This is a genomic window from Bradyrhizobium sp. USDA 4474 (assembly GCF_054057515.1).
Map to the genome: position 1 here is coordinate 1,978,437 of NZ_JBSRZJ010000002.1, position 676,564 is coordinate 2,655,000.

Annotated in this window: 617 protein-coding genes, 6 tRNA genes, 24 pseudogenes and 3 riboswitches (2 of these 650 only partly in view); of the genes and pseudogenes, 302 read left to right on the forward strand and 345 right to left on the reverse strand. The window is 63.6% G+C overall.

All coding sequences use genetic code 11. The features are described from left to right. A protein-coding gene (locus ACVW16_RS11145; RefSeq protein ID WP_456738227.1) for a response regulator crosses the window boundary here: on the forward strand, positions 1–206 show its 3' portion. Its footprint begins 157 nt before the window's first position; only the last 206 of its 363 coding nucleotides appear in the window; its start codon lies off the left edge, out of view; it ends in the stop codon at positions 204–206. Between the two features lie 152 nt (positions 207–358). On the opposite strand, the gene treZ is transcribed toward ACVW16_RS11145, so the two are convergent. Next, entirely contained in the window at positions 359–2,134 is a 1,776-nt protein-coding gene (gene treZ, locus ACVW16_RS11150) for a malto-oligosyltrehalose trehalohydrolase (RefSeq protein WP_456738804.1), read from the reverse strand. A 399-nt stretch (positions 2,135–2,533) separates the two neighbouring features. Between treZ and glgA the strand changes: the two genes are divergently transcribed. From glgA to ACVW16_RS11175, 5 genes and pseudogenes are all read left to right on the forward strand, one after another. Further along, positions 2,534–3,943: a glycogen synthase GlgA gene (gene glgA / locus ACVW16_RS11155; protein ID WP_456736149.1), complete on the forward strand. Its 1,410-nt coding sequence runs from the start codon at positions 2,534–2,536 to the stop codon at positions 3,941–3,943. A 20-nt stretch (positions 3,944–3,963) separates the two neighbouring features. Continuing rightward, positions 3,964–5,100 (forward strand): glycosyltransferase family 4 protein, encoded by a 1,137-nt coding sequence (locus ACVW16_RS11160; protein WP_456736150.1) that lies wholly within the window; start codon positions 3,964–3,966, stop codon positions 5,098–5,100. Positions 5,101–5,167: 67 nt separating this feature from the next. Continuing rightward, positions 5,168–5,446: a DUF3606 domain-containing protein gene (locus tag ACVW16_RS11165; protein WP_456699281.1), complete on the forward strand. Its 279-nt coding sequence runs from the start codon at positions 5,168–5,170 to the stop codon at positions 5,444–5,446. A gap of 22 nt (positions 5,447–5,468) precedes the next feature. Beyond that, positions 5,469–7,710 (forward strand): annotated as a pseudogene (gene glgX / locus ACVW16_RS11170) (glycogen debranching protein GlgX). Between the two features lie 309 nt (positions 7,711–8,019). Further along, positions 8,020–8,367 (forward strand): response regulator, encoded by a 348-nt coding sequence (locus ACVW16_RS11175; protein ID WP_456699283.1) that lies wholly within the window; start codon positions 8,020–8,022, stop codon positions 8,365–8,367. 231 nt (positions 8,368–8,598) lie between these two features. Here ACVW16_RS11175 and ACVW16_RS11180 read toward each other — a convergent pair whose 3' ends face one another. Beyond that, complete coding sequence (locus tag ACVW16_RS11180) at positions 8,599–9,663, reverse strand: aldo/keto reductase (protein WP_456699284.1); 1,065 nt, start codon at positions 9,661–9,663, stop codon at positions 8,599–8,601. A 1,037-nt stretch (positions 9,664–10,700) separates the two neighbouring features. Further along, entirely contained in the window at positions 10,701–11,960 is a 1,260-nt protein-coding gene (locus ACVW16_RS11185; RefSeq protein WP_456738806.1) for a DNA topoisomerase IB, read from the reverse strand. Positions 11,961–12,062: 102 nt separating this feature from the next. On the opposite strand from ACVW16_RS11185, the gene ACVW16_RS11190 reads away from it, so the two are divergent. Beyond that, entirely contained in the window at positions 12,063–12,887 is an 825-nt protein-coding gene (locus ACVW16_RS11190) for a ribonuclease HII (protein ID WP_456699286.1), read from the forward strand. Positions 12,888–12,915: 28 nt separating this feature from the next. Here the strand turns inward: ACVW16_RS11190 and ligD are convergent, their stop codons facing one another. Further along, positions 12,916–13,863: a non-homologous end-joining DNA ligase gene (ligD, locus tag ACVW16_RS11195; protein WP_456699287.1), complete on the reverse strand. Its 948-nt coding sequence runs from the start codon at positions 13,861–13,863 to the stop codon at positions 12,916–12,918. Between the two features lie 11 nt (positions 13,864–13,874). After that, positions 13,875–14,228: an MOSC domain-containing protein gene (locus ACVW16_RS11200; protein WP_456699288.1), complete on the reverse strand. Its 354-nt coding sequence runs from the start codon at positions 14,226–14,228 to the stop codon at positions 13,875–13,877. Between the two features lie 3 nt (positions 14,229–14,231). Here ACVW16_RS11200 and ACVW16_RS11205 point away from each other — a divergent pair, with 3 nt between their 5' ends. After that, entirely contained in the window at positions 14,232–14,357 is a 126-nt protein-coding gene (locus ACVW16_RS11205) for a hypothetical protein (protein ID WP_456699289.1), read from the forward strand. An 80-nt stretch (positions 14,358–14,437) separates the two neighbouring features. Here the strand turns inward: ACVW16_RS11205 and ACVW16_RS11210 are convergent, their stop codons facing one another. Further along, complete coding sequence (locus tag ACVW16_RS11210) at positions 14,438–16,117, reverse strand: PHP domain-containing protein (RefSeq protein WP_456736153.1); 1,680 nt, start codon at positions 16,115–16,117, stop codon at positions 14,438–14,440. 1,017 nt (positions 16,118–17,134) lie between these two features. Here ACVW16_RS11210 and ACVW16_RS11215 point away from each other — a divergent pair. From ACVW16_RS11215 to ACVW16_RS11235, 5 genes and pseudogenes are all read left to right on the forward strand, one after another. Next, positions 17,135–17,401 (forward strand): DUF2934 domain-containing protein, encoded by a 267-nt coding sequence (locus tag ACVW16_RS11215; RefSeq protein WP_456699291.1) that lies wholly within the window; start codon positions 17,135–17,137, stop codon positions 17,399–17,401. A 210-nt stretch (positions 17,402–17,611) separates the two neighbouring features. After that, entirely contained in the window at positions 17,612–18,343 is a 732-nt protein-coding gene (locus ACVW16_RS11220) for a DUF3750 domain-containing protein (RefSeq protein ID WP_456699292.1), read from the forward strand. 54 nt (positions 18,344–18,397) lie between these two features. After that, a pseudogene (locus ACVW16_RS11225) lies at positions 18,398–18,676 on the forward strand (hypothetical protein); the annotation flags it as partial. Between the two features lie 2 nt (positions 18,677–18,678). After that, entirely contained in the window at positions 18,679–19,401 is a 723-nt protein-coding gene (locus ACVW16_RS11230) for an SOS response-associated peptidase (protein WP_456736154.1), read from the forward strand. 124 nt (positions 19,402–19,525) lie between these two features. Continuing rightward, the gene (locus ACVW16_RS11235; RefSeq protein ID WP_456736155.1) at positions 19,526–19,795 is read left to right on the forward strand and encodes a hypothetical protein; all 270 of its coding nucleotides are present in this window, start codon (positions 19,526–19,528) and stop codon (positions 19,793–19,795) included. Positions 19,796–19,988: 193 nt separating this feature from the next. On the opposite strand, the gene uca is transcribed toward ACVW16_RS11235, so the two are convergent. The 6 genes from uca to ACVW16_RS11265 are packed head-to-tail and all read right to left on the reverse strand — an operon-like array spanning position 19,989 to position 27,763. Beyond that, positions 19,989–23,531 carry an urea carboxylase gene (gene uca, locus ACVW16_RS11240; RefSeq protein ID WP_456736156.1) on the reverse strand — a complete coding sequence of 1,181 codons (3,543 nt, stop codon included), beginning with the start codon at positions 23,529–23,531 and terminating at the stop codon, positions 19,989–19,991. A 3-nt stretch (positions 23,532–23,534) separates the two neighbouring features. After that, the gene (locus ACVW16_RS11245) at positions 23,535–24,170 is read right to left on the reverse strand and encodes an urea amidolyase associated protein UAAP2 (RefSeq protein WP_456699296.1); all 636 of its coding nucleotides are present in this window, start codon (positions 24,168–24,170) and stop codon (positions 23,535–23,537) included. Further along, positions 24,167–25,012, reverse strand: a complete 846-nt coding sequence (locus ACVW16_RS11250) for an urea amidolyase associated protein UAAP1 (protein WP_456736157.1) — start codon at positions 25,010–25,012, stop codon at positions 24,167–24,169. Before ACVW16_RS11250 ends, ACVW16_RS11245 begins: the two co-directional genes overlap by 4 nt. Then, on the reverse strand, positions 25,009–25,842 hold the full coding sequence (locus ACVW16_RS11255; protein ID WP_456736158.1) for an ABC transporter ATP-binding protein: 834 nt from the start codon (positions 25,840–25,842) through the stop codon (positions 25,009–25,011). Before ACVW16_RS11255 ends, ACVW16_RS11250 begins: the two co-directional genes overlap by 4 nt. Beyond that, complete coding sequence (locus tag ACVW16_RS11260; protein ID WP_456699299.1) at positions 25,839–26,657, reverse strand: ABC transporter permease; 819 nt, start codon at positions 26,655–26,657, stop codon at positions 25,839–25,841. The genes ACVW16_RS11255 and ACVW16_RS11260 overlap by 4 nt, the downstream gene beginning before the upstream one ends. A gap of 32 nt (positions 26,658–26,689) precedes the next feature. Beyond that, the gene (locus ACVW16_RS11265) at positions 26,690–27,763 is read right to left on the reverse strand and encodes a putative urea ABC transporter substrate-binding protein (RefSeq protein ID WP_456699300.1); all 1,074 of its coding nucleotides are present in this window, start codon (positions 27,761–27,763) and stop codon (positions 26,690–26,692) included. A 78-nt stretch (positions 27,764–27,841) separates the two neighbouring features. After that, positions 27,842–27,952: riboswitch (guanidine-I (ykkC/yxkD leader) on the reverse strand. A gap of 949 nt (positions 27,953–28,901) precedes the next feature. Here ACVW16_RS11265 and ACVW16_RS11270 point away from each other — a divergent pair. The 14 genes and pseudogenes from ACVW16_RS11270 to ACVW16_RS11335 all read left to right on the forward strand — a co-directional run bounded on the left by ACVW16_RS11270 (position 28,902) and on the right by ACVW16_RS11335 (position 48,067). Beyond that, complete coding sequence (locus ACVW16_RS11270) at positions 28,902–33,332, forward strand: ATP-binding protein (protein WP_456739079.1); 4,431 nt, start codon at positions 28,902–28,904, stop codon at positions 33,330–33,332. An 87-nt stretch (positions 33,333–33,419) separates the two neighbouring features. After that, on the forward strand, positions 33,420–34,430 hold the full coding sequence (locus ACVW16_RS11275) for a putative zinc-binding metallopeptidase (protein WP_456738807.1): 1,011 nt from the start codon (positions 33,420–33,422) through the stop codon (positions 34,428–34,430). A gap of 182 nt (positions 34,431–34,612) precedes the next feature. Beyond that, complete coding sequence (locus ACVW16_RS11280) at positions 34,613–34,801, forward strand: DUF2735 domain-containing protein (protein ID WP_456736161.1); 189 nt, start codon at positions 34,613–34,615, stop codon at positions 34,799–34,801. 6 nt (positions 34,802–34,807) lie between these two features. Further along, the gene (locus ACVW16_RS11285; protein ID WP_456802350.1) at positions 34,808–35,569 is read left to right on the forward strand and encodes a biliverdin-producing heme oxygenase; all 762 of its coding nucleotides are present in this window, start codon (positions 34,808–34,810) and stop codon (positions 35,567–35,569) included. After that, on the forward strand, positions 35,566–38,097 hold the full coding sequence (locus tag ACVW16_RS11290) for an HWE histidine kinase domain-containing protein (RefSeq protein WP_456736162.1): 2,532 nt from the start codon (positions 35,566–35,568) through the stop codon (positions 38,095–38,097). Before ACVW16_RS11285 ends, ACVW16_RS11290 begins: the two co-directional genes overlap by 4 nt. A 259-nt stretch (positions 38,098–38,356) precedes the next feature. Continuing rightward, complete coding sequence (locus ACVW16_RS11295; protein ID WP_456802351.1) at positions 38,357–40,912, forward strand: PAS domain-containing protein; 2,556 nt, start codon at positions 38,357–38,359, stop codon at positions 40,910–40,912. A 354-nt stretch (positions 40,913–41,266) separates the two neighbouring features. After that, a complete protein-coding gene (locus tag ACVW16_RS11300) occupies positions 41,267–41,605 on the forward strand; it encodes a hypothetical protein (protein WP_456699305.1) in 339 nt (112 codons plus the stop codon). 174 nt (positions 41,606–41,779) lie between these two features. Then, positions 41,780–42,355 carry a Spy/CpxP family protein refolding chaperone gene (locus ACVW16_RS11305; protein WP_456736164.1) on the forward strand — a complete coding sequence of 192 codons (576 nt, stop codon included), beginning with the start codon at positions 41,780–41,782 and terminating at the stop codon, positions 42,353–42,355. Positions 42,356–42,531: 176 nt separating this feature from the next. Continuing rightward, a pseudogene (locus tag ACVW16_RS11310) lies at positions 42,532–44,116 on the forward strand (DUF3300 domain-containing protein). Positions 44,117–44,291: 175 nt separating this feature from the next. Beyond that, positions 44,292–45,929: an MFS transporter gene (locus tag ACVW16_RS11315; RefSeq protein WP_456736165.1), complete on the forward strand. Its 1,638-nt coding sequence runs from the start codon at positions 44,292–44,294 to the stop codon at positions 45,927–45,929. 342 nt (positions 45,930–46,271) lie between these two features. Then, a pseudogene (locus tag ACVW16_RS11320) lies at positions 46,272–46,619 on the forward strand (IS630 transposase-related protein); the annotation flags it as partial. A gap of 216 nt (positions 46,620–46,835) precedes the next feature. Beyond that, positions 46,836–47,198, forward strand: a pseudogene (locus ACVW16_RS11325) (IS110 family transposase); the annotation flags it as partial. A gap of 149 nt (positions 47,199–47,347) precedes the next feature. Beyond that, on the forward strand, positions 47,348–47,557 hold the full coding sequence (locus ACVW16_RS11330; protein ID WP_456699309.1) for a hypothetical protein: 210 nt from the start codon (positions 47,348–47,350) through the stop codon (positions 47,555–47,557). A gap of 285 nt (positions 47,558–47,842) precedes the next feature. Beyond that, entirely contained in the window at positions 47,843–48,067 is a 225-nt protein-coding gene (locus ACVW16_RS11335; RefSeq protein ID WP_456699310.1) for a hypothetical protein, read from the forward strand. Between the two features lie 154 nt (positions 48,068–48,221). On the opposite strand, the gene ACVW16_RS11340 is transcribed toward ACVW16_RS11335, so the two are convergent. Continuing rightward, a complete protein-coding gene (locus ACVW16_RS11340; protein ID WP_456699311.1) occupies positions 48,222–48,674 on the reverse strand; it encodes a hypothetical protein in 453 nt (150 codons plus the stop codon). A 46-nt stretch (positions 48,675–48,720) separates the two neighbouring features. Then, the gene (locus ACVW16_RS11345; protein WP_456699312.1) at positions 48,721–49,152 is read right to left on the reverse strand and encodes a hypothetical protein; all 432 of its coding nucleotides are present in this window, start codon (positions 49,150–49,152) and stop codon (positions 48,721–48,723) included. Between the two features lie 115 nt (positions 49,153–49,267). On the opposite strand from ACVW16_RS11345, the gene ACVW16_RS11350 reads away from it, so the two are divergent. After that, complete coding sequence (locus ACVW16_RS11350; protein WP_456699313.1) at positions 49,268–50,044, forward strand: hypothetical protein; 777 nt, start codon at positions 49,268–49,270, stop codon at positions 50,042–50,044. Beyond that, complete coding sequence (locus ACVW16_RS11355) at positions 50,005–50,736, forward strand: DUF3800 domain-containing protein (protein WP_456699314.1); 732 nt, start codon at positions 50,005–50,007, stop codon at positions 50,734–50,736. The genes ACVW16_RS11350 and ACVW16_RS11355 overlap by 40 nt, the downstream gene beginning before the upstream one ends. Further along, positions 50,692–50,911: riboswitch (cobalamin riboswitch) on the reverse strand. (Overlaps the previous gene by 45 nt.) A gap of 91 nt (positions 50,912–51,002) precedes the next feature. On the opposite strand, the gene ACVW16_RS11360 is transcribed toward ACVW16_RS11355, so the two are convergent. From ACVW16_RS11360 to ACVW16_RS11420, 13 genes and pseudogenes are all read right to left on the reverse strand, one after another. Then, on the reverse strand, positions 51,003–51,758 hold the full coding sequence (locus ACVW16_RS11360; RefSeq protein WP_456699315.1) for a CbtA family protein: 756 nt from the start codon (positions 51,756–51,758) through the stop codon (positions 51,003–51,005). Between the two features lie 10 nt (positions 51,759–51,768). Beyond that, a complete protein-coding gene (locus tag ACVW16_RS11365; RefSeq protein WP_456699316.1) occupies positions 51,769–51,951 on the reverse strand; it encodes a CbtB domain-containing protein in 183 nt (60 codons plus the stop codon). Then, the gene (locus ACVW16_RS11370) at positions 51,948–52,235 is read right to left on the reverse strand and encodes a hypothetical protein (protein WP_456699317.1); all 288 of its coding nucleotides are present in this window, start codon (positions 52,233–52,235) and stop codon (positions 51,948–51,950) included. Before ACVW16_RS11370 ends, ACVW16_RS11365 begins: the two co-directional genes overlap by 4 nt. Continuing rightward, positions 52,232–52,813 (reverse strand): hypothetical protein, encoded by a 582-nt coding sequence (locus ACVW16_RS11375; RefSeq protein WP_456699318.1) that lies wholly within the window; start codon positions 52,811–52,813, stop codon positions 52,232–52,234. The genes ACVW16_RS11370 and ACVW16_RS11375 overlap by 4 nt, the downstream gene beginning before the upstream one ends. Before the next feature lie 503 nt (positions 52,814–53,316). Continuing rightward, on the reverse strand, positions 53,317–54,219 hold the full coding sequence (locus ACVW16_RS11380; RefSeq protein WP_456699319.1) for a terpene synthase family protein: 903 nt from the start codon (positions 54,217–54,219) through the stop codon (positions 53,317–53,319). Further along, positions 54,216–55,766 (reverse strand): hypothetical protein, encoded by a 1,551-nt coding sequence (locus ACVW16_RS11385; protein ID WP_456699320.1) that lies wholly within the window; start codon positions 55,764–55,766, stop codon positions 54,216–54,218. The genes ACVW16_RS11380 and ACVW16_RS11385 overlap by 4 nt, the downstream gene beginning before the upstream one ends. Then, positions 55,763–56,761, reverse strand: coding sequence for a polyprenyl synthetase family protein (locus ACVW16_RS11390; protein ID WP_456699321.1), 999 nt, complete (start codon positions 56,759–56,761; stop codon positions 55,763–55,765). Before ACVW16_RS11390 ends, ACVW16_RS11385 begins: the two co-directional genes overlap by 4 nt. 132 nt (positions 56,762–56,893) lie before the next feature. Then, positions 56,894–58,237, reverse strand: a complete 1,344-nt coding sequence (locus tag ACVW16_RS11395; RefSeq protein WP_456802352.1) for a cytochrome P450 — start codon at positions 58,235–58,237, stop codon at positions 56,894–56,896. Further along, positions 58,237–59,083, reverse strand: a pseudogene (locus ACVW16_RS11400) (SDR family oxidoreductase). The gene ACVW16_RS11395 and the pseudogene ACVW16_RS11400 overlap by 1 nt, the downstream one beginning before the upstream one ends. After that, on the reverse strand, positions 59,070–59,378 hold the full coding sequence (locus ACVW16_RS11405) for a ferredoxin (RefSeq protein ID WP_456705070.1): 309 nt from the start codon (positions 59,376–59,378) through the stop codon (positions 59,070–59,072). The pseudogene ACVW16_RS11400 and the gene ACVW16_RS11405 overlap by 14 nt, the downstream one beginning before the upstream one ends. 9 nt (positions 59,379–59,387) lie before the next feature. Next, positions 59,388–60,669: pseudogene (locus tag ACVW16_RS11410) on the reverse strand (cytochrome P450); the annotation flags it as partial. Positions 60,670–60,674: 5 nt separating this feature from the next. Continuing rightward, positions 60,675–60,958 (reverse strand): annotated as a pseudogene (locus ACVW16_RS11415) (cytochrome P450); the annotation flags it as partial. Positions 60,959–61,247: 289 nt separating this feature from the next. Beyond that, entirely contained in the window at positions 61,248–61,382 is a 135-nt protein-coding gene (locus ACVW16_RS11420) for a hypothetical protein (RefSeq protein WP_456699324.1), read from the reverse strand. A 782-nt stretch (positions 61,383–62,164) separates the two neighbouring features. Between ACVW16_RS11420 and ACVW16_RS11425 the strand changes: the two genes are divergently transcribed. Further along, positions 62,165–63,106: a TauD/TfdA dioxygenase family protein gene (locus ACVW16_RS11425; RefSeq protein ID WP_456699325.1), complete on the forward strand. Its 942-nt coding sequence runs from the start codon at positions 62,165–62,167 to the stop codon at positions 63,104–63,106. A gap of 157 nt (positions 63,107–63,263) precedes the next feature. Here the strand turns inward: ACVW16_RS11425 and ACVW16_RS11430 are convergent, their stop codons facing one another. From ACVW16_RS11430 to ACVW16_RS11540, 23 genes and pseudogenes are all read right to left on the reverse strand, one after another. Beyond that, a complete protein-coding gene (locus ACVW16_RS11430) occupies positions 63,264–63,500 on the reverse strand; it encodes a DUF2274 domain-containing protein (protein ID WP_128921289.1) in 237 nt (78 codons plus the stop codon). A 4-nt stretch (positions 63,501–63,504) separates the two neighbouring features. Beyond that, positions 63,505–64,710, reverse strand: a complete 1,206-nt coding sequence (locus ACVW16_RS11435) for a TrbI/VirB10 family protein (protein ID WP_456699326.1) — start codon at positions 64,708–64,710, stop codon at positions 63,505–63,507. Continuing rightward, a complete protein-coding gene (gene trbG, locus ACVW16_RS11440) occupies positions 64,707–65,735 on the reverse strand; it encodes a P-type conjugative transfer protein TrbG (RefSeq protein ID WP_456699327.1) in 1,029 nt (342 codons plus the stop codon). Before trbG ends, ACVW16_RS11435 begins: the two co-directional genes overlap by 4 nt. After that, complete coding sequence (gene trbF / locus ACVW16_RS11445) at positions 65,732–66,415, reverse strand: conjugal transfer protein TrbF (protein WP_456699328.1); 684 nt, start codon at positions 66,413–66,415, stop codon at positions 65,732–65,734. Before trbF ends, trbG begins: the two co-directional genes overlap by 4 nt. 100 nt (positions 66,416–66,515) lie before the next feature. After that, positions 66,516–67,746 (reverse strand): annotated as a pseudogene (gene trbL / locus ACVW16_RS11450) (P-type conjugative transfer protein TrbL). Beyond that, positions 67,743–68,108 carry a putative entry exclusion protein TrbK-alt gene (trbK-alt, locus tag ACVW16_RS11455; protein WP_456699330.1) on the reverse strand — a complete coding sequence of 122 codons (366 nt, stop codon included), beginning with the start codon at positions 68,106–68,108 and terminating at the stop codon, positions 67,743–67,745. Before trbK-alt ends, trbL begins: the two are co-directional and overlap by 4 nt. Next, entirely contained in the window at positions 68,105–68,836 is a 732-nt protein-coding gene (trbJ, locus tag ACVW16_RS11460; RefSeq protein WP_456699331.1) for a P-type conjugative transfer protein TrbJ, read from the reverse strand. Before trbJ ends, trbK-alt begins: the two co-directional genes overlap by 4 nt. Next, a complete protein-coding gene (gene trbE, locus ACVW16_RS11465) occupies positions 68,833–71,274 on the reverse strand; it encodes a conjugal transfer protein TrbE (protein WP_456699332.1) in 2,442 nt (813 codons plus the stop codon). Before trbE ends, trbJ begins: the two co-directional genes overlap by 4 nt. 10 nt (positions 71,275–71,284) lie before the next feature. Next, positions 71,285–71,548, reverse strand: a complete 264-nt coding sequence (locus tag ACVW16_RS11470) for a VirB3 family type IV secretion system protein (RefSeq protein ID WP_456699333.1) — start codon at positions 71,546–71,548, stop codon at positions 71,285–71,287. Beyond that, a complete protein-coding gene (locus ACVW16_RS11475) occupies positions 71,548–71,871 on the reverse strand; it encodes a TrbC/VirB2 family protein (protein ID WP_456699334.1) in 324 nt (107 codons plus the stop codon). The genes ACVW16_RS11470 and ACVW16_RS11475 overlap by 1 nt, the downstream gene beginning before the upstream one ends. 1 nt (position 71,872) lies before the next feature. Then, positions 71,873–72,787: a P-type conjugative transfer ATPase TrbB gene (gene trbB, locus ACVW16_RS11480; protein WP_456705071.1), complete on the reverse strand. Its 915-nt coding sequence runs from the start codon at positions 72,785–72,787 to the stop codon at positions 71,873–71,875. Positions 72,788–73,016: 229 nt separating this feature from the next. Beyond that, positions 73,017–74,345, reverse strand: coding sequence for an MFS transporter (locus ACVW16_RS11485; RefSeq protein ID WP_456699335.1), 1,329 nt, complete (start codon positions 74,343–74,345; stop codon positions 73,017–73,019). Positions 74,346–74,477: 132 nt separating this feature from the next. After that, the gene (locus ACVW16_RS11490; protein WP_456699336.1) at positions 74,478–74,903 is read right to left on the reverse strand and encodes a CopG family transcriptional regulator; all 426 of its coding nucleotides are present in this window, start codon (positions 74,901–74,903) and stop codon (positions 74,478–74,480) included. Positions 74,904–74,909: 6 nt separating this feature from the next. After that, positions 74,910–76,898 carry a conjugal transfer protein TraG gene (locus ACVW16_RS11495; RefSeq protein ID WP_456699337.1) on the reverse strand — a complete coding sequence of 663 codons (1,989 nt, stop codon included), beginning with the start codon at positions 76,896–76,898 and terminating at the stop codon, positions 74,910–74,912. Between the two features lie 35 nt (positions 76,899–76,933). Beyond that, the gene (locus ACVW16_RS11500; RefSeq protein ID WP_456802353.1) at positions 76,934–78,697 is read right to left on the reverse strand and encodes a relaxase/mobilization nuclease domain-containing protein; all 1,764 of its coding nucleotides are present in this window, start codon (positions 78,695–78,697) and stop codon (positions 76,934–76,936) included. Continuing rightward, positions 78,694–79,695: a lytic transglycosylase domain-containing protein gene (locus ACVW16_RS11505; protein ID WP_456699339.1), complete on the reverse strand. Its 1,002-nt coding sequence runs from the start codon at positions 79,693–79,695 to the stop codon at positions 78,694–78,696. The genes ACVW16_RS11500 and ACVW16_RS11505 overlap by 4 nt, the downstream gene beginning before the upstream one ends. 266 nt (positions 79,696–79,961) lie before the next feature. Next, complete coding sequence (locus ACVW16_RS11510; protein WP_456699340.1) at positions 79,962–80,474, reverse strand: S26 family signal peptidase; 513 nt, start codon at positions 80,472–80,474, stop codon at positions 79,962–79,964. Then, complete coding sequence (locus tag ACVW16_RS11515; protein ID WP_456699341.1) at positions 80,471–80,935, reverse strand: DUF2840 domain-containing protein; 465 nt, start codon at positions 80,933–80,935, stop codon at positions 80,471–80,473. Before ACVW16_RS11515 ends, ACVW16_RS11510 begins: the two co-directional genes overlap by 4 nt. Before the next feature lie 290 nt (positions 80,936–81,225). After that, on the reverse strand, positions 81,226–82,107 hold the full coding sequence (locus tag ACVW16_RS11520) for a replication initiator protein A (RefSeq protein WP_456699342.1): 882 nt from the start codon (positions 82,105–82,107) through the stop codon (positions 81,226–81,228). Between the two features lie 22 nt (positions 82,108–82,129). Further along, positions 82,130–82,411 carry a helix-turn-helix transcriptional regulator gene (locus tag ACVW16_RS11525; RefSeq protein ID WP_008561544.1) on the reverse strand — a complete coding sequence of 94 codons (282 nt, stop codon included), beginning with the start codon at positions 82,409–82,411 and terminating at the stop codon, positions 82,130–82,132. Positions 82,412–82,544: 133 nt separating this feature from the next. Beyond that, positions 82,545–82,985, reverse strand: coding sequence for a DUF2285 domain-containing protein (locus tag ACVW16_RS11530; protein ID WP_456699343.1), 441 nt, complete (start codon positions 82,983–82,985; stop codon positions 82,545–82,547). 136 nt (positions 82,986–83,121) lie between these two features. Beyond that, positions 83,122–83,316, reverse strand: a complete 195-nt coding sequence (locus tag ACVW16_RS11535; protein WP_456699344.1) for a transcriptional regulator domain-containing protein — start codon at positions 83,314–83,316, stop codon at positions 83,122–83,124. Between the two features lie 165 nt (positions 83,317–83,481). After that, positions 83,482–83,755, reverse strand: a pseudogene (locus ACVW16_RS11540) (DUF2285 domain-containing protein). 146 nt (positions 83,756–83,901) lie between these two features. Between ACVW16_RS11540 and ACVW16_RS11545 the strand changes: the two are divergent. Continuing rightward, positions 83,902–84,146 (forward strand): annotated as a pseudogene (locus tag ACVW16_RS11545) (helix-turn-helix domain-containing protein). A gap of 103 nt (positions 84,147–84,249) precedes the next feature. Here ACVW16_RS11545 and ACVW16_RS11550 read toward each other — a convergent pair. The 9 genes and pseudogenes from ACVW16_RS11550 to ACVW16_RS11590 form a co-directional block, all read right to left on the reverse strand. Continuing rightward, positions 84,250–84,571 (reverse strand): annotated as a pseudogene (locus tag ACVW16_RS11550) (DUF736 domain-containing protein). A gap of 188 nt (positions 84,572–84,759) precedes the next feature. Beyond that, positions 84,760–85,059 carry a hypothetical protein gene (locus ACVW16_RS11555; protein ID WP_456699346.1) on the reverse strand — a complete coding sequence of 100 codons (300 nt, stop codon included), beginning with the start codon at positions 85,057–85,059 and terminating at the stop codon, positions 84,760–84,762. A 90-nt stretch (positions 85,060–85,149) separates the two neighbouring features. Continuing rightward, entirely contained in the window at positions 85,150–85,599 is a 450-nt protein-coding gene (locus ACVW16_RS11560) for a hypothetical protein (RefSeq protein ID WP_456699347.1), read from the reverse strand. Positions 85,600–85,739: 140 nt separating this feature from the next. Then, the gene (locus ACVW16_RS11565; protein WP_456699348.1) at positions 85,740–86,663 is read right to left on the reverse strand and encodes a DUF2493 domain-containing protein; all 924 of its coding nucleotides are present in this window, start codon (positions 86,661–86,663) and stop codon (positions 85,740–85,742) included. A gap of 338 nt (positions 86,664–87,001) precedes the next feature. Beyond that, a complete protein-coding gene (locus ACVW16_RS11570) occupies positions 87,002–88,063 on the reverse strand; it encodes a DUF7146 domain-containing protein (protein WP_456699349.1) in 1,062 nt (353 codons plus the stop codon). Next, positions 88,063–92,376: a strawberry notch-like NTP hydrolase domain-containing protein gene (locus ACVW16_RS11575; protein WP_456699350.1), complete on the reverse strand. Its 4,314-nt coding sequence runs from the start codon at positions 92,374–92,376 to the stop codon at positions 88,063–88,065. The genes ACVW16_RS11570 and ACVW16_RS11575 overlap by 1 nt, the downstream gene beginning before the upstream one ends. Before the next feature lie 185 nt (positions 92,377–92,561). Further along, entirely contained in the window at positions 92,562–94,679 is a 2,118-nt protein-coding gene (locus tag ACVW16_RS11580) for a ParB/RepB/Spo0J family partition protein (RefSeq protein WP_456699351.1), read from the reverse strand. Positions 94,680–94,782: 103 nt separating this feature from the next. Beyond that, positions 94,783–95,745: an ArdC family protein gene (locus ACVW16_RS11585; RefSeq protein WP_456699352.1), complete on the reverse strand. Its 963-nt coding sequence runs from the start codon at positions 95,743–95,745 to the stop codon at positions 94,783–94,785. A gap of 646 nt (positions 95,746–96,391) precedes the next feature. After that, a complete protein-coding gene (locus tag ACVW16_RS11590; protein WP_456698882.1) occupies positions 96,392–97,432 on the reverse strand; it encodes an IS110 family RNA-guided transposase in 1,041 nt (346 codons plus the stop codon). A gap of 292 nt (positions 97,433–97,724) precedes the next feature. Here ACVW16_RS11590 and ACVW16_RS11595 point away from each other — a divergent pair, with 292 nt between their 5' ends. Then, entirely contained in the window at positions 97,725–98,003 is a 279-nt protein-coding gene (locus tag ACVW16_RS11595; RefSeq protein WP_456699353.1) for a hypothetical protein, read from the forward strand. Positions 98,004–98,037: 34 nt separating this feature from the next. Here the strand turns inward: ACVW16_RS11595 and ku are convergent, their stop codons facing one another. Continuing rightward, on the reverse strand, positions 98,038–98,970 hold the full coding sequence (gene ku / locus ACVW16_RS11600; protein WP_456699354.1) for a non-homologous end joining protein Ku: 933 nt from the start codon (positions 98,968–98,970) through the stop codon (positions 98,038–98,040). 145 nt (positions 98,971–99,115) lie between these two features. Here ku and ACVW16_RS11605 point away from each other — a divergent pair, with 145 nt between their 5' ends. Genes ACVW16_RS11605 through dinB form a run of 4 tightly spaced genes read left to right on the forward strand, consistent with a single transcriptional unit; the run spans position 99,116 to position 101,836 of the window. Continuing rightward, positions 99,116–99,511 carry a hypothetical protein gene (locus ACVW16_RS11605; protein WP_456699355.1) on the forward strand — a complete coding sequence of 132 codons (396 nt, stop codon included), beginning with the start codon at positions 99,116–99,118 and terminating at the stop codon, positions 99,509–99,511. 46 nt (positions 99,512–99,557) lie between these two features. Further along, on the forward strand, positions 99,558–100,007 hold the full coding sequence (locus ACVW16_RS11610; RefSeq protein ID WP_442546379.1) for a hypothetical protein: 450 nt from the start codon (positions 99,558–99,560) through the stop codon (positions 100,005–100,007). Between the two features lie 3 nt (positions 100,008–100,010). Next, positions 100,011–100,736, forward strand: a complete 726-nt coding sequence (locus tag ACVW16_RS11615; protein WP_456802354.1) for an SOS response-associated peptidase — start codon at positions 100,011–100,013, stop codon at positions 100,734–100,736. Further along, positions 100,733–101,836, forward strand: coding sequence for a DNA polymerase IV (dinB, locus tag ACVW16_RS11620; RefSeq protein ID WP_456699357.1), 1,104 nt, complete (start codon positions 100,733–100,735; stop codon positions 101,834–101,836). Before ACVW16_RS11615 ends, dinB begins: the two co-directional genes overlap by 4 nt. A 46-nt stretch (positions 101,837–101,882) precedes the next feature. On the opposite strand, the gene ACVW16_RS11625 is transcribed toward dinB, so the two are convergent. Beyond that, complete coding sequence (locus tag ACVW16_RS11625; protein WP_456699358.1) at positions 101,883–102,851, reverse strand: DUF2971 domain-containing protein; 969 nt, start codon at positions 102,849–102,851, stop codon at positions 101,883–101,885. Between the two features lie 199 nt (positions 102,852–103,050). Between ACVW16_RS11625 and ACVW16_RS11630 the strand changes: the two genes are divergently transcribed. From ACVW16_RS11630 to ACVW16_RS11650, 5 genes are all read left to right on the forward strand, one after another. Next, positions 103,051–103,791, forward strand: coding sequence for a hypothetical protein (locus ACVW16_RS11630; protein WP_456740928.1), 741 nt, complete (start codon positions 103,051–103,053; stop codon positions 103,789–103,791). A gap of 10 nt (positions 103,792–103,801) precedes the next feature. Further along, positions 103,802–104,914, forward strand: a complete 1,113-nt coding sequence (locus tag ACVW16_RS11635) for an ImmA/IrrE family metallo-endopeptidase (protein ID WP_456699360.1) — start codon at positions 103,802–103,804, stop codon at positions 104,912–104,914. 73 nt (positions 104,915–104,987) lie between these two features. Continuing rightward, positions 104,988–109,835, forward strand: coding sequence for a hypothetical protein (locus ACVW16_RS11640; RefSeq protein ID WP_456802355.1), 4,848 nt, complete (start codon positions 104,988–104,990; stop codon positions 109,833–109,835). Between the two features lie 249 nt (positions 109,836–110,084). After that, complete coding sequence (locus ACVW16_RS11645; RefSeq protein ID WP_456699362.1) at positions 110,085–110,903, forward strand: hypothetical protein; 819 nt, start codon at positions 110,085–110,087, stop codon at positions 110,901–110,903. After that, the gene (locus ACVW16_RS11650) at positions 110,903–111,808 is read left to right on the forward strand and encodes a DUF4238 domain-containing protein (RefSeq protein WP_456699363.1); all 906 of its coding nucleotides are present in this window, start codon (positions 110,903–110,905) and stop codon (positions 111,806–111,808) included. Before ACVW16_RS11645 ends, ACVW16_RS11650 begins: the two co-directional genes overlap by 1 nt. Before the next feature lie 81 nt (positions 111,809–111,889). Here the strand turns inward: ACVW16_RS11650 and ACVW16_RS11655 are convergent, their stop codons facing one another. Further along, positions 111,890–112,216, reverse strand: a complete 327-nt coding sequence (locus tag ACVW16_RS11655; protein ID WP_456699364.1) for a hypothetical protein — start codon at positions 112,214–112,216, stop codon at positions 111,890–111,892. A 187-nt stretch (positions 112,217–112,403) separates the two neighbouring features. Between ACVW16_RS11655 and ACVW16_RS11660 the strand changes: the two genes are divergently transcribed. Beyond that, positions 112,404–113,342 (forward strand): hypothetical protein, encoded by a 939-nt coding sequence (locus tag ACVW16_RS11660; RefSeq protein WP_456699365.1) that lies wholly within the window; start codon positions 112,404–112,406, stop codon positions 113,340–113,342. 61 nt (positions 113,343–113,403) lie between these two features. Here ACVW16_RS11660 and ACVW16_RS11665 read toward each other — a convergent pair whose 3' ends face one another. From ACVW16_RS11665 to ACVW16_RS11690, 6 genes are all read right to left on the reverse strand, one after another. Further along, a complete protein-coding gene (locus ACVW16_RS11665) occupies positions 113,404–113,814 on the reverse strand; it encodes a GNAT family N-acetyltransferase (protein ID WP_456699366.1) in 411 nt (136 codons plus the stop codon). Further along, the gene (locus tag ACVW16_RS11670; protein WP_456699367.1) at positions 113,802–115,376 is read right to left on the reverse strand and encodes an LA2681 family HEPN domain-containing protein; all 1,575 of its coding nucleotides are present in this window, start codon (positions 115,374–115,376) and stop codon (positions 113,802–113,804) included. The genes ACVW16_RS11665 and ACVW16_RS11670 overlap by 13 nt, the downstream gene beginning before the upstream one ends. A 9-nt stretch (positions 115,377–115,385) precedes the next feature. Further along, positions 115,386–118,904 carry a DEAD/DEAH box helicase gene (locus ACVW16_RS11675; RefSeq protein ID WP_456737439.1) on the reverse strand — a complete coding sequence of 1,173 codons (3,519 nt, stop codon included), beginning with the start codon at positions 118,902–118,904 and terminating at the stop codon, positions 115,386–115,388. Beyond that, positions 118,888–119,661: a Hachiman antiphage defense system protein HamA gene (locus ACVW16_RS11680; protein WP_456699370.1), complete on the reverse strand. Its 774-nt coding sequence runs from the start codon at positions 119,659–119,661 to the stop codon at positions 118,888–118,890. Before ACVW16_RS11680 ends, ACVW16_RS11675 begins: the two co-directional genes overlap by 17 nt. Before the next feature lie 297 nt (positions 119,662–119,958). Further along, a complete protein-coding gene (locus ACVW16_RS11685; RefSeq protein ID WP_456699371.1) occupies positions 119,959–120,750 on the reverse strand; it encodes a Shedu immune nuclease family protein in 792 nt (263 codons plus the stop codon). A gap of 17 nt (positions 120,751–120,767) precedes the next feature. Beyond that, positions 120,768–121,958: a hypothetical protein gene (locus tag ACVW16_RS11690; protein ID WP_456699372.1), complete on the reverse strand. Its 1,191-nt coding sequence runs from the start codon at positions 121,956–121,958 to the stop codon at positions 120,768–120,770. 157 nt (positions 121,959–122,115) lie between these two features. Here ACVW16_RS11690 and ACVW16_RS11695 point away from each other — a divergent pair, with 157 nt between their 5' ends. Next, positions 122,116–123,627 (forward strand): ApeA N-terminal domain 1-containing protein, encoded by a 1,512-nt coding sequence (locus ACVW16_RS11695; RefSeq protein WP_456699373.1) that lies wholly within the window; start codon positions 122,116–122,118, stop codon positions 123,625–123,627. Between the two features lie 800 nt (positions 123,628–124,427). Here ACVW16_RS11695 and ACVW16_RS11700 read toward each other — a convergent pair. Beyond that, a tRNA-Glu gene (locus ACVW16_RS11700) sits at positions 124,428–124,502 on the reverse strand. A 606-nt stretch (positions 124,503–125,108) separates the two neighbouring features. Continuing rightward, a complete protein-coding gene (locus tag ACVW16_RS11705) occupies positions 125,109–125,969 on the reverse strand; it encodes a GIY-YIG nuclease family protein (protein WP_456699374.1) in 861 nt (286 codons plus the stop codon). 1,233 nt (positions 125,970–127,202) lie between these two features. Between ACVW16_RS11705 and ACVW16_RS11710 the strand changes: the two genes are divergently transcribed. The 9 genes from ACVW16_RS11710 to ACVW16_RS11750 all read left to right on the forward strand — a co-directional run bounded on the left by ACVW16_RS11710 (position 127,203) and on the right by ACVW16_RS11750 (position 137,237). Then, the gene (locus ACVW16_RS11710; protein WP_456699375.1) at positions 127,203–127,877 is read left to right on the forward strand and encodes a recombinase family protein; all 675 of its coding nucleotides are present in this window, start codon (positions 127,203–127,205) and stop codon (positions 127,875–127,877) included. A 221-nt stretch (positions 127,878–128,098) separates the two neighbouring features. Next, a complete protein-coding gene (locus tag ACVW16_RS11715; protein WP_456699376.1) occupies positions 128,099–130,159 on the forward strand; it encodes an ATP-binding protein in 2,061 nt (686 codons plus the stop codon). Between the two features lie 55 nt (positions 130,160–130,214). Further along, positions 130,215–131,396, forward strand: coding sequence for a DUF6884 domain-containing protein (locus tag ACVW16_RS11720; RefSeq protein ID WP_456699377.1), 1,182 nt, complete (start codon positions 130,215–130,217; stop codon positions 131,394–131,396). A 14-nt stretch (positions 131,397–131,410) separates the two neighbouring features. After that, positions 131,411–133,105, forward strand: coding sequence for an SIR2 family protein (locus tag ACVW16_RS11725; RefSeq protein ID WP_456699378.1), 1,695 nt, complete (start codon positions 131,411–131,413; stop codon positions 133,103–133,105). Beyond that, on the forward strand, positions 133,102–133,551 hold the full coding sequence (locus ACVW16_RS11730) for a nucleoside 2-deoxyribosyltransferase (protein ID WP_456699379.1): 450 nt from the start codon (positions 133,102–133,104) through the stop codon (positions 133,549–133,551). Before ACVW16_RS11725 ends, ACVW16_RS11730 begins: the two co-directional genes overlap by 4 nt. Beyond that, positions 133,548–134,246: a 7-cyano-7-deazaguanine synthase QueC gene (gene queC, locus ACVW16_RS11735; protein WP_456699380.1), complete on the forward strand. Its 699-nt coding sequence runs from the start codon at positions 133,548–133,550 to the stop codon at positions 134,244–134,246. Before ACVW16_RS11730 ends, queC begins: the two co-directional genes overlap by 4 nt. Continuing rightward, positions 134,137–135,132 carry a hypothetical protein gene (locus tag ACVW16_RS11740; RefSeq protein WP_456705357.1) on the forward strand — a complete coding sequence of 332 codons (996 nt, stop codon included), beginning with the start codon at positions 134,137–134,139 and terminating at the stop codon, positions 135,130–135,132. Before queC ends, ACVW16_RS11740 begins: the two co-directional genes overlap by 110 nt. 492 nt (positions 135,133–135,624) lie before the next feature. After that, positions 135,625–135,990, forward strand: coding sequence for a hypothetical protein (locus ACVW16_RS11745; RefSeq protein ID WP_456699381.1), 366 nt, complete (start codon positions 135,625–135,627; stop codon positions 135,988–135,990). A gap of 53 nt (positions 135,991–136,043) precedes the next feature. Continuing rightward, positions 136,044–137,237: a hypothetical protein gene (locus ACVW16_RS11750; RefSeq protein ID WP_456699382.1), complete on the forward strand. Its 1,194-nt coding sequence runs from the start codon at positions 136,044–136,046 to the stop codon at positions 137,235–137,237. A gap of 55 nt (positions 137,238–137,292) precedes the next feature. Here ACVW16_RS11750 and ACVW16_RS11755 read toward each other — a convergent pair whose 3' ends face one another. After that, the gene (locus tag ACVW16_RS11755; protein WP_456699383.1) at positions 137,293–137,526 is read right to left on the reverse strand and encodes a hypothetical protein; all 234 of its coding nucleotides are present in this window, start codon (positions 137,524–137,526) and stop codon (positions 137,293–137,295) included. Next, on the reverse strand, positions 137,523–138,776 hold the full coding sequence (locus ACVW16_RS11760; protein WP_456737436.1) for a hypothetical protein: 1,254 nt from the start codon (positions 138,774–138,776) through the stop codon (positions 137,523–137,525). The genes ACVW16_RS11755 and ACVW16_RS11760 overlap by 4 nt, the downstream gene beginning before the upstream one ends. Positions 138,777–139,306: 530 nt before the next feature. Between ACVW16_RS11760 and ACVW16_RS11765 the strand changes: the two genes are divergently transcribed. Then, positions 139,307–139,525 carry a hypothetical protein gene (locus tag ACVW16_RS11765; protein WP_456737435.1) on the forward strand — a complete coding sequence of 73 codons (219 nt, stop codon included), beginning with the start codon at positions 139,307–139,309 and terminating at the stop codon, positions 139,523–139,525. Between the two features lie 586 nt (positions 139,526–140,111). On the opposite strand, the gene ACVW16_RS11770 is transcribed toward ACVW16_RS11765, so the two are convergent. Then, entirely contained in the window at positions 140,112–140,396 is a 285-nt protein-coding gene (locus ACVW16_RS11770) for a hypothetical protein (RefSeq protein WP_456737434.1), read from the reverse strand. 298 nt (positions 140,397–140,694) lie between these two features. Here ACVW16_RS11770 and ACVW16_RS11775 point away from each other — a divergent pair, with 298 nt between their 5' ends. From ACVW16_RS11775 to ACVW16_RS11785, 3 genes are all read left to right on the forward strand, one after another. Beyond that, positions 140,695–141,438 carry an outer membrane protein gene (locus ACVW16_RS11775; RefSeq protein ID WP_456699387.1) on the forward strand — a complete coding sequence of 248 codons (744 nt, stop codon included), beginning with the start codon at positions 140,695–140,697 and terminating at the stop codon, positions 141,436–141,438. A 200-nt stretch (positions 141,439–141,638) separates the two neighbouring features. Then, complete coding sequence (locus ACVW16_RS11780; RefSeq protein WP_456699388.1) at positions 141,639–141,887, forward strand: hypothetical protein; 249 nt, start codon at positions 141,639–141,641, stop codon at positions 141,885–141,887. A 512-nt stretch (positions 141,888–142,399) separates the two neighbouring features. Further along, positions 142,400–142,630, forward strand: coding sequence for a hypothetical protein (locus ACVW16_RS11785; protein WP_456737433.1), 231 nt, complete (start codon positions 142,400–142,402; stop codon positions 142,628–142,630). A gap of 191 nt (positions 142,631–142,821) precedes the next feature. Here ACVW16_RS11785 and ACVW16_RS11790 read toward each other — a convergent pair whose 3' ends face one another. The 5 genes and pseudogenes from ACVW16_RS11790 to ACVW16_RS11810 form a co-directional block, all read right to left on the reverse strand. Then, entirely contained in the window at positions 142,822–143,535 is a 714-nt protein-coding gene (locus tag ACVW16_RS11790) for a fumarylacetoacetate hydrolase family protein (protein WP_456737432.1), read from the reverse strand. Further along, a complete protein-coding gene (gene gtdA / locus ACVW16_RS11795) occupies positions 143,528–144,604 on the reverse strand; it encodes a gentisate 1,2-dioxygenase (protein ID WP_456737431.1) in 1,077 nt (358 codons plus the stop codon). The genes ACVW16_RS11790 and gtdA overlap by 8 nt, the downstream gene beginning before the upstream one ends. Before the next feature lie 14 nt (positions 144,605–144,618). Continuing rightward, entirely contained in the window at positions 144,619–145,974 is a 1,356-nt protein-coding gene (locus tag ACVW16_RS11800; protein ID WP_456737430.1) for an MFS transporter, read from the reverse strand. Between the two features lie 71 nt (positions 145,975–146,045). Further along, positions 146,046–147,690, reverse strand: a pseudogene (locus tag ACVW16_RS11805) (benzoate-CoA ligase family protein). A gap of 28 nt (positions 147,691–147,718) precedes the next feature. Continuing rightward, positions 147,719–148,870 carry an FAD-dependent monooxygenase gene (locus ACVW16_RS11810; RefSeq protein WP_456737428.1) on the reverse strand — a complete coding sequence of 384 codons (1,152 nt, stop codon included), beginning with the start codon at positions 148,868–148,870 and terminating at the stop codon, positions 147,719–147,721. On the opposite strand from ACVW16_RS11810, the gene ACVW16_RS11815 reads away from it, so the two are divergent. Next, positions 148,869–149,426 carry an acyl-CoA thioesterase gene (locus tag ACVW16_RS11815; RefSeq protein ID WP_456737427.1) on the forward strand — a complete coding sequence of 186 codons (558 nt, stop codon included), beginning with the start codon at positions 148,869–148,871 and terminating at the stop codon, positions 149,424–149,426. The two genes, ACVW16_RS11810 and ACVW16_RS11815, sit on opposite strands and share 2 nt — an antisense overlap. Next, positions 149,423–150,271, forward strand: a complete 849-nt coding sequence (locus ACVW16_RS11820; protein ID WP_456738812.1) for an IclR family transcriptional regulator — start codon at positions 149,423–149,425, stop codon at positions 150,269–150,271. Before ACVW16_RS11815 ends, ACVW16_RS11820 begins: the two co-directional genes overlap by 4 nt. Before the next feature lie 277 nt (positions 150,272–150,548). On the opposite strand, the gene ACVW16_RS11825 is transcribed toward ACVW16_RS11820, so the two are convergent. Next, complete coding sequence (locus tag ACVW16_RS11825; RefSeq protein ID WP_456737425.1) at positions 150,549–151,868, reverse strand: O-antigen ligase family protein; 1,320 nt, start codon at positions 151,866–151,868, stop codon at positions 150,549–150,551. Positions 151,869–152,129: 261 nt separating this feature from the next. Here ACVW16_RS11825 and ACVW16_RS11830 point away from each other — a divergent pair, with 261 nt between their 5' ends. Further along, positions 152,130–153,158: a glycosyltransferase family 2 protein gene (locus ACVW16_RS11830; protein WP_456737424.1), complete on the forward strand. Its 1,029-nt coding sequence runs from the start codon at positions 152,130–152,132 to the stop codon at positions 153,156–153,158. A gap of 30 nt (positions 153,159–153,188) precedes the next feature. On the opposite strand, the gene ACVW16_RS11835 is transcribed toward ACVW16_RS11830, so the two are convergent. Next, positions 153,189–154,136, reverse strand: coding sequence for a LysR family transcriptional regulator (locus ACVW16_RS11835; RefSeq protein WP_456737423.1), 948 nt, complete (start codon positions 154,134–154,136; stop codon positions 153,189–153,191). 250 nt (positions 154,137–154,386) lie between these two features. On the opposite strand from ACVW16_RS11835, the gene ACVW16_RS11840 reads away from it, so the two are divergent. The 3 genes from ACVW16_RS11840 to ACVW16_RS11850 all read left to right on the forward strand — a co-directional run bounded on the left by ACVW16_RS11840 (position 154,387) and on the right by ACVW16_RS11850 (position 156,750). Next, positions 154,387–155,301: an MBL fold metallo-hydrolase gene (locus ACVW16_RS11840; RefSeq protein WP_456737422.1), complete on the forward strand. Its 915-nt coding sequence runs from the start codon at positions 154,387–154,389 to the stop codon at positions 155,299–155,301. Between the two features lie 17 nt (positions 155,302–155,318). Continuing rightward, positions 155,319–156,335, forward strand: coding sequence for an alpha/beta hydrolase (locus ACVW16_RS11845; protein ID WP_456737421.1), 1,017 nt, complete (start codon positions 155,319–155,321; stop codon positions 156,333–156,335). A 94-nt stretch (positions 156,336–156,429) separates the two neighbouring features. Continuing rightward, a complete protein-coding gene (locus ACVW16_RS11850; protein ID WP_456699401.1) occupies positions 156,430–156,750 on the forward strand; it encodes a hypothetical protein in 321 nt (106 codons plus the stop codon). A gap of 100 nt (positions 156,751–156,850) precedes the next feature. Here ACVW16_RS11850 and ACVW16_RS11855 read toward each other — a convergent pair whose 3' ends face one another. The 4 genes from ACVW16_RS11855 to ACVW16_RS11870 all read right to left on the reverse strand — a co-directional run bounded on the left by ACVW16_RS11855 (position 156,851) and on the right by ACVW16_RS11870 (position 160,227). After that, on the reverse strand, positions 156,851–157,648 hold the full coding sequence (locus ACVW16_RS11855; RefSeq protein ID WP_456738293.1) for an adenylate/guanylate cyclase domain-containing protein: 798 nt from the start codon (positions 157,646–157,648) through the stop codon (positions 156,851–156,853). 95 nt (positions 157,649–157,743) lie between these two features. Then, on the reverse strand, positions 157,744–158,949 hold the full coding sequence (locus tag ACVW16_RS11860) for an adenylate/guanylate cyclase domain-containing protein (protein WP_456737420.1): 1,206 nt from the start codon (positions 158,947–158,949) through the stop codon (positions 157,744–157,746). 100 nt (positions 158,950–159,049) lie between these two features. Continuing rightward, a complete protein-coding gene (locus ACVW16_RS11865; protein ID WP_456738292.1) occupies positions 159,050–159,634 on the reverse strand; it encodes a HutD/Ves family protein in 585 nt (194 codons plus the stop codon). 41 nt (positions 159,635–159,675) lie between these two features. Continuing rightward, positions 159,676–160,227 (reverse strand): carboxymuconolactone decarboxylase family protein, encoded by a 552-nt coding sequence (locus tag ACVW16_RS11870; protein WP_456699403.1) that lies wholly within the window; start codon positions 160,225–160,227, stop codon positions 159,676–159,678. A 114-nt stretch (positions 160,228–160,341) separates the two neighbouring features. Here ACVW16_RS11870 and ACVW16_RS11875 point away from each other — a divergent pair, with 114 nt between their 5' ends. Beyond that, the gene (locus ACVW16_RS11875; RefSeq protein ID WP_456737419.1) at positions 160,342–160,881 is read left to right on the forward strand and encodes a VOC family protein; all 540 of its coding nucleotides are present in this window, start codon (positions 160,342–160,344) and stop codon (positions 160,879–160,881) included. A 102-nt stretch (positions 160,882–160,983) separates the two neighbouring features. After that, a complete protein-coding gene (locus ACVW16_RS11880; RefSeq protein ID WP_456737418.1) occupies positions 160,984–161,796 on the forward strand; it encodes a class I SAM-dependent methyltransferase in 813 nt (270 codons plus the stop codon). 27 nt (positions 161,797–161,823) lie between these two features. Here ACVW16_RS11880 and ACVW16_RS11885 read toward each other — a convergent pair whose 3' ends face one another. The 8 genes from ACVW16_RS11885 to ACVW16_RS11920 form a co-directional block, all read right to left on the reverse strand. Then, complete coding sequence (locus ACVW16_RS11885) at positions 161,824–163,383, reverse strand: L,D-transpeptidase family protein (RefSeq protein ID WP_456737417.1); 1,560 nt, start codon at positions 163,381–163,383, stop codon at positions 161,824–161,826. A gap of 292 nt (positions 163,384–163,675) precedes the next feature. After that, positions 163,676–164,371: an ABC transporter ATP-binding protein gene (locus ACVW16_RS11890; protein ID WP_456737416.1), complete on the reverse strand. Its 696-nt coding sequence runs from the start codon at positions 164,369–164,371 to the stop codon at positions 163,676–163,678. After that, the gene (locus ACVW16_RS11895) at positions 164,371–165,120 is read right to left on the reverse strand and encodes an ABC transporter ATP-binding protein (protein ID WP_456738291.1); all 750 of its coding nucleotides are present in this window, start codon (positions 165,118–165,120) and stop codon (positions 164,371–164,373) included. The genes ACVW16_RS11890 and ACVW16_RS11895 overlap by 1 nt, the downstream gene beginning before the upstream one ends. An 8-nt stretch (positions 165,121–165,128) precedes the next feature. After that, the gene (locus ACVW16_RS11900) at positions 165,129–166,418 is read right to left on the reverse strand and encodes a branched-chain amino acid ABC transporter permease (RefSeq protein ID WP_456737415.1); all 1,290 of its coding nucleotides are present in this window, start codon (positions 166,416–166,418) and stop codon (positions 165,129–165,131) included. After that, positions 166,415–167,362, reverse strand: a complete 948-nt coding sequence (locus tag ACVW16_RS11905; RefSeq protein ID WP_456699409.1) for a branched-chain amino acid ABC transporter permease — start codon at positions 167,360–167,362, stop codon at positions 166,415–166,417. Before ACVW16_RS11905 ends, ACVW16_RS11900 begins: the two co-directional genes overlap by 4 nt. Positions 167,363–167,486: 124 nt before the next feature. Then, positions 167,487–168,719, reverse strand: a complete 1,233-nt coding sequence (locus tag ACVW16_RS11910; RefSeq protein ID WP_456737414.1) for a branched-chain amino acid ABC transporter substrate-binding protein — start codon at positions 168,717–168,719, stop codon at positions 167,487–167,489. A gap of 216 nt (positions 168,720–168,935) precedes the next feature. Further along, positions 168,936–170,060, reverse strand: a complete 1,125-nt coding sequence (locus ACVW16_RS11915) for a mandelate racemase/muconate lactonizing enzyme family protein (protein WP_456737413.1) — start codon at positions 170,058–170,060, stop codon at positions 168,936–168,938. A gap of 110 nt (positions 170,061–170,170) precedes the next feature. Then, positions 170,171–171,607, reverse strand: coding sequence for a lipopolysaccharide biosynthesis protein (locus ACVW16_RS11920; protein ID WP_456737412.1), 1,437 nt, complete (start codon positions 171,605–171,607; stop codon positions 170,171–170,173). A gap of 254 nt (positions 171,608–171,861) precedes the next feature. Between ACVW16_RS11920 and ACVW16_RS11925 the strand changes: the two are divergent. Together ACVW16_RS11925 and ACVW16_RS11930 are read left to right on the forward strand one after the other, a co-directional pair. Continuing rightward, positions 171,862–172,951, forward strand: a pseudogene (locus ACVW16_RS11925) (glycosyltransferase). A gap of 103 nt (positions 172,952–173,054) precedes the next feature. After that, positions 173,055–174,119 carry an endo-1,4-beta-xylanase gene (locus ACVW16_RS11930; RefSeq protein ID WP_456737410.1) on the forward strand — a complete coding sequence of 355 codons (1,065 nt, stop codon included), beginning with the start codon at positions 173,055–173,057 and terminating at the stop codon, positions 174,117–174,119. Here the strand turns inward: ACVW16_RS11930 and ACVW16_RS11935 are convergent, their stop codons facing one another. Together ACVW16_RS11935 and ACVW16_RS11940 are read right to left on the reverse strand one after the other, a co-directional pair. Then, entirely contained in the window at positions 174,120–174,914 is a 795-nt protein-coding gene (locus ACVW16_RS11935; RefSeq protein ID WP_456737409.1) for a protein-L-isoaspartate O-methyltransferase family protein, read from the reverse strand. Next, positions 174,911–178,372 (reverse strand): ATP-binding protein, encoded by a 3,462-nt coding sequence (locus tag ACVW16_RS11940; protein ID WP_456737408.1) that lies wholly within the window; start codon positions 178,370–178,372, stop codon positions 174,911–174,913. The genes ACVW16_RS11935 and ACVW16_RS11940 overlap by 4 nt, the downstream gene beginning before the upstream one ends. 136 nt (positions 178,373–178,508) lie before the next feature. Between ACVW16_RS11940 and ACVW16_RS11945 the strand changes: the two genes are divergently transcribed. The 4 genes from ACVW16_RS11945 to ACVW16_RS11960 all read left to right on the forward strand — a co-directional run bounded on the left by ACVW16_RS11945 (position 178,509) and on the right by ACVW16_RS11960 (position 187,177). Further along, positions 178,509–184,943 carry an amino acid adenylation domain-containing protein gene (locus ACVW16_RS11945; protein WP_456737407.1) on the forward strand — a complete coding sequence of 2,145 codons (6,435 nt, stop codon included), beginning with the start codon at positions 178,509–178,511 and terminating at the stop codon, positions 184,941–184,943. 135 nt (positions 184,944–185,078) lie between these two features. Next, positions 185,079–185,246: a hypothetical protein gene (locus ACVW16_RS11950; protein WP_456699418.1), complete on the forward strand. Its 168-nt coding sequence runs from the start codon at positions 185,079–185,081 to the stop codon at positions 185,244–185,246. 225 nt (positions 185,247–185,471) lie between these two features. Beyond that, a complete protein-coding gene (locus ACVW16_RS11955; protein WP_456737406.1) occupies positions 185,472–186,200 on the forward strand; it encodes a 4'-phosphopantetheinyl transferase family protein in 729 nt (242 codons plus the stop codon). Further along, entirely contained in the window at positions 186,197–187,177 is a 981-nt protein-coding gene (locus ACVW16_RS11960) for an LLM class flavin-dependent oxidoreductase (protein ID WP_456738290.1), read from the forward strand. The genes ACVW16_RS11955 and ACVW16_RS11960 overlap by 4 nt, the downstream gene beginning before the upstream one ends. Before the next feature lie 119 nt (positions 187,178–187,296). On the opposite strand, the gene ACVW16_RS11965 is transcribed toward ACVW16_RS11960, so the two are convergent. From ACVW16_RS11965 to ACVW16_RS11975, 3 genes are all read right to left on the reverse strand, one after another. Continuing rightward, entirely contained in the window at positions 187,297–188,322 is a 1,026-nt protein-coding gene (locus ACVW16_RS11965) for a histone deacetylase family protein (protein ID WP_456737405.1), read from the reverse strand. Positions 188,323–188,450: 128 nt separating this feature from the next. Then, positions 188,451–189,392, reverse strand: coding sequence for an SMP-30/gluconolactonase/LRE family protein (locus ACVW16_RS11970; protein WP_456737404.1), 942 nt, complete (start codon positions 189,390–189,392; stop codon positions 188,451–188,453). Then, complete coding sequence (locus ACVW16_RS11975; protein ID WP_456738815.1) at positions 189,349–191,424, reverse strand: PQQ-dependent sugar dehydrogenase; 2,076 nt, start codon at positions 191,422–191,424, stop codon at positions 189,349–189,351. The genes ACVW16_RS11970 and ACVW16_RS11975 overlap by 44 nt, the downstream gene beginning before the upstream one ends. Positions 191,425–191,632: 208 nt before the next feature. Between ACVW16_RS11975 and ACVW16_RS11980 the strand changes: the two genes are divergently transcribed. The 4 genes from ACVW16_RS11980 (at position 191,633) to ACVW16_RS11995 (ending at position 194,180) form a co-directional block, all read left to right on the forward strand. After that, positions 191,633–191,866, forward strand: a complete 234-nt coding sequence (locus ACVW16_RS11980; RefSeq protein ID WP_456699423.1) for a DUF6894 family protein — start codon at positions 191,633–191,635, stop codon at positions 191,864–191,866. 9 nt (positions 191,867–191,875) lie between these two features. Next, the gene (locus ACVW16_RS11985; protein WP_456699424.1) at positions 191,876–192,052 is read left to right on the forward strand and encodes a hypothetical protein; all 177 of its coding nucleotides are present in this window, start codon (positions 191,876–191,878) and stop codon (positions 192,050–192,052) included. A 232-nt stretch (positions 192,053–192,284) separates the two neighbouring features. Beyond that, a complete protein-coding gene (locus tag ACVW16_RS11990; RefSeq protein WP_456737402.1) occupies positions 192,285–193,874 on the forward strand; it encodes a gamma-glutamyltransferase family protein in 1,590 nt (529 codons plus the stop codon). 87 nt (positions 193,875–193,961) lie between these two features. Continuing rightward, positions 193,962–194,180, forward strand: a complete 219-nt coding sequence (locus ACVW16_RS11995; RefSeq protein WP_456699426.1) for a hypothetical protein — start codon at positions 193,962–193,964, stop codon at positions 194,178–194,180. Positions 194,181–194,233: 53 nt separating this feature from the next. Here ACVW16_RS11995 and ACVW16_RS12000 read toward each other — a convergent pair whose 3' ends face one another. The 5 genes from ACVW16_RS12000 to ACVW16_RS12020 are packed head-to-tail and all read right to left on the reverse strand — an operon-like array spanning position 194,234 to position 197,961. Next, entirely contained in the window at positions 194,234–195,517 is a 1,284-nt protein-coding gene (locus ACVW16_RS12000; RefSeq protein ID WP_456737401.1) for an NAD(P)/FAD-dependent oxidoreductase, read from the reverse strand. A 12-nt stretch (positions 195,518–195,529) separates the two neighbouring features. After that, positions 195,530–196,261 carry an amino acid ABC transporter ATP-binding protein gene (locus tag ACVW16_RS12005; RefSeq protein WP_456737400.1) on the reverse strand — a complete coding sequence of 244 codons (732 nt, stop codon included), beginning with the start codon at positions 196,259–196,261 and terminating at the stop codon, positions 195,530–195,532. Continuing rightward, positions 196,258–196,911, reverse strand: a complete 654-nt coding sequence (locus ACVW16_RS12010; protein WP_456699429.1) for an amino acid ABC transporter permease — start codon at positions 196,909–196,911, stop codon at positions 196,258–196,260. The genes ACVW16_RS12005 and ACVW16_RS12010 overlap by 4 nt, the downstream gene beginning before the upstream one ends. Positions 196,912–196,941: 30 nt before the next feature. Further along, positions 196,942–197,700 carry an ABC transporter substrate-binding protein gene (locus tag ACVW16_RS12015; RefSeq protein WP_456699430.1) on the reverse strand — a complete coding sequence of 253 codons (759 nt, stop codon included), beginning with the start codon at positions 197,698–197,700 and terminating at the stop codon, positions 196,942–196,944. A gap of 48 nt (positions 197,701–197,748) precedes the next feature. Next, complete coding sequence (locus ACVW16_RS12020) at positions 197,749–197,961, reverse strand: hypothetical protein (RefSeq protein WP_456738338.1); 213 nt, start codon at positions 197,959–197,961, stop codon at positions 197,749–197,751. On the opposite strand from ACVW16_RS12020, the gene ACVW16_RS12025 reads away from it, so the two are divergent. Then, positions 197,879–198,526 (forward strand): helix-turn-helix domain-containing protein, encoded by a 648-nt coding sequence (locus ACVW16_RS12025; RefSeq protein ID WP_456737399.1) that lies wholly within the window; start codon positions 197,879–197,881, stop codon positions 198,524–198,526. The two genes, ACVW16_RS12020 and ACVW16_RS12025, sit on opposite strands and share 83 nt — an antisense overlap. Before the next feature lie 169 nt (positions 198,527–198,695). Here ACVW16_RS12025 and ACVW16_RS12030 read toward each other — a convergent pair whose 3' ends face one another. Together ACVW16_RS12030 and ACVW16_RS12035 are read right to left on the reverse strand one after the other, a co-directional pair. Next, positions 198,696–199,961, reverse strand: a complete 1,266-nt coding sequence (locus ACVW16_RS12030; RefSeq protein WP_456802356.1) for a D-amino acid dehydrogenase — start codon at positions 199,959–199,961, stop codon at positions 198,696–198,698. A 70-nt stretch (positions 199,962–200,031) separates the two neighbouring features. Continuing rightward, entirely contained in the window at positions 200,032–201,360 is a 1,329-nt protein-coding gene (locus ACVW16_RS12035) for an aminotransferase class III-fold pyridoxal phosphate-dependent enzyme (RefSeq protein WP_456699433.1), read from the reverse strand. 149 nt (positions 201,361–201,509) lie between these two features. On the opposite strand from ACVW16_RS12035, the gene ACVW16_RS12040 reads away from it, so the two are divergent. Beyond that, positions 201,510–202,058: a cupin domain-containing protein gene (locus ACVW16_RS12040; protein WP_092233681.1), complete on the forward strand. Its 549-nt coding sequence runs from the start codon at positions 201,510–201,512 to the stop codon at positions 202,056–202,058. Positions 202,059–202,097: 39 nt separating this feature from the next. Here the strand turns inward: ACVW16_RS12040 and ACVW16_RS12045 are convergent, their stop codons facing one another. The 3 genes and pseudogenes from ACVW16_RS12045 to ACVW16_RS12055 all read right to left on the reverse strand — a co-directional run bounded on the left by ACVW16_RS12045 (position 202,098) and on the right by ACVW16_RS12055 (position 205,902). Continuing rightward, positions 202,098–204,359, reverse strand: a complete 2,262-nt coding sequence (locus tag ACVW16_RS12045; protein ID WP_456802357.1) for a xanthine dehydrogenase family protein molybdopterin-binding subunit — start codon at positions 204,357–204,359, stop codon at positions 202,098–202,100. Further along, positions 204,352–205,408: pseudogene (locus ACVW16_RS12050) on the reverse strand (FAD binding domain-containing protein). The gene ACVW16_RS12045 and the pseudogene ACVW16_RS12050 overlap by 8 nt, the downstream one beginning before the upstream one ends. After that, positions 205,405–205,902, reverse strand: coding sequence for a (2Fe-2S)-binding protein (locus ACVW16_RS12055; protein ID WP_456699436.1), 498 nt, complete (start codon positions 205,900–205,902; stop codon positions 205,405–205,407). Before ACVW16_RS12055 ends, ACVW16_RS12050 begins: the two are co-directional and overlap by 4 nt. A 252-nt stretch (positions 205,903–206,154) precedes the next feature. Between ACVW16_RS12055 and ACVW16_RS12060 the strand changes: the two genes are divergently transcribed. Together ACVW16_RS12060 and ACVW16_RS12065 are read left to right on the forward strand one after the other, a co-directional pair. Then, positions 206,155–206,793 carry a TetR/AcrR family transcriptional regulator gene (locus ACVW16_RS12060; protein WP_456699437.1) on the forward strand — a complete coding sequence of 213 codons (639 nt, stop codon included), beginning with the start codon at positions 206,155–206,157 and terminating at the stop codon, positions 206,791–206,793. 52 nt (positions 206,794–206,845) lie between these two features. Further along, a complete protein-coding gene (locus tag ACVW16_RS12065; protein ID WP_456737395.1) occupies positions 206,846–207,253 on the forward strand; it encodes a DUF4864 domain-containing protein in 408 nt (135 codons plus the stop codon). Here ACVW16_RS12065 and ACVW16_RS12070 read toward each other — a convergent pair. After that, positions 207,250–208,515 carry an MFS transporter gene (locus ACVW16_RS12070; RefSeq protein WP_456738816.1) on the reverse strand — a complete coding sequence of 422 codons (1,266 nt, stop codon included), beginning with the start codon at positions 208,513–208,515 and terminating at the stop codon, positions 207,250–207,252. The genes ACVW16_RS12065 and ACVW16_RS12070 overlap by 4 nt on opposite strands. Positions 208,516–208,690: 175 nt before the next feature. Between ACVW16_RS12070 and ACVW16_RS12075 the strand changes: the two genes are divergently transcribed. From ACVW16_RS12075 to ACVW16_RS12110, 8 genes are all read left to right on the forward strand, one after another. Beyond that, positions 208,691–209,098, forward strand: a complete 408-nt coding sequence (locus tag ACVW16_RS12075; RefSeq protein ID WP_456737393.1) for a hypothetical protein — start codon at positions 208,691–208,693, stop codon at positions 209,096–209,098. Positions 209,099–209,179: 81 nt separating this feature from the next. After that, positions 209,180–209,464: a hypothetical protein gene (locus tag ACVW16_RS12080; protein WP_456737392.1), complete on the forward strand. Its 285-nt coding sequence runs from the start codon at positions 209,180–209,182 to the stop codon at positions 209,462–209,464. 21 nt (positions 209,465–209,485) lie between these two features. Next, complete coding sequence (locus ACVW16_RS12085) at positions 209,486–210,907, forward strand: TolC family protein (RefSeq protein ID WP_456738289.1); 1,422 nt, start codon at positions 209,486–209,488, stop codon at positions 210,905–210,907. 13 nt (positions 210,908–210,920) lie between these two features. Continuing rightward, entirely contained in the window at positions 210,921–212,243 is a 1,323-nt protein-coding gene (locus ACVW16_RS12090) for a copper oxidase (RefSeq protein ID WP_456737391.1), read from the forward strand. Positions 212,244–212,283: 40 nt separating this feature from the next. Next, a complete protein-coding gene (locus ACVW16_RS12095) occupies positions 212,284–212,730 on the forward strand; it encodes a cupredoxin domain-containing protein (protein WP_456737390.1) in 447 nt (148 codons plus the stop codon). Between the two features lie 17 nt (positions 212,731–212,747). Beyond that, positions 212,748–213,047, forward strand: coding sequence for a copper-binding protein (locus ACVW16_RS12100; protein WP_456699444.1), 300 nt, complete (start codon positions 212,748–212,750; stop codon positions 213,045–213,047). Between the two features lie 288 nt (positions 213,048–213,335). Further along, on the forward strand, positions 213,336–215,477 hold the full coding sequence (gene flhA / locus ACVW16_RS12105; protein ID WP_456699445.1) for a flagellar biosynthesis protein FlhA: 2,142 nt from the start codon (positions 213,336–213,338) through the stop codon (positions 215,475–215,477). A gap of 296 nt (positions 215,478–215,773) precedes the next feature. Then, positions 215,774–215,974 (forward strand): hypothetical protein, encoded by a 201-nt coding sequence (locus ACVW16_RS12110; protein ID WP_092233715.1) that lies wholly within the window; start codon positions 215,774–215,776, stop codon positions 215,972–215,974. Between the two features lie 298 nt (positions 215,975–216,272). On the opposite strand, the gene ACVW16_RS12115 is transcribed toward ACVW16_RS12110, so the two are convergent. The 6 genes from ACVW16_RS12115 to fliI all read right to left on the reverse strand — a co-directional run bounded on the left by ACVW16_RS12115 (position 216,273) and on the right by fliI (position 222,782). Continuing rightward, a complete protein-coding gene (locus ACVW16_RS12115) occupies positions 216,273–217,499 on the reverse strand; it encodes an NAD(P)/FAD-dependent oxidoreductase (RefSeq protein ID WP_456737389.1) in 1,227 nt (408 codons plus the stop codon). A gap of 58 nt (positions 217,500–217,557) precedes the next feature. Continuing rightward, entirely contained in the window at positions 217,558–218,574 is a 1,017-nt protein-coding gene (locus ACVW16_RS12120) for an AraC family transcriptional regulator (protein WP_456737388.1), read from the reverse strand. Positions 218,575–218,742: 168 nt separating this feature from the next. Then, a complete protein-coding gene (locus ACVW16_RS12125; protein WP_456737387.1) occupies positions 218,743–219,795 on the reverse strand; it encodes an anti-sigma factor in 1,053 nt (350 codons plus the stop codon). Positions 219,796–220,001: 206 nt separating this feature from the next. After that, entirely contained in the window at positions 220,002–220,547 is a 546-nt protein-coding gene (locus ACVW16_RS12130) for a sigma-70 family RNA polymerase sigma factor (RefSeq protein ID WP_456699449.1), read from the reverse strand. A gap of 356 nt (positions 220,548–220,903) precedes the next feature. Then, positions 220,904–221,323, reverse strand: a complete 420-nt coding sequence (gene fliJ, locus ACVW16_RS12135) for a flagellar export protein FliJ (protein ID WP_092233733.1) — start codon at positions 221,321–221,323, stop codon at positions 220,904–220,906. Between the two features lie 133 nt (positions 221,324–221,456). Then, positions 221,457–222,782 carry a flagellar protein export ATPase FliI gene (gene fliI / locus ACVW16_RS12140; RefSeq protein WP_456699450.1) on the reverse strand — a complete coding sequence of 442 codons (1,326 nt, stop codon included), beginning with the start codon at positions 222,780–222,782 and terminating at the stop codon, positions 221,457–221,459. A 401-nt stretch (positions 222,783–223,183) separates the two neighbouring features. Here fliI and ctrA point away from each other — a divergent pair, with 401 nt between their 5' ends. The 5 genes from ctrA to ACVW16_RS12165 all read left to right on the forward strand — a co-directional run bounded on the left by ctrA (position 223,184) and on the right by ACVW16_RS12165 (position 226,582). Beyond that, on the forward strand, positions 223,184–223,885 hold the full coding sequence (gene ctrA, locus ACVW16_RS12145) for a response regulator transcription factor CtrA (RefSeq protein WP_008138878.1): 702 nt from the start codon (positions 223,184–223,186) through the stop codon (positions 223,883–223,885). A 404-nt stretch (positions 223,886–224,289) separates the two neighbouring features. Continuing rightward, positions 224,290–224,694 carry a DUF350 domain-containing protein gene (locus tag ACVW16_RS12150; protein ID WP_456699451.1) on the forward strand — a complete coding sequence of 135 codons (405 nt, stop codon included), beginning with the start codon at positions 224,290–224,292 and terminating at the stop codon, positions 224,692–224,694. Between the two features lie 2 nt (positions 224,695–224,696). After that, positions 224,697–225,116, forward strand: coding sequence for a hypothetical protein (locus tag ACVW16_RS12155; RefSeq protein WP_456699452.1), 420 nt, complete (start codon positions 224,697–224,699; stop codon positions 225,114–225,116). 62 nt (positions 225,117–225,178) lie between these two features. Then, positions 225,179–225,418 carry a hypothetical protein gene (locus ACVW16_RS12160; protein WP_456699453.1) on the forward strand — a complete coding sequence of 80 codons (240 nt, stop codon included), beginning with the start codon at positions 225,179–225,181 and terminating at the stop codon, positions 225,416–225,418. Between the two features lie 3 nt (positions 225,419–225,421). Beyond that, positions 225,422–226,582 carry a glutathionylspermidine synthase family protein gene (locus ACVW16_RS12165; protein WP_456737386.1) on the forward strand — a complete coding sequence of 387 codons (1,161 nt, stop codon included), beginning with the start codon at positions 225,422–225,424 and terminating at the stop codon, positions 226,580–226,582. A gap of 58 nt (positions 226,583–226,640) precedes the next feature. On the opposite strand, the gene ACVW16_RS12170 is transcribed toward ACVW16_RS12165, so the two are convergent. The 6 genes from ACVW16_RS12170 to chpT form a co-directional block, all read right to left on the reverse strand. Beyond that, complete coding sequence (locus ACVW16_RS12170) at positions 226,641–227,513, reverse strand: CheR family methyltransferase (RefSeq protein WP_456699455.1); 873 nt, start codon at positions 227,511–227,513, stop codon at positions 226,641–226,643. Next, positions 227,510–228,718, reverse strand: a complete 1,209-nt coding sequence (locus ACVW16_RS12175) for a protein-glutamate methylesterase/protein-glutamine glutaminase (RefSeq protein ID WP_456699456.1) — start codon at positions 228,716–228,718, stop codon at positions 227,510–227,512. Before ACVW16_RS12175 ends, ACVW16_RS12170 begins: the two co-directional genes overlap by 4 nt. Before the next feature lie 74 nt (positions 228,719–228,792). Beyond that, positions 228,793–229,158, reverse strand: coding sequence for a response regulator (locus ACVW16_RS12180; RefSeq protein ID WP_007600538.1), 366 nt, complete (start codon positions 229,156–229,158; stop codon positions 228,793–228,795). Between the two features lie 67 nt (positions 229,159–229,225). Beyond that, a complete protein-coding gene (locus ACVW16_RS12185; protein WP_456699457.1) occupies positions 229,226–229,696 on the reverse strand; it encodes a chemotaxis protein CheW in 471 nt (156 codons plus the stop codon). Positions 229,697–229,780: 84 nt separating this feature from the next. Continuing rightward, positions 229,781–232,627 (reverse strand): hybrid sensor histidine kinase/response regulator, encoded by a 2,847-nt coding sequence (locus ACVW16_RS12190; protein ID WP_456737385.1) that lies wholly within the window; start codon positions 232,625–232,627, stop codon positions 229,781–229,783. 195 nt (positions 232,628–232,822) lie between these two features. After that, positions 232,823–233,476, reverse strand: a complete 654-nt coding sequence (gene chpT, locus ACVW16_RS12195; protein WP_456699459.1) for a histidine phosphotransferase ChpT — start codon at positions 233,474–233,476, stop codon at positions 232,823–232,825. A 174-nt stretch (positions 233,477–233,650) separates the two neighbouring features. On the opposite strand from chpT, the gene ACVW16_RS12200 reads away from it, so the two are divergent. Next, positions 233,651–234,478, forward strand: a complete 828-nt coding sequence (locus tag ACVW16_RS12200; protein ID WP_456699460.1) for a 3'(2'),5'-bisphosphate nucleotidase CysQ family protein — start codon at positions 233,651–233,653, stop codon at positions 234,476–234,478. Here ACVW16_RS12200 and ACVW16_RS12205 read toward each other — a convergent pair. Then, positions 234,472–234,957, reverse strand: coding sequence for a YHS domain-containing (seleno)protein (locus ACVW16_RS12205; RefSeq protein ID WP_456699461.1), 486 nt, complete (start codon positions 234,955–234,957; stop codon positions 234,472–234,474). The two genes, ACVW16_RS12200 and ACVW16_RS12205, sit on opposite strands and share 7 nt — an antisense overlap. Before the next feature lie 141 nt (positions 234,958–235,098). On the opposite strand from ACVW16_RS12205, the gene ACVW16_RS12210 reads away from it, so the two are divergent. From ACVW16_RS12210 to ACVW16_RS12230, 5 genes are all read left to right on the forward strand, one after another. Next, positions 235,099–235,707: a DUF1134 domain-containing protein gene (locus ACVW16_RS12210; protein ID WP_092231860.1), complete on the forward strand. Its 609-nt coding sequence runs from the start codon at positions 235,099–235,101 to the stop codon at positions 235,705–235,707. A gap of 119 nt (positions 235,708–235,826) precedes the next feature. Beyond that, on the forward strand, positions 235,827–237,125 hold the full coding sequence (locus ACVW16_RS12215) for a hypothetical protein (RefSeq protein ID WP_456699462.1): 1,299 nt from the start codon (positions 235,827–235,829) through the stop codon (positions 237,123–237,125). Positions 237,126–237,285: 160 nt separating this feature from the next. Then, positions 237,286–237,360: transfer RNA gene (locus ACVW16_RS12220), tRNA-Val, on the forward strand. 58 nt (positions 237,361–237,418) lie between these two features. Further along, positions 237,419–238,159, forward strand: coding sequence for a hypothetical protein (locus ACVW16_RS12225; RefSeq protein WP_456737384.1), 741 nt, complete (start codon positions 237,419–237,421; stop codon positions 238,157–238,159). A 186-nt stretch (positions 238,160–238,345) separates the two neighbouring features. After that, on the forward strand, positions 238,346–239,056 hold the full coding sequence (locus ACVW16_RS12230) for a TetR family transcriptional regulator C-terminal domain-containing protein (protein ID WP_456737383.1): 711 nt from the start codon (positions 238,346–238,348) through the stop codon (positions 239,054–239,056). A gap of 563 nt (positions 239,057–239,619) precedes the next feature. On the opposite strand, the gene greA (ACVW16_RS12235) is transcribed toward ACVW16_RS12230, so the two are convergent. The 5 genes from greA (ACVW16_RS12235) to ACVW16_RS12255 form a co-directional block, all read right to left on the reverse strand. After that, positions 239,620–240,102 (reverse strand): transcription elongation factor GreA, encoded by a 483-nt coding sequence (gene greA / locus ACVW16_RS12235; protein WP_456699465.1) that lies wholly within the window; start codon positions 240,100–240,102, stop codon positions 239,620–239,622. 75 nt (positions 240,103–240,177) lie between these two features. Then, positions 240,178–240,660, reverse strand: a complete 483-nt coding sequence (locus tag ACVW16_RS12240) for a hypothetical protein (protein WP_456699466.1) — start codon at positions 240,658–240,660, stop codon at positions 240,178–240,180. Positions 240,661–240,812: 152 nt separating this feature from the next. After that, complete coding sequence (locus ACVW16_RS12245; RefSeq protein ID WP_456699467.1) at positions 240,813–241,145, reverse strand: hypothetical protein; 333 nt, start codon at positions 241,143–241,145, stop codon at positions 240,813–240,815. 645 nt (positions 241,146–241,790) lie between these two features. Then, positions 241,791–242,309: a hypothetical protein gene (locus ACVW16_RS12250; RefSeq protein ID WP_456699468.1), complete on the reverse strand. Its 519-nt coding sequence runs from the start codon at positions 242,307–242,309 to the stop codon at positions 241,791–241,793. A gap of 39 nt (positions 242,310–242,348) precedes the next feature. Beyond that, the gene (locus ACVW16_RS12255; RefSeq protein WP_456699469.1) at positions 242,349–243,896 is read right to left on the reverse strand and encodes an acetolactate synthase large subunit; all 1,548 of its coding nucleotides are present in this window, start codon (positions 243,894–243,896) and stop codon (positions 242,349–242,351) included. 345 nt (positions 243,897–244,241) lie between these two features. Between ACVW16_RS12255 and ACVW16_RS12260 the strand changes: the two genes are divergently transcribed. Both ACVW16_RS12260 and ACVW16_RS12265 read left to right on the forward strand, forming a co-directional pair. Further along, positions 244,242–244,817, forward strand: a complete 576-nt coding sequence (locus ACVW16_RS12260; RefSeq protein WP_456699470.1) for a L,D-transpeptidase — start codon at positions 244,242–244,244, stop codon at positions 244,815–244,817. Between the two features lie 83 nt (positions 244,818–244,900). Then, on the forward strand, positions 244,901–245,716 hold the full coding sequence (locus tag ACVW16_RS12265) for a DUF2927 domain-containing protein (RefSeq protein ID WP_456705077.1): 816 nt from the start codon (positions 244,901–244,903) through the stop codon (positions 245,714–245,716). Positions 245,717–245,851: 135 nt separating this feature from the next. Here ACVW16_RS12265 and ACVW16_RS12270 read toward each other — a convergent pair whose 3' ends face one another. Next, positions 245,852–246,985 carry a threonine synthase gene (locus ACVW16_RS12270; protein ID WP_456737381.1) on the reverse strand — a complete coding sequence of 378 codons (1,134 nt, stop codon included), beginning with the start codon at positions 246,983–246,985 and terminating at the stop codon, positions 245,852–245,854. A gap of 295 nt (positions 246,986–247,280) precedes the next feature. On the opposite strand from ACVW16_RS12270, the gene ACVW16_RS12275 reads away from it, so the two are divergent. The 3 genes from ACVW16_RS12275 (at position 247,281) to upp (ending at position 250,581) form a co-directional block, all read left to right on the forward strand. After that, positions 247,281–248,537, forward strand: coding sequence for a GTP cyclohydrolase II (locus ACVW16_RS12275; protein WP_456737380.1), 1,257 nt, complete (start codon positions 247,281–247,283; stop codon positions 248,535–248,537). 7 nt (positions 248,538–248,544) lie between these two features. Next, a complete protein-coding gene (locus ACVW16_RS12280) occupies positions 248,545–249,783 on the forward strand; it encodes a URC4/urg3 family protein (RefSeq protein WP_456699473.1) in 1,239 nt (412 codons plus the stop codon). Positions 249,784–249,951: 168 nt separating this feature from the next. Next, a complete protein-coding gene (gene upp, locus ACVW16_RS12285) occupies positions 249,952–250,581 on the forward strand; it encodes a uracil phosphoribosyltransferase (RefSeq protein WP_027533710.1) in 630 nt (209 codons plus the stop codon). A gap of 123 nt (positions 250,582–250,704) precedes the next feature. Here the strand turns inward: upp and ACVW16_RS12290 are convergent, their stop codons facing one another. Together ACVW16_RS12290 and ACVW16_RS12295 are read right to left on the reverse strand one after the other, a co-directional pair. Then, positions 250,705–251,301, reverse strand: a complete 597-nt coding sequence (locus tag ACVW16_RS12290; protein WP_456737379.1) for a M48 family metallopeptidase — start codon at positions 251,299–251,301, stop codon at positions 250,705–250,707. After that, a pseudogene (locus tag ACVW16_RS12295) lies at positions 251,255–252,374 on the reverse strand (DUF898 family protein). Before ACVW16_RS12295 ends, ACVW16_RS12290 begins: the two are co-directional and overlap by 47 nt. A 289-nt stretch (positions 252,375–252,663) precedes the next feature. Here ACVW16_RS12295 and ACVW16_RS12300 point away from each other — a divergent pair. Next, entirely contained in the window at positions 252,664–253,929 is a 1,266-nt protein-coding gene (locus ACVW16_RS12300; protein ID WP_456737378.1) for a cytochrome P450, read from the forward strand. A 94-nt stretch (positions 253,930–254,023) separates the two neighbouring features. Beyond that, a complete protein-coding gene (locus tag ACVW16_RS12305; RefSeq protein ID WP_456699476.1) occupies positions 254,024–255,298 on the forward strand; it encodes a cytochrome P450 in 1,275 nt (424 codons plus the stop codon). A 163-nt stretch (positions 255,299–255,461) separates the two neighbouring features. On the opposite strand, the gene ACVW16_RS12310 is transcribed toward ACVW16_RS12305, so the two are convergent. Further along, positions 255,462–256,382: a LysR substrate-binding domain-containing protein gene (locus ACVW16_RS12310; RefSeq protein WP_456699477.1), complete on the reverse strand. Its 921-nt coding sequence runs from the start codon at positions 256,380–256,382 to the stop codon at positions 255,462–255,464. 125 nt (positions 256,383–256,507) lie between these two features. Between ACVW16_RS12310 and ACVW16_RS12315 the strand changes: the two genes are divergently transcribed. The 4 genes from ACVW16_RS12315 (at position 256,508) to mdlC (ending at position 261,411) form a co-directional block, all read left to right on the forward strand. Next, positions 256,508–257,689: an acyl-CoA dehydrogenase family protein gene (locus ACVW16_RS12315; RefSeq protein WP_456737376.1), complete on the forward strand. Its 1,182-nt coding sequence runs from the start codon at positions 256,508–256,510 to the stop codon at positions 257,687–257,689. Between the two features lie 8 nt (positions 257,690–257,697). Continuing rightward, positions 257,698–258,795, forward strand: a complete 1,098-nt coding sequence (locus ACVW16_RS12320) for a CaiB/BaiF CoA transferase family protein (protein WP_456699479.1) — start codon at positions 257,698–257,700, stop codon at positions 258,793–258,795. A 15-nt stretch (positions 258,796–258,810) separates the two neighbouring features. Then, positions 258,811–259,656: an FAS1-like dehydratase domain-containing protein gene (locus tag ACVW16_RS12325; RefSeq protein WP_456737375.1), complete on the forward strand. Its 846-nt coding sequence runs from the start codon at positions 258,811–258,813 to the stop codon at positions 259,654–259,656. A gap of 132 nt (positions 259,657–259,788) precedes the next feature. Further along, positions 259,789–261,411, forward strand: a complete 1,623-nt coding sequence (gene mdlC, locus ACVW16_RS12330) for a benzoylformate decarboxylase (protein ID WP_456737374.1) — start codon at positions 259,789–259,791, stop codon at positions 261,409–261,411. An 81-nt stretch (positions 261,412–261,492) separates the two neighbouring features. On the opposite strand, the gene ACVW16_RS12335 is transcribed toward mdlC, so the two are convergent. Together ACVW16_RS12335 and trhA are read right to left on the reverse strand one after the other, a co-directional pair. Further along, a complete protein-coding gene (locus ACVW16_RS12335) occupies positions 261,493–262,287 on the reverse strand; it encodes an SDR family oxidoreductase (RefSeq protein WP_456737373.1) in 795 nt (264 codons plus the stop codon). Between the two features lie 51 nt (positions 262,288–262,338). After that, the gene (trhA, locus tag ACVW16_RS12340; protein WP_456737372.1) at positions 262,339–263,034 is read right to left on the reverse strand and encodes a PAQR family membrane homeostasis protein TrhA; all 696 of its coding nucleotides are present in this window, start codon (positions 263,032–263,034) and stop codon (positions 262,339–262,341) included. Positions 263,035–263,215: 181 nt separating this feature from the next. Between trhA and ACVW16_RS12345 the strand changes: the two genes are divergently transcribed. Together ACVW16_RS12345 and ACVW16_RS12350 are read left to right on the forward strand one after the other, a co-directional pair. Beyond that, positions 263,216–264,685, forward strand: coding sequence for a YcjX family protein (locus ACVW16_RS12345; protein WP_456737371.1), 1,470 nt, complete (start codon positions 263,216–263,218; stop codon positions 264,683–264,685). After that, entirely contained in the window at positions 264,682–265,710 is a 1,029-nt protein-coding gene (locus ACVW16_RS12350; protein ID WP_456699484.1) for a YcjF family protein, read from the forward strand. Before ACVW16_RS12345 ends, ACVW16_RS12350 begins: the two co-directional genes overlap by 4 nt. Positions 265,711–265,813: 103 nt before the next feature. Here the strand turns inward: ACVW16_RS12350 and ACVW16_RS12355 are convergent, their stop codons facing one another. Further along, the gene (locus ACVW16_RS12355; RefSeq protein WP_456738288.1) at positions 265,814–267,379 is read right to left on the reverse strand and encodes a glycosyltransferase family 39 protein; all 1,566 of its coding nucleotides are present in this window, start codon (positions 267,377–267,379) and stop codon (positions 265,814–265,816) included. A gap of 226 nt (positions 267,380–267,605) precedes the next feature. Here ACVW16_RS12355 and ACVW16_RS12360 point away from each other — a divergent pair, with 226 nt between their 5' ends. The 4 genes from ACVW16_RS12360 to ACVW16_RS12375 all read left to right on the forward strand — a co-directional run bounded on the left by ACVW16_RS12360 (position 267,606) and on the right by ACVW16_RS12375 (position 271,395). Then, the gene (locus tag ACVW16_RS12360; protein ID WP_456737370.1) at positions 267,606–269,342 is read left to right on the forward strand and encodes an adenylate/guanylate cyclase domain-containing protein; all 1,737 of its coding nucleotides are present in this window, start codon (positions 267,606–267,608) and stop codon (positions 269,340–269,342) included. Between the two features lie 136 nt (positions 269,343–269,478). Further along, positions 269,479–270,678: a SorA family sulfite dehydrogenase catalytic subunit gene (sorA, locus tag ACVW16_RS12365; RefSeq protein ID WP_456737369.1), complete on the forward strand. Its 1,200-nt coding sequence runs from the start codon at positions 269,479–269,481 to the stop codon at positions 270,676–270,678. Between the two features lie 11 nt (positions 270,679–270,689). Beyond that, positions 270,690–270,998, forward strand: coding sequence for a SorB family sulfite dehydrogenase c-type cytochrome subunit (gene sorB, locus ACVW16_RS12370; protein ID WP_456737368.1), 309 nt, complete (start codon positions 270,690–270,692; stop codon positions 270,996–270,998). 196 nt (positions 270,999–271,194) lie between these two features. Continuing rightward, positions 271,195–271,395 (forward strand): cold-shock protein, encoded by a 201-nt coding sequence (locus ACVW16_RS12375; protein ID WP_008134691.1) that lies wholly within the window; start codon positions 271,195–271,197, stop codon positions 271,393–271,395. Between the two features lie 168 nt (positions 271,396–271,563). Here the strand turns inward: ACVW16_RS12375 and ACVW16_RS12380 are convergent, their stop codons facing one another. Further along, positions 271,564–272,025 carry an Lrp/AsnC ligand binding domain-containing protein gene (locus tag ACVW16_RS12380; RefSeq protein ID WP_456737367.1) on the reverse strand — a complete coding sequence of 154 codons (462 nt, stop codon included), beginning with the start codon at positions 272,023–272,025 and terminating at the stop codon, positions 271,564–271,566. A gap of 114 nt (positions 272,026–272,139) precedes the next feature. On the opposite strand from ACVW16_RS12380, the gene putA reads away from it, so the two are divergent. The 3 genes from putA to ACVW16_RS12395 all read left to right on the forward strand — a co-directional run bounded on the left by putA (position 272,140) and on the right by ACVW16_RS12395 (position 277,261). Continuing rightward, positions 272,140–275,139, forward strand: coding sequence for a bifunctional proline dehydrogenase/L-glutamate gamma-semialdehyde dehydrogenase PutA (putA, locus tag ACVW16_RS12385; protein WP_456737366.1), 3,000 nt, complete (start codon positions 272,140–272,142; stop codon positions 275,137–275,139). Between the two features lie 113 nt (positions 275,140–275,252). Further along, on the forward strand, positions 275,253–276,458 hold the full coding sequence (locus tag ACVW16_RS12390; RefSeq protein WP_456737365.1) for a CaiB/BaiF CoA transferase family protein: 1,206 nt from the start codon (positions 275,253–275,255) through the stop codon (positions 276,456–276,458). A gap of 155 nt (positions 276,459–276,613) precedes the next feature. Then, complete coding sequence (locus ACVW16_RS12395; protein ID WP_456737364.1) at positions 276,614–277,261, forward strand: glutathione S-transferase family protein; 648 nt, start codon at positions 276,614–276,616, stop codon at positions 277,259–277,261. A gap of 9 nt (positions 277,262–277,270) precedes the next feature. Here ACVW16_RS12395 and ACVW16_RS12400 read toward each other — a convergent pair whose 3' ends face one another. The 3 genes from ACVW16_RS12400 to ACVW16_RS12410 all read right to left on the reverse strand — a co-directional run bounded on the left by ACVW16_RS12400 (position 277,271) and on the right by ACVW16_RS12410 (position 280,121). Beyond that, positions 277,271–277,435, reverse strand: a complete 165-nt coding sequence (locus ACVW16_RS12400; protein WP_456699491.1) for a hypothetical protein — start codon at positions 277,433–277,435, stop codon at positions 277,271–277,273. A gap of 28 nt (positions 277,436–277,463) precedes the next feature. Then, entirely contained in the window at positions 277,464–279,011 is a 1,548-nt protein-coding gene (locus tag ACVW16_RS12405; protein ID WP_456737363.1) for a hypothetical protein, read from the reverse strand. Positions 279,012–279,104: 93 nt separating this feature from the next. Beyond that, on the reverse strand, positions 279,105–280,121 hold the full coding sequence (locus tag ACVW16_RS12410; protein ID WP_456738287.1) for a hypothetical protein: 1,017 nt from the start codon (positions 280,119–280,121) through the stop codon (positions 279,105–279,107). Positions 280,122–280,401: 280 nt separating this feature from the next. On the opposite strand from ACVW16_RS12410, the gene ACVW16_RS12415 reads away from it, so the two are divergent. Together ACVW16_RS12415 and ACVW16_RS12420 are read left to right on the forward strand one after the other, a co-directional pair. After that, positions 280,402–280,773: a cyclic nucleotide-binding domain-containing protein gene (locus tag ACVW16_RS12415; protein ID WP_456699493.1), complete on the forward strand. Its 372-nt coding sequence runs from the start codon at positions 280,402–280,404 to the stop codon at positions 280,771–280,773. Further along, complete coding sequence (locus ACVW16_RS12420) at positions 280,770–281,582, forward strand: MBL fold metallo-hydrolase (protein WP_456699494.1); 813 nt, start codon at positions 280,770–280,772, stop codon at positions 281,580–281,582. Before ACVW16_RS12415 ends, ACVW16_RS12420 begins: the two co-directional genes overlap by 4 nt. 62 nt (positions 281,583–281,644) lie before the next feature. Here the strand turns inward: ACVW16_RS12420 and ACVW16_RS12425 are convergent, their stop codons facing one another. The 3 genes from ACVW16_RS12425 to ACVW16_RS12435 form a co-directional block, all read right to left on the reverse strand. Next, entirely contained in the window at positions 281,645–282,142 is a 498-nt protein-coding gene (locus ACVW16_RS12425) for a TPM domain-containing protein (protein ID WP_456737362.1), read from the reverse strand. 2 nt (positions 282,143–282,144) lie between these two features. Continuing rightward, positions 282,145–283,032, reverse strand: a complete 888-nt coding sequence (locus ACVW16_RS12430) for a TPM domain-containing protein (protein ID WP_456737361.1) — start codon at positions 283,030–283,032, stop codon at positions 282,145–282,147. A 132-nt stretch (positions 283,033–283,164) separates the two neighbouring features. Continuing rightward, the gene (locus ACVW16_RS12435; protein WP_456699497.1) at positions 283,165–283,773 is read right to left on the reverse strand and encodes a LemA family protein; all 609 of its coding nucleotides are present in this window, start codon (positions 283,771–283,773) and stop codon (positions 283,165–283,167) included. A gap of 169 nt (positions 283,774–283,942) precedes the next feature. On the opposite strand from ACVW16_RS12435, the gene ACVW16_RS12440 reads away from it, so the two are divergent. The 3 genes and pseudogenes from ACVW16_RS12440 to ACVW16_RS12450 all read left to right on the forward strand — a co-directional run bounded on the left by ACVW16_RS12440 (position 283,943) and on the right by ACVW16_RS12450 (position 287,157). Next, a complete protein-coding gene (locus ACVW16_RS12440) occupies positions 283,943–284,794 on the forward strand; it encodes an enoyl-CoA hydratase (RefSeq protein WP_456737360.1) in 852 nt (283 codons plus the stop codon). Between the two features lie 4 nt (positions 284,795–284,798). Continuing rightward, a complete protein-coding gene (locus ACVW16_RS12445; RefSeq protein ID WP_456737359.1) occupies positions 284,799–285,947 on the forward strand; it encodes an acyl-CoA dehydrogenase family protein in 1,149 nt (382 codons plus the stop codon). Positions 285,948–285,961: 14 nt separating this feature from the next. Next, positions 285,962–287,157: pseudogene (locus ACVW16_RS12450) on the forward strand (acyl-CoA dehydrogenase family protein). Positions 287,158–287,181: 24 nt separating this feature from the next. On the opposite strand, the gene ACVW16_RS12455 reads toward ACVW16_RS12450, so the two are convergent. Next, positions 287,182–289,506, reverse strand: a complete 2,325-nt coding sequence (locus ACVW16_RS12455) for a xanthine dehydrogenase family protein molybdopterin-binding subunit (RefSeq protein WP_456737357.1) — start codon at positions 289,504–289,506, stop codon at positions 287,182–287,184. Between the two features lie 115 nt (positions 289,507–289,621). Next, the gene (locus tag ACVW16_RS12460; RefSeq protein ID WP_456737356.1) at positions 289,622–290,497 is read right to left on the reverse strand and encodes a dihydrodipicolinate synthase family protein; all 876 of its coding nucleotides are present in this window, start codon (positions 290,495–290,497) and stop codon (positions 289,622–289,624) included. A 346-nt stretch (positions 290,498–290,843) separates the two neighbouring features. On the opposite strand from ACVW16_RS12460, the gene ACVW16_RS12465 reads away from it, so the two are divergent. Together ACVW16_RS12465 and ACVW16_RS12470 are read left to right on the forward strand one after the other, a co-directional pair. After that, a complete protein-coding gene (locus tag ACVW16_RS12465; protein ID WP_456737355.1) occupies positions 290,844–291,710 on the forward strand; it encodes a S1C family serine protease in 867 nt (288 codons plus the stop codon). Further along, positions 291,707–292,078 carry a response regulator transcription factor gene (locus ACVW16_RS12470; protein ID WP_456699504.1) on the forward strand — a complete coding sequence of 124 codons (372 nt, stop codon included), beginning with the start codon at positions 291,707–291,709 and terminating at the stop codon, positions 292,076–292,078. The genes ACVW16_RS12465 and ACVW16_RS12470 overlap by 4 nt, the downstream gene beginning before the upstream one ends. Here ACVW16_RS12470 and ACVW16_RS12475 read toward each other — a convergent pair. The 3 genes from ACVW16_RS12475 to ACVW16_RS12485 all read right to left on the reverse strand — a co-directional run bounded on the left by ACVW16_RS12475 (position 292,073) and on the right by ACVW16_RS12485 (position 294,450). Then, positions 292,073–293,143 carry a sensor histidine kinase gene (locus ACVW16_RS12475; protein WP_456737354.1) on the reverse strand — a complete coding sequence of 357 codons (1,071 nt, stop codon included), beginning with the start codon at positions 293,141–293,143 and terminating at the stop codon, positions 292,073–292,075. The two genes, ACVW16_RS12470 and ACVW16_RS12475, sit on opposite strands and share 6 nt — an antisense overlap. Next, positions 293,130–293,822 (reverse strand): response regulator transcription factor, encoded by a 693-nt coding sequence (locus ACVW16_RS12480; RefSeq protein ID WP_456699506.1) that lies wholly within the window; start codon positions 293,820–293,822, stop codon positions 293,130–293,132. The genes ACVW16_RS12475 and ACVW16_RS12480 overlap by 14 nt, the downstream gene beginning before the upstream one ends. Before the next feature lie 97 nt (positions 293,823–293,919). Next, complete coding sequence (locus tag ACVW16_RS12485) at positions 293,920–294,450, reverse strand: hypothetical protein (RefSeq protein WP_456737353.1); 531 nt, start codon at positions 294,448–294,450, stop codon at positions 293,920–293,922. On the opposite strand from ACVW16_RS12485, the gene ACVW16_RS12490 reads away from it, so the two are divergent. Then, positions 294,443–294,694 (forward strand): hypothetical protein, encoded by a 252-nt coding sequence (locus ACVW16_RS12490; protein WP_456737352.1) that lies wholly within the window; start codon positions 294,443–294,445, stop codon positions 294,692–294,694. The two genes, ACVW16_RS12485 and ACVW16_RS12490, sit on opposite strands and share 8 nt — an antisense overlap. Before the next feature lie 39 nt (positions 294,695–294,733). Here the strand turns inward: ACVW16_RS12490 and ACVW16_RS12495 are convergent, their stop codons facing one another. Next, positions 294,734–297,073: a Tex family protein gene (locus tag ACVW16_RS12495; RefSeq protein ID WP_456737351.1), complete on the reverse strand. Its 2,340-nt coding sequence runs from the start codon at positions 297,071–297,073 to the stop codon at positions 294,734–294,736. A 1,029-nt stretch (positions 297,074–298,102) separates the two neighbouring features. Between ACVW16_RS12495 and atzD the strand changes: the two genes are divergently transcribed. Both atzD and ACVW16_RS12505 read left to right on the forward strand, forming a co-directional pair. Then, a complete protein-coding gene (atzD, locus tag ACVW16_RS12500) occupies positions 298,103–299,206 on the forward strand; it encodes a cyanuric acid amidohydrolase (protein WP_456737350.1) in 1,104 nt (367 codons plus the stop codon). Between the two features lie 110 nt (positions 299,207–299,316). After that, positions 299,317–300,786: an amidase gene (locus ACVW16_RS12505; RefSeq protein ID WP_456737349.1), complete on the forward strand. Its 1,470-nt coding sequence runs from the start codon at positions 299,317–299,319 to the stop codon at positions 300,784–300,786. 38 nt (positions 300,787–300,824) lie between these two features. Here the strand turns inward: ACVW16_RS12505 and ACVW16_RS12510 are convergent, their stop codons facing one another. Next, a complete protein-coding gene (locus ACVW16_RS12510) occupies positions 300,825–301,139 on the reverse strand; it encodes a hypothetical protein (RefSeq protein ID WP_456699512.1) in 315 nt (104 codons plus the stop codon). 129 nt (positions 301,140–301,268) lie between these two features. Here ACVW16_RS12510 and ACVW16_RS12515 point away from each other — a divergent pair, with 129 nt between their 5' ends. Both ACVW16_RS12515 and ACVW16_RS12520 read left to right on the forward strand, forming a co-directional pair. Next, positions 301,269–302,177, forward strand: a complete 909-nt coding sequence (locus ACVW16_RS12515; protein ID WP_456699513.1) for a PaaI family thioesterase — start codon at positions 301,269–301,271, stop codon at positions 302,175–302,177. Positions 302,178–302,286: 109 nt separating this feature from the next. After that, positions 302,287–302,652, forward strand: a complete 366-nt coding sequence (locus ACVW16_RS12520) for a hypothetical protein (protein WP_456699514.1) — start codon at positions 302,287–302,289, stop codon at positions 302,650–302,652. A gap of 90 nt (positions 302,653–302,742) precedes the next feature. Here ACVW16_RS12520 and ACVW16_RS12525 read toward each other — a convergent pair whose 3' ends face one another. Further along, positions 302,743–303,375 (reverse strand): 2-dehydro-3-deoxy-6-phosphogalactonate aldolase, encoded by a 633-nt coding sequence (locus tag ACVW16_RS12525; RefSeq protein ID WP_456737348.1) that lies wholly within the window; start codon positions 303,373–303,375, stop codon positions 302,743–302,745. Between the two features lie 13 nt (positions 303,376–303,388). Then, positions 303,389–304,304: pseudogene (locus ACVW16_RS12530) on the reverse strand (2-dehydro-3-deoxygalactonokinase). A 216-nt stretch (positions 304,305–304,520) separates the two neighbouring features. Here ACVW16_RS12530 and ACVW16_RS12535 point away from each other — a divergent pair. After that, positions 304,521–305,618 (forward strand): LLM class flavin-dependent oxidoreductase, encoded by a 1,098-nt coding sequence (locus ACVW16_RS12535; protein ID WP_456738286.1) that lies wholly within the window; start codon positions 304,521–304,523, stop codon positions 305,616–305,618. Positions 305,619–305,675: 57 nt separating this feature from the next. Beyond that, positions 305,676–306,230 (forward strand): flavin reductase family protein, encoded by a 555-nt coding sequence (locus tag ACVW16_RS12540; RefSeq protein WP_456737346.1) that lies wholly within the window; start codon positions 305,676–305,678, stop codon positions 306,228–306,230. 7 nt (positions 306,231–306,237) lie between these two features. Here the strand turns inward: ACVW16_RS12540 and ACVW16_RS12545 are convergent, their stop codons facing one another. The 9 genes from ACVW16_RS12545 to ACVW16_RS12585 all read right to left on the reverse strand — a co-directional run bounded on the left by ACVW16_RS12545 (position 306,238) and on the right by ACVW16_RS12585 (position 318,025). Continuing rightward, entirely contained in the window at positions 306,238–308,085 is a 1,848-nt protein-coding gene (locus ACVW16_RS12545) for a sigma-54-dependent Fis family transcriptional regulator (protein WP_456738819.1), read from the reverse strand. Positions 308,086–308,180: 95 nt separating this feature from the next. Beyond that, a complete protein-coding gene (locus tag ACVW16_RS12550; protein ID WP_456737344.1) occupies positions 308,181–311,486 on the reverse strand; it encodes a carboxyl transferase domain-containing protein in 3,306 nt (1,101 codons plus the stop codon). Between the two features lie 11 nt (positions 311,487–311,497). Beyond that, entirely contained in the window at positions 311,498–313,219 is a 1,722-nt protein-coding gene (locus ACVW16_RS12555; protein ID WP_456737343.1) for an AMP-binding protein, read from the reverse strand. A 214-nt stretch (positions 313,220–313,433) separates the two neighbouring features. Further along, entirely contained in the window at positions 313,434–314,327 is an 894-nt protein-coding gene (locus tag ACVW16_RS12560; RefSeq protein WP_456699520.1) for an urea carboxylase-associated family protein, read from the reverse strand. 74 nt (positions 314,328–314,401) lie between these two features. Further along, positions 314,402–315,328 carry a CobW family GTP-binding protein gene (locus tag ACVW16_RS12565; protein ID WP_456737342.1) on the reverse strand — a complete coding sequence of 309 codons (927 nt, stop codon included), beginning with the start codon at positions 315,326–315,328 and terminating at the stop codon, positions 314,402–314,404. A gap of 3 nt (positions 315,329–315,331) precedes the next feature. Continuing rightward, the gene (locus ACVW16_RS12570; RefSeq protein WP_456737341.1) at positions 315,332–316,822 is read right to left on the reverse strand and encodes an amidohydrolase family protein; all 1,491 of its coding nucleotides are present in this window, start codon (positions 316,820–316,822) and stop codon (positions 315,332–315,334) included. 94 nt (positions 316,823–316,916) lie between these two features. Beyond that, positions 316,917–317,369, reverse strand: coding sequence for a hypothetical protein (locus ACVW16_RS12575; protein ID WP_456737340.1), 453 nt, complete (start codon positions 317,367–317,369; stop codon positions 316,917–316,919). A 180-nt stretch (positions 317,370–317,549) separates the two neighbouring features. Then, positions 317,550–317,624, reverse strand: a tRNA-Glu gene (locus ACVW16_RS12580). 56 nt (positions 317,625–317,680) lie between these two features. Then, positions 317,681–318,025: a hypothetical protein gene (locus tag ACVW16_RS12585; protein ID WP_456737339.1), complete on the reverse strand. Its 345-nt coding sequence runs from the start codon at positions 318,023–318,025 to the stop codon at positions 317,681–317,683. On the opposite strand from ACVW16_RS12585, the gene ACVW16_RS12590 reads away from it, so the two are divergent. The 3 genes from ACVW16_RS12590 (at position 318,024) to ACVW16_RS12600 (ending at position 320,672) form a co-directional block, all read left to right on the forward strand. Then, a complete protein-coding gene (locus ACVW16_RS12590; protein WP_456737338.1) occupies positions 318,024–319,031 on the forward strand; it encodes an RluA family pseudouridine synthase in 1,008 nt (335 codons plus the stop codon). The two genes, ACVW16_RS12585 and ACVW16_RS12590, sit on opposite strands and share 2 nt — an antisense overlap. Before the next feature lie 217 nt (positions 319,032–319,248). Next, a complete protein-coding gene (gene rpoH / locus ACVW16_RS12595; RefSeq protein ID WP_456699525.1) occupies positions 319,249–320,148 on the forward strand; it encodes an RNA polymerase sigma factor RpoH in 900 nt (299 codons plus the stop codon). A 182-nt stretch (positions 320,149–320,330) separates the two neighbouring features. Next, positions 320,331–320,672: a hypothetical protein gene (locus tag ACVW16_RS12600; RefSeq protein ID WP_456737337.1), complete on the forward strand. Its 342-nt coding sequence runs from the start codon at positions 320,331–320,333 to the stop codon at positions 320,670–320,672. Between the two features lie 10 nt (positions 320,673–320,682). Here the strand turns inward: ACVW16_RS12600 and ACVW16_RS12605 are convergent, their stop codons facing one another. The 5 genes from ACVW16_RS12605 to ACVW16_RS12625 all read right to left on the reverse strand — a co-directional run bounded on the left by ACVW16_RS12605 (position 320,683) and on the right by ACVW16_RS12625 (position 325,170). Next, on the reverse strand, positions 320,683–321,306 hold the full coding sequence (locus ACVW16_RS12605) for a peptidoglycan recognition protein family protein (RefSeq protein WP_456737336.1): 624 nt from the start codon (positions 321,304–321,306) through the stop codon (positions 320,683–320,685). 37 nt (positions 321,307–321,343) lie between these two features. Then, positions 321,344–322,555 (reverse strand): GGDEF domain-containing protein, encoded by a 1,212-nt coding sequence (locus tag ACVW16_RS12610; protein ID WP_456705081.1) that lies wholly within the window; start codon positions 322,553–322,555, stop codon positions 321,344–321,346. Positions 322,556–323,144: 589 nt separating this feature from the next. Next, the gene (locus ACVW16_RS12615) at positions 323,145–323,756 is read right to left on the reverse strand and encodes a LysE family translocator (protein WP_456699527.1); all 612 of its coding nucleotides are present in this window, start codon (positions 323,754–323,756) and stop codon (positions 323,145–323,147) included. Positions 323,757–323,824: 68 nt separating this feature from the next. Continuing rightward, positions 323,825–324,199 carry a response regulator gene (locus ACVW16_RS12620; RefSeq protein WP_456699528.1) on the reverse strand — a complete coding sequence of 125 codons (375 nt, stop codon included), beginning with the start codon at positions 324,197–324,199 and terminating at the stop codon, positions 323,825–323,827. Between the two features lie 164 nt (positions 324,200–324,363). Beyond that, entirely contained in the window at positions 324,364–325,170 is an 807-nt protein-coding gene (locus tag ACVW16_RS12625; protein ID WP_456737335.1) for a lytic murein transglycosylase, read from the reverse strand. Positions 325,171–325,621: 451 nt separating this feature from the next. Between ACVW16_RS12625 and ACVW16_RS12630 the strand changes: the two genes are divergently transcribed. After that, positions 325,622–325,915, forward strand: a complete 294-nt coding sequence (locus ACVW16_RS12630; RefSeq protein ID WP_456737334.1) for a hypothetical protein — start codon at positions 325,622–325,624, stop codon at positions 325,913–325,915. Between the two features lie 30 nt (positions 325,916–325,945). Further along, positions 325,946–326,182 (forward strand): hypothetical protein, encoded by a 237-nt coding sequence (locus ACVW16_RS12635; RefSeq protein WP_456737333.1) that lies wholly within the window; start codon positions 325,946–325,948, stop codon positions 326,180–326,182. A 192-nt stretch (positions 326,183–326,374) separates the two neighbouring features. Here the strand turns inward: ACVW16_RS12635 and ACVW16_RS12640 are convergent, their stop codons facing one another. Both ACVW16_RS12640 and ACVW16_RS12645 read right to left on the reverse strand, forming a co-directional pair. After that, complete coding sequence (locus tag ACVW16_RS12640) at positions 326,375–328,060, reverse strand: methyl-accepting chemotaxis protein (protein ID WP_456699531.1); 1,686 nt, start codon at positions 328,058–328,060, stop codon at positions 326,375–326,377. Positions 328,061–328,476: 416 nt separating this feature from the next. Then, positions 328,477–328,857 (reverse strand): thiol-disulfide oxidoreductase DCC family protein, encoded by a 381-nt coding sequence (locus ACVW16_RS12645; protein WP_456737332.1) that lies wholly within the window; start codon positions 328,855–328,857, stop codon positions 328,477–328,479. A 103-nt stretch (positions 328,858–328,960) separates the two neighbouring features. On the opposite strand from ACVW16_RS12645, the gene ACVW16_RS12650 reads away from it, so the two are divergent. Beyond that, on the forward strand, positions 328,961–331,081 hold the full coding sequence (locus tag ACVW16_RS12650) for a GNAT family N-acetyltransferase (protein ID WP_456738820.1): 2,121 nt from the start codon (positions 328,961–328,963) through the stop codon (positions 331,079–331,081). A gap of 1 nt (position 331,082) precedes the next feature. Beyond that, positions 331,083–331,541: an ASCH domain-containing protein gene (locus tag ACVW16_RS12655; RefSeq protein ID WP_456737329.1), complete on the forward strand. Its 459-nt coding sequence runs from the start codon at positions 331,083–331,085 to the stop codon at positions 331,539–331,541. A gap of 93 nt (positions 331,542–331,634) precedes the next feature. Here ACVW16_RS12655 and rpoD read toward each other — a convergent pair whose 3' ends face one another. Both rpoD and dnaG read right to left on the reverse strand, forming a co-directional pair. Then, positions 331,635–333,785, reverse strand: coding sequence for an RNA polymerase sigma factor RpoD (gene rpoD, locus ACVW16_RS12660; protein ID WP_456737328.1), 2,151 nt, complete (start codon positions 333,783–333,785; stop codon positions 331,635–331,637). A 373-nt stretch (positions 333,786–334,158) separates the two neighbouring features. Continuing rightward, positions 334,159–336,171, reverse strand: a complete 2,013-nt coding sequence (gene dnaG, locus ACVW16_RS12665; RefSeq protein ID WP_456738285.1) for a DNA primase — start codon at positions 336,169–336,171, stop codon at positions 334,159–334,161. A gap of 162 nt (positions 336,172–336,333) precedes the next feature. Between dnaG and ACVW16_RS12670 the strand changes: the two genes are divergently transcribed. After that, a complete protein-coding gene (locus ACVW16_RS12670) occupies positions 336,334–336,897 on the forward strand; it encodes a chlorite dismutase family protein (RefSeq protein WP_456737327.1) in 564 nt (187 codons plus the stop codon). A gap of 70 nt (positions 336,898–336,967) precedes the next feature. On the opposite strand, the gene ACVW16_RS12675 is transcribed toward ACVW16_RS12670, so the two are convergent. Together ACVW16_RS12675 and ACVW16_RS12680 are read right to left on the reverse strand one after the other, a co-directional pair. Beyond that, positions 336,968–337,366: a gamma-glutamylcyclotransferase family protein gene (locus tag ACVW16_RS12675; protein ID WP_456699535.1), complete on the reverse strand. Its 399-nt coding sequence runs from the start codon at positions 337,364–337,366 to the stop codon at positions 336,968–336,970. 46 nt (positions 337,367–337,412) lie between these two features. Next, entirely contained in the window at positions 337,413–338,321 is a 909-nt protein-coding gene (locus tag ACVW16_RS12680; protein ID WP_456737326.1) for a transglutaminase family protein, read from the reverse strand. A 90-nt stretch (positions 338,322–338,411) separates the two neighbouring features. Between ACVW16_RS12680 and ACVW16_RS12685 the strand changes: the two genes are divergently transcribed. Continuing rightward, positions 338,412–339,218, forward strand: a complete 807-nt coding sequence (locus ACVW16_RS12685) for an N-formylglutamate amidohydrolase (RefSeq protein WP_456737325.1) — start codon at positions 338,412–338,414, stop codon at positions 339,216–339,218. Positions 339,219–339,261: 43 nt separating this feature from the next. Here ACVW16_RS12685 and ACVW16_RS12690 read toward each other — a convergent pair whose 3' ends face one another. From ACVW16_RS12690 to ACVW16_RS12700, 3 genes are read right to left on the reverse strand one after another with little or no spacing between them, the layout of a single operon-like run. After that, positions 339,262–339,879: a LysE family translocator gene (locus tag ACVW16_RS12690; RefSeq protein ID WP_456705083.1), complete on the reverse strand. Its 618-nt coding sequence runs from the start codon at positions 339,877–339,879 to the stop codon at positions 339,262–339,264. A 49-nt stretch (positions 339,880–339,928) separates the two neighbouring features. After that, positions 339,929–340,474 (reverse strand): hypothetical protein, encoded by a 546-nt coding sequence (locus tag ACVW16_RS12695; protein ID WP_456737324.1) that lies wholly within the window; start codon positions 340,472–340,474, stop codon positions 339,929–339,931. Between the two features lie 2 nt (positions 340,475–340,476). Continuing rightward, on the reverse strand, positions 340,477–341,922 hold the full coding sequence (locus ACVW16_RS12700) for an LVIVD repeat-containing protein (protein WP_456737323.1): 1,446 nt from the start codon (positions 341,920–341,922) through the stop codon (positions 340,477–340,479). A gap of 117 nt (positions 341,923–342,039) precedes the next feature. Between ACVW16_RS12700 and ACVW16_RS12705 the strand changes: the two genes are divergently transcribed. Beyond that, the gene (locus tag ACVW16_RS12705) at positions 342,040–342,354 is read left to right on the forward strand and encodes an ArsR/SmtB family transcription factor (RefSeq protein WP_456705084.1); all 315 of its coding nucleotides are present in this window, start codon (positions 342,040–342,042) and stop codon (positions 342,352–342,354) included. Positions 342,355–342,441: 87 nt separating this feature from the next. Continuing rightward, entirely contained in the window at positions 342,442–342,954 is a 513-nt protein-coding gene (locus ACVW16_RS12710) for an SRPBCC family protein (protein WP_456737322.1), read from the forward strand. A gap of 152 nt (positions 342,955–343,106) precedes the next feature. Here ACVW16_RS12710 and ACVW16_RS12715 read toward each other — a convergent pair whose 3' ends face one another. Further along, a complete protein-coding gene (locus ACVW16_RS12715; protein WP_456737321.1) occupies positions 343,107–344,243 on the reverse strand; it encodes an epoxide hydrolase family protein in 1,137 nt (378 codons plus the stop codon). 254 nt (positions 344,244–344,497) lie between these two features. Next, the gene (locus ACVW16_RS12720) at positions 344,498–344,953 is read right to left on the reverse strand and encodes a GatB/YqeY domain-containing protein (protein ID WP_456699542.1); all 456 of its coding nucleotides are present in this window, start codon (positions 344,951–344,953) and stop codon (positions 344,498–344,500) included. Positions 344,954–345,184: 231 nt separating this feature from the next. Between ACVW16_RS12720 and carA the strand changes: the two genes are divergently transcribed. Next, positions 345,185–346,375: a glutamine-hydrolyzing carbamoyl-phosphate synthase small subunit gene (gene carA, locus ACVW16_RS12725; protein WP_456699543.1), complete on the forward strand. Its 1,191-nt coding sequence runs from the start codon at positions 345,185–345,187 to the stop codon at positions 346,373–346,375. Positions 346,376–346,493: 118 nt separating this feature from the next. Next, entirely contained in the window at positions 346,494–347,015 is a 522-nt protein-coding gene (locus tag ACVW16_RS12730) for a cupin domain-containing protein (protein WP_456699544.1), read from the forward strand. 143 nt (positions 347,016–347,158) lie between these two features. Here the strand turns inward: ACVW16_RS12730 and ACVW16_RS12735 are convergent, their stop codons facing one another. Further along, positions 347,159–347,683: a Dps family protein gene (locus tag ACVW16_RS12735; RefSeq protein ID WP_456699545.1), complete on the reverse strand. Its 525-nt coding sequence runs from the start codon at positions 347,681–347,683 to the stop codon at positions 347,159–347,161. A gap of 105 nt (positions 347,684–347,788) precedes the next feature. On the opposite strand from ACVW16_RS12735, the gene ACVW16_RS12740 reads away from it, so the two are divergent. Together ACVW16_RS12740 and ACVW16_RS12745 are read left to right on the forward strand one after the other, a co-directional pair. Continuing rightward, entirely contained in the window at positions 347,789–348,490 is a 702-nt protein-coding gene (locus tag ACVW16_RS12740) for a class I SAM-dependent methyltransferase (protein ID WP_456699546.1), read from the forward strand. Positions 348,491–348,544: 54 nt separating this feature from the next. After that, positions 348,545–348,620: transfer RNA gene (locus ACVW16_RS12745), tRNA-Ala, on the forward strand. Between the two features lie 113 nt (positions 348,621–348,733). Here ACVW16_RS12745 and ACVW16_RS12750 read toward each other — a convergent pair. Then, positions 348,734–349,105: an ArsR/SmtB family transcription factor gene (locus tag ACVW16_RS12750; RefSeq protein ID WP_456737320.1), complete on the reverse strand. Its 372-nt coding sequence runs from the start codon at positions 349,103–349,105 to the stop codon at positions 348,734–348,736. A 113-nt stretch (positions 349,106–349,218) separates the two neighbouring features. On the opposite strand from ACVW16_RS12750, the gene ACVW16_RS12755 reads away from it, so the two are divergent. The 4 genes and pseudogenes from ACVW16_RS12755 to ACVW16_RS12770 all read left to right on the forward strand — a co-directional run bounded on the left by ACVW16_RS12755 (position 349,219) and on the right by ACVW16_RS12770 (position 355,207). Further along, positions 349,219–350,388, forward strand: a complete 1,170-nt coding sequence (locus ACVW16_RS12755) for an MFS transporter (RefSeq protein WP_456737319.1) — start codon at positions 349,219–349,221, stop codon at positions 350,386–350,388. A gap of 142 nt (positions 350,389–350,530) precedes the next feature. Then, positions 350,531–353,996: pseudogene (gene carB / locus ACVW16_RS12760) on the forward strand (carbamoyl-phosphate synthase large subunit). 209 nt (positions 353,997–354,205) lie between these two features. After that, positions 354,206–354,679, forward strand: a complete 474-nt coding sequence (gene greA, locus ACVW16_RS12765) for a transcription elongation factor GreA (RefSeq protein WP_018318257.1) — start codon at positions 354,206–354,208, stop codon at positions 354,677–354,679. 132 nt (positions 354,680–354,811) lie between these two features. Then, a complete protein-coding gene (locus ACVW16_RS12770; protein ID WP_456737318.1) occupies positions 354,812–355,207 on the forward strand; it encodes a DoxX family protein in 396 nt (131 codons plus the stop codon). A 7-nt stretch (positions 355,208–355,214) separates the two neighbouring features. Here the strand turns inward: ACVW16_RS12770 and ACVW16_RS12775 are convergent, their stop codons facing one another. Continuing rightward, positions 355,215–355,694 (reverse strand): Lrp/AsnC family transcriptional regulator, encoded by a 480-nt coding sequence (locus ACVW16_RS12775; RefSeq protein ID WP_027551801.1) that lies wholly within the window; start codon positions 355,692–355,694, stop codon positions 355,215–355,217. A 267-nt stretch (positions 355,695–355,961) separates the two neighbouring features. On the opposite strand from ACVW16_RS12775, the gene trxB reads away from it, so the two are divergent. The 5 genes from trxB (at position 355,962) to ACVW16_RS12800 (ending at position 359,845) form a co-directional block, all read left to right on the forward strand. Next, positions 355,962–356,927 carry a thioredoxin-disulfide reductase gene (gene trxB, locus ACVW16_RS12780; protein WP_456699550.1) on the forward strand — a complete coding sequence of 322 codons (966 nt, stop codon included), beginning with the start codon at positions 355,962–355,964 and terminating at the stop codon, positions 356,925–356,927. A gap of 5 nt (positions 356,928–356,932) precedes the next feature. After that, positions 356,933–357,856 (forward strand): LysR family transcriptional regulator, encoded by a 924-nt coding sequence (locus ACVW16_RS12785; RefSeq protein ID WP_027534296.1) that lies wholly within the window; start codon positions 356,933–356,935, stop codon positions 357,854–357,856. 462 nt (positions 357,857–358,318) lie between these two features. Then, entirely contained in the window at positions 358,319–359,227 is a 909-nt protein-coding gene (locus ACVW16_RS12790; protein WP_456737317.1) for a 4-hydroxy-tetrahydrodipicolinate synthase family protein, read from the forward strand. A gap of 171 nt (positions 359,228–359,398) precedes the next feature. Next, positions 359,399–359,548, forward strand: a complete 150-nt coding sequence (locus ACVW16_RS12795) for a hypothetical protein (protein WP_456699552.1) — start codon at positions 359,399–359,401, stop codon at positions 359,546–359,548. A gap of 96 nt (positions 359,549–359,644) precedes the next feature. After that, a complete protein-coding gene (locus tag ACVW16_RS12800) occupies positions 359,645–359,845 on the forward strand; it encodes a hypothetical protein (protein WP_456699553.1) in 201 nt (66 codons plus the stop codon). Between the two features lie 73 nt (positions 359,846–359,918). On the opposite strand, the gene ACVW16_RS12805 is transcribed toward ACVW16_RS12800, so the two are convergent. Together ACVW16_RS12805 and ACVW16_RS12810 are read right to left on the reverse strand one after the other, a co-directional pair. Continuing rightward, entirely contained in the window at positions 359,919–360,596 is a 678-nt protein-coding gene (locus ACVW16_RS12805) for an AAA family ATPase (RefSeq protein WP_456699554.1), read from the reverse strand. Positions 360,597–360,970: 374 nt separating this feature from the next. Next, positions 360,971–361,321, reverse strand: coding sequence for a hypothetical protein (locus ACVW16_RS12810; RefSeq protein ID WP_456699555.1), 351 nt, complete (start codon positions 361,319–361,321; stop codon positions 360,971–360,973). Positions 361,322–361,632: 311 nt separating this feature from the next. On the opposite strand from ACVW16_RS12810, the gene ACVW16_RS12815 reads away from it, so the two are divergent. From ACVW16_RS12815 to ACVW16_RS12835, 5 genes are all read left to right on the forward strand, one after another. Further along, entirely contained in the window at positions 361,633–362,571 is a 939-nt protein-coding gene (locus ACVW16_RS12815; protein ID WP_456802358.1) for an AEC family transporter, read from the forward strand. A gap of 87 nt (positions 362,572–362,658) precedes the next feature. Further along, on the forward strand, positions 362,659–363,042 hold the full coding sequence (locus ACVW16_RS12820) for a hypothetical protein (protein WP_456737315.1): 384 nt from the start codon (positions 362,659–362,661) through the stop codon (positions 363,040–363,042). A gap of 159 nt (positions 363,043–363,201) precedes the next feature. Beyond that, on the forward strand, positions 363,202–363,417 hold the full coding sequence (locus tag ACVW16_RS12825; protein WP_456737314.1) for a hypothetical protein: 216 nt from the start codon (positions 363,202–363,204) through the stop codon (positions 363,415–363,417). A gap of 314 nt (positions 363,418–363,731) precedes the next feature. Further along, positions 363,732–364,196 (forward strand): hypothetical protein, encoded by a 465-nt coding sequence (locus ACVW16_RS12830; protein ID WP_456737313.1) that lies wholly within the window; start codon positions 363,732–363,734, stop codon positions 364,194–364,196. 314 nt (positions 364,197–364,510) lie between these two features. Continuing rightward, the gene (locus tag ACVW16_RS12835) at positions 364,511–366,622 is read left to right on the forward strand and encodes a methyl-accepting chemotaxis protein (protein WP_456738284.1); all 2,112 of its coding nucleotides are present in this window, start codon (positions 364,511–364,513) and stop codon (positions 366,620–366,622) included. Positions 366,623–366,751: 129 nt separating this feature from the next. Here ACVW16_RS12835 and ACVW16_RS12840 read toward each other — a convergent pair. Further along, positions 366,752–366,828: transfer RNA gene (locus ACVW16_RS12840), tRNA-His, on the reverse strand. 320 nt (positions 366,829–367,148) lie between these two features. Further along, on the reverse strand, positions 367,149–367,583 hold the full coding sequence (locus ACVW16_RS12845) for a phasin (protein ID WP_456699569.1): 435 nt from the start codon (positions 367,581–367,583) through the stop codon (positions 367,149–367,151). Positions 367,584–368,064: 481 nt separating this feature from the next. Between ACVW16_RS12845 and ACVW16_RS12850 the strand changes: the two genes are divergently transcribed. Next, positions 368,065–371,571 carry a PAS domain-containing protein gene (locus ACVW16_RS12850; protein ID WP_456802359.1) on the forward strand — a complete coding sequence of 1,169 codons (3,507 nt, stop codon included), beginning with the start codon at positions 368,065–368,067 and terminating at the stop codon, positions 371,569–371,571. A 115-nt stretch (positions 371,572–371,686) separates the two neighbouring features. On the opposite strand, the gene ACVW16_RS12855 is transcribed toward ACVW16_RS12850, so the two are convergent. The 13 genes from ACVW16_RS12855 to ACVW16_RS12915 all read right to left on the reverse strand — a co-directional run bounded on the left by ACVW16_RS12855 (position 371,687) and on the right by ACVW16_RS12915 (position 385,332). Continuing rightward, entirely contained in the window at positions 371,687–373,660 is a 1,974-nt protein-coding gene (locus ACVW16_RS12855) for a methyl-accepting chemotaxis protein (RefSeq protein WP_456737311.1), read from the reverse strand. Between the two features lie 155 nt (positions 373,661–373,815). Continuing rightward, entirely contained in the window at positions 373,816–374,058 is a 243-nt protein-coding gene (locus ACVW16_RS12860; RefSeq protein WP_456705086.1) for an aromatic-ring hydroxylase C-terminal domain-containing protein, read from the reverse strand. Between the two features lie 70 nt (positions 374,059–374,128). Next, positions 374,129–375,301 carry a thiolase family protein gene (locus ACVW16_RS12865; protein WP_456699572.1) on the reverse strand — a complete coding sequence of 391 codons (1,173 nt, stop codon included), beginning with the start codon at positions 375,299–375,301 and terminating at the stop codon, positions 374,129–374,131. Between the two features lie 254 nt (positions 375,302–375,555). Then, the gene (serA, locus tag ACVW16_RS12870; protein WP_092239881.1) at positions 375,556–377,145 is read right to left on the reverse strand and encodes a phosphoglycerate dehydrogenase; all 1,590 of its coding nucleotides are present in this window, start codon (positions 377,143–377,145) and stop codon (positions 375,556–375,558) included. A 169-nt stretch (positions 377,146–377,314) separates the two neighbouring features. After that, positions 377,315–378,487, reverse strand: a complete 1,173-nt coding sequence (locus ACVW16_RS12875) for a phosphoserine transaminase (RefSeq protein ID WP_456737310.1) — start codon at positions 378,485–378,487, stop codon at positions 377,315–377,317. Positions 378,488–378,566: 79 nt separating this feature from the next. Beyond that, entirely contained in the window at positions 378,567–378,758 is a 192-nt protein-coding gene (locus tag ACVW16_RS12880; protein ID WP_456749039.1) for a hypothetical protein, read from the reverse strand. A gap of 174 nt (positions 378,759–378,932) precedes the next feature. Then, entirely contained in the window at positions 378,933–379,397 is a 465-nt protein-coding gene (locus ACVW16_RS12885; RefSeq protein WP_456699575.1) for an N-acetyltransferase family protein, read from the reverse strand. A gap of 30 nt (positions 379,398–379,427) precedes the next feature. Further along, positions 379,428–380,018, reverse strand: a complete 591-nt coding sequence (locus ACVW16_RS12890; protein ID WP_456737308.1) for a glutathione S-transferase family protein — start codon at positions 380,016–380,018, stop codon at positions 379,428–379,430. A gap of 74 nt (positions 380,019–380,092) precedes the next feature. Next, complete coding sequence (locus tag ACVW16_RS12895; protein ID WP_456737307.1) at positions 380,093–380,914, reverse strand: outer membrane protein; 822 nt, start codon at positions 380,912–380,914, stop codon at positions 380,093–380,095. 167 nt (positions 380,915–381,081) lie between these two features. Further along, complete coding sequence (locus ACVW16_RS12900; RefSeq protein WP_456737306.1) at positions 381,082–381,954, reverse strand: outer membrane protein; 873 nt, start codon at positions 381,952–381,954, stop codon at positions 381,082–381,084. Positions 381,955–382,182: 228 nt separating this feature from the next. Next, the gene (locus ACVW16_RS12905; protein ID WP_456699579.1) at positions 382,183–383,433 is read right to left on the reverse strand and encodes an MFS transporter; all 1,251 of its coding nucleotides are present in this window, start codon (positions 383,431–383,433) and stop codon (positions 382,183–382,185) included. Positions 383,434–383,598: 165 nt separating this feature from the next. Then, a complete protein-coding gene (gene glmM, locus ACVW16_RS12910) occupies positions 383,599–384,942 on the reverse strand; it encodes a phosphoglucosamine mutase (RefSeq protein ID WP_456699580.1) in 1,344 nt (447 codons plus the stop codon). Positions 384,943–385,164: 222 nt separating this feature from the next. Further along, the gene (locus tag ACVW16_RS12915; protein WP_456699581.1) at positions 385,165–385,332 is read right to left on the reverse strand and encodes a hypothetical protein; all 168 of its coding nucleotides are present in this window, start codon (positions 385,330–385,332) and stop codon (positions 385,165–385,167) included. 103 nt (positions 385,333–385,435) lie between these two features. On the opposite strand from ACVW16_RS12915, the gene ACVW16_RS12920 reads away from it, so the two are divergent. Then, positions 385,436–386,578 carry an alpha-hydroxy acid oxidase gene (locus ACVW16_RS12920; RefSeq protein WP_456705087.1) on the forward strand — a complete coding sequence of 381 codons (1,143 nt, stop codon included), beginning with the start codon at positions 385,436–385,438 and terminating at the stop codon, positions 386,576–386,578. A gap of 107 nt (positions 386,579–386,685) precedes the next feature. Here the strand turns inward: ACVW16_RS12920 and ACVW16_RS12925 are convergent, their stop codons facing one another. From ACVW16_RS12925 to ACVW16_RS12955, 7 genes are all read right to left on the reverse strand, one after another. Next, positions 386,686–387,312 (reverse strand): hypothetical protein, encoded by a 627-nt coding sequence (locus tag ACVW16_RS12925; protein WP_456737305.1) that lies wholly within the window; start codon positions 387,310–387,312, stop codon positions 386,686–386,688. A 57-nt stretch (positions 387,313–387,369) separates the two neighbouring features. Then, positions 387,370–388,209 (reverse strand): shikimate dehydrogenase, encoded by an 840-nt coding sequence (locus ACVW16_RS12930; RefSeq protein ID WP_456737304.1) that lies wholly within the window; start codon positions 388,207–388,209, stop codon positions 387,370–387,372. A 68-nt stretch (positions 388,210–388,277) separates the two neighbouring features. Next, complete coding sequence (locus tag ACVW16_RS12935; protein ID WP_456737303.1) at positions 388,278–390,020, reverse strand: SulP family inorganic anion transporter; 1,743 nt, start codon at positions 390,018–390,020, stop codon at positions 388,278–388,280. Between the two features lie 100 nt (positions 390,021–390,120). Further along, positions 390,121–390,393 (reverse strand): helix-turn-helix domain-containing protein, encoded by a 273-nt coding sequence (locus ACVW16_RS12940; RefSeq protein WP_018647504.1) that lies wholly within the window; start codon positions 390,391–390,393, stop codon positions 390,121–390,123. A gap of 253 nt (positions 390,394–390,646) precedes the next feature. Continuing rightward, positions 390,647–392,695 carry an elongation factor G gene (locus ACVW16_RS12945; RefSeq protein WP_456737302.1) on the reverse strand — a complete coding sequence of 683 codons (2,049 nt, stop codon included), beginning with the start codon at positions 392,693–392,695 and terminating at the stop codon, positions 390,647–390,649. Between the two features lie 189 nt (positions 392,696–392,884). Beyond that, complete coding sequence (locus tag ACVW16_RS12950; RefSeq protein ID WP_456699586.1) at positions 392,885–393,364, reverse strand: DUF992 domain-containing protein; 480 nt, start codon at positions 393,362–393,364, stop codon at positions 392,885–392,887. A 162-nt stretch (positions 393,365–393,526) separates the two neighbouring features. After that, positions 393,527–394,729 (reverse strand): pyridoxal phosphate-dependent aminotransferase, encoded by a 1,203-nt coding sequence (locus ACVW16_RS12955; RefSeq protein WP_456699587.1) that lies wholly within the window; start codon positions 394,727–394,729, stop codon positions 393,527–393,529. A gap of 604 nt (positions 394,730–395,333) precedes the next feature. On the opposite strand from ACVW16_RS12955, the gene ACVW16_RS12960 reads away from it, so the two are divergent. The 6 genes from ACVW16_RS12960 to ACVW16_RS12985 all read left to right on the forward strand — a co-directional run bounded on the left by ACVW16_RS12960 (position 395,334) and on the right by ACVW16_RS12985 (position 399,204). Next, a complete protein-coding gene (locus ACVW16_RS12960; protein WP_456699588.1) occupies positions 395,334–395,984 on the forward strand; it encodes a glutathione S-transferase family protein in 651 nt (216 codons plus the stop codon). A 155-nt stretch (positions 395,985–396,139) separates the two neighbouring features. Next, complete coding sequence (locus ACVW16_RS12965; protein ID WP_456699589.1) at positions 396,140–396,316, forward strand: hypothetical protein; 177 nt, start codon at positions 396,140–396,142, stop codon at positions 396,314–396,316. Positions 396,317–396,388: 72 nt separating this feature from the next. Beyond that, on the forward strand, positions 396,389–396,547 hold the full coding sequence (locus tag ACVW16_RS12970) for a hypothetical protein (RefSeq protein WP_456699590.1): 159 nt from the start codon (positions 396,389–396,391) through the stop codon (positions 396,545–396,547). A gap of 126 nt (positions 396,548–396,673) precedes the next feature. Continuing rightward, positions 396,674–397,480, forward strand: coding sequence for a PAS-domain containing protein (locus tag ACVW16_RS12975; RefSeq protein ID WP_456737301.1), 807 nt, complete (start codon positions 396,674–396,676; stop codon positions 397,478–397,480). A 69-nt stretch (positions 397,481–397,549) separates the two neighbouring features. Beyond that, entirely contained in the window at positions 397,550–398,005 is a 456-nt protein-coding gene (locus ACVW16_RS12980; protein ID WP_456737300.1) for an N-acetyltransferase family protein, read from the forward strand. A 257-nt stretch (positions 398,006–398,262) separates the two neighbouring features. Continuing rightward, the gene (locus ACVW16_RS12985; RefSeq protein WP_456737299.1) at positions 398,263–399,204 is read left to right on the forward strand and encodes an aldo/keto reductase; all 942 of its coding nucleotides are present in this window, start codon (positions 398,263–398,265) and stop codon (positions 399,202–399,204) included. A 16-nt stretch (positions 399,205–399,220) separates the two neighbouring features. Here the strand turns inward: ACVW16_RS12985 and ACVW16_RS12990 are convergent, their stop codons facing one another. The 3 genes from ACVW16_RS12990 to ACVW16_RS13000 form a co-directional block, all read right to left on the reverse strand. Then, entirely contained in the window at positions 399,221–399,544 is a 324-nt protein-coding gene (locus ACVW16_RS12990) for an antibiotic biosynthesis monooxygenase family protein (RefSeq protein WP_456699594.1), read from the reverse strand. A 79-nt stretch (positions 399,545–399,623) separates the two neighbouring features. Further along, the gene (locus ACVW16_RS12995) at positions 399,624–400,841 is read right to left on the reverse strand and encodes a DUF1501 domain-containing protein (protein ID WP_456738283.1); all 1,218 of its coding nucleotides are present in this window, start codon (positions 400,839–400,841) and stop codon (positions 399,624–399,626) included. A gap of 2 nt (positions 400,842–400,843) precedes the next feature. After that, complete coding sequence (locus ACVW16_RS13000) at positions 400,844–402,403, reverse strand: DUF1800 domain-containing protein (protein ID WP_456737298.1); 1,560 nt, start codon at positions 402,401–402,403, stop codon at positions 400,844–400,846. Between the two features lie 114 nt (positions 402,404–402,517). Here ACVW16_RS13000 and ACVW16_RS13005 point away from each other — a divergent pair, with 114 nt between their 5' ends. Then, positions 402,518–402,721, forward strand: a complete 204-nt coding sequence (locus ACVW16_RS13005) for a cysteine-rich CWC family protein (RefSeq protein WP_456737297.1) — start codon at positions 402,518–402,520, stop codon at positions 402,719–402,721. Between the two features lie 77 nt (positions 402,722–402,798). On the opposite strand, the gene ACVW16_RS13010 is transcribed toward ACVW16_RS13005, so the two are convergent. The 3 genes from ACVW16_RS13010 to ACVW16_RS13020 form a co-directional block, all read right to left on the reverse strand. Then, positions 402,799–403,497 (reverse strand): glutathione S-transferase family protein, encoded by a 699-nt coding sequence (locus ACVW16_RS13010; protein ID WP_456737296.1) that lies wholly within the window; start codon positions 403,495–403,497, stop codon positions 402,799–402,801. 131 nt (positions 403,498–403,628) lie between these two features. Beyond that, a complete protein-coding gene (locus tag ACVW16_RS13015; RefSeq protein ID WP_456699599.1) occupies positions 403,629–403,859 on the reverse strand; it encodes a hypothetical protein in 231 nt (76 codons plus the stop codon). Continuing rightward, on the reverse strand, positions 403,856–404,635 hold the full coding sequence (locus ACVW16_RS13020; RefSeq protein ID WP_456737295.1) for a TSUP family transporter: 780 nt from the start codon (positions 404,633–404,635) through the stop codon (positions 403,856–403,858). Before ACVW16_RS13020 ends, ACVW16_RS13015 begins: the two co-directional genes overlap by 4 nt. Positions 404,636–404,826: 191 nt before the next feature. Between ACVW16_RS13020 and ACVW16_RS13025 the strand changes: the two genes are divergently transcribed. From ACVW16_RS13025 to uvrB, 4 genes are all read left to right on the forward strand, one after another. After that, the gene (locus ACVW16_RS13025) at positions 404,827–405,744 is read left to right on the forward strand and encodes a LysR substrate-binding domain-containing protein (RefSeq protein WP_456699601.1); all 918 of its coding nucleotides are present in this window, start codon (positions 404,827–404,829) and stop codon (positions 405,742–405,744) included. 99 nt (positions 405,745–405,843) lie between these two features. After that, a complete protein-coding gene (locus tag ACVW16_RS13030; protein WP_092230147.1) occupies positions 405,844–406,071 on the forward strand; it encodes a hypothetical protein in 228 nt (75 codons plus the stop codon). Between the two features lie 42 nt (positions 406,072–406,113). Next, complete coding sequence (locus ACVW16_RS13035; RefSeq protein ID WP_456699603.1) at positions 406,114–406,344, forward strand: hypothetical protein; 231 nt, start codon at positions 406,114–406,116, stop codon at positions 406,342–406,344. A 123-nt stretch (positions 406,345–406,467) separates the two neighbouring features. Continuing rightward, complete coding sequence (gene uvrB / locus ACVW16_RS13040; protein WP_456738823.1) at positions 406,468–409,425, forward strand: excinuclease ABC subunit UvrB; 2,958 nt, start codon at positions 406,468–406,470, stop codon at positions 409,423–409,425. Between the two features lie 145 nt (positions 409,426–409,570). On the opposite strand, the gene ACVW16_RS13045 is transcribed toward uvrB, so the two are convergent. Continuing rightward, positions 409,571–409,807, reverse strand: a complete 237-nt coding sequence (locus tag ACVW16_RS13045; RefSeq protein WP_456699605.1) for a hypothetical protein — start codon at positions 409,805–409,807, stop codon at positions 409,571–409,573. 228 nt (positions 409,808–410,035) lie between these two features. Between ACVW16_RS13045 and ACVW16_RS13050 the strand changes: the two genes are divergently transcribed. The 5 genes from ACVW16_RS13050 to ACVW16_RS13070 all read left to right on the forward strand — a co-directional run bounded on the left by ACVW16_RS13050 (position 410,036) and on the right by ACVW16_RS13070 (position 412,970). Continuing rightward, positions 410,036–410,314 (forward strand): hypothetical protein, encoded by a 279-nt coding sequence (locus ACVW16_RS13050; protein ID WP_456737294.1) that lies wholly within the window; start codon positions 410,036–410,038, stop codon positions 410,312–410,314. 185 nt (positions 410,315–410,499) lie between these two features. Beyond that, the gene (locus ACVW16_RS13055) at positions 410,500–410,940 is read left to right on the forward strand and encodes a nuclear transport factor 2 family protein (RefSeq protein ID WP_456737293.1); all 441 of its coding nucleotides are present in this window, start codon (positions 410,500–410,502) and stop codon (positions 410,938–410,940) included. 212 nt (positions 410,941–411,152) lie between these two features. After that, entirely contained in the window at positions 411,153–412,070 is a 918-nt protein-coding gene (locus tag ACVW16_RS13060; protein ID WP_456737292.1) for a hypothetical protein, read from the forward strand. Between the two features lie 172 nt (positions 412,071–412,242). Next, the gene (locus ACVW16_RS13065; protein ID WP_092230134.1) at positions 412,243–412,671 is read left to right on the forward strand and encodes a hypothetical protein; all 429 of its coding nucleotides are present in this window, start codon (positions 412,243–412,245) and stop codon (positions 412,669–412,671) included. Positions 412,672–412,832: 161 nt separating this feature from the next. Then, complete coding sequence (locus ACVW16_RS13070) at positions 412,833–412,970, forward strand: hypothetical protein (protein ID WP_456699609.1); 138 nt, start codon at positions 412,833–412,835, stop codon at positions 412,968–412,970. Positions 412,971–413,011: 41 nt separating this feature from the next. Here ACVW16_RS13070 and ACVW16_RS13075 read toward each other — a convergent pair whose 3' ends face one another. The 3 genes from ACVW16_RS13075 to ACVW16_RS13085 form a co-directional block, all read right to left on the reverse strand. After that, positions 413,012–413,158 (reverse strand): hypothetical protein, encoded by a 147-nt coding sequence (locus tag ACVW16_RS13075; RefSeq protein WP_456699610.1) that lies wholly within the window; start codon positions 413,156–413,158, stop codon positions 413,012–413,014. A 200-nt stretch (positions 413,159–413,358) separates the two neighbouring features. After that, positions 413,359–413,838: a MaoC family dehydratase gene (locus tag ACVW16_RS13080; protein WP_456699611.1), complete on the reverse strand. Its 480-nt coding sequence runs from the start codon at positions 413,836–413,838 to the stop codon at positions 413,359–413,361. Beyond that, positions 413,838–414,290 carry a MaoC family dehydratase gene (locus ACVW16_RS13085; protein WP_456737291.1) on the reverse strand — a complete coding sequence of 151 codons (453 nt, stop codon included), beginning with the start codon at positions 414,288–414,290 and terminating at the stop codon, positions 413,838–413,840. Before ACVW16_RS13085 ends, ACVW16_RS13080 begins: the two co-directional genes overlap by 1 nt. Positions 414,291–414,450: 160 nt before the next feature. On the opposite strand from ACVW16_RS13085, the gene ACVW16_RS13090 reads away from it, so the two are divergent. Further along, positions 414,451–414,747: a DUF4282 domain-containing protein gene (locus tag ACVW16_RS13090; protein ID WP_456699613.1), complete on the forward strand. Its 297-nt coding sequence runs from the start codon at positions 414,451–414,453 to the stop codon at positions 414,745–414,747. Between the two features lie 18 nt (positions 414,748–414,765). Here ACVW16_RS13090 and ychF read toward each other — a convergent pair whose 3' ends face one another. The 4 genes from ychF to ACVW16_RS13110 form a co-directional block, all read right to left on the reverse strand. Beyond that, positions 414,766–415,863, reverse strand: coding sequence for a redox-regulated ATPase YchF (ychF, locus tag ACVW16_RS13095; protein WP_456699614.1), 1,098 nt, complete (start codon positions 415,861–415,863; stop codon positions 414,766–414,768). Between the two features lie 5 nt (positions 415,864–415,868). Next, on the reverse strand, positions 415,869–416,474 hold the full coding sequence (gene pth, locus ACVW16_RS13100; protein ID WP_456737290.1) for an aminoacyl-tRNA hydrolase: 606 nt from the start codon (positions 416,472–416,474) through the stop codon (positions 415,869–415,871). A gap of 61 nt (positions 416,475–416,535) precedes the next feature. Continuing rightward, entirely contained in the window at positions 416,536–417,261 is a 726-nt protein-coding gene (locus ACVW16_RS13105; protein WP_456699616.1) for a 50S ribosomal protein L25/general stress protein Ctc, read from the reverse strand. 265 nt (positions 417,262–417,526) lie between these two features. Continuing rightward, the gene (locus ACVW16_RS13110) at positions 417,527–417,787 is read right to left on the reverse strand and encodes an accessory factor UbiK family protein (RefSeq protein WP_456699617.1); all 261 of its coding nucleotides are present in this window, start codon (positions 417,785–417,787) and stop codon (positions 417,527–417,529) included. A gap of 195 nt (positions 417,788–417,982) precedes the next feature. Between ACVW16_RS13110 and ACVW16_RS13115 the strand changes: the two genes are divergently transcribed. From ACVW16_RS13115 to ACVW16_RS13150, 8 genes are all read left to right on the forward strand, one after another. Then, on the forward strand, positions 417,983–418,720 hold the full coding sequence (locus ACVW16_RS13115; protein ID WP_456737289.1) for a dienelactone hydrolase family protein: 738 nt from the start codon (positions 417,983–417,985) through the stop codon (positions 418,718–418,720). Positions 418,721–418,728: 8 nt separating this feature from the next. Beyond that, positions 418,729–419,571, forward strand: coding sequence for a prolipoprotein diacylglyceryl transferase (gene lgt / locus ACVW16_RS13120; RefSeq protein ID WP_456699619.1), 843 nt, complete (start codon positions 418,729–418,731; stop codon positions 419,569–419,571). Between the two features lie 18 nt (positions 419,572–419,589). Next, the gene (locus ACVW16_RS13125; protein WP_456738824.1) at positions 419,590–420,708 is read left to right on the forward strand and encodes a class I SAM-dependent methyltransferase; all 1,119 of its coding nucleotides are present in this window, start codon (positions 419,590–419,592) and stop codon (positions 420,706–420,708) included. After that, positions 420,708–421,475 carry a peptidoglycan editing factor PgeF gene (gene pgeF, locus ACVW16_RS13130; RefSeq protein ID WP_456699621.1) on the forward strand — a complete coding sequence of 256 codons (768 nt, stop codon included), beginning with the start codon at positions 420,708–420,710 and terminating at the stop codon, positions 421,473–421,475. The genes ACVW16_RS13125 and pgeF overlap by 1 nt, the downstream gene beginning before the upstream one ends. Positions 421,476–421,658: 183 nt before the next feature. Beyond that, positions 421,659–422,279 (forward strand): hypothetical protein, encoded by a 621-nt coding sequence (locus ACVW16_RS13135; protein WP_456699622.1) that lies wholly within the window; start codon positions 421,659–421,661, stop codon positions 422,277–422,279. Between the two features lie 194 nt (positions 422,280–422,473). Then, on the forward strand, positions 422,474–423,427 hold the full coding sequence (locus ACVW16_RS13140; RefSeq protein WP_456699623.1) for a ribose-phosphate pyrophosphokinase: 954 nt from the start codon (positions 422,474–422,476) through the stop codon (positions 423,425–423,427). 166 nt (positions 423,428–423,593) lie between these two features. Next, complete coding sequence (locus ACVW16_RS13145; RefSeq protein WP_456737287.1) at positions 423,594–424,622, forward strand: putative zinc-binding metallopeptidase; 1,029 nt, start codon at positions 423,594–423,596, stop codon at positions 424,620–424,622. Beyond that, positions 424,619–425,653: a D-alanine--D-alanine ligase family protein gene (locus ACVW16_RS13150; RefSeq protein WP_456737286.1), complete on the forward strand. Its 1,035-nt coding sequence runs from the start codon at positions 424,619–424,621 to the stop codon at positions 425,651–425,653. Before ACVW16_RS13145 ends, ACVW16_RS13150 begins: the two co-directional genes overlap by 4 nt. Before the next feature lie 43 nt (positions 425,654–425,696). Here the strand turns inward: ACVW16_RS13150 and ACVW16_RS13155 are convergent, their stop codons facing one another. Further along, positions 425,697–426,242, reverse strand: a complete 546-nt coding sequence (locus tag ACVW16_RS13155; protein ID WP_456699626.1) for a 6,7-dimethyl-8-ribityllumazine synthase — start codon at positions 426,240–426,242, stop codon at positions 425,697–425,699. A 74-nt stretch (positions 426,243–426,316) separates the two neighbouring features. Beyond that, positions 426,317–426,475: riboswitch (FMN riboswitch) on the reverse strand. A gap of 414 nt (positions 426,476–426,889) precedes the next feature. On the opposite strand from ACVW16_RS13155, the gene ACVW16_RS13160 reads away from it, so the two are divergent. Then, the gene (locus ACVW16_RS13160) at positions 426,890–427,390 is read left to right on the forward strand and encodes a YbjN domain-containing protein (protein WP_456699627.1); all 501 of its coding nucleotides are present in this window, start codon (positions 426,890–426,892) and stop codon (positions 427,388–427,390) included. 186 nt (positions 427,391–427,576) lie between these two features. After that, complete coding sequence (gene proC, locus ACVW16_RS13165) at positions 427,577–428,401, forward strand: pyrroline-5-carboxylate reductase (RefSeq protein WP_456737285.1); 825 nt, start codon at positions 427,577–427,579, stop codon at positions 428,399–428,401. A 3-nt stretch (positions 428,402–428,404) separates the two neighbouring features. Here the strand turns inward: proC and ACVW16_RS13170 are convergent, their stop codons facing one another. The 4 genes from ACVW16_RS13170 to ACVW16_RS13185 all read right to left on the reverse strand — a co-directional run bounded on the left by ACVW16_RS13170 (position 428,405) and on the right by ACVW16_RS13185 (position 432,002). Beyond that, positions 428,405–428,797, reverse strand: a complete 393-nt coding sequence (locus ACVW16_RS13170) for a thioesterase family protein (protein WP_456737284.1) — start codon at positions 428,795–428,797, stop codon at positions 428,405–428,407. A gap of 111 nt (positions 428,798–428,908) precedes the next feature. Continuing rightward, positions 428,909–429,112: a tautomerase family protein gene (locus ACVW16_RS13175; protein ID WP_008144861.1), complete on the reverse strand. Its 204-nt coding sequence runs from the start codon at positions 429,110–429,112 to the stop codon at positions 428,909–428,911. Positions 429,113–429,232: 120 nt separating this feature from the next. After that, a complete protein-coding gene (gene hisS, locus ACVW16_RS13180; protein ID WP_456802360.1) occupies positions 429,233–430,753 on the reverse strand; it encodes a histidine--tRNA ligase in 1,521 nt (506 codons plus the stop codon). A 166-nt stretch (positions 430,754–430,919) separates the two neighbouring features. Beyond that, positions 430,920–432,002, reverse strand: a complete 1,083-nt coding sequence (locus tag ACVW16_RS13185) for a branched-chain amino acid aminotransferase (RefSeq protein WP_456737282.1) — start codon at positions 432,000–432,002, stop codon at positions 430,920–430,922. Positions 432,003–432,341: 339 nt separating this feature from the next. Between ACVW16_RS13185 and ACVW16_RS13190 the strand changes: the two genes are divergently transcribed. The 3 genes from ACVW16_RS13190 to ACVW16_RS13200 are packed head-to-tail and all read left to right on the forward strand — an operon-like array spanning position 432,342 to position 435,019. Further along, a complete protein-coding gene (locus ACVW16_RS13190; RefSeq protein WP_456699632.1) occupies positions 432,342–432,881 on the forward strand; it encodes a MarR family winged helix-turn-helix transcriptional regulator in 540 nt (179 codons plus the stop codon). After that, complete coding sequence (locus ACVW16_RS13195) at positions 432,878–433,609, forward strand: response regulator (RefSeq protein WP_456699633.1); 732 nt, start codon at positions 432,878–432,880, stop codon at positions 433,607–433,609. The genes ACVW16_RS13190 and ACVW16_RS13195 overlap by 4 nt, the downstream gene beginning before the upstream one ends. Positions 433,610–433,630: 21 nt before the next feature. Next, a complete protein-coding gene (locus ACVW16_RS13200) occupies positions 433,631–435,019 on the forward strand; it encodes an ATP-binding protein (protein ID WP_092230097.1) in 1,389 nt (462 codons plus the stop codon). Positions 435,020–435,099: 80 nt separating this feature from the next. On the opposite strand, the gene ACVW16_RS13205 is transcribed toward ACVW16_RS13200, so the two are convergent. From ACVW16_RS13205 to ACVW16_RS13215, 3 genes are read right to left on the reverse strand one after another with little or no spacing between them, the layout of a single operon-like run. Next, positions 435,100–435,633 carry a DUF3617 domain-containing protein gene (locus ACVW16_RS13205; protein ID WP_456699634.1) on the reverse strand — a complete coding sequence of 178 codons (534 nt, stop codon included), beginning with the start codon at positions 435,631–435,633 and terminating at the stop codon, positions 435,100–435,102. Positions 435,634–435,680: 47 nt separating this feature from the next. Next, positions 435,681–435,974 carry a hypothetical protein gene (locus ACVW16_RS13210; protein ID WP_456699635.1) on the reverse strand — a complete coding sequence of 98 codons (294 nt, stop codon included), beginning with the start codon at positions 435,972–435,974 and terminating at the stop codon, positions 435,681–435,683. 29 nt (positions 435,975–436,003) lie between these two features. Next, on the reverse strand, positions 436,004–436,159 hold the full coding sequence (locus ACVW16_RS13215; RefSeq protein ID WP_456802361.1) for a hypothetical protein: 156 nt from the start codon (positions 436,157–436,159) through the stop codon (positions 436,004–436,006). Between ACVW16_RS13215 and ACVW16_RS13220 the strand changes: the two genes are divergently transcribed. The 4 genes from ACVW16_RS13220 (at position 436,158) to ACVW16_RS13235 (ending at position 438,994) form a co-directional block, all read left to right on the forward strand. Then, the gene (locus tag ACVW16_RS13220; protein WP_456699636.1) at positions 436,158–436,622 is read left to right on the forward strand and encodes a hypothetical protein; all 465 of its coding nucleotides are present in this window, start codon (positions 436,158–436,160) and stop codon (positions 436,620–436,622) included. The genes ACVW16_RS13215 and ACVW16_RS13220 overlap by 2 nt on opposite strands. Positions 436,623–436,740: 118 nt before the next feature. Further along, a complete protein-coding gene (locus ACVW16_RS13225) occupies positions 436,741–437,454 on the forward strand; it encodes a ribonuclease T2 family protein (RefSeq protein WP_456737280.1) in 714 nt (237 codons plus the stop codon). Positions 437,455–437,642: 188 nt separating this feature from the next. Then, positions 437,643–438,503 carry a 23S rRNA (adenine(2030)-N(6))-methyltransferase RlmJ gene (locus tag ACVW16_RS13230; protein ID WP_456699638.1) on the forward strand — a complete coding sequence of 287 codons (861 nt, stop codon included), beginning with the start codon at positions 437,643–437,645 and terminating at the stop codon, positions 438,501–438,503. A gap of 275 nt (positions 438,504–438,778) precedes the next feature. Then, positions 438,779–438,994 (forward strand): cold-shock protein, encoded by a 216-nt coding sequence (locus ACVW16_RS13235; RefSeq protein WP_027534220.1) that lies wholly within the window; start codon positions 438,779–438,781, stop codon positions 438,992–438,994. 87 nt (positions 438,995–439,081) lie between these two features. Here ACVW16_RS13235 and ACVW16_RS13240 read toward each other — a convergent pair whose 3' ends face one another. Beyond that, the gene (locus ACVW16_RS13240; RefSeq protein WP_456699639.1) at positions 439,082–439,705 is read right to left on the reverse strand and encodes an outer membrane protein; all 624 of its coding nucleotides are present in this window, start codon (positions 439,703–439,705) and stop codon (positions 439,082–439,084) included. Between the two features lie 252 nt (positions 439,706–439,957). On the opposite strand from ACVW16_RS13240, the gene uvrC reads away from it, so the two are divergent. From uvrC to ACVW16_RS13285, 9 genes are all read left to right on the forward strand, one after another. Further along, positions 439,958–442,024, forward strand: a complete 2,067-nt coding sequence (uvrC, locus tag ACVW16_RS13245; protein WP_456737279.1) for an excinuclease ABC subunit UvrC — start codon at positions 439,958–439,960, stop codon at positions 442,022–442,024. A 94-nt stretch (positions 442,025–442,118) separates the two neighbouring features. Beyond that, a complete protein-coding gene (gene pgsA, locus ACVW16_RS13250) occupies positions 442,119–442,736 on the forward strand; it encodes a CDP-diacylglycerol--glycerol-3-phosphate 3-phosphatidyltransferase (protein WP_456737278.1) in 618 nt (205 codons plus the stop codon). Next, positions 442,733–442,984 carry a molybdopterin converting factor subunit 1 gene (moaD, locus tag ACVW16_RS13255; RefSeq protein WP_456737277.1) on the forward strand — a complete coding sequence of 84 codons (252 nt, stop codon included), beginning with the start codon at positions 442,733–442,735 and terminating at the stop codon, positions 442,982–442,984. Before pgsA ends, moaD begins: the two co-directional genes overlap by 4 nt. 3 nt (positions 442,985–442,987) lie before the next feature. After that, a complete protein-coding gene (locus tag ACVW16_RS13260; RefSeq protein WP_456737276.1) occupies positions 442,988–443,470 on the forward strand; it encodes a molybdenum cofactor biosynthesis protein MoaE in 483 nt (160 codons plus the stop codon). Next, positions 443,470–444,429: a 50S ribosomal protein L3 N(5)-glutamine methyltransferase gene (gene prmB / locus ACVW16_RS13265; protein ID WP_456737275.1), complete on the forward strand. Its 960-nt coding sequence runs from the start codon at positions 443,470–443,472 to the stop codon at positions 444,427–444,429. Before ACVW16_RS13260 ends, prmB begins: the two co-directional genes overlap by 1 nt. A gap of 78 nt (positions 444,430–444,507) precedes the next feature. Next, a complete protein-coding gene (locus ACVW16_RS13270; protein ID WP_456699645.1) occupies positions 444,508–445,095 on the forward strand; it encodes a phage holin family protein in 588 nt (195 codons plus the stop codon). Between the two features lies 1 nt (position 445,096). Next, positions 445,097–446,230: a YihY/virulence factor BrkB family protein gene (locus ACVW16_RS13275; protein WP_456737274.1), complete on the forward strand. Its 1,134-nt coding sequence runs from the start codon at positions 445,097–445,099 to the stop codon at positions 446,228–446,230. 153 nt (positions 446,231–446,383) lie between these two features. Beyond that, the gene (locus ACVW16_RS13280; RefSeq protein ID WP_456737273.1) at positions 446,384–447,874 is read left to right on the forward strand and encodes an EAL domain-containing protein; all 1,491 of its coding nucleotides are present in this window, start codon (positions 446,384–446,386) and stop codon (positions 447,872–447,874) included. A gap of 15 nt (positions 447,875–447,889) precedes the next feature. Then, the gene (locus tag ACVW16_RS13285) at positions 447,890–448,744 is read left to right on the forward strand and encodes a TIGR01459 family HAD-type hydrolase (protein ID WP_456699648.1); all 855 of its coding nucleotides are present in this window, start codon (positions 447,890–447,892) and stop codon (positions 448,742–448,744) included. Between the two features lie 83 nt (positions 448,745–448,827). On the opposite strand, the gene ACVW16_RS13290 is transcribed toward ACVW16_RS13285, so the two are convergent. Beyond that, positions 448,828–449,223: a response regulator gene (locus ACVW16_RS13290; protein ID WP_007596883.1), complete on the reverse strand. Its 396-nt coding sequence runs from the start codon at positions 449,221–449,223 to the stop codon at positions 448,828–448,830. 229 nt (positions 449,224–449,452) lie between these two features. Here ACVW16_RS13290 and ACVW16_RS13295 point away from each other — a divergent pair, with 229 nt between their 5' ends. The 8 genes from ACVW16_RS13295 (at position 449,453) to mutL (ending at position 460,406) form a co-directional block, all read left to right on the forward strand. Then, on the forward strand, positions 449,453–450,424 hold the full coding sequence (locus ACVW16_RS13295; RefSeq protein ID WP_456699649.1) for a bifunctional riboflavin kinase/FAD synthetase: 972 nt from the start codon (positions 449,453–449,455) through the stop codon (positions 450,422–450,424). A gap of 207 nt (positions 450,425–450,631) precedes the next feature. Then, positions 450,632–453,640, forward strand: coding sequence for an isoleucine--tRNA ligase (gene ileS / locus ACVW16_RS13300; RefSeq protein ID WP_456802362.1), 3,009 nt, complete (start codon positions 450,632–450,634; stop codon positions 453,638–453,640). A gap of 10 nt (positions 453,641–453,650) precedes the next feature. Further along, entirely contained in the window at positions 453,651–454,145 is a 495-nt protein-coding gene (lspA, locus tag ACVW16_RS13305) for a signal peptidase II (protein WP_456699651.1), read from the forward strand. Positions 454,146–454,271: 126 nt separating this feature from the next. Beyond that, a complete protein-coding gene (locus tag ACVW16_RS13310; RefSeq protein ID WP_456737271.1) occupies positions 454,272–454,997 on the forward strand; it encodes a hypothetical protein in 726 nt (241 codons plus the stop codon). Positions 454,998–455,188: 191 nt separating this feature from the next. Next, on the forward strand, positions 455,189–456,583 hold the full coding sequence (locus ACVW16_RS13315; protein ID WP_456699653.1) for a M16 family metallopeptidase: 1,395 nt from the start codon (positions 455,189–455,191) through the stop codon (positions 456,581–456,583). Further along, the gene (locus tag ACVW16_RS13320) at positions 456,580–457,953 is read left to right on the forward strand and encodes a M16 family metallopeptidase (RefSeq protein WP_456737270.1); all 1,374 of its coding nucleotides are present in this window, start codon (positions 456,580–456,582) and stop codon (positions 457,951–457,953) included. The genes ACVW16_RS13315 and ACVW16_RS13320 overlap by 4 nt, the downstream gene beginning before the upstream one ends. 115 nt (positions 457,954–458,068) lie before the next feature. After that, positions 458,069–458,485 carry an alternative ribosome rescue aminoacyl-tRNA hydrolase ArfB gene (gene arfB, locus ACVW16_RS13325; protein ID WP_456802363.1) on the forward strand — a complete coding sequence of 139 codons (417 nt, stop codon included), beginning with the start codon at positions 458,069–458,071 and terminating at the stop codon, positions 458,483–458,485. Positions 458,486–458,591: 106 nt separating this feature from the next. Then, positions 458,592–460,406 carry a DNA mismatch repair endonuclease MutL gene (gene mutL / locus ACVW16_RS13330; protein WP_456737269.1) on the forward strand — a complete coding sequence of 605 codons (1,815 nt, stop codon included), beginning with the start codon at positions 458,592–458,594 and terminating at the stop codon, positions 460,404–460,406. 1 nt (position 460,407) lies between these two features. On the opposite strand, the gene rsmD is transcribed toward mutL, so the two are convergent. Together rsmD and ACVW16_RS13340 are read right to left on the reverse strand one after the other, a co-directional pair. Beyond that, on the reverse strand, positions 460,408–460,965 hold the full coding sequence (gene rsmD, locus ACVW16_RS13335) for a 16S rRNA (guanine(966)-N(2))-methyltransferase RsmD (protein WP_456737268.1): 558 nt from the start codon (positions 460,963–460,965) through the stop codon (positions 460,408–460,410). 1 nt (position 460,966) lies between these two features. Beyond that, positions 460,967–462,826: a pseudouridine synthase gene (locus ACVW16_RS13340; RefSeq protein WP_456737267.1), complete on the reverse strand. Its 1,860-nt coding sequence runs from the start codon at positions 462,824–462,826 to the stop codon at positions 460,967–460,969. A 118-nt stretch (positions 462,827–462,944) separates the two neighbouring features. Between ACVW16_RS13340 and ACVW16_RS13345 the strand changes: the two genes are divergently transcribed. Then, positions 462,945–463,403, forward strand: a complete 459-nt coding sequence (locus ACVW16_RS13345; protein WP_092230031.1) for a nucleoside deaminase — start codon at positions 462,945–462,947, stop codon at positions 463,401–463,403. Here ACVW16_RS13345 and ACVW16_RS13350 read toward each other — a convergent pair. Next, positions 463,400–464,305, reverse strand: coding sequence for an alpha/beta fold hydrolase (locus ACVW16_RS13350; RefSeq protein WP_456737266.1), 906 nt, complete (start codon positions 464,303–464,305; stop codon positions 463,400–463,402). The two genes, ACVW16_RS13345 and ACVW16_RS13350, sit on opposite strands and share 4 nt — an antisense overlap. A gap of 164 nt (positions 464,306–464,469) precedes the next feature. After that, positions 464,470–465,753, reverse strand: a complete 1,284-nt coding sequence (purD, locus tag ACVW16_RS13355; RefSeq protein WP_456737265.1) for a phosphoribosylamine--glycine ligase — start codon at positions 465,751–465,753, stop codon at positions 464,470–464,472. A 1,029-nt stretch (positions 465,754–466,782) separates the two neighbouring features. Between purD and ACVW16_RS13360 the strand changes: the two genes are divergently transcribed. After that, positions 466,783–468,279, forward strand: coding sequence for an NCS1 family nucleobase:cation symporter-1 (locus ACVW16_RS13360; protein WP_456737264.1), 1,497 nt, complete (start codon positions 466,783–466,785; stop codon positions 468,277–468,279). Positions 468,280–468,355: 76 nt separating this feature from the next. Here the strand turns inward: ACVW16_RS13360 and ACVW16_RS13365 are convergent, their stop codons facing one another. The 3 genes from ACVW16_RS13365 to ACVW16_RS13375 are packed head-to-tail and all read right to left on the reverse strand — an operon-like array spanning position 468,356 to position 470,213. Then, positions 468,356–468,655 (reverse strand): winged helix-turn-helix domain-containing protein, encoded by a 300-nt coding sequence (locus ACVW16_RS13365; RefSeq protein ID WP_456699662.1) that lies wholly within the window; start codon positions 468,653–468,655, stop codon positions 468,356–468,358. Beyond that, positions 468,655–469,206: a hypothetical protein gene (locus ACVW16_RS13370; protein ID WP_456699663.1), complete on the reverse strand. Its 552-nt coding sequence runs from the start codon at positions 469,204–469,206 to the stop codon at positions 468,655–468,657. The genes ACVW16_RS13365 and ACVW16_RS13370 overlap by 1 nt, the downstream gene beginning before the upstream one ends. Beyond that, on the reverse strand, positions 469,203–470,213 hold the full coding sequence (locus tag ACVW16_RS13375) for an alpha/beta hydrolase (RefSeq protein WP_456737263.1): 1,011 nt from the start codon (positions 470,211–470,213) through the stop codon (positions 469,203–469,205). Before ACVW16_RS13375 ends, ACVW16_RS13370 begins: the two co-directional genes overlap by 4 nt. A 137-nt stretch (positions 470,214–470,350) precedes the next feature. On the opposite strand from ACVW16_RS13375, the gene xseA reads away from it, so the two are divergent. Then, positions 470,351–471,967: an exodeoxyribonuclease VII large subunit gene (gene xseA, locus ACVW16_RS13380; RefSeq protein ID WP_456705088.1), complete on the forward strand. Its 1,617-nt coding sequence runs from the start codon at positions 470,351–470,353 to the stop codon at positions 471,965–471,967. A gap of 154 nt (positions 471,968–472,121) precedes the next feature. Here xseA and ACVW16_RS13385 read toward each other — a convergent pair whose 3' ends face one another. Next, positions 472,122–472,271: a hypothetical protein gene (locus ACVW16_RS13385; RefSeq protein WP_456699665.1), complete on the reverse strand. Its 150-nt coding sequence runs from the start codon at positions 472,269–472,271 to the stop codon at positions 472,122–472,124. 43 nt (positions 472,272–472,314) lie between these two features. Further along, entirely contained in the window at positions 472,315–473,148 is an 834-nt protein-coding gene (locus tag ACVW16_RS13390) for a dienelactone hydrolase family protein (RefSeq protein WP_456699666.1), read from the reverse strand. A 195-nt stretch (positions 473,149–473,343) separates the two neighbouring features. On the opposite strand from ACVW16_RS13390, the gene ACVW16_RS13395 reads away from it, so the two are divergent. Beyond that, a complete protein-coding gene (locus tag ACVW16_RS13395) occupies positions 473,344–473,571 on the forward strand; it encodes a DUF2093 domain-containing protein (protein WP_212327099.1) in 228 nt (75 codons plus the stop codon). Positions 473,572–473,587: 16 nt separating this feature from the next. Here ACVW16_RS13395 and ACVW16_RS13400 read toward each other — a convergent pair whose 3' ends face one another. Continuing rightward, positions 473,588–473,890: a hypothetical protein gene (locus tag ACVW16_RS13400; RefSeq protein WP_456699667.1), complete on the reverse strand. Its 303-nt coding sequence runs from the start codon at positions 473,888–473,890 to the stop codon at positions 473,588–473,590. A 177-nt stretch (positions 473,891–474,067) separates the two neighbouring features. On the opposite strand from ACVW16_RS13400, the gene ACVW16_RS13405 reads away from it, so the two are divergent. Continuing rightward, positions 474,068–474,595, forward strand: coding sequence for a hypothetical protein (locus ACVW16_RS13405; protein WP_456737262.1), 528 nt, complete (start codon positions 474,068–474,070; stop codon positions 474,593–474,595). A 140-nt stretch (positions 474,596–474,735) separates the two neighbouring features. Here ACVW16_RS13405 and ACVW16_RS13410 read toward each other — a convergent pair whose 3' ends face one another. From ACVW16_RS13410 to ACVW16_RS13440, 7 genes are all read right to left on the reverse strand, one after another. Further along, on the reverse strand, positions 474,736–475,071 hold the full coding sequence (locus ACVW16_RS13410) for a GYD domain-containing protein (protein WP_456737261.1): 336 nt from the start codon (positions 475,069–475,071) through the stop codon (positions 474,736–474,738). Between the two features lie 258 nt (positions 475,072–475,329). Then, the gene (gene lpxK / locus ACVW16_RS13415; protein WP_456737260.1) at positions 475,330–476,346 is read right to left on the reverse strand and encodes a tetraacyldisaccharide 4'-kinase; all 1,017 of its coding nucleotides are present in this window, start codon (positions 476,344–476,346) and stop codon (positions 475,330–475,332) included. Continuing rightward, entirely contained in the window at positions 476,339–477,697 is a 1,359-nt protein-coding gene (locus ACVW16_RS13420; RefSeq protein ID WP_456737259.1) for a 3-deoxy-D-manno-octulosonic acid transferase, read from the reverse strand. Before ACVW16_RS13420 ends, lpxK begins: the two co-directional genes overlap by 8 nt. Beyond that, on the reverse strand, positions 477,660–478,373 hold the full coding sequence (locus tag ACVW16_RS13425) for a lysophospholipid acyltransferase family protein (protein WP_456802364.1): 714 nt from the start codon (positions 478,371–478,373) through the stop codon (positions 477,660–477,662). The genes ACVW16_RS13420 and ACVW16_RS13425 overlap by 38 nt, the downstream gene beginning before the upstream one ends. Further along, the gene (locus ACVW16_RS13430) at positions 478,370–478,618 is read right to left on the reverse strand and encodes a DUF4170 domain-containing protein (protein WP_456699673.1); all 249 of its coding nucleotides are present in this window, start codon (positions 478,616–478,618) and stop codon (positions 478,370–478,372) included. Before ACVW16_RS13430 ends, ACVW16_RS13425 begins: the two co-directional genes overlap by 4 nt. Before the next feature lie 59 nt (positions 478,619–478,677). Further along, positions 478,678–479,490, reverse strand: coding sequence for an inositol monophosphatase family protein (locus ACVW16_RS13435; protein WP_456737258.1), 813 nt, complete (start codon positions 479,488–479,490; stop codon positions 478,678–478,680). Beyond that, on the reverse strand, positions 479,477–480,868 hold the full coding sequence (locus ACVW16_RS13440; RefSeq protein WP_456737257.1) for a TldD/PmbA family protein: 1,392 nt from the start codon (positions 480,866–480,868) through the stop codon (positions 479,477–479,479). Before ACVW16_RS13440 ends, ACVW16_RS13435 begins: the two co-directional genes overlap by 14 nt. A gap of 263 nt (positions 480,869–481,131) precedes the next feature. Between ACVW16_RS13440 and ACVW16_RS13445 the strand changes: the two genes are divergently transcribed. Then, positions 481,132–481,650 (forward strand): DUF6101 family protein, encoded by a 519-nt coding sequence (locus tag ACVW16_RS13445; protein WP_456699676.1) that lies wholly within the window; start codon positions 481,132–481,134, stop codon positions 481,648–481,650. Here ACVW16_RS13445 and ubiA read toward each other — a convergent pair. Both ubiA and ACVW16_RS13455 read right to left on the reverse strand, forming a co-directional pair. Beyond that, complete coding sequence (gene ubiA / locus ACVW16_RS13450) at positions 481,647–482,579, reverse strand: 4-hydroxybenzoate octaprenyltransferase (protein WP_456737256.1); 933 nt, start codon at positions 482,577–482,579, stop codon at positions 481,647–481,649. The two genes, ACVW16_RS13445 and ubiA, sit on opposite strands and share 4 nt — an antisense overlap. Beyond that, positions 482,576–483,236: pseudogene (locus ACVW16_RS13455) on the reverse strand (hypothetical protein). The gene ubiA and the pseudogene ACVW16_RS13455 overlap by 4 nt, the downstream one beginning before the upstream one ends. A gap of 208 nt (positions 483,237–483,444) precedes the next feature. On the opposite strand from ACVW16_RS13455, the gene ACVW16_RS13460 reads away from it, so the two are divergent. Further along, a complete protein-coding gene (locus tag ACVW16_RS13460) occupies positions 483,445–484,200 on the forward strand; it encodes a 16S rRNA (uracil(1498)-N(3))-methyltransferase (RefSeq protein ID WP_456738282.1) in 756 nt (251 codons plus the stop codon). A 120-nt stretch (positions 484,201–484,320) separates the two neighbouring features. Here ACVW16_RS13460 and ACVW16_RS13465 read toward each other — a convergent pair whose 3' ends face one another. The 3 genes from ACVW16_RS13465 to ACVW16_RS13475 form a co-directional block, all read right to left on the reverse strand. After that, entirely contained in the window at positions 484,321–484,524 is a 204-nt protein-coding gene (locus tag ACVW16_RS13465; protein ID WP_456802365.1) for a helix-turn-helix domain-containing protein, read from the reverse strand. Further along, positions 484,475–485,140, reverse strand: a complete 666-nt coding sequence (locus ACVW16_RS13470; protein ID WP_456802366.1) for a hypothetical protein — start codon at positions 485,138–485,140, stop codon at positions 484,475–484,477. Before ACVW16_RS13470 ends, ACVW16_RS13465 begins: the two co-directional genes overlap by 50 nt. Positions 485,141–485,343: 203 nt before the next feature. Then, complete coding sequence (locus ACVW16_RS13475) at positions 485,344–485,850, reverse strand: hypothetical protein (protein ID WP_456737255.1); 507 nt, start codon at positions 485,848–485,850, stop codon at positions 485,344–485,346. A 430-nt stretch (positions 485,851–486,280) separates the two neighbouring features. On the opposite strand from ACVW16_RS13475, the gene ACVW16_RS13480 reads away from it, so the two are divergent. The 5 genes from ACVW16_RS13480 to ACVW16_RS13500 all read left to right on the forward strand — a co-directional run bounded on the left by ACVW16_RS13480 (position 486,281) and on the right by ACVW16_RS13500 (position 491,351). Continuing rightward, positions 486,281–487,432: an ATP phosphoribosyltransferase regulatory subunit gene (locus tag ACVW16_RS13480; protein ID WP_456699682.1), complete on the forward strand. Its 1,152-nt coding sequence runs from the start codon at positions 486,281–486,283 to the stop codon at positions 487,430–487,432. 3 nt (positions 487,433–487,435) lie between these two features. Next, entirely contained in the window at positions 487,436–488,413 is a 978-nt protein-coding gene (gene hisG, locus ACVW16_RS13485; protein ID WP_456737254.1) for an ATP phosphoribosyltransferase, read from the forward strand. 100 nt (positions 488,414–488,513) lie between these two features. Next, positions 488,514–489,560, forward strand: a complete 1,047-nt coding sequence (locus ACVW16_RS13490) for a glycosyltransferase family 2 protein (protein WP_456737253.1) — start codon at positions 488,514–488,516, stop codon at positions 489,558–489,560. After that, complete coding sequence (locus ACVW16_RS13495) at positions 489,557–490,405, forward strand: ChbG/HpnK family deacetylase (protein WP_456737252.1); 849 nt, start codon at positions 489,557–489,559, stop codon at positions 490,403–490,405. Before ACVW16_RS13490 ends, ACVW16_RS13495 begins: the two co-directional genes overlap by 4 nt. Positions 490,406–490,529: 124 nt before the next feature. Continuing rightward, positions 490,530–491,351 (forward strand): DUF2076 domain-containing protein, encoded by an 822-nt coding sequence (locus ACVW16_RS13500; protein WP_456699686.1) that lies wholly within the window; start codon positions 490,530–490,532, stop codon positions 491,349–491,351. A gap of 67 nt (positions 491,352–491,418) precedes the next feature. Here ACVW16_RS13500 and ACVW16_RS13505 read toward each other — a convergent pair whose 3' ends face one another. Beyond that, entirely contained in the window at positions 491,419–492,234 is an 816-nt protein-coding gene (locus ACVW16_RS13505; RefSeq protein ID WP_456699687.1) for a L,D-transpeptidase, read from the reverse strand. A gap of 311 nt (positions 492,235–492,545) precedes the next feature. On the opposite strand from ACVW16_RS13505, the gene ACVW16_RS13510 reads away from it, so the two are divergent. Then, entirely contained in the window at positions 492,546–493,310 is a 765-nt protein-coding gene (locus tag ACVW16_RS13510) for a protein phosphatase CheZ (protein ID WP_456699688.1), read from the forward strand. 112 nt (positions 493,311–493,422) lie between these two features. Here ACVW16_RS13510 and ACVW16_RS13515 read toward each other — a convergent pair whose 3' ends face one another. After that, entirely contained in the window at positions 493,423–493,944 is a 522-nt protein-coding gene (locus tag ACVW16_RS13515) for a hypothetical protein (RefSeq protein WP_456699689.1), read from the reverse strand. Positions 493,945–494,261: 317 nt separating this feature from the next. On the opposite strand from ACVW16_RS13515, the gene ACVW16_RS13520 reads away from it, so the two are divergent. The 3 genes from ACVW16_RS13520 to ACVW16_RS13530 all read left to right on the forward strand — a co-directional run bounded on the left by ACVW16_RS13520 (position 494,262) and on the right by ACVW16_RS13530 (position 497,635). Next, positions 494,262–494,558 carry a co-chaperone GroES gene (locus tag ACVW16_RS13520; RefSeq protein ID WP_092229977.1) on the forward strand — a complete coding sequence of 99 codons (297 nt, stop codon included), beginning with the start codon at positions 494,262–494,264 and terminating at the stop codon, positions 494,556–494,558. Positions 494,559–494,675: 117 nt separating this feature from the next. Next, positions 494,676–496,307 (forward strand): chaperonin GroEL, encoded by a 1,632-nt coding sequence (gene groL, locus ACVW16_RS13525; protein ID WP_456699690.1) that lies wholly within the window; start codon positions 494,676–494,678, stop codon positions 496,305–496,307. A 116-nt stretch (positions 496,308–496,423) separates the two neighbouring features. Continuing rightward, positions 496,424–497,635: a hypothetical protein gene (locus tag ACVW16_RS13530; protein ID WP_456699691.1), complete on the forward strand. Its 1,212-nt coding sequence runs from the start codon at positions 496,424–496,426 to the stop codon at positions 497,633–497,635. Positions 497,636–497,706: 71 nt separating this feature from the next. Here ACVW16_RS13530 and ACVW16_RS13535 read toward each other — a convergent pair whose 3' ends face one another. Together ACVW16_RS13535 and ACVW16_RS13540 are read right to left on the reverse strand one after the other, a co-directional pair. Further along, positions 497,707–498,105, reverse strand: coding sequence for an META domain-containing protein (locus ACVW16_RS13535; protein WP_456699692.1), 399 nt, complete (start codon positions 498,103–498,105; stop codon positions 497,707–497,709). A 137-nt stretch (positions 498,106–498,242) separates the two neighbouring features. Continuing rightward, positions 498,243–499,907, reverse strand: coding sequence for an L-lactate permease (locus ACVW16_RS13540; RefSeq protein ID WP_456699693.1), 1,665 nt, complete (start codon positions 499,905–499,907; stop codon positions 498,243–498,245). A gap of 316 nt (positions 499,908–500,223) precedes the next feature. On the opposite strand from ACVW16_RS13540, the gene ACVW16_RS13545 reads away from it, so the two are divergent. Then, positions 500,224–501,987: an ABC transporter ATP-binding protein/permease gene (locus tag ACVW16_RS13545; RefSeq protein ID WP_456737251.1), complete on the forward strand. Its 1,764-nt coding sequence runs from the start codon at positions 500,224–500,226 to the stop codon at positions 501,985–501,987. Between the two features lie 271 nt (positions 501,988–502,258). Here the strand turns inward: ACVW16_RS13545 and ACVW16_RS13550 are convergent, their stop codons facing one another. The 5 genes from ACVW16_RS13550 to ACVW16_RS13570 all read right to left on the reverse strand — a co-directional run bounded on the left by ACVW16_RS13550 (position 502,259) and on the right by ACVW16_RS13570 (position 508,640). After that, a complete protein-coding gene (locus ACVW16_RS13550; RefSeq protein ID WP_456699695.1) occupies positions 502,259–503,266 on the reverse strand; it encodes a TorF family putative porin in 1,008 nt (335 codons plus the stop codon). Positions 503,267–503,723: 457 nt separating this feature from the next. Further along, a complete protein-coding gene (locus ACVW16_RS13555; RefSeq protein ID WP_456699696.1) occupies positions 503,724–504,062 on the reverse strand; it encodes a histone in 339 nt (112 codons plus the stop codon). 68 nt (positions 504,063–504,130) lie between these two features. After that, a complete protein-coding gene (gene glcF / locus ACVW16_RS13560; protein WP_456699697.1) occupies positions 504,131–505,453 on the reverse strand; it encodes a glycolate oxidase subunit GlcF in 1,323 nt (440 codons plus the stop codon). Next, complete coding sequence (locus ACVW16_RS13565) at positions 505,450–506,688, reverse strand: FAD-binding protein (protein WP_456737250.1); 1,239 nt, start codon at positions 506,686–506,688, stop codon at positions 505,450–505,452. The genes glcF and ACVW16_RS13565 overlap by 4 nt, the downstream gene beginning before the upstream one ends. 458 nt (positions 506,689–507,146) lie before the next feature. Continuing rightward, on the reverse strand, positions 507,147–508,640 hold the full coding sequence (locus ACVW16_RS13570) for an FAD-linked oxidase C-terminal domain-containing protein (protein ID WP_456737249.1): 1,494 nt from the start codon (positions 508,638–508,640) through the stop codon (positions 507,147–507,149). 257 nt (positions 508,641–508,897) lie between these two features. Between ACVW16_RS13570 and cycA the strand changes: the two genes are divergently transcribed. Beyond that, complete coding sequence (gene cycA / locus ACVW16_RS13575) at positions 508,898–509,293, forward strand: cytochrome c-550 CycA (RefSeq protein WP_456737248.1); 396 nt, start codon at positions 508,898–508,900, stop codon at positions 509,291–509,293. A 24-nt stretch (positions 509,294–509,317) separates the two neighbouring features. On the opposite strand, the gene ACVW16_RS13580 is transcribed toward cycA, so the two are convergent. Beyond that, positions 509,318–510,274 carry an alpha/beta fold hydrolase gene (locus tag ACVW16_RS13580; protein WP_456737247.1) on the reverse strand — a complete coding sequence of 319 codons (957 nt, stop codon included), beginning with the start codon at positions 510,272–510,274 and terminating at the stop codon, positions 509,318–509,320. A 328-nt stretch (positions 510,275–510,602) separates the two neighbouring features. Between ACVW16_RS13580 and ACVW16_RS13585 the strand changes: the two genes are divergently transcribed. Next, on the forward strand, positions 510,603–510,785 hold the full coding sequence (locus ACVW16_RS13585; protein WP_456699702.1) for a hypothetical protein: 183 nt from the start codon (positions 510,603–510,605) through the stop codon (positions 510,783–510,785). A gap of 12 nt (positions 510,786–510,797) precedes the next feature. Here the strand turns inward: ACVW16_RS13585 and ACVW16_RS13590 are convergent, their stop codons facing one another. From ACVW16_RS13590 to ykgO, 3 genes are all read right to left on the reverse strand, one after another. Continuing rightward, positions 510,798–511,058 (reverse strand): hypothetical protein, encoded by a 261-nt coding sequence (locus ACVW16_RS13590; protein WP_456737246.1) that lies wholly within the window; start codon positions 511,056–511,058, stop codon positions 510,798–510,800. A gap of 125 nt (positions 511,059–511,183) precedes the next feature. Further along, positions 511,184–511,822, reverse strand: coding sequence for a tetratricopeptide repeat protein (locus ACVW16_RS13595; RefSeq protein ID WP_456737245.1), 639 nt, complete (start codon positions 511,820–511,822; stop codon positions 511,184–511,186). Between the two features lie 119 nt (positions 511,823–511,941). Next, on the reverse strand, positions 511,942–512,067 hold the full coding sequence (gene ykgO, locus ACVW16_RS13600; protein ID WP_006611362.1) for a type B 50S ribosomal protein L36: 126 nt from the start codon (positions 512,065–512,067) through the stop codon (positions 511,942–511,944). A gap of 342 nt (positions 512,068–512,409) precedes the next feature. Here ykgO and ACVW16_RS13605 point away from each other — a divergent pair, with 342 nt between their 5' ends. Further along, positions 512,410–513,294 (forward strand): amidohydrolase family protein, encoded by an 885-nt coding sequence (locus ACVW16_RS13605; protein ID WP_456699705.1) that lies wholly within the window; start codon positions 512,410–512,412, stop codon positions 513,292–513,294. 37 nt (positions 513,295–513,331) lie between these two features. Continuing rightward, positions 513,332–514,195: pseudogene (locus ACVW16_RS13610) on the forward strand (zinc-dependent alcohol dehydrogenase family protein); the annotation flags it as partial. A gap of 58 nt (positions 514,196–514,253) precedes the next feature. Here ACVW16_RS13610 and ACVW16_RS13615 read toward each other — a convergent pair. After that, complete coding sequence (locus ACVW16_RS13615) at positions 514,254–514,601, reverse strand: hypothetical protein (protein ID WP_456737244.1); 348 nt, start codon at positions 514,599–514,601, stop codon at positions 514,254–514,256. A gap of 509 nt (positions 514,602–515,110) precedes the next feature. On the opposite strand from ACVW16_RS13615, the gene ACVW16_RS13620 reads away from it, so the two are divergent. Continuing rightward, positions 515,111–516,130 carry a sulfite exporter TauE/SafE family protein gene (locus tag ACVW16_RS13620; protein ID WP_456699708.1) on the forward strand — a complete coding sequence of 340 codons (1,020 nt, stop codon included), beginning with the start codon at positions 515,111–515,113 and terminating at the stop codon, positions 516,128–516,130. A gap of 678 nt (positions 516,131–516,808) precedes the next feature. Here ACVW16_RS13620 and ACVW16_RS13625 read toward each other — a convergent pair. After that, positions 516,809–517,780: an alpha/beta hydrolase gene (locus tag ACVW16_RS13625; protein WP_456802614.1), complete on the reverse strand. Its 972-nt coding sequence runs from the start codon at positions 517,778–517,780 to the stop codon at positions 516,809–516,811. A gap of 211 nt (positions 517,781–517,991) precedes the next feature. On the opposite strand from ACVW16_RS13625, the gene ACVW16_RS13630 reads away from it, so the two are divergent. After that, a complete protein-coding gene (locus ACVW16_RS13630; RefSeq protein ID WP_456737242.1) occupies positions 517,992–518,588 on the forward strand; it encodes a phasin family protein in 597 nt (198 codons plus the stop codon). Between the two features lie 89 nt (positions 518,589–518,677). Here ACVW16_RS13630 and ACVW16_RS13635 read toward each other — a convergent pair whose 3' ends face one another. Next, positions 518,678–519,709 carry a c-type cytochrome gene (locus ACVW16_RS13635; protein WP_456737241.1) on the reverse strand — a complete coding sequence of 344 codons (1,032 nt, stop codon included), beginning with the start codon at positions 519,707–519,709 and terminating at the stop codon, positions 518,678–518,680. Positions 519,710–519,871: 162 nt separating this feature from the next. Here ACVW16_RS13635 and ACVW16_RS13640 point away from each other — a divergent pair, with 162 nt between their 5' ends. The 3 genes from ACVW16_RS13640 to ACVW16_RS13650 are packed head-to-tail and all read left to right on the forward strand — an operon-like array spanning position 519,872 to position 521,993. Next, positions 519,872–520,609 carry a haloacid dehalogenase type II gene (locus tag ACVW16_RS13640; RefSeq protein ID WP_456699712.1) on the forward strand — a complete coding sequence of 246 codons (738 nt, stop codon included), beginning with the start codon at positions 519,872–519,874 and terminating at the stop codon, positions 520,607–520,609. 45 nt (positions 520,610–520,654) lie between these two features. Next, positions 520,655–521,122 (forward strand): YbaK/EbsC family protein, encoded by a 468-nt coding sequence (locus ACVW16_RS13645; RefSeq protein ID WP_456737240.1) that lies wholly within the window; start codon positions 520,655–520,657, stop codon positions 521,120–521,122. 55 nt (positions 521,123–521,177) lie between these two features. Next, positions 521,178–521,993: an adenylate/guanylate cyclase domain-containing protein gene (locus tag ACVW16_RS13650; protein WP_456737239.1), complete on the forward strand. Its 816-nt coding sequence runs from the start codon at positions 521,178–521,180 to the stop codon at positions 521,991–521,993. A gap of 6 nt (positions 521,994–521,999) precedes the next feature. Here ACVW16_RS13650 and ACVW16_RS13655 read toward each other — a convergent pair whose 3' ends face one another. Beyond that, on the reverse strand, positions 522,000–522,353 hold the full coding sequence (locus ACVW16_RS13655; protein WP_456699715.1) for a hypothetical protein: 354 nt from the start codon (positions 522,351–522,353) through the stop codon (positions 522,000–522,002). A 274-nt stretch (positions 522,354–522,627) separates the two neighbouring features. On the opposite strand from ACVW16_RS13655, the gene ACVW16_RS13660 reads away from it, so the two are divergent. After that, positions 522,628–522,885: a hypothetical protein gene (locus ACVW16_RS13660; protein WP_456699716.1), complete on the forward strand. Its 258-nt coding sequence runs from the start codon at positions 522,628–522,630 to the stop codon at positions 522,883–522,885. A gap of 106 nt (positions 522,886–522,991) precedes the next feature. On the opposite strand, the gene ACVW16_RS13665 is transcribed toward ACVW16_RS13660, so the two are convergent. Further along, positions 522,992–523,927, reverse strand: coding sequence for a LysR family transcriptional regulator (locus ACVW16_RS13665; protein ID WP_456699717.1), 936 nt, complete (start codon positions 523,925–523,927; stop codon positions 522,992–522,994). Positions 523,928–524,044: 117 nt separating this feature from the next. Between ACVW16_RS13665 and ACVW16_RS13670 the strand changes: the two genes are divergently transcribed. Genes ACVW16_RS13670 through wrbA form a run of 3 tightly spaced genes read left to right on the forward strand, consistent with a single transcriptional unit; the run spans position 524,045 to position 526,172 of the window. Then, on the forward strand, positions 524,045–524,797 hold the full coding sequence (locus ACVW16_RS13670) for an SDR family NAD(P)-dependent oxidoreductase (protein WP_456699718.1): 753 nt from the start codon (positions 524,045–524,047) through the stop codon (positions 524,795–524,797). Positions 524,798–524,830: 33 nt separating this feature from the next. Further along, on the forward strand, positions 524,831–525,529 hold the full coding sequence (locus ACVW16_RS13675; RefSeq protein WP_456738829.1) for a pirin family protein: 699 nt from the start codon (positions 524,831–524,833) through the stop codon (positions 525,527–525,529). 43 nt (positions 525,530–525,572) lie between these two features. Further along, a complete protein-coding gene (wrbA, locus tag ACVW16_RS13680; RefSeq protein ID WP_456737237.1) occupies positions 525,573–526,172 on the forward strand; it encodes an NAD(P)H:quinone oxidoreductase in 600 nt (199 codons plus the stop codon). A gap of 42 nt (positions 526,173–526,214) precedes the next feature. On the opposite strand, the gene ACVW16_RS13685 is transcribed toward wrbA, so the two are convergent. Then, positions 526,215–527,360 carry a GNAT family N-acetyltransferase gene (locus tag ACVW16_RS13685; protein ID WP_456802367.1) on the reverse strand — a complete coding sequence of 382 codons (1,146 nt, stop codon included), beginning with the start codon at positions 527,358–527,360 and terminating at the stop codon, positions 526,215–526,217. A 102-nt stretch (positions 527,361–527,462) separates the two neighbouring features. Next, positions 527,463–528,539 carry a glycosyltransferase gene (locus tag ACVW16_RS13690; RefSeq protein ID WP_456737235.1) on the reverse strand — a complete coding sequence of 359 codons (1,077 nt, stop codon included), beginning with the start codon at positions 528,537–528,539 and terminating at the stop codon, positions 527,463–527,465. Between the two features lie 281 nt (positions 528,540–528,820). Here ACVW16_RS13690 and ACVW16_RS13695 point away from each other — a divergent pair, with 281 nt between their 5' ends. After that, on the forward strand, positions 528,821–529,741 hold the full coding sequence (locus tag ACVW16_RS13695; RefSeq protein ID WP_456705089.1) for a glycosyltransferase: 921 nt from the start codon (positions 528,821–528,823) through the stop codon (positions 529,739–529,741). A 17-nt stretch (positions 529,742–529,758) separates the two neighbouring features. On the opposite strand, the gene ACVW16_RS13700 is transcribed toward ACVW16_RS13695, so the two are convergent. After that, positions 529,759–530,787: a glycosyltransferase family 2 protein gene (locus ACVW16_RS13700; RefSeq protein ID WP_456699723.1), complete on the reverse strand. Its 1,029-nt coding sequence runs from the start codon at positions 530,785–530,787 to the stop codon at positions 529,759–529,761. A 385-nt stretch (positions 530,788–531,172) separates the two neighbouring features. On the opposite strand from ACVW16_RS13700, the gene ACVW16_RS13705 reads away from it, so the two are divergent. From ACVW16_RS13705 to ACVW16_RS13715, 3 genes are all read left to right on the forward strand, one after another. Further along, positions 531,173–531,955: a class I SAM-dependent methyltransferase gene (locus ACVW16_RS13705; protein WP_456737234.1), complete on the forward strand. Its 783-nt coding sequence runs from the start codon at positions 531,173–531,175 to the stop codon at positions 531,953–531,955. A 296-nt stretch (positions 531,956–532,251) separates the two neighbouring features. Beyond that, the gene (locus ACVW16_RS13710) at positions 532,252–534,543 is read left to right on the forward strand and encodes a GumC family protein (protein WP_456738830.1); all 2,292 of its coding nucleotides are present in this window, start codon (positions 532,252–532,254) and stop codon (positions 534,541–534,543) included. Further along, positions 534,536–535,375 carry a WecB/TagA/CpsF family glycosyltransferase gene (locus ACVW16_RS13715; protein WP_456737232.1) on the forward strand — a complete coding sequence of 280 codons (840 nt, stop codon included), beginning with the start codon at positions 534,536–534,538 and terminating at the stop codon, positions 535,373–535,375. Before ACVW16_RS13710 ends, ACVW16_RS13715 begins: the two co-directional genes overlap by 8 nt. A gap of 65 nt (positions 535,376–535,440) precedes the next feature. On the opposite strand, the gene ACVW16_RS13720 is transcribed toward ACVW16_RS13715, so the two are convergent. Further along, the gene (locus ACVW16_RS13720) at positions 535,441–539,556 is read right to left on the reverse strand and encodes a bifunctional diguanylate cyclase/phosphodiesterase (RefSeq protein WP_456737231.1); all 4,116 of its coding nucleotides are present in this window, start codon (positions 539,554–539,556) and stop codon (positions 535,441–535,443) included. Between the two features lie 297 nt (positions 539,557–539,853). Between ACVW16_RS13720 and ACVW16_RS13725 the strand changes: the two genes are divergently transcribed. The 3 genes from ACVW16_RS13725 to ACVW16_RS13735 are packed head-to-tail and all read left to right on the forward strand — an operon-like array spanning position 539,854 to position 543,134. Next, positions 539,854–540,906, forward strand: a complete 1,053-nt coding sequence (locus tag ACVW16_RS13725; RefSeq protein ID WP_456737230.1) for an Ldh family oxidoreductase — start codon at positions 539,854–539,856, stop codon at positions 540,904–540,906. 18 nt (positions 540,907–540,924) lie between these two features. Then, entirely contained in the window at positions 540,925–542,292 is a 1,368-nt protein-coding gene (locus ACVW16_RS13730; protein ID WP_456737229.1) for an LLM class flavin-dependent oxidoreductase, read from the forward strand. 14 nt (positions 542,293–542,306) lie between these two features. Beyond that, on the forward strand, positions 542,307–543,134 hold the full coding sequence (locus ACVW16_RS13735; RefSeq protein ID WP_456737228.1) for a fumarylacetoacetate hydrolase family protein: 828 nt from the start codon (positions 542,307–542,309) through the stop codon (positions 543,132–543,134). Here ACVW16_RS13735 and ACVW16_RS13740 read toward each other — a convergent pair. Next, complete coding sequence (locus ACVW16_RS13740; RefSeq protein ID WP_456737227.1) at positions 543,094–544,014, reverse strand: LysR substrate-binding domain-containing protein; 921 nt, start codon at positions 544,012–544,014, stop codon at positions 543,094–543,096. The genes ACVW16_RS13735 and ACVW16_RS13740 overlap by 41 nt on opposite strands. Before the next feature lie 148 nt (positions 544,015–544,162). Between ACVW16_RS13740 and ACVW16_RS13745 the strand changes: the two genes are divergently transcribed. Genes ACVW16_RS13745 through ACVW16_RS13755 form a run of 3 tightly spaced genes read left to right on the forward strand, consistent with a single transcriptional unit; the run spans position 544,163 to position 545,925 of the window. Next, positions 544,163–544,504 (forward strand): hypothetical protein, encoded by a 342-nt coding sequence (locus tag ACVW16_RS13745; protein WP_456699732.1) that lies wholly within the window; start codon positions 544,163–544,165, stop codon positions 544,502–544,504. A gap of 55 nt (positions 544,505–544,559) precedes the next feature. Further along, a complete protein-coding gene (locus ACVW16_RS13750; RefSeq protein WP_456699733.1) occupies positions 544,560–545,075 on the forward strand; it encodes a hypothetical protein in 516 nt (171 codons plus the stop codon). A 10-nt stretch (positions 545,076–545,085) separates the two neighbouring features. Beyond that, the gene (locus tag ACVW16_RS13755) at positions 545,086–545,925 is read left to right on the forward strand and encodes an MFS transporter (RefSeq protein WP_456737226.1); all 840 of its coding nucleotides are present in this window, start codon (positions 545,086–545,088) and stop codon (positions 545,923–545,925) included. 28 nt (positions 545,926–545,953) lie between these two features. On the opposite strand, the gene ACVW16_RS13760 is transcribed toward ACVW16_RS13755, so the two are convergent. Beyond that, positions 545,954–546,409, reverse strand: coding sequence for an Lrp/AsnC family transcriptional regulator (locus ACVW16_RS13760; protein ID WP_456699735.1), 456 nt, complete (start codon positions 546,407–546,409; stop codon positions 545,954–545,956). A gap of 154 nt (positions 546,410–546,563) precedes the next feature. Here ACVW16_RS13760 and ACVW16_RS13765 point away from each other — a divergent pair, with 154 nt between their 5' ends. Together ACVW16_RS13765 and iaaH are read left to right on the forward strand one after the other, a co-directional pair. After that, the gene (locus ACVW16_RS13765) at positions 546,564–549,995 is read left to right on the forward strand and encodes an indolepyruvate ferredoxin oxidoreductase family protein (protein ID WP_456737225.1); all 3,432 of its coding nucleotides are present in this window, start codon (positions 546,564–546,566) and stop codon (positions 549,993–549,995) included. 82 nt (positions 549,996–550,077) lie between these two features. Then, positions 550,078–551,598, forward strand: a complete 1,521-nt coding sequence (gene iaaH / locus ACVW16_RS13770; protein WP_456737224.1) for an indoleacetamide hydrolase — start codon at positions 550,078–550,080, stop codon at positions 551,596–551,598. Between the two features lie 117 nt (positions 551,599–551,715). On the opposite strand, the gene ACVW16_RS13775 is transcribed toward iaaH, so the two are convergent. Next, positions 551,716–552,624, reverse strand: a complete 909-nt coding sequence (locus tag ACVW16_RS13775) for a LysR family transcriptional regulator (RefSeq protein WP_092229896.1) — start codon at positions 552,622–552,624, stop codon at positions 551,716–551,718. A 143-nt stretch (positions 552,625–552,767) separates the two neighbouring features. Between ACVW16_RS13775 and ACVW16_RS13780 the strand changes: the two genes are divergently transcribed. The 3 genes from ACVW16_RS13780 (at position 552,768) to ACVW16_RS13790 (ending at position 556,140) form a co-directional block, all read left to right on the forward strand. Then, entirely contained in the window at positions 552,768–553,919 is a 1,152-nt protein-coding gene (locus ACVW16_RS13780; protein ID WP_456737223.1) for an HlyD family secretion protein, read from the forward strand. A gap of 113 nt (positions 553,920–554,032) precedes the next feature. Then, positions 554,033–555,652 (forward strand): MDR family MFS transporter, encoded by a 1,620-nt coding sequence (locus tag ACVW16_RS13785; RefSeq protein ID WP_456737222.1) that lies wholly within the window; start codon positions 554,033–554,035, stop codon positions 555,650–555,652. A 26-nt stretch (positions 555,653–555,678) separates the two neighbouring features. Beyond that, positions 555,679–556,140 carry a carboxymuconolactone decarboxylase family protein gene (locus ACVW16_RS13790; protein WP_456699740.1) on the forward strand — a complete coding sequence of 154 codons (462 nt, stop codon included), beginning with the start codon at positions 555,679–555,681 and terminating at the stop codon, positions 556,138–556,140. Positions 556,141–556,265: 125 nt separating this feature from the next. Here ACVW16_RS13790 and ACVW16_RS13795 read toward each other — a convergent pair whose 3' ends face one another. The 6 genes from ACVW16_RS13795 to ACVW16_RS13820 all read right to left on the reverse strand — a co-directional run bounded on the left by ACVW16_RS13795 (position 556,266) and on the right by ACVW16_RS13820 (position 561,915). Beyond that, complete coding sequence (locus ACVW16_RS13795; protein WP_456737221.1) at positions 556,266–557,126, reverse strand: D-amino-acid transaminase; 861 nt, start codon at positions 557,124–557,126, stop codon at positions 556,266–556,268. Positions 557,127–557,244: 118 nt separating this feature from the next. Beyond that, positions 557,245–557,976, reverse strand: a complete 732-nt coding sequence (locus ACVW16_RS13800; protein WP_456737220.1) for an amino acid ABC transporter ATP-binding protein — start codon at positions 557,974–557,976, stop codon at positions 557,245–557,247. An 8-nt stretch (positions 557,977–557,984) separates the two neighbouring features. Continuing rightward, on the reverse strand, positions 557,985–558,677 hold the full coding sequence (locus tag ACVW16_RS13805; protein ID WP_456737219.1) for an amino acid ABC transporter permease: 693 nt from the start codon (positions 558,675–558,677) through the stop codon (positions 557,985–557,987). A 4-nt stretch (positions 558,678–558,681) separates the two neighbouring features. Next, on the reverse strand, positions 558,682–559,413 hold the full coding sequence (locus ACVW16_RS13810; protein WP_456699744.1) for an amino acid ABC transporter permease: 732 nt from the start codon (positions 559,411–559,413) through the stop codon (positions 558,682–558,684). Between the two features lie 118 nt (positions 559,414–559,531). After that, the gene (locus ACVW16_RS13815) at positions 559,532–560,443 is read right to left on the reverse strand and encodes an amino acid ABC transporter substrate-binding protein (protein ID WP_456699745.1); all 912 of its coding nucleotides are present in this window, start codon (positions 560,441–560,443) and stop codon (positions 559,532–559,534) included. Positions 560,444–560,529: 86 nt separating this feature from the next. Then, complete coding sequence (locus ACVW16_RS13820; protein ID WP_456737218.1) at positions 560,530–561,915, reverse strand: M20 family metallopeptidase; 1,386 nt, start codon at positions 561,913–561,915, stop codon at positions 560,530–560,532. A gap of 229 nt (positions 561,916–562,144) precedes the next feature. On the opposite strand from ACVW16_RS13820, the gene ACVW16_RS13825 reads away from it, so the two are divergent. Beyond that, on the forward strand, positions 562,145–563,524 hold the full coding sequence (locus ACVW16_RS13825; RefSeq protein WP_456737217.1) for an LLM class flavin-dependent oxidoreductase: 1,380 nt from the start codon (positions 562,145–562,147) through the stop codon (positions 563,522–563,524). A 59-nt stretch (positions 563,525–563,583) separates the two neighbouring features. On the opposite strand, the gene ACVW16_RS13830 is transcribed toward ACVW16_RS13825, so the two are convergent. From ACVW16_RS13830 to ACVW16_RS13845, 4 genes are all read right to left on the reverse strand, one after another. Continuing rightward, positions 563,584–565,245, reverse strand: a complete 1,662-nt coding sequence (locus ACVW16_RS13830; protein ID WP_456737216.1) for a thiamine pyrophosphate-binding protein — start codon at positions 565,243–565,245, stop codon at positions 563,584–563,586. A 106-nt stretch (positions 565,246–565,351) separates the two neighbouring features. After that, positions 565,352–565,855, reverse strand: coding sequence for a GFA family protein (locus ACVW16_RS13835; protein WP_456737215.1), 504 nt, complete (start codon positions 565,853–565,855; stop codon positions 565,352–565,354). Between the two features lie 258 nt (positions 565,856–566,113). Next, the gene (locus tag ACVW16_RS13840) at positions 566,114–567,241 is read right to left on the reverse strand and encodes an alkene reductase (protein ID WP_456737202.1); all 1,128 of its coding nucleotides are present in this window, start codon (positions 567,239–567,241) and stop codon (positions 566,114–566,116) included. A 117-nt stretch (positions 567,242–567,358) separates the two neighbouring features. After that, a complete protein-coding gene (locus ACVW16_RS13845) occupies positions 567,359–568,855 on the reverse strand; it encodes an aldehyde dehydrogenase family protein (protein WP_456699751.1) in 1,497 nt (498 codons plus the stop codon). 186 nt (positions 568,856–569,041) lie between these two features. On the opposite strand from ACVW16_RS13845, the gene ACVW16_RS13850 reads away from it, so the two are divergent. After that, complete coding sequence (locus tag ACVW16_RS13850; RefSeq protein WP_456737200.1) at positions 569,042–569,887, forward strand: SDR family NAD(P)-dependent oxidoreductase; 846 nt, start codon at positions 569,042–569,044, stop codon at positions 569,885–569,887. A gap of 10 nt (positions 569,888–569,897) precedes the next feature. Here ACVW16_RS13850 and ACVW16_RS13855 read toward each other — a convergent pair whose 3' ends face one another. The 7 genes from ACVW16_RS13855 to ACVW16_RS13885 form a co-directional block, all read right to left on the reverse strand. Then, a complete protein-coding gene (locus tag ACVW16_RS13855) occupies positions 569,898–570,104 on the reverse strand; it encodes a hypothetical protein (protein ID WP_092239813.1) in 207 nt (68 codons plus the stop codon). A gap of 72 nt (positions 570,105–570,176) precedes the next feature. Then, on the reverse strand, positions 570,177–570,590 hold the full coding sequence (locus tag ACVW16_RS13860; protein WP_456699753.1) for a Rieske (2Fe-2S) protein: 414 nt from the start codon (positions 570,588–570,590) through the stop codon (positions 570,177–570,179). Positions 570,591–570,595: 5 nt separating this feature from the next. Further along, positions 570,596–571,708: an amidohydrolase family protein gene (locus tag ACVW16_RS13865; RefSeq protein WP_456699754.1), complete on the reverse strand. Its 1,113-nt coding sequence runs from the start codon at positions 571,706–571,708 to the stop codon at positions 570,596–570,598. Positions 571,709–571,722: 14 nt separating this feature from the next. Continuing rightward, entirely contained in the window at positions 571,723–572,784 is a 1,062-nt protein-coding gene (locus tag ACVW16_RS13870; RefSeq protein ID WP_456737199.1) for an amidohydrolase family protein, read from the reverse strand. Between the two features lie 140 nt (positions 572,785–572,924). Further along, on the reverse strand, positions 572,925–573,134 hold the full coding sequence (locus ACVW16_RS13875) for a hypothetical protein (RefSeq protein ID WP_456699756.1): 210 nt from the start codon (positions 573,132–573,134) through the stop codon (positions 572,925–572,927). 90 nt (positions 573,135–573,224) lie between these two features. Beyond that, positions 573,225–573,500, reverse strand: coding sequence for a YiaA/YiaB family inner membrane protein (locus ACVW16_RS13880; protein ID WP_456699757.1), 276 nt, complete (start codon positions 573,498–573,500; stop codon positions 573,225–573,227). Positions 573,501–573,540: 40 nt separating this feature from the next. Beyond that, entirely contained in the window at positions 573,541–574,236 is a 696-nt protein-coding gene (locus tag ACVW16_RS13885; protein WP_456737198.1) for a PspA/IM30 family protein, read from the reverse strand. A gap of 99 nt (positions 574,237–574,335) precedes the next feature. Between ACVW16_RS13885 and ACVW16_RS13890 the strand changes: the two genes are divergently transcribed. Together ACVW16_RS13890 and hydA are read left to right on the forward strand one after the other, a co-directional pair. Next, on the forward strand, positions 574,336–574,944 hold the full coding sequence (locus tag ACVW16_RS13890) for a TetR/AcrR family transcriptional regulator (protein WP_456699759.1): 609 nt from the start codon (positions 574,336–574,338) through the stop codon (positions 574,942–574,944). Positions 574,945–575,056: 112 nt separating this feature from the next. Further along, positions 575,057–576,511, forward strand: a complete 1,455-nt coding sequence (hydA, locus tag ACVW16_RS13895; protein WP_456737197.1) for a dihydropyrimidinase — start codon at positions 575,057–575,059, stop codon at positions 576,509–576,511. Between the two features lie 44 nt (positions 576,512–576,555). Here hydA and ACVW16_RS13900 read toward each other — a convergent pair whose 3' ends face one another. Next, entirely contained in the window at positions 576,556–576,843 is a 288-nt protein-coding gene (locus ACVW16_RS13900) for a hypothetical protein (protein WP_456737196.1), read from the reverse strand. 522 nt (positions 576,844–577,365) lie between these two features. Here ACVW16_RS13900 and ACVW16_RS13905 point away from each other — a divergent pair. Continuing rightward, positions 577,366–577,598: pseudogene (locus tag ACVW16_RS13905) on the forward strand (histidine kinase dimerization/phospho-acceptor domain-containing protein); the annotation flags it as partial. Between the two features lie 38 nt (positions 577,599–577,636). On the opposite strand, the gene ACVW16_RS13910 reads toward ACVW16_RS13905, so the two are convergent. Further along, positions 577,637–577,777 carry a hypothetical protein gene (locus tag ACVW16_RS13910; protein WP_456737195.1) on the reverse strand — a complete coding sequence of 47 codons (141 nt, stop codon included), beginning with the start codon at positions 577,775–577,777 and terminating at the stop codon, positions 577,637–577,639. A 458-nt stretch (positions 577,778–578,235) separates the two neighbouring features. Between ACVW16_RS13910 and ACVW16_RS13915 the strand changes: the two genes are divergently transcribed. Together ACVW16_RS13915 and ACVW16_RS13920 are read left to right on the forward strand one after the other, a co-directional pair. Further along, positions 578,236–579,162, forward strand: coding sequence for an alpha/beta hydrolase (locus ACVW16_RS13915; RefSeq protein WP_456738280.1), 927 nt, complete (start codon positions 578,236–578,238; stop codon positions 579,160–579,162). 172 nt (positions 579,163–579,334) lie between these two features. Beyond that, positions 579,335–580,570 carry an ABC transporter substrate-binding protein gene (locus ACVW16_RS13920; RefSeq protein ID WP_456699762.1) on the forward strand — a complete coding sequence of 412 codons (1,236 nt, stop codon included), beginning with the start codon at positions 579,335–579,337 and terminating at the stop codon, positions 580,568–580,570. A 189-nt stretch (positions 580,571–580,759) separates the two neighbouring features. On the opposite strand, the gene ACVW16_RS13925 is transcribed toward ACVW16_RS13920, so the two are convergent. Continuing rightward, positions 580,760–580,897: a hypothetical protein gene (locus ACVW16_RS13925; RefSeq protein WP_456737194.1), complete on the reverse strand. Its 138-nt coding sequence runs from the start codon at positions 580,895–580,897 to the stop codon at positions 580,760–580,762. Between the two features lie 107 nt (positions 580,898–581,004). On the opposite strand from ACVW16_RS13925, the gene ACVW16_RS13930 reads away from it, so the two are divergent. Beyond that, positions 581,005–582,096: an enolase C-terminal domain-like protein gene (locus tag ACVW16_RS13930; protein WP_456699764.1), complete on the forward strand. Its 1,092-nt coding sequence runs from the start codon at positions 581,005–581,007 to the stop codon at positions 582,094–582,096. 10 nt (positions 582,097–582,106) lie between these two features. Here ACVW16_RS13930 and ACVW16_RS13935 read toward each other — a convergent pair whose 3' ends face one another. After that, positions 582,107–583,534 (reverse strand): sulfatase family protein, encoded by a 1,428-nt coding sequence (locus ACVW16_RS13935; RefSeq protein WP_456699765.1) that lies wholly within the window; start codon positions 583,532–583,534, stop codon positions 582,107–582,109. Positions 583,535–583,705: 171 nt separating this feature from the next. On the opposite strand from ACVW16_RS13935, the gene ACVW16_RS13940 reads away from it, so the two are divergent. From ACVW16_RS13940 to ACVW16_RS13955, 4 genes are read left to right on the forward strand one after another with little or no spacing between them, the layout of a single operon-like run. Beyond that, entirely contained in the window at positions 583,706–584,470 is a 765-nt protein-coding gene (locus tag ACVW16_RS13940; RefSeq protein WP_456699766.1) for a FadR/GntR family transcriptional regulator, read from the forward strand. 27 nt (positions 584,471–584,497) lie between these two features. Then, the gene (locus ACVW16_RS13945; protein ID WP_456699767.1) at positions 584,498–585,850 is read left to right on the forward strand and encodes an ABC transporter substrate-binding protein; all 1,353 of its coding nucleotides are present in this window, start codon (positions 584,498–584,500) and stop codon (positions 585,848–585,850) included. Positions 585,851–585,856: 6 nt separating this feature from the next. After that, positions 585,857–586,759: a carbohydrate ABC transporter permease gene (locus tag ACVW16_RS13950; protein ID WP_456737193.1), complete on the forward strand. Its 903-nt coding sequence runs from the start codon at positions 585,857–585,859 to the stop codon at positions 586,757–586,759. Then, positions 586,756–587,583 (forward strand): carbohydrate ABC transporter permease, encoded by an 828-nt coding sequence (locus tag ACVW16_RS13955; RefSeq protein WP_456699769.1) that lies wholly within the window; start codon positions 586,756–586,758, stop codon positions 587,581–587,583. The genes ACVW16_RS13950 and ACVW16_RS13955 overlap by 4 nt, the downstream gene beginning before the upstream one ends. A gap of 179 nt (positions 587,584–587,762) precedes the next feature. On the opposite strand, the gene ACVW16_RS13960 is transcribed toward ACVW16_RS13955, so the two are convergent. The 5 genes from ACVW16_RS13960 to cpdR all read right to left on the reverse strand — a co-directional run bounded on the left by ACVW16_RS13960 (position 587,763) and on the right by cpdR (position 589,602). Next, a complete protein-coding gene (locus ACVW16_RS13960; RefSeq protein WP_456737192.1) occupies positions 587,763–588,008 on the reverse strand; it encodes a hypothetical protein in 246 nt (81 codons plus the stop codon). Between the two features lie 155 nt (positions 588,009–588,163). Next, positions 588,164–588,715 carry a DUF488 domain-containing protein gene (locus ACVW16_RS13965; RefSeq protein WP_456737191.1) on the reverse strand — a complete coding sequence of 184 codons (552 nt, stop codon included), beginning with the start codon at positions 588,713–588,715 and terminating at the stop codon, positions 588,164–588,166. A gap of 16 nt (positions 588,716–588,731) precedes the next feature. Next, positions 588,732–588,947, reverse strand: coding sequence for a DUF2945 domain-containing protein (locus tag ACVW16_RS13970; RefSeq protein WP_456737190.1), 216 nt, complete (start codon positions 588,945–588,947; stop codon positions 588,732–588,734). 144 nt (positions 588,948–589,091) lie between these two features. Next, positions 589,092–589,166, reverse strand: a tRNA-Val gene (locus ACVW16_RS13975). Between the two features lie 76 nt (positions 589,167–589,242). Beyond that, positions 589,243–589,602, reverse strand: a complete 360-nt coding sequence (gene cpdR, locus ACVW16_RS13980; protein WP_007597092.1) for a cell cycle two-component system response regulator CpdR — start codon at positions 589,600–589,602, stop codon at positions 589,243–589,245. A 330-nt stretch (positions 589,603–589,932) separates the two neighbouring features. Between cpdR and ACVW16_RS13985 the strand changes: the two genes are divergently transcribed. The 3 genes from ACVW16_RS13985 to hisN all read left to right on the forward strand — a co-directional run bounded on the left by ACVW16_RS13985 (position 589,933) and on the right by hisN (position 592,141). After that, the gene (locus tag ACVW16_RS13985; protein WP_456699773.1) at positions 589,933–590,823 is read left to right on the forward strand and encodes an N-formylglutamate amidohydrolase; all 891 of its coding nucleotides are present in this window, start codon (positions 589,933–589,935) and stop codon (positions 590,821–590,823) included. A gap of 117 nt (positions 590,824–590,940) precedes the next feature. Continuing rightward, positions 590,941–591,123 (forward strand): hypothetical protein, encoded by a 183-nt coding sequence (locus tag ACVW16_RS13990; RefSeq protein ID WP_456737189.1) that lies wholly within the window; start codon positions 590,941–590,943, stop codon positions 591,121–591,123. 235 nt (positions 591,124–591,358) lie between these two features. Beyond that, positions 591,359–592,141 (forward strand): histidinol-phosphatase, encoded by a 783-nt coding sequence (gene hisN, locus ACVW16_RS13995; protein WP_456699775.1) that lies wholly within the window; start codon positions 591,359–591,361, stop codon positions 592,139–592,141. A gap of 102 nt (positions 592,142–592,243) precedes the next feature. Here the strand turns inward: hisN and ACVW16_RS14000 are convergent, their stop codons facing one another. After that, positions 592,244–593,134, reverse strand: coding sequence for a LysR substrate-binding domain-containing protein (locus ACVW16_RS14000; RefSeq protein WP_456699776.1), 891 nt, complete (start codon positions 593,132–593,134; stop codon positions 592,244–592,246). 89 nt (positions 593,135–593,223) lie between these two features. Between ACVW16_RS14000 and ACVW16_RS14005 the strand changes: the two genes are divergently transcribed. After that, entirely contained in the window at positions 593,224–593,976 is a 753-nt protein-coding gene (locus ACVW16_RS14005; protein ID WP_456737188.1) for a sulfite exporter TauE/SafE family protein, read from the forward strand. 5 nt (positions 593,977–593,981) lie between these two features. Here the strand turns inward: ACVW16_RS14005 and ACVW16_RS14010 are convergent, their stop codons facing one another. Beyond that, the gene (locus ACVW16_RS14010; RefSeq protein WP_456699778.1) at positions 593,982–594,614 is read right to left on the reverse strand and encodes a LysE family translocator; all 633 of its coding nucleotides are present in this window, start codon (positions 594,612–594,614) and stop codon (positions 593,982–593,984) included. A gap of 219 nt (positions 594,615–594,833) precedes the next feature. Between ACVW16_RS14010 and ACVW16_RS14015 the strand changes: the two genes are divergently transcribed. Next, positions 594,834–596,630: an adenylate/guanylate cyclase domain-containing protein gene (locus ACVW16_RS14015; protein WP_456737187.1), complete on the forward strand. Its 1,797-nt coding sequence runs from the start codon at positions 594,834–594,836 to the stop codon at positions 596,628–596,630. A 174-nt stretch (positions 596,631–596,804) separates the two neighbouring features. After that, entirely contained in the window at positions 596,805–599,609 is a 2,805-nt protein-coding gene (locus ACVW16_RS14020) for a di-heme-cytochrome C peroxidase (RefSeq protein ID WP_456737186.1), read from the forward strand. A 78-nt stretch (positions 599,610–599,687) separates the two neighbouring features. Here ACVW16_RS14020 and ACVW16_RS14025 read toward each other — a convergent pair whose 3' ends face one another. Then, a complete protein-coding gene (locus ACVW16_RS14025; RefSeq protein ID WP_456737185.1) occupies positions 599,688–600,635 on the reverse strand; it encodes an alpha/beta fold hydrolase in 948 nt (315 codons plus the stop codon). 232 nt (positions 600,636–600,867) lie between these two features. Here ACVW16_RS14025 and ACVW16_RS14030 point away from each other — a divergent pair, with 232 nt between their 5' ends. After that, a complete protein-coding gene (locus ACVW16_RS14030; RefSeq protein WP_177243510.1) occupies positions 600,868–601,338 on the forward strand; it encodes an Hsp20 family protein in 471 nt (156 codons plus the stop codon). Positions 601,339–601,661: 323 nt separating this feature from the next. Here the strand turns inward: ACVW16_RS14030 and ACVW16_RS14035 are convergent, their stop codons facing one another. Next, entirely contained in the window at positions 601,662–602,381 is a 720-nt protein-coding gene (locus ACVW16_RS14035) for a hypothetical protein (RefSeq protein WP_456737184.1), read from the reverse strand. Between the two features lie 493 nt (positions 602,382–602,874). On the opposite strand from ACVW16_RS14035, the gene gltB reads away from it, so the two are divergent. Beyond that, the gene (gene gltB / locus ACVW16_RS14040) at positions 602,875–607,608 is read left to right on the forward strand and encodes a glutamate synthase large subunit (protein WP_456738832.1); all 4,734 of its coding nucleotides are present in this window, start codon (positions 602,875–602,877) and stop codon (positions 607,606–607,608) included. Between the two features lie 148 nt (positions 607,609–607,756). Continuing rightward, a complete protein-coding gene (locus tag ACVW16_RS14045; protein ID WP_456699784.1) occupies positions 607,757–609,208 on the forward strand; it encodes a glutamate synthase subunit beta in 1,452 nt (483 codons plus the stop codon). Between the two features lie 199 nt (positions 609,209–609,407). Here the strand turns inward: ACVW16_RS14045 and ACVW16_RS14050 are convergent, their stop codons facing one another. Beyond that, positions 609,408–611,150, reverse strand: coding sequence for an outer membrane beta-barrel protein (locus ACVW16_RS14050; RefSeq protein WP_456737183.1), 1,743 nt, complete (start codon positions 611,148–611,150; stop codon positions 609,408–609,410). 193 nt (positions 611,151–611,343) lie between these two features. On the opposite strand from ACVW16_RS14050, the gene ACVW16_RS14055 reads away from it, so the two are divergent. Further along, positions 611,344–612,351: a KpsF/GutQ family sugar-phosphate isomerase gene (locus ACVW16_RS14055; protein WP_456699788.1), complete on the forward strand. Its 1,008-nt coding sequence runs from the start codon at positions 611,344–611,346 to the stop codon at positions 612,349–612,351. Between the two features lie 89 nt (positions 612,352–612,440). On the opposite strand, the gene ACVW16_RS14060 is transcribed toward ACVW16_RS14055, so the two are convergent. Next, entirely contained in the window at positions 612,441–612,992 is a 552-nt protein-coding gene (locus ACVW16_RS14060) for a carboxymuconolactone decarboxylase family protein (RefSeq protein ID WP_456737182.1), read from the reverse strand. A gap of 71 nt (positions 612,993–613,063) precedes the next feature. On the opposite strand from ACVW16_RS14060, the gene ACVW16_RS14065 reads away from it, so the two are divergent. Continuing rightward, positions 613,064–613,384, forward strand: coding sequence for a winged helix-turn-helix transcriptional regulator (locus ACVW16_RS14065; RefSeq protein ID WP_456699790.1), 321 nt, complete (start codon positions 613,064–613,066; stop codon positions 613,382–613,384). 36 nt (positions 613,385–613,420) lie between these two features. Here the strand turns inward: ACVW16_RS14065 and ACVW16_RS14070 are convergent, their stop codons facing one another. From ACVW16_RS14070 to hemH, 4 genes are all read right to left on the reverse strand, one after another. Then, a complete protein-coding gene (locus ACVW16_RS14070) occupies positions 613,421–613,864 on the reverse strand; it encodes an NfeD family protein (protein ID WP_456699791.1) in 444 nt (147 codons plus the stop codon). A gap of 55 nt (positions 613,865–613,919) precedes the next feature. After that, on the reverse strand, positions 613,920–614,924 hold the full coding sequence (locus ACVW16_RS14075) for an SPFH domain-containing protein (RefSeq protein ID WP_456699792.1): 1,005 nt from the start codon (positions 614,922–614,924) through the stop codon (positions 613,920–613,922). 209 nt (positions 614,925–615,133) lie between these two features. Further along, complete coding sequence (locus ACVW16_RS14080; protein WP_456737181.1) at positions 615,134–616,102, reverse strand: ABC transporter substrate-binding protein; 969 nt, start codon at positions 616,100–616,102, stop codon at positions 615,134–615,136. Between the two features lie 22 nt (positions 616,103–616,124). After that, positions 616,125–617,165, reverse strand: coding sequence for a ferrochelatase (gene hemH, locus ACVW16_RS14085; RefSeq protein ID WP_456737180.1), 1,041 nt, complete (start codon positions 617,163–617,165; stop codon positions 616,125–616,127). Between the two features lie 81 nt (positions 617,166–617,246). Between hemH and ACVW16_RS14090 the strand changes: the two genes are divergently transcribed. Beyond that, entirely contained in the window at positions 617,247–617,645 is a 399-nt protein-coding gene (locus ACVW16_RS14090; protein ID WP_456699795.1) for an MAPEG family protein, read from the forward strand. Between the two features lie 38 nt (positions 617,646–617,683). On the opposite strand, the gene ACVW16_RS14095 is transcribed toward ACVW16_RS14090, so the two are convergent. From ACVW16_RS14095 to ACVW16_RS14105, 3 genes are read right to left on the reverse strand one after another with little or no spacing between them, the layout of a single operon-like run. After that, entirely contained in the window at positions 617,684–618,769 is a 1,086-nt protein-coding gene (locus ACVW16_RS14095; protein ID WP_456737179.1) for a nickel/cobalt transporter, read from the reverse strand. Continuing rightward, complete coding sequence (locus ACVW16_RS14100) at positions 618,766–619,404, reverse strand: DUF1007 family protein (protein WP_456705091.1); 639 nt, start codon at positions 619,402–619,404, stop codon at positions 618,766–618,768. Before ACVW16_RS14100 ends, ACVW16_RS14095 begins: the two co-directional genes overlap by 4 nt. Continuing rightward, the gene (locus ACVW16_RS14105) at positions 619,404–621,482 is read right to left on the reverse strand and encodes a M3 family metallopeptidase (RefSeq protein ID WP_456737178.1); all 2,079 of its coding nucleotides are present in this window, start codon (positions 621,480–621,482) and stop codon (positions 619,404–619,406) included. Before ACVW16_RS14105 ends, ACVW16_RS14100 begins: the two co-directional genes overlap by 1 nt. 135 nt (positions 621,483–621,617) lie before the next feature. On the opposite strand from ACVW16_RS14105, the gene ACVW16_RS14110 reads away from it, so the two are divergent. The 6 genes from ACVW16_RS14110 (at position 621,618) to ACVW16_RS14135 (ending at position 628,160) form a co-directional block, all read left to right on the forward strand. Beyond that, on the forward strand, positions 621,618–621,872 hold the full coding sequence (locus ACVW16_RS14110; RefSeq protein WP_092235256.1) for a hypothetical protein: 255 nt from the start codon (positions 621,618–621,620) through the stop codon (positions 621,870–621,872). A 672-nt stretch (positions 621,873–622,544) separates the two neighbouring features. After that, positions 622,545–623,687, forward strand: a complete 1,143-nt coding sequence (locus ACVW16_RS14115) for a type III PLP-dependent enzyme (RefSeq protein ID WP_092235252.1) — start codon at positions 622,545–622,547, stop codon at positions 623,685–623,687. Between the two features lie 123 nt (positions 623,688–623,810). After that, complete coding sequence (locus ACVW16_RS14120; protein WP_456699798.1) at positions 623,811–624,398, forward strand: GNAT family N-acetyltransferase; 588 nt, start codon at positions 623,811–623,813, stop codon at positions 624,396–624,398. Between the two features lie 137 nt (positions 624,399–624,535). Then, positions 624,536–624,925 (forward strand): RidA family protein, encoded by a 390-nt coding sequence (locus tag ACVW16_RS14125; protein ID WP_456699799.1) that lies wholly within the window; start codon positions 624,536–624,538, stop codon positions 624,923–624,925. Positions 624,926–625,008: 83 nt separating this feature from the next. Continuing rightward, a complete protein-coding gene (locus tag ACVW16_RS14130) occupies positions 625,009–626,451 on the forward strand; it encodes a homospermidine synthase (protein WP_456699800.1) in 1,443 nt (480 codons plus the stop codon). A 101-nt stretch (positions 626,452–626,552) separates the two neighbouring features. Beyond that, positions 626,553–628,160 carry an argininosuccinate lyase gene (locus ACVW16_RS14135; RefSeq protein ID WP_456737177.1) on the forward strand — a complete coding sequence of 536 codons (1,608 nt, stop codon included), beginning with the start codon at positions 626,553–626,555 and terminating at the stop codon, positions 628,158–628,160. Positions 628,161–628,187: 27 nt separating this feature from the next. On the opposite strand, the gene ACVW16_RS14140 is transcribed toward ACVW16_RS14135, so the two are convergent. From ACVW16_RS14140 to ACVW16_RS14185, 10 genes are all read right to left on the reverse strand, one after another. Further along, positions 628,188–628,928 carry an acetoacetate decarboxylase gene (locus ACVW16_RS14140; RefSeq protein ID WP_456737176.1) on the reverse strand — a complete coding sequence of 247 codons (741 nt, stop codon included), beginning with the start codon at positions 628,926–628,928 and terminating at the stop codon, positions 628,188–628,190. A gap of 114 nt (positions 628,929–629,042) precedes the next feature. Continuing rightward, on the reverse strand, positions 629,043–629,381 hold the full coding sequence (locus ACVW16_RS14145) for a hypothetical protein (protein ID WP_456802615.1): 339 nt from the start codon (positions 629,379–629,381) through the stop codon (positions 629,043–629,045). Positions 629,382–629,481: 100 nt separating this feature from the next. Beyond that, a complete protein-coding gene (locus tag ACVW16_RS14150) occupies positions 629,482–630,198 on the reverse strand; it encodes an MgtC/SapB family protein (RefSeq protein ID WP_456699803.1) in 717 nt (238 codons plus the stop codon). Between the two features lie 30 nt (positions 630,199–630,228). Next, positions 630,229–631,248, reverse strand: a complete 1,020-nt coding sequence (locus ACVW16_RS14155) for a WD40 repeat domain-containing protein (RefSeq protein WP_456699804.1) — start codon at positions 631,246–631,248, stop codon at positions 630,229–630,231. Next, a complete protein-coding gene (locus ACVW16_RS14160) occupies positions 631,248–632,294 on the reverse strand; it encodes a CobW family GTP-binding protein (protein ID WP_456737175.1) in 1,047 nt (348 codons plus the stop codon). The genes ACVW16_RS14155 and ACVW16_RS14160 overlap by 1 nt, the downstream gene beginning before the upstream one ends. A gap of 56 nt (positions 632,295–632,350) precedes the next feature. Beyond that, positions 632,351–633,214: a metal ABC transporter substrate-binding protein gene (locus ACVW16_RS14165; RefSeq protein WP_456737174.1), complete on the reverse strand. Its 864-nt coding sequence runs from the start codon at positions 633,212–633,214 to the stop codon at positions 632,351–632,353. A gap of 2 nt (positions 633,215–633,216) precedes the next feature. Then, positions 633,217–634,086, reverse strand: coding sequence for a metal ABC transporter permease (locus ACVW16_RS14170; protein WP_456699807.1), 870 nt, complete (start codon positions 634,084–634,086; stop codon positions 633,217–633,219). A gap of 6 nt (positions 634,087–634,092) precedes the next feature. Then, the gene (locus ACVW16_RS14175) at positions 634,093–634,848 is read right to left on the reverse strand and encodes a metal ABC transporter ATP-binding protein (protein ID WP_456737173.1); all 756 of its coding nucleotides are present in this window, start codon (positions 634,846–634,848) and stop codon (positions 634,093–634,095) included. A 2-nt stretch (positions 634,849–634,850) separates the two neighbouring features. Continuing rightward, positions 634,851–635,075, reverse strand: a complete 225-nt coding sequence (locus tag ACVW16_RS14180; protein WP_456737172.1) for a hypothetical protein — start codon at positions 635,073–635,075, stop codon at positions 634,851–634,853. A gap of 140 nt (positions 635,076–635,215) precedes the next feature. Continuing rightward, positions 635,216–635,812: a superoxide dismutase gene (locus tag ACVW16_RS14185; protein WP_456699810.1), complete on the reverse strand. Its 597-nt coding sequence runs from the start codon at positions 635,810–635,812 to the stop codon at positions 635,216–635,218. Positions 635,813–636,046: 234 nt separating this feature from the next. Between ACVW16_RS14185 and ACVW16_RS14190 the strand changes: the two genes are divergently transcribed. Both ACVW16_RS14190 and ACVW16_RS14195 read left to right on the forward strand, forming a co-directional pair. Further along, positions 636,047–636,574: a GNAT family N-acetyltransferase gene (locus ACVW16_RS14190; protein WP_456737171.1), complete on the forward strand. Its 528-nt coding sequence runs from the start codon at positions 636,047–636,049 to the stop codon at positions 636,572–636,574. Positions 636,575–636,707: 133 nt separating this feature from the next. Further along, on the forward strand, positions 636,708–637,148 hold the full coding sequence (locus ACVW16_RS14195; protein ID WP_456737170.1) for a DUF2147 domain-containing protein: 441 nt from the start codon (positions 636,708–636,710) through the stop codon (positions 637,146–637,148). Here the strand turns inward: ACVW16_RS14195 and ACVW16_RS14200 are convergent. The 6 genes from ACVW16_RS14200 to ACVW16_RS14225 all read right to left on the reverse strand — a co-directional run bounded on the left by ACVW16_RS14200 (position 637,145) and on the right by ACVW16_RS14225 (position 643,090). Next, positions 637,145–638,296 (reverse strand): DUF3095 domain-containing protein, encoded by a 1,152-nt coding sequence (locus tag ACVW16_RS14200; RefSeq protein ID WP_456737169.1) that lies wholly within the window; start codon positions 638,294–638,296, stop codon positions 637,145–637,147. The genes ACVW16_RS14195 and ACVW16_RS14200 overlap by 4 nt on opposite strands. Positions 638,297–638,468: 172 nt before the next feature. Continuing rightward, positions 638,469–638,669, reverse strand: a complete 201-nt coding sequence (locus tag ACVW16_RS14205; RefSeq protein ID WP_456699814.1) for a hypothetical protein — start codon at positions 638,667–638,669, stop codon at positions 638,469–638,471. Between the two features lie 126 nt (positions 638,670–638,795). Continuing rightward, on the reverse strand, positions 638,796–639,518 hold the full coding sequence (locus ACVW16_RS14210) for an SDR family NAD(P)-dependent oxidoreductase (RefSeq protein ID WP_092235195.1): 723 nt from the start codon (positions 639,516–639,518) through the stop codon (positions 638,796–638,798). Next, positions 639,511–640,893, reverse strand: a complete 1,383-nt coding sequence (locus tag ACVW16_RS14215) for a class I adenylate-forming enzyme family protein (RefSeq protein ID WP_456737168.1) — start codon at positions 640,891–640,893, stop codon at positions 639,511–639,513. The genes ACVW16_RS14210 and ACVW16_RS14215 overlap by 8 nt, the downstream gene beginning before the upstream one ends. Then, a complete protein-coding gene (locus ACVW16_RS14220) occupies positions 640,880–641,125 on the reverse strand; it encodes an acyl carrier protein (protein ID WP_456737167.1) in 246 nt (81 codons plus the stop codon). The genes ACVW16_RS14215 and ACVW16_RS14220 overlap by 14 nt, the downstream gene beginning before the upstream one ends. Positions 641,126–641,275: 150 nt before the next feature. Continuing rightward, entirely contained in the window at positions 641,276–643,090 is a 1,815-nt protein-coding gene (locus ACVW16_RS14225; protein ID WP_456737166.1) for a long-chain-acyl-CoA synthetase, read from the reverse strand. A gap of 222 nt (positions 643,091–643,312) precedes the next feature. Here ACVW16_RS14225 and ACVW16_RS14230 point away from each other — a divergent pair, with 222 nt between their 5' ends. After that, positions 643,313–644,293 (forward strand): Bug family tripartite tricarboxylate transporter substrate binding protein, encoded by a 981-nt coding sequence (locus tag ACVW16_RS14230; protein WP_456737165.1) that lies wholly within the window; start codon positions 643,313–643,315, stop codon positions 644,291–644,293. A gap of 61 nt (positions 644,294–644,354) precedes the next feature. On the opposite strand, the gene ACVW16_RS14235 is transcribed toward ACVW16_RS14230, so the two are convergent. Beyond that, positions 644,355–644,624 (reverse strand): DUF3551 domain-containing protein, encoded by a 270-nt coding sequence (locus ACVW16_RS14235; protein WP_456699820.1) that lies wholly within the window; start codon positions 644,622–644,624, stop codon positions 644,355–644,357. A 417-nt stretch (positions 644,625–645,041) separates the two neighbouring features. On the opposite strand from ACVW16_RS14235, the pseudogene ACVW16_RS14240 reads away from it, so the two are divergent. Further along, a pseudogene (locus ACVW16_RS14240) lies at positions 645,042–648,177 on the forward strand (efflux RND transporter permease subunit). A gap of 156 nt (positions 648,178–648,333) precedes the next feature. Here ACVW16_RS14240 and htpG read toward each other — a convergent pair. The 3 genes from htpG to ACVW16_RS14255 form a co-directional block, all read right to left on the reverse strand. Beyond that, positions 648,334–650,208 (reverse strand): molecular chaperone HtpG, encoded by a 1,875-nt coding sequence (gene htpG / locus ACVW16_RS14245; RefSeq protein WP_456737163.1) that lies wholly within the window; start codon positions 650,206–650,208, stop codon positions 648,334–648,336. Between the two features lie 113 nt (positions 650,209–650,321). Beyond that, positions 650,322–650,744, reverse strand: a complete 423-nt coding sequence (locus ACVW16_RS14250) for a hypothetical protein (RefSeq protein WP_456737162.1) — start codon at positions 650,742–650,744, stop codon at positions 650,322–650,324. Between the two features lie 270 nt (positions 650,745–651,014). After that, entirely contained in the window at positions 651,015–651,614 is a 600-nt protein-coding gene (locus ACVW16_RS14255; RefSeq protein ID WP_456699824.1) for a nuclear transport factor 2 family protein, read from the reverse strand. Between the two features lie 189 nt (positions 651,615–651,803). Between ACVW16_RS14255 and ACVW16_RS14260 the strand changes: the two genes are divergently transcribed. Continuing rightward, complete coding sequence (locus ACVW16_RS14260) at positions 651,804–652,652, forward strand: TonB family protein (RefSeq protein ID WP_456737161.1); 849 nt, start codon at positions 651,804–651,806, stop codon at positions 652,650–652,652. 101 nt (positions 652,653–652,753) lie between these two features. Here ACVW16_RS14260 and ACVW16_RS14265 read toward each other — a convergent pair whose 3' ends face one another. Further along, a complete protein-coding gene (locus ACVW16_RS14265; protein WP_177243503.1) occupies positions 652,754–653,560 on the reverse strand; it encodes a response regulator in 807 nt (268 codons plus the stop codon). A 208-nt stretch (positions 653,561–653,768) separates the two neighbouring features. Here ACVW16_RS14265 and ACVW16_RS14270 point away from each other — a divergent pair, with 208 nt between their 5' ends. Together ACVW16_RS14270 and ACVW16_RS14275 are read left to right on the forward strand one after the other, a co-directional pair. Beyond that, a complete protein-coding gene (locus ACVW16_RS14270; RefSeq protein ID WP_456699826.1) occupies positions 653,769–654,002 on the forward strand; it encodes a NepR family anti-sigma factor in 234 nt (77 codons plus the stop codon). Continuing rightward, the gene (locus ACVW16_RS14275) at positions 654,002–654,550 is read left to right on the forward strand and encodes a sigma-70 family RNA polymerase sigma factor (protein ID WP_084292346.1); all 549 of its coding nucleotides are present in this window, start codon (positions 654,002–654,004) and stop codon (positions 654,548–654,550) included. Before ACVW16_RS14270 ends, ACVW16_RS14275 begins: the two co-directional genes overlap by 1 nt. An 89-nt stretch (positions 654,551–654,639) precedes the next feature. Here ACVW16_RS14275 and ACVW16_RS14280 read toward each other — a convergent pair whose 3' ends face one another. The 8 genes and pseudogenes from ACVW16_RS14280 to ACVW16_RS14315 all read right to left on the reverse strand — a co-directional run bounded on the left by ACVW16_RS14280 (position 654,640) and on the right by ACVW16_RS14315 (position 663,241). After that, positions 654,640–655,338: a nitroreductase gene (locus tag ACVW16_RS14280; protein WP_456737160.1), complete on the reverse strand. Its 699-nt coding sequence runs from the start codon at positions 655,336–655,338 to the stop codon at positions 654,640–654,642. Between the two features lie 25 nt (positions 655,339–655,363). Beyond that, positions 655,364–656,607: pseudogene (locus ACVW16_RS14285) on the reverse strand (acyl-CoA dehydrogenase). Positions 656,608–656,616: 9 nt separating this feature from the next. Beyond that, positions 656,617–657,861 carry an acyl-CoA dehydrogenase gene (locus ACVW16_RS14290; protein WP_456737159.1) on the reverse strand — a complete coding sequence of 415 codons (1,245 nt, stop codon included), beginning with the start codon at positions 657,859–657,861 and terminating at the stop codon, positions 656,617–656,619. A gap of 15 nt (positions 657,862–657,876) precedes the next feature. Then, positions 657,877–659,004 (reverse strand): acyl-CoA dehydrogenase family protein, encoded by a 1,128-nt coding sequence (locus tag ACVW16_RS14295; protein WP_456737158.1) that lies wholly within the window; start codon positions 659,002–659,004, stop codon positions 657,877–657,879. Positions 659,005–659,026: 22 nt separating this feature from the next. After that, the gene (locus ACVW16_RS14300) at positions 659,027–660,898 is read right to left on the reverse strand and encodes an AMP-binding protein (RefSeq protein ID WP_456737157.1); all 1,872 of its coding nucleotides are present in this window, start codon (positions 660,896–660,898) and stop codon (positions 659,027–659,029) included. Between the two features lie 43 nt (positions 660,899–660,941). Continuing rightward, positions 660,942–661,748, reverse strand: a complete 807-nt coding sequence (locus ACVW16_RS14305) for an enoyl-CoA hydratase/isomerase family protein (protein ID WP_456737156.1) — start codon at positions 661,746–661,748, stop codon at positions 660,942–660,944. A gap of 76 nt (positions 661,749–661,824) precedes the next feature. Next, complete coding sequence (locus ACVW16_RS14310) at positions 661,825–662,583, reverse strand: SDR family NAD(P)-dependent oxidoreductase (protein WP_128954145.1); 759 nt, start codon at positions 662,581–662,583, stop codon at positions 661,825–661,827. Between the two features lie 55 nt (positions 662,584–662,638). Next, positions 662,639–663,241: a TetR family transcriptional regulator gene (locus tag ACVW16_RS14315; protein WP_456705093.1), complete on the reverse strand. Its 603-nt coding sequence runs from the start codon at positions 663,239–663,241 to the stop codon at positions 662,639–662,641. Between the two features lie 214 nt (positions 663,242–663,455). Here ACVW16_RS14315 and ACVW16_RS14320 point away from each other — a divergent pair, with 214 nt between their 5' ends. Together ACVW16_RS14320 and ACVW16_RS14325 are read left to right on the forward strand one after the other, a co-directional pair. Continuing rightward, positions 663,456–664,628, forward strand: a complete 1,173-nt coding sequence (locus ACVW16_RS14320; RefSeq protein ID WP_456737155.1) for an acetyl-CoA C-acetyltransferase — start codon at positions 663,456–663,458, stop codon at positions 664,626–664,628. A 117-nt stretch (positions 664,629–664,745) separates the two neighbouring features. After that, the gene (locus ACVW16_RS14325; protein ID WP_456737154.1) at positions 664,746–666,290 is read left to right on the forward strand and encodes an acyl-CoA synthetase; all 1,545 of its coding nucleotides are present in this window, start codon (positions 664,746–664,748) and stop codon (positions 666,288–666,290) included. A 3-nt stretch (positions 666,291–666,293) separates the two neighbouring features. On the opposite strand, the gene ACVW16_RS14330 is transcribed toward ACVW16_RS14325, so the two are convergent. Further along, on the reverse strand, positions 666,294–666,836 hold the full coding sequence (locus ACVW16_RS14330) for a methylated-DNA--[protein]-cysteine S-methyltransferase (protein ID WP_456737153.1): 543 nt from the start codon (positions 666,834–666,836) through the stop codon (positions 666,294–666,296). Between the two features lie 137 nt (positions 666,837–666,973). On the opposite strand from ACVW16_RS14330, the gene ACVW16_RS14335 reads away from it, so the two are divergent. From ACVW16_RS14335 to ACVW16_RS14355, 5 genes are all read left to right on the forward strand, one after another. Next, entirely contained in the window at positions 666,974–667,792 is an 819-nt protein-coding gene (locus ACVW16_RS14335) for an alpha/beta fold hydrolase (protein WP_456737152.1), read from the forward strand. A 2-nt stretch (positions 667,793–667,794) separates the two neighbouring features. Beyond that, positions 667,795–668,607, forward strand: coding sequence for an alpha/beta fold hydrolase (locus ACVW16_RS14340; RefSeq protein WP_456699837.1), 813 nt, complete (start codon positions 667,795–667,797; stop codon positions 668,605–668,607). 163 nt (positions 668,608–668,770) lie between these two features. Next, positions 668,771–669,448: a GntR family transcriptional regulator gene (locus ACVW16_RS14345; RefSeq protein WP_456699838.1), complete on the forward strand. Its 678-nt coding sequence runs from the start codon at positions 668,771–668,773 to the stop codon at positions 669,446–669,448. Positions 669,449–669,501: 53 nt separating this feature from the next. Then, on the forward strand, positions 669,502–670,302 hold the full coding sequence (locus tag ACVW16_RS14350; protein WP_456699839.1) for a phytanoyl-CoA dioxygenase family protein: 801 nt from the start codon (positions 669,502–669,504) through the stop codon (positions 670,300–670,302). Positions 670,303–670,403: 101 nt separating this feature from the next. Beyond that, positions 670,404–671,711, forward strand: a complete 1,308-nt coding sequence (locus ACVW16_RS14355; protein WP_456737151.1) for an NAD(P)H-dependent oxidoreductase — start codon at positions 670,404–670,406, stop codon at positions 671,709–671,711. 713 nt (positions 671,712–672,424) lie between these two features. Here ACVW16_RS14355 and ACVW16_RS14360 read toward each other — a convergent pair. The 4 genes from ACVW16_RS14360 to ACVW16_RS14375 form a co-directional block, all read right to left on the reverse strand. Continuing rightward, entirely contained in the window at positions 672,425–672,925 is a 501-nt protein-coding gene (locus ACVW16_RS14360) for a DUF1269 domain-containing protein (protein ID WP_456699841.1), read from the reverse strand. 568 nt (positions 672,926–673,493) lie between these two features. Further along, positions 673,494–674,627 (reverse strand): Crp/Fnr family transcriptional regulator, encoded by a 1,134-nt coding sequence (locus ACVW16_RS14365; RefSeq protein ID WP_456737150.1) that lies wholly within the window; start codon positions 674,625–674,627, stop codon positions 673,494–673,496. Between the two features lie 308 nt (positions 674,628–674,935). After that, on the reverse strand, positions 674,936–675,334 hold the full coding sequence (locus tag ACVW16_RS14370) for a hypothetical protein (RefSeq protein ID WP_456699843.1): 399 nt from the start codon (positions 675,332–675,334) through the stop codon (positions 674,936–674,938). A 122-nt stretch (positions 675,335–675,456) separates the two neighbouring features. Next, on the reverse strand, positions 675,457–676,564 hold the 3' portion of the coding sequence (locus tag ACVW16_RS14375) for a sulfatase-like hydrolase/transferase (RefSeq protein ID WP_456802616.1). It continues 155 nt past the right edge of the window; only the last 1,108 of its 1,263 coding nucleotides appear in the window; the start codon falls outside the window, past its right edge; its stop codon occupies positions 675,457–675,459.

The window sequence follows — 676,564 nt, forward strand, 5'->3', positions numbered from 1 at the left end:
TCGTCGGGCCGGTCGATGGGATCACGGCCGCCCTGGAGATCCGATCGCTCTACGGCATCGAGGCGATCTTCGTGACTGCGAACACCGACCAATCGACGCTGGCTCGAGCCGAATCCATAAAGCCCCTTGCGGTTTTGCAAAAGCCGCTGACAAAGGACAGGCTCGCAACACAACTGTCTCGCTTGCTTACAGGAAGCGGCGCCTGATGCCGCACATTCCCTTGCGTTCGGGATGCGAGGGCCTGATGTGGGAACGAGCGCGCGGATCTGCTGGTGACTGACGTCAGACCTCCCGGCGAACTAGCCGGGTTGCAGCCTTTATCGTGATCGGTTTCGCCTCAAAAACCTCGCTTAGGGCATCAGCCTTCGTGGCCGAGCCTCACGACCAGCTCGTTCGGCAGGAGCACTTTTTTGTCAGCAGCGCTCGTACGCCACAAGGTCTCCCCCTGGACCAAGCCCGGCATGTCCAGCTCATGGTCGGCGAAACTGGTGACGATCTGCAATGCTTTGCCAGATCTCGTACGCCACCGGACATCCAGCCCACCAGCGGAACTGTCATTGCCGAGGAGTCTGCTGTCGGCGGAGACAATCCCGCTCCGCAGCAGCGGGACGATCTTTTGGCGACGGATCTGCAGCAACTGCTGTGTCAGTCGCCGGACTTTCAGACTGGTTGGAGAACCGTCGATGTGGGACCAATCCAGCTTCGAGGCGCGAAAAGTTTGCTCGTCACAAGGATCAGGAATTTGAGCACGCAGCTCAGGCGTCGAGAACGCCCTGAAGTGCGCAAATTCCTTGCGACGGCCTTCTCGCGTCAGCTCGGCGGCCTCGCCGGACCAATCTGCGAAGAACAGAAACGGGGTATCGACTGCCGCCTCCTCGCCCATGAACATCATTGGAATGTGGGGGCTCAGCAGAACCAGGGCGAAAGCCTGTGTGAGTTTTTCCGGACTTACCAGTTTCGACAATCGCTCCCCATGAGCACGATTGCCGATCTGATCGTGATTCTGCGCAAAGAAGATGGTCGCTTCAGGCGGAAGATGAGCACTCGGCTCGCCGCGCGGTTCGTTGTGGAGCGGAAATACTTCGCCCTGATATGCAAATCCCTCGCTCAAGGATCGTGCGAGATGCGCCAGCGGCTTGTCGGCAAAGGCACGATAGTAACCTTCATCCTCTCCTGTCAGAAGCACATGCAGCGCGTTGTGAAAGTCGTCACTCCACTGCGCGTCATAGTACCTCGTATGGCCTTGCTGGCGTTCAAGTAGACGGGCCTGGTTCGCTTCGTTCTCCAGCATCAGGTGCACGCGGCGGCCCGGCAATTCGTGACGCACGGTCTCCGCGAGCTCGACGAGAAAGTGCCGATCCGAATCGTCCTTGAGCGCGTGGACGGCATCGAGGCGGAGGCCGTCGAAGCCGTAGTCGCGCAGCCACATCAGTGCGTTCTCAATCAGAAACTCGCGGACGAACGCGCCCTCGCGCCCCTCCAGGTTGACCGCAGGTCCCCACCCGGTCGTATGACGACTCGTGAAAAAACTCTCCGCATAGCTGTGCAGATAATTCAGTTGCGGTCCGAAATGGTTATAAACAACGTCGAGATAGACCATGATGTCGAGCGCGTGAGCGGCCCGCAGAAGGCGCTTGAGATCCTGTGGCCGGCCGTAGCGCGCGTTTGGAGCGTTCAGCAGCACGCCGTCATAGCCCCAATTGTGCCGGCCAGGAACGTCGTTGAGCGGCATTAGCTCGATGGCCGTAATGCCGAGATCGCGCAGATAAGGCAACCTGCTCTCGACGCCGGCATAGGTCCCTTCCTGGCTGAAAGCGCCGACGTGCAGCTCATAGATCACCGTTTCCGCCCAGGACCGCCCTGGATAGAGGATGGCGTCCCGAAGCGTCGCCGTGTCGACGACTTCGCTCGGGGCCCCGACATCGTCCGGCTGAAAGAATGAGGCAGAGTCCGGGACGACCAGGTCTTCATTGATTCTGAACTGATAGCGTGTGCCTGCATGAGCGGTTTGACTCAACACTTGATACCAACCATCTCCGTCGCGTGGCATGCGACACGGCGGTCGATTGGCCTCGAGCAATTCGACCGATTGCGCGGATGGCGCCCAGAGATTGAAGACGACCCCATGTTCCACGATCTGCGGACCGTGGCGCCGGATCCGGCCGGCTGCTCCTTGTCTCTGACCCAAAATGCTTGCCTTTCACGCTGGATGTTCACCACAGCATGCTCTGGCGGGGCCTTGCGGCATCTCAACCGCTGTACAAATGCTTAAGCATGCGAGGCACGAACAAGCTCGCGTCGGTGCGATCGTTCCTCGGCGGCGTTCGCCAGGAAGACTAGTCTTACGTCGTCCGCCTCTCAGCCCTAAGGCTTCTGTACACTTTTGCACCAAGCACAAAAAAACGTACTCCATTGCAGCTTTGTGGAACGATTGCTGCGACGCAGAATTTACAGATGGCGCTTCACTGGGATAGCGCATCTGGAATCCAAAAAGATGGTTGGCTCAGACCACTTCGGCCGGCGGGCGTAGGGGATGCGTATCCTGTTCGCGACCCCCGAAGTATCGGACTTCGTTCAAGTAGGCGGTCTTGCCGCCGTATCGGCGGCTCTCCCACGCGCCCTTCGCAGTTTTGCTGACGTACGCGTCATCATTCCCGGCTATCCCGCGGTTCTACGCGGGCTCAAGGACCTCCAGCCAATCGGCCGATGCCCGCCATTCGCCGCTCTTCCGGCGTTCGAGGTCGGTCTTGGGCATAGCGCGGATGGCTTGAGCTATTATGTCGTTCGTTGCCGGGAGTTGTACGAGCGGGAGGGAACGCCCTATGCCAATGGGTGCGGCGCTGACTGGTCCGACAACAACGTTCGTTTTGCGACCTTCTCTTACGCTGCCGCGCAGCTTGCCAGAGGCCTGGTCGACAAGGATTGGCAGGCCGATCTGGTCCACGCCAACGATTGGCAATGCGCGCTGATCCCCGGCTATCTGGAATGGCATTACGCCCACATTCCGACGGTCTTCACGATTCACAATCTCGCCTATCAAGGTGTCTTTGACCGGAGTTCGCTCGCTCCGCTGGGCATTCCGGAGACCAGCTTCAATATCGATGGCGTGGAATTCTACAACCGCCTGTCTTTCATCAAGGCCGGCCTCGTCTACGCCTCACACCTGACGACCGTGAGCCAGACCTATGCCCGCGAAATCACCACTGCCGAGTTCGGATGCGGGCTCGAAGGACTGTTGCGGCAGCGTGCCGACCGCCATCAGCTGTCCGGAATCCTGAACGGGATCGACGAGAGCTGGGATCCGCGCACGTGCTCGTCGCTGTTTCAACCGTTCGGGGCGGGCGATTGGGCGGAACGCGCGATGAACGCCGACGATGTCCGGGACCAGTTTGGTCTGGCCGTGTCCCGCGGTCCGCTGTTCGCCCTCGTCGCGCGCCTGGTCCATCAGAAGGGCGTCGATCTCGTCATCGAGAGCGCGCAAGCGATCGTCGACGCGGGCGGCCAGATCGTCGTCTCCGGCAAGGGCGAACCCCGCTTCGAGGAAGCCCTGCTGCAGGCGCAGGCGCGAGCCCCGCAATCGATTGCGGTCAAGATTGGCTTCGAGGATGCCGAGGCGCGCAAGATTTTCGCCGGCAGCGATTTCACGCTGATGCCGTCGCGCTTCGAGCCTTGCGGCCTGAGCCAGATGTATGCCCAACGCTTCGGCTCTTTGCCGATCGGCCATCGCACCGGCGGTCTTGCGGAGACGATTGTCGATGGCGAGACGGGCTTTCTGTTCGATCGGGCGTCGGCTCCAGGCTTTCTCGGCAGTCTTTGCCGCGCCTTCTCGACCTTCGGGATGAAGGACAGGCTCGACCAGATGCGCAGAGCTGCGATGGCGCAGGCCTTTAGCTGGAGGCAGTCGGCGAAAACATACGCAGATCTTTACCGATCATCGATCTAGAAAGATATCGAGCACGGACCATGAAAATCGCGCAAATCGCTCCGCTTGCGGAAAGCTGCCCGCCACGGCTCTATGGAGGCACCGAGCGCATTGTCTCGTATTTGACCGAAGAGCTGGTTCGCCAAGGGCATGACGTCACGCTGTTCGCGAGCGGAGACTCTGTCACGTCTGCGGAGCTGGTGCCTTGCTCGAAAATGGCGCTGCGGCTCGATCGCTCGGTGAAGGATATGACGCCGTATCACGTCATGATGCTGGATCAAGTTGCCAGGCGAGCCAACGAATTCGACGTCCTGCACTTCCACATCGATCATCTGCACTATCCTTTGATGCGGCACCATGCGGAACGGATTGTCACGACATTGCATGGACGTCTCGATCTGCCCGATTTGAAGCCGTTCTACTCCGCCTTCCCCGAACCTCCGCTCGTCTCGATTTCGGACGCACAACGCCGCCCGATGCCCCCGGTCAACTGGCTCGGGACCGTGCTTCATGGATTGCCCGAGAACATCCTGCCATATCGGCAAGCGCCGTCAGGGGACTATTTTGCGTTCCTTGGGCGCATCTCCCCCGAAAAGGGACCAGACAAGGCGATCGAGATCGCCGCGAGGACCGGCGTGCCCCTGAAGATGGCGGCCAAGATCGATGCCGCAGATCAACACTATTGGGAGCAGGTGATCGCGCCGATGATCGCGGCGCATCCGAATGTCGAATTCATCGGCGAGATCAATGAACTCCGGAAAGCCGATTTCCTTGGCAATGCGCGTGCGCTGCTCTTTCCAATCTGTTGGCCGGAGCCTTTCGGTCTCGTCATGATCGAGGCGATGGCGTGCGGCACGCCAGTGATTGCCCTTGCCCACGGCTCTGTGCCTGAGATCATCGATCACGGCCTGAGCGGATTTGTCGTTAATTCCGTCGAGGAGGCGGTCGCGGCGGCCAACGCTGTCGAGACATTGGATCGAGCGGCGATTCGCAAGCGGTTCGAACAACGGTTCACGGCAGAGCGAATGGCGAGGGACTATCTGGCCGCCTATCGCCGGTTACCCGCACTTCGGCAAATACCGCAACTGGACGTGCGCCCGGCCCTCGAAAGTAACAGCCAAATCGGGATGCTGATACCTTCTGCCGGTTTGGACATCGCTGCCGCCACTGCTGGCTGACATCCTTGAGCCGCATCGGAACGGAATCAGCGAGCGGTGGTTACGATGACACACAGGAGTTGCTGCCATGCGCCGCTCGACACCCAAGCCCATCCGCAACAAGCTCGACCTGACCGATCGCGTTCAGATGCGGCTTGTCAGAAAACGTCTTGGCCTTTCCGATGCCGAGCTCACCGCCATCGTCGGGCGGATCGGAAACTCGATTGCCGCGATCAGCAAGGAAGCTGCCCAGCAGCGGGCCAGCGCTCCGCGTAAGCCGGCGGATGTGCCTGCCGCAGCCGTTATCGCCGCTGCGGCCGCCGAGCCGGCAACTTCGGACGTAGCCGTGCCTGCGCCAGCGTCCTGACCGCACTGCTTTAGGGGGAGATATGGACCAGAAAGCGCGTCCGGACGACGCCTTGACGCGAGCGGCCTTGAGCCTGCGCCGCTCTCGCATCACCGAAGGCAAGCCGTTTCCGCTCGGCGCCACCTGGGACGGCCTTGGCGTCAACTTCGCACTGTTCTCGGCCCACGCCACCAGGGTGGAGCTCTGCCTATTCGACGACGAGGGTGAAACCGAGCTCGAGCGGATCGAGCTGCCGGAATACACCGACGAAGTCTGGCATGGCTATCTGCCCTCGGCACGTCCGGGCACGGTCTACGGCTATCGCGTCCACGGTCCCTACGAGCCCGACGCAGGGCACCGGTTCAATCCCAACAAGCTCGTGCTCGATCCCTATGCCAAGCAGCTGGTCGGGCAACTGCGCTGGGGACAGGAACTGTTCGGCTACCAACTCGGCCACGCCGACAAGGATCTGTCTTACGACGAGCGCGACAGCGCCCCATTGATGCAAAAGTGCCGCGTCATCGACCCCGCGTTCACCTGGGGTGCGGCGCGTAAGCCCGAAGTGCCCTGGGAACGGACGATCGTCTACGAGATGCACGTGAAGGGCTTTACCCAGCTGCACCCGCCTGGTGCCCGAAGCAGACCGCGGCACCTTCTCAGGGCTCGCGCATTCGGAAATTCCCGGTTACCTGCGCTCGCTTGGAATCACCAGCGCGGAGCTGTTGCCGATCCATGCCTTCGTCGATGACAGCTACCTGGTGGACAAAGGCCTGCGCAACTACTGGGGCTACAATTCCATCGGGTTCTTCGCCCCGGAGCCGCGGTACCTGAAGACGCCGTTCGCGAACGAATTCAAGGAAATGGTCAACCAGTTCCACGCTCACGGCATCGAGGTCATCCTGGACGTGGTCTACAATCATACTGCCGAAGGCAACGAACAGGGCCCGACGCTCTCGTTCAAGGGCATCGATAATGCCAGCTATTACCGCCTACTGCCGGACCAGAAGCGTTACTACATCAACGATACCGGCACCGGAAACACCGTAAATCTGTCGCATCCGCGGGTGCTGCAGCTGGTTGCGGATTCGCTTCGCTATTGGGCCACCGAGATGCGGGTCGACGGCTTTCGCTTCGATCTCGCCACCATCCTGGCACGCGAGCCTTATGGGTTCGATGAAGGCGGCGGCTTCCTCGACGCCTGCCGCCAGGATCCCGTGCTCTCCAGCGTCAAGCTGATCGCAGAGCCCTGGGACATCGGCCCCGGCGGTTACCAGGTCGGCCAGTTTCCGCCGGGATGGGCCGAGTGGAATGACAAGTTCAGGGACACTGTCCGCGCCTTCTGGAAGGGTGATCCGGGCACCCTTGCCGATTTTGCCAAACGCATCACAGGGTCCGGCGATCTGTTCAACAAGCGCGGGCGCCGGCCGTGGGCCAGTGTCAACTTTGTCACGGCTCACGACGGCTTCAACCTCAATGATCTCGTGTCCTACAACGACAAGCACAACGAGGCCAACGGGGAAGAGAATCGCGATGGCCACAGCAACAACCATTCCTGGAATTGCGGCGCCGAAGGACCCACGGACGATCCGGCGATCACGGCGCTGCGCGAACGGCAGAAGCGAAACATGCTCGCGACGATGCTGCTGTCCCACGGCACGCCAATGCTGCTCGCGGGAGACGAGTTCGGACATACACAGCGAGGCAACAACAATGCTTACGCTCAGGACAACGAAACCACCTGGCTCGACTGGATGGGAATTACAGGGAACGGCCGCAACCTTCGTGAATTCGCGCGCAAGCTGATCGCGATCCGCAAGGCCTTCCCGATCCTCTATCGCAGCCGGTTCTTGGTAGGAACCCACAATGAAGAGCTCGACGTCAATGACGTCACATGGCTCTCGCCGTCTGGCGAGGAGATGACCACAGAGCAATGGCAGGACGGCAACGCCAAATGCTTCGGCATGTTACTCGACGGACGCGCACAGGAGACCGGGATCAAGCGGCGCGGATCGGACGCGACCATGCTGCTCGTCTACAATGCCCATTATGATGTCGTGAATTTCACTCTGCCGGCCGTCGCCGAGGGACGAAGTTGGTTAGGGCTGGTGGATACCAATCAGCCAGAAGCGCAGATGCCCGCATTTGACTTCGGACAGGCTTACGCGGTGACCGGACGATCACTTGTGGTGTTTGGTCTCGCGACCGAGAACACCGCAACACGCCGCTTGCGGCAAGGCCTCGGTGCGCTGCTGGACGTTGCCGAGGCGCCCCTCGAGCCGGCTTGATCAACGCCGCGGTTCCAGGGCCTCGCGAACCATTGGCAGACGATTGGAGGATCTCTGATTGTCGCAGTTGGCGCCGCGGTCCTCGCCGCTTTCCAAGACGAGATTCCGCCCACGGCAATCCCGAGCCCACAAGATGAATGATGGGCGCTTTAGCTGGGACAGCATTATTGGAACCCTGGCACTAACTCCGACTTGCTGTGCACAACCTTGTTGACCGAGCTGGCACAGCGGCCCTTTTCTGTACCAGCCGAACGGCGATCTTGCGCAGTGTCCTCACGTCGTGGACGAAGAGCGCGACGGGAGGATAGCTTGCGGATTCTTGTAGCCGAAGACGAAGACTTGATCCGGGATGTGGTCGTAGACATCCTGCAGGCGCACGGTCACGACGTAATGGAAGCCGATAGCGGCGAGCGTGCGGTTCAGCTATGTGCTGAGGCCGCACCCGAGCTGCTCGTCACCGACATCAGGTTAGCTGGAAATCTGTCTGGCTGGGATATCGCTATCAAATGCCGGGAGGCGAATCCGGACGTCCCAATCATCTACGTAACCGGCTACACACACGCTGCCCCGCGCCCGGTGTCAGGGAGCATCATGCTCCAAAAACCATTCAGACTGGAACGCCTTCTTGAGGCGATGAAGTCGCTCACCGGCAAGTAGCAGGACCCGTGCTGTCTGCCTATAGTGGATACCAGTGCAAGGCCTGAAACCAAAAGAAAAGGCCCCCTCTAAGGCGTAGTTTTTTAGGAGAGGACCCACAGGTCACAGAGCCAACCCGTCCTGTATTGCCTCGTTCCCAATAATGCCTGCGAAGCAGTCGCTCCAGCTCGATAGCTTGATCTGCGTTATAGGCTCGCTTCAAGGCCTTGCGCTCCTCGCCCGCGGCCGTTGTTATAGCGAAGGGATAGAGGCGCCCGCTTCGATCAAGCCTGCGCTCTTCAGATCTTCCCAGAAGGGCGTCGGGATCTTAGCTTGCAATGAATTCCAGTCCTCTTCGATCTGCTGAGCGCTGCGCGCCCCCACCACCAGCGCGACGGCGACGTCCGCCGCTGCAGAAAACTGCAGGGCCGCCGTCCGCAGATCCACGCCGTATCGGGCTGCTACAGTGCGGAGCTTCTCGCGCTTTTCGATCGCCTCGGCTGGAATTTTGAAGTTCTGCTTGCCGTAGTTGTAGCGCGGGCTTCCGGAGATGAACCCGGCATTAAGCGAGGAGCCGATCACAAGGGAGATGTCCCTCTTGCGAACCGCCGGGAAGAGTTCATGCACGGCGCTGGCGTGATCGATCAGCGAATACTGCCGGGCGCACAGGCACACGTCCGGATCGGCATCTTCCATCACCTTGAGGATCGGCAGGGGCGTATTCACACCGATACCCCATGCACGAATGATTCCTTCGTCGCGCATCTTTGAGAGTGCCGGAAAGGCGCCTTTACGGGCGCTCTCGTACTGCTCCTCCCAGCCGTTCGGGAAGAAGGCGAAGTCAGGAGAGATGTCGTGCACGAACGCTACATCGAGGCTATCGACGCCGAGCCGCTGGAGGCTATCCTCGATCGAGCGACGCACGCCGTCGGCGGTGTAGTCGAATACGACGTCATTGGGCGAATCCGAGAGCGGATAAATCTCGGCATGCCGGTTGTTCTTCGAGGCCTTGAACAGCTTCCCAACTTTCGACGAAAGCAGATATTCATCTCGCTTCTTGGTGTGGAGAAGCCGTCCGAACCGCCGCTCGGCCAGCCCGAAGCCGTACCATGGCGCAACGTCGAAGTAGCGCACCCCGACCTCCCAGGCCGCTTCGAGCGTGCTTTCGGCGTCCTTGTCGGTGTGCTTGTTGAACTCGTTGCCGAGCGAAACCCCGCCGAGCCCGAAGCGAAAGCGGGGCTCAAAAATCTGCTGCGCGCGATTGGGCATGTTTGGATTGACCTTTCGCCATTGGCGATCACCTGACGTGTCGGGCATCAAGGTGCGCTTACTTGATTGGACCTACGAGACCTCTGCCGATCTGAACTAACAACCTCGGCAGATGCTTTTGATCTTTTTCTCCAAGGCAACGTCTGCTGGATCGCGCGACTGCGCGCCGACTGACCTATCCATCGGTCGTTGCTCGACCGCTGGCGTCGGCGAGCGATGGCTGTGTCGTTTGCTGGCCTCTGCAGAATGAACAAAAACCAGCGCGGCTACGACGGCAAGTGATGCTAACGCAAAGACTTTCAGCAACTTTTGCAAATCTTCCCCACTGTCCTATCGGCCTGGTTGTTCTCTCGATCGATCTTGGCGTCGCTGTCCTGTTCGTTCGTAGTCGTCGGTTTTCCGATTCCGCCCGCAGGCGCAGTGTTCTGCGCGTTGGCCGCCGGAAGCGCCTGACGGGGCCGCCGTGCCTGCCGTATTTGTTCCCGGTGTTGATCCCGTGCTGAGCCCGTTGCCATTCCCCGCGCGTTGATCGGGGAGTTGGCCCGTTGCCGCGTCGCCGGTCGTCTGGTTGTTGGTGGTGCCGATCGCCGCATTTCCCGGGCTCCCGGTCGGCCCTGTCGCGGACGACCCATTTCCGTTCGTCCCGTTGGCAGCCGTGCCGGCAGATCCTGCCCCCGCAGATGTTGAGCCTGTTCCTGCAGCACCTGACGTGGGGCCGCCGCCCGTACCACCACCAGCGGATCCGCCGCCGCCGCCTCCGCCTCCACCTCCACCTCCACCCTGGGCGAACGCGGCCACGGGAACGAGAACAGCGGCGAGCAGAGCAAGTCGGGAGAGCTTCATGTCGACACTCCTTTTGCGACCAAGCCACCTCCGCACGTTTCGTTCCTGTCATCCTCGGGCCTTATGAGGAACCGGTAGAACTCGCCCTCGGCCAGCACCCGCGCGATATCGCACGCCACTACTGTCGCCCCCGACCCGCACCCAACATTGATGCAGGACTGCCCCCAACGAGAGTACCGGCCATTTGAGGTGTTCTCGGAAGCATCGAGGAGAAGCCGGGCGTCCGGAAATAGCACACGAGGCTAGGCGCGGCCCTTCAGAGAATCGAGACGCTTGCGGAGAAACGCCAACACCATGATCTCGTCGGAGGTGAGGTTGCCATACTGGCGCTTGAACTTCTGCGCGATCTTGGCTTCAATCATCTTCACGAGGTCACCGGACATATAGGCGTCCAGGACTTCCGGATGCACGTAGCACTTGCGACAGATTGCCGGTGTGTTGCCGAGCTGCTTCGAGACGCTCTCGATCGCAGCTACTACGTTGCGCTTCGCCTCGGCCTGGCTATCGTACCTTTTGAATTCGGCGAGGGCCAACGCTGCCAAAACCGTCCCGGCCCAAGTGCGGAAATCCTTCGCGCTGAAGTCCTCGCCCGTAATGTCCTTGATGTAGGCGTTGACGTCGCCGGAATCGACGGTGCGCGGCTGTCCGTCGTCATCCAGGTATTTAAAGAGTTCGTGTCCCGGTATCTCCGCGCAGCGCTTCACTATCGCGGCTATTCGCTTATCCTCCACTCGGAGCTTCCATTGCTTGCCGGACTTGCCCGTGAAGTCGAACCGAAGCACGCCGCGGCCGACCGCGACGTGCTTGCGGCGCATGGTTGTTAGCCCGTAGGACTTGTTCTTCTCGGCGTACTCGGCGTTGCCGACTCGGATCAATGTCTTCTCCAGAAGACTAACGATTGTGGCCAGCACCTTCTCGCGGGGCAGTCCGTCTCGCTTCATGTCGGCGGCGACCCGCTCCCGCAGAGCGGGCAGCGCGGCAGCGAACTGGATGATGTGCTCGTATTTATTCTGGTCGCGGAGTTCTCGCCACTTCGGATGGTAGCGGTATTGCTTGCGGCCCCGCGCATCGAGCCCGGTCGCCTGGATGTGGCCGTTCGGCGATGGGCAGATCCACACGGATTCGTAGGCCGGCGGGATTCCGATTGATTTGATGCGTCGGATGATCGTGGCATCGGTGATGCGCCTGCCGTCCTTGTCGTAGTAGCTGAAGGTGGTTCCGGTCCGTTTGCGCGTGTACCCAGGCGTGGAGTCGCTGACGTAGCGAAGGCCTTCTTCCGCGATGGTGGCCGCGACCTCGGCGGTGCGATCCAGTATCTGTTCTTCGTTGCTGGTCTGTCGGAGCATCGGCCTATCCCTCGGAAGCACCCTGGGGATCGAGGCTCCGCTCTTTCTCAAAGGATGAAGATACCAGTTGGTTCCGCTCTGAGCTGGGTGGATGCGCCAGAGACTAGGTTGCAGCGCAAATATCCGAGACCTCGGATGAGAGCCGGCCGGTTCCATTCGACAAGACGCTGCGCAGCCGATGAAGCTGGCTTAAGTTCAGACAATCGCCACAAAGTTCATTGACACGCTCCCACACAGTCAGTCTCCACCAAGGCCGCGATGTCCCTATATTCACTTGATGTCTTGCGTCAGCGCTATGTCATCGAGAAAAGACCGCTCGAGGCCAGCGTCGAGCAGATCTTGCGGGCCGACAGCCGCGCGGGAGCCCGGGCCATCCTGGCTGCAATCGATAAACGGCGCTTTGAAAACAGGTCCGAGGGGCAGCGCCTCCGCAAGATGCTTCGCTTCGAGACCTCTCTCTGGGACAGCGGCCATCAAGCCGTGGCAGGTGTGGACGAGGCCGGAATGAGCCCTCTCGCCGGGCCGGTCTCGGCCGGCGCCGTGATCCTGAAACCGGGAACGCGGATACTCGGGATCGACGACTCGAAAAAGCTTGATGCGGCGGCTCGCGAAGAACTCGCGAAGGAGATCAAGGAGAAGGCAGAGAGTTGGTGTGTGACGTTCGTCGAGGTCGAGGAGATCGACGCGATCAACATCTATTGGGCAGGCATCCAGGCCATGCAACGCGCGGTCCGGGGGCTAGGGCTGACGCCGCAGCACTTGCTGATCGATGCGAAGCGGTTGAAGCAACTCGACATCCCTCAGCAGGCGATCATCAAGGGCGATGCCAAGTCCGCCAGCATCGCCGCCGCCTCGATTCTCGCGAAAGTCGAGCGCGACGCCGTCATGCGGTCGCTCGACCTGCGACACCCCGGCTACGGCTTCGCGGATCACAAGGGCTATCCGGTGCCGGCTCATTATGATGCGCTCGCCAGGCTTGGCGCATGCGCTGCTCACCGGCGGTCGTTCGGACCCGTACGCAAGGCTCTCGGGCTGCCGCCCCTGCCGCCGTGGCCTTCGGCAGCCGAGCGCGACGCCGGCTGAACAGGTCGTACGCTTCGTTTTGGCGGCACTATTTTCGCGACCACTTCTTTTCGCGTACGACGTCCTTCGCGTTTTTGTCGGTCCGCAGCCCGAGATAGACCGGCTGGCGCAGCTCGCCCTTGCTGGTCCACTCCGCGAACTTCACCTCCGCGACCAGCGCAGGACGTACCCAGGTCGTCACCTGCTCATCCTTGACCTTGGGAGGAAACGGAGACTTGGCAGTCTTGAGCTTCATGAGTTTGCCGTGAAGCTCTTCGAGAACTTGGTGGCTGAAGCCGGTGCCGACGCGGCCGATGTACCGCCACGCATCGCTTTCGCGTACCGCCAGCACAAGGGCGCCGAAGAAGGGCCGGGTTCGCCTCGGCGCCGTGAAGCCGACGATCACAACCTCCTGCCGCTGAGCGGTCTTCACCTTCAGCCAGTCGGCGGTCCGGCGTCCGGACGCGTACGGGCTGTCGGCGCGCTTGGCCATGATGCCCTCAAGATGTCTCCGCTCGGCCTCTGCGAAGAACTTTGTGCCGCTGCTATTGCGATGGTTGCTGAACGCGATCAGCTTGTGGCGCGGCAGGATGGCTTTAAGCCGCTTCTTGCGCTCGAGGAGCGGCAGTGCCCGCAGATCCTCGCCATCTGCGAACATGAGGTCAAATGCGCAGTAGAGAAGCTTGGCCTCGTGGCGCAGGGCGTTTTGAAGCAACTGGAAATGGGACACGCCGTCCTTGCCGATCGCGACGAGCTCGCCGTCGATGACGGCGTCGACCTTCACCCTCTCAAGTGCTTTCGCGACCTCGACATACGAGTGGCTGATGATTTTCCCGTTGCGGCTATAGAGTGCGACCCGGCCGCTGCGGATTTCCGAGACCATGCGGAAACCATCAAACTTATCCTCGAAAACCCAATTAGGATCGTCGAACGGCGAATCGATCAGCGTGGCCAGCATGGGCTGCAGGCGGCGAGGCAGGGTTGATTTTCGGGCCATGGCCATACTTTCTACAGAGCTGGCAAGGCCCGAAGCGAGGAGGGTGGAAGGCGAACCCGCGCGGCATCACCAGCTGCGACCGTCCCGCCGGTCCGTACCACCCCCAGCACGCCGGATTTGAATGGAGCTCCCCTTTCCGCCGACGAGAGCACCTGCCGCTTAAGGCCGGCTCGGAAGCGGTCGATGAGGACGCAGGGCGTCCGGAGGCCGGTCAGCTCAACGACTGCGGCCGGCCCGAGCTCGATCAGCGTCCCGAGCGGCATCCGTTCGAGGTCCAGGCCGGCGGTGGTGATGTTCTCGCCGAGGTCTCCCGCTGCAACTGAGAAGCCGGCATCCGAGAGGGTCGCAAATAGCTCGGATGGCATCAGGTGAACCTGCCGCAGATTGGGAAGATGCGGCTGACGACGGGCGAGATAGCGGTGCCGGACGAATGCGCCGGCGTGGGCGTCGCCTTCAACACCATGGCCTTCCACAAGCACAATCTGATCCCGTGACGGCTTGCTGAAGTGGTGGCCGCGATCGGATGCCACAGCCACCACTTTTCCCACCAGTGAGACATCCTCCGCTAAGGGCATCAGGCGGCCCGGGCCAGCGAGCGCCGCCTCTGCCGGAGGTAGCGTGTGATCGCCGGCAACGTCATCGCGTTCAGGATCCGATCGGCGGGGACGCCGCCCTTGCGGGCCATCTCGACGCCCCAGTGCATATGATCGAGTTCGGGAATCGAGTGTGCGTCCGGATTGATGCTCAACATGCAGCCGAATTCAAGCGACGCCTGGTGCCAGCGCCAATCCAGATCGAGCCGCCACGGGTGGGCGTTGATCTCGACGACAACGTCATGCTTGGCGCAGGCCCGAAGCACCTTCTCCACGTCGATTTCGTAGCCCGGCCGCCGCTGCAGCTGCCGCCCGGTCATGTGGCCGATGATGGTCGTGTGAGGATTGGAGATGGCCCGAAGCAGGCGCTGCGTCTGCGCCTTGCGGTCCAGCTTGAAACGGCCGTGGATGCTGGCGACCACGAAGTCGAAACGTTCAAGCACTTCGTCCTCATAGTCGAGCGACCCATCCGCCAGAATGTCGGACTCGATGCCTTTCAGGATCCGGAAATCGTTGCCGAAGCGCTTGTTGAGCCGGTCGGCTTCCCGGTGCTGCTGCGCAATCTCCTCCACCGACAGACCTCCGGCATAGTGCGCAGACTTGGAGTGGTCGGCGACCCCGAAATACTCGAACCCGCGCTGGCGGGTCGCTTTCGCCATGGTCTCCAGGGTCTCTGTCCCATCGGAAGCGTCGGTGTGGCAGTGCAGGATTCCGCGCAGGTCCTTGTCAGTGACGAGCTTCGGCAACTTACCCTTCAGAGCCATCTCGACCTCGCCACGGCCCTCCCGGAGCTCGGGGTCGATGAAGGGCAGCCCGAGAGCCTGGTAGATGTCGGCCTCCTCGCCGGCCACCACGGTTCGGCCCTTGTGCAATCCGTCAGCGTCCAAGCGCATGCCCTTCTCGGCCGCCAAGGCTTGGAGCTGTTGAATATGCGCTGAGGAGCCGGTGGTGAAGAGAAGGGCCGCACCGAAGTGCTTGCGGTCGGCCAACCGGACCTGCAGTTCGTCCGGCGATGGTATCGATGCCTTTGCCGCATTGGCAGCCTCCGCGACGATGGCGAGGTCGCCGACGAGCTCGCAGCCTCGACGGAAATCGCCGGCGATCGTCACGCGCTTGAGCTCAGGCCGGGCCTTCCGGATGGATTCCTTCGCGTGCGCGAGAAGGGCGGCGGCTCGGTGGAGGTGAAGGCGGCCTTCACCGCTTTTGGCGATTGCGAGATTCTGCAGGATCTTGGTCTGCAGCGCGGCACCGAGTCCTTTCGCCTTCTTGATGCGATCGTCCTTGGCGGCGACCTCCAATTCCGCGAGCGAGGTGATGCCGAGATCCCGGTAGAGCCGCAGCACCTTCTCGGGCCGCAAACCGGGTACAGCCAACAACTCAAGCACGCCAGAGGGTATTTCCTTCCGAAGCTTTTCCAGGCTCGGATGAGTGCCCGTCCTGTGAAGTTTGGTGATGATGTCGGCTATCGCGTCGCCGACGCCCGGGATTTCCGTGAGTCGGTCTTCGGCGACGAGCACCGCCAGAGGAACGGCAAGGGCCGCCAGGCTGTCGGCAGCTCGAGAGTAGGCCTTCGCGCGGTAAGGATTGCCGCCCCGCAAGGCTGTGCGCTGCGCGTACTCCCGCAGGAGACTTGCCACACCGCGAGCGTCGAGCGAATGCATTCACCGAGCCTCCCGGTCCACGCCTTGCGCCGCCGCGGGAGTAAGGCGACCCAAACGGTTACTTCGCCGGCGATCAAGAGAGCTCTCGAGCTGCTGAGCTGCGCGAAAGTCGTCAAGGTGCTGGATATTGGGCCCGTAGGCAGCTTCCTTCTTGAGGAGATTGTAGATCCGGCCGGCCACTGACTGCAGACGCTTCATCCGGCCCCGCGGCATCGATCGCGCCTTGCAAAGAGCTCGGACGGCGTAGGCTCGGAAGTAGTCGAATGCGTCTGACATGATGTCAGTAAACGCCGCCTCTCGTCGAGAGTTCGAAGACTTACGCAAAGATCGACCGCCCAGGGCTGCACTTCGGAATCCGAAGGCCCCAGTCTCGGGGGAAGACTGAGGCCCATGGGGATCGGTCCCACAAGGGGCGCGTTGTGGCGACCTGTCATTCAACACGAAGGAAAAGCTCCCGTTCCCTCGCCTGTGTCGCCAGGGCGAAGCTCATTACGCCGAACGTAAGTGTACGCGTCTCCGCTCCGAAGGAACCATTTCGGGCGTCGCGGATTAGAAGACCGCAGCATTCATGGTGGTGCCGGCAGTTGCGCGATGCAACTGGCCAGCTTGAAAAGGCCCCGTCGCCAACGCGGGGCTTTTTCTTTGGAATCTTTCTGCGAACCACGCGCTCGGGAGCTGATCCTGCGGTGGCGTGACAGGCCAGAGAACCAATGAGGAAGGGTGTTTCGCGCGAGTGGCCTCTTGCGCGATCAGGAAGTCGGCCAGTTCAGCGAGGCAAAGCTCGCTACCGCGACAATCAAAAAAGCTCCGATCAGAACCAGAACGTAAGTACCCATACGCGAAAAAACGATGTTGGCGTAGGAGTGTTCCGGCCGGCGGCGAGCACTCTCCTAGGCGGGTAAGCGTCCCTTATGTACAAAAGTGAACTCTAAGTGGGGCCTTTGTAGAAGTAAGCCTGCCGGCGAAACAATGGCGCGCCGGTTGAGTCGTCTCATCAAGGGAGGACGGAGCGGCTCAATGGACGAACGCGCGAAGCTGGCGCACCAGATCGAGTTAGCCACAAGGGCGGCCGACTACATTCGTGACGAGGGCACCGCCAGCCGCTTGAGACGGTTTGCCGACGAACTGAGGCAGAAGTTATTCCCGTCCGCACGGGATCGAGAGATCAAGATGCGAGCGCAGGAGCTCTGGGAGCACGCCGGCCGCCCTGTGGGGCGCGACCTGGACTTCTGGCTCCAGGCGGAGCGGGAAATCAAAGGGCGGTCCGACGAGGCATCCGCTTAGAGGACAATGCGCATGGTCGCCATCATCAAACCATAAGCGCGCGACGGATCCTTGTCTCTTGGTAGCCTTACTGGTGCTCTCTGGTTCGGCCATGCCGCCGAAAACATCGTCGTCGACCGCGCCCAAGCGTTGGACACCCTATGGCTATGGTGCCGGCCCGAACTATATATGAGTGTACGTCCCACGGCGCATTCCCCATTGAAGAAGCCCTTGCTGATCTTTCTATTCCTCGTCTTTGCGCCGATTGCAGCATCCGCGGCGCGCTATTTTTGGCTGGGCGACGGCCGGGGGAACTGGCAGACGGCCGACCGCTCGACCGCCGGGCTATTGCCTTCAGCGGCGGCGCGTCCCGAAGCGGTCATCCGGGTCTTCGCCGCACGGACTGTGCGCTGGCGCAGCATCTTCGCCGTCCACACCTGGATCGTTGTGAAGGAAAAGGACGCAACGTCCTACACCCGTTACGACTACACGGCATGGGGTGAGCCGATCCGAACCAACGGCTTTGCGCCAGATGGCCGATGGTTTGGCGCCGTGCCGGAAACGATCGTGGCTGTCGAAGGCGAGCGCGCGGAAGCGCTCATCCCAAAAATCCGCTACGTGATCGAAAACTACAAGTTCCGATCCTACGGCGATTACAGCGCTTGGCCAGGTCCCAACTCAAACACTTTCGTCCAGGCTGCTCTGGATTCGGTACCGGAGCTGCGGGCAGTCTTGCCGCCAACCGCGATCGGCAAGGACTTCCCTTATGATGGTCGTTGGATCGGGATCACGCCATCGGGAACCGGGATTTTCGCCACGCTCGCGGGTTACGTTGGTCTTACCATTGGCTGGGTCGAAGGGGTTGAACTGAACTTCTTCGGCGCCGTGCTCGGCCTCGATCTGCGGCGTCCGGCGCTCAAGCTGCCTGGCCTCGGTCGCTTCGGAGTTGCTGCGGGGCTCTGAGTCGGACCATCAACCTGGCTCACGCCGATCGACGTCGCGCGCCGGCCGCCCGTGAGCTGGAACGAGCGCATGGGGGCAAACGGCGAGCCGATCGATCCCTCGCCGAGCATCGACCAGGCGATCAACGGTGGCTACCCTTGGCTTGAGACCCAGTGCTCGCGCTGCAAGACGCGATGCGATGTGGATCTGGCTGGATTGCCGCACGCCTCCACCGCCTTTGTCCATGACCTGTCTGGAAGGCTCCGCTGCAACGAATGTGCTAAGGCGGGACGCCCTGCCGCGACGTTGCTACAACTCGCTCACCATCCTCGCCCTGCTTCTCGGAAGACGTGACGATGTGCAATCTCTACTCGATCACCACGAACCAAGCCGCCATCAGCGCACTGTTCCGCGTGGTCAACCGCTACGTCGGCAATCTCGCGCCGATGCCCGGCGTGTTTCCCGATTACATGGCGCCGATTGTACGGAACGGTGCCGACGGACGCGAACTCGCGCTCGCGCGCTGGGGCATGCCGTCTTCACAGCAAGCTCTCCTGCAGGCCACCAAGAAGCGGGCCGAGAAGCTGCAAGCCAAAGGCAAGACCGTCGATTTCAAGGAACTGCTCCGAATGGAGCCAGACGGCGGCACGACCAACATCCGCAACGTGAAGAGCAAGCACTGGACGCGATGGCTGGGCGTCGAGAACCGCTGCGTGGTGCCCTTCAACTCGTTCAGCGAGTTCAACAGGGCCGAGGGCGGGGACATCTGGTTTGCGCTCGACGAGAACCGCCCCCTCGCCTGCTTCGCGGGCATCTGGGCCAACTGGACGTCGGTCAGGAAGGTCAAGGAAGGGGAGACCACCAACGACCTCTATGCATTCCTGACGGCGGAGGCGAATGCCGAAGTCTTCGCCATCCACCCCAAGGCGATGCCGGTGATACTGACCACGCCCGAAGAGGTCGAAATCTGGATGACGGCTCCTGCCGACGAAGCATTGAAGCTGCAACGGCCACTTCCGGACGGCACACTGCAGATCGTCGCGCGCGGCGTGAAGGAAGACGCGAAGCCGACGACTTAATCCACAGGGTGCCGCGGAACACGTGGACAAGCCTCAGCCCTGCCGTTTGTGAATCCCTGCCCCGTGCTAACCGCCCGGAACGAGCAGGAAGGCGGAAGGATTCGTCCGGTAGGAGACGCTCTCAATGCTGATGACCAGGAAACGAAGACCTGCAATCCGGACGCGGCGGGGTTGGGCCATCTCGGTGCTGCAGGACGCTGGTGCTATTCGCGAATGCGAGGAGCACGGCTGGATGCAGGACCGTGCCGACCCGCACGCGCGCGACCGTGCAATCGACATTGCGAGCCACAATCCTCCGGCGGGGCTCTCGCCCGACGATGCGGTGGCCGAAATCCGCGACGTGCTCGCTTCCATTGGCGATACCTGCCCAGAGTGTCCGTCCCTCGATTGGTGAAGGCCCCTTTCGTCGCAGCCGGTGACGCCGTAAGCAATCGGGAACATGGCTAACGTCCGACCACGGACCCCAACTAACCCAAGTCATCGATACGGGAGGCGCGGTCTGCTCCCATCGCATGGGGGGCCGAATCACAGGCGCGAACAGACCGTGGTGACCGAGGCCGCATCAATCGATGGGCGGCCTCGATGTCTTACGCCGGCCGGATCAACGCCACGACGTCGCCCGCGCGTAGCGTCTGGCCGGGCTTCACCGGCACCGACGCAATGCGGCCTGCCGCGGGCGAGAGCACCGAGATTTCCATTTTCATGGACTCGATGATCGCGATCACGTCGCCGGCCGCGACAGCGGCGTCCTCCTCGACCAGGACCTTCCAGATGTTGCCTGGCACTTCGGAGAACGCGCCGATCTGGCCATCGGGGATCCCCGCCGCGCCAGCGCTCAGATCGATCGACTCCAACGCTGTCTCGTCGAGCTTCATCTCGCGCCAGCGCTGACGCTCGGCGTCGAATGCGGCCTGCTGGGTCACCTTGAACGCGGCCATCGAGGGCTGCATCGCAGCCAACTGCGTCGCGTAGTCGGCGTAGGAGAACTCGCCCTGCTCGATCCTGATGTCGTATTGGCCGTGCGGGAACGCGGCACGGGCGTCCAGCAGCTCGTCTGCATCGACCGGGAAGAAACGGACCTTGTCGAAGAACCGCAGCAGCCAGGGATGGCCCGGCTCGAACACCCGCGTGGTGCGCCAGGTGTTCCAGACTTGGATGGTGCGGCCGAACAGCTGATAGCCACCGGGCCCTTCCATGCCGTAGATGCACATGTAGGCGCCGCCGATTCCGACCGCATTCTCCGGCGTCCAGGTCCGTGCCGGATTGTATTTCGTGGTCACGAGGCGATGCCGCGGATCGAGCGGGGTCGCCACCGGCGCGCCGAGATAGACGTCGCCAAGGCCGAGCACGAAGTAATCGGCATCGAACACGATGCGGCGAACGTCGTCCTCGCTGCGGAGCCCGTTGATGCGCCGGATGAACTCGACATTCGACGGGCACCACGGCGCATCCGCACGCACGAGCTCCTGATATTTGCGCATCGCAAGCTCGGCTTGCGGATCGCGCCAGGACAACGGCAGATGCACGGTGCGGCTCGGCACCCGCATAGTATCGACCGGCGGCAGTTCGCGCTCGATCTTCCGCAGCACGTCGAGCAGCTTGCCCCGCGACAGCGCCGTTCCGTCATAATGGATCTGGAGCGAGCGGATGCCGGGCGTCAGATCGATCAGGCCGCCGAGTTGGGCTTCCTCGAGCGCCTGCGCCAGCACATGCACACGCAGCCGCAGCGCGATGTCGAGCTCCATCGGACCGTATTCGACCAACAGATTGTCGTCGCCGGCGCGGCGGTAGACTACCGGGATCGGGCCGTCCTCGTTGCGGCCGATGATGGCCGAACCGAGCTCGGGCGCCTTCAGAACCGTCGGTCCTGCGATCGGATCGTCGCGCTTGACCGGCACGAAGCGGACGGTGTCGCCGGGCCGGAGCTGGCCGACCTTCCAGAGCTCATCGCGCGCGACGACCGCCGGACAGACGAAGCCGCCGAGGCTTGGTCCGTCCGGTCCGAGGATGATCGGCATGTCGCCGGTGAAGTCGATCGAGCCGACCGCGTAGGCGTTGTCGTGGATGTTCGACGGATGCAATCCAGCCTCGCCGCCGTCGTTCCGTGCCCACCGCGGCTTCGGCCCGATCAGCCGCACGCCGGTGCGGGCGCTGTTGAAATGCACCTCATAGCTCGACGCGAACAGCGTTGCGATGTCGTCGTCGAGGAAGAAATCCGGCGCGCCATGCGGGCCGTAGACCACGCCGATCTGCCACGCCGATGTCAGCTGCGGCCGTTCACTGTCCTGAGCTCGCCGCGGCGCTGCAAGGCCTGATGACTCGGCACCGATATGCAGCACATCCCCGGCCTTCAGCGAACCCGTCGCATGGCCGCCGAAGGCGCCGAGCGCAAACACGGCGCGCGAGCCGAGGATCTCGGGCACATCGATGCCACCACGCACCGAAAGATAGCTGCGCTGGCCCGGACCCTTGATGCCGCCGATCGCGAGCGTCTGCCCCGCGCGCACCGCAACCGGCTCGTCATAGGCCACTTCGGCGCCATCCAGCGATGCCTTCATCCGCGCGCCCGACAGCGCGACGATCGCATCGGTGTTGAAACGCAGGGTCGGCCCATTGACCGTCAGCTCCAGCGCTGTCGTCGTTTCCGGATTGCCGACCACGCGATTGGCGAGGCGGAACGACCGTTCGTCCATCGGGCCGCTCGGCGGCACGCCGACATGCCAGAGATGCAGGCGGCCCGGCAATTCCTGCACCCCGCTCTGCGCACCGGGTGCAACGACATCGATGGTGTGCGGCCGATACACGAAGGCGCCGAGCACGCTGGTCGCGACCTGCCCGCTGCGGAACACGTCGGACGCGGCGATCGCACGCAGATAATCGAGGTTGGTCTCGATGCCGGCGACGACCGTGTCATCGAGCGCGTGCGTCAGCTTGGCGATCGCGGCATCCCGCGTCTCCGCCGATACGATGATCTTGGCCAGCATCGGATCATAGAACGGCGACACCTCGGTGCCGGTCTCGATCCAGCCGTCGATCCGCGCATCGCCCGAGAAGGCGACCGTCGTCAAGCGGCCCGCGCTCGGGCGGAAGCCGGCGCCCGGATTCTCGGCGTAGAGCCGCACCTCGATTGCCGCGCCCTTCGGCGTGACCGCGCCGGCCTGGGCCAGTACGTCCTCGCCCGCGGCTTGGCGGATCATCCATTCGACCAGGTCGACGCCCGTGACCTGCTCGGTGACGGGATGCTCGACCTGAAGCCGGGTGTTGACCTCGAGAAAGTAGAAGTCTTCGCGCTCGACGTCGTAGATGAACTCGACCGTGCCGGCGGATTCGTAACTTACGGCCTTGCCGAGCGACACGGCCGCGGCATGCAGCCGACGCCTGATGTCGGCGGAAAGGCCCGGCGCGGGGGTCTCCTCGAAGACCTTCTGATTGCGCCGCTGCAGCGAGCAATCCCGCTCGCCGAGCGCGACCACATCGCCCTTGCCGTTGCCGAAGATCTGCACCTCGATATGGCGCGCCCGGGCCACGAAGCGTTCGAGATAGACCCGGGCGTCTCCGAAGCTCGCCCGGGCCGTGCGCTGCACGGATTCAAACCGCTCGCGCAGCGCCGCCATGTCGCGGCAGAGCTGCATGCCGATGCCGCCGCCACCCGCGGTGCTCTTCAGCATCACCGGAAAGCCGATACGCTCGGCCTCGCGCACCGCCTCATCGATGGACTCCAGCAGACCGGAGCCCGGCAACAGCGGCACGCCGCTGGTTTCGGCGATCTCGCGCGCCCTGTGCTTGAGACCGAAGGCATCAAGATGCTCGGGCCGAGGCCCGATGAAGGTGATGCCGTGCTCGGACAGCCGCTCGGCAAAGCGGCGGTTCTCCGACAGGAAGCCGTAGCCGGGGTGAACCGCCTGCACGCCGGTGGCAAGGCACGCCGCCATGATCGCATCGACGTTGAGGTAGCTCTCGGCCGCCGGTGCCGGGCCGATCCGCACGGCCTCGTCGGCCTCGCGCACCGGCCGGGTGAAGCGGTCGGCATCGGAATAGACCGCGACCGAGCGGATGCCCATGTGACGCAATGTTCTGCCGATCCGCCCGGCAATCTCGCCGCGGTTGGCAATCAGGACCTTGCCGAACATGCCTCACGCCTCCGGCTCGAAGATCGTGACCTGCACCGGCGTCGGGAAGAAACCGTTGCAGGGATTATTGATCTGCGGACAGTTCGAGATCAGGCACAGCACATCCATCTCGGCGACCAGCTCGACCGCGTCACCGGGCTTGGAGACGCCGTCGACGACGGTGAAATTGCCGGCGGCATCGATCGGTACGTTCATGAAGAAGTTCAAGTTCGGCACGATGTCGCGCTTCGACATGCCGTATTTCGCGGCTTCGATCACAAAGTTTTCGCGGCAGGCGTGCTGGTAGCGAGTCTGGTGCCCGAACCGCACCGTGTTGCTCTCGCAGGAACAGGCGCCCGCCGAGGTGTCGTGCAGGCCGCAACTGTCGGCCGTGACGCGCAGCATCACGCGGCCTTCATTGGACATGATCCTGGTGCCGAGCCCGACGTAGGCCGAGCCCTGCGCGCGGAGCGTATCCTGACCGCTGTAGCGCTCACCGAAGTCATCGGCGCGATAGAACAGCGTATCCACCGCCTGCTGGCCATGGCTATCGGTGATGCGCAGGGTTTGGCCTTTGCGGATGATCGCCGACCATGGCTTGCGCGCGGGAATTTCGACATCGAGAATGATGCGGCCGGTCGGAACCGATTGCGTGGTCATCGCACGTCTCCTCCGGTGGTCTCGCCGAAATACATCGCATTGTTCTCGTAGGCGCGGATCGCCTCGGCCGTCGCGGTGCGGCACAGATCGTCGGCAGCCGGCGCACGGGTGCGATAGCGCACGATCTCCACACTCGCCTGCGGAAGGGTCGTGGCCGGATCGAGCGGATGCGGGCAATTCGACAGCGCGATCAGCAGATCCATTTCCGCGCGCAGCTCGACGAAGTCGCCCCTCTCGCGCCGCGCCTCGCACCAGACGAACTTGCCACCGGCGTCGATCGCGACCGGCGCAAAGAAGCTGACGCAAGGATGCACGTCACGACGATCGAGCCCGAGTTTCATCGCTGCCAGGATGAAGTTGTCGCGCGTGTTGCGGAAATTCCCGTCGCCGTATTTCGCCTGGTTGGTCGCGGCAGTCGAACCGCCGACCACCGCATCATGCGCTGCACTAGTGTCCTCCGTGATGGCGAGCAGCGCCCGCCCCATGTCCGACAGCAGAACCCGTCCCTTCTGCAGGCGAGCCGCCCACTGCACCTTGATCGTATCGGCGTGATTCAGCCGCTCGGTGGTGTCGGCAGCATTCCAGGCGAGCAGGCTGACGGTCGATGTCCCCTGTGTGTTGACGATGCGCAGCGTATCGCCGCGGTTCAACCGCGCGGTCCAGTACCAGCCGGCCGGAATCACCTCGCGGTGGATGATGGCGTCGGCCGCGATCGGCCCGGCATCGCGCGCGGTCGACGCCGGCAGGGCCCGCGGCGCGTGATCCTGCCCGGCCGATTTCAGCTCGTTGTAGCGTCGGGTATGCGCTTCGATCTCGGCCTTCTGTTCCGCTGTGAGGATCATGGTTGCTCCTTCAAGACGAGAGCGCCGGGCCGTCCCGGCTGATGCTCCTTGTCTGACCGGGTCGTCCCGGCCGGAGCTGGTTGAACCGACGACCGCAGCTCGGCGCTGCGGCGCGGGAAGATCTCCAGGTCGCGCGACACCGTGGCGCCGTAGCGCTCTCGCTCCTCGGGACGGTTGCGCGACCGCTCCAGCGCGATCACGCGCGTCGCGAGCCCGAAGGCCTCACTGAGATCATGCGTCACCATCACGATGGTCAGATGGCTCTCGTTCCACAGCCGCTTCATCAACAGATGGATGTCGGCGCGGATGCCCGGGTCGAGCGCGCCGAACGGCTCGTCGAGTAGCAGGATCTTTGGCTCGCCCATGATCGCCTGCGCCAGTGCGAGGCGCTGCTGCATGCCGCCGGACAACGAAGACGGATACCTGGTTTCCTGGCCGGCGAGCCCGACTTCGGCCAAAAGCTTCATCGCGTCGTCCATGGCGGCGCGCCGCGCGCCGCCGAACAGCCGGGCCGTGAACTTGGCATCGCGCATCTCGCGTCCGAGCATGACGTTCTGCAGCACCGTCAAATGCGGAAACACGGAGTAGCGCTGGAACACCACGCCGCGGTCGGCGTCCGGTTCGGCAGGCAACAGCTTGCCGTCGACCAGGATCCGACCGCGGCTCGGCTGCTCCTCGCCGAGCAGCATGCGGAGCAGCGTGGTCTTGCCGCAACCGGACGGTCCGACCAGCGCGAGGAACGCGCGCGGCTCGACCTCCATCGTGATGCGCTCCAGCACGATGTGATCGCCATATTCCTTCCAGACGTCGTCGAACCGGATCGCGCTCATTCCGCCCTCACCGAGGCAAACCAGGGAAACGCCTTGCGTTGCAGGATACGCAGGCCGACATCGATCAGGAACGCCAGCAGCGTGATCCAGACGACGTAGGGGATGATCACATCCATCGCGAGATAGCGGCGCACCAGGAAAATCCGGTAGCCGAGCCCGGAATCGGAGGCGATCGCCTCGGCCGCGATCAGGAATAGCCAGGCCGGGCCGAGTTGCAGGCGCAGCACGTCGATCAGCCGCGGCAGGGTCTGCGGCATCGCGACGCGCAGCGCGATCTGCCACGTCGAGGCGCCGAGCGTCTGTGCCTTGACTATCTGCTCGCGCGGCAACTCCTGCACCTTCATGGCGAGATCGCGGATCATACAGGGCAATGTACCGATCACGATCAGCGCAATCTTGGAGTTCTCGCCTAACCCCATCACGATGAACAGGATCGGCAACAGCGCCAGCGGCGGCACCATCGATGTTACCGACACGAACGGCCCGAGCAACGCGTTGGCGCCCGGCAACAGCCCGATCAAGATGCCGAGCACCAGCGCCGCCACCGTCGAGATCGCCAGCGCCGAGCCCAGCCGCCCGAGGCTGGCGACGGTGTCGGAGGCCATCAGATAGCTGCCGGTGCGCGGGTCGACCTCGAACGCCATCTGCTTGACCGCCTGAACCATGCTCGGCAGTGCCGGCAGCAGCTTGTCGTTCGGGTTTTGCGCGAGGCGCGCGCTGGAGCCGGCGAAATAGGCGATTGCGACCAACAGGAACGGCAGCGCGAGCAGATAGAATCGCGTCTGCCGTCCCGGCCTTATGTTCACAAGTCGCATCGTCAGCTCCTGTTTGCGGTGGCACTACATGATCAGAGCTTGCCTTTGGCGGCTTCGTCCATGTAGGTCGGGTCGAAGCGCAGCTTGACGTTCGCCTTGTCGCCCAGCACCGACTTGTCGGCGAGCTCGATGCCGACGGCGTCAGCCGACTTCGCGCCTTTGCCGAGCAGGTCCTTCTCGAACAGGAACTTGCGGACACGATCCATCGTCACGCCGATGGTCTTGCTGCGCGTGAACGCTTCGGCATCGGTCGCCTTGTCGAACAGTTTGGTGGTCGAGAGCTGGCTGTCGAAGCCGGCGAGGTCGGTGCCAGAAGCCCTCGCCATCGCTTCCTTGGCGGCCTTGGCGGCGGGATCGTTCGCCGTCATCTTGGACAGCGTCTCGTACCAGATGCCGACCAGCGCCTTGGCGAAATCCGGATTGTCCTTGGCAACCGCGGTGTTCACCACCATCAGGTCCATGATCTCGCCGGGGATCTGCGAGGAATCGAACACCTTCTTCGCGTCGGGCGAGCCGAGGATCTCAGTCACGATGGGATTCCAGGTCACGACCGCATTGACGTCGGGCGTCTTGTATGCGGCTGCGATATCTGCATCCGAGGTATTGACCACCTTGACGTCCTTCTCGCTCAGCTTGCTGCTCTCGAGCGCGCGCGCCAGCAGATAATGCGACACCGAGAATTCGACCAGGTTGACGGTTTGGCCCTTGATCGCGGCGAGGTCGGAATTGTTCTTCAGGATCACGGCATCATTGCCGTTGGAGAAGTCGCCCATCACGACCGCGGTGGTGTCGACACCGCCGGCCGCCGGAATCGACAGCGCGTCCATGTTGGTGATGGTGACGGCGTCATAGCCGCCGGCGGTGTACTGGTTGATCGATTCGACGTAGTCGTTGAACTGCTTGACCTCGATCGTGATGCCGTATTTGTCAGCCCACTTCCTGACGATGCCGGTGTCGGCCGCATAGCCCCACGGCATCCAACCGACATAGATCGACCAGGCGACCTTGAAGCTTTTCTTCGGCGCGGCGTCGGCCGCAGGCACCGCCGCGAGCACGATCGCGCAGCCGGCGACAACAGAGCGAAGGAAGAAAGAGAACTTGTTCATTGCCGATCCCTTTTGCGAAATTTCACAAAAAGGGACTGGCGAAAAGACCATCGCTCCGCCAATCCCTTGGCTAACGAGGTCTCCCGGGCTTTTATCCCGCCGTGCACCTGCGGGGATGTCTCCCCCGCAAGCGGCTGCTCTCGGACCAGCATCTTGCCTGGCAAGATCGGAACCCTAGCGGCCAACTCGGCGCCGTCAATGCACGAGCCGTGCCACGACACCAGCGTTTGAATCTCATGAGATTTTTCGACCCGCGTGGCCCGGCGGCGAGGCCGGTCTGCTTAAAAACTACGCAAGCCTGCTCAGAATTGGCTCTGTCCTTTTGCCATCGACGCAAACAGGATCGCGTCATGGCTCACGCGGAGGGGGTAAGTTCGATGCGCAAGCTACTGAGCGTTTTGTTCGCGGGCCTCTGGCGCGGACTGCACGGCCGGTTTGGTCTGGTTCCAACGCCGGACGTGAAGGACCCGAGCCCCTAGTGCGAGATCGTGCCGGCTCCGCGCTTGCCGGTCAGCCGACAGTCCCGAGCCTCCGCATGATGAAGCGTTCCGGGACCCCGACAAGGCCGCCCGAGCGGTGAAGGAGGGCTTCGCTCTCATCCGCAAACCGTATGCGCCGGAAACGCTGGTCCAGGCGATGAATGAGGTTGTGGGAGCGGCTCGGCTTGACAGGAAAGCGGGCTGAGACCCAGCGAGGTACATATTTGCTCCATCATCGGCCCAGACGTTGTCCGTAGACGTCGGTAGCTAAGAGACCGAATGCGCTCCCGCCTGCGCAAGGTGGGGCACAATGGCGCGGCATCCCCGCCGCCACTTCTTCACTGACATCGGCCGCCTTCTTGCACGCGATTGCGGAACCGATCCCGACGTGTCGGGTTTCCTCCTGGCTTGTTTGTAGGGAGAATTTGTCTTCGTCAGTTCGGCCATCCAGTCATCTAAAACAGGCGACCCAGCGCCCTCGTCACGTCCGCCGCTGTTTACGATGGTCCACCGGGATTGGTTCTCCCAGTCACATCTGAGGCTGCTGACAGCCGGTCGACTTTCAGTCTCCTTGGGGGTCTATGTCCGAAATCGATTCCGCCGAGAGCTCTCATAGAGTGCGCGATCTCGAACTCTCATTTCTGGCTGGGGGTGGCGAAATGGGGACGCTCATCCGCGCCCACGACTGGAAGTCCACTCCGCTTGGTCCGCCGGAGCACTGGCCGCAGAGCCTGAAGACTGCTGTCCGCATCATGCTGACGTCACGACAACCGATCTGGATCGGTTGGGGACCTGATCTGATCTATCTTTATAACGATCCGTACCAATCGATAATCGGCGGCAAGCACCCCTGGGCGCTCGGACGGCCGACCGCGCAGGTGTGGAGTGAAATCTGGTCCGACATCGGCCCGATGCTGGCGACAGCGATGGGTGGTGTCGAAGGGACTTACGTCGAAGAGCAACTCCTCATCATGGAGCGCAACGGCTACCGCGAAGAGACGTACTACACATTCTCGTACAGTCCCATTCCGGACGATCAAGGCGCGCCCGGCGGGATCATCTGCGCCAACACGGATGACACCAATAGGGTGATCGGCGAACGCCAGCTTGCACTACTGCGCGAACTCGCTGCCAAAACGTTGCACGCCCGCTCATGGCAACAGGCCTGCCAACGCAGCATCGGAGCGCTGGCGACCAATTCCCGCGATCTCACCTTTGCCGTCATCTACATGGCCGATCCGGAGACCGGAAATCTAAAGCTGTGCGCATCGACGTTCGAAAACTCGGTGGGCAAGGCACCTGAGGCACTTCGATTGAGCGTCCAGCTGATTTGGCCGCTCGTCGGCTCCGAGCCGTTGCTGATCGACCTGGAAGGGGTGACGAGCGAGGCGCCCGGCGGAGCTTGGGATCAGCCGAGTGCAAAAGCCGCAGTCCTTGCTATCCCGCCATCGGGGGAAACGGGGCGTTCGGGTGTACTCTTGGTTGGGCTAAACCCTTTTCGTCTCTTTGATGCGGAATATAGCGGTTTCCTCGGCCTTGTGGCGGGGCAGGTCGCGGCAGCGGTCGCGAACGCAGACGCCTACGAGGAGGAGCGTCGCCGCGCCGAGGCCCTCGCGGAACTGGACCGCGCCAAGACCGCCTTCTTCTCTAACGTCAGTCACGAGTTTCGTACGCCGTTGACGCTGATGCTGGGGCCGCTCGAGGAGATCCTCGGCAGCCGTCGCGGCGGTCCCGAGCTTCTGGAGCAGGTCGAACTTGCCCATCGCAACGGTGTGCGCCTGCTGCGCCTCGTCAACAGTCTGCTCGACTTTTCACGCATCGAAGCCGGACGCGTGCAAGCGGTTTTCGAGCCCACGGATTTGGCCGCAGCGTCAGCCGAAATTGCCTCCAGCTTCCGATCGGCGATCGAGCGAGCCGGGCTCAAACTTCGGATCGAATGCGCGCCACTTGCCCGACCGGTCTACGTGGATCGGGAAATGTGGGAGAAGGTGCTGCTGAACCTCCTCTCCAACGCCTTCAAGTTCACGCTTGAAGGTCAGATCACCGTGTCCGTGGCGCCTTCCGAGGACGAGAGGACTGCACGGATTTCTGTAGCCGACACCGGGATCGGGATCCCGGCTGCGGAAGTCCCACGCCTGTTCGAACGCTTTCATAGAGTTGCGGGCGCACGTGGCCGCAGCTTCGAGGGAAGCGGCATTGGCTTGGCCCTAGTCAATGAGCTGATCAGCTTACACGGCGGGCGCATCGCGGTGGAAAGCGCTCCGGAAAAGGGCACGACCTTCACGATCGATCTCCCGTTCGGCCGTCGTCACCTGCCGGCCGACCAGGTAAGGGAGACAGGCCAGCCTATCACCTCCACGCCGGGAGGCCGCGCCCAGGAGTACGTCGAGGAAGCCCTCAGGTGGCTGCCCGATGTGAGCCCTCAACTTGAAGCGGTTGGCGAACTCAGTACGCCGGGCCTCGGGGCGCTCGCCCCCAGAGACCCTGTGCGGGCCGGCGCCGGAAAGCGCGTGCTGTTGGTGGACGACAATGCCGACATGCGCGCGTACGTGCTTCGGCTGCTCGAGGCCCAAGGGTACGCGGTAGATCAGGCCGGGGACGGTGAAATGGCACTCTCCCTCGCGCGCAAGCTACGGCCCGACCTCATCTTGTCGGACGTCATGATGCCCAAGCTCGATGGTTTCGGCCTGCTCCGTGCCATCCGAGCAGAACCGGCTCTGGAGGACGTGCCGGTCATCATGCTTTCCGCGCGCGCCGGCGAAGAGGCCAAGGTGGAAGGCCTGGAGTCGGGCGCCGACGATTACCTCATCAAACCCTTCGCAGCGCGCGAGCTTTTAGCCCGGGTCAACGCCAACATCCAGTTGGCTGACGTCCGACGGGAGGCAAACCGGAGGGTTTTCCTTTCCGAGCAGAAGTTTCACATCTCGGAGGACCGTCTCTCGCTTGCCTTATCCACCGGGCGAGTTGCGGTGTTCGAGTGGGACCTGGCGCGTGAACGCGTGACCATGATTGGACCTTTGGCCGAAGCATACGGCGTGCCGGCCGAAATCGCCGCGCGAGGCGTGCCGCGAGATTCTCTCCGCCAGGCCGTCGATCCGGCGGATCTTGCCCAGATCGACAGCGCCCTTCAGCGGGCTATCGAGCACGATGAAGCCTACGAGGTCGAATTCCGGCTTCTATCCGATGGCGAGCCACGCAATCTCGTCGCGCGTGGCAGTCCCCGCACCGCTCCCAATGGTGATCGCAGTGTTGCCGGCGTGCTGATTGACATCACGGAGGAGCGCCGGGCCCGAAACTCGGCGGAGGAGCAGACCCGCGCGCTGCAGATCCTCAACCGCGCGGCGGATGCCATATCAGGCAATCTCGATTTGGAGCGGCTGGTCCAGGTCGTCGTCGACGCCTGCGTCGAGGTCACTGGCGCTCAGTTCGGAGCGTTCTTCTACAACGTCGTGAATGAGGCGGGCGAGAGTTACACGCTCTACACCCTTTCGGGGGCACCGCGGGAGGCGTTCGAGAAATTTCCTATGCCGCGAAACACGCCGGTGTTCGCGCCTACCTTCGAGGGGACGGGCGTCGTTCGGTCCGACAATATTCGCAAGGATGCCCGCTACGGCACGATGGAGCCACACCGTGGCCAACCAAAGGGACACTTACCGGTGGTCAGCTACCTGGCTGTTCCCGTCAAATCTCGATCCGGCAAGGTGCTCGGCGGTCTCTTCTTTGGCCACGAGCACGAAGGTGTGTTCGACGCGATCTCAGAACAGAGGGTTGTCGCACTTGCAGCGCAAGCCGCGGTCGCGATGGACAATGCCAGTCTCTTCCAGGCTTTGGAAACGGAACTCGCCCAGCGACGAACGGCCGAAGCGGAACTACAGATCCTGAACACCAACCTGGAGCAACGAGTTGCCCAAGAGGTAAACCAAAGGATTCGAGCCGAAGAGGCTCTGCGCCAGGCCCAGAAGATGGAGGCCGTCGGTCAGCTAACGGGCGGCGTCGCTCATGACTTCAACAATCTGTTGACCGTCATCATCGGCGGCCTCGACACTATCCGCCGGGCAAAGCCCGCGGACGAGGCGCGCATTCGCCGCGCCTTGGACATGGCGCAGCAGGGCGCGCAGCGCGCGGCCAGTCTGACCACTCGCCTGCTCGCGTTCTCGCGACGCCAGGCGCTGGAGCCAAAGCCTCTGGACCTCAACCATCTCGTCCGCGATATGACGAACCTTCTGCATCGGACACTGGGCGAACAGATCGAACTTGAGGGAGTGCTGGCGCCGCGACTTTGGACGATCGAAGCAGATCAGAACCAACTCGAAAGCGCGATCTTGAACCTGGCGGTGAATGCGCGGGACGCCATGCCAGACGGTGGCAAGCTGACGATAGAGACTGCTAATACCGCGCTCGACGAGAGCTACGTGGCTGTCGACGCGGAAGTGATACCCGGTCAGTACGTGATGGTCAGCGTGACGGATATGGGCACCGGCATGTCGAAGGAGACGCTGGGGCGTGCCTTCGAGCCCTTCTTCACCACCAAGGAAGTCGGGCGCGGGACCGGTCTGGGCCTATCGATGGTCTATGGCTTCGTGAAGCAATCTGGTGGCCACGTCACGATCTACAGCGAAGAAGGACATGGCACGACCGTGAAGCTGTATTTCCCTCGCGTGCGAGGTGACGCCCGGGCGGTCGAGGACACAGCAGAAAGTACCATACCGACCGCTACCGAGGGCGACGTCGTTTTGGTCGTGGAGGACAACATCGACGTCCGTGCCTATAGCACGATGGTGCTGAAAGAACTGGGTTACGAGGTCATCGAGGCTGCAGACGCCGACGCTGCACTTGTGATACTCCGCACCGGGCGGCGTATCGATCTGCTCTTCACAGATGTGGTCTTACCGGGACCCAGTGGCAAGGTATTGGCCGAAGCCGCGGCGAAGCTTCGCCCAGGCCTCAGAATCCTTTTCACGACCGGCTATTCCCGCAATGCAATCGTTCACCACGGCCGCCTCGACGCCGGCGTTCAACTCATCTCGAAGCCATTCACCTTTGAGCAACTCGCTGTGAGGGTGCGAGACGTGCTTGACCAGCGCCGATAAGCAGTGAGAGGACGATAGCTAGGCATTGACGTCCATGGAAACCCTTCCGGAGATTTCCGCGGTCGCCTCAATCGGAGCCCGAGCCTCATGAGGGATTTCGACTGCCCATACTGCCGAACGCAATTGGCCTTCGAGCAAATTGAATGCATCGAATGTCGGAAGCCAGCTGTCTTCGATCCGGACAAGATGGCGATGGTAAGATTAGAAGACACGGGATCATGCTCCAACCGGCAGATCATCGGGTGCAACTGGTGCACCGTTGGGGACGCAACCTACTGTGAGGCGTGCTCCCTAACTCACGTCATTCCTGACATCGCCGATTTGCGCAACGTGCGACTCTGGAGACGTGTCGAAGAAGCGAAACGACGTCTCCTCTATGACCTGCTGCGGCTCCGCCTTCCCCTTTCCTCGAGGCTAGGAATGCAAGTGGGTTTTGACATCTTATCTGACGAGCATGGCCCCGTGCTGACGGGACATCGAGCGGGCCTCATTACTCTCAACCTGGCAGAAGCCGATGACGTTGAGCGAGAGAGCAGACGTGTTTCCATGCGCGAATCCTACCGAACTTTGCTCGGTCATTTTCGACATGAGATCGGACACTTTTACTGGCACGTCCTTATCGATGAACCACGGCTTCACGCACCATTTCGATTGGTTTTCGGTGATGAAACACATGATTATAACGACGCATTAGCCGCTTATTATGCGCGGCAAGATCGCTCGCATGACCCGGCAAGTCACATTAGTCTTTATGCGACGTCGCACCCGTGGGAAGACTGGGCCGAAACCTTTGCTCACTTTCTGCACATTGTGGCGACACTCGACTCCCTGGCAGGGCTTCCGTTGTCTCTCGAGACGCGTGCACGGGAGACCTTGAGAGACCCGTACCTCGAAAGCGATTTCGACGCCTTGCTGGATCTCTGGAATCCGCTTGCGCGCTCGATCAACATTCTCAATCAGTCATTGGGTCTAGCAGAAGCATACCCGTTCAATATCTTCCCCGCCGTCAAGGGAAAGCTGCATTTGGTGCACATGGCACTCGTAGCCTTCAGGGGATCGGTCAAAGGGCCCGATTTGGTCCTTGGTCAAAATCATTAGAGCCTTTAGAGCAGCCACGAGGTGTCAAGAGGACGGCGGCTTTCCAGTAGTGCATTGGGCCCCTCGCCTTGTCAGGCACGACATAACAAGAGATTGGCTCGAAAAAACAAGTTGGCTCATCGCGCGAGGCTTACATGCCGTTTGAACAACTTTTGCCGATCCACAGAATTGAGAGAAGTTGCATGAGCGCAAATGGCGATCAGGGATCTGCCAAGATCTATCAATTCCCCGCTGGCGGCCGCACGGCTCTCGGACGCTATCGGGTAGCCGAACCGGCGGTGGCCGCTCCAAGAACGAGAGAAGTTGTGGGCAGCAGCGGCTGGTACCACGAGGAAGCCATCCGCGCATCCCGGTCCAAGAGCGAGCCCTAAGCACTGATGAGAGGCCAGACCCAAACGGCTCGGCTCGGCCAAGAACTTGCCGAAGCGATTTTCTACGCGCCGCAACGGGTGATCGCATCTACAGGGGAACCTTTGGTTCTCTTGTACGTTTTCAGAGCCCGTGCCGCGCGTCTGCGGTCCAACGCTCACCTTAGGACTTCGATGCTGGCGGTCGCTCCACCGAACCACGCTGTTTGCGTGCAAGAGTTACCTGCGTCCGGCCTGCGGGAAAAGCTCAGGTTCGCCACCGCTGGCGCGCATCGCGACATCGATGCGCGCTTTGGCGCCTTTGATCTGACTAGTATCGACGGTTATCGCCGCTTCCTCGAAGCCAGCGCCGCGGCGTTGCTGCCGCTGGAGACCGCGCTGGAGCGGGCCGGTGTCGCGGACATCTTTCCGGATTGGCCACGGCGGTCGCGCGGGAGCGCCATCGCCGAGGATCTCGACCGCATTGGCGGTGAGGCGCATCCTTCGCCCCCGATCGCGCCTTTAGACCGCAACGGGGTGTTCGGCACCATGTATGTGCTCGAAGGCTCGCGGCTCGGTGCCAAATATCTGCTGCGCACCGTCGCCGATTGCGGCGAGCCGGTGGTCGCATCCGCGACGAATTACCTGAAGCACGGCAGTGGTCAGCCGTTATGGCGGACGTTCCTGGGTAAGCTCGAGAGCCAGATGGTCACACCTCAGGACGAGGCTGAAATCATATCGGGAGCGCGGCGGGCGTTCGCGGCTTTCGCAAGCGCGGCGGGGGGCGCATGAACGAGCAGGTCAATCTCACCAATTGCGATCGCGAACCGATCCACGTCCCCGGCAGCGTGCAACCGTTCGGATTCCTGCTGACACTGTCGTCGGATTTCACCATCTGCATGGCATCGGAGAACGCGGGCCATTTCCTCGGCACCGAGACATCCGCGCTGCTACAGCGTTCGATCGAAGACGTCTTCTCCGGAGCGGCGTTGGCGGCAATCCGCAGCCGCGTCGACTATCTGAGTGGACCGGACGCCGTCGAGCGCATCTTCAGTCTGCTGCTGCAGGCTGGAATGCCACTGTTCGACCTCGCGATCCATTTCTCAGGCGCTTACCTTATCGTCGAGGCCGAGCCGAGCGTGGTTGAGCCCGGCGCCAATTCCGCCGATCTCGTCCGCCTAATGCTCGGCAGACTGCGCAAGACCAGGGGCTTGACCGAACTCGCGCAGGAATCGGCGCGCCAGCTCAAGGTGCTCACCGGCTTCGACCGCGTTATGGTATATCGCTTTGCCGACGACGGCTCGGGCGAGGTGATCGCGGAGGCCGCAGCCTCCGGCCTCGAGCCGTTCCTCGGGCTTCATTATCCAGCTTCTGACATCCCGCGGCAGGCCCGAATCCTCTACACCCGCAACTGGCTCCGTATTATCGCGGACGTCGACGCCGGGCCCGCGACGATCCAGACGACCTCAACACACACCGCCGCGCTGCTCGATCTTTCGATGAGCGTGCTGCGGTCGGTGTCCCCAATCCACATCGAATATCTGCGCAATATGGGCGTCGCAGCGTCGATGTCCATCTCGATCCTGCGCGACGGCAAGCTGTGGGGCTTGTTCGCCTGCCATCATTATTCACCCCGCCACATATCCTTCGAGAAGCGCACTGCCTCCGAGCTGTTCGGCCAAATGTTTTCCTGGATATTGGAAGGGCGCGAGCGCGAAGACGACATGGCCTACGAAACTCACGCGCACCAGATCCAGGAGCGGCTAATGGAGGTTGCCGCTTCGCAGGCTCACTCCTCGCGTGCGATCATCGAATTCGTTTCCGAATATCGCAAGATGATTGCCTGCGATGGCATTGCGGTTTGGTCGGAGGGCCAGCTCACGCTGCAAGGTGATACGCCGAATGAAGCCGAGGTTAAGGACCTGATCGGCTTCATCAATCGCACCTCGCCGGGACGTATCACCGCCAGCGCTGAAATCGGCAAGGTCTATGCCGCGGGCCGATCATTCCGCGACCGGGCCGCCGGCTTTCTTGCTGTTCCGATCTCGCGGGCGCCGCGGGACTGCCTGATCTTCTTCCGGCGCGAGGTGCTGCGCTCGGTAAACTGGGCCGGCGATCCCCACAAGTCGTATGCGCAGGGTCCGCTCGGTGATCGGCTGACCCCGCGCAAGAGCTTTGAGCTGTGGCAGGAGACGGTGGCAGGACAGTCCAGACCCTGGACCACGGCCGACCTCCGCATCGCCGAAAGCCTGCGCGTGACTCTGCTCGAAGTCATCCTTCAGCTCTCCGATCTCGCAGCGCGCGAGCGACGTAACGCGCAGGAGCGCCAGGAGCTTATGATTGCGGAGCTCAACCATCGCGTGCGCAACATCCTGAGTCTGGTGCGCAGCCTGGTAGCGCAGAGCAAGGACAACACGGCCTCCATCGAGGAATTCGCGACGGTGCTCGGAGGTCGTATCCAGGCTCTGGCGCGCGCCCACGACCAAATTACCAGCCTCAACTGGGCTCCGGTGGCGCTGAAGTCACTGGTGGAGTCCGAAGCCGGCGCTTATCTCGGCGCGCGGGCCGACCGCATCAAGCTTGACGGCCCCAACGTCGCGCTCGATCCGAAGGCGTTCGCCACACTGGCGCTGGTGGTGCACGAAATGATGACCAACTCGGCGAAATACGGCGCGCTGGCCGACTCGACCGGCCAGGTCGAGGTCGTCTGGACACTGGACCGCAGCTCCAGCCTGGTAATCGAATGGAAAGAGAGCGGCGGGCCGCCGGTGCAACCGCCATCGCGGCGCGGCTTCGGCACCACCATCATCGAGCGTTCCGTGCCATTCGACCTCAAGGGCGATGCCGAGATTCGTTTCGACCTACTTGGCGTGCAGGCACGCTTCGTCATTCCCGCCAACTACGTGCAGTTCATCCCGGCGCTCTCAGGCGCACCCTCGCGCCTGCAAGCGGAGGAAAAGGCCACGCCACGGATTTCTGAAACCGCGCTGGTCGTCGAGGACAATCTGATCATCGCGATGGCGGCCGAGGTGATCCTGCTCGATCTCGGCGCGCGTCACGTCGAGACGGCCGCTTCCGTGAATCAGGCGATGCAGGTGATCGGGCGGACGCGGCCAAGCTTCGCTCTGCTCGATATCAATCTCGGCGGCGAGAGCAGCATGCCGGTCGCCAGGAAGCTGAAAGAACTGCGAGTGCCTTTCGTCTTTGCCACCGGCTATGGCGAGCGCGCGCCAGTTCCGGAGGAGCTTGCGGATGCTCCGGTGATTCAGAAGCCGTACACGCGGGAGACCGTTGAGGCGTCACTCGCAAAGCTCCGGTGACCTGAAAGTCATCCGAGCGGCAAGAAACGCGGCCGTGCTGAGCTGAGGATTTGCTCTATGAACCGAACTATCCTCTGTCTCTTTCCCTCTTCGGCAGGTTTTGGAGGGCCGCAACGAGAAATGGCGAATTTCGAGCAATTGTCGCGATGCTGCAGTCAAACAGGACTCGCCTCGGGGATGATTTGGATGCATTCTTCCCGTCACCATGTCCCGCGACGGTCATCTCTTTTCCGAGTGTTGAGGGCATATGGCTGACTGCATGTCCGGAAGAGCCGACTTAACCGGTCAATTCAACTTCCTGAACGGCGGTGGCACCGTGGGGGCGCTTATGCGCGCTCACGATTGGTCGAATTCACCACTGGGTCACCCCGGCGGCTGGCCGCAGTCCCTGCGGTCAGTAGTCGGTCTTTTGCTCAATTCCAAGTTTCCCATGTTCGTAGCTTGGGGCGCAGAGCTTGGTTTTCTCTATAATGACGCATATGCGGAAATACTTGGTGCTAAGCACCCGCGCGCACTTGGCGAACGCTTCTTCGACATCTGGTCGGAAATCTGGCCTGACATTTCGCCCCTAATCGACGCCGCCATGGCGGGTGAGGCGACATACCGCGAGAACCTGCCGCTGACAATGAACAGGAACGGTCACAACGAGGACACCTGGTTTACCTTTTCTTACTCGCCGGTCCGCGATGAGAGAGGTCACGTCGCAGGGATGTTCTGCGCCGTCGCCGAGACGACCGGCCAGGTCTTGGCAGCGCGTCGGCGGGATGCGCTTTTGCAACTCGATGAGCGTCTTCGCAACGTCGCGGACACCGCAGACATCTCGTTTACCGCGTCTGAACTGCTGGGCAAGGTCTTAGGGGCTTCGCGAGTGGGGTATGGTGCGATTGATCACGAGGCCGGAACTACTTTTGTTGAAAGGAATTGGTTCGCCCCTGGATACGATAATCTTGCCGGACTTCATCATTTTTCAGATTACGGGTCGTATATCGACGACCTACGGCAGGGCCGCGTGGTTACGAACGTTGATGTCGAGAAAGATCCGCGCACTGCCGTGAATGCCGGCGCATTTCGAGCGCTTGGAATTAGAGCACACCTGGATTTACCCATCACGGAGAATGAGCGAACCGTCGGCCAAATGTTTGTCCATTCGCCGGTACCGCGCGTTTGGAGCGTCGAGGAAGTTACTCTCGTTCGCGACTTTGCAGAGCGCACGCACGCCGCGATAGCCAGGCGCGCAGCAGAGCATGAGCTAAGACTGAGCGAGGGCCGCTTGCGGCAGTTGAACGAAACACTGGCAGCTCAGGTTGCGGCCCGTTCGGCAGAGCGCGACCGTCTCTGGAATCTCTCTCAGGACATGCTCGCGCGCGCCGACTACGCCGGCATGATGTCTGCGGTGAGCCCTGCTTGGACGCAAATACTGGGATGGAGCGAAGCGGAGCTCCTTGCACGTGGCTACTCGACTTTCATGCATCCAGATGACCGGCAATCTACGCTGGCCGCGATTGCTCGGATGGCTAAGACGCGTCAGCCGAGCCGGTTCGAAAATCGTATCGCAACCGTGCAAGGCGGCTGGAAGCATATTGAGTGGACTGTCGCGCCGGAGGCAGACGGTGAAAACTTCATCGCAGTTGGTCGCGATCTCAGCGTCACTAAATCCCGCGAAGCTGAACTCGAAGTTGCCCGAGAAGCATTACGTCAAAGCCAGAAGATGGAGGCGATGGGGCAGCTCACCGGAGGCGTTGCCCACGATTTTAATAATCTGCTTACGCCGATCGTCGGCGCGCTCGATATGCTGCAGCGCCGCGAGGTAGGTGGTGATCGTGAAAAGCGCCTGATCGCCGGTGCCGCGCAATCGGCGGAGCGAGCGAAGGTGCTTGTCCAGCGGCTGCTCGCCTTTGCTCGGCGTCAGCCGCTCCAACCGGTTGCGGTTGACGTCTCCAAGCTGGTTGAAAACATGGCTGAGCTCATGTCGAGCACGACGGGGCCACAGATCAAAGTCGTAGTCGACCTAAAAGATAACCTGCCGCCGGCCAAGGCGGACCAGAACCAGCTGGAAATGGCTCTTCTAAATCTGGCAGTGAATGCTCGCGACGCTATGCCGAATGGAGGCACGCTCCGGATAGCCGCGTCAGCAGATACTCAGTTGGAGGCAGACCGGAAGGTACCGCCCGGCGAATACGTTCGAATTTCCGTGGCTGACACTGGGGTCGGAATGGACGAGGCAACGCTCGCTCGAGCGGTCGAACCGTTCTTCTCTACCAAGGGCTTAGGGAAGGGCACTGGCTTGGGCCTCAGCATGGTCCACGGTCTAGCTTCCCAGCTCGGCGGTGCATTGATAGTCAACAGCAAGCTGGGTCTCGGTACCAACATCGAGCTTTGGCTGCCTCAAACCGAGGCTGTCCCGGACCTACCCAATATCTCACGCGATGCCCACTCGGTGCGAGGCCGCGGTACTGCGTTGTTGGTAGATGATGAGGAGTTCGTTCGCTTAAGCACGGCGGATATGCTAGTCGACCTCGGCTATCGCGTCATAGAGGTGACGTCAGCCGAACAGGCACTCGAAGTGGTGAGAGATAAAACTCCCATCGACTTGATCGTGACGGATCATCTCATGTCTGGCATGAGCGGCGCTGAGTTGGCGCGCACAATTCGCGCGATCTCTCCTGACATTCCGGTCTTGATTATTTCAGGTTATTCAGAGGTAGAAGGCATTGCCTCGGACCTGCCCAGGCTGACGAAGCCATTTCGAAAAGACGAACTGATGACCTGCCTTGCAGCTCTGGCACCAAGTGCGATCAACGGCGCCAGCGCATAACGCCCAAGACGCAAACACCTTTTCGAGAACCATCTTTGCTGCTCGACTACGGCCTTGGCCTTAGCACGCGTTGGAACGGCTCACGCGACCGAATGAGCACACGTTTCGATATGCGAACGACTTGGATCCTGCCTGTCGTGGCCCCTTGTCGTAGGCCACGCCTGTTGCGCCAGGCAGCCACCTCCTCTTCCAAGCTCAAGGCCACAGAGGTCCCCTCGCCATCGTGGTCGGTCGCCGACTGCATCTCGTGTTTCTCCTTTTGATGCTGCGGACATAACCACGTGAGACGGTAGATGTTCCGCTTTGAGGAACAATGGGCGGGTGGCTGCAATTCTCCGTCGGAAGGAGCATACGATGAGCGTGAAACGGTTGATTGAGAGACTTGGCCCATACCCTTCGCTGGTCTTGCTCGCGCTGCCCGCCGCGACCGTCGAACCCTTGAAGCTCGTGGCGGTAGCCGTGGCAGGAGAAGGCCATTGGATCACCGGCACCGCCATGGTTGTGGGGTGCTACGCGGTCAGCATTCTGCTCGTGGAGCGGCTTTTCGTCGTGGTAAAGCCGAAGCTGCTCATGATTCCTTGGTTCGCAAGAATATGGAAAGCGTTTGTTTCGGTCCGGGCGCTTGTAGTCAAAACATTCTCTGCCGGCCGAACCAATGCGACAGCTCGGACTCCGCCGTCTGCTTTGGAATGAGCTGGACATTCCCGATGATCTCCGCGACTTGCCGAGGCAACCTCGCGTCGTAGAGCCGCAACGCGAAAATGATCGGCCATTTGCATCTGGAGCTGGCGCGGGTCGTGGAAGGCGTCACAGCGCTTTGCCATCTCTTTGCTATCCCAATCTCCCGCTGCAATCTCACGAGACCCGTTGACCCAGATCAAGCGCCAACCAGCCCCGATGCAGCCAGTGTGCTCGGGGGCGCAGTTTCAGGAGCTTGCAATGACGAAAACGACAGCCATCGCAGCACTCGTCCTGTTGATGACAACCTCCCCTCTCGTCCGCGCCGCAGAGACGTCACAGACGGCGGGAACACAGGCGCCCTCCGCAGCCGACTTGAAGAGTTTGACAGATATGCGAGTCGGCATCATCAAGGCTGCTCTCCAATTGACGGCCGATCAGGAAAAATATTGGCCCGCAGTCGAGGACGCAATCCGCAACAGAGCGACAAACCGGCAGGCGCGATTGCAGCGGATCGTCGAGCTGCATGACGAAGCCGTCGACCCCCTCAAGGACAGCAATCCAGTCGAGCTCATGCAAGGCAGAGCGGAGCGCCTCATCCAGCGTGGCGACGATCTCAAGAAGCTCGCTGCTGCCTGGGAGCCTCTCTACAAAACCTTGAGTGAAGATCAGAAGAGACGGATGTCTTTTGCGTCATACGTCGTCATGCGCGGAATGCGCGATGTCATCCAGCACAGTCTCGAGCCTGAAGACGAAGACGACTAGTCGCCGGCTGAGGTCCTACTCCAGATCGGAACTTCGCCGACAGAGTTCCTGCGTTCATGAATCGCGCGCGTTCGCCTCCTCCTTCGCGCGCATTCTTTGATCTACGTCAAACGCAACCGGCACTCGGCGATCTCGTGTGTAGCGAGGGAGGCCAGCGCATGCAGTTCGTAAGGAAGATGGTCGTCATGGGAGCGATCCTTGCATCGCTCGGCATCGGCTTGCCCGCATTGGCGCAAACTGCGGATCAAACACCTCAGGCGACGAGTTCATCCCCTGCGCCGGTTCCCGACCAGGGAACACTCAAGCCGGCGGAGCTTGAAGGATTGGTTGCTCCGATCGCTCTATATCCGGACACGCTGCTGTCAAACGTGCTCATGGCATCCACCTATCCGCTTGAGGTGGTGCACGCAGCGCGCTGGCTGAACCAAAACAAGGACCTGAAGGGGGATGCCCTGAAGGCTGGGGCTGAGAAGCAGGAATGGGATGCGAGCGTCAAGGCTCTGATCGCTACACCCTCGGTCCTGCAAATGATGAACGAGCATCTCGAATGGACGCAGAAGCTCGGCGAGGCGTTCTTGGCGCAGCAGCAAGACGTCATGGATGCAGTGCAACGGCTGCGCTCGAAGGCTTACGACCGAAAGAAGCTGGTGACGACGAATGAGCAGAAGGTCACCGTCAGAGAGGACCAGAACAGGCAGTTCATCTATATCGAGCCGGCTGCTCCTGACAGCATTTACGTGCCCTACTACGAACCCCAGGTGGTGTTCGGCGATTGGCCTTATTCCGACTTATCCGGCATACCCCTATTATTGGGGTTACCCCGGCTACATCGGAGCCGGCCTGATCGCAACCGGCGTGGCGTTCAGCGCCGCTTACGCACTCGGACGATGGGCAACGGGCGGTTATTGGGGAAGCGGCGGATGGTGGGGCGGCAGTCGCGTCAATTGGGGCGGCGGAGCGATCGACATCAACCGCGGGGCGCATGTCGAGCACTGGCGCCACGACACAAGGCACCGCCAAGGTGCACGCTACAACAACTCGAACCTTCAGCAGAGATTCGGCAACGCCAATCGCCCCCAAGGCGGTCGGCAAGGATTGGGAAATGCCGCCAATCGTCCGAATGCAGGCAACCGCGCGCAGCGAGGGGAGCGCTCGCAACGAGCAGACCGCAGCCGTCCGGCAAACCGGCAGGCGGGAGCCAACAGAAATGCTGGCAATCGACAGGCCCGCAATCGCTCCACCGCCGGCAGACACGCGCGCTCCGGGAATCGTGTTGCGCATCGCGGCGGGTCGCGGGCTGGCCATTTCAGGCCGGCCGCCGGCCGGGGTGGTGCAGCGAGGTTCGCGGGAGGCGGACACCGGGCAGCAGCATTCCGGAGTGCCGGTGGCGGCCGGAGTTTTCACGGAGGCGGCGGAGGGTTCCGTGGCGGCGGAGGCCGAGGTGGCGGCGGACGTGGCGGCGGGCGCCGGTCGGACATCAACTTGAAGCACGACGTCGTGCTTCTCGGTCGTCTCGACAACGGTATCGGCTATTACCGCTTTGCGTACAACGGCAGCGATAAAGCCTATGTCGGAGTGATCGCGCAGGAAGTGCAGGAAGTCAGACCGGATGCAGTGACGCGCGGCAATGACGGCTATCTCCGCGTCCATTATGAGCGGCTCGGCCTCCCGTTCAGGTCGTATGAGAGTTGGGCCCGCGGTGGAGGCGTTATACCACGGTCATCCGACGGCTCACCACCAGGAGGGGGAAGCCATCCGTAGGCATCGAGATGTGAGACCGGCCCGGCACATGCGCTGTGATCGCGGGCCGATCAACAGCGAAGGTGACGTCACGACCGGGGCGGACTGCTGCCGATTGATCATTATTTGGCTCCCGAGGTACCCCTCGGGCGCCCTGTGGCTCACAAGCACCGACCACCAGTAGCGGGAATTCTGGATGTCCTCTCAAAATGAAGTCGCCGCGAACGCTCCTGACTTCGCGGCGTCCTCATCCGTCTGGGCGCCATTCGCCAGCCGCGCTTTCGTCTGGCTGTGGCTCGCCAACGCGGTGTCGGCGCTAGGCACCTGGATCCAGAATGCCGCCAGCGCGTGGATCATGACGGATCTGGCGCCGAGCCCAATGATGGTCAGCTTGGTGCAGACGGCGGCGCAACTGCCTGTGCTGCTTCTCGCCCTGCCCGCCGGAGCCATTGCCGATTTGATGGACCGCAAGCGCCTGCTGATCGTTACGAACATCTCGATGTTGGCAGCCTCTGCTATCCTCGCGATCGTCGCGGCCATCGGACACGTGGATCCCGCAACGCTGTTGGTGCTGACCGTCCTGCTCGCCATAGGTGCCGCGTTGAATAGCCCGGCATGGGCAGCATCCGTACCTCTGACTGTGCCGCGCCGGTCACTGGCGCAAGCACTCGTTCTGAACTCCGTCGGGTTCAATATCGCTCGGGCCATCGGGCCTGCGCTGGGCGGCTTAATATTGGCAATTTGGGGCGCAGCTGCGGCGTTCTCAGCGAACGCGGCCTCCTTCGCGTTCGTTGCTCTGGTGGTCGGCGTCTTTCTGACGTTCCCGCGAACGCAGACGGCGAACAACGTGCCGCCGGAGCCGTTCCGATCGGCAATGCGGATTGGCTTCACCTATGCCCTAGCTGAGCCGGTGGTGCGCAGCACGCTCGTCCGCTCGGCGGCATTCTTCGGCTGCGCGAGTGCGATCTGGGCCTTGCTGCCATTGTATGTGCGTGAGGTGCTTGGGCTCTCATCTGCATCTTTCGGCCTGATGATGGGCCTCATCGGGATCGGTGCGGTGTTGGGCGGCCTGATGATGCCGGCACTGAACAGGTTATTTCTACGCAACAACCTGATCCTTCTGGCCGGCACCCTTTGCGGCCTGGCATTGGTGCCTCTTGCCGTCGTTCCCAGTGCTGCGACCGCATATGCAGCCCTGTTCATGTTCGGCTTGGGCTGGATTATCGGCGCCTCTAACCTGCAGGCGACCGTTCAACTGGCGGCGGCACCCTGGGTGCGTGCCCGAGCGCTGGCGTTGTACCAGGCGGTCTTCAATGGTGGCATGGGCCTGGGCGCAATCTTTTGGGGTTGGCTGGGCGATCGTGTCGGCCTGACAGAAACGATCCTGACGGCGGGGCTTGCAGGCTGTGCGATTGCGCTTGCAACACGCGCGATACATCTCCCGGCTGAGATCAACGATCCGTCAGCGTCTGCCATAACCAATCCGCCCGCCTTGTCGATCGCCGAAGAGATGGCGCCGCTTCTGTATAGCTCCCGGCACCGACTGCGGGCCGCGGTGAGCTACCAAATCGCCCCCTCTGACGTCCCGGCATTCCGAACCGCCATGATGGGCGTTCGGCTATCTCGCTATCGCGATGGCGCGGTCGGCTGGGCCTTGTCCCGGGACGTCAGCGACCCCATGCATTGGGTGGAGACATTTATCATCCGCGACTGGCATGAACTGCAAAGGGGAATAGGTCGCCTCAATCTGGCAGATAGTGAAGCGGTCATTCGTGCGCGCTCATATCATGTTGGGACGGAGCCGCCTCGTGTGACGCTCTTGTTGCAAGAATGACCTCACCGGCGCGACAAAACCAGCGCGAGATCGACGGACAGACACTTCGAAGCTTCGAGCCGCAAGACAGCACCAATAGCCGATCCAGGCGACAAGGGCTTAGCACGATTGTCTCAAGCGCGCTCGAACGTCGCGCAGATCAGGCAAGTCGAGAAATTTCAGGGATTTGTCGGGAATGTGGTAGCGGGGGAGCGCTACCGCCTTTCCACACACCAACTAAACTTACGATACGTTATCCAATCCTTTGCCTAAAGCGGGATGGCTTTAGTCTGAATCGATTTGGGATTCCCAAATCAGTTTGTTTCTGATTCACCATGCTGGCTGGATAGGAGGCCAGCATGGATGGGCAAGCCTTACTCTCTGGATCTCCGTAAACGTGTCGTAGCCGCGATCGAGGGCGGGATGTCGCGCAATCGAGCCGCCAAGCAGTTTGGGGTGGCGATCAGCACGGCCATCGGCTGGATGCAGCGGGTCGAGAAGACCGGCAGCGTTGAGCCCAGCCAGATCGGCGGCTACAAGCCGAAGGCAATTTCGGGCAAGCACGCGGTCTGGCTGTCACAACGGATCAAGGATGGCGATTTCACCATACGCGGTCTCGTTGCCGAGCTTGCCGGACGTGGCCTGAAGGTCGACTACCACTCGGTGTGGGACTTCGTACATGCCGAGAAGCTCAGCTTCAAAAAAACCATCTCGGACCGTGTCCGCCTGTGGGCATAGAAACGGCTGAGGTCTATGCTCTTGACGGAAGGGAGCGGCCGACAGCTTTTTGGTGGCAATTACCCCGCAAAAAAACATGGTCCACGGGCTGTTGCGCACGTGAGAGTGGTGACGCCGTCAGGCGATCCCGTTTAGGAAATTGATCATAAGCGCGGCCCAGCCCTTCCGTTTCTCAAGGGAGGATTGGCAATGGGTGGATACAAATCGAAGAGCAAGGGCCGCGAGTCGATGTCGGCGGTTCATCCAAATGCGGCAGCGATCGACGTCGGTGCCACGATGCACATGGCCGCCGTGAATGCAGATCGCACGCCTGAGCCGGTGCGCAGCTTCGGTACTTTCACAACCGATCTGCATCGGCTGGTTGACTGGTTTGCAGAGTGCGGCGTCGACACGGTCGTCATGGAGTCGACCAGTGTCTATTGGATCCCGATCTTTGAGCTCCTCGACGCTCGTGGCTTTGCAGTGTTCCTTGTCAATGCGCGCGACGCCAAACACGTGCCCGGTCGCAAGACCGACGTCAGTGATGCGCAGTGGCTGCAGCGGCTTCACACCATCTTGCAGCGACCTCGAAGCTGCCGTTCTTCAGGCTCGGCTCCACCCTTTGCGCACGAAAGTCAAAGCTGCTGGATTTCATTGCGGCTCAGGAAAACCGAGCAGCAAGGCTAGACTAAGCACCACACTAGCGTCGTTTACGTCCGGTTTTGGTACTTGATGAACAGATCAGTGAGCTGCTGCTGGCGCTTGAGCTTTACCTGATCGAGCGGCAAATCCAGGAAACTATGGACCTCGCCCAAGTTATTGAATTTTTCCCCATGATTGAGGAAGAAGAAAAGGGCCTGGCTCGCCAGAGTTTCTGCTTGGATGAGGATTGCGTTGGCTTCCTTGTTGATCTGGCTACCGTTGAGCGTTAATCAAGCGATCGCGTTGAGCTTAGCAGTGGCTGCGCCAAGTTCCGCAGATAGCGCGTCATAGATCTAGTCAAGGATTTTGCCGTAACCCGGCGTTTCTTCCCCCGGTTGAATGCCGAAACGCTTTAGTTGTTTCTGAAGAGCTTGGTTATCTGCGCTGTTCGAAATGAGATTAGCGAGCTGTGACGCATTCAACAACCTTACGTAACGAGTGGGAAAGTTCGGAGAGGATGCCGCTTCCCAATCATTACAAGGATTCCCGGCGCCACTCTCCCGTAAACCCGGCCTATGCCGAGCGAGACCGCCCCTCAGCTTCCGTTGATCGAGCGCATAGAACGCGCGCTGGTGCTGCTCGCCTACTTCATCGAACAGGACGGTGATTTCTGGCTCACCATGTACGAGAAGTTCGAAGCCGAGTTTCAGGAATTGAAGGCCAGGGAAGATACCAAGGCACGCGCTCAGTGTCGGCTGTTGGCCTACAGCGAAGCGGGCGCCTTGAGGGCGATCCGCTGAAGATATTTGAGCTTCAACTTAAGCGACGGCTTCAGCCGCAATCAGCCGGTCCTTGAAGCTATGCCGCAGCGAATAAAACGTATGTACCTTGGTCGGTCGCAGTCCATTCTCTTGAAGGTACTTGTTCAACGCCGCGGAAAGGTTGGAAGACTTGTCACGATAGCGCGGGAAACCCTGGCAGTCGAACATCCTCGTTCAAGCGATCCAGGGCGCCCTTCGCAAGCAGACGCTTTTGGATGAAATCTGTTTCATAAGGCACCCGCGGCCTTTCGACCTCGCCCTTCAGCCGGAGCCACTTGAAAATGTCAGGCAGGTTGAGCCGCCGCCGAATGCTGACGTCCTTCAGCATCCGGTTGAGCTGACCAATATCCTTATTGGCCGTCTTGGGCTCGGCCTCTCCCGCAATGATGCGGCCCCGCCACCATTCGCAGTAATTGATGCCGTCATCTTCGGTGATCTCATTGGCCGGCTTGTCTTTGGCAATCTTTACGAACCGCTCGACGGCGCGCGAACGGCCATTGCGCCAAATGCGGAGCTGATCGGGTGAAAGATCCCTCACTTCGTCCCTCGTCATGGCTTCGTATTCGGTAAAGAGATCGGACAGCATGAAGGCAGGCTTCTTTTCAGCCCCGAACAAAGCTGCACGGGCGGCACTATCGCCAGCCACCCCCCTTGGCGACGAGAGCCTCCAGGCGCTGTAAGCGAGCCTCCGGCGGCTGGCGTAGCAGTTCTTCATGTTCGATGTACTCGAACCCCAGTGAGCGCGTACGCTGCCGCACGGTCTCATAGCTGTGGAGCTGCTCGGTCCGATGTCCGTTCGCGAGTCCCTTCCAGAAGATTTCAAGCTGCTCATTGAGCTGCTGTGCAACCCGCACCGCACGACGCCCGGCGCGATCATCGGCGATCTTGATGCGCGTTGAATGCTTGATGATACGGCGACGATCGAGCTTTGCGAACTCAATCGGTAGGCGGCGAACGAACTGCCAGGTGCCATGACGGCGGGTAAGAAGTCGGGCATTAATCGATACGTGTTGGACGAAATGTTGGACGTTTTGTTGGACGTTTCTTGAGAAAACACGTATCAAACGCGATGCGAAAAGGCTATGTATTCCGGTTATGCGACGCAGAGCAAGATGCTTACGTCCGGTGCGATGAAAGGAGCAACGAGAGTTTTTACGCGAAGTGCCAGGAGCGACTGATTTGAGCCAGGCAAGTAACCAGTGGGGCATAGAGTTAAACGGACCTGAAGCAGATAAGAAAGTGTGGCAGATGCTGCTGAAGCCGCGGTTCGATCCGTTCGTTGAAGAGATTAAGGACGAACGAGGCGACTATCTTGTCTTGCGATCCCATGCGTTCGACGGCGTTATAACTGCGCCACAACCCCATGACGTGGCAAAGCGGCTGTTCAGCACACTGAACGTGACAATGTCGAAAAATGCTGACACCGACCCCGTTGTCAACGGCTCGGTGGTCGAGTTTGTCGCGAAGGGCCTGCCCCGTAAACACCACATCCTAGAAGCGGAAGGTGCTACAGTGCGTATACGGGGGGGCATCGCCACGCTGACGGTTACAGACGCCCATGGAAATGTGATCCAGCCGCCACAGGCGCCGTCTAGGGCTCAGCAGTGGATGCGAGCAGCAGCGCTGGAGCCGGAAATCGGCAGTGCCCTGCGCTATTTGGAGGGGAAGCCTGGCTGGCTTGAGCTGTACAAAGCTTACGAGGCCGTCCGAGATTTGCCCAATAGCGGCATATTAAAAGGCGAGATCAAGCGATTTACTCAGACAGCCAACGTTGGAGAAAGACACCATCCCAACCAGAAAACGATGCGCCACAAGCGCCCGATGGAGTTATGGGAGGCACGCGCGTTTATAACCGGTGGGTTTCGGCGGCAATCGACGACGTCCTGGCGAAGAACCCTATGTGAACCGGGACTTTCATGTATTGCTTTATTGATGAAAGCGGAAATACAGGCTTAGAGCTGTTCGATCCGAACCAGCCAACCCTGTACTACGGCCTACTTACGGCTCAGGCAAACCTTGACCTCGTGGCAGAGCCGTTGCTGAAGGATCTGCGCCGTAGTCTAGGCGTAAAGCGAATACATGCGAACGAGCTCGGCGTAGGACGGCTCTCTACAATCGCGGAGAAACTGATCCGCTTCAGTAAGAAGAACGATTTGCGTTTTTCGTTATTGAAGGTCACCAAGCCCGATCATGCCATCATCTGCTTTTTTGACCAGGTTTTCGACTCTGGTATGAACAAAGCTGTTCCGTGGCATCACTACTTTACGCCCCTGCGATACATTCTCGTTTTCAAGGTTGCCCATCTATTTGACGAGAATCTTGCCAAGGATGCCTGGAAGGCCCGCCGGGAACGTAACACGGCTCGTGCTGCGCAGATGCTCACCAAGATCTGCCATGAACTCCTCGCGCGTGTGGACAAGTTGCCCGATGCTCGATCACGAGAGGTTATTTCGGGGGCGCTCAGATGGGCTGCAGAAAATCCACATGAAATCAGCTACGGAGTTGGCAACTACGACAGCGCCTTGCAGATATCGCCCAACCTCATCGCCGGCAAAGCGATGCCGACGGCGCATGCAAGCGATCGCCGGGACACCCCGCCCGTGGACGTTCAGATCGTCACGGCAGGTCTCCTGGCTCGCAGGTCATAGCTTTCTTCCCGTCTTCCCGGCGCGCGAGGCACCAGTGACACTTGTTCGGAAGCAGCTCGCTGCTGACGGTTACGGGGGCAGCGCCGGAATTCCGCGCGGTCTGGCGCAGTTCACCGGCTTCCCTCTTAGCCACTAAATCTTGCGATCCAGCGGAACCGTGACGCCCACATGTGGTGATATTCGCGGACAGTGTCAACGATTCGTTTGAGGCTTCCGCGCAGATTGGCTGTGGAATATGGGAGTTCCGGTCAGCGCTCTGGCCAGACCTAGGCCGACCCGCGATCGAGCCGCGCAAAGATCGTGCTCGTCAGCGCGCCCAACAGACTCCAGAACACCAGGCTTGTCAGCGTCACCGCGACCATGAACTGATGCGACAGCGAGGACGGCACGTTCGTCTCAACCTGCTCCAACTCCGGCGCACCGATCAGATGCGGCAAGAGGAGAAGTATCACACCGGCGATCGCCGCCGGCACTGAACGGCGAAAGGCAATCAGGGCAAGCCCTCCAGCCGTCGCCAGCACGGCTGCGAGCCACCAGATTTGGCGAGACAGCAATGGCGCGGCCGGTACGCCAGGCAATTCCGGGGGCAGGCCGAGCCCAGGCGCGATCGTGAAGACGGCAAAGCCCGCCAATCCCCACAACAGGCCCTCGTGCCAGGAAACACCGCCGCCAGTCGCGCCGCCACGGACGGCGAAGAAGCCGGCCAAGAGCAGCGCGGAGCCGATTGCGGTCAGCACATTGGCCGCGGCCGTATAGGCGTTGCGCTCAAGCCCTTCGCGCGGCTCCCAGGCTTCCCTGCCGTGGTCATGGTCGGCGTGGCTGTGCGTCGAATGGTCATGATCGTCCGCAGCCCCCTGCGTCGCGGTCGCAGCGTCATGCTGGTGCGTCTCCGCGGCCTTCTCGAAGACCTCGGCCTTCAGGATCAAGGGGACGGTGCCGAATTGCTGGGCGACCGTAACAATGAGACCAACGATGAAGCCGGCGACGACCGACGAAAACACGATCGAGCGAAACGTGCTCATGCGGTCCCGGTCAGTGGCAGGGGAAGGCGTTCGAATGGCGCACGTCGTGCGCGGCATTGTGGATGACGTCGATATGGGAGAAGCCCACGACGCCGATGATGAAGACGCCTAGCACCATAGCCATCAGGGCTTGCGAAAGCCGTCCCACCTGCCCGATTGCGACCGGCAGATGCGTTACCTGGGATTGGCTCATTGCAATTCTCCACGTCCGATTTGAGCGTCTTCTATCAGCTTCCGGGCGACGTCGCGACTGGTAAGATGCAGGCCTGCCGGAATGCCCTTGCGGGCAATCTTTGGGGCAGCGGCCGCTCGGAACGCATTCTCAAAGCGCAGGAAGTAGCCAACGCAGTCCTTCGGCGGATCGGCGCCGAGCAGCGTACGAAACGCTCCCCGATGAGCGGCGCAAATCGCGCCGTGTCCCCTGACGCAAAAGACCAAAGACGCGATGTCGTCGCGCCAGTGTGTCTCGTCCTTCATGTCGAGATCGTACGCCCACGCCCGAGCGGGTTGAGCAGGCGGACGATCTCGCAGACGGCAACGAGGCCGACCAGCCATGCGGCGCTGCGCAGCCCGATCCGTGCCACGGTTGCCAATGTAAACGCACCTTGGCCACCCAGGACAGGCGTAGCGGCGAACAAGGTGATCTCGTACGCGGCGTAGGCACAAATGAATGCAAACGCCAGTACCAGCGCCGTACGGACTTGCGGGAGTGCGCCGAAAGCCAGCGACGATGCCGCAGTTGCGGCCAGCGCCGCGGCGCCGATGACAAAGCCCCAGGCCATCGTGTTTCCGTCCACCGGATAGTGCAGCAAGCCAAATCCGATCGTCTGATTGACCAGCCACGCGCCCGTCAGCACGAGCAGAGCCGGCCCCAGTCGCAACGTCGCGGCGGCGATGATGGCAAATGCAGCAAACGGCGTCGCACAGGCGAACACGAAGCTCGCAAGTGCGCACGACACCGTCAGTAATCCAAAACAAAACATGGTGGCGTAACGCTGCTCAACCGGATTCAGACGGAAGCGGTCGGCATCAGGCGACAGAAGTTTGAAAACCATCAGCGAAGTCTCCTTTTATGCAATTTTACCTGCATTTGCCGTCGCGGGACAGCATCTTGGCGGTCAATGAGGGGCTTCCATGGGGTTTTCGGGTTCAAAAAGGTCGGTCCGATCGTACGAGCCACTCGACCAATATCTTGACCATGACATTCCTTCGTTCCGGACCCGATCTCTCGCGTAAGCAGGACGTAAGCCGGCGGGAGAAAATCGGTGCGGTTTTTCGGATAGGAACGTCGCTTGGTGATTTGCGAATATCCAGTTTCTTCAAATGGATATCGTAGTATAGCGTGCCCTATCGCATTTTTCGGATGGGCACGTTGTCTTGCTCCGAAGGCAAAGGCCACGCGTTCGAGTCGTGTCGCCGATCCAGACCGATGTCCAGATGGTCGTCCTTGAGCCGGCTCAGAGCGGTGTTGCTCACGCGCTCCGTCCGTCGCCTAGGGGGACGGCGTTGCGTCGGACTGGACCGCGGCAGCGCGCGCACGCCGCCGCATCCCGCGCGTTCAGGCCGGGCAACGATGGCCTCCCCCCGCAGAGTCGCTGCGGTAACGGCTGGCCGAGGTCTGGTAGTACCGCGCGCAGATGGCCACCATGGCCTCGATCAACGATCCCCACGGCGCCGGAAAGCTCTCTTCAGCCATCACCCGATGCAGCATGCGCGTATAGCCGGCGAGGTCGTCTTTGAGAAACTCCACCACAGGCATAGCTGGATAACGCTGCAGCATCAGGATCGCCGCGTTGTCGGCCTCGCCGGCCGACTCGTCCTTGTCTCGTCCGTGCAGATCGTTCTGCAGACGTCCTATCGCGGAAACCAGCCGCAGGACCTGGCGAAACGCCGGACGTGCGCGCAAGCTCGCCATGTCCAGCCCCCACAGCAAGGACAGGCAACAGAACACGTTCGCGTAGGCTATCGAATCGATGCCGTTGTGCAGGTACTCGGCGTAGGACCAGCGTTCCCGCCCTGCCGCCTGCGCGTGTCCGGCGCGCAGCGCCGCGCAGTAGCGCCGGGTAGCGTCAAGAAGCTGAGCATAGTCGCGACGATCGTAGGCGAGCGCGGCCAACGAAGCGCGCAGCGCAGCGCAACCCTCGAATCCGGGGAGCGCGCACGGCTCGCCGTGCCCCAGCGCCTGCTCCACCGCGACGAGCTGCTCCGGCAAGATCAGGCCAAGGTCGTTGCAATCGTCGAGCCAGAACAGCAGCGCCAGTTCGCGATAGAACGCCACGATCAGTGTTTCGTCCTGCGGATCGCGACCGGTGCGGACGCTGATGTCGCGCAGGCTCGGACGGATACGATGCAGAATGTACTGGCCGCCGTTGACCGCTTCCACGGCATGCTCGTCAGCGAACCCGGTCAGGGAACGCCCCCACTCCAGCACCTGATGCAGCGCGCGTTCTTGCTGGGTCATGGTGCCGCCCCTGTTCCCTCGGTCAGCACGCGCCGTCCCCAACGAAGCGCCAGCCACAAGCCCGCGAGTTCGGCCACGCGCACGACCCGAGTGGGGCAATACAGTTCCTTTCCGATCCACAATGGCGTTTTCGGCAATGCATGTGCCGCATGCCGGGCGAGCATCCACTTTAGCGCACGCGCCACCGCCTGGGCGATGCGCCGGCGCTCTGTGGCTTTTCCGCTCTCGGCCACCACGCGTAACGCGAACAACGCATAGGCGGTTTCCTCGAATGTGGACGCGCGACTAGCGCCCCAGCCGCCGTCGCCGTGCTGCGCCTGCAGCAGCGCGGCCAGCGCGCGCTCGTCCCGCCACTGAGGCTTGCCTTGCGCCAGCGCAGTGACCGCATGCGCAGTGGGATACAGCCACGAAACATGCCATTTTTCGTTGGCCCATAAACCGTGCGGGTTGCGATTGGCCTCGACGTACGCGGTGGTGCCGGCGGCGGGCCTTCCCAACAGTCGCAACGCATGCAGGGCGTGGATATTGGTCGACACCGAGGCGTTGCGCTCGCCGGGGAAGGTGACGAACAGCTCGCCGATTTCGAAAGGGCGTAACGCATCGACCGCTGGGTCGCGGCCTGCAAGGTGCAGGACGCACAACGCAACGGCGGTGTCGTCCGCGTCAGCCGCGAAGTGCAAGGCCGGCCCTAGACCGCGCACGCCCAGTCGGGCCTCGAGCTGGGCGACGATTGCGCGGACCGCCTCGGCGAGTGCGGGATGAGCGAACAGTCCGGCCAGATGCAGGGTGTACAGCGACCAGCATGGCTCGAACACGTTGATCGGCCACACATTGGGAACGACACCTTCGATGCCGCTGCGCGTCGCCCTCGATGCCATCTGCAGATACGCATCGGCGCGCGCGACCTGCGGCGTGCTCCCCCATGTCACGGCGTGCGCACGCCACGCGGCGGTGGCCGCCGGGCTAATGCCGATGCTGCCGTCGTTATCCGGGCATGCGGTGGTCGGCGACGTCCCCCAGGCTTCCCAGGAGTGTAGCAACGGATGGCCGCTCGGCAACATCGCCACCGCCGCCAGCTTGTCCAGGCACGCTTGCCGCAACGGCAACAGCGCTGGATGGCGCGGAAACGCCAAGGCACCCAACAAGCATGCGGCCTCACCGTAAAGCTGCGGCAGGATCAGCTCCGCGCCGATCGGCGCGTCTTCCGGCACCGCATGTGCGTAGGGATCGGGCTGGCGCTGGAGGAACCGGGTTGCCGCCCGGACTGCGTCGGCACCACCGGGAAGAGAATCGGCACGCTGCAATGCCAGTAAGGCTGCCCAGGTGGGCGCAAAGCGGAACAGCGGGAAGTTCGCGCTTCCCCAACCGCCATCGGCCTGCTGCTGCGCGATGAGCCACGCGTATGCGTCCTGCCGATCAAGGACATTGCCGTGGAAGCGCAGCGCCCGCGCCGTGTCGTAGACAGACGGACCGACGCTGCCGCCATCGCTCATTTCGCTCAACAGGCCGCGCAATTCGCAGAGGATCTGTTCGGACAGCGCGTTCACGCTGGGGCCGCGTGCTTGAACAGATACGCGTTGGCCCGGTGTAGGAGTTGCGCCAACCGTTCAGCACGCGGCCCCAGCGGCGCGATGGCCTCCCCGGCTTCGCGCAATAGATCCAGCGCGAACTGGCGTGCTGCCTGTAGGCCCATGATGGACGCGCAGGTCGGCTTCTGCGCCGCCGCGTCCTTGCCAGGGGTCTTGCCTAGCTTCGCGGTATCCGCTGTCACGTCGAGAATGTCGTCGATCACCTGCAAAGCCAGGCCGAAACGGGCGCTGTAGTGATCGAGCACACAGTACAGCGCAGCATGCGCGACATTGTCCGCGACAGCGCATAGCGCGCCCATGCGAACGGACGCTCGCACTAGCGTTCCAGTCTTCATCTGGTGCATCGCCACGATCCTGTCCAACTCGACGCGCTTTCCGACCAGCGACAGATCCTTGGCCTGCCCGCCTGCGGCACCCTCGACTGACACCGCCTGCGCCAGTTCGCGCACGAGCGCGATACGGCTGTCGCCCGGCGCATCCAGGCTCGCAAGGGTCAGGAAGGCGTGCGCCTGCAACGCATCGCCGACCAGGATCGCAGTAGCTTCGCCGAACTTGACGTGCACGGTCGGAATGCCGCGGCGAAGCACGTCGTCGTCCATCGCGGGCAGATCGTCGTGGACCAAGGTACAGGCGTGCATCATCTCGATGGCGGCCGCGACGTCATCGAGCATGTGCTCCGGCGCGTCGACCAGTGTGCCGGCAGCCAGACACAGCAAGGCGCGGGTGCGCTTCCCGCCATGCAAGGTGGCGTAGCGCATTGCCGCCATCAGCTCGGTCTCCCCGTCATGTTCGGCGCAGAGAAGACGCGCCAGCACCTGTCCGACCCGGTTTGCGCCCTCGTGCATCCAGACCTCGGGCAGCAGCCCGCCGGATGCGCCGCGCGCGTGCGCACCCAATCCACCAAGCGCGAAATCATCAGTTCTGTCAGCCTGTGGCGTAGAATTGCTCTGCATGTTGTTCTTGTCCTTGTCCCTGACGGGCGAGCCGCCGCGGTGTACTCTGCGTCGCACCGTGCGCGCGCCGAGTGCAGCAATGCCGCGCGTCGCCGGCGCTGCTGCCTCGCCACAGGGGCATGTGATGCCAGCTCATGAGAATCCGATTCGAATAGTCGTGGATGGATGTGCGGTCCGGTAATAGCGCCGGCCTTTTTCGACACAGCTCAGCAACCGGGGCCGCGCTCCGCCCTCGTGCATGGTCAGCGCCAAGGTGATGCAGAACTGCACCAGTTCCAGCCATGCCAGGTGGTAGCCGATGCAGACGTGTGGGCCGGTACCGAACTGCAGCGTGTCCACCGGCCGGATCGGCTCGGTGCGTTCCAGCCACCGCGCCAGGCGAAACTGATGAGGCGCCTCGTGCAGCAGCGCCGAGGTCGAGAAATGCAGCAGCGGGATGCATAGATCAGTACCCGCGGGAATGTGCCGTTGGCCGAGTCGCAATTTACGCACTGCGCGGCGCACCAGGAGCGGCGTCGGCGGATGCATGCGCAGCGTCTCGCGGAACAGCGCCTCGGCGACGGGACACTGCGCCAAGTCCGCGTGCCGGGTCGGCACTGCGCCCACGCGTTGCGCCTCCTCGACCAAAGCCTCCCACAGCCCAGGCTGCCGCGCCAGCTCGATCACCATCCAGGCCATCGTTGAGGCGGTGGTCTCGTGACCGCCAAGCAGCAGCAAGCGGATATTGCCGACTAGGACTTCATCGGAGAGCGCACCGTCGCTGCGATCAAAGGCGCTCACCATGTCGTTGATCAACCCGGTGCGCGCGGCATGTTCGCGCGCGGCGCGAACGAACTCGCGCAACCGCGCATCGATCCAGTCGCGGGCGGCGCGACCGCGCCGCAAGGGCAGTCCGGGCAGGTCGACCGGGGGCGCGACGATCAACTGCAGCAGTTGCCGGTACTTGCGACGCCATTCCGGCAGGTCATGCGCGGGGATTCCCATGAGGCTGAAGATGAGCTTAAGCATCAGATCGCCGGTTTCGCGCAGGATGGTTACCTCGCCCCGGTCGCGCCACCTCTGCACCCACGCTCGGATGACGGGCGCGAAAAGCTCGCCGATGCCGGCCTGGGTCAGCCCCGCAGGCAGGAACGCCGCCTGGATCGCGCCGCGCGCCTGCCGGTGCGCGCCGCCGTCATGAGCGACCAACGTTCCACCAAACAATTCGGGCGCGATATCTTCGATCAGCGCCGAGGACACGTCCTTGTGTCGGAGCAGTGCGATCGGGTCCGGATCCAGACAGGTCACCATGTGTCCGGCAGGGCCGAAATCCAGCCAGAAGTGGCTGCCCAGCGTCCGTTCCGCGCGCCGCAGCAGGCGCGGCAGGTCGCAGACGATGGCGGGAAGATGCCCGACCAAGGGGAAAGCGCCGGGCACGACCGGGATGTCGTGCCGTAGCCGATCTCGACGGTTCAGCGGGTTGAGCAGCATGTCCATCAGCAGCGCGGCGACGCAGCCGCTTCGGCGGTCTCGAGGGAAGGCCGTGCGGCGCGGCTGTTCCCACCGTCGGCGTACGTCGGCACATGTGCCAGCATGCCGCCGTCGATGCACACTACTTGGCCGGTTATGAACGCAGCATCGTCGGAGAGCAGGAACGCCACCAGCGCGGCCACGTCCTCCGGGCGGCCGACGCGCGGTAGGAGCTGGTGCCGGCGCAGACGCCGTTGCATGCACTCGTCCAGCTTGCCCAGGAGACGCTCGGTCATGATAAGACCCGGCGCAACCGCGTTGCAGCGGATCTGCGCATGACCGTACTGGGTGGCGAGCGAGGCCGATAGCATGTTCATCGCCGCCTTCGATGCGGCGTAGGACGTCAGCGCGGTGTCACCGCTGAGCCCCTGGCACGACGACATGTTGACGATCGCGCCACCGCCGCGGCCGATCATCGCTGGGATGGCCTGCCGGCAGCAGAGCAACGTGCCGCGCAGATTTGTCGCCATGGTCTGATCCCAGATAGCCAGGTCCAGGTCGAGGATCGCGCGGTCGCGCGAAGTCAGATGCATGGCGCTCGCGTTGTTCACCAGCAGGTCGACCCCACCGAAGTGCCGCTCTGCCGCATCGAACAGCGCTACCACAGCCTGCGCCTCGGCGATGTCGATGGCCAGAGCCAGCGCGTGGCCCGCCTCGGCAGCGATTTGCGCGGTACACGCCGTGGCCGCCGAGCGATCGATGTCCCCGACTACCACTCTGCCGCCCTCTCGCGCGATGGCGAGGGCGCATGCCTTGCCGATCCCGGCGCCGGCACCGGTGACCCACAGCCACCTTGCCTTCAAACCGTCCCATCGTGTCCTCCTCGATTGCGTTCGTCTCTCGCGGCGTGCGGCTCGGCCTCAGCCGGAGAAGGCGCACTGCCAGCGCTGGCGCACTCGCCGTCGCCAGCTGCGCTTTCGATGACCCGGATGGCGGCGACCGGGCACTGTCTGGCTGCGAGCCGCACGGCGGTGTGCAGTGCCTGCGGGACTGTCGCCCCGCAGACTTCGGCCACGCCGTCCGATTTGCGCTGGCGAAAGGTGCTCGGTAGCGTCAGCACGCACTGCCCGCTGGTTCCGCACAGATCCTGGTCGACCACGACGCACATCTGCGCCCTCTGCGCACGCAGCCGCACCGGCAGCGCGCGGAACGTCCTCAGGAACGCGGAGGGCTCCCGCGTCGGCTGTTCGGTCAATGCTAGCTTGGGGAAGCGCGCCTCAATCCGCGGCAAGCTCTCGGCCAACTGTACCCGGGCCAATTGCGCACCAAGGCAGAAGTGGATGCCATGGCCGAAGCTCAGCATGATCTTCCCGTCGGTCGACATGCCGGGACTGGTGTCGTAGAACCGCGCGGGATCGAAGCGGTCGGGATCGGCGAAGGCGTCCGGGTCGCGATTGCCAGACGCGATCAGCAAGCGAACATCCGCGTTCTTCGGGATCACCACACCGCCTAGTTCGATGTCGTGCTTGGCGATACGCGGAATGGAGCTGAACATGATGGGAGCGTCGCAGCGCAGGACTTCTTCGACGAACGCCTTCACCCCCATGGCATCTCCCTGCAGCCAGTGCCGCTGTTCGGGATACGCCAGCATCGCCAGGATCGCATGGTCAATCGTCGCGGCAGTGGTGGCGAAACCGCCCAGCAGCATGCCCCACAACATGCTGATCAACTCCGCATCCGACAGCGTGTCGGCATCATCGTCGTGCGCGCCGACCAGCATCGACACGATGTCGTGGCGGGGATCGGTACGCTTGCGTAGTATGAGATCGCCGAAGTAGGCCTTCACTCTGGCACTGGCCGCGTCCGCCGCGGCGAGCTGGGGATCGCTGGCCTGCGGGCTCAGGCCTTCCAGAATGGCGCCGATGCCGGTAGCGAGTTCGAACATGTCGTCCTTGGGCATGCCAAATAGTTCGGCGAATACAAGCATGGGCAGTGCCAGCGCGAATTCCCGATGCAGGTCCACGGCCTCCCCGCGCTCCAGCGCGGGCGCCATGCTGTCCATGCGCGCTGCGACAATGCGCACGATGCTCGGTCGCAGATTGTCAATCTCGCGCATGGTGAAATCGCGCGAGATCAGCCGGCGAAGACGCGTATGCGCTGGTGGGTCTTTCATTGCTATCGTGGAGGCCAGCAGATCGAACGAGAGGCTGTTCGCCGCCTGCGGAAAATAGCGCGCCAGTTCGCCTGGCGCCGGCCCCCGAAACGCATCGCCGGTGGCATTGAGCACCCAGTAGATGTCGGCGTGGCGGCTCAACAGAAAGAGACCCGACGCCGCGCGATGCTACCGGATCGTGCTCGCGCAACCATCGCATGAACGGATACGGGTCGTGGATGCGCGCCGGCAACGCCAGTTCGGCGAATGCGTCCCGGCATGCTGCCCTGGTTTCTTGCACATCCATCTTGGTTATCCGTCGGCTGGCTGATCTAACCTGTGCGCGGGAGGCGCGCGGGAAAATCGCGGAGACGATCGCGATCCCTCGGCGGCGTGCGCACATCACCAGAGCGCCGGAACTCCTCCAAACCGTCAGTGACGATCTTCTTGCGCAACTTCAGTTCTTCGGGCGCCACGGCCAAGCGCAGTGCGGGAATGCGCTGGAAGATAGAACCGAACACCACCTTGAGTGTCAGCCTGGCCAGCGACCCGCCGATGCAGGAGTGCGGCCCGTAGGAGAATGCTAGGTTCGCTTTCGTCGGCAGGAGTTGTTGAGACACGGCGGCACTTCAATCTTAAAGCGGTGGAACGCGGAAGATGGTCGAGGCGCTGCGGGCAGCGCCTGCGCGTGCGCTTGCATTCACTCCTGTTCGTCGATGTTGACCGGCGGGGAAGACGGCTGAATCCTATGGCCTCAAGCTGCCTTTAGCCACCTACCGAATCTTGTAGTAGCTCGGAACGCCTGTGGCGCTAAAATGGAAAGTCGATCCCCACGCGCCAACATACGAACGTATTTCCGATCGGTATCCGCCTATTTTTGGTTGGCTACATGCGCGTGTCGCCGGACTCCGACCGCCAGAACACCGACTTGCAGCGCGACGCGCTGCTCGCGCCGGCGTTGATCCGCTTCACTTGTTCGAGGATGACGCCGCGCCAAAGCTGCCCCGCGACTGGTCGCATTGGTGTCATCAACGGCCTAGCAGTAAGCAAACTGGCAGGAGATCAGAATGTTGCAGCTCTCATCTCGTTCAGGACTAAGACGATAATGTGCATGATCTGTCCACAGCGTCGCTCAACAAAGAGCGATCTTACACCTACAGCTCTCAAAGAACCCGAGCGGTCGGTCCATCAATTACGTCCCGAAATTCACGAAGGAACAGTCAATTGGGATTGCCGAACTCGTGTAGACTGTGTCGGTATTCTGACAGAGGCACAATCTCGTGTCAGGTCCAGTACAACGCGCATAGTAAACGTTGGTACTGTCGAAAGCCCATTTAGCTTTGTGACTTGCTGGCGCCGCCGGGGATGACCATTGCTCAAAACAAATTGCTGGAGAAACAGGGCTAAAAGGCAGCAATGCTCTCGCTCCAAACTCTCTATCTCGCTGCGGAAGAAAGGTCCGCTCGTTCAGCTCGTTTACGTGCGCTGCACCCCTGACAGCTCTGTTCGGACATATCCACTGCGACCGCTTAGACATATAGAACAGCTAAAACCTGGTCTCGAACGTATTACCGCACGTAATGCACCCAGGTTCATGGCTTGCGCTTCGACTGGGTTAGCTTGGCATCGAGTTCTTTCGTCAGTCGGCCCAACCACTGGCTTAGTTCGAGGACTCGCGCCAAATCCCACGATTCGTTCACCGCCCATTGTCGAGTTCATGTTTGTCTTTCGGCTGGCACGATGCTTGCTGAAGTTCATTGCTCCCGGGGCGAGGAAGAACTGCAAGAGCTTGGAAAAGCAAGATGAGCACGAACGCTTTGATCGGTGGCGTCATTCCGCGCACCGATGTTGTGAAACGTGCGGCGCGCATTGGTGCCGAAGTCAAAAATATCAAGTTATCAGGCGATCTACCGGATAACGCAATCGCCGCGATCAACAGCCTATTGCTAGAGCACAAGGTGATCTTCTTTCGGAATCAAGGACATGTTAATGACGCCGAGCAGGAGCGCTTTGCCGCTCGTCTTGGAAAGCTGGTGCCACATCCGATGCTCGGTGCTACCAAGGGGACGGCGTCGCTTCTCGAATTGGACTCCACTCGCGGCGGCGGTCGCGCCGACGTTTGGCATGCGGATGGAACCTTCGCCGACGCTTATCCCAAGATTCTGGTACTACGGGCTGTTGTAATTCCGATGTTTGGAGGCGACACGGTGTGGTCGAACACAGCTGCCGCTTATCTTGGTTTGCCGCCGCCGCTACAACGGCTGGCCGATGGCCTATGGGCCGTTCACAGCAACGTCTTCGATTACGCCGGGATCGCGCGTGTCCGCGAGATCGATAAAAAACACTTTGACGAGGTGTTCACCAGAACGGTTTTGGAGACCGAGCATCCCGTGGTACGCGTCCATCCCGAAACAGGCGAGCGGACGCTAGTGCTCGGCGCGTTGGTGAAGCACTTTGTTGGGATCCCCAAATACGACGGACAAAAGTTGTTCGATCTGCTCCAATCTCACATCACCGCGCCCGAAAACACCGTGCGCTGGAACTGGTTAGAGGGGGATATTGCGATATGGGATAACCGCGCAACGCAGCATTACGCCCTCAACGATTACGGCGACCAGCATCGCGTCGTACGTCGCGCTACGATCGAGGGTGACGTGCCCGTCAGCGTCGACGGCAGGAGCAGTGTAACGCGCCTGAACGGGACCGAAAAACTGCACGTCGACACCCAGGACTCTGCCGGCTGAAAACCGGGAAACATTGGTTACCGCAGTCGTTTCGGACAAACGCGGAAGTACGCTTTCCGACGCCGCATCTCAGCTCTTAACGCCAACTTCGGCAGCGCTTGGCTGTGCTGGCAAACATTTGTGTCGACAACGGCTTCAACGAAAGCTTGATGCATCACTATCCTTCGCCGGCGGCCGCCCCGTGGCCACGTTTCAGTTTAGAAAACGCGCGATCAGTGGCCATAAAGCGCGCCAACATGGGGGCGATGAGTTTAGTCGGATCGACCACTTGGCCACCCTGACGCGTAAGCGCTTCTGCATATGCAATGAGATCACGACGCACGGCCGCGGGCAGCTCCACAGTCACTTTGACGGGCTTGTCGTCTGGGAGCTCTCCTATTTTAAGTTTTGGCATGTTGTCACCCGCGATATGGGGTAAGTATGAGATCACGATTAACAAGAACACGAACCGGGAAACCGGGTCGCACGGTCAGAGTGGGCTGGATGTTGAGGCCGCGCCGAACTACCTGTTGACCGGTCTGGTTCAGGGAGTCCGAGGCGCCGTGTCGCAATGCCTGGATGAGGGCGCTGTCGTTGCTGTTGGTGTCCGAGCCTGCTCCGAGTTCGGTCCCAACCGCTAGAAACGTCGATAGTGCCGCAGCCTTGAACAGCTCACCCCAGTGATTGTCGACCTGGTCTTCGAGACCTGCATAGCCTGCGGCATCCGCTCCAGGCTGTCGCTCGAGAACGATAGAACGGCCATTCGGCATGATCAGCCGAGTCCAAACGAGCAGGACGCGGGACTGGCCGAAAGTGACCTGACTATCGTAGATCCCGATCAGACGCGCTCCCTGGGGCACAAGCAGAAAGCGGCCAGTCGGCGTGTCGAAAATATTTTCGATTACCTGCGCCGTAATTTGGCCTGGTAGGTCGGATCGAATCCCGGTGATCAGAGCGCCCGGAATAACGGTCCCCGCTTGCACGATATATGGTGAAGCGGGCCTGGTGACGCGATCAGGGCTGACCGTGCGGCGGTCCACAGAGGCGTTCACGAAGGCAAGCTTGCGATCTTGACCGTTCTGCGCAAATCCATCGTCATTGGCACTCGCAGGCAATGCGATGCGGTCGCCCCCTACACTCGTTGCCGTTGGCTCACGCACTTCTCTCCCATTGGTCGAAGTGAACAGATGGCTGACGCGGGCTGCCTCGGTCTCCTGGTCCCGCCGCTGCTGGTCCGAATCAGCTCCGCTTGTCGGCAACTGGCCTTGAGCTGCAAGGATGGGTCGACCGAGGTCCCCGGGGAGCGGCGGACCCAGTTGCGGGATTGGCTGGCGTGGAATGCCAGCGTAGTCCTTCGGCAGCGCCGTAATCCCGTCGGCAACATTGTGGTGGTCGGTACTGTAAAGCTCATCGGCCGCGTGGTCTCGAGGGCCATTCTTCTGCAGCGACCACAGCACGGCTCCGCTGATGACAAGCAGGGCTACCGCGCTCCCCGCCGCCAGTACTTTCCGTGACAACCGTGTCACGCGCGGGTGCTCCGCTCTCAAGCGGAAGTTCCTGGACTGATCCTCTTGTGTCTCAGACGGAGCCGCTTGCTCCTGATCGTTTCCATTCCTGAGATTCATGACGAAGGCCTCCCGTCGGTCCGGACAATACGGACCTTCTGCTGGTGCTCGCCGCCAAGCCGCAGTTCGGCGGCAGCAAACAGCCGATCGACGATCAATACGTTGCCGTAAGCGCGATAATTGACGAGTTCAGTCTTGCCGTCTGGACCGATGACGAAGAGCGGAGGCATCTCGCCCTGCACGATGCCTTGCGGGAATTCGACATAGACCTTGCGGCCATCGTCATATGCGGCGAGCGGCCGCCAGGGCGGGCTGTCTCCTTCGATGGCGTATCGGGGGATACGTTGCGCCGGATCCGGAAGAACGGGTTTCAGAGCAATTGAACGGGACCGTTCATGCACAGTTTCCGGATAGTACCAGGCAACAGACGGCATGTAGGGCCGCTCGCGGGAGCGGAGCTCGATCAGATAGGTGCGCCGGTCGGTATTGACGACAAGGTTGGTCTCGATCGAAGCTCGGGTCGGCTTGACCAGGATATGGACGCGCCGTGTATCGCCGCTCCCGCTCTCGGTATCGCCCACGACCCACCGCACGGTATCTCCGGCCGCGATCGGCCCCGATCCCGTCAGCTGCTCCCCCTCCTCGAGCGCAATATCCGTGATCTGCCCCGGTGCAGCGTAAATCTGATAGAGCGCCCCTGGACTGTAGGCGTAGATTTGCGCCGCATTGAAATATCCACGCTTGCGCGGTTCGACCCGGGCTGCGCTGTTTGCGGTCTCAACCCGGCTGACGGGTTCAGCGTCTTCCTTCCCTCCCGACTTGCCGCCGAGAGCCGGTTTCCAGAGGGGTGGAACGTGAAGCGGTCGCGATCTGTCGTCGAGAGCCACCGGAGTCGCCGGTAACGGAGGCACTTCAGCGTCATAGCTGATCTCCGGCGGAATGTAGGTCGCGCACCCACCGAGCGGAGACGAACAAAGCAGAAGAGCGGACAGAAGTGCACGCTTCGAGGTCACGAACTCGGGCCCCGCCGAATTGAGCCTGCTTTGCTGGAGAGACGAATGAACGTCAGACGGCGTCTTGGTCACTGACTCAACTCCTTTGACCAGTTGATGGCGCGGACGTAAACGCCAAGTGGATTCTTGCGCAGGCGTTCGGCATCGCGGGGTGTCTCGATCACGATCGAGAGAATCGCAGTCCAGCGCTCAGTCGAACTCAGCGAGCCGTTGTCGTAGACGCGCTCGGTCCACGCGACGCGAAAGCTCTCCATAGAGGCGCGAATGACGCTCGACACGTCGACGGAGATTTGGGCCTTGCCCAACTTGGCAAAGGGGTCATTGTTGCGCGCGTAGTCGTTAAGCGCAGCGGCGCCGCGATCGGTCGTAAAATCATAGGCCCTGAGCCAGTTTTGTCGCAGAACGATGCTGTCGGCCGGCAGGCCCCTGACATCCTCGATGAAGCGCGCCAGATGGTAGGCGATCTGAGCATCGGTGGGCTGATAGTCGATGTTCGCTGGCGCAACCCTTTGGGCCCGGCCGAGATGGTCGACTTCGACCACCCAGGGCGTGATCGAGCCCTGGCTCGACTGCCAAACTAGGCTAACTGCGAGACCGGCTGATAACATCAAGCAGCCGAACGCCATCAGGCGCCAGTTCTTGGCCTGCACGCGGGCCGATCCAATTCGTTCGTCCCACACCTGCGCTGCCTTTTGGTAAGGCGTGGTCGGCTCGGGCATGCGCCCGTAATGAACGGAAGGTCGTTTGAACATCGATAATTGCCCCTGAGATCAAGTGATCGGTTTTGAGCGTGCGGTGTACGGATTTGAGGCGCTGCCGCGCAGCGGGTGGCGAAAGCGCGGTGGCCGCGCGTCAGCGCTCTCCTTCGGACAAATCGACGGACGAGCCGCTGCCGCCATGATCGCCTGAGCGAACCGCGTGGCCGGCCGCCGACGCACCGTGCCGAATGGTCTGGGCCCCCTTCATGCGCCGCGCCCAATCTGGCTGCCCTTCAGCCGAGGTGCTCGCGGCCTGCCCTCCCGTTTGCTCAGTTGCGCCGAACGCCGCCGCTGCGCGACGCAAAGGACTCATAGCAGCCGAGTGACCTGCCTCCGCGACACCAGCAATGCCTCCGCTTCGATAGGCCGCTGATGCTCCACTCATGATGGCGCCGCCAACGCGCGCTGCACCTGCAATCGCACCACCAGCGAGACTGGCGCCGCCGGCGGCGAGGCCGGCGCCCGCCGCAACAATGCCACCGGCAGCAAGGCCTGTTCCAACCGCGGCACCGGCACCGAGCTGAGGTCCACCTGACACCAGGCCGTTGGCGATTCCAGGACCGAAGATGCCGAGGCCCAGCAACGCGAGCGCCGCGAGCACCAGCGTCATCGCGTCCTCGATGGTCGGCTGGCGCGCCGCCGAAGCCTGCGGTGAACTGCGAAAACAGGGTCGAGCCGATGCCGACGATGACGGCCAGGACCAGGACCTTGATCCCTGAAGATATCACGTTGCCCAAGACCCGCTCGGCCGCGAAGGCTGTCTTGCCAAACAGGCCGAAGGGAATGAGCACAAAGCCGGCCAGGGTGGTGAGCTTGAACTCGATCAGGGTGACGAAGAGCTGAATCGCCAGAATGAAGAAGGCGAGCAACACTACGACCCAGGCGAACAGGAGAATCACGATCTGGACGAAATTCTCGAAGAAACTGATGTAGCCCATCAGATTCGAGATCGAATCGAGGAGCGGCCGACCGGCATCGAGACCGACTTGAGCGATCTTCCCCGGTCGCAGGAAATCCCCCGCCGACAGGCTTGTACCAGACGCTTTCAGCCCAAGGCCGGCAAAGCTCTCGAAGACAATGCGTGCCAGGCCGTTCCAGTTGCCGATGAGGTAAGCAAAGACGCCGACGAACAACGTCTTCTTGACGAGGCGCGCGATGATGTCCTCGTCCGTTCCCCAACTCCAGAACAAGGCGGCTAGTGTGATGTCGATAGCGGCAAGCGTCGTCGCGAGATATCCGACGTCACTCCCTAGAAGCCCGAACCCATTGTCGATATAACGCGTGAATGTTTCCAGGAATTGGTCGATGATCCCCGTACCCGTCATTGCTTGTTCGCCTCGGGAGTCGCCGGTTGCGGATGACCTTGCGGGATCCGGCTCTGGTCTTTTGGGCCGGGTGCCAAACCTGCGGAATTATCTCGGCCAGAATCTGCGGGATCGTTCTTGCCGAAAAAGCGACGCCGGTTTTCGGCCCACACTTGCTTGCAGTGCTGATAACCTGCGGCTTCCTCCGCAGTGACACTGCGGCAGCCTGCAAGGTCAGAGCTGGTTGCATCCGTTGTCTGCTCCGCCTTCGGCGGCGGAGGAGGACCGTTTCCGCCACGAAGCTGAATTGTGCAGGCAATGACCACCAACACGCTGATCGTCGTGAGCAGCGATAACGCCTTGAACGACCTTATGTCGGTCATTGGTGGAACATCTGCACGTTGGATGATTGATAGCCCTGTCCTGGTGTCAGGAAACGCCTGAGCTGCTCTCGCCCCTGATCCTGAGCTGAGGCGCGCTGAGCCGCTTCGAGGCTCTGCGCCCTGCCCTGCGCCGCCGCGGCCGCTGTGAGATCGGCAAGTTGTTGCGCTTGAAGCGCGAGGATCTGGTTGCCGGCCTGAGTTGCCTGCAAGGCGCCACTGGCACTCTGGCTCGAGGTTACGAGGGCAGACGTCTGGATGCGATTGGTGTCGAGGTTGCCAACGATGCCAGCCTGGACACGAAGCGCGTCTTGCGTCGCGGCATAGGAATTCTGCCATCGCGATTGAGCGTTGGAGATTAGCAACTGGTTCGACTGGCTGCTGGTCGCTGGCGCGTAGCTTGTCGAGAAGGCATGATCGATCTGCTGCACGTCGTAGGTAATGCGCTGAGCCTGGGCCAGTAATTGCTGGGTGCGCTGGATCGATGATTGCAATTGCTGCAGCGACGAATACGGCAGGTTTGCCAGATTCCTTGCCTGATTGATCAGCATCTGCGCCTCGTTCTGCAACGAGGTGATCTGATTGTTGATCTGCTGGAGCTCCCGCGCGGCCGTCAGGACATTCTGAACGTAGTTGCTGGGATCAAAGACGATCAGTGCCCGTGCGGGTACCGAGGCACCAAGCGCCAGCGCAATGGTGCCAGCGGCTGCCAACAAGCGAAGACGCTTCATAGCGATTTCTCCAGATTTGCGAGATTGGGGATCAGCTCGAGGGCCCAGGCGACGTCCCGGTGCTGTAGCCAGGCCGGCACGAAGCCATCAGGTCCATGTTCGGCGAAGAGCTGCGCAATGGCTGCCTGATCTGTCTTGGAAGAGGCCGCGGTGAATGCGAGCGCAACTTCGCCCAGACCAAGCTCGAACATCCGGTTGCCGCGACGGGACTGGCAGTAGTAGTCGCGCTTTGGCGTTGCCCGGCTCAGAAGTTCGATTTGGCGATCGTTGAGTCCGAAGCGGCGGTATATGGCAGTGATTTGCGGTTCGATCGCCCGTTCGTTCGGCAGCAAGAGGCGCGTTGGGCAGCTTTCGATGATCGCCGGCGCAATCGGAGAGCCATCGATGTCCGAAAGCGACTGGGTGGCGAAGATGACGGACGCGTTCTTCTTGCGAAGCGTCTTCAGCCATTCCCGGAGCTGCCCCGCAAAATCCTCGTCGTCGAGGGCAAGCCAACCCTCATCGACAATCAGGAGCGTCGGCCGGCCGTCGAGACGGTCCCCAATACGATGGAAGAGATACGCCAGCACGGCCGGCGCAGCACTCGTTCCGATCAAGCCTTCGGTCTCAAACGCCTGGACCGACGCCTCGCCAAGGCGCTCGAATTCAGCATCAAGCAGGCGCCCGGAGGGACCACCGAGGCAATAAGGTTGCAAGGCGCGTTTCAGAGAGTTCGATTGGAGCAGGACTGACAGGCCCGTGAGGGTATGTTCCTCCCTCGGCGCCGAGGCGAGAGACGTCAGCGCCGACCACAGATGATCCTTGACCTCCGGGGTGATCTCGACCTTTTCCCGCGCCAGGATCGCGCAAATCCATTCCGTGGCCCATCCGCGTTCGGAAGGATCATCGATCCAGGCCAGCGGCTGCAGGGCGACGGGTTGTTCATCTGCATCGGACGATGCGCCACCGAGATCATGCCAATCACCGCCCATGGCGAGGGCGGCCGCTCGGATCGAACCGCCAAAATCGAAGGCAAAGACCTGAGAGTCGGGGTAACGGCGGAACTGTAGCGCCATCAGGGCAAGCAGGACCGACTTGCCGGCACCTGTCGGTCCCACCACGAGGGTATGGCCGACATCGCCGACATGGAGCGAGAACCGGAAGGGCGTCGATCCCTCGGTCTTGCCGAACAGAAGCGGCGGACCCTTGAAGTGCAGATCCCTCGCCTCGCCGGCCCAAACGGCCGACATTGGAATCATATGCGCGAGGTTGAGGGTCGACACCGGTGGCTGCCGCACATTAGCGTAGACGTGCCCGGGCAGACTGCCGAGCCAGGCTTCAACGGCGTTCACCGTCTCGATCATGCAGGTGAAATCGCGCCCCTGGATGACCTTCTCGACGAGGCGGAGCTTTTCATCGGCGGCATTGGCATCGCGGTCCCAGACGGTGATGGTCGCCGTGACAAAGGCTTGCCCGATCTGATCCGATCCCAGTTCCTGCAAAGCCGCGTCGGCATCGAGCGCCTTGTTGTGAGCGTCGGTATCGAGCAGCGTCGATGCCTCGTTGGTCATCACCTCCTTGAGGATGGCGCCGATGGACTTTCGCTTGGCGAACCATTGCCGGCGAATCTTCGTCAGCAGCTTGGTGGCATCGGTCTTGTCGAGCATGATTGCGCGGGTCGACCATCGGTACGAAAACGCCAGGCGATTCAGGTCGTCCAGAATTCCCGGGGTCGTGGCGCCCGGAAAGCCAACAATCGTCAGGACCCGAAGATTGGCTGAGCCCAACATCGGCTCCAGCCCGCCGGTCAACGGCTGGTCGGCCAATAGCGCATCAATGTACATCGGAATTTCTGGCACCCGAACGCGATGACGCTTGGTCGAGATCGTCGAGTGCAGGTAGGTCAGGGTGTCCTCATCATCGAGCCAGGCACATTCGGGCATAAACCCTCCGACGAGCTGCAGCAGGCGGTTAGTTTGATCGACAAACCCATGGAGAATCTCGCGCGCGTCTGCGCCAACAGTCCGATCGCGGCCCTCATAGAGCAAGCGCTCTGCCCTGGCGGCTCCCTCCTCCGGCGGCAGATAGAGGAACGTTAGAAAATAGCTGGACTCATAGTGAGCGCCGGCCTCTTCAAACTGAGCTCTGCGCTCGGCGTCGACCAGCGCCGATGCCACATCCGGAAACGTACTCGGAGGATAGACCCCAGCAAAATGACGCTGCGCCTCGATGAATAAGGCCCAGCCGGATCCCAGGCGGCGAAGTGCGTTGTTCAGGCGACCGGCGACGCCGACAAGTTCGGCCGGCACCGCGCTGTCGATGTCAGGTCCCCGGAACTTTGCCGTCCGCTGGAACGAGCCGTCCTTGTTCAGGATGATCCCCTCATCGACGAGGGCTGCCCAGGGCAGGAAGTCGGCGAGACGCGCGTTGGAATGACGATATTCGGCAAGGTTCATCATAGCAAAGGGCTCAGGTGTTGAGATGTGCGGGAATGCGCAGATGTTGGCGCACCACATCGACGAAGGCGGGATCGCGCTTGGCCGCCCAGACGGCGGCCATGTGGCCGATGAACCAGAGGACGAGACCCGCGATCCAGAGCCGAAGTCCAAGTCCAAGGGCCGCAGCAAGCGTGCCGTTAACGATCGCGACCGACCGCGGCGCGCCCCCCATCAGGATAGGCTCAGTGAGCGCGCGATGAACGGGCACGACAAAGCCTGCGACTTGGTCATCCATCAGATCACCACGCCGCCGCCGAAGGAGAAGAACGACAGGAAGAAGCTCGAGGCGGCAAACGCGATCGACAGACCGAACACGATCTGGATCAGCCTTCGGAAACCACCCGACGAATCCCCGAACGCGAGCGTGAGCCCGGTCACCACGATGATGATGACGGCGATGATCTTGGCGACCGGACCTTCAACCGACTGCAAGATCTGATTGAGCGGCTGCTCCCATGGCATGTTCGAGCCAGCCGCCCACGCCGGCGGGGCTGCCACAAGCACCGCGCCGAAGGCGGCCAACGATGCACCTCGAAGAAAGCGAAATTTATGACGCATGTCAGTCTCCTGCTGATGAAAGGTCGTAGTCGCCAGCGGCGCCAAGCCCTGTTACGCGGGCGAGTTCAGCGAGGCGACGGTCAGCGCCGCGGCCCGCAAGGACAGCGACGAGGTTGATCGTCTCAGCGATCAGGGCACGGGGAACCGTGATGACGGCTTCCTGGATGAGCTGCTCCAGCCGCCGCAGCGCGCCGAGCGCGCTGCCCGCATGGATCGTGCCGATGCCGCCGGGATGGCCTGTACCCCAAGCCTTCAGCAGATCGAGCGCCTCGGCACCTCGCACTTCGCCAATCGGAATGCGATCAGGTCGTAGCCGCAGCGAGGACCGAACGAGCTCCGATAGCGTGGCCACACCATCCTTGGTCCGCAAAGCGACGAGATTGGGCGCCTTGCACTGAAGCTCGCGCGTATCTTCGATCAGAACGACCCGATCGGAGGTCTTCGCCACTTCGGCCAGGAGCGCATTCGTCAACGTTGTCTTGCCGGTCGATGTCCCGCCGGCGACCAGAATGTTCCTCCGTGCGGCGACCGCGTTCCGCAGGATCTTGGCCTGCTCCGAGGTCATGATCCCCCTGCGGACGTAGTCGTCGAGCGTAAACACGGCGACAGCGGGCTTGCGGATCGCAAAGGCCGGTGCCGCAACGACCGGAGGCAACAGACCTTCGAAGCGCTCGCCGGTCCCAGGCAATTCGGCCGAGACCCGTGGCGAGCCCGCATGCACCTCCGCACCTACGTGGTGCGCAACCAGACGAACAATACGCTCGCCATCCGCTGCGGAGAGAGTTTCGCCTGTGTCGATCAGGCCATTCGACAATCGGTCGATCCACAACCGCCCATCTGGATTGAGCATCACCTCGATGATCGCATCGTCTTCGAGGTAGCCGGCAATCGCAGAGCCAAGCGCGCTGCGCAGCATTCGCGCGCCGCGCGAACTCGCTTCCGATTGAATGGAATGTATTGCCACCGTTCGTCCCCACCGAATGAGGACGTCCAACGAGCGTCCTCATGTGGGGATGATTAGAAAAGGCACCGATGGACTTGGCGCAACAAGCGGCTTCAGTGATCGTAGGCTGGCGTAGAAAAAGTAAGAGTGAGAACTGATGTTTGAGGCCTATTCAATAGGATCGTACTCGGCGAGCTACCGTTCACCACTCCGCATCGTCATCCGCGGGTACCAGTATGACCGAGTTCTCATACAGGCCGACGGGTTCGACAGCGTCGGAATCACTTGCCGGCATGAAGAAGGGAATTGAACTTATCCATGGAGCGACGGATTGGCGCCAAGGCAACGCGAACCATACCAACGCCGCGATCTGCAGTGCTATGTTGAGGCCGAACGCGACCTGATAGGCTGGGACGGATCTGTGGCCATCGTTCGTCGGCCACTGCTCCAGGATCAGGCCTGTTGCGGATTGCGCCAGAAAGGCCCAGCCAAAGTGCAGGACGTTCAGGGCGCCATTGGCACGACCAGCAAGCTCAGGCGGAAAGTAATCCGCTATTACCGCAAAACTGGCCACGGTCGCCGTTCCGGCAATTGCGACAACGGACCAGGGCAAAATGGACGGCAGAGGCGCTCGCAGGATCAAGGCCAGTTCGGCTGCGATAAACAAGACCGCAACGATCGTTAGTATCGTCTCCGCGCCGATTCCCCTTCGTTTGATGTGATGAACCGTCATGCCGAACAACCAGGCACCGCCGCTTAGCGTGATCGACATTATGAACAGCTGTCTGACGAGGCTTGCGCGATCAAGCCCCTCGACGTCTGTCAGCCACGGCGATGCCCACAATCCCTGCAGGGACCAGGACGATCCAACGCAAGTCGCCGACAACGGGGCCATTCGCCAAAAGCGCCGATCGCTGAAGACGGAGCTCAGGGTAGTGGCCGCTGTTGATGTGGCCACGCTTCGTTCAGGCACCACGAGATAGATGAGAATGGCTGTCGTACCGGTCGCGACTGCCATAATGTCAAAGAGCTGCCGCCAGCCCATCCAGGCGAGCAGGTATTCGACGGGAGCCGTGGCGGTCACCGCTCCAAGCGATCCCAACATGATCATGTAGCCATTGAGCAAGGCAACTCGCTCCCTCGGGAACCAAAGGATGATGGACTTCAGTCCTGCCGTGAGCGACGCCGCGACACCAAGCCCGATCATTGCGCGCGCGGTCAAAAGGGATAGGAAGCCGGTCGATACCGCGAACAGTCCGGCACCGACTGCTGCGAGCAAGAGCAAAACGCTCTGGACGCGACGCGGACCAAAGCGGTCCAATAGAATACCGATGGGGATCTGAGCCGCTGCGAAAACAAGAAAGTAGACTGACGTAAGCAGCCCAAGATCTGCAGCCCCAACACCGGTATCCGAGCTGAGATGGCTGGCGATCAGAGCGTTGATCGTTCGAAACAGATAAGAGAGATAGTACCCAGCTACAAAAGGCAGAAAAACGCGCGCGATTCGACGCCATGCTGTTGAGATTTGCATGCTGGCCCCTTTGCTCTCAGCTCGCTCGAGCCGATAGCGCGTCCAGCTATTGTAAGTTCGGCAAAATCGCTGCGGTCGTAGGCTGGCGTAGAAAAAGAGGGACTGGCGAGATCATCTCATTACATGGTTCAATCAGCTGTTCTCGGTCGGTTCCTGACGGCGGATATCTTCTGGTATCTCGCGCAGAAAGCTTTGCCCCTTCTGCAAACGGCGCCCGAGCGCCTCGACAAATCCTTCAAAGCGCTCCCGACCCTTTGCCTGCGCGGCCGCCTGCGCGTCGTTGGGTAGCGGCGGCGTGATCGTCAGCCAGAAACGAATAAAAAGGGCCAAAGTTTCCGCCGTCAAACCCACGTCGCGTTCTAGCCTCTGCATCTGCCGCGACACTCGGTCCAGGCGACGGGTAAACGCCGCCTCCCGCCTGTCCGCCCCGTCCGGTGACAGAAATGAAGCGACGGCCGCTTCCACAATCGCAGACCGAGAGAGCTTCTTGCGATCGGCCAGGTCCGAGATCTGTTTCAGAAGCTCTGGCGGAAAATAGACGTTCATCCGGTCGCGCATATCGCCTCAGAGCTCCATAGCGTCATTCGGGTCCAGGGCGGCCTGACGGGCGACACCTCGCATCTGTTTGCGGATGAGCCGAGATTGACGTAACGCATCCTCGTCATCGTCAAGGACGGCAGCGAATTCTTCTGCCGGTGTCGGTTCGGTCGCCTCCCTGGCGATCGCGACGTGATCGGGGAGCTCGGGCTCACGACGGAGTCCGCTGTTCGCCGTGTCTTCCTCGACCCCCGAAGCTTGGTCAGCTGGACTCGCCGTCGGCTTCGGCGTTCCGAGCGTTGACCATCCGTCCGTTCGCGATGATCGGCCGGCTGTCGCCGGATCAGGCGGCGGTAAAACACGCTCGGTGAATCGGCGATCCTCGTAGTAGCGGACCTTCCTCGCCCGGATCGGCGCGGTCCCTGCCACCATGACAATCTCGTCCATCGGCGAAAGCTGCATGACCTCGCCGGGGGTCAAGAGCGGCCTTGCCGTCTCTTGGCGGGAGACCATCAGATGCCCCAGCCAGGGGTTGAGCCTGTGACCGGCATAGTTCTTCATTGCCCGCATCTCCGTCGCCGTGCCCAGCGCATCGGACACCCGCTTGGCCGTCCGCTCGTCATTGGTCGCGAAGCTGACTCGGACATGGCAGTTGTCGAGGATCGCGTTGTTCGGGCCGTAGGCCTTCTCGATCTGATTGAGCGACTGCGCGATCAAGAAACTCTTGATGCCGTATCCCGCCATGAAAGCGAGCGCGGACTCGAAGAAATCAAGCCGGCCCAGGGCCGGGAATTCGTCGAGCATCATCAGGACTCGATGCCGACGGTCACGGGCGTGCAAGTCCTCGGTCAGGCGCCGGCCGATCTGGTTCAGCACCAGGCGGATCAGTGGTTTGGTCCGTGAGATATCGGAGGGCGGCACCACAAGATAAAGCGTCGTCGGGCGGCCATCTGCGATCAGATCGGCGATCCGCCAGTCGCACCGGCAGGTCACCTGAGCCACGACAGGGTCGCGGTAGAGCCCGAGAAACGACATCGCGGTAGAAAGAACACCGGAGCGTTCATTCTCGGATTTGTTGAGGAGCTCGCGCGCGGTCGAGGCGACCACGGGGTGAGACCCCTGCTCGCCAAGATGGGGCGTGGTCATCATCGCCTTCAGCGTCGCCTCGATCGGCCGCTTCGGATCGGAGAGGAAAGCAGCGACCCCGGCCAAGGTCTTGTTTGCCTCGGCATAGAGGACATGGAGGATGGCGCCGACCAGGAGGGAATGACTGGTCTTCTCCCAATGGTTCCGCTTGTCGAGCGAGCCCTCGGGGTCGACCAGGACATCGGCCACGTTCTGGACGTCGCGAACCTCCCATTCCCCGCGCCGGACCTCAAGCAGCGGATTGTAGGCCGAAGACTTCGGATTGGTTGGGTCGAACAACAGGACGCGGCCATGCCGCGAGCGAAAGCCGGCGGTCAGTTGCCAGTTCTCACCTTTGATGTCGTGGACGATGGCCGAGCCAGGCCAAGCCAGCAACGAAGGAACGACGAGGCCGACACCCTTGCCGGACCGGGTGGGCGCAAAACACAATACGTGCTCCGGCCCGTCATGGCGGAGGTAGTCGCGGTCGAGTTTGCCCAGCACCACACCATCAGGACCGAGAAGTCCGGCCGCTCGAACCTCTTCCACATCTGCCCAGCGCGCCGAACCATAGGTCTCGACATTCTTGGCCTCGCGCGCGCGCCACACCGACATGCCGATCGCCGCCGCGATCGAAACGAAGGTCCCGGACGCCGCGATGAACGCACCCTCAACGAAAACCCGCGGCGCATAGGCGTCGTAGACGAACCACCACCAGAAGAAGATCGGCGGGTAATAGACCTTGAAGCCCGCCAGTTCGAACCAGGGCCGCCCAAGCTCCGGTTGCCAGGCGAGCCGCCAGGCCGTCCACTCGGTTGCTCCCCAGATGGCTAGCAATACAATCACGCCGACGACAATCACCTGTCCCCACAGGATTTTGGTTCCGGACATCCCGAGGCCCTTCCGCAACTGAATTGGAGAGATTGCTAGAGGCCGAGGTCGCGCTTCCGACCAAAGCCCCATTCGATGCTACCGCTGTCCTTCACGACGCCGGTGACGTGTTGGCCAAGCCTCGTTTCGAGTTCGCGCGACCAGGGCACGAGTTGGAAGCCGAATCCGTTGTCGATCATGGCGAAGCGTCCTGAGGTGAGAGTCAGCCGCTGGCGATAAGTGCCCGCCACATGCTCCCCGGAGTCAGGCTTAACGTAAGGGAGGCGGGTCTCGGCCGAGACTTTTGCGGCCACCTCGTCCAGTTCACGCCGGCGCAACGTGTTCAAGAGGTCGCGCTGCAAGATGATGCGTGGGCCCTGCCGCCGCGCCAGGCCCTCCTGGATCAAATGCTCGGTACGGGCTTCCAGGGCGTCGCGTGTCTCGCGGCCGAATCCGCCCATGGCGAGCGGCATGGGGTCCCGTTCAATCAGCCGATGGTCGAGCCATGTTGCCCCTCGTGCCGTGATCTGGCTACCAAGATCGAGATCGGAGCGTGTCGCGAGAACCAAGGTCGGCCGCGGATCGTCGGCTTGACCGAAGCGTCGGACTTCAACGATTCCGCCGATCGTCGGTGCCTCGTCGAAAGCCTCGAGCCCTCGAAAGCGCACGTGGTGCGCGCGTCCGTCTGTACCGTCGATCAGGGCGTACGCCTCACCGGTCTGTTCGTCATGCAGTCCCCGATCGATCAGTCGCCCGACAATCTGGGATGTCGATTGTCCACCCTCGATGACGAAGTCGGCAACGCCGCGCGTTTCCCCACGGTCGGTAAAGGCGCGGTGCATGGTCTTGATGATGTCACCCCGCATGCCGAGGTCGCGCAAGCTCCTCTCGGCCTCGAGGCCGACCATCCACTCCCCCGGCGCGGCGGAGGCAGCAAGGCCCAGCTTCTCCAAGTGTTGAAGGCGACCGACCATCAGGCGCCGGATCTCGGGATCCGACTTCCCGGGATCGACTGGACGAAGATCAATGTAGCCCGTCTCATCAGCTGCCAGTCGGATCTCCCGATCGAGCCGTGTCCATCGCTCGGCCGTAACTTCCCTCTCCAGCGAATTGCGGATCTCGTGCTCCGGTTTAGGACCCAACTCGATGGCGACCAGTTCCTCGTCGCGTGAGCGCAGGCCCTGGCTGATATAGTCGCGGGAGATCACGAGATCCGCCCCTTCCTGATCGACTCCCCGAACTAGAAGATGGACGTGAGGATTGTCGGTATTCCAATGATCGACGGCCACCCAATCGAGCCGCGTGCCGAGATCGGTCTCCATCTGCCTGGCGAGGTCGCGCGTGAAGGCCTTCAGGTCCGTCATTTCGCCGGCATCCTCCGGCGAGACGATGAACCTGAAATGATGCCGGTCGTCCTTGCAGCGTTCTGCGAAGGCCGCGCTATCGGCGCGGTCGCCGCCGGCATCGAACATCTCGGCCCGCTCACCACTCCGGGTCACGCCGTCACGCTTCAGATACGAGACGTGGGCGGTCAGTGGTGCTGATCGGAAGGCTCGCCCCTTGTGACGAACCACGCGCGCCTTTACCACGACGCGCCGCGTCGGGCTGAACAATCTGCCACGGCTAAAAGCAAGGCGCCCGCGGCCAAACGTCGAGCGTCCATACGCCGCGGAACGCCTGGCAGCCGCAGCCTGACCCGAAGTGTGCCCAGCCCTCTTTGCCGCGCGCAGTACCTGGTTGATGAAGCTCCTTTGCTTCGGCGCGCGGGTACTGCGGATTCGCCCGGGCCGAACACGGAGATCGCTGTCGCCCACGGTCATGGCGAGGCCTCGCAACCATCAAAGGCGCACTCGGTGCCGGAGACGCCGTTGATTGCATTGGTCAAAATGCAAGTCGCGGCACGCGCCGCGACCGACCGGCACGCCAGAACCCAAGCCATGCCAATGGCTTGCGGTTCGACCGGCGAGCCTCTTTTATCTCGCCGTCCTGCCGTCGTGGTCTCCCCGTCGCCGCTTCCCGAAAGAGCCACCGCGACCTGGCTGCCAACTCGCGAAGCCCCTACTGCTTCCGAGCGCTTGCGATAGCGATCGTTACCCGAAGGGCCGAGACACCCGAAGGGTGGCTCGGTGAGGAGCGAAGCGACGAGTAGAGCGCGGGCCGAAGGCATCGCCCATACGCCATCGGCTTGCGAACCTGCACATTTGGTCATTGCGATGCTCCCGAATCCGATCGAGCGACGAACACGCCAAGAGGCCGTGGAACCATGTGCGAAACATCGGGCGCCGAGATTGCAGCCGTGACACCGCTCGACGGCATGAGCGCCAGGAACCGATCGCGCGTATTCATGGGAGAGCGTCGCAGCTGCTGATGACTGTCCGCTGGCTGTCCACCTCGGCGGCAGTTCGATGGCAAGCAAGTTTGCAAGCTTCGTGACGTATGCTCGCGTCTCGTCTGGCAGAGAGCCGCCCGCGAGATGCTCTTCATAGCGAGCCGGTCCCGCATTGTACGCGGCAAACATGCCAGGCGAGCCATATCGATCGAGCAGTTCGCGCAAGTACGCCGTGCCGGCCAGAATGTTGTCATGCGGGTCGTAGGGGTCGTTCCCGAGATTGTAGCGCTCGCGAAGTTCCGCCCAAGTCGCCGGCATGATTTGCATCAGGCCCATTGCGCCTTTGGGCGACTTGGCGTGCACGTCTCCAGCGCTTTCGACGTTAATGACCGAACCGATCCAGTTCACCGGAATTGCAAAACGCTTCGAGGCTTTGTCGACGAAAGCTGCAAACGGGTTGCTTGCCTGAGCAACCGCTTGAGCTAACACTGATCCACTCTCGGCTCGAGCAGCCCCGTCCGACGCAGCGAAAATAAGCAGCAGCGACACGACAGCCCAAACGCGCACGCCCGACCGAGCCAAGCATGCCGTTGTGCTCGCGCCCTTCCAGGGCAAAGCGGCTTCGCGTCGGCCATGCGGCAGCCGTGGACTGCCGCGGCGCGCGCCGGCGCTGCTAGCGTTGGTCGGGACGGAGGAATGGTCCCGCGATCGATCGAACAGAGAAATGGCGGGATAAGAGCGTGGAACACGCACGATCACTCCTCCCACGTCCACACGGGCAGCGCACGGCCGATCACCGCCGACGCAGGCAAGAATCCAAAATATCGGCCATCCAAGGAGTCGTCGGACTGCCAGTTCATCAGAAACAGCTCGCCGTCACCGACGACGCGGCAGCCCTGCCATTTCGGCAGCGGCCGGCCTCGTCTGTCGTGATCCTTCGCCTCGCCCACTGCGATGTCGTCGACCGAAATCGTGAGGTCCGTTCTGCAAACGGTCTGCCCGGGAAGGGCAAGCACGCGCTTCAGCATGGGGACGCCGAAAGGCAGATAGCCGTTCAAATCGAGGAAGGTCGCAAGCGGCTCCGGCGGCTGAACGGCGACCAATTCAGTGACTTGGAATTGGTCAGCCGGTCGGAGGCGGTAGAGACCGATCGGCACGCTCGCGGATGCGTTCCAGATGTAAAGCGGAAGCGGCTCCAGGACGATCGTCACGATGAGCGCGGAAGCGACCCCAAACGTCACGGCCAGCATCATTGGGCGGCCTGTCATCGCATGACCCTCTGCCGGTGAAGCCAGGCCTGGTGGCGGGCTTTCGTATACGGGCGTGGGTTTTCATTGACGGACAGGCGGTTATGAACGTGATGCCAATGATCAGGCGCGACATCAGCTGGATCGATACCGAACGCCTCAACGGCGTCGACCATCTGTAGCACGCGCTCGACCTTCGGCCAGCCGGACAGACGCAGCAAAATCTCTCCGCCGGGTGTCACATAAGGGACAGTCGAGCAGCGCTGTCCCGGTGCGACCGCGCGCAAGATGTCGATCCGCGAAATGATGGTGCCAAAGTCATTGGAGGTCCATCGGACGAAGGCAAAGATGCTGCCGGGCGCGAATGACAGGACACGCCGGTGGCGATCAAGCTTCCGTTCGTTGACGATACGACCGAACCGAATGCGGTTTTCGATTCGCTTCTCGAGCCACAACACTTCCACTTCCGTGAGATCGCTCATGCGGCGGCTCCCTGACGCTGGAGCTGGTAACCGTGAGCTTGGGGCTCGGTGGAGAGTGTGTATGGCGTGCAAAGGCAGGCTGGCCTATCGGACTGCCGTTGCCGAGCGCCGCCAAGGTGGGCTTTCGGCCTGGTCCGTTAGAAGAAATCCGAAGGATTTCCGGTTAGTAAAGTTAGAGCGGCGGGAAAGCGCGGAGAAACAAGCGCTTAAGTCCGATTCCGGTCCCCGATAGCACGAGGATCGGGTCCCCGATAGCACGAGGGTTGCGGTCCCCGATAGCACGAGCTGATTCACAGGTTGTCCTCCGAATTTGAAACGAGTCCGCGCCGGCGCAGGCGTGCCGTTAAGGGATGAACAGGCGCAGGTGCGAAGTTCAGCCGCTCGGTACCGTTGGGATCGCGCGTCAGCACGAGCTGATAGCCGGGCAATGCCTGGCACTGGACGATCTGACGCACGTCGTAAGCAAAGTGCTTGAGCGGTGAAATGATGCCGGACTTGGCATGAAGGTGCACAAGATCAAAACTCCAACCGTCATCCTGGCGCCCACCATGCTTGCGCACGAGCCGGTAGAGCCACCGCTCAAGTCCGCCCGTCAGCTCGAAATAGGCGCGGTCGATCGTCAGCACGAGCGCGTCATCGATGACGCCCGCGTAGAACCAATCCGGCAGGATCAGTTCGATCCCAAATGGACGACCGTTTGCATCGGCCGTCTCCTTCCACTCGTTGATCCAGGAGAAGCGCTGCCGTCGCCGTTCTGTCGGCTGGCGGATCGACGTCAGCACGGTCGTTGACTGAAGTCTGTCGAGACCCGCCTTCAGTCGGTCATAGTCACGTGCGCTGGTGCCGCGGCCGACGAACGTCAGAATCTCGTAAGGCGTTGCAGCCATCAGGCGCGACGTCTTCAAGCCGGCGTCACGGGCTTCGACGATCTGGGACGCAGCCCAGATCAGAACGTCTGCATCCCAGATGGTCGCCATGCCGTGTTCCGGCACAGCTTCGACACGAATAGCGATCGCACCGGCACGGAAATCGATCGGCACGATTCGCTTTGTTTTGGCGAGCGAAAAGAACGGATAAGCCATCAGATCCTGCGCATCGCGGGGCGCGAGATCCCCGGGCAAAGCACGAAAGAGCTCAAGCTGGTGGCGCTCGGAATGATGACTGCGCCGCATGGTCACTGCTCTCACGCGGCTATTAGCGACGTTCCTGACCTGCATAGGGACGCAGGGCCGGATGCTTCTTGGCGGGCAGCACGGTCCCCTTGCCGGGATCCGATGTCGACGTCTTGGCGCCGCGGTCGGCCCACGCTTTCAGATCATCGACGGCGTAGACAACACGTCCGCCGATCTTCCGATACGTGGGCCCAGTACCGTAGGTGCGGTGCTTCTCCAGCGTGCGGCCGGACAGGCCAAGATAGCGCGCGGCCTCAGGTGTGCGCAGGAATCGCGGGGGAAGACCGGCCATCGGATCGGGCATTTGAGAACTCCAGGAGGACAGCGCACTACACCTGGCTAGGCCGGCGTGTGTGCGGTCATCATGGTGGAGCAGGATCTCGGAGGGGGATGCCGAATGTTGGGGGTATGATTTTCGGCACCCCCTGGGGACTGCGCTACTCGTCTTTGCGCCCGGGCCGCAGGAGTTTGCGGTAACCGCCGCGCATCAACGCAAGGCCGCCTTGCACCAAGCGGACCGTTCGATTGCGCAGATCATGCGTCTTCCAGGCGCGATCGGGGATGCGCTTTTTGCTGAAGAGCGCTTCGGCGATAACGCGATAGCTCCCACCGGCGCTATGCGCATCAAGCGCGCGGATCGCGGCGCTCAGGCGTTCGCGTCGCTGTTTAGATAAGTGATGAAATGCCGGACCTGGCGCGCGTCCATTCATCGCGCGCCACAGCCGGCGGGCTGCATACGCTCGCGCGTCGAAATCGCCATCAAACGGCAGCTCGGCTGCGTATGTCGAGCCGAGCACCGGCGGCTCTTTGGACCAGACGCGGTGATCTACCGCACCGATGCGCAGCACGGCATGCCAGCCGTCGACAGCGCGGCGCACCTGACCTGCTGCAAGGTCAAGGAGCGGCTGAGACGCTGAACTGCGATCGGCGGCCCAGGCAACCTTGACCGGAACGACCGCCGCTAGAACCTCAGGCGCCCAAAAGATCGTCTGCTCGTCGAAGGACCTCTGCGGGTCATGGGCGAAAGCAGAGGCCCCACCTCCTCCTGAATTCCCCGGTCACTGTACCATCTGGGCTGCTTGCGATCATCGCTTCGTACTCGCGTCGATAGTCCCCGTTACGACGGAGACATTCCCAGGCGATATCGGTGATTTCGGCGTCTTGTAGGCTCTTGTAGGAATCCGGCGACCGCCAGTCGAATTCAGGCATTGCTTCCGTCCCATTGCGCACAGCTAACAACGATTGCGGCGCAATAGGTATGAACGAAGCGGTTGTAGGAAGCCCCTAGTTTGGCACCACGTGGTGCACCGGAATGACCACCGATCAGCAAAAGAAAATAGTTCTGCCTGCAAGTCGCCAGCCGGTAGTCTTGTTCTATTTCGAGCCGGTGCCTCGTAAGAGGCGCCCTTGCTCCGTCAACCATTTGGCGCGCGCAAGGTGGCTCTGATATGCGCGCCGCGCACGATCCGGCTCTCGCACCGGATCGATATGCAGCACGATTTCGAGCGACTTCCATCCAGTCAGCCCCTTCGCTTTCGGCCTGCAGGAGGCGCATGTAGGCCACCACATGCCGCTCATCGTAGGCAGTGAGAATTTGATCTGCAGGCGCAGCATCGGCGACGTCTGGGTCGAGCGGCGGCTTCCTCATAAGACTCCACGCCTTAGATTAGACAATTTCTAACACGCGGGCCGGAAGGAGCAGAAGCGTTAAAACTATCGCGGGAGCCGTCCGGAGGGTGTTTTGTCGAGAATACTCCGTGGTGAAATACTCTTCAAGGACATGCCCTCTCGCGTATCGATATACGCGAGATACTTGCAATCAATTTGCGGAAGCTCCGGCAGGCGGTTTGTCACAGGAGGAATTGGCTCATCGTGCTGAAATTGACCGCACTTATATCAGCGCACTCGAGCGAAGCGTTTATGCGGCGGGTATCGACGTTGTCGATCGGCTCGCGCGCAGTCTGGGCGTCGAGGCAGCCGACCTGCTCACTCGCCCGCCCACAAGCGCCAAGAAAAGGACGCGGGGGCAGGCCGAGTGATTGATGCCGAGCCGCTCGATCCGGCGGCCGGTTCGCGCTCACTTGACGCCTGAAGGATGGGAAGCCCCGCCCGGCGGACCGGACGGGGCTTGGTGGGGCGCTCTTACTCGCCGGTCTTGCGCGGCCGCGACCAGAGCAGGGTGTAGCCTTCACCGCCTTCGTCGTCGAACAGGTTGGCGTAGATCGGCGCGTTGAACGAGGGGTCATCGAGCTTGAGCGAGAGGTAGTCCCGGCCCTCTTCGGAGCGCTTCGACCAGGCCGCGCCGATCTCCGCGCGACCCACATAGATGCGGTGGCTGGGAGCGTTGTCGTTGGATCGGTTGGTCTCGGCGAGGATGCGGACGCCCTTGGCCTTCAGGCTCAGGGTCACGATCTCGCCCTGGAATTCGTTACCGACCTTCTTGAAAGAAACCGATGTTAGCCATGTCACTTCTCCTGTTGTGTTTCGAGCCCGCGACCACCGCGGCCTCGATGGCGATCTAGGGCCGAGGACGATCGGCGACGCACCCGCTCGGGCCGGAGCGCAGCGGAGGACGTCGTTGTGGCGACTTTCTTGTCTCGCGAGGAATGGGCGAAGCCCAGGGGAAGAAAGTCGCATCAACGGCGTTGCGGCTCAGACGATCGAGGCGAAGCCGGTCTTCGGCCAGATCAAGCCATCAACGAGGCCATGTGCGTCCGCGTGCTGAACCACAATCTTACGGAGAAGCGTGGCTATCTCGGTTTTGACGAACAAGAGGTCGGAACGCTTCAGCGGGGAAAGAGAAACAATCTCCTGCAAAAGGCGGCATCGCTTCCAAGGACCGATCGAGGTTAACGCGTCTCCGCCGCGGATGCGTGGGCCAGGCCGGATACCGGCAGCTTGATCGAGGGGTTCAGAGGAGGCCTGCCTCGCCCGCGCCAGGCTTCGATCCATCCCCCGTTCACCGCGCCGATCTGCGCGTACCTGTTCGATGATGAAGGCGGGAAACGATCATCTTTCGAGGCTTACGGTCGTAAGAACCGGTTAGGACAAGTTCTCCACCACCCCACCCGACTCTAACGGGCGGGACTTCGTCAAAACCATCAAGCGCGTCCATGACGAAAGGCCAATGCAAACTGCGCCGAGGCAAGCGAAGACCTCACGCCAAGCCAGCGATGGCACTCCGATCTGCGACACGGCGAACACCATGTGATAGCCGGCGACGGCGGCGGGAGCAGAGAATGCTGTGGCGATCGCGACGCGAAAGGCGGAGGACCGAGTAGCAGCAAAGGCGACCTGGCCGAGGACGAGCGTCAGCGCACCGCCGGCCGTTGCGACGAGCAGCGCGCCAATAAGGCCGGCACCGCTCTGAAACGTCATCATCCCGATACTCAGTGCGACGTAAAACGGCAGGGCATACACAGCGAGCGCAAAGATCGCCCAGCAGAACAAGCCGATGCCGAGTGTGTTGAGAACAGGCCCAAGTGCGAGCATGGTGGTGGCTCCATGTGCATAGATCTACCAGTCGCGCCTTCCACCACCACCACGGCGCATCCCTGGATATGAGACCGAAACGAGGCGGAGTTGCGGCGTGAGCAACTTCGCCTCAAAGACTTCAGTCGAGCAGACGGCGCTCACGCGCCGCCGAACATCCAGACAGGGATGCCGAGCCGTTTCGCCTTGTCGGCGAGGTTGTCCTGGATTCCCGTACCCGGGAAGTGCATGACGCCGATCGGTAGGAGTTCGAGCATGGCGTCGTTGCGCTTGAATGGTGCGGCCTTGGCGTGCTTCGTCCAGTCGGGCTTGAAAGCGATTTGCGGCACTTTGCGAGTGGTCGCCCATTTGCAGGCGATCAGTTCGGCCCCCTTGGGGGACCCGCCATGGAGCAGGACCATGTCCGGATGCTTGGCGTGAACCTTGTCGAGACGATCCCAGATGAGATGGTGGTCATTGAAGTCGAGCCCTCCGGTGAGTGCGATCTTCGGCCCAGCGGGCAGCATGACCTCGGTCTCGGCACGACGCTTGGCGGCGATGAAGTCGCGAGAGTCAATCATCGCTGCGGTCAGCATGCGATGGTTCACCAGTGATCCAGATCGGGGACGCCAGAATGAGCCGGTGTGAGTCTCGAAGCGCTCTATGGCCTGGTCGCGGAAGAGCTCCAGGCAGTTGCGGCGCTCAATCAGTGTGATGCCTTCCGCCGTGATGCGCTCGAGTTCGACGGATCGAACTTCGGAACCGTCCTGCTCGCGCTGACTCTTCTGTTGCGCCTGTTCGTTGTCGTCGAGTTGGCGACCGATGCGGTCGACGGCACGATGGAACAGGTTGACAGTCGACCAGAGCAGATCGTCGAGGTCCGGCTCGAGCCGCGTGTCGCTCAACGTGGCGACCAGGGCGTCGAAGATGTCAGCGACAGCACCGGTAATGATCCTGCCCTCGGGAAGCGGCCGCGGATCGGGCTGGTCGTCGAAGGGGCGGTAACCGAAGAGCTGCAATTCGGTAAGAACGTGTTCGGTCGCAGATGCGGCGTGCGGCGGTTCGATGTCATCGTGGTCGGTCATGGAGGCGATCCTTTGCCGGATCGGCCGCGACCATCGCGGCCTTCGTGGCGATCACTCAGACGGCAGGCGGAACGAGCCAGAACCCGGAGCAGAGCGGAGGGCCGAAGCGCAGCGGAGGATGGCGGAGGCCGGCTATTTTGCTTCGCGATGCAAAGCGCGCCGATAACGTGACTAATATGTCTTCTCATCGCCGGTGCGCGGCGGAAAATAGCCGGTCGCAGCCATTGCCGGCCCTGACCGCCTGTCGTCCGATCGCCCTCTAGAAGGCCGTGGTCGCGTGCTCTTCCGGCATCGGCCTCGCTTTGACCGACCTAGTGACGCCGATCGAACACGCCAAGCTATTCCGCAGCCACCGTCGACGAATGCAGGAAGCGGATGACGTCCTCCGGGACAAGTTGAAGCCGCAACGCTGCTCGCAGGGTATCAAGGCCGAAGATGTGCAGATCTTCGTTGAAGTCCCCCAGCCGGGGCGACAGCGGGATCGCTTCAACGCCGACCTCTTCCGCGCGCTGGATGAGAATCGCCTGTACGGCATCTCCGGCAGCATCGTCATCGCGGGCGATATAGAGCCGACGCAGGCCAGACGGCAGCAACATGGCTGCGAGGTGATTAGCCGAAAGCGCGGCCGCCATCGGCAACGTCGGCAGCACGTAGCGCAGCGACAGCATGGTCTCCAGACCCTCGCCGGCAGCGAGCACGTCGTCCACCACGCCAAAGCGAACGGCATTGCCGAGCAGGTCGCCCATGGCCCGGCGTGGCGTATCAATCGGGGCCTTGCCGAGCCGCACGCGATCAAAGCCGTGTGGATCTAGCCAGGTGCGATGCACGCCGGTGATCCGTCCCTCGAGGTCCGTGACAGAGCCTATCATCGCCGGCCAGGTTTCAGTCGGCAAATGCTCGTCCGGTCGGTAGTAGCAACGCGGGTGGAAGCGCACGCTACCACCATGGTGGACTTGGCTTATTCCACGACGCTGCAAATACGTTTCCACCAACGTCCCTTCGATCGGGCCGGACATCGCAAAAAGTCGACGGGCGGCTTCTTGCGATCCGGCCGGCACGACTGGACGAACGGGTCTCGGGAGTGATTGCTCCTCAGAACGAGGCAGCTTCAGAAAGCGCCTCGCCTCCTCGGCGACTTCGCGGAAGTCTCGCAAGGCAAGGCTTTCGCGGATGATGTCAAGGAGATCGCCATGTTCCCCGGTCGCGGCATCGGTCCACTTGCCGGCGGGGCCCTTCGGCGATTCGTGCAGCCGCACGAACAACGAGCGACCCGGGGTGTTGTGGACGTCGCCGACCACCCAGTAGCGCCCCGCTCGCTTACCATTGGGGAGATAGTGTCGGCACACCGCCTCGGCCTCGCGCGCGAGGCGACGTGCCAGCTCGGAGACATCGCCGGACATCACGCGGCCTCCCGCTCACTTACGCCCGTAACCGGATAGGTGTCGAGCACCCTCGACAGGACCTCGATGCCGCTCGCGTCCGTGGGCACGAACATGCGCAGCTTCCAGGAGATGATCTCTCCAAACAGACCATAAGCACGGAGACGATCGCGCATCGTGTCATTGAATCCCGACAGCTCGATGCGATGTGCACCCATCACCCGGACGCGGCGAAGCTGAAGGCCCTCTGCGAGCTCGAGGACGGTCCGTCCTTCCATCAGTGCAGCAAAGGCAGCGTCCGGCGTCAGCGAGGGTGCGTCCGTCGTAACGACGTTTGCGACCCACGCGGCCGAAACCCTGCGGCCGATGACGCGTTCGCCTGTATCGGTCTGAAGCCGATAGACGCGGGTCGAATCGTTCGGTAGCCGCTTCCAGATCGGTAGCAGCAAGCCCGCCACGACGTGGATCGTGCTTTCCGTGAACTCGGGCAGCTCGGCAAGCTCCGCCAGCCAGGTCGAGGCAAAGCGTTCACGATCCGCTTCGCCCCAATGACTTTCGGCCATAGTGGTCAAGGGGACCGTGTGCTGATCCATCGGCCGGATCAGACGGACGCGCCGCTCGATCGCGCCGTCATCGAGCATGACGCTCGCCGCGGGGACCTGCACGGCGGCTCGTCCCGAGCGCTCATTGACGAGCAGGACGGCCCGACGATCGGAAAGACGAGCAAGAGCGTCATCCAGACTCACCGGATGATTGCGCTGGCGCTGGACGACCGTGAGCAGCCGGGTCTCGGCGCCGGTCCCCGGATGGTCATAGATCGTCCGCCGGTCGGTGACGACGAAGCTCTCGGCACGGAGGGTTTCCAACCCCACGTCGTAGGTGCCGGATGCAACCGCGCCTTCGATCCGAGCGGTCAAGAGCTGCTCGAAGGCGGTGAACAGCACATTCTGTAGGTCGATGGTGAGCGCCAATAACCTGTTCAGAAAGGTCGTGATCGGCGGTAGGTCATCCCTGAGCCCATTGGCATTCAGACCGGTCGCATCCTCGAACCTCCCAAGCGAGCAGCCGTCGACCTTGCCTCGCGCGAGCAGCGTGTAGAGCTGACGCAACGCATCACGTCCGTACTGGCTTTCGAGATTGTCCTCGGGCCGGAACAGGCCCTGTCCTCCGGTCTGACGTTGGCCGCGCGTAATGGCTCCCAACGTATCGAGCCGGCGGGCAATGGTGCTGAGAAAGCGCTTTTCGGCCTTCACGTCTGTCGCAATCGGACGAAACAACGGTGGCTGCGCTTGATTGGTCCGGTTGGTGCGGCCAAGCCCTTGAATCGCAGCATCGGCCTTCCAACCGGGCTCGAGCAGGTAATGCACGCGCAACCGCCGATTCCGAGCCGACAGTTCGGCATGGTAGCTCCTCCCCGTGCCGCCCGCGTCGGAGAACACGAGGATGCGCTTGACGTCATCCATGAAAGCCGAGGTCTCGGCGAGGTTGGCTGAACCGGCTCGATTTTCGACCACCAGCCGGTCGCCCTTGCGAACGATGCGGCGCGAGCGGCCCGTCACCTCGGCGACCAGTTCGGTGCCGAAGCGCTGGATGACCTGATCCAGTGCCCCAGGTACCGGCGGTAGTGATGCAAGCTTCTCGATGAGGCGGTCGCGTCGTGCGACGGCTTCCCGGCTCTCGACCGGCTGGCCGTCGCGATAGACAGGCCGGGAGCAGAGGTTGCCCTCCGAGTCGGTGAAGGGCTCGTAGAGCTGGACCGGAAAGGAGTGGGCGAGATAGTCGAGGACATACTCGCGCGGTGTGATGTCGACCTGGACGTCGCCCCACTCTTCAGTCGGGATCTCAGCGAGCCGGCGCTCCATTAGCGCCTCGCCCGTCGACACGATCTGGATGACTGCCGTGTGTCCAGCCTCAAGATCGTGCTCGATCGAACGGATCAGCGACGGGGTCTTCATCGAAGTCAGGAGGTGGCCGAAGAAGCGCTGCTTGGCGCTTTCGAAAGCGGAGCGTGCCGCAGAATTGGCTTGCCCGTTCAGCGTTCCCGTTGCGCCGGTGATGTTGGCGGCTCGCATCGCCGCATCGAGGTTATTATGGATGACGCTAAACGCACCGGCATAGGCATCGTAGATGCGAACCTGCTCCGGCGTCAGCTGGTGCTCAACGAGATCGTACTCGACGCCCTCGTACGAGAGCGAGCGGGCTGCGTAGAGACCGAGCGCCTTGAGGTCGCGCGCCAGCACCTCCATGGCCGCGACCCCACCTTCCTCGATCGCTTCGACGAACTCGGCACGGGTGGCGAACGGGAAGTCAGCGCCGCCCCAAAGGCCGAGGCGTTGGGCATAAGCCAGGTTGTGGACCGTGGTGGCACCCGTCGCCGACACATAAATTACGCGGGCATTCGGCAGCGCGTGCTGGAGCCGCAGGCCCGCACGTCCCTGCTGAGATGCAGCCTGTTCACCGCGCTCGCCTTTGCCCCCGACCGCATTCTGCATGGCATGGCTCTCGTCGAAGACAATCACTCCGTCGAAGTCCGAACCCAACCATTCGACGATCTGCCTGACACGCGAAAGCTTTTCGCCACGCTCGTCGGTCCGTAGCGTGGCGTAGGTGGTAAAAAGGATGCCTTCCGAGAGCCGGATCGGGGTGCCCTGGCGAAACCGAGACAAGGGCGTAACAAGCAGCCGCTCCATGCCAAGCGCGGACCAATCGCGCTGCGCGTCCTCAATCAGCTTGTCGGACTTGCTGATCCAGACCGCACGACGACGGCCCTTGAGCCAGTTGTCGAGCAGGATCCCCGCGACCTGCCGCCCCTTGCCCGCCCCGGTGCCATCGCCCAAGAACCAGCCGCGGCGAAAGCGGAAGGCATTTTCCGCGTCGTCGCGCGCGGCGGCCACAACATCAAAGGTCGTGTCGACCGTCCAGGAGCCTGCCAGGAATTCGGAATGCGCTTCGCCGGCATAGATCACGCTCTCGAGCTGGGCATCCGACAGAACTCCGTCCACCATGACATTGGCCGGCAGGTGCGGACGATAGGATGGCTTCGGTGGCGCAACGGACGCCATCGCCGCGGACTGCACGAGCTTGGTCGGATGTGCGCACGATCCGGGAATGCGGATCGACTGCAATCCGTATTCTTCATAGAGCGCATCGGTGAGCCGGGCACCTTCCGGCGGGGACCATTCGACCGTCTCGTAGATCAGTTCTGCGCCTACTGGCGCGGCGTCTCTCGAAGTGGACGATATGCGTGGTGCAATGGCGCTGGCCGATCGCGACATCGCTGGCCGCCCAATACCAACGATCTCTGATGGCGCGGCGACGGGCAGCCTTGGAGGCACATGCAGGTTCACCCAGCCAAGCAAGGTAGCGACATCACCCGCCATGCCTGGCGAGGCGGGAAAAGCGGTCGGATCGGCAGCGGGCAGCTTGTCGATCACAAGCAGCCTGGTATCCGTCTGAGTGCCATGCTTGGCGTAGACGGCGCCGTCGATCGCCGCACAAAACACCACCCGTCCGCGTTCCTGGAGGCGAACGAAGGCATCTCGCCATGCCGGATTGTCCGGCGCGAAGCTTGCGCCGGCAATAGCAACGAGGCGTCCACCGTCGCAAAGACGCGCGAGCGCCGAAGCGACGTGGCGGAGAGCCGCATCCGCCATCCGTCGATCGACATTCGCTACCGCGGAGAACGGCGGGTTCATCAGGACGACGCTAGGTGTGACACTCGCATCGAGGTGGTCATCGATCTGCGCGGCGTCGAACCGCGTGACCTGAACGTTGGCGAAGAGATGGCCGAGCAGCTCCGAGCGGGCATCGGCCAACTCGTTCAATGCCAAGGCGCCGCCGGCGAGCTCTGCAAAGACGGCGAGCAGGCCTGTCCCCGCGGATGGCTCCAGAACGCGATCGGCAGACGTAATTCCGGCTGCGGTGCATGCGGCAAGCCCGAGCGGGATCGGCGTCGAGAATTGCTGATATGCCTGGCCGTCCTCGGACCGCCGCGTATGTGTCGGCAGAAGGCCAGCTACTCGCACGATCATCGGCAGCATGGCGGCCGTCGAACCAGCCTTGGCCCGCATGGCCGGGCCGAACTTGCGAAGGAACAGAACGGTTGCCGCCTCGCAGACGTCATAGGCGGTCTTCCAGTTCCAGACCCCGGCTGCATCCGAGGCGCCGAAGGCAGCCTCCATGGCGCAACGCAGGGCAGCGGCATCAATGCGACGGCCCCGTTCGAGATCGGTCAAGAGCTGTCGCGCGGCCCTGACAGCAGCGGAGGTGAGACTTGCAGCGGCACGCATCGAGAGGGGCGCGGCGGCAGCGCCGCCGGCGAGAGATTCGGTCATGGCAGGATTTCTTTCGGAGAGAAGGAACGGGTCGAACCATCAGGCGCTCTCCTCTGATCCCGACGGCTCAAACCTTTCCCGGCCTGCCTCTCCCTCTGAGCCCTCGCCAATAAGAATGGGGACCAGCGCTGAGCACCGGTCCCCAAGCAACCGCGGGACGGCCGGAGCCATCCCGCTCTGTGATGTCACTCAGCCGCGTCGAGCTGTTGCGGATCTTCGTCGCCGGCGGCCTCCCGATCCTCTTCGTCGGCGAGGAATTCGGGCAGCGAGCCCGCTTCCCCCTCCTGCTCCACTGGCGCCACATCGGGGTCGACGAGACGCAGCGGCTCCGGCAACCAACCCGAGCCATCCAGAAGACGCTCGGCCTCCTTGGCCATGTCGGCCTTCTTCAGATGGTCGATCAGTTGCGCCGACGACTCGCCCTTGGCTTCCCGCACCGCTTCCAGAATACGCGGCTTGGTGACCCGGCCGAGATAGTTGTCGACAGTCGGTCGCCAGCCAGCCTGCACCATGTCGAGCCCGACCGCCCGCGCCAGCACATCAGCTTGGCCGAGACGCGTGCGGACACCCTGAGCCGAGACACGGCCTTGGTTGTAGCGGTTGGCCGGCTCATAGACGGCGTTGGCCGCAAATGATGCACAGTGGGCGAACAGCGATGCCTGTGCACCACCATCGAGAGCCGTCAGCGCATCCCAGAGATCGTTCTCGCTCTTCGGCAACCGCGCCTTCCAGGCCTCATGCCGCGCCTCGACTGCTTTGGCCGAGACGCTTTCCCTCAGCCCCGGAGCTTGGGCGGGAAAGTTCGGCGTGCGAAGGCTGATCTCAAGACAGCTCCCCGACGACGCGAATCGGTAAAAGGCCGTCAGCACGAAGTTATGCAGCACTGCCTGGAACGCAACCGCTGGATTTTCTGCCAGCGCATCCCGCAATGCCAGCGTACGATGCGCCGTCAGCTCGATAATCAGCCGATCCGGCAGAGGCCTGGCCGCGTCCTCATCATCTTCTTCAGCATCAGGAGCACTACCTGCGACCGCGATGACCGTGCGCTGGACGGAAGGGGCCTCTCCTTGACCTTCAGTCGACGACGCATCGGCGCCCTGCTCGGCATCAGGATCGGCTGTCGGCATCTCGTCCTCTGGCCGGACGTAACCCCGGTCCACGGAGAGGCGCCCTTCGGAATCGATGCTGATGAAGACACCAGCTTGGGCGATCTCCGTCCGTTCGTAAAGCATCGGTCGGTCTTCGAATGCCGCCAATGCCGACTCGATTTCCCCGAGACGCCGATCGACCTCGTCCGGCAACTCGTCGGCATCCTGGTAATCGGATTCAAGCTTGGCCTGCTCGGCGTTGAGAGCATCGATAGTGGCCTGCTCCTCAGGCGAGAGATCGACAGGTTTGCCTTCGATTTCTCGTAGGCCTTGAGTGTGACCGTAGGAGAACTCCACGGCGACTGAGATCCACTTCCAGCCTTCGGTAGCAATCGTCTCAGCTTCGGCTTTGAGCTTTTCGGCCACGAGCCGGTCGAGCAACACGATGTCCTGGAGCCAGCCGCCGTCGTCTTGCTCGAACAGATCCCGCAGAACGCCGCCGCCTGCGTGCTGATAGGCATCGAGGCCCACGAATTGGGCTCGACGATCGGACCCGCGCACGGTGTTCTCAGTGAGCAGCCGGCGGATCTGGTAAGGCTCGTCATAACCGGAACGGCTGACGTTCTCCCAGATTTGCTCCTGCCGGGCGTGATCGGCCGTGACCGAGAACGCCATGAGTTGCTCGAGCGTCATGCCGTCTTCGGCATAGACCTCGTGCAGCTTCGGTGACACCGACGCCAGCCGCAGCCGCTGCTTCACGATAGCCGGGTTCACGAAGTGCCGGGCGGCGATGTCTTCCTCGGTCATACCGAGATCGCGGAGCGTCTGGAAGGCCCGAAACTGATCGAGCGGATGCAGACCGACCCGCTCATCGTTCTCCGCCACCGAGTCGTCCGCGGCGATGCCCCCCTCACGAACGACACATGGCACCGCCTGCGTCTTTGACATGCGCTTTTGTTTCACCAGGAGTTCGAGAGCGCGATAGCGCCTGCCGCCCGCCGGCACCTCGAACATGCCGGTCTCGTTGCCATCTGCATCAGCGACAGCCCGGACACTTAGACTTTGCAGGAGCGTACGCTGCGCGATGCTCTCGGCTAGCTGCTCGATCGAAACACCGGCCTTTACGCGGCGAACGTTCGACTGGCTGAGCACGAGCTTGTTGAAGGGAATGTCCCGGGAAGGCGACAGCGTGATCTTTTGTACGGCTTTCGTCATTTTGGTTCTCCACGACGGGCGGCCGGTAGACTCTCTCTCGGCTTCCAACCCGTCGCGAACAGCCTTCCCTCCTCTCACTCTCGCGCGGCCACGAGGCCACGCATCATGCCGCCTCGTGATCGGCGACAACCGAATGCAGCGACGTGTACTCCATGACCCCGGGAACGAAGCCGAGCAAATAGTCCGCCGCCTTGCTCGCCTGCGAGGCGGCGCGCACGATGGCCCGATTGTCTTCGCGCAGGACGTCAAGCCAGGAGCCGATATAGTCTGCATGGCGCACGGTGGGCACAATCCCGAGCGACGCGCAGCTGAACGCGGAACTCAACTCGGCAACCAGTTCTTCGAAGGCGTATTTCTTCGTACCGTAGGATCCGCTCTGGTCGCGATTGAGGCGCGAGGGATGCCCAGTCGCATGACCGAGTTCATGCAACGCGGTGCGATGCCAATTGATGGGTTCGAAATACGCCTGCGGCGGCGGGACCTGAACGAAGTCTTCGGCTGTTGCATAGAATGCGCGATCTCCACCAATCCGAAATGGAATTCCGCTGGCCTTGATCAGGGCGTCGACCGTGGGTTCGATGAGGCCAGTCGGCGGGGGCGGCGCAGCGGCGGCGATGCCATCGGGCAGTTCCTCACACTGATCGGTGTTGAAGACGGTAAATCGTTTGAGGAATGGAATTGCCTGCGCGTCTTCGCCGGTCTCGGCGGCGCGTCGTTTTTCGTCATTCGGCACGAAACGATCAGCGTAGACGACTGTGGTGCCGCGCTCTCCCTTGCGAACGTGGCCGCCAAGCGAGAGGGCCTGGCGAAAGGTGAGCCAACTTTGACCGGCAAATCCGCGTTCGATCACGGCTCCCCAGAGGATGAGGATGTTTACCCCACTGTATTGCCGGTTGGTCGACGCGTTTTTCGGCATAGCCAGCGGCGCTTTCGCCGCGGCCGTACCCCAAGGCTGAACCCAGGGAACGCGTCCGGCCTCAAGCTCGGCGATGATCTTGTCGGTGATTTCGTTGTAGAGGTTCGCCCGGTCCTGGCCGGCGCGCGCGCAAGCATTAGGGTTCGACATCGCGGGTCTCCGCGACGGGCACCGCGAGCCTCTCTCGCAGCTTGTAACCCGTCACGGAAAAACCCAGCCTGCACTCTTACTCTCAGCCTCTTCGCAATCTGCCAGGCCACAGGCCTGATCAGGCGTGCGCCAGGGCGCATCGCCTTCGAGAGATGGCACCCGGAGAGCGTGAGCATAGCGACCCGAAGGGGCACGCGGGTCCGAGTGCAGCGACGAGACCGGTTCAATAGCGGCACCCGGGAACGGGGCAGTGATAGCGATCGCCGCAGGCGAGCCCCTTTTCCGATTGCCCCCGGCGAGGAGCACCATAGCGCTGGCGCGAGGGATCGAAGCCGCAAGGCCGAGACGCTGCGCGGCTCGGTTCATATGTGGACGGCCCCCGACTTGCAAGAAATGGCTCTGGCAGCATGCTCGGATCGCTTGCGCTCATATGTCCGGCCTGTTTTCGGGTCTTGCGACCACCGGCCAAGATGGGCTTCGCGGACAGTGAGATCCAAACACGAGAGCGGCATTTTCTGCCGGTAAACCGAGCGGAGCATTTCACTGACCGGCTTGCGCCGAACGTACCACCTCTTCCTGTCCTGCAAGTTCCGCCCCCAGCGTCAAACCTGCCGGTCTGGCGCCAAGCTCTGCATTTCGTTCAAGTCTATGTCGGCATCGGCATGACGCTGCTTGCAGGCCGGTACCGCTCGCCGCTGACCATCAGTTTCCAGGCGATCCGCGCCAGCTTGTTTGCCAACGCTATGGCCACCAGTTTCGGCGGTTTGCGCGCGATGATGTCTTTCAGCCAAGGCCAGGAGCGAGTTTCCCGGCGACGCATATCTGCGATCACAGCCGTCGCCCCAGCCACCAAAACGGTTCGCAACATGCCGTCGCCGGCGCGGGTAATGACGCCAAGCCTGTTCTTTCCAGCCGTCGAATGATTCTTTGGGGTCAGGCCGAGCCAGGCGGCAAAGTTTCTCGCCGACTTGAACCCTCGAGCATCCACGACTTTGATTGACAGCAGCGTCGCACCGATCGGACCGACGCCCGGGATAGCCGCCAGCCGTCGGCTCATCTCGTTGCTCCGGTGGAGTTGCATGAGCTTCTTATCGAGCTTGGCGATCTGGTCGTCGACGCGCGCCAGCTCAACTGCCAAGGCGTCCAACAACTCTTTAGCCAGGTCGGGGACTGTTGCATCGGCCTGAATGTCGATCAGCAATTGTTGAAGACGCGAAAGCCCCTTGGGCGCGGTAAAGCCGAATTCCGCGGCGTAGCCGCGGATCGAATTGGCAAGTTGGGTACGCCTGCCTATGAACTGGTTGCGCACACGCGCGAGCATCTGTGCACCCTGCTGCTCAGGGCTCTTGATAGGCACAAAGTTCTTGCGCAGTTTCGGCCGACTTGCCGCTTCGCAAATTGCCTCGGCATCCGCAGCGTCGGATTTCCCGCGCGGCACGTACGGTTTGACATATTGAGGCGGAATCATCGCCACGTCGTGCCCGCGCGATTGCAGCTCCCGCGCCCAATAGTGCGACGCCCCGCAAGCCTCCATCGCGACAAATGTGGGCGGCAAACGACTAAAGAACTCCAAAACCTGCCCCCGTCTCAACTTACGCCGCAGAACCGGCTGCTCGGTCTCGTCAACGCCATGCAGCTGAAACACACTCTTCGACGTATCCAGACCGATGCGAACAATCGTTTCCACGGGCGGCTCCTTCGTTTGAGGTCAGCGACGACCTCTTTTTGCCACGCACTGTGGCGGAAGGGGGCCGTCCACCCCAACACGAGAGCCCGGTGCGGCCCACCGCACGCGCACACCCACTAAAAACCTGAGCGAACGTGATGCTGGCAAATCCTGCGAGAACAGCCTGGCATTTCCGCAGTGGCCTCAGAATGCGGGAAAACCTCGTCCTCTGCCGTCGGGGAATCCCAGCCTTGTGCTAACAGCCGGAACAAACGACGGGCCACAGGATTCGTCGTATTCGGAGTCTGTTGCAATGCTGATGATCAGTGAACGAAGGCCGACAACACGGACGCTGCGGGGATGGGCGATCCACGTTCTTCAGGAAGTAGGCGCCATCCGCGAGTGCGAGGAGCACGGTTGGATGCAGGATCGCGCCGATCCGCATGCGCGAGAGCGATCCTTCGATATCGCTCGTCGAGACCCGCCAGCAGACGTATCCCCTCAGGCGGCGGAAGCCGCGGTTCGCGACGTGCTGGACTCGATTGGCGATACCTGTCCAGAATGCTCCCCTGACGAGGAGGACCGGCGCTAAGCATTGAGGCTAACCCGTCTCCAACCTTGGGGACCTAAGCCGACTTTCGCTGCGACCTTGTGGCGGGCTTTTTTGCCGCACCCTCCTTCGCCGCTTTTTTGCCGGTGATCGGCATCAGCATTTCCTTCTGCCCAGCGGCCGCCTTGCGTGGCTTCTTGGCCGTCTTCTTCGGCGCCTCGGTCGGGCCCGCCGCGTCTCGTCCGAGGCTCTTGCGCAGCGCGTCCATCAGGTCAACGACGTTCTCACCTCGAGGACGCGCTTTCGCGGTGATGGGTTTGCCCGCGCGCTTCTGATTGATGAGATCGATGAGGGCGGTTTCGTACTGGTCTTCGAACTTGTCCGGCTCGAAATGGCCCGCCTTCTGATTGACGATGTGCTTGGCGAGATCAAGCATGTCCTTGGTGACTTTTACATCCTGGATGTCATCGAAATACTCATCCGCAGAACGCACCTCATAGGGATAGCGCAGCAGCGTCCCCATCAACCCCTTGTCCAGAGGCTCGAGCGCAATGATGTGCTCGCGATTGGTCAGCACGACGCGTCCGATGGCGACCTTGTTCATCTCGCGGATGGTTTCGCGGATGACTGCGAAGGCGTCGTGCCCAACCTTGCCATCCGGGCACAGATAGTAGGGGCGGATCAGATACCGCGGGTCGATCTCACTCCGGTCTACGAACTCGTCGATTTCGATCGTTCGCGTTGATTCCAGCGCGACGTTCTCCAACTCTTCTTTCGTCACCTCGATGAAAGTGTCCGTGTCGACCTTGTAGCCCTTGACGATGTCCTCGTTGTCGACCTCCTCGCCGGTGTCGGCATCCACCTTGGCGTACTTGATCCGATGGCCGGTCTTTCGGTTCAGCTGGTTGAACGAGACTTTTTCGGATTCCGACGTGGCCGGATAGAGCGCAACCGGACAGGTGACGAGGGAAAGACGTAGGAAGCCTTTCCAGTTTGCGCGGGGGGCCATCGCGGGGGAACTCCATTACTGATGCCGGATTCAAGACGATCCACGAGCCTTGGTTCCGACATCACATCCCTCCCGCCAGGGTGATTTTTTCTCAGGTAGCCCTCGGACGGACTCGACATTGTTCATGTTATGTTCTAATTCGGGCATGACCGACCGACCCGCGAGCTGGCGCATGCCGACCCCGAAGCAAATGGAAAAGCTGGCCGCCGAGGCCGCCCGCAGGCCGACATCTTCCGCTGCGGCTCCGGATGCACCGCTTCCGGCCGAATACTGGGACTCGGTGCTCAAAGATCCTCGCGCCGGCACGACCGCAACCGAGATCCGGCAGCGTCGTCTTTCCGACGTTCAGCGCCACGTCCTCCGCGTGACCTGCCGCCGCTGCGAGCGAATAGTCGAAATCCAGACCGCCGATGCCGTCCGCTTGTATGGCCGCAACGCAGTCTGGAAGGACGTCGCGCAACGGCTGCTCGACAACACCTGCCAGCAGCGCACCGGCAGGCATGAAGAAGACGGGTGCTGGCCAGCGTTCGAGACGCCGTAGTCGCTCAGGATTTGCCGATCCGATCTCTCTGCGCCTGGATGTCCGGATGGCCCCGAAGTATCACCCTACGCCCCTGTCGGGAGGCGATCGCAAGGCTCTGGCAAAAGAGCTCGGCAAGGCACGCGCGATGGCTAGCATCCTGGCGACCCAATCGGCGGAGATGCGGGCCAAAGGCGAGGCGATGATCCAGCAAGCCGACAGGCTGCTTTGCGAAAGCTGGAACGAGCGGATGTGGAGTGACGGCGAGCCGATCGATCCGTCGCCGACCATCGATCAGGCCGTGAACGGAGGCTTCCCCTGGCTGGAGATCAGGTGCGCGCGCTGCAAGACGCCGAGCGATGTCGACCTCGCGGCGATGAAGCACCCGCCGACCACCTTCGTGCACGATCTCGCCAGCCGGCTGCGCTGCCGCAAATGCGCCAAGGCGGGCCGGCGTCCATCCGCGACTCTGTTACAGTTGACGTGGCAGCCGCGCCACCCTCGAACCGAATCCTGACCGATGTGCAATCTTTATTCGATCACGACCAACCAAGCCGCGATCAGCGCGCTGTTCCGCGGCGTGAACCGATACGTTGGCAACCTGGCGCCGATGCCCGGGGTGTTTCCCGACTACAAGGCGCCGATCGTGCGCAACGGAGCCGAGGGCCGCGAGCTCGCTACGGCGCGATGGGGGATGCCATCATCATCAAAGGCGCTGATGGACGCCACGAAGAAACGAGCCGAGAAGCTGCAGGCCAAGGGCAAGACGGTCGATTTCAAGGAATTGCTGCGGATGGAGCCGGACGGCGGCACGACCAACATCCGCAATGTAAAGAGCAAGCACTGGACGCGATGGCTGGGGACCGAAAATCGCTGCGTGGTACCGTTCAACTCCTTCAGCGAGTTCAACAAGGCCGAGGGCGGGGATATTTGGTTCGCGCTCGATGAGACCCGTCCCCTCGCCTGCTTCGCCGGCATCTGGACCAACTGGACGTCCGTCCGGAAGGTCAAGGAGGGTGAGGCCACCAACGACCTCTACGCGTTCCTCACGACGGAGCCTAACGCGGAGGTCGGCGCCATCCACCCCAAGGCGATGCCCGTCATCCTGACAACGCCAGAAGAAGTCGAGACCTGGATGACGGCTCCTCCGGACGAAGTCTTGAACCTGCAGCGGCCGCTTCCGGACGGATCGCTCAAGATCGTCGCCCGCGGCGTCAAGGAAGACCCAGCCGGGCAGACAACGTGACCGCCGAGGACGACGACCAGGCAGAGCCCTCGCCCCGTCAGCGCAAGATCATCCACGTCGACATGGACGCCTTCTATGCGTCCGTCGAGCAGCGGGACAATCCGGATCTCCGCGGCAAGCCGGTGGCCGTCGGCGGATCCCGGGAGCGCGGCGTTGTGGCGGCGGCCAGCTATGAAGCGCGCAAGTTCGGCGTCAGGTCAGCCATGCCGTCGGTCACCGCGAAGCGGCAATGCCCAGACCTGATCTTCGTCAAGCCGCGCTTCGAGGTCTACAAGGCGGTCTCCCTGCAGATCCGCGAGATCTTCGCCGAGCACACCCCGATCATCGAGCCGCTGTCGCTGGACGAAGCCTATCTGGACGTCACGGAAAACCTCCAAGGCATTCCGTTGGCGCGCGACGTCGCGCTAGCAATCCGTGGCAAGATCAAGCTGGAGACCGGCCTCAACGCCTCCGCCGGGATCTCCTACAACAAGTTTCTGGCTAAGCTCGCTTCCGACCACCGCAAGCCGAACGGCCAGTACGTCATTACGCCGGAGATGGGTCCGACCTTCGTCGAAGCTTTGCCCGTAGGCAAGTTCCACGGCATCGGCCCGGCGACCGGCGCCAAGATGAATTCCTTGGGTCTCTACACCGGCCTCGACATGCGCAATCAGTCGCTCGAATTCATGCAGGCCAACTTTGGAAAGGCCGGAAGTTACTACTATTGGATATCGCGGGGCGTTGATAACCGCGAGGTCCGCGCCGACCGAATCCGCAAATCCGTCGGTGCTGAGAACACGTTCTCCGCCGACGTCACTGGCTTCGACGCCATGGTTGTCGAACTGAAGCCGCTCATCGACAAGGTCTGGCGATACTGTGAGAGCGCTGGCAACCTGGGACGCACGGTGACGCTGAAAGTGAAGTTCAACGACTTCGAGATCATCACACGAAGTAGATCCGTACCCGTCGCGGTTTCGAGCCGCAGTGACCTCGAACGTCTATTGGTTACCTTACTTCAAAACGAGATGCCCCTTCCCAAGCCCGTCCGGCTTCTGGGAGTCTCGCTTTCATCGCTACAAAGCGACGACAATGCGGCACCGCAACTCGATCTGCCAATCTGACGGTTACAGGCGCCAAAGACGAAAAGGGCAAGCGACGGCAGAGCCATCACAACGATTGCCCCTCCTCCTTGTGGTCAGCAGCGACGGATTCGAATGCTTCGTGGATGTCACGAGATCGCCGCGGAAAAAAGGCTCTCATTTCTCCGTCTTCCAGCGGATATTTCTTCAAATTGAAGGTCCCGTAGAGTTCGCGCATTTCATAGAATCGAACGGGGCGTCGCCTACCATCCAGCGCTGTGACGATAGCGTACTTTACAGCTTCCTTGCAGCGCATACCGAAGATGACCTCTTCGAGCTCCAGTGGAGAACGCTGCACCCCGCGCCGTCCAATCAAACGCCATTCTTGCTCGTATCGCCAGCTCGCCGCCTTTCGCAACAGAACGGCTTCGTCGACCTGACGACGAGCGTTCTTGTCGCCATCGAGCATCGCTAGGACCTTGCTGGCATCGACGAGCCGCGTGCCGCCGTACTTAACCTGATGGAGATCGTCGAGCACATCAGACGGCACCGAGTAGCCGATGCAGACACCGTGATGCTGATCGCCATAGTGGCTCCACATCAACGGGCAGGTGGCGCGCCGCCCCAAGGATACAATGCCCTTGTCATATTGAAGCAACAGTTCCTTCTCCAGATCGCTGCCAAGCAGTAACTGAAGAGGGTCGTCTACTTCGTAGCTAGGATCGGTAGCATAGAAGCTGATTTCCGAAATGACTTTATCGGCTCGTTGTCGGCCAAGTCGATCGATGTGACCGAGGGCTTCCGGACCCTGGTACCCGATTGTCTGAGCCGCGGCTTTCATCTCCGCACTCACGCGTCGCTCGAGGAGCTGCCGTAGTGCGCGTTCCAGATCCGAAGCCGGAAGGTCAATGTTGAGCGAGGGCCGGGTGTCGAGCGGATCATTGAATGTGCTTGGGTCGGCATAAAAGAGGTTATCCGCAACGATCATATCCAGAGTGAGATTGTTGAACGCGCGGTACTTGAAGAGCCGCTTCGGAATTTTTCGTTTTTCGGCCATTGCTTCCTCTTGAGCAGTGAATTCGGTCCGGAAGTTTTGGGTTACGAATCGGATGGGTGACAACACGGTGAGCCATTGCGCAGGTTTCGGCGTAGCCCCGCGAAGATGATGGTCTCCGCACTTCTGCAGCCAAGTCCCTGATTTTCAGGGGTCTTTCGTCCCCACCCTTGACAGGATGACGATAAAAGGGGCGCAAAACTTGACACAGGACAGCAAAAGGGGTGATTTACTTGGCGCGACTCGGGGCAGAGGAAATCGTACCGCTATGCAGACCAAGACCTTTCAGCAACGTCTAGACACAGCGTTCCCCTACGACACCTACGCAAACACGCTCCGGGCCCTGCGCGAAGGTATCGCCGCCGGCGACGACGTGATCAAGGGCACACCGATGTTCTCGTCAGAGGTTGGCGACGACATGCGCGGTCTGATCCGCCGAGCCGGCATCCTGATGCGTTTCGAGGAGATGTGCAAAGCCGGCGATCTCCCATTTAAGTGCACGTTGACGCCGATGCCTCGCGGCACGTGGCATTGGCTGGACATCTACAGCGGCGAATGCCACGGGCACATCGTCCGCACGGAGGACCCGACCAAGTTTCCGGAAGACACGCCGAATCGCCAGGACGCGCGGGCGTCGAACATGCCGAACCTTTTCGAGACCGAGGAGGAGCGGATCATCCGCTTGGCGCCGCCGAAGCTCTATACGTGGCTGACGTACCGCGCGGCGCCGGACGGCCGGCTCTCGCACGCGCTCTGGCAGTCGCCGTCGGCGAATGCCGACGAGTGGCTCGCCCGTATCAACCTGATGGCCGTAGTGGTGCAAAAGAAGTCGGAGGACACGAAACGGCCGGCCAAGATCGACCCGAAGTCCAAGATGAGGCTCAAGGACAACGTGGTCTCGATGATCGAGAAGAAGAAAAAGAACGACGACACCAAGCGTTGAAGGCGTGCCCATGTCTGCGAGGATCATTCCCGAGAGGATTCGGGAGGCGCGCGAGTCCGTCGGCATGACCGACGAGCAGTTCGCCGACGCGATCGGCGTGAGCCGTCAATCCGTCGGTACCTATGAGACCGGCGCCTTCGCTCCGCGCGGCGACGTGTTCAGCAAGATCATCGCCGTCACCCGACAGCCACCGTTTTTTTTCACAACGCCGCGCAAACACAGCGCCGAGAGCTTCCTGACGCCGACGTGGCGCAGCTTGAAGCGCATGCAACGGCCCGACCGGCTGCGGGTCGGCCGCCGGCTGGAGTGGGCGTTCTATATCACGGAGTCGCTCGCGGAATACGTCGAGCTGCCACCGGTGCACCTGCCCGCGATCGAGTTCGACTACGAACACGAGAGCAATGAGCGGATCGAGGAGATCGCGGACCAACTGCGCGAGTTCTGGAACGTCGGCTTCGGTCCGATCACTGATCTGGCTCCGCTGCTCGAATATCACGGCGTCATCGTGATCGAGGAGCCCGTGCGCTGCGAGGATATGGATGCCGTCTCCCGCTGGCAGGGAGGACGACCATACGTGCTCTACGCCGCCGACCAGGAAAGTAACTCGCGCAAGCTCTTCAACCTGGCACACGAGCTCGGCCACCTCGTCCTGCACAACGGCGTCGAGGTGAACAGTCGAAACTTGGACCGGCTTGAAAATCAGGCCAACCGGTTCGCAGGCGCCTTGCTTCTACCGCGCCGTACGTTCGCGCGGGAGATCGCGAACACCACCATCGACTACTTCCTATCCCTGAAAGGCCGATGGCGCGTGGCGGTTGCGGCGATGATCTACCGGTGCAAGGAACTCGGGATCTTGAACGCCGATCAGGTCAAGTACATGTGGAAACAGATGAACGCCCGCGGCATCCGCAAGCGAGAACCGCTCGACAACGCTTTCACACTGTCGACGCCGACGGTGCTGGGCTCGGCCGCGCGGATGTTGATCGATAACAAAGTCAAACTGCCCACCGAGATCGCCGACGACGTGCTTCTCAATGCGAGCGACGTAGAGTCGCTCTGCTCGCTGCCAGCCGGCAGCCTGCAGAACAAAGTGCTGTCTTTCCCGATGTTGCGTGAGGTTTAGATCCGTACCGATCGCCAATCCGCCGCTGGCGGACTTCAAACGACTGGTCGATCACGTAAAATCGAGGCGCCAAGTGGCAGCAGTCAATCTCGACTTCCAGCGCATTCGTTCCTTCGGAGGGACTCAAAATTACGCCTTCGAGGAATTATGCTCGCAACTCGCGGCGCTAGAGCCTCGGGCATCCGGGGATGTTTTCTACCGCAAGGGTGTTGGAGCGGACGCAGGTGTCGAGTGTTATATGCGGCATGGTGACGGCTCGGAGACGGGCTGGCAGACAAAGTATTTCTTTAAGCTTGATGCAAGCCAGGTTGCGCAGCTCGACAAGTCCATCAAGCAGGCGCTGGCCAAGCATCCGCGGCTTACCCGGTACATTGTCTGCATACCCTTCGATCTGTTCGACCAGCGCATCGGCAAGGCGAAAACCCAGCTTGCGCGCTGGCAGGCCTGGGTCAAGAAATGGTCGAGTGCTGCAACCAGGGCAAAGCGCAAGCTCGTCATCGAGCTGTGGGGGCATTCCGAGCTTGTCGAGCGGTTGGGGCGCGACAGTCCGCTCTATTCGGGCAGGGCGGCTTTCTGGTTCGATGAGACATTTCTCACCTCAGCGTGGTTTACCAGCCGATTTGAGCGGGCACGCGACGGGCTCGGCCAGCGCTATACCCCTGAAACAAATGTTGAGTTGCCCATACGCCGCACCATCCTTGGCCTTTGCCGCGACCGGTCCGTTCTTGATCAAGTCCAGCTATGGGGCGAAAAACTGGAAGAGGCCCGGTACGACGTCATCGATCGCCTTAAGCGGTTGACGGTGAGCGGCGGCCTGACAGCAGAAATCGCGGCGGTTGAGGCAACGACCAGTGCGCTTAGCTCACTGTTATCGGCGACGCCTGATGACCCCGCCTACATTTTCCCTGTCGAACGTACCAAGTCGCTGGGAAGTGAGGCCCTGGTGGCGACCGCACAAGCCATGCGTGCCGTTCGCAACGGCAATCCGCCGCCTCCGAAGCGCGACGATGATGTGCAGTATCTGTACCATGATATGCGCGGGCTCGAAGAGGCGTTGAATGCCATCATCGAAGGGGTAACCGGTGATAGCTGGCGCCTGGTGAACAGCCGGCGGGCGCTGGTTACGGGCCCGGGCGGTATCGGTAAATCGCATCTATTCGGAGACGCGGTCGATCATCAGGTTGCCAATGGCCATCCCTCACTCCTTATTCTCGGCGGTACGCTGGTTGACGACGACCCCTGGGCGCAGATCGTCAAACAGCTTGACCTGACGATTTCCACCGAGAAATTCCTTGGCGCTCTCGACGCTGCGGCGCAGGCTGCGGGGACCCGGGCCGTGATTTTCATCGACGCCATTAACGAGCGGCATGGAATCGCAATCTGGTCCCACCGGCTGGCAGCGTTTCTCAAGACGATTGAGGCGTTCCCGCGTGTGGCCATCGCCCTGTCGTGTCGTTCGACTTATTTGCCATACATCTTGCCGGCGGGTCCGGGACCGGATTTGTCTCAGGTTGAGCATGTAGGGTTCGCGGGTCGTGCCGCAGCAGCCGCCCGCTACTATCTGGATAAGCGCGGCATTGTGCGCATGGCCGCGCCGAACCTCATCCCGGAATTCGAGAATCCGCTCTTTCTCAAGACCTGTTGCGACTATCTCGAAAAGGAACACCTTCAGGAATTCCCGCGCGGCCTGCGCGGGGTAACGGAGATCTTTGGCTTTTACTCAGAAGCCGTTGCAAAGTCCGTCGAGCGGCAGCTTGGGCTCGATCATAAGCTGGGGAAGGTAGCCCAAGCGCTTGAGGTGCTTGCGGTTGCTTTCGATCAAGGGGAGCGCGGCTATCTCGAATACGACAAGGCCGATGCTCTTATGGAGGCGATTGTCCCCGCGCACGGTGTGTTCGAAAAGAGCTTGCTTGCCAGGCTCGTTAGCGAGGGAATTCTGGCCGATGAGCCCGTGACGGGAAACGGCGGCGCCATCGTCCAAATCGTGCGCTTTTCGTTTGAGCGCTATAGCGACCATCGCATCGCGCGCCAGATGTTCGATAAGCATCTCGATGTGTCGGCACCGAAGGATTCATTTCTGCCAGGCACGCCGCTGGAGATTTACCTTGAAAGCCCTAAGGCTTATGAGCATGCGGGCGTGTTGGAAGCGATGGCGGTTCAATTGCCGGAGCGTTGTGGACTCGAATTCCCGGACGCAATGCCCAAGCCGCGGAACAGATGGCTGCTCCTGCGCGCGTTTGTTGGCAGCGTCCTGTGGCGCGAGCAACGCGCCTTCACGCAGCGCACCCTCGATTTACTGAAGGAAGCTTCCAAGATATCGGGGCGTAACGAGACCATGCGCACGCTGCTCGCGGTCGCGAGCGAACCGGACAATGCGTTTAACGCGGAGTATTTGCACGGAAGACTTGTCAAGCAGGCGATGCCGCAACGGGATAGGGCCTGGTCCATATACGTTGCACAGGAGGGTGACGACGAAGACAGCCCTATCGAAACCTTGATTGGCTGGACTCTTCAAAACGGCTTTGAGCCCATCGAAGATAAGCGTGCCGAGCTCGTCGCTATCGCGCTGAGCTGGCTGTTCTCGACAAGCCATCGTCTCATCCGGGACCGGGCCACCAAAGCGCTCGCGGCATTATTGGCCACGCGGCTCCCATTGGCCGCAAGCCTTATTCGCCGTTTTCAAGGTATTGATGATCTTTATATCCTCGACCGTGTCATGGCTGCAGCGTACGGAGCCGCCTTGCAGGGCATGGCAAAGGACGGGCTGCGTGAATTGGCGGAAGCTGCGTATCATTGTGTGTTTGACCGCGATGAGGCGCTCGCCCATGTCCTCATCCGCGACCATGCGCGCGGAATCGTAGAGCTCGCCCACATAAGAGGTGCCCTGCCCGCGGGCTTTGATTTGACCCGGGCGCGGCCATCCTATCGCAGCTCATCCGGCATCGAGGATGTGCCTGACGCCGTCATCGAGACCTATGTGCAAGAATATGCCCCAGGAAAGAGCGTTCGCGACGATATTGTGAACTCCAGCGTGAATGATGGCGACTTCGCACGCTATGTCATGGATACCCCGGTCGGGAAATTTAGCGGATTCCCGATTGCTCTCGTCGCGCAGAGCCAGGAGCAAATCTATCGCAATTGGGTCAGCGATGTGGTTAGCCGGATTCCAGAAGCGGAAGCCCGTCTGAACGAGCTTATCGCGGCGTGTGATGGGTGGCGGGCCAATCAGGGGCCTCTTGGTCCATTCAAATTCAAGTTCTTGACCGTTAATGACTCGGGGCAAGAAGAAGATGATGACCAAGACGAAGGTGACGATGACGAAAAGGATGTGAGCCAATTCGAGCAGGCCGTCGATGAAGCCGAGGCGCGGTTAGAGGCTGCGTTGGGTGAGGCCGAATGGCTGGAGTACAACATCCGGGCGCGTCACATCGTGCGTAGGGATTTGCGCGGCGCAAAGCGATACTATTCTTGGCCTCCATCCTTCGACCGAATGCGCGCGCGCCGCTGGGTGTGCAAGCGTGCGCATGACCTTGGTTGGACCCCGGAGCTGTTCGGCGAATTCGATCGGGACCACGCGCATGGTAGTCGGACGGAGCATCGGGTCGAGCGCATCGGCAAGAAGTATCAGTGGATAGCGTTTCACGAGTTGCTGGCTCGTCTAGGTGATAATTTTTGTTTCGTTGGATGGAGCCGTGACAGCGGACTGAGCGTCTTTCAGGGGCCGTGGCAAGTGAGCCGGCGTGATCTCGATCCCTCACTTTTTGTTTTGAAGACTCCTAAGGAATCGCGGCAAAGCGGCCGGACATGGTGGATGCCGGTGGACGTGAACCTCCGCGGGATGTCACCCGCCTCGCGCCTGGCGTGGCTCGATACGCCGGAAGATATGGTGAATGACGCGTCGTTGCTAACCGCTACGGATCCGAAGACGGGCCGGACATGGCTCGTCGTTGATGAGTTCGAGCGCTGGAATTGCTGGGTCATGCGGGAAGGTGAGCGAATGCTCGACCGGCAAACGGCTTTTGAAATCCGCAGCTTTCTGGTACGCGCCGCCGATCGCAGCAAGGTTGTGAAGGCTCTATCCGGTAAACTGTTTAACAGGCATTTTGATCTGCCTGAACTGGACAAGTCGTCCGACGGCTATATCGGCGAGTACCCTTGGCACCCGTTGTATGGCGATGTATCTGCGTGGATGAAGCCTGAGGATTGGAACCGACTGGTCGTCGACATTCAGCCTACGGTTACGGATTACTCCGCCGAGCGCAGCGGTCATGACCATTCAATCGAAGAGTCGGTCAGCTTCAGTGTGCCCGCGCCAGGACTGATTGCTGGGCTCGGGATGCGCCTTTCAAACGGGCGGGACCTCTCCTATTCGGGTGACGGTGATAAAACGCTCTTTTTCGACCCGTCAACGCATGAAGCGGGCCCCGGCGCGGCCCTTATCGACAGGGACGCGTTTCTATCCTTCCTTACACGCGAAAAGCTTGAAGCCGTCTGGATCATCGCAGGCGAGAAGGAAGCGCATGGCGGAAGAAAGCACCGTGAGGGCTGGGGCGGCTCAAAGAGCTTTACGTCAATCTATTGGTTGGCCGGCGGCAAATTTCACCGCAAGGATTTTGTGGAGCGCGAGCATCCAAGAAAGGAGCAGCTTGAGAGATTCTATGACGAGCCAGGCGAGCCGACACCAATAACTCGTGCGAAAAAGCCGTCATCTGCATCGCGTGGAAAAAGGAAGGTCGCGACGAAGAAGGCGCGCGTAGTTTCACCGGCGGTGAGCGCGGCAGCAGCGAAGAAGCCCAAGCCCAAGTCAAAACCCAAGGCGAAGGCAAAGCCGGGAGCCAAAGTGAAGCCGAAGAGCGCAAAAAGAGCGGCCCGGCCAACGCCAAAGAAGGCAAAAAAAGCAAAGCGGAAGCCCCGCCGCTAGGCGGGGTACCTTTCCAGCAGGAAGTCCGCCGCCCGCTGGGCATGCGCCGCCGCCGCAAAAATCGCGCAGTTATGCCACGCAACATCTTCAGCCAATGCTCGATCTAGCTAGGAGGCATGTTCGGGCCGATTGCGCTTGCGTGAAGATTGTGTCGCCATCCGACAAGCGAGCGGAGACCCCTTGGAGCGTAGACGTGCAGCCAAATGTCAGAAGAGTGCGAATCAGGCACCGTCGGTTAAGATGGGCCCCATGTTTAAATTGCCGCTCCATTCAGACCGGAAGTATCCGCCAGTAAACCGTTGCGTTTATTGTGGTTGCAAAGACGACCTTACGGACGAGCATATTATACCATCAGGGCTTGGTGGTCGCTGGCTGTTGCCGAAGGCAAGCTGCCGACCGTGCGCGACCATCACCGGCGCATTTGAGGGCGTTGTGCTTCGCACCATTCTTGGGCCGCTTCGAATGTATTATTCGATGCCCACGCGCCGAAAGAAGCAAAGGCCCGAGAAGCTTCCCCTGAAGGTTAAACTCACTCCAGATTCCGACTTTTCCTTTATTGATGTGGCGCAGGAGATCTATCCGTTTCTCATCCTGTTTCCCAACTTAGCCATGCCGGATGAGTTGACGGGTGATGTCACAGAAGGGGAGCGTGGCGCCAAGGTGAAGACCCTTTGGATTAGAGCTGCGTCCTTTCGGGATGGGATCATGCCTCATCTGGAGAAGCTCGCCCGTCACTTGGGCGTTGCCTATATCGAGCCGCAGGCCCACTTCATCGCGCCACCGTTTTTTCGCATGCTGGCGAAAATCGCGCACGCGTTTGTTGTCGCCGAGATGGGCGTTGGGGCCATTCAGCCATTTCTTCTGCCAATTATTCTGAGAGAAGAAACGTCCGAGTGTGTGCAATTTGTCGGAGGGATCCCGGGTACCGAGCCGGCGGGCCAAGGACTTCACGAGCTGGCGTTGATCCCTCATCAAGGCCCATCGGGGAACGTCGTTGCAGTTCGTATTCGCTTGCTCGCACTTTTGGAAACGCCAGTTTATTTTGTCGCCGTAGGACGACAAGCCTGATGAATGAGCCGCGCGATCACCATTACGTTCCGCAGTTTTTTCTCCGAAATTTCGCGACAGACCCCGAAAAGCAGAAAATAACGACTGTCGCGAAGAACGGCGATTTTGCGGTATGGGCTGAGCGCTCAATCGAGAGCCTTGGATTTGAGCGCGACCTCTACGTTTTCATGCAGGGAAAGACACCTGTATCGGTTGAGAGCAGGATCAACAGCCGCATCGAAACGCCGATATCTCGAAGCGATACATGGGCAAAGATTGTAAGCGGGCGAACGGAAGCGCTTGATCGATCTGACAAAGCGATCCTTTACGCGCTTATCCGGCACTTGGAAGCGCGGACTCCACACTATCATGCATCCCAGATGGAGCTCGCGAAACTAGCGGCATCGCCGGCCAGCGCCATTCCCTTCTCGGATCGAGAACGTATCCAGTATTCGGAGATGCGGTCCGATCCCGAATTGGCAAGAGAATTCTTCAGTTACATGGCGTCATCACTTGACTGGACGGAGCAGAATTTTCGTGGAGCAGGGCTCACCGTTATGCGGTCGAAGGTTCGGCTCCGCTCATCGAGCACGCCAGTATTGGTGATGCCCGCGCCACCAGACCCGAGGCTTTGGCTGCCGCTCCCCGGAATGACACCCTTCCAGTACATCTTGACTCTGACGCCGACGACAATGGCTAGTCTTGTCCTGGGTGATTTTGACGATACCTTCCTTAACATCGAAGTTGAGCTAGACGTCTCCCGGGGGATTAATCGGTATTTCGTCGGTCAATTCGGCCACAACAGCCACACCCGCCATTTGATTACAGACCGGGACGGCCTGTCCGCGGAGATGGCTTGGGCTCACTTCGAAACTCTCAAGGACAGCCCACGAAAAATAGTATTCCGCAGAAAGAATATCACCTGAATGGGGGGCCGCGGCGCGGTCCATTGTGCCGAGGCGACTGTTGGCTCGATGGTGCGATCCATCGTTATCTGTTCTTTTGCATCAACGCCGTCCGGCCGGGCGCTTATATGCAAGCGCTGCGAGGGAGAGGTTCATCCCTTGCAGGGCCGGGCTCGTGACGTTCGAGCCGCCCGGACCGGTCTCTCGCATTGGCGAAGACTGGTTCGTCTTCTGGAGCATCAGGATTGCTTTGGCGAAGGCTTCCTGTGTCTGCTCGATAAGAAGGCTTTCGCGATCAACGAGAACGACGCGGGCGCGAAATTCCTTCGAGCTGCGAAGGCTGGGGTCATCGCGGGCTTCAAAGGCTTCAACAATCGCAATATCCTCGATGGGGACAAGGCGCTTTCCGACAGTGATGATATGGAACATGTTTTTCCCTCCGTTGGGGGCAAGAGCCGAAGAGAAGAGCGCATCCACACGCGCATCGGCAACCAATCACTTGCTTGGAAAAAATATTCGGTCGTATCCTTCATACGATTGTCCGCACGCCAGTAAGCGCCAAATCGGCGGGCGGACAGGAGTCGTGTCGGTTGCCTTGATAAGAAGAGTGCGCATCATGAGCTATTACATTCGCGAAAGTGACGCCATGCCTTTCCAGGTTTGGAGAATTGAAGATGCATCGGCGACGTGTTTGGGCGTAATCAATCCCGAGAGCGGGGCTGGAACATACTTTAAGGCCGATCCTGGCGAACTGATATTGGAGGCTGTCAGGCGCCAAGCCACAAGTTGGTTTGCGACCGATGGCAAAAGCCCATTTCACAAAAGCATCTTCAACCCAGGAGAGTTCTTCCCGCGGATGGCGCGGCCAACTAATGAGTGGTCAACCGCTCCTATCGGCTTCAATCCGGGCGCCGAGGGCGATGTAGCTTTCATCGCAACTGCGCGCGGGCAACTGAAAGCACTTACCCGTCAGCTTGATCGGATTTGCCAAACCGTTCACCCAAGCGAGGGAACGCTGGAAACATACGGGCACGATATCAGGAATCTTCTGATTCTCGCGTGTACCGAGGTAGAGATGCATTGGCGCGGAGTTCTTTCTGCTAACGGATATCTAAGAGACCGTTATGATACGCGCGACTACGTGAAACTGCGATCGGCGATGAAACTCGACGAATATGCGGTATCGTTCTCCAACTTCCCCTGGCTTTCGCCTATCAGTCCGTTCGCTGGTTGGGGTTGCACCGGTAAGCCCAGTCAGGATCTGGGGTGGTATGACGCGTACAACGCGGTAAAGCATGATCGAGAAAATAGCTTTGAGAGAGCAACGCTGGCGCATTGCTTTGCCGCAGTGAGCGCCTGCTTTGCCATGATAACCGCGCAGTTCGGCTCCGCGGCTGGCATCAACGGGGATATGGAAACGGGAGCGTTCTTTCAGATTGTATCGGTGCCAGCATGGGCGCTGTCGGACGTCTACCTGTCAGTCGGTGACGAACACCACAAAAGCTGGATTCCAATAAATTTCGATTTCAGCGCCGGGAAATTTGCAGGAAGCTGAACGGGGAGCATGTTTCCGGTCGTCGCTTCATACCGATCATCATCGTGAGATTTGAATCGGTCTATGTCGTCTTCTCCAGTTCAGTCGGGCAGTCGGTGCGCTCTGTGTACCCACAGCGGCAATACCAGGCCGAGAGGCGCTCGGCCGGGAATCCCGCTTCGAGCGGGCGCGGATAGAGGGTGATGCGCTGGTAACCTTCTGTGCGCGCAATAGCCTCAACTTTATCGAGTAGCTGGGTGCCGAGGCCGGATCCGCGGAGTCTGACGGGAACGAATAGCTCATACAGGACAAGACAGCCAATCTCCCCCATGTCGTCAAGCGAGACGAAACCGATCTCGCGCTCATCCAGGTAGGCGATGTATTGCGTCGTGCGTTTTCCTATTGAGCTTGTGGCGATACGCTCTTGAATTTCCGCATCGGTGCACGAGCTGCCTTCCGCGATTGGGACGAATGTGATTGTTAGAATTTCCACTCGTCCTCCCACGTGTCGAGGAACATGGGCATCATTAGGCTATTGGGGGATGATGGGCGTTGTCGTTCTTCATGGTGCATACCGAGTGAGAGATATATGAGCGCGGCACGCGCTAGCCGCAGGACCCTGAGGGTCCTTCTGAAAAAGTCCTCGCGCTGCACGGAGAACGCGAGCCTATCGAGCCACATATCCTCCCTGTTCGTTAACGGAATGAGCATTTCATGGACTTTGAGGTAGCTGTGTTCGAGGCAGTTCCGAATAATGTAAAGCTCTTGCGCGTCGGGTTCGGCGGTCGCTTGCAGCTCCGCATCGAAGAGATCCCTGGAAAGCCAGTAGAGCCCGCGCACCGGCCAATTCCGGGAGTTCAGGAACTCTTTGCGGACGCCTCGCTTCCAATCCTGGTTGCTGTACCAAATCGTTTTGAAGTAGATCTGCTTTGGATTGATACCTAGCTTCGCGTAGTCATTGAGAAAGAACGCGATCTTGTCGAACAGCGAATAAGCGATGCGGAATGCCGCCTTCACTTTCTCAACAGCAATAGAGTAGCTGGGGTAGTCAAGTGTGTTTGGAAGCGTCACACCTCGATCCGCGAAATGCGGTGTGTCAGCCTCCATACCTTCATAGAGCATCCAGCGGGCGGATATGTATTCCTGCTTCATTTGGTTGAAGAGGCCGATGAGCGTTGGTGGCTCGTCCATCTTCGTTGTGAAGCTTGGAAGGCCGAATATGTCCCTGGCGCTGATTGAATGCGGTCCAAGATCATTGAGCGGATTTAGGAATAGTCCATTAGCTAGTACCCATCGGCGATATTCCTGCTCTTCGGAGGTGTCGCCCAAGGGATAACCATCCATTTGCAAGGACTTTTGGACGGCTGCGCAATCGATAAGGTGTTCGATGTGTTTTTGTCTTCGCGCAAAGGCGGCCTGGGCGTCGTCGTCGGGATAGCCGGCATAGTCTGCGTCCGGAGAAAGTGCAGCAGTGAGGTCTTTGTGCGCAAAGAGCAGAAACACTTCGGCGTGGCCGCCATCATAGAGGCCTCTTCCATATTCGGATAGGCCAAGCCCGCGATTGCCAAGGGCCATGCCAAATCGCGGATTAACCGAAAGGGCGCGTCTCCAAGTGGGAACTGCTTCGACAAATCGCCCAAGCGAGTTCAGGAGATTGGCGAGGTTCGTGAAAATCTGGGCCCTGCGTACTGTATCGAGGTTTTCGAACTCGGGATGGCGAGTGGCCCTCCGCAGGAACCGTATCTGTTCGAGCGCCTCGGGCTGATCCCAACTCCAGGCGATGTTGGGGGCCTGATGTTTTGTGCGTTGTCTCGCATGCCATGCATTGGCGCGGAAGTAATCGAGCGTTGGAATATCCGGGCCTTTCAGCGGCCGCTGTTCCAGCTCGTCGCACCACGCCAACGCTTTATCAAGCCCGTCATCCCGATCCAAATCCGAAGACAGATCTATGAGAGAACCGAGTGCCTCCATGGCCCTGGCATCGGCGTAACGTGCGAGATTGTCCAGCTTCATGAGCTGCTGGAAGATTTTCTCGAAGTCTGACCCGGTGGACATCTGAGCGTCCTACTCCAACTGGCTGGGTACGAGGTCGGCCGGACCGACATATGACATTTCAATCCTCGTGCGATCTCCATTTACAGAGGCGCGCAGCAGACCACTCCTTTCCGTATGAAGAGGGCTTGTCAGCGATCCCAGTAGTTCATGGTCCGGGGACAGTATCTGAAATGTATCGCCGTCCTGGGCATTCACAATGCGAACCGCGGTGCCGGCTGGAGGGGGATTGTTGCTATCCACCCAGTTTGCGCTATCCGAATAGGTCCATGATTTCCATTCGGTGCGATCTTGCGGAACGTAACTCGATAGAAAGCCCACCCAAATGGCATGGCTCGTCTCGGTCGGCCATGCCGCATCTCGGGAAAGAGCTGTTACTTCGTCTGATCGAAGCCACTCTTTAAGACCCTCGGACGTATCGAAGTAGGCGTTGGTATCGGTGATCGCTTTTATTGCCGCAAGGCGCGACGTGAAGCCTGCTTGCATGAGGATTGCGGCGGACCTGTTCAGCGTGCCTGTCTCGATAGCTGGCACTGCAAGACTGAGCTCATAATCATCTAGGTCCGTTCCATCATCAAACTTGTCGCCGCATGCAAGGGCGCGAACGCGGATAGCCTCCATTCCCCACGGTAGCCGGTAAATCAGGGCCTCTTCGACAAATCGCAGGACATCCGCATCATTCTCCGCCAGCACCGCAATAGGCTCCCCCAGGAGCCATGCGCGAAGAATGTCGCGCCAGTTGGCAGGCTGAACGTTGGGCTTGAATGGCAAAATGTCGAAGAGAAGTTCGGCCAGTGCCGTAATAGCTGTTATGGCCCCTTCGTTGTCGCCCGTGAGGACCGCTCCGTTCGCTTGCAGCAGCGGCTCGTTGGCATTTGGGGCAATTTCATCCAGCTTTTTGCCGGTCTCATATCCTACGCCCGCCAAGAAGTAAGCTCGGCGCTGCGTCGACGTGGAATTTTGCCAGAGAAATTTGGAGCGGCTTAAGAGGGCGCTCTTATATATATGCTGCACTTCTTCACGCCTTCGAGTGAGCCGTCGTTCCCACAATGATGAGCTTAAGATAGCGTCGAGTTGGGTAGGTACTTCGTCGTCGGGCACTTCGTTCTCGCCCATGAGGCTCAAGATGGCGGTATCAAGCGTGGTCAAATACTGTTCCCAGTCGCGTAGGGCTACGGCTCTGCGCTCTGCCGACTCGCCAGCAACCGTGGGAAAATCCCAAACTTGCGCGTTGTTGAGGACATATTCGAGCAATTGAGCAAGATCGCCTCCTAAACTCGAATACATGCGCTGTACGAGAGAGATGATTAAGCGGAGCAAGCCGCTTTCCATTTCGCGGCCCTGGTCGCCCGCTTTTAAGGTTTCCCATTGGGCTGAGCGCTGTGCATTTGGCTCGAAGAATGGAAGCAGAACGAGCCCATCCACATCGACGAAAGCTCGTCCGGCGCGCCCTATGACATTACGAAATTCCGAGGCCTCGATGGGCTCTCTGTTCCGAATAATGCCGTGCATCACAATTGTTGTCGCCGAGAGATTAAGACCCTGGGCGAGGGTTGGCGAGGATACTGTAACCTTGAGAACGCCGTCTCTAAGGAGCTTTTCAACTTCCTTCCGAAACGGGGTGGGGAGTGCGCCGTGATGGATTGCCACGCCAAGTTTGAGGCATTTCAAGATATCGTGGTCAGCGCCCAACCATTCGGCACCGATAGCGAGAGCAACAGCGATATGGTTTTCGTTCACGCCGAGCAGCGACGGCAATAGCCCATACCCATGTAGCTTTACTATCGCGGTCGCATAGGGCTCAACCGACCTACGCTCCGGACAGTAAATCAGGACGGTTTGTCCATCATCCGTAAGCCGCCACGTCGTGGCCAGAACCAGTTCCCGGTGATCGGAGGGAAACAGTTTGCGCCGTTGCCCCCTTGTAGGGGCTCGCGACGAGAAAAAGCCGGGAACAAACGGATTCTCATTTCCAACATGGATATTCATACGGGCACGATTTGCCGACCATATAATTTCGCCAAATCGTAGCCGCGTCGGCCGCCATGCGCTCTTGACGAGGCTCTGCCCGTCATCGTTGCTGAGCCAAGCAACGAAATCGTCAAGTTGGTCGCCTTCGGGTAAGATGGCGGATAGGCAAATGATGCGTCGATTATCAGCATCGGGACGCTTCAAGAGGCGCTGGATTTGAACCTCGTAGCGCACTTCGCGCTCGCCTAGTCCAATCATATGACCTTCGTCGAGAATGATGAGGCCGACATCGTCGAGGAGCGACGGCTGGTTTCGCAGGGCAAAGTCGAGCTTCTCCGGTGTGGCAACCACGATGTTTCGCGAGCCGAGTGCATCCGTCTCAAAATCGCTCGTGCCAATGCTTCCGTAGAGGGTCGAGATTGTCTTGCCTAAAGGCCCGAAGGTGCGGTGTAGGGTATTCTCAGTCTGAGCGGACAAGGCCCGAAGTGGTGTCACGAACACTACGCGCTTCTCTGCGGACAAACAGCGAAGAATACAGAGTTCGGCAATACGCGTTTTTCCTGCGCTCGTCGGAAGGGAGACGACCAAATCGTTGCTTTCATTTATGGCTTTTGCGGCTGCATCAATTTGGGACGGCCAGAGATCAATTTCCGACCGGGGTCGCCGATACAAAAGGGAAATGAACAGTTTTCTCAGATCTGCCCAGCGCGCCTCATCGGGTGTGTTCGGCAGCAAGGGGAGACGTGCATGGAAGCTGGATGACCACAGATCATCAATGATGTTTATGGCAAGGCGGTACGTCCACCATTGAGGTAGTAGATTTACTTCGGTGCATATTTGCAGCCCTACGCGAAGGCGCTCAATCGCCTGGGTAATGTATTCCTGTTCACCACGTTCCACCGCGAATAAGAAAAGACCCATCCCGGCAAGGAAATTGTCGATAATCGCTGCACCAAGGGCATCGATGACATAAGAGCCATCTTCGGGATCTGGCGGCTCGCCTTCTGTCGCGGCGTCCCAACCATCTTGGAGGGACTGCGCGATGTTTTCGTCCGTGCCGGGACCATCAATGCGCCACGCAATGATTTCGGACTCTAGGGCGGCCAAATCCCGAAGGATTAGGCTGGCAAGGCAGCGCTCTATCGGGGAGAACGAGGAGTCCCGCTGCCCGTGGGACAGAAGCGAGTAGGCCCGCGCGGAAAACCGGCCCAGGTGATATGCGCCGGCAGCGACAATGTAGTGGAAACTGCGCGTGTCATCAGCTCGTACCCCTTTTAAAAGTACGCCTTCAAGAGCCATGCCTGCATACTCGAATGCTTGGCGCGCGATCACTTGATCGCCCCCTGCTTCCTTCAAGCGCAAACCCATTCCGAGCAGTGAATAAGCGTAGGACAGCAGGTCATATGAGAGCGTTGGGGTGAATGCAGGAGAGCCAGGTGGAAGCACGCCGTCCTGCCAAATCATGGATCTCGCTTCACCACGATCGAGCAATCGGGCGCGGAAGCCGGGTCCGACGGCCTGGCGGATACTGTTTTGCAGTTCCTCAACCGTTGTCGCCATCGGCAATCACCTTCTCGTAAACGTCCTCAATGAATTGCGCGTGGCCGGTAATTCTCAGGCCCACGCTAAATTGCTCCATCGTACCGGCGTACTGCTGGAGATCGGTGCGAAGAAAATTCGTTGGGTCATTGCCAGTGAATACGAACAATAGATGGCAGACCTGATCGGGAAGAATGCCATCGGCAAGCTGGGCGTCGTCAATCTTATTGGAAAGCTCGACTTGCCCTAGTTCACGCAAGCGGTCAGCAACGAACGCCAGAGCGTGGGGTGATGGCAGGCCCCCGTCGGCATTCAAGGATATTCGGGCTGAAGCGACGACATCTGTTTGAAGCTGCGCGCGGCTTTTTGATTCTGCCTTTAGAAAATCGAGAGGGCTGCCATCGTCCGGAATGCGGACCGCCAGTAAATCGTCACCGCGCATCGCCATCTCGCGATGGTCTTTCCATCGCAAACGCTTGATAGGCACGGTGAAGGTCATTTTCTCGGCGACGTATTCCGTGGCCAGTATTTCCCCGAGGTCGCCGGATCGGATACGCGAGCCTTCTGGAAGTTTTTGCTGGATAAAGGCGGCCGACGCCGGTTTGCCGAGGCGCTGAAGTAGATCCGCAATGCGTTCTTCCGACGCGTAGTGTGTTGGTACACAAAGCGCAGTCGCGTCCCGGCCGACCTCACGACTTGCGGCTATGCTCGTCAGGACCGTGAGGTTGTGGTTGCCAACGGCCTCTTCCTGTTCTTCACACCAATCCGCGAATGGCACTCTTCCCCCCAACCCAAAGCGGTTCCAGCATTCAACTCTGGATTACGCATATCGCGCGCGCAACTCTAGCCCACGCTCCGGGGACCACGCATATTTTTTGGCGAGAACGCGGGCCACTCGGCGTTTGCCATGCTCGAGGGGCGTCAAATAGAAAAACTGCTGTGCTTCAATAAGTTGCAGGGAGCTAGCCCGAGTGCTTCGAGCCCGCCCGTTTCGAACGACACCCTTCCCCATCTACGACGAAGGATATGATCGGCTCGCCGGACTGCTGATTCGGCGCTGTCCAGAACACCAAGATCAGTTAGGCCTAACACGGACGAGCGATGCGGCCCGGCTGAGCGCTTCTTGCCGCTGGCCGTCATCGCCCAGGACGAAGTGATTGGATCCACCCTTGCTCAGCTTTGCATGAAGCGCTTTGCTCACGCGAAGCTGCGTCGGCTCCATCCACGCATACATCCCCGCATCCGTGATCTCGTCGGAGAGGATATCGATGAACTGATTGTGCCGACTACCCACTGTGAGCTCCTTTTTTTGGTTGAGACCCTCAGCAAGACTGTCGAACGTGATGATTTTGAAATCGTCAGTTTCGGCGGCCTTTACAAGCCGCCTACGATTTTCGTTGCCCGCGTATTCCGCGCGACGACCGAAGACGAGAACATATTTGTTGTAGGTCGGATTTCGGGCCATATGCTGTGGGACCTGAATGGCGCTCACTGTGGCCAAGAAGCCAGATTTGTTCTGATCCGAAAGAAACCAAGCTTTCCACTGATTAATCTGCTGCTGCGCACGCAGAAAATCGCCATGGAATTCGTTAGTGTTGCCTTTGAAAAACCGAGACGTGGGTTTTTCCAGTTCGATGAAAACGGCATTCCAGTCGTCCGAGCTTTTCGAAAAATAGAAAAAGTCTGTTTTGTAATCGGCCCCGAATGGAATCTTGCGAAGAACAAGACCTAATCCGATGCCGTGATTCTGCACGAACTCTCTCGGAATAAGATGCGTATTTTGCTCTAAGAAAGTTTGATAAACTTGCTCCTCGTGCCCTTCATTGAGTAGCTCAAGGAATCTCGCTTTCTTCGCTTCGCAATCCATCCTGCCTCCATTCGGAGCTACCAAATAACGTCCAATTCGTCATCATAATGAGCGCAGGGCATCATACCCTGTACGACGGCGTCTGGAAGAATCCGCGTCGGGCGATGCTTCGCAACGTAGTATCCCGGGTAAGCATCGGAAATCACCTGATCGAAGAATATCCGGTGCTGTTTCGAGAGGCACTCGGCTATTTCCGTCAGAAAGATGTGAACACCTTCGTATTCGGCAAGAACCTCGTTCGGCGCATGCAACGCTTCGAGATTTTCAAAGAATGTTTGAATGTTGTTGCCAGGATTCACAAAGAGCGGGCGCCGTCCTTCGAAATATACCGTTTCAATCCGCTCGGCCACCGGATCGACGTTACCATGTAGCGCGAAGTTGCGCTTGTTAACGACCCGCATAAACGTCGCATAGGCTTCGGTGGATACGTCAACGCGGCGTTCGAACCCATCACAATGCTCACTAAGGAGCTTCAGACGCTCTGGTATAGAAGCCCGGATAAAGGCCCGATATCGGTCTTTATCCAGCCGGACGGCATCCTTGCAGAAAAACAAAATGACCATGTTGATGAACGCTTCAACCATGATGGGCGTGAGAAGTCGAAGCATGAGGCTGGCGCGATAGAGCTTGTCAGCCCGCTCCCTCACTTTGGTCATTGAAGATTTGGCCGCTTCAAGGCCGTCCTTATCTGGATTAATTGCCGGCCATTCGTAAGGTGGAGCTTCAACTATCTCCGCATGCAGATCGGCACAATGGCCCGCTAAGCTAACGTACTTGTTCTGAAATACGAAATACTTCTCGAACGAGTGCAGCATCTCCGATTTTTTGGCGGCAATGCGGGCGAAGTCCCTCTTAATCGCCTGAATGAGATCCTTCCAATCGCTATCGGTCAGCCGTTCGGAGATAATGATCTGTATCTCGCGCGATGCACCAGCAAAATAGAGATCGACTTCGTCGATCTTTATATTGAAATCCCAATGAACGAGATTGTCGCTGCTGTCGCGGCGAAGAAAATTCTGAAAGCCGTTTGGTTCGCCAAAACGAGCGCGAAGGTAGGCATAGAGATCTACTGGCTTTAGATGTTTTCGCACGACCAGTATGGAAGACGCCCCGGACGGCCTTCGGTCTCGCTTGGCACTAAGAAAATCTCCCACCTCTTTGCGTGTCGCAACGCGCCAGTTTTCAACGTTGAGGCTAGCAGGAGGCATTCGGGGGGCCTGTGGAGGGAGAACGAAAGCGAACAGTCTATGCTATTCCAAGCCGAAATTCACTTCGGCCGTGACGATGGGCCTTGAAGAACCCCTTGTTGAAAGAGCTTTTGTCGCCAGAATATCCGATTCTATGGTGCATCATCTGCGAGGATCTATGGACGAGTTTAGAAACAAGCCGTTGGTAGGCGCATGGTGGCTTCCTGGGAAGCCCGAAGATATTTTTAAGGGACGACTTACGATCCGCGACGACAACAACGGTCGACTGGTTCTGGACGGCACTCAAGAGCATCTTGCCAAGCTTCCTACCGGCGAGACGCAACCCACTTTCTATGGTCGTCTGGAGGCGGATTATTCTTATAACGTTACGGTGTTCGACGCGGCGCTGAGACGGGGGCCAAGCCATTCGTATCCCAAAGACCCATTGAAAGAGACGATTGCAGAGTATGCCACGCATACGGTGCTTGTTGGCGGACACATCGCAAGTGAGGATGAGGTGTTGTTCGACGGCACGATTTTCAAGCTCACCGGCCTAGATGAATGGTGCGACGCGACCGGATTTACCGGCCACCACGAGAATACGACACCCAACGAGTTGGCAACCGGGAGCCTGACCGTTGCCTTTCAAGAACGGGCGACGCCACGATATGACCTGGGCAACGGGAGCTCGTTGCGCTTTCTTTCGGAGTATGCCGGGCCGCGCCAATTCGAGAACTCCAAGCAAGTGACCTTGAAGGAACGAAACACCATCGAGCTAATCTCTCCGGCCGCGCTGTCGATCAAAACGATAGTTCAAGAACTGCACATATGGCAGAGCTTTCTAACCTTTGGCCTTCGGCAAGCCTCGTATACCGACGAGGTCTATCTGCTGCGCCGCACATCGCGCGGCTACGATCGTTTCGGTCTTCTTCTGTCTGGGCGTAAGATTGCCGAGCCGCGCGTCCGCAGAGAGCGAGATACTCTATTCCGTCAATCGACGTTCAGTAACAAGATCGAGGAACGTTTAAGAGGCTGGAGGCAAAAACACGATCAGATCGACCTCGCCATCTTGATTTTTTCCGGTGCGGCCTATCAAGATTCCGCGTATGTGCACACGAACCTCTTGACCTACTTGCAAGCCTTGGAGGTGCTGCATCGTGAGCTCTATAAAGCAGACCGATTTCCCGACGACGTAACAAGAAAGGCAACGCTTAAGGCGCTGCGTGATGCTATTCCAAAGACGCTCGATCCCTCGTTGCAGAAGGAATTGAGCGACAGTATCCAGTTCGTTGGAGCGGTGACACTCCTTGATCGGCTAAAGCAGCTGTTCTCTCTATACCCGAGAAGTCTCACGCCGTTATTTCGTCGCGGCGACGACGACATGGGTCTGCTGAAAGACGTTCGAAACTTCCTCACGCACTATGGAGGGAAGAAGACACTTACAAAAGACTTCCTGTGGTCGCGAGACGCAGTTATCTTGAAAGAAAAGGCGCACCTGTTCCTTGAGATTTGCCTGCTTGGTGCGATGGGCATGTCCGATGACGAAATCCAGGAGTTGGTCTCCAACTTCGAGCCTTACCTGGACTGGCGGATGGAGACTTCGATCGAGTTCATGAATGAGTATCTCAAAATCGTGGCAGCGAAAAATCAGACACAAGGCTCTACCGAGGTGACCGGTGATCCCGGATGAAACATCGAGATGGACAGAACATTGGCTGAGGTCGATCGGCTGATGATATTGACGCACTTCGCACAACGATCGAATACTTAGCCGCCAATTTTTCTCATTAATATTCCAATGCGTACCGTGCTCGGGATCGGGGCCGATATATCGGTAATGATGGCGAGACAATTTACGGTAGGCGCCGCTCAAGGCAGCGTTCCGCAACTTCGCGGGGGCGCATGGGTTGCGCTTCACACAAGACCAACGCCGGAGGCGCTGCTCGCGCGAGGCTGATCCGCGATCTACCGGACTTCCAACGACCATGGCCGACGGCCTACTGATGTCCAACGACACACTGAGGAGCAGCGGATCATGTTCTACAATGCTGGCACCAGCAGCGACCATTGCGCGCACAGCTTCCGCACGATCGCGTCAACCCCTCAACGAGAAGGGCCGCACTTCCCAATGATGCGGTAGAAGCCCAACTCGCCACGACCGATCAGAGAATGCGGCCAAGTGGCGTCCGGGGGTGATTCACGTGGCATCGAAAGCACCGCCCGAGAACGTTAGTGAAAGCGGGATACATTGTCATCCCAGGCGCGACGTAGCGGCAAATTCGCACTGAGAATGATCGCAGCGCCAACTCCGGCACCTTCTGGTGGCGCTGACCGCGATCCGCTTCGCGCTTCGCGTTGGGTATCGACTATGACGGAAAGCTAGGTGATCCGATCGGGAAATGGTGTGCGGGAGTTCGCCAGCGTTCGTCGGCGCTTATTCAACGGATATTCGACGACTTTTCGTTGAAAGCTCTAAGGTGTTGAAATTACTGGCGCTCCCTAGGGGAATCGAACCCCTGTTTCAGCCTTGAGAGGGCCGCGTCCTAACCGCTAGACGAAGGGAGCGTTTGCTAGCGAGATTGCGGCCGAAACCGCCCTTCCTTCGCCCTTTGCTCCCCGCAGCTTCTCGTCCACGTAGTCTACCAATGGACAAAACGTAGCAGCGAAACGTAGCAACGTAAGATAGCCAGCACCCGTTGAGGACCGTGCCGATCTCGCCAACTTAGTCAGAAGGATCGGTCTCAGGATCTTCGGAAGCTGGGTCAATCTTACGGCAGCCCCACCCGTTCCAGCTATGCAACTTGTCGCGGTAAGCCACGACTCTCAATGCGCTCCCATTGCGCGGCAGGCCCTCCCGAGCGGCAAACGCTGTCCAGTCCTCGACGAAAACCGTTTCGCCACTAGGACGAGTGACAAGATAGGCGACCTTGGCTCTAGAGGGCGCGGGATCGAGGTTGAGGGCTTGGCCCAGCGTCCATCCTGCCTTCTGGCGAGACCGGAAGGAATTGACGGACACGGAATAGGCAGCACATAGCTCCGCTGCCCCCCGATAGCGCCTTCCTTCGACTTCGAACGAGGTTACTCGCTCATTGCGCTCTGGAGCGGCCTCTTTGCCGAGGGCTGCATCCAACGACCACCCCTGTCTGAGCCGGTATGCAAGCGTAAACGCATTTATGTTGAACGCCTTGGCCAATTCTGCCGAGCTTCGGTACAGCTTCCCTTCGTATTCGATCGAATTACGTGGTTTTCGGCTGGGTTGTTTTCTCTCAAAGAAGGGTGAGCCGAAAGATTGAATGCCTGATCAATAGTCCACCCTCCTCGTAATCGGCTCTCGATCAACTTGTCATTTAGATCGTATGCGCGACACGCTTCCAGCCTGCTCGCAAATTCCTCACCAGCGACAACGATGGCGTTGGTGTTTCGGTTTTTGAGGCCGAAAGCTTCGTCTAACGACCAGCCCATCCGGTTGATGCGCATATCAACAATACGCTTGTCCACTGAATAATGCTTACATGCCGCAAACAGGGACGGGAATAGCGTCCCGCCGATTGTCACCTCCTTGCCTCCTATCTCCCGATTAGGAGGTGGCGCAATTCCCACGGCCTGTTCTATGGTCCAGCGGCCAGACTGCATACGTTTCTGCAGCGTGATCGGGAGGATACCGTACGCATCCGCAAGTTCCGCCAAGCTCCAGTATTCTTCGCCCTCAACGATCCTGAGTTGACGGCCCTCCTGAACGGCCCCTCCCCTGTTCAGATTGTAGCCATTAGGAGCGAGAGAATTATAAACGCCGATGTAATGCACCTCCAGGGACGCAAGCTCGGCAAGGGTCTTAGCAGTCGCTAACAACTTTATTGCGAACGCGCCTGCTCCGAAGTCTCGGATCGCTTGCTGCAACGAACCGGCTGACCCTTTGCCCGCCTCGGCCGTTTTGACGTGGTTGTAGGGACGGTAGTCGGTGGTTCGTCTCGTTATACCGACATAGACCTTCGAGTTCCTCTTGTTCGAAATCAGATAGACTTTGCCGTCCACAGGCCCCTCGCCACCCAACGAATCTTCACAGCTCCCTATCATCAGGAGGCTTCTGTGCGTGACTTATTCGCGCGTGGAACTAAAGATTTCTGGATAAAAGATCTTTTCCCTATAACGCCGAACAGAATGCACAGGACCAAGCCCGCGCCCTTCTTCCGTTGAGTGGGACTTAATTTGGGACCAGTTGCGCTGTTTGGGCTCTAGATTTTGAGCAAAAATCTGAGCGCGTAACGCCATCCTCGCGTGAGCCAGTTCCCCCCCACTGGGGCCGCGCTATGACCCGGTGGGCCATCGACAGCAGTACCATCAACTGTGCTCTTAGTCGTCGAAGGTTGGCCCGGCGTATTGCCGTTGTCCGATGCGGCTTCGACGGTAGGCCGGGTAGAGTGTGTTGTCTCCGAAAAGCGCGTCAAGATGACGCCATTCTCGTCTGCCGCAACTTCGACCCCGATGAGCGAGTTGGAAGCTTCGGCGTGAAATTCGCCTCGTTCCCATTTCGACAGAGGACGAAAGTAGGTGGGATTCGGTGTGCTCAGGTCCCACCGCCTCTGCTTTTCCCGCCAGTGATACTCATCGCTCCCGTCAACACGGCGGAAGCCCGAGCGGCCGCTGCTGGCCTCCCATCGCTCCCGGTCCTCTTTGATGCGCTGAAAGAAACGATCCAAGGCGCTAGGCTCGCTCTCGTGGGCGAACCACTGCGCATCGTGGAGGATGTCTTGGGGACGCTTGAGCCATTCCTGCTTGCTTTCATCCCACCTCAGGAGGCCCAACCCACCATTCTTACCGACAACCACCTTTCCGTACTGAACTCCACTCCTGTGAGAGGGCGTGTAGACCAGATCACCCGCAACAAGATTGGCAGCGCATCTGACTTCCCGCTCGCCTTCCCTACAAAGGATGGTCGCGCTTGAGATCGCACGCACTCTGCCCTCCGGTCCCTGAGGACCGATAGCACGGCCGGAAGCTCGCCCCTCACCCACGCTTGTCACCTCAACAACCCGGCGGGTGTTATCTGGATTGATAAGGACGAGGCGGTCCCCCTTCTTCAGATCACGGTATCCCGGCGGTCTCAGCCTACCCATGCAAACGGTCTCCAATGGCCAACTCGGGCTAGCAGAGAAGCTGCCCAGGACCATCCATACCTTCGGGGCCATTCCGGTCCATGACCAACTTGACTACCGCGAAAGCTACCTTTACATCGGTGTCAACGTTCGTTGATTGGGATGTAATAACATGACCGAAGGGGTGTTTGTCGCGTACTACCGGGTCTCAACGAAGGGACAAGGCAGATCGGGCCTCGGCTTGGAGGCGCAGAAAGAGGCCGTACGCTTGTATCTCGCTGGTGGTCGATGGTCGCTCGCGGCAGCGTTTACGGAGGTGGAAAGCGGAAAGCGAGATGACGACCGCCCGCAGCTTGCCAAGGCGCTCCAGGCTTGCCGGGTCTACGGCGCCAAGCTCGTCATCGCCAAGCTCGACCGGCTCTCCCGCGATGCGCACTTTCTGCTCGGACTGGAGAAAGCCGGAGTTGACTTCGTTGCAGCTGACATGCCCCACGCTAACCGGCTCACCGTGGGTATCATGGCTATGGTCGCGGACGAGGAGCGCCGTGTGATCTCAGAGCGTACACGGGCGGCACTCGCAGCAGCTAAAAGGCGAGGCGTCAAGCTAGGCGGTGATAGAGGGGCTCAGCTCTCTCGCGCTGCCAGGAAGGCCGGCAGAGAGGCGCAGATAACCCGGGCGAATGAAAGGGCAGCGGACCTTGCCGACATTATTCGAGAGCTTCAATCCAGCGGGACTAAGTCACTCAGCGGGATTGCTAGGGCCCTGACCGAACGGGGGATCCCCACTCCTCGCGGTTCAGCGGTATGGGCGGCTGTGCAAGTGGCCCGAACGATGGCGCGGCTATAGCGGCCGGCGGCACCGGAGCAATGCGGCATGTCATTGTGCATTTTCATCTCCATGCCTCCCTATCAGCCTTTCGAGATGCGACGCCGCCAAAGTGCAGGGTTCGTCTTCCTTGAAGAAACGACTTTACGTTGCTAGAAATATATCAGCGATTTGCCCGCCCTACGGTCTCATTCCAATTTTCAGGCTGTTCACAATGGCCCCGAGCCACCCATGAAATCACAATGGTCGTCTTAACTCTCAAGGCAAAAAACGATCATCTACAGAGGGTCGCGAGCACCCGCGACAACATCAAAGCTATTGCAGAGTATGTCTGGAACGCGCTCGATGCCGACGCCACTGAGATCAGCGTCGATCTCGATCGGACATCACTCGGCGGCATCGTCGCCATTGTGATACGTGACAATGGTTCGGGCATTTCACAGAGCCGCGCGGAGCACGACTTCGAGAGTCTTGGGGAGTCTTGGAAATTGCACGCCTCACGGACGGCGAAGCGTGGCCGGGCGATCCACGGAAAAGAAGGCCAAGGCCGATTACGCTTCTACTCGCTGGCACAGAAAGCCCGCTGGACCTCGGTCTACGAGACCGACGAAGGCCGCTTTCAGATCACCATCGAAATCAGCGCCGACCATCTTCAGAACAGTTCGGTGACAGAGCCCGTTCCTACCTCCAATGAGGAACCAACGGGAACGGTCGTTGAACTCTCACCGCTGAAAAATACATTCGACTGGCTCGGCGGCGAAGATGCGCGATCAGAATTTGATTCCATCTTTGCACCCTATATATTGCAATACCCTGACGTTAAGATCACCTACGATCAACGTCCGGTCGATCCAGCAAAGACGATCGAGCATTCCCATCAGTTTCCTACTCAGCCTATCATATGCCCGGACCGCACAGTAAGCGACCTCACTTTGCGTGTTATCGAGTGGAAGTCGCATATTGCCGAACGAAAAATCTACTTCGGTGGAGAAGCGGGCGTTGTCCTAGGCTCTCTTCCTGCGAGTGTCACGGCACCCGACTTCACCTTCTCGGCCTACGCTTACTCACCATTCTTTAACGAGATTGCCAAAGCTCATCTTCTTGAGTTCGACGGCGGACTAACAGATCCGGCCTTTGCCAAAGTACTTGAGTACATTCGCGACACCCTAGGGGACTACTTTCGTGCTCGGAAAGCAGAGAAATCCGGTGAGCTCATTCAGGAGCTGAAGGATGCCGGTGTCTATCCCTACGAGGGAGACCCTCGCGATGAAATCGAGCGGCACGAACGGCAAGTTTTCGATATAGCCACTCACGCCGCAGTTTCATACTCTAAAGACTTCAAGAAGGCCGACAATCCCTTAAAAAAGATTGCCCTGGGCCTCCTCAAAGAAGCGCTAAAAAACAATCCAGAGTCCGTAACAAGGATTTTGAGAGCGGTTTTTAATCTTCCAAAGGTCCGGCAGGATGAATTCTCTCAACTTCTTGAGAGAACCGAGCTAGGCAACATCATTTCAGCTTCCGGCTTGGTCGCCAACCGCATAGTCGCGCTAGAGGTTCTTCGCGAGATTGTTTTTGAGCCTAGGCACCGCACCACCATCAAGGAACGAGGCGAGCTCGACGCGCTCGTCCGAGACAATACATGGATTTTCGGTGAGGGATTTCACCTGACCATGGCCGAGGCTGGCCTAACGAAGATTATGGACCGCGTATCGGCGGAACTTTCTTTGAAACGAAAGCGGGGCGCTAAGGTACGTAAGCCGGACGGACGGATCGGCCGAATCGATTCATTCTTGGGACGAGTGGTCCCTGGAGAGAACGCCAAGCATCATGAATACTTGCTGATCGAATTGAAACGTCCGTCTTTGGAGATAGGCAGGAAAGAAGTCGATCAGCTTGAGGACTATGTTAATGCGATTCTAGCTCAGCCGGATTTTATAAACACCTCCACTCAATGGCACTTCTTCCTTGTGACGACCAAGTATGACGACGTTGTCAGGCAGCGCATCACACAGGAGAACCGCCCCGCTGGATTATTCATTGATAAGCCCAATCACAGAGTATGGATTAAGTCGTGGGCCGAGCTGATTCGAGAATGCGATGCGCGGCTTAGGTTTGTGCAAGAGAAGCTTCGTATCGAAGTGTCCGCCGAGGAGATTCAGGAGAGAATTTCTCGACTGAAGGCGTCAGTGCTGAAGACTCCCGATCAGGCAAAGGTCGAAGAAGATCAAACGAATGAATTTCCGTTTGACTTCGACAATGTGTCGACTGCTGGCGGCAATGCACAGCAACCACAGACCCGCTGATGAACCCGGCAAATCATTCGCCTCTTCCACAGCTGCATCCCGCGCCCAACGTCCAATGAAACCACCCGACGAACCAACGTCCCTGGCTCGGTTAGCGCTTACCAGCGCCGCTTCTATTCGTCCCGATGTAGGGCGTTTTTTTGCGCTTATCTCCTGCAGTAAAAGCAAGGGTGGCCATCGGGACATTGCCCGGGACATGTATGTGTCTCCTCTGTATCGTAAATCTGTTCAGCTGGCTGAATTATGGGGAGTCCCTTTCTATATTTTGTCGGCCAAGTACGGCTTGCTGCACCCTGATGAGTTAATCGAGCCCTACGAGCAAACACTCAAGACAGCCACCAAAAAGGAAAAGCAGGATTGGGCCCAGCGTGTTGACCGGCAATTACGCGAGCTGCCGCGCAAGCAGTTCATCGTTCTCGCCGGAGACGATTATTTTGCACCGCTTGTCGAGGCGGGCAGCAGCGAGCCGTTGAATTACTTTGCACCAATGCGCTCTCTTTCTTTAGGGACGCGTCTTTCGTTCTTGAATGAGGCTATTAGGATTGAGCGACGGCGTGAGGCGGTTAGACAGGCGTACGAACTTTTCGAGAGAATGGCAGCATCGCGGACACCGCCTCGTTTAGGCGACCTACTGGCTACCGACCTTCCAACGCACGGTGTGTATTTCTTCTTTGACGAGACAGAGACCACCGAGTTCTCGAACAATATCCCACGACTTGTTCGAGTTGGAACGCACGGAGTTTCCGCAGGATCGACAGCCACGCTTCGGAATCGGCTACGAACGCATTTTGGCACGAGAGCTGGACAAGGCAATCATCGGGCCTCGGTTTTTCGCCTTCACGTTGGACGGGCCATCATCGAGCGAGAGAATCTCCAAGATCAATTTCCAGATTGGGGCAAAGGACAATCCGCGCCTCGGGAGATTACCGATCGCGAGGCGGCTCTGGAGGCGAGAGTCTCCAGTTATATCGGAAGTCTTCGAGTCCTCGCTATTCCGGTGATTGACACCGCCGGCAAGAGCAGCATGAGGGCAACAATAGAACGCCAATTCATTGCGATGTTCACAGAGGGCTTTTGTCCAATCGAGCCTGCGAGCGCGGATTGGCTTGGACGGTTTTCTGACAAGCCAAGCATCAAAGAAACAGGCCTATGGAACGTTCGAGATGTCGGAGAACATTACGACCTGAAGTTCCTGACCTTGCTTGAGGCCTATCTGGTTAAGAATAGTCACCGCTAGCTGCGGAGCAGTACATGCCTACCGAAACTCCCCTCGCTATCGCCATCCAAGAAGAGCCCAGGCTGCCGCTTTGGCTTACGCATCTTTGGCAGCGAGCATCCGAACACAGGCGCTTAGGTCTGATATTGGGTGCCGGCGTGTCGTTCGATGCAAAAGTGCCATTATGGGGCAAGCTGGTCAGCCGTTTAGCGGAGGCAGCAGGAATCTCGGAAAAAATTTTATCGCAGCACCAGAAGGAGCGTTTCCCAGAGACGTTTCTTGCTGAAATCCTCTATCGGCACCACCACGCGGACCACTCCAAGGCCGCGGACAACCCTGCCGACCGATTTCACGAATATCGCGTTAATTCCGCGTGGAAACAGAAGATACGGGAGTGCCTGTACAGAGATGTCGGCGACAAAACGTTCGAAGACATTGCTAAAGAGCACATCTATCTAAAAGGCCTAGCCAGTCTTGTGTGCAAATCGGGCTTCACTGTGACCCTGAATTTCGACGATATCGTCGATCAAGCAGTGACTGCGCATGTCGAGGACATTCTAGTTGCCGCGCCTGACACTCCCATTGCTAATCCCGAGATCATCTATCATCCAAAAGTCGAAACACGGAAGCACGCTCCGGTCATATACCATATCAACGGCAGTCTACCTCGCGACCAGCCCCGCCGCAGCAGTGCGCACGTAGTGCTAACAGAGGACGCATTTGCTGATGTGATGCTTTCTCCAAATTCTCACAACGCAGAATACGTCATCAATCAGTTCGCAGTGCGTACCTTCATTTTGCTTGGCCTCTCTTTGAGCGACAACTCGCTAAAGAATATTCTCAGATCCAGCGCGAAACGAAATCCCGCCAACCATCACTTTATTGTACTTCACGAATTGGATGACAGCCCTAGATCGCCGGAGGTCCGAGCTGACATCTTCGAAGTGAATCTTCACGTTTACAATCTGATCACGATATTCTTGACCACAGCCCAACATAAGGAATTCATTGATATCCTGAACGCTTCGTCGGCGGCCCAATTCGATGAGATGCTTCTCGCGCTGGGGGCGAAAAGCACCATGCATAGAAAGTATTACATCGTTGGATCCGTCGCCTCGGGAAAGAGTTCGACGATCGATGCGTTGCGTTGCTTCACAACATTCGAAGAGTTCAGCGGGCGCGTCCCGAAACAAATGTATCAGGACGACACGAGTCTAACCCCAGATGAACAGAAGATTGTCGATGACTACCTTTTCCCTAGGCTGATCGAGAAAAATAGAAATATGATGCGCCCCAACTCGGGCATACGCATCATGGATCGCGCTTTCCTTGACTTATTCGCATTCTCGAAGAATGGGGACAAGGTCGAAATCAAGAGAAAGGCCCTTGAACTAAAGACCCGGATTGAACAATACAAAAAGCCTTTCGAGGATGGGCATCTATTTTTCCTAGGGGCGTCGCCCGACGCTCTCGAAGAGCGCCTGTTGCAACGTAGCTCCTCGAAAGAGGCCGACGGAAAATTCGGCTTCGAGTTGGAGACGCTTAAAAATCAGGATAAGGCTCTTAGGAAAATCTACCAGATTCAAGATGGGCAAGTGCTCGATACAAGCCACCTCACTACTGGGGAAGTCGCCAAGGCGATAGCCAGGAAAATCCTGCTTGATGATTACCAAGAGTTTCCGTTCGCAAAGCGCCTCGAACAGATTATTGACGGGGACGGAGCACTTTGATCTCTAACCGTCCCAACGTTTATCTTGCTGGTCCGCTTTTTTCGCCTCAAGAGCGGCAGTGGAACGTCCTGCTCCGCGACAGTTTGATGGGTTTTGCCGACGTTTATCTGCCTCAAGAGGACGGCGCTCTTCTCGTTGACCTCATCGCGAGCGGCATGTCTGTCCAAGAAGCTAAGAGCTCTATCTTTGCGACCGACATCCGCGCGATTGATCGATGCGACATTCTTCTACTCGTTATGGACGGCCGGGTAATCGACGAAGGAGCGTGCTTTGAACTTGGATATGCCTACAGTCGCGGCAAACTTTGCCTCGGCTTGAAGACGGACGTCCGGGCACTGCTCCCTGTCGGCGATAATCCCATGATCGATTGTGCGCTTCGTAAGATTTTTCGCGATGTAGATTCCGCTTGTGATTGGATTCGACAACGGCGTTGGGAACAGCAATGAGTGCATCGGCCGCACTTGTTCTATTTTCGGGCGGACAAGATTCCGCAACCGTCGTAGCTTGGGCGCTCAATAACTACGATAGGGTTGAAACGATAGGGTTTGATTACGGCCAAAAACACAGCGTAGAGATGAAGCAGCGTGCCATTTTCCGGTCTCGCCTCGTCGACCTATTTCCCGATATGGCTTGTCGGCTGGGACCGGATCACATAGTAGCGTTGGATCTAGCGGGTCAAATCGCGGGCAACATACCGACGTTTGACGCATCTCGAAGCGAGATGCTTTCGAGGAAGAAATATATTCCCGGTCGGAACCTCATTATGATGTCGTTGAGCGCAAGCGTGGCTTTCCGCCGCGGAATAGATGTGTTGGCTTGCGGAGTCAGTGAGACCGAGTATTCAGGCTACCCGGATTGCCGGCGCCAGGCTATGAGCGCGATAGAAAAAGCGCTCAACGAGTCAACTGGGTTCTCATGGTCCATACAGTGCCCCCTCATGGATCTCGACAAAGCCGGCGTCTGGAGGTTGTCTCGCGATCTTGGCAGCAGCACGTTGCTTGAACTCATCCGAGAAGAGACCCACACATGTTATGAAGGGGTCAGGGAAAGGCGGCACCCCTGGGGATACGGGTGCGCCCAATGCGACGCTTGCCGGCTTCGAGAGAAGGGCTGGCGGGAATTCATGGCAGCGCCAGCCTAGCAAAATCAGCCGTACCATCCATGGACATCTGCACCCAGACCTCATCGGCGAGCTGATTTCAGTTGCCTCGGTGCATCAAGAGGCAGCTATGGGCAAAAAATTCGCTTCATTCCTTCTGATTCTGACCGCCAATTTCGGAAGTTGTGACTCCGCCCATGCGCTGGGCGGCGCGGTCCGGGCCTGCTTTTCGCAAAAACAAACAGAACTCGACGACGGCATTAGTCAGGCGGATGTGATCGCTAAAGCTATCGTACATGCTTGCCGCACAACGATCTTAGAAGCCACTACCAAACGACATACCGCCAGCACTGCGACTGCACTAAGTATTTTGGCTCGTGAGTTGGAAGTGACGCTCGAACCCGACGCTATTGAACTCATTCTAAGAGCCCGTAAGAAAAGTATTCATCCGGCAAATCAAGAGCGGCTTCTGCCGAGCTATAATCTTGGCGACCTTCTTCCGATTGGGAGCACTCGGTTTCAAGCAGGAAAATGCTCAGCTTGGGAATGCGAATACAAAGAGGTGAAAGGCGATCGGGAAGAAAAGATTGGTGTTGCGCCGTCGAAAAACTATCGAGTCATAAGTTCGTTCGTATTGACGCATCCCGCCAACGAAACGTCGTGTAGAGCTGCTGTAGATGACTATCTCACCGCCCGTGGATTGGTCGACTCACGACAAGCTATTCAACAGACCCAGGTGGACCAAGATCCTCTCCTGAAGGGCCTTCGCGTGGTCGCCTACTACAGAACCCAAAAGGGCGGCATTTCGTTTCATGCTGGCTGTTTCATTTGGAACGGGAAATACGAGGTGCAACTATCTGAAACCGATACCGGGACTACGTCAGGGCTTATCGATGACGTAGTGCGAGGAACCCTCAGCCCAAACTAATCGCCATTCGGTTTCTCGTAATCCACCGATCCCAGGTCCTGCCGCTGGGTCGCACTGGCCCAACAAGAGGGACGACACGCCAGGGTCAGTCACAGATCGACTCTGCGGAATCTGCGACGTAGCTCCGGTCCCCGCCGCTTCCACTTGCGCAACTATTACGCTAGTGTAACTGATTACGCAATTTTAACTTTTGCCTGCGTCCAAATCGATTAGAAACCGTTTGGCGCCCACGTGCGGCGGTGCCACGTCGTAGCAATCTTCGTCCGTTTTTCACGGTATGGCTGCAAAAGGTGCGGCCAGCGAAGGAACCGTCATGCGTTCGTTCTGCTGCTCTCAAGGCGGCGCGGACTCTCGCGGTGGCCACTCATCGATTTGTTCGAATCATTCTCCCGAAAGCACCGCCATGGCCAAGTACAGCAGCAGCACCCGATCGGCGAAGGGAAGACCTCAGACCTTCAAGCAGCCCAATGCACGGGGTGGGGACTGTTAGCCGTGGGTGACAAGGGGTTTACAGAAGCCGAGCGGCTTGAGCTTTTGAGGAGCGGTAAGACGGCCTGCATCATCTGCGGGGACGTTATGGACGCTTTTGGCGGCGGCAAGACGCGCAAGAAATACTGCTCGGTGAAGTGCAAGGATCGAAGTAGAAAAAAGCGCATCAACGACGACGCCCGGTCCATGGGAGCCGAGTGCTACCGCATCTGGCTCGCTCTCCCGAAAGGCGAACCGCGAAAACTCACATTCATCGATGAGCGGCTTGAGGTGTCAGCATCTTCGATACCGACAGCGGCGCTATCAAGACGGTTCGAGACGGGCTTGCACAGGAGCACGGCTCGTTTTTCGAACCTGTGGTTCGTCTGACCGAGCTACACGACTACGCTGAATCGATTTGGCGATCTGCATCAAGCAAATCCGTGTTCGATATTCTGCCCCACACCGAAGCCACGGACTTGGCTTGGTTCGCATCCGCAAGAGCCAACGAATATGTAAAATCGCGTGATGAGCGCATGAAGCAAGTCTTCGGATTCGCTCGGGCCTTGGCAAACGGGTTCGCCTTCCTGGCCCGCTACGATGCTTATGGCAATGGCGCAAGATTCGTCGGTTATGACATGAACTTGCCGCTCACTCCCGGAACAATCATCCTTGATGCAACGGCGGATATTGACGGCCTGTCGCTAATAGCAAAGCATCGCAGCCCGGTTGTCGTACCTCAAGTCGATTTTCGTCAACTTACGATTACTCACATCGATCCAGAACCTTTGATCATCGCTGGTAAGCGCAAGAAGCTGAAGATCAGTGATGTTGCTAAACGAGCCGATCAAGCGCGACCTTACGCCCAATGGATCCTGGATACAGCAAAGCAGCATACTCGACCAGGCGAACAGATCCTTATTACGACCCACAAGGCTCTTCTCGATCATGAGTATCTGCCCTCTAATTGCGACTTCTCGCAACCTTACGACCTCGAAGGCAGGCAGGTCTGCTTTATTCATTGGGGAGTGGGCATAGGCTCGAACCGATGGAAAGACGCAACTGCCGTGTTCCTATTTGGCGAGTTCCACAAGCCAAGAAGGACAATGGTCGCGGCCGGATTAGGTTGGCGAGAACAACAAGCGACGGAGAGCTCTCTTGCACCGTACCAATGCTGGAATCGGAAGGACGGACCTCTGCTTACTTTGCAAGAGGGTGACCTATGCCGGTGGTTGAAGCAAATGGCCATGAGGGGAAACGCCCGCAAAATTGACGCAGATGGCGTCTGCGGTGCGCAGCGCCTCTACGTCACTGGAGAATTTGACCGGCTCATTCGCCACAAAGACCGAATGTTTCCAGGCGCGACCGTGATCATGGACGAGCCGGGTCTGCGACTTCAACGCGGGGGGACAGAGGCACTCGTCGCGTTGCTGTACGGGACACAGGCTGACATCATCACAGTGCCGGAGGTAAAGGAAGCAACTGGGGTTGATCTGCAACACAACAGGATGCGCTTCTTCGCGAAGCCTGCGGTCAAGGAAGCGATCAAACAAGGGCATTGGGACTTCATGCCGGGCGCGGGACGCGGGCGCGTAGGTTGCTTCATTCGTACGCCCTCGGTGGCGACTGATTTCTAAGAATCAAAACGATTGCCGGAGGCACCCTCGCAAAGGGACTCCGGTCAATCGCGCTTCAGCGGTGATCGACAAAATCAAGGCCGTCGAAGGACACCTTAGCAATCTCAATAGCTAGTCGAGTAAGCGGATAACCCGTATCTCTAATTCCATCAGCATCGCGCTTCCGACCGTACCGTGCTCCAACGCTGCTGTTTGAATGACCGACAAGGTGGTTGATCACGACCTCGTCAACCCCGGCAGCGCGGCCGAAACGCTTGAACGTGCCCCGGAACGAATGAAACTTCTTCACGGGATCATCAACGACATGGTGTGCAAGTAGCCGTTGAACCACTCGCTCCATTTGTTGGCGCGGCTTGCTAACTTGCTTCTATCTTCAAATCCGGGCCAAAGGCTCGACAGCGGGCCAACTGCCCTGCGACGCTCCTCCACAAATGACAGGAAGCCGAGGCGCACCAGTTCAGGATGGATCGGGACACGCCGGATTGACGATAGGGTCTTGATTCTCTTATCGCCTTCACGGTCGAAACGGAACGTCCACAGATCGGTGTCCGGGTCTCTGGCGATGTCTTGAAGCAATAGCTGGATTACTTCGGTTCGGCGGGCACCTTGAAACAGAGCTACCAACGGTGCCCACATTGCGGTCTCGCCGCGCCCCCGCGTCGGACGCACACTGGCAGCGAAAATTGGGCTCGCCGCCAGCAATCTCAACTCATGCTTGGTGAACGGCTCGTAATAGTCTTCATCGGCGGAATCGATGTCGAATGCAACGTCAAAAGGATTGCGCCATCCTGTCCCGTCGAAATGGCCATCCTGTTCAGCACGGGCAAGCACTGCGCCAAGCAGGGTCAGCGACTTGTTGATGGTCGTTGCAGATCGCGGTTCGTAGCCGCTCAGATCGCGTTGTAGGAGGTCCGGCAACGTAAGCTGCTTCATGTCTGCGGGAAGACCTTTGGGTATTCGGCAGATCGCCTCCCGATACTCACGGCCATGTCCCTTGTTGATGTGGTGTATGGGCAAGTCTTCGAACAGCTCAACAAACCTACGGCGGGCAGTGTCAGCCTCGGTGATCGTATTCGGAGCCGGTGTCCTTGTGCCCTTGGCGCTGCCACCTCGCGACCAAGAATCGAACGCTTGGGTTATCGTCAATCCTTGCCCGGTCGCTACCGCCCCTGAGCTGACGATCCGGCTCGGAGCCGATGCCGGATGAAGCAGACCGACCGAGCCAAGTTCAAGCCAACTCCCTTGTGTCGCGGCCGGGGAGTCATGTTCGCCGTTGGTCAAGAAGGCCCTCGCGACCTCGAACACGCTTGCATGTTGCGCGATTTGAACACCGAGACGTTGCTTGGCTTCTCGCTCCACCGTCGTTCTCAAAGACAACCACACAGCGGTCTTGAGGTGGCCACGTCGAACGGGGCTTTCGAGCCGCTTGATGTTGTCGGGAATCGAGGGTGGCAACGGCTGGCCTGCGATGTCGTCAGGCAGATCGATTTTGAGCCAGTAGATTCCGTTACGTCTGATTAGGTGCGAGACACGCGGCATTCATTGCTTCCCGTAGCACGAAGACGTAGCAAACGGAGAAGCTGCACCGAATAGTGCCAGCGATGTCAGGCAGTTAGGAAGAAATGGCGCTCCCTAGGGGAATCGAACCCCTGTTTCAGCCTTGAGAGGGTAAAGTCGATCCGCATGGTGTCCTGCGACGGAGGCCGTGCCGAGGTCAGCCCCGCTCGTCTGCATGAGCAGGCGCCGCTGCACCAGTTTCGCACCAGAAACGACCCGGCCGCGGCGCAACGAACTCGATCGGATTCCAACAAAAAGTTAGCATATTCAACGAAGCTAGCCGCTGTCCCGCCGCTCATAACGGTCTGGTTGCAGGTTCGAGTCCTGCCGGGCCCACCACGCTTCGCCCTTCTGGCTACGCGTGGCGCAGCCGCGCGGAGAACGAAGGGCGAAGCGTGGTGTCCGGCGTAGCTGGAGCGAAGCGGAAGCGCAGACGGACTATCGCTCTTGCCGCCACAAGCTTATGCAACCCACCAGCCTCCCCCTCTCTCAGCAGGAGATTCTCATGGCCAGTGAAAAAGGCCCCGAACATCAAGAAGAAGCAGAGAGACAAGAACTGCGAAGGTAAAGGATTGCTCAAGAAGGACGACGCAGGTGGTGAAGTGCCAACTTGCAAAGACACAGGCAATCGCAAGTCGCGGAAAGAACGCACCGATTCAGATATCCGACAGGCAGCGGCTCCCAGCAACGCTTTGCAGATCCGCACGATTTCCCCGACAGCCCGCGCATGATGCCGCGGATGTGACCGCCCGTGCGGCTGTCGCGGATTGCGAGGATGAGGACCGAGGCTCACTTGAATCCTCACCATGGGTCCATCGGAGAAATTGCCATGCGATCGGGTCTGGTTTTGAGCGTTTTGATTGTCCTCTCGGCATCGGTCAGTACCGCCATGGCAGCGCAGGGGCATCGGCATCATGCAACGGCTCGGTCTGCCCGTGTTTTGACGACAGGGCCCGCTGCGGCCTGGGCCTATTCGCCGGCAGCGCCTGCCCGCCCTCAGCCGATGCCGCACTACGATGATCAACCTGAGCCGGGTCATAATCCGTTTGAGCGATGGGGTGGCTAGCACCCCGCGCAATCGCCGTGCTGCATGGTGGCCGCTCGCGGCGGCGTCCGGAGTTTGCAGCCCGGCACTGTCACTGTAACCCGATCGCTACGGCGACTGTCAGGCGCCGGCCGCACCTGTTGTGATCGCAGCGCACGACAGGCGTTATGACGAGCGCGGCGTTACGACCGGCGTTGCTCCCGCTCGCTCGTGAGAACAGCAGAGAGTCCGCCGTCGCGGCGGCCTCTTTCAGCGTCCCTCTCGTCGCGAATTTATTTACTGCTGTTCAAGGTCCTGTTCGTGGAGGAGTGAAGCTTGCCGTTCATGCCGGCATGCGCCCCCGCCGAACCAACCGTCGAGTTCGCGGTCCCGTTCAAGCTCTTGTGGCCGCCGTTCAGGCGGGCATTGGCTGAGGAGTGAAGCCTGCCGTTCGTACCGGTCGCAGCTCCCTTCGAGCCGATCGTCGCGTTCGTCGTTCCATTCACCGATTGAGCGGAAGCGGCAGCGCCGAAGGTCAGCGCGAGCGCGACGGAAAGAACAATCGTTTGGATTTTCATGCCTCGTCCTTTGTGTAAGCCCCAACGGCAGAACAGCGATCTCCATCGCCACGTTCCGGGAACTTACCTATTTTTCCCAATGAAAATTCCGATCGAGAGTTGCCTTTGCTGGCCTTCTCGTTGTGATTTCTCTGCCCCCCTGCCACCGTTTCCCGATCTGGAACCGACTAACATTGGTTAAGTCGAATTTTGGTTTTCACCACCGCCGGTGTGGCGTGTCAGTTACAGCAAGCCGGCGCCAAACTCGTTACGTTTTCTCCCGGGCAAGGGATTCTCAAGATCACGTGGGATGAATTGAATGAACAAGCTTTTGGCTTCGGCCTCTTTCGGCGCTTTGCTCCTGGGGGCAACGGCTGCTTCGGCCGCCGATCTCGCCGCACGTCCTTACACCAAAGCGCCTCCGGCCGCGATCGCGACCGTCTTCGACTGGAGCGGCTTCTATATCGGCATCAACGGCGGCTGGGGTCAGTCCCACGATCGCCGCACGTTCGATCCCACGGGAACTCTCGTCGGAAGCTATGATGCGAACGGCGGTACCGTCGGCGGCCAGATCGGTTATCGCTGGCAGAGCGCGGGCTGGGTGTTCGGCCTCGAAGCGCAAGGCAACTGGGCAGACATCTCGGGCAGCCGGGCTGCGTTGGTGCTGCCGGCGCCGGGCGCCACGCTCAGCTCGAAGATGGACGCCTTCGGTCTGTTCACCGGTCAGGTGGGTTACGCCTGGAACAACGTCCTGCTCTACGCCAAGGGCGGTGCGGCGATCACCGATCGCAACTATCAGTTCCTCACGGCGGGCGTCGTGACGGCCCAAACCGGCTACGCCACGCGGCTCGGCGGAACGGTCGGGGCCGGCCTCGAGTTCTCGTTCGCGCAGAACTGGTCGCTCGGCGTCGAGTACGACCACATCTTCGAGAACCGTCACGGAGCGACCTTCAACGTTCCGGGCGGCGTTGCCCTGGCCGGCTTCAGCACCGGCGGCGACACCGATCTCGTGCTCGGTCGCCTGAACTATCGGTTCGGTGGACCGGCAGTCGCGCGGTACTGAGCCGACATCGCCATCAACTTCAAAGCCCCGCTCTGCGGGGCTTTTTTGTTGAACTGTGCGCCCGAAAGGCCTCCGGCCAAATCCCAGCGCATTTCATGACGATCGATACCCCCTATCCATTCGGCTGATCTTTAGGAACGACCGACGGCTTGGCCTTGTTGGTGCGCTGGCAATGCGCAGAACCAAGGAGAATAGCAGTGATGATCAAAGCAGTTGTCGGACTGGCGCTCGGCGTAGGCATGCTGACGGCGTCGACCATGAGCGCGTCAGCCGCCATCGCATGCAGTGGCAACGTGTGTTGGCACACTCACGAAACCTACACATACCCACCCGAGTCCAAGGTCATCGTGCACGAAGACAATTGGAAGGCTGGGCCAACTGAAAAATTCACGTTCCGCGAACATGAAGGCCGTGGATATTGGCACGGCGACAAGTGGGAAACCTGGTAGTCCCATTGGTCGGGGCCGCCGAAAGGCGGCCTTTCCTTTTATTCGCATGCCTTCGATTTGAGCGACGAGATCGACCGGAGGTACGCCCGGGCGTCCATTTCCGCAAGACGATCAAGTGTTGCGCGCAAGTGGGACGGTAGCGGCGATTGGTCCTTGTTCAGAGCGAGACGCAGCCTCTCGCCAATCTCGTGGCAGATGGCTCGGGAATGCGCTGTCTCCAGCTGCGACGACGATGTCACCATGGGGCCACCTCAGATCAATCCAAGGGCAGCGAAAACCAGCACTTCGGCAAGGAACACCGCACTCAGGGCGGCAACGGTGGAGATGGCCTCTACAAGCGACAAATGCATGGCTCACCTCGCAGTCTGCCCGAAGCCCCGCCATAAGAATTCACATTTGTTAAGTTGGTTTCGGTTCGGGCCACCTTTTTCAGGGCACGCGGAACCTGGCTTCGTCCTGCCGCGGTCCGAACCAACGCGCGCCATATGCGTTCTGAGACAATGGACCCAGCGATGATTCAAAGGCACCTTGCCCAGGCCGAACGGCACGCCGACGAGGGCAGGCGCCTCATTTCTCGTCAGGAAGGCCTCATCGCCAACCTCAAAAAGCGCGGCCACGACACCGCGGACGCCGATAAAGTGCGGGACATTCTGATGGAGACACAGTCGATTCATTTGCAGGACGCACAGCGACTGCGCGGCTCATTAAGTGCGGCCAGCCGGCTGCGCCGGCGCGTTTTTTGACAGGGAACCTTACGCACCACCGGCCAAACGATCCATCTCGCCCTCACGCGCAACTGAGTCGGCGCCACAGCATGCGGCGGCCATCGCTGGCCTGGTCGCCGCTTGCGGGCGCCACTCCGCCCGTGGTCGACGCGGAGCTGCGATGACGGTGCTCTCAACTGAGCTATGCCGTCCCCGCAGGCTTCACCGCGTCAGCCTTGCCCGACGGCTATCCTGATTTCGCCCAACCCCTCGATCCCGCCCGTCATCACTTGCCCACGCTGCACGGGGCCGACGCCCTCGGGCGTGCCGGTCATGATGATGTCGCCGGGTTTGAGTGCCATCGACTGCGAGCAGATCGAGATGATGTCGGCGACGGGCCAGATTAGCTTTGCGATGTCGGAGTCCTGCTTGGTCACGCCGTCGACGGCGAGCCAGATGCGGCCCGCGCTGGGATGGCCGACCTCCGAGACCGGTCGCAGCGGAGCGATCGGCGCGGAGAGGTCAAAGCCCTTGCCCCAGTCCCAGGGACGGCCCTGCTCACGGGCCTGAAGCTGCAGATCGCGCCGGGTCAGGTCAATGCCGACGCCGTAGCCCCAGACATGATCGAGCGCGCGCGCGACGGGAATGTCCGTGCCGCCCTGCCCGATCGCGACGATCAGCTCGATCTCGTAGTGGAAGTTGCTGGTCTGCGGCGGATAGGGAACGCTCGCACCATCGTCGACGACCGTGTCGGCGGGCTTCATGAAGAAGAACGGCGGCTCGCGATCGGGATCGCGCCCCATCTCCCGCGCGTGCGCCGCGTAGTTGCGGCCGACGCAGATGAGCCGGCGCAGCGGAAAGCGCGCCACCGAATTGTGGACCGCGACGGACGCTTGCGGCGGCGGCGGCAGAACGAAATCGGAGTGCGTAAAGGCGTCAGGCATTGCCACGGTCCTCTCGGAAAAGATGCAGGGCTTCCTGAATGGGTCGATCGGAATAGGAGAAGATCACGGCATCACCATCGATCGCCTCGTGACGCACGCGATGCCAGGAGGGGACGACGAAGATGTCGCGCTTGCCCCACTCGACCACGATCTCCTCGCCTGTCCGGGACGCGATGACGCTGCGGCCCCTGCCCTCGATCGGGACGAACACGGTGGCATCGGTCGAACGGTACGAGGCGGTCGCAAAGCCCTTTGGCAGGAGCTGGATGAAGGTCGCCATGGTGGCCATGGCGTGATTGCCCGTGATCGGGTTGGTGTAGCGCATCTTCAGCCCGTGACAGGCGTCCCAGGCGGCGGCGCGCCGCAGCCGTTCGAGCGCCTCGCGCGTGCGTGCATAGGGATAGTTGAACACCGGCGAGGTGCCGCCGCCGCCCTTGTGATCGACCGGAAGCAGATTGTGGCCGTAGCGGGCGTCGCTGTCGCCGACCGGCCGTGTGATCGGCTGCTCGTCGACGTCGAGATGCTCGGCGAAGGAGGCGTCGAGCATCTGGATGACGGGGATGTCGAGACCGTCCAGCCAGAACACCGGATTGGAGCTGGGGTTGCCGTGATCGTGCCAGGCCCAGGGCGGCGTGATGATGAAATCGCCCTCGTGCATGATGGTGCGCTCGCCGTTCACGGCGGTGTAGGCACCCTCGCCTTCGAGGATGAAGCGCAGCGCGGATTGCGTATGGCGATGCGCCGGCGCGACCTCGCCAGGCATGACCAGCTGCACGCCGGCGTAGAGATCCGTCGTGATCTTCGACTGGCCGCGCAAGCCCGGATTTTCCAGGACCAGAACGCGTCGCTCCGCCTCCTTGGCGGTGATGAGGCTTCCGGCCTCGAGCATATGCGCGCGGATCTCGTCAAACCGCCAGGATGCCGGGCGGCATGCGCTTCTCGGCTCGGGCGTGACGAGATCGGCCAGCGACAGCCACAGCGCCGTGAGGTTCTTCTTGTCGATCTTGTCGTAGAACGCCCGGCGTTCCGGTGTGTCGGCGGTTGGCGTCATGATCGTATCGTGGGACATAGCCTGTCTCGCTGTTAGTGATGGAGCGTCGCGGTCGAGGGCACGAGCTCGAGCGACGGCTCTCGTCGACGAAGCGCGAGCACCGCGAGGCCCGCCAGCAACGCCGGGACCGCCGCGGTCAGGACGACGGACTGCGCAGTCCACCCGAAGCCGAGCAGCACGCCTCCTGCGACCGGACCAATGATCGAGCCGATGCGGCCGACGCCCAGCGCCCAGCCCACGCCGGTGGAGCGGATCTCGGTCGGATAGAGGCCGGCCGCAAGCGCGTTCATGCCGATCTGCGCACCGACGACGCCGAACCCGGCGAGGAACGTCGAGACCATCAACGTCCAGACATGGCCCGATCCAAAGGCGATCCCCGCGATGAAGAGCGCCGAAGCCAGATAGGCGCCGCCGAGCACCAGATAGGGATCGAGCCGGTCGACGAAGCGGCCGAGGACGATCGCGCCGACCACGCCACCGGCGTTCAACACCGCCGTCGAGAGGATCGCGACGGCGAGAGGCAGTCCGCTGGCCTTGAGCAGCGAAGGCATCCAGTTGACGAGGAAGTACATGACCAGCAGGTTCATGAAGAACGCCACCCAGAGCAGCACCGTCATGGATGCGCGGCCCTCGGCAAGGAGTTTGGTTACGGGAAAGCCCGACGCGCGCGAACCGGGCACGACATAGCGGCCCGCCGCCGCAGGCGAGATGGCGGGATCGAGCCTTGCGAGCAATTCCGCGATCCTGCTGTCCGCAACATCGCGTGTCACGAGATAGCGGATCGACTCGGGCAGCCATGCGAACAGCACGATCAGCGTGAGCAGCGGAAGCACGCCGCCCACGACGAAGACCGCCTGCCAGCCGAACGCACCGATCAGGGGCGCGCTGATGACGCCTCCGATCGTCGAGCCCAGCGGAAAACCGCAGAACATGATGGCGATGAGCAGCGCGCGCATCCGCTTCGGCGCGTATTCGCTGGTCAGCGCGACGATGTTGGGCATGGCGCCGCCTAGGCCGAGGCCGGTCAGGAAGCGGTAGACCAGAAGCTCGTTCAGCGTGGTCGCGCGCGCCGTGACAGCTGCGAAGATGCCGAACAGCAGCACCGAGAGCAGGATCACGCTCTTGCGGCCGAACCGGTCGGCCGCCGGGCTGAGCACAAACGCACCAACGGCCAGTCCGGCCAGGCCCGCACCGAAGATCGGGCCGAAGCCGGCCATGGCGATCCCCCATTGCTCGGCAATGACAGGCGCGACATAGGCGATCGCCTGGGTGTCGAAGCCGTCGAGCAGTGCGATCCACGCGCAAAGAACCAGGATCAGCAGCTGGAGGCGCCCGAACCGCGCCTGTTCGATGACCTCGGTAACGTCGACGATATTCGCAGCGGTCATCACGAACTCCAGTGGGCGTGGGTTTCTTGGGCTGTGACTTTCAGCAGGTTTTGGAAAAGGCGGCTGCGCGTTCAGGCCAGCAACGGGGTGCTGCGCAACTGTTGCCGGTCGATCTTGCCCGTTCCCGTCTTCGGCAGATCGGGCCGATATTCGATCAGGCGTGGATATTTGTAGGGAAGCAGTTTTGCCTTGACGTAATCCTGCAGTTCCCGCGTCAACGACTCGCTCGCGGTATGACCGTCGCGCAGGATCACGAAGGCTTTCGTGGTCATGCGGCGATCAGGAAGCTCGAGGCCGAGCACCGCGCATTCGCGGACGGCGGGATGCTCGGACAGGCAGAGCTCGATCTCGACCGGGTAGATCCACTGGCCGCTCACCTTGATGAGATCGTCGACACGGCCGACGAAGGTGAAGAAGCCGTCGGCATCCTCGACCAGCCTGTCGCCGGTCCAGATCCAGCCCGCCTCGCGCATGGTCTGCGCGGTCTTGTCGGGCCTGTTCCAGTAGCACGGCGCGTTGGAATGACCGCGGACCCACATCACGCCCGCTTCGCCTTGCGCGACGGGCTCGCCGTCAGGCGTGGTCAGGCGGATCTCGTAGCCGGGAACGCGCGTGCCGGCAGTACCGGCCTTCTTCTGCGCACGCGTGTTCGAGAGATAGATGTGCAGCACCTCGGTCGATCCGAGTCCTTCGACGATCTCGTGGCCGAAGCGCCGCTTCCAGTCGTTGAAGATGTCCTGCGACAGCACTTCGGCGGCCGACAGGCTGAGGCGCACGCTCGACAGATCGGCCGTTTCGATGCGCGGATGATGCAGCAGCGCGTTGTAGAGCGTCGGCAGGCCGAAGAAGAGCGTCGGCCTGAACCGTTCGATGAGGTCCAGAACGGCGCCGGGCTCGGGCCGCCCGGCGAGCAGGATCGTGCTGGCGCCGACCGAGAACGGGAAGGTGATCGAATTGCCGAAACCATAGGCGAAGAAGATTTTCGGCACGGAGAAGCAGACATCGCTCTCCGTCATGCCAAGGATGTGCTGCCCGAAGCTGTCAGCCGTGTAGGCCATGTCGTGCTGGAGATGCACGATGCCCTTCGGCCGACCGGTGCTGCCCGAGGAGTACATCCAGAACGCCATGTCGTCGCGACGCGTGGGGGCGGCTTCGATCTCAACGGGAAATTCGGCAAACCACCGATCGCCGTTCAGCACGTCGACCGCGGGCGATTCGGGCGCAACCTCGCCGTTGACCACGATCAGCGTGTGCAGCCGCGATCCGTGGGTGGTTTCCCGATCGAACAGATGAGCAAACTCGGCGTCGACGACCGCGACCTGGGCGGCGGAATCCTGCAGGTAGAAACCGATGAGGTCCTTCGGCGACAGCGTGTTGATCAACATCGGCACGAAGCCGGCGCGGACCGCGCCGAAGAACACGGCGGGATAGGACGCAGTGTCGTTGAGCAGGAGGAGCATGCGGTCGCCCCGGACGAGCCCGAGCGAGGTGAACGCGTTGCCGCATCTGGCGGCATCGGCGCACAACTCGCCATAGCTGCTGTTGCCGGAGGCCGTGTAGATCGCGACCTTGTCGGCACGACCCCCCCGCTCTGAGGTTGTCGAACAGGATCTCGCTGGCATTGTAGCGCTCGGAGATCTCGAAGCCGATTTCCCTTGCGCTGGGCGCATCATCGGGCACCCGGTCCACGATCGGCTCCACGAATGCGAGATCCATTCCTTCCGTCAGCATGGCGTCCTCATCATCACGAATGAACGGGGGTCATTGACTTCGCGTCGTACCGCGCCATGAAGTGCGGCGACATCGCGCGGAGCTGGTCGTCGTCGATTCGACCCGAACGGGTGATGTAGCTGTAGCCGAAATCCAGCGGCGCCAGCTTCATGTGGTCGGCGAAGCGCTCGTACCAGGCTGCGCTGGTCCTTGCGGCCTTGACCAGCTTCTCCACCACAGGGCGGCGCGCGGCCTCATAGTTTTCCAGCGCACGGCGGAGGTTGCCGGGCTCACCGTCGAGTGCATTGACGAGGGCGATGACGTCCTCGATCGCGAGGCGCGTGCCGGAGCCGATCGAGAAATGCGCGGTGTGGAGCGCGTCACCGACCAGGACCATATTGCGGTGTGACCAGCGATCGTTCCAGAGCCATGGAAAATTGCGCCAGACGGACTTGTTGTTGACCAGGGGATGCCCTTCGAGCGTATCGGCGAACACCCTCTCGCAAAGCGCCCTGCTCTCTTCCTCTGACTTCTCCGCAAAGCCTGCGCGGAGCCAGGTTGCCCGATCGCACTCGACGATGAACGTGCTCATCGTCGGCGAGTAGCGATAGTGATGGGCGTTGAAACAGCCGAAGTCGGTTTCGACGAAGGTCTGGGTCAAGGTTTCGAAGCGCCGGGTGGTGCCGTACCAGGCGAACTTGTTGTGGTCGTAGGACAGCGATGTCGCGAAGTCGCCTTCATGGCTCCGTCGCACCAGCGAGTTCACGCCGTCGGCGGCGACGATCAAGTCGTATCCCGCGAGTTCGTCGACGGAACGCACGAGCTTGCCGAAGTGCAGATTTGCGCCGGCGGATCGTGCGCGCCCGGTCAATTGGGTGATGAAATCGAGCCGGCCGATCGCAGAGAAACCGACGCCGTCGAGCACGACACGTTCGCCGCGATGAACGAGCGTGATGTCGCGCCAGGCCTCCATGCGCGCCGACACGGCCCGCTCCGTTTCCGGATCATCGGCGCGAAGGAACTCCAGCGCCTTGTCGGAGAAGACGACGCCAAAGCCCCAGGTCGCGCCTTCCGGGTTCTGCTCGAAGAGGTCGACGTGGTCCTGGGGATGCCGACGCTTCCAGAGCGCTGCGAAATACAGGCCCGCGGGACCGCCTCCCATCACCGCGATGCGACTGAGCCGCATGACCTTCCCTTCCCTGTTGCGCTTTATTGACCGCTTCTGTTTGCGTATTATGCAACAGATTTCTTTCCATGCAATATATTTCTTGCATATCAGGGAATTAATTTTCTTATATGCAATCAAGCCGGCGCGGCGGGATGCGCCGCGGGAGGATTTCCGGATGTTTGAGACAGCTTTCACGGTCGAGTGGGGCGATTGCGACGAAGCCGGAATCGTCTTTTATCCCAACTACTTCTATTGGCTTGACTGCACCTGGCAGCGCTGGCTGCGGGAGCTTGGCTTGAGCCAGCGGGAGCTCAAGCGCCGCTTCAACAGCGTCACGCCCTTGATCAATGTCGGCGCAAAGTTTGTGGCGCCCGCGAGCTACGACGACGAGTTGACGATCCGCACAGAGGTGGCCGAGTGGCAGGAGCGGCGGTTTCGAATCGATTACAAGCTGTCGAGCGGAAACGTGCAGATTGCGAGTGGCTTCGAACAGCGCGCCTGGGCCTCGGTCACGGATACGGGCGCACTCCGCGGCGCCAGCGTGCCGCAGGAGTTCAAGGATTTGTTGCGATGAAACGGACGCCGGCGAAAGACACCGATGACGAGAGCGGCGGCACGGCCCCCGGCGGCATCCAGGCTCTCGACGCCGCGCTGTCGGTCCTGCGAGTCCTCAGGTCCCTTGATGGGCCGGCGACGCTATCGGACATCGCGCGCGAAGCCGGCATGCCACCGAGCAAGGTGCATCGCTACCTGGCGAGCTTCATTCATGCGGGCCTTGCCGTGCAGAAGGAGCGCTCCGGCCGCTACGACCTCGGCCGCGAAGCGGCAGAGCTCGGTGTTGCCGCCATCAGCCGGAACAACTTCGTCGTCCGCGCCTCCGACGAACTCGAGGAGCTGGCGACGACGACGGGCCAAGCCGCACTGCTGGCCGTCTGGAGCCACAATGGCCCGACCGTGGTCCGAATGGAGCGAGGTCCCCATCTGACGACCACGTCGATCGGTCTTGGCAGCACGTTTCCCTTGCTGGACTCCGCGACGGGACGCATTTTCCTGTCTTACCTGCCGTCTCCACAACTGACCGCGCGGCTGCAAAACGAACTCGAGCGTGCCGCGTCCGTCGGCCTGAGCTGGCCGGATCTCGATCCCAACCTGGAAAGCGTGCAGTCCCTGACGACGAAGATCCGGCGCGAACGCATCGCCTATGTCGATGGACGTTACATTCCGGGCCTGCTCGCGATCTCATCCGCGATCACGAACTGGCAAGGCGAGATCGAGGTCGCCGTGACCCTGTTCGGCACGCACAGGGAATTACTGCAACCGGACAGTCCGGCGCGGGCCGCCTTGATCGACTTTGCCTCCCGCCATTCGATCGCCCCACCGGTTCAGCTCGGCAAGCCGCGCGACGCGCGAGCGCGCTAGGCCTAGTGCTCCAATCTCCAGTTCACTTCCACAGACCCACGAGCGGCCAGCAGGAGAACATGAACAGGATGATGAGGCCGCCGACGACAACGGATGGACCATGAGCAATCCAGACGATGTTGCGGACCTGCGGGCAAGGATTCAGGGACGCTTCGACGACGAATACGTCAGAGAGAACGGCCGCTGGCTGTTTTCAAAGCTCGTCCTGACGACCTGGTACATGGTCCCGGTCGAACCAGGTTGGGAAGCCGCAGCCGCGGGCAGGACAGCATGGGGTTCAAGATCTCACGCCAAATCGCGCGAGAAAATGCAAGCCGACGACTGCGACCACGAACATGAACCACATCGGATTCTGGCGGTCGAGCAAGAACGTTTCCGTCGTCCCGTAGTAAAGTCCGAAGAGCCACACCACCAGGCAAAACCGGGCGAGGGATTGGCCGGTGCCACGGCTCTGGACCACGTGGAAATTCTTCAGGGGCGCGCATACGAATATGAGAACGACGAGAATCAACCCCGGCAAGCCGATGGTGACGGCGAGATCGAGGTAGCTGTTGTGGCTGTGGGCCGCAGTGGCCACCCATTCGGACCCCTGCTCGGTCTTCTTGTCCTTGACGCCGTCCCAGAAAGCCGCATAGCCGTGGCCAGCGAAGGGCCTTGCGGCAACCGCGCCCAGCGCGAACTCCCAGACTTCGGTGCGCCCGGTAAAGGTCGTATCGATGGGAAGCGCGTTGGTGAGCGGTGTCAGTTGCGGGATGGCGACGCTGCCGACGGTCAGCAGATTCATCAGAAGTAGCGGCACGAAGCAGATCGCGCATTTCTGCCAGAAGCCCTTCGTTGCCCCGACCACCGACGCCACAGCCCAGACGACCAGGCAAAGCATGCTCGCCGTCTTCCCGCCCGTAAAGAACAGGAAGACGGCGGCAAGACCAAGGATTGCCGGTCCGGATAGAAACGCTCCCGCCGAGATCAGATACGCGCCAAAATAAACCAGGATCGCCATGACGGGCGAGGCGACGTTCTTGTGCTCGAAAGTTCCTCGCCAGTCGCCTGCGAGCCCCGGCTCTGCCGCATCAGCTGCATTGTGGACTGAAACACCGGGCGCCAGCATCACCCCGAGATAGCAGAGCAGCAGGAGGCCGATTGCCGCCACCGCGAAGCATAGGTTGAAGGACCTGAGGCTCGGGGGCAGCAGGGGCATCATGACGGCGAGCGACATGACGCTCGCGGTCAAGGCAAATCGCTGCAGCGAGATCGCGGGATTTTCGGAAAGAAGGATATTGAGTGCCATCCAGGCGAGGAAACATAGATGCAGGGGCGTCCAGAGCGTCCTGAAGGCCGCGACATTTCGCGGTACCGACAGCAGCACACCCATCACTGCGAGGACGGCGAAGCAAAGATAGGTGGCGGCGAGCTTGCCCGCGGCATCGTCGATGACGGTCAAATCCTTGAACGGTTCGAGTGTGACCAGCACACAGAGCAAGGTTGCCACGACCACGGCGCAGCGGAGGCAATCGAGGACCTGTAGCTTTGCCAGCGCCGTCCGCACGGCTTCAGCGAAGCCTCGATCGTGCCCGTCAGCCAGTTCGGCGCCTTGCATCCGCGGCGGTTCCTCTCGGTCACGATCAGGGTAAGGACATCGATGGTTACCGCAGCCTTGTTAACCGAACGTCAATTTTTGATCTTTTCGGCGCTGAGCGGATTGAACGGCCCCGGCGATCCGCCGGCCGCGGTCGAGCAACTCCGACCGGGTTAGCGATCTGCCGCGGTTTGTTAACGAAGCAGTGCGAATTGGCTTCTGCAGAAGGCCTTCCTTGGTAAAATTAGCTGGTCGATCAGTTCAGCGGCGAGGAAAGATGAGATGCAGGTCAGATCCGCGCTTCAGATCAATTTGCATCCGCTGGACGTGCGCCATGCGGTCCACACGCTTCCGCATCAACTCGAAGTATGGGGCGATCAGGTTGATCGCATCGTCTTCACCGTCGACACCAGGCAGAGCAGGAGCGGCCGCTACACCGGCGACGCCTACGAGGAGAGCCGCGGGCGCCTGTTTGCACTGCTGGAGGCCATCGCACGAAAGTCACCGAAGGCGGAAATTTCCGAGGTGGACTATTCGCGGGTGGCGCTGGAGTCCGTGCGGCAACGTTATTTCTCCGGAAGTCGTGCCTATCCGGAAAAGGCCTTCGATGGCGGACCGTTCCATGCCTATTTCTACGGCCTGCTGAAGGCGAACGCGGACTATGTGGTTCATATGGACAGCGACATGCTGTTCGGCGGCGGCAGCCAGGTCTGGCTTGAGGAGGCGATCGGCTGGCTGAAGACGACGCCGGACGCGCTGTTCGCCGGACCACTTCCAGGTCCGCCCCGCGCTGACGGCACACTCGGCGATTTGCATGGAGCGTTCCCGGGGCTGACCGGTATCCAGCCGCCCGAGCGGCTCGCCGCCGCCTACCCGGCCTACCGCTTCCGCACCGTGAGCACGCGGATCTTCGTTCTCGATCAGAACAAATTCGATGCGTCGATCGGCGCACTGGGACTGGTCCGTCCCGATCTCCGGCGCCGGCTCCGCGCAAAATTGTTTCGACAGTCGCCACTGACGATGCCGGCCGAGGAGATCATCTCCGCCGCCATGATCCGCAACGGGCTTTCCCGCATAGACCTTCTCGGTTCAGGAGCCGGGCTCTACTCGCTCCATCCACCGTATCGCACGGATAGATTCTATCGGGAATTGCCACATCTGATCGCACGAATCGTGGCCGGTGCCATACCGGACGCCCAGCGCGGCGACTATGATGTCAATTCAAGCATGTTCGACTGGACGGAGGCACTTCGGCAGAAGACCGTCGGCCGCCGCCTTGCCCGCGCCGCACGTGCGCTGCTGTCGAGCTAAGCATCCACACCTCCCGACGCGCGCTCGCACTCAATTGGCGGCAGCCGCCTGATAGAGGCGGTCGCGCAACCAGGCATGACCTGCGTCCTCCTGGTTGCGCGGGTGCCATAGCGCGAGGATGCGTGCGGGCGGCAGATCGAGCGGCGGAGGGATGAGATCGAGCTCGTGGGCGAAGCGCATCAGAAATCGCCGCGGCAGGGTGCAGATGCAATCGCTGTGCGCAAGGATGACCGGCGCCAGCGCATAGGTCTGGATCGAGACGGCGACGCGCCTGGAGCGGCCGAGCGCGCTCAGCGCGTCGTCGACCAGACCGGCAAAGCCGCCGCCGTCCGCGGAGATCAGCAGATGGTCGAGCTCACAGAACGTGTCGAGATTGAGCGGGCCTGTTCCGCGCGGGTGGCCCTTCCGTTGCGCGGTGAGGAAGCTGTCCTCGAACAGCGGTCGCTGCATCAGCTCGCCGCTGATCCGGTCGGTGCCCGTGACCAGAATATCGATCTCGCCACGTTCGAGACGATCGACGATGTCGGGCGTGGGGTGGACGAGCGCGAGCCGCGTGCGCGGAGCCATCGCCGTTAGCTGCGCAACGAAACCTGGCGCCAGCGTCACGGCAGGATTCTCGTGAATGGCAACGACAAAGGTGCGCTGGTCTCTTGCGGGATCGAAGGCGGCCGGTCCCTCCACCATCCGGCGCAGCCTGCCGAGCACCTCGGCAAGTTCCGTCTGCAGCTCCATGGCCCGCGTCGTCGGCACCACGCCGCGGCCCGCCGCCGCAGGCACGAACAGCTGGTCGGCGAATACCTGCCGCAGCCGGTTCAGCCGGGCCGACAGCGCCGGCTGCCCGATGTTCAGCCGCGACGCCGCGCGCGTGACGTTGCGCTCGCGCAGCAGCGCCTCCAGAGCGAGCAGCAGGCCGAGGTCGATCTCGGCGAGATCGGAATCATCGGCCGGCCGGCCCGGACTGCGTTCGACATCCGCCATCGAGGCATCCTCCGTCTGAGGGCAAACAAGCGCGACCGAATGAGCCGCGAAGAGAAAGGCTTAAGGCCTTCACGCGGCCATGAAAAGGCAGACCGCCGGAAGACCGGATATCACCGGCATCGATGAGACGTATCGAGCCGACCGCCCTCCCGCGAGCGCAGCCCGGCTCGTACCTCACAGCCACGGCGGCAGGTCCGGGACGTCGGCAATCACGCCGCGCCGGGCGCCGATCGAAGCGGAGGACGGCTCAGTGACGAAGACTTATCACATCGGCGATGCAGCCATCACGCGGATCGACGAATTGGCGTTGGCAGCCTTTCAGTTCGACGCGCTCTATCCCGGCGCGGACCCGGAGGCACTGCAGCGCCGGCAGGCGCGGCTCGAGGCAGGTTCATTCGATCCTGCGACCGGCACATTCATCCAGAGTATCCACAGTTGGCTCGTCAAAACGCCGCACCACACGATCCTGATCGATACGGCCACCGGCAACGACAAGAACAGGCCCGACATACCGCCGCTGCACCGGCTCAACGAGCCTTTCCTCGCGCGGCTCGCAGCTGCGGGCATCACGCCTGAAGATGTCGACTACGTGCTCCTCACCCACGTTCACGCCGATCATGTCGGCTGGAACACGAGGCTCGTCGATGGTCGCTGGATGCCGACGTTCCCCAATGCGAGCTACATCTTCTCTCGTATCGAGCGGGCCTATGGCGAGAGCCTGGCTAATGGCGACGAGCCGGCAGCGGATCCCGCATTGGGCCCTGCCCTGCGAAAGCCCGCCGATCGCGTCTATGACGACAGCGTGCGGCCGGTGATCGATGCCGGCCTGGCGCGGCTGGTGACGGTCGATGGCAGCGAGGTCCTTGAGGGAATTTCGTTCACCGCGACGCCAGGCCATAGCATCGACCATGCCTCCATCCGTCTCGTGTCGCGCGGCGAGAGAGCGCTGTTCGCGGGCGACGTGATGCACCACCCACTGCAGGTCTACGAGCCGTCGCTCAATTCCTGCTTCTGCGAATTCCCGGAAGCGGCGCTCCGCTCGCGCAACATCGTGCTCGAAGACGCGGCCGAGAGCGGCGCGACCGTCTTCACCACCCATTTCGCGCAGTCCTCCGCCGGCCGCATCACCCGCAGCGGCGGGCGCTTCGCCTGGCAATTCCTCTGACTGAAAGGAGAATGACGATGGACCAGAACGTTCTTGCACAAGGATACAAACCCGACCTCGTGGTCGAGGATTTCATGATCCCGAGCGACACCGTCGGCATTTCGCTTCACCTTCGCAACAAGCGCGCTAGGGCACAAAAGAGTTTCCCTGCCGAGCGGACGGTCCTGCTGGTTCATGGCGCGACCTATTCCTCGGCAAGCCTTTTCGATGTGCCGCTTGGCGGCCGGTCCTTCATGGATCATCTCGCCGCCCAGGGCTACGATGTCTTCGCGCTCGACGTGCGCGGCTATGGCGGATCGACCCGGCCGCCGGAGATGGACGCGCCAGCGCAGGACTCGGCGCCCCTTGTTCGCACCGATGTCGCGGTGCGCGACCTCGCCAGCGCGGTCGAGCATATCCTTGCACGTCGCGGCATCCCGCGCCTGAATCTCGTCGCGATGTCCTGGGGCGGATCGGTCGCCGGTGCCTATACCGCTGACAATAACGAGAAGGTCCAAAAGCTCGCACTGATCGCGCCGCTGTGGCTGCTGAACGCCCCCGCTCCGATCGATGCCGGCGGCGCGCTCGGCGCCTACCGCAAGGTCCCCGTGCTCGATTTCAGGGAGCGCTGGCTCGCGGCTGCGCCGGAAGCCGCCCGCGTGAACCTGATCCCGGAGGGCTGGTTCGAGCGCTGGGCCGAGGCCTCGCTCGCAACAGATCCACAAGGCAACGCCGGGCGCCCTCGCGTGATGCGCGCGGTGAACGGTCCGATCCAGGATATCCGCGATTACTGGGGCGCCGGCAAAGCGTTCTATGACGCGCATGACATTCGCGTTCCGGTGCTGCTCGTTCACGCCGAATGGGACCGCGACGTGACCACGGCCTCGACCCAGGATTTCTTCCGCTCGCTCACAGCGGCGCCATACCGGCGTTGGGTGGAGATCGGCGAAGGCACCCATATGGTGCTTCTGGAAAAGAACCGTATGCAGGCCTTCGACGCCATCAGTCAGTTCCTGGCCGAGCGCGACACCCAGGGAACTCCGCCATCCAGTTGACGCACCGGATCCAGAACGTCGGTGGAACCGAGCCCGCTGCAGGAACGTCGACGGCGGCGCGTCGTTGGTCCGTGTTCAAAACTGGAGGATGGACATGAAGATCGTTCCAAGCATTGGCATCATCGCGGCGGTCGTCGCGGCGAGTGCGGTGGCAACCCCGAGCTTCGCGCAAGGCCCTGGTCCCTGCACGAGCTCAGGCAGCTACGCCGTCGGCGCAGAGGGTCCCGCCATGAGCGGCGGTCAGTTGATGGCCGGCGTGGGAGATTGTCGCCACCACCGCCACGCAAGGTGGCGCGACAGCTACGGCTATTATCAGGCGCCGGCCCGCGGCTATTATGACCGCGGCTACTACGATCGCGGATATGGATATGACGGCCCGGGCGTCACGATCGGCGTTGGTCCCGATCGCTGGTGAGAAGAGAGGAGAGAGGCCGCCGTCAAGGCGGTCTCTTTCGTTGGACGAGGACCGCAACGGGCTTACGGGGCCAGGGTCTTGGCGAGTGGAGAGGCCCCCTTCAACCCTCCACCCGATACAACCGCCACCGCGCCGGCACGCCCTTGAGCTGGTGGCTGCCGTGATCCCTGAGGCGGATCTGGGATTGCGCTGCGAGCAGGTCCTTCACCGCGCTCGAGATCAGGACCTCGCCGGCGCGCGCCTTGGCGGCAACGCGGGTGCCGATGTGGAAGGCGAGACCGACCATCTCGCCGCCGCTGATCGTGTATTCGCCGGCGTGCAGGCCGACCCTGATGTCGAGGCCGAGCGTGCGCACGGCCTTGCGGATCGCGGTCGCGCAATTGATCCCGGCGGTCGGCGCCTTGAAGGTCGCGAGCACGCCGTCGCCGGTCGTCACGACTTCCTTGCCGCGCGACGATTTCAGCTCCTTGCGGACCGCGGCGTAATAGAGGCCCATCACCTTGGTCCAGCGCGCATCGCCGAGCTTGGCGGCCTTTGCCGTGGAGCCCACGATGTCGACGATCAGGATCGTGGCGAGCGCCTGCTTGAGCTCGGCGCTGTCATTGGCGGATTTGCGCCGGGCCACGATGGCACCGCTTAGCGGTTCATAGTCATGGCTGCGCCGTCGCGCGATCGCGGACTTGGTGTAATCCCTGGCGCGCTGCGCGGTACCGCAACGGATCGTCTTCTCCTGCGGCAGATGCGTCCAGTAAACCTTGCGGCTCTTGCCTGCGCCCTGAACCTCGACAGCGCCCCATTTCAGGAACACCGCCGAGCCGACCCGCCGCACACACCACGCCTTCGACGTGTATCCTGATACGTTCGACTGATGAAGACCGATGCGGAGGAATTTGGGCATGAGCTTGCGGGCCAACCGCTGGACCATTCTGCGGACCTGGAGCGTAGTTGGACGCTCGCGCCTTGGCAACAGCGCGCGCCTGAGCAGTGCTGCCGTTACGCCCCCGCGCCGGCCTCAAACGCAAACAGCTCGATCGGCTCGCTGAAGCCGCGGACGGCGTGCTGGCCGACTCGCTCGAGCGCAAACTCCGGCGTGACGAGTTCGGCAAAGTCGCGCGACAGCAGCACCGGCTTGCCGACCTGCTTGGTGAGCGCCTCGAGCCGCGAGGCCATGTTGACGGCGGGACCGATCACGGTGAAGTCGAGCCGGCTGGTCGAACCGATATTGCCGTACATGACGTCCCCGACATGGACGCCGATGCCGTAGTTCAGCGGCGCACGGCCCGTGCCCTGGTTGCGCTCGTTCAGCGCAGCCATCGCCTGACGGGCCTCGGTGACGGCGCGCAAGAGATTGGCACAGGCCTTGGGCTGGCTGAGCGGAAAGATCGCGAGCAGGCCGTCGCCGATGAACTTCAGGATCTCGCCGCCATGCCGCGCGATCGGGTCGGACATCGCGTCGAAATAATCGTTGAGCAGATCGATGACGTCGTCGCGCGGCCAGTTGTCGGAGATCTTCGTGAAATCGCGCAAGTCGCAGATCATGATCGCGGCGCGCACCGTCGTGCCGGTGCCGCGCCGTGTGGCACCGGCGAGAATCAGCTCACCGGCATGGGACCCGACATAGGTCTCCAGCAGCGTGCGGGCCAGGCGGTTCTTGATGCGGATCTCGCTGACCAGCGCCAGCACCGGCAGCACACTCTTGAGAGCGGCGAGGTGCGAATCGTCGAAACCGCCGGGCCTGTCGGTCGCGAACGTGATGAGATGGCGCTTGCCAAGCGTGTGGTAGAGCGGCCAGGCGACGTAGTCGGTGAGGCCCTTGGCCCGCATCTCGTCATAGAGCGCATGCTTGCGGCCGAGTGCCGGATCGCGTTCGAGATTCTCGCGCACTTCAGTGGCGCCATCGATCAGCTCGTTGGCGGGGCTGCCGATATATTCCGAGCGCTCCCTCACATCGAAGTCGACCCGCCCGATCTCGGCCTCGCGCATGCCGTCGGACCACATGATGCGGGCCCCCAGCCATTGCGGATGCTGGATCTGGACATGAAGCGTCGCCCGCTTGAGGGGAATGCCGGCCTGCTGGAGGCGGATGCACATTTCGGCAAAGATGTTGTCGATGAAGCGCTGGTCGCGCGTGCCGTTGGTCAGCCAATCGACGACGCCGGCGGCATGCGTGGCGGCGGGAATCCTGTCTGGCGCGTTCATTTCCTGGCCTTCATCATCATCCCCGCAGATATCGTGTTCCGGATCGGCCGCGTCAACCTGGCCAGTTGCACGGATTGTTCGCACCCGAAAGGATCGTCACCTAGCCGACCAGCCGGATCGACCCCAGCACAGCCAACCCCGAAACGAGCGTCAACCTGGACGCCGCGGTGAGCTCGAGCTTCAGTGTGCTGCCGCCGGGAATGACAAATGCCTGGCTATCGAGACCAATGCCGCAATCGCCTGATACCGCATAGACCAGATGGGTACCGGCGGTGAGCGGCCGCTCGCAGGGCTCCCGGAGCGCCAAAAGCTCGATCTCCGCCGCACCGCGCCGCGCCATCAGATTGACGACCTCGACCGGGCCGGCTTCGAGCTCCGTCACGATCTCCATCTCGCCTGCGAAGCGGACGGTGGTGAACGGTTCGCGCTCGTCGAATTGCTGCCCCGGCGCTTTCAGCACCAGCCCGCGCCCGCCGACCACCATCTGCAGGCGATCGATATCAGGCATGTGGGAGAACGGGCCCGGCGCCACGATCGGCGTGGCAGCAAAGCGCCACAGCAGGCTGTCCCAATCCTTCTCGGTCGTACCGGGCCGATGCGCATCCGCGATATCGGTCAAGATGCCACCACCGTTCTTCCATGGCGAGCGGGTGTAGTCTTCGGATTTCAGCAGCGTGGTTTTCATGTGATCGCCCACGGGAACGAATGCCTCCGTCATCTCAGCGGCTATTTCCTGCCGCTGTCATAGACCTTCATGCCGGCCGCGGGATCGAGATCGGTTTCGGTCGCCTCCGTAACGCGCGCCATCATCATGTAGAAGCCGAGCGTGACGATGGATTCGACGATCTCCTGATCGCTGAAATGTGCGCGAGCAGCCGCGAAGATCGCGTCGGGCACGCGGACGTTCTCGATCACCTCGCGGCCGAATGTCAGCAAGGCTCGCTCCGCCTCGTTCAGCGCTGCGGCACTGTAATCGCCGCGTCCCACCGCATCGACCTGGGCCTGCGTGCAGCCGACGCCGAGCGCGATCGGCACATGCTGGCGCCACTCATAGGCGCCGCCTTCGAGCTGGGCGGCCTGCAAGATCAAAAGCTCGCGGTTGACGGCGGAGAGCTTCTGCTTGTGCAGGATCGAATGGCCGAGACGCATCGCCGGGATCATGTTGGCCTCGGCATGGGCCATCATGCGAAAGATGTTGAGCTTGACCGGCATGCGGTCGAAGGCGGCACGGATGTCGCCGCTCGTCGTCTCCGGATCAATCAGGGGCAGCCTTGCCACGGTTTTCTCCCTTGGGTGGACAGCCATGCCTGTTGACTAACGACCGATCGTTTCGCTAGTCAACCGCCGCGACGATCGAGCTCAAGTGAGCGGGTCGACACCGGGAGCGCGGGCATGAGCCGCATCTTCGGCGCGGTGCGCCAGAACGGATATGTGGTGCGGGACATCCACGCCGCGATGACGCACTGGATCGACGTGATGGGCGTCGGTCCCTGGTATTACATGGACCGGGTCAAGACCGACTGGTTCCGTCATCGCGGCCAGGACTCTTTCGTCGAGATGAGCATTGCGCTCGCCAATTCCGGCGATCTCCAGATCGAGCTGATCCAGCAGCGCAACGATGCGCCTTCGCTTTACAAGGAATTTCTGGACGCCGGCCATGAAGGCCTCCAGCACATGTCGTACTGGAGCCACCACTACCAGGCGCTCTACGACAAGGCGATCGGGCTCGGCTACAGGATCGGCCACGAGGGCCAGATCGGCGGTGACAAGGGACGCTTCGCCTATTTCGACACGCAGGCGCATCCGGGCACGATCATCGAGATCTCCGACATCAGCGGCACCAAGGGACCGTTCTTCGAAAAGATAAGGCAGGCGGCTTTGAGCTGGGACGGCACGCGGCCGATCCGAGAAGTCGGTGGCGCGGCGTCATAGGCTTCCTCGCTCGCCGAACGACAGGACGAGCCACGCCGTTGCCGGCCGCGCGATCCGTGCTAGCGTGTCCCCCATCCCGTCCCAGAATTCGGCGAGGCAAGCATGTCTGCGACTGACAAGGTTTTCGCCGGCTCGGTCCCAATACTCTACGACGAATATCTGGTTCCGCTGATCTTCTCCGTCTATGCCGACGACCTTGCCAGACGCATCGCCGCGCTGTCGCCCACGGACCTGCTCGAGATCGCAGCAGGCACCGGGGCGGTGACGCGCGCCGTGGCGGCACGGCTGCCTGCCGATATCCGCTATGTCGCGACTGACCTCAACGAGCCGATGCTCGCGGTCGCAAAGCAGCGTCAGGGGGAAGATCCCCGCATGTCCTGGCGTCAGGCCGATGCGCTGGCCCTGCCCTTCGACGATTCCACGTTCGACGTCGTCTGCTGCCAGTTCGGCGCCATGTTCTTTCCGGATCGCAGCAAAGGTTACGCCGAGGCGCAGCGGGTGTTGAAACCTGGTGGTACCTACCTGTTCAGTGTCTGGGACCGCATCGAGGACAATATGTTCGCGGATGATGCGACCGTCGCGCTCGGCAAGATGTTTCCCGACAATCCGCCGCTGTTCCTGGCGCGGACGCCGCACGGCTATCACGACAAGGCCGTCATCAAGGCCGATCTCGAACGCGCGGGCTTCAAGGCTATCTCGATCGAGACGCTGACGGCGATGAGCCGCGGGCCGAGCGCTGACTATGTCGCGATCGCGTATTGCCAGGGCACGCCGCTGCGCGGCGAAATCGAGGCCAGGGATGCAAGCAAGCTCGAGGCCGCGACCGACGCCGTTGCCGAGGCGATCCGAAAACGCCACGGCTCGGGGCCGGTTGAGGCGAAGATTCAGGCCTTGGTGATCACGGCAAGGCCGTGAAGCGAGGCCGTGGACCTCATCAGGCGCTTACCAGAAGCTCCGCTGCATCGGCTGTGGCGGCTGAAAGTACTGGTACTGGCCGGCACGGCGGCGCGGACTGACGGGTTGCGGATCGCGCTGCCCAAAGAAGAAGAAGCCGTTTCCGCCGTAGCCGCCGCCCCAGCCATCGTCGCTCGCCATTTCCACCGGCGGCGCAGTCGGCTTGCGGGTGATGAAGCCGCCTTGCGGATGGTTGCTCAGCACCGCGACGAACTCCGTGCGGTAGTTTGTCTCGCCGCTGAGCGGCTCGTCCGAGACGATGATCGACGAGCGCGGCAACGCGGTCGGCCCGATACGATCCCACACCTCCTGCGGGATGGTGATGCGGTCGAGCGCGTCCTTGGCGCTATCGCCGTCGTCGATGGAGACGACGCTCCAGCGCAGGCCCTTGTCGCTCTTCGCCATGGCCGTGAAGATGTGCGTGCCGAGCGGCTGGTCGGGATTGCGGATGGTGACGGGAGCCTCGATGCTGGTGTCGAAGACCTCGCCACCGCCATCCGGCGCCGGCTTGTGCGTGTTGCGGCGCACGTAAAGCTTCTGCGTTGCACGGCTGATGTAGACCGAGACCGGCTCCATCGCGAGTTTTGCGTCCGTCGCGGCCTTCACGGCCTCGGCCTTCTTGGCCGCGGCGGCCTTGAAGGCCTCCTTGGTGGCGGCCACGGCATCACGCTTGGGCTGCGCGGCAGCCTTGGCGGCCTCGAGCTGGGTTGCGGCATCCGTAGCCTTGGTCGCAGCCTTCTGCTTCAGCTCGTCGGCCTTTGCCTTGGCCTGGTCGGTCCTGGCGTTCGCGACCAGCTTGTCGGCATAGGCGTTCTCGGCGTCGGCGCGGGCCTTCTGCTGCTCGAGCTTGCGCAGCGAAGCGGGCAGCGATTGCGCCTCCTTCGCTGCCGCTGCGGCGGCCTTCTTGGCTTCATCGGCCGCGCTGATGGCCTCCTCCGCCTCGGCGGAGAGCTTGTCGGCACGCGCCGGAACCGCAGCGATGGCCTCCTTGCTCGGCACAAACAGCGAGGGATGCGAGAAATCGACCGGAGCGGCGTCGTTCGGCGAGATGATGACGCGCATTCCGATGCTGGTCTTGTCGAATAGGCTCTCGGCGAAACCGAAGGGCATGCGCACGCAGCCGTGCGAGGCGGCGTAACCGGGCAGCGGCCCGCCGTGCAACGCGATGCCGTTCCAGGTAATGCGCTGCATGTTCGGCATCCAGGCATCGTCATACATGGTCGAGTGGTGATCCCTGTCCTTCTCGACGACGGCAAAGACGCCGGCGGGCGTCTCGCGTCCGGTCGTGCCGGTCGAGACCGGCGCACGCAGGATCCAGCCCTCGGAATCGTAGAAGGTCACCTGCTGGCTCTTGAGCGACACGATCGCCATGATCGGCTCGCCCGCTTCGCGCGGCGCCACCGCCTCGGCGGCCTGGCGCGGCTGCTTGGCGGCGAGGATTTGGCTGGGGGCGGCCAGAGCGACCGCCGCCGCGAACATCACAATTCCGGGGCCCCCCCAACGCCGCATCACCCGATTGGACTGCGCCGTCGTCATCAGGTCTTTCATGCCATTCCCCGGTTGCCTGTCCGCACTTGGTCCATCATCGGTCACATTGCGATCTCTGGATTAAGAATTCGCAGCCACCATCCGTTCCGTATTTGGCGATATTCGGTCCGTTCCGCGACGAAACTCTCTTATACGAGCGTCCGCGTGGGCGGAAGGCGGTTCACGACCGAGCTGTCCGGAGCCGGCGGTGGCAGAGGCGGGCTGCGGCGGAATGTCCGCTTTTAGAGGGGGGCACAGGTGTGACCGGAATCACAGAGAATTGCGTCGGCAGCGCGCCGGAGTGCTGGTCGGGTCAAACCTCGAGCCATTCCTGGCGCACCGCGGCGTTGGCCTTGAGCTCGTCAGGCGTGCCCTCGAATACCACGCGGCCGTGGCCCATGATGTAGACGCGCTTGGAGATACGCATGGCGATCGACAGCTTCTGCTCGACCAGGAGAATGGCGACGCCGGCCTGCGCGATGCGCGCGATGAGTTCGCCGACCTGCTGCACGATCAGCGGCGCGAGACCCTCGGTGGGCTCGTCGATCATGATCAGGTCGGGGTCGCCCATCAGCGTCCGGCACGTCGTCAGCATCTGCTTCTCGCCGCCGGACAGCACGCCCGCTGCCGTATCGGCGCGCGCGGCGAGATTCGGGAACATGTCGAGCATATCCTGGAGGCGCCATTTGCCGGGACGGCGCGTATCCTTGACACCGAGCACGAGATTTTGGCGAACCGTCAGGCTCGGGAAGATGTCGCGATGTTCAGGCACATAGCCGAGCCCGAGGCGCGCGATCTTGTAGCTCGGCAGGCCCGCGATGTCCTTGCCCTTGAACCGGATCGTGCCTTGCGGGGCGACCTCACCCATGATCGCCTTGACCGTGGTGGAACGGCCGACGCCGTTGCGACCCAGCAGGCTCACGACCTCCCCGGCGCCGACGTCGAGGTCGACGCCCTGGAGGATGTGGCTCTTGCCGTAATAGGCGTGGAGATCCCTGACCTCGAGCATCAGTGCGCTTCCTCGCCGAGATAGGCTTCCTTGACCTTGGGATCGCGCCGGATCACTTCCGGCGTGCCCGAGGCGATGATGTGGCCGTAGACCAGCACCGAGATGCGGTCGGCGAGACCGAACACGACGCTCATGTCGTGCTCGACGATGACGAGCGTCTTGCCTTCGGTCAGCCGGCGGATCAGTGCTACGGCACGGTCGGTCTCGGCGTGGCTCATGCCCGCGGTCGGCTCGTCCAGCATGACGACGGTGGCGCCGCTCGCTATGGTGATGCCGATCTCCAGCTCGCGCTGCTCGGCGTAGGTGAGCAGCCCGGCCGGAACGTCACGCCGGTGCGTCAGATGAATATCGTCGAGAATCCGGGCCGTGCGCTCGCGCACTTCGCTCAGGCTGTCGACGTTCTTCCAGAACGCGTAGCGCTGTCCCGTCGCCCACAGCACGGCGCAACGGACGTTCTCCCATACCGTCATGCGCGCGAACACGTTGGTGACCTGGAACGAGCGCGACAGGCCGCGGCGGTTGATCTCGAACGGTCGAAGGCCGGAGATCAGAGCCCCGTTCAGCCTGACCTCGCCCGAGGTCGGCGGGATGTGGCCGCTGATCAGGTTGAAGGTCGTCGACTTGCCTGCGCCGTTCGGGCCGATGATGGCATGGCGCTCACCCTTGGCGACGCTGAGATTGAGATCGCGGATGATGCCGACATTGCCGAAGCGCTTTTCGACGGCACGGACTTCGATGGCTGCAGAGATCGCTCCGCTCATGCCAGATACCCCCGGTCACGCGCCACCGTCGCAGCCTTGTCCCATGCCTCCGCGATCCGCCGCCAGGCCAGCCGCGCGACGACGAAACCGCCGCCGACGAGAATTGCCGCGGCGAGCCAGGTCACCGGCGATGTCGCAATAAAGGGGACGCCGAACAGGTTGATGGGATCGCCGCCGGAGAAACGCGCGACGCTCTCGATTGCGAGGATCACGCCGCAAGCCAGGGCAACCGTCGGGACCACAGCGACGAGATAGGACGGGATCACCGTCCACAGCGTTCCGGCGCGGATCAGCGGCCGATGCATCATCACCAGGCCGGCAATGCCGCCCGGCGAGTACATCACGATGCCGATGAAGATGATGCCGAAATAGAGCTGCCAGGCCGTGGTGAGATTGGTCAGCCCCAGTTGCAGATAGGTGACGAGGATGGCGCCCAGGATCGGGCCGAAGAAGAATGCGGTACCGCCGATGAAGGTCGAGAACAGCACGAGGCCGGACTGGATCGCGCCGAGATAGGCGGAGTTCGCGATCTCGAAGTTGATCGCGGCCAGACCACCGGCGATGCCGGCGAAGAACCCGGCAAAGCAGAAGGCGATGTAGCGCACGACGTGTGGATCGTAGCCGATGAACTGGACGCGCTCCGGATTGTCGCGGACTGCGTTGCAGATCCGCCCGAGCGGCGTCCGCGTCAGGGCGTACATCGCGATCGCCGACAGCACGAGCCAGAACGCGATCAGGTAATAGACCTGAAGCTGCGGTCCGAACGACCAGCCCAGCATCTTCGGCAGCGCGGTGCGGTCCGTGGTGATGCCGGACTCGCCGCCGAACACCGAGCGCAGGATCAGCGAGGAGGACGCCACGAGTTCACCGATGCCGAGCGAGATCATCGCAAACACCGTGCCGGCGCGCTTGGTCATGACCCAGCCGATGATGACGGCAAAGGCGAGGCCGCCGAGCCCGCCGAACAACGGGATGAACGGCAGCGGGATCGGCCAGCCATGCGACACCACCGCATTCATCATGTGGCACGCGGCGAAACCGCCGAGCCCATAGTGCACGGCGTGGCCGAACGAGAGCAGGCCGGTCTGGCCAAGCAGGATGTTGTAGGACAGCGCGAACACGATCGCGATGCCGATCAGGCTGAACGAGGTCAGCGAGCCGCCCGACGAGAAAATCATCGGCAGCACGATCAGCGCGAGGATGCCGAGCAGCCAGACGCCGTAGAAGCGCAGGCCGGCAGCGGGCTCTGCCGCCATTTTGGAGGTCGAGGTCGCGGCAGTGGTCATGTTTCACGCGTCCCCATCAGGCCCATGGGGCGTACGATCAGAATGAGCACCAGCAGGACATAGGGAACGATGGGTGCGACCTGCGCGATCGTGACGTTCCAGATATCGGTGAGAACGGAGGGACCCGAGGACGGATCGAGCGGGCCGAAGGCACTCGCCAGCGAGCCATCGAGCGCCACTGCGAAGGTCTGGACCAGTCCGATGACGAGCGAGGCGATGAAGGCCCCAGGCAACGAGCCGAGGCCGCCGAACACGATGACCACGAACAGGATGGGGCCGAGCGAGGCGGCCATGTCGGACTGCGTCACCAAAGCAGGACCTGCAATGACGCCGGCAAGGCCGGCCAGCGCGCTACCGACCCCGAACACCGCCATGAAGACGCGTCCGACATTGTGGCCGAGATGCCCGACCATGTGCGGATGCGTCAGCGCCGCCTGCACGATGAGGCCGACGCGGGTGCGCTTGAGCACGATCAGCAGCGCCACGAAGATGATGACCGACACCGCCAGCATGAAGATCTTGTAGGCGGGATAGTTGGTCGAGAAGATCGTGAAGGCCGGGAAATCGAGCAGCGCCGGCACGCGATAGTCGAGCGGGCTCTTGCCCCAGATCATCGAGACGATCTCCTCGATCGCGAACGCCAGACCAAACGTCAGCAAGAGCTCGGCGACATGGCCGTGCTTGTGGGTGTTGCGCAGGCCATAGCGCTCCACCGCCATGCCGATGGCGCCGACCAGCAGCGGCGCCAGCACCAGCGCCGGCCAGAAGCCGATCCATTTCGTGAGCTGGAAGCCGAAGAAGGCGCCGAGCATGTAGAAGCTGGCATGGGCGAAGTTGAGCACGCCCATCATGCTGAAGATCACGGTCAGCCCGCTCGACAGCAGAAACAGCAGCATGCCGAACAGCACGCCGTTCAGGGTCGAAATGACAATGAGTTCAAGCACAGCGCACTCATGGCTATCCGGTGCCGCCGGGCCCCGGTGAATATCGTCCAACCGATCAAGGCATTCCGGCCGCCGTCTTCCCGCAAGGCCGTAACGGCTCGCGGGAAGATGACGTGCGTCGAGATTAGGGTCGCGTCATCTTGCAGGTCGTGGAGACCATGGCCTGCGGCGTATCAATGCGGGAGACGATATGCCAGCCCCAACCGGTATTTTCCTCGTCGAACGGCTCATTTGCGGCGGGCTTGCCGAAGGAGGAAATGTAGATCGGCTGGAAGAACTGGTGATCGTCCTTGCGCATGATGCCCTGGCCGCCATCGAGGACCTCGAACTTCATATCCTCGAGCGCCGCCGCGACCTTCACGGGGTCGATCGAGTTGGCCTTCTCGGCCGCCGCCTTGAACATGCGCATCTCGTTGACCGCACGCGGATACCAGAGCGACAAATTGACCTTGGCGCGGAAGGCTTTCTCGAAGTCCATCGCGGCCTGGTTGCCCGAATTGGGGATGCCTTCGCTGATCTGGAAGACCTGGTGATCGAGACCGGTCTGCTTGATCGCCGTGGGACCGCCGGCACCGCCGGCGTAATACGTATACCAATTGACCTTCAGGCCGGCGTCGGCCGCAGCCTTGAGCAGCAGCGCGAAGTCCTGGCCCCAATTGCCGGTGACGACGCTGTCGGCGCCTGATGCCTTGATCTTGGCGATATAGGGCGAGAAGTCCGTGACCTTGAGCAGCGGATGCAACTCGTCGCCGACGATCTGGATGTCGGGCCGCTTTGCGGCCAGCATCTTGCGCGCGTCCGAGCGTACCGACTGGCCGAACGAATAGTCCTGGTTGATCAGGTACACTTTCTTGATCGACGGAACGTCCTTCATGTAGTTCGTGAGCGCTTCCATCTTGATGTCGGAGCTGGCGTCCCAACGGAAATGCCAGAAGCTGCACTTCTCGTTGGTCAGGCTCGGATCGACGGCGGCGTAGTTGAAATACAGGACTTCCTTGCCGGGATTGCGCGTGTTGTGCTTGGTGACGAAGTCTTCCAGTGCGGCGGCGACGGAAGAGCCGTTGCCCTGCGTGACGTAGTGGGCGCCGGCGTCGATCGCCTTCTGCGCCTGCACCAGGCTTTCCTGCGGATTGGTCTTGTTGTCCAGCGGCAGGATCTCGACCTTGTGGCCGAGGATACCGCCCTTGGCGTTCAGCTCGTCGGCCAGATACTGGAACGTCTTGAGACCACCCTCGCCGACGCTGGCGCCTCCGCCGGAGAGCGGATCGATATAGCCGATCTTGATCGTGTCCTCAGCCGACGCTGCATGACCGAGCATCGGGGCGATCACGGCAATGGCCAAAGTAAGCTTGCGCATCTTTTCGTTTCCTCGCTGGCTATCGACTTTAGTCGTTGGGCTTTTTTGCGCATGCTTCAGCGCAATTTCATGGCTCTAATGAGCAGAACGAACTGTGCTTTTCAAGCGCAACGGAACATGGCTGCGGCCACCCGCCATGAAATGTGATGCGGCTATCCGTCTCGTCCTTCCGCATTCCGCGACAAGGAATAGAACGCGAGCGGCAGACGGCGCGCGCTACAAGGTGCGATAGTCCGCGATCGGCGAAAGCTCGGGCGTGAAACCAAGTCCCGGTTCCTCGCCGAGGGCGATCATACCGTCTGTCACATCGGTGACGGCGCCGCAGAACAGATCGCGCAGCGGATTGTCGTTGGCATCGACCTCGAGCCAGCCGTCACCGCCGATGCCGGCGAGCAGATGCGCTGAGGCCAGCAGACCGATGCCGCCGCCGAGATAGTGCGGGCAGAAGGTCTTGCCCGATTGCAGAATGCCGCGTGCGAGGCCGGCGCAGGCGCTGAGGCCGCCCCATTTCGCGATATCGGGCTGAACCACGTCGAGCACGTCTTCAGCCAGGACTTCGCGGAATCCCTCCGCGCCGGAGATGTTCTCGCCCGCCGCAATCGGCATCGTCGCCTTCATACGCAGCTTGCGCCACTCCTCGCGCGGGCGGTCGGCGCGGATCGGCTCCTCCAGCCAGCGCAGATCGAACGCGGCAAGCCGCGGCAGCATCTGCAGCGCCTGATCGACCGACCAGCCCTGGTTTGCGTCGGTGGCGAGCATGCCCACTCCGACGATGGCGCGCAGCGCGGAGAGATTGGCAAGGTCGGTCTCGGCACCGAAACCGACCTTCAGCTTCAGCGCGCGATGGCCCCGCTCGAGCGCGGCCTCGGCCGTCCGCGCGGCGCCGCCGGGATTGATGCCACTGGCATAGACCTTGATCCTGCTTGACCGGCCTCCGAGCAGCCGCCACAGCGGCAAGCGCTGACGGCGCGCCGAGAGATCCCACAAAGCGAGATCGATTCCCGATATTCCTTGCGCAAACGGGCCGGGCTCCCCGCATTGAAGTGCGAGGACCTCGGTACCTCCGGTGAGAGCCTCGAAAGCTCGAGCGGGGTCGCTGAACTCGCGGCCAATGAGGCCCGGCGCAAGCACTTCATTGACCAGCCGGGCGCGATGTTCCGCGCCCGGTGCGGGGAAGTTGGACCAGGCCTCGCCCCATCCCTCGACCCCGTCTTCGTCAACGACGCGAACGAAGACGGCGGGACGGTTGAGCATCTTGCCGAACGACGTCACCACCGGCGTCGCCAGCGGATAGCGATAGCAGAACGCCTCGATCGAACGGATGGTGAAGCTATCAGTCATGATGCAGATCCTGCGAGACCACGCGCAGGCTAGCATCTCAGTTGGTGCGCGCGAAGTCACCTTCGTGCCCGGCATCTGCGAAACCCGGAAGCGCGCCCTCCACGGCGTGCCTATGCACCCAGCGCCTTGCGATTGAACGTCCGCAGGAATCGCAGCGACAGCGTCCGCACATTCGCGACGTTCAGCAGCCACGCAGCAGTGGCGTAAGCAAGACCGCCGGCAAGGCTCACGGCGATCAGCGCCGCGATGCCGGTGCCGCCGACCTGCGAGCGCGCGACGAAGATCGCCCCCGCCATGGCCGCGGCCGACGCCCCAACGCCGGCGAGCCTGGCGACGTCGAACGGCACGGGATGGGCCCGGTGCATCAGCCCGACGGCGACGGCAAAGCCGATCACTTCGGTTGCGAGCGTCGCCAGCGCCGCACCATGGATGCCGTAGCCTGCGACGAGCGCGACCATCAGGGCTGCGCTCACGACCAGCGTGAGGAACGACTGCGCCGCCAGCATGAAGGGCCGCTCGGCGAGCTGGAAGCTGAGCTGGACGTAGAATTGGTTGGCGATACCGAAGAAGCGGGCCAGCACCAGCATCGGCAGCAGCGCGGACACGCCGGCGCGAAAATCGACGCCGACGAGCGTGCCCGCGACCTGGTCTGCCGCGAGCGCAAGCCAGATCGCGACGGGCGCAACGACGACGAGCAGCAATTCGAGACTCTCGGTCAGCCGCTCCCGCGTCGCGCCACTGTCGTTCTCCGACAGAGAGCGGAACACCAGCGGCACGGTGGCCGCGGCAACGCTGCCGGCGATCATGACCATGAACTGGCGCGGCAGGTCGGCGGCAACGCCGAAAATGCCGGCGGCATCCTTGCCGAGCAGCCAGGCGACGATGAGCCGGTCGCTGGCCGAGTAGACCGCAACCGAGAGCCCTGCCAGCGTCAGCGGCAGACCGTAGCGTGCGAGCTGCATGAACTGGCTGCGCGAAAAGCCCGCGATCCTGGTGCGATCGCCGACGAGATTGAGAACGATGCCGGTGAGCGAGCCGAGGCCGAACGCCGCGAGCAGACCGATGCCTCCCCACCCAACCCAGATTCCGAGCAGGCCGAAACCCACGCTCGACACGCTGCGCACGATCGAGATCGCCGCGAAGCGATAGGGCCGCAGCTTGGCGCGCTCGAACTCCTGGCCGACATCGACCGCATTCGACATGATCGCGACGAACATGCTGGCGAGCACCAGCTCGACACTGACATCGCTGCGGAACAGGAACACCAGTGGGGTCGCGGCGCACATGGCGACCACCGTGAGCGCGAAGGCGACCATGGCGGTGCCGCGAAAATCCACCTCTTGCGACATCGCCTGATAGCGCGACACCGACAGCTTGATCCAGACGAAGAAGATCGCGCCCAGAATGCCGGCGATGCTCATGCCGACGACATAGACGCCGTACTCCGCCGGGGTCAGCAGCCGCGTGTAGGCGGTGACCGCGAAGAAGCCCACCGCCGCAGGCAGGATATGGGCGACGAGATAGATGGAGAAATGGCGATTCAGCATGCGTGCACGGGACTGGCGGCGTTGAAATCGGCCGTTAATCAGGTGGAGGTGGCGTGGTGGTTCGACTGCGCCGCAGCATCTCGCAAGATAGTCATTTAACTCTGCAGATCGGCCACCGAATGGGGCGGCCCCGCCGCTTTCGCGCGTTAGCGTTAAATTTGCCCTGTCCTTGAACGGGCCGCAGCGATCACCGAAAAGAAACCATGATTTCAGGTCGTTGCCCGACCTTTGGTTAATGCGTGGACGTGACTAAGATGGACGTTGTCGAACGTTTACCGCCAAACCCGGCCTCCCTGCCCCATGGCGGGACGGACGCGTCGCTGGTCCCGGCGTCCCCTGCGGATGGGGGCGGGCGGATGACGCTCAATCTGTTCTTTGAGGAGCGGGACGACCGCTGGTTTCCAGGCGACCGCCACGTCCGGCCGCTGCTGCGGCGCATGCTGCTCGGCGAAATCCTGGATCAGCGGTCAACGGCGCGTGTTCCTCAATCTCTGCGCCGGGCTCGACCGGGTCGGGATTCCTTATCGCCTGAACGACTACGGCTACATCCGCAAGCATCCGGAGGAGCTCGCCTGCATTCTCGGACGCCCGTTCGTGCTCGATCGGTTCGCATGGAAGAACCCGCTCCTGCTCGGCGTCGTCATGTACAACCATCCCGTGGACGTACCCGCCCATCACAAGGCCCCGCTTACCCAAACCATCCTGGTGCCCTGCAACTGGTATGCGGAGATGTGCCGGCCATACTGGCCTGACGTCCAGGTGTGGCCGGTCGGCATCGAAACCGATCTGTGGACGCCAACGCCAGCCGCACAAAAGAGTGTTGACGTGCTGCTCTATGACAAGGTGCGCTGGGAACACGAGCGCTATGAGAGTGAGCTGATCGACCCGATCCGCCGGCATCTCGAAGCCGGCGGCCGCTCGGTCGAGGTGATCCGCTACGGCCAATACAAGGAAGACGACTACAGGGCCGCGCTGGCGCGCTGCCGCAGCATGGTCTTCCTCTGCGAACATGAGAGCCAGGGCATCGCCTGCCAGCAGGCGTTGTCCAGCGGCGTGCCCGTGTTCGCCTGGGATCGCGGCGGCCCATGGCAGGATCCGGAGTACTTCCCGGACCGCGTGAGGTACGAAGGCGGCGTGTCCTCGGTGCCCTATTTCGACCCACGCTGTGGCCGCACGTTCGTCGACGCGGTCGGCTTCGGCTCCGGCTGGAGCGAGTTCTGGTCGCATGTGAGCGCGGGCGACTTCGCACCTCGCGATTACGTGATGGACAATCTCACGCTCGAAAAGGGCGCGATGCACTATTACCGCATCGCTGAAGCGGTGATGCAGCGCCAGCCGCGCTGAGACGGCCATCCGTGAAAGTTAACCCAACAACGGGAAACCACGGCGTCGCAAGGCACCGCTTGGTACGATGGCGCGTTGGTTCCGGAAGGACTGCAGCCACGCCATGAAGCTCGACAGACGCGAATTTCTCCTCGGCAGCGCCGCCACGCTCGCGGCCGGCACATCGGCATCGGCCCTGCCGGCACCGAAACTTGCGCAGCGCCGTCCAGGCTTTGGCGCGGCCGCGACGTTGTTGGATTTGCAAGCCGATTCGCGCCTCGGGGAAGCCATCAGCACCTATTGCACGCAGGTGGTGCCGGTACAGGAGCTGAAATGGCCGATGCTGCGGCCGGACGCGCACACCTTCGCTTTCGAGCGCGCCGACGCGATCTATGATTTCGCCCAGAAGAACGACATGACCATGCGCGGCCATACGCTGGCCTGGTATGCCGACATTCCTGACTGGACCAAGCAGATCAAGGATTCGAAGGGCGTCGAGCGCACCTACGTCGACCACATCAACACCGTCGTGTCCTATTACAAGGACAAGCTGACCTCGTGGGACGTCGTCAACGAGCCCATCCCTGACAATCCCAAGAGCGTCAAGGACCGGCGTGACACGTTCTGGACCCGGCATCTGGGCGATCGCTGGATTCCGCTGGCGTTCCGCACGGCCGCGGCAGCTGATCCCTACGTCAAGCTCGCGATCAACGAATACGACATCGAATCAGCGAAGGACTCGTTCATTGCCAAGCGCGCCGCCTATCGCAACCTCATCATGGATCTGCTGGATCAGGGCGTCCCGCTGCACGCGGTCGGGCTGCAATCGCATCTGCATGCCGAGCTCGAGATCGACACCCATGGGCTGGCCGAATTCGTCACCGAAGTTCGCTCGTGGGGCCTCGAGGTCTTCGTTACCGAGCTCGACGTCGACGACCAGAAGCTGACGGGTAGTCCTGCAGAGCGCGACGCCATCGTCGCCAAGCGCGTCGACGATCTCCTGACCGCGATCTCGACCAGCGGACCGGTCCGCTCGATCCTGACCTGGGGCATCTCCGACCGCTACTGCTGGATCAACGCGATGTTCAAGCGTCCGGACAGGCAGCCGAGCCGGCCGCTGCCACTCGATGGCGAGTTCAAGCCGAAACCGTTCATGGACGTCATCAGCAAGTTCACGAAGGACGCGTGATCAACCATCCGACGGCAGTCCCTGCGCGATGTCGCGAAAGCGCAGCGGCGCCAGCGCGGAGGCGCGCTGCCACCAATCGGCGACGCGATCGTCGAGCGCGGTCACCCCGCGGCCCTGGCCGGGGAAAATCCGGATCTGCTGCACCGCTTCGGCCTCGAACCCCCTGTCCTTGCGCGTGATCTTGAGCGCGGCGCCTTCACGGTCCCGCTGCGTCAGCGGCACCAGCAGGCGGCCGCGCGGACGGAGCGAGGCAAGCCAGAGCGGATGCGGATGCGAGAAGCCGGCATGCACGATGATGATGTCGGCCGGCTCGCCGATGTCGCGGCAGCCATCGCCGTTGATGACCTCTACATTGGGGTAGGTGCGAAGGTAGGCCGCGGCGCGCGCTGCGAGCCGCGCGTCGCATTCGATGGCCTGCACCTTCCCCTTCGGCCCCACGATCTTCGAGAGGATCGCCGAGAAATAGCCGAGCCCGCAACCGATCTGGACCACGCGGTCCTTCTCGCCGATCCCCAGCACTTCAATGAAGTGCGCCCATAGGCTCGGCAAACCCGTGTCGAGCTTGCGGCGCGCGTCGATCGCGACCAGCACGTTGTCGTAGAGATGGATGGGATCCGCGTCGGAGGTCAGGCGGTAGCTGCGCGCTGCCTCGCTCTTGATGCGCCACGGCCCTTTCGCCAGAAAATCCTCGCGCGGCACCGTCGCAAGAGCATTCAGCAAGCGTGGCGAGGCAAGCCGCTCCCGCCTTGCGATCAGCGCGACATAGCGTGCACGCGCCGCGGAGAGGTCGCTCATTTCACCGGATCTGCCTGCGGGCGAGCCGGCATGTCACCACCGAGCTCGTGCACGAGCTGCATCGCGAGCTTCAGGTCCGGCGTCAGGAATCCCTCGTTGAACTTGCCGACGATCGGCAGCAGCAGAAGGCCGGCATGTTCGCGCTTGCCGGACTCGTGCGACAGCCGCGCGAGGCTCACGGCAGTTCTGAGCTCCCAGGACAGCGCGCCCTGCTTGCGCGCCGTCTCCAGCGACAGACAGAACAGATCTTCAGCCTCCTGCACCGAGAGCGGATTGCCGTCCGACATGGTGATCTCGCCTTGCAGGCGATAGACCTCGGCGAGGTAGGAGTGATCACCGGTCCGTCTTGCGGTCGCAAGCGCACCGTCCAGCGCGCGCAACGCAGCATCGCGCATGCCGACCTTGGCATAGGCTTCCGCGAGCAGACAGCGGAACCAGCAGCCGGCGAGCCAAGAATCCATCGCCTCATATTCGTCGAGGCCGCAGCGCATCTGGCTGATACCCTCGTCGGCTTCGCCGAGGTGGGTCAGCGCCCAGCCGCGCAGGATCGCGGCCTGCTGCTTCCAGTGCAGGAAATTGTGCTCGGTGGCGATGATCATGGCGCGGTTGGCGTGGTCGCGCGTGCCCTCGATATCGCGCAGATGCTGGCACAGATAGGCGCCGAACACCAACGCGAAGGCGAGCGAGAAGGGATGGCGGATCTTCTCCGCAAGCAGGATCGCCTGCTCGCTGTGCTGGCGCGCCGCGTCGGGCCGGCCAAGGAACCAGAGCAGATAGCCGAGATAGGACAGCGAAACGACGCCAGGATCCGTGCCGTGACGCTCCATCAGGTCGGAGTGCAGATCGGGACTGTAGAGATCGATGCACCGATTCAGGTGATGCTGCGCGGCGGCGAAGCGGCCCCGGTAGAGCATGGTCATCGCGATCGAGCGGTGCGCCTCGATCAGATAGCCGGTTTGCTGCGCCGGTTCCGCCTCGTTGAGCCGCTCACGGTTGGCGAATTTCCACAGCTCGACGCTGAGGTCGTGCGCGCGGGTCAGATCGGCGCGGATGAAATGGCAGACCCAGAGCCCGCGGGTCGCGGCAAAAGCCTTTTCGTCGTCTTCGAGCTGCTGGCCGAGCTCGAGCGCGCGGATATAGTTCTCCTCGACCTCCTGCACGGCGTAGCCCTTGGCGGCGATCAGCGCGTTGCCGAGCGCGATCCGCAGCTCGAGCTCCATCTCGTCGGCGCCCTGCATCCGTGGATTGGCCTGCACGACGCTGAGGCCGCGGCGGAGATGGCCGATCGCCTCGAGATTGGCGCCGCTCTTGGCCGCCTGCTTGCCGGCCTTGAGCCAGAAGCTCGCGGCGCCTTCGCTCTGGCCGGACTCGGTCAGATGATGAGCGAGCAGCTCCGGCTCGCGCTCGGTCTTCTCCGGATACATTTCGGCGAGAACATGCGCGATGCTGGCATGCAGCTTGCGCCGCTCGCTGTGCAACAGGCTCGCATGGGCTGCGTTCTGGATCATCACGTGCTTGAAGGAGTAGAGCGCATCGGGCGGATGGCCGCGGCGCACGATCAGCCCGGCCTCCTCCAGATGAGCGAGCGCCGCCTCGATCTGCTCCGCCGGCGTGTTGGCGACTGCGTGCAGGGTCTCGTAGGAAAATTCGCGACCGATGGTGGCGCCGATCTGTGCGATCCGCTTGAACGGCCCCATCCGGTCCAGACGCGCCATCAGCGAGTCCGTCAACGTCGCGGGGATCGCGAGCTGCCGCCATGGGCCCGACAGCACGTAGCGCCCGTGGCGTTCGGTCAGGAGGTTGGATTCGAGAACCGTCTTGGTCAGCTCCTCCAGAAACAAGGGCACGCCGTCGGTCTTGACGATGATCTCCTCGACGACCTCCTTGGGAAGCTCGCGGCCTGCAACGCGCTCGACCAGCGTCGTGCGCAGCGGCCGGCTCAACCGGTTCAGCACCAGCGTCGTGACATGCGAATGCGCGTTCCAGCTCGGCTGGAATTCCGAGCGCGCGGTGATGATGGTCAGGATCGGCCGGTTCTGCACCCGGTCGACCAGCAGGTCCACCACCTCGCGCGAGGTCGGATCGATCCAGTGCAGATCCTCGAAGGCCATCACCAGCGGCATCTCGCGCGCGAGCCCCAGGAAGTGGTTGACCAGCGCAGCGACAGTCGCGTCCTTCTGCTGCTGCGGCGACAGGTTCAGCGGTGGATAGCGCTCCCCGGTCGGGATCGACAGGAGCGCGGCAAACAGCGGCGCGACTTGCTCGATGTCACCATGCGCAGTGGTGATCGCATTCTCCAGACCCGCCAGAGACAGTGCGGAGACGTCCTCGCGATCGAGGCCAAGGGAGAATTTCAGCTGTTCGACGAACGGATAGAAAGCGGTTGACGTGTAATAGGGCGAGCACTGGAACGAGACCTGTCCATGCCGGTCGCCTGCGATCCGCTCAAAAATCTCCTGGATGATACGCGACTTGCCGATGCCGGGCTCGCCGAACTTGACGACGACCTGGCCGTCGCCCTCCTTGACCTGCTGCCAGCGCCCCATCAGCAGCGCGATTTCCTCCTCGCGATTGACCAGCGGGGTCAGCCGCTTGCCCATGGCGGCCGCAAAGCGGGTCTCCACCCGCGTGGCGCGCACGACGTGCCAGGCCTGGGTCTTTTCCGAGATGCCCTTCAATGAATGAGTGCCGAGATTGCGATAATCGAACTTGCCCTTGAGCAAGGATTGCGTCGAGCTCGAGATCACGACTCCGTTGGGCGGCGCCAGCGCCTGCAGGCGCGCGGCAAGATTCACCGTCTCGCCGACCGCCGAATCGCGCTCTTCGGTGCCCTGACCCACGAGATCGCCGACCACGACGAGGCCGGTCGCGATTCCGATGCGAACGGCGGGCGCGTGACTGAGCGCGCCGCGCGGCTCGATCGCACGAGCTGTCGACAATACCCGTACGATCTCGAGGCCAGCGCGCACCGAGCGCTCGGCGTCGTCCTCATGTGCGGTTGGGTAGCCGAAATAGACCAGGATGCCGTCACCGACGAAGCGCGCGGCGAAACCTTCGTAATGCTTGACCACGCGCACGCAGGTCTCGCGGAAGCTCGCGATCATGTCGCGCACGTCTTCGGGGTCGAACTGGGCGGACAGCGCGGTGGAATCCACCATGTCGCAGAACATGGTGGTGAGCTGACGCCGCTCGGCGCCGACCTCCGCACGGGTCTGGGGACGTGGGGCTGCGGCCGGCATCTGCGCCGTCTCGGCCTGCACCAGCGCGGCCATTGCCCGTTGCAGCCGCTTGCGATCGCCGAGTGGCAGTCCAAGCTCGGCAAGGTCAGCCTCGGTCAGGTCGGTCATGACGTCGAGGTCGAGGCGATGTTGCGCGAACAGATCGGTGTAGTGGCCGAGGCCGACGCCTTCGAGCCAGCTCTTCAACCCGACTTCCGTCCCCGGCTCTTTCTCCAGCATGGTGATTCCACCCCGACACTCCCTCCGCCGAAGGGATAAGGGTCCCTCAACCACAGATTTTGGGCCCTAAACTTCACCTCAGACTGGACGCGTTCCCTAACTCCGGGGAAGAATAGCCCAATCGGATCAAAAGGGAATGGCATTGTCGGGAATTGCATCCGGCGCAGCAGACGGAGCGGACGGCGCGAGCGCCGAAACCGAGATCCTTGCCGATCTCGGCCGCGGTCTCGCCTTCCATGCGCGAACGATACGCGAGGCGCCTGCTCTGCTCGCGCCCGGCCGGCCGCCGCTGACTTACGGCGCGCTCGGCACTGGGATCGCGCACCTCGTCCAAACGCTGCGCGGGCTCGGCATTGCGCCTGCCGACCGGATTGCCGTCGCGCTCCCGCGCGGGGCTGACAGCGCACTGGCCTTGATTGCCGTCGCATCGGCCTGCGCTTGCGTCCCCATCAACCCGGACCTGACGGCCGACGAGCTGCAGCGGTATTTCAGCGAGCTGAAGCTGACGGCGCTCGTCACGCGGGCCGGCATGAACTCGGCGAGTCGCGACGTTGCCAGGGCACTCAATATCGCAGTGATCGACTTCGTGCCGGGACCGGAGACGGATCTCGGGGACTGCGAATTCATCGGCCCGACGATCGGTCCGGCCTGCACCAGCGGCGCGGCATGTGCCGACGATGATGCGTTCATCCTGCTGACGTCGGGCACGGCGGCACGGCCGAAAATGGTGCCGCTGACACACCGCAATGTGTGCCTGTCCGCACAGAATGCCGGTCGCGTATTGTCGCTCGCCCGGCACGATCGCCTGCTCAACGTCTTGCCGCTGTTTCACGCTCACGGCCTGATCTCCGGCCTGCTGACAGCGCTGGCCGCGGGCTCCAGCGTGATCGTGACCGGCGGTTTCGATGCACCGTCCTTCTTCAGCTGGATGCGGGACCTGCAGCCAACCTGGTACACGGCGGTACCGGCCATTCATCGCGCGCTGCTGACGGCCGCCGAAGCGAACCCGAACCGCGCCCGGTCATCCTCGTTGCGCGTGATCCGCTCGGCCTCGTCCTCGCTGGCGCCGACCATTCTCAATGGGCTGGAGGCGACGTTCGGCGTGCCCGTCCTGGAAACCTATGGCATGACGGAAGCGGCCTCGCAGATTGCCGCCAATCCGTTCGAGCTGCGCAAGATCGGCTCGGTCGGCCGCGCCGCAGGTCCTGAGATCGTGATCATGGATGATGCAGGCCGCACGCTTGCACACGGCGAGCGTGGCGAGATCATGCTGCGCGGACCGAATATGAGCCGCGGTTATTATAATGACGAGGCGGCGACGCAGGCCGCTTTCCGCAATGGCTGGTTCCGGACCGGTGATCTCGGCTATCTCGATGCCGACGGCTATCTCTTCATCGTCGGCCGCATCAAGGATGTCATCAACCGCGGTGGCCAGAAAGTCTCTCCGCTGGAGGTTGAGGAGGTGCTGCTCGCCCATCCGGCGGTGCTGGAAGCCGGCGTCTTCGCTATTCCCCACGCGAAGCTCGGCGAGAACGTCGCCGCAGTCGTGGTGCTACGATCCAATTCCGAGGCGACGTCCGACCAATTACGGCAATTCGCGCGCAAACGCCTCGCCGCCTACAAGGTGCCGAGCCTGATCCGCAGCGTGGCCGCGCTGCCGAAGGGCGCCAGCGGCAAGGTCAAGCGCAACGCGCTGGCCGAGCTGATTTCAGCGTCGGATGACGACGAGACGCAACTTCCGCGCGGCGAACTGGAGACCCAGCTCGCGGAAATCTGGGCCGGCCTGCTCGAGCTCCCGCAGGTCGGCGTTGATCAGGATGTCTTTGCGCTCGGCGCGGATTCGCTCGCGGTCACGCAGATGCGCTCGCGGCTGCGCGAGCACTTCGATGTCGACTTCTCCTTCGAGGACATTTTTGACTGTGCTACGGTTGGCGCGCTTGCGGCCCGGCTCGAAAACACCGCGCATCGCGATCCCTCGCTGCCGGCATGGCGTCAGGCGGCTTCCGAGGCAGATGCGCCGCTGTCGTTCCAGCAGCAGCGGATGTATGTGCTCTCGCGGCTCGACCGGACGCGGTACAATTACAACGTGGTCGAGGTCGCGCTGCTCAGGGGCGAAGTCGCCATTGCCGCGCTTCAGGCGAGCCTCGCGTCGATCTGCGAGCGCCACGAGGCGCTGCGCTCGGTCTTCGTCGAACGCGAGGGCGAGCCTGTGCAGCACGTGCTTCAGGCGCCGCCGCAATTTGAGCGGATCAAGTTGAGACCATGCCCTTCGGACCGGCGGCCTGCGGTCGTCAGGCGCGAAGCGCTCCGGCTCGCGCAACATGAGTTTGATCTCGCCCGCGAGCCGCCGCTGAAGGTCGCGCTGCTCTCGTTCGACAAGTCCAGCCATGCGCTCGTCGTCAATGTGCATCACCTCGTCACCGATGGCTGGTCGCAGCGGTTGTTCTGGGAGGCGCTTGCCGCCGGATATTCCGCCGCACGCAAGGGAAGCGCTGCGGGGCTGCCTTCGCCCGGCTTTCAGTATCGCGATTTCGCCCTCTGGCAGCAGAGATGGGCGCAGACACCGGCGGCGAAAGAGCAGCTCGAGTACTGGCGGACCCAGCTCGACGGCGTCACCACGCTGCCGCTGCGGACGGACCGGCCAAGGCCTGAACTCTGGAGCGGGCACGGAGCCCGTCATTATTTCGAGTTCACCAAGACCCTTTCGGCCGACATACGCGCGCTGAGCCAGGACCAGGGCGTGACGCCTTTCATGGCGCTGCTCGCGGTGTTCCAGTGTCTGCTGTTCCGCCACACCGGCCATGAGGATGTCGCGACCGGGTCGCTGATTGCGAACCGCAACCAGATCGAGAGCGAGCGCCTGATCGGGCTGTTTGCGAACACGCTGATTCTGCGCAACGATTTCCGCGGCGATCCGACCTTCGGCGAATTGCTGCGGCGGGTGCGGCAGGTCACTCTCGACGCCTACCGCAACCAGGACCTTCCAATCGAGGAGGTCCTGCGCACGTTGCAGGTCGCGCGAAGGAGCGACGGCAATCCGCTGTTCCGGATCATGTTCATCCTCCAGAACGCGTCGATCGAGGCCGCGCGCTTCCCCGGCCTGACGACGCGGCGGCTGGAAATCGACCCGGAAGTCGCACGCTTCGACATCACGCTCGAGCTGGTCGAAGCTGAGGGCCGCTTCACCGGTTTCTTCGAATACGCCACCGATCTGTTCGATGCAGGTACGATCGAAGGCATGGCAGATCAGTTCAAGACCTTGCTCAAGGCGGCTATCGCCAATCCCGAGCAGCGGATCACGCGCCTGCCTCTGCTCACCGACGCCGAACGCCGGCGACTGCCTGCGAAAGGCCGTTCGGCTAATTTTGCGACGCGCGGCAATCTCTGCGAACGTTTCGACCAGCAGGCGAACAAGACGCCGAATGCCATTGCTGTGTCCGATGGAGTGTCGTCCCTGAGCTATCGCGAGCTGGTGCGCCGGAGCCAGGCGATCGCGCATTGGCTGACGCGCGAGGGAGTCGGCACCGAGAGCGTGGTCGCCCTGCTCGCGGAGCGTGGGCCGAACCTGCTCGCCGCGATGATCGGCGTGCAGCGCGCAGGCGCGGCGTTCCTGAACCTCGATCCCGAGCAGCCGCCGGCGAGGCTCGCAATCATCCTCGGATCGAGCTGCGCAAAGGTGCTGCTGACCGGACGCGCACAATCCGCCATCGCCGGCGCGCTGCTCGAGCCGCTGGTCGAGCGCATCCAGGTCGCCGAGCTGGAGGACGCAATCGCGCTCAACCCGATCAAGCCGACCCGCACGACGCGACGGACAAGCACGGGCCTTGCCTATCTGATTTACACGTCCGGCTCTTCCGGTACGCCGAAGGGCGTCATGATCGAGCAGCGCGGGCTGACCAATCATCTGGCGTCGCTGATTGCCGAGCTTGGCCTCACGCCCAAGGACGTCATCGCGCAGACCGCGCCGCAGAGTTTCGTGATCTCGGTCTGGCAGTTCCTCGCCGGTCCCATGACCGGCGCGCGCGTCCATGTCTGCGGCAACGCAGTCGTGCAAGACCCGATGCTGCTCGCGCGCGAGATCGAACGCGAGGGCATCACGGTGCTCGAGATCGTCCCTTCGCTGCTCCGCGTCGTCCTCGAACGCCTCGACGAGGCGCCGATGCTGCGCGCTTTCGCGAACCTCCGGCTGCTGATCTCGACAGGCGAGCCGCTGCCGGTCGATGTCTGCCGCGCCTGGTTCGCCCGCTGCCCGAAAGTGCCGCTGATCAATGCCTATGGTGCTTCGGAGTGTTCCGACGACGTCTCCCTGCACCGGCTGACCCGGGCGCCGGACGCGGCGACCACCAATGTCCCGATCGGCGCCCCCCTCCCCAACATGCAGCTCTACGTACTTGATCAGAACCTCGAGCCGCAGCCGATCGGGGTGGTCGGAGAGCTCTGCATCGGCGGTGCCGGCGTTGGCCGCGGCTATATCAACGATCCCGCGCAGAGCCGGCAGCGCTTCATCCCCGATCCGTTCGCGCGCGAGAAAGGCAGCCGGATGTACCGCACCGGGGACCTGGCCCGCCGCCGCGCCGACGGGACGATCGAATGCCTCGGCCGTGCCGACCTCCAGGTCAAGGTCCGCGGCTATCGCATCGAGCTCAAGGAGATCGAGGCAGCACTCGCCGACCACGCAAGCGTGCGCGCCGGCATCGTCGAGCCGCGGCGTGACGCCGATGGCGATGTCAGGCTGATCGCCCACGTCGTCGCCAGATCCGGCAGCCAGGCCAGCGCCAACGAGCTGCGCGACTTCCTCAAAAGCCGGTTGCCAAGTCATGCGATCCCCTCGGCGTTCCTGTTCCTGGACCACGTTCCGCTCAATGCCCACGGCAAGCTCGATCGCTCCGCGCTGCTGGCACCCGTGCAACACGAGGCCGCAGGTGCGGAAGCCGCCGTGCCGGCCCGCCGCTTCACCGAAAAGGTGCTGTCCGATATTTGGATCGACCTGCTGAAGGTCGAGAGCATCGGTATCACCGACAATTTCTTCGACCTCGGCGGCCATTCGTTGCTGGCGGGCCAGGCGATGGCGCGCGTCGCCCGCGCACTCGGGGTCTCGCTGCCGATCAAGACCATCTTCGAGGCACCCACGATCGAGGAACTCGCGCGGCTGGTCGACGAGGCCGTGGCCATGAAACCGCACAAGCCCGCGGCGGACGTCCCGCGCCTCGCTGAAAGCGGCCCCCCCAAGCCGTCGATTGCGCAGGACCATATGATGCGGATCGAGCAGAACCTGCCCGGTCTGCCGCTGTTCAATCTGCCCTTCGCATTCCGCCTCGAGGGCCCGATCGATCCGCGCAGGCTGGCGCAGGCCATCGACGACATCGTGCGCCGACACGAATCGCTGCGGACGGCGTTCGGCTGGAATGGCGGCGAGCCGGTCAGCCGCGTCGTCGCGCCCGCTACGCTCGGGCCGGTCCTGACCGTCGAGACCATCGGCGATGGGCGACCGCATGACAATAAGCGGCGCAAGGCACTCGAGCTCAGGAAGCTCGAGCTCCTGATGACGCAGGAGACCTATACTCCGATCGACACGGCGCGAGCGCCGCTCCTGCGCGCACGGCTGCTGCGCCTTCACTCCGAGGATCACATCCTGCTGCTGACGCTGCACCATGCCATCGCCGATGGCTGGTCGGTCGGCGTGCTGTTCGACGAATTGTCGAACTGCTATGCTACGCTCGCGGGGCATCGGTCGGAACCTCCGCCAAGGACGCCGCCTGCGTTCTCCGACGTCGCCCGCTGGCAGCGCTGGTGGTGCGGCACCGAGGCGGCGCGCCGGCAGGCCGCGCACTGGACCGAAAATCTGCGCGGCGCAGCTCCCCTATTCGACGGCGCAGCGCATCCGGGCGCATCGACGGGCCATCATCCGCTCAGCATGGAGCGTGAACTTGTCGCCGGGCTCACAGCCTATGCGCGCCAGCACAACGCCACACTCTTCATGTCTCTGCTCACCGGCCTGAAGGTCCTGCTGCTGGCGCGGACTGGACGCACGGACATTTCAGTCGCCACAGCCATGGCCAACCGCGCCCAGCCGGACACCGAGCGGATCATCGGCCCATTCGAGAACACCGTGATCGTCCGCAGCCGAATTACCCCGGATCTGTCGTTCACGCAGGCCCTGGCGCGGGTGCGTCAAAGCGTGCTCGACGCGCATGCGCGCCAGGAGCTGCCGTTCAACATCCTGGCCGACCATCTGGAGCAGCAAGGCATCGATCCGGCTTCGCTGCTCCAGGTCTATTTCACGCTGCAAAATCCGCTACGCCAGCCGCTCGACCTGCCTGCCGTCACGGTGCGATCGATTGGAAACGTGGCGCGCGAGGGCCAACCGGTGCTTCCAGTCGACCCGACCTGGTTATCCCTGATGCTCAAGGAGCGCCGGACCGGGATCACAGGCACGTGCAATTACAAGCGCGATTTGCTCGACGGCGGCAGGGTCGGCACGTGGATGGAGGATCTCGTCGCGCTGCTGGCGTCCGCCATTGCCCGACCCAATACGCCGCTCGACCGGCTGCTCCCGCGCAGAGCGGCATGAGCTGCGGTAAGGGCAGACGAATAAGGGGTCACTCGCCAGAGCTGTGAATGAGCAAGTTGCATCTTGATTATTTGGCGCCAGCGCGCAAGATTATTCTCGCGTTTCGTTTGGACTGATTTCAACCGGGGAAGTGTTATGGGTTTCATCAAATTTACCAAGGGCACCTCGCTGAGCGACAAGGACCGCAAGGCCCTGCAAAAACTTCTCACCGACGAGAAGAAGAAGCTCCAGTCCGCTCTGAAGGAAGTCGACGCCAGCCTTTCGGTGCTGGGCGGCGGCAAAAAGGCCAAGAAGAAGAAGTAAGGTTCGTCGGCTGGGACGCCGCACGAATTTCGGATTTCCTTTCCAGATTGGGCCGCTCGCTTGTCGAGTTGGGTCTTCCTTAAGCTTGCGCCTGCAGACCGGCAAGCATCGACAAGAATTTGCCCGGGTGGACCGCTAGAAGCGGTCTGCTCGGTCGGTTCTGGCCGGTTGATTATTCAGTCAGGGTCGGATCTGGACTCCGCCCGGCGCTGTGGGGCCGTTTGGATGGCAGACGACGGAATTGAACTGTTTGTCGGATTGATCGAGAGCATCGACACGGCGGACGCTGTCGAGGCGTTTCGGCAGCTGCTCTCGGCCGACGAGCGGGCACGCGCCGGCCGCTTCAAGTTCGAGCGGCATCAACGGCAATATATCTTCGCGCACGCGATGTTGCGCCTCGCGCTCTCGCGCGCAGCACCTGAGGTTGCGCCCAGCGACTGGTCGTTCTCGACCGGCCGCTACGGGCGGCCCTTTGTCGCGGCACCCGCGGCCGCGACAGCACTGCATTTCAGCCTGTCCCATACCGACGGTTGCGTCGCCTGCGTCGTGTCGAAGCATGAGACCGTCGGTGTCGACGTCGAGACCGTGGCGCGGCGTGGCGCGCCGCTGTCGACAGCGCTGCGATTTTTCGCCACGCAGGAGGTCGAGGCACTGCGTGGCCTACCCGAGCCCGCCGCAACCGAACGCTTCTTCGACTATTGGACGCTGAAGGAATCCTATCTGAAGGCCAGGGGTTTCGGGCTCAATCTGCCGCTCGATTCGTTCGCGATGCAGATCTCACAGGAGTCAATCGGGATCAGCTTCAAGCCCGATATCGCGGACGATCCCACGGGCTGGCGCTTCTCGCTGTGCTCGCCGTCGCCTTCGCATCGCCTCGCGATCGCCGACGGCTCGCGCGCCGCGGGTGGCCTTCGCATCACCCGCAACGCCTGGCCGCTCCAGGACGCGGCCTGATGCCGGCGCGGCTGCGGGTCTTTCCAGCGATTTCGCGCAACCGCGATCCCAATGACTATGTCGGCGAGCTGATGCGCGTGGCAGGGTTCGCCGATCGCAATGGCTTCGAAGGCATTTTGCTGTTCGAAGGTAATGACGTCTTCGTCGAGCCGTGGGCCATGGCCCAGCACGTCATTGCGGCGACGACGCGATCTTCGCCGCTGATTGCCGTCAATCCGGTCTATATGCACCCGTTCACGGCGGCGAAATTCGTGTCGTCCTTTGCGCAGCTCTACGGCCGCAAGATCTATCTCAACATGATCACCGGCACCGCGCTCAGCGATCTGCAGGGGCTCGGTGACGAACAATCGCATGCCGACCGCTATGTCAGGCTCGGCGAATTCATTGGGCTGGCGCGCCAACTGCTCATGAGCCCACGCCCGGTCAATGTCGACGGCCGGTTCTATCGCGCCAGGAATCTGCAATTGCGACCGCGCCCGCCGGCGGAGTTGATGCCGGAATTCCTGATCGCGGGGCAATCGGACGCGGCGCAGCGCGTCTCAGAGGAGACAGGTTGCATCAAGATGCAGATGCTGCCGCCCGATCTCGACCGCGGCCTCAAGGCATCAGGAATGAATTTCGGCATCTTCGCGCGCGAGAGCGGCGTGGAGGCACGACGGGCCGCCAAGGCCCGCTTCCGCGACAACCCTGACGATCGCGAGCTTCTTGCGCTGACGGTGGAGAACTCGGATTCCGTCTGGAAGCGACGGCTCTATGAGGGGCAGAGCGGCGAGCTTGCCGACAATGGCTATTGGCTGCTGCCCTATCTCACCTTCCAGGCCGACTGCCCTTATCTCGTCGGCAGCTATGCCGAGATCGGCGCGAAGCTGAAGGAGTTTGCCGCGAAGGGCCTGACCACTGTCATGCTCGACATGATCGCTGACGAGACCGAGATGCAGCACGTCTGCAAGGCGCTGAGGGCGAGCGGGTTGTTTTAGATTTTGATCACACTGCATCCACATCGCCATTGCGAGCGCAGTGATACAATCCAGAGTTCGTCCGCGGAAAGATTCTGGATTGCTTCGCTGCGCTCGCAATGACGGAGAATGAGGCTACTTCACCGCGCCTCTTCGAAACCCGCCAGCACCGAACTCAGGTTTGCACCCAAAATGTCCGAGAGATAGCCGCCCTCCTGCACGAACACGGTCGGCAGGCCCAGCTTCGCGATGGCCTGGCCGATGCGGCGGAAGCCCGGCGTGGTGACGGCGAGGCCTTTCAGCGGATCGTGCTCGGACGCATCGAGCCCGAGCGCGATCACGAGCGCGCCGGGCGCAAAGGACTCGATCGCCCTGCGCGCGACGTCCATCGCCTTGAGGTAGCCGTCATCGCCGGTGCCGATCGCCAGAGGGATATTGAGATTGGCGCCGAGGCCAGGGCCCTCGCCGCGCTCATGCGCGTAGCCCCATACGTAGGGATAATAGGCGATCGGATCGGCGTGGATCGAGATCGTATAGACATCAGGCCGCGCGTAGAAGATGCCCTGCGTGCCGTTGCCGTGATGGACGTCAACGTCGAGGATCACGATGCGCTCGTGCTTGAGCCGCAGATGCGCCGCGGCGATCGCGCTGTTGTTGAGAAAGCAGAAGCCGCCGGCCATGTCGCGATAGGCGTGATGGCCGGGCGGACGGCAGAGCGCATAGGTCGCGTCCTCACCGTCCATCACCATCTGCGCCGCCGTCACCGCAACGTCGGTCGCGGCGCAAGCCGCCGCCCAAGTGCCGGGACCGATCGGCGCCGCGGTATCAGCAGTGTGCCAGCCGAGCTTGCCGACGATGTGCGTCGGATACGTCGCGGCATGGCGCACGGGATGGACGTTGCCGATCATCTCGGGACCGGAATCGCCGAGCGCCGTCCAGGCGTCCCAGGCTTCACTCAGGAACGACAAATATTCCGGGCTGTGAATGCGGGCACGCGGGCCCTGGCCGAACGTGGTCGGCTCGACCAGTTGATGCTTGCTGTCCTTCAAACCCTTGAGCAGGCGATCGGCGCGCTCGGGCTGCTCGGTGGTGCGCTTGACGACACCGCGAACCAGAAAGAATTGCGGATCGTGGCCACGATGCAGTTCGGTATGGACGGCTTTCACTCAACACTCCCGTAGTCACGTTTGACGATGCCACGGATGTCTTGGTCCCTGTCGCCCACGGATGCAAGCGAGAAGAATGCCGCCTCAGGGCCGCGGCTCTGCGTCGAGAGCAGAGCGCTGTGACGTCCCTAACAGCGGCCGCGCTGGAGACAGTGCTCGCGGCCTTGCTGGTCCGTGCGGAAGGATTCGATGAAGCCGCCCTGACGCTGGGTGACGAAGACGGTCTTGCCATCACTGCCGCCGAAGGCCAGGTTGGTCGGCTCCTTCCCGTTCAGCGCGATCTCATGCTCGACCGCCCCGTTGGGCTTCATCAACGCGATCGTACCCTTGAGAATGCGCGCGACGTAGAGGCGGCCGGCGACGTCGGTGCGAAGGCCGTCGATGGTATCGGGCTGAAACGCCTTGACCAGCTTTGCGTCGGTGAGGTCGTTGCCGCGGATGGTGTAGGACCAGACCTGGCCATTGCTGGATTCGCCGACATAGAGCGTCTTGCCGTCAGGGCTGAGATCGATGCCGTTGGTCGTGCCCATCGCGCGCGGCGCCGTCATGATTTGTCCCTGCACCGCGCCATCTGCAGTCTTCGCGAGGCGCCAGATGTGGCCTTCGCGGCCCTTCCAATTCGGATCGCTCGCATAGATCGTGCCATCGCGGGCAATGGTGATGTCGTTGGGCTGGTTCATCTCGTCGGAATGAAACCAGACAACCGGCTCGGTCGCGCCCTTGGGGATCGCAAAGATGTTGTGCTTCTTGTAGTCGGCGATGAACATCGTGCCGTTGCGATCGAAGCGGATGGCATTGCCGATGCTGCCTTCGGGGAGTGCCGTGAAGGCTTCCGACGCCGCGCCGCCCGCGGGCAATCTGCCGATGGTGCCGGGCTTGCCGAAATTGACGACGAAGAGGTTGCCGTCGAGATCGACGGCGGGCCCTTCGATACCGTGTGTATATTCGTCGGCGGGTGTCACCTGCACGCTTTCGAACAGCTTCGTCTCGGCAGCGAAGAGCGGCGTCACGACAACGAGCAGAACGCTACTGCACAGGCCCCAGAAATTCCTGCCGGATGTAATAGCCATCGTCGTCGCTGCACTCGCCGTTCAGGTAAGGGTCGGCCGGCCGGAAGAAACGGCTGAAGCCCGGTTTGTCTACAGCGTTCCTTTGTGTCACGACGACGACCCTGGCAGCCGGTATTTCGCCGCATTCCTTGTTGGTCTTGCCAAAGAACCTGCGCTGCGGCAGGCCGAGCTTGATGCGCATCGGCGTGCCCGGAAGCATCTTGGCCACGAGCAGATCAACGGTGGTGAGCAAAGCCGCGTAACCGGGCTCAGTCGTCGCCAGGCCCTCGCCGCCCGGGGGCATCAGCTTTTCCGCACCGATGCCGCGCAGCCGTGTGCGCAGCTTGCCGGAGGTGGGATCGCCCGGATAGATCCATCCGTCCTGCGACAGCATGAACCGGAGCACGGTCGCGTCCTTGTCGGCGTCCGACTGTCCTGCCTTCAGGCCGAAATCGGAATGGCAGCCGACGCAGTGCTTCTCGACGAGGTTCTTGCGCAGCGTGGTGAGCCGGATCCTGTTCTGTGCGTCCTTGGCGACGAAGCCAGCGAGCTGGTCGATCAGCGTCTGGCTGCGGGTGTCGCAGGGCAGCGGCGGCGGGGGATCGCCCGCGGCACGATCGATGCGGATGATGGTCTGGTTCTTGTCCTCGACCAGCCAGATCGCGCCATCCTCCGCGACCGTCATGCCGACCGGCGCGCCCTGCGGCCGCGCACCGTTGACGCGGTGCCAGCCGGCGATCAGCTCATCGAACGGTGCGGCGGCGACATCACCGGCGTCGGTCTGAAAGCTGTGGGTCGGGTCGGCCGCACAACTGACGTGATAGCGCACCGGCGCCGGAGCCAGCTTCGGAAACCCGTGATCGTCGACGTCGTAGATCAGCACACGGCTGCCGGTCGGGCGGTAACCGTGCAGGGTGATCAGCAACTTGCCCTCCAGCTCCGGAAATTTCGTGCCGTGATAATACAGCATCGCAAGCGGCGCGCCGTGCGGCGGCAGGAGCGAGAACGGCGCCTTGTAGAGCGCATTTCCGATGCAAAGCGATTTGTAGACGCCGGATAGCAGCACCGGTTTGAACTCAGGGCTCGGCGTCGACAAGTCGTAGCAATAAGGCCAGCCATAATGTTTGCCCGGCTCGATGGCGTTGATCTCCTCGTTCGGCTTGAAGATATCGGGCAGGTCCCGGCCGTTCTCGCCCTGCAGGAAGGCGTAGCCGGCATCGGGAAAGCTGGGGTGCAGCGCCAGCGCCATGGAATTGCGCAGGCCTCGCGCGTAAATCGTATGGGGCGGATCGGGATCGTTCGCCTTCAGGGCCGCAAAGACGCCGCCCGACGGCGGCGTGAACAGCCAGATGGCCGCCATGGCGGAAGGGCCTTCCGCCGGCGCACAGGGTTTCGTGATCGGCGCCGGCGTGATGCAATCGTCGCTGTGGGCGCCGACATTGACGAACAGCCGTCCGTTGCGATCGAACACGAATTGCTTGAGCGGATGCGCGCTTTCCTCGATCCTGGTGCCGTCGGGGAGCGTGATGCGGCGACCGGGCATGTGGCGGATGATGGTCTCGACCGTGCTGCGCGGATTGTCCGCCAGCGGGTCGAAACGAAAGATCGTCTCGTCAGTCGAGGCATAGAGCTTCTTGTCCGGCCCGATCACGAGGCCGAATGGATATTCCACCCCGGTCAGGAGCTCCTTGAGCCGCTGGCCGCCCGCGGCATGGGGATCGAGCAGCAACAGCCGTCCATCGTTGCGGCCCCAGCCACCCATGTCGGCGACCACGAACAGATCACGGCCGGGCACCTGGATGATCGACCGCGGAAACTTGAGATGCTCCTCCTCGCTGGCAACGAGGCCAGCGCAAAAGCCCGCCTTCATGTCGATCTGTACCCTGGGAAAGGCGAGATCGCCGCTGCCGCAGGTCTCTCTCCCCACCGCATAACCGCTTTTCCTGACCGGTTCGGATGCGGCCGGCGAGGCAAAACCGAGAAGGATCGCCACGACGGCAGCGACACCCACGCACAAGCTTCGGCGTCCATCCTGGAATGTGAGCTGATTCACAGCGGCCTCCCCGACCTTCGGCCGAGGGTTGTTCCATGCTGCACCGGCGCCGTCCAGTTGAACTTCACTCGCCTGTGATCAAACCCGCTGGGCTCGTGGTGCCGACCAATCTCCGTAGATTCCCTTACCGGGATCGGGCCCGAATATTTTTCGCGTTATGCGGGTGGTATCGATATGCCATCCAAATCGCTTTCCGGAGGAGGCGTGTATGGTTCAGATGTATTTTCACTGCTCCAATACCGAAGGCACGCTGATCGATCACTACGGCGCGGCAGTTGCCAACCTCGCCGAGGCGCGCGACCGCGCAGCCCAGATCATGCGCTCGATGATCGAGACGCCCGGCGCCGAAGACTGGCGTGACTGGGTGATCCATATCAGCGACGACGACGGCGAGGAGATCTTCGATCTTCCCTTCACGGCGATGCTCGGCAAGCCGCATTGAGGTGATGCCATGCTGTTCGCTTCACTGACCCTGCTCCGCCAGCCCATCACCTTCGTCGCCGGCAAATTGCAGAAGCTGGTGCGAATCGCGGGCAATCCCTACCGTCCCGAGCTGCACTATATGCGCGGCCCGGGCCCGAAATGGCGCGCCAAATATCAGGCCAGCCGGCTGAAACGCGGGCTCTGAACGGGCCCGCTTCCTCTTCTCCATCTTCAGTCATCTCGACGACGGGGAGCGCGACGAGCAGGTCTGACGTCGTCGCGTTCAGGCTTGGCGGCTCGTCGAGCGTCAAGATCCCGACGGTGCCATCGCGCGCCTGTTTCACACCTGCCATGTCGCGTCTCGCTTTGGATGTTCTCCTTGATGGCAATATGCCATTCTTCGCGCGCCCGAAGCCAAAGCAAGCACAAGCGACATCATGCCTCATCAGTTCAGCTTGAACCAAACCGTCCGCAAACCCGCCGTCGCCTCCAAGGGCGGCATTGTCGCCTCGCAATCGCGGCGGGCGGCCGAGGTGGGCGCGCAGGTGCTCGCTGCGGGCGGCGATTGCGTCGATGCGATCGTCGCGACCACTTTTGCGCTGAACGTGCTCGAGCCCTGGAACAGCGGCATCGGCGGCGGTGGCGCGATGGTGCTCTACCGCGCCAAGGAAAATCGTCATGAGGTGATCGACTACGGCATGTGCGCGCCGCAGAGCCTGCGCGTATCGGACTATCCGCTCAGCGGCGAAGGCGCAGCTTCGGACCTGTTTCCCTGGTCGCGGGTGACGGACGACCGCAACATTCACGGGCCCGGCGCGATTGCCGTGCCGGGCGTTGTCGCCGGGATGGAGGAGGCCCATCGCCGCTACGCCAGAATGTCGTGGAAGGATCTGCTCGCACCATCGGTCGGCCTCGCCGGCGAAGGCCTGTTGGTCGATTGGTGGACCGCGCTGACGATCACGGCCTCGGCGGCCGATCTCCGGCGCTATCCCGCCAGCGCGGCTGCATTTTTGAAGGACGGCCTGCCGCCGAGCCCGCCATGGGGGATCAAGTCCGAGGTGCGGCTGCCACAGGACAGGCTCAAGGCGACGCTGTCGCACCTTGCCGAAGCCGGTCCGCGTGATTTCTATGAGGGCGATCTCGCCAAAAGCATCGCATCCGACATCAGGTCCGACGGCGGCTCGCTGTCGGTCGAGGATCTCGCCGCGTTTCGCGCGCATCTGCGCGAGCCGCTGGCGATCCCCTATCGCGGCGGAAGGGTCTACGCGACGCCGGAACTTACGGCCGGACCGACCATGGCGCATGCACTGCGCCTGCTGCAGCAGAGCCTGGAGCCGGCGAGCGAACCCGATGCAGCCGCCTATGTCGAATATGCCCTCGCCCTGCAGGCGGCCTTCCGCGAGCGGCTCAAGGACATGGGCGATGCCGACGGCAAGCGTTCGCTCGGCGCCGAATATCTCGCCCCCGCCTGCACCACGCACTTCTCGGTCGTCGACCGTCACGGCAACATCGCGGCGGTGACGCAGACGCTGCTGTCGTCGTTCGGCTCGAAATATGTGACGCCGCACAGCGGCATTGCCATGAACAACGGCATCATGTGGTTCGATCCGACGCCCGGCACCACCAATTCGCTCGCGCCAGGCAAGCGCTGCCTCTGCAACTACACGCCCGTCATCGCCGAGACGAGGGATGGCAAGCGGCTCGCGGTCGGCGCCTCCGGCGGACGCCGCATCCTGCCCTCCGTGATGCAGCTCGTATCGTTTGCGATGGATTTCGGCATGGATCTCGATGCCGCCATCCACCAGCCGCGCATCGACGCCAGCGAGGGCGCGGTCGTGATCGGCGATAGCAGACTGCCAGCGGAGATACGTAAAACCCTGGCCGCTCGCTTCGATTATGAAGAGAGCCAGGTGCAGGCCTTGCCGCAGAAATTCGCCTGCCCGAGCGTGGTGATGCGCGATGGCGACGTCAATTCCGGCGGGGTCGAGATCTTCCAGCCCTGGGCCGACGCCGTGGCGGAGGCCTGAGCGTCACGACTCTTCCATGTTTGCACGCGAGATCACGATCGATGTCCATCGAACGGACAGATGCGTGCCTAGGGGGAGATAATCAGGATGAAGAAGCTCGCGCTCGCCGCAGCATTGATCATTGCGGCCGGCTTCACGATGCCCGGCGCGGCATTCGCCAGGGGCGGTCATGGCCACGGACACGGTCATGACCACGGGATGGGCCATCATCACCACGGCACGCCGCCCGGATGGTGGGATGGCCGCAAGGTCGGCTGGCGCGGCCACGGCTGCCCGCCCGGACTGTGGAAGCAGGGCCGCTGCTGACATTCGTCCGGTGAATCATCCAAGGCGCCGCTCCCTGGTGGAGCGGCGCCTTTTCAAATGCCGAGCCGGTCGCGTACCCGGCCTGCGATCACGGCGGTGGTCACGCCGACCGGCCAGAATGCGTGCATCGGGATCGGCTTGATGCCGGTGATGGGCATGTCGATCTCGGCCTTGGGACCGCCGATCAGACGGCGCGCGAGCTGCGCGCCCATGGCGGTCGAGAGCGCAACGCCGCGGCCGTTGCAGCCGAGCGAGATCAGGATGTTTTCCGCGGGCTCGTGCACATGCGGATAATGATCCGCGGTGATCGCAAGCCGGCTGTTCCAGCCATGAGTCCAGGCGACGCCCTTGAGCTGCGGCCAGAGCCGCTCGGCGTAACGTATGAGATAGGCGACATCATCGGGCGCCGTGATCCAGCGCATCGGGCCGCGGCCGCCCATCAACAACCGGTTCTGCTGATCGAGGCGGTAATAGACCGTGATGTGGCCGCTCTCATAGAGCACGGGCCGCGTCGGCATGATCGCGCGCGCGACCTCTTCCGTCAGCGGCGCAGTGGCGGCGATCGAGGAAAACACCGGCACGATGGTGCGGCGGAGCGCGGGCCAGAGATCGTCGGTGAAGCCATTGGTCGCGAGCAGCACCTTCTCGGCATGCACCACCGCGCGCGGCGTCGCGATACGCCAACGGCTGCCGTCGCGGCGCAGCGATAGCGCCGGCGTCCCACCATGTACCTTCGCGCCGGCGGAGAGCGCGGCGCGCGCAAGGCCGCGGGCGTAGCTGAGCGGATGCAGGTCGCCCCCGCGTGTATCGAGCATGGCGCCGATGTAGCGATCCGTACCGGTGATCTCGCGCGACTGCTCGCGGTTCAGATACGTCACCGGCATGCCGCGGCGGATGCATTGCTGCGCCGTCTTCTCGATCGCAGCGGCGCTGGCCTCGTTGTAGGCCGCGCGCAACGTGCCGTTCTGCCGCGCCTCGCAGGGGATCTGGTAACGGCGGATCAGATCATGCGTGAAATTGGTGGCACCGTAGGAGAACGCGATCATGCGGCGGCCGAGCTCGGTGCCGAAATCCGCTTCGATCTTGTCAGGGTCATGCTTCAGGCCGGGGTTGGTGTGCCCGCCATTGTTACCGGACGCGCCCCAGCCCGGCTCCTGCGCCTCCAGCACCAGCGCCTCGACGCCCTGCTCCGCCAGATGCAACCCCGTGGAGAGACCAGTGTAGCCGCCGCCGACGATCGCGACGGAAACGCGTTTGTCCATGTCGAGCGGCGGCGTGGCCACCGGCGCGACGGCGGTATCGGCATAGAGTGAGGGTGGCAGAGGCAGACGCGTCATGGCGAGAACCGGTCAAAGCGGATGCAGCACGCGGCGCAAAAAGTCCTGCGTACGCGGATGCTGGGGTTGATTGAGCAACGCCTTGGCCGGCCCCTGCTCGACGATGACGCCACCGTCGATGAACAACACGCGATCGGCAACGTCGCGGGCAAAGCCCATCTCGTGGGTGACGACGACCATGGTCATGCCCTCGTCGGCGAGCTTGCGCATGACGCCAAGGACGTCGCCGACAAGCTCGGGATCAAGCGCCGAGGTCGGCTCGTCGAACAGGATTGCCTTCGGCTGCATGGCTAGCGCCCGCGCAATCGCGACGCGCTGCTGCTGGCCCCCGGACAGCTGCGGCGGGTGCACATCGGCCTTCTCGGCCAGCCCGACGCGAGCAAGCAGCGCGCGACCACGCTCGTACGCCCGGGCCCGCGGCTCTTTCTTCACGAACAGCGGCCCCTCGACGACGTTTTCGAGCGCGGTACGATGCGGGAACAGATTGAAGCGCTGGAACACCATCGAGACCTGCGTGCGGATATCGACAATCGTCGGCGCATCGCGGTCCACTTTCAAACCTTCGATGCTGATCTCACCGCGGTCGTAGCTTTCGAGCCCGTTGATGCAGCGCAGGATGGTGGACTTGCCCGAGCCTGACGGTCCGATGATGCAAACCACCTCACCCTTCTGCACGGAGGCTGTGATGCCCTTGAGCACCTCCACCTGGCCAAAGCTCTTGTGGACGTCGCTGAGCTCGATCATTTCTTGCCGGCTCGCTTCTCGAAATGACGCACCAGCAGGATCAGCGGGATGCTCATGGTGAGATACATCAAGGCTACGAGCGTGAACACGTTGGTGTTCTTGAAGGTCGACGACGCGATCAGCTTGCCTTGCAGGGCGAGCTCGGCGACCGTGATGGTCGAGGCCTGCGACGAATCCTTCAGCATCATGATCATGACGTTGCCGTAAGGAGGCAGCACGATGCGCACCGCCTGCGGCAGCACCACGCGGCGCATGGTGAGCCACCAGCCCATGCCGATCGACTGCGCGGCCTCGATCTGGCCCTTGTCGATCGCCTCGATGCCGGCGCGGAAGTTCTCGGCCTGGTAGGCCGAATAGGCGATGCCAAGGCCGAGAATTGCGGCCTGCAAGGCCGATAACGTGACGCCGAGATCTGGCATCACGAAGTAGAGGTAGAACAGCAGTACGATGATCGGAATGCCGCGGATCACGTTGATCATGCTGGCGCTGAGCATCGCCAGCGCCTTGATGCCGGAGACCCGCATCATGGCCCAGATCAGGCCGAGCGCCGTCGATAGCAGCAGCGAGCCGATCGTCACGATGATGGTCAGCGCGACGCCGTTCATCAGGATCGGAAAGAACTCGGCGGCGTCGTGCCAGAAACCTTTCATGGGCAGCCTTCGATGCGCGATCGGCCTCGATCAACCCTGAGCCTTCAGGCCCCATTTATCGAGGATCTTGTCGATGGTGCCATTGGCTTTCAGCTTGGCGAGCGAGGCGTTGATCTTGGCGAGCAGCGCGCTCTCGCCCTTGCGGACGCCGATGCCGACGGAGCCGACCGTGACGGGCTTGTAGCCGTCGACGAGGCGCACCTCGGGGAAGCCGCCCTGCTTCAGATTGTAGGCAAGGATCGGATAGTCGGCATAGCCGGCCTTGAGGCGGCCGGTGTTCACATCGCGCAGGATGTCGGGAATGGTGTCGTAGGCCTTCACCTCGGCGAACAAGCCGGACTTCTTCAGCGCATCGACGAAGGCGGTGCCGACCTGGGCACCCACCGTCTCGCCCTTGAGATCCTCCTGCGTGGCATAGGCCTTGGTGTCGCTCTTCGGCACCACCAGGCCTTCGCCATAGGTGTAGATCGGGTCTGAGAAGTCGACGACCTCCTTGCGCGGCGCCGTGATGAACATCGCGGCGGCGATGATGTCGATCTTGCTCGAGGTCAGCGACGGGATCAGCGCCGAGAACTGCATCGGCTCGATCTGCACGTTGAAGCCGGCGTCCTTGCCGATCTCGGTGACGATATCGACCATGATCCCCTGAATGGAGTTGGTCTTGGTATCGAGGAAGGTGAAGGGAATGCCCGTCGGCGTCGAACCGACCTTCAGCACCTGCTGCGCCGAAGCGGGTGTCACCGCCGCAATCGCGAGCGCCGCAACCGCGGCCAGACCAAAAAGCTTCATCGCGTCCCCCTTTGGGCTTGCCGATGACGGCGCTCGCGCATGTCGTGATCAGAAGTTGCGGGCCAAGCCGTTTCGGCCTATTTTCACCGATATGAAAATTTGGTCACAGTTTCGCAGACGATGCAAGCCATTTTCATGCACATGAAAGATGCGGTTTGACGTGAGCGGTGGCAAGAGAATGCGCAAACCAGCCTCCGCGAGGCCGGCCAGGAAGGCCAGCAACCGCAGGAAGGCGTCCGCGAGGCCGGCGGAGCCCGCCATGGACGTCGCGGTCGGCCGCCGCATCCGCGATCTTCGCCGAGTCAGGCGATTCTCGCTCGAAACGGTGGCAGCGCGCACGGGTCTGTCGATCGGCTTCCTCAGCCAGATCGAGCGCGGGCTGTCGTCGCCATCGTTGCGCGTGCTGGCGACGCTCGCCGATGTGCTCGGCGTCGGCATTGCAGCGCTGTTCGGCGCGAGCCCGAGCGCCGATGGCGCGTCCGATCAGGTGGTGACCCGCGGATTGCAGCGGCCGGAACTGAAACTCTGGCGCACCGGTGTATCCAAGCAATTGCTCAGCCCGGCCAGTGCCGACAACAAGCTCAATCTGTTCCTGGTGCATCTGGAGCCCGGCGGCTCCACGGGCGATGAGCTCTACACCCATGACGGCGAGGAAGCCGGCCTCGTGCTCGAAGGAGAGATGATGTTGACCGTGGATAGCGAGACCTGGTCGCTGAAGAGCGGCGACAGCTTTCGCTTCGTCAGCCGAAGGCCGCACCGGTTTTCCAATCCGGCGCAGGACGCGAAGGCCGTGGTGCTGTGGGTGAATTGTGTGACGGGGCCGTAAGCCTCTCTCCTTCCGCGCAGGAGCGCGCTGCCTCCGCGCCGTCATTACGAGGAGCTCGCGACGAAATTGCGAAGCAATTTTGCGCTGATGCGACGAAGCAATCCGGATTGTCTCCGCGGAGGGATACTGGATTGCTTCGCTGCGCTCGCAATGACGAGCGGATCGAGTCCTACCCAAACCGGTGCTTGTACCGATCCACCGTCAGCGCACTGACGTCCACCTCCGGCTTCTTGCCCGACAGCATGTCGGCGAGCACCCGCCCCGAACCGCAGGACATGGTCCAGCCGAGCGTGCCGTGACCGGTGTTGAGGTAAAGGTTGGCGTATTGCGTTGGGCCAATCACGGGCGGACCGTCCGGCGTCATCGGACGCAGGCCACTCCAGAACGTGGCCTTGGAGAGATCGCCGCCGCGCGGGAACAGGTCGGTCAGGGAATGATCGAGCGTGGCGCGGCGCGCATCATAAAGCCGGGTCGAAAAACCGGAAATTTCGGCGGTGCCGCCGACGCGGATGCGATTGCCCAGACGGGTGATCGCGACCTTGTAGCTTTCGTCCATCACGGTCGATTCCGGTGCACCGGAGGCGTCCTTGATCGGCACGGTGATCGAATAGCCTTTCACCGGAAAGACCGGCAGGGAGATGCCGAGCGGCGCAGCCATGCGTGACGAATAGCTGCCGAGCGCGAGAACATAGCTATCTGCCTGCAGCAGGCCGGCGCTGGTCGCCACGCCGCTGACCCCGGTGCCGTCCGTGACAATGCGGTCGATGCCCGTGTTGAACAGGAAGCGCACGCCGAGCGCCTCGGCATGCTTGGCCAGTGCCTGCGTGAACATATGGCAATCGCCGGTTTCGTCCTGCGGCAGACGAAGCCCGCCGGCGACCTTTTCCTTCACGCTCGCCAATGCCGGCTCGACCGCGATGCAGCCCTCGCGGCTCAGCACTTCGAAGGGCACGCCGTATTGCTTGAGCACGGCGATATCTTCGCCGGTGCCGTCGAGCTGGGCCTGGTAGCGGAACAGCTGCAGCGTGCCCTGCGAACGCTCGTCATATTGAATGCCGATGTCGCGGCGCAAATCGCGCAGGCAATCGCGGCTGTATTCCGCGATCGGGATCATCCGGCTCTTGTTGACGGCATAGCGCGCACTGGTGCAGTTGCGCAGCATCTTGAGCAGCCAGACCCACATCACGGGATCGAGCTTCGGCCGGATCACCAGCGGACCATGCTTCATCAGGAGCCACTTGACCGCTTTCACCGGCACGCCGGGACCAGCCCATGGCGAGGAGTAGCCGGGCGACACTTCGCCGGCATTGGCAAACGAGGTCTCCAGCGCGGGTTCGGGCTGACGGTCGGCGACCGTCACCTCATGACCGGCACGGGCGAGGTAATAGGCAGAGGTGACACCGATGACACCGCTGCCGAGGATCAGAACTTTCACGCTTGGTCAAACTCCCGCGGCATCACGCTCGCCGCTGCAAGATAGAACCCTGCAGCGGCGAGAGCAATTGTCAGGCCACCTTCTTGATGGCGTCGCCAAGAATCGAGACGATCTGGTCGATGTGGCTCTTCTCGACGATGAGCGGAGGCGACATCGCGAAACTGTCGCCGCTCATGCGCAGGTAAAGGCCGGTATTGAAGCAATCGACCATGACGTCATAGCCGCGCGCACCGACGACGCCGTCACGCGGCGCCAGCTCGACCGCGCCCATCAGGCCGCAATTTCTGATATCGACGACGTTGGGCAGGCCCTTCAGCTGATGCAGCGCATCGCGCCAGTATTCGGCCATGGTCGCACCGCGCGTGAGCAGGCCTTCATCCTTGTAGATGTCGAGGGTGGCGATGCCGGCGGCGCAGGCGGTCGGGTGCGCAGAATAGGTGTAGCCGTGGAACAGCTCCATCTGGTTCTCGGGGCCGACCATCATGCCGTCGTGCACCTTGCGGCTCGCGAACACCGCGCCGCAGGGGATGGTGCCGTTCGTGATGCCCTTGGCGGTCGTCATCAGGTCCGGCGTGACACCGAAGAAGTCGGCGGCGAACGGCGTGCCCAGGCGACCGAAGCCCGTGATGACTTCGTCGAAGATCAGGAGGATGCCGTGCTTGTCGCAGATCGCGCGCAGGCGCTGCAGATAGCCCTTCGGCGGCGGCAGCACCGCAGTCGAACCCGGCACCGGCTCGACAATGACGGCGGCGATCGTCTCGGCACCGTGCAGGGCGACCAGACGCTCGAGATCGTCAGCGAGCTCGGCACCGTGATCCGGCTGGTCCTTGGCGAAAGCGTTACGCGAGAGATCATGGGTGTGGCGGAGGTGATCGACGCCGGGCAGCAGGGTCGCGAAGGCGCGACGGTTGGCGACCATGCCGCCGACGGAGGTGCCGCCGAAGCCGACGCCATGATAGCCGCGCTCGCGGCCGATCAGGCGGGTGCGGCTCGACTGGCCTGTGGCACGGTGATAGGCGAGCGCGATCTTCAGCGCGGTATCGACCGACTCCGAGCCGGAGTTGGTGAAGAAGACGCGGTCGAGGCCCTTCGGCGCAATCTCGGCAAGGCGCTCGGCGAAGTCGAAAGCCAGCGGATGACCCATCTGGAACGTCGGCGCGAAGTCCAGCGTCATCAGCTGCCGCTCGACGGCGGCCGCGATCTGCTTGCGGCCGTGGCCGGCATTGACGCACCAGAGGCCGGCGGAGCCGTCGATCACCTTGCGGCCGTCGACCGTGGTGTAGTGCATGCCCTCGGCCGACGAGAACAGGCGCGGCGCCTTCTTGAACTGGCGGTTGGCCGTGAACGGCATCCAGAACGAGTCGGTCTTGATAGTGTTCGGAATCTGATGAAGGGTCACGGGCCACGCTCCTGTGCTGACTGCCTAGCAGAGCCACGGCTTCGATAGGGCAACAAGTCCTTTTCTGGCGGTCTGCAAGCCATTGATTTTACGGGGCCTGCCGGTCCATATTTGCGCGATCCGCAACACCTGCAACAGAGGCCAGAGCCATGAGCGTCGACATCGGTGGACGGCTGCGATTCATCCGGGCGCGCCACAAGCTGTCGCAGCGCGAGCTGGCAAAACGCGCCGGCGTCACCAATTCGACCATCTCGCTGATCGAATCCAACCAGATGAACCCGTCGGTCGGCGCGCTCAAGCGCATCCTCGACGGCATCCCGATGGGGCTCGCCGAGTTCTTCGCGCTGGAGCCGGAGTCGAGGCGCAAGATCTTCTACCGGGCGGAGGAGCTCACAGAGGTCGGCAAGAAGCCGATCTCGTATCGGCAGATCGGCGACAATCTGTTCGGCCGCAGCCTGCAGATGTTGAAAGAGCGCTATGAACCCGGCAGCGACACCGGACGCGTGCACCTCGTCCATGACGGCGAGGAAGGCGGCATCGTGATCTCGGGCAAGCTCGAGGTCACCGTCGAGGACGAACGCCGCATCCTCAATCCGGGTGACGCCTACTATTTCGAGAGCCGCCGCCCGCATCGCTTCCGCTGTGTCGGCGGCAAGCCGTGCGAAGTGATCTCGGCCTGCACTCCACCGACGTTCTGAGGCGGACGCCGCGAGATGATCGCGGCCCGCCCGCTGCCGTCAGAGGCCCGTCAGCAGCTCCTCGATCCGGATCGGGAAGCGGCGCACCCGCACGCCGGTCGCATGCCAGACGGCATTAGCAACCGCACCGGCGCTACCGGTGATGCCGATCTCGCCGACGCCCTTGACGCCGAGCGCGTTCACATGGGGGTCGTGCTCCTCGACCGTGATGACGTCGAGCGGCGGCACGTCGGCATTCACAGGGATGTGGTATTCGCCGAGATTGGCATTCATGATCCGTCCGCTGCGGCGGTCGATGACGGCCTCCTCGTGCAGCGCGAAGGACATGCCCCAGATCATGCCGCCGAACAGCTGGCTCTTCACCAGATGCGGGTTGACGATGCGGCCCGCGGCAAAGGCGCCGACCATGCGGGTGACGCGGATCTGGCCGAGCTCGGGATCGACCTTCACTTCGGCGAACACCGCGCCATGGGCGTGCATCGCATACTCTTCCATCGCCGCCGGATTCGGCGCACCGGTGCCGCGCGCCTCGACTTCGGCGACGCCGGCACGCGCGAGAATCTCGGTATAGCTCTCGCTGCGGCTCTCGTCGTCGCGCCGGATCAACCGGCCGTCGCGCGCGATCACACCGGCATTGCCGGCGCCGAACAGCGGCGATCGCTCGTCATTGGTGGCGAGATCGGCAAGCTTGGCGATCACGGCCGCGCCGGCGCTGTGGATCGCAGCTCCCGCGGTCGCGGTGTGCGCGGAGCCGCCGGCGATGCCCGCATCAGGAAGATCGGACGTGCCCGCCTTGAACCTGACGCGGTCGATATCGAGGCCGACGGCGTCGGCTGCGATCTGCGCAAGCGCCGTCCAGGCGCCCTGCCCCATGTCGTGCGCGCCGATCTCCATTGCGCCAGTACCGTCACGGCGGATCACGGCGCGCGCTTCGGCCTGGAACATCAGCGCGGGGAACGTCGCGGTGCCCATCCCCCAGCCGACCAGCAGTCCGGCATCGTCGCGCATTTGTCGCGGCTGAAGCGAGCGCTTCGCCCAGCCGAAACGCGCGGCGCCCTGATCGTAACAGGCACGCAGCGCTTTCGACGAAAATGGTTTTCCGGTGATCGGCTCGACCTCGGCGTAGTTCTTCAAGCGGAAGGCGAGCGGATCCATGCCGCAGGCCCAGGCCATCTCGTCGACCGCGCTTTCCAGCGCAATCGATCCCGTCGCCTCGCCCGGCGCGCGCATGAACAGGGGCGTGCCGGTGTTGACGCGCACGGCGTCGTGCGAGGTGCGGATCGCGGGCGCCGCATAGAGCGTGTGCGAGGCATCGGCCGCCGGCTCGTAGAAATCGTCGAACGTGCTCGACACGGTCCGCGCGTGGTGATCGAGCGCGGTCAGGCGGCCTTCGGCGTCGGCACCGATGCGCAGGCGCTGGCGCGTCGGCGCGCGGTGGCCGACCGGGCCGTACATCTGCTCACGGCGCAGCACGAGCTTGACCGGCTTGCCGACCAGCTTGGCCGCCATGATGCCGAGGACGGGAGGACCGGCCATCAGCCCCTTCGAACCGAATCCGCCGCCGAGGAACGGGCTGCGGATATGGATCTTGTCGGGCGCAATGCCGAACAGCTCGGCAACACGTCCGAGCGACAGCATGAGCCCCTGTGTCGGCATGTCGATCTGCAGTTTGTCGCCGTCCCGGTGCGCGACGATTGCATGCGGCTCCATCGCGTTGTGATATTGCGGCGGCGTCTCATAGGTCGCATCGATCTGCTTGTCCGCAGCCGCTAGACCGGCCTCGACGTCGCCGCGCTGATTTTCGGCGGGATTGCCGACACCGACGACGGGCGGCACGTAACTCTCACCCGCATCGAGCCCGACCAGCGCGGGCAGCGCCTCATAGCGCGGCGCCAGCAGCACCGCGCCTTCCGTCGCCGCCTCGAGCGTTTCCGCGATCACGACAGCGATGGGCTGGTTGGCATAACGCACTTCGTCGCTCTGCAACACCTCCATTCGGAACACGAACGGGTTGGTCTTGATCTCAGGGTCGATCGCGAGCTGCGGCTTGTGGTCGGGCGTCATCACGTCGATGACGCCGGGATGACGCTTGGCGGCGGCGACATCGAGCGAGGTCACGCGTCCATGCGCGATGCTGGACACCGCCATCACCGCAAACACCATGCCGGGCGGATGATTGTCGGCGGCATAGGTCGCCTGGCCCCTGACCTTGAGCACGCCGTCACGGCGGGTCATCGGCTGGCCGATGCTGGAGCCGTGGCGGAGATGCGCGGGTGCGCTGGTGAGATTGAGCTCAGGCATGAATGGCTCCAGACGTCGAAGCAAAGGGGGAAGCGGGCAGCGCGGGGATACGCGCGGGCGTACCGGCCGCAGCAAGGGTCAGCGTACGCACGACGATGCGGCGCGCCAGCTCGATCTTGTAGGCGTTGTCGCCGGACGGTTTTGCGTCGCTGAGCGCGCGCCAGGCGGCTTCCTGGAAAACATCCGCCGTGGGCGCAATACCCCTTAAGAATATCCTCCGCGGCGCGGGCACGCCAGGGCTTTGCGGCGACACCGCCAAGCGCAAGCCGCGCCTCCGCGATCTTGCCGTTCTCGATCCGCAGCGCCGCCGCGGCCGAGACGATGGCGAATGCGTAGGACGTGCGCTCGCGCACCTTGAGATAGCGCGCATGCGCAGCAAATCCTCGCGCCGCGGGCGGCAGACGCACTGCGACGATGAGATCACCAGGCTCGAGCGCGGATTCACGTTCCGGCATATTGCCGGGCAGGCGATGCAATTCGTCGAGCGCGATCTCGCGACGGCCGTTCTTGCCTTCGATCTCGACGATGGCGTCGAGCGCGACCAGCGGCACGCAGAAGTCGGACGGATGGGTCGCGATGCAGCTCTCGCTCCAGCCGAGCACCGCATGCGTCCGGTTCTCGCCCTCGCGGGCATCGCAGCCGCTGCCGGACTCGCGTTTGTTGCAGCGGCTGGCGGTGTCGTAGAAATACGCGCAGCGCGTCCGCTGCAGCAGATTGCCGCCCACGGTCGCCGCATTTCGGAGTTGCGCGGACGCGCCGGAGAGCAACGCTTCGGCAATCGCGGGATAGGATTTCGCGAACTCTGCATCATGCGCAAGGTCGGCATTGCTCACGAGCGCACCGATCCGCAACGCCCCATCCGCGAGGCGCTCGATGCGATCGAGCCCGTCAAGATGAGTGACGTCCACCAGCCGATCGGGTCGGCTGATGTTGCCCTTCATCAGATCGAGCAGATTGGTGCCGGCCGCGAGATAGGTCGCGCCCGGCTGCGCGGCGGCAGCAACGGCTTCAGCGACCGTGGCAGGCCTGACATAATCGAACTGTTTCATGCGGAGCGCCTCTGGTTGGTTTCCCCGGTCCCGGCCTGAGCCTCGAGCACGGCATCGACGATGCCGGCATAGGCGCCGCAGCGACAGAGATTACCGCTCATGCATTCACGGATACGCTCGGGATCGTTGCCGGCCTGCGCTTCCTGCATCATGCCGATGGCGCTCATGATCTGGCCGGGCGTGCAGAAGCCACACTGGAATCCGTCATGGGCGATGAAGGCGGCCTGGACGGGATGAAGCCGGTCGCCGCGCGCGACGCCTTCGATGGTGAGGATGTCGGCGCCGTCATGGCTGATGGCGAGCGCGAGACAGGAATTGATGCGCTTGCCGTCGACGAGAATGGTGCAGGCCCCGCATTGTCCGCGGTCGCATCCCTTCTTGGTTCCGGTGAGATGGAGGCGCTCACGCAGCAGATCGAGCAGCGTGACGCGGGGATCGTCGAGGACGAAGTCGCGCCGCGCACCGTTCACGGTGAGGCTGATGGAGTGGTTCATACAAGGCTCCGATCAGAAGGACATGGCTCATCGTTCGGCGCGCCACCGCCGTGGCCGCCGTCGATATCGCGCCAGCGCGGACAGGGTCCGGACTGGCACCTGCGCGAAGATACGGAGGCACCCTCCGCTTAACAAGGGCCGCCGAAAAATATTTGGACTTCGTCGAAAGCTCGTGCGCCGACAACGCGATGCGGCAGGCAAAGGGTTCAACAAGGGTTCAATCTAACCAATTCGTGATCTACATTGCCTGATATGGACGACCACACCGACCAGGCCCGAAAGCCCCGCGCCGATGCCGTGCGCAATCGCGAGCGTGTGCTCGAAGCGGCCAAGGCTGTGTTCAGCGCAGGCGGCTCCGAAGCAAGCCTCGAGGCCGTAGCCAAGCGCGCCGGCGTCGGCATCGGAACGCTCTACCGGCATTTTCCGACGCGCGAGGATCTGTTCGAGGCAGTCTACCGGCGCGAGGTCGAGCAGCTCAGCGAGCTTGCCGAGCAGTTGAAGAGCGCCAAGGATCCGGTCGATGCGCTCCGGCGCTGGTTGCGCTCGGGTGTCGAATTCGTCGCCACCAAGAAGGGCATGGTGGCAGCCCTGGCGCTCGCGGTGCAGAGCGGGTCCGAGCTGCATGCCTTCTCCTTCGAGCGCCTGACCAAGGCGATCGGCTCACTGCTCGATCGCGCAGCCGCGGCCGGTGCGATGCGCGCCGACATCAGTCCCGAGGACTTGCTGCGCGCGTTCTTCGGCATGTGCTACATCCATGACCAGCCCGGCTGGCAGTCAACGGCGAAGCGGCTTCTTGACGTTTTCGTCGACGGCCTGCGCCTGCAGCCAGGGTCCAAGCCCAAGGCGCGTGCCGCCGCGCCAGCGAAATCGCCGCCGAAGCGGAAGCGGTAGGCGCGGCGATGTGTTAGGGTCGGCATCGCCGGCATATCAACGGGAGCCTGTCATGCGCATCGCAGCCGTGGTCGTCGCCCTTGCTGTTGCCTTCAGCCCCCTCACCGCTCGCGCTGACGACGTCACGACAGCGCAAGGGGTGATCCGCGCCCAGGAGCAGGCCTTCGTCCATGACGATGCGACCGCCGCCTATTCCTATGCCGCGCCGGCAATCAAGCAGCTCTTTCCCGCACCCGACATCTTCATGTCGATGGTGCAGAACGGCTACGCCCCCGTCTACCGCCACAAGAGCTTTGAGTTCGGCGACAGCAGGACCGAAGGCAGCGCGATTGCGCAGCGTGTTCACATCATCGACGCCAATGGCGAAGCCTGGGAAGCGCTCTACACGCTCGAGCAGCAGCCGGACGGCAGCTACAAGATCACCGGCTGCTCCCTGTTGAAGGCGGGACAGGCGGTCTAAGTTGCGAAATTCGGTCCTGTCTTGACCGAACTCATGCGTGAGCGGATCAGCAGCGTCAAGACGATGCCGACATTGAGGGCATTCCATGCCACGCCGTTGGCAAACGCTGCCGCGTAGGAGCCGGTGGCATCGAAGATGATGCCGGAGACCCAGCCGCCGAAGGACATGCCGAACACGGAGGCGAAGATCACGATGCCGACGCGGGTTGCGGCTTCACGGGCCGGCATCGCCTCGCGCACGATGATGGCGTAGCTCGGCACGATGCCGCCCTGGAACAGGCCGAACATCGCGGAAATCAGGTATAGGGAGGTGAGGCTGTCGAAGAACAAATAGAACACCAGCGCGAAGCCTTGCGCCAGTGACCCGAGCAGCAGCGTGCGGATGCCGCCGATCTTGTCGGCGAGATAGCCCGAGCCGATGCGGCTGACGATGCCGCAGGCCATCATCAGCGACAGCATCTCGGCGCCACGCGCCACGCCATAACCGAGATCGCCGCAATAGGCGACGATATGGACCTGCGGCATCGCCATGGCGACGCAGCAGGAGATGCTGGCGATCGAGAGCAGCACCGTCAGCGTGTTGGTCGAGAGCTTGAGATCGACCCGCGGCGGCGGCGCATTGGCGTGATTGCGGACCTTGTCGTCGCCCATCTGCGTGCGCAGGACCAGCACCAGCACAGCCATCAGGCTCGCACAGACGAGGCCAATACCGATGTGAGTGGTGCGCCAGCCCACGGCATTCATGCCGTAGCTCACGATCGGCGGCCATATCGTGCCCGCGACATAGTTGCCGCTTGCCACGATGGTCACCGCGAGCCCGCGATAACGCTCGAACCAGTGCGAGGCCTCAGCCATCAGCGGCGCGAAGGTGGCCGAGGTGCCGAGACCAACGAGAAAGTAGGCCGCCACGAATTGCCAAAGCTGCGTCGACAGCCCGGCCAGTACGTTAGCGATGCCCAGGAAGGCGATACTGATCGCCATCGCCGGCACGATCCCGAACCGGTCGGTGATTCGGCCTGCAATCACGCCGCCGAGGCCGAAGCCGAACATCATGAGTGTGAAGGCGAGCGACACCGCGCCTCGTGTGGCGGCGAATTCGGTCTGTACGAGGGGAATCACCACGACCACAGCCCACATCCCGACGCTGCCGATCGAGCCGATCACCAGTGCGAGCAAAAGCCGCACCCAGGCCTGACGCGAATCAGGGGTGAAAGAGGCCGGTTTCTGTGCTGGGTGATTTGGTGCGTGCACGACGCGGACCATGTTCGCTGAACGCCTCTTGGTCAAGCATCGTGCCGCGATATTGGGCATGCGCGGTGCGCTGCGGTAAGAAGGAGCTTGGCGAAACGCCGCTTTGCCATTACTTTGCAATCTGCGGGCGCAACAATGCCGCGCGGAAGAGCATGCTGTCGGAATGTTGCTGCGGATGACGCGATCGATGCGGATCAGGGTGGGGCGGATCATCGCCCTCGCTTATCTGTTCTGCGTGCTCGCGCCGGCCGCGAGCCTCGCCTGGGGCAGCGGCGCCTCGCCGTGCTTCGAGGACGATCCCGTGCTCTTGCCAGCGCATCATGAGATGTCGGCCAGCCACATCCATGGCGACGTGACACACGACCGCGCCGGCATGCACGCTCATCAGCAGGCGCAGGACGCGCCCGGCCCGCACCATCATCAAAGCAAGGGCCATCTCGGCCCGTGCTGCGCCATGATGTGCGCGAGCGCGCTACCGGCCGACCTGCCTGATGTCGCCAAGCCGCAGCAGCCGGTGTCCGCCTGTGTGCCCGAGATCGTGGTAAGTCTGCACAGTGCGGCGCCACCCCGGCACTACCGCCCTCCCATCACCTGATCTGACACGCGACGACGTCAGGCCGAACGCGCGTTCCCGCGCGCGCGAACCTGTGGTCTCCAGACAGATCAGGGATTATTCATGCTTACGCTTCTCGGGGCGAAGTCCGCCGCCGCATCTGTGGCGCGTGGAGGACATTTGCGATTGCATTGGCCGCTGCTGGCCCTCGCCGCATTGGCGCTGTCCGGCTGCATGCCCGCGACGCCGTCGATTGCCGCCGTCGATCCGGCCGATCCTGCGGCAAAGGTCGCGCACGTCGGCTATCGCTCGACAGTCGCGCCCTACGTGACCTTGCGGCCTTCGACGCCGGCACCATGGCGCGGCCGCAACGACGCCGTCGCGCCAGCGCCGAAGCAAGGCCGCTAGGAGCGCGCCATGACACATCATATGTCACATCATTTGGCGCGAGGGCTGCTCGTTCTCGCTGCGCTTGGCCTCTCCGGCTGCGCCGCGTTCTCGCCCGACAGCGGCATGACCGGTGTCTCGGAGCTGACGAGCCAGACCATCAACAAGGACGTCGCCTTCGTACGTACCGCCGAAGGAGCCGGTGCGGTCGACGGGCGCGTTCGCCGGTTGCTGTCGCGGACACTGAGCGCCGAGACCGCCGTGCAGATCGCACTGCTCAACAACAAGGGGCTGCAGGCCGCCTATAACGAACTGGCGCTGGCCGAGACCGATCTGGTCGAGCAGAGCCTGCCGCCCAATCCGGTATTCTCGATCTCGCGCATCTCAGGCAATGGCGCCAGCGAGATCGAGCGCCAGGTGGTCGGCGATATCCTGGCATTGGCTACGCTGCCATTTCGCTCCGACATCGCGCGCGAGGGCTTTCGCCAGGCGCAATTGCGCGCGGCGCTGGCGACGCTGCGGCTCGCCGCCGATGTGCGACGCGCTTACGTCCGCGCGGTCGCCGCAAACGAGATGGTTGTGCTGCTGACCGACGCGAAAGCAACGGCGGAATCGACCGCGCAACTCGCCGTGAAACTCGGCGAGACCGGCTCGGTCAGCAAGCTCGACCAGGCGCGTGAGCAGGTGTTCTACGCCGAGACCACCGCCGATCTCGCCTCCGCGCGCCAGGCGGCGGCAAGCGCGCGCGAAAAACTGGCGCGGCTGATGGGGCTGTGGGACGAGCGTCTCGACTTCCGCCTGCCCAACGCTTTGCCGCCGCTGCCGCGCCGGCCGGAGACCCTGCCCTCGATCGAGGCCGACGCTGTCGCGCACCGCATCGACTTGCAGATCGCGCGGCTGGGGCTGACGGCCCTGGCGAAGTCGTTGAACGTGACTGAAGCAACCCGCTTCGTCACCTTGCTCGATCTCGCCGGGATCTCCCGCCGGACCCAGGACCCGGAGGGCGCGCCGTTCCGCGAGCGCGGCTTTGATGTCCAGTTCCAGGTCCCGATCTTCGATGGCGGCGAGGTGCGCGTGAGGCAAGCCGCGGAGACCTACAACCTCGCCTTCAACCGCCTGACCGAGCGCGCCGTGAACGTCCGCTCGGAAGCGCGCGATGCCTATCGGATCTATCGCTCGACTTACGACATCGCTGGCCACTATCAGCGCGAGATATTGCCGTTGCGCAAAATCATCACCGAGGAGATGCAGTTGCGCTTCTCCAGCATGCAGGTCGACATCTTCGCGCTGCTGACAGAGGCGCGGCAGCGCCTCGCCTCACTGCGCGGTGCGATCGACGCCAGGCAAAACTTCTTCCTCGCCCAATCCGAGTTGCAGACCGCCGTCAACGGCGGCGGCGCGCCTGCGTCCGGCGGCGACAATCCAACCAATATCGCCGCCGCCCCTGTCGATGGCGGTCACTGAGATGGAGGTCAGCATGTTTTCCCGCCGCGCATTTTTGAGCACCGCCGCGCTCGTCAGCGCGTCAGCCGTCAGCGGCCGCGTCCAGGCCGCATCGATTCCGGAAGCAGTTCACATGGACAAGGCGGTGATGCAGCCGCCGCTGCACCCCACCAGCGGTCCGGACTATCGCCCCGTCGTCACACTCAACGGCTGGACGCTGCCGTTCCGCATGAACGGCGACTGGAAGGAGTTCCATCTCGTGGCCGAACCCGTGGTGCGCGAATTCGCCGAAGGCATGAAGGTGAATCTCTGGGGCTATAACGGCCAGTCGCCGGGGCCGACCATCGAAGCGGTCGAAGGCGACAAGGTTCGCATCTTCGTCAGCAACCGCCTGCCAGAATACACCACCGTGCATTGGCACGGCATGATCATTCCGAGCGGTATGGACGGTGTCGGCGGGCTGAATCAGCCGCACATTCCACCCGGCAAGACCTTCGTCTACGAGTTCGAGATGAAGAAGAGCGGGACCTTCATGTACCACCCGCATTCCGACGAGATGGTGCAGATGGCGATGGGCATGATGGGCATGGTCGTCGTGCACCCGCGCGATCCGAATTTCCGGCCCGTCGATCGCGACTTCGTCTTCGTGATGAGCACCTATCGCGTCGATCCCGGCACCTATCTGCCGCGCGTCAACGAGATGACCGATTTCAACATGTGGACCTGGAATGCGCGGGTGTTTCCCGGCATCGATCCGCTACCGGTGCGGCTCGGCGACAAGGTGCGCGTGCGCATCGGCAATCTCAGCATGACCAACCATCCGATTCATCTGCACGGCCACAGTTTTGCCGTGACCTGCACCGACGGCGGCTGGGTTCCCGAGGGCGCGCAATATCCTGAGACGACCACCGACGTTCCCGTCGGCGCGGTGCGCGTGTTCGATGTGCTCGCCGACAATCCCGGCGACTGGGCGTTTCACTGCCACAAATCGCACCACACCATGAATGCGATGGGCCACGACATGCGCAACATGATCGGCGTCTCGCGCAAGGATCTCGCCAAGGCCGTCGGCAAGCTCGCGCCCGACGCCATGGTGATGGGGCAGTCAGGCATGGCGATGGGCAACATGGAGATGCCCGCGCCCGACAACACGCTGCCGATGATGTCGGGCGCCGGCCAGTTCGGCCCGATCGAGATGGGCGGCATGTTCACGGTGATGAAAATCCGCCAGGACCTCGCGCGCGACGATTATCGCGATCCCGGCCCCTATCAATTCCCGCAAGGCACCGTCGCCTACGAGGTCGCCTCGCCCGCGGCGGAGCCGGCACGGCAACCGGCCACGCCGGCGCACAGATGAAAATGTGAGTGTTTCGATGAAGACCCAACCGGAGAACAAGATGAAGACGATCAAACTTGCACTCGCGCTGACCGCATTTGCGACGCCGCCCGCGCTGTCCCATGAGCATCACGGCTCCTTTTCGGCCGGCGAGCCCGGTGATCCCAACAAGCCCGCACGCACCATCGCGATCGCCTTGAGCGAGATGGCCTATGAGCCGTCGACCATCACGGTCAAGCGCGGCGAGCAGATCCGCTTCGTGCTGCACAATGTCGGCAAGGAGGATCACGAATTCCTGCTCGCCACCACGAAGGAAAATCTCGCGCATGCCGAGGTGATGAAGAAGCATCCGCACATGGAGCACGACGATCCGAACGGGGTGCGGCTGGCGCCGAACAAGACGGCCGAGATCGTCTGGAAGTTCACCAAGCCCGGCACCTTCGAATTTTCCTGCCTGATTCCCGACCATCGCGACTACGGCATGGTCGGCCACGTCACCGTGAAATGAAGACGATGGAGACGTCAATGAAGCCGATCATCCGCACCGCCGTAGCGCTCGCCCTGACGCTGGGCCTGACCATGGGCGCGCTCGCGCAAGCCGCCTCGATCAGCGGCGAGGTCAAGAAGATCGACGAGAACGCAGGCAAGATCACGCTCAAGCACGGCGCCGCCAAGAGCCTCGGCATGGATGAGCCCATGACCATGGTCTACCGCGTCAAGGACCCGGCCCTGCTGAAGCAAGTGAAGGTCGGCGACAAGGTGTCGTTCGAGGCCGAGGAGGAGGCGTCGGGATACACTGTGACGAAGCTGCAGAAGGCGAAATAGGCCCCTCCGTCAATCCGGGGCGCACCTTGGCGCAAGCCCGCCCCGGAATGACACCGCGGAGCGCCCCGAAATACCCCGGCCTGACCTCCTCCCGCACCCTTTGTTAACCCTTTGCTAACCATACACCGGGCAAAAATTGCCGGGTGAAGTCGAGTGTCGTCGGTCGCGTAGAACGGGAGGAACCCCGTGGACGCCAGTGCGGTGCCTCACTTTCGGAACGGCGGCCCGTCGGCCGCCGCGCAGACGTTTGGGGCGCGCGGACGGCAGTCGCGCGGGGAGGCAGCTACCATGGTCGACGTCACCGCGGGACAGGGCGTAGGCGCAGCGAAGCCCGGGATCCCCTCCCTCTCCGAAATCATCACCATCCTGAAGCGCGGCGACATCGCGCTGGCACTCGGCATCCTGACCATCCTGGTGGTGCTGATCCTGCCGCTGCCATCGGTCGTGCTGGACCTGTTCCTGGCGATCTCGATCACGCTCTCGATCCTGATCCTGATGACGTCGCTGTTCATTCAGGCGCCGCTGGAATTCTCCGCCTTCCCGACCATCCTGCTGATCTCGACCATGCTGCGGCTGTCGCTCAACATGGCCTCCACCCGTCTGATCCTGTCGCACGGCCACGAGGGCACGGACGCGGCCGGTCACGTCATCGAAGCCTTCGGCAGCTTCGTGATGGGCGGCAATTTCGTCATCGGCATCATCGTCTTCGCCATCCTGATCATCGTCAATTTCGTCGTCATCACCAAGGGTTCGGGCCGCATCGCCGAAGTCGCCGCCCGCTTCCACCTCGACGCCATGCCGGGCAAGCAGATGGCGATCGACGCCGACCTCGGCGCCGGCCTGATCGACGAGAAGGTCGCCAAGGAGCGCCGCAAGGCGCTGGAGGACGAGAGCGGATTCTTCGGCGCCATGGACGGTGCCTCGAAGTTCGTGCGCGGCGATGCCATCGCGGGCCTGCTGATCGTCTTCATCAACGTGGTCGGCGGCATGATCATCGGCGTGGCGCAGCAGGGCCTGTCCTTTGCCGATGCCGGCCGCAGCTACACGCTGCTGACCGTCGGTGACGGCCTCGTCACCCAGGTGCCGGCGCTGATCGTCTCGACCGCGGCGGGCCTGCTGGTCTCCAAGGCCGGCGTCTCCGGCGCCGCCGACAAGGCGCTGATGAAGCAGTTCTCCGGCTATCCGCAGGCGCTGGCGATGTCCTCGGCCGTCATGCTGGTGCTGGCCGCGCTGCCGGGCATTCCGACCATCCCGTTCCTCGCGCTCGGCGCCGGCGCCGGCGCGCTGGCCTGGCAGGCCCGCAACCACAAGAAGACCTCGGCCTCGGCCGAGGCAGCAGCCAAGGCCGCGCCGGTGGCCGGCGCACCGGGTGCACCGGGCGCTGCAGCGGCGGAGGAGCCGATTTCCGCCGCGCTGAAGATCGACGACCTCAAGATCGAGCTCGGCTATGCGCTGCTGCCGCTCGTCAACGGCCCCGACGGCACCGATCGCCTCACCGAGCAGATCAAGGCGCTGCGCCGCTCGCTCGCGATCGAGATGGGTTTCGTGATGCCGGCGGTGCGCATCCTCGACAACGTCCAGCTCGAGGCCAACACCTACATCATCAAGATCAAGGAGGTCGACGCCGGCACCGGCAAGATCTGGCCGAGCCAGTTCATGGTCATGGATCCCGGCGGCAGCCAGGTGCAGGTGCCCGGCATCCATACCACCGAGCCGACCTTCGGCCTGCCCGCGACCTGGGTCGACGCCAGCCTCAAGGAAGAAGCCTCGCTCAAGGGCTACACCGTCGTCGACGCCGCGACCGTGCTCTCGACCCATCTCACCGAGCTGCTCAAGGCCAACATGTCGGACCTGCTGTCCTATGGCGAAGTGCAGAAGCTGCTCAAGGAGCTGCCGAAGGAGCAGAGCGAGCTGGTCAAGGACATCGTCCCCGGACAGGTCACGGTCTCCGGCATCCAGCGCGTGCTCCAATTGCTGCTCGCCGAGCGCATCTCCATCCGCGACCTCTCGACCATCCTCGAAGGCATCGCCGACTCGCTCGCCTTCTCGCGCAATCCGGCGACCATGGTCGAACATGTCCGCGCCCGGCTCGCGCGACAGATCTGTGCGCAGAACACCTCCTATGCCGGCTATCTGCCGCTGATCGCGCTGTCGGCGCGGTGGGAGCAGGCCTTTGCCGAATCCATCATCGGCCAGGGCGAGGAGCGCAGCCTCGCGATGCAGCCATCCAAGCTGTCGGAGTTCATGACCGCGGTGCGGGAGGCCTTCGAGCGCGCCGCCCGCGAAGGCGAGGCGCCGGTGCTGGTCACCTCTGCGGCAATTCGTCCCTTCGTCCGCTCCCTGGTCGAGCGGTTCCGGGCCCAGACGACCGTGCTGTCGCAGGCCGAAATCCACCCGAGAGCGAGACTGAAAACGGTCGGAAGCATCTGATTTGCCTTAAGAAGCCGTGTGTTTTTCAGCCACAGGCAAATGGTTTCTGAGTTCCGGGCGCCTTGTCGACCAAATGCGGACAAGCCGCCCCAGAAGCTATTTACAACATTGAAATAGTTATACAATTTAAGGATCGCGACTTACTTTTTAATCGCGATCCTTCACGTCCTGTCACGCTGTTGTGATGGCCTCTTGGGAACGAATCCCCCCACTACTAGGTTGTTGGGCACCGGAAGCAATGAACCTGCCCGAACTGGCTGGCGACTACTTCGGGTAGATGGCGGCAGGAGGCTTCCATGAACCACTCGATCTACAGCGCAGATCGCTCGACCCACCTGAAGGTGGTGGCCGTGGCGCTCTTTGCCGGGATCGCACTCGCGGGCTTTGGCATCTCTGCGCGGACGAGTTCGGATGAAGGCCTGACCCAGACTGCTCGCGTCATCAAGGCCGGCAAGCCGGTTGTGATCACCAGCTCGAACGCATCGCTCGTTCGCTAAGGAGATTTTGAGTTTCAGGAATTCACGCGGCTCTTTACCAGCCCCCCAAAGTCGCCACGTGGATATGTAGACGACCCCAACCCCAAGTCGACTACGGAAAGCGCCCGCCCCCCACGGGCGCTTTCTCATGTCTGGGGCCACTCATGTCCCGGACGCAGCGCAGTGCTGAAGGAGGCCGCGCGAAGCAATCCAGAATCTCTCCGCGGATAGATTTCTCCGAGCCGGATTGCGTTTGAACAAATTGGCGGCGCTGTGCCGGGAGTCCAAGCACGTCGGGACCGAAACAACGCGGGCGAGCTCAACGTCGCTTTGCCCCATAAGTCGGCGGCGGTGCTTGCACCATCGGCACCGCGGCAGCAAACAGTTCATCCCTTCTACCCGTCAGCGGCGGATAGATGCGCTTGCGGTTGATGGTCTGCTTGGTCGCCTTGGCGGCGGCGCCCGTGGTCCGCACCTGGCGATCCCAGCCCTCCGTGTAGAGCGCGCCCCAATCGCCGAGATCGAGCACGGTGACGTACCAGTCGATCCGCAGCGGCAGCATCGGCCGGCCGACGAGATCGGCGACCACATTGTGGCCGGCGAAGCGGCCCATGGGGCGGGCGAACTGGCAGGACATCACGGTCGGATGCAAGCCATCGACGACGCTGGAGGCGACGTCGCCGGCGGCGAAGACGCCGGGCAGGTCCGCCACCCGCATGAAGGGATCGACCAGCAGGCGCCCGAGGCGATCGCGCGCGCCTGGAAAGTTTTCGGCGAGCCGGCTCGCGCGCAGACCGGCGCACCAGATCACCGTCTGGGTGCGAATGAATTCGCCTGAACTCAAGCGAACACCTGAAGCCTCGACCGACGCGAGGCGCACGCCAAGCCGCGTCTCGACGTCGAGCGACGACAACGCCGTCTCGATGACGGGACGCGCGTGGCCGCCGATGGTGGCGCCGACCGCGGGACTTGAATCGACCAGGATGATGCGGCGGCTGCCGGTGATGCCGGCGCGCACCAGCCTCTCAGGCATCTCGGCGGCGACCTCGATGCCGGTAAAGCCGGCGCCAACCACCACGATGGTCGACCGTCCCGGCGAGGGCGCGCTACGTCCGAGCGAGGTGAGATGATCTTCCAGCCGAAGCGCCGCAGTGTAGGTGTCGACGTCGAACGCGTGCTCGGCGAGACCTCGAATATTCGGCCACATCACTTCGCTGCCGAGCGCAAGCACGAGACGATCGTAGCGCAGCGTCTCATCGCCGCTGCTCGTGACCAGCGAAATTTCGCGGTGCGCCGGATCGATGGCTTCGACCTCGCCGATCCCGTGCGTGACGCCAACAGGATCGAGCAATTGTGACAGCGGCAGCGCGACCTCGCTGAGATCGACCTCGTAATTACGCACCCGGATGTTGTGGTAGGGATTGCGGTCAATGAGGCGGATCTCGATGTCGCGGCCGGCGTTACCGATCTCATCGCGCATGCGCGCGGCACCAATGGCCGCCCACAGGCCAGCAAATCCGGCGCCGAGCACGACGATACGCGCCATGTCCGTTGACTTCGCTAACCCTGCAATCCGGCGATCTATTCGCGCGGACAGGTATAGCTCATTCACCCCGCTCGACCAAATGCGGCCGCAGCGCCTCAGCACAAGATCGGGAGGCTCGCGCCTCGCGCAGCTCCGACGGGGTCGCACCAAAACGCTTGCGGAAAGCGCGGTTGAAATAGGACAGATCGGAAAAGCCCGAGGAATGCGCGATGTCGCTGATCTTGCGCGCTCGCGCGCGGGGATCGCCGAGCAGCTTTCGCGCCTGCAGCAGGCGCTGCTCGAGCACGAATTCGGTGAAGGTGGTGCCCGCCTGCTCGAACAGCCGCTGCGCCTGGCGCGGGCTGAGCCCCGAGCGGGTCGCGACCTCGGACAGGCAGAGATCGTTGCGGCCGAGGGCTGCCATCACGTCGGCGCGCATGAGATCGAGACGGGCCGCCGCATGGCCGCGACCACGCGCGAGCGCCGCATGTTCGGCGTCGGTGCCGAGCAAGAGGCCGACGAGATCGACCATGTGTTGCGCCGTCAGGCGCTGGCCGACCGCGTCGAGATGCGGCGCGTGATGAGCAGCCAGCGCATGATAGCGGAAGATGGTCTCGGCGACGGCGCCGTCGGACAGCACCTGCGACAGCTTCTCTTCGGCGCGCGGATTGATGTCGAGCAGCGCGCGGCGCGGCATTCGGATGGTGGTGAAGCGGTTCTCGTCGGTGTGACCGACGCTGCCGGTGATGCTCATGTCGGCGAGCACCATCTGCGCCGGCGCAAGGTCGACCGTGTGGCCGTTCTGCCTGACGTTGACGAGACCCGCATGCGCCGCGATCAGCACCAGATCGTCGCTGCCGTCGGCGAGGCCGCTCTGGGTGCGCGAATATTGCGCGGAGGTGCCTTCGGGAATGGCGAGCGCGATATTGTCGACCACGCTGACCTGCAGGCGGCAATCGATGCTCTCGCCATGGCTCGGACCGATCTCGAGGCCACAAGCCCCCAGCGCCCGCTCACGCCAATGTTCGAAGGCCGGGCCCTGCGGCAACCCGGTATATTGGTGGATAAAAATGCCTGGCGGCTTGGCTGCATCCATCTGATTTCTAGCCCCTCTCCGGCACCATCATCGGCGGCGCGGACTGCAAATTCCGGGCATTTGACGCCGGGAAATGCATCGAGGTTCAAACCAGGGACGGATTCGGCGGGACTTGTCGGATTGCGACCGCGGAATGGACGGTGGCGACAGTTCGGCACCCTTTTGCCGCTACTTCTTCGCGGGCGCCTGCGGCTGGGACGGCGGCACGGTCTCGATCAGCTTGCCTGAGAATACCGGCGCCGAGGTCGGTTGGCCGTTGGGCGAGCCGCCGGACTGCTCGACGGTGACGGCATAGGTGGCGCCGTTGACCACATCGGCATCATAGCCGGCGAGCAGCGGACGTGCCGTGAACTCGCCGTTGCCGATCACGCCCAGCGAACGCGGGCGCGGCAGCTTGTCGGAGATCAGCCAGAGCTCAAAACTCTTGCCCGGTTCCGGCGTCGCACCGACCTTGCGCACCGTGAAGTTCTTGGTCGCGCCGTCAATGGTGAGGATGAAGGCAGGACCGCCGCTCTGGCCCTGCAACAGGGCGACATATTGCGCGGGCGAGGACAGCGGCGCGGCCGGCGTCTTGACCTCGACCGCCTGGATGCGTGGCGCGGGGCGCAGCGCGCCGGGAAGCGCATCGGGCTGGAGGATCTGAAGCGACAGCGTCACCAGCAGCGCGGCCGCGAGCGCGCCCACGGCGGAGGCGATCGTGCGCCAGCGCTTCACGCGGCGCTGGAGAGAGACCACGTTAGCGTCATCGACGACAGGCGCGGGCGTTACCGGCGCAACATGCGGATCGGGCGCATGGGTCTGCGGCACGAATTGCGGCGGAAAAATCGGAATGGCGTCCGAGCCGGATTCAGGTGGCGCCTGTGGCTGCATTTCAAGCGGCGGAGCATCCGGCGAGGCAGGTTCCGGGGATGAGACTTGCGGCGAAGCGGGCTCCGGCGGTGGCGGCAGCGCCTCAGGCAGCACCGGCGGTGTCCCGGTCGAATCCTGCGACGACACCGACAGCGCGATCTCGCGCCTGATGTTCTCCCACACGATCGGCCGCGGCTCGATCGTGCCAACCATCTGGTTGAGGACGCCGAGCCTGTATTCCCAGCTCTGCACGACGGCCGCGAACTCCGGATCCACCGCCATCATGGTGGCGACCTGCGCGCGCTCGTCGGCATCGAGTGTGCCGAGCGCATATTCCGCGGCGAGCGCGATATGGTCCTCGCTGTAAGCCATCACTTTCCTTCACCTCTCCCGTGAGGAGAGGTCGATCTGCGCCTGATGAGGCGAAACATCGTCGCGCACAAATCGGGTGACGGGTTCAGGTCCGATGAGAGAGTGCAACACCTCACCCGGATTGCATCTTGCGATGCAATCCGATTTCTCCCTACGGGAGAGGTGAAGCAAGAACGCCGCGACAGCCTAGACACTCTCATCATCCTCTAAAGTCCGAGGCACTCCCGGATATCCAAAATGCTGCGGCGCAGCCACGTCTTCACCGTGTTGACTGGCGCTGCGAATTTCTCCGCCAATTGCTCGCGGCTCCAGCCGTTATAGTACGCGAGAAGCACCAGCCGCTGACGGTCCGGCTCGAGCCGGCCGATACATTCCAGGAGCCGCTTCAATTCCTCGGACATCTCCCGGCGCGCCAGGGGATCGGGACTGTCGGCGGCAACTTCCATCGCCTGCGGCTGCTCCTCGATGGAGGCTTCCGTCTTCCTGCGCACGATATCGATGGCGCGGTTGCGCGCGATCGACGCCATCCACGTGATCGGCGACGACAGCGTCGGGTTGAACTGGCCGGCGCTGTTCCAGATCTTGACGTAGGTCTCCTGAATGACCTCCTCTGCGAGATCCTGTCGGCGCAAGATACGGTTGACGACGCCATAGAGTTTCGCGCGCGTGGCGCCATAGAGGCGCTCGAACGCCGCCTGATCGCGCTTCGCCACCGCCTCAATCAGCTCGACCAGCTCTGCTGGCGTCAGCATTCAGCCCCCTAATCTTGCCCCCTCTCCCGCCTGCGGGGAGGGGCTAGGGTGAGGGGGAGTCTCCGCAAGGGAGGTTGCAGAGGATTCGCGGAGAGCCCCACTCACCCGGATCGCATCCGGCGATGCGACATAGCCGAAGCTTTTGCTTCGGCGCCCTTTACCACTAACACGGCCGCCGGAAGGCGGCCTACTCCTCTCCCCGCAAGCGGGGCGAGGCGAACCATCCGCTACCATAGCGCGCGGCCGAGCCCGTCACCAAGGGGCGGCGCGGCACGCTGTGGACAGCGCACGCAAAAACCCGGACCTTGCGGGTCCGGGCTCGCAAATTCGCTCGTGCTTTTGACCGCCGGCTGCCTTTAGGCGACAGCGCCGATGCGGGAGCGCATCAAACCGATGCTGTCGAGATCCGCCTGCTCGCGGGCATTTTCCTCGGCGCGCTCGCGGGCCTGGTCGCGTTCGTCCAGCAGCTCGACCTTCTTCAGCTCCTCGAAGGCTTCGCCGAGCGCGGCCTTGGCTTCCTCGAGCTGGCCCCTGAGCTCGTCGGCCGAGCGGGTCAGGTTCTCGCGGCGCTGGATGGCGGCCTTGGCATAGGTCGGATAGGCGAAATGCGCGGGGTCATTGATCCCGGCGCGGTCCTGCTCGGTCTGGATCTCGCGATCAAGATCGATCGACATGCGCTGGAAGTCGGCGATCATGGATTCGATCTGGGCGACCCGGCGGCGCTTCTCGTCGACCTGAAACTTTTTCAGGCGGATGAGGGTATCACGTGACTTCATCGACTCGTACTCCCCAGAAGTCCCTTGGCTGCAAGACACACACACATTGGGACGGCACCGGTCTGCCCACAGGCCCCATAATGGCCAAGACCGGTTCTGCTACTCTGTGGGATCGGATGATGACGGGACAAAGTTAGCGTTCCGTTTCCAAATTACCGAGGATTTGCGCCAATTGGCGGTAGCCGTCGGCCAATGACGCATTTTCGTCCTTGCGCTGGCGCAGGAAGGCTTCGAGCGGCTCGTGCAGCCGGATCGCCTCGTCGACCTCGGGGCTGGAGCCGGCGCGGTAGGCGCCGAGCCGGATCAGCTCCTCCATGTCAGCGTAAGTCGCCATCACTGCCCGCGCCTTCTGGATGACAGGCCAGAACTGCGGATCCGCCGATTTCGGCATGGTGCGCGACACGGATTTGAGGATGTTGATGGCGGGGTAGCGGCCGCGCTCGGCGATCGAGCGCTGCATCACGATGTGGCCGTCGAGGATGCCGCGAACCGCATCCGCGATCGGCTCGTTATGATCGTCGCCGTCGACCAGCACCGTGAAGATCGCGGTGATGGCGCCTTCGCCGAGGCCCGGACCGGCGCGCTCCAAAAGCTTCGGCAACTCGGTGAAGACGGTCGGCGTGTAGCCCTTGGCGGTCGGCGGCTCGCCGGCGGACAACCCGATCTCGCGCTGGGCCATGGCGAAGCGCGTCACCGAGTCCATCAGGCAGAGCACGTCCTGGCCCTCGTCGCGAAAATATTCGGCCACCGCGAGCGTCAGATACGCCGCCTGCCGCCGCATCAGGGCCGGCTCGTCAGAGGTCGCGACCACGACGACGGAGCGCGCAAGCCCCTCCTCGCCCAAATCGTCCTGCAAGAACTCCTGCACCTCGCGGCCGCGTTCGCCGATCAGTCCGATGACGCTGACCGCCGCATCGACGTTGCGTGCGAGCATCGAGAGCAGCACCGACTTGCCGACGCCGGAGCCTGCGAAGATGCCCATGCGCTGCCCGCGGCAGCAGGTGAGAAAGGTGTTCATGGCGCGCACGCCGAGATCCAGCGGCGCGCCGACACGCTTGCGCGAATGCGCCGGCGGCGGCGCATTCCGATACGGCATCGGCGAGGCGCCTTGCGGCAACGGGCCCTTGCCGTCGATCGGCTCGCCCAACGCATTGACGACGCGGCCGAGCCAGGCCGACGACGGACGCACCTGATTGGCGGCGTTGGCGATCACCGCCTTGCACCCGCGACGCACGCCGTCCAGGCCGGCGAAGGGCATCACGACAGCATTGTTGCCGGAGAAGCCGATCACCTCGCAGGGAATGGACCGGTTGGCGCCGGTCTCGATCACGAGACGCGCGCCGACCGACATCGCGTGAATGGGTCCGGCCACCTCGACCATCAGGCCGCGAACGCCGACCACACGGCCATAGATGTTGACGCCGTCGATATCGCCGATCTGTTCGGCCAAAGCCTTCATGGGGCGTGCGCTTTCATCATCCGGGCTTTCACGGCAAAACCCTTAAATTTCGCCATATTTCTGAACGGCGCTTAACTTCGTGTTTACCCGCATCATTAATCATTGCGTCACTGTCTTTGTGACTGAGCGTGGCTCCCCTTCAGAAGAAGGCTGAGTCGCGGGAGTCGGTTAGACCCGACTCTTAAAGTGGAACTTGAACGGAGTCGGATAACGAAAGCTGCTTCACGCGCAAGACCTTAGGGCGATTCGACAAAAATTGCACCGGGGGGACTTGCGTTCCAGAATCAGGATTTGTTAACCATCTGTTGTCAGGATCCGAATCAGTTGTTCAAAGGCGTTTTGTTGAGTGCCGCGAATGCGGCCGACCTGACGCCCAGGAGCGGCGACTATGGGGAACTGGCATGCGCGTTTTGCTGATTGAAGATGACAGCGCCGTCGCGCAGTCGATCGAGCTGATGCTGAAGTCTGAGAGCTTCAACGTCTACACGACCGATTTGGGGGAAGAAGGCGTCGATCTCGGTAAATTATACGATTACGACATTATCCTTCTCGACCTCAACCTGCCCGACATGTCCGGATACGACGTGCTCAAGCAGCTTCGGGTCTCCAAGATCAAGACACCGATCCTGATCCTCTCCGGCCTCGCCGGCATCGAGGACAAGGTCAAGGGTCTCGGCGTCGGCGCCGACGACTACATGACGAAGCCCTTCCATAAAGACGAGCTGGTTGCCCGCATCCACGCGATCGTGCGCCGCTCCAAGGGACACGCCCAGTCGGTCATCCAGACCGGCGACCTCGTGGTCAACCTCGACACCAAGACGGTCGAAGTCGGTGGCCAGCGCGTGCATCTGACCGGCAAGGAATATCAGATGCTGGAGCTGCTTTCGCTCCGCAAGGGCACCACCCTCACGAAGGAAATGTTCCTCAACCACCTCTACGGCGGCATGGACGAGCCCGAGTTGAAGATCATCGACGTCTTCATCTGCAAGCTCCGCAAGAAGCTCGCCAACGCATCCGAGGGCCGCAACTTCATCGAGACCGTGTGGGGCCGCGGCTACGTGCTGCGCGAGCCGCACGAGCACGAAGAGCGCATTCCCGCCTGATCTCCGGGTTTACGTCGCGCGCCCCAGTCGGGCTCGCTCCTCCCAGCCTGGACCCCGCCGCAAATGGCGGGGTTTTGTTTTTTGGTCACGTCATGCACGGGGCAGCACCGGTGTGGCGAGGCGGCCGGCCGGACCGGGCAGCGCGCTGCCCCTCCCGCAGTCATCCGATCATCGCAAAGCCGATGATGAATCCGAATACCGAGGGTTGGAAGCACGAAGGAGACTACGAAACGCCGTCCAGAAACGCCGCACGACATCGAGACGCATTTCATTTGGCCCGATAATTTGTGCAGTGCGCCGCGCGCGCCGGGCAGCCAGGTTGTTTCTGGGGATCGAACCTATCGGCCCGGTGCAGCGACCAAGCGATCGTGCCAGAATTCGCAGGCGCCAAATTTGGACCTCCCATGATCCTGCAATCGCTCGCCGGCCTGCCCGCCTTCCTGGTCTATTTCTGCACGGGGCTGATTGCGATAGTGGCATATCTGTTCGTGTACACGCGGATCACACCGCACAACGAGTTCCAGCTGATCCGTGACAACGATCCTGCCGCGGCGATTGCGCTCGGCCTGAGCCTGCTCGGCTTCGTGGCGCCGCTGTTCAGCGCGATCGCGCACTCCGTCAACGTGCTGGACTGCCTGGTCTGGGCTGCAATCGCCCTGATCGTGCAGGTCGCCGTATTCTACATCGTCAAGATCCCGGTGCCGAACCTGTCGGGCCGGATCGCCGCGGGTGAGCTCGCGCCCGCCATCTGGCTCGGCCTGTCCTCGCTTGCTGCCGGCCTCCTGAACGCCGCCTGCATGATCTACTGACCATGCCCGCGAAGCCTCCTCCCAAGGATTTCGGCAAGCGCAGGCCGGCGGCATTAGCGTCGGCACCGCGGGAGCCGGTGAAGCGCTCCGGCCACGTCGCCCTGCTGGTGATGGGGACGATCGCGGTCGGCGCCAGCGCCTACACGCTGATGCCGCGGCGGAGTTGCGATCCCATGCCGGCCGGAACGACACCGCCCGGGGTGACAGCGCCTGGCGCGGCCGCGGCAACACCAACGGTGACCGATTGCAGCAGCAGCGGCCATGGCTCGTCGGGAAGCTCGCACTGGTCGTCGCGGTCCGGCTTCTCCAGCACCGACTCCCCGAGTCATTCCTCGTCCGGCGGCTCGTCCGATGGAGGTTCCGGCGGCGTCACGCGCGGCGGCTTCGGATCGTTCGCGCATGCTTTCTCGGGCGGCAGTTGACACGCGAGGTTTTGAACAACACCGCGCGCCGGTCCGGTTTAAGACGCGCGGGAGGACGCACCATGAAACGCTCGCGAAGGGTCATGCTCACGCTGATGGGAAGCGCCGCGGTCAGCGCCATCTCGACGGGATTCACCAGGCGCGAGCGTCCCTGCGGCTCCGGGCTCGAAGCCGTGCCCGGTATCGACGGCAAGCCGTATTGCCGGCCGAGCCATGGCGGCTTCGGCGGCACGCTGCACCGCATGCACGGTAGCAATCATGGTCAAGGTCATGGTGGCCACGGCGGGCACGGTGGCGGCTGACACATGCAACGCATCATTTGTCCCGAGCGCGACGACTGGCAACAGACGGCCGAGCAATGCGGCTTCGCCTTCCACACGATCGATGGCGAGCGCTATTGGGACGAGCGCGCCTATTACGCCTTCACGCTCGATGAGATCGAACGCTCGATCGAAACCCCGACCGGCGAGATCGATGCGATGTGCCTGGAGCTCGCCGGCCGGGTGATCGGCAACGAGCAGCACTTGCGGCGCTTGAAGATTCCGGACGCGTTCTGGGATCTCATCTCCGAGAGCTGGGAGCGCGACGACCGCAGCCTGTATGGCCGTCTCGATCTTAGCTTTGACGGTCAAACTCCGGCAAAGCTGCTCGAATACAACGCGGATACGCCGACCTCGATCTTCGAGGCCGCGGTGTTTCAATGGACCTGGCTCGAGCAGGCGATCGAGCGGCGCATCATCCCTGCGCGCGCCGACCAGTTCAACTCGATCCACGAGCGGCTGATCGCTGCGTGGAAGGAAGTTGCCGCGACCACGCATCTGCACCTCACCGGCACCACCGCCAACGAGGAAGACGCCGGCACGCTTGCTTACCTCGAAGACACCGCGCGTCAGGCAGGCCTGTCGACGACGCTGCTCGACATCGAAGAGATCGGCTGGCGTGACGACGTCGGCGGCTTCGTCGATCTCGATAACAACGTCATGAAGCTGGTTTTCAAGCTGTATCCCTGGGAATGGATGTTCCACGACGCTTTCGGCGCAAAGCTTAGCGGCGCGCCGACACGCTGGATCGAACCCCCGTGGAAGGCGGTGCTCTCCAACAAGGGCATCCTGCCGCTGCTCTGGGAGATGTTTCCGAACCATCCCAATCTGCTGCCGTCCTTCTTCGAGGACGACCCGCGCGCCGCGGAGCTCGGCAGCTCCTACGTCCGCAAGCCGCTGCTGTCGCGCGAGGGCGCCAACGTCACACTGGTCTCGGCTGGAATGTCCCTCGACGAGCACGCCGGCCCCTACGGCGCCGAAGGTTTCGTGCGCCAGGCGCTGTCGCCGCTGCCGAACTTTTCGGGTGTCTATCCGGTGATCGGAAGCTGGCTCGTGAACCACGCGCCGTGCGGGCTTTCGATCCGCGAAGACGGGAGCCCGATCACGGGCAACGGCTCGCGCTTTCTGCCGCACGCGATCTTGTGAGCGATGCGTCATTCCGGGCTTCGCACTTGGGCGCGGCCCCGGAATGACGGGGAGATGATTACCGCGCCGCGGCGACCTTCAATGGCTGCGGCATCAGCCCACCCATCGGACGGCCGGAGCGCGCGGGATTGAGCTGGTAGAGACCACGGCGGTCGGACGCGGGGCGGAACGCGTCGGTGATCCCGACCACGGACTCGGCAGCGCCCAACAGCAGCGTGCCGTCGGCTTCCAGGCCCTTCGCCATGCGTTCAAAGATCATGGCCTTGGTGTCCTGATCGAAATAGATCAGCACGTTGCGGCAGAAGATCACGTCGAACGTGCCGAGATGCGAGAAGTCCTGCAACAGATTGAGCTGGCGGAACTGCACCATCGACCGGACATCGGCATTAAGCTGCCAGACGTCGCTGCTTTGCGTGAAGTATTTCATCAGGAGCTGGATCGGCAGGCCGCGCTGCACCTCGAACTGGCTGTAGATGCCAGTCTTGCACTTCTCCAGCACGTCTTGCGACAAATCGGTGGCAACGATCTCGATGCGCCAGCCGGCGAGTGCTGCGCCCATCTCCTTCAGGCACATCGCGATCGAATAGGGCTCCTGCCCGGTCGACGACGCCGCCGACCAGATGCGCAAGCTTTTGCGTGCCGCGCGGGCCTTGATCAGGCCAGGCACGATGCTGTCGCGCAGATGATCGAACGGGATCCTGTCACGGAAGAAGAACGTCTCGTTCGTGGTCATGGCCTCGACCACGTCGGTCGCAAGCCTTCCGTCGCCGTTCCTGATCTTCAGCACGAGATCGGAGATTCCGGGCAAGCTCGCCTTGCGGGCCAGCGGCAACAGCCTGCTCTCGACCAGATATTGCTTGTCGGGCGAGAGATCGAGGCCGGAGCGTTCCTTCAGGAACTTGCGCAGATAATCGTAGTCAGCGGGCGTCACGAGCGGTCTCCCGCGAACAGGCGGTTGACCTTGGCGCCGATCTGGTTGAGCGGCAGGATCGCCGCGCAGATGCCGGCATGGGCAGCCGCACCCGGCATGCCCCAGACCACGCTGGACGCTTCATCCTGCGCGATCACGTTGCCGCCGGCGGCGACGATGTCCTTGCCGCCGCGCATGCCGTCCGAGCCCATGCCCGTCAGGATTACGGAGAGGATGTTGCCGTGCCAGACATCGACGGCGGACGTGAAGAGCGGATCGACCGCGGGCTTGCAGAAATTGACGGCGGGACCGTCGTCGAGCGCGATCGCGGCGTCCGCGCCGCTGCGCACGACGCGCATGTGCTTGCCACCAGGCGCGAGATAGATGCGACCCGGCTTGACCTGCTCGCCGTCAACAGCCTCGGCTGCAGGCTTACGGCTCGTACGTGCCAGATGTTCGGCGAGAATGGTGGTGAAGGTCGGCGGCATGTGCTGGGTAATCAGCACCGGGTAACGGTCGATCACCGGGCCGAGCTCGGCGACAAGCGCCATCAGCGCCTGCGGGCCGCCGGTCGAGGAGCCGATCAACAGCACCTTCGGCGTCTGGGTCGAGAACGGACGCGTTGTCACCGTGCCTGAGAACAGGGCATGCGGGGCGGCCGGAGACGATGCGGGCGCCGCAGCAGGCCGCGCGACGGCAGGTGGACGTGCAATCGGTACAGCAGAGCTCGCGGGCGCCAGCGGCGGGCTCGCCACGGCCGGCTTCCGACGCAGCCGTGCGCCGAGGTGACGAATCTTCTGGATCAGGTCGTGATGGAAGATATCGGCGGCGGAGGTCTCGCGGGTCGATTCCGGCTTCGGAATATAGTCGGCCGCGCCGAGCGACAGCGCCTTGAAGCTGATCTCCGCGTTGCGGCGGGTCAGCGTCGAGGCCATGATGATGACGAGATCGCGCTTCTTCGCGAGCAGCTGCGGCAGCGCCGAGAGGCCGTCCAGCTCGGGCATTTCGATGTCGAGCACGGCAACGTCAGGATTGATGCGTTCGATCTGGTTGACCGCTTCGAGCCCGGTGCGCAGCGAGGCCGCGACCTCCATGTCGTGCTCGGCGCCGATCCAGCGCGAGATGAGGCCACGGATGACGACGGAGTCGTCGACGACCATCACCCGCAGCGGTCCCGCTTCGCGCGACGGGCCCGTGGTCGAATTACCTGCGAACGCAACACTCATTACTCACCAACTCAGACTGAAACGGTTCAGTTGAAGACAATCGCCGAAGGAGCCGTCCAGCCTCCGGCGTTCGCTCAGATAAGGCCGACTTCCTGGAACTTCGCCGTGACGATGTCCTTGTCGAACGGTTTCATGATGTACTCGTTGGCACCCGCATGCAGCGCGCGCGCGATATGCGCGACGTCGTTTTCGGTGGTGCAGAACACCACCTTGGGCTGGTCGCCGCCGGGCATCCGACGCAGATGGCCGAGGAACTCATAGCCGTCCATGACCGGCATGTTCCAATCGAGCAGTACGGCATCGGGCAACCCGCGCTTGCAGGCCTCCAGCGCCTTCTCACCATCCTCGGCTTCGAGAATCTGGAAGTCGAGGCCTTCCAGGATCCGGCGCGCAACCTTGCGGATGACGCTGGAATCATCAACGACGAGACACGTTCGCATGTGAACCTCCTGTCCCCTTGGCGGGGGCATTTCCAATTGCTTGGCGGTCGGCGGCAACGCCGCCGTATCAGGCCGCCATCATCTCGGGCGCGAGCTCGAGCACGCGATCGACGTCGAGGACGACCATGAGCTGTCCGTCGAGCCGGTGAACGCCGCCGGCGAGCTTGGCCATGCGGGGGTCGAGGTTGACCGGGTTCTCTTCCTTGCCATCCTCGGGCAGGCGCAGCACCTCGCCGATCTGATCGATCAGGAGGCCATAGGATTCGCCGCGCAGGTCGACACCGACCGCCATCGGCGTCTTGCCGTCCTCGTCCCTGGGCAGGCCGAGACGGGCGCGCATGTCGATGACGGTGACGATGCGGCCGCGCAGGTTCAGAACGCCTGCGATCTCGTGCGAGGACAGGGGAACGCGGGTGACGCGCTCCGGCATGAACACGTCCTGGACGCGCGAGATCGGCAGGCCGAACAGCTGGCCGCCGATCATCGCGGTGACGTATTCGACCATGGCGCCTTCGCCGATCTGGGTCTTCTTGCTCATACCGTCTCCCCTGGTCCCTCGCCGCTCTCTGGTTTGAGCATGATCATTTCGGAAAACCGCATCACACTTGTCCGGATCATGCTGTTACGCCGCGGCCCGGCTCAGCTCGGAGGCACCGGCGGCGCCCGCGGTCTGCTCCTTCAGCGCCGCGATCAGACCGGGACGGTCGAACTTGGCGACATAGTCGTGGAAGCCGGCCTGACGGCCGCGCTCGATCGCCGCCGGCGACACCAGGGCGGACAGGCCGATGATCGGCATCGCACCCAGATTGCTGTCGGAGCGGATCGTTTCCGCGAACTCGAACCCGTTCATGTCGGGCATCTCGATGTCGGTCAGCACCACGTCGAAGCTCTGCGCACGCAGGGCGGCCAGGCCCTCCTGCGCGGTCGGCGCGGTGCGGACACGGTAGCCGGCGGCCTTGAGCACCGGCGCCAGCATGTTGCGGAAGAAGGCGCTGTCGTCGACCAGCAGCACCGACTGCGAATGCATCGACGGCTTCATCTCCTTGCGGGTGAACCAGTCGGCGAACGCCATGGGCAGGAAGTGGCCGACATCGATCACCTCGGTGGCCTGGCCCTTGATCACGGCCGAGCCGAGGATGCCGCTGGCCGAGCCGCCGACCTCGATGTTGAGGCGTTCCTCGACGATGTCGATGATCTCGTCGACGACGAGGCCCATGGAGCGGCCGTCATCGGCGAACACCAGGATCGGCTGGGCGCCCTGGCTCGCGATGGTGACGCCGTCCATGGAGACGAGCGGCATCAGCTGCTCGCGGTACTGCACCATGTAGCGGCCGTTGCTGAACTCGATCTTGTCGGCGGGGAGCTCTTCGAGGCGGGTGACGAGCCCGAGCGGGACCGCCTTGGGCTGGTTGGAGCCGGCGCGGAACACCAGCAGCGAAGTGGTCTGCTCGCCCGAGCCGATATGGTGCGCGCCATTGTCATCGCCCATGTCGTGGGCCGAGGAGCCGGCGGCGCCGAGCGCTTTGGCAATGCCGTTGGGGTCGATGATCATGATGACCGCGCCATCGCCCAGGATGGTGTTGCCCGAGAACATGTCGATGTGACGCAGCTTCGTCGACATCGGCTTGACCACGATTTCCTCGGTGTGGAACACGCCGTCGACGACGATGCCGAAGGTCTGGCTGCCGACCTGGGTGACCACGATGAAGCCGTTCTCGGGATCGGACGCCGCGCCGTCGTCGATCTTCAAGAGCTTCTTCAGGTGGATCAGCGGCAACAGCTTGTTGCGCAGCCGCAGCACCGCGGTGTCCTTGATGCGCTCGATGCGGTGCTCGCTGTTGGCGCGGGCGCGCACCAGCTCGACCACCGAGAGCTGCGGGATCGCAAAGCGGTCACCGGCGGCCTCCACGATCAGGGCCGAGACGATCGCCAGCGTCAGCGGGATCTTGATGGTGACGGACGAGCCCTCGCCGGCGACCGACTTGATGTCGATGGTGCCGCCGATCTGGTCGATGTTGGTGCGGACCACGTCCATGCCGACGCCGCGCCCCGATACCGAGGTGATGGCGGCCGCGGTGGAGAAGCCGGGCGCGAAGATGAACTTGTGGATCTGGGCTTCCGACATCTTCTCGAGCTCGGCCTCGGTGGCCAGACCGGAGGAGATCGCCTTGGCCTTGATCTTCTCGGTGTTGAGGCCGCGGCCGTTGTCGGCGATGCAGATGATGATGTGGCCGCCTTCGTGATAGGCGGAGAGGCGGATGGTGCCCTGCTCGCCCTTGCCGTTCGCGGTGCGCTCGGCGGGGGTCTCCAGGCCGTGATCGGCGGAGTTGCGCACCATGTGGGTGAGCGGGTCCTTGATCAGGTCGAGCACCTGACGGTCGAGCTCGGTGTCGGCGCCGTGCATCTCCAGCTCGATCTGCTTGCCGAGTTCGGATGAGAGATCGCGCACGATGCGGGGCAGCTTCTGCCAGGCATTGCCGATCGGCTGCATGCGCGTCTTCATGACGCCTTCCTGCAGCTCGGCGGTGACGTTGGAGAGGCGCTGCAACGGCACCTTGAACTCGGTGTCCTCGTTGCGCCTCGAGATCTCCAGCAGCTGGTTGCGGGTCAAGACCAGCTCGGAGACCATGGTCATCAGATGCTCCAGCGTATCCACGTTGACGCGGATCGACTGGTTGGCGATGCGCTCGCCTTCGGAAGCCACCTCGTCGGCCATCGACTTCTTCGGCGCGGCCTTCTCCCTGACCGGCTTTGCAATTTCCTTGCTGGTTTCCTTTTCCCTGGCAGCCGGGGCTGCAGCAGCGGGCTCGGCCTTCGCTTCAGCCCCGGCAACCGGCGCAGGCGCTTCGATCGCGGTCTCGCGGAAGGCGCGCTCGAGCTCGTCGAGCGAGACTTCGCCCGGACGCAAGGGGCGCTCCAGCGTCTGCTCGATCAGCGTGCCCGTGGTCATCTCCTTGGCCGGCGCAGCGCTTGGTGCTTCCGGCACCAGCGGCGGCGCGTCGGCAACGGCAACGGCAGCCGCGGCGCCCGCGGCCGGCATCGGCTGCGCCGAGCCTGACGCGATCGGCGAAGCCGACGCCGACATGGCGGCCATGCCCTGCTCGACCATCGCTTCCAGCTTGTCGATGAGATCGCGGTCGTTGCCTTCGGGCTCGGCTTCGGTGGCCTCGAGACCTGCGAGGATCTCCTTGATGCGGTCGATCGAGGACAGGATCAGCGTCACCGCCGCACCCGTCACCGGCATGCCGTCGCGGAATTTGCTCATCAGGGTCTCGCCGGCATGCGCCAGCGCTTCAAGCCGCGGCAGACCCAAGAAGCCGCACGTACCCTTGATGGTGTGGACCAGGCGGAAGATGTTATCCAGGATCTTGGCGTTGTTCGGCTCCTGCTCGAACTTCACCAGCTGATTGTCGACGGTGTCCAGGCTCTCGCTGGTCTCCGTCAGAAACTCCCGCAACAGATCATCCATGAAAACAGGCCTTCATACAGGGAGGGCGCGCACGAGGCGTGATGCGCCATTCAGAATGGGGCCAGCTTCACCGCAAAGCGTTTAATATTGGTTGAGTATGTGCAAAAGAACGGAACCAACAAGGAGATAAGGCGCTCCGGACAAGCCGAAGCGCCTTGTAAAGATTCGATTAAGGCTTGGAAGCGGTGCGCGCGTTTACGAAGCGGTAACGATGATGGCTTCGCCCTCCAGCCTGAGCGTCACGGTGAGTCCGCAGGCCTGCGCCAGCAGCCGCGTGTAATAAGGCTGGATCGCGTGCGCGTCCGCCGCCGGTCCGCGTTCACCACTCAGAAGCTCGGAGATGTTCTGCGGCAGGCGTGCGTTGTGTCCGGTTGCGGTGATGCGGAAGCTCATCGTCTCGCCTTCGCCGATCGGATCGACCGTCAGCATGCCACCGCGCGGGATCGTGTGCTGCGACACGACCAGCATATTGAGCAGCAGCTTGACGCGGTTCTTCGGCATCAACAGCCGCGGCAGATTCCATGTGATCGTGCACTTGCCGTCCTCGATGTGGCCGCGCGCCATGGTCTGGGCGTCGCCGAGGTCGATCTGCGCGCCGGAGGAGCCGGCGGCGCCGAAGGCAAGGCGGCAGAACTGCAGACGGGCGGAAGCCGTCTTGGCACTCTTGCGGATCAGCTCGAGCGCGAATTCCCGATCTTCGGGCTTGGGGTCGTCATCGAGCACCTCGAGCCCATTGACGATGGCGCCGACCGGGCTGATGAGATCATGACAGACCCGCGAGCACAGCAGCGCCGCGAGTTCGAGCATATCGGGAGTGGAAGCGGTACCTGAAGACGGAGCGTCAGACATAAAGGGTTCCTGGAATTGCACGGCGCGGACGCGGCGAATCACGCATGCTTGACGGATGTTGCGGGTTCTATCATTCGCCAGCCCGTGCCAGCTAGCTTGCGATAGGCTGGAAGCGGCCGTAAGGAGCACGGACGAATCACGTGACGGGAGGCGAGACTTGCCAATCAATGGGGCATGCCGGTGAGGATCATCGACGGCGAGGCTGCATCCCCGCTCATGGAGCCCCTGAGCGCACTTGTGGTCCAGGCCGGCGAGGCGATCCTGGCCGTCAACCGCGCGGCGATGCGGGTCGACGGCAAGCAGGACGGCTCGCCCGTGACCGAGGCCGACCTCGCCGCCGACCGCATCATTGCCGAGGGCCTGGCCAGGCTTGCGGGCGACGTGCCGACGTTGTCGGAAGAGCGGTGCCAGCTCGCCTCGCCGCCATTTCGCGGCAGCTTCTTCCTGATCGATCCGCTCGACGGGACCAAGGAGTTTGTCGCCGGCCGTGACGAATTCACCGTCAACCTGGCCCTCGTGACCCAGGGCGTGCCATTGCTCGGCATCGTCAGCGCGCCCGCGCTCGGACTGCTCTGGCGCGGCATCGTCGGCCGCGGTGCCGAGCGCGTGCCGTTCGACGGAACGACTATCGGCGCTGCCGAGCCGATCCAGACCCGCAAGCTGCCCCGGCATGGCGAGCCCTGGGTTGCGGCGGTGAGCCGCTCGCACGGCGACCCCACCAGCGAAGCGTTCATCGATAGCAGGCCCAACGCCGTCAGAAAGACCTGCGGCTCGGCCGTCAAGTTCGGCCGGATCGCGGAGGGCAGCGCCGACATCTACCCCCGCTTCGGGCCGACCTGCGAATGGGACGTCGGGGCGGGCTGTGCGGTCGTGACCGCGGCCGGCGGCAAGGTGACCGACGGCAAGGGGGGCGCGCTCCGGTTCGGCGAGCGCGGCGATACCGGCTTCATCATCCCGGCGTTCATCGCCTGGGGCGATGCCGGCGCGGACATGCGTTACTGACTGAGCTTGTCCTGGAGCGCCGGCCAGCGCTTGCCGACTTCATACAGGAAGCGCTCCGGATCCTTGGCGAAGGCATCGCGGTTGTCTTCGCGGCTGAACAGATAGAGCCGCTGCGCCGAAATCACGAAGAAGCGGGGATTGCCGGCAATGGTCACGCCCCGCGCGATATCGGCCGGATCATAGCCTCCGAACTGCGGCCCATAGATTTCGGGGTGGGCCAGGAATTCCGCCCGGTCGCCGTCGTTCCGGAAGCGCCAGACAGCGCCCCATAGGTTGGCCTCGAACTCCGCCGTTCCCAACTCGGCCGCGCCATCGACGAAATAGGCCACGGGATCGAAGCCTTCGATGGCAACGCCCGAGTAGCGATTGACGACAATCCGCTCGGTGGTGGCGGCGTGGGCCGGCGATCCGGCGCAGATCAGCCAAACGACCGCCAGCAGGCAGACCAGACGGCCGATCAAGGCGATTCCGGGGCGCAAAGGGCTATCTTCCTGCCGTTGTGCCGTCATAGTTGCTGCGGATAACATCCGAGTCGAGGGGACATCCGGCGCAACCTAGAGCCGTGCCTGTTGGCATCAGGTTAAGGGAAGCGGACCGGAATCGATACCAGGGGTTCTTTTATGACTTTCGCATCACGCCTTGCCGCAGTGGCGCTCGTCGCGCTGGCCGGCTGGATCGTGCCGGCCTCCGCCCAGACAGCCGCACCGCCGCCCGATCTGCCGCCGCCACAGCGGACCCCGTCGCCCAATACGTATGGGCCGGACGAACTCGTCACCGCCGGCCACCACTTCTTCGGCAACGTCTCCCGCGGGCTTGCCTCGATCATCGAGAAGGCGGTCAGCCAATGGGGCCTGCCCAACGGCTACATCCTCGGCGAGGAAGGCTCCGGCGCGTTCGTCGCCGGCCTGCGCTATGGCGAAGGCACGCTCTACACCAAGAACGCCGGCGATCTGCGCGTCTATTGGCAAGGTCCATCGCTCGGCTTCGATTGGGGCGGCGACGGCGCGCGCACCATGACGCTGGTCTATAATTTGCCCGCCACCAACGCGATCTACCAGCGCTTCGCCGGCATCGACGGCTCGGCCTACATCATCGGCGGCTTCGGCATGACGGCGCTCACCGCCAACAACATCGTGCTGGTGCCGATCCGCTCCGGCCTCGGCTTACGCCTCGGCGCCAATATCGGCTACCTGAAATACACGCCGCGCGCGACCTGGAACCCGTTCTAGGGTTCTCTCCTCCGATCCAGTTGAGGATTCACGTTAACAACAGGGCGGGGCTGGCTTTTTGCCGGCACGCCATGCATTGTCTTTGGTAAATTTTTCCTTAGCTCGCGGAGTTCTGCCCCATGGTCGAACCGATCATGTACCTGGCGATCGGTTTTCTGCTGTCGATGCTGTGCGGGCTGGCCATCGTGCCGCTGGTGCATAACCGCGCGGTCCGCCTGACCACGCGCCGGCTCGAGGCCGCAACGCCGCTGTCGATGGCGGAGATTCAGGCCGACAAGGACCAGCTCCGCGCCGAATTCGCCATGTCGGCGCGCCGGCTGGAGATGAGCGTCGACCAGCTCAAGAACAAGACCACGAGCCAGCTTGCCGAGCTCGGCAAGAAGAGCGACGCCATTAACCGCATGAAGATCGAGCTCGGCGAGAAGAACGCCACGATCTTCGCGCTCGAGGCCCGCGAGAAGGCGGTCAAGGAGCAGCTCCGCGCCACCGAAGAGGAATTCAACACCAAGACAGAAGCGCTGCGCGCCGCCGAGATCGCGCTGGCCGACAAGCAGGCCGAGCTCGCAAAAATCAATTCCGAACTGTCCGACCGCTCGATGATGGCGGAGAGCCGTCAGGTCGAGCTGGTCGCGGTGCGCGCCCAGATCGAGGAGCTGAAGAATCGCGTCGGCGATGCCGAGAAAGAGTTCACCGCGACGCAGGCCCGCCTGACGCAGGAGCGCACCGAATCCGAGACCGCTTCGCGCGAGCTCGGCGATGCCCGCGGCCGCGTCGAGAATCTGAGCCAACGCGTCACCGAGCTCGATCGCCAGCTGATCGTGCAGGTCAAGGAAGCCGAGATGCTCTCGGGGCGCGTCGCCGACCTCGAAGGTCGTCTTGCCACGCAAGGCAAGCTGCTCGCCGAGCGCGACTATGAGAACAACCAGCTCCGCCAGAGCAACGAAGGCTCCGAGCGCATCATCAAGGAGCTGCGCGTCGAGATCGCGGCCTTGAGCGGCGGCAAGTCGTCGGCCGCAATGGAGACGCTGCGCACCGAGAAGGCCGCGCTGGAAGAGCAGCTTCGCACCGCGCGCGACGAGCGCGCCAAGCTTCAGCGCGACATCAACGCGATCCAGCAGCAGGCCGAGAGCTCCTGGGCAACCGAGCGCATGGAGAACGCGTTGCTGCGCGAGCGTATCAACGACATCGCCGCCGAGGTGGCAAAGCTCGCGATGCAGCTCGAGGGCCCGAACTCGCCGATCGAGGCGATGCTGGCGGCCGAAGCCGGCCAGCCGCCGAAGCAGGGCCCGCGGCCGGCCAACGGCGTTGCCACCAATGGCGCCGCCGCAGCCGCCCTGCCCGAAGGCGGCGGAACGCTGGCCGAGCGCATCCGCGCCCTCCAAGCCCACGCCTCCCGCGCCCGCCAGCAGGGCGCGTAAGCGGGCCGAAATCAGGCCTCGCCGCGAATTCGATGGATTGAAGCAAGGTTTTCAGCGCCTCAACCCACCTGAAAACTTGACACCTCGGGCTCCCACTTCTAAATCGCGGGCTCTGATGCGCCGGCCGGCCGAACAGTCCGGCCGTCTGCATGATGGTCCCGGGCGCATAGCTCAGCGGGAGAGCGTTCCCTTCACACGGGAGAGGTCCAAGGTTCGATCCCTTGTGCGCCCACCATCAATGTTCCTGTAAGTCCAGCGTCCGCATCTGTTTGAGACTATATCGGTGCTGGGCGTTGAGCTCTTTTTTTGTGCTGAGTGGCTTCGTGCTCGCGCCACAGATTTGCACGGTGATCGGTCGAGGGCGGTCCACGCGCAACATTGCCATATTCTGGGTCAGGCGCTGGATGCGCACCGTGCCGGCCTACGTCATCGCCATGCTCGCGGTTTCAATCACGGCTCACGAGTGTGGTCAGGTGACTTTTTTCGATACCCGTTCTGTCGATTCCATCGCCTACGGGTTTTTGTTGCATCTAGCGATGCAGCGCGCCGATATCTTTCGTCACGACTTTCGCTGGCTTATTCGCGGGGGGCTTCCTACTTACGGAGGCGATCACGCCGTCCTGGTATTCGCTCCCCGCACATTTATTCCCGTTCTATCAAGCATTCGTCGGGGCAGCAGCGATATTGCTGGCGTTGCGGCTCGACACGATGGTTGCGAAGTCGCGCGCTTTGACCGCCCTCGGGCTGTTCTCGGGCCGCCTCTCATATTCCACCTGGTCTTGTTGAATGCGCTGGTGTCGGCATTTCCACATGCGTCGATTTTGATATCGCTGCCGGCGTACGTGCTCATCCTGATCGCGTTGGCGGCATTGATGTACCACGCGGTCGAAAAGCCCATCTTCGGCGCAGCAGCCGGACTTCGAACGGCCGCCGCAAATCGCGTTGGAAATTCATGGGCCGTCCCTGCCCCTCGGGGCCCCCACAGCGATGCGGAGCGAAACGCACCCAATCCCAAGCCCCTTCCGACGGGATAGGTTGGCTGGTGTGGCAACGGCTATGACATCGACGTACATGGTCTCCTCTTCACGCGGGAAAGGTCCAAGGTTTGATTCCTTGTGCGCCAACTATCCATCTTGCGGCCAATTGCGTGCCGTGGATCACTGATGTACCTGAGGTGAGCATCAGCCTGCCGCTCACGCGGCCATATTCCCGGAACTTGCATGGCAGCGGAAGCAACCAACAAACCGCACTTTCGCATCCGCCGCGCGGCGAAGGGGGGCCGCAGGGCCGCCGCGGCTGCGCCTGATATCGAGGAGAAGATTCTCGATGCGGCCGAGTTCGTGTTCGGGCATTTCGGCTTCCGCGGAGCAACGACCGCGCTGATCGCCAAGAAGGCGTCGGTGGCGAAGGCCCACATCTACTATTATTTCGAGGACAAGGAGGATCTGTATCGCGCGATCCTCGAACGCGCGATGAACAAATGGGCGAGAGACATGGAGTCCCTCGACGCCACGGCCGACATCGAGACCGTTCTCGTGCGGTACATCCACAAGAAGATCGATTTCTCCCGCGAACATCCGCACCTGTCGCGCATCTACGCGAACGAGATCATCAGCGGTGCACCTTTCATCGGCAGCTTCATCGAGAAGGTCTCGACGCCGAAGCTGCATGAGAAGACCAAGGCCATCGAGGCATTGGCCGCGCGCGGAGCCATTCGGCCGATCAGCGCGGCCGATCTGTTCTTCTGTATCTGGGCAATGACGCAGGCCTATGCTGATTTTTCCAGCCAGATGACCATCATGAAGCGCAAGCGTCAGCTGGAGCAGGCTGACTACGAAGCCGCCAAATCCACGATCGTACAGCTCGTGCTCGGCGGGCTTGGTTGTTCGACGTCCGATCCCAAGGCGGCGCCGAGCACCAGGGGCGGCTGATCGCCGCCACGTTCGGCGGCAATTGTCGGCGTCTCAAAGCATTTGCGCCTGACCGGGTATCGCGAAGCGGCGCCTTGCGGGTCGCCTGCCTATTAATTGAGCAATCGTCCGGGTGCCTGCGCCGGCGCACGTATGCGCCGACGCCAATCTCCTTTCGCCCTTTCACGGCCGCGCTTTCCACCCTTGACCGATCGTTATAGATTCTTGAACGATCGTTATGTACCTAAGCCAGCCTGAGATGTTGCTGACCCGCCGGGCCGGGAGCGAGACATTGCAGCTGTCGACGAGGACATGAAGAGTATGAGACGCCTACTCCCCTATCTCGCCGCCCCCGTCATCCTCGGAGCTCTGGCTTTCGCCGCGCATCTATTCTGGAGCAGCGACCATCGGCGCTCTACCCTGGACGCCGATCTACTCGGTTTCAGGCGCGTCCATGGCGTACGGCTGGTCATGAGCAAGATCTCCGCCGAACGAGGACCTGCCAACAGCGCGACGACCGAGACGGCAAGGGAGGAACCCTTGACTGCGGACGTCGCGAACCGACGGCGATGAGGCCGTGACCCCTATGCGATCTCGAGGAGCTCGAGCTCCTGCGCACCGGAACCGACGACGTCGCCGGCGGCCTTGCCCATCAGCGACTTTGCGACCGGCGAGACGAACGAGATCGAGCCGGCCTTCGGGTCTGCTTCATCCTCGCCGACGATGCGGTAGGTCTGCACACGGCCGTCGGCGCGACTGAACGTCACTGTGCTGCCAAAGGCGACGATCGCGGTCGAAGCCGGATTGGGAACCAGTTGCGCCGTGCGCAGCCGTTCGGCGAAGTAGCGCATGTCGCGCAATGGTACCGCGGATTGCCGGCGCTTCTCGTTGACGTCATCGACGGTTTGCGCGGCTTCATAGGCCTCGCGCGCTTGCTGGAGCTGTGCCTGCAAGGCTTGCAAGCCCGTCTCCGTCACGAGGTTTGGATGCGGCGAGATCGGCCGATCCGGCAACAGCGTCTCGGACGCGGTCTCCGCGCTTTCTTCCTTGGTAAAGGCAACGCTCAATTCGTAGATCCTGTCGAACGGTTCCGGAGTGACCGCCGCGCCATCACACCGCGAGCCTGCGGCGATGATCCCTGACTATATCTCAAGTTCGACGAAACGGCGCAGCTTGAAGACGAGGTCGGGCAGCGCCTGGCGGAACCGGGTCGCATTCTGGAAACTGGTCGAGAACGGCTCGAAGGTGATCATCGCATTCCAGTGCCTGTAACCGTAGACCGTGACCGAGACGCCGGACGCCGGAAAACTCTCGATCTTGCGCAACTCGCCGAGCACGAGATCGGCAATGGCCTCCGCCGGGAGGAGCCGCTTGCCATCCGGGGTCAGGGGTTGACTAGGAGGCGCGACCGGCTTCGCCGCAGCCAACGTTTCATCGGGAGCATCCTGAAGCTTCGGTGACTCGGCTTGCGGGAGCTCAGGCACCACAGCGACCGGGTCGGCGACCGGCGCGACTGGGAGGAACTCGGCGAGCGCCGGCGGGCTGGCCGCCTCTGCGCGCTTGTTACCGCCCAGGATGCTGCTGATCATGGCGACCAGGCCAGCATCCTTCGCATCGTCACTCATCTGAACGTTCCCCGGTGCCCTGGCCTAATGTAACACCGGCACAGGAGAGCGCCACAAGGGCTGCCGATCAGACCACGGCGTCACTCCTGCATGGCTCCAACCGTTTCCACCACCGCGCAACGCGGGTGGATCTCGCGCCGCGGCAGGATCCGTCACTGCTTCTCGAACGGAATATATCGCTGGTACTCCTTCGGCACCGAGCTGCGATAGCGCCCCGGAACGGTGCCGTTGTCGATCGAATGATCGATCTCCTGCTGCCGCGTCATCTTCTTCGCCGGCTTCTTCGCGGCGCTCTTCTTCGACCTGGCCGGTGGGGTCGAATCATCGGTGGTCGCAGCCGGCGGCGTGGTCGCAGCAGGCGCCGGGCCGGATGCGGCGGCCGGCAGCGTGGCACCGTTGGCCGGCGCGCCCTGCGCCAGCGCGAGCGGTGATTGCGTGATGAGCGCCAGTGCGGCGGCTGCAGCCAGCCAATATGATTTTTGCATCAGGACCTCCAAACTGTCTGATCCTCAATAGGCGCAGCGTAGTTGGATCGACGTGTGCACGTCCGCCAAGGATAGGCGGGAGGGCGGTTGCGCCGCTGCACCGAGCGGGTGACGAGAGATGATGCGAGGCCGTCCGCGCCATGCGGGCGGCCCTTGTCGCTCAAAGCCTGATGAGACCAAAGTGTTGGGCTATCCCTCACCCCGACGGAAAAGGTGCCTCAATAGCAGGGCGGATGGGGGTAGTAGCCACAGGCCCTGCGATAGCCATATGCTCCATAAGCGGCGGCTCCCGCCGCTGCCGCGCCATAGTAAGCTCGCCGATGCACCCGGCGATTGACGCCAGCTACGCTCATCGGTGTGAGCGGTCGCCCAACTCTCGCTTCGGCACGGTCAACGGATACCGATAGCACCGTCAACGGCGAGTAACGAGGCGACAACGGAACGACCGCAAGCACCGCAGCCGTCGCAATCAATCCAAGAAGCCTGGCATTTCCCGTCATGTTGCTCTCCCTATGAGGCGATGATCAAACACGACGTGACACGACACATTGCGTCTCACCGTTGATATGAATCAATGGGAACCCATAACAGGCCGAGGCAGTCTCCCGGCTCCACGCCCGGCGCTAACGCTCGTGAGTGCACGCCCTAATGGGCGGCCCCGAGGCCGCTCTCCCTTAGCCGCTCCGCGAACCAGAGCGAGACCGGTTGATCGAGGGTGCCGCTGACATAGACCTCCGACGTCGTCACGTTGTTCTTGTCCAGCACCAGCAGCACGCCGATCCAATAGGCGAACCAGACATGCGGGTCTGTCAGCGCCTTCAGCTTGTGCCGGTCGTGCTCCAGCGGCGTGTGATTGCTGGCCTTGCGGATCTCGACGGTGAGCAGATTGTTGGGAATCTCGCGCTGGTGCACGACGACGTCGGGATAGATCGACTTGCCGAGATGATCGTCGGTCGAGATGATGGTGCCGTGCGGCAAATGCAGCGTACGCTCGCCGAGCCGGTCGTAATTGCAATCGATCGACCAGCCCGAAAACTGCCGCTCGAGATAGACGGCGAAGCGGTGCGTGATCGCACGTTCGCCGATATCCTTCTCGAACAGGAAGACCTCGTGGGCATAGAAGTCCCGGAGCGCCGTGACCACCTTGTTCAGCTCGGTCTGCATTCTGGCTCCGGGCTTTTGGCACTCCGTGTCGCGCGCCCCTTACATCTGCACTTCGATCAGCCGCGGTCCCGGCTCGGCGACGGCCTCGGCCAGCGCCTTGTTGAACTCGTCGGCATTGGTGACGGCGCGGCCCGGCACGCCCATGCCCTTGGCGAGAGCGACGAAATCGAGCGTCGGGCGATCGAGCCTGAGCATGTCGTTGGCGCGCTGGCCGGGCTCGCCGGCGCCGACATTGTCGAACTCGCCGCGCAGGATCTGGTAGATGCGGTTGGCGAACACGATGGTGACGATGTTGAGATTCTCGCGCGCCTGCGTCCATAGCGACTGGATCGTGTACATCGCGCTGCCGTCGCCGACCATGGTGATGACCTTGCGGTCCGGGCAGGCGATCGCGGCGCCGATCGACAGTGGGGTGGAGAAGCCGATCGAGCCGCCCATGTTCTGGAGCCAGTCATGCGGCGCTGCCGCCGCCGTCGGCGGGAAGAAGCCGCGGCCGGTGGTGAGGGATTCATCGACCATGATCGCGTTCTCGGGGATCGCGCACGCGATCGCCTGCGCGATCGAGGCGAAGGTGAGCGCGCCGGTCGGCTTGACGAGTTCCTGCACCGCCTGCGGCTTGACGTCCCTGGCGCTGGCCTTGACGGCGCCCGCGAGCGCTTCCAGCGCCGCCACCGAATTCTCGCCCCAGGAGGTCATGCGATGGACATCGCAGCCCTCGGGCTTGAGCATGCTCGGCTTGTTCGGATAGGCGAAAAAGGCGACGGGATCGTCGGACTCGACCAGCACGATGTGACGGAACTTGGCCAGCATCGGCAGCGCGTTCTCGATCACGTAATGGATGCGGTCGATCGAGAAGCGGCCGCGGCCGCGCGCCATCCGGGGACGGAAGGTCGGGCCCATCACGGTGCAGCCGGTCTTGGCGGCGATGCGCTCGGCCAGCGCCAGGCCCTGCTCGCTCAGCGCGCTGCCCGTCATCAGCAGCAGCGTGCCCTCGCCGTCGCCGTGCAGGATCTTTGCGGCCTGCTCGACCGCCTGCGGGGAGTAGCTGGCGCGCTGCTGCTCCGCCGGAACCTCGGCGATGCCGTCGGCCTCGTTCCAGGCGGTGTCGGCAGGCAGGATGAGGGTCGCGATCTGCGGCGGGGCGCTCTTGGCGGCGGCGATCGCGGCGGCGCCGTCAGCGGCGACCGATCTGGAATTCGGCGAGGTGCGGACCCAGGACGACATCGGCCGGGCCAGGCCCTCGATGTCGGATGTCAGCGGCGCGTTGTAATCGATGTGGTAGACGGCGTGCTGGCCGACGATGTTGACGATACCGGAATTGGCTTTCTTGGCGTTGTGCAGGTTGGCGAGGCCGTTGGCGAGGCCCGGGCCGAGATGCAGCAGGGTCGAGGCAGGCGTGCCCTTCATGCGGAAATAGCCGTCGGCAGCGCCGGTGACCACGCCTTCGAACAGGCCGAGCACGCAGCGCATGCCCGGCACACGGTCGAGCGCCGCGACAAAATGCATCTCGGAGGTGCCCGGGTTGGTGAAGCAGACGTCCACCCCGCCCTTGACCATCGTCCGCACCAGGCTTTCCGCACCGTTCATTCTGTCTGCTCCCGCAACCGGCCATTTCCAGTGGTCTTGCGATCAATCATTGTTCGCTCGGCCCGTCAAAGCAAGTGCCGGCATCGCTACCCTGCCCCGCACCGCGATGCGCCCGCTTGGCCGTGCCCCTCGTTCCGCGGCGCATTAGATTCTTGTTTTGACGCGTTTTGTTAATGCGACCGGTATCCACTTCGCTTGAATACGCTCTAATGTTTTCCAACCAATTGGTGCGGTTAGGCAACGCCATCCATTAACGTTGGCCTGCCTCACGGGGCCGTGGCTTGCGGAATGCCCGCAAATATGGCCTGTGGCTTTCGTTGAAACTATTTTTTGCTGGGGGAAACAATGATCCGGTTTTTTGCCGCGCACCTTACCGCAATCGCGCTCCTGCTGGCCGGCGCCGCCGACGCATCCGCCGCGGGAATGTACGACTTCACCGGCACCAGCACCTCCAGCTATCTCGGTGGCGGCGTGAGCCCGATTCCCCGCGCCACCGTCATGTACAACGGCAACTATGCCCCCGGCACGATCGTGGTGAACACCGCCGAGCGCCGGCTCTACCTCGTGCTCGGGAACGGCCAGGCCCTGCGCTACGGCATCGGCGTGGGCCGCGACGGCTTCCGCTGGGGCGGGGTGCACAAGATCACCGCCAAGAAGGAATGGCCGGAGTGGACGCCGCCGGCGCAGATGATCGCCCGCCGGCCCGATTTGCCGCGCCACATGAAGGGCGGCATCGAGAACCCGCTCGGCGCCCGCGCGATGTATCTGGGCTCGACGCTCTACCGCATCCACGGCTCCAACGAGCCGGAGACGATCGGCCAGGCGGTGTCTTCCGGCTGCTTCCGCATGACCAATGACGACGTCACCGACCTCTACGGCCGCGTCGGGGTCGGCACCACCGTGGTGGTGCTGAACAACTGACCGGCGAAAACGGCAGGAACCTGCTTCGGGCGTGAAATTGCGGACTTGTGCGCTGCCGGCGAATACGGCAGCGTTGCATGACGATGCGCGCTTTCCACCCGCCCTCGGCTGCCCTTCGCGTCGCGCTGCTGGCGCTTGCGGCGCTCACATGCGTGGCTGACACCGCCCGCATGGCGAGCGCCGGTGAGCTGCCCGCGATCGTCTCGCGCCAGCGCGCCGAGAAGAAGAGCTTTACCGACGCGGAAATCGCCGACGGCTTTTTCAAGACTGCGTTCGGCGCCGAATACCACCTCGCCGGCCGCGTCGATCGCATCCGCAAGTTCGACGGACCGGTGCGCGTGTTCGCCGAGACCGACCGAGCCGACCGCAAGGCGCAGCTGGCAAAGGTGGTCGCCGATATCGGCAAGCGCGTGCAGCATCTCGACCTCGCCATGACCGACACCGCCGAGGCGGCCAATGTGCGGGTGAAGCTCGTGCGCGACCGCGACCTCTATCGCACCATCACGAGCTTCTACGGCGCCGAGAAGGCGCGCGAGATCCGAACCTCGCTCGATCCGCAATGCCTGTCCGGCTTCCGCAAGAACGACAATTTCGAGATCGAGCATTCCGACGTCATCCTCACCGTCGACGTCGGCGACTTCACCTTTCTCGACTGCGCCTACGAGGAGGTGCTGCAATCGCTCGGGCCCATCAACGACACCGCGAGCGTGCCGTGGACCATGTTCAACGACGATGTGTCGATGGGCTATTTCGACGTCTACGACCAGTACATCCTCAACCTGCTCTACGATCCCCGCATCAAGGCCGGCATGACCGTGCTCGAGGTCAGAGCGGTGCTGCCCGACGTGCTCGCAGACGTCAGAGCGTGGGTGAGGCGGGTGAATGATTTGAAGGAGTAAGGCGCCTCCGTCATTGCGAGAACGCGTAGGGTGGGGTCAGCGCCAGCGTAACCCACCTCTTCGGCTTCCGCGTCGACGGAGTTGGTGGGTTACGCCATGCGACTGCGCTTCGCGCATCCGCATGGCTAACCCACCCTACGATGACTGCACCAGATCAGCCACCGTGGTCGCCGCCTTCAGCCCCGTGCCGGTGAGGACTACTGCCGTGGTCTCGTTCGCCTTGATGGCGCCGGTGGCGGCGAGCTTGTCCAGCGCCGCGGCCGCACTGGCGCTGGTGGGCTCGGCGAACAGGCCCTGCCGCGCCAGACGACGCAGCGCAGCGACGATCTCGCCCTCGGTGAGCGCAACGGTAGCGCCGCCACTCTCGCGGAGCGCGCTGATGATTTCGCGCAGCCGCAGCGGTGACTTGATCGCGGTGCCCTCGGCGATGGTCTTGCTCACCTCGCGCGCGACAGGCGTATCGACGCCGGCCTTGAAACTCGCATCGATCGGGGAGCAGTTGAGCGGCTGTGCCGCGAACAGGCGCGGCAGTTTCGCGATCTGCCCTGCCTTCTTGAGCTCGCGGAAACCAAAGGCGCAGCCGAGCAGGCTGCTGCCCGCCCCGACGGGAACGATGATGTTGTCAGGCGCGCGAAAGCCGAGATCTTCCCAGATTTCATAGGCGAACGATTTTGTACCTTCGAGAAAGAACGGCTGCCAATTGTGGCTGGCATAGAAGGTCTGGCTCGACTGCCTGATGGCCTCAGCCTCCGACTCCTCGCGCGGGCCTTCGACGAGTTGCACCTCGGCGCCGTAAGCGCGCACCTGCGCGATCTTGGCCGGCGAGGTCGAGGCGGGCGCCAAAATCTTCACGCGCATGCCGCCGGCGGCGCCCAAGCCTGCCATCGACGAGCCGCCATTGCCGGAGGAATCCTCGAGGATGGCGTCGACACCGATTTGGCGCAGGAAGGACAGCATGACGACGGAGCCGCGGTCCTTGAAGCTGCCGGTCGGATTGAACCATTCGAGCTTGAAGAACGGCCGCAAATCGCCCCAGCCCTGCTGCACCAGCGGCGTGCAGCCCGCGCCGAGCGAGATTGGATCCTTGATCTCCACGGGCAAGGCGGCCCGGTAGCGCCAGAGCGAGCGCGTGCCGCTGTCGATATCTGCGCGCGAGATCCCCGCGCCCGGCGTCACCAGCAGCGGCGTGCGCTCATCCGAACACCAGCGCGGCTCATTGAGCGGATAGAGCTTTCCATTGCGGGGATCGATGTAGCTGGCGGCAGACATGGTGCACTCCTGAGGCAGAGTCGGTCCGGTCGATATGTCCGAATATGCCGGGTTTATCCAGCCGCCTGACGCCCTCTTCAAAAACTCGAGCGATTACATATATATAGCGAAGTTTCAGGCGCCTTCGTCGCTCCGGACGACGAGGAAGGCCCCGCAGGCGGCACACCACGATTAACTTGTCTGTCGTGCCTGGCCGCTACAATATGTTGGATTGCGTCGCCGGGCTCTGGTTCGGCGGCGCTGATAAGCCAGGCCCGTCCGAGCGGCGGGCCATTGGTTTTTTGGGAGTTTGGCCATGAGCCGCGCGAACCGTACCGACCATATCCGCCTCACCTCGCATCCCGAGCCGGGCCGCAAGGCAGCATTTCCGATTCACTGGGGCGCCGCTGATGCGCGCGCCCGCGGACCGATCATCGGCACGGTGTCCCGCGCCGGGGATCGCAACGTGATCGGCAGCCATGGCGGCTCCTATGCGATGTACCGCGCCCTCGCCGTCTCCGCCGGCGCGTTGGATCCGATTCGCAGGCCCGACCTCACCAACACCTTCCCGGCCGCGACCATCGGCCCGTTCGAGCAATGGCGCGATCCCGCAAAGATCGTCGCGCTCGATCCCTGGGGTCATCTGGTTGCCGAAAATTTCGGCAAGGACATCGCGGAGGGCGTCGACATCCGCCCGAGCATCGCGATCACGCGCGCACGGCTCGACCTGCCCGAAATCCGCGAGGCGCTGACGGCCAAGCGCCTGCGCGCCGACGGCGAGGTCGTGCACGCCAATGGCAGCGTCTCCGTGGTGAAGATTGCAATCGATCCGGTCTGGTATCTGCCGGGCCTTGCCGAGCGCTTCGGTACGAACGAGACCGAGCTGCGCCGCACGCTGTTCGAGCAGACCGCCGGCATGTTCCCCGAACTCGTGACCCGGCCGGACCTGAAAGTGTTTCTGCCGCCGATCGGCGGCACCACCGTCTACATGTTCGGCGATGTGACCAAGCTGCCTGATCATCGCACCAAGATCACCTGCCGGGTGCATGACGAATGCAACGGGTCCGACGTGTTCGGCTCCGACATCTGCACCTGCCGGCCCTATCTGATCCACGGCATCGAGGAATCCGCCCGTGGCGCGCAGGAAGGCGGGCTCGGCCTCGTGGTCTACAACCGCAAGGAAGGCCGCGCGCTCGGCGAGGTCACCAAATTCCTGGTCTACAATGCGCGCAAGCGCCAGGAGGACGGCGATGCGGCAGCCGCCTATTTCGAGCGCACCGAATGCGTCGCCGGCGTGCAGGATGCGCGCTTCCAGCAATTGATGCCTGACACCATCCACTGGCTCGGCCTCAAGCGCATCGACCGTTTCCTGTCGATGAGCGACATGAAGTACGACGCGCTGACTTCGCAGGGCATCGACATCGTCGAGCGCGTGCCGATTCCGCCGGAGCTGATCCCGGCCGACGCCTATGTCGAGATCGCCGCGAAGAAGGCTGCCGGTTATTACTCGACCGACATCGCGCCGGAGAAGGACGTCGACGGCGTGGTCGGGCGTTCGCTGGAAAAATACTGATCCGGCGATGGCGGACGTTTTGGAACGAGAGGCACGCGCCCTGCTCACCGCAAAGGCGGTTCGCGCGCGCGCCGGACGAATGCTCGACATCGGCCTCCAGGGCGGGCTCACGCATTTCACCATCGATCTCGATCGCATGGACGGCGTTGCTGACGCCGTGCTTGATGTCACGCGAAGGGCTTATCCGACGCTCGACATTCCCTTCCACGCGCGGTGGCGACATTTTGTGTTCGACGGCGTCGACCGTTGGGCGCAATTGGCCGACACGGCATCATGGCCCGATCGCGCGGCACGGGCGCGCGCGGAGTTCGACCTCGCCATCGTCAGCGTGCTGCTCGATGCCGGCGCGGGTGCGACCTGGCGATATCGCGATGCGGTGACGGGACAGGGCATTGGTCGCTCCGAGGGACTGGCGCTCGCGAGCCTCGACATGTTTGCCGGCGGCCTCTTTTCCGCCGATGCGCGCGCGCCGTTCCGGGTCGATGCGGAGGTGCTCGCCAAGCTGCCGCTCCCGGCGCTGACGTCGGCCTTCCAGGCGAGCGAGGCCAATCCGCTGCTGGGCCTCGAAGGACGCACGGATCTGCTGCAACGTCTGGGCAGACTGGTGGCTGCGCGCGCCGACGTCTTCGGCATGCAGGACATGCCGCGACCGGGCGGCCTGTTCGACCACATCGCCGCGCAGGCTATTGACCGCGCCATCCCCGCCCCCGCGATACTTTCGGCGGTGCTGAACCAGCTCGGACCGATCTGGCCGTCACGGCTTGAGCTCGCGGGCGTTCCACTGGGCGATTGCTGGCGTCATCCGGCGATCAGGGCCGACGATGCGACCGCCGGCCTCGTGCCGCTGCACAAGCTGTCGCAATGGTTGAGCTATTCGCTGATCGAGCCGCTCCAGCGCGCCGGATTTGACGTCACCGATATCGACGGGCTCACCGGACTGGCCGAATATCGCAATGGCGGCCTGTTTGTCGATCACGAGGTGCTGCGTCTGCGCGATGCCGCCGACGCGGAGCGTGCGCATGCGGTCGACTCCCTGCTCGTCGTCGAGTGGCGCGCGCTGACTGTCGCGCTGCTGGACCGCGTTGCCGAACGTGTTCGCGCCAAGCTCGGCCGAACGCCGCAATCGCTGCCGCTCGCCAGCATCCTGGAAGGCGGCACCTGGGCCGCCGGCCGCGTCATCGCGTTTGCGCGCCGCCCCGACGGGTCACCGCCACTCAAGGTGATCAGCGACGGCACGGTTTTCTGAGTCCTCTCCCCTTGCGGGAGAGGGTGCCTCGCGAAAGCGAGGCGGGTGAGGGGTATGTCTCCGCGGGCATATCTCTCAGTGAAGTTCGCGGAGAGAACCCCTCATCCGGCGCGCTCTGCGCGCCACCTTCTCCCACAGGGGGAGAAGGGAAGAAGCAAGAGCACTATCATGGAAGGCGTCACGATCGTCGATCATCCGCTGGTGCAGCACAAGCTCACGCTGGTGCGGGACAAGTCAATCTCGACAAAGTCGTTCCGCGAACTGATCAAGGAGATCGGCATGCTCTTGTGCTACGAGGTGACGCGCGATTTGCCGCTCACCGATACCGTGATCGATACGCCGCTGGCGACGATGCACTCAGCCAAGATCGCCGGCAAGAAGCTGGTGTTCGTGCCGATGCTGCGCGCCGGCACCACCTTCGTCGATGGCATGATGGACCTGGTGCCGACCGCCCGCGTAGCCCATATCGGCCTCTACCGCGAGCCCCAGAGTTTTGCCGCGGTCGAGTACTTCTTCAAATCGCCGTCGGATCTCAGCGAGCGCCTGGCGATCGTGGTGACGCCGGTCGTCGCGACCGCCAACACGGCCGTGGCCGCAGTCGACCGGCTGAAGGAGCGCGGCGCCAAGGACATCCGCCTCGCCTGCCTGATCGCCGCGCCGGAAGGACTGGAGCGCCTGCGCGGCCTGCATCCGGACGTGCACATCTGGACCGCTGCGGTGGATGAAGGTCTCGACGAGAACGGCTTTATCCTGCCCGGTCTCGGCGACGCCGGCGACCGCGCTTACGGGACAAGATAGTTTAGAGCGGGATGTCGTTGAATCAAGTTGGGCCAAGAGCACTACTCTCTCCGCTCCCTCGCCCCTTGCGGGGAAGAGGACGCACCTTCGTCGAGGCGCTCATCGAGTCTCACCTCATCGCGCTCAAATCTTCCCGCTGCCACAAATGCCCTTCAGCGCTTGCCACTCCTTGTCCGTCAGCAGCGGGGGACCGCTGACGGGGCGATTTTCCTTGGTCATGCGCGCGAGGCGGTCCTCTGTGAGCGGATGGCTCGCCAGGATCGTTGCCAGGCCCGAGCCGCCCTCCTTGCCGGTGATGCGAAACATCAACTCGGCTGCCGGCTTCGGCGAGCGGCCGAGCTTATGCATCGTCTCGATTGCGAACGTATCGGCATTGGTCTCGGCCTCGCGCGAATAGGACGCCTCGACCACGCTGCGCATGTTGTCGTGATGGCCGAGCTCGTGAGCAAGGATGCCGGCGAGCTCATCAGGGCTTTCAGCCTTGTCGAGCAGGCCGCTGAGCACGAAGACCTTGCCGCCGGGCAGCGCGAACGCATTCGGCACTGCGGTTCGCAGCACGCCTGATGTCATGGAATCGTCGTCGAGACCGGCGGCGTCGCGCAGGCGCTTGACGAGCTTGCCGAACGCCGCCTGACCGGCCGGGCGTTGCAGGAGATGCCGCGGAAGAACGCTTTCACCTGGACCTCTGACGCATCGCCAATCCGCCGCTCGCGCGGACATCGGCCGCCGCGCCGATGTCATGCACTGCGACGGTTTCCAGCACCTTGGCCCAGAGATCGCGCTGAAGATAGACGCGCATGATGACGTTGGCAGCGAGCGCGAGGGCCAAATAGCCGATCACCATCACCAGCAGCAGCGGGATGTTCGCGGCAGGCCCGGCGGCCGGCGCGTGCGGCGCGCCCTCCATCTTGGTGGTGATTGCGATGGCAACACCGAGATAGGCGCTGTAGATGGTCGACAGCAACAGCCACCAGCCGATCACTTTCCAGCAGAGGCCGTAGAAGGCGTTGTGAGGCAAATCCGAGGACAGGTTGACGCCGCCGATCCGGATACCGTCGAGCCACCAGCGCCATTCGCGCGCCCTGAACTCGGCATAGAGGAACGGCGCAGCCGGGAAAAACAGCAGCGCAAGCGGCGTGAGAAGCCACAGCCACCAGCCGCGCTTGAAGAACTCCCAGCCGTCACCCTCGAAATCGCCTTGCAGATCACCGAAATGCGTGTGCTGCATCTTGTAACGCTCCAGCGAGGCCTCGCGCCACGGCAACGCCAGGCCGAGCGTCAGGAACATCAGAGCGCCCCACAGCATCGCGCGGAACGAATAGGCCCAGCCCGAGCCATCCATCCAGAACCGCACGCCGCGCCAGACCGTACGCGTCAGGCGGTAACGTCGCGCGCGATAAATCGCGAATTGGCCGAAGGCGTAGAAGCTGATGAACAGGGGCGTCGACGCAAAGCCCTTCCAGCGCTCGGCTTCGATCGTGATCAGGAAATAGAGCACGTAGATCGGCACCAGAATCGCTAGCGCGACGAGGAATCCGATCAGCAGCTCCCTGGCCCGTCCGGTGTATTCGGCGGCATCGCCATCGATCGACGTATTCGACCACAGGTGACGGCGGATGTCGGTGACGAGCCAGAACCGGTAGAAGCCAAAAGTGACCAGCTCCAGCATGGCCCCTCTGGTGACGATTGTCCTGAACTCGGCGCGATCACCGCTGAAGTCGATCCGAGTGGGGGGGCAGCGGCGGCGGGACCGGTTCGGGGGAGCCCAGAGGGGCCCATTGCCTATCGTTCACGGCGACACCCCCGGGATGCGGATTTAATCAGATCAAACTATAGATCAGAGATTGGTCGATCCCCAAGATCGGCGGGTTCGATTTACCTCGGTTTCGCGCGGTTTCCGACGGGATTTCGGGACGAACGGCGTGCGGCAGGTCACATTCGTCGCGTGGCAAAGCCCGGATGACATCCCGTGCGGCAAAACTGCCGCTTGCTCCGACGCACGTAACGCGTTGTAATTGTGCCTCAAATACCGCAGCGCAGAATTCACAAAAATCGCGCGGTTCACGCCAGGGAGAGCGGCTCATGCACGGGACCATCGAGAGCGCGGCCAAGCTCGACGCATTGCGCGAGCGCGCTTCGTCATTGTCGCTGGAGCAATTCGATCCCGGCGACCCCGAATTGTTCAGGACCGATACGTTCTGGCCGTACTTCGATCGCCTGCGCCGGGAAGATCCCGTGCACTATTGCAAGGACTCGATGTTCGGACCGTATTGGTCGGTGACGCGCTACAACGACATCATGGAGATCGAGACCAACCATGCGGTGTTCTCCTCGGCCTCCGCTCTCGGCGGCATCACCATCCGCGACATCGATCCCGATCTGCGCCGCGAGAGCTTCATCTCGATGGACCCGCCGCGGCATGCCGCGCAGCGCAAGACCGTAGCGCCGATGTTCACTCCGACGCATCTGGACAATCTCGCGCTCAACATCCGCAAGCGCTCGGCCGAGTGCCTGGACAGTCTGCCGCGTGGAGAGGTGTTCGATTGGGTCGACCAGGTTTCGATCGAGCTCACCACGCAGATGCTGGCGGTGCTGTTCGACTTCCCCTGGGAAGACCGCCGCAAGCTGACGCGCTGGTCCGATATCGCCACCACCATTCCCGGCCCTGACGGCCTGGTCGCGACCGAGGATGAGCGGCAGGTCGAGCTGACGGAATGCGCGCAATATTTCGCGCGGCTGTGGAAGGAGCGCATCGAGCAGCCGCCGAAAAGCGATCTGCTCTCGATGATGGCGCATGGCGCCGCGACCCGCGACATGGATGCCAGGAACTTCCTCGGCAATCTCATTCTTTTGATCGTTGGCGGCAACGACACCACCCGCAACACCATGTCGGGCTCGCTGCTCGCGCTGAGCCAGCATCCGGAGCAATATCGCAAGCTGCGCGAAAACCCCGCGCTGCTCGACAGTTTCGTGCCGGAGGTGATCCGCTGGCAGACGCCGCTCGCGCATATGCGCCGCACCGCGCTCGCCGATTTCGAGTTCCGCGGCAAGCAGATCAAGAAAGGTGACAAGGTCGTGATGTGGTACGTCTCGGGCAACCGCGACGAGGAGGCGATCGAGAAGCCCTACGACTTCATCATAGACCGCGCCCGCCCGCGCACGCATCTCTCCTTCGGTTTCGGCATCCACCGCTGCGTCGGATTGCGCCTTGCCGAACTCCAGCTCAAGATTATTTGGGAGGAGATCCTCAGCCGTTTCGACCATATTGACGTGGTCGGCGAACCCAAGCGGGTCTATTCAAGCTTCGTGAAGGGTTTGGAAACTTTGCCGGTCAAGATTGCGGCATGAGTGAAGTCCCTCGCCCCACTTTCCGCCTTTGCCACGGCTTCGGCTGGACATGGCGGGAAGAGGCGAAGAAGGCGCGAACCTGGAGCGACTGCCCATGAACATTCAGACCCCGGTCAAGGCCGACAAGGCCGAACGCATGCGGCGCGCGCGCGAGGAAGCCTACGCGACTCCGCTGAAGAATTTTCACCCGGGTGCCCCCAGGCTGTTCCAGGACGACACGCTGTGGCCGTGGTTCGAGCGGCTGCGCAAGGAAGAGCCGGTGCATTACTGCACCAACGCGCCGATCGAGCCGTACTGGTCGGTGGTGAAATACAACGACATCATGCATGTCGACACCAACCACGGCATCTTCTCCTCGGATTCGAGGCTCGGCGGCATTTCGATCCGTGACGTGCCTGACGGCTATGACTGGCCGAGCTTCATCGCGATGGACCAGCCCAAGCACTCGTCGCAGCGCAAGACGGTGTCGCCGATGTTCACGCCGACGCATCTGGACGAGCTCGCCAAGCTGATCCGGCAGCGCTCCCAGACCGTGCTCGACAATCTGCCCCGCAACGAGACCTTCAATTTCGTCGAGCGGGTCTCGATAGAGCTGACGACGCAGATGCTGGCGACCCTGTTCGACTTTCCCTGGGAGGAGCGGCGCAAGCTGACGCGCTGGTCGGACGTCTCGACCGCGCTGCCCAAGAGCGGCATTGTCGCCTCGGCCGAGGAGCGCCGCCGCGAAATGGACGAGTGTTACGCCTACATGTCCAAGCTGTGGAACGAGCGCGTCAACTCCGCGCCGCGCAACGATCTGCTGTCGCTGATGGCGCACAACGACGCCACCCGCTTCATGGATCCCGACAACCTCATGGGCAACATCATCCTGCTCATCGTCGGCGGCAACGACACCACCCGCAACACCATGACCGGCTCGGTGCTGGCGCTGAACGAGAATCCCGACCAGTACGACAAGCTGCGGGCCAATCCTGCATTGATCGACACGATGGTGCCCGAAGTGATCCGCTGGCAGACGCCGCTGGCGCATATGCGCCGCACCGCACTTGCCGACACAGAGATCGGCGGCAAGCACATCAAGAAGGGCGACCGCGTCGTGATGTGGTACGTCTCCGGCAACCGCGATGAGGAGATGATCGAGCGGCCAAACGACTTCATCATCGACCGGCCGCGCCCGCGCACCCATCTCTCCTTCGGCTTCGGCATCCACCGCTGCGTCGGCATGCGGCTCGCGGAATTGCAGCTGCGCATCGTCTGGGAGGAAATGTTGAAGCGCTTCGACCGCATCGAGGTGGTCGGCGAGCCCCGGCGGATCTATTCCAGCTTCATCAAGGGATATGAATCGCTGCCGGTGCGGATTCCGGCCTGAGCTCTATCCTCGATCATTGCGAGCTCGCAACGACGGGCTCTCGGATACGTATGCGTCCTCGCGTCGATCGCTGCGGTCCCTTCAGCTATAAAATTCCGGCATGACAGGTCGCGCCAGATGCGAAGGCACGATGGGGCGTGGCTGGTCTACGACACGGCTGCATCTAACTCAATTTGATGTCCCACACGCCGTCCCTGCGGCAGGCGGCGACCTCGTCGCGCAGCAGCGCGGTGACGGCCAGCGAGGCCGTCGAGGCCGGGCGGTCGATCGGAGAGGCGAAAATGAGCTCGCGCGACATCGGCTTGGAGACGACGGCGGTTTCCAGCCGTCCGTCCGTCACCTCGCCGCGGACCGACGAGGGCGGCAGCAGTGCGAAGCCGAGGCCCTCCTCGACGAGGCTCGTCAACACGCGGAATGAATCCGCCTCCAGCTGGACGTTGAGCTTGAGCTTGCGCTGGGCGGCCGCGTGCTCGATCAGCGCGCGCAGGCCGTGCGAATGACTGGGCAGCACCAGCCGCTGCCGCAGCAGCCAACCGATGTCGACAGTCTTTCTGCGCGCCAGGCCACAGCCGCGCGGACCGACCGCGACGATGTTGTCGCGCCCCAGGCTCTGCACATTGAGATGCAGATCAGCCGAACGGCCGTAGAGGATGGCGAGATCCATCTCGCCGCGATGCAGCCATTCGACGATATGGCCGCTGTAGCTCTCGACGATGCGCAGCGAGATGGCGGGATATTTTTCCACGCAGCGCCTCGCAAACCGCGCCGACAGCACGCAGCTCACGGTCGGAACCAGCCCGAGCACGACCTGGCCGGACGGCGGCCCCTTGGCCGACTGGATGTCGTCGCGGATCTGGTCGATCTGCCGCACGATGCCGGAGGTGCGCGCCAGCAGCAGGCGTCCGGCTTCGGTCAGCACCATGCCACGGCCATTGCGGGTGAACAGTTCCGTGCGCAGCTCGTGCTCCAAGAGCTTGATCTGCCTGGAGAGCGCCGGCTGCGCCACGCGCAACGTGTCGGACGCCTTGGAGAGGCTGCCGAGCTCCGCGACGCAACTGAATGTCCTGAGCTGCCGGAAATCCATGCTTGCCAATCCTGGAAGGCTACTCCATACGCTATAGCAAATGAGCATAGGGGGCTGGCGATGTTTTCACAACGCCAGAGGATTGGCCGGCGTTATCTTGACTGCCGCGAGATACGGAAAACGCCATGAGCCAAGACAAGCAGGACGAACACACAAGCGAAGATTACGCCGACATCCGCGATGCCGTCGCCAAGCTCTGCGCGCAGTTCCCGGGCGAATACTGGCGCAAGCTCGACCGCGAGATGGCCTATCCCAAGGCCTTCGTCGACGCGCTGACTGAGGCCGGCTATCTCTCGGTGCTGATCCCCGAGGAATATGGCGGCGCCGGCCTGAAGCTCTCGGCCGCGGCTGCGATCCTCGAAGAGATCCAGCGGGCGGGCTGCAACGGCGGCGGTTGCCACGCCCAGATGTACACGATGGGCACCGTGCTGCGGCACGGCAACGCCGAGCAGAAGGCAAAGTACCTGCCTAAGATCGCGAGCGGCGAATTGCGGCTGCAGGCGTTCGGCGTCACCGAGCCGACCAGCGGCACCGACACGACCTCGCTGAAGACCTTCGCGCGCAAGGACGGCAACGGCGGCTACATCGTCAACGGCCAGAAGATCTGGACCAGCCGCGCCGAGCATTCCGATCTGATGGTGCTGCTGGCGCGCACCACGCCGAAGGAGCAGGCGAAAAAGCGCACCGATGGCCTTTCCGTGTTCATCGTCGATATGCGCGAGGCCAAAAACAACGGGCTGGAGATCCGCCCGATCCGCACCATGATGAACCACGCCACGACGGAAGTGTTCTTTACCGACATGAAGGTGCCGGCGGAGAACCTGATCGGCGAAGAAGGCAAGGGTTTTCGCTACATCCTCTCCGGCATGAACGCCGAGCGCATCCTGATCGCGGCGGAATGCGTCGGCGATGCGAAGTGGTTCATCACGAAGGCGACGAACTACGCCAAGGAGCGCAGCGTTTTCGGTCGGCCGATCGGCCAAAATCAAGGCATTCAATTCCCGATCGCGAAGGCCTATGCCTCGATGCGCGCGGCTGAGTTGATGGTGAAGGAAGCCACGCGCAAATACGAGGCCGGGCTTGACTGCGGCGCGGAGGCCAACATGGCCAAGATGCTCGCGGCCGATGCGTCCTGGGAAGCGGCCAATGCTTGCATCCAGACCCACGGCGGCTTCGGCTTCGCCGAGGAATACGACGTCGAACGCAAATTTCGCGAGACGCGGCTGTATCAGGTCGCGCCGATCTCGACCAACCTGGTGCTGTCCTTTGTCGCCGAGCACGTGCTCGGCATGCCCCGCTCGTACTGAGGCGAATCATGGGAGCACTTGACGGGATCAGGGTGATTGCGGTCGAGCAGGCGGTAGCGGCGCCGTTCTGCTCCTCGCGTCTGGCAGATGCCGGCGCGGAGGTGATCAAGATCGAGCGGCCCGAGGGCGATTTTGCCCGCGGCTATGACGCGGCTGCCAAGGGGCAGAGCAGCTATTTCGTCTGGCTCAACCGCGGCAAGCAATCCGCCGTGGTCGATCTCGCCACCAAGGACGGGCGCGCCGAACTGGAGAAGCTGATCGCGAGCGCCGACGTGCTGGTGCAGAACCTCAAGCCCGGCTCGATGGACAAGCTGGGCTTTTCGCGCGAGCGGCTGTTGCAGGATTACCCAAAGCTGATCTCCTGCACGATCACCGGCTATGGCGACGACGGCCCCTACGCGCATCGCAAGGCCTACGATCTGCTCATCCAGGCCGAGAGCGGCCTCGCCTCGATCACCGGCAACCCCGATGGCGCCTCGCGCGTCGGGATGTCGATCGTCGACGTAGCGACCGGCGCCACCGCCCATGCGGCGATTTTGGAGGCGCTGATCGCGCGCGGGCGCACCGGCAAGGGTGCCGACATCCGCATTTCCATGTTCGACGTGATGGCGGACTGGTGCACCGTGCCGCTGCTCAACGCCGAGGCCGGCAATCCGCCGAAGCGCATGGGGCTGCGTCATCCCTCGATCGCACCCTATGGCGTGTTCACCTCGAAGGACGGCAAGGACATCCTGATCTCGATCCAGAGCGAGCGCGAGTGGAAGACGCTGTGCGCCGAGGTACTGGACCAGCCTGATCTTCCCGCCGATCCCCGCGTCGCCAACATGGTGGAGCGCGTACGCAACCGCGATTTCACCGACACCACGGTCGCGGATATCTTCGGCCAGATGACACGCGACGAGCTGTTGAAGCGGCTGTCGGATGCCGACATCGCCTTTGCCGAGGTCAACACCATGAGCGACCTCACCAACCATCCGCATCTGCGCCGCATCGAGGTGGATACACCAAATGGCCGCGTCAGCTATCCCGCGCCGGCGCCGATCATCGTCGGCGAGATCCGCAGCTATGGCGCGGTGCCGGCGATCGGCGAGAAACCGACGAAGTAAGAAGAGCGAGGCGTCATGACCGGGAAGCTCGACATCGATCATCTCAGGCAATGGATCGGCCGCAGCGAGGAAGCGACCGACATCGTCACGGCGCAGCTGGTCAAGGGCCTGCGCGCCACGCTGTTCCAGGATGTAGGGGAGCCGAAGGCGGGCGACGCGGCGCCATTCACGGTGCACTGGTGCCTGGCGCAGCCGGTGTTTCCGATGTCGATGCTCGGCCCCGACGGCCACCCGACCCGCGGCGGCTTCCTGCCGCCGGTGCCGTTGCCGCGCCGGATGTGGGCCGGCGGCGAGATCGAATTCCTGCAGCCCTTGCGCGTCGGCGATGAATCGACGCGGACCTCGCGCATTGCCGACGTGCAGGTGAAACCAGGCTCGACCGGCACGCTGTGCTTCGTCTCGGTCGAGCACAGCATCTCCTCGCCGCGCGGCGTTGCCATCCGCGAGCGTCAAGACATCGTTTATCGCGAGATGACGAGCACCGCGACCGCCAAAGCCCCGTCTCCGCCGCCGAAGGCAAAGCATCGCGAGACCCATGTCTCCGACCCCGTGCTGCTGTTTCGCTACTCCGCGCTGACCTTCAACGGCCACCGCATCCACTACGATCGCGACTATGTCACGGAGGTCGAAGGCTATCCGGGCCTGATCTTCCACGGGCCACTGCAGGCGGCGCTCATAGTGGAGATGGCGGCGAAGCTGCGCGGCGGCAAGGCGCCGAAGAAGTTTTCATATCGCGGTTTGCAGCCGTTGTTCGAGGGTTCTGAATTTTCGATCAACGCCAATGAGACTGACGCTGGCATGGAGCTGTGGACCGCCAATGCGGAGGGGCAGCCGACGATGAAGGGCACGGCGGTGTGGTAGGCCACAGCTCCCTCTTCCTCATTGCGAGCGCCGCGAAGCAATCCGGAATCCGTCCGCGGTGATAAGGATTGGTTCGCTGCGCTCGCAATGACGGGGGCTGATGGCGCGATATGAATAGCAGGGACGGAAGCGATGACAAAAAACGGCAAGACCGGCAGCAAGTCCGTCACCGTCAAGCAGGCGACGCTCGATCTGCTGCGCGCCTTCGGCATCGACAAGGTGTTCGGCAACCCTGGTTCGACCGAGCTGCCGTTCCTGAGCGATTGGCCTGACGACCTAGACTACGTGCTGGCGCTGCAGGAGGCCTCCGCCGTCGGCATGGCCGATGGCTACGCGCAGACGACGCGCAATGCCGGCTTCGTCAATCTGCATTCCGCCGCCGGTGTCGGCAATGCGCTCGGCAACATCTACACCGCGCATCGCAACCAGACGCCGCTCGTCATCACCGCGGGCCAGCAGGCCCGCTCGATCCTGCCATTGCAGGCGTTTCTCTATGCGGAGCGCGCGTCCGAATTCCCGCGACCCTATGTGAAATACAGCGTCGAGCCGGCCCGGCCCGAAGACGTGCCGGCCGCGATCGCCCGGGCCTATTACGTCGCGATGCAGCCGCCGTGCGGACCGACCTTCGTCTCGATCCCGATCGACGATTGGGCACATGCTTGCGCGCCGGTCGAAGCACGCAAGGTCAGCCGCGAGATCGGCCCCGAGCCGGACGCGATGAAAGTGCTGGTTGCCGCCCTCGATGCCGCAAAGCACCCTGCTCTCGTCGTCGGCCCCGGCGTGGACCGCGCCGGCGCGGTCGATTTGATGGTGCGCGTGGCCGAGAAGGCGAAAGCGAGCGTCTGGGTCAGCCCGTTCTCGGCGCGCTGCTCGTTCCCCGAGCGGCATCCGCAATTCGCGGGCTTCCTGCATGCTTCAGCTGCGCAGCTGTCCGACGCGCTGCGCGAGCACGATCTCGTTGTGGTCATCGGTGCGCCGGTGTTCACCTTCCATGTCGAGGGCCATGCCGCGATCTTCGACGGCGGCGCGGCGATCTTCCAGATCACAGACGATCCGGACGCTGCGGCGGTCACGCCTGTGGGCACCAGCATCATCGCGACCATGAAGCCGGCGCTGAGCCTGCTGCTCGAGCTGTTGCCGGAGAGCAAGCGCGCGATGCCAAAAGGCCGCACGCTGCCGCCGACGCCACAGGCCGCCGATCCGCTGCCGGTCGAATTCCTGCTGCATTCGCTGTCGCAAGCGATGCCGGACGGCGCATCGCTGGTCGAGGAAGTGCCCTCGCACCGGCCCGCGATGCAGAAGTTCTTGCCGATGCGCGGCCAGGACAGTTTCTACACCATGGCGAGCGGCGGCCTCGGCTATTCCCTGCCCGCCGCGGTCGGCATGGCACTCGGCAAGCCCACCAGCCGCACGGTGTGCCTGATCGGCGACGGCTCCGCGATGTACTCGATCCAGGCGCTATGGACCGCCGCGCAGCGCAAGCTGCCGCTGACCATCGTCGTCATCAACAATTCCGGCTACGGCGCGATGCGCTCGTTCAGCCAGGTGATGCAGGTGCGCAACGTGCCAGGGCTGGAGCTGCCGGGGATCGATTTCGTCCGGCTCGCCGAGGGCATGGGCTGCCACGCGGTGCGGGTGAGCAAGGCGGCAGAGCTCGGCGGCGCGCTCAAGCGCGGAATGGCGTTCGAGGGCGCGAGCCTCGTGGAGGTCATCGTGGATTCGGCGGTGCCGGTGCTGTACGGGCAGAAGCATTGAGGCGTGCCGTCTATCCACCGCGGCGGGCAGACTGGATTGCTTCGCTTCGCCCGCAATGACGGAAGAGAGTAGCGGCCTCCCCTACTTCCCGAACTCCTCGCGCATCTTGGCCTGAATCTTGGCCATGCCACCGATCCAGCGGTCGTAATTCTCGGTCTTCTTGCGCATGTAGCCGAGCACCTGGGGGTGGGGCAGGATCAGGAAGGTCTCCTGCTCGAGGCCGGCGAGCACGTCCTTTGCCACCTGCTCCGGCGTGAGGTCGCCGTCGCCGGATTGCGGGCCCTTGGGGATCGAGCGCAACATGTTGGTGTCGACGCCTTGCGGGCAGAGGATCGAGACCTTGATGTTGTCGGCCTTGTGCGAGATCGCGAGGTTCTCGGCAAAGCCCACCGCGGCGTGCTTCGTCGTCGAGTAAGCCGGACTGCCGACCTGCGACAGCAGGCCCGCAGCCGAGATGGTGTTGAGGAAATAGCCGCCGCCGCGCGCCTTCATGCGGGGAATGAGATGTCGCGCCGCATAGACATGCGCCATGACGTGGATCGCCCAGCTGCGCTGCCACGGCTCGTCCGAGGCGCCGCCGGCGTTGACCGACATCGGATCGAAGCCGCCGCCGATGCCGGCATTGGAGCAGAACAATGCGATCGGGCCGAACTGCCGCTCGGTTTCGTCGATGACGTGCGAGATATCCTTTTCCTGCGCGACGTCGCATTTGAAAGCCGCGCCATCGACCGTCGCTGCGACGATCCTCGCATTGGCGGCGTCCATATCCGCGACCACGACCTTGGCGGCGCCCGCCTTGTGAAAGGCCTCGCAAAGCGCCTTGCCGATGCCGTTTGCGCCGCCCGTGACGACCACAACCTTGCCGGTCACCTGCATGCGACGTCTCCTGTTTTCTCAGATGGTCTCATCCCGCGTCCCGGGACGTGCTCAGTTCAACACGAGGTCGAGCACCGCGGTATAATGGCATGCCGCACCGGCCAAGACAAAGCCGTGCCAGATCGCGTTCTGGAAGCGCAGCCGCCGCCAGGCGTGGAAGATCACGCCCAAACTGTAGAGCAGCCCGCCGGCCACGATGAAACCCAGCGCCAGCGCCGGCAACGCTCTGACCACGGCGTCATAGAGCATCACACCGCTCCAGCCCATGGCGAGATAGATCCCGACCGAGAGGCGATCGAACCGGCCGGGCCAGCAGAGTTTCAGCACGATGCCTGATATGGCCACGCACCAGACGCCGGCGAGCAGCACCAGAGCGAACACGCTGTCCCTCACCTCGAGAATGAACGGCGTATAGGTCGCCGCGATCAGGAGATAAATCGCGGAATGATCGAAGCGGCGCAGCAGCCATTTGGCCGGCGAGACCGGCCAGAGATTATAGGTCGCCGACAGCACCAGCATCGACAACAGGCCGGCGACATAGACCGAGACGCCGATGACATTGGTCGCGTCAGCATAGACCGCTGCCAACACCACCAGCACGGTCGCCGCGATGATGCCGGCGAGCACGCCGATCGCATGGATGACGCCGTCTGCGATCAGCTCGGCGCGATCGTAGTTCCAGCGAATTGCATCGGCTGCTGCGTGGACCGAGGTGGATGCTAGTTGTTTCAATCTGAAGATGGTCATGGCAATCCGCTGAGCGGGGCAATGCCCTCTTGTGTGGGTGGTTTGGGACCGGCGCGTCGTTCGATCGGCTGATTTGCCGACAAAGGCGGTGGAAGTATGAAGCTTGATTTTCCCCGCGCAATTGCCACTTTTGTGAACGGCTTCACCGTTCCGCCCGCGCCCCGAGACCAATCACGTTCATATGGCATTCAGTTTCCAGGATATGGTCGAGGAGGCGCGCCTGTCGGCCCGGGCGCTGATCGACTATGGCGAGCACTTCTTCAATCCCACGGTACGGCTTGGTGTCACGGGCCTGTCGCGGGCCGGTAAGACCGTATTCATCACCGCGCTGATCCACGGCCTGACCCGCGGCGGCCGGCTTCCGGTGTTTGAGGCCTATGCCTCCGGCCGGATCGCGCGGGCCCATCTGGCGCCACAGCCTGATGACGCCGTGCCGCGCTTTTCCTATGAGAACCACCTGCGTGCGCTGATCGAGGAGCGGCGCTGGCCGAGCTCGACCGTCGACATCAGCGAGCTGCGTCTCGTCATCGACTATCAGCGTCCAAACGGCGCCGACCGCACACTCACGCTCGACATCGTCGACTATCCCGGCGAATGGCTGCTCGACCTGCCGCTGCTGCAGAAAAGTTTTGAGCAGTGGTCCGCCGAAAGCCTGGCGTTGTCGCGCGAAGCGCCGCGCGCGCATCTGGCCGCGGACTGGCACGCGCATCTCTCAACGCTCAAGCCCGAGGCGCGCGAGGACGAGCAGGCGACGCTCGCGGCTGCAAAGCTCTTCACCAGCTATTTGCGCGCCTGCCGCGACGAGCGCTTTGCGATGAGCCTGTTGCCACCCGGCCGCTTCCTGATGCCCGGCAATCTTGCGGACACGCCCGCGCTGACCTTCGCTCCGCTCGACGTCCCCACAGGCGGACAGGCGCCGGAGGGATCGCTGTGGGCGATGATGGTGCGCCGCTACGAGGCCTACAAGGACGTCGTGGTGCGACCCTTCTTCAGGGATCATTTCGCAAGGCTCGATCGACAGATCGTGCTCGCCGATGCGCTCGCCGCATTCAACGCGGGGCCTGAAGCACTGCACGATCTCGAAGCGGCGCTGTCAGGTATTCTCGATTGCTTCCGCATCGGCCGCAGCACGTTCCTGTCCAGCCTGTTCAGGCCGCGTATCGACCGCATCCTGTTCGCGGCGACCAAAGCGGATCATCTGCATCATTCCAGCCACGACCGGCTCGAAGCCGTGCTGCGCCGCGCGGTGACCCGCGCCGTGGCGCGCGCGGAAGATACCGGCGCGCGGATCGATGTCGTGGCGCTTGCCGCCGTCCGCGCCACCCGCGAAGCTCAAGTCAGCAACGGCCGCGACAAATTGCCTTCGATCCTGGGCACGCCGGCGGCGGGCGAAAGTGCCGGCGGCGAGTTCTTCGACGGCAACACGGAGGTTGCGACTTTTCCGGGCGACCTCCCACTGGATCCCGAACCGCTGTTCAATGGCACGGATGCATTCCGCGGATCGTCGACGCAGGCCGGCGAGACGAGCGATTTTCGCTTTCTGCGCTTCCGCCCGCCAATGCTCGAACGTGAAGGCACTGTAGAGCCCGCGCTGCCCCACATTCGCCTGGACCGTGCCCTGCAGTTCCTGATCGGAGACAAGCTGGCATGAGCGACCCATCGAAGCCACGGCGGCCGGCGACGTTCCGGCTTGACGATCCCGGCGTCGTCGTGACCGAGGCCGACGAGATCAGCCGGCTCAGCCGCGCCAGCATCCAGATCACGCCGGAGCCCGATCCATCATTGCTGCCGGTACCGGTCCAAACCGCGCTGCCGGCGCGGCGCGGCTTTCCCTGGGGCGCGCTGTTCTGGTCCGGCCTCGCCGGCCTGACGCTGCTCGGCACCGGGCTCGGCGTCGTCAATCTGATCGAGAGCCTGTTTGCGCGCAGCGAGAGCCTCGGCTTTGTCGGGCTCGCGCTCGCGTTCATCGTGACGCTTGCGCTCGCCGTGGTGATCGGGCGCGAGGCGCTCGGGCTCGCGCGGCTTGCGACGATCGAGAAGCTGCACCGGCGTGCCGCCGAAGTGCTCTTGAGCGACGATCGCAAGGAGAGCCGCGCCATCGTGCGGGATCTGATCGCCATCGCGCACCAGAACCCGCAGCTTGCCCGCGCGCGCGCGACGCTGGAGAGCCATACCGGGGAGATCATCGACGGGGCCGACATGATCCGGCTCGCCGAACGCGAATTGATGTCGCCGCTGGATACAGAGGCGCGGCGGCTGGTGTCGTCGGCCGCCCAGCGGGTCTCGATCGTCACGGCGGTGTCGCCGCGCGCGCTGTTCGACGTGCTTTTCGTGCTCGTGGCCTCGCTGCGCCTGATCCGCCAGCTCGCCCGGCTCTATGGCGGCCGACCCGGCGCGCTCGGCATGATCCGCCTGCTCCGCCACGTCATCGCCCATCTCGCCATCACCGGCGGCCTCGCCGCGAGCGACAGCCTGGTGCAGCAGATGCTCGGGCACGGGATCGCGGCAAAACTGTCGCAGCGGCTGGGTGAAGGCATGCTCAACGGATTGCTGACGGCGCGGCTGGGGTTGGCCGCGATAGACGTCACAAGGCCGCTGCCATTCGCCGCCCTGCCGCCGCCAAAACTGTCGGATCTGGCGACGGATTTGCTGCGGAGGAAAGAGGACGAGGCGTAGCGCTAGAGCATGATCCGGAAAAGTGTGCAGCGGTTTTCCGAAAAGATCATGCGCAAACAATAAGCTAAAGTGCGATGACGATTCATCCTAATCTCATCGCGCTTTAGGAGAGCGAGCGCTCCGCGAATTCCCACGCCAGCACCCTCCACCGGAACAGCGGCGAATCCTTTGGCGGCGAAAGCTCCGGGGTCCAGCCGGTGAGCTTGTCGAGCGTGTAGGTATCGATCAGGACACCGCGCCAGCGCCGCTCGACTTGCGCCAATGGCGCGCGCCTTGCCGGGATCTGCTGCCACACCGGCGAGTCATCGTCGGGCCGGCGACCGATATAGAGTCCCGCATGCCCCCTGATCCGGTCCATACCGGGATCGCGAAAGTCCTGGAAGCGGCCACGCTCGTTGATCTCGATCACGGGGACCCGGCCGCGGAACAGCCAGCGCATCATGGCGTAGGTGCGATAGTCGGTGGTTGCGATCCAGGTCGCGCCTGTCTCATCCAGCGCGGCCTGTGCGCGTGCGGCCACCTGATCGAAGCCGGCTTCGGCACCGATCGGATCGATCTTGCCGAGGAAATTCCAGGGCGCCGCGACATAATAGAGGAACACGACCACGACGAAGGCGATCCCCGAAACCAGGGCCGTGTTGACCCAGAACAGGCTCGACCGGATCGTCTGCGCGGACCGGCCTTCCTTCGACAGCATCGCGAGGTTCACGGCGGCGGCCGCGAAACCAACCGGCCACATGAACATCGGCCAGGTATCGCCGACCCTGAGCGTCATCGACTTCAGGAGGAAATAGGCGAAGGGCACCAGCACCGCCGTCGACAGCAGGATCGCCACCGGCTCACGGGAGCGATAGCCACGCCATGCCGTCATCGCGAGGCCGGACAGCACCACCGGCAACATGACGAATCCGACAAGACCGAATTGCAGGCCGATGTAGTCGCCGATGGTGCGCAGCGAGATGCCGTAATTGGCCGTGGCGCGCACGCCCTGGAAACGGAAGGAGGCCCAGTCGTGCTGGGCATTCCAGATCAGCACCGGCGAGAACACAGCGATCGCGATCAGCAGCGCCAGATAGGGATAGGGGCTGCGCAGCCAGCGCCAGCGCCAATCCGGCACCAGCAGAAAAGCGGCGACCGCCGGCGCGAACATGATCGCGGTGAATTTCGACAGCAGCGACAGGCCCGCGAACAGGCCGGCTGCGAGCCACCACCGCCCGTCGCCGCTCTGCGCGAGCCGCACCAGCGACCACATCATCGCCACCGCGAACGGGATCATGGCGACATCGGGCGCAACCTTGGCCATCAGCAGGCCGTAATAGAGCGCGGCCTCGGGCATCAGCACCACAACAACGACCGCGCGCACATCATGGGTGAGGCGACGGACGATATCGGCGAGCAACAACTGCGTGACCAGCATTGCGACGATGCCGCCGAAGCGAACGCCGAGCACGGTGTCACCGAAGATCGCGGTTCCGAATCGGATCAGCCAGGCGACGCCGGGCGGATGATCGAGGAAGCTGAGCGCTCCCTCCTTCGACCAGGTCCAGTAATACGCCTCGTCGGTGCGCAGCTCGATCGCGGAGGCATAGACGATGCGCAGCACCGTCATCGCGGCGATCACCAACGCGGCAATGACCAGAGGCCGGCGCAACGCGCCGCTGGGCTTCATGGTGATATCGGTAGCGATCGTCACGGCCGCGCTTTTCCCTGACTTGTGAGGGGGAGTCAATGTGGTGGGTGTTGCGGTCTTGTCGGCCGTCCCGGGCCAGGACCGTTGGGGTGAACGATGCTTACCGTCAGGTAACCTTGCCGCGCATGTGATCGGAAGGGCCGTCTATCAGCGGAATTTAACTCTCTACTGGCTGTTCTCCTCAGTGAACTGGTACAAGCGAATCATGGCCGCCACCGCGCTTTCACGATTGCCCGAACTCGTCCGCTCGACCAGCGCGCGGCAGGTGCGGCTGGCCTGCGGCGTCATCCTGTTTGCATACGTGATCAGCCATTTCCTCAACCACGCGCTGGGCAACATCTCGGTCGACGCCATGCAGGTCGGCGTCTACTACCACATAGCGTTCTGGCAGTTCCTGCCCGTCGCGATCGTGTTCTATAGCGCGGCCCTCACCCATATGGGTCTCGGCGTCTATGCGCTGTACCAGCGCCGCGAGTTCCGCTGGCGGACGATCGAGCCGCTGCAGCTCGTGCTGGGGCTGAGCATTCCGGCGCTGGTCATGGCGCATGTCATCGGCATCCGGCTCGGCCAGACGCTGTACGGGCACGAGAAGCTCTATCCGCAGGAGCTCTATCTGTTTTTCGTCGTGGCGCCCGGCCGGCTCTGGACGATGACGATCCTGCTGATCGTCGCCTGGGTGCACGGCTGCATCGGCATCTATTTCTGGCTCCGGCTGAAACCGTTCTTCATGCGCGCCGCACCGTATCTGCTGGCGGCCGCCGTGCTGATCCCGACGCTGGCGCTGCTCGGCATCTACCAGGGTGGCCGCAGTGTCGCCGCCGACAGCGAGGACAGCGACTGGCGCCGGCAGAATTACACGCAGCGCGAGGTCGGCACGTTCGCACAGGCCGACACGCTCGACCGCATCAGCGCTGGACTGACGATCAGTTACTTCGGGCTGCTCGGGCTGGCGCTGCTCGCGCGCGGCGTGCGCGGCTGGCGCGAGCGGCGTGGCGGCATGATCGCGCTGTCCTACGGCAACGGCAAGACCGTGCGCGTGCCCAAAGGCCTGTCCGTGCTGGAAGCGAGCCTGCGCCACAACGTGCCGCATGCCAGCGTCTGCGGTGGCCGCGCCCGCTGCTCGACCTGCCGGATCCGCATCATCGGCGACCACGACACATTGCCAGAGCCGTCGCAGCGCGAGGCCTTCGTGCTGGCTCGCGTCGGCACCGCCGATCCCTCGATCCGCCTCGCCTGCCAGCTGCGGCCAAACTGCGATCTCTCCTTCTTCCAGCTGTTCACGCCACAGATGCTGTCGGGCAACGCGCAAGCGTCCTCGCCGGCACGAATCGGTCAGGAGCGCTATCTCGTCAGCCTGTTCGTCGACATGCGCGGCTCGACCCAGCTCGCCGAGAAGCGGCTGCCATTCGACACCGTCTTCATCGTCAATCGTTTCCTTGGCGCGGTGTCGCAGGCGGTGATCGAGAACGGGGGCCAGCCGAACCAGTTCGTCGGCGACGGCATGCTGGCGCTGTTTGGCCTCACAACCGATCCGCACACCGCGAGCCGGCAGGCGCTGAAGGCGGTGGCCGCCATCGCAACCCATGTCGACGAGCTCAACGAGCTGCTGAGCCACGACCTGCGCCAGCCGATCCGCTTCGGCATCGGCGTCCATGGCGGCGAGGTCATTATCGGCGACATCGGCTATCGCGACCACATCGTCTTTACCGCGCTCGGCGATGCCGTGAACGTCGCCGCCCGCCTTCAGGACATGACCAAGACGCTCGCCTGCGAGGCTGTGGTCTCCGAGGAGGTCCGCCGCACCGCCGGCCTGGACGAGGAGGCACTGCCCAAGCAGGAGGTCGCGATCCGCGGCCGCGACGAGCCGATGGTCGTGCGCGTCGTCGCCGACACCAGGACATTGTCCCCCCTCATCGCCGGCGACGCGCGCGTCGCGGCGTAGCACCGGTGTGTTGCGGCGCAACGGCATGGGCTTGCTGCGAAAGCACGAATTGACTTCAACGTGATGGTTGAGACAGATGAACGTGGGTGTTGCGGTGATGACCGCGGGCCAACGAAAAGCTCCGGGAGGAGACGACATGTTCGACCGACGCGACCTGCTGAAAGGAGCGGGTCTTGCCGCACTGACGGCCACACTGAATTCAACCAGGGCACTGGCTCTCGACTCCGTCACCCTGCCGTTTGCCAATGGCGAGCGGCCGCTGGTGAAATATCCCCAGAAGCGGCCGATGATCGGGCTCACCAGCCGGCCGCCGCAGCTCGAGACGCCATTCGCGGTGTTCAACGACGGCCCTATCACGCCGAATAACGCGTTCTTCGTGCGCTACCACCTCGCCGGCCTGCCCTACGATCTCGACCCTGACAAGTTCACGCTCGAGGTCAAGGGCAAGGTCGACAAGCCGCTGAAGCTGTCGCTGAAGGACATCAGGAAGATGAAGGCGACCGAGATCGTCGCCGTCAACCAGTGCTCCGGTAACAGCCGCGGCTTCTTTGAGCCGCGCGTCGCCGGCGGCCAGCTCGCCAATGGCGCGATGGGCAATGCGCGCTGGCGCGGCGTGCCGCTGAAGACCGTGCTGGAAATGGCGGGCGTGCAGACCGGCGCCAAGCAGGTCGTCTTCGGCGGCATGGACGGGCCGGTCAGCGACAAGACGCCCGACTTCGCCAAGGCGCTCGACCTGGATCACGCCACCGACGGTGAGGTGATGCTGGCCTATGGCATGAATGGCGAGGACCTGCCGTTCCTCAACGGCTTTCCGCTGCGCTTGATCGTGCCGGGCTATTACGGCACCTACTGGGTCAAGCACCTCAACGAGATCACCGTCCTCGATTCCGTCTATGACGGATTCTGGATGAAGTCGGCCTACCGCATTCCGGATACGCCGGACAATTCGGTCCCGCCCGGCACGGCACCCAAGGCGACGATCCCGATCAACCGCTTCACCATCCGCTCCTTCATCACCAATGTGCCCGATGGCGCCAAGCTGAAGGCCGGCCGCACGACGTTGCGCGGCATCGCCTTCGATGGTGGCAAAGGCATCAAGGACGTGTCCGTCTCCACCGATGGCGGCAAGACGTGGGCCTCCGCCAAGCTCGGCAAGGATCTCGGCAAATACTCCTTCCGCGAATGGAAGCTGCCGGTGAAGCTTGCCGCGGGCCAGGTCGAGTTCAAGGTGCGCGCGACCAGCAATTCCGGTGAGACGCAGCCCGACACGCCGCGCTGGAACCCGGCGGGTTATCTGCGCAATGTCGTCGAAACCGTCCGCGCCAGCGTGGCCTGAGGAGAATGATCATGCAGCGCACCGTTCTCGGCGCCGTTACGCTCGCCGTCACCGCCATGCTGGGTTCGGCCCTTGCAGCACCGATCGACTACAAGACGCCGGACGAGGTCGCGGCCTTCAAGGCTGGGCCCAATCTCGAAGTGGTTCAAGGCAATTGCACCGCCTGCCACTCGTCCGACTACATCGCGACGCAGCCGCCGATGAAGGACAAGAAAGCCTTCTGGCAGGCCGAGGTCACCAAGATGATCAAGGTCTATGGCGCACCGATCGACGATGCCGACGTCGGCAAGATCGTGGACTATCTGGCCGCGACTTATTGACGGTGTCAGGGTCAATTGACCGCGAAACGGGCAAAACAGGCAAAAACGCTGCGAAGTTGAGCGAATTTCGGCGAAATGCTGATGTGGTTTGATCTACCAAGCCCGCCTCATTCCGCGTATCCTGTAGGACCGAACCGGCCGGTTGGCGGGGACTGGCGGTTCGTGATCTCGGAGGAAGACCCGCGGAGAAGTCGTTATGGCTAAAGGTACGGTCAAGTGGTTCAACCCGACCAAGGGTTATGGATTTATCCAGCCTGCGTCGGGCGGCAAGGATGTGTTCGTGCATATCTCGGCAGTGCAGAAAGCCGGTCTGTCGTCCCTGAACGAAGGACAGACGGTGGAATACGAAGAGATCGCAAACCGGGGCAAGACCTCCGCAGAGAACCTCAAAGTATAAGCCGCCAGCTCTTGCTGCCTCCCGGGTCAGTCCGGGAGTGAGGCCAAGAAAATTTCAGAAGACGATCCGTGCATTCGACGACAGGCGTTGCGACTGCACACGAAAGGCTATTTGCCTGGAGAAATCGTAGATCAACGCCGCAGCAGTGACAATCGCGACCGCATTTCGTCAGCCCACCGGCAGCGGTGCGTCGCGCTTGATCTCCTCCATCACCGCATAGGTGCGCGTCTCCCGCACGCCCGGCATCGACAGCAGGGTCTCGCCGAGGAAGCGCCGATACGCGGTCATGTCGGCCAGCCGCGCCTTCACCAGATAGTCGAAGCCGCCTGCAACCATGTGACACTCCAGCACTTCCGGGGCGAGTTTCACCGCGCGTGCAAAGCGCTCGAAATTGTCAGGCGTGGTCTTGTCGAGCAGCACCTCGACGAACACGAGCAAGCCCAGGCCCAGCCGGTGCGGATTGAGCCGCGCGCCATAGCCTTCGACGAACCCCTCGCGCTGCAGGCGCTTCAGCCGCTCGCCGGTCGAGGTCGGCGACAGTCCGATGCGCTCGGCGAGTTCGACATTGGCGATTCGCCCATCTTCCTGCAAAATCGAGAGGATTTTCCGGTCGATCCGATCGAGTTCCATATTTCACACGACCAATGAGCTGTTGACCTTCATTTTCTAAGGTAGAATGGCTATTTTGTCTATCGAACTACGGTTACGTGGGCCTTATCCTGGTTTTCAGCCACAGGACACGCCATGCCGACCATCCCGCCGCCCTTCTCCGCTCCGTACGCCCCTGACGATGCCGACGTCGCTGCACGGCTGTTTCCATCGGCGCATCTCAGCCCCCCGCAGGAAGCGCGGATCGACCGCACCGCGACGCGCCTGATCGAGGCGATCCGCAAGCGCGACGACCGGCTCGGAGGGGTCGAGGACATGCTGCGGGAGTTTGCGCTCTCCACCAAGGAAGGCCTCGCGCTGATGGTATTGGCGGAGGCGCTGCTGCGCGTGCCTGACGCGCGCACCGCCGACCAGTTCATCGAGGACAAGCTCGGCGAGGGCGACTTCATCCATCACGAGACCAAGTCCACCGCATTCCTGGTCAACGCCTCGGCCTGGGCGCTCGGTCTCTCGGCGCGGGTGATCCAGCCCGGCGAGACACCTGACGGCACCATCGGCCGGCTGGTGAAGCGGCTCGGCGCGCCTGCCGTGCGCACCGCCACACGCCAGGCGATGCGGCTGATGGGCAATCATTTCGTGCTGGGCGAGACCATCGGGCAGGCGCTGGAGCGAGGCAAGCCGCGCTCCGGTGAGAGGCCGCGCTACTCCTTCGACATGCTCGGCGAAGGCGCGCGCACCGCTGCGGATGCCAAGCGCTATTTCGATGCCTATGCGAGCGCGATTCTGACGATCGGCAAGGCCGCGGGCAACCATCCCCTGCCCGACCGGCCGGGCATCTCCGTGAAACTCTCGGCGCTGCATCCGCGCTTCGAGGCGATCAGCCGCGACCGCGTGATGGCCGAGCTCGTGCCGCAGCTGCTGGACCTCGCGCAGCGCGCCAAGGCCCACGACCTCAACTTCACCGTCGACGCCGAGGAGGCCGACCGGCTGGAGCTGTCGCTCGACGTGATCGCGGCCACGCTGGCCGACCCCTCGCTTGGGGGATGGGACGGCTTCGGGCTTGCGATCCAGGCTTATCAGAAGCGCGCCAGCGCGGTGATCGATTACATCCACGAACTCGCGCGCGCCCATGATCGCAAGCTGATGGTGCGCCTGGTCAAGGGTGCCTATTGGGACACCGAGATCAAGCGCGCGCAGGAGCGTGGGCTCGACGGTTATCCGGTATTCACCCGCAAGGCGATGACTGACATGAACTATGTCGCCTGCGCCTCCAAACTTTTGAATCTGCGGCCGCGCATCTTCCCGCAATTTGCGACCCACAACGCGCTCACCGTCGCAACCGTGCTCGAGCTTGCCGGCGACAGCTCCGGCTTCGAATTCCAGCGCCTGCACGGCATGGGCGAAGCACTTTATGAGCAGCTCGCCAAGGACCATCCTGAGATCGCCTACCGCACCTACGCGCCGGTCGGCAGCCATCGCGACCTGCTCGCCTACCTGGTGCGGCGGCTCCTGGAGAACGGCGCCAACTCGTCCTTCGTGGCGCAGGCGGCCGATTATCGCGTGCCGGTACCGGCGCTGTTGAAGCGTCCGGTCGATCTCATCGTCCGTCCCGATCACGCGCACCACGCCAGGATTCCGCTGCCGGGCGATCTGTTCGCGCCGGAGCGGCATAATTCGGCCGGCATCGAGTTCGGCGAGCGCGCAGCGCTCGATAGGCTGCTGGCTGACGTCAAGGCCGCGGCGCCCGATCTCAAGCCGGTCACAGATATGACGCTCGAGCAGGCGAGCGCGGCGATCACGGCGGCCGGTGCGGGCTTTGCTGGATGGAGCCGGACGCCTGCGGCGGTACGCGCGGCGGCGTTGGAGCAGGCCGCACATCTGTTGGAAAGCCGCGGCGCGCATTTCATCGCATTGCTGCAAACCGAAGGCGGCAAGACGCTCGACGATGCGCTCTCCGAGCTGCGCGAAGCCACCGATTTCTGCCGCTTTTATGCCGCGCAGGGCCGGAAGCTGTTCGGCAGCGAGACCGCGATGCCGGGCCCGACCGGCGAAAGCAACGCGCTTGCCATGCGCGGCCGCGGCGTGTTCGTCGCGATCTCGCCATGGAATTTTCCCCTGGCGATTTTCCTCGGCCAGGTCACCGCGGCCTTGATGGCCGGCAACAGCGTCGTTGCGAAGCCCGCCGAGCAGACGCCGCGCATCGCGCGCGAGGCTGTCGCCCTGCTGCACGAGGCCGGCATCCCCGCAAGCGCGCTGCATCTCGTCTCCGGCGACGGCCGCATCGGCGCAGCGTTGACCGCGCACGCCGATATTGCCGGAATCGTCTTCACCGGCTCGACCGAGGTCGCGCGCCACATCAACCGGACGCTCGCCGCCAAGGACGGACCGATCGTGCCGCTGATCGCGGAGACCGGCGGCATCAACGCCATGATCGCGGATGCCACCGCACTGCCCGAGCAGGTCGCCGACGACGTCGTCACCTCGGCGTTCCGTTCCGCCGGCCAGCGCTGCTCGGCGCTGCGGCTGCTGTTCGTGCAGGAGGACGTCGCGGACCGCATGATCGAGATGATCGCGGGCGCGGCGCGCGAGTTGAAGATCGGCGATCCCTCTGAGGTCGCGACCCATGTCGGCCCGGTGATCGACACTGATGCCAAGCAGCGGCTCGATGCGCATATCGCGCGGATGAAGTCGGAGGCGCGGCTGCACTTTGCCGGCATCGCGCCGGGGGGCTGCTTCGTCGCGCCGCATATCTTCGAGCTGCGCGATGCTGGCCAGCTCACCGAGGAGGTCTTTGGCCCGATCCTGCATGTGGTGCGCTACCGCGCCGAGACGCTCGAACATGTGCTGCAGTCGATCGAGCATACCGGCTACGGACTCACGCTCGGAATCCATTCGCGCATCGACGACACGATCGAGGCCATTATCGACCGCGTCCAGGTCGGCAACATCTACGTCAATCGCAACATGATCGGCGCGGTGGTGGGCGTACAGCCGTTCGGCGGCAACGGCCTGTCCGGAACCGGCCCCAAGGCCGGCGGCCCGCACTATCTCCCGCGTTTCGCCACCGAGCAGACCGTGACCATCAACACCGCCGCAGCCGGCGGCAACGCAGCGCTGCTCGCCGGAGAGGAGTGAGGCCCGCGAGGGCCGTTGCATCGCGCTGAAACATCGGTCTAATGCGCCTCCACGAGCGACCCGCGGAAATTCCAGCCGGCGGGAAACAACAAGAGCGAGGGAGCAACGCCGCGATGGAAAAAGGAATTTTTGCAGGGCTCAGGGTTCTCGACTGCGCGAGCTTCATCGCGGCGCCCGCGGCTGCGACCGTGCTGTCCGATTTCGGCGCCGACGTCATCAAGATCGAGCCGCCCGGCACTGGGGATCCCTACCGCAATCTGCCCAACCTGCCCGGCTATCCCACCGGCGAGCACAATTATGCGTGGCTGTTGGAGGCTCGCAACAAGAAGAGCCTCGCGCTCGACCTTTCCAAGCCCGAGGCGCAGGCCGTGCTCTACAGACTGGTCGAGGAGGCCGATGTCTTCATCACCAACATGCCGCCGCCGGTACGCGGCCGGCTCGGCATCAGCTATGACCACCTCGCCCACCTCAACGACCGGCTGATCTACGCCTCCTTCACCGGCTATGGCGAGAAGGGCGAGGAAGCCAACAAGCCCGGCTTCGACAGCAACGCCTATTGGGCGCGCTCCGGCCTGATGGACCTCGTCCGCGCCGACACCGACACGACGCCGGCGCGCTCGATCGCCGGCATGGGCGACCATCCCTGCGCCATGGCGCTGTACAGCGCGATCGTCACCGCACTGTATCAGCGCGAGAAGACCGGCAAGGGCTCTCATGTCGCCTCCAATCTGATGGCGAACGGGGTGTGGGCGGCGAGCGTGCTGGCCCAGGCAAAGCTGTGCGGCGCCAAGTTCAGCGAGCGGCGGCCGCGCGAGCGCGCGCTCAACGCTGTTGCCAACCACTACCAATGCAAGGATGGTCGCTGGCTGATCCTGTCGCTGCTCAACGAGGAGAAGCAGTGGCCGACACTGGCCACATGCCTGGGGCGGGAGGACCTGATCAACGATCCGCGTTTCGCCACCAAGCCCGACCGTCACGCCCGCTCGATCGAGTTGATCAAGATCTTTGACGAGACCTTTGCGACGAAGGACCTCGCCGAATGGCGCAAGATCCTGGATGGCAACGGGCTGGTGTTCGGCATTGTGGGCATTTTGGACGACATCCCTGACGACAAGCAGATGCTCGACAACGAGGTGCTGGTGCCGTTCGAGAACGACGGCATGCTCACCATCAACTCGCCGATCTGGATCGACGGCGCCAAGAAGGTGCAGCCGCGCAAGCCGCCCGGCGTCGGCGAGCACAGTGACGAGATTTTGCGCGGCGCGGGATATGACGAGGCCGCGATCGAGCAGCTGCGGTCGAAGGGAGCTGTGGGGTAAGGGGGCGCATCGCGCTCACCCCGTCATTGCGAGCGCAGCGAAGCAATCCAGAAGCCCACCGCGAATGCATTGCTGGATTGCTTCGCTGCGCTCGCAACGACGATGCCGCACTATCGCGATATAGTCTCACGGCAAATTCGTCTCCGTGAGGTCCCATGCCCGCCTATCGCCTGCACTACTTCCCCGAATCCGGCAACAGCTACAAGCTGGCGCTGATGCTGACGCTTTGCGGCGAGACGTTCGAGCCTGTGTGGACCGATTTCGCCGGCGGGGTCACGCGCACCGCGGAATGGCGCAAGGCCGTCAACGAGATGGGCGAGATTCCCGTGCTCGAAGTCGACGGCGTGAAGATGACACAGACGGCGCCTCTTCTCCTCAAGCTTGCCGAACAATATGGCCGCTTCGGCGCCGCGACGGAAGCCGAAAAATACGAGCTGCTGCGCTGGCTGTTCTGGGACAACCACAAGCTCACCGGCTACATGGCGACTTACCGCTTCATGCGAGCCTTCACTCAGAAGAACGATCCGCAGGTGCTGAAGCATTTTCGCCGGCGGCTCGATGACTTCCTCGGCATTCTCGACGGACATCTCCAGAACAACGCGTTCGCGATCGGCAGCAAGCCAACTGTGGCAGATATCTCGATGATGGCCTATCTGCACTACCCGAGCGACGAGCACGGCTTTGATTTCGCCGCAAGCCATCCTGCCGTCCACGGCTGGCTCGGCCGCATGGCCGCGCTGCCCGGTTGGAAGCCAGCCTATGAGCTGCTTCCGGGGAAGCGGATGACGAATTATGCGAAGTGAAGGCGCCTCTTACCTCAGCGCCAGCCAGCCGAGCGTGAACAGGATGCCGCCAATGATGACGACGACCGCGACCGCCCAGGCGCTGACGCGGATGCTGCCGGTGACCTGTTTGGCTTCCTCGTTGCGCGCGATCTCGCGATTGCGCTCCTTGTTAGCGTCGCGGGTGTCCGTCATGGGTCATCCGAACCGGTTGGGGGCGGGCCTAACGCGTCTTGATGAAGCACATGCCAATGCGGCTCGAGGCCGCCGCAGGCTGACAGGTGAGACCTTTAGCACAGGTCCATGACGTAAAACTCTGATCCGGCGTTCCCGATCCCTCGTTTTGCAGGGAACAATGGGCGCCCCAGCCGTCCAAATATTCGGTGCCGGCGAGTTCCTGGGCGCCGCGGGTCTGCGGCCGGCCGGCAAATCCGCGCGAAAAATCAGGGCGTTTGCCGGCTGCGAACGCTGCCAGGATGTCGCGGCGGCGGAGCTGGTCGCCGAAGAAATGCGGCGAGGCCGGCACGATGGTCGAATTTGAAGCCCCCTCCGTCAGCCAGTCCACACCAGGAAAATGGAAGCCGCCGATGCCGCGGGTCTGGTGGCAGCCCGAGCAGGTAACGTCATTGAGACGGCGCTGGAAGCCTGCGACCGAGCGGATGTTTTCCATGGTGATGCCGCGCGCCGCCGCCTGCTTCAGCGCACCGACGACGTCATCGTCCGCGAAGATGGGATCGTTGCCCTCGCCTTTTTCTTCCCCCTGCATCATGCCGAACTCCGGCTGCAACGGGGAGGCGTCGAGGCCCCCAGGAGTTGGTGCCACGGCAGCTTTGGCGAGATATTTCTCCGGGATCAGCACGGTGCCCCGATCGAACTCGCGAAGATTCGCCGATGACAGCAGCCAGGCCTTGAAGTCGCGCCGGAGCGCGTCATCCGCGAGGATGCGGTCGCGATCGATCTGGTTCTCCAGCGTCGATTCCTCGAAGATCTTGGTCGCGCCGTCGTATTTGAACACCTTGAGCAGATAGTCGGAGCGGAAATCGTGCAGTGCCGATTTGGGTGAGATCGAGATCTGGATGTTGGTCTCGACGCGGTCGAGCATGGCATCGTAAGGCGCGGCGCGGCTGCCGATCAGCCCCTGCCAGTCGCCATTGCCGAGCCAGCGCCGCGCCACTTCGGCACAGGTGACAGGCTTGCCGCTCTGATCAAGCTGGCGCGCATCGCGTGCCTTCATCACCAGATTGAACGTCATCGGCAGGCGCGTCGCGGTGTTACCGCCATCCGGTTTGGTGTCGAACCGCACCAGACGATAGATCAGGCGGATCTCGCCGCAGGACTCTTCCGACACATAGGCGCGGTCCATGCGGTTGACGATGCCCGCCAGCACGAAGCGGGTATTGGCCGACCTCAGCGCCGCCCGATCGAACAGCTGGACGTCGAAACCCTCGCCGACGCCGATGGTCTCGCTCGGCGAAGCCCGCCTGTGCCGGGCGATGTAACGATCGAACTCCGCATCGATCGCCGGCGGAATCTCCTCGAGCTGTGACAGTGATGTGAACAGCAGGTCGCTCGTCAGCGGAGCATTCGCGTTGCGCTCGGGCTGCAACAGGCGGGAGATCGACAGCGCACCGCTCCGGTCGAGCCTGCGCAGGAGATCGGGATCAGTGATCGCGGTGCCGCGTGCGAGCGGCGCGTTCTCTGCTGCCGAGAGCGACATGATGCTGCCGGACCACATGGCGGCAGCCAGGAGAATTCGCAGCGCGCGGCTCATGCCTCCACTAACACCGCGGACGACAGCCTATTCAAGTGAAAAGGCGCTTCACGCGGTGGTGAAGCGCCTCGTCGAAATTGAGATATCGGACGCTTAGCGGCCGACGATCAGGCCCTTGCTGGTCACGACCACCCAGCGCCCATCCTGACGGCGGATCGCGTCGACGCGGCCGATTCCGGGGATGGGATCCCCGGCATAGACCTCGTACAGGCCACTCCGGCCTTCGATCAGCGCGCCGCCGTTGGCGACGTCGCGCAGCCTCCAACCCTCGATCGTCGGCAGGCGGCCGACTTCGGTCTTGGGCGCAGCAGGCACGGGAGCCGCCGCAGGAGCAGCCGTCGCAACCTGGGTCGGGGCCGGTGCTGCTATCGTGCCGGTGGTTTCCTTGGCGGGCGCCACGGCGGCAGCCTGCGCAGGGGCGGACGGCGGCGTGGCACGGAGCTTGTCGACGGCCTCGGACAGCTTGGCGAGCTTGGCCATCGGCTCCGCCTGCGCCTTCTCGAGCTTGTCGAGACGATCATTGGCCCGGTTGATCTGGCTGAGGCCATTCTTCGAGCTGTGCTCGACATTGGCCTTGAGCGCGACGATGTCGGCGTCGATCCGGGAGATGGACGCATCCAGCGCGCTGGTATCGGCGACCTGCGCCGGTGCCGGACCGGCGAAATGCATCATGCCGGCGGTCGCGAGCGCGCCGCTGGCGGCGCCGACGCAAGCCGCGATCGCGACGACCGCGGCCATCGCCGAAAGGCGACGCTTGCCGGCAGTATCCCGCACCTCGTCAGCCTTCACATGCGGGGCGAACTCTTCGCGCTCCCACGACTGCTCCGGGGGCGCCATGACGATGAGCTTGCCGGGCTTTGGCTCCGCCTTGGGCGCGACCTTGGGCTCCGCCTTGGGCTCGGCCTCGAGTTCGGCCTTGGGTTCGGCCTTACCCTCGAACTTCGGGACCACGATCCGGGGCGGCTCGACGGCCGGGGCATCTGCTTTGGGCGGCGTCTCATGGTCGGGGGCGATCGAAGGGGCATCGATGCCGGCGGCAGCCTCGACGGCCGGCGGCACGGCTGCTCCGGCGGCATCTGCGGCGCTGTCCTGGCCAGCCAGTTCGGGCATGGGTTCGCTCACGGCTCAAATACTCCAGTCTCGGTTGACCTTTTGGTAACTTTCATTGCTTGCGAATTCCTTACCTCGGGACCCGCTTACCGAAATTTTAGGAACTCGTCCGGGGCCGAATTGGGTCGGGAAAGTGGAACCCGCGTGGCCGGCATGAAACAATTTGTAACCGGATGAAGATGAACGGCGGAGCAATGGCCGGAACGGCCGGTGTTTGCCCGTGACCGTTCCCCGGTTAACATGGGCCGTCCCGTCAGCCAGAAGGCGTTTGGGGGGTGCCATGACAATCGAGAAATGCATCAACGCGTTCGGTGTCGATGACGTCATCTTCGAGGAGGGCTCGACCGGCCGCGAATTGTTCGTCGTGCTCGACGGCGAGGTCGAGATCGCCAAACTCGACGGCGCCCGCAAAACCAGCATCATCAAGCTCGGCAAGGGCGAGTTCTTCGGCGAGATGGCCGTGATCGACGGCTCGGCCCGCTCGGCGACCGCGATCGCATCGGCGCCTGATACGAAGGTGATGCGGATCAACCACGCGCGCTTCGTCTATCTCGTCAGCCAGCAACCGGCGTTTGCGCTGATGGTGATGGACGCATTATCGAAACGCCTGCGCGCTTCCAACGCCGTCACCTACCGGGCGGCGCAATCATGAGTGAGCGCAAGCCGACCGCATTCCCGATCCTGATGAAGAACGACGTCTGCTCGCTGATCCAGGCGGCCGATGACGTCTACCAGATCCGCTTTTTCAACCGCGCTGCCAACGCTTATCTGGTGCGCGGCTCGGCACGCACCATCCTGATCGATGTCGGCCTGTCCTCCAACTATCCGGCGATGGCCGAGTGCCTGAGCTTCGCCGGATGCCCGCCCGAGAAGATCGACATGGTGGTGCTGAGCCACGAGCATCTCGACCATATCGGCGCGGCCTGGCACTTCAACGAGCGCCGCACCTATGTGGCTGCCCATCGTCTGGCCGCCAACAAGATCATGCTGCGCGACGATTTCTCGATGCTGCGCAAGATGTTCAACGAGCCGAACGTGCCTATCAATATCGACATCTGGCTCGAGGAGGGCAACCTGATCGACCTCGGCAATTTCCGCCTCAATGTGATGTACACGCCGGGCCATACCTCGGCCTGCATCACGCTGTTCGAGCAGGATAAGGGCTTGTTGTTTGCCGCTGATACCTTGATGCCCGGCGGCGTGATGGGCGGCGTGTTCGGCTCCGGCAGCATCTCCGACTACATCCAGTCGCTGGAGCGCATCAAGGGGCTGAACACCAAGATCCTGCTGTCCGGGCACGGAAGGCTGTCCGACACACCGCAGGAAGACGTGCGCATCGCGATTGCGCGATCACACGGCCTCTTGGAAGACACCACGCAATTGTTCGAAGCGCTCGATGCACGATCGAACTTCGAGCCGATCATGCAGTCGGTGCGGGATTTGAACAAGCTGGATGATTGAACGCGCAGGCGCATCTGCCAATGCGTCGTTGCGACGCCGCGAAGCAATCCAGACTGCCGCGATTACATCACCACCGGCGCATCCGGCAGTTCGTTCGGATGTGGCCCCGCAGGCGGATAGTACTTCGCAAGCTCCCGCGACACCGCCTCGATGCCGGAGACCACGCCGCGCTCGAATCGGCCCGCGCCGAACTCGGCCTCCATCGCACGGCAGATCGCCTCCCAGCCCGCGGCACCAACCTTCGCATCGATGCCGCGATCGGCGATGATCTCGACATCGCGGTCGGCGAGCAGCAGATAGATCAGCACGCCATTGTTGTGCGCGGTGTCCCAGATCCGCAGATGGGAGAACAAATCGAGCGCGCGTTCGCGAGCGTGCTGATTGCGGAACAGCGGCCGGCCGTCGAGCGCACCTTCCACGACGAACCGGACCTGACCGGAATGCGTCCTCTCGCTTTGCTTGATCGCCCGCTCGATGCGCTCGATCACACTTTTCGGAAACACTTGCCTCGCACGCCAGTGGTGCTGGAGGAGATGCCTGGTGATACGTCCGATGCTCATGACTACCAGCTCCCCGAGGCGCCGCCGCCACCAAAGCTGCCGCCGCCCCCGCTGAAGCTGCCGCTGTCACTGGACGACGATCCGCTGCTCCAGCCGCCCGACGAGGAGCCGCTCGACCAGGAACCACCGCGCGACGACCCCGTCGATGCCGGAAACAGATCGGCGATGAAGGACAACACGAAGGCGATGATTCCGGCGAGCAAGGCCAGCACGCCGGATCCGAGGATGAGCAGCGCAAGAAGGCCAATCATGCTGCCCGTCGCGACCGAGCCCAGCAGCCGCCCCAGCAGTGCGCGCAAGAATCCGCCGACGACGAGCGAGGCAAACAGGACAAACGGAACAGCCGGCCCGATATCATCCAGATTGGCGAAATTCACGCTGCGCGAAGGAGCCGGCAATGGCTCGCCGTCGATGACGCGCATCATCCGGTCCGCGCCGGCCGAGATGCCGCCGGCGAAATCACCGTCCCTGAATTTCGGCGTGATGACCTCATCGATGATCCGCCGCGAGGTAACGTCGGTGAGCGCCCCTTCGAGGCCGTAGCCGACCTCGATGCGCAAGTGCCGGTCGTTCTTGGCGACGACGAGAATCGCGCCGTCGTCGACCTTCTTGCGGCCGATCTTCCAGGCTTCAGCGACACGGATCGAGAACTGCTCGATCGTCTCCGGCTCCGTCGTCGGCACGATCAGCACGGCGATCTGGCTGCCCTTGCGCGCCTCGAAATCGCTGAGCTTCTGCGACAATGCGGCGATGTCGCCGCTCGACAACGTGCCGGTCCGGTCGACCACGCGGCCGGTCAGTTGCGGGATGGCGACGTCGGCCGCGGCGGGGAGGACGAAGGCAAGGAAAAGCGTCGCCACAATCGTTGCGCGCCATACACTCAGTGTCATCGCCCCCCTTGACCGGGCGAACCAGTATTCCAGAGACGCCAGCGCGGTCCGGAAAGGCCGCGGCGTACTGGATTCCCCGCTTTCTCGGGGAATGACAGCAATGGGTGGGGCGCGCATCGGGGACGAACGCGCTTACTTCGAGGGCGCAGGCGTGGGATTGAAATCGACCTTCGGCGCGGTCGAGATTTCCTTCTCGTTCTCAACCGAGAAGTTCGGCTTTTCCTTATAGCTGAACATCATCGCCGTGAGATTGGTCGGGAACGAGCGGATGGTGACGTTATAGTCCTGGACCGACTTGATGTAGCGGTTACGCGCGACCGTGATGCGGTTTTCGGTGCCCTCGAGCTGCGACATCAAATCCCTGAACAGCGCGTCCGACTTGAGCTGCGGATAGTTCTCCGTGACCACGAGGAGCCGCGACAAGGCGCTTGAGAGCTCGCCCTGGGCGGCCTGGAATTTCTGGAAGGCAGCGGGGTCGTTGAGCACCTCCGGCGTCGCCTGGATACTGCCGACCTTGGCGCGGGCGTTGGTGACGCCGAGCAGCACGTCCTTTTCCTGCTGCGCAAATCCTTTCACCGAATTGACCAGATTGGGCACGAGATCGGCACGACGTTGATACTGGTTCACCACCTCGGACCAGTTGGCCTTGATCTGCTCGTCCTGGCTCTGAATGGCGTTGTAGCCGCAATTGGTGAGGCTGAGCGAGGCCAGCGCCGCCAGCACGGTCAGGATCTTGCGCATCAAATTTCTCCCGGTGGAATCGGGCGCAAGCTACCAGATCGAGTGCATCCGACGCCAGATATCCCGCGCCGGCGGCGCGAAAAGCAGCCGGCTGACGCAAGCCCCTTGCCTGCCAGCACGCGACATAGTCAACTCGCGGCCAACGAGACGAAAATGCAGGGAGCGCGCCATGTCCTCGTTCGAGACCATCCTCGTGGAGCGGCCGGAGCCGGCGATCGCCCGGATCGTGATGAACCGGCCCGACGCGCGCAACGCGCAGAACCTGCAAATGACCTACGACCTCAACGCCGCCTTCGACACGGCGGTGCAGGACGATGCGATCAAGGTGATCATCCTGGCTGGCAACGGGCCGCATTTCTCCTCCGGCCACGATCTGCGCCCGGGGCCCAGAAATGCCGCAGGCACAGATTTTCCGCCGGTAGGAAATTGGGGCGGCTTTGCGGAAGCCAACGCCCACGGCCGCTTCGCGCGCGAACAGGAGATATATCTCCAGATCACGCGGCGCTGGCGCAACCTGGCCAAGCCCACCATCGCCGAGGTGCACGGCAAGTGCATCGCCGGTGGCTTGATGCTGGCCTGGGCCTGCGACCTCATCGTCGCCAGCGACGATGCGCAGTTCTGCGACCCCGTCGTCACCATGGGCGTCTGCGGCGTCGAATGGTTCGTGCATCCCTGGGAGCTCGGGCCCCGGAAGGCCAAGGAATTTCTGTTCACCGCCGACTCGTGGAGTGCGCAGGAGGCTCACCAGCTCGGCATGGTGAACCAGGTCGTGCCGCGCGCGGAGCTGTCATCGCGCGTGCTGGAGCTCGCGCGCCGGATCGCGGCAAAGCCGTCCTTTGCGCTGAAGCTGACCAAGGAGGCGGTGAACCGCTCGGTCGACGTGATGGGGCAGCCCGCCGCGATCGATCAGGCCTTCGCTCTGCATCAGCTCTGTCACGCCCACAACCTTCAGGAGTTCGGCATGGTGGTCGATCCATCCGGACTGCATCCCTCCGTGCACAAGCCGGCGGCCGCGGAGTAAAGACATGGATATCAATCTCAGCGACGAGCAACGACTGCTGCGCGAGAGCGCGGAACGCTTCGTGGCCGCGAGCTACGACGCCGACCACCGCCGCAAGACGGCGAAGGACCCACTCGGCTTCAGCCCTGAAGTCTGGAAGCAGTTCGCCGAGCTCGGCTGGCTGGCGTTGCCGATCCCGGAAGAGTTCGGCGGCCTCGGCGGCGGTCCGGTCGAGATCGGCATCTTGATGGACGCGTTTGGCCGCGGGCTGGTGTCCGAGCCGTACATCGCAACGGTCGTGCTCGGCGCCGCGTTGATCGAGCGATGCGGCGGGACGGCGCAGAAGCAGGCGAACCTGCCCAAGATCGCGGACGGAACATTGAAGCTCGCCTTCGCGCATTCCGAGCGTGCCGCGCGGTTCGATCTTGCCAAGGTCGCGACATCGGCGACCAAGACGGCACAAGGCTGGCACCTCACCGGCAGCAAGATCGCCGTGCTCGACGGCCATGCGGCCGACGAGATCATCGTGTCAGCGCATCTGCATGATCATCGGGGACCATCAGGACGGATCGGGCTGTTTATGGTGCCGGCGACGGCAGCGGGGCTCGCGATTTCCGATTACCAGCGTCTCGGCGGGGGACGAGCCTGCAACATCGAACTCTCCGACGTGCAGTTGCCCGACGACGCCCTGCTCGGCGGTGGCGCAAACGCACTGCCGGCGATCGAATGGGCCGTCGATCGTGCGATGGCTGCGCTTGGTGCCGAGGCTGTCGGCATCATGCAGACGCTGCTCGACACCACGCTTGACTACACCAAGATCCGCAAGCAATTCGGCCGGCCGCTCTCCGCCAACCAGGTGATCCGCCATCGCCTCGCCGACATGGCCATTCAGGTCGACGAGGCGCGCTCGATGGCGCTGCGCGCCGCGCTGAAGGCCGACAGCGCGCCGGTCGAGCGGGCCCGCGCTGCATCGGCTGCGAAGGCGAAGATCGGCAAATGCGCCCGCTTCGTCGGCGAGCAGTCGATCCAGCTTCACGGCGGCATGGGCGTCACCGAGGAGCTCGAGGTCGGCGCCTATTTCAAGCGGCTCGTCGCCTTCGATACGCTGTTCGGCGGCAGCGCGCACCATTATGCCCGCCATGCCCAGCTCGGCCGCACGACTTCACCCGCCTGACACAGGAGCGCATCATGGACCTGTCGTTCAATGCCGAGGAGCGCGCCTTCCAGAGCGAGGTGCGCAGTTTCACGCCAAAAATCTCTCCGAGGAGATGAAGCGTGCCACCGCGCTGACGCCCTCGGTGTTCTCCGATCCGGACATCGGCATGGCCTGGCAGCGTGCGCTGCATAAGCAGGGTTGGGGTGCGCCGGGCTGGCCGGTCGAATATGGCGGCCCGGACTGGACGCCGGCGCAGCGCTGGATCTTCGAGAGCGAGTGCGCGCGCGCCGGCGTGCCGAATGTGAATGTGATGGGCGTGAAGATGGTCGGGCCGGTCATCATCGGCTTCGGCTCGCCCGAGCAGAAGACTTTCTACCTGCCGCGGATTCTCTCCGGCGAGGACTATTGGTGCCAGGGCTATTCCGAGCCGGGCTCGGGCTCCGATCTCTCCTCGCTCAAGACGCGCGCGGTGCGCGACGGCGAGGATTACATCATCAACGGCACCAAGATCTGGACCACGCATGCGCACCATGCCAACCGCATGTTCGCGCTGGTGCGCACCAGCGAGGGACCGCGGCAGCAGGACGGCATCAGCTTCATCCTGATCGACATGAAGGCACCGGGCATCACGACGCGCCCGATCCTCACCATTGGCGGCGACCACGAGGTCAACCAGGTGTTCTTCGACGACGTGCGCGTACCCGTCGCCAACCGCGTCGGCGACGAAGGCAAGGGCTGGACCTACGGCAAATATCTGCTCGAATTCGAGCGCGGCTCCGGCATTGCATCAGCCAAGCTGCGCGAGGGACTGCGCGCGATCACCGAGCTTGCGGAGTCCGATCTCACGGGCCGCGCGATCGAGAGCCCTGACATCGCGTTCCGCATCTCCGAGGTCGAGGTCGACATCGATGCGCTTGAAATGACCGAGCTGCGCGTGCTCTCTGCGCTGCAGACCGGACAAAATCCCGGCGCGGTGTCGTCGATCCTGAAGCTGCGCAACAGCGAGATCCGGCAGGCCGTGACGCGGCTCGGCGTCGACGTGATCGGCCATGATGCGCTGGCGGTCGAGCCGATGCGTCCGCTCTACAAGCTCAACCACGAGCCGGCGCTGCCGGAGGACATGCTGACGGTGGTGCCGGAATATCTCAACGGCCGCGCCTACACGATCTTCGGCGGCACGTCGGAGATCCAGCGCGATATCATCGCCAAGATGATGCTGGGGATTTAGCCCTCTCCTCCGCACTTGAAAGGGCTAGCCCGCCAGCTTCGCATCCCGGATCGCCTGCCAGATCTTCTGCGGCGTCAGCGGCGTGTTCAACTGGGTTATGCCGAACTCGGCAAGCGCGTCCATCACGCCGTTGGTGATGCAGGGCGGACCGCCGATGGCACCGGATTCGCCGCAGCCCTTGGCGCCGAGCGGATTGGTGCGGCAGGGCGCGGAATCATCCAGCGTCACCACGATCGGCGGCACATCATCGGCGCGCGGGATACAGTAATCCTGATAGCTCGCGGTCAGCAGCTGGCCGTCGGCATCATACGCCACGCCTTCATACAGGGCCTGGCCGATGCCCTGCGCGACCCCACCATGGATCTGGCCGGTGACCAGCATCGGGTTCACGGCAACGCCGACGTCGTCGACGGTGGTATAACGCACGACCTTGGACACGCCGGTCTCAGGGTCGATCTCGACCTCGCAAATATGCGTGCCGTTCGGCCAGCTCGGCCCGTCAACCTCGCCCTCGGAATCGACGCTAAGTTTTGCATCGGCCTCCTTCTCGGCAATGTCGAACAGGCTGATGCGGCGGTCGGTGCCGACCACGGTCAGCATGCCGCCCTGATACTCGATGTCCTCGACCGAGGTCTCGAGCACATTCGCCGCCCTTTCGCGCGCCTTCTGGATCAGATCGTTGGAGGAGACCGCGACCGCCGTGCCGCCGACGAACAGCGAGCGCGAGCCGACGCTGCCAAAGCCCGTGGCGAGATCGGTATCGCCCTGGACGACGTCGATCTTGTCCATGGCGATGCCGAGCGTGTCGGAGATCATCTGCGTGTAGGTGGTCTGCAGCCCCTGCCCCATCGCCTGGGTGCCGGAATGCAGCACGACGCGGCCCTGCGAGGTTGCTTGCAGCGTGACCTTTTCGGTATGCGCGCGGCCGCCGGTCCATTCGATGTAGGAGGCGAGGCCGCGGCCGTAGAGCAGGCCCTTTTTCTTCGCTGCCTTCTTGCGCGCGGCGAAGCCGTCCCAGTCCGCGAGCTTGACCGCACGGTCGAGCATGTGCGCGAAGGCGCCGGAATCGTACACTTGGCCTGCTGCATTCGTGTAAGGCAGTTGCGCCGGCTTGATGTAATTGGCTTTCCGGATCGCGCGCGGATCCATGCCGATCTTGCGCGCGGCAGCGTCGAACAGGCGCTCGACGATGAAGACTGCCTCGGGGCGGCCGGCGCCGCGATAGGCACCGACCGGCGCGGTGTGGGTCATCACTGACTTGATCTCGAAATGCACCAGCGGCAGATCGTAGACGCCGGTCTGCACGAACGGACCGAGCACCAGCGGAATGATGTTGCCCGTGCCGGAGGAGTAGGCACCGGTGCAGCCGATCGACCTGACCCGATAGGCGAGCACCTTGCCCTTCTCGTCCAAGGCGAAGGACGCTGTCGAAGTGAGGTCGCGACCATGAGTGCCGCCGACGAATTCGTCGGTGCGGTCGCCGCGCCAGCGGATCTTCTTGTTCAGCTTGGTCGCGGCATAGGCGACGATGCCGTCTTCCGGATAAAGGCTGGTCTTCTGGCCGAAGCCGCCGCCGATATCGCCGACCAGCACGCGCACGCTGTCCTTCGGACGCTTGAGAATCGATTCCGCGAGGAGGTCACGGGTCGACGCCGGGGTCTGTGACTGCACGTGCAGGAGGAGACGGCCGGTCTTCTTGTCGATCTCGGCGATAGTCGAGCGCGGCTCCATCGCCGAGGGCACCAGACGCTGGCTGACGAGATCGAGCTCGACCGTATGCGCGGCCTTGGCGAAGGCCTCGTCGACCCTGGCGGCATCGCCATAGCTCATCGCGCCGACAATATTGTCGGGAGCGTCCGGCCACACCACCGGCGCGCCTGGCTTCACGGCCTCGACGGGATCGACCACGGCGGGCTGCACGTCATACTCGACGACGATCGCCTCGGCCGCGCTCTGTGCCTCCGCACGCGACGAGGCGACCACCGCCGCAACGGCCTCGCCGGTGTAACGGACGACCTCATGGGCGAGCAGGCGGCGCGGCGGCACCGTCATCGGCTTGCCGTCAGGGCGCTTGAAGATGCTTAGCGTCGGGATGGCGCCGACGTCGTCCTTGACAAGATCGACGCCGGTATAGATCGCGGTCACACCAGGCATCGATGCCGCAGTGCTGGTGTCGACCGAGACGATTTTCGCATGCGCGTGCGGTGAGCGCAGCACGTGCAACCACAGCGCGCCGTCCTCCGGCTTGTCATCGATGAATTGCCCCTTCCCGGTGAGCAGCCGCTGGTCTTCCAAACGCTTGACGGGCTGGCCCGCTCCGAAACGCAAATTGCCGGGAAGAATATTCATTCCGCTGGGTCCTCTAAGCCTCAAAAGTGCGGCCGCCTTTTAGCGGATGGAGGCAGACCAGACCAGTCGCGGATTTGGGCGGCGGGACCGTGGATTGGTCATGACCGGAGGGACTTTAAGCCAGCTCTTTGAGCGCGGCTTCCACGAGCTTGCGCGCATCGGCGTTGAGCGCCGCCTGCGGCGGGACGGGATCGCCGACGTCGTAGCCCTGGACCGAAAGGCCGGCCTTGATGCAGGCGGCGAGATTGAAGCGGGCGAAGGCCTCGTTGATGCGCCACAGCCTGCGCTGGAGCGCCATGGCCTCGTCCCAGCGACCGGCCTGGCTGAGATCGTAGAGCCTGACGCTCTGGCGCGGAATGATGCAGGCCGGTCCCGCCATCCAGCCGACGCCACCGATCAACATCACAGCGGCCGGAATATGGGCGGAGGCCGAAAACACGCGCAAGGCTTCGCCGCAGCGGTTCATGATCGAGAGCAGCCGTCCGGTGTTGGTCGAGGCATCCTTGATGTAGCCAATGCGCGGATGTTCGGCGAGGCGAGCGATGACATCGAGGGTCAGATCCGAGCGCTGGAATTGCGGATTGGTGTAGATGACGACCGGAATGTCCACGGCGTCGGCAATGCCGCGGAAATAGGATTCGACCTGGGCATCAGAGAGCGGGAAATAGGCCTCGAGGATCGCCAGGATGCCGCTGGCGCCGAGCTTCTGGTAGGCCTGCGCCTGCGCCACTGCATCGGCTGTCGAGGCCGACGCAACGCCCGCGACAACGGGCACGCGGCCCTTCGCCGCCTCAATCGTGGTCTGCACCACAGCCATGCGCTGCGCGGCGTTGAGATAGGCAAACTCGCCGGTCGAGCCGAGCGGCGTCAGCCCGTGCACGCCGGCGCCGATCAGATCGTCGCAGAGCCTTGCGAGCACGTCGGTCCGCACCGTGCCGTCGGCACTGACGGGAGAGACGAGGTAGGGGAAGACGCCGCGAAATTCGGTCATGTCGGGAATAAAATCCGGAGGAGCTGAGAGTGTGGCGGGCGCGCGATCCATCGCGTGCTACCATGGGGTATGATTGCCAGCAAGCGATCGGCCTTCGAGCCGATTTGTCGTCTTTGGAATTGTCCTGCAGCGTTGCCGGGTTTCGTTGCGTTGCGTCAACTGCAGCCGCATGCTCCAAGAGATCGATTGCGACGCCGGCAAGCCTGATCTGGCGATTGCTGCACGTTCGCGCGAGGGGCTCCCAATCACATGTTCGTCGGCCGTGTCCCTGGGGAGGACTGGCCACCCGGCCAGTTTCGCAATCGGCCGCGACATCCCAGATTGTGGGCAACTTACAGGAGCTTCCATGACCGACCTTACCCCTCTCACCTCGCTGTCATCAGCGCTCGCGGACCTCGTGGCGCGTATTTCGCCGTCCGTCGTCTCCGTGCATTCGCATCGTTCCCGCTCGACCGGCTTCGCCTGGAAGCCCGGCCTGATCGTCACCGCCGACGAGGCGCTGGCCGACGAGGGCGACGTCCAGATCTCCGTTGCCGACGGCAGCGTGGTTGCCGCGACAGTTGTCGGCCGCGACCACACGACCGATATCGCGCTGCTGCGCGCCGATACGGCCATCGCCCCGGTCAAGCTGGCGGCGAGGATCCCTGCTCTCGGCTCGCTCTCGGTCGTGGCTTCCACCAACCGCGATGCACCAAGCGCTTCGCTGGGATTGGTGTCCGCTTCAGGCAAGGGCTGGCGCTCGCTGCGTGGCGGCGAGATCGATGCCCGGATCGAGCTCGATGTCCGCCTGCGCCCGAGCCAGGAAGGCGGCCTTGCCCTCGATGCCTCGGGCCAGGCCTTCGGCATGGCGGTGCTGGGCCCACGCCGCGTGCTGGTGATCCCGACCGCCACGATCGAGCGGGTTGCGGCGCAGCTCGAGACACGCGGCCGCATCGCGCGCGGATATCTCGGACTCGGGCTCCAGCCGCTGCGGCTCGATGATGGCATCGGCGCGATGGTGATGAATGTCGACAAGGCCGGTCCTGCCGCCACGGCCGGCATCCGCCAGGGCGACGTGATCGTGGCGGTCAACGACGAGAAGCTTTCCGGCGTGCGCGCGTTGCTGCGAACGCTGGGGCCCGCCAGTGTCGGCCGGGTGGTCGATGTCGCGGTCCGGCGTGGCGGCGAGCCAGCGAGCTTCAGGGTCACAATTGGCGAGAGGCCCGAGGCGTGAGCGAGGACACCACGTCCGACATCGTGCTGTCGATCGACATTGACGATCCGGTGTTGGCCGACCGCCTCGCGACGCTGCTCGGCAGTGTCGCGGGGCTTCGCCTTGCCGCGTCCGGGGAGACCGCCAATGCGAGCGTCGTCGCACGCGATCCGCGCGTCATGCCCGAGGATATTGCGCTGACGCAGCGCGAGCTCGACGTGCTCGCGCTGATGGCGGAAGGCGCCTCCAACAAGATGATCGCGCGCCGGCTCAATATCTCCGTGCACACCGTGAAATTCCACGTCGGCTCGCTGCTCGACAAGCTGGATGCGACCGGCCGCACCGATGCGGTGGCGCATGCGGCGCGCCGCGGCGTGATCGAGCTATAGCACGCTCCTGAAGCTGAGCTGCACCGTGAGGCCCGGCGCGTTGTCGTGCAGCGCGATCTCGGCGGCATGCAGGCGCGACACCGCCGCGACCAGGCTCAGGCCCAGGCCGTTGCCCGGAGTATAGCGGCTCTGCTCGAGCCGATAGAAGCGCTTGAACACGTGGTCATGCTGATCGGCGGCAATGCCCGGACCATCATCGGCGATGGCGATCGTCGCACGGTTGCCGGCATTGCGGCACGTCACCGTGACCTTTCCGCCCGGACGGCCGTGCTTGATCGCGTTGTCGACGAGATTGGCGATGGCATCGAACAAGAGGTCGCGATCGCCTGTGACTGCCACTTCGCTGTCACCACCGAGGCTCAGGCGCGTCGCGACCTGTTCGGCGGCGGCGTCGTAGAGCTCGACGACCTCGCCGGCAATTTCAGCCAGGTTGAGCACACGAAACGCGCTGCGGCGCGCCCGGGTTTCGATCTCCGAGATCCGCGTGATCGAGGCGAACATGCCGAGCACGGCGTCGAGATCGGCGATGGTGTCGCCGATCAGTGCGGCATCGGCCTCGCTGTTGCGCTCGTGGTGATAGGCCTTTTCCAGGCGGCCGCGCATCCGCGTCAGCGGCGTACGGAGATCGTGGGCGACGTTGTCGCTGACCTGCTTGACCTCACCCATCAGGGTCTCGATGCGATCGAGCATCTGATTGAGGTTTTCGGCGGCCCGGTCCCATTCGTCATGACTGCCGCGCAAGGGAATGCGCCGGTCGAGGCCTGACAACATGATAGCGCGGCTGGTGGCGTTGATCTCCTCGATCCGCCCGACCGTGCGCCGCGTCACCAGCACGGCGGCCAGACCGGCCAGCAGCACGAGCAGCACGGCGACCGCGATCATCGCGAGTTCGAGCATTGCGACGAAGCCGGAATGATCGCCTTCATCTCCGACCCGGCTCCGCACATAAGCCAGCGTGCCGAAATAGACGTAAACCATGATCGCCGCGACGATCACGCCGAAGATCGCGATGGCAATCAGCGCCAGGCGGAAGGTCGAGGACCGAAGCGTCTTAGCCAGGAGCACGGAGGCAATATCCGATACCGCGAATGGTGTGGATCAATGGATAGGCCTGGGCATCGTCGACCTTGCGGCGGACGCGCCCGACATAAACGTCGATAATGTTGGTGGAGGGATCGAAATGCAGGTCCCAGACGTGCTGCAGCAGCATCGCGCGAGAGACGACACGTCCCTCGTTGCGCACGAGATATTCGAGCAGCTGGAATTCGCGCGGCAGCAGCGGAATCTTGCGGCCGCGGCGGCTGGCGTTGCGCGCGATCAGATCGACGGCGAGGTCGCCGACGCGCAAGATGGTTTCCTTGGCGATGGTCTCGCTGCGGCGGCCGAGCGCCTCGAGGCGCGCGAGCAGCTCGACGAAGGAGAACGGCTTGACCAGATAATCGTCACCGCCCGCGCGCAAGCCGCGCACGCGGTCATCGACCTCGCCGAGCGCGGAGATGATCAGGACGGGCGAGGCGACGCCGTCATCGCGCATCTGCCGCATCACGGTGATGCCGTCGATATCCGGCAGCATGCGGTCGATCGTGATCACGGCATAATCGCGCGCCACGCCATGGCTGAGGGCTTCGCGCCCCGTCGCCGCGAGATCGACGTCATAACCCGAGGCCGTCAATTCCTCGACGAGCTGGCCTGCGGTTTCCGGATCGTCCTCGACGACGAGGATGCGGCGGTGGCCTCCGGTCATGACGAACTCCGCGCGACGATCGCCACCAGATTATCCCGTTCCGGGGCTGAGCGGAACCACCCGGCGGCGATCGCGACAATGGTGCGGTCCGGCGATGCTAGTACCAACCATCCCCGCACACATTGACCCATTGCCACCCATAGGGCGTCCAACTCCTGCGCCAGCAGCCGTCGTCGTAGTAATTGGCGTAGTAGAACGGTGCGAAGAAGGCGAACCGGTGGAAGCGGTGATGGCGGAAGAAGAAGGCATGGCGTCCGATGAAAGGCCTGCCGTGCCAGCCCGTGCCGGCAAATCGCGGGCCGAAGGCCGCGCGGGTCGCGAACGGTGCGCCGGCAAAGCGCGGCCCGAAGGCTGCGTGCGCGGCCATCGGCGAACCGGCGAAGCGCGCGCCGCCGAAATGAGCCCCGCCCATGCCGCCAAAGTGCATGGCACCACCCATGCCGCCGGCATGCATTCCTCCGGCGCTGAAATGCCCGCCGCCACCAAAGCCGCCACCAAAGCCGCCACCAAAGCCGCCGCCGTGACCGCCGCCTCCGCCGCCACCACCTCGGGCGAGAACCGGCGATGCGAGCGCCACCCCAGCGGCGATCGTCACCGCAGTGAGGCCCTTGAGAAGCCTGTTGTCCATCGAAGCATCCTCCGTGCTGTGCGGCGATATTGCTGCCGCACCGGGAGGGATCAGAGAGGAAGGGACAGGCATCTTCAACTTACAAGCGCGCCAGATTCTGACGCGAAAGTTAGGGAGAGGGAGCCCCGCGCTCTCCTCCGTGATGCGTGACAAAATTGCGAAGCAATTTTGCACTGGTACGACGCAGCAATCCCGGACTGTTTCCGCGGAGGAATACTGGATTGGTTCGCTGCGCTCGCAATGACGAGTGGTTAGAGCTCGCCCTAAATCGGCTACTCACCCCTCACGCCCGCTTGCCGTTGTTCTTCTCCGCGGCCCGGCGCATCGCTTCGGCCAGCGCGCCGCCGCCACCGGACGACTCCTGCTTGCGCGGGGCCGATGAGGTCATGCGGGCGGCGTTGCGAGAGTTGTTGTCGCGCTGCATGCCGGGCGCGTCCTTCTTGGCGCCAACCTCGTCGTCGAGGCGCAAGGTCAGCGAGATGCGCTTGCGGGCAACCTCGAAGTCGAGCACCTTCACCTTGACGATATCGCCGGGCTTCACCACCTCGCGCGGATCCTTGATGAAGGTCTTCGACATCGCGGAGATGTGCACGAGGCCGTCCTGGTGCACACCGATGTCGACGAAGGCGCCGAAGGCGGCGACGTTGGTGACGGTGCCCTCGAGGATCATGCCCTTCTGGAGATGCTTGATCTCCTCGACGCCTTCCTTGAACACCGCGGCCTTGAACGCCGGACGCGGGTCGCGGCCGGGCTTTTCCAGCTCGCGCAGAATGTCGGTGACGGTCGGCAGGCCAAAGGTCTCGTCGACAAAGTCCTTCGGCTTCAGCGTGCGGACGATCTCACTTCTGCCGATCAGCGCCTTGATGTCGCTCTTGGTGGCCTCGAGAATCCGGCGCACCACCGGATAGGCTTCCGGATGCACGCCGGAGGCATCGAGCGGGTCGTCGCCGCCGACGATGCGCAGGAAGCCCGCGCACTGCTCGAACGCCTTCGGACCGAGCCGCGGCACCTCCTTCAGCGCCCTGCGCGACTTGAACGGGCCGTTGGCATTCCGATGCGCCACGATGCTCTGCGCCAGGCCGGAACCGACGCCCGATACGCGTGCGAGCAGTGGCGCGGAGGCGGTGTTGACGTCGACACCGACCGCGTTCACACAGTCTTCCACCACCGCGTCGAGCGATTTGGCGAGCTTGGCCTGACCGAGGTCGTGCTGATACTGGCCGACGCCGATTGCCTTGGGCTCGATCTTGACGAGCTCGGCGAGCGGATCCTGAAGACGGCGGGCGATCGAGACCGCGCCGCGCAGGGTGACGTCGAGGTCGGGCAACTCCTCGGAGGCGAAAGCGGAGGCCGAATAGACCGACGCGCCGGCTTCCGACACCACGATCTTGGACATCTTCAACTCGGCGAGACCCTTGACGAGATCGCCTGCGAGCTTGTCGGTTTCGCGCGAGGCGGTGCCGTTGCCGATCGCGATCAACTCGACGCGGTGCTTGATGGCGAGCTTGCCGAGGATCGCGAGTGACTCATTCCACTGCCGCTGCGGTTCGTGCGGATAGATCACCGCGGTATCGACGACCTTGCCGGTCGCGTCAGTGACCGCGACCTTGACGCCGGTGCGGTAGCCGGGATCGAGCCCCATGGTGACGCGGGTGCCGGCGGGGGCGGCCAGCAGGAGATCGCGCAGGTTCGAAGCGAACACGCGCACGGCCTCGGTCTCGGCCGAGTTCCACAGCCGCATGCGCAAATCGATGTTGAGATGCACCTGGATCTTGGTGCGCCAGGCCCAGCGCACGGTGTCGATCAGCCAGCGGTCGCCGGCGCGCTTGAGATCGGCGATGCCGAACCGCTTCATGATCTTCAGCTCATAGGCACCGGGCACGCCGGCGGGCGGCGTCTCGGCCTCGGCCTGGATCTGGAGATCGAGGATTTCCTCCTTCTCGCCGCGGAACATCGCGAGGATGCGGTGCGACGGCAGCTTGGTCAGCGGCTCGGAGAAGTCAAAATAGTCGGCGAATTTTTCGCCCTCGGTCTTCTTGCCATCGCGCACTTTCGAGACCATGCGCGCATTGGTCCACATCTCCTCGCGCAACACGCCGATCAAATCGGCGTCTTCGTCGAAGCGTTCGACCAGGATGGCGCGGGCGCCGTCAAGCGCAGCCGCGGCGTCGGCAACGCCCTTCTCCGCGTTGATGAAACCCTCGGCGACGACTTTGGGATCGTTGCCGGGCTCCGCGATGAGCTTGAGGGCAAGTGCTTCGAGGCCGGCTTCCTTGGCGATCTCGGCCTTGGTGCGGCGCTTCGGCTTGAATGGCAGATAGATGTCTTCGAGGCGCGCCTTGCTGTCGGCGGCGAGAATGGAGGCTTCGAGCGCAGCATCGAGCTTGCCCTGCTCGCGGACTGATTCGAGGATCGCCTTGCGGCGGTCTTCGAGCTCGCGCAGGTAGACCAGGCGCTCCTCAAGGGTGCGCAATTGCGTGTCGTCGAGCGCACCGGTCGCTTCCTTGCGGTAGCGGGCGATGAAAGGAACCGTAGCGCCGCCGTCGAGCAACGTCACCGCAGCCTCGACCTGCTCCGCCCGAACCCCAAGCTCCTGCGCAATTTTCTGGTTGATATTTGCCACGCGAGAATTCCTCTATGTCCAAGCACGCGACGCAGACCGAAATCCGGCCGCGGGACGCCGCTTATGGACCAACCAAGGTCGATTCATCAAGGTGCGGCGGGTGGCCGTCGACAGAGGATTTTTTGTCGAACCGATGCGATCTCGCCACAATCGTGAGGGCGTCGCGGGGCATTTGCTTGCTTCGATCATCTCCAACGCCAGACATGCTCCAACGCCAGACATGCGCTCTCGCTCCCGCGGCGCGTTTCGCCCGAGTTTTGCTCGTCTCGTCACGCCCTCGATAGAAAGGGCGCAGGGAAGGCCGGGTGCCGACCTCGCACCCACGGTCTGCTGCGCGAAAGCGTAGCGCAAGGAGACCGCACAGCAGCATACAGGTGTGGCCGAACACACGGCCTTCCCTGCGCGGTGGTCGGACGGCTTATGCCGTGCTCTCCCGGGAGCCGAATTCCTTCTGGCCTCCCTCGCCTTACGGAAGTTACCGGCACCGCGCCGGTTGGCGCCGAAGCCGCATCCGCAAGACTTGACCGTAGCGACGACGGCCAGGACCACACGGTTTTGCCGTACGCAGGCAGATCCCGCTTCGCCCAAGGGCTTGGCCGGACAGGCGCCGTTCGTCCGACGCGGCTTGCGAGGTGCTCACGAGGCTCGGCTCAATCCACTGCCCCGCCCTGCCACTCACATCCGCGACGGCGCCGCCCACGTCCACCGCAGCCCGATCCGCGGCTCGTGACGACGTACGACCGCCCCTTTTCGCCGGATCAGGATCGGCGACACATACGACAAATCCGAATTTCGGTAAAGCGGAATATTTTGGTGCGGGCTGGTTGACCCAGTGCTCGTGTTTTGCGCGGTGGGCTGCGCCAGCGATGGTGGCTTCTGCAGCCCGCATGGAACGGAGCGGAATGCGGAGGCACCGTCCCGGATTGCGCTTCGCTCCATCCGGACCACGGACCTTGCACTTGACATCCGCCCCGCTTCCCCGACTGGTTAGCCTCCGCCGGACCAGCTAACTTCCCACGAGGATACTCCATGCGCACCACGTCGGTTGGCGTCTTCAAGATCCCCACCAAAGGTCCCGGCGATGTTTCCGGCCTCATGAGCCTGATCGACTCCCGCGCGATCGATCCGACTTGCATCCTGGCGATCCTCGGCAAGACCGAAGGCAATGGCGGCGTCAACGATTTTACGCGGGAATATGCCGTCGCCGCGCTGTGCACGGCGCTGGCGCCGAAGCTCGACGTGAGGCCTGAAGAAGTCGAGCAGCGCGTTGCCTTCGTGATGTCCGGCGGCACCGAAGGCGTGCTCAGCCCGCACATCACGGTGTTCACGCGTCAGGACGTTCAACAGCGGCCCGCAAACATCTCCGGCAAGCGCCTGAGCATCGGCATGGCGCAGACCCGCGATTTCCTGCCCGAAGAGCTCGGCCGCTCCGCGCAGATCACCGAGACCGCCAAGGCGGTGAAGGCCGCGATGGGAGATGCGGACATCACCGATGCTGCCGACGTCCATTTCGTCCAGATCAAGTGTCCGCTGCTCACCAGCGAGCGTGTCGAAGCAGCAAGCTCGCGCGGCCACAAGACGACGACGATCAGCGCCTACAGCTCGATGGCCCATTCACGCGGCGCCTCTGCGCTCGGCGTTGCGGTTGCGCTTGGCGAGGTCATGATCGACATCGGCGACGACGATGTGCTGCGGCGACATGATCTGTTCTCGAAGGTGGCCTCGACCTCATCGGGGATCGAGCTGATGCACAACGTCGTCATCGTGCTCGGCAATTCAGATTCGTCGGCGAGCGAATTCGAAATCGGGCATGCCGTGATGAGCGATGCGATCGACGCCTCGGCGGTCTTGTCGGCGCTGAACAGCGTAGGCCTTGGCCCGCAGGCAAAGCCAGGCCGCGAGCTCGTCAACGTGTTCGCCAAGGCCGAGGCCTCGCCAAATGGAAGCGTGCGCGGCTTTCGCCATACCATGCTCGAGGACACCGACATCAGCTCGACACGCCATGCCCGCGCAGCGGTAGGCGGCCTGATCGCGGGCCTTGCCGGCACCAGCGCGGTCTACGTCTCGGGCGGCGCCGAACATCAAGGGCCCGCCGGCGGCGGCCCGGTTGCGGCCATCGCGCGCCTCCTCTAAAGCGCCCCGACCTCTCCGCCCGGCGCAACCCTGCCCTTCGCGCCGGCTCAGTTGATTCACGCCGGCCCTTGCGAAAAAGGTGACGCGACACCTCAAGGGGATCTGACGTCATGACTTTGCCGATGAGCTGGAACGAATGGACGCAGCATGACGGCGTCGGACTTGCAGCGCGCGTCCGCAAGGGCGAGCTGACGGCGAAGGAATTGGCGCGTCAGGCCGCGGCAGCCGTCGCCAAGGTCGATCCGACGCTGTCGGGCGTGGTCGAGCTGTTCGACGACGTGATCGCCGATCCCGCCAAGGACGGCGCCAATCTCTCAGGTCCGTTCGCCGGCCTTCCCTTCCTGATGAAGGACCTCGGTCCGACCATGAAAGGCCGGCTCCAGGAGATGGGCTCGCTGTTGATGCGCGGCAATCGCGCCGCGGCCGACACGTTCCTCACAGGCAAATTCCGCCAGGCAGGTCTCAATCTGATCGGGCGCACGACGACGCCGGAATTCGGCGTGTGCTCTTCGGCCGACAATCCCGCCGTCTATGTCACCCGCAATCCCTGGAATACCGACTACACCACCTGCGGCTCGTCGGCCGGCAGCGCCGCGATGGTCGCGGCTGGCGTGGTGCCGATCGCGCACGCGACGGACGGCGGCGGCTCGATCCGCATCCCCGCCGGCGTCAACGGCAATATCGGATTGAAAGTCTCGCGCGGCGTGTTCTCGCTGGCGCCGCATATGTCCGATCTCACCGGCCTCGTCTCGATCCAAGGATGCCAGTCGCGCTCGGTGCGCGACACCGCGGCTTTCGTCGATCATGCGCGCGGGCCCGCACCCGGCGAGTTCATGCCGTTCTGGACCACGGCACAGCCTTATTGCGAGATGATCAAGCGCGATCCTTCAAAGCTGCGCATCGCGCTGTCCCACACCTGGGGCGACTACACCGCGACACCGGAGATCGCGGCCGAATTGGAGAAGACCGGCCGCTTCCTCGAAGGCCTCGGCCATCACGTCGACTACGCGCTGCCGAACCTCGATTTCCGCGCCGCCTTCGCGGCCCAGACCACCTGCTACATCTCGAATTTTTCGGTCGTGATCTCCAACATGCTCGCCGCGCGCGGACTAGAGCGGCCGCCGGAAGATCTGATCGAGCCGATGAACATCCGGATCTGGGAAGCCGGACTTCACACCAGCTTTGCCGACCGGGCCAGAATGCAGGCCGTGTTCAACACGACCTCGCGCGGCTTTGGCAGCTTCTTCGAGCAGTGGGACGTGATCCTGACGCCGATCACGGCGCTGCCGACGCCGAAGGTCGGCACCAAAGAATATCTCACCACGTCCGACAATCCTGACGTGCTCGACTGGTTCGGCAATCTCTGGCGCTTCTTTGCCTTCACGCCGCTCGCCAATCTCTGCGGCATGCCCGCAATCTCGATGCCGATGGCAGCCCAGGACCACGGCCTGCCGCTCGGCATCCAGGCCATCGCGAAGCAGGCCAATGATGGCCTGCTGCTGCAGCTCGCCGCCCAGATCGAGCGCGCGCTCGACGGCAAGTGGAATGACGGGAAGAAGCCGAAGGTGCATGTCGGCTGAGATTTGGACGACTTTGTCGAGACCCGATTCGATAAGCCTCAGTTCTTCACCGCCGGGATCGTCTCCGCCCGCTCCTGCTGTCCGAGCTTGAGCATCGCGAGCGCCTTGTCGATTGCTTCGCGCAAGGCGAGCGCCGCGGCCGGGCTGCAGCGCAGATGCGCAGTCTGGACCACGTCCACCCTGACGGCGGCACCAACAGGCATCAGGAGGTTTGCGGCAAGCTCGATCTGGATCGCACCATTATGGTGTCCGAAGCAGGATGCGCCGTCGAAATAGATGATCGGCGCCCGTTCGGAGCTTGAATTGGAAATGATCACGGGTCCCTGGTTGGCGGGCGTTTCGGGGTCAGCCATGGGATACTCCTCGCGGCAATGGAACGCCCACCATCGTTGCTTCCACCTGATCTGTCGAGGCAAAACCGGGCTTGCAGAGGCTGCATGCGGGGTTTTGCGCGGCGCGCGACACTGGTCTAGAACGTCACCATGTCTACCTTATCGCCCACGCTTCCGTTCGAGGAACTCGCCGAGGCCATCAAGGGCCGCCGTTCCGATTACGGCCATATCAGCGGGCTCCAGCTCGACCGGTTCGCGCCGGGCGAGGCCTGGTCGAGCCTGCCCTATCGCCCCGTCTTCGTCGGCGATACCGAGACTGGCGTGCTGCATGGCGGCGTCGTCACCGCGATGCTGGATGAGAGCTGCGGCATGGCGGTGCAGCTCGCGCTCGACGGCACCAGCGCGATCGCGACGCTCGACCTGCGCATCGACTACCAGAAGCCGGCGACGCCCGGCCTCGCCATCAAGGCGCATTCGGTCTGCTATCGCACCACGCGCTCGATCGCGTTCGTCCGCTCCACGGCCTACCAGGAGTCCGAGGACGATCCTGTGGCGACCGCCACCGCCTGCTTCATGATCGGCGCCAACCGCACCAACATGCTCGCGGACCGCCCGATGGCGGAGCGCAGCATTCCGACTCTGGAGGCGCCTGACGATCCCAACGGTCCGTTCGCCAACAGCCCGTTCGCGCGCGCCCTCGGCATTCGCGTCAATGATGACGGCACGCTGACGATGCCGTTCTCGCCAAAGATCATCGGCAACCCGATCCTGCCCGCCATCCATGGTGGCATGACCGGCGCCTTTCTCGAGACCACAGCGATCATCGGCGTCCGGCGCGAACTCGGAATCGCGACACTGCCGAAGCCGATTGGGCTGACCGTCAACTACCTACGATCCGGCCGGGCGCTGGATACCATCGCCAATGTCTCGATCGTGAAACAGGGACGGCGTATCGTCGCCTTTGAGGCACGCGCCTGGCAGGACGAGCCGGGGAAGCCGATCGCCTCCGCCTTCGGCCATTTCATGCTGCGTCCGGCGCCCGGAAACGACGAGGTATAGGCGTATTTTACTTGACGGAACGGACCCTGACGTCGAAGGCTTGATGTCGAACGCTGAACGTCGAAGGCTTGGGACTCAACGATAGCGCAAGCTCGCGAAAGGTATTCGGTTGCGACACCCGATCGACATCATCGCCATGTTTGCCGCCATCTGGCTGCTGGCCTCGATGGTGCTGGACGCGGTGACGCCGAAGGAGCTGACGGCGGTCATGATCGCCATCGCGATCGGACCCGCCGTGGTCATCACCGCCGTGTTCTACTATCTGCGCTGTCCGCGCACCGATTTCGCGGTGATGTTCGCTGCGCTGTGGCTTATCTCCGACATCGCGATCGCCTTCATGTCGCCGAAGGAGCTACCGCAGTTCCTGATCGCGCTCGGTTTCGCGCCCGCCGCACTGATCGGCATCGTGCTGCACTGGCAGCGCTTCCAGCGCCGCCATGAGCAATTGCCCGCGCCGTCGACGAAGCGCGGCTAGCGCCCTGTTCACCTCTCTGCGACGGGGAGAGGTCGGATTGTGCTCGGACAACGCATGAGCGTGACGTCATCACGCTTGTTTGTTGGGGTTTCAGTCTTTCGCAATCGCCCGGTCATAGGCCTCGATCGTCGCTTTCGCGCGCGCAGCGACGTCGGCGGCCGACATGCCTGATTTGTAGAGGCTGGAACCGAGCCCGAAGGCCGTCACGCCGCCCTTGATGTATTCGGCAAAATTCTGGTCGGAGACCCCGCCGACGGCCGCGATCATGACGCCTGCGGGCAGCACCGCGCGGATCGCGGCAATGCCGGACGCCCCCAACACACTCGCCGGAAAGAACTTCAACCCTGAGGCGCCGGAGCGCGCCGCGAGCAGCGCCTCAGTCGGCGAGAACACGCCGGGCAGCGTCACCATGCCGTGCTGATGCGCGCGCGCCAGCACCTCGGTGTCGACGTTCGGCGAGACCATGAGCCTGCCGCCGGCGTCGTTGAGGCGATCGACATCCGCCGCTGATAGCACCGTGCCGGCGCCGATCAACACGTTGGCAGGGGCGAGCTTCGCGGCCATGCCGATCGAGCGGAACGGATCGGGCGAGTTCAGGGGAATCTCGATCGCGGTCATGCCGGCCTCGATCAGCACGCCGACGATGGCCTCGGTCTCCTCCGGCTTGACGCCGCGCAGGATCGCCACCAGGGGCCGCTTCATCGGTGGAAAGGGAACGCTCATCACAAATGTCCTCTCACTTCGTCCAGATCGCCGCCGATGCCATCGAGAGGCCTCGGCGAACCGCTTCATCCGCGTCGATCGGCTTCACGTCGAGCGTCAGCGCCTCGAAGGCGAGCCGGTACAGCGCCGCCAGCCGACCCGACGCAATCAAGGTGATGCCGGCTTTCGGCACCGTGCCGGACAGGGCCTGCCGCAAGCTCGGCGCCGATCAAGGTGCCCGACAGCGTCTCGCGGGCCGCGGCCGGCGTGCCGCCGAACAGCAACTGGCGCGACCTTGCGGTAAACAGGAGATTGGCGGTGAACGCCGGCGCATCGAACGCGGCTTTCACGGCGGCCTTGAAGCTCGCAACATCCTCGGCATCATCAGCGCCGGCGATGGCAAGCGAGAGGATCGTCTCGCGCGAGACGACGCTGAAGAGCTCGCCGGTCATGAAGGTCGAGAAATGCGTGACCGTGCCGTCCTTCACCCGCACCCATTTCGAATGGGTGCCGGGCATGCAGACCAGGGCGTCGCCCGCAGCCTCGAGACCGAGCGCGCCGAGCAATTGTGTCTCCTCGCCGCGCATCACGTCGGGCGCTGCTGCGTCGCGCTGTGCGATACCCGGCAGGATGCGGATGTCGCGCACCTCGCCCGGCACGCGGGCGGCCTGCTCGAGGACCGCGGACAACGGCGCCGGCGTGTCGACGTAGCCGGCCTCAACCCAGCCGGTCTTGGCCCCCGCCATGCCGCAGATCAAAACCGGCAGACGATCCGGCGCGCTGACGGCCGCCAGGTGCGATTGCAGCACGCCGGGGAAGCCGGCCTTGGCCGCCGCCAGCATGCCCTCATCGCTGCGGCGCTCGGCCAACACCTGGCCGGTGCGATCGACCACCCAGAGGCGAAAGCTGCTGGTGCCCCAGTCCACCGCGGCGAATGCGGGTTCGGTCATTTCGAATCGTATCCCTCGTCTCACCGCCGGGACGCCGTCTCGCGACAATGAGACGGACGCTCGGCAAATCTGCCCCGGAATATCGGCTATTACCGCTCTAAACCAGCCTTTTCTCACGGCTCTGAGACGCAAAGCGCGCTGGCACACCGCTTGCTGAAGCTGTTTCTGTTCAAGGGAACGCGCAGCAAGACGCGTCAACATCAGATGAGGAAACCCATGGAGATCGGCTATTTCACGATGCCTTCGCATCCGCCGGAGTGCGGCCTGAAGGAAGGACACGATTGGGACTTGCAGGTCCTGCGCTGGCTCGACGAACTCGGCTATCAGGAAGCCTGGATCGGCGAGCATCACACCGCGCCCTGGGAACCCAATCCCACGCCGGACCTGCTGATCGCACAGGCCCTGATGCAGACCAAGCGCCTGCGCATCGGCCCCGGCGGCTTCCTGCTGCCCTATCACCATCCGGCCGAGCTCGCCAACCGCGTCGCGATGCTGGATCACCTCTCCGAAGGCCGGCTCAATTTCGGGGTCGCGGCCTCAGGCTTGCCGAGCGACTGGGCGATGTTCAACGTCGACGGCATGAGCGGGCAGAACCGCGACATGACGCGCGAGGCACTGGAGATCATCCTGAAGCTGTGGAGCGAGCCGGCACCGTTCACGCACAAGGGCAAGTTCTGGACGGTGACCAAGCCCGACACGATGTTCGACTTCCTCAAGCCGCACATCAAGCCGCTGCAGGCGCCACATCCGCCGATCGGCGTGGCCGGACTGTCGAAGAACTCGGACACGCTGAAGCTCGCCGGCGAACGCGGCTTCATCCCGATGAGCCTCAACCTCAACCCGGCCTATGTCGGCAGCCATTGGGACTCGGTGGAGATCGGCGCCGCCAAGACCGGACGCAAGCCGAACCGCGCCGACTGGCGCCTGGTGCGCGAGGTGTTCGTCGCCGACACCGACGAAGAGGCGTGGAAGCTCTCGACCGGCGACATGATGGGCCGGATGATGAGCGAGTACTTCCTGCCGCTGCTCGGCCATTTCGGCTTCAAGGACTATCTGAAGCACGCCCCCGATGTGCCCGATAGCGACGTCACCGTCGAATATTGCGCCAAGCGGAACTGGATCGTCGGCTCGCCTGCGACCGTCGCCGAGAAGATCGAGAAGATCTATGACGAGGTCGGCGGCTTCGGCGTGCTCTGCGTGTTCGGCTTCGACTACAAGCACAAGCCGGAGGCCTGGCACCACTCGCTTTCGCTGCTGATGAACGAGGTGATGCCGCGCCTGAAGCATCTCGGCTCCGCAAAGAAGGCAGCTTGACGCTTCGCGGGTGCGGCGCGAACCTGCCGCACCCGCTACTGTTCCGGAGATGTCCGCGTGAGCGTCGACGCAAAGGATTTCAAGCAGGCGATGCGCCAATGCGCCGGCGCGGTCGCGCTGGTCACCGTCGGCGCCGAGCACGGCAAGCGCACCGGGCTGACGGTGACGTCGGCCTGTTCGCTGTCGGACAATCCGCCCTCGCTGATCGTCTGCGTCAACCGCAAAGCCAGCGCGCACACCCGCATCCGCGAGGAAGCGGCCTTCGCGATCAACTTCCTGCACGAGGATCACGCGCTGCTGGCACTGACCTTCAGCGGCCAGAAGGGCGTCAACGGCGACGACCGTTTTGCCTTCGGGCAATGGACGCGCGGGGTCACGGGCGCTCCGGTGCTGACCGACGCGGTCGCAGCATTCGACTGCGTGCTGGCGCAGGAATTCGAGACCAGGACGCACTCGATCTTCGTCGGCGAGGTGCGCGGCGTATCGCATTCCGCCGCGGCAGCGCCACTGGTGTATTTGCGCAGCAGCTTCCACACCCCACACGAAATCCGCGAGACCGTTTCAGTCGGCGACCTCGATTCGCGGCATCTGAGCTGGATGGATTTTTCGTAAGGGCGAGCTACTGCGCGCTCTCGATCTTCAGCTGCTTGATCTTGCGATACAGCGTGGCGCGGCTCAGCTTCAGCGTCCGCGCAGCTTCGGTGACGCGGCCGCCGTGCTTGCGCAGCGCTTCGACGATCGTCGCGCGCTCGGCGGCTTCGAGAGCCTCCGTCGCTCTCCCGCCGAACGGCGGCAGATCGAGATCGGCCTCCATGATCACGCCATCCTCGGCCGTGCAGCCGGCGAGCCGCAGCACGTGGCGGAGCTGCCGCATGTTGCCCGGATAAGAATAGGCTGCGAGCAACGACCAGGCCTCGCCCGAGATACGGCAATCCGGCGCTTCCTCGCGCGCGATCTGGCGGACGATGTCATCCCGATCCGCGCGCTCGCGTAACGCAGGCAACCGCACCTCCATGCCGCGCAGGCGGAAATAGAGGTCGGTGCGGAAGGCGCCTTCCTCCGCCATGCGACCGAGGTCGCGATGGGTGGCGCTGATCAACCGGATATCCACCGGCACCGGCTTGAGCGCGCCGAGCGGCCAGACCTCGCGGTTCTCCAGCACGCGCAACAGCCGCGTCTGCAGCGCGATCGGCATGTCGCCGATCTCGTCGAGGAACAGCGTGCCGCCGTCGGCCTGCACGATCAGGCCTTTCGACCCGTCGCGCCGCGCGCCGGTGAAGGCGCCGGCCTCGTAGCCGAACAGCTCGGCATCGATCAGGCTCTCCGGCATCGCCGCGCAGTTCAGCGCGACGTAATTGTTGCGCGCGCGGTTGCTGGCGGCATGGATGGCGCGCGCGAACGCGTCCTTGCCGACGCCGGTCTCGCCACGCAGCAGCACCGGCAGATTGTGATCGCCGATGCTCCTCAAGCGCTTCACGCTCTTGAGCAGGCCTGGATCTCGGCCGGCGAGCCGGTGCAGCGCGTCGAAGCGATCGATCGGAGCATCACGGCGAAGCGTGGACGATCTCGCGCGCAGCGGCGGGGCAATGTGGCTCCGACCGAGCGGCCGGCCATCGGCGCGGCGCAGCTCGACGATGTCGTCTGCGTTGCGCGAATGATCGAGCTTGATGTAGCGCGACAGATCGATGCCGGAGGCGATCAATCCGTCGGTCAGGCCGAGCAAGGCGCGCGCCGAGCGGCAGGCGCCGACGATGCGGCGGTCCTCGTCAAAGGCGAGCAGGGCGTTGCCGCCGATATCAGGCACGGTCGCGATCCAGGCGTTGCGGAAATGATCGCGGAAGATCGCACGCTCCATCCGCCGCGTCGCTTCCGTCGTCACCGCAAGCGCGAGCTGATGCGCGGCACGGCTGAGGTCATCGCGGCAGGACGTGATGTTGACCGCGCCGGCGAGACGTCCGGCCTGGTCGAACAGGGGCGTCACCGCGCAGGAGAAGATGCCCCACTGCTCGCGAAAATGCTCATCGCGATGGACCAGGATGGGCTTTTGTTCCGCAAGGCACGTGCCGAGCCCGTTGGTGCCTTCAAAAGCTTCCGAAAAATTCGAGCCGGTATAGACCTTCCAGCGCAAGAAGATCTCGGTATCGGCCTCGCCGGGCAAGCGGCTGAACAGCATGGTCGCGTTCGCGTCAGCGAGATTGACGCAATAGCCGGCGTCGCGGAGCACGCGGGCGAGATCGTCGAGTTCGGGCGTCAGCAACCGGATGGTCTCTTCCAGCGGCTCGGCGACGTGACGGATCTCGGCCTCAGTCAGCGTCTGCGGCGGACCCTGACGGGCGGGGTCGAGCTTGTGGCTGATCAGGCAGCGCCGCCAGGAGTTCGCGATCCGCGACTCCGCATCGACGTCGGCCACATGATTGGCGACGGACAAGACACGGGCGACATGGTTCGAGGCCGAAAGGCTGGCCATCGCGGACGTCTCCACCCTGTATTCTGGTGCAAAGTCTGGCACCAAAGGCGGGGATGTCAATCGGGAACCGGAACGCAGCTATTGCTGCACCGCCCTCACCACGTGTCGATGCACGGCCGCTTCTTGTCCGTCCTTGGCGCCGGCTTAGGCACCGATCGCAGGCCCGCCATGATCCAGCGCCGCGTCTCCGCGGGGTCGATGACGTTGTCGATCTCGAACACCGACGCGATCGAGACCGCCTTGCCGTTGGCATAGAGCTCGGCGACCTTGTTGCGATAATAGGCCTCGCGCTCCTCGGCGTCGGCGATCGCTTCCATCTCCTTGCGGAAGCCGAGGCGGACATAGCCTTCGAGGCCCATGCCGCCGAACTCGCCGGTCGGCCAGGCCGCGGTGAAGAACGAGGCGTGGAAGCCGCCGCCGATCATCGACTGCGCCCCGAGCCCGTAGCCCTTGCGCAGCACGATGCCGAACAGCGGCACGGTAAGGCTGGCGCCCGTCACGAACATGCGCGAGACGTGGCGCACGATCGCGGTCTTCTCGGCTTCGGGGCCGACCATGAAACCGGGCGTGTCGCAGAGCGAGACAACAGGCAGATCGTAGGCGTCGCAGAGCTGGAGGAAACGCGCGGCCTTGTCGCCGGCGTCGGCATCGATCGCGCCGCCGAGATGGCGGGGATTGTTGGCGATCAGGCCGAACGGCTTTCCCTCGATGCGGATCAGCGCGGTGATCATGCCGAGACCGTAGTCGCGGCGCAGCTCCAGCACGCTGTCCTTGTCGGCGACGAGATCGATCACGTTGCGGATGTCGTAGACACGCAGGCGGTTCTCCGGGATGGCGCGCCGGAGCAGGCGCTGATCGGCGGCTTCCCAGTCCTTCACGGCGCCCTGGAAATAGGACAGGTATTTCTGCGCGACTGATGTCGCCTCCTCCTCGTCCTCGACCAGGATATCGATGACGCCGTTCGGCGACTGGAACGAGACGGGGCCGACTTCTGCCGGATGATAGACGCCGAGGCCGCCGCCTTCGATCATCGCCGGGCCGCCCATGCCGATCGAAGCATTCTTGGTGGCGATGATGACGTCGCAGCAGCCGAGCATCGCGGCATTGCCGGCAAAGCAATAGCCGGAGACGACGCCAATGACAGGCACGAGGCCGGAGAGCTTTGCGAACTGCACGAAGGATGGCCCATCAAGCCCGGTCATGCCGAGCCGGTCAGTGTCGCCGGGCCGGCCGCCGCCGCCTTCGGCATAGAACACCAGCGGCAAACGCCAGTCTTCCGCCAGCCTGAGCATGCGGTCGATCTTCTTGTGGTTCATATGGCCCTGCGTACCCGCGAGCACGGTGTAGTCATAGGCCACCACGATGCAGCGCGCGGCGTCTCCGCCGAATTTTTCGGCGTTGACGGTGGCGACACCCATGACGAGGCCGTCGGCCGGTGTATTCTTGATGAGATCGTCGAGCTTGCGCCGGCGCCGCTGCGCGGCAATGGCGAGGCTGCCATATTCCATGAACGAGCCGTCATCGACGAGCTGCGCGACGTTTTCGCGCGCCGTACGCTGGTTGGTGTTGCGCCGGCGCTGGACAGAGGCCGGACGGTTTGCATCGAGCGTGTTGGCCTGCCGCGCGATCAACTCGGCAAGATCGGGGCGGATATGGTCGAGATCGATATCGGTCTCGACAGACGACGCATCGGCAGCGACATCGAGCGGCTCCAGATAGAGGATCGGTTCGCCATGTAGCAGCGTGACGCCGTCGCCTGCTGCGAGCTTCATGACGCGGCCGCCCTGCTCGGCCATGACCAGATGCTCCATCTTCATGGACTCGATCACCGCAAGTTGCTGGCCCGGGCGCACGACCTCGCCTTCCCTGACCTGAATGGTGACGATGGTGCCCTGCAGGGGCGCTGCGACCATCACCGCGCCTTCAGGCACGGCTTGCGCGATTTGGGCCTCCGTGCCGTGAGCGCCGCCTCGCTCAGCCGCGGCAAAGTACAGCGGCTTGGCCGCGCCATCCGCCGCCTCGACCAGCCTGGCGATGTTGCGATCGATGAAGTCGGTCGCGATGCGATTGGTCCGGAAGTCTGGGTGCGCCAGCACGGCCTGAAGGAAGGCGATGTTGGTGACGACGCCATCGATCCGGAATTCGCGCAGGGCTCGCGAAGCTTTGGCGACCACGTTGTGCCAGGCTTCGCCCGGCGTATGCACGATGACCTTGGCCAGCAGCGAGTCAAACGCCGCGCTGGTCTTGTAGCCGGCATAGCCAAAACTGTCGACGCGGACACCGGGGCCCGACGGTGGCTCGAATACGGCGAGCACGCCCCCGCTCGGATGCGTCGCACCCGTCGCGTCCAGCGTCTCCATGTTGACGCGGAGCTGCATGGCACAGCCGCGAGGCTTCGGGATCGCACCCTGCGCGAGACCGAGCGAGGCCAGCGACGCGCCCGCGGCAATTGCGAGCTGGGCGCGGACGAGGTCGATGCCGAGCACCTCTTCCGTCACGGTATGTTCGACCTGGAGCCGCGGATTGGCCTCGATGAAAGCAAAGCTGTCCTCGGCGGTGCCGTCGACCAGGAACTCGAACGTGCCGAGATTGTCATACGAGGCAGCCGCCGCGAGCTGCTTGGCGGCCTCGATGATACGGCCGCGCAAGGCGTCGCTCAGCGACGGGCTCGGCGCCACCTCGACCAGCTTCTGATGCCGGCGCTGGACGGTGCATTCGCGCTCCCACAGATGAGAGATCGCGCCGTGATGATCCCCGATGATCTGCACCTCGATGTGGCGCGCCTGCCGGATCAGCCGCTCGGCATAGACGCCATCAAAACCGAACGCCGCCTTGGCCTCGGATTGGCAGCGCGCATAGGCTTCCGCGAGATCCGCGGCGTTCTCGACCACGCGCATGCCACGTCCGCCGCCGCCGGCCATCGCCTTGACCACCACCCCCGCACTGTTGCCGAGCGAGGTGAAGAACGCCGTGATCTCGTCGAGCGACGACGGCCCGCTGGTGCCGGCAATGATCGGCACACCGCAACGCTTTGCCAGTTGCCGTGCGGCGACCTTGTCGCCGAACAGTTCCAGCGCGGCCGGCTTCGGTCCGACGAAGACGACGCCCGCATCCGCACAGGCTGTTGCGAACGCCGCGTTCTCGCTGAGAAAACCGTAGCCGGGATGCAGGGCATCGCAGCCCGCGCTCTTCGCCGCCTGCACGACAGCTTCGATATCGAGATAGGCCCGCGCGCCGCGACCGGGAATTTCGACCGCCTCGTCGGCAACGCGCACATGCAACGACAGCGCGTCATCGGCCGGATGGATCGCAACCGTGGCAATGCCGGCGTCGGCCGCGGCGCGGGCGATGCGGATGGCGATCTCGCCGCGATTGGCGATCAGGAGCTTCTTGAACGACATCGCTCTCTCGCTCAGACTGCGGCAGGCTGGTTTGGGTTGAGCTCCTGCTTCTTCACCTTGCCGGTGGCGGTCAACGGCAGCGCCTCGATGAGGCGCACCTCCGGAATCTTGTAGACGGCCATGCGCTCGGCACACCAGGCGCGCAGGTCCTCGGCGGTAATCGTGCCGACCGCCTCCGGCTTGAGCTGGATATAGGCCACAGGCACCTGCCCTTTATCAGGGTCGTCACGCCCGACCACACCGGAGCCGAGCACCTTCGGATGCTGGCCGAGCAGCGCCTCGATTTCAGGCGGAAATACGCTCATGCCCTTGACCTTCAGCATCTCCTTGCGACGGCCGAGGAAGTGCAGGAAACCGTCCTTGTCGATGCTGCCGATGTCGCCTGTGCGCAGCCAGCCATCGATCAGCGACTCCGCAGTTGCCTCCGGCTTGTTCCAGTAGCTCTTGAGCAGCGACGGCGTGCGCACCCGGATCTCGCCCTCCGCGCCGAGCGGCAGCAATGCGCCGGTCTCGAAATCGGTGATCTTGAACTCGGCGCCGGGGACCGGCAGGCCGACGAAGATCGGCTGGTTGTTGAGATCGAAATCGTCGTCCTGGAAACCCGCGGTGAACGTGTTGGAGGTGTGGGTTTCCGTCATTCCCCAGGCCGCTTCCATCAGGATCGTGCCGGTGAGATCCTTCCAGCGCTTGCGATAGTCCGCATTGAGCTTCTTGACGAAGGAGACGACGCGAACCTGCTTCAGCGACGACAGATCGAACTCGCTCCAGCGAGGATGGTCCATCAGCTCCACAGCGCAATCGACCGGCATCGCCGTGATGGTGACCTTGTACTTGTCGATCGCGGCCATCGCGCCGACGGCGTCCCAGCGGGCCAGCAACACCAGCGTCCCCCCGGCGAACAGCGGGAAGATCAGGCCGGCGTTTTCGCCGGCGATCCAGAACTCCGGAAAGAACGACAGGGAGACGTTGCTCTCATCTGATTGCATCGAGACGCCATAATTCGCGGCGGCCGTATAGACCATGTCGCGATGGGTATGGACGCATCCCTTCGGCATGCCGGTGGTGCCGCCGGTGTAGTTGAGTGCAGCGACCTCATCGAGGCCGGGCGGCGGCAGCCGCACAGGCGCGGGCTGTGCTGCGAGCGCAGGCAGCAGATCGGTCGCGCCTGAGATCGCGATACGGGGCGCCCGGATCGAGTCCGGCGTCGGAAATGTGGGCGTCGAGGGGATGACATCGGCAAAGCTTGTGACGATGATCTCGCGCAGGCGCACCTCGCCCTTGACCTGCTCGACGATTGGGATGAGCTGGTCAAGCGCCACGATCACCTCGGCCTGGGTGTCGTTGAGCTCGTAGGACAGCTCGAATGCGCGAGACAACGGGCTGACGGGAACATGGACCGCGCCGAGCTTCAAAATGCCGAAGAACACGATGTGGAATTGCGGGCAGTTCGGCAGGAAGACGGCGACGCGATCGCCCTGGCGCACGCCCTTGGCCTGCAATAGCGCCGCAAAGCGATCGCTCTGCTCATCGAGATCCGCATAAGTCGTGACGTGCCCGTAAAAGATCACCGCGGGCCGTGCAGGGCTCTGCTTCGCCCACGCGCGGAGATATTCCGTCAAGGGAACTTCGCCGTGCAGATAGTTCGGCAAACGCGGCAGGCCCTTCGGCCAGGCCTTCTCCCACAAGCCGTGCAAGGTGGCGAGGTAGTCCTGTTCGTCGAGACCTGCGCTCATGACGTCTTTCCCGCGTGCTTTTCTTTTCGGGCACAGATGTGCCTTTGACCGACCTCATTACACGTCGAGCACGGCGAACGTCATGTCAAGACAAACAGTTCGTCCGCCTCGAGGGCGATGCCGTGACGCGGAAAAATGCCGAACAGGCTTGCGCGTCAGGCCGGCCGCACGCCCGCCACGAAGGCGCTGACCTCGAGCGATTGCAGCTTCTGGGTCAGCCGCGATCCGGTTCGGCGCTGCCCGCCTGCGCGCGCACGCCGTGGTGACGGTGATACGCACTCGGCGCCGGCCAGGGCCAGCCCTTCAGTGTCGCTGCATCCGGCTCGAAGATTTCGATCTTGAGCGGATGACACGCCGCAACATCGCTGGAATGGGTCGCGCTGCAATCCCCGCCGGGACAGGCCGACAACGCTCCGAGCAGGTCGATCTCCGCGAAGAACTCGATGAAGTCGCCGGGCCGGACCGGACTGGCCTTCATGAAGTACTGGTGCGTGTCGTGAGTGAAGCCGGTGCACATGAAGACGTTGAGCACGTCGTGGACATGGTGCTCCGCCGCGGCGGGATCGACGTTCAATTCGGCGGCAAGCGCGCGCGACAGGTTGGAGTGGCAACAGAAATCGTAGGCCGCGCCATTCAACAGGAGATTGGTGTAGGGATCGCAGCGCGTACCGATGACGTCGTGAATGCCGGCTCCATCGGCATCGAAACCGTACCAGCCCAACGTGTCGTGACTGATGGTCGCGATCGGCCGCAGATAAGGCATCGTGCTCCAGAGCCGGTCACCGAGGCCGACATGGGTGCCGTGAAGCGCGCGCGTCTTGCCGCTGAAGAAGCGCTCGGCGAGATCATCCGCGTTCCAGAGATTGAGATCGCCGACCTGGGGACCTTCGATGCCGACGATGCGGAAGAACCGGCCGCGCGCCACACGAAAGGCGCGAGCATCGCGTGGCGGCACGATGAGCTCGTGCGTCTTGACCATGGTCCGCCGCGCCGATTCGAGCCTGGCCATGTCGGGCCCGGGCATTGTCCCGGCGGGATAGACGATGGCCGGCTTGGCAGCGCGGCGTAAGGCGGCGTCGGCAGGGACGGGTGAGCTATTCAGGGGCATCGTTGGCCTCGGATTCACACAGCAACGCGACAGCCGGCGGCTGACGTTGGGCGCGATGACTCTATCGCCCCACTTCAACCTGAAGCAACACACCCGTCCATGAGTTCGTCCAGCTCGGCCTTCGAGAGCACCCCGAGCTCGGCGATGAAGACGATCCGCGCGCGCGGCACGCCCGCCGCAGGCGCGTCACCCGGCGCCAGTGTCGCGCGGCCGCCGGCAAACTGGAACACCATCTGACGCCCGGGTTGCTCGATCGTCTCGAACAGGCCCTTTGCGCGCGCCAGCTTCGGCGCGAGCTCGTTGATGGCCTGCTGCAGGCGCCGCAGCGAGAGTGGCCGGTCCGCGGTCCAGCTCAGCGTCTCGAAGCGTTCTTCCGCCGGGCGCTTCGGTCCCGGCTCGCGCGGCACGGGCGCGCGATCGCTCGCAGGAAACAGCAGCGCGGATGGGATCTCGCCGTGCCTGGCGTCGACAACCACGGCCGGGACGCGCTGCGCGCGGATGACCTCGCGCATTCGCATGCCTGCGCCTTGGTCCGCCAGATCCAGCTTGCTCAACGCCACGATATCGGCGACGCGCAGCTGCGAGCGCTGCAGCGCATCCTCCAGGGCCGCCGGCGGCGTCGCCGCGTCCATGACGCAAAGCACGGTTTCCAACGGTGCCTCGCGCAGGATCACGGGGTCCATCAGATTGCGGACGATGTCGGCGGGATCGGCAACCCCGCTGGTTTCGATGACGATGTACTCGGGTCTCGGATCACGCCGCAGCAGCGTCGACAGCGTGCGCAACAGGTCGCTCTGGAGCGAGCAGCAGATGCAGCCGTTGGCAAGGCTGACCACCCCGTCACCCGCGCCTGCGATCAACTCCGCGTCGATGTTGATGGCGCCGAAATCGTTGACGATGGCCGCGATCCGCCGCCCGTCCGCATTCGCGAGCAGATGATTGACGACCGTGGTCTTGCCCGCCCCCAAAAAGCCCGTCACCAGGAGAACAGGGACCGGCATGGATCAGCTTCCGACGACAGGACGGCGCACCGGCCGGCCCGGCCGCGCCGCGACATCAAGCACCCCGTCCTCGATCAGCACCTGGCCGCTGACGACGAGATGCCGGACGCCTTCCGACGGACGGTTCATCGCGGCGAAGGTCGCGCGATCCGAGAGCTTCTCGTAGTCGAACACGACGATGTCGGCATCGGCGTCCTTGGCAAGCCGGCCCTTGGCTCGCATCGCGGGCGTGCTCTGCGACAGTATCTCCGCCGGGATCAGCGCGCATTTGCGCAGGCCCTCCAAAAGCGAGATCGCCTTGCGCTCGCGCACCCATTCGCGGATGAATTTCGTGAAGCAGCCGGCCGAGCGCGGATGCGAGGTGGCATCGTCGGGCAACGGCCAGGCGTCGCCCTTGTAGGTGGTGCCGTCCGACAGGGTCCACGGCATCGCGTCGGATGCGATCGCGCCGCCGGGATAGAGCACCGACATGTCGAGGAGTTCGCGATGGTGCGAATTGTTCTCGGTGTCGAGAATGTGCCAGAGCACCAGTGAGGACGGCTCTTCGGCCTGGGCCTTGAGCAGCTCCTCACGGTCGTGGAAGCGATGGCCGTCGGTGACGCGCTGCACGGAATCGTAAGCCGTGCCATTGCGCTCGACGAATTGGGGATCGCTGAAAAAGGCAGCCGCCAGTACGGTCGAGCCGGTGCCGTAAGGATAGGCCTCCACCGTGATCGGCAGGCCCTGCGCCTGCGCCTTTTCGATCAGCACGCGGCAGCGCGCGATGTCGGTCTTGCTCGACGAATTGAAATGGCAGATGTGCATGTGCGCGCCGGTCGCACCGGCATAGCCGATCAGGCGGATATAGGCCTCCACGGCACTCTCTGGGTCGATGCGCGCCATGTAGGCCACGTGGGTGAAGGTCGGCACGTTGTGCTTTGCGGCGAGCTGGCACACCGCGGTCAACTCCTGCACACCGGCGCCCGGCGCATAGGCGTTCAAGATGCCGATGCCGATGCCGCCCTCCTTCAGGCCGCGCGCGAGCCGCTCGATGATTCCGGCGAGTTCCGCATCCGTCGCGATATTGTCCATCCAGCGGCGGTCGCGCATGGCGTTGCCGAATGCCTCGAGCGAACTTTCCACGTTGGAGCCCGTCATCGCGCCGATGCGCGCAAACGCCCAATTGGTGGCGGCGCCGTAGTTCAGTACCCGGCCTCGCCGCGCCTGGCGCTCGTACCAGGAGCCGACCGGCAGCACGCCGGCTTCGAGATCGAGCGTCGTCGTCACGCCATCGAACGCCTGCATGCGGTCGGCGGGGATCGACTGGCCATGGGCGTGCAAATCGATGAAGCCGGGCGCCACCACCAGCCCGGTCGCGTCGATCACGCGCTCGGCGCCGCCGAGCGAGGAGCCGACCGCGGCGATCTTGCCGTCCACCACCGCCACATCGCCAACGGAGTCCATTCCGCTCGCGGGATCCACCACCCGGCCGCCAGAGATCACCAAACCGCTCATACCGTCACTCCGCCAAGCTCATGCCAATGCCCCCAAAGGCCCGGCAGCAGCTTCGGAGGCGGAGACCGGGCGCATCGCGCACGTCCGATGCGCATCAAGGCAGATTCTCTGGTGGACCACCACCACCGCTGAAGCCGAGACAGGATGCAGATTGCGGCATGTCGTGGCCGGGGGCTCCGGCTCTGCTCTTCGCGCTGACCGTTCCGCAAGCCAGGCGTGATCCTGCGCACGCCATTGCGTCCACGGTGCCGCGCTCGCGCAAGTCACAGAGCTTGCTGATCTGCCGTTGTGGCTGCGGAGGCTGCCACCGGAAACGTTCGTGCGTCCGAAGCCAGATCCCAATCAAGGGCTTGCACCGGACGAGCAGGAACCCTTCGACGCCGCGATGGATCACCATCGCCGCGCCGGGATCCGCTTGCCGAGGGCGGAAGCGCACGCGAAGTTTTACGCCATCGTCGAGAGCCAGATTGCCGATGCCGAGTTGCCAGTGCGAGGCACGGTGGAGCGACTGATGGCAGAGGGGATTGATCGTCATGAAGCCATTCACGCGGTCGGCTCCGTGCTCCGGACAGATGCAGGACTGATCAGCAGTTCAGTGCGGGCGACGCTACCCCCGGCACGATGTCCGGCGAGGATCCGAGTGTGGCTTGTTCGCCGGATGGAGGCTCTGACTGCCGAACAGTGGCGTCGGCCCCGCTGAGTCACGCGCGAGACGCGTTCTCGAAAATGGCGCTCCCTAGGGGAATCGAACCCCTGTTTCAGCCTTGAGAGGGCCGCGTCCTAACCGCTAGACGAAGGGAGCGTGAGGGCTAGCCAATAGCCTCGAAATTTGTCCGCTGCAAGGACCGAACTGCCGTTTTACGGCTCATTGGCAAATTTCAGCTTTCCGGCCGGCCTCAAGGTGTGGGCGTCGAAGGCGCGGATCTCGATGACGCCGCCGATATCGAGCGTGACCAACAGGCGATCGCCGGCAATCCCGGTGGAGACGATTTTGGCCCCCTTCGGCAGCGTCGCGGTGACGTCGCTCCCGGCATCAGGCGCCCTTCCCTCCGACTTAAAAAGGCGGTAGCCCACCGCGATCAGGACGGCGCAGATGGCCAGCGCCGAGGTCAACCCCGCGATCAGCATCATCCGCCGCACCCGCGCAAACAGCGCGGCCTGCTCGGGGCTCGGTTCGGGAACAGCGGTATCAGACGTCGTCATGGAAAGTTTTGGCTCTGCGCAAAGGTTGGAAGTCGTGGTCGAGGGCGACGAGGGCTCGGCCCGGCTCGACCGCGTGCTGGCGGCGCGCCTTCCCGACCTGTCGCGATCAAGGCTGAAAGCCCTGATTTTGGCGGGCGCCGTGAGCCTGAAGGCCGCCGAGGTCCGCGACCCCGCTTATCACGTCAGTTCAGGCGATACGATCATAATCCACGTGCCGGAGGCAGCCCCGCCGGAGCCGAAGGGCGAGGATATCGCCCTCGATATCGTGTTCGAGGACGACGACATCGTCGTCATCAACAAGCCGAAGGGGCTGGTGGTGCACCCAGCCGCCGGCCACGAGACCGGCACGTTGGTGAACGCGCTGATCGCCCATTGCGGTACCTCGCTGTCCGGGATCGGCGGTGTGCGCCGGCCCGGCATCGTGCACCGGCTCGACAAAGACACGACCGGGCTGATGGTGGTCGCCAAGAACGATCTCGCGCACGCCTCGCTCACCGCCCAATTCGCCGACCATGGTCGCACCGGGCCAATGCGGCGAGGCTATATGGCGTTCGCCTGGGGGCTGCCCGGCCGCCATCGCGGCACCATCGATGCGCCGATCGACCGCCATCCCCATGCGCGGGAAAAGATGGCGGTGCGGCAGGGCGGCCGCGAAGCGGTGACGCATTGGGAGCTTTTGCAGAGTTTTACCGGGCGCGATGGCAAGCCGGTCGCGGCGCTGCTCGCATGCGAGCTCGAGACCGGAAGGACCCACCAGATCCGCGTCCACCTCGCCCATATCGGCCATCCCCTGATGGGCGACGCCGTCTATGGCCCGCATTTCAAGACCAAGGCGAACCAGCTGGGCCAGGAGTCGCAAGGGGCCCTGACGGCGCTTGGACGACAAGCCTTGCATGCTTATTTGCTGGTACTAGAGCACCCCCGAAACGGAGAACTTCTTCACTGGGAGGCCGGCTTGCCGGAGGATTTGCTTCTCCTGGAAAGCGTCCTGAAAGCGGCGCTATGACGCAGGGACTTTGAGAAAGTCCTTACCTTACAAAAAGTTATAGCTGCCACACGGGGACGTGACGTCAGCAATCCTTCCCTTTTTGTCCCCTCATGGAGTATATTGCGCCTGCGTTGGAAGTGACCAACTGGAACATCGCAGCTACGACCGGCTTTAACCAAGCGGTCGTCTGCCTGGCCCGCCGCTATCGGGGGCCTGAACCTTGGAGGGCTTCAACATGGCCCGTACCGCTGCTTTGCCGGTCCTTAACGGAGAATCCGGCCTTTCTCGCTACCTCGGCGAAATCCGCAAGTTCCCGATGCTGGAACCCCAGCAGGAATACATGCTCGCCAAGCGCTGGCGTGAACACGATGATCGCGACGCTGCACACCAACTCGTCACCAGCCATCTCCGGCTCGTGGCCAAGATCGCCATGGGCTACCGCGGCTACGGCTTGCCGATCTCCGAGGTCGTCTCGGAAGGCAACGTCGGCCTGATGCAGGCGGTGAAGCGTTTCGAGCCCGAGAAGGGCTTTCGTCTCGCCACCTACGCGATGTGGTGGATCAAGGCGTCGATTCAAGAGTACATCCTGCGTTCCTGGTCGCTCGTAAAAATGGGCACCACCGCGAACCAGAAGAAGCTGTTCTTCAACCTGCGCAAGGCGAAGAGCAAGATCAACGCGCTGGATGAGGGCGATCTTCGCCCCGACCAGGTGAGGGTCATTGCCAAGCGCCTCGGCGTCACGGATCAGGACGTGATCGACATGAACCGCCGCCTCGGTGGCGACGCGTCGCTCAACGCACCGATCCGCGACGACGGCGAAGCCGGCGAATGGCAGGACTGGCTGGTCGACAATTCGCCCAACCAGGAAGCCATGCTGGCCGAGCACGAGGAATATGACGAACGCCGCGACGCCCTGAACGGCGCCATGGGCGTGCTCAACCCGCGCGAACGCCGCATCTTCGAGGCCCGTCGCCTCGCCGATGAGCCGATGACGCTGGAAGACCTTGCCGCCGAGTTTGGCGTGTCGCGCGAGCGCGTCCGCCAGATCGAGGTCCGCGCCTTCGAGAAGGTGCAGTCCGCAGTCAAGGGCACAATTGCAAAGGCCGAACAGGCCGCGCTGGAAGCCGCGCATTGAGCGTGGCTTTTCGAGCGCCAGATATTGGCGGATCGACGAGACAGGAAAGCCGGCGGCAACGCCGGCTTTTTTGTCGTGTGTGACGAGCTGCGGCTTGTTCGCGGGACACGCCGGCGTCTTGAACGTAAGCGACGGGGCAGCCGACCAATGACCAAGCCATATTCGCAGAACGGACACACGCCGTGTCGATCATCCTGCAATCCACCGTCGGCGGCTTTTCCGCCCAGTTCATGCGCAAGCTGCCGCTGCTCGAGCAGGCCATGCGCGATCGCGGGCTCGAGCCCGGCGAGTTCGTGATCTCCAGGGACCATGCCTCGACCTCGACGATTCCCATCATGGAGCCGTTCTTCTTTAATTACTGCGTCTCCTTCGGCGAGGAAGAATTCACCGTCACCGAGCCGAACGACATGGTGTTCCCGGATTACTTCCTCAATCGCGTGCTGGCCTCGGGCGGCCCGCCGGAATTGCCCCGGCAGGCAGGATCGATCCGGCGCATGTTCGGCTGGATGACGCAGCCGGTATGACGCGCTGTCGTTACTCCCCCCAGGTCCTCGCCAGCGTCGCGAGCCAGCAGCCTTCGCAATAGCGGGCGTCCTTGTAGTCGATCCAGTTGTGGGCATAGACGTGGTCGAGCGGGATGCCGTAGCGCGCGCGCAAGACCTGGACCAGGATCTTCCAGGCCGCGACCTGGGCCGCGGTCGGGCCGATCGTCACATCCGGATAGTTGCCGGCGAACTCGACGCCGATCGAATTGTCGCGCACGACCTGATGATAGGTCACGCTGTTGTCGATGTATTTGTTGTCGTTGCGGTTGGCGCCGTCGGTGTGGGTCGGCACCAGATTGTCCGCGACCGACCAGTAGACCGTGCCGTCGGTCTCGACCCAGACCATTACGCCGCGCTTGGTCGGATTCTTCGACTGCGCCTCGGCGCCGCCACGCGCCGAGCCCGTCGGCCCCTCGGTCTGGTGAACGATGATGTTGCGCCAGGCATGCGCGCTCGCGACATCGCCCCACGGCGAAAGCCAGACGATCTTCAGTCCGGGAAAGTCGGGCGTGCCGGTGCTACGCGCGAGCCTGGCGAGTTCGGCGTCAATTGCATCGGCGGGGGCGATCAGAACGAGGGCGGCGAATACCGCGGCGAGCAGGCGAGGCATCATCAGAGGGGTCCAACAACGAACCCCAACCTAGCAGGGTTTACGCGATTTTGCGCGAGACCTCGACGTCACAGGCCGGTTCGGGCGAGAGCGGAGGGGCCGGATCGTAGATCGCAAAATCGTTCTTGCCGTTTTTCTTGGCGTCGTAGAGCGCATGATCGGCGTGAGCGATCAGCCTGTCCGGGAATTGGCTGATGCCGCGGTCCCATTCCGCAACGCCGATCGAGATCGCGATCGGGATGTCGTTGCCGGTGCAGCCGGCGGCGTCCTGGCGGCAGACATCGAGGATACGGCGGGCGATCAGCGCCCCCTCGCGCAAGGAGGAGGACGGCAGCACGACGCAAAACTCGTCGCCACCGGTGCGCGCGAGCATATCGCCGGGCCGCAAGCGCGTCTGCGCCATCAGGGTGAAATGCTGGAGACAGGCATCACCGGCCGCGTGGCCATAGGTGTCGTTGATGGTCTTGAAGCCGTCGAGGTCGATCACCAGCAGCGAAAACGGCTCGCCGCTGCGCTCCGAACGGGCGCATTCCTCGGACAGGCGCTGCAACAGATGCCGACGGTTGGCGACGCCGGTGAGATCGTCGAGCAGAGCGAGGTCGGCAACCTCGTTGCGCAAGCGGTCCATTGCCATCAGCAGGAAGCCGAAATTGAGCGTCATGGTCAGGAACAGCAGCACCAGCACCATGACGGCATGGGCCTGGCTGCCCGCGACGGCCGAGAAATCGCCGCCTAGCGAATTGCCGACCGCACGCGCCACGAAGATCGCAATGATCGTGAGAATGACGATACCGGACAACCGGGCACCCGGGCTGGCGCGGCCTTCCGGCGGCGACAGCAGCAGACGCAGTGACAGCACCAGCGGCAAGCCCTGCCCGACCGTGTAGCTGAGCATGCGCAGCTGCAGCTGGTCGAAGCCGATCTTGAACAGCGCGACGCCGGCGAGGCTCGCGATTGCAGTCACGGCCATGAGGCGCAGATGGACCGGCCGGTCATAGAAACGTTGAATGCCCATGGCGGCGAGGCAACTCGCCGCGATGATGCCTGCAGCGCCAAACAGAAGCGGCAGCGGAGAATCGATGAACAGGCGGATCAGCGCCGTCATCGCGCCGGCCGCACCGACGAATGCCGACGCCATCCAGTACCGCGCCGCCTCGAATTTCGGATAGGAGCGCGTCACATAAGCCCAGATCAGGCCGAGCGCCGAGAAGTTGACGACGAACACCATCCAAAGCGTTGGTACGTTCAGCATGGCGCGCGCGGCGCGCACATCGTCCCGCCCCCCGTCACCGGCAGAAGTTCGTCCATGACCCGTCCCCGTGTTCTTGCGGAGGATCATGCGCGGGTTGCACTTAACGGAACCTCACTGCGATCGTCGAAAGCGCGCCTTTGGTTTTGGATTCATGAACGCCGCCTCTCGATTATCGGATCGTTAGGCACGTCCGATCACTCGATGCGCGGTCGGGTCACCGCGCCTCGCGATGCGGATTCGCCGGCTAAAATCACCTGAAAACGCATCTGAGCTGTGGATAAGCGGATGACGCAGATGTGACAGGACGGGGCAGCGCCGCGCGAATCTGCTGAGTTTGTCATCGAGGATGTTGCGAGGCTGGCCCTCCGCCGAGCGTTCCTCGTGTCGCGTTTAACCATGAACCCTTGAGAGGATACTATGGCTAAGAAAGCGAAGAAGGCGAAGAAGGCGACGAAGAAAAAGGCCAAGAAGGCCGCGAAGAAGAAGTAGCACAGCAATTATTTGCCCGGGTGGAGCGTGCTCCGCCCGGGCGTCGGGCAAGGCTGAGAGAATTTGAACATGGCGGGCGCGAGGCCCGCTTTTTTATTGGTTACCGCTCGGCGAAGGCGAGCTTGGCACCCAGCAGCGCGAAACCGGCCGCAAACGAGCGGCGCAGCCAGGCCATCACGGCGGGACGGGAAATGACGCGCTCGCGCACGGATGCCGCGCAGACACCGTAGATGACGAACACCACGAAGGTCATGGCCATGAAGGCGCCGCTCAATTCCAGCATCCGCGCCAGCACATGCGTCTCGTCCACCGCGATGAACTGCGGCAGGAAGGCGAGGAAGAAGATCGAGAGCTTCGGGTTGAGAATGTTGATCAGAAAGCCCGTGACGATGACGCGGCCGCTCGAACGCTCCTTGATCCCAGCATCGACCGCAAGCGCACCGGTTTCACGCAGCGCCTGCCAGGACATGTAGAGCAGATAAGCGACGCCGCACCATTTCAGGGCAGCGAAGGCGAGCGCACTGGTGTGCAGCACGGCGGCCAAGCCAAGCATCGCAGCACAGATGTGCGGCACGATCCCGAGCGTGCAGCCGAACGCTGCGGCCATGCTGGCGCGGGAGCCGCGCGTCAACGCCGCAGCCAGCGTATAGAGCACGCCGGTGCCGGGCGATGCGACGACGATCAGCGAGGTGAGCAGGAAGGACCAGGACATGCCTCGTCCTTATCATTCACGGCGCTTACGGAGAAGTCACGACGCGGTCAGCGAGGCGCGAACACGCCTCAGTTCAGCTGGGCGATCTCGGCTTCCCGCAGCACGTCGAGCGGCGCCCAGGGCTTGGCCCAGAACTTGGCGCCGTCGGGCAATGGCTGGACCAGAGGACGGCCCGAGGTGACGACGACATCGAGCTTCGGATTGCGCCCCTTGGCGACGTGGGCCAGCTCGACGCCGCTCATGCGGCCGGCGAGCTGCACGTCGGTCAGCATCAGGCAGAGCGCGCCGGCGTTCTTGTCCAGCACGAGCTCGGCGGCTTCCGCGCTTTCGCACTGGATGACCTGATACCCGCTTTCCTCGAGGAGGAGACACAGCATCTCCCGCTGTTTGGCGTCGTCCTCAACGATCAACGCGGTCGCTTGAAATGGTTGTGCCTGTCCCATGGGGCTGCTCCAGATGTTCGCATCCTCGTAAGTGTGGTGGGTTAAGGACGGAAGGTGCGATATGGTTCGGTTCCAATCCGAAGAAAAGTAAATCCTGGTTCCCAGCGCGGCCTTGACGGCAGGCATCAATCACGATGATCGGCTCGGTCGTGCGCCGACATCTGTTACTGCCCCATCAGCCGGTCGGCAAAATACCCGATCGTCTTGCGATAGATCACCGCCCTGTTCCACTCTCGCATCGCTTCGAAATTGGCGGAGCCTTCCCCATAGGGCTGGCCCATCTTGAAGCCGTTCGTGTGCAGCAGGTTCGCGGTCGAGGCGAGCACGTCGGCGACGCTGTGGCGGAGATCGACATGGCCGTCGCCGTCGAAATCGACGCCGTATTTGATGTAGGACGACGGCAGGAACTGGGTCTGGCCGATCTCGCCGGCATAGGCGCCGATCAGATCGCGCAGCGGCAGGTCGCCGCGCTGCACGATCTTGAGCGCGGCGAGCAGCTCGCCCTGGAACAGCTCGGTGCGGCGGCAATCATGCGCGAGCGTCGTCAGTGTGCGGATCACCGGCAGCTTGCCCATGTCGCCCTTGCCGAAATCGCTCTCCAGCCCCCAGATCGCAACCAGGATCTGCCGGGGCACGCCGAACTGCTGCTCGATGCGCGAGAGCAGCGCGGCATGGCGCTGCAGCAGCGCGCGACCGCCATTGATGCGGCCGGCGCCGACGCGGGTCGAGACATACTGCTCGAAGCTCTTGTTGAAGGTGTAGCGCTGGCGGCGGTCGAAGGCGAGCACGGCGCCATCCTGGGTGATGCCGTTGAATGCCGCGCTGGTCACGCCCGCCGAGACGCCGGCGGCCTGCGCCTCCGCAGCCATGCCGGCGACGAAGCTGTTGAAGTCGCCGCCGCAACGTGCGGCCTCGGCCGGCCCGCCGACGAGACAAACGACGGCGGCGGCGGCGACAAGCGATCTCAACATGCCGAAAATTCCTCATGCGCGGGCGTGAACAGCTGGTGATCATGCCCGGGAACGGGAGTCGCGTCAAAGCGACACAGGACCGATCATATCTGATGCCCGCGATCAACGACGCCGAAACCAAAGCCGAAAAACAACCCCATGCACAGTAGGAGCACGACAGATCAGCGCCTGCGCTTTTTCCGAATCACGCTTGACCCGTCGGGCAAAACAGCGGTATTGTGCTGGCATCGCAGACTCCGGCGTTGGCGCCTGCCCGCGCCGCGTCCGGAACAGCATCGTGCATCCACCATCATACCGACGACACGGGGATTCCGCTGCGCATGGTCGTGGCCCCGCAACGCAAGTCCCGGCCACCACCCGCGCCTTCTCGCTGCGCCTCCAGAGCGCGGCAGGATGAACAAACGATTTCGACATCTCGAACATCTGCTTTTCGAAATTGCGGGAACCCACCATGACATCTGCCGCATCTGATGCGCCGCTGCGACATCATGGCCACGCCGATTTGCCTTGCCATGCCACAGCGCAAGCGATATTCTTCTATCTCAGGTTGTTGCCCTGCCAGCCCCGGGCGACGCCGACGACCGAAATAAACGGCGGGCTTTATGGCCCGCCGTTTATCGAGGTGAAGGCCGATCGCGGCACGTTCGGCCGCTCCCAAAAACAAGCGCGATCAGGCGGTTGCACGGCCAGCCCACCGGCGCGTCTGCCGCAACGCGGATTCCGACATCCGCGCGAAGTCATTTGACTGCGGCGCCCTGATCGACGACAAGCCGCCATGGCCAAAAAACCCGGAACCAATCCGAAGGGCGAGTTCGCCTTTTTCAACGTCGTCTACGAAGACGGCTCCCAACGCTCCAACCGCCGCGTGCCCTCCGAGCTGCTCGGCGGCCTCGACGGCGACGAACCCGCGCGCAACTACATCATGGAGCAGGACCGCGAGATCGCGGAAAAGAGCGGACGACCGGCCCTTGAGATCGAGCGGATCGAGCGGGTCGGGGCGAAGAAGAAGTAGGCTTCGGCCCTATCCGCCTCATTGCGGGTTAAGCTAGGCCGATCCGCACTTGATGTAACGAAATCCATAGACGCGCTTGTAGAGATGGACGGCCGAGCAGACCGGATTTGCTCAACCTGAGTTCTTTCGCATTTTTGACCCACACCGGACTCTGGAGCCGGCCGCTATGGAGTGTAACGAGGGTTCATGTCCCTAAGCCGCCCGAACTGAACTTAGGAATCTGCCGACCTCCAGCTTCAGCCGATTGCTGTCATGCGAGAGCGACTGGGCAGCCGACAACAGCTGAGACGACGCCGAACCTGTTTCGTTCGCCCCTTGCTGCACGTCGGTGATGTGGGTCGAGACACTGTGCGTGCCCTCAGCGGCGTGCTGCACGTTCCGCGAAATTTCCTGCGTGGCAGCACCTTGCTCTTCAACCGCCGCAGCAATAGTCGATGAGATTTCGGAAAGCCGCTCGATAGTTCCGCTGATTTGCCGGATCGCGGCAACCGATTCGTCAGTTGCGCCCTGGATGGACGTAATTTGCTGACCGATTTCTCCAGTCGCCTTTGCAGTCTGTTCCGCAAGCGCTTTTACCTCGGAGGCCACAACAGCAAAGCCGCGTCCGGCATCGCCCGCGCGTGCTGCCTCAATGGTAGCATTCAGCGCGAGCAGATTGGTTTGGCCCGCGATTGTGTTGATCAATTCCACGACGTCGCCGATACGAGATGCGGCTTTCGACAGCGTGCCGACGCGTTCATTGGTGGCCCGAGCCTGCTGCACGGCCTCATTGGCGACTCGCGCAGACTCCTGAACTTGTCGGCCTATTTCATTGATTGAGGATGACAGTTCTTCACTTGCCGAAGCAACGGACTGCACATTTGTGGAGGCTTCTTCGGAGGCAGACGCAACCATCGTCGTCAATTTCTGCGATCGCTCGGCAGTTCTTGTCAACGTTGAGGCGGAAGCTTCAAGCTCGGTCGAAGCTGTGGAGACGGTCTCGACGATTTCGCCAACGGCGCTTTCAAAAGCGTCAGCCAACTTGCGCATGTCGCGCTTGCGCTGCTCGGCCGCCGACTTCTCCGCCTCGGCCTGTGCATCCCGCATTCGTTCAGTCTCAATCGCGTTGTCCTTGAAAACCTGAACCGCACCGGCCATCTTGCCAATCTCGTCCTTGCGGTCGGCGCCGTCGATTGCAACGGCCCGGTCGCCGCCTGCCAGTCGCCTCATGACGTCTGTCATCGCCACGATTGGTTTCGAGATGCTGGTGATGATCAGGTATCCCATCAGAGCGCAAAGCGTGGCGGCTAGTGCCAACGCGCCCAAAATCCACGTCCGAGCAGAGCGGTAAACGTCGGCGCCCTTGTCCGCTTCTTTCTTGCCCGCATCCACATTGAAGGCGAGATCATCAGAGAATCCCTTGCGGACGGCCCTGAAATCCTCATTGAGCTTGCCGAGATAGAATTGCGCGGCCTCATCCCGACTCTTCCTCGCCAGCTCGGCGAGCTGCTTGCTGTCTTGCAGATAGGTCGCCCAGGCCCTTTTGAGGGGCTCCACGATAGCCAGTTCGGCCGATGTCGTGACCGTTGGCTCGTATTTCTTCCAGACCTGGTCGAATTCCTGGAGCGTCTCTCCTATCAGGCCTTCCGTGCGAGCCACCTCGCTTGCACTTGACGCGAGGACCAACTGCCCCTGGCGGGCCCGCAGTTGCTCGGCGGATCTGGAGAGCGAGCCAAGCCATCCCGTCGCCGGCAGCCAGTTGTCGCGAACTTCGGCAGCGGAATCATTCACTGACGCAAGTCGATCAATGGCGAAGGCGCCTAGCCCTAGCGCCGTGAGCAGTACGATGGAGAATGCTAAGAGAACCTTGCTTCGGACCGAAATGTCTGAGAGGCGCATGAAACTGACCTACGGGGGTTGAATCTGCACAATTATGAGCCACCCTAAGCTGTCTTTCTTGAGTTCAGGTAAATCTTAGCATTAATTTTAAGCAAATGACGTTTTTCTAAGCAACCGTTGGAACGCCTGGCGAGGCGACCTGCTCCCCTTTGGTCACCTGCCTCTTGCAGCCGCAATGAGATCAAAGTCGCGTTCTGGCCCCGAGGCTGCCCGCTCGTCCCGGGCGATGCGAAGCATCGTCCCGCGCGGCGGGTGAGAGTTTACGGTCTCACGTTGGCTAGCCCCCTCACCCGATTTGCACGCGACGATGCTTCGCATCGCGAGCGCAAATCGACCTCTCCCCGCTGGGGAGAGGCGTCAGGATCCGCGGCCGGCCTATCGACTCAATCCAAAGCCGCGATGCTCCAGCCGCACGCTCACCAGCGCCCGCGCCATCTGTTCCAGGCAAACAGCAGATCGGCAAACCGGTCGTAGACGAACCGCGCGACCGGCAGCGCCACGCGATTGCCTGACAGCGTCGCAAGCCACCCCTCGCCCGGTGTCATCCGCCACAGCGCAATCGCAACATCCGCGCCGACGATGAGCCGTCCGGCCTCATCGGTTGCATGCAGGCGGCGCCTGATGTCGTCGAGCGAAGCGCCAAACCGCGCCAGCGCATCGGGCTGCTCGTTGATGTCCCTGAATTCGATCGTGCCCGCCCGCACCAGCGCCAGCAGCTTGTTGCGCTGCCAGTCGATGCCGGCGTCGCAGACGGGGCAGCGGGTGTTGTACCAGACGGTGAGGTGGGGTGGCATCATCGAAACATAGATCTTCGCGAAGTCGAGGCCCAAGCCATCAGCCAGATTCCTTGCCAATCAACAGGAAACAGGGGATAACATCTCAACGCGAGGTAGCACATTTATGGCCAAACGTTTTTTCATTCGACGAGACTATTCAGATATCGCCCCCTTCTTAGATTTCGTTAGCGCCCAAGCAGACAGTGAGCGTGACGCACTTGGCTTTCTACCACAACCCGCGTACGCCGAGGCCGCCCGACAGCGCAAGCTGATACTTTTGGTCGTGCAGGACGGAGGCAAAACTTCTTATGCCGGTCACCTGCTTTTCGGCGGGATTTTTCCAATCCTGCGCGTCCGACAAATTACAGTAGCCCTTGATTATCGACGCCAGCAACACGCAAGCACGTTGCTCAGAACGCTTATCGCTCAGGGAGAGCATGAGGGTTATCTGAATATCGTAGCGAACGTTGCCACGGACTTAATGGGGGCGAATTCGTTTTACGAGAAGCATGGGTTCATTTCGTCCCGCCTTAAGGCCGGCGGCAAGACTCGAGGGAGGAAGATCAATGTGCGGATACTTCAGCTCGATACGCCGAGTCTGATCTCTTACATGGTGGGTTCAAAAGCGGTTAATACCGTCGAGATGCTTCCACGAAAGAGATCCCCTGAAGTCCCCATCTATGCGATTGACCTAAATGTCTTCTTTGACGCTGTGAAGGATCGAGCCCGCTCGCTGAACGCCACCGCGGTATTTGAAGCCGCGCTCAAGCATCAGATCAGGATTGCGGCGAGCCCCGAGCTTTTCGCTGAACTCAAACGAAAATCGAGCAATCCAACCAATGATCCAATTCTGTCATTAGCGAAGACAATTCCAACACTGACCACAGAGGATAAATCAAAGATCGAAGCTTTGAAGCCTCACATTGGCTCCATCGTTTTCCCGGAGAGGTCAACCGCAGGACGCCTGAAACCTACGGACGAGTCAGATATCCTGCATTTGGCTCACGCCGTGGCAGCAGGCGTCTCCGGCTACATAACAAGCGATGCGAAGGTGTTGGCCGCTCGCGATCGTCTAATGAAGAATTTCAGCTTAGACGTAATAGGCCTGTCAGAGTTCGTTCACCTTCTCGATTTGCCTGATGAGAGCGCTCCCACAGCATATAAATCGACGAAGAGCTTTCGTATCCAGACACCGACTCTTGAGGAAATGACGACGTTCCTTAGGCATCAAGGCATCTCACTTGAAGGATACGTCGATACTTCTAGATGCCGACGCTTAGCAATTTTCGACAATAAAGGCTTGGTTGGAGCCAGCCTCTTGGATCCTGCTCCGGCTTTGGAGCGACCATCCCACAGTGTCGTCTGCGTTCATCAAGAGCATCCGTTTTCGTCCACAATCGCAGACTTTCTCATCTCCGAACAGATTCAACATTGTTCTGCAAAAGGAGCATGCAGTCTCCTATTAATGGACAATTCGTCCCAGCCAATCACACGAAGGATTGCTCTAGGACATGGCTTTCAGCAGACGCGCGGGCAATCAGGTCTCTTCAAGGTTTCGTTGGGAAGAGCCATCACCGACGCAACGTGGAGCAATGCCAGATTAGTCATTGAGCGCCTTTCAGGCATGACTATTCAGGAGAAGTGCCCCAGGTATGCCAAACCGGAAGTGACCGTTTCAACGAGCGGGACACGCAAGACAATGGAGCTTTTCGAACTCGAGACCCTTCTATCTCCAGTCTTGCTGGCTCTCCCTCAGCGCAAAGCGGTCGTTGTTCCCATTACACCTGCCTTTGCCGCCGATCTTCTCGGCACTGACGCTCAGTATTCGTTTCTGGATGTCCCCGAGGCGCAGTTCTTGTCGCGCCGGACTTATTTCAACACAACAAGAGCCGCGCGTGCTATGATTCGAGGATCAGTTATCGCGTTCTACGAGTCCTCAGGAAGCGGCAAAGGACGCGGGGCGATCGTTGCTCTCGGACGGATTGTGGATGTGACATCGACACCCTCAAACAACGCTCCGGAACTCCTTCAGCGAGGCGGCGTGGTCGACGATATTAAAGCCCTGACGAAGTCCGATAGGATTCTTGCAACAACTTTTGACAATCTCGTCATACTGCACAAACCCGTCTCATTTAGAAAATTGCAAGAGTTAGGTTGCGTCAGCGGAGCGAATTTTGTTTCTGCGACGCCCATAACAGCCAAACAGTTAGCTTTAATTGTTCACGCCGGTATTTCCGATGCATGAGGTGGACGAGATTTTGATTTCGTTGAAGCCGCGACATGCAGATCGCATTTTCGACGGAGCAAAGACGGTCGAACTGAGAAAGAGGCGCTTCAATGTAAGGCCTGGCTCGCGCGTCTGGATTTATGAAACGACTCCAACTGCGGCAATTCGAGGTTACGCACGCTTGGACCGAATAGAGGCCGTGCCCCCATCGCAGCTCTGGCAAAAGCTGGGAAGCAAGACCGGAGTATCAAGAGAGGAATTCGAGACATACTTCCAGGGCTGTAAGATCGCGTATGGTTTGGTTCTTGCAGACGTGATGGAAATGGAAGCGGTCTTGCCGCTTGCGAAGATTCGAGAGGCTATCGGCAATTTTCATCCGCCCCAATTCTATTGCCACCTGAATGGCGCAAGAAAATCGATGCGTCTTTCGCATCGAAAGTATAGGCCGATAGAAGAACCGATGAACCTCTTTGTCTGAGTGCCGGCGATACCTAGTAGGCACGACAAAAAACGGCGGGCTTTCGGCCCGCCGTTTTGGTCTGGAGGAGCCAGATCAGGCCCCAATCCGAATTTAGTTATCCAAGAAGCTCCGCAGCTTCCGCGACCTTGACGGGTGCTTCAGCTTCCGCAGCGCCTTCGCTTCGATCTGACGAATACGTTCGCGCGTCACCGAGAACTGCTGGCCCACTTCTTCCAGCGTGTGGTCGGTGTTCATGCCGATGCCGAAGCGCATGCGGAGCACGCGCTCTTCGCGCGGGGTGAGCGAGGCGAGCACGCGCGTGGTGGTTTCGCGCAGGTTCGACTGGATCGCGGCGTCGATCGGCAGGATCGCGTTCTTGTCCTCGATGAAGTCGCCGAGGTGTGAATCCTCCTCGTCACCCACAGGGGTTTCGAGCGAGAGCGGCTCCTTGGCGATCTTGAGGACCTTGCGGACCTTTTCGAGCGGCATGCCGAGCTTTTCGGCGAGCTCTTCCGGGGTCGGCTCGCGGCCGATTTCATTGAGCATTTGCCTCGACGTGCGCACGATCTTGTTGATCGTCTCGATCATGTGCACGGGGATGCGGATGGTGCGGGCCTGGTCGGCGATCGAGCGCGTGATCGCCTGCCGGATCCACCACGTGGCGTAGGTCGAGAACTTGTAGCCGCGGCGGTATTCGAACTTGTCGACTGCCTTCATCAGGCCGATATTGCCTTCCTGGATCAGGTCGAGGAATTGCAGGCCGCGGTTGGTGTATTTCTTCGCGATCGAGATCACGAGACGGAGGTTGGCTTCCACCATCTCCTTCTTGGCCTGGCGTGCCTCGCGCTCGCCCTTCTGCACGGAGTGCACGATCTTGCGGAACTCGACGATCTCGAGGCCCGTCAGCGCCGCGAGCTGATGCACCTCGTGACGGAGATCCTTGATGCGGTCCTTCTCGTGGTGGACGAAGTTCTTCCAGCCCTTGGCCGAGAGTTTCGAGACGCGGTTGAGCCAGCGCGGATCGAGCTCCGAGCCGGTGTAGTTGCGCAGGAAGTCCTCGCGCGCGACGCCGTGGCTGTCGGCGAGGCGCATCAGGCGGCCCTCATGCGAAACGAGGCGCTTGTTGATGTCGTAGAGCTGCTCGACGAGGCTGTCGATACGGGCCTGGTTGAGGCGCAGCGACTTCACCTCGACGATGATCTCGTCCTTGAGCTTGCGGTACTTGCGCTCCTGGTGCGGCGACAGCGAGGGACCGTGCGAGGTGCTCTCGAGCTGGTTCTGGATGTCCTGCTCCTGAAGCTTGCGCAGCTTCTTGTAGCTCTCGGCGATCCTGTCGAAGATCTCGACGACCTTCGGCTTGAGCTCGGCCTCGATCGCCGCGAGCGACATCTGGTTCTCGAACTCGTCGTCCTCGTCCATGTCGGCTTCGGCGGCGGCTTCGCCCGGATCCTTGTCCTCGCCACCGGGACCGCCGGCGGCGGGCTGCGCGGCGCGGAACGGGGTCGGCGACGGCGGAGCCGCGGGCGGCGCGACATGCGCGGGCGCACCGGCGGCTGCGGCCTCGCCCTCGGCCGGCGCTTCGCCGTTCTCACCGACCGGACCCGCGATCATCGCAGTGTTCATGCCGGCCTTGGCATCGGGACCGGCATAGGTGGCTTCGAGATCGATGATGTCGCGAAGGAAGATCTTTCCTTCGTTCAATTCGTCGCGCCAGATGATGATGGCCTGGAAGGTCAGCGGGCTTTCGCAGAGGCCCGCGATCATCGCCTCGCGGCCGGCCTCGATGCGCTTGGCAATCGCGATTTCGCCTTCGCGGGAGAGCAGCTCGACCGTGCCCATCTCGCGCAGATACATGCGCACGGGATCGTCGGTGCGCTCGCCCGGCTCGCTCTTCTTGACCTCGGTGACGGCCTTTTGCGTGACCTCGACGAGCTCGTTGTCGGTCTCGTCCTCGCCCTCGTCCTTCTCTTCCTCGCCTTCAGAATCGTCGGCTTCGGTGACGTTGATGCCCATGTCCGAGAGCATGGACATGATGTCCTCGATCTGCTCGGGCGAGGTCTGGTCGGACGGCAAAACCTCGTTGAGCTGATCGAAGGTCACGAAGCCGCGCTTCTTGGCCTGCTTGATCATCTTCTTCACTGCCGCATCGGACAGATCGAGCAAGGGCGAGGGCGCGTCCTGGGAGTCCTTCTCCGGCGCGTCCGCTGCCTTGTCGTCCTTTTCCTTGTCCTTCGCCTGCAGCGTCTTTGCCTTGATGGCCATCCATTGCTCCTAAACGCGTTTCATGCAGACGTGCGCGCGCCCGCGTGAAATCACTTGAACCTGTTGCTCGACGCTCTCGCTTCGCCAGATCTCGACACGGAAAGGGCGGCGCGCACATCTCTCGCCACCCCGACCTCTCTCTCGCCGGATTTGCCTAACGCTTCGTGAGCCTCTTTGTCGCAGCGGATGCAGGTGAAGTGCCAACAGCGATTGCGCGGATTCATTCCTGACGCGTCTGTTCTGCCTGCGGCCGCCTGGTGGCCAAAGTGCTACAAGACCGTTAAGCCTCGATTAACCCTGTTTTTGCAGCCAAACCTCGGATTTGGCGAGTCTTTTAGCGGTACCTACCCCAGCCGTCCGCATGAATCTTTCATCACACGCTCTTCTGGAACCGGCCCGACAGCTCGCCAAAACCCTCGATCAGGGCCTCGGTACCGTCGACCTCGGCCAGTCGGGCCTTGACGTCACGCAGCCACGCCAAATTGGCCTCGCTGGGGTCCTCCCCCAAGGCCAGCTCGGCGTCCTTCAGCTCCCTAAGTAGTGAATGGTATTGCCGATGCAAGGCAACCAGCTGGTGCCAGGTCGCAAGAACGTCATCCCGCGCCGCGCCCTCGCGCGCGCCCCACACCGCCGCGGTGGTGATGCCGCCTTCAACCCTTTGAAGAACCTGAGAAAACCCGCCCCTTTCGAGGTCGCCGCGCATTTTCTCGGCCTGCTCGCCGGGGTCGGGGGAATGGTGATGGTCGTTGGCAAAAGCGGCGATGATGGCGGCCCGCAGCTTATGGGCCTCGGGATGGGCGAGCTCCAGGGCGGCCACCTCTTCGAGGTGATCGTGCAGCAGCCAGGGGTGGTTGATCAGGGATTGCAGGATCAGGGCCTCCCGGCGGGAGATTGCACTCCTTTGGCCGCGCATGATCGGGCTGGCCGCGAGCTGGGGGCTTGCCGCCTGGTAGGGACCTGACGGCAGCGGGATCGGGCCGGGCGCGCCGCGGCGGCCTCCGCCGAAACCTTGGTTGCCGAATCGATTCGCTCCCCCGCCGCGGGGCGGGAAGGGACGACCGCCGCTTTGGCGGAAATTGCCCCTGCCGGCAAAGCCGCCGCGGCCGCCATCGGGGGCGAAGGTGCGCTGCAGCCGCTCGACGAAATCGTCGCGATAATAGCGCCTGACAACCTCGTCGCGGATGCCGTTGGACAAGTCCCTGATGCGCGCTTCCAGCGCGGCGCGGCGCTCGGGCGTTGCGAAATTGCCGCCTTCGAGCTCGCGCGACCACAGCATGTCGGCGAGCGGACGCGCCGCCGCGATCACCTCCTCGATCGCGCCGCGACCGCCGGAGCGTGCGAGATCGTCGGGGTCCTGCCCCTCGGGAAGCAGCGCAAAACGCAGGCTCTTGCCTGGCGCGAGAAACGGCAAGGCAAGGTCGGCAGCACGATAGGCCGCCTTCTGTCCGGCGCGGTCGCCGTCGAAGCAGAGGATCGGCTCGTCCGCCATCTTCCAGAGCAGCGCGAGCTGGCTTTCCGTCAACGCAGTGCCGAGCGGCGCGACGGCGCCCGGAAAACCCGCGGTGACCATGGCGATGACGTCGACATAGCCTTCGACCACTATCAGCGCGCTGCCGTCATGGGTGGCTTTGCGCGCGGTCTGGTGATTGTAGAGATTGTCGCCCTTGTGGAAGAGCGGCGTCTCCGGCGAATTCAGGTATTTGGCCGGAACGTCCTTCTCCAGCGCGCGTCCGCCGAAGGCGATGACGCGGCCGCGGATGTCCGTGATCGGAAACATCACGCGATCGCGGAAGCGATCGTAGGGCACGGGAACGTCGTCGCCGCCGATCAACAGGCCGGTCTCGACCATGTCCTCGACGGAGACGCCGAGCTTGCCGAGATGCTCCTTCAGCGCGAAGCGCTCGGGCGGCGGCGGCGCATAGCCGAGACGAAACTGCAATTGCGTCGCCGGCGAGATGGCGCGATCGGCGAGATAGCCCCGCGCCTTCGCACCGACGCGCGAGGCCAGCGTCTCCGAAAAGAACTTGGCGGCGAGCTCCATGACGTCATGCAGGGTGCGGCGGCGCTGCTCGTGGCGGGCGGCATCCGGCGTCACCGCGGGCAGCGGCAGGCCCGCCATGCCGGCGAGCCGCTCGACCGCTTCGGCGAACGGCAGGCCGTCGGTCTCCATCACGAAGCTGATGATGTCGCCGTGCTTGCCGGAGGAGAAGTCGTGGTAAAAACCCTTCTGGTCGTTGACGTAGAAGGACGGTGTCTTCTCCTGCTGGAACGGCGAGAGCCCCTTCCACTCCCGCCCCGCCTTCTTCAGCTTGACGCGCTTGCCCACGACTTCGGAGACCGAAAGCCGGGCACGCAGCTCGTCGAGGAATTGGGGCGTGAAGCGCACGGCCATGGTGTAGCGCAATCCAGAGTGAGTCGGGCGAAGGGATCAGGGATATAGGTGCGGCCAGCCCAGAAGTCAGGTTTGCGCGGGTTATCCGGATTATTCGACCTATGCACAGGGTGTGGAAAGGCTTGAACCCCGTCCGGTTCCACGCTTCCATGGGTCATGTTCAGGACCTTTCGGGGCGGCCAGAGCGGGGGCTGGCGCGTGACCTCGATCTCGCCTGTCGCGGGCGAGCCCCTGCCTTTCATGCCGGCGCTGTCGGTGATCGACGGCGACGCCGTCGCGCTGCCGCTGGTGCCCTCGCGCAATGCGTGGCGCCTGGTCGGGGCACCGAGCAACTTGCGCTACACCGAACGGCCCGAGAAGCAGCAGCTCGAGAGCGTGCAGGCCGGCCTCGGCCGGTGGGAGGCGACCTGCGCGGCACTGATCCCGATCCGCAAATCGCAGGCGTGGTGGGGGCTGACGCAGGAAGAGCGGCGCAAGATATTCGAAGACAAGTCGCACCACATCGCGAGCAGCCTTCGCTTCCTGCCCGCCATCGCGCGCCAGCTCTATCACTGCCGCGATCTCGGCGAGCCCTTCGATTTCCTGACCTGGTTCGAATTCGCGCCCGCGCACGCCTCGCTGTTCGAGGAGCTGGTGGAGATGCTCAGGCAGACCGAGGAATGGAGCTATGTCGAACGCGAGGTCGATGTGCGCGTCGTGAAGGAAGTGTTGTCGGCTTGATGATCGAGATTGCATCTTCGATGCAATCCGACCTCTCCCCGCATGCGGGGCGAGGTGAAGACAGAAGCTGTTAGTGCTCCAGAAAGCGGCCGGAGGCGATGGGCGGCAGGCCGATCACCGGCCAGTTGTAGACATAGGTCCAAGCCTTCTCCGTGGCGCCATCGGCGCCGGTCACGTCGATCAGCATGCGCAGATATTCCGTCGGCTCCGGAAAGCCCTCGCCGCAGGCCTCGTACATGTCGAGCTCGCGCAGGAGCTCATCCCCCGCACGCAGGCGGAAGAGCTCACCGTACGCGCGCTCGGTCGGCGCGTCGGACAGCAGCAGTCCCGGATAATGCTTCACCAGAACGAGCCGGCCACGGCAGCTCGCCTCGCCCAGAAAATCCGCATGCTGCGCCAACAGCCGCGCCATCGGATGATCGAAGCCGCGCATCAGGGTGCCGTAGACGAAGAGACGATCGGAGGTCATGGGCGGTTCTATAGACTCTCCAGGCCGTCCTTGCGAGCAGCTCCATCTAGAGAGCCGCCGCTTCCAGCTCCTCGCTGCGCTCCGCGGCCGAGACCACCCGGACGCTCACCTCCATGACATCGAAAGCGTCCCGGGCGCCGATATAGACGCCGTGCAGCGGGATCGCCTGGCGCGGGTCGCGCGCCACCGCGACGCGGATGAGATCGCGGGTGCCGACGATGCCGTTGGTCGGATCGAACTCGATCCAGCCCGCGCTTGGCAAATAGACCTGCACCCATGCATGGGTCGAGCCGCCGCCGACATGGCGCTGCGCGATGTCATCGGGCACGAAGACGTAGCCGGAGACGAAGCGCGCGGCGATGCCGAGCCGGCGCAGCGCCTCGATCATGAACAGCGCGTAATCGCGACAGGTGCCGGTGCCCCATCGCAACGTATCGCACGGGGCCTGCGTGCCCGGCTCGTGACGCCTGCGGTATTCGAACTGCTTGCGGATGGCGTGGGTGATGCGGCTCAGGATCGCGAACGTCGGCGACGGCACATCCTCATCGACGAAGCTGCGCGCCCATGCCGCGATCTTGCCCTCGGGATCGCCGTATTGCGGCGTGATGTACTGGACGAGATCGGGCAATTCCGCATCGTCATAGACGAACGGATAGAAATAGGCGGGATCGTCAGGCGTCAGCGCGAAGTCTTCGACCGGATTGTGCGCGACGGTGACATGCCAGTCGAAAACCAGACGATCCGCGCGCGCGTCGAAATCGGCGATCGCGACGGAATTGCCGAATACGTCGTGAATCCAGCGCAACGACATCGGCTCGGGCGAGATCTTCAGCCTGGAGTCGAGCACGCGCAGATCATGGCCGTCGCTTGGACGCAGCATAAACCTGTGCTCGCCGAAAGCCACGGGACTGGTGTAGCGATATTCGGTCTTGTGATGAATCGTCAGCAGCGGCATCGTCGGCAGATCATGGTGATGTTGGGCAGACCGAGTTGTCGATCGTATGCCCGATGTCCGGGGCGACTGCTTTATCGATAGGCAATCAGGATGGCTTTCAACACAGCCGGGGCTGCGGATCAACTCCTTGGAGAAGGCGATATTCCGCCAGTGCATGAGGTGAATGCGGAGGGGACATCGCCCTTCCTGCTCACATCGGACCATTACGGCCGCATTCTACCGCGCGCGCTCGGCGATCTCGGTATATCGGAAAGCGAGCTATCGCGGCATATCGGCTGGGACATCGGCATCGCCGGCGTCGCCGAACGGATGGCCAACATGCTCGACGCGCATCTGATCGCGCAGCGCTATTCGCGCCTCGTGATCGACTGCAACCGCCCGCCCGGCGTGGCGAGCTCGATTCCCGTGATATCGGAGGCGACGGCGATCCCGCGCAACGAAGGCATTTCCGAGAGCGAGCGCACGGCACGCCGGCGCGAGATCTTCGATCCCTATCATCAGCGCATCGACGCTGTGATCGACAGCCGCCTGCGTGACAAGCGGCCGACGGTGCTGGTGTCGCTGCACAGCTTTACGCCCGTTTATGCCGGCGTCGCGCGGCCCTGGCACATCGGCGCCCTCTACAACCGCGACACCGTGCTGCCCAAACTCCTGCTGAAACATCTGCGTAGCGAGGGCGACCTCGTCGTCGGCGACAACGAGCCCTATGCGGCAAGCGATCTCACCGACTACACGATCCCCGTTCACGGCGAGGCGAGAGGTCTCGTCAACACCGGCATCGAGATCCGCCAGGATCTGATCGCCAATCAATCCGGCCAGCAGCAATGGGCCGAACGCCTGGCGCGGATTTTTGCGGAGATCGAGACGGAGCTGAAGCCGGGGCTGTTGGCCGGCTAGCCGCCGCGCCGTCCTGATGGCGCGACAGCTTACTTGCCCTTGCTCATCTGGCCCGGATCAGCGCCAGCCAGATGCCGCCGCCGATCATGAAGCCGCCGGAGACGCGCGACACCATGCGGGTACGGCGGGCCGAGAAAAAGCCGCGGACTTGACCGGCGAGCAGCGCATAGATCCCGTCCGTCATGCCGGCAAGCACCATGAAGGTGATCCCGAGCACCAGGACCTGCGACAGCTGATCCTTGCTCATGTCCATGAACTGCGGAATGAATGCGCCGAAGAACACCAGCAGCTTCGGGTTCGACAACGCCACGACAAAGCCCTGCAAGAGAAAGCCACCTCGAGGCGGCGGCGGCGGCTCATCAACGGAGACGCCCTCGACCGGAGAGCGGATCAGCTTGATGCCGAGCCAGACCAGGTAGGCCGCGCCCGCAAAGCGCACCCAGTTGAACCAATAGCCCATCGTCGCCATCAGCGTGGTGAGGCCGACCGCAAGGACGCCGATCGCGATCAACAAGCCCATCTGCACGCCGAGAATGTTGGTCAGCGCCGCGCGCGTGCCGTGGCGCAGGCCGTTGGCGATGACGATGGTGACGATCGGCCCCGGCAGCAGCGCGAGCGCAATGCAGGCGGCGACAAAGGCGAGATAGGCTTGCATGGACATCATGGGGAGAACTCGCTGATGGCGATTTGCCTGCATTAATGCATGGCACTCACTTTCCGTCCAGCGCCGCCGTCGCCCACGCCTTGATCTCCGGTGTGCGCAGGAACACGAGCGCGGCATGCTGCATCGCGCCGGCTTCGCCACGCCCCTGCACCGCCACGACCAAGAGATCGCAGCGGCGTGAGAGCGCGACGCCGATGGCGGCGTGGCTCGCCGCCTCATGGGTGGCGAGATCGTAGTGCCGCGCACGGCCATGCATCTCGCCCATGTGCACCGCCTCACCCGGCGCAGTGGCGCTAAAGCGCGGCGTGATCAGATCGATGTCGGCAACGCGATCGATCTCATCATCATCGGCAACGCCGCTCTCGCAGTTACAGAAGCCGCGCTTGGCGCGGACGTAGAGCTCGGCACCGTCGCAAGCACCGCCCCCGCAACGAAAGGCGCGGCCGGCAGGCCAGCCGTCGCGCGGGAACGGCCAGGCGAGCTCGCGCCAATGCTCCGAGGTTTGCGCTTGCGGTGACGCGAGCTGATAGGCGCCGACGCCCGATGCGCCGAGCACGGCAAGGACGAGCGCGAATGCCGCCGCGGGCCGCATCGTCAGTTCTTCGGCAGGCCGGCGACGGCGCGGGCCGCCCCGGTCAGCTCGAGAATGTGCAGGCCGGTGTTGGCGCGATCGACGATATAGATGTAGCCGCGCTCGTCGGTCTCGACATTGTTGGTCTGGATCGCGACCTTGCAGCGTTCGCCGCCCTCGACCGGAATGCAGCGCTTGTCGGTCGCCTGCGTGATCGCGGGGATGAAATAGCCGACTTCCCTGGGATGATAGGGATCGCGGATGTCGAGCGCCCGCACGCCGGCATTGAAGAAGGCGATGAAGGCCATCTTCTTGTAATAGACCGGCGCCATGCTCTCGTTCGAGGAGTGCGAGCCGAACCGGCCGCCGCGCTGGCAGAACTGGCCGCTGGCCTCCGGCACGGTGTAGCTCGAGATCATCATGGGCCGCGTCTCGGTGGTGACGTCGGCGAACCACACCATCTGCCGCGCTTCGCCGCATTCGTTCAAGATCGCCTCGTCGACGATCATGACGATGTCGCGGGTCTTGCCGTCCTTGTCCTCGGCGAATTCGGCGACGGGCATGTCGAGCATCGGAAACGTGGTGTGCGCGCCGTTGAACGCGGACATCGGCAGCCGCGAGATCTCGGGAGAGCGCAGATTGTCCGGCGTCGGTTCCTTCGGCCCATTCAGGAGCTTCTCGCGATCGACGATCTGCAAGATGCCGGCCTTGTCGGTGCCGTAGCCGAAATAAACGCGGTTACCTGCGGGCCCGGTCGAGATCGGCCCGTGCAGTTCGGTCGGCACCGCGCCGGTCGAGCCGGGCTCCTGGCCGGGCAGGCCGAAGTCGCGGATTTTTTGCGGATGGGCGGGATCGGAGAGATCATAGACCTGCGTCATCCGCCTCGTGCGCCAGTCCGGCGCGCCCGAAACGAGATAGGCAATGCCGGTGTCGCATTCCCACCAGCTCTTGTGCGTGTCCTTCAAGCCACCGAGGCGCGTGACCAGCACGGGATTGGCGGGGTCGGCGACATTCCAGATCTCATGCGCCTCGCTGCCGAAGGTGCGCAGCATGTAGACCGCGTTGGGATCGGCCTTCGGCAAGCCCTTGCCATCGCACACCCGCACCATCTGTGCGCCGCCTGATTCGTACTTGCCTGGCTGGCCCGGCAGATGCCTGAGATATCTGGGATGCGCGGGATCGGTGACATCGACGATCGAGGTCCCGTTCGGCTCCGCTTGCCCGGTCATCGGATTGACGGGATCAGGCACGTCATCGGTGCCGCCGTGGTGGCCGATATAGGCGATCCAGCGGTCGCCCTGATGATGGATGGTCGGCTGATAGGCGCTTCGCGCCTGAAGATCGTTGGTGCCGACCAGTTTCATGTTGGACGCCTCGGGCGGCGCCCCGATCGTCTGCTTCTGTGCGTGGACCAAGGCGCTGCCGGCGAAAAGGACGAGGGCGGCAGCAGTCAGGACGCAACGGAACATCAAAGTCCTCCCGGAACCAATCTGCGTTGGCTGAGATACGAGGCTAGCACAGCCATCTGCACGCGCCAAAGACATCATCTTGACATGCAACCATTTGGTTGCTTATTTATGGCTGACATGGATGAAGTCTTCAAAGCGCTCGCCGATGCATCGCGACGGTCGCTGCTGGACCGGCTTCACGCCAGGAACGGCCAGACGTTGAACGATCTTTGCGAAGGCCTGGAGATGACGCGCCAGGCGGTGGCAAAGCACCTGGTCATCCTCGAAGAGGCCAATCTGGTCACGACGATCAGGCATGGCCGCGAGAAGCTGCACTATCTCAACCCGGTGCCGATCCACCAGATCGGCGAGCGCTGGATCAGGAAATTCGAGCGCGGCAAGCTCGCCGCACTCGGCGAATTGAAACGCCAGCTGGAGAAGCGCGATGAGTAGGCCGCGATTCGTCTATGTCACCTCTATCGAGGACAGCCAGGTGCCCGCCATTCCGCGCACGGCGCTCAACGACGGGTTCGACGCAAAATGAATCTCGATCAGTTCAATCCGCTGACCGTCTACACCATCTACATCGCCTCCACGCCGGAGAAGGTGTGGGAGGCACTGACCTCGGCCGAGTTCAGCAAGCAGTACTTCTTCGGCAACGCCGTCGAGGTCGAGCCGCGGCCTGGGGGCGCCTTCATCGTGCGCACGCCCGATGGCGCCCTGCATATCAGCGGCGAGGTGCTCGCCTACGATCCGCCGCGCAAGCTCGCAGTGACGTTCAACGTCAACTGGCCCGAGCTGATCGAGAAACTGGGGCCAACCCTCGTGAGCTACGACATCGAGCAGGTGGGCGATGCCGTGCGGCTCACCATGAGCGAAGGCCATGATCGTCCGCTCAGCGACGATATATTGTCGGGCGGCCGATCGGGCTGGCCCGCGATCCTGTCCAGTCTCAAGAGCCTGCTCGAGACCGGCAAGCCGCTCGTCGTCAAGCTCGGGCCGCCGCAGCGGATGCTGGATGCGCTCAAGGCGATGGGAATTGAGACGCCATAGAAGCGGCAATCTCCACCGTCACCGCAATGCGAGCAGAGGGGCCACGCCGAGATTGGCCGCGAACAGGCCTCGGTCGATCACGAAGATCCCGAGCATCGGACCTTTCAGCACCCCCACGAGCCCGCAGTTCGCGCCGCAGGGTGGGATGCAGCTCAGCGCACCGTCCCGAAGAATGTCCGGACGTCGCGCACAAACAGCTCCGGCTGCTCGAAAGCGGCGAAATGCCCGCCCTTCTGCATCTCGCTCCAATGCGTGATGTTGGCGAAGCCAGACTCCATCCAGTGCCGCACCGGCGCGATGATCTCCTTGGGAAACACCGCAACGCCCGTTGGAACGTTCACGGCCGGCGTGGTCCGCCGTTTCCCGAAACTCTCCCAGTAGAGCCGCGCGGACGACGTCGCCGTCGCCGTGGTCCAGTAGAGCATGACGTTGTCGAGCAGCTCGTCCTTGTCAAAGATGTTTTCGGGATGACCGTCACAGTCGGTCCAGGCCCAGAATTTCTCCAGGATCCAGGCGGCCTGCCCGCTCGGCGAATCCGTCAGGCCATAGCCGAGCGTTTGCGGCCGCGTCGCTTGCTGCTTGGAATAGCCGGAGTCGAGATCGACATAATGCTTGAGGCCGGCGAGCGCGCGCTTCTCTTCCCCTGTCGGCTCACCCTCGATCTTCGGTGCCGTGTTGAAGGCGAGCGTGATGTGGATGCCGGCGCAATGTTCGGCGTCCTGTGCGCCGAGCGAGGTCGTCACCGCCGAGCCCCAATCGCCTCCTTGGGCGCCGTAGCGCGCGTAACCCAGCCGGTCCATCAGCTTCGCCCAGGTCGCGGCGATGCGGTCGACGCCCCAGCCGGTGCTCTTGGGTTTTGCGGAGAAGCCAAAGCCCGGCAGCGAGGGACAGATCACGTGAAAGGCATCTTCGGGATTGCCGCCATGCGCGGCGGGATCGACCAGCGGCGCAATCACCTTCTGGAATTCGACGATCGAGCCGGGCCAGCCATGGGTGATGATCAGCGGAAGCGCGTTTGCCTCTTTCGAACGGACATGCAGGAAGTGGATATCGAGCCCGTCGATCTCGCTGATGAACTGATCGAAGCGATTGAGTTTTGCCTCGCGCCCCCGCCAGTCGTAACCGTCGGCCCAATAGGCGCAGATCTCCTGGATCCATTTCAGCGGCACGCCCTGGCTCCAGTCGTCGACCAACTCGGCCTCGGGCCATCGCGTGCGGGCGAGGCGTGACTTGAGGTCGGAAAGGACGTCGTCGCCGATCGCGATACGGAACGGTTTGACGGCGGTCATCGGCGGCCTCCTCTTGTTCTTCTTGTCGAAGAGACTAGACCGGATCGGAGCCGCGACAAAGGTACTCATCCTCCCCTGGAGGGGTCCGAGACGAGCGTAGCTCGCTCGTGGATCGGTTCGCATCGAGCGAAGCGGCATGCGAACCGAGGTGGGGTGAGAGTCTCTCCCCGGAAGCGGAGCCCGAATGGAGAGATCACCCCACCCCGCTCGCGCTTTCCGCGATCGACCGTCCCCCTCCAGGGGAGGGGAAGCGGTTAGCCCGACAGCGCGGCCTTCACGAGACCGGATGCCTTGCCGAAATCCATCTGTCCGGCGTATTTCGCCCGCAACGCCGCGATCACCTTGCCCATGTCCTTCATGCCGGCGGCCCCGGTTTCAGTGATGGCGTTTGCGATCGCCTTCTGCACCTCCTCCTCCGACATCTGCTTCGGCAGGTACGCCGAGATCACTGCGATCTCCTCGCGCTCTTGCGCGGCCAGCTCGGCGCGGCCCCCCTTGTCGTAGAGCTCGACCGCCTCCTGGCGCTGCTTGATCATCTTCTGGAGCACGGCGAGCAGGTCGGCGTCCGAGAGCGGCGGCTTGCCCTGGCCGCGGGCGTCGATGTCGGCGTTCTTGATGGTCGAATTGACCATGCGCAACGTGGAGAGCTTGCGCTCGTCCTTGGCCTTCATGGCCTCCTTGACCGCATTGTTGATGTCGTCGCGCAGCATGATCGTGATCCCTTCGAATATCCGAGGCCTGATCTAGGCCGTTCGCCGGAAAGAGGCCAGACCGAACCTTGCACGAGCGGTTCATTGTTTCCCGGCCGGCGGGCAAAATTGCCCAAAATTTCTCGAGCGAGCCTAAGTGCCTGAAGCGGCCCGTCAAATATGCAAAAACGCATGTGAATCCGGCGTTTCCCGCTTTGACGGGGGGGCCTGGGGGCCTTATGAAGCGGGCTCATGACACAACATGACAACGATCCTGCCTGGCCGGACCACAAACCGACCGCGCTCCTCGTGCTTGCCGATGGCACGGTGCTCGAAGGCTTTGGTCTCGGCGCCGAAGGCCACGCGGTCGGTGAAGTCTGCTTCAACACCGCGATGACCGGCTATGAAGAGATCCTCACCGATCCCTCCTATGCCGGCCAGCTCATCACCTTCACCTTCCCGCATATCGGCAATGTCGGTACCAACGAGGAAGACATCGAGACCGTGAACATGGCCGCGACGCCTGGTGCGCGCGGCGTGATCCTGCGCACTGCGATCACCGATCCCTCGAATTACCGCGCCACCAAGCATCTCGACCAGTGGCTGAAGGCACGCGGCATCATCGGCCTCTCCGGCATCGACACCCGGGCGCTGACTGCGCTGATCCGCTCCAAGGGCATGCCCAACGCCGTGATCGCGCACGCCAAGGACGGCGAGTTCGACATGCATGGCCTCAAGGAGGAAGCGCGCGAATGGCCGGGCCTCGAGGGCATGGACCTCGTGCCGATGGTCACCTCCGGCCAGCGCTTCACCTGGGATGAGACGCCCTGGCTGTGGGACAAGGGCTTTGGCCGCCAGGAGAAGCCCGAGTTCAACGTCGTCGCGATCGACTACGGTATCAAGCGCAACATCCTGCGCCTGCTCGCCGGCGTCGGCTGCAAGGTGACGGTGGTGCCGGCGACGACCTCGTCCGAAGACATTCTGGCGATGAAGCCGGATGGTGTGTTCCTGTCGAACGGTCCGGGCGATCCGGCCGCCACAGGCAAGTACGCCGTGCCTGTGATCAAGGACGTCATCAAGTCGGGCACGCCGACCTTCGGCATTTGTCTCGGCCACCAGATGCTCGGCCTCGCAGTCGGCGCGAAGACGAAGAAAATGCATCAGGGCCATCACGGCGCCAATCATCCCGTCAAGGACGAGACCACCGGCAAGGTCGAGATCACCTCGATGAACCACGGCTTTGCCGTGGACGAGACGACGCTGCCTGATGGCGCGACGCAGACCCACATCTCGTTGTTCGACGGATCCAATTGCGGCATCCAGCTCGACGGCAAGCCGGTGTTCTCCGTGCAGTACCACCCCGAGGCCTCACCGGGTCCGCGCGACTCGCACTATTTGTTCCAGCGCTTCGCCGACCTGATGCGGCAGAAGAAGAGCGCGTAAGGCGCACGTGAGCAGGACGACGAGATCGAGCCCGGGCCATGTCCCGGGCTTTTTCGTCAAAGGAACGTCGTTTCACCCGCGTCGTTAATTCCTGTCACTTTCGCGCGGGAGCCCTGCCATGTCCGTCGTCCGCGACAACGCCGAGCCGCTTGCCATCGTGTTCGAGGACGACGGGCGCGTGCCGAACAACATCCTTCCGTTCCTGGTCTACCAGGGCGCGGTGGCGCTCGATCCGAAGCAGCCGGAACAGGCCATCGAAAACCTGTTCGCGACCAACGATTGGGGCGGCACCTGGCGCAATGGCGTTTACGACTATCTGCACTATCACGCGACGGTGCATGAGGTGCTCGGTGTCGCGCGCGGCCACGCCCGCGTTCGCTTCGGCGGCGATCACGGCCAGGAGTTGGACATCAAGGCCGGTGATGTCGTGATCCTGCCCGCCGGCACGGGGCATCAGTGCATCAAGGCGAGCGATGATTTCTGCGTGATCGGCGCCTATCCGCCGGGCAGCAAGATGGAGATCACGCGGCCGACGCCGGAGAACCACGCCAAGGCGCTGAAGACGATTCCAGAGGTGGCGCTGCCGCCAGCCGACCCGGTGACGGGCAAGCATGGCGCGCTGATGCGGTTGTGGCGATAGGACAAAGACGGTGCCGTAGGGTGGGTTAGCCGAAGGCGTAACCCACCACGGTATTTATCCGTGGAAACAGAAGAGGTCGGTTACGGCCCTGCGATTGCGCTTTGCGCTATCGCAGGGCAAACCCACCCTACGGCAGCGCGCCCTTATGCCTCGTTGCCGCCCTCCTGCCGCGTCGCCTCGAACAAGAACCACGTCCGGCGCTCGGTCTCGTCAATGAAGACTTCCAGAATGCTGGCGCTGGCGACGTCGCCGGCGTCGTCGCAGACCTCGTGCGCCTTGCGCATCGCCGCCGCGACATGCTTGTTGTCCTGCATCAACTCGCGCAGCATTTCGCGCGGCGGGACGTAATCGTCGTCGTTGTCCTTGATGGTCTGGAGCTTGGCGACCTGGCCGATCGACCTCAGCGTGGTGCCGCCAATCTTGCGGACGCGCTCGGCCAGCTGGTCGGTGGTGGCGAAGATCTGGTCCGACTGCTCGTCGAGCAGCAAGTGATAATCGCGGAAATGCCGGCCGCTGATGTGCCAGTGGAAATTCTTGGTCTTCAGATACAGCGCGAACGCGTCGGCCAGAAGCACGTTGAGCGCTTCCGAAACCTTCTTGGTTGCCGCCGCGGGGAGATCGGTGGGGGTGTCGAGATCGGGCGAGACCTTGCTGGGGGCTTTGCTCACGGGAAACCTTCCTGTTAGGACGCAGACGTTGACGGCGGGCCGTCGCACCCCTAACGCAAGGCAGGCAACGCGGTTCCCCCTTGGGGAACCGTTGGGCGGGACACTATGGACGATTGGATCGACTACTACGACTCGACGCATACGATCTATGTCAGCAAGCTGCATCGCGACTTGCACTTCCAGATCATCGCGCGGGACATCATCGGTTACATCACCTCGCCGGAGGCGACCGTGCTGGACTATGCCTGCGGCGAGGCGCTGTCTGCGAGCCAGGTGGCGTCGGCCTGCGGCCAGCTGATCCTGGCCGAGCCCGCGCCCGGCGTGCGCGGCCGGCTGATCGCGCGCTTTGCCCCGAACACCAAGATCCGCGTCCGCTCGCTCGACGACGTCCGCAAGATGCAGGACCAGTCCATCGACCTCGTCGTGATGAACTCGGTCGCGCAATACATGACGGCGGAGGAGCTCGATGCCGCGCTCCTCAATATCAGGCGGATTTTGAAGCCATCGGGCAAGCTCGTGCTCGGCGATATCCTCCAGCCCCAGGTCGGCATGGTCAGGGACGTGACGGCGCTGCTCTCGTTCGGCCTGCGTCACGGCTTTTTGAAGGATGCATTGATCGGGTTGGTCAGCACCGCGCTATCAGACTACCGTCATCTGCGCACGCGCATCGGTCTCCAACGCTACAGCGAGGACGAGATCACCGCCAAGCTCAAGGCCGCCGGCTTCGCCAGCCAACGCGCCAACACCAATATCGGCCACAACCGCTGGCGTATGACCTTCATCGCAAGGCCGCCACTGGTGCGTTAAGCATAACCACCGCCTGAGGTGGCTTGTCGCACCCCGATCGGACATGATCGCCGCGGCCCGGTGGCGGAAGCGTCTACGCGAGAGCAGTGCATTGCTCTTCATCCTGGTTCAAATCCAGGCCGGGTCTCCACGCTTCGCCCCTTCGGGGCTACGCGTGGCGCAGCCAGCAAGACCCGAAGGGGCGAAGCGTGTCCGGCGTAGCGGGAGCGCAGCGCAAGCGAAGACGGACTCCCTCCCCGCGGCTCAATCCGCCTCAACCGCATCGCACTCCGCAACCAGCTTTAGCCGCTCCGCGTCCTTCGCCGCTGACTTCAGCACCGCATCGAGCAGGCCCGGAAAGCGCGCCTCCAAATCGTCGCGGCGCAGCCGCATGAAGCGGTTCGTGCCTGCCACACGCGTCTGCATCAGCCCGCAATCGCGCAGCTTTGCGAAGTGATAGGTGAGGTTCGACTTGGCGGAGAGCCCATTGAAGTCGCCGCAGCGAAGCTCGCTGCTGACACGTTCCTGCTGGGCGAGCTGATAAACGATCGCCAATCGGATCGGATCGCTCAGACAATCCAGAACCAGCGGCAGCTCGATCTGCTCGCGAGTGGGGTGGGGAAGCGTGCGGCTCATGATTTCCGAATCATAGCGATAACACCGGGATGTTCAATAGTTCTTGAACCAATTGACTCCTAAATCGCCATGTTCGATGGTTCAATAATCATTGAACATAAGGATTGCTTCCGATGAGCGTCATCTGGCTGGCCCTCGCGGCCTTTGCGATCGGCACCGAAGGCTTTGTCATTGCCGGGCTTTTGCCGGCGATCGCCAATGATCTCTCGATTTCGGTCGCCGCCGCCGGCCAACTGGTCACCGCATACGCCCTCACCTATGCCGTGGGCTCGCCGATCCTCGCGGTGACGCTGAACAACATCGACCGCCGAATGGTGCTGGCGCTCGCGCTGTCGACCTTCATCGCCGGAAACGTCGCGGCAGTGGTGGCGTCCAACTACGCCCTGCTGCTGGCCTCGCGGATGCTGATGGCGTTGGGATCCGGACTGTGCATGCCGACGGCGCTCGCCGTCTCGGTTGCGGTCGCCTCGCCCGAACGGCGTGGCCGGGCGGTGGCGCTGGTCACCTCGGGGCTGACCATCGCTACCGTCGTCGGAGTTCCCGTCGGCAATCTCGTCGGCAGCCTGTTCGGCTGGCGCGCGACCTTTGCGATGGTCGCCGTGATCAGCGCGGCCGCGCTCGCCGGCCTGCTGCTCGGCCTGCCCCGCGGCCTGCCGCGCAACACGGCCTCGCTCAGCGAACGGCTGGCGCTGGCACGTCACAGCAATGTTTTGATCGCTCTGCTCATCACGATTTTATGGGCGCTCGGTGGCTTCACCGTATTCACCTATTTCGCGGTGCCGCTGCGCGGCCTCGGCTTCGATGCCTCGCAAATCAGCCTTGCCCTGCTGGTGTTCGGCGGCGCGGCCGCGATCGCGAACATGCTCGGCGGTGTGCTTGCGGACCGGCTCGGAACGCTCGCAACCGCAGCTCTCGGGCTCTCCGGCATGGCCGGCGCGCTGATCCTGCACTCGCTGGTGCTGAAGCTGATGCCCGCCCAGGCGCACTATGCGGTGCTGGGCGCGATCTTCCTCTGGGGCATTTCGGGCTGGGCGTTCTATCCAGCCCAGATCGCGAGCCTGATCCGGATCGAGCCGCAGGCCTCGATGATCGCCCTCTCGCTCAGCGCTTCCGCGATGTATCTCGGCTTCGCCATTGGCGGCGCGCTGGGCGGCACGGTGCTGGCGACCCTCTCGCCAAACGACCTCGGCTGGATCGGTGGATCAAGCGTTGCGGCGTCGCTTCTGGTGCATCTCGCCCGAGGCTGGCAGGCGCGGCCAAAACCCGTCAAAATTGCCGGTTGATGGGCGTTTTTCGGGGTTTCGCCGCCCCGAAAACTGGTCTAAGACCCACCCGCGCGCGAGGGAGACCACCGCGCTCTCGGCCAAAGGGACGCGCAGCAGCGCGCCCTTTTTTTGTGCCCAAATCCGACTTCGGCGAGAGTTGATGCCCAAACGTACTGACATCACCACCAGTCCTGATCATCGGCGCCGGTCCCATCGTGATCGGCCAGGCCTGCGAGTTCGACTATTCGGGCACGCAGGCGGTGAAGACGCTGAAGGAAGAGGGCTATCGCATCGTCCTCGTCAACTCCAATCCGGCCACGATCATGACGGACCCGGAATTGGCCGATGCGACCTATATCGAGCCGATCACACCCGAGATCGTCGCCAAGATCATCGAGAAGGAACGTCACGTGGTTCCCGGCGGCTTTGCGCTGCTGCCGACCATGGGCGGCCAGACCGCGCTGAATTGCGCGCTGTCGCTGCGCCGGCAGGGCACGCTGGAAAAGTTCGACGTCGAGATGATCGGCGCGACGGCCGATGCCATCGACAAGGCCGAGGACCGCCAGCTGTTCCGCGAGGCCATGACCAAGATCGGGCTCGAGACGCCCAAGTCGCGTCTCGCCAACGCCTCCGAGCTCAAGAAATCCTTCCGCGACAAATACCACGCCGAACGCGAGAAGCTGTCGGGCGCTGCGCTCGAAGAGCTCGACCGGCAATGGACGCTCGGCGAGAGCGATCGCCGCAAGCGCTACCAGGAATACGCGTTCGGCCAGGCCATGATGGCGCTGTCCGAGATCGGCCTGCCGGCGATCATCCGCCCGTCCTTCACCATGGGCGGCACCGGCGGCGGCATCGCCTACAACAAGGAAGAGTTCCTCGACATCATCGAGCGCGGTCTTGATGCGTCCCCCACCAACGAAGTCCTGATCGAGGAATCCGTTCTCGGCTGGAAAGAGTTCGAGATGGAGGTGGTGCGCGACAAGAAAGACAATTGCATCATCGTCTGCTCGATCGAGAATTTCGACCCGATGGGCGTGCACACCGGCGACTCCATCACGGTGGCGCCGGCGCTGACGCTGACGGACAAGGAATACCAGATCATGCGCGACGCCTCGCTGGCGGTGCTGCGCGAGATCGGCGTCGAGACCGGCGGCTCAAACGTGCAGTTCGGCGTCAATCCCGAAGACGGCCGCATGGTCGTGATCGAGATGAATCCGCGCGTGTCGCGCTCGTCCGCGCTGGCCTCGAAGGCCACCGGCTTCCCGATCGCCAAGGTCGCGGCCAAGCTCGCGATCGGCTACACGCTCGATGAAATCGCCAACGACATCACCGGCGGTGCGACGCCGGCTTCGTTCGAGCCGACCATCGACTACGTGGTGACCAAGATCCCGCGCTTCGCCTTCGAGAAATTCCCCGGCGCCTCCTCCACGCTGACCACCTCGATGAAGTCGGTCGGCGAGGTCATGGCGATCGGGCGCACCTTCCAGGAGAGCCTGCAGAAGGCGCTGCGCGGGCTTGAGACCGGGCTGACCGGCCTCGACGAGATCGAGATCGAGGGCCTGGGCCGCGACGACGACAAGAACGCGATCCGCGCCGCGCTCGGCACGCCGACGCCGAACCGCATTCTCCAGGTCGCGCAAGCCATGCGGCTCGGCTGGTCGAACGAGGACATCTTCAACTCCTGCAAGATCGATCCCTGGTTCCTCGGCGAGATGCGCGGCATCGTCGACATGGAAGACAAGGTCAGGAAGCACGGCCTGCCCGGCAATGCCTTCGGCATGCGCACGCTCAAGGCCATGGGCTTTTCCGATGCGCGGCTCGCCGTGCTTGCCCAGACGACGGAAGCCGAGGTGACGGCCAAGCGTCACGCCCTCGCCGTCCGTCCGGTCTACAAGCGGATCGACACCTGCGCGGCCGAATTCGCCTCACCCACCGCCTATATGTACTCGACCTACGAGTCGCCGTTTGCGGGCAGCGCCGCCGACGAGAGCACGCCGTCCGACAAGAAGAAGGTCATCATCCTCGGCGGCGGCCCGAACCGTATCGGCCAGGGCATCGAGTTCGACTATTGCTGCTGTCACGCCTGCTTCGCGCTGCATGACGCCGGCTACGAATCCATCATGGTCAACTGCAACCCGGAAACGGTGTCGACCGACTACGACACCGCCGACCGGCTCTATTTCGAGCCGCTGACCGCCGAAGACGTGCTGGAGATCATCGCCAAGGAACGCACGAAGGGCGCGCTGCATGGCGTCATCGTGCAGTTCGGCGGCCAGACCCCGCTCAAGCTCGCGCGCGCCCTGGAAGCCGCCGAAGTGCCGATCCTCGGCACTTCGCCCGATGCGATCGACCTTGCGGAAGACCGCGACCGTTTCAAGCGCGTGCTCGACAAGCTCCGCCTGAAGCAGCCGAAGAACGGCATTGCCTATTCGGTCGAGCAGGCTCGCCTCGTTTCCGCCGATCTCGGCCTGCCGCTGGTGGTGCGCCCATCCTACGTGCTCGGCGGCCGCGCGATGCAGATCATCCGCGAGGAGAACCAGCTCAACGATTATCTGCTCGGCACGTTGCCGGAGCTGGTGCCGGCGGACGTCAAGGCGCGCTATCCGAACGACAAGACCGGGCAGATCAACACCGTGCTCGGCAAGAACCCGCTGCTGTTCGACCGCTATTTGTCCGACGCCACCGAGATCGACGTCGACTGCCTCTGCGACGGCAGGGATACCTTCATCGTCGGGATCATGGAGCACATCGAGGAAGCCGGCATCCATTCCGGCGACTCCGCCTGCTCGCTGCCGCCGCACTCGCTCGAGCCCGAGATGATCGCGGAGCTGGAGCGGCAGACGCGCGAGCTCGCGCTCGGCCTCGACGTCGTCGGCCTGATGAACGTGCAATACGCGATCAAGGACGCCGAAATCTACGTGCTCGAAGTCAATCCGCGCGCCTCGCGCACGGTGCCGTTCGTCGCCAAGGTGATCGGCACGCCGGTCGCCAAGATCGCGGCGCGCATCATGGCCGGCGAGAAGCTCGCCGACTTCAAGCTGAAGAAGGCCGACTTCAAGCATGTCGGCGTGAAGGAATCGGTGTTTCCGTTCGCCCGTTTCCCCGGCGTCGACACGGTGCTCGGTCCGGAGATGCGCTCGACCGGCGAAGTCATGGGCATCGACCGCTCCTTCGCCGTCGCCTTTGCCAAGAGCCAGCTCGGCGGCGGCACGCGGGTACCGCGCAAGGGCACGGTATTCGTCTCGGTGCGCGAGAGCGACAAGGTTCGTATCGCCGAAGCCGTGCGCCAGCTGCATTCGCTCGGCTTCAAGGTGCTGGCGACCTCGGGGACCGCGCGCTTCCTGACCGATCAAGGCATCCCGGCGGAGAAGGTGAACAAGGTGCTGGAGGGACGGCCACACATCGTCGACGCCATCACCAATGGCGACGTCCAGCTCGTCCTGAACACCACCGAAGGCCCGCAGGCGCTCGCCGACAGCCGTTCGCTGCGGCGCGCGGCCCTCTTGCATAAAGTGCCGTATTACACCACTCTTTCCGGGGCCGTGGCGGCCGCGCAGGGCATCCGCGCCTATCTGGGCGGGGACCTTGAGGTTCGGACCCTGCAGAGCTACTTTTCGGAAACCTGATCGCGAGCGGGAAGCCAAAGTTTCCGCTAAGTGACTGGCAATGAAGCCACAATGGCCGGAGGAACTGTCCGGCCATGTGGTTGTTCTGTTCCGGCGCCAGACCCACATAACGCTCCGGCGGCGGCGTGTTCAGCCCCCGGACAGACTGACGAATCAAGGCTGCCGCGCCCTCCGCTGGGCGGGCGCGCAGCCGAAGGACGAGAGAAGAGATGGAAAAGGTTCCGATGACCGCGAGCGGCTTTGCCGCGCTCGGGGAAGAATTGAAGAAGCGCCAGTCCGAGGACCGTCCGCGTATCATCGAGCATATTGCGGAGGCGCGTTCGCACGGCGACCTGTCCGAGAACGCGGAATACCATGCCGCGAAGGAAGAGCAGTCCCACAATGAGGGCCGCATCGCCGAGCTGGAGGACAAGCTCGCGCGCGCCGACATCATCGACATCTCCAAGCTCTCCGGCGACACCATCAAGTTCGGCGCCACGGTGACGCTGGTCGACGAGGACACCGAGAAGAAGACGGTGTGGCAGATCGTCGGCGAGGTCGAGGCCGACGCCAAGAAGGGCCGCATCTCCATCACCTCGCCGCTGGCGCGCGCGCTGATCGGCAAGAAAAAGGGCTCAACCGTCGAGGTCAACGCGCCCGGCGGTGCCAAGGCGTACGAGATCACCAAGGTGGAGTGGCGGTAATCCACTCGAAAGCTGCCTGAAAAGCCGCGCTCTGCGCGGCTTTTTCTGTTTCGCGATATGCTCGGTGTGCAATTGTGGACCGCACCGTCCTTCGTCATGCTCGCCGCTGCCGTCCGGGGATGGGAGGACACGATGGACATCGATCGCATTGCCGCACAGAGTCAGCCTTATCTGCTCAGCCTCTTCCGCTTCGTCACCGGGCTAATGTTCTTTCACTACGGTGTCGCCAAGCTGTTCAAGTTTCCCCCGGTGGAGATGTTTTCCGACGTCGCGCCGTTATCGCTTTGGGGCGTTGCCGGCATGTTGGAATTCGTGCTCGGCGGTCTGCTGATGATCGGCCTCTTCACGCGGCTGGCCGCCTTCATCCTTTCCGGTGAGATGGCCTTCGCCTATTTCATCGAACATCTGCCGCACAGCTTCTTTCCCGTGGTCAACGACGGTGCGCTGGCGATCGTGCTGTGCTTTGCGTGTCTCTTCCTCGCCGTCGCCGGTGGCGGCCCGATCAGCGTGGATGCGCTGCGGCGCTGACTCGTCTCTAGCGCCGCCCCTTCACGTCCAGCGGCACGGCGGCTTCATACTTCGAATTGTGCAGCACCAGCGACGTGCGCACGTTGCGCACATGGGGCGCGGCGGTCAGGTGCGTCACGAAGTCCTGGAAGGTGGCCATGTCGGGCGCGACGCATTTCAGGATGAAATCGACCTCGCCGGAGAGCATCCAGCATTCGCGCACCAAGGGTTCGGCGCGGACGAACTGCTCGAAGGCACGCAAATCCGCTTCCGCCTGGCTGGAGAGGTGCACTGCGGCAAATACCGTGACGTCGAAACCGAGCTTTCGCGCATCCAGCAGCCCCCGGTAACCGTGGATATAGCCCTCCTCCTCCAGGGCCCGGACCCGGCGCAAGCATGGCGGGGGGGAAATACCGACCCGTTTGGCGAGTTCGACATTGGTGATTCGACCGTCGGCCTGAATCTCGGCGAGAATTTTGAGGTCGATCTCGTCTAGGTTCCGCGACACGTGATTGGAACTCCTGGCCTTACCGGCGGTATCGAATGGGTCTGTCGCAATCCTCATAGCCGAGTCCAGGAGAAATGAGCAATTTTATTGCGCGTGCAGCGCAATCGACTTTTGTTCCTTGTTGGAAAAATCCGCCGACAGGGAATGCAATTCTTGCATAGCTCACCAGAAGGCTTAGATTAGCTCTGATATTTCAGCGCCTCCGCGAGGCCTCCCGGCCCGTTCCGCGCGCGCGCTGCAAATCCCCCGTGAAAGGCGTCCATCGAAATGTCCGCTCCTGTTCATGCAAAGGTCGTCATCATTGGCTCCGGCCCCGCCGGCTACACCGCCGCGATCTACGCCGCGCGCGCGATGCTCGAGCCGATCCTGATCCAAGGCATCCAGGCGGGCGGTCAGCTCACCATCACCACCGACGTCGAGAACTATCCGGGCTTCGCCGACGTGATCCAGGGCCCCTGGCTCATGGAACAGATGGAGAAGCAGGCGGTCCATGTCGGCACCAGGATCGTCTCCGACCTCGTGGTCAAGCTCGACACCTCGCAGCGGCCGTTCCGCCTCACCTGCGACTCTGGCGACGTCTATCTCGCCGAGACCGTGATCCTGGCCACCGGCGCGCAAGCGCGCTGGCTCGGGCTGCCGTCCGAGCTCAAATTCCAGGGCGGCGGCGTGTCGGCCTGCGCCACCTGCGACGGCTTCTTCTACCGCAACAAGGAGGTCGTGGTGGTTGGCGGCGGCAATACCGCGGTCGAAGAAGCCCTGTACCTGACCAACCATGCCTCGCAGGTCACCATCGTGCATCGTCGCGACCATTTCCGCGCCGAGCGCATCCTGCAGGAACGTCTGTTCAAGCACCCGAAGATCAAGGTGGTGTGGGACTCCGCCGTCGACGAGATCTGCGGCACCGAGAATCCGAACAAGGTGACCCATATCAGGCTGAAGAACGTCAAGACCGGCACGCTGACGGATTTGAAGACCGACGGCGTCTTCATCGCCATCGGCCACGCGCCGGCGACCGAGCTCGTGAAAGACCAGATCAAGCTGAAACCGTCGGGCTATGTCGAGGTTGCTCCGAACTCGACCGCGACGTCCATCCCCGGCCTGTTCGCCGCCGGCGACGTCGCCGACGAAACCTATCGCCAGGCCGTGACGGCCGCAGGCCTCGGCTGCATGGCAGCGCTCGAGGCCGAACGTTTCTTGGCCCTGCGCGCCAGCGAGCGCGCGGCAGCGGAATAACGATCATGCCCCGAACACGCGACGGATTTACGGATATGGACTGGGACAAGCTGAAGGTGTTTCACGCGGCGGCGGAAGCGGGCAGCTTCACGCATGCGGGAGAGCAACTCGGCCTGTCGCAATCAGCGGTCTCACGCCAGGTCTCGGCGCTGGAGCAGGAGCTCTCGGTCTCGCTGTTCCACCGCCACGCCCGCGGCCTGATCCTCACTGAACAAGGCGACCTCCTGTTCCGCACCGCCCATGACGTGTTCATGCAGCTCCAGGCGGCGCGCGCGAAACTGACTGACAGCCGCGAGCGGCCGAGCGGCGATCTCAAGATCACCACCACGCCCGGCGTCGGCATCAACTGGCTGATCCCGCGGCTCGGGGAATTCACCGCGCTGTATCCGGAGATCCGGATCTCGCTCATCGTGACCGACGAGGAACTGGACCTGTCGATGCGCGAGGCCGACGTTGCGATCCGCACGCGCAAGCCGACGCAGCCGGATCTCATCCAGCGCAAGCTTTTCGCGATGGGCTTTCACGCCTATTGCTCCCCCGACTACATCAAGCGCTTCGGCACGCCGCGGACGCTGGAGGAGCTCGACTCCCACCGCATCATCACGCTCTCCGACGGCAACTTCGCGCCGCATCTGCAGAACCGCAACTGGCTGGTCGAAGCCGGCCGCAACGGCTCGGGTCCGCGCGAAGCCTATTTCAGGGTCAATAACATCCTTGGTCTCGTGCGCGCCTGTCAACAGGGCCTCGGCATCGCGGCGCTGCCGGATTATCTGATCGAAGAACAGAGCCGCCTCGTACAACTGTTCGGCGAGTCGGACTCGATCCAGCTCGATACGTATTTCGTGTATCCGGAAGAGCTGAAGACCGTGGCGCGCGTGCAGGTGTTCCGCGACTTCGTGGTGAGCAAGGCGCAGCGTTGGCCGTCCTGATTTCCGCATGACTGACATGCGGCCTCGGCTGTTGCTGCATACCGCTCGCCAAGCCCATACTGTTTGCACGCTGAGCCTTCGCGTTGCGCATTTGTCCCCCTCCTCCAGTGGCGCGGGAGTTCAGTAATCCCTCTTGGAAGGTGATTGTGTCGGCCTCACGTGGCCAATACCTAAGCCGGGCCCTTCGGGTCCGGCTTTTTTTCTGTCCAAAAGTCGTTTCGCCCTCCGCGTGTATTGACAGTGCTGGGCATACCCCGCATCATTTGCAAATGATCACGAAGTCGTGCGCAATCTTGTCGAAGGCATCAGCCTCGAAAAAAGGACCCCATCCGGGGACCTCGGATTTTTGCGCGCGCTAGGCTAACTTCGTCATCGCTGCCAAATCCCGGAAACCCCGCCACCTGGACGGGGTTTTTTCATGTGCCCTCCGTCTCAGGTTCATTTGTGAGAAGGAGATAAAACATGACCGATTTGCGAACTCGTATGCACGGGCTCTGGCTGCCGCTGGTGACACCGTTTCGCGACGGCCGCCTCGACGAGGTGTCGCTGCGGCGACTGACGCGACACTACGGCGCGCAAAGCATCGACGGCTTCATCCTGGGAGCGACCTCGGGCGAAGGCATGACGCTGCGGGACGCCGAGCTCGAACGCCTCGTCGCCATCGTGCGCGACGAGATGGCGGCCGGCCGCCGCTCCATTCCGATCGGCCTCGGGCTATCGGGCGCGGACACCTCTCGGCTGAAGGAGCGGCTCGATGAGACCGCGGACTGGCCGATCGACTTCTATCTGATCGCGAGCCCCTATTATGTGCGGCCGTCGCAACGCGGGATATCAGCGCATTTCGAGGCGCTGGCCGATCACGCGGCCTGGCCGCTGGCGCTCTACAACATTCCCTATCGCTGCGCCGTCGGCATCAGCAACCAGACACTGCTGCGGCTGGCCGAACATCCCAACGTCGTCGGCCTGAAGGATTGCGGCGCAAGCCGTGAGCAGTCCATTGCATTGCTGCGCGACCGGCCCAAGGATTTTCGTGTGCTCACCGGCGAGGACGCCAATTATTTCGAGGCGCTCAGCGATGGCGCCGATGGCGGAATCCTGTTGTCCGCGCATCTCGAGACCGACACCTTCGCGGCCGTCTATAGCGAGCTGAAGCGCGGCAATGCCGATGCAGCCGCAGCACGCTGGCTGGAGGTCGCGGAGCTGACCCGGCTGCTGTTCACCGAACCGAGCCCGGCGCCGGCGAAGTACTGGCTGTGGCGAGCCGGCCTGATCGATAGCCCCGAGGTGCGCCTGCCGATGGTGGAGGTGAGCAGCGAGCTCGCAGTCACCCTCGATCGCGAGATTGCACGACGGATGATGGTCGCGGCATGACTTCGTTCCTTCGCCTCTCCCCGTCACGACGGGGAGAGGGAGCGAGAGAGCGTGGCCGTGGTTAACCCGTTACGAACGGGCTTCGCTACCGCCGCATAGCGCATCCACGCCTCGTTTACGCAATGGGGCCTATCGTTCGGCTTCAACGTCTTTCAGAAGGGGGGAATGATCATGGGACATCGCGTTCGCCCGACCGCGGCGGAAATGTTCGCGCCTGCCGATTTTTTGCAGGGAATTCTGGTGGTGTCGTCGTTCGGCTTCTGGGCCGTGATGCTCGGCCTGATGCCGGTGTTGCTGTTTCGGGTCTGCCTCGCCGGCTGAGCAAGCCGGCGTGCATGGTTAACCCGGGCATCGCGATTGCGCTCAAATGCGAGCGGAACTGCAAGCCGGAATCTTAAAACCTTTCGCCTATCGTTCATGCCCATAAGCGAAGAAATCGCGGGGGCGATCTTGAACAATCAGAATGATATGGCGTCGCGCTACGACGCCACGCAGAGCTTTGACAACGCCGAGCAACAGGGTTTTTCCACCGCAGACATCATCTGGGCCGTCGGCATCTGGTCGGTGATCCTGACGTTGTCGCCGGTCATCGTGTTCTACATGCTGATGGTCGCCTGACCGTCAGTCCCCACAAACGCAAAACGCGCGGGATGGTCCGCGCGTTTGTCGTCCGGGGAAATGAATGATGAAATTAAGCCGCCTGCTTGTGCATTGCGCCTGAAGCCGACGCCGTGCCGCGAATAGCTTTCACTGAACGCTCGATCGCCGCCCACAACCTTGCAATTTCCTGGGCCGCACGGCTCTCGGCCTGATACTCACGCGCGCCTTCGCCGTGGCTGAGTGCCATCAACAAATCCGAACGATTGGTGATCTGACCGCCCCACACCGGAGCGCGGAACTTGGCCAGCGCCTCGCGGGCGATGGTGACGATCGGGCTTTCGGCCTCGTCGCGCTTGGCCGGTGCACCGTTGAGCACGACCGCATAGGGCTTGCGCGCCGCGCGGCACATCTGAATGGTTTCCTGCACCGCGTTGACGTCGAACACGCCGGGACGCGCGGGGATGACCACCATGGTGGCATTCTTGATCGCATCGTCGACGACGGCCGACAGGTTCGGCGGCGTGTCGATCAGCACCCACTCGTAACCATCGCGCCTGGCAGCGGAGACGATGCCGCTGACCGAGTTCACCGCCGGCTTGATCGGCGGCTCGTTGGTGCCACGCAGCTTGTGCCACAGCGTGAGCGAGCCTTGCGGATCCGCATCCACGAGCATCACCTGCTTGCTCGCCTTGATCTGCGCAGCAAGATGTGCGGCCAGGGTACTCTTGCCCGAGCCGCCTTTACGCGATGCAAAAACAATGACGTTCATACCTCTGGCCTCCAGATTGACCCCAGGCCGCGAAAATGAATCACCACGCTGATTCGGGAAAGAAAAATTTATCGGCAGTCGTCTCGGCGCCACGAAATAACAAGACGTGTTGGCTTTTGAGTCACACTGCCTTGCGCAACGACGGATAAATATACTGTCGTGAACCGCCGTTCGCGCGGAAAAAACCCGATCACAACCTGGCCGCGCAAATCCTTACGGCGCTTTTTCATCGGGCGCGCTGGCGATTGCTGCAAGCGGTTGCGCCAGTGCCGCGAACGGGCTGTCGCGGCCTGGGGAGTTCGCGCAAATTTGACGTGGGAGGCATGACGAGGTTTCAGCGAGGGAACGCGGACCGCGAGCGGCCCCGGCCTTCTCTAGCCGTCCTCCGTCGTTTTCTTCCTGGGCGCCTTCGCCTTGCCGGTCTTCTTCGCCTTTGACGTTGCCCTGGGCGCGATGTTGGTCGGCGTGGCCGCATCCCCCGACTCCGGCCCGCGGCGGAAGAACGCCGCGCATTGCGGCGACAGCTGCGACTTCTTCCGGATCATGCAGGCGGTGATGGCATCGACGTCAGGCACGAACTCGCCGCACAGCTGCATCGCATCCGGCGTGCAGGCCTGCTGCTGCTCGGGCGTGTAGGCATGGCCGGTGCCCGGCCGGACCAGAACGGCCAGGACGAGCGAGAGGCTCGCGGCAACCATGGATGTCGTGATGCGAGATGCCGGCATCTGATCCCCCAAAGTGTCGAGTCGGGCGGGATTGTGGGTGAACGGGCGTTGGTTGGCAACGAGGGCGGAGGCGAAAGGTCGGCGGCTGTGCGGTCTCGGCAACAGGAGGGCCGGTATGCCGCAAGCGTGGCCCAAACCTCGAAAACAACCCCATGCACAGTAGCCAGGCGCCGGCCCGCCTCGCGATCCTCCGCCGCTTGCGGATTTTTCGAAATTTCCTTTGACACGTCGGGCAAAACACCGGCATGATGGCATCATCCAGAAAGCGCGTGGGGTGGTGGGCCTGATCTCCCCGTGAGGGGGAGGATCGCATGGCCACCGTGTTGATCGTCGCGCCGGTGTTTGCGCTGATCGCGGCCGGCTATGCGTCGGTGCTGTTTCGCTTCGTCTCCAAGGGCGCGCACAAGGGCATCTCCGAATTCGCCTTCAGCATCGCGATCCCCGCGCTGCTGTTTCGCACCATCGTCGTGTCTGATTTCCCCGACGTCAGCCCCTACAGGATGTGGGGCGCCTATTACGGCGCGCTCGCGCTGACCTGGATCGCGGCGCTTCTGATCTCGGCGCTGTTGCGCGAACGTCGCGAGGACCGGGAGGACGGCGTCGTGTTCGCGATCGGCTCGGTCTACGGCAACATCGTGATGCTCGGCATCCCCTTGGTGCTCTCGGCGCTCGGCAACGAGGCCGCGGGGCCGATGTCGCTGATCCTGTCGGTCAACACGCCGCTGCTGTGGCTCTGCGGCATTTTGCAGATGGAGTTCGTCAGCCGCAAGAAGGGCAGCTCGCTTCTCGCGGTGCTCCGGCCCGTGCTCGCCGATCTCGCGCGCAATCCGCTGATGCTCGGCATCGGCTTTGGCGTGGTCTGGCGCTTCACCGGCCTCGGCCTCAACCCGGTCGTCGACAGGACGATCGAGCTGCTCGCGCAGGCGGGATCGCCGGCCGCGCTGATCGCGCTCGGCATCAATTTGTTTCGCTTCGAGGTGAAGGGCGAGACGCTGAGCGTCGTCGTGATGTGCGCGCTCAAGCTGCTGGCGATGCCGGCCACAGCCTTTGCGCTCGCCAAGCTGTTGAACCTGCCGCCGGTGGCCACCGGCGTCATCGTGCTGTTCGCGGCGATGCCGACCGGCGCGAATGCCTATATCTTTGCTGCGCAATATCAGCGGCTGGTGAACCCGGTATCCGGCGCGGTGGCACTGGGGACGCTGCTGGCGGCGGTGACATTGCCGGTGGTGGTGATGGCGGTGGCAGGGTGAGGCAGGCCGGAAGAACCGCGCAGCGGATGTCCCTCATCCTGAAGTTGTCCATGCAGAACAACACCCGCCCGCCACGCGATCGCCATCTTGATCTGGCTCAACTCACCCCGGATAAAAGTCGATATGGTGGCCTCGGTGATCACCCCCGGCAGATATTCCGTTTGGTTCAAGACGCCCGTCGGCGAAGGCGCCGGCGTCGTCGAGTTCGCCCCTGACGGGACGCTCGACGGCGGCGATTCCACGTTTGCCTATGCGGGGCACTGGTCGCAGCAGGGCGAGCACTTCAAAGCCAGCCTTTCCGCCCGGCGCGTGGAGCCGGGGCCGCCCGGTGTCTTCGGATTGGATGAGCTCGACATCGTCGTCTCGGGCCGCTCGACGGACGATTCATCCACCCCCTGCACGGGCTTCGCAAAACAAGCGCCGGGGTTGAAGCTCGAACTGGAGCTGGTGCGGATCGTTGGGGATCATTGACGGTGGTGCGCGCGCTCGCTGGATGACGGCACACGCTCAGCAGCGATCGAGAGTTTGGTGTGCTCTCCTGCAATCCGCGTCCGATCCGAAACATGGCGCCTCTTGGCTTGATGGCGAACCCGGCGTAGCATCGATGTGCGTTCATCGGAGGATGACACAATGCACCGCTACCGGCTGGTCTGCGTTGCCATCATTTGCTTTGCGGCCGCCCTTCTCATCAGCTTCCCGCAAGCGAAGGCGGTCTATTGGCGCGGCATTACAGCGCCCACCGATATCGACATTCACGGATGGCCTATCATCAAAGAGCCGCCTCCAAGCCGCTGTCAGTGGATACGGGTCAGCGGTGGCTACTGGGTCCGGCAGTGCCTCTACTAGGCTGAGATGAACCGCGCGGGCCAGCCGGCTTTGATGGCGATGCGCATCATTGCGGCGGCTCGTCGTTTGGGTGAGCGCGAGGCTCTGGATCGGTCGCGGCCATCGTGATGCGCGTGCAAAACCTCAGCTTTGATGCCTGGCTGGAGCACTCATTTGGACGCGAGGTTCGCTTTCAGCAGGCACCGTGGTATTTTGATCCCGAACATGATTAGTGGGACCCGCATCCCGCGGAAGCCGTATCCCATCTCACGCGCCTGTTTGAAGATCCCGAGCCGGCGTTATCGGGCTTTGCCGACAGCCAAATTGCGCAGGGCTTGACCTACCTCGTCAATACGAGCGCAAGCGGCGACGTCGGATGGCTTTGCTCGACTGATGTGCCGGTCAGGGACCGGCTCCGCTGCGTGGAGTCCGTCGCAACGCTGTTTGCGAAATTGTTCGAGCCGCGCTGCACGCCCAGTCTGTGTCACCTGAGCGAAGCCGATGCCGGAACACTGAACTGTGTCTGCTACATGTGGTGGGATACGTTTCCGCGCTTGACGCTTGCCGGCGAACCCGATCTGCCGACTCTCCACGAGACCGCGCTGCGCACGATGGAGCGCACCCTCTGCCTCAACTCGATTGCGTGCCAGGAAAGCGCTCTGCACGGGCTGGGACACTGGCAACGAGACTACGATCAGAAGGTCGGCCAAATCATCGATCGCTTTTGCGACGCGCATCCCCGAGCCGACCCGCGGCTTTTGGCCTACGCGAAATCGGCCCGTTGCGGATGCGTGTTGTGATCGTTGAGCAACGCGGCGTGCCATTGGCTGACGCCAGCGGCGAGGATCTGCCGACGAGACGGCTGAAGGGGGAGCTCAATTAAGGAACGTCGTTGGTTCGGCGGACGAGAAGGAGGGTGAGCTAGAACTGCGCTGGCAGCACGCCGTAACATCCCGGTGAAATTACGGAATTGCGGTGACAGTGGTGGACTGCACAAAACTCCGGCAGAACAGTGCGCGCCATCCGCCAGGTTACTACCAAACATTTAAGCGTTTGGTTGCAATTGCGAAGTATCGTGACCGCAGATAATCGCGCGGTTTTGCCTGGTGCCATGATGTCAGATCTTTCCTTTCCGGAACGCTCATCCGTCAGTCGACAGAAGGGCATCAGCCTGCGATGGCGGTTGCTGGTCGGCAATCTGATCACGAGTCTTCTCGCGGTGGCTTTCGCGGCGGCAATCGCCTGGAACGGATGGGGCGATCTCCGCAAGAGCGAGGCCGCGGCGCGCGCGCTGTCCGCATTCGAGCTGGTGATGAAGGCCAACAGCCGGATACCGGCCGAACGCTCCGCCTGGTTCGTGGTCATGGGTCTGGCCGACGCTGCCACGCCCGAGAACCTGTCCGCTCTGGACAAGGCAGTCGCCACCACGGATGACGCGATCGGTGCCGCAAAGCAGGCCATTCGCGCGGCTGAGCTGCCGGTGGGATCGATCGAAGCCGCCGAAACAGCCTTGCAGAATACTCGCAATGTCGCGCGTCAGGCGGCGATGCAGCCCAAGGCGCAGCGCCCCGCCAACAGCCAGGCGACCATCGTCGACGGTCTGGCCCGCGCGGTCGATGCGCTCACGGCGGCGACAAGCGAAGCCTTGATCAGCCTGTCGCGCGCCGGAAGCGACATCGAGAATCTGCTGCCGTCGGCAGAACTCGCGCAAAGAGCGCAAGGCATGCGCGCGATCAACGGGTCCCGTGCGGCCGTGCTCGGCCTTCTGGTCCGTAAACAACCGCTGTCTGCGGCACAGATCGTCGAAGCGACCGAGCTGAGCGGCCAGGTCGCGCTGATCTGGAAGCAGATCGAGCAAGGTGTGCACAATGCCGGAGATCCGCCCGAGCTCGTGAACGCCATCAAGCAGGTGCGCACGACGCTGATGGATGAAGGCGAGCCACGGTTTCGTGACGTCGCCGCGGCCGCACGCGAAGGCCGTCCCTCCCCGGTCGGCGAGGCCGACTGGGGGACCGTCCTGAACAGTGTGCTGGGTCTGCGCGACGCCGCCTTAAGCTTCGCCCACAAGGCCAATGACGCCGCGATCGCGCAGGCGCAGACGCGGCTCGTCTGGGCGCTTGCGGCTCTCTTCGTCGTGCTCGCCACCTCGCTCGCAGTGGTCGTGGCGGTGATGCGCCAGATCATCCGCCCGCTGACGCGACTGACGGGCGCGACGCTGCGGCTTGCCGACCGCGACCTCGATGTTGCAATTCCGGACGGACATCGCGGGGACGAGATCGGGACCATGGCGAACGCGCTCCAGATCTTCAAGGATGCGTTGATCGCGAAGAAACTAGCGGACGAGGCAGCCGCGCGTGATGCCGAAGCGCAGATCGCGCGCAGTCGCCGCGTCGACACCATCACGCGCAATTTCGAGGCCATGGTCAGCGAGATCGTTGACACGGTTTCGTCCGCAGCGACCGAACTCGAGGCTTCCGCCGGCACACTGAACACCACGGCCGATCGGTCCAAGGTGCTGACGATGGCTGTCGCGGACGCCTCGAATGAGGCCTCCGCCAACGTGCAGTCGGTAGCCTCCGCCACCGAGGAGCTGACCTCCTCGGTCAACGAGATCAGCCGCCAGGTTCAGGAATCCGCACGCATCGCCGGAGACGCAGTCGAGCAGGCTTGCCGCACCAATGAACGCGTCAGCGAATTGTCGCAGGCCGCGGGTCGGATCGGTGACGTCGTGGAACTGATCGACTCGATCGCCAGCCAAACCAATCTGCTGGCGCTGAACGCCACCATCGAGGCGGCGCGCGCCGGCGATACCGGCCGCGGCTTTGCCGTGGTCGCCTCCGAGGTGAAAGCGCTGGCGCAGCAGACGGCGAAGGCAACCGAGGAAATCCGTCAACAGATTACCAGCGTCCAGTCCGCGACACAGGAATCGGTCGGCGCCATCAGGGAGATCAGCGGCACGATCGAGAAGCTGTCGGAGATCTCCTCGACCATCGCTGCCGCCGTCGAAGAGCAAGGCGCGGCCACGCAGGAAATCGCCCGCAACGTGCAGCAGGCGGCGAACGGCACCCAGCAGGTCTCCGCAAACGTCACCGACGTCCGGCACGGCGCGAGCGAGACCGGCTCCGCCTCCTCGCAGGTGTTGGCGACCGCCCAGTTGCTCGCCGCAGACTCCGGCCGTCTCAAGCTCGAGGTCGGGAAGTTTCTGGAAGACATGCGCGCGGCGTAACCGCATGCGGTCGGCCGGCGAGCGCCGGCGCTGTGATCAGCGTTCAGCGAAGGATAGTCTGCGCAGATCTGCGCGGCGCGCCCGATGGCGAGGTGTCAATATCTGACGATGATCTCGATCTGACGCGATTGGTACAGTTGGGTGGGCTCGAACCACCGACCTCCTGTTCCACAGACAGGCGCTCTAACCAACTGAGCTACAACTGCATCCTTGCGAGCCGCGCCTTGGGGGCGCCCTGAGAGGGCCGTGCCGAGGGGGCTGGACGGGGCGGAAACTAGGTGCAACGGGGGTTTTTGGCAAGGCCGCAAACGGAGGAAAAACCGGGGTAAAGCACCTTCGGCGCGATCAAATCGGGCTTCGGGGCGCCCCTGAGGGTGTTGCGCTCACCTTGACCGCATGCGGCGAGATTCCCCTGGAGGAGAGAGCCCTCTCCCGGCCTCTCCCGCGAGCCGAGCGGGAGAGGTGAAGAAAAAACCCGGGCCGCTGGGCGCCCGGGTTTCCTGACTTGCTCGATCCGCCGTTTTGATCAGGCGGCGGGATGGGAGAACTTCGCGACGCTGGCCTTGATCGGCTCGGCGGCCTCGGCGGCGACGCGCTGGGTCAGCTCGACGAGCTCCTTGGCCTGGGCCTGGAAGGTCTCGAGCTGCTGGCGGGCGTGGCCGGTCCAGAGCTGGAAGGCGTCGGTCGGCGACTTGGTGCCGAGCAGCTCCTGGGTGAAGTCGAGATGGGCCGTGGTGTTGGCCTTCGCGAACTCCATCAGCTTGGCGGTGTACTCGCTCGCGCCCTTGCTGGCGGAGGCGAACACGGCCTCGACGGTGCCGTTGTGGGTTTCAGCGGCGTCCTTGAACTTGGCGTAGTTCTCGCGGGCCTGCGAAACGCCCTTTTCGGCGAACGCACGCATCTGCTCGGGAACCTCGAACGGAATGATCGAGGCAGAAAACGGATCAGTCGCACCTGTCATGGTTGGTCCCTCTCGATAATGAAAAAATGGAGTGAGCCTTCTGGCGCGCCCGCCGGCCAACCGGGGCCATTTCTTGTTACGAATGGCGGGAACGAAGACTGGAAACGCAAAACAAACGAGATAGATCGTTCCAGCGGCAGTACTATCGCTGCCTAACATGTCAACATTGTGCAGCGCAATGCGACATCGAGCTGCATTGCGAGAATTTAATCCCGGAAGGCGAGGTTCCCAGGGTTGGGAACCAAGGGTTGCGGCGGCGAGCACCGCTCTTTCCGTTTCCACTCCCTTCGCCCGAATCCTGCGGATGCCGCCGCACTGCGCCTTGCGGGTTCGGCCACATTAAGGTTATCGCGGCGTTAGGGCTCTCAGGCTAGGCTCGGCCGTGGACCTGCCCACGCCCGGGCGCGATACTAACCCTTTCTTAAGGCTGCCATTCCGGCAAGCCGACGTGACGCGTGACAGCGAGAACCAAGCCGGTCGGATGACGAATTCGGATTTCCAGTTGCGAGGCGTCGGCGATCCCCGGTTGTCCGTGCATGCGACCTCAGCGCTGCCGGCGTGGCTCTGGTCATCAGACGGTTCGCGCCTGCTGTGGGCCAACGCGGTCGGCGCCAAATTCTTCGGTGCGGCGAACGCGGCCGCGCTCGCGCAAAAGAGATTCGGACCGGCCGACAGCCATCGCCGCCAGGTCATCAGGCTCGCCCGCCAGCTGCCGGCGAGCGGCGCGATCAGGCTCGAGCGGCTGCGCGGTTTTGGTGCCGGGCTCGGTTCGCTGATGACCTGCGCCTGCGCGCGGCTCTCCTTCGCCGACGGCGGCGAAGGCGTGCTCATCACCGCGATGGTGACAGGCGCGCGCAGCATGCCGCTGGTCGAGCGGCTGCTTCGTCTCGTCGACGGCGCGGCCGTGCCGATGGCAGCGTTCGCGCCGGACGGATTGTTCATCGGCGCCAGCGAAGCCGCGCGCGCCCTGCTCGGCTTTCGCGATCTCGGCGAGGCCGGGCTCGAACAGGCGCGCCGCGATGCGCTGGCGCAAGGCCGCGCCGAGATGCCCGTCGGCATCGGCAAGATGGTGCTGCAACGGGTCGGCGCCGGGGCCGATGTCGGTCTCGTCGCGCTGATCGAGCCGGCGGGCGCGCAAGCGGCAGCTTCGGGCGAGACCGTGCCGGAGGTGGTGCCTGAACCGATGCCGCATGCTACGGAGATGCCGCCGGCGAACCAGCCCGACGCTGGAATCCCGTTGTTCGACCCGTTTGCGGAGCCGGACGAAACGCCTGATCCGGCCGAGATGATCGCGCGTGAGCCGCCCGCAAGCGAGATGGCGACAGAGATCGTCGCGATCCCCGATGCCGTGAAGGAAGCGACCGCAGAGCCTGTCCAGGACATGATCGCGGATGCAGCGGAGGCCCCGGTTGAAAACCCGCCCGCAGCCATCGTGCCGCCGCAAGCCGCGTCGATCACGAGCCACATGGCCGAGCCGCAATCCGGACACGCGCAGCCGCGGTCTGAACACGCGGAGCCGCGGTCCGGACACGCGCCGCCGCGGTCTGAACATGCGGAGACACCGCGCCAGCATCCGCTGCGCTTCCTCTGGCAGATCGATGCGGAGGGACGCTTTGTGCTCGCGGCCAGCGAGTTCACCCGCATGATCGGCGCGCACACCGCGAACCGCTTCGGCCGGCCCTGGCGCGAGATCGCCGACGAGTTTGCGCTCGATCCCGATGGCCGCGTCGCGCAGGCGCTGGCGAGCCACGATACCTGGGCCGGCATCACCGTGAACTGGCCGGCCGATGGCGGCGAGCACCTGCCGGTCGAGCTTGCGGGCCTGCCGGTCTACGACCAGACGCGCAACTTTGCGGGCTTCAAGGGCTTTGGCGTTTGCCGCGATCTCGACGGCCTCAACCGGCTCGATGCCCTCAGGCGCTACGAGCTGTTGGCCGAGCCGGTCGCGCAGCACGGCGTTTCGGCCGATGTGGTCGAGCCCGATCCGGAACCGGAGGCGCCGCCGCTCGAGGCATCGCCGCCGGGCGAGCCAGAACCGCCGACAGCCAGTGAACCCGAACCTTCAGCACTTTTCATCGAAGCGAATTCACACCCAACCGATCCGGAAACGCCAGTGGAAACGCCTCCGAATGTCGTGCCGTTCCGCGCACCGGGTGACCTCAGGTCACAAGGTGACCTCAGGTCACAAGGTGACCTCAGGTCACAAGGTGACCAGAAGTCACAAGGTGACCCGAGATCGCCGATGCTGACGCCGGTCGAGAACAGCGCGTTCAACGAGCTTGCGCGGCAATTGTCCGAGCGACTTGAACGCGAGCGCGAACAGATTGCATCGGCAGCAGTCGAGCCGGCGGCGGACGAAACCGCAGCCGAACCGAAGGCGTCGATCGCGCCAGAAGCACCGCCGGCCGTAGCCGCTGCCGAATGGCTGACCGAGCCCGCGCCGCCCGCGCACGGCCACAGCACGCGCGACCGTGCATTGCTCGATCTGGTGCCGACGGGCATGCTGATCTACCGGCTCGATCGCCTGCTCTACGCCAACCCCGCCTTCCTCGCCCGCATCGGCTATCCGAGCCTGGCCGCGCTGGAAGATGCCGGCGGGCTCGATGCGCTCTATGTCGAGCCGGGCGTCTCGTCCGCGAGCAGCAGGTCGCAATCAGGCACGCCGGTGACGATCAGCGCCACCATCGCCAACGGCGAGCAGCCGCTCGCGACGACGGACGCGCATCTGCACACGATCGACTGGGACGGCGCCAGCGCGCATGCGCTGATCTGCGCGCCGCCGCAAGCCGCGCCCGTCATGGTCGCGCCGACTGTCGTCACAGAGACCATCGTCCCGGAAACCTTCCCCTACACGCCCGATCTCGCGCCCGAGGCCGGCGATGCCGACGCCGAAGATCTCGCCGCGATCCTCGACACCACGGCCGAGGGCATCGTGATGTTCGATGCCGAGGGCAACATCCACGCCTGCAACCGCAGCGCCGAGGCGCTGTTCGACTATGACGGCGAGGCGCTGATGCAGCAAAATCTGGTGACGCTGTTCGCGCCCGAGAGCCAGCAGGTCGTCGTCGATTATCTCGACAGCCTCAAGAGCCAGGACATCGCGAGCCTGCTCGACCATGGTCGGGAGGTGCTGGGCCGCGAGAAGAACGGCGGCGTGCTGCCGCTCGCGATGATCATGGGCCGCACCCGGCCGGATGGCCCGAACTTCTTCGCCGTGTTCCGCGATCTCTCGCAGAGCAAGAAGGGCGAGAGCGAGCTGACCCAGGCGCGACGCCTGGTCGAGGGCGCCGCCAATGCGAAAGCCGACATGCTGGCGCGGATCAGCCACGAGATCCGCACGCCGCTCAATGCCATCATCGGCTTTGCCGAGGTGATGATATCAGAGCGCTTCGGTGCGCTCGGCAACGAACGCTATGGCGAATACCTGAAGGACATCCGCGCCTCCGGCGAGCGTGTGATCGCCATCATCGACGATTTGCTGGAGCTGTCGCGGATCGAGACCGGCAAGCTCGATCTCGCCTTCGCCAACCTCAACCTCAACGATCTCGTCGAGGCCTGTGTCGCCGTGATGCAGCCGCAAGCCAATCGCGAGCGCATCATCATCCGCACCTCGCTCGCGCATGCGCTGCCACAGGTGACGGCGGACGCGCGCGCGCTGCGCCAGGTCACGATGAACCTGATCTCGAACTCGATCCGGCTTGCGAGCGCCGGCGGCCAGGTCATCGTCTCGACCGCGCTGTCCGACCGCGGCGAGGTGTGCTTGCGCATCCGCGACACCGGCCACGGCCTCAGCGAAAGTGAAGTCGCCGCCGCCATGGCGCCGTTCCGCACGCCACCGCCCGGCGATGCCGCCGACAAGTCCGCGCTCAGCCTGTCCCTGACCAAGGCGCTGGTCGAAGCGAACCACGCCCAGTTCAACATCAAGAGCGCCGGCAGCACGGGCACGCTGATCGAAGTGACCTTCGCGCCTGTCGTGGCGCGGGCGTGAGGGCGTAAGCCTGTCTCCGCCGTCATGCCCGGGCTTGTCCCGGGCATCCAGGTTCTTGGTCCCGCAAGAAAGGTCGTGGATGGCCGGACAAGTCCGGCCATGACGAGCTAGGCGTTTACGCCGCGCGCACCGTATCCAGGAACCTGCCGACCTCGAGCTTGAGCCGGTTGCTGTCGCCCGACAGCGATCTCGCCGCCGACAGCACCTGCGACGACGCCGAGCCGGTTTCGACCGCGCCCTGCCTGACATTGCTGATGTTGGCGCTGACCTGCGAGGTGCCGGCCGCCGCACTCTGCACATTGCGCGAGATCTCGCCGGTCGCGGCGCCCTGCTCTTCGACCGCGGCCGCGATCGTGGACGAAATCTCGGACAGGCGCTCGATGGTGCCGCCGATGGTCCTGATCGCGCCGACGGACTCGTTGGTGGCACCCTGGATGCTGGCGATCTGCTGACCGATCTCGCCGGTCGCTTTTGCAGTTTGCTCGGCCAGTGCCTTGACCTCGGAGGCGACGACGGCGAAGCCGCGTCCAGCTTCGCCGGCGCGCGCCGCCTCGATGGTGGCATTGAGCGCCAAGAGATTGGTCTGGCCGGCAATCGCATTGATGAGCTCGACCACGTCGCCGATGCGCGCGGCTGCCTTCGACAATTCGCCGACGCGATCGTTGGTTTGCCCGGCCTGGCTGACGGCCTCGCCGGCGATGCGTGCGGACGCCTGCACCTGGCGGCTGATCTCGTTGACCGAAGCGGCCAACTGTTCGGCCGCGGACGCCACCGATTGCACGTTGGTCGCGGCCTCCTCCGAGGCGGCCTCGACCAGCGTGGCCAATTCGGTCGAGCGGCTCGCGGTCGTCGTCAACGACGTCGCCGAAGCCTCGAGCTCGGTCGCCGCCGACGACACCGTCTCGACGATCTCGCCGATCGCGCCCTCGAAATCGTCGGCCATCCGGATCATGTCGGCGCGGCGACGCTCGGCGGCGAGCCTGTCCTGCCTGATCTTCTCTTCGGCTTCGTCGCGCGCTTTCTGTTCGGCATTGATCTTGAAGGTCTCGACCGCTTGCGCGATCTCGCCGATCTCGTCGGGGCGGCCGAGCCCGGGCAGCACGATGGCGAAATTGCCCTTGGCGAGCTCGATCATCGCCACCCGCATCGCCGACAGCGGTTTCGAGACCGAGCGCCCGATGAAGATGCCGAGGCCGAGCACGCCGGACGCGATCAGCGCGATTGCAATGGCGATCCAGAACTGGATGGCGTCCCGCTCGGCATCGTTGAGCCGGTCGGCCTCGGCGCGCATGGTGTCGACCGATTTCGAGACCTGCTCGATCACCGGTTCGACCGCTGCGAACGCTTCCGACATGCCCTTCGATTCCGTCGCGAGCTTCAGGGCCGACACCATCCAGGCGGAGAAATCGCGTTGATAGTCGGCGAGCTTCTGGCGCAGCTCGGTCTTTGCCGCGTCGGGAATGGCAGCGGCATCGATGCCGGCCGAAAATTCCGAGCTACGCTTCTTCATCTCGTCGCCGTATTTGGCGTCGCGGCGCAGCATGAAATCCTTCTCGTGCCGGCGCATCATCAGCATGATCACCTTGAGCGCGGAATCATGGAGCTGATCGACCTTGCTCTCGATCTCGTGGACGGAGGCGCGCAGGCGGCCTTCGAGGCCGGAATTCTCATCCAGCCCGAGACGTTGCCGCTCCTCGACGACCGCGGCGAAACGCGCCTGATAGGTCTTCAGCGAGGCGGTCATCGCCTCGATCTCCTGCGCCAGATCGGGCTTGCCGATCGCCGCGATCCGGTCGCGAAGCTGTTCGATGTCGACGGCAACCTTTTTGCCGATCTCGATCTGGCGCTGGGCTTTGCTTGCATCGCTGCGCAGCAGGAAATCCTTCTCGGCCCGGCGTCCTTCCAGCAGCTCGATGGCGATCCTGCTGTTCAGCTCGTGAATCGTGCGCGCGTTCTCGGCCGCGTCGCGATAGACGCCCATCGCCCGCTCGCCATAGAGATGGATGCTGCCGATCAGGACGACGCCGACAACGCCGATGACGCCGATGGCCGTGATCTTGTGTGTAAGCCGAAGAGGGAAAATCCGCATCGTAATCGCAATATCGTTTGTGACTGATGCGGTTCATGAAAGCGCTTATGTGTAGAAATTTCCGTTAATTTGCGGGCACGTAAGACTACTTGCATTGTGACCAAATGCACGCCAGGGTGCACAGAGAATGCACGCAAGAGTGCACAGCCGGACCTTCATTCGCCGAACCATCGCGCTGCGGCTCGGGCGATCTCCTCTTCATCGATTGCGCCGTCATCGGCCCACGCGACGAATCCGTCCGGGCGCACCAGCACGGCGCTCACGCCCAGCCGGTCCCTGGGCTCGCCTGCAATATACATGATGCGATCATCCCCGCGGTTTGCGAGCGCTCGAAGCGATGCGCGCGCGTCGAAGTCCGGCAACAGGCCTTTCGCGGCTCTGAGACGTTCTCCGATCAGCGTGCCGGGATGCGCAACAAAAAGGCACGGCGCTCGCGCGCGCCGTGCCTTTTACGGTCCTGCGTTCAGATCAGCTGTAGATCTCGAACAGGCCGGCGCCGCCCTGGCCACCGCCGATGCACATGGTGACGACGCCCCACTTGGCCTTGCGGCGGGCGCCTTCCTGCAGCAGATGGCCGGTGAGACGGGCGCCGGTCATGCCGAAGGGATGGCCGATCGCGATCGAGCCGCCGTTGACGTTGTACTTGGCGGGATCGATGCCGAGCTTGTCGCGCGAATAGAGGCACTGGCTGGCGAAGGCCTCGTTGAGCTCCCAGAGATCGATGTCGTCGATCCTGAGGCCATGGCGCTTCAACAGCTTCGGCACGGCGAAGATCGGACCGATGCCCATCTCGTCAGGCTCGCAGCCGGCCGCTGCCCAGGCGACGAAACGGCCGAGCGGCTCGAGGCCGCGCTTCTCGGCGTCCTTGGCTTCCATCAGCACCACGGCAGCGGCGCCGTCGGAGAGCTGGCTGGCATTGCCGGCGGTGACGAACTTGCCCGGGCCCTTGACCGGCTCGAGCTTTGCCAAGCCCTCAAGCGTGGTCTCGGGGCGGTTGCATTCGTCGCGATCGACGACGTAATCGACGATGCTCTCGGCCTTGGTGGCCTTGTCCACGACCTTCATCCTGGTCTTCATCGGGACGATCTCGTCCTTGAACTTGCCCGCCTGCTGCGCCGCGGCCATGCGGCGCTGCGACTCCAGGGAATATTCGTCCTGATATTCACGGCTGAGCTTGTAGCGCTCGGCGACGATGTCGGCGGTGTCGATCATCGCCATGAAGATGTCGGGCGCGGTCTTGAGCAAGTCGGGATCGATCGATTCCTTCGGCGTGCCGCCGCCGGGGATCGAGATGCTCTCGACGCCGCCGGCGACGATGCAGTCGGCGCCGTCGGAGCGGATCGAGTTGGCGGCCATCGCGATGGTCTGCAGGCCCGAGGAGCAGAAGCGGTTCACCGAGACGCCGCCGGTCGACTTCGGCAGGCCCGCGAGCAGCGCGGCCTGGCGGCCGATGTTCGGCGCACCATGGGCGCAATTGCCGAGATAGCAGTCCTCGACATAGTCCTTTTCGACGCCGGCGCGGCTCACAGCGTGATGGATGGCGTGCGCCGCGAGCGACATCGGCGGCGTGATGTTGAACCCGCCGCGGCCTGACTTGGCGAGGCCGGTGCGCGCATAGGAAACGATGACGGCTTCACGCATTGTTTTCTCCCTGTCGAACGATTGGTTGGTGCGTTCTGACGGCATTGGTACACTGAGATCACCGCCTGCGGAAAACAAAAACGCCGCCTCCGGTCACAGAGGCGACGTTGTTCCGCGGGTCGGAATATCCATGTGTACGTCACTCCATCCATTCGTCATGCCGGGCTTGTCCCAGGCATCCACGTTGCTCGTGCCGCGCGGTAAGACGTGGATTGGCCGGGAGGAGCCCGGCCATGACGACAGCGAGAGCAGGATCAGAACGTCAGCGCCTTGACCTGCTTGACCTGCGGCAGCGCCTGCACCTTGGCGAGGACGTCCGCCGGCACCGCGCCATCGACCTCGACCAGTGCGATGGCGTCGCCGCCCTGCTCGACGCGGCCGAGATGGAAGGTCGCGATGTTGATCCTAGCATCGCCCAGGAGGCCGGCGAAGCTGCCGATGAACCCGGGCTTGTCTTCGTTGGTGACGTAGATCATCGACTTGCCGAACTCGGCGTCGACGCGGATGCCCTTGATGTCGACCAGGCGCGGCTTGCCGTCATGATAGACGGTGCCGGAGACCGAACGCTCCTGGCGTTCGGTTGCGACCGTCACGGTGATCAGACTCTCATAATCGCTCTGGGCGGCGCGCACGATCTCGTCAACGACCATGCCGCGCTCCTTGGCGACAACAGGCGCGGACACCACGTTGACTTCGCCCAGCATCGGCCGCAGCAGACCCGACAGCACGGCCGAGGTGATCGCCTTGATCTTCATTTCGGCGACGTGGCCTTCATAGGTGATCTCGACCTTGAGGATGCCGCTTTCGGTCAGCTGGCCGGCGAACGAGCCGAGCTTCTCGGCGAGCGCGATGAAGGGCTTCAGCTTCGGCGCTTCTTCCGCCGTGATCGAGGGGAAGTTCACGGCGTTCGAGATCGCGCCCGTGAGCAGGTAGTCCGACATCTGCTCGGCGACCTGCAGCGCGACGTTCTCCTGCGCTTCCGTGGTGGAGGCGCCGAGGTGCGGCGTGCAGATCACGTTGGGATGGCCGAACAGCACGTTGGTGTTCGCGGGCTCCTCGACGAACACGTCGAAGGCGGCGCCCGCAATGTGCTTGGAATTGAGCGCATCGACCACGGCCTGCTCGTCGACGAGACCGCCGCGGGCGCAGTTGATCAGGCGCACGCCCTTCTTCATCTTGGCGATGGCGGCCGCATCGATGATATTTTTGGTCTTCTCGGTCAGCGGCGTGTGCAGCGTGATGAAGTCGGCGCGCTTCAGGAGGTCATCGAGCTCGACCTTCTCGACGCCGATATCCTTGGCGCGCTCCGGCGACAGGAACGGATCGAACGCGATCACCTTCATGCGCAGGCCGAGCGCGCGATCGGCGACGATCGAGCCGATATTGCCGCAACCGACCACGCCGAGCACCTTGCCGGTGATCTCGACACCCATGAAGCGGTTCTTTTCCCACTTGCCGGCCTGGGTCGAGGCGTCGGCCTGCGGAATCTCGCGGGCGAGCGCCAGCATCAGGGTGATGGCGTGCTCGGCGGTCGTGATCGAATTGCCGAACGGCGTGTTCATCACGATGATGCCCTTGGCCGTGGCCGCGGGGATCTCGACGTTGTCGACGCCGATGCCGGCGCGGCCGATCACCTTGAGATTGGTCGCCTTCTCCAGGATCTTGGCGGTCGCCTTGGTCGCCGAGCGGATCGCGAGGCCATCGTAATTGCCGATGATCTCGGCGAGCTTGTCCTTGTCCTTGCCGAGGTTGGGCTGGAAATCGACCTCGACGCCGCGGTCCTTGAAGATCTGCACGGCAGCGGGGGAGAGCGCGTCGGAAATGAGAACTTTGGGTTTGGTCATGGGGATGTGTCCTTCACACCCTCCCCTGGAGGGGGAGGGTCGGCGCGAAGCGCCGGGGTGGGGTGAAGCCGCGGAAAGAAAATCGCCGGTGCGCCGCGTGGAGAGATCACCCCACCCCGCCGCACCTGGCGGGTGCGTCGACCCTCCCCCTCCGGGGGAGGGTCAGAACTTAGGCCGCCTTGGCGAGCGTGGCCTTGGTCTCGGCGAAAGCCCAGTCGATCCACTGCGTCAGCAGCTCGACGTCCTTGGCCTCGACGGTGGCGCCGCACCAGATGCGCAGGCCGGCCGGCGCATCGCGATAATATGCGAAGTCGTAGCCGGCGCCTTCCTTCTCGACCAGCGCGACCAGCTTCTTGGAGAACTCCGCCTGCGCGTCGTCCGAGAGCGAGGTGATCGCGGGGTCGGTGAACTTCAGGCACACCGAGGTGTTGGATCGGATCGCGGCATCCTTGGCCAGGAAGTCGATCCAGGGCGTCTTCGCCTTCCAGTCGGCCAGCACCTTGGTGTTGGCGTCGGCACGCGCGATCAGCGCCTTGAGGCCACCGATCGACTTGGCCCAGTTCAGCGCGTCGAGATAATCCTCGACGCAGAGCATCGACGGCGTGTTGATGGTCTCGCCGACGAAGATGCCTTCGTTGATCTTGCCGCCCTTGGTCATGCGGAAGATTTTCGGCAACGGCCACGCCGGCTTGTAGGTCTCGAGGCGTTCCACCGCGCGGGGCGACAGGATCAGCATGCCGTGCGCGGCTTCGCCACCGAGCGCCTTCTGCCAGGAGAAGGTGACGACATCGAGTTTTGCAAAATCGAGCGGCTGCGCGAAGGCGGCAGACGTCGCGTCGCAGATCGTGAGACCTTCGCGGGTCGCGCTGATCCAGTCGGCGTTCGGAACGCGCACGCCTGAGGTGGTACCGTTCCAGGTAAAGATGACGTCGCTCGCAGGGTCCACCTTGGAGAGATCAGGGATCTCGCCGTATCCAGCGTTGAGCTTGGTGACGTCCTTGAGCTTCAATTCCTTGACGATGTCGCTGACCCAGCCTTCGCCGAAGGATTCCCAGGCCAGCGTGGTGACGGGCCGCGCACCGAGCAGCGACCACAGCGCCATCTCGACCGCGCCGGTGTCGGACGCCGGCACGATGCCGATGCGGTAATCGGCGGGCACTTCAAGCACTTCGCGGGTCAGGTCGATCGCGAGCTTGAGCTTGGTCTTGCCGACCTTCGCGCGATGCGAACGGCCGAGCGCTGCGTCCTTGAGATTTTGGGCGTTCCAGCCGGGGCGCTTGGCGCAGGGGCCGGAGGAGAAATGCGGCACGTTCGGCCGCGAAGCGGGCTTCGCTACAGTCATCGTCTACCCTTCCAGATAGTAAGCCTCCCGTTGGGGGGAGGTGTCCCGCCGCGGCTGATACGGGAATCGGGAAGAGCAGTCAAGGAAGTTCCGGCGCTTCACCCTGGCGTGATGGCTCCGCCGGCACGACACCGGGGGACGCGACGGGCGCGAGCGCGTTCAGTAAGTCCGTGGCCTCGCTGATCAATTGCGCGGCGCGGCGGCGGCTGCCGACTTTCAAAATGCATTTGTCATCGGCCTGCACGACGTAATCGTTGCCGACCTTGATCATGGAATAGCTTGTCATCGAAATCCCCGAACCGACCCGAGCCCGGTGTGAGACGCTGCCGTAGCACCCTTCGTTCCCCAATCAACGTGAACGACGAACGGGTAGTTTATCAGCCCTTAAGATGAACGAACGCGCGATCGGATTTCGTTGATCGCGCAACGGCTGCCACGGGCTGCATCAAAACCGCACAGTCATGCCGGCGTGGCTCAACGCAAATCCAAGGCGCTTGTAGAAGCGCTGCGCATCCACGCGGCTCGAATGCGTCAGCAATTCGACCAGGTTGCAGCCGCGTGCTTTCGCTTCCGTCACGGCCCATTGCACCAATTGCTCGCCGATGCCGCGGCTGCGGCAATCGGTGGCAACGCGGACATCCTCGAGCAGACCGCGAATGCCGCCTTGCGAGCTGATGCCTGCGAGCACCGCGAGTTGCAGGCAGCCAACCACCCTGCCTTCGCTCTCCGCAACCACGAGCGTGAGATTGGCATCGCGCTCGACCCGCTCGAAGGCCTGGTAGTAGACGGCAGGCAGGGGATCCTCGACCCGCTCGCGGGCGCGGCCGAGATGATCGTCGGCGAGCATAGCCACGATCGCCGGAACATCCTCGCGGCGCGCGGGACGAATGAACACGGACTTGTCGCTCATGCGGAAAACTCCGGGCTAAACGCAAGGGGCTCAACGCGCCGGCGGCAGGCCAAGACAGGCCTCGGCTTCTGCAATCCAGCGCCGGATGGCGGCGTAACGGCCGAGATCGAAGCCACCTTCATGCGCCAGGCGCGTATAAGCGAGCAGCGAGACGTCGGCGAGCGAAACCGCATCACCGATGAAGAAGCGACTCGTTCCGAGATGCTGCTCCATGCGCTCGAGCGCCGCATGACCGCGCTTGACCTTGTCAGGGTCGAGCTCGGAAGCATCCTTGCCGAGATACACCAGTTGGAAGCGGCACACCGCGATATAGGGTTCGTGGCTGTACTGCTCCCAGAACAGCCACTCGTCCATTTTGGCAGCGACAAAGGCGTCGCGCGGAACAAGCGCACTGTCGCGGGCGAGATAGCGGATGATGGCGTTGGACTGCGCCAGCGTGCGGCCGTCGTCGAAAGCCACGGTCGGCACCTGGCCGGCGCCGTTCATCTTCAGGAACTGCGGCGTGCGCGTCTCGCCCTTGCGGGTGTCGATCTCGATCCAGCGATAGGGCAATGCGAGATGATCGCACACCCACTTCACCTTCAGGCAATTGCCCGAATTGCTGTCGCCGTAAATCCGCATCGCGCCGCCCCATGCCGGGCGACAGAGCATCAGGACGTAACCGGCCTGTCAACCGCGACGCGGGGAAGCCGCGCCTAGAACTTGTAGCCGAGGCCGGCACGAACGGTGTTGATGCTGGTGTCGACCTGGGAGGTGAAGCGAATGTATTCCCACTCCGCCCGCATGAAGAGACCGCCAACCAGGTTGACGTCCATGCCGAGACCGGCCGTATAGCCGTAGATCAGGTGGTTATGCTGGGTATCGTTCGCCGACAGCGGCTGCAGCGGCGTAAAAAAAACTCCGTCGGTGCTGACCGCATCGGTGACGTGAACCGACCGCGAGATGTCGGCCTTGCCGAGGGCGAGCCCGCCGAATACGTAGGGCAGGAAACAGCCCCAGGAATAAGCCGCGCGTCCACGGAACGTCGCCATGTCCGAGATCGCGATCGCGGCCGAGGACGTTACCGCAACGTCGTGAAAGGAGCCGTCGGAAAGCTTGCTTCCGCTGACGAGCTCCTTGAACGCATTGGATGAGCCGCCAAAAGAGCCGTGCAGATAGCTCATTTCGAGACCGTAGACGACGTCTTCCCACTGCTCGTTATACCCGAAGAAGGCACCATAGCCGCTGGCGCGGCTCGATTGCTTGCCGAGCCCGAGATTCCATTGCGAGACCTGCATCTGCTCGATCACGTTATGGTCGAGCAAGGCGGCAAGCATGTTGGCGTTCGTGCCACTGAAGCTTTCGTCCGAGGCTCCATAGCCGCCCTGGGCACCGGCATAGAAGCCCTGCCAGATGACGTTGGAGTTGCTCAGTCCGTCGGTCAGCGCGCCGCGCAGGACGGGGAGATCCGGCATATCGGCCGCGTGTGCGACGGATACCGATCCCAAAATCGCCGCTGCCAACAAAAGCCTACGCATTGCAACGCTCCATTGAACTCGAACTCTCCGTGATCATGGCCCGTTAACCTTAACCAATGGTTGCGCCTGGGGCTTTCGTCGCCGCCAGGCCATGAAAAATGCGCAAAGCGAAAACGGCGCGGGATGATCCCGCGCCGTTAAGACAGATTAACCGATGAGGCTTGCGATCAGCCCTTGGTGACGAGCGGCGGCGGCGCGTAGACCGGCGGGCTGTTGAGATCCCAGCGCACGCCGAGCTTCACATCGTGCGAGGTGATGTCGTTGAATTTGAACGTGTTGCCCCGGGTGAAGCCCGTGAAGTCTGAAATGGCGCCAGTGGTGCCGCTTCCGAGATCAACGTAGCTGTAGGCCAATTCGAGGGTCATGCTCTGGCTAACCTTGTAGGCCAGACCGGCGTGGGCTGCCCAGGCGAAATTCCACTTGGACCCGCTCGCTGCGGTCGCGTAGCTCGGAAATGCTCCGTTGGTAACGGTCGGGCCCGCTGCGACAAACGGCGAAACGGCACCGGTGTCGGTGAAGTTTGAAATATTGACGCGCGCTGCGCCGACGCCAGCACCGATGAACGGGGTGATACACCACCACGTGCCCAGGTCGACATAGGCGTTGGCCAGGAAAAGCAATTCCGATTTGCTGGCGCTGTAGTTATCGATTCCGGAGTAACCTACGCCGTAGGCGGAAGCCTGGAAGACATCCGAGCCTTTGAAGTTGGAATTGCCGCGGTATTGACCGGTAAAATCCGTGCGGAACCAGCTGTTGACCCGATAGCCGACGCCGAGGCCGTAGATTCCCGCCGCGTCGAAACCTGTCGTCTCGTTGAGCGAACTGACCTGGGAGTAAGCTGCGGGATCGGACTTCCTGATGTTCTTCACGCTCTGATTGCTGAAGCCGATGTCGCCACGCAGATACCAGCCGCCGAAGTCGGCGGGCGGGGGCGGCGCGTACATGGGGGGCGGAGCCGCGATCGGCATATCGGCGGCGAATGCCATCGACGAGATCAGTGATGCCGCACCCGCGGCAAGGAGAGACTTAACGCTACGCATTGGCTTCGTCCTTATGGCCGGTGAGGCTCAATACGAGCGCCTCACGTTCTGGAAACTCACGGGCCGGACGATGGCACCAAACTCTTAAGCGCCACTTAACCCTAATTTTTAAGGTTGATTTTTTCTCTACCTGCACGCGGATGCCGCGCAAGCGTTGCAAAAATGCGGCGCTTGCACGCCGCAATTGCTAACGATTGGTGAAGCCGCGTGGCGGCAAGGGAGGAACTGTTAACGCGCGTGCCGTGGCAGTTTTGGCAGGAACACGGCAAGCAGGCCGATCGCCGGCAGGTAGGCGCAGACCTGATAGACGAACTCGATCGACGTATGGTCGGCGACCTTGCCGAGCACGGCCGCCCCCAGGCCGCCGATGCCGAACGCGACGCCGAAGAACACGCCGGAGATCATGCCGAAGCGATGCGGCACCAGTTCCTGCGCGAACACGATGATCGACGACGTCGTCGAGGAGATGATGAGGCCGATGATCACCGACAGCACTGCGCTTGCATAGAGCCCGGCATGGGGCAGCGCCAGCGTGAACGGCAGCGCGCCGAGAATCGAAATCCAGATCACGATCTTGCGGCCGAAGCGATCGCCGAGCGGTCCGCCCAGGAACGCGCCGACCGCGTTGGCCGCCAGGAAAATGAAGAGGTAGATCTGCGCCGCCTGCGTCGACACGCCGAAGCGGTCGATCAGATAGAAGATGTAGTAGCTCGACAGGCTCGAGACGTAGAGCTGTTTCGAGAACAGCAGCGCCACCAGCACGAGAAGCGCAACAGCGACGCGGCGCGAGCTCGGGGCATCAGGATGGGCCTGAACCGCCGCCGTCTTCCTGGCCTTGATCTGCGGTTCGTACCAGCGGCCGATGCGCCAGAGGATGATGATGGCAAGGCCCGCGATCGAAGAGAACCAGGCGATGCTGCCTTGACCGAACGGCACGACGATGAGGGCTGCGAGCACCGGCCCCATCGAGGTACCGAAACTGCCGCCGAGCTGGAACACCGATTGCGCGAAGCCATAACGCCCCCCGGAGGCAAGCCGTGCGATACGGGCGGATTCGGGATGGAACACCGCGGAGCCGAGACCGACCAGCGCAGCCGCGATCAGGATGATGAGATATTGGTGCGCGGCGCTGAGCAGCAGCAGGCCGAAGAAGGTCGAGGCCATCCCGATCGACAGCGAGTAAGGCTGCGCCTTCTTGTCGGTGTAGTGGCCGACCACCGGCTGCAGCAGCGACGCCGTGAACTGGAACGCCAGCGTGATCATGCCGATCTGCGCGAAGTCGAGCGCGTAGGTGTCCTTCAGGATCGGATACACCGAGGCGATCAGCGACTGCATGGTATCGTTGAGGAAGTGCGAGAAGCTGATGCCGGCGAGCACGACATAGGCCGGCCCCGCGGCCGCCTTGGCGGCAGGCGCGACGTCGCTGACGACGACGGGCTCGGTGAGCGTTTCCTCTGAGACGACGACAGGCTTGTTCAATGCAGCATCCCGGCGCGGCAGATTGCCGCGACCTCACAGGTACGATGCTGGCGGCAGCCGATCCACCGCCAATCGCAAATGGCTGGGATGCGCGATGGAGCTCCGGCGTTCACCTCTCCCCGCTGGAGAGAGGTGAAGAACCGCGTACGCGGAAACCGGTGTGCCTCAAGCCGCAGCCTGCCCCAGCGCGGAGACGATGGTGTCGACGACGTCCTCGACCAGGATGCGGTCCTCGCCCTCGCCCATGACGCGGATCACGGGCTCGGTGCCCGACGAGCGGATCAACAGACGGCCATGGCCGTTGAGCCGCTTCTCGCCGTCCGAGATCGCCGACTTGACATCGGAATCATCGAGCGGCTTGCCGCCCTTGTGACGGACGTTCTTGAGGATCTGCGGCAGCGGATCGAAGCGATGGCAGACCTCCGACACCGGCCGGCGCAGCTTCTGCACGACCGCGAGCACCTGAAGCGCGGCAACGAAGCCGTCGCCTGTCGTGGCGTAGTCGGACAGGATAATGTGGCCGGACTGCTCGCCGCCGAGATTGTAGCCGCCGTTCAGCATCTGCTCGAGCACGTAGCGGTCGCCGACCGGCGTGCGCACGAGATCGAGACCCTGCCCTTTCAGGAAGCGCTCGAGGCCGAGATTGGACATCACGGTGGCTACGATGCCCGGACGCGAGAGGCGGCCGTCTTCCTTCCAGCTCTGCGCGATCACGGCCAGCAGCTGGTCGCCGTCGACGACATGGCCGCGCTCGTCGACCAGGATGACGCGGTCGGCGTCACCGTCGAGCGCGATGCCGATGTCGGCGCGCATCTCGCGCACCTTCTTCGACAGCGCTTCCGGCGAGGTCGAGCCGCAATCCTTGTTGATGTTGAAGCCGTCGGGCTCGACGCCGATCGGCACGACGTCGGCGCCCAATTCCCACAGGGCTTCCGGCACCACCCTGTAGGCAGCGCCGTTCGCGCAATCGACCACGACGCGCAGGCCGTCGAGCGAGAGATCGCGCGGCAGCGTGCGCTTGGCGAATTCGATGTAACGATCATGCACGCCGTCGATACGGCGGGCGCGGCCCAGGCTCGCACTTTGCGCGAGCCGCTTCTCGATCGGCTCGTCGAGCAGCTGCTCGATCTGCTTCTCGACATCGTCCGAGAGCTTGAAGCCCTGGGGGCCGAACAGCTTGATGCCGTTATCCTCGAACAGATTGTGCGAGGCCGAGATCATGACGCCGAGATCGGCGCGCATCGACTTGGTCAGCATCGCCACCGCCGGCGTCGGCATCGGCCCGACCAGCAGCACGTCCATGCCGACCGAGGTGAAGCCCGCGACCATCGCGTATTCGATCATGTAACCGGACAAACGGGTGTCCTTGCCGATCACGACCCGGTGGCGGTGATCACCGCGCTGAAACGCAAGGCCCGCGGCCTGGCCGACCTTGAGCGCGAGCTCCGGCGTGATCAGTCCGTTGGCGCGGCCCCTGATACCGTCCGTCCCGAAATATTTGCGGCTCATATCGTCCCCCACGCAACAACCAGGGATCCCCAAGACAAGCTGCGGCTGCCCTGGCGGGCCCCGCATCCCTGATTTGCTGGGCGTGTTATAGAGCCATCGGGGCTAATTTGGTTTCAAAAAATGTGATTAATCATTACGGGGCCAGGAGCCGCCATCGCCCCTGCAACCCATTGTTAACACTATGTATCATGGCTGGAACGCTGGAACGAGAGGGAACCGCCCCTAGTCCGTCCGCTTTACATGACCATCCGCGCGGCTTGGCGCCGGCTGGGTCACGTTGACGGGATCGGAGCCCGGAAAGGTCTCTTCCAGACCCTCCTCCAGCGCATCCTCGAGGTCCTGCTTTTCCTTGATCTCTTCCGGTGAAGGTCCGGCGTGCGGCTTGGTCATGACGCCCTCTCGCAAACGATTTGGCTGTGCATCCAACCATGCTAGATGACCCCTCGATCTTCCGATGCAAGACGCCTGGGACAAGACGGGCTGGGGAACGTTCATGAAGCACATCACCTGTATCGACGATCTTCGCGCGCTGCATAAACGCCGCGTGCCGAAGGCGTTCTTCGACTATTGCGACCGCGGCTCCTATTCCGAGGAAACGCTGCGCGCCAACCGCGAGGACCTGCAGGCGATCAAGTTCCGCCAGCGCATCCTGGTCGACGTCTCCAAGCGCGACACCTCGACCACGATCCTCGGCGAGCCCTCGACGATGCCGCTGATCCTGGCGCCGGTCGGCCTGCTCGGCATGCAGCATGGCGATGGCGAGATTCACGCCTGCCGCGCGGCGCAGGCCGCCGGCATCCCGTTCACCCAATCGACGATGTCGATCTGCTCGATCGAGGATATCGCCGCCGCCGTCGACAAGCCGTTCTGGTTCCAGCTCTACGTGATGAAGGACCGCGGCTTCATCAAGGATCTGGTCCAGCGCGCGATCGCCGCGAAGTGCAGCGCACTGGTGCTGACGGTCGACTTGCAGGTGATCGGCCAGCGCCACGCCGACATCAAGAACGGCATGACCATTCCCCCGGAATGGTCGCTGTCGAAGTTCTTCGATTTCGCGACCAAACCGGCCTGGGTCTCCGGTGTGCTGCAGGGCAAGCGCCGCACCTTCGGCAATATCGCGGGCCATGTGAAGAACACCGAGGACCTCAACCGGCTCGCCGAATGGACCGCCTCTCAGTTCGACACCTCCTTGAACTGGAAGGACGTCGAGTGGATCCGGAGCATCTGGCCGGGCAAGCTCATCATCAAGGGCATTTTGGACGTCGAGGACGCCGAGGAAGCGGCCAAGACCGGCGCCCAGGCGCTGGTGGTCTCGAACCATGGCGGCCGCCAGCTCGACGGTGCGCCGTCCTCGATCGAGGTGCTGCCGGAGATCGTCGACACCGTCGGTGAGAAGATGGAGATCATGTTCGACGGCGGCATCCGTTCCGGCCAGGACGTGATGCGCGCGCTCGCGCTCGGCGCAAAGTCCTGCATGATCGGCCGCGCCTATGCCTATGGCCTGGGTGCCGGCGGCCAGGCCGGCGTGGCGAAGGCGATCGACATCATCCAGAAAGAGCTGCTGACCACGATGGGCCTGTGCGGCGTCAACAGGATCGACGAGATCGACGAGCACATCATCGCGGAGGCACCGTAACGTGTCGGAGGGTGCGCAAGGCGTCAGCGCGCCCACCGCCTCCTCGGGACTTGCGGCGATCAGACGCGGCAACCCCGCCCGACCGCCGCTAGTCCGGCGTACGTCGATCACATCGGCGGGGTCAGGCCGTCACGGCCGACGCTGACGCGGTTGGTCTCGAACGAGCCATCGGGCAACTGCTTCATGAAGGCGATGATCTTGGCGCCGGCCTTCAGCTCGGACTTGTCGCCAGGCACGAAGGTCACGACCGGCGTCATATCGGAAACGAACACCTTCTTCTCGCCGTCCTTGTACTTCACCAGCAGCGTATGGCCGTCATTGCCGACCACGCTCTCCGACACCGTGGCATTGGTCATGCTCGAGTTCGGCTTGAGATCGTAGGGCCGCGAGCCCTCGCCGGTGCCGCGCATGCTCTCCGGAAACACGTGAACCTCGAGGGCGTTGTTGCCGCCGCCAGGCCCCGGCACGGTGGTGGCGCCGACGAAAGAGCCGACCTTGATGTCGGCGAGCGAAATCTTGGCGACGCCGGCGATGCGCGCGTCGGAAGCGATACGCAGCTTGACGTCCTCGCCGGAGCGCGACTTGACCTGCATCGTGTCGCCATCGACGCTCTCGATCGTGCCGCGCACGCGGGTCGGCACCGGCGCCTTTTGCGCGACGGCGGCAAGGGTGGAAGCAGCCACCATCGCAACAGCGATGAGCGGGCGTGTGAAACTGGCACGTTGGATCGTCATTGATGTCTCCGGATAGTCCCCACGGAGGTAGAACGCCGGAGACGGCGCACTATTCGCTCAAGTCTTTGTGAGATCGGCCTCGACCAGCGCGCGCAACTCGGCTGTCACCAGTGGCCGCTGGCCGAACCACAGTTCGAAGCCGCGCACGGCCTGGTGCAGGAGCATGCCGAGCCCGTCGGCGGTCCTCAACCCGCGGGCGCCGGCGGCCGCGAGCAGCGGCGTCACCAGGGGGACGTAGACGAGGTCGGCGACCACGGCGTCAGACGGCAGGCGGGCCACATCGACCTCGAGCGCGCCCTGGCCGTGCATGCCAAGCGAGGTCGTGTTCACGAGAAGTTTTGCGCGCGCCAGGACCTCGTTGATCCCGTCCCACGACAGCGGAAGCACCTTCGGCCCGAACTGCGCGGCCAGCGCCTCGGCCCGCGCCGGCGTGCGGTTGGCGAGATGAACGCGCGTGAAGCCACGTTCGAGCAAGCCGAACACGACCGCGCGCGAGGCGCCGCCGGCTCCCAGCACCAGTGCCTCGTCGGCCGCGTCCCAAAGGCGCGCGCTGGCGTCGAGATTGCCGAGAAAGCCCTCGACGTCAGTGTTCGTGGAACGCAGCTCACCATCGGCAAACCACAATGTGTTGGCCGCGCCCACGGCCCTGGCACGCCCGTCCGGGCTCGACAGCGCCATCACGCCTTCCTTGTGCGGGATGGTGACATTGGCGCCGACGAAGCCGCGCAACGACAGCCGCAGGACGAAATCCCTGAGGTCCTCGGGCGGAACAGCCTCGATGACGTAGCCGCCTTCGATGCCGAGCGTACGCAGCCAGTAACGATGGATCAGCGGCGAGCGCGAATGCGCGGCCGGCCATCCGATCAAGCAGGCCGCTGGAGCCTTGGTCACGTTCATCCTTTGCCTCGGGTCAAGTTCGAGCGCGATCCATTTCGCGTCCGGCCGGCCCTGTCAAGCAGGCGGGGCTATGCCGTGGCTTCGGTCGCGCCCGAGGCTGCCTTGATATCCGCGACCGCGCGCTCGATGGTCTGACGATAACGCGCGCGTCGCGGGCTCACTCCGTGCGTCAGCAATGCGCGGCGGACCGTGGGCGAAGCCCCCGTGATGAACAGCCGGATGCCCTGGCGCTGGGCCTTGGCTGCGACGCGCCCCAACACATTCGCCGCGGTGGAGTCCAGGAACGGCACCGCCGCGAAATCGACGACGAGCGCCTTGCGCCTGTCCGCGACGCCCTCGAGCACGCCTCCGATGGCCGAAGCCGCGCCGAAGAAGAACGCGCCGGTGATGCGGTAGACCAGCACGTCGGGGTCGACCGCGAGTGCGGAATCGTAAGGCACGCGCTCGCCATTGCCATCGTCGGCGCGGTCGGCCACCACCAGCGGCGACCGCTGCTCGATGCCGGTCATCTCTGCCATGCGATGGATGAACAGCACCGCACCGAGCGCGAAGCCGACCAAGATGCCTTCGGTCAGGTCGCGGAAGATGGTCAGCAGGAAGGTTGCGAGCAGCACGATTGCATCGCCCCGGGAGGAACGCAGCAGCGTCGCGAATTCGTGCTTCTCCGCCATGGTCCAGGACACCACGACGAGAACGGCGGCGAGCGCGGCCAGCGGGATATAGCTCGCAAGCGGTGCTGCGATCAGCATGAACAGCAGCAGAAAGAGCGAGTGCAGCATGCCCGCGAGCGGGCCGCGGGCGCCGGCGCGGATATTGGTCGCGGTGCGCGCGATCAGCCCGGTGACGCAGATGCCGCCGAACAGCGCGGCGCCGATATTGGCGGCACCTTGCGCCACCAGCTCGCAATTGGAGCGATGGCGGCGGCCCGTCATGCCGTCGGCCACCACCGCCGACAACAGCGATTCGATGGCCGCGAGCAGCGCGAACGAGATCGCATCCGGCAGCACCGCCGCCGCCTTCGCGAGTGAGAACGCCGGCAGCGCCGGTGACGGCAATTCGCGGGGAATGCCGCCGAAGCGGCTACCGATGGTTTCGATCGGCAGCGACAGCACAGCCGACGCGACCGCCGCGAGCACGACCGCGATCAGGATTCCGGGCCAGGACGGCCGCCAGCGCCGCAGGCCGGCGATGACAGCGATGCTGACGACAGCGACGCCGAGCGCAGATGGATTGACGGTGTGCAGACCACCCGCGAGCGCGACGAGCTTTGGCACGAACTCGCTGGGTTCTTTTCCGGCGAGCGTGATGCCAGCGAGATCGCGCAGCTGGCTCGCAAAGATGATGATGGCGATGCCGGCCGTGAAGCCGATGGTCACCGGATAGGGAATGAACTTGATGTAGGTCCCGATGCGCAACAGGCCCGCGGCGATCAGGACCATGCCGGCCATCAGGGTGGCGAGGATGACGCCGTCGACGCCGTGGCGCTCCGCTGTCACCGCGACCAGCACGATGAAGGCGCCCGCGGGCCCGCCGATCTGAAACCGGCTGCCGCCGAGCAGCGACACGATGAAGCCGCCGACAACGGCCGTATAAAGGCCGCGATCCGGCGTCACGCCCGATGCGATCGCGATGGCCATCGACAGCGGCAGCGCGACGATGGCGACGGTCAGCCCTGCGAACACGTCGGCGCGGAAATCCGCGAAGCCATAGCCTTCGCGCCAGACGGTGACGAGTTTCGGCAGATAGAGTTCGGCGAAAGTCGGCCGACGCAACTGACGCAGTTCGCCTGCGTGATCGCTCGTGATGCTCATGTCGGCAAAGTGCTCCGCTGGCCCCACAATGCTTCGGCGCATCGTGCAGCGCGCGCGACGATGCGTTAGTCCATCTTGATCGCGGGCACGATCATCGCGATCATGCCCCCACGCGACGCGGCGGCCCCGGCTCCTTCAGGCGAACGCCGCGTCCGCCGCTGTCGCTGCGGGCCTGTTCGCCGATCAACTCGACGCCGGCCCGGTCGAACGCCTCGACGACCCTCATCAGGGTCTCGACCACGCCGCGCACATTGCCGGTCGAGGCCTCCATCCGCTGGATTGTCGGCAACGACACGCCGGCAAGCTCGGCCAGGGTTTTCTGATCAATGCCGAGCAGCGCACGGGCCGCCCGCATCTGGAATGACGTGATCACCTTAGCCTCACGTACCAGCTACTATAAGTGATATTTTACGCGTATACAATGATGTAAAATACATCATGTTGAAGGCGAATGCAAGCCTCTCCTCATTGCGAGCGAAGCAATCCAGGAATCCGTTCGCGGAAAGACCCTGGATTGCTTCGCTTCACTGGCAATGACGGGTGGTCAGATCATCGCTCCCCGCTCTCCCTCTCCCGTGAAACAGAGAGAGAGAGAGAGAGAGAGAGAGAGACGGGCTCCTGACCAATCACGCCGCGTGCTGATGCGCGGCGATGATCTGGTCGGCGGCACGGCCGGTCACCTCGGCCATGTGGTCGAACTGACGGGTGAAGCTGCCGGCGCCTGCCGTGGCCGAACGCAGCTCGACGATGAGCTCGCCGATCTCGGCTTCCGGCATCATGGCACGGACGCTATCCCAGCCACTCCAGCCGTCGCGGGTGTCGAAACCGAGGATCTGGCCGCGCCGCGCCGACAGGATCGCATTGATCTTGGCGGTGGCATCGGTCGGACAGACGATCTCGACGACGTGGATCGGCTCCAGCAATACCGACTGGCATTGCGGCAGGCCTTCGTTGAGCCCGATCCGCGCCGCCGTACGGAAGGCGAGATCGGAGGAATCGACGCTGTGATAGGAGCCGTCGGTCAGCGTCACCTGCACATCGGTCACGGGGAAACCGAGCGGGCCGCGCGCGAGCCCGTCGACCACACCCTCTTCCACCGCACCGATATAATTGCGTGGCACCGCGCCGCCGACGACCGTCTCGGCGAACTTGAAGCCCTCGCCGCGCGGCAGCGGCTTGATCTCGAGCACGACGTCGCCGAACTGACCATGACCGCCGGACTGCTTCTTGTGACGGCCGCGCTGGGTGATCGACTTGCGGACGGTCTCCTGGTACCCGATCGCGGGCGGATGCGAGGAGATCTTGACGCCGAAGCGATCGCGCAACCGCTCGCTGGCGACGCGCAAGTGCATCTCGCCCTGCCCCCACAGCACGGTGTCGTGAGTCTGGGCATTCTGCACGACGATGAGCGAGGGATCCTCTTCGTGCAGCCGCATCAACGACTGACCGAGCTTGACGTCGTCCTTGCGGTCGGTGGCCGCAACCGACATGGCGAGCACCGGTGGCGTCGGCTCCGACGCCGTGAGTGCAGCCGGCGCGGTCTTGCCGCTCGACACGGTGTCGCCCGTCTTGACGGGATCGAGCTTGGCCAGCGCCACGGTGTCACCGGCTTCGGCCGAGGTCCGCTTGCTGTCGTAAGCGCCGCTCACCGCGAGGATGCCGGAGATACGGCTCGTTGCACCGGAGGAGGATTGCAGCGTGGCACCGTCGTCGAGATGGCCGGAGAGCAGCCGCGTCAGCGACAGCTTTCCTCCGTGCTGCGAGTGCAGCGTCTTGAACACGAAGCCGAGCGCGTCCTTGGTCTCGGGCGCGCCGAGACGTTTTGCGGTCTCCGCGATTCCCGGCGCCTCGTGGCGCAGCGCCTTCATCAGGCGCAGCACGCCGTTTTCGCGCGCGGCGGCACCGAGCAGCACGGGACAGATCAGCCCTTCGCGCAATTCGCGGGCAAGATCGTCGAACACCGCATCACGCGGCGGCTGGATGTCCTCGAGCAGTTGCTCCATCAGCGCATCGTCGTGATCGGCGAGCTTCTCCAGCATCGAGAAGCGCGCTTCCTTCTCCCGATCGAGATTGCCTCCGTCGAGCGCGACCACTTCGGAGGCCCTGTGCTCGCGATAAATGAACGCACGTTCCAGTGCGAGATCGACAAAGCCTTCGATCAGCTCGTTTTTCCAGATCGGGATCTGGCGCAGCACCAGCGGCACGCGCGAAGCGGGCTGGAGCATCGCGAGCGTCTCACGGATGCGCTCGTTGGCGCGGTCGATCTTGTTCAGGAACAGGAAACGCGGAATCTTCAGCTCCTCCAGCTCGCGCAGGATGATCTGCAGCTGCGGCAGCTTCTTCTCGTCGGCCTCGCAGACCACGATGGCGGCGTCGACCGCGGGCAAAGCGGCGCGCATGTCGTGGGCGAACTCAACGGACCCGGGACAATCCAGGAAAGTGTAGCTGTCGCCCATGAAGTTCGTGCTCGCGGCAGTGAGCCCGACGGTCATCTTGTGCTGACGCGCCTCGGGCGTGGCGTCGCCGACGGACGTTCCGGCATCGACACTGCCGGCGCGGGGGATTGCGCCCGTACGCGCCAGGATCGCTTCGAGAAGTGTGGTTTTACCTGCTTGGAAAGGGCCCACCAGCGCAATGCACCGTGGACCTCGGGGACTTCTGACGTCTTGTCCCATTCGCCGCCTCCTTGGTGTGGAGCTCGGCCCATGATTGGGTCGGCAAGCGCAGATGCTCTGCCCCTCCCCGAGATTTGGCAAGCATCAAACGTCGCTGCGGTGCGTCGTCAGTTCGATTAGGTCCTGACTGTTGGCGTTCCCCCTTTCCCCAGTTGGGAGACGTGAAAGCGGCACCGCCATTGACGCGTCTCAGCGACCCGGACGCAGTTCCAGGCTTTCGAGTCCGGCCGCGACGTTGAGGCCGACCTGGCCCTGCACGCTGAGCGGCTGGAGCGCGATCGAATTGTTGGAGCCGCCGACCAACACGTTTCCACCGAGGCCGACCCCGACCGAGGCGCTGCCCTGCGCGCCCGCGTAATTGCCGGAGAGATCGCCGGGGCCGAGCCGGTTGACCGGCGCGAACACGCCCCAGGCCAGCGTGGTTTCCTGGGTGATGCCGATGTCGAGGCCCACTTTGCGGATTGTCGCGACATAGCGGTCTTCAGGCAGGCCGTCGGCGCGCAGCACGCAGCCGAGATTGGTCACCGATCCCACCACGAAGCCGATGCTGGCACCGCCGCGGCATTCGAGCACCCCGACCTGCACCAAGCGCGACTGAGCGCTGGCGCTCGCGATGGAGGCAACGAGGCTCGCGGCAGCGAGCCCGGCGAGGAGGAATGAGCGGCGCATGAATGTCTCCGGCGATGAATGTGATGCAGGCAAAGAGGCACGGCAGGCGGCCGCACCGGCGTTCTATGCCACAAGTGGCGTGAGCGTGCCAGATCGCTCGAATGTGAAGGAAAAAGGGCCCACATCAGGCGGGCCCTTCCGTATCGGATCGTTACTTCAGGCTCAGCGCAGATTGCCGCAGAAGCGCTGGATACGCTTGCAGGCGTCTTCGAGGTCGGAGGTCTTGGTCGCGTAGGAGATGCGGAAGGCCGGGCCGAGGCCGAAGGCCGAACCCTGCACGACGGCGACGCCTTCGGTTTCCAGGAGCTCGGTGACGAACTGCTCATCGTTCGAGATCACGTTCCCCGACGGCGCCTTCTTGCCGATCGTGCCGGCGCAGGACGGGTAGACGTAGAACGCACCTTCGGGACGCGGGCACTCGATGCCGTTGGCCTGGTTGAGCATGGAGACGACGAGATCGCGACGCTCCTTGAACACCTTGTTGTTGGCCGCGATGAAGTCCTGCGGACCGTTCAGCGCTTCCACCGACGCCCACTGCGAGATCGAGGACGGGTTCGAGGTCGATTGCGACTGGATGGTCGACATCGCCTTGATCAGATGCGCAGGACCACCGGCGTAGCCGATACGCCAGCCGGTCATGCAATAGGCCTTCGACACGCCGTTCACGGTGAGCGTGCGGTCGTAGAGGCTGGGCTCGACCTGCGCGACGGTGGTGAACTGGAAGTCGTCGTAGACGAGATGCTCGTACATGTCGTCGGTCATCACCCAGACATGCGGATGCTTGACCAACACGTCGGTGAGCGCCTTCAGCTCGGCCCTGGTGTAGGCGGCGCCGGTCGGGTTCGACGGCGAGCACAGGATGACCCATTTGGTCTTCGGCGTGATCGCGCGATCGAGCGCCGCGGCCTGCAGCTTGAATCCGTCAGCGGCGGTGCAGACCACCGGCACCGGCTCGCCGCCGGCGAGCGCTACCATTTCAGGATAGCTGACCCAATAGGGCGCCGGGATGATCACCTCGTCGCCCGGGTTGATGGTCGCCATCAGCGCGTTGTAGAGCACCTGCTTGCCGCCGGTGCCGACGATGATCTGGTTCGGCTTGTAGGCGACACCGTTCTCGCGCTGAAACTTCGCGATGATCGCGTCCTTCAGCTCGGGAATGCCGTCCACCGCGGTGTACTTGGTCTTGCCTGATTCGATGGCGTGGATCGCCGCCAGCTTGATGTTGGCCGGCGTGTCGAAATCGGGCTCGCCGGCACCGAGGCCGATGACGTTGCGGCCCGCCGCTTTCAGCGCGCGTGCTTTATCCGTGACCGCGATGGTCGCGGACGGCTTCACACGGTCGAGCGCAGCGGCAAGGAAGGACATCGTCATCTCCTGACAAGCGTCGTGAACCCTTTGCTCACGACTCCAATTGTGGGAATGAAGACACCCTAAAACGTGTGCCGCAGCACCGCAAGAAACTTCGGCCCGATCTCGGAAAAGTTTATGGGACCTCAGCGTTTCAAGCTCGATTTCCCGCAATTTTCCGCAACTTTACCGGGCAAACCCCTCATATCCGGCAAGGCTTGTCCTCGGAGCAATCGTGCGTGTGCCATGAGCCGTCATGCCCGGGCTCTTGTCCCGGACATCCACGTTCTGCGCGTCGCGCGGCAAGGCGTGGATGGCCGGGCCATAGCCGAGCGGAAGCGACGCCGTCCTTCGGACGGCTTTGCCCGGCCATGACGATGTGGCGACTTCAGCGTACTCTACGCACGACCGCGCGACGCGATGAGTTCTGCATGTTGACGCAAGCGTGATCTGATTTGCAGCGTCGCACGAACATGATCTTTCCTGGAGTTGCAGTGCGGTAGAGTTTTCCAGTTTTTCTATTGAGCGGCCCTTGCGGCGGATTCGCATCGGCATCATTGTTTAGCCGCGATGCGGGACAACAAGCACCGCACCTCCCTGATCCCGGAATCGAACTCCCAGAATGTACAAGCTCTATTCGATGCAGCGCTCGGGCAACAGCTACAAGGTCCGCCTTGCGCTGGCGCTGTTGAACCAGCCTTACGAAGCGGTCGAGGTGGACATTCTGCGCGGCGAGAGCCGCACGCCTGACTTCCTGACCAAGAACCCGTCCGGTCAGGTGCCGCTGCTCGAGGTCGGCGACAACCGCTTCCTTGCCGAGTCGAATGCCATCCTCTGGTACGTTGCCGTCGGCACGCCGCTCGCACCGGAGAACCGCATCGATCGCGCCGAGGCGCTGCAGTGGATGTTCTTCGAGCAGCACGCGCTCGAGCCGAATATCGGTGCCGCCTATTTCTGGCTGTCGCTGGTCAAGGGTGGGCGCGACCTCCAGACCCACGCTCTGGAGGACTGGATGGAGCGCGGCTACGGCGCGCTCCAGGTGATGGAGAACCATCTCAAGGCCAATGCCTACTTCGCCGCGCGCCAGCTCACCGTCGCCGACATCGCGCTGTACGGCTACACCCACCTCGCCGACCGTTGCGACTTCGATCTCGCGCCGTTCCCGGCGATCCGGGACTGGCTGAAGCGCGTCGAGGCTGCCCCCGGCTTCGTGGCGATGGACTGGCGTCCCGCCGACATCGACAACCCCGCCAGCATCGCGGCGGGGGCTTAAATCCGGTGCAGCGTTAAGAAATAGCGGGCATTGCGTTAACCTTTGCCCCAATCCTGCCGTTTTCGACGCGATCGCTGCCCCAATATTGCCGGTTGAAATTGTGACGTTATGAGGCGTCGCGGGTGATTCGCTCGCACGTTGAAGGATTTGGACCCATGATGCGGGCGTCCGGCACGGTCGGCTTTCAGGGCCACACCGATACCGTCGCGTCTTCCCGGCTGACCAGCGCGGTCGCGGCATCGCTCGCCGTCGCCGCCCTCTCGCTGTGCCTGATCGTCACCCTCACGGTGCTGTCGACCAAGGCGAGCATGGCGATGGGCCTGCCGGTCTGATCCCGGTTTCATTCTGGATCGCCTTCAAGGTGCCGCGCGGCCCGCCGCCTATGGCATCCCGATGGGACACCGATGAAATCGCCCGTGGTCATCGTTGCAATCACCCTGACTGCGGCCATCCTGGTCGCGGCCTCGCTGTTGATTTTCGTCGGCACCCGCAAGGGCCCGGGAACGTCGACATGGAACGCGCCCGCCGCGCAACAGCGCATCATGCACGCCCATTTGGTCTAAAATCATCCGAAAGCTTTGGGCCCGCTCGCAAGCGCCCGTTAAGCGCAACAAGCGAATCCGGATTGCGCTCGCGCAACCATGGGTCAGTGTAATCGCCTTCTCGTTCAGGGAGGAACGAGCCAGGCCATGCGGTTCGAATGGCGTACCATATGCGGTCCCGTGCTGACGGTAGTGATCGCACTGCTGGCGACCCCATTCGATCGTCATGCGCTCATGCTCGCACCGCTGTTCGTCTGCATCGTGGCGTTGGCCGCTTCGCTCTCAGGCTTGGCGTCGGCGCTTGCCAGCGCCACCATCGCCGTGATCGGCACGCTGTTGCTGTCGCTCGGCGATCGTTCAACGCCGGGCATGACCGCGACCGATCTCGCTCAGCTCGCGCTGCTCGCGCTCACGACCGGCGGCACCGCCGCAATCACCGGGCTGATGCGCGAACGCCTGCTCGCTGCTTTCGCCGCCGAGCGGCACAACCACGCCAGTGCGGCACGCTTGTCGGCCGCACTCGACCAGGTCGATATCGGCATCGTGCTGCTCGACGGCGAGACCCGCGCCGAATTCATCAACCGCGCCTTCCGTGACTATTTCGCGCTGCCGGACGAAAAGGCCGACGACAAGCCGCCCTTCATCGCGCTGATGTATCACGGCCGGGACACCGACGCGTTCGATCTGCCGGAGGATGAGCTGGGTCTCTTCATCGCGCAGCGGATGGAGATGGTGCGAATCGGCGATGCCACGCCGATCAACATCGCCTTGCGCAATGGCGAGGTGCTGCGCTTCGTGTGCACCGCGCTGCCCGACGGCGGCCGCATGCTGAGCTATACGCCCGTCACCGACCTCGTGCGCCACACCGACGCGCCGGCGCGCGCCGACTATTATCGCTCGCTGCGCGATCCCCAGGGGCGCAAGCTGATCCGCCATCTTCGGCCGGCGGAGTGATGCGACGCCATTGATCGACGGACCCATCATCACGTATGAAGGCGCAGCATCGATCCACGGATTTCCCAGATGTCGCTCGCCATTCGCTCCGTCACCCGGCAGGACTACGATCAATGGCTGCCGCTGTGGGACGGCTACAATGCCTTCTACGGCCGCTCCGGCCCGACCGCGCTGGCGCCCGAAATCACACGCATGACCTGGCAGCGCTTCTTCGATGCCTATGAGCCGGTGCATGCGCTGGTCGCCGAGAGCGACGGCAAGCTGCTCGGGCTGACGCATTACCTGTTCCATCGCAGCACCACCGCGATCGAGCCGTCGTGCTATCTGCAAGACCTGTTCACGAACGAGGCTTCGCGCGGCAAGGGCGTCGCCTCGGCACTGATCTACGGCGTCTACGAGCGCGCCAGGCTCGCGGGCGCGCCGCGCGTCTACTGGCAGACCCATGAGACCAACACCACGGCACAGAGCCTCTACGACAAGGTCGCGGAACGCTCCGGCTTCATCGTCTACCGCAAGCTGTTCTGATCCTCACCACACCTGTGGATAAGTCCTGCTGTCACCGGCGCGTAACACACCGGGGTTAGGTTGCATGTGCGTCTGATCTGGCCCCCCCGTCACCGATCAAGCGCCTCAGGCGGTCCCCGTCAGTCGCCGCGTCTGACAGGGGCCGCATTTTTTTGCCTGCAATTCCGTGGCGGCATGGCTGCAACGCAGGCAAGTGCTTGCCGCTGTGTCGCAGCGCGGTCACAATGGCCGCCGGCTCTCCTTTGACAGGACCTGTCATGGAAATTCGCAATCTCGGCGGCTCCGGCCTGCGCGTGTCCGCGGTCGGGCTCGGGTGCAACAATTTCGGCCAGCGCACCGATCTGGAAACCTCGCGCAAGGTGATCCACCGCGCGATCGATCTTGGCATCACGCTGTTCGACACCGCCGATATCTATGCGGGCCAGGGCGGCTCGGAGACCGTGCTCGGCACCGTGCTCGGCGACCGCCGCAAGGACATCGTACTCGCCACGAAATATTCCAAGCCGATGGCGCCCGACGGCACCAAGCAGGGTGCCTCGCGGCGCTACATCATGAACGCTGTCGAGGCCAGCCTGACGCGGCTCAAGACCGACTACATCGATCTCTACCAGCAGCATGATTTCGATCCGCTGACGCCGCTGGAGGAGACGCTGCGCGCGCTCGACGATCTCGTCCGCCAGGGCAAGGTCCGCTACATCGGCCATTCCAACTTTCCGGCGTGGCGCATCGCCGAAGCCGAATTCACCGCGCGCGCGATGAATGTCGGCCGTTTCGTCTCGGCACAGGACGAGTACAGTCTCCTCGTTCGCGACATCGAGAAGGATTTGCTGCCCGCCGCCGAGGAATACAAGCTCGGCCTGCTGCCGTTCTTCCCGCTGGCGAGCGGTCTGTTGACCGGCAAATATCAGCGCGGCGCGGCAGCGCCCGCCGATACGCGCTTCGGCAAGGCGCCGGCGCTGCGCGATCGCTACGTCACGCCGCGCAACGAGGATACCGTCGAGAAGCTGCAGGCCTTTGCGCAGGCACGCGGCCATTCGATGCTCGAGCTCGCCTTCTCCTGGCTCGCCGCGCGTCCGCAGGTCTCGAGCGTGATCGCAGGCGCCACCCGCATCGAGCAGGTCGAGCAGAACGTCAAGGCGATCGCCTGGCGGCTGAGCGCGGACGATCGCGCCGAGATCGACAAGATCACGCTGGGATGATCGTGTCGGCGCGCCGTCATTGCGCGCCGCGCGCCACCGTCTGCATCACCTCGAAACCTTCGAACTGGGGGTGGCCGAGATACAGCGGCTTGTTGTCGCCGGCCCTGTGATGGGCAGCACGAAACGCTTCCGACTTGGTCCACGCGTCAAACGCCGCGTGATTGGCCCACACCGTATGCGACGCATACAACGTATGGTCCTCGAGCTCCGGTCCGCGCAGCAGATGGAATTCGACGAAGCCGGGCACCTTGTCCAGATGGCTGTCGCGCGACAACCAGACCTGCTCGAAGGCAGCCTCCGAGCCCTTGACGACACGGAAGCGATTCATGGCGATGTACATGGCTTGCCTCTCCTGATGCTCAGGCGATCATGTCGTCATTCCGCGACGCGCCGCAAGGCAAGGCAACGGAATGATGGAATCAAGCGACCAGCCCCTTCATCGGCCTTGCGCTTGCGCTGTCGGGGAACACCGTCTGGGCCAGCACCTGATCCGACAGGCCGAACTGGCTTTGCAGCACGCCCTTGATCACGGAGCGCAGGTCGGTGGTGGGCTTGAGGTCGCGGGCCTCGTGGAGATTGCCGGGCTTGAGGCCGGGCCAGTCTGAGATGACGCGACCGCCCTTCACGGCCCCACCGGCGAGCAACGCGATGGTGCCGGTGCCATGATCGGTGCCCTCAGTGCCGTTGATGCGCGCGGTGCGGCCGAACTCGGTGGCGACGACGACGACGGTGTCGCGCCAGCGATCGCCGAGCCCGCTTTCGAATTCGGCGAGCGCGCCGTCGAGACCGCCGAGCAGGAAGGCGAGACGTCCGACGGGGCCGCCTTCATTGGCATGCGTATCCCAGCCGTCGAAAGCGAGCGCCGCGATGCGCGGGCCATCATCGGCGGCCATCAGCTTCGCGGCGCCGCGTGCGACCTGGCGCATCTGCGCGACGGCATTGCCGGGCTTCGGCTTCATGTCGTCGCCGCTCGCAGCCTTCTCCAACTGCAGGCCCTGCGTCAGCGCCGAGGCCAGCGCCGGATCGCGATGGCGGTAGAGATCGACCAGCCGCATCGCGGTGTCGTCGTCGGCCTGCGGCAGCGCGACCGGCGCCCAGCCGACGGTCGGCGCATTGCCGCGCAGCACCAGCGGCGTGGTCGGACCGACCGCAAGTCCGCTCGACACGCGCTCGCCGCGCGGCAGCGCCTCGAGCGCACGATTGAGCCAGCCCGACTGCACGCGACCGGGGCCGGCGTAGCCGCTCTCGAGCACGTCCTGGCCGTCGAAATGCGAGCGATCGCGGTAAGGCGTCGAGACCGCGTGAATCACCGCGGCATGCTGGGCGCGGTACATGCGCGCGAATTCCGGCATCGACGGATGCAGCCCGAAGAAGGAGTCCAGCATCAGCGCGGGATGCGCGCCATCCGCCGTGAGCGCGATCGAGCCGTGCAGGCCGGCATAATCGGGGTCGCCGATCGGCGCGACGGTCGCGAGCCCATCGAGCGCACCGCGCAGGATCACCACGATCAGTCGGGGATCGCGCCCGTCGGCTGCGCGCGCGAATTTCGGCAGATAGGCCCAGGCTGCAAACGACGCGCCGCCGAGCAGAAGGCCGCGGCGCGAGGTGAGGAGCCGGTTTTCGACGCAGTCGATCATCATCATCTCCTCTGAATTTCCGGGGACATCAGCAGCAGCGCCAGCGCCTGCTGGCGCGATTCCGCGCGCTCGATGGTTTTGCGGGTTTCGACCGACGCGGCGTCCGCCGCCGCGAATTCCAGGAGGTCGAGCGGATCGATGTTGGGTCCGAGCCGCGCGCCCATCTGCGAAGCGATATCGAGCCTGAGCTTGATGCCCTCCGGCGCGGCCCAGGCCGCGGCGGTATCCGGAAAACCGTTCGGCCCGGCCGGGGTCCATAACGGCTGGCCCAGCAGGTTCAGACCATTGAGATAGAAGCCGGGATCCTCCGGCATGCGCGCGAGCAGCCGGCCGCTCGCGACCAGGAAATCATAGGGCGAGCGCATCTTGGTCAGCGGCGCTTTCCACGCCTCGTCGGAATCGACCAGCGCCGCGGCCAGTGCCTTGAGATCGCCGTCGGTCTTGACGAAGACGTCGCGCAACCGCGCAACCAGCGCCGGCGGCGGATCGTCGGCGACGAAGTGGCGAACGAGTTTGGTCGCGATGAAATTCGCCGTCGACGGATGCCGCGCAATGTCGGCAAGTGCGGCCTCGCCCTGCGCGAGACCGTTCGCTTCATAGGTTTTGCCGAGCAGCACCTGCGGCCCCGGCTGGTGCGCATTGGCGTTGAAGACGAACGCGCCGGGCGCGCCAAGCTGGCCTTTCCGGCCCGCAAAGGTCCAGCCGGTGATGATGCGCGCGAGCGAGGTGACGTCGGCTTGCGTATAGCCGCCGCCGACGCCGAGCGTATGCAGCTCCATGATCTCGCGCGCGAGATTTTCGTTCAGCCCGCGCTTGCGGTTCTGCCCGGCGCGCGAATCCGGTCCGAGCGATTGCTGGTTGTCGAGGAAGAACAGCATCGCCGGATGCTGCTCGACCGCTTGCAGCATGTCGGCGAAGCGGCCCAGGACATGCGGGCGGATCGCCTCGCGCTCGAAGGCGCCGGCCCACATCCGCGCCAGCTCGCCCTTGCTCGCGGAGATGCAGAAATGATTCGACCAGAACACGACCAGGCGCTCGGTGAAGCCGCAATCGACCAGCATCGCGCGCTGCAACCGCGCCAGCGCCTCGGCGCGAAAGGTCTTCTGGATCACGTTGAGCGGCTGTGCCGGTTTTGCAGCGGCCGGCGCGGAGACGCCAGGCTGCATGCTTTCGGGCTTCGACGTGGCGCCGGCCTGCTTCGCGTCAGCCGTCTGCTGGCCCGCGATCTCGCTGGTCACCGTGTTGAGCGAAAGATTGCGCCGCAATTGGTTGTCGGCCTTCTGCTCGGCGGGCGGCGCGGGCGCTTCGGCCGGCGTGGCCACCTTCGCGGCTTCGCGCGCCTGTTTGACCTCGTCCTGATACGCGAATGCAGCCTGTCCGAGTTGCGGCGTCGATTGCAGCCCAGGCGCCTCAAGCAGCACGCCATAGGGACGCGCCAGTTCCGCCTTCACAAAACCTCTGGCGTCGGAGGCTGCATTGACGAGATCGCCGGATGCGCCGCCGCGCGGCCCAAAGCCGAAGCGGTTCAGCGCGACGAGAGCGGCTTGCGAATCGCGGGCCATCGATTTGTTCTCCGCGCGTTGCCAACCACTTTCCTGGTTTGCACGCGGCGCCTAATATACTGCAGCGACAGATGAACCCGGCATGAAAATGACGGCAAAGCTTCGACCTGAATCATGACAAATCCGAAAGAAATCACGCTGACCCAACCGGTCCCGCGCCGCCTCGCCTGTTCCCGCTGCGGCGCCGAGTTCGGCTGCGATCTCGCGGGCCATTGCTGGTGCGCGGAGGAGACCGCCAAGCTGCCGATGCCGATCAAGGGCGAGGATTGCTTGTGCCGGGAATGTTTGCGGAAGGCGGCGGCGGAGGCAGGACCGTAGGATGGGCAAGCGAAAGCGTGCCCACCATTTCCATGGCGTGGGCACGGCGCGATCCGCCTTTGCCGACCCTGCGAAGTCTACACTGGATGCCCCGGCGATATCCGCGCCATGCCGTCGAACGCATCGAGCAGCTTTTCGCGCCAAACGTAAATCGGATCATCGGCCTCGATCAGCCCGAACGGACTCACCACACGTGCCCATTGAAAACCACCGAACACGATGTAGTCGGCATAGTTCGGCGCAGCGCCGCCGAGATAGGGTTGCGTCTTGAAGGTTTGCCGCATCACTTCCAGCGACTTGCGGAACGCGACGACGCCGGTGTCGCGGCTCGCCATGATCTCTTCGAGTGTCTTGCCGCCGAACCGCGCCTCGCGCGATTGGCGGAAATACGCGGCATCGATCTCGGCCAGATTCTTCGGGATGTCGGCGATGATGAGCGGAAAGATGCCGCCGACGATCGCGATATCGCCCCAGGCATTGATCATGCGCGCCATGGCACGGCCGCCCTCGCCGCCGAACAGCGACGGACGATCCGGAAAATTGTCTTCGAGATAGTTCGCGATCGCCCAGGAATCGACCACCGGCTTGTCGTGATGCAGCAGCACCGGGACTTTGTCCGAGCCGTGCGGCGCGATCGTGCTTTTCTCGGTGAAGCGCCACGGCAGCGATTCCGCTGTCAGCCCCTTATGCGCCAGCGCCATCCGCGTGCGCCAGCAATAGGGGCTGAACGGGCGCGAGGCATCGGTGCCGACGAGTTCGTAGAGTTTGAGCGACATGGTGTGGTTCCGTCATTGCGAGCTTAGCACCGGCCGAAGGCCGACCCGCGCCTGATGTTACGGTCAGGCTACCGCGGCGGAGGCATTCTGGATTGCTTCGCTTGCGCTCGCAACGACGATGTGGCGAGACGCTACCGCCCGTTGTTTCGCAGCAGCCTCTCACCGTCTTCCGTCACGGCGATGACCAGGCCGAGGCCGGGCAGCGTTTCGCGTGCGACGAAGCCACGATCGGCGGCGTCCTCCCAGATGGTGAGGCGCGGGCAGGAGGTCTTCCAGGTCGCGATCACCTCGGCATAGGCGCGTGGCTCGCGCGCGATCCATTCGACGAAATCCAGCACCAGCGGGTCGGCCGTCTCGCTCATTGCAAACCTCCCTTGGTCAACGCGGCAAGCACCGGCACGCGCAGCAGGAGCCAGCCACCATAGGCGATGTAGTAGCAACCGATGGTCGTGATCAGCTTGTTCGACCAGGCCACGAATTGCTGGTCGGTCATGGCCTCGAGAAGGCGTCGCGCCAGCGTGGTGCCCAGCATCGAGGCCGCGATCGCAAGGCCGGCCAGCACGGGATCGAGCGAGGCGGCCTGGTCGATGACACCGCCGAAATAGATCAGCTTGGTGAAATGACTGACGATCTGGCACATCGATTTGGTCGCCACCTTCTCGCGCCGGCCGAAATTGCCGCCGAGGAAAAAGGTGTCAAGCAATGGGCCGGAGACGCCGGTCATCAGCATCAAGCCCATGCAGATCGTGCCATAGACGGTGCCCTGCCAGAGGCGATCAGGGTCGGGCTTGACACTGGTCGGCAGCAGCCGCGCCATGAACGGCGTGGCACCCAACATCAAAAGCGCCATGGGCTTGTCGGGCACGTAGCGCGTGAGCGACCAGGCCGCGAGCGCGATGGCAGCGCCGACCATGTAGTTTGCGACCGGCCGCCAGCGGATATGCTTGCGCCACAGCAAAGCGCGCCAGCCGTTCGAGGCCATCTGCGTGATCGCATGCAGCACCATCGCTGTCGGCAGCGGCATCAGGGCAAGCAGCACGCCGATCAGGATCAGCCCGCCCGCCATGCCGAATAGCCCCGACAGGAACGCGGTGCCGACCATCAGCAATCCAAGCGCAGCAATCATGATGGGCGTCACGTGGGTCTCCTTTCGACAGGCGCGGGACGCAGGCTGCCCATTCCGCCTCGCCCCGCTTGCGGGGAGAGGCGAAAGGCCGTGCGCCCCTCAACAATCAGCATGAATTACGCTGATGTTTGTGCCTCGCTTGCTCTGCCTTCGCAAACTGAGTTATCTTGGCCTGGCATCAGCTTTCCTGAGGGTCGATTCAGTTGCGACGGCTGCTCTTTCTCAACGGCATCAAGGCATTCGAGGCGGCGGCGCGGACCGGCAGCTTTGCTGCGGCTGGCATCGAGCTGAGCGTGTCGGCGGCCGCCGTCAGCCGCATGGTCCATCTGCTGGAAGAACGGCTCGGCGTCGCGCTGTTCGAGCGCAAGGCCAACAGGCTGGTGCTGACGCAGGCAGGCCGCGCCTATCAGAGCGGGCTGACGCCGATCTTTGATGCGCTCGCCAGCCTCACCGCGCAGGTGACGGCGCCGTCCAGCGTGCGCGTGCTCACCATCGGCGTCGGACATACGTTTGCGATGCGCTGGCTGATTCCGCGGCTGTCGGAGTTTCGCAACGAAGAGCCTGACATCGAGGTACGCTTCACCACCGGCGGGGCGTCGGTGCCGTTCGGCGAGGACTGGAGCTGCGGCATCAAGCTCGGCACCGGCGACTGGCCGGGGCTCGTCGCCGAGCCCTTGTTCGCCGGCGACCTGACGCCGGTCTGCGTGCCCCGCCTCGCCGCCAGCCTGAAGCGGCCGGCCGACCTCAAAGGCCCGAGCCTGATCCGCGTCGAGCATTCGCCGGAGGATTGGCCGCTCTGGCTGAAGGCCGCGAACCTCACCCGCATCAATCCACGCGGGCCCGAGTTCCAGTTCTACGGCCAGGCGTTGCAAGCCGCGGCCGACGGGCTCGGCATCGCCATGGGCATCCGGCCCTATATCGACGACGATCTCGCCGCCGGACGCCTGGTGGCGCCGTTCTTCGAGCTCTCCGTGCCCAAGGGCATGCGCTGGTACCTGCTGTACCGCAGTTTCCAGACCGAACAGCGCGACTTCGCCGCGTTCCGCCGCTGGATCATGCGGGCGGCAGCGGAACCCGCGGCGAGGCCGCGGCGGTCCGGACGCGTCGCGGCGCGGAGCTGACGCCTAAAAAAGCCGGCCGCTTGTGAACCGCTTCACATTTCCAAATCCGCAAACGTGGTGCTCTAACCCTCCGGCACGAGACCATTTTGGGGACCACCAATGACGACCCTTTACGACGGCTTTGACATCGAATCCTTCGAAGCTGGCAAGGGGCTGTGGCACGCCCGTATCCGGCGCGCCGATTTCAGCCCGGTTGCCATCGATGGCGTGCTGTTTCCGACCATGGAAGTCGGCTTCGCCTGGCCCGATTCCGACGCCGCGATCGCCGACGCCAAGCATCACATCGACCGCTTCCGCCACCGCGCCGACGACCGCGACGACGAATAGTCGACGGCAACAGGACTGAAGCGCAACAGGGGACACCGGTTCATGTCGGTCATCGAATACGACAACGATCCAGGGTCAAGGATCTATCCGCGCAAGGTGCTGGCGATATGCCCGGAATGCGATGGCGATCTCACGGTGCTCCGTGTGATCGGCGGCCGCGCCGGATGCGAGTACTGGACCATGCGCTGCATCGATTGCGGCGGGATCCATCTCGATATCCTCAAGCCGCGCCTGACGGTCGGCGACGGCGACGGGCCGCTGCCGGTGGCGTAATCGCCAGCGGTCACGTAACAGGGATCACTGAACAAGACCTGCTGCCAACCTGCTGTCAGCAGCCTGCGCACGGAACGGGCATTCGCCCTTTTCTGAGGGGCGGACTCGTCCCATATTCGGAGCATGGCGAAGAAACCTGCTCCCCCGAAATCTCCGAAAGCCAAAGCACCGAATTCGAAGGCACATCGGCCCGATGTGCAGCCGATCGGGCCGGCCCTGGCCGAATTGCTCAATCCCGCAATCAATCGCGGCGATGCCGGGCTGGGATCGGGTACCGGGCTGCAGCCGCCGCCGGATAATTCGCGCGATCGCCGCGCCGGGGGCGAGGCCGCGGCGCATCGGGCCCGCGCGTCGACGCCGAAGGAGTTTCCGCAGGATTCGACGCGGCCGATGCCGCTGCGGCCCAATCCGCAGCCGGCAGGCGCCCGCGCTTCGACCGAAGGTCTAGGCGAGGCGCCGCAGGCCAATTACGGAACCGCGGCCACGATCCCGACGCTCGATCCGGAACTGGCGCGTCAGCTCGGCCTGCCGACCGAAGAGGACGATGCCGAGGCACTCGCGCGTCCACCGCGCAGCAAGATGGAGGCGCTCGGCGTCAAGGCGACGGCCGACGCACTGGAATCGCTGATCCGCGAGGGCCGGCCCGAGTTCCGCAAGGACGACGGCTCCACCAAAGTGTGGACCCCGCACCGGCCGCCGCGCCCGGAAAAGTCGGAAGGCGGCGTCCGTTTCGAGATCAAATCGCCATACGAGCCGCGCGGCGACCAGCCGACCGCGATCGCCGAGCTTGTCGAGGGCATCCAGCGCAACGAACGTTCGCAGGTGCTGCTCGGCGTCACCGGCTCGGGCAAGACCTACACCATGGCCAAGGTGATCGAGGCGACGCAACGGCCCGCCATCATCCTCGCGCCGAACAAGACGCTCGCCGCCCAGCTCTACGGCGAGTTCAAGAGTTTCTTCCCCGACAACGCGGTCGAGTACTTCGTCAGCTATTACGACTACTACCAGCCGGAAGCGTATGTGCCGCGCACGGACACCTACATAGAGAAGGACTCCTCGATCAACGAGCAGATCGATCGCATGCGCCATTCGGCGACGCGCGCGCTGCTCGAACGCGACGACGTCATCATCGTCGCCTCGGTGTCCTGCATCTACGGTATCGGTTCGGTCGAAACCTACACCGCGATGACCTTCGCGCTGAAGAAGGGCGAGCGCATCGACCAGCGCCAGCTCATCGCCGACCTCGTCGCGCTGCAGTACAAGCGCACGCAGGCCGACTTTACCCGCGGCACGTTTCGCGTGCGCGGCGACGTCATCGACATCTTCCCGGCGCACTATGAAGACCGCGCCTGGCGCGTGAACCTGTTCGGCGACACCATCGAGAGTATCGAGGAGTTCGATCCGCTCACCGGCCACAAGCAGGACGAGCTCGAATTCATCAAGATGTACGCCAACTCGCACTATGTGACGCCGCGCCCGACGCTGGTGCAGGCGATCAAGTCGATCAAATCTGAACTGAAGCAGCGGCTCGACCAGCTCAACAGCCAGGGACGCCTGCTGGAGGCGCAGCGGCTGGAGCAGCGCACCACCTTCGATCTCGAGATGATGGAGGCGACGGGAAGCTGCGCCGGCATCGAGAATTATTCGCGCTATCTCACCGGGCGGCTGCCCGGCGAGCCGCCGCCGACGCTGTTCGAATACGTCCCCGACAACGCGCTGGTGTTCGCCGACGAAAGCCACGTCACCGTGCCGCAGATCGGCGGCATGTTCCGCGGCGACTTCCGCCGCAAGGCGACACTGGCCGAATACGGTTTCCGCCTGCCGTCATGCATGGACAACCGCCCGCTGCGCTTCGAGGAATGGGACATGATGCGGCCGCAGACGGTCGCGGTATCGGCGACCCCGGGCAGCTGGGAACTGAACGAGAGCGGCGGCGTGTTCGTCGAGCAGGTCATCCGCCCGACCGGGCTGATCGACCCGCCCGTCGACATCCGCCCCGCCCGCACCCAGGTCGACGATCTCGTCGGCGAAGTGCGCGCCACCGCGCAGGCCGGCTACCGTTCGCTGATCACGGTTCTCACAAAACGCATGGCGGAGGACCTCACCGAATATCTGCACGAGCAGGGCATACGTGTCCGCTACATGCACTCCGATATCGACACGATCGAGCGCATCGAGATCATCCGCGACCTTCGCTTGGGCGCGTTCGACGCGCTGGTCGGCATCAACCTGTTGCGCGAAGGCCTCGACATCCCCGAATGCGCGCTAGTCGCGATTCTCGACGCCGACAAGGAAGGCTTCCTGCGCAGCGAGACTTCGCTGATCCAGACCATCGGCCGCGCCGCGCGCAACGTCGACGGCAAGGTGATCCTCTATGCCGACCAGATGACCGGCTCGATGGAGCGCGCCATCGCCGAGACCAACCGTCGCCGCGAGAAGCAGGTCGAGTACAACAATGCCAACGGCATCACGCCGGAGAGCGTGAAGAAGCAGATCGGCGACATCCTCAACTCGGTCTACGAGCGCGACCACGTGCTGGTCGAGATCGGCGGCCACGACATGACCGACGACGTCATCTCGATCGGCCACAATTTCGAAGCCGTGCTCGCCGATCTCGAGACGCGCATGCGCGAGGCCGCCGCCGATCTGAACTTCGAGGAAGCCGCCCGCCTCCGCGACGAGGTCAAGCGCCTGCGCGCCACCGAGCTCGCCGTCGTCGACGACCCCACCGCCAAGCAGCGCACCGTGCAGGTCAAGGCCGGCGCCTATGCCGGCACCAGGAAGTATGGCGATGCCGCGAACCTGCCGGTCAGCGCCATGAAGAAAAAGACCGTGAGCTCCGCGCTGAAAGCCAGCGGCGGCGGCAGCGGCTCGAAAGTGCACAAGCCGCATCTCGACGAGATGCACGGCCCGGAATCGCTGCCCTATCGGGAAAACCAGTCGCTGCCGTCAAAGCCGTTCGGCAGCACGAGCCGGATCATCCAGCCGACGGATTCACGGCAGTCGGGACCGGAGTTCGGGCCGGCACCGAAGTCGACCGGTGGCGCGCCGGGGCGACGGGGTGGGTGGAAGAAGAGGTAGGTGCTCGTTTGGTCGATGAGTGGCGGGTGTCCTCACCGCGCACTCACCGCCATCACGGACAGTATCAGCCCGGTCATCGCGAGCCGACGCGATGCAGCATGTTGGGTGCATCATTCAGTGATCTTGTCGGAGAGCGGACAGGCGCTTACAGCTTGCCTTGGCCGTTCACCTGGCTCTGCTGTTGCTGCTGCCTGTCCTGCTCGTTGGCGCGATGACGGCCGTAGAGGCAGCCGGCGGCGGCGCCGAGCATGCCGTGATGGCCGGCATAATGGCCGGCCACGCCGCCGACGATGGCGCCCTTGATGCAGCCCTTGGCATTGGCGGCGGAGCTTGCGCCCAGCATGAGGAGCGCGGCGGTGATCGCGATGAGCGGGGATTTCATGATTGTCTCCTGCGGTGTCCGGCGTCTCAACGAACACAAACGCGCTGGGTTCCCGCACTCGCCGCGTGGCGCGAGACGCGCTCACATGCACGGCGTCAAGATGTCCGCCGTCATCCCGGCGAAGGCCAGGTCGGCACGGGAGTGAGCACTGTCGCGGGCTTGAACCTCCCTCGCCTCTCCTTCGACTGATCAGGGGACGTTGGGAACGCCGGCTGGGGATCGGTGCCGATGAAAGTTGCGTTGCTTGCAATGTTGGGACTGTTCCTGGGCGCATTGGGCGGAGCCGCGCTCGGCATCGGGGCCGGGCTCGCCTGGCTCGAGATCGCGCATACGACGCGTTTCGAAGGCTATAGCGGCATGCTGGTGTTTTTCACCTTCATGCCGGTGGGGGCCGCCATCGGCGGGATCGGCGGCGGGGTGCTGTTCGCCCTGCTGGCCATGCGCGACGACGTCATCGCGGTTGAGCCGGGGTCCGCGACCGAGCCGGCCCGTGGCCGGGACCGGTAAAATTGCGGGGTTCTATTGTAAATCTCACATTTCGCGCTCACTTGCGCATTGCAAAAACGTGATTTGAGTTTTTCCGGAAATCCCGTATTTGTTCGTATACGAATGAATTGACCGGCCCTTCGGCACCTTGCTGTGCACGGGGTTGTTTTCCGTTTTTCTGCAAGCCAGTTTCAGGACGCCCCAAAATGACGGAGCACAGTCTCTGGCGTTTCTCGCGTGCGTTGCACCGCGCGATCAACGACCGGCATTTCGAGGATATCGAGACCCTGATCGACGAGGACGTCGAGTGGGCGATCTACGGTCCGATCGACATGTTTCCGTTCCTGGGCGCGCGCCAGGGCAAGGCGGCCGTGCTCCAGGTCATCCGCCAGCTCGCCGACAATTTCCGCGTCCGCCGCTTCGACCGCGAGAGCATCATGCTGGGCATCGATTCCGCCTCCTCGATGCTGCGCTATTCGCTGACGGCCCTCGATTCCGACAAGCCGATCAGCTTGCGCGTGGCGCAGTTCGCCCAGTTCAGGGCTGACAGGCTCGTCAGCATGCGGGTGCTGGTCGATACGTTCGATCTGGTCGAGCAGGCACTCGGCCGCGCCATTCATCTGCCAAGGATGACCGGCGTCGGCTGAGCGGGACACCAACGGGCTCCGCAATGCGGGACCGGTCGATTGATGCTACCGCGACTTCGTCATGGCCTCCAGCCCCGCCGGACGGCGTCGTGGACAAGCTCGTCGTCGGGCGCGCGCCTTTCGCGCGGCCCGTTGGTTCGCTATTCTGAACGCCACAATTTCGCAACGATAGTTCCGCATCTTCCGCGCGAACTGGGCTCGCGGGCAAGGCAATGGAATTCTCGACAGGTTTAGGCCGGATCAGGCTGCCGCTGGCGGCCGCGTTCATTTTTGGCTCGATGCTGACGGCCCAGGCGCAGATCATTCCGCCCTTCTCCCCCGCCCCCGGTGCGGTCACGCCTGATGACGAGGAGGCCGAGCTCGCCGAGACGGCCCCTGACGTCAACGACGCCGACGTGCTCAAGGGGATCGACGTCGACAAGCTCGACTGGAGCCAGCTCGCCATCGACGCCGGCACGCTCAACGACATCATGGCCGCCAAGAAGCGCGCGAAGGCCGCCGCCGCCAGCGGCATGAATTGGTCGACCAACGTCAATGCCAACGGCTCCTCGGCCGTCACGGTGAAGCAGTCGGTGTCGCCGTTCTGGGACACCCGCATCGGCGCCGACATGACCGTGACGAAAGAGCCGACCACGATGTCGGAGCTGCTGGCGGAGAAGGCCGCCAATGGCGGCAACCTGCCGCAATCCTCCGGCAGCGCCTGGGCCGCCGCCACCGCGCCGGGCGCCGGCGTCGTCTGGGACAAGACCGCGGTGGAAGCGCGCGTCGATCCCGGCACCGAGCAGAGCAAGCTCGCGGCGTCGCTGACCAAATCGCTGCCGCTGTCGGGCGATACGTCGCTGACGCTGCAGAACGGCTACAGCGTCAACCAGCAGGGCACCGCGGCGCTGCCCGGCGTCGGCGGGCACATCAATTACGAGACCGACCAGTCTGCCAAGGTGACCCTCACCGACACCGGCACCAGCATCACTGCCGGCCAGACCATGTCGACCAACGACGACAAATGGCTGCGCAAGGTCGGCGCCGAGCAGAAGCTGTTCGACAACGTCACCGTCTCCGGCTCGGTCGGCGAGACCTCGCAAGGCGCGATCAGCAAGAGCGTGACGGCCGGATTCAAGAAGAGCTGGTGAGCCTTCTTTAGACTCTCGTAACCATGCGCCACGGCAAAGCCCCCGAATGGTCCGGCCTTGCCGCATCTCGGCCCCGTTGCGGTCAAAATCCGACGCCCAGATGCGCCGGCCTGACACACATCGTCGTGCGGGGGACACTCGCGCTGCGCTCAACGCGAACAGGGGAATAACGATGAACGCCATGCGTCCGGAAAAGACCGAGACCACCGAGACCGAGACGGTCGACAGCAACCTCGCCGCCGTGACGGAAGTCGAAGCCGGCATCCGCGATTTCGTCCGCAACGATATCGCCTATCTGCGCCGGCCCGCCGCGACCACCACGGCCACGGATTCGCCGCCGCTCGATCCCAGCGCGGAAGCAACCGTCACCAACGTCAACTCGCTGATCCAGCGCGTCGCCGGCACCTCGCTTGCCGAGATCGAGAATCTGATCTCCGAGCTCGAAAGCCTGCGCGACCTGCTCCACGCCGAAGGCCAGCGCGTCCAGCGCGAGATCTCCGGCTACGCCCAGCTGAGCCAAGCCGCGATGAAGTCGACCCGCATGATCGCCGACAACGTCGCTCAGTGGAAGCGCGCCGCCGACGGCCTGCGCAACAGCTGATCGCGCCGACCCCGGCATCACCAGCCGCCGCGTTCCGGAAGGGACGCGGCGGTTTTGATTCCGGATAGAGTTCGTGCTCAACCGTGAACCGTCCGCCCCGCTCCGGCGACCAATGCCTTGGTGCCCGTGCCGCCGACGGCCGGGCCTCGGGGACATCTCAGATGGAAAGCATTCGGCCCGATAACACGGACCCGATACCGTTGCGGCCCGCGCCGAACCAGTTCGGGACCATCATGCTGCGCTTTGTCGGGCTGCTGGCTGTTGCAATCGGGATCTTGGCGCTCGTCTACAGCCGCTGAAGGCGAAGGCCGCGTCGCGGCTCCCAGAAGTTAACGAGGCCTTAACGGCTCGCTTCGACCGTCGAGGCTTCCAGGGTGTAGGCGCCGTCGGCGTAACCCTTCACCACCATCCCGGCCACCAGCATCACGGCCAGGGTCGTGGTAGCGAAGATGAATCCGACCAGCTTGAGTGCGCCGCGGTCTGCCATTGTTCTCGTCCCCTGTACTCTGCCCAGTTCGTTCAAATAGACAGCGACAGGTTCATAATTGGTTAGCAACTCGATGGTTCCGGCAGCCGCTTTGCGAGCGCCAGCCATCTTGGGGAGGCTTATGGCAGCCACCCGGAATCGCGTCCATAGCGCGCGGGCAACACTCGCGCGCTGTTTTTGTCGTTCATTCTGGAACTGGTCTAACCGCCCTTCCGCATCGGCACGAACGCGCTGGCGGTGATGGAATACACCTCCTCGCCGCGCTGGTTGGTGCCGGTGGTGCGGGCAGTCAGAATGCCCCACCCAGGGCGCGAGGCGGAGCTGCGCTTGTCGATGACGACATTTGCGTAACTCACGGTATCGCCTGACAGCACCGGCCTGATCCAGCGCAGATCGCGAAAGCCCGGTGACGGGCCCCACACTGCGACCTCCTCGCCGCGTGCTGCGGCTTCCCGCGCCTGACGCTGGCCGTCGGCGACAAGCAGGCTCATGCAGGCCGAGCCGACATGCCAGCCGGACGCAGCGAGCCCACCAAATAGCGAATTCTTGCCCTCCTCCTCGTCGAGATGGAAGCGCTGCGGATCGAACTTGGCGGCGAAGGCCTTGATGGATTCCGCAGTGAATTTATAGCTGCCGATGTCGCGACGCTGCCCGATCTCGATCTCTTCGAAGAACCGCATCAGACCGCTCCCGCGCGCCGTTCGATCAGGATCGGCGAGACCATCTCGCCGAGCGCTTCGCCCCTGCCGTTGCGCACCGTGCATTTGAACTTGACGATGCCGAGATTCGGACGGCTCTTCGAGGTACGCGCCTCGAGCACGTCAACATCCAGTGTCAGGTCGTCGCCCGGTCTGAGTGGCGACAGCCAACGCACTTCATCGACCCCGGGAGATCCGAGCGACGCGGCACGGGTAATGAACCCGTCGGCCATCATCCGCATCATCAGCGAGCAGAGGTGCCAGCCGGAGCCGGAGAGGCCGCGCAGCATGCTTTTGCTGGCAGCCTCGTCATCGAGGTGCATCGGCTGCGGATCGAACTCGGCGGCAAACGCCAAAATCTCGTCGCGGCTGACGTGGCGCGGGCCGAACGTTCCATAGCGGCCGGGCGGGAAATCTTCGAATGTCAGGGTCATCTCGGAAAAGCTTTGCGGGAAGGACAGATTGTGGCCGCACTTTGCGGCAATCTCAACCGGCCGGTCCGCATGGCTCGTGCTACATTCAGCGAGTAGGGTCAGACCTGTCTCATCGTCTGCTGGCGCGGCCGGGGGGCGCGATCTGGCACGGGGGAGAGAGATGTTTTCATTCAGCGACCTGTTTCAATGGGACCGCTTCATCACGCCGACGATCATCAAGACCTTCTACTGGCTGGTGATCGGCGTGATCTGCCTGTTCGGGCTCTCCGGAATCTTTGCCGGCCTCACCGCGATGGCAATCAGCCCGTTTGCCGGGTTCCTCGTCGTGCTGGAATCGATCGCGGGCGTCGTCGTCGGCATCGTGTTCTCGCGCATCGCCGCGGAATTGATCCTGATCGTGTTTCGCATCAACGAGCATCTCGGCGCGATCAGGGATCAGGGCGGCGGGATGCGGTGAGGCACCCCGCTTCGCGCCTTACGTATTGAACCGGAAGTGCATCACGTCGCCGTCGGCGACGACGTATTCCTTGCCTTCCAGGCGGAGCTTGCCGGCATCGCGGGCGCCAGCTTCACCGTTGAAGGCGATATAGTCCGAATAGGCAATGGTCTCGGCGCGAATGAAGCCCTTCTCGAAATCGGTGTGGATGACACCGGCGGCGCCCGGCGCCTTGGTGCCACGATAGATGGTCCAGGCCCGCGCTTCCTTCGGGCCGACAGTGAAATAGGTGATGAGATCGAGCAGCGTGTAGCCGGCGCGGATCAGGCGATCGAGGCCGGCTTCTTCCAGACCCAGCGTCTCCAGGAAGTCGGTGCGCTCGTCGCGCGAGATGGTCGCGATTTCGGATTCGATCTTGGCGGAGATCACGACGGCCACGGCGCCTTCCTTCGCCGCCTGCTCCTGCACAGCCTTGGAGAACGAATTGCCGGTCGCAGCCGAGCCTTCCTCCACGTTGCAGACATAGAGCACGGGCTTGGACGACAGCAAGCCGAGCATGCCGAAAGCACGCTCCTCCTCCGCCTTGCGCTCCACGAGCCGCGCGGGCTTGCCGTCGCGCAGCAGCACCAGCGTGCGGTTGACGAGGTCGAGCTGCTCCTTGGCGTCCTTGTCGTTGCCCTTGGCCTTTTTGGTCAGGTTGTCGACGCGCTTCTCGAGGCTGTCGAGGTCGGCGAGCATCAACTCGGTCTCGATGGTCTCGATGTCGGCGAGCGGGGCGATCTTGCCCTCGACATGGGTGATGTCGGAATCCTCAAAGCAACGCACCACATGCGCGATGGCGTCGACCTCGCGGATGTTGGCCAGGAACTGGTTGCCGAGACCCTCACCCTTCGAAGCGCCGCGCACGAGGCCGGCGATGTCGACGAAGGTCAGGCGGGTCGGAATGATCTGCGCCGATTTGGCGATCGCCGACAGCTTGTCGAGCCGCGGATCGGGCACGGCGACCTCGCCGACGTTGGGCTCGATGGTGCAGAACGGATAGTTCGCGGCCTGCGCCGCAGCCGTCTCGGTCAACGCATTGAACAAGGTCGACTTGCCGACATTGGGCAATCCGACGATTCCGCATTTGAATCCCACGAGCGTTATTCCTTGCCGTTTTCGTCCTTGGTCAAAAATCCCTTCGCCTGCATCGCCAGATGCACCCTGTTGGCGAAGGTCGCGTCCGTGCCCTTGGCGATCAGTGCGGCGTGCTCGGCCACCGCGTCGCAGAGCGTCGTCACCCAGTCGTTGTCGGCCTTGGCGAAGTCCGACAGGACATGGCCGTGCACCATCTCCTTGACGCCGGGATGACCGATGCCGAGCCTGACACGGCGATACTCGTTGCCGATATGCGCCGAGATCGAGCGCAGGCCATTGTGGCCGGCGATGCCGCCGCCGATCTTCACCCGCACCTTGCCCGGCGGCAGCTCGAGCTCGTCGTGAAACACCGTGATGTCGCCGGGCGCGATCTTGAAGAAGCTCGCCGCTTCCTGAACGCTGCGGCCGGACTCGTTCATGTAGGTCGTGGGCTTGAGCAGGATCACGCGCTCAGTGCCGAGCGTGCCTTCCGAAGTCTCACCCTGAAAGCGACGGCGCCATGGTGCGAAACCATGACGCCGCGCAATCTCGTCGACGGCCATGAAGCCGATATTGTGCCGGTTACGTGCGTATTTCGCGCCAGGATTGCCGAGCCCAACAAAGAGTCGCATGACGCGGCGCGCCCCTCAGCCGGAGCGCGATCGGAGATCACGCGCCGGCTCTTTTGAGAGATTACTTCTTCTTGTCGCCGCCGGCGGGAGCCTTGGCAGCAGCCGCAGGCGCAGCAGCCCCCGCAGCCGGAGCCGCAGCGCCAGCTGCCGGAGCAGCCGCCGCGCCCGGAGCCGCGCCACCGGCAGCAGCCGCAGCAGCGGCCTTCTGCTCTTCGGCGTAGCCGGACGGCGGCACGATGGTGACCAGGGTCGCGTCCTCGCGGGTCAGCGCCTTCACGCCAGCCGGCAGCTTGATGTCAGACAGATGCAGCGAGTGACCGATTTCGAGCGAGCCGACGTCGGCCTCGATGTACTGCGGGATGCTCTCGACGCCGCATTCGAGCTCGATCGCGTGGGCAACGATGTTGACGGTGCCGCCGCGCTTCACGCCGGGCGAACCTTCCGCCTTCACGACATGCAAGGGAACGCTGATGCGAATGGTAGCGCCTTCGCCGAGCCGCATGAAGTCGACATGGATCGGGAAGTCCCTGACCGGATCGAGGTGGTAGTCGCGCGGAATCACGCGATGCTTCTTGCCCTCGAGGTCGATGTCGACCAGCGTGGTCAGGAACCGGCCGGCCAGAATGCGCTGGCGCAGTTCGCGATCTTCGATCGAGATCGTGACGGGGGGCTGGTTGTTACCATAGATCACTCCGGGCACTCTGCCGGCGCGACGCTCAGCCCGGGCGGCCCCCTTGCCGCTCTTCGGACGTGCGGTCGCCTTCAATTCCTTGACGGTCGTCGCCATAGTCTAAGTCCTTGTTTTTGCAAAAGTTAATGGGCCGCAGCGCGGCCCATGGCATGGTCCACAGCAAGCCTCCAGGGGTGCGGGGGCCGTGAACGTGGCGGGCTTTTACCCGGAAGATGCGGAAATGACAAGGAAATGCGGGGACTTTTTGCGGGGGCCGGTCTGGCCCGGAACACTGTCATGGCCGGGCTTGGCCCGGCCATCCAGGAATTGCGAGGTGGGAGGATAGACGTGGATGCCCGGGACAAGCCCGGGCATGACGACCTCAGCCGGTGGCCCCGCCGAGCTTGGCCTCCAGCGCCGCGATGCGTGCCTTCAGGGTCTCGTTCTCCTCGCGCGCCAGGCGGGCCATGTCCTTGACCGCCTCGAACTCCTCGCGCTTGACCAGGTCCATGTCGCGCAGGAATTTTTCAGCCTGGTTGCGCATGACAGTGTCGAACTCGCGCTTGACGCCCTGAGCCGCACCGGCGGCATCGTTCATCATGCGGCCGATCTCGTCGAAAAACCGGTTGGTGGTCTGGGTCATGTCGGTCTCCTGTATCGGTCGCTTATCGATCTGGTGGCGGCCCCGATAAACTTTGCGCGAACACGTGGAAAGACAATGGCAATCCGCGGTGACAGGTTCAAGGGCCGCGCCGCGGTATCCTTGTCATGCCCCGGTTTCCTTGCAATCGTATTCAACGTCCCGGCATAACGGGAATCACAACGCGGAACGCAAGACATGATCGAGCAGCAGATCGCAATCCCCACCAGGGACGGCCACACCGCGACCTTCATCGTCCATCCCGAACGCGGCGGACCGTTCCCGGTGATCCTGTTCTATATGGACGCGCCGGCGATCCGCGAAGAGCTGCGCGACATGGCCCGCCGGCTCGCGACCTCCGGCTATTACGTGATGCTGCCGAACCTCTATTACCGCTCGGGCGTGATGGAGCTCGGCGCGCTGCCGGCCGACCCGGACGCGCCGGAGCGCAAGCGCATGTTCGCGCTGATGGGCTCACTGACCATTCCCATGATCATGGACGACACGCGCGCGCTGCTCACCTATGCCGAGGGTCAGACGGCTGCGAACAGCAAAATTGTCGGCACCGTCGGTTACTGCATGAGCGGACGCTACGCCATCAACGCCGCCACGCACTTCCCTGAAAGCGTCAAGGCCGCCGCCTCGATCTACGGTGTGCAGCTCGCGACCGACCAGGATGACAGCCCGCATCTCGCGGCCAGCAAGACCAAGGCTGAGCTGTATTTCGCCTGCGCCGAGACCGATATCTACGCGCCGCCGGAGATTATCGAGAAGGTCAAGCAGGGCATGAGCGGCGCGAAAGCCGAGGTCGAGGTCTATCCCGGCACGCATCACGGCTTTGCCTTCCCCAAGCGCCCGGTCTATGACCGCGACGCCGCCGAGCGGCATTGGGAGCGGCTGCTGGCGCTCTATCGCCGCAATCTCGTCCAGCAATAGCAGGCGCGATGCCCCCTCTGCTCATCGACTTCCCGTCCTTCAACCCGATCGCGGTCGCGATCGGGCCGTTCGCGATCCGCTGGTACGCGCTCGGCTATATCTGCGGGATCACGTTCGGCTGGCTGTATGCACGTTCACTGATCAAGAAGGACAGGCTATGGGCCGGCGCATCGCCGATCAGCCTGACGCAGATCGACGATTTCATCCTGTGGGTGACGCTCGGCATCATTCTCGGCGGCCGCACCGGTTACGTGCTGTTCTACAATCTGCCGTTCTTCACCGAGCATCCGGCGGCCATCTTCAAATTGTGGGAAGGCGGCATGTCGTTCCACGGCGGCTTTCTCGGCTGCGTCGTGGCGGTGATATGGTTCGCCCGGAAGAATGGCATCTCGATCCTGTCGCTCGGCGACATCACCTGCGGCGTTGCGCCGATCGGAATTTTCCTGGTGCGACTGACCAACTTCATCAACGGGGAGCTGTGGGGCCGCGCAGCCGACCCGAGTCTGCCCTGGGCCATGGTCTTTCCGACCGGCGGTGATGTGCCGCGCCATCCGAGCCAGCTTTACGAAGCGGGAATGGAGGGCGTCCTGCTGTTCGTCGTGCTCGCGGTGATGATCCGAAGGGGGGCCTTGAAGCGTCCCGGCATGATCCTCGGTGCCTTCATCCTGGTCTATGGCCTGGCGCGGATCATCGGCGAGCATTTCCGCGAGCCCGACGTTCAGCTCGGTTATCTCTGGGGCGGATTAACCATGGGTATGCTGTTGTCGATCCCGATGCTTATTGTCGGCAGCATACTTATTGTATTGGCTCTCAGGCGCGGCGCGCCGAGGGCCACCGAAGCCGTTCGTTAATTCATTTCGAGAAGACACGTGACCGAACAGCCCCTGCTCAACGAGATCAAGGCATTGATCAAATCGTCAGGCCCCATGCCGGTCTGGCGATACATGGAAGCGTGCCTGATGCATCCGCGCTACGGCTATTACGTCTCGCGCGATCCGCTCGGGCGCGAAGGCGACTTCACCACTTCGCCCGAAGTCAGTCAGATGTTCGGCGAACTGCTGGGGTTGTGGACGGCCTCGGTCTGGAAACAGATGGGCTCGCCGCAATCCCTGCGACTCATCGAGATCGGTCCCGGCCGCGGCACGATGATGGCCGACGCGTTGCGCGCACTGCGCGTGCTCCCACCGCTCTATCAGGGGCTCCGCATTCATCTGGTCGAGGTCAATCCGGTCCTGCGCGAGCGGCAGCAGGCGACCTTGTCGGGCGTACGCAACAATGTCTCCTGGCACGACACTATCGACGAGGTGCCTGAAGGACCGGCAGTCATTCTCGCCAACGAATATTTCGACGTGCTGCCGATCCACCAGATGGTGAAGCGCGAAGACGGCTGGCATGAGCGCGTGATCGAGATCGATCCGAACGGCAAGCTCCAGTTCGGCGCCGCATCCGAGCCGACGCCGCGCTTCGACGTGCTGCTGCCGCCCCTTGTGCGGGCGGCGCCGGTCGGCGCAGTGTTCGAATGGCGGCCCGATACGGAGATCATGAAGCTCGCCATGCGCGTGCGCGACCAGGACGGCGCGGCGCTGATCATCGACTACGGCCATCTGCGCAGCGATGCCGGCGACACTTTCCAGGCGATCGCGCGTCATAGCTTCACCGATCCGCTGAAGGCTCCCGGCCAGGCCGACGTCACCGCCCATGTCGACTTTCAGGCGCTGGCGCGGGCGGCCGAAGACGTCGGCGCGCGCGTGCACGGGCCGGTGACGCAAGGTGACTTCCTCAAGCGCATCGGTATCGACACCCGCGCGGCGGCGCTGATGCAGAAGGCGACGCCTGAAGTCGCCACCGACATTTCGGTGGCGCTGAAGCGGCTGACCGACACCGGGCGCGGCGGCATGGGCGCGATGTTCAAGGTGCTCGGCGTCTCCGAGCCGCGGCTGACGGGCCTTGCCGGCCTCAGCGATCTGGAACCGGGCGGAGGCAATTGATGACCGTCACGTCGTCGCTGCTGTCGGCGGTGCCCGGCCTGCGCCATTCCTTCTTCACGCGTGAAGGGGGCGTCTCCAGTGGGATCTATGCCGCGCTGAACGGCGGGCTCGGCTCCTACGACGATCAGGCCCTGGTTGCAGAGAACCGCCGCCGTATGGCCGAGCATGTCGGCGTCGCAGCCGACCGCTTCCTCAGCCTGCACCAGATCCACTCCCCCGACGTGCTCGTTGCCGACGCGCCATGGCCGAGCGGACCGCGGCCGAAGGGTGATGCGCTGGTGACACGAACGCCGGGCATCGCGCTCGGCGTCTCCACCGCCGATTGCGGCCCGGTGCTGTTCGTCGACCCCGATGCCCGCGTGATCGGCGGCGCACATGCCGGCTGGAAAGGCGCGCTGACCGGCGTGCTCGAGTCCACGATTGCGACGATGGAGAAACTCGGCGCCTCGCGCAGCGGCATCATCGCCGCGATCGGTCCCTTGATCCGGCAGGACAGCTATGAGGTCGGCAACGAGTTCGTTGAACGCTTCATCGAGGCGGATGCCGAGAATGCTGCATTCTTCATCCCGTCGGTGCGCGAGGGCCACGCGATGTTCGATCTCGCCGGCTTCATCCGCAGGCGGCTGGAAGCCGCCGGCATTCTGATGATCGACGACCTCGGTCTCGATACCTACGCGGACGAACGCTTCTTCAGCTATCGCCGTTCGGTGCATCGCAAAGAGTCGGACTACGGCCGCCACGTCCACGCGATCGCGCTGGAAGGGTGAACACAAGAGCAACACACTGTGTCATTCCGGTGCTCGCGAAGCGAGAACCCGGAATCCACGCTCAGCAGTTGACGCGGCGAAACGGATTCCAGGCTCGCGCCGAGAGGCGCGCCGGGGAATGACAGTGGTCTGTGGCGCCTCTGCCCTAGACCTTAATCGATTTTAACGATATCGCTGCCCCCAATGAGGGAAGCGTCATCCAACTTGCGCCATGCGGGCTCGCGCGTGCTGGCGGTCGTGCTGCTGACGGCAGCGACTGTGCTGGCCGGCTGTGCCGGCGGCAACGCGCCCGCCAACTCCTACGCGATGGCGACGCCGAGCGCCGGCTCCGGCGCGACGGTGGCATTCGAGTCCATTGACGGACCGCCGCCGCAGGTGTTCGACCGCATGGTCGGCGTGCTCGACAGCGAATCCAAGCTGCGCAGTCTCTCGATCGTTTCCCGCGAGGGGACGGCCGCCTACCACGTGCGCAGCTACCTCTCCGCCCAGGTGGTGCGCGGCAGGACCGTGATCGCCTGGGTCTGGGACGTCTACGACGCCAACCAGCAGCGTGCGCTACGGCTGTCCGGCGAGGAACCAACCACAGCCAAGGGCGGCCGCGACCCCTGGCAGGCTGCCGACGATCTGGTGCTGCGGAAGATCGCCCAAGCCGGATTCAGCGGACTTTCCAATATGATCAATGGTGCGCCGACCGATGCGCCAGGTTCGGTTCCGGACCTGCGCGGACCTGCCGTGGCCAGCGTCACGCCGGAGGCTGCGGCGCCGGCGATGCCGGCCGGAGCGCTCAGTTATGCCCAGCAATAACCACCGCTAAACCACGGGCCCGGTTTACCGCCAAGCTGTTGGCCCGACTCAGGGTTTTCAGAGGGAAAACGTAGCATCCCGGGTTGCCATTGCGGCCTCTCGCCTGATATTTCCTCGCCCGTCGTAACCGTGCTGCCAGTGGGTATTTTCTGATGTTGAACGTCGTATCCAGCAAAGCGCGGGAGGAAGCGTCCATGTCGGCCAAGAACGGCTCCATCAAGCTTGTCGCCGGCAACTCCAATCCGGCTCTCGCGCTAGCCATCGCGCAGGGCCTCGATGTGCCGCTGACCAAAGCGGTGGTGCGGCGCTTCGCCGACATGGAGATCTTCGTCGAGGTCCAGGAGAACATCCGCGGCTCGGATGCCTTCATCATCCAGTCGACCTCGTTTCCGGCGAACGACAATCTGATGGAGCTACTGATCATCACCGACGCGCTGCGCCGCTCATCGGCGCGCCGCATCACCGCCGTGATCCCCTATTTCGGCTATGCCAGGCAGGACCGCCGCTCCGGCTCGCGCACGCCAATCTCGGCCAAGCTCGTTGCCAATCTGATCACCCATGCCGGCGTCGACCGCGTCATGACGCTCGACCTGCACGCCGGACAGATCCAGGGCTTCTTCGATATCCCGACCGACAATTTGTTCGCCGCGCCCGTGATGGTGCGTGACATCCGCGAACGTTTCGACCTCGGCAAGGTGATGGTGGTCTCGCCCGACGTCGGCGGCGTGGCCCGCGCCCGCGGCCTCGCCAAGCGCATCAACACCCCGCTCGCGATCGTCGACAAACGCCGCGAACGACCGGGTGAGTCGGAGGTCATGAACGTGATCGGCGACGTCTCCGGCTACAGTTGCATCCTGGTCGACGACATCGTCGATTCCGGCGGCACGCTGGTGAACGCAGCCGATGCGCTGATCGCCAAGGGCGCCAAGGAGGTCTACGCCTACATCACCCACGGCGTGCTCTCCGGCGGCGCGGCCGCCCGCATCGCCGGTTCGAAGCTGAAAGAGCTCGTCATCACCGATTCGATCCTGGCCACGGAAGCGGTGACCAAGGCGCCGAACATCCGCACGCTGCCGATCGCCAGCCTGATCTCCGACGCCATCGCGCGCACCGCGGCGGAAGAGTCGGTCTCGAGCCTGTTCGACTGATCACGCTGACTTCGTAGGGTGGGTCAGGCGTGGAGATGCGCAAAGCGCATCTGCTCGGCGTAACCCAGCCTACGGCATCGAACCCTGGCGCGCCGCCCCTACGGGTTGTTGCCGGTGGCTACCCATGACATCATCGTGACATTGAGTCATCCCCTCTGGATACCTGATGCCGCGCCGGAAACTCGCTTGGGAAAAGCTGTCGGATGACGAGCTGCTCAAGCAGCGCCTCTCCAGCCTGAAAGTTAAGGTCGAAGGCACCTGGCTCGCGGATTGCGTCGCCGCGCTGCACGAGGAGATGGAAGAGCGCGGCATCCGGCTGCGGCCGCATACATGGATATCGAGCGAATGGTTCAGCCCGGGTGACGTGCCCGGAATCGCGATTCCGTTCTATCTCGCCCATCCGCGCCTGATGAAGCTCGAGAAGAAGATGATGTTCGACGTCGAGGGCGGCACCTGGCGCGAGTGCATGGCCATCCTTCGTCACGAGGCCGGCCATGCCGTGCAGCACGGCTTCCAGTTGCAGCGCCGGCGGCGCTGGCAGCAGCTGTTCGGACCGTCTTCGAAGCACTATCCACGCTATTACCGGCCCAACCCGGCGAGCCGGCGTTACGTCCAGCACCTCAGGCTCTGGTACGCGCAGAGCCACCCGGACGAGGATTTCGCCGAAACGTTTGCGGTGTGGTTGCGACCGCGCTCGAACTGGCGGACGCGATATGCCGGCTGGCCGGCGCTGAGAAAGCTTGAATATGTCGACGAGCTGATGGGCGAGATCGCGGGAAAGCGACCTGTCATCACCACGCGAGAACGCGTCGATCCGTTGGGCCAGCTCAGCCAGACGCTGGAAGACCACTACAAGAAGAAGCAGGCCTTCTACGCCTTCACGCCGCCGAAGACCTACGATCGCGACCTGTCCCGGCTGTTTTCCGCCGATCCACGGCATCATCGGTCCCGGCCCGCATCGAGCCTGATCCGGCGGCACCGTGGCCGGATCAGGCAATTGGTCGCGCGATGGACCGGCGAGAACCAGCTCACCCTCGATGCCGTGCTCGACGACATGATCTCCCGCTGCCGCGAGCTCGACTTGCGCGCGGTGGGCCCCGAACAGAAGCTCGTTCTCGATTTCACCGTCCTCGTGACCGCCAAGACGATGCACGCACTGTTCGGCCCGTCTCGGCGCAAATGGATCGCGCTATGAGACGACTCCGCATTCTCGTGCTGATGCATCCGGACTTCGTGCCCCCGGACTCCTCCGACGGCTACACGGCGCGGGAGATCAACAACTGGAAAACGGAATACGACGTCGTCAGCACCTTGCGCGCGGCCGGCCATGAGGTCCGCGCACTCGGCGCGCAGGAGGAAATCAGGCCGGTCCGCGAAGCAATCGAGGAGTTCAAGCCGCACGTGGTGTTCACGCTGCTGGAAGAATTCCACTACAACGTCGCCTACGATCAGCACATCGCCAGCTATCTCGAGCTGATGAAGGTCCCCTATACCGGGTGCAACCCGCGTGGCCTGATCCTGGCGCGCGGCAAGGACCTGTCCAAGACGCTGGTCCATCACCGCCGGATCGCGGTCCCGGCCTTCGCCGTTTTCCCGATGCGGCGCAAGGTCAAGCGGCCAAAGCATCTTGCGTTGCCGCTGATCGTCAAGAGCCTCAACATGGATGGATCTGCCGGCATCTCGCAGGCCTCCATCGTCGATACCGACGAAAAGCTCGCGGAGCGCGTCGCCTTCATCCATGATCGGAGCGAAACGGCCGCCATCGCCGAACAGTTCATCGAAGGCCGCGAGCTCTATGTCGGCGTGCTCGGCAACAACCGGCTGCGCGTGCTGCCGGTCTGGGAATTGAAGTTCGGCAGCATGGGCGGGCGCAGTTCACGCCATATCGCCACCGAAAAAGCCAAGCACGACACCGACTATCAGGAGCGCGTCGGCATCGTCGACGGACCGGCGAAGGATCTCGCGCCCGAAGTCACCGCGCGCATCCAGCGTGCCGCGAAACGCATCTACCGGGCGCTTGGCCTCGACGGCTACGCGCGCATCGATTTCCGCCTCGCTGCCGACGGCACGCCGTATTTCATCGAAGCCAACCCCAACCCCGAGATCGCCAAGAGCCAGGAGTTTGCCACAGCGGCTCAACATGACGGGCTGAAATACAAGGAGCTGCTACATCGAATCCTGACCCTCGGGATCAGCCGCGCCAAGGCCGGGGTGTCGCTGGGGTGAGCTACGCGCTCCTCAGGAAGAGGAGCGCGAGTCTTTGCGACCGCTATACAATCCCCGCCGCGACCTGGCCGCGCAGCCGCTCCAGGCCGTGCAACGTCTCCGCACAGGCGGCTGCGACCTCGATGCCCTTGATCGTGAAGTGCCTGCGGAAGAAATCGTAGTGCACCTCGGTCTCGTGGAATTGCTGCGGCGTCAGCACGGCGGAGAACACCGGCACCTCGGTGCGCAGCTGCACGTCCATCAGCGCCTTGATCACGGTGTCGGCGACGAACTCGTGACGATAGATGCCGCCGTCAACGACCAGGCCCGCTGCGACGATGGCGGTGTAGCGCCGCGTCTTGGCGAGGACCTGCGCATGCAGCGGGATCTCGAACGAGCCCGGCACCTCGAACACGTCGACGTGGGTGAGATGGCGTGCCTCGGCCTCCTTCAAGAAGGCAATGCGGGCTTCCGCGACCACGTCGCGGTGCCAGCAGGCCTGCACGAAGGCCACCCGCTGTGGTTTTGCGAAGCGGGGATGCTCGGTCACTGGAACCGGCGGTTGTGCTTGGGAGGTTTCGGTTTGGGGATCTTGCAGCATCTGATTCATGGCTTTCCTCTTCAGGACCAGAATCAGGGCACACGGAACGACAGACAGCCGCATCCTGCGATGCGTCTGCCACCGACCGTTCTCTTTCATCCGGACTTTAACCGTCGGCTTCGGAGTTGCACCGAATCTGCTGACCCTTCCCCTCAGCCAAAACCTTGGGGAAGGCGCTCGCGGGCTTGGGCCTTTCGGCCCTTACCGCCGGTGGGGACTTTCACCCCGCCCTGAGAACATCGGCCGTTCGGGATGAACGACCTGACCGGAAATATGACGCCGGTCCGCGGCCACAGCAAGCCTGTTCCGCCCCAAAAAGCCGCATGGTCCCATTCCGCTGGAGCGAGACGGCCCCCGCAGGGCGGAATTAACGATTGAGCCGGCGGCCGGCTCGATCCGATTCCGGTTTGTTCTCAAATTAATAATTGTGTCCGAGATGAGCTGTGGACGAACGAGTCCTGGCTTGTGGACGGACTCGCGACCCAGTTGCGCAGATTCCGCAAATCACATCAGTTGATCCGCGACAAGCCCGCGCTGGTCCGAGGATCGCTGAAAGCGACTCCGAAGAGATTGCCCTTAACCAGGTTAAGGAAGCGCGCGCCGGACCAACCGCGTGCGTATCTAAAGACAACAAGAAGGCAAGAGGTCGAGACGGCATGTCCCTGCTCGAAGGCACTATCGATTCCAAAAGCCATCCCCTCGCGGTGGTCGAGGATATCGCTGCCAGCAACAACTGGCCGTTCGAACGCTCCGGCGAAGACGAACTGACCATTGTCTCGAAGGGACAATGGACCGACTACCAGATCTCTTTCACGTGGATGGGCGAGATCGAAGCGCTGCATCTGGCCTGCGCATTCGACATGAAGATTCCGGTCGCGCGGCGCGGCGAGGTGCAGCGATTGGTTGCGGCCGTCAACGAGCAATTGTGGATCGGCCATTTCGACCTCTGGACCAACACCGGCATGATCATGCACCGTCAGGCGCTGGTGCTGCCCGGCGGTCTCACGGCCTCGGCCGCGCAATGCGAAGCCATGCTCGCCGGCGCCATCCATGCCTGCGAACGCTACTTCCCGGCGTTCCAGTTCGTGGTGTGGGCGGGCAAGACCACGGCGCAGGCCATGGACGCGGCGATGTTCGATACGGTGGGCGAGGCGTAAGGCCCGCGTCCGATACGGCGGGGGACGGACAGCTTCCTCTCACCCGTCGTCCTGGCGAAAGCCAGGAGCGATACCGCGAGGTCTCTCGGTCGCCCGCGATGCTTGTTGCTCCGGCCGCCATCCACTAGAACCTCCTCGGGGTCATGCGCCCTGGCTTTCGCCAGGACGGCTGATTTGGCGGCAGCGATGGCAAACAACACACTCCAAGACATCACCGGCACCATCCTGCTCGCCGGCGCCGGCAAGATGGGCGGCGCGATGCTGACCGGCTGGCTGGCGGGCGGGCTCGATCCACGGCGCGTTGCGGTGATCGATCCGCACGTTTCGCCCGGGATCACCGCGCTGGCTGCCAAGGGCGTTGCGGTCAATCCCGACATGAAGACAGCAGGCATCGTCGAGACCATGGTCGTCGCGGTGAAGCCGCAAATGTTCCGCGAGGCCGGCGCCGGGCTGAAATCGTTTGTTTCGGAGAAGACCTGCGTCGTCTCGATCATGGCGGGAACCACGATCGCTTCGCTCGAGGAGGTCTGCGGCGGGGCGGTCGTGCGCGCAATGCCGAACACGCCGGCCGCGATCGGGCGCGGCATCACGGTGGCCGTCGCCGCGAAGAATGTCAGCACCTCACAGCGCAGGGTGGCCGATGCGTTGCTGCGCGCCACCGGCTCGGTCGAATGGGTCGAGGATGAAGGCCTGATGGATGCGGTGACCGCCGTGTCCGGTTCGGGGCCGGCCTATGTATTCCTGCTCGCCGAAGAGCTCGCGCGTGCCGGCGTCGAGGCGGGATTGCCCGAAGCGCTCGCGACCAAGCTCGCGCGCGAAACCGTGGCGGGCTCCGGTGAGCTGCTGCATCAGTCGGACCTTCCCTCCAGCACCTTGCGCCAGAACGTCACCTCGCCCGGCGGCACCACCGCGGCGGCCCTCGGCGTCCTGATGGGCGAGCCGGGCCTGCGCGACCTCATGATCCGCGCGATTGCGGCAGCGACGAAGCGATCGAGGGAACTGGCGAAGTAGAGATTACGCGCCGAGCCGCTTGTTGAACATCTCGACATTCACAAGCCCGCGCGCGTGACGGCCCTCGCCGAGCTTGCGCGCGCCCTCGAACGCTTCAACGTCGAAGCGGATGACCCGGCGCTCGACGGCGATCACTTTCGCGGTGGTCCGGACCGTGGCGCCGACGAGGGCGGCCGCGACATGGCGGATGTCGACTTCGGTGCCGACGGTGACCCAGCCCGCCTGAAGCGCAGGGCGGATCGCATCGCCCGCCGTCATCTCCATCTCCAGGATCATCATCGGGGTCGCATAGACCATCGGCATATCAGGCACGAAATGCCCGACCGTGCGTTCCACCGGGACCACCAGCGTGCGCTCGGCGCTCATGCCGACCTTGATGAAATCACGTGCGTCCATGGTGCTCGCTCGTCGTTCCGGGGCGCGCGACGCGCGAACCCGGAACCAGAAATTGCGGATCGAGATTCCGGGTTCAGCCCTCGCGGGCTGCCCCGGAATGAGGCTAACGCGTCACTTCTTCGCAGCCGCCGCGCGTTCCACGAAGGTCTTGCCGCCCTTCATCTTGTGGCGGAGCGGGGCTTCGTTGATCTGGATGACGACGGCATCGGCGTCGACGCCGAGATTCTTCACCAGCGCCTGTGTGATGTCGCGCATCATGCCGGCCTTCTGCTCGTCGGTGCGGCCTTCGGCCATGCTGACGGTAATCTCAGGCATATCATTTCTCCTCTCGCCTCTCCGTCATGGCCGGGCTTGTCCCGGCCATCCACGGACTTCGCCATCAAACAAGACGTGGGTGCCCGGGACAAGCCCGGGCACGACGATCGAAACGAATGGCTAGCCCCAGCTCACGTCATGGCGCGCCAGCACCTCGCGCACCTTCACGACGAGGTCCGCTTCGCTGCACGAAAACTGCGCGGGGCGCGTCTCGCGCCATTCCTGGTTGGAAGCGATCGCGGCTGCGGCCTTCGCGCCCTCGACCAGATCCTTGATCTGCAGCTCGCCGCGCGCCTTTTCATCCGAGCCCTGTATGATCACGCAAGGCGAATTGCGGCGGTCGGCATATTTGAGCTGGTTGCCCATGTTCTTGGGATTGCCGAGATAGAGCTCGGCGCGAATCCCGGCCGCGCGCAAGCTCGCGACCATCTTCTGATAGTCGGCGACACGGTCGCGGTCGAACACGGTCACGACGACGGGACCGACTTCAGGGCGCGTGTCGAGCTTGCCGAGCAGCGTCAGCGCGGCCTGCAGGCGCGACACGCCGATCGAGAAGCCGGTCGCCGGCACCGGCTCGCCGCGAAAACGCGAGACGAGGCCATCATAACGACCGCCACCACCGACCGACCCGAAGCGCACAGGGCGGCCCTTCTCGTCCTTGGTCTCCAGCAGCAGTTCGACCTCGTAGACGGGGCCGGTGTAATATTCGAGGCCGCGCACGACGGACGGATCGATCTTGATGCGGTCGGCCCCGTAACCGGACGCTGTGACAAGCTTCACAATCTCTTCCAGCTCGCTCACGCCGGCCTGACCGATCTCGCTCTTGGCGAGGTAGGTTTCCGCCGCGGCGATGGCTTCTTTCCAATCCTCGCGCGGCTTGGTGACGGCGAGAACGACGTCAGCATCCGCCGCGCTGAGATCGGCACCCTTGGTGAAGTCGCCCTTGCCTTCCTCGCCACCGTCCCATCGTCCGGGGCCGAGCAGCTTGCGGACTTCATCGGCGGAAAACTTGTCGAGCTTGTCGATCGCGCGAAGCACGGTCAGGCGGCGTGCCGCATTGTCCTCACCCGCGAGCCCGATGGCCTCGAGCACGCCGTCGAGCACTTTTCGATTGTTGACCTTCACCACGTATTGGCCGCGCGCGATGCCGAGCGCTTCCATCGTGTCGGCTGCCATCATGCAGATCTCGGCATCCGCCGCCGGGGTCGCCGAGCCGACCGTGTCGGCATCGAACTGCATGAACTGGCGGAAGCGGCCGGGGCCTGGCTTCTCGTTGCGGAAGACGTAACCGACACGATAGCTGCGATAGGGCAAAACCAGGCCATCGGTGCCGTAGCGCTCGCCGACATAGCGGGCGAGCGGCGCGGTCAGGTCGTAGCGCAGCGAAATCCACTGCTCGTCATCGTCCTGGAACGAGAACACGCCCTCGTTCGGACGGTCCTGATCGGGCAGGAACTTGCCGAGCGCATCGGTGTATTCCATCGCCGGCGTCTCCACCGGCTCGAACCCGTAGAGCTCGTAGACGGCGCGGATCTTCTCGACCATCTCGCGCGTCGCCCGGATCACTGAGGGGTCGCGATCCTCAAGCCCGCGCGGCAAGCGCGCCTTCAGTTTCTGCGGTTTTTTGGGTTTTTCGGCCATGCGCGCGTTTACCAGCCGACGCGCGATGCGGCAACTGCCGGCTGATGGCCTCCCCGGATGCTGCACAGCGCGTCGCCTCCCGGCGGCGTGATGCGCTGCTGATCCGGGCTCCAGCAACCGGCATTCTGGTCCCGGCTCGCGCTTCGCGCGTCCGGGACACGAGAGATCAAATCACCTTGCGGATCCAGTTGTGGGGATCGTTGGTGCGGCCGTACTGGATGTCGACGAGCTGCTTGCGCAGGCCCATGGCGACGGGGCCGGCGGCGCCGCCCGAGATCTCGAAATCGCCGCTGACCGAGCGCACCCTGCCGATCGGCGAGATCACGGCGGCAGTGCCGCAGGCAAACGCTTCCTTGAGCCTGCCGCTCGCTGCATCCTTGCGCCACTGGTCGAGCGAATACGGCTCCTCGCGCACGGTCTTGCCGGCATCGCGGGCGAGCGCGATGATGGAGTCGCGGGTGATGCCGGGCAGGATGGTGCCGAGCGGCGGCGTCGACAGCGAGCCATCGTCGAACACGAAGAAAACGTTCATGCCGCCGAGCTCCTCGACGTAGCGGCGCTCGACCGCATCGAGGAACACGACCTGATCGCAGCCGTGCTGGATCGCTTCGGCCTGCGCGCGCAGGCTGGCCGCATAATTGCCGCCGCACTTGACGGCGCCGGTGCCGCCGACGGCCGCTCGCGTGTAATTCTCGGACACCCAGATCGAGACCGGCGCGGGGCCGCCCTTGAAATAGGAGCCGACGGGTGAGGCGATCACCGCAAAGATGTATTCGGACGACGGCTTGACGCCGAGGAAAGTCTCGCTCGCGATCATGAAGGGACGCAGATAAAGGCTGCCCTCGCCGCCCGGCATCCAGGCGCGGTCGATACGCACGACCTGCTCGACCGCCTCGATGAAGACGTCCTCGGGTATCTGAGCCATCGCCATGCGGTCGGCGGAGTCCTTGAAGCGGCGCGCATTGGCGTCGGGACGGAACAGGTTCACGCCGCCGTCGTCGCGCTTGTAGGCCTTGAGGCCTTCAAAGATTTCCTGCGCGTAGTGCAGGACCGCGCCGGCGGGATCGATCTGGAAGTTGGCACGCGCCTCGATCTTCGCCTCATACCAGCCGCCCTTGGACTGGTTGTAGCGGACCACAGCCATGTGATCGGTGAACACGCGCCCGAAGCCGGGGTCCACCAGCTTGGCGATCCTGTCCTTCTCAGGCGTCGGATTGGATGCGGGCTGGATGTCGAATTTCATGCTCATGTCCTTGCCTCCCGCTGCCGGTGGCGGCGCTGTTTCTCGCGCCCGCCTGCCCGTTTTCGGGCCCGGCTGGCTCATTAGGTTTCTGGCCGAACCTCCGCCAGCCTTGTTACGGCCGGTTTCCGTGACCAGCATGTCTTCCGAGGACATGCTTTTGCGGAAGGCGGAAGTCCAGTATGTTTTGCCGAAATGCCGCTCGACAATCGCACGGTAGATCTGCTTCGGCCGTCACCGCCTGTCGGGCACACTCCGGCCGATCCTGGAAATGCTACCCGACGCGAAACGATCTAAAATTTCGTGCGGGCCAATCGTTTTGTAACATTGAACCCAAGATACGTCAATATGCCTGACATAAATTTCGCGACTCCCTCTCAAGATACTGCCGAGCCACGGCCGGCGGCAGGCGAAGGAGGCAATTTGCGCTGGGATATCATCGAGCTGCTGTTCTTCGCCTATCGCGATTTCGTCGGCGATCCCGACCAGGAGCTGGAGGCTTTTGGCTTCGGCCGGGCCCATCACCGGGTCATGCATTTCGTCTACCGCTACCCGGGCCTCAAGGTCGCCGACCTTCTCGACGTCCTGCGCATCACAAAACAGTCGCTCGGCCGCGTGCTCAAGCAGCTGCTGGACGAGGGCTACATCGTGCAGAAGACCGGCGACAATGACCGACGCCAGCGGCTGCTCTATGCGACGCCGAAGGGCGAGGCGCTGGTGCAGAAGCTCGCCGGGCTCCAGACCACGCGGATCACCAAGGCGCTCGCCGAGATGGCGCCTGATGATGCCGAGACCGTCAAGCGCTTCCTGCGTGCCATGATCGACCGCGACGATCCGGACAAGGTGCTGGAGACGATCTTCGCCACCAATCAAGCCTCAAAGGAGTGACCGTGCCGCTCGCTGCCACGCTCGCCCGTCCGCCGGCACGACCGGCCGACGACGCCCCGCATCTGCTGCTGGTCGACGACGATCGCCGCATCCGCGATCTCCTGTCGCGCTTTCTCTCGGCCGAAGGCTATCGCGTCACCACCGCGGCCAGTGCCGGCGATGCCCGCGCGAAGCTGCTGGGACTGCATTTCGACTTGTTGATCCTCGACGTCATGATGCCCGGCGAGACCGGCTTCGATCTCGCCCGGTTCATCCGCACATCCTCCTCGGTGCCGATCGTGATGCTGACGGCGCGGCATGAGGCCGAGGCCCGTATCGAGGGCCTCCAGATCGGCGCCGACGATTACGTCGCAAAGCCGTTCGAGCCGCGCGAGCTGGCGCTGCGCATCAACAACATCCTCAAACGCGCCGCGCCGCCGGTCCAGGCCGCGGCGGTAGAGAAGATCGCGTTCGGCCCCTACGTCTATCATCTCGATCGCGGCGAATTGCGCCAGGGCGAGGAGGTCATCCATCTCACCGATCGCGAGCGCGAGATGCTGCGGATTCTCTCGGAGACGCCGGGCGAGACCGTGCCGCGCAGCGCGCTGACCGGCAACGGCAGCGTCAACGAGCGCGCCGTCGACGTCCAGATCAATCGCCTCAGGCGCAAGATCGAGACCGATCCCGCCAATCCGCTGTTCCTGCAGGCGGTGCGCGGCATCGGCTACCGGCTCGTGGCCTCGCCGTAGACCTTGAGTGAAGCAGGACCGATGAGCACGATCGATACCGGCCTGACGCTTCTGAAGAGCGCCGCCGGCCGTGTTTCGCGCGCCAACGGCTGGATGGGCAACGCATTCAAGGGCTGGATGCCGACCGGCCTCTATGCGCGCGCCCTGCTCATCATGATCGTGCCGATGGTGATCCTGCAATCGGTCGTCGCCTTCGTGTTCATGGAGCGGCACTGGAACACGGTGACGCGCCGCCTCTCGGCCGCCGTGGTGCAGGACATCGCCGCGCTGATCGACATCTACAAGGGCTATCCACAGGACAAGGACCGCGAGCAGATTCGCCGCATCGCCCTGCAGCGCCTGCAGCTCACCGTCGATTTCCTGCCGCCTGGCGACATGCCGCCGCCCGGACCAAAACCGTTCTTCTCGCTGCTCGACCAGACGCTGTCGGTGCAGCTGGGCCGCCAGATCGGACGCTCGTTCTGGATCGACACGGTCGGCCGCTCCAACCTCGTCGAGATCCGCATCCAGCTCGACGATGCCGTGATGCGCGTGTTCGCGCAGCGCAGCGCCGCGTATGCCTCGAACTCGGAGATCTTCCTGTTCTGGATGGTCGGCACGTCGTCGATCCTGCTGATCGTGTCGGTGCTGTTCCTGCGCAACCAGATCAAGCCGATCCTGCGGCTTGCGGATGCAGCGGAAAGCTTCGGCAAGGGCCGCGAGGCGCCGAACTTCAGGCCGCGCGGCGCGCGGGAAGTGCGGCGCGCGGCGGGCGCCTTCCTCGAGATGAAGTCGCGGATCGAACGCGCGATGGAGCAGCGCACCGCGATGCTCGCCGGCGTCAGCCACGATCTGCGCACCATTCTCACCCGTTTCAAGCTCGAGCTGGCGCTGATCGGCGACAACCCCGAACTCGAGGGCATGCGCAAGGACGTCGACGAGATGTCGATGATGCTGGAGGATTACCTCGCCTTTGCCCGGGGCGATTCCGGCGAGCAGTCGCAGCCGACCGACATGGTGCAGGCGCTCGAGGAGCTGCGCAGCGACGCCGAACGCCACGGCCATGCCGCGACCGTGACATTCAGCGGCCTGCCCGTGGTGACGGTGAAGCCGGCCTCGTTCAAGCGCTGCCTCGCCAACCTCGTCACCAATGCCGCGCGCTATGGCAAGGCCATCGCCATCTCCGGCCAGCGCGATCACCGCTATCTGACTGTGACGGTCGACGACGACGGCCCGGGTATCCCGGTGCATTTGCGCGAGGAAGTGTTCAAGCCGTTCCTGCGGCTCGACAATGCCCGCAACCAGGACGAAGGCGGCACGGGCTTAGGCCTCGCGATCGCCCGCGACATCGCCCGCTTGCATGGCGGCGACATCACGCTGGGCGACAGCCCGATGGGCGGATTGAGGGCGAGCGTCCGGATACCGGTGTAGCTTTCGCACCTCGCTCAGCACGAGCGAAGCCCGTCGCATCCCAGTAAGAACGCGGCGAGGAGCGCACCGGTTTTCCGGGACTACTGCTTCGGCAGCAGCGCCTTCAGCTTGTCGACGTCGCGCACGTTCATCTTGAACCCGCCGGGCATCACGATGTCGCCGGGCTTCTGGTCCGCCTTGCATGCGCCAAGCCATTTGGCCTCCAGCGTCATGGTGGTGTCGCGCCCTGCGGTACCGGCGGCACCGCCCTGCGCATGCGACGAGGTCTTCACCGTGTAGGCCGAATTGAAGTCGCCTGTGATCTCGGCGTGCGAGGTCGTGGACATGCCGGCGACGCTGCACTCGGAATCGCTGACATAGCCGGTGGCCGTCTTCTTGACGTCTTGCTTGGAGCAGACCTGCTTGGCCATCGGCGAGATGTTGTTGCTCATCTCCTTGTCGACAGCCTCATCGGTGCAATGCTGCATGGTCATTTCCGGCATCGCAGAGCCGGTCCTGACCATTTTCATTTCCCAGAGGCCTGCCTTGCGCACCGGCAGGTCGTCAGCGACGGCGCTGCCCGCCGACAGCACGAGACAAGCGACTGATCCGAGCAAAGCAAGCTTGCGCGTCATGGCAGAACTCCCGGCTGAGATGTCGAGGCTCGCCGTTCCGAAACGCCTCAGTAGAGGGTGCGGATCGGCCGATCGGCGGCGCCGTAGGGCACCCAACGACAGGCGAACGAGATGTAACCGCCCTGATAGGCCTGCACCGCGAGGAATTTCACCACCTTGCCGTACTGCGCGCAGTGATCGACCGCGACCTGGCGCGCATCGACCTGGGTCGCCATCGAATAAGCGATGATGCCGCCGGTGTCGTTGCCCTTGAAAGGCGGCACCGGGAGGATGTCGGCGCGCGCCGACTGGCTCGCCATCATACCCAAGGCAAGAAGGCCCGCGGCCGCAATGATTCGCATTCCCGTCACTCCAATTGATTGCCGGCAGTTTACGTTGCCGGCGCGGCGGTGGAAAGAACCGAAGGCCTGTCGAATGCGACGTTGTTGATCAACTCCTGCCCGAGTGTTGCCGCGCTGCACTTGACCTCCCCCGCCCTTCGCGGCACCGTCTGACCTTCGCAGATCATGCTGTCTGGATTGCCCATGCGCGCCTCGACCTCCCCGAAATCGCTTCGCTTAGCCGCCGTTCTCGGCCTCGTGTTCGGGGCGCTGTCGCTCACCGAGGCCAAGGCCGCCAATCCGCTGGAGCTGAATTTCTGGCTGAGCGGGCCGCGGTATGACGGCAATGTCGCCGAATGCGACAAGGCGCTGCCGACGATCTCGAGCCAGTTCTGGGAGAAGGAAAGCTCGTTCTGGAATTCGCCCTTGCAAATCACGGGCTTCGCCAACGTTCACGAGACCGCTTTCCGGCCCTGGGCTTCGGACAACATTCCGCGCCGCTTCTGCACCGGCGAGGCCATGCTGACTGACGGCAAGGTGCGCAGGGTGCACTTCTCGATCATCGAGGATGGCGGCTTTGCCGGATATGGTCAGGGCGTCGAATGGTGCGTGGTCGGGCTCGACCGCAACTGGGCGTACAACCCGTCCTGCCGCGCAGCCAAGCCCTGAGCCGAAGGCCCTGATTCGGGCTCATCGAGCCACCGGATCATCCGGCGCCGGAATTTTGTTCTTGAAATGTTCTCGTTGCCTGCTAGGCTTCTGCACAGTCTAGTTGAGGGGCGTCACCATGTTTCATTTTAGATTGCATTCGTTCTTCCGTCTCGTGATTTCGCTGACCGTCCCCCTGACCCTTGCCGCCGGGCTGATCTCGCTCGCCGACGGTGCAAAGGCGCAGGACAAGCGACAGAACACACCCGGTGAATTCGACTTCTACGTGCTGTCGCTGTCGTGGTCGCCGTCCTTCTGCGAGGAAGCGGCCGAGCGCGGCCGCGGCGGCGGGCGCTCCAACATTCAGTGCGAGGGACGGCCTTATTCCTTCGTGGTTCACGGGCTCTGGCCGCAATATGAGAGCGGCTTTCCGGAATATTGCCAGCGGCCGTCGCCGCGGCTGAACCGCAGCATCGTCTCTTCGATGCTCGATTTGATGCCGGCGCCAGGATTGATCTTCAATGAATGGGACAAGCACGGCACCTGCTCCGGGCTCACCGACCGCACCTATTTCGAGACCATTCGCAAGGCGCGCGCCGCGATCAAGATCCCGGCCGAATATCTCGAGCTGTCGGAGGCCAAGACGGTGGCGCCGGGCGAGGTGGAAGAAGCGTTCATCAAGGCCAATCCCGGTTTGAGCAATGCGGCCATCTCGGTCACCTGCAACCGGACGCGACTGTCCGAAGTCCGCATCTGCCTCAGCAAGGACCTGCAGTTCCGCGCCTGCGAGGAGCTCGAACGCCGCTCCTGCCGCCGCGACCAGGTGACGATGCCGCCGATCAGGGGCGGTTAGATCAGGCATTCGTGCCCCGGCGCAGCGCAGTTTCTCTTCGCCGATGCGCTGCAGAGCCGGGCCGCGCTGCATGGGAATCCCAAGCCCCTGGGGGCCGGCTCTGCGCAGCAGCGTTGCACGCTGCCACGCGTCCGGGACACTCGCGCTTGCCTCTTTGCGCAAGCCGCCGCGTGGCGTAGTGCTCTTGCATGAACTATCGCCACGCCTTTCATGCCGGGAATTTTGCCGACGTCATCAAGCACATCGTGCTGGCACGCATCCTGACCTATCTGCAGGACAAGCCAGCCGCCTTCCGCGTCATCGACACCCATGCGGGTGCCGGGCTCTATGATCTCGACAGCGACGAGGCGCGCCGCAGCGGCGAGTGGCTGACCGGCATCGCGCGACTGATGCAGGCGCGCCTCTCGAACGAGAGCGTCGCGCTGACCAAGCCGTACATGGACATCGTCCGGGCCTTCAACCCGAAGGGTGAGCTCAAGGCTTACCCGGGCTCGCCGCTGATCGCGCGCGCGCTGATGCGGCCGCAGGACCGGCTGGTGGCCTGCGAGCTCGAGCCGAAGGCGCGCAAGACGCTGATCGACGCGTTGCGGCGCGACGAACAGGCGCGCGTGGTCGATCTCGACGGCTGGATGGCGCTGCCGGCTTTCGTCCCGCCGAAGGAGCGGCGCGGGCTCGTGCTGATCGATCCGCCCTTCGAGGCCAAAGACGAGTTCCAGCGGCTGGGCGAGGCCTTCTCCACCGCTTTCGCGAAATGGCCGACCGGTATCTATGTAATCTGGTATCCCGCCAAGAGCCGGCGCGCCACCGACACGCTGGCGCAACTCGTGGCTCGCACCGCAGCTGCCGCAAAGACTCCCGGGAAATGTCTCCGCCTCGAATTCAGCGTCGCGCCGCAGGCCGACGGCGCCGCCCTCACCTCGACCGGGCTCCTGATCGTCAATCCGCCGTACACGCTGCAAAGCGAGCTCAAGACGATTCTGCCCGAGTTGGAAATGCCGCTCGGCCAAGGCGGAGCTGCCAGATTCCGATTAGAGGTACCCAAGGCGTAAATTAGGAGGTACCCACGACGTAAGGCACCGTGATCTTTGGGAAAAATATGCAGGAGCGGTAGTCAATCTGCAAAGAACCGTATTATGCTGTTTCTGTGACTGGCTTTACGTTCCGCTTCCGCGAATGGTTGCGGCGGAGTGAAGGCCCTAAGAAAGATCCGGACGGACCGATGGGTCTGCCCAAGGATGGCCAGCTCTCCCGGGCTTCGTAATGCCCGGTCATGTCGCGACGCGTGTCTGCTTGCGACGGAGGAGCAATGAGGGGGAGTTTCCCGATGGCCAATACGGGAACGGTCAAGTTCTTCAATGGCGAGCGCGGCTACGGCTTTATCAAGCCGGACGACGGCGGTCGCGACGTCTTCGTTCACATCACTGCTGTGGAGCGGGCGGGACTGAAGGACCTTGCCGAAGGACAGCGTATCACGTTCGAAGTTGAACCGGACAAGAAGGGGAAGGGCCCGAAAGCGGTCAATCTCGTGATCCTTTCGTAAGGCACCTGCTCCAACAAAGCTGGCGCAAAAAAAGTCCCGGCCGCAAGCGGCCGGGAGGTTGTGGTCCGGTATTTTCTTATTTCGCTATCAGAAGTGATAGTTGACGCCTGCGCGCACGATGCTGGCGCTGTAGCCGTTTGACACGCCTGTAATTGCGAACTGGCTGGTCGACAGATCGACATAGAGATATTCGAGCTTCGCGCTCCAGTTCGGCGCGAGGCCAACTTCCGCGCCGACCCCGGCAGTCCAGCCGGCCGTCGTGTGCGACTCCGTCCAGCCGAAGGTCTGCGCGCGCAGCTCGCCGAAGGCGAGACCGGCAGTGCCGTAGACCAGCACGTTGCTGAAGGCATAGCCCGCGCGTCCGCGCAGCGTGCCGAACCAGGGATTGGAAAACTTCCACGGTGCGAAGGTATCATCGGCACCGGCGGCCTGGATGTCGCCCTCGACGCCAAACACCCACGGGCCGTTCTGGAAATTGTAGCCGGCCTGCACCCCACCGACGAATCCGGATGGCTTTGCGGGATTGTTGTCGACCGAGCCCCATTCATAGCCGAGATTGGCGCCGAGATACGGGCCGGCCCAGCTATATGCGTTGAGTGGCTGATTGACGGTATAGGGCGCACGCTGCCCGTAACTGAGATCGGCGGCCGCGGCCGAAGCTGTCCAGCCGGCTGCAACCAATGCGGCTGCGCCCACAATGAGCCCCTTCATCACACACTCCAACGCAACTGCCGTAACCGGGTGCGAGGCCCGCGCCGCCCGCACGGAGCCAAGCTGCATGGTTACGGAACCACCACTTTTTCGCGTAGGATTTATCGAGAGTTTTAAGTTAAAGGCCTGTTAAGACCCGTTACCGCGCTGTTAACAGACTTAAGGAAGCGTTACCGGGAACTGCGCGCCTTCCTGTGCGCGGCAGCCCGGCCGGAACTTCAAATCGATCCCCCCAGCGCTTAAATTCGCTCCATGGTTCACGATTCCACCGACAAGCCGGACGACGCCCGCGCGCGCACCTCGCAGCAGGCCGCTCCGACCAAGGCCCCAGCCCAAGAGGTGGCCCCGCCGGACCTCGATCCCGCCACCGCCGGCGGCGATGACGAGGACGATGCGCGGCTGCCTGACATCCTGGAAGAGAGCGGCGCGATCGGCGAAGAGCCGCTGGCGACGGGTCATGAGGCGATCGAGCGCGCGGTGCGGCTCGCGCCGACCTCGCCCGGCGTCTATCGCATGCTCAGTGCGAACGCCGACGTCCTCTATGTCGGCAAGGCCAAGAACGTCAAAAAGCGCTTGTCCAACTACGCGCGCCAGAGCGCGCCGCTACCGGCGCGCATCCTGCGCATGATCGCGGCCACGGTGACCGTGGAGATCGTCTCGACCGCGACCGAAACCGAAGCGCTGCTGCTGGAAGCCAACCTCATCAAGCAGCTGCGGCCGCGCTTCAACGTGCAGCTGCGCGACGACAAGTCGTTTCCCTACATCCTGATCACCGGCGACCATTGGGCGCCGCAAATTTTGAAGCATCGCGGCGCGCAGACCAGGGCCGGGCGCTATTTCGGCCCGTTCGCCTCCGCCGGCGCCGTCAACCGCACCATCACGGCCTTGCAGCGCGCATTCCTGATCCGCTCCTGCACGGACTCCTTTTTCGAGAGCCGCACCCGGCCCTGCCTGCTCCACCAGATCCGCCGCTGCGCCGGCCCCTGCACGCGCGAGATCGACTTCGGAGGCTATACGACGCTGGTGCGCGAGGCGACCGACTTCCTGTCCGGGAAGAGCCATGCGGTGAAGCAGGAGCTTGCCGGCGAGATGGAGAAGGCCTCCGGCGAGCTCGAATTCGAGCGCGCGGCGCTCTATCGTGATCGCCTCGCGGCATTGTCAGCGATCCAGTCCCAGCAGGGCATCAATCCACGGACGGTCGAGGAAGCCGACGTGTTCGCCATCCACCAGGAGGGCGGCTTCTCCTGCGTCGAGGTGTTCTTCTTCCGCACCGGACAGAACTGGGGCAATCGCGCCTATTTCCCGCGCGCGGAGAAGACCTATACGCCGGAAGAGGTGCTTGGCTCGTTCCTCGCCCAGTTCTACGACGACAAGCCGCCGCCGAAGACCATTCTGCTCTCGCACGAGATCGACGAGATGGAGCTTCTCGCCAACGCACTGGCGATCAAGGCGGGCCACAAGGTCGAGGTCATCACGCCCAAGCGCGGCGAGAAGAAAGAGCTCGTCGCCCACGCCCTGACCAATGCGCGCGAAGCGCTTGGCCGCAAGCTCGCCGATACCGCGACCCAGAGCCGCCTGCTCGATGCCATCGCCACGACACTGAGCCTGCCGCACGCGCCCAAGCGCATCGAGGTCTACGACAACAGCCACATCCAGGGCACCAATGCGGTGGGTGCCATGATCGTCGCCGGCCCCGACGGGTTCGTCAAAAACCAATACCGCAAGTTCAACATCAAGTCGGAAGGGATCACGCCGGGCGACGACTTCGCCATGATGCGCGAGGTGCTGGAGCGCCGCTTCAAGCGCCTGATCAAGCCGCCCGACGAGGGCGCGGCCAACAAGGCCAGGGACGACGATTTCCCGCAATGGCCCGACCTCGTGATCATCGACGGCGGCCGCGGCCAACTGAATGCCGTCAGGGAGATCTTTGCAAATCTCGGGCTGACCCAGGTGTCGCTGATGTCGGTCGCCAAGGGTCCCGACCGCGATGCCGGCCGCGAAACCCTGTTCATGCCCGAGCGCGAGGCGATCAAGCTGGAGCCGCGCGACCCTGTGCTCTATTTCATCCAGCGCCTGCGGGACGAGGCCCACCGCTTCGTCATCGGCTCGCACCGCAAGTTGCGCAAGAAGGACATCCGCGAGGCCGGCTTGCAGGAGATTGCGGGCATCGGCCCGTCACGTAAACGTGCCTTGCTGCATCATTTCGGAACCCTGAAGGAGATCGAACGGGCCTCGATCGCCGATCTCGGCAAGGTTCCTGGGGTCAGCGCCGAAAGCGCCCGCAGGATATTCGACTATTTCCATCCCCAGCCGGGGTGAACTAAAGGGGCCGTAGTCATATGGTCGTCGCATGCCGTGCCCCATTTGGGCGCGGACGGTTGACCTTCGGGCTTGAGCGGTATTGGTAGGACGGATGAACATCGCCACGACACGAGGGACGACCAGCCGCGCGATGTCCCTCCCGAACATCCTGACCTATGGCCGGATCGCCGCGATCCCGGTCGTGGTCGGATGCATCTATGCGCAGTCGATCATGGACTACCCGCTGTGGCTGCGCTGGGTCGCGGTCGCCATCTTCATCGGCGCCGGGGTGACGGATTATCTCGACGGCTATTACGCGCGGATCTGGAATCAGCAATCGGCGTTCGGCCGGATGCTCGACCCGATAGCCGACAAGCTGCTGGTGGCCTCCTGCCTGCTGATGCTGGCGGCCGATGGCATCATCCACGGCTGGTCGCTATGGGCCGCCATCGTGATCCTTTGCCGCGAGATCCTGGTCTCGGGCCTGCGCGAATACCTCGCGGCGCTCCGCGTCAGCGTGCCCGTCACCAAGCTCGCCAAGTGGAAGACGACGGTGCAGCTCGTCGCCATCGGCTTCCTGCTCGCAGGTCCCGCCGGTGACGAGGTGCTCCCCGCGGTCTCGCTGATCGGCCTCATCCTGCTGTGGGCCTCGGCAATCCTGACCATGTACACCGGCTACGATTATTTCCGCGCCGGCATCCATCACCTCATCAAGGAGGATGAAGGATGAAGGTGAAGTATTTCGCCTGGGTGCGCGAGCGTGTCGGCAAGGCCGAAGAGACCATCGAGCCGCCCGCGACGGTGCGCACCGTCGCGGAGCTGATCACCTGGCTGTCGGGCCAGAGCGAGGCTTACGCTTATGCCTTCGAGAAGCCGAAGGTGATCCGCACCGCGATCGACCATGCCCACGTCAAGGCGGACGCTGCCATCGCCGGCGCGCGCGAGATCGCATTCTTTCCGCCGATGACCGGCGGCTAGGCCATGACCTCTTCCGTCGCCAGCTGCCCCGTCGCCATCCGCATCCAGGAAGACGATTTCGACATCGCGCGCGAGATCGCGGTCCTGACCCATAGCCGCACCGATATCGGCGCGGTCGTCAGCTTCTCCGGCATCTGCCGCGCCGACGAGGATAGCTCTGACATCGCCGCGCTCACGCTCGAGCATTATCCCGGCATGGCGGAAGAAGAGATCAAGCGCCATGTCGACGAAGCCTTGTCGCGCTGGCCGCTGAACGGCGTCACCGTCATCCATCGCGTGGGGCGGTTCGTGCCCGGCCAGAACATCGTGCTGGTGCTCACCGCCTCGCAACACCGCCGGGCGGCATTCGAGGCGGCCGAGTTCCTGATGGATTATCTCAAGACCAGCGCCCCGTTCTGGAAAAAGGAAGAGAGCGCCACCGGCACCGGCTGGGTCGAGGCCCATGCCCGTGACGACGAGGCCGCCGCACGCTGGACCAAATCCTGATGGCAAGAGCATCCAAGAAGCCCATGCGCGGCCGCGCCGCGCCCAAACTCGCCAAGGTCGGCCCCGGCGAGCTCGTCTCGCTGCTCGATTTCGTCCGCTATGCGGTGAGCCGTTTCGTGGAAGCGAAACTCGCCTTTGCCCATGGCACGACCGATCCGGTCGCCGAGGCGATCTTCCTGGTCTGCGAGGCGCTGCATCTGCATCCCGAGCAATTCGAGAGCTTTGCCCAAGCTCGCGTCACCGTAGCGGAGGGCAGGGCCCTGCTCGATCTGGTCCATCAGCGCATCACCACCCGCAAACCGACGGCCTATCTCGTCAACAAGATCTACATGCGCGGCCTGCCTTTCTATGTCGACGAGCGCGTCATCGTTCCGCGTTCCTTCATCGGCGAGCTGCTCGATTCCCATTTCGGCGGCGACGGCGAGGTCGGCTCGCTCATCGACGATCCGAGCTCCGTCGCGCGCGTGCTCGATCTCTGCACCGGTTCAGGGTGCCTCGCGATCCTCGCCGCGTATCATTTCCCCAATGCCGAGGTCGACGCGGTCGATGTCTCCAAGGGGGCGCTCGAGGTCGCCACGCGCAATGTCGGGGAACATGGGCTGGATGAACGGATCACGCTGCACCGCGGTGATCTGTTCGCGCCGCTCGGCGGCAACAAATATGATCTGATCATCACCAACCCGCCTTACGTCGACGCCGAAGGCATGGCGGCATTGCCGCCGGAATGCCGGGCCGAGCCCAGACTTGCCTTCGACGGTGGCCCCGACGGTCTCGATGTCATCAGGCGCATCCTGCGCGACGCGCCCGATCACCTGACGCCGGACGGCGGCCTGCTTTGCGAGATCGGCCGCGGCCGCGAGCTGGTCGACGAGGCCTTTCCGGAACTGCCCCTGCTCTGGCTCGACACGGAAGATTCCGAGGGCGAGGTATTCTGGATCGCGGCCGCCGATCTCGGCTGATCGAGCGAGCGCTCCGGAACAAGTCAAATTCCGCCACGTTCACCCCCGACGAATGTTTCGCTGTCGGAGGATGTCCACATGCTCGCGCCATCGGGCGAATTGCTGCGCGCCGGTATGGCGCTGAAAATCAACCATCTCAAGCGCGCGGCCCGATCTTACCTGCGTGACCGCACCAGTCAGACCACTGGACGGATCACGTCCTACGCGGTCGCGGCCGGGCTGTTCGCGGTCGCCGGGCTGTTCTTGGTCGCAACCTTCTTTGTCGGCCTGATCGCGCTGTATCGCTGGATCGCTATCAGTTACGGACAATTCTGGGGCTTTGGGGCCGTGGCGGCGGTGCTCCTGGTGCTCGCCGCAGCCTGTGCCGGAGTGGCCATGGCTCAAATCCATCGCCGGACCAAGCCGATCGTGCCGCTTGCAAGTCGGATGCGTGTGGCGATCGCCACGCCGCGGATCCCGCGTGGAACGGTCAAGCAGGCCGTGAAAGAGGTCGCGACGACAATCCCTCTGGTACCGCTGGCGCCGGGAGAACGCAGCCGGGACGGCAGGACTGCGACAGTTCTTGCCAACCGCCCCGTGCAACTCGGCTTGATGCTCGCGGCCGTCGGGCTGTTGGGCGTCACGGCAGCGCGCCGAAGGCGCTCCCGCCACGGATTGGACGCCTGACATGCGTGCGCGGCACACCGAGCAGCAGCTCGACAGCTGGCTCCTGGTCGCCGCCACAGCCGTGTTCGTGTTGAGCGCAGAACGCTACTTTCAGGATTCCGGCTTGATCCGGCCGCGGCCTCCTCAAGACCAGCGCAACAGCGAAGGACATTCGCCTGAAACGAGCCCGGCGGGCGCAGCGACGCAGCCCGGCCACGGGCGCCGGTCGAAAAGTCCGTTCGCCATTCCCTGGGCGGGCTGGAAGGATATTTTCTGGCGTACCTATCAGCGCATCGGCGACGATCGCCTGCTGGCGACCGCCGGTGGGGTCGTCTTCTTCGGGCTGCTCGCGATCTTTCCCGCCGTGACTGCACTGGTTTCATCCTACGGCCTGTTCGCCAATCCCGCGACCATCACTGACAATCTCCAGAAGCTCGCGATGATGCTGCCCGAAGGCACCTTCCAGATCGTCCAGGAGCAGGTCGGACGCGTCGTATCGAAAGGCAACACGGCGCTTGGCGCCACCTTCCTGTTCGGTCTTGCGCTCGCAATCTGGAGCGCCAATGCCGGGGTTAAAGCGATCTTCGACGCCCTCAACGTCGCTTATGAGGAGCGCGAGAAGCGCGGCTTCATCAAGCTCAACCTGATTACACTCTGCTTCACGGTCGGTGGCATCGTCGCGCTGCTGCTGATGGTGGCCGCCGTCGTCGCCTTCCCGCTTGCGCTCGATCATCTCGGCCTTGCGCCGGAGAGCAAGCTGATCGTCGCGCTCGCCCGCTGGCCGCTGCTGCTCGTCATCCTGCTGGTGGCGCTTGCCATCCTCTACCGCTTCGCACCCAGCCGCGACCAACCGCGCTGGCAATGGCTGAGTGTCGGCGCCGTGACCGCCGCCCTGCTCTGGATCGCCGGCTCGGCGCTGCTGTCCTGGTATCTCTCGGCCTTCGCCAATTACAGCGCCACCTACGGCTCGCTGGGCGCCGCGATCGGCTTGATGACGTGGATGTGGATGTCGGCGATCGTGATCATGTTCGGCGCCGAGCTGAACTCGGAGATCGAACGGCAGACCCTGCGCGACACGACCACAGGACGCCCCAGGCCACTCGGCAGCCGCGAGGCAGTTTCGGCCGACACGGTCGGCGCCGCCGCACCGTCCTGACGACCTCCACGCGAGCCCGCGGCTGCTATCCCCTCGAATCAACAATGATGTTAAGGTCATGCATGCTTGGGGGAGCATGAGGCGCGACGGGTGCGAATTGCGACCCGTGTTTTCCCGGGTGAGGCAATCAGCTCTTGAGGCGTAGCGCGCGGCATGATTCGTATTTCGACGATCTTCATCGCCTTCTGCATGGTTCTGGTCGCAGCCTCGCTCGGGCTCGTCCTCTACTCGGTCGCCGGCATCAACGGAACCGAATCCGCGATCGTGGCGCTGACTGCCCTGACCTTCCTGATCCTCTACAATGCAGTCTCGATGCGGCTCCGCGACCGCAGCGACGTCGGCGGGCAGATCGCCGACCTGTCGCGGGGCACCGCCGACCTTGCCCGCCAGGTGGCCGAGTTCGGGCGCCGGCTCGCCGCGATCGAAGGCCGCATCGCCTCGTCCAATTCGACCAACTCCGATCGTGTCCAGTCGGTGATCGGCGAAATCAACGAGCTCGGTGGACTGGTCAGGCAGCTTGCCGCCACGGTATCGACCCATGAGGACATGCTGGCCGGTCAAGCGCCGGCGCCCGCGCCCGCTCAGGTCGCCCGGCTGGAGCGCGAAGCCCCCGTCGACCAGATCGCGCCCTTCGAGGAGCGGCCGGCCGCTCCTCCGCCGCTTGCGGCACCGCCACCCCGGCCGACGCCGCCGGCGGTCCAGACCAGGCCAGCCAATGCCGTTCAGACCGTCAACGGCCGTAACCAGACCCAGATGCTGGCGACGCTGCGCAACGCCATCGACGAGAACCGCATCGACATCTTTCTCCAGCCGATGGTGACGCTGCCGCAGCGCAAGGTCCGCTTCTACGAGGCGGTGACCAGGCTCCGCGACGAGCGCGACCAGCTGATTGCGGCGGAAGAGTTCATCAGCATCGCCGAAGCCTCCGGACTGATCGGACGCATCGACAACATGGTGTTGCTGCGCTGTGTCCAGGTGTTGCGCCGGCTGATGGTGCGCAACAAGGATGTCGGTGTGTTCTGCAACGTCGCGGCCTCGACGCTCGGCAATTCCACCACCTTCGCGCAATGCCTGGATTTCCTCGAGGCCAACCGGGCGCTGGCGCCGTCGCTGGTGCTGGAGTTCAAGCAGGCGACCTTCCGCGGCCTCGGCCCCGCCGAGACCGAAAGTCTCGCGGCCCTCGCGCAGCGCGGCTTCCGCTTTTCGATCGACCATGTCACGGACCTCAGGATCGAGCCGCGCGAGCTCGCCGATCGCGGCGTGCGCTTCATCAAGGTCCCGGCATCGCTCCTGCTTGACCCCAGGCAAGCCTCGAGCTCGGACATCCATCCCTCCGACCTGTCCGACCTGCTCGGCCGTTTCGGCATCGATTTGATTGCGGAGCGGATCGAGGGAGAGCGCGCAGTGGTCGATCTGCTCGACTATGACGTGCGGTTCGGCCAGGGCTTTCTGTTCGCGCCACCCCGGCCATTGCGGCCCGAGGGGGCATCTGCTACCGGCGGAGCGGCGCCGAACCAGGCGCAGGATATTCAGGGATCCAATGGTTCCGGTACTTCAAGCCCAAGCGCAACTTCAGCTGCGACGCCCGCCGCTCCGCCATCATCGCGCGTCACCGGCAACGCAGCCCTCGCGCGCCGCATCTGATCGGCCGCGCGCATCATGACCACGCTGCACTTCGCACAGAGCCTGCGCGAGCTTGTGGCCGGGGTCGATGTCGTGCTCAGCGACATCTGGGGCGTCGTCCATAACGGTCTGGAATCGTTCCCGGAGGCCTGCGAGGCGCTGCACACCTATCGCAGCCGCGGCGGCACGGTGATCCTGATCACCAATGCGCCGCGCCCGGCTGACTCCGTGCAGCGGCAATTGCGCAAGCTGGGCGTCGCCGACGAGACCTACGACGCGATCGTCTCCTCCGGCGATTTGACGCGGCTCTATGTCGCCGAGCATCCCGGCCGCAAGATGTTCTGGCTCGGCCCCGAGCGCGACAACTCGATCTATCGCGGCCTCGGGGCGACGACTGCGCCACTGGAAGAAGCCGACTACATCGTCTGCACCGGCCTCTATGACGACGAGACCGAGACTGCGGAAGACTATCGCGGCATGATGCTGAAGGCCCGCGAGCGCCAGCTGACACTGGTCTGCGCCAACCCGGACATCGTGGTGGAGCGCGGCGACCGGCTGATCTATTGCGCCGGCGCGATTGCCGAGCTGTACCGCGAGCTCGGCGGCGAGGTGATCTTCTACGGCAAACCCCACCGGCCGATCTATGAACGCGCGATGGCGCTCGCCGGCGAACGCCAGGGGCACCCGATCGACCGCAAGAAAGTGCTGGCGATCGGCGATTCCGTCCGCACCGACCTGACCGGCGCGCGCGAATTCGGCATCGACTGCCTGTTCGTCACGCGCGGCATTCATGCCGAGGAGTTCGAGGGCCTCGACCAGCTCGATCCGAAGTCGGTGACGGAATTGTTCGGCCACCCGCCGAAGGCGCTGATGCGCGAATTGAAGTGGTAACGGCCGGGCCCTCACCGTTCCAGCGCGGAAAAGCCCGGGACGAGCCCGGGCTTTTCAAATTCAGCTGATGGCGTCAAGCGCGCTTACGCGCTCGCCATATCAGGGAAAACCGCCTCGATCTTGGTCTTCAGCGTCGCCGCGTTGAACGGCTTGACGATGTAGTTGTTCACGCCGGCCTTCTTGGCCGCGATCACGTTCTCGGTCTTGGATTCCGCCGTGATCATGATGAAGGGCGTGGTGGCGAGGTTGGGATCTGCCCGCACTTCGCGCAGCAGGTCGTAACCCGTCATCGGCTCCATGTTCCAATCGGAGATCACGAGCCCGTACTTCTTGCCGCGCATCTTGTTCAGCGCCGCCGAACCGTCGCTGGCATCGTCGATATTCTCGAAGCCAAGCTGCTTCAGGAGATTCCTGATGATACGGATCATGGTGCTGTAGTCGTCGACCACCAGAACCGACATCGACAAATCAACCGCCATCTCGACTCCCCCAACGCATACCCAGGACTATTCAAAATCGGACCTGACAGGCCGGGCCCTCAGTTCCATCTCCCAAGCACTAGCACCAAGGCGTTAAACAGCGCGTTAACTGCGGCGGCCCGCGACGGATCGGAAATCATGTTCCAGGCGACGGCCCTCTGCAGCTTGACTTCATCGGCCGGCTCAAGCCACGGTCCCGGCCGGTCCCGCCGGCTCGAGAATTCCCCTGATGGCCCCGCAATTTACCGTTATCCGCGATACCACGCCGGAATCCGCGATCCCCAAGGGGGCCGTGGTGGCCATGGGCAATTTCGACGGGGTCCATCTCGGCCACCGGGCCGTCATTACCGCTGCCCTGGAAATGGGCCGGGCGCATGGCCGCCCTGCGCTGGCGCTGACCTTCGAGCCGCATCCACGCCGGTTTTTCAGCCCCAACACCCCGCAATTTCGCCTGACCGACGAGCGGGCCAAGCTGCGGCTGCTGGCCGGGACCGGACTGGCCGGCGCCGTGGTCATGACCTTCGACAAGGCCCGCGCCGGGACCAGCGCGCAGGATTTCATTCACCACGACCTGATCGAACGTCTCGGCGTCAGCGGGATTGCGGTCGGATACGACTTCCATTTCGGCAAGGGACGGGTCGGTTCACCGAGCCTTCTGGTCAACGAAGCGCCCCGGCTCGGCATCGAGGTCGACGTGCAGCCGCATGTCGACATCGACGAGCGCCCGGTCTCCTCCAGCGCCATCCGGATTGCGCTCGCCGAGGGGCAGGTCGACGAGGCCACCACCATGCTGGGCGCGCCCTGGTTCATCACCGGCGAGGTCATCCACGGCGAGAAACGCGGCCGCGACCTCGGCTATCCCACCGCCAACATCCGGCTCGATGCCAATTGCGGCCTGAAGCACGGCATCTACGCCGTGCGGGTCGGCCGCGGGCCTGAGCGCCTGAACGGGGTGGCGAGCTTCGGTCGCCGCCCGACCTTCGATAACGGCGCGCCGCTGCTGGAAATCTTCCTGTTCGACTTCCGGGGTGACCTGTACGGGCAGGCTCTCGACTGCGCCTTTATCGGCTTCATCCGCGAGGAGCTGAAGTTCGACGATATCGACACCCTGATCCGCCAGATGGACGACGATTCCGCCCGGGCCCGCGCGATGCTGGGGGCCGCCCCGGACGCATTTCCGCGGCTCGGGACCGTCGATTAAGGGCGGCCCAAAGCCCGCCCGCCGGACCTTTGCGCTTCCCCCGCTCGGCTGCTATGGAGAGCCCATGTTTGCGCGGCGCATCATAGGGATTAGCAGCCCGGCTTCCGCCTGAGCCTCAAGGCTCGGCGCAAGACCGGGATTTCGTCGTTTCACCCCGCGATTCCGCATCGCCATCCGTTCCCGCGCCATTCCGAGCCAGTCAACCTCATGTCCGAAAAGCCGCAAAAGTCCCCAAAGTCCGAAGCCAAAGACTATTCGAAGACCCTGTTCCTGCCGCAGACCGAATTCCCGATGCGTGCCGGCCTGCCCCAGCGCGAACCGGAGATCCTCAAGCGCTGGTACGAGATCGGCCTCTACGAAAAGCTGCGAGACCGCGCGAAAGGCCGGGCCAAGTTCGTGCTGCACGACGGGCCGCCCTATGCCAACGGCAACATCCATATCGGCACGGCGCTGAACAAGATCCTCAAGGATCTCGTCACCAAGAGCCAGCAGATGCTCGGCTTCGATTCCAACTATGTGCCCGGCTGGGACTGCCACGGCCTGCCGATCGAATGGAAAGTCGAGGAGGAGAACTATCGCAAGAAGGGCAAGCAGAAGCCCGACTTCCGCGACAGCGCCGCGATGATCGATTTCCGGAAGGAGTGCCGCGCCTACGCCACGCACTGGCTCAACGTGCAGCGCGAGGAATTCAAGCGTCTCGGCGTGATCGGCGACTGGGCTCATCCTTACGCCACCATGAACTATCCGGCCGAAGCCCAGATCGCGCGCGAGCTGATGAAGTTCGCGGCCAACGGCACGCTCTATCGCGGGTCCAAGCCGGTGATGTGGAGCGTGATCGAAAAGACTGCGCTCGCCGAGGCCGAAGTCGAGTACGAGGACTACACGTCCGACATGGTCTGGGTGAAATTCCCGGTCACCTCGCCCGCGCATGGCGCGCTCGCTACAGCAAGCGTCGTGATCTGGACCACCACACCCTGGACCCTGCCCGGCAACCGCGCCATCTCGTTCTCGCCGAAGATCGGCTACGGCCTCTACAAGGTGACCGACGCGCCCGCGGACAATTGGGCCAAGACCGGCGATCTCCTGATCCTGGCCGACGCGCTCGCTGAAGAGGTGTTCAAGCAGGCGCGCGTGGCCGCTTTCGAGAAGGTTCGCGACATCCCAGGCGACACCATGGACGCAATCGAATGCGCCCATCCGCTCAAGGGGCTCGCCGGTGGCTACGACTTCATCGTGCCGCTGCTGTCCGGCGACCACGTCACCGACGACACCGGCACCGGTTTCGTGCACACCGCGCCCAGTCACGGCCGTGAGGACTTCGACGTCTGGATGGCGAATACGCGGGAGCTCGACGCCCGCGGCATCAACACCGCGATTCCCTATACCGTCGACGAGAACGGCGCCTATACCGACCAGGCACCCGGCTTCACGGGCAAGCGCGTCATCAACGACAAGGGCGAGAAGGGCGACGCCAACGAGGCCGTGATCAAGGCGCTCGTGGAGAACGGCAAGTTGCTCGCGCGCGGCCGGCTCAAGCACCAATATCCGCACTCATGGCGCTCGAAGAAGCCGGTGATCTTCCGCAACACGCCACAATGGTTCATCGCGATGGACAAGGATATTGCCGCAAACGGCAAGACCAAGCCCGGCGACACGCTGCGCGCCCGCGTACTGCACGCGATCTCGGTGACGCAGTGGGTGCCACCGTCGGGAGAGAACCGCATCAACGGCATGATCGAGGCCCGGCCCGACTGGGTGATCTCACGCCAGCGCGCCTGGGGCGTGCCGATCGCCGTGTTCGTCCGCGAAAAGGGCGACGGCTCGGCCGAGATCCTGCAGGATGAGGCCGTCAACACCCGCATCGGCGACGCCTTCGCGAAGGAAGGCGCGGACGCCTGGTATGCGACAGGTGCCCGCGAACGCTTTCTTGGACCGCGTGCTGGCGAGGATTGGCAGAAGGTCGACGACATTCTCGATGTCTGGTTCGATTCCGGCTCGACCCACGCCTTCGTGCTCGAAGACCCCGTGCAATTTCCCGGCTTGGCCGGCATCAAACGCAAGGTCGACGGCGGCACCGATACCGTGATGTATCTCGAAGGCTCGGACCAGCATCGCGGCTGGTTCCACTCTTCGTTGCTGGAGAGCTGCGGCACGCGCGGCCGCGCGCCCTACGACATCGTGCTGACCCACGGCTTCACCCAGGCCGAGGACGGCCGCAAGATGTCGAAGTCGCTCGGCAACACCATTGAACCGCAGTCCGTCATCAAGGAATCCGGCGCCGACATCCTGCGGCTTTGGGTTGCGTCCTGCGACTACACCGACGACCAGCGCATCGGCCCCGAAATCCTGAAAAACACCGTCGAGACCTACCGCAAGCTGCGCAACACCGTGCGCTGGATGCTCGGCACGCTTCATCACTACAAGCCGACCGAGGCCGTCGCGCCTGCCGCGATGCCCGAGCTCGAGCGGCTGATGCTGCACGAACTCGCCATTCGCGCCGAACTTGTCCGCAAGGCCTACGAGACGTTCGACTTCAAGAGCGTGGTCGCGACGCTGTCCGCCTTCATGAACAGCGAACTCTCGGCGTTCTACTTCGATATCCGCAAGGACACCCTCTATTGCGATCCGCCGTCATCGGCGACACGCAAAGCGGCGCTGACCACGATCGACCTGCTGTGCAATTCAATCCTGAAATGGCTGGCGCCGGTCCTGAGCTTCACTGCGGAAGAAGCTTGGCGGATGTACAGGCCGGATGCGGAAGCGTCGGTGCATTTGACGCTGTTCCCGGAAGGTCTCGATAAGCTACGCGACGAGACCCTCGCCGCGAAATGGGAAACCATCCGCAATGTCCGCCGCGTCGTCACCGGCGCGCTGGAGCTTGAACGCGCCGCCAAGAACATCGGCTCCTCGCTCGAGGCCTCGCCGGTGATCTATGTCGCCGACCGCGACGTGCTGGCGACGTTGTTCGACACCGATCTCGCCGAGATCTGCATCACCTCGAATTACGAGGTGCGCGAGGGCGAGGCGCCGGCCTATGCGTTCCGTCTCGACGGGGTACCGGGGGTCGCGGTCGTAGTGGAGAAGGCCGTCGGCACCAAATGCGCCCGCTCCTGGAAGATCTCGCCCATGGTGGGTGAGGACGCTGAATACCCCGACGTCACTCCGCGCGATGCCCAGGCGTTGCGCGAATGGAAAGCGTTGGGCTCGAGCATCTGATCGAACGGCCATGACCCCGCTCCGCGCCGGCATCATCGCGGCCGTGCTGACCCTCCTGGCCGATCAGGCCTCGAAGCTCTGGCTGCTGAACGGCTTCGACCTCGCCCGCAAGGGCGTGGTGAAGGTGACCCCCTTCTTCGACCTTGTGCTGGCCTGGAATATCGGGATCAGCTTCGGCTGGCTGCAGAACGACAGCCATGCGGCACAGATCGCACTGATGGCAGTGAAGGTCGTCGCGGTGATTGCACTGGCGATCTGGATGGCGCGGTCGCAGACCCGGCTCGCCACGGTCGCGCTGGGCCTGATCATCGGCGGCGCCATCGGCAACGGCATCGACCGCGTGGCCTACGGCGCGGTGGTCGACTTCGCCCTGTTCCACATCGAAATCGCCGGAAATACCTATGATTGGTACGTCTTCAACCTCGCGGACGTGGCTATCGTTGCTGGTGTGACGGCCCTGTTGTATGATTCCTTCTTGGGGGTACCCGCCGCAAAAGCGCCCTGATCCCGGTCGATACGGAACGGAGGCGGAACCTTGCTTGGCGAGCGGCGGTCGCGCGAGGCGCGACAAGACGTGCTACTCCAAGATTTGCACAGTTCAAGACTGCCACAATATGGAACAGGTACAGGAATGCGCAGCTCCGAGACCAGCGGTTCGATGGGTCGAGACTCCCGGCGGGGACTTTGGCTGGCGCTGAAATTGTCAGCCGTCGCACTTGGCATTGGTCTCGTCATGTCCGCGGGCCCGGTCCGCGCCGGCGACGATGACGATGACGACGACATGACCTTCGAAGAGAAGCTCATCGACAATTTGATGTCGGGCCTCGGCGCCAAGGGCATGGAGAAGAAGGGCATCGAGTACCGCGAGCGCTCGCCGCTGGTGGTGCCACCGAGCCTCGACCTGCCGCCGCCCGCCAGTGCCGACGCCGCGAACGCACCGAACTGGCCGAAGGATCCCGACGAGAAGCGCCGCAAGGAAGCCATCGCCGCGCGCAAGAAGGCGGGCAACAAGGCCGCGCAATATCTGAAAGATGCGCGGCCGCTGTCGCCAGCCGAGTTGGACGCCCACAAGACGGCCCCGCAGCAGGCCAGCAATGACCCGGTCCAGCCGGGTACCAACGGCACCAACCCGACACTCAGCCCGGCCCAGCTCGGTTACACCGGCGGTCTGTGGAACATGTTCAAGGGTAGCAAGCCCGAGTCCAAGCCGTTCGTCAGCGAGCCACCGCGCCAATCGCTGGTCGAGCCGCCGCCGGGATATCAGACACCTTCGTCGAACTATGCCTATGGTTCCGGAGAAGATACCACACGCAAGACCTATTTCGACGTCATGTCGGGGAAGGAAAAGGAGCAATAAGCTCCCTGTCCGTCGCAAGCAGGCGTGTACCGCCGCAACGTCCGGTGTCGGCCGGATGCGGCAGATGACTTATTCTTAAGTACAACTCGACGGCGTTCTCTGCTTCGTGACCCGAAGCTCAAAGCCGCGCGGTGTAGCATGCCGTGCTTTCACGCCCGGACTTGAGGGTTCGGGCTTTCACAAGGATCGTGATGTCCTCACACCGATCGATTGCCTGCCTCTTCGCCGCGCTCCTCTCGACATCAGCCCTCGAGGTCGGCAGCGCATTCGCCCAGACGACGGTCACGTCCGCGCCGCCCGCCAGCTTCACGCTCAGCAACGGCCTCCAGGTCGTGGTGATCCCGGACCATCGCACGCCCGTTGTCACGGAGATGATCTGGTACAAGGTGGGCTCGGCCGACGAGACGCCGGGCAAATCCGGTCTCGCGCACTTCCTCGAACATCTCATGTTCAAGGGTACCGAGAAACATCCGATCGGCGAATTCTCCAAGACCGTGCTCCGCGTCGGCGGCAACGAGAATGCCTCGACGTCGGTCGATTACACCGACTACTACCAGCGCGTCCCGAAAGAACAGCTTCCGACCATGATGGAGTTTGAGGCCGATCGCATGACCGGCCTGATCCTCAAGGACGAGAACGTGCTGCCCGAACGCGATGTCGTGCTCGAAGAGTACAACATGCGCGTCGCAAACAGCCCCGACGCGCGCCTCAACGAACAGATCATGGCCGCGCTCTATCTCAATCATCCCTACGGCCGGCCGGTGATCGGCTGGCATCAGGAGATCGAAAAGCTCAATCGCGAGGACGCGCTCGCCTTCTACCGTCGCTTCTACGCACCGAACAACGCGATCCTGGTAATCGCCGGCGACGTCGAGGCTGCCGACGTACGCCCGCTGGTCGAGCGCGATTTCGGCCCGATCCCGTCGCAGCCGGCGATCCCTGCACGTCGCATCCGCCCGCAGGAGCCGGAACCGGTCGCGCCGCGCACCGTCACGCTGTCCGACCCGCGCGTCGAGCAGCCGAGCCTGCGCCGCTATTATCTGGTGCCCTCGGCGACCACCGCCGCGGCCGGCGAGAGTGCCGCGCTCGACGTCCTGGCGCAGTTGATGGGGAGCGGCAGCAACTCCTATCTCTACCGCGCGCTCGTCGTCGACAAGCCGCTCGCGGTCTCCGCCAGCGCCAGCTATTCCAGCATCTCGCTCGACCCGACCCAGTTCGCGATCTCGGCTTCGCCGAAGTCGGGTGTCAGCTTTGCCGAGGTCGAGCAAGTGATCGATGGCGTCATCGCCGACATTGCGCAGAATCCGATCCGTGCCGAGGATCTCGAGCGGGTCAAGACCCAGCTGATTGCGGAAGCGATCTACGCCCAGGACAACCAGGCCGTGCTGGCGCGCTGGTATGGCGGCGCACTCACCACGGGCCTGTCGATCGAGGATATCAGAAGCTGGCCCGACCGCATTCGCGCCGTCACCGCAGAACAGGTCCGCGGAGCTGCGCAAAAATGGCTGGAGAAAAAGCGCTCGGTGACCGGCTATCTGATCAAGGACACCAGCACCGCTGCCAAGCGCGAGGAGAAGCGTTCGTGACCCATTCTTTTCTTCGCGCACGCCATTTCGTGTTGTCGTTCGTCACCGGTGCGGCACTCGCTCTCGCCGCGATCTCGCCGTCGCAGGCCGCTGCGAAGATCCAGCATCTGGTCTCGCCCGGCGGCATCGAGGCGTGGTTCGTCCAGGACGCGACCGTGCCGCTGATCGCCATGGAATATTCCTTTGCGGGTGGCTCCGCACAGGATCCCAAGGAGAAGCCCGGTGTCGCCAATCTTGTCGGCGACCTTCTCGACGAGGGCTCCGGCGACCTCGATTCCAAGACGTTCCATGAGCGGCTCGACCGCCGTGCCATCGAGCTCTCCTTCAGCGCGACCCGCGACACCTTCCGCGGCAGCTTGCGCATGCTGCGCGACAACAAGGACGAAGCCTTCGACCTGTTGCGATCCTCACTGACCTCGCCGCATTTCGACCCTGTTGACGTCGAGCGCATCCGCTCGCAGGTCATCTCGGGCCTGCGCCGCGACACCACCAACCCGACCTCGCTTGCGAGCAAAAAATTCCTGGAGATGGCGTTCGGCGATCACCCCTATGGACGGCAGACCAACGGGACGCTCGAGAGCGTGCCGACGATCACGGTCGCCGACATGAAGGATTATGTCGGGCGCGTCCTCGCCAAGGATACGCTGAAGATCGCGGTGGTCGGCGACGTCGATCCGGCCACGCTCGGCAAGCTGCTCGATCACACGTTTGGTGCCTTGCCTGCCAAGGCCAATCTCGTGCCGGTCCCCGACATCGAGGCCGCAAAGCCCCCGCAGCGCGCCTTCGTGCCGCTCGACGTGCCGCAGACCGTCATCACCTTCGGCGGACCGGGCGTGATGCGCGACGATCCGAATTTCATGGCGGCCTATGTCGTCAACCACATCCTCGGTGGCGGCGGCCTGTCCTCGCGGCTCTATCGCGAGGTCCGCGAGAAGCGCGGGCTTGCTTATTCCGTGTTCGAATCGCTGCTCTGGATGGAGCATTCGGCAGTCTTCATCGGCAACACCGGTACCCGCGCGGACCGTGCCGGCGACACCATCGACGCGATCGAGAAGGAAGTGCGTCGCATCGCCGACGAGGGCCCGACCCAGCAAGAGCTCGACGAGGCCAAGTCCTATCTCAAGGGCTCGCAGATGCTTGCGTTGGACACCTCCTCCAAGCTCGCACAGGCGCTGCTGCAATATCAACAGGACAAGCTGCCGATCGACTATATCGAGAAGCGCAACGCCATCGTCGACGCGGTGACGCTCGACGACGCCAAGGCCGCCGCCAAGCGGCTCTGGAGCCAGGGCCTCCTGACCGTCGTCGTCGGCCGCGCGCCCCAGGCTGCCGCGCAGCCGGCCGCGGCACCGGCTACCAAGTCGAACTGACGTCACCTCACGTTTCCTGAAATGGCCGGGTTCGCCCGGCCATTTGCGTTTCCAGAGTACCATTGCCGAACATGGACGTTCCGCGATATGTCCTGAGATCATCAATGGTGCCATCATGCTGCGGATATCCCGCGATCTCGTCATCGACGAGGACGACATCGAGATCGGCTTTGTCCGCGCCTCCGGCCCGGGCGGGCAGAACGTCAACAAGGTCTCCACCTCTGCCCAGTTGCGCTTCGACACGCGCAAGCTGACCATCCCTGAAGATGCAGCGGTCCGGCTCGCCCGTGTCGCCGGCCAGCGCATGACCAAGGACGGCGTGATTGTGATCCACGCCCAGCGCTTCCGCACCCAGGAGCGCAATCGGCAGGACGCCGTCGACCGGCTCGTTGCGATCCTGACGGAGGCGATGATCCGGCCGACACCGCGTCGCGCGACGCGACCGACTTACGCGTCCAAACAGCGCCGGCTGGACGGCAAGAAGCGTCGCAGCGAAGTCAAGGCCGGACGCGGCGGTCGCTTGAACGATTGAGGGGCCTGCTCCGGACCAACCGGATGTGGGCATCCGGGACTTGCCCCATGCAATTGCGCGCAGGCGGGGCTAAATTGAGCGCCCGAACGCTCCCTCGAGTCGCTCCATGCCCGTCCGTCAACTTCCAGAGCAGGTCGTCAACCGCATCGCGGCCGGCGAGGTGGTCGAACGTCCGGCCAGCGTGGTCAAGGAACTCGTCGAGAACGCCATCGATGCCGGCGCGAGCCGGATCGACGTCTTCACCGATGGCGGCGGGCGGCGGCGGATTGGCATCACCGACGACGGCAGCGGGATGACCCGGAGGGACCTGGCGCTCGCTGTCGAGCGACATGCCACCTCCAAGCTCGACGATGAGGACCTTCTGCAGATCCGTACCCTCGGCTTCCGCGGCGAGGCGCTGCCCTCGATCGGCTCCGTGGCGCGCCTCTCGATCACCACGCGGCATGCGAACGAGCCGCATGCCTGGGCGCTTACCGTCGAGGGCGGTGAGAAGTCCGAGATCATGCCGGCCGCGCTCGCGCATGGCACCCGCGTGGAGGTCAACGATCTCTTCTATGCGACGCCGGCGCGGCTGAAATTCCTGAAGACCGACCGCACCGAGGCGGAGGCGATCCGCGAGGTGGTACGGCGTCTCGCGATGGCGCGGCCCGATGTCGCCTTCACGCTCGCGGGCGAAGAGCGCGCACCCGTGACTTGGGCCGCGGCGCTGCCCGGCGCGGCGGGACGCCTGACGCGACTCGGCGACATTCTCGGCACGGAGTTCCGCAGCCACGCCTTCGAAGTCCATGCCGAGCGCGAGGGTGTCGTCGTCGCGGGCTACGCCGCGGCACCTGCGCTCACCAAAGCCAACGCGCTCGGGCAATATCTCTTCGTCAACGGTCGTCCCGTCCGCGACAAGCTGATCCTGGGGGCGGTGCGGGGCGCCTATGCCGATTATCTACCGCGCGACCGGCATCCGGTGCTGGCGCTGTTCGTCACGCTCGATCCGCGCGAGGTCGATGCCAATGTGCATCCGGCCAAGACCGAGGTCCGCTTCCGCAACGCCGGCCTTGTGCGCGCGCTGATCGTACACGGGCTGAAGGAAGGCCTCGCGCGCGAGGGACGCCGCACCGCCGCCAACAGCGGCGAGAATGCATTGTCGTCGTTCCGGTCCGCCTTTACGCCGCAGCGACCGGCAAGCTGGGACTGGCGGGCTTCGCCATCCGCGCCGGTTGCGCCGATGCCGTCATTCGAAGGCTCGGCCGCGCCTGCGTTCGCAGAACGCCCGCAGGCTGCGTTCGACGTTGGCGCACCAAGCGCGGACGTGCGGTTCGAAGCCCAGCCGGTGACCGATCTCGTTGATCGTCCGCTCGGCGCGGCGCGTACGCAGCTGCACGAGACCTATATCGTGTCGCAGACTCGCGACGGCCTGATCATCGTCGACCAGCACGCCGCGCATGAACGCATCGTCTATGAGCGGCTCAAGGCTTCGCTCGCCGAGAACGGCGTGCAGCGACAGATCCTCTTGATCCCCGAGATCGTCGAGATGGACGAGGCCACGGTGGAGCGCCTGCTTGAGCGCAGCGACGAGCTCGTTTCATTCGGCCTTGCGATCGAATCCTTCGGCCCCGGCGCGGTCGCGGTGCGCGAGACGCCGTCGCTGCTCGGCAAGACCAACGCCGGCGGGCTGCTGCGCGATCTCTCCGAACATATGGCCGAATGGGATGAGGCTCTGCCGCTGGAGCGTCGCTTGATGCACGTCGCCGCGACCATGGCCTGCCACGGCTCGGTGCGCGCCGGCCGCCGCTTGCGGCCCGAGGAGATGAACGCCCTGCTCCGCGAGATGGAGGAGACGCCGAACTCCGGCCAGTGCAATCACGGCCGGCCGACTTACGTCGAGCTGAAGCTTGCCGACGTGGAAAAGCTGTTCGGGCGGAGATGAACTACGCGTTGCGTTTCAAAAACACGAACTCGGTGTCGTCATACGCCCGCCGCTCCAGCTCCTCAAAACCTTCCGGCGTCGCGAACTGCGCGGCCTTGGCCTCTTCCACCACCAGCAGCGCGCCTGATGTCAGCCAGCCGCCGTCACGCAAGCTCGCAAGCGCTTTCTCCGCAAAACCCTTGCCGTAGGGTGGATCGAGAAACACCAGCGAGAACGGCTCGACGGGATGTGCGGGACCGAGATCGGTCGCGTCGCGGCGATAAACCTTGGTGACACCGCCGAGGCCGAGCGACTCGACATTGTTGCGCAGCAGCGCGCGCGCCTCAGCCCCATTGTCCACGAACAGCGTGAACTTCGCGCCGCGTGACGACGCCTCGATGCCGAGCGCGCCAGTGCCGGCGAAGAGATCGAGCACGCGTGCGTCCGCAATCGGGTTGTCATAGGCGTGCACGAGGATGTTGAACACGGATTCGCGCAGGCGATCCGCCGTGGGACGGATGTCGCGCGACGACGGTGAGGCGAGATTGCGCCCCTTTAAACGGCCGCCGACCACGCGCATGCTATTCGTCCCGCGGCGTCAGATCGCGTTTGCCGTGATAGCCGCGCTTGGGACGACGCGGCGGGCCGTAGCCGTTGGCCTCTTCCTCGTTGCGCTCGCGCGCTTCATCGCTGCCGGTACGCTGCACCAGCACGCGGCGGCCCTTGCGGTCGGCGATCACGGCGCGCTTGGAGATCTTCTCGCCCTCGCCTGACGACTTCTTCGGCACGTCGAATTGCGCGCCCGACTTCTCGATCACCTTGTCGCCGAGCTGCTCACGCAGCACGCGCGAGCGGACCTCCTCGACCTGGCCCTCGGGGACCTCGCCGAGCTGGAACGGACCGTAGGAGACGCGGATCAGTCGGTTCACCTCGAGCCCGAGATGGGCGCAGACGTTGCGGACCTCGCGGTTCTTGCCTTCGCGGATCGCGAACACCAGCCAGACATTGGCGCCCTGGTCACGCTCCAGCGTCGCTTCGATCGGACCGTATTTCACGCCCTCGACCTCGATGCCGTCCTTGAGCTGGTCGAGCTGCGCCTGGGTGACGTCGCCATGGGCGCGGACGCGGTAGCGGCGCAACCAGCCGGTATCAGGCAGCTCGAGCGTGCGAGCGAGGCCACCGTCATTGGTGAGCAGCAGGAGGCCTTCAGTATTGAAATCGAGCCGGCCGACGCTGATCAGCCGCGGCAGGCCTTCGGGCAGATTGTCGAACACGGTCGGACGACCCTCGGGATCGTCATGCGTGGTCATCAGCCCGCGCGGCTTGTGATAGAGGAACAGCCGCGTGCGCTCGCGCTCCGGCAACGGCTTGCCATCGACCAGGACGACGTCGTTCTTGGTGATGTCCAGCGCCGGCGAATTGATCACGCGGCCGTTGACGGTGACGCGTCCCTGCGTGACCATCTCCTCGGCATCCCTGCGCGAGGCGAGGCCTGCGCGCGCCAACGCCTTGGCGATGCGCTCCCCGGCCTTTTTCGGCTTCGGCGGCTCTTCGCGGCGCGGCCTTCCCTCGAAATCACGCTCGCGCGCGCGATAGGCGCCACGACCGCCGAAGGCGGGGCGTTTCTCGAAGATCCTGCTGTCGTCCTCGTTGTCGCGGCGCGGACGATCGCCAAAGCGGCCTTCGCTGCGCGGATGCTCCTGCCAGTCCATGCGGCCCTCGGGCCGCTCGCGCGGACGATCGAACTTCGGACGGTCATCGCGCGACCGGTCAAACTTTGGACGATCGCGGAACGGACGATCGCCAGAGGCGCGATCATCGCGTGAGCGCGAGAAACGCGGACGGTCATCACCACGGCCGCCGTCACGACGGTCGTCGCGCTGGCGCCAGGGCTTTTCCTCGCTGCGATCGCGGCCGCGGAAATCCTTGTCGAACGACTTGCGCGGACGGTCGCCATGCGGACGATCATCGCGCTTCTGCCAGGGCTTGGAATCGCTGCGCTCGCCACGGTCGCGCGAAAATTTCCGCTCGCCGTCGAACTTGCGCTCGCCACGGTCACCGCGCGGCGCATAGGGCCGCTTGTCGCCGAACTTCTTGTCGCCGAAGCGACCCGCGGGACGGGCATCGTCGCGGTCCCGGCTGCGCGGCGGACGGTCGTCGCGGCCATAGGACGGACGGTCGCCGCGCGGCTTGAAGCCGCGCTCGCCGCGGCCCTCGCCGCCACGGTCATCGCGCTTGAAGCGCGGGCGGTCGGAAAAATCGCGACGCGGGGCATCGCCCTCCTCGCGGCGGCGGAAGGGGCGGCTGTCGCGATCGCCCTTGCCCTCAAAGCCGCGCTTGGCGAATTTCTTGTCGGGGCCGCGCGGCTTGCCGCTGCGGCCGCCTTTGGGGGGGCCTCGCCGGCCGCGGGAATCGTTGTCTTTGTCGCTGTCGCGAGGCATGAATAATCTCACTCAGGGGGTGGCCAGACGCATTACGCGCGCTCATTCCGAGCCGCATGCTCAGGCAAAAATCGTAAGCACTTCTGCTGAAGGCGCAGCTACTAGCAGGTTTCTTCGGATGATACGAGGCTTGAAAGCCCCTTCTTTCATGGATTTGGCGCTCAAAACGGCCGAAAATGCCGGAAAGGCTGGCGAAGTTCCGATCGGGTGCGTGGTGGTCCGCAACTACGAGGTCATCGCCACCGCCGCCAACCGCACCCTGACCGACTACGACCCCACGGGCCACGCCGAGATCATCGCGCTGCGCGAGGCGGCGAAAAAGATCGGCAGCGAGCGGCTGGTCGACTGCGACCTCTACGTGACCTTGGAGCCCTGCACCATGTGTGCGGGCGCGATCTCCTTTGCAAGGGTCCGCCGGCTCTATTACGGCGCGGCTGACCCCAAGGGCGGCGCGGTCGAATCGGGCGTGCGGTTCTTTGCCTCACCGACCTGTCACCACGCCCCGGACGTTTATTCCGGGGTCGGCGAGAGCGAGGCGGCGCGGCTGCTCAAGGAGTTCTTTCGCGAGCGGCGCTAGCTGCCTGCAAAAAACGAAAGCAGCGCCTGCGCGGTGGCGTCGGGGTTCTCCTCGGTGAGGAAGTGACCGGAATCGACAGGCTGGCCTCCGACATCGGTCGCCCATTGCTTCCAGACATCGAGCGGGGTCGCGGCGGCTTGCGCAATGCCGGCGCCGCCCCACAGCGCCAGCATGGGCACGGTGATCTTCTTGCCGGCCTCGAAATCGGCCTTGTCGAGGTCGTAGTCGATATAGGCGCCGGCGCGGTAGTCCTCGCACATCGCATGGATGCGGGCGGGATCGCGGAACGGGGCGAGGTAGTGTTCGAGCGCGCGCGGGTCGATCGCATCCAGCGTTTTCGATTTGGTCTGGCTCGCCATCTTGAAGCGCAGGAAGAACTCGCCCTGGCCCGAGATCAGCGTCTCCGGCAGCGGCGCGGGCTGCGCCAGAAACGTCCAGTGATAGATCTTCAGCGCATAGGCGCGGTTCATCCGCTCCCAGTAATTATAGGTCGGCAGGATATCGAGCACGGCGAGCTTGGACAGCCGGCCGGGATGATCCAGCGCCAGGCGATACGACACGCGGCCGCCGCGATCGTGGCCGGCGAGCGCGAAGTGGACGTGGCCGAGCCGCTCCATCATCTCCACCATGGCCTTGGCCATCGCGCGCTTGCTGTAGGGCATGTGCAGCGCATCGCTCTCGGGCATGTCGGACCAGCCATAGCCGGGCAGGTCGGCGATGATCAGCGTGAACCGGTCGGCCAGCTCAGGCGCGACGCGGTGCCACATCACATGCGTCTCGGAGAAGCCGTGCAGCAGCAGCAGCGGCGGCCCGTTGCCACCGATGCGGGCGAAGATGCGGCCGAACGAGGTGTTGACCCATTCGGAGGCGAAGCCGGGATAGAGGTCGGCGAGATCGGACATCAGTTCCACCCACTCAAAATGTCGAAACAACCCCATGCACCGTAGCGGTATTATCAGCGGGGTGACTAACCCTATCTGCTGATTGCGCATTTCTGGAAGTCGAGATCAAGCCACAGTCCCGGAGTCCGGATCGGCGCGCTGCCCGCGCCGGCGGGGACGACGCGCTAGCCCCTCGCCTTCTCGGCCTCCACCGCCTGCCAGCCGATGTCGCGGCGGCAGAAGCCTTCCGGCCAGCGGATGCGGTCGACGGCCTGATAGGCGCGCGCCTGCGCCTCAGTCACGGTCGCGCCCAGCGCGCAGACATTGAGCACGCGCCCGCCATTGGCGAGGATGGCGCCATCCCTGGCGACCGTGCCGGCGTGGAAGATCTCGACCGTGTCGACCTTGGCGGCATCGTCGAGCCCCTCGATCTCGGTGCCCTTCTGGTAGTCGCCGGGATAGCCCTTCGCCGCCATCACCACGGTGAGCGCGGATTCCGGATACCAGCGCAGGTCAAAATTCTTCAGCTGGCCGTCGCAGGCGGCGAGGAACGCCGGCACGATGTCAGACATCATGCGCAGCATCAGCACCTGGCATTCGGGGTCGCCGAAGCGGACGTTGAACTCGAACAGCTTTGGGCCGTGCGTCGTCAGCATGATGCCAGCGTACAGAATGCCGCGGAACGGCGTGCCGCGCTGCTTCATGCCCGCGACCGTCGGCAGGATGATCTTGGCCATGATCGCGTCGTGGATCGCCGGCGTCACCAGAGGCGTCGGCGAATAGGCGCCCATGCCGCCGGTGTTCGGGCCGACGTCGTGGTCGAACACGCGCTTGTGGTCCTGGGCGGAGGCGAGCGGAATGGCGGTCTCGCCGTCGCACAGCGCAAAGAAGCTGATCTCGCGGCCCGGCAGGAATTCCTCGATCACCACTTCCGCGCCGGCCTCGCCAAACGCGCCCTCGAACATCATGGCGATGGCGTCCTCCGCCTCGCGCACTGACTTCGCGACGACGACGCCCTTGCCGGCGGCAAGGCCGTCGGCCTTCACCACGATCGGCGCGCCCCGGCTTTGCACGTAATCGCGCGCGTCCTGGGCGTTGGTGAATCGCTTGTAGGCGCCGGTCGGAATGCCGAACTCGGTGCACAGCGCCTTGGTAAACCCCTTGGAGCTTTCGAGCTGCGCCGGGATCTTGTTCGGCCCGAACGCCTTGATATCCGCAGCGGTGAGATCATCGACGATGCCGGCCGCCAGCGGCGTCTCCGGGCCGACCACGACCAGGTCGACCGCATTCGTCTTGCAGAAGTCGATCACGGCGGCATGGTCGGCAACATCGAGCGCCACGCACTCCGCCTCGCGCGCGATGCCGGCATTGCCGGGCGCGCACCAGAGTTTGGTCACCAGGGGGGACGCCGCAATCTTCCACGCCAGAGCATGTTCGCGGCCGCCGGAACCAAGCAGGAGAATGTGCATCGCAGGCTCAGAAAATGAGGGGTTTTGCTGGAGGGCGGAGGTCGCACGAATCGGGGTGGGGCTCAAGGGGGGATGTTACCCTCCAACTGTACCTCTTCGCGAGCCTTGGCAGCGCGCCTCCGCGCGTAAGAGACATTTCGACCATTTGGGATTTAAAGCGCCATGTTCGAACTTCCGCCCTTTCGCAAATGTCCTCGCTGCAAAAGCGAGTCGTTCGGTACGCTGTCTGTCGGCGGCAATTGCGTGACGAAGCGCTGCAAAGAGTGCAGATATTCGCGCGAAGAGGTGCTTCCCCGCGTTGAAAAGCGCGTCGTTACCTTGATCAGCCCGTAGGATGGGTTGAGCCCTTGCGAAACCCATCACACGTGTTTCGCGAAGCATCCGTAGAGCTGGCCGACCGGACGCCATCCGCGATTCATCGTCACTTGCAGAGCCCGTAGGATGGGTTGAGCCCTGGCGAAACCCATCACACGTGTTTCCTCGAAGCATCCGTAGAGCTGGCCGACCGGACGCCATCCGCGATCCATCGTCACTTGCAGTTGGAAGACAGCTGCCAAGACGGAGAGCGGGAATGGGAAAGCGATGGGTTTCGCAAGGGCTCAACCCATCCTACGAACTACGAACTGCCCAAAATTCCGGCGACAGTGCCCAAAACTCTGCACTCTCACCGTAAGCCGTCTCAGCGAGAGTCTGGCTTTCTCCTCTACGAACTGAACAGGCGTGGCGCGGCCGAAAGCTTCCACGGCGATGACGCGTCCTCCTATGGCTCGGGATACGCGACCCCACGCAATTCGCTTTCATCAACGGATTCAAGCTCCAGTTGCAGCCGACACGCGAGCACGCATCGCGAACGACGGGCCGTGGCGCGCGGCGGCGGCTCCGGGCGGCCTGCGTCTCCCTGATCGAACGTTATAATTCATTTATCGAACGTTAAAAAATGGCACGCCGCTTGCATTTTGGGGCGAAGCCGCGCGACGCGTGCAGAGATCGAATGCGCGGATCCTTGTTTTGCTTGGAAGGTGAAAGACAATGAGTCCCAAACTGCCCGAAGCCCCCGGAGGCGCTGTTTCCGAGGCCCATGCCCGCGTTATCATCAAGCCCGGCTATCACCCGGAGCTGACCAATGAAGACCTTGCGCCGCTCAAGGAACAGACCTGGGGCGCGTACAATATCTTCGCATTCTGGATGTCCGATGTGCACAGTGTCGGCGGCTATGTCACCGCGGGAAGCCTGTTCTCGCTCGGACTGGTCGGCTGGCAGGTGCTGATCGCGCTGCTCGCCGGCATCATGATCGTGCAACTGTTCTGCAACCTCGTCGCCAAGCCGAGCCAGGTCACGGGAACGCCTTATCCCGTCATCTGCCGCGCGCCGTTCGGCGTGAAGGGCGCCAATATCCCGGCCATCATTCGCGGCCTCATCGCGGTCGCCTGGTACGGCATCCAGACCTATCTGGCCTCGAGCGCGTTCATGGTGGTGGCGCTCAAGTTCTTTCCCACGCTGGCGCCCTATGCCGATGTCGGCCAGCACGGCTTCGTCGGCCTGTCGGCGCTCGGTTGGGCCTGCTTCATGTTCCTGTGGGTGCTGCAGGCGATCGTGTTCTGGCGCGGCATGGAGGCGATCCGCGTCTTCATCGACTGGGCCGGCCCGGCCGTGTATGTCGTGATGATCGTGCTGGCGGCCTATCTCATCGCGAAGGCGGGCATCGCCAACATCGGGCTCACGCTCGGCGAGGTCAAATACAGCGGCTGGGACGCGCTGCCCGTGATGATCAATGCGATCGCGCTGGTGGTCTCGTATTTCTCGGGACCGATGCTGAACTTCGGCGACTTCTCGCGCTACGGAAAGAGCTTTGGCGCGGTGAAGGCCGGCAACTTCTGGGGCCTGCCGGTCAACTTCCTCGGCTTCTCGGTGCTCACGGTCATCACCACGTCGGCCACGCTGCCGGTGTTCGGCCACATGATCACGGACCCCGTGGAAACCGTCAGCAAGATCGACAGCACGTTTGCGGTCGTACTCGGCGCGCTGACCTTCATGATCGCGACCATCGGCATCAACATCGTGGCCAACTTCGTCTCGCCGGCCTTCGACTTCTCGAACGTCGCGCCGCAGCGGATCAGTTGGCGGATGGGCGGCATGATCGCCGCGGTCGGCTCGGTCTTCATAACGCCGTGGAACCTGTACGACAATCCGCAGGTCATCCATTACACGCTCGACATCCTCGGCGCGTTCATCGGTCCGCTGTTCGGAATCCTGATCGCGGACTTCTACATGGTGAAGAAGCAGCAGATCGTCGTCGATGACCTCTATACTCTGAGCGAGAGCGGCCTTTATTGGTACGAGGGCGGGTACAACAGGAACGCGATCCTCGCGATCATTCCCTCCGCACTGGTGCCGGCGATCTGTGCACTGGTCCCATCGTTGTCGGTGCTGGCCAATTTCACCTGGTTCATCGGCGTGGGCCTGGGTTACGGCATCTACAACTATCTCATGCTCCGTCAGACTGCGCTCGCTTCTCAGCCGGCCTGACCGGCTTGCGGGGACGGCCCGCCCGCAGCGGGCCGTCCTTTTCGCCGATGCGCTTCTTCTATCGCTGCCTGGCGCGTTACAGCTGCTTCCCCGCAATGATTTCCTGCAGGGTCGCGACATGCCGCGCAAACGCCCCGCGGCCCGCCGCGGTGGCCGTCACCGTGGTCTGCGGTTTCTTCCCCACGAAGGCTTTGTCGACCGAGACGTAGCCCGCCTTGGCGAGCGTCTCGATATGTGCGCCGAGATTGCCGTCGGTGGCGCCGGTGAGTTTCTTCAGCCGCGCGAATTCCAGGCCTGAGGCGACCGGCAGCGCGTTCAGGGCCGCCATGATCTTCAGCCGCAGCGGCTGGTGGATGATGTCGTCGAGTTCGGCCATCAGATCCGCCGCATCCAGAGGCCGCCCAGGATCAGGCCGCCGCCGTTGACGAAGGCCATCCAGAGCGGGAAGGCTTCGCCGATGGTGAAGAAGCCGACCAGCGTCAGTGCGGTGATGCCGAGTCCGATCGCGACGAACGCAGTGCCGAACCACAGACCGGCAAGCATGTAGAACAGCATGAAATAAACAGGCCAGAATGCGCCGAGCTCGCGTGGGCCGAAATGACCGAGCACGTTGGTGCAGACATAACCGAATGCGAAGAACAGCGCGAACACCAGCGGCACCCTGACGTCGAAGGCGGCACCATGGAGACGTGACGGCGTGAGCCAGCGGAGCGCGATCAATCCGCCGACACCCAGGATGTCGACGGTCGGCCAGGCGTAACGCGCGTAGAAGGGCCAGAGCCAGGTCACGAGATTGCCGGCGAAGACCAGCATGCCCCACCATATCGCCCCGAGGCTCGCCAGCTCATAGAGCTGCGATTGCTTCACGCGCTGGACGATGTCGTCGATATCGGCCAGCGCTGCGGACGCCTCCTTGCTGTCGATCATGACTGGCCTGCGCCCCGCGTCGCCACGTCGTCGGCGATCGCGTTGACCGCCTTCGCATGGGTGACCATACCCATGTGGTTGACGCCGTCGATGATCTTGACGTCGATATCAGGCTTGATCGCCTGCACGGTCTCGGCATATCTGGCCGAGATCATCATCTCGTCCTCGGCGCCGCCGAAGATCGTCATCGGATGCGTCACCGCAGCCAGATCGAGGCGATAGCCGCGCGTCGCGAAGTTGCGCATCAGGCGGTCGGAATAAACGGCGGTCAGATAACGCTCCGAATTCGCAGGCACCGCGAAGGCGAGCACCGGCAGCTGCGAACAGCAATCGATGCCGAGCTTGCGCAGGGCGGTGAGCCCGATGAAGCGCGGGATGTCGGCATTGGCCCAGCCGCCAGAATGCGCGACATTGGTCGGCGCGTCATAGCCGAGATAGGGCGCGACCAGCACGGTGCGGACGAACAGGTCCTGCACGATCGGCGTCGCGGCGACGCGCAGCGAGAAGCCGGCGCCGGCGGAATGACCGATCAATGTCAGCGGCAGATCGGGCGTGCTCTTGCGGACATGGGCGACGAAGTCGACGAGGTCGTCCTCGAGCTGGCCGACATAGCCGATGTCGCCGTGCGTGCCGGAGGCGCCGTGGCCGCGGATATCGAGCGCCCAGGTCTCGACGCCATGCGCGGCAAGCGCGGCCGTCAGGGCATGATTGACGGTGCCGGAGGAGCCGGACGAGCCGTGGATGAAGATCGCGCCGCGGTCGGTGGTTGCTCCCTTCGGCTGATAGTGCCGATAGCCCAGCCAGGTGCCGTCGCGGGCCTGGAAGCGCTCCAACGCCGGCAGCGTGGACCAGTCGATGCCCTTGGCGGAGTCCGAGACCGAGCGCATCTCCGCGGGCCGCTGCAACGGCGTCGCGATCAAGGCGGTGAGGATCAGCGCCGTGGCGCCGACCGCGCACAGGCCCCATTTGAGCAAGCCCAAAACACCTCGCTGTATCGGTATCGCCATGGTCCAAACTCCCTGAACTTCCAATCAATAGAGAACTCTATAATACAGAGTACTCTCCCAATAAATCCCCCGGATGGCGTCGCGCTGCGAAAATCCTTAACGTCTGAACTGACCCCAAAATGCCGAATCGATTGCCGATGCCGCCTGCGGAACCTCTTCACAACGCGCCCGAATTCACCGTTTCCGAGCTCTCGCAGTCCCTGAAGCGGACGGTGGAGGACACCTATGGCCATGTCCGGGTCCGCGGCGAGATCTCCGGATTCCGCGGCGCCCATTCATCCGGGCACTGCTATTTCGCGCTCAAGGACGAGAGCGCCAAGATCGAGGCGGTGATCTGGAAGGGCGTGCACGGCCGCATGCGCTTCAAGCCCCAGGAGGGGCTGGAGGTCATCGCGACCGGCAAGCTCACGACCTATCCGGGCTCCTCGAAATACCAGATCGTGATCGAGGCGCTGGAGCCGGCCGGCATCGGCGCACTGATGGCGCTGATGGAGGAGCGCAAGAAGAAGCTCGCCGCCGAGGGCCTGTTCGACGAGGCGCGCAAGCAGCTGCTGCCCTGGCTGCCCGAGGTGATCGGCGTGGTGACCTCGCCGACCGGCGCCGTGATCCGCGACATCCTGCACCGGCTCGAGGACCGCTTTCCCCGTCACGTGCTGGTGTGGCCGGTGAAAGTCCAGGGCGAAGGCTCGGCCGAGCAGGTCGCGGCCGCAATCCGCGGCTTCAATGCCTTGCCCGAGGGCGGCAGGATTCCGCGGCCCGACGTGCTCATCGTCGCGCGCGGCGGCGGCTCGCTGGAGGATCTCTGGTCCTTCAACGAGGAGATCGTGGTGCGCGCAGCAGCCGAGAGCATGATCCCGCTGATCTCGGCGGTGGGCCACGAGACCGACATCACGCTGATCGATTTCGTCGCCGACAAGCGCGCGCCGACGCCGACGGCGGCGGCCGAAATGGCAGTCCCCGTGCGCAGCGATCTGTTCGTCGAGGTCGCCGATCTCGCGCGGCGCACGCGGGCCTGTTGGCAGCGTGGCCATGAAAACCGCCGCAACGAATTGCGCGCCGCGGCACGCGCGCTGCCCGCTGCGTCAGATCTGCTCGCGATCCCGCGGCAGCGGCTGGATTCGGCAGGCAGCGCCCTGCCCCGCGGGCTCAAGGCCAACACGCATGCGCATTTCCGCAGGTTCACCGCCGCAAGCGCCAAGCTGACGCTGCGGGTGCTGCACGGCCAGATCGCGCAGGCCGATCATCGCCTCACGGTCTGCGGCGAACGGCTCGGCCTGTCCGCGCGCTCGCTGCTGCGGCGGCGGCGCGACCGCTTTGCCGGACTTGAAGTGCGCCTGCGCGCCTCAAAGCTCTCCAACGCGCAGGCGCAGCGCAATGCGATTGCCCGCCAGCGCGAGCGCACCCATCGGCTGGCCGAACGCGCGGGGCGCGCGCTGGTCACCCTGCTGCAGCGGCTGGACGCCCGCGTCGAGAACAGCGGCAAGCTGCTGTCCGCCTTGTCCTATCGCGGCGTGCTCGCCCGCGGCTTTGCGCTGGTGCGCGACCAAGCGGGCCATCCGCTGCATTCGGCCGACGCGATCGGTCCCGGCGCACGCGTGGAGATCGAGTTCGGGGATGGACGCGTGGGGGCGACCGCGGATGCGGATCGGCCGGCGCCGACGGCCAAGCGCGCGCCGGCGCAGCCGAAGGCCACGGCGCAGGAGGCGAAGCCCGCGCCGAAGCGGAAGCCGGTGGATCAGGGCAGTTTGTTTTAGAGGCGCGATGTTGCTGCAAGCACCGCCGCGTTCCCTCCCCCTTGTGGGGGAGGGAGCGCAGTGTGCCGCACGGCACGACTGCGCGCTGCTGCAACGAAACCAACAACGAACTCTTACAGGATGTGGTGAAGATCGTTGGTCCGTCGTCCGCCGCCTACCGGCAGGACAACCCCGCCTCCATCGTGGTCCAGAAGCCGCAATGATCAGGTGCGCGCAGGGGCGAGCCGGCGTGGGCTTCGAACAGGAACACGGCGACGGTGAAGACGACCAGTGCGGATGAGAAGATGACGATGCGGTTGCGCATGACAGATGCGTTTAGCCGACATCATGGTCGAACTAAGGCGTTGCTACCGCGCCAGCCACTCCGCGACTTCCTTCTGCGATTCCGCGCGCGCTTCGGTATCGGTGCCGAGATGGCCGCGGTCGGGCGCGGCGGCGTCGCTGCTGGCGGCGGCGGCGTGCAGCGGCGTGTTGGCCCGGTCGAAATCGTGATAGGCGCCGGGATAGACCACGATACGCGCGAGCGCGCTGCGGCCATGCGCGCCGTCCACCATCTGGCGGCAGGCCGGCGGCGACGAGACGTCGTCATTGGCGCCGATCAACACCAGCGTCGGCACCCGCGTGCTCCAGCCGAGGCCGGCGGAGATCCGGCAATCCGGATAGAACGCGATCGCGGCGCGGAAATCCGGGCCTGTTTCGCGCGCCACCGCTTGCGGACGCACGGCCCAGAGCAGCGCGCTGGCGCCGTTGGCCCAGCCGATCAGGCTGACACGGTCGCGCGCCACCCAATTCTGCTTCATCAGCCAGGCCCGCGACGCCGCAATGTCGGTGACGCGTTCGCGCCGCGCCTTGACGTGCGTATCCTTGACGCGGCATTGCGGCCCAAGCTCGCGCGAGCCGTAGCTGTCGGGCAGCAGCACGGCATTGCCCGCCTTGAGCAGACGTTCGGCCCAGTCTCGATAGCGCGGCTGGACGGAATCGGACCGGCTGCCGAGGCCGCCGCAGCCGTGCAGCGCGATCACGGTCGGGAACGGCCCCGCGCCCTCGGGCTTGAACAGCTGCGCATGAAGGATGCCCGACGACAGGGGAATCTCGACCTGCGCAGGCGCCGACGACGCCGCAGCCGCGTGCGCGGCCGACATCGAGACAGTCAGGAACAGGGCGGTCAGTCGAAAACGCATCGGACTCTGTCCCAGGCGGTACCGTAAGGCTCCCAGCACTATCATGCACAAACGGCGGCAAAACATCACAAACCGGTGGGTTTAACGGGCGGACAAGCCACCCTATCTGTGCTACTTCAGGTCCAACACATCGTACCCCCCGAGGTCTTCCATCAAGGATTTCCAGGGAGGGCCCTTCCACGGAGACTTTCGACCGTGCTGAACAAGTTCGGCCCCTCGGGCAATGGCGAAGCGCAGGTGCAATATCTCGACGGCGACTTCCGCGTGATCTCGCCGGGCACGTTCGTGCGCTGCGCCATCACCGACACGCGGATCCCGCTCGACGAGCTGAAATATTGGAGCGTGGACCTGCAGGAAGCCTACGCCACGCCCGCCGCCGTGCTGCAGCGGCATTTCCCCAACGCGCCGAAACCGCAATCGTGAGGCTTCGCGCGCGCGGCTATTGCTGCCTGGGATCATCGGTGCCCACGCAGGTCTTGATCGCACTCTTGCGCGCTTCGCCGACCACCTTCTGATCGATCGCCTGTTTCAGGCAATCGAGCCGCGCCTGTGCCATGCAGAGCTGCATCTGGTCGCGCTTGTCCTGCCCTTTCAGATTCTGCGTCGAGCCGAGACACGTCACGCGCTTGGTCGCGGGAACCGGCACCGCGGCGGCCGGAGCAGCGGGCGGCGTCTGCGCAAACACCGGCGCAACGATCAGACACACAAGACCGGCGGCGAGGGCAGCAGAGAACGGTTTCATCGGAGTCTCCAGGATCGCCGGAGAGCGATAGCGGTCTTGCGATGAATGTCGGCTGAATAGCGGAATGCCGAAGGGTAAGTTACGCCTTCGACTAACCCCTACGAGATCTGTCTTGCGGCGAGATCATCGCGTGCTGAAGCGCCGCTCGCGGGCCTCGTAACGACGATCGCTGATCAGTTGCGGCAGCTGGCCGGGCTGGCGGACTCTTCCGCCAAAGCATTGCATCGAAAAGTCGCTGCACTTCCCGGCAAGTCAGTTCGCTCTGTGGTTGGAATTTTTTTGCGGATCGGCGCCCTCAAGTTGTTTGACGAAGTGCTGGTGAAACACAAGGCTGCTACACTGCATGCTAGGTCATCGGCCCTGCTCTTTTTATCGCACGGACAATCAAGTCGCCCAAACGGCCATCGCGCTTTGGAACCGACGCAGTCTGTGAACGGGCTCATATCGAAGAGCCATCTGGCGGGCTACGATCACCACGAAAATTCGCGGTGGAATATCAAGCCAAACGATGGGGTGATCATGTCCGCCATATTCGAGTTGCTCTATCGTGAATATTGCCGCGCCCGTCTCGCTGAGATGCGAAAACAGCTTCTGATCGCACCTGAACGCGCTGAAGCTCTCGACGCGGATCATCTCCCCGCAACTCGGACTTCCGATGGCGGGATGGACACACATCGCAAGCCCGCTCACCACGTGCCCCACTGAAGCGACCCGGACACACGCACCGCGCCGTCGTCCGTCAATGGACGCCAGCGCACTTCACCTCGAGCTGGGATGTTTTGCTCCACGTGGGAAGCGTTGCCGCCGCGTAGCACGATTGCGGCGGCCCGCTTCCAATCCGGATGTCAGCTTCCGGGCGGCGAATACGATGAACGCAGCTTCGCGGCGTTCTGGCGAACCTGCTTGATCTCGTCCTGGGTGAACAAGCGCGTCAGCTTCACGTTCTGCAGGGTGCCCGCCGTCACGGTGAGCCCCGAGATGGCCGGGGCCGCACTCGGATCAGGCACGTCGAAGATCACGAGAACGCCTGGGCCGTCGGTCGCAACGCTGTACATCGATATCAGCTTTCCGCCGGCCGCCTCGATGAGTTTTCTCGCCGCTTCCTGGCGATTGGTCGTGGGATTTTCCAGGATGGCATTGAGAGCGCGTGGGGTGTATTGACCTGTGAGGCAAAAATGCATGGCATGTTCTCCTCTGAGCTTTTGAAAACAGTCCTCCCTGCCGTTCCGAACTCGTCGTTCCGGCCACCGCATTTGAAATGGCAAGGTACGCTGCCCGCCGTGGGCATCAACGCCGCCGATAATTGCCGGGAGTTCGGCACGTCCCGGTGACGGCTCTCATCGAAGGCTACATCAACTCCCGAACACGCGGAAGAGGATTCCGCCAGCGGCGACATGTCGCTTTCGGGCTAGGGCAGAAACGTTGCCCAACGTACGAGATCAAGGCGCGCTGAATCGGCGCTCGCGCGCGTTGTACAGATGATCGCCGATCAATCGCCGCAGCTTTTCCGGTTCATCGAACTCGAGCTGGACCGCGAACGGCATGATGCCATCAGGCACACAATCGGTGCCGCACAGGCGCGCGAGATCTTTTTCCGTCGTTGCCAGCGTGAGCTGCTCGCGCGAGGCATCCGCCACGAGCGCGGCGATCTCGGCTTGCGAAAACACGTGGTGATCGGCGAAGGCGCGCGTGCGCGCGACGGTGATGCCGCTGGCGCGCAATGTGCGGAAGAAGCGCTCGGGATCGCCGATGCCGGCAAATGCGAAGACAGGTTTGCCGGAGAGCTGCGCGACCGAGGCCGCATCCGGCTTCAGATGCGCGCGCAGCACCGGCTTGTTGCGCGCAGCCAGCTGGGCAGCGACATCCCCCGCGGCTTGACCGTCGCCGATCAGCACCAGCGCATCGGTGCGCGCGAGCTGCGCTCTCAGCGGCGCGCGCAGGGGGCCCGCAGGGAACACCTTGCCGTTGCCGAGGCCGCGTTCGCTGTCGATCACGATCAGCGAGGCATCCTTCAACAGAAGGGGGTTCTGAAAGCCGTCATCCATCAGGATCACGGTGGCGCCTTGCGATTTCGCCAGCGCGACGCCGTCGCGGCGATCGCGTGCCACCGCGACGGCAACGTCGCGCGCCATCATCAACGGCTCGTCGCCGATATCGGCGGCGGTGTGACGAAACCGATCGACCATGACCGGGCCGTGCAAGCGCCCGCCATAGCCGCGGCTGAGCACCACCGGGGTCTCGCCGAGCTCGCGCAACAGCCTGGTCAACGCCAGCACGGTCGGCGTCTTGCCGGCGCCGCCGACATGGTAATTGCCGACGCAGAGCACGGGAATGCCGGCGTCAAAACCCGTGCGCGCCATGCGGCGTGCGGCGATGGCGCCATAGAGCGCGCCCAATGGACTGAGCAGATGCGACTTCGGGGAACGCGGCCGGTACCAGAAGGCCGGCTCACGCATTGGCGGCTCCCATCTCGATCCGCAATTGCATCAGATACGGCTCGAGCGCCGTCATCGTGCGATCCAGCGCGCCGCCGAGCTGCTCGACCACGCCGGCGCCGGCGCGCTGCATCTTGTCGCGCACCGTCGGCTCGGCCAGCAACAGGCCGAGCTGCCTGGTCAGCGCCTCCTGCGTGTCGGCCTGGCGCGCGCCGCCGCTCTGGTCGAGGGCCGCATAGAGTTCGCTGAAATTGGCGACGTTCGGTCCGTGGACGATCGCCGCACCAAGCTTGATCGCCTCGATCGGATTCTGTCCGCCTTCGCCGACCAGCGATTTGCCGATGAACACGACTTGCGAGAGGCGGTAGAACAGGCCGAGCTCGCCCATGGTGTCGGCGACATAGACGTCGGTCACGGCGGTCGGCTGCTCGTCGCGCGAGCGCAGCGCCGGCTTCAGGCCCGACGCCGCGATCATGCCCGCAATCGATGAGCCGCGATCCGGATGCCGCGGCACGATCACGGTCAGAAGATGCGGAAAGACGCCGGCGAGGCTGCGGTGCGCGGCGACCAGCATCTCGTCCTCGCCCGGATGGGTCGAGGCCGCGACGATGATCGGACGCCCGCGCGTCGTCGCCATCAGCCGCTCGAGCTTGGCGGGATCGGCGGGCGGCGCCGGCACGTCGAGCTTGAGATTGCCTGTCGTGACGACGTCGCGGCCACCGAGCGCGGAGAAGCGTTCGGCGTCCAGCTTCGACTGCGCGAGGCAGATGTCGAAGCGCGACAGCAGCGCCGAGATGGTGCCGTGCATCCGCCGCCAGCGCGGGAAGGAGCGCGGCGACATCCGCCCGTTGATCAGCACCATCGGCACCCGGCGCGCCGCGCCCGCCAGAATCAGATTCGGCCAGAGGTCGGATTCGATGAACAGCGCCAGCGACGGCTGCCAGTGATCGAGGAAGCGCGCAACGTAGCGCGGGGAATCATACGGCACGTATTGATGGATGACGTCGGGCGGAAAACGCTTGGCCACGACGGCAGCCGAAGTGACGGTGCCCGAGGTGAGCAGGATGCGGAGGTTGAGATCGCGCAGGCGCTCGATCAGCGCGGCTGCCGCCAGCACCTCGCCGACGCTGGCGCCGTGAATCCAGACCAGCGGGCCGTGCGGCCGCACGTCGCGGGAGAGCCCCCGCCGCTCGCCGACGCGCGCGGGATCTTCCTTGCCCTGCTTCAGCCGCCGCTTGATCAGCGCAGGCGCGAGCGGCACCAGGCCGGTGGCGAGGCGCCGATACATCCGCAGCGTCATCGGCAAGGACTTGGGCAGCGAGTTGGGCAGCGAGCTAGCCATCTGCAGGTCCCGGCCGGCCGAGTTGCTCATAGGCGCGACGAGTCGCTTCGTTCAGAGTCTCTTCCAGATCCAGCCGCAGCGCTTCCATGGTGGCCGCATCGGCATCCGCGGGGACGTGAATTTCCTTGATGCCGACCAGGACGCCACGGCCGAACGGCAGGTTGATGGTGGTGCGGTCCCAGTTCTTGAGCCGGATGAAGCGGCTGGTCGCCATTGCAAAAGGCATGATCGGCCGCCCCGATTCCCGTGCCAGCATGATGATGCCGAGGCCTGCCACGCGCGAGCGCTTCGGCACATCGGCGGTCAGCGCGACATTACAACCGTCCTCGAGCGTGTACACCATTTCCCTGAAGGCGCCGACCCCGCCCTTGCGGTGGAAGGCGCCGCCGTGATCCCCGGCCCCCCTGACGGTGCCGACGCCGAGCCGCTCGACCGCGATCGCGTTGAACTCGCCGTCGCGGTGGCGGGAGATCAGGACCTTGGCGCGGTAGGAATCCTTGTTCTTGATGAACGGAGTGAGGAAATGCTGGCCGTGCCAGAATGCGAAAATCGCCGGCATCTGCGGCTCGACGAGGTCGTAGACGTCGGGTGGATCGAACGTGAACCTGTTGGTCCGCCAGACAAAGCGCAGATATTCGGCCGCCAGGACCCCGGCGGCACGCTGAACAAGGCTGCTTCGCAGCGCATTGCGAAGCAGTTTTTTCAACGCGCCGGCTTCGGTTCTTGGTTGGGGTCGAGCAGCCGATGGAGGTGGACGATGAAATAGCGCATCTGCGCATTGTCGACCGTGCTCTGCGCCTTGGCACGCCAGGCCACATGGGCGGAGGCATAGTTCGGATACAGGCCGACGATCTCGACATCGTCGAGGTTCTTGAAGGTGTTGTGCTCGAGATCGAGCAACTCACCCCCGATGACGAGGTGAAGCAGTTGTTGCGGGGCGCTATCTGACATGGATTCGGTTCCTAACAGGTTGCCCGGCAAGCAGTGTTCGACAAGCGCGGCGACGATGCTCAGGCCGGGGGACGGTTTCGAAAATGCGCGACAATGCTCGCATGACGATCGCGTCCCGCTGCCACAAGCACCCCGTGCGTCACTTCCCGGCGATTATAGAAGATGGGATCTCCAGAGAGGTCGCTCATCCTACCATCCGCTTCCTGCACGATCAAATCGGCCGCCGCAAGGTCCCAATCATGGCTATTGCCGCCGGCAAAGGCCGCATCGAGCCCGCCATTGGCGACCCGGCACAGCCGCAGCGCCAGCGAGCCGATTCGCGGATGCAGCTTGATGTCGCCGAGTGACGGCTTCAGGCGCTCGACCAGAGGCTTGGGGCCTGCGACGCGTGCGAAATCGAGCGCGGTCCCGGGTGTTGCCCGCACGGGCTTGTCATTCAGCAGCGAGCCCTGGCCGCGGACGGCGAAAAAGTACTCGCCGCTGGCAGGCGCGAACACCGCCGCCAGCACGGGCGAGGCATCCTCGACCAGCGCGACGCTGACGCACCATTCGTCATGGCCATTCAAATAATTGCGTGTGCCGTCGATCGGATCGACCACCCAGGTCAGCCGCCGCGACAACCGGGTCGCATCCTCGGCGCTTTCCTCCGACAGCCAGCCATAATCAGGCCTGGCGCCGCGCAGGCGCCCTTCCAGAAAATCGTTGACCGCGATGTCGGCTTCCGAAACCGGCGAGGATGCGCCCTTGATCCACGTCTTCAGCTCGGTGCGGAACATCGAGTGCGCGAGCGCGCCCGCCTCCCGCACCGTGTCTTGCAGCAACGCTACATCGCGCCTCAGGATGGTCGCGTCCGAAAGATCAGCGCCCGCCAAGCGTCAAACCCTCGATGCGCACCGTCGGCGCATTGATGCCGTAACGGAACTCGAGATTGTTGGCCGGCTGCATCGACTTGAAGATCTCGAACAGGTGGCCGGCGATCGTCACCTCGCTGACGGGATAGGTAAGCTCGCCATTCTCGATCCAGAAGCCGGAAGCGCCACGGCTGTAATCGCCGGTGACGCCGTTGACCCCGGAGCCGATCAGATCGGTGACGTAGAAGCCCTGCTTGATGTCGGCGATGAGTTCGGCCGGCGTCGGTGTGCCCGGCTCGAGATGCAGATTGTACGGTCCGGGCGATGGTGAGGACGAGACGCCGCGATGGGCATGGCCGGTGGTGGTGAGACCGAGCTCGCGCGCGGTGGCGCAGTCGAGCAGCCAGGTCGTCAGCACGCCCTCGTCGATCAGTGCAGTTCTCTTCACGGCGACGCCCTCGGCGTCGAACGTCTGCGAGCGCAGGCCGCGCTTGCGCAGGGGATCGTCGACGATGCGGATGTTTCTCGCAAACAGCTGCTGGCCGAGCTTGTCCTTGAGGAAGCTGGTCTTGCGTGCGATCGAGGCGCCGTTGATGGCGCCGACGACATGGCCGACCAGTGAACCTGCAACGCGCGGATCGAACACGACCGGCACCTTGCAGGTCTCGACCTTGCGCGGACCGAAGCGCGCCACGGTGCGCTCGCCGGCGGAGCGGCCGACGGTCTCGGGCGACAGCAGATCGGCACCGTGCGGCGCCGAGGTGAAGTCGTAGTCGCGCTCCATGCTGGTGCCTTCACCGACGATGGCGGTCGCCGAGATGCCCTGGCTGGAACGCAGATAAGAGCCGTGGAAGCCGGTCGAGGTGACGAGCACCATGCCGCCGATGCCAGCGGAAGCCGAAGCGCCGCCGGATTTGCTCACGCCCTTCACGGCAAGTGCCGCAGCCTCGGCCTCAAGCGCGCGGCGCTCGAGCTCGGCCGTGGCGGGCACATCGGGATCGAGCAGATCGAGATCGGGGAAATCGCGCGCGAGCAGCGCTGGATCGGCGAGCCCGACATATTTGTCATCGGGCGCAACCCGCGCCATCGCGACGGCGCGCTCGGCAAGCTTGGTCACGGCGTCCCCGCTCGCGTCATTGGTGGAGACTACGGCCTGGCGCTGGCCGACCAGCACGCGCAGGCCGACATCGTCGCCTTCGGAGCGCTCGGATTCCTCGACGCGGCCGTCGCGCACCTCGACGCCTTGCGAGATGCCGCGCACCGCGACCGCATCGGCCGCATCCGCGCCGGCGCGCTTCGCCGCCTCGACCAGGCGCTGCGCGAGATCGGAGAGCGCGGACTGATCGAACAGGTCGCGATTGGCTTTGGACGAAAGCGTCGAGCTTGGTGAAGGGTTCACAAACGAAATCCTGTTGGGGCGGGGTTCGGGGACCGGAACCACAGATGTGCCCTGATCGCACGGACTTCAAGCATTTTCAGCCTGTAAAAGCTCAGATTCGCTGCTCTCGCGCAACGTCTCGTCAATCATGCGCGCCAAGGTCTTGTCAATCATGAGCCGCAGTGACGGTGGGTTAACCAGCCTTTTTAAGCGGTTTCGGAAAGGCCCGCGTTAAGGTCCTCGCATCGACCGGGAACATAATCCTGGCGGGGAGAACGAAAGCCGTGAGGCGTCAAACAGCAACATGTGGGGTCAACCCCACCGGGTCGAGCCGCTCTCTGCGGCTCGACCCTCTTTCCCTTCCGGTCCGCTTCGATGCGCATGATCCGCGTGCCGACGGCTATACCAGGCAGGTCGAGCTTCATCGCGAACGTGTCGTGTTACGCCGTGCCGTTCGCGGCATGCAGATGGCGATCAACGTGCGTGTCAGCGACTTCACCGGCGTCGCGCTGCGCGGCAGTGACGCGGCGCAGACCCTCGTGCTGGTGCATCGCGACCCCTCACTCTCCGTTCCGCTGCTGATCAGCGCCGATGGTGACGATCTCGCCGAGGCCTGGGCGATCTGGAGCGAGCTGTTCGCGCTGCCGCAGCTCGACGAAGCTGCCCGCAAGCCGGCACCGCGTCGCCGCCGCGCCAATGCGATCCGCGATCGTCGTCCGAAATTTTTGATGCGCCGCCGCACCGCCATGGCGCGCGAGCTGCCGATTCATCGTGCGGAGCGCGAGATCATCGCGCGGACCTAGGCCGCGCGGATCACCGCGTCGGCCAGCAATCCCGCGAACAGCAAGGCCCCGGCATACTTGTTCGAATAGAACAGCCGCTTGCACAGCTCAGGATCGTCGATCCTGAGCCGCATGATCTGCGACGCCAGATGCGCGGCAAAGGCGGCAAGCCCGAGCCACGCCGGCCATCGCGCATCGCCTGACGCCAGCGCGACACCGATCAGCATCACCGCCACCCCATAGAACAGGATCAGCGCCCGATGCGTATGCGCGCCGAACAGGCGCGCGGTGGACTTGATGCCGATCAGCGCGTCGTCCTCGGCATCCTGATGCGCATAGATCGTGTCGTAGCCGATTACCCACGAAATCGCGCCGGCGTAGAGCACCAGCGCAGTGACACCGATGTGTCCGAAGGTGACGGCGAATCCCATCAGCGCGCCCCAGGAGAAGGCCAGCCCGAGCACGATCTGCGGCCACCAGGTGATGCGCTTCATGAAAGGGTAGACGGCGACGATCAGAAGCGAGGCGATGCCGGTCGCGACCGCGAAGCGGTTGAACTGCAGCAGCACCACGAGACCGATCAGCGCCTGCGCGACCATGAAGGCCAGCGCCTGCTTCGTCGTCACCTGCCCTGACGGCAGCGGCCGCGAGCGCGTGCGCTCGACCTTGTCGTCGAGGTCACGATCGGTGATGTCGTTCCAGGTGCAGCCGGCGCCGCGCATCACGAAGGCGCCGATGAAGAACAGTACGATCACGCGCGGCAGGCGGTGGACGTCATGCGCCATGCCGCTAGCGAGCGCCGCAGACCACCAGCATGGCATCAGGAGCAGCCAGGAACCGATCGGACGATCAAAGCGGGACAGCCGCAAATAGGGCCGCGCCCAGTGCGGCGCAAGCGTATCGACCCAGTTGCCGGTAGAGTCGGCAACGCGGGCGGATGCGTCACTCATCGGGTGAGAACGTTGCCGTTGAGCGTGTCGAAGGTGCTACCGCCCTTCTTGCCGGCATTGGCTTCCGGCGCAGTGCCCGAACCCAACACCTCGCTCAGCGACGGCCCGGCCGGGCCGCGCGGCTGGTTGGCCATCTGCTGCGCGACGTTGCAGACCTTCGTCTGCATCGACTCGGTATTCTTGTGACCGGTCTTCATCTGCTCGCCGACGTTCGGCGGGATTCCGCATTTGGCGGCGTGACTCTCGATGTATTTGATCATCTTGAGCTCAGCCTGGCTGAAGTTCCTGATCAACTTGCAGGCTTCGTCAGGCGGGGCGTGGCGATCGCTGGCGGCCTTGATCAGCTTGCCGCGCTTCTCGGCTTCCTCGCGGAGCGGCATGAACGCCTTCATGCAGTCCTCGCCGGGACCGGCCTGCGTCGGCGGGGCCGCACTGAAAGCGCCGGCGCCACCGATGGGGGCCGCGCCGTTGGTCGGGAACGGAGGCTTGCGGCGCGCCGCCGATCGAGGCAACCGGCGCCCGGCCGTTGACGGGCGGAAACGCCGGATCGCTTGCGCCCTGATTGGGCAGCGGCGCCGGGAACCCCTGGGCATAAGCTCCCGCGGCGCCCATGGCGACCATGGCAGCGGTGATCGGAACCATCAAACGACGGATCATCAAGATAGTCTCTCCGGCAGGGGCTACGGGTTTCGGCGCCTGCCCAAATGAAGCGCAACCAGCGTGCTCGCGTTCTTACGATTCCTGCCGGCGCTTAACAACCCGTCGAATAGGGCAAGAGCGCGGCGTGCCGACGCACCAATCGGGCGATATTTACCCCCAATGGACCGGTTTCGGTTAAGAAACGGCGACAAATCGGACCTGAATGATGGCTTCCTACGATTTTCGCGGCCCCCGCCTGTTCGTCGACGCCCCCCTGGCACAGGATGCCAAGGTTCCGCTCGACCGCGACCAGAGCAACTATCTCGGCAACGTGCTGCGGCTTGGCGCCGGGGCCGAAGTCCTGGCGTTCAACGGCCGTGACGGCGAATGGCAGGCCGCCATCGACGGCCGCAAGCGGCCCGACAACCTCATCATTCTCCAGCAGGTCCGGCCCCAGGACCGGCCGGCTGATCTTGCTTACGTCTTCGCCCCGCTCAAGCATGCCCGGCTCGATTATATGGTCCAGAAGGCCATCGAGATGGGCGCCGCCACGCTTCAACCGGTCCTGACCCGGTTCACCCAGGCCTCCCGGGTCAACACCGAGCGCATGCGCGCCAACGTCGTCGAGGCGGCCGAGCAATGCGGCATTTTGAGCATCGCCACGGTCAACGAGCCGGTGCCGCTCGACCGCTATCTCAGTCAGCGCCCGGCCGAACGCTTGCTGATTTTCTGCGATGAGGCGGCGGAGCTTCAAAGCCCCATTCAGAGCCTGCTGGATGCCCGCCAGACCGGCCAAGGTCTCGACGTGCTGATCGGCCCTGAAGGCGGTTTTGCCGAGGAGGAGCGTGCCCTGCTGCTGCGGCAACCGAAAATCCTGCGGCTCGCCCTGGGCCCGCGGATCATGCGCGCCGACACGGCTGCGGTCGCGGCGTTGGCATTGGTCCAGGCTGTACTGGGCGACTGGGGCGGCAGGGGCAGCTGAAAACGGATGAGTTTTTGTTGATGGATGCCGGCCAGGGCTCACATCTCCCCGTTGGGGAGAGGTGACCGAGCAAGCCGATCGAGCCCTTTTCCATGACGGACCAGGATTGCGATCCCTGCGTCAGCTGTGCTCGCGCAGCGATCGATTCAGGGTCTCGGAGGGCAGCTCTCCGAACGCGGCCCTGTAGCTCGCCGCAAACTCACTGAGATGCCAGAAGCCATGTGCAATCGCGCAGGCCTTCACGCTGCGTCGTCCCGGACCGACGCGCAACTGCCTACGCACCGACCAGAGTCGCAGGACCCGGCCATAGCGATGCGGGCTCATGCCGCAGATGGCCTGCGTCGCACTCTGCAGCGTGCGGAACCGACACGCCCACACGCTCCGCCATTTCGGTCATCTTGAGCCAGATCGTCAGATCGTGCCGGATCAGTCTTTCCATGTCGGCGACGATCCGCAGGTAGCTCGCCGTGGTGGCATGCACGGATTTGCTGTTTACGCCGGAGCGAATGACCGCATCCATCGCGCTGAGCAGGGATTGTTCGAGCGCCGTTTGCGACGCCGGCCGGGCCAAATAGTCCGGATCGTTGGCGGCGGTTTCGAGGGTCGTGGAGATCAGGCCACGCAAAGAGGCGAGCTCGTTCGAGGCCAGGCTCAGCAAATGATAACCATCATCCAGATGGCACCAGGGCTCGCACGCGGGCGGCGTGAAGTAGACGACACCGATCAGACGACCGACCGGCTCATAGACCAGGCAGTCGGATACCCCCTTCAGAATGACGACCGAGCTGCCGATCGATTGCCCGTTGATGCGGGTCGAGGTGACGTGATCCATCGGCACCACCACGGCGGCGGCATGCGCGAGCTGATAGCCACGGATAATCCGCGGGAAGGTCTTCACCAGAGACAGGCTCAGGTTCGGAAGACTGAGCCGCGCGCGCATGATCGCCGTCGAGCCAGCAGACAAGGGCATGCTGGATGCGCCGGCATATCTCTCACTGTCGCCGAAATGATCGATGTCATACGACCGGAGCTCGAGCGCGGTGGATGGCTTGAGGCCCTGGAACGACAACGCGCACTCCGAGGCGCCCTTCTGCGCTTCATCGCAAGCAATGTTGAGAGGGCTCCGATCCATCGTCCTGCCGCTTACCTCCCCTTCCCGGTCGCTGCAGCGCGCTCGGGCGCCCGCAAATCATCCGGCCCATTGATGCCGGCGCGCTTGAGATCGCGAAGCAGTTTCGTGAGCAGCAACATGTTGGTCTTCTGTAGTTCGTGGTTGTTGCCGAACTTGAATGCGTTCTGCTCGGTCACGATCAGCCCCGCCTTGGTCTCCGCCAGAATTTTCCGTCTCTTCAGCCCCGTCACGCGACGGCGAACCGTCTCCAGCGGCAGGCTGAGGAAGCGAGAGAGCGCCGCGCGGGACACGCCCTGCTTGATCACATCCGGCTCGACCGTGTGAATGCTGGAAAATTTCTCGTCCAGCGCCGGATCGTTCATCACGTTGATGACGTTCGCATTGAGAATCGCATGAACGATCAGAAGGTCCATCGGATCGAATTCGTCGTAATTCCGGAACATCTCGCTGATCGAAAACAGCATGTAGGCCAGTGTGTGTCGCGAGACCGTCCGGATGATGTCTGAAGTATTGCGCATGAATCGGAAACCAGCATTCATCTTGTAAACGATGGCTGCAGCGGACGTATCATCCGACATACCCAAATTGAGTATGCGGCAATTTGCCAGCCACGCTCAATCTTCATCATGATCTCGTGGGCCTGCGGACGCGGGTGCATGGAGGCGAACCGCACTGAATGCTCGATCGGGCGCAGCGGCCCGCTGACGAGGCCGCATCCGACGCCACCGGAGATGCCCAAACATTCATAGCGCATCGGCCACCGTTGCCAGCAGCCCATCTCGGCACAAGGTATTTTGTTACCGTACGTCAGGGGCTCCAAACTCGTTAAGCGATTGATCCTTTGGAGGTCGAAACCGTTTTCCGGCCATGCTAAGGGCTGCGCGAAATCCTGTGCCTCCCTGGCACCCCTGCCCTCGCCCGGTTCCACCGGAACCATGGACCCCAGAGATGACCGCGACTGCCACCTCGAATGCTGCCGGCTCCGCCGCCTGGGCGGATACGCTGCTGTTGTCGTTTGCGCAGGCCGGCTACGTCAGGGCCGAGCCCGCCATCCTGCAACCGGCCGAGCCGTTCCTCGACCTGTCCGGCGAGGACATCCGCAAAAGCCTCTATCTGACCACGGACCTGTCGGGCGAGGAGCTTTGCCTGCGCCCCGACCTGACGATCCCGGTGGCGCGCGACTACCTCGCCTCCAGCCGCGCCGGCCAGCCGGCCGGGTTCAGCTATCTGGGTCCCGTGTTCCGCTACCGCAGCGGCCACAGCAGTCAATTCCTCCAGGCCGGGATCGAGTCGTTCGGCCGCCAGGACAGCGCCGCCGCCGATGCCGAGACGCTGGCGCTGGCACTGGAGGCGACCGCCGCCTTCGGCGTGCGCGACGTCGAGATCCGGACCGGCGACGTCGCGCTGTTCAACGCTCTGCTCGACGCGCTCGACCTTTATCCGGTCTGGCGCCGCCGCCTGGTCAAGGACTTCAACCGCAAGATCAGCCTCGAGCAGGATCTGGAGCGGCTGGCAGCCGAGACCACCGCGACCCGCAGCGAATATGAGGGCGTGCTGGCCGCCCTCGCCGGCTCCGACCGCAAGGCGGCGCTGGCCTTCGTCACCGATTTGATGTCGATCGCCGGCACCACCAATGTCGGCGGCCGTACCACGGCCGAGATCGCCGACCGCTTCCTCGAGCAATCGACGCTGAAGGGCGGTGCGTTGCCGCGCGAGGCGATCACCGTGCTGAAGCGCTTCCTGTCGATCTCGGGGAATCCCGATGAGGCCGTCGCCGCGCTGCGCGCGCTCACCGCCGACGCCAAGCTCGACCTCGCCGGGGCGATCGACCAGCTCGAGAGCCGGGTCGGCTTCATGGCCGCGCGCGGCATCGACGTGAAGACCACGCGCTTCTCGACCGCGTTCGGGCGTGGGCTCGATTATTACACCGGCTTTGAGTTCGAGCTGCATCACCGGGGCAACGGCGCCGAGCCGCTGGTTGCGGGTGGCCGCTATGATGGACTGATGACCCAACTCGGATCGCGGACCCCCATTCCGGCCGTCGGCTTCTCGGTCTGGGTCGATGCGCTGACTAGGATCGGCCGCAAGGTGGGAGCTTAAGTCATGAGCGCGCCATTCGTTCTGGCCGTTCCCTCCAAGGGCCGCCTGCAGGAAAACACCGAGGCCTTCTTCGCCCGCGCCGGGCTCAAGCTGTCCAAGGCCGGCGGCGCCCGCGACTATCGCGGCACCATCGCGGGCCTCGACAATGTCGAAGTCGCCTATCTCTCGGCGAGCGAGATCGCATCGCAGCTGTCCCGCGGCCTCGCGCATTTCGGCGTCACCGGCGAGGACCTGGTGCGCGAGAATATCGCCGATGCGGAGACGCGCGTGTCGCTGATCGACGGTCTCGGCTTCGGTTATGCCGACGTCGTGGTCGCGGTGCCGCAGGCGTGGATCGACGTGCGCACCATGGCGGATCTCGACGACGTCGCCACCGGTTTCCGCGAGCAGCATCACATGCGGATGCGGGTCGCGACCAAGTTCATCAACCTCACGCGCGCGTTCTTCTCGCAGCGGGGCATCGCCGATTACCGCATCGTCGAAAGCGCGGGCGCGACCGAAGGCGCGCCGGCGGCTGGCAGCGCCGAGTTGATCGTCGACATCACCACGACAGGTGCGACGCTCGCCGCCAACGGCTTGCGCGTGCTCGACGACGGCGTGATCCTGCGCAGCCAGGCCAATTTGGTCGCCTCGAAGGACGCCGACTGGTCGCCGCAGGCCCGCGAGACCGCGCGCGTCATCCTCGACCACATCGCGGCACGGGCGCGGGCCAACAAGTACCGCGAGGTCCGGACCCGCTTCCGGCAATGCGACGCGGCCCTGCTCGGCGAAGCTCACAGCCGATTCGGCGTTGTGGCTCCGTTCGGCGGACCGACATCGTCGGGAATGCTCACGCTGCACTGCCCGCCCGGGCAAATCTATGCGCTCGCGAGCTTCCTGCGCGAACATGGCGCCGAGACCGTCTCCGTGGTTTCGCTCGACTACGTGTTCGACCGGGAGAACCCGCTGTTCGCCAAGCTCGAAGCGTTCCTGCGGCAGTGAGCCCAAAGGTGTCGAGCTGCTCCGTTCAGCGTAGCGACAGCAAGCCTCAGCTATCATATGCTGTTGAGATGATCTCGAACGCCCTCTGGAACCCCGATCAATGACGCTGGGCTCTGACGTTTCCGGCCTGACCACCACCGCGGCGACTGCGGCTGCGAAAGGGCTGTCGATTGTCGTTCCCGTCTACAACGAGGCGGCCGGCCTTGCGGTCCTGCACCAGCGCATCTGCGACATCGCCAAGACCCTGCGGCGACGCTACCGCCTTGCCTGCGAGGTCGTTTATGTCGACGACGGCAGCGCGGATGCGACACTTTCGGTCGCGCGCTCGTTGCCGGCTGACGCGGTCGACGTCCAGGTCGTCTCGCTGTCGCGCAATTTCGGCAAGGAGGCGGCACTGATGGCCGGCCTCGACCATGCCCGCCTGGGCGCGGTCATGTTCATGGACGGCGACGGCCAGCATCCGCCCGATCTGGTCGAGCAGCTGGTGCGGCACTGGATCGAGGACGGCTACGACGTCGTCTATACCGCCAAGGCGCACCGCGACAACGAACCTTTCCTGCGGCGGCTCGCCGGGCGCGGCTTCTACGCGCTGATCAATTGGGGCGCCCGCCAGAAAATCCCGGAAGACGCCGGCGACTTCCGCTTGCTGTCGCCCCGCGCGGTCGCGGCCCTCAGGCAGCTGCCGGAGCGCAACCGCTTCTTCAAGGGACTGGCAAGCTGGATCGGCTTCCGTCAGATCCGCGTCGACTATGAGCCAGCAGAGCGTGTCCACGGCGTGACGACGTTCAGCGCCGCGCGCCTGCTCGGCCTGTCGATCGAGGGCGTCACGTCGTTCTCGGTCGCGCCCCTGCGCTTTGCCAGCCTGCTCGGCGTGCTGCTGGCCGGCATCGCCTTCCTGTTCGGGCTCTCGATCCTCTGGGAAGTGTTCACGACGGGCAAGCAGGTGCCCGGCTATCCCTCGCTGGTGGTCGGCCTGATGACGATCGGCGGCGTGCAGCTCATCATGATCGGCATCGTCGGCGAATATATCGGCAAGATCCTCTCCGAGCTGAAAGCGCGTCCGATCTACTTCGTCGCCGAGCACAGCGAAAAGCACTTCGAGGCCGACAAGGCCACCGACGCGCCGAACAGGACGGCGGCCGAATGAGCGCGGCTGCGGCAGCGCCGCGGCAGATCTGGCTCTGCGCCGACGATTACGGCATCAGCCCGGGCGTCAACCGCGCCATCCGCGACCTGATCGAACGCGGCCGCCTCAATGCGACCTCGGTGATGATGGTAGGTCCCGCGATCGCGCCGCACGAGGTCGAGACCCTTCAGGCCGTAGCGGAGGCAAGCCCGCGCTGCGCGATCGGTTTGCATGTGACCCTATCGGCGCCATTCCGGCCGCTCACCATGCATTTCCGTCCGCTCGACGGCGACATGTTCATGGCCTTTCCAAAGCTGCTGCGCGCCGGATTGATGCGGCGGCTCGACAGCGAATTTTTTCGCAACGAGGTGCGGGCACAGCTTGCGGCCTTTGCCGAAGCCTTCGGCCGCGCGCCCGACTTCGTCGACGGCCATCAGCATGTGCAGTTGTTTCCGCAAGTGCGTGACGGCTTTGTCGAGGCCGTCGCGGAGATCGCGCCGAAGGCATGGGTGCGCCAGGGCGGCCGGGATCTGCCGCTGGCGCAACGGCTGACGTCTCCAAAGGCGATGGTGCTCGATATCCTCAGCGCGCAATTCCGCAAGCGTGCGGGGCGCGCCGGTCTCGCATTCAATCCTGCCTTTGCGGGGGCCTACGACTTCACGCGGGCGGCTGATTTCGGCGCGCTGATGCGCCAATTCCTCGAGGGTCTTCCCGAGGGCGGCCTCGTGATGTGCCATCCGGGCTTCGTCGACGAGATCCTCACCGGTCTCGACCCGATGACGGACGTCCGGGAGCGCGAGCATGGCTATCTCGCCAGCGACGCCTTCGCGCAGCTGCTCGCGACCAGTGATGTGACATTGGGATGAAAGCGGCGAAAGCCAAGCCACGGGCCCATTTGTCGCATACCGAAATTTAATCCGGCGGCCACTGTTGGGGCCACAATGGAACCCTACATCCCGCTTGCGCTTGTTTCGCGCGAGGGAGATGACCATGACGCCGCAGGAACGCCAGCTCGTGGACGAGCTTTTCGACCGGCTTTCGAAGCTGGAAAATGCACCGCGCGATCCCGACGCGATCGCCGCGATTTCGGACGGCTTGCGCAAGGCGCCGGGCGCGGTCTATGCGCTGGTGCAGACCACGCTGCTGCAGGACGAGGCGCTCAGGCGCGCACATAACCGCATCCAGGAGCTGGAAGCGGCCCATGCGCCGGAGCAGCCCCAGTCCGGCGGCTTCCTGGATACGATGCGCGACACGCTGTTCGGCTCGAGTCCGTCGCGCGGCTCGGTTCCGAACGTGCCGCCGCGCGAGCAGCGGCCGGTCTGGAACAGCGGCCAGGCGATGCAGCAGGCCCAGCCGGGTTACGGCCAGCCGCCCTATGGACAGGCTTACGGGCAAGGCCAGGGGTATGGACAAGGTTACGGCGCCCCGCCGGTCGGTGGTGGCGGCGGCTCGTTTCTCGGCACCGCGGCGGCAGCCGCGGCCGGCGTGGTCGGCGGCTCGCTGCTGCTCTCCAGTATTCGCGGCATGATGGGCGGCGGATCGCATCAGGCTTTTGGCGACACCACCATCATCGAGGAACGCGGCGGTGGCGGTCCCTGGGGCGGCGACCAGTCCGGCGGCTCGCTTGCGCGCGATGCCGGCCTCGATGACATCGGATCGAACCGGGATTCCCGTCAGGGCTTCCTCGACCAGGGATCGAACGATCAGGACAACAACGACCAGAATTTCGACAACAACGACGACGGCAATACGGACGTCGCCGACGACAGCGATTTCGGCGGCGGAGACGACGGCGGCAGCGATTACGCGTGAGGCTGCGCCAGCGCCAAGCAGAAACGGCCGCCGGTGAGGCGGCCGTTTTTATTGGAAGGTCAGGCGCTCACATCACCACGACCTTGGTGCCGACATTGACGCGGCCGTAGAGGTCGATGACGTCCTCGTTGCGCATGCGGATGCAGCCGGAGGAGACGTTGGTGCCGATGGTCCAGGGCTCGTTGGAGCCGTGGATGCGGTAGAGCGTCGAGCCGAGATACATCGCACGCGCGCCGAGCGGATTTTCCGGACCGCCTTCCATGTGCCTGGGCAAATCGGGGCGGCGCGCGATCATTTCCGCCGGTGGCGTCCAGTCCGGCCATTCGCGCTTGGCCGTGATCGACTTCACCCCGGTCCAGGTGAAGCCTTCGCGGCCGACGCCGATGCCATAACGCATCGCGCGGCCGTTGCCCTCGACGAGATAGAGGAACTTGTTGTTGGAATCGACGACGATCGTGCCGGCGCTCTCCTTGCCGCTATAGTCGACAACTTGCTTCTCGAACTTCGGATCGAACGGACGCTGGCGCGGGTCGACCGCCTCCTGCTGGTAGCTTGCGCCCTGCTGATATGCACCCTGCATCTGCGGTTCGCCCATCGGCGGCATCCGGCGCGGATCGGCATAGGCCGGCTGCTGCTGATAGATCGGCTGTTGCGGCGAATAGGCCGGACCGCGGCCGGGACCATCGCCGAACAGGAACTCGATGAAGCCGCCGCCCATGTTGGCATTGGAGGCGACGCGCACCGGCGCCGGAGCGACCTGCCGCTGGTAGAGCACTGCAGGCGGATCGTTCGGCACGCTGTTGTCGAAGGCGCTCGCGCTGGTAGCGCCGACAATGAAGGCGCATGCGCTGCCGAGCAGCGCGACAGACATTTTCTTGAACATCGACGTACTCTGTACTGTTTCGTCTCGTTGCATTCGCCGCCGAACGCGCTGGCTGTTGGCGTCCTCGACGTGGTCAATAAAGAGCAAACTCCGTTTCGTTTGGTAAACGCAGCGGCCGTTTCGATTCACCACGTCGCGAACGGCGGTGCAATTTGGCGATCAGCGTTTATTTTCGATGAAGCGCAAAGCCTCATGGTTAATCGCGCGTTTGCACGCCGTCGCACGCGGCCGCACCACACTTCCGGACGTGAACCTCGTGTTAAATTGCTTCTGCCTACAAAGACGCGTGAGTGAGGTGGGGGAGTATCCTGATGGCTGTTCACCGCAAGCGTTTTCGTGTCGAGGATATCGCCGGTGGCGAGATGCCAGTTCTGGACGTAACCGACGAGTCGGGCCCGATGCATACCGAGATCATGGCAGAGCTGCGCGCGATCCGCGCACAGATGGCCCGAAGCGGTCAGCCCGCGCTGCCGCCGAGCGAAGGCGTCGTGGCGCAGGAAGTCGCGGAGACGCGCGCGTTGCTCGACACCTACCGGGCCCAGATCGAGCAATGCGAGAAGCTGAAGGTCGAGCTCGACCTCATTCATGACGCCATCGACCGCACCAAGCGCGAGATCGCGACCCTGCACGGCAAGAGCTTCGACGGCGGCGAGATGGCCAAGGTCAATGGCGAGCTCGGCGCGGTGGTCGGCGGTACCGAGCAGGCGACCCAGCAAATTCTCGAAGCGGCCGAATCGATCGACCAGGCCGCGAGCGCCATGTCCAAGGTGCAATCGGCCGACCAGCAGAAGCGGCTCGCCGACGACATCCAGGAACGCGTCATCTCGATCTTCGAAGCCTGCAACTTCCAGGACCTGACCGGCCAGCGCATCAGCAAGGTCATGAACACGATGAAGTTCATCGAGCAGCACATCAATTCGATGATGGACATCTGGGGCGGCGTCGACGCCATCAAGTCCCACGCGCCGGTGCCGGTCGACACCCGCAGCGAAGACGAAAAGCTCCTCAACGGTCCGAAGCTCGCCGGCGACGTCGGTCACGCCTCGCAGGACGATATCGACGCGCTGTTCGACTGAGCGAACGCGAGATCAGAAAAACGAAACGCCGGCGCAAGCCGGCGTTTTTTGTTTTGGGCTGTCATTGCGAGACCCCTTCCTTCTTCCCTTGCGGGAGAGGGGACGTCAGACATCACGCCCGCGGCGCGCAACGAACGTAGACCATGTTGCCGTAGCGGGTGGCGGCGTCCTTGTCGACGAAGCGGGTGATCATGACGCGACCGTCGAAGGAGACGACCTCGCGATCCAGCTCGCCCGGCGTCGGGCCGGGGGGGCCGATATAGTTCTTGCCGCTCGGCGAGCCCTTCAGCCGCAGCTCCTGCGGCGTCGCCTGATCGGCGAGATGCATGATCACGCCGCCGGAGGACCCGGCGCCGATCACGTAGGGATTTTTGCACTGGGCCCGCGCGGCCGCTTCGGTGCGGGCGCGGTCGGCCGGGTTCTGGAACGAGGCGAGGCCCCATCGGCCGACGATCTCGTCGGCGCGGATGGAGGCCGGCATTTCCGGCCCGGTGCCGGGCTCAGCCTCGGGCGCCGGCTGGGACGACGAGAAGGACGGCAGGCTCATGCCGCCGCCGCAGGCACCCAGCAGCAGCGCAAGGCAAGAGGCCGCCGCCAGATTGGCAACCGTGCGCGCGTGAGCTGAACTGATCATGGCATTCCCCCAAGCAAGCCTTTGGCCGCGCCCCTCCCGCAGCCAAGCGCAAAACCGCTGCCGGAGCAATGACGTCCTACTACACGCCGGCGCTCCGAACGAATTTCTATTGCCACCATCCTATATCCGCCTCACCAATCGCTTAACCACCTTTGCTTGACAGGATCGCGGCCAAGCCATATTTCCGTGGCGCACTATTAGCACTCGGAAAGCCCGATTGCTAAGCGCGCCGTGCGACCCTCGGGAGGGGGAACGGCGGCGCCGCCCCCACCCACTTCCGCTGCTTTCAGAGAAGCGAGCCTCCAAAGGGAAACGTCATGGCTAAGTCCAAATTTCGTCCGCTGCATGACCGTGTCGTGGTCAAACGTATCGACGCCGAGGAAAAGACCAAGGGCGGCATCATCATCCCCGACACCGCCAAGGAAAAGCCGTCCCAGGGCGAAATCGTCGCCGTCGGCCCCGGCGGCCGTGACGAGGCTGGCAAGCTGATCCCGATCGACCTCAAGGTCGGCGACCGCGTGCTGTTCGGCAAGTGGTCGGGCACCGAGGTCAAGATCGACAACGAAGATCTCCTGATCATGAAGGAGTCGGACATCATGGGCGTGATGGCCTAAGGCCATCTGCCTGAACAGCCGCTGAATGTCATGCCCGGATCATCAGGTCCGGGCATCCATCATTCCGCCTGATATCACCACGCACGACACATCACGAATGAACAGGGATTGCAGAACATGGCTGCCAAGGACGTCAAGTTTTCCGGAGACGCGCGCGATCGCATGCTGCGGGGCGTCGACATTCTCGCCAACGCCGTCAAGGTGACGCTCGGCCCCAAGGGCCGCAACGTCGTCATCGAGAAGAGCTTCGGCGCGCCCCGCATCACCAAGGACGGCGTCACCGTCGCCAAGGAGATCGAGCTCGAGGACAAGTTCGAGAACATGGGCGCCCAGATGGTGCGTGAGGTCGCCTCCAAGACCAACGATCTCGCCGGCGACGGCACCACCACCGCGACCGTGCTGGCCCAGGCCATCGTCCGCGAAGGCGCCAAGGCGGTTGCCGCCGGCATGAACCCGATGGACCTCAAGCGCGGCATCGACAGCGCTGTTGCGGCCGTCGTCAAGGACATCGAAAAGCGCGCCAAGCCGGTCGCCGCCTCCTCCGAGGTCGCCCAGGTCGGCACCATCTCGGCCAACGGCGATGCCGCCATCGGCAAGATGATCGCCCAGGCGATGCAGAAGGTCGGCAACGAGGGCGTCATCACCGTCGAGGAAAACAAGTCGCTCGACACCGAAGTCGACATCGTCGAGGGCATGAAGTTCGACCGCGGTTATCTCAGCCCCTACTTCGTGACCAATCCCGAGAAGATGACCGCCGAGCTCGAGGACGCCTACATCCTCCTGCACGAAAAGAAGCTCTCCGGGCTGCAGGCCATGCTGCCGGTGCTGGAAGCCGTGGTGCAGTCGGGCAAGCCGCTCGTCATCATCGCCGAGGACGTCGAGGGCGAAGCTCTCGCCACCCTGGTCGTCAACCGCCTGCGTGGCGGCCTCAAGGTTGCCGCGGTGAAGGCGCCGGGCTTCGGTGATCGCCGCAAGGCCATGCTCGAAGATCTCGCGATCCTGACCGGCGGCCAGCTGATTTCCGAAGACCTCGGCATGAAGCTCGAGAACGTCACGGTGAAGATGCTGGGTCGCGCCAAGAAGGTCGTGATCGACAAGGAGAACACCACGATCGTCAACGGTGCGGGCAAGAAGCCCGACATCGAGGCCCGCGTCGGCCAGATCAAGGCCCAGATCGAGGAGACCACCTCGGACTACGACCGCGAGAAGCTGCAGGAGCGTCTGGCCAAGCTCGCCGGCGGCGTCGCGGTGATCCGCGTCGGCGGCGCGACCGAGATCGAGGTCAAGGAGAAGAAGGATCGCGTCGAGGACGCGCTCAACGCCACCCGCGCCGCGGTGCAGGAAGGCATCGTCCCCGGCGGCGGCGTGACCCTGCTGCGCGCCAAGAAGGCCGTCGGCCGTCTCACCAACGCCAATGCCGACGTCCAGGCCGGCATCAACATCGTGCTGAAGGCGCTGGAAGCCCCGATCCGTCAGATCTCCGAGAACGCGGGCGTGGAAGGCTCGATCGTGGTCGGCAAGATCCTGGAGAACAAGTCCGAGACGTTCGGCTTCGACGCCCAGACCGAGGACTATGTCGACATGATCGAGAAGGGCATCATCGATCCCGCCAAGGTGGTGCGCACCGCGCTGCAGGACGCTTCCTCCGTGGCCGGCCTGCTGGTGACCACCGAAGCGATGGTCGCCGAAGCCCCGAAGAAGGACGCCTCGCCCGCCATGCCGGCCGGCGGCGGCATGGGCGGCTTCTAAGCCCATCCTGACCTGACGATGTTGCGAAGGCCGCCTCCGGGCGGCCTTCTTTTTTGCCGATCGTGGGCCGTGCTACTACGGTGGCGCCCGATTCCATTCGTTCGAGGATTTCGTCAATGCGCGCGCTTCTGTTTTGCCCGACGGCTGTTTTGGCGTCCCTGCTGGTGATTTCGCCAGGGCTCGTGTCCGCCCAGATGAAGCTGTCGCCGAAGGCCGCGGCACCCGGCGGCGTGGAGACACGCTACTTCACCTCGATCGACGGGCTGATGGACGGCAACGCCGACGTGATCCTGAAGGAGACGCGGCAGGGCAAGACGGTTACCGCGGCCGTGCTCGACGTCTGCTATCCCGTGGCGAAGAATTCCGACCGCAAGGACCGCTTCGTCGTCAATCTCCAGGTCTCCGGCCAGACGCTGACCGGCACGACCACGAGCCTCGGCGCGAAGGCGCCTGTCACGGTCAAGCTCACCCGCAAGCCGACCGGCGACACGTTCGAATTCCGCGGCCAGATCGGCATCGGTCAGGCCGTGACGGAGGTGACCTCGCCCGACAATGCCGATCTCAGCGAGAAGGAATTCTTGGACAACCAGACCACCGACGACGGCATCACGCCGCAGCCGAAGGATTTTACCGAAGTCTCGCCCGAAGCGATCGCCGTCAAGGTCAAGCTCGATGCCGCGACCGACTTCCTGAAGAGCCTCAAGGGCCAGGACGTCGAGGTGACGCTGGCAAGTCTCTCCGTCGGCTGCGACGCGCTGCGTGCCGGCGAGCAGACCATCAACATGTCGGTCGATCCTGAGCACGCGGCGGCGCTGCTCGCGAAATTCAAGGCGATGCCGGGCGTCACCGCCGCCGGCTGGACCGCGGGGCTCGTGGAGATGGATCGCACCATCCGCATCGGAGCCGCCGATTGGCGCGACGGCGACAAGATCAACCGCGACAAGCTCGCCACCGCGATCGCCGGCGTGCTGAGCAAGACGCTCGCGGCCAAGCCGGTCTCGCAGAGCTTCAGCGCCTCAACCGGCAAGCTCAAGCTCGTCTTCAAGCGGCCCAACCAGGATTTCCCGGCGCTCGAGCTCACCGACACGATCGAGGTTGCGGGCCTCGTCTCCGCCGACAAGCCAGGAGCAACCGACAAGCTGATCGTCTGGATCGGCAGTCCCTCGACCACGACCGCCGACGAGAGCACCGGCGCCAAGCTCAACGTATCCGACGAGGCGGCAGCCGACGAGGAAGGCGACCAGCCCGACGACGACGGCTCGGTGGATGCGCTCACCCGGGAACTGAAGGGCCAGCGCTGGGACGCCGACAAGTCGGTCTGGAAGTAGGCGAAGCTCTCGTGCCCCGACGCAGCGCAGCACCCCAGTGATGCGCCTTGTCCGGGACACGAATGAGCGAGCTAATTCCCGTTCTCGCGGAAACGCAGCGTCTTCGGGCCGATCAGCGTGAGCATGTCGCCCTGGCGCTTCCAGGTCTCGACGGCGGCGAGCGCCGCGACGAGATCGTCATCGGCCTGGGCCTTGGCCGGCGGACAGGACCGATCCTGAATTGCGCCGGGAACGAAGATCACGGTGTTGCCCGCCACCGAGAATTGACCCTTGCCGCCCTTGCACCAGAGTTCGAGCACGACCTCGCCATTGTCGCCGATCTCGAGGTTCGGGATGCGCTTCGAGCCGGGCTGCGGCACGGCCTCCATCGTCATCTCGGTGCCGAAGGGAAAGCCCTCTTCCGCACGCGCGACCGCGGACATCACAAGCAACGCCGCTGCGCCACACACCATCTGCTTCAACGACACCATGAGACCTCTCGACCGACCCGATTTGCCGGGTCTTCTATAAGAGGAAGAAGCCTTTGAGAAGGTTCGTGGGTTCACGACACAAAAATCCCCGCCGGAAAGGTCCAGCGGGGATTTGCGTCGAAGCCGCCCGTCGCCTGCTACTTCAGGACGAGCTCCGTGAACGGATAGACATAGGCTTGCAACGTCACGAACACACCGACGAGGCAGGCCAGCACGATCGAGTGCCAGAACACGAAACGCAGGATCGTGCCTTCGTGGCCGTACCAGTTGGTGGCGGTCGAGGCGACGACGATCGATTGCGCATCGATCATCTTGCCCATCACGCCGCCGGACGAGTTCGCCGCCGCCATCAGGATCGGCGACAGGCCGAGCTGCTGCGAGGTGATCTTCTGGAGGTTGCCGAACAGGATGTTCGACGACGTATCGGATCCGGTCAGCGCCACGCCCAACCAGCCGAGCAGCGTGCCGAAGAAGGGATAGAGCACGCCGGTCGCGGCAAAGGCGAGTCCCAGCGTCGCGTCGACGCCGGAGAGGCGCGTCAGCGTGCCGATCGCGAGCATCGCCGAGATCGTGATCAGCGAGATCGCACAGAGCCTTATGGTGCGGCCGTATTCAACCAGCAGCCGGCCAGGACCGACGCCCATCAGGAAGCCAGAGATGATCGCCGCGATCAGCATGCCGGTGCCGGTGAAGGACAGATAGGTGAAGCCGAACACCGCGGCTTCCTTGGTCGGCGCGGGCGCCACCGGCGGCATCTTGTTGATCATCTGGTGCAGCTCAGGGACGGCGTAGTTCCAGGTGAAGATGCCGTTCGCCCAGGTCTTGAAGGCACCATTGCCCCAGATCAGCATCACGACGCAGACGATGAACCACGGCAACAGCGCGCTGAGGAGCTCAGCTTGCGTCAGCGGCGTCCTGTCGAGCGATTTTGCCGAGGCCATGGTCGCTGCCGATTCATCACGTCCGCGCAACGCCGGCGACAGCCACAGCTGCTTCGGCTGCCAGACCTTCAGGAACAGGATCAGCGCGCCCATCGAGATCAGCGACGCGCCGATGTCGACGATCCAGGGATTGACGAAGTTCGAGATCACGAATTGCGGGACCGCGAACGTCACGCCGGTAACGAGGATGGCCGGCCAGACGTCTTTCATGCCCTTCCAGCCCGCGAACGCCCACACCACCCAGAACGGCACGATCAGCGAGAACAGCGGCAATTGCCGTCCCACCATGGCGCCGAGAATGTAGGGATCGAGCCCGGTGACGGAGGCGAGGCCCTGGATCGGTGTGCCCAGCGCGCCGAAGGCAACCGGCGCGGTGTTCGCGATCAGGGACAGGCCGGAGGCCGCGAGCGGCGAGAAACCGAGACCGATCAGCACGGCGCCGGTGATCGCCACCGGGGTACCGAAGCCCGATGCACCCTCGAAGAAGGCGCCGAACGAGAAGGCGATCAGCAGCAACTGCAGGCGCCGGTCCTCGGTGACGCCGCCGACCGCGCGCTTGAGCAGCTCGAACCGCCCGGTCGTCACCGTCACCTGATAGAGGAAGATGACGTTGAGAACGATCCAGCCGATCGGAAAGAAGCCGGTCACGATGCCCAGGATCGAGGCGCGGATCGACATGTTCACCGGCATGGTGAAAACGAAGATCGTGATCAGGTTGGTCACGATCACGGCGATGATGGCTGCGATGTGAGCCTGAACGCGCCCGCTCGCGATCAGGACCAGCAACGTGACGACGGGTACCGCCGCCGCCATCGTCGACAGCACAGGGCTGTGCAGCGGGTCATAGATTTGATTCCACATGGTCTTCCTCCCCCACGCATGTGTACGGCAGGCGGCCCGCGTGGACAGCCGAGCCTGCTTGGCGCTGGAAGCGATAACCCCCGAGTTGAACGCGAATTCCTCGCGAGAACCGCGGTTCCCGCCCGCTCACAAGCTCGCGAAAAGCTGGAGGCCCCCCACCCCATGCCGTTGTGCCCATGCTAGGGTTGCGAGCCGCGGCTCGCCAACGCAAATTGCACGACTTGCGACTTTAGTCTAAGCGCGCCCCTCTTCTGCCATGGCCTCGGCCGCTTGGTTTTCGGGGCCGCCGTGAATATTCCTCAGGAGATCCCACTCTGTGAACAACATCCGCGCCACGCTCGCGACCGTCTGGCGAATCGCCATCCCTTATTTCCGGTCGGAGGACAAATGGGCCGGCGGCGGCCTGCTCGCCGCCGTCATCACGATCGAGCTGGCGCTGGTCGCGATCGACGTGCTCGTGAACCAGTGGCAGAACCGGTTCTACAGCGCGCTCCAGGCGAACGACCTCGACGCCTTCGTGACGCAGATCTGGATCTTCATCGGACTCGCCTCGGTCTACATCGCGCTGGCCGTCTACAAGCTCTATCTGAACCAATGGCTGCAGATCCGCTGGCGCCAATGGCTGACACGGCACTATCTCGGCGAATGGCTCCAGGGCGCCACGCACTATCGCATGCAGCTCAAGGGCGATGCCGCCGACAACCCGGACCAGCGCATCACGGAAGACGTCAAGAACTTCGTCGAGCAGACCCTGACCATCGGCCTCGGCCTGCTCTCGTCGATCGTGACGCTGTTCTCTTTCGTCATCATCCTCTGGGGTCTCTCCAACGCCGCGCCACTGCATTTGTTCGGCACCGACTACATGATCCCGGGCTATCTGTGCTGGGGCGCGCTGATCTACGCGATCTTCGGCACCGCGCTGACCCACTGGATCGGCGCACCGCTGGTCAACCTCAATTTCGAGCAGCAGCGCTATGAAGCCGACTTCCGCTTCAACCTCGTCCGCGTCCGCGAGAACTCCGAGCAGATCGCATTGCTGAAGGGAGAAGGCGCCGAACGCAGCCGCCTGCTGGATCGCTTCGGCTTCGTGATCGGCAATTGGTACGCGATCATGAGCCGGACCAAGCGCCTGACGATGTTCACGGCGAGTTATCAGCAGGCCGCCGTGATCTTTCCCTACGTGCTGGTCGCGCCCGCCTTCTTCGCCAAGAAGATCCAGCTCGGCGACATGATGCAGACCGCATCGGCGTTTTCGAGCGTGCAGGGTGCGCTGTCGTTCTTCGTCGTGGCTTATCGATCGCTCGCGGAATGGCGCTCGATCGTCGCTCGTCTCGACGGCTTCGAGATGTCGGTCGCGACAGCGGCAAACGTATCGGCGCATGAGCCGACGATTGAACTCAAGGCAGCGGGCGGCAGCCGGAATATCGGCCTCGACAAGCTCTGCGTGAACCTGCCCAACGGCGCGCCGCTGGTCGCGGCCGACGGTTTCGCCATCCAGACGCCGGAGCGGGTGCTCGTGACCGGACCGTCGGGCTCCGGCAAGTCGACGCTGTTCCGCGCCATCGCGGGCATCTGGCCATTCGGCACCGGCAGCATCGTCATCCCCGCGCAGGCGAAGCTGATGATGCTGCCGCAACGCCCCTATTTCCCGGTCGGTGCATTGGGCGACGCGGTGATCTACCCGGCGGCGCCCGGCGCGTTTCAGGCGACCCGAATCAGGGACGCGGTGACGTCAGTCGGCCTGCCCGACCTCGCCGTGCGGCTCACTGAGGAAGGCCATTGGAACAGGATGCTGTCGCTCGGCGAGCAGCAGCGCCTGGGGCTTGCCCGCGCGCTGCTGCATGCGCCGGACTACCTGTTCCTGGACGAGGCCACCGCCTCGCTCGACGAGCCCTCCGAGGCACGGCTCTACAGGTTGCTGACGGAAAGGCTGCCGCAGGCCACCATCGTCTCAATCGGGCATCGCTCGACGCTCGATGCCTTCCACACCCGCAAGGTGACCATGGTGAAGGACGGCGCGATCCATGTGCTGGGCAATGGCGGCGCACCGGCCGAGCCGGAGCCAACTACGGCGCGCTGAGGCGCGTCCCTCGTCGTCGGCTGTCGCGCCGAAAGAACGGATGGGCCGCTGCCTCGCCCCCCTCCGAGCGCCCCCAACTCGGGCCTCGTCATTGCGAGGAGCTCGCGACAAAATTGCGAAGCAATTTTGCGCTGATGCGACGAAGCAAGCCGGACTGCTTCCGCGGAGGGATACTGGATTGCTTCGTTACGCTCGCGATGACGGAGCGCCCCAAGACAAAAGGGCGGCAGATTGCTCTGCCGCCCTTGTTCGAGTCGCTTCGGGAAGAAGCCTACTTCAGGTTCGTCATCGCCGTCAGGTCGAAGGACAGCTTGGCGATACCGGCGGCGCCGCACCAGTTGGAGCCGACGCCAGTCGGGTTGATGGCGGTGATATTGTTCGAGCCCGAACCATTGAAGGCGCTGGTGAAGGCGTTGCAATTGCCCTTGTTCAGGTCGGTGTCGGAGTAGCGCAGATCGAGCGTGAACACCTTGTAGGTGAAGCCGACGCCGATGTTCCAGGTGTTGTAGTCGGCGTACTTGATGCCGTTCGGAAACGGACCGGCAAAGCCGGGATTGGTGAAGGTGGTGCCGTAGAACGCATCGCTGGTGCCGAGGAATTGGCGACCGAACTCACCCGACACATACATGCCGACGCCGCTCGAGCCGAAGATCGTGCTGGGCGCGGTGTACTTCGCGGTGATCGAGGCGTAGTCGCCCCAGGCGCCGGAGTTCAGGAAGTTCGGCGAGTAGTACTCGTTCAGGCCGACCGCCCAGTTGTCGTTGATGGTGTAAGTCATCTTGCCGTAGACTTCGAAGAAGCTGACGTCCTTCTTCATGACGTTGCCGTTGGCAAGGAAGATCGTGTTGGCGCTGACCGGGCAGGAGCCGCCGCCGCCGGGGACGTTGTCGGCGCAGTTTCCACCTGGATAGAGATAACCCCAGACGCCGATGTCGAAGGCAAACGCGCCGAAGGTCGGGCGGATACCGCCGTAGACGTCGATTTCAGCTGCGGCCCGGTTGGCAAAGGAGATGCTCTCACCCGACAGGCCGACATAGAGCTGCAGGTCCTTGGTGACATTGTAGCGCGGCTCGAAATAGGCCGCGACCGACGGCTTGTGGTTCGACTGGGTCACGCCACGGAAGATGTAGTCGTTCATGGCCGCGCCGCCGAAGGCGATATCCCAGGGATCGAACGCGGGCGCAGGGGGAGCCTTCACAGCCTTCAAAGGCATATCCGCTGCGAAAGCCGAGCCCGTCACCATTGCCAGCGCCGTTGCCAACAAAGTCACTTTCTTCATTTCGATCCCCATCACCAGTTCTACTCAGTCGGATCCCGGAAGCCCCCCGGGGCGTACGACGTGTCTGCAAAATTGCGTTACAGCGGCAATTTGAAGCGAGGCGCGCAAAGCGAGAAGCAAAAAACGAGAGCAACTGCCGACTTTTTAGGCGTTATGGCGATTCCACGAAAGGTTGCCAGCCAGTGTTGCTTCTCGATCACATTATTTCCACGCCAAGTGCGCACGGGAGTCCGGGTTCTGACGTATGCCCGAGCCGGCGTGGCACGGGTGCCACGAATCACTGACTCAAAAACCAGCACTCTCAGGCCGCTGTGGCGGCAACGCAAAAGGCCGCAGCGTCACCGCCGCGGCCTTTCTGTCGTCGATCATTTGGTCGACCAAGCCTGAGCCCAGTCTTGAGCTCAGCCCCGGTCCTGGCCTCGGTGGTCCCTGGCCTCGGTGGTCCCTGGCCTCGGTGCTAGCCTTGCCCGTCGGCCTGTGTCGGCTCCGCAGCAGACGAAGGCATCGCCCAGCTTGTCTCCGCGGCGGGCTCGGGAGCCGGCGCAGCCGCCGGCTTCGGCGCGCGAGCTGCCTTCTTCGGAGCTGCCTTCTTTGCAGCTTTCTTCGGTGCTGCCTTCACAGCCTTCTTGGCCGCAGCCTTCTTGGCGGTCTTCTTGGCGGCCTTCTTTGGCGCGGCCTTCTTGGCCGATTTCTTCGCTGCCTTCTTGGCCGCCTTCTTCTTTGTCGTCCTCTTCGCCGCTACAACCTTTTTGGCCTTTTTGGCCTTCTTGCTTTTTTTCTTGCTCGCTTTCGCCATCGTGATCCTCCTGTTGCCGCCGAACAATGATCGATCGGGCGCCCTTCAACCGTCATCAAGGCGAAAGCTCAGCGCGACGGATTCAATGCCGGCCGCGACCCGCCCGTAGCCCAATCGAGAAGCTCAATCGTGTGTACGACCGGAACTGACGTGCCACTGGCAATCTGCACCATGCAGCCGATATTGCCCGCGGCAATCATGTCCGGCTCGACGCTCGCGATGTTGGCGACCTTGCGATCGCGCAACCGGCTCGCAAGCTCGGGCTGGAGAATGTTGTAGGTCCCCGCCGAACCGCAACACAAATGGCTCTCCGGCACATCTTTCACCACGAATCCGTTCTTGGAAAGCAATTCTTTCGGAAGCCCCGTGATTTTCTGCCCGTGCTGCAACGAACACGCGGAGTGATAGGCGACGACGATGTTGTCCTGTCGCGACGACGGTTCAAGTCCGAGACCGGCGACGTACTCGGTGATGTCCTTCGCAAGCGCGGACACCTTCGCCGCATCGGCTGCGAACGCGGTGTCTTCACGCAGCAGATAACCGTAGTCCTTGATCACCGTGCCGCAGCCGGATGTGGTCACCAGGATGGCGTCGAGCCCCTCGCCGGCGACCTCCTTCTGCCACGCCGTGACGTTGGCGCGGGCCCGCGCCAGCGCATCATCATCGTGACCGAGGTGATGGGTGAGCGCGCCGCAGCATTGCTCGTCCTTGACCAGGACCACCTCGATGCCGTGGCGGGTGAGCAGGTTGATGGCCGCCTGGTTGATGCGGGGCGCCAGAACCTGCTGGGCGCAGCCCTGGAGCAACGCGACCCGGCCCCGCTTCTTGCCGAGCGCCGCGAATACGCTGCCCGGAAGCGGGCCGGGTGCGGGCAGCCGGTTCGGCGCCAGCGCCAGCATCGCCCTGAGGCGCTGGATCAGGCCCGGCGTGGCCGAGGGCGGCGGGGTCGGCAGGAAAACGGCGAACGGCCGCGCCAGCTGTGCCAACCGCATGCTGATGCGAAACCGCTGCGGGTCCGGCAGGACGAAGGCGAGCACCTGACGCAACAGCCGTTCGGCGAGCGGCCGCTGGTAGCGCTGCTCGATCCTGACCCGGGCCTGGTCGACGAGGTGCATGTAATTCACCCCCGAGGGGCAGGTGGTCATGCAGGCCAGGCACGACAGGCAGCGGTCGACATGCTTGACCACCTCAGCGGTCGGCGCCTGGTCCTTCTCCAGCATCTCCTTGATCAAATAGATGCGGCCGCGCGGGCTATCGAGTTCGTCGCCGAGCAGGACATAAGTCGGGCAGGTCGCGGTGCAGAAGCCGCAATGGACACAGGCGCGCAGGATCTTGTCGGCTTCCGCAATGTCGGGGTCGGCGAGTTGCGCGAGTGAGAATTCGGTTTTCATGCGGTAGCGTCCCGCTTCAGGCGTCCCCGGTTCAAGATCGACTTCGGATCGAAACTGGCGCGGACCCGTTCGCTCAGCGCGGCGAGACCGGGCGCTTGCGGATGGAAGACGTCGACGGCGCGCCTGACGTCCTCGGCCGCCCGGATCAGCGTGGCGTGCCCGCCGGACGCATCGGTCCGATGGCGCACCGCGGAAGCATGCGCGTCAGCCTTCGGCGGCAGCGCCGCCCAGATCAGACCGCCGCCCCAGTCGTAGATGACCTCGCCCCCGGTCTCGCGCGTCAATTGCGTGCCGAGCGCGGCACCTGAAGCCGGCGGACAGACGATCCGCCACACCGGCCAGGCGGCTAGTGCGCCGCCGGCCGCGAATGGCAGCACATCGCGGATGGTGGCCCACAGCGCCGACGACGCGGCGTCCTCGATCAGGGTCGCGGTTCCAAACGGCGCCAGCAGTTCGCGCAGCGAGCCGGCGCGGTGGCTGACGGAGGCCGTGATGCCCTCGAGCCGCAACACCGTCAGCGCCTCGTCCTGGGCCGCAACCTCGCCAAGCTCGTCGGTCCTGGCCCGGAACGCCGGTTTCGGCAGATGCGCGGCGCCCGAGACGTCATAGGGCGAGCCGAGGGCCGCAGTCATCGCCTTGTTGGCGACGGCGTCATCGAGCCTGCGCAGCAGCAGGGTCCGTTCGGCTTCAGGCTTCGGCATCACCTTCAGCGTCACTTCGGTCATGACAGACAGCGTGCCCCAGGACCCTGCCAGCAGCTTGCAGAGATCGTAGCCGGTGACGTTCTTGACCACCTTGCCGCCGGTCTTGAAGCTGTCGCCGAAGCCCGAGACGGCATGCGCCCCCAGCAGGTGGTCGCGCGCCCCGCCCGCCCTGATCCGCCGCGGACCGGCAAGGCCCGCCGCGATCATCCCGCCGATGGTGCCTGTCGCGGACGCGCCGAGCAGCGGGGCCGTATTCATCGGCTCAAAGGCGAATTGCTGGTTCTTGGCATCGATCAGCGAGAGCACGTCGGCCAGGGGCGCGCCGGCCTGGAGCGTCACGATCAATTCACTGGGCTCATACGAGGTGACCGCATTCAGCGCGGAGATATCGAGCACGGCGTTGGTCGCCATCGTATGCCCGATGCCGCGCTTGCTGCCATGACCGATGATCTCGAGCGGCTGCTCATTGGCAATCGCCGCGCGCACCGCCTCCTCGACGTCTTTGGCGTCTCTGACCCTGAGCGTATCCACGGGAAAAGGCGGTAGCCAAATTCGAGGCGAAAATCAAATTTCGCGCAGCAAAGGCGGGCCCGCGAAGGCGCCAGTCCGTCAGTGCGATGCGGCGGACGAACCGCCGCCCCGATCCCGCCGCAGGATGGCCGGCCATTGGGTGCGACATCCTCGCTTCGTCCACCCTGTCGCGCGCCAAGGACACTCCGGCCCAGTTGCTGTCCTACGAGCCGTTCCGCGACGAGGCCGCCTTAGGGCATATCAGGAGAGCGCGCATTTCAAGACCTACACCGCCGGCCAGGCGCTGCCGCTGCTGACAAGCGCGAGCGGGCGCTATACGGGCTGCTGTCGAAACCAGCTCGCGCACCGCGGTTCGATCCGAACCGCTGCGCCGCGCGCCTAAATGATCGCGCGCAACGGCGATCTGCGCAGGACCGGCGCGGAACGTCCGCCATCGCACCGTGCCAGATCGCCGACCGTCAGAACCGGGGAATATCGGGGAATGCCACCTTGCCGGCATGCACATGCATGCGGCCAAGCTCGGCGCAGCGGTGCAGCGTCGGAAACACCTTTCCGGGATTGAGCAGACCCTGCGCATCAAAGGCGCATTTCAGCCGCTGCTGCTGGTTGAGATCGATCTCGGTGAACATGTCGCCCATCAGGTCGCGCTTCTCGATGCCGACGCCGTGCTCGCCGGTGAGCACGCCGCCGAATTCGACGCAGGCGCGCAGGATGTCGGCGCCGAAGGCTTCCGCACGCTCGATTTCGCCGGGCTTGTTGGCGTCGTAAAGAATCAGCGGATGCAGATTGCCGTCGCCGGCGTGGAACACGTTGGCACAGCCGAGCTGGTATTTTTCCGAGAGCTCGCGGATGCGCGCCAGCGCCTTCGGCAGCGCGCCACGCGGGATGGTGCCGTCCATGCAGAGATAATCGGGCGAGATGCGGCCCACCGCTGGGAATGCGGCCTTGCGGCCCGCCCAGAACAGATTGCGTTCGGCCTCCGAGGTCGAGATCTGGCAGGTGGTCGAGCCACAGGCATTCGCGATGGTCTCGACGCGCGTGATCAGCTCGTCGACCTCGATCTTGGGACCATCGAGCTCGATGATGAGCAGCGCTTCCACGTCGAGCGGATAGCCGGCATGGACAAAGGCTTCGGCGGCATGGATCGCCGGCTTGTCCATCATCTCCATGCCGCCGGGAATGATGCCGGCGCCGATGATGCGCGCGACGCATTCGCCGGCCGCCTCGACTTCCGCGAAGCCGACCATCAGCGCCCGCGCCGTCTCGGGCTTTTGCAGGATGCGCACCGTGATCTCGGTGATGACGCCGAGCAGGCCCTCCGAGCCGGTGATGACGCCCATCAGGTCATAGCCTGCATTCTCGCACCCCTTGCCGCCGATGCGCAGGATCTCACCGCTCATCAGGACAATCTCGCAACCGAGTACGTTGTTTGTGGTCATGCCATATTTGAGGCAGTGCACGCCGCCGGAATTTTCCGCGACATTGCCGCCGATCGAGCAGGCGATCTGCGAGGACGGATCGGGCGCGTAATAGAAGCCGGCATGCGCGACCGCCTGGCTGATCGCCAGATTGGTGACGCCGGGCTCGGTGACGACGACACGGTTGTCGAAATCGATCTCGCGAATGCGCTTGAACTTGCCGAGCCCGAGCAGCACGCCGTCTTCCAGCGGCAGTGCGCCGCCTGATAGGGAGGTGCCGGAGCCGCGCGGCACCACCTTGATGCCCTGCCCGGCGCAATATTTCAGGATCAGCGAGACCTGCTCGGTCGTATCAGGCAGCACCACGACCATCGGCGGCTGCCGATAGGCGGTCAACCCGTCGGATTCATAGGCCCGCATCTCGGCAGGCGTATCGATCACGCCCTCGCCGGGCACGATTGCGCGCAATGCAGCAACGATCTCCGCGCGGCGCGCGAGCACTGCCTGATCACTCGCAGGCATCATGATGGCCATGTTAATTCCTTCGCGGCATATCGTTCCGGCTTGCGCCGCACGGTCAATCCTATCACGGCAAATCAATCACGCTGGCGCTGGTTTGGGTAGGCCGTCCAAAAGTCGGAGCCACGATCTGCCGCGAGTTCGCCCTGGGACAAGTCGGCAGGCATGAAACCCGTCATGGTTTCGTGGCTTGTCGAAGCCGCGCGGGCCATGCCAAAACCGGCAGGTTCGACGAAAACCGATCAGATGAGACCCCACCGGGAAAGCACCCTATGAAAAAACTGACTTTTGGCGCGCTGATGATCCTCACCGTCACTGCCACGGCCTCCAGCGCGATGGCGCAGGACGTCGCGGCGGGCAAATCGTCGTTCAACAAGTGCCTGGCCTGCCACGCGATCGGCGAAGGCGCCAAGAACAAGGTCGGCCCCGAATTGAACGGCCTCGATGGCCGCCGTTCCGGCACCGCGCCTGATTACAATTATTCGGACGCGAACAAGAATTCCGGCATCACCTGGAACGAGGCGCAATTCAAGGAATACATCAAGGACCCGAAGGCCAAGATCCCCGGGACCAAGATGGCATTCGCCGGCATCAAGAACGAGAACGAGATCAACAATCTCTGGGCCTATGTCTCGCAGTTCGACAAGGACGGCAAGATCAAGCAGTAGGCGGACGAACGGCGGCCGCCGGATTCAACTGGCGGCCGCCTGCGGCGAGCCGATGTTGGCAATCATCGTCTCGATCTCCGTTTTCACGAGATCCGGCACCGCGCTCTGCACCATGTGTCCGAGATCGGGCAGCACGATCAGCTTCGCATTCGCGACCATCGCCGCGAAGGGGCGTGCGTGGATCTCGGTCTTCACCGTCTTGTCGGGCTCGCCGGCAATGATCGTGACCGGCATCTTGATCTCGCCGTAGCGCGGAGCCTGCGCAGCCACCGACGACTTCAGCGTCACCAGATCATAGGCATTGGCGATGAATTCCCGCGGCCTCAGCAACAGCGGCGTCGCGGACTGCTTCACAAAACCATCAGGCATCGTCTGCGGCATAAAAACGCTGCGCGCACCAGAGTCAGCGATGAAATAGCCGAGCGGCAGCGTGATGGTATAAGCGAGCAGCGGACCGATCACGGGCATTGCGATGATCTCGTTGTAGCGGCCGACGCCGCCGCGCCAGGGATGCGTCACTGGTGCCAGCATCACCAGTCCGGCGACACGCCTTGCATGATCGAGCGCCAGCCGCGCACCGAGCGCGCCGCTCCAGGAATGCACGACGAAAACAGCGCGATCGATCCCGAGCCTGCCGAGCGCCGCGTCGATCATCCGCGCCTGAATCTCCGGCGTCGAATCCTGCCGCCGTGCACGCGTGCTCCAGCCATGCCCGGGCCGGTCGATCAGGATGACGCGGTGCCGCTTCGCCAGGAGATCGCCGAGCGGATGCCGCATCACTTCGAGGTTTGAGCTTGCCCCGTGCAACATCACGATGGGCGGGCCGGCGTCGCGCGGACCGATGTCGACGACATGGAGCGTCGCCCCATCGACCTCGATCATCCGGCCCTGGGGCGGAAAAGAACGTTGCACGGCGACAATTCCGGCCTGCGTGACCAGCGCCAGCACAACCAGTGCCGTCAAGACGGATAAAACGATCATTGAGAAAGTCCGGAGGATCCAGGCCACATGGCAGCTACGAATGATGCCGTCCGCAGTTTCGCGCAAGCAGGATCGGAGCCTCCATCCAAAATGCCGACCTGTGGATATGTGCACAATTGCCGAACCAGAAATCCCAATGAAATCAATTCCCCGGTCCGGTAACGCGCAGGGCTCGGACCAAGTTCATGCAGCCGTCATCGCAGCTTCCTTATAATCGCCACGGTCGGTTCCGCCATTGAGACGCGGATGGGCGCCGATCCCTCCTCGCGGCCTCGGGGATGCAGGAAAGACCGGCAGGATGTCCTGGTTTGAACCGGAGGATTTTTCGATGAGCTTCAGATCGAACGACACCGCAATCGACGAGATCGTCGCAAGCTGCAACGGCGATCTGCGCGGAGCCGTGCGGGCGCTGCTCCTGATCAACGAGCATCTCGAGACGGAACTCGCCAAGGCCTACGCAGCGGTCGTCAATCGAGGCCTGGTGGAGCGTGGCACCAGCGTCCTGCACTGACACACAGGCTAGCTAGCCCGCGCCGTCCTCGGCCTTTTGCTCGTCGGGCGTGAGCACGGGGCAGGCGCGGATGGTCGAGCGCGCCAGCTTGGCATCGTCCCTGGATTTGTAAGGGCCGTCGCCGAACCAGGTGTCGCCGTTGATGACCGGATTGCTGGTCACGATGTTACACTTGCCGGTGGCGCGGTTGCCGACCACCCAGAACAATCCGTCGGCGAGGCTCGTCGTCCCCGAGACCAACAGCAAGCTACAAGCAACGATCAGACGCTTCATGGCTATTGCTCCTGCCTTGCAGGTAGACCTGCAGGAGCGCCGACAACAGTGCTTGCGATTTGGCCCGTGTCTTCGTGGTTAATCGCCACGTGCGGGAATCATTCGAAAAATGATCGAAATATCGGCTAGATGTCGCGGCCTTCGACCTTCTCGGTCAAAGCCTTCACCTGCTCGGGAATCTTCTCGAGGTGCGGATTGACGGCGAGCGCCTTGCGGTAGGCCTCGAGCGCGCGCTTCTCGTCGCCGACGTCCTGCATGATCATGCCGAGCCCTGCGAGCGCGCCGAAATGACGCGGCTCCCGGATCAGCACCTCGCGGATGTCGGCGAGCGAGCGGGCATAGTCGTTCTGCATGTAATAGAGCGTGGCGCGCCGGTTCCAAGCCTCGATGTAGTCGGGCCGGAGCTTGATGACGGAATCCAGCAGCTTGATCGCGACATCGACCTTCTGTGCATCGACCGCGGCCTTCGCCCGCGCCATCAGAAGCGCTGCGGTATCGCTCGGGGTCTGCAACCAGATCGCCCAGATCCGCGCCTCGACATGCTTGGCGCTGGCCTCGTCGGGAGCGGCCTTCAGCGCGCCGAACAGAAAATCGAGATTCTTGGTGCGCTCGGCCTTGGGCAGCTTGGCCGGCGCTTCGGGCAGCTTCTTCGGCTGCTTCATCGACGGCGCCGGATCATCCTGGGCCAGCGCCGGCGCAAACCCTGCGGTGCCGAGAACCAGGGCCAGACACAGCGTGCGCAGATGCGGGAATCTCACGGTCATGGTGAAAGTGTAAACGCGCAAAGCCGCCCTTGCCAAGCAAAGGCGGCGTCAAACTCGTGTGAGACCGTGGTCTTGCGGGAACGCGCGAAGGCGACCGCGAGGGCCATCAGCCGCTTGGATCAGCCCTGGCGAGCCTTGAAGCGGCGCTGCACCTTGTTGATCACATAGACCCGGCCCTTGCGGCGGACCAGACGGTTGGCGCGGTGACGACCGCGCAGCGACTTCAGGGAGTTACGGACCTTCATGGCAGAATCCTGAACGTTCGAAAGGCCGTGTTCGGCACTACCGTTTCGGCACGCGCGAATGTGGCAAAATGAGATCTTTCCCGCCGGCGGACCGACCGCCCGGGACGGGGCGGTTCTTAAGGCATGGCAGGAGGTGATGTCAATGTTAACTGCCGCCTTCCGCCCAGCCAAAATCGTGAAAACAACCCCATGCACAGTAGATGTGGCCGGATCGGGCCAATTCGCCCGCTTCGCGGCCAGGCCCGACAAAGACTTTTGCAGCTTTGGGTTTGCGCCCCAGCAACGCCTTGCCAAACTCGTTATATCCTATAATCAATTCGGCAACCCGTCGGGAGGACACCCATGCCGAAGCTGAAGCTGCCCAATATCGACGACGTCGTCGCCATCGACATCCACACCCATGCCGAGGAGCCCTGCGGCATGCACGGCGACGACGGCTATGACGACTTCCAGGCGCAGATGGCCGAGTATTTCAAGTCGCCGCACAAGCATCCGCCGACCGTGCCGGAGACCGCAGCCTACTACCGCTCCAAGAACATCGCCGCGGTGATCTTCCCCGTCGATGCCGAGCGCGAGACCGGTTTCCGCCGCTACAACAATTACGAGATGATCGAGGCCGCCTCCGATCATCTCGACGTCCTCATCCCCTTCGTCTCGATCGATCCGCACAAGGGCAAGCTCGGCGCCCGCGAAGCGCGCAAGCTGATCGAGGAATATGGCGTGCGCGGCTTCAAATTCCATCCGACCATGCAGGGCTTCTACGCCAACGATCGCATGGCCTATCCGCTCTACGAAGAGATCAACAATGGCGGCGCGATCGCGCTGTTCCACACCGGCCAGACCGGCGTCGGCTCGGGCATGCCCGGCGGCATGGGGATGCGGCTGAAATATTCCAACCCGATGTACATGGATGACGTCGCGGCCGACTTCCCCGACCTCAAGATCATCCTCGCCCACCCCTCCTTCCCCTGGCAGGAAGAAGCGCTGTCGGTCGCGACCCACAAGCCGAACGTGTACATCGACCTGTCCGGCTGGTCGCCGAAATATTTCCCGCCGATCCTGGTGCGCTACATCAACTCGATCCTGCAGGACAAGATGCTGTTCGGCTCGGATTGGCCCGTCATCACGCCGGACCGCTGGCTGGCCGACTTCGCCAAGCTCGACATCCGCGACGAGATCCGGCCGAAGGTGTTGAAGGCCAACGCGCGCAAGATTTTGGGGATCTGACCGCGCTCCCCTACTGACATTGCGCGACGCCCGCCAACGGGCGGGCGCCGGCGCATTCCGCGATCAGTTCACGCTTGACGGCGCTGGCATCGTTGACGCCATCGGCCCCGGCGTCACGCAATGGCGAGCCGGAGACCGTGTTGCCGCCTCGTTCTTCCGCCATTGGGTCTCGGGGCCATTCAAGTCCAGTTACGTCTCGTCGTCGCTCGGTGGCAACACGATGGACGGAATGCTGGCAGAATATGTCGTGCTGCCGGAAACCGCATTGGTGTCCGTGCCGCCGCATCTGTCCTCGGTCGAAGCAGCGACCCTGCCCTGTGCCGGCGTCACGGCCTGGCACGGCCTCATCACGCGCGGCGGCATGGGCAAAGGCGACACGCTGCTGGTCCAGGGAACGGGCGGCGTCGCGCTGTTCGGCCTTCAATTCGCGACGGCGCTCGGCGCGCGCGCAATCGTGATCTCGTCCTCGGACGAAAAACTCGCCCGCGCCAAGGCTCTTGGCGGCTCGATCCTGATCAACTATCGCGACACACCCGACTGGGACGCCGCCCTGATGAAGGCGACAGATGGCGTTGGCGCCAGTCATATCCTCGAACTCGGCGGTCCCGGCACCTATGACCGATCGCTGCGCTCCGTCGCTTCGGGCGGCAAGATCGTTCAGATCGGCGTCTTGACGGGATTCGGCCCGAAGCCCGACCTTGCGCGGCTTCAATGGGAGAATGCCGATATCATCGGCGTGACGGTTGGCTCGGTCGAACATTTCATGGCGATGAACGACTTCTTGAGTGAACATGTGATCCACCCGATCATCGATCGGGTCTACCACTTCGATGAGGTGCCCGAGGCCTATGCTCACCTCCGCACCGGCTCGCACTTCGGCAAGGTCGTCGTAGAATTTTAGAGCCGGGGCGTTCCTGGCGAAACCGGGCCAGACATTGGGCTAGACATGGCGGCTGTCGCTAAGGTCGCGGCGTTGGCTGCGGCGACGGTGTCGCGGCAGGTTGCGGTGACGCTGGTGCAGGAGGTTGCTGCTGCGGCGCTATGACCGGCTGCGCATCGCCGCCACCGTGCGGGACGCAGGTCCCTACGTTGCTCAGCAGCCGCTTGGCTTCAATATCGCGGGCTTTCTTGTAGTCCCTGCGCCGGTCGATCCGTTCCGCAGCCGTGCGATCCCACGCATCGAACGCATCCGCGTAGTGCTGCCGCATCTGCTCCTCGGCGGAAAGGCAGTCACTGAACTTGTCGAACACCAGATCGGTGTTGACGGGTGAGATGCCGCCGACCAGGACGACCAACATCCATTTCATCGCGCCTGCCTACGTTCGTGCCCGCTAACGGGAACGGAAAGGCTTCGGCAAAGTTCCCAACGGAGCCCAGGCGGGTTTCAGACGCCAGGAAACGCCCACACGTTGATGGTGGATGGCTTCGATTCTTTCGCGTTCAACTTGCGAGGGGCCGCTCGGTCAGTGCGAATGGATTGCGGCTGGATCAATGTCGGCATGAATGATTCCGCTGAGCCTGTCTCACGGATGCCCAGCCCACCGAGGCAGGCATTCCACGGCTTTTCATTCCGACAGCGGCGCAGGATTCGGCATCAACCAATCTGACCTCATGAGCCCAGCCGAGACGGCGCATCTCTTTGGGGCCGGCTGTCAGCCCTATGATGGACGGCAGCGCGTCGTGGTGATCCGGTACGAATCTTTCTCACATGACTGACGGTCCCGGAAGGGTTCCAACCTGCAAACAGACCGCTGGACGTGATAGGATGAGCGCCGGTCGCCTCGCCGGCGACCATTGCCCGCATAGGGAGCCAACGATGCCTCCTCTTGATACTGCGGTGATCGTTCTCGCCGGCATCGCTTTTCTTGCAGCCTTCGTAAATGGCGCGCTCGGCTATGGGTTTTCCTCGCTCACCGTGCCGGTGGCTCTCGTTTTCTATGCAAACCGCATCCTGAATCCCGCCGTCGTCCTGGTCGAGGTCGTCACCAATTTCTACGTTCTATTCATCAATCTGCAGGGCGTCGCAGCGGTATGGAAGAGGGTGCTTCCGATCGTCACCGGGCTCCTGCCCGGCATCGGAACAGGAGCCCTGGTTCTCACGACGCTTCAGCCGGGCTGGATCAAACTCGGGACCTACGCACTCATTCTGCCCCTCATCCTGGTTCAGGCAGCCGGTTTTCGGAGACCCGTTCGGCAGACATGGTGGGTCGGTCTGCCCTTTGGAACTGTGCTCGGCATCCTGTATTCGGTCACCACCATCTCGGGACCGCCGCTCGCGATCCTGTTCAACAACCAGGGTCTGGTCAAAACCGAGTTCCGGGCAGGTCTCGCATTGGTTCGCGTGGCGGAATCGAGCGTGACCGCCATCGTCTATTACCAGCTTGGACTGTTTACGTCTGAAAGCCAGAACGTCTTGTGGGTGTTTGTTCCCTGCGTTGCAGTTGGGGTACCGCTCGGCGCCTATGTCATCCGCCATCTGGATGCGGAGACGTTTCGTCGGATATGCATGAGCTTTGATGCGTGGGTAGTCGGATTCGGTTTCTCTCGGGTATTGATCGAGCTGAATTTGCTGGAAAGCCCCTCGGCCTATGTCGTCCTGGTCCTCACATTATTGACCGACAGCTATCTGCTGTTCATGTTTTTCACACGGAGAGCGGCCTCAAGGCGATCGGAAAGAGCTTTGCTTACGCCCGGCGCCCCGGGTGGGCCGGATCATCGCATGGCTTCGGACATGACCGAACCTCCCTACGACCCGCTTGCCCGACTCAACACCGACCTCGGTTACGCTGTCGCGATCCTTGCTGTCGCCATGTTGGTCTTTGCAGTTTTGCCTTGAATTAGCAGCCACAGTGCGAGGCACAATCAAGCGCGTAAGGGTGGGTAGAGCGGAAAGCGAAACCCATCAAAGTTCGTTCTCTTCATCGGATCGCACCAACGATTGCTTGGTACTGGTTCCGCCCGTCAGGCGATGGGCTTCGCAAGAGCTCAACCCTACGAACCGGGGAGCAAAACGTCTGGATTTCGACTTGTGGTCAACTGTGGAGGAGGGTGAGGCCTTTTGCACAGTGCTCTGAGCTTCCATCCATTTCACGGTCCGCTCAACAACCTGCTCGCTGACTGGACCAACAAAGTCGTTCGAGACGCCATCACCGGGCGATTCGTGCGCAACGAATCCATGGTCTAGTTTGGGGTTGGGACTGGTCGACACTCAAAACCTATGACCTCAACGTGCCCGGGCGCAATCACGGCATCTTGCTGGGCACCAGAGGCTGCCGGCCGTAGCTGCTGTCAGCGCACAGGATAGGCTTAGCTCTCGCGAACCCCATCAATCTTCCCTATCGGATCGCACAAGCGATTGCGTGGCTCCGTCCGTCACGCGACGGTTTCGCAAGAGCTCGACCCACCCTCCGAACCAGGGCAGCAGCGGGCGGACCTGACGGCCGGATCACCTCGCTCGTTTCCAAATCACCTCGACGATACGTTCGGTGCCCTTCCAGCTTGAAAAGCAGGTGCCTTAGAAGATCTGATTATTGAATTGACGGCCTCCGTGATGGCCGCGGGGTCTGCGTAGGTGACCATATGTCCGGCATCCGGGACGAGGTGAAGATCGGACCGAGGCAGTGCTTGATGTAAATCTCGCGCTTGTTTGTGTTCGATCACCCGATCCTCCATTCCATGGAATATTTGCACGTCGTCGTCCATGGCCGAATAATAGGCTCGGAATTGTGCTGCGGTCGGAATGAGAAGTGCGCTTTCCTCCGCAGCCCGCCCTCAATTGTGTGGGCCTGAGAACGAGGGACGCCGGAAATTCATTCTTGAATGTCGGCGGGACGGACCGGGGCGCGAAAATCTTGCGGAGAGCTCCCGGCAAAATGGCCCACGAGATGACAGGCGCGACAGTGTAACTGATCAGGTCGCCCAAGACCGGTATGGCTGGACCCGACATCAGCCAGACATCCAAGCGGCCGGTTGGGAAGTAGTAACCGGACGCAAGCACAAGGCCCCGGATCGGATAATCCTTCCTCATGGCGAGAGCGATGGCGACGAAGGCGCCCCAGGAATGGCCCAGCACCACGGGATCACGGACCCCGATCTGGTCGAGCGCCTTCGTCAACAGAGCTGCTTGAGCTGCTGCACTCCATACTCGGAGCCGCGGCCGCCGACTATAGCCAAAGCCTGGACGGTCGAAGCACACCACGCGGTTGCTGCGAGCAAGAAGATCGACCAGCCCGCTGATCGTGAAGTCCTGGATCATGGATCCGTTGCCATGAAGCAGCACGACGCAGGGAGCCGCGGGATCACCCCGATCGATATAGTGGAGTACGACGCCGTCGCACTCGAGAAACTTGCCGATTGGTGGATTCCTCCGTTCCGCCAGTTTGGCGAAGCCGATATTGCCAATGACGAGAAGTGCCAAGAACAAGATACCGATGAGCAACACGGTTTCAGTGGTGGTCATTGCCAAGCCTTGATGATCGAGGGCCATGAAAACATTGGCCGTGCAGCGCGGAGCAGGTGAGCCAACCCAGGCATAATTGGAAGTTGAAGCGCTCGTTCCTGCGCGCAATGGCGGAGGTTTGATTAAAAAATTGCCCGGCCGGAACGGTCCAGAAATGCCCACGTTTCCTCGCCTAGGATGGCATCTCCGACGGAGCGGGCAGGATCCGACCTCACCAACAACAAAGATGGAGCAACGAATGGCCAACCCACGTCCGGAGGAAAAATCGACGCAAAGCCCCGAGGACACAATCCGCCGCGCCGGCGAGAGGACCGCAGAGCAGACCAGACGGATCGGCCTGGCTACCGCCGAGGCCGGGGAGGAGGTGGCGCAAGCCAGCAGCCATCTCTTTCGACAAAATGCCGAGATGCTGCAGAACACTTGGCGCTTCGGCGTCGACATGGCCACGGCAGTGATGGGCCGCTCGACTGACCGGCTAGGTCGCGGGTTCGGTTTTTCGGGCAATGAAGCGCAGCGGGGAGCAGAACGCTCGGTCCGTAACGCCGAAGCAATCATGTACTCCATGACCGCAGTCGCCAAGGGAATGAACGGTGCGTCGCGCGAGTACTTCGATTTCGTTCGACAGCAGATCGAGAGGACCATGGACCGCATGGATGAACTCTCGCGCTGCCGGACCCTTCACGATTTGGCGGCGGTGCAGACCGATCTCATGCGCGACACGATCAGTAGCGCCTTGGAGACCAGCCGCCGGATGGCGGACTTGTCTCTGAAGGTGGCTGACGACGCCGGAAACCACATAACCCAGAGCATCGAACGCATGCGGCAGGCCGCCTAGGCGCGGCTGGCACGATGGTGGCGCGCGAGCGCGGTGGAATCTCGGCCGCGCACGCGCCCGCCCTAAGCTGTGCGGGCGACGCAGCCGCTTTATCGCTCCAGCGTGGCGAGATAGGCGGCAAGTGGCAGCAAGTGTCCCTCGTCGAGCGATTTGACCACGTCGATCATCGGCTTGCTGTTCGGCCCCGCGCGGAATCCGTGCCGGAAATCGTAGAGCTGGCGAAAGAGGTAAGTCGGGGAGCGGCCGGCGATTCCCGGCACAACGTCCGTGCCGGTCAGCTTCTCGCCGTGGCAGGTGGAACAGGCGAGCTCGGGCCTTGCGGCCAGCGCGCGGCCGGCAGCCACGCTACCCATGGGCACGTAGGCGATAAAGCGGACGCGCGCGTCGCGGTTGACGAAGCGGCCAATGTCCGCCGGTGTCTCAATGATGCGCGTGCCGATCGGCTCGCGCTCATCGCCTTGAGTGACGAAGAACCAGCCGGCGACCGCAGGCTTCGGCACGGTTTCGGTCTCCACCACATCAACCAACTTCTTCGGCTTGATGCCGGCAAAATATTCAGCCGCCGCTTTGATTTCATCGTCGTTCGCTGCCTTTGCGACCGAGATCATCCATGCTTGCGGAATGCGGTCGGCTCGTGCCGTCGCACGCTTGCCGCTCCTGTAGTCTTGCACCTGCTGAATGAAATATGCCACCGGCAGGCCGGCGATGTCTGCGCTCTCCGGACCACCCGTGCCGGAGGCACGATGGCAGAAGCCGCAGGCGTAGACGTCAGGCGGCCGACCGCTGGCCACCACCGTCGGCATCGCCGGATGGTCATCCGGGTGCCAATCCGGCGCCAGGAAGCGATCACGCGTTTCTGGGACTGTATAGCTCACCGTGCTGTCGGGAACGTGCCGAGATTGGCCGTCATCCGGCGGCGGCTTGAAATCGGGCGGGTTGTAAGTGTACGCCCAAAACGGAGGCTCGTCGGTGACTTGCGCGTGCGTGCGCGGCATACACAAGAGAATTATGGTGAGTGCACCCGCCGCCTGAGCGGCCGCTGCCAATCGTGCCATGTTCGCCTCCGGCTCACTTGCCCAGACGAAGACAGGGAAATTAGCGACCAATCCGCGCCGGAGCAATCGGCTTTGGGTGCGGTTAAAGCCCGCAGTCCTGAGGTTGGAATTGTCACAAGCCGCCGATCACGCTTGCAGTGGCAAACTTCCGAGGTGCTCTGGTAAGCTGACGATGAAGCGCACTCCCCGAGCAGATATTGTGACCGCAACGGCCCGGAAGGACAGCCCATGAACCTCAAAGCCGTCGTGTTCGACGCCTACGGTACGCTCTACGACATCCAGTCGGTCGCAGAGATCACCGAGGACGCGTTTCCGGGCTATGGCGAGATCATCACGCAGGTCTGGCGGATCAAGCAACTCGAATACACCTGGCTGCGCTCACTGATGCGGCGTTATCAGGATTTTTCTGATGTCACTCGCGACTCGCTGGCCTATACGCTGCGCGTGCTCGGACTCGCCTACGAGAATGCGGCCTTCGAGCGCATCATCGAGAAGTACCTGCATCTCGATCTCTATCCGGATGCAGCGATCGCGCTCACAGCGCTAAAACCGCGAAAGCTTGCCATCCTCTCCAATGGCAGCCCTGACATTCTGAACGCGCTTGTGCGCAATTCCGGCCTCGACCGCCTGCTCGATGCCACCATCAGTGTGGACGCAAAGAAGATCTTCAAGCCGAGCCCGCAGGCCTATGAGCTGATCGGCGAGGTTCTCGGCACCGCGCCTGAGGAGGTGCTGTTCGTCTCCTCCAACCCCTGGGACGTGGCCGGGGCAAAGTCGTTCGGACTGAACGTCGCCTGGATCGAGCGGGTGACGCCGGAGGCGATGGCGCTGGCTTGCGTCGAGACCGAACTCGTGGCACCGCTGACCATGTTCAAGGCGATCCGCACCCAGATGGACGAGCTCGGCTTCGCGCCGGATCATCGTGTTCGGTCGCTCTCGGAACTGCCCGGGATCATCAAGGGATGACCCGGACATGCCGCCCGCCCGTAAGTCCGGAATGAGCTGATTGGAATGAGCCTGGAATCCGTTCGCGCCTTCTTCGCCGAGAAAGCCCCCGACATAACAGTCATCGAATCTCCGATCAGCTCGGCGACGGTGACGCTGGCCGCCGAAGCCTATGGTGTCGAGCCCGGCATGATCGCCAAGACCCTGTCGTTGCGCATCGGCGAACGCGTGATCCTGATCGTCGCCGCCGGCACCTCGCGCATGGACAACAAGAAGGTGAAGGCGCAGTTCGGCGGCAAGCCGAAGATGCTGGGGCTGGAAGAGGTCGCCGACATCACCGGCCACGAGGTCGGAGGCGTCTGCCCATTCGGGCTGAAGTCGCCCCTGCCGGTTTATTGCGACGTGTCGCTGAAGGCGTTCGACGTGGTGGTGCCTGCCGCCGGCTCGACCCACAGCGCGGTCCGCATCACGCCTGAACGCATGGCCGAATTGACGGCGGCCGAATGGGTCGATGTCTGCGAGCACAGGTCCTGACGCGGGCGCGGGATGCGTGATGCATTTGCCGGTCAGGGAGGTTAGTGTAGGAACCATGCCCGACGACAAGGTGAAACGACGACTGACCACCGTGCTGTGCGCTGATGTGTACGGCTATTCCCGTCTCATGGAAGCGGACGAAGCCGGAACGCTGGAGGCGCTCCGCCGCTCCCGCGCGGCCATTGCGCGGCTGGTCGAGCGCCATGACGGCCGCATCGTGAACACCTGGGGCGATGCCGTGATCGCCGAGTTCGCCAGCGTCGTCGAGGCCGTGCAATGCGCGGTCGAGATCCAGCAGGAGATTTCCGATCAGGAATCAGCCCCGCCTCCGTTGAACCCGATGCGATTTCGCATCGGCATCAATCTCGGTGATGTGATGGTTGACGGCTCCGACATCTATGGCGACGGGGTCAATATCGCATCGAGGCTGCAGGAACTCGCCGATCCCGGCGGCGTGGTGATCTCGAGCTCCGTCTACGATCAGGTGCACAACAAATTGTCGGTTGGCTTCGACTGTCTCGGCCAGCGTCCCATGAAGAACGTTGCTCCCCAGACCAGTTATCGGGTGACTCTCGGCGGCCAAACCGCAAGGCAAGGGAACTTCCCGGTCGAAGATGCTGCCCGGCAGACAGCACGTCCGCGGACGGGCGACAGGCGCGAGCCATCTTCATCGGCGAACGTCGTCCTGGATTGGCTCCGAAAGCTGCCCCGCCCGGTTGCAGCGGGCTTCGCGGTGTCGGCCTTTTTGATTTTTATCAATCTGACCACTGGCGCCCATAAGATCTGGTTCCATTGGCCGGTTGCAGTCATTCTCTTCGGCGTCGTCTTGCGGACTGTGCTTGGACATCGACCCGAACGGGACAGGCGCTAGACGGCGCTAATCGTCGTCATCGTCATACGGGCTCGGCTGCATCTGCTGAGGTGGCGGCCCATTGTAGTAGCGCGGCGGCGGTGCAGCACGGTTGCGCGGGACCAGCTGCTGCGGTGGCACCTGATTGTTGGACTGGAACACCGCGCGGCAGCCGCTGGAAAGCAGCGGCGTGTTTTGCCGCAAGCAGGCGGTGATGCGGCTCACATCCGGAATCTGGGCGCTGCACAGGCGCCAGACGTCAGGCGTGCAGGCCATCTGCTGCTCCATGGTTCCGCGATATTCTTCGGCGAATGCTGCGCTCTGCGCGACGATGCCGCCAATCGCTAGCGCCATACCCAGCGCAATCCGCTCTGCTCGCATGTCTCGATCCCTTCCCGAGTCCGTCGAATTCGTCGTTAAACGATGAACTGCGGGAAGGTTCGGAATCACAAAAAAATGTGAAGGAGCCGGAACCTATTCCATCACCCGATCTTCTTGACCGCCGCAATCAGTCGAGCGCCTGCACGCCGTCGCTGAGCAGCGCGGTGGTCCGCAGAAAGCGATGTTCACGAAACGTTAGCCATATCAGCCCCGCTCCGGAACGCATCTCGCCACCCTCCGTTGCCCCGCCGGGATTCTGAGGAGGGAAGGTGCCATGGGAAAGCTTGCAACGATCGACCTCGCGCTGGACGAGATGCTGGTGAACCTGGCAGCCATCGTCCTGCGTCTCTCGACGCCGGAACTGACGCGCACGCCGGAGGCGCGCCGCGCCCTGGCTCAGTCGGTGCATCAATACGCGGTGTGCGCGGCGCGCTCGACCGATCCGCGCGTGCATGCGTTGAAGTCGCAGCTGGAGCAGACGATGAAACCGAGCTTGCGGATTGTCGCGATCGATGGCGCGAGAGTGCCGTAGCTGGAAGACCGACGTCCCGCGGCGAAGCAATCCAGAATCTGTCCGTGGGAAGATCCTGGATGTTTGTCGCTTGGCTCCTCGCAATGGCCGAGGTCCTTCGAGGCCCCTATCCGGTCTTCGCACCGTTCTTCGGCTTCCGCTTGCACGTGCCCGGCAGGTTCGCGGCAAGAAAATCAGCGAGTGCTTCGACGCGCGCGGGGCGCGGGCCGCCGGGTGGGGTTACCAGATGCACGGCCCCTTCGGCCTGCTTCCAATCCTTCAGGATCACTTCCACGGCGCCGGAGGAAATCGCATCGCCCACGATGAACTCGGGCAGCTCGGCGATGCCGAGGCCGGCGACGAGCGAGGGCATCACCGCTTCGCCGTTGTTGACGCGAAGCTGTCCACCTGGACGCACGCTGGCCTGCTCGCCGGCCGCGTTGGTGTAGTGCCAGACGTTCGGCGTCGAGAGATAGGCGTAGCTGAAGCACTTGTGCCCGGCGAGATGCATCGGATGCGTCGGCCGACCATGCTTCTTCAGATAGGAGGGCGCGGCCACGGTGAAGCGCGGCATGGTGAAGAGCCGTCGCGCGATCAGGGACGAGTCCGGCAGCCGCGCGATCCGCACCGCCATGTCAAAGCCTTCGCCAATGAGATCGACGGTGGCATCGCTCAAATGCAGATCGACCGAGACCTCCGGATAGGCCTTGAAGAACTCCGGCAGCAGTGGCGCCACGGCTTTGTTCCCAAACGTCATGGGCACCGCGAGCCGCACCAGGCCGCGCGGCGCCACCGACTGCGCCAAGGCCTCGTTCTCCGCCGCCTCGCCGTCGGCGAGCAGCCGCGTGGCGCGATCGGCGAGCTTGTGGCCGGCATCGGTCAACGCGAGGCGGCGCGAGGTGCGGTTGAACAGCCGGGCGCCGAGCCGCTCCTCCAGCCGCGTGACCGCCTTGGACACCGTGGCCTTCGACATCGTGAGCTCGCTCGCAGCCCCCGCAAACGAGCGTAATTCCACCACTTTTGCGAAGATCGCGAGGGCCTCGAAGTCGGGGAGCTTTGCCATGGCGCGGGGTCCGTTTGGGCTATCTTGGGAAACAATGTGTTTCAACAGTTTCTATTTCTATACCACAGGCGGAGGCTTATCCAAGGGCCATCAGAAATTCAGGAATGGAGACGTCCAATGACCAGCAAGCTCTCAGGCAAGGTTGCCCTCGTCACCGGCGGCTCGCGCGGCATCGGCGCGGCCTCGGCCCGCGCTCTCGCCGATGAAGGCGCGGACGTCGCCATCAGCTACGTCGCTTCGCCCGAAAAAGCCGAAGCCGTCGTCGCCGAGCTGAAGGCTCGCGGCGTCAAGGCCCGCGCCTACAAGGCCGACCAGGCTTCGGCCGAGGAGGTCGATCAACTGGTCAGGAGTGTTGCCAACGATTTCGGCCGGTTGGACATCCTCGTCAACAATGCCGGCGTCGCCGTCGGTGGACTGATCGACGATCCCACAACCAACACCGCCGCGCTCGCTCGCCAGGAAGACATCAACGTGCACGGCGTGGTCGCCGCGATCCGCGCCGCCTCGAAGCTGATGGGTGAAGGCGGCCGCATCGTCACGATCGGTTCGGGTATTGCCACACGCGCCTCGTTTCCCGGTCTCGCCGATTACGCGGCAAGCAAGGCTGCGATCGTCGGTTACTCCAAGGGCGCTTCGCGCGACCTCGGACCGCGCGGCATCACGGTCAACGTGCTGCAGCCGGGTTCGATCAACACGGACATGAATCCGGACGACGACGGTGAGTTTGCCGACGCGCAGCGCAAGCAGCACGCGCTGCAACGCTTCGGGACTGCGGAAGAGATCGCCGCCGGCGTCGTCTTCCTTGCAAGTCCGGAAGCCTCTTTCGTCACCGGCACCGTCCTCAATGTCGACGGCGGGTTTGGCGCCTGACGCCGAGTCCACTACACTCAAGGAAACATCCCCATGATCGAACTCAGACCCTTCGCAAAACTCGGCGGCGCCGATCACGGCTGGCTCAAGGCCAAGCATCATTTCTCCTTCGCCAGCCATTATGACCCGAACAATATGGGTCACGGTGCCCTGCGGGTTTGGAACGACGACGAGATCGCGCCGAACACCGGCTTTCCGGCCCATCCGCACGCCAACATGGAAATCATCACCTATGTGCGCGAAGGCGCGATCACCCATCAGGACAGCCTCGGCAACGAGGGCCGCACCGAAGCCGGCGACGTGCAGGTGATGAGCGCCGGCAGCGGCATCCGCCACTCCGAATACAACCTCGAGCCGACCAAGACCCGGATCTTCCAGATCTGGATCGAGCCGACCGCGCGTGGCGGCCAGCCGACCTGGGGCTCGAAGCCGTTCCCGAAGGGCGATCGCTCGGGCAAGCTCGTCACGATCGCGAGTGGCATTGCAGGCGACACCGACGCGCTGCCGATCCGCGCCGATGCACGGGTGCTCGCGACCACGCTGAAGGCCGGCGAGAGCGCCGAGTACGACGCGCACCAGGCGCGGCACCTTTATCTCGTGCCCGCAGCGGGCGCGGTCGAAATCAACGGCGTGCGCGTCAACGCCCGCGACGGCGCCGCAATCCGCGACGAGGGCCGGCTGAGGATCACGGCGCTCGAAGATTCCGAGCTCGTGCTCGTCGACGCCGCGTAACATCCGACATCTCGCAATCACATCCAATCAAACGGAGACCACCATGACCAAAGTTCTCGTCCTCTATTATTCGGCCTATGGCCACATCGAAGCGATGGCCAATGCAGTGGCCGAAGGCGCGCGCGAAGCCGGCGCCACTGTCGACATCAAGCGCGTGCCCGAGCTGGTGCCGGCCGAAGTCGCGAAAGCCTCGCATTACAAGGTGGATCAGGCAGCCCCGGTCGCCAAGGTCGAGGACCTCGCCAGCTACGACGCCATCATCGTCGGCACCGGCACGCGCTTCGGCCGCATGGCCTCGCAAATGGCCAATTTCCTGGATCAGGCGGGCGGGCTCTGGGCCAAGGGCGCGCTCCACGGCAAGGTCGGCGGCGCATTCACATCGACCGCGACCCAGCATGGCGGCCAGGAGACGACGCTGTTCTCCGTCATCACCAACCTCCTGCATTTCGGCATGGTGATCGTCGGCATGAATTACGGGTTTGCCGGACAGATGAGGCTCGACGAGGTCACCGGCGGTGCGCCCTATGGCGCCACCACGATCACCGGCGGCGACGGCAGCCGCCAACCCAGCGCCAACGAGCTCGCCGGCGCGCGTTACCAGGGCCGCCAGATCGCGGAGACCGCGAAGAAGCTGCACGGTTGATGGGATACGGGCGGCGTTTTCTCCAGGGGAAAGCCGCCCGGTTCAGCGTAGCTTGCCCATGATCCCTGCGGCAAAGGCCGCAAGCCTCGGATAACGGCGCAGGCCCTGCGCCGCATGGTCGCGCAGCATGTAAGGCAGGCCGCGCCAGGACAATGCAACGCTGACATCGGTCAGCGGCACCGGCTCGGCGCCGAAGCGCCGCTTGTAGTCGTGATTGCCGATGCTGAGATCGAAGCGGCGCACGCCCTGCGCATGCAGGGCCGCCATGGTGCGCTCCGTGACGAGCAGCCCCGGCGAGCAATTCGCCCATTGCCTGCCGGCATGGCCGATACGCAACAGAAAGTAGGTCGCGCCATATCTGACGCCGAACGCGGTGGCGACGATGCCCTCGTCGCAGACCAGCGCCGAGATCACCGCATAGCCTTCCGCAACGCCTCGCCGGGCGACGTCTCGGTAGAAGCGGGCATGGGCTTCATCATTGAGGACGAACCGCAAGCCGAGCTGCCGCATGCGCGCCTGCTGCTGCAGGTCAGTCACGTCAAGCAGCTCGTGCGCGCGCGCGGGGTCGGTGGCGATCTCGAACCGCGCACCGGCATTGCGGTTGAACACGCGCCAGCAGCGCGGCATCTGCATGCGCTTGATCGACGCCTGGTAAGCCGCATAGTCGTCGCCGGTCAGCACGACATTGCCGTTGAGCGAGCACGAGCCGAGCCGGCCGAGCGACACCAGCGGGTTCGGCTTCACGCCGACATGGGCCGGCATCTTCTTCAATCGCAGGAGGTCGAAGCCGTCGGGCAAGGCGCGCAACGCATCGACGAATGCCGCACCGATCGCCTTTGCCGCAGCCGAATCGAAGGCTGCGTCGCGGGCGAGGATCGGAGCGTTGTTGTCGGAGACGCCGAGATCGGCAAACTCGATCACGCGGATGCCGCGCCTGACGTGGCTGAACATCGGCACGACAGCGACGTCCTTGCCGGTCGCCCTGTCGGTGATGACAGCGATCAGCGGTGCGACGCCGTGAAACGCCTCGTACCAGGCACCTAACCAGCTGGCATGCTGAAATGCAGTGCGATGACCGGCGTCGAGGCGCAACGCGGCCTGTCGCCAGTCCCGCAAGAAATCGACTGAGATTCCCGACGTGGTGGACGACACCCGACCGTCTAACTGCTCGACGCTGAGAAACGCCATTTGCGGGGCATACAGTTACAATGCGTGTCGAGATAGATTATGTTTTGTCGCAGGCCACAAGTTACGTCGCCGCTTATCGTTAAGCCGATACCTTCGCAACGCTCACACTGCGCCTAACCCGTCCCCCGTTAACCGTCCATCAACCAGCATGCCGGAGGCCGCAGGAACCTGCTGCCGTGCGACGTTCCGCGCGATCTCGTAATATTGCAGCGCACGCTGCTCCAATGTGAGGTTGTCCATGATGTAACTGCGCGGATCGAATTTGCCCGCGGTGCAGCCCTCCCAGAAATCCGCCCACCGCTCCTCGAAGCCGGCAAGGTCGACGAATTTGAGACCGCAACGATCGTCCCAATAGGGTACCGACGACACCGGCTCGAACCGGACCCGGTGCGGATAATAATCCGGATCCGGCCAGGGACCGCCGGGGTCCCAGGCGAACACCGGCACACCGCAGGACAGCGCCTGCTGATAGGCGATGCCTTGGCTCTCGTTCTGGCACAGGAAGATCATCGCGCGCGAACGCGCCAGCGCGGCCTGGAAACGGTCCTCCTTGTAGCTGCCATAGCGCAGCTCGATGAACGAGCGGCCCTCCCTGACGAGCCGGGCGCGGACCGGCTCGATCAGCTCGGGCAGGTAGCGCTCGCGGTCCCAGCTGACCTTGTCGTAGACGAGGACATCGACGGTCTTGTCGCGCGGACGCGACGGCGCCCACAAATCGGTATCGATGCCGACGGGCCAGGCTTCCGTCGCCGGCCAATGCGGCCGGTACATCTCGGCATACCACGGGCCGGGCACCAGGAATTTCCTGACGGGAAGCCGCTTGAACAGGTCAGGATCGTCGAGCGGATGGTTAAAGGCGGCAACGCCGAGCAGGATCGGGTTCTTCCACGCAAATTTGTCGAGCAGGAAGGCGCGGCCGATGATGCAGGCCACTTCCTCCGGATGCTGCGCGATGTAGCCGTAGTCGTTCACGCGATAGCGGATGCCGAGGCGGTCGAGCCCGGCGCAAAGATTGAGGAACACGCGCAGCTGTCCGCTCATGCGCGGTTCGCCGAACAACATCTTGCGTGCCATGCGCCGCAGATGGCGGTCGCCGCGAAACCAGCGATCATCCTTGTCCTCGTAGAACAGGTTGAGGATCATGGCGTCGGGATCGTAGTCGAATGTCTTTGCGGGCACTGGATCCATCCGCGGCAGCAAAGCCTGCATTGTCTCGTGAGACCGGCTGCCGCTCCTCTCGAGGTCTGCGGCAGCTTTAACGCGACAGGTTTAACGCTAATCTACGAAACCGACGGCTTGGCAGCCTTTGCAGCAACGAATTGATCGTTATTGTGGGTATCATCCATTCCAGCTCAGACTGCGATTGCCGGCAGCCGGGTTAACAGATCATTAAAGCAACGAGCCATCGCTTGCCCCTCGCCGACGCCACGCTCGATGCACCGACCGCCGCACCGGCGGTGATGGAGCCGCGTGCAACGTCGCCAGCGGTTTCCGTCGTCATCCCCGCGAAGAATGCCGCCACCTATATCGGCGAGACCATCGCAAGTGCGCTGGCGCAATGCGACGTGACCGAGATCATCGTTGTGGACGACGGATCGACCGACGACACCGTTGCGCTGGTCCATGCCATCCGCGATCCGCGGCTCCGCCTGATCACAAATCAGGCCAGCGGCGTCTCGGCCGCGCGCAACTGCGGCGCACAAAGCGCGGGCGGGAGCTGGCTGATGTTCCTCGACGCCGACGACCGGCTGCGCCCCGATGCGGTGACGACACTGCTGGCCGCGGCGAAAGACGCGCCACGGGCGGTGCTGGTCTATGGCGACTACAACACGATCGACAGCGCAGGGCGATCGATCGGCCGGCGCGACCTCCTGAAGGGACGCCGCAAGCCGTCCGGCAACGTGCTGGAACGGCTTGCCAGCGGCAATTTCATCGTCAATGGCGGCATCATGCTGGTACGCACCGAGGCCTTTCGTGCGACCGGCGGCTTCGACGTCTCGCTACGATATTGCGAGGACTGGCATTGCTGGTGCCGCCTCGCCGCAACAGGCGCGTTCGCCTATGTACCAAAGCTCCTGCTCGATTATCGCCTGCACACGGCCAACACCATGAGCGCCGCGGTACGAACACCGCGGGATTTCTTGCCGGCGGTCGCGCGCGTTTTCGGGGATGAATTGATCCTGCGCAAGCTGCCATCAGGCGCGGCGCCGAGACTGCGGCAGGCGGCCGAAATCCATCTCCTGACCTATGCTGCGACGCAGGCGGTGCGCTTCGGACGATATCGCCAGGCGGCGGCCTATCTCGGCATGGTCAGCCGGCGGTCGCCGAAGGCGATGCCGCGCGCCGCGGCCAAAATCGCGCTGTCCTGTTTCGGCATCTAGACGCCGGCGCAAACGCGTCAGGAGACGATCTTCGAGGCCTCGTAGGGCTTAGGGTCGTAACCAAAGCCCGCCAGTGCGGATCCGACGGCCACCAGCACCGGGTGCATCGCGACGACCGCTTTCGTTGACGTCAGCAGGCGAGCCGCGCGGACCAGCGACAACGGCAAACGTCCCAACGTCTGGGCAAAGACGCGCGTCCGCGCTGCCACACTTTGCGCGGCCTTGGCCCGCACCCGGTAGTTGATCACCCCGATGCGGAGGCCGCGCCTGGCGATCCAGCCGGGATTGGTGCGGTTCTTCGGTACGGTTTCGCTGATGACGGCTTCCGCCGTCCAATGAAAGACCATGCCGGCGTCGCGACCGCGATTGAAGAAATCGCAATCGCCGCCGCCGAGGAAATTGAATTGCAGATCGAAGGCGGGGCTGCCGAGCCGCTCGAACGCGCTGCGCGTGATCAGGCAATTGCCGCAGCCATAGATCATCGGCACCGCGCCTGTGTAGTCGTAGGCCGGGCAGAAGACGGGATGGCGCGCGAGCCAGGGCTGACTATCGTCGTCGAACACAGGCATCACCGGTCCGCCGACCACGTCGGCGCCGGTCGCCTCCGCGGTGCGAACCATCAGCTCGAGCCAATCGGGCGAAGCAATCTCGTCGTCGTCGATCATGAGGAAGCGGGTCGCGGCGGGAAACAGCGCCTGCGCCGTCTCGAACGCCGCGTTGATCGCGCGACAATTGCCTTGCCGCTTCTCGACCAGGCAGACGCCCCGGAGTTTCCCGGCTGCGAGATATTCGGCGGCAACCGGAGCGCTCGCGCGCCCTGCCGCATCGTTCTCCACCATCACCACCGCGAAGGAGCGCGGCGTACGCTGGTTGACGAGCGAATCCAGCGTCAGCCGCAGGTGCTCGGGACGACGGAAACAGGGAATGCAGACGACGATGCCGACCGAGAGGTCGAGAATGCGTGAGCTCGCGGCGATCTCCCGGTTGGGATCGCGCACGGCATCCGAGATCCGGCTGGCGGACAAATCTGTCGGGATCAGCGTCATTGCGTTCTCATGCCCGAGATATGTTGAAAAAGCCCTGCGTCCACTGTCCCGCGACGGCACGGTCGCGCGGGACAGATGCGTCCCGAAATGGATGGCCTGCCTCGTTGCTGAATCTGCGCCGCAGCGCCGATCTCACCGCCATCGAGCAGGCCATCATACGTTTAACCGCTTTCGCATGCTTTTTCGGCGAATTCCTTCACGCCTGATACTGCAACTTTCAGTCCAATGCCAACGGCGCAACATGGACAATGCCGTAGTTAACGCAGGGCGCGATTAACCCGGCCGTAAGCACCGCGACGGGTGAAGCTGCGCGGCATCGGATTTGCTCTTCGGGAACGAGAGACTTTTCCTGTAAATTTGAGTCGAACAAGCGCGGTCAGAGAACATGAACAAGTCAGCCACGATCGATCTCGCGACAGCTACCGCCCCCGAACACACCCAGGCACTGCTCGACCTCGCGGCCGGCGAAGCCCGCGACAGCCTGCTCGGTGTGCACGACGTGCTGCGCCGCGAGCTGCCGCAGGGTCGGTTGGCCATCTACGAGGCGGGTGGCGGCTCCTCCAGCTTTCTGCCGATGGACGTGCTTGGCCGCAGTCACGTCACCGTCGTGGATATCGATGAGGACCAGGTCCGCAACAACACCTATGCGGACGAGGCCATGCTCGGCGACGTGCAGACCTATCGCTTCGGCTCCGAGACTTTCGACCTCGTGATCTGCTACAACGTGATCGAGCACCTGCCCGACGTGGAGGCGGCGCTTTTGAACTTCCGCGATGCGCTCAAGCCCGGCGGGATGATGCTGATCGGCGCGCCCAATCCGCGCTCGCTGTCCGGCGTCGTCACCAAGTACTCGCCTCACTGGTTTCATGTCTGGTTCTACCGGAACATCCGCGGCATCAAGACGGCCGGAATGCCCGGCCAAGCGCCGTTCCCGACGTTCTTCCATCCCCTGGTGACGCTGTCGAAGCTCGAGGCGTTCGCCGCCGCCCAGGGCCTCGAGACGATCTACCGCCGCGAGGTCGAGAGCCCGCGCTATCCCGAGATGCGCCGGCGCACGCCGCTGTTCGCCGCTCTCGTCGACGCCAGCGCCGCCGCGATCAATGCCGTGCTACCGCGCGGCACCGACGTCCGCCGCGGCGACTATCACGTCATCCTGCGGAAGCGCTGAGGGCGATGCGCGCGCCGGCCGGCTTTGATGCTATCAAGGCGGATGCGCAGCGGCCGCGAGGCACGTGCGGTAACGAAACGTTAATTGCTGCGGGAGCGCCGGCGCCAAAGCGTCACGACGCCGCGGCATTTGCCGAGCTGCGCTTAAACGCTTTGTTTGCCATTTCGGTGAATAGTCCCTCAATGAGTATGGTTAATTTTCCCTGTTGCGTTGATTGCGCACCCATATCCCCGGTGCGAGGCGTAAAGCGAAGGGTAACCCCTCAGCCCGCGGCGTTGGAATGAAAGCTGGGGACGATGCTTGACTACAACCAGCCGATCGATCGGGCCAGGAATCCGACCACGTCGGAGGCCCCGCAACGGAAGTTCGAGGCCAGCTTCGGCGTGCTGGAGCTCGCCGGCCTGCTGTGGCGGCGCAAGATCGCGATTGCCTCTGCAGCGCTGATCGGCGCGTGCCTCGCCGTCACCGTCGGCAAGAGCCTGACGCCCCGCTACACCGCGACCGCCCAGCTTTATGTCGACCCGCGCGAACTCCAGCTCGTCGATCGCGAGCTCACGCCCCGCGCGCAGGACGTCTCCGGCATGTCCATGCTGGTGGAGAGCCAGGCGCGCCTGATCACCTCCAACAGCGTGCTGTTGCAGGTCGTCCAGCAGGCGGCTCTCGACAAGGATCCGGAATTCGGCGGCGGGGACGGCAAGACCCTGGGCTCGTCCCTGCTCGGCCTGATCGGCCTGCAGCTCCGTCCGCCCTCGGCCGCTGAAGCCAAAGAAGTGCAGCTCGCGGCCCTCGATGCGCTGAACAAGCACATCACGATCCGCAAGACCGACAAGAGCTTCATCGTCGACGTCGAGGTCTGGTCGATCGATCCAGCCAAGGCGGCGATGCTCGCCAATACTCTGACCAACACCTACCTGACGGAATCGCGCAACTCGCAGGCCGTTGCGGCGCGGCGCGCCACCAGCGAGTTGTCGGGCCGGCTGAAGGAGCTGCGCGAACGGCTGCGCAATGCCGAGACCGCGCTTGCCACCTACAAGGCCCAGAACAATTTCGTGGGCACCCAGGATGCGTTGATCAGCGATCAGCAGCTCTCCTCCAGCAACCAGCGGCTCTCGGCCGCCCGCGCCGCGACGATGGACGCCCAGGCACGCCTGGACCAGATCGAGGCAAACAAGCGGACCGCCGCGGACGCAGGTGCGATCCCCGAAGCACTGCAATCGCCGACAATCGCAAACTTGCGCGCGCAATATGCCGATGCCCGCAAGAAATATGCGGAGCAGACTGCCGAGCTCGGCCCGCGCCATCCGGCCCTGCGCCAGACCGAAAAGCAGGTCGAGGATCTCAAGCGCACCATCAACGAAGAGATCGACCGCTTCGCGCTGTCCGCCAAGAATGACCTGACCCGCGCCCGGGACTACGAGGCCTCGCTCAACCGCGCTCTGGAAGCGCAGAAGCGCCAGAGCGTGCAGCTCAGCCAGGCCGCCGTGCGCCTGCGCGAGCTCGAGCGCGAGGCCGACGCCAGCCGCGACGTCTACCAATCCTTCCTCAAGCGCTCACGCGAAACCGAGGAGCAGGAGACGCTGAACACCTCTGCCGCCCGCGTCATCGGCGAAGCCACGGTCCCGCAACGCCGCTCGTTCCCGCCGGCGATGAGCCTGTTCGCGATGATCGGCTTCATTTTCGGTGCGCTTGCCGCAGCCTCCTGGTTCGTCGCGGCCGAGCATCTGTTCAACGGCGCGACCGCCCCGGAACCCGGCCGCCGTGAGCGTACGCCTGCGCCGGACGTTCCGAAGCCCCAGGACGAATCCGCCGCGCCTCCGCCGGCGGTGTCCCTGGTCGAGAAACCGCTGATCGCCCGCCTCCAGGAGGCCGACGTGATCCGCACACTCGGCGCCATTCTCGCCACCGGCAGCGGCGTCGATCTGACCCGAATCGGCTGGCCGACATTGCGCCCGGGGTTTCCGCTGACGACGCTGCTCAACGCGTTGCGCGACATGCGAGCGGCGATAGCGCGCCGTGCCGGCAGCAAGCCAATGCCGGCGGTCGCACTGATCGGGACCAGCCAGACGGCGGGGCGTAGCGTGACCGCACTGAATTTCGCGCTCGCGGCCGCGCGCGACGGTAGCCGCGTGCTGATGATCGACGCCGATCATCAGGCTCACGCGCTTTCGAACAAGGTCAGCCGCCCGGCCAAGGCCGAACCAGGCAAGGTCGGCTGGCTGTCGATTGGCAACAAGGCCGCGCGCGAGGTCAAGACCGCGAATGGCATTTCCGTGCTGCCGGCAACCGAAAGCGATGCAGAAAAGGCCGCTGACGCCATCCGCAGGTCGATCGCACAGGCGCGCGCGACCGGCGGTCATGACCTCATCATTCTCGACGGCCCCGCGATGCCGCTCTCGGCTGCCGGCCGGAAACTGCTCGATAGCGCCGATGCGGTGGTGGCGGTGCTGCCGACCAGCCTCGACATCAATGACGGCATGGAAGAGATCCTGGCCGCACTCGGCGACGGCCAGCGCAAGCTCGTCGGCGTCGTGCTCGACGAACTTCTCCCCGCTGTTCAAACGCGCCAGCGAGGCAAACAATATGCTTGAGCGCCGCGTCAACCTTGAAGGTCGGGCCGCGACCGCCAACGTTCCACGGATCACCGTCGGCGGCCTCCGCATGGCCGCACTCGACCTGGAAGCAACCGCCGACTTCATGATCGAGGCGACCGATCCGCGTCACCGCATCGGCCGTCCGCTGTACCTGACCTCGGCCAACGGCGAAGTGCTGGCGCGCTGCTCGACAGAGCCGCAGACCGAGCGCCTGTTCCGTGCCGCCGACCTGATCAATGCCGACGGCCAACCGCTGGTGGCTGCCTCGAAGCTGCAGTCCTGGTTTCCGCTCCCCGAGCGCGTTGCCACCACGGACCTGTTCCATGTCGTCGCGCGCAAGGCGGAGATTGCCGGTCGCAGCTTCTACATGCTCGGCGCCAGCGAGGAAGAGAACGCCGCGGCGGTCAGGCGAGTCCAGAACCTTTATCCGAAACTGAAGATCGTCGGGTTCAGCCACGGCTACCTTCGTGGCGATGCGCTGCAAGCCAAGGTCGAAGAGATCAACGCGCTCGCACCGGACTTCCTGTGGGTCGCGCTCGGCGTACCCAACGAGCAGGCTTTCGTCGAGGCATACACGCCGCTGCTGACCAATGTCGGTGTCATCAAGACGTCAGGCGGCCTGTTCAACTTCCTCTCGGGTAGCCGCTCCCGCGCGCCGCAATGGATGCAGAGGCTCGGGCTCGAATGGGCCTGGCGCACCTGGCTCGAGCCACGCCGCTTGTTCTGGCGCTATTTGACCACCAACCCACGCGCCATCTATCTTCTGTTCAGCCGCAATCGGCCTCTCAATCGCCGACAAGAGCCGACAAAAGACATCCCGCCACGGTGATCCGCACTGCCTGGGCCCGGCAACAGAGGGCGGACCCCTCAAATTGCGCCAAGCAATCGCAGCCCTCACACGACGGCGCGCTTCAGCGGCAGCGCCACCGTCTCGTCCACACCGAGGCCCGCCTCAGGCTGGAGCGACGGCGCAAGCAACAGCTCCATGGGGCGCAGCAACTCGGCCATCTGCCTTGCCGGTAACGGCTTGGCGATCAGGAAGCCCTGCATCTCGTCGCAGCCATGGGTGCGCAGAAACGTCTCCTGCTCGGCGTTCTCGACGCCCTCGGCGACCACGGTCATGCCCAGCGCCTTGCCCATGCTGATGATCGCCTGCGCGATCGCCTGGTCCTCGGAATCGTGCGGCAGGTCGCGGACGAAGGAGCGGTCGATCTTGATGGTGTCGATCGGGAAATGCTTCATCAGCGACATCGACGAATAGCCGGTGCCGAAATCGTCGATGGCCAGGCGAATGCCGCGGCTCTGAATGGCGTCGAGCACCTTCAGCGCGCGTCCGACGTTGCGCATCATCATGCTCTCGGTGACTTCGAGTTGCAGCAGCACGGGCGACATGCCGGAGGCTACCAGAGCCTCGTCGACATCCTGCAACAGGTGCTCATCGGCAAATTGCCGCGGTGACAGGTTCACCGCCATCGAAAGCGGCAACAGGCCGCGGCGCTGCCAGGCCATCGCCTGCGCGCAGGCTTCTTTCAGCACCCAGCGGCCGATCGGCACGATCAGGCCGGTCTCTTCCGCAAGCGGAATGAACTGCGACGGCGAGACGTTGCCGAAAACGGGATGGTTCCAGCGCAACAGCGCTTCCACGCCGGTGATCTGACCGCTCGCCATGTCGACCTTGGGCTGGTAGTTCAGCGAGAACTGCTCGCGCTCGAGCGCCCGGCGCAGCGCACTCTCGAGTGAAAGACGCTCGATCGACTGCGTCGTCACCTCTTTGGAGAAGAAGCGATAGCCGTTCTTGCCGTCCTCCTTGGCGAGATACATCGCCATGTCGGCATTCTTGGTCAGCGTCTGCGCGTCGGAACCGTTGGCCGGATACATCGCGATGCCGATCGAGGCCGTGGTGTGACACTCGTGGCCGGCGAGTTCCATGGGCACGGCGAGCGTGGCCAGCAGCCCGGTCGCGATATTCTGGACGTCGTCGATCTCGCTGCACTGGTCGAGAATTACGACGAACTCGTCGCCGCCGAGACGTGCCACCACATCGCTGGCCCGCAGCGCGCCGCGCAGCCGTTTTGCCACTTCGAGCAGGAGCAGGTCGCCCGCCTCATGGCCGAGCGAATCGTTGATGACCTTGAAGCGGTCCAGGTCGATGAACAGCACCGCGAAACGGTGATCGCGGCGCTGCGCCACGTCGATCGCCTCACGCAGCAATCCGTTGAAGGTCTCGCGATTCGGCAGGTCGGTCAGGCTGTCATGCGAGGCAAGGTATTCGATGCGCTCGTCCGCCCGGTTTTTCTCGTCGGCGCGGTCGAAATTCTCCATCGCAAAGGCGACGTTGTCCGCCAGACGCTGCAACAGTTCGACGAATTCGGGCGTGAATGTGTCCTGCTCGATCGACATGTAGATCATGACACCGACCGGCTTGTCGTGCGTGATCAACGGGAACGCCGCGCCGGAGCGCGCGCCGCCGCCCTGGAGGACCGAATGGAAGGCGCTCACCCTGTGGTCGTTGACATAGTCGTTGCTGATGCAAGGCTGCCGGGTGCGGAACGCCGTGCCGCTCATGCCGCGGCCTTCGGGCCGGTCGGCGTCGATGGAAAGGCGAACGTTTCGCGTGGTCTCGGCGGACGGCCCCGCGGCCGCGACGGTTGCGAGCTGATCGCTGTCCGCGCAGGCAAGCGCGATGGTCGTCGAGGTGAACTTGCCGCCGGTGGAGGCGGCCTGACACACGAGCTCGAACAGCTCGGCGCGAGACTTCGCGCGCATGATCGCCTCGTTGGTGGCGCTCAGCGCCGCGAACATGCGGGTCAGACGCTCCTTCTGCGCCTCAGTGCGGGCCTTTTCTTCCGCGCGATTGAAGTTGTCGAGCGCAAAGGAGACGTTTTCCGCGAGGCGCCCAAGCAGCTCGACCAGATCAGGGGTGAACGCATTCTCTTCCGGCGCAAGAAACAGCAGAATTCCGATCGGTTCAGTGCCGTCGCGGAGCAGCGGAAAGCTGGCGGCCGCGCGCGTGCCATCCTCCTTCGCCTTCGCGTGCCAGTGCGTCGATCGAGGGTCACTCAGATAATCATTGATGACGCTTGGCCCGCGGGTTCGTAGCGAGGTGCCGATGATCCCCTCACCCTCGGGATGCCCTGGGGACACGCAACATGTACGCCCGGACATTCGCTCCTGAAGGCGCCCCTTGACCGCGACGACGCGAACGAGTTCGCGTGTCTCGTCAAGGATGCCGATCGTCGTCGAGGCGAACACATCGCCCAGCACGGCCGCCTGGCACACCACCTCAAACAGCTCCTCGCGTGTCTTGGCACGCATGATGGCTTCATTAGTGGCACTCAACGCCTCGAACATGCCGCTGAGGCGGTTGCGCTGCTTGTCGGCTTTGGCCTTCTCGTCCGCGCGATCGAAATTCTCGAGCGCGAAAGCGACGTTGGCCTGCAGCCGTTGCAGCAGCTCGACGAATTCAGGCGTAAACGTGCCGCGCTCGGGCGAGTTGAACACGAATACGCCCTCGATTCGATCGCCGTTGAAGAGCGGCAACGCCGCGGCGGACCCGATGCCGTTGCGGCGGGCATTGTCCGCCCAGGGCTTGATCCGGTCGTCGGACAGCACGTCGTTGCTGATGCAGGGCTGGCGTGTACGGAAGGCCGTTCCGGTCAACCCGCGCCCTTCGGGCACGTGGTCGGAAGTCGAGAATTTGAAGTTGCGCACAGAATCCGAATTCGGCCCGTAACAGGCGCTGACACGGAGCAACTCGGCCTGCGGATCGACCAGCGCGATGGCGGCCGAGGTAAATTTGGCGCCCTTCGCAGTTGCTTCGCAGACGAGGTCGAACAGCTCGGCCCGCGAGTGCGCGCGCAGGATCGCCTCGTTGGTCGCGCTCAGCGCCGCATACATGCGCGCGAGGCGCTCCTCCTCCTCGGCGATTCGCGCCTTCTCGGCCTCACGGTCAAAATTGTCGACCGCAAAGCAGACGTTCTCGGCGATGCGCAACATCAGCGCGACGATTTCCTCGTCCTTGGCCCAGGACCGGCTGAGGAAGGCGAGGATGACGCCGATGCTTCGGCCATGCTTGACCAGTGGCGCCGCGACCACGGCGGCGGCGCCCGTCACGAGATTGAGCTTCTCCCACGGCGTTCCCTTGGTACGGAGCGGGAGATCGCGCTCGACGATGGGCTTCTGGGTTCGAAACACCTCGCCGGAAATGCCGCGGCCGTAGGGATTCTCGGGGTCGGTGGAGTAACGCGTCCGCGCCACGATCTCAAGGCTCTCGCCGGTGCCCGCGACGGGCTGCAGCCAGTGCGAATCCGGCTCCTTCAGCAGCACGAAGGTCGCCAAGGACTTGCCGCCGTGCACGGAGGCGTCGCACACGAGCTGATACAGCTCCTGCTCGGTTTTGGCGCGCAGGATGGCTTCGTTGGTCGCGCTGAGCGCACCGAACATGCGATTGAGCCGCCCTGTCGCGCGCTCGCTGTTCTGCCGCGCCGTCTCGCGCGAGAAGTTCTCCAGCGCATAGGAAATGTTGGCCGACATGCGCCCGAACAGCGACACCATCTGCTCACTCAACGAGCCGGGCTCGCTGCGGGTCACGAACAGCACGCCGACGCTCTTGCCGTTGCACAGAAGCGGCAGCGCCGCCGCGGCGCCGATATTCGCCCTGATCGCGCCCTCACGCCACGCCAGCGAGCGGGGATCGTTCAAATAGTCGTTGCTGATGCAGAGCTTCTGGGTTCGGAACGCTTCGCCGCCGACGCCCGAGCCCTCCGGCGCGTCAGCTTCAGTGGTGATCTTGATCGCGCGCAGGCGCGCCACGTCGCCACCGCGCCCGGCGGCAAAGCGCAAGTGCTGACCGTCCGGCTCCACCAGGAACACGGCAACGGCCATGAAGTCCCCACTCGAAAACCCGGCGTCGCAGACCTTCTGGTACAGCTCGTCCGGCGATTTCGCGTAGAGGATCGCTTCATTGATGGCGCTCAACGCCGCAAAGGTGCGCGCGAGTGTCGTCGTCACGATCTCAACTCCGGGCATTTCTGCCTTGTTGTCCCTGCCCTTTTTATCAACGGGGATCGCCTAAGTGGTGGTTATTGCCGCAATGAAACCGCCAATCAGAGTGAACGAGCAGCGAATGACCGTTGAAAAACGTGCGGGAATACCGTCGCGCGGAGGGAATCTTCGAGCAAAGGCGTGCTCTCTCACGAATCTGCAGCCCTGTATTGGTTTACGGGAGATTGATATCGCAGCTCCGCTTTGAGACGATGGCGTCCAACAAACCGCCCCGTTAAGCGGGCGAAAAGCCGAGGAAACGCCATGCCTGTGGTCAAGGCCGACCGCCTCACGCGCGTCAGCGCTGCGCTGCTCCGTGCTGCCGGCGCCTCCGAGGACGAAGCGGACGCCGTTGCGATCGGATGCGTCAACGCCAACCTGGCCGGGCATGACTCCCACGGCGTGATCGCGATTCCCTCCTATATCGACCGCATCAAGGCCGGACACATCGTTCCCGGCGCCGCCTGGACCATTGTCCAGGAATCACCGACCACGACCGTGATCGACGGCCATTGGGGTTTCGGCTTCCACGTCAACGCCAAGGCCATGGCGCTGACGATCGAAAAGGCAAGGACAGCGAACGTTGCCGCCTGCACCGTGTTCCGGCAGAGCCATGTCGGCCGCCTCGCCGCCTATCCGCTGATGGCGACGCGCGAGGGCATGATCGGGATCGCGACAGCCGACTCGGGCCGCTCACCGAAGCACGTCGCGCCGTTCGGCGGCAGGGCGGCGCGGCTCGGCACCAACCCGATCTCGATCGCAGTTCCGTCCGACCTCGAAACGCCGTTCTATCTGGACATGGCGACCTCGGCCGTGGCCGCCGGAAAGATCCAGCTCGCGGTCGCCCGCGGCGAGGAGATCCCCACCGGTTGGATCATCGATGCCGGGGGACGGCCCACCACCGATCCCACCCAATACCGCAAGGGCGGCGCGCTGCTGCCGCTGGGCGGCACCGAGGGCTACAAGGGCAGCGGGCTCGCCGCGATGGTCGAGGTGCTCTGCGGCCTTCTCACCGGTCTCGGCTTCGGCGTCGAGCCGACGGGACGGCACAATGACGGATGCTTCATGGCGGTGTTCAACGTCGCCGCATTCCGCCCGCTGAACGAGTTCAGGCGCGAGGTCGCGGAGTTCGCGCGCTACCTGAAATCGACGCCGCCGTCGGAAGGCAGCAAGGGCGTCTATTATCCCGGCGAGATCGAGGGCCTGCGCGAACAGCAGCGTCGGCGCGACGGCATCGAAATCGAGGATGCGACCTGGGAGAAGCTGCGCACGCTGGCGCGCGACTACAGGCTCGACACCGTGCTTGATCTGTCCTGACACAATTCGGAGAACGGCATGAACCGGCAGATGGTCCTGGTCGGCTTCCTTCAGGCGCAGAACTGCACGAATCTGCCGAGCTCGTGGCGGCATCCGGACTCGCGCTCCGATTCGATGTCGGCGGATTATTATCAGGACATCGCGAAAATTCTCGAGGCCGGCAAGTTTCACATGGCCTTCTTCGACGATCGTCTGGCGATGCCGGACCGCTACGGCAATGACCACACCCACACCGTCGAATACGGTATCCGCTGCGTGAAGATGGATCCACTGATCGTGCTGAGCACGATGGGCATGGTCACCGACAAGCTCGGGCTCGGGGCGACCTGCTCGACCACCTACTACGAGCCCTTCGATGTCGCTCGCCGCTTTGCCACACTCGATCTGATGTCGGGCGGGCGCGCGGGCTGGAACGTCGTCACCTCGCTCAACGACGGCGAGGCGCTCAATATGGGGCGCGACTCCCATCCCGAACATGATTCCCGCTACGACAAGGCCGACGAGTTCATGGAGGTGGTGCTCGGCCATTGGGACACCTGGGAAGACGGCGCCCTCATCATGGACAAAACGAGCGGCCGCTTTGCCGATCCGAGCAAGGTGAAGCGGCTCGACCATAAGGGCGCAAACTTCAAATCGCGCGGGCCGTTCACCGTGCCGCGTTCGGATCAGGGCCACCCCGTGATCATCCAGGCCGGCGCATCCGGTCGCGGGCAGCGCTTTGCCGGACGATGGGGCGAAGTCATTTTCACCGCGGCCCGCAACCTCACGGCGGCCAAGGAAGGCTACGCGTCCGTGCGCAACGAGGCTGCCAAAGTCGGTCGCGATCCTGACGAGATGTTCCTCTGCAATCTGACGACGCCGGTGTGCGCGGCGACCAAGGCGGAAGCCGAAGACAGGATGGCGCTGATCAACAAGCTTCCGCTCGAGATCGATGCGCTGTCGCTGCTCGCCGAGGCGCTCAATTACGACTTCGCCTCCAAGCATCTCGACGCGCCGCTGACGACGGATGAACTGAAGAGCATGCAGGGTATTCTCGGCATCCGCGACGGCGTGCTGAAAAACTCCGGCAAGAGCAATCCGAGCGCGCGCGATTTCGTCACCTTCTCCGGCCGCGGCCAGGTGCAGGATGCCATGGTCGGCGGTCCCAGGGAGATCGCGGACAGACTGGAGGAAATGTTCGTCGAGCGCGGCTGCGACGGATTTGTGATTGCCGCGACCTATGTGCCCGGCTCCTATGCCGACTTCGTGCAGCATGTCGTGCCGGAGTTGCAGCGGCGCGGCCTGTTCCAGAAAGACTACCGCGGCAAGACGCTGCGGGAAAATCTCGGCTTGAGGCGGCCTGCCGCCGGCGCCTGGAAGATAAAGCCGCGCGATGCCGCGGAATAAGACGAGGACACAACATGCGCTGGCTGACATTCACCGCCTCCGGCAAAACCTCCTGGGGCCTGATCGAGGGCGACCAGGTGACCGCGATCGAGGGCGACCCCTTCAGCGAATGGCAGCGGACGTCGCGCACGCATCCGCTGTCGAACGTGAAGATCGAGCTGCCGCTGATCCCGCGCACCTTCTATTGCGTCGGGCTGAACTATCTGAAGCATCTGAAGGAAGCTGCCGACAAGGCCGGCACGGTCCCGGCCGTGCCTGATCGTCCCGAGATCGGCTACCGCGCCCAGAACGCGCTGATCGCGCATGACGAGGACGTCGTGATCCCGTCCTTTGCGACGGAGAAGATCCACTATGAGGGCGAGCTCGCCGTCGTCATCGGCAGGAAGGTGAAGCACCTCACCGAGCAGAACGCGATGGACTGCATATTCGGCTACACCATCGGCAACGATGTCAGCGAGCGCTCCTGGCAGAAGGCCGACCGCAGCCTGTGGCGCTCGAAGAATGCCGACACGTTCAAGCCGATGGGCCCGTGGATCGAGACCGAGGCCGATCTTGCCGGGATGGAGACCATCGTCCGCGTCAATGGCAGGGAGACCAACCGCTTCCACACCAACGATATGATCTTTGGCGTGGTGGCGTTCCTGGTCGAGTTGACCAAGTATTTTACGCTGTGGCCTGGCGATGTGATCTGGATGGGGACGGACGGCGCCTCGCCTGACATCAAGCATGGCGATGTCGTCGAGATCGAGATCACCGGTATCGGGACGTTGCGCAACCGGTTTGTGCGAGAGGGACAGCCGATCAGCTCGCGCCGCCCGATCGGCTCTTCACATGATCGATGAAGGCGCGCAGCTTCGGCATGATTTGGCGATGGCCCGGATAATACAGGAATACACCCGGCGTCATCGGCGAGAATGGCTCCAGCACGCGGACGAGCTTGCCTGCCGCGATGGCGCTGGTCGCCAATGGTGCGGGCACCTGCGCAAGACCCACACCTTCGATGGCGGCGCCGAGCATCGTGGGAAAATCATAGGCGATGAAAGGACCCGACACCGCAATCTCGACCGAACGGCCGTTGTCGCTGAGCGACCATGATGCGAGTGCGCCGTTCGATCGGCGCAATCGCAAGCAGGCGTGCAGACGCAAATCGTCCGGATGCTCGGGGCGGCCGGAACGGGCAAGGTAAGCAGGACTGCCGACGACGATGAGCGGTAGCGGCTTGGTCAGGCGCACTGCAATCATGTCAGGGGTGATGAACTGGCCCATCCTGATGCCGGCATCAAAGCCTCCGGCCGCGAGGTCGACCAGCTCCTCGCTGGCAGCCAGCTCCACCTCGATCTCAGGATAGGCCTCGCAGAACGAGGCGATCAGCGGCTCCAGCAGAATCGGGACGACCGAACGCGGCACGGTCAGGCGCAGCAACCCGGCCGGCCTCTGACCCAGCTCGCGCGCCGCCCCGCTTGCTGCGACCAGTTCCTCAAAGGCCGGTCTTGCGCGCTCGAAGAATCTTTCGCCGGCTTCGGTCAGGCCGACGCTGCGGGTGGTGCGGATGAAGAGCGCAGCCCCGACACGCGCCTCGAGCGACCGCACCGCCTGACTGATCGCCGACGGCGTCACGCCAAGTTCGGCGGCCGCCCGCCGGAAACTGCGATGCTGGGCGACGCTGAGGAACGCCTCGACACCGTCGAGCGCACCCTGCCTGACTGTGAAGTTCTGCTTCATAGCCCGTGAACATTATCGCGAATAGTCACCCACGGAAAGACGCTCTACATCCGGATTGCAAATGAGCCGCACCGGAGAAGCGAAACCGATGAAGGCAATCCGCAACGCCGTCCTGACACTCGCCCTCACATTGACAGGTGTTACCGCCATGACCGAACCATCCGCCGCCCAAGCACAAGCGCCGTCACCCACGACCACCGGGGTCATGGTCATCCTGACCGCCAAGCCCGGCATCACGAGGGAGCAAATCATGGCCGTGATGCCTGATGAAATCAGGCAGACCGTCCAGCTCTATCTCACCGGAAAAGTCCGTGAATGGTATTCGCGGTCCGACGGCCGCGGCGCCGTCTTCCTGCTCGATGCCAGGGATGTCGCCGAGGCTCACGCCACCATGGATGCGCTGCCGCTCGCGAAGCAGGACCTCATCGACCACGAATACATCGCCGTCGGCCCGCTCATGCCGCTCCGCCTGCTCATGACGAAACCCTGACCGGCCGCAGGCCTCCCCCATCCGACCTGACGAACCCCCGCAAGGACATCCGAACGTGCCACCGGACTTCAACCTTCCATTCGTTCTCAGTGTCGCAGGCGCCTTGTTGACAAGCGCGGTGGTGGCGTCTGTCTATGTTTGGCCGTTTGTGCGTGCGATGCCGCGCCACGATGCCCTGAGGCTCCTCGCGGCTTTCCACGCGTTCCGCTTCCTGGGGATGAACTTCATGGTGGCCGGGTTCGTCTCCCCGGAGTTGAACCCGGATTTCGCCCGCGAAGTCGGATGGGGAGATCTCGTCGCCGCCACACTCGCACTGATCTCAATGGCAGCGCTGTCCAGGCGATGGTCGATCGCCGTTCCCCTGGTCTGGATCTTCAACATCTGGGGCACGCTCGATCTCCTGAATGCGTATTACGTCGGCGCGACGCAGATTCAGAGCCCCGGCCTGTTCGGCGCCGGCATTTATATCCCGGCCCTTTACGTGCCTTTGCTGCTGGTCGGCCATGTCCTTGTCTTCATGCTTCTGCTGAAGCCGGACCGGCAGCACCGAGATCGTGACGCAACCGCCTGAAGGAATGCCGATGAACAGCAGCAGCATTTCCGCCGGCGTGGTTGCGCCGCATCCCGCCCGGCTCAGCCTGATCTACGCCGCCGTGTTTACGATCCTGTGGACCTGGTTGATCTACGCGTTGCCCGCACTTCCCGAAAGCGGGGTGCCGGCCGTGGGGGTTCGGCTGATCTCTTACGGCCTCCTCGCGCTCGGCTTATGGCTCGGCCTCGAACGCACGTCATTGACGCCGAAACAGCGCCAGGCGAGTTGGCTGTCCATCATGATTCCATTCACGCTATGGGCCACCGCAGCCTGGACAGCCGCCATCGACGGTGCGTTCCGCGCAGGTGCGTCCTCCCTTCCGCTGCTTCCCGCGGCGATGCTGCTGCCGGTGATCGTGGGCGCTCCCGTGCTGCTGATGTCGAAACGGATCGGACAGCTGCTCGACGCCATGCCGGCCACGTGGCTCATCGCCCTTCAGCTTTACCGCATCTTCGGCAGCCAATGGCTTGCCTATTGGCTGGGAGGGTCGCTGCCGGGCCTCTGGGCATTGCCGGCAGGAACAGGCGATGTGCTCACGGGCCTTTTCGCCATACCCGCGGCGATTGCCGTCGCAAGCGGAACGGCGGAGGGACGGCGCGCGGCGATCCTTTGGAATGTCCTCGGCCTTGCGGATTTCGCCGTCGCGATCACCTTGGGGATGATCATGTCGCCTGGCCCGTTTCAGCTGATCATGCCGCAGGGTCCGAGCATGGCTGTCGATAGCTTTCCGAATGTGCTGACGCCCGCTTTCGTGGTGCCAAGCTCGATCCTGCTGCACGCCCTGTCGCTGCGCCAGCTATTCCGTCGCCGCACCGCCGAGACGGTGTGAATGACGGCTGGGCGCGAACGAAGCATCCTCAAAACGGCAGCGCAACGCCGGTCTTGATTTCCTTCAGGACGACGTTGCTGCGGACGTAGCGGATGCCGGGGATGCGGAACATGAACTCGTCGAGGAAGCGGTTGTAGGCGACCATGTCCTGCACGACGACGCGCAAATGATAGTCCGCATCGCCCGTGGTCGCAAAACACTCCAGCACCTCGCGGCGCGTGGTGACGCGAGACACGAACTCGTCGACGAATTTGGCATCGTGCCGCTCCAGCGAGACGTGGAGGATGGCGGACATCGCGAAGCCCGCCTGCTCGCGCGCGACCAGTGCCGCATAGCCGCGGATGACGCCGCTGTCCTCGAGCGCGCGCACCCGGCGCCAGCAGGCCGAGGTCGACATGCCGACCTCATCGGCGAGCTGCTGGTTGGTGGCGCGGCCGTCCTTCTGGAGATGCGCGAGAATCCGCATGTCCTGATCTTCAATCATCGGGAGCCCTCAAATCGGTTAACTCTACCAGATTTCGGCTTTACAAGCAAAACCTCACCGATTTTACGCCCTGTCCGGGGATAGATAGGTAAGACCTACCAGCGCCCTGGGCTTACCCTGCGCCTATTCGGCAGGATGCCGCGCGAGGTCTGCCATGGACGCCATTCCGTCACTCGACGCCTACGAACTCTCCGACCGCTACGATCGCGCGGAGGGCCGCGTCTTCCTCACGGGCACGCAAGCGATTGTCCGCATCGCGCTCGACCAGGTCAGGCGCGACCGCGCTGCCGGCCTCAACACGGCCGGCTTCATCTCGGGCTATCGCGGCTCGCCGCTCGGCGGCATCGATCTCGAACTCTGGCGCATCCAGCAGCGGTTGAAGCAGGACCGCATCGAATTCCTGCCCGCGGTGAACGAGGACCTCGCCGCGACTGCTGTGCTCGGCTCGCAGCAGGTCGAGACCCAAGCCGACCGTGAGGTCGATGGCGTGTTCGGTCTTTGGTACGGCAAGGGCCCCGGCGTCGATCGCTCCGGCGACGCGCTCAAGCACGGCAATGCCTATGGCTCCTCGCCGCATGGCGGCGTGCTGGTGGTCGCCGGCGACGACCATGGCTGCGTCTCCTCCTCGATGCCGCACCAGTCCGACGTCGCCTTCATGAGCTGGTTCATGCCGACGCTGCACCCCGCAAGCGTCAGCGAATATCTCGAATTCGGCGAATACGGCTACGCGCTGAGCCGCTTCTCCGGCATGTGGGTCGGCTTCAAGGCGATCTCGGAGATCGTGGAGTCAGGCGCATCAGTCGCGCTGCGCCCGCGGCGCGCCTTCCGCACGCCCGACTTCACGGCGCCGCCGGGCGGCCTGCACTATCGCTGGCCCGACCTGCCGGGCCCGCAAATCGAGGAACGGCTGGAGGCGAAGAAGCACGCGGTCTACGCCTTCGCCAAGGCCAATCCGATCGATCGCCACATCTACGACGTCCCGAACGCCACCTACGGCATCGTCACCACCGGGAAGGCGCATCTCGATCTGATGGAAGCGTTGCGGCTGATGGGGCTCGACGAAGCCGCCTGTCGCCGCATCGGCATCGACGTCTACAAGGTCGGCCTGGTCTGGCCCTTGGCGCTGCACGACGCCATGGATTTCGTGAAGGGCAAGCGCGAGATCCTCGTGGTCGAGGAGAAGCGCGGCATCATCGAGAGCCAGTTCAAGGAATATTTCTACGACTATCCCGGCGCAAAGCCGGAGCGCATGGTCGGCAAGCACGACGAAACCGGTGCGCGGTTGATTTCGTGGATCGGCGAGCTGTCACCCCGTGCGCTGGCTGGCGTGCTCGCGCGCCGGCTCGATCCGATGTTCCCGGGCCTCAATCTTGCCGCACGCGCGGCCGCGCTGTTGCCCGAGGCCGCCCGCACGATCAACGTATCAGGCGCGACGCGCACGCCGTATTTCTGCTCAGGATGTCCGCACAACACATCGACAAAGGTGCCCGAGGGCTCGAGGGCGCTGGCCGGCATCGGCTGCCATTTCATGGCGAGCTGGATGGACCGCGAGACCTCGTCGCTGATCCAGATGGGCGGCGAAGGCGTGAACTGGGCGGCCTCGTCGCGATTTACCGGCCGCAAGCACGTGTTCCAGAATCTCGGCGAAGGCACCTATTATCACTCCGGCTCGATGGCGATCCGCCAGGCGATCGCGGCCAAGGCCAACATCACCTACAAGATCCTGTTCAACGACGCCGTCGCCATGACCGGCGGCCAGCCGGTCGACGGCCCCGTCAGCGTGCATGCGATCGCACACAGCGTGAGGGCCGAAGGCGTCGCGCGCATCGCACTGGTGTCGGACGATCCCACGCAATTCCTGTCAGCGGATCTGCCTGATGGCGTCACCATTCATCCGCGCGAGGAGATGGACACCGTGCAGCGCGAGCTGCGCGGGGTCGCCGGCGTCTCGGTCCTGATCTATCAGCAGACCTGCGCCACCGAAAAGCGACGCCGCCGCAAGCGCGGCGAGATGGCCGATCCCAAGCGCTTTGCCTACATCAACGATCTCGTCTGCGAAGGCTGCGGCGACTGCTCGGTCGAGTCCAACTGCCTCAGCGTCGAACCAAAGGAGACGCCGTTCGGCCGCAAGCGCCGGATCAATCTCTCGGCCTGCAACAAGGACTTTTCCTGCCTCAACGGCTTTTGCCCGAGCTTTGTCACCGTCGAAGGCGCCACACGCCGGAAGAAGAGTGCGAGCCAGATCGACGCGATCGGCCACGCGGCTACGCTTCCCCTGCCGCTCCCCACAACACTCGACCGGCCCTACGATCTACTTGTCACCGGCGTCGGCGGCACCGGCGTGATCACGGTCGGCGCGCTGATCGGGATGGCCGCGCATCTCGAACGCCGAGGCGTCTCGGTGCTCGACTTTACCGGCTTTGCGCAGAAATTCGGCCCCGTCCTGAGCTACATCCGGCTGGCCGCCAGCGCCGAAGCGCTGCATCAGGTTCGCATCGATCAGGGCGCGGCCGATGCGCTGATCGGCTGCGATCTCGTCGTCAGTTCCTCGCCCAAGGCATCCGGCACCTATCGCCGCGGCACCCGTGCCGCTATCAACACGGCGGAAATGCCGACCGGAGACGTTGTACGATTCCGCGACGCCGATCTCGCTTCGCCTGCCCGCCTGCGTGCGATCCGCCAGGTCATCGGGAACGACAATCTCGACAGCATCAACGCCAACCTGCTTGCCGAACTGCTGCTCGGCGACGCCGTCTACGCGAACATCATCATGCTCGGCTTTGCCTGGCAGCGCGGCCTGGTGCCGGTCTCGCTGCAAGCGCTGCTGCGCGCGGTCGAGCTCAATGGAGTCGCGGTCGAGCGCAACAAGCAGGCTCTTGCCTGGGGCCGGATCGCCGCCGCTGATCCCGATTTTCTGCCGAAGGCCAACGACCCGTCAAGGGCCGAGACGCTCGATCAGATGATCGCCCGCCGCGCCGACTTTCTCGCGGCCTATCAGAACGAAGCCTACGCGGCGCGCTACCGCGCACTCGTCGCGAAAGTTCGGAATGCCGAAGCAGGGCTCAACAGCGAGGCACTCACCGAGGCGGTTGCACGCGCCCTGTTCAAGCTGATGGCGTACAAGGACGAATATGAGGTGGCACGCCTGCACATGCAGAGCGGCTTCCTCGATGAGCTGAAGCGCGAATTCGAGGACGGCTTCAGCGTCCAGTATCATCTCGCGCCGCCGTTCCTGCCGGCTGGCCAGGACGCACGCGGCCGCCCGCGGAAGCGCGCTTTTGGCCAGTGGATCCAGATGCCGCTGGCGGTGCTAGCGCGGCTCAAGATCCTGCGCGGGACGCCATTCGATCCGTTCGGCTATTCCGCCGAGCGCCGCGCGGAACGCGAGCTGATGGCCTGGTACGAGGCCTTGATCGACGTGATACTCGCCAGGCTCGAGACCGCGCCTCTGACGGATCTTGCGGCCATTGCCGCAGCGCCGATGGACATTCGCGGCTACGGGCCGGTGAAGGACGCCGCAATCGCGAAGGTCAAAGCCGAGGTCGAGTCCTTGCTGGCGCAGCCATCGGATGCCCGAGCAGCCTGAGACGTGCGTCGACGAAAATAGGGACATCCACCGCGCCCCAGCCGAGGTAAGCTGGGGTGATCACCTTCGACGGGGGAACCTCATGCAACGCAGAACCGTTTCGCTCAATTCAACCATCGCCAGCCTCATCCTATCTACCGCCGCTCTACCGACAACCGCCGTTGCGCAACAGGCGCTCGATCTCGACCAGCTGACGATGACGCAGGCCGCGGCCGACATCTGCGCAGGCAAGGTCACCAGCAAGGCGCTGACATCGGCAACGCTTGACCGCGCCAGGGCCAATCCCAATCTCAACGCCTTCATCACGCTGGATGAGGCGGGCGCCATGAAGGCCGCCGAGGCCTTTGATGCGCGGCGCAGGAAGCGGCCGTGTCCGCCGCTTGGTGGCGTGCCCCTCGTGATCAAGGACAATATCGAGGTGGCGGGGCTGCCCTCCAGCGCCGGCACGCCGGCACTGAAGAGCTTCGTGCCGAACAAGGACGCGCCCGTCGCGGCGAGGTTGCGCGCAGCCGGCGCGATCATCATCGGCAAGACCAACATGCACGAACTGGCCTTCGGCATCTCCGGATACAATGCGGGCTTCAAAACCGGCACCGAGCCCGGCGTCCGCAACGCCTATGACAACAGCAAGATCGCGGGCGGCTCCTCCTCCGGAACCGCAGCCGCGATCGGCGCCCGGATCGCGACCGCAGGCCTTGGCACCGACACCGGCGGATCGGTCAGGATTCCCTGCGCGCTCAACGGTTGCGCATCGCTGCGGCCGACCGTCGGGCGCTATCCGCAGGAGGGCATCGCGCCGATCTCCCATACCCGCGATACCGCGGGCCCGATGGCCGCGACCATGACGGACGTGGCGGCGCTCGACCGTGTCATCGCCGGCGGCAACACGATCACACCTGCCGATCTGAAGCAGGTTCGCGTCGGCGTCGTGAAAGCGATGCAGGCCAATCTCGACGACGATACCGATGCCGCCTTCAAAGGGGCGATCGACAAGCTCAAGTCGCAAGGTGTCACCGTGGTCGATGTCGAGATGCCGCAACTCGCAGAACTCAACGGCAAGGTGAGTTTTCCCGTGGCAATCTACGAGGCCAACGCGGACATGGTCGCTTATCTCAAGCATACCGGCACCGGCCTCACGATCGAGGCCCTGGCCAAGCAAATTGCGAGTCCCGATGTGAAAGGCACCTATGATGGCCTGGTGATCCCGCACAAATTGCCCGGCCCGGACAACACGGTCGTTGACGGCAAGCCGGCCTATGACGCGGCGATCAAAACGGTCCGCCCGGCGCTCCAGGCGCTCTACCGCGACACGTTCGCGAAGAACAAACTCGACGCCATCGCTTTCCCAACCACGCCGAAAGTCGCGATCGACTCGAACCCCGATTCCAGCAGCCTGCCTAATTTCCTGCTCTTCATCCAGAACACCGATCCGGGCAGCAATGCCGGTGTGCCCGGCATCCAGATCCCGATCGCGCTAGGCGCTTCCAGCAAGCTGCCGGTTGGCCTCGAACTCGATGGGCCCGCCGCAAGCGATCGCCGCCTGCTCGCGATCGGAATGGCGATGGAGAAGGTATTCGGCCGCCTGCCGCCACCGACGCGTTAGGCTAGTCGTTGCGGCATGACCTGCGTCACCAGCGTCGCATCACGGCGGGCCAGACGAGGGACGCGCAAGCCTGGCGGGCAAACCGGAGCAGGGGAACCGAGTTCAGGATTTCCCGCGTCAGGCGTACGGATTGATCAGCTTCTGCTGCTCGGCGCTGTGATGCACGAGCATGTCGATGAAGGTCCGGACCTTCGCCGACAGATGATGGCGATGCGGATAGACCGCGTTCATCGACATCTCGACCGGCCGGTATTCCGGTAGCAGGCGCACCAGGCGGCCGGAATCGAGATCGTCACCGACCAAAAATCCCGCCGCGAGGCTGACGCCTGCGCCTTGCAACGCCGCCTCACGCAGGGCTTCGCCACTGTTGGTGATCAGATTGCCGGAGACGCGCACCGAGGCTGGCGTTCCCTTGCGGTCGAAGAAGCGCCACTCGTCGAAGGGGTAGTTGATGTGGCGCACGCAATTGTGCCCGGCAAGCTCTTCGAGGGTCTGCACGCGCCCATGCGCCTCGATATAGGAATGCGAGCAGCACAGCACGTGCCGCCAGGTCGCTAGGCTCCGCACGATCAGGCTGGAGTCGGGCGGCGCGATCATACGCAATGCGAGATCGAAGCCTTCCTCGATCAGGTCGACATTGGTCTCGCCCATGCGGAGATCGACCTTGACTTCGGGATAGGTCGCGAGGAATTCGACCATCACGGGCGCGACGAACGGGACCATGTGGGTGGCGGTGTGAATGCGCAACGTGCCGCGCGGCGTCGATTGCAGCGCGCCGGCGATGTCGTCAGCCTGTTCGAGATCGGTGAGGATCTGCGCCGAGCGATCGTAATAGGCCTTGCCGATTTCGGTGAGGCTCACTTTTCGCGTGGTGCGGTTCAGAAGCCGCACGCCGAGCCGGTCTTCCAGCGCCTGGACATGGTTGCTTACCATTGTCGTCGACATGTTGAGGCGGCGGGCGGCGGCAGAGAAGCCGCCGTTTTCGACCACGCGGACGAAGGCCGTGAGGCTGGTGAAGCGGTCCATGGCTCGAAGCTCCGATTATCCGCCATTGCTGGATAATGCTTCCATCAATTCCGGGATTATCACAACGGCCGGGACAACGCATGTTGCAGTCGTCAAGCAGCGCACTGTTCGAAACAGGCGCATGGAAATTCCGAGGGTGCGATATGTCGAACGCGGCCTATATTACTGAAACAACTGACGAAATTAACCTAAAACCGTCCCGCCGGGCGATCAAGCGGGCGGCCCTCGCGCTGGCTCTGGCGCTCGGCGTCGCTGCCGCCGGCGACTTTGGCTACAATTACCTGACCACCGGCCGCTACCTGGAATCGACCGACGACGCCTATGTGAAGGCCGATTCCACCATCATCGCCCCGAAGGTGTCGGGTTATATCGCCAAAGTCCTGGTCGGCGACAACGAGAAGGTCAAAGCCGGCCAGGTGCTGGCCAGGATCGACGACCGCGACTTCAAGGCAGCGCTTGGCCAGGCCCGCGCCGACGTCGCCGCCGCCGAAGCTTCGGTCCGCAACCTCGATGCCCAGCTCGAGCTGCAACAGCCTGTCATCGAGCAGAGCACCGCCGACGTCACCGCGGCCGAGGCCAATCTGAAATTCGCGCAGGAAGAGCGCGCCCGCTACGACGAGCTCATGAAGTCCGGCTCCGGGACGATCCAGCGCGCGCAGCAGACCGACGCGGCGCTCCGCGCCAGCAACGCGCAATTGCAGCACGCCAAATCGGGCCTGCTGGCTGCGCAGCGCAAGGTCGACGTGCTGACCACCCAGCGTGCGCAGGCCACGGCGCAGCTCGATCGCGCTCGCGCCGTCGCGGATCAGGCTGAACTGAACCTGTCCTATACCGAGATCACTGCACCTGTTGACGGAACGATCGGCGCCCGCTCCTTGCGCGTCGGACAGTACGTGCAGGCCGGCACGCAATTGATGGCAGTGGTTCCGCTCGACGCGGTCTACGTCGTCGCAAATTTCAAGGAAACCCAGCTCACGCATGTGCGCGCGGGCCAGCCGGTCGAGCTGCATGTCGACAGTTTCCGCAATCGCACGCTGCACGGCCATGTCGATAGCCTTTCGCCGGCCAGCGGACTTGAATTCGCGCTGCTGCCTCCCGACAATGCCACGGGCAATTTCACCAAGATCGTGCAGCGCGTGCCGGTGAAGATCGTGCTTGACGATCACAGCCTCACCGGCCTGCTGCGCCCCGGCATGTCGGCGGTGCCGACGGTCGATACCAAGGCGACCGTGGTGGCCGAGCGCGAGACCGCGAGGCGCGTTGCCGACAATTCGCCGCGTGCGAACGGCGGCTGACCCGGAACGTGGCAGGATCATCAAGTCTAGCGGGATGATCCTTCCCGGGCTTCCGGGATTATCGAAACCATCCGCCTAATGCATGCTGTCTCCGTATCCGAGACGAGGCTTCCATGAGCACGCTTCAATCGACCCTCGACGCCGCTTCCGCCACCGATCTCCCTGCCCCGGCTGCTGCTCCCGCCACGCCTGTTGTCTCTGCCAGAACGTGGATCGCGGTGATCGGCGCCACGCTCGGCGCGTTCATGGCGGTGCTGAACATCCAGATCGTCAACGCCTCGCTCGCCGACATCCAGGGCGCGATCGGCGCCGGTATCGACGACGGCGGCTGGATCTCGACCTCCTATCTGATCGCCGAGATCGTGGTGATCCCACTCTCGGGATGGCTCGCGCAGGTGTTCTCGATCCGGATCTATCTGTTGACCAACGCGGTGCTGTTCCTGCTGCTGTCCGCGGCCTGCGCGCTGGCGCAGGACCTGCCGCAGATGATCGTGCTGCGCGCCGTGCAGGGCTTTACCGGCGGCGTGCTGATCCCGATGGCGTTCACGCTGATCATTACCCTGCTGCCGCGTGCCAAGCAGCCGGTCGGCCTTGCGCTGTTCGCGTTGTCGGCGACGTTCGCGCCGGCGATCGGCCCGACCATCGGCGGCTATCTCACCGAAAATCTCGGCTGGCAATACATCTTCTACGTCAATCTCGTGCCCGGCGCGATCATGGTCGGCATGCTCTGGTATGCGCTCGACGCCAAACCGATGAAGCTGTCGCTGCTCGCGGAAGGCGACTGGGCCGGCATCATCACCATGGCGATCGGCCTGTCCGCACTGCAGACCGTGTTGGAGGAAGGCAACAAGGACGATTGGTTCGGCTCGCCCTTCATCGTCAAGCTCAGCGTGATCGCAGCCGTCGCACTGACCGCCTTCCTGATCATCGAGCTCACCGTGAAGAAGCCGTTGTTGAACCTGCGCCTGCTGGTCCGCCGCAATTTCGGCTTCGGCATGCTCGCGAATTTCCTGCTCGGCATTGCGCTGTACGGCTCGGTGTTCATCCTGCCGCAATATCTGTCACGCATCCAGGGCTACAATGCCGAGCAGATCGGCACTGTGCTGGCCTGGACCGGATTGCCGCAGCTCGTGCTGATCCCGCTGGTGCCGCGCCTGATGCAGAAGTTCGACGCGCGGGTCATCATCGGCGTCGGCTTCGTGCTGTTCGCGGGGTCGAATTTCATGAACATCTTCATGACCAGCGACTATGCCGCCGACCAGCTGCTGTGGCCCAATGTCGTCCGTGCCGTCGGGCAGGCGCTGGTCATGGCGCCGCTCTCGGCGGTCGCGACCTCAGGCATCGAGCCGGAGAATGCGGGTTCGGCGTCCGGCCTGTTCAACATGATGCGCAACCTCGGCGGCGCCGTCGGCATCGCGCTGCTCCAGACCGTGCTGACCAAGCGGGAGCAGTATCACTCCAACGTGCTGATGCAGTCGGTCTCGCTGTTCGAGCAGGCCACCCGCACACGGCTGGAACAGCTTACGCAATATTTCATGAATCACGGCGTGCTGGACCGTGCGGATGCCGCGCATCGTGCCTATGTCGCGATCGGCCATATCGTGCAGAAGCAGGCTTATATCCTCGCCTTCAGCGACACGTTCTATCTGCTCGGAATGGCGCTGATCGTGGCCCTGATCGCCGTGCTCTTCCTGAAGAAAGCTGGCCATACGTCGGCCGGCGGCGCCCACTGATCCCTCAACCAGCAAGGAGAACGACCATGAAACCCCGCATGAATTTCTACCAGGCCGCCCCCGATACGATGAAGGCGCTGATGGCATTGGAAGAGCAGATCCAGTCCACCGGACTCGAGAAATCGCTGATCGAGCTCGTCAAGATCCGGGCCTCGCAGATCAACGGTTGCGCCTTCTGCATCAACATGCACACCGAGGATGCGCGCAAGCGCGGCGAGACCGAGCAGCGCATCTATCTGCTCAACGCCTGGCGCGAGTCCCCGCTCTATACCGATCGCGAGCGCGCCGCGCTGGCCTGGACTGAATCCGTGACGTTGATTGCGGAGACGCACGCGCCCGACGACGTCTACGAAGAGGTTCGCGCCCAGTTCTCCGATGCCGAGACGGTCAACCTGACCGCGCTGATCGGCGCGATCAACGCCTGGAACAGGCTGGCGATCGCGTTCCGCTCGGTTCATCCGGTGAAGGTGAAGGCGTCGGTGGCGTAGGCGACAGGAACAGATCTGTCGGGTGGGCGAAGCGAAGCGTGCCCACGGCTTTTCAGCGAACTGGAGAGGTGGTGGGCACGGCGCAACAGCGCGTTTGCCCACCCTACCGCAGCCGAGTATGCGGCCTAAACCGCCGTCGCCTTGGCGAACTCCACATAGATCTCGCGCAGCCGCGTGGCCATCGGGCCGGGCTTGCCGTCGCCAACCTTCTTGCCGTCGATCGCGACCACGGGCTGCACGAACAACGAGGCTGAGGTGGCGAAGGCTTCCTTGGCGGCCAGGGCCTCCTCAACCGTGAAGGACCGTTCCTCGACGCGGAGCTGGCGCTCTTCGGCGAGAGCGACGACCGCCTTGCGGGTGCAGCCCGGCAGGATCGCATTGGAGTTCTTGCGGGTGACGATGACGTCATTCTTGGTGAGGATGAAGGCCGAGGACGAACCACCTTCGGTGACATAACCGTCTTCCAGCATCCAGGCTTCGCCGGCGCCGGCTTCCGCCGCGGCCTGCTTTGCCAGCACTTGCGCCAGCAGCGCGACGCTCTTGATGTCGCGGCGTTCCCAGCGGATGTCGGGCACGGTGATGACGTTGATGCCGGTCTTCGCAGATTCTGAGTTGATGATGTCCTTTTCCGAGGTGAACATCACCAGGCTCGATACGATTTCGGCCTTGGGGAAGGCGAAATCGCGGCCCTTGTCGGCGCCACGCGTGACCTGGAGATAGACGAGACCGCTCACCAGCTCGTTGCGGGCAATCAGCTCCTTCTGCAGCTCGGTGATGCGCTCGACCGTCTCCGGCAGCTTCAGCTTGATCTCGCCGACCGAGCGCTCCAGCCGCGCCAGATGCGAGGCGTTGTCGACCAGCTTGCCGTCGAGCACGGCCGAAACCTCGTAGATGCCGTCGGCAAACAGGAAGCCGCGGTCGAGCACCGAGATTTTCGCGTCCGAAAGCGGGACGAATGAGCCGTTGACGTAGGCGATCGAATCCAAGGCGGGTCTCCAGCAAAAAGGGATTTGGCGCCTTATACGCCAGTTGCGGGAAGCGATCACCCCTCGTTTCGTCATTCCGGGGCGGCGCGAAGCGACGAGCCCGGAATGACGTTGGAAATCAGTGCGACAAAATCTTGGACAAGAACTTCTGTGCGCGGTCGCTGCGGGGCTTGCCAAAGAAATCGTCCTTCAGCGCGTCCTCGACGATCTCGCCGCGGTCCATGAAGATCACGCGATTGGCGACCTTGCGGGCAAAGCCCATCTCATGGGTCACGACCATCATGGTCATGCCTTCACGGGCGAGATCGACCATGACGTCGAGTACCTCGCTGATCATTTCAGGATCGAGCGCCGAGGTCGGCTCGTCGAACAGCATCGCGATCGGATCCATGGCGAGAGCGCGCGCAATGGCGACGCGCTGCTGCTGGCCGCCGGAGAGCTGCGCTGGAAATTTCTTCGCATGCTCCTTCAGGCCGACGCGATCGAGCAGGGCCATGCCTTTGGTCATCGCCTTGTCGTGCGCCCGGCCCAGCACCTTCTCCTGGGCCAGGCAGAGATTGTCGATGATTTTCAGATGCGGAAACAGCTCGAAATGCTGGAACACCATGCCGACGCGCGAACGCAGCTTCGGCAGATCGGTCTTGGGGTCGTTGACCTTGACGCCGTCGATGCTGATGTCGCCCTTCTGGAACGGCTCCAGTGCGTTGACGCATTTGATGAGCGTCGACTTGCCCGAACCGGACGGGCCGCACACCACCACCACCTCGCCCTTGGCGACGCTCGTGGTGCAATCGGTCAGCACCTGGAAGGTCGGGCTGTACCATTTATCGACGTGGCTGATTTCGATCATGACGGGCCCTAGCGAAGGATGGCGATGCGCGACTGCAGGCGGCGGACGCCGTAGGACGCGATACAGGAAATGGTGAAGTAAACGACGGCAGCAAACAGGTACATCTCGACCAGACGACCGTCACGCTGCGCGACCTTGCTGGCAGCGCCGAGGAAATCGGTGATCGACAGCACGTAGACCAGCGAGGTGTCCTGAAACAGGACGATGGTTTGCGTGATCAGCACCGGCAGCATGTTGCGGAACGCCTGCGGCAGCACGACGTAGCGCATGGTTTGCGCGTAAGTCAGGCCGAGCGCGCTGGCCGCGGCCGGCTGTCCCCGCGAGATCGACTGGATGCCGGCGCGCATGATCTCGGAGAAATAGGCGGCCTCGAACATGATGAAGGTGATGAGCGAGGACGCGAACGCACCGACGCTGATCGGCCGCGAGGCGCCGGTCAGCCACTGTCCGATATAGGGCACCAGGAAGTAGAACCAGAAGATCACCAGGACCAGCGGCAGCGAGCGCATGAAGTCGACATAGAGGCCGGCGATCCGCCCGAGGGTCTTGTAGCCCGACAGCCGCATCAGCGCGAGCGCCGTGCCGAAAACCAGGCCGCCGAGCGCGGACAGCGCCGTCAACAACAACGTGAAGCTCATGCCCTCATAGAACAGATAGGGCAGCGCGCGGACGATGACATCGAAATCGAAATTGCCGAACATCGCGCTATTTCCCCGTGATGTAGCCGGGGATCGCGACGTAGCGCTCGAGGAAGCGCATCGCGGTCACGACGACGGCGTTGACGAGGAGATACAGAAGCGTGGCGGCGGTGAAGGCCTCGAACACCTGGAACGAGAATTCCTGCATCGAGCGCGCCTGTCCGGTCAACTCGAGCAGGCCGATGGTGATGGCGACCGCCGTGTTCTTGATGGTGTTGAGGAACTCGGAGGTCAGCGGCGGCAAGATGATGCGAAACGCCATCGGCAACAGCACGTAGCGATAGGCCTGCACCGTCGTCAGCCCGAGCGCTGTGGCGGCCATCTTCTGCCCGCGCGGCAGCGAGCCGATGCCGGCCTGCAATTGCACCGCGACGCGCGCCGACATGAAGAAGCCGATGCCGATCGCCGCGGTCCAGAACGGCGCATTCGGCAATTGCTTCAGCCAGAGGCCGGCCGATTTCGGCAGCAGCTCCGGCAGCACGAAGAACCACAGGAACAGCTGCACCAGCAGCGGCATGTTGCGGAAGAATTCGACGTAAGCGAAGCCGAACCAGCTGGCGGCTCTCGACGGCAGCGTGCGCAGCACGCCGACCACCGAGCCGGTGACCAGCGCGATGATCCAGGCCAGCAGCCCGGTTTCAAGAGTCAGCTCCAGTCCCGACAACAACAGGTCGAGATAGGTGCCGGTCCCCATCGGGTTCGGCTGGAAAAAAATTCCCCAGTTCCAATGGTAGTTCACGTGTCCCCCGCGCGAACGCGCCCTTCAGAGATGGTCGTTGGGCTTCCATGCAAATGTCCGACCACTCTGGTGTCAAGAGTGGTCGGACATGATCCCGACCGCAAGGTCGAGATTGATCTTACTTGTAGTCGTCCGGATTCGGCGAGTCCGAGGGCTTGGCGAACTCGTGCTTCAGCTCTTCCGACATCGGGGTGTTGAGGTTCAGTCCCTTCGGCGGGATCTTCTGCATGAACCACTTGTCGTAGATCTTCTCGCCCTCGCCGGAGGTGTAGAGCGCTGCGGTCGCCGCATCGACCACCTTCTTGAACGGCGCGTCATCCTTGCGCAGCATGATGCCGTAGGGCTCGGGCTTGGAGAACGCGTCCTTCGAGATGACGTAGTCGGACGGCGACTTCGAGCCGGCAACGAGGCTCGCGAGCAGGATGTCGTCCATGACGAAGGCGACCGCACGGTCGGTTTCCACCATCAGGAAGGCTTCGGCGTGGTCCTTGGCCGGGATGATGTTGGCGCCGAGCTTCTTCTCGACATTGGCTTCGGTCAGCTGCTTGATGTTGGTGGTGCCGGCGGTGGAGACCACCGTCTTGCCTTTGAGGTCGTCGATCGACTTCAGCCCGCTCGACTTCTTGAAGACGTAGCGGCTGGCGGTCAGGAAGTGGGTGTTGGTGAAGGCGACCTGCTTCTGGCGCTCGGCATTGTTGGTGGTCGAGCCGCATTCGAGGTCGATGGTGCCGTTCGCCATCAGCGGAATACGGGTCGCCGAGGTGACGGGATTGAGCTTCACCTCGAGCTTGTCGAGCTTGAGCTCCTTCTTCACGGCATCGACGATCTTGTAGCAGATGTCCATCGCGAACCCGACGGGCTTCTGGTTGTCGTCGAGATAGGAGAACGGGATCGAGGAGTCGCGGAAGCCGAGCGTGATGGTGCCGGTGTCCTTGATGTTCTTGAGCGTGCCGGTCAGCTCCTCGGCCCCTGCCTGGCTGACGGCGAAGGTCGCGGCGAGCGCGAGCCCGATGCTACGGAAATGTTTCACTTTTTTGTTCCCCTTTCAGGATGATGCGGCGAGATGCAAGCACAAATCAGGCCGGATTAGAATGTGACTTTCGGCTGGATGCCGGCTCAGATGAGTGGCCCGGGTAATTCCCCGAGATCCCAGAACAGCCCCGCCATCACCGTCAAGGCCTCCTCCGTCAATGGCAGCAGGATGTGCTCATTGGGCGCATGCTGGGAGCAGCCGGGATAGGAATGCGGGACCCAGATCGTCGGCAGGCCCAGGACTTCCGAAAACACGTCGTTCGGCAGCGAGCCGCCGAAGTTTGGCAGCACCGCCGGTGCCTTGCCGGTGGTGGTCTGCACTGATTCAGCCGCCCATTCGATCCACGGGCTGTCGAAATCGGTGCGGGAGGCGGCAAAGCTCTGGGCCGCCCGCACCTCGACCATCGGAAAGCCCTTTGCGACGAGGTGCGCGCGGACGGCATCGATCAGGCCATCGACCTTGGTGCCCACCACGAAACGCAGTTGCAGCACGGCATTGGCATGGCCGGGAATGGCGTTGGCCGGCTTCTCGATATTGCCCGAGGACATCGCCAGTACTTCCAACGTGTTCCAGGCATAGAGCCGCTCGGCCGCGGACAGGCCGTCCTCGCCCCAGTTCTCCGCAAGCTGTGGCTCGTCCTCGGTCGGAACGACCTGCACATCGGCCAGATAGCTGCGGATCTGGTTGGTCAGTCGCGGCGGCTTCAGCGCCTCGAGCTGAAGCCGGCCATGGCCGTCGACCAGCGTTGAAATCGCATTGACCAGGATGGTCGCAGGGTTGGCGAGCACGCCACCCCAATTGCCGGAATGATGACCGCCGTCTCGCAGGTTGACATCGAGATGAATGCGGATGCCGCCGCGGCAGCCCAGGAACAGGGTGGGCCGATCCGCCGACAGCCGCGGCCCATCGGAGGCCATGAACAAATCGGCCTTGAGCGCGTCGCGGTTGAGCTCGCAGACCTTGGCAAGATCAGGCGAGCCGATCTCCTCGCCCATCTCGACGATGAATTTCGCATTGAAACCGAGCTTGCCGCCACGAGCTTGCCGCACCGCGCGGAGTGCGGCCATGTTGATGCTGTGCTGGCCCTTGTTGTCGGCAGTGCCGCGGCCATAGAGACGAATGCCTGATGTCGTCGTGCGCCAGGGATCGCGGCCGTCGCGCCACTCGCCTTCCATGCCATCGACGACGTCGCCATGGCCGTAGACCAACACGGTCGGCGCCGACGCATTCTCGTGATGCTCGGCAAACAGGAACGGCGACTTGCCGCTCGGGGATTCGACCAGGCGGCTGCTGAAATCGAGCGCGGCGAAGGAGGGCATCATCTCCTGCTCCAGATAGGCGCGCAGCTCGGCGCCCCGCGACGGATTCTGGCTTTCGGTCTTGAAGCCGACGCGGCGGTCCAGTTCGGCGAGGAACGCACCGGATTTGAAGTCGTCCCGGGCGCGGGCGATGGCGTCGGCTCTGCTCATTCGTTTCGCTTCAACTGATGGAACGAGGCAACGTAGCGGACTACGCGGGCGCTCGAAAGTGGCGGGGACCGGCGATTTCCTTCTTGCTCTCTTGAGCCTGGCTTGCCAAGTGCAGACGTGCCGCGGATTTTGGCCTTGCCAGACGCAAGTTATATGCAAGAACGTCGCCAGGTTGGGGCGCACGTCTATCATTCGAAGAGCGCTCAGTACAGGGCGCCGAGGGACCAGCATGGCCAAGCAGATCAGGCTCAACGCATTTGCGATGAATTGCGTCGCACATCAGTCACCGGGACTCTGGACCCATCCGCGCGACCGCACCGCCGAATATAACCGCCTGCCCTACTGGATCGATCTCGCCAGGACGCTGGAACGGGGCCGTTTCGACGGCCTGTTCCTGGCCGACGTGCTCGGCGTCTACGACGTCTATGGCAGCAGCCCTGACGCAGCCTTGCGCAATGCTGCGCAGACGCCGTCGAACGAACCGCTGCTGCTGCTTTCGGCGATGGCGGCGGTGACGAAAAACCTCGGCTTCGGCGTCACCAGCAACCTCTCGTTCGAGCCGCCCTATCCGTTCGCCCGGCGGATGTCGACGCTTGATCATCTCACCGAAGGCCGGATCGGCTGGAACGTCGTCACCGGCTATCTCGACAGCGCCGCACGCGGCGCCGGCAAGGACAAGCAGACCGGGCATGACGATCGCTACGACATCGCCGACGAATATATGGAGGTGGTCTACAAGCTCTGGGAAGGCAGCTGGGAGGATGATGCGGTGCTGCGCGATCGCAAGCGCGGTATCTTCACCGATCCCAGCAAGGTTCATCGCATCAATCATGAGAGTGCGAATTACCGCATCAACAACACCATCCATCTCAGTGAGCCATCGCCGCAGCGTACGCCGGTGCTCTATCAGGCCGGCACCTCGCCGCGCGGCCGGCAGTTCGCGGCCAAGCACGCCGAATGCGTGTTCATGTCGGGACCGTCAGCCAAGATCATTGCGCCGCGCGTCGCCGCGATCCGCCAGGAGGCTGCCGCACTCGGCCGCAACCCGGCCGAGATCCTCATGTTCAACATGATGACGATCATCCTCGGCAACACGGAAGCCGAGGCCGCGGCGAAATATGCCGACTATCGGTCGCATATCAATCCGGAAGGCGCGCTCGCCTTGATGTCGGGATGGACCGGCATCGACTTCTCCGGCTACGAGCTCGATCAGCAGGTCCGTCACGTCCAGAACGATGCCGGCCGCAGCGCCCTGGACAACGTCACCCGCGGCGATCCCGACCGGGTCTGGACCGTGCGCGATGTCATCGAGCATGTCGGCATCGGCGGAGCGGGCCCGGTCGTGGTCGGCACGCCGGAAAGCGTCGCGGACAAGATCGAGGACTGGTTCGAAAAGACTGACGTCGACGGCCTCAACGTCGCCTTTGCGATCTCGCCCGGCGATTTCGAGGATATCTCGGACATGCTGGTGCCGGAGTTGACCAGGCGCGGGCGGTACAAGAAGGAATATGCTCAGGGGACGCTGCGGGAGAAGCTGTTTGGTGGCGGACGTGCAAGGCTGGATGCGCCGCATCCGGCGGCGGGGTATCGGGTGGGCAAGAAGGGCTAGGCGGAAAGTTGCGCCACACCCCGGGCTGTCGTCCCTGCGAACGCGGGGACGACAAGTGGCTACACTTTCCCGTCCACCATCACCTCGATCAGCTTCGTTCCGGGCCTGCCAAATGCCGACGCCAGCGTCGCTTTCAGCTCGCCGGGATCGCTGATCTTGATCGCCTCACAGCCCAGCGCCTTCGCGACACCCGTGAAATCCACCGGAGGATCGGCGAAATCCATGCCGACGTAATTATCGTCACCATGGAAGGCGAGCAGCCGCTGCTTGATGATGCGGTAGCCGCCGTTGTTGGCGATGACGACATTGAGCGGCAGCTTGTGATGCGCCGCCGTCCACAGCGACTGGATCGAATACATCGCGCTGCCGTCGCCGGAGAAGCAAACCACGGGGCGATCCGGATTGGCGATGCTGGCGCCGACCGACGCCGGCAGGCCCCAGCCGATGCCGCCCGAGGCGAGGCCGTGATAGCCGTAGCGGTCGCGATGCGGGCGCAGCGCCGTGACCTGGCGGCTGGAGGTGAGGCCTTCGTCGACGAGGATGGCATGGTCGGGCATGGCGTCGACCATTTGCAGCACGAGATAATCGGGATCGATCGGAGAGCGGCCCGCGCTCTTGCCGATCTGCTCAATCAGCGCCGCGCGGCGCGCGGTCCAGTTCTTCGGCGCGAGCTCGGCAAGGCGCTGCCCGGCGCGGCTCGCGAGCGTCGCACCGCCCATCTCTTTCAGCACCGGGATCAGCGCGCGCAGCGTTTCCTTCACATCCGCCTTCAACGCGATCTCGGCACCGTAGTTCTTGGCGATCTCCCAATCGACAAGGCCGATCTGGACGATGCCGAGTCCATCGGGCAGCGCATCGATCTCGCTCTGGACGGACATGCGCAGCGGATCGCCGCCGAGCGCGATCAGGAGATCGTAGGGCGCCAGCGTATCGCGCGCGAGCTTCTGTACACGCGCAAGCGTGCCGATGAAGCTCGGGCTCTCCGACAGGAAGTGCGAGCCATAGGGCGTCGAGGACTGGTAGGCGGCAGCACCCAGCAGCTCGGCGAGTTCGGCGGCCTCTTTCAGAGCGTCGCTCTTGACCACCTCGTCCATGGTGACGATGACGGGGCGCTCGGCCTTCAGCAGCCGCGCGGCAAGCGCCCTCAGCGCCTCGTCTGATGGCTTTGTGCGCGCGTCGATGCGGGTGGAGCAGCCGAGGTCGATGCCGGCCTCGCTGTTGAGGATGTCGCCCGGCAGCGAGATGAACACCGGCCCGGTCGGCGGCGTCATCGCAACCTTGGCGGCGCGACGCACGATGCGCGGCAAGTCCTCCAGCCGCGTCACCTCGACCGCCCATTTCACCAGCGGCTCGGCCATGCGCACCAGCGGACCATAAAGCACGGGCTCCATCAGTCCGTGGCCCTGCTCCTGCTGTCCCGCGGTGAGGATCATCGGCGTGCCCGTGAACTGCGCGTTGTAGAGCGAGCCCATCGCGTTGCCGAGGCCGGGCGCGACATGGACGTTGCAGGCGACGAGCTTTCCGGAGGCCCGGCTATAGCCGTCCGCGATCGCCACCACCAGGCTCTCCTGCATCGCCATCACATAGGTGAGGTCGGGGTGATCCTTCAGAGCATGCATGATCGGCAGCTCGGTGGTCCCGGGATTGCCGAACAGATGCGTGATGCCTTCGTCCTTGAGCAGCGCGAGAAAGGCGGAGCGGCCCGTGATCTTGTTCTTCATGTTTCCTCCAGGAGCGGACGTTGCCGCAAGGACGGAAGCATGATGGCCGAAATCTTGGCGTACGCGCAAGGAAGCGCGGTCATGGCTGCATTGCGAGGGAGCGGCGCTACATCTCCTCGCGCCCCAATTCGAACGGATCCTCACCGCCCGCGCGCTTCTTCTTTTTCGAGCGCTGCCAGACCACACCGCGAAAGCCCTTCAGCGGCACCAGCGGCTCGCCGGTATAGGCCCATTCCTGCAACTCCTCGATCGCGATGTGATAGAGCGGCTGGCGGCCGGTGCGCTCCTTAAACAGCGCGCGAGGAATGTTGACCATGTGGGGACCGCGCGGGCGCTCATAGGCGATCGGCGTGCCGCAATGCGAGCAGAAGCTGCGCGCCGTCCTGGTCGCCTTGTCCTCGTAGCGGGTCAGCGCTGTCCGGCCCGACGTGATGCGAAACCGCTTCTTCCAGCTGCCGACATAGGTGGCATAGGCGGCGCCATGGGCGCGGCGGCTGGCGGCGGAGTGATCGTGCCAGGCCCATCGCGCAGGGACGTCGATCTCGAACGTGACCTTGCCGCACAGGCACTGGCCGGTGGCGGTTCCTGCGGCGACTGCGGCTTTGGCCATGATGGTCTCTCCGTCGTCATTGCAAGCAGCTCGGGACAAAATTGCGTAGCAATTTTGCGCTGATGCGACGAAGCAATCCAGGCTGTTTCTGCGGAGGGGCCCTGGATTGCTTCGCTGCGCTCGCAATGACGGAGTTTGTGGGTCCGTCGGAGTCACATGCTAACCCCGTAGCCCGGATCGGGCGAAACGCAATCCGGGAATCTCGACGGTGGGCACGAAACCCGGATTTCGCTTCGCTCCATCCGAGCTACGGCCGCGTCACGCCGGCGTCAGCTCGCCATAGACGGGATAATCCGTATACCCCTTCTCCTCACCGCCATAGAACGTCGCGCGGTTATATGGCGCAATCGGGTAATCGTGCTCGAGACGCCGCGGCAGATCGGGATTGGAGATGAAGATCCGGCCGAACGCGATGATGTCGGCATGACCGTCCGCGATCGCCGCGTTCGCGGTCTCGCCGGTAAAACCACCTGCCGTCATCAGCACGCCGCTGTAGTGTGGACGGAACAGCACCATGGCGGAGGGCACGTTTTCCCAATGGACGTCGGCGCGGCCCGCGCCGCTCGAGCGCGGCTCGATGAAATGCAGATAGGCGAGACCGAGCTTGTCGAGCGCTCTCACCACGTGGGTGTAGAGCGGCATCGGATCAGGCTCGGCGGAATCATTGGCGATGCCGTGCGGCGACAGCCGCACGCCGACGCGGTTCGCGCCCCAGACGTCGATTGCGGCCTGCGTCACTTCAAGCAGCAGGCGCGTGCGGTTCTCGATCGAGCCGCCATATTGATCGGTGCGCTGATTGCTGCGCGACTGCAGGAACTGCTCGAGCAGATAGCCGTTGGCGCCGTGGATCTCGACACCGTCGAAGCCCGCGGCGAGCGCGTTCTTCGCGCCCTGCCTGAACGCCTCGACGATGTCCTTGACCTCGCCGGTCTCCAGCGCGCGCGGCGTCTCGTAGTCGGCGAGCTTGCCGTCGGCGGTCATCGCCTTCATGCCTTCGGCCCTGATCGGAATCGCCGACGCCGACACCGGCATTGCGCCGCCATGATAGGAGGAATGCGAGGCTCGGCCGACATGCCAGAGCTGGAGAAAGATGATGCCGCCCTTGGCATGCACGGCATCGACCACCTTGCGCCAGCCGGACACTTGCGCCTCCGAATAGATGCCGGGCGTCGCCGGGTTGCCGCGTCCTTGTGAAAGGACCGGCGACGCCTCCGCGATGATGAGGCCACCTTCCGTCGCGCGCTGGCCGTAATATTCGGCGTTGAGCGGCCGTGGAGCAAAACTGTCGCGCTCCGCCCGCATCCGGGTCAGCGGTGCCATCGCGACGCGATGCGCAAGCTTGTACGGACCGACCTGCAAGGGTCTAAACAACGCCTCGAATTTCATGGGAGCCCCGGATATCTCGGAAAGGATGCGGATCATATAGCGAGGGGCGGTCACCGGAAGGGCGCCGCCCCATGAAAACCGGATATTCGTTCGCGCCGCACGCGGCAGAGAACAGCCTTACGCCGTCTTGATCCAGACGGCCTTCACGTTGAGATATTCCTCGACGTGCTGCTTGCCGGACTCGCGGCCATAGCCGCTCATCTTGTAGCCGCCGAACGGCACGGCCGGGTCCATCGCCTGGTAGCAATTCACCCACACCGAGCCGGCGCGCAGGCGCTTCGCGACCGCATGCGCCTTGGTGACGTCACGCGTCCACAGACCGGAGCCGAGGCCAAACGTGGTGTTGTTGGCACGATTGACCAGCTCGTCCATGTCCTTGAACGCGATTGCGGAGATGACGGGACCGAAAATCTCCTCCTGTGCGATCCGCATGTTGTCCTGGACGCCGGCGAACACCGTCGGCGAGACGAAGAAGCCTTTGGCAAGCGCGCCTTCGGTGACGCGGCCGCCGCCGGCAAGCGCGCGTGCGCCCTCCTTCTGGCCGACGTCGAGGTAGCCGGTGACGCGCTCGAGCTGCTGCTCGGAGACCAGCGGGCCGATCTGCACGTTGGGATCGAGGCCGTTGCCGACCTGAAGCTTCTTGCCGAATTCGGCGACGCGGCCGACGAATTCCTCGTAGATCGCCTGCTCGACGAACAGGCGCGTGCCGGCGCTGCAGATCTGGCCCGAATTGGCAAACACCGCCATCGCAGCACCCGGGACTGCCGCATCGAGATCGGCATCCGCGAACACGATATCAGGCGACTTGCCGCCGAGCTCGAGCGACACGCGCTTGAGATTGCCGGCGGAGGCGCGAATGATCGACTGGCCCGTGACATGCGAGCCGGTGAAGGCGACCTTGTCGACATCATGATGCGAGGCCAGCGCGGCACCCGCGGTCTCGCCGTAGCCGGGCACGACGTTGATGACACCGGGCGGAACGCCGGCTTCCATCGCGAGCTCGGCGATGCGCAGCGAGGTCAGCGGCGCCTCTTCGGCCGGCTTGAGCACCACGGTGCAGCCGGTCGCGATCGCCGGGCCAATCTTCCAGATGGTCGCAGTGAGCGGCCCGTTCCAGGGGATGATGGCGCCGACGACACCGATCGGCTCCTTCAGCGTGTAGGAGAATATCTCGCCGGGCAGCGAGTTCTCGATCGTCTCGCCGTGGATCGCCGTGGTCTGGCCGGCGTAATAGCGCAGCATGCCGACGGCGCGCAGGCGATAGGCCCGGGTGCGGCTGAGCGGCGCGCCCATGTCGAGCGTGTCGAGCTGCGACAATTCGTCGAAATTCTTCTCGACGAGATCGGCAAGCCTGAGCAGAAGGTTCTGGCGCTCGAACGGTTTGACCTTGCTCCAGGGCCCTTCGAAGGCGCGCCGGGCGGCGGCGACCGCACGATCGATGTCTTCCTTGTCGCCCTCCGCCACGGTTGCGAGCAGCTCGCCGGTGGCGGGGTTATGAGTCTCGAAACGCTTGCCGGAAACAGCATCCACCCACTTCCCGTCGATCAGCATCTGCTTGTAGGACCCGTTGGCGAACGGATGGCGCGTGATCGGAATAGCCTGCGACACAGCCATGGCTGCACTCCCTGGGTAGGTGATTGATTGGGTTCGATCTGGGCGGGATCGTTGATCCGAACAGAATACAGCGGCGCTGGAAAGGCGTAAAGTCGATGCGGAACGAAGACCTCCCATGCCGACTTGTGCAGGGTCGCGCGAGCGCCATGTCATAGCTCCATCACGAGCCAGTCCCGGAGAACAGCCATGCCACATCCTGTCATCGCCAAGGGCAACGTCGCCGTCGTCACCGGCGGCGCATCCGGCATCGGTCTTGCCGCGGCAGCCGCGTTCGCGCGCGCCGGGATGAAGGTCTGCATTGCCGATCTCGACGAAAACAGGCTGGCCGAAGCCGCAACAAGACTGTCATCGATTGCAGGCGCGGCTCATGTGATGACATCCGCGATCGACGTCAGCCGAATCGAGAACGTGGCGGAACTGGAACGCGCCGTAGGCGCTCATTTCGGCGGCACGGACCTGCTGATGAACAACGCCGGTATCCAGCCGGGCAGCACGCTGTTCGGAGAGCCTGACAATTGGCAGCGGATCATCGACGTCAACATGTGGGGCATCATCAACGTCGCGCGCATCTTCGCGCCCAACATGATTGCGCGCGGCAGGCCGGGCCTGATCGTCAACACCGGCTCCAAGCAGGGCATCACCACCCCACCCGGCGATCCCGCCTACAACGTCTCCAAGGCTGGCGTGAAGGCTTTTACGGAAGCCCTCCAGCACGAGCTGCGCAACACGAAGGATTGCCGCATCACCGCGCATCTGCTGATCCCCGGCTTCGTGTTCACCGGGCTCACCGCCAAGGGCCGCACCGAAAAGCCCGACGGCGCGTGGACGCCGGAGCAAACAGTGGATTTCATGATTGCGCGGCTTGAGGCCGGCGATTTCTACATCCTGTGCCCTGACAACGACGTGCCGCGCGCACTCGACGAGAAGCGCATATTGTGGGCCGCCGGCGATATCGTCGAAAACCGCCCGCCGCTGTCGCGCTGGCATCCGGATTACACGGATAAATTTGCCAAGTTTGTGAAGGGAAGCTAGGCGGACCGCCTTACAGCGTCTCTTGCTGGTGCCCACAATTCTTGCAGGCGAATTTGACCCTGCTCTGGCCCTTTTCCGCCTGCACCCGGTTTGGCGCGCCGCATTTGCCGCAGACCGCCTCAATACGGGTGGTGCCCTGCTTCACGACGACGGTCTTCTTTTCCATCGATTCGCGGATCAGGCGCTCGGCCTCTTCACGCAGGGATTGTTTCGACAAAGCTCGTCTCCGCCCTTGAAAGCGCGAGAGCCATAACGCACTTGCGGCTGAATCTCAATCGGCAATGCCGCCCTAGACGTCGACAATCACATAGGAGTCTTCGACATGTACCGGAAACGTCTCAGCGACATAGGGCCCCTTCTGCAATTCGTCGCCGCGCTCCACCGCAACCGGATATGAGCGAATCCTGACCCGTGTCGGGTCGAACCAGGACTGGCCGTTGCGCATGTCGAACTCCCAACCGTGCCACGGGCAGCGCAGCATCTCGCCGACGCGTGATCGCTCATACACGCCGGGCTCTGGCGAAGTCAGCCGCGCCACGCAGGCTGCCTTCTCCAGCGGCGCGCCCTCGTGAGGGCAGCGGTTCAACAGCGCGAAGAACTCGCCATTGACGTGGAACACGACGATGTCGCGCCCGGCAATATCGACGACCTTGTTGCCCCCGGGCGGAATCTCTGATGTGGACGCGACGATGTGACGGGCCATGTGGATCAGAGCTTGTAAACCGCGCGGGCGTTGGTGCTGAAGATCTTCTTCCGCTCGGCCTCGGTCAGCGGCGTCTTGAAGGCGAAACGCGGATCGTCGAAATCCCAGTGTGGATAGTCCGACGAGAACAGCAGACGATCGATGCCAACCCACTCGATCAGCGAGCGCAGATGCCGCGCCTCGTCGGGCTCGTCGATCGGCTGGGTCGTGAACCAGAAGTGATCACGGACATATTCCGACGGCCTGCGCTTGAGATGCGGCACCTCGCTGCGGAAGCGCTCGAAATGTTGGTCCATGCGCCACACCGCCGAGGGAATCCAGCCGAAGCCGCCCTCGATGAAGACGATCTTCAGCTTCGGAAACCGTTCCGGCACGCCCTCGATCACGAGGCTGGCAAGTTGAGCTGCGATGGTGTGCGCGTTCGACTGATGCTCCTCGACATAATATGACGGCCAGCCGCCGCCGGTCGGCGCATGGCCGCCATAGCCGCCGACATGGATGCCGAGCGGCAGGTCGAGCGCCTGCGCACGCTCGTAAATCGGCCAGTAGCGGCGGCGGCCGAGCGGCTCGTTGGCGCGCGGCGAGACGTTGATCTGGATGTATTCGCCTGTTCTGGCGCAACGCTCGATCTCGGCGATGGCGAGGTCGACCCCGTCCTGCCCGACCAGGATCGAGGCCTTCAGGCGCGGATCGCGGTGCGACCAGAACGCCAGTTGCCAGTCGTTGATGGCGCGCTGGATCGCGGCGCCGAATTCCAGGTTCTGCTGCGAGAAGATGAAGAGATCGAGCACCTGCAAGATGCCGAACTCGACATCGAGCGGATCGAGATGCTGCTTCTGCATGAACGCGAGATCGGAGCCCGGCGGCCCGCCGGTCGGCGGCCAGGCATCGCGGCGCGCGATCAGCGGTGATGACCGCGGATAGGGTGTGGTGAAAAGATAGGGCGTGCGCAGATGGCTGCCATACTCCCTCAAGTGCTGCTGCCATCTTTTCGGTAGGAACGCGTTGAGGTCTTCGAACGAATGCAGGCTCGGATGCACGTCGCAATCGACGATGCGCAGCTTTGATGCGACGGGCTTCGCGTCGTCACGCAATGGACGGTCGATGACTTCACTCATACGAACCTCCTGAACTAATTGAGCTTCAACCGCGGAAATGTCTCCAGCGGATTGTCGACGCACATCTTGTCGATGACGCTCTTCGGAAGATGCGGCGGGATGGGATCGTCGCCATCGAATTGCCAGTGCGGATAGTCGGACGCGAACAAGAACATTTTTTCGGAGCCGATCTGGTTGATGATCTCCTCGACGCTCCTGGCATCGCCGGGCGCATCGAACGGCTGCATGGTGACGCGGAAATTGTCGCGGATGATCGCGGCGGGTTCGCGCTCGACCCAGGGCACCTCGACGCGGACGCCGCGCCAGGTCTTGTTGGCGCGCCACATAAAGGCGGGCAGCCAGCTCACGCCTGATTCCATGAGCACGACCTTGAGACCTGGGAACTTGCCGAACACACCCTCGTAGATGAGGCTCAGGATCTGGGCCTGAAACGCTTGCGCCTCGACGAAATAGTACTCGTAGCGGTGCGATGGCCAGCCGGCCGAGCTCGGCGCTTGCCGATACTGCGTGCCGGCGTGGATCGCGAGCGGCAGCTTGTATTTCTCCGCGAGCTGATAGACCGGCCAGAAATGCCGCCGGCCCAGCAACGTCTCACCCTGCGCCAGCACCAGGATGGAGACGAAGCGCTGGTCGCTGGCATGACGCTCGATCTCCTCGATCGCGAGGTCAGGCGCCTGCATCGGAACCACGATGGACGCGCGCAGGCGCGGGTCACGCGACAGCCATTCGGCCGCAATCCAGTCGTTGATAGCCTTGCAGAAGTCGGCCGCCATATAGGCGTCGAACACGGCCTGCGCGCCGTACAGCACGTTGAGGATCGCGTGGCTGGAGCCCAGCTGGTCGAAGGCGCCCTTCTGCACCATGGCGAGATCGGAGCCGGGTTTGGCACCGTTGGCCGGCCGCCAATCGGCGCGGCCGGTGAGCGGCATGCTCGGCGGATAGGAGGTGAGATCGAGGCCGTCGATGGCGCGGCTCACCACCTGCTCTTTCCAGTGATCGCTGAGATACGGCCGCAGCGTCGTGCGCGTGCCTCCAACCGCCGGGTGGATATCGCAGTCGATCCGCGTCACCGCCATGGATGCTTCCTCGGGCAATCTTTATCGGCGGCGTTCTCTGCACCGCCCGTGCAGAGTGCTCCGAGCCGAACCGACGCGCAAGGGCGCAGCGCTGCGCGATCCGTCATGCCTCGGTTGCATTTCGCAATAGCGATATGGCGTCAGGTCGCCATCATCAAAATGCGCTGCACCAGCGCGATCGCAGCCTCGGTGGCGGGAACGGCCGACGTTAGGGGAACTGCGAGCACCGAGCTCACCAGCCGGAGCACGGTGAGCAGCACCGCGTGCCGGCGCGCTTCACCACTGCTGGCGGCGATCAGCATGACAGTGACCACGAGAAGTGCGCAGAGCGCGCCCAGCTTGACCGGCACTCAGGCATAACGCACCGAAATCGCTGACGATGAAGAGCGCGAAAGCGGCGGATGCTGCGGCATCCGCCGCCCCTCTTCCATGTTCTCCGCTCAAGCGGCCTTGGAGACCTCCATCAGCAGCCGCTCGGCCTTGGCGTCTTCGATGCGGTTCACGAGGCGGCTGCTCTCGTGGTTGTCACGCACGGTCTTGGTCAAGGTGACGCAGGTCTGGACCAGCATCACGATGCCCATGGCGAGATAGCCCTTCATCCAGAGATCGATCGGCAGGAAGAAGACGCCGAGGGCAACGAGGAAGGCGGAGGCTGCAAAGGACGCGTAAGTAAAGGTCACCCAGGCGCCGCTGTGGGGTTGGCCGTTCTGGTTCATGGTCGTCTCCTGTTGGATCTGATGATGAGTGGGCTTGAGTTCATGCAGTCGGTGTGCGCTTGGACTTCAGCCGCGCCAGCACGTCGTCCGCGGTTGTCTTGAGCCGCGGGCCAAAGCCCTGCTCGGCGAGCTTCTCGGCGGTGGCGAGCGGACCGGTGGCCGCGTCGAGCTCGACCAGGGCGTCATCGGCGGCCTGGGCCTCGATCTGCCGGTCTCGCAGACGTCTCAAGGTGCTCTCCGCCTCCGGTAGCGTCGATTCGCAAGGACGCGCCGCCTCAATGCCGCTGCGGCGAAGCGAGCGTACCGCCTCCGAGGCCCGCGCAACACGGCGGCCGCGATCGAGCTCCGTGATGCGAGCCTGCGCGTTCGCGACATGCCGCTTCAGCCGGGCAATCTCGTTGGCGAACAGCGCCCTCGCCGTCAGCGCCGCGTCACGGTCGGCCTCGAGGCCCGCAATGGACTCGGCCGCCTCCTTGGCGAGATCCTCGCGGCCACCATCGAGCGCCGCGACCGCCCGGGTCTCGAGGTCGGCGATCCGGGCGACAGTGGCTTCGAGCTTGCGACCTTCCTGCTGGTCCTGCGCGATCGCCAGCGCCAGCGTTCGCTTGCTGCGCTCGACGGCCGCGGCCGCATCGCGCATCTGCTGGTCGAGGATCAGCAGGGCCGTCCGGTCCTCCAGCTCCTCGCCTGCGGCGGCGACGCTGCCGCGGAAAAGTGTAACGACGGTCTTGAACATTGTCCGCTCCCTGTTATGAGCATTGCTCACGTGCTTTGTAGCATACCTTGAGCGTTGCTCAAGATAAATTTGAGCAACGCTCACATCCCTGGTTAATGAATGTCTAAGACACTGGAACGTCGAGAGAAATTACGGACAGATCTGATCCAGGCGGCGGAGCGGATGATTGCTACCCGCGGATTGGCGGGCCTGAAAACCCGCGATCTTGCCAGCGAGATCGGCTGCGCCAACGGGGCAGTTTACAATCTCGTTGCCGATATGGACGAGCTGATCCTGCGGGTCGGCTCGCGCACACTGCATCGACTGGACGACGCGCTCAGCGCCGCGGAAGAAGCCGGTGAGCCCTCGCCGCGGGAGAGGCTGGTCCGCATTGCCATCGCCTATTGCGATTTCGCCGCGGAAAATCTCGAGCTCTGGCGCGCGCTGTTCGAACACCGTATGGAGGCCGACAAGATCGTTCCGGACTGGTCGATCCACGACCAGATGCAGCTGTTCCGGCACATCTATGCGCCGCTCGCCGCGCTGTTTCCCGAACGCAGCCAGGAGGAGCTCGGCATCACCGCGCGCAGCCTGTTCTCGGCCGTGCATGGCATGGTGGCCCTCGGACTGGAGCAGAAGCTCGTCGCCGTGCCGCTGCCCGCGCTGCGCAAGGAAATCGCGGGCCTGGTGCGCGCGATGATCGACGGACTGATCGCACGGGCCGCGTAACGACGAGAGCGCGCAGCGAGCGGCGGCTGACTAAAATTTCGCCTGTCGCATCGCGACCAGGACGCTTAGCCTCCGCTTCCCGTGTCCTCTCCCCTCGCCTTTCGGAGCTCCTATGACCCTCCTCATCCGCGGCGGCACCGTCGTCAATCACGATCATTCGCGCCGTGCGGACGTGCTGATCGAGGGCGGCAGCATCGTCGCGGTCGGCGCGTCGATCCCGGCTCCCACCGGTGCGGAGATCATCGACGCCGGCGGCGCCTACGTCATTCCAGGCGGCATCGATCCGCACACCCATCTCGAAATGCCGTTCATGGGCACCGTCACCGCCGATGATTTCGAATCCGGCACGAAGGCGGCGCTGGCGGGCGGCACCACCATGGTGGTGGATTTCTGCCTGCCCGATCCGGGCCAGTCGATGCTTGCGGCCTATCAGGAATGGCGACACAAATCCGAGAAGGCCGCGACCGACTACGGCTTCCACATGGCGGTGACGTCATGGTCCAAGCAGATCTATGACGAGATGGAGACCGTGGTCAAAACCTACGGCATCAACACCTTCAAGCATTTCATGGCCTACAAGGGCGCGCTGATGGTGAACGATGACGAGCTCTACAACTCGTTCGCACGCTGCGCCCATCTCGGCGCGATGCCGGTGGTGCACGCCGAAAACGGCGATGTCGTCGCGCTGATGCAGGAGGCGCTGATCGCCCGTGGCGTCACCGGCCCTGAGGGGCATGCCTATTCGCGGCCGCCGGAGGTCGAGGGCGAAGCCACCAACCGCGCCATCATGATCGCCGACATGACGGGCACGCCTGTCTATATCGTGCACACAAGTTGCCGTGAGGCGCATGAGGCCATCGCGCGGGCGCGGGCGGCCGGGAAGCGCGTCTATGGCGAGCCGCTGATCCAGCATCTGCTGCTTGATGACCGCGAATATCAGAACAAGGACTGGGATCATTCGGCGCAGCGCGTGATGTCGCCGCCGTTCCGGGACAAGTCGCATCAGGACAGCCTGTGGGCCGGCCTCCAATCCGGCTCGCTGCAAGTGGTCGCGACCGACCATTGCGCCTTCACCACCGAGCAGAAGCGCTTTGGCCTCGGCGACTTCAGGAAGATTCCCAACGGTACCGGCGGCCTCGAAGATCGCCTGGCATTGCTGTGGACCGCCGGCGTCGCCACGGGGCGACTGACGAAGGAGGAATTCGTTGCGGTGACCTCGGCGAACATCGCCCGGATCCTGAACATCTATCCGCGCAAGGGCGCGATCGCGGTCGGCTCGGAGGCCGATATCGTGGTGTGGGACCCCAAGGCGACGAAGACCATCAGCGCGAAGCGGCAAATGAGCCGGATCGATTACAACGTGTTCGAGGGCTTCGCCTGCACCGGCCAGCCCGCCGCAACGCTCTCGCGCGGTCGCATCGTGTGGAAGGACGGCGATCTGCGTGCCGAGGCGGGCGATGGGCACTATGTCGAGCGCCCGGCATTCTCGCCGGTGCATATCGCCAACTCGACCTGGAAAGAGCTGACCGCCCCGCGCGGCGTGGCTCGCGGAGCGGTGACGCCTTAGGATCGCGACCCTTCTCGACCGGAAACGAAAGTTCTCGTCACGCATCAGCGCGCGAAAGGCTGACCGGCCAAGCCAGTGACGTGTGACGCCTGCTCGATCGGAAGGCCTCTTCCCAATCGCGCCGCACTCGCACGCAGCATTTCCGCATCGAGCTTGCCCTGCCGCGATCCATCGAGAGCGCATCCAAAGATCCGGTAGAACTGCGCGCCATCATAGGCGACCAGCAGCAGGTCTACGCCGGCGTTGCGCGCGACCTCTGGAAAAGAGGAATAGCCGACCACGAAGTGGGGACCGAGCCGACGCGCTTCGGTCGCGCTGGCGCCTGAGCACATCGTGCTTGCGCAGCTCGAAGCTGAGATGCGCCACCGCCATCAGCATCGGCGGCAAGCACCGGAGCGTGACGAGCAGCTTGCCGGAGCGACTGTGACAACGCCCGCGGCGAAGCCGCAGAATGGCAATCGCGATCTTGCAATGACAAGCGCGATGTTTCCAACACCGCGCAGCGGGAGCAGATAGGGATCGTTCTTTTCGCGGCCGCGAATGCGAAGAGAGGCGCGCCGAGCCAGAGCAGGATGAGGCCGAGACGACCGAGGAATTGCATGGTGCATCACGTCCGGGGAGTGGCTGATGCTTCGCACCTATCAAAGCGATTCGCGTTCCGCGAGAGCCGTGAGCGGGCCTGCAAGAAATCTGCAAAAGACTCCTGAAACCATGCAGACGTTGATCCGGGCTTCTGCACAAGGGCCATGCAGATTTCCTGATGCCACTCATCACGAAAGGTCATCTGCACATGACGAGCCCGGCTACGACGATCGCTGCGGAGATCCAGCCGATCAGGCATTTCTCGATTCCGTATCAAGGGCGCGGCCGAGCTTCTGCAGGATTCCTGTGAGGGCAAGGCCGAGGGCCTGACGCCGGCCGAGCAGCGGACCTTCATCGCCAACATCCTGTCCGATACCCGACGGCTCGAGGCGATGGCGCAGCGGCTGCGCGAGTTGGCTCGTGCCGAAAGCCTGCAGCAGAACGAGCGCCCGGATCTGGCGCGCCCGTGATCGCCGACCTGAGGAGCCGGTTTCCGGGCAGCTCCGGGGGGGGCGTGGCCTTCGAGCTTCGGTTTCCTGCGAGCTAGATCCCAAACACCCAGGCGGCGACAATGGTGCCGATGGTGACGAGACCAGCGATGGTCCAGCCGGCGGCATATTCCAACTCAGGATGACCGGTCGCCCGCATGATCTCCGCCGGGTCGGCGGTATGCTTCTCTGCCATGACAGCCTCGCGCTTTACTCCAGCGTCTATGGATAAGTCGCACCAGCCGCCAACAGGTTCCATCACGGACGCGCGAACGGCGAAAAAGTCGAAAACAACCCCATGCAAAGTAGAACGACCTCGCCGGAATGCGGCGGGGTTGCGCTCGCCAGACGCCTGGCGCGCCGGAGCAAACGTCATCCCTGCGCAACTGCGAGATTGGCACGGCGGGATCGAATTTCGAGAGCCTGGGCAAGCCGAGCTGCACGATCGACCCCAATGCCTTCGGGCAGACGGACGGCAGCCGCGCCGACTGCACGTCCAGCCGCGGATTAAAACAAAGAACAGGCTCAGGGTGCCGTGAAAACGCCGCAAGACCAACCAACAAGAGAAACCAACAAAGTAGTAATGTGGCAAATTGAAAAGACCGGCCAAACCGGCCCGCCAATATGAATTGCGCCAGCCCCGGCAACCTCATGATGAAGAATTGTCTGGTATTTTTGCTTCTCCTGACCGTGACCGCGGCTTCTGCGCATGGCCTGTTGCCGGTGCGGCCACCGTCCGATCTTGTCCTGACAGGCCTCACCGATAGCGACACGACTGCCGGCGGCGTCGCGCGGCTGTGCGAGCAGGTCACCTTCGCGCGCGGCCTGCGCTATGGTGACAGCGAGGCCAATGTGCTCGACGTCGCGACCAGCGAGGCCACCAAGGCGGACACGCCGCGGCCGGTGCTGCTGTTCGTGGCGGGCGACACGTTCACCGGCGACCGCGGCGCGCCGGAGCTGTCCCGCGACATCCAGGACGAGGCGATGTGCTTCGCCGCGCGCAACGGCATGATCGGGGTGCGCGTGAATTATCGCCTGGCCCCGGCGGCGACCTGGCCGATGGGCGCGACCGACGTGGCAGCGGCGCTGTCGTGGATCCACGGCAATATCGACCTGTTCAACGGCGATGCCCGCGAGATCGTCGCAGTCGGCTATGGCGCCGGCGCATTCCATGTCGCGAGCCTCTTGGCGCATCCCGAGTTGCAGGCCGACCGCGCCGATCTCGCTGCCGTGGTGCTGGTCTCCGGCATCTACCGCGCCGGTAAGGATGCCAGCGACAGCGAGAAAGCCTATTTCGGCGCTGACCCCGCTCAATATGACAAGCGCTCGGTATTTCCCGGTATTCTCAATGTCGAGGAGCCGATCTTGCTGGCCTGGGCCGCCAACGATCCCGCGCATCTCGTTGCACAAGGCGAGACGCTGAAGAAAACGCTCTGCGGCGCCGGCCACTGCCCGCGCACCACGCTGCTGCGCAGCCACGACGGCATCGCCGCGGCGTTCGGTTTGGACGGCTCCGGCGACAGCCTCGCGGAGCCGACGCTGCTGCTGGTGCATCAGTTGGAGGCGCGCGGGCTGCCGTAGCCGCGGCGCGGCGACGTGTCTCAGCATTTCCCGCGCACCCCTCTCAAGCCCGTCAACACGTCTGCCGCTTCCTCTCAGGGTGCCACAGGATTGCCAAACGCTTGACGTAGATCAAGTTGCCTTGGTGCAGAACGAGCCGACTTCGTTGGGGGCCAGCGACAAGGTGTCGAGCATGCGCGTCACCGGCAGACTGTTGTTCGTTTTGATCGCCGCGCTCGCTTCGCTGGGGGCGATGTCGCAGCAGCGTTCCGAGCAACCCAGCTCCGATCCCGGATCGGACAAGGACATCCGCATCGGCAACATCGTGCCCTATTCGGGGCCGCTCTCGGAGTTCGGCGCGATCGGCAAGGCGGAGGCCGCCTATTTCGACATGATCAACGATCGCGGCGGCATCAACGGCCGCAAGATCCGCTTCATCAGCCGCGACGACAATTCCGATCCCGCGACAGCGCTGCAGTTGACCCGCGATCTCGTCGAGAAGGACAACGTGCAGCTGATGTTCGGCTCATTCGGCACACCAGGCAATCTCGCCACGCGCTGGTACCTGAACGAGAGGAAGATCCCGCAGCTGTTCGTCGCCTCCGGCGACGAGGAGCTGAGCCAGGCCAGGGCGTTTCCCTGGACCATGGGTTGGCAACCGCCCTACCGGTCGGAGGGACGCATCTACGCCAATTACATCCAGGCCTATTATCCCCGGAAGAAGATCGTCGTTCTCTGGCAGAACGACCAGTTCGGCCGGATGCTCTACAAGGGCATCCAGGAGGGGCTCGGCGACCTGAACCGCCAGGTCCTGGTCGACGTCGCCTTCGACATCAACGACGAGCATCTCGAAGGGCACGTCTCGATCCTCAAGCGCGCGGATGCGGATATCTTCGTCTTTCTCGGTGTGCCCTCGACCGCGGCCAAGGTGATCCAGCTGGCGGCCTCGCTGCACTGGCACCCGGTGTTCATCGTCAACGACGCCTCCGCCTCGATCGCCAACGCGATGGCGCCCGCGGGCCTGGAGAATTCGGCCGGGGTGATCTCGGCGGCCTTCCTGAAGGACCCGAGCGATCCCGCCTGGAAGGACGATCCGGCCATGAAGGACTGGTTCGCCTTCATGGACAAGTTCTATCAGGTCGAGAGCGCGAACAGCAGCGCGGCACTGTACGGCTATGCCGCGGCCGAGGCCCTGACGCAGGTTCTGAAGCAATGCGGTGACGACTTCTCACGCGAGAACATCATGCGCCAGGCGGCGTCGCTGCGGAATTATCACCCATCGGTGGCGCTGCCCAACATCAGGATGAACACGTCGCCGGACAGCTATCTGCCGATCAAGCAGATGAGGCTGGTACAATTTGATGGGCGCTCGTGGCAGCCGTTCGGCGCGGTGATCGAGACGGCGTTCACGGAAGGGGCGGCAAGGTGAGGTGACTTATTTCACGATTGTATGCGGGCTTGCTCCGCCGGCGATGCGCTCGCAGAGCGCGGCGGGTGAGGGTTCTCAGCAGGGAGGGACATCATCCACTTTCCCGATGCGGAGGCACCCCCTCCCCCGCAAGCGGAGAGGGAGCGCACCTGGCCCTCGGCAACGTCCGGGTTCAATAGGATCTCCCCCTCACGCCGGATTCAGCGACGGCCGCGCGCTCTCCAGCAGCGAGCGCACGCGCGCGGCATCGCCTGATTTCACCACGGCGGGATCGAGATAAAGCTCGAGGCCCGGCGCGCGCTCGGTTATGACGCCGCTCCGCCGCATCGTTGAGCGCGTCCAACCCAATGATGATAAGTCGCGGCAGACGCCTTTTCGTTTCATGACGAATGTCTAAGATCGCTCATGAACCTGCATTCACACCGTGAGACCCCATGACCGAGACCATCCGTATCACGCGCTTCAAGGCGCGCCCCGTGATCGTGCCGATGAATTTGCCGCTGAAGACCTCGACCGGCGCGGTCGCGCAGGCGCCGCTGGTGCTGATCGACTGCGAGACCGACCAGGGCGCGGTGGGCCGTGCCTATCTGTTTGCGATCACGCCGTCGGCCCTGAAGCCGTTGACCGCGATGGTCGCGGAGATGTCGCAGCTCGTCGCCGGCGACGAGCTGCTGCCGTTCGAGATCGAGCGCAAGCTGACCCAGCGCTTCACGCTGCTCGGGCTTGCCGGGCTGCAACGGCTGGCGCAGTCCGGCATCGACATGGCGGCGTGGGATGCACTGGCACGTAGCAGAGCCCTGCCGCTGGCGCGGCTGCTCGGCGGCGCGCCGAAGCCGGTGAAGGCCTACAATTCGAAGGGGCTCGGCATCATGCCCGTTGGCGCCGCGGTGGAGGAAGCCCACAAGCTGCTGGCCGAAGGCTTCCACGCCGCCAAGATCCGCGTCGGCCGGCCCGATGCGCGGGAGGATCTCGCCGTGGTCCGCGCGGTGCGCAAGGCCGTCGGCGACGACGTGACGCTGATGTGCGACTACAATCAGGCGCTGACGATCACCGAAGCGATCCGCCGCGGCGAGATGCTCGACGACGAGGGGTTGAGCTGGATCGAGGAGCCGATCCGTCACGACGATTATGCGGGCTGCGCCCGCATCGCGGATGCGCTGCGCACGCCGGTCCAGATCGGCGAGAACTTTGACGGCGCCTTGGCGATGCAGGCCGCGCTCTCGGCCGAGGCCTGCGACTATGTGATGCCCGACGTGCAGCGCATCGGCGGCGTCACCGGTTGGCTGCGCGCCGCGTCACTGGCGCACGCCGCAGGCATCGAGATGTCGACGCATCTGTTCTCGGAAGTCAGCGCGCACCTGCTCTGCGTAACGCCGACGGCGCACTGGCTGGAATATGTCGACTGGGCCGATGCGGTGCTGGCGAGCCGGCTGAAGATCAAGGACGGCTATGCGCTGCCAAGCGAGGAGCCGGGGAATGGGATCGAATGGGATGAAGGGGCGGTGAGCAAGTATCTGGCGGGGTGATTGAAGCTGCTCACCGCGCCGCCGCATTCAGGTCCATCGTCTCCAACAGGCTATTCTGGCGCCAGTCGATGAAGGCATCCTTGAGGCGGTTGATCTCGCCGGCATGCTCGGGCATGCCCCAGAGATTGTGGCGCTCGAACGGATCGGTCGCGAGGTCGAACAGCTGCCCGTCCGCGGCGCCGTGAATGAACACGACCTTCCACCTGTCATCGCGCACCATCGTGATCAGCCTTGCGCCGGTCATGGCAACGTCGCCGGCCTGCTCGGAGAAAACGACATCGCGGCCGGTCCATGCCTCGCCCTTCAGGGCCGGCAGCAGGCTGCGAGCCTGGAGCGGCTTTGGATGCTCGGCGCCGGCAAGATCAAGGATGGTCGGCGCAAGATCGAACAGCTGGCACTTCCCGCGGATGCGGCGGCCGCCGGAGAGCAGGCTGGGCGACCAGAACAGCAGCGGGATGCGGGTTACGGGCTCGTACATCGACCATTTCTGGCTGAGACCGTGCTCACCGAGATTGTCGCCATGGTCCGACATGAAGACGACGACGCAATCATCGAGGTACCCCTTGTCCTCGAGCGTCTGGATCAGACGGCCGATCTGCTCGTCGATCATGGTGACGTTGGCATAATAATGCGCGCGAAGGCGGCGCATCTCTTCATGCGTGGGCTGAAGCTTCCATGACACCGCGTCGTGATCCACTTCAGTGTCGTGGCGGCGCTTCTCCTTGAGGTACGCCGGCAGGCCCTCGATCTCCGCGTCGGTCGGTTGCGGCACCGGAAGATCGTTGCGGGCGAGATAGTGCTCCAGATATTCCGGCAGCGGATCATAGGGCGGATGCGGCCCCGGCAGGCCGATCTGCATGAACAGCGCCGCCGGCTTGGGGCGCGTCTGCAGCCACCACATCGCGGTCTCAGCGACGAAGATGTCCGGGTGCAGCGACTTCGGCATCTCCCAGGTGAAGGCGCCCATGCGGTCGCCATAGTCGGGCAGGCTGCGATAGCCGGCGCGCGAGGGTTTTGTCAGCTTGTGCGCCGCGAAGGCCTTGTCGAGCTCGTCGGCGAACCAGCGGCCCTCGAAGAAGCGATCCTTGTTCTCGACCACGAAGCGTTCGTGGAAGCCGGCCTTCGCGTCATAGGGGATGGTGTGCATCTTGCCGACATTGACGCTGTGATAGCCGGCTTCGCCCAGCTTGCTGACCCAGGTCTTCTGCCAGTGCTGGCCGTTCTTCAGCACGCCCGAGGCGTGCGGATAGAGCCCGGAGAACAGTGCCGCGCGCGAGGGCACGCAGCTCGGCGCGTTGATGAAGCAATTGTCGAAATAGACGCCCTCACGCACCAGGCGGTCGAGGTTCGGCGTCTTCATGTAGGGGTGGCCCGTCGCCGCGATCGTGTCGAAACGCTGCTGGTCGGTCATGACCAGGATGATGTGGGGCTTTGTCACGATGGCATTGTCCTGTGCGGCACTGCGTCAATAGGATATATGTCTGACATAATAATTCTTGTCAAACGAGGATGGATTTGATTATCTGCTTTCACCGGCGCGATTATGCGCCATTCTTCGCGCGCAAGCGTAATAAATCAGACATTTCAATTCCACGAATCCAGGATCGCCGTGGCAAAATCTCCCAGCAAGGACAGCCCGCAATCGAGCGCCCAGGTCGCCCGTGAGGTGGCGCGGATGATCCTGACCGGGGTCTGGCGCGAAGGCACGACCTTGCCGCGCGAGATCGAGTTGGCGTCGCGCTTCGATGTCAGCCGCGCCTCGATCCGGGAGGCGCTGTCGCTGCTCAAGGCCAAGGGCCTGATCGCCTCGAAACAGAAGGCCGGCACCCATGTGCGGGCGCGGTTCGACTGGAACATGCTCGACGAGGAGCTCTTGAACTGGACGCTGTCGGCGCTGCCGACGCAGGAATTCGCCAAGCAGATCCTCGAAGTACGCCGCATCGTGGAGCCGGAGGCCTGCGCCATCTGCGCGCTGCGCGGCACCGACGAAGACTTTGCGCGGATCGAGCGCGCCTATCGCGGCATGGATGCGGCCGGCATGGACCGCGTCGCCTATGCCGAGCCTGATTTGCAATTCCACCGCGGCATTCTCATTGCCACCGGCAATGATTTCCTGATCGCGTTCGGCGCGACGGTCGCGGCCGCACTGCGGATGTCATTCGACTTGTCGAGCACCAATCCCGGCGCGCCGCGGAAAAGCCTGCCCTATCACCGCGCCGTGCTCGACGAGATCTGGGCGCGCAATCCCGATGGTGCGCGCCAGGCGATGCACAAGCTGATGGACCTCACCGAAGGGAACATCATCACGGCCATGGCGCGCCAGAAGAAGAAGGACGCCGAGGACGAGAACGTCCGCACCAGACGGACGCGTTGAAGCCTAACATCAATGAGGGAGGTAAGGATGAAAAACGCATCGCGCGCGAGCTCGATCACCCGCCGCAAATTGCTGAAAGCGAGTGCCGCGGGCGCGGCGTTGGCCGCATTTCCGGCGCCGCTGATCGCCCAGACAAAACCGTTTGCCGGCGTCACGCTGCACGGCGCGTCGTTCCAGCACCGCTTCTTCACGCTGCTGCAAAAATACATACCCGAGTTCGAGGAGAAGACCGGCATGAAGGTCGACCTCCAGCTCTCGGCCCTGCCCGTCTACAACCAGCAGGCCAATCTCGAATTGTCGTCTGGCGGCTCGGCTTATGATTTCGTCAACGTCACCTTCACGCTGGCGACGCGCTGGATCGCCGCCGGTCTGCTCGCCAATCTCGACGAGTTCACGGGCGATGCCAACCTGACTGCGGCGGAGTGGAATCCGAAGGATTTCGTCGATGGCGCGCAGGTGCCCTATCGCGACGCCAAGGGCGCCACTTACGGCTATTCCTGGGAAGGCGGCGCCATGCTGATGGGCCTGTCGCGCATGGACCTGATGGAGAAGAAGGGGCTGAAGATCCCCAAAACCTTCGCCGAGCTGCAGCAGGTTTGCGCCGAGATCAACGGCACCGATGGGGTCAGCGGCCTGGTGTCGTGGTTCCTGCACAACTGGAATCTACCGCCCTACATCCAGGGCTTTGGCGGCAACATCTTCAAAAATCCGCCGGGCGATCCGATGCCGGCGCTGAATACGCCCGAGGCGATTCAGGGCGTCGAGTTCTATGCGAACCTCCTGAAGAGCGCGCCGAAAGGCGTGTTGACCTACACCGAGGACCAGGCCCGGCAGGCGATGCTGACCGGGCGCGCCAACATCTTCATCCATTCCAGCGCCTGGGTCACGCCGATCCTGCTCTCGGACGACAGCAAGGTGAAGGACACTTCGCGTGTGGTGCGCTCGCCCGCCGGCCCCGTGCACGATTATCCGGCCTCGAACAGCCAGGGCCTCGGCATTCCCAAGAACGCCAAGAACCAGAAGGCGGCGTGGGAATTCATCAAATGGGCGCTCGGCCCCGAGATCTCGATGAAGCTCGTGAAGGAGCACGGCCACTCCTCGATCTGCCGCCGCTCGATCATCACCAGCGATGAGTATCGCAAGCTCAACACGGTGAACGGCCAGGATCTCGGCGCGCTCTATCTCGAGGTTCTGGAACTGCCGGGCAAGGGCGAGAACTACATGGCTTATCGCACCACCAAGGAATTCCCTGTTGTCGGCGACGTCCTCAACAAGGCATTCGAGCAGGTCGCAACCGGCCAGCTGCCGGCCAAGGACGCCATGAACGCAGCGCAAGACCAGGCCATTGCCGCACTCCGCCGCGCCGGGGCGAAGCTTTGAGCGAGAGTGGAATTGACCGAGAGCGGAATTGACCTGGAGCGCCGAAGGTTCATCGCCTTCGCGCTCACCCCAAGCCTGATCGTGCTGTTCGCCGTCGCCGTGCTGCCGGCGATCTATCTGGTCGTGACCAGCCTGACGCCGTTCCAGCTGACGACGCCGGGCTCGGCCGCCGATTTCAGCGAGCCGTTGCGTAACTATTCGCTGCTACCGGGCGATCCGCGCTTCGTCAACTCGCTGGCTGTGCAGGCCAAGCTCTCGGTCGCGAGCGTGCTGTTCCAGGTGCTGCTCGGCATGCTGCTGGCGCTGTTGTTGAACGTGCCGTCGCGTTTCGTCGAACTCGCCCGCACGTTCTTCTTAATCCCGATGGTGCTGCCGCCGATCGTGGTGGCGGTGATCTGGAAGCTGATCTACGCGCCCGACATCAGCCCGCTTTACTACGCGGCGCAGGCGCTGCATTTCACGCTGCCGGCACTGACGTCAAACGTCGATTTCGCGCTGACCTCGATCATCATCGCCGACACCTGGGAATGGTTGCCGTTCACCTTCCTGATGGTGCTGGCGGCGCTGCAAACCATTCCCGACGAATATTCGGAAGCTGCCCTCGTCGATGGCGCCAACAAGCTGCAGATCTTTTGGTACGTCACCCTGCCCTTCATCACGCCGATCCTGGTGATCTCAGGTATGTTCCGCCTGATCGACAGCGTGAAGGCGTTTCCGCTGATCTTCCTGCTCACTGGTGGCGGCCCGGGCACCGTCACTGAAGTCACCAATTATTATGCATACCTCCTCGCCTTCGACACCAACGAGATCGGCTATTCCAGCGCGGTCACCGTGGTGATGCTGCTGCTGGTCTGCGGCATCAGCCTTGGCGTGGTCTGGATGGGCCGCCGCCGCGAGGCACTGGCATGAACGAATCGTCCCTCCGCAAGGCCACGCCCGGCCGGCTGATCGCAATCACGGTCACGCTGCTGATCCTGCTGTCGCCGTTCCTGTGGCTATTGCAGATGAGCTTCAAGACCAACGACCAGATCCTGCAATTCCCGCCGCCGCTGATCTTCACGCCGACGCTGCAGAATTACATCGCGCTCTGGCACAGCGCGTTCTCGGCCTCCTTCGTCAACAGCCTGCTCAGCGCCTCGCTTTCGACCGCACTGGCGCTGCTGTTTGGCGTGCCAGCGGCCTACGCACTGTCGCGCTGGTCTGGCCGCGGCAAGCACGGGCTGTCCTTCGCCATCCTGGTGACCCGCATGGCGCCGCCGATCGCCTTCACGATTCCGTTCTTCCTGTTCTATCGCTGGATCGGCCTGCTCGACACCATCACCGGCCTCGTGCTGGTCTACACCAGCTTCAACCTGCCGCTGGTGATCTGGATGATGCAGCCGTTCTTCGACACGATTCCCGTCTCGCTGGAGGAAGCAGCCCTCGTCGACGGCGCGCGGACCCGCACGGTATTCACCAGAATCGTGTTGCCAATGGTGACACCGGGGATCGCGGCGACCGCGATCCTGTGCTTCCTCTACGCCTGGAACGATTTCTTTTTCGCGCTGATCCTGACCCGCACCAATGCGCGCACCGCGCCGGTCGCCGTCGTCAACTTCATGAATTACGAGGGCTGGGAATGGGGCAAGATCGCCGCCGGCGGCTCGCTGGTGATGGCGCCGGTGCTGATCTTCTCGCTCGCGGTGCGCCGCTATCTCGTGTCCGGGCTGACGGCCGGCGCAGTCAAGGGCTGATGCTATGAGGCTGCAAAACAGCCCTTTTGCGGTCGTCAGCGAAGCTCCGTCATCCCCAGGTGCGAGTGGCGCAATGCAAAGCATTGCGCCGGGAGCCTCGAAGGATGCGCGGCCCGGATGCAGCCGGGCCGTCGCTCCTCGAGGGCCGCTGAAGAAGCAGGGTGACGGCAATAGTCCGGCTACCACGTCTCGGCGCCAGGGATCTTCCTGCGCACCGCCATGCGCTGGATCCAGATGCAGCGGCGGACGGATCTGTTGGAGCGGCCGACGGCGGATATGCCCTCGCCGGCCTGAAGCAGCGGCGCCACGGTCTCGCGCAGCGCACGGCAGCGCTGCAGTTCGGCCTGCCAATCGATGATCGCCGCATCAGCGCGCGTTGCCATCAGCACCAGCACCGCGAGGACAAGACAGATCGGCCGCGTCATCCGCATTCCCTTCCCCGTGAAATGCACCACATCGAAGCATCGTCCATATCATAGCGCGATGTAACCGACACGGACGGGCTCACGCCCCACACGTCTATTTCGATCATTTCATTTTCAAACCGGGAGCGGAAGCAGGCAATGCTGGCGACATCTCATCAGGGAGCGCCTGACTGCTCCTGCGCGGGATAATCGAGCCGGCCGTCAGGAAGGACGTGCGCGGCTGAATTCATCGTGGCCTCGTCGACCTGTCCGGGACCGAGAATGTGAAACACCGTCCCGCCGGCGGCGAGCAGGTAGTCGGCGATGATCCGCCGGTGACAGCGCCACCACAAGGTCTCCGCACACATGATGGCGCAGCGCCGCGTCTGCGCCAGCTCGCGCAAATGCGCGAGGCCCTCGTGAAAGGCCGCGCCCATGGCGTGGTCGGCGTAATTGTGAAAGCTGTCGTTCTGCCAGAACGCGTTGGTCTCGCGCGGCACCTCGCGCGTGCGGCTGCGCAGGCCGCCGAGCGAGGCAATGTGCTCGTAGCCGATCGCAAATGCCGCCAGCGTTTGCGGCAGCGTCTCGCGATCATATTGCGGATTGGTGCGCGAGCGCGGCACGGTGCGGACATCGGCGACGAAGCTGACGGAGCAGCCTTGCAGGAGCGCGACGAAGTCCTCGATCGAACGTGTGGCGTGGCCGATCGTGAAGAAGGGGTGAGCCATGGCAGGCCTCGTCGGCTCAGCTCTCGAGCCGCCGCAACGCCTTGCCTTTGTGCAGGGCGACGTGATCGGTCTTGTCGCTCTTGATCTCGTATTGCGGATCGTCCGCTGTCGCGTGGTGGGTGTGGCCCTTGTAGTCGACGTCGCTGGTGTGGACGCGCAGGATATGGCCGCGGACGCGGCCGGCCTCGGAATTCCAGCTGACGTGATCGCCGCGGTGAAAGGGCTTGGGCATGGGGGAACAATGCCGGATGGGCGTGGCGCGTTCCAGGGAGATCGGCGCGAGACGCACCAGGCCATCTATGCTCTGCGAGCTTCGCCGGACACGCTTCGCCGTCATTGGGCGTGGCTGCGCCACGCGAAGCCTTTTGGGGAAGCGTGGTGGGCACGACAGGGATCGAACCTGTGACCCCTACCATGTCAAGGTAGTGCTCTCCCGCTGAGCTACGTGCCCTAATAGTCCACTTGCGTCGGGTCGGGGTCCCTATAACGGCTCAGGGGAGCGTGCGCAAGGACGGAACGCGGCCGATTTAGGCCGCCAGCATCTTGTTCACTTCGCTCACCAATTCGCGCAGGTGAACGGGCTTGGACAGCACCTTGGCGTTCTTGGGGGCGTCTGAATCCGAGTTCAGGGCGACCGCCGCGAAGCCGGTGATGAACATGATCTTGATATCGGGATCCAGTTCCGAGGCCCGGCGGGCAAGCTCGATGCCGTCCATCTCCGGCATCACGATGTCGGTGAGCAGCATCTCGAACGGCTCTTCCCGCAAGCGCTGATAGGCAGCCATGCCGTTGTCATGGGACGAAACCTGAAAACCGGCGTTTTCCAGCGCCTTGACCAGGAAACGGCGCATGTCGTTGTCGTCTTCGGCGAGCAGGATTTTTGGCATGGCAGGAACGTCGAATCCCCAGAGGATAGGCAGAGGTCACTAAGCCCGACAGAGGGTAAATTTGGGGTGAAAATCTTAACCCTGTGACGGCTCACGCTGCGAGGGGTGTTGTGAACCGGAATGGGGTGCGAATCAATCGAGCCGCTGGCGTGTCCCCGCCTCCCTGCCCACACGGTTAAGACATGTTCCAGAGCGGACTCACGCTTTTTCGCTTGGCAGAATGGTTGCGATTCCTGACAATGAGGACACATAAGAGCCGCTCGACCGGCCGAATCATTCGATCTGGGTCCATGTCGGATCGTGCGGCGTGAAGGGACGAAGCCTGAGAAGATGACACGATTTGACGGCGACATGTCGCCAGCCTTCGACATCGTGGAGCCCGCCGTGTGGCGCGCGCCTGTTATCTTCAACTCGCCCCATTCCGGCTCGACCTACCCGGACGAATTCCTCAACGCTTCGCGGATCGACCTGCCGCAGTTGCGGCGGTCGGAGGATTCCTTCATGGACGAGCTGATCGGCCATCTCAGCGCGCGCGGTTTTCCGACCGTGCGGGTCAACTTTCCCCGCTCCTATGTCGACGTCAACAGAGAGCCCTATGAGCTCGATCCCCGGATGTTCACCGGTCGCCTGCCGAGCTTTGCCAATACCCGGTCGATGCGGGTCGCGGGCGGATTAGGCACCATTCCGCGCGTGGTCGGCGACGGCCAGGAGATCTATCGCGACCGCATCCTGGTCGACGACGCGCTGGCGCGGATCGAGACGCTGTACAAGCCCTATCATCGCGCGCTGCGCCGGCTGATCAACAAGGTGCACCAGATGTTCGGCACCGTGGTGCTGGTCGACTGCCATTCGATGCCGTCGGTCGGGGTCAGCAGGGACGAGCCGCGCCGGCCCGACATCGTGATCGGCGACCGCTACGGCACGAGCTGTGTACCGTTGCTGCCCGACAGGATCGAGGAGACCATGACCGGGCTCGGCTATTCGATCGGCCGCAACAAGCCTTATGCGGGCGGCTTCATCACCGAGCATTACGGCAATCCGGCGAGCGGCCTGCATGCGGTGCAGCTCGAGCTCAACCGCGCCATCTATATGGATGAGCGTCGCCGCGAACGCGGTCCGCGCTTTGCGCAGGTGGCGAGCGACTTCGGCGTGCTCGCCGATGTGCTGGCGACCACGATCCCGTTCGGCGACCTCGGCCCATTCCAGGCCGCGGCCGAATAGACGCGCCTCCTTCTCGAACGAGCGCGCTCTCTGCGAGAAGCGCGAATGCGTTTTCGTTTCGCACGCGAACGCGCGTGAAACTGAAAACGGAGATCGCAGAAAAAAGGGCCGCTTCTAATGAAGAAGCGGCCCAAGTCTAGGGAGGAAACGCCCAAGGAGGGCAGCGGTAACGCCAAGCGCTACCGCACCGCAACAATATGCGGCCGCGCCGCACAAAGCGCAAGGGTTTTTGAGCGGTTTCCCATGCAAAAAACACATGGCTCAATTGCTTTTAGCGAAATCCAGATTCAGTTTCTTTGATAAGCAAATTCAATGGGTTGATTGTCATTTGCAGACGAACGAGGCATATACGGAACTAAGCTCTCAACACTGTGATCGATATTTGACCAGCGAATGGCTCGCGAGGCGGCTCATTTGGGCTGCCGGTATCCGCGCGCAAAATACCGGGGTGCAAACCAAGACAGCGCTGCACGGGAGGGGCGAATTGAGCTAGGCAGATGAGAGCTTCACCCGACTTTCGTTTTGAGGATGCGCCGTGACGGTGATCGACTTCTCTGCCTTCATCGGACGGCTCGCCACCGCCTCCGGCGAAACCATCCTGCCGTTCTTCCGCACCTCGCTGTCGATCGACGACAAGAGCAAGACCAAGGATTTCGACCCTGTGACGGAGGCCGACCGCGCCGCCGAGGCGGTGATGCGGCGCCTGATCAAGGCGAGCTTCCCCCAGCACGGCATCGTCGGCGAGGAATTCGGCAACGAGCGCGAGGACGCCGACTATGTCTGGGTGCTCGACCCCATCGACGGCACCAAGTCTTTCATCGGCGGCTTTCCGATCTGGGGCACGCTGATCGCGCTTCTGCACAAGGGCATGCCCGTCTACGGCATGATGCACCAGCCCTTCATCGGCGAGCGCTTCTCCGGCGACAACGGCTCGGCCAATTACAAGGGACCGTCCGGCGAGCGCCGGCTCCAGGTCCGCCGCTGCGCCTCGCTCTCGGAGGCGACGACCTACACCACCTCTCCCCTGCTGATGAACGAGCGCGACCGCGCCACCTTCGGCCGGATCGAGCGGGGTGCGCGGCTGTCGCGCTACGGCGGCGATTGCTATTCCTATTGCATGCTCGCCGCCGGCCATGTCGATCTCGTGGTCGAGACCGAGCTGAAGCCTTACGACATCGCGGCCCTGATCCCGATCGTCACCGGCGCCGGCGGCGTCGTCACCACCTGGGAGGGCAAGCCCGCCCAGGGCGGCGGTCGCATCATCGCGGCCGGCGACGCCAGAGTTCACGAAGAAGCACTCAAGCTGCTCAATCAATAACAACGCGAGTGGAAGCCTGCATGATCAGTCTCACGCAGGAGCTCTCGGGCCGAAGGTGCTGATCGACAACCGCGGCGGCCACGGCGGCGTGCCTGGCATATCTCACACCGACGCCGCCCTCAAATGCTCCACCAGCATCTTGGCCGGCCTTGGCAGCGCCTTGAAACTCCGGGCGCAGATCACGAGCCGCCGGTTGGCCCAGGTGTCGCGCAGGCGCACCATCGCGAGCGGCATCAGCTTGGCGCAGCGCCGGGCGGCGGATTCCGGCACCAGCGCGACGCCGACATCGGCTGAGACCAGCTGGCAGATCGCGTCGAAATCGCGTAGCCGCGCGCGGTAATGCGGGCGCATGCCGAGCCGGGCCGCGTGTTTTGAAATATGCATCTGGAGCGCGGTCGCGCTGGTGAGGCCGACGAATTCGCAATCGTTCGCCTCCTGGAAGTCGATCTGGCGACGGCCGGCGAATGGACCGCGTCTGGACGTCACCAGGGTCAGGCGGTCCTCGCTGAAGACAAAGCGTTCGATATGATCGGGCAGCGCGTGCTCGGCGGCGAAGCCGAGATCCGCGGCGCCTGCGGTGATCGCCGCCGCGATGTCGGTGCTCTCACGCTCCTCGATGTCGATGGCGACGTCGCGATGCTCGCGCAGGAAGCCGGCGAGTGCCTTCGGCAGATGCTCCGACAGGCCCGAGGTGTTGGCGAGGAAGTGCACGCTGGCGCGGACGCCGCTGGCGAAGCCTGCGAGATCGCCGCGCATGGCGTCGACCTGGTGAATCACGAGCCGGGCATGATCGAGCAGGCTCTCGCCGGCGGCGGTCAATTCCACGCCGCGCCGCAGGCGCTTGAGCAGGGCGACGCCGAGCGCATCCTCGAGCCCCTTGATCCGCGCGCTGGCCGATGCCAGCGCCAGATGCGACCGTTCCGCACCGCGGGTGATGCTGCGCTGATCGGCGACCGCGATGAAGAGCTGGAGATCGACGAGATCGAAACGCATGGCAGGTCTCCCTAGCCTTCGTTGTTTACGAAGGCATTCTCCGTAACCTCCAGATTGTGCGCGGGCGCGGCTTCGGTCAATGTGCAGGCATGATCGACCCGCTTCTCATTCTCGTCGCCGCCGTCTTCCTGGTCGCCGGATTCGTCAAGGGCGTCGTCGGGCTTGGCCTGCCGACCGTGTCCATGGGCCTGCTCGCGGTGAACATGGCGCCGAGCCGCGCGATCGCGATCGTGATCGTGCCCGCCATCGTCACCAACATCTGGCAGACGTTTGTCGGCCCGCATCTGCGCGACATCCTGAGGCGGCTATGGCCACTGATGATCGGCACCGTGCTCGGATGCTGGCTGAATGCCGGAGCGCTGACGGGTCCCCATGCCCGCTACGGCACCGTGGTGCTCGGCTTGCTGCTGGTGATCTACGCCATCGTCGGCCTCAGCAAATTCAAGTTCCACGTCGCGCCGCGCAACGAGAAATGGGTCGGCGGCGTGGTCGGCGTGATCACCGGCGTGATCTCGGCCTCGACTGGCGTGCAGGTGATCCCCTCGATGCCGTTCATGCAGGCGATCGGGATGGAGAAGGACGAGCTGGTGCAGGCGCTCGGCGTGTTCTTCACCACCGCCACGCTCGCGCTCGCCTTCAACCTCACCGCCGGCGGATTGTTGACCCCGGCCAATGCCGTGCCGGGTGCCATCGCCATGGCGATGGCCTTTGCCGGCATGTATATCGGCCAGTCGGTACGGGCACGGATGCCGGCGGAGGCGTTTCGCCGCTGGTTCCTGGTCGCCATGGTCTTGCTCGGCATTTATCTCGCCGGCAGCGCGCTGCTGAAGCAGGTCGCCTGAGCGCGCTAGCGCGCCTCCAGCATGGCGACGCGGATGCCGAGATAGATGAAGAGGCCGCCGAGCGCCCGGTTGACCCAGGCGATCACGCCTTCGGACTGCCGCAGCCGGTTGGCGGCCCTGGCCGCGAACGCTGCCAGCACAAGGCACCACAGCGTCCCCGTGCAGATGAAGATCAGGCCGAGCGTCAGGAACGCCAGCGGCTTGTGCGGCGCGTCGGCTGCGACGAATTGTGGCAGGAAGGCCAGGAAGAACAGCGCGACCTTGGGATTGAGCGCGTTGGTGAAGACGCCCTGGAGGAACACCCGCCGCAGCGAGCTTCGCTCGGCCTCGTTCTTCACTGCAAGCAGCGCCGGCCGCGACCACAGCATCTGCAGCCCGGTCAGGACCAGATAGGCGGCACCGACCAGCTTCAGGAGCGAGAATGCGGTGGAAGAGGCCATCAAAAGCGCCGAAAGACCGATTGCGGCGCCGGCGACGTGGAAAAAGCAGCCACAGCTGATTCCGAAGGCGGCCGCCGCCCCGCCGCGCCAGCCCATCTGCATGCTGCGGCCGATCACATAGACGGTATCCGGCCCCGGTGTGATGTTGAGCAGCACGCCCGAGAGGACGAAGAGCCAGATTTCGTGAATGCCCAGCATGTGACGTACCCCGCGACTGTCTCGCCTCGAGAACTTGCCCTTAGTCGGTTCGCACCCCGTCGTCCACCGCCGCAAACGCCTAGGATTTGTCTTGAATTTGCAATGCGGTTCATACTTTCGCTCGGCTTCATCTGCTCTATAAAGACTCCTGTTCTTGAAATGCGGGATTCGCGGAGGCCGCCGTACCGGCGGCGCCCGCTCCCCTGGAGCTCCGAGGATATGGAAAGACGTCTGGCTGCCATCGTCTGCGCCGATGTCGCCGGTTATTCCCGGATGATGGGTGCTGACGAGGCCGGCACCCATGCCGCCTTCAAGGCCCACCGCAGCGCGATCCACCCCATCATCCTCAATCACGGCGGCCGTGTCGTCAAAAACACCGGCGACGGCTTCCTGCTGGAGTTTCCCTCCATCGTCGGCGCCACGGAGGCGGCGATCGCGATGCAGGTGCTGATGGCGGAGCGCAATCTCAATCTGCCCGCCGACCGCGCCATGCAGTTCCGGCTCGGCATCCATATGGGCGACGTCATCGCCGACGAGGACGAGGTGTTCGGTGACGACGTCAACATCGCCGTCCGCCTGGAATCGGTGGCGAGCCCCGGGGGTTTCGCCATCTCGGCCAAGGCTTACCGCGAGGCCAGCAAGCATCTGAGCGTGGCGCTGGTCGATGGCGGCAACCACCGCTTCAAGAACATCAAGGATCCGATCGGGGTCTGGACCTGGACGCCCGACGGCGCGCCGGCACTTGCGTCCGAGTTCAGGGAAGGATCGGCGCTCTCGCAGGCCTCCCGCACCGCGATCGTCGGCGTGCTGCCCTTCGCCAACCTCAGCGACGCCCAGGACGAATATTTCTCCGACGGCCTGACCGAGGATCTGATCCACGCGCTGTCGCTGCAGTCGTTCTACCGCGTGCTGAGCCGCAACTCGACCTTCGCCTTCAAGGGCAAGAATGCGAGCACCCGCGTGATCGCGCGCGAGATCGACGCCACCTATCTGATCCAGGGCTCGGTGCGGCGCGCCGGCGCCAAGATCCGCGTCACAGCCGAGCTGATCGCGCCCGAAACCGGCGAGCAGCTCTGGACCGGCCGCTATGACCGCGACATCGGCGACTTCTTCGCCATGCAGGACGAGATCACGACCAATCTGTCCGCGGCCATCGCCACCGAGATCGTCCGGGCCGAGGCCTCCGCGCCCGCGCGCCCGACCAACGACGTCACTGCCTGGGACCGCTTCTTGAAGGGCCTGTCGCATTATTACCGGCAGACCAAGGAAGATCTGGGCGCAGCCGTTGAGCTGTTCAGGGAGGCGATCGCGCTCGATCCCAAACTGTCGATTGCACACGCCTATCTCGCCACGATCCAGATCCAGAGCATCCAGTTCGGCTGGGTCAAGGGCACCCGCGAGATGTGGAGCGAGGCGATGCGGCTTGCCGAAACCAGCGTCCGGCTCGATCCGCGCTCGTCCTTTGCGTTCTCGATCCTGTCCTGGGCGCACGCGATGGAAGGCCATGACGAGGCGGCGATGGATGCCGCCAAGCGCGCCGTGGCCCTCAACCCCTACGACGTGGGCGCGCGCGGCGTGCTCGGCATCTGCCATTTCGTCATCGGCCAGCACCGTCAGGCGATCGAACTGTTTTCGATGGCCGCCCAGCGCGACAACAGCGATCCACGTTATCAATGGGCCGCGCTGAACGCCTTCAGCCACTACCTCGTCCGCCAATACGACGCGACCTTGTCCTGGGCCCGCGAGCAGCTCTACATCAACCCGAACCACATGCAGGCCCTGGCGATCCGCGCCGCAGCGCTGGCGCAATTGGGCCGGACCGACGAGGCGGCCGAGGCGGCCAGCGTGCTGATGAGCAATTACCCGACCCTCAATGTCGATCGCCATTTGCGGAATTTTCACTGGAAGCGGCCCGAGGACATCGCGCATTACCGCGAGGGTCTCCTGAAGGCGGGTGTGCCCGCCAGCAAGCTCACGCTGGTCCAGGGCGACCTCAGGCGCGCTGCCGAATCCTGAGGATGAGCTGGCGCGTGCGCCGCATCTCACCACTGGCTTTATTGACACAACGGTGAATTCCGCCACACTCCTTCACACGCTGAAGTAGTATGAATTACTGTCGGTTTGTTAGAACTTTCCGCGCTTATCGGCGCGTCCGTATTTCACGATTCGCTGTTTTCAGGATTTTGGGTCATGAACGATTCCGTCTCGAAGCCGCCCGTCGATCCCTCGACCCAGGTCTCGCCGAGCAATCCCTGCCCGTTCCTGCGCGGCCTCGTCGGCGAAGGCTTCGTCGAGGGTGGAACGGTGCCACTTCGGACGCTGTCGCAGACCATCGCAAATGCGAGCGGCGAGACTGGCGCGAAGAAGACGCTGGCGCGCATCCAGGTCCGTGGCGTTGCGCTGATCGCCAACGGCGCCTGTCACATCCTGCAGAGTATCTTCTGGGGAGCGCAGCTCAACCGCTTGCGCGGCGGCCCGCTCGACAAGCTCGGCGCCGGCTCACGCATCCTCGGCATCGACGGGCGCGTCAACGAAGACGAGATCGCGCGGCTCGCCGGTTTCGGCGCCACCTGTGCCGATCCCGATGGCGGCGCCGAGGTCGGGCTCAACGCCTCGCAGATCGAGATGTTCATGAAGGACAATCTCAAGCGCGCCGGCAACCAGGCGCGCTGGTACTACCCGATGCTGATGAAGTTCGAATGGCCGATCCTGCTCAAGATCATGGGCAAGGGTCAGGGAGACGATCGCTATCTCAGCGTGGCCGAGGTGAGGACATTGTTCAACGAGCGCAAATTTCCCGACAGGATCACCCAGCGGGTCGTCAGCCAGCCGGTCACCCCGCCCTCGCTGATCTTGCGCGCGGGCGGTGGACTGGTCGCAGCGCTTCTTGTTTTTGGCATCGTGACGTTGCGCTTTCCCGATCAATTCCAGCCGCTGCTGCCCCATGTCATCGGCCAGTTCGTCGCCCCGCCGCTGCCGAGGCTCGTCGAACCCCGCGCGGCGTACTGGCTCGAGCAGAACTGGGCGCTGGAGGACCGGCACTGGTTTCATCACGCCAGCCAGGGCACCGCGACCTTCCCGGTGCCCTATCGCTGGTTCATGGCGCTGGAGCAGCCGCGGCTTCACTTCTTCGCAAAGCCCGGGATGCTGCATGACAGCGACCATCTGCAGCGCTTCGGCTTCATCCCGAGCCCGCAGACGATCAACACCGACGACGCCACGTTGCGCCAATTCGGCTATGCCAATGTCTACGACAAGACCAAGCCGGTGCCGGCGCGGCTGTGGGATCCGCCGGTCAATTGGGGCGCCCAGGTTGAAAACGTCGATGGCCTGCCCGTCGGCTTTGCGCGGATGACCGGCGTGGCCGATCCCGCGACCGGCAAGGACGGCGAAGACCGGATCGGCCTGACTTGCGCCGCCTGCCACACCGGCCAGATCCACTACAAGGGCATCGACATCCGCTTCGACGGCGGCCCGGCGATGACCGACCTCAGGAAGCTCGAGATCACGACCGGCCTGTCGATCGCCTACACGCTGCTCGTGCCCGGTCGCTTCACCCGCTTCGCCGACCGCGTGCTCGGCGCCTCCGCCGGCGACGCGGACCGCGATGCGCTGAAGCAGAAGCTGAGTGCGATCGGCACATTCCTGAAAGACTGGGAAACCACCTACGACAAGACCATCGCAGGCAAGACGAGGCTCAACGAGAAGACGAAACGGGAGGAGCAGCAGCAGGACACCGAGGAAGGATACGGCCGCCTCGACGCGCTCAACCGCATCGGCAACCAGGTCTTCGCCCAGGACATGACGCTCAGCGGGCTCAGCGGCTTCGAGAAGAATCTGCATGCCAAGGACGCGCCGGTCAGTTTCCCGCCGATCTGGACCGTGCCCTGGCTCAAATTCGCGCAATATGACGCCTCGATCGAACAACCGCTGATCCGCAATGCCGGCGAGGCGCTGGGCGTGACCGCGCTGCTCAATCTGTCCGACTCGACGCCCAGGGACACTCTGTTCCGCTCCTCGATGGACATCAGGAATCTGAACTGGATCGAGGATCTGCTGAAGGGATCGGCGCCGTATCCGAAAAAACAGCTCTCCGGATTGACCTCACCGAAATGGCCCTCCGACATCATCGGCGATGCCGCCTGGAAGATCGATGAGGAGCGCGTCAAACGCGGCCGAAAACTCTATGCGGAGATCTGCGCCGAATGCCATCTCGGTCCGGTCAACGATTCCGTGTTCGACGCCGAATTTCCGGAGCAGAGCGTCTGGGCCTCACGATGGGAGACCATCGGCAAGGACACATTCCTCAACGAGGTCCAGAAAGGCGTCAGAGGCATGGGGACCGATCCTGCGCAGGCCAGCGTGCTGGCGACGCGCACGGTTCAGGTGCCGGGCTTTCTCAAGCTCGATCCCTCGCAGAATCTCAACACGTGGTGGAAATGCAACCTGCCAGAGGTGTCTTCGACGGACATGCCCTATTCGCTCGGCCTGATGGTGCTCGTCGACATCGTCAGCCGCAAGGCGATGAAGGACGCCAAGATCAGTCGGGAGGAGCAGGATGATTGGTGGGGCAAGCGCCAGAACTGCCCCAATCCCGGACCGCAGCCGCCGGACAAGCCGGAGAAGGGACCCTGGTATCGCGCGCGCCCGCTCAACGGCGTCTGGGCCACCGCGCCGTACCTGCACAACGGATCGGTGCCCTCGCTCTACTGGATGTTGAGCCCCGCCGCGGAGCGCCCCAAATCGTTCTGCATGGGCGGCGATCGCGACTACGATCCGAAGCAGGTCGGCTTCGCAGTCACCGACGACGAGAGTTGCAAGACGGGGCAGTCGCGTTTCTCGACGCGAGCCTCTGACGGCACGGAGATGTACGGCAACAGCAATGCCGGGCACTCGTTCGAGGGCAACGGGACGGCACACAAGGACGGCGTCGTCGGCCGCGAGCTCAAGGAGCAGGAGCGCTACGATTTGATCGAGTATCTGAAGACGCTGTGAGGGCACACCGTCACTGCGAGCGAAGCGAAGCAATCCGGAGGGCTCCTCGCAATGAGGAGGATGGGGCCAGCCCGCCGCTCACTTGAACAGCGGCGTGCCCGGCACGAACGCATCGAACGCCGCCCAGAACTGGGAGCGGTAGCGGTCCTGCTCCTGGAGGATCTCGTGCTTGGAGCCGGCGATCACCAGATGCGAGCCGGCGCGCAAATGATAGGCGAACTCCTCGATGGCCGCGGTCGAGACCACGGCATCGTTGGACGCCGCCAGCATCAGGATCGGCTGGCGGATCTCGGAGGGGTAGTTCATGCCCTTGAAGGTGTGCATGGCGCGGAAGGCGGTATCGGCCCAGGCGACCGTCGGCGACGCGAGACCCAGCGTCGGGTCCTCCTCCAGGATCGCGGCGTTGCGTGCATAGCGCACGGGATCGCTGGTCAGGGGATTGTTGATGAAGGGTGACAGTCCGGTCAGTCGTTCGCTGCCGCCGGGGACGTAGGCGCCGCCGCGCCCCATCATCCGCATCGTCTTCAACATCAGCCGCACCGGCAACGAGGTGGAGCGGCCGGGCAGATCGATCATCGGCGCCGACAGCACCATGCGGTCGAACCAACGCTTGCCGGCATGGGCAAGGCGCAACAGCACTGCGCCGCCCATGGAATGGGCCAACGCGAAGTACGGCGGCGGACAATCCGGCAGCACCACCTGCTGCACGAAGGCTTCGACGTCGATCTCATAGTCGGCGAAATTACGCACATAGCCCTTGCGCGGATCGCGCAGGCGGCGCGCCGAATGGCCCTGCCCGCGCCAATCGACGATCGCCACGGCAAAACCGCGGTCGCGCAGGTCGCGCACGGTCTCGAAATATTTCTCGATCTGCTCGCTGCGCCCGGTGAAAACGCAGACCGTGCCCTTGCGGTTCGCCGGCGGCGCCCAGCGGGCGAACCGCAGCTCGACGCCGTCAGGCGTCTTGATGGTGCCGCTGACGACGTCTTCGGGAACGGGGTTGGACGGAATCGAGACCAGCGTCATGATCGGAAGGGCTTGGCACCAAGTGCTGTGAACAAGTGCTGCAAATCAAGGGGCGGGAGCGCCGAAAAGGGGCTGATGCCGCCCTCTTGAACGCCGTCTGGACCCACCCATATCATCTTCGTGCAGGCCGCTACCAGTGTTTCGGAACCGGAACATCAGGCTGCACACAGACTAAAGCCCGGCCCGATTGGCGGGCGGGTTAACCAACAGTCGCTCAATGGAGGACTTGACCATGCGTACCTACGATCTCACCCCGTTCTATCGTTCCACCGTCGGCTTCGACCGTCTGTTCAACCTGCTCGACCAGACGAGCTCGGACGGCAGCCCCGGTTATCCCCCCTACAACATCGAGCGCACCGGCGAGAACGCCTACCGCATCACTGTTGCGGTCTCCGGCTTTGCCAAGGATGAGCTCTCCATCGTCGCGAAGGAAAACACGCTGACGATCAAGGGCGAGAAAGTCGCCAATGAGAACTCGAAAGCCGAAGTGCTCTATCGCGGCATCGCCGCGCGTGCTTTCGAGCGTGCCTTCCAGCTTGCCGACTTCGTGCAGGTGAAGGATGCCTCGCTCGAGAACGGCCTGCTCCACGTCGACCTCGTGCGCGAGATTCCCGAAGCCAAGAAGCCGCGCCAGATCGCGATCAACACGGGCGCTGCCAAGGCGCAGGTGATCGAGAGCAAGGCCGAGCAAGCGGCCGCCTAAGCCCCGACGAACCAGGTTGCGAAAGCGCCCCGGTGCCCCCGGGGCGTTTTTTGCATCGCATCACAGAGCGGAGAGGGCCGATGCAGCGTCCGCACGAGAGCTGATTGCAGAAGGCGCCTGTAGATCTCAGGCGCCTTTTGTTTTGTCCGACTGTCTCCGCGATCGCGGTTGTCGTCCCCGCACCACAGGGAGCAGTTTGGCGAAGATCGGAGGTCCGGTACTCGCACCTCATCCCCACCGACAGATCACGCCAAATGGATCCCTGCGTTCGCAGGGACGACAGCGTGAGTGTGGCTGGCGCTATCGCGTTAAACCGCGCGTCATCAGTCCAGCCCTTGCACTGCGGGCATCTCCTGTGTCGGCAAAATGGCGGGGGCCGGCTTGGCCTGGACGACGGTTGGAGCGGCGGCCTGCGGCGCGGCCTCGGCGGCCTTTGGCTGCATGGCTGCGGTCTGCTGCGCCGGCTGCTCCGCGGGCTTCGCGGCCGCCACCGGTGTCTCGGCACGCTGCGGACCCGCCTTCGGGAGCGGAACGGTACGGCTGGCGACATGCGGGATCGGGGCCGGCGGGCGCGGCGGGCCGCCGCGGACCATGGTCGGCGCCGGCAGCGCGCTTTGCGGCCGGTAAGGCGTGACCTGCGGCTCGCCATAGGCGGGCGCCATGCCATAGGCATCAGCGGCCGGCATGAAGCGGATGATCCGGCCGTCGCGGGCGTCGATGACCAGCCGGCCGTCGTCGCCACGGCGGTCGATGACCGCGATGGTGTAGACAGCGCCGCGCAGGTGCGGGATGCCGAGCGGGGAAAAGCCATTGTCGCGCAGCACGGCATAGACCTCGGTCGCCGGCAGCAGCGCCGGCGCGGGGCCGCGCTCCTCATAGCCGTAACGGGGCGGCCGCAGAGCGTCCGGCGCGTAAGGTCCGTCGAAATCGGACACGGCAACATAGGCTCCGCCCGAAAGTCCGCTCGCTGGAACCTGTGCCTGGGCAGCAGGTGCAGCCAGCGCCAGCGTGGCAGCAGCCACACATCCTGTGAAAAACTTCATGGTCGACACGCTCCTGTCAGGCCCCCCGGATGGTCGCACTCTTTCGCTTCTTGCGGGCGTGGCGCACCTGTCGAAGGGCTGATCCGAAGCATCAGGGGGGATTCCGGCGCCGCTTGGGCCGGATCAGGGCGCGTTTGCTTCAAAACCGGGGCCGCGCAACTTTCGGAAAGCGATCGATTGACTTGTGAGGAATCGGGACTTTCGCACGCTTGTGTGATAGACAAAAATTTGGCAAGGTGATGGTTAGGACAGGAAGACTGTCTCAATTTTGCTTGCGGTTCCGGCATAGGGATTGCAACGAAAGTCGGTGCTTTCGAGCACCATAAGGCAGCAGGAAAAGCCGTTCTCGGGGACGAAGAACGCCTTGGCCTGAATTTAAGAAAATGCGGCTCGCCAGCGGACGAGCGGTGACCCAGAGGCGGGTGCCGCGGAACGCCCAAGGTGCGCCGAAGATGGCGGTGAGACAGCTTGCCGCACGGAGAGGATTGGAACAATGAACGGGTCGCAATTCGAGCGCGGAAACATCGTGGCAGAAGAGCTGTCGGCGACGGTCGCCTCGAAAACGACCGATCCGATTCAGGAGCACAATTCACGGCCCGAAGCCGAGGGTCTCTACGATCCGAGCCTGGAGAAGGATTCCTGCGGCGTCGGCTTCATCGCCAACATCAAGGGCCAGAAGTCGCACGCGATCGTCTCGGACGCGCTCAGCATCCTCTGCAACCTCGAGCATCGCGGCGCTGTCGGCGCCGATCCGCGCGCCGGTGACGGCGCCGGCATCCTGGTGCAGATCCCGCACGCCTTCTTCAGCCGCAAGGCCAAGGAGAACAAGTTCGAGCTGCCGGCGCCGGGCGAATATGCCATCGGCGCGCTGTTCATGCCGCGCGACACCGCCTGGCGCAACGTCATCAAGAGCATCATCGCCGACCAGATCAAGGAAGAGGGCCTGACCCTGCTCGGCTGGCGCGATGTGCCGACCGACAATTCCTCGCTCGGCGTCACCGTGAAGCCGACCGAGCCCGCCTGCATGCAGGTGTTCATCGGACGCAACGGCACCGCCAAGACCGAGGATGAGTTCGAGCGCCGGCTCTACATCCTGCGCAAGTCGATTTCGCAGGCGATCTACCAGCGCCGCGACCGCGGCCTGGCCGGCTATTACCCCTGCTCGATGTCCTGCCGTACCGTGATCTACAAGGGCATGTTCCTCGCCGACCAGCTCGGCAAGTACTATCCCGATCTGCACGAGCAGGATTTCGAGAGCGCGCTCGCGCTCGTGCACCAGCGCTTCTCGACCAACACCTTCCCGGCGTGGTCGCTGGCGCATCCCTACCGCATGATCGCGCATAACGGCGAGATCAACACGCTGCGCGGCAACACCAACTGGATGGCGGCGCGCCAGGCTTCCGTGAGCTCGGAGCTTTACGGCAAGGACATCAGCCGGCTCTGGCCGATCTCGTACGAAGGCCAGTCGGACACCGCCTGCTTCGACAACGCGCTCGAATTCCTGGTGCAGGGCGGCTACTCGCTGCCGCACGCCGTCATGATGATGATCCCGGAGGCGTGGGCCGGCAATCCCCTGATGGATGAGAAGCGCCGCGCCTTCTACGAATATCATGCCGCCCTGATGGAGCCCTGGGACGGCCCCGCCGCGATCGCATTCACCGATGGCCGCCAGATCGGCGCCACGCTGGACCGCAACGGGTTGCGGCCGGCGCGTTATCTGGTGACCAGGGACGATCGCATCGTGATGGCGTCCGAAATGGGCGTACTGACGATCCCCGAGGAGCAGATCATCACCAAGTGGCGCTTGCAGCCCGGCAAGATGCTGCTGGTCGACCTCGAACAGGGCCGCCTGATCCCTGACGACGAGATCAAGGCCGATCTCGCCAGGAGCCATCCCTACAAGGAGTGGCTGGAGCGAACCCAGATCGTGCTGGAAGATCTGCCGCAGGTTCCGACCACGGGCGTGCGCTCGAACCTGTCGCTGCTCGATCGCCAGCAGGCGTTCGGCTACAGCCAGGAAGACATCGCGATCCTGATGACGCCGATGGCGGCCACCGGTGAAGAGGCTGCCGGCTCGATGGGCAACGACACGCCGATCTCGGCGCTGTCGGCCAAGGCCAAGCCGCTGTTCACCTACTTCAAGCAGAACTTCGCGCAGGTCACCAACCCGCCGATCGACCCGATCCGCGAGGAGCTGGTGATGAGCCTGGTCTCCATCATCGGACCGCGGCCGAACCTGTTCGACCTGAAGGGCCTTGCCACCACCAAGCGCCTTGAAGCGCGCCAGCCGATCCTGACCGATGCGGACCTCGAAAAGATTCGCTCGATCTCCGACGTGGCTGACTCCCACTTCAAGTCGCGCACGCTCGACACCACCTTCCACGCCGGTCTCGGGGCGGCCGGCATGGACCAGGTGCTGGACGAGCTCTGCGCGCGTGCGGAAAGCGCGGTGCGCGAGGGCGTCAACATCATCATCCTGTCCGACCGCATGGTGGGCACCGACCGGGTTGCGATCCCGTCGCTGCTGGCCTGCGCCTCCGTGCATCATCACCTGATCCGCACGGGCCTGCGCACCTCGGTCGGTCTCGTCGTCGAATCCGGCGAGCCGCGCGAAGTTCATCATTTCGCCTGCCTGGCCGGCTACGGCGCCGAAGCGATCAATCCGTACCTCGCGTTCGAAACCATCATCGCGATGAAGGACCGCCTGCCCGGCTCGCTCGACGATTACGAGATCGTCAAGCGCTACATCAAGTCGATCGGCAAGGGTCTCCTGAAGGTGATGTCCAAGATGGGCATCTCGACCTACCAGTCGTATTGCGGCGCGCAGATCTTCGACGCGGTCGGCCTCAAGGCTGATTTCGTCGCGAAGTTCTTCGCCGGCACGCATACCCGCGTCGAGGGCGTGGGCCTTGCCGAGATCGCGGAAGAAGCCGTGCGCCGGCATGCCGACGCGTTCGGCGAGGCGCTGGTCTACAAGACCGCGCTCGACGTCGGCGGCGAATATGCCTATCGCAGCCGCGGCGAGGACCATGCCTGGACTGCGGAATCAGTCGGCCTGCTGCAGCACGCCGCGCGCGGCAACTCGCTGGAGCGCTACCGCGCCTTCGCCAAGATCCTCAACGAGCAGTCGGAGCGTCTCTTGACGCTGCGCGGCCTGTTCCGGATCAAGAGCGCGGATGAAGAGAAGCGCAAGCCCATCCCGCTCGAGCAGGTCGAGCCGGCCAAGGACATCGTCAAGCGTTTCGCCACGGGCGCGATGAGCTTCGGCTCGATTTCACGCGAGGCACATACGACGCTCGCGATCGCCATGAACCGGATCGGCGGCAAGTCGAACACCGGCGAAGGCGGCGAGGAAGCCGACCGCTTCAAGCCGATGCCGAACGGCGACAGCATGCGCTCGGCAATCAAGCAGGTCGCCTCGGGCCGCTTCGGCGTCACCACGGAGTATCTCGTCAACTCCGACATGATGCAGATCAAGATGGCGCAAGGCGCCAAGCCCGGCGAAGGCGGCCAGCTGCCCGGCCACAAGGTCGACGCGACCATCGCCAAGGTCCGGCACTCGACGCCGGGCGTCGGCCTGATCTCGCCGCCGCCGCACCACGACATCTACTCGATCGAGGATCTCGCGCAGCTGATCTACGACCTCAAGAACGTCAACCCGGCGGGCGACGTCTCGGTCAAGCTCGTCTCCGAGATCGGCGTCGGCACCGTGGCTGCGGGCGTCGCCAAGGCGCGCGCCGATCATGTCACCATCGCGGGCTTCGAGGGCGGCACCGGCGCGTCGCCGCTGACCTCGATCAAGCACGCAGGCTCGCCGTGGGAGATCGGCCTTGCCGAAACCCACCAGACGCTGGTGCGCGAGCGGCTGCGCAGCCGCATCGTGGTCCAGGTCGACGGCGGCTTCCGCACCGGCCGCGACGTCGTGATCGGTGCGTTGCTGGGCGCCGACGAGTTCGGCTTCGCCACCGCGCCCTTGATTGCGGCCGGCTGCATCATGATGCGCAAGTGCCATCTCAACACCTGCCCGGTCGGCGTCGCGACCCAGGACCCCGTCCTGCGCAAGCGCTTCACCGGCCAGCCCGAGCACGTGATCAACTACTTCTTCTTCGTCGCCGAGGAAGTCCGCGAGATCATGGCCTCGCTCGGCTTCCGCACCTTCAACGAGATGGTCGGCCAGGTTCAGCTGCTCGACCAGACCAAGCTTGTGGCGCACTGGAAGGCCAAGGGCCTCGATTTCTCGAAGCTGTTCGTCAAGCAGAAGGAAGAGAAGGGCCAGAAGATCTATCACTCCGAGCGCCAGAACCATCATCTGGAGGCGGTGCTCGACCGCACGCTGATCGAGAAGGCGCAGCCTTCGCTCGACCGCGGTGCGCCGGTGAAGATCGAGGCCAGGATCAACAGCACCAACCGCTCCGCGGGCGCGATGCTGTCGGGCGCGGTCGCCAAGATCTACGGCCATGCCGGCCTGCCGCAAGACACCATCCATGTCAGCCTCAAGGGCACGGCCGGCCAGGCCTTCGGCGCCTGGCTCGCCAACGGCGTCACCTTCGAGCTCGAGGGCGAAGCCAACGACTATGTCGGCAAGGGCCTCTCGGGCGGCAAGATCATCGTCAAGCCGCCGGCCAACAGCGGCATCGTGCCGGAAGAAAGCATCATCGTCGGCAACACCGTGATGTACGGCGCCATTCAGGGCGAGTGCTACTTCCGCGGCGTCGCCGGCGAACGCTTTGCCGTGCGCAACTCGGGCGCGGTCGCGGTGGTCGAAGGCGCGGGCGATCATTGCTGCGAATACATGACCGGCGGCATCGTGGTCGTGCTCGGCAAGACCGGGCGCAATTTCGCGGCCGGCATGTCGGGCGGCATTGCCTATGTGCTGGACGAGACCGGCGACTTCAACAAGCTGTGCAACATGGCGATGGTCGAGCTCGAGCCGGTGCTGTCGGAAGAGATGATCAACGCCGACACCTATCATCACTCCGGTGACCTCGAGGCGCATGGCCGGGTCGACGTGTTCAAGGATCTGCTCGACTCCGACGTCGAGCGTCTGCACGTCCTGATCTCGCGCCACGCGAAAGCGACCGGCTCCAAGCGCGCCGCCGACATCCTTGCCAATTGGAAGGAATGGCTGCCCAAATTCCGCAAGGTGATGCCGGTCGAGTACCGGCGCGCACTGCGCGAGATGGCCGCCAATGCGGACGCCGAGCCAAAAATTGCGATCGGGGCGTAAGGCACAAGGCATCACACCCCGTCATTGCGAGCGCAGCGAAGCAATCCAGAATTTCTTCTTGGGCACGTTGGATTGCTTCGTCGCTTGCTCCTCGCAATGACGGTTGAGGAAATAACAGACGAATTAGCCGGCAGGGACTTCGGGTTTAATGGGCAAGATCACGGGTTTTCTCGAAATCGAACGGCATGACCGCAGGTACACCCCGGTCGCCGAGCGCGTGAAGCACTACAACGAGTTCGTCGTTCCCTTGACCGAGAAGGAAACGCGCGACCAGGCCGCGCGCTGCATGAACTGCGGCATTCCCTACTGCCACGGCACCGGCTCGGTCGCGCCGGGCACGCCCGGCTGCCCGGTCAACAACCAGATCCCCGACTGGAACGACCTCGTCTATCAGGGCAATTGGGAAGAGGCTTCGCGCAATCTGCACTCGACCAACAATTTCCCCGAATTCACCGGCCGCATCTGCCCGGCGCCGTGCGAAGCGTCCTGCACGCTCAACATCGACGACAACCCCGTCACCATCAAGACCATCGAATGCGCGATCGTCGACCGCGCCTGGGACAATGGCTGGCTGAAGCCTGAAGTCGCAGCCGTGAAGACGGGCAAGAAAGTCGCGGTGATCGGCTCGGGTCCGGCCGGCATGGCCTGCGCGCAGCAGCTCGCGCGCGCCGGCCACGAGGTGCATCTGTTCGAGAAGTACGCCAAGGCCGGCGGACTGCTGCGCTACGGCATCCCCGACTTCAAGATGGAGAAGGGTGTCATCGACCGCCGCGTCAAGCAGATGGAGGGCGAAGGCGTCACCTTCCACTACAACAGCCATGTCGGCGTCGACGGCAATGTCGACCCGCGCGAGATGCTCAACCAGTACGACGCGATCGCGCTGACCGGCGGCGCGGAAGCCCCGCGCGACCTGCCGATCCCCGGCCGCGAGTTCGACGGCATCCACTACGCCATGGACTTCCTGCCGCAGCAGAACCGCCGTGTCTCCAGCGAGCCGCTGAACGGCGTCAAGGAGATCCTGGCCGGCGGCAAGCATGTCGTCGTCATCGGCGGCGGCGACACCGGATCGGACTGCATCGGCACCTCGCTGCGCCAGGGCGCGCTGTCCGTGACCCAACTCGAGATCATGCCCGCACCGCCCGAGCGCGAGAACAAGGGCCTGACCTGGCCGAACTGGCCGCTGAAGATGCGCACGTCCTCGAGCCAGGCCGAAGGCGCGGTCCGCGAATTCGCCGTGCTGACGCAGAAGTTCTCGGGCGAGAACGGCAAGGTCAGGAAGCTGCACTGCGTGCGCGTCGACGACAAGTTCAAGCCGATCGAAGGCACCGAGTTCGAGCTCGATGCCGAGCTGGTCCTCCTTGCGATGGGCTTTGTGCACCCGGTGCACGAGGGCCTCTTGAAGCAGCTCGCCGTCGATCTCGACCCGCGCGGCAACGTCAAGGCCAACACGCTGGACTACCAGACCTCACGCCCGAACGTGTTCTCCGCCGGCGACATGCGCCGCGGCCAGTCGCTGGTGGTCTGGGCGATCCGCGAGGGGCGGCTGTGTGCCCGCTCGATCGACACGTTCCTGATGGGGAAGACGGATCTGCCGCGCTGAGTGTTTGCTCGGCCGCCAAATCGCAAACGGTGTCATCGCCCGGCTTGACCGGGCGATCCAGTATTCCAGAGACGTCAGACGAATACGGATAAGCCGCGGCGTTCACCAGAAGGTCTCGGCCTTCGGGATTAAGCCAAAGCTCGAATTCACCGGCCGAATTGATGTCTAAAGTAATTCGAGCTGCCATAATGGCTTCTCCTCAATTCTGCAGCCTCACCCCCAGCATCACCACCGTCCCCTGCGAACTCGCGCCCGCGACGTTCGAAGCCAGGATGTCGTGGCGCAGCGTGCCCTTGATCCAGATGTTGCGGTTGAGCTTGTAGATCAGGTTGCCTTCGAGCGAGTAGGTCTTGTCGTTGCGACTTTGGCCCTGATAGTCGTAGGTGCCGTAGGTGAACTTGCCGATCGCGGTGAGCCAGCGGCGGAAGTCGTGGTCGACTTCGGCGGCATAGGTGTGCACCAGCACGCCGGAGGAGCCGGGGATGGTGGTTTCCGCGATCTGCGTGTCGGTGTTGAATTTCACCGTCGTCAGGCCGCTGGCGTTCCAGATCAGCGAGCCCGAGGTGAGGAAGCCCGAGAGCTGGCTCAGCCGCGGGTCGACATAGGTGCGCGCGGAATAGCCGACCGAGACTTCGCCGGTGAGGATGCGCGAGAACTCGAAGGACGAGCCGACCTTGGCATAGCCGCCGGATGAATCGCGCAAATAGCCGTTGCGGTCGGCGGCCTGGTCGTGAATGCGGTTGTCGCCCTCGATCTCGACGAACGGCTTGAGGCCAGGCTTCAGCTCGTAGGAGAAACGCCCGACGCCGCCATACTGGTTGAAGTCGCGGTCATCATTGCTGAAGGTCGAACCGTCGGTGAGTTTTGAATCCGTGTAGGCGGTGCGATCGACGGTCGCGCCGGCCGCGACCTGGAAGCGGTTGAAGGTCTGGTCGAAGCCGAAGGTTCCGCCATAGGTGGCGTAGACAGGATATTTCTGCAAACCGGCCTGCACGTTCGGGCTGCCGGGATTGTCGGTGGCGAGCCGCAGGCGCAGCTGCGACGTCAGCTTGAGATCGCGGTCGACGTCGAAACGGCCGTCGACATGGCCGGTGAAGTCAGGACGGTCGATCTCGACCGGCGACGGCGAGGGAAGTCCGTCGATCGTGGCCGGCATGTTGTTGGTGTAGCCGGAGAACGAACCGCGCAAATCCGCCACCAGCGCATGGCGCTCCCAGTCCGACATCACCAGCAGATCGGGCGCGACCACGTAGACGGGCGAACCGACAGGCTTTTGCAAGCGCGCAGGATTGCTGTCGTAGCCGGTGGAGAGCTCGAGCCCGCCCTTGATCAGGAAGCTGCCGGCGTAGTCGCCGACCGCGCCGAACGCATCGTCATCGACCTTGAGGCGACGGCGCAAGGGCTGGCCGGGGACGGTGCCGGCCATCGCGGGCGACAGCGGCGCCTTATGCGCGGTCTCCGACGGCGGCGGCGCGATGCGCGGTGGGCCAAGGCTCGTGTCGGGCGTCGCAGGCGGCACCGGCGAGCCCGGGCCTGCGGGCTTCCTGGGCTTCGGCTGGCCCGGATAGAGCTTTGGCTGCTGGCGCTTGCGGTTGAGCGAGTCGTAGCCGGAGCTGCTCGCGCCGTTGGCCGCGGGCAGGCCATAGGCCGGGACCTGGGCGATTCGCGATGGCGCCCCCGTCTCGCTTCGCTTGCGCGGATCATCATTGGGATCCGGCGGCTGCGGGATCGCATCGGAGGGTGCCTGCGGGACGCCCGCCGTGCGCCGCGTCGGCAGCGTGTCAGGCGAGACGAAGCCACCGCGGGTGGGATTGAACAGGTCTGGCGTGACGCTCTGGGCGGCCGCGGGCGCGCTTTCCAGCGCGGTCAGCAGCAGGCATGGCAAAGCGGCGCGAAGGAGTTGCGCGCGCTTGCTCCGGCCCCTGCCTGGAGGCGACCCCACGATGGAATAACTCCAACGAAATCAGATACTTGACTGATGACCTCGCGCGGACACGCGGGGAACCATCCTTAATGGAGTTAAAACAATTATGGTTAATGACCCGTTGAGGTCCTGGCGCCCGCGTCGCCTCGAAGGTCCGGGCATGCTAAGGGAGGCGCCAACGGGCCGACGCCCCTCCTCCCTGGACCAGCACATGCCGAGTTCGAAACCGCTGATGACCCACTCATCTGGCCCCACTCCTGACAGCGTCGAATCCGCGCTCCGCACGCTGGAGACAGAGAGCGGCGGCATCAACGCGCTCGCGGCCGCGCTGCGCGGGCCGCTGGGCGAGCCTTTTGCCAGAGCGGTCGATCTGATCCGCAACGCCAAGGGCCGCGTCATCGTCACCGGCCTCGGCAAATCGGGCCACATGGCGCGCAAGACCGCGGCGACCCTCGCCTCGACGGGCACGCCGGCCTTCTTCGTTCACACCGCTGAAGCCGCCCATGGCGACCTCGGCATGATCACGACTGACGACGTCATCATGGCGCTGTCCTGGTCCGGCGAGCAGCCGGAGATGAAGACGCTGGTGAACTATTCGGCGCGGTTTGCGATCCCGATGATCGCGGTGACCTCGAACGCGGCGTCTTCGCTCGGCCAGGCCGCCGACATCGTCATCGAGCTGCCGAAGGCGCGCGAGGCCTGCCCGCACAATCTGGCGCCGACCACCTCGACCATGATGCAGGCCGCCATCGGCGATGCCATTGCGATTGCGCTGCTCGAAGGCCGCGGCTTCACGGCGCTGGAGTTCGCGCATTTCCATCCCGGCGGCAAGCTCGGCGCGATGCTGAAATTCGTCCGCGACTACATGCGCACCGGCGCGGAGATTCCAGTCAAGCCCCTGGGCACCAAGATGTCGGACGCGGTGGTGGAGATGTCGGCCAAGGGGCTCGGCTGCGTCTGCATCGTCGACGCCGCGAACGAGGCCGTGGGCATCATCACCGACGGCGATCTGCGCCGCCACATGCGGCCCGATCTGTTGACGGCGTCGGTCGATGACATCATGACCAGGCGGCCGAAGACCGTGCCGCCCTCGATGCTCGCGACCGAGATGATCGAGGTGCTGAACACCCGCAAGATCACGACGCTGGTGGTGACCGAGGCAGACAAGGTGGTCGGCATCGTGCATCTGCACGATCTGCTGCGGGCGGGCGTGGCGTAGGTCTCTCCCCGCCATTGGTTCGTCGCTTCAGCGCAAAATTGCTTCGCAATTTTATCGCGAGCTCCTCGCAATGACTGCGGTTGGAATGTCTACCCCGGAAACCGCGCCGCGTTCTCCTCCAGCGGCAGCTTCAGCCCGTTCGCCAGATACGACACCGTGCGGTAGAAGCCGCACAGCAGCATGATCTCGAGGATTTGCGCCTCGTCGTAATGCGCCGACAGCGCAGCAAACTCCGCGTCGGTGAAGGTCGCGCAGGTGTGCAGCGCGTCCACCGCCGCGATCAGGGCCTGCTCATCCGGCGACCAGCAGGATGAAGTCGCATCGCCCTTCACGGTCGCGAGCACCTCATCCTCGGTGAGCTTGGCCGGGCCGGCGAACGCCGCGACATGGACGCCCCATTCATATTCGCATGCGTTGAGCGCGCAGGTGCGGTCGATGACGATCTCGCGCTGGCGGAGCGACAGCGGTCCGGGATCGAGCAAGCCGCCGGCGCGAAACTTGTTCCAGGCGCGCGTATGGCCCGCCATGACCCGGAACAGCAGCAGCGGCGGCGCGCCGCGCATGATGCGGTCGAACTGCGCTTCGATCTCCGGGGGATAAGGCTGATCGAGCGGGGCGATTCGGGGCATCATGGATGACATGGGCGCCTTTCTTGCTACAATTAATGTAGCGCAACGCTACATTATCCGTAGCGGGATGCAAGAGGGGCGCGATGGCGAAACGGGGAAGCTCACGGAAAGTCCGCGGCTCGCGCACCGGGCGGCCGATCATGGCGCTGCTTGACCTGCTCGGCCGCCGCTGGAGCCTGCGGATCCTGTGGGAGCTGCGCGACGAGCCCCTCACCTCGCGTGCCTTGCGCACGGCCTGCGACGAGGCTTCGCCGACGGTGCTGCAAGCGCGGCTGACGGAGTTGCGCGAGGCCGGGTTTGTGGAACTGGGCGACGGTGGCGGTTATGGGCTGACGCCGCTCGGGCGGGACTTGTGCGAGACATTCATGCCGCTGCACCGCTTTGCGGAGAGGTGGAAGAGGTAGGGGCTGCTCTTACCCTCCCTTGGAGGTAGGAGCGGCTCACGCCGCAGCGACCGTCAAATTCGCACCATCCACCTGCACCACCTTCACCCGCGTCCCCGCCGGCGTATCCGGGCCGGCCACGCGCCATACCGTGTCGCCGATACGGACAGTGCCGTTGCCGTCGATGATCGGCTTCTCCAGCGTGAACTCGCGCCCCAACAGTGCCTCGGTGCGCTTGTTGAGGAAGGGGCTGGCGCTGCCATCAGGCTTCGGCCGGGCGAGCCGGCGCCACACCGGCACGGCGGCGGCGGCGAACACCGCGAACATCACGAGCTGGATCTGCCAGGAGATGACTGTAACGAACGAGATCAGGCCCACCAGCAACGCGGCAAGCCCGAGCCAGAACAGGAACACGCCCGGCGCGATCACTTCGAGCGCCATCAGGATGAAGCCGAAGATCAGCCAGTTCCAGTTGCCGAGCGATACGAACATGTCGGCCATGACACGACCTCTTTGTATTGGCGCATGACCTTAGCGGAAAATCATGCGCCGTTCCTTACCCTTGCCGCGGCGGGACCGAGGGCGGCGTCGAGCCGGTCGGGGGCACCGAGCTGGTGCGGCGCGCGGCGGCCGCCGCGGATGCAGCGCTTTCGCCGAAGGTTGCCTTGGCAATCTCGCCGATGCCGGCGAGCGAGCCGAGCATGCTGGTCGCCTCCATCGGCAGCATGATGATCTTCTGGTTCGGCGCCTCCGCGAACTGGCCGAACGCCTTGATATACTTGTCGGCGATAAAATAGTTCAGCGCGGCCACGTCGCCCTTGGCGATGGCTTCCGACACCGCCTGCGTCGCCTTGGCCTCGGCCTCAGCCAGACGCTCACGGGCCTCGGCGTCGCGGAAGGCAGCTTCGCGGCGGCCTTCGGCCTGGAGGATCTGCCCCTGCTTGGCGCCCTCGGCGCGCAGGATCTCGGACTGGCGCTGGCCTTCCGCGGCCAGAATGTCGGCGCGCTTCACGCGCTCGGCCTTCATCTGCCGGCCCATGGCTTCGACGAGGTCAGCCGGCGGCACGATGTCCTTGATCTCGATGCGGTTGACCTTGACGCCCCAGGGCGAGACCGCGGCGTCGACGACGCGCAGCAGGCGCTCGTTGATCTCGTCGCGATGCGACAGCACCTGGTCGAGATCCATCGATCCCATCACGGATCGGATGTTTGTCATGGTCAGCACCGTGATCGCTTGCGTCAGATTGGCGACCTCGTAGCTCGCCTTGGCGGCATCGAACACCTGGAAGAAGGCGACGCCGTCGACCGTCACGGTGGCGTTGTCCTTGGTGATGACCTCCTGCTCGGGGATGTCGATCACCTGCTCCATCATGTTGATCTTGCGACCCACGCGATCGAAATAGGGCACGATCAAGTTAAGGCCCGGACTCAGCGTCTGCGTGTATTTGCCGAACCGCTCGATGGTCCAGTCATAGCCCTGCGGGACCGTCTTCACGCCGGCAATCAGCGTGATGATGACGAGCAACACAAGAACAATCGCGAAAATGTCGAAGCCGCTCATATCTCCTCCAAGGCGGGAAAAAGGCCTCTCCCGCGCTGTCATTGGTCGGGATCAGGACCCTATCGGTTCAGCGGTCGCTTTTCACGTCGGCATTCTCGCCATTGCGCACAAGACGTGCTGAGAGGGGACGGTCACGATTATGTATTTACGAAGAGCCCTTGAAAGCGAGAAGGCGGAGACCTAGCGGCAAACGTTAACGATTTGCGACGCTACTCGATGACGTCGTTCGCGATGGCGAGCAGGCCTGGGGGAAGCGCGACGCCGATCGCCTTGGCCGTCTTGAGGTTGATTGCGAGCTCGAACTTGGTCGGGTTCTGGATCGGGAGGTCCGCAGGCTGCGCACCCTTCAGGATGCGATCGACATAGCCGGCGGCCCGCCGCAACTGCTCGGCACTGTCGGTGCTGTAGGACATCAGCCCGCCTTCATCGACAAAGGCCCGGATGCAGAACACGGCCGGCAGACGCGCCTGCTCAATCGCCGCCAGCAACTGCGCGCGGTTCGCCATGGCGAAGAAGTCCGGCAGCACCAGGAAACCGCCGTCCTTGCGCGACGCCAGCGCGGCGATAGAAGCGACATCATGCACGCGCGCCGGCTCGATCGTCACGTGCAGTGTTCGCCCGGCCTCCTCGAGCGTGCGCAGCATCAGCGGTGCGAACGGCGCGGTTGCCGGATTGTAGACGACGAAGACGCGGGACACCTTTGGCGTGACCTGCGTCAGCATCTCCAGCCATTTGCCGGCCAGCGGCCCGTCATAATCGGTGAAGCCGGTGATGTTGCCGCCGGGATGGGCCAGGTTCTGGACAAAGCCCTGGCCGACCGGATCGGTGACCACCGCAAACACGATCGGGATCGTCGCGGTGCGCCGGCGCAACTCTTCCACCGAGGGCGTGCCGAGCGCGAGCAGGATGTCGGGCTTGAGCGCGATCAGCTCGTCGGCAAGCTGCGCGAGGTGGGCCCGATCACCGGCGCCGCTGCGCCAGTCGATTTTGACATTGTCTCGATCCTTCCAGCCAAGGGAGGCAAGCGCCTCGGCGAGCCGCGGCCGGCCGATCACATCGTCAGCAGCAGTGACCGACAGCACCCCCAGGCGGCGCGGCGGAGCCGGCTGCTGCGCCCGTGCCGGGGGCGCCAGCGCGGCGGTCGTCCCAAGAAGCGCCAGACACTCGCGGCGGTTCATGGGCGCCTCAAATCCAGACATCTCAGATCCAGCCTTGCAACTCCCGCAGCACGAGCGTGCGGATCACGTCCATGCCGGGAGCACTGTCGTTGAGGCAGGGGATCGCGGAAAACTGCTCGCCGCCATTGTGCCGGAAGATCTCGGCGTTCTCCTGCGCGATCTCCTCCAGTGTCTCAAGACAATCGGCGGAAAAGCCCGGCGTCACCACCGCAATCCGGCGCACGCCTTCTTTCGCCAGCCGCTCCATCGTCTTGTCGGTGTAGGGCTGCAGCCATTCATCATTGCCGAAGCGCGACTGGAATGTGAGCAGCAGGTTTGTGTCGTCCATGCCGAGCCGGCGGCGCAGTGCGTGCGTCGTGGCGATGCAGTGGCTCTGATAGGGATCGCCCTTGTCGACATAGGATTTCGGCATGCCGTGAAAGGAGGCGACGATCAGCTCGGGCTTGAATGGCAGGGTCGCGAGATGGGCCTCGATCGAGGTTGCGAGCGCCTCGATGTAGGCCTCGTCCTCGTAATATGGCGGCGTCACGCGCAGTGTCGGCTGGTTGCGCAGGCGGGCCAGCACGCGGAACACCTCGTCGCAGACGGTCGCCGAAGTCGAGGCGGAATATTGCGGATAAAGCGGAACCGCGAGAATGCGTTCGCAGCCCTTCGCGATCAGCGCATCGATGCCCGCCTCGATCGAGGGATTGCCGTAGCGCATCGCCCAGTCCACCACGACATGCGGGCTAGCAGATAATGCGGCGGCGAGCTTGTCGGCTTGCGACCGCGTGATGGTCTTCAGCGGCGACTCATTGCGCTCGTTGTTCCATATCTTCCGGTAATCGAGCGCCTTGGTGCGCGGGCGGCTGCGCAGGATGATGGCGTTGAGCACCAATTGCCAGATCAGGCCCTGGTCCTCGATGACGCGGGGGTCCGACAGGAATTCCTTGAGGTAGACCCGCACACCAGGCGCATCGGCGGTGTCGGGCGTCCCGAGATTGACCAGCAGCACGCCCACGCGCGATGGGGCCGACTGTGTTGCCGGTTTCGCTGAAACGATGGGGGCGGCGATGGTCGTCATGACCTTTGGGTCGCGCGTTGGTCCGAACTTGTCAAGATGAGCCGGGTTTGGCTAGGGTCGCTTCCAGGCGGGGGAGGAACGATGACGCTCGCGGAATGGTGCGTGCTCGGAGCGCTGCTGCTCTATCTCTTGACGATCGTCTCGATCAAATGGATCAGGTTTCGCGGCTTCGACAATTCCCGGCCGCGCGATCCCGCCTTCTATCAGGACGCCATCGCGCAGCGCGCGCTCGGCGCGCACCAGAACGGGATCGAGACCTTTCCGTTCTTCGCCTTCGCCATCCTGCTCGCCGAATACAGGGACTCGCCGCAGCGCCTGGTCGACGAGCTCGCGGTGCTGTTCCTGATCGTGCGGGTCGCCTACGTCCTGACCTATCTCGGCAACCGGCCGGCGCTGCGCTCCATCCTGTGGAGCATCGGCTTTGCGATCAATCTCGCGATCTTCTTCATGCCGATGTTGAAGCGGCTGCTGCCGGTGTGAGCTCTTACCCTCCCCTGGAGGGCGAGGGTAAGAGGACCTCAAAAGCACGTCGTCCGCTCGGCCGCGATGTAGCCGAACAACAGCCCCGCGCCGAACAGCAGCACGAGAGCCGCCGCGCCGAGTTCGACACCGCGCATCAAAAGCGCGCCGCCGCCGTCACGCCCCGCGCTCAGGCGGCCGGCGACGTCCTTGGCCGAGACGGCCATCACCGCGATGACCGCCACAGTGATCGCGGTGCCCAAGCCCATCAGGAAGGTCGCGGCAATGCCGGCCCAGAACAGGCCCTGGGCGAGCGCGAACACCAGCACCAGGATCGCACCCGAGCAGGGACGGATCCCGACGGTCAGGATCGCGGCAAAGCCGCGCCGCCAGCCACCGGGGCCCGCGAGCTCGCTCGGAGTCGGGCCATGAGAATGGCCGCAATGCTCGTCGTGAACGTGGTCATGCCCGTGGTGATGATGGGCGTGCGCGGGATCATGACCATGATCGTGGTGATGATGGTCGTGGTGATCATGATGGTCATGCGGCACGCCCGCCAAGGCGGGCACCGGCTGCGCCACCTGCAGTGCGCGGAGGAAGGTGCGGCCCTTGACCCAGACCAGCCGCAGGCCGAACAGCGCGATCAGGGCATAGCTTGCGATTTCGATCGCGCCCTCCGCCTTGCACATGGTCTTGGCGGTGGCGTTCAGGATCCAGGCCGAGATGCCGACGATCGAGATCGCCGCAAGCGACTGCATCAGCGCGGAGGCAAACGACAGCGCGATGCCGCGCCGCGCGGTCTCGCGGTTGGCAACGAGATAGGAGGCGATCACCGCCTTGCCGTGGCCGGGGCCGGCGGCATGGAAGATGCCGTAGGCGAAGGAGATGAAGAGCAGCGTCCACACCGCCGAGCCGTCGGACTTGGCCGCCCGGATGGTCGACGACATCTGGCGATAGAATTCCGACTGCTTTGCCAGCAGCCAGCCGATGAGACCACCGGCTTCGGGCTGCGGCGCCTGCTTCGGCGCGCCGAACGGATTTTGCGCAAGGACATCGTGGAGCGCGGCGTCGGCCATGCCGGCGACGAGGAGAATAGCGGCGCAGGCAAGGAGCCCACGCCCGAACGGCGAGAGATGCGGCTTCAAGGGCAATCCACCGTGATCTTGTTGGCGAACATCATGCCGAAATTGGCATTCGGCCCATCCAGAAAGGTCTGCTCGTTGAGCTTCTGCGCGGTCGCGGAACCGTCACTGGGACGATCGAGCTTCATCTGGCAGCCGGCGGGTGCGCCGACCAGCTTGACCGGATTGTCCCTGGCCATCTGAAAGTCGATGAAGAAGGAGCGGTCGAACACTTCGAGCACCAGCTGCCTGGACTTCACCGGGTTCTTGAGCGGCAGCGTGAAATGCAGGGTCAGCACCGTGTCCTTGTAGTCGAGGTAATAGTCGACCGGATCGTTGAAGCGCTCCTTCTTGCCATCCGCTTTCGCGAAGGTGAAGTAGGCATATTCCTTCAGCGACTCGACATTGGTCTGCGCCAGCGGCCCGAGCTCCTCGCGGGTATAGGCCCCCTTGGTCTTGCTCTCGAGCCCCTGCACTGCATAGGCGGAGAACATGTCGTCAAAGGTCCAGGCGTGGCGAACGCCGGTGATGCTGCCATCCTCGGCGTAGAGCAGCTCGCTCGTCGCTGTGATCCAGACATGCGGATGTGCGCTCGCCGAGCCTGCTGCAAGCGACAGGCCGACAGCGAGCAGCCATCCCAGCAAGACGCGCATGCCGATCAGGCCGCCTTTTCGTCGAGCAGCCCGCGGCGGCGGAGCAGCGCGTCGGGCTCGGGCGGGCGGCCGCGGAAAGCCTCGTAGGCGGCTTCCGGGTCGACCGATCCGCCGCTCGAATAGATGTCGTCATGCAGGCGTTTTGCCACCTCAGGATCGAAGATGTTGCCGGCTTCCTCGAAGGCGCCGAAGGCGTCGGCGTCCATCACCTCCGACCACATGTAGCTGTAATAGCCGGCCGCATAGTGATCGCCGGAGAAGATGTGGCCGAACTGGGTCGGCCGGTGCCGCATCGAGATTTCCTCGGGCATCCCGATCTTCTCGAGCTCACGTTTCTCGAAGGCGCGGACGTCCTGCGCGGCAGAGGCCGGCTGGGAATGGAACTCGAGATCGAGCAGCGCCGAGGAGACGAACTCGACAGTGGCAAAGCCCTGGTTGAATTTTCGCGCGGCAAGGAACCGTTGCAGCAGATCGTCAGGCAGCGGCTCGCCGGTCTGGTAGTGGCGGGCGAATTGCTGCAGCACCTCGGGCCGCTCCTGCCAGTGCTCGTAGAGCTGGGAGGGCAGCTCGACGAAGTCGGTGAAGACAGAGGTGCCCGACAGCGACGGATAGGTCACGTTGGACAGCATGCCGTGCAGGCCGTGGCCGAATTCATGGAACAGGGTGCGGGCATCGTCGGGCGACAGCAGCGAAGGCTCGCTGCCCGTGCCCTTGGCAAAGTTGCAGACATTGATGATGAGCGGGGCGATCTCGCCGTCGAGCTTCTGCTGGTCGCGCAGCGATGTCATCCAGGCGCCGGAGCGTTTGGACGGCCGGGCGTAATAGTCGCCGTAGAACAGCGCCTTGTGCTTGCCGTCAGGACCCTTCACCTCCCAGACCCGTACATCAGGGTGCCAGACCGACACATCCTTGCGCTCGGCGAAGGTGATGCCGAACAGGCGGCTGGCGCAGTCGAAGGCAGCGGCGATCATCTGATCGAGCGTCAGATACGGCTTGATCGCGGCGTCGTCGAAGTTGGCGCGTTGGAGGCGAAGTTTTTCGGCGTAGTAACGCCAATCCCAGGGCGCGAGCTTGAAATTGCCGCCCTCCTCCGTGATCAGCGCCTGCATCTCGTCGCGGTCGGCGAGCGCACGGGCCCGGGCCGGCTTCCAGACCCGCTCCAGGAGGCCACGAACCGCATCCGGCGTCTTCGCCATGGAGTCCTCGAGCCGGTAGGCGGCGAAGGTCGGATAGCCCAGCAGCTGGGCGCTCTCCTCGCGCAGCTTCAGGATCTCGCCGATGGCCGTGTTGTTGTCGTTGGCATTGCCGTTGTCCCCGCGCGCGATGAAGGCCTTGTAGACCTTCTCGCGCAGATCGCGGCGGGCCGAGCTCTTCAGGAACGGCTCGGCGGAGGAGCGCGACAGCGTCACGATGGCCTTGCCTGCCATGCCGCGGTCTTCTGCCGCAGCCTTGGCGGCGGCGACAAAGCTCTCCGGCAGGCCCTGCCGGTCGGCCTCCCCAAGCTCCATGAACCAGTCCTGCTCGTCGCCGAGCAGGTGATGGCTGAAGCCGGTCGCGAGCTGGGCCAGCTGCTCGTTGATCTCGGCCATCCGCGTCTTGGCCTCGTCGGACAGGCCGGCGCCGGCGCGGTGGAAGCGGGTGTAGGTGCGCTCCAGAAGACGGAGCTGCTCCGGTGTCAGGCCAAGATCGGCGCGGTTTTCGTGCAGCTGGGCGATGCGGCCAAACAGCACGGCGTTCATCATGATGGGATTCCAGTGCCGCGCCATCCGCACGGAGACCTCCTTGTCGATGTCCAGGATGGCCGGATTGGAATGCGCCGAGACCAGGTCGTAGAACACCGCCGCAACCTTGTTGAGCAGCTTGCCGGAGCGCTCCAGCGCCGTGATGGTGTTGGCGAAGTCGGGCGTGGCCGGATCATTGGTGATCGCCGCGACCTCGGCGGCGTGATCGGCGAAGGCCTGCTCGAAGGCCGGCAGGAAGTGCTCCGGCGAGATCTCGTCGAAGGGCGGGGTCCCAAACGGCGTCACCCAGGCCTTGAGCAGCGGATTGGTCTCGGAGTCCGTAATTTGGTGGAGGTCTGACATCGCAAGTCCGATTTTTGAGGCAATTTGTTGGGCGCAGCTATAGCACGCGATGGGGCTTTTTTGGGCCATTTGGCCTTGCTCCCGCCGGCCTTTTCGGAGAGATTGCGGCCCTCGAAGCCACGGACCCCAACGCCCATGAACGCGCCCTCCTCGTCTTCCCGTCAGATCGTCTGGCCGAGCGTCATCACCGTCGTCAGCGCCGCGATCCTGATCGGCGCCGAGGTGTTCGGCGCGGCCTTTGCCGGCGGCTGGGCGCTCGCGGTTCTGCTCGGACTCGGCGACCAGGCCGCGCACATCCTTCAGGCCGTGCTGTTCGCACTCGGCGTGCTGGTCATGACCGCGTTCGTCCGCGCGGCTCAGCGCGTCGAGCCGTTCTTCAAGCGCGGCTGAGGCGTCTCGCGCGCGCGAGACATACGCAGACACAGAAAACTTAACGCGCGTTCATCTTCCGCTTCGCTCGCGCAACACTGCGCAAGCAGATGTTAGGCAATTCTGTTCTCAGCCTAAAAAAATTCTTGCGAAGCAGAGTCAAAACGCTTATGTGCGCTCTTGCCCAATTTCGCACGTGCCTGTGGTCGTGTGTCAGTCGGTAGGTATCCGGACAAGAGGCCGGACAGCCGCCAAGGGGTGAAGAAGCCGAGGGGCTCTTCGGAAGTGCGGAAGTCGCGAGACCGAAAGGTCAGACGACGAAGCAAACCCGGAGCGTCCAGCATCTCTCTCAAGGGATGCCTTGTCGAAGGTGACTTCACTCTTTGCAACCGTGACTGGCAGCCGGAGGCGAACCGGCGCACCCCGCTCTCAACGGGGGACGCGACTTAAAGCAACGACGGATCGGGCTTTTTTGGTCTCTACCGGCATTCCACCGCCGGCGCGGGCTACTGAAAAGGCTTGTCCTTCATTGCCAGGTGAGCGGGCGGGAAACTCTCCCAACCAATCCACGGCAGCACAGTCTGGTTTGAGTCTTTTGGCTTCAGCGCGCCTCCATCGCGCGATGTGGCCGGAGCGCTCTTATCCGACGTCACGTTGATACGGACCCCGTCGCTGGGGCCGCCGGAGAGTGCCATGACCGAACGTATCCAGGAATTCCTGCGCAACCGCCGCAAGGAAGGTCTCGACACCGAGCCGTGCCTCGTCGTCGACCTCGAGGTCGTGCGCGACAATTACCAGACCTTCGCCAAGGCGCTGCCCGACAGCCGCGTGTTCTACGCGGTCAAGGCGAACCCGGCACCGGAAGTGCTGTCGTTGCTCGCTTCCATGGGCTCCTGCTTCGACACCGCGACGGTCGCCGAGATCGAGATGGCGCTGGCCGCCGGTGCGACGCCCGACCGCATCTCCTTCGGCAACACGATCAAGAAGGAGCGCGACATCGCGCGCGCCTTCGCGCTCGGCATCCGGCTGTTCGCGGTCGACTGCACCGCCGAGGTCGAGAAGGTCGCCCGTGCCGCTCCCGGCGCGAAGGTGTTCTGCCGCATCCTCTATGATTGCGCCGGCGCCGAGTGGCCGCTGTCGCGCAAGTTCGGCTGCGACCCGGAAATGGCCGTCGAGGTGCTCGACGCCGCCAAGCGCCTGGGCCTGGAACCGTGCGGCATCTCGTTCCATGTCGGCTCGCAGCAGCGCAAGGTGAAGGCGTGGGATCGTGCGCTGGCGATGGCCTCGCAGGTGTTCCGCGACTGCGCCGAGCGCGGCATCAACCTGACCATGGTCAACATGGGCGGCGGTTTCCCGACCAAGTACCTGAAGGACGTGCCGCCGGTCGTGACCTACGGCCGCTCGATCTTCCGCGCGCTGCGCAAGCACTTCGGCAACCAGATTCCGGAGACCATCATCGAGCCGGGCCGCGGCATGGTGGGCAACGCCGGCATCATCGAATCCGAGGTCGTGCTCATCTCGAAGAAGAGCGACGAGGACGAGGTGCGCTGGGTGTACCTGGACATCGGCAAGTTCGGCGGTCTCGCCGAGACCATGGACGAGTCGATCCGCTACGCCATCCGCACCCCGCATGACGGCGCGGACATGACCCCGTGCGTGCTCGCAGGTCCGACCTGCGACAGCGCCGACGTGCTGTACGAGAAGACCCCGTATCCGCTCCCTGTTACGCTCGAGATCGGCGACAAGCTGCTGATCGAAGGCACCGGGGCCTATACGTCGACCTACTCGGCGGTGGCGTTCAACGGCATCCCGCCGCTGAAGACCTACCACATCTAAGCAGCCTCTCTTCTTCCGAGGCTATCAGGGAGCCGACTTGCCGGCTCCTCACCCGACATTGCCATTCTGACGACGCTTGAGACCGCACGCCTTCGTGCGGATTCAAGCGGGGACTGACGCGCCATGACTGCTTTTCGGAAGCCACAGATCGCCCTCACTTCGCATGCCGTTCCGTTCGTGATCCGCGCGGAACGTGCATCCGACGTCGCGATGCGTGAAGCGCTGCTCGATGTCTGTTTTGGCGAGAATCGCCATGACCGCACCTGCCAGCGCCTGCGCGACGGACGTGCGCCTGCTGCAGGCCTTGGCCTGTCGGCGATGCGCGAGGGGAAGCTCGTGGGAACCGTGCGGCTGTGGCACGTCAGCGCCGGCGGCAGGCCCGCTCTGGTCCTCGGACCACTGGCGGTGGACCCTGCCTGCCGCGAGCTCGGGATCGGCGCCGCGCTGATGTATCAAGCGCTGGCCGCCGCCCGGGCGCGCGGGCATCAAGCCGTGATCCTGCTCGGCGATGCGCCCTACTACGCCCGCTTCGGCTTCTCGGCCGAGAAGACCGGCGGACTGATGCTGCCTGGCCCGTTCGAGAGCGACCGCCTGCTGGCGATCGAATTCCAGATCGGTGCGCTCGATGGCGCCGCGGGGATGATCGTCCCGACCGGCGCGGCCCTGCCCAAACGGAGGGTAGTTCGCCCCCTCCAGGCGCACGCGGCGTAAGGGATCGCCATGATGGAGACGACCGAAGCCGTGCTCCGCGGCAACGCGCCGCCGCGCCTGCGCCGAGCAGGGGTTGCGTGAGCCCCGGAAACGCCCTTTAACCCCACGAAATTCCCCCTTCAGTCGAGGCCGAACCCATGTCCCGTCGCCTGATTTCCACCGGCTCCCCGTTTGAGAAGACCGCCGGCTACAGCCGCGCTGTGGTCGACGGCGAGTTCTGCTTCGTCGCCGGAACCACCGGCTATGACTACGCGACGATGACGATGCCTGACGATGTCACGAGCCAGTCACGCAACTGCTTCAAGACCATCGAAGCGGCCCTGAAGGAGGGCGGTTTCGAGATGGCCGACATCGTCCGTGCGACCTACTACCTCACAGATGCCAAGGACGCGGATGCGCATTTTGCTGTATGTGGCGAGGTCCTCGGCGAGATCCGTCCGGCCGCCACGCTGCTCGTCGTCTCGGCCCTTCTCAAGCCCGAGATGAAGGTCGAGATCGAAGTCACCGCCAAGCGCCGCAGCATCTAACAAGCGCCGCAGCATCTAACAAGCGCCGCAGCGCCTGATTCACCCAGCAATCGTCCGCCAGCACGTTCCGGAGAAACCATCCCATGAGCCCTCCCTCGCAGATCTACGCGAAGATCACCGGTCCCATCGTCATGGTCGGCTTCGGCTCCATCGGCAAAGGCACCTTGCCGCTGATCGAGCGCCATCTCGATTACGACAAGTCGCGCGTCACCGTGATCGATCCCAGGGACGAGGGCCGCAAGGCGCATTGCGAGAAGCAGAATGTGCGCTTCATCCAGAAGGCCGTGACCAGGGAGAATTACCGGGAATTGCTGACCCCGCTGCTCACCGAAGGCGGCGGCCAGGGCTTTTGCGTCAATCTCTCTGTCGACACCGGCTCGACCGACATCATGGAGCTCTGCAACGAGCTCGGCGCGCTCTATATCGATACGGTCAACGAGCCCTGGCTCGGCTTCTATTTCGATTCGACCAAGGGCCCGGAAGCGCGCTCCAACTACGCGCTGCGGGAAGTGACGCTGGCCGCCAAGAAGGCGCGCCCGGCGGGCTCGACGACAGCCGTGTCCTGCTGCGGCGCCAATCCCGGCATGGTCTCGTTTTTCGTCAAGCAGGCGCTGCTCAACGTCGCCGCCGATCTGAAGCTCAATGCGCCCCGGCCCAAGACCAAGGCCGAATGGGCCGATCTGATGCGGCAGGCCGGCATCAAGGGCATCCACATCGCCGAACGCGACACCCAGCGCTCCAAGACGCCGAAGGAGCCCGACGTCTTCGTCAACACCTGGTCGGTGGAAGGCTTCCTCTCGGAAGGCGTGCAGCCGTCCGAGCTCGGCTGGGGCACCCATGAGAAATGGATGCCCGAGAATGCGCGGACCCACGAAGCCGGCTGCGGCGCGGCGATCTATCTGATGCAGCCCGGCGCCAACACGCGCGTGCGCACCTGGTGCCCGACCCGCGGGGCGCAGTACGGCTTCCTCGTCACCCACAACGAATCGATCTCGATCGCCGATTACTTCACGGTGCGTGATGCCTCGGGCAAGGCGATCTACCGGCCGACCTGTCACTATGCCTATCACCCGGCCGACGATGCCGTGCTGTCGCTGCACGAGATGTTCGGCCGCGCCGCCAAGATGCAGGAGAAGCACCACATCTTGGATGAAAACGAGATCGTCGACGGCATCGACGAGCTCGGCGTGCTGCTGTTCGGCCACGAGAACAATGCCTATTGGTACGGCTCGCAGCTCTCGATCGAAGAGACCCGCGCACTTGCGCCGTATCAGAACGCCACCGGCCTGCAGGTGACCTCCGCCGTGCTCGGCGGCATGGTGTGGGCGCTGGAGAACCCGAACGAAGGCATCGTCGAAGCCGACGAGATGGATTTCGACCGCCTGCTGGAAATCCAGCTGCCATACCTCGGCCCGGTGAAAGGCTTCTACACCGATTGGACGCCGCTGACGGATCGTCCGGGACTGTTCCCGGAGGATATCGACACCAGCGATCCCTGGCAGTTCAAGAATATCCTGGTGCGCTGACAGGCGCACCTGCCCGGGCCGCAATGAGCGGGAGGCTCATAGCCTTCCGCCGGCCGGGGTGCTAACCAACCGCCCGGTCGCACGGCAACCGGGAGGTCCGCATGAAGCATATCGCCTGCATCGCCGGAGGCGTCAGCCTCCTGATCGCGTCTCACGCATGGGCCGCGGACACCGGTCAGTTGCCCTGCAAGACCACGCAGGAATGCAACGAAAACGCGGCCAAGATCGGCGCCAACGCTCCCAGGGACGCGCAGCCCTCGACCAGCACATCGGACGCCGCCGAGGACCAGTTCTACTGGCTCAACAAGATCAACAAGGCCTCCACCGTGATGCTGGTGGAGGAAGGCATCTTCCCGAAAAAGACCGGCCAGCTGATCGCCGCCGGCGTGGACTACACGATCCGCCAGGCGCGTGAGCCCGACGGCAAGCGCCCCAGCGACGTCCTTCAGATCGAGAAGATCATGACCGACAAGGTCGGCGAGGAAGCCTCCGTCATCCATGCCGGGCGCAGCCGTCAGGACATGTACGCGACCTTTCGCGCGGCCAAACTGCGCAACCAGACGCTGGATTTTGCCGAGTCCTTGCTGGGATTGCGTGCCAAGCTGCTCGGCAAGGCGGCCGACAATCTCGATGCGTTGATGCCCGGCTACACCAACGGGGTGCAGGCGGTGCCGATCACCTATGGTCATTACCTGCTGGCCTATGAGGAATCGTTCGAGCGCGACCAGCAGCGCGTCAGCGAGGCCTATCGCCGGCTCAACCTCAGCCCGATGGGCGTCGGCGTCATGTCGGGCTCGATCTGGCCGCTGAACCGCACGCGTCTCGCCGAGCTGCTCGGGTTTGACGGCGTCGTCGAGAATTCGATGGATGCCAACCAGGTGATCCCGTTCGACAACCAGCTCGAAGCCACCGCGATCGCCAATTCGGCCGCCATCCGCATCGGCGCGATGATGCAGGATCTGCATACCCAATACGCCGAGATACGACCGTGGCTATTGCTGCAGGAGGGCTCGACCTACACCAGCAGCTCGATGCCGCAGAAGCGCAATCCGGGTCTGATCATGCAGGCGAGGATCGCGGCTTCAGATGTCGTGGGGCTGTCGGCGGCGGTGTCGATCCGCGCGCACAACGTCATGTCGGGCATGGTCGATTCCAAGTCCCAGTCCGAGGACATCGGCCTGTTCCCGCGTGCCGTCAACATGGTCACCGCCACCGACCGGGTGTTGGATGCGATCGTGGTCAACAAGGCCCGCGCCAGGGAGGAGCTGGAGAGCGACTGGACCTCGACCATGAACCTCGCCGAGCTGCTGCTGCAGGCGCACCAGATCCCGTTCCGCGTCGGCCATGGCTTTGCATCGCAAATGGTCAGCTATGCACGGCCGCTGGATCTCACGCCCAAGACCATCCCCTTCAACGAAGTGACCGACCTCTTCGCCAGGACGCTTGCCAAATTCAACATGCCGGCGAGACCCTTCCCGATGAGCGAGGCCGAATTCAGGGAAGCGATGTCACCGGAATGGATCGTGGCGCATACCAAGGGCGTCGGCGGTCCCCAGCCGGAGGAGACTGCACGCATGCTCAAGGCGGCCCAGCAGCGCCTCGATGCGGACAGGCTCTGGCTTGCCGCCCAGCGCGACAAGCTCGCGAAGGCCGATAGCGCGCTCGATCAGGCGTTTGCGGCACTCCTGCCCAACGACGCGGCGCATTAGGACCGGGGCGCGTCATGCCCTCTCACGTCATCTCGCCATGTAATCGAACGCAACGCTGCCGAGCCCGAGCGTCAGGTCCGCTTTGAAGTGCAGCGCCGACAGCACCTCGCGCACCGGCAGCCGAGCGACATCGCAGAGCGCGTGAGGAAACAGGCCGAGCGCACCGGGTCCGGTCCAGGCTTCCTTCAAGGTGATGTCCTCGAGGTGGAAGCGCACCAGCTCGCAGATCCGGGGGCTGCCGTCGACATGCGGGATGATCTTCAGGATGAAGTTCGGTGCCTTCATCGGCTGGAGCACCCCGTCAAGATCGACCTTGCGGTGCTTGTAGCCCATGGTCGCGGAGGCACAGAGCACCGAACCATAATGCAGCGAGCCGACCAGCACGTCGCTCTCGACCTCGATCTTCGGCCGCGCCAGCTTCTTCGGAAAGCCCCACAGCTCGCGGCCACCGGCGATCGGGCCTTCGTCGTCGAGATACATCGCGTGGGTGTAGGCGCCGAGCTCGCCCTTGAAGCGGACCGGGATCACCTGCCCGGTCTCGGTGTAGTCGCCGAAGCCGGTCGAGTCGGGCATGCGGATGAATTCGTATTTCACCACCGGCTCCGCCACCTCGAGCGGCTCGGGCACGATGGCGGCAAGGGCTTCTGGATCGGTCCTGTAGGTGATGATGAAATATTCGCGGTTGAAAAAGCGATATGGCCCCGGCGGGAATGACGGGTTCGTGAGCGGCATCGAATAAGCGTTACGGCGAACGTCCTCGATCTTCATGGAAGCCCCATCTGTCGTTGGTTCGACGGATTATGGAGCGGCCCGCGCGCCATGGCGAGGTCATTGGCTGGGCATCAGACGTCACATGCGCGTCAAATTGCGCGACCGTCGAGCCTATTTCTTCTCGAGCCGTGGCGCGATTTTCTCGGCCGGAGCCGGCGGCAATGCCGGTTTGGCAGCACCCGCCGCGCCTTGCGTCTGCGGATCGGGACGCGCCGGCTGGGGAGCCGGCGTGGTCGGACGTTCGCCGCCTGGCTTTGCCTCGGCGGGCGTCTTGTCCTGATCGGTGGATGGCGTGCCCTGCAGCGGCTGCGTCGCCTGCGCCAGCTCCATCCGGTTTTCGGCGCGGATTTGCGCCAGCGACATCACCGAAACGACGACGCCCGCTACGAACAGCGTGCAGGCGATCGTCAGGTCGAGCTTCAGGTTTCGCTTGTCATTCTGGCCGGGCATATCGATCACCGCCTTCATCTGCGGGATCAACGAATTTCCGGGACTGGGGTTCCGCCCCCTGCATGACTGGAACCGTGGGCTCGTGCGCCAGAAGGGCAGGCTATTCCGTGGTGCTGACTTCCCAGGTGGCGTGGCTCACGCCGGGCAGGTGCTGGAGATCGGTCGCGACCGCGTTCAGCTCGTTCGGATCGACCGCAGTTGCCACCAGCTTGGCGACAATCTCCAGAATGTCGTCGCCAATCTCGGCGACGTCGACGTCGGCCACCGGATACTTCGCGGCCTCGAGCTTGTCGACGAGACGGTCGCGCATGTCAGGCAGCGCGTCGGCCGCGACGGCGAGCTTGAAGTAATAGGTCGCCTCCAATGCCTTCTCGTTCAGCGGAATGCGGTTGATTGCGTTGACCAGCGGGCGCAGCATGGTGTTGCCGGCAATGACGAATACGGTGAGCGCCGCCGCCTGCGCCACCATGTCGGCGCCGGCGCATGATCCCACGGCCGCCGAAGCCCACAGCGTCGCCGCCGTGTTCAGGCCACGCACGTCCATGCCCTGCTTCATGATGACGCCGGCACCGAGAAAGCCGATACCGGAGACGACATAGGCGATCACCCGCACAGCACCATCAGCGCCGTCCAGATGCATGGCGAGATCGACGAAGGCTGCGGCACCCACCGCGACCAGCACGTTGGTGCGCAGGCCGGCGGTGCGTTGCCTGTATTGCCGCTCGGCGCCGATCAGCGTGCCCAGCACGAACGCCGTAAACAGGCTGACCAGCGTGTCGGCGAAATCAGCGAGCTGGAAGGTCGTGAGAAATCGCATGGTGCCCTATACGACCGGAACCATGACAGATCAAAGCTCCAGCAGGCCGCCGTCCCCATTTTCGTCGGCGAAGGCGAGTTGCGTGCCCTTGGCGTTCCAGGCGAGCCCGGCCACCGGCGGCGTGCCGTTGCGGCGGACCAGGATCTCGGCGCCATCCTCCATTCGCACCATCAGCACCGTGCCATCGCTGTAGCCGCAGGCCAGAATGTCGTTCTTCGGATGGCAAGCGACCACCGCCACGCGTGCCTGCAGCGGCGCCAGCATCGCGGGCTCCTTGCCCATCGGGCCGTCCTTGCCGGCAAACGGCCAGATGATGACGGTGTCGGCGCCTGAGGTCGCCAACCCCTTGCCGCCCGCACTCCAGGACATCGAGCGGACCCGGCCGGGATAGCCGGTCATGCGCATGTGCCTGTTGTCGGCGAGACGCCAGCCGTGCAGGGCGGCCTCATGCATGCTGGTGACCAGGAACTTGTTGTCGGGGCTGAAGGTGACGCCGAGATGCGAGCCGGCCCAGGGCAGGAATTCGGCCGATCCGTCCATGTTGGGAAACCACAGCGTCGCGCCGTTGTAATGCGCGATCGCGAGCCGCAAGCCCTTGGGCGCGAACGCGAGACCACCGACGGTCGAGGGCACATCGAGCGACTTTGCCTCGGCCTGGCCGCTCTTGACGGTCGCCGTCTTGCCGGCCGACCAGGCGAAGGCACCATCAGGATGCAACGCCACGGCGTCGATCCAGCGCCGTTTCGGATCGGTGGCGAGCAGCGTCACCTCGCCCTTGGTATCGACCGAGACGACCTTGCCGTCGTCGCCGCCCATCACGAGCCGCTTGCCGTCGGAGGCCGTCGAGAGAATGCCGCCGCTGTGAACGGCCACGGTGCTGATCTCGCCCTTGGCATCGACGAAGGCGACATTCTCCTCGCCGCCGACAAAAGCGGCACGATCCCCGAGGAAATGCACCGAGGTTACACCCATGCCAAGCGTGACAGGCTTGACGCGGTCGGTGACGGAGACGATCGAGGCGGAATCGGGAGCGGGCGTAAACTCTTTCATCACGAGACGATGCAGCTCTCGAAGCCCGTGCGAATGAGCTCTTCCGGCAACTCGCGGCCGATGAAGACGAGGCGGCTCTCGCGGGGCTCGCCCTCCTTCCACTTCCGTTGGTGGTTACCTTCCAGCATCATGTGGACGCCCTGGAACACGTAGCGGTCGTCGTCGTCATGGAAGGCGAGGATGCCCTTGGAGCGCAGGATCTTGCCGCCCTCGACCTGCACCAGGTTCTGGAGCCAGGGCATGAAGACATTTGGATCGAGCGGCTTGTCGGTCTTGAGCGAGAGCGACTGCATGTCCTCGTCGTGATAGTGCTTCAGGCCGTGGCCGTGATCGTGATGATGGTCGTGGCCGTGATGGTGATCATGATCATGGTCGTGATCATGGTCGTCGGCCGTCAGGAAATCAGGCTCAATGTCGAGGATGCGGTCGAGATCGAACGCGCCACGATCGAGCACGTCGGCCAGCGCCACCGAGCAGCGCTCGGTGCGATGCAGTTTCGCATAGGGGTTGATGCCACGGATGCGAGCCTCGACTTCCGCAAGCTCGGGCTTGGTGACGAGATCGGTCTTGTTCAGCACGATGACGTCGGCAAACGCGATCTGGTTCTTGGCTTCGGGTGCGTCCTTCAGACGATCGGACAGCCATTTGGCATCGGCGACCGTGACGACCGCATCGAGCCGCGCGTTCTTCTGCACGTCCTCGTCGACGAAGAAGGTCTGGGCGACCGGCGCCGGATCGGCAAGGCCTGTGGTCTCGACGATGATGGCGTCGAACTTGCCCTTGCGCTTCATCAACCCGTCCATGATGCGGACGAGGTCGCCGCGCACGGTGCAGCAGATACAGCCATTGTTCATCTCGAACACTTCCTCATCGGCGCCGATGATGAGGTCGTTGTCGATGCCGATCTCGCCGAATTCGTTGACGATGACGGCGTATTTCTTGCCGTGGTTTTCCGACAGAATGCGGTTCAGGAGCGTGGTCTTGCCGGCACCGAGATAGCCGGTCAGGACGGTCACGGGAATTTTTGACGAGGTCGCTTCAGGCATAACAACTCCGGACTATCGGGCTTTTCGCGCGACGCCAGGCGGGGTGGCCCCCGGCCCTAATGGTCAAGCGCGCTGGTCAGGGCCTTTATATTGTGCCTGACCATGTCAATGTAAGTGGGTGCAGGCCCCTTTTCGCCGGTCAAACCGTCCGAAATCAGGGTCCCGCCGACCTTTGCGCCGGTCTCGGCCGCGATCCGCCGGATCAGGCGGTCATCGCTGATATTTTCCAGAAAAACTGCCGGGATTTTCTGGGCCTTGATCTGGCCGATGATGGCGGCGATATCCCGCGCGCTGGGCTCGGTTTCGGTGGAGACGCCCAGCGGCGCGATGAACTGGATGCCATATTCGGCGGCGAAATAGCCGAAGGCATCGTGGGTCGAGATCACCTTGCGCCGCTCAGGGGGGATCCTGGCCATCGCGTCCCGGACCTCATGGTCGAGCGCGTCGAGCTGTTCCAGATAGGCTTTGAGCCGGCTGCGGAAAAATTCCGCGTCATCCGGGGCCGCCGTGATGAGCGCATTGGCGATACCGGTGACGTAGACCTTCGCGTTCGGCACGGACTGCCAGGCATGCGGATCGGCGGCCGAGCCGAGCTTCAGCGGCGCGATGCCGGCGGTCGCGGTGACCATTTGCGCCTTGCCGCCGGAAGACTGCACCAGGCGCGGCAGCCAGCCCTCCAGCCCCAGCCCGTTGACGACGACGAGTTTTGCGTCGGCGATGCGTTTCGCATCACCGGGCGCGGGCGTGTAGACGTGCACGTCGCTGTCCGGGCCGACCAGCGTCGTCAGGTTGACGTCGTCACCACCGATCGTGCGGACGAAGTCGCCGAGGATCGAGAAGCTCGCGACGACATTGAGTCGCTCCGCAGCATGCAACGGTGAGCCGATCAGCAGCAAGGCAAAGATCAGGAGGCTGCGCATCGTCACGCCTCCAGATGCCGGCCGGGAAACATCTGCCTGACGAGGCCGCCGACGCGGCCGAACAGGACAGAGACGATGTAGAGCACGGTCGCGACCAGAATGATCGCAGGGCCCGACGGCACGCGGGTCTGGAACGACAATACGAGGCCGGCATAGCCCGAGAGCCCGGCAACGACGACAGCAATGCAGATCATCACCGTCAGATCGCGCGACCAGAACCGCGCGATTCCTGCCGGCAGGATCATCAGGCCGACCGCCAGCAGCGTGCCGAGCGCCTGAAAGCCGTTGACGAGGTTGATGACGACGAGGGCGAGGAAGGCGAGATGCGCGGGGCCGCCGGCGCGGCTGACCGTACGCAAAAATAGCGGGTCGACACTCTCGATCACCAGGGGGCGATAGATCACCGCGAGCACGAGCAGCGTCACCGTGGCGTTGAACGCGACAACGAGCAGCGTCTGGTCATCCATCGCCAGGATGTTTCCAAACAAGACATGGAGCAGGTCGATATTGGTGCCCTTGATCGAGACGATGGTGACGCCGAGTGCCAGCGAGGCCAGATAGAAGGTCGCAAGCGAGGCGTCCTCCTTCAGCCCGGTCGAGCGCGCGACCACACCGGCGAGGATCGCAACTGCAAATCCGGCGATCAGGCCACCAGCCGTCATCGCGAACAGATTGAGGCCGGAGAGCAGGAAGCCGATGGCGGCACCAGGCAGGATCGCATGGGCCATGGCGTCACCCACGAGGCTCATCCGCCGCAGCATCAGGAAAACGCCGATCGGGGCGCCCGCCAACGCCAGCGCGATGATTGCGGCGAGCGCGCGCCGCATGAACTCGAATTCGATGAACGGACCGATCAGCGCGTCATAGATCATCTGCGGTCACGCCGCCCGCGAGCTGACATCATCAGCCGCGCAGGCGGACGCGCTGTCGTCAAAAGCCTCGCACATCCGCATCGCGATCATCAGATTCTCAGGCGTCAGCACCTCTGCCGTCGGCCCCCACGCCACGGGACCACGCGCCAAAATCAACGTCTCGCTGAAATGCGTGCGCACCATCTCCATGTCGTGGAGTGCGGCCAGCACGGTGCGGCCTTCGGCGTGCCAATGCTTCACCAGTGCGAGCAGATCGGCAATGGTCTTGCTGTCGATGGCGTTGAAGGGTTCGTCGAGCACGATCAGCCTCGCGTCCTGGAGCAGCACGCGCGCGAACAGCACGCGCTGCATCTGCCCGCCCGAGAGCGTGCCGATCGGGCGGTTCTCGAAGCCATTGAGGCCAACGGATGCGATCGCGCGCAGGATCCTTGCACGCGCGGCCTTGCCGATGCCGCCGAACAGGCCCGTCCCGCGCCACAGCCCGGTGCCGACGAAATCGAACACCGAGATCGGGAAGGTGCGGTCGATGTCCGCGCTCTGCGGCAGATAGGCGATGTCACGGGCGTCCAACCTGCCGAGATGGATGCTGCCGTCGAGCGGTTTGAGGATGCCCACGATGCCGCGCAGCAGCGTCGACTTGCCGGCGCCATTCGGGCCGATCACGGCGACCAGCGCGCCTGATGCGACCTCGCCGTTGAGGTGGTGCACGGCCGGATGGCGGTCATAGCCGAGCGTGACGTTGTGAAAGTGAAGCGCTGCCATGGTCACCTCATCGCCAGCCAGACGACGACCCAGAGCGCGGCGCAGGCGGCGGCAGCGGCCGAGAGACGGCCCGCCCCGGTCATGCGCAGGATCGACCAGGGCGCGTCCTGGGCCGGATGTGGAGACGCTGGATCGTGGACATGGGCGTGGCTGTGGTCATGCCCGTGCGAATGCGCATGGTCGTGGGAATGGCCGTGATTATGGCTGTGGGACGCGGCGGGAACCATGACTATGGACGTTATATTATAACATTACATCTGTCCATGCCCGCCCTCGGCGGCGCTTTCGGCAGCAAAAAGGCGGCCGCGCGAGCGACCGCCTCTGTTGTTGCGCCCTTCCAGGGCGGCACAGCGCCGCGAACGACGAGTTACGCCTTCTCGAACAGGGACTCGACGTATTCCCAGTTCACGAGGTTCTCGACGAACGCCTTGAGATAATCGGGACGACGGTTGCGATAGTCGATGTAGTAGGAGTGCTCCCAGACGTCGCAGCCGAGGATCGGCGTGGCGCCGTGCACCAGCGGATTCTCGCCGTTCGCGGTCTTGGAGATTTCGAGCTTGCCGTTCTTCACGGACAGCCAGCACCAGCCGGAGCCGAACTGGCCGACGCCCGCCGCCTGGAAGTCTGTCTTGAACTTCTCGAGGCCGCCGAGGTCTTCGTTGATCTTCTTCTCGAGCTTGCCCGGCAGCTTGTTGCCGCCGCCATTGGGCTTCATCCAGCTCCAGAAGTGGATGTGGTTGTAGTGCTGGCCGGCATTGTTGAACACCGCGGGATTCTTGCCGAACGAGCCCTTGACGATCTCTTCAAGGGACTTGCCTTCCCATTCGGTGCCCTTGAGCGCGTTGTTGCCGTTGGTGACGTAGGCCTGATGATGCTTGTCGTGGTGGAATTCCAGCGTCTCCTTCGACATGAACTGGCCGAGGGCGTCATAGGCGTAAGGGAGTGGGGGCAGCGTAAAGGTCATGGCTTCTTGTCCGCAACTTGGTGGGGAACATCTAACGGTGACCCCTTATAGAAGGTTCCTGCGGCGTTAAATACCGCCAATTTGCGAAAAGGCGTGATGCGATCGCGCGGGCCCATTTGCACAAGTTCGCCGCAGGCAAGTGGATGTCGGCCCCGATGTGCTGCAAAATATCGTTGCCTTTGAAGCGGTTATGACAGAACGAATGCGCCATCGAGGCCGGGACGAGGCAGAGCCATGAGTATTGAGATCGACATTTTGAACGGCGACGCCTCGTGGCCGATCGCCAAGCCGCTGCATCGGGCGGTCTGGGGACCCGATATCGTCGCGAAGCGGCCCTGGGGTCACATCAAATGGGCCAATGCCGATTTGCGTGTGCTGATCGAGACGCCCGAGGACGGGCTCGTCTGCCATGTCGGCATCTATTTCCGCACCATCACCTGGAATGGACAGAAGACGCATGTCGGCGGCATCGGCGGCGTCTGCACGCGCGAGGACCGCCGCAACAGAGGTTATGCGACCATGGCAATCGACGCCGCCGTTCACACCATGCGCGCCAACGAGGCGGTTCGCTTCGCGATCCTGTTCTGCGAGCCGCACAATTTCGCGTTCTACGAGGCCCGCAGCTGGCTGCCTTTCAAGGGCGAAGTCTATTGCAGGCAGCCTGAAGGGCGAATCCGCTTCGATGTCATGGCGCCCTACGTCTTCAACATCGTGCGCGCGCCGACGCTCGGCACCATCGACCTCTGCGGCCTGCCCTGGTGAGAGCCTGAGGTTTTCGACGGCGGCCTCGGCCACCTGCTGCGCGGGGGCAAATGAGCGCAGGAATGTGATTCCATCAGGCGTTGCACGATCCGGAATTACTGCTATTGGAGGCACTTCATTCCGAGGCCCTCCCATGTCCCGCAGAATTGCCGCTCTCACCGCCCTTCTGGCTGCGCTGTCCGGCGCAATGGCTGCTCATGCACAGAGCGTCGGCGCGAGCGGGACCTGGCTGACCCAGGCGGGCGATGCCCGCGTGAAAATCAGCAAATGCGGCGGCGGCCTCTGCGGCGTCATCACCTGGCTGAAAGAGCCATACGACACCGCGACCGGCCAGCCCGCAACCGACAGCAAGAATCCCAATCCCGCGCTCGCCAGGCGCTCGATGATCGGCCTGCCATTATTCTCCGGCATGCAGCCGGCAGGATCGAACAAATGGTCGGGCCAGATCTACAATGCCGATGACGGCAGCACCTATGCGAGCAGCATCACCGTGACCGGGGCAGAGACGCTGCGCGTCGAAGGCTGCGTCGGCGCGCTCTGCGGCGGCGAGACCTGGACGCGCGCGGGACACTAGCTCACAGCCGCCACCATCGCCTTGAGTGCCGCGGCCGCCGACGCGTAACCGCCGCGCGCACCGTCGATGAAGTGCACGTGGTCGCTCCGCAACGCGGAGGGCGTGAAGCAGGTCATCATCGCGGCATCCTGCTGATAGAGCCCATAGCGTACGATGCCGTCGCGCGCAGCGGCGACGAGACGCTCGCTCAAGGCGCGTTCGAGCTCCGGCGTGCAGTCGAGAATCATGCGCAGGCCGTCGTCATACTTTCGGAAGTCGGAATTCTCGACCACCTGGCGCTTGTAGACTTTCGGCAGGAAGCCGCCGGCGTTGATGTCGAAGCGCATCAGGACATAAGCAAAGAACGTATAGGCGAGCAGCCCTGCGCGGCGCTTGAACAACGAGCCTCCCCGGATCGCCCGAGCCTCGTAGTCCAGCCCCTGCGGCGGCCATTTCAGCGGCGGCCCCTGCGGCGGCACGGGACGCCCCGCATCCGGACTGCGCTCGACCAGGTGGATGATGTCCTCGATCACTTTTCGGAACGCCAGCGGATCGGCGTCGCGCGCGGGCATCACCAGCACCGACAGAATCAGCCCGCGCGACGCCGGCATCACCTCGAAGCGGCAGGACAGGCCGGAAAGATCGGGCTGCGTCCCCGCGGGCGCCTCAGCGACGGCGAACTCGCCACGCTTCATCGCGGCGTCGGCGAAGGCGAGCCCACCGCCGGAGAACATCGCATAGGACAAATTGGCCGACGGACCGAAACGCGCGACGCGTACGTCGAGACCTTTTGCGCGGATGGCACTCACCGGCACCAGCGCGACGCGCATCTTCAGGTCGAGGTCTTCCCGGACCCAGGTCGCCGTCGCAGCCAAAGCTTCGCGAGCGGCTTCGAGATCGCCAGGCGCGACCGCAAAGCTGGCGCCGTCGCCGCCGAACACGAAGGGAAATTCGCGTCCCTCGAGCGCATTCGTCACCGCCGCGATCACGGCGGCGCCGGCCATGTTGACGGCCTTGTAACGCTGCGCCGCAATCGCCTTGGTGGATTCGACGATGTCGGCGACGCCGACGCTCCAGTCGTCCGGCAGCGGCGAATAGAGTTTCGGCTCCATCAGCCGGGTGAAGCCCCGGAAAACGGGGATGCTGCCGTAAAAGGAGTCGGCTGTCATCGCAGGAAGCCGGTCAGGTTTGCACGAGAACAGATACGGGGCGGGATCGATCGGGGTTCACCTGCCGGCTGTCCCGAGCGACAGCGCATCATTGGCGAAATGGAGGACAACAACAAGATGCCGGAGCAGGCTGGCCCGGCGCCGTTCGTCGGCGATGTCGCAGGATACGGCGCTAGTGCAGCTTCTCGTCCTCGCGCTTGCGCAACGCGGATGCCGGCATGTCATGACAGCCGATCAGCCGCACAAATTGCTGCGGATACATTTCGTGGCCGTTGCCGCTGGAGTTTTGATGCGACATCGGCGGGCAGCGCGTATCGTCCAGTTTCGCGGGCGAGGGCTGCACGGGCGTTTGGCCGAGACTTTGAGAGGCCATGGACTGCTCCCTGTCGTTTAGGGCAGTTCGATTGACGTAACTCATTCGATGACGCGGCATCTTACGACCAAATCCGGCAAGATGTCATTGGGCCAGATCAAGGCAATTGTGTCCGCCGGGCTCCGGTTACGCCGTATTGCCGGCGTCGATCGTGAACACGGTGCCTGTCACGTTGCGACCGCCCTCGCCGAGCAGATATTCCACCATGCGCGCGACGTCGTCGGTCTCCGGCAGGCGGCGCAGCGCGCTGCGGCTGGCGATGCGCTTGCGGCCGTCGTCGGAGAGATTATGCGTGAGCTCGGTATCGATGAAGCCGGGCGCGATCGCGTTCACGGTGATGCCGAGCTTGCCGACTTCGCGCGCGAGCGAGCGGGTAAAGCCGGTGGCAGCAGCCTTCGTCGCGCCGTAGACCGACAGGCCGTTATAGCCTGTCGTCGCGATGATCGAGGAGATGTTGATGATGCGGCCGGCGCCATCGGCCATCATCTGACGCGCGACATATTTGGTGAGGATGATCGGCGACAGCACGTTGAGCTGCACCAGCGCCTCGATCTGCGAATTGTGCATGGTCGCGAGCAGCCCCTCGGTGCCGAGGCCGGCATTGTTGACGAGACCGTAGGTCGGACCGAACTCGTCGCGGACGAGCTTTGCGAAAGCCGGAATCGCGTCGATCGCGGCGAGGTCGCAGGCGCGGAAATGCAGTCGCCCCTCGGAGACGCCGATCGCAGCCTTGAGCTCGTCGCTCTCGCGCCGCGCGGCTGCAATCACGTTGTAGCCGGCGCCGACCAGACGCTTGCCGATCGCAAGACCAATGCCGCGGCTGCCGCCGGTGACGAGAACATTATGCATCGGTGCGCGCCAGTTTGCCGGCCGGGGTGACATCGAGCGCCTCGACGAAGCGGATCACCGCCGGCACCTTGTGCGACGCAAGCTGCGCGCGGCACTGATCCAGGATCTGGTCGCGGATCTCTTTCGCCCGCGCCTGATCGGTGCCGTCAGCGAGGATCACGTCGGCAACGACGATGCCGCCGGTGATCGGGCTGCGGCGGGATTTGGCCCGCGACATCAGCACGTCAGGGTGACGGTTGATTGCCGCTTCGATCTCTTCGGGATGAACCTTGAGGCCACCGATATTGATGATGCCGCCGCGGCGGCCGACGAAATAGTAGCGGTCGCCGCGCAATTCGACGATGTCGCCACTGTCGACGAACCCCTCGCCATCGGTGAGTGCCGCAGCGTCGCGGCCAATGTAGGCGTGTGCCGTGCGCGTCGAGCGGATGCGCAGCGAGCCGTCGACGACCTTCATCTCGACACCATTGCGGTTGCCGAGATAATTGGCCGGAAAGCCTTCGAGCCCGTCATTGACCGCGAAGCCGACGCCGGCCTCGGTCGACGCGTAGGCATGGCCGATGGAGGAATCGGGGAAGGCCGCCTTCAGGCCATCGAGCACCGCCTGGTCGGCGATCTCACCGGAGAGGCGGACATAGCCCGGCTTGAATTGCGCGGCCGAGCCGCTCATCAGGAGCTTGCGCCAGTGCGAAGGCGTGCCGGAGATGTGTGAGACGCCGCGCGCATTCAGCCGTGCGACGTGATCAGGGAGCGCCTCATGCGGGTCAGACAACACCATCGAGCCGCCCGAGAGGATGGCGCGGAGGAATATCTGCAGGCCGCCATAGCGGCGAATGTCATAGAACGTGGCCCAAACCGGCGCGGGTCCCTTTGCGGGGCCCTCGGCGACGATGGCGCCGGTGAGCGCTTCCAGCGTGTGACCGACGATTTTGGGCACGCCTGAGGTGCCCGAGGTGAGCATCAGCCATTCGGTGGCGCGTTCGGTCTCGGCAGGGTGCGCGGGCTGAAGCGGCAATTGCGCGATGACGACCAGCGAGACGCCGGTCGCGGCCCAACGATCGGGCTCGTCGGTAACGACGGCATCGATCCCGGCATCCGCGATCAGCGCGTCCAGATGCGCCGGGTTGAGATCCGGCGGGCAGAGCAGCATGCGACGGGCGATGCCATCCAGCTCGATCATTGCAAGGCCCGAACGGAGTTGGTCGGACAATTTCAGCAGCACCGCGCGGCCGGACAATTCGCGCAGGCGGCCACCGAGGACCGTCTGCGACAGGATGTCCGTCAGCGACACGACATCGTGGGCATCCGACAGGGTGCGGCCGGTCAGCTCCGTGCCGAGATGGTTGCGGAGCGCAAAGATCTCAGGCGGGGACATTTTCGTAGGCCCGCACGAAATCACCCACGGTGGCGGGGAACGCGGCGTCCTCGGAAATGGTGAAGGGATCGACGCCGGTCTCGTCCTCGAGACGCGCGACGAGAATTGCGAAGGCGAGGGAGTCGAACCCCGTCTCGTGCAGGGACAAATCGTCCGAGAGGGCGGGAAGCGTGATGTGCTGCTCCTCGGCGATCTGCTGGATCGCCTCGATGACCTTGGACCTTACCGACATGGCTGGCTTGCCTCTGAGTTAGTTGATCGATCGTGCCTCTTGCGGCGGCTCTCGGATGACCGCCTCCCATGGCACCTGTTTACCGGACAGAAGTAAATGGCCTCTTGGACAATTCGGATAAAATTGGACCTATCTGGCAATTTTGCTCGGTTACAGCCTGATCGCGCCGCCCACAATCTGCGCAAAAGTTCCGGAATCGAGCGCAACGTAAGCGCCGGATCCCGGCTCGAGCATGTATAGCGGTTCCGTTATGGCACCCGGGTCAAAGCCTGCGCGGGCGAGCTCGCCCTTCTTCTGCTTGAAGGTTTCGGTCGCGTCCAGCTCGCGCGAGATGCGGATGAAGACGGGACGGGCGTAAACCGGCAGGCGCTGTGCGAGATGGGCTGGCAGGGCTTCAATATCGAATCCCTCGTTAACGACGATCGCGCTCATGCCGGCGCGACCGTCGGTGCCGGGAATGCTCACGCCGTAGGTGGTGGCATCAACCACGCCGGTGAAATCGCGCACGGCGTCGTTGACCTCTGATGTCGCGACGTTCTCACCTTTCCAGCGGAAGGTGTCGCCGATGCGATCGACGAAATGGAAGAAGCCCTTGTCGTCGAGCCGCATCAAGTCGCCGGTGCGGAACCAGGCATCGCCCTTGGCGAAGACGTCGCGCAGAATCTTCTTCTCGGTCTCGCCGGCATCGGTATACCCCTCGAAGCGGCCCCCGCCCTCGTCCGCCTTGCCGATGCGACCGATGGCCTCACCCGGCTCGCCGCGAGCGCAAGCGACACAGAGGCCCTCCTCGTTGCGCAGCGGAGCACCGCTCTCGGGGTCGAGCTTGACGAGGCTGGCGGGGAAACGATGCGCCAGCAGGGGCGGGATGCGGCCGATTGCGCCGGGCTGCCCCTCGACGTTGAACAGCGAGAAATTGCCTTCGGTCGCGGCATAGAATTCGAGAATGCGCGGGATAGCGAAACGGCTCTGGAAATCTTCCCAGATGTCCCCGCGCAGACCGTTGCCGCACATCAGTCGCAGCCGATGACGACTCTCATATTCGGACGGCGGCGCCCTGAGCAGATAGCGGCAGAGCTCGCCGATATATTGAAACAGCGTACAGTCGTGCCTGACGATATCGGACCAGAAGTTCGAGGCCGAGAACCTCTCCGCGATCACCACCGAGCCGCCGGCGGCGAGCATGCTGCACGGCGCGACGATGCCTCCGACCGAGTGGAACAGCGGCAGGCAGTCATAGAGCCGATCCTGCGGCGAAGCGCCGGTGAGCCCGGAGAACCAGAAACCCCAATTGAGAATGCGACGATGGCTGATGCTGGCGGCCTTCGGCAAGCCCGTCGTACCCGAGGTGTAGATCAGCAGCGCACGATCATCGATGGTGACGCCGACGCGCTCTTCCGGCGACAGCGGCCCGTCATCAAGCACAGCGAGCGCAACGTCGATCGCGCGCTCGCTGCGGGCATCGCCATGGCTCCAGATTTTGGCCTCTGTCCTCCGGTGCGGCGTTGCGCTCTCCAGCATCTCGGTCATCTCGTGCGCGACGATGATATACGAGGGCTTTGCGACGTCGAGGCAATGCGCGAGAGATTGCCCGACCAGCCTGGTATTGATCAGTGCCACCACGCCGCCGACGCGGCTGATGCCGAGCCAGGCCGCGACATAATCGATGCAGTTGGGCATGATCAGCGCGACGGTGTCGCCCTTGACCACGCCAACGGAGCGCGCCCAGCGCGCATAGCGATTGATGCGTTTCGAGAGCGCGTCATAGTCGAGTCGAGCGTCGTTGGTGACCAGCGCGATGTGGTCGGGCTGGCGCCGTGCCCAATCGTCGACGACATCGGCGAACAGGCGGCCCGGCAATTTCTCGATCCGCGCGGTCAGCTCGATCGCCTTCAGCCAGATCTTTGAAGCCGACGGTGCGCGCGCGGCTTTCGGCTGTTCGATCACACCGGTGCTCATGCCGTTCATTCTTTCGGAACGTGTCTGCTGGTTCCGGCAGCTTAGCCCGCGGGCCCTGCCCAGGTGTTAAGAGACAAGGTAAAAGCCTGATGGCGCGCGATTAACTCTAGTCGCCCTTTACCAAGCCGACCGGATCGGCGTGCGGTCCCGCGCTGCTTGCAATATCTCATGAGGTGCGGAAGCTTCCCTCGCCCACGAGGGGAGAAGGGACGAGAGAGCGGAGACTGGACGATGTTCATCAGGCGACATTTCCTTCAAATCGCCGCCGGTGCCGCGGCTGCGCTCGCGGCGCCGCGTGCCATTGCGATTGGCAACCCGTCCTATCCTTCGCACAGCGTGAAATGGGTGGTGCCTTATGCACCGGGCGGGGCGACCGACGTGCTGTCCCGGCTGATCTGCCAGCGCCTGTCCGATCGGCTCGGACAGACCTTCATCGTGGAGAACAAGCCGGGCGCCGGCGGCAATATCGGCACGCAGGCGGTGATCACGTCCACGCCGGACGGCTACACCTTGCTGCTGACCTCGACCGCGAATGCGATCAACGCCTCGTTCGATCCGACACTGCCTTACGATTTCGCCAAGGGCATCACGCCGGTCGCCGGCGTCGCACGCATTCCGCTGGTGCTCGTCGTCAACAACGATTTGCCGGTGAAGAGCGTCGCCGACTTCATCGCCTACGCCAAGGCCAATCCCGGTAAGATGTCGATAGCTTCGTCGGGGATCGGCACGTCGCTGCATCTCTCCGGCGAGCTGTTCAAGTCGATGGCGAGCGTGCAGTTCACCCACGTGCCCTATCGCGGCTCCGCACCCGGCCTGACCGACGTGATGAGCGGCCAGATCCAGGGCATGTTCGACAACGTGACGTCGTCTTTCGAGCTGGTGCGCGCCGGCAAGCTTCGTGCGCTCGGCGTCACCACGCGCGAGCGATCGGACATCCTGCCTGACGTGCCGCCAATCGCCGACACGCTAGCAGGCTACGAAACGTCTTCGTTCTACGGCGTCGGCGCACCCTATGACACGCCGCGCGAGATTGTCGACCTGCTCAATCGCGAGGTCGACATGGCGCTATCCGACGCGGGGATCAAGGCCCGCATCGCCGAACTCGGCGCGATCCCCCTGCACGGCAATCCAGGCGAGTTCGGCGGCATACTGACCGCCGAGACCGAGCGCTGGCGCAAGGTGGTGGAGCTGTCGGGAATCAAGAAGGAATAGCCAGCGGCTTCTGCGCGCCAAACAGACGGATGTTCATCCCGAATGACAGTATCGCAGGCCTTCAGTACGCCCGCTTGTGGCGCCGGCGCGGCGGCTCGTTGAAGGCATAATAGGGATTTAGATCGCAGGTTGCAGCGAGGCCCGACGCGGTGGCCCGGCACTGCGGCAGCGACGTGAAGGAGCAGTCGAACCAATCGCTGCCGCCGCCGCGAAGACCGCCCGAGTAAACGTGCATGCATACCGGATAGTGTGGATCGTAGCGCTGGGCGCTGGCATCTGCGGCAACGAACAGCGTGGCAACGGCAGTGACGATCAGGAGCGGCAGGCGCATCGGACATTTCCTTCAAGCGGGCAGGCGTTATGCCATTTCGATATGGCACAACAGCGCGGAAGAAGCGACCGTTCCTGTTTATACCTCTCCCGCTTGTGAGCTGCAGCAAAACCGGTCCGACACGCTGCCCTAGCGATCCGAAACCGCGAAGGCGCTCCGTGCCGGGCCTGCATTGAACGCATATCTCGCCACATCAGTCCTTCGACAAAGGTCGCAGGTGACTGGGGCAGGAAACCGCTCGCACGCCCGGGCGAACGGACTAGTCTTGCGATCACAACGCGGCCCCGGACCGATGATGTTCCAGGGCGATCAACAAACATATGGGCTGAAGGAAACGCACATTTGCGCTCGGGCTTTCGGGCGCAGCTCCGCTGTGAGCGGGGCCAAGATGCGCTGGCCGGTCCGTGGGCTCGGGGCATGCAAGAGAGCTTTTCGTCTCCGTTCATCCGCTATCCGATCGGCACCTCGCTGCTGATGGCCGGCATCCTGTTCGTGGGCCTCATCGCCTATCCTCTGCTGCCGGTGGCGCCGCTGCCCCAGGTCGACTTTCCAACCATCCAGGTTTCCGCGTCGCTTCCCGGCGGCAGCCCGGAAACCATGGCGTCATCGGTGGCTCAGCCGCTCGAGCGCCAGCTCGCGCAGATTCCCGGCATCACGCAGATGACGTCGACGAGCTCGCTCGGCTCGGCCTCGATCACCATCCAGTTCGATCTCAACCGCCTGATCGATGCTGCCGCGAACGACGTGCAGGCCGCGATCAACGCCGCGAGCGGCCAATTGCCGAAGAACCTGCCCTCGCCGCCGACGTACCGCAAAGTCAACCCGGCGGATTCCCCGATCATGATCCTGTCGGCAACCTCGGACACGCTGCCGCTGACCACCGTCAGCGACCGCACCGACGCCCAGCTCGCGCAGCAGATCAGCCAGATTCCCGGGCGTCGCCCAGGTGTTCGTCGGCGGGCAGCAGAAGCCCTCGGTGCGCATCCAGGTCGATCCGGCCAAGCTGGTCGCCAAGGGCCTGTCGCTGGAGGACGTGCGCAACCAGATCGCCATCGCGACCACCGACAGCCCAAAGGGCAATATCGACGGCACCAGGCGCGCCTACACGGTCTACGCCAACGACCAGCTGCTCGAGGCCAGCCAGTGGCAGGACGTCATCGTCGCCTATCGCAACGGCGCGCCTTTGCGGATCCGCGACATCGGCGAGGCGGTGGCGGGACCGGAGGACATGAAGACCGCGGCCTGGGCCGACGGCAAGCGCGGCGTGTTCCTCGTCATCTTCAAGCAGCCCGGCGCCAATGTCATCGAGACGGTCAACCGCATCAAGGAGAGACTGCCGCGGCTGATCGCGGCGATACCGCCCGCGATCGGCATCAAGATCATCAGCGACCGCACCATCACGATCCGCGAGGCCGTCGACGACGTGCAGATCACGCTGATGATCACCATCATGCTGGTGGTCATGGTGATCTTCATCTTCCTGCGCAGCTTCTGGGCCACGATCATCCCGAGCATCACCGTGCCGCTGGCGCTGCTCGGCGCCTGCTCGCTGATGTGGGTATTCGGCTATTCGCTGGACAATCTCTCGCTGATGGCGCTGACCATCGCAGTCGGATTCGTGGTCGACGACGCCATCGTGATGCTGGAGAACATCACGCGCTACGTCGAGCGGGGCGAGAACCCCGTCACCGCCGCTTACAAGGGGGCGGCCGAGATCGGCTTCACCATTGTCTCCATCAGCATCTCGCTGGTCGCCGTGCTGATTCCGCTGCTGCTGATGGGTGGCATCATCGGCCGGCTGTTCCGCGAATTTGCGGTGACGCTGTCGATGGCGATCTTCGTTTCGCTCGTGGTGTCGCTGACCCTGACGCCGATGATGGCCTCGCGTTTCCTGCGCTCCGACCACGAGGCCCGCAGCGGCGGCCTTTACCAATGGAGCGAGCGGCTGTTCGAGCGTCTGCTCGGCGCCTATGAGCGCGGGCTCGACCTCGCTCTGCGGCGCAGCTTCATCACGCTCTGCGTGTTCTTTACCACCGTCGCGCTGTCGGCGCTGCTGTTCATCCTGATCCCGAAGGGCTTCTTCCCGCAGCAGGACAACGGCTTCCTCACCGGGGTGTCGGAAATGCCCCAAGATATCTCCTTCGCCGAGATGAAGCGGCGGCAGGAAGAGCTCAATGCCATCGTGCAGGCCGACCCTGCCGTCGATTCCATCGCGATGTTCATCGGCGGAGGCGGCACGGCGCTGAATTCGGGGCGCATGTACGTCACGCTGAAGCCGCTAGGGGAACGCGGCGCGAATGCGCAGCAGATCATCGCGCGGCTGCGGCCGAAGCTCGCCAGGGTCGAGGGCGCGCGCCTCTTTATGCAGGCCTCGCAGGACGTGCGGCTCGGCGGGCGCGCGACCCGTACCCAGTTCGAGTTCACGCTGCAGGACGCCAACCTGGCCGAGCTGAACGCCTGGGCACCGAAGATCCTGACGGAAATGAAGGGCCTGCCGGAGCTTCGCGACGTTGCTACCGACCAGCAGACCGAGGGCACCACGCTGCAGCTCACGATCAACCGCGACACCGCCGCGCGTTACGGCATCCAGCCGCAGCTGATCGACGACACGCTCTATGATGCCTTCGGCCAGCGCCAGGTGGCGCAATATTTCACGCAGACCAACAGCTATCACGTGATCCTCGAGATCACGCCCGCGCTGCAAGGCAAGCTCGACACGCTCGACAAGCTCTACATCAAGTCGCCCCTGACCGGCGACGAAGTGCCGCTCTCGGTGATCTGCAGCTGGAATAACGACCCCGTGCGCCCGCTCGCGATCGCGCATCAGAGCCAGTTTCCCGCGGTGACGATCAGCTTCAATCTTGCCGAAGGCGTTGCGCTGGGACAGGCAACCGCCGCGGTGATGCGCGCGGTCGGCGAGATGGGCGCGCCGCCGACACTGTCCATGAGCTTCCAGGGCACGGCACAGGCGTTCCAGCAATCGCTTGGCACCGTGCCGATGCTGATCCTCGCCGCCCTCGTCGTGGTCTATCTGGTGCTGGGGGTGCTCTATGAGAGCTACATCCACCCGCTGACCATCCTGTCCACGCTGCCATCGGCCGGCGTCGGCGCAATCGCGATCCTGATGCTATCAGGCTTCGATTTCAGCCTGATCGCCCTGATCGGGGTCATCCTCCTGATCGGCATCGTCAAGAAGAACGGCATCATGATGGTGGACTTCGCCATTGCCGCCGAGCGCGAGCAGCATCTGAGCCCGGAGCAGTCGATCCGCCAGGCCGCGCTGCTGCGCTTCCGCCCCATCATGATGACGACGATGGCGGCGCTGCTCGGCGGCGTCCCGCTGATGCTGGGCACCGGCACCGGCGCGGAGATCCGCCAGCCCCTCGGCTACGCCATGGTCGGCGGCCTCGCGGTCAGCCAGGCACTGACCTTGTTCACGACGCCCGTCGTCTATCTCTACCTCGACCGCTTCTCCAACGCGCTGTCACGCTGGATGGCGAGAAAGCCGGAGGTGGAGGAAGAGGGCGAGGAGCGGAAGGACGCGGCGGAGTAGGTAGGCGGCGCTGCTGCTAGCTCCTGCGTCATTGCGAGCGCAAACCAATCCAGGACTGTTTCCGCGGAGATAGTCTGGATTGCTTCGTCGCCAGCGCAAAATTGCTTCGCAATCTTGTCGCTGGCTCCTCGCAATGACGATGGGGCGAGACGGGTCTCACCCCAGTCCCTGCAACACCAGCCGGTTGAGCCTTGCGGTAAACGCGGCCGGATCTTCCGGCAGCTCGCCATCCAGAATCTGCGCCTGCTCGAGCAGGAGCAGGCTGAGATCGTCGACCGTCTTCGAGCCGGCCTGCGCCCTGGTGATCGCCGTGACCATCGGGTGGCGCAGATTGATCTCCAGGATCGGCTTGGTCCGCATGCCGCGGTTCTGCTGCGCCAGGATTCGCTCGAGCTCGCGGCTCGGGCCCTGGCTATCGGCGACGAGGCAGGAGGCAGAGCTGGTGAGACGGGTCGAGGCCTTGACGTCGCTGACGCGCTCGCCAAGCGCGGCCTTGATCACCGCGATGGTGGCGGCCTCATCCGCCTCGGGCTCGTCCTTCTTCGCCTCATCCTTGTCGTCGACGCGCGGAATCAGGTCGAGATTGAGGTCGCCCTGGCTCAACGACTTCAGCGGCTTGCCCTCGAACTCCGTCGGCATCGAGGTCCAGAACGCATCGACGGGATCGGACAGCAGCAGCACCTCGATGCCGCGTGCGGTGGCAGCTTCCAGTCGTGGACTGGCCTTCAGCCGCTCGATGCTCTCGCCGACAAGATAATAGATCTCGGTCTGGTTCGGCTTGAAATCGGCGACGACGTCCTTGAGCGCGCGCTTCTCGCCCGATGTGGTGGTGAAGCGCGACAGAGCAAGCAGCTTTTCGCGGCGCTCGAAATCCTCGTAGATGCCCTCTTTCAGCACTGCACCGAACGCGTCCCAGATCTTTGCGAAATTCTCCGCATCCTTCTCGGCAAGGCTTTCGAGCTCGTTGACGACGCGGGTCGCCACCGCTTTCCGGATCTGCGCCAGCTGCGGATTGTTCTGGAGCATCTCGCGCGAGATGTTGAGCGGAAGGTCCTCGCTGTCCACGACGCCGCGAATGAAGCGCAGGTAGCCCGGCAGCAGGTCGGCATCGTCAGTGATGAAGACGCGGCGGACATAGAGCTTGACGCGGCCCTTGCGATTCGGCTCGAACAGGTCGAATGGCTTGGTCGATGGCGCGAACAGCAGCACGGCATAGGAGTAGCGGCCTTCGGCACGGTAGTGCAGGGTCATCGCGGGGTCGTCGAAGGCGGATCCGATCTGCTGATAGGCCTTCTTGTAATCGTCGGCCGAAAGTTCGGATTTCGAACGCTGCCATAGCGCGCTCGCCGAGTTGATCTGGCGAGGGTCGCCCTCGCCAGGCACCAGCTCGATCGGGAACAGGATGTTGTCGGAATAGGCGCCGACGATGCGCTCGATCTCGTATGTTTCGAGATATTTCCTGGCGTCGTCCTTCAGGTGCAGGACGATTTCGGTGCCGCGCGCCACGCGCGCCGCTTCCTCGTCACTGGCGCGCGCGATCTCGAAGCCCGAGCCGCCTGAGGACGTCCAGGTCCAGACATCGCTCTCGCCGGCGCGGCGGCTGATTACGACGATCTTGTCTGCGACCATGAAGGCGGAATAGAAGCCGACGCCGAACTGGCCGATCAGGCCGAGGCCGTCCTTGGCCTCCTTCAGCTTCGAGACGAACGCCTTGGTGCCGGAGCGGGCAATGGTGCCGAGATGGTCGATCAGCTCCTGCCGCTCCATGCCGATGCCGTTGTCGGCAATTGTCAGCGTTCCCGCCGACTTGTTCGGGACGATCCGGATCTTGAGCGCGTCGCCCTCGCCCAGCAGGGCCGGATTGGCGATGGCCTCATAGCGCAGCTTGTCGCAAGCATCCGAGGCGTTGGAGACGAGCTCGCGCAGGAAAATGTCGGTTTCAGAATAGACGGAATGCACCATCAGGTGCAGCAGCTCGGAAACCTCTGCCTGGAAAGGCTGCGTATGCGTGGCCGTGTCGGACGTCGTCATGCGTTTACCCGGTCAATCAGAAGTGGAGAAAGCCCGGATATAACGCGATGGGATGGAGGATCAAGTGGGCGCGCGAACCGCCACCCCGAGAGAGGCGGTTTTGACGACGTGGATCAGGTCACGCAGCGGCCGGGCTGGAGCAGTTTTGCGACTTCGGTCAGGGAGCTGACCATAGGCTCGCAGGCGATCGTCGGCTTGCGGCCGGGCTTCAGCAGGATGGGAGCCGGCTTTGCATTCCCGGTCTCGACGACCGCGGGGACGCGCAACAGCACGGACGTATCGGCAAGGTCATTGAGCCGCATCGAGACGGTGCGGGTGGGAACCGTTGAGGGTTTCAGGGCACCCAGGCGATCGGATTTGCTGCCGCGATTGACATTCTCGCTTGCGACGTTTCGACCCGCGGCTGGGCCCGTGACCGCCTGCCAGCGGTCGGCCGTATCGTGGCCAGAGGCCAGCTGCACGGCGCCAACTTGAACGACGCCGAGCGTCGCGGCGAGTGCGACGGCACCCAGAAATACCTGTTGAATCTGTGGCATGGCTGTCGGTCCCTCGCCCCATGGCGATCGCGGGAACAACGCGAGGAGAGGACCGGAGTTTCCCAGAGGTTAAGATCACTTAACCGTGTGCCAAATTCACGCCAATCTGCACAAAAAAAATTGCAGCCGCTTGGAACGACTTCCGGGCCCGGGAGTCGTCCCAGCAGCCGGCTATTCCCCCCTGCCCCATAAGCCGGCGACGTAGGGCGCGACTGTGGTGATGCCAGTCGCGCCTTACTTTTGTCTGGGCTGCCTTTTGTCTGGGCTGCCTCACTTCGTCTTTCCCGCCAGCCAATCCCGCCCCTCGGCATAGAGCTTCTCAACCTCGGGGCCGGTCAGGCCCGGCATATCGCGCTTGACCTTGTAACCGATCAATTCCTGGACGTACGCGAGATGGCGATAGCCTTCCGGCAGCGCGGCCAGCGCCTGCTGGTCGAGCCGGAGTGTCGCGGCGGGATCGACCGGGTCGATCCGGTCCTTCTCATAGATCGGCTGGCGGCGGACGATGCCCCATTGGCCCTTTCGTTTCTCCAGGAAATCGTAGAACCGCCCCGTGCAGACGACATCGCAGAGCACGTCGTGCACCAGGGCCCGCTGCGAGATCGTCATCTTGGTCTGGGCAATAGCCCGCTCGCCGGCGAGATCGATGCTGATGCCGCCGAGGAAATGCAGGATGCGGACGCCCCTGGCAAAGCCCTCCTGGCTGACCCGCATGAAATCCCGCGCCGGCCCCTGAAACCAGGTCGCGGACATCCAGCCCTCTTCGTGCCAGACGGTGGCAAAGCGCTCCCAGTCACCGGCGTCGCGCCACACCGCCCAGTTCTCGACGAGGTCGCGGATGGCAAGGCGGTCGAGGAGTTGCTGGTCCATGATGCGAAGTCTCCGGATGGCTTCAAGCGGCGAGGGATGTCATCGCGGCGAGACATCAACGGGGCAATAAGGTCGCCGTCAAGCATGCGACGGCTGGCAGCCGTTCGAATTGCCCACAATGACGAAGCGCGATACGCGTAGCGAACCTTGCAATCAACCTGATGGCGACTAGTATTGGCGCCGATGCAGATGAAATCCCCGTTACTGGCCGCGCTTTTCGGGTTGCTGGCGGCGTTCCCCGCCTGCGCACAGACCGATACCCAGAGCGAGAGTGTCAAGGCGTGGAAGGCAGGGATTGCGGCGCATATCGCCAGCAACAAGTATTTTCCAGCGAACGGATTGGGACAAACCGGCCAAGCCAAGATCGCATTCTCCATCGACCGGTCCGGCAAATTGATCTCGCGGGCGTTGACGGAAAGCGCCGGCTCGCGGGCGCTCGACGATGCAGCGCTCATGATCATCGCCCGCGCCGACCCCTTTCCGGCACCGCCTTCGGAATTGAAGGACCAGTCGTTCTCGTTCACCGTGCCGATTGTCTTCACCGGCCGACAATTCCAGGTGTCGCCCTTCGCGATCCTGTTGAGGAAGCCAGACTCTCCCCGCACCGAGCCCGAGCCGATGACCGCCTGGCGCAAGGCAGTCACCGAGCATGTCTGGCGCCACGGGGCGTTTCCGCCAGAGGCCGCCGGTCAAAGGGCCGATGCCGGCGTCACATTCGTGGTCGATCGTTCTGGCAAGCTGATCTCGAGCGCCTTGGTCGAAAGCACCGGCTCCGCGCCGCTGGATGCCGCCGCCCTCGCCATGGTGGAGCGATCCGTGCCGTTCCCGAAGCCGCCTGCCGAGGCGAAGGATGATCTGCAGAGAGTGACCGTCCTCATGGCGTTCGACGGGACACGGCTAAACTCAGGGCCGTCGCCGGAGCAGGAAAAATTTCTCCAATCCTGGATCGAAGGCCAGGGCAAGTCGAATGCGAAATCGCCCGGACCGAACGATACCAAGCTGAATTCCATGCTTCGCAGCATTTGCCGCGGCTGCTGAGTCAGGGCAAAAATAAGCTCTCCGTTACACGCGAAAACGGCGCGTCTTGCGACGCGCCGTTTCCATTTCGATAGAGGCTTCCTGAAACCGCCGGCGCCTGGTCAAGCCGCCGGCGCCTTCGGCGCGCGGTTGCGCGAGTTGCGCTGGAAGAACAGGGCCTGGCTCGCCACCGCCGACACCATCGCGGGCTGGAACGGCTTTGAGATCAGGAAGGCCGGCTCCGGACGCTCGCCGGTGAGGAAGCGCTCCGGATAGGCGGTGATGAACACCACCGGCACCTCGAAGGTGCGGAGCAATTCGTTGACCGCATCCAGGCCCGACGAACCGTCGGCGAGCTGGATGTCGGCGAGGATCAGGCCCGGCCGCTTGTTCTTGGCCAGCGCCACCGCATCGGCATGGGTGCGCGCGACGCCGACGACGTTGTGGCCGAGATTCTTCACCAGGCTCTCGAGATCCATGGCGATGAAGGTCTCGTCCTCGATGATCAGCACGTCGGTGGCGATCTCGGCCGCCATTTCGCGACCTGCCGCATCGGCCAGCCGGCGGGTCTCGGCGACATCGGTGCCGAGCACAAAGGCGACTTCCTCTTCCGAAAACCCTTCCAGCGAGAGCAGCAGGAAGGCCTGGCGCGGCAACGGCGTGATGTTGGACAGCCGCCGCTCGGGCGGCATCGGCAGCGTCGCAACCTCGGAATCGTCGTTGACCGAGACGGAATTCCAGATCTGGGTGAACAGCCGGAACAGGCCGGCGCGTGGCCCATGGCTCTCGTCGAGCACCGAGGGGTCGCCCAGCATGGCTTCCAACATGGCTGCAACATAGGCGTCGCCGGAGGCTTGGCTGCCCGTCAGGGCGCGCGCATACCGACGCAGCAACGGCAAGTGTTCAGCAACGAGCTGTGAACGGGACATCCCCACTCCATTCATCTTCGGGCCGGCTTGGCAACGCGGGGGGCCCGGGTTCCCCTGCTGGGCTGTTTACGCCTCAGGCCAAGAAAAGTTCCGCCGCCGGCGGAACTATTTGTCGGACGTCGAATTGAACTCGTCCAGGGAACGGCTCCCGGTTGAGAAAACCTATCGACTTTGCAGTCACTTAACTCGGGGAAACGTGGAACAGGTCATGAAAGATCTCAAGTCTCAAGCCAGCAAAAGCACGACCCCCGGCAAGGGAGGCCTCACTCCGGAGATCCAATCCCGGATCGGGCACCAACTGCGCGCGATGTACGACGACGTCGTACGGCAGGGGGTTCCGGACCGGTTCGCGGAGCTCATCAAAAAGCTTGATGCGCCGGGAGGCGTATCCCAAAACGAGAATGGAGCTGGGGGCTCTAACGACAATCATGGGAGGGACTAATGCCTCTCACGAACTCCCTGCGTGATGACATCCTGGCGGCCGTGCCGAGCCTTCGCGCATTCGCGATCTCGCTCAGCGGCAATGCGGACCGGGCCGACGATCTGGTGCAAGAGACGCTGTTGCGCGCGCTTGCCAACATCGACTCGTTCCAGCCCGGCTCCAACCTGCCGGCATGGCTCTTCACGATCCTGCGAAACCTGTTCCGCTCCGACTATCGCAAGCGGCGCCGCGAGGTTGAGGACGCCGAGGGCAACTATGCCAAGACACTGAAGACGCAGCCTTCGCAGAACGCCCATCTCGAGTTCGAGGAGTTTCGCGGCGCGCTCGAAAAGCTTCCGCAGGACCAGCGCGAAGCCTTGATCCTGGTCGGCGCTTCCGGCTTCTCCTATGAAGATGCGGCCTCGATCTGCGGCTGTGCGGTCGGCACCATCAAGAGCCGCGTCAACCGCGCGCGCTCGAAGCTCGCAGCGCTGCTCTATGTCGACGGCGCCGAGGATTTCGGGCCGGACGAGACCGTGCGTGCCGTGATCGGCGGCAGCGGCGGATAGCGCGTCAATCGATTGAAGGTGACAGCTGTAAAGACGGCCGTTCGCGCGGCCGTCTTCGCATGCCTGTGTGATCGCCGATTGTCGCGCGATTACTTCTCGACGAACGTCACCGTGTCGGCCACCGTTGCCCGCGAGGTACGGTAGCTGTTCACCTTGTGCGCGACGTCGGCATATCCGAACGAGATGCCGCAAACGACGCGACGGTCATCGGGCAGGTTGAAGTGACGCCGGATCAGGCCGGAATGGCGCGCAAGTGCGGCCTGCGGAATCGTGCCGAGCCCGAGCGCCTGGGCCGCGAGCATGAAATTGGAGACGTAGGCCCCGCAATCGATCGCGCCGTAGATGCCGAGCGCCTCGTCGGTGTGAACGATCGCGACATGCGGCGCACCGAAGAAATTATAGTTCTCCAGCGCCTGCTTGGCGTAGCCCATCTTGTCCCCGCGCGGGATGCCGAGCGTGTTGTAGAGCTGGAAGCCGCTCTCGCGGCGGCGTTCGAGATAGATCCCGACATATTCGCGCGGCGGCGTGAAATCATAATCGTCGCCGACACCGGCTGAGGCCTCCTTGTAGATCAATTGCCGGAAGCGCTCCTTCGCCTCACCGCTGGCGATAATGACCTGCCAGGGCTGACTGTTGCACCAGGACGCGGTCCGCTGTGCGGTGGTCAGCACATGCTCGATGGTGGCGCGATCGACCTCCTTGGGGAGGAAGGCGCGGACGGAGTAGCGCTCGTTGAGGAGCTCTTCGAGCACGACGATGCGGTTGGTCTGGTTTACTTTTGCGTCCATGGGTCAGCTCGTGTTGGAGACCGTATCACCGCCCCTTGGTCGGGATCTTGTTGTAAGGCACGTCCTTGTCGACCCGAATGTCACCCGGCAGACCCAGCACACGCTCGGCGATGATGTTGCGCAGGATCTCGTCGGTGCCGCCGGCGATACGCATCGAGGGCGAGGACAGCAGCATCTGCTGGAACTGGCCGTGCGCAATCTCCTCGTCGCCGCCCGTCAAAACACCGGCCGCGCCCTGAAGGTCCATCGCATAAGTTGCGATGTCCTGGAGCATCAGGCCCGACACCAGCTTGCCGATGGAGTTTTCCGGTCCCGGCCGCTCGCCCTTCGACAGCGCCGAGATCGCGCGGTAGCTCGTGTATTTCAACCCGCTCGACTTCACCGCCCAGCTCGCAAGCTTGGATCGCACGGCCGGATCGTCGATCGCGAGCCCGTCCTCCAGCATCAACTTCGAGCAGAACTCGAACATCTCGGGGACGCCGGTCGCGAGCCGCGCACCGATCGACATGCGCTCGTTCATCAGCGTGGTCAGCGACACGCTCCAGCCCTCGCCGACCGCCCCCAACCGCTGACTATCGGGGATCACCACGTCGGTGAAATAGACCTCGTTGAACTCCTGCATGCCGTTGGCCTGCTTGATCGGGCGGACCTCGACGCCCGGGCTCTTCATGTCGAGGAAGAACATGGTGAGGCCTTTGTGCTTGGGCACATTGGGATCGGTGCGCGCGATCAACAGCCGTAGTCGGAGTAATGCGCGCCTGACGTCCAGATCTTCTGGCCGTTGACGACCCAGGTGTCGCCCCTCTTCTCCGCGCGCGTGCGCAGGCCGGCGACATCGGAGCCGGCGGACGGCTCGGAGAAAAGCTGGCACCAGATCTCCTCGCCCGCGGCGAGTTTCGGCAGATAGCGGCGCTTGGCATCCTCGCTGCCCCAGGCCATGACGGTGGGACCGCACATGCCCTCGCCGATCTGGAACGGTTGCGTCAGCTTGCCGTAGACGCCCTCCTCCTGCTGCCAGATCACGCGTTCGATCGGGGTCGCGCCGCGACCGCCATATTCCCTGGGCCAGTGCAGGCAGGCCCATCCGCCCTCCGCCTTCTTCTTCTGCCAGGCCTTGCCGACCTCGACCATATCATGCTTGGCAAGCCTGATGCGGCCCAGCGAAGACTTCGACAGCTCCTGCTCGAACTGCTTCGGCGCGTTGGCATCGACCCACTTGCGTGCGGTCTCGCGGAACGCAGCTTCCTGCGGGGTGTCGTCGAAATTCATGGCGAACCTCTACCCTCTTCCCTTGGTCGGGATCTTGTTGAACGGCACGTCCTTGTCGACCCTGATGTCGCCGGGCAGACCCAGGACACGCTCGGCGATGATGTTGCGCATGATCTCGTCGGTGCCGCCTTCGACACGCGTGCCCGGCGCGCGCAGCAGCATCGCCTGGAAACGGCCGGCCAGTTCGGCATCCTCGCCGCTGACCACGCCGTTCGCGCCTTGCAGATCCAGCGCGTAGCTCGCAACATCCTGGATCATCGAGCCCGCGACCAGCTTGCCGATGGAGTTCTCCGGACCCGGGCGCTCGCCCCTCGACAACGCCGAAATGGCGCGCATGCTGGTGTATTTCAGCCCGCTCGCCTTCACTGCCCAACTCGCCAGTTTCGAGCGCACTGCACGATCCTCGATCGCCGGGCCTTCGTCGAGCATCAGGCTGGAGCAATACTCGAACAATTCAGGAAAACCCGTCGAGACGGCCGCGCCGATCGCGCTGCGCTCGTTCATCAACGTGGTCAGCGAGACATTCCAGCCGTCGCCGACCTCGCCGAGGCGCTGATGATCGGGGATGCGGACGTTGGTGAAATAGACCTCGTTGAAGTCGGAGGCTCCGCTCGCCTGCTTGATCGGCCTGATCTCAACGCCCGGGCTCTTCATGTCCAGGAAGAACATGGTGAGCCCCTTGTGCTTGGGCACGGTGGGATCGGTGCGGGTGAGCAGGATGCCGTAGTCGGAATAATGCGCGCCCGAGGTCCAGATCTTCTGGCCGTTGATGACCCAATCGCCGCCATCCTTTTCGGCGCGCGTGCGAAGCCCTGCGACGTCGGAACCACCGGCGGGCTCGGAAAACAGCTGGCACCACACCTTCTCGCCCGATGCGAGCGGCGGCAGATAGGTGCGCTTATGCTCCTCGCGCGCGAACGCCATCATGGTCGGCCCGCACATGCCGTGGCCGATGATGAACATGCGGGACAATTGGCCGAACGGCCCTTCTTCCTGCTGCCAGATCACGCGCTCGATCGGCGACGAGCCGCGGCCGCCATACTCCTTCGGCCAATGCAGGCACGCCCAGCCGGCATCGGCTTTTTTCTTTTGCCAGGCCTTTGCGACATCAAGAATATCGGCGTTCTTGAGCACGGTGCGGCCGAGCGAGGCTCTGCGCAGTTCATCCTCGTACTGCTTGGGCGCGTTGGCATCGATCCACGCGCGCGCCTGGCGGCGGAATTCCGCTTCCTGCGGGGTGTCGTCGAAGTTCATGACGGTACCCTTCGCTTACGCCGCGTTCTTCTTGCGCATGCGGTCAATCAGCTGATCTTCCCAATAGGACAAGCTGCCAAGGCCGAGCGCCATCGCGTTGGCGCGGCGGTAGTACATGTGGCAGTCGAATTCCCACGTGAAACCCATGCCGCCGTGAACCTGGATGTTGTTCTTGGCGCAATGCTGGAACGCCTGCGTCGCGCTGATGCGCGCGGCGGCCGCGGCTTCCGGCAGTTCGGCGGCGTTGGTCGAGAGCGCCCAGGCGCCATAATAGCTATTGGAACGTGCCAGGGTCGCCGACACGTACATATCCGCCAACATGTGCTTGATTGCCTGGAACGAACCGATCTGGCGGCCGAAGGCGATGCGGTCGAGTGCGTAGTCGCGGCCCATCTCCAGCGCGCGGTCGGAGCCGCCGACCTGCTCGAAGGCACAGAGCACCGCCGCGCGGTCGAGCACCTGAGTCAAGATGCTCCAGCCTTCGCCGGCCGCGCCGAGCGGCTCGGCCTTGCAGTCGTTGAACGTGATTTCCGCCTGCCCGCGGGTCGGATCGAGATTGGTCAGGCTCTTCACCTCGACGCCGCCGTCCCTGAGATCAACCAGGAACAGCGAGGTGTCATTCCCGCGCCCACTCGATCCCGTGCGGGCAGCGACCACGGCGAAGTTGGCGATGGCGCCATCCGGCACAGGCTTCTTGACGCCATTGAGCGTGCCGTTCGCGGCCGTCAGCTTCACGTTCTTCGGCGTGGGATTGCCTTTGCCCTCGAACAGCGCCAGCGTGCCGATCGCGTCGCCCGAGGCGATTGCGGGCAGCCACCTCTTCTTTTGCGCGTCACTCCCTGCGATCAGCAGTGCTTCGGCAGCGAGATACACGGTCGAGGAGAACGGTACCGGCGCATTGGCCCGGCCCATCTCTTCGGCGATCACGCAGAGCTCGAGGTGGCCCGCACCGGCGCCGCCAAATTCCTCGGGGATCGCGACGCCGAGAAAGCCCATCTCGGCAAGGCCCTTCCACAGCTCCTTGTCATACGGCGCCTTGCCGTCCAGGACGACCCGCACCGCCTTGGGCGGGCACTTCTCGGCAAGGAATTTGCGCGCCTGATCACGGAGCTGCTTCTGGTCATCGGAGAAATCGAAATTCATGGCGCATGTCCGTGTTGATGGGTTACTTGAGAATGATGACGTCTTGATCCGGCTTGTCGGCGTAGAGCCGCTCGACCAGCGCCGCGCGACGCTCGAGGCCGGCGCGTTGGTTGATGTAGCCCTTGTCGGTGAGCTCGTTGCCGTCGATCGAGGGCGGCTCGGCCATCAACATCGCGCGGGCGATGATGCGGCTGCTGGCGCCTTCGCACTCCTTGTTGTGAACCTCCAGCCCGCGCCTGAAGCAGGCGATCACGTCAGGATGCTTCACCGCATCCTCCAAGCCGAGCTCGGGATTGCCGACGAGCTGCCGGCAAGCGTGCAGGTTCGGCCACGCCAGAAGGCCGATGAAAGCGCGATCCTGTCCCGCGACCAGCGCGTCGTGCACGACGGGCGTCGCAGCCGCGATCGCGTCGGTGCGGAGCGAGCCGACATGCACGAAGGTGCCGGTGGTGAGCTTGAAGTCTTCCACGACACGCCCGGCGAAGATGATGCCCTTCACCGGATCGGACTCGTCGACGAAGATGCCGGCATCGCCGATGCAGTAAAAACCTTCCTCATCGAACATCTTCCTGGTCAGGTCCGGCTGGCCGAAATAGCCGGGCGTGACATTGACGCCGCGCAAGCGCAGCTCGTATTTCGAGCCGCACGGCACCATCTTCAGTTCGACCCCGGGGAACGGCAGGCCGATCAGGCCGACGCGCTCGGTGTCCCAATAGGTGCCGGTCGAAGTCGGCGACGTCTCGGTCGAGCCCCAGCCGGTGTAGAACACGATGCGCTCGCCGGTGGTCTTCACGGCGAGTGCCTGCATGCGGTCGTAGAGATCGTCAGGCAATCGCGCGCCGCCATAGGCCATGATCGAGAGATTCCTGAAGAACGAGCGGCAGAGCGCGTCGTCTTTCTCCATCGCAGCCGCAAGCGCGGCGTAGCCGGCCGGCACGTTGGCGTAATAGGTCGGTGAGATCTCGCGCAGGTTCCTGATCGTCTCCTCGAACTGGCCCGGCATCGGTCGGCCTTCGTCGATATAGAACGTGCCACCATCAATCAGCACCGGATGGAACGCGGCATTGCCGCCCATGGTGTGATTCCAGGGCATCCAGTCGAGAACAGTGGCCAGCGGGCCGCCGGGCATGCGCGGCCGCACCTGCATCATCATGGCCGCATTGGCGCACATCATGCGCTGCGTGTTGATGACCGCCTTGGGCATGCCGGTCGAGCCCGACGTGAACAGCAGCTTGCCGACCGTATCGGGCGTAATCTGGGCGATCGACGCTTCGACATCCTTAGTCACGGGCGTTGCGGCGAGATCGGCAAAGCTGACGCTCTTGATGCCCTGACAGGGCCGCGCGACGTGAACGACTGTGACGCCGGTGAGATCGAGTGCTTTCAGCGCCTTCTCGAACACCGGGCCGTCCTGCACCATCACCACGGCGGGCTTGATCAAGTCGAACAGGTATTTCAGCTTGACGTGATCGTGGCTCATCAGCGAATAGGCAGGCGAGACTGGGGCCGCCGGGACGCGCGCCTGCATCGCGGCCTGCGTCATCAGCGCGTGCTCGATCGAATTACCGGAGAGGATCGCGACCGGGCGCCCGTCGAGCGTGAGGTTCAGCAGCGCCTGCGTCAGCGCATCCACGGTCCGCTTGGCTTCACCGTAGGAAACCTTGCGCCACTCGCGATTTGGCCCGCAGCGTTGCGCAAGCCAGATACGTTCGGGCGCTTCCTTCGCCCATTTTGCGAGCGAAGCCGGAAGATGCTTTTCGTAGACCTGCAAGGGAATGCGCGACTTCAGCACCACCGTGCCGTCAGCGCGCCGCTCGACAGCGATGTCGCGCGCGAGCCACTCGACCTTGCGAAAGGCGGGCTTCGCCATCACCGCCGCCGCGCTTCCACTCATTTTGCGTCTCCCGGAATTATTGCCCTGAGCGGATCTTTGTCCTTCAGCGCTTGATATAGACAGGCTTTCGCTTCTCAAGGAAGGCCCTGATGCCCTCTGAAAATTCCTCGGAACGGCTGCACAGGATCTGGTTACGATCCTCCATCGCGATAACAGCTTCCAGCGATCCTGCATCGAGGCTCATGTTGAGGCATTCCTTTGACAGCCGCAGCCCGACCGGCGAAGCCGTCATCATCGCGTCGACATAAGGCTCGGCCGCGGCATCAAGCTTGTCCTCGTCGACGACTTCCGAGACGAGCCCCACTGCGAGGGCGCGTTCGGCACCAATGAAGCGTCCGGTGAGGATCAATTCGGAGGCGACGGAGACGCCGACGAGCCGCGGCAGGAAATAGCTGGTGCCGATATCGCAGCCGCCGAGACCGAGCTTGATGAAAGCGCAGTTCATTCGCGCCGATTTCGTCGCGATGCGAATGTCGGAGGCCAGCGCCAGCGCAAAGCCGCCACCGGCCGCCGCGCCCTGCACCAGCGACAGGATCGGCTGCGGACAGCGCCGCATCAGCATCACGATGTCGGCGATGCGACGTTGGGAATCCAGCGACTCCGTCACGCCCGGCGGCTCCTGCTGCCCGGCGCGCCGCGCCATTGCGGCCTTCAGATCGAGGCCGGCGCAAAAATTCTTGCCGGCGCCCTTCAGCACGACGAGGCGCGTGTCACGGTTGCGCTGGAGTCCCTGGAAATAGGCGTTGAGCGCGTCGATCAAAGACGGATCGAGAGCGTTGAGACGGTCAGGACGATTGAGCGTCACCCGGTCGACGCCGTCGTCGTGCTCGATCAGCAGCGGTTGGGACATGGGTGCCTCGCACTTTCGTGTCACACGGGGACCGTCTCCCACCCTCCCCTCCAGGGGAGGGTAAGAAGCTCACCTCCTACCGCGGAGCCATCCTGATGGCGCCGTCGAGACGGATGGTTTCCCCATTCAGCATCGCGTTTTCGACGATGTGCACGGCAAGCGCGCCGTATTCCTTGGCATCGCCAAGACGCGAGGGATGCGGCACCTGGGCGCCAAGGCTCTTGCGGGCTTCCTCATTCAGCCCCATCAGCAGCGGCGTGAAGAACAGGCCGGGCGCGATGGTGTTGACGCGGATCTTCTGGCTCGCGAGGTCGCGCGCGGCAGGCAAGGTCAGTCCGACGACGCCGCCCTTTGAGGCGGAGTAGGCGATCTGGCCAATCTGGCCTTCATAAGCGGCAACCGAGGCGGTATTGATGATGACGCCGCGCTCCTCACCAACAGGCTCGATTGTGACGAGGCGCTCTGCGAACAGCCGCAGGCAGTTGAAAGTGCCGATCAGATTGACGTTGATGATGCGCGCGAACTTTTCGAGCGGATAGACACCGTCACGGCCGACGATGCGTTGCGAGCCGCCGATGCCGGCACAGTTCATCAGCACGCGGGCGACGCCGTGCGCAGCTTCCGCCTTGGCGATCGCGGCCTTGATCTGCTCTTCGCTGGTGACGTCGGCATGAAGCGCGACGCCCTTCACCTCGGCCGCGACCTTCTCCGCATTTTCCTTGTTCTGGTCGATCACGCCGATCTTGGCACCCTTGGCCGCCATGGCCCGTGCGGTCGCTTCGCCGAGACCCGAACCACCACCGGTGATGAGAACGGCTACGTCTTTCAATTCCATGACAGGCTACCTTTCCTTGGACGTTTCTTCTCTAGACTTATGAGTGATGGCCGGATTATCCGGCCGCGGCAGCTTCCTCGACTTGCGTGAGGATGCCGCCGCAGATCAGCGTTTCCATGTGTTTGATGTATTGCCGGCAGACTTCGTCGGTGACCGGGCCGACGCCGGTCGCGCGAGACATCGCGTGCCGGCCGAAGAACAGATGATCGCAGGCGCCGATCAGGCTGGTGTAGAACAGCACCGGATCGGTCTGGCGGAACTCGCCGCGGCTGACGCCCTCCGCGAGCAGACGGCGATGAAAGTCCAGCAGCGGCGCGACGAAGAACTTCGAGACCTCGTCAGCGGAGCCGGCAACGCTCTCATGCAGCAGATAGTGGATCAGCCGGTTCATATAGGGGAATCGGTGATAGGCGCGGATGATGCCGCCGATATGCAGCTTCAGCTTCGCCGTCGATGTGATCGGCTGCGCCAGCAGGTATTCGAGGTTGGACATCTCGGTCGCGGCATCGCGCGCGAGCAGCGCCAGCAGCAGGCCATCCTTGTTGCCGAAATGATATTTGACCAGCGCGGCATTGGCACCGGACTTCTGCGCGATGTCGGAGAGCGAGATCTCGATCGAGGAGCGCTCGATCATCAACTCGCTGGCGGCCACGAGCAATTTCTCTGCCGTGGAATTCTTTCCGCTGGGGAGCTTGCTCGGTACGCTGGTAGCCACGGAGATCCCTGTTCAAGCCGCATGAAGCGGGTCGCAGATAAGCCCAAGCAGCGCCTCCCCACAAGAGTTAATTGATCGATTGACTAAACGATGTCCCACCCGTTACATCCGCTCCGACAGCCCAACCTGATCAAAAATAATCATGGGAGAGACCGAAATGGCCGAGGCATACATCGTCGCCGCTGCGCGGACCGCGGGCGGGCGCAAGGGGGGCCGCCTCGCCGGCTGGCATCCGGCCGATCTCGCCGCCAAGGTGCTGGACGAACTGGTCGATCGCACCAAGGTCGATCCCGCTTTGGTCGAGGACGTCATCATGGGTTGCGTGATGCAGGTCGGTGAGCAGTCCAACAATGTCGCACGCAACGCGATCATGGCGTCAAAGCTGCCGGAGAGCGTGCCCGGCACATCGATCGACCGTCAGTGCGGCTCCTCGCAGCAGGCGCTGCACTTCGCCGCACAGGCTGTGATGTCCGGCACCATGGACGTGGTGATCGCGGCTGGCGTGGAATCGATGACGCGCGTGCCGATGGGCCTCTCCTCGCAACTTCCGGCCAAGAACGGCTTCGGCAATTACAAGAGCCCGGGCATCGAGGCGAGATATCCCAACATCGTGTTCAGCCAGTTCACCGGCGCCGAGATGATGGCGGAGAAGTATGGTCTGTCGAAGGATGATCTCGACGAATATTCTTTCCAGAGCCATCAGCGCGCGATCGCGGCCACACAAGCCGGTCACTTCAAGAAGGAGATCGTGCCGCTCGAGATCACCCGCGCTGACGGCTCCAAGGACATCCACCACATCGACGAAGGCATCCGCTTCGACGCCACGCTCGAAGGCATCAAGGGCGTCAAGCTGATCGCCGAGAACGGCAAGTTGACCGCGGCCAGCGCCAGCCAGATCTGCGACGGCGCCTCCGGCGTGATGGTCGTGAACGAGCGCGGCCTCAAACAGCTCGGCCTCACACCGCTGGCGCGCATCCATCACATGACCATGACCGGCGGCGATCCCGTCATCATGCTCGATGCGCCGCTGCACGCCACCAAGAAGGCGCTGGAGAAGGCCGGCATGAAGATCGACGACATCGACCTGTTCGAGGTCAACGAGGCCTTCGCCTCGGTGCCGACAGGCTGGCTGAAGACCACCGGCGCCGATCCCAGCAGGCTCAACGTCAATGGCGGCGCCATTGCGCTCGGCCACCCGCTCGGCGGCTCCGGCACCAAGCTGATGACGACGCTGGTTCACGCCCTGCACCAGCGCGGCAAGCGCTATGGCCTCCAGACCATGTGCGAAGGCGGCGGCATGGCCAACGTCACGATCGTGGAGCGGCTGTAAGAAAGACAAAGGCGAGTAGCGGGTGGCGAGTAGCGAGCGGTGAGTAGGCGGAGAGCGGTTTTCCTTTTTCCCTATTTGCCGGTCGCTACTCGCCATTCGCGTTTTTGAGGAACCGCCATGACCCACCCCTCCATCTACGCCCGCTCCACACCAAACAAGATCGCCTATCAAATGGCCGGGACCGGCAAGGCGATCACCTATCGCGAGCTCGACGAGCTCTCGAACCAGGGAGCCCAGCTGTTCCGCTCGCTCGGGCTCAAGGCCGGCGACCACATCGCGCTGCTGATGGAAAACCGCCTTGCCTTCATGGAGATCTGCTGGGCGGCACAACGCAGCGGGCTCTATTACACCGCGATCAGCCGCTATCTAAAGCAGGACGAGATCGACTACATCGTCAAGGACTGCGGCGCCAAGGTCGTCATCACCACGCCGAAATGCGGCGACCAGATCAAGGACCTGGTCAAAGGCGCGCCGGGCGAGCCGATCTTCTACATGGTCGACGAGCCCTTGCCCGGCTTCCGCTCCTACGACAGGGAAGCCGCCGCGCAGCCGACCACACCGATCGAGGACGAGGTCGCCGGCTATGATATGCTGTATTCGTCGGGCACGACCGGCCGGCCGAAGGGCATCAAGAAAGCGTTCGAGGGCAACAAGATCGACGTGCCGAACGCATTCCTGCGCGTGCTCTGCGCCGACATGTGCGGCATGAATGCCGAGAGCACGTACCTGTCGCCGGCGCCGCTCTATCATGCCGCTCCGCTGCGCTTCAACATGATGGCGATCGTGCTGGGCGGCACCTCCATCATCATGGAGCATTTTGACGCCGAGGAGTTCTTGAGGCTCGTGGAGAAATACAAGGTCACGCAATCGCAGCTCGTGCCGACCATGTTCGTGCGCATGCTGAAGCTGCCGGACGAGGTCCGCGCCAAATACGATGTCTCGACGCTCAAGGGCGCAATCCACGCCGCGGCGCCCTGCCCGGCCGATGTGAAGGCGAAGATGATCGAGTGGTGGGGACCGATCCTGATCGAGTATTACGCGGGCTCGGAGGGCAACGGCGTCACCGTCTGCAACTCGCAACAATGGCTGGAGCATCGTGGCAGCGTCGGGCGCGCCGTGGTCGGCAAGATCAAGATTCTGGACGAGAACGACGCGGAGCAGCCGGTCGGCGAGATCGGCACGGTCTATTTCGCCGAGGCGCCCGTTTTCACCTATCACAACGACCCTGAAAAGACGAAGAAGGCCTACAACGCCAAGGGCTGGTCGACCCTCGGCGACGTCGGTTATCTCGACGAGGATGGCTTCCTGTTCCTCACCGACCGCAAGTCCTACATGATCATCTCGGGCGGCGTGAACATCTACCCGCAAGAAACCGAGGACGTGCTGATCACCCACCCCGAGATCGCCGACGTCGCCGTGTTCGGCGTGCCGAACGAGGAGATGGGCGAAGAGGTGAAGGCGGTGGTGCAGCCGCACGACATGAGGAGCGCCGGCAAGGCGCTCGAGGCAGACTTGATCGCCTATTGCAAGAGCCGCCTCTCGGCGATCAAATGCCCGCGCTCGATCGATTTCGAAGCCGAGCTGCCGCGCACGCCGACCGGCAAGCTGGTGAAGCGGCATCTGCGCGATCGATATTGGCCGAAGACGGCGGCGAAGATTTAGGGCTCAATCAAACAAGCTCGGCGTGTGATTCACCAGCGCGCCTTCAATCTCCAGCATCTTCAGCTTGGTTACTACACCGCCATTCGCGGAGAAGCCGCCGGGCTTGTTGCCGGCCGCCAGCACGCGATGGCAAGGCACGACGATCGGGCACGGGTTGCGGCCGAGCGCCTGGCCGACATCGCGCGACAGCTGGATGCCGCCGAGCTGCTTGGCGATGTCGCCATAGGTGATGGTCTTGCCGGGCGGAACGGCGCGCGCGATCTCGTAGACGCCGCGGTTGAACTCGGGCACGCCATCGAGATCGAGCTCGATGTCGGTGAGGTCGTCGGGCTCGCCCGCGAGCAACTTCACGATACGGTCGATCGCGTGCTGCACCTCGGCGGTCGGCTCGGCCTCGGTGGCCTCAGCGTGGCGCTGGCTGATGCGGGTGCGGATCTTCTGCTCGCCGCCCATCGGCAGCTGCGTGCCGTTGATGCCGCGCGGGCCCCAGGCGATGGCGCAGAGGCCGATCCTGGTGTCGAACAGGGCGAAATACTGGTCGGTCATGGCTGGGTTCCTGAGCTTGCGTCGCTCTCGCATGCCCCCATTGTGTTCTCGGCCTAAATCTAGGCTTGGAAATAGTTGCGATCCACCCGGTTTCCGGGAATCGTGCACAGGAGTTCCGCCCGTTTCACGAGCCCAGAATGCAAAGCCTCCACGTCTTTGGTTATGACATGCCCTATCTCGACGTGGGCGAAGACAGAGGCCGGCCGGCGCTGGTCTGCGTGCACGGCTCGCTCTCCGACTTCCGTGTCTGGGGTTGCGTGCTGGGCCCGCTGACGCAGCGGCATCGGATGATCGTCCCCAGTCTGCGGCACTTCTTCCCGGCAAAGTGGAACGGTGTCGGCGAGACCTATTCGATCGCCCAGCATGTCAGTGACGTCGTTGCCTTCATCGACAAGCTCAAGCTCGGCCCGGTCGATTTGATGGGACATTCCCGCGGCGGGCACATCTGCTTCCGTGTGGCGCAGCAGCGTCCCGATCTGCTGCGGCGGCTGGTGCTAGCCGAACCCGGCGGCGAGCTCGACGCGACCCTCGATCCTGATCATGCCGGCGGCCCCTCGCCGCTGCTGGCGCGGTTCACGGCCTCGGCCGAGATGATCGCGGCGGGTGATGTCGACGGCGGCCTGGCCTTCTTCATCGACACGCTGGAGGGCGCCGGCACCTGGCCGCGGCTGCCGGCGATGGTGAAGCAGAATCTGCGCGACAACGCCTGCACGCTGATCGGCCAGGTCCGCGACAACCGCCCGCCGTTCTCCAGGGCGGACGCGGAATCGATCAAGATGCCGACGCTGTTCGTCCTGGGCGCGCGGACCAAGGGCCTGCTGCCGAAGGTGCTGCATGCACTCGCCGCACATGTGCCCTATTCGAAGACGGCGATCATCCCGAACGCGACGCATCCGATGTTCGAGCAGGCGCCGCAAAAATATTGCGAAGTGGTCCTGGACTTTCTGGCGAGCTGATCATGCAGAGCTTTCGCGTCAACGGTTACGACATGGCCTATCTCGAAGTCGGCGAGGGCCATCCGCTGGTCTGCGTGCACGGCACCTTAGGGGATTTCCGCACCTGGTACCCGGTGCTCGGCCCGCTGTCGACGAACCACCGCGTGATCGCGGTCAGCCTACGGCATTTCTTCCCCGCGCATTGGGACGCCGTCGGCGACGACTACAAGATGGCGCAGCATGTCGCTGATGTGATCGCCTTCATCGAGCAGGTGACGCCCGGGCCGGTCGATCTGATGGGGCATTCGCGCGGCGGCCACATCGCGTTTCGTGTCGCCCAGGCCCGGCCTGATCTGTTGCGCAGGCTGGTGCTGGTCGAGCCCGGCGGCGATCTCGACGCCAGCCTGCCCCTGCCGGAAGGCACGCCCGCGCATCCGCCGCTGGCTGAGAAGACGATGCGCTCGGTCGAGATGATCCGCGCCGGCGACGTCGAGGGCGCGCTGCAGAACTTCTACGACGGCATCGAGGGCGACGGCTCGTGGCGGCGCGTGCCCGCGGCCGCCAAGCAACAACTGCGCGACAACACGCTCACCTTGCTCGGCCAGATCAACGAGCAGCGCAGGCCCTACACGCTCACGGATGCGCAGGCGATCAGGACGCCGACACTGCTGATCGGCGGCGGCGCCACCACGGGCAGCCTGTCGGTGCTATGGCGCGTGCTGGCGGAGCACATTGCGGAAGCCAGGACGGCGGTCATCCCCAATGCCGGCCACTGGATGTTCGAGCGGGCGCCGCAGGAGTTCAGTGAGGTCGTGAGCGCGTTTTTGACGGCGTAGCGGCTGGTCCTGCCTCACAATCTCGAAAACAACCCCATGCACCGTAGACCGCCTCGGATAAAATCAATGACTTAGGCTACGAGAACCCCGGCATATTGACGGCCTCGCCTTAGCGCTGTAATTTCGAATACGGAATTCCGTATTCCGTTTTGGAGCCGCCGGCGTGATTCCTCTCGACCCGCTCCCCAACCTGATCGACCAGGTCTACGCCCGGATCCTGGAGGCGATCTCCGACCGCACGCTTCAGCCTGGGCAGCGCATCCGGCAGAACGAGCTCGCCGACAAGCTCGGCGTCTCGCGCCAGCCGGTGTCGCATGCGCTGCATCTGCTGCACCGGCAGGGCCTCGTCGCCGAGAGCGGCCGGCGCGGCTTTGAAGTGACCCAGCTCGATCCCGCGCGCATTCGCCAGCTCTATGAAGTGCGGGGCGCGATCGACGCGCTGGCCGCGCGGCTCGCAGCGAGGCGCGCCGCAACCGAGGCAGCGGGACGCGCGCGGCTGGACGCAGCGCTCTCCGCCGGACGCCGCATCGATCGCGAGACCGGTCTCGCCGAGCTGATCGCGCTCGACGTCGAATTTCACCGCGCCATCTATCAGCTCGCCGGCAATCCCGTGATCGAGGAGACGATCTCGCCGCAATGGCCGCATATGCGCCGCTCGATGGCGGCCGTGCTGTCCGAGCTCGACTATCGCGGCAGCGCCTGGGCGGAGCATGCCGATATCGCCAAGCACATTCTCGCAGGCGACGCGAACGCCGCGGAACACGCGGCGCTGGCGCATGCGCAGACGGCGGGACGGATGACCGAGGAGAGATTGAGGGCGACGGACGAGGTGGCGGCGTAGCAACGCACGCGCCGTGCCACGACGAGAAAAATACAAAGCAAGGAGGACGGCCCATGAAATTGTCCGAGGCACAATTGGAGTTCTTCCACCGCGAGGGCTGGCTGTTCCTGCCCGAACTGTTTTCCCAAGAAGAGGTCGATGTCCTCGCGCGCGAGGCGGTCGGCATTTACGACGCCAACCGGCCGGAGGTCTGGCGGGAGAAGAGCGGCGCGCCGCGCACGGCCTTTGCCGCGCATCTCTACAACGAGGCCTTCGGCGTGCTCGGCGCGCATCCGCGCATGATCGATCCGGTCGAGCAGGTCTTCGGCGAGCCCGTCTACATGCACCAGTTCAAGATCAACGCGAAATCGGCCTTCACCGGCGACGTCTGGCAGTGGCACCAGGATTACGGCACCTGGAAGCGCGACGACGGCATGCCGGAACCGCGCGCGATGAACATCGCGATCTTCCTCGACGAGGTGATGCCGATCAACGGTCCTCTCATGCTGGTGCCGCGCAGCCAGAACGCCGGCGATCTCCAGGCCTCGCACGACCTCTCGACCACATCGTATCCGCTGTGGACGCTCGATGAAGACACCGTGACGCGCCTCGTCGAGCAAGGCGGCATCGTCGCGCCGACCGGCAAGCCGGGCGGCATGCTGATGTTCCACGGCAATCTCGTCCACGGCTCGAGCGGCAACATCACGCCCTACCCACGCAAGATCGTGTACCTGACCTTGAACGCGGTCTCGAACTACATCCGCGCCCCGACGCGGCCTGAGTACATTGCACATCGCGATTTCGCGCCGATCAAGACGGTGGATGATGATGCGCTGTTACGGCTGGCGCGGGCGCCGCGGCAGGCGGCGGAGTAGATTTAGTCGCGCGACCATCTCAGGCGTCATGGCCCGGACGAGCCCGGCCATGACGATTCGACAGAGACGCGCGTCCCACGAAATTCACCGGACACATTCCCATGAACCTCTTCCGCCTTCTCCAGGCCCGCGCGTCCGCCGGCAAGCCTGTGCGTGTCGCGCTGATCGGCGCAGGCAAATTCGGCTCGATGTTTTTGGCGCAGGTACCGCACACGCCGGGACTGGAGGTGCCCATCATCGTCGACATCGACCGCGACCGCGCGCGCGAGGCCTGCCGCACCGTCGGCTGGAGCACCGAGCGGATCGCCGCCACCATGTTCACCGACGACGGCGCGCGCGCCATCGCCGGCGGCGCAGTGGACGTGGTGGTGGAGGCGACCGGCAATCCGGCCGCAGGCATCAGGCACGCGCGCGCCGCGATCGCGGCGGGCAAGCATATCGTGATGGTGAATGTCGAGGCCGACGTGCTCGCCGGCCCCCTGCTCGCCGAGGAGGCGCGGAAAGCAGGCGTGGTCTATTCGCTCGCCTATGGCGACCAGCCGGCGTTGACCGCCGAAATGGTCGACTGGGCGCGCGCCACCGGCTTTGGCGTCGTCGCGGCCGGCAAGGGCACAAAATATCTGCCTGCCTATCACGACGTGACGCCGGACGGCGTCTGGCAGCATTACGGCCTGACCGCCGGCGAAGCGCAGTCGGCCGGCATGAATCCGCAGATGTTCAACTCCTTCCTCGACGGCACCAAATCGGCCATCGAGATGGCGGCCATTGCGAACGCCTGCGGGCTCGACGTGCCGTCGGCGGGCCTTCTGTTTCCGCCCTGCGGCGTCGATGATCTCCCGCACATCATGCGGCCCAGCGACAAGGGCGGCGTGCTGGAGCGGTCGGGCGTCGTCGAGGTCGTTTCGTCGCTGGAGCGCGACGGACGACCGGTCTTTCGCGATCTGCGCTGGGGTGTCTATGTCGTGCTGGAAGCACCGAACGACTACGCCGCGGATTGCTTCAGGCAATACGGCCTGAAGACCGATGCAAGCGGACGGTTCGCGGCGATGTACAAGCCGTATCATTTGATCGGACTCGAGCTGAACATCTCGGTGCTGTCGGCGGCGCTCCGGGGCGAACCGACCGGGCAACCCTTCGGTTTCCGCGGCGACGTCGCCTCCGTCGCCAAGCGCAGTTTGCGCGCCGGCGAGATGCTGGACGGCGAAGGCGGCTACACGGTGTGGGGCAAGCTGGTGCCGGCGGCGGCGAGCCTGAAGGCCGGCGCCCTGCCGATCGGCCTTGCGCACCGCCTCAGGCTGAAGCACGACATCGCCCATGGCGAGATCGTGCGCTGGAGCGACGTGGAGTTCGACGCGAACAACGAGACGATCAAGACACGGAAGGCGATGGAGGCGGCGTTCGCGACGTAGCGCACGCCATTCGGGAGGCGCAGACCGGCCGATAGTCGGGCGTCGACATGTAACGCCAGTGCGCGTGCTTGGGCGGCGAGAGCGTATCCATCACGTCAGATCCTGTCGGGCAACGGCCGGACTCCCGGCCGACCCGGCACCGTGTCGGGGAGCGGTCTTGGACGCTGGATTCCCGGCCGGCCCGGCTTCGGCGGACGAGCCACCGGGCGGCCTGGGTGCCGCCATCCATGCCAGCCGGCAGGACCACCCCAACCCTGGCCGCGGCGCCAGTCAAAGCCACACCGATACCAGCCGGCGCCGCGCCAGCCGCGGGTGTACCAACAGTAGCGGTGGCCTCTCCAGCGGAATTGGACCGTCTCCGCAAGCCGAAGATCATCAGCGGCCTCATGCAGGCCCAGCGGTCCCCCGATAATTCCCGCATGCGAGCGACTGCCCGTCGTCGTCACCGCTGCCAACGCAGCCGCAAGAGCGAGCATCCAAAAAATCCATTTCCGCATGATCTTCTCCTTGGTTCTTGACCGCCCAGGAAGAGAGCTCGCCAAACAGCAGACCCGAATGCTCGGCAGGCCGCACGCGAAACCGCGCAGGAACCTTTACTGCTCGCGCGGTGACGCGGCGTTCCGGAGAAACGGACCTAGCAGCGGCAAGGAGGTCGGCCGAACCGAAGACCGCTCTCGTGTTCGGCTCCAACCCTTGGGCTTTGCCTCACACGATTAGGCAGCCTTGGCCTGGGTAGCGGAGGCGAGAGTATCGCGCAGGTGTTGTTCTTTCTTTTCGTCCAGAGAGGTTTTCAGGACAGTCCCTCCCGCGGCCTTGATTTCGTTGAGGACCTTGTCTGCAGTCATGCTCTTGATCAGCAGGAACAGAACAGCATCTCCCGATTTCACCTTCGCGCTGAGGTCCTTCATGAACTGATCGTTGATACCGAAATCGGTCAGCGCGCCGCCCAGTGCGCCGGCGCCGGCACCGAGGGCCACGCCGATGAGCGGATTCAGGAACACGATCCCGAACAGCAGCCCCCAGAAGCTTCCTCCTGCGGCACCCGCCATGGTCGTGTTCACGAGTTGATTGAGCTTGACCGTTTCGCCGGTCTTGACCGCGATCACGGCGTCTTGGATCGCGATCAGATACTCTTTCTGGAGCTCGAGGATTTTTTGCCGAACTTCTTCTGCTTTGGCTTCGGATGGATACACGATCGCGACTAGATCCGACATGGAGCTCTCCCGCAACGATGTGATTTCCCGCCCCTTAACGCACGCTTGATGCGTGCGCCCGAAACCTAACACCGAACTGGAAAATCCATTGCGCCTCAAACACGGCCCACCTATTCACAATTACGAGATGTAATGCAATCCCAACGCAATTGAGTAACCATAGCTGTCATATGCGCTGGTGGGGCTGGTGAGAGGTTCGCCCGACGGGTCCAGGGGACGCTCTACGCGACGTCCGGAATCGCTTCGGCGATTCCCAAGCTCGCCGGCGCCATGACCACGTCCCCTGTGTTGTTGAAGCGCTTTGGTTCACGGCGGCAACGCTCATGAGCAGGAGATCCAGACGGTGCTCCCGATTGACGCCGTAACCAACGCCCGCGCCTGGGCTGTCGCGCTGCACCGTGCTCTCGCCCTCAGGGCTGACTGGCCGAGGCAGACGCGCAGCGGTTGCCTCGACCATCACGAACTACACCGGCAAATGTCACGAACGCGCCTCCAGAGCCGATGCTCGGGGATCACGAATGGAGCCCTCAGCGGTAGCTTTCCAATGGCGAAGCGTCGGCGCATTTGACTATGACGGACCCACTATCGTCGTCACTTCAGCCGGCGATCCCACTGGCAGCTCTTCATCGTGCATGCGTTTGATTCTGCGTCGCATCACCGCGTAGCATTCGCACGCGATCTTCTCGAGTCGCCTGCGGTCGATCTCCAGCATCCCGCGTCGGTCAGATAGTATACCGCCTGCTGCTCGAAGTTTTCGCATCGTTAGCGTCACCGTTGTTCGGCGTACGCCGAGAAGCTGCGCCAAGGCCTCCTGCGTTAGCTGTATTCCACTGTGCCCGACGCGGTCGTGGATCTCAAGCAGCCATCGAGCCATCCGGCATTCCACCGGATGCACCGCGTTGCAAGCCGCCACGTTGTTGAGCTGCAACAATTGTGTGCGGAGATGGAGACGGAGAACTTGCCTGACCGTGGCGCTCTGCTCAAACGCAAGCTGCAACTGCGCAACAGGGACCTGAAGTGCTGCGCCGGGGACATAGGCAGTTGCCGTGACTGGCGATCGGGAGGGACTTAGAAGTGACAGTGCACCGACTGCTCCTTCCGAGCCCATGAGAGTTGACGCGACAATGCGTCCGTCGGCCATTTCAACGAGAAACGCTATCACCCCGCTGAGGGGAAAATAGACCTGCTTGAACTCATCTCCTGTTCGCACCAACACAGCATCAAAGTCGAATGACGTCTTCTGGATATGGGGAGCAAGCAAATTGAGATCACTGGGCGCAAACGCCGCCAAAAGCCTGTTCCCGACGCCAACCTGGAACGCCATCGCGGATGTTCCTTCGACCGCAGAAAGAAACACGCGTTCCGGGGGCACGTTCCTACCAGCAGCCATTTTTCTGGCCGGTCCGGAAACTTCCGCTAGCCGCGGAATTGCTGTCATCGACAGACCTTCGGTCGAGCTGGACGGACGGCTCTCCTTCAGCGCGAACCAGAGGTCGCCGCCCGTGTTGAACGGCGTGACGCAGCGGTTCTCATTCGGCGTCGTGAAAATTGGCCCGTCAGCCGACGCTCCGAGTGGGAGCTTGAGCTGGAGACGCCAGCATCCAGATTCCAGGTGCTGTTTTAAGCTCTGCCGGGTACGAACGGCCCCAAGCGCCGCCGGGCTGGAGAGGCTGACACCGGGGCCGCCGAGCGCGCTAAACACACAATACGCGCGCCGCGGCTATTCTCTCTCCGAACCCTCTCCGGCGTCCGTACCAATGTGTACACTCGCGGTGAAAAGACCTAGCCTCGTCGAGGCCAAGCCCGGCAAGCCGACATAAAGGTGCATCTAAACGCATGGGCGGCGTCGACGAGCTCACAGGCGCCCACGTCAGATCGCGTGCTTTCCTGTCCGTCTGACGCTGGTCAATTGTTGCGGCGGCCAAGCGGAGCAATGCTGTCGCATTTGCTCCGCCTGCTCGGCGAGAATTGACATCTTGAAAGTCAGAAAGGCCGCCAAGCGGCCCATCATCATTGTTCAAACGTACGAATGCCTCTTACGCCCGCGTCTGTGCGGATCATGCGCCCCTTCTTCCCGTCAGAGGTCACGAAGATGTCCCAGTGAGCCGTGCCGCCTGGCTGACCGTCCATGATCATCGTTCCCGTACAGTCGGCATTGATGGAATAGGTGCCGACGAGCGTTTCGCGCGCCGGGCCGCGTGCTTGGCGAAGAGACGTCTGTGTGCCCGAGAACTTTCCGCTGCCGTCGAAATTGAAGATGCCGTAGTGGAGGTTCGTGCCCTGCCCATTGAACACATAGCGCCCCTCCAGCTTGCTTATTGAGCAATCTGTCGAGGCCGCCTTTGCCTGTGAAAATGCAAGGACAGCGGCTCCGATCAAGCCCACGGTGACGAACCGGCTCGTATCCATAATTCGCGCTCCCTCTTGAACGGAGGTACCGCAACCTTAAACTGAGGCGGAAATGCGGACACCGCCGGCGTTGCGCGATGCCAAACTTGCCATCGCCCGGTGTCGCCGTAGCGCGCGCCCGGCTAGCGCGCTGGCCTGGCGTTGGGCATCAGATCGATCAGGCCGAGATCCACGAGCGTGCGATGGAAGCGACGTTTCCGTTCGGAGGACGACGCGAAGTAGGCTTCTCTGCAATCATCAAGCAGGCTCGCGCGCGTTGCAAAGATCGGATCAAGCGCAACGCCCGCCCGCTGCAAGGCGACAGTTCCGAGAAAGGCGATGTCGAGGTCGGCGGCCTGTCCGGGACTGAAATCGGGGATATTGAGGGCTTCTATGGCATAGAATGTACCAAACGCATGCCGCCCATCTCGCTGATGTTTCAGCTGTCGGTCGAGCTGCTTCGTCAACACGGGTTGATGGTCGCCATAGTGCACGATGAGAACAGGCCGGTCAGGAAAGCTGCTTGCCAGCCTGGCTCTTTGCATTTGCCAGGCCGACGCGGTCTCTGCCAGTCGCGTGTAATACTCGACGTAACCGGCATCGGGGCAGCTGTCCCTGGCAAAAGCGCGCTCCGTCTCGAATTGACCCGATGGCACCAATTGCCTGCTATGCGGACCGTGATTGAAGTTGGTCAGTGCATAAAGAAATCTCGGTGCCGGATCGTGGGCGACCCTTTTGGCATACGCATCGACGACCGCATGCAGAAACATCGCGTCGGAATTTGTCGCCTCGAAACGGCCGGGATCGAATGGCGGAGGAAGCTCATCGACGAAGATGCGCTCGTCGACGCCGATCGAACTGTAGAATTTATCGTAACCCAGGAAGCTGCGGCGACAGCTGGAGACGAGTGTCGTCTTGTAGCCGAGCGACGCCAACGAGCACGGCAGGCTGCTGTGGAAACGGCCGGCGCCCTTCTTGAAGAGGTAGTAGGCGCTCGAACCGAAGCTGGCGCTGGAGAGACCGGTGAGGAGGCTGAATTCGGACTGCCACGAACCTCCACCAAAGATGTCGACGTTCAGGCGCCCATGTTCGCCATTCGACGGAGACAGGAAGGCTGCGACGACCGGTTCGACCGGCAACCCAAAAATACGGGGATCGAAAACGGATTCGTGCTGGATGACGATGATGTCAGGAGAACAGGCGAGCCGCGCCGGCGTGGCTTCCATCAGGGGCAGTGGTTCGTCGGCGATA

Excerpts from the sequence above, each read along its gene's own strand:
- ACVW16_RS11535 (WP_456699344.1), bottom strand. The coding sequence starts at position 83,316 with ATGCCTGAATTCGACTGGCGGTCGCCGGATTCCTACAAGAGCCTACAA.
- ubiA (WP_456737256.1), bottom strand. The coding sequence starts at position 482,579 with ATGAGTGACGCATCCGCCCGCGTTGCCGACTCTACCGGCAACTGGGTC.
- upp (WP_027533710.1), top strand. The coding sequence starts at position 249,952 with ATGGAAGGCGTCACGATCGTCGATCATCCGCTGGTGCAGCACAAGCTC.
- ACVW16_RS14320 (WP_456737155.1), top strand. The coding sequence starts at position 663,456 with ATGGCCGAGGCATACATCGTCGCCGCTGCGCGGACCGCGGGCGGGCGC.
- ACVW16_RS13200 (WP_092230097.1), top strand. The coding sequence starts at position 433,631 with ATGAGCACGATCGATACCGGCCTGACGCTTCTGAAGAGCGCCGCCGGC.
- ACVW16_RS12255 (WP_456699469.1), bottom strand. The coding sequence starts at position 243,896 with ATGAACGGTGCGGAAAGCCTGGTGCGGACGATGGTCAAGGGCGGGGTG.
- ACVW16_RS13955 (WP_456699769.1), top strand. The coding sequence starts at position 586,756 with ATGAACGAATCGTCCCTCCGCAAGGCCACGCCCGGCCGGCTGATCGCA.
- ACVW16_RS11230 (WP_456736154.1), top strand. The coding sequence starts at position 18,679 with ATGTGCAATCTCTACTCGATCACCACGAACCAAGCCGCCATCAGCGCA.
- ACVW16_RS12675 (WP_456699535.1), bottom strand. The coding sequence starts at position 337,366 with ATGACCTCCGATCGTCTCTTCGTCTACGGCACCCTGATGCGCGGCTTC.
- ACVW16_RS12770 (WP_456737318.1), top strand. The coding sequence starts at position 354,812 with ATGGACATCGATCGCATTGCCGCACAGAGTCAGCCTTATCTGCTCAGC.
- ACVW16_RS11875 (WP_456737419.1), top strand. The coding sequence starts at position 160,342 with ATGAGCCGCATCTTCGGCGCGGTGCGCCAGAACGGATATGTGGTGCGG.
- ACVW16_RS13115 (WP_456737289.1), top strand. The coding sequence starts at position 417,983 with ATGATCGAGCAGCAGATCGCAATCCCCACCAGGGACGGCCACACCGCG.
- ACVW16_RS14185 (WP_456699810.1), bottom strand. The coding sequence starts at position 635,812 with ATGACCTTTACGCTGCCCCCACTCCCTTACGCCTATGACGCCCTCGGC.
- ACVW16_RS12010 (WP_456699429.1), bottom strand. The coding sequence starts at position 196,911 with ATGAAAGGTTTCTGGCACGACGCCGCCGAGTTCTTTCCGATCCTGATG.
- ACVW16_RS14075 (WP_456699792.1), bottom strand. The coding sequence starts at position 614,924 with ATGAGCGGCTTCGACATTTTCGCGATTGTTCTTGTGTTGCTCGTCATC.
- ACVW16_RS13210 (WP_456699635.1), bottom strand. The coding sequence starts at position 435,974 with ATGCGAATCATTGCGGCCGCGGGCCTTCTTGCCTTGGGTATGATGGCG.
- ACVW16_RS11635 (WP_456699360.1), top strand. The coding sequence starts at position 103,802 with ATGTCTGCGAGGATCATTCCCGAGAGGATTCGGGAGGCGCGCGAGTCC.
- uca (WP_456736156.1), bottom strand. The coding sequence starts at position 23,531 with ATGTTCGGCAAGGTCCTGATTGCCAACCGCGGCGAGATTGCCGGGCGG.
- ACVW16_RS11270 (WP_456739079.1), top strand. The coding sequence starts at position 28,902 with ATGGGGACGCTCATCCGCGCCCACGACTGGAAGTCCACTCCGCTTGGT.
- hydA (WP_456737197.1), top strand. The coding sequence starts at position 575,057 with ATGACCCTCCTCATCCGCGGCGGCACCGTCGTCAATCACGATCATTCG.
- ACVW16_RS14005 (WP_456737188.1), top strand. The coding sequence starts at position 593,224 with ATGATCGACCCGCTTCTCATTCTCGTCGCCGCCGTCTTCCTGGTCGCC.
- ACVW16_RS11520 (WP_456699342.1), bottom strand. The coding sequence starts at position 82,107 with ATGCGGCGCAGTCATCATTCCGAGCGCCACCAGCTTGAGCTCTTTCGT.
- ACVW16_RS11685 (WP_456699371.1), bottom strand. The coding sequence starts at position 120,750 with ATGGATTGCGAAGCGAAGAAAGCGAGATTCCTTGAGCTACTCAATGAA.
- ACVW16_RS11275 (WP_456738807.1), top strand. The coding sequence starts at position 33,420 with ATGAGGGATTTCGACTGCCCATACTGCCGAACGCAATTGGCCTTCGAG.
- ACVW16_RS11890 (WP_456737416.1), bottom strand. The coding sequence starts at position 164,371 with ATGCTCGAGGTCAGGGATCTCCACGCCTATTACGGCAAGAGCCACATC.
- ACVW16_RS11825 (WP_456737425.1), bottom strand. The coding sequence starts at position 151,868 with ATGCAAGGCGCCGAACTGGCTGACGGGCACGATCGAGGCTTCGCTGAA.
- ACVW16_RS11485 (WP_456699335.1), bottom strand. The coding sequence starts at position 74,345 with ATGCAAATCTCAACAGCATGGCGTCGAATCGCGCGCGTTTTTCTGCCT.
- ACVW16_RS12085 (WP_456738289.1), top strand. The coding sequence starts at position 209,486 with ATGTCACATCATTTGGCGCGAGGGCTGCTCGTTCTCGCTGCGCTTGGC.
- ACVW16_RS14000 (WP_456699776.1), bottom strand. The coding sequence starts at position 593,134 with ATGCGTTTCGATCTCGTCGATCTCCAGCTCTTCATCGCGGTCGCCGAT.
- ACVW16_RS13715 (WP_456737232.1), top strand. The coding sequence starts at position 534,536 with ATGCTTGAGCGCCGCGTCAACCTTGAAGGTCGGGCCGCGACCGCCAAC.
- uvrB (WP_456738823.1), top strand. The coding sequence starts at position 406,468 with ATGGCGAAGAAACCTGCTCCCCCGAAATCTCCGAAAGCCAAAGCACCG.
- ACVW16_RS11985 (WP_456699424.1), top strand. The coding sequence starts at position 191,876 with ATGCTGTTCGCTTCACTGACCCTGCTCCGCCAGCCCATCACCTTCGTC.
- ACVW16_RS11420 (WP_456699324.1), bottom strand. The coding sequence starts at position 61,382 with ATGCGACCAGTCGCGGGGCAGCTTTGGCGCGGCGTCATCCTCGAACAA.
- ACVW16_RS12750 (WP_456737320.1), bottom strand. The coding sequence starts at position 349,105 with ATGAGCCGCACGCTTCCCCACCCCACTCGCGAGCAGATCGAGCTGCCG.
- glmM (WP_456699580.1), bottom strand. The coding sequence starts at position 384,942 with ATGAGCCGCAAATATTTCGGGACGGACGGTATCAGGGGCCGCGCCAAC.
- ACVW16_RS11580 (WP_456699351.1), bottom strand. The coding sequence starts at position 94,679 with ATGACGAAAGCCGTACAAAAGATCACGCTGTCGCCTTCCCGGGACATT.
- ACVW16_RS12095 (WP_456737390.1), top strand. The coding sequence starts at position 212,284 with ATGAAGACGATCAAACTTGCACTCGCGCTGACCGCATTTGCGACGCCG.
- ACVW16_RS13205 (WP_456699634.1), bottom strand. The coding sequence starts at position 435,633 with ATGACGCGCAAGCTTGCTTTGCTCGGATCAGTCGCTTGTCTCGTGCTG.
- ACVW16_RS14045 (WP_456699784.1), top strand. The coding sequence starts at position 607,757 with ATGGGCAAGATCACGGGTTTTCTCGAAATCGAACGGCATGACCGCAGG.
- ACVW16_RS12305 (WP_456699476.1), top strand. The coding sequence starts at position 254,024 with ATGAACATTCAGACCCCGGTCAAGGCCGACAAGGCCGAACGCATGCGG.
- ACVW16_RS11775 (WP_456699387.1), top strand. The coding sequence starts at position 140,695 with ATGAACAAGCTTTTGGCTTCGGCCTCTTTCGGCGCTTTGCTCCTGGGG.
- ACVW16_RS12695 (WP_456737324.1), bottom strand. The coding sequence starts at position 340,474 with ATGCGGCCCGCGGCGGCATTCGCGCTCGTCCTTGCCGTGCTCGGCGCA.
- ACVW16_RS13745 (WP_456699732.1), top strand. The coding sequence starts at position 544,163 with ATGACCGAACCATCCGCCGCCCAAGCACAAGCGCCGTCACCCACGACC.
- ACVW16_RS13845 (WP_456699751.1), bottom strand. The coding sequence starts at position 568,855 with ATGGCTGTGTCGCAGGCTATTCCGATCACGCGCCATCCGTTCGCCAAC.
- ACVW16_RS13160 (WP_456699627.1), top strand. The coding sequence starts at position 426,890 with ATGTCCCTGCTCGAAGGCACTATCGATTCCAAAAGCCATCCCCTCGCG.
- ACVW16_RS12555 (WP_456737343.1), bottom strand. The coding sequence starts at position 313,219 with ATGAGCGCAGGTCTCGACGAACAGGACTACCTCGCCACCTTGCACGGC.
- rpoD (WP_456737328.1), bottom strand. The coding sequence starts at position 333,785 with ATGGCCATCAAGGCAAAGACGCTGCAGGCGAAGGACAAGGAAAAGGAC.
- ACVW16_RS13595 (WP_456737245.1), bottom strand. The coding sequence starts at position 511,822 with ATGACCGTGAGATTCCCGCATCTGCGCACGCTGTGTCTGGCCCTGGTT.
- ACVW16_RS13835 (WP_456737215.1), bottom strand. The coding sequence starts at position 565,855 with ATGGCCAAAGCCGCAGTCGCCGCAGGAACCGCCACCGGCCAGTGCCTG.
- ACVW16_RS11370 (WP_456699317.1), bottom strand. The coding sequence starts at position 52,235 with ATGAAGGACGAGACACACTGGCGCGACGACATCGCGTCTTTGGTCTTT.
- ACVW16_RS12615 (WP_456699527.1), bottom strand. The coding sequence starts at position 323,756 with ATGTCCTGGTCCTTCCTGCTCACCTCGCTGATCGTCGTCGCATCGCCC.
- ACVW16_RS13550 (WP_456699695.1), bottom strand. The coding sequence starts at position 503,266 with ATGAAGAAAGTGACTTTGTTGGCAACGGCGCTGGCAATGGTGACGGGC.
- ACVW16_RS11595 (WP_456699353.1), top strand. The coding sequence starts at position 97,725 with ATGCTGATGATCAGTGAACGAAGGCCGACAACACGGACGCTGCGGGGA.
- ACVW16_RS13110 (WP_456699617.1), bottom strand. The coding sequence starts at position 417,787 with ATGACCCAGACCACCAACCGGTTTTTCGACGAGATCGGCCGCATGATG.
- ACVW16_RS11525 (WP_008561544.1), bottom strand. The coding sequence starts at position 82,411 with ATGCCCGATCCGATGGCCGGTCTTCCCCCGCGATTCCTGCGCACACCT.
- ACVW16_RS13150 (WP_456737286.1), top strand. The coding sequence starts at position 424,619 with ATGAGACGACTCCGCATTCTCGTGCTGATGCATCCGGACTTCGTGCCC.
- ACVW16_RS13365 (WP_456699662.1), bottom strand. The coding sequence starts at position 468,655 with ATGGCCGAACTCGACGACATCATCCACCAGCCGCTGCGGCTGAAGATC.
- sorB (WP_456737368.1), top strand. The coding sequence starts at position 270,690 with ATGCAGCGCACCGTTCTCGGCGCCGTTACGCTCGCCGTCACCGCCATG.
- ACVW16_RS13925 (WP_456737194.1), bottom strand. The coding sequence starts at position 580,897 with ATGCGGCGGAGCGGCGTCATAACCGAGCGCGCGCCGGGCCTCGAGCTT.
- ACVW16_RS14155 (WP_456699804.1), bottom strand. The coding sequence starts at position 631,248 with ATGAAAGAGTTTACGCCCGCTCCCGATTCCGCCTCGATCGTCTCCGTC.
- trbE (WP_456699332.1), bottom strand. The coding sequence starts at position 71,274 with ATGATGAACCTTGCCGAATATCGTCATTCCAACGCGCGTCTCGCCGAC.
- ACVW16_RS13740 (WP_456737227.1), bottom strand. The coding sequence starts at position 544,014 with ATGAAGCAGAACTTCACAGTCAGGCAGGGTGCGCTCGACGGTGTCGAG.
- ACVW16_RS14120 (WP_456699798.1), top strand. The coding sequence starts at position 623,811 with ATGACTGCTTTTCGGAAGCCACAGATCGCCCTCACTTCGCATGCCGTT.
- ACVW16_RS12720 (WP_456699542.1), bottom strand. The coding sequence starts at position 344,953 with ATGCTGCGCGACGACATCAACAATGCGGTCAAGGAGGCCATGAAGGCC.
- ACVW16_RS11835 (WP_456737423.1), bottom strand. The coding sequence starts at position 154,136 with ATGGCGGATGTCGAACGCAGTCCGGGCCGGCCGGCCGATGATTCCGAT.
- ACVW16_RS11815 (WP_456737427.1), top strand. The coding sequence starts at position 148,869 with ATGACCTTCCCTTCCCTGTTGCGCTTTATTGACCGCTTCTGTTTGCGT.
- ACVW16_RS13145 (WP_456737287.1), top strand. The coding sequence starts at position 423,594 with ATGCCGCGCCGGAAACTCGCTTGGGAAAAGCTGTCGGATGACGAGCTG.
- hemH (WP_456737180.1), bottom strand. The coding sequence starts at position 617,165 with ATGACGACCATCGCCGCCCCCATCGTTTCAGCGAAACCGGCAACACAG.
- ACVW16_RS14150 (WP_456699803.1), bottom strand. The coding sequence starts at position 630,198 with ATGCGATTTCTCACGACCTTCCAGCTCGCTGATTTCGCCGACACGCTG.
- ACVW16_RS12005 (WP_456737400.1), bottom strand. The coding sequence starts at position 196,261 with ATGATCGAGCTCAGCGACGTCCACAAGAGCTTTGGCCAGGTGGAGGTG.
- ACVW16_RS12300 (WP_456737378.1), top strand. The coding sequence starts at position 252,664 with ATGCACGGGACCATCGAGAGCGCGGCCAAGCTCGACGCATTGCGCGAG.
- ACVW16_RS13080 (WP_456699611.1), bottom strand. The coding sequence starts at position 413,838 with ATGCGGTTCTTCGAAGAGATCGAGATCGGGCAGCGTCGCGACATCGGC.
- ACVW16_RS13170 (WP_456737284.1), bottom strand. The coding sequence starts at position 428,797 with ATGGACGCACGTGATTTCATCAAGGTCGGCATGAGCGCCGAGCGCACG.
- ACVW16_RS14310 (WP_128954145.1), bottom strand. The coding sequence starts at position 662,583 with ATGGAATTGAAAGACGTAGCCGTTCTCATCACCGGTGGTGGTTCGGGT.
- ACVW16_RS13480 (WP_456699682.1), top strand. The coding sequence starts at position 486,281 with ATGACCGCGACTGCCACCTCGAATGCTGCCGGCTCCGCCGCCTGGGCG.
- ACVW16_RS13085 (WP_456737291.1), bottom strand. The coding sequence starts at position 414,290 with ATGACCCTGACATTCGAAGATTTCCCGCCCGGCCGCTATGGAACGTTC.
- ACVW16_RS12900 (WP_456737306.1), bottom strand. The coding sequence starts at position 381,954 with ATGCGTAGCGTTAAGTCTCTCCTTGCCGCGGGTGCGGCATCACTGATC.
- ACVW16_RS12895 (WP_456737307.1), bottom strand. The coding sequence starts at position 380,914 with ATGCGTAGGCTTTTGTTGGCAGCGGCGATTTTGGGATCGGTATCCGTC.
- ACVW16_RS12620 (WP_456699528.1), bottom strand. The coding sequence starts at position 324,199 with ATGGGACAGGCACAACCATTTCAAGCGACCGCGTTGATCGTTGAGGAC.
- ACVW16_RS12070 (WP_456738816.1), bottom strand. The coding sequence starts at position 208,515 with ATGGTCCGCGTCGTGCACGCACCAAATCACCCAGCACAGAAACCGGCC.
- iaaH (WP_456737224.1), top strand. The coding sequence starts at position 550,078 with ATGCAACGCAGAACCGTTTCGCTCAATTCAACCATCGCCAGCCTCATC.
- ACVW16_RS12685 (WP_456737325.1), top strand. The coding sequence starts at position 338,412 with ATGGCTTTCAACACAGCCGGGGCTGCGGATCAACTCCTTGGAGAAGGC.
- ACVW16_RS13470 (WP_456802366.1), bottom strand. The coding sequence starts at position 485,140 with ATGCGCGCGCGGCTCAGTCTTCCGAACCTGAGCCTGTCTCTGGTGAAG.
- ACVW16_RS13700 (WP_456699723.1), bottom strand. The coding sequence starts at position 530,787 with ATGACGCTGATCCCGACAGATTTGTCCGCCAGCCGGATCTCGGATGCC.
- ACVW16_RS12570 (WP_456737341.1), bottom strand. The coding sequence starts at position 316,822 with ATGAGCGGTTTGGTGATCTCTGGCGGCCGGGTGGTGGATCCCGCGAGC.
- ACVW16_RS13270 (WP_456699645.1), top strand. The coding sequence starts at position 444,508 with ATGCTCGCGCCATCGGGCGAATTGCTGCGCGCCGGTATGGCGCTGAAA.
- ACVW16_RS13055 (WP_456737293.1), top strand. The coding sequence starts at position 410,500 with ATGACGGAGCACAGTCTCTGGCGTTTCTCGCGTGCGTTGCACCGCGCG.
- ACVW16_RS13030 (WP_092230147.1), top strand. The coding sequence starts at position 405,844 with ATGACGACCCTTTACGACGGCTTTGACATCGAATCCTTCGAAGCTGGC.
- ACVW16_RS13625 (WP_456802614.1), bottom strand. The coding sequence starts at position 517,780 with ATGGCCCTCGATCATCAAGGCTTGGCAATGACCACCACTGAAACCGTG.
- ACVW16_RS11390 (WP_456699321.1), bottom strand. The coding sequence starts at position 56,761 with ATGCAGAGCAATTCTACGCCACAGGCTGACAGAACTGATGATTTCGCG.
- ACVW16_RS11900 (WP_456737415.1), bottom strand. The coding sequence starts at position 166,418 with ATGACCACTGCCGCGACCTCGACCTCCAAAATGGCGGCAGAGCCCGCT.
- ACVW16_RS12080 (WP_456737392.1), top strand. The coding sequence starts at position 209,180 with ATGCTTACGCTTCTCGGGGCGAAGTCCGCCGCCGCATCTGTGGCGCGT.
- ACVW16_RS12985 (WP_456737299.1), top strand. The coding sequence starts at position 398,263 with ATGGAAATTCGCAATCTCGGCGGCTCCGGCCTGCGCGTGTCCGCGGTC.
- ACVW16_RS12180 (WP_007600538.1), bottom strand. The coding sequence starts at position 229,158 with ATGCGAACGTGTCTCGTCGTTGATGATTCCAGCGTCATCCGCAAGGTT.
- ACVW16_RS13865 (WP_456699754.1), bottom strand. The coding sequence starts at position 571,708 with ATGAGTGAAGTCATCGACCGTCCATTGCGTGACGACGCGAAGCCCGTC.
- ACVW16_RS12970 (WP_456699590.1), top strand. The coding sequence starts at position 396,389 with ATGAAATCGCCCGTGGTCATCGTTGCAATCACCCTGACTGCGGCCATC.
- ACVW16_RS12550 (WP_456737344.1), bottom strand. The coding sequence starts at position 311,486 with ATGTCGTTCAAGAAGCTCCTGATCGCCAATCGCGGCGAGATCGCCATC.
- ACVW16_RS12810 (WP_456699555.1), bottom strand. The coding sequence starts at position 361,321 with ATGCCGGCATCTCGCATCACGACATCCATGGTTGCCGCGAGCCTCTCG.
- gtdA (WP_456737431.1), bottom strand. The coding sequence starts at position 144,604 with ATGTCCCACGATACGATCATGACGCCAACCGCCGACACACCGGAACGC.
- carA (WP_456699543.1), top strand. The coding sequence starts at position 345,185 with ATGACACAACATGACAACGATCCTGCCTGGCCGGACCACAAACCGACC.
- purD (WP_456737265.1), bottom strand. The coding sequence starts at position 465,753 with ATGCACATTCTCCTGCTTGGTTCCGGCGGCCGCGAACATGCTCTGGCG.
- arfB (WP_456802363.1), top strand. The coding sequence starts at position 458,069 with ATGCTGCGGATATCCCGCGATCTCGTCATCGACGAGGACGACATCGAG.
- ACVW16_RS14165 (WP_456737174.1), bottom strand. The coding sequence starts at position 633,214 with ATGCGCAGCCTCCTGATCTTTGCCTTGCTGCTGATCGGCTCACCGTTG.
- wrbA (WP_456737237.1), top strand. The coding sequence starts at position 525,573 with ATGACCAAAGTTCTCGTCCTCTATTATTCGGCCTATGGCCACATCGAA.
- ACVW16_RS13230 (WP_456699638.1), top strand. The coding sequence starts at position 437,643 with ATGAACTATCGCCACGCCTTTCATGCCGGGAATTTTGCCGACGTCATC.
- ACVW16_RS11865 (WP_456738292.1), bottom strand. The coding sequence starts at position 159,634 with ATGAAAACCACGCTGCTGAAATCCGAAGACTACACCCGCTCGCCATGG.
- cpdR (WP_007597092.1), bottom strand. The coding sequence starts at position 589,602 with ATGCCAAAAATCCTGCTCGCCGAAGACGACAACGACATGCGCCGTTTC.
- ACVW16_RS14340 (WP_456699837.1), top strand. The coding sequence starts at position 667,795 with ATGCAGAGCTTTCGCGTCAACGGTTACGACATGGCCTATCTCGAAGTC.
- ACVW16_RS12065 (WP_456737395.1), top strand. The coding sequence starts at position 206,846 with ATGCGCATCGCAGCCGTGGTCGTCGCCCTTGCTGTTGCCTTCAGCCCC.
- ACVW16_RS13825 (WP_456737217.1), top strand. The coding sequence starts at position 562,145 with ATGGCCAAGCAGATCAGGCTCAACGCATTTGCGATGAATTGCGTCGCA.
- pgeF (WP_456699621.1), top strand. The coding sequence starts at position 420,708 with ATGACCGTCACGTCGTCGCTGCTGTCGGCGGTGCCCGGCCTGCGCCAT.
- ACVW16_RS11915 (WP_456737413.1), bottom strand. The coding sequence starts at position 170,060 with ATGACTGATAGCTTCACCATCCGTTCGATCGAGGCGTTCTGCTATCGC.
- ACVW16_RS12430 (WP_456737361.1), bottom strand. The coding sequence starts at position 283,032 with ATGACACTGAGTGTATGGCGCGCAACGATTGTGGCGACGCTTTTCCTT.
- ACVW16_RS14070 (WP_456699791.1), bottom strand. The coding sequence starts at position 613,864 with ATGGCCGACATGTTCGTATCGCTCGGCAACTGGAACTGGCTGATCTTC.
- ACVW16_RS13615 (WP_456737244.1), bottom strand. The coding sequence starts at position 514,601 with ATGAAATGGATGTTGGTCGTCCTGGTCGGCGGCATCTCACCCGTCAAC.
- ACVW16_RS12040 (WP_092233681.1), top strand. The coding sequence starts at position 201,510 with ATGAGCGTCGACATCGGTGGACGGCTGCGATTCATCCGGGCGCGCCAC.
- ACVW16_RS11495 (WP_456699337.1), bottom strand. The coding sequence starts at position 76,898 with ATGTCCGGAACCAAAATCCTGTGGGGACAGGTGATTGTCGTCGGCGTG.
- ACVW16_RS13225 (WP_456737280.1), top strand. The coding sequence starts at position 436,741 with ATGTTTCATTTTAGATTGCATTCGTTCTTCCGTCTCGTGATTTCGCTG.
- ACVW16_RS12980 (WP_456737300.1), top strand. The coding sequence starts at position 397,550 with ATGTCGCTCGCCATTCGCTCCGTCACCCGGCAGGACTACGATCAATGG.
- ACVW16_RS11160 (WP_456736150.1), top strand. The coding sequence starts at position 3,964 with ATGAAAATCGCGCAAATCGCTCCGCTTGCGGAAAGCTGCCCGCCACGG.
- lspA (WP_456699651.1), top strand. The coding sequence starts at position 453,651 with ATGACCCCGCTCCGCGCCGGCATCATCGCGGCCGTGCTGACCCTCCTG.
- ACVW16_RS13340 (WP_456737267.1), bottom strand. The coding sequence starts at position 462,826 with ATGCCTCGCGACAGCGACAAAGACAACGATTCCCGCGGCCGGCGAGGC.
- ACVW16_RS11790 (WP_456737432.1), bottom strand. The coding sequence starts at position 143,535 with ATGCCTGACGCCTTTACGCACTCCGATTTCGTTCTGCCGCCGCCGCCG.
- ACVW16_RS12715 (WP_456737321.1), bottom strand. The coding sequence starts at position 344,243 with ATGACCGCCGTCAAACCGTTCCGTATCGCGATCGGCGACGACGTCCTT.
- ACVW16_RS11515 (WP_456699341.1), bottom strand. The coding sequence starts at position 80,935 with ATGAGCGATCTCACGGAAGTGGAAGTGTTGTGGCTCGAGAAGCGAATC.
- ACVW16_RS12875 (WP_456737310.1), bottom strand. The coding sequence starts at position 378,487 with ATGACTGTAGCGAAGCCCGCTTCGCGGCCGAACGTGCCGCATTTCTCC.
- cycA (WP_456737248.1), top strand. The coding sequence starts at position 508,898 with ATGAAAAAACTGACTTTTGGCGCGCTGATGATCCTCACCGTCACTGCC.
- ACVW16_RS12440 (WP_456737360.1), top strand. The coding sequence starts at position 283,943 with ATGTCCTCGTTCGAGACCATCCTCGTGGAGCGGCCGGAGCCGGCGATC.
- ACVW16_RS14080 (WP_456737181.1), bottom strand. The coding sequence starts at position 616,102 with ATGAACCGCCGCGAGTGTCTGGCGCTTCTTGGGACGACCGCCGCGCTG.
- ACVW16_RS13655 (WP_456699715.1), bottom strand. The coding sequence starts at position 522,353 with ATGCGAGCAGAGCGGATTGCGCTGGGTATGGCGCTAGCGATTGGCGGC.
- ACVW16_RS11560 (WP_456699347.1), bottom strand. The coding sequence starts at position 85,599 with ATGCTCGCACTTGGGCCTGTTCTCAACACACTCGGCATCGGCTTGTTC.
- ACVW16_RS12590 (WP_456737338.1), top strand. The coding sequence starts at position 318,024 with ATGGAAAGTTTTGGCTCTGCGCAAAGGTTGGAAGTCGTGGTCGAGGGC.
- ACVW16_RS13880 (WP_456699757.1), bottom strand. The coding sequence starts at position 573,500 with ATGAACCAGAACGGCCAACCCCACAGCGGCGCCTGGGTGACCTTTACT.
- trbK-alt (WP_456699330.1), bottom strand. The coding sequence starts at position 68,108 with ATGACCGACATAAGGTCGTTCAAGGCGTTATCGCTGCTCACGACGATC.
- ACVW16_RS11855 (WP_456738293.1), bottom strand. The coding sequence starts at position 157,648 with ATGCCCAAATTCCTCCGCATCGGTCTTCATCAGTCGAACGTATCAGGA.
- trbF (WP_456699328.1), bottom strand. The coding sequence starts at position 66,415 with ATGTTCAAACGACCTTCCGTTCATTACGGGCGCATGCCCGAGCCGACC.
- ACVW16_RS13535 (WP_456699692.1), bottom strand. The coding sequence starts at position 498,105 with ATGGTGTCGTTGAAGCAGATGGTGTGTGGCGCAGCGGCGTTGCTTGTG.
- ACVW16_RS13850 (WP_456737200.1), top strand. The coding sequence starts at position 569,042 with ATGCCACATCCTGTCATCGCCAAGGGCAACGTCGCCGTCGTCACCGGC.
- ACVW16_RS12190 (WP_456737385.1), bottom strand. The coding sequence starts at position 232,627 with ATGGATGATCTGTTGCGGGAGTTTCTGACGGAGACCAGCGAGAGCCTG.
- ACVW16_RS13135 (WP_456699622.1), top strand. The coding sequence starts at position 421,659 with ATGAGGGAAGCGTCATCCAACTTGCGCCATGCGGGCTCGCGCGTGCTG.
- glcF (WP_456699697.1), bottom strand. The coding sequence starts at position 505,453 with ATGAAAACCGAATTCTCACTCGCGCAACTCGCCGACCCCGACATTGCG.
- ACVW16_RS11885 (WP_456737417.1), bottom strand. The coding sequence starts at position 163,383 with ATGAAAGACCTGATGACGACGGCGCAGTCCAATCGGGTGATGCGGCGT.
- ACVW16_RS13775 (WP_092229896.1), bottom strand. The coding sequence starts at position 552,624 with ATGGACCGCTTCACCAGCCTCACGGCCTTCGTCCGCGTGGTCGAAAAC.
- ACVW16_RS11360 (WP_456699315.1), bottom strand. The coding sequence starts at position 51,758 with ATGAGCACGTTTCGCTCGATCGTGTTTTCGTCGGTCGTCGCCGGCTTC.
- ACVW16_RS11335 (WP_456699310.1), top strand. The coding sequence starts at position 47,843 with ATGCCGAGCGAGACCGCCCCTCAGCTTCCGTTGATCGAGCGCATAGAA.
- ACVW16_RS14010 (WP_456699778.1), bottom strand. The coding sequence starts at position 594,614 with ATGCTGGGCATTCACGAAATCTGGCTCTTCGTCCTCTCGGGCGTGCTG.
- ACVW16_RS14160 (WP_456737175.1), bottom strand. The coding sequence starts at position 632,294 with ATGCCTGAAGCGACCTCGTCAAAAATTCCCGTGACCGTCCTGACCGGC.
- ACVW16_RS12730 (WP_456699544.1), top strand. The coding sequence starts at position 346,494 with ATGTCCGTCGTCCGCGACAACGCCGAGCCGCTTGCCATCGTGTTCGAG.
- ACVW16_RS11435 (WP_456699326.1), bottom strand. The coding sequence starts at position 64,710 with ATGAATCTCAGGAATGGAAACGATCAGGAGCAAGCGGCTCCGTCTGAG.
- ACVW16_RS14280 (WP_456737160.1), bottom strand. The coding sequence starts at position 655,338 with ATGGACGCAAAAGTAAACCAGACCAACCGCATCGTCGTGCTCGAAGAG.
- ACVW16_RS13605 (WP_456699705.1), top strand. The coding sequence starts at position 512,410 with ATGCCGAAGCTGAAGCTGCCCAATATCGACGACGTCGTCGCCATCGAC.
- ACVW16_RS12755 (WP_456737319.1), top strand. The coding sequence starts at position 349,219 with ATGAGCGTCATCTGGCTGGCCCTCGCGGCCTTTGCGATCGGCACCGAA.
- ACVW16_RS11955 (WP_456737406.1), top strand. The coding sequence starts at position 185,472 with ATGGCAGACGACGGAATTGAACTGTTTGTCGGATTGATCGAGAGCATC.
- ACVW16_RS11610 (WP_442546379.1), top strand. The coding sequence starts at position 99,558 with ATGGCCCCGAAGTATCACCCTACGCCCCTGTCGGGAGGCGATCGCAAG.
- ACVW16_RS13295 (WP_456699649.1), top strand. The coding sequence starts at position 449,453 with ATGGCCCCGCAATTTACCGTTATCCGCGATACCACGCCGGAATCCGCG.
- ACVW16_RS12850 (WP_456802359.1), top strand. The coding sequence starts at position 368,065 with ATGACGAATTCGGATTTCCAGTTGCGAGGCGTCGGCGATCCCCGGTTG.
- ACVW16_RS11740 (WP_456705357.1), top strand. The coding sequence starts at position 134,137 with ATGAAGGGGTCAGGGAAAGGCGGCACCCCTGGGGATACGGGTGCGCCC.
- ACVW16_RS11910 (WP_456737414.1), bottom strand. The coding sequence starts at position 168,719 with ATGCGCAAGCTTACTTTGGCCATTGCCGTGATCGCCCCGATGCTCGGT.
- ACVW16_RS13780 (WP_456737223.1), top strand. The coding sequence starts at position 552,768 with ATGTCGAACGCGGCCTATATTACTGAAACAACTGACGAAATTAACCTA.
- ACVW16_RS12280 (WP_456699473.1), top strand. The coding sequence starts at position 248,545 with ATGGCGGACGTTTTGGAACGAGAGGCACGCGCCCTGCTCACCGCAAAG.
- ACVW16_RS13410 (WP_456737261.1), bottom strand. The coding sequence starts at position 475,071 with ATGCATTTTTGCCTCACAGGTCAATACACCCCACGCGCTCTCAATGCC.
- trbB (WP_456705071.1), bottom strand. The coding sequence starts at position 72,787 with ATGCTGCGCAGCGCGCTTGGCTCTGCGATTGCCGGCTACCTCGAAGAC.
- ACVW16_RS12120 (WP_456737388.1), bottom strand. The coding sequence starts at position 218,574 with ATGGATGCAGCCAAGCCGCCAGGCATTTTTATCCACCAATATACCGGG.
- ACVW16_RS11820 (WP_456738812.1), top strand. The coding sequence starts at position 149,423 with ATGAAACGGACGCCGGCGAAAGACACCGATGACGAGAGCGGCGGCACG.
- ACVW16_RS11215 (WP_456699291.1), top strand. The coding sequence starts at position 17,135 with ATGGACGAACGCGCGAAGCTGGCGCACCAGATCGAGTTAGCCACAAGG.
- ACVW16_RS13985 (WP_456699773.1), top strand. The coding sequence starts at position 589,933 with ATGACACGATTTGACGGCGACATGTCGCCAGCCTTCGACATCGTGGAG.
- ACVW16_RS11780 (WP_456699388.1), top strand. The coding sequence starts at position 141,639 with ATGATCAAAGCAGTTGTCGGACTGGCGCTCGGCGTAGGCATGCTGACG.
- ACVW16_RS12020 (WP_456738338.1), bottom strand. The coding sequence starts at position 197,961 with ATGGCGGGCTCCGCCGGCCTCGCGGACGCCTTCCTGCGGTTGCTGGCC.
- ACVW16_RS11690 (WP_456699372.1), bottom strand. The coding sequence starts at position 121,958 with ATGCCTCCTGCTAGCCTCAACGTTGAAAACTGGCGCGTTGCGACACGC.
- ACVW16_RS14145 (WP_456802615.1), bottom strand. The coding sequence starts at position 629,381 with ATGCCCGGCCAGAATGACAAGCGAAACCTGAAGCTCGACCTGACGATC.
- ACVW16_RS13400 (WP_456699667.1), bottom strand. The coding sequence starts at position 473,890 with ATGAAACCGTTCTCTGCTGCCCTCGCCGCCGGTCTTGTGTGTCTGATC.
- ACVW16_RS14355 (WP_456737151.1), top strand. The coding sequence starts at position 670,404 with ATGAACCTCTTCCGCCTTCTCCAGGCCCGCGCGTCCGCCGGCAAGCCT.
- ACVW16_RS12640 (WP_456699531.1), bottom strand. The coding sequence starts at position 328,060 with ATGCGCCTCTCAGACATTTCGGTCCGAAGCAAGGTTCTCTTAGCATTC.
- ACVW16_RS14295 (WP_456737158.1), bottom strand. The coding sequence starts at position 659,004 with ATGAATTTCGATTTCTCCGATGACCAGAAGCAGCTCCGTGATCAGGCG.
- ACVW16_RS14230 (WP_456737165.1), top strand. The coding sequence starts at position 643,313 with ATGTTCATCAGGCGACATTTCCTTCAAATCGCCGCCGGTGCCGCGGCT.
- ACVW16_RS12690 (WP_456705083.1), bottom strand. The coding sequence starts at position 339,879 with ATGTCCATGCAAGCCTATCTCGCCTTTGTCGCCGCCTGCATTGCGCTC.
- ACVW16_RS12055 (WP_456699436.1), bottom strand. The coding sequence starts at position 205,902 with ATGAACCACTCCATCAGCCTCACCGTGAACGGTGCGCGGCGCGACTTC.
- queC (WP_456699380.1), top strand. The coding sequence starts at position 133,548 with ATGAGTGCATCGGCCGCACTTGTTCTATTTTCGGGCGGACAAGATTCC.
- ACVW16_RS12260 (WP_456699470.1), top strand. The coding sequence starts at position 244,242 with ATGATCCGGTTTTTTGCCGCGCACCTTACCGCAATCGCGCTCCTGCTG.
- ACVW16_RS11245 (WP_456699296.1), bottom strand. The coding sequence starts at position 24,170 with ATGACCACGCAATCGGTTCCGACCGGCCGCATCATTCTCGATGTCGAA.
- ACVW16_RS13675 (WP_456738829.1), top strand. The coding sequence starts at position 524,831 with ATGATCGAACTCAGACCCTTCGCAAAACTCGGCGGCGCCGATCACGGC.
- ACVW16_RS12110 (WP_092233715.1), top strand. The coding sequence starts at position 215,774 with ATGAACCACTCGATCTACAGCGCAGATCGCTCGACCCACCTGAAGGTG.
- ACVW16_RS14090 (WP_456699795.1), top strand. The coding sequence starts at position 617,247 with ATGACGCTCGCGGAATGGTGCGTGCTCGGAGCGCTGCTGCTCTATCTC.
- ACVW16_RS13075 (WP_456699610.1), bottom strand. The coding sequence starts at position 413,158 with ATGGCAGACCGCGGCGCACTCAAGCTGGTCGGATTCATCTTCGCTACC.
- ACVW16_RS13070 (WP_456699609.1), top strand. The coding sequence starts at position 412,833 with ATGGAAAGCATTCGGCCCGATAACACGGACCCGATACCGTTGCGGCCC.
- ACVW16_RS12375 (WP_008134691.1), top strand. The coding sequence starts at position 271,195 with ATGGCTAAAGGTACGGTCAAGTGGTTCAACCCGACCAAGGGTTATGGA.
- ACVW16_RS12845 (WP_456699569.1), bottom strand. The coding sequence starts at position 367,583 with ATGACAGGTGCGACTGATCCGTTTTCTGCCTCGATCATTCCGTTCGAG.
- ACVW16_RS12045 (WP_456802357.1), bottom strand. The coding sequence starts at position 204,359 with ATGCCTGAGCTCAATCTCACCAGCGCACCCGCGCATCTCCGCCACGGC.
- ACVW16_RS14225 (WP_456737166.1), bottom strand. The coding sequence starts at position 643,090 with ATGAACGGCATGAGCACCGGTGTGATCGAACAGCCGAAAGCCGCGCGC.
- ACVW16_RS11290 (WP_456736162.1), top strand. The coding sequence starts at position 35,566 with ATGAACGAGCAGGTCAATCTCACCAATTGCGATCGCGAACCGATCCAC.
- ACVW16_RS12160 (WP_456699453.1), top strand. The coding sequence starts at position 225,179 with ATGAAACGCTCGCGAAGGGTCATGCTCACGCTGATGGGAAGCGCCGCG.
- ACVW16_RS12410 (WP_456738287.1), bottom strand. The coding sequence starts at position 280,121 with ATGCCCGAACTGGCTGGCCAGGACAGCGCCGCAGATGCCGCCGGAGCA.
- ACVW16_RS12000 (WP_456737401.1), bottom strand. The coding sequence starts at position 195,517 with ATGACGCGTCTGCCTCTGCCACCCTCACTCTATGCCGATACCGCCGTC.
- ACVW16_RS13555 (WP_456699696.1), bottom strand. The coding sequence starts at position 504,062 with ATGGCGAAAGCGAGCAAGAAAAAAAGCAAGAAGGCCAAAAAGGCCAAA.
- ACVW16_RS11340 (WP_456699311.1), bottom strand. The coding sequence starts at position 48,674 with ATGCTGTCCGATCTCTTTACCGAATACGAAGCCATGACGAGGGACGAA.
- ACVW16_RS13465 (WP_456802365.1), bottom strand. The coding sequence starts at position 484,524 with ATGAGCCCGCATCGCTATGGCCGGGTCCTGCGACTCTGGTCGGTGCGT.
- ACVW16_RS12345 (WP_456737371.1), top strand. The coding sequence starts at position 263,216 with ATGGCATTCAGTTTCCAGGATATGGTCGAGGAGGCGCGCCTGTCGGCC.
- ACVW16_RS14215 (WP_456737168.1), bottom strand. The coding sequence starts at position 640,893 with ATGTCCCCGCCTGAGATCTTTGCGCTCCGCAACCATCTCGGCACGGAG.
- ACVW16_RS13175 (WP_008144861.1), bottom strand. The coding sequence starts at position 429,112 with ATGCCTGAGATTACCGTCAGCATGGCCGAAGGCCGCACCGACGAGCAG.
- ACVW16_RS12075 (WP_456737393.1), top strand. The coding sequence starts at position 208,691 with ATGCGGATCAGGGTGGGGCGGATCATCGCCCTCGCTTATCTGTTCTGC.
- ACVW16_RS11285 (WP_456802350.1), top strand. The coding sequence starts at position 34,808 with ATGAGAGGCCAGACCCAAACGGCTCGGCTCGGCCAAGAACTTGCCGAA.
- ACVW16_RS11725 (WP_456699378.1), top strand. The coding sequence starts at position 131,411 with ATGCCTACCGAAACTCCCCTCGCTATCGCCATCCAAGAAGAGCCCAGG.
- ACVW16_RS11645 (WP_456699362.1), top strand. The coding sequence starts at position 110,085 with ATGTTTAAATTGCCGCTCCATTCAGACCGGAAGTATCCGCCAGTAAAC.
- ACVW16_RS13820 (WP_456737218.1), bottom strand. The coding sequence starts at position 561,915 with ATGAGCAGAGCCGACGCCATCGCCCGCGCCCGGGACGACTTCAAATCC.
- ACVW16_RS12405 (WP_456737363.1), bottom strand. The coding sequence starts at position 279,011 with ATGAGCCGCGCGCTGCGAATTCTCCTGGCTGCCGCCATGTGGTCCGGC.
- ACVW16_RS12455 (WP_456737357.1), bottom strand. The coding sequence starts at position 289,506 with ATGAATATTCTTCCCGGCAATTTGCGTTTCGGAGCGGGCCAGCCCGTC.
- ACVW16_RS13630 (WP_456737242.1), top strand. The coding sequence starts at position 517,992 with ATGGCCAACCCACGTCCGGAGGAAAAATCGACGCAAAGCCCCGAGGAC.
- ACVW16_RS11470 (WP_456699333.1), bottom strand. The coding sequence starts at position 71,548 with ATGGATGACCAAGTCGCAGGCTTTGTCGTGCCCGTTCATCGCGCGCTC.
- ACVW16_RS12155 (WP_456699452.1), top strand. The coding sequence starts at position 224,697 with ATGCCCGCGAAGCCTCCTCCCAAGGATTTCGGCAAGCGCAGGCCGGCG.
- ACVW16_RS13185 (WP_456737282.1), bottom strand. The coding sequence starts at position 432,002 with ATGAGCATGAAATTCGACATCCAGCCCGCATCCAATCCGACGCCTGAG.
- ACVW16_RS14030 (WP_177243510.1), top strand. The coding sequence starts at position 600,868 with ATGCGTACCTACGATCTCACCCCGTTCTATCGTTCCACCGTCGGCTTC.
- ACVW16_RS12265 (WP_456705077.1), top strand. The coding sequence starts at position 244,901 with ATGCGCGCTTTCCACCCGCCCTCGGCTGCCCTTCGCGTCGCGCTGCTG.
- ACVW16_RS13830 (WP_456737216.1), bottom strand. The coding sequence starts at position 565,245 with ATGAAGAACAAGATCACGGGCCGCTCCGCCTTTCTCGCGCTGCTCAAG.
- rpoH (WP_456699525.1), top strand. The coding sequence starts at position 319,249 with ATGGCCCGTACCGCTGCTTTGCCGGTCCTTAACGGAGAATCCGGCCTT.
- ACVW16_RS13260 (WP_456737276.1), top strand. The coding sequence starts at position 442,988 with ATGACCTCTTCCGTCGCCAGCTGCCCCGTCGCCATCCGCATCCAGGAA.
- ACVW16_RS12435 (WP_456699497.1), bottom strand. The coding sequence starts at position 283,773 with ATGCGCAAGATCCTGACCGTGCTGGCGGCGCTGGCCTCGCTCAGCCTC.
- rsmD (WP_456737268.1), bottom strand. The coding sequence starts at position 460,965 with ATGCGCGTGGTCGGCGGCCGTTTAAAGGGGCGCAATCTCGCCTCACCG.
- ACVW16_RS12805 (WP_456699554.1), bottom strand. The coding sequence starts at position 360,596 with ATGAACGTCATTGTTTTTGCATCGCGTAAAGGCGGCTCGGGCAAGAGT.
- ACVW16_RS11575 (WP_456699350.1), bottom strand. The coding sequence starts at position 92,376 with ATGACCGAATCTCTCGCCGGCGGCGCTGCCGCCGCGCCCCTCTCGATG.
- ACVW16_RS11760 (WP_456737436.1), bottom strand. The coding sequence starts at position 138,776 with ATGCCGCGTGTCTCGCACCTAATCAGACGTAACGGAATCTACTGGCTC.
- ACVW16_RS11660 (WP_456699365.1), top strand. The coding sequence starts at position 112,404 with ATGAGCTATTACATTCGCGAAAGTGACGCCATGCCTTTCCAGGTTTGG.
- ACVW16_RS13695 (WP_456705089.1), top strand. The coding sequence starts at position 528,821 with ATGGAGCCGCGTGCAACGTCGCCAGCGGTTTCCGTCGTCATCCCCGCG.
- lpxK (WP_456737260.1), bottom strand. The coding sequence starts at position 476,346 with ATGCGTGAGCCGGCCTTCTGGTACCGGCCGCGTTCCCCGAAGTCGCAT.
- ACVW16_RS11810 (WP_456737428.1), bottom strand. The coding sequence starts at position 148,870 with ATGCGGCTCAGTCGCATCGCGGTGATGGGAGGCGGTCCCGCGGGCCTG.
- ACVW16_RS13590 (WP_456737246.1), bottom strand. The coding sequence starts at position 511,058 with ATGAAGCGTCTGATCGTTGCTTGTAGCTTGCTGTTGGTCTCGGGGACG.
- ACVW16_RS14305 (WP_456737156.1), bottom strand. The coding sequence starts at position 661,748 with ATGTCCCAACCGCTGCTGATCGAGCACGACGACGGCGTCGACCGGGTG.
- lgt (WP_456699619.1), top strand. The coding sequence starts at position 418,729 with ATGCCCCCTCTGCTCATCGACTTCCCGTCCTTCAACCCGATCGCGGTC.
- ACVW16_RS13800 (WP_456737220.1), bottom strand. The coding sequence starts at position 557,976 with ATGATCGAAATCAGCCACGTCGATAAATGGTACAGCCCGACCTTCCAG.
- ACVW16_RS12890 (WP_456737308.1), bottom strand. The coding sequence starts at position 380,018 with ATGCGGATTTACGGCGACAGCAATTCGGGCAATTGCCTGAAGGTGAAG.
- ACVW16_RS12115 (WP_456737389.1), bottom strand. The coding sequence starts at position 217,499 with ATGGCGCGTATCGTCGTGCTCGGCGCCGGATTTGCTGGCCTGTGGGCG.
- ACVW16_RS13760 (WP_456699735.1), bottom strand. The coding sequence starts at position 546,409 with ATGATTGAAGATCAGGACATGCGGATTCTCGCGCATCTCCAGAAGGAC.
- ACVW16_RS11430 (WP_128921289.1), bottom strand. The coding sequence starts at position 63,500 with ATGCCAAAACTTAAAATAGGAGAGCTCCCAGACGACAAGCCCGTCAAA.
- ACVW16_RS11850 (WP_456699401.1), top strand. The coding sequence starts at position 156,430 with ATGAAGATCGTTCCAAGCATTGGCATCATCGCGGCGGTCGTCGCGGCG.
- ACVW16_RS12025 (WP_456737399.1), top strand. The coding sequence starts at position 197,879 with ATGCGCAAACCAGCCTCCGCGAGGCCGGCCAGGAAGGCCAGCAACCGC.
- ctrA (WP_008138878.1), top strand. The coding sequence starts at position 223,184 with ATGCGCGTTTTGCTGATTGAAGATGACAGCGCCGTCGCGCAGTCGATC.
- ACVW16_RS14270 (WP_456699826.1), top strand. The coding sequence starts at position 653,769 with ATGAAAGATCTCAAGTCTCAAGCCAGCAAAAGCACGACCCCCGGCAAG.
- ACVW16_RS11770 (WP_456737434.1), bottom strand. The coding sequence starts at position 140,396 with ATGAAAATCCAAACGATTGTTCTTTCCGTCGCGCTCGCGCTGACCTTC.
- ACVW16_RS13790 (WP_456699740.1), top strand. The coding sequence starts at position 555,679 with ATGAAACCCCGCATGAATTTCTACCAGGCCGCCCCCGATACGATGAAG.
- ACVW16_RS13670 (WP_456699718.1), top strand. The coding sequence starts at position 524,045 with ATGACCAGCAAGCTCTCAGGCAAGGTTGCCCTCGTCACCGGCGGCTCG.
- ACVW16_RS13065 (WP_092230134.1), top strand. The coding sequence starts at position 412,243 with ATGAACGCCATGCGTCCGGAAAAGACCGAGACCACCGAGACCGAGACG.
- ACVW16_RS11165 (WP_456699281.1), top strand. The coding sequence starts at position 5,168 with ATGCGCCGCTCGACACCCAAGCCCATCCGCAACAAGCTCGACCTGACC.
- ACVW16_RS12390 (WP_456737365.1), top strand. The coding sequence starts at position 275,253 with ATGGAAAAAGGAATTTTTGCAGGGCTCAGGGTTCTCGACTGCGCGAGC.
- ACVW16_RS12995 (WP_456738283.1), bottom strand. The coding sequence starts at position 400,841 with ATGATCGACTGCGTCGAAAACCGGCTCCTCACCTCGCGCCGCGGCCTT.
- ACVW16_RS13910 (WP_456737195.1), bottom strand. The coding sequence starts at position 577,777 with ATGGCAGAGAAGCATACCGCCGACCCGGCGGAGATCATGCGGGCGACC.
- ACVW16_RS12360 (WP_456737370.1), top strand. The coding sequence starts at position 267,606 with ATGGCCGCCACCGCGCTTTCACGATTGCCCGAACTCGTCCGCTCGACC.
- ACVW16_RS13500 (WP_456699686.1), top strand. The coding sequence starts at position 490,530 with ATGACGCCGCAGGAACGCCAGCTCGTGGACGAGCTTTTCGACCGGCTT.
- ACVW16_RS12425 (WP_456737362.1), bottom strand. The coding sequence starts at position 282,142 with ATGAGCATCGGACGTATCACCAGGCATCTCCTCCAGCACCACTGGCGT.
- ACVW16_RS12535 (WP_456738286.1), top strand. The coding sequence starts at position 304,521 with ATGGAGATCGGCTATTTCACGATGCCTTCGCATCCGCCGGAGTGCGGC.
- ACVW16_RS12975 (WP_456737301.1), top strand. The coding sequence starts at position 396,674 with ATGCGGTTCGAATGGCGTACCATATGCGGTCCCGTGCTGACGGTAGTG.
- ACVW16_RS11295 (WP_456802351.1), top strand. The coding sequence starts at position 38,357 with ATGTCCGGAAGAGCCGACTTAACCGGTCAATTCAACTTCCTGAACGGC.
- ACVW16_RS12680 (WP_456737326.1), bottom strand. The coding sequence starts at position 338,321 with ATGCCGCTGCTGACGATTCATCACAAGACCGAATATCGCTACACCAGT.
- ACVW16_RS13730 (WP_456737229.1), top strand. The coding sequence starts at position 540,925 with ATGAACCGGCAGATGGTCCTGGTCGGCTTCCTTCAGGCGCAGAACTGC.
- ACVW16_RS12790 (WP_456737317.1), top strand. The coding sequence starts at position 358,319 with ATGACCGATTTGCGAACTCGTATGCACGGGCTCTGGCTGCCGCTGGTG.
- ACVW16_RS12215 (WP_456699462.1), top strand. The coding sequence starts at position 235,827 with ATGGTCGAACCGATCATGTACCTGGCGATCGGTTTTCTGCTGTCGATG.
- ACVW16_RS12515 (WP_456699513.1), top strand. The coding sequence starts at position 301,269 with ATGTCTACCTTATCGCCCACGCTTCCGTTCGAGGAACTCGCCGAGGCC.
- ACVW16_RS11260 (WP_456699299.1), bottom strand. The coding sequence starts at position 26,657 with ATGCGACTTGTGAACATAAGGCCGGGACGGCAGACGCGATTCTATCTG.
- ACVW16_RS11570 (WP_456699349.1), bottom strand. The coding sequence starts at position 88,063 with ATGTCCGGCGATGTCTCCGAGCTGGCACGTCGCCTCGCGCGCGAGGCC.
- ACVW16_RS13375 (WP_456737263.1), bottom strand. The coding sequence starts at position 470,213 with ATGGCGATACCGATACAGCGAGGTGTTTTGGGCTTGCTCAAATGGGGC.
- ACVW16_RS14035 (WP_456737184.1), bottom strand. The coding sequence starts at position 602,381 with ATGAAGTTTTTCACAGGATGTGTGGCTGCTGCCACGCTGGCGCTGGCT.
- ACVW16_RS13570 (WP_456737249.1), bottom strand. The coding sequence starts at position 508,640 with ATGGCCATCATGATGCCTGCGAGTGATCAGGCAGTGCTCGCGCGCCGC.
- ACVW16_RS13870 (WP_456737199.1), bottom strand. The coding sequence starts at position 572,784 with ATGGCGGTGACGCGGATCGACTGCGATATCCACCCGGCGGTTGGAGGC.
- ACVW16_RS12090 (WP_456737391.1), top strand. The coding sequence starts at position 210,921 with ATGTTTTCCCGCCGCGCATTTTTGAGCACCGCCGCGCTCGTCAGCGCG.
- ACVW16_RS11715 (WP_456699376.1), top strand. The coding sequence starts at position 128,099 with ATGGTCGTCTTAACTCTCAAGGCAAAAAACGATCATCTACAGAGGGTC.
- ACVW16_RS11190 (WP_456699286.1), top strand. The coding sequence starts at position 12,063 with ATGTCCCTATATTCACTTGATGTCTTGCGTCAGCGCTATGTCATCGAG.
- ACVW16_RS14130 (WP_456699800.1), top strand. The coding sequence starts at position 625,009 with ATGAGCCCTCCCTCGCAGATCTACGCGAAGATCACCGGTCCCATCGTC.
- htpG (WP_456737163.1), bottom strand. The coding sequence starts at position 650,208 with ATGACGACGTCCGACACGGCCACGCATACGCAGCCTTTCCAGGCAGAG.
- ACVW16_RS13420 (WP_456737259.1), bottom strand. The coding sequence starts at position 477,697 with ATGAGCAACTCGGCCGGCCGGGACCTGCAGATGGCTAGCTCGCTGCCC.
- ACVW16_RS11475 (WP_456699334.1), bottom strand. The coding sequence starts at position 71,871 with ATGCGTCATAAATTTCGCTTTCTTCGAGGTGCATCGTTGGCCGCCTTC.
- ACVW16_RS11500 (WP_456802353.1), bottom strand. The coding sequence starts at position 78,697 with ATGACCGTGGGCGACAGCGATCTCCGTGTTCGGCCCGGGCGAATCCGC.
- ACVW16_RS11830 (WP_456737424.1), top strand. The coding sequence starts at position 152,130 with ATGCAGGTCAGATCCGCGCTTCAGATCAATTTGCATCCGCTGGACGTG.
- ACVW16_RS12945 (WP_456737302.1), bottom strand. The coding sequence starts at position 392,695 with ATGGGACAAGACGTCAGAAGTCCCCGAGGTCCACGGTGCATTGCGCTG.
- ACVW16_RS13735 (WP_456737228.1), top strand. The coding sequence starts at position 542,307 with ATGCGCTGGCTGACATTCACCGCCTCCGGCAAAACCTCCTGGGGCCTG.
- ACVW16_RS11625 (WP_456699358.1), bottom strand. The coding sequence starts at position 102,851 with ATGGCCGAAAAACGAAAAATTCCGAAGCGGCTCTTCAAGTACCGCGCG.
- pgsA (WP_456737278.1), top strand. The coding sequence starts at position 442,119 with ATGAACATCGCCACGACACGAGGGACGACCAGCCGCGCGATGTCCCTC.
- ACVW16_RS13765 (WP_456737225.1), top strand. The coding sequence starts at position 546,564 with ATGGACGCCATTCCGTCACTCGACGCCTACGAACTCTCCGACCGCTAC.
- ACVW16_RS13240 (WP_456699639.1), bottom strand. The coding sequence starts at position 439,705 with ATGAAGGGGCTCATTGTGGGCGCAGCCGCATTGGTTGCAGCCGGCTGG.
- ACVW16_RS11280 (WP_456736161.1), top strand. The coding sequence starts at position 34,613 with ATGAGCGCAAATGGCGATCAGGGATCTGCCAAGATCTATCAATTCCCC.
- ileS (WP_456802362.1), top strand. The coding sequence starts at position 450,632 with ATGTCCGAAAAGCCGCAAAAGTCCCCAAAGTCCGAAGCCAAAGACTAT.
- ACVW16_RS12250 (WP_456699468.1), bottom strand. The coding sequence starts at position 242,309 with ATGCAGACCGAGCTGAACAAGGTGGTCACGGCGCTCCGGGACTTCTAT.
- ACVW16_RS12480 (WP_456699506.1), bottom strand. The coding sequence starts at position 293,822 with ATGACCGGAGGCCACCGCCGCATCCTCGTCGTCGAGGACGATCCGGAA.
- ACVW16_RS11935 (WP_456737409.1), bottom strand. The coding sequence starts at position 174,914 with ATGAGCGACCTCTCCGCGGCGCGTGCACGCTATGTCGCGCTGATCGCA.
- trhA (WP_456737372.1), bottom strand. The coding sequence starts at position 263,034 with ATGACCATCTTCAGATTGAAACAACTAGCATCCACCTCGGTCCACGCA.
- ACVW16_RS13000 (WP_456737298.1), bottom strand. The coding sequence starts at position 402,403 with ATGGCCCGCGATTCGCAAGCCGCTCTCGTCGCGCTGAACCGCTTCGGC.
- ACVW16_RS13495 (WP_456737252.1), top strand. The coding sequence starts at position 489,557 with ATGAGCGCGGCTGCGGCAGCGCCGCGGCAGATCTGGCTCTGCGCCGAC.
- ACVW16_RS13650 (WP_456737239.1), top strand. The coding sequence starts at position 521,178 with ATGCCCGACGACAAGGTGAAACGACGACTGACCACCGTGCTGTGCGCT.
- ACVW16_RS13920 (WP_456699762.1), top strand. The coding sequence starts at position 579,335 with ATGCGCGTCACCGGCAGACTGTTGTTCGTTTTGATCGCCGCGCTCGCT.
- ACVW16_RS12150 (WP_456699451.1), top strand. The coding sequence starts at position 224,290 with ATGATCCTGCAATCGCTCGCCGGCCTGCCCGCCTTCCTGGTCTATTTC.
- ACVW16_RS11990 (WP_456737402.1), top strand. The coding sequence starts at position 192,285 with ATGCCTCATCAGTTCAGCTTGAACCAAACCGTCCGCAAACCCGCCGTC.
- ACVW16_RS11945 (WP_456737407.1), top strand. The coding sequence starts at position 178,509 with ATGGCATTGTCGGGAATTGCATCCGGCGCAGCAGACGGAGCGGACGGC.
- ACVW16_RS12325 (WP_456737375.1), top strand. The coding sequence starts at position 258,811 with ATGACCGGGAAGCTCGACATCGATCATCTCAGGCAATGGATCGGCCGC.
- ACVW16_RS11655 (WP_456699364.1), bottom strand. The coding sequence starts at position 112,216 with ATGTTCCATATCATCACTGTCGGAAAGCGCCTTGTCCCCATCGAGGAT.
- ACVW16_RS13155 (WP_456699626.1), bottom strand. The coding sequence starts at position 426,242 with ATGAATCAGATGCTGCAAGATCCCCAAACCGAAACCTCCCAAGCACAA.
- flhA (WP_456699445.1), top strand. The coding sequence starts at position 213,336 with ATGGTCGACGTCACCGCGGGACAGGGCGTAGGCGCAGCGAAGCCCGGG.
- ACVW16_RS13390 (WP_456699666.1), bottom strand. The coding sequence starts at position 473,148 with ATGCGTTTTCGACTGACCGCCCTGTTCCTGACTGTCTCGATGTCGGCC.
- ACVW16_RS14255 (WP_456699824.1), bottom strand. The coding sequence starts at position 651,614 with ATGGACCAGCAACTCCTCGACCGCCTTGCCATCCGCGACCTCGTCGAG.
- ACVW16_RS11970 (WP_456737404.1), bottom strand. The coding sequence starts at position 189,392 with ATGGCTATTACATCCGGCAGGAATTTCTGGGGCCTGTGCAGTAGCGTT.
- ACVW16_RS13785 (WP_456737222.1), top strand. The coding sequence starts at position 554,033 with ATGAGCACGCTTCAATCGACCCTCGACGCCGCTTCCGCCACCGATCTC.
- ACVW16_RS13755 (WP_456737226.1), top strand. The coding sequence starts at position 545,086 with ATGAACAGCAGCAGCATTTCCGCCGGCGTGGTTGCGCCGCATCCCGCC.
- atzD (WP_456737350.1), top strand. The coding sequence starts at position 298,103 with ATGCGCACCACGTCGGTTGGCGTCTTCAAGATCCCCACCAAAGGTCCC.
- ACVW16_RS12100 (WP_456699444.1), top strand. The coding sequence starts at position 212,748 with ATGAAGCCGATCATCCGCACCGCCGTAGCGCTCGCCCTGACGCTGGGC.
- pth (WP_456737290.1), bottom strand. The coding sequence starts at position 416,474 with ATGCGACTCTTTGTTGGGCTCGGCAATCCTGGCGCGAAATACGCACGT.
- ACVW16_RS11995 (WP_456699426.1), top strand. The coding sequence starts at position 193,962 with ATGAAGAAGCTCGCGCTCGCCGCAGCATTGATCATTGCGGCCGGCTTC.
- ACVW16_RS14025 (WP_456737185.1), bottom strand. The coding sequence starts at position 600,635 with ATGACGCTGGTCTCGATTCCGTCCAACCCCGTTCCCGAAGACGTCGTC.
- ACVW16_RS11250 (WP_456736157.1), bottom strand. The coding sequence starts at position 25,012 with ATGATCCTCACAGCGGAACAGAAGGCCGAGATCGAAGCGCATACCCGA.
- ACVW16_RS13360 (WP_456737264.1), top strand. The coding sequence starts at position 466,783 with ATGAGTCCCAAACTGCCCGAAGCCCCCGGAGGCGCTGTTTCCGAGGCC.
- groL (WP_456699690.1), top strand. The coding sequence starts at position 494,676 with ATGGCTGCCAAGGACGTCAAGTTTTCCGGAGACGCGCGCGATCGCATG.
- ACVW16_RS12125 (WP_456737387.1), bottom strand. The coding sequence starts at position 219,795 with ATGGCTTACAGCGAGGACCATATCGCGCTCGCCGCGGAATATGCGCTC.
- ACVW16_RS13385 (WP_456699665.1), bottom strand. The coding sequence starts at position 472,271 with ATGCGCAACCGCATCGTCATCTTCTCATCCGCACTGGTCGTCTTCACC.
- uvrC (WP_456737279.1), top strand. The coding sequence starts at position 439,958 with ATGGTTCACGATTCCACCGACAAGCCGGACGACGCCCGCGCGCGCACC.
- ACVW16_RS12885 (WP_456699575.1), bottom strand. The coding sequence starts at position 379,397 with ATGAGCGACAAGTCCGTGTTCATTCGTCCCGCGCGCCGCGAGGATGTT.
- mutL (WP_456737269.1), top strand. The coding sequence starts at position 458,592 with ATGCCCGTCCGTCAACTTCCAGAGCAGGTCGTCAACCGCATCGCGGCC.
- ACVW16_RS13930 (WP_456699764.1), top strand. The coding sequence starts at position 581,005 with ATGACCGAGACCATCCGTATCACGCGCTTCAAGGCGCGCCCCGTGATC.
- ACVW16_RS12815 (WP_456802358.1), top strand. The coding sequence starts at position 361,633 with ATGGCCACCGTGTTGATCGTCGCGCCGGTGTTTGCGCTGATCGCGGCC.
- proC (WP_456737285.1), top strand. The coding sequence starts at position 427,577 with ATGGCAAACAACACACTCCAAGACATCACCGGCACCATCCTGCTCGCC.
- ACVW16_RS12740 (WP_456699546.1), top strand. The coding sequence starts at position 347,789 with ATGGACGATTGGATCGACTACTACGACTCGACGCATACGATCTATGTC.
- ACVW16_RS13345 (WP_092230031.1), top strand. The coding sequence starts at position 462,945 with ATGATACGAGGCTTGAAAGCCCCTTCTTTCATGGATTTGGCGCTCAAA.
- ACVW16_RS12645 (WP_456737332.1), bottom strand. The coding sequence starts at position 328,857 with ATGATGCCACCCCACCTCACCGTCTGGTACAACACCCGCTGCCCCGTC.
- serA (WP_092239881.1), bottom strand. The coding sequence starts at position 377,145 with ATGACCAAACCCAAAGTTCTCATTTCCGACGCGCTCTCCCCCGCTGCC.
- ACVW16_RS11425 (WP_456699325.1), top strand. The coding sequence starts at position 62,165 with ATGAGCACGAACGCTTTGATCGGTGGCGTCATTCCGCGCACCGATGTT.
- ACVW16_RS13915 (WP_456738280.1), top strand. The coding sequence starts at position 578,236 with ATGAAGAATTGTCTGGTATTTTTGCTTCTCCTGACCGTGACCGCGGCT.
- ACVW16_RS11585 (WP_456699352.1), bottom strand. The coding sequence starts at position 95,745 with ATGTCGAACCCTAATGCTTGCGCGCGCGCCGGCCAGGACCGGGCGAAC.
- ACVW16_RS12245 (WP_456699467.1), bottom strand. The coding sequence starts at position 241,145 with ATGCAAAAATCATATTGGCTGGCTGCAGCCGCCGCACTGGCGCTCATC.
- ACVW16_RS13015 (WP_456699599.1), bottom strand. The coding sequence starts at position 403,859 with ATGAGCGAGACGGCCGACCCGCTGGTGCTGGATTTCGTCGAATGGATC.
- ACVW16_RS14350 (WP_456699839.1), top strand. The coding sequence starts at position 669,502 with ATGAAATTGTCCGAGGCACAATTGGAGTTCTTCCACCGCGAGGGCTGG.
- chpT (WP_456699459.1), bottom strand. The coding sequence starts at position 233,476 with ATGTCTGACGCTCCGTCTTCAGGTACCGCTTCCACTCCCGATATGCTC.
- ACVW16_RS11210 (WP_456736153.1), bottom strand. The coding sequence starts at position 16,117 with ATGCATTCGCTCGACGCTCGCGGTGTGGCAAGTCTCCTGCGGGAGTAC.
- ACVW16_RS13350 (WP_456737266.1), bottom strand. The coding sequence starts at position 464,305 with ATGTCCGATCTCGCCGACCTCTATCCCGGCTTCGCCTCCGAATGGGTC.
- ACVW16_RS14260 (WP_456737161.1), top strand. The coding sequence starts at position 651,804 with ATGAAATCCCCGTTACTGGCCGCGCTTTTCGGGTTGCTGGCGGCGTTC.
- ACVW16_RS14110 (WP_092235256.1), top strand. The coding sequence starts at position 621,618 with ATGAACGCGCCCTCCTCGTCTTCCCGTCAGATCGTCTGGCCGAGCGTC.
- ACVW16_RS14125 (WP_456699799.1), top strand. The coding sequence starts at position 624,536 with ATGTCCCGTCGCCTGATTTCCACCGGCTCCCCGTTTGAGAAGACCGCC.
- ACVW16_RS12525 (WP_456737348.1), bottom strand. The coding sequence starts at position 303,375 with ATGAGCGTTCCCTTTCCACCGATGAAGCGGCCCCTGGTGGCGATCCTG.
- greA (WP_018318257.1), top strand. The coding sequence starts at position 354,206 with ATGGAAAAGGTTCCGATGACCGCGAGCGGCTTTGCCGCGCTCGGGGAA.
- ACVW16_RS12915 (WP_456699581.1), bottom strand. The coding sequence starts at position 385,332 with ATGACCAAGCCGCACGCCGGACCTTCACCGGAAGAGATCAAGGAAAAG.
- ACVW16_RS13215 (WP_456802361.1), bottom strand. The coding sequence starts at position 436,159 with ATGGGCAATCCAGACAGCATGATCTGCGAAGGTCAGACGGTGCCGCGA.
- ACVW16_RS12710 (WP_456737322.1), top strand. The coding sequence starts at position 342,442 with ATGAATCTCGATCAGTTCAATCCGCTGACCGTCTACACCATCTACATC.
- moaD (WP_456737277.1), top strand. The coding sequence starts at position 442,733 with ATGAAGGTGAAGTATTTCGCCTGGGTGCGCGAGCGTGTCGGCAAGGCC.
- ACVW16_RS13140 (WP_456699623.1), top strand. The coding sequence starts at position 422,474 with ATGTCGGCCAAGAACGGCTCCATCAAGCTTGTCGCCGGCAACTCCAAT.
- ACVW16_RS12270 (WP_456737381.1), bottom strand. The coding sequence starts at position 246,985 with ATGTCTGCCGCCAGCTACATCGATCCCCGCAATGGAAAGCTCTATCCG.
- ACVW16_RS11265 (WP_456699300.1), bottom strand. The coding sequence starts at position 27,763 with ATGAACAAGTTCTCTTTCTTCCTTCGCTCTGTTGTCGCCGGCTGCGCG.
- ACVW16_RS14250 (WP_456737162.1), bottom strand. The coding sequence starts at position 650,744 with ATGCCACAGATTCAACAGGTATTTCTGGGTGCCGTCGCACTCGCCGCG.
- ACVW16_RS13430 (WP_456699673.1), bottom strand. The coding sequence starts at position 478,618 with ATGTCAGATAGCGCCCCGCAACAACTGCTTCACCTCGTCATCGGGGGT.
- ACVW16_RS13805 (WP_456737219.1), bottom strand. The coding sequence starts at position 558,677 with ATGTTCGGCAATTTCGATTTCGATGTCATCGTCCGCGCGCTGCCCTAT.
- ACVW16_RS12705 (WP_456705084.1), top strand. The coding sequence starts at position 342,040 with ATGGATGAAGTCTTCAAAGCGCTCGCCGATGCATCGCGACGGTCGCTG.
- ACVW16_RS12610 (WP_456705081.1), bottom strand. The coding sequence starts at position 322,555 with ATGCTGAACGTACCAACGCTTTGGATGGTGTTCGTCGTCAACTTCTCG.
- ACVW16_RS11300 (WP_456699305.1), top strand. The coding sequence starts at position 41,267 with ATGAGCGTGAAACGGTTGATTGAGAGACTTGGCCCATACCCTTCGCTG.
- ACVW16_RS14290 (WP_456737159.1), bottom strand. The coding sequence starts at position 657,861 with ATGAACTTCGACGACACCCCGCAGGAAGCGGAATTCCGCCGCCAGGCG.
- ACVW16_RS12560 (WP_456699520.1), bottom strand. The coding sequence starts at position 314,327 with ATGCCCCTGAATAGCTCACCCGTCCCTGCCGACGCCGCCTTACGCCGC.
- ACVW16_RS12165 (WP_456737386.1), top strand. The coding sequence starts at position 225,422 with ATGCAACGCATCATTTGTCCCGAGCGCGACGACTGGCAACAGACGGCC.
- ACVW16_RS14190 (WP_456737171.1), top strand. The coding sequence starts at position 636,047 with ATGAGTATTGAGATCGACATTTTGAACGGCGACGCCTCGTGGCCGATC.
- ACVW16_RS13490 (WP_456737253.1), top strand. The coding sequence starts at position 488,514 with ATGACGCTGGGCTCTGACGTTTCCGGCCTGACCACCACCGCGGCGACT.
- ACVW16_RS11510 (WP_456699340.1), bottom strand. The coding sequence starts at position 80,474 with ATGACAGGCCGCCCAATGATGCTGGCCGTGACGTTTGGGGTCGCTTCC.
- ACVW16_RS13945 (WP_456699767.1), top strand. The coding sequence starts at position 584,498 with ATGAAAAACGCATCGCGCGCGAGCTCGATCACCCGCCGCAAATTGCTG.
- ACVW16_RS12960 (WP_456699588.1), top strand. The coding sequence starts at position 395,334 with ATGTACAAGCTCTATTCGATGCAGCGCTCGGGCAACAGCTACAAGGTC.
- ACVW16_RS12485 (WP_456737353.1), bottom strand. The coding sequence starts at position 294,450 with ATGGACAACAGGCTTCTCAAGGGCCTCACTGCGGTGACGATCGCCGCT.
- ACVW16_RS12185 (WP_456699457.1), bottom strand. The coding sequence starts at position 229,696 with ATGAGCAAGAAGACCCAGATCGGCGAAGGCGCCATGGTCGAATACGTC.
- ACVW16_RS12335 (WP_456737373.1), bottom strand. The coding sequence starts at position 262,287 with ATGCAGGTGACCGGCAAGGTTGTGGTCGTCACGGGCGGCGCAAACGGC.
- ACVW16_RS11185 (WP_456738806.1), bottom strand. The coding sequence starts at position 11,960 with ATGGAACCGGCCGGCTCTCATCCGAGGTCTCGGATATTTGCGCTGCAA.
- ACVW16_RS14115 (WP_092235252.1), top strand. The coding sequence starts at position 622,545 with ATGACCGAACGTATCCAGGAATTCCTGCGCAACCGCCGCAAGGAAGGT.
- ACVW16_RS14335 (WP_456737152.1), top strand. The coding sequence starts at position 666,974 with ATGCAAAGCCTCCACGTCTTTGGTTATGACATGCCCTATCTCGACGTG.
- ACVW16_RS12650 (WP_456738820.1), top strand. The coding sequence starts at position 328,961 with ATGGCCAAACGTTTTTTCATTCGACGAGACTATTCAGATATCGCCCCC.
- ACVW16_RS14220 (WP_456737167.1), bottom strand. The coding sequence starts at position 641,125 with ATGTCGGTAAGGTCCAAGGTCATCGAGGCGATCCAGCAGATCGCCGAG.
- ACVW16_RS12290 (WP_456737379.1), bottom strand. The coding sequence starts at position 251,301 with ATGTCCGCGCGAGCGGCGGATTGGCGATGCGTCAGAGGTCCAGGTGAA.
- ACVW16_RS11845 (WP_456737421.1), top strand. The coding sequence starts at position 155,319 with ATGGACCAGAACGTTCTTGCACAAGGATACAAACCCGACCTCGTGGTC.
- ACVW16_RS11365 (WP_456699316.1), bottom strand. The coding sequence starts at position 51,951 with ATGAGCCAATCCCAGGTAACGCATCTGCCGGTCGCAATCGGGCAGGTG.
- ACVW16_RS14180 (WP_456737172.1), bottom strand. The coding sequence starts at position 635,075 with ATGGTTCCCGCCGCGTCCCACAGCCATAATCACGGCCATTCCCACGAC.
- ACVW16_RS13620 (WP_456699708.1), top strand. The coding sequence starts at position 515,111 with ATGCCTCCTCTTGATACTGCGGTGATCGTTCTCGCCGGCATCGCTTTT.
- ACVW16_RS12565 (WP_456737342.1), bottom strand. The coding sequence starts at position 315,328 with ATGCCGGTCCCTGTTCTCCTGGTGACGGGCTTTTTGGGGGCGGGCAAG.
- ACVW16_RS14325 (WP_456737154.1), top strand. The coding sequence starts at position 664,746 with ATGACCCACCCCTCCATCTACGCCCGCTCCACACCAAACAAGATCGCC.
- ACVW16_RS11375 (WP_456699318.1), bottom strand. The coding sequence starts at position 52,813 with ATGGTTTTCAAACTTCTGTCGCCTGATGCCGACCGCTTCCGTCTGAAT.
- ACVW16_RS11710 (WP_456699375.1), top strand. The coding sequence starts at position 127,203 with ATGACCGAAGGGGTGTTTGTCGCGTACTACCGGGTCTCAACGAAGGGA.
- sorA (WP_456737369.1), top strand. The coding sequence starts at position 269,479 with ATGTTCGACCGACGCGACCTGCTGAAAGGAGCGGGTCTTGCCGCACTG.
- ligD (WP_456699287.1), bottom strand. The coding sequence starts at position 13,863 with ATGGCCCGAAAATCAACCCTGCCTCGCCGCCTGCAGCCCATGCTGGCC.
- ACVW16_RS13665 (WP_456699717.1), bottom strand. The coding sequence starts at position 523,927 with ATGGCAAAGCTCCCCGACTTCGAGGCCCTCGCGATCTTCGCAAAAGTG.
- ACVW16_RS13235 (WP_027534220.1), top strand. The coding sequence starts at position 438,779 with ATGGCCAATACGGGAACGGTCAAGTTCTTCAATGGCGAGCGCGGCTAC.
- ACVW16_RS13275 (WP_456737274.1), top strand. The coding sequence starts at position 445,097 with ATGCGTGCGCGGCACACCGAGCAGCAGCTCGACAGCTGGCTCCTGGTC.
- ACVW16_RS14205 (WP_456699814.1), bottom strand. The coding sequence starts at position 638,669 with ATGGCCTCTCAAAGTCTCGGCCAAACGCCCGTGCAGCCCTCGCCCGCG.
- ACVW16_RS12990 (WP_456699594.1), bottom strand. The coding sequence starts at position 399,544 with ATGTACATCGCCATGAATCGCTTCCGTGTCGTCAAGGGCTCGGAGGCT.
- ACVW16_RS12800 (WP_456699553.1), top strand. The coding sequence starts at position 359,645 with ATGCCCATAAGCGAAGAAATCGCGGGGGCGATCTTGAACAATCAGAAT.
- ACVW16_RS11605 (WP_456699355.1), top strand. The coding sequence starts at position 99,116 with ATGACCGACCGACCCGCGAGCTGGCGCATGCCGACCCCGAAGCAAATG.
- ACVW16_RS12930 (WP_456737304.1), bottom strand. The coding sequence starts at position 388,209 with ATGAACGTGACCAAGGCTCCAGCGGCCTGCTTGATCGGATGGCCGGCC.
- ACVW16_RS14065 (WP_456699790.1), top strand. The coding sequence starts at position 613,064 with ATGGCGAAACGGGGAAGCTCACGGAAAGTCCGCGGCTCGCGCACCGGG.
- ACVW16_RS14175 (WP_456737173.1), bottom strand. The coding sequence starts at position 634,848 with ATGGCAGCGCTTCACTTTCACAACGTCACGCTCGGCTATGACCGCCAT.
- ACVW16_RS13035 (WP_456699603.1), top strand. The coding sequence starts at position 406,114 with ATGTCGGTCATCGAATACGACAACGATCCAGGGTCAAGGATCTATCCG.
- ACVW16_RS11785 (WP_456737433.1), top strand. The coding sequence starts at position 142,400 with ATGATTCAAAGGCACCTTGCCCAGGCCGAACGGCACGCCGACGAGGGC.
- ACVW16_RS14060 (WP_456737182.1), bottom strand. The coding sequence starts at position 612,992 with ATGTCATCCATGATGCCCCGAATCGCCCCGCTCGATCAGCCTTATCCC.
- ACVW16_RS11880 (WP_456737418.1), top strand. The coding sequence starts at position 160,984 with ATGTCTGCGACTGACAAGGTTTTCGCCGGCTCGGTCCCAATACTCTAC.
- ACVW16_RS14330 (WP_456737153.1), bottom strand. The coding sequence starts at position 666,836 with ATGACCGACCAGTATTTCGCCCTGTTCGACACCAGGATCGGCCTCTGC.
- ACVW16_RS11315 (WP_456736165.1), top strand. The coding sequence starts at position 44,292 with ATGTCCTCTCAAAATGAAGTCGCCGCGAACGCTCCTGACTTCGCGGCG.
- ACVW16_RS11860 (WP_456737420.1), bottom strand. The coding sequence starts at position 158,949 with ATGAACGCGCCAGACAGGATTCCCGCCGCCACGCATGCCGCCGGCGTC.
- ACVW16_RS11490 (WP_456699336.1), bottom strand. The coding sequence starts at position 74,903 with ATGCGCGACCGGATGAACGTCTATTTTCCGCCAGAGCTTCTGAAACAG.
- ACVW16_RS11720 (WP_456699377.1), top strand. The coding sequence starts at position 130,215 with ATGAAACCACCCGACGAACCAACGTCCCTGGCTCGGTTAGCGCTTACC.
- ACVW16_RS12825 (WP_456737314.1), top strand. The coding sequence starts at position 363,202 with ATGCACCGCTACCGGCTGGTCTGCGTTGCCATCATTTGCTTTGCGGCC.
- ACVW16_RS12230 (WP_456737383.1), top strand. The coding sequence starts at position 238,346 with ATGGCAGCGGAAGCAACCAACAAACCGCACTTTCGCATCCGCCGCGCG.
- ACVW16_RS11800 (WP_456737430.1), bottom strand. The coding sequence starts at position 145,974 with ATGACCGCTGCGAATATCGTCGACGTTACCGAGGTCATCGAACAGGCG.
- ACVW16_RS12420 (WP_456699494.1), top strand. The coding sequence starts at position 280,770 with ATGAGTGAGCGCAAGCCGACCGCATTCCCGATCCTGATGAAGAACGAC.
- ACVW16_RS12395 (WP_456737364.1), top strand. The coding sequence starts at position 276,614 with ATGCCCGCCTATCGCCTGCACTACTTCCCCGAATCCGGCAACAGCTAC.
- ACVW16_RS13220 (WP_456699636.1), top strand. The coding sequence starts at position 436,158 with ATGCGCGCCTCGACCTCCCCGAAATCGCTTCGCTTAGCCGCCGTTCTC.
- ACVW16_RS14275 (WP_084292346.1), top strand. The coding sequence starts at position 654,002 with ATGCCTCTCACGAACTCCCTGCGTGATGACATCCTGGCGGCCGTGCCG.
- ACVW16_RS12585 (WP_456737339.1), bottom strand. The coding sequence starts at position 318,025 with ATGACGACGTCTGATACCGCTGTTCCCGAACCGAGCCCCGAGCAGGCC.
- ACVW16_RS12865 (WP_456699572.1), bottom strand. The coding sequence starts at position 375,301 with ATGCGTGAAGCCGTCATCGTTTCCTATGCGCGCACCGGCCTCGCCAAG.
- ACVW16_RS11380 (WP_456699319.1), bottom strand. The coding sequence starts at position 54,219 with ATGACCCAGCAAGAACGCGCGCTGCATCAGGTGCTGGAGTGGGGGCGT.
- ACVW16_RS13475 (WP_456737255.1), bottom strand. The coding sequence starts at position 485,850 with ATGCGCAATACTTCAGACATCATCCGGACGGTCTCGCGACACACACTG.
- fliJ (WP_092233733.1), bottom strand. The coding sequence starts at position 221,323 with ATGAAGTCACGTGATACCCTCATCCGCCTGAAAAAGTTTCAGGTCGAC.
- ACVW16_RS13885 (WP_456737198.1), bottom strand. The coding sequence starts at position 574,236 with ATGTTCAAGACCGTCGTTACACTTTTCCGCGGCAGCGTCGCCGCCGCA.
- ACVW16_RS13580 (WP_456737247.1), bottom strand. The coding sequence starts at position 510,274 with ATGATCGTTTTATCCGTCTTGACGGCACTGGTTGTGCTGGCGCTGGTC.
- ACVW16_RS12955 (WP_456699587.1), bottom strand. The coding sequence starts at position 394,729 with ATGTCCTTCCTTGCCGCTGCGCTCGACCGTGTGAAGCCGTCCGCGACC.
- trxB (WP_456699550.1), top strand. The coding sequence starts at position 355,962 with ATGTCCGCTCCTGTTCATGCAAAGGTCGTCATCATTGGCTCCGGCCCC.
- ACVW16_RS12855 (WP_456737311.1), bottom strand. The coding sequence starts at position 373,660 with ATGCGGATTTTCCCTCTTCGGCTTACACACAAGATCACGGCCATCGGC.
- ACVW16_RS14265 (WP_177243503.1), bottom strand. The coding sequence starts at position 653,560 with ATGTCCCGTTCACAGCTCGTTGCTGAACACTTGCCGTTGCTGCGTCGG.
- ACVW16_RS12670 (WP_456737327.1), top strand. The coding sequence starts at position 336,334 with ATGTTCAGGACCTTTCGGGGCGGCCAGAGCGGGGGCTGGCGCGTGACC.
- hisG (WP_456737254.1), top strand. The coding sequence starts at position 487,436 with ATGAGCGCGCCATTCGTTCTGGCCGTTCCCTCCAAGGGCCGCCTGCAG.
- ACVW16_RS11940 (WP_456737408.1), bottom strand. The coding sequence starts at position 178,372 with ATGCTGGAGAAAGAGCCGGGGACGGAAGTCGGGTTGAAGAGCTGGCTC.
- putA (WP_456737366.1), top strand. The coding sequence starts at position 272,140 with ATGCCGACCATCCCGCCGCCCTTCTCCGCTCCGTACGCCCCTGACGAT.
- ACVW16_RS14200 (WP_456737169.1), bottom strand. The coding sequence starts at position 638,296 with ATGACAGCCGACTCCTTTTACGGCAGCATCCCCGTTTTCCGGGGCTTC.
- ACVW16_RS11355 (WP_456699314.1), top strand. The coding sequence starts at position 50,005 with ATGTATTGCTTTATTGATGAAAGCGGAAATACAGGCTTAGAGCTGTTC.
- ACVW16_RS12950 (WP_456699586.1), bottom strand. The coding sequence starts at position 393,364 with ATGCGCCGCTCATTCCTCCTCGCCGGGCTCGCTGCCGCGAGCCTCGTT.
- ACVW16_RS12700 (WP_456737323.1), bottom strand. The coding sequence starts at position 341,922 with ATGTTCCGTTGCGTCCTGACTGCTGCCGCCCTCGTCCTTTTCGCCGGC.
- ACVW16_RS12935 (WP_456737303.1), bottom strand. The coding sequence starts at position 390,020 with ATGAGCATCACGAGCGATCACGCAGGCGAACTGCGTCAGTTGCGTCGG.
- ACVW16_RS12175 (WP_456699456.1), bottom strand. The coding sequence starts at position 228,718 with ATGAGTGTTGCGTTCGCAGGTAATTCGACCACGGGCCCGTCGCGCGAA.
- ACVW16_RS14020 (WP_456737186.1), top strand. The coding sequence starts at position 596,805 with ATGAACGATTCCGTCTCGAAGCCGCCCGTCGATCCCTCGACCCAGGTC.
- ACVW16_RS12965 (WP_456699589.1), top strand. The coding sequence starts at position 396,140 with ATGATGCGGGCGTCCGGCACGGTCGGCTTTCAGGGCCACACCGATACC.
- ACVW16_RS13060 (WP_456737292.1), top strand. The coding sequence starts at position 411,153 with ATGGAATTCTCGACAGGTTTAGGCCGGATCAGGCTGCCGCTGGCGGCC.
- hisS (WP_456802360.1), bottom strand. The coding sequence starts at position 430,753 with ATGGCCGAAAAACCCAAAAAACCGCAGAAACTGAAGGCGCGCTTGCCG.
- ACVW16_RS14235 (WP_456699820.1), bottom strand. The coding sequence starts at position 644,624 with ATGCGCCTGCCGCTCCTGATCGTCACTGCCGTTGCCACGCTGTTCGTT.
- ACVW16_RS11235 (WP_456736155.1), top strand. The coding sequence starts at position 19,526 with ATGCTGATGACCAGGAAACGAAGACCTGCAATCCGGACGCGGCGGGGT.
- ACVW16_RS12545 (WP_456738819.1), bottom strand. The coding sequence starts at position 308,085 with ATGGCCAGCCTTTCGGCCTCGAACCATGTCGCCCGTGTCTTGTCCGTC.
- ACVW16_RS12510 (WP_456699512.1), bottom strand. The coding sequence starts at position 301,139 with ATGGCTGACCCCGAAACGCCCGCCAACCAGGGACCCGTGATCATTTCC.
- ACVW16_RS11670 (WP_456699367.1), bottom strand. The coding sequence starts at position 115,376 with ATGTCCACCGGGTCAGACTTCGAGAAAATCTTCCAGCAGCTCATGAAG.
- ACVW16_RS12880 (WP_456749039.1), bottom strand. The coding sequence starts at position 378,758 with ATGATCAAGGTCGGCAACGATTACGTCGTGCAGGCCGATGACAAATGC.
- ACVW16_RS13965 (WP_456737191.1), bottom strand. The coding sequence starts at position 588,715 with ATGGCTCACCCCTTCTTCACGATCGGCCACGCCACACGTTCGATCGAG.
- ACVW16_RS13960 (WP_456737192.1), bottom strand. The coding sequence starts at position 588,008 with ATGACGCGGCCGATCTGTCTTGTCCTCGCGGTGCTGGTGCTGATGGCA.
- ACVW16_RS13725 (WP_456737230.1), top strand. The coding sequence starts at position 539,854 with ATGCCTGTGGTCAAGGCCGACCGCCTCACGCGCGTCAGCGCTGCGCTG.
- ACVW16_RS11675 (WP_456737439.1), bottom strand. The coding sequence starts at position 118,904 with ATGGCGACAACGGTTGAGGAACTGCAAAACAGTATCCGCCAGGCCGTC.
- ACVW16_RS12465 (WP_456737355.1), top strand. The coding sequence starts at position 290,844 with ATGACCGACCTTACCCCTCTCACCTCGCTGTCATCAGCGCTCGCGGAC.
- trbJ (WP_456699331.1), bottom strand. The coding sequence starts at position 68,836 with ATGAAGCGTCTTCGCTTGTTGGCAGCCGCTGGCACCATTGCGCTGGCG.
- glgA (WP_456736149.1), top strand. The coding sequence starts at position 2,534 with ATGCGTATCCTGTTCGCGACCCCCGAAGTATCGGACTTCGTTCAAGTA.
- ACVW16_RS13640 (WP_456699712.1), top strand. The coding sequence starts at position 519,872 with ATGAACCTCAAAGCCGTCGTGTTCGACGCCTACGGTACGCTCTACGAC.
- ACVW16_RS11980 (WP_456699423.1), top strand. The coding sequence starts at position 191,633 with ATGGTTCAGATGTATTTTCACTGCTCCAATACCGAAGGCACGCTGATC.
- ACVW16_RS13705 (WP_456737234.1), top strand. The coding sequence starts at position 531,173 with ATGAACAAGTCAGCCACGATCGATCTCGCGACAGCTACCGCCCCCGAA.
- ACVW16_RS14105 (WP_456737178.1), bottom strand. The coding sequence starts at position 621,482 with ATGTCAGACCTCCACCAAATTACGGACTCCGAGACCAATCCGCTGCTC.
- ACVW16_RS11405 (WP_456705070.1), bottom strand. The coding sequence starts at position 59,378 with ATGTGCGTCGTGGTCGACCAGGATCTGTGCGGAACCAGCGGGCAGTGC.
- ku (WP_456699354.1), bottom strand. The coding sequence starts at position 98,970 with ATGGCCCCCCGCGCAAACTGGAAAGGCTTCCTACGTCTTTCCCTCGTC.
- ACVW16_RS14135 (WP_456737177.1), top strand. The coding sequence starts at position 626,553 with ATGAAGCATATCGCCTGCATCGCCGGAGGCGTCAGCCTCCTGATCGCG.
- ACVW16_RS13710 (WP_456738830.1), top strand. The coding sequence starts at position 532,252 with ATGCTTGACTACAACCAGCCGATCGATCGGGCCAGGAATCCGACCACG.
- ACVW16_RS13860 (WP_456699753.1), bottom strand. The coding sequence starts at position 570,590 with ATGGCCCGTCACATCGTCGCGTCCACATCAGAGATTCCGCCCGGGGGC.
- ACVW16_RS13645 (WP_456737240.1), top strand. The coding sequence starts at position 520,655 with ATGAGCCTGGAATCCGTTCGCGCCTTCTTCGCCGAGAAAGCCCCCGAC.
- ACVW16_RS14015 (WP_456737187.1), top strand. The coding sequence starts at position 594,834 with ATGGAAAGACGTCTGGCTGCCATCGTCTGCGCCGATGTCGCCGGTTAT.
- ACVW16_RS14370 (WP_456699843.1), bottom strand. The coding sequence starts at position 675,334 with ATGGATACGAGCCGGTTCGTCACCGTGGGCTTGATCGGAGCCGCTGTC.
- ACVW16_RS13310 (WP_456737271.1), top strand. The coding sequence starts at position 454,272 with ATGCGCAGCTCCGAGACCAGCGGTTCGATGGGTCGAGACTCCCGGCGG.
- ACVW16_RS11950 (WP_456699418.1), top strand. The coding sequence starts at position 185,079 with ATGGGTTTCATCAAATTTACCAAGGGCACCTCGCTGAGCGACAAGGAC.
- ACVW16_RS13370 (WP_456699663.1), bottom strand. The coding sequence starts at position 469,206 with ATGATCGACAGCAAGGAGGCGTCCGCAGCGCTGGCCGATATCGACGAC.
- ACVW16_RS11650 (WP_456699363.1), top strand. The coding sequence starts at position 110,903 with ATGAATGAGCCGCGCGATCACCATTACGTTCCGCAGTTTTTTCTCCGA.
- ACVW16_RS13005 (WP_456737297.1), top strand. The coding sequence starts at position 402,518 with ATGACAAATCCGAAAGAAATCACGCTGACCCAACCGGTCCCGCGCCGC.
- ACVW16_RS13280 (WP_456737273.1), top strand. The coding sequence starts at position 446,384 with ATGATTCGTATTTCGACGATCTTCATCGCCTTCTGCATGGTTCTGGTC.
- ACVW16_RS11695 (WP_456699373.1), top strand. The coding sequence starts at position 122,116 with ATGGACGAGTTTAGAAACAAGCCGTTGGTAGGCGCATGGTGGCTTCCT.
- ACVW16_RS11920 (WP_456737412.1), bottom strand. The coding sequence starts at position 171,607 with ATGCTGAATCGCCATTTCTCCATCTATCTCGTCGCCCATATCCTGCCT.
- ACVW16_RS13585 (WP_456699702.1), top strand. The coding sequence starts at position 510,603 with ATGAGCTTCAGATCGAACGACACCGCAATCGACGAGATCGTCGCAAGC.
- ACVW16_RS13050 (WP_456737294.1), top strand. The coding sequence starts at position 410,036 with ATGAAAGTTGCGTTGCTTGCAATGTTGGGACTGTTCCTGGGCGCATTG.
- ACVW16_RS13105 (WP_456699616.1), bottom strand. The coding sequence starts at position 417,261 with ATGGCGACGACCGTCAAGGAATTGAAGGCGACCGCACGTCCGAAGAGC.
- ACVW16_RS13290 (WP_007596883.1), bottom strand. The coding sequence starts at position 449,223 with ATGGCGGTTGATTTGTCGATGTCGGTTCTGGTGGTCGACGACTACAGC.
- ACVW16_RS13540 (WP_456699693.1), bottom strand. The coding sequence starts at position 499,907 with ATGTGGAATCAAATCTATGACCCGCTGCACAGCCCTGTGCTGTCGACG.
- ACVW16_RS12835 (WP_456738284.1), top strand. The coding sequence starts at position 364,511 with ATGTCAGATCTTTCCTTTCCGGAACGCTCATCCGTCAGTCGACAGAAG.
- ACVW16_RS12400 (WP_456699491.1), bottom strand. The coding sequence starts at position 277,435 with ATGACGGACACCCGCGACGCTAACAAGGAGCGCAATCGCGAGATCGCG.
- ACVW16_RS11555 (WP_456699346.1), bottom strand. The coding sequence starts at position 85,059 with ATGGATCGAAGCCTGGCGCGGGCGAGGCAGGCCTCCTCTGAACCCCTC.
- ACVW16_RS13515 (WP_456699689.1), bottom strand. The coding sequence starts at position 493,944 with ATGATCAGTTCAGCTCACGCGCGCACGGTTGCCAATCTGGCGGCGGCC.
- ACVW16_RS13460 (WP_456738282.1), top strand. The coding sequence starts at position 483,445 with ATGGCTTCCTACGATTTTCGCGGCCCCCGCCTGTTCGTCGACGCCCCC.
- ACVW16_RS12350 (WP_456699484.1), top strand. The coding sequence starts at position 264,682 with ATGAGCGACCCATCGAAGCCACGGCGGCCGGCGACGTTCCGGCTTGAC.
- ACVW16_RS12240 (WP_456699466.1), bottom strand. The coding sequence starts at position 240,660 with ATGAGTGACGATGCGAAGGATGCTGGCCTGGTCGCCATGATCAGCAGC.
- ACVW16_RS13190 (WP_456699632.1), top strand. The coding sequence starts at position 432,342 with ATGCCTGACATAAATTTCGCGACTCCCTCTCAAGATACTGCCGAGCCA.
- ACVW16_RS11255 (WP_456736158.1), bottom strand. The coding sequence starts at position 25,842 with ATGAGCGCGATCCGGTTCGACGACGTCTGGAAGGAATATGGCGATCAC.
- ACVW16_RS13045 (WP_456699605.1), bottom strand. The coding sequence starts at position 409,807 with ATGAAATCCCCGCTCATCGCGATCACCGCCGCGCTCCTCATGCTGGGC.
- ACVW16_RS13970 (WP_456737190.1), bottom strand. The coding sequence starts at position 588,947 with ATGCCCAAGCCCTTTCACCGCGGCGATCACGTCAGCTGGAATTCCGAG.
- ACVW16_RS13505 (WP_456699687.1), bottom strand. The coding sequence starts at position 492,234 with ATGTTCAAGAAAATGTCTGTCGCGCTGCTCGGCAGCGCATGCGCCTTC.
- ACVW16_RS12320 (WP_456699479.1), top strand. The coding sequence starts at position 257,698 with ATGGGAGCACTTGACGGGATCAGGGTGATTGCGGTCGAGCAGGCGGTA.
- ACVW16_RS13530 (WP_456699691.1), top strand. The coding sequence starts at position 496,424 with ATGCGCGCGCTTCTGTTTTGCCCGACGGCTGTTTTGGCGTCCCTGCTG.
- ACVW16_RS12785 (WP_027534296.1), top strand. The coding sequence starts at position 356,933 with ATGCCCCGAACACGCGACGGATTTACGGATATGGACTGGGACAAGCTG.
- ACVW16_RS13285 (WP_456699648.1), top strand. The coding sequence starts at position 447,890 with ATGACCACGCTGCACTTCGCACAGAGCCTGCGCGAGCTTGTGGCCGGG.
- ACVW16_RS12445 (WP_456737359.1), top strand. The coding sequence starts at position 284,799 with ATGGATATCAATCTCAGCGACGAGCAACGACTGCTGCGCGAGAGCGCG.
- fliI (WP_456699450.1), bottom strand. The coding sequence starts at position 222,782 with ATGAAGGCTTTGGCCGAACAGATCGGCGATATCGACGGCGTCAACATC.
- ACVW16_RS13520 (WP_092229977.1), top strand. The coding sequence starts at position 494,262 with ATGGCTAAGTCCAAATTTCGTCCGCTGCATGACCGTGTCGTGGTCAAA.
- ACVW16_RS12625 (WP_456737335.1), bottom strand. The coding sequence starts at position 325,170 with ATGTTGAGATCGCTTGTCGCCGCCGCCGCCGTCGTTTGTCTCGTCGGC.
- ACVW16_RS13840 (WP_456737202.1), bottom strand. The coding sequence starts at position 567,241 with ATGAAATTCGAGGCGTTGTTTAGACCCTTGCAGGTCGGTCCGTACAAG.
- ACVW16_RS12355 (WP_456738288.1), bottom strand. The coding sequence starts at position 267,379 with ATGAAGCCCAGCGGCGCGTTGCGCCGGCCTCTGGTCATTGCCGCGTTG.
- ACVW16_RS14210 (WP_092235195.1), bottom strand. The coding sequence starts at position 639,518 with ATGCATAATGTTCTCGTCACCGGCGGCAGCCGCGGCATTGGTCTTGCG.
- ACVW16_RS11565 (WP_456699348.1), bottom strand. The coding sequence starts at position 86,663 with ATGACCGACCACGATGACATCGAACCGCCGCACGCCGCATCTGCGACC.
- ACVW16_RS11395 (WP_456802352.1), bottom strand. The coding sequence starts at position 58,237 with ATGGACATGCTGCTCAACCCGCTGAACCGTCGAGATCGGCTACGGCAC.
- xseA (WP_456705088.1), top strand. The coding sequence starts at position 470,351 with ATGCCGCCTGCGGAACCTCTTCACAACGCGCCCGAATTCACCGTTTCC.
- ACVW16_RS13685 (WP_456802367.1), bottom strand. The coding sequence starts at position 527,360 with ATGGCGTTTCTCAGCGTCGAGCAGTTAGACGGTCGGGTGTCGTCCACC.
- ACVW16_RS12060 (WP_456699437.1), top strand. The coding sequence starts at position 206,155 with ATGGACGACCACACCGACCAGGCCCGAAAGCCCCGCGCCGATGCCGTG.
- ACVW16_RS13510 (WP_456699688.1), top strand. The coding sequence starts at position 492,546 with ATGGCTGTTCACCGCAAGCGTTTTCGTGTCGAGGATATCGCCGGTGGC.
- ACVW16_RS12605 (WP_456737336.1), bottom strand. The coding sequence starts at position 321,306 with ATGATGCCTCGCCTGCTCGCCGCGGTATTCGCCGCCCTCGTTCTGATC.
- ACVW16_RS12460 (WP_456737356.1), bottom strand. The coding sequence starts at position 290,497 with ATGACCGAATTTCGCGGCGTCTTCCCCTACCTCGTCTCTCCCGTCAGT.
- ACVW16_RS11615 (WP_456802354.1), top strand. The coding sequence starts at position 100,011 with ATGTGCAATCTTTATTCGATCACGACCAACCAAGCCGCGATCAGCGCG.
- ACVW16_RS13990 (WP_456737189.1), top strand. The coding sequence starts at position 590,941 with ATGAAGAAGCGGCCCAAGTCTAGGGAGGAAACGCCCAAGGAGGGCAGC.
- ACVW16_RS12795 (WP_456699552.1), top strand. The coding sequence starts at position 359,399 with ATGGGACATCGCGTTCGCCCGACCGCGGCGGAAATGTTCGCGCCTGCC.
- ACVW16_RS12210 (WP_092231860.1), top strand. The coding sequence starts at position 235,099 with ATGACTTTCGCATCACGCCTTGCCGCAGTGGCGCTCGTCGCGCTGGCC.
- ACVW16_RS12130 (WP_456699449.1), bottom strand. The coding sequence starts at position 220,547 with ATGCTGACGCCAGCAGAGCTGGTCGAGCTGATTGAGGCGGTGGCGAAG.
- ykgO (WP_006611362.1), bottom strand. The coding sequence starts at position 512,067 with ATGAAGGTCCGTAACTCCCTGAAGTCGCTGCGCGGTCGTCACCGCGCC.
- ACVW16_RS11930 (WP_456737410.1), top strand. The coding sequence starts at position 173,055 with ATGAAGCTCGACAGACGCGAATTTCTCCTCGGCAGCGCCGCCACGCTC.
- ACVW16_RS12630 (WP_456737334.1), top strand. The coding sequence starts at position 325,622 with ATGACATCTGCCGCATCTGATGCGCCGCTGCGACATCATGGCCACGCC.
- ACVW16_RS14195 (WP_456737170.1), top strand. The coding sequence starts at position 636,708 with ATGTCCCGCAGAATTGCCGCTCTCACCGCCCTTCTGGCTGCGCTGTCC.
- ACVW16_RS12415 (WP_456699493.1), top strand. The coding sequence starts at position 280,402 with ATGACAATCGAGAAATGCATCAACGCGTTCGGTGTCGATGACGTCATC.
- ACVW16_RS13090 (WP_456699613.1), top strand. The coding sequence starts at position 414,451 with ATGTTTTCATTCAGCGACCTGTTTCAATGGGACCGCTTCATCACGCCG.
- ACVW16_RS14300 (WP_456737157.1), bottom strand. The coding sequence starts at position 660,898 with ATGAGTGGAAGCGCGGCGGCGGTGATGGCGAAGCCCGCCTTTCGCAAG.
- prmB (WP_456737275.1), top strand. The coding sequence starts at position 443,470 with ATGGCAAGAGCATCCAAGAAGCCCATGCGCGGCCGCGCCGCGCCCAAA.
- ACVW16_RS12635 (WP_456737333.1), top strand. The coding sequence starts at position 325,946 with ATGGCCAAAAAACCCGGAACCAATCCGAAGGGCGAGTTCGCCTTTTTC.
- gltB (WP_456738832.1), top strand. The coding sequence starts at position 602,875 with ATGAACGGGTCGCAATTCGAGCGCGGAAACATCGTGGCAGAAGAGCTG.
- ACVW16_RS13890 (WP_456699759.1), top strand. The coding sequence starts at position 574,336 with ATGTCTAAGACACTGGAACGTCGAGAGAAATTACGGACAGATCTGATC.
- ACVW16_RS13315 (WP_456699653.1), top strand. The coding sequence starts at position 455,189 with ATGTCCTCACACCGATCGATTGCCTGCCTCTTCGCCGCGCTCCTCTCG.
- ACVW16_RS14055 (WP_456699788.1), top strand. The coding sequence starts at position 611,344 with ATGCCGAGTTCGAAACCGCTGATGACCCACTCATCTGGCCCCACTCCT.
- ACVW16_RS12920 (WP_456705087.1), top strand. The coding sequence starts at position 385,436 with ATGAAGCACATCACCTGTATCGACGATCTTCGCGCGCTGCATAAACGC.
- ACVW16_RS12200 (WP_456699460.1), top strand. The coding sequence starts at position 233,651 with ATGCCGGTGAGGATCATCGACGGCGAGGCTGCATCCCCGCTCATGGAG.
- ACVW16_RS11180 (WP_456699284.1), bottom strand. The coding sequence starts at position 9,663 with ATGCCCGACACGTCAGGTGATCGCCAATGGCGAAAGGTCAATCCAAAC.
- ACVW16_RS13010 (WP_456737296.1), bottom strand. The coding sequence starts at position 403,497 with ATGTCGCTCAAACTCTACGAACTCGTCGGCACCGATGCCTCGCGCCCG.
- ACVW16_RS13660 (WP_456699716.1), top strand. The coding sequence starts at position 522,628 with ATGGGAAAGCTTGCAACGATCGACCTCGCGCTGGACGAGATGCTGGTG.
- ACVW16_RS12505 (WP_456737349.1), top strand. The coding sequence starts at position 299,317 with ATGACTTTGCCGATGAGCTGGAACGAATGGACGCAGCATGACGGCGTC.
- ACVW16_RS12310 (WP_456699477.1), bottom strand. The coding sequence starts at position 256,382 with ATGGATTTCCGGCAGCTCAGGACATTCAGTTGCGTCGCGGAGCTCGGC.
- ACVW16_RS12315 (WP_456737376.1), top strand. The coding sequence starts at position 256,508 with ATGAGCCAAGACAAGCAGGACGAACACACAAGCGAAGATTACGCCGAC.
- ACVW16_RS14170 (WP_456699807.1), bottom strand. The coding sequence starts at position 634,086 with ATGATCTATGACGCGCTGATCGGTCCGTTCATCGAATTCGAGTTCATG.
- ACVW16_RS12275 (WP_456737380.1), top strand. The coding sequence starts at position 247,281 with ATGAGCCGCGCGAACCGTACCGACCATATCCGCCTCACCTCGCATCCC.
- mdlC (WP_456737374.1), top strand. The coding sequence starts at position 259,789 with ATGACAAAAAACGGCAAGACCGGCAGCAAGTCCGTCACCGTCAAGCAG.
- ACVW16_RS12925 (WP_456737305.1), bottom strand. The coding sequence starts at position 387,312 with ATGACGATCCAACGTGCCAGTTTCACACGCCCGCTCATCGCTGTTGCG.
- ACVW16_RS14140 (WP_456737176.1), bottom strand. The coding sequence starts at position 628,928 with ATGAAGATCGAGGACGTTCGCCGTAACGCTTATTCGATGCCGCTCACG.
- ACVW16_RS11200 (WP_456699288.1), bottom strand. The coding sequence starts at position 14,228 with ATGCCATCCGAGCTATTTGCGACCCTCTCGGATGCCGGCTTCTCAGTT.
- ACVW16_RS12015 (WP_456699430.1), bottom strand. The coding sequence starts at position 197,700 with ATGAAGCTTTTTGGTCTGGCCGCGGTTGCGGCGCTCGCGATTGCGGCG.
- ACVW16_RS12380 (WP_456737367.1), bottom strand. The coding sequence starts at position 272,025 with ATGGAACTCGATCGGATCGACCGGAAAATCCTCTCGATTTTGCAGGAA.
- ACVW16_RS13900 (WP_456737196.1), bottom strand. The coding sequence starts at position 576,843 with ATGTGCTCAGGCGCCAGCGCGACCGAAGCGCGTCGGCTCGGTCCCCAC.
- ACVW16_RS14360 (WP_456699841.1), bottom strand. The coding sequence starts at position 672,925 with ATGTCGGATCTAGTCGCGATCGTGTATCCATCCGAAGCCAAAGCAGAA.